General features: G+C 64.2%; 857 protein-coding genes, 7 tRNA genes and 8 pseudogenes (2 of these 872 only partly in view). 436 read left to right on the forward strand and 436 right to left on the reverse strand.

Annotation, left to right across the window (positions count from 1 at the left end; all coding sequences use genetic code 11):
- The 6 genes and pseudogenes from JQ507_13355 to JQ507_13380 all read left to right on the forward strand — a co-directional run.
- On the forward strand, positions 1-1533 hold the 3' portion of the coding sequence (locus tag JQ507_13355) for an amidohydrolase (GenBank protein ID QRI72388.1). Its footprint begins 444 nt before the window's first position; only the last 1533 of its 1977 coding nucleotides appear in the window; the start codon falls outside the window, past its left edge; the stop codon is at positions 1531-1533.
- 1 nt (position 1534) lies between these two features.
- Positions 1535-1960 carry a DoxX family protein gene (locus JQ507_13360; protein QRI72389.1) on the forward strand — a complete coding sequence of 142 codons (426 nt, stop codon included), beginning with the start codon at positions 1535-1537 and terminating at the stop codon, positions 1958-1960.
- Positions 1961-2028: 68 nt separating this feature from the next.
- Entirely contained in the window at positions 2029-2898 is an 870-nt protein-coding gene (locus JQ507_13365; protein ID QRI73323.1) for a glyoxalase, read from the forward strand.
- A 108-nt stretch (positions 2899-3006) separates the two neighbouring features.
- Complete coding sequence (locus JQ507_13370) at positions 3007-4383, forward strand: alginate export family protein (protein ID QRI72390.1); 1377 nt, start codon at positions 3007-3009, stop codon at positions 4381-4383.
- A gap of 9 nt (positions 4384-4392) precedes the next feature.
- Positions 4393-5088 (forward strand): DUF1275 domain-containing protein, encoded by a 696-nt coding sequence (locus tag JQ507_13375; GenBank protein ID QRI72391.1) that lies wholly within the window; start codon positions 4393-4395, stop codon positions 5086-5088.
- A 510-nt stretch (positions 5089-5598) separates the two neighbouring features.
- Positions 5599-5748: pseudogene (locus JQ507_13380) on the forward strand (helix-turn-helix domain-containing protein).
- 106 nt (positions 5749-5854) lie between these two features.
- Here the strand turns inward: JQ507_13380 and JQ507_13385 are convergent.
- A complete protein-coding gene (locus tag JQ507_13385; GenBank protein ID QRI72392.1) occupies positions 5855-6454 on the reverse strand; it encodes an NAD(P)-binding domain-containing protein in 600 nt (199 codons plus the stop codon).
- 39 nt (positions 6455-6493) lie between these two features.
- Positions 6494-7228: an SDR family oxidoreductase gene (locus JQ507_13390; GenBank protein QRI72393.1), complete on the reverse strand. Its 735-nt coding sequence runs from the start codon at positions 7226-7228 to the stop codon at positions 6494-6496.
- Between the two features lie 269 nt (positions 7229-7497).
- Between JQ507_13390 and JQ507_13395 the strand changes: the two genes are divergently transcribed.
- From JQ507_13395 to JQ507_13405, 3 genes are all read left to right on the forward strand, one after another.
- A complete protein-coding gene (locus tag JQ507_13395) occupies positions 7498-8394 on the forward strand; it encodes a LysR family transcriptional regulator (GenBank protein ID QRI72394.1) in 897 nt (298 codons plus the stop codon).
- A 157-nt stretch (positions 8395-8551) separates the two neighbouring features.
- Entirely contained in the window at positions 8552-9025 is a 474-nt protein-coding gene (locus JQ507_13400) for a VOC family protein (protein QRI72395.1), read from the forward strand.
- Positions 9026-9152: 127 nt separating this feature from the next.
- Positions 9153-10412 carry a serine hydrolase gene (locus JQ507_13405; GenBank protein QRI72396.1) on the forward strand — a complete coding sequence of 420 codons (1260 nt, stop codon included), beginning with the start codon at positions 9153-9155 and terminating at the stop codon, positions 10410-10412.
- A gap of 7 nt (positions 10413-10419) precedes the next feature.
- Here the strand turns inward: JQ507_13405 and JQ507_13410 are convergent, their stop codons facing one another.
- From JQ507_13410 to JQ507_13425, 4 genes are all read right to left on the reverse strand, one after another.
- On the reverse strand, positions 10420-10917 hold the full coding sequence (locus tag JQ507_13410) for a peptide deformylase (protein ID QRI72397.1): 498 nt from the start codon (positions 10915-10917) through the stop codon (positions 10420-10422).
- Between the two features lie 63 nt (positions 10918-10980).
- Positions 10981-11853 carry a MarR family transcriptional regulator gene (locus JQ507_13415; protein ID QRI72398.1) on the reverse strand — a complete coding sequence of 291 codons (873 nt, stop codon included), beginning with the start codon at positions 11851-11853 and terminating at the stop codon, positions 10981-10983.
- Positions 11854-11920: 67 nt separating this feature from the next.
- The gene (locus JQ507_13420) at positions 11921-12781 is read right to left on the reverse strand and encodes a DMT family transporter (protein QRI72399.1); all 861 of its coding nucleotides are present in this window, start codon (positions 12779-12781) and stop codon (positions 11921-11923) included.
- Entirely contained in the window at positions 12778-13284 is a 507-nt protein-coding gene (locus JQ507_13425; protein QRI72400.1) for a MarR family transcriptional regulator, read from the reverse strand. Before JQ507_13425 ends, JQ507_13420 begins: the two co-directional genes overlap by 4 nt.
- Positions 13285-13499: 215 nt before the next feature.
- Between JQ507_13425 and JQ507_13430 the strand changes: the two genes are divergently transcribed.
- A complete protein-coding gene (locus tag JQ507_13430; GenBank protein QRI72401.1) occupies positions 13500-14297 on the forward strand; it encodes a DUF899 domain-containing protein in 798 nt (265 codons plus the stop codon).
- Positions 14298-14331: 34 nt separating this feature from the next.
- On the opposite strand, the gene JQ507_13435 is transcribed toward JQ507_13430, so the two are convergent.
- Positions 14332-15225: a LysR family transcriptional regulator gene (locus JQ507_13435; GenBank protein ID QRI72402.1), complete on the reverse strand. Its 894-nt coding sequence runs from the start codon at positions 15223-15225 to the stop codon at positions 14332-14334.
- Between the two features lie 100 nt (positions 15226-15325).
- On the opposite strand from JQ507_13435, the gene JQ507_13440 reads away from it, so the two are divergent.
- The 3 genes from JQ507_13440 to JQ507_13450 are packed head-to-tail and all read left to right on the forward strand — an operon-like array spanning position 15326 to position 18569.
- Positions 15326-15883 carry an N-acetyltransferase gene (locus JQ507_13440; protein ID QRI72403.1) on the forward strand — a complete coding sequence of 186 codons (558 nt, stop codon included), beginning with the start codon at positions 15326-15328 and terminating at the stop codon, positions 15881-15883.
- Entirely contained in the window at positions 15880-17058 is a 1179-nt protein-coding gene (locus JQ507_13445) for an MFS transporter (GenBank protein ID QRI72404.1), read from the forward strand. The genes JQ507_13440 and JQ507_13445 overlap by 4 nt, the downstream gene beginning before the upstream one ends.
- A 47-nt stretch (positions 17059-17105) precedes the next feature.
- Entirely contained in the window at positions 17106-18569 is a 1464-nt protein-coding gene (locus JQ507_13450) for a M20/M25/M40 family metallo-hydrolase (protein ID QRI72405.1), read from the forward strand.
- A 3-nt stretch (positions 18570-18572) separates the two neighbouring features.
- Here JQ507_13450 and JQ507_13455 read toward each other — a convergent pair whose 3' ends face one another.
- Together JQ507_13455 and JQ507_13460 are read right to left on the reverse strand one after the other, a co-directional pair.
- Complete coding sequence (locus JQ507_13455) at positions 18573-19082, reverse strand: DUF1993 domain-containing protein (GenBank protein QRI72406.1); 510 nt, start codon at positions 19080-19082, stop codon at positions 18573-18575.
- Positions 19083-19102: 20 nt separating this feature from the next.
- Positions 19103-20557, reverse strand: a complete 1455-nt coding sequence (locus JQ507_13460; protein QRI72407.1) for an MFS transporter — start codon at positions 20555-20557, stop codon at positions 19103-19105.
- Between the two features lie 86 nt (positions 20558-20643).
- On the opposite strand from JQ507_13460, the gene JQ507_13465 reads away from it, so the two are divergent.
- Positions 20644-21555 carry a LysR family transcriptional regulator gene (locus tag JQ507_13465; protein ID QRI72408.1) on the forward strand — a complete coding sequence of 304 codons (912 nt, stop codon included), beginning with the start codon at positions 20644-20646 and terminating at the stop codon, positions 21553-21555.
- 31 nt (positions 21556-21586) lie between these two features.
- On the opposite strand, the gene JQ507_13470 is transcribed toward JQ507_13465, so the two are convergent.
- A complete protein-coding gene (locus JQ507_13470; GenBank protein ID QRI72409.1) occupies positions 21587-22489 on the reverse strand; it encodes a LysR family transcriptional regulator in 903 nt (300 codons plus the stop codon).
- A gap of 214 nt (positions 22490-22703) precedes the next feature.
- Here JQ507_13470 and JQ507_13475 point away from each other — a divergent pair, with 214 nt between their 5' ends.
- Complete coding sequence (locus JQ507_13475) at positions 22704-24221, forward strand: MFS transporter (GenBank protein QRI72410.1); 1518 nt, start codon at positions 22704-22706, stop codon at positions 24219-24221.
- 49 nt (positions 24222-24270) lie between these two features.
- Here JQ507_13475 and JQ507_13480 read toward each other — a convergent pair whose 3' ends face one another.
- Together JQ507_13480 and JQ507_13485 are read right to left on the reverse strand one after the other, a co-directional pair.
- A complete protein-coding gene (locus tag JQ507_13480) occupies positions 24271-24675 on the reverse strand; it encodes a cupin domain-containing protein (GenBank protein QRI73324.1) in 405 nt (134 codons plus the stop codon).
- A gap of 100 nt (positions 24676-24775) precedes the next feature.
- Entirely contained in the window at positions 24776-25177 is a 402-nt protein-coding gene (locus tag JQ507_13485; GenBank protein ID QRI72411.1) for an Ohr family peroxiredoxin, read from the reverse strand.
- A gap of 147 nt (positions 25178-25324) precedes the next feature.
- On the opposite strand from JQ507_13485, the gene JQ507_13490 reads away from it, so the two are divergent.
- Complete coding sequence (locus JQ507_13490) at positions 25325-25792, forward strand: MarR family transcriptional regulator (GenBank protein QRI72412.1); 468 nt, start codon at positions 25325-25327, stop codon at positions 25790-25792.
- Between the two features lie 372 nt (positions 25793-26164).
- The gene (locus tag JQ507_13495; GenBank protein QRI72413.1) at positions 26165-27382 is read left to right on the forward strand and encodes an MFS transporter; all 1218 of its coding nucleotides are present in this window, start codon (positions 26165-26167) and stop codon (positions 27380-27382) included.
- Between the two features lie 31 nt (positions 27383-27413).
- Here JQ507_13495 and JQ507_13500 read toward each other — a convergent pair whose 3' ends face one another.
- Both JQ507_13500 and JQ507_13505 read right to left on the reverse strand, forming a co-directional pair.
- Positions 27414-28058, reverse strand: a complete 645-nt coding sequence (locus tag JQ507_13500; GenBank protein ID QRI72414.1) for a glutaminyl-peptide cyclotransferase — start codon at positions 28056-28058, stop codon at positions 27414-27416.
- A 33-nt stretch (positions 28059-28091) separates the two neighbouring features.
- Entirely contained in the window at positions 28092-29312 is a 1221-nt protein-coding gene (locus tag JQ507_13505; GenBank protein QRI72415.1) for a helix-turn-helix domain-containing protein, read from the reverse strand.
- A gap of 158 nt (positions 29313-29470) precedes the next feature.
- On the opposite strand from JQ507_13505, the pseudogene JQ507_13510 reads away from it, so the two are divergent.
- Positions 29471-29653 (forward strand): annotated as a pseudogene (locus JQ507_13510) (hypothetical protein).
- A 5-nt stretch (positions 29654-29658) separates the two neighbouring features.
- On the opposite strand, the gene JQ507_13515 reads toward JQ507_13510, so the two are convergent.
- Positions 29659-30750, reverse strand: coding sequence for an adenylate/guanylate cyclase domain-containing protein (locus JQ507_13515; protein QRI72416.1), 1092 nt, complete (start codon positions 30748-30750; stop codon positions 29659-29661).
- Positions 30751-30826: 76 nt separating this feature from the next.
- Here JQ507_13515 and JQ507_13520 point away from each other — a divergent pair, with 76 nt between their 5' ends.
- Positions 30827-31279 carry an SRPBCC domain-containing protein gene (locus tag JQ507_13520; protein QRI72417.1) on the forward strand — a complete coding sequence of 151 codons (453 nt, stop codon included), beginning with the start codon at positions 30827-30829 and terminating at the stop codon, positions 31277-31279.
- A gap of 212 nt (positions 31280-31491) precedes the next feature.
- Complete coding sequence (locus JQ507_13525; protein ID QRI72418.1) at positions 31492-32058, forward strand: histidine phosphatase family protein; 567 nt, start codon at positions 31492-31494, stop codon at positions 32056-32058.
- Between the two features lie 10 nt (positions 32059-32068).
- Here JQ507_13525 and JQ507_13530 read toward each other — a convergent pair whose 3' ends face one another.
- Positions 32069-32422, reverse strand: a complete 354-nt coding sequence (locus tag JQ507_13530; protein QRI72419.1) for an MmcQ/YjbR family DNA-binding protein — start codon at positions 32420-32422, stop codon at positions 32069-32071.
- Positions 32423-32622: 200 nt separating this feature from the next.
- Here JQ507_13530 and JQ507_13535 point away from each other — a divergent pair, with 200 nt between their 5' ends.
- The 4 genes from JQ507_13535 to JQ507_13550 all read left to right on the forward strand — a co-directional run bounded on the left by JQ507_13535 (position 32623) and on the right by JQ507_13550 (position 36002).
- Positions 32623-33240 (forward strand): PadR family transcriptional regulator, encoded by a 618-nt coding sequence (locus JQ507_13535; GenBank protein ID QRI73325.1) that lies wholly within the window; start codon positions 32623-32625, stop codon positions 33238-33240.
- A gap of 23 nt (positions 33241-33263) precedes the next feature.
- Positions 33264-33908, forward strand: coding sequence for a class I SAM-dependent methyltransferase (locus JQ507_13540; protein ID QRI72420.1), 645 nt, complete (start codon positions 33264-33266; stop codon positions 33906-33908).
- Positions 33909-34016: 108 nt separating this feature from the next.
- Positions 34017-34712: a GNAT family N-acetyltransferase gene (locus tag JQ507_13545; GenBank protein ID QRI72421.1), complete on the forward strand. Its 696-nt coding sequence runs from the start codon at positions 34017-34019 to the stop codon at positions 34710-34712.
- Positions 34713-34775: 63 nt separating this feature from the next.
- Positions 34776-36002 carry a beta-lactamase family protein gene (locus JQ507_13550; GenBank protein ID QRI72422.1) on the forward strand — a complete coding sequence of 409 codons (1227 nt, stop codon included), beginning with the start codon at positions 34776-34778 and terminating at the stop codon, positions 36000-36002.
- Positions 36003-36020: 18 nt separating this feature from the next.
- On the opposite strand, the gene JQ507_13555 is transcribed toward JQ507_13550, so the two are convergent.
- The 3 genes from JQ507_13555 to JQ507_13565 form a co-directional block, all read right to left on the reverse strand.
- Positions 36021-37934, reverse strand: a complete 1914-nt coding sequence (locus JQ507_13555) for a right-handed parallel beta-helix repeat-containing protein (protein ID QRI72423.1) — start codon at positions 37932-37934, stop codon at positions 36021-36023.
- Positions 37935-38150: 216 nt separating this feature from the next.
- Positions 38151-39476: a TROVE domain-containing protein gene (locus JQ507_13560; protein QRI72424.1), complete on the reverse strand. Its 1326-nt coding sequence runs from the start codon at positions 39474-39476 to the stop codon at positions 38151-38153.
- Between the two features lie 1198 nt (positions 39477-40674).
- Positions 40675-41616 (reverse strand): LysR family transcriptional regulator, encoded by a 942-nt coding sequence (locus JQ507_13565; GenBank protein ID QRI72425.1) that lies wholly within the window; start codon positions 41614-41616, stop codon positions 40675-40677.
- Positions 41617-41712: 96 nt separating this feature from the next.
- On the opposite strand from JQ507_13565, the gene JQ507_13570 reads away from it, so the two are divergent.
- Entirely contained in the window at positions 41713-42936 is a 1224-nt protein-coding gene (locus JQ507_13570) for an MFS transporter (protein QRI72426.1), read from the forward strand.
- Positions 42937-42999: 63 nt separating this feature from the next.
- A complete protein-coding gene (locus JQ507_13575) occupies positions 43000-43344 on the forward strand; it encodes a Lin0512 family protein (GenBank protein QRI72427.1) in 345 nt (114 codons plus the stop codon).
- A 29-nt stretch (positions 43345-43373) separates the two neighbouring features.
- On the opposite strand, the gene JQ507_13580 is transcribed toward JQ507_13575, so the two are convergent.
- Positions 43374-44237: an SDR family oxidoreductase gene (locus JQ507_13580; GenBank protein QRI72428.1), complete on the reverse strand. Its 864-nt coding sequence runs from the start codon at positions 44235-44237 to the stop codon at positions 43374-43376.
- Positions 44238-44316: 79 nt separating this feature from the next.
- Between JQ507_13580 and JQ507_13585 the strand changes: the two genes are divergently transcribed.
- On the forward strand, positions 44317-45021 hold the full coding sequence (locus JQ507_13585) for a glutathione S-transferase N-terminal domain-containing protein (protein QRI72429.1): 705 nt from the start codon (positions 44317-44319) through the stop codon (positions 45019-45021).
- A gap of 4 nt (positions 45022-45025) precedes the next feature.
- Here the strand turns inward: JQ507_13585 and JQ507_13590 are convergent, their stop codons facing one another.
- Entirely contained in the window at positions 45026-45571 is a 546-nt protein-coding gene (locus JQ507_13590) for a disulfide bond formation protein B (protein QRI72430.1), read from the reverse strand.
- Between the two features lie 8 nt (positions 45572-45579).
- The gene (locus JQ507_13595; GenBank protein ID QRI72431.1) at positions 45580-45738 is read right to left on the reverse strand and encodes a hypothetical protein; all 159 of its coding nucleotides are present in this window, start codon (positions 45736-45738) and stop codon (positions 45580-45582) included.
- Between the two features lie 145 nt (positions 45739-45883).
- Between JQ507_13595 and JQ507_13600 the strand changes: the two genes are divergently transcribed.
- The 3 genes from JQ507_13600 to JQ507_13610 all read left to right on the forward strand — a co-directional run bounded on the left by JQ507_13600 (position 45884) and on the right by JQ507_13610 (position 49739).
- Positions 45884-47212 carry a dicarboxylate/amino acid:cation symporter gene (locus JQ507_13600; protein QRI72432.1) on the forward strand — a complete coding sequence of 443 codons (1329 nt, stop codon included), beginning with the start codon at positions 45884-45886 and terminating at the stop codon, positions 47210-47212.
- Between the two features lie 223 nt (positions 47213-47435).
- Positions 47436-48461 carry an AraC family transcriptional regulator gene (locus JQ507_13605; GenBank protein QRI72433.1) on the forward strand — a complete coding sequence of 342 codons (1026 nt, stop codon included), beginning with the start codon at positions 47436-47438 and terminating at the stop codon, positions 48459-48461.
- Positions 48462-48578: 117 nt separating this feature from the next.
- Positions 48579-49739 (forward strand): acyltransferase, encoded by a 1161-nt coding sequence (locus JQ507_13610; GenBank protein QRI72434.1) that lies wholly within the window; start codon positions 48579-48581, stop codon positions 49737-49739.
- Between the two features lie 577 nt (positions 49740-50316).
- Here JQ507_13610 and JQ507_13615 read toward each other — a convergent pair.
- Together JQ507_13615 and JQ507_13620 are read right to left on the reverse strand one after the other, a co-directional pair.
- Positions 50317-50445, reverse strand: coding sequence for a transposase (locus tag JQ507_13615; GenBank protein QRI73326.1), 129 nt, complete (start codon positions 50443-50445; stop codon positions 50317-50319).
- 186 nt (positions 50446-50631) lie between these two features.
- Positions 50632-52185 (reverse strand): winged helix-turn-helix domain-containing protein, encoded by a 1554-nt coding sequence (locus tag JQ507_13620; protein QRI72435.1) that lies wholly within the window; start codon positions 52183-52185, stop codon positions 50632-50634.
- A 164-nt stretch (positions 52186-52349) separates the two neighbouring features.
- Here JQ507_13620 and JQ507_13625 point away from each other — a divergent pair, with 164 nt between their 5' ends.
- The 3 genes from JQ507_13625 (at position 52350) to JQ507_13635 (ending at position 54209) form a co-directional block, all read left to right on the forward strand.
- Entirely contained in the window at positions 52350-53390 is a 1041-nt protein-coding gene (locus JQ507_13625; GenBank protein QRI72436.1) for an alpha/beta hydrolase, read from the forward strand.
- 104 nt (positions 53391-53494) lie between these two features.
- Positions 53495-53863 carry an ArsC family reductase gene (locus tag JQ507_13630; protein ID QRI72437.1) on the forward strand — a complete coding sequence of 123 codons (369 nt, stop codon included), beginning with the start codon at positions 53495-53497 and terminating at the stop codon, positions 53861-53863.
- 31 nt (positions 53864-53894) lie between these two features.
- Positions 53895-54209 carry a hypothetical protein gene (locus JQ507_13635; GenBank protein QRI72438.1) on the forward strand — a complete coding sequence of 105 codons (315 nt, stop codon included), beginning with the start codon at positions 53895-53897 and terminating at the stop codon, positions 54207-54209.
- Positions 54210-54343: 134 nt separating this feature from the next.
- On the opposite strand, the gene JQ507_13640 is transcribed toward JQ507_13635, so the two are convergent.
- Entirely contained in the window at positions 54344-54961 is a 618-nt protein-coding gene (locus tag JQ507_13640; GenBank protein ID QRI72439.1) for a hypothetical protein, read from the reverse strand.
- Positions 54962-55441: 480 nt separating this feature from the next.
- Between JQ507_13640 and JQ507_13645 the strand changes: the two genes are divergently transcribed.
- The 7 genes from JQ507_13645 to JQ507_13675 all read left to right on the forward strand — a co-directional run bounded on the left by JQ507_13645 (position 55442) and on the right by JQ507_13675 (position 61901).
- On the forward strand, positions 55442-56197 hold the full coding sequence (locus JQ507_13645; GenBank protein QRI72440.1) for an ABC transporter ATP-binding protein: 756 nt from the start codon (positions 55442-55444) through the stop codon (positions 56195-56197).
- On the forward strand, positions 56190-56933 hold the full coding sequence (locus JQ507_13650) for an ABC transporter ATP-binding protein (protein ID QRI72441.1): 744 nt from the start codon (positions 56190-56192) through the stop codon (positions 56931-56933). Before JQ507_13645 ends, JQ507_13650 begins: the two co-directional genes overlap by 8 nt.
- Positions 56934-56973: 40 nt before the next feature.
- A complete protein-coding gene (locus tag JQ507_13655; GenBank protein ID QRI72442.1) occupies positions 56974-58194 on the forward strand; it encodes an ABC transporter substrate-binding protein in 1221 nt (406 codons plus the stop codon).
- A 66-nt stretch (positions 58195-58260) separates the two neighbouring features.
- Entirely contained in the window at positions 58261-59124 is an 864-nt protein-coding gene (locus JQ507_13660; protein ID QRI72443.1) for a branched-chain amino acid ABC transporter permease, read from the forward strand.
- Position 59125: 1 nt separating this feature from the next.
- Positions 59126-60094, forward strand: coding sequence for a branched-chain amino acid ABC transporter permease (locus JQ507_13665; protein QRI72444.1), 969 nt, complete (start codon positions 59126-59128; stop codon positions 60092-60094).
- A 144-nt stretch (positions 60095-60238) separates the two neighbouring features.
- Positions 60239-60883 (forward strand): DUF47 domain-containing protein, encoded by a 645-nt coding sequence (locus JQ507_13670; GenBank protein ID QRI72445.1) that lies wholly within the window; start codon positions 60239-60241, stop codon positions 60881-60883.
- A 13-nt stretch (positions 60884-60896) separates the two neighbouring features.
- On the forward strand, positions 60897-61901 hold the full coding sequence (locus tag JQ507_13675; GenBank protein QRI72446.1) for an inorganic phosphate transporter: 1005 nt from the start codon (positions 60897-60899) through the stop codon (positions 61899-61901).
- On the opposite strand, the gene sugE is transcribed toward JQ507_13675, so the two are convergent.
- A complete protein-coding gene (sugE, locus tag JQ507_13680) occupies positions 61902-62216 on the reverse strand; it encodes a quaternary ammonium compound efflux SMR transporter SugE (protein ID QRI72447.1) in 315 nt (104 codons plus the stop codon).
- 155 nt (positions 62217-62371) lie between these two features.
- On the opposite strand from sugE, the gene JQ507_13685 reads away from it, so the two are divergent.
- The 9 genes from JQ507_13685 (at position 62372) to JQ507_13725 (ending at position 72349) form a co-directional block, all read left to right on the forward strand.
- Entirely contained in the window at positions 62372-63991 is a 1620-nt protein-coding gene (locus tag JQ507_13685; protein ID QRI72448.1) for a peptide chain release factor 3, read from the forward strand.
- A gap of 382 nt (positions 63992-64373) precedes the next feature.
- Positions 64374-65006, forward strand: a complete 633-nt coding sequence (locus JQ507_13690; protein ID QRI72449.1) for a hypothetical protein — start codon at positions 64374-64376, stop codon at positions 65004-65006.
- Between the two features lie 80 nt (positions 65007-65086).
- The gene (locus JQ507_13695) at positions 65087-65671 is read left to right on the forward strand and encodes an NnrU family protein (protein ID QRI72450.1); all 585 of its coding nucleotides are present in this window, start codon (positions 65087-65089) and stop codon (positions 65669-65671) included.
- A gap of 2 nt (positions 65672-65673) precedes the next feature.
- A complete protein-coding gene (gene panB / locus JQ507_13700) occupies positions 65674-66495 on the forward strand; it encodes a 3-methyl-2-oxobutanoate hydroxymethyltransferase (GenBank protein ID QRI72451.1) in 822 nt (273 codons plus the stop codon).
- Positions 66496-66505: 10 nt separating this feature from the next.
- The gene (locus tag JQ507_13705; GenBank protein QRI72452.1) at positions 66506-68098 is read left to right on the forward strand and encodes an acyl--CoA ligase; all 1593 of its coding nucleotides are present in this window, start codon (positions 66506-66508) and stop codon (positions 68096-68098) included.
- Between the two features lie 319 nt (positions 68099-68417).
- On the forward strand, positions 68418-69074 hold the full coding sequence (locus JQ507_13710; GenBank protein ID QRI72453.1) for a tetratricopeptide repeat protein: 657 nt from the start codon (positions 68418-68420) through the stop codon (positions 69072-69074).
- Positions 69075-69111: 37 nt separating this feature from the next.
- Entirely contained in the window at positions 69112-69666 is a 555-nt protein-coding gene (locus tag JQ507_13715; protein QRI72454.1) for a hypothetical protein, read from the forward strand.
- 53 nt (positions 69667-69719) lie between these two features.
- Positions 69720-71102, forward strand: coding sequence for a ribosome biogenesis GTPase Der (gene der, locus JQ507_13720; protein QRI72455.1), 1383 nt, complete (start codon positions 69720-69722; stop codon positions 71100-71102).
- Positions 71103-71110: 8 nt separating this feature from the next.
- Positions 71111-72349 carry a TCR/Tet family MFS transporter gene (locus JQ507_13725; GenBank protein QRI72456.1) on the forward strand — a complete coding sequence of 413 codons (1239 nt, stop codon included), beginning with the start codon at positions 71111-71113 and terminating at the stop codon, positions 72347-72349.
- A gap of 18 nt (positions 72350-72367) precedes the next feature.
- Here the strand turns inward: JQ507_13725 and JQ507_13730 are convergent, their stop codons facing one another.
- The gene (locus JQ507_13730; protein QRI72457.1) at positions 72368-73009 is read right to left on the reverse strand and encodes a glutathione S-transferase family protein; all 642 of its coding nucleotides are present in this window, start codon (positions 73007-73009) and stop codon (positions 72368-72370) included.
- Between the two features lie 89 nt (positions 73010-73098).
- Positions 73099-73491 carry a nuclear transport factor 2 family protein gene (locus JQ507_13735; protein QRI72458.1) on the reverse strand — a complete coding sequence of 131 codons (393 nt, stop codon included), beginning with the start codon at positions 73489-73491 and terminating at the stop codon, positions 73099-73101.
- A 110-nt stretch (positions 73492-73601) separates the two neighbouring features.
- On the opposite strand from JQ507_13735, the pseudogene JQ507_13740 reads away from it, so the two are divergent.
- Positions 73602-73851: pseudogene (locus tag JQ507_13740) on the forward strand (TetR/AcrR family transcriptional regulator).
- A gap of 471 nt (positions 73852-74322) precedes the next feature.
- On the opposite strand, the gene JQ507_13745 reads toward JQ507_13740, so the two are convergent.
- The 12 genes from JQ507_13745 to JQ507_13800 form a co-directional block, all read right to left on the reverse strand.
- Entirely contained in the window at positions 74323-75549 is a 1227-nt protein-coding gene (locus JQ507_13745; protein QRI72459.1) for an ABC transporter substrate-binding protein, read from the reverse strand.
- 150 nt (positions 75550-75699) lie between these two features.
- Positions 75700-76836 carry a hypothetical protein gene (locus JQ507_13750; GenBank protein ID QRI72460.1) on the reverse strand — a complete coding sequence of 379 codons (1137 nt, stop codon included), beginning with the start codon at positions 76834-76836 and terminating at the stop codon, positions 75700-75702.
- A 243-nt stretch (positions 76837-77079) separates the two neighbouring features.
- Complete coding sequence (locus JQ507_13755; protein QRI72461.1) at positions 77080-77820, reverse strand: SDR family NAD(P)-dependent oxidoreductase; 741 nt, start codon at positions 77818-77820, stop codon at positions 77080-77082.
- 89 nt (positions 77821-77909) lie between these two features.
- Positions 77910-78053, reverse strand: coding sequence for a hypothetical protein (locus JQ507_13760; GenBank protein ID QRI72462.1), 144 nt, complete (start codon positions 78051-78053; stop codon positions 77910-77912).
- 12 nt (positions 78054-78065) lie between these two features.
- Positions 78066-79607 carry an amidophosphoribosyltransferase gene (locus tag JQ507_13765; GenBank protein ID QRI73327.1) on the reverse strand — a complete coding sequence of 514 codons (1542 nt, stop codon included), beginning with the start codon at positions 79605-79607 and terminating at the stop codon, positions 78066-78068.
- A gap of 34 nt (positions 79608-79641) precedes the next feature.
- Entirely contained in the window at positions 79642-80277 is a 636-nt protein-coding gene (locus JQ507_13770; GenBank protein ID QRI72463.1) for a CvpA family protein, read from the reverse strand.
- Positions 80278-80464: 187 nt separating this feature from the next.
- Positions 80465-81946 (reverse strand): DNA repair protein RadA, encoded by a 1482-nt coding sequence (gene radA / locus JQ507_13775; protein QRI72464.1) that lies wholly within the window; start codon positions 81944-81946, stop codon positions 80465-80467.
- Positions 81947-82045: 99 nt separating this feature from the next.
- Complete coding sequence (locus tag JQ507_13780) at positions 82046-82519, reverse strand: hypothetical protein (protein ID QRI72465.1); 474 nt, start codon at positions 82517-82519, stop codon at positions 82046-82048.
- Between the two features lie 112 nt (positions 82520-82631).
- On the reverse strand, positions 82632-83357 hold the full coding sequence (locus tag JQ507_13785; GenBank protein ID QRI72466.1) for a sulfite exporter TauE/SafE family protein: 726 nt from the start codon (positions 83355-83357) through the stop codon (positions 82632-82634).
- A gap of 278 nt (positions 83358-83635) precedes the next feature.
- A complete protein-coding gene (gene xth / locus JQ507_13790; GenBank protein ID QRI72467.1) occupies positions 83636-84406 on the reverse strand; it encodes an exodeoxyribonuclease III in 771 nt (256 codons plus the stop codon).
- Between the two features lie 30 nt (positions 84407-84436).
- Entirely contained in the window at positions 84437-85720 is a 1284-nt protein-coding gene (alr, locus tag JQ507_13795) for an alanine racemase (GenBank protein QRI72468.1), read from the reverse strand.
- A 48-nt stretch (positions 85721-85768) separates the two neighbouring features.
- On the reverse strand, positions 85769-87271 hold the full coding sequence (locus JQ507_13800; GenBank protein ID QRI72469.1) for a replicative DNA helicase: 1503 nt from the start codon (positions 87269-87271) through the stop codon (positions 85769-85771).
- Positions 87272-87814: 543 nt separating this feature from the next.
- Between JQ507_13800 and JQ507_13805 the strand changes: the two genes are divergently transcribed.
- The gene (locus JQ507_13805; GenBank protein QRI73328.1) at positions 87815-88036 is read left to right on the forward strand and encodes a hypothetical protein; all 222 of its coding nucleotides are present in this window, start codon (positions 87815-87817) and stop codon (positions 88034-88036) included.
- Between the two features lie 20 nt (positions 88037-88056).
- Here the strand turns inward: JQ507_13805 and JQ507_13810 are convergent, their stop codons facing one another.
- Positions 88057-89310: a class I SAM-dependent methyltransferase gene (locus JQ507_13810; GenBank protein ID QRI72470.1), complete on the reverse strand. Its 1254-nt coding sequence runs from the start codon at positions 89308-89310 to the stop codon at positions 88057-88059.
- Positions 89311-89568: 258 nt separating this feature from the next.
- Here JQ507_13810 and JQ507_13815 point away from each other — a divergent pair, with 258 nt between their 5' ends.
- The 3 genes from JQ507_13815 (at position 89569) to JQ507_13825 (ending at position 91666) form a co-directional block, all read left to right on the forward strand.
- Positions 89569-90501: a hypothetical protein gene (locus tag JQ507_13815; GenBank protein ID QRI72471.1), complete on the forward strand. Its 933-nt coding sequence runs from the start codon at positions 89569-89571 to the stop codon at positions 90499-90501.
- A 101-nt stretch (positions 90502-90602) separates the two neighbouring features.
- Positions 90603-91208, forward strand: a complete 606-nt coding sequence (locus tag JQ507_13820; GenBank protein QRI72472.1) for a TetR/AcrR family transcriptional regulator — start codon at positions 90603-90605, stop codon at positions 91206-91208.
- Complete coding sequence (locus tag JQ507_13825; protein ID QRI72473.1) at positions 91205-91666, forward strand: PaaI family thioesterase; 462 nt, start codon at positions 91205-91207, stop codon at positions 91664-91666. Before JQ507_13820 ends, JQ507_13825 begins: the two co-directional genes overlap by 4 nt.
- Before the next feature lie 129 nt (positions 91667-91795).
- On the opposite strand, the gene rplI is transcribed toward JQ507_13825, so the two are convergent.
- The 4 genes from rplI to rpsF form a co-directional block, all read right to left on the reverse strand.
- Positions 91796-92398 (reverse strand): 50S ribosomal protein L9, encoded by a 603-nt coding sequence (gene rplI / locus JQ507_13830; GenBank protein QRI72474.1) that lies wholly within the window; start codon positions 92396-92398, stop codon positions 91796-91798.
- A 51-nt stretch (positions 92399-92449) separates the two neighbouring features.
- Positions 92450-93418 (reverse strand): DUF2232 domain-containing protein, encoded by a 969-nt coding sequence (locus JQ507_13835; GenBank protein QRI72475.1) that lies wholly within the window; start codon positions 93416-93418, stop codon positions 92450-92452.
- A 126-nt stretch (positions 93419-93544) separates the two neighbouring features.
- Complete coding sequence (locus tag JQ507_13840; protein ID QRI72476.1) at positions 93545-93784, reverse strand: 30S ribosomal protein S18; 240 nt, start codon at positions 93782-93784, stop codon at positions 93545-93547.
- Between the two features lie 6 nt (positions 93785-93790).
- Positions 93791-94258, reverse strand: a complete 468-nt coding sequence (rpsF, locus tag JQ507_13845) for a 30S ribosomal protein S6 (protein QRI72477.1) — start codon at positions 94256-94258, stop codon at positions 93791-93793.
- Between the two features lie 350 nt (positions 94259-94608).
- On the opposite strand from rpsF, the gene JQ507_13850 reads away from it, so the two are divergent.
- The 9 genes from JQ507_13850 to gmk all read left to right on the forward strand — a co-directional run bounded on the left by JQ507_13850 (position 94609) and on the right by gmk (position 103327).
- Positions 94609-95325: a TetR family transcriptional regulator gene (locus JQ507_13850; GenBank protein ID QRI72478.1), complete on the forward strand. Its 717-nt coding sequence runs from the start codon at positions 94609-94611 to the stop codon at positions 95323-95325.
- Entirely contained in the window at positions 95322-96347 is a 1026-nt protein-coding gene (locus tag JQ507_13855) for a fatty acid desaturase family protein (protein ID QRI72479.1), read from the forward strand. The genes JQ507_13850 and JQ507_13855 overlap by 4 nt, the downstream gene beginning before the upstream one ends.
- A gap of 223 nt (positions 96348-96570) precedes the next feature.
- The gene (fabD, locus tag JQ507_13860) at positions 96571-97524 is read left to right on the forward strand and encodes an ACP S-malonyltransferase (protein QRI72480.1); all 954 of its coding nucleotides are present in this window, start codon (positions 96571-96573) and stop codon (positions 97522-97524) included.
- Positions 97525-97542: 18 nt separating this feature from the next.
- On the forward strand, positions 97543-98280 hold the full coding sequence (gene fabG / locus JQ507_13865) for a 3-oxoacyl-[acyl-carrier-protein] reductase (GenBank protein QRI72481.1): 738 nt from the start codon (positions 97543-97545) through the stop codon (positions 98278-98280).
- 289 nt (positions 98281-98569) lie between these two features.
- Positions 98570-98809, forward strand: a complete 240-nt coding sequence (locus JQ507_13870) for an acyl carrier protein (protein QRI72482.1) — start codon at positions 98570-98572, stop codon at positions 98807-98809.
- 96 nt (positions 98810-98905) lie between these two features.
- Positions 98906-100171 carry a beta-ketoacyl-ACP synthase II gene (gene fabF / locus JQ507_13875; protein QRI72483.1) on the forward strand — a complete coding sequence of 422 codons (1266 nt, stop codon included), beginning with the start codon at positions 98906-98908 and terminating at the stop codon, positions 100169-100171.
- Between the two features lie 225 nt (positions 100172-100396).
- Positions 100397-101656, forward strand: a complete 1260-nt coding sequence (mltG, locus tag JQ507_13880) for an endolytic transglycosylase MltG (protein QRI72484.1) — start codon at positions 100397-100399, stop codon at positions 101654-101656.
- Between the two features lie 126 nt (positions 101657-101782).
- Positions 101783-102670: a YicC family protein gene (locus JQ507_13885; GenBank protein QRI72485.1), complete on the forward strand. Its 888-nt coding sequence runs from the start codon at positions 101783-101785 to the stop codon at positions 102668-102670.
- A gap of 3 nt (positions 102671-102673) precedes the next feature.
- A complete protein-coding gene (gene gmk / locus JQ507_13890) occupies positions 102674-103327 on the forward strand; it encodes a guanylate kinase (GenBank protein ID QRI72486.1) in 654 nt (217 codons plus the stop codon).
- 60 nt (positions 103328-103387) lie between these two features.
- On the opposite strand, the gene JQ507_13895 is transcribed toward gmk, so the two are convergent.
- The 8 genes from JQ507_13895 to lptF all read right to left on the reverse strand — a co-directional run bounded on the left by JQ507_13895 (position 103388) and on the right by lptF (position 113503).
- Positions 103388-104428: a hypothetical protein gene (locus tag JQ507_13895; GenBank protein QRI72487.1), complete on the reverse strand. Its 1041-nt coding sequence runs from the start codon at positions 104426-104428 to the stop codon at positions 103388-103390.
- Between the two features lie 333 nt (positions 104429-104761).
- Entirely contained in the window at positions 104762-105820 is a 1059-nt protein-coding gene (locus tag JQ507_13900; protein ID QRI72488.1) for an alcohol dehydrogenase catalytic domain-containing protein, read from the reverse strand.
- A 19-nt stretch (positions 105821-105839) separates the two neighbouring features.
- Complete coding sequence (gene rsmA / locus JQ507_13905) at positions 105840-106694, reverse strand: 16S rRNA (adenine(1518)-N(6)/adenine(1519)-N(6))-dimethyltransferase RsmA (GenBank protein ID QRI72489.1); 855 nt, start codon at positions 106692-106694, stop codon at positions 105840-105842.
- The gene (pdxA, locus tag JQ507_13910; GenBank protein ID QRI72490.1) at positions 106695-107696 is read right to left on the reverse strand and encodes a 4-hydroxythreonine-4-phosphate dehydrogenase PdxA; all 1002 of its coding nucleotides are present in this window, start codon (positions 107694-107696) and stop codon (positions 106695-106697) included. It abuts the gene before it with no gap.
- A gap of 17 nt (positions 107697-107713) precedes the next feature.
- Positions 107714-108670, reverse strand: a complete 957-nt coding sequence (locus JQ507_13915; protein ID QRI72491.1) for a SurA N-terminal domain-containing protein — start codon at positions 108668-108670, stop codon at positions 107714-107716.
- A gap of 77 nt (positions 108671-108747) precedes the next feature.
- A complete protein-coding gene (locus JQ507_13920; GenBank protein QRI72492.1) occupies positions 108748-111165 on the reverse strand; it encodes an LPS-assembly protein LptD in 2418 nt (805 codons plus the stop codon).
- A 77-nt stretch (positions 111166-111242) separates the two neighbouring features.
- Entirely contained in the window at positions 111243-112340 is a 1098-nt protein-coding gene (lptG, locus tag JQ507_13925; GenBank protein ID QRI72493.1) for an LPS export ABC transporter permease LptG, read from the reverse strand.
- Positions 112337-113503: an LPS export ABC transporter permease LptF gene (gene lptF, locus JQ507_13930; GenBank protein ID QRI72494.1), complete on the reverse strand. Its 1167-nt coding sequence runs from the start codon at positions 113501-113503 to the stop codon at positions 112337-112339. Before lptF ends, lptG begins: the two co-directional genes overlap by 4 nt.
- 370 nt (positions 113504-113873) lie before the next feature.
- Here lptF and JQ507_13935 point away from each other — a divergent pair, with 370 nt between their 5' ends.
- The 3 genes from JQ507_13935 (at position 113874) to JQ507_13945 (ending at position 116517) form a co-directional block, all read left to right on the forward strand.
- On the forward strand, positions 113874-115376 hold the full coding sequence (locus JQ507_13935; GenBank protein QRI72495.1) for a leucyl aminopeptidase: 1503 nt from the start codon (positions 113874-113876) through the stop codon (positions 115374-115376).
- Between the two features lie 18 nt (positions 115377-115394).
- Positions 115395-115847, forward strand: a complete 453-nt coding sequence (locus tag JQ507_13940) for a DNA polymerase III subunit chi (protein QRI72496.1) — start codon at positions 115395-115397, stop codon at positions 115845-115847.
- 151 nt (positions 115848-115998) lie between these two features.
- The gene (locus JQ507_13945) at positions 115999-116517 is read left to right on the forward strand and encodes a hypothetical protein (GenBank protein QRI73329.1); all 519 of its coding nucleotides are present in this window, start codon (positions 115999-116001) and stop codon (positions 116515-116517) included.
- A 19-nt stretch (positions 116518-116536) separates the two neighbouring features.
- Here the strand turns inward: JQ507_13945 and JQ507_13950 are convergent, their stop codons facing one another.
- From JQ507_13950 to JQ507_13960, 3 genes are all read right to left on the reverse strand, one after another.
- A complete protein-coding gene (locus JQ507_13950; protein QRI72497.1) occupies positions 116537-118402 on the reverse strand; it encodes an ABC-F family ATP-binding cassette domain-containing protein in 1866 nt (621 codons plus the stop codon).
- Between the two features lie 108 nt (positions 118403-118510).
- The gene (locus JQ507_13955; protein QRI72498.1) at positions 118511-118693 is read right to left on the reverse strand and encodes a hypothetical protein; all 183 of its coding nucleotides are present in this window, start codon (positions 118691-118693) and stop codon (positions 118511-118513) included.
- Between the two features lie 234 nt (positions 118694-118927).
- Positions 118928-119194 (reverse strand): sulfur globule protein precursor, encoded by a 267-nt coding sequence (locus tag JQ507_13960; protein ID QRI72499.1) that lies wholly within the window; start codon positions 119192-119194, stop codon positions 118928-118930.
- A 346-nt stretch (positions 119195-119540) separates the two neighbouring features.
- On the opposite strand from JQ507_13960, the gene ndk reads away from it, so the two are divergent.
- Both ndk and JQ507_13970 read left to right on the forward strand, forming a co-directional pair.
- The gene (ndk, locus tag JQ507_13965; protein QRI72500.1) at positions 119541-119963 is read left to right on the forward strand and encodes a nucleoside-diphosphate kinase; all 423 of its coding nucleotides are present in this window, start codon (positions 119541-119543) and stop codon (positions 119961-119963) included.
- Between the two features lie 94 nt (positions 119964-120057).
- Positions 120058-120897, forward strand: a complete 840-nt coding sequence (locus JQ507_13970; GenBank protein QRI72501.1) for a TerC family protein — start codon at positions 120058-120060, stop codon at positions 120895-120897.
- Positions 120898-121004: 107 nt separating this feature from the next.
- Here the strand turns inward: JQ507_13970 and ppx are convergent, their stop codons facing one another.
- The 4 genes from ppx to JQ507_13990 all read right to left on the reverse strand — a co-directional run bounded on the left by ppx (position 121005) and on the right by JQ507_13990 (position 126171).
- The gene (ppx, locus tag JQ507_13975) at positions 121005-122507 is read right to left on the reverse strand and encodes an exopolyphosphatase (protein ID QRI72502.1); all 1503 of its coding nucleotides are present in this window, start codon (positions 122505-122507) and stop codon (positions 121005-121007) included.
- A 12-nt stretch (positions 122508-122519) separates the two neighbouring features.
- Complete coding sequence (locus JQ507_13980; GenBank protein QRI72503.1) at positions 122520-124724, reverse strand: RNA degradosome polyphosphate kinase; 2205 nt, start codon at positions 124722-124724, stop codon at positions 122520-122522.
- 132 nt (positions 124725-124856) lie between these two features.
- A complete protein-coding gene (locus JQ507_13985) occupies positions 124857-125534 on the reverse strand; it encodes a chromosomal replication initiator DnaA (protein QRI72504.1) in 678 nt (225 codons plus the stop codon).
- Positions 125535-125628: 94 nt separating this feature from the next.
- Positions 125629-126171: a CDP-alcohol phosphatidyltransferase family protein gene (locus JQ507_13990; protein QRI72505.1), complete on the reverse strand. Its 543-nt coding sequence runs from the start codon at positions 126169-126171 to the stop codon at positions 125629-125631.
- 160 nt (positions 126172-126331) lie between these two features.
- Between JQ507_13990 and JQ507_13995 the strand changes: the two genes are divergently transcribed.
- Together JQ507_13995 and JQ507_14000 are read left to right on the forward strand one after the other, a co-directional pair.
- A complete protein-coding gene (locus JQ507_13995) occupies positions 126332-127405 on the forward strand; it encodes a phosphoribosylformylglycinamidine cyclo-ligase (GenBank protein QRI72506.1) in 1074 nt (357 codons plus the stop codon).
- Complete coding sequence (locus JQ507_14000; GenBank protein QRI72507.1) at positions 127402-128052, forward strand: phosphoribosylglycinamide formyltransferase; 651 nt, start codon at positions 127402-127404, stop codon at positions 128050-128052. The genes JQ507_13995 and JQ507_14000 overlap by 4 nt, the downstream gene beginning before the upstream one ends.
- Before the next feature lie 79 nt (positions 128053-128131).
- Here the strand turns inward: JQ507_14000 and JQ507_14005 are convergent, their stop codons facing one another.
- Both JQ507_14005 and rnd read right to left on the reverse strand, forming a co-directional pair.
- On the reverse strand, positions 128132-128335 hold the full coding sequence (locus tag JQ507_14005) for a cold-shock protein (protein ID QRI72508.1): 204 nt from the start codon (positions 128333-128335) through the stop codon (positions 128132-128134).
- A 326-nt stretch (positions 128336-128661) separates the two neighbouring features.
- A complete protein-coding gene (rnd, locus tag JQ507_14010) occupies positions 128662-129810 on the reverse strand; it encodes a ribonuclease D (protein ID QRI72509.1) in 1149 nt (382 codons plus the stop codon).
- A gap of 588 nt (positions 129811-130398) precedes the next feature.
- On the opposite strand from rnd, the gene JQ507_14015 reads away from it, so the two are divergent.
- Positions 130399-131610 carry an OpgC domain-containing protein gene (locus tag JQ507_14015; GenBank protein QRI72510.1) on the forward strand — a complete coding sequence of 404 codons (1212 nt, stop codon included), beginning with the start codon at positions 130399-130401 and terminating at the stop codon, positions 131608-131610.
- A gap of 77 nt (positions 131611-131687) precedes the next feature.
- Positions 131688-132305 carry a hypothetical protein gene (locus JQ507_14020; GenBank protein QRI72511.1) on the forward strand — a complete coding sequence of 206 codons (618 nt, stop codon included), beginning with the start codon at positions 131688-131690 and terminating at the stop codon, positions 132303-132305.
- A 229-nt stretch (positions 132306-132534) separates the two neighbouring features.
- Here JQ507_14020 and JQ507_14025 read toward each other — a convergent pair whose 3' ends face one another.
- From JQ507_14025 to JQ507_14035, 3 genes are all read right to left on the reverse strand, one after another.
- The gene (locus tag JQ507_14025; protein QRI72512.1) at positions 132535-133689 is read right to left on the reverse strand and encodes an acyltransferase; all 1155 of its coding nucleotides are present in this window, start codon (positions 133687-133689) and stop codon (positions 132535-132537) included.
- A 71-nt stretch (positions 133690-133760) separates the two neighbouring features.
- The gene (chrA, locus tag JQ507_14030; protein ID QRI72513.1) at positions 133761-134975 is read right to left on the reverse strand and encodes a chromate efflux transporter; all 1215 of its coding nucleotides are present in this window, start codon (positions 134973-134975) and stop codon (positions 133761-133763) included.
- 493 nt (positions 134976-135468) lie between these two features.
- Positions 135469-136941 carry a YdiU family protein gene (locus tag JQ507_14035; protein QRI72514.1) on the reverse strand — a complete coding sequence of 491 codons (1473 nt, stop codon included), beginning with the start codon at positions 136939-136941 and terminating at the stop codon, positions 135469-135471.
- A gap of 196 nt (positions 136942-137137) precedes the next feature.
- Between JQ507_14035 and aspS the strand changes: the two genes are divergently transcribed.
- Positions 137138-138910 carry an aspartate--tRNA ligase gene (gene aspS, locus JQ507_14040; GenBank protein ID QRI72515.1) on the forward strand — a complete coding sequence of 591 codons (1773 nt, stop codon included), beginning with the start codon at positions 137138-137140 and terminating at the stop codon, positions 138908-138910.
- A 182-nt stretch (positions 138911-139092) separates the two neighbouring features.
- Here the strand turns inward: aspS and JQ507_14045 are convergent, their stop codons facing one another.
- Positions 139093-141105, reverse strand: a complete 2013-nt coding sequence (locus JQ507_14045; GenBank protein QRI72516.1) for a hypothetical protein — start codon at positions 141103-141105, stop codon at positions 139093-139095.
- Between the two features lie 223 nt (positions 141106-141328).
- Here JQ507_14045 and JQ507_14050 point away from each other — a divergent pair, with 223 nt between their 5' ends.
- The gene (locus tag JQ507_14050; GenBank protein QRI72517.1) at positions 141329-143638 is read left to right on the forward strand and encodes an NADP-dependent malic enzyme; all 2310 of its coding nucleotides are present in this window, start codon (positions 141329-141331) and stop codon (positions 143636-143638) included.
- Between the two features lie 101 nt (positions 143639-143739).
- Positions 143740-144192: a DoxX family protein gene (locus tag JQ507_14055; GenBank protein QRI72518.1), complete on the forward strand. Its 453-nt coding sequence runs from the start codon at positions 143740-143742 to the stop codon at positions 144190-144192.
- A 113-nt stretch (positions 144193-144305) separates the two neighbouring features.
- Here JQ507_14055 and JQ507_14060 read toward each other — a convergent pair whose 3' ends face one another.
- From JQ507_14060 to JQ507_14075, 4 genes are all read right to left on the reverse strand, one after another.
- Positions 144306-144872, reverse strand: coding sequence for a dihydrofolate reductase (locus JQ507_14060; GenBank protein ID QRI73330.1), 567 nt, complete (start codon positions 144870-144872; stop codon positions 144306-144308).
- 11 nt (positions 144873-144883) lie between these two features.
- Complete coding sequence (locus tag JQ507_14065) at positions 144884-145867, reverse strand: polysaccharide deacetylase family protein (protein QRI72519.1); 984 nt, start codon at positions 145865-145867, stop codon at positions 144884-144886.
- 164 nt (positions 145868-146031) lie between these two features.
- Positions 146032-146601, reverse strand: coding sequence for a glutathione peroxidase (locus JQ507_14070; GenBank protein ID QRI72520.1), 570 nt, complete (start codon positions 146599-146601; stop codon positions 146032-146034).
- 80 nt (positions 146602-146681) lie between these two features.
- Positions 146682-148433 carry a L,D-transpeptidase family protein gene (locus tag JQ507_14075; GenBank protein QRI72521.1) on the reverse strand — a complete coding sequence of 584 codons (1752 nt, stop codon included), beginning with the start codon at positions 148431-148433 and terminating at the stop codon, positions 146682-146684.
- A gap of 261 nt (positions 148434-148694) precedes the next feature.
- Here JQ507_14075 and JQ507_14080 point away from each other — a divergent pair, with 261 nt between their 5' ends.
- Entirely contained in the window at positions 148695-149225 is a 531-nt protein-coding gene (locus JQ507_14080; protein ID QRI72522.1) for a CreA family protein, read from the forward strand.
- 43 nt (positions 149226-149268) lie between these two features.
- On the opposite strand, the gene JQ507_14085 is transcribed toward JQ507_14080, so the two are convergent.
- Positions 149269-149496, reverse strand: coding sequence for a hypothetical protein (locus JQ507_14085; protein ID QRI72523.1), 228 nt, complete (start codon positions 149494-149496; stop codon positions 149269-149271).
- A gap of 436 nt (positions 149497-149932) precedes the next feature.
- On the opposite strand from JQ507_14085, the gene JQ507_14090 reads away from it, so the two are divergent.
- Together JQ507_14090 and JQ507_14095 are read left to right on the forward strand one after the other, a co-directional pair.
- Positions 149933-150082, forward strand: a complete 150-nt coding sequence (locus JQ507_14090) for a hypothetical protein (protein QRI73655.1) — start codon at positions 149933-149935, stop codon at positions 150080-150082.
- A gap of 39 nt (positions 150083-150121) precedes the next feature.
- A complete protein-coding gene (locus tag JQ507_14095) occupies positions 150122-150529 on the forward strand; it encodes a hypothetical protein (protein QRI72524.1) in 408 nt (135 codons plus the stop codon).
- 51 nt (positions 150530-150580) lie between these two features.
- Here JQ507_14095 and JQ507_14100 read toward each other — a convergent pair whose 3' ends face one another.
- From JQ507_14100 to JQ507_14110, 3 genes are all read right to left on the reverse strand, one after another.
- On the reverse strand, positions 150581-150826 hold the full coding sequence (locus JQ507_14100; protein ID QRI72525.1) for a hypothetical protein: 246 nt from the start codon (positions 150824-150826) through the stop codon (positions 150581-150583).
- Positions 150827-150837: 11 nt separating this feature from the next.
- A complete protein-coding gene (locus JQ507_14105) occupies positions 150838-150987 on the reverse strand; it encodes a hypothetical protein (GenBank protein ID QRI72526.1) in 150 nt (49 codons plus the stop codon).
- A gap of 157 nt (positions 150988-151144) precedes the next feature.
- A complete protein-coding gene (locus JQ507_14110; GenBank protein ID QRI72527.1) occupies positions 151145-152638 on the reverse strand; it encodes a PLP-dependent aminotransferase family protein in 1494 nt (497 codons plus the stop codon).
- 61 nt (positions 152639-152699) lie between these two features.
- Between JQ507_14110 and JQ507_14115 the strand changes: the two genes are divergently transcribed.
- The 5 genes from JQ507_14115 to kynU all read left to right on the forward strand — a co-directional run bounded on the left by JQ507_14115 (position 152700) and on the right by kynU (position 157848).
- Positions 152700-153452, forward strand: a complete 753-nt coding sequence (locus JQ507_14115; protein ID QRI72528.1) for a pyridoxamine 5'-phosphate oxidase family protein — start codon at positions 152700-152702, stop codon at positions 153450-153452.
- 56 nt (positions 153453-153508) lie between these two features.
- Entirely contained in the window at positions 153509-154786 is a 1278-nt protein-coding gene (locus tag JQ507_14120; GenBank protein ID QRI72529.1) for an ArgE/DapE family deacylase, read from the forward strand.
- A 160-nt stretch (positions 154787-154946) separates the two neighbouring features.
- The gene (locus JQ507_14125) at positions 154947-155756 is read left to right on the forward strand and encodes an alpha/beta hydrolase (protein QRI72530.1); all 810 of its coding nucleotides are present in this window, start codon (positions 154947-154949) and stop codon (positions 155754-155756) included.
- A 27-nt stretch (positions 155757-155783) separates the two neighbouring features.
- The gene (kynA, locus tag JQ507_14130; GenBank protein ID QRI72531.1) at positions 155784-156623 is read left to right on the forward strand and encodes a tryptophan 2,3-dioxygenase; all 840 of its coding nucleotides are present in this window, start codon (positions 155784-155786) and stop codon (positions 156621-156623) included.
- Between the two features lie 10 nt (positions 156624-156633).
- A complete protein-coding gene (kynU, locus tag JQ507_14135) occupies positions 156634-157848 on the forward strand; it encodes a kynureninase (protein ID QRI72532.1) in 1215 nt (404 codons plus the stop codon).
- Between the two features lie 45 nt (positions 157849-157893).
- Here kynU and JQ507_14140 read toward each other — a convergent pair whose 3' ends face one another.
- Positions 157894-158682 (reverse strand): cobalamin-binding protein, encoded by a 789-nt coding sequence (locus JQ507_14140; GenBank protein QRI72533.1) that lies wholly within the window; start codon positions 158680-158682, stop codon positions 157894-157896.
- A 138-nt stretch (positions 158683-158820) separates the two neighbouring features.
- On the opposite strand from JQ507_14140, the gene JQ507_14145 reads away from it, so the two are divergent.
- Both JQ507_14145 and JQ507_14150 read left to right on the forward strand, forming a co-directional pair.
- Complete coding sequence (locus JQ507_14145) at positions 158821-159219, forward strand: PaaI family thioesterase (protein QRI73331.1); 399 nt, start codon at positions 158821-158823, stop codon at positions 159217-159219.
- Positions 159220-159359: 140 nt separating this feature from the next.
- Complete coding sequence (locus tag JQ507_14150) at positions 159360-159983, forward strand: GNAT family N-acetyltransferase (protein QRI72534.1); 624 nt, start codon at positions 159360-159362, stop codon at positions 159981-159983.
- An 82-nt stretch (positions 159984-160065) separates the two neighbouring features.
- Here the strand turns inward: JQ507_14150 and JQ507_14155 are convergent, their stop codons facing one another.
- From JQ507_14155 to JQ507_14165, 3 genes are all read right to left on the reverse strand, one after another.
- Positions 160066-160374 carry a hypothetical protein gene (locus JQ507_14155; GenBank protein ID QRI72535.1) on the reverse strand — a complete coding sequence of 103 codons (309 nt, stop codon included), beginning with the start codon at positions 160372-160374 and terminating at the stop codon, positions 160066-160068.
- A gap of 89 nt (positions 160375-160463) precedes the next feature.
- Complete coding sequence (locus JQ507_14160) at positions 160464-160763, reverse strand: antibiotic biosynthesis monooxygenase (protein ID QRI72536.1); 300 nt, start codon at positions 160761-160763, stop codon at positions 160464-160466.
- 20 nt (positions 160764-160783) lie between these two features.
- The gene (locus JQ507_14165; protein ID QRI72537.1) at positions 160784-161467 is read right to left on the reverse strand and encodes a hypothetical protein; all 684 of its coding nucleotides are present in this window, start codon (positions 161465-161467) and stop codon (positions 160784-160786) included.
- Positions 161468-161607: 140 nt separating this feature from the next.
- Here JQ507_14165 and JQ507_14170 point away from each other — a divergent pair, with 140 nt between their 5' ends.
- Positions 161608-161952 (forward strand): hypothetical protein, encoded by a 345-nt coding sequence (locus JQ507_14170; protein QRI72538.1) that lies wholly within the window; start codon positions 161608-161610, stop codon positions 161950-161952.
- Here the strand turns inward: JQ507_14170 and fabG (JQ507_14175) are convergent.
- The gene (gene fabG, locus JQ507_14175) at positions 161949-162629 is read right to left on the reverse strand and encodes a 3-oxoacyl-ACP reductase FabG (protein QRI72539.1); all 681 of its coding nucleotides are present in this window, start codon (positions 162627-162629) and stop codon (positions 161949-161951) included. The two genes, JQ507_14170 and fabG (JQ507_14175), sit on opposite strands and share 4 nt — an antisense overlap.
- 123 nt (positions 162630-162752) lie before the next feature.
- Between fabG (JQ507_14175) and JQ507_14180 the strand changes: the two genes are divergently transcribed.
- Together JQ507_14180 and JQ507_14185 are read left to right on the forward strand one after the other, a co-directional pair.
- Positions 162753-163472, forward strand: coding sequence for an SGNH/GDSL hydrolase family protein (locus JQ507_14180; GenBank protein QRI72540.1), 720 nt, complete (start codon positions 162753-162755; stop codon positions 163470-163472).
- A gap of 124 nt (positions 163473-163596) precedes the next feature.
- Positions 163597-163803, forward strand: coding sequence for a hypothetical protein (locus JQ507_14185; protein QRI72541.1), 207 nt, complete (start codon positions 163597-163599; stop codon positions 163801-163803).
- Between the two features lie 27 nt (positions 163804-163830).
- On the opposite strand, the gene JQ507_14190 is transcribed toward JQ507_14185, so the two are convergent.
- Entirely contained in the window at positions 163831-164574 is a 744-nt protein-coding gene (locus JQ507_14190) for a tyrosine-protein phosphatase (protein ID QRI72542.1), read from the reverse strand.
- A gap of 93 nt (positions 164575-164667) precedes the next feature.
- Here JQ507_14190 and JQ507_14195 point away from each other — a divergent pair, with 93 nt between their 5' ends.
- Positions 164668-164979 carry an MliC family protein gene (locus JQ507_14195; protein ID QRI72543.1) on the forward strand — a complete coding sequence of 104 codons (312 nt, stop codon included), beginning with the start codon at positions 164668-164670 and terminating at the stop codon, positions 164977-164979.
- Between the two features lie 87 nt (positions 164980-165066).
- Here JQ507_14195 and JQ507_14200 read toward each other — a convergent pair whose 3' ends face one another.
- Positions 165067-165267, reverse strand: coding sequence for a DUF2735 domain-containing protein (locus JQ507_14200; GenBank protein ID QRI72544.1), 201 nt, complete (start codon positions 165265-165267; stop codon positions 165067-165069).
- A gap of 539 nt (positions 165268-165806) precedes the next feature.
- Here JQ507_14200 and JQ507_14205 point away from each other — a divergent pair.
- From JQ507_14205 to JQ507_14225, 5 genes are all read left to right on the forward strand, one after another.
- Positions 165807-166841 (forward strand): glutamine synthetase beta-grasp domain-containing protein, encoded by a 1035-nt coding sequence (locus JQ507_14205; GenBank protein QRI72545.1) that lies wholly within the window; start codon positions 165807-165809, stop codon positions 166839-166841.
- A 194-nt stretch (positions 166842-167035) separates the two neighbouring features.
- Positions 167036-167740 carry a hypothetical protein gene (locus JQ507_14210; GenBank protein QRI72546.1) on the forward strand — a complete coding sequence of 235 codons (705 nt, stop codon included), beginning with the start codon at positions 167036-167038 and terminating at the stop codon, positions 167738-167740.
- 5 nt (positions 167741-167745) lie between these two features.
- Entirely contained in the window at positions 167746-168432 is a 687-nt protein-coding gene (locus JQ507_14215) for a substrate-binding domain-containing protein (protein QRI72547.1), read from the forward strand.
- 32 nt (positions 168433-168464) lie between these two features.
- Positions 168465-169283, forward strand: a complete 819-nt coding sequence (locus tag JQ507_14220) for a sel1 repeat family protein (protein QRI72548.1) — start codon at positions 168465-168467, stop codon at positions 169281-169283.
- 63 nt (positions 169284-169346) lie between these two features.
- Entirely contained in the window at positions 169347-169496 is a 150-nt protein-coding gene (locus JQ507_14225) for a hypothetical protein (GenBank protein ID QRI72549.1), read from the forward strand.
- 12 nt (positions 169497-169508) lie between these two features.
- Here JQ507_14225 and JQ507_14230 read toward each other — a convergent pair whose 3' ends face one another.
- The 5 genes from JQ507_14230 to JQ507_14250 all read right to left on the reverse strand — a co-directional run bounded on the left by JQ507_14230 (position 169509) and on the right by JQ507_14250 (position 175366).
- Positions 169509-170126: an Isoquinoline 1-oxidoreductase subunit gene (locus JQ507_14230; GenBank protein ID QRI72550.1), complete on the reverse strand. Its 618-nt coding sequence runs from the start codon at positions 170124-170126 to the stop codon at positions 169509-169511.
- Between the two features lie 7 nt (positions 170127-170133).
- Positions 170134-170658 (reverse strand): (2Fe-2S)-binding protein, encoded by a 525-nt coding sequence (locus JQ507_14235; GenBank protein ID QRI72551.1) that lies wholly within the window; start codon positions 170656-170658, stop codon positions 170134-170136.
- Positions 170655-173429 carry a molybdopterin-dependent oxidoreductase gene (locus JQ507_14240; GenBank protein QRI73332.1) on the reverse strand — a complete coding sequence of 925 codons (2775 nt, stop codon included), beginning with the start codon at positions 173427-173429 and terminating at the stop codon, positions 170655-170657. Before JQ507_14240 ends, JQ507_14235 begins: the two co-directional genes overlap by 4 nt.
- Positions 173430-173550: 121 nt before the next feature.
- Positions 173551-174642 carry a hypothetical protein gene (locus tag JQ507_14245; GenBank protein QRI72552.1) on the reverse strand — a complete coding sequence of 364 codons (1092 nt, stop codon included), beginning with the start codon at positions 174640-174642 and terminating at the stop codon, positions 173551-173553.
- A 280-nt stretch (positions 174643-174922) separates the two neighbouring features.
- Positions 174923-175366 (reverse strand): DMT family transporter, encoded by a 444-nt coding sequence (locus JQ507_14250; GenBank protein QRI72553.1) that lies wholly within the window; start codon positions 175364-175366, stop codon positions 174923-174925.
- Between the two features lie 159 nt (positions 175367-175525).
- Here JQ507_14250 and JQ507_14255 point away from each other — a divergent pair, with 159 nt between their 5' ends.
- A complete protein-coding gene (locus tag JQ507_14255; protein QRI72554.1) occupies positions 175526-177148 on the forward strand; it encodes an ABC-F family ATP-binding cassette domain-containing protein in 1623 nt (540 codons plus the stop codon).
- 1 nt (position 177149) lies between these two features.
- Here JQ507_14255 and JQ507_14260 read toward each other — a convergent pair whose 3' ends face one another.
- Positions 177150-177782, reverse strand: coding sequence for an acetyltransferase (locus tag JQ507_14260; protein QRI72555.1), 633 nt, complete (start codon positions 177780-177782; stop codon positions 177150-177152).
- Between the two features lie 273 nt (positions 177783-178055).
- Here JQ507_14260 and JQ507_14265 point away from each other — a divergent pair, with 273 nt between their 5' ends.
- Positions 178056-178931, forward strand: coding sequence for an MBL fold metallo-hydrolase (locus JQ507_14265; GenBank protein ID QRI72556.1), 876 nt, complete (start codon positions 178056-178058; stop codon positions 178929-178931).
- 24 nt (positions 178932-178955) lie between these two features.
- On the opposite strand, the gene JQ507_14270 is transcribed toward JQ507_14265, so the two are convergent.
- Complete coding sequence (locus JQ507_14270) at positions 178956-179699, reverse strand: DUF2336 domain-containing protein (protein ID QRI72557.1); 744 nt, start codon at positions 179697-179699, stop codon at positions 178956-178958.
- Positions 179700-180023: 324 nt separating this feature from the next.
- Here JQ507_14270 and JQ507_14275 point away from each other — a divergent pair, with 324 nt between their 5' ends.
- Both JQ507_14275 and JQ507_14280 read left to right on the forward strand, forming a co-directional pair.
- Positions 180024-180971, forward strand: coding sequence for a helix-turn-helix domain-containing protein (locus tag JQ507_14275; GenBank protein ID QRI73333.1), 948 nt, complete (start codon positions 180024-180026; stop codon positions 180969-180971).
- Between the two features lie 70 nt (positions 180972-181041).
- Entirely contained in the window at positions 181042-181287 is a 246-nt protein-coding gene (locus JQ507_14280) for a hypothetical protein (GenBank protein ID QRI72558.1), read from the forward strand.
- Between the two features lie 114 nt (positions 181288-181401).
- Here JQ507_14280 and JQ507_14285 read toward each other — a convergent pair whose 3' ends face one another.
- Complete coding sequence (locus JQ507_14285; GenBank protein ID QRI72559.1) at positions 181402-181650, reverse strand: hypothetical protein; 249 nt, start codon at positions 181648-181650, stop codon at positions 181402-181404.
- Positions 181651-181799: 149 nt separating this feature from the next.
- Here JQ507_14285 and JQ507_14290 point away from each other — a divergent pair, with 149 nt between their 5' ends.
- Positions 181800-182477, forward strand: coding sequence for a nitroreductase (locus tag JQ507_14290; protein ID QRI72560.1), 678 nt, complete (start codon positions 181800-181802; stop codon positions 182475-182477).
- Positions 182478-182748: 271 nt separating this feature from the next.
- Positions 182749-183912, forward strand: a complete 1164-nt coding sequence (locus tag JQ507_14295; protein QRI72561.1) for an acyl-CoA/acyl-ACP dehydrogenase — start codon at positions 182749-182751, stop codon at positions 183910-183912.
- Between the two features lie 140 nt (positions 183913-184052).
- Here the strand turns inward: JQ507_14295 and JQ507_14300 are convergent, their stop codons facing one another.
- Together JQ507_14300 and JQ507_14305 are read right to left on the reverse strand one after the other, a co-directional pair.
- Positions 184053-186134: a HAMP domain-containing protein gene (locus tag JQ507_14300; GenBank protein QRI72562.1), complete on the reverse strand. Its 2082-nt coding sequence runs from the start codon at positions 186132-186134 to the stop codon at positions 184053-184055.
- Between the two features lie 186 nt (positions 186135-186320).
- Entirely contained in the window at positions 186321-186572 is a 252-nt protein-coding gene (locus JQ507_14305) for a hypothetical protein (protein QRI72563.1), read from the reverse strand.
- Positions 186573-186765: 193 nt separating this feature from the next.
- Here JQ507_14305 and JQ507_14310 point away from each other — a divergent pair, with 193 nt between their 5' ends.
- Entirely contained in the window at positions 186766-187356 is a 591-nt protein-coding gene (locus JQ507_14310; protein QRI72564.1) for an NAD(P)H-dependent oxidoreductase, read from the forward strand.
- Positions 187357-187406: 50 nt separating this feature from the next.
- Here the strand turns inward: JQ507_14310 and JQ507_14315 are convergent, their stop codons facing one another.
- Positions 187407-187790 (reverse strand): hypothetical protein, encoded by a 384-nt coding sequence (locus JQ507_14315; GenBank protein ID QRI72565.1) that lies wholly within the window; start codon positions 187788-187790, stop codon positions 187407-187409.
- A 239-nt stretch (positions 187791-188029) separates the two neighbouring features.
- Here JQ507_14315 and JQ507_14320 point away from each other — a divergent pair, with 239 nt between their 5' ends.
- A complete protein-coding gene (locus tag JQ507_14320; protein ID QRI73334.1) occupies positions 188030-188596 on the forward strand; it encodes a L,D-transpeptidase in 567 nt (188 codons plus the stop codon).
- A 72-nt stretch (positions 188597-188668) separates the two neighbouring features.
- On the opposite strand, the gene JQ507_14325 is transcribed toward JQ507_14320, so the two are convergent.
- Positions 188669-189691: a hypothetical protein gene (locus tag JQ507_14325; GenBank protein QRI72566.1), complete on the reverse strand. Its 1023-nt coding sequence runs from the start codon at positions 189689-189691 to the stop codon at positions 188669-188671.
- A gap of 365 nt (positions 189692-190056) precedes the next feature.
- Between JQ507_14325 and JQ507_14330 the strand changes: the two genes are divergently transcribed.
- The 3 genes from JQ507_14330 to JQ507_14340 all read left to right on the forward strand — a co-directional run bounded on the left by JQ507_14330 (position 190057) and on the right by JQ507_14340 (position 192810).
- A complete protein-coding gene (locus JQ507_14330) occupies positions 190057-190638 on the forward strand; it encodes a septal ring lytic transglycosylase RlpA family protein (protein ID QRI72567.1) in 582 nt (193 codons plus the stop codon).
- A 291-nt stretch (positions 190639-190929) separates the two neighbouring features.
- Positions 190930-192498 carry a beta-lactamase family protein gene (locus tag JQ507_14335; GenBank protein QRI72568.1) on the forward strand — a complete coding sequence of 523 codons (1569 nt, stop codon included), beginning with the start codon at positions 190930-190932 and terminating at the stop codon, positions 192496-192498.
- Between the two features lie 105 nt (positions 192499-192603).
- Positions 192604-192810, forward strand: a complete 207-nt coding sequence (locus JQ507_14340; GenBank protein ID QRI72569.1) for a hypothetical protein — start codon at positions 192604-192606, stop codon at positions 192808-192810.
- 102 nt (positions 192811-192912) lie between these two features.
- Here the strand turns inward: JQ507_14340 and JQ507_14345 are convergent, their stop codons facing one another.
- Positions 192913-193641 carry a methyltransferase domain-containing protein gene (locus JQ507_14345; GenBank protein ID QRI72570.1) on the reverse strand — a complete coding sequence of 243 codons (729 nt, stop codon included), beginning with the start codon at positions 193639-193641 and terminating at the stop codon, positions 192913-192915.
- A 186-nt stretch (positions 193642-193827) separates the two neighbouring features.
- On the opposite strand from JQ507_14345, the gene JQ507_14350 reads away from it, so the two are divergent.
- Together JQ507_14350 and JQ507_14355 are read left to right on the forward strand one after the other, a co-directional pair.
- A complete protein-coding gene (locus JQ507_14350; protein ID QRI72571.1) occupies positions 193828-194013 on the forward strand; it encodes a hypothetical protein in 186 nt (61 codons plus the stop codon).
- Between the two features lie 149 nt (positions 194014-194162).
- Positions 194163-194684, forward strand: coding sequence for a DUF1993 domain-containing protein (locus JQ507_14355; protein QRI72572.1), 522 nt, complete (start codon positions 194163-194165; stop codon positions 194682-194684).
- Positions 194685-194758: 74 nt separating this feature from the next.
- Here JQ507_14355 and JQ507_14360 read toward each other — a convergent pair whose 3' ends face one another.
- The 7 genes from JQ507_14360 to JQ507_14390 all read right to left on the reverse strand — a co-directional run bounded on the left by JQ507_14360 (position 194759) and on the right by JQ507_14390 (position 197927).
- Positions 194759-194995 carry a hypothetical protein gene (locus JQ507_14360; protein QRI72573.1) on the reverse strand — a complete coding sequence of 79 codons (237 nt, stop codon included), beginning with the start codon at positions 194993-194995 and terminating at the stop codon, positions 194759-194761.
- Positions 194996-195316: 321 nt separating this feature from the next.
- Positions 195317-195490 (reverse strand): hypothetical protein, encoded by a 174-nt coding sequence (locus JQ507_14365; protein ID QRI72574.1) that lies wholly within the window; start codon positions 195488-195490, stop codon positions 195317-195319.
- Between the two features lie 9 nt (positions 195491-195499).
- The gene (locus JQ507_14370; GenBank protein ID QRI72575.1) at positions 195500-195730 is read right to left on the reverse strand and encodes a hypothetical protein; all 231 of its coding nucleotides are present in this window, start codon (positions 195728-195730) and stop codon (positions 195500-195502) included.
- A 153-nt stretch (positions 195731-195883) separates the two neighbouring features.
- Complete coding sequence (locus JQ507_14375; GenBank protein ID QRI72576.1) at positions 195884-196228, reverse strand: tRNA-binding protein; 345 nt, start codon at positions 196226-196228, stop codon at positions 195884-195886.
- A complete protein-coding gene (locus JQ507_14380) occupies positions 196228-196854 on the reverse strand; it encodes a LysE family translocator (GenBank protein QRI72577.1) in 627 nt (208 codons plus the stop codon). The genes JQ507_14375 and JQ507_14380 overlap by 1 nt, the downstream gene beginning before the upstream one ends.
- Before the next feature lie 16 nt (positions 196855-196870).
- Positions 196871-197743, reverse strand: coding sequence for a pyridoxal kinase PdxY (pdxY, locus tag JQ507_14385; GenBank protein ID QRI72578.1), 873 nt, complete (start codon positions 197741-197743; stop codon positions 196871-196873).
- A 10-nt stretch (positions 197744-197753) separates the two neighbouring features.
- Positions 197754-197927 carry a hypothetical protein gene (locus tag JQ507_14390; protein QRI72579.1) on the reverse strand — a complete coding sequence of 58 codons (174 nt, stop codon included), beginning with the start codon at positions 197925-197927 and terminating at the stop codon, positions 197754-197756.
- Between the two features lie 451 nt (positions 197928-198378).
- Here JQ507_14390 and JQ507_14395 point away from each other — a divergent pair, with 451 nt between their 5' ends.
- Both JQ507_14395 and JQ507_14400 read left to right on the forward strand, forming a co-directional pair.
- Positions 198379-198621 (forward strand): hypothetical protein, encoded by a 243-nt coding sequence (locus JQ507_14395; protein QRI72580.1) that lies wholly within the window; start codon positions 198379-198381, stop codon positions 198619-198621.
- A gap of 85 nt (positions 198622-198706) precedes the next feature.
- Positions 198707-199384 carry an FMN-binding negative transcriptional regulator gene (locus JQ507_14400; protein ID QRI72581.1) on the forward strand — a complete coding sequence of 226 codons (678 nt, stop codon included), beginning with the start codon at positions 198707-198709 and terminating at the stop codon, positions 199382-199384.
- A 187-nt stretch (positions 199385-199571) separates the two neighbouring features.
- Here the strand turns inward: JQ507_14400 and JQ507_14405 are convergent, their stop codons facing one another.
- Positions 199572-200372, reverse strand: coding sequence for an alpha/beta fold hydrolase (locus JQ507_14405; GenBank protein QRI72582.1), 801 nt, complete (start codon positions 200370-200372; stop codon positions 199572-199574).
- 115 nt (positions 200373-200487) lie between these two features.
- On the opposite strand from JQ507_14405, the gene JQ507_14410 reads away from it, so the two are divergent.
- The 4 genes from JQ507_14410 to JQ507_14425 all read left to right on the forward strand — a co-directional run bounded on the left by JQ507_14410 (position 200488) and on the right by JQ507_14425 (position 204446).
- Positions 200488-201453 carry a LysR family transcriptional regulator gene (locus JQ507_14410; GenBank protein QRI72583.1) on the forward strand — a complete coding sequence of 322 codons (966 nt, stop codon included), beginning with the start codon at positions 200488-200490 and terminating at the stop codon, positions 201451-201453.
- Positions 201454-201851: 398 nt separating this feature from the next.
- A complete protein-coding gene (locus JQ507_14415; protein ID QRI72584.1) occupies positions 201852-202586 on the forward strand; it encodes an ROK family protein in 735 nt (244 codons plus the stop codon).
- Positions 202587-202719: 133 nt separating this feature from the next.
- Positions 202720-202980, forward strand: coding sequence for a PepSY domain-containing protein (locus tag JQ507_14420; protein ID QRI72585.1), 261 nt, complete (start codon positions 202720-202722; stop codon positions 202978-202980).
- A gap of 182 nt (positions 202981-203162) precedes the next feature.
- Positions 203163-204446: a cystathionine gamma-synthase family protein gene (locus tag JQ507_14425; GenBank protein QRI72586.1), complete on the forward strand. Its 1284-nt coding sequence runs from the start codon at positions 203163-203165 to the stop codon at positions 204444-204446.
- Between the two features lie 90 nt (positions 204447-204536).
- Here the strand turns inward: JQ507_14425 and JQ507_14430 are convergent, their stop codons facing one another.
- Together JQ507_14430 and JQ507_14435 are read right to left on the reverse strand one after the other, a co-directional pair.
- Positions 204537-205526: an LLM class flavin-dependent oxidoreductase gene (locus JQ507_14430; GenBank protein QRI72587.1), complete on the reverse strand. Its 990-nt coding sequence runs from the start codon at positions 205524-205526 to the stop codon at positions 204537-204539.
- Positions 205527-205802: 276 nt separating this feature from the next.
- Entirely contained in the window at positions 205803-205979 is a 177-nt protein-coding gene (locus JQ507_14435) for a hypothetical protein (GenBank protein ID QRI72588.1), read from the reverse strand.
- Between the two features lie 228 nt (positions 205980-206207).
- Between JQ507_14435 and JQ507_14440 the strand changes: the two genes are divergently transcribed.
- Together JQ507_14440 and JQ507_14445 are read left to right on the forward strand one after the other, a co-directional pair.
- Positions 206208-207332: a metallophosphoesterase gene (locus JQ507_14440; GenBank protein ID QRI73335.1), complete on the forward strand. Its 1125-nt coding sequence runs from the start codon at positions 206208-206210 to the stop codon at positions 207330-207332.
- 309 nt (positions 207333-207641) lie between these two features.
- Complete coding sequence (locus tag JQ507_14445) at positions 207642-207914, forward strand: DUF2312 domain-containing protein (GenBank protein ID QRI72589.1); 273 nt, start codon at positions 207642-207644, stop codon at positions 207912-207914.
- 124 nt (positions 207915-208038) lie between these two features.
- Here JQ507_14445 and JQ507_14450 read toward each other — a convergent pair whose 3' ends face one another.
- On the reverse strand, positions 208039-208635 hold the full coding sequence (locus tag JQ507_14450) for a DedA family protein (protein QRI72590.1): 597 nt from the start codon (positions 208633-208635) through the stop codon (positions 208039-208041).
- Between the two features lie 424 nt (positions 208636-209059).
- Between JQ507_14450 and JQ507_14455 the strand changes: the two genes are divergently transcribed.
- From JQ507_14455 to JQ507_14480, 6 genes are all read left to right on the forward strand, one after another.
- Positions 209060-209410 (forward strand): hypothetical protein, encoded by a 351-nt coding sequence (locus tag JQ507_14455; GenBank protein ID QRI72591.1) that lies wholly within the window; start codon positions 209060-209062, stop codon positions 209408-209410.
- Positions 209411-209514: 104 nt separating this feature from the next.
- On the forward strand, positions 209515-210384 hold the full coding sequence (locus JQ507_14460; protein QRI72592.1) for an undecaprenyl-diphosphate phosphatase: 870 nt from the start codon (positions 209515-209517) through the stop codon (positions 210382-210384).
- A 121-nt stretch (positions 210385-210505) separates the two neighbouring features.
- Positions 210506-210901 carry a DUF1311 domain-containing protein gene (locus tag JQ507_14465; protein ID QRI73336.1) on the forward strand — a complete coding sequence of 132 codons (396 nt, stop codon included), beginning with the start codon at positions 210506-210508 and terminating at the stop codon, positions 210899-210901.
- Between the two features lie 498 nt (positions 210902-211399).
- The gene (locus JQ507_14470; protein ID QRI72593.1) at positions 211400-212461 is read left to right on the forward strand and encodes an acyltransferase; all 1062 of its coding nucleotides are present in this window, start codon (positions 211400-211402) and stop codon (positions 212459-212461) included.
- Between the two features lie 97 nt (positions 212462-212558).
- Positions 212559-212702, forward strand: a complete 144-nt coding sequence (locus JQ507_14475; protein ID QRI72594.1) for a hypothetical protein — start codon at positions 212559-212561, stop codon at positions 212700-212702.
- Complete coding sequence (locus JQ507_14480) at positions 212699-214012, forward strand: VpsF family polysaccharide biosynthesis protein (protein ID QRI72595.1); 1314 nt, start codon at positions 212699-212701, stop codon at positions 214010-214012. The genes JQ507_14475 and JQ507_14480 overlap by 4 nt, the downstream gene beginning before the upstream one ends.
- 161 nt (positions 214013-214173) lie before the next feature.
- On the opposite strand, the gene JQ507_14485 is transcribed toward JQ507_14480, so the two are convergent.
- Positions 214174-214884 (reverse strand): GntR family transcriptional regulator, encoded by a 711-nt coding sequence (locus JQ507_14485; GenBank protein ID QRI72596.1) that lies wholly within the window; start codon positions 214882-214884, stop codon positions 214174-214176.
- 200 nt (positions 214885-215084) lie between these two features.
- Between JQ507_14485 and JQ507_14490 the strand changes: the two genes are divergently transcribed.
- The 5 genes from JQ507_14490 to JQ507_14510 all read left to right on the forward strand — a co-directional run bounded on the left by JQ507_14490 (position 215085) and on the right by JQ507_14510 (position 221492).
- A complete protein-coding gene (locus JQ507_14490) occupies positions 215085-216404 on the forward strand; it encodes an MHS family MFS transporter (protein ID QRI72597.1) in 1320 nt (439 codons plus the stop codon).
- An 80-nt stretch (positions 216405-216484) separates the two neighbouring features.
- On the forward strand, positions 216485-217546 hold the full coding sequence (locus JQ507_14495) for a phosphotransferase (GenBank protein QRI72598.1): 1062 nt from the start codon (positions 216485-216487) through the stop codon (positions 217544-217546).
- A 5-nt stretch (positions 217547-217551) separates the two neighbouring features.
- The gene (locus JQ507_14500; GenBank protein QRI72599.1) at positions 217552-218868 is read left to right on the forward strand and encodes an aspartate aminotransferase family protein; all 1317 of its coding nucleotides are present in this window, start codon (positions 217552-217554) and stop codon (positions 218866-218868) included.
- Between the two features lie 42 nt (positions 218869-218910).
- A complete protein-coding gene (locus JQ507_14505; protein QRI72600.1) occupies positions 218911-220149 on the forward strand; it encodes a Zn-dependent hydrolase in 1239 nt (412 codons plus the stop codon).
- 53 nt (positions 220150-220202) lie between these two features.
- Entirely contained in the window at positions 220203-221492 is a 1290-nt protein-coding gene (locus tag JQ507_14510) for an ArgE/DapE family deacylase (protein QRI72601.1), read from the forward strand.
- A 163-nt stretch (positions 221493-221655) separates the two neighbouring features.
- Here the strand turns inward: JQ507_14510 and JQ507_14515 are convergent, their stop codons facing one another.
- The 15 genes from JQ507_14515 to JQ507_14585 all read right to left on the reverse strand — a co-directional run bounded on the left by JQ507_14515 (position 221656) and on the right by JQ507_14585 (position 235586).
- Positions 221656-221877 (reverse strand): hypothetical protein, encoded by a 222-nt coding sequence (locus tag JQ507_14515; GenBank protein ID QRI72602.1) that lies wholly within the window; start codon positions 221875-221877, stop codon positions 221656-221658.
- Between the two features lie 132 nt (positions 221878-222009).
- Entirely contained in the window at positions 222010-222210 is a 201-nt protein-coding gene (locus JQ507_14520; protein QRI72603.1) for a hypothetical protein, read from the reverse strand.
- A gap of 80 nt (positions 222211-222290) precedes the next feature.
- Positions 222291-222923, reverse strand: coding sequence for a DUF4393 domain-containing protein (locus JQ507_14525; protein ID QRI72604.1), 633 nt, complete (start codon positions 222921-222923; stop codon positions 222291-222293).
- A gap of 595 nt (positions 222924-223518) precedes the next feature.
- Positions 223519-223794 (reverse strand): hypothetical protein, encoded by a 276-nt coding sequence (locus JQ507_14530; GenBank protein QRI72605.1) that lies wholly within the window; start codon positions 223792-223794, stop codon positions 223519-223521.
- A gap of 248 nt (positions 223795-224042) precedes the next feature.
- The gene (locus tag JQ507_14535; protein QRI72606.1) at positions 224043-224546 is read right to left on the reverse strand and encodes a hypothetical protein; all 504 of its coding nucleotides are present in this window, start codon (positions 224544-224546) and stop codon (positions 224043-224045) included.
- Between the two features lie 84 nt (positions 224547-224630).
- Complete coding sequence (locus JQ507_14540; protein ID QRI72607.1) at positions 224631-226454, reverse strand: TniQ family protein; 1824 nt, start codon at positions 226452-226454, stop codon at positions 224631-224633.
- A 77-nt stretch (positions 226455-226531) separates the two neighbouring features.
- Positions 226532-227560, reverse strand: a complete 1029-nt coding sequence (locus JQ507_14545) for a TniB family NTP-binding protein (protein ID QRI72608.1) — start codon at positions 227558-227560, stop codon at positions 226532-226534.
- A gap of 3 nt (positions 227561-227563) precedes the next feature.
- Positions 227564-229771 (reverse strand): DDE-type integrase/transposase/recombinase, encoded by a 2208-nt coding sequence (locus JQ507_14550; GenBank protein QRI72609.1) that lies wholly within the window; start codon positions 229769-229771, stop codon positions 227564-227566.
- A 247-nt stretch (positions 229772-230018) separates the two neighbouring features.
- Positions 230019-230222: a hypothetical protein gene (locus tag JQ507_14555; protein ID QRI72610.1), complete on the reverse strand. Its 204-nt coding sequence runs from the start codon at positions 230220-230222 to the stop codon at positions 230019-230021.
- 35 nt (positions 230223-230257) lie between these two features.
- Complete coding sequence (locus JQ507_14560; protein QRI72611.1) at positions 230258-230962, reverse strand: hypothetical protein; 705 nt, start codon at positions 230960-230962, stop codon at positions 230258-230260.
- A 710-nt stretch (positions 230963-231672) separates the two neighbouring features.
- Positions 231673-231939, reverse strand: coding sequence for a hypothetical protein (locus JQ507_14565; GenBank protein ID QRI72612.1), 267 nt, complete (start codon positions 231937-231939; stop codon positions 231673-231675).
- Between the two features lie 38 nt (positions 231940-231977).
- A complete protein-coding gene (locus JQ507_14570; protein QRI72613.1) occupies positions 231978-234083 on the reverse strand; it encodes an AAA family ATPase in 2106 nt (701 codons plus the stop codon).
- 24 nt (positions 234084-234107) lie between these two features.
- The gene (locus JQ507_14575) at positions 234108-234572 is read right to left on the reverse strand and encodes a hypothetical protein (GenBank protein QRI72614.1); all 465 of its coding nucleotides are present in this window, start codon (positions 234570-234572) and stop codon (positions 234108-234110) included.
- Positions 234573-234621: 49 nt separating this feature from the next.
- Complete coding sequence (locus JQ507_14580) at positions 234622-234786, reverse strand: hypothetical protein (protein QRI72615.1); 165 nt, start codon at positions 234784-234786, stop codon at positions 234622-234624.
- Between the two features lie 14 nt (positions 234787-234800).
- Positions 234801-235586 carry a metallophosphoesterase gene (locus JQ507_14585; protein ID QRI72616.1) on the reverse strand — a complete coding sequence of 262 codons (786 nt, stop codon included), beginning with the start codon at positions 235584-235586 and terminating at the stop codon, positions 234801-234803.
- A 395-nt stretch (positions 235587-235981) separates the two neighbouring features.
- Between JQ507_14585 and JQ507_14590 the strand changes: the two genes are divergently transcribed.
- The gene (locus JQ507_14590; protein ID QRI72617.1) at positions 235982-236188 is read left to right on the forward strand and encodes a hypothetical protein; all 207 of its coding nucleotides are present in this window, start codon (positions 235982-235984) and stop codon (positions 236186-236188) included.
- A gap of 51 nt (positions 236189-236239) precedes the next feature.
- Here JQ507_14590 and JQ507_14595 read toward each other — a convergent pair whose 3' ends face one another.
- From JQ507_14595 to JQ507_14605, 3 genes are all read right to left on the reverse strand, one after another.
- Positions 236240-237535 (reverse strand): DUF2130 domain-containing protein, encoded by a 1296-nt coding sequence (locus JQ507_14595; protein QRI72618.1) that lies wholly within the window; start codon positions 237533-237535, stop codon positions 236240-236242.
- A gap of 380 nt (positions 237536-237915) precedes the next feature.
- Complete coding sequence (locus tag JQ507_14600) at positions 237916-238194, reverse strand: helix-turn-helix transcriptional regulator (GenBank protein QRI72619.1); 279 nt, start codon at positions 238192-238194, stop codon at positions 237916-237918.
- A 441-nt stretch (positions 238195-238635) separates the two neighbouring features.
- Positions 238636-239130: an MOSC domain-containing protein gene (locus tag JQ507_14605; protein QRI72620.1), complete on the reverse strand. Its 495-nt coding sequence runs from the start codon at positions 239128-239130 to the stop codon at positions 238636-238638.
- 704 nt (positions 239131-239834) lie between these two features.
- Here JQ507_14605 and JQ507_14610 point away from each other — a divergent pair.
- From JQ507_14610 to JQ507_14620, 3 genes are read left to right on the forward strand one after another with little or no spacing between them, the layout of a single operon-like run.
- Positions 239835-240116 carry a hypothetical protein gene (locus tag JQ507_14610; protein ID QRI73337.1) on the forward strand — a complete coding sequence of 94 codons (282 nt, stop codon included), beginning with the start codon at positions 239835-239837 and terminating at the stop codon, positions 240114-240116.
- A 47-nt stretch (positions 240117-240163) separates the two neighbouring features.
- Entirely contained in the window at positions 240164-241177 is a 1014-nt protein-coding gene (locus tag JQ507_14615; protein ID QRI72621.1) for a zinc-binding alcohol dehydrogenase family protein, read from the forward strand.
- Positions 241178-241226: 49 nt separating this feature from the next.
- Entirely contained in the window at positions 241227-241658 is a 432-nt protein-coding gene (locus JQ507_14620) for a heme-binding protein (protein ID QRI72622.1), read from the forward strand.
- 158 nt (positions 241659-241816) lie between these two features.
- Here JQ507_14620 and JQ507_14625 read toward each other — a convergent pair whose 3' ends face one another.
- Positions 241817-242287 carry a MarR family transcriptional regulator gene (locus JQ507_14625; protein QRI73338.1) on the reverse strand — a complete coding sequence of 157 codons (471 nt, stop codon included), beginning with the start codon at positions 242285-242287 and terminating at the stop codon, positions 241817-241819.
- Between the two features lie 895 nt (positions 242288-243182).
- On the opposite strand from JQ507_14625, the gene JQ507_14630 reads away from it, so the two are divergent.
- The 23 genes from JQ507_14630 (at position 243183) to JQ507_14740 (ending at position 264936) form a co-directional block, all read left to right on the forward strand.
- Positions 243183-243734 carry a cytochrome P460 family protein gene (locus JQ507_14630; GenBank protein QRI73339.1) on the forward strand — a complete coding sequence of 184 codons (552 nt, stop codon included), beginning with the start codon at positions 243183-243185 and terminating at the stop codon, positions 243732-243734.
- A gap of 70 nt (positions 243735-243804) precedes the next feature.
- A complete protein-coding gene (locus JQ507_14635) occupies positions 243805-244365 on the forward strand; it encodes a cytochrome P460 family protein (protein ID QRI72623.1) in 561 nt (186 codons plus the stop codon).
- 87 nt (positions 244366-244452) lie between these two features.
- Positions 244453-245679, forward strand: coding sequence for a beta-propeller fold lactonase family protein (locus JQ507_14640; protein QRI72624.1), 1227 nt, complete (start codon positions 244453-244455; stop codon positions 245677-245679).
- 203 nt (positions 245680-245882) lie between these two features.
- On the forward strand, positions 245883-247214 hold the full coding sequence (hemA, locus tag JQ507_14645; protein ID QRI72625.1) for a 5-aminolevulinate synthase: 1332 nt from the start codon (positions 245883-245885) through the stop codon (positions 247212-247214).
- A 137-nt stretch (positions 247215-247351) separates the two neighbouring features.
- The gene (locus JQ507_14650; protein QRI72626.1) at positions 247352-248140 is read left to right on the forward strand and encodes a heme ABC transporter permease; all 789 of its coding nucleotides are present in this window, start codon (positions 247352-247354) and stop codon (positions 248138-248140) included.
- 4 nt (positions 248141-248144) lie between these two features.
- On the forward strand, positions 248145-248321 hold the full coding sequence (gene ccmD, locus JQ507_14655) for a heme exporter protein CcmD (GenBank protein QRI72627.1): 177 nt from the start codon (positions 248145-248147) through the stop codon (positions 248319-248321).
- Positions 248318-248896, forward strand: a complete 579-nt coding sequence (locus JQ507_14660; protein ID QRI72628.1) for a DsbE family thiol:disulfide interchange protein — start codon at positions 248318-248320, stop codon at positions 248894-248896. The genes ccmD and JQ507_14660 overlap by 4 nt, the downstream gene beginning before the upstream one ends.
- 230 nt (positions 248897-249126) lie before the next feature.
- Positions 249127-249999 (forward strand): LysR family transcriptional regulator, encoded by an 873-nt coding sequence (locus JQ507_14665; protein QRI72629.1) that lies wholly within the window; start codon positions 249127-249129, stop codon positions 249997-249999.
- 409 nt (positions 250000-250408) lie between these two features.
- The gene (locus JQ507_14670) at positions 250409-252733 is read left to right on the forward strand and encodes a PAS domain-containing protein (protein QRI72630.1); all 2325 of its coding nucleotides are present in this window, start codon (positions 250409-250411) and stop codon (positions 252731-252733) included.
- Positions 252734-252843: 110 nt separating this feature from the next.
- Complete coding sequence (locus JQ507_14675) at positions 252844-253479, forward strand: response regulator transcription factor (protein ID QRI72631.1); 636 nt, start codon at positions 252844-252846, stop codon at positions 253477-253479.
- A 107-nt stretch (positions 253480-253586) separates the two neighbouring features.
- Positions 253587-253961, forward strand: coding sequence for a response regulator (locus JQ507_14680; GenBank protein QRI73340.1), 375 nt, complete (start codon positions 253587-253589; stop codon positions 253959-253961).
- 598 nt (positions 253962-254559) lie between these two features.
- Entirely contained in the window at positions 254560-255432 is an 873-nt protein-coding gene (locus tag JQ507_14685; GenBank protein QRI72632.1) for a LysR family transcriptional regulator, read from the forward strand.
- Between the two features lie 151 nt (positions 255433-255583).
- A complete protein-coding gene (gene msrB / locus JQ507_14690; GenBank protein ID QRI72633.1) occupies positions 255584-256027 on the forward strand; it encodes a peptide-methionine (R)-S-oxide reductase MsrB in 444 nt (147 codons plus the stop codon).
- Between the two features lies 1 nt (position 256028).
- The gene (gene msrA / locus JQ507_14695; GenBank protein ID QRI72634.1) at positions 256029-256568 is read left to right on the forward strand and encodes a peptide-methionine (S)-S-oxide reductase MsrA; all 540 of its coding nucleotides are present in this window, start codon (positions 256029-256031) and stop codon (positions 256566-256568) included.
- A gap of 236 nt (positions 256569-256804) precedes the next feature.
- The gene (locus JQ507_14700) at positions 256805-257317 is read left to right on the forward strand and encodes a DUF417 family protein (protein QRI72635.1); all 513 of its coding nucleotides are present in this window, start codon (positions 256805-256807) and stop codon (positions 257315-257317) included.
- Between the two features lie 39 nt (positions 257318-257356).
- Positions 257357-258163 carry a c-type cytochrome biogenesis protein CcmI gene (gene ccmI / locus JQ507_14705; GenBank protein QRI72636.1) on the forward strand — a complete coding sequence of 269 codons (807 nt, stop codon included), beginning with the start codon at positions 257357-257359 and terminating at the stop codon, positions 258161-258163.
- 34 nt (positions 258164-258197) lie between these two features.
- Complete coding sequence (gene ccmE, locus JQ507_14710; protein ID QRI72637.1) at positions 258198-258671, forward strand: cytochrome c maturation protein CcmE; 474 nt, start codon at positions 258198-258200, stop codon at positions 258669-258671.
- Entirely contained in the window at positions 258668-260650 is a 1983-nt protein-coding gene (locus JQ507_14715) for a heme lyase CcmF/NrfE family subunit (protein ID QRI72638.1), read from the forward strand. Before ccmE ends, JQ507_14715 begins: the two co-directional genes overlap by 4 nt.
- A gap of 5 nt (positions 260651-260655) precedes the next feature.
- Positions 260656-261138 carry a cytochrome c-type biogenesis protein CcmH gene (locus JQ507_14720; GenBank protein ID QRI73341.1) on the forward strand — a complete coding sequence of 161 codons (483 nt, stop codon included), beginning with the start codon at positions 260656-260658 and terminating at the stop codon, positions 261136-261138.
- Between the two features lie 182 nt (positions 261139-261320).
- A complete protein-coding gene (locus JQ507_14725) occupies positions 261321-261701 on the forward strand; it encodes a cytochrome c family protein (GenBank protein QRI72639.1) in 381 nt (126 codons plus the stop codon).
- A gap of 148 nt (positions 261702-261849) precedes the next feature.
- A complete protein-coding gene (locus JQ507_14730) occupies positions 261850-262056 on the forward strand; it encodes a hypothetical protein (GenBank protein QRI72640.1) in 207 nt (68 codons plus the stop codon).
- A gap of 150 nt (positions 262057-262206) precedes the next feature.
- Positions 262207-263121: a YeeE/YedE family protein gene (locus tag JQ507_14735; protein QRI72641.1), complete on the forward strand. Its 915-nt coding sequence runs from the start codon at positions 262207-262209 to the stop codon at positions 263119-263121.
- A 204-nt stretch (positions 263122-263325) separates the two neighbouring features.
- Positions 263326-264936: an FAD-dependent oxidoreductase gene (locus JQ507_14740; GenBank protein QRI72642.1), complete on the forward strand. Its 1611-nt coding sequence runs from the start codon at positions 263326-263328 to the stop codon at positions 264934-264936.
- Positions 264937-264983: 47 nt separating this feature from the next.
- Here the strand turns inward: JQ507_14740 and JQ507_14745 are convergent, their stop codons facing one another.
- From JQ507_14745 to JQ507_14760, 4 genes are all read right to left on the reverse strand, one after another.
- Positions 264984-265142 (reverse strand): hypothetical protein, encoded by a 159-nt coding sequence (locus JQ507_14745; protein QRI72643.1) that lies wholly within the window; start codon positions 265140-265142, stop codon positions 264984-264986.
- Positions 265143-265257: 115 nt separating this feature from the next.
- Positions 265258-265659 carry a hypothetical protein gene (locus JQ507_14750; GenBank protein ID QRI73342.1) on the reverse strand — a complete coding sequence of 134 codons (402 nt, stop codon included), beginning with the start codon at positions 265657-265659 and terminating at the stop codon, positions 265258-265260.
- Positions 265660-265746: 87 nt separating this feature from the next.
- Positions 265747-266493 (reverse strand): ferredoxin reductase, encoded by a 747-nt coding sequence (locus tag JQ507_14755; GenBank protein QRI72644.1) that lies wholly within the window; start codon positions 266491-266493, stop codon positions 265747-265749.
- Positions 266486-267091 (reverse strand): sulfite oxidase-like oxidoreductase, encoded by a 606-nt coding sequence (locus JQ507_14760; GenBank protein QRI73343.1) that lies wholly within the window; start codon positions 267089-267091, stop codon positions 266486-266488. Before JQ507_14760 ends, JQ507_14755 begins: the two co-directional genes overlap by 8 nt.
- Positions 267092-267370: 279 nt before the next feature.
- Between JQ507_14760 and JQ507_14765 the strand changes: the two genes are divergently transcribed.
- The 11 genes and pseudogenes from JQ507_14765 (at position 267371) to JQ507_14815 (ending at position 282386) form a co-directional block, all read left to right on the forward strand.
- Positions 267371-267649 (forward strand): hypothetical protein, encoded by a 279-nt coding sequence (locus JQ507_14765; GenBank protein QRI72645.1) that lies wholly within the window; start codon positions 267371-267373, stop codon positions 267647-267649.
- A 463-nt stretch (positions 267650-268112) separates the two neighbouring features.
- Positions 268113-268677, forward strand: a pseudogene (locus JQ507_14770) (cytochrome b).
- A gap of 236 nt (positions 268678-268913) precedes the next feature.
- The gene (locus JQ507_14775) at positions 268914-269696 is read left to right on the forward strand and encodes a hypothetical protein (GenBank protein ID QRI72646.1); all 783 of its coding nucleotides are present in this window, start codon (positions 268914-268916) and stop codon (positions 269694-269696) included.
- Between the two features lie 65 nt (positions 269697-269761).
- The gene (locus JQ507_14780; protein QRI72647.1) at positions 269762-270670 is read left to right on the forward strand and encodes an HNH endonuclease; all 909 of its coding nucleotides are present in this window, start codon (positions 269762-269764) and stop codon (positions 270668-270670) included.
- Between the two features lie 4 nt (positions 270671-270674).
- Entirely contained in the window at positions 270675-270842 is a 168-nt protein-coding gene (locus JQ507_14785) for a hypothetical protein (protein ID QRI72648.1), read from the forward strand.
- A gap of 264 nt (positions 270843-271106) precedes the next feature.
- The gene (locus JQ507_14790; protein ID QRI72649.1) at positions 271107-271823 is read left to right on the forward strand and encodes a hypothetical protein; all 717 of its coding nucleotides are present in this window, start codon (positions 271107-271109) and stop codon (positions 271821-271823) included.
- 782 nt (positions 271824-272605) lie between these two features.
- Positions 272606-272860 (forward strand): hypothetical protein, encoded by a 255-nt coding sequence (locus JQ507_14795; protein QRI72650.1) that lies wholly within the window; start codon positions 272606-272608, stop codon positions 272858-272860.
- A 193-nt stretch (positions 272861-273053) separates the two neighbouring features.
- A complete protein-coding gene (locus JQ507_14800) occupies positions 273054-275411 on the forward strand; it encodes a TerB N-terminal domain-containing protein (protein ID QRI72651.1) in 2358 nt (785 codons plus the stop codon).
- Positions 275408-276727: an ATP-binding protein gene (locus JQ507_14805; GenBank protein ID QRI72652.1), complete on the forward strand. Its 1320-nt coding sequence runs from the start codon at positions 275408-275410 to the stop codon at positions 276725-276727. The genes JQ507_14800 and JQ507_14805 overlap by 4 nt, the downstream gene beginning before the upstream one ends.
- Entirely contained in the window at positions 276696-278933 is a 2238-nt protein-coding gene (locus JQ507_14810; protein ID QRI72653.1) for a DEAD/DEAH box helicase, read from the forward strand. The genes JQ507_14805 and JQ507_14810 overlap by 32 nt, the downstream gene beginning before the upstream one ends.
- A 57-nt stretch (positions 278934-278990) precedes the next feature.
- Positions 278991-282386 (forward strand): TM0106 family RecB-like putative nuclease, encoded by a 3396-nt coding sequence (locus tag JQ507_14815; GenBank protein ID QRI72654.1) that lies wholly within the window; start codon positions 278991-278993, stop codon positions 282384-282386.
- Positions 282387-282633: 247 nt separating this feature from the next.
- Here the strand turns inward: JQ507_14815 and JQ507_14820 are convergent, their stop codons facing one another.
- From JQ507_14820 to JQ507_14830, 3 genes are read right to left on the reverse strand one after another with little or no spacing between them, the layout of a single operon-like run.
- Entirely contained in the window at positions 282634-283332 is a 699-nt protein-coding gene (locus JQ507_14820; GenBank protein ID QRI72655.1) for a hypothetical protein, read from the reverse strand.
- Positions 283329-284441 carry an MBL fold metallo-hydrolase gene (locus JQ507_14825; protein ID QRI72656.1) on the reverse strand — a complete coding sequence of 371 codons (1113 nt, stop codon included), beginning with the start codon at positions 284439-284441 and terminating at the stop codon, positions 283329-283331. The genes JQ507_14820 and JQ507_14825 overlap by 4 nt, the downstream gene beginning before the upstream one ends.
- Positions 284438-285871 carry a DUF2235 domain-containing protein gene (locus tag JQ507_14830; protein ID QRI72657.1) on the reverse strand — a complete coding sequence of 478 codons (1434 nt, stop codon included), beginning with the start codon at positions 285869-285871 and terminating at the stop codon, positions 284438-284440. The genes JQ507_14825 and JQ507_14830 overlap by 4 nt, the downstream gene beginning before the upstream one ends.
- A 244-nt stretch (positions 285872-286115) precedes the next feature.
- Between JQ507_14830 and JQ507_14835 the strand changes: the two genes are divergently transcribed.
- Positions 286116-286439, forward strand: coding sequence for a helix-turn-helix transcriptional regulator (locus JQ507_14835; GenBank protein ID QRI72658.1), 324 nt, complete (start codon positions 286116-286118; stop codon positions 286437-286439).
- A 5-nt stretch (positions 286440-286444) separates the two neighbouring features.
- Positions 286445-287347, forward strand: coding sequence for an ImmA/IrrE family metallo-endopeptidase (locus JQ507_14840; GenBank protein QRI72659.1), 903 nt, complete (start codon positions 286445-286447; stop codon positions 287345-287347).
- A 51-nt stretch (positions 287348-287398) separates the two neighbouring features.
- On the opposite strand, the gene JQ507_14845 is transcribed toward JQ507_14840, so the two are convergent.
- The 3 genes from JQ507_14845 to JQ507_14855 form a co-directional block, all read right to left on the reverse strand.
- Positions 287399-288997, reverse strand: a complete 1599-nt coding sequence (locus JQ507_14845) for an amidohydrolase family protein (protein QRI72660.1) — start codon at positions 288995-288997, stop codon at positions 287399-287401.
- Between the two features lie 430 nt (positions 288998-289427).
- Positions 289428-289997 carry a S1/P1 nuclease gene (locus JQ507_14850; GenBank protein ID QRI72661.1) on the reverse strand — a complete coding sequence of 190 codons (570 nt, stop codon included), beginning with the start codon at positions 289995-289997 and terminating at the stop codon, positions 289428-289430.
- Entirely contained in the window at positions 289994-290656 is a 663-nt protein-coding gene (locus JQ507_14855; GenBank protein ID QRI72662.1) for an SOS response-associated peptidase, read from the reverse strand. The genes JQ507_14850 and JQ507_14855 overlap by 4 nt, the downstream gene beginning before the upstream one ends.
- A gap of 286 nt (positions 290657-290942) precedes the next feature.
- On the opposite strand from JQ507_14855, the gene JQ507_14860 reads away from it, so the two are divergent.
- Together JQ507_14860 and JQ507_14865 are read left to right on the forward strand one after the other, a co-directional pair.
- Complete coding sequence (locus tag JQ507_14860) at positions 290943-291191, forward strand: hypothetical protein (GenBank protein QRI72663.1); 249 nt, start codon at positions 290943-290945, stop codon at positions 291189-291191.
- Between the two features lie 15 nt (positions 291192-291206).
- Positions 291207-291560, forward strand: coding sequence for a hypothetical protein (locus JQ507_14865; GenBank protein QRI72664.1), 354 nt, complete (start codon positions 291207-291209; stop codon positions 291558-291560).
- On the opposite strand, the gene JQ507_14870 is transcribed toward JQ507_14865, so the two are convergent.
- Entirely contained in the window at positions 291557-292558 is a 1002-nt protein-coding gene (locus tag JQ507_14870; GenBank protein ID QRI72665.1) for a hypothetical protein, read from the reverse strand. The two genes, JQ507_14865 and JQ507_14870, sit on opposite strands and share 4 nt — an antisense overlap.
- Positions 292559-292689: 131 nt before the next feature.
- Between JQ507_14870 and dinB the strand changes: the two genes are divergently transcribed.
- From dinB to JQ507_14890, 4 genes are all read left to right on the forward strand, one after another.
- Entirely contained in the window at positions 292690-293760 is a 1071-nt protein-coding gene (dinB, locus tag JQ507_14875) for a DNA polymerase IV (GenBank protein QRI72666.1), read from the forward strand.
- Between the two features lie 168 nt (positions 293761-293928).
- On the forward strand, positions 293929-294861 hold the full coding sequence (gene ligD / locus JQ507_14880; protein ID QRI72667.1) for a non-homologous end-joining DNA ligase: 933 nt from the start codon (positions 293929-293931) through the stop codon (positions 294859-294861).
- Positions 294862-295268: 407 nt separating this feature from the next.
- Positions 295269-295463, forward strand: coding sequence for a hypothetical protein (locus JQ507_14885; GenBank protein ID QRI72668.1), 195 nt, complete (start codon positions 295269-295271; stop codon positions 295461-295463).
- 101 nt (positions 295464-295564) lie between these two features.
- Entirely contained in the window at positions 295565-296890 is a 1326-nt protein-coding gene (locus tag JQ507_14890) for an SPASM domain-containing protein (GenBank protein QRI72669.1), read from the forward strand.
- A gap of 143 nt (positions 296891-297033) precedes the next feature.
- On the opposite strand, the pseudogene JQ507_14895 reads toward JQ507_14890, so the two are convergent.
- Together JQ507_14895 and JQ507_14900 are read right to left on the reverse strand one after the other, a co-directional pair.
- Positions 297034-297482, reverse strand: a pseudogene (locus JQ507_14895) (hypothetical protein).
- 37 nt (positions 297483-297519) lie between these two features.
- Positions 297520-297915, reverse strand: coding sequence for a hypothetical protein (locus JQ507_14900; protein ID QRI72670.1), 396 nt, complete (start codon positions 297913-297915; stop codon positions 297520-297522).
- A gap of 144 nt (positions 297916-298059) precedes the next feature.
- Between JQ507_14900 and JQ507_14905 the strand changes: the two genes are divergently transcribed.
- Both JQ507_14905 and JQ507_14910 read left to right on the forward strand, forming a co-directional pair.
- Positions 298060-298989 (forward strand): Ku protein, encoded by a 930-nt coding sequence (locus tag JQ507_14905; protein QRI72671.1) that lies wholly within the window; start codon positions 298060-298062, stop codon positions 298987-298989.
- A gap of 118 nt (positions 298990-299107) precedes the next feature.
- On the forward strand, positions 299108-299725 hold the full coding sequence (locus JQ507_14910) for a cell envelope biogenesis protein TolA (GenBank protein QRI72672.1): 618 nt from the start codon (positions 299108-299110) through the stop codon (positions 299723-299725).
- A gap of 679 nt (positions 299726-300404) precedes the next feature.
- On the opposite strand, the gene JQ507_14915 is transcribed toward JQ507_14910, so the two are convergent.
- The 11 genes from JQ507_14915 to JQ507_14965 all read right to left on the reverse strand — a co-directional run bounded on the left by JQ507_14915 (position 300405) and on the right by JQ507_14965 (position 316226).
- Positions 300405-301751: a hypothetical protein gene (locus tag JQ507_14915; protein ID QRI72673.1), complete on the reverse strand. Its 1347-nt coding sequence runs from the start codon at positions 301749-301751 to the stop codon at positions 300405-300407.
- A 149-nt stretch (positions 301752-301900) separates the two neighbouring features.
- A complete protein-coding gene (locus JQ507_14920; protein ID QRI72674.1) occupies positions 301901-302773 on the reverse strand; it encodes an aldo/keto reductase in 873 nt (290 codons plus the stop codon).
- Between the two features lie 47 nt (positions 302774-302820).
- Positions 302821-303414 carry an AAA family ATPase gene (locus tag JQ507_14925; protein QRI72675.1) on the reverse strand — a complete coding sequence of 198 codons (594 nt, stop codon included), beginning with the start codon at positions 303412-303414 and terminating at the stop codon, positions 302821-302823.
- Complete coding sequence (locus JQ507_14930) at positions 303411-303995, reverse strand: 3'-5' exonuclease (GenBank protein QRI73344.1); 585 nt, start codon at positions 303993-303995, stop codon at positions 303411-303413. Before JQ507_14930 ends, JQ507_14925 begins: the two co-directional genes overlap by 4 nt.
- A complete protein-coding gene (locus JQ507_14935) occupies positions 303992-305116 on the reverse strand; it encodes a radical SAM protein (protein ID QRI73345.1) in 1125 nt (374 codons plus the stop codon). Before JQ507_14935 ends, JQ507_14930 begins: the two co-directional genes overlap by 4 nt.
- A 224-nt stretch (positions 305117-305340) precedes the next feature.
- Positions 305341-306528 (reverse strand): hypothetical protein, encoded by a 1188-nt coding sequence (locus JQ507_14940; GenBank protein ID QRI72676.1) that lies wholly within the window; start codon positions 306526-306528, stop codon positions 305341-305343.
- Between the two features lie 6 nt (positions 306529-306534).
- Positions 306535-308583 carry a hypothetical protein gene (locus JQ507_14945; protein QRI72677.1) on the reverse strand — a complete coding sequence of 683 codons (2049 nt, stop codon included), beginning with the start codon at positions 308581-308583 and terminating at the stop codon, positions 306535-306537.
- Positions 308580-313001: an ATP-binding protein gene (locus JQ507_14950; GenBank protein QRI72678.1), complete on the reverse strand. Its 4422-nt coding sequence runs from the start codon at positions 312999-313001 to the stop codon at positions 308580-308582. Before JQ507_14950 ends, JQ507_14945 begins: the two co-directional genes overlap by 4 nt.
- 138 nt (positions 313002-313139) lie before the next feature.
- Positions 313140-313898 carry a hypothetical protein gene (locus tag JQ507_14955; protein QRI72679.1) on the reverse strand — a complete coding sequence of 253 codons (759 nt, stop codon included), beginning with the start codon at positions 313896-313898 and terminating at the stop codon, positions 313140-313142.
- A 2-nt stretch (positions 313899-313900) separates the two neighbouring features.
- Positions 313901-315346: a dNTP triphosphohydrolase gene (dgt, locus tag JQ507_14960; GenBank protein ID QRI72680.1), complete on the reverse strand. Its 1446-nt coding sequence runs from the start codon at positions 315344-315346 to the stop codon at positions 313901-313903.
- A gap of 325 nt (positions 315347-315671) precedes the next feature.
- A complete protein-coding gene (locus JQ507_14965) occupies positions 315672-316226 on the reverse strand; it encodes a hypothetical protein (protein ID QRI72681.1) in 555 nt (184 codons plus the stop codon).
- Positions 316227-316700: 474 nt separating this feature from the next.
- On the opposite strand from JQ507_14965, the gene JQ507_14970 reads away from it, so the two are divergent.
- Positions 316701-317156, forward strand: coding sequence for a transposase family protein (locus JQ507_14970; GenBank protein QRI72682.1), 456 nt, complete (start codon positions 316701-316703; stop codon positions 317154-317156).
- A 751-nt stretch (positions 317157-317907) separates the two neighbouring features.
- On the opposite strand, the gene JQ507_14975 is transcribed toward JQ507_14970, so the two are convergent.
- Positions 317908-318465, reverse strand: coding sequence for a hypothetical protein (locus JQ507_14975; GenBank protein ID QRI72683.1), 558 nt, complete (start codon positions 318463-318465; stop codon positions 317908-317910).
- Positions 318466-318656: 191 nt separating this feature from the next.
- Positions 318657-322436: a vitamin B12-dependent ribonucleotide reductase gene (locus JQ507_14980; protein ID QRI72684.1), complete on the reverse strand. Its 3780-nt coding sequence runs from the start codon at positions 322434-322436 to the stop codon at positions 318657-318659.
- Between the two features lie 816 nt (positions 322437-323252).
- Here JQ507_14980 and JQ507_14985 point away from each other — a divergent pair.
- Entirely contained in the window at positions 323253-324146 is an 894-nt protein-coding gene (locus tag JQ507_14985) for a DMT family transporter (protein QRI72685.1), read from the forward strand.
- Positions 324147-324262: 116 nt separating this feature from the next.
- Here the strand turns inward: JQ507_14985 and JQ507_14990 are convergent, their stop codons facing one another.
- Together JQ507_14990 and JQ507_14995 are read right to left on the reverse strand one after the other, a co-directional pair.
- Positions 324263-326500, reverse strand: a complete 2238-nt coding sequence (locus JQ507_14990) for a CHASE3 domain-containing protein (GenBank protein ID QRI72686.1) — start codon at positions 326498-326500, stop codon at positions 324263-324265.
- A gap of 19 nt (positions 326501-326519) precedes the next feature.
- On the reverse strand, positions 326520-326924 hold the full coding sequence (locus JQ507_14995) for a response regulator (GenBank protein ID QRI72687.1): 405 nt from the start codon (positions 326922-326924) through the stop codon (positions 326520-326522).
- A gap of 180 nt (positions 326925-327104) precedes the next feature.
- On the opposite strand from JQ507_14995, the gene JQ507_15000 reads away from it, so the two are divergent.
- The gene (locus tag JQ507_15000) at positions 327105-328001 is read left to right on the forward strand and encodes a DMT family transporter (GenBank protein QRI72688.1); all 897 of its coding nucleotides are present in this window, start codon (positions 327105-327107) and stop codon (positions 327999-328001) included.
- Positions 328002-328052: 51 nt separating this feature from the next.
- Here JQ507_15000 and JQ507_15005 read toward each other — a convergent pair whose 3' ends face one another.
- Complete coding sequence (locus JQ507_15005; GenBank protein ID QRI72689.1) at positions 328053-328595, reverse strand: BA14K family protein; 543 nt, start codon at positions 328593-328595, stop codon at positions 328053-328055.
- Positions 328596-328863: 268 nt separating this feature from the next.
- On the opposite strand from JQ507_15005, the gene JQ507_15010 reads away from it, so the two are divergent.
- Positions 328864-329274, forward strand: a complete 411-nt coding sequence (locus JQ507_15010; protein ID QRI72690.1) for an NADH:ubiquinone oxidoreductase subunit NDUFA12 — start codon at positions 328864-328866, stop codon at positions 329272-329274.
- A 373-nt stretch (positions 329275-329647) separates the two neighbouring features.
- On the opposite strand, the gene JQ507_15015 is transcribed toward JQ507_15010, so the two are convergent.
- Positions 329648-330334 carry a DJ-1/PfpI family protein gene (locus JQ507_15015; GenBank protein ID QRI72691.1) on the reverse strand — a complete coding sequence of 229 codons (687 nt, stop codon included), beginning with the start codon at positions 330332-330334 and terminating at the stop codon, positions 329648-329650.
- 145 nt (positions 330335-330479) lie between these two features.
- Between JQ507_15015 and JQ507_15020 the strand changes: the two genes are divergently transcribed.
- On the forward strand, positions 330480-331418 hold the full coding sequence (locus JQ507_15020; protein ID QRI72692.1) for a GlxA family transcriptional regulator: 939 nt from the start codon (positions 330480-330482) through the stop codon (positions 331416-331418).
- 24 nt (positions 331419-331442) lie between these two features.
- Here the strand turns inward: JQ507_15020 and nhaA are convergent, their stop codons facing one another.
- The 3 genes from nhaA to JQ507_15035 all read right to left on the reverse strand — a co-directional run bounded on the left by nhaA (position 331443) and on the right by JQ507_15035 (position 334898).
- On the reverse strand, positions 331443-332864 hold the full coding sequence (gene nhaA / locus JQ507_15025; GenBank protein QRI72693.1) for a Na+/H+ antiporter NhaA: 1422 nt from the start codon (positions 332862-332864) through the stop codon (positions 331443-331445).
- A gap of 275 nt (positions 332865-333139) precedes the next feature.
- The gene (locus JQ507_15030) at positions 333140-334081 is read right to left on the reverse strand and encodes an alpha/beta hydrolase (GenBank protein QRI72694.1); all 942 of its coding nucleotides are present in this window, start codon (positions 334079-334081) and stop codon (positions 333140-333142) included.
- A 37-nt stretch (positions 334082-334118) separates the two neighbouring features.
- A complete protein-coding gene (locus tag JQ507_15035) occupies positions 334119-334898 on the reverse strand; it encodes an SDR family oxidoreductase (GenBank protein ID QRI72695.1) in 780 nt (259 codons plus the stop codon).
- Between the two features lie 244 nt (positions 334899-335142).
- Here JQ507_15035 and JQ507_15040 point away from each other — a divergent pair, with 244 nt between their 5' ends.
- Positions 335143-336156, forward strand: coding sequence for a DUF2155 domain-containing protein (locus tag JQ507_15040; protein QRI72696.1), 1014 nt, complete (start codon positions 335143-335145; stop codon positions 336154-336156).
- A 111-nt stretch (positions 336157-336267) separates the two neighbouring features.
- Here the strand turns inward: JQ507_15040 and JQ507_15045 are convergent, their stop codons facing one another.
- Complete coding sequence (locus tag JQ507_15045) at positions 336268-336948, reverse strand: leucyl/phenylalanyl-tRNA--protein transferase (protein ID QRI72697.1); 681 nt, start codon at positions 336946-336948, stop codon at positions 336268-336270.
- A 233-nt stretch (positions 336949-337181) separates the two neighbouring features.
- On the opposite strand from JQ507_15045, the gene JQ507_15050 reads away from it, so the two are divergent.
- The 7 genes from JQ507_15050 to JQ507_15080 all read left to right on the forward strand — a co-directional run bounded on the left by JQ507_15050 (position 337182) and on the right by JQ507_15080 (position 348692).
- The gene (locus tag JQ507_15050; protein QRI72698.1) at positions 337182-338627 is read left to right on the forward strand and encodes a DASS family sodium-coupled anion symporter; all 1446 of its coding nucleotides are present in this window, start codon (positions 337182-337184) and stop codon (positions 338625-338627) included.
- 180 nt (positions 338628-338807) lie between these two features.
- Positions 338808-340148: an efflux RND transporter periplasmic adaptor subunit gene (locus tag JQ507_15055; GenBank protein QRI72699.1), complete on the forward strand. Its 1341-nt coding sequence runs from the start codon at positions 338808-338810 to the stop codon at positions 340146-340148.
- A complete protein-coding gene (locus tag JQ507_15060; protein ID QRI72700.1) occupies positions 340145-343252 on the forward strand; it encodes an MdtB/MuxB family multidrug efflux RND transporter permease subunit in 3108 nt (1035 codons plus the stop codon). The genes JQ507_15055 and JQ507_15060 overlap by 4 nt, the downstream gene beginning before the upstream one ends.
- 3 nt (positions 343253-343255) lie before the next feature.
- Positions 343256-346537 carry an efflux RND transporter permease subunit gene (locus JQ507_15065; GenBank protein ID QRI72701.1) on the forward strand — a complete coding sequence of 1094 codons (3282 nt, stop codon included), beginning with the start codon at positions 343256-343258 and terminating at the stop codon, positions 346535-346537.
- On the forward strand, positions 346538-348022 hold the full coding sequence (locus tag JQ507_15070) for an efflux transporter outer membrane subunit (GenBank protein QRI72702.1): 1485 nt from the start codon (positions 346538-346540) through the stop codon (positions 348020-348022).
- A gap of 8 nt (positions 348023-348030) precedes the next feature.
- Positions 348031-348342 carry a hypothetical protein gene (locus tag JQ507_15075; GenBank protein QRI72703.1) on the forward strand — a complete coding sequence of 104 codons (312 nt, stop codon included), beginning with the start codon at positions 348031-348033 and terminating at the stop codon, positions 348340-348342.
- Positions 348339-348692, forward strand: coding sequence for a BA14K family protein (locus tag JQ507_15080; protein ID QRI72704.1), 354 nt, complete (start codon positions 348339-348341; stop codon positions 348690-348692). The genes JQ507_15075 and JQ507_15080 overlap by 4 nt, the downstream gene beginning before the upstream one ends.
- Before the next feature lie 78 nt (positions 348693-348770).
- Here JQ507_15080 and JQ507_15085 read toward each other — a convergent pair whose 3' ends face one another.
- From JQ507_15085 to JQ507_15135, 11 genes are all read right to left on the reverse strand, one after another.
- Positions 348771-349445: a hypothetical protein gene (locus JQ507_15085; protein QRI72705.1), complete on the reverse strand. Its 675-nt coding sequence runs from the start codon at positions 349443-349445 to the stop codon at positions 348771-348773.
- A 155-nt stretch (positions 349446-349600) separates the two neighbouring features.
- Positions 349601-350692 (reverse strand): response regulator, encoded by a 1092-nt coding sequence (locus JQ507_15090; GenBank protein QRI72706.1) that lies wholly within the window; start codon positions 350690-350692, stop codon positions 349601-349603.
- Positions 350689-351129: a response regulator gene (locus tag JQ507_15095; protein ID QRI72707.1), complete on the reverse strand. Its 441-nt coding sequence runs from the start codon at positions 351127-351129 to the stop codon at positions 350689-350691. The genes JQ507_15090 and JQ507_15095 overlap by 4 nt, the downstream gene beginning before the upstream one ends.
- On the reverse strand, positions 351126-352664 hold the full coding sequence (locus tag JQ507_15100; GenBank protein ID QRI72708.1) for a CHASE3 domain-containing protein: 1539 nt from the start codon (positions 352662-352664) through the stop codon (positions 351126-351128). The genes JQ507_15095 and JQ507_15100 overlap by 4 nt, the downstream gene beginning before the upstream one ends.
- Before the next feature lie 99 nt (positions 352665-352763).
- Positions 352764-354122, reverse strand: coding sequence for an acetyl-CoA carboxylase biotin carboxylase subunit (gene accC, locus JQ507_15105; GenBank protein ID QRI72709.1), 1359 nt, complete (start codon positions 354120-354122; stop codon positions 352764-352766).
- A 24-nt stretch (positions 354123-354146) separates the two neighbouring features.
- The gene (locus tag JQ507_15110; GenBank protein ID QRI72710.1) at positions 354147-354650 is read right to left on the reverse strand and encodes an acetyl-CoA carboxylase biotin carboxyl carrier protein; all 504 of its coding nucleotides are present in this window, start codon (positions 354648-354650) and stop codon (positions 354147-354149) included.
- A gap of 52 nt (positions 354651-354702) precedes the next feature.
- Positions 354703-355176: a type II 3-dehydroquinate dehydratase gene (gene aroQ, locus JQ507_15115; GenBank protein QRI72711.1), complete on the reverse strand. Its 474-nt coding sequence runs from the start codon at positions 355174-355176 to the stop codon at positions 354703-354705.
- A 347-nt stretch (positions 355177-355523) separates the two neighbouring features.
- A complete protein-coding gene (locus tag JQ507_15120; protein ID QRI72712.1) occupies positions 355524-356360 on the reverse strand; it encodes a DUF1236 domain-containing protein in 837 nt (278 codons plus the stop codon).
- Positions 356361-356486: 126 nt separating this feature from the next.
- Positions 356487-357419, reverse strand: coding sequence for a hypothetical protein (locus tag JQ507_15125; GenBank protein ID QRI72713.1), 933 nt, complete (start codon positions 357417-357419; stop codon positions 356487-356489).
- Positions 357420-357564: 145 nt separating this feature from the next.
- On the reverse strand, positions 357565-358332 hold the full coding sequence (locus tag JQ507_15130) for a DsbA family protein (protein ID QRI72714.1): 768 nt from the start codon (positions 358330-358332) through the stop codon (positions 357565-357567).
- An 87-nt stretch (positions 358333-358419) separates the two neighbouring features.
- Positions 358420-359826: a M48 family metallopeptidase gene (locus tag JQ507_15135; protein QRI72715.1), complete on the reverse strand. Its 1407-nt coding sequence runs from the start codon at positions 359824-359826 to the stop codon at positions 358420-358422.
- A 239-nt stretch (positions 359827-360065) separates the two neighbouring features.
- On the opposite strand from JQ507_15135, the gene JQ507_15140 reads away from it, so the two are divergent.
- Both JQ507_15140 and JQ507_15145 read left to right on the forward strand, forming a co-directional pair.
- Positions 360066-361253, forward strand: a complete 1188-nt coding sequence (locus tag JQ507_15140) for an aminotransferase class I/II-fold pyridoxal phosphate-dependent enzyme (GenBank protein QRI72716.1) — start codon at positions 360066-360068, stop codon at positions 361251-361253.
- Between the two features lie 183 nt (positions 361254-361436).
- The gene (locus JQ507_15145; GenBank protein QRI72717.1) at positions 361437-362771 is read left to right on the forward strand and encodes a dicarboxylate/amino acid:cation symporter; all 1335 of its coding nucleotides are present in this window, start codon (positions 361437-361439) and stop codon (positions 362769-362771) included.
- A 220-nt stretch (positions 362772-362991) separates the two neighbouring features.
- Here the strand turns inward: JQ507_15145 and JQ507_15150 are convergent, their stop codons facing one another.
- Positions 362992-364224 carry an FAD-binding oxidoreductase gene (locus tag JQ507_15150; GenBank protein QRI72718.1) on the reverse strand — a complete coding sequence of 411 codons (1233 nt, stop codon included), beginning with the start codon at positions 364222-364224 and terminating at the stop codon, positions 362992-362994.
- A 100-nt stretch (positions 364225-364324) separates the two neighbouring features.
- Positions 364325-367534 (reverse strand): Rne/Rng family ribonuclease, encoded by a 3210-nt coding sequence (locus tag JQ507_15155; protein ID QRI72719.1) that lies wholly within the window; start codon positions 367532-367534, stop codon positions 364325-364327.
- Between the two features lie 717 nt (positions 367535-368251).
- On the opposite strand from JQ507_15155, the gene JQ507_15160 reads away from it, so the two are divergent.
- The 5 genes from JQ507_15160 to JQ507_15180 all read left to right on the forward strand — a co-directional run bounded on the left by JQ507_15160 (position 368252) and on the right by JQ507_15180 (position 375470).
- Positions 368252-369562 carry an N-acetylmuramoyl-L-alanine amidase gene (locus tag JQ507_15160; GenBank protein QRI72720.1) on the forward strand — a complete coding sequence of 437 codons (1311 nt, stop codon included), beginning with the start codon at positions 368252-368254 and terminating at the stop codon, positions 369560-369562.
- 283 nt (positions 369563-369845) lie between these two features.
- On the forward strand, positions 369846-372341 hold the full coding sequence (locus JQ507_15165) for a penicillin-binding protein 1A (protein QRI72721.1): 2496 nt from the start codon (positions 369846-369848) through the stop codon (positions 372339-372341).
- A gap of 104 nt (positions 372342-372445) precedes the next feature.
- Positions 372446-373577, forward strand: a protein-coding gene (gene prfB / locus JQ507_15170) for a peptide chain release factor 2 (protein ID QRI72722.1) whose coding sequence is annotated in 2 segments (ribosomal slippage) — positions 372446-372514 and positions 372516-373577 — 1131 coding nt in all. Because the reading frame shifts where the segments join, the coding sequence is not laid out codon by codon here.
- Between the two features lie 3 nt (positions 373578-373580).
- Positions 373581-374450 (forward strand): NAD(P)-dependent oxidoreductase, encoded by an 870-nt coding sequence (locus JQ507_15175; protein ID QRI72723.1) that lies wholly within the window; start codon positions 373581-373583, stop codon positions 374448-374450.
- An 84-nt stretch (positions 374451-374534) separates the two neighbouring features.
- Positions 374535-375470 carry a DMT family transporter gene (locus JQ507_15180; protein QRI72724.1) on the forward strand — a complete coding sequence of 312 codons (936 nt, stop codon included), beginning with the start codon at positions 374535-374537 and terminating at the stop codon, positions 375468-375470.
- Between the two features lie 139 nt (positions 375471-375609).
- On the opposite strand, the gene JQ507_15185 is transcribed toward JQ507_15180, so the two are convergent.
- A complete protein-coding gene (locus JQ507_15185; protein QRI72725.1) occupies positions 375610-376041 on the reverse strand; it encodes a hypothetical protein in 432 nt (143 codons plus the stop codon).
- A 15-nt stretch (positions 376042-376056) separates the two neighbouring features.
- On the reverse strand, positions 376057-378225 hold the full coding sequence (locus tag JQ507_15190) for a carbamoyltransferase (protein ID QRI72726.1): 2169 nt from the start codon (positions 378223-378225) through the stop codon (positions 376057-376059).
- A 158-nt stretch (positions 378226-378383) separates the two neighbouring features.
- On the opposite strand from JQ507_15190, the gene JQ507_15195 reads away from it, so the two are divergent.
- On the forward strand, positions 378384-379619 hold the full coding sequence (locus tag JQ507_15195) for an ABC transporter substrate-binding protein (GenBank protein ID QRI72727.1): 1236 nt from the start codon (positions 378384-378386) through the stop codon (positions 379617-379619).
- A gap of 281 nt (positions 379620-379900) precedes the next feature.
- Here the strand turns inward: JQ507_15195 and JQ507_15200 are convergent, their stop codons facing one another.
- Together JQ507_15200 and JQ507_15205 are read right to left on the reverse strand one after the other, a co-directional pair.
- Entirely contained in the window at positions 379901-381256 is a 1356-nt protein-coding gene (locus JQ507_15200) for a peptidoglycan DD-metalloendopeptidase family protein (GenBank protein ID QRI72728.1), read from the reverse strand.
- Positions 381257-381355: 99 nt separating this feature from the next.
- The gene (locus JQ507_15205; GenBank protein ID QRI72729.1) at positions 381356-382093 is read right to left on the reverse strand and encodes a peroxiredoxin; all 738 of its coding nucleotides are present in this window, start codon (positions 382091-382093) and stop codon (positions 381356-381358) included.
- Between the two features lie 242 nt (positions 382094-382335).
- On the opposite strand from JQ507_15205, the gene JQ507_15210 reads away from it, so the two are divergent.
- Positions 382336-386040 carry a hypothetical protein gene (locus JQ507_15210; GenBank protein QRI72730.1) on the forward strand — a complete coding sequence of 1235 codons (3705 nt, stop codon included), beginning with the start codon at positions 382336-382338 and terminating at the stop codon, positions 386038-386040.
- Between the two features lie 89 nt (positions 386041-386129).
- Here JQ507_15210 and JQ507_15215 read toward each other — a convergent pair whose 3' ends face one another.
- A complete protein-coding gene (locus JQ507_15215) occupies positions 386130-387377 on the reverse strand; it encodes an MFS transporter (protein QRI72731.1) in 1248 nt (415 codons plus the stop codon).
- A gap of 56 nt (positions 387378-387433) precedes the next feature.
- Positions 387434-388687 carry a tyrosine--tRNA ligase gene (locus JQ507_15220; protein QRI72732.1) on the reverse strand — a complete coding sequence of 418 codons (1254 nt, stop codon included), beginning with the start codon at positions 388685-388687 and terminating at the stop codon, positions 387434-387436.
- Between the two features lie 152 nt (positions 388688-388839).
- Here JQ507_15220 and JQ507_15225 point away from each other — a divergent pair, with 152 nt between their 5' ends.
- The 3 genes from JQ507_15225 (at position 388840) to JQ507_15235 (ending at position 391036) form a co-directional block, all read left to right on the forward strand.
- Positions 388840-389943, forward strand: coding sequence for an anhydro-N-acetylmuramic acid kinase (locus tag JQ507_15225; GenBank protein QRI72733.1), 1104 nt, complete (start codon positions 388840-388842; stop codon positions 389941-389943).
- 82 nt (positions 389944-390025) lie between these two features.
- Complete coding sequence (locus JQ507_15230) at positions 390026-390703, forward strand: glutathione S-transferase family protein (GenBank protein QRI72734.1); 678 nt, start codon at positions 390026-390028, stop codon at positions 390701-390703.
- Positions 390704-390706: 3 nt separating this feature from the next.
- On the forward strand, positions 390707-391036 hold the full coding sequence (locus JQ507_15235; protein ID QRI72735.1) for a multidrug efflux SMR transporter: 330 nt from the start codon (positions 390707-390709) through the stop codon (positions 391034-391036).
- Between the two features lie 259 nt (positions 391037-391295).
- Here JQ507_15235 and JQ507_15240 read toward each other — a convergent pair whose 3' ends face one another.
- A complete protein-coding gene (locus tag JQ507_15240; GenBank protein QRI72736.1) occupies positions 391296-391943 on the reverse strand; it encodes an alpha/beta hydrolase in 648 nt (215 codons plus the stop codon).
- A gap of 439 nt (positions 391944-392382) precedes the next feature.
- Between JQ507_15240 and JQ507_15245 the strand changes: the two genes are divergently transcribed.
- The 8 genes from JQ507_15245 (at position 392383) to JQ507_15280 (ending at position 399979) form a co-directional block, all read left to right on the forward strand.
- Positions 392383-393540 (forward strand): cysteine desulfurase, encoded by a 1158-nt coding sequence (locus tag JQ507_15245; GenBank protein ID QRI72737.1) that lies wholly within the window; start codon positions 392383-392385, stop codon positions 393538-393540.
- A gap of 98 nt (positions 393541-393638) precedes the next feature.
- Complete coding sequence (gene sufB / locus JQ507_15250) at positions 393639-395135, forward strand: Fe-S cluster assembly protein SufB (protein ID QRI72738.1); 1497 nt, start codon at positions 393639-393641, stop codon at positions 395133-395135.
- 59 nt (positions 395136-395194) lie between these two features.
- Positions 395195-395947 (forward strand): Fe-S cluster assembly ATPase SufC, encoded by a 753-nt coding sequence (gene sufC / locus JQ507_15255; GenBank protein QRI72739.1) that lies wholly within the window; start codon positions 395195-395197, stop codon positions 395945-395947.
- Positions 395948-395964: 17 nt separating this feature from the next.
- Positions 395965-397287, forward strand: a complete 1323-nt coding sequence (gene sufD / locus JQ507_15260; protein QRI72740.1) for a Fe-S cluster assembly protein SufD — start codon at positions 395965-395967, stop codon at positions 397285-397287.
- Entirely contained in the window at positions 397284-398531 is a 1248-nt protein-coding gene (locus JQ507_15265) for a cysteine desulfurase (protein ID QRI72741.1), read from the forward strand. Before sufD ends, JQ507_15265 begins: the two co-directional genes overlap by 4 nt.
- Positions 398528-398899 carry an SUF system Fe-S cluster assembly protein gene (locus JQ507_15270; GenBank protein ID QRI72742.1) on the forward strand — a complete coding sequence of 124 codons (372 nt, stop codon included), beginning with the start codon at positions 398528-398530 and terminating at the stop codon, positions 398897-398899. Before JQ507_15265 ends, JQ507_15270 begins: the two co-directional genes overlap by 4 nt.
- 74 nt (positions 398900-398973) lie before the next feature.
- Complete coding sequence (locus JQ507_15275; protein ID QRI73346.1) at positions 398974-399363, forward strand: iron-sulfur cluster assembly accessory protein; 390 nt, start codon at positions 398974-398976, stop codon at positions 399361-399363.
- A gap of 148 nt (positions 399364-399511) precedes the next feature.
- Positions 399512-399979, forward strand: a complete 468-nt coding sequence (locus tag JQ507_15280; protein QRI72743.1) for a TfoX/Sxy family protein — start codon at positions 399512-399514, stop codon at positions 399977-399979.
- Between the two features lie 15 nt (positions 399980-399994).
- On the opposite strand, the gene JQ507_15285 is transcribed toward JQ507_15280, so the two are convergent.
- From JQ507_15285 to JQ507_15310, 6 genes are all read right to left on the reverse strand, one after another.
- Positions 399995-401062 (reverse strand): GGDEF domain-containing protein, encoded by a 1068-nt coding sequence (locus JQ507_15285; GenBank protein QRI72744.1) that lies wholly within the window; start codon positions 401060-401062, stop codon positions 399995-399997.
- A gap of 303 nt (positions 401063-401365) precedes the next feature.
- The gene (locus tag JQ507_15290) at positions 401366-402838 is read right to left on the reverse strand and encodes a DEAD/DEAH box helicase (protein ID QRI72745.1); all 1473 of its coding nucleotides are present in this window, start codon (positions 402836-402838) and stop codon (positions 401366-401368) included.
- Positions 402839-403318: 480 nt separating this feature from the next.
- Positions 403319-407167, reverse strand: a complete 3849-nt coding sequence (locus JQ507_15295; GenBank protein QRI72746.1) for an autotransporter domain-containing protein — start codon at positions 407165-407167, stop codon at positions 403319-403321.
- Between the two features lie 153 nt (positions 407168-407320).
- Positions 407321-408142 (reverse strand): helix-turn-helix transcriptional regulator, encoded by an 822-nt coding sequence (locus tag JQ507_15300; GenBank protein ID QRI72747.1) that lies wholly within the window; start codon positions 408140-408142, stop codon positions 407321-407323.
- 188 nt (positions 408143-408330) lie between these two features.
- Positions 408331-408945 (reverse strand): TetR/AcrR family transcriptional regulator, encoded by a 615-nt coding sequence (locus JQ507_15305; GenBank protein QRI72748.1) that lies wholly within the window; start codon positions 408943-408945, stop codon positions 408331-408333.
- Between the two features lie 117 nt (positions 408946-409062).
- A complete protein-coding gene (locus JQ507_15310) occupies positions 409063-410016 on the reverse strand; it encodes an AraC family transcriptional regulator (protein QRI72749.1) in 954 nt (317 codons plus the stop codon).
- A gap of 235 nt (positions 410017-410251) precedes the next feature.
- Between JQ507_15310 and JQ507_15315 the strand changes: the two genes are divergently transcribed.
- Together JQ507_15315 and JQ507_15320 are read left to right on the forward strand one after the other, a co-directional pair.
- Positions 410252-411748 (forward strand): caspase family protein, encoded by a 1497-nt coding sequence (locus JQ507_15315; protein ID QRI72750.1) that lies wholly within the window; start codon positions 410252-410254, stop codon positions 411746-411748.
- Positions 411749-411814: 66 nt separating this feature from the next.
- Complete coding sequence (locus JQ507_15320; GenBank protein QRI72751.1) at positions 411815-413059, forward strand: FAD-dependent oxidoreductase; 1245 nt, start codon at positions 411815-411817, stop codon at positions 413057-413059.
- A gap of 80 nt (positions 413060-413139) precedes the next feature.
- Here the strand turns inward: JQ507_15320 and JQ507_15325 are convergent, their stop codons facing one another.
- From JQ507_15325 to JQ507_15340, 4 genes are all read right to left on the reverse strand, one after another.
- Positions 413140-413910, reverse strand: coding sequence for a glucose 1-dehydrogenase (locus tag JQ507_15325; protein QRI72752.1), 771 nt, complete (start codon positions 413908-413910; stop codon positions 413140-413142).
- A 185-nt stretch (positions 413911-414095) separates the two neighbouring features.
- Positions 414096-414887, reverse strand: coding sequence for a porin family protein (locus JQ507_15330; protein ID QRI72753.1), 792 nt, complete (start codon positions 414885-414887; stop codon positions 414096-414098).
- Between the two features lie 227 nt (positions 414888-415114).
- Positions 415115-417175 carry a DNA topoisomerase IV subunit B gene (gene parE / locus JQ507_15335; protein QRI72754.1) on the reverse strand — a complete coding sequence of 687 codons (2061 nt, stop codon included), beginning with the start codon at positions 417173-417175 and terminating at the stop codon, positions 415115-415117.
- Positions 417176-417300: 125 nt separating this feature from the next.
- Positions 417301-417669 (reverse strand): hypothetical protein, encoded by a 369-nt coding sequence (locus JQ507_15340; GenBank protein QRI72755.1) that lies wholly within the window; start codon positions 417667-417669, stop codon positions 417301-417303.
- A 184-nt stretch (positions 417670-417853) separates the two neighbouring features.
- Between JQ507_15340 and JQ507_15345 the strand changes: the two genes are divergently transcribed.
- The 5 genes from JQ507_15345 (at position 417854) to JQ507_15365 (ending at position 421986) form a co-directional block, all read left to right on the forward strand.
- The gene (locus tag JQ507_15345; protein ID QRI72756.1) at positions 417854-418384 is read left to right on the forward strand and encodes a DedA family protein; all 531 of its coding nucleotides are present in this window, start codon (positions 417854-417856) and stop codon (positions 418382-418384) included.
- Between the two features lie 147 nt (positions 418385-418531).
- Positions 418532-419521 carry an MBL fold metallo-hydrolase gene (locus tag JQ507_15350; protein QRI72757.1) on the forward strand — a complete coding sequence of 330 codons (990 nt, stop codon included), beginning with the start codon at positions 418532-418534 and terminating at the stop codon, positions 419519-419521.
- Positions 419522-419741: 220 nt separating this feature from the next.
- Complete coding sequence (locus JQ507_15355; GenBank protein ID QRI72758.1) at positions 419742-420407, forward strand: FMN-binding negative transcriptional regulator; 666 nt, start codon at positions 419742-419744, stop codon at positions 420405-420407.
- Positions 420404-421381 (forward strand): N-acetyl-gamma-glutamyl-phosphate reductase, encoded by a 978-nt coding sequence (argC, locus tag JQ507_15360; protein QRI72759.1) that lies wholly within the window; start codon positions 420404-420406, stop codon positions 421379-421381. Before JQ507_15355 ends, argC begins: the two co-directional genes overlap by 4 nt.
- Before the next feature lie 14 nt (positions 421382-421395).
- Entirely contained in the window at positions 421396-421986 is a 591-nt protein-coding gene (locus JQ507_15365; protein ID QRI72760.1) for a class I SAM-dependent methyltransferase, read from the forward strand.
- A 256-nt stretch (positions 421987-422242) separates the two neighbouring features.
- Here JQ507_15365 and JQ507_15370 read toward each other — a convergent pair whose 3' ends face one another.
- Both JQ507_15370 and phaC read right to left on the reverse strand, forming a co-directional pair.
- Entirely contained in the window at positions 422243-422641 is a 399-nt protein-coding gene (locus JQ507_15370) for an MAPEG family protein (protein QRI72761.1), read from the reverse strand.
- A gap of 73 nt (positions 422642-422714) precedes the next feature.
- On the reverse strand, positions 422715-424523 hold the full coding sequence (gene phaC, locus JQ507_15375) for a class I poly(R)-hydroxyalkanoic acid synthase (protein ID QRI72762.1): 1809 nt from the start codon (positions 424521-424523) through the stop codon (positions 422715-422717).
- Positions 424524-424816: 293 nt separating this feature from the next.
- Here phaC and JQ507_15380 point away from each other — a divergent pair, with 293 nt between their 5' ends.
- The 7 genes from JQ507_15380 to JQ507_15410 all read left to right on the forward strand — a co-directional run bounded on the left by JQ507_15380 (position 424817) and on the right by JQ507_15410 (position 432563).
- The gene (locus tag JQ507_15380) at positions 424817-425092 is read left to right on the forward strand and encodes a hypothetical protein (GenBank protein ID QRI72763.1); all 276 of its coding nucleotides are present in this window, start codon (positions 424817-424819) and stop codon (positions 425090-425092) included.
- Positions 425093-425309: 217 nt separating this feature from the next.
- On the forward strand, positions 425310-426530 hold the full coding sequence (locus tag JQ507_15385) for an LL-diaminopimelate aminotransferase (protein ID QRI72764.1): 1221 nt from the start codon (positions 425310-425312) through the stop codon (positions 426528-426530).
- 22 nt (positions 426531-426552) lie between these two features.
- Complete coding sequence (locus tag JQ507_15390) at positions 426553-427872, forward strand: homoserine dehydrogenase (protein ID QRI72765.1); 1320 nt, start codon at positions 426553-426555, stop codon at positions 427870-427872.
- Between the two features lie 79 nt (positions 427873-427951).
- Positions 427952-428950, forward strand: coding sequence for a class II fructose-bisphosphatase (glpX, locus tag JQ507_15395; protein ID QRI72766.1), 999 nt, complete (start codon positions 427952-427954; stop codon positions 428948-428950).
- Between the two features lie 165 nt (positions 428951-429115).
- Positions 429116-429835, forward strand: a complete 720-nt coding sequence (locus JQ507_15400; protein ID QRI72767.1) for a haloacid dehalogenase type II — start codon at positions 429116-429118, stop codon at positions 429833-429835.
- A 55-nt stretch (positions 429836-429890) separates the two neighbouring features.
- Complete coding sequence (recJ, locus tag JQ507_15405) at positions 429891-431732, forward strand: single-stranded-DNA-specific exonuclease RecJ (protein ID QRI72768.1); 1842 nt, start codon at positions 429891-429893, stop codon at positions 431730-431732.
- Between the two features lie 18 nt (positions 431733-431750).
- On the forward strand, positions 431751-432563 hold the full coding sequence (locus JQ507_15410) for a glucose 1-dehydrogenase (GenBank protein ID QRI72769.1): 813 nt from the start codon (positions 431751-431753) through the stop codon (positions 432561-432563).
- A 62-nt stretch (positions 432564-432625) separates the two neighbouring features.
- On the opposite strand, the gene JQ507_15415 is transcribed toward JQ507_15410, so the two are convergent.
- Both JQ507_15415 and JQ507_15420 read right to left on the reverse strand, forming a co-directional pair.
- A complete protein-coding gene (locus tag JQ507_15415) occupies positions 432626-433861 on the reverse strand; it encodes a lytic murein transglycosylase (protein ID QRI72770.1) in 1236 nt (411 codons plus the stop codon).
- 111 nt (positions 433862-433972) lie between these two features.
- Positions 433973-434545, reverse strand: a complete 573-nt coding sequence (locus JQ507_15420) for a winged helix-turn-helix transcriptional regulator (protein QRI72771.1) — start codon at positions 434543-434545, stop codon at positions 433973-433975.
- Between the two features lie 83 nt (positions 434546-434628).
- Between JQ507_15420 and JQ507_15425 the strand changes: the two genes are divergently transcribed.
- The 4 genes from JQ507_15425 (at position 434629) to JQ507_15440 (ending at position 437232) form a co-directional block, all read left to right on the forward strand.
- The gene (locus JQ507_15425) at positions 434629-435108 is read left to right on the forward strand and encodes a carboxymuconolactone decarboxylase family protein (GenBank protein QRI72772.1); all 480 of its coding nucleotides are present in this window, start codon (positions 434629-434631) and stop codon (positions 435106-435108) included.
- Positions 435109-435145: 37 nt separating this feature from the next.
- Positions 435146-435652: a cupin domain-containing protein gene (locus tag JQ507_15430; protein ID QRI72773.1), complete on the forward strand. Its 507-nt coding sequence runs from the start codon at positions 435146-435148 to the stop codon at positions 435650-435652.
- Positions 435653-435831: 179 nt separating this feature from the next.
- Positions 435832-436725: a dihydrodipicolinate synthase family protein gene (locus JQ507_15435; GenBank protein QRI73347.1), complete on the forward strand. Its 894-nt coding sequence runs from the start codon at positions 435832-435834 to the stop codon at positions 436723-436725.
- An 84-nt stretch (positions 436726-436809) separates the two neighbouring features.
- Positions 436810-437232, forward strand: coding sequence for a chorismate mutase (locus JQ507_15440; protein QRI72774.1), 423 nt, complete (start codon positions 436810-436812; stop codon positions 437230-437232).
- 240 nt (positions 437233-437472) lie between these two features.
- Here the strand turns inward: JQ507_15440 and JQ507_15445 are convergent, their stop codons facing one another.
- Both JQ507_15445 and efp read right to left on the reverse strand, forming a co-directional pair.
- Positions 437473-439050, reverse strand: coding sequence for a M23 family peptidase (locus tag JQ507_15445; protein ID QRI72775.1), 1578 nt, complete (start codon positions 439048-439050; stop codon positions 437473-437475).
- Positions 439051-439100: 50 nt separating this feature from the next.
- Positions 439101-439667, reverse strand: a complete 567-nt coding sequence (gene efp, locus JQ507_15450; protein ID QRI72776.1) for an elongation factor P — start codon at positions 439665-439667, stop codon at positions 439101-439103.
- 380 nt (positions 439668-440047) lie between these two features.
- Between efp and genX the strand changes: the two genes are divergently transcribed.
- The 3 genes from genX (at position 440048) to JQ507_15465 (ending at position 442657) form a co-directional block, all read left to right on the forward strand.
- The gene (genX, locus tag JQ507_15455) at positions 440048-441100 is read left to right on the forward strand and encodes an EF-P lysine aminoacylase GenX (protein ID QRI72777.1); all 1053 of its coding nucleotides are present in this window, start codon (positions 440048-440050) and stop codon (positions 441098-441100) included.
- Entirely contained in the window at positions 441097-442188 is a 1092-nt protein-coding gene (locus JQ507_15460) for a lysine-2,3-aminomutase-like protein (GenBank protein QRI72778.1), read from the forward strand. Before genX ends, JQ507_15460 begins: the two co-directional genes overlap by 4 nt.
- A gap of 202 nt (positions 442189-442390) precedes the next feature.
- Entirely contained in the window at positions 442391-442657 is a 267-nt protein-coding gene (locus JQ507_15465; GenBank protein ID QRI72779.1) for a hypothetical protein, read from the forward strand.
- Positions 442658-442723: 66 nt separating this feature from the next.
- Here JQ507_15465 and JQ507_15470 read toward each other — a convergent pair whose 3' ends face one another.
- The 3 genes from JQ507_15470 to JQ507_15480 all read right to left on the reverse strand — a co-directional run bounded on the left by JQ507_15470 (position 442724) and on the right by JQ507_15480 (position 445688).
- Complete coding sequence (locus tag JQ507_15470) at positions 442724-443809, reverse strand: 3-deoxy-7-phosphoheptulonate synthase (protein ID QRI72780.1); 1086 nt, start codon at positions 443807-443809, stop codon at positions 442724-442726.
- Between the two features lie 236 nt (positions 443810-444045).
- Positions 444046-444618, reverse strand: coding sequence for an HdeD family acid-resistance protein (locus JQ507_15475; protein ID QRI72781.1), 573 nt, complete (start codon positions 444616-444618; stop codon positions 444046-444048).
- 32 nt (positions 444619-444650) lie between these two features.
- Positions 444651-445688, reverse strand: coding sequence for a PrsW family intramembrane metalloprotease (locus JQ507_15480; GenBank protein QRI72782.1), 1038 nt, complete (start codon positions 445686-445688; stop codon positions 444651-444653).
- A gap of 424 nt (positions 445689-446112) precedes the next feature.
- Between JQ507_15480 and JQ507_15485 the strand changes: the two genes are divergently transcribed.
- Positions 446113-447018, forward strand: a complete 906-nt coding sequence (locus JQ507_15485) for a sulfite exporter TauE/SafE family protein (protein QRI72783.1) — start codon at positions 446113-446115, stop codon at positions 447016-447018.
- Between the two features lie 22 nt (positions 447019-447040).
- Here JQ507_15485 and JQ507_15490 read toward each other — a convergent pair whose 3' ends face one another.
- The gene (locus JQ507_15490; protein QRI72784.1) at positions 447041-448273 is read right to left on the reverse strand and encodes a Zn-dependent hydrolase; all 1233 of its coding nucleotides are present in this window, start codon (positions 448271-448273) and stop codon (positions 447041-447043) included.
- Between the two features lie 182 nt (positions 448274-448455).
- On the opposite strand from JQ507_15490, the gene JQ507_15495 reads away from it, so the two are divergent.
- The 4 genes from JQ507_15495 (at position 448456) to JQ507_15510 (ending at position 450472) form a co-directional block, all read left to right on the forward strand.
- Positions 448456-448794: a hypothetical protein gene (locus tag JQ507_15495; GenBank protein ID QRI72785.1), complete on the forward strand. Its 339-nt coding sequence runs from the start codon at positions 448456-448458 to the stop codon at positions 448792-448794.
- A 379-nt stretch (positions 448795-449173) separates the two neighbouring features.
- Positions 449174-449248, forward strand: a tRNA-Glu gene (locus JQ507_15500).
- A gap of 85 nt (positions 449249-449333) precedes the next feature.
- Positions 449334-449624, forward strand: coding sequence for a hypothetical protein (locus JQ507_15505; GenBank protein QRI72786.1), 291 nt, complete (start codon positions 449334-449336; stop codon positions 449622-449624).
- A gap of 533 nt (positions 449625-450157) precedes the next feature.
- Positions 450158-450472: a hypothetical protein gene (locus tag JQ507_15510; GenBank protein ID QRI72787.1), complete on the forward strand. Its 315-nt coding sequence runs from the start codon at positions 450158-450160 to the stop codon at positions 450470-450472.
- A 62-nt stretch (positions 450473-450534) separates the two neighbouring features.
- Here the strand turns inward: JQ507_15510 and JQ507_15515 are convergent, their stop codons facing one another.
- Positions 450535-450969: a hypothetical protein gene (locus tag JQ507_15515; GenBank protein ID QRI72788.1), complete on the reverse strand. Its 435-nt coding sequence runs from the start codon at positions 450967-450969 to the stop codon at positions 450535-450537.
- On the reverse strand, positions 450962-452125 hold the full coding sequence (locus tag JQ507_15520; protein ID QRI72789.1) for an ImmA/IrrE family metallo-endopeptidase: 1164 nt from the start codon (positions 452123-452125) through the stop codon (positions 450962-450964). Before JQ507_15520 ends, JQ507_15515 begins: the two co-directional genes overlap by 8 nt.
- A gap of 25 nt (positions 452126-452150) precedes the next feature.
- On the opposite strand from JQ507_15520, the gene JQ507_15525 reads away from it, so the two are divergent.
- Positions 452151-452642 (forward strand): hypothetical protein, encoded by a 492-nt coding sequence (locus JQ507_15525; protein QRI72790.1) that lies wholly within the window; start codon positions 452151-452153, stop codon positions 452640-452642.
- A 418-nt stretch (positions 452643-453060) separates the two neighbouring features.
- Here the strand turns inward: JQ507_15525 and JQ507_15530 are convergent, their stop codons facing one another.
- Entirely contained in the window at positions 453061-453954 is an 894-nt protein-coding gene (locus tag JQ507_15530; GenBank protein ID QRI72791.1) for an IclR family transcriptional regulator, read from the reverse strand.
- Positions 453955-454132: 178 nt separating this feature from the next.
- On the opposite strand from JQ507_15530, the gene JQ507_15535 reads away from it, so the two are divergent.
- The 4 genes from JQ507_15535 to JQ507_15550 all read left to right on the forward strand — a co-directional run bounded on the left by JQ507_15535 (position 454133) and on the right by JQ507_15550 (position 458047).
- Positions 454133-455773 (forward strand): MHS family MFS transporter, encoded by a 1641-nt coding sequence (locus tag JQ507_15535; GenBank protein ID QRI72792.1) that lies wholly within the window; start codon positions 454133-454135, stop codon positions 455771-455773.
- 74 nt (positions 455774-455847) lie between these two features.
- Positions 455848-456810, forward strand: a complete 963-nt coding sequence (locus tag JQ507_15540) for a carbon-nitrogen hydrolase family protein (protein QRI72793.1) — start codon at positions 455848-455850, stop codon at positions 456808-456810.
- A 7-nt stretch (positions 456811-456817) separates the two neighbouring features.
- On the forward strand, positions 456818-457465 hold the full coding sequence (locus JQ507_15545; protein ID QRI72794.1) for a flavin reductase family protein: 648 nt from the start codon (positions 456818-456820) through the stop codon (positions 457463-457465).
- Between the two features lie 324 nt (positions 457466-457789).
- Positions 457790-458047 carry a PilZ domain-containing protein gene (locus tag JQ507_15550; GenBank protein ID QRI72795.1) on the forward strand — a complete coding sequence of 86 codons (258 nt, stop codon included), beginning with the start codon at positions 457790-457792 and terminating at the stop codon, positions 458045-458047.
- Here JQ507_15550 and JQ507_15555 read toward each other — a convergent pair.
- The 5 genes from JQ507_15555 to JQ507_15575 all read right to left on the reverse strand — a co-directional run bounded on the left by JQ507_15555 (position 458031) and on the right by JQ507_15575 (position 461070).
- Entirely contained in the window at positions 458031-458369 is a 339-nt protein-coding gene (locus JQ507_15555) for a hypothetical protein (GenBank protein QRI72796.1), read from the reverse strand. The genes JQ507_15550 and JQ507_15555 overlap by 17 nt on opposite strands.
- Before the next feature lie 18 nt (positions 458370-458387).
- Positions 458388-459029 (reverse strand): glutathione S-transferase family protein, encoded by a 642-nt coding sequence (locus tag JQ507_15560; protein ID QRI73348.1) that lies wholly within the window; start codon positions 459027-459029, stop codon positions 458388-458390.
- Between the two features lie 365 nt (positions 459030-459394).
- Positions 459395-459847 carry a VOC family protein gene (locus tag JQ507_15565; GenBank protein QRI72797.1) on the reverse strand — a complete coding sequence of 151 codons (453 nt, stop codon included), beginning with the start codon at positions 459845-459847 and terminating at the stop codon, positions 459395-459397.
- Between the two features lie 193 nt (positions 459848-460040).
- The gene (locus JQ507_15570; GenBank protein QRI72798.1) at positions 460041-460274 is read right to left on the reverse strand and encodes a hypothetical protein; all 234 of its coding nucleotides are present in this window, start codon (positions 460272-460274) and stop codon (positions 460041-460043) included.
- Between the two features lie 622 nt (positions 460275-460896).
- Positions 460897-461070, reverse strand: coding sequence for a hypothetical protein (locus JQ507_15575; GenBank protein QRI72799.1), 174 nt, complete (start codon positions 461068-461070; stop codon positions 460897-460899).
- 167 nt (positions 461071-461237) lie between these two features.
- Here JQ507_15575 and JQ507_15580 point away from each other — a divergent pair, with 167 nt between their 5' ends.
- The 3 genes from JQ507_15580 (at position 461238) to JQ507_15590 (ending at position 462585) form a co-directional block, all read left to right on the forward strand.
- Positions 461238-461585, forward strand: a complete 348-nt coding sequence (locus JQ507_15580) for a hypothetical protein (GenBank protein QRI73349.1) — start codon at positions 461238-461240, stop codon at positions 461583-461585.
- A gap of 246 nt (positions 461586-461831) precedes the next feature.
- The gene (locus JQ507_15585; GenBank protein QRI73656.1) at positions 461832-462017 is read left to right on the forward strand and encodes a hypothetical protein; all 186 of its coding nucleotides are present in this window, start codon (positions 461832-461834) and stop codon (positions 462015-462017) included.
- 298 nt (positions 462018-462315) lie between these two features.
- Entirely contained in the window at positions 462316-462585 is a 270-nt protein-coding gene (locus tag JQ507_15590) for a hypothetical protein (protein ID QRI72800.1), read from the forward strand.
- Between the two features lie 100 nt (positions 462586-462685).
- On the opposite strand, the gene JQ507_15595 is transcribed toward JQ507_15590, so the two are convergent.
- Positions 462686-462847 (reverse strand): hypothetical protein, encoded by a 162-nt coding sequence (locus JQ507_15595; GenBank protein ID QRI72801.1) that lies wholly within the window; start codon positions 462845-462847, stop codon positions 462686-462688.
- 248 nt (positions 462848-463095) lie between these two features.
- Between JQ507_15595 and JQ507_15600 the strand changes: the two genes are divergently transcribed.
- The 6 genes from JQ507_15600 to JQ507_15625 all read left to right on the forward strand — a co-directional run bounded on the left by JQ507_15600 (position 463096) and on the right by JQ507_15625 (position 469592).
- Positions 463096-463812, forward strand: coding sequence for an NAD-dependent deacetylase (locus JQ507_15600; GenBank protein QRI73350.1), 717 nt, complete (start codon positions 463096-463098; stop codon positions 463810-463812).
- 199 nt (positions 463813-464011) lie between these two features.
- Positions 464012-464674 carry a CspA family cold shock protein gene (locus JQ507_15605; protein QRI72802.1) on the forward strand — a complete coding sequence of 221 codons (663 nt, stop codon included), beginning with the start codon at positions 464012-464014 and terminating at the stop codon, positions 464672-464674.
- A 197-nt stretch (positions 464675-464871) separates the two neighbouring features.
- Positions 464872-465348: a DUF192 domain-containing protein gene (locus JQ507_15610; protein ID QRI72803.1), complete on the forward strand. Its 477-nt coding sequence runs from the start codon at positions 464872-464874 to the stop codon at positions 465346-465348.
- 218 nt (positions 465349-465566) lie between these two features.
- Positions 465567-465643: transfer RNA gene (locus JQ507_15615), tRNA-Pro, on the forward strand.
- 340 nt (positions 465644-465983) lie between these two features.
- Positions 465984-466760 carry a cyclase family protein gene (locus JQ507_15620; GenBank protein ID QRI72804.1) on the forward strand — a complete coding sequence of 259 codons (777 nt, stop codon included), beginning with the start codon at positions 465984-465986 and terminating at the stop codon, positions 466758-466760.
- Positions 466761-467771: 1011 nt separating this feature from the next.
- Entirely contained in the window at positions 467772-469592 is a 1821-nt protein-coding gene (locus tag JQ507_15625) for a carbamoyltransferase (GenBank protein QRI72805.1), read from the forward strand.
- A 60-nt stretch (positions 469593-469652) separates the two neighbouring features.
- Here JQ507_15625 and JQ507_15630 read toward each other — a convergent pair whose 3' ends face one another.
- A complete protein-coding gene (locus JQ507_15630) occupies positions 469653-470816 on the reverse strand; it encodes an OpgC domain-containing protein (GenBank protein ID QRI72806.1) in 1164 nt (387 codons plus the stop codon).
- A 255-nt stretch (positions 470817-471071) separates the two neighbouring features.
- Here JQ507_15630 and JQ507_15635 point away from each other — a divergent pair, with 255 nt between their 5' ends.
- Positions 471072-471377 (forward strand): ETC complex I subunit, encoded by a 306-nt coding sequence (locus JQ507_15635; protein QRI72807.1) that lies wholly within the window; start codon positions 471072-471074, stop codon positions 471375-471377.
- A 9-nt stretch (positions 471378-471386) separates the two neighbouring features.
- Here the strand turns inward: JQ507_15635 and JQ507_15640 are convergent, their stop codons facing one another.
- The gene (locus JQ507_15640) at positions 471387-471881 is read right to left on the reverse strand and encodes an Lrp/AsnC family transcriptional regulator (protein ID QRI73351.1); all 495 of its coding nucleotides are present in this window, start codon (positions 471879-471881) and stop codon (positions 471387-471389) included.
- A gap of 2 nt (positions 471882-471883) precedes the next feature.
- Positions 471884-472537: a TetR family transcriptional regulator gene (locus JQ507_15645; protein QRI72808.1), complete on the reverse strand. Its 654-nt coding sequence runs from the start codon at positions 472535-472537 to the stop codon at positions 471884-471886.
- Positions 472538-472730: 193 nt separating this feature from the next.
- Between JQ507_15645 and JQ507_15650 the strand changes: the two genes are divergently transcribed.
- The 7 genes from JQ507_15650 (at position 472731) to JQ507_15680 (ending at position 483259) form a co-directional block, all read left to right on the forward strand.
- Positions 472731-473903 carry an isovaleryl-CoA dehydrogenase gene (locus tag JQ507_15650; protein QRI72809.1) on the forward strand — a complete coding sequence of 391 codons (1173 nt, stop codon included), beginning with the start codon at positions 472731-472733 and terminating at the stop codon, positions 473901-473903.
- An 83-nt stretch (positions 473904-473986) separates the two neighbouring features.
- Positions 473987-475591 (forward strand): methylcrotonoyl-CoA carboxylase, encoded by a 1605-nt coding sequence (locus JQ507_15655; GenBank protein QRI72810.1) that lies wholly within the window; start codon positions 473987-473989, stop codon positions 475589-475591.
- Positions 475592-475606: 15 nt separating this feature from the next.
- The gene (locus JQ507_15660; protein ID QRI72811.1) at positions 475607-477616 is read left to right on the forward strand and encodes an acetyl/propionyl/methylcrotonyl-CoA carboxylase subunit alpha; all 2010 of its coding nucleotides are present in this window, start codon (positions 475607-475609) and stop codon (positions 477614-477616) included.
- Complete coding sequence (locus tag JQ507_15665; GenBank protein QRI72812.1) at positions 477613-478527, forward strand: hydroxymethylglutaryl-CoA lyase; 915 nt, start codon at positions 477613-477615, stop codon at positions 478525-478527. Before JQ507_15660 ends, JQ507_15665 begins: the two co-directional genes overlap by 4 nt.
- A gap of 232 nt (positions 478528-478759) precedes the next feature.
- Positions 478760-480394 (forward strand): diguanylate cyclase, encoded by a 1635-nt coding sequence (locus JQ507_15670; protein ID QRI72813.1) that lies wholly within the window; start codon positions 478760-478762, stop codon positions 480392-480394.
- A 317-nt stretch (positions 480395-480711) separates the two neighbouring features.
- Positions 480712-482436 carry a dihydroxy-acid dehydratase gene (gene ilvD, locus JQ507_15675; protein QRI72814.1) on the forward strand — a complete coding sequence of 575 codons (1725 nt, stop codon included), beginning with the start codon at positions 480712-480714 and terminating at the stop codon, positions 482434-482436.
- A complete protein-coding gene (locus JQ507_15680) occupies positions 482423-483259 on the forward strand; it encodes a sel1 repeat family protein (protein QRI72815.1) in 837 nt (278 codons plus the stop codon). The genes ilvD and JQ507_15680 overlap by 14 nt, the downstream gene beginning before the upstream one ends.
- Before the next feature lie 49 nt (positions 483260-483308).
- Here the strand turns inward: JQ507_15680 and xth (JQ507_15685) are convergent, their stop codons facing one another.
- Positions 483309-484106 (reverse strand): exodeoxyribonuclease III, encoded by a 798-nt coding sequence (xth, locus tag JQ507_15685; protein ID QRI72816.1) that lies wholly within the window; start codon positions 484104-484106, stop codon positions 483309-483311.
- A 42-nt stretch (positions 484107-484148) separates the two neighbouring features.
- The gene (locus tag JQ507_15690) at positions 484149-484574 is read right to left on the reverse strand and encodes a GNAT family N-acetyltransferase (protein ID QRI72817.1); all 426 of its coding nucleotides are present in this window, start codon (positions 484572-484574) and stop codon (positions 484149-484151) included.
- Between the two features lie 169 nt (positions 484575-484743).
- Here JQ507_15690 and JQ507_15695 point away from each other — a divergent pair, with 169 nt between their 5' ends.
- Positions 484744-485877: an efflux RND transporter periplasmic adaptor subunit gene (locus tag JQ507_15695; GenBank protein QRI72818.1), complete on the forward strand. Its 1134-nt coding sequence runs from the start codon at positions 484744-484746 to the stop codon at positions 485875-485877.
- A gap of 3 nt (positions 485878-485880) precedes the next feature.
- On the forward strand, positions 485881-489003 hold the full coding sequence (locus JQ507_15700; GenBank protein ID QRI72819.1) for an efflux RND transporter permease subunit: 3123 nt from the start codon (positions 485881-485883) through the stop codon (positions 489001-489003).
- A gap of 10 nt (positions 489004-489013) precedes the next feature.
- On the opposite strand, the gene erpA is transcribed toward JQ507_15700, so the two are convergent.
- A complete protein-coding gene (gene erpA / locus JQ507_15705) occupies positions 489014-489343 on the reverse strand; it encodes an iron-sulfur cluster insertion protein ErpA (GenBank protein ID QRI72820.1) in 330 nt (109 codons plus the stop codon).
- A 139-nt stretch (positions 489344-489482) separates the two neighbouring features.
- Here erpA and JQ507_15710 point away from each other — a divergent pair, with 139 nt between their 5' ends.
- The 12 genes from JQ507_15710 to surE all read left to right on the forward strand — a co-directional run bounded on the left by JQ507_15710 (position 489483) and on the right by surE (position 502059).
- On the forward strand, positions 489483-490691 hold the full coding sequence (locus JQ507_15710) for a deoxyguanosinetriphosphate triphosphohydrolase (protein QRI72821.1): 1209 nt from the start codon (positions 489483-489485) through the stop codon (positions 490689-490691).
- Positions 490692-490700: 9 nt separating this feature from the next.
- On the forward strand, positions 490701-492497 hold the full coding sequence (locus JQ507_15715; GenBank protein ID QRI72822.1) for an arginine--tRNA ligase: 1797 nt from the start codon (positions 490701-490703) through the stop codon (positions 492495-492497).
- Between the two features lie 118 nt (positions 492498-492615).
- Positions 492616-494082 carry an SPOR domain-containing protein gene (locus JQ507_15720; GenBank protein QRI72823.1) on the forward strand — a complete coding sequence of 489 codons (1467 nt, stop codon included), beginning with the start codon at positions 492616-492618 and terminating at the stop codon, positions 494080-494082.
- A 46-nt stretch (positions 494083-494128) separates the two neighbouring features.
- Positions 494129-495151: a beta-N-acetylhexosaminidase gene (gene nagZ / locus JQ507_15725; protein ID QRI72824.1), complete on the forward strand. Its 1023-nt coding sequence runs from the start codon at positions 494129-494131 to the stop codon at positions 495149-495151.
- Positions 495148-495969, forward strand: a complete 822-nt coding sequence (locus tag JQ507_15730) for a segregation/condensation protein A (protein QRI72825.1) — start codon at positions 495148-495150, stop codon at positions 495967-495969. Before nagZ ends, JQ507_15730 begins: the two co-directional genes overlap by 4 nt.
- A 76-nt stretch (positions 495970-496045) precedes the next feature.
- On the forward strand, positions 496046-496912 hold the full coding sequence (gene scpB / locus JQ507_15735; GenBank protein ID QRI73352.1) for an SMC-Scp complex subunit ScpB: 867 nt from the start codon (positions 496046-496048) through the stop codon (positions 496910-496912).
- 147 nt (positions 496913-497059) lie between these two features.
- Entirely contained in the window at positions 497060-497293 is a 234-nt protein-coding gene (locus JQ507_15740; protein ID QRI72826.1) for a twin-arginine translocase TatA/TatE family subunit, read from the forward strand.
- A gap of 161 nt (positions 497294-497454) precedes the next feature.
- The gene (tatB, locus tag JQ507_15745) at positions 497455-497976 is read left to right on the forward strand and encodes a twin-arginine translocase subunit TatB (GenBank protein ID QRI72827.1); all 522 of its coding nucleotides are present in this window, start codon (positions 497455-497457) and stop codon (positions 497974-497976) included.
- Positions 497973-498773 carry a twin-arginine translocase subunit TatC gene (tatC, locus tag JQ507_15750; GenBank protein QRI72828.1) on the forward strand — a complete coding sequence of 267 codons (801 nt, stop codon included), beginning with the start codon at positions 497973-497975 and terminating at the stop codon, positions 498771-498773. Before tatB ends, tatC begins: the two co-directional genes overlap by 4 nt.
- 203 nt (positions 498774-498976) lie before the next feature.
- Entirely contained in the window at positions 498977-500308 is a 1332-nt protein-coding gene (gene serS, locus JQ507_15755; protein QRI72829.1) for a serine--tRNA ligase, read from the forward strand.
- Between the two features lie 16 nt (positions 500309-500324).
- Complete coding sequence (locus JQ507_15760) at positions 500325-501212, forward strand: hypothetical protein (protein ID QRI72830.1); 888 nt, start codon at positions 500325-500327, stop codon at positions 501210-501212.
- Between the two features lie 79 nt (positions 501213-501291).
- Entirely contained in the window at positions 501292-502059 is a 768-nt protein-coding gene (gene surE, locus JQ507_15765) for a 5'/3'-nucleotidase SurE (protein ID QRI72831.1), read from the forward strand.
- 9 nt (positions 502060-502068) lie between these two features.
- Here the strand turns inward: surE and JQ507_15770 are convergent, their stop codons facing one another.
- Positions 502069-502446 carry a response regulator gene (locus tag JQ507_15770; GenBank protein ID QRI72832.1) on the reverse strand — a complete coding sequence of 126 codons (378 nt, stop codon included), beginning with the start codon at positions 502444-502446 and terminating at the stop codon, positions 502069-502071.
- A 370-nt stretch (positions 502447-502816) separates the two neighbouring features.
- Here JQ507_15770 and JQ507_15775 point away from each other — a divergent pair, with 370 nt between their 5' ends.
- Positions 502817-503473, forward strand: coding sequence for a protein-L-isoaspartate(D-aspartate) O-methyltransferase (locus JQ507_15775; protein ID QRI72833.1), 657 nt, complete (start codon positions 502817-502819; stop codon positions 503471-503473).
- A gap of 110 nt (positions 503474-503583) precedes the next feature.
- Positions 503584-504948 carry a LysM peptidoglycan-binding domain-containing M23 family metallopeptidase gene (locus JQ507_15780; protein ID QRI72834.1) on the forward strand — a complete coding sequence of 455 codons (1365 nt, stop codon included), beginning with the start codon at positions 503584-503586 and terminating at the stop codon, positions 504946-504948.
- A 176-nt stretch (positions 504949-505124) separates the two neighbouring features.
- Here JQ507_15780 and JQ507_15785 read toward each other — a convergent pair whose 3' ends face one another.
- From JQ507_15785 to JQ507_15795, 3 genes are all read right to left on the reverse strand, one after another.
- A complete protein-coding gene (locus JQ507_15785; GenBank protein ID QRI72835.1) occupies positions 505125-506753 on the reverse strand; it encodes a porin in 1629 nt (542 codons plus the stop codon).
- A gap of 352 nt (positions 506754-507105) precedes the next feature.
- Entirely contained in the window at positions 507106-507579 is a 474-nt protein-coding gene (locus JQ507_15790; protein ID QRI72836.1) for a hypothetical protein, read from the reverse strand.
- 67 nt (positions 507580-507646) lie between these two features.
- On the reverse strand, positions 507647-508621 hold the full coding sequence (locus tag JQ507_15795) for an ATP-binding protein (protein ID QRI72837.1): 975 nt from the start codon (positions 508619-508621) through the stop codon (positions 507647-507649).
- Positions 508622-508812: 191 nt separating this feature from the next.
- Between JQ507_15795 and yajC the strand changes: the two genes are divergently transcribed.
- Genes yajC through JQ507_15820 form a run of 5 tightly spaced genes read left to right on the forward strand, consistent with a single transcriptional unit; the run spans position 508813 to position 513110 of the window.
- Positions 508813-509169: a preprotein translocase subunit YajC gene (yajC, locus tag JQ507_15800; protein ID QRI72838.1), complete on the forward strand. Its 357-nt coding sequence runs from the start codon at positions 508813-508815 to the stop codon at positions 509167-509169.
- A 41-nt stretch (positions 509170-509210) separates the two neighbouring features.
- Positions 509211-510815, forward strand: a complete 1605-nt coding sequence (gene secD, locus JQ507_15805) for a protein translocase subunit SecD (GenBank protein QRI72839.1) — start codon at positions 509211-509213, stop codon at positions 510813-510815.
- Positions 510816-510825: 10 nt separating this feature from the next.
- Complete coding sequence (gene secF, locus JQ507_15810) at positions 510826-511860, forward strand: protein translocase subunit SecF (GenBank protein QRI72840.1); 1035 nt, start codon at positions 510826-510828, stop codon at positions 511858-511860.
- Positions 511861-511866: 6 nt separating this feature from the next.
- Entirely contained in the window at positions 511867-512250 is a 384-nt protein-coding gene (locus JQ507_15815) for an Mth938-like domain-containing protein (GenBank protein QRI72841.1), read from the forward strand.
- A complete protein-coding gene (locus tag JQ507_15820) occupies positions 512247-513110 on the forward strand; it encodes a squalene/phytoene synthase family protein (GenBank protein ID QRI72842.1) in 864 nt (287 codons plus the stop codon). The genes JQ507_15815 and JQ507_15820 overlap by 4 nt, the downstream gene beginning before the upstream one ends.
- Here JQ507_15820 and JQ507_15825 read toward each other — a convergent pair.
- From JQ507_15825 to JQ507_15840, 4 genes are all read right to left on the reverse strand, one after another.
- On the reverse strand, positions 513107-513391 hold the full coding sequence (locus JQ507_15825; protein QRI72843.1) for a DUF1488 family protein: 285 nt from the start codon (positions 513389-513391) through the stop codon (positions 513107-513109). The genes JQ507_15820 and JQ507_15825 overlap by 4 nt on opposite strands.
- Positions 513392-513482: 91 nt before the next feature.
- Positions 513483-514586 (reverse strand): serine/threonine protein kinase, encoded by a 1104-nt coding sequence (locus JQ507_15830; protein QRI72844.1) that lies wholly within the window; start codon positions 514584-514586, stop codon positions 513483-513485.
- A gap of 5 nt (positions 514587-514591) precedes the next feature.
- Positions 514592-516025 carry a methylenetetrahydrofolate--tRNA-(uracil(54)-C(5))-methyltransferase (FADH(2)-oxidizing) TrmFO gene (gene trmFO, locus JQ507_15835; protein ID QRI72845.1) on the reverse strand — a complete coding sequence of 478 codons (1434 nt, stop codon included), beginning with the start codon at positions 516023-516025 and terminating at the stop codon, positions 514592-514594.
- A 110-nt stretch (positions 516026-516135) separates the two neighbouring features.
- The gene (locus JQ507_15840; protein QRI72846.1) at positions 516136-516288 is read right to left on the reverse strand and encodes a DUF1127 domain-containing protein; all 153 of its coding nucleotides are present in this window, start codon (positions 516286-516288) and stop codon (positions 516136-516138) included.
- A 733-nt stretch (positions 516289-517021) separates the two neighbouring features.
- Between JQ507_15840 and JQ507_15845 the strand changes: the two genes are divergently transcribed.
- Positions 517022-517309 (forward strand): hypothetical protein, encoded by a 288-nt coding sequence (locus JQ507_15845; protein QRI73353.1) that lies wholly within the window; start codon positions 517022-517024, stop codon positions 517307-517309.
- Positions 517310-517358: 49 nt separating this feature from the next.
- Here JQ507_15845 and JQ507_15850 read toward each other — a convergent pair whose 3' ends face one another.
- Positions 517359-518390, reverse strand: a complete 1032-nt coding sequence (locus JQ507_15850; protein ID QRI72847.1) for an AraC family transcriptional regulator — start codon at positions 518388-518390, stop codon at positions 517359-517361.
- A gap of 516 nt (positions 518391-518906) precedes the next feature.
- On the opposite strand from JQ507_15850, the gene JQ507_15855 reads away from it, so the two are divergent.
- Complete coding sequence (locus JQ507_15855) at positions 518907-519326, forward strand: DUF3574 domain-containing protein (GenBank protein QRI72848.1); 420 nt, start codon at positions 518907-518909, stop codon at positions 519324-519326.
- A gap of 34 nt (positions 519327-519360) precedes the next feature.
- Here the strand turns inward: JQ507_15855 and JQ507_15860 are convergent, their stop codons facing one another.
- The gene (locus JQ507_15860) at positions 519361-520176 is read right to left on the reverse strand and encodes a lytic murein transglycosylase (GenBank protein QRI72849.1); all 816 of its coding nucleotides are present in this window, start codon (positions 520174-520176) and stop codon (positions 519361-519363) included.
- A 232-nt stretch (positions 520177-520408) separates the two neighbouring features.
- Complete coding sequence (locus JQ507_15865) at positions 520409-521320, reverse strand: DUF2189 domain-containing protein (protein QRI72850.1); 912 nt, start codon at positions 521318-521320, stop codon at positions 520409-520411.
- Positions 521321-521607: 287 nt separating this feature from the next.
- Between JQ507_15865 and JQ507_15870 the strand changes: the two genes are divergently transcribed.
- Positions 521608-522021, forward strand: a complete 414-nt coding sequence (locus JQ507_15870; GenBank protein QRI72851.1) for a DUF3597 domain-containing protein — start codon at positions 521608-521610, stop codon at positions 522019-522021.
- A gap of 126 nt (positions 522022-522147) precedes the next feature.
- Positions 522148-522939, forward strand: a complete 792-nt coding sequence (locus JQ507_15875) for a fumarylacetoacetate hydrolase family protein (GenBank protein QRI73354.1) — start codon at positions 522148-522150, stop codon at positions 522937-522939.
- Between the two features lie 14 nt (positions 522940-522953).
- On the opposite strand, the gene JQ507_15880 is transcribed toward JQ507_15875, so the two are convergent.
- Positions 522954-523226: an N-acetyltransferase gene (locus JQ507_15880; GenBank protein QRI72852.1), complete on the reverse strand. Its 273-nt coding sequence runs from the start codon at positions 523224-523226 to the stop codon at positions 522954-522956.
- A gap of 170 nt (positions 523227-523396) precedes the next feature.
- Between JQ507_15880 and JQ507_15885 the strand changes: the two genes are divergently transcribed.
- From JQ507_15885 to JQ507_15905, 5 genes are all read left to right on the forward strand, one after another.
- Positions 523397-523567 carry a hypothetical protein gene (locus JQ507_15885; protein QRI72853.1) on the forward strand — a complete coding sequence of 57 codons (171 nt, stop codon included), beginning with the start codon at positions 523397-523399 and terminating at the stop codon, positions 523565-523567.
- A gap of 103 nt (positions 523568-523670) precedes the next feature.
- Positions 523671-524072, forward strand: a complete 402-nt coding sequence (locus JQ507_15890; GenBank protein ID QRI72854.1) for an SPW repeat protein — start codon at positions 523671-523673, stop codon at positions 524070-524072.
- Positions 524073-524283: 211 nt separating this feature from the next.
- Positions 524284-525924: an acyl-CoA synthetase gene (locus JQ507_15895; protein ID QRI72855.1), complete on the forward strand. Its 1641-nt coding sequence runs from the start codon at positions 524284-524286 to the stop codon at positions 525922-525924.
- Positions 525925-525928: 4 nt separating this feature from the next.
- Entirely contained in the window at positions 525929-526804 is an 876-nt protein-coding gene (locus JQ507_15900) for a DUF296 domain-containing protein (GenBank protein ID QRI72856.1), read from the forward strand.
- 250 nt (positions 526805-527054) lie between these two features.
- Complete coding sequence (locus tag JQ507_15905; protein QRI72857.1) at positions 527055-528059, forward strand: hypothetical protein; 1005 nt, start codon at positions 527055-527057, stop codon at positions 528057-528059.
- A 21-nt stretch (positions 528060-528080) separates the two neighbouring features.
- Here JQ507_15905 and JQ507_15910 read toward each other — a convergent pair whose 3' ends face one another.
- The gene (locus JQ507_15910) at positions 528081-528404 is read right to left on the reverse strand and encodes a hypothetical protein (protein ID QRI72858.1); all 324 of its coding nucleotides are present in this window, start codon (positions 528402-528404) and stop codon (positions 528081-528083) included.
- An 82-nt stretch (positions 528405-528486) separates the two neighbouring features.
- Here JQ507_15910 and JQ507_15915 point away from each other — a divergent pair, with 82 nt between their 5' ends.
- Together JQ507_15915 and JQ507_15920 are read left to right on the forward strand one after the other, a co-directional pair.
- Positions 528487-529251: an AAA family ATPase gene (locus tag JQ507_15915; GenBank protein QRI72859.1), complete on the forward strand. Its 765-nt coding sequence runs from the start codon at positions 528487-528489 to the stop codon at positions 529249-529251.
- Between the two features lie 136 nt (positions 529252-529387).
- Positions 529388-529927, forward strand: coding sequence for an SRPBCC family protein (locus tag JQ507_15920; protein QRI72860.1), 540 nt, complete (start codon positions 529388-529390; stop codon positions 529925-529927).
- A gap of 280 nt (positions 529928-530207) precedes the next feature.
- Here the strand turns inward: JQ507_15920 and JQ507_15925 are convergent, their stop codons facing one another.
- On the reverse strand, positions 530208-530570 hold the full coding sequence (locus JQ507_15925) for a c-type cytochrome (protein ID QRI73355.1): 363 nt from the start codon (positions 530568-530570) through the stop codon (positions 530208-530210).
- Positions 530571-530728: 158 nt separating this feature from the next.
- A complete protein-coding gene (locus tag JQ507_15930; GenBank protein ID QRI73356.1) occupies positions 530729-531292 on the reverse strand; it encodes a hemerythrin domain-containing protein in 564 nt (187 codons plus the stop codon).
- 219 nt (positions 531293-531511) lie between these two features.
- On the opposite strand from JQ507_15930, the gene JQ507_15935 reads away from it, so the two are divergent.
- The 3 genes from JQ507_15935 to JQ507_15945 all read left to right on the forward strand — a co-directional run bounded on the left by JQ507_15935 (position 531512) and on the right by JQ507_15945 (position 534887).
- Positions 531512-531844, forward strand: a complete 333-nt coding sequence (locus JQ507_15935; protein ID QRI72861.1) for a PRC-barrel domain-containing protein — start codon at positions 531512-531514, stop codon at positions 531842-531844.
- A gap of 166 nt (positions 531845-532010) precedes the next feature.
- The gene (locus JQ507_15940; protein QRI72862.1) at positions 532011-532391 is read left to right on the forward strand and encodes a hypothetical protein; all 381 of its coding nucleotides are present in this window, start codon (positions 532011-532013) and stop codon (positions 532389-532391) included.
- A gap of 333 nt (positions 532392-532724) precedes the next feature.
- A complete protein-coding gene (locus JQ507_15945) occupies positions 532725-534887 on the forward strand; it encodes an NERD domain-containing protein (protein ID QRI72863.1) in 2163 nt (720 codons plus the stop codon).
- A gap of 6 nt (positions 534888-534893) precedes the next feature.
- Here JQ507_15945 and uvrA read toward each other — a convergent pair whose 3' ends face one another.
- The 4 genes from uvrA to JQ507_15965 form a co-directional block, all read right to left on the reverse strand.
- Positions 534894-537875 (reverse strand): excinuclease ABC subunit UvrA, encoded by a 2982-nt coding sequence (gene uvrA, locus JQ507_15950; protein QRI72864.1) that lies wholly within the window; start codon positions 537873-537875, stop codon positions 534894-534896.
- A gap of 548 nt (positions 537876-538423) precedes the next feature.
- On the reverse strand, positions 538424-539083 hold the full coding sequence (locus tag JQ507_15955; protein ID QRI73357.1) for a porin family protein: 660 nt from the start codon (positions 539081-539083) through the stop codon (positions 538424-538426).
- A gap of 240 nt (positions 539084-539323) precedes the next feature.
- A complete protein-coding gene (locus JQ507_15960; protein ID QRI72865.1) occupies positions 539324-540085 on the reverse strand; it encodes a porin family protein in 762 nt (253 codons plus the stop codon).
- 248 nt (positions 540086-540333) lie between these two features.
- A complete protein-coding gene (locus JQ507_15965) occupies positions 540334-541077 on the reverse strand; it encodes a porin family protein (protein QRI72866.1) in 744 nt (247 codons plus the stop codon).
- Positions 541078-541522: 445 nt separating this feature from the next.
- Here JQ507_15965 and JQ507_15970 point away from each other — a divergent pair, with 445 nt between their 5' ends.
- From JQ507_15970 to gyrA, 3 genes are all read left to right on the forward strand, one after another.
- Positions 541523-542014 carry a single-stranded DNA-binding protein gene (locus JQ507_15970; GenBank protein ID QRI72867.1) on the forward strand — a complete coding sequence of 164 codons (492 nt, stop codon included), beginning with the start codon at positions 541523-541525 and terminating at the stop codon, positions 542012-542014.
- Positions 542015-542267: 253 nt separating this feature from the next.
- Complete coding sequence (locus JQ507_15975; GenBank protein ID QRI73358.1) at positions 542268-542666, forward strand: DUF2306 domain-containing protein; 399 nt, start codon at positions 542268-542270, stop codon at positions 542664-542666.
- A 213-nt stretch (positions 542667-542879) separates the two neighbouring features.
- Entirely contained in the window at positions 542880-545609 is a 2730-nt protein-coding gene (gyrA, locus tag JQ507_15980) for a DNA gyrase subunit A (GenBank protein ID QRI72868.1), read from the forward strand.
- Between the two features lie 144 nt (positions 545610-545753).
- Here gyrA and JQ507_15985 read toward each other — a convergent pair whose 3' ends face one another.
- From JQ507_15985 to JQ507_16005, 5 genes are all read right to left on the reverse strand, one after another.
- Positions 545754-546719 (reverse strand): DUF4062 domain-containing protein, encoded by a 966-nt coding sequence (locus JQ507_15985; protein QRI72869.1) that lies wholly within the window; start codon positions 546717-546719, stop codon positions 545754-545756.
- Positions 546720-546844: 125 nt separating this feature from the next.
- Entirely contained in the window at positions 546845-547807 is a 963-nt protein-coding gene (locus tag JQ507_15990; GenBank protein QRI72870.1) for a phosphotransferase, read from the reverse strand.
- A gap of 58 nt (positions 547808-547865) precedes the next feature.
- Positions 547866-548450, reverse strand: coding sequence for a hypothetical protein (locus JQ507_15995; GenBank protein QRI72871.1), 585 nt, complete (start codon positions 548448-548450; stop codon positions 547866-547868).
- 12 nt (positions 548451-548462) lie between these two features.
- Positions 548463-550361, reverse strand: coding sequence for a KUP/HAK/KT family potassium transporter (locus tag JQ507_16000; GenBank protein QRI73359.1), 1899 nt, complete (start codon positions 550359-550361; stop codon positions 548463-548465).
- Positions 550362-550567: 206 nt separating this feature from the next.
- Positions 550568-550825 carry a hypothetical protein gene (locus JQ507_16005; GenBank protein ID QRI72872.1) on the reverse strand — a complete coding sequence of 86 codons (258 nt, stop codon included), beginning with the start codon at positions 550823-550825 and terminating at the stop codon, positions 550568-550570.
- A gap of 270 nt (positions 550826-551095) precedes the next feature.
- Between JQ507_16005 and coaD the strand changes: the two genes are divergently transcribed.
- The 6 genes from coaD to JQ507_16035 all read left to right on the forward strand — a co-directional run bounded on the left by coaD (position 551096) and on the right by JQ507_16035 (position 554812).
- The gene (gene coaD / locus JQ507_16010; protein ID QRI72873.1) at positions 551096-551593 is read left to right on the forward strand and encodes a pantetheine-phosphate adenylyltransferase; all 498 of its coding nucleotides are present in this window, start codon (positions 551096-551098) and stop codon (positions 551591-551593) included.
- Positions 551594-551641: 48 nt separating this feature from the next.
- Positions 551642-552205 carry a peptidylprolyl isomerase gene (locus JQ507_16015; GenBank protein QRI72874.1) on the forward strand — a complete coding sequence of 188 codons (564 nt, stop codon included), beginning with the start codon at positions 551642-551644 and terminating at the stop codon, positions 552203-552205.
- Positions 552206-552211: 6 nt separating this feature from the next.
- Entirely contained in the window at positions 552212-552652 is a 441-nt protein-coding gene (locus tag JQ507_16020) for a hypothetical protein (protein ID QRI72875.1), read from the forward strand.
- Complete coding sequence (locus tag JQ507_16025) at positions 552628-553092, forward strand: peptidylprolyl isomerase (protein QRI72876.1); 465 nt, start codon at positions 552628-552630, stop codon at positions 553090-553092. The genes JQ507_16020 and JQ507_16025 overlap by 25 nt, the downstream gene beginning before the upstream one ends.
- Positions 553093-553166: 74 nt before the next feature.
- Positions 553167-554246, forward strand: a complete 1080-nt coding sequence (queA, locus tag JQ507_16030; protein QRI72877.1) for a tRNA preQ1(34) S-adenosylmethionine ribosyltransferase-isomerase QueA — start codon at positions 553167-553169, stop codon at positions 554244-554246.
- A 59-nt stretch (positions 554247-554305) separates the two neighbouring features.
- Entirely contained in the window at positions 554306-554812 is a 507-nt protein-coding gene (locus tag JQ507_16035; GenBank protein ID QRI72878.1) for a hypothetical protein, read from the forward strand.
- Positions 554813-554868: 56 nt separating this feature from the next.
- Here the strand turns inward: JQ507_16035 and JQ507_16040 are convergent, their stop codons facing one another.
- The 4 genes from JQ507_16040 to JQ507_16055 form a co-directional block, all read right to left on the reverse strand.
- The gene (locus JQ507_16040) at positions 554869-555906 is read right to left on the reverse strand and encodes an aspartate-semialdehyde dehydrogenase (protein QRI72879.1); all 1038 of its coding nucleotides are present in this window, start codon (positions 555904-555906) and stop codon (positions 554869-554871) included.
- Positions 555907-556143: 237 nt separating this feature from the next.
- Positions 556144-556761, reverse strand: a complete 618-nt coding sequence (locus JQ507_16045) for a PepSY domain-containing protein (GenBank protein ID QRI72880.1) — start codon at positions 556759-556761, stop codon at positions 556144-556146.
- A 291-nt stretch (positions 556762-557052) separates the two neighbouring features.
- Positions 557053-557826, reverse strand: coding sequence for a TetR/AcrR family transcriptional regulator (locus JQ507_16050; GenBank protein QRI72881.1), 774 nt, complete (start codon positions 557824-557826; stop codon positions 557053-557055).
- A gap of 96 nt (positions 557827-557922) precedes the next feature.
- Positions 557923-559038, reverse strand: a complete 1116-nt coding sequence (locus JQ507_16055; protein ID QRI73360.1) for a patatin-like phospholipase family protein — start codon at positions 559036-559038, stop codon at positions 557923-557925.
- Between the two features lie 267 nt (positions 559039-559305).
- Here JQ507_16055 and tgt point away from each other — a divergent pair, with 267 nt between their 5' ends.
- On the forward strand, positions 559306-560439 hold the full coding sequence (gene tgt / locus JQ507_16060; GenBank protein ID QRI72882.1) for a tRNA guanosine(34) transglycosylase Tgt: 1134 nt from the start codon (positions 559306-559308) through the stop codon (positions 560437-560439).
- A gap of 10 nt (positions 560440-560449) precedes the next feature.
- On the opposite strand, the gene JQ507_16065 is transcribed toward tgt, so the two are convergent.
- Complete coding sequence (locus tag JQ507_16065; GenBank protein ID QRI72883.1) at positions 560450-560671, reverse strand: hypothetical protein; 222 nt, start codon at positions 560669-560671, stop codon at positions 560450-560452.
- A gap of 227 nt (positions 560672-560898) precedes the next feature.
- Between JQ507_16065 and cysK the strand changes: the two genes are divergently transcribed.
- Together cysK and JQ507_16075 are read left to right on the forward strand one after the other, a co-directional pair.
- Complete coding sequence (gene cysK, locus JQ507_16070; protein QRI72884.1) at positions 560899-561873, forward strand: cysteine synthase A; 975 nt, start codon at positions 560899-560901, stop codon at positions 561871-561873.
- 18 nt (positions 561874-561891) lie between these two features.
- Positions 561892-562131 (forward strand): BrnA antitoxin family protein, encoded by a 240-nt coding sequence (locus tag JQ507_16075; GenBank protein QRI72885.1) that lies wholly within the window; start codon positions 561892-561894, stop codon positions 562129-562131.
- 87 nt (positions 562132-562218) lie between these two features.
- On the opposite strand, the gene JQ507_16080 is transcribed toward JQ507_16075, so the two are convergent.
- Complete coding sequence (locus JQ507_16080; GenBank protein QRI72886.1) at positions 562219-563094, reverse strand: DMT family transporter; 876 nt, start codon at positions 563092-563094, stop codon at positions 562219-562221.
- Positions 563095-563236: 142 nt separating this feature from the next.
- Here JQ507_16080 and JQ507_16085 point away from each other — a divergent pair, with 142 nt between their 5' ends.
- Together JQ507_16085 and JQ507_16090 are read left to right on the forward strand one after the other, a co-directional pair.
- Positions 563237-563635: a RidA family protein gene (locus JQ507_16085; GenBank protein ID QRI72887.1), complete on the forward strand. Its 399-nt coding sequence runs from the start codon at positions 563237-563239 to the stop codon at positions 563633-563635.
- Positions 563636-563661: 26 nt separating this feature from the next.
- Positions 563662-563853, forward strand: a complete 192-nt coding sequence (locus JQ507_16090; protein ID QRI73361.1) for a hypothetical protein — start codon at positions 563662-563664, stop codon at positions 563851-563853.
- Positions 563854-564022: 169 nt separating this feature from the next.
- On the opposite strand, the gene JQ507_16095 is transcribed toward JQ507_16090, so the two are convergent.
- The 7 genes from JQ507_16095 to JQ507_16125 all read right to left on the reverse strand — a co-directional run bounded on the left by JQ507_16095 (position 564023) and on the right by JQ507_16125 (position 568189).
- Positions 564023-564577 carry a hypothetical protein gene (locus JQ507_16095; GenBank protein QRI72888.1) on the reverse strand — a complete coding sequence of 185 codons (555 nt, stop codon included), beginning with the start codon at positions 564575-564577 and terminating at the stop codon, positions 564023-564025.
- The gene (locus JQ507_16100; GenBank protein QRI73362.1) at positions 564522-564866 is read right to left on the reverse strand and encodes a hypothetical protein; all 345 of its coding nucleotides are present in this window, start codon (positions 564864-564866) and stop codon (positions 564522-564524) included. Before JQ507_16100 ends, JQ507_16095 begins: the two co-directional genes overlap by 56 nt.
- A gap of 208 nt (positions 564867-565074) precedes the next feature.
- On the reverse strand, positions 565075-565674 hold the full coding sequence (locus JQ507_16105; protein ID QRI72889.1) for a methionyl-tRNA formyltransferase: 600 nt from the start codon (positions 565672-565674) through the stop codon (positions 565075-565077).
- A 132-nt stretch (positions 565675-565806) separates the two neighbouring features.
- A complete protein-coding gene (locus JQ507_16110; protein ID QRI72890.1) occupies positions 565807-567096 on the reverse strand; it encodes an HlyC/CorC family transporter in 1290 nt (429 codons plus the stop codon).
- A gap of 190 nt (positions 567097-567286) precedes the next feature.
- Positions 567287-567544 carry a hypothetical protein gene (locus JQ507_16115; protein QRI72891.1) on the reverse strand — a complete coding sequence of 86 codons (258 nt, stop codon included), beginning with the start codon at positions 567542-567544 and terminating at the stop codon, positions 567287-567289.
- Between the two features lie 128 nt (positions 567545-567672).
- Positions 567673-567876 carry a hypothetical protein gene (locus JQ507_16120; protein QRI72892.1) on the reverse strand — a complete coding sequence of 68 codons (204 nt, stop codon included), beginning with the start codon at positions 567874-567876 and terminating at the stop codon, positions 567673-567675.
- A 163-nt stretch (positions 567877-568039) separates the two neighbouring features.
- Positions 568040-568189, reverse strand: coding sequence for a hypothetical protein (locus JQ507_16125; protein QRI72893.1), 150 nt, complete (start codon positions 568187-568189; stop codon positions 568040-568042).
- Positions 568190-568440: 251 nt separating this feature from the next.
- Between JQ507_16125 and JQ507_16130 the strand changes: the two genes are divergently transcribed.
- The 3 genes from JQ507_16130 (at position 568441) to JQ507_16140 (ending at position 570303) form a co-directional block, all read left to right on the forward strand.
- Entirely contained in the window at positions 568441-568632 is a 192-nt protein-coding gene (locus JQ507_16130; GenBank protein ID QRI72894.1) for a hypothetical protein, read from the forward strand.
- 137 nt (positions 568633-568769) lie between these two features.
- Positions 568770-569621: a 3-hydroxybutyryl-CoA dehydrogenase gene (locus JQ507_16135; GenBank protein QRI72895.1), complete on the forward strand. Its 852-nt coding sequence runs from the start codon at positions 568770-568772 to the stop codon at positions 569619-569621.
- Between the two features lie 211 nt (positions 569622-569832).
- Positions 569833-570303, forward strand: coding sequence for a hypothetical protein (locus JQ507_16140; GenBank protein ID QRI72896.1), 471 nt, complete (start codon positions 569833-569835; stop codon positions 570301-570303).
- A gap of 33 nt (positions 570304-570336) precedes the next feature.
- On the opposite strand, the gene JQ507_16145 is transcribed toward JQ507_16140, so the two are convergent.
- Entirely contained in the window at positions 570337-570516 is a 180-nt protein-coding gene (locus JQ507_16145) for a hypothetical protein (protein QRI72897.1), read from the reverse strand.
- A gap of 305 nt (positions 570517-570821) precedes the next feature.
- Here JQ507_16145 and JQ507_16150 point away from each other — a divergent pair, with 305 nt between their 5' ends.
- From JQ507_16150 to JQ507_16160, 3 genes are all read left to right on the forward strand, one after another.
- Positions 570822-571016: a hypothetical protein gene (locus tag JQ507_16150; GenBank protein QRI72898.1), complete on the forward strand. Its 195-nt coding sequence runs from the start codon at positions 570822-570824 to the stop codon at positions 571014-571016.
- Positions 571017-571198: 182 nt separating this feature from the next.
- The gene (locus JQ507_16155) at positions 571199-571438 is read left to right on the forward strand and encodes a hypothetical protein (GenBank protein QRI72899.1); all 240 of its coding nucleotides are present in this window, start codon (positions 571199-571201) and stop codon (positions 571436-571438) included.
- 465 nt (positions 571439-571903) lie between these two features.
- Complete coding sequence (locus tag JQ507_16160; protein ID QRI72900.1) at positions 571904-572086, forward strand: hypothetical protein; 183 nt, start codon at positions 571904-571906, stop codon at positions 572084-572086.
- A gap of 323 nt (positions 572087-572409) precedes the next feature.
- On the opposite strand, the gene JQ507_16165 is transcribed toward JQ507_16160, so the two are convergent.
- The 3 genes from JQ507_16165 to JQ507_16175 form a co-directional block, all read right to left on the reverse strand.
- A tRNA-Lys gene (locus JQ507_16165) sits at positions 572410-572485 on the reverse strand.
- Positions 572486-572719: 234 nt separating this feature from the next.
- Positions 572720-575548, reverse strand: coding sequence for a glycosyltransferase (locus JQ507_16170; GenBank protein ID QRI72901.1), 2829 nt, complete (start codon positions 575546-575548; stop codon positions 572720-572722).
- A gap of 193 nt (positions 575549-575741) precedes the next feature.
- Complete coding sequence (locus JQ507_16175; protein ID QRI72902.1) at positions 575742-576347, reverse strand: beta-1-3, beta-1-6-glucan biosynthesis protein; 606 nt, start codon at positions 576345-576347, stop codon at positions 575742-575744.
- A gap of 245 nt (positions 576348-576592) precedes the next feature.
- On the opposite strand from JQ507_16175, the gene JQ507_16180 reads away from it, so the two are divergent.
- Positions 576593-578221: a beta-(1-6) glucans synthase gene (locus tag JQ507_16180; protein ID QRI72903.1), complete on the forward strand. Its 1629-nt coding sequence runs from the start codon at positions 576593-576595 to the stop codon at positions 578219-578221.
- On the opposite strand, the gene JQ507_16185 is transcribed toward JQ507_16180, so the two are convergent.
- Entirely contained in the window at positions 578181-578561 is a 381-nt protein-coding gene (locus JQ507_16185) for a hypothetical protein (protein ID QRI72904.1), read from the reverse strand. The genes JQ507_16180 and JQ507_16185 overlap by 41 nt on opposite strands.
- 95 nt (positions 578562-578656) lie before the next feature.
- Positions 578657-580057, reverse strand: coding sequence for a hypothetical protein (locus JQ507_16190; GenBank protein ID QRI72905.1), 1401 nt, complete (start codon positions 580055-580057; stop codon positions 578657-578659).
- A 223-nt stretch (positions 580058-580280) separates the two neighbouring features.
- Here JQ507_16190 and glmU point away from each other — a divergent pair, with 223 nt between their 5' ends.
- Entirely contained in the window at positions 580281-581639 is a 1359-nt protein-coding gene (gene glmU, locus JQ507_16195) for a bifunctional UDP-N-acetylglucosamine diphosphorylase/glucosamine-1-phosphate N-acetyltransferase GlmU (GenBank protein ID QRI72906.1), read from the forward strand.
- A gap of 195 nt (positions 581640-581834) precedes the next feature.
- Here the strand turns inward: glmU and actP are convergent, their stop codons facing one another.
- The 3 genes from actP to JQ507_16210 form a co-directional block, all read right to left on the reverse strand.
- Positions 581835-583418: a cation/acetate symporter ActP gene (actP, locus tag JQ507_16200; protein QRI72907.1), complete on the reverse strand. Its 1584-nt coding sequence runs from the start codon at positions 583416-583418 to the stop codon at positions 581835-581837.
- 15 nt (positions 583419-583433) lie between these two features.
- Positions 583434-583736 carry a DUF485 domain-containing protein gene (locus JQ507_16205; protein ID QRI72908.1) on the reverse strand — a complete coding sequence of 101 codons (303 nt, stop codon included), beginning with the start codon at positions 583734-583736 and terminating at the stop codon, positions 583434-583436.
- Between the two features lie 77 nt (positions 583737-583813).
- The gene (locus tag JQ507_16210) at positions 583814-584764 is read right to left on the reverse strand and encodes a LysR family transcriptional regulator (GenBank protein ID QRI72909.1); all 951 of its coding nucleotides are present in this window, start codon (positions 584762-584764) and stop codon (positions 583814-583816) included.
- Between the two features lie 160 nt (positions 584765-584924).
- Here JQ507_16210 and JQ507_16215 point away from each other — a divergent pair, with 160 nt between their 5' ends.
- Together JQ507_16215 and JQ507_16220 are read left to right on the forward strand one after the other, a co-directional pair.
- The gene (locus JQ507_16215; protein ID QRI72910.1) at positions 584925-585974 is read left to right on the forward strand and encodes a carbon-nitrogen hydrolase family protein; all 1050 of its coding nucleotides are present in this window, start codon (positions 584925-584927) and stop codon (positions 585972-585974) included.
- An 87-nt stretch (positions 585975-586061) separates the two neighbouring features.
- Positions 586062-586856 (forward strand): adenylate/guanylate cyclase domain-containing protein, encoded by a 795-nt coding sequence (locus tag JQ507_16220; GenBank protein QRI72911.1) that lies wholly within the window; start codon positions 586062-586064, stop codon positions 586854-586856.
- 46 nt (positions 586857-586902) lie between these two features.
- Here the strand turns inward: JQ507_16220 and JQ507_16225 are convergent, their stop codons facing one another.
- The 3 genes from JQ507_16225 to JQ507_16235 form a co-directional block, all read right to left on the reverse strand.
- Positions 586903-588870 carry an oleate hydratase gene (locus tag JQ507_16225; GenBank protein QRI72912.1) on the reverse strand — a complete coding sequence of 656 codons (1968 nt, stop codon included), beginning with the start codon at positions 588868-588870 and terminating at the stop codon, positions 586903-586905.
- A gap of 159 nt (positions 588871-589029) precedes the next feature.
- Positions 589030-589284 carry a hypothetical protein gene (locus tag JQ507_16230; GenBank protein ID QRI72913.1) on the reverse strand — a complete coding sequence of 85 codons (255 nt, stop codon included), beginning with the start codon at positions 589282-589284 and terminating at the stop codon, positions 589030-589032.
- Between the two features lie 46 nt (positions 589285-589330).
- The gene (locus JQ507_16235; protein ID QRI72914.1) at positions 589331-590545 is read right to left on the reverse strand and encodes a sensor domain-containing diguanylate cyclase; all 1215 of its coding nucleotides are present in this window, start codon (positions 590543-590545) and stop codon (positions 589331-589333) included.
- Between the two features lie 119 nt (positions 590546-590664).
- On the opposite strand from JQ507_16235, the gene JQ507_16240 reads away from it, so the two are divergent.
- The 4 genes from JQ507_16240 to JQ507_16255 all read left to right on the forward strand — a co-directional run bounded on the left by JQ507_16240 (position 590665) and on the right by JQ507_16255 (position 594221).
- Entirely contained in the window at positions 590665-590805 is a 141-nt protein-coding gene (locus JQ507_16240; GenBank protein QRI72915.1) for a hypothetical protein, read from the forward strand.
- 325 nt (positions 590806-591130) lie between these two features.
- Positions 591131-592957, forward strand: a complete 1827-nt coding sequence (gene glmS, locus JQ507_16245) for a glutamine--fructose-6-phosphate transaminase (isomerizing) (protein QRI72916.1) — start codon at positions 591131-591133, stop codon at positions 592955-592957.
- Positions 592958-593064: 107 nt separating this feature from the next.
- Entirely contained in the window at positions 593065-593838 is a 774-nt protein-coding gene (locus tag JQ507_16250) for a DUF502 domain-containing protein (protein ID QRI72917.1), read from the forward strand.
- Entirely contained in the window at positions 593838-594221 is a 384-nt protein-coding gene (locus JQ507_16255; protein QRI72918.1) for a rhodanese-like domain-containing protein, read from the forward strand. The genes JQ507_16250 and JQ507_16255 overlap by 1 nt, the downstream gene beginning before the upstream one ends.
- 16 nt (positions 594222-594237) lie before the next feature.
- Here JQ507_16255 and JQ507_16260 read toward each other — a convergent pair whose 3' ends face one another.
- Both JQ507_16260 and recG read right to left on the reverse strand, forming a co-directional pair.
- Positions 594238-595368 (reverse strand): FAD-dependent monooxygenase, encoded by a 1131-nt coding sequence (locus tag JQ507_16260; GenBank protein QRI72919.1) that lies wholly within the window; start codon positions 595366-595368, stop codon positions 594238-594240.
- Positions 595369-595599: 231 nt separating this feature from the next.
- A complete protein-coding gene (recG, locus tag JQ507_16265; GenBank protein QRI72920.1) occupies positions 595600-597708 on the reverse strand; it encodes an ATP-dependent DNA helicase RecG in 2109 nt (702 codons plus the stop codon).
- A gap of 143 nt (positions 597709-597851) precedes the next feature.
- Between recG and JQ507_16270 the strand changes: the two genes are divergently transcribed.
- From JQ507_16270 to JQ507_16285, 4 genes are all read left to right on the forward strand, one after another.
- Positions 597852-598142, forward strand: a complete 291-nt coding sequence (locus JQ507_16270; protein ID QRI72921.1) for a succinate dehydrogenase assembly factor 2 — start codon at positions 597852-597854, stop codon at positions 598140-598142.
- A complete protein-coding gene (gene mfd, locus JQ507_16275; protein ID QRI72922.1) occupies positions 598139-601657 on the forward strand; it encodes a transcription-repair coupling factor in 3519 nt (1172 codons plus the stop codon). Before JQ507_16270 ends, mfd begins: the two co-directional genes overlap by 4 nt.
- A gap of 293 nt (positions 601658-601950) precedes the next feature.
- A complete protein-coding gene (locus tag JQ507_16280; GenBank protein QRI72923.1) occupies positions 601951-602301 on the forward strand; it encodes a hypothetical protein in 351 nt (116 codons plus the stop codon).
- Between the two features lie 82 nt (positions 602302-602383).
- Complete coding sequence (locus tag JQ507_16285; GenBank protein ID QRI72924.1) at positions 602384-608338, forward strand: hypothetical protein; 5955 nt, start codon at positions 602384-602386, stop codon at positions 608336-608338.
- Positions 608339-608444: 106 nt separating this feature from the next.
- On the opposite strand, the gene JQ507_16290 is transcribed toward JQ507_16285, so the two are convergent.
- From JQ507_16290 to JQ507_16300, 3 genes are all read right to left on the reverse strand, one after another.
- Complete coding sequence (locus tag JQ507_16290) at positions 608445-609671, reverse strand: GGDEF domain-containing protein (protein ID QRI72925.1); 1227 nt, start codon at positions 609669-609671, stop codon at positions 608445-608447.
- A 106-nt stretch (positions 609672-609777) separates the two neighbouring features.
- Positions 609778-611289 (reverse strand): acyl--CoA ligase, encoded by a 1512-nt coding sequence (locus JQ507_16295; protein ID QRI72926.1) that lies wholly within the window; start codon positions 611287-611289, stop codon positions 609778-609780.
- Between the two features lie 120 nt (positions 611290-611409).
- Positions 611410-613146, reverse strand: a complete 1737-nt coding sequence (locus tag JQ507_16300) for an ABC transporter substrate-binding protein (GenBank protein ID QRI73363.1) — start codon at positions 613144-613146, stop codon at positions 611410-611412.
- A 408-nt stretch (positions 613147-613554) separates the two neighbouring features.
- Here JQ507_16300 and JQ507_16305 point away from each other — a divergent pair, with 408 nt between their 5' ends.
- The gene (locus JQ507_16305; GenBank protein QRI72927.1) at positions 613555-614394 is read left to right on the forward strand and encodes an invasion associated locus B family protein; all 840 of its coding nucleotides are present in this window, start codon (positions 613555-613557) and stop codon (positions 614392-614394) included.
- A 330-nt stretch (positions 614395-614724) separates the two neighbouring features.
- Complete coding sequence (locus JQ507_16310; GenBank protein QRI72928.1) at positions 614725-616002, forward strand: MFS transporter; 1278 nt, start codon at positions 614725-614727, stop codon at positions 616000-616002.
- A gap of 29 nt (positions 616003-616031) precedes the next feature.
- On the opposite strand, the gene hspQ is transcribed toward JQ507_16310, so the two are convergent.
- A complete protein-coding gene (gene hspQ / locus JQ507_16315) occupies positions 616032-616364 on the reverse strand; it encodes a heat shock protein HspQ (protein ID QRI72929.1) in 333 nt (110 codons plus the stop codon).
- A gap of 121 nt (positions 616365-616485) precedes the next feature.
- On the opposite strand from hspQ, the gene JQ507_16320 reads away from it, so the two are divergent.
- Complete coding sequence (locus JQ507_16320) at positions 616486-617439, forward strand: AEC family transporter (GenBank protein QRI72930.1); 954 nt, start codon at positions 616486-616488, stop codon at positions 617437-617439.
- 13 nt (positions 617440-617452) lie between these two features.
- Here the strand turns inward: JQ507_16320 and JQ507_16325 are convergent, their stop codons facing one another.
- The gene (locus JQ507_16325; protein QRI72931.1) at positions 617453-618637 is read right to left on the reverse strand and encodes a UbiH/UbiF family hydroxylase; all 1185 of its coding nucleotides are present in this window, start codon (positions 618635-618637) and stop codon (positions 617453-617455) included.
- A gap of 132 nt (positions 618638-618769) precedes the next feature.
- On the opposite strand from JQ507_16325, the gene JQ507_16330 reads away from it, so the two are divergent.
- The 3 genes from JQ507_16330 to JQ507_16340 all read left to right on the forward strand — a co-directional run bounded on the left by JQ507_16330 (position 618770) and on the right by JQ507_16340 (position 621487).
- The gene (locus JQ507_16330; GenBank protein QRI72932.1) at positions 618770-619498 is read left to right on the forward strand and encodes a phosphatidylcholine synthase; all 729 of its coding nucleotides are present in this window, start codon (positions 618770-618772) and stop codon (positions 619496-619498) included.
- Complete coding sequence (locus tag JQ507_16335; protein QRI72933.1) at positions 619495-620220, forward strand: TerC family protein; 726 nt, start codon at positions 619495-619497, stop codon at positions 620218-620220. The genes JQ507_16330 and JQ507_16335 overlap by 4 nt, the downstream gene beginning before the upstream one ends.
- 292 nt (positions 620221-620512) lie before the next feature.
- The gene (locus tag JQ507_16340) at positions 620513-621487 is read left to right on the forward strand and encodes a quinone oxidoreductase (GenBank protein QRI72934.1); all 975 of its coding nucleotides are present in this window, start codon (positions 620513-620515) and stop codon (positions 621485-621487) included.
- Positions 621488-621589: 102 nt separating this feature from the next.
- On the opposite strand, the gene JQ507_16345 is transcribed toward JQ507_16340, so the two are convergent.
- Positions 621590-622786 (reverse strand): acetylornithine transaminase, encoded by a 1197-nt coding sequence (locus JQ507_16345; GenBank protein ID QRI72935.1) that lies wholly within the window; start codon positions 622784-622786, stop codon positions 621590-621592.
- A 313-nt stretch (positions 622787-623099) separates the two neighbouring features.
- Between JQ507_16345 and JQ507_16350 the strand changes: the two genes are divergently transcribed.
- Complete coding sequence (locus JQ507_16350; protein QRI72936.1) at positions 623100-623396, forward strand: hypothetical protein; 297 nt, start codon at positions 623100-623102, stop codon at positions 623394-623396.
- A 6-nt stretch (positions 623397-623402) separates the two neighbouring features.
- Here the strand turns inward: JQ507_16350 and rimO are convergent, their stop codons facing one another.
- Positions 623403-624728 carry a 30S ribosomal protein S12 methylthiotransferase RimO gene (gene rimO, locus JQ507_16355; GenBank protein QRI72937.1) on the reverse strand — a complete coding sequence of 442 codons (1326 nt, stop codon included), beginning with the start codon at positions 624726-624728 and terminating at the stop codon, positions 623403-623405.
- Between the two features lie 119 nt (positions 624729-624847).
- Between rimO and JQ507_16360 the strand changes: the two genes are divergently transcribed.
- From JQ507_16360 to JQ507_16370, 3 genes are all read left to right on the forward strand, one after another.
- Positions 624848-625438 (forward strand): ANTAR domain-containing protein, encoded by a 591-nt coding sequence (locus JQ507_16360; protein QRI72938.1) that lies wholly within the window; start codon positions 624848-624850, stop codon positions 625436-625438.
- On the forward strand, positions 625435-626592 hold the full coding sequence (locus JQ507_16365; protein QRI72939.1) for an ABC transporter substrate-binding protein: 1158 nt from the start codon (positions 625435-625437) through the stop codon (positions 626590-626592). Before JQ507_16360 ends, JQ507_16365 begins: the two co-directional genes overlap by 4 nt.
- Positions 626593-626856: 264 nt before the next feature.
- Complete coding sequence (locus tag JQ507_16370; GenBank protein ID QRI72940.1) at positions 626857-627009, forward strand: hypothetical protein; 153 nt, start codon at positions 626857-626859, stop codon at positions 627007-627009.
- 74 nt (positions 627010-627083) lie between these two features.
- On the opposite strand, the gene JQ507_16375 is transcribed toward JQ507_16370, so the two are convergent.
- The 4 genes from JQ507_16375 to pxpB form a co-directional block, all read right to left on the reverse strand.
- Positions 627084-627488: a hypothetical protein gene (locus tag JQ507_16375; GenBank protein ID QRI72941.1), complete on the reverse strand. Its 405-nt coding sequence runs from the start codon at positions 627486-627488 to the stop codon at positions 627084-627086.
- A 147-nt stretch (positions 627489-627635) separates the two neighbouring features.
- On the reverse strand, positions 627636-628409 hold the full coding sequence (locus tag JQ507_16380) for a LamB/YcsF family protein (protein ID QRI72942.1): 774 nt from the start codon (positions 628407-628409) through the stop codon (positions 627636-627638).
- A gap of 27 nt (positions 628410-628436) precedes the next feature.
- The gene (locus JQ507_16385; protein ID QRI72943.1) at positions 628437-629471 is read right to left on the reverse strand and encodes a biotin-dependent carboxyltransferase; all 1035 of its coding nucleotides are present in this window, start codon (positions 629469-629471) and stop codon (positions 628437-628439) included.
- On the reverse strand, positions 629468-630199 hold the full coding sequence (gene pxpB / locus JQ507_16390; GenBank protein QRI73364.1) for a 5-oxoprolinase subunit PxpB: 732 nt from the start codon (positions 630197-630199) through the stop codon (positions 629468-629470). The genes JQ507_16385 and pxpB overlap by 4 nt, the downstream gene beginning before the upstream one ends.
- A gap of 214 nt (positions 630200-630413) precedes the next feature.
- Here pxpB and JQ507_16395 point away from each other — a divergent pair, with 214 nt between their 5' ends.
- Together JQ507_16395 and JQ507_16400 are read left to right on the forward strand one after the other, a co-directional pair.
- Entirely contained in the window at positions 630414-631112 is a 699-nt protein-coding gene (locus tag JQ507_16395) for a ribonuclease activity regulator RraA (protein ID QRI72944.1), read from the forward strand.
- Positions 631113-631135: 23 nt separating this feature from the next.
- Positions 631136-631540, forward strand: coding sequence for a cupin domain-containing protein (locus JQ507_16400; GenBank protein ID QRI72945.1), 405 nt, complete (start codon positions 631136-631138; stop codon positions 631538-631540).
- A 69-nt stretch (positions 631541-631609) separates the two neighbouring features.
- On the opposite strand, the gene JQ507_16405 is transcribed toward JQ507_16400, so the two are convergent.
- Together JQ507_16405 and JQ507_16410 are read right to left on the reverse strand one after the other, a co-directional pair.
- Positions 631610-632401 carry a DUF2147 domain-containing protein gene (locus JQ507_16405; protein QRI72946.1) on the reverse strand — a complete coding sequence of 264 codons (792 nt, stop codon included), beginning with the start codon at positions 632399-632401 and terminating at the stop codon, positions 631610-631612.
- Between the two features lie 183 nt (positions 632402-632584).
- Positions 632585-633358: a transporter substrate-binding domain-containing protein gene (locus tag JQ507_16410; protein ID QRI72947.1), complete on the reverse strand. Its 774-nt coding sequence runs from the start codon at positions 633356-633358 to the stop codon at positions 632585-632587.
- 52 nt (positions 633359-633410) lie between these two features.
- Here JQ507_16410 and JQ507_16415 point away from each other — a divergent pair, with 52 nt between their 5' ends.
- Positions 633411-633968, forward strand: coding sequence for a DUF1993 domain-containing protein (locus JQ507_16415; GenBank protein QRI72948.1), 558 nt, complete (start codon positions 633411-633413; stop codon positions 633966-633968).
- Here the strand turns inward: JQ507_16415 and JQ507_16420 are convergent.
- The 7 genes from JQ507_16420 to JQ507_16450 form a co-directional block, all read right to left on the reverse strand.
- A complete protein-coding gene (locus tag JQ507_16420; protein QRI72949.1) occupies positions 633965-634618 on the reverse strand; it encodes a hypothetical protein in 654 nt (217 codons plus the stop codon). The two genes, JQ507_16415 and JQ507_16420, sit on opposite strands and share 4 nt — an antisense overlap.
- Before the next feature lie 102 nt (positions 634619-634720).
- Positions 634721-636145, reverse strand: coding sequence for an amidase (locus JQ507_16425; GenBank protein ID QRI73365.1), 1425 nt, complete (start codon positions 636143-636145; stop codon positions 634721-634723).
- A 67-nt stretch (positions 636146-636212) separates the two neighbouring features.
- On the reverse strand, positions 636213-637202 hold the full coding sequence (locus JQ507_16430; GenBank protein ID QRI72950.1) for a hydroxyacid dehydrogenase: 990 nt from the start codon (positions 637200-637202) through the stop codon (positions 636213-636215).
- Between the two features lie 29 nt (positions 637203-637231).
- A complete protein-coding gene (ugpC, locus tag JQ507_16435) occupies positions 637232-638332 on the reverse strand; it encodes a sn-glycerol-3-phosphate ABC transporter ATP-binding protein UgpC (protein ID QRI72951.1) in 1101 nt (366 codons plus the stop codon).
- A gap of 21 nt (positions 638333-638353) precedes the next feature.
- The gene (locus JQ507_16440) at positions 638354-639265 is read right to left on the reverse strand and encodes a carbohydrate ABC transporter permease (protein ID QRI72952.1); all 912 of its coding nucleotides are present in this window, start codon (positions 639263-639265) and stop codon (positions 638354-638356) included.
- Positions 639265-640203, reverse strand: coding sequence for a sugar ABC transporter permease (locus tag JQ507_16445; GenBank protein ID QRI72953.1), 939 nt, complete (start codon positions 640201-640203; stop codon positions 639265-639267). Before JQ507_16445 ends, JQ507_16440 begins: the two co-directional genes overlap by 1 nt.
- A gap of 115 nt (positions 640204-640318) precedes the next feature.
- Positions 640319-641659, reverse strand: a complete 1341-nt coding sequence (locus JQ507_16450; GenBank protein ID QRI72954.1) for an extracellular solute-binding protein — start codon at positions 641657-641659, stop codon at positions 640319-640321.
- Between the two features lie 530 nt (positions 641660-642189).
- Here JQ507_16450 and JQ507_16455 point away from each other — a divergent pair.
- Complete coding sequence (locus tag JQ507_16455) at positions 642190-642849, forward strand: Spy/CpxP family protein refolding chaperone (protein ID QRI73366.1); 660 nt, start codon at positions 642190-642192, stop codon at positions 642847-642849.
- A 238-nt stretch (positions 642850-643087) separates the two neighbouring features.
- Here JQ507_16455 and JQ507_16460 read toward each other — a convergent pair whose 3' ends face one another.
- The 3 genes from JQ507_16460 to JQ507_16470 are packed head-to-tail and all read right to left on the reverse strand — an operon-like array spanning position 643088 to position 646119.
- Entirely contained in the window at positions 643088-643489 is a 402-nt protein-coding gene (locus tag JQ507_16460; GenBank protein ID QRI72955.1) for a VOC family protein, read from the reverse strand.
- 24 nt (positions 643490-643513) lie between these two features.
- A complete protein-coding gene (locus JQ507_16465) occupies positions 643514-644701 on the reverse strand; it encodes an acyl-CoA dehydrogenase (protein ID QRI72956.1) in 1188 nt (395 codons plus the stop codon).
- Between the two features lie 11 nt (positions 644702-644712).
- Complete coding sequence (locus tag JQ507_16470) at positions 644713-646119, reverse strand: MFS transporter (protein ID QRI72957.1); 1407 nt, start codon at positions 646117-646119, stop codon at positions 644713-644715.
- A 267-nt stretch (positions 646120-646386) separates the two neighbouring features.
- Between JQ507_16470 and JQ507_16475 the strand changes: the two genes are divergently transcribed.
- The gene (locus JQ507_16475) at positions 646387-646638 is read left to right on the forward strand and encodes a PilZ domain-containing protein (protein QRI72958.1); all 252 of its coding nucleotides are present in this window, start codon (positions 646387-646389) and stop codon (positions 646636-646638) included.
- A gap of 126 nt (positions 646639-646764) precedes the next feature.
- Here JQ507_16475 and JQ507_16480 read toward each other — a convergent pair whose 3' ends face one another.
- Positions 646765-648834, reverse strand: a complete 2070-nt coding sequence (locus JQ507_16480; protein QRI72959.1) for an ATP-dependent helicase — start codon at positions 648832-648834, stop codon at positions 646765-646767.
- A gap of 124 nt (positions 648835-648958) precedes the next feature.
- Here JQ507_16480 and JQ507_16485 point away from each other — a divergent pair, with 124 nt between their 5' ends.
- Positions 648959-649216 (forward strand): hypothetical protein, encoded by a 258-nt coding sequence (locus tag JQ507_16485; GenBank protein ID QRI72960.1) that lies wholly within the window; start codon positions 648959-648961, stop codon positions 649214-649216.
- Between the two features lie 162 nt (positions 649217-649378).
- On the opposite strand, the gene JQ507_16490 is transcribed toward JQ507_16485, so the two are convergent.
- Both JQ507_16490 and JQ507_16495 read right to left on the reverse strand, forming a co-directional pair.
- Complete coding sequence (locus tag JQ507_16490) at positions 649379-649633, reverse strand: hypothetical protein (GenBank protein QRI73367.1); 255 nt, start codon at positions 649631-649633, stop codon at positions 649379-649381.
- Positions 649634-649725: 92 nt separating this feature from the next.
- Positions 649726-649872 carry a DUF3072 domain-containing protein gene (locus JQ507_16495; GenBank protein QRI73368.1) on the reverse strand — a complete coding sequence of 49 codons (147 nt, stop codon included), beginning with the start codon at positions 649870-649872 and terminating at the stop codon, positions 649726-649728.
- Between the two features lie 115 nt (positions 649873-649987).
- Here JQ507_16495 and JQ507_16500 point away from each other — a divergent pair, with 115 nt between their 5' ends.
- The 5 genes from JQ507_16500 to JQ507_16520 all read left to right on the forward strand — a co-directional run bounded on the left by JQ507_16500 (position 649988) and on the right by JQ507_16520 (position 660136).
- Positions 649988-650302: a hypothetical protein gene (locus JQ507_16500; GenBank protein QRI72961.1), complete on the forward strand. Its 315-nt coding sequence runs from the start codon at positions 649988-649990 to the stop codon at positions 650300-650302.
- 129 nt (positions 650303-650431) lie between these two features.
- Entirely contained in the window at positions 650432-650650 is a 219-nt protein-coding gene (locus JQ507_16505; protein QRI73369.1) for a hypothetical protein, read from the forward strand.
- A gap of 300 nt (positions 650651-650950) precedes the next feature.
- Complete coding sequence (locus JQ507_16510) at positions 650951-657136, forward strand: HAMP domain-containing protein (protein QRI73370.1); 6186 nt, start codon at positions 650951-650953, stop codon at positions 657134-657136.
- 13 nt (positions 657137-657149) lie between these two features.
- Positions 657150-658646, forward strand: a complete 1497-nt coding sequence (locus tag JQ507_16515; GenBank protein QRI72962.1) for a PAS domain-containing protein — start codon at positions 657150-657152, stop codon at positions 658644-658646.
- 143 nt (positions 658647-658789) lie between these two features.
- Complete coding sequence (locus tag JQ507_16520; protein QRI72963.1) at positions 658790-660136, forward strand: sorbosone dehydrogenase family protein; 1347 nt, start codon at positions 658790-658792, stop codon at positions 660134-660136.
- A gap of 18 nt (positions 660137-660154) precedes the next feature.
- Here the strand turns inward: JQ507_16520 and JQ507_16525 are convergent, their stop codons facing one another.
- Positions 660155-660412 (reverse strand): hypothetical protein, encoded by a 258-nt coding sequence (locus JQ507_16525; protein ID QRI72964.1) that lies wholly within the window; start codon positions 660410-660412, stop codon positions 660155-660157.
- A gap of 196 nt (positions 660413-660608) precedes the next feature.
- Between JQ507_16525 and JQ507_16530 the strand changes: the two genes are divergently transcribed.
- Entirely contained in the window at positions 660609-661427 is an 819-nt protein-coding gene (locus JQ507_16530) for an APH(6) family putative aminoglycoside O-phosphotransferase (GenBank protein ID QRI73371.1), read from the forward strand.
- A 268-nt stretch (positions 661428-661695) separates the two neighbouring features.
- On the opposite strand, the gene JQ507_16535 is transcribed toward JQ507_16530, so the two are convergent.
- Positions 661696-662136 (reverse strand): helix-turn-helix transcriptional regulator, encoded by a 441-nt coding sequence (locus tag JQ507_16535; GenBank protein QRI73372.1) that lies wholly within the window; start codon positions 662134-662136, stop codon positions 661696-661698.
- Between the two features lie 164 nt (positions 662137-662300).
- On the opposite strand from JQ507_16535, the gene JQ507_16540 reads away from it, so the two are divergent.
- Positions 662301-663221, forward strand: a complete 921-nt coding sequence (locus JQ507_16540; GenBank protein QRI72965.1) for an alpha/beta fold hydrolase — start codon at positions 662301-662303, stop codon at positions 663219-663221.
- 124 nt (positions 663222-663345) lie between these two features.
- On the opposite strand, the gene JQ507_16545 is transcribed toward JQ507_16540, so the two are convergent.
- From JQ507_16545 to JQ507_16555, 3 genes are all read right to left on the reverse strand, one after another.
- Positions 663346-663612, reverse strand: coding sequence for a hypothetical protein (locus JQ507_16545; protein QRI73373.1), 267 nt, complete (start codon positions 663610-663612; stop codon positions 663346-663348).
- Between the two features lie 299 nt (positions 663613-663911).
- Positions 663912-664469: a hypothetical protein gene (locus JQ507_16550; GenBank protein ID QRI72966.1), complete on the reverse strand. Its 558-nt coding sequence runs from the start codon at positions 664467-664469 to the stop codon at positions 663912-663914.
- Between the two features lie 72 nt (positions 664470-664541).
- Entirely contained in the window at positions 664542-670229 is a 5688-nt protein-coding gene (locus tag JQ507_16555) for a glycosyltransferase family 2 protein (GenBank protein ID QRI72967.1), read from the reverse strand.
- Between the two features lie 484 nt (positions 670230-670713).
- On the opposite strand from JQ507_16555, the gene JQ507_16560 reads away from it, so the two are divergent.
- Positions 670714-671115 carry a hypothetical protein gene (locus JQ507_16560; GenBank protein QRI72968.1) on the forward strand — a complete coding sequence of 134 codons (402 nt, stop codon included), beginning with the start codon at positions 670714-670716 and terminating at the stop codon, positions 671113-671115.
- 101 nt (positions 671116-671216) lie between these two features.
- Positions 671217-671723 (forward strand): annotated as a pseudogene (locus JQ507_16565) (DUF4347 domain-containing protein).
- A 185-nt stretch (positions 671724-671908) separates the two neighbouring features.
- On the opposite strand, the gene JQ507_16570 reads toward JQ507_16565, so the two are convergent.
- Positions 671909-675541 (reverse strand): DUF4573 domain-containing protein, encoded by a 3633-nt coding sequence (locus JQ507_16570; GenBank protein QRI73374.1) that lies wholly within the window; start codon positions 675539-675541, stop codon positions 671909-671911.
- Positions 675542-675854: 313 nt separating this feature from the next.
- Here JQ507_16570 and JQ507_16575 point away from each other — a divergent pair, with 313 nt between their 5' ends.
- From JQ507_16575 to JQ507_16595, 5 genes are all read left to right on the forward strand, one after another.
- A complete protein-coding gene (locus JQ507_16575) occupies positions 675855-676112 on the forward strand; it encodes a hypothetical protein (protein ID QRI73657.1) in 258 nt (85 codons plus the stop codon).
- A gap of 82 nt (positions 676113-676194) precedes the next feature.
- Complete coding sequence (locus tag JQ507_16580; protein ID QRI72969.1) at positions 676195-677085, forward strand: hypothetical protein; 891 nt, start codon at positions 676195-676197, stop codon at positions 677083-677085.
- Positions 677086-677688: 603 nt separating this feature from the next.
- Entirely contained in the window at positions 677689-680082 is a 2394-nt protein-coding gene (locus JQ507_16585; GenBank protein QRI73375.1) for a peptidase domain-containing ABC transporter, read from the forward strand.
- Positions 680079-681476, forward strand: coding sequence for an HlyD family type I secretion periplasmic adaptor subunit (locus JQ507_16590; GenBank protein ID QRI72970.1), 1398 nt, complete (start codon positions 680079-680081; stop codon positions 681474-681476). The genes JQ507_16585 and JQ507_16590 overlap by 4 nt, the downstream gene beginning before the upstream one ends.
- 42 nt (positions 681477-681518) lie before the next feature.
- Entirely contained in the window at positions 681519-683264 is a 1746-nt protein-coding gene (locus tag JQ507_16595; protein ID QRI72971.1) for a sel1 repeat family protein, read from the forward strand.
- A 240-nt stretch (positions 683265-683504) separates the two neighbouring features.
- Here JQ507_16595 and JQ507_16600 read toward each other — a convergent pair.
- Together JQ507_16600 and JQ507_16605 are read right to left on the reverse strand one after the other, a co-directional pair.
- Positions 683505-683795: pseudogene (locus JQ507_16600) on the reverse strand (DUF4102 domain-containing protein).
- 161 nt (positions 683796-683956) lie between these two features.
- Positions 683957-684046, reverse strand: a tRNA-Ser gene (locus JQ507_16605).
- Between the two features lie 218 nt (positions 684047-684264).
- Here JQ507_16605 and JQ507_16610 point away from each other — a divergent pair.
- A complete protein-coding gene (locus tag JQ507_16610) occupies positions 684265-684696 on the forward strand; it encodes a low molecular weight phosphatase family protein (protein QRI73376.1) in 432 nt (143 codons plus the stop codon).
- Here JQ507_16610 and JQ507_16615 read toward each other — a convergent pair.
- A complete protein-coding gene (locus JQ507_16615) occupies positions 684685-685119 on the reverse strand; it encodes an NUDIX domain-containing protein (GenBank protein QRI72972.1) in 435 nt (144 codons plus the stop codon). The two genes, JQ507_16610 and JQ507_16615, sit on opposite strands and share 12 nt — an antisense overlap.
- A 772-nt stretch (positions 685120-685891) precedes the next feature.
- On the opposite strand from JQ507_16615, the gene JQ507_16620 reads away from it, so the two are divergent.
- Positions 685892-686824, forward strand: coding sequence for a septal ring lytic transglycosylase RlpA family protein (locus tag JQ507_16620; protein QRI72973.1), 933 nt, complete (start codon positions 685892-685894; stop codon positions 686822-686824).
- Positions 686825-686857: 33 nt separating this feature from the next.
- On the opposite strand, the gene JQ507_16625 is transcribed toward JQ507_16620, so the two are convergent.
- On the reverse strand, positions 686858-687793 hold the full coding sequence (locus JQ507_16625; protein QRI72974.1) for an alpha/beta hydrolase: 936 nt from the start codon (positions 687791-687793) through the stop codon (positions 686858-686860).
- A gap of 254 nt (positions 687794-688047) precedes the next feature.
- Here JQ507_16625 and JQ507_16630 point away from each other — a divergent pair, with 254 nt between their 5' ends.
- From JQ507_16630 to JQ507_16665, 8 genes are all read left to right on the forward strand, one after another.
- Positions 688048-689205 (forward strand): D-alanyl-D-alanine carboxypeptidase, encoded by a 1158-nt coding sequence (locus JQ507_16630; GenBank protein QRI73377.1) that lies wholly within the window; start codon positions 688048-688050, stop codon positions 689203-689205.
- A 1-nt stretch (position 689206) separates the two neighbouring features.
- Positions 689207-689893, forward strand: coding sequence for a dTMP kinase (locus JQ507_16635; protein ID QRI72975.1), 687 nt, complete (start codon positions 689207-689209; stop codon positions 689891-689893).
- Positions 689890-690930 (forward strand): DNA polymerase III subunit delta', encoded by a 1041-nt coding sequence (locus JQ507_16640; protein ID QRI72976.1) that lies wholly within the window; start codon positions 689890-689892, stop codon positions 690928-690930. Before JQ507_16635 ends, JQ507_16640 begins: the two co-directional genes overlap by 4 nt.
- Before the next feature lie 89 nt (positions 690931-691019).
- Positions 691020-692999 carry a methionine--tRNA ligase gene (locus JQ507_16645; GenBank protein ID QRI72977.1) on the forward strand — a complete coding sequence of 660 codons (1980 nt, stop codon included), beginning with the start codon at positions 691020-691022 and terminating at the stop codon, positions 692997-692999.
- 14 nt (positions 693000-693013) lie between these two features.
- On the forward strand, positions 693014-693805 hold the full coding sequence (locus tag JQ507_16650) for a TatD family hydrolase (GenBank protein QRI73378.1): 792 nt from the start codon (positions 693014-693016) through the stop codon (positions 693803-693805).
- A complete protein-coding gene (locus JQ507_16655; protein ID QRI72978.1) occupies positions 693802-694608 on the forward strand; it encodes an MBL fold metallo-hydrolase in 807 nt (268 codons plus the stop codon). The genes JQ507_16650 and JQ507_16655 overlap by 4 nt, the downstream gene beginning before the upstream one ends.
- Positions 694609-694759: 151 nt before the next feature.
- A complete protein-coding gene (locus tag JQ507_16660) occupies positions 694760-695518 on the forward strand; it encodes a nitroreductase family protein (protein ID QRI72979.1) in 759 nt (252 codons plus the stop codon).
- The gene (locus JQ507_16665) at positions 695499-695966 is read left to right on the forward strand and encodes a MarR family transcriptional regulator (protein QRI72980.1); all 468 of its coding nucleotides are present in this window, start codon (positions 695499-695501) and stop codon (positions 695964-695966) included. The genes JQ507_16660 and JQ507_16665 overlap by 20 nt, the downstream gene beginning before the upstream one ends.
- 10 nt (positions 695967-695976) lie before the next feature.
- On the opposite strand, the gene JQ507_16670 is transcribed toward JQ507_16665, so the two are convergent.
- The 5 genes from JQ507_16670 to JQ507_16690 form a co-directional block, all read right to left on the reverse strand.
- Positions 695977-697626: an acyl-CoA synthetase gene (locus JQ507_16670; GenBank protein ID QRI72981.1), complete on the reverse strand. Its 1650-nt coding sequence runs from the start codon at positions 697624-697626 to the stop codon at positions 695977-695979.
- A 25-nt stretch (positions 697627-697651) separates the two neighbouring features.
- Positions 697652-699538 (reverse strand): TRAP transporter large permease subunit, encoded by a 1887-nt coding sequence (locus JQ507_16675; GenBank protein ID QRI72982.1) that lies wholly within the window; start codon positions 699536-699538, stop codon positions 697652-697654.
- 36 nt (positions 699539-699574) lie between these two features.
- Positions 699575-700594, reverse strand: a complete 1020-nt coding sequence (locus JQ507_16680) for a TRAP transporter substrate-binding protein (protein QRI72983.1) — start codon at positions 700592-700594, stop codon at positions 699575-699577.
- Between the two features lie 370 nt (positions 700595-700964).
- Positions 700965-702539 (reverse strand): DHA2 family efflux MFS transporter permease subunit, encoded by a 1575-nt coding sequence (locus tag JQ507_16685; protein QRI72984.1) that lies wholly within the window; start codon positions 702537-702539, stop codon positions 700965-700967.
- Positions 702536-703594 carry an HlyD family secretion protein gene (locus tag JQ507_16690; protein QRI73379.1) on the reverse strand — a complete coding sequence of 353 codons (1059 nt, stop codon included), beginning with the start codon at positions 703592-703594 and terminating at the stop codon, positions 702536-702538. Before JQ507_16690 ends, JQ507_16685 begins: the two co-directional genes overlap by 4 nt.
- A 260-nt stretch (positions 703595-703854) precedes the next feature.
- Here JQ507_16690 and JQ507_16695 point away from each other — a divergent pair, with 260 nt between their 5' ends.
- On the forward strand, positions 703855-704628 hold the full coding sequence (locus JQ507_16695) for a helix-turn-helix transcriptional regulator (GenBank protein QRI72985.1): 774 nt from the start codon (positions 703855-703857) through the stop codon (positions 704626-704628).
- A gap of 203 nt (positions 704629-704831) precedes the next feature.
- Here the strand turns inward: JQ507_16695 and JQ507_16700 are convergent, their stop codons facing one another.
- Positions 704832-705035, reverse strand: coding sequence for a CsbD family protein (locus JQ507_16700; protein QRI72986.1), 204 nt, complete (start codon positions 705033-705035; stop codon positions 704832-704834).
- 174 nt (positions 705036-705209) lie between these two features.
- On the opposite strand from JQ507_16700, the gene JQ507_16705 reads away from it, so the two are divergent.
- From JQ507_16705 to JQ507_16715, 3 genes are all read left to right on the forward strand, one after another.
- On the forward strand, positions 705210-705698 hold the full coding sequence (locus tag JQ507_16705) for a ferritin-like domain-containing protein (GenBank protein QRI72987.1): 489 nt from the start codon (positions 705210-705212) through the stop codon (positions 705696-705698).
- A gap of 10 nt (positions 705699-705708) precedes the next feature.
- Positions 705709-706245 (forward strand): DUF4142 domain-containing protein, encoded by a 537-nt coding sequence (locus JQ507_16710; protein QRI72988.1) that lies wholly within the window; start codon positions 705709-705711, stop codon positions 706243-706245.
- A 239-nt stretch (positions 706246-706484) separates the two neighbouring features.
- Positions 706485-707732: a DUF763 domain-containing protein gene (locus JQ507_16715; GenBank protein QRI72989.1), complete on the forward strand. Its 1248-nt coding sequence runs from the start codon at positions 706485-706487 to the stop codon at positions 707730-707732.
- 6 nt (positions 707733-707738) lie between these two features.
- Here the strand turns inward: JQ507_16715 and JQ507_16720 are convergent, their stop codons facing one another.
- Positions 707739-708545 carry an enoyl-CoA hydratase/isomerase family protein gene (locus JQ507_16720; protein ID QRI72990.1) on the reverse strand — a complete coding sequence of 269 codons (807 nt, stop codon included), beginning with the start codon at positions 708543-708545 and terminating at the stop codon, positions 707739-707741.
- A gap of 74 nt (positions 708546-708619) precedes the next feature.
- On the opposite strand from JQ507_16720, the gene nthA reads away from it, so the two are divergent.
- From nthA to JQ507_16735, 3 genes are read left to right on the forward strand one after another with little or no spacing between them, the layout of a single operon-like run.
- Entirely contained in the window at positions 708620-709249 is a 630-nt protein-coding gene (nthA, locus tag JQ507_16725; protein QRI72991.1) for a nitrile hydratase subunit alpha, read from the forward strand.
- Positions 709246-709905 carry a nitrile hydratase subunit beta gene (gene nthB, locus JQ507_16730; protein ID QRI72992.1) on the forward strand — a complete coding sequence of 220 codons (660 nt, stop codon included), beginning with the start codon at positions 709246-709248 and terminating at the stop codon, positions 709903-709905. Before nthA ends, nthB begins: the two co-directional genes overlap by 4 nt.
- Positions 709905-710282, forward strand: a complete 378-nt coding sequence (locus JQ507_16735) for a nitrile hydratase accessory protein (protein QRI72993.1) — start codon at positions 709905-709907, stop codon at positions 710280-710282. Before nthB ends, JQ507_16735 begins: the two co-directional genes overlap by 1 nt.
- Before the next feature lie 176 nt (positions 710283-710458).
- Here the strand turns inward: JQ507_16735 and queC are convergent, their stop codons facing one another.
- A complete protein-coding gene (queC, locus tag JQ507_16740; protein QRI72994.1) occupies positions 710459-711178 on the reverse strand; it encodes a 7-cyano-7-deazaguanine synthase QueC in 720 nt (239 codons plus the stop codon).
- A 128-nt stretch (positions 711179-711306) separates the two neighbouring features.
- On the opposite strand from queC, the gene mazG reads away from it, so the two are divergent.
- The gene (gene mazG / locus JQ507_16745) at positions 711307-712167 is read left to right on the forward strand and encodes a nucleoside triphosphate pyrophosphohydrolase (protein QRI72995.1); all 861 of its coding nucleotides are present in this window, start codon (positions 711307-711309) and stop codon (positions 712165-712167) included.
- A 155-nt stretch (positions 712168-712322) separates the two neighbouring features.
- Here the strand turns inward: mazG and mgtE are convergent, their stop codons facing one another.
- From mgtE to dusB, 9 genes are all read right to left on the reverse strand, one after another.
- Complete coding sequence (mgtE, locus tag JQ507_16750) at positions 712323-713693, reverse strand: magnesium transporter (GenBank protein ID QRI72996.1); 1371 nt, start codon at positions 713691-713693, stop codon at positions 712323-712325.
- A 140-nt stretch (positions 713694-713833) separates the two neighbouring features.
- Positions 713834-715009 (reverse strand): FAD-binding oxidoreductase, encoded by a 1176-nt coding sequence (locus tag JQ507_16755; GenBank protein ID QRI72997.1) that lies wholly within the window; start codon positions 715007-715009, stop codon positions 713834-713836.
- A gap of 33 nt (positions 715010-715042) precedes the next feature.
- Positions 715043-716437: a GTPase HflX gene (hflX, locus tag JQ507_16760; protein QRI72998.1), complete on the reverse strand. Its 1395-nt coding sequence runs from the start codon at positions 716435-716437 to the stop codon at positions 715043-715045.
- 11 nt (positions 716438-716448) lie between these two features.
- Positions 716449-716697, reverse strand: coding sequence for an RNA chaperone Hfq (gene hfq, locus JQ507_16765; protein QRI72999.1), 249 nt, complete (start codon positions 716695-716697; stop codon positions 716449-716451).
- Between the two features lie 382 nt (positions 716698-717079).
- Positions 717080-718450, reverse strand: a complete 1371-nt coding sequence (locus JQ507_16770) for a sigma-54-dependent Fis family transcriptional regulator (protein QRI73000.1) — start codon at positions 718448-718450, stop codon at positions 717080-717082.
- A gap of 17 nt (positions 718451-718467) precedes the next feature.
- Positions 718468-720915, reverse strand: a complete 2448-nt coding sequence (locus tag JQ507_16775) for a PAS domain-containing sensor histidine kinase (protein QRI73001.1) — start codon at positions 720913-720915, stop codon at positions 718468-718470.
- 178 nt (positions 720916-721093) lie between these two features.
- A complete protein-coding gene (gene ntrC, locus JQ507_16780) occupies positions 721094-722536 on the reverse strand; it encodes a nitrogen regulation protein NR(I) (protein ID QRI73002.1) in 1443 nt (480 codons plus the stop codon).
- Positions 722537-722545: 9 nt separating this feature from the next.
- Entirely contained in the window at positions 722546-723721 is a 1176-nt protein-coding gene (locus JQ507_16785; protein ID QRI73003.1) for a nitrogen regulation protein NR(II), read from the reverse strand.
- Positions 723718-724719, reverse strand: a complete 1002-nt coding sequence (gene dusB / locus JQ507_16790) for a tRNA dihydrouridine synthase DusB (GenBank protein QRI73380.1) — start codon at positions 724717-724719, stop codon at positions 723718-723720. Before dusB ends, JQ507_16785 begins: the two co-directional genes overlap by 4 nt.
- Before the next feature lie 288 nt (positions 724720-725007).
- Here dusB and JQ507_16795 point away from each other — a divergent pair, with 288 nt between their 5' ends.
- Both JQ507_16795 and JQ507_16800 read left to right on the forward strand, forming a co-directional pair.
- Positions 725008-726219 carry a bifunctional 2-C-methyl-D-erythritol 4-phosphate cytidylyltransferase/2-C-methyl-D-erythritol 2,4-cyclodiphosphate synthase gene (locus tag JQ507_16795; protein QRI73004.1) on the forward strand — a complete coding sequence of 404 codons (1212 nt, stop codon included), beginning with the start codon at positions 725008-725010 and terminating at the stop codon, positions 726217-726219.
- Between the two features lies 1 nt (position 726220).
- Positions 726221-726820, forward strand: a complete 600-nt coding sequence (locus JQ507_16800; protein ID QRI73005.1) for a CinA family protein — start codon at positions 726221-726223, stop codon at positions 726818-726820.
- Between the two features lie 44 nt (positions 726821-726864).
- Here the strand turns inward: JQ507_16800 and JQ507_16805 are convergent, their stop codons facing one another.
- Positions 726865-727524 (reverse strand): dihydrofolate reductase, encoded by a 660-nt coding sequence (locus JQ507_16805; GenBank protein ID QRI73006.1) that lies wholly within the window; start codon positions 727522-727524, stop codon positions 726865-726867.
- 263 nt (positions 727525-727787) lie between these two features.
- Here JQ507_16805 and JQ507_16810 point away from each other — a divergent pair, with 263 nt between their 5' ends.
- On the forward strand, positions 727788-728186 hold the full coding sequence (locus JQ507_16810) for a BA14K family protein (protein QRI73007.1): 399 nt from the start codon (positions 727788-727790) through the stop codon (positions 728184-728186).
- A gap of 258 nt (positions 728187-728444) precedes the next feature.
- On the opposite strand, the gene JQ507_16815 is transcribed toward JQ507_16810, so the two are convergent.
- From JQ507_16815 to lipA, 4 genes are all read right to left on the reverse strand, one after another.
- Positions 728445-728819 (reverse strand): winged helix-turn-helix transcriptional regulator, encoded by a 375-nt coding sequence (locus JQ507_16815; GenBank protein ID QRI73008.1) that lies wholly within the window; start codon positions 728817-728819, stop codon positions 728445-728447.
- Between the two features lie 1109 nt (positions 728820-729928).
- On the reverse strand, positions 729929-730396 hold the full coding sequence (locus JQ507_16820; protein ID QRI73009.1) for a type II toxin-antitoxin system RatA family toxin: 468 nt from the start codon (positions 730394-730396) through the stop codon (positions 729929-729931).
- The gene (locus tag JQ507_16825; GenBank protein QRI73010.1) at positions 730396-730935 is read right to left on the reverse strand and encodes a DNA topology modulation protein; all 540 of its coding nucleotides are present in this window, start codon (positions 730933-730935) and stop codon (positions 730396-730398) included. The genes JQ507_16820 and JQ507_16825 overlap by 1 nt, the downstream gene beginning before the upstream one ends.
- A gap of 60 nt (positions 730936-730995) precedes the next feature.
- The gene (gene lipA, locus JQ507_16830) at positions 730996-731955 is read right to left on the reverse strand and encodes a lipoyl synthase (GenBank protein QRI73011.1); all 960 of its coding nucleotides are present in this window, start codon (positions 731953-731955) and stop codon (positions 730996-730998) included.
- A 132-nt stretch (positions 731956-732087) separates the two neighbouring features.
- Here lipA and JQ507_16835 point away from each other — a divergent pair, with 132 nt between their 5' ends.
- Positions 732088-732693, forward strand: coding sequence for a DNA-3-methyladenine glycosylase (locus JQ507_16835; protein ID QRI73012.1), 606 nt, complete (start codon positions 732088-732090; stop codon positions 732691-732693).
- Between the two features lie 28 nt (positions 732694-732721).
- On the opposite strand, the gene JQ507_16840 is transcribed toward JQ507_16835, so the two are convergent.
- The 7 genes from JQ507_16840 to JQ507_16870 form a co-directional block, all read right to left on the reverse strand.
- Positions 732722-735589 carry a valine--tRNA ligase gene (locus JQ507_16840; GenBank protein ID QRI73013.1) on the reverse strand — a complete coding sequence of 956 codons (2868 nt, stop codon included), beginning with the start codon at positions 735587-735589 and terminating at the stop codon, positions 732722-732724.
- Positions 735590-735737: 148 nt separating this feature from the next.
- Entirely contained in the window at positions 735738-736484 is a 747-nt protein-coding gene (locus tag JQ507_16845) for a DUF2497 domain-containing protein (protein ID QRI73014.1), read from the reverse strand.
- Between the two features lie 336 nt (positions 736485-736820).
- Entirely contained in the window at positions 736821-738203 is a 1383-nt protein-coding gene (locus tag JQ507_16850) for a TolC family outer membrane protein (protein QRI73015.1), read from the reverse strand.
- A 214-nt stretch (positions 738204-738417) separates the two neighbouring features.
- Positions 738418-739083, reverse strand: coding sequence for a protein-L-isoaspartate O-methyltransferase (locus JQ507_16855; protein QRI73016.1), 666 nt, complete (start codon positions 739081-739083; stop codon positions 738418-738420).
- A gap of 120 nt (positions 739084-739203) precedes the next feature.
- Positions 739204-739383 carry a hypothetical protein gene (locus JQ507_16860; protein ID QRI73017.1) on the reverse strand — a complete coding sequence of 60 codons (180 nt, stop codon included), beginning with the start codon at positions 739381-739383 and terminating at the stop codon, positions 739204-739206.
- Between the two features lie 136 nt (positions 739384-739519).
- Positions 739520-739594: transfer RNA gene (locus JQ507_16865), tRNA-Asn, on the reverse strand.
- 351 nt (positions 739595-739945) lie between these two features.
- A complete protein-coding gene (locus tag JQ507_16870; GenBank protein QRI73018.1) occupies positions 739946-740431 on the reverse strand; it encodes a DUF1772 domain-containing protein in 486 nt (161 codons plus the stop codon).
- A gap of 141 nt (positions 740432-740572) precedes the next feature.
- Between JQ507_16870 and JQ507_16875 the strand changes: the two genes are divergently transcribed.
- Together JQ507_16875 and JQ507_16880 are read left to right on the forward strand one after the other, a co-directional pair.
- Positions 740573-741196 (forward strand): TetR family transcriptional regulator, encoded by a 624-nt coding sequence (locus JQ507_16875; protein QRI73019.1) that lies wholly within the window; start codon positions 740573-740575, stop codon positions 741194-741196.
- A 262-nt stretch (positions 741197-741458) separates the two neighbouring features.
- A complete protein-coding gene (locus JQ507_16880) occupies positions 741459-741641 on the forward strand; it encodes a hypothetical protein (GenBank protein ID QRI73020.1) in 183 nt (60 codons plus the stop codon).
- A gap of 43 nt (positions 741642-741684) precedes the next feature.
- Here JQ507_16880 and JQ507_16885 read toward each other — a convergent pair.
- The 6 genes from JQ507_16885 to JQ507_16910 form a co-directional block, all read right to left on the reverse strand.
- Positions 741685-741758: transfer RNA gene (locus JQ507_16885), tRNA-Cys, on the reverse strand.
- Positions 741759-741813: 55 nt separating this feature from the next.
- Positions 741814-742539, reverse strand: coding sequence for a DTW domain-containing protein (locus JQ507_16890; GenBank protein ID QRI73021.1), 726 nt, complete (start codon positions 742537-742539; stop codon positions 741814-741816).
- Between the two features lie 34 nt (positions 742540-742573).
- Complete coding sequence (locus JQ507_16895; GenBank protein QRI73022.1) at positions 742574-745678, reverse strand: efflux RND transporter permease subunit; 3105 nt, start codon at positions 745676-745678, stop codon at positions 742574-742576.
- Complete coding sequence (locus JQ507_16900; GenBank protein QRI73023.1) at positions 745675-748803, reverse strand: efflux RND transporter permease subunit; 3129 nt, start codon at positions 748801-748803, stop codon at positions 745675-745677. The genes JQ507_16895 and JQ507_16900 overlap by 4 nt, the downstream gene beginning before the upstream one ends.
- A 48-nt stretch (positions 748804-748851) precedes the next feature.
- Entirely contained in the window at positions 748852-750279 is a 1428-nt protein-coding gene (locus JQ507_16905) for an efflux RND transporter periplasmic adaptor subunit (GenBank protein ID QRI73024.1), read from the reverse strand.
- Positions 750269-751738 carry an efflux transporter outer membrane subunit gene (locus JQ507_16910; protein ID QRI73381.1) on the reverse strand — a complete coding sequence of 490 codons (1470 nt, stop codon included), beginning with the start codon at positions 751736-751738 and terminating at the stop codon, positions 750269-750271. The genes JQ507_16905 and JQ507_16910 overlap by 11 nt, the downstream gene beginning before the upstream one ends.
- Before the next feature lie 440 nt (positions 751739-752178).
- On the opposite strand from JQ507_16910, the gene JQ507_16915 reads away from it, so the two are divergent.
- Complete coding sequence (locus tag JQ507_16915; protein ID QRI73025.1) at positions 752179-752580, forward strand: DUF2177 family protein; 402 nt, start codon at positions 752179-752181, stop codon at positions 752578-752580.
- On the opposite strand, the gene JQ507_16920 is transcribed toward JQ507_16915, so the two are convergent.
- Genes JQ507_16920 through JQ507_16930 form a run of 3 tightly spaced genes read right to left on the reverse strand, consistent with a single transcriptional unit; the run spans position 752569 to position 754642 of the window.
- Positions 752569-753384, reverse strand: a complete 816-nt coding sequence (locus JQ507_16920) for a DUF1295 domain-containing protein (GenBank protein ID QRI73026.1) — start codon at positions 753382-753384, stop codon at positions 752569-752571. The genes JQ507_16915 and JQ507_16920 overlap by 12 nt on opposite strands.
- Positions 753385-753407: 23 nt before the next feature.
- Positions 753408-754058 (reverse strand): cupin domain-containing protein, encoded by a 651-nt coding sequence (locus JQ507_16925; GenBank protein QRI73027.1) that lies wholly within the window; start codon positions 754056-754058, stop codon positions 753408-753410.
- On the reverse strand, positions 754055-754642 hold the full coding sequence (locus JQ507_16930) for a sigma-70 family RNA polymerase sigma factor (protein QRI73028.1): 588 nt from the start codon (positions 754640-754642) through the stop codon (positions 754055-754057). Before JQ507_16930 ends, JQ507_16925 begins: the two co-directional genes overlap by 4 nt.
- 106 nt (positions 754643-754748) lie before the next feature.
- Here JQ507_16930 and JQ507_16935 point away from each other — a divergent pair, with 106 nt between their 5' ends.
- From JQ507_16935 to JQ507_16950, 4 genes are all read left to right on the forward strand, one after another.
- A complete protein-coding gene (locus JQ507_16935) occupies positions 754749-756233 on the forward strand; it encodes an NAD(P)/FAD-dependent oxidoreductase (protein QRI73382.1) in 1485 nt (494 codons plus the stop codon).
- Positions 756230-757033 carry a DUF1365 domain-containing protein gene (locus JQ507_16940; GenBank protein QRI73029.1) on the forward strand — a complete coding sequence of 268 codons (804 nt, stop codon included), beginning with the start codon at positions 756230-756232 and terminating at the stop codon, positions 757031-757033. The genes JQ507_16935 and JQ507_16940 overlap by 4 nt, the downstream gene beginning before the upstream one ends.
- Positions 757023-758261, forward strand: coding sequence for a class I SAM-dependent methyltransferase (locus JQ507_16945; protein QRI73030.1), 1239 nt, complete (start codon positions 757023-757025; stop codon positions 758259-758261). Before JQ507_16940 ends, JQ507_16945 begins: the two co-directional genes overlap by 11 nt.
- A 233-nt stretch (positions 758262-758494) precedes the next feature.
- Positions 758495-759529 (forward strand): cysteine synthase A, encoded by a 1035-nt coding sequence (locus JQ507_16950; GenBank protein ID QRI73031.1) that lies wholly within the window; start codon positions 758495-758497, stop codon positions 759527-759529.
- Between the two features lie 66 nt (positions 759530-759595).
- Here the strand turns inward: JQ507_16950 and JQ507_16955 are convergent, their stop codons facing one another.
- Genes JQ507_16955 through JQ507_16970 form a run of 4 tightly spaced genes read right to left on the reverse strand, consistent with a single transcriptional unit; the run spans position 759596 to position 764112 of the window.
- Positions 759596-760321 (reverse strand): amino acid ABC transporter ATP-binding protein, encoded by a 726-nt coding sequence (locus tag JQ507_16955; GenBank protein QRI73383.1) that lies wholly within the window; start codon positions 760319-760321, stop codon positions 759596-759598.
- Between the two features lie 26 nt (positions 760322-760347).
- Positions 760348-761868 carry an amino acid ABC transporter permease gene (locus tag JQ507_16960; protein ID QRI73032.1) on the reverse strand — a complete coding sequence of 507 codons (1521 nt, stop codon included), beginning with the start codon at positions 761866-761868 and terminating at the stop codon, positions 760348-760350.
- On the reverse strand, positions 761865-763070 hold the full coding sequence (locus tag JQ507_16965; GenBank protein ID QRI73033.1) for an ABC transporter permease subunit: 1206 nt from the start codon (positions 763068-763070) through the stop codon (positions 761865-761867). The genes JQ507_16960 and JQ507_16965 overlap by 4 nt, the downstream gene beginning before the upstream one ends.
- A 25-nt stretch (positions 763071-763095) precedes the next feature.
- Positions 763096-764112 carry an amino acid ABC transporter substrate-binding protein gene (locus JQ507_16970; GenBank protein ID QRI73034.1) on the reverse strand — a complete coding sequence of 339 codons (1017 nt, stop codon included), beginning with the start codon at positions 764110-764112 and terminating at the stop codon, positions 763096-763098.
- 327 nt (positions 764113-764439) lie between these two features.
- Between JQ507_16970 and metC the strand changes: the two genes are divergently transcribed.
- The 5 genes from metC to JQ507_16995 all read left to right on the forward strand — a co-directional run bounded on the left by metC (position 764440) and on the right by JQ507_16995 (position 770422).
- Entirely contained in the window at positions 764440-765639 is a 1200-nt protein-coding gene (gene metC / locus JQ507_16975; protein ID QRI73035.1) for a cystathionine beta-lyase, read from the forward strand.
- A 466-nt stretch (positions 765640-766105) separates the two neighbouring features.
- Positions 766106-766909 (forward strand): Flp pilus assembly protein CpaB, encoded by an 804-nt coding sequence (gene cpaB, locus JQ507_16980; protein QRI73036.1) that lies wholly within the window; start codon positions 766106-766108, stop codon positions 766907-766909.
- A 13-nt stretch (positions 766910-766922) separates the two neighbouring features.
- Positions 766923-768389 carry a type II and III secretion system protein family protein gene (locus JQ507_16985; protein QRI73037.1) on the forward strand — a complete coding sequence of 489 codons (1467 nt, stop codon included), beginning with the start codon at positions 766923-766925 and terminating at the stop codon, positions 768387-768389.
- A gap of 33 nt (positions 768390-768422) precedes the next feature.
- Complete coding sequence (locus JQ507_16990) at positions 768423-769160, forward strand: CpaD family pilus assembly protein (GenBank protein QRI73038.1); 738 nt, start codon at positions 768423-768425, stop codon at positions 769158-769160.
- Positions 769157-770422, forward strand: a complete 1266-nt coding sequence (locus tag JQ507_16995) for an AAA family ATPase (GenBank protein QRI73039.1) — start codon at positions 769157-769159, stop codon at positions 770420-770422. The genes JQ507_16990 and JQ507_16995 overlap by 4 nt, the downstream gene beginning before the upstream one ends.
- A gap of 137 nt (positions 770423-770559) precedes the next feature.
- On the opposite strand, the gene JQ507_17000 is transcribed toward JQ507_16995, so the two are convergent.
- Entirely contained in the window at positions 770560-771351 is a 792-nt protein-coding gene (locus tag JQ507_17000; protein QRI73384.1) for a tetratricopeptide repeat protein, read from the reverse strand.
- 163 nt (positions 771352-771514) lie between these two features.
- On the reverse strand, positions 771515-771760 hold the full coding sequence (locus JQ507_17005) for a PilZ domain-containing protein (GenBank protein ID QRI73040.1): 246 nt from the start codon (positions 771758-771760) through the stop codon (positions 771515-771517).
- Between the two features lie 280 nt (positions 771761-772040).
- On the opposite strand from JQ507_17005, the gene JQ507_17010 reads away from it, so the two are divergent.
- On the forward strand, positions 772041-773723 hold the full coding sequence (locus JQ507_17010; protein QRI73041.1) for a Na/Pi cotransporter family protein: 1683 nt from the start codon (positions 772041-772043) through the stop codon (positions 773721-773723).
- A 229-nt stretch (positions 773724-773952) separates the two neighbouring features.
- Here JQ507_17010 and JQ507_17015 read toward each other — a convergent pair whose 3' ends face one another.
- The 7 genes from JQ507_17015 to JQ507_17045 all read right to left on the reverse strand — a co-directional run bounded on the left by JQ507_17015 (position 773953) and on the right by JQ507_17045 (position 787125).
- Positions 773953-775695 carry a M23 family metallopeptidase gene (locus JQ507_17015; protein QRI73042.1) on the reverse strand — a complete coding sequence of 581 codons (1743 nt, stop codon included), beginning with the start codon at positions 775693-775695 and terminating at the stop codon, positions 773953-773955.
- A 249-nt stretch (positions 775696-775944) separates the two neighbouring features.
- Positions 775945-776283, reverse strand: a complete 339-nt coding sequence (locus JQ507_17020) for a lipid-A-disaccharide synthase N-terminal domain-containing protein (protein ID QRI73043.1) — start codon at positions 776281-776283, stop codon at positions 775945-775947.
- Entirely contained in the window at positions 776283-777062 is a 780-nt protein-coding gene (locus tag JQ507_17025; GenBank protein QRI73044.1) for a glycosyltransferase family 2 protein, read from the reverse strand. The genes JQ507_17020 and JQ507_17025 overlap by 1 nt, the downstream gene beginning before the upstream one ends.
- Positions 777063-777131: 69 nt before the next feature.
- On the reverse strand, positions 777132-777977 hold the full coding sequence (locus JQ507_17030; GenBank protein QRI73045.1) for a phosphatase PAP2 family protein: 846 nt from the start codon (positions 777975-777977) through the stop codon (positions 777132-777134).
- Between the two features lies 1 nt (position 777978).
- A complete protein-coding gene (locus JQ507_17035) occupies positions 777979-779724 on the reverse strand; it encodes a glycosyltransferase family 39 protein (GenBank protein ID QRI73046.1) in 1746 nt (581 codons plus the stop codon).
- Positions 779725-779806: 82 nt separating this feature from the next.
- A complete protein-coding gene (pbpC, locus tag JQ507_17040) occupies positions 779807-781921 on the reverse strand; it encodes a penicillin-binding protein 1C (protein ID QRI73047.1) in 2115 nt (704 codons plus the stop codon).
- Positions 781918-787125: an alpha-2-macroglobulin family protein gene (locus JQ507_17045; GenBank protein QRI73048.1), complete on the reverse strand. Its 5208-nt coding sequence runs from the start codon at positions 787123-787125 to the stop codon at positions 781918-781920. Before JQ507_17045 ends, pbpC begins: the two co-directional genes overlap by 4 nt.
- Before the next feature lie 287 nt (positions 787126-787412).
- Between JQ507_17045 and JQ507_17050 the strand changes: the two genes are divergently transcribed.
- The 4 genes from JQ507_17050 to JQ507_17065 all read left to right on the forward strand — a co-directional run bounded on the left by JQ507_17050 (position 787413) and on the right by JQ507_17065 (position 790148).
- Positions 787413-787489, forward strand: a tRNA-Arg gene (locus JQ507_17050).
- 65 nt (positions 787490-787554) lie between these two features.
- On the forward strand, positions 787555-788253 hold the full coding sequence (locus JQ507_17055; protein ID QRI73049.1) for a hypothetical protein: 699 nt from the start codon (positions 787555-787557) through the stop codon (positions 788251-788253).
- Between the two features lie 638 nt (positions 788254-788891).
- Positions 788892-789359: a DUF992 domain-containing protein gene (locus JQ507_17060; protein ID QRI73050.1), complete on the forward strand. Its 468-nt coding sequence runs from the start codon at positions 788892-788894 to the stop codon at positions 789357-789359.
- A gap of 492 nt (positions 789360-789851) precedes the next feature.
- Positions 789852-790148 (forward strand): hypothetical protein, encoded by a 297-nt coding sequence (locus tag JQ507_17065; protein QRI73051.1) that lies wholly within the window; start codon positions 789852-789854, stop codon positions 790146-790148.
- A 296-nt stretch (positions 790149-790444) separates the two neighbouring features.
- On the opposite strand, the gene JQ507_17070 is transcribed toward JQ507_17065, so the two are convergent.
- Complete coding sequence (locus JQ507_17070; protein QRI73052.1) at positions 790445-790858, reverse strand: SRPBCC family protein; 414 nt, start codon at positions 790856-790858, stop codon at positions 790445-790447.
- Between the two features lie 220 nt (positions 790859-791078).
- Here JQ507_17070 and JQ507_17075 point away from each other — a divergent pair, with 220 nt between their 5' ends.
- Entirely contained in the window at positions 791079-791384 is a 306-nt protein-coding gene (locus tag JQ507_17075; GenBank protein QRI73053.1) for a hypothetical protein, read from the forward strand.
- A 27-nt stretch (positions 791385-791411) separates the two neighbouring features.
- Here JQ507_17075 and JQ507_17080 read toward each other — a convergent pair whose 3' ends face one another.
- From JQ507_17080 to JQ507_17090, 3 genes are all read right to left on the reverse strand, one after another.
- A complete protein-coding gene (locus tag JQ507_17080; protein QRI73054.1) occupies positions 791412-792047 on the reverse strand; it encodes a 2-dehydro-3-deoxy-6-phosphogalactonate aldolase in 636 nt (211 codons plus the stop codon).
- A 16-nt stretch (positions 792048-792063) separates the two neighbouring features.
- Positions 792064-792972, reverse strand: coding sequence for a 2-dehydro-3-deoxygalactonokinase (locus JQ507_17085; protein ID QRI73055.1), 909 nt, complete (start codon positions 792970-792972; stop codon positions 792064-792066).
- Between the two features lie 142 nt (positions 792973-793114).
- Positions 793115-793330, reverse strand: a complete 216-nt coding sequence (locus JQ507_17090) for a hypothetical protein (protein QRI73056.1) — start codon at positions 793328-793330, stop codon at positions 793115-793117.
- Positions 793331-793538: 208 nt separating this feature from the next.
- Between JQ507_17090 and JQ507_17095 the strand changes: the two genes are divergently transcribed.
- Positions 793539-793715 carry a hypothetical protein gene (locus JQ507_17095; GenBank protein QRI73057.1) on the forward strand — a complete coding sequence of 59 codons (177 nt, stop codon included), beginning with the start codon at positions 793539-793541 and terminating at the stop codon, positions 793713-793715.
- A 92-nt stretch (positions 793716-793807) separates the two neighbouring features.
- Here JQ507_17095 and JQ507_17100 read toward each other — a convergent pair whose 3' ends face one another.
- Entirely contained in the window at positions 793808-794113 is a 306-nt protein-coding gene (locus tag JQ507_17100; GenBank protein QRI73058.1) for a hypothetical protein, read from the reverse strand.
- 143 nt (positions 794114-794256) lie between these two features.
- A complete protein-coding gene (locus JQ507_17105) occupies positions 794257-794433 on the reverse strand; it encodes a hypothetical protein (GenBank protein QRI73059.1) in 177 nt (58 codons plus the stop codon).
- Positions 794434-794621: 188 nt separating this feature from the next.
- Here JQ507_17105 and JQ507_17110 point away from each other — a divergent pair.
- Together JQ507_17110 and JQ507_17115 are read left to right on the forward strand one after the other, a co-directional pair.
- A pseudogene (locus JQ507_17110) lies at positions 794622-794807 on the forward strand (hypothetical protein).
- Between the two features lie 280 nt (positions 794808-795087).
- Entirely contained in the window at positions 795088-795444 is a 357-nt protein-coding gene (locus JQ507_17115; GenBank protein QRI73060.1) for a hypothetical protein, read from the forward strand.
- A gap of 58 nt (positions 795445-795502) precedes the next feature.
- Here the strand turns inward: JQ507_17115 and JQ507_17120 are convergent, their stop codons facing one another.
- A complete protein-coding gene (locus JQ507_17120) occupies positions 795503-795748 on the reverse strand; it encodes a pentapeptide MXKDX repeat protein (GenBank protein ID QRI73061.1) in 246 nt (81 codons plus the stop codon).
- Between the two features lie 297 nt (positions 795749-796045).
- Between JQ507_17120 and dctP the strand changes: the two genes are divergently transcribed.
- From dctP to JQ507_17135, 3 genes are read left to right on the forward strand one after another with little or no spacing between them, the layout of a single operon-like run.
- Positions 796046-797068: a TRAP transporter substrate-binding protein DctP gene (dctP, locus tag JQ507_17125; protein ID QRI73062.1), complete on the forward strand. Its 1023-nt coding sequence runs from the start codon at positions 796046-796048 to the stop codon at positions 797066-797068.
- Positions 797065-797619: a TRAP transporter small permease gene (locus JQ507_17130; protein ID QRI73063.1), complete on the forward strand. Its 555-nt coding sequence runs from the start codon at positions 797065-797067 to the stop codon at positions 797617-797619. Before dctP ends, JQ507_17130 begins: the two co-directional genes overlap by 4 nt.
- Positions 797616-798974 carry a TRAP transporter large permease gene (locus tag JQ507_17135; GenBank protein ID QRI73064.1) on the forward strand — a complete coding sequence of 453 codons (1359 nt, stop codon included), beginning with the start codon at positions 797616-797618 and terminating at the stop codon, positions 798972-798974. Before JQ507_17130 ends, JQ507_17135 begins: the two co-directional genes overlap by 4 nt.
- Positions 798975-799082: 108 nt before the next feature.
- Here JQ507_17135 and JQ507_17140 read toward each other — a convergent pair whose 3' ends face one another.
- Complete coding sequence (locus JQ507_17140) at positions 799083-799220, reverse strand: hypothetical protein (GenBank protein ID QRI73065.1); 138 nt, start codon at positions 799218-799220, stop codon at positions 799083-799085.
- A gap of 92 nt (positions 799221-799312) precedes the next feature.
- Positions 799313-800161, reverse strand: coding sequence for an SMP-30/gluconolactonase/LRE family protein (locus tag JQ507_17145; GenBank protein QRI73066.1), 849 nt, complete (start codon positions 800159-800161; stop codon positions 799313-799315).
- A 301-nt stretch (positions 800162-800462) separates the two neighbouring features.
- Between JQ507_17145 and JQ507_17150 the strand changes: the two genes are divergently transcribed.
- Positions 800463-802727 (forward strand): lytic transglycosylase domain-containing protein, encoded by a 2265-nt coding sequence (locus tag JQ507_17150; protein QRI73067.1) that lies wholly within the window; start codon positions 800463-800465, stop codon positions 802725-802727.
- A gap of 40 nt (positions 802728-802767) precedes the next feature.
- On the opposite strand, the gene JQ507_17155 is transcribed toward JQ507_17150, so the two are convergent.
- The 11 genes from JQ507_17155 to JQ507_17205 form a co-directional block, all read right to left on the reverse strand.
- Positions 802768-803739 carry a tripartite tricarboxylate transporter substrate binding protein BugD gene (locus JQ507_17155; protein ID QRI73068.1) on the reverse strand — a complete coding sequence of 324 codons (972 nt, stop codon included), beginning with the start codon at positions 803737-803739 and terminating at the stop codon, positions 802768-802770.
- Between the two features lie 120 nt (positions 803740-803859).
- Complete coding sequence (locus JQ507_17160; GenBank protein QRI73069.1) at positions 803860-805101, reverse strand: threonine synthase; 1242 nt, start codon at positions 805099-805101, stop codon at positions 803860-803862.
- Positions 805102-805306: 205 nt separating this feature from the next.
- Positions 805307-806728: a dihydrolipoyl dehydrogenase gene (lpdA, locus tag JQ507_17165; GenBank protein QRI73070.1), complete on the reverse strand. Its 1422-nt coding sequence runs from the start codon at positions 806726-806728 to the stop codon at positions 805307-805309.
- 17 nt (positions 806729-806745) lie between these two features.
- Positions 806746-806988 carry a hypothetical protein gene (locus JQ507_17170; protein QRI73071.1) on the reverse strand — a complete coding sequence of 81 codons (243 nt, stop codon included), beginning with the start codon at positions 806986-806988 and terminating at the stop codon, positions 806746-806748.
- Positions 806989-807165 carry a hypothetical protein gene (locus tag JQ507_17175; protein QRI73072.1) on the reverse strand — a complete coding sequence of 59 codons (177 nt, stop codon included), beginning with the start codon at positions 807163-807165 and terminating at the stop codon, positions 806989-806991.
- Positions 807166-807177: 12 nt separating this feature from the next.
- Positions 807178-808536, reverse strand: a complete 1359-nt coding sequence (locus JQ507_17180) for a pyruvate dehydrogenase complex dihydrolipoamide acetyltransferase (protein QRI73073.1) — start codon at positions 808534-808536, stop codon at positions 807178-807180.
- A gap of 2 nt (positions 808537-808538) precedes the next feature.
- Positions 808539-808844 (reverse strand): DUF5076 domain-containing protein, encoded by a 306-nt coding sequence (locus JQ507_17185; protein QRI73074.1) that lies wholly within the window; start codon positions 808842-808844, stop codon positions 808539-808541.
- A 5-nt stretch (positions 808845-808849) separates the two neighbouring features.
- Positions 808850-810250, reverse strand: coding sequence for a pyruvate dehydrogenase complex E1 component subunit beta (locus JQ507_17190; GenBank protein QRI73075.1), 1401 nt, complete (start codon positions 810248-810250; stop codon positions 808850-808852).
- A 45-nt stretch (positions 810251-810295) separates the two neighbouring features.
- Complete coding sequence (gene pdhA / locus JQ507_17195; protein QRI73076.1) at positions 810296-811315, reverse strand: pyruvate dehydrogenase (acetyl-transferring) E1 component subunit alpha; 1020 nt, start codon at positions 811313-811315, stop codon at positions 810296-810298.
- Positions 811316-811474: 159 nt separating this feature from the next.
- Positions 811475-811792, reverse strand: a complete 318-nt coding sequence (locus JQ507_17200; protein ID QRI73077.1) for a septum formation initiator family protein — start codon at positions 811790-811792, stop codon at positions 811475-811477.
- 89 nt (positions 811793-811881) lie between these two features.
- The gene (locus tag JQ507_17205; GenBank protein ID QRI73078.1) at positions 811882-812433 is read right to left on the reverse strand and encodes an NAD(P)H-dependent oxidoreductase; all 552 of its coding nucleotides are present in this window, start codon (positions 812431-812433) and stop codon (positions 811882-811884) included.
- 284 nt (positions 812434-812717) lie between these two features.
- Here JQ507_17205 and JQ507_17210 point away from each other — a divergent pair, with 284 nt between their 5' ends.
- Positions 812718-813833 (forward strand): D-alanine--D-alanine ligase, encoded by a 1116-nt coding sequence (locus JQ507_17210; protein QRI73079.1) that lies wholly within the window; start codon positions 812718-812720, stop codon positions 813831-813833.
- A gap of 112 nt (positions 813834-813945) precedes the next feature.
- Here JQ507_17210 and JQ507_17215 read toward each other — a convergent pair whose 3' ends face one another.
- On the reverse strand, positions 813946-815085 hold the full coding sequence (locus JQ507_17215) for a zinc-binding dehydrogenase (GenBank protein QRI73080.1): 1140 nt from the start codon (positions 815083-815085) through the stop codon (positions 813946-813948).
- 242 nt (positions 815086-815327) lie between these two features.
- Here JQ507_17215 and JQ507_17220 point away from each other — a divergent pair, with 242 nt between their 5' ends.
- Both JQ507_17220 and JQ507_17225 read left to right on the forward strand, forming a co-directional pair.
- Positions 815328-816308 carry a hypothetical protein gene (locus JQ507_17220; GenBank protein ID QRI73081.1) on the forward strand — a complete coding sequence of 327 codons (981 nt, stop codon included), beginning with the start codon at positions 815328-815330 and terminating at the stop codon, positions 816306-816308.
- A gap of 16 nt (positions 816309-816324) precedes the next feature.
- Positions 816325-816687, forward strand: a complete 363-nt coding sequence (locus JQ507_17225) for a hypothetical protein (protein QRI73082.1) — start codon at positions 816325-816327, stop codon at positions 816685-816687.
- Between the two features lie 58 nt (positions 816688-816745).
- Here JQ507_17225 and eno read toward each other — a convergent pair whose 3' ends face one another.
- Positions 816746-818029, reverse strand: a complete 1284-nt coding sequence (eno, locus tag JQ507_17230; GenBank protein QRI73083.1) for a phosphopyruvate hydratase — start codon at positions 818027-818029, stop codon at positions 816746-816748.
- Between the two features lie 121 nt (positions 818030-818150).
- On the opposite strand from eno, the gene queF reads away from it, so the two are divergent.
- Both queF and JQ507_17240 read left to right on the forward strand, forming a co-directional pair.
- Positions 818151-818627 (forward strand): NADPH-dependent 7-cyano-7-deazaguanine reductase QueF, encoded by a 477-nt coding sequence (queF, locus tag JQ507_17235; protein ID QRI73084.1) that lies wholly within the window; start codon positions 818151-818153, stop codon positions 818625-818627.
- Positions 818628-818680: 53 nt separating this feature from the next.
- Positions 818681-818989, forward strand: a complete 309-nt coding sequence (locus tag JQ507_17240) for a hypothetical protein (GenBank protein QRI73085.1) — start codon at positions 818681-818683, stop codon at positions 818987-818989.
- A gap of 16 nt (positions 818990-819005) precedes the next feature.
- Here the strand turns inward: JQ507_17240 and JQ507_17245 are convergent, their stop codons facing one another.
- Both JQ507_17245 and kdsA read right to left on the reverse strand, forming a co-directional pair.
- On the reverse strand, positions 819006-820214 hold the full coding sequence (locus tag JQ507_17245) for an MFS transporter (GenBank protein QRI73086.1): 1209 nt from the start codon (positions 820212-820214) through the stop codon (positions 819006-819008).
- 16 nt (positions 820215-820230) lie between these two features.
- Positions 820231-821088 carry a 3-deoxy-8-phosphooctulonate synthase gene (gene kdsA, locus JQ507_17250; protein QRI73087.1) on the reverse strand — a complete coding sequence of 286 codons (858 nt, stop codon included), beginning with the start codon at positions 821086-821088 and terminating at the stop codon, positions 820231-820233.
- A 168-nt stretch (positions 821089-821256) separates the two neighbouring features.
- On the opposite strand from kdsA, the gene JQ507_17255 reads away from it, so the two are divergent.
- A complete protein-coding gene (locus JQ507_17255) occupies positions 821257-821592 on the forward strand; it encodes a PAAR domain-containing protein (GenBank protein QRI73088.1) in 336 nt (111 codons plus the stop codon).
- Between the two features lie 276 nt (positions 821593-821868).
- On the opposite strand, the gene JQ507_17260 is transcribed toward JQ507_17255, so the two are convergent.
- Positions 821869-822195, reverse strand: a complete 327-nt coding sequence (locus JQ507_17260; GenBank protein QRI73089.1) for an NIPSNAP family protein — start codon at positions 822193-822195, stop codon at positions 821869-821871.
- 167 nt (positions 822196-822362) lie between these two features.
- Here JQ507_17260 and JQ507_17265 point away from each other — a divergent pair, with 167 nt between their 5' ends.
- The 3 genes from JQ507_17265 (at position 822363) to JQ507_17275 (ending at position 825194) form a co-directional block, all read left to right on the forward strand.
- The gene (locus JQ507_17265; GenBank protein QRI73090.1) at positions 822363-823037 is read left to right on the forward strand and encodes a response regulator transcription factor; all 675 of its coding nucleotides are present in this window, start codon (positions 822363-822365) and stop codon (positions 823035-823037) included.
- Entirely contained in the window at positions 823034-824413 is a 1380-nt protein-coding gene (locus JQ507_17270) for a HAMP domain-containing histidine kinase (protein QRI73091.1), read from the forward strand. Before JQ507_17265 ends, JQ507_17270 begins: the two co-directional genes overlap by 4 nt.
- A 115-nt stretch (positions 824414-824528) precedes the next feature.
- Positions 824529-825194 (forward strand): SAM-dependent methyltransferase, encoded by a 666-nt coding sequence (locus JQ507_17275; protein ID QRI73092.1) that lies wholly within the window; start codon positions 824529-824531, stop codon positions 825192-825194.
- Positions 825195-825424: 230 nt separating this feature from the next.
- Here JQ507_17275 and JQ507_17280 read toward each other — a convergent pair whose 3' ends face one another.
- Positions 825425-827056: a CTP synthase gene (locus JQ507_17280; GenBank protein QRI73093.1), complete on the reverse strand. Its 1632-nt coding sequence runs from the start codon at positions 827054-827056 to the stop codon at positions 825425-825427.
- A gap of 167 nt (positions 827057-827223) precedes the next feature.
- Entirely contained in the window at positions 827224-827613 is a 390-nt protein-coding gene (secG, locus tag JQ507_17285) for a preprotein translocase subunit SecG (GenBank protein ID QRI73094.1), read from the reverse strand.
- A gap of 203 nt (positions 827614-827816) precedes the next feature.
- Here secG and JQ507_17290 point away from each other — a divergent pair, with 203 nt between their 5' ends.
- Positions 827817-828383, forward strand: coding sequence for a helix-turn-helix domain-containing protein (locus JQ507_17290; GenBank protein QRI73095.1), 567 nt, complete (start codon positions 827817-827819; stop codon positions 828381-828383).
- Between the two features lie 3 nt (positions 828384-828386).
- The gene (locus JQ507_17295) at positions 828387-828914 is read left to right on the forward strand and encodes a GNAT family N-acetyltransferase (GenBank protein ID QRI73096.1); all 528 of its coding nucleotides are present in this window, start codon (positions 828387-828389) and stop codon (positions 828912-828914) included.
- A 102-nt stretch (positions 828915-829016) separates the two neighbouring features.
- On the opposite strand, the gene JQ507_17300 is transcribed toward JQ507_17295, so the two are convergent.
- The gene (locus tag JQ507_17300; protein QRI73097.1) at positions 829017-829769 is read right to left on the reverse strand and encodes a triose-phosphate isomerase; all 753 of its coding nucleotides are present in this window, start codon (positions 829767-829769) and stop codon (positions 829017-829019) included.
- Between the two features lie 240 nt (positions 829770-830009).
- Between JQ507_17300 and JQ507_17305 the strand changes: the two genes are divergently transcribed.
- The 4 genes from JQ507_17305 to moaC all read left to right on the forward strand — a co-directional run bounded on the left by JQ507_17305 (position 830010) and on the right by moaC (position 834347).
- Positions 830010-831899, forward strand: coding sequence for a SurA N-terminal domain-containing protein (locus tag JQ507_17305; protein ID QRI73098.1), 1890 nt, complete (start codon positions 830010-830012; stop codon positions 831897-831899).
- Between the two features lie 70 nt (positions 831900-831969).
- Complete coding sequence (gene trpD, locus JQ507_17310) at positions 831970-832983, forward strand: anthranilate phosphoribosyltransferase (GenBank protein QRI73099.1); 1014 nt, start codon at positions 831970-831972, stop codon at positions 832981-832983.
- A 10-nt stretch (positions 832984-832993) separates the two neighbouring features.
- Entirely contained in the window at positions 832994-833815 is an 822-nt protein-coding gene (trpC, locus tag JQ507_17315) for an indole-3-glycerol phosphate synthase TrpC (GenBank protein QRI73100.1), read from the forward strand.
- 4 nt (positions 833816-833819) lie between these two features.
- Positions 833820-834347 carry a cyclic pyranopterin monophosphate synthase MoaC gene (gene moaC / locus JQ507_17320; GenBank protein ID QRI73101.1) on the forward strand — a complete coding sequence of 176 codons (528 nt, stop codon included), beginning with the start codon at positions 833820-833822 and terminating at the stop codon, positions 834345-834347.
- Positions 834348-834362: 15 nt separating this feature from the next.
- Here moaC and JQ507_17325 read toward each other — a convergent pair whose 3' ends face one another.
- Positions 834363-834527, reverse strand: a complete 165-nt coding sequence (locus tag JQ507_17325) for a Flp family type IVb pilin (protein QRI73102.1) — start codon at positions 834525-834527, stop codon at positions 834363-834365.
- A 433-nt stretch (positions 834528-834960) separates the two neighbouring features.
- Between JQ507_17325 and JQ507_17330 the strand changes: the two genes are divergently transcribed.
- Positions 834961-837693: an EAL domain-containing protein gene (locus tag JQ507_17330; protein ID QRI73103.1), complete on the forward strand. Its 2733-nt coding sequence runs from the start codon at positions 834961-834963 to the stop codon at positions 837691-837693.
- 3 nt (positions 837694-837696) lie between these two features.
- On the opposite strand, the gene JQ507_17335 is transcribed toward JQ507_17330, so the two are convergent.
- The 4 genes from JQ507_17335 to JQ507_17350 all read right to left on the reverse strand — a co-directional run bounded on the left by JQ507_17335 (position 837697) and on the right by JQ507_17350 (position 843336).
- A complete protein-coding gene (locus JQ507_17335) occupies positions 837697-839049 on the reverse strand; it encodes a S41 family peptidase (protein ID QRI73104.1) in 1353 nt (450 codons plus the stop codon).
- Positions 839050-839235: 186 nt separating this feature from the next.
- Entirely contained in the window at positions 839236-840528 is a 1293-nt protein-coding gene (locus JQ507_17340) for an NADH:flavin oxidoreductase/NADH oxidase (GenBank protein ID QRI73105.1), read from the reverse strand.
- 613 nt (positions 840529-841141) lie between these two features.
- A complete protein-coding gene (locus JQ507_17345) occupies positions 841142-842158 on the reverse strand; it encodes an ABC transporter substrate-binding protein (protein ID QRI73106.1) in 1017 nt (338 codons plus the stop codon).
- 266 nt (positions 842159-842424) lie between these two features.
- On the reverse strand, positions 842425-843336 hold the full coding sequence (locus JQ507_17350) for an amino acid ABC transporter substrate-binding protein (protein ID QRI73107.1): 912 nt from the start codon (positions 843334-843336) through the stop codon (positions 842425-842427).
- Between the two features lie 504 nt (positions 843337-843840).
- On the opposite strand from JQ507_17350, the gene JQ507_17355 reads away from it, so the two are divergent.
- The 5 genes from JQ507_17355 (at position 843841) to JQ507_17375 (ending at position 847819) form a co-directional block, all read left to right on the forward strand.
- The gene (locus tag JQ507_17355; GenBank protein ID QRI73108.1) at positions 843841-844467 is read left to right on the forward strand and encodes an HAD family phosphatase; all 627 of its coding nucleotides are present in this window, start codon (positions 843841-843843) and stop codon (positions 844465-844467) included.
- 106 nt (positions 844468-844573) lie between these two features.
- A complete protein-coding gene (locus JQ507_17360) occupies positions 844574-845785 on the forward strand; it encodes a molybdopterin molybdotransferase MoeA (protein ID QRI73109.1) in 1212 nt (403 codons plus the stop codon).
- 244 nt (positions 845786-846029) lie between these two features.
- Positions 846030-846734, forward strand: coding sequence for a transcriptional repressor LexA (gene lexA / locus JQ507_17365; protein ID QRI73110.1), 705 nt, complete (start codon positions 846030-846032; stop codon positions 846732-846734).
- Between the two features lie 264 nt (positions 846735-846998).
- Positions 846999-847427, forward strand: a complete 429-nt coding sequence (locus JQ507_17370) for a hypothetical protein (GenBank protein ID QRI73111.1) — start codon at positions 846999-847001, stop codon at positions 847425-847427.
- A gap of 164 nt (positions 847428-847591) precedes the next feature.
- Positions 847592-847819 (forward strand): hypothetical protein, encoded by a 228-nt coding sequence (locus JQ507_17375; protein QRI73112.1) that lies wholly within the window; start codon positions 847592-847594, stop codon positions 847817-847819.
- On the opposite strand, the gene JQ507_17380 is transcribed toward JQ507_17375, so the two are convergent.
- The 3 genes from JQ507_17380 to JQ507_17390 form a co-directional block, all read right to left on the reverse strand.
- On the reverse strand, positions 847816-850101 hold the full coding sequence (locus tag JQ507_17380) for a ComEC family competence protein (protein ID QRI73113.1): 2286 nt from the start codon (positions 850099-850101) through the stop codon (positions 847816-847818). The genes JQ507_17375 and JQ507_17380 overlap by 4 nt on opposite strands.
- 125 nt (positions 850102-850226) lie before the next feature.
- A complete protein-coding gene (locus JQ507_17385; GenBank protein QRI73114.1) occupies positions 850227-850610 on the reverse strand; it encodes a DUF4440 domain-containing protein in 384 nt (127 codons plus the stop codon).
- Between the two features lie 35 nt (positions 850611-850645).
- Entirely contained in the window at positions 850646-852325 is a 1680-nt protein-coding gene (locus JQ507_17390; protein QRI73115.1) for a glutamine--tRNA ligase/YqeY domain fusion protein, read from the reverse strand.
- 154 nt (positions 852326-852479) lie between these two features.
- Here JQ507_17390 and JQ507_17395 point away from each other — a divergent pair, with 154 nt between their 5' ends.
- Positions 852480-853901, forward strand: coding sequence for a glutamate--tRNA ligase (locus JQ507_17395; protein QRI73116.1), 1422 nt, complete (start codon positions 852480-852482; stop codon positions 853899-853901).
- A gap of 160 nt (positions 853902-854061) precedes the next feature.
- Positions 854062-855363, forward strand: a complete 1302-nt coding sequence (gene gltA, locus JQ507_17400) for a citrate (Si)-synthase (GenBank protein ID QRI73117.1) — start codon at positions 854062-854064, stop codon at positions 855361-855363.
- A gap of 77 nt (positions 855364-855440) precedes the next feature.
- On the opposite strand, the gene lpxB is transcribed toward gltA, so the two are convergent.
- From lpxB to lpxA, 3 genes are read right to left on the reverse strand one after another with little or no spacing between them, the layout of a single operon-like run.
- Positions 855441-856619: a lipid-A-disaccharide synthase gene (lpxB, locus tag JQ507_17405; GenBank protein ID QRI66810.1), complete on the reverse strand. Its 1179-nt coding sequence runs from the start codon at positions 856617-856619 to the stop codon at positions 855441-855443.
- Positions 856619-857476: a UDP-2,3-diacylglucosamine diphosphatase LpxI gene (gene lpxI / locus JQ507_17410; protein ID QRI66811.1), complete on the reverse strand. Its 858-nt coding sequence runs from the start codon at positions 857474-857476 to the stop codon at positions 856619-856621. Before lpxI ends, lpxB begins: the two co-directional genes overlap by 1 nt.
- 19 nt (positions 857477-857495) lie before the next feature.
- Positions 857496-858290 (reverse strand): acyl-ACP--UDP-N-acetylglucosamine O-acyltransferase, encoded by a 795-nt coding sequence (gene lpxA, locus JQ507_17415; protein ID QRI66812.1) that lies wholly within the window; start codon positions 858288-858290, stop codon positions 857496-857498.
- 138 nt (positions 858291-858428) lie between these two features.
- Here lpxA and JQ507_17420 point away from each other — a divergent pair, with 138 nt between their 5' ends.
- On the forward strand, positions 858429-858752 hold the full coding sequence (locus JQ507_17420; GenBank protein QRI66813.1) for a KTSC domain-containing protein: 324 nt from the start codon (positions 858429-858431) through the stop codon (positions 858750-858752).
- Between the two features lie 17 nt (positions 858753-858769).
- On the opposite strand, the gene fabZ is transcribed toward JQ507_17420, so the two are convergent.
- The 13 genes from fabZ to dnaE form a co-directional block, all read right to left on the reverse strand.
- Positions 858770-859228 (reverse strand): 3-hydroxyacyl-ACP dehydratase FabZ, encoded by a 459-nt coding sequence (fabZ, locus tag JQ507_17425; GenBank protein ID QRI66814.1) that lies wholly within the window; start codon positions 859226-859228, stop codon positions 858770-858772.
- The gene (gene lpxD / locus JQ507_17430; protein ID QRI66815.1) at positions 859228-860289 is read right to left on the reverse strand and encodes a UDP-3-O-(3-hydroxymyristoyl)glucosamine N-acyltransferase; all 1062 of its coding nucleotides are present in this window, start codon (positions 860287-860289) and stop codon (positions 859228-859230) included. Before lpxD ends, fabZ begins: the two co-directional genes overlap by 1 nt.
- 32 nt (positions 860290-860321) lie before the next feature.
- The gene (bamA, locus tag JQ507_17435) at positions 860322-862862 is read right to left on the reverse strand and encodes an outer membrane protein assembly factor BamA (GenBank protein ID QRI66816.1); all 2541 of its coding nucleotides are present in this window, start codon (positions 862860-862862) and stop codon (positions 860322-860324) included.
- A gap of 177 nt (positions 862863-863039) precedes the next feature.
- Complete coding sequence (gene rseP, locus JQ507_17440) at positions 863040-864191, reverse strand: RIP metalloprotease RseP (protein ID QRI66817.1); 1152 nt, start codon at positions 864189-864191, stop codon at positions 863040-863042.
- Positions 864192-864236: 45 nt separating this feature from the next.
- Positions 864237-865463, reverse strand: a complete 1227-nt coding sequence (locus tag JQ507_17445; GenBank protein QRI66818.1) for a 1-deoxy-D-xylulose-5-phosphate reductoisomerase — start codon at positions 865461-865463, stop codon at positions 864237-864239.
- 4 nt (positions 865464-865467) lie between these two features.
- Positions 865468-866340: a phosphatidate cytidylyltransferase gene (locus JQ507_17450; GenBank protein QRI66819.1), complete on the reverse strand. Its 873-nt coding sequence runs from the start codon at positions 866338-866340 to the stop codon at positions 865468-865470.
- Positions 866337-867095: an isoprenyl transferase gene (locus tag JQ507_17455; protein ID QRI66820.1), complete on the reverse strand. Its 759-nt coding sequence runs from the start codon at positions 867093-867095 to the stop codon at positions 866337-866339. The genes JQ507_17450 and JQ507_17455 overlap by 4 nt, the downstream gene beginning before the upstream one ends.
- 20 nt (positions 867096-867115) lie before the next feature.
- Entirely contained in the window at positions 867116-867679 is a 564-nt protein-coding gene (gene frr / locus JQ507_17460; GenBank protein ID QRI66821.1) for a ribosome recycling factor, read from the reverse strand.
- Between the two features lie 72 nt (positions 867680-867751).
- Positions 867752-868468 (reverse strand): UMP kinase, encoded by a 717-nt coding sequence (locus tag JQ507_17465; protein QRI66822.1) that lies wholly within the window; start codon positions 868466-868468, stop codon positions 867752-867754.
- A 70-nt stretch (positions 868469-868538) separates the two neighbouring features.
- Positions 868539-869462, reverse strand: coding sequence for an elongation factor Ts (locus tag JQ507_17470; GenBank protein QRI66823.1), 924 nt, complete (start codon positions 869460-869462; stop codon positions 868539-868541).
- 127 nt (positions 869463-869589) lie between these two features.
- Positions 869590-870582, reverse strand: coding sequence for a 30S ribosomal protein S2 (locus tag JQ507_17475; protein QRI66824.1), 993 nt, complete (start codon positions 870580-870582; stop codon positions 869590-869592).
- 193 nt (positions 870583-870775) lie between these two features.
- Positions 870776-871303 carry a hypothetical protein gene (locus JQ507_17480; GenBank protein ID QRI66825.1) on the reverse strand — a complete coding sequence of 176 codons (528 nt, stop codon included), beginning with the start codon at positions 871301-871303 and terminating at the stop codon, positions 870776-870778.
- Positions 871304-871418: 115 nt separating this feature from the next.
- Positions 871419-874946 (reverse strand): DNA polymerase III subunit alpha, encoded by a 3528-nt coding sequence (dnaE, locus tag JQ507_17485; GenBank protein QRI66826.1) that lies wholly within the window; start codon positions 874944-874946, stop codon positions 871419-871421.
- Between the two features lie 624 nt (positions 874947-875570).
- On the opposite strand from dnaE, the gene JQ507_17490 reads away from it, so the two are divergent.
- Positions 875571-875834: a hypothetical protein gene (locus tag JQ507_17490; protein QRI66827.1), complete on the forward strand. Its 264-nt coding sequence runs from the start codon at positions 875571-875573 to the stop codon at positions 875832-875834.
- Between the two features lie 204 nt (positions 875835-876038).
- On the opposite strand, the gene JQ507_17495 is transcribed toward JQ507_17490, so the two are convergent.
- Positions 876039-876773: an outer membrane beta-barrel protein gene (locus tag JQ507_17495; protein ID QRI66828.1), complete on the reverse strand. Its 735-nt coding sequence runs from the start codon at positions 876771-876773 to the stop codon at positions 876039-876041.
- Positions 876774-877068: 295 nt separating this feature from the next.
- Between JQ507_17495 and JQ507_17500 the strand changes: the two genes are divergently transcribed.
- Together JQ507_17500 and JQ507_17505 are read left to right on the forward strand one after the other, a co-directional pair.
- On the forward strand, positions 877069-877371 hold the full coding sequence (locus tag JQ507_17500) for a DUF3551 domain-containing protein (GenBank protein ID QRI66829.1): 303 nt from the start codon (positions 877069-877071) through the stop codon (positions 877369-877371).
- 118 nt (positions 877372-877489) lie between these two features.
- Complete coding sequence (locus tag JQ507_17505) at positions 877490-877759, forward strand: DUF3551 domain-containing protein (GenBank protein QRI66830.1); 270 nt, start codon at positions 877490-877492, stop codon at positions 877757-877759.
- 114 nt (positions 877760-877873) lie between these two features.
- On the opposite strand, the gene JQ507_17510 is transcribed toward JQ507_17505, so the two are convergent.
- The 8 genes from JQ507_17510 to JQ507_17545 all read right to left on the reverse strand — a co-directional run bounded on the left by JQ507_17510 (position 877874) and on the right by JQ507_17545 (position 887049).
- On the reverse strand, positions 877874-878572 hold the full coding sequence (locus tag JQ507_17510) for an ABC transporter ATP-binding protein (GenBank protein QRI66831.1): 699 nt from the start codon (positions 878570-878572) through the stop codon (positions 877874-877876).
- Positions 878573-878581: 9 nt separating this feature from the next.
- Entirely contained in the window at positions 878582-879862 is a 1281-nt protein-coding gene (locus tag JQ507_17515) for a lipoprotein-releasing ABC transporter permease subunit (GenBank protein QRI66832.1), read from the reverse strand.
- Between the two features lie 71 nt (positions 879863-879933).
- The gene (locus tag JQ507_17520; protein ID QRI66833.1) at positions 879934-881253 is read right to left on the reverse strand and encodes a proline--tRNA ligase; all 1320 of its coding nucleotides are present in this window, start codon (positions 881251-881253) and stop codon (positions 879934-879936) included.
- Between the two features lie 166 nt (positions 881254-881419).
- Positions 881420-882955 (reverse strand): CopD family protein, encoded by a 1536-nt coding sequence (locus JQ507_17525; protein QRI73385.1) that lies wholly within the window; start codon positions 882953-882955, stop codon positions 881420-881422.
- A gap of 57 nt (positions 882956-883012) precedes the next feature.
- Positions 883013-883543: a YcnI family protein gene (locus JQ507_17530; protein ID QRI66834.1), complete on the reverse strand. Its 531-nt coding sequence runs from the start codon at positions 883541-883543 to the stop codon at positions 883013-883015.
- Between the two features lie 7 nt (positions 883544-883550).
- Positions 883551-884069 carry a copper chaperone PCu(A)C gene (locus tag JQ507_17535; GenBank protein ID QRI66835.1) on the reverse strand — a complete coding sequence of 173 codons (519 nt, stop codon included), beginning with the start codon at positions 884067-884069 and terminating at the stop codon, positions 883551-883553.
- Between the two features lie 39 nt (positions 884070-884108).
- The gene (locus JQ507_17540; GenBank protein ID QRI66836.1) at positions 884109-886592 is read right to left on the reverse strand and encodes a TonB-dependent receptor; all 2484 of its coding nucleotides are present in this window, start codon (positions 886590-886592) and stop codon (positions 884109-884111) included.
- A gap of 85 nt (positions 886593-886677) precedes the next feature.
- Positions 886678-887049, reverse strand: coding sequence for a DUF2946 domain-containing protein (locus JQ507_17545; protein QRI66837.1), 372 nt, complete (start codon positions 887047-887049; stop codon positions 886678-886680).
- A 458-nt stretch (positions 887050-887507) separates the two neighbouring features.
- On the opposite strand from JQ507_17545, the gene JQ507_17550 reads away from it, so the two are divergent.
- The 5 genes from JQ507_17550 to JQ507_17570 all read left to right on the forward strand — a co-directional run bounded on the left by JQ507_17550 (position 887508) and on the right by JQ507_17570 (position 892270).
- The gene (locus tag JQ507_17550; GenBank protein QRI66838.1) at positions 887508-887933 is read left to right on the forward strand and encodes a globin; all 426 of its coding nucleotides are present in this window, start codon (positions 887508-887510) and stop codon (positions 887931-887933) included.
- Positions 887934-888019: 86 nt separating this feature from the next.
- Complete coding sequence (locus JQ507_17555) at positions 888020-889057, forward strand: sugar ABC transporter substrate-binding protein (protein QRI66839.1); 1038 nt, start codon at positions 888020-888022, stop codon at positions 889055-889057.
- A 9-nt stretch (positions 889058-889066) separates the two neighbouring features.
- Positions 889067-890569 carry a sugar ABC transporter ATP-binding protein gene (locus JQ507_17560; protein ID QRI66840.1) on the forward strand — a complete coding sequence of 501 codons (1503 nt, stop codon included), beginning with the start codon at positions 889067-889069 and terminating at the stop codon, positions 890567-890569.
- Positions 890570-890581: 12 nt separating this feature from the next.
- On the forward strand, positions 890582-891616 hold the full coding sequence (locus JQ507_17565; GenBank protein ID QRI66841.1) for an ABC transporter permease: 1035 nt from the start codon (positions 890582-890584) through the stop codon (positions 891614-891616).
- 315 nt (positions 891617-891931) lie between these two features.
- Positions 891932-892270 carry a hypothetical protein gene (locus JQ507_17570; protein QRI73386.1) on the forward strand — a complete coding sequence of 113 codons (339 nt, stop codon included), beginning with the start codon at positions 891932-891934 and terminating at the stop codon, positions 892268-892270.
- A 46-nt stretch (positions 892271-892316) separates the two neighbouring features.
- On the opposite strand, the gene JQ507_17575 is transcribed toward JQ507_17570, so the two are convergent.
- Positions 892317-893624 carry an S-methyl-5-thioribose kinase gene (locus JQ507_17575; GenBank protein QRI66842.1) on the reverse strand — a complete coding sequence of 436 codons (1308 nt, stop codon included), beginning with the start codon at positions 893622-893624 and terminating at the stop codon, positions 892317-892319.
- A gap of 671 nt (positions 893625-894295) precedes the next feature.
- Here JQ507_17575 and JQ507_17580 point away from each other — a divergent pair.
- The gene (locus JQ507_17580; protein QRI73387.1) at positions 894296-894535 is read left to right on the forward strand and encodes a PilZ domain-containing protein; all 240 of its coding nucleotides are present in this window, start codon (positions 894296-894298) and stop codon (positions 894533-894535) included.
- Between the two features lie 503 nt (positions 894536-895038).
- Here JQ507_17580 and JQ507_17585 read toward each other — a convergent pair.
- The 22 genes from JQ507_17585 to JQ507_17690 form a co-directional block, all read right to left on the reverse strand.
- Positions 895039-895314, reverse strand: coding sequence for a DUF1467 family protein (locus JQ507_17585; GenBank protein ID QRI66843.1), 276 nt, complete (start codon positions 895312-895314; stop codon positions 895039-895041).
- A 5-nt stretch (positions 895315-895319) separates the two neighbouring features.
- Complete coding sequence (mce, locus tag JQ507_17590; GenBank protein QRI66844.1) at positions 895320-895724, reverse strand: methylmalonyl-CoA epimerase; 405 nt, start codon at positions 895722-895724, stop codon at positions 895320-895322.
- A gap of 41 nt (positions 895725-895765) precedes the next feature.
- Entirely contained in the window at positions 895766-897436 is a 1671-nt protein-coding gene (locus tag JQ507_17595; protein QRI66845.1) for a ribonuclease J, read from the reverse strand.
- A complete protein-coding gene (locus tag JQ507_17600) occupies positions 897436-898242 on the reverse strand; it encodes a biotin--[acetyl-CoA-carboxylase] ligase (protein QRI66846.1) in 807 nt (268 codons plus the stop codon). Before JQ507_17600 ends, JQ507_17595 begins: the two co-directional genes overlap by 1 nt.
- Positions 898243-898302: 60 nt before the next feature.
- Entirely contained in the window at positions 898303-899739 is a 1437-nt protein-coding gene (nuoN, locus tag JQ507_17605) for an NADH-quinone oxidoreductase subunit NuoN (protein ID QRI66847.1), read from the reverse strand.
- A gap of 10 nt (positions 899740-899749) precedes the next feature.
- A complete protein-coding gene (locus tag JQ507_17610) occupies positions 899750-901264 on the reverse strand; it encodes an NADH-quinone oxidoreductase subunit M (protein QRI66848.1) in 1515 nt (504 codons plus the stop codon).
- On the reverse strand, positions 901265-903337 hold the full coding sequence (gene nuoL / locus JQ507_17615) for an NADH-quinone oxidoreductase subunit L (protein ID QRI66849.1): 2073 nt from the start codon (positions 903335-903337) through the stop codon (positions 901265-901267).
- 8 nt (positions 903338-903345) lie between these two features.
- Positions 903346-903654, reverse strand: a complete 309-nt coding sequence (nuoK, locus tag JQ507_17620) for an NADH-quinone oxidoreductase subunit NuoK (protein ID QRI66850.1) — start codon at positions 903652-903654, stop codon at positions 903346-903348.
- A complete protein-coding gene (locus JQ507_17625) occupies positions 903651-904289 on the reverse strand; it encodes an NADH-quinone oxidoreductase subunit J (GenBank protein QRI66851.1) in 639 nt (212 codons plus the stop codon). Before JQ507_17625 ends, nuoK begins: the two co-directional genes overlap by 4 nt.
- A gap of 9 nt (positions 904290-904298) precedes the next feature.
- Positions 904299-904793 (reverse strand): NADH-quinone oxidoreductase subunit NuoI, encoded by a 495-nt coding sequence (gene nuoI / locus JQ507_17630; GenBank protein QRI66852.1) that lies wholly within the window; start codon positions 904791-904793, stop codon positions 904299-904301.
- 7 nt (positions 904794-904800) lie between these two features.
- Positions 904801-905871: an NADH-quinone oxidoreductase subunit NuoH gene (nuoH, locus tag JQ507_17635; protein ID QRI66853.1), complete on the reverse strand. Its 1071-nt coding sequence runs from the start codon at positions 905869-905871 to the stop codon at positions 904801-904803.
- Between the two features lie 10 nt (positions 905872-905881).
- On the reverse strand, positions 905882-907957 hold the full coding sequence (locus tag JQ507_17640; GenBank protein ID QRI66854.1) for an NADH-quinone oxidoreductase subunit G: 2076 nt from the start codon (positions 907955-907957) through the stop codon (positions 905882-905884).
- A gap of 9 nt (positions 907958-907966) precedes the next feature.
- Positions 907967-909292 (reverse strand): NADH-quinone oxidoreductase subunit NuoF, encoded by a 1326-nt coding sequence (nuoF, locus tag JQ507_17645; GenBank protein ID QRI66855.1) that lies wholly within the window; start codon positions 909290-909292, stop codon positions 907967-907969.
- Positions 909293-909311: 19 nt separating this feature from the next.
- The gene (locus JQ507_17650; protein QRI73388.1) at positions 909312-909494 is read right to left on the reverse strand and encodes a hypothetical protein; all 183 of its coding nucleotides are present in this window, start codon (positions 909492-909494) and stop codon (positions 909312-909314) included.
- 29 nt (positions 909495-909523) lie between these two features.
- Positions 909524-910135 carry an NADH-quinone oxidoreductase subunit NuoE gene (gene nuoE / locus JQ507_17655; GenBank protein ID QRI66856.1) on the reverse strand — a complete coding sequence of 204 codons (612 nt, stop codon included), beginning with the start codon at positions 910133-910135 and terminating at the stop codon, positions 909524-909526.
- A gap of 43 nt (positions 910136-910178) precedes the next feature.
- Positions 910179-911375 (reverse strand): NADH-quinone oxidoreductase subunit D, encoded by a 1197-nt coding sequence (locus JQ507_17660; protein QRI66857.1) that lies wholly within the window; start codon positions 911373-911375, stop codon positions 910179-910181.
- Complete coding sequence (locus JQ507_17665) at positions 911372-911989, reverse strand: NADH-quinone oxidoreductase subunit C (protein ID QRI66858.1); 618 nt, start codon at positions 911987-911989, stop codon at positions 911372-911374. Before JQ507_17665 ends, JQ507_17660 begins: the two co-directional genes overlap by 4 nt.
- 10 nt (positions 911990-911999) lie before the next feature.
- On the reverse strand, positions 912000-912584 hold the full coding sequence (locus tag JQ507_17670; protein ID QRI73389.1) for an NADH-quinone oxidoreductase subunit B: 585 nt from the start codon (positions 912582-912584) through the stop codon (positions 912000-912002).
- Positions 912581-912946, reverse strand: a complete 366-nt coding sequence (locus JQ507_17675; GenBank protein ID QRI66859.1) for an NADH-quinone oxidoreductase subunit A — start codon at positions 912944-912946, stop codon at positions 912581-912583. The genes JQ507_17670 and JQ507_17675 overlap by 4 nt, the downstream gene beginning before the upstream one ends.
- Before the next feature lie 625 nt (positions 912947-913571).
- A complete protein-coding gene (locus tag JQ507_17680; GenBank protein ID QRI66860.1) occupies positions 913572-914387 on the reverse strand; it encodes an alpha/beta hydrolase in 816 nt (271 codons plus the stop codon).
- Between the two features lie 137 nt (positions 914388-914524).
- A complete protein-coding gene (locus JQ507_17685; protein ID QRI73390.1) occupies positions 914525-918502 on the reverse strand; it encodes an autotransporter domain-containing protein in 3978 nt (1325 codons plus the stop codon).
- A 739-nt stretch (positions 918503-919241) separates the two neighbouring features.
- The gene (locus tag JQ507_17690; protein ID QRI73391.1) at positions 919242-920198 is read right to left on the reverse strand and encodes a TRAP transporter substrate-binding protein; all 957 of its coding nucleotides are present in this window, start codon (positions 920196-920198) and stop codon (positions 919242-919244) included.
- A 256-nt stretch (positions 920199-920454) separates the two neighbouring features.
- Here JQ507_17690 and JQ507_17695 point away from each other — a divergent pair, with 256 nt between their 5' ends.
- The 4 genes from JQ507_17695 to JQ507_17710 form a co-directional block, all read left to right on the forward strand.
- Positions 920455-920658 (forward strand): hypothetical protein, encoded by a 204-nt coding sequence (locus tag JQ507_17695; GenBank protein ID QRI66861.1) that lies wholly within the window; start codon positions 920455-920457, stop codon positions 920656-920658.
- A 347-nt stretch (positions 920659-921005) separates the two neighbouring features.
- Positions 921006-921206 (forward strand): hypothetical protein, encoded by a 201-nt coding sequence (locus JQ507_17700; GenBank protein ID QRI66862.1) that lies wholly within the window; start codon positions 921006-921008, stop codon positions 921204-921206.
- Between the two features lie 14 nt (positions 921207-921220).
- A complete protein-coding gene (locus JQ507_17705; protein QRI66863.1) occupies positions 921221-921412 on the forward strand; it encodes a hypothetical protein in 192 nt (63 codons plus the stop codon).
- 142 nt (positions 921413-921554) lie between these two features.
- Positions 921555-922746: the 5' portion of a hypothetical protein gene (locus JQ507_17710; protein ID QRI66864.1), read on the forward strand. It continues 107 nt past the right edge of the window; only the first 1192 of its 1299 coding nucleotides appear in the window; the start codon lies at positions 921555-921557; its stop codon lies beyond the right edge, outside the window.

Here is a 922746-nt window from a genome sequence, read left to right on the forward strand (position 1 = left end):
TTCACCGAGCACCAGTTCGCCGAGAAGCGCTTGCCGACCATTGACGAGCTCAATGCGGTAGCACCGGACACGCCGGTCTTCATCCTGCACCTTTACGACCGGGCGATGCTGAATGCGGCCGCGCTGCGCGCTGTCGGTTACACAAAGGAGACGCCGGAGCCGCCGGGGGGCGAAATCACGCGCGACGCCAGGGGCAACCCAACCGGGCTGCTATTGGCGAAGCCGAACGCCAACATCCTGTATGCGACGCTGGCAAAGGGGCCCAAGCTGCCGTTCGACTACCAGGTCAATTCGACCCGCCATTTCATGCGCGAGCTCAATCGGCTCGGTGTCACCGGCGCGATCGATGCGGGCGGCGGATTCCAGAACTATCCAGAGGATTACGCAGTCATCCAGCAACTGTCGGATCAGGGACAGCTCACGATCCGCCTTGCGTACAACCTGTTCACCCAGAAGCCAAAGGGCGAGAAGGACGACTTCCTGAACTGGACCCGGACCTCTAAGTACAAGCAGGGTACGGATTATTTCCGCCACAACGGCGCGGGCGAGATGCTGGTGTTCTCGGCGGCCGATTTCGAGGATTTTCGCGTCGCACGACCGGACATGCCACCCGAGATGGAAGGCGAATTGGAAGAGGTCGTCCGTGTGCTCGTCCAGAACAGATGGCCGTGGCGGCTGCATGCGACCTATGACGAGACGATTTCGCGTGCGCTCGATGTGTTCGAGAGGGTCAATCAGGACATGCCGCTTGACGGCCTGCACTGGTTCTTCGATCACGCCGAAACCATCTCCGACCAGTCTATCGACCGCATCGCGGCGCTCGGCGGTGGTATCGCCGTGCAGCATCGCATGGCCTATCAGGGCGAGTATTTTGTCGAGCGTTACGGGTTTGGTGCGGCAGAGGCCACGCCGCCGGTCAAAAAGATCATCGACAAGGGAGTCAAGGTGTCGGCCGGCACCGACGCGACCCGTGTTGCTTCCTATAATCCCTGGGTCTCACTTGCGTGGCTTGTCACCGGCAAGACGGTCGGCGGGCTTCGCATCACGCCGCAACGCAACTGCCTGGACCGCGAAACGGCACTCAGGATGTGGACCGAGAACGTCACCTGGTTTTCCAACGAGGAGGGCAGGAAAGGGCGCATCCAGGTGGGGCATTTCGCCGATCTGATCGTGCCCGACCGCGACTACTTCTCCTGCGCCGAGGCCGAAATCGCCGATATGGCGAGCGATCTCACCATCGTTGGCGGCAAGGTGGTCTATGGCGCCGGCGACTTCAAGTCGCTCGACGAAGCCGTCCCGCCGCCGGCAATGCCGGACTGGTCGCCGGTTCGCAGCTTTGGCGGTTACGCCGCCTGGGGAGCCTCGGATCAGCAAGCGACGACCGCGTCACGGATGGCGTTCAGCGCCTGCAACTGTGCGAGCCAATGTTCGGTGCATGGCCATGATCACGCCCGGGCCTGGACGAGCCGGATTCCGGCGTCCGACCTCAAGTCGTTCTGGGGCGCGCTTGGCTGCGCCTGCTGGGCGGTCTGACATGCCCACCCATGTCGATACGCCGCGGCTGATTCGCGGCATTCTAGGCTGGCCGTGGCTCTGGCCTGTGGTGCGCCTCGCGCTGGTGTCGGCCTTCCTGATCGGAGGGGTTACGAAGTTGCTCGACTTCAGCGGTGCGATCGCCGAGCAGGAGCATTTCGCGCTGCGTCCGGGTTGGCTGTGGGCAAGCCTTGCCATCATCGTCGAACTGGGCGGCTCGGCTCTGGTGCTGGCCGGTCGCTGGGTCTGGTTCGGCGCAGGCGGCTTGGGCGTGCTGACGGCTGTGGCAATGCTGACGGCGAACAACTTCTGGGCCCTTGATGGTCATCCGCGCTTCATGGCGCTTAACGCGTTTTTCGAACATCTCGGCTTGATCGCGGGATTGATTTTGGTCGCTATGATTGCGTCCAAGAATCGGCCTGCGTGATCCGATCCGCTTTCGACTTTGCCTTGAGGAGGTGCCTCGTGATCTCGTCCAAAACCCTTGCTAGCCTGATGTTTGCAGCATGCTTGTCGCTACCGCAGATCGCGCACGCGCGCGAGGCGGCTCCCCGTACGGTCTACGGTGTCGCACCGCAATATGACACGACCCATGTCTATGTCGCGTTCGAGGACGTCGACAAGTTCGTGCAAAGCTTCCTGGCGACCTTCGGCGGTCAGAGCACCAAGCAGGTTGTAGCGACCGTGACGCCGACGCCGAGTAGCGCGACGTCACAGCTCCTGCAGACGCCGGTTGGTACGGTCTCGCTGTTTGGCTTCAAGACGCCGATTCCGTACCCGTTCGGCGCCGAGCGCACCGGATACCTGGTCACTGACATTGATGCCGCCGTGAAGGCGGCGCAGGCGGCTGGTGCGGATGTGCTGGTTGCACCCTTTCCCGATCCGATCGGGCGCGACGTGGTGATCCAGTGGCCGGGTGGCGTCAACATGCAGCTATATTGGCACACGACGAAGCCAAACTATGCCGCGTTCCAGACCGTTCCGGAGAACCGGGTCTACGTCTCGCGAGACCGCGCTGACGCCTTCGTGCGCAGCTTCCTGCGGTTCTCCCAAGGCAAGAAACTGTCAGACGAAACCCGCGCTCCGGGGATCGAGATTGGCCGTCCAAACGATACCTATCGGCGCATCCGCGTTGAATCGGCATTTGGCAAGGTGACAGTGGTCGCCACCGACGGGCACTTGCCGTACCCCTACGGCCGCGAACTGACCGGGTATGAAGTGACCGATCTGGGTGAAACCATCGGCAAGGCAAAGGCGGCGGGTGCGACGGTGCTGGTCGAGCCTTTCGTTGCGGACCACCGCCAATCGGCGATGATTAAATTTCCGGGCGGCTATGTCGCCGAAATCCACGCCGCGGCTAAATAGGAGCGTTCGTTCTGCAGCGCAGTACGACGGCGGCCTTTAGCTTCGTCGGAGCCGCGAACGGTGAGGCATGTGTCGATTGTGAGGGCAAAGGCGAACAGACTTGTTGACATGGCGGCGGGGCTCGCCGCCTGTCTCTGTGCCATGCCGGCGTTGGCTGACGATGCGACGCCGGTGCGGCCCACAATCGGGATGAACCGCTGGCAAGAGGACTGGTCTGTGCTGGCCAACCCCGCGCTCCGAACCGATTTCTTCGATCCGATCAAGTACATTCCGCTCATGCCTGGCGATCCCAAGAGCTTCGTCTCGCTGGGTATGACGCTGCGCGAACGCTTCGAACACGTTGACGCGAACGCGTTCGGCACGAGTGGCAACAAGGCCGACAACTATCTGATCCAGCGCCTGCAACTGCACGCCGATTTTCACTTCGACGAGCATTGGCAGATGTTTCTGCAGTTCGAGGATGACCGCGCCTTCGACAAGAATGTGATCACGCCAGTCGATCAGGACCGGGTCGACCTGCGGCTCGCCTATCTTGCCTACGTCAATGCGACCGCCGATGGTACGTTCAAAGCGCGGGTCGGCCGTCAGGACTTCGCCTTCGATCTGCAACGCTTCGTGTCATCTCGCGACGGACCGAACGTACGTCAGTCATTCGATGCCGCCTGGGCGGATTGGGAGACCGGACAATGGCGCTTCATCGGCTTCGTCAGTCAGCCGGTGCAGTACTATGACGTTCATCCATTCGACGACACATCAAACAGTCATTTTCGCTTTCACACGCTGCGTGTGGAGCGGCTGGTATTCGGCAAGGACGAGCTCTCCGCGTACTATTCTTACTACGGACGAGACAATGTCCGTTTCCTTGACGCCCGCGGCGACGAGAAACGTCACGTCTTCGACGCTCGCTTCGCCGGCAAGTGGCAGCAAATCGACTGGGATCTCGAGGGAATGGGCCAACTCGGCACGGTCGGCGCCAAGGACATCCGGGCCTGGGGCGTCGGAGCGCGCGCCGGCTATACGTTCGAACAGGCCGCATGGAATCCGCGGATAGGACTGCAGTTCGACGCGGCGTCCGGCGATCATCATCCCGGCGATAACATTATCGGCACGTTCAACCCATTGTTTCCCAACGGCTACTACTTCACATTGGCCGGATTTACCGGCTACACCAATCTGATCCATCTCAAGCCGTCGCTCACGGTGAATCCTGTGGCAGCATTGTCCATCATGGTTGCGGCGGGGCTGCAGTGGCGCGAAACCACAGCTGATGCGATCTACGTGCAGCCGAATATCCCTGTGGCCAACACTGCGGGTACGGGCTCGGCATGGTCCGGCGTCTACGCGCAATTGCGGGCCGACTACCGGTTCGACGCGCATCTCACCGGCGCGGTCGAGGCCGTGCACTACAAGGTCGGCGATACCATCTTGCGCGCTGGCGGCCATGACAGCAACTATCTCGGCATCGAGCTCAAATATGGGCTGTAAGGAACGTTCATGACCCGAGACCTGTTTCGTCCGCTGCTACCGCTGGTGCTCAGCCTCAACGCGGGATACGTCGACACGGCCGGTTTTCTTGCCCTGCAAGGCTTGTTCACCGCGCATGTCACCGGAAACTTCGTGACGCTCGGCGCATCGCTGGTGCTCGGCACGTCAGGCGCTGTAGCCAAGCTGCTTGCGCTGCCGGTGTTCTGCCTCGTTGTCATCCTTGCACGACTGCTCAGCAGCGCGTTGTTGCGGCGCCGGTTGCCGGCGCTGAAGGTGGTTCTTGGGGTTAAGTTTGCGCTCCTGCTCATCGGTGCGGTGCTCGCGATTCATTTCGGGCCCTTCACCAACGGCGACGCCGGGCCGGCAGTCTTCACGGGTATGGTGCTGGTCGCCGCCATGGCTATTCAGAATGCGGCTCACCGTATTCATCTGGGCAGCGCACCTCCGTCAACATTGATGACCGGAACGACGACGCAGGTGATGATTGATCTTGCGGACATGCTGCAGGGGCCCAAGCCGGATGCAGGCGCGCCCGAGAGTCGATTGGCGCGCATGTCAATCAATATCGTAGCGTTCGCGGTTGGTTGCGCGGGTGCGGCCTTGCTGTACGCGAAGTTCAGCGTGTGGTGCTTCATAGTACCGCCTCTACTTGCCAGCGTTAGCCTGTTTCTTCGTGCCGGGGCGGCGGACGTTGGTAAGTCCTAGGAGCTAAGCTCGTCGCTATGCTCTCTTCGGATATAGAGCTGGGTCGTTGGTCGTTAGCTGCCCCACCCGAGCGACAGCTCTCGGCGCTCAGCGGCCCTCAGTATCTGACGCGGGGAGGCAAGTGAGCGATGGGCGTGGTCATGGTGTAATCCAAACTTCTTGATGATCTTGCTTCGGCTTCGTTGCAGACGCTGAAGATCGCGCACTGGCTTAGACTGATCGAGGTCGGGGTTCCACGCGCTTTTCGCTGGCGGAGTACTGCGGCGTACCTGATCGCCAAAAGGGCGGGGCTGGTCTCAGCAATAGGACGCTGCCGTCGTTGCGCGTACCGCCCCGACACGGCGCTCTTCCAGCCGTGCTGAATGAAAATTGCAATCTTCTCGGGCGCAGTCCGCGGCCTCTGCCGGCTGTCTCCTCAGCAGGTTTCGCCTCGACGCTCTCAACTGCGCGGACATCGCCCTTCAAACCGGTACGAGAATGACGTAGGAGAAGCAAAGATGAGGATTTGAGATGGCGAGACAGAGCGAGAAGAAGCCGCCCGCACTCAAGGGGGTATCAGCGGCCGAACGGGCGCTAGCAGTCTTGACGGCCTTTCGTCGGGGCGACAGCGCCTTGACCTTGGCTGAGTTGGCCGAGCGCACAGGGCTGGTCAAGAGCACGCCGTGTCATATCTGACGCTGTTTGAAACCGTTGAACCGAACTGCGCGCTGTTTATCCTGCGCGGGCAGGGCGTCTCGCCACACTTCGAATGGCGCCCATACGCCGATCACGGCTCCTTCTTGAACAAATCCTGGAAGATGAGCGGGCCCCAAACGCGGCCGCGTGCGTGCACGAGCGCGCCACCCTCGTTGAACTTTCCGAGCTTGACGGGTGCGAACCCGAGTTGCTTCGCCAGGGCCGCCACGGGGGCGATCGTGTCGTCGTCGTCACCAGACAGAAAGACCACCCGGTGGCCGCCCTCGACGATCGGATCGGCAGCGAGCTTCGCCGCAATCAGGTGATTGAAGCCCTTCACGTAACTGGCGCCGGCGAACGCCTTCGCGGCGAAGGCGGAGGACGGAAGACCGTCAAGCTCCTCAGGCGGAAGCAACGCGTTCATCGCGTCGATCACCGTCTTACCTTGCCAGTCCGGCAGCGCCTTCGCGACCTCGCGATGCTCCTCGAACGGGACAGCCAGGATGATCGTGTCGGCCGCGAGTGCGTCCCGCAGCGATCTGGCGACAACCGTGGGGCCGATCGCCTGGGCCTGCGGCGCCAACGCCTCGGGCGGCCGGCGGCTTGCGACGGTCACGTCGATGTTCTTGCGGGCGAACGCCTTGGCAAGAGCCTGGCCGATCTTGCCGAATCCTATAATCGCGTAGCTCATGATGCTTCTCCGATCCGTGTTGATATTGATTGTCCGCCTTCAAATGGCTGAGAAGCCGCCGTCGACAGACAGCTCCACCCCATTCACGAAGCTGGACTCGTCAGAAGCAAGGAACAGCGCGGCCGCGGCAATTTCCTCGGGACGCCCCATCGTTCCCCGCGGGATCAGGGATTCGAACATCCGCTTCGCCTCTTCGGTGAGGACCTGGTCCTGCATCGGTGTGGCGATCGGCCCCGGGCTCAGCACGTTCACCCGGATATTCCTGCCCTTCAGTTCGTTGAGCCAGGTGCGCGCGAATGAGCGCAATGCCGCCTTGCTCGCCGCATACACGCCGTAACCAGGAAAACCCTTCACCGAGGCAACTGACCCGGTCATGAAGATCGATCCGCCGTCGTTGAACAGCGGCAACGCCTTCTGAACCGTGAACAGCGTGCCGCGCGCATTCAGGCCGAAGGCCGCATCGAAATGCTGCTCGCTGATCTCGCCCAATGGGACGGCTTCGCCGATGCCGGCGCTCGCGTACAGGACGTCGATCCTGCCCTTTTCCCGCTTCACCGTATCGAACAGGCGGTCGAGGTCGTCGAGATTGGCCGCGTCGCCGCGCACGCCCGTCACGTTCCGGCCGATCAGCCTGACGGCCGCGTCGAGCGTCTCCTGCCTCCGGCCCGTGATGAAAACATAGGCGCCTTCTTCGACGAACCGCTTGGCGCTCGCCAGCGCCATGCCGCTCGATCCACCTGTGACGACTGCAACCTTACCTTCAAGCTTTCCCATGACTTCTCCTTCGAGCTTCGCCTTCGTTCGGGGATGCCCCCGAGAACGCCAACATGGGTCCGCCGCAGTCAGGCGTTGAGTGCGGAAGCGCGCACATCGGTGGTGCGAAATCGATCCGGCTGGACGACTGACGCCAGTCGTGACGATTGGTATCTGCGGCTCGGAACCGGGCCGCGCTCGTCGGCATAGGCTATGATGGCCGCCCGTATTGCCGTTCGATGTGTTAGATGCGGGCTTGGAAGGCGCACCATGCGGTGCCGGATTGCACCATGATCGACTGGGATGACGTTCGCTATTTTCTTGCCGTCGCGCGCGGCGGCTCGGTGCGGGCTGCCGCCGAGCACCTCGGGGTGAATCACTCGACCGTGCTGCGACGCATCGCCCAGCTCGAGGAGCGTCTCGGGGCGCAGATGTTCGAAAAGCTGCCTTCGGGCTACCGGCTGACGGCTGCGGGCGAAGAGGTCCTCGAGTTCGCGGACCAGATGGATGCGTCGTCGCACCAGCTGCAGACGCGCGTCTTCGGTCGCGACCAGGGCGTGCGCGGGCTTCTGCGGGTGACGCTGGCACCGACCCTCGCGACACACCTGCTGATGCCGGATTTCGCCGATTTCGCGCGTTTGCACCCGGACATCGAGATGGAAATCCTGTCGTCAGGCGAGCTGGCGAATCTGACCAATCGAGAGGCCGACGTCGCGATCCGTGTCGTCTACGACCGCAAGACCCTGCCGCTCAATCTTCACGGCCTGAAGGGGCCGGATCTGTTCGGCGGCGTCTACATGTCGCGCGATCGACTGGCCGCGTGGCGCGCGGGCGCGCCTGATCCCGTCAGGTGGATCGTCATCAGCATGCATGGCATCCCGGACTGGGCCCGCGAGGGTGAGGTTCGTACCGCGGGGGTTCCATTCAGGACCACGGACGGTGAGGCGCAGATCGCTGCCGTTCGGCAAGGGCTCGGGATGACGACACTGCCGTGCTTCGCCGGGGACGCCGACCCCCTGCTGGCGAGGGTGCCGGGCACCGACCTGCACATGCATGGCACGCTCTGGCTCCTCACCCAGGGAGAGACACGCAAGACCAAGCGCGTGCGGCTGTTCACGGAGTTCGTATCGCGCAGGCTCGCCGCGTACGCGCCGCTGCTCGCGGGATTGTCCGTATCGCGCGACTGAGGAGCTTGATCCACCGCCGTCGTCCTGGCCTTCGCCAGGACGACAGTGGTGCACGTAGAGGCGGTGTTGCGACAAACGGATTTCCCGCGATTATTTTCGTCGGCCTGTCGGTTGCCGTCGTCGCCAATCGTCCTCCGCGCAAACAAGGAGACCGCACATGACCGATCTCGTCACATGCCTGTGGTTCGACCAGGGCAAGGCGCGCGAAGCGGCGGAGTTTTACGCCGCGACCTTTCCCGACAGCCACGTTGATGCGGGGCATGTCTCGCCGATCCCGGGCATCGGGCAGGGCGACGAATTGACGGTCGAGTTCACCGTGCTCGGCCGCCGCTTCGTCGGGCTGAACGGCGGTTCCAACTACGTGCCGAACGAGGCGGTCAGTTTCATGGTGCTGACCGACAGCCAGGAGGAGACCGACCGCTACTGGAACGCGGTGACGACCAACGGCGGCGCGGAATTGCCGTGCGGCTGGTGCCGGGATCGTTGGGGCTTCACCTGGCAGATCACGCCGCTGCGGCTGCTCGAACTGATCAACGGCGCCGATCGCGCCGCCGGGCGGCGCGCGATGGAGGCGATGATGACGATGAAGAACATCGACATCGCCGCGATCGAGCGGGCGGCCGCAGGGTAATCCATGTGCCGGAAATCCTGGCGCCGGCATGCGCTCGCGGCGACGATCACCCCCGGCGCAAACGCGGGATGTGGTCGTAGCCCGCGCGTGATACGAAATTCGTATTGCAGCCCTGGAGCCAACCTTGATGTCCGTCGCAGCCGCCAATCAGCAGCAAACTCTCACCGCCGCCGAGACCGATCCGAACGAGCTCGGCTGGATGCAGGGCTTTCCGCCGCCGCAGGACAAGACCATCACCTTCCAGAACGGCTCGTTCCGCAGCTTCCCCGAGCTGCGCTGGGCCTGGAGCAACATCCGCCAGCTGGTGCCGACGGTGAACGTCTGGCGCGGGGCAGGGCCGGCGTCCGTGCTGCCGCGCGAAGATCACGACATCGGCGCGTCGGCGTCGGTGACGATGGACGGCCGGCCGCAGACTTTTGCGCGCATGCTCGAGGACAGCTACGCCGACGGCATCGCCGTGCTGCACCGGGGCAGACTGATCTACGAGCGCTATTTCGGCGCGTTGAAGCCGCACAAGCCGCATATCGCGATGTCGGTGACCAAATCGTTCACCGGCACGCTCGCCGGCATCCTGATCGCCGAGGGCAAGATCGATCCGCAGGCGCCGGTCACCGACTATGTGCCGGAGCTGAAGGCCAGCGCGTTCGGCGATGCTCGCGTGCATGATGTCATGGATATGACTACGGGCTTGAAATACACCGAGGTCTATACTGACAAGAATTCCGACGTCTGGGGGCTGCGCCGCGCCAACGGCATGGCGCCGATACCGCCGGGCTATGAGGGCGCGACCACCATCTTCGATTTCCTCCGCGCGCAGCAGAAGCAGGGCGAGCACGGCAAGGCCTTCGCTTACAAGACCGTCAACACCGACGTGCTGGCCTGGATCATCAGGCGCGCCAGCGGCATGAAATTGTCGGATCTGCTGTCCGAGCGGATCTGGGCGCCGATGGGCGCGGAGGAGGACGCGCACTATCACGTCGACCGCATCGGCACCGAAAGCGGCGGCGGCGGGCTGTCGACCACGCTGCGCGATCTGGCCCGCTTCGGCGAGACCATCCGCAACCACGGCCGCTTCAATGGCCGCCAGATCGTGCCGTCGCAAGTGGTCGAGGACATCGCGCGCGGCGGCGATCCCGAGAAGTTCAAGCCGGCCGGCTACACCACGCTGCCCGGCGCCTCCTACCGCAACCAATGGTGGGTGACGCACAATGCGCATGGCGCCTTCATGGCGCGCGGCGTGCACGGCCAGGGAATCTACATCGATCCCAGGGCCGAGATGGTGATCGCGCGCTACGCCTCGCACCCGATGGCCGGCAATGCCGCCAACGATCCGGTGACGCTGCCGGCCTACATGGCGCTGGCGAAGGATCTGATGGCGGGAGGGTGAAGTCGGCTTAACCGCGCGACATCTTCTCGAACCGCTTGATCAGGCGCTCCCGCTTCAACCGCGACAGCCGCCTGATCCAGAACATGCCATCGAGCTGATCGATCTCGTGCTGATGGCAGACCGCGCGCAGGCCGTCGGACTCCTCGGTCTGCGCGTTGCCGTCGGTGTCCTGATAACGGATGCGGATTCGCGCATGGCGTTCGACCTCGTCGGTGACGCCGGGCATCGAGACGCTGCCCTCCTTGTGCAGGATCATCGCGTCCGAGGCGGTGATGATCTCCGGATTGACATAGGTCCGCGGCCCCTCACGCGCGTCGAGCTCGAGCACCACGACGCGCAGCGCCACGCCGATATGCGGCGCGGTGATGCCGATGCCGGGCGCGGCGCGCATGGTCTCGAGCAGGTCCTGCGCCAGCTCGCGCAGCGCGTCGTCGAACAGGGTCACCGGCTCGGCGGGCAGCGCCAGCCGTGGATCGGGATAGCGGACGATGGGGCAAATGGTCATCCCGGTGTCTTAGGCCAGCACATCGCGCCGGACAACATGGCAACCCCGCACCCGGCGCCCTGCTCAGAGATGTTTTTCGAAGAACAGATCGGGGTAGGGGTCGTCGTTGAAGCGCGGGATCTCGGTCCAGCCGGTTCGGCGGTAGAGCTGGCCGGCCTCCGCCAGCGCGCTGTTGGTGTCGAGCCGCAGCAGTGCGATGCCGAGCTCGCGCGCGGCATGTTCGGCCGCGTCCATCAGGCGGCGGCCGATGCCGAGGCCGCGCGCGGCGGGTGCGACCCACAGCCGCTTGATCTCCGCGTATTCGCGGCCACCACCTTTCAGCCCGACGCAGCCGAGCGGCAGGCCGTCCGACATCGCCACGATGAAGCTGCCGCGCGGGCGCACCATGTCCTTGGCCTCCGGGTCGCGCGACAGCTTGACGTCAAAGCCCTGTTTGAAGCGCCGCGCCAACTCGGCGTAATACTCGCCGAGGCAATAGCGCGCCTCCTCGCTCCGCGGGTCGATCTCATCCAGCGACGTGCCGTCGCGTCCGAGCGCCGAGGCGATCAGATCCATCGCCGCCAGTAGCGCCTCGCGTTGGGTGTGGTGGCCAAGGAAGTCGGTCGCCTGCCGGTTGGAGAGCGCCTCGTAGGCGTTGAACTCGCGCTTGCCGGCCGAAGTGAGCTTTGCGATGCGGCGGCGCGCATCGTCGCCATGTGCCGCGGTCGTGATCAGGTCCTCGTCCTCGAGGCTGCGCAGCAACCGGCTCATAAGGCCGGAATCGAGCCCGAGGTAATCCCTGATCTCGCCCACGTCAGTGCGCCCATGCCCGATCGCGTTCAGCACGCGCGCCGCCCCGAGCGGCCGGCCGCGGCCGAGGAACGAGCTGTCGAGCGCGCCGACGGCGCGTGTGACGGCACGGTTGAAGCGGCGGACGCGGGCAACGGGGTCGAGCATATATCTGACTTTAGTCAGATATATGCCGCGCGTCAATTGCGATGGCGGCGCGACCGGGCGCCGCAATCTACGCTCGCGCCAGCACCAGCACATTGCCGGCCAGGATCGCGGCGGCGCCGGCGAGCACCGGCCAGCCCAGCGCGAGGTGCTCGAACAGCGCCGACAGTACGAGCGCGACCAGCGGCACCAGGGCCAGCGTGTAGGCGGCGCGGCCGGGGCCGAGCCGGCTCACCAGCTCGAAGTAGAGCATGAAGGTGATGCAGGACGCGGCGACGGCAAGATAGAGAAAGCTCGCTGCGTAGGAGAGCGAGAAGTCGGCCGCGAATGGCGCGCGCGTCGCGATCGCCCACAGCGCGCTCGCGGCGGCGCCGACGAAGGCGCCCCAGGCCAGCACGGAGACCACGGGAAGTCCGGCGCGCTGGTTGCGCGCACCGACCGTCGTCCCGGCGCCGGTTGCGATCGCGGCGGTGAGCGCCCAGGCGAAACCCGCCAGCGACGCAGTTCCCTGTGCGGTGACGCCTGGCAGGAAGATGATCGCAAGTCCGAGGATGCCGCACAGCGCGCCCCAGACGAAGCCGGAGGAGATCGGGACGTCGAGCGCGGCGCGCGCGATCACGGCTGCGAACAGCGACGATGTCGAGAGCACCAGGGCCGCCAGCCCGCTTGGCATGCGCGCGGCCGCTTCATAGAAGGAGATGAAGGCGATCGCGAAGAACAGCAGGCCCTGCAACGCGACCGCCGGCCGGTCCTGGCGCGGGATCGCGAGCGGCACGCCGCGCAGCCGGCCGTAGCCGAACAGGATAGCACCTGCCAGCACCATGCGCAGGGCGACCGACCATGGCGCCGGTGTCACGCCCGCTTGCATCGCGGTTGCCAGCGCGCCGCCGCCCCAGAGCAGTGCGGTCAACGCGAACAACGCGGCCGTCATGGTGCGCCGGTGTCGTCGAGCAGCGCGCGCCAGCCACCCGCGTCGATCCGCGCGCTCTCGCCCTCGAGCCGGGTGAGTGCGGAATCGAGTGTCGTTCGCTCGCTCTGCGACAGGCGGGCCAGCAGCCGCGCCTCGATCGCGCTGCCGAGTGAGGCGATGCGGTTGAAGGCAGTCCGGCCGCTGCGGGTGATGCTGACGGCGGCGAAGCGGCGATCGGATTTGCCGGCACGTCGGACCGCAAAGCCGAGCTCCTTGAGCTGGCCGATACCGCGGCTGGTCGCGAACGGATCGAGCGCGCAGGCGCGGCCGATCTCCGCGGCATTGGCGGCTTCGCGTTCGGCGATGACGGCGAGGATGCGCCAGCCGGCCTGGCTCAGTCCGAACGTCTCGCTGTAGAAACTCTCGAGCGGACGGGCGACCTGGGCCGCGACAAGGAACAGGCGATAAGGCAGCCAGCTGCTCAGCTTCAGGCCATCTTCGGCAGCGTGGGCCGTCTGTTTCATGGCCTCAGGTTCTCACAGATAATTGCATAGTGCAAGCATTATGCAACGAGATCGGCGATCGACGGATCGCATGCGCGAGAATCCCGACACACTTGTCACTCCCACCATCGCCTGCCGCCGCGCCAGATTGCGGCATGGCCAATGACGAACGGCCGCCAGCAATGGAACTGCGCAGTGGTGCCGGGGTTCGTCCAATTCGAAATATGGAGATCATCATGAGCAAATCGGCTGAAAACGATCGCTGCGGGCTGGCGGCAATGCAGACGCCGCCCGTGGTGTCGCGCGAGGCATGGGAGGCGGCGCGCCTGGAACTGCTGGTGAAGGAAAAGGCGCAGGTGCGCGCGCGCGACGCGCTTGCCGCCGAGCGGCGGCGGATGCCCTGGATGGCGGTCGAGAAGCCGTATGTGTTCGAGGGACCGAATGGCAAGGCGAGCCTGCTCGACCTGTTCGAAGGCCGCCGGCAGCTGATCGTCTACCGCGCGTTCTTCGAGCCCGGCGTGTTCGGCTGGCCGGATCACGGCTGCCGCGGCTGCTCGCTCGGCGCCGATCAGGTCAGCCATCTCTCGCATCTCAACCAGCGCGACACCACGCTGGCCTACGCCTCGCGCGCGCCGCAAGCCGACATCGCGCGGCTGAAGGCGCGGATGGAGTGGGAGATGCCGTGGTACACGATCACCGACAGTTTCGACGCTGATTTCGGCGTTGCCGAGTGGCACGGCCATAACGTCTTCATCCGCGACGGCGAACGGATCTTCCGCACGTATCTCGTCAACAGCCGGGGCGATGAATCGATGGGCACGGTGTGGAGCTATCTCGACATCACCCCGTTCGGCCGCCAGGAGCTCTGGGAGGACTCGCCGAAGGGCTATCCGCAGGGCCCGACCTACAAATGGTGGAACTGGCACGACAATTACGAGGCCGAGGCCGCGCCGAATGCGAAGTGGGCGGCGGTCACCGATGCCGGCGAGGCCGCGTTCCGCAAGATCGCGGAGCAGGAGCGCAACGCCACGTGATGGGGGCGAGCAGGGAGGACACGCCGCGTCCTCCCTAGCTGCTCTTTGCAGAGAGCGCCTTCAGCGCCGACAGCGTCTGCCGCAGCCCGCGGTCGAGGCGCTTGTCGCGGCGGATCACGACCGCGAGCCGGCGGTAGAGCTTGGGCGACAGCGACCGGACGATCAGGTCGTGCTGCTCGGCCCTCGCGGGGACTGCCATGCGGGGCAGAATTGCGCAGCCAAGGCGGGCGCGGACCATCTCCTTGATCGCCTCGACGCTGCCGAGTGACATCAGCGGCTTCAGCGACACGCCGCCGCGCGCCAGCCATTCGTCGGCGGTGCGCCTGGTGTTGCCACCGGGCTCGAACAGCAGTACCGGCCCGCTCGCGAGCACCTGCGGTGTGATCCGCGCCGGCAGCTTCATGTCGCGCGGCGCGATCAGCACGAACTCGTCGTCCATGATCGGCGTGATCTCGAAGCTGCGTCCCGACACCGGCAGCGTCACCAGCGCGACGTCGATCGTGTTGTCCTCGACCGCCCGCGCGATCTCTGCCGTGTTGCCGGTCGTCACCGTGATCTCGAGCGACGGCAATGCAGTGCGCAACTCCTTCAGGATCGGCGGCAGCAAGAAGATGCAGGCGGTCGCGCCAGTGCCGAGCCGTACACGGCCGGCCGTTCCCGTGGTCTGCTGCGCGACGGCGTCGACCGCCGAACTCACCGCGGCGTTGATCTGATGCGCGTGCGAGAGCAAGGCGGCGCCGGCGGCGGTCGGCCTGGCCCGTCGTCCGACCCGCTCGATCAAGGTCGCGTTCAGGCTCTTTTCGAGCTGGCGCACCTGCAGGCTCACCGCAGGCTGGGTCAGCTGCAACCGCTCGGCTGCGGCGGAGAAGCTGCCGCTGTCGATCACGACAGCGAAGCTTTCAAGATAGTCGAGGTTAAGGCGCTTCATCAAAGTAACTCTTATGCATCGTATAACCAATCAAAGCTTCACTTATATAGCGCCGTGGCGCATGCTCGGGCAATATTGACGGCTCAGGCAGGAAGACAGGATGGCGGCAGGCAGCAACGGCGTCGTGATCCGCGACGCAGCGGACGGCGACATGACCGACGTGCAGGGTATCTACGCCCATCACGTCCTCAACGGATTGGCAACCTTCGAGGAAGTGCCGCCGACGGTCGACGAGATGCGCGACCGCCGGACCGCCGTGCTGGCGGCAGGCTTGCCGTATCTCGTCGCCGAGCTCGAAGGCCGCGTGGTTGGCTACAGCTATGCGACGTCGTATCGGCCACGGCCAGCCTATCGTCACACCATCGAGGACTCGGTCTATGTGGCTGATGGGCTGCGCGGTCGCGGCATCGGCGTGGCGCTGCTCGGGGCTTTGATCGCGCGCACCGAGGCCGGGCCGTCGCGGCAGATGCTGGCCGTGATCGGCAACAGCGGCAACGCCGGATCGATCGCGCTGCACCGTCGCATGGGCTTCGAGATGGTCGGAACGCTGAGGTCGGTCGGCTTCAAGCTCGGGCAATGGGTCGACACTGTGTTGATGCAGCGGCCGCTGGGGCCGGGCGCATCGGCGCTTCCCGCGGAGCGAGAACTGCCGCGGTGATCGCCCGCCGCGTCGTGGCCGCCCTCGGGCTGGCTCAACTGATCTCGTGGGGAGCGACCTACTATCTGATCGGCGGCTTCGGCGAGCGGATATCAGCAGATCGCGGTTGGGGGCGCGACATCGTCTATGGCGGATTCGCCGCGGCGCTGCTGGTGATGGGGGTGACGTCGCCCCTTGCGGGAAGGTGGGTGGACAGAAGCGGTGGCCGTCAAGTCATGGTCGCAGGCGCCGTGATCAACGCGCTCGGCTGCGCCGGTCTCGCGGTCTCGTATCAGATCGGCGCCTATTTCGCATCCTGGATCGTTCTCGGGCTCGGCATGCGGCTGACGCTGTACGATGCGGCGTTCGCCGCGTTGGCCCGGATCGGTGGGCCGCAGGCGGGCCGCGCGATGTCCGGGATCACCCTGCTCGGCGGTCTGGCGGCCACCGTGTTCTGGCCGCTCGGCCATGCGCTCTCGGAGCAGTTCGGCTGGCGCATCGCGGTGTTGGCCTATGCGGGCTTGGTGTTGCTGACCATCCCGCTGCACTTGCTGATTCCGACCAAGCGGTTTGCCGGTGTGCCGAGCTCCGCAGCGCCGGCACATAAGCCACCACGCGCTGCCAGCCGCCGGCAGCTTGCGACGGCGGGCGGACTCTATGCCGTGATTATGACCGGCGCCAATTTCCTGAATGCCGGCATGTCGGCGCACATGATCGCGGTGCTCTCGGGCCTCGGGCTCACTGTTACTGTGGCGGTCTGGATCGCGACGCTCCGCGGCATCGGGCAATCCGCAGCGCGTCTCTGCGAGGTGCTGTTCGGCGCACGGCTCGATCCGCTCGCGCTCAATCTGATGGCTTGCCTGATCATGCCGCTTTCTTTCATCGCAGGATTGTTCAGCGGGTCGTCGAAGGAGATGGCGATCGCCTTCGCGCTGCTCTACGGCGCCTGCAACGGCATCCTGACCATCACAAGAGGAACGCTGCCGCTGGTCCTGTTCGATCATCGCAGCTACGGCACGCTGGTCGGTCGGCTCATCGTTCCGAGCTTCATCCTGCCGGCGGCAGCGCCGTTGGCCTATGCGATCGTGATCGACCGGTTCGGCGATGCGAGCGCGCTCTATCTCTCGACCGGCCTCGCCCTGACGACTCTTGTCGCGGCAGCCATGCTGAAACTGCTGTTCGGAAGGGTTCCCTGACGCCGGCCGTGCAGGATATGGTCTACCAAAACGGGAGGAAGAAAAACGTGACGTCGCAGACCAGGAATAACCTCGCCGCCTTGATGCTCGCCACTGGTGTCTTCCTCTTTGGAACCGGACTTGCCGTCGCGGACCCGAATGGGGACCGGACGGTTGCGTTGCTCAAGAAGCTGATCTCATTCGACACATCGAATGGCCCGGGCGATACGCGGGCGCTCGCCGAGTATCTGAAGTCGCAGTTCGCGCCGCTCGGCGCCGAGGTGGACATCTTCGTCGCCCCGAACGGCAAGGCCGCGCATTTCGTCGCGCGGCTGCGCGGTGACGGCTCGAAGAAGCCGGTGTTGCTCGCCGCGCATGCCGACGTCGTTCCGGTCGAGCGTGAGAAATGGACCGTGGAACCCTTCGCCGGCGTGGAAAAGGACGGTTTCGTCTACGGGCGCGGCGCGATGGACTTCAAGGGCGGGCTCGCTGTGTTCGCCAGCGCGGTGATGCGACTGGCGGAGGAGAAGACGCCGCTGGCGCGCGACGTGATCTTCCTGGCCGAGGCCGACGAGGAGCAGGGGCAATACAGCACGGTATGGCTGGCGAAGGACCATTGGGACAAGATCGACGCGGAATTCGCGCTGAACGAAGGCGGTTATTTGCTGCAGGAGCGCGACGGCACGGTGCGCCAGATCAATGTCACGACGGCGGAAAAGCTCTCGGCGACGTTCGCCCTGAGGGCGACCGGTCCCTCCGGCCATTCGTCGCGGCCGTTTCCGGCGGGCGCGATGGCCAACGACCGCCTGATCGCGGCATTGGCCAAGCTGGCGCTGCACGATCCGGCCGTCAAGCTGGTGCCGGCGACCGAAGCCTATTTCAAGGCCCTGCTTCCGATCAGCTCGGAACAGACGGCAGCCGATATCAGGCAGCTGTTGGCCGCAAAGGACCAGGGCGAGCTGGAGGCGGCCGGCAAGAAGCTGGTCGCCGACAATCCCAAGGACAGCCTGCTGCTGCACGCCCTGCTGCGCGACACCATGGTGATCACGATGATCGACGCCGGCATCAAGCCCAATGTCATCCCCGGCGACGCCAAGGCGGTCGTGAACACGCGGCTGCTGCCGGGAACGACGACCGACCAGATGATTGCGGAGATCAAGCACGTGGTCGCCGATCCCGGCATCGAGGTCAGCCTCGTGAGCTCGCTGACGCAGCAGGAGGCGCGGGATGCTTATCTGATGCGGAGCAAGATGCCGGGATCGCCGGTCGATACCGAACTCTATGCCGCGCTGGAGCGCAACGCCAAGCGCGTCTGGAAGGACGCCGTCCTGGTGCCGACCATGTTCGAGGCCGGGACCGACGCCACCGCCTGGCGTGAGCGCAACGTACCCGTCTACGGCATCTATCCCTATCCGCTCGACGACGACATCCTGAGCCGGATGCACGGCAACGACGAAAAGATCGGCGTCGAGGCCATCAAGCAGGGCGCCGAGTGGGTCTACACCACCCTTCGCGAGGTCGCCAGGAAGTAGCGATCAGTTCGACAGGTAGTTGCCGAGGAAATCCCGCTTGCCGAGCGGCACGCCGCGATGGCGCAGGATGGCGTAGGCGGTGGTGATGTGGAAGAACAGGCTCGGCAGCGCGAAGCCGTACAGATAGCGCGCTGCCGGCATTGGCGGGACGCCGAACGGCAACGTGATGATGCGTTCCGCCGCCTGGTCGAATGCTTGCAGCGGAACGGTGTCGATATAGTCGAGCGTTCGCGAAATGCGGGCATGGGCTTCGACGAGGCTCTGCTCAATGTCGGCAAATGGCGGGGGCTCGAGGCCGGCGAGGCGCCCGGCGGCGCCCTTGGCGTGATCACTGGCCCGTTGCACCTGACCGACCAGCGTCAGCATGTCGGGCGCCAGCCGCGCCGCGAGCATGGCGTCGGGATCGAGACCACGCTCGCGGGCGTGGGACTCGCCCTTATGCAGCAGATCGGCGAGCGCGTCGAGCATCTGCCGGAACACCGGGACGGAGGCGTCGTACAACGTGGCGTTCATGGAATTATCCTCGTCTCGGTTCAAGCCGCCGGCTCGCGCGGCAGCCATAGCGACAGCCAGCCGCCGAGCGCCAGCAGCGCGACGTTGCAGCCGAGCGCGATGGTGAAGGCGTGTGCGTAGTCATCGGCCTGCGGATGCGGCCCGAGCAGGCTATAGAAGACGCCGCCGATGATGGCGACGCCGAGGGCGGCGCCGATCTGGAAGGTCGAGATCATCATGCCCGACGCCAATCCGGCATGGCGCGGATCGATGCTGCCGATCACCGCCTTGATGACCGACGGCATCACGGTGCCGAAGCCGAGCCCGCCGCAGATCAGGCCGAATTCAGCGCTCTGCGGCAGCACTCCGCCGACCGACAGCATCACGATGCCGAAGCCGATGACCTGAAGCGCGAACCCAAGGGTCAGCGTGCGCGCGCCGAGCCACTGCATCACCAGCGACGACACCAGCGAGCTCACGAAGAAGCCGGTCGCAAAGGGCAGGGTGGCGAGGCCGGCCGCCAGCGGTGAAAAATGCAGCCCGCTTTGCAGGTAGACCGCGAAGGTCAAATAGAACGACGACAGCATGTAGAAGGCGAGCGCCATCACCAGCCCGATCACGAAGTCGCTGTTGCGCAGCAGATGCAGGGCAACCAGCGGATCGCCGCCGCGCGCGGACAGCCGCGCCTCGAAGCGGACGAAAGCCGCAAGCATCAGCGGAGACGCCAGCAGCATCGCGATGATCCAGACCGGCCAGCCGGATTCGCGGCCCTCGATCAGCGGATAGACCAGAAGGCCGAGCGTGAGCGACAGCAGGACGACGCCGCCGATATCAAGCCGCTGTGCACGATCGGCGCGCGAGTCGGCGAGGTACAGCAGGCCACCGATGAACGCAATGAGGCCGATCGGCACGTTGATCAGGAAGATCGCTTGCCAGGCGAGGCCGAACGGATGCGCCGAGACCAGCACGCCGCCGAGCACCTGGCCGCAGATATTGGCAAGGCCGAACGTCGCGCCGTAGAAGCCGAGCGCGCGGCCCTGTTCGGCCGCGGGAAAAAGCACGCGGATCGAAGCGAGCACCTGCGGCGCCATCACGGTGGCGGTGAGGCCTTGCAGGATCCGTCCGGCGACCAGCACTGTCGGTGACCACGCAATGCCGCACAGCACGGACGCAACCGTGAAGCCGGCGACACCGGTCAGGAACATGCGCCGCCGGCCGAGCAGATCGCCGAGCCGGCCGCCCGTGATGAGGAACACCGCATAGGTCGCGGCATAGGCCGAAATCACGAACTGCACCTCGCTCGAGGTGGCGCCAAGATCGTCGCGAATGGCCGGCAGCGCGAGGTTGACGACGTTGAAGTCGAGGATCGGCAGGAAGGCGCCGGTCAGCAGCACCGGCAGCGCCAGCCATCGCCGCGGGTCCGCCGTTGCCGGCCGCGTATCGTGCAATTGCAACGTCTCGGTGGTTTCGCTTGTCACCTGCCAGCTCCTCTGCATCGTCGGCGCGCCGGTCCAACGTCCGGAAGATGGCCTGTTCGCTCGTGATAAGGTATTATCCAAAGCTGCCAAATGAGTTTGCAAATATGCACAGCGCTCTCGACTGGAATGACCTTCGCCTCGTCCTCGCGGTCGCGCGCGAGGGCAGCCTCTCGGGCGCCGCGCGCAAGCTGGGCGTCACGCATTCGACGGTGTTTCGCCGCCTCGGCACGATCGAAATGGCGATCGGGACGCGGCTGTTCGAGCGTTTCCGCGACGGTTACGCGCCGACACCGGCCGGAGAGACGGCAGCGGCGGCGGCGGCCCGGCTCGAAGACGAGGTTCTCGCGCTCGAGCGCAGGCTGGCGGGACAAGACCTCAGGCCGTCGGGCCCGGTCCGCATCACGACCACGGATACGCTCGGCGCGGTGCTGATGCGGCATCTGCCCGCGATGCGCCGCGCGCATCCGGAGATCGAGCCGGAGATCATCGTCTCGAATGCGATGGCCAACCTGACGCGCCGCGAGGCCGACATCGCGGTCCGGCCGACACCGGCGCCGTCAGAGCTGCTGGTGGGGCGGCGCGTCGCCGACATCGCCCATGCGGTCTACGGATCGCGTGCCTATCTTGCCCGGCGTAACGGCAAGGATCTGTCTGCACATGACTGGATCGGACTCGATGACGCGCTGGCGGGAACCGTGATCGCCGGCTGGATGCGCGACAACCTGCCTTCGGCGCGCTTGGCCTGCCGCGTCGACGCGCTTCCGACGCTGCGCGACGCCGCGGCGGCGGGAATGGGGCTGGCTCTGCTGCCGTGCTATGTCGGCGATCTCGCGCCCGCGCTGCGCCGGCTTGCGTCGAAGCCGCTCGCCGAGCCGCGATCGGCGCTATGGCTGTTGACCCATGACGATCTCAGGCGCACCGCGCGGATGCGCGCCGTGCTGGATTTCCTCGCCAAGGCGCTCGCGTCGGAACGCGCGCTGTTCGAGGGAAGGCGCGCCGACCGGGCGCCGCGTTAGCCGGCAAGCGATCTTGCGCGCCACTGGTTGTTCAGGACCCGGCAGCGACAGCGATGGTTCGGGTGTTCCCCGCTGCGCTCGCCGGCGGACGATGGTGCTCGCGAAAGGCGCTTGCCAATGTCTTCAAGGCCGCGCGCGACCTGGCGTCCGACAACGCCGACAGCAGCATGATCTCGGATGGGGGCAAAGCGGGGAGGCCGAACTTCTCGGTCACTTCGATTGTGCCGGGCGGCGCCACCCGGCGTGAGAACACCGAGATCGCTAGCCCCGCCGAGACCGCATCGGCGACGGCAAAAGCGCCGCAACCGAGGAAGGTTTCGGTCCACGGCAGTGCCGCTGCGTCGAGTGCACGCGTGGCGGTGTTGAGGATGCCGCAGGCGGGTGATGATGCTGCCAATCGAAACGGCTCTCCGGCGCGATGAAGAAAGTTCGGCGTGGCAAACCAGCCGAAGTGATCGGGGCCGAGAACGACGCCGTCGCGGCGATCGTCCTCCCGGAAAATGATCACGGCGTCGATCATTCCGCGATCGAAGGTGTCGAGCAGGTCACGGGCATCATCGAGGCGCACCTCGATCGTGAGCATGGGATCATGTGCATTCAATCGGGCGAGCAGGGTAGGAAGTTCGGGGGCGCCGACGTGGGTGGCGATCCCCAGTGAAAAGCGGCGGCGGGCTGACGACAGTCCGGCGACGGCGCGATCATGCGCGGCGAGCAGCTCGCGCGCGGGTGCAAGGAATTCGGCCCCCTGGGCCGACAGGCGCACCAGCCGCGGTGTCCGCTCGATCAGCCTGTGGCCGACCTGGCGCTCCAGCCGCTTCAGCTTGACGCTGATCGCGCCTTGCGTGGTGCCGAGCGCTTCGGCGGCGCGGGTGAAGCTCCTGAACTCGGCGATGGTCACGAAGGTCTTCACGGCGTCGATGTCGAGCGTGGTCATGTCAGTCATCCGGAATTGTTGTCTCTGAAATATCTAGTCATCCAATTCACCAATGCTCAAGACGTCACTAGCTTTGAGCCCTGAAGCGCCGTGGCCACCCGATTCCTGCCGCTGCTGCCTCAAACCATCGTGAGTCGATCGACCGACGCTGCTGCCAGCACCCTGGCAACAGCGTGCGGTATGCCGTTGGCTTGCCACAACAAAAGGCCTGATCATGTCTACTGAACTGAGCCGCCGCGGCGCTGTTGTCCTCTCCGCCGTATGCCTTGCCTGCCTGATGTTCGGATTGGAGATTTCCAGCATCCCCGCGATCCTGCCGACGCTGGAGCAGGTGCTGCATGCCGACTTCAAGGCGCTGCAATGGATCATGAACGCCTACACCATCGCGGTGACGACGGTGCTGATGGCGATCGGAACGGTGGCGGACCGCTACGGACGCAAGCGCATCTTCCTGGTCGCGATCGCGGCGTTCGGCATCACGTCGCTGATCTGCGGCGTCGCTTCGAGCGTGGAAATGCTGATCGTTGCCCGCTTCCTGCAAGGGCTGAGCGGCGGTGCGCTCTTGATTTGCCAGATCGCCGTGTTGTCGCACGAATTCCAGGGTGGCCGCCTGCGCGCGGTCGCCTGGGGATGGTGGGGCGTCATCTTCGGCATCGGTCTCGGCTTCGGGCCGATCATCGGCGGTGCCGTGGTCGCGGTGCTGAGCTGGGAATGGGTGTTCCTCGTCCACGTGCTGTTCGCAGCCGTCGCATTCGTGCTCACCATCGGCGGCGTGCATGAATCGAAGGACCCGAAGGCCAGCAGCCTCGACGTCGGCGGCATCGTGACGATGTCGCTCGCAGTGTTCTGTCTCGCCTTCTACATCACGCAGGGGCCGGATCTCGGCTTTGCCAGCCCGAAGGGGCTCGCGATCCTCGGCGTCTCCGCGGTGAGCTTCATTGCGTTCCTCGTTGCCGAGAGAATCAGCCGGCGGCCGATGTTCGACTTCTCGGTATTCCGGATATCCGCGTTCTCCGGCTCGATCGTCGGCTCGGCGGCGATGAACCTCAGCTACTGGCCGTTCATGATCTATCTGCCGATCTGGTTTCACGCCGGCCTCGGCTATGACAGCGTATCCGCGGGACTTGCCTTGCTCGCCTACACGTTGCCGACCTTGGTGATGCCGCCGTTTGCCGAGCGCCTGTCGCTGCGCTACCAGCCGGGCCTGATCATCCCGGCGGGGCTGTTCACCATCGGCACCGGATTCATGCTGATGAAGTTCGGCAGCGCAGCCGCGCAGCCCGACTGGCTGACGATGCTGCCGGGCTGCCTGCTTGCCGGGATCGGCCTCGGCATCACCAACACGCCGGTTACCAACACGACCACCGGCTCGGTCTCGAGCGATCGGGCCGGCATGGCTTCCGGCATCGACATGAGCGCGCGCATGGTCTCGCTGTCGGTCAATATCGCGCTGATGGGCTTCATTCTGGCGAGCGGCGTGCTCGCGCACCTGAAGGCCGTGCTGCCGGGGCTCGATGGCGTGCAACTCCGTGTCCTCGCCGAGCGGATCGCGTCCGGCGATGCCGCATCCGCGCCGGAACTGACCGGCCCGATCGTGCATCAGGCGCTGGCGAGCGGTTTCGGCTGGGTGATGCTTTATGGCGGTATCGGCGTCTGGATCATGGCCGCGATCAGCTTCCTGATCTTCAACGCACGGTTGGCGCGCCAGCCTGAAGTCCAGAGCACGAAATGAGTCTGTCGCCGCGCTCGCCCCAAGGAGAGGGGCGAGCAGGCGGGATCGATCACTTCACCAGCGTCAGCAGCGGCTTGTCCTTCTCGACGATGTAGGTCGCAAGCTCGCTGGCCGTGACGCTGCCGACGTTCTTCGCCGCATGGATCGTGCCCGCGGGAATGAACAGGACGTCGCCGGCCTTCAGTGTTGCCGGCGGTCTGCCGTCGACTTCGTATTCGAGCGTGCCTGTTAGCACATAGATGATCTCTTCCCCCGGATGGGTGTGTCGGCCGAATGCCTTGCCCGGCTCGATGTCGACACGCACCTGGACGGCTTCACGGCCGGGAGCACTGAGGTCGTGACGCTGCAGGTCGGTTCGCGTGAACCCTGCCGGTTGTTGCGCCTGCGCGGTAGGAATCGTCAGGAAACTTCCAGCGATCAACGCCGCCCTTGCGAGGAGGCGTGTCGTCTTCAACAGATTGCCGGTCATCTTGATCTCCTTGATTTTCGTTCTGGCCTCTCCGACCGCGGGCCCGCGAGCGGCCGGCCCGCGTCGGGAGTTGCCACGTGATCGTTCAGACGAGAGTGGTCGTGACGTCGATGTTGCCGTGAACCGCCTTGGAGTAGGGGCAGATGCCGTGCGCGGCTTCGATCAGCTGCTGCGCGACCTCGCGCTCGACGCCGGGGACGTGCACGTTGAGGCGCGCGCTCAGGAAGAAGGCGCTGCCGGCCTGATTCAGGTCGATCTCGGCGTCGACCTCGGGCTCGCTCGCAAGCTTGACCTTGCGCTGTCCGGCGGCGAGCTGGATCGCGCCGATGTAGCAGGCCGACCAGGCGGCGGCGAACAGGTTTTCGGCGGCCGGGTGCGGCTGCGGCAGCTTGACGTCGAGGAAGCCGTCGCGCGAGCGGGCGGCGCCGTTCGGGCCGGCGGTGACATGGGTATTTCCGGTGACGAGAACCTTTGCATTGGCGGTCATGGCTGACTCCTTTGGATTGAAGATAGATCGTATCTGATTTAATCGGATGCGCGTTGAAATAGACCCCGCGCCGGGCGATGTCAAGCTCTTCCGATTTAATCGGATACGATTTATATTGGCCGGACTTCACAAACTCCGGAGACGCCCGTGACCCGTTCCTCCAAGGCCGACACAAAGGGCCGAAAACTATCGAGTTTTCTGTGCTTTGCGGTCTATTCGGCCAATCTGGCCTTCGGCCGCGCCTACAAGCCGATCCTCGATGCGTACGGCCTGACTTACACCCAGTACATCGCCATGATCGCGTTGTCGGAAGCGGACGAGCAGACCGTCAGCGAACTCGGCGAGAAGCTGTTCCTGGAATCCAACACGCTGACGCCGATCCTGAAGAAGCTGGAGCAGAGCGGCTACATTAGCCGCACCCGCGATCCCGCCGACGAGCGGCAGGTGCGGGTGAGCCTGACGGCAGCGGGCCGGCGTCTGCTCGACAAGGAGATCAACGCGTCGCTGGTCGAAGCCACCGGGCTCGGCGACGAATTTCCGATCGTGCAGAAGAGCGTGGTCAGGCTGCGCGACAATCTGCTGCAACACACGCGCGGCGATCCGAAGAAGGGCTGATGCTGCGGCAGCGGCGTGCCGGTGCACCATGACGTGCTGCCTTCGGATTTGCCGTGTTGCCGCCGCTCAGGAATGAAAGCACTGATTCCAGCGTGGCCTGCATCTGGTCGTGCAAGGTCTCCACGCCTGCGCATCGTTCTCGTGTATTCGGATCTGAGCCGTAGCCGGGTGATGGGCATTCGCAAATCGTGACTGATGGCGGCGAGCATGCGTGTGCGGATTTTCATCAGCGTGGTAACCCGCTTATCGTGATCGTGCCCCTCAGAGGTCGCCACGGTCGCAAAAAAAAGTGAGTCACGGCGACCGTCTGCTGTCGGTTCCGCCTTGGTCCGTTCGTCTTCCACCCAGAACGAACTGCATGGGAGTTCCCGAATGGCCAATTCGACCTATCGTTGGGTGATTGTCGCGGCCGGCGGCCTGCTCGGCTGCGTCGCGATCGGCGGCATGTTCTCGTTACCCGTATTCCTGCAGCCGATGGCGCGCGAGACCGGCTGGTCGGTGACCGGGATATCGAGCGCGATGACGATCGGCTTCCTCGCAATGGCCTTCACCAGCATGGCCTGGGGCACGCTGTCCGACCGCTTCGGGCCGCTCCCGGTCGTGCTGACCGGATCGGTGGTGCTCACCGCGAGCCTTGCGCTGGCAAGTCGGGCACCATCGCTGCTGGCATTTCAGTTCATGTTCGGCGGGCTGGTCGGTGCTGCGACGGCCGCAATCTTCGCCCCGATGATGGCCTGCGTCGCCGGCTGGTTCGACACCCATCGCAGCATCGCCGTTTCGCTGGTGTCGGCCGGCATGGGCATGGCGCCGATGACGATGTCGCCGCTCGCGGCCTGGTTGATCTCCCACCACGACTGGCGGACCGCGATGCTGATCGTCTCGGGCGTGGTCGGCGCGATCATGATCCCGGTGTCGTTGCTGGTGCGCCGCCCGCCGGCGCTGCAAGATGACCACGTGGCGGTGGCTTCCGAGAACGGGGAGCCGGCGATGTCGCTGGCGCAGGCGCTGCGCTCGCCGCAATTCATCATCCTGATCACCACCAATTTCTTCTGCTGCGCCACCCATTCCGGCCCGATCATCCACACGGTGAGCTACGCGGTCACCTGCGGCATTCCGCTGGTCGCCGCGGTGACGATCTACAGCGTGGAAGGGCTTGCCGGCATGGGCGGCCGCATCGCCTTCGGCCTGCTCGGCGACCGCTTCGGCGCCAAGCGCGTGCTGGTACTCGGGCTGCTGGCGCAGGCATTCGGCGCGCTCGGTTATGTCTTCGTGCGCGAACTGGCCGCGTTCTACGCAGTCGCGGCAATCTTCGGCTTCATCTATGCCGGCACCATGCCGCTGTATTCCGTGCTGATCCGCGAGAACTTCCCGCTGCGCATGATGGGCACCGTGATCGGCGGCACCGCGATGGCGGGCAGTCTCGGCATGGCGACCGGACCGCTCGCCGGTGGCCTGATCTACGATACCTTTGCGAGCTACACGTGGCTCTATGTCGGCTCCTGGGCAACGGGCCTCGGCGCGTTCCTGATCATGATGACCTTCCGGCCGATGGCATCGGCGCGGCCCACTGCGGTGCCGGCGTCGGCGTAAGCTCGCTCAGCGCGTGGAGCGATTGATCGCTTTACGCGCGGCTGCGTTTCGGCCGCCTGATGGCGCGCACCTTGTTGTTGGTCGAGCCGCTGCCGCAGAAGAAGCGGTCCTTGCCGTCGGACTCGAGCCCGGAGACGAACACGCCCTTCGGCATTTCCAGCCGCTCCATGACCTCGCCGGTCTGCGGGTCGATCCGCCTGACGTCGCTCTGCTCCTCTTCCCAGGTGCCGTGCCAGAGTTCGCCATCGACCCAGGAGACGCCGGTGACGAAGCGGTTGCTTTCGATGGTGCGAATGACCTTGCCGGTTTCCGGATCGACCTGAACGATGGTGCGGTCGCGATACTGGCCGACCCACAGCGAGCCTTCAGCCCAGGCGAGACCCGAGTCGCGGCCGCCGCCGGGCGAGGGGATCGTCGACACCACGCGTCCGCTGTTCGGCTCGATCTTCAGGATGCGGTCCTCGGCGATCTGATAGAGGTGCTTGCCGTCGAAGGCGGTGCCGGCATGGGCCGCGATGTCGAGGCTGCGGGTGGTGTTGCCGCTGTCGGGATCGAACGCGACCAGCCGGCCGCCGGCCGCGAACCACACCTGCTCGCCGTCGAAGCTGACGCCGCCGACGCTCTCGACGCCTTCGAAGGCATATTCCCGGATGATCTCGGCTTCGGACGTCTTCATGCGGCGCTCCAGTTGTCTGATTTCATCCCGATGCTAGCCGTTCGGCAGCGGGGCAGGGAGTAACAACGTCGTCGTGAATCCCGGCACCGGGGGCGTCATCCAGCGCCGGGCGCGGGCGCGGCCGACCGACTGCACCTTGCCGGTGGCCGCCAGCGCGTCGAGCGCGCGCTGGACGGTGCGCTGGCTGGCGCCGAGCGCGACCGACAGCGCCGAGCTCGACCAGGCCTCGCCGTCGGCGAGGAAAGCCAGGACCGCCGCATGCTCCTCCTCGACCGGCAGCGCCAGCACGCTGACCTCGCGGCGGCCCCGCGGTGCCAGCACGAAGCCGTCGGGCGTGGCGTTGAGATCGGCAAGCGGCAGCAAGGCCCGGCGCAGCCGTCCGATCTCGACCCGCAGCCGCGCCCGATGCGATTCATCGGCGTGCTTGCCGCGAAACGCGCGCGCGATCAGCGTGCCGCGGGAGGCGTCCTGCGGCCAGGCTTCGCCCAGCGCGCGGGCGAGCGCGAACAGCACCGGACGCCGCGTCAGCGAGACCGTGGTCCTGGAATCACGCACGACGTAGCGGCAGGCATCGACGACGAGCGCCTTCGATGCCATCAAGGCCTCGACCTCATCGAGCAGCAACGGCCGCTGTTGGCCGCGCGCAATCAGGCGCGCCGCCGGTGTGGCGAGCAGCTTCGCGGTGCTCTCCACTTCGGCCGCAAGCCCGGCGATGCCGGCGCGGTGCGCGGCATCCCTGGCCCGTGCCAGCGCCGCGCGTGCCGGCTTGGTCCGTAGCCGCCGCATCGCGATCCCGGCGACGACCAGTTCATGGCCGACCCGCAGTGCCGGCGGGAAGGGCGATGGATCGAGGCCGTCAAGCATGCGCTCGGCCGCGTCGAGGCTGCCGATCAGCAGCAGGCGGCGGATTTCGAGATAGCCGGCGTGCGCGGCGTTCAGCGCATCGCCACGCGCGGCGAGCGTCGCGCGCGCAGCGGCGAGGCTCTTGCCGGGAAAGGAGAGGTCGCGCGACACCAGCGCGATCTCGGCCTCGGCTACCACGCAGCGCGCCCGCGCGATGGCTTCCCGTGGACCGAAGGCCCGGCCGGCGCGGCGCAACAGCTCCTTGGCGCGCGTGAAATCGCCGAGCCTTGCCATCGCGATGCCGCGCAGCGCCAGCGCCGGCGCATCGTCGCGCAGCGCCACCCGTTTCAGTGCGCCGAGGGGATCACCCGCCGCGAGTGCGCGCGCCGCAGCCGCAATCAGCGAGTCCATTCGAATCCCGACACACTTGTCACTCTCGCCCTCCGAGGCCCGGTCCTAATCTAGCACATGACGACATGGCGCATCTCCAGCGAGATCGAATGATGACCGGCTTAGAAACACATCAGGATTGGTTGAAGGGCCGGCTTGGCGGCCGTGGCGCGATCGCCGCGCGGTGGCTGTCGCTGGCGGCGGCGCCGACCTTCGCGGTGATGGCGCTGACTGCCGCGCTGGCGCCGGCCGACATGATCTGCGGCGCGATGCAGGGACCGCTTTCATTGCAGGGGATGGTCCCGATGTACGCGCTGATGAGCGCATTTCATCTGGCGCCGTGGTTGCGCCTGTTCCGATGATCGGCTCATCTCTCCGGCAAAGTGAAGACCGCACAGGGCCGCGCGATGCCGCGCAGCTCATGGGTGCCGAGCGCGACCAGCGGCATCTCGGTCTCGGCGGCGACGGCGTCCGAGACCAGCACGGTCTGCTGCAGCGGCTTGCACAGGCCTTCCAGCCGGCTGACCAGATTGACCGCGGCGCCGATCGCGGTGAAGTCGAGGCGATCGGCGGCGCCGATATTGCCCCAATGCACCTCGCCGAGATGCAGCGCCGCGCCGAAGGACAGTGCCGGCAAACCCTGCTTGCGCCGCTCGGTATCGAGATGCGCCATGCCGACGCGCGCCGCCGACACCGCACGCAACGCCGCCTCGCACGCGCTGCGAGCGCCCGTCGTGACCGGAAAGATCGCGAGCAGCCCGTCGCCGATGAACTTCAGCACCTCGCCGCCGAAGGCGTGGATCGCGCCGGCGATGCGGTCGAACCAGGCGTCGAGCGCGGCGATCACCTCGGCGGGCGGATGGCTTTCGGAGAGCGCGGTGAAGCCGCGCAGATCGGCAAACAGCAGCGCCGCGCGGATGGTTTCGCCGGTGTTGCGCCGCAACGGCGATGCCAGGACGCGCGCCGCGCTGCGCCGCCCGAGATAGGCCTCCAGCGCCGCGGTCAGCGTGGCACGCGCCGCGAGCGCGGCGAGCGGCGCGGCCGTGAAGCGCGCCGCCTCGCGCAATCGATCCGTCTCCGCAGGCGTGAAGGCGCGTGTTCCGATCCAGCCGAGGGTCGGGCCGTCCGGCCGCGTTCCAATCATGTCCTCGTGGATCGGGCCGGGCGCGAGACTGCCGAGCCAACGTCGGCCGGCATCGGCGGATCCGATCATATCGGGCATTGCAAACGGTTGTTCCGGCGCGAATCCGAGCGCCTCGATGACCTCGCCGTTGTCGGCGCGCCACAGCCAGGTGCGCCTGGCAATAAGGGGATGCGGAACCTCGAGCGTCAGGACACCGCCGGCAAGCGGCAAGCCATCCGTGATAAGATGGCTGCCGAGGTCTGCCAGCAATCGGTTGGCGCCCGCGGTCTCGGCGGCGGCGTCGACCAGCCAGCTCAGCGTCGAGGGCAAATGCATCACTCCATCATGGCGTTGACGTACCAGACTTGTCACGCGTTATCGCTACATCCGATCGTCCATGGAGGAGAGTTCGATGACCGAAGCTTTCATCGTTCAACGCGAGATGCAGATCGCAGCGCCGCCCGCGACGGTATTCGCCTTCCTGACCGATCCGCAGAAGATCGTGAGCTGGATGGGGCTGGAAGCCGAGACCGAGTTGCATCCGGGCGGGCTCTATCTGCTCAAGGGCGTCGCCGGCGATCGCACAAAGGCGGCACGCGGCGCGTTCCGCGAGGTCGTGCCGGTGCATCGTCTCGCCTACAGCTTTGGCTGGGAGGGAGGCGCGGAGGTCCCACCGGGATCCAGCCTGATCGAGATCGACCTGATGGCGCAGGACAACGGCACGCTGTTGCGCATGACCCATAGTGGCTTGCCCAACGCGGAGCAGTGCGCGAGCCATAGCAAGGGTTGGGCGCACTATCTTGCCAGGCTCGCGCTCGCCGCCGGGGGCCGAGCTCCAGGGCCTGACCGCGGTCCGCACGCCTGATGGTCGCCGTGGCTTGCGTCGGTCATTTCGAGCGGAGCATGATCGAGCAGAAGTTCATCCTCGTGTCGTTCATGTCCCTCAGCGCCAGCGCGTCGCTGGTCGATCCGGTTTTCGCAAATTGTGACGCCGTTCATGAAGCGGAGGCCTGATCGGGGATAGGGTCAACCTCACTGAAGTCGTAACCATTCACGCAACTTCTCCGAGAGGCCGCCATGGACGCGCTCACGCTCTTCATCATCCGTCATGCCGAGAAGCCCGGCGAGTCCTGGCCGGGGCCTGGCTTCACCGCGGATGGGGCGTCCGACACCGAGTCGCTGGTGCTCCGCGGCTGGCAGCGCGCCGGGGCGTGGACAGCCTTGTTCGGCACCGACCTCACCGGCGGCGATTATGCCAAGCCTGACGCGATCTATGCCGCGACACCCGGAAACGAGCCCAATCAGCCGCCGTCGAGCCGTCCGGCCGAGACGATCTCGGCGCTCGCAGCGCGTCGCGGCCTGACGCCGAACCAAGGATTCGGCAAGGGTGACGAGCCGGCGCTGATGAAGGCGATACTCGCGTCGAAGGGCGTCGTGCTGTTGTGCTGGGAGCACAAGGCGATCATCTCCGACATCCTGCCGCTGATCCCGGTCAGCAAGGGCACGCCGCCGACCAAATGGGAGGGCAGCCGGTTCGACGTCGTGCTGCGCTTCGAGCGCGCCAAGGGCGACGACAAGTTCGCCTTCAAGGAGCTGTTTCCAAAATTGCTGTTCGGCGATTCCAGCAAGCCACTCGGCGGCTGAGCCGCGCCGATCAGTCGAGCCCGAGCGCCTTGCGCGATTTCCGCGTCAGCTTGGCCGCGATCAGCGCATGGGCCTGATCGAGATAGGTCTTGAGCTCGGCGTCGGGCAGGGCATCGTTGCCGAGCAGCTGGACCCATTTGCCGCGCGCCAGATAAGGCGCCGGCCGTGCGAGCTGCTGCTCGATCAAGAGCTGATAGGCCATGTGCGAGGTCTTGAACATGAAGCCGCCGGACCGCTCGATGAAGCCGCCGGCCAGCGCGAACATCTTGCCGCCGACCTTGAACACTGACGTGCCCTCCCATTGCACCACCTTGGTGGCGGCGGGCAGGCGCAGGCAATGGGTTTCGAAGGTTTTGGGGCGCATGAGTCGAACGGACCGGAGGGTTCAAAGCCTTAAGCCCGCCGCGCGTCGGTCGACAAGCCCAGTGAGGGCCGACGATCCCAGGCTCGTTCCGATCCCCGCTGTATCCTCACGGCCTCACGAAAACGTGGGTTGTCGCCGTCCTATCTGTAGATATATCGTAAGATATGTTTTCAGTAAGGAAAAAGACAATGAGACGATCGATGTTTCGCGACCGGGACCACGAGGGCTTCGGATTTGGCTTCTTCATGGGACGGCACGGCAGGGGCGGCCATCGCTTTGGCCGGGGCGGCCACGGCTTCTTCGGGCGGGGTGGCGGCGGCGACTTTCCGGGATCGCGCCGACTCTCATCGCAGGACCTGCAACTCGTGATCCTGGCGTTGCTCGGCGAGCAGCCGGCGCACGGCTATGAGCTGATCAAGAAGATCGAGGAGCGGTCGGACGGCTTCTACAGCCCGAGCCCGGGCGTGATCTATCCGGCGCTGACCTTCCTCGAAGAGATCGGCCACGCCAGCGTCACCCAGGATGCGGCGCGCAAGCTCTACAGCATCACCGAGCAAGGCAAGGCGCATCTCGCCGAGAACCGTGCCACCGCCGATACCATTCTCGAAGCGCTGTCGCGGATCGGCCGCCGCATGGAGGAGGTGCGCGAAGCCTTCGCCGGCGTCAGCGATCTCGACGGTGAAGCGTCCGACGATATTCACCGCGCCCGTCATGCGCTGAAGAGCGCGCTGCGTCAGAAGCGCGGCTGCGATGCCGCCGAGGCGCGGCGGATCGCAAAGATCCTGGACCGCGCTGCGGCTGAAATCCTGCAGCAATGACGCAATCGCAAAGGAAGCCCTTCATGTACAATGCTGAACCGCACAGCGCGATTACCGATGCCCGCGTCATGGCCGTCATCGAGCGCCTGCAGGCCACGCGCCGGGCGCCGGTGAGAGGCAACCCGATGCAGAGCAGCAGCCGCGATCCACACGATTATGCCGAGCAGGGTTTCTCGATCCACCCGGAGCAGGGCGAGCTGATCTACCTGCTGTGCCGCGGCCTCGGCGCCAGGCGCGTCGCCGAGTTTGCGACCTCGGTCGGCATGTCGACGCTCTATTTCGCCGCGGCGTTGCGCGACAATGGCGGCGGCACCGTGATCGGCTCGGAGATCGTGCCGGCCAAGGTCGCGGCCGCGAAGCGCAACTTGGCGGAGGCCGGCCTGGCGGATTACGCCGAGATCCGCGAGGGCGATGCACGGAAGACGCTGCGCGATCTCGGCGGCCCCGTCGACTTCATCCTGATCGACGGCTGGCCCGGCGACAAGGGACCGACACTGGCACGCCAGGTGATCGAGATCGTAGCTCCCCAGCTTCGCGTCGGCGGCTACGTCATGAACGACAATGCCGAGGCGGATTTTCTGGAGTTCGTCCGCGATCCCCACAACGGCTTCGTGTCGATCACGCTGCCGCTGAAGGGCGGCACCGAGCTTTGCCTGAAGGTGGCGTAGCCGGGTTTTGCCAGCTGGCGTGATTGTGAGCCGCAATCACGTCACGCCGTGCTGGATTTTGCCGGCGCTTCTTGCTCTTCTTTGGAAAAATCAGGAGCGAAGCGCCGCATGTCCGAAGTTCCGCCACGCCATCCGCTTGATCGTCCGATCTGGAGCGCGCTGACCACACGGCAGCGCGAGCTGGCGGAAAGCGACACCGCTGCAAGGCGCTTCCCGCTCGCGATCGCGCCATTTGCCGACATGGTCGACATGTCACCGCAGAGTTTTGCCGCGCTCGGCGCGCTGTTGTCGGGACCGGACATCGCGGTGCTGTTCACGCCCGATCCGCTCGCCGTGCCGTCGGAGTTCAAGGTGCTGCTGGCCGAGACCGGTGAGCAGATGATCGGTGCGCCGGCGGACTTTTCTCTGTCCGGCGTCGAGATCGTCAGGCTCGGCGAAGGCGACGTTTCCGCGATGATGGCGCTGACGGCACTGACAAAACCCGGACCGTTCAGCGCGCGGACGCATGAGCTCGGCAATTTCTTCGGCATCCGCGTCGGCGGCGAACTGGTCGCAATGACCGGCGAACGGATGAAGTCGGGAAACTATACCGAGATGACCGCCGTCTGCGTGCATCCGGACCATCGCGGCCGGGGCTATGCGCAGGCGTTGCTGTCGGCGGTCGGCCGCCAGATCGTGGCGCGCGGCGAAATTCCGTTCCTGCACGTCTTCACCAGCAACGCCTCGGCGATCGCACTGTATCGGCGCCAGGGCATGGAGATCCGCCGCCGTCTGCACATCACGGTGTTGCAGAAGCAGGGTTAGCGCCGGGCTGAAGGGGGAGATCTCTACTCAGATAAATGGGGACGAAACAGTTCAGTTCAAGAATTGTCAGGCGCCCCTCTCACCGCGCATGTCCCGCCTCCCTCAAAGCCTGGGGATGGAGCGGGGAGCACAGCCATCGCAGTTGCGACGATAGACGGATTCGCCGACGCGCGGTTTTCGGCGGCGCGTGAAGCGTTCGAGGCCAATTTCGCCGATGGTGAGGAGCTCGGCGCGTCGTTCTGCGCCACGATCGACGGCGAGACGGTGGTCGATCTGTGGGGCGGTTTCGCCGACGAAGCGTGTCGGCGGCCGTGGACGCGCGACAGCATCGTCAACGTCTATTCGATCACCAAGACCATGACCGCGCTGACCGCGTTGTGGCTCGCCGATCGCGGCGAGCTCGACTTTGCAGCACCCGTTGCGCGCTACTGGCCGGAGTTCGCCGCGAACGGCAAGGTCGGCATCACCGTGGCGCAACTGATGAGCCATTCGGCGGGCCTCTCGGGCTGGCATCCCGCGATCAGCGGCGAGGATTTTTATGACTGGGACAAGGCGACCTCGACGCTGGCCGCGCAGGCGCCGCTGTGGGAGCCAGGCACCGCATCCGGTTATCACGTCTACACCTTCGGTTTCCTGATCGGCGAGGTGATCAGGCGCATCACCGGCAGGACGCTCGGCACGGTGTTTCGCGAGGAGATCGCGTCGCCTTTGAACGTGGATTTCTGGATCGGCCTGCCGGCATCGGAGGATCATCGTGTTGCCGACCTCGTGCCGTTCCTGCCGTCATCGGCCGCGACCGGCGTCGAGATGACGACGATCCAGAAGATCACCTTCAGCGACACCCGTACCGACGTGCCATCGACCCGCACCCGCGCCTGGCGCGGCGCCGAGATCCCGGCGGTGAACGGCCACGGCAACGCGCGTTCGATCGCCGCGATCCAGACCATCCTCGCGACCGGCGGAGTTGCGAATGGCCAACGTATCATGTCGGAAGCGGGCTGCCGCAGGGCGCTGGAGGTGCAGATCGATGGCCCTGACCTGGTGATGCGCGGCATCTCCGTCCGCTTCGGCCTCGGCTACGGTTTGCCGAGCCCGATCCTCAGCCTGGTGCCGCCCAATCCGAACACGCTGTTCTGGTCCGGCGGCGGCGGCGCGTTCGTGCTCATCGATACCGACGCGCGCATGACGTTTGCCTATGCGATGAACCGGATGCATCGCGGGTTGGTCGGCGATGCCCGCTCGTTCCGGATCATCCGCGCAATGTGGCGGGCGCTCGGGATGACGCCCTGATTGGAGAGCGTCGCGCGCTCAGGCCAGCCTGTTGCCGGCGAGGTGCACCGTGTGCTTGTCGCAGCTCGGATCGATCGCGACGGCAATCGTCGTGATGTGCCCGCGAGCGACGACGTTGTTGCTGATCTCGATATTCCTGGCGCGGCCGACGAAGATCGCGCTGTCGGGCTTGATATGGAAGAACTCGCCGGCCCCAAACAAATTGCCGCGCACAAATGTCTGGCCGATCGCATTGCCGGCGATCCTGGCGCCGTCGGCATTGCTGACGAAGATCGCGTAGATGTAGGAATCGTCGATGTGATTGCCCTCGATGATGACGCGCCGGTTCTGGAAATTGTTCTGGAAACCCGTTGCTCCTTCCGGCGGCACCATGCCGACATAGATCGTGCCGAGCGTTCCGCTGCCGCTGGTCAGTTCATTGGCGCCGTTGACGCAATGGCTGAAGCGGTTGTTGCGGAACACGAGGTTGTCGGCGAATCCGGACTCCGACCAGAAGCCGATGTCGCTCCCTGCCTGCAGCGCGACGCCGGTCGAGAAGGTGAACTGGCAATTCTCGACGATGGCGTTCGGCGCCTTCATCAGCACGCGGCCGCAGGCGTGGAAATTGCAACGCAGCACGGTGGCGCCGGATCCGATATGCGTCAGCGAGGTGATGGCATCGCCGACCTTGAGCGGCAGGTCCTGTTGCAGGACGACGTCGTAGATCAGGTCCGGCTGCGTGGTCGGGCTCCTGTTCTTCCAGAGCGGGGCGATCTTGGCCTTCAGCTCCGGCGCGTGACGCTTGGTCAATTGCGCGACCTTGCTGCGTCCGAGTGAACCAAACGTCGCGTGATCGCAGCTCTCGATATCGTCGCCGGCCACAAGGCCGACGTCCCATTTGGGGCTGAGCAGGAACCGCCGCGGCGCGGTCTTCGCCACGACGTAGTAGTAGAAGCCGTGCACGTTGATGGCATCGTCGGAGGTGTTGGCGAAACTGCAGTCCTCGATGGTCGGACCGTTCGCGACCGCGGTGAAGTGCGAACCATCGGAGTTGGTCGAGATCAGGCGGTCGGTTGTTGCGCCCTTCGGCCGGGGTCCCGGAACGACGGAGACCTTCTGCAGCATCATGGAGCCTTCGCCGCCGCTCTCGACAATGCCCATGCCCGGCGAGGCCAGAAGCTTCAGGTCGATCAGGCTCGTCGCAACGCTGGAGTCCACGGCGATGGCGTTCGCGCCGCCATTCGCGACGGTGACGACGTCACCGACTGCGATCGGCAGTTGGCTGGGAAAGCGATCGTTCGCGCTCCAGTGCAGGCGCACCTTGATCAGGCCGTCGCTGACGCGCGTGGCATGGGCCGGTGAGAGGAAATCCCTGGCACCGGTCTTCAGCGCCCGGTTGTGGCGATCCATCACCTTGAAGAAGCCATCGGTGAAAGTGGCGAGCAGCGCGGCATCATCGGGATAGCCGGGATCGACCTTGACCGTGATCTCGATCGCCTGCTTGTCGAACGCGGTGATCGTCCCTTGCGTGAAGGGCAGCGGGTCGTAGTCGATGGTGAGATCGCGGACGGTGAGGCGGTTGCAGCCGGAGATCGTCAGGGTGCCGCTGCGCGCCGTGTTGATCAGCTGTGCGCCATTGCCGTTGAGCTCGAAGCCGTGCAACTGCCGGAACGCAAGCGGCCGCTTGATTCGGTAGCTGGCGTTCTTTTCCAGGTTGAGCACGATATGAACCGGCCCCGCCTTGCTGGCGTCCGCTGCCGCTTTGGCGATTGAGGCCAGCGCCTTGGCGAAGGCCGCGTCGGCGTCGCCGCCTGAAGTGGCGGAGAAGGTCGCCATGTCGAAGCTGGCCGCGCCCGGGACCGGCAACGATTCGGCGCGGCTTTCCCTGCCAAGCAACGGGCTCGTTACAAAAAACGAGGCAAGCGTCAGCGCCCGCCGGCGGCTAATCGGCATGGTGCACGGCTCCCTGCGAGACCGGGATCGGTCGCGTGCATGGTCGGTTCGCGAAGATGAATTGGAGCCAAACGGCGTGGAGCCGGCGCGGCCGCTCGCGACATTGTGAATGACGTTGCCGCCGCTCGTGCGCTGCGCGAGCGGAGCGCTCGTCCGTCGCACCAAAAAAAAGGCCCGGGCGCATGCGCGTCCGGGCCCATTGTTGTCGAGCAGGCGTCAGTGCATCGTCTGTTCCGACGCCGCGATCCAGGCGATGACGGCCTCGGAGAAGCCGTCGACCCGCGTCCACGGGCCGTGTCCGACGCCGTGCTGGTAGGACGCCACGTTGACCATGTATCCGCGTCCCTTCGGGGCGGGCACCTGGTCGTGGCTCTGCTCGTCGGTGAAGACGATCAGGCGATCGCCCTTGCGGTCGATCTCCGTCACCGCCTTGCCGAGATACGTCCCGCCATGCGGCTGCGAGCCGATGATCGCATCGCGCAGCGCGAAGCCGCGGCGCGGCGGCAGCTTCACGACCTCATTGCTGAACGTGAAGATCTCCACCTCGTCGCAGACTTCGCGGGCGAGGATCGCAAGCCCGCAAGCCGCCTCCGCCCGCGTCATCTCGGACTGGGCCGAGAGCGGCGAGAACATCGATCCCGACACGTCGATCAGGAGCCGCGTGCGGCCATCGAGCCGCGCGTAGTCCTTGACCGACTTCAGCATCGCTGCCTCGAGCTCCGGCTCGAAGTCCGGCGCATACCGCGCCACCGTGATGAAGCGGTAGGGCAGGATGCGGTCCGTCCGCATTGCGTCGATCGCCTCCGCGATGGTTCGGCGCGGCACCTCAGCCTTCTGCATCAGGCGCAGGTTGCGGAGCAGCGCCAGCCCGCCGAGCCGGTTCTTGGCGATCAGGCGCTCGAAGGTTCCACGCTTGTCCTTGCCGGACGAGAGCGAAACCTCCCAGGTGTCGGGCGAGGCCAGCTCGCCGTCGACGAGCTGCTTCCACACCTTCTCCTGCGCGGCATCCTTCGGCTTGGCGTGGACCAGGAACAGCACGTCCTTGATCCGCACCGCGCCGTCGCGATCGTACTTCGCGAGCTGGTAGGCGTCGAACTTGGTCAGCGCCCGCGCCAGGCCCTTCTTGATCTGCGCCGAGACGGGCTGACGCTTGCGCTGCTGCTGCGGGCCGAGCGCATCCGCCCAGTAGATCGCAAGCAGCTCGGTCATCTCGTCGGGCCGCTGGATCACGCGAGCCAGCGTATCGGCAACGAGGCCGCGATGGGTCGGATGCCGCGCCATCTCGCGGACCACGAGCAGCGGCGCGTGCCTCAGCTTCATGGTCTCGCGCGCAGCGATGGCGAGTTCGGCCGTCCGCTCGGGCGCGACCAGCGGCACCAGCGCCTTGATGCGATCGGCGATCGCGACGCCGTCCTCGTAGAACTGGTTCTCCCACAGGAGGCAGTTCAGCAGCGCGCGCCGCAGCTCCATCTCGGGCGTGAAGCGCTTGCTGCGCGCGCCCTCGCGGGTGAAGGCGCGCATGATCTTGTTGATCGTGGCCATGATGGCCTCCTTTCTGGGGGAGTATGGATTGGAAAGTGGAGCCGGGGAACTGGCGAGGCTGGACTGCCCTTTTAGGGCGTCGCACGCTCTTCCATCGAGCCACGGATGTATCATCCGGAAGGAATCGAACCTTCTGCCTTGCGATCCGAAGTAACAGCACTCTTCACCACCTGCATTGGCGGACCACGACCCGGGAACAGGCGATTGCTGAGACCCCGTTCGGCAGCTTACCCTGCCAGTCGGGAAGCGCTCTACCACTGAGCTACCGGTGCACATGACACCGGGCGGGATTCGAACCCGCGACCTCTCGTTTCACAGACGATGTAACAGCGATCTTCACCACGGGGCGTGGAAGGGGTCGGCGGGGAACAAGCGATGCTGTTGCTGCCCTTGCGGGCGAACCGCCTTTCGGCGTGCGGGCCTCGAACCCGCTCGGCGCCGTAGCGCCTTCCCACGAAGTAACAGTCATCTTCACCACCGCCTGACCGGCGCATCTGCGCCGGTCGTCGATAGGTACGCTGGGGAACTGGCGATATCGGTGTCAGTGACGACAACACAGCCGCTCGCCTTGCGGACGAGAGACTGCGCCGGGCCGCACGCGGACCTTTGCCTGGCCGCATCCCGGTGCGTGTGTCACAGGCGGGATTCGAACCCGCTCTTTCCAGTGGAGCGAAGTATCCGACATCTTCACCACCAGCGTCGGTTGAGCCGCAGTGATGCGGCAAACCGTTTTGAAAAATTTCGTCGCGGCGCTGTCGATGCGCCGCCGATTGCGAACTCCTCGGAGTCCGCTCTGCCATCGGTGTCCGGCTCATCGCCTCGTTCCCTCCGGCAGGCCCCGCGCACTTGGGCACGCGCGTCTCCGCGCGAGCCCCGGGATCCGGGTCTCCCGTTCCGGCTTGCGCCGGGCAATTCGAATGAGCCGTGCTGCGGACAACAAAAAAACCCTCCGGAGCACTTGGCTCGGGAGGGTCCGTTTAGGCGGACTGTCGACCTCGCATTATGCGAGGTCGCTCCGATGAGCCGGGCACGCGCTACCGATCGGCCGCAGGCCGTTCGACAGTTGGCGGGATCTTTCAAATCCGTAGTGCATCATCTGGCTCATGTTTGATCGCGAACGGTGGTGCTCGCGAAGGTTGCGGGACATACGCCTCGCCGATGTCGATGTCAACAACGGAAAATGATGACGGCTGAAAATTCAGCGCCGCTTGCGCGGCTTCGCTTTGCTCGCGGGCTTGCCGCCATGCGCGGCGATCCGCGTCAGCGCATCTGCAAACACGCGTGCGGCGGGGCCGAGCGGCTCGTCGAGCCGGCGCGCGAGATAGGCCTCCATTGCAAGCGATGCGTTGCGTCCGAGTGCGCCGGTCTCGACCCTCACCAGGCGGCGTTCGCTCAAGTCGCGCGCCACCTGCCAGATCGGCAGCCGGCCCCAGCCGAGCCCGGCCATGATCATGGCGTGCTTGGTGTCCTGGTTGCTGACCCTGCAAATCTGCGGCGAGAGGACGCCGAAGTTGCGGCCTTCCGACAACGGCGTCGGGTCCGACAGCACGATCTGCAGATGATCGGCGAGGTCGGCGACGCTCTTGTGGCCGCGGCGCGCGAGCGGATGGCTTGCGGAGGCGACAGCGATGATCTGCACGGAGCAGATCGCGTCGAGCGCGAGGCGGGGATCGCGAAAATCCTCCCCGACCGTGACGGCGAGCGCGCTGCGCCGTTCGGTGAGGGCGGCGATCGGACCGCCCATCGGTTCGACCGCGAGCCGCACGCTCACCGATGGATAGGCCGCCCGCATCTCCGTCAGCGCCGCGCCGACAGCGGCGATCGGAAACAGCGTGTCGACGACAACAGCGAGTTCCGATTCCACCCCGTCGCCAAGGCCGTGCGCCCGCGCCCGCATCGCGTCGACCCGGAGCAGGAGATCGCGCGCATTGCCGAGCAGCGCCTTGCCTTCGGCCGTCAGCACCGGGCGATGGCCGGAGCGGTCGAACAGCATGATGCCGAGCTCGGCCTCGAGGTTGGCGATGGCGTGGCTGACCGCGGACTGCACCCGCGCCAGCTTCGCCGCAGCGGCGCGAAAACTGCCGGTCTCGGCGATGGTGACGAAGACCCGGATCTGATCGAGTGTGAGGTTATCGAGCATGATCTATGAAATCGATCAAATGAATGCAAAACATATCACTCCTGTTGATGGTCCGGAAACGCTATTTGTCGTGAGGTGAGCAGGGTGGGTGGACGCATGACGATCGAGACGGCCGTGGCGCGGCAAAGCGAGGCGAAGCGATGGGCGACGGTCGCGATCGTGATGGGGTGCGGGATCGGTGCCGCGCTGCAGGTCGGCAAGGTGCCGATCGCCGCGTCGATGTTGCAGCAGAACCTCGGCGTCGACCTCGCCGCGGTCGGCTCGGTCGGCGGCATCTTTGCGGTGCTCGGGCTGGCCGGCAGCGTGCCGGCAGGCGTCGTGATCGCAGCGGTCGGCGCGCGCCGGGTGATGCTGTGCGGCCTCGCCGCCATCACGCTCGGTGCGGTCTCCGGCGCGCTCGCGCCGTCACTTGTGGCGCTGCTGGCGTCGCGCATGCTGGAAGGGCTCGGCTTCCTGCTGGTGATGGTCGCGGCCCCCGCGTTGCTCGATCGTGCCGTCGATGTCGGTGCGCGCGACGTCACCATGGCGGTGTGGAGTTGCGTGATGCCGTTCGGGATCGCGCTGGCGCTGGTTGCCGGGCCGATCTTCGGTGGCTGGCGCGCGATCTGGTGGGCCAGTGCCGCGTTTGTCGCGTTGCTGTTCGTTCTCGCCAGCGTCTTCGTCCCTGAAGTCGCGTCGCGGAGCGGCCCGGCGCGTGCCGGCCTGATGCAGGAGGCCACGGCGCTGGCGCGTCGCCGTACTCCGGCACTGCTGATGGTGCTGTTTGCGCTCTACAGCCTGATGTTCTTTGCGCTGTTCAGCTTTCTGCCGATCCTGCTCACTGCGCGGCTCGGCGTCTCAAGCCAGAGCGCCGGCGGGCTCAGTGCGTTGGCAGCGGCGGCCAACGTCGTCGGCAATCTCGCCGCCGGCAATCTGCTGGCGCGCGGCGTGAGCCGCCCGTTGCTGATCGCGGTAGCGGCCCTGGTGATGGGCGCGTCTGCGCTCGGCATCTTCCTGCCCCTGCTCGGCGGGTGGGGGGCGTTCTTTCTGTGCCTGCTGTTCTCCGCGACCGGCGGCCTGATCCCGGCGACCTTGCTCGCGACCGCACCGGCGGCAGCGGGTTCGGCGGCGATGGTTCCGGTCATGATGGGACTGTTGATGACCGGCAGCAATTTCGGCCAGGTCACCGGTCCGATCGCGGTTGGGTCTGTGGTGTCGGCATGGGGCTGGGGTGCGGCCAGCGTCATGGTGGTTGCGGCGGCGATCCTTGCCGGTCTCGCGGCATGGCTGCTCGCGCGCGGCGCTCACAACGGCGCAAGTGAGACCAGGGACCCGGCTTGACGCCGCCTGCGCGGAGGGCGAAGGAGTGAAGCTCTCTCACGCCAACGACAACAGGAAAGTTTCATGACACGCGTGCGCTGTATCACCGAAATGGGCATGGGCGTCGACGTTCACGGCCGCGACGCCACCAAGGCCGCCAAGCGGGCGGTCTCGGATGCGATCCGCCATTCCAGCCTCGGCTTCTTCCGCATGCTCGGCAAGACCGCCAACGACATGTTCGTCGATGTCACGATCGCCGTGCCGAATCCCGAAGCGGTCGATACCGAAGCCGTCGCCAAGGAACTGCCCTATGGCACCAAGACCGTGAGGGCGATTGCGGGCGGCCTCGAAATTCCCTCCGATCTCGGCAACGACCCGATCCTGATCGCGAATGCCGCCGTCATCGTCAGCTTCGACGACGGGAAGTAAATGCGGAGGCGGCGACCGGTATGTTTGCGTTACTCGCCGGCTTTGAAATAGTCCGGCTTGCCGGTGGTCCAGGTCTCGCCCCAATGCTGGCCGCCGCCGTCGACGGTCAGCGTCTCGCCGGTGATGAACTTGCCGGAGGGCGCGGCGAGATAGACGGCGGCTTCCGCGATGTCCCAGGGCGTGCCCGGGCGCATCATCGGGTTGGAGCGCGGATAGGCGGCGCGCGCCGCCTCGCTGTACACGTTCCAGCCATCGGTCTCGATCGCGCCGGGCGCGATGCAGTTGATGCGGACGTTCAGCGGCGCCCATTCGACCGCGAGCGCGCGCGACAGCCCGATCACGCCGGAGCGTGCCGCGATCGAGTGCGCGATGCCGTAGAGGCCGTGCGTCGTGACCACGACGATGTTGACGATGCTGCCTTGATGCTTGCGGTCGCGCCAGCGCTGCGCCGCGGCCTGCATCATGTACCAGGTGCCGTTGAGGTTGGTGTTGATGACCGCATTCCAGCCCTTGATCGAGACATCGATCGCGGCCTGCGGGAACTGGCCGCCGGCGCTGTTGACGACATGATCGATGCGGCCATGCGCAGCCCACAGCGCGTCGAACATCGCACCGACCGCGTCGGCATCCCTGATGTCGGCGACGTGCGCGGATGCCTTCAGGCCGCGACGGCCGAGATGATCGACGAGGGCATCGAGCTTGTCGGCATTGCGTCCTGCGACGACGACATGTGCGCCGAGCCGGGCGAACAGCCAGACGATCGCGCGGCCGATGCCGCCGGCGCCGCCGGATACGACGACAACTTGACCGGCCAGCGCATCGGCCGCGAACACGGTCGGATGATCCGCGAGCTCGTCGTCGGAAAGGCCGAGCGTTGTCTGTTGATCCTTCATGACTGGTTGCAGACCTTGCGGCTTTCAATGAGCTCCGTACATTAGCCACCCAACAACAACCCTGCAAAGAATGTCTGACATGACCGACCTCACAGCTTTTCCCGTCACAAAACGCTGGCCCGCCCAGCATCCGGACCGCCTGCAGCTCTATTCGCTTCCGACGCCGAACGGCGTGAAGGTCTCGATCATGCTCGAGGAGATCGGGCTGCCCTACGAGGTCCACCTGATCGATTTCAACACGGACGACCAGAAGACGCCCGAGTTCCTGTCGCTGAATCCGAACGGCAAGATCCCGGCGATCCTCGATCCCAATGGCCCCGGCGGCAAGCCGTTGCCGCTGTTCGAGTCCGGCGCCATCCTGCAATATCTTGCCGAGAAGACCGGCAAGTTGCTGCCGGCGGATGCAGCGCGCCGCTACCAGGCGATCCAGTGGGTGCATTTCCAGATCGGCGGCATCGGCCCGATGTTCGGCCAGGTCGGCTTCTTCCACAAATTCGCCGGCAAGGATTATGAGGACAAGCGGCCGTTGCAGCGCTACGTCGCGGAGTCCGCGCGTCTGCTCGGGGTGATGGAGAGCCATCTCGACGGACGGCAATGGTTCATGGACGATGAATACACCATCGCCGACATCTCGATGCTCGGCTGGGTGCGCAATCTGATCGGCTTCTACGGCGCGCGCGAGCTCGTCGAGTTCGACCGGTTCAAGAGCGTCGCCGCGTGGCTGGAGCGCGGTCTGAAGCGCCCGGCCGTGGAACGCGGGTTGAATATTCCGAAGCGTCCCTGAGCAGCTACTTCAGCAACTCATAGACGACCGGATTGTCGGCGCAGGCGCCAAAGCCGCACTCGAGCAGGGTCGAGACCGCGTTCAGCGCCGTCAACCCGATCACGAGCCAGACGGCGCCCAGTGCGAATCCGTCGGGCACGGTGGCTTGTGCCGCGCGGTGTTCGAACTGGCGGTCGAACAGCAGCATGGCGGCGAGCAGCACGATCGCTGCGATGAAGGCGATCAGCGCCCACGTGTAATAATGATAGCCGAGCAGCGCCGAGCCGTAGCCGGCATCGCCGGGGAGGATATGCAGCAGCACCTGCCGGGTCGAGACCGAGGCGCCGACGACAGCCGCCAGCAGCGACAAGGCATAATGGCTCGGCCGTGGTCCGAAGCGGATGTTCAGGATCGGCCCGATCGCCAGCAGCGCGAAAAGGATGCGCTGCAGCAAACACAGCGGGCAGGGCAGCTCGCGCAGCATCAGCTGCGCCGCAAAAGCAGCAGTCAGCAGCAGCGAGAGGGCATAGAGCGCGAGCGCATTCAGGGTCACGGCCCTTGTGTCGGTCATTGCCGGCCTCAGAACGACAAGGTGAGACGGTCGGTGGCGTGATGCAGCAGGGTCGCGACGCAGGCGACCAGGATCACCGCGAACAGGCCGATCGCCAGGGGACGCGGACCACGCCAGGCCACCAGCATGGCGATGGTGATGGCGAGAAACAGTGCGGTGAATTCCATCCTCAGCCTCCGGGTGCGAGCCGGCCGCAGTCTATGACAGATTCGTGTGTGTTGGCGGCGGCGCGAATGGGCATTGTCGCTTGCGTGTTGCTCCGCCAAGATGGCACCACTCGTTGTGTCAAATCCTAGCCTCCCGGGACATCTCATGACCACAGACGCGATCAAGCCGGTTGCCCATCCCCGTCATCAGCCCTGGTACAAGATCCTCTACATCCAGGTGCTGATCGCGATCTTCGCGGGCGTCTTGATCGGGCATTTCTATCCCGGCCTCGGCAAGCAGTTGAAGCCGCTCGGCGACGGCTTCATCGCGCTGATCAAGATGATGATCGCGCCGGTGATCTTCTGCACCGTGGTGCACGGCATCTCCTCGATGGGCGACCTCAAGCGCGTCGGCCGGGTCGGGCTGAAGGCGCTGATCTATTTCGAGGCGGTGTCGACCGTCGCGCTCGCGGTCGGCCTTTTGATCGGCGAGCTGCTGCAGCCCGGCCGCGGCTTCAACATCGATCCCTCGACGATCGATCCGAAGGCCGTTTCCACTTACGTGACCCAGGCGAAGGAGCAGGGCATCGTCGCCCATCTGATGGCGATCATCCCCGACTCTTTCTTCGGAGCGCTGGCGCGCGGCGACCTCTTGCAGGTGCTGCTGATCTCGATCCTGTCGGGGTTCGCCATCGCCTTGATGGGCAAGCCCGGCGAGCCGATCGCCGAGGCGATCGACAAGGCGTCCAAGATGTTCTTCGGCATCATCCGGATGATCGTCCGCGTCGCGCCGCTCGGCGCGTTCGGCGCGATGGCCTTCACGGTCGGTGCCTACGGCCTCGGCTCGCTGGTCAACCTGGCGGCGCTGATCGCGACCTTCTATCTCACCAGCATCCTGTTCGTGCTGATCGTGCTCGGCGCGATCGCGCGGCTGGCGGGCTTTTCCATCATCCGCTTCATCGCCTATATCAAGGACGAGCTCCTGATCGTGCTCGGCACCTCGTCGTCGGAGACGGTGCTGCCGCAGATGATCCAGAAGATGGAGCATCTTGGCGCCTCGCGCTCGGTGGTCGGCCTTGTGGTGCCGACCGGCTACAGTTTCAATCTCGACGGCACCAACATCTACATGACGCTGGCGACGCTGTTCCTGGCGCAGGCCACCAACACCCATCTGACGATTTGGCAGGAGCTCGGCATTCTCGGCATCGCCATGATCACCTCGAAGGGCGCGTCCGGCGTCACCGGCGCCGGCTTCATCACGCTCGCCGCGACGCTGTCGATCGTGCCCGATATTCCGATTCAGTCGATCGCCATCCTGGTCGGCATCGACAAGTTCATGAGCGAGTGCCGCGCACTGACCAACCTGATCGGCAACGGCGTCGCCTGTATCGTGATCAGCCTTTCCGAAGGCGAGCTCGACAAGGACGCGCTGCACGAGACCATGGCGCATCCGCTCGAGCTCGGCGAGGCGCTGGAACCGGGCGGGACCGGGTAGGGCAGGATGACGTCGTCGGGCTGTCGCAGGGGGGCGTTGCCAAAATATGAAAAACAACCCCATGCAAAGGCGCCGGCGGCGGCGATGTTCGATCAGGCGACTGTTCGACCAGGCGACTTGACACGTCGGGCAACTCAGGGCTATTTTCTAATATTCCGAAATAGCGCGGGTGTCCGTTCGCCCCGCGGCGCCCACATCGCTGGCGAGCCCGTCGACCAGTTTGGTGAAGAAGATGCTCCTGGATACAGGTCTTCGCGGCGGGGCCCTCGCTTTGCTGGTGCTTCTTGCGCTCGACGCGCTGCTGCAGTTGCGCAACAGCCGGCTCGGCCGCATCACCCTTGTTTTCGACCTGTGCGGAATTGCGTTTCTCATTGAGACGGCTCCGCAATTTCGCGACAGCCAGGCAGTGTGGGTCCTCTTGCTGCGGCTGGCGAGCAATATGGCGGCTGCTGTCTTCGTGCTCTGGAGCGAGGAGGTGTTCGACGACACGGCGAGGCCGCCATGGATCGGCTGGACAGCGGTGAGTGCGATGGCGTTGCTTGCCACCTGGTCCGTGGTCACCGACTCTTCATGGGCCTGGCTCGCGACCCATGTCTGCGCTCTCGTGCTTGTGGTGATCGCGATCGGCCGCGTGCTGCTGGGCCGGGCCGACGACCTGATCGAGATGCGCCGCCGCGATCGGGTGGTGTTCGCATGGGGTCTGGGCCTCGCGATCGCGGGCTGCACGCTGATCGGGTCGAGCAATCTCGGGATGACACCTGCGCTTCCCGGTGTGGTGGCCATCGCGCTTGCCGCTGCCTTGCTGCGCATGCAGAGGGCAGGCCCGATCTCCGCGGTCGCTGCCGCGTCACCGGCATCGAGCCCGACCGCATCGACGTCTGAAATGACCGAGGCGGAAGCGGCCCTCTATCGGCGTTTGCTGACGGTCATGGAGGTGGAGCGGGCCTACCGCGACGGCAGCATGACGATGGCCAGCCTGGCCAAGCGGCTCGACACGCCGGAATACCGCGTCCGCCAGCTCATCAATCAGCGGCTCGGCTACGGCAACTTCGCCCGCTTCGTCAATTCCTACCGGCTGGCGGAAGCGCGCTCGGCCCTGGCCGATGCCGGCCAGGCGCGTGTCCCGATCCTGACGATTGCACTGGATGCGGGCTTCGAGTCGATCGGCCCGTTCAATCGCGCGTTCAAGGCGGTGACTGGGGAAACGCCGAGCACATTCCGCAAAAGGACCCTGGCCGGGCCGGTCTGAGCCACCGATTGTCGCAAACGGCCAGACTTTGCGGGTTTCGGCGACCCTGACTGCGACTTTCGGCGCGACCGGTCCGGCCTTGGCCACCATGTTGGTCGTCCCGCAAAGGAGACGCACATGGAACAGCCCGTTCGCCCAACGCCCCACAGGCTCCTGTATATCGACAATCTGCGCTGGTCGGCGATCAGCATGGTCGTGGTCATGCATGCCGCCGTCACCTATTCGCCGTTCGGAAGCTGGTACTATCGCGAACATCCACCATTGGGCCTGGGCACCCGGGTGGCCTTCGCGGCCTATCAGGCGTTTCAGCACGCCGTCTCGATGGGGCTGCTGTTCGGCATCGCCGGATACTTTGCCGCCGGCATGGTCGCCCGCCGCGGCGTCGTCGGCTTCTTGAAGGAACGGCTGTATCGGCTCGGCATACCTCTGCTGCTTTATATCGGGCTTATCGGACCGCTGACCGAGTACTACGTGGCGGGATCATGGTGGTCGCAGCCGCGCCGGGGTTTCATTGAGGACTGGTTGCGCCACGTCTCCGACGGGCAGCTTCTGGACGGCTCAGGCCCGCTCTGGTTCTGCCTCGTGCTGTTGCTGTTTTCCGGCTGCTTTGCCTTGCAGTGCAGATTCCGTCCGATCGGCCGGCCTTCCCCGGGACCGGTACCGGTACCGGGCCTCGCCGTTGTGCTCGGCTTTGTCCTGACGATGAGCGCCGTGACGTTCGCGGTGGGGCTGCTGGCGCCGGACGGCCGCACCATCCTCAACATCGCCATTCACGACGCGCCGCAATATCCCTTCATGTTCGCCGCCGGAGTCGCGGCATGGCGGGGCGATTGGCTGCGACAGATTTCGAGCAGTGCAGGGCGGCGCTGGCTTTTCTGCGGGCTGGCGGGGAGCATCGCGCTGTGGGCCGCCATCGTCGTGTTCGGGGGAGCCCTCGAAGGTCGGCTGGCCGACTACGGCGGCGGTTGGCATTGGCAGGCGGCTGGCATGGACTTTTGGCGGTCGGCGACGTGCGCCTCGCTCAGCCTGGGGTTGGTGGTGCTGTATCGCGACCTGTTCGACTGGCAGGGTCCGGTGACGGGATTCCTCAGCCGCAATGCCTTCGGCGTTTACGTCCTGCACGCCCCTGTGCTGATCGCGGTGACGCGCGTCATGCACGATTGGTCCGTTGCCCCGCAATGGAAATTCCTGCTGGCAAGCCTCATAGGCGTCGTCGCCAGCTTTCTGGTTGTCGGATTGCTGGCCCGGCGCGTTCCGGGGCTGCGCGCGGTGCTGTGAGCATTGCAGCGCGCATGCGCGGTGACGAATGATGTCTAAAGATTAAGCGGGTAGGGATTTTGCTCAATGATTGGTTGAGGTAGGTGCTCTTGTGCACCTAGGAATCATGCATTTTGCCGACTTCTTTTCCTCCAGCAGTATTCATGAGAGCCCTGCGTAGCGATGTCGAACCATTCTCGGCTTTCCCTTACCGAACGAGAAGCGTTGTTCGGCACGCGCAGCAGGTTTCGTATTTTAGCCGTCGAGAAAGCGGGCGACTCAGCTGTCATCGACATGGAGCAAGTCTAGCTATGAAGCAAGCATGGGTTGATAACAGCTCCACCAAAACCAACGGCGATGAGACAAGTTTTCCGAAGCTGCCGAGCAAGAAAAAAACGCGTTCTTCAAGCACCGCGAAAACCGTCACGGTGATCGAGACGGGCCTCCGACGAATTTAAAGAAGAAGATGCAATCAAGCGGCGGCTAGTCCGATTTACTTTTCGACGTGCCGCTGCTTTGCCGCGCTTCAAAGCCAGCGCCGCAATCCGATTCACCTAATCCCCATTCGAGACCCGGCGATTGTCCTCACGCCATGAGGTCACGACAGGTCCGCGCCAGCAATATGCTGGTGGATGCCGATCTCTGCGCGGCGCAGGTGGCTGAAATACTCCTCAGCCTGATTGGTGCAAGCGCCGTCGAGGCTGTATGCCTCCTCCTGATGGTTGATCCATCTCGAAAACGCTCATGCAGACCATACCAAGAGGTGGCTTCGTCGGCGTTGACGACCGTCCCCCTTGGCGATGCGCGCCTTGATGAATGCGACGGCTTGGCTCTCGGAGCCAAACACGGCCAGGACCGACTTGCGACCAACACGACCTCGCGCTTGCAGTGCTGGTTACGTGCAAAGCGCCGGTCAGTCCGGGACGCCGGCCGCCTTCAGCGTCTCGCGATAGGTCGCGGACATCGATTGCACCGGGAACGGAATCCGTGACAGGAATCCGGAGATCGAAAACTCCGGATCGACCTTGAGCAGCTCGCGTGCGATCTGGGTCGCGCGCGCGGTTTCGCCGGTCTTGACCAGCGCCACGATCAGGACGCGCAGCGCCACTGCGAAGCGGCGGTTCTGCGCCAGCGCCTTGTCGGCCCACATCACCGCCTCAGTAAAATCTCCGTCGAGCATTGCGCAGATGGCGAGCGCGGCGGAAGCGAACCAGCCGCGCGGGTCACGCGGGTTGAGCCGCTGCGCGCGCTCAATCATGGCGCGGCCGGCCTTCTGGTTGCCGCGCATCGCCTCGACCCAGCCGCCGAGCACCAGCGCCATCGCCGAGTTCGGATTGATCGCAAGCGAGCGCTCGAACAATTCGCGCGCGGGCTCGATCTCATCGGCCATGTTCCAGATCGCGAACGCCGCCATCCACAGCACCTGCGGATCACCGGGCGTAAGCTCGACCGCGCGCCAGGCCTGCGCGACCGCGCGCTCCCGGTAGGCGTCGTCAGGCTTCAGCCAGCCCTGGACATGGCGCATCGCATGGCAATAGGCCGACGCTGCAAGCGCCGGCGCGTAATTCGGATCGAGCGTCAGCGCCTGGTCGAGGCAGTCGAGCGCAGCTTCCATGCTCTCGGGCGTGAACTCATACCTCAGACTGTAGGCGCGCAGCAGCAGATCGTAGGCATCTAGTCTGTCGGGCGGCGCTGCGCGCACCCGCTCGGCCTCGGCGACCAGCATGGTCGGTTCGATCGCGCCGACCACGTTCTCGGTGATGCGGTCTTGCAGGTCGAACACGTCGGTCGCCGCGCCGTCGAACCGGTCGGCCCACAGATGCGCGCCGGAGCTGGCGTCGATCAACTGTCCGGTGATGCGCAGGCGATCGCCGCCGCGGCGAACACTGCCCTCGAGCACATAGCCGACGCCGAGCTCGCGTCCGACCTGGCGGATATCGACCGCCTTGCCCTTGTAGGTGAAGGCCGAGTTGCGCGCGATCACGGTGAGGCGGCTGCAACGCGCCAGCGCGGTGGTGATGTCCTCGGCGATCCCGTCGGCGAAATAATCCTGCTCGGGATCGCCGCTCATATTGGTGAAGGGCAGCACCGCGATCGACGGACCCTCGCTCGGCCGTGCCGGCGTGGCGCTGTCCGCGACCGGACGAACGGGTGCGGCGTCCTCCCTGACTTCGCCGACGAAGCGGAGACCCTTGCGGGGCAGGGTGCGGATCAGCCGCTGCTGCTCGCCATTGTCGCCGATCGCGGTTCGCGCGGCGTTGACCCGGCTGCTCAGGGTCGCCTCCGAGACGATCCGCCCGTGCCAGACCGCCGCCAGCACCTCGTCGCGGCTGACCACGCGGTCGCGGGCCCGGATCAGGAATTCGAGGAGGTCGAAGACTTGCGGCTCGACGGCCACCAGGGCATCGCCGCGGCGCAGCTCCCGGCGCTCGGAATCGAGGGTCAAGTCGTTGAAATGGTAGGTCAAATCGAAGAGTCCGGCGGCCGGCGGCTGAATCCGCGGCGGAACCTAGCACAGGCCGGGCGGAGCCAAAATCACGACGGTCTGAAGGACAAATCCACGTCCTCTCAAAGCGGACGGGTTCGGTCTCTGCAATATTCAATCCCGACACCAGACTTAAGGAGATCGCCATGTCCCAATCCATCAATCCGCACCGCCGCCGCTTCCTCGGCATCGCCGGCGGGATCCTCGCCGTTTCTCGGTTCGGCTTGATCGGATCGGCCAGTGCGCAATCCAAGCCGGCGCCAGCAGCGGTCAAGGCGGGCGGCCACACGACGATCGGTCCGGTCAAGCAGATCAATGCCGGCGTGCTTGACATCGGTTATGTCGAGATGGGGCCGGCCTCAGGTCCCGCCGTCATCCTGCTGCACGGCTGGCCCTACGACATCCACAGCTATGCCGACGTCGCGCCGGCGCTGGCCGAGGCTGGCTATCGCGTGATCGTGCCGCATCTGCGCGGCTATGGCACCACGCGCTTCCTCTCCAGCGACACGATGCGCAGCGGCCAGCCGGTCGCGGTCGCCGCCGACATCATTGCGCTGATGGACGCCCTGAAGATCGAGAAGGCCGTGCTCGGCGGCTACGACTGGGGTGCGCGCACCGCCAACATCATGGCAGTGCTCTGGCCCGAGCGCTGCAAGGCCATGGTCTCGGTCAGCGGCTATCTGATCGGCAGCCAGGCGGCCGGCAAGGTGCCGCTGCCGCCGAAGGCCGAGCTGCAATGGTGGTACCAGTTCTATTTCGCGACCGAGCGCGGCCGCGAGGGCTATGCCAAGAACCGGCACGACTTCAACAAGCTGATCTGGCAGCTCGCCTCGCCGCAGTGGAAGTTCGACGACGCGACCTACGACCGCAGCGCGGCCGCCTTCGAAAACCCCGACCATGTCGATATCGTGATCCACAATTACCGCTGGCGGCTTGGTGTCGCCGAGGGCGAGGCGAAGTACGACGCGTTCGAGAAGACGCTGGCCCAGGCACCCGTGATCACGATCCCGACCATCACCATGGAGGGCGACGCCAACGGCGCGCCGCATCCGGAGCCCGCCGCCTATGCCAAGAAGTTCTCCGGGCATTACGAGCATCGGCAGCTCGCCGGCGGCATCGGCCACAACCTGCCGCAGGAAGCGCCGCAGGCGTTCGTCCAGGCCATCATCGACGTCAGCAAGGTCTGACACGGACGATGCCGAGATCGGTGTGGAGACCTGATCGCTCCGATCTGGCGCTGCGATGGCTGCGAGGCTAGTTTGCCCGCTGCAATCGCATGCGGGGAACGGCTTTGACCATCACCATCTATGGCATCAAGAACTGCGACACCATGAAGAAGGCGCGCGCCTGGCTCGACGATCACGGCGTCGCTTACGACTTCCACGATTACAAGACCGCAGGGATCGCCAAGGACAAGCTCAAGCAGTGGAGCGAGGAGGTCGGCTGGGAGACGCTGCTCAACCGCGCCGGCACCACCTTCAAGAAGCTGCCCGATTCCGACAAGGAAGGCTTGAACGAGCGCAAGGCGCTGGCGCTGATGGCCGAGCAGCCCTCGATGATCAAGCGCCCGGTGCTGGATCTCGGACCGAAGCGCGTCGTCGGCTTCAAGCCGGACATCTACGCCAAGGAAGTGCCGGCGAAGGCGCGCCAGAAGGGCTGATGCTCGCTGCAAAACTGATGAGACACTGACCATGGACTTCGATAAGGCGGCAGCACTCGCAACCGCTTGGGTGGATATCCTTTTCGAGGGAGAGGCGCGCATCGTGCGTGAGGCCACGATCGCGAAGCCATATGGCTGGATATTCTTCTACCAATCCGCAGAATTTCTCGATGATGGCAATCCCTCAGCCCAACTCGTCGGCAACGCTCCGATCATCGTGAACAGAGACACGTGTGAATTGCGCGTAACGGGAGTGGCAAAGCCGCTTGAACACTATTTGGCTGAGTATGAGAAAACGTTCCCGCCAATTTCACTTCAACGAACGCCGCAGCTTCCAACTTGGTAGGCACATCTGAATTCAGACGAACGGCATTGCGGCACAGCGCCGTTGGTCGATCGCGACATTTGCTGCGGTTGCGCAAAGGCGGTCGGTGTCGGGACGAACCAGCCAGCAAACGGCTATGAGTATGCGTCCCGGAGCTAGATCAGCTCAACCGAATCCCGGCTCGCCGGACGATCCGCCGGCACGAACCTGCGGTCGATCACGGCCCGCACGGTGACGACCGGAACCGATTTCGCCTTCACGCCCATCAGGTTGTGCAGCCGGAAGCCGCCCTCGATGCTGATCGCCTTGTAGGAGCCGATGATGTGCTCGACGCGCTCGCCGCGTCCGAACGGCAGCAGCAGCCGTTCATAGGATACGTCCTTGCCGTCGGCGTCGGTGACTTCAGCGACGGTATAGGTCGGACGCTTGCGCGCCAGGCAGGCGCGATAGGACAGGATGACGCCGGCGTAGCGCTCCGGGCCGATCGCATCATCGAGATAGCGGTTGGTGCGCAGCTGAGGCTCGACATGCTCGTTGCCATAGGCGGTGGTCAGCCGCGCGCCTTCCTGCGTGATGATGAAGCGGGCGTCCTCGCCGCTGCCCTCGACGTCGAAGCCCATCATGTCGGCGCGCTCCTCGGTGCTGCCGTCAGTGTGGAAGTCGCACAGCAAAGGAAGGGTGTCCGGCATGCGCAGCGCGCGCAACCAGGCGTTCAGCAGCACCCGCTGCGTGATCGATTTGATCACTGATGGATCGGCACTCGCGAATGGCATTGGCTAACCGAACTGACGCACATCCCGGGGCGGGATGCGAGGGGTGGCCTGGCTGCGGACATAAAGCCGCAGCCGCGTGCTCAGAAGGTCACGTTGTTGGACCGACTTGATGGCCGGGGAATTGGTGCTTTCGAAATGCAAGGCTCTAGCCGTTCATCATGCAATGGCCGGGAGTTTCGGCGAGAGGCGGAAATATTCTATGAAAGGGAAAGTCCGGAGCAAAACAGGCTTAATGGTGACTTTCCGAGGCGCAAAGCGCGCTCGAATGCCATTCGACTAAGGATCAACAGGAACCGCTTGTGCCGATACTGCACCGCACAGCTTTCCACCTTGCGTAACCGCCGCAGATGACGGCATATTCCGGCCCGGAGGCGACAGGCCCCGGACGGTTTCCAAGACGTGCGGACAACCTGTCGGACATGAAAAAAGCTGGCCACGCGGGCGAGGGGCTTCGCGGCGATGGCGTATGGGGGAATCTATTTGGCCGATGAGTTCATCCTCGAAACCAGCGGATTGACCAAGGAATTCGCCGGTTTCTTTGCCGTTCGCGACGTCGCGCTCAAGGTGCGTCGCGGCAGTATCCACGCGTTGATCGGGCCGAACGGCGCCGGCAAGACCACCTGTTTCAATCTGCTGACCAAATTCCTGAAGCCGTCGGGCGGGCAGATTCGCTACAAGGGCCAGGACATCACCGCGATGCCGCCGGCCGACGTGGCGCGGCTCGGGCTGGTCCGCTCGTTTCAGATTTCGGCGGTATTTCCGCATCTGACCGCGCTCGAAAACGTGCGCGTCGCGCTGCAGCGCCAGCATGGCTCGTCATTCGATTTCTGGCGTTCGAAAAGCGTGCTCGACCGCTTCAATCCGCGCGCCCATGAGCTCTTGAACGACGTCGGCTTGAGCGAATTCGCCAACACGCCGGCGGTCGAGATGCCGTACGGCCGCAAGCGCGCACTTGAAATTGCAACGACGCTGGCGCTCGACCCCGAGATGATGCTGCTCGACGAACCGATGGCCGGCATGGGGCACGAGGACATCGACAAGATCGCGGCGCTGATCAAGCGGATCTCGGCCAAATACACCATCCTGATGGTCGAACATAACCTCTCGGTGGTGGCCAATCTCTCCGACATCATCACCGTGCTGACGCGCGGGCAGGTGCTGGCGGAGGGCAATTACGCCGACCTCTCCAAGGACGAGCGCGTGAAGGAAGCCTATCTGGGAGCGGGTCATGGCTGAGGCAAAACTGGCGGAAAGGCCCGTGGCTGCGACCGGCGCCGAGGTGCTGACGATCCAGGACCTGCAGGCCTGGTACGGCGAATCGCACATCCTTCACGGCATCAATTTCAACGTGAAGGCCGGCGAGGTGGTGACCCTGCTTGGCCGCAACGGCGCCGGCAAGACCACCACGCTGAAGTCGATCATGGGCGTCATCAACAAGCGCTCCGGCTCGATCCGCTTCGACAACAAGGAGATCATCCGCGCCACCTCGGACAAGATCGCGCGGATGGGAATTGCATTCTGTCCCGAGGAGCGCGGCATCTTCTCGAGCCTCGACGTGCGCGAGAATCTGATGCTGCCGCCGGTGGTGCGTCCGGGCGGCCTGCCGCTCGACCAGATCTTCACGCTGTTTCCGAACCTGAAGGAGCGTCTCAACAGCCAAGGCACCAAGCTGTCCGGCGGCGAGCAGCAGATGCTGGCGATTGCGCGCATCCTGCGCACCGGCGCGCGCTTTTTGATGCTGGACGAGCCGACCGAAGGCCTGGCCCCGGTCATCATCCAGCAGATCGGGCACACCATTGCGCGCCTGAAGTCGCAGGGCTTCACGATCCTGCTGGTCGAGCAGAATTTCCGTTTCGCCTCGACGGTGGCCGACCGCTACTACATCGTCGAGCACGGCAAGGTGATCGATGGCTTCGCCAATTCGGAGCTGTCGGCCAATATGGACAAGCTGCATACCTATCTCGGCGTCTGAACTCGCTCGAGCCAGAAAATTTAGAACTGAGGAAATACCCATGAAGAACACGATTTCTGCGCTTCTGCTCGGCACCGCGATCGCGCTCAGCGTCGGCGGCGTGGCCTCTGCCGACGACAAGGTCGTCAAGATCGGCGTGTTGTCGGATCAGTCCGGCCTCTATGCGGACCTTGCCGGCCCCGGCTCGACGCTGGCGGCCCAGATGGCGATCGAGGATTCCGGCCTCAAGGCCAAGGGCTGGACCATCGACCTGGTCTCCGGCGATCACCAGAACAAGCCCGACATCGGCACCACCATCGCGCGCCAGTGGTTCGACGTCGACAAGGTGGATACCATCGTCGACGTGCCGAATTCCGGCGTCGCGCTCGCGGTCAACAACGTCGTCAAGGAAAAGAACGGCGTCTACATCAATTCGGGTGCCGCGACCTCGGATCTGACCAACGCGCAGTGCACGCCGAACACGGTGCACTGGACCTACGACACCTACATGCTGGCGCATGCCACCGGCCAGGCGCTGGTGAAGGCGGGCGGCGACACCTGGTTCTTCCTGACCGCGGACTATGCGTTCGGCGCCGCGCTGGAGCGCGACACCACCGCGGTCATCACCGCCAATGGCGGCAAGGTGGTCGGCGGCGTCAAGCATCCGCTCAACACCGCGGATTTCTCCTCGTTCCTGCTGCAGGCGCAGGCCTCCAAGGCCAAGATCATCGGTCTCGCCAATGCCGGCGGCGACACCACCAACTCGATCAAGCAGGCCGCCGAGTTCGGCATCGTCAAGGGCGGCCAGAAGCTCGCCGCGCTCTTGCTGTTCCTCACCGACGTCAAGGCGATCGGGCTCGAGACCGCGCAGGGCCTCAACTTCACCGAGACGTTCTACTGGGACCTCAACGACAACACCCGCGCGTTCTCGAAGCGCTTCTCCGAGAAGTTGAAGAGCGGCGCGCCCCCGACCATGGTGCAGGCCGGCGTCTATGCGGGCCTGCTGCATTATTTCAAGGCGCTGGAAGCGCTCGGCGGCAATCCGCATGACGGCGCCAAGGTGGTCGCGAAGATGAAGACGATCCCGACCGACGATCCGCTGTTCGGCAAGGGCGAGGTCGAGGCCAACGGTCGCGTCACCCACGACGCCTATCTGTTCGAAGTCAAGAAGCCCTCGGAGTCCAAGGGACCGTGGGACTTCTACAAGCTGGTCGGCACCGTGCCGGGCAACCAGGCCTTCACGCCGCTCGACAAGAGCACCTGTGCGCTTCTGAAGAAGTGACGATCACGCCCGCCGGGCCATGCGCGTGGCCGGCGGGCTTCATCTATTTAAGCGAAAGCTCATTCGATGCAGGCTCTCTACGCACAGCTTCTGGTGGGACTGATCAACGGCTCGTTCTACGCGCTGCTCAGTCTGGGGCTCGCCGTCATCTTCGGCATGCTCAACATCATCAATTTCGCGCACGGCGCGCTCTACATGATGGGCGCCTTCGTGGCGTACTTCCTGCTCAATCTGGGCGGCATCAACTACTGGTGGGCGCTGATCATCGCGCCCGTCATCGTCGGCATCTTCGGCATGATCCTCGAACGCACCATGCTGCAATGGCTCGCCGGGCTCGACCATCTCTACGGACTGCTGCTGACGTTCGGCATCGCACTGATCGTGCAGGGCGTGTTCCAGAACTATTTCGGCTCCTCGGGCCTGCCTTACTCGATACCCGACCAGCTCAAGGGCGGCGTCAACCTCGGCTTTATGTTCCTGCCGATCTATCGCGGCTGGGTCGTCATCTTCTCGCTGGTGGTGTGCCTTGCCACCTGGTTCCTGATCGAGAAGACGCAGCTCGGCGCCTACCTGCGCGCCGCCACCGAGAATCCGACGCTGGTGCGCGCCTTCGGCATCAACGTGCCGCGCATGATCACGCTGACCTACGGGCTCGGCGTCGGCCTTGCCGCGCTCGCCGGCGTCTTGTCGGCGCCGATCAACCAGGTCCGTCCGCTGATGGGCGCCGACCTCATCATCGTGGTGTTCGCGGTGGTCGTGATCGGCGGCATGGGCTCGATCATGGGCTCGATCATCACCGGCTTCGCGCTCGGCGTGATCGAGGGACTGACCAAGTTTTTTTATCCCGAAGCCTCCAACACCGTGGTGTTTGTCCTGATGGTGGTGGTGTTGCTGGTGAAGCCAACGGGACTGACGGGACGGGCGGCCTGATATGTCAGCATTGACCGACGATACACTTCCGATGACGCCGCGCGCGATGCGCGACGAGATGATCGTATTCGCCGTGATGGCGGTGCTGCTGGCAATCGTGCCGTTCACCGGGATCTATCCTTTCTTCGTGATGCAGGCGCTGTGCTTTGCGCTGCTCGCCTGCGCCTTCAACCTCCTGATCGGCTATGGCGGCCTGCTGTCGTTCGGCCACGCCATGTTCCTCGGCACCGCCGGCTACGTCTCGGCGCATGCGCTGAAGGTGTGGGGCCTGCCGCCGGAACTCGGCATCGTGGTCGGCACCGCCGCCGCCGCCTTGCTCGGCCTCGTCACCGGCTACATCTCGATCAAGCGGCAGGGCATCTACTTCTCGATGATCACGCTGGCGCTGTCGCAGCTGCTTTACTTCCTCTATCTGCAGGCGCCGTTCACCCATGGCGAGGACGGCATCCAGGGCATCCCGCAGGGCCACCTGCTCGGCATCTTCGACCTCTCGAAGCCGATGGTGCTCTATTATGTCGTGCTGGCCGGATTCCTGGCCGGTTTCCTGCTGATCTACCGGACCATCAACTCGCCGTTCGGCGAAGTGCTGAAGTCGATCCGCGAGAACGAGCCGCGCGCGATCTCGCTCGGCTACAAGACCGACCAGTACAAGCTGCTCGCCTTCATCCTGTCGGGCACGCTGGCGGGCTTTGCCGGCTCGCTGAAAGTGTTCGTGGCGCAGAATGCCTCGCTCACCGACGTGCACTGGTCGATGTCCGGCGAGATCGTGCTGATGACGCTGGTCGGCGGCCTCGGCACCATCTTCGGTCCCGTGGTCGGCGCATTCGTGATCATCGCCATGCAGCAATATCTCGCCGGTTTCGGCCAGTGGGTGACGGTGATCCAGGGCGTGATCTTCGTGGCCTGCGTGCTGCTGTTCCGGCGTGGCCTGGTCGGCGAGCTGGCCCATCTGCTGCGGCGGTCGCTGTAGGACGGGCGGGCGAATTTCGGCCGATATAGCGGTGGACGACCGCCCGTTCGGGCGGTCGTGTCAGGTGTTTTCCCAGCCAGATGCTCTATGACAGTTCTGTGACAGTCGCTAAAAGGGCTGTCCCGGAATGATGGAACTTGAGTCATGCTGCGCTGGTTTCGCGCCTTTCTGCCCAAGGAAGAGCGATTTTTCGACCTGTTCGCCCGCCACGCCCAGACTTCCGTGCAGTGCGCGAAGGCGCTGCAGGACATGCTGCGGGGCGGCGAGGAGACGCCGGTCTTCTGCCAGCGCGTCAACCAGTTCGAGAACGACGCCGACAGCGTGACCCGCGAGGTGCTGACCGCGGTCCGCCGCACCTTCATCACCCCGTTCGACCGCGGCGATATCAAGAACCTGATCACCTCAATGGATGACGCGGTCGACCAGATGCAGGCGACCGCGAAGGCGGTCATGCTGTTCGAGGTGCGCGAGTTCGAGCCGCCGATGCGAGAGATCGGCACCCTTATCGTGGAATGCGCCAATCTGGTCGTCCGCGCGCTGCCGCTGCTGCAGTCGATCGGCCACAACGTCTCGATGCTGACCCAGATCACCGAGGAGCTGACCAAGCTCGAGGGCCGGGTCGACGATCTTCATGACATCGGGCTCAAGGAACTGTTTCTGAAGCACCGCGACGCCAACACGATGGACTTCATCGTCGGCGCGGAGATCTACGATCACCTCGAGAAGGTGGCCGACCGGTTCGACGACGTCGCCAACGAGATCAACTCCATCGTCATTGAGCAAGTGTAAGGCGGGCCATCACGTGGACGCCACGCTGGGTCTTCCGGTCCTGACCATCCTGATCGCGGTCGCGCTGCTGTTCGACTTCCTGAACGGCCTGCACGATGCTGCGAACTCGATCGCGACCATCGTCTCGACCAGGGTGCTGCGGCCGCAATATGCGGTGTTCTGGGCGGCTTTTTTCAATTTCGTCGCCTTCGCGGTGTTCGGCCTGCACGTCGCCAATACGATCGGCACCGGGATCATCGACCCGTCGGTGGTGGACGCGACCGTGATCTTCGCGGCGCTGGTCGGCGCCATCGTCTGGAACGTGATCACCTGGGGCTTGGGGATTCCGTCATCGAGCTCGCACGCCCTGATCGGCGGCCTGGTCGGCGCCGGCATGGCCAAGGCGGGCATTTCGGCTGCGGTGTGGAGCGGGCTCTCCAAAACCTTGCTCGCGATCGTGCTGTCGCCGCTGGTCGGCTTCCTGCTGGCGCTGGTGCTGGTCGCGATCGTGTCCTGGCTCTCGGTGCGCTCGACGCCGTTCGCGGTCGATCGCGCCTTTCGCATCCTGCAATTCGCCTCGGCCTCGCTCTATTCGCTCGGCCATGGCGGCAACGACGCGCAGAAGACCATGGGCATCATCGCCGTGTTGCTCTATTCGCAGGGCCATCTCGGCGACAGCTTCGAAATCCCGTTCTGGGTGGTGCTGGCCTGCCAGAGCGCGATGGCGCTGGGCACCCTGATGGGCGGCTGGCGGATCGTCCGTACCATGGGGCTGCGGATCACCAAGCTGACGCCGATGCAGGGGTTTTGCGCCGAGACCGGCGGCGCCGCGACGCTGTTCATCGCGACCTATCTCGGGGTTCCCGTGTCGACCACCCACACCATCACCGGCGCCATCGTCGGCGTCGGCGCCGCACGGCGTCTCTCCGCCGTGCGCTGGAACGTGGCGAGCTCGATCGTCTATGCCTGGGTGATCACGATCCCGGCGTCCGCCGCGGTCGCGGCTGCGAGCTATTGGGCCGTGCAGGTATTGAAGTGATCAGCTGACCAGCTTCAGCCCGACGATGCCGGACACGATCAGCCCGATGCTTGCGAGCCGCATCGCGGTCGCGGGTTCGCCGAGAAGGATGATGCCGAGCGCCGCGGTGCCGACCGCGCCGATGCCGGTCCAGACCGCATAGGCGGTTCCGATCGGCAGCGTCTTCAACGCGATGCCGAGCAGGAGGATGCTGCCGGCCATCGCCGCCAGCGTCAGCACCGACGGCACCAGCCGAGAGAACCCCTCGGTGTATTTCAGCCCGATCGCCCAGCCGATCTCGAGCAGGCCTGCGGTGAACAGAATGGCCCAAGCCATAACAAACCCTCCGGATTAGGCAGGGTCGTCCCCGCAGATGGTATGGTGAGGAGAAGGTCGTCCCTCTCATGCCTATATGGGGTGGTGTGGCCACGGCGCATTGCGACAAAACGCCCTTGATTGCGCCCGTTTTCCCTGTCAAACGCTGCCCCGCCATGTCCGATACCGCTGCAACCACCGAATCGCCGTCCCGCTCGCCGCTGTCAGAAGAAGTAGCGCGACGGCGCACCTTTGCGATCATCTCGCACCCGGACGCCGGCAAGACCACGCTGACGGAAAAGCTGCTGCTGTTCGGCGGCGCCATCAACCTCGCGGGCCAGGTCAAGGCCAAGGGCGAGCGGCGCAACACGCGTTCGGACTGGATGAAGATCGAGCGCGAGCGCGGCATCTCAGTCGTCACCTCGGTGATGACCTTCGAATTCAACGAGCTGGTGTTCAACCTGCTGGACACGCCGGGCCACGAGGACTTTTCGGAAGACACCTACCGCACGCTGACCGCGGTCGACTCCGCGGTCATGGTGATCGACGCCGCCAAGGGCATCGAGGCGCGCACCCGAAAGCTGTTCGAGGTGTGCCGGCTGCGCGACATCCCGATCATCACCTTCATCAACAAGATGGACCGCGAGAGCCGCGACACGTTCGAGCTTTTGGACGAGATCGAGAAGACGCTGGCGCTCGACACCACGCCGATGACCTGGCCGGTCGGCCGCGGCCGCGACTTCCTCGGCACCTACGACGTCGTCAACGGCGGCGTCCGGCTGCTCGAGGGCGGCGGCGCCAAGACCGGCGCCACCGAGCAGATCGACATCGCCGATCTCGGCAAGCGCAACCCCAATCTCGACGTTGCCGAAGTCAAGGACGAGCTCGCGCTGGCGTCGGAGGCCTGCAAGCCGTTCGAGCTCGCGGCGTTCCGCGAAGGCCATCTGACGCCGGTCTATTTCGGCAGCGCGCTGCGCAATTTCGGCGTCGGCGACCTGCTTGAGGGGCTCGGTAAGTTCGCGCCCGCGCCGCGCGCGCAGGATTCCGATCTGCGCAAGGTCGAGGCGGCCGAGCCGCGCATGAGCGCGTTCGTGTTCAAGATCCAGGCCAACATGGATCCGAACCACCGCGACCGCATCGCGTTCGCCCGGCTGTGCTCGGGTAAGCTCAGTCGCGGCATGAAGGCCAAGCTGGTGCGCACCGGCAAGAACATGAGCCTGTCGAGCCCGCAATTCTTCTTCGCGCAGGACCGCTCGGTGGCGGACGAGGCGTTCGCCGGCGACGTCGTCGGCATTCCCAATCACGGCACCTTGCGGATCGGCGACACCCTGACCGAAGGCGAGGATCTGACCTTCGTCGGCGTGCCGAGCTTTGCGCCGGAAATCGTCCGCCGTGTTCGCCTCACTGATGCGATGAAGGCGAAGAAGCTCAAGGAAGCCTTGCAGCAGATGTCGGAGGAGGGCGTCGTGCAGGTGTTCCGCCCGCGCGACGGCGCGCCGGCGCTGGTCGGCGTGGTCGGTCCGCTGCAGCTCGACGTGCTGAAGGCGCGGCTCGATGCGGAATATTCGCTGCCGGTCGAGTTCGAGGTCTCTGAATTCTCGCTGGCGCGCTGGATCTCATCTGACGACCGCAAGGCGCTCGACGCTTTCATCTCCGCCAACAATTCCGGCATCGCCGACGACGTCGACGGCGATCCGGTGTTCATGGCCAAGAACGAGTTCTATCTCGGCTACACCCGCGAGCGCGCCGAGGGCATCACCTTCTCCAACGTCAAGGACGTGAAGAAGAAGGCGTGAGTCCACATTCACCGCCGTCGTCCCGGCGAAAGCCGGGGACCCATAGCCACCGATGGTCATTGTTGCGCGATGGTGGGACGACGAGTCCCTTCAACAGCATCGGCCGCGGCGTATGGGTCCCGGCTTTCGCGGGACGACGCGTGGAACAAGCCGTGCACTTGCGCACAATCCACTCGTCGGCCCCGGCTCGACCGGGGGACCCAGTACGCCTCGGCTTCTCCCTTCAATCACCGCCGTCTCTGGAATACTGGATCGCCCGGTCGAGCCGGGCGAAGACAGTTGAGGATGGGGCTGACGCGCGCAGGGAATTGAACACGGCCCCGCTTGCTCCGGTTCGGCTGCGGTACCATTTTCCCCGGAACGCATCCCGGGTTTTGGCCGCATGTTCCGACGCGTCGTCATCTGCCTCGCTTTTGCCGTGTTGGTCTTCGGCCTCGCGGGCACCGCCGGCGCCCAGCAACGGCAGCAGACCAACCCGGCGCCGTTCGCGCACACGCCTTGCAGCGTGCTCGACGAAGGGCCCTGCACGCCGTCCACTTGCAGCGTGCTCAATCACGGGCCCTGCTTTCCCGAGATGGATTATCCGTACGGCGAAAATCTTCAGCTCACGATCCTGACTGTGCCGCCCGAGGGGCAGGCCGAGAAGTACCGCAAGCCGGATCATGATCTCGATACCATCGGCGATCTGTTTGCCGCGCTGCGCGCCTGCTGGGCGCCGCCGCCGTCGGACGACGCGCGCGAGGGCATGCAGATGTCGGTGCGCTTCAGCTTCAAGCGATCGGGCGAGATGATCGGCGCGCCGCGGCTGACCTTCTCAACGCGGGGCATCTCGGCAGGCACCCGAACGACGTACCTCAACGCCATCAACGCCTCGCTTGACGCCTGCCTGCCGCTCAAATTCACCGGCGGGCTCGGCGGCGCGCTGGCCGGCCGGCCGATCATGATCCGCTATGTCGACAATCGGGAGCTTGCCAAGCCGGCCGCCGATCCCTCCAAGCCTGCCGGCAACCCGTGAACCGCGACCCGGCGTGACGCATTGCGTACCGCCCGGCGAAGATGTTACGCGAAGGCATTAATCAATCAGGGAGGAACATCGTGGGACTGCTCGTCATGATCCTGGGTCTCGTGCTGTTCCTCGGCATCCACGTGCTGAGCAGCCTGCGCGACCTGCGCGGCAGCATCGTCAATGCGATGGGCGAGGGGGCCTACAAGGGCGTCTATTCGCTGGTATCGTTCGCCGGCCTCGCCCTGATCATCTGGGGCTTCGGCCACTACCGCGCGACCGGCTGGATCGACGTCTGGACGCCGCCAACCGCGTTCAAGCACATCACGGTGGCGCTGATGCTGCCCGCCGTCATTCTCCTCGTCGCCGCCTATATCCGCGGCCGCATCTACACCATCGTGAAGCATCCGATGCTGACGGCCGTGAAGCTGTGGGCGTTCGCGCATCTGCTCGCCAACGGCGACCTCGGCTCGATCATCCTGTTCGGCTCATTCCTCGCCTGGGCGGTCTATGACCGCATCTCGCTGAAGCGCCGCACGGATGCCGGCGGCCCGCCGATCCCGGTGGGCGGCCCGACCAACGACCTGATCGCGATTGCGGTCGGTATCATCGCATATCTGGCGCTGGCGTTTGCGTTCCACCCGGTCGTGATCGGCGTGCCTGTCATGGGAGCCTGACGATGTCTGTTCAATCCGCCATCAAGCGCAAGACCGCGCCGGATCTGCGCGCCCGCAAAAATGGCGAGCCGATCGTGATGCTGACCTCATACCACGCGCACACCGCGGCGTTGGTCGACCGTCACTGCGACGCGATCCTGGTCGGCGATTCCCTCGGCAACGTCATGCACGGTTTCGAGACCACCGTGCCGGTCACGCTCGACATGATGATCCTGCAGGGCCGCGCCGTGATGCGCGGCTCGCAGGCCGCGCTCGTGGTCGTGGATATGCCGTTCGGCTCCTATGAGGGCTCGAAGGAGCAGGCGTTCCAGTCCGCGGTGCGGATCATGAAGGAAACGCTGTGCGGCGCGGTCAAGCTCGAGGGCGGCGCGCGGATGGCGGAGACCGTGGCGTTCCTGTCCGAGCGCGGCATTCCGGTGATGGGGCATATCGGGCTGACGCCGCAGTCGATCAACACGCTCGGCTCGTTCCGCGCGCAGGGCCGCGAGGAGGAGACCTGGGCGCCGATCGAGAACGACGCTAGGGCGATCGCGGAAGCCGGCGCCTTCTCGATCGTGGTCGAGGCGGTCGCCGAGCCGCTCGCGCGCAAGATCACGCAATCGATCGCCGTCCCCACCATCGGCATCGGCGCAAGTGCTGCCTGCGACGGCCAGGTGCTGGTGCTGGAAGACATGCTCGGCCTGTCGCCGCGCGCGCCGAAATTCGTCCGCCGCTACGGCAATCTCGGCCCGGCGATCGAGGAAGCCATCGCGGGCTATGCGCGCGACGTCAAGAGCCGCGCCTTCCCGGGGCCGGAGCACGTCTACGGAATGAAGAAGAGCTGACGAGGGGCGCATGGACTGGTCGCAACACGCACTGCCGCCGATGCGGCCCGAGCCGCGCTTCGGCGATCGCGTCGTGCCGGCATTCGCCGAGCGGCCCGGCAGCCTGTGGGCGATGATCGCGGACGCGGTCGCAGAGAACGGTGACGGCGAGGCGCTGGTCTGCGGCACGACGCGGCTATCCTGGCGCGAGGTCGCCGAGCAGTCAGCGAAGGTCGCGGCGGGTTTTTCAAAACTCGGCCTTGCGCCCGGCGACCGCGTCGCGATCCTGCTCGGCAACCGCATCGAATTCGTGCTGACGATGTTCGCCGCCGCCCATGCCGGGCTGGTGACGGTGCTGCTCTCGACGCGTCAACAGAAGCCCGAGATCGCCTATGTGCTGAACGATTGCGGCGCAAGGTGTCTGGTCCATGAGGCCACGCTTGCCGATCGCATCCCCGATGCCGCCGGCGTTCCCGGCCTTGCGCATCGCATCGCGGTCAGCGACGACGGCGCGTCGCAATTCGCTCGTCTGCGCGACAGTGCAAAGGCGCAGGCGCCGGCGGAGGTGAGGGAAGAGGACACCGCGATGATCCTCTACACCTCGGGCACCACGGGCCGGCCGAAGGGCGCGATGCTCGCTCACTGCAACATCATCCACTCCTCGATGGTGTTCGTTTCCTGCCTGAAGCTGACCAAGGCCGATCGCTCGATCGCCGCGGTGCCGCTTGCGCATGTCACCGGCGCGGTCGCCAACGTCACCACGATGGCGCGCTGCGCCGGCGCGCTGATCATCATGCCGGAGTTCAAGGCGGCGGAATACCTGAAGGTCGCGGCACGCGAGCGCGTCAGCTACACGGTGATGGTGCCGGCGATGTACAATCTCTGCCTGATGCAGCCGGATTTCGACAGCTACGATCTGTCGAGCTGGCGCATCGGCGGCTTCGGCGGCGCGCCGATGCCGATTGCAACCATCGAAAAGCTCGACGCCAAGATCCCCGGGCTGAAGCTCGCCAATTGCTACGGCGCGACCGAGACCACTTCGCCCTCGACGTTGATGCCGGGCGAACTCACCGCCGCCCATATCGACAGCGTCGGCCTGCCGTGTCCCGGCGCCGAGATCGTTGTCATGGGACCCGACGGCCGCGAGGTGCCGCGCGGCGAGATCGGCGAGCTCTGGATCCGCAGCGCCTCCGTGATCAAGGGCTATTGGAATAATCCGAAGGCGACCGCGGAGAGCTTCACCGCCGGCTTCTGGCATTCCGGCGATCTCGGCTCGGTCGATGCCGACAATTTCGTCCGCGTGTTCGATCGCCAGAAGGACATGATCAACCGCGGCGGGCTGAAGATCTATTCCGCCGAGGTCGAGTCGGTGCTGGCGGGCCATCCGGCCGTGGTCGAGAGCGCGATCATCGCAAAACCCTGCCCGGTGCTCGGCGAGCGCGTGCACGCCGTGATCGTGACGCGCGCTGAGGTGAATGCCGAGAGCCTGCGCGCCTGGTGCGCCGAACGCCTGTCGGACTACAAGGTGCCGGAGACCGTGGCGCTGACGGCGGAGCCGCTGCCGCGCAACGCCAACGGCAAGGTGATCAAGCGGCAGCTGCGGGAGGGCTTGTCTGTGTCCTAGTCTTTCACCTCTCCCGCTTGCGGGGGAGGTCGGATCGCATCGCCAGATGCGATCCGGGTGGGGGCTCTCTCAACATCGTGGCTCTCTCAGCAATCCCATGTGCGGAGCTACCCCCACCCCAACCCTCCCCCGCAAGCGGGAGAGGGAGCCCACGCAGTCCCGTCGCAGCTACGTCAAACGTCCCCGGTTAACGCTTTGATCCGCCTTGCTTTGCCTTGCCTCTGCCACACCGTTAGGGTAACGCCGCCGCGACGTGGGGATCGGGTAGGGGCCAGGCTCCACCGAGATTCGCGGTCCCGAGGGGATGGGATAGCTTTAAGTGTCTGAATTATTTGACGAAGTAGACGAGGAAGTCCGTCGCGATCAGCTCAAGAAGCTGTGGGACAAGTACTCGATCTTTATCATCGCGCTGGCGCTCCTGGTGGTCGCCGGCGTCGGTGGCTGGCGCGGCTACCAATATCTCGAGGCCAAGAAGGCCGCCGAGGCCGGTGCGGCGTTCGACCGCGCCGTCGAACTGTCGGACCAGAACAAGCATACCGAGGCCGAGGCCGCCTTTGCCGATCTGATCACCAAGGCGCCGTCCGGCTACCGCAATTTGGCACGGCTGCGCATGGCCGCCGAGGTCGCGACCCGCGATCAGCCGGCCGCTGCGAAGCTCTATGACGAGATCGCAGCCGACCGCAGCGTCGGCGGTCCCGGGCAGGACCTGGCGCGGATCCGCGCCGCGCAGATTCTGATGGACACCACGACCTATCCGAACATGCAGCAACGGCTCGAGGGAATGGCGACGTCGAAGGACTCGACGTTCCGCCATTCCGCGCGCGAGTTGCTGGCGCTGTCGGCGTGGCACGCCAACGATGCCACCGCCGCGCGGCAGTGGCTGGACCAGATTGCCAATGACGGCGAGACGCCGCCGAGCCTGCGTTCTCGCGCCGAAGCGCTGCAGGCCTTGTTGCCGCCAGTTGCGAAAAGCTGAGCTGGCGCGAAACCCGAGTTTGAGTGAGAGATCGACCATGCGCCGCTCGCAACGCCTGATCGCAGCCGCAGTTCTCACCGCGCTTTGCAGCGCGTTGGCCGGCTGCGGCGGTGGCGGTATGGCCAATTTCGATCCGAGCGACATGCTCGACTTCCTCGACACCAAGAAGAAGCTGGCTGGCGACCGCAAGCCGGTATTCCCCGAAGGCGTGCCCGGCCTCGAGCAGGGTGTGCCGAAGGAATTGTACAAGGGCTCGCAGCAGGAGCAGCTCGACCAGCAGAACGCCGCGGCAGCCGCCGCCCAGCCGGCTCCGCCGCCGGAGCCGCCGAAGGGCGCCAAGAAGCACACCAAGCGGGCCGCGCCGGCAGCGGATCAGGCGGCCGCTCCCGACGCCGCGACCGAAGAGGGCGCGCCCGCCGCGGTGCCGCCGGACCCGAAGCCGAAGAAGATCGTCCGCCGCCGCACCACCGCGCCGCCCGCCGACGACCAGCAGGCGCAGCCTGCGGCACCGGCCCAGCAGCAGACCCAGACCACGCAACAATCCGGCGGCGCGTTCCCCGCGCCGCTACCGAGCGGCGGATTTAGCCGCTAGTCTCTTGCCTCATTTTCATTGACGTGCGCCGCGCCGCGGCGCCTGGATCATCCATGTCTTTTACCATCGCCATCATCGGCCGGCCCAATGTCGGAAAGTCGACGCTGTTCAACCGGCTGGTCGGCCAGAAGCTAGCGCTGGTCGACGACGAGCCCGGCGTGACGCGCGACCGACGCGAGGGCCAGGCCAAACTCTACGACCTCGACTTCACCATCATCGACACCGCAGGCCTCGACGAGGGCGCCAAGGGCTCGCTGACGGCGCGGATGCAGGAGCAGACTGAAACCGCGATCGAGCTCGCCGACGCGCTGATGTTCGTGATCGACGCCCGCGTCGGCCTGACCCCGACCGACCGCGCCTTCGCCGACTTCGCCCGCAAGGCCAACAAGCCGGTGGTGCTGGTCGCCAACAAGGCCGAAGGCAAGCATGGCGAGATCGGCGCGATGGAGTCCTACGCGCTCGGGCTCGGCGATCCCGTGCAGATCTCGGCCGAGCACGGCGAGGGCATGGGCGATTTGCACGAGGCGCTGAGTGCGCTGGTGCCCGAGACACCAGGGGAAGACGACGAGGTCGAGGACGACGAGGACATCTCCGAGGAGGAGGCCGCGCAGCGCCCGATCCGCGTTGCCATCGTCGGCCGGCCCAATGCCGGCAAGTCGACGCTGATCAACCATCTGCTCGGCGAGGAGCGGTTGTTGACCAGCCCCGAGGCCGGCACCACGCGCGATTCCATCGCGGTCGAGATCACCTGGCAGGGCCGGCAGTTCCGGGTGTTCGACACCGCCGGCCTGCGCCGCCGCTCGCGGATCGAGGAGAAGCTGGAGAAGCTCTCGGTCGCCGACGCGCTGCGCGCGGTGCGCTTCGCCGAAGTCGTCGTCATGATGATGGATGCGCAGAACAAGTTCGAGGAGCAGGACCTGCGCATCGCCGACCTGATCGAGCGAGAAGGCCGCGCCATCGTGCTCGCGGTCAACAAATGGGACCTCGTCGAGCGCAAGCCCAACCAGATTTCGCAGCTGCGCACCGATGCCGACCACTGGCTGCCGCAGGTCAAGGGCGCGCCGATCGTTGCCGTCTCCGGCCTGATGGGCGAGGGCATCGACCGCCTGATGATTGCGATCCAGGAGGCCTATGCGGTCTGGAACCGGCGCCTGCCGACCTCGGCGCTCAATCGCTGGTTCGAGCAGGCGATCCAGGCCAACCCGCCGCCGGCGGTCTCGGGGCGCCGGCTGAAGCTGAACTACATCACGCAGGTGAAGGCGCGCCCGCCGAGCTTCGTGCTGTTCTGCTCGCGTGCGGATGCGATCCCGCGATCCTATCTGCGCTATCTCATCAATTCGCTGCGCGAGACCTTCGACCTGCCAGGCACGCCGATCCGGATCACGCTGCGTGAGAAGGCCAACCCGTTCGCCCACAAGCGCAAGCGTCCGTCGTGAACGGAGACGTGGGGGCTGAAACGGCCACCGCCGCCGGTCCGCAACCGCGCCGCGGCGCGGTGGTCTTCATCTTCATCACTCTGCTGCTCGACATGCTGGCGCTCGGGATCATCGTGCCGATCCTGCCCAAGCTGATCGAAGGCTTCGTCAGCAACGACACCGCCAACGCGGCGCGCATCTTCGGCCTGTTCGGCTCGATCTGGGCGCTGATGCAGTTCGTCTGCTCGCCGATCCTGGGCGCGCTGTCGGATCGCTTCGGCCGCCGGCCGGTGGTGCTGCTGTCGAATTTCGGCCTCGCCGCCGACTATGTGCTGATGGCGCTGGCGCCGAACCTGATCTGGCTGTTCATCGGGCGGGCGATCTCGGGCATCACCTCGTCGAGCATCTCGACCGTATTCGCCTACATCGCCGACGTCACCGCGCCGGAGCAGCGCGCCGCGATGTTCGGCAAGATCGGCGTCGCGTTCGGCGCCGGCTTCATCATGGGGCCGGCGCTGGGCGGCCTGCTCGGCGAGATCGATCCGCGGCTGCCGTTCTGGGCGGCGGCGGGCCTGAGCTTCGTCAACGGACTCTATGGCCTGTTCATCCTGCCGGAATCGTTGCCGGTGGAGCGGCGCGCGCCGTTCAAATGGAAGAGCGCCAATCCGATCGGTGCGCTGCGTTTCCTGCGTTCGAACCGGACGCTCGCCGGGCTGTCGCTGGCGACGTTCTTCGGCCAGCTCGCCCATGTCGTGCTGCCGTCGGTGTTCGTGCTCTACGCCACCTATCGCTACGGCTGGGACACCGGCACGGTCGGCGCGACGCTGGCGCTGGTCGGCCTCTGCGGCATGATCGTGCAGGGCGCGGCGATCGGCCCGATCGTGCGGCGGCTCGGCGAGCGCAACGCGCTGTTCCTCGGGCTCGTTTGCGGCGCCCTGGGCTTCGTGATCTTCGGCGCGGCGCCGTCGGGCCAGCTGTTCTGGATCGGCATTCCCGTGATGGCGCTGTGGGGGATTTCCGGCGCCGCGACCCAGGCGCTGACGACGCAGCTCGTCGCCGCCGACCAGCAAGGCCAGTTGCAGGGCGCGACCTCGAGCGTGCAGAGCATGTCGGAGTTGCTCGGCCCGTTTTTATTCACGCTGACGTTTGCCTATTTCATCGGCGACGACGCGCCGCTCAAGCTGCCCGGCGCGCCGTTCTATCTGGCCGGCGCGCTGCTGCTGCTGGCGCTCGCCATTGCTGCGCGGGCGACGAGGACGACCACTTAGCTAGGTGGTGCACCCCCGCTACAATCCCGGCGATCGCGCCGCCCAAGCCTTGGTGGCCTGGCAGCTTTCCATCGCCCTGACATAGGCAGGGCGCGCCGTCGTGCGGGCGAGATAGTCCCGTTCGGCAGGACCAGGGACGTAATGGCCAGTGCGCAGGCCGAGCAGCAAGGCGTAGCTCACCGAGATATCGGCGGCCGTGAAGCGATTGCCAGCGAGATAAGGGCAATCGGCGAGGCGGCGGGTCACCAGACCCAGCCGGCTCTCGAAGGTCTCGAGGGCCCAGCGGGTCACCCGGACGTCTCGCTCGGCCTCGGGCGCCAGGTTGCGACCGACAATGACGCCGTTCATCGGCCCAGCGAGCCCGGCCTCGCCCAAATGGAGAAATTGCAGATAGGAAGCGAAGGCGGGCTCGTCCGGTGCGACCGCAAGCGAAGCTGAGTCGTGGCGGGCGAGCAGGTACTGAAGAATCGCGACCGACTCGACCATGATCGTCTCGCCGTCCTGCAGGACGGGAATGAAGCCGGCGGGGTTGATTGCGAGGAAATCGCGATCATGCTCGACCGCAAACAGATCGACTGGGCGCAGCCGGTAAACCAATCCCAATTCCTCGAGCAGCCAGACAACACGGAAGCCGCGACCTTCGCCATAGACGGTGAGCATCGTTGAGTATTCCTGGATTGGGTTAGATATACCAACTCGTAGGGGTCAGCCCGTCGAAGCGGGTGCTTCCCGTTTGATGGGTTCGCGATCTAATCCGTCGCCGGCACCGAATGGTGCTCATGCGTGATGCGCCATTCGCCGCCGACCTTGCGCAATCCGATCGTCAGCCTGAACTGGAACGTGGCGTCGGGCGGGCCGCACCGCATCACCATCACCGCGAACGCCACGTCATCGCCGGCCGTGATCGCGATCTCCTCGATATTGAAGGCGTGGGACGGGCGGTAACAGCTGTAGAACAGGTCCCACGTCTTCCTGTACGCGTCCAATCCGCGCGACTGCAACGGCGGCGGAACGTCGAACATCACGATATCCTGATCGTGATGGGCGAGAATGCCCGGATAGTCCTGTCGGCGGACCGCGGCCGCCCAGGCGTCGATGAGTGACCTGATTTCGGTTTCCGCCGTCGGTTTCTGCTGTGTCATCGCTTGCGGGTTCCAAGTTGATGTGGATCGATGCTTCGAGGACGAATGCGACTGCGCCGGTCCGACACAAGCGGACAGGCCGCCTCGATGACGATTGCGTTATCTTGGCTATTTACAAACCATCCGATAATCCTTCCCGCTTGGAACGCTCCCGCAAGGCCGCGCTCGATGCTGCCATCACCATCGTGACGCGCGACGGGTCGGGATGCCTGACGCCGGATGCGATCGCGCGCGAAAGCGGGCTCAGCAAGGGCGGCGTGATGCATCAGCTCCGCATCAAGGAAGCGGTGCGGCGCGCCTCTTCTCGAACAGCGGATGACGCATTTCGAGGCGTTCTCGAACCGCTACCTCGAGAAGGTGCGCGCACGCGCCGCAAAGTCGGCCTCGGCGCGCATGCGGAGCCGAACTTCTCGACCTGGAAAACGCAACGCCGTCCAAGCGGAATATGATCGCTTGGCGGCGTTGGATCGGCACCGGGCCCCTGAAATCCCCCGGCAATCGGTCCGGTATCACAAGAGATATCTCGGGTTTGTGACAGCGCGGGGCCGTCATTCGCGAGGCCGCCCCGACAGGCTTCCCCCGGCGCGCCTTTCCCCGGCGTTTCGGCCCCCGAATTTTCTGACGAGTTTCCCAGCGATGGCCCAACTTTACAAACCGCCTGGCGACAAGGAATGGGCGGCGTTGCCCGCGCAGGCGAAAGCGAAGTCGGCGGCGAAGTGAGAGAGTCGGGTGGGCAAAGAGCAAGCGTGCCCACCATCGCGAGCACGCCGCAAATGGTGGGCACGGGGCTGGCGCGCCTTTGCCCACCCTACGATAGTTACGATAGCTCGCTTACTTCTTCACCAGCGGACAGTCGCTGGCCTCGAGCGGCTTGGCGGCGTCTTCCGGCGAGATGGTGGCGATCAATTTGTAATAGTCCCACGGATATTTCGACTCTTCCGGCTTCTTCACCTCGAACAGGTAGGCCGGGATGATGCGGCGGCCGTCGATCCGCAAGGGACCCTTGCCGAACAGCGGGTCGTCGGTCGGGATCTCCTTCATCTTGGCGACGACCTTGGCGCCGTCATGGGGATTGACGCCCATCGCGTCGAGCGCCTTCAAATAATGCAGCACGCCGGCATAGACGCCGGCCACCGTCATCGACGGCATCGAGCCCTTCGGCGAGACCTTCTGGAAGCGCTTCGACCAGGCGCGGGTCTGGTCGTTCGCGTCCCAGTAGAACGACTCGGTGAAGGTCAGGCCCTGGGCGATCTTGAGGCCCAGCGCGTGCACGTCGTTGACGAACAGCAGCAGCGCCGCGAGCTTCTGTCCGCCGGTGGTGATGCCGAATTCGGACGCCTGCTTGATCGCATTGGTGGTGTCGCCGCCGGCATTGGCGAGGCCGATGACCTTGGCCTTGGAGGCCTGCGCCTGCAGCAGGAACGAGGAGAAGTCGGCGGTGTTGAGCGGGTGCTTGACGCCGCCGAGCGACTTGCCGCCGTTGGCAGTGACGACCGCCGTGGTGTCGCGCTCCAGCGCATGGCCGAAGGCGTAGTCGGCGGTGAGGAAGAACCAGGTATCGCCGCCGGCCTTGGTCAGGGCCTGGCCGGTGCCGTGGGCCAGCATATAGGTGTCGAACGTGTAGGAGATCGTGTTGGCGTTGCAGGCCTTGCCGGTGAGATCGGCAGTGGCGGCGCCCGAGTTGAGCACGATCGAGTTCTTCTCCTTGGCGAGGTTGCTCACCGCCAGCGCAACGCCGGAGTTCGGCGTATCAGTGATGATGTCGACCTTCTCGTTGTCGATCCAGTTGCGCGCGATGTTGACGCCGACGTCGGGCTTGTTCTGGTGATCGCCGCTGACCACCTCGATCTTCCAGCCCTTGGCGCGGAGGCCGGAATCCTCCACCGCCATGTTGGCCGCAGCCACCGAGTTCGGGCCGCCGATGTCGGCATAGAGGCCCGACATGTCGTTCAGCACGCCGATCTTGACGTTCTTGTCCTGGGCGAAGGCAGGGGTTGTAAGGCCGAGTGCAGCGCAAGCAAAAAGCACGGCGTGGCGCCGCGCGAGCGTCGTCGTCATCAGACATTCCCTCCACTGTGATTTTTCCGGACGGCCCTCTTGCGGGGCCTCGCGCCGGTCGTTCGAGTTCCCGCTTACCCTGTCCGGGCGGACGCGGCAATCCGCATAAAGCCGGATGAACTGCGTCCAAGCGTCATCCTTTGGTCATCTCTACTTCAGCGCGTCCGAGGTCAGCTTGAACTTCTGGATCCGCTTGCCCTCGACCTCGCCGGTGTAGACATTGCCCTTCTGGTCGACCGCCATGACATGGAGCAGGGCGAATTGCCCGGCATTGCGGCCGCTATGGCCGAAAGTGCCGACCACACTGCCGTCGTCGCGCTTGAGCACGCGGATCTCGTTGTTGGCGCCGTCGGCGTTGAGCAGATAGGTCTGCTTCGGATCGGGCCACAGCGCGAGATCGAACACCGCGCCGTCGCCGCGGGTGTTCTTCTCGTAGAACCATTCCCTGACAAAGGTGCCGTTCTTCTGGAACACCTGGATGCGGTCCTGGCTGCGGTCACAGACATAGACCAGCCCGTCATTGGCGATCTTGATGCAATGCACGGGATTGCCGAACTGCTCCTGCACCGCGGCGCTCGGATCGTATGGCGGCTGCTTGTCGTCGGTGGGCAGCTTGCCATAGCCGCCCCAGTGCCGCTTGTAGGCGAGCGTGGTGGCGTCGAACACGATGACGCGGCGGTTGCCGTAGCCGTCGGCGATGTAGAGTTCGTTGGCATCCTTGTCGATCGCCATCTCGGCGGGGCGGCCGAGCTGCGTGGTGTCGTTGCTGTTGGTGCGGGTTGCGATCTTGCCGATCTGACCGAGATATTTGCCGTCGAGCGTGAACTTCAGGATTTCGCTGTCGTCATCGGCATTGCCGCCGATCCACACGAAGCCGCGCTCGTCGACCTCGATGCCGTGCTCGCGGCCGACCCATTGATAGCCGTCGCCGGGGCCGCCCCACGATCGCAGCAGGTTGCCGTCGACGTCGAACTCCAGCACCGGCGGCGCCGCTACGCAGCATTTCGCGCGCGGCGGCGTGAGGCTCGCCGCCTTCTCGCCGTCGGTCAGCGAGCGTGGCCGGTGCACCACCCAGATGTGGCCCTGCCAGTCGACGGTGATGCCGCCGACCTGGCCGATGATCCAGTTGTTGGGCAGTTGCTTCGGCCATGACGGGTCGACCGCGAAGGTCGGGACGTCGCCCGCCCGGGCGGGCGCGGGCGGCATGAGAAGCGCTGATGATGCGATGCCGGCGGAGAGAAACAATCCAGTGAGAATGGAGCGCGCGCGATTGAACGTCGGCGTCATGATGCCTCCCGAGATTTTTCTTGGCGGTGGTGCCGCTGGGAGGGCAGTCAATCGCGGGGCGGGGACGGAGTCAATTGCATGGCAGAGGCAAGCCGACGCGTCACAGGTGTCATCGCCCGCTCGACCGGGCGATCCAGTACGCCGTGGCCCATCGGCTCAAGCACGGACGTCTCTGGAATACTGGATCACCCGCTTTCGCATGCGCGGGTGATGACAGTCGAAGGCGCGCTCGCTGTAACCGACTCACGCCGGCGGCTGAAATGTCCGCAGCGTGCGTGCCTTGTAGTCGTAGAGCTTGCCGGTTTCGGTCCACTCCGGCGAGCACATCGGGACGATGAATTCGGCGGCCATGTCGGGCGTATCGAGCGTCATCGGGTCTTCGCCGGGAAATACCTGCGCGCGCATCCGGGTGCGGATCGGGCCGGGGCTGAACAGATTGACGCGCAGCGCCGTGTTGGCGGTCTCGTTGGCCCAGGAGCGCACCAGCGCGTCCAGGGCGGCCTTCGAGGCGGCATAGGGCCCAAGATAGGCGCTGGCCTTGTGCGCCACGCCCGAGGTCACGAACACCGCGCGGCCGGCGTCGGACTGGCGCAGCAGCGGGTCCATGCAGCGGATCAGCTGGAAGTTGGCGGTGACGTTGATCGCCATCACGTCGTTCCACGGCTTCAGCTCGATATGGCCGAGCGGCGACGACGGTCCGGCCGTGCCGGCATTGCCGACCAGGATGTCGAGCTTGCCGTGGCGCTCATGCAGCGCGAGCCCGAGCCGCGCGATGCCCTCGTAATCGGTCAGCGACAGCGGCACCAGCGTGGCGCTGCCGCCGTCCTTGCGGATCTCGTCGTCGAGCTCTTCCAGCCCGCCCTGCGTGCGCGCCACCGCCACCACATGCGCGCCGGCTTTTGCAAGGGCGACTGATGTCGCATAGCCGATGCCGCGCGATGCGCCGGTCACGAGGGCAATCCGGGAGGCGAGGGGTTTTGTCATGTCTGTCTGTCCGCGTCTTTGCCGGGGGTATTACAGACAGAAATGGCCGGGACAAGCCCGGCCATGATGAATTCCAACACCACCGAAGCTCACAAACCGCCGCCTTGATCCATATTGGCGCTGTTGGTCCCGTTGCCCGAGCTGTCGGGTGTCACCTTCATGCCCTGGCGGAAGGCAAATACGATGAAGCCAACCAGCAGCACCCCACAGAGAATGCCGATGATCGGTTGCATGGCCTTGTTCCGTCAGCTGGCCTCCGCCAGCAGCGAGAGCTGGCGCGGCGAGGGCTCGGTCTCGCTCTGGTCGGTGAGATGGGTCGGATAGGCGCCGGTGAAGCAATGGTCGGCGAACTTCGGGCTGGCGGGATCGCGTCCCTCATAGCCCATCGCGCGGTACATGCCGTCGATCGACAGGAAGGCGAGCGAGTCGGCGCCGATGATGTCGCGCATTTCCTCGAGCGAATGGGTCGCAGCCAGCAGGCCACCGCGATCGGGGAGGTCGATGCCGTAATAGTCGGGATAGAGGATCGGCGGCGAGGCGAGGCGGAAATGCACCTCGCGGGCACCGGCGTCGCGCATCATGCGCACGATCTTCTTCGAGGTGGTGCCGCGCACCAGGCTGTCGTCGATCAGGATGATGCGCTTGCCCTCGATCGCGGCGCGGTTGGCCGAATGCTTCATGCGCACGCCGAGCTCGCGCACGGTCTGGGTCGGCTGGATGAAGGTGCGGCCGACATAGTGGTTGCGGATGATGCCGAGCTCGAACGGCACGCCGGAATACTGGCTGTAGCCGACCGCGGCGGGCACGCCGGAATCCGGCACCGGCACCACGACGTCGACCTCGGGATGGCTCTCGCGCGCAAGCTGGGCGCCGAACGCCTTGCGCACGTCGTAGACCGAGCGGCCGCCGACGATCGAATCCGGCCGCGCGAAATAGATGTATTCGAAGATGCAGGGCCGCGCCGGCTTCGGCGGGAACGGCTTGTGGCTGTGCGCGCCTTTCTCGTCGAACACGATGATCTCGCCGGGCTCGATGTCGCGGACGTATTTGGCGCCGATCATGTCGAGCGCGCAGGTCTCCGAGGTCAGGATCGGATGGCCGTCGAGATCGCCGAGCACGAGCGGTCGGATGCCGAGCGGGTCGCGCGCGCCGACCAGCTTCTTGTTGGTCAGCGCCACCAGCGCATAGGCGCCCTCGATGGCGCGCAGCGCCTCAATGAAACGATCGATGAAGCGGGTGCGCTTGGACTGCGCGACCAGATGCAGGATCACTTCGGTGTCGGTGGTCGACTGCATCAACGCGCCGCCCTTCACCAGCTCGCTGCGCAAGGTCAGGCCGTTGGTCAGGTTGCCGTTGTGGCCGACCGCGAACCCGCCGGCATTGAGCTCGGCGAACAACGGCTGCACGTTGCGCAGGCCCGTGCCGCCGGTCGTGGGATAGCGGACGTGGCCGACCGCGGCGCTGCCGGGCAGACGATCGATCACCTCACGGCGGGAGAAGGCGTCGCCGACCAGGCCGAGGCGGCGTTCACTGTGGAAGCGGCTGCCGTCGAACGAGACGATGCCGGCGGCTTCCTGGCCGCGGTGTTGCAGAGCGTGCAGGCCGAGCGCGGTGATCGCGGCGGCCTCGGAGTGGCCGAAGATGCCGAACACGCCGCATTCCTCGCGGAGCGTGTCGCCATCGAGATCGGGGTGGTAACGGAAATCGTTGTCCCGGAGATGTTCCTGCAATTCCGTCGGGCCGAGGTCGAGATCCATCTGGTCGGCATGATCGGAAGGGGTTTGCATCTCGTTCATCGCCTCTCGTAAGGGCCCAAATAAGTTATCGGCCCGCGGGTTTCTCGATCAGCTTTTTCAAGCTGTCACGCGCAGGTTTGCTATAGCCATCACCCGACGCCGGCGTCGCCTGATCGTTGGTATCGGCCGCAGAATCGTCGTCTGGCTTATTCTTCTTGAACTTCTTTAAGATGGTGTTCTCGGGGTCGTCAGGCAAGAGCGACATCAGCCAATCCCCGGTTCCCTGCAGCACCACCCGGGACTTCGCCCCCGTGACCCAGTCGGGCCGCTGCTTGTCGGGAACCAGCCAGGTGAAGAACATGAACGCCACGACCACGATCAGCAGGCCGCGGGCGAGGCCGAACAGGAAGCCGAGGGTGCGGTCGAGCGCGCCGATCCGGGAATCCAGGATCATGTCCGAGATCCGCACCGTGATGATCGAGACCACGATCAGCGTGCCGATGAACACGCCGGCGACCACGACCACGGCGGCGACCGTGTCGTTATTGAAGTAAGTCTTGGCGGTGGGCAGCAGCTTCGAGAAAGCATACAGCGTGACCAGCGCGGCGGCGCCCCAGGCCGCGATCGACAGGATCTCGCGCATGAAGCCACGCACCATGGCAAGCAGGCCCGAAATCAGCATCACGCCGAGCAGGACGAGATCGAGTATCGTTATGGGCATCGGCTGGTCAGGTCCGCTGGTGCGTTTCGGTACGCTGTTAAGGGCTTACGCTGTTAAGGGCTCTCGCGAATCGGCGTCTCGGTGCCGTCCTAACTGAGGCGCATCGGGGGCATCCGGCAAGGCCGGAGCGCCGCCTGTCCCGCGCGGCGGATGTATAGCGGCGGGGCGCTGTTACGTCACGCCCGCTTTAGCTGGTCTCGCGACGGAATCGGGCCGGTGTGGCATTTTTCTCAACGGCATCAGTGCCCCCCGAGGCACCTTGGTCGCCTCTCGGCGTAGCCCGGCCGCCGCGAGGCGTCCCGCGCGCGGCAATTTCGGCCACCAGCGTGGTCAGATTGCCGACGGTGTTGAGCGTGAGGGCGGCGTCGCCGCCGCCATCGCCGCGGGCCGATTCGGGCAGAATGGCGCGGCCGAAGCCGAGCTTGAGCGCCTCCTTGAGCCGGGCCGGGGTCTGCGCCACCGGGCGGATCGCGCCGGACAGCGAAATCTCGCCGAAATAGACCGCGTCGGTCGGCAGCGGCGCATTCACCAACGAGGACACCAGCGCGGCGGCAGCGGCGAGGTCCGCAGCCGGCTCCTGGATGCGCAGGCCGCCGGCGACGTTGAGATAGACGTCATGTCCGGACAATTTGACGCCGCAATGCGCTTCCAGCACCGCCAGCACCATCGATAGCCGGCTCGGGTCCCAGCCGACCACGGCGCGGCGCGGCGTGCCGAGCGAGGTCGGCGCCACCAGCGCCTGCAGCTCGACCAGCACCGGGCGGGTGCCCTCGATGCCGGCGAAAACCGCCGTGCCGGGACTGCCGAGCTCGCGTTCACTGAGGAACAGTTCGGAGGGGTTGGTGACCTCGCGCAGGCCGAGCCCGGTCATCTCGAACACCCCGATCTCATCGGTCGCGCCAAAGCGGTTCTTCGCCGAGCGCAGGATGCGGAACTGCTGCGAGCCTTCACCCTCGAACGACAGCACCGCGTCAACCATGTGCTCGACCACGCGGGGGCCGGCGATCTGGCCGTCCTTGGTGACATGGCCGACCAGGATGATCGTTGCCCCCGTCTTCTTGGCGAAACGAATGAGCGCCTGCGCCGAGGCGCGGACCTGGGTCACGGTGCCCGGCGCTGATTCCACCGTGTCGGTCCACATGGTCTGGATCGAATCGATCACGATCAGCCGCGGCACCGCGCCTTCCGACAGCGTCGAGACGATGTCCTCGACCGAGGTCTCGGACGCCAGCTGCACCGGCGCATCGGCGAGCCCGAGCCGCTCGGCGCGCAGCCGCACCTGCGCGACCGCCTCCTCGCCCGAGATGTAGACCGCGCGATGGCCGGCGCGCGCCATCATGGAGGTCGCTTGTGTAAGGAGCGTCGATTTGCCGATGCCGGGATCGCCGCCAACCAGCAGCACCGAGCCGCGGACAAAGCCGCCGCCGGTGACGCGGTCGAGCTCGGTCATGCCGGACGACAGCCGCGGCGCGTCCTGGGTCTTGCCGGACAGCGATTCCAGCGCAAACGTCCGTCCCTTGCGCTTGCTGCGGATCGAGACCGGCACCGAGCCCGTGGTGTCCTCCTCGGCCAGCGTGTTCCACTCGCCGCAGGAGTCGCATTTGCCCTGCCAGCGATTATACGCCGCGCCGCAGTTCTGGCAGACGAAGGAGAGGGTGGATTTGGCCATGGGGGAGAGCTCGATTCCGTGTCTCCTCCATAGCACGGATCAACAGGGCGCAACGTGCGACGGCGCAGCCGTGCCCTGGCATGTTCGGTCAAAATCGAGTCAGTCGGCCGGCGCCGGTCGCTGCTTCAAGACCCGCACCGCGATCGAGGGGGCAGGCCAGAGTTGCAGCCGGTAGTGATCGTCTCCCTCCAGTCCGTCCTCCGACAGCGTATCGAGCGCGCCGTACGAGACCCGCAGCCGGTAGGTCCCCGGAGCGACGTCGATGCGCGCGGCATCGGGGAAGTAGTCGGTGCAACCGGCAATCGCGATGCGCCCCGATGCGACGTCCAGGCTGGCTTCGACGATGTGATCCCAGCCGGCGGAGTCATCGTCCGGCTCGCGTTCGAGGATCTGCACGGAGACCGGGACATGCATGTTCCGCGCGGTACCGATCCTGACGATGCCCGATCCTGCTGCAAGCATCCGGTCGGTCGTCTCCGGCGTCCACTCCGCTGAAAGCTCGTCGGCTGTGGATTCATCCTGGATGTAGAATTGGGAGTAGTCGGCGAACAGCGAGAGTTCGAGAGATTTCATGATTCAGTTGCGCCTTGGTGGAACAGTCTATCGGTAGCGTTGAAAAGTGACAATGGTTCGCGTGTTGCCGCTTCCTTGGTTCAGCCGGACGTGGCGTTCGTGGGGCAGTCCTCTAATGCGCGGCCGCCGACCACAGCAGCGCAGTGCCCGCCGCCAGCATGATGCCGTCCATGATCAGGCGGAACGCCTCCGGCTTCATCTGCAGCACGAAACGCTTGGCGATGAAGGCGCCGGCCATCAACGAGGCGCCGGCGATCAGGCCTTTCAGCGCGATATCAGGCGTCAGCGCGCCGAAGCGTTCGAACGTCACCGACTTGCTGACATAGAGCCCGAGCGAGCTTGCCGCTTCGGTGGCGAGGAAGGCGCCCTTGTCGAGGCCGTAAAACAAGAATAGCGGCACGCTGAGCGGGCCGGTCGAGGCGACGATGCCGGTGAGATAGCCGATGAGCGCGCCGCCGATCATCAGATGCCAGAGACTGGCCTTGAGTTTGTGTTTGGCCAGCCAGTGCCGCACCGGCACCATTGCGATCAGGAACACGCCGATCGCGATATCGACCGCGCGCGAGGGCAATGCGAGCAGGGTGCGCGCGCCGAGGGCGGCGGCCGGAATGCCGGTGATCGAGTAGGCGAGGCAGGCGCGCCAGTCGACCTCGCGCCACCACGCCAGGATGCGCGACAGATTGGCCATCACGGCGGCGACCGCCATGATCGGCACCGCCTGCTTCGGCCCGTACTGATACACCAGCACCGGCATCAGCATGATCGACGAGCCGGTGCCGACGATGCCTGAGATGGTGCCGGCGACCAGGCCGACGACGAGGACGAAGAGGAAGCCCACCTGCGCGCTCCGGTGAGGTGCGATAGACGAAATGTAAAACTCGGGCGCATCGCGCGCGATTGCGGATTTTTGTCCCGCGGTTGCGCAACATACTCGCTGTCGTCCTGGCGAAAAGCCAGGACCCATTACCCCAAACATTAGGCGTTGTACGACGCTGGAGCCACGATCCCATTTACAATCAAATGCGGTGGTTATGGGTCCTGGCTTTCGCCAGGACGACGATGGTGTGTGCACCGTGACCCCGAACGCTGATTGTTACGAGGCTTGGCAACCACCGATCACTTCAACATCACCCACGCCGGCGCATGATCGCTGGCACCTTCCTCGCCGCGGATGTCGCGGTCGACGCCGGCTTTCTGAAGCCGCGCCGCGACCTGTGGACTGAGCAGGAGATGATCGAGCCGCAGGCCGGCATCGCGCGGCCAGCGCTGGCGCTTGTAGTCCCAGAAGGTGAACATCGGATCATCCGGATGCAGCGTGCGGATCGCATCGCACCAGCCCTGGTCGACCAGCGCCTTGAACGCGGTGCGGCTCTGCGGCTGGATCAGCGCGTCCTTGTCCCAGGAGCGGGTCGGATAGATGTCGAACGGCGTCGGCGCGACATTGTAGTCGCCGGCGAGCACCACCGGCACGTCCTGCTTGAGCAGCTTGGCGGCATGCGCACGCAGCCGCTTGAACCAGGCGAGCTTGTAATCGAATTTCGGTCCGGGCTGCGGATTGCCGTTCGGCAGATAGAGGCTGGTCACGACGATCCCGCGGACCGCGGCCTCGATGTAGCGCGCCTCGTGATCGGCGGCGTCGCCGGGCAGGGCGGTGCGGATCAGCACGGGATCCGCCTTGCGCGCGAGGATGGCGACGCCGTTCCAGGTCTTCTGGCCTTGCCACACCGCGCCGTAGCCGGCTTGCTCGATCGCGGCTTGGGGAAACTCGGCGTCGCTGGCCTTGAGCTCCTGCAGGCTGACGACGTCGGGCTTGGCCGATTTCAGCCAGCGCAGCAGGTTCGGCAGCCGGCGGTTGACGTTGTTGATGTTGAATGTCGCGATCTTCATGCGCACTTGCAGTCGCGACCGGCCATGTCGTCAGGTGGACGGAAGTGGCGGCGGTGCCGCCGCGGGCGCGGCTGTCGGCAAGGTCGGCGGTGCGGCTTGGGCCGCGGCCGGCTCGTTCTTCTCGGCGACGCTGTCGCTCGCCGCGACCGCGTCGCCGCCCTTGTAGATGCGCACGAAGCGGCGGCCGAGGCTGGTCAGCACCTCGTAGCCGATGGTGCCGAAATGATGCGCGAGCTCGTCGACAGTGATGCCTTCGCCGATCAGCGTCACCATGTGGCCGCGCCGGACCGCATTCTTGTCGAGGTCGGTGACGTCGACCGCGATCAGGTCCATCGAGACCCGGCCGGCGATCGGGCAACGCTTGCCGGCGACCACAACCTCGGCACCACGGGTGCCGTCATTGGCGCTGGCGGCGCGGAAATAGCCGTCGGCATAGCCGGCCGCAATGATCGCAAGCCGGGTCGGCCGCCGCGCGGTCCAGGTGCCGCCATAGCCGACGGTCTCGCCGCGATCGATGTTGCGGATCTGCACGATGCGGGCCTTGAGGTCGACCACAGGCTGCATCGGGTTGTCGGCCTCCGGCGTCGGATTGACGCCGTAGAGCGCGCAGCCCGGCCGCACCATCTCGAACTGGAACTGGGCGCCGAGAAACACGCCGGAGGAGTTCGCCAGCGAGGCCGGCACGCCGGTGAACAGGCTCGCGATCTCGCGGAAGCTCGCCAACTGCTTTGCATTGGCGGGATTGTTGAGAAGCTCGGCGGAGGCGAGGTGGCTCATGACCAGGGTGATGCCGTGGTCGCCGGCATTGATGCGAGGGATGATGCCCTGCGCCTCGCTGACCGTGAGGCCGAGGCGGTTCATGCCGGTGTCGATATGGATGGCGGCGCCGCCGGACCAGCCGGAGCGGCGGCAGAACACGTCCCATTCGGCGAGCTCGTTGAGATCGCCGATCACCGGCTTGCAGTCGATCTTGGCGTAGGCGTCGCCGGTCTGCTGGAAGAAGCCGCCGAGCGCATACACGGTTGCCTGTGGAACGGCCGCGCGCACCACGGCGGCCTCCTCGACGGTGGCGACGAAGAAGGTCTTGCAGCCGGCCTTGGCCAGCGCCCGCGACACCTGCTCGGCGCCGCAGCCATAGGCGTTGGCCTTGACCACGGCGGCGCATTCCGCCGGTACCGCGGTCTTCTCGAGTTTGCGCCAGTTGGCGATGATGGCGTCGAGGTCGACGGTCAGGATGCCGGTGGCGGTCGGATAGGCCGCCAGCAGATTGGCTTCAGGCGTCAGCTGCGATTTCGCGTCGGTCACGATGTTCATGGCGCAGTTGTACGCGTCGCGCTTGCGGCGTTCAACCGCGCTGCGGAATCAATGAGAGTGATCCGGAATTTGACCGTCGGGTGCGAGATCGCCGAACCTGGTGACGCTGGCCTCGAAGTGCAGTTCGACGGTGCCGGTCGGGCCGTGGCGCTGCTTGCCGATGATGACTTCGGCCTTGCCATGGGCCAGTTCCAGCTCCATCTGCCATTTTTCGTGCTCGGGGGTGCCGGGGCGCGGCTCCTTGTTGGCGAGGTAGTATTCCTCGCGATACACGAACATCACGACGTCGGCGTCCTGCTCGATCGAGCCGGATTCACGCAGGTCGGAAAGCTGGGGGCGCTTGTCGTCGCGGTTTTCGACCTGTCGCGAGAGCTGCGACAGCGCGATCACGGGTACGTTCAGTTCCTTCGCCAGCGCCTTCAGATTTGTGGTGATCTCGGTGATTTCCTGGACGCGGTTGTCATTGCCCTTCTTGCCCGAGCCCTGCAGCAGCTGGATGTAGTCGATCACGATCAGGTCGAGGCCCTTCTGCCGCTTGAGGCGGCGGGCGCGGGCGGTGAGCTGCGAGATCGAGAGGCCGCCGGTTTCGTCGACATAGAACGGCAGCGACTGCAACTCGATCGAACAGTCACGGATCTTCTCGAAATCGAGTTCGGAAATGCCGCCGCGGCGGATATGGCTCGACGGGATGCCGGTGCGTTCGGCGAGAATACGGGTGGCGAGCTGCTCGCCGCTCATTTCGCAGGAGAAGAAGCCGACACAGCCGCCGTGGATCGCCTTTGTGGTGCCGTCCGGCTGGACCTCGCCCTGATAGGCCTTGGCAATGTTGTAGGCGATGTTGGTGGCGAGCGAGGTCTTGCCCATGCCGGGACGACCGGCGAGCACGATGAGGTCGGACGGTTGCAGGCCGCCCATCCGGGCGTCGAGGTCGCGCAGGCCGGTCGAGATGCCGGACAGCTTGCCGTCGCGCTGGAACGCCTTTGCCGCCATGTCGACGGCAATCGTGAGGGCCTGCGAAAAGCGCTGGAAGCCGCCGTCATAGCGGCCGGTTTCGGCGAGGCTGTAGAGCTGCCGCTCGGCATCCTCGATCTGCGCGCGCGGGGCAAAGTCGACCGGCGCATCGTAGGCGACGTTGACGATCTCCTCGCCGATCTGGATCAGGTTGCGCCGCAGGCTCAGGTCGTAAACGGTACGGCCGTAGTCCTGCGCGTTGATGATGGTGGTTGCTTCGGCAGCGAGACGGGCGAGGTATTGACTGATCGTCATGCCGCCAATGTCGGTATCGGCCGGCAGGAACGTCTTCAGGGTGACGGGGGTCGCGACCTTGCCCATCCGGATCAGGGAGCTCGCGGTCTCGTAGATGGTCTGGTGCAGCGGCTCGAAGAAATGCTTCGGCTCGAGGAAATCCGAGACGCGATAGAACGCGTCGTTGTTGACCAGGATCGCACCCAGGAGGCCCTGTTCCGCTTCGATGTTGTGCGGCGCACTCCGGTAGGCCGGGGACGCGGCATCGGGCGCGAGCTTGTGGACGTTCGAATCAATCAAGGCCATGGACGAGCTTATTCTTCTGATTTCGTCGTTACTGAGATTTTCGGCTGTGGGGCGGCGATCAAGCGCCAGCCCCGCACGAAGCGAAAGGACGGATGTTTCTTATGCACGATTCACACAACGCGAGGTGTGAATCCGCGACGGCCGGGTGCATTCCGCTTGACGCGGTTTTGCCCGCAACCGGGCGAAGCCGGGCCGGTCAACGATGTGATTGGCAAAAATCCGGCGCGGCCTGAACCTTTTTCCGGGCTGCCGCGCCCAACCAGCAGCGAGGTCGGTGCTGGCCTTGCTCAGATGAGGATGAGAAAGGCCAGCGCGATCAAGGCGGCCGCGACGCCCGTTGCGATCAAGGCGTAGTCGGTCACGAGGTCGCGCTGCGGATCCAACATCGTCTGATGCGTTTCTGGGGTCATTCCGGACCACTACGACAGCCCGGAACGGACCTCTGTGAAGCAGATCACATCTGCCGCATTTTCTTTGCGGCGGCTTCGCGGGAACGACCCGGCGGATTCCGGGTTGTCTTCGCCCACGGAAGATACGGCGTCGATGGCTCAAGAGTTTCGGACTGCGCGATCAGGACTTGGCCGGGCGGGCGGCATCGACCGCCGCTGGCTGGCGGCGCTTGTCGACACGATGGAGCAGGCGGCGCGTCCGGAGATCCGGAACGTTCCCTGCGATGTCGGCCTGGTTTCCGCCGCCGCGGCCCATCTGGCGCGTCCAGCCCCAAGCTTTGCCCATTGCGGGTCGGCTTACAGCCTGCGCAACTAGCAGCACCATCTGTCGCGCATTCACTCGCCGGCGAGTTGCAGCCGGGGTTTCGCGGCGCCGGCTTCCTTGAGCCGCAGCCGGCCTTCCTCGCGCCCGATATAATCGCGGGTCATCGGCACGATGCCCTGGCGCTTGGTGAGTTGCAGCTGGAAGTTCATCATGTTCTGGACGCGGAACGACATCTCGGAGGCCGCCAGATAGAACTCCCACATCCGGGCGAAGGCCTCGTCGTAGAGCCGGACAGCCTCCTCGCGCCGCGCCATGAAGCGGTCGCGCCACGCCTTCAGGGTCTCGGCGTAGTGCAGGCGCAGGATCTCCATGTCGCAGATCAGCAATCCGGCCTTCTCGATTGCTGGCATGACTTCGGAGAGCGCCGGGATGTACCCGCCGGGGAAGATGTATTTCCGGATCCAGGGGCTGGTGACGTCGGGACCGGTCGAGCGCCCGATCGAGTGCAGCATCATGATGCCGTCATCGCTCAGCAACTCGGCGCAGCGCTTGAAAAAGGTTTCGTAATAGGCGACGCCGACGTGCTCGAACATGCCGACCGAGACGATGCGGTCGAACGGGCCGGGGATATCGCGGTAGTCCTGCAGCACAAAGCGCGCCGACTGCGTCAGGTTCCGCTCGGCCGCCCGGGCGTTGGAAATCTGCAGCTGCTCGGTCGACAACGTGACGCCAGTGACGTCGGCGCCGCCCATCTCGGCGAGATAGAGCCCAAGACCGCCCCAGCCGGAACCGATGTCGAGGACCCGGTGGCCAGGCTCGAGCAGGAGTTTTGCGGCAAGATGGCGCTTCTTGGCGAGTTGGGCATCGTCCAGGGTCGCGTCCGGCGTCTCGAAATAGGCGCAGCTGTATTGCTTGTCCGCGTCGAGGAAGAGGGAATAGAGGCGGCCATCGAGATCGTAGTGCCGGGCGACATTGCTTCTGGACCGGCCGCGCACATTGATCTGCTGGGCGCGCCGTCCGAGGAAGCGCAGCCAGGCCTGCAGCCTGGCGAAGTTCGGCAACATCGCCGCCTGGCCCATCAGGACAGCCAGCACATCGGCGATGCTGCCTTGCTCCACCACGAACGTGCCGTCCATGAAGGCTTCGCCGAGATAAAGTTCGGGATCGACCAGGACGCGGACTTCGGCCGCCCTGGACATGAAGCGCGCGGCGACCGGAACACCGGTGCCGTCACCACAAGTGAATTGAGCGCCGCTCGCGGTCGTGAACGTGATCGAACCGCGGCGGATGAAGCGCCCCAGGAAATATCGCAACAATCGGTCCATCGAAACACCAACGGAACGGCGAGCTGCACACCGACACCACCGGAGCTGATCACTCCGATGTGTCCCCAAACAAAACATAGGCAAGGAATTGGATCGCGCTATTGCGTTGTGCTCAAAGCCGATATTCCAAAATGTGACAATTGCGTGGATGCGTCACGGGCGCGCTTCCATTCGCGCGATAATCGTCTAAAAGGTGACCGCCGCGGCCGATCCATGAGGCGCAGGCGGCGATTTTTCCGGAATCTGGAGACTTAAGGAATGTTGAGCCGAGCCCTCAGTCTGGCGACGGTCGCGCTTCTGATCGGCCTGTCGGCCGGATTGGCGCGTGCGCAAAACCTCGAGGCCGGCAAGAGCCCCTCCCAGATTTTCGGGAGCACCTGTACGGCCTGCCACAAGAGCCCGCGCGGCCTCTTGAAGACGGTGCCGGCCGGTTCGCTGCCGGGCTTCCTGCGCCAGCACTATACGACGTCGAGCGACATGGCCGGCGTGCTGGCTTCCTATCTGATTTCGAACGGCGCCAACGACCCGCGCTACCAGGCCAAGGATCAGCCCAAGGGCGCCAAGCAGGGCGCGAGGGACGGCCGCCAGGAGGCGAACCAGTCTCCGGAGCAGCCGGCCGAACGTCCGTCTCGCCGGCAGCACCAGGGTGCGGCGCCGCAGGAAGGCGCCAAGGATGGGGCCAAGGACGGATCGAAGCCCGACGCCGACGGTTTGAATCCCGAAGGACGTCCCGCCCACCGCGGCAAGCGCATGGCGCGCCCGAGCGAGACGCCGGAAGGTGCCAAGCCGGACGATGGTCAGATCCCGCAGGCCGCCGGTGAAGCCAAGCCGTCGCGGCAGAAGCACGGCCGTCGCGGCAAGCCGGTCGAGCAACAGGAGACGCCCAAGGGCGAGGCGGCAGGCGATGAGCCCAAGGCCGAGACGAGGCGCGACGACAGGGGCGAGGCCGTGAAGCCGGCGAAGCCTGCCGGCCAGCCCGACACGGCCAAGGTCGATGCGCCGAACAGCAGCAGCGAGCCTTCCGCTGTGCGTTCCGATCCGGTTCCGCAGGTCAGTCCGGCGCCAGCCGCGTCCGAGCCGGCCGCTGCGGCGTCTCCCGCACCAGCGCCCGGCGCGCCGGTGACCGCGACCGCACCGCCACCCCCGACGACGTCAGGCTCCGGTACGCCTGACGCTCCAAGCTCGAAGTAACTGCCGACGCCGGGCCAGTGAGGTCCGGCGTATTCATTTGACTGCCTCTAGAGTAAAACTCTAGAGTAATGATCTAGTCAACGAAATGTCAGGCAGGCGCAGTGAGCACGGCGCGCGAAGATCTGCTGGCGGCGGGATTGGCGGTGTTCGACCGCGACGGCTTCGAAGGCGCGACGGTGGCCGAGATCCGCTCCCGCGCCCGTGCGTCCAACGGCAGCTTCTTCCATTTCTTCGCCTCGAAGAAGGAGCTCGCCGGAACCCTGTTCCTGGAGATCCTGCAGGCCTATCACGCGGCGATCATCACTTCGGTCGACGAGACCCGCGGCGCGGCTGAGGGCGTGGCGCGGCTGATCCACGCCCATCTCGACTGGGTCGTGACCTCCAGGCGCGAGGCGCGCTTCCTGTTCGAGATTTCACGCAGCGAGTGGAGCGCGGAGGTGCGCGGCGCTCAGCGCGCCGAGAATGCGCGGCTTGCCGACGGTATCGAGCGCTGGCGCGCGCCGCTGCTCGCGCGCGGCGAGTTGCTGCCGATGAGCGCGGTGCTGTTCTTCAGCCAGGTGATCGGGCCGGCGCAGATCTTCTGCCGCGCCTATCTGTCGGGCCGCGAGCACGGCGATCCGCGTGAACAGGTCGAAACGCTGATCGCCTGCGCGATCCGCGCGGTGGTGGCGCCGGGGGCGCCGGAGCGAACAGGAGGGACGTCATGAGCGAGACCGATCCGGACTTTACGCCGATCGAAACGCGGATACGCGACAATGTCGGCCGTCAGGGCTTCATGGGCCTTGTCGGCGCTGAAGTGGCCGAACTGTCGCGCGGAACATGCACGCTCGCGGTCGATCGCCGGCCCGAATTGTTGCAGCAGCACGGCCTGTTTCACGGCGGGGTGACGGCGTTCCTGGTCGACAACGCCACCACGATTGCGGCGGCGACGTCGCGCGGCCAGCCTGCGCTGACGGCCGAGTACAAACTCAACCTGCTGTCGCCGGCGTCGGGTGATCGGCTGATCTGCCGGGCGCGGGTGATCAAGCCGGGCCGTCAGGTCGCCGTCGTGGCCGCCGATGTGTTTTGCATCATCGACGGCAAGGAGAAGCACACCGCGACCGCGCTGGCGTCGATCGCGATGCTCGACGATCAGGCCGCGGCACGAATCCAAAGCCCGGCCTGATGGGGCCGGGCTTCGTAGCGTTTTCGAGCGAAGTGGATACCGGTTCGCGTGAAGAAAGCGCGTCAAAACCAGAATCGAAAGCATCGGTTCTGAACCGATGCTCTCGTCGGTCGGACGATCGCGAGAAGCTTACTTCTCTTCGGCGGCCGGAGCCGGCGCGGCTTCGTCGTCGTGCTGGGCTTCCGGATCGAAGAACTCGCCTGCGGCGGCGAGCGCCTCGGCGGCCGCGTCCTGGTCTTCCTGGCGGGTCGAGATGTCCTCGCCGCGCTTGATCCGCTCGGCCTCTTCGGCGGAACGGGCGACCGTCACGGTGACGCTGGTCTCGACCTCGGGGTGAACCGCGATCGTCACCTTCTGCTGGCCGATCACCTTGATCGGCGAGTCGAGCCAGACCTGCGGACGGGCAACGGTCACGCCGTCGGCGGCGAGCGCGGTGACGATGTCGCGCACCGTGACCGAGCCGAACAGCTGGCCGGATTCGGAGGCCTGGCGGATGATGACGACGTCGCGGCCGTCGATCTTCTCGGCGACCACGGCGGCTTCGCCCTTGGCCTTGATGTTGTTGGCCTCGAGCTCGGCCTTCATGCCGTCATACTTGGCGCGGTTCGCCTCGGTGGCGCGCAGCGCCTTGCCGCGCTTGAGCAGGAAATTGCGGGCGAACCCGTCCTTGACGCGCACGACTTCGCCCATCTGGCCAAGCTTGGCAACGCGTTCCAGCAGAATGACTTCCATTTTCGTTCTCCTTTAGAGGCTAAGTATCGGTTTGAGTGGTTGGATCGAATGTCAGGCCGCGGGCAGAGGCGGCGGTCGTGTTTGCAGATAGCGCTGGCGCAGTCCGAATACGGCGTCGGCAATGCCAAGCGCGAAGATGGCGACGATCGGCCAGCCGAACATGACGACGACGGCGTAGATGCCGCCGAGCCAGAAGCCGCGGCTGTTGAGCGACAGGGTCAGCGTGTGGAGGACCGCAAAGCCGACCAGGGCATAACCGATCACGAGCGCTGCGGTGACGATCTGGGCGAGCAGCGCAAGCATGCCGCCGACGAAGCTGAGCGCCGCCGCCACCAGCAGCGCGACCAGCGTCATGGAGGGAAGCGCGGTGCTGCGCAATTCCGGCCAGGGTCGGTTGAGCCGCCCGGAGGTCTGCGTGATCTTGCCGGCCAGCCATAGGTTCAGTGTCAGCGTGACCATCGAGAGGATCGTCGCGGCCAGCGGCGCGAGGATCACCAGCATGTCGACCAGCCGTTCAATCTCGACGCTGCCTTGGCCGTCGCCGGCGCTGAGCACCTTCAGCAGGCCGCGTCGCAAAGCTGCGGTGATGGTGTCGGTGTCCGCGCCGAGCGTGAGCAGCGTTGCCGTGGTGGTGATCACCGCAAAGGCCGCGATCCAGAGCAGGATCCTGCCGACGGGATACCATTCGAGCGCAGGCGGCTGCTGGGTGGCGCCATCGCCGGCTGCGCCCTCGATCGGCCGTCCGAGCAGGGCGAGGTGGCCGAGCCACCAGCCGGGAACGGCCACCATCATGGCAAACGCGATGCTGTAGGGAAGCCCGAAGATCGCCCCGAGCACGGATGCCGCACCGACGCCACCAATCGCGGCGGCGAGGGGGCCCCAGCCGAACGCCGCCACCATGATCGGCAGCGGGGAGAGATAGAACAGCAATATCGAGATCAGCGCGCCCGAACTGATCGAGGCGAACATCAGCGCCGACGCGGCGCCGGCTGCAAGTGCAACAATGAGGATCGCGATCATCAGCTGTCCCGCCCCCTTTGAGCGGTTAGGGGTCCTCAATCGAGAACCCCAACCATCGGCGACCGGACGACCCGGAAGCCTTATGAGAATGAGCGGCCGGCGGGGTATCCCGCCGGCCGGAAACGCTTAGCGAATGACGTAGGGCAGCAGGCCGAGGAAGCGCGCGCGCTTGATGGCGCGGGCGAGCTCACGCTGCTTCTTGGCGGACACGGCCGTGATGCGGCTCGGCACGATCTTGCCGCGCTCGGAGACGTAACGCATCAGCAGCTTGGAATCCTTGTAGTCGATCTTCGGCGCATTCGCGCCCGTGAACGGGCAGGACTTGCGACGACGGAAAAACGGACGGCGGGCACCAGCATCAGCCATGATTCATTACTCCTCGGTCGCAGCTTCTTCGTCGCGCGGACGGCGCGGACCACGGTCGCCACGGAAGCCACCTTCGCGATCGCCACGGAAGCCACCGCCTTCGCGGTCGCCACGGAAGCCACCGCCACGATCGTCGCGCTCGCGATCACGGTCGGCCTTGCGCATCATCGCGGACGGGCCTTCCTCGTGCTCTTCGACGCGCACGGTGAGGTAGCGGATGACGTCTTCGTTGATCCGCTCCTGGCGCTCGATCTCGGTGACGACAGCCGACGGAGCGTCGATGTTCATCAGCACGAAATGCGCCTTGCGGTTCTTGTTCATGCGGTAGGTGAGGGAGCGCACGCCCCAGCTCTCGGTCTTGGTGACCTTGCCGCCGCCCTGTTCGACGATACCCGTCATCTGGGCCGTCAGTTCATCCACCTGCTGGGTGCTCGCATCCTGACGCGCGAGAAAAACATGCTCATAAAGAGGCATGGTTGTCCTTTCCTGTGTTGGCGCGGGTTTCCGGCGACAAGCCCTTCGAGACCTTCGGAAAGGACTCGAGCTGCTCAGAAGGCGGGAGCACGGGACGACGGGCCGACTGGCCCTGCCACATCAAAATCAGCGGGTGAGTTTGCTGAGACCGTCCGTTCAGCTCCCGGCCGGAGCCCACGAATGGCGCGCTTTATACGGATTTTGGCCGCGAAGGCAAGGGTCCAGGCAGGTCTGGACCCCGGGGATTTGCAAGGCGGCGTAGCCTGTCAGCGCTATCAACGCAAGTTCCGGCCGTTTTCGGTTGTTTTCTTTGTTTGTATGTCATACAAATATCTCAGGGAGGACACCAGATGGGTTCGGAGACCGCCGGCGGCATGTCTGCGCCCGATCCGAAGCACGCGGTGCGCGCGACGCGGTCGGCGGGGCGCAAGATGCGCTCGCTGCTGCTTGATGCCGCAAGCCGCCTGTTCAAGGAGCGTGGGCTCTCCGGCACCTCGATCTCCGACATCGCGGCCGCTGCGGACGCCTTTCCGAGCCAGATCACCTATTACTTCCGCACCAAGGAAGCGCTGTTCGTCGAAGCCGCCAGCCGCGACATGCTTTATCTCGCGCGCGCGACCGAGCAGGCTGCCCTGAAGGCCCACACGCCGCGCGAATACAGCCATGCTTTGGCCGAGACCGTGACCGCGACCGACACGGTCGCCTTCTTCGCCGAGGCCCTGACCCTGACGCGGCGCCGGCAGGATCTCGCGCCATTGGTCGAACGCACCATCGAGCGTCTGCACAGCGAAGGCGCGCGCGCCTATGCCGGCCAGGTCGAGCGGCACGGCTGGCGCTCGCTGCGCGCGCCCGAAGAGAGCTCGCGGCGGTTCTGGGCGATCGCGATCGGCGTGATCGTCGAAGGTTTTGCGATGGGCCGCGGCGCCGAGGAGATGTGCCGCGAATTGCTGCGCGCGCTCGGCGAGCAGGCCACCGCGACAACGGCGTCGGCCAATGATGGATCGCGCCTGCGCCTGGTCGGCGACCGCGATATTTCACCCTCAACGGACGGGGAGACAAGCTCATGACCACGCTGCGCATGCGTGCCCGCGATTTCCTCACCGAAGACGAACTGGTGGCGGTGCGCGAGCGCACGACGTGGAAGGGCGTGGCCCTGATCGTGCACGCCTGGGCGCTGATCCTGGGCGCGATCGCGCTGGTGGCGTGGTGGCCCAATCCGCTGACCTACCTGCTGGCGGTTGCGATCATCGGCTCGCGCCAGCTCGGCCTTGCCATCCTGATGCATGACGGTGCGCATGGCTGTCTGTCGGCCGACGAGAAGACCAATCTGGCGCTGAGCCAGTGGTTCTGTGCCTACCCGATCTTCGCCGAAACCCGCGGCTATCGCCGCTATCATCTGCAACATCATGCCCGCACGCAGCAGGAGGACGATCCGGATCTCGTGCTGTCGGCGCCGTTCCCGATCACGAGGCTGAGCTACCGCCGGAAATTCCTCCGCGACATCACCGGGCAGACCGGCTACCAGCAGCGCAAGGCGCAACTGCTCAATGCGATCGGGCCGAAGGAGTGGTCGCTGTCGCGGCGTGCCGCCAATTTCTGGCAGAAGCTCGGGCCGCAATGCGTCACCAATGCGCTGCTGTTCGCGGGCCTCGCCGCCGCCGGCGTGTGGTGGGCCTATCCGCTGCTGTGGCTGGTGCCCTTGCTGACCTGGATGATGGTGATTACGCGGATCCGCAACATTGCTGAGCACGCCGTCGTGCCCGACAGCGCCGATCCGCTGCGCAACACCCGCACCACGCGGGCCAACGTCCTCGAGCGGCTGTTCATCGCGCCGTACTACGTGAACTATCACCTCGAGCATCATCTGCTGTTCTACGTGCCGTGCTACAACCTGCCGCGCGTCCACCGTATCCTCTGCGGAAGCCGTTATGCCGAGCGGATGGAGGTGCAGCCGGGCTACGCCGCCGTGCTGCGGCTGGCGACGGCCAGGCCCGCCCACGAGGACCGCCCGGGGCAATTGGTCAACAGCGCCCGCCGGGCGCAGGCCGGCGCCAGGGTTAACGCCGACCAGAATGCCGGTGGATTCTAGGGCCGAACCGGTTCGGCATCCCCAGGGGTTCCGCCCGCGCGGCTTGACATCGCGCCCCCCAACGGTGTCTTACGGCCCGGTCTGAGGCCGTTTGCACGACTTGGTGCAGGCGATTGGCCCGGACCCGCTGTGGCGCGTTTGGCGCAACGCGGATACCGTTTTCCCCTGCGGCAGGCGCGAAGCGCTTGCGCGGAGATCACGCTCAACAAGGTAGGGATCGCCGATGACGGCAGCATTTACGTTTCCCGGGCAGGGCTCGCAGGCGGTTGGCATGGGCAAGGCGCTGGCCGACGCCTTTCCGGCCGCGAAGGCGGTGTTCGACGAGGTCGATGCCGCACTGGGCGAGAAGCTGACCGCGATCATCTGGGATGGTCCGGCGGAGACGCTGCAGCTCACCGAGAATGCCCAGCCGGCCCTGATGGCGGTCTCGATCGCCACTTTGCGCGTGCTGGAGAGCGAGGCCGGCTTCTCGGTCGGCCGCAATGCGGCTTTCGTGGCCGGGCACTCGCTCGGCGAATATTCGGCGTTGGCCGCCGCGGGCAGCCTGACCGTCAGCGACACCGCGCGGCTGCTGCGCACCCGCGGGCTTGCGATGCAGAAGGCGGTGCCGGTCGGCGCCGGTGCGATGGCCGCGCTGCTCGGCCTCGATTACGAGGCGGCGGTGGCGGTCGCCAATGAGGCGGCGCAGGGCCAGGTCTGCCAGGCGGCCAATGACAATGGCGGCGGACAGGTGGTGGTCTCCGGCGACAAGGCCGCGGTCGATCGCGCCGTCGAGATCGCCAAGACCAAGGGCGCCAAGCGCGCCATGCTGCTGCCGGTGTCCGCCCCGTTTCACTGCAAGCTGATGCAGCCGGCGGCCGATGCGATGGCAGAGGCGTTGTCCGGCGTCACCATCAAGGCGCCGGCGGCGCCGCTGGTCTCCAACGTGCTCGCTTCCGCCATCACCGATCCCGACGAGATCCGCCGCCGCCTGATCGAACAGGTCACCGGCACCGTTCGCTGGCGCGAGTCGGTTGCCTATATGGCCGGGCAGGGCGTGATGCGGTTCTTCGAGATCGGCGCCGGCAAGGTGCTGAGCGGCCTCGTCAAACGCATTGCGGACGGCGCGGTCGGCGTGTCCGTCGGCGGTCCGAACGATATTGCTGCGGCCAAGGATGCGCTGGCAGCGTCGGCTTGAAGCCGGGAGGGGAATTCGATGTTTGATCTGACTGGCAAGACCGCGCTCGTGACGGGCGCAACCGGCGGCATCGGCGGCGCGATCGCGCAGGCGCTGCATGCGCAGGGCGCGACGGTGGCGATCTCGGGGACCCGGCGCGAGGTGCTGGACGGCTTCGCCGCCAGGCTCGGCGAGCGCGTTCACGTGCTGCCGTGCAATCTCTCCAGCAAGGAGGATGTCGAGGCGCTGGTGCCGGCGGCGGAAGCTGCGATGGGCCAGGTCGACATTCTGATCGCGAACGCCGGCATCACCCGCGACAATCTGTTCGTGCAGCTGCGCGACGAGGATTGGGACGACGTGATCGCGGTCAACCTGACCGCGACGTTCCGCCTGGCGCGCGCGGCGACCAAGTTGATGATGCGCAAGCGCTTCGGCCGCATCATCGCGATCACCTCGATCGTCGGCGTCACTGGCAATCCGGGGCAGGGCAATTACACCGCGTCGAAGGCCGGCATCATCGGGCTGATCAAGACGCTGGGCGCCGAATACGCCAAGCGCGGCGTGACCGCCAACTGCATCGCGCCGGGCTTCATCAAGACGCCGATGACCGACGCGCTGAACGACAAGCAGCGTGAAGCCATCCTGGCGAAGGTTCCGGCGGCGCGGCTCGGAACGCCCGAGGATATCGCTGCGGCAGCGGTCTATCTGGCCTCGAACGAGGCCGCCTACGTCACCGGACAGACGATTCACGTCAACGGCGGGATGGCGATGATTTGAGCTATTTGCCGGTTCTCGCAATGCGGCGAAAGGCCGTTTTCGGGAGCCGGTTCAGGCGTGTAGTCAAGGCTTTGGAAGTATGGTAGCTGAACCCCCCGTGGATGGGCGAAGAACGCCATTGCAGGATTTTGAAACCCTGTATATTGGCGTGGCGACGCCTGCCGTTCGCCGGGGCTTTAGTCGGCTACGACCGGGCCGAATCAAGACTATGCGCGATTGAGTAATCGAGACGACCACGATGGCTCGTATCGTCTTGGGGTCGGGTCCAATGGAACAACGAGGTTGAACGATGAGTGAGATTGGCGAGCGGGTTAAGAAGATTGTGGTCGAGCACCTTGGTGTCGAACCCGAGAAGGTGGTCGATAGCGCGAGCTTCATCGATGACCTCGGCGCCGACAGCCTCGACACGGTCGAGCTCGTGATGGCCTTCGAAGAAGAATTCGGTTGCGAGATTCCGGACGACGCGGCGGAGACGATTCTGACCGTCGGCGACGCGACCAAGTTTCTTGAGAAGAACGCGAAGAGCTGACGCCGATCGCGAAGTTGACGGGGCCGGACGGACCGCGATCGAGCGGTCCCCCGGCTTCTTACTATTAGCCGCGCATTGTTGGCCGGAGACGTGGAAATGAGACGGGTTGTCGTCACGGGGCTGGGCATGCTTACACCGCTCGGCTGCGGCGTTGACGCAACCTGGGCGCGCATTCTCGCCGGCGACAGCGGCGGCAAGAAGATCGACACCTTCGAGGTGTCGGACCTGCCGAGCCAGGTCGCCTGCTACATTCCGCGCGGCGACGGCTCCAATGGCACCTTCAATCCCGATCAGTGGATGGAGCCGAAGGACCAGCGCAAGGTCGACGATTTCATCCTCTATGCGATGTGTGCGGCCAAGCAGGCGCTCGACGACGCCGACTGGCATCCGAAGTCGGACGAGGACCAGTTCGCCACCGGCACCATGATCGGTTCCGGCATCGGCGGTCTCACCGGCATCGCCGACACCGCCGTGCTGCTGAAGGAGCGTGGACCGCGCAGGGTTTCTCCGTTCTTCATTCCGGGCCGCCTGATCAATCTGGCGTCCGGTTACGTCTCGATCGAGCACGGCCTGAAGGGCCCCAATCATTCGGTCGTCACGGCGTGCTCGACCGGCGCGCATGCGGTCGGCGACGCGGCGCGGCTGATCGCGCTCGGCGATGCCGACGTGATGGTCGCGGGCGGCGCCGAATCGCCGATCTCCCGCATCGGCATTGCCGGCTTCTGCGCGGCGCGCGCGCTGTCCACCGGCTTCAACGACACTCCGGAAAAGGCATCGCGGCCCTACGACAAGGATCGCGACGGCTTCGTGATGGGCGAGGGCGCCGGCGTTCTCGTGCTCGAGGAGTATGAGCACGCCAAGCGGCGTGGTGCGAAGATCTACGCCGAGGTCACCGGCTACGGCCTGTCGGGCGACGCCTTCCATATCACCTCGCCGCCGCCGGACGGCAATGGCGGCTTCCGCAGCATGAGCATGGCGCTGAAGCGCGCCGGCCTTGCGGCGTCCGATCTCGACTACATCAACGCGCACGGCACCTCGACGCTGGTCGGCGACGAGATCGAGCTCGGTGCCGTCGAGCGCCTGCTCGGCAATGCAGCCTCGAAGGTCTCGATGTCGTCGACCAAGTCCGCGACCGGACATCTGCTCGGCGCCGCCGGTGCGATCGAGGCGATCTTCGCGATCCTGGCGATTCGCGATAACGTCGTGCCGCCGACCATCAATCTCGACAACCCGTCGGTGCAAACCGCGATCGATCTCGTGCCGCACACGTCGCGCAAGCGTGACGTAAACGTGGCGCTGTCCAATTCCTTCGGTTTCGGCGGCACCAACGCCTCCGTGATCGTGCAACGCGTGATCAATTAGTAGGTCTTTGGAGCGTTTTCGAGCGAAGCGGGGACCGGTTCGCGTGAAGAAAACGCGTCAGAATAAGAATCCAAAGTCGCGTTCCGATGCGATCGGAACGTGACTTTAGAACTAGTCCACCGTTTTGCCGTATTCCGCGGTGACTCCTAATAGCGGGCGTATGCTATTGGCAGGGCAGGGGTTTGTCCGGCCACGATTCAACCGGCAGGATATTGGTTTGCATCGATGAGTGAGAGGCCGCCCATTTCACCGAGGAGTCCACGTGCCGCGCTGGAGCCCGAACAGGTTCCGCCGCCGCCCAAGCGCTCGGATCGCGCCCGCAATCCATTCGTGATCGTCGGCAATGCCATCTTCACCATCCTGATCATCCTGATGATCGGCGCCGGCGCGACTTACTATTACGGCAAGCAGACGCTGGAAGCGCCGGGGCCGCTGCAGGAAGATAAGATCGTCAACATCCCCGCGCGCGCCGGCAAGCGCGACATCGCCGACGTGCTGTCGCGTGAGGGCGTGATCAACGTCAATCCGTGGATCTTCATCGGCAGCGTGTTTGCGCTGAAGGCGAGTTCCGACCTGAAACCCGGCGAATACTCGTTCCAGAAGAACGCCAGCCTGCGCGACGTCATCGCCACCATCGTCGACGGCAAGGTGGTGCAGCACGCGATCACGATTCCGGAGGGGCTGACCTCCGAGCAGATCGTGTCGCGGCTCTCCGACAATGACATCTTCACCGGCTCGGTGCGCGAGATTCCGCGCGAGGGCACGCTGCTGCCGGAGACCTATAAATTCCCGCGCGGCACTACGCGCGACCAGGTGATCCAGCGCCTCCAGCAGGCGCAGAAGCGCGTGCTTGCCGAGATCTGGGAACGCCGCAACACCGATACGCCGCTGAAGTCGCCGGACCAGCTGGTGACGCTGGCCTCGATCGTCGAGAAGGAAACCGGCCGCGCCGACGAGCGCAGCCGCGTCGCCGCCGTGTTCGTCAACCGCCTGCGGCAGCGGATGAAGCTGCAATCCGATCCGACCATCATCTATGGGCTGGTGGGCGGCAAGGGAACGCTGGGGCGTCCGATCAAGCGCAGCGAGATCACGCAGCCGTCGCCCTACAACACCTATGTGATCGACGGCCTGCCGCCCGGACCGATCGCCAATCCCGGCCGCGCCTCGCTGGAGGCGACCGCCAATCCGGCGCGCACGCGCGACCTGTTCTTCGTTGCCGACGGAACCGGCGGCCACGCCTTCACCGAAACCTACGACCAGCACGCCAAGAATGTCGCCAAGCTGCGCGCGTCGGAAAAGCAGATCCAGAACGACACCGTCGAGCCCGTGGACGATCCGGCGCCTGCCGCCGCGGCACCCGGGACGGCGGACACCAATCCGACGGCGACCACGCCGCCGAAGCCCACCAATCAGAAGAAGCCGCCGCGCAGCGGTCGCCAGGGCGCAGCCCAGCAGACCATCTCGCCGCCCGTCGTGCAGCGCTAGCTTCTCGTTTCCCGGAGGTGGACGTAATTCCACTTTCACGGAATCCGTTTTAAGATCGCATCGGCCCCTCACGAGTCCCGCAGGCTCGGGGTGAGCCTCAAATCATTCTGTTGGAGAGTTCACGCGATGGCGCTGTCGAGCATGACTGGCTTTGCCCGGAGCCATGGCGCGAGCGGTCCCTATACGTTCGAGTGGGAGCTGAAATCGGTCAACGCCAAGGGCTTTGACTTGCGGTTGCGGCTGCCGCCCGGCTGGGACGAACTGGAAGCCCTGGCCAAGAAGCGCGCCGGCGAGCTGCTGTCGCGTGGCACGGTCTACGCCAATCTCACCGTCAAGCGCAGCGATGCGGCGCAGACCATCCGCATCAACGAGGACGTGCTCGCGGCCGTCGTGAAGGTCGCGGGTGAACTCGCGCAGCGGATCGACGCGGTGGCCCCGAGCATCGACGGGCTGCTCGGCATCAAGGGCGTCATCGAGGTGGTCGAGCCCGAGAGCAACGAGGACGAGGACAAGGCGGCACGCGAGGCCGCCGCGAAGGCCTTCGAGCAGGCGCTGACGAGCCTCGTCGAGATGCGCCGCCGCGAGGGCGATGCGCTCGGCCAGATCCTGATGCAGCGGATGGACGAGATCGAGCGGCTCGCCAAGCGCGCCGAGACGGCGCCCGGCCGCAAGCCCGAGGCGATCAAGGCGCGGCTCGCCGAGCAGATCGCCGCGCTGCTGGAGACTTCCGATCGCTTCGATGCAGACCGGCTCAGCCAGGAGGCGATCCTGATCGCCACCAAGGCCGATATCCGCGAGGAGCTCGATCGCATCGCTTCCCACATCGGCCAGGCGCGCGAGATGATCGGCAAGGGCGGCCCGGTCGGGCGGCGGCTCGACTTCCTCGCCCAGGAGTTCAATCGCGAGGTCAACACCTGCTGCTCGAAATCGAACGATGTCGAGTTGACCAACACCGGGCTCGAGATGAAGAACGTGGTCGAGCAGTTCCGCGAACAGGTCCAGAATCTGGAGTGAATGATGACGGCGCAGGGTTTTGACGGCGTCGAGCGGCGCGGACTGATGTTCGTCCTGTCGTCGCCCTCGGGCGCCGGCAAGACGACGCTGTCGCGCATGCTGCTCGAGCGCGAGCCGGGCCTGAAAATGTCGGTGTCGGCGACGACGCGTCCGAAGCGGCCGGGCGAAGTCGAAGCCCGTGACTATTTCTTTGTCGACAAAAAGAAGTTCGAGACCATGGTCGAGCAGGGTGAGCTGCTCGAATGGGCGACGGTGTTCGACAATCTCTACGGCACGCCGCGTGCGCCGGTCGAGGCGGCGCTATCGGTGGGACAGGACGTTCTGTTCGACATCGATTGGCAGGGCACGCAGCAGTTGCACCAGAAGGCCAGCGTCGACGTGGTGCGGGTCTTCATCCTGCCGCCGTCGGCCGCCGATCTGGAGAAGCGGCTACATACGCGGGCGCAGGATTCGGAAGAGGTCATCCGCGGACGGATGAACCGCGCCAGCCACGAACTCAGCCACTGGGCGGAATACGACTACATCGTCGTCAACCAGAACGTCGACGACGCCTTTGCCGAGGTGCAGTCGATCCTGAAGGCTGAGCGGCTGAAGCGCGAGCGCCGCACCGGCCTCACCGAATTCGTGCGCGGCTTGCAGCGTCAGCTGGAGAAGTAGTCCCGGAGTCATGATGCGATCCGCCGAGCGCATCATGACTTCTGCGTTTCTGAGCGCCGTTTAATTCGCCGCGCTGCGCGCCAGCCGCTGCAACATCGCCGCGATCTGCTTGTTGTCCTGCTCCGTTTGATCAGGCTCACGCGGCATCTCGCGGCGAGCGACAGGTGTCTCGGCGCGGCGAGGAACCGGTGTCTCTGATCGGCGCGGCGCTGCCTCCGACAGGCGCAGCGGGCGGTCGCGGCTGACGACCGCCATCGGCGGCGCCGGCTCGGTGTGCAGCGAATCCCAGGGCGCCTGCCACTCGTCCTTGATCTCGTAGGGCGGCGTCCGCGTGCGCGTCAGGCGGAACACCAGCGCGCTGACGAGGCCAGCCAGTGCGAGCGCGCCGACCATCACGATCAGCAGCATCTGCGTCGAGGACGATGTCTTGTCCGTGCCCGCCTCGGCCGCGGCAGGGGCGGCTGGTGCCGGTGCGGCGGCTTGCTGCGGTGTCGTGTCCGCCTGCGCGACCGCGGTCGGCTGGTCTGCGGCATGCCGAGTTCCGTTGGTTCCGGCCATGCTCGATGCGTCCAGCCACCTGGCGTTCACGTCCGACGGCTGGGCGTTGGCGCCGGCGGGCGCGGCAGACCCCACCGGATTTGTCGTGGCCGCGCCGGCCTGACCGGCATCGGGGCTTGCGACGACGGGCGCCGCGGCGGGTTGCGGCGATGGCCACTCGGCATGGGCATTGGCAACCGATTTGCGCATCGCCGGCTGCGGCGCCGGCGCCGGCTGGCTCTGCGGCAGCGCTGCGTCGGCTGTCGCGGTGTCGGGCGCGGCTGCGGGCTGCTGCTGCGCCGCGGTGGTCTTGGCGACGACCTTGTTCCTGGCGTCACCGAGGTACCAGCACTTCTTCTGGGTGCTGCGGTCGAGGTGGTAGAACCAGTGGCTTCCCGCTGGCGCGATTCCCTTCGGCGCGGACTGACAGGCGTCGGCCGTCTTGGTATTCGCCGTATCGGTTGCCGCCGGAGCGGCGGCGTTCTGGGCTACGGCGCCGAAGTTGGCACCAGCCAGCAGGCTGACGGCAAGCGCCGCAGCGAATTTCGCTGAACGATTTGACATACGCGTCCCCGGTATTCTTTTTTACGCAAACGCTGGTGACGCCAATCTCGGTAAAGAGTTGGGTGGCAATGCGCCGCAAATCCGGAACGGGTAGGGCTTAATTGAGGCTCGCGGCGTGCCGCAATTGCGGCGAGCCGGTGGCAGGAGCGCGCGCTTGATGATTGCGCCGTCCACGGTCGGGTTCCGCGGGACGATCATTGCGTTGGGGCTTTTAAAACGTTACGTCCCGGCGGCGATGGCAACGCCGGCGGGACGTCTTGTCTGTACATGATCTTCGTGGAAGCGCTGCGTGTCGGTCGTGGGCAAACCGCGGCCCACGTTCCCCGATCATGCCTAGTTCTTCAGTACGATGCGTCCCACGACTTTTCCGGCGCGCAACTCGTCGATCCATTTCTGGACGTCGGCCATCGGCTCTTCCTTCATCGGCGTCGGCTTGATCTTGCCGGCGCGGGCGAGTGCCATCAGCTCCTGGCCTTCGGCCAGCGTCCCGACCATGAAGCCCTCGATGGTCATGCGCTTGTAGACCCACTGCACCATCGGCAGCGAGAAGTTGCCGCCCATCAGTCCGGACACCACGATCTTGCCGCCGCGTGCCACCGTCGACACCGCAAACGCCATCGACTTCTCGTTGCCGGCAAAGTCGACGACGCCGTCGAAGCCGCCGTCGCTCTCCTTCAGCATGCGCTTGACGACGTCGGGCTCTGCGGGATCGTAGGCGGCGGCCGCGCCGTTCTTCAGCGCGGTCTCACGCGCCGCGGGGCTGAGATCGGCAACCGTGATCGGCTGCTTGAACATCGCCTGCGCGAACGACAGGCCCATCATGCCGACGCCGCCGAGGCCGATCAGCAGCAGGTTGCGCTGGCGCGGACGATCCACCAGGCGCTTCAGCGCGCCATAGGCGGTGACGCCGGAGCACATCAGCGTGGCGGCCTGGTTGACCGGCAGCGGATCGTAGTCGAGCAGGTACTTTGCGTCGGGCACCAGCACGTGGGTCGCAAAGCCGCCGTCGATGGAGACGCCGAGGAAGCGCTGCTTGACGCAGAGATTCTCGTCGCCGGCGAGACAGTCGCGGCACTGGCCGCAGCCGATCCAGGGGAAGACCGCCTTATTGGTCCCGACCAGATCCTTCGCCGCATCGGGGCCGACCTCGTCGACAACGCCTGCGATCTCATGGCCGAGCGTGAAGGGCAGCGTCATGCCGCGGGTGGTGTCGAGCTTCTTGCCCCCGCCGAGATCGGCGTAGCCGTCCTGGATGTGGAGATCGGAATGGCACAGGCCGCAGCGCTCGATACGCACGAGCACTTCGCGTCCCTGCGGCTTCGGCGTGTCCACGATGGTTTCGCACAGCGGTGCATCGAACTTGACGAGGGATTGGCGAACCATACGCGCCATTACGTTTTCTCCTGTTGTTCTATTTTGTGGACCGTATATCGGCCAATTCACGTGCCATGGCAACAAAGCCTGTGACCGGAATGGTCTCGGCGCGCCGCGTCGCGTCGATACCGGCTGCGGCCGCAAGCCGCGCCGGATCGACCGACAGCGATTTCAGGCTCTGGCGCAGCATCTTGCGGCGCTGGCCGAAGGCGGCGGCCGCAACCTGTTCGAGCATGCGGCGGTCGCACGGCTCGGGCGCAGCGCGCGGGATCAGGCGGACCACCGAGGACGTGACTTTCGGTTGCGGCACGAAGGCCGCGGGCGAAATGTCGAACAGGATCTTGGTCTCGGCGCGCCAGTTGGCGAGCACCGCGAGCCGGCCATACGCCTCCTCGTCCTCGTGGGCTGTGATGCGCTCGGCGACCTCGCGCTGAAACATCAGCACCATGGTGTCGTACCAGGGCGGCCATGGCTCGATCGACAGCCAGTCGACCAGAAGCTGGGTTGCGATGTTGTAGGGCAGGTTGGCGACGATCTTGGCCTTGCCGCCGTCAAGCAGGGGACGAGGATCGAAATGCTGCGCATCGCCATGCACGATCTCGATGCGGCCGGGGTAGCGCTTGACGATATAGCCCAGTGCGTCGATCGCACGCTCGTCGCGCTCGACCGCGATCACGCGCCTGGCGCCCATCGCAAGCAACGCGCGCGTCAGTCCGCCGGGGCCGGGCCCGACCTCGATCACGGTGCAGTCTTCCAGCGGGCCCGCGGCGCGGGCGATCCGCGCGGTGAGATTGAGATCGAGCAGGAAATTCTGGCCGAGCGATTTGCGCGCCGACAGCGAGTGCTCGCGGATGATGTCGCGCAACGGCGGCAGATCGTCGATCGCGCTCACTCAGCTTGACGCCGCGGCCATCCGCGCGGCGAGCCGCAGCGCGGCGATCAGGCTCGAGGGATTGGCCTTGCCGGTGCCGGCGATGTCGAATGCAGTGCCGTGATCGGGCGACGTCCGGACGAACGGCAGGCCCAGCGTGACGTTGACGGCGTCCTCGAACGCGACGGTCTTGATCGGGATCAGCGCCTGGTCGTGATACATGCAGAGCGCGCAGTCATAGGTTTTTCGCGCCGCGGCGTGGAACATGGTGTCGGCCGGCAGCGGGCCACGGGCGGCGATGCCTTCGCGGCGCAGGATCTCGACCGCGGGCGCAACGATCTCGACATCTTCCATGCCGAGCGTGCCGTCTTCACCGGCATGCGGGTTGAGGCCGGCGACGGCGAGCCGCGGCGAGGCGAGGCCAAACCGCGCCTTCAGGTCCGCAACCACGATCCGCGCGGTCGACACGATCAGGTCGGTCGACAATTGCGCCAGCGCCTCGCGGACCGACACATGGATCGTCACCGGCACGACGGCGAGCGCCGGCGACCACAGCATCATCACCGGCTGCGGCGCGGCTCCGCCGCGGGCGGCGAGCTCGGCGAGGAATTCGGTGTGGCCGGGATGACGGAAGCCGGCGCGGTACAGCACGTTCTTGGCGATCGGATTGGTGACGACGGCGCTGGCCTTGCCGGCGGTGACGTCGGCGACGGCCTGACGGATCGACGCCAGCGCGGCATCTGCGCTGCTCCCGTCTGGCTTGCCCGGTCGTGCCGTCGCCGCGTTGCCGGTCGGAACGACGGGCAGGGCCCGTTCAAATGCCGCGGAGGCCTCTTCGGCGCTGACCTCGGCCAGCTCCACGGCAAGCCCGAGCGTCTTGGCGCGCTCGGCCAGGGATGCGAGGTCCCCAAGCAGATAGAACGGCGGCAGATCGAGTTCGCGGCGGCGCAACCATGCGGCGAGCGTGATGTCGGGGCCGATGCCTGCGGGCTCGCCGGATGTCAGTGCAAGAGGTTGAGCCATGCGTCAACGATAGTCGATCACCGCCCGCCTGGATATTCGATCATCGCGGCTTTTCGCACTTCCTGCAGGTAGGCCTTCGACTTCGCCTCGTACTTCTGCACGTACATCTTGTCCCGCATTTCACGCTTCTTCGGCGTGTCCACCGTGGTTGCCTTCCGACCACAAAGGGCGACCATCTCGATGCCCTGCTTGGTGAGTTCGGGCGGGGTAAGGTGGCCGACCGGGGTCTTGTCCAGGATGTCGCGCAGCGACTGCGGCAGGTCCGCCGACGTCTTCACGACGATCTCGCGGATCGCTGCGTTGCGCATCGACTTGAAGAAGGTGTTGGCTTCCTCGCAACTGGTCACGCGCTCGCGCAGGGAGTCCGCTTCCTTGCGGCGAGCCTCGAACTCGGATTGCGGCGAGCCGCGGGGCACGATCAGCACGACCGGCTGCATCCTGTATTCGAAAGCTTCGGCGTCGGGGGCCTCGCCGGTCCCCTTGACCGCGGTGTCGACATCCTTTTCTCCGACCTGAAGGCTCTCCTTGAAACGGCCGCGGACCAGGCTGGTCCAGACCATGTCGGCCCGGATGCGCTGCTTCAGCGTATCGGGCCTGATGCCCTTGCTCTCCAGCACCTTGGTCAGCTGATCGTTGTTCAGTCGCATCCGCTGCGCCATGCCGCCATAGGACTGTTCGATGTCGTTGGCAGTGGGATCGACGCCGAATTTCTTAGCTTCCTTGATCTTCAGCTTCTCGTCGATCAGCTCGTCGAGGATGGCCTTTCGATCGGGGGACTTGCCGCCGGTCAGTGCGTTCAGCTTCGCGCGCTGCTCGATGTCGAAATTGGTGATGGGTTCGCCATTGACCATCACGGCGATGGTCTGGGCATGCAGGCGCGCGCCGCCCCCCAGCAGGAGGAAAAGAGCCAGCAAGAAACTCAACAGGAGCGAGTGGCGGCGCGTCGGCGGGCTAGCGGTCGTTGGTGTGGTCATGTCAGCCGTTTAAACCAATTCAAGCCGGGGCCAAGGCCCGCGGGCAATACAAGCCCCCCTGATAGGCCCCTCACGCACTACTGCATGCCAGCCGAACTGCTGGTCGTGGAGGTCTGGGCGATCGTCCGCAGCCCGATCTGGAACATGAACGCGTGGCTGAGGACGGGCGGCTGCGAACCGGCTTGGTAGGTATAGGACGTGACATAGTTGGCAGCCAGCACGAAGCAGTCGTCCACATAGCCCGCGCCCAAGGCATACTGGTTGATCTTGTTCGCTTCAAGGTCCCAGCGCGCCGCACCCTGAACCACCCAGTTCGACGCCACCTTGATCGAACCGCTGGTGAGGATGCCCTCGCGGCGCGTCAGATAGCCGAGTTCCGGCTGCGCCGCATAATCGCCGTACGTCACGGCGACCGACCAGCGGTCGAAGTTCGCGCTTGCCGTCGCCTCGAACCGGTTGATGTTCCAGGTCGCCTCATCCATCCGCGTCCGGACGCTGAACGTATAGGTGCGGTTGGGCGAATAGGCGAGGCTTGCGACATAATCCGAGCGCGGGTTCTGCAAGCCGGAGTCGATGCCTGTGTTGGTGACGTCGGCGACCGCGAACGAGTTCAGGCCGAACATCTGGTAGGACTGTCCGAACATCCCCTTGATGCTGCCGCCATGGTCGAACTGCGTGGTGGCCTGCACGCCGACATTGGCGCGGCTGCCGCCTTCGACGCGGTCATAGCCGGAGAACTTGTCGACCGAGAACAGGTTCGAGGTATCGAACACCAGGCTCTGCGCGTCCTCGTTCGGAAGCTTGCCGGCATTGGGCTCGTTGGGCCGGATGATGACCTGCGCGATCGGCTCGACCGTGGTCGTGCCCCACGGCTGCACATTGATGAACGGGTAGCGGTATTCGAGGCCGACGGTCGGCATCAGGCGGACCGTCTGGGTGTCGCCGACCGGCAGATAGCTGGAAACGCCCGGCTGGTTCGAGACGTCGGCGTTGATCGCATCAGCGCGGACGCTGGCGAACGGCGTCCAGATCTGGCCGAACGGGTCGGTGTAGGACTTGCGCCACTGCGCCTCGGCGGTCAGGCGGGTGTAGGTGCCCGGCATGCCACGCAGCAGGCACTGCGACGGCGTTCGCGCCATCGGATCGGCCGACGTGGTCAAGCACAGGCTGTTGGTGTTGGCGGTCGTCGTGATCGGATCGAATACCGCGGTCTCGCGGGTCAGGTTGACGAAGTTCGTCTTGTAGCTGAACTCGCCGCCCAGGATATTCTGGTTGATCACGTTGTTGTAGTCGATGACCGGCGCGACCACCGGAACCTGGTTCTGGTTACCCGAGTAGCTGAGATAATAGATCGCGCGCGCATCGAAGAAGCTGCGGTTGCCGACCCCGGTCAGATAGAGCTGCGAGATCGCTTCCGTCGGCAGCGACAGGAACGATCCGAACGGGTCCTTGTACTGGGCGAGCCGGTAATCGGACATGAAGAAGTAGTCGGACAGCAGCACGCCGTCCCAACCCCAGACCCATTTGTCGTTCAGCGCGAACTGGCCCTTGGTGTCGACGCCCCAGCGGAACTGGCGGTCACCCGGCTGGCCGGTAAACTGCTTCTGGTCGAGCTGGTCGATGCCGTAAAGCCGGATCTGATAGGCGCCGTCATTAAAGCGTTGGCGGAATTCGGTCTGCAGCAGCACGCCCTGCTTGGACGTGATGCGCGGAGTGAAGGTCGCATCCATGTCAGGCGCGATCGCCCAGTAATAGGGCATTTCGACGCCGTAGCCGAATGCCGTGTAGCTGGTGAAGCCCGGCATCAGGAAGCCGCTCTTGCGCTTCACGGTCGGGTCGGGCGTCGAGAAGTAGGGCAGATACGCCATCGGAACGCCGAAGAATTCGAGCTGGGCGTTCTCGAAATAGAGCATCTTCTCGGTCTGGTTATGGATGATGCGCGCGCCCTTGACCTGCCAGAGCGGTGGCTTCTTCGGATCATCCTTACAGGGTGCGCAGGCGGTATAAACGCCGTTGTCGAACACCGTGTAATTGCCGCTCGACCGATCGGCGCGGGTCGCCGCCATGCGGGTCTGGTCTTCGGTGTCGACGCGCAGCGAATCGACGAACCCGTCGCGGTAGTCGTCGCTAAGGTCCATGATGTTGGCGTAGGTGATCTTGCCTTCCGCATCGGTCATGCGGATGTTGCCTTCGGCATGAAGACGCTTGGTCTTCTGGTCGTAGATGACCTTGTCGGCCTCGACGCTGGTGCCGTTGTAGAACATCTGGACGTTGCCGACCGCCGAGATGCGCGAGTTGTTGTAGTCGTAATCGACCTCGGTCGCCTGAACGAGCATCTGCCCGTCATTCTTGGCCGGCGGACGGACCGGCTTCGGCGGACGCGGATTGTAGGTGAACGCCTGCGCAGCAGCCGGCGTCGACACGACCACGTCGAGCGCGCTGACCACGACGAACGCGGCAAGCAGAGCGGAAATCGAAACGCCAAACGCGGCCATGCGGCTCCGTTGACGGCGCAGGGCACTGCGCCGCCCGAATGCAGGCGACATCAACTGGCGGGCGGCGACGGTAGCCACTACCCGTCCTCCTGGTACAGCAAGGCTAAGAAGCCGGTGAGGCTACCCACAACGACAGGCAACCACGCCGCAGCGATGGGATGCATCAACTCAGCCTTGCTCAAATCTTCAGTTACTTTCGACAGCACGTAGAGCAGAAAGCCTGCGCCCACGCCACTCAAAACCATCTTCTGCACGCCGCCCATCCGAAAGAAGCGGAGGCTCACAGAAGCCGCCAACATCACCATCGCAGCCAGCAAAAACGGCTGTGCGATCAGCTTGTGATACTGCAAGCGATAGCCAGCCGTCGCGAACCCTGAGCTCTCCGACGAGCGGATGTAGTTCGGCAGTTGCCAAAAGGACACAGTTTCGGGGGTGGAGAAACTGTTGCGCACCTGTGCCGGGGTGAGAGTGGTGGTCAAATAGAAGGTGTCCTGGTCCACCGGCGCCTTGTCGAGGGTGTATCGACGTACTCCCGTGAACACCCAGCGGCCTTCTTCGAGCGTCGCTTCGCGCGCTTCGATTCGCTCCTTGAACTGCAGCGCCGTATCGAATCGGAACACCGTCAGGCCGGTCAGCCGGACGCCCTGCTGCTCGCTGCGGGCCGCATTGATGATCGCCTGACCCTCGTCATTGATCTGGTTGAGCCAGAAGCCCGACGCGTCCTGAATGCCGCCGCCCGGCGCCGAGCCGAACAGTTCGGCCTCCATCCGTTTCGAGAGTTCGCGCAGATTGGCCGACACCGGATTGTAGGCGGTGGTCGCAAAGATGCCGAGTACGATCGCGCTGGCCAGCGCCGGCGAGATGAATTGCCAGGCCGAGACGCCGGCGGCGCGCGCCACGACGAGCTCCAGCCGCCGCGACAGAGCGAGATAGCAGGTCATCGCGCCGATCAGCACGCAGAACGGCATCAGCTTTTCAAGCAGTTGCGGCACGCGAAACAGCGAAGTCTCGGCGACGGTGATGGCGGATGCGCCGACCAGGCTGGATGTCTTGCGCACCATCTCGATGTAATCGACCAGCACGAGCAGCACGAAGATGCCCGCGAACACGCCGACCGCCGCGATCACGAATCGGCCGGCGAAATAGCGCCCGAGCGTATTTGTGACCATGCTCATGCGGTTGCCTGCCTCCGGAACAGCCGCGCAATGCGCTCGTTGTTTCTGTTGATGGCTTCCATCAGCCGCGGCGGCGGCTCGACGACGACGCCGCCGATGATCATCCAGAGGCCGACGCCGATGCCGGCGAACAGCATCAGATATTGCACGAGGGCCGCGATCGGCGTTTTCACCGCCATCACCGAGCAGGCGAATCCGACCATGCGCAGGCCGAACACCGCAAACACCGAGCCGCCGATCGAGAAATTGCGGCTCTGGCGCGTGGTGCGCGGCGCGCCGAGAAAGGCAAAGGTGAGGGCCGCGAACGCAAACGGATAGATCGGCGCCATGAAGCGATCATGCAGCTCCGCGAAGAACTGGCCTGACAGCTGCTGATAGGTCTGATCGTTCTCGTCCGGCCACATCAGCTCCCAGAGATAACGCTCGCGAATTCCGAGCGTGACGTCGCGCCCTTGCGAGAATTTCGACATGTCGAAGGCGTAGCGCTGAAACACCACCAGCGTCGGATCGCGCTTGCCGGCTTCGAATCGCTCGAGATTGCCGTCCTCCAGCACGAGATATGAGCCGCTCTCGTTCTTCAGCACGGTGCCGTGGTCGGCGACGATGGTAACGCGCTGCTGCGGATCGCGGCGATCGTCGACGAAAACGCCGCCGAGCACGCCGCCGGGCAGCCGTTCGCGGATCCGAATCGTCAGGTTCTGATCGAGTTGGGCGAAGCGGCCGGGTTGCAGGATGTTGGTGAGGACGTCGGCGGTGATCTCGGCATCCCATTGCTTGATCCGGCGCATGCCGTCGGGGGCGAGATAGGCGCCGATGAAGGCGACCAGCGCGGCGACCACGCAGGTGGCATAGAAGAATGGGTAGAACAGCCGGAACGGCGAGAAGCCGGCTGCGTTCATCACGATGATCTCGGAATCGGTCGCGAGCTTGTTCAGCGTGTGGGAGATCGCGATCATCAGTGCGATCGGGGCGATGATCAGGACCAGGGCCGGGATCACGAGGCCAGTGATGCCGAGGAAGGTGAGGATGGTCTGACCCTGGCTGGTCATCAGGTCGATGCCGCGCAACGCCTGGGTAATCCAGATCACCCCGGTGAGGCTGACCAGGACAAGCGCAAACGACGACAGCGTCGTTTTGAAGATGTACTTGTCGATCGACCCCATCGCTACCGCACGACCCCCACGACCCCCCTGGCGCAACCAAGCGCGCGGCTTTCGACCAATCCCGTCAACCCGGGTTCCCCTATGGTCGAGCCGCGGACCCGTCCGGCTCACTCTCGCTTCACACTCTCACTACCATCCCTTTGATCCGTCAACAAAATGGCCGAGCCAAGGCACGCTAAATTTATGGTTAATTAATCGCTTTTGTGGCCTTCCGGCCACTCCGGCGCTTGGCAGCGGCGCAGCCGGCAGGTCATAGTGTGGTCACAAGCCCGGTCCGGGGTGTTCCGGACCGCCATCGCAATGCTCACCCCGCGTGCCGGAAGGACCGCCTCAGGTCCGAGCAACACCCTGAGTTCTGGAGGATTTTCCTATGTCCGACGCCGTCAAGGTCGGCTTTGTCCCATTCTCCGCGTCCGCTCGCGGCATCCTGGTCGCCTTTTGCGACGAGCAATTGAAGCTGGGGGCTGCCACAAGGAAGGCGCTGGGAGCTGCCGCGGAGACGGTCAAGCGGGCTGCTGCCGCCAACCAGTTCAAGGGCAAGAGTGGGGGAGCGCTGGATATCCTGGCTCCGGAGGGAATCAAGGTCGAGCGGCTGATCGTGATCGGCACCGGCAAGGCGGCCGACCTCAAGGAGAAGGATCTGCTCAAATTCGGCGGCGTGGTGGCCGGCAAGCTCAACGCCGGCAGTGCTGCGATGACCGTCCTTGCGGAACTGCCCGATGCGGCGATGACCGCGGGGCAGGCAGCTTCAATCGCCACCGGCATCCGCCTGCGCGCCTACAAGTTCGACCGCTACAAGACCAAGAAGAAGGACGGCGAGGACGGCGCCGTGCGGGCCGACGTCTCGATCGCCGTCGACGACGTCGCTGCCGCCAGAAAGGCCTTTGCGCCGGAATCGTCGATCGTCGACGGCGTGAATCTGGCGCGTGAACTCGTCAACGAGCCGCCGAACGTGCTGTACCCCGAAGAGTTCGCACGCCGCGCCAGCCAGCTCCGTAAGCTCGGCGTCACCGTCGAGGTGCTCGACGTCAAGGCGATGACCAAGCTCGGCATGGGCGCGCTGCTCGGTGTCGGGCAGGGCTCGGCGCGGCCGAGTCGCACCGTGATCATGCGCTGGAACGGCGGCAAGAAGAGCGAGGCGCCGGTCGCGTTCGTCGGCAAGGGCGTCTGCTTCGATACCGGCGGTATCTCGATCAAGTCGGCGGGCGGCATGGAGGACATGAAGGGTGATATGGGCGGTGCAGCCTGCGTCGTCGGCCTGATGCACGCGCTCGCGGCGCGCAAGGCACGCGTCAACGCGGTCGGCGCCATCGGCCTTGTCGAGAACATGCCCGATGGCAACGCACAGCGTCCCGGCGACATCGTCACCTCGATGTCGGGCCAGACCATCGAAATCATCAACACCGACGCCGAGGGGCGGCTCGTGCTCGCCGACGTGCTCTGGTACGTCGCCAAGAAGTGTAAGCCGAAATTCATGGTCGATCTCGCGACGCTGACCGGCGCGATCATGGTCGCGCTCGGCACCGATCACGCCGGCCTGTTCTCCAACAATGACGAGCTTGCCGAGCGCCTCGCCAAAGTCGGCGTCGAGACCGGCGAGAAAGTCTGGCGCATGCCGCTCGGTCCCGAATACGACAAGCAGATCGACTCGCAATTCGCCGACATGAAGAATACCGGCGGACGCAACGGCGGTTCGATCACGGCAGCGCAGTTCCTTCAGCGTTTCGTCGACGGCACGCCCTGGGCCCATCTCGACATCGCCGGCACCGCGATGGGCGCTCCGAAGACCGAGATCAACCAGAGCTGGGGTTCGGGTTACGGCGTCCGGCTGCTCGATCGGCTGGTTTCAGAGTATTATGAAGCCAGGAAGTAAGAGAGTGTCGGCGCGCGCATGACCGAGGTTCTGTTCTACCATTTGCAGAACATGACGCTGGAGAGCGTGTTACCGCCGCTGCTCGAGAAGTCTCTCGAGCGCGGCTGGCGCGTGGTCGTGCAATCGACGTCGCAGGAGCGTGCCGAGACGCTCGACGCGCATCTGTGGACCTACAGCGACGATTCGTTCCTGCCGCACGCGAGCGCGCGCGTAGCCGACGCCCAGGACCAGCCGATCGTCCTGTCGATCGAGGAGAGCAATCCGAACCGGGCCAATGTCCGCTTCCTGGTCGACAACGCGGCGCTCCCGGCCGATTGCGACAGCTACGAGCGCCTGGTCCTCGTGTTCAACGGTGACGACCCCGATGCGGTCGCCGCGGCCCGGGAGAACTGGACCGCTTGCAAAGCCCGCGGCTTCGAGGTCACCTATTGGCAGGCCGACGAGCGGGGACGCTGGCAGCGGCGCCAATAGCGATATCGACTAATTAATGATAATTCGACCTTTCCCGGGGCGGGTCACGGTCATGCCGCAAAGTGATGTTCGGACAACCCCTTAGGTAAAGGGGTTAGGAGCCTTGTCGATCGTGCGAGACGGAACATTCAGTCGGAATTCGCTGCTGGCCTTGCTGGTGCTTGCACCTGGCCTTGCCGGTTGCTCGGGCGCATCCGACATTTTTTCGCGCGATGCAGACTGGTTCTCGCGTCCGGGGCGCGTGTTCATCCGCAACATCTCGATCGAATCGCCGCCGCTGACGCCGGACAAGCCGGTCACCAACGACGATCTCGTCAGTGCTGACGGCAGCTGTCCGGGCATGGCGCCGCCACCGGGCGCCGCCGATGCGAATGCGCAGGCGACCGGTGCACCGCCGCCGCAGCCGACCGGCGGCAGTGTCGCACTCGGGCACACCGAATGCGACGTCGTGCGCGGCATCGGCGCCCCCGACAGTGTGAACCTGTCCAGCGGGCCGGGCGGCGAGCGCGTTGCGGTCGTGACCTGGTCGCGCGGAGCGCGCGCCGGCATCTATACCTTCAGTTCAGGGCGCCTGACGTCGGTCGAGCGCGGCCCGGATGCTGCGCCGGAGCCGAAGCCCGCAAAGCCGAAGAAGAAGCCGAAGAAGCCGGCGACAACCTCGAACGGTTGAGTTGTAAGTCCGCAGAGCTCTAGTTCGCGGCCTCGTCAAGTTCGGCGCTGGCTTCCAGCCATTCTTCCTCGGCGCGTTGCAGCGCGGCCTCGGCGCCGGCGCGCGCTTTCGTCAACTGCGCGGCCTGCTTGGGATCGCGCGTGAAAATATCGGGCAGGGCGAGCGCGGTATCGATTTTGGCAATGATGCCGTTGATGCGCTCGATCTCGGACTCGGCTTGGGCGATCCGCTGCCGCGGTGAAACGCGCCTTTCGTTGCGGATTCGCTCGGGCTTTGCGGCGACCTCCTTGGCGCGCTCGCGCGCGGCCGCGCGGCCGTCATTCGCCGACAGGATCATGCGGCGATATTCGTCGAGATCGCCGTCATAGGCCGTGACGGTCTGGTTCACCACGACCCACAACCGGTCGGCGCAGGCCTCGATCAGATAGCGATCGTGCGAGACCATGATGATGGCGCCGGGGAATTCGTTGATCGCCTCCGCGAGCGCCGCGCGGCTGTCGATGTCGAGATGGTTGGTCGGCTCGTCCAGGATGATCATGTTGGGGCCGTAGAACGTCGCAAGCCCGAGCAGCAGCCGCGCCTTCTCGCCGCCCGACAGGCTCTTCACCAGCGTGTCGCCCGCCTTGCCGGAGAAGCCGATCGCGCCGACGCGGCCGCGCACCTTGCTCTCCGGCGCCTCGGGCATCAGCTTGCGGATGTGATCATAGGGCGAACCGTCGAGATTGAGCTCGTCGACCTGGTGCTGGGCAAAATAGCCGACCGACAATTTGTCGGCTTTGGTGATCCTGCCCGCGAACGGCGCGAGCTTGCCCGCCAGCAGCTTGACCAGCGTCGACTTGCCGTTGCCGTTGGAGCCGAGCAGCGCGATGCGGTCGTCGGGATCGACGCGCAGCGTCACGCGGTTGAGCACGGGCTTGCCCGGCTCGTAGCCGACCGAGACGTCGTCGACCGCGATGATCGGCGGCGACAGCAGCTTCTCCGGTGCCGGAAAGGAGATCTCGTGAACGTCCTGGGTCACCAATGCGGTGACCGGCTTCATCCGCTCCAGCATCTTGACGCGCGACTGCGCCTGCCGTGCCTTGGACGCCTTGGCCTTGAAGCGGTCGACGAAGTCCTGCAGGCGCTTGCGCTCATCGGCCTGCCGCTTGGCGTGCTTGGCGTCGAGCAATTCGCGCGCGGCGCGCTGTTCCTCGAAGGAGGAGTAGGTGCCCTTGTAGAGCGTCAACCTGCCGCGATCGAGGTGCAGGATCTGGTCGACCGACGTGTCTAAGAGATCGCGGTCGTGGCTGATCACGATCACCGTGCGCGGGTAGTTGGCGAGGTGGTTCTCGAGCCACAACGTGCCTTCGAGATCGAGATAGTTGGTCGGCTCGTCCAGCAGCAGCAGGTCGGGAGCGGAGAACAGCGTCGCGGCCAGGGCGACGCGCATCCGCCAGCCGCCGGAAAATTCCGCACATGGCCGCGCCTGGTCTGATGTCGAGAAGCCGAGGCCGGAGAGGATCGCCGCCGCCCGGGCAGGAGCGGAGTGGGCGTCGATGTCGACCAGTCGGGTCTGAATCTCGGCGATCCGGTGCGGATCGTGCGCGGTCTCGGCCTCGCGCAGCAGCGCGTCGCGCTCGAGGTCGGCCTTCAACACGACGTTGATCAGGCTTTCCGGCCCGTCGGGCGCTTCCTGCGCGAGGCTGCCGATCCGCCAGCGCGGCGGCAGCGCGATGCTGCCGCTTTCGGTCGGGATGTCGCCGCGGATGGCATGAAACAGCGTCGATTTGCCGACGCCGTTGCGGCCGACAAATCCGACGCGGGCTCCGGGCACAATCTGCACAGAACTGTGATCAATCAGCAGCCGTCCGGCGATCCGGACCGAGATGTCAGTGATGGAGAGCATGCAGCGTTGTCACCGGACCCGCTGCCAAACGCAACCCGTCTGTTGGTAAAATCTGTCCGGGCGACGGCCCCGGAAACGCGTTTTGGGCTGCCGGTCAGCCCAAAACATCTAGTGGCGATCGCCTTCCCGTCGATGCATCTCGTCGAGGAGTTGCTGCAGGCGGGACGACAGCGCGGGCTCCGGCCGCATGTCTTTCTGAAGCCGTTCACCCACCGCATCGCAGATGTAACGGCAGGTCTTGTGGTCGATCTGATCGGCGTCGTTGTCGATCTTGGTCATTGTCATCGTCATGGCTGATCTCTTGGCAAACCTCTTGGATGTTTCTTGGCGAGTTCCACCTCGCGTCTTCGGTCAATCGTTGCCATGACAAGTCGCGACCCCGAATTTGGTTCGGTTCCGCCTTACTCTCGCCTTCAGGTGGTGGGGCGCATCGCGCCGCCGGGTTCCCGGGTGGGCATGAAAAAAGCCCCGGCGCGAGGCCGGGGCTGAGTCAGTCAGGGGAGCAGGCGATAGAGACCAGATGGATCAGTAGCAGCGGTTGACCAGGCGCCAGCGCGGACCCCAAGGGGTCGGCACCACGCGGCGCACGTAGCAGCCGCCATAGCCATATCCGTACCCGCCGTAATAGGCCGGACCACCGACGATGACGCGCGGGCCACCCCACCAGCCGTGGTGCCATCCACCGTGCCAGCCGCCGTGCCAACCGCCCCACGCAGAGGCAGAGGTCGGGGCGAGAGCGGCGGCACCGAGCGAAATCGCGGCAACGGCGGCGAGCGAAATTTTGCGTAACATGATCGTCTCCTCGAGCTATGGGCGCGCGTGGCGCGCCGCGGTGACATCGTTTCCCGAGACGTCCTGTGAAGCTTGCGGATGGGTCAGCAAGGCGTCCGATCGATGCAGAGCCTAGGCGGCGACAGCTGAACGGCGGCGGCACGGCGCTGACAGAATGGGTTCACCTAGGTGAAATCGCGGTAAGCCAGCCGAGCCGGTGGCGCTCGCGAGACCGCCCGGATGACGGTTTTCGTCGTGAAAATCCATCAAAACTAAAGGCTAACGCGTCACAGGGTCGCTTGCCGTTGTCCCATCGCGTCGATATAAGCCCCGGCAACTCCCAGCCACCGTTTACAAGGACGAAATCATGGCGATTGAACGCACCTTTTCGATCATCAAGCCCGATGCCACCGAGCGCAACCTGACCGGCGCAGTTAATGCGGTGATCGAGAAGGCGGGCCTGCGGATCGTGGCGCAGAAGCGCATCCAGATGACCCGCGGCCAGGCCGAGACCTTCTACGCGGTCCACAAGGCGCGCCCGTTCTTCGGCGAGCTGGTCGACTTCATGACCTCGGGCCCCGTGGTGGTCCAGGTGCTGGAAGGCGAGGGCGCCATCCCCAGGTATCGCGACGTGATGGGCGCGACCGATCCATCGAAGGCCGCCGAGGGCACCATCCGCAAGCTCTATGCGAAGTCGATCGGCGAGAACTCGGTGCATGGTTCGGATGCGCCGGAGACCGCGGCGATCGAGATCGCGCAGTTCTTCGCCGGCAACGAAATCGTCGGCTAACGACGTACAACTGAAAGTGACACGGTCTCCTTCAGGAGACCGTGCCGGAATAACTGGGGAGCAGGGGCGGCCGCAAGGCCGAATAGGACGCGCTGTGGACTGGCTGTGGCAGATCTTTGATCCGGCGTACATCGGCGCGTTCTTCACCCAATTCAAGAACGAGATGGCGACACCGACCTTCTGGGTCGCCGTCGGCAAGATCATCTGGATCAACGTCCTGCTGTCGGGCGACAACGCGCTCGTGATCGCGCTCGCCTGCCGCGGGCTGGCGCCGCGCCAGCGCCTGTGGGGCATGATTCTCGGCGCCGCCGCGGCAGTGCTGCTGCGCGTCATCTTCACCGGCATCGTCGCCAGCCTGATGGAGCTGCCCTACCTGAAGCTGGTCGGCGGACTGGCGCTGATCGTGATCGCCGCCAAGCTGCTGGTGCCGGAGCAGGAGGACGAGGACGGCGTGCAGACGGCCTCGCATCTGTGGGCCGCGGTGCAGATCGTCGTCGTCGCCGACATCGTGATGAGCCTCGACAATGTGATCGCGGTGGCCGCGGCCGCCAATGGCAGCGTGCCGCTGCTGGTGCTTGGGCTCGCGATCAGCGTTCCCCTGATCGTTGCCGGTGCGGCGCTGATCATGGCGCTGCTCACCAAGCTGCCGGTCCTGGTCTGGGCCGGCGCCGCGCTGCTCGGCTGGATCGCGGGCGACGTCATCGCGACCGATCCGGCCGTGCATCCGAAGCTCGATGCGCTGTTCGCCGGATCGCTCGGCGCCAAACTCGATTCCTGGCTGACGTCGATCGGGATGTCGCCGCAATTCGCGCATGGCGGCAATGGCGGCGAGATCACGCTCGCGGTGCTCGGCATCGTCGTGGTGCTGGTCGTCGGATCGCTCTGGCGCCGTCACGCGCTCCGCAAGGCCAAGCACGCCGCCAAGGCGGCGTGATTCTTCCTAAAGCGCGATGAGATTGGGTCGAATCGTCATCGCGCTTCAGCTCTTTGTTTGAGCATGATCTTTTCGAAAAACCGCTTCGCACTTTTCCGGATCATGCTCTAACGCCGCACGATCGAGCCGACGCGGCCGACCAGCCGGGCCAACTGCCTGAAGCGGCTGCCGACCCGGTCGGCGACCAGATCCACCATCCGATGTTCGAACACCAGCATCAGCTTGCGGCCCTGGGTGCGGAAATGGGTCAGCGGCAGCACGCCGGTGCGTGCCGCCGTGATCAGATGCGCGACGCGGAACGCAGCGCCGAGCACGCGCGCGCGCTCGTCCATTGCGGGCGTCACCAGCGCGCGGATCTGCGGCGGCGGTTCGTTCTCCTCGCTGAGGCCGGCGTAGCGATAGAACACCGACAGCGCGACGAAGGCGCGGCCCTGATGCGTGATCGAGCCGAAATTGCCGTTCATGATCAGGCTGAGGGTTTCCTCGCCGCGATGATCCGGATGCACCCGCCAGCCGATATCCGAGAGCAGGCAGGCGACGTGCCGCAGCCTGCGGTCTTCCTCGGTCTCGCGCAGCCTGACGACGCGCACCAGGCGGTCGGTCCAGGCGGTCAGCTCCTGGGCATGGCGGGCGGAGCGCGACAGCAATTCGTTGAGGTTCTGTGCAGCGCAGGCGAGGCCGTCCTTGACCCGCTCGGCCGGCGGCAGCATCTCGTAGAGCAGGCCTTCGCGCACGCCGAAGGTCGAGAACACGATGGTCTTCGGCTGGGCCACGCGGATGATGTATTCGAGCACGAGCGCGGCGTAGGCCAATAGCGGCCGCCGCGCATCGGCGATCGATTCGATGTTGGCGAGCATGTTGGTGGCTGCCAGCCGCCGCAGCCGCTGCGCGAAGTCGAGCGCGTCCGCGGCCGGGATCGAATAGCCGTGCATCACCTTGAGCGGGTAGCCGCTCTGGATGATGTGGATGCGCGCCAGCGCACGCCAGGTGCCGCCGACCGCGTAGAAGGTGCGGCCGCGGCCGGTCTTGAGCTGGGCGACGCCGAGCAGCTCGTTCTTGACGATGCGTTCGGCACGCTTGAGCGACTTGTTCGAGAGGTCCTGCAGCGCGAGGCTGCCGAGCGGCAGCGTCACGCCGCTGCGCACGCGGCTGCCCTTGACGTCGATCAGTTCGAGCGAGCCACCGCCGAGATCGCCGACGATGCCGTTCGGATTGTGCACGCCCGAGACGACGCCGAGCGCAGACAGCTTCGCTTCACGCGGTCCGGTGAGAATCTCGATCTTAGCGCCGCAAATGCGCTCGGCCTGGGCGATGAAATCCGGACCGTTCTTGGCGTCGCGGCAGGCCGCGGTCGCGATCGCGTAGACGCGGCCGACCTGCTGGATCCGGCACAGCGCGCGGAACCGGCGCAGCGCGGTCAGCGCCTTGTTGACCGCATCGGTCGCGAGCAGGCCGGTGCTCTGCACCTCGCGCCCGAGCCCGCACAGCGCCTTCTCGTTGAAGATGGTGATGAGGCTGCGCGCCATCGACTCGTAAACCACGAGACGAACCGAGTTCGAGCCGATGTCGATCACAGCGACGCTGGAAGCGCGCTTCCGCGGCCGCTTCACCGGTAGGCCCCCTTAAGAGGATGGCTGCTGACGTTCGTTGCGACGCGTGAGACGGCGCGGTGAAGATTCCTTGAGAGACTTACCACGGCCGGACAGACTCGGATTTGTCATAAAATAGTCATGCAGGTTGAAAGGCTCTTCGCCTTTCGCGGCCTTCATACGCGTTGACGATCCGTCCGGCAACAATTGCCAGCTTTGCTCGGTGTCCTTCAGGTTCGCGACCATGATCTGTTCGAGAACCTGCTGATGCACCGTGGGATTTTGCAGCGGACAGAGAACCTCGACGCGGCGGTCGAGGTTGCGCGGCATCATGTCGGCGGACGAGATATACACAGCAGCTTTTGTGCTCGGCAGGCCCTGACCCATGCCGAAGCAGTAGATTCGGCCGTGTTCCAGGAACCGGCCGATCACCGATTTCACGCGGATATTCTCCGACAATCCGGGCAGGCCGGGCCGCAGGCAGCAGATGCCGCGCACCACGAGCTCGACCGAGACGCCGGCCTGCGAGGCCTCGTACAGCGCGTCGATGATGTCGGGATCGACCAGCGCATTCATCTTCATCCAGACCGCGCCGGGACGACCGTGTTTGACGTGGGCGATCTCGTCACGGATGTGCTCGATGATCCGCTTGCGCAGCGTCAGCGGCGACACCGCCATCTTCTCGATGTCGCTCGGCTCGGCATAGCCGGTGATGTAGTTGAACACCCGTGCGACGTCGCGGCCGATGATCGGATCCGAGGTGAAGTAGGAGACGTCGGTGTAGATGCGTGCGGTGACCGGATGATAGTTGCCGGTGCCGGTGTGCACATAGGTCGTGAGATTGCCGCCTTCGCGGCGCACCACCATCGACAGCTTGGCGTGCGTCTTCAGTTCGATGAAACCGTAGACCACCTGCACGCCGGCGCGTTCGAGATCGCGCGCCCAGCGGATATTGGCTTCCTCGTCGAAGCGGGCCTTCAATTCGATCAGCGCGGTCACCGACTTGCCGGCCTCGGCGGCATCGGCGAGCGCGCGCACGACCGGCGAGTTGTTCGAGGTGCGATACAGCGTCTGCTTGATCGCGACCACGTCGGGATCGCGCGCTGCCTGTTGCAGGAACTGGACGACGACGTCGAAGGATTCGTAGGGGTGGTGGACCACGAGGTCCTTCTGGCGGATGGCGGCGAAGATATCGCCGCCATGGTCGCGCACGCGCTCGGGGTGGCGCGGCACGTAGGGCGGGAATTCGAGGTCTGGGCGATTGAGGCGGGTGAGCTGCGACAGCTCGTTCATCGCGAGCACGCCGTCGACCAGGATCACTTCATCGTCCGCCGCCGACAATGCGTGCTGCACGAAGACGCGCAGCTCTTCGGGCATCGAGGCCTCGATCTCGAGCCGGATCACCGATCCGCGCCGGCGCCGCTTGAGTGCGGTCTCGAACAGGCGAACGAGGTCTTCGGCCTCTTCCTCGATTTCGAGTTCGGAGTCCCTGATGATGCGGAACGCGCCCTGGCCCTTGACGGTGTAGCCGGGGAACAGGCGGCCGATGAACAGGCCGGTGGCCTGTTCGAGCGTGATCAGCCGCGCCGGCGCGCCTTCCTTGTTGGAGGGGATGCGGATGAAGCGGTCGATCTTGCCGGGCATGCGGATCAGCGCGTTCATCGCCTTGCCGTCGGAGATCCGCGACAATTGCAGCGCGACCGTGAAGCCGAGATTCGGGATGAACGGGAACGGATGCGCCGGGTCGATCGCCAGCGGGGTCAGCAGCGGGAAGATGTTGTGGAGGAAGTGATCCTCGATCCAGGTGCGTTCGGACTTGGTGACGTCGCGGCCATCGACCAGCTGGATGCCGACCTTGGAGAGGATATCCCGCAGGTCGCTCCAGATCGCCTGCTGGTCGGAGGCGAGCTGCGACACGGTCTTGTTGATCATCACGAGCTGCTCGGCCGGCAGCAGCCCGTCCGGGCTGCGCTCGGCGATGCCCTCGCGGACCTGCGCCTTGATGCCGGCGACGCGGACCATGAAGAACTCGTCGAGGTTGTTCGCCGAAATCGACAGGAAGCGGACCCGTTCCAGCACGGGATGGCCCGTGTTGACCGATTCCTCGAGCACCCGGCGGTTGAAGTGCAGCCAGGAGAGCTCCCGGTTGATGAAACGCTCGGGGCTGGTCGCGATCGCGGGGACGGGCGGGAGTTCCGCCTCTTTCTCTTTGATTTCAGGAGCTTGTGCCGAGTCCATCAAGTGCTGGTCCAATTCGGGGCAGGGGGCCGGAGCGGTCTAGCCGAAGGCCGCAGAGACCATGTGATATTGCGATGACGTTTCGATGACATTGATGTTCCGCCAGCCCGCGCCGTCAAGCCGCAGGTCGGCTCAGGCGTCCCGCAATAGCTCCGCCGCCAGCGCCCGCGTGACCGGCCGGCCGAGCCGCAGCGCCTCGGTATCGAGCAACTCGACCGCCTGGCGGACGGCGGCATAGGAGCGCTCGATCCGGCTGGTCAGGTAGCTGACCAGCGGCTCGTCCACGCTCATCTGGCGATCGGCGCAGAATTTGACGATCAGGCCGCGGAACAGCTGGTCGTCGGGCGGCAGCAGCGTCACGGTCGGCACCGCGCGAAGCCGCGACCTCAGATCGCGCAGCTCGATCTCGAATGCCGACGGCGGGACGCGCGCCGTGATCAAAACGAAAGCATCGTCCTGGCGCGCCAGATTCATCAGGTGAAACATCGCGCGCTCGTCGAAATCCGATGGCCGCAGATCCTCGATCACCAGCGCGCCGGTCGCAAGGGCCGTGGGCACCGCCTCAGCGGTCAGCGCATGCGCGGCGGTCGAGCGGGCGCCGGCGCTCTCGGCCCAGATCGCAGCGAGGTGGCTTTTGCCGGAGCCGTCGGGCCCGATCAGCAGCATGATTCGGTTCGGCCAGTCGGGCCAGCCGTCGATCAGCGCCAGCGCGGCTTCGTTGGCGGGCCCCTCGAGGAAATCGTCGCGGGTCAGCTTCTCCTCGTGCGGCAGGGCCAAGGCCAATTGACGAGGTTGAACGCTACCGGCCACGCAAGTCTCCAAACCACTTCATTCTAGCATGATCCCTGCGCAAACGCTTCGCGTTTGTCGCGGGAAAACCGGTTTCCACTTTTCCGGATCGTGCCTACCGAGCCTCGATCGTGCTCATGTGCCGCACCCACTCCACGAGATAGAGGGACACCGAACCCAAAGTAAAGATCGTCACCAGACCCATCAGGATCAGGTCGTAGGGGTGCGGCTGAAAGCCGAAGCCGAGCGAGGCCAGCACCAGGGCCGCGAACGCGACCTGTGCCACCGTGTTCAGCTTCGACACCATCAGCGGCTTCATCTCGACAGGCTTGTCGAACAACCATGACACAATCACGGCGGAGACGATCATGATGTCGCGCGACACCACGAGAATCACGATCCAGCGTGGCACTGCGCCCCAGATTCCGAGCGCGACATAGATCGACACCAGCAGCGCCTTGTCGGCGAGCGGGTCGAGCAGGGCGCCGAGCTCGCTCGTCATGTTGAAGCGCTTGGCGAGGAAACCGTCGACCGCGTCCGACACGCCTGCGATCACGAAGAGCGCAAATGCGATCTCCATCTGGCTGGACACGATGGCCCAGACGATCACCGGCACCAGGATGATGCGGGCAAGGGTAATGATGTTTGGAATGCTCAACTTGAATCGTTTCCCGGCTATAAGCCTGATTTTACTCGATATCCGGCTCTTTTCAGCTGCGGCCTTGTGTTATCTACATAGTATCGCGGCAGCATTGCCGCGAGCCATTGCGCGGGGGCGGAATTCCTCGTAACCAGCCCCTTATCATCTGGAATTGGGCATGACCGAGCGCAAAAACGGGCTCACTTACGCGGATTCGGGTGTCGATATCGACGCCGGCAATCGTCTGGTCGATCTGATCAAGCCGATGGTGCGGGCCACCGCACGACCCGGCGCGGACGCCGAGATCGGCGGATTCGGCGGGCTGTTCGACCTCAAGGCCGCGGGCTTCAAGGATCCTGTCCTGGTGGCAGCGACCGATGGCGTCGGCACCAAGCTGAAGATCGCGATCGAGACCGGCATCCATAGCGGCATCGGCATCGACCTCGTCGCGATGTCGGTCAACGACCTCGTCGTGCAGGGCGCGGAACCCCTGTTCTTCCTCGATTATTTCGCCTGCGGCAAGCTGCATCCGGAGGCCACCGCGCAGATCGTCGCGGGCATCGCCGAGGGCTGCCGCGAATCCGGCTGCGCGCTGATCGGCGGCGAGACCGCCGAGATGCCCGGCCTCTACAAGGATGGCGATTACGACCTCGGCGGCTTCGCGGTCGGCGCGGCCGAACGCGGCACCTTGCTGCCGACCGCCGATATCGCGGCCGGCGACGCCGTGATCGGCCTTGCGTCCTCGGGCGTGCATTCCAACGGCTACTCGCTGGTGCGCAAGATCGTCGAGCAATCCGGCGTTGCCTATGACGCGCCGGCGCCGTTCGCACCGGTCATGACGCTCGGTGCGGCACTGCTGACGCCGACCAAGCTTTATGTGAAATCCTGCCTGCGCGCGATCCGCGACACCGGTGCGGTCAAGGGCCTCGCCCACATCACCGGCGGCGGCTTCACCGACAACATCCCGCGTGTGCTGCCGAAGCATCTCGGGGTCGGCATCGACCTGGCGCGGCTGCCGGTGCTGCCGGTGTTCAAATGGCTGGCCGAGCAGGGCGGCATCGCCGAGCTCGAACTGCTGCGCACCTTCAACTGCGGCGTCGGCATGATCGCGATCGTCAGGCGTGATGCGGTCGAAGCGGTGACCGAAGCCTTCACCGCCGGCGGCGAGACCGTGACGCTGCTCGGCGAGGTGATCGAGGCCAAGGGTGAGGATCGGGTGGTCTATAACGGTCATCTCGATCTTTCGCGATGAAGCGCCGGGTCGCCATCCTGATCTCCGGCCGCGGCTCCAACATGGCCGCGCTGATCGAGGCTGCGAAGGCCGTGGATTTTCCAGCCGAGATCGCGGTCGTGATCTCCAACCGCGCCGACGCGCCCGGGCTTGAAAAGGCTGCCGCGAGCGGCATTCCGACCATCGTCATCGCGAGCAAGCCGTTCGGCAAGGATCGCGCCGGCTTCGAGGCGGTGCTGCAAAAGGCGCTCGACGACAACAAGGTCGAGCTGATCTGCCTCGGCGGCTTCATGCGGCTGTTCACCGCCGACTTCGCCCGGCACTGGTACGGCCGGATGCTCAACATCCATCCCTCGCTGCTGCCGTGTTTTCCCGGCCTCGATCCGCACGGCCAGGCGCTGCGTGCAGGGGTCAAGCTGTCCGGCGCGACGGTGCATTTCGTGATTCCGGAGACCGATGCCGGACCGATCGTGATGCAGGGCGCGGTCATGGTGGCTGACGACGACACGCCCGAGACGCTCGCCGCACGCGTGATCACCATCGAGCATCGCATCTATCCGGAAGCGCTGCGGCTGCTGGCGAGCGGGCGGCTCAAGCTCGACGGCGATCGCTGCAGCACGCAAGGCAGCATCGCAACCGACGGCGCGCTGATCGCGCCGGCGCCCTAGGGTTTGCCCGTGCCGCTGGAAAATCCCCCGGGTGATGCGGCCGGGGAGGCATCAGGACGAATTCCGCCGAAAGCCGCGTTCAGTGAACCTTGAGGTTCTCTGCCGACGCCTTGCCGCGGTTCTCCACCAGCTCGTACTCGACGGTCTGGTTCTCGTTCAGTGTGCTGAGACCTGCGCGTTCGACCGCCGAGATGTGCACGAACACATCCTTGTCGCCGACGGCCGGCTTGATGAACCCGTAGCCTTTGGTCGGGTTGAACCATTTGACGGTACCCTTCGGCATCGTCTCTCTCCTAGTCTAGACATAAAAAAGACGCGGCCACGTTTTCCACGTGCCACGCCACAAGCGGGCCTTCCGCTGTCTGTTCAATTTCCGGGTCTTCAGATCCAAAGTCTTCAAGTCCGAAGTTTTGCCTCTCGAAGCCTTGGATAAAACGTCGTGAAACGCACAGTCGAACGGCAGCAATCCGATTGTGAAGGGATTGCAACACGAAAATTGCGCCTTAGCAAGCGCGGTGGTTTTGCCTGACGCAACCTCAGCCTGTGCCGGTCGAACGACAGGCCCAAGGCGTTCGGCCACTGGCCGGCGGTCGGATGGAACCTGGCGCGCTAGCCCCGGTCCACCCGCACCACGCGGCCCTTGTCGATCGCGAGCGCGAGCTGGCCGTGCTTGAGCTTGAGTGCCGCCTCGCCGAACAATTCGCGCCGCCAGCCATGCAGGGCGCCGACCTCGGCCTGATCGCTGGCCGCGATCTGCTCGAGGTCGTCGACGGTGGCGATCACCTTGCTGGCGACGCCGTGGCGCTCCGACGTCATGCGGAGCAGCACCTTCAACAGCTCGACGGTCGCCGCCCCGTTGGAATTGTTTCTGGGTTTTTCCAGCTTGGGGAGCGTCGCCGGGTCGCGGGCCAGCCCGCGCTGCACGGCGGCGATGATGTCGGCGCCCCATTTCGAGCGCTCGAAACCCTTCGGCAGCGAGCGCAGGTTACCGAGCTTCTCCAGCGAGGTCGGCGCATGGGTGGCGATGTCGCCGACCGCATCGTCCTTGAGCACGCGCGAGCGCGGCACGTCGCGGCTCTGCGCCTCCTGCTCGCGCCAGGCTGCGACCTCGATCAGCACCGCGAGCTCGCGCGGCTTGCGCACGCGGGTCTTGAGCCGCTCCCAGGCGCGCTCGGGGTGGAAGTCGTAGGTCTTCGGCGAGGTCAGGATCTCCATCTCCTCGCTGACCCAGTCGCTGCGGTCGCGCTTGCGCAAGTCGGCGTCGAGCGCCGCGAACACTTCGCGCAGATGGGTGACGTCGGAGACGGCGTAATGCAGTTGCTCCTCGCTCAGCGGACGGCGCGACCAGTCGGTGAAGCGATGGGTCTTGTCGGGGCGGTGGCCGGTGACGCGGTCGACCAGCTGGTCGTAGGCGATGCTGTCGCCATAACCGAGCACCATGGCCGCGACCTGGGTGTCGAAGATCGGATGCGGGATCGTGCCGGAGAGGTGCCAGACGATTTCGATGTCCTGCCGCGCGGCGTGGAACACCTTCAGCACGGCCTCGTTCGACATCAGTTCGAAGAACGGCTTGAGGTCGATGCCGGGCGCCAGCGCGTCGACCACGACGGCTTCGTCCGCGCTTGCCATCTGCACGACGCAGAGCAGGGGATAGTAGGTCGTTTCCCGAAGGAATTCGGTGTCGACGGTAATGACCTTGTGCTGGGCGAGCCGATCACAGGCGGCGGCGAGGTCGGAGGTCGTGCTAATCAGATCCATGAACTATCCATGACGGCTTGACCCCACGCGTTCTGCCGAAAGGGCAGCTATGTCAAGGGTCTTGCAGGGATTTTGGCCCTGCATGGGGTGAGGGACGGGTCATTTTTGAATTGATTGGGCGTGATTCGAGGGCGTTTTCGGCCTGATCGAGCTGCGAATTCGCCCGTCCTCCAGCCGGAAGCCGGGACCCATAACCACCGAAGTTCGTTCGCGGCTCCGGCCTCGTGCGGTCTTGGGCACTGGGGGTGATGGGGCCTGGCTCCCTTGCGCAATTGCGCACAGGCCCGGCTCGCCGCCTCCGCTAAAGCTTCGGCGCGCAGGGGCGCTTGACTTCGTCGAAGCCTTGGCGAAGACCGGCCCGGGCGATCCAGTATCCCAGGGACGCCGGTGCTGGAATCGAGAAGCCGCGGTGACTGGATCGTCTGCATGCGCGGGCGATGACAGTTGAAGATGAGGACGCCATGTCTATGATCATCTCCCGTCGACCCGGATTTGCTGTCGGCTAACGCATTCCAGCCCGACGCGATCAAGGCTCCGACGGGTGCAGCTTATCGCGATCTCAGAAACAGCCTAGCGAGGATCGTCCCGATGGAGCCCCACCACGCGCATCAGATCGAGGAAACGATCGAACGCGATGTTCGGCTTGACCTGTTCAGAGGGCTCGGGTTGTGGATGATATTTCTGGATCACATCCCCAACGATGGAGCCATCGGCTGGATTACGCTGCGCAACTACGGCTTCAGTGACGCTGCGGAGTTTTTCGTTTTCATCTCGGGTTACCTTGCCGGTTTCATATACGGCCCGATCATCGCTTCAGGTTTCCTGCTGTCTGCAGCGAAGCGGCTGTGGACGCGGGCCGCGCATATCTACGCGGCGCATATCATGTTGTTCCTGATCTTTACGGCCCAGGTCGCGAGAACCTCCCGACGGCTCGACAATCCGATGTATGAAAACGAGTTCAACGTTTTCAATTTTCTTCAGCATCCGGATATCCTGATCGGACAGGCACTCACCCTGCGATACAAGCCCGTGGATCTCGACGTGCTGCCATTGTTCATTGTCTTGCTGCTCGCGTCCCCACTGGTCATCTGGGGACTGGTGCGTCGCCCCAATCTCACCTTGCTGGCTTCTATTGTTCTCTACGTGCTGGCGCGATGGTTCGATTGGAACATCGCATCATATCCACCGGGCACAACGTGGTACTTCAATCCATTTTGCTGGCAGTTGCTGTTCGTTTTCGGCCAGTGGTGCGGGGTGGGCGCATTGTCCCAGATTTTCAGGCTGATCAAGTCGCGGATCGTCGCGGCGGTGGCGATTGCCTGGCTGATCTTTGCGTTCCTGATCGTGATGACCTGGCATTTCCATGCGCTGGAGACGTTCATACCGGGATGGATGATGAAGTTCATCTACCCGATCGACAAGACAGATCTCGATATGTTGCGCTTGACCCATTTCCTTGCGCTCGCCGTCGTCGTCCATGACCTGATTCCGCGGGACTGGCCGCCGCTGAAATCCCGATCATTGCGTCCACTGACCTTGTGCGGCGAACATTCGCTGCCGATCTTTTGCCTCGGGGTCTTGCTGTCGTTCTCCGCCCATTGGGTCTTGACCCAATACAGCGGCGCGGTCATCGCACAGCTCGTGGTGAGTGCGGCCGGAATCGCGATCATGGTTGTCGCGGCATGGTTGCTGCATCGCGCCGACAACATTCCGAATTTGTTCGTCGATGTGACGACTGCAGAGCTTCGACGGAAAATTGGCGACCGAACTGGAATAATAAGCAACAAGGAGCTGCCGTGATCGCCCCGCAGCCGGCGGCCGTTACCAGCGAGCTGTTTCAAATCGCCTCGGATGTCCCGGAGCATCGTCGCGACGCTGTGCTCGACGACATCAACAGCATCATCGATACGAACTGGCTGACGGAAGGAAGATTCTGGTCGCGGCAGCACTCGCCGTTCAAACCCGACCACGGCATCGTCCTGCTTCACCACGGCGGTGCATGCGTGGCCTACATGATCATCCAGCGTCTGGCCGTTGGCGGCACGCCGGTGATCTATCTGTCAGGCACCGCAGTCCGCGACGCCTATCGCGGCAGCGGCTTCTTCAAACGGATGTTCGAGACCGCGATGGCGGCGGAGTTCGCCGACCCGGCGGCGCCGGCGGAATTCTGCCTGTGCTGGCGGACGAGGAATCCGGTCATCTACGTGCTGGGGCGCGCGCAATGCCGCAGCGTCGTGCCGGCCATTCCAGCCGCGACCAACGGGGGCGATCTCGACGCGCTTTGTCTCAGGCTGGCTGCAACCTTGTACCCTCATCAGACCATCGAGAAGCAGACGATGGCGATGCGCGGCGCCTATGGCCAGCTGCGCTATCGCGACGAGCCGACGACCCAGACGTCACCGGACGTCGACCGATGGTTCTCGCAGACCATTCCCGACTGCGCCGACGCAGTCTTCTGCGCCGGGTGGGCTGGTAATCGCTGGTCGCGGCGCTGAGCGGCGAAGAATTGCCTTGGCAACGACTGGACCGCCGCTGATGTGCGCCGCCGGGCAATCAGTGATAGCGGCGCGCCTCCATCCTTCGGTCATTCCGGGGCAGCCCGAAGGGCTGAGCCCGGAATCCATTGGGCCGCGCGAATCGAGGATGAATGGATTCCGGGCTCTCGCTTCGCGAGCCCCGGAATGTCGAGGGAGGCTGCCGTGCGGACTTGCGCCCTTGGGCAACTCAGCGATTGGCGATCCGCCCGGCCTCGACCGGCGTGGCGATGTTGCCCTGATCGATCCGCGCTTCGCCCGCACGAACGCGCGACGGCCATCCATATCGCGAGGCCAGCATCGTGAGTCGGTCCCTGACGCGATCATGCGCGGGACGTTCGAGGAAGCGCCAGACGAACCACGCCAGCAGCACCATGCACGCCACGACGAACGTGGTTGAGAGTGCATTCGGCGTTGGTGTGATCAGGAGCAGGATCACGTAGCCGAGCTGCAGATGCAGCAGGTAGAGCGGATAGGTGATGCCGCCGATGGCCCTGACGAGCCCGCCTGGCAGCGGCACGGACTTGACCCGGGTGGCCGCGAACACGATGCCGAGCGAAACGATGCAGATCACCGTCACGACGCGCGGATCGAAGCTGCCACGGGTGTGGACGCCGAGCCGCTCCAGCTTGTGCACGGCCTGGAACGTCGCCGTTCCCATCGCCAGCGTCAAAAGGCTGTAGAGCCTGCTGTCGCGCCGTCCACGGTAGTGTTCGTAAATCAGGAGGCCGACAGCGAAGAAGCCGCTGTCGTCGGCCATGAACAGCTTCTCGAACAGCGGAATGTCGAGCGTCAATTCGTTGGCGAAGGTGACGGCGATCCACGCCACAATGATGGTGTCGATCCGCCTCGGGAAGATGCCCCAGGCCAGCAACAGCGCGACCCAGGCGTAGAACACGACCTCGATCACCAGCGACCAATAGGCGTCATCCATGTAGGGCTGGCCGAGCATCGGCGCCGCGATGAACAAATTCGCCAGCCATTGACCCCACGTCACCTGAAACCAGGCGTGGCCGGCGAGCAGCGTCGCGAGGAAGGTCAGCGTCATGCAGATGACGAAGGTCGGATAAATGCGGCTGAAGCGCGCGATGGCGAAGCCGACCGGGGTGCGGCCCTCGGCCGAATAGGCGATGACGAAGCCGGAGATCGCGAAGAACACGGGGACGCCGAGGAAGCCGTATTGCGCGATCGGGGCCAGATACGGCATCGCCACCTCCTGCAAGCCGTGCGACGCCGGGCCCCAGAAGCCGTAATGGTAAAGGATCACGGCCCCGACCGCAGCGAGCCGCAGCAGGTCCAGCACAGGAACCCGGGTCGGATCCGGTTGTTTGGCAACGCTCGGCATAGGCCCGTTATCATGGCGGCGAGGCATGAAGGCGTTCTTAATCCGGCCGGCGAGGCGGCCGGCGCGGCCGTTCACGATTGCAGAAGCCCCGTTGCGATGCCGGCGGCGGCGCTGAGGACGACCACCACGAGCGGCGGCGCCCGCCAGGCCGTGAGCAGCACGAAGCCGGCCAGCGCAATGCCGAAATCGAGCGGACGGTGGACGCTGCTGGTCCACACCGGATTGTAGAGCGCGGCGCCGAGGATGCCGACCACCGCGGCGTTGACGCCGCGCATCATCGCCTGCGCCGCCGGCCGCCTGCGGAATTGATCCCAGAACGGCAGCGCTGCAAGCAGGACGAGAATTCCGGGCACGAAGATGCCGACGAGGCCCGTGATAGCGCCGGGCACGCCGCCGATCACGGCGCCGAGATAGGCCGCGAAGGTGAACAGTGGGCCCGGCACGGCCTGCGCCGCGCCGTAGCCGGTGAGGAACGCATCGTCGCCGATCCAGCCCGGCGTCACCACCGCTTCGCGCAGCAGCGGCAGCACGACATGGCCGCCGCCGAACACCAGCGCGCCCGAGCGGTAGAACGCCTCGAACAGGCCGAGGCCGGGCCATGTCCGGGCGAGGAGCGGCAGTCCGACCAGCAGGGCGATAAACAGGATCAGCGCACCGAGGCCAACGCGGCGTGACACCGGCATCGCAATATGGGTGGCGCCATTGGCCGTTTGCGCCCGGCAGAGCCAGAGGCCGGCGATGGCGCCGAGCACGATGGCGCCGATCTGCGCGATCGACGAGGCGCTGGTGAGAATGACCAGCGCCGCCACCGTCGCAATCGATGCGCGCTCACGATCGGGGCAGAGCGAGCGCGCCATGCCCCAGACGGCCTGGGCCACGATCGCGACTGCGACCAGCTTGAGGCCATGCACCAGTCCGGCGCCGGCCGGCCCGCTCAATCCGCTGGCGCCATAGGCAAACAGCACCAGCGCAATCGCCGACGGCAACGTGAAGCCGGTCCAGGCGGCCAGCGCGCCCAAATATCCCGCGCGCATCAGGCCGAGCGAGAAGCCGACCTGGCTGCTGGCCGGGCCGGGCAGGAACTGGCAGAGCGCGACTAGATCCGCATAGGCCTGCTCGTCGAGCCAGCGCCGGCGGGTGACGAATTCGTCGCGGAAATAGCCGATATGGGCGATCGGGCCGCCGAAGCAGCTGACGCCGAGCTTGAGAAAGATCAGCAGGACCTCGAGCGGCGAATGCGCGGCGGCGGGCGTCGTGGTCGAATGCTGGATGTCGGTGTCGTTCAAGCGCCGTCAATTCCCTGGCTTGCGTCCGATGTCAGGACTCATCAGGGCAAGGATATCGCGATTTGGTGACGCCTGAGCGCGATTTCTGGCTACGGCGAGAGAAATGTCGGACGGGACGACCGGCACGTCGGTGGATATGGCGATAGCTCACTCGTAGCGCATGTTCTTCGACGGCCGGCGCGCTGCGGGCATCGCCAGCACGACGAGGCACAGCGCGATCATCGCCAGTCCCATAAATTCGAATGCAAATGCGTCCACGGGCCGTTCTCCCCCATTTGGAAACATTTAGACTTGTTGGGGGAGCGTTGACGCGCTGTTAAGCCTTATGGTTACCGCCGCGAGCCTCCCGGCATGGTGGAGAGTGAGTTAACGCTTACAACGGGCGAGATGCGTAGGATGGGTAGAGCGAAGCGAAACCCATCAACTTCGCAGCTCCGGGAGAGATGATGGGTTTCGCTGCGCTCTACCCATCCTACGAAGCGACAATCTTGCCTTACGTCCCGCAGAACGTCTGCGTCACCATCTGCTCGGGCAGCGGCGGATCGGCGTAGGCGGCGAACTGCGTCTGGTCTTCGTACGGCTTCGCCAGCACCGTCAGCAATTCCTCGAACGGCGCGTAGTCGTCCGCGTTCACCGCAGCCGCAATCACCGCCTCGATGCGGTGGTTGCGCGGGATGAAGGCCGGGTTGACGGCGGCCATCGCGGCCTTGCGCTCGGCTGCGCTCTGCGGCTCCAGCGCGAGGCGGGCGCGCCAGCGGTTTGCCCATTCGTCGAACGCTGCGGGATCGGTGAACTGCGCGCGGACGTCGGCGGCGTCATCGGCTGCGGCGTTTCCGAGATGGCGGAAGGTCAGGGTGAAGTCGGCCGCGTTCTTGGCCATCGCGTCCAGCAAGTCCTGGATCAGCGCCTCGTCACCATCCTGCGCGGTGAACAGGCCGACCTTGGCGCGCAGCCCGGCCTGATAGGCCGCGGTGAATTTTTCGGGGAATTCGCCGAGGATCGTCTGCGCCTGCTCGATCGCCTTCTCCTGCTCGCTGTCGAACAGCGGCAGCAGGCACTCGGCGAGCCGGGTCAGATTCCACAGCGCGATGCGCGGCTGGTTGGCGTAGGCGTAGCGGCCCATCTCGTCGATCGAGGAGAACACCTGCGCCGGATTGTAGGCGTCGAGGAAGGCGCAGGGGCCGTAGTCGATGGTCTCGCCGGATATCGAGGTGTTGTCGGTGTTCATCACGCCGTGGATGAAGCCGACCAGCAGCCAGCGCGCGACCAGTGCGGCCTGGCGCGCGACGACGCCGGCGAGCAGCGCGTGATAGGGCCGGGCGGCATCCCTGAGCTCGGGGTAGTGCCTCGCGATGACATGGTCGGCGAGCGCGCGCACGCCGTCGGTGTCGCCGCGGGCAGCGAAGAACTGGAAGGTGCCGACGCGGATGTGGCTGGAGGCGACCCGGGTCAGCACCGCACCCGGCAGCGCGGTCTCGCGCATCACCGGCTCGCCGGTGACGACGGCAGCGAGCGAGCGGGTGGTCGGGATGCCCAAGGCGAACATCGCCTCGCTGACGATGTATTCGCGCAAGACCGGACCGAGCGCGGCGCGGCCATCGCCGCGGCGCGAGAACGGTGTTGGGCCACTTCCCTTGAGCTGGATGTCGCGGCGGAGGCCGCCCTTGTCGATGACTTCGCCGAGCAGGATGGCGCGGCCGTCGCCGAGCTGGGGAACAAAGTGCCCGAACTGGTGGCCGGCATAGGCCATGGCGATCGGGTCGGCCCCCTCGGGCAGCCGCTTGCCGGCGAGGATTTCGGCGCCCTCAGGTGTTGCCAGCAGGTCCGGATCCAGCCCGAGCTGGACCGCCAGCGGCCGGTTCAGCTTGATCAGCCGGGGGGCGGCCACGGGGGTCGGCGCGACGCGGGCAAAAAAGTTCGCCGGCAGCGCCGAATAGGTGTTCTGGAACGGAAAATGGACGGTCATATCGCAAAGATAGGCCGGCAGGCCGAATAGGCAAACGATTGGCTGCGTCGGTGCCGAAAATCTGCGGTTTGGCCCGAAACGGCCGCGTTCCATTGGTTGCCGCACCCGGCCTCGTCGGGTAAACCCTCCGCAACTTCGGACAGGGCATTTTGGCGCTGTCGCGATTCGACCCTCCGACATCAGTTTTGGAACGAAAATGCATCGCTACCGGTCACACACATGCGGCGCGCTCCGTGAGAGCGATATCGACCAGACGGCCAGGCTGTCAGGCTGGGTCCATCGTGTCCGCGACCACGGCGGCGTGCTGTTCGTCGATTTGCGCGACCATTACGGCATCACCCAGTGCGTGGCCGATCCGGACTCGCCGGCGTTCGCCGAGGTCGAGAAGTTCCGCTCGGAATGGGTGGTGCGGATCGATGGCCGGGTGCGCCGCCGTCCCGAAGGCACCGACAATCCGGAACTGCCGACCGGCACGGTCGAGGTCTACATCAAGGAGATCGAGGTGCTGGGCCCGGCGGCCGAGCTGCCGCTGCCGGTGTTCGGCGAGCAGGAATATCCCGAGGACATCAGGCTGAAGTACCGCTTCCTCGACCTGCGTCGTGACAAGCTGCACCAGAACATCATGACCCGCGGCGCGATCGTCGACTCTATCCGCAGGCGGATGAAGGGGCAGGGCTTCTTCGAATTCCAGACCCCGATCCTGTCGGCGTCCTCGCCGGAAGGCGCGCGCGACTTCCTGGTGCCCTCGCGCATCCATCCCGGCAAGTTCTACGCGCTGCCGCAGGCGCCGCAGCAGTACAAGCAGCTCTTGATGATGTCGGGCTTCGACCGTTACTTCCAGATCGCGCCGTGCTTCCGCGACGAGGACCCGCGCGCCGACCGCCTGCCGGAGTTCTACCAGCTCGACGTCGAGATGAGCTTCGTCACCCAGGACGACGTGTTCGCGGCGCTGGAGCCCGTCATCACCGGCGTGTTCGAGGAATTCGCCAATGGCAAGCCGGTCACGAAAAACTGGCCGCGGATTCCGTTCGCCGAGGCGGTGCGCAAATACGGCTCCGACAAGCCGGACCTGCGCAACCCCATCGTGATGCAGGAGGTCTCCGAGCACTTCCGCGGCTCCGGCTTCAAGGTGTTCGCGCGGATGCTGGAAGACCCGAAGAACCAGGTCTGGGGAATCCCGGGCAAGGGCGGCGGGTCGCGGGCGTTCTGCGACCGCATGAACTCCTGGGCGCAGGGCGAAGGCCAGCCCGGCCTCGGCTACATCATGTGGCGCGAGGGCGGCGAGGGCGCAGGCCCGCTCGCCAACAACATCGGAGCGGAGCGCACCGCTGCGATCCGCGACCAACTCGGCCTGAAGGAAGGCGACGCTGCGTTCTTCGTCGCCGGCGATCCGGAGAAGTTCTGGAAGTTCGCAGGCCTTGCACGCAACAAGCTCGGCGAGGAGCTGAACCTGATCGACAAGGACCGGTTCGAGTTCGCCTGGATCGTCGACTTCCCGATGTACGAGTACGACGAGGAGAACAAGAAGGTCGACTTCTCGCACAACCCGTTCTCGATGCCGCAGGGCGGCCTCGAGGCGCTGCAGTCGCAGGACCCGCTCACGATCAAGGCGTTCCAGTACGACATCGCCTGCAACGGCTACGAGATGGCGTCCGGCGGCATCCGCAACCACAAGCCGGAAGCGATGGTGAAGGCGTTCGAGATCGCGGGCTATGGCGAGCAGGAGGTCATCGACCGGTTCGGCGGCATGTACCGCGCGTTCCAGTACGGCGCCCCGCCGCATGGCGGCATGGCAGCCGGCATCGAGCGCATCACGATGCTGCTCTGCGGCACCAACAATCTGCGCGAGATCTCGTTGTTCCCGATGAATCAGCAGTACGTCGACCTGCTGATGGGCGCGCCGTCTGAGGCGACGCCGAAGCAGCTGAAGGAGCTGCATATCCGGCCCAACCCGCCGGCTAAGGGGTAGGTGGCCACCTCGCCCCGCAAGCAGTCGCTTGCGGGCCGGACGGTACTTGCGCGATTTCGAAATATTAGAAATATATCTCCGATTTGCCCGACGTGTCAAGCTGGCGGCCGCTATCGACAGCTGGCGGCCGAACACCAGTAGCCGCCGGCTCCTTTGCATGGGGTTGTTTTTCGATATTTGGCTTACAGCCCCGTCGAGGCCTCGATCTTGAATTGCGCCAGCGCCGATTGCGGATCGGTGTTGAGCAGCTGCATCAGTTGAAGCGCCGGCGCCTTCGCGCGCGGGGTCAGCTTGATGACCAGCGTCTGCCCCGGCGTCTCGATGAACTGGCTGATGGCGGTGATGAGGGCTGTCGCATCCGGATTGCCTACGCCGATCGCATCGCCCTGCGCCTGGATGCTGTCGAGGATGGCCTTGCGCGCCTCGTCGCGGCCGACGTTCCGGGTGCGGGCGAACTGGGCGACCGCGAGGTCGATGACGCCGAGGTCGTGGACAACAAGCTCGATCGTGCCGGTCTCGATCTGCGCGGCCGCGCCGAGGGATTCCGCTGCACTGGTCGAGAATGCCTCGCGCGACACGTTGTCGAGCGCCACCCTCGCCGACGCATTGAGCAGGCCCGCCATGTCGAGCTTGACCGGCTCGAGCGCGAACGAGCGTGACGTCTCGGTCCAAGCGGCGCCGAGATCGGCATCGACCGCCATTCTGTCGATCCCGGCGGCGACCAGCGCCTGCTGCTGCGGATCGGCTGCATCCAGCGGTGCAGCCATCTTCGCGACCAACCTCAGCTTGCTGGGGATCGTTCCGACGAACTGGCCCCAGTCAAGGCTGAACACATCGATGTTGACCGGCTTGCCGGTGGCCTTGTAGGGCGAGGTGACACCCTTGATCTCAACGCCCTCGATCAGCGGAAACAGCGCCAGCGCCTGTTCAGGCGACGGTTTCTGCCCGGCGAACTGTGCCGACAGCCGCATGAGGCTCGCGACGTCGAGCGCCTTCAGCGCGAAGCGTCCGACCTTGAAGGGGCCGTTCGGCGCATTGCCGTCAAGTCCCTCGACCGCGAGCTCACCGATCTTGCCGTGTTCGAAGTTGAACCGCATCGAGGACAGCTTGAGCGGGCCCTTCGGCGTCTCGACCGAGAGCCCATGCATCTCGGCATTTCCGATGGCGGCGCCCGAGTAAAGGCTGGCGACCTTCTCCAGCAGTTCACGCGCCTGGGCCGGAGACGGCGGCGGGCTCCCGGGAGGCGGGACCATCGTCAGCAGCGCCGGCAGCTGCATCCGCGACGGGTTGATCCTGACGTCGTCGATGGCGATGCCGTCGAGCCGCATGTTCAGGCCACGCGTGGCTGTGACGGCATCGGGCGTCACGGTGATGACATAGGGACCCGCCGAAACATGCCCCTGAACCCGATAATCCCGGTCGTCGTTGGTCTTGGCCGGATCGAAGATCGCCGCCGTCGCGCCGACGTCGATATCCGTCGCGACGATATTGGCGAGCTCGCCGGTCATCTTGATCGGCTTGCCTGCGGCCGTCTGGTTGATCGTGAACGCCACCTTGCCGGTCTTGCTCGACGCGATCTTTCCGTCCTTCATATTTTCGATGGCAAGGCCGGAGTAATCGAATGTGCCACCGGCACCGTCGCCGACATGGGCGGCGGCACTGAACGCCATCGATCCAGTCAGGCTGGGGGCGGTGACCGATGAGGCGTTGATGCTCGCGAGCTGCGCGAACCCAAACCGGTACAGTTCGAAGATCGACGACGAGGCGGGGAGCTGCGGCAAGCCGGCCGGACCGGAATAGTCCTTCACCGTGATCCGCGGCGCCTTGTAGGTTATGGAGGCGATCGTGGGCGTCGGGCTCGTCACCCCGATCTCGACGTCGCCGAATTCGACGTTGCTGGCGGAGACCCGCGCCGCGTCGGTTTGACCGAGGCCTGCCATCGTGAGGCTGGCGATCTTGACGCTGACCGGAGATTGCGTCCCCGACTCAGTGGTGATGTCCGAAATCGTGAGGGTACGGCTCTTGGTGTCGAAGGCGATCTTGCCATGGCTCGCCTTGGCGCCGGCGGCACGGATCTGCTCGAAGGCAGCCTCGACGTCGCGCGTGACCCGGCGTTGGGCATAGAGGTCGAAACCGAAATAGCCACCGGCCGCGATGACTGCGACGGCGATCAGGCCGAGCAGAATTTTCTTCATTCGGTCAACTCCGGATCATCAAGGGAAAAAAATTGCCAACCGGCGGTCGGAAGGTGCAGCATCGACGGACGGGCCTGCCCGGGCCTGTTGACGGGGATTGTATCCGATGTTGCATCCAAGCGGCTGGACATGCTTCACATCCAGCTCGATTTGCCGGACAACTGACTTTTGCCTGGATTAGCACAGAAACAAGAAATTTGGGCCGGAAACGCGGGGAGCATGCATGTCGTCATCGTCCGAAGAACTCCATAATGCAGCGCTCGCTTACCACCGGCTGCCGCGGCCGGGTAAGCTCGAGATCCAGGCGATCAAGCCGCTGGCCAACCAGCGCGACCTGGCGCTCGCCTATTCGCCCGGCGTCGCCGCCGCCTGCACCGAGATCGCCAACAACCCGGCCGAGGCGGCGACGCTGACCGCCCGCGCCAATCTCGTGGCGGTGGTCTCGAACGGCACTGCGGTGCTCGGCCTCGGCAATATCGGCCCGCTGGCCTCCAAGCCCGTCATGGAAGGCAAGGCGGTGCTGTTCAAGAAATTCGCTGGCATCGACGTGTTCGACATCGAGATCAAGGCCGACACGATCGAGCGCGTGGTCGAGACCGTCGCCGCGCTGGAGCCGACCTTCGGCGGCATCAATCTGGAGGATATCCGCGGGCCGGAGTGCTTCGAGATCGAGACCCAACTCAAGGAGCGCATGAAGATCCCGGTGTTCCACGACGACCAGCATGGCACCGCCATCATCGTCGCCGCCGCGATCGTCAACGGCCTACTGCTGAACGGCAAGCAATTGAGCGATGTGAAGATCGTCTGCTCCGGCGCCGGCGCTGCCGCGATCGCGACCCTCAACCTGCTGGTCTCGATGGGAGCACAGCGCAAGAACATCTGGGTCTGCGACATCGACGGCGTGGTCTATGACGGCCGCAACACCACGATGGATCGCTGGAAGGCGGTCTATACCCAGAAGACCGACGCACGCGTGCTGGCCGATGTCATTCCGGGCGCGGACATCTTCATCGGGCTGTCGGCGCCGGGCGTGCTGAAGCCCGAGATGGTCAAGCAGATGGGGGACAAGCCGCTGGTGATGGCGCTTGCCAATCCGGTGCCGGAAATCATGCCGGAAGAGGCGCGCGCGGCGCGTCCTGACGCGATGATCTGCACCGGCCGTTCGGACTATCCGAACCAGGTCAACAACGTGCTGTGCTTCCCTTTCATCTTCCGCGGCGCGCTCGACGTCGGCGCCACCGCGATCAACGAGGCGATGAAGCATGCCGCGGTGGATGCGATCGCGCAGCTCGCGCGCGATCCGCCGTCGGATGCGGTGGCCCATGGTTTCGAGAGCGGTGAGACGCAGGGCTTCGGCCCGGGCTCGCTGATCCCGAGCCCGTTCGATCCGCGCCTGATCCTGCGCATCGCGCCGGCCGTGGCGAAGGCGGCGATGGAGTCCGGGGTTGCAACGCGGCCGATCAAGAATTTCGACGAATATTGCGCCGAGCTGCAGCGCTACGCGTTCCGATCCGGCCTGACCATGAAGCCGGTGTTCGCCAAGGCCAAGACCCAGCCGGTGCGGGTAATCTACGCCGAAGGCGAGGATGAGCGCGTGCTGCGCGCGACGCAGGTGGTGCTGGAGGAAAAGCTGGCGCGGCCGATCCTGGTCGGCCGCCCATCAGTGGTCGAGACCAGGATCAAGCGCTTCGGCCTGTCGATCAAGGCCGGCCGCGATTTCGACCTCGTCAATCCTGAGGACGATCCGCGCTACCGCTCCTATGTGCAGTCCTATATCGACCTTGCCGGACGTCGCGGCGTGACGCCGGAGGCTGCGCGGACGGTGGTCCGTACCAACAACACGGTCATCGCGGCACTGGCTGTGTCGCGCGGCGAGGCCGACGCGATGCTGTGCGGCGTCGAAGGCCGCTACATGAGCCATCTGCGCCATGTCCGCGAGATCATCGGCTTCCTGCCGGGGGTCAGCGACTATGCCGCATTGGCGCTGATGATCACCTCGACCGGCGCCCATTTCCTCGCCGATACCCAGGTCCGGCCGAATCCGAGCGCGGAGGAACTGGCGGAAGTGGCCTCGCTTGCGGCGATCCACGCGCAGCGCTTCGCCTTCAAGCCGAAGGTCGCCTTCGTGTCACATTCCGACTTCGGCAGCTATGATACGGACTCCTCGCGCAAGATGCGGCGGGCCACCCAGCTCCTCAAGGACAAGCATCCGGAGATCGAGGCGGACGGCGAAATGCAGGGCGACACCGCGCTGTCGGCCGCGGCGCGGCGCATGGTGCTGCCGCAATCGCGGCTCGAAGGCGAGGCCAACATCCTGATCATGCCGAACCTCGATGCCGCCAACATCGCCTATCAGATGATCAAATCGCTGGCCAATGCGTTGCCAGTGGGGCCGATCCTGATCGGTCCGGCGCGCCCGGCGCACATCCTCACGCCCGGCGTGACCGCGCGCGGCATCCTCAACATGACCGCGGTCGCCGCGGTCGAGGCCCAGGAGCGTGCCGGCCGCGCGCAGCCGACACTGTTCGGTTGAGCAGGGGACTCAAGACGGATTCGATTTGATCGAAGCAGGCTGGGCGGCCATAATCGTCGCGCCTGCTTCGTCTGATTTCTGCCATCCAGTGAGGCCGACCCATGCCAGCATTGATCACCTTCGGGCGGATTCTGTTCGCCGTGCTGTTCCTCTATTCGGGAGCAAGCAAGCTGTTCGGCATCCAGGCGACGGCGGACGTGCTCGCGGCCAAGGTGACGATTCCTGCGATCGTTGCGCCCTATGCGCAGCAGATCGAGACCTTTGTCGGCATGCCGTTCATGCAGCTGCTGGCGATTGCGGTCGGTTGCTTTGAGATCCTCGCCGGGCTGATGATCGCGGTGAACGTACTGGCGCGGTTCTTCGCGCTGCTGCTGATCATCTTCGTGTGCGTCACCACCTTCTACTTCCACGATTTCTGGAATCAGCCGGCGCCCGACAACCTCAGGACGCTGATCGACGCGCTGAAGAACCTGTCGCTGATCGGCGCGCTGTTCATCATCGCCGGCTACGGCCGCGGCCCGCGCCGCGACGATCCGGCGTATGGGGATGTGTAGGACAATGCGCAATTGCGTAGGGCGGATTAGCGAATCGTAATCCGCCGACCGGCACATTGGGTGCGAGAGGCGGCGGGTTACGCCTTCGGCTAACCCGCCCTACGAGAAAGTCTTCAACCTGCCCGCCGCCACGGTGTGACGCTGACGTCGTGCTCTGCGTCGATCAGCTGCGGCGCGCCGGGGTGCAGGCCGTGCGCTGATAGCACCTGCTGCGGGGTGCGCGCAGGCACGCCAGGAAAGCACGGCTCGCCGTCGGGGATGCGCACCTTCCACGCGACCGAGAGCCAGAACGTGTCGTAGCGGTCCATGAACATGCCGAACACGCGGGGACCGCCGATGATCGCGACCATGCCCGAGGTCACGCCGGCCTCGCGGCGCGCCGTGTCGAACGGGCAGCCGGCAGGATTCCACAGCAGCGCCTTTGGATTGGTCGGATCGGACGCGATCGCCGCGACCTTGCCGGTCAGGATCAGGCGGCGGCGCTTCGGCGCGTTCGGCTGCTCTTCCTGGGAATGGCGGCCGTGCACGACGAGGTCGGCGCGCTCGAGCGCCGCGGTGAAGAATTCCTTGTCGCCTTCGATCTTGAGTTCGTCAGGCATCACGTTGTGCGCATTGGCCAGCCGGCCATCGGCCGAGACGATGACGAAACCCTCGATACGCAACTCAGACACCGAGACGATCGCCGGCGCTTTTACTGATCGACGGTGGTGACGACGCTGTTGACCGGCCGCGAGCTCACGGTCGGCAGCTTGACGTCCTTGGCGAGATCCTGCTCGTATTGCGGCAGCACGGTCGCCGGGAACTTGGCGCGCATCGCGACCACCTTGAAGCCGCCGGCCTTGAGCTGCGTCAGCAGCGTCGGCAGAGCTTCCGCGGTGTGCTTCTGGAAGTCGTGCATCAGGATGATGCCCTTGCCGAGCTTGGCGAGCTTCTTCATCACGGTGTCGACCACCTGTTGCGAGTTCTTCGACTTGAAGTCGAAGGAGTCGAGGTCGCAGGAGAAGATCGCGATGTTCCGGTTGCCGAGATAGGTGACCATTTCCGGCGGATGCTGCAGCGCCGGGAAGCGGAAGAACGGCGAGGGTGAGGTCTCGAGCGCCCACTTCACCGCAGCGAGGCCGCGCTCGATCTCGTCTTTCTTCTGATCCTCGGTCAGCTTCTTGTTGTTCAGGTTCTCGTGCGACCAGGTGTGCGAGCCGACGGTGTGACCGGCGGCATAGACCTGACGCAGGATTTCAGGGTGATAGGTGGCGTGCTTGCCGATCGGGAAGAAGATGCCCGTGGTGCATTCGTCCGCCAGCGCCTTCAGCACCGCCGGCGTGTTGCCCGGCCAAGGTCCGTCGTCGAAGGTCAGCACCACTTCATGGTCGCGCAGGAAGTCGAGCTGCTTGAAATGCTCGAAGCCAAAGCCCGGTCCGCCCGTCGTGTCGATCTCGACCGTGCGGGCAACGCCGAGCGCGTTCGGATTGTTGCAGGCGGCACGCGCCGGCTGAGGCGCTTGCTTCGGCGGCGCGGCTGCGGTGGCTGGCGCGGGCGCCGCCGCGGCAGGCGCTGGAGCGGCGGCCGCGGGAGCCGCTGCGGCGCCCTTGGCCGGCGGCGTCTGCTGCGACCAAGCCGCGCTCGACGCGAGCAACGATACGGTCCCTGCGAAAATCAGACCTGCTGCAATGCGCATGGCGTGTTTCCCTGCTGATCGCGTTCCGGGTGGCGGCCTTGCCGCGACCGGGCCGCTTTCGCCCCCAACTCATCGTACCCTAGTCGCAGTGGCGGCGCCAAGGCAATGAACCTGGCGGGGTTGTGTCCGAAATCCCAGTTAATTCCGGGGATTATCGGTGCTTCTCAAGCCGCCGCCAAAGCCCGTGCGATCCCGGTCTTGATACGGGTGTCGTCGGGCGTCACCGACTCAGGGAAGGCGTCGGCGATGTAGCCGTCGCGGCCGATCAGGTATTTGTGGAAATTCCAGCGTGGCACGTCCTTCGGACGCGCTTCCGCCGCCCACCGGTAAAATGGATGCGCGTTTGGGCCCTTGACCACGGCTTTCGCCGCGATCGGAAAGGTGACGCCGTATTGATGCTGCGCGGTCTCGGCGATCTCGGTCGGGCCGCCGGGTTCCTGGCTGCCGAAATCATTGGATGGTACGCCGATGATGACGAAGCCACGATCGCGGAATTCGGTCCACAATTGCTGCAGGCCGGCATATTGCGGCGTGAAGCCACAGAGTGAGGCCGTGTTCACGATCATCAGGGGATGGCCGGCATAGTCGGCCAGGCGAATGTCGCCGCCGGACAATGCCGGAAATGAGAAGGCATAGGCGGTGATCCGGCTCATCGCGGGCTGCTCGGCATGCAGCGCGCGGGAGCCTGCGGCGGCGGAGAAGGCCGCCATGATCAGTGTCCTGCGGTTCATCATGGTCTCGTCCCCGGAACGGATGCGGGGCATCATAGTCCGGCGGGCAGGCGCAGGCATTCAACAAGCCGTTATAGAGGGGCTCAGCGCAGCGGCAGGATGAAGTCGGTGCCTTCGCCGGTCTCGCCCTGGTTCACGCCGAGGTCGGAGACGATGATCGAACCGCCGGTGCCGAGCGCTTCATTGATCCGCGCCATCACGTCGGATGGAATCGAGATGCGGTCGAGTGCTTCGGCCGGGCTGTTGGTCGCCGGCTGCGGCTTGGCCTCGACCGGTGCTGCGGCCGCGACCTTGCGGCGATGCGAGGCGCGCTCCTCGACGTCGATGCGGGCGGCGTTGCGGGCCGGCAGCGTCACCACCGACCAGCGCAGCAGGTTGGCATCTGATTTGTCGGCTTCCGCGGTGAACACATGGGTGCCGAGCGGCCGATCGCTGGCCGCGATCGTCACCGGCACCTCGAACAGCGGCGCAAAGTTCTGCCGCACATAGAGCTTGGAATCCTTGCGGCTGATGAACACCGCGATCTGGCCGGCGCGCTTCGACACGTCGATCTTGGCGATGCCGGGCAACCGTGCCGGATCCTTGGCCGGATCCTTGGCCGGATCCTTGGCGATATCCTTGTTGGCGTCGGGCGCATCGGCCGCGGTTGCGGCCTCGGCGGGCTTGTCGGCGCTCTTGGTCGCGCCGGCCTTGGAAGCTTCGCTGTTGGGCGCCGCGGCGACATCAGGCTTCGCAGCATCCGGCTTCGGCTCGTCGGCCTTGGCTTCGGCCTTCGCCGGGTCGTTCGCCGAGACCTCGGTCTTTGGAGTGTCGGTGCTGCCGGTGGTTTCGCCGACCGTCTTGTCGTCGGCGGCAACGCTGCCGTTGCCGGCGGAATTGGTCTCTGCCGGCTTGTCGGCTGTCGCAGTCGCGGGCTTCGTCGGCTGCGACGGGTCCGCTGCCAGCTTCTCCGCGATGGGATCGCTCGCCGCGGCCGACGCGTCGGACATCGTCACCGACGCGCTCGCCGCCGGCATCGCGCCGCTGGCGTCGGCGGTGTGGGTATTGTCGCGCAGCGACGCGGCGGCGGCATGGCCGACGCTGCTGCGCAAATCGAGACCGGTCTGCGGCTTGTCCGCGCCCTTGTCGCTCTTGACGCCGAGCGGCGCATCCATCTTCAGAATCTCGTCCGCCACCGGCTGCTGCGGCGCGACCTTCTGCGTCACCAGCAACGGGTGCGAGAAATTCTCCGGCGAGATCGTGCCGGGCGTCACGAACACGCGGGCGCCCATCCGCGTCCAATTGTACATCTTGACCGCGAACGACATCGGCATGCGGATGCAGCCATGGGAGGCCGGATAGCCGGGCAGTACACCGGCGTGCATGGCGATCCCCGACCAGGTGATGCGCTGCATGTACGGCATCGGCGCGCCGCTGTAGATGTTGGACTGGTGGTACTTCTGCTTCTGGATGACGCTGAAGACACCCATCGGGGTCGAGTGTCCCTTCATGCCTGTCGACACCGGGCTCTCGGCGTAGAGGCCGTTGGCGTCGTAGACGCTGACCCGCTGGTGGTCGATCGAGACCGAGATGATCAGGGGACCCTGCGGCTTGCTGCCGGCCTCCTTCTCGATCGCCGGAGTCTTCTTGGCCGGGTTGCGCTTCGGCTTTGGCCGAACCGGCTGCGGCATCGGCTCGACATCGCCGTAATAGGCGGAGTCACGGTTCCAGTAGAACAGCGCTGCATCGGCTTGCGAGGAGGCGGCAATGGTGCCCGCCGCCGTCAGAATTGCAAACTGCCAGAACCGCCCATTCGCAGAATCAAAAATAGAAATCCGATGTCCGCTTGCGCGCATATTCCGAATCCCAGTCCAAACTATTCCTTGGTTGTCGCAGACGCGGAATGCGTTCACCAGCGCAAGCGATCTAACCCTTCCGTGAGCGGCGAATTTTCGACGAAAGAGTAGCAAAAAAGCCTCACAAGAGGTTAAAGCGCCCGGTCTGATCACCGAACTGTCAGCGCCTTCCTGTGCGGCGTTTGCGCACTACATAGGCGAGACCCACCCGCGGAGACCTCTATGACATCGAGAACTGTGAGCTTGTGTGACGTGCGTCGGATGTCTCGACGGGGCTGTGCGGCGCTGCTGGTGTTGCTGACCTCGTTGGTGACCCTGGGGCAGGCAGTTCCCGCGATCGCAGCCGACGAACCGGACCTGATCTTCCGCCGCTCGACGGTGTTCAAATGGGTGAGCCCCAACGACAAGCTCGCGACCTATGGCGTCGACGACCCCGAAGTCGACGGCGTCGCCTGTCACTTTACGGTGCCGGAGAAGGGCGGCTTCAAGGGCTGGCTCGGCCTCGCCGAAGAAGTCTCCGATATCTCGCTGGCTTGCCGGCAGATCGGGCCGATCCGCTTCAAGAACAAGCTCGGCCAGGGCGACGACATGTTCCGGCAGCGACGGTCGCTGTTCTTCAAGAAGATGCAGATCGTGCGCGGCTGCGACGCCAAGCGCAATGTGCTGGTTTACATGGTCTATTCGGACAAGCTGATCGAGGGCTCGCCGAAGAACTCCACGTCATCGGTGCCGATCATGCCATGGGGCGCGACCGATGCCGCCGTGCAGAAGTGCGGCGAGTTCATTCAGTAGCAGAAGCAGGGGCTTGGCCCGGGTGGTTCAAGCAACTGGCGAGCTAGCGCTTGGTTTGCCCGAACTGGTTCGCGCGCATGCTGAAGCCCGGCTTGAGCTTTGAGTCGCGGCAGCCGACGAGGCGGACCAGCTTCTGCGGCGCGCACTCATTGTCGCCCATCACATGAGCACCCTGCTGCGGCATCGCGGCGGTCATCTGCTGCCGCTGGCCGGACTTGCCGGCCACGGATTCATTGCCAACACCGATGTTGCCATTGCCCACGACTGACATCCCTCGTTGGATTGGATCGTTGGATCACGATCATGACAACGTGCCACCGCGGAGATGGTTGCACGGTGCCCAGATGAGTCGACCGAACCGTCCGCTGGTTCACGCCGCCCTTCTGCGCTGCTTCCTGTCTCAGCAGAGGAAAGTTAAGAAAGCGCGGTAGCCCACTCAATTCGCAGGCATAATCGAACCACCGACAGCCGGGTCGGTTGACCGCTCGAAATCTTGATCAGGCTGCTTTATCGAGCGCCACCATTGAAAGCATTGGGATTTTCCGCCGAATGTTTCGTCGAGCATCGGCCGACGAAACAATTCTCATTCCGACGAAACCATTTTCGGCTTGTTCCGCAGAACTCCCGAAACGGCAGATCGTTATCAATCCGTCAACACAACGGCGCCAGGCGCCGACCCGAATGACGGAGACTGTCAGATGCGGACCATGAGCCTTATCCTCGCCTTCGCCTTCGTGATGGCCGGTTCGTCGATGGCCGGGACCCCCGACAACGGTTTGCCCGGCATCGGCACCTTCTCCTATAACGGCTCGCCGGTCGTCACCTCGGCCCCGATGGTGGTGGCGCAGGCCAACTGATCGCGACGCGCAAAACAGAAACGCCGGTAAAGGCTTCCCATGTTGCTCCGAATTTGTTCCGCCGCGATGTTCGCATCGTTCGCCTTGACCGGCGTTTTGGCGGGTTCCGCGCAGGCCCAATCCCAACTTCCGCTCGAATCGATGCAGATCCGGTCGCTGTACCGGGTGCCTGAGCCGCGCGACGAATTCGTGCGCCAGTGCGCGCCGCATATGCTCGGCCGCTGGGCGCATCCGGAAGCCGTCTGCGGTTGCCTGCATGACCACGCGGCTGCGACGGTGGACGATCCCGATCTGCGCCAGGCGCTGTTGCGCGGAATCAGCGAGACCGGCGTGCCGACCATCGAGACCGATTGGGTGCCGCCCTCCAAGCAAAGCGAAATCGGCCCGACGTTCACCAAGATCGCCAAGCCGACCCTGCAATGCATGTTCGAGCCGATCTCGAACTGAGTAGCGTTTCGATGTTGGGATGAAGGAAGCGCCTCCCGACAGCGAGGCGTTTTACTTTTTGGCGAGCCGCGGCACGCAGGTGAGGGTCCGAACCACACCGGTCTCGCTCAGCCTGGAGCCGATGACCTGCTTGATCTGCCCGGCCGGGCACGAACCATCATCGACGAGGACCCGCTGACCGACCCTCAGGTCGACGATGTCGCCCTCGCGCATCAAGGCCTGCTGCGCAGAGGCGGAGTGAGCGATCGCACCAAGTGCGACGGCGCCGACCAGCGCGACCAGCCTCATGCGCAGCATCGCTGTCTCCTTCACTTGTTCTGGATCTTGAGCCCGTCGGGGCCGACATTGATCTGCAAGCCTTCGGGTTGCTTCTTCGCCTGATAAAGATTGTAACCGAGCATGCCTGCGATCACGACCAGCGCGCCGATCACGAGATACAGGACGTTGCGATTGGGCATCCGGTATCTCCTTGGGCGGACACTGACTGAACGAGCGGCGACCATAGTCAGGCGGCTCCGATTCTCCTAGAGCATGATCCGGAAAAGTGCGAAGCGGTTTTCCGAAAAGACCATGCTCAAACAACGAGCTAAAGCGCCATGACGATTCAATCCAATCTCATCGCGCTTTGGGACCTCGCGCCTTCGTGGATTGCTTGCGCGTCGCGCGCAGCGCTGTCAGCGTTGTCTTCGCCAGTTGTTCCGCCGCCGCGACGAGTTGCGGAACCGGATGACCGGAGAATCCCAGCACGAAGCCAGGCAGTGGCCGCGCGCGACGATAGGTCTCGGCGAGCAGCCAGCCGCCGACGCCTGCGGCTGCCTTTGCCTGCGCAGCAACCAGCGGGTCGGTTGCGGGATCGAGCCGCGCCACGAGATGCAGGCCCTGTGACGGCACGGGAACCGTGAGCTCACCCTCCGATGCGTCGGTAAGTGTCGCGGCCAGGACGTCGCGCGCCTCGCGATAGAGCTTTCGCGACTTGCGCAGATTGGCAGCGAAGGCACCGGAGTTCAGCATGTCGGCAACCGCGCCTTCCATCAACGTGCCGGGAAAGCGGTCGAGCGCGGCGCGCGCCGCCGTCACCGGACCGATCAAGGCCTCGGGCAGGGCGCAGTAACCGATCCGCAATCCCGGAAACAGCGTCTTGGCAAACGTGCCCATGTAGATCACACGGCGCAGATGATCGATGCCGGCAAGCGAGAGCAGCGGCGCGCCGTCATAGCGGAACTCGCTGTCGTAGTCGTCCTCGAACACGAAGGCGCCGGCGTCCCTGGCCCAGTCGAGCAGTTCGAGCCGGCGCGGCATCGACATCTGCACACCGAGCGGAAACTGGTGCGACGGCGTGACATAGGCGGCGCGCGCCTGCGGCCCGGAGATGCGCCCCTTGTCGATGCGCATGCCGGCGCCATCGACCGACACCGAGACCGGCCGATAGCCGCAATGCTCGATCGCGCGCCGCGCCGCCGGATAGCCGGGGTCTTCGCACCAGACCTTGTCGCCAGGCTTGAGGATGGCCCCGAGCACGATGCGCAGCGCGTGCAGCGTGCCCGAGGCCAGCATGATCTGGTCGGGGTCGCAGCGCAGCCCGCGCGCCGACAGCAGATGATCCGATATCGCGGCGCGCAACTCGCTGCTGCCGCGGGGATCGCCGTAGTGCAGATGCTCGGACCCGAAGGCGCGTAGCCTGCGGCCGGCAAAGGCGCGGAAGCGCTGCAGCGCGCGCTCGTCGATATGGGTGCAGCCGAGCGAGAGCGCATTGTGCTGCGGCGGCTCGATCTCGATCTTGGTGCGTCGCTCTGCACCGGCCCGCGCCGGAATCCGCGGCGCGACGAACGTACCGGAGCCAGTGGTCGCCACCGCAAAGCCGTCGGCGATCAGGCGCTCATAGGCCGTGGTGACGGCGTTGCGGCGAAAGCCGGTTTGTTTGGCCAGCATGCGCGACGGCGGCAGCGGCTCGCCCGGCTTGACCAGGCCGCCGACGATGGTGTGGCACAGAGCCTGATAGAGCCGCTGCTGCGAGGCCGCGCCCGGCGTCACATGCGGGCCGGTGAGGTCGAGCGGCAGCTCCGGCTTGCGCGCCGCTGGTTCTCGGGAATTGGTCGGAATTTTTCGCATGGAATTGGCACTATCGCAGACCAAATGAACAGCTACAACTCTGGACAGATTCCAGATTTCAATGAGGCGAGCCGTGACCGAAGGCGCATCCACTCCGTCCTATCCCAAGTCGTCCTACCCAACGTCGTCCCGCAACCGGGTCAAGCGTCGCCATGACCGCGGCTTCTACGATCATGCCACCGTGCACAGGATCCTGGACGCTTCGATGCTGTGCCACGTCTCCTACGTGATCGACGGCCAGCCCTATTGCACGCCGACCTTCTTCTGGCGCGAGGGCACCAAACTCTATTGGCACGGCTCGAGCGCGAGCCGCATGCTGGAGAACCAGTCCGAGGGCCAGCGCGTGTGCCTGACGGTTGCCCATCTCGACAGCCTGGTGCTGGCGCGCTGCGGTTTCAATCACTCGGCCGACTATCGCGCGGTGATGGCGTTCGGGTCGGCCTATCTCGTCACCGATCCCGAGGAGAAGGAGCGGGCGGTCGTCGCGATGGTCGATCGCTTCTTTCCCGACCGCACCGCGGGCCTGCGCGCCAGCAACAAGCAAGAGATCAAGGCGACCTCGTTCATCGCGATGGAGATCGAGGAGGCCTCGGCCAAGGTACGCGCCAAGGGCGTCGCCGACGACGACGAGGATTACGAACTGCCGATCTATGCCGAGCGGATTCCGGTGCGCACCGTGCTCGGTGCGCCCGAGCCGTGTCCGCGGCTGCTCGACGGCGTGACGCGGCCGAAGACGCTCGATGGCTATTCCGAAGGCCGTCTGCTCGAAGATGCATTGCGGGATGCCTATTTTGCGCAATACCCGGCCGGGTGAAAGCAGGTTACGCTGCGGCTCCCACCTTGTCTGATGTCCCCCCATGGAGCTGCCGCATGACTGCCGAGACGCAACAACGAATCCTTGCCGCCGTTGACGAGGGATTCGATGCGCAGCTTGCGACGACGCAGGCCTTCGTCGCGATCCCCTCGACCCGCGGCGCCGAGGGGCCGTGCCAGGACATGATCGGCGATTTGCTGCGCGAGCGCGGCTACGAGGTCGACGACTGGCACATCAATCTCGACGATCTCAGAGATCTGCGCGGATTCGGCCCGATCGAGCATGATTTCTCGAAGGCGCGCACGGTGGTCGGCACCTACCGCCCCGCGACCAATGCCGGCAAATCGCTGATCCTGCAGGGGCACTGCGACGTTGTGCCGACCGGTCCATTGGAGATGTGGGAGACGCCGCCGTTCTCGCCCGTCATCAAGGACGGCAGGATGTACGGCCGCGGTGCCTGCGACATGAAGTCCGGCACCATCGCCGCGCTCTATGCGCTGGATGCGATCAAGAAGGCCGGATTGAAGCCGACCGCGCGGATTCATTTCCAGTCCGTGATCGAGGAGGAGAGCACCGGCGTCGGCGCGCTCTCGACCTTGCAGCGCGGCTATCGCGCCGATGCCTGCTTCATCCCGGAGCCGACCAACGGCAAGATGATCCGCTCGCAGGTCGGCGTGATCTGGTTCCGCCTGAAGGTGCGTGGCTTCCCGGTGCATGTGTTCGAGGCCGGTGCCGGATCGAACGCGATCATGGCGGCGTATCACCTGGTGCACGCGCTGGAGAAGCTCGAGATCGCCTGGAACGAGCGCGCCAAGGCCGACAAGCATTTCAAGGACGTCAATCATCCGATCAACTTCAACCCCGGCATCATCAAGGGCGGCGACTGGGCCTCCAGCGTGCCGGCCTGGTGCGACGTCGACTGCCGCATTGCGGTGCTGCCGGGCTGGTCGATCACCGAGTGCCAGAAGGAGATTCTGGCCTGCGTGTCGGCGGCGGCGCGCGACCACCGCTTCCTTTCCAACAATCCGCCGCAGGTCGAATGGTCGGGCTTCCTGTCGGAGGGCTACGAGCTGGTGAATTCCGAGGCGCCGGAAGCCGCATTCGCCAGGGCGCACCAGGCGGTCTATGGCGGGGCGGTGGAGGATCGCGCCTTCACCGCGCTGACCGACACACGGTTCTACGGCCTGAACTACGACATCCCGAGCCTCTGCTTCGGCGCCAGCGGCGCGGCGATGCACGGGTTCAACGAGTATGTCGAGCTGGACTCGCTGCGGCAAGCGACCAAGGCCATGGCGCTGTTCATCACGGAGTGGTGCGGGGTGGAGAAGGCGTAGCCTTTCTGCATTGCGGGCCCGCCGCGCTATCGCTCCGTTTGCCGGGGAGGGATCGGGCGCGGGTCAACCAGATGCTTTAGGTTTAAAATAAAGGCTGGGCGAACAGCCGCGCCGGTGGCAAAATGGCGCCTGATCGACGGCGAGTCTCCGAGGAGCCACGATGCGCGATTGGGATGATGCCTACGCCAATTCGGCCCACGTGCCGGGGTCGGATGCGCTGCCGGCGCGGTGGGCGGAGCGGGCTGCGGCCTATCGTGCCGGACTTAAATCATTCAAGGCGGATATTGCCTATGGATCGGGAGAGCGGCAGCGTCTCGACCTGATCCTGCCGGACGGCGACAGCAAAGGTCTCGTCGTCTTCGTGCATGGCGGTTACTGGATGCGCTTCGACAAATCGTCATGGACCGACCTCGCCGAGGGTGCGCGAAGCCACGGCTGGACGGTGGCGCTGCCGAGCTACACGCTGGCACCGGCCGCGCGCATCTCGGACATCACGGCCGAGATCGCGGGCGCGATCGCTTCGGCTGCTGCCCAAGTCTCCGGGCCTATTCGATTGGTCGGTCATTCCGCAGGCGGCCATCTCGTTACGCGCATGCTGTGCGACGATAGCCGTCTCGAACCTGAGGTCTACGACAGGATCGTGGCGACGCTGTCGATCAGCGGTCTGCACGACCTGCGACCGCTCCTGAAGACGGCAATGAACGGGACGCTGCGGATGAACATGGGCGAGGCGGCGCTCGAAAGCGCCGCTTTGCATCTGCCACGAGGCAAGTCGCCGCTGACCACCTGGGTCGGCAGAAGCGAGCGACCCGAGTTCATCCGTCAGGCTGAGCTGATGGCTAACATCTGGACCGGATTCGACGTGCCCACGCATCTCGTCGTCGACCCCGGGCATAACCATTTTACTGTTGTCGATGGGCTGAAGGATCCATCCTCTGCCATCACGAGGTGCCTTCTGGGCCTTGCTTGAGGCGGAGATCGATCGAGAGGATGTGTCATGAGCAGCAACGACTACGATCCCGCGGTCGAGGGCGCCGAGACCGATTTCGCCCGGAAAATGTCGTATAGCGACTATCTGCAACTCGATGCGCTGCTCGGCGCCCAGCACCCGATTTCCGACGCGCATGACGAGATGCTCTTCATCATCCAGCATCAAACCTCCGAATTGTGGATGCGGCTCGCCATCCACGAGCTCCGGGCCGCCCGCCACGCCATCGCCCGCGAAGAAGTGTCACCGGCGATGAAGATGCTCGCGCGTGTCTCCCGCATCTTCGAGCAGTTGAACAATGCCTGGGACGTGCTGCGGACCATGACGCCCAGCGAATATACCCATTTCCGCTCGCGGCTGGGACAATCCTCGGGCCTCCAGTCGTATCAATACCGGCTGATCGAGTATCTGCTCGGCAATCGCAACGGCGCGATGTTGAAGCCGCATGCGCATGACTCCGAGGTGACGGCTTTGCTCAAGACCGAGCTTGCGACGCCGAGTCTTTATGACGAGGTGCTCCGGCTTGCCGACCGCAAGGGGCTCACCATGCCCGCGACCGTCCTGTCACGCGACGTCCACGAGACCCATCACTTCGACCAGGGCGTGATGCAAGCCTGGCGCCGCGTCTACGAAGCTCCGGAGGCCAATTGGACGCTCTACGAGCTCGCCGAGAAACTGGTCGACTTCGAGGATTATTTTCGCCGCTGGCGCTTCAATCACGTGACGACGGTGGAGCGTGTCATCGGCTTCAAGCGCGGCACCGGCGGTACTGGCGGGGTCAGCTATCTCAAGCGGATGCTCGAGGTCGAGCTGTTTCCCGAACTGTGGCGTGTCCGCACCGTCCTCTAGGCGAATTGTCATGATCGAAGCGAAATCGCAGCTGCGCGTCTACGACGACACCAAGGCGATGTTCCATCTGCCTGCTGACGTCATCTATCTTGACGGCAACTCGCTTGGTGCGCTGCCACTGGGCGTTGCCGAACGCGTTGCGCATGTCATCACGGCCGAGTGGGGCGATGAGCTCATTCGCGCCTGGAACAGTGCCGGCTGGTATGTGCAGCCGCGCCGCGTGGGCGACCGCATCGCTCGCCTGATCGGCGCCGCGTCCGGTACGGTGATGATTGGCGACACGCTGTCGCTCAAGGTCTATCAGGCGCTTGCGGCCGCACTCGAGATGAACCGGGAGCGCAAGGTCGTTCTGTCCGACACGGGTAATTTCCCGACCGATCTCTATATGGCGGAAGGCCTGATCGCCACGCTCGGGCGCGGCCATCAATTGCGGCTGGTGGCCCCGGAGGAGGTCGAGCCATCGCTGTCGGACGAGGTTGCGGTGCTCTATTTGACTGAGGTCGACTACCGCACCGGCCGTCGCCACGATATGCGGACCCTGACGGCGAAGGCGCATGCGCTCGGCATCGTCACGGTCTGGGATCTGGCCCATTCGGCCGGCGCGCTGCCGGTCGACCTCGCCGGCGTCGGCGCCGATTTCGCAGCCGGCTGCACCTACAAATATCTCAACGCTGGACCCGGCGCGCCGGCCTTCCTTTACGTCGCGCCGAAGCATGCCGATCAAGCGCGCGCCGCGTTGTCGGGCTGGATGGGGCACGCAAAGCCGTTCGCCTTCGATCTTGGTTATCAACCTGCTGATGGCGTCGAGCGCATGCGTGTCGGCACACCGCCGGTGCTGGCGATGGCCGCGCTGGAGGCATCGCTCGACATCTGGGATCGTGTCGATATGGGCGAAGTCCGCGCTCGCTCGCTCGCGCTAGGCGACCTGTTGATAGCTGAGATCGCGCGACGCTGTCCGTCGCTGAGGCTGGTAACGCCGCCGGCGCATGCGCAGCGTGGGTCGCAGGTTTCCTTCGCCTTCGCCGGCGGATATGCCGCCATGCAGGCGCTGATTGCCCGCGGCGTGATCGGTGACTTCCGGGCGCCTGATATCATGCGGTTCGGGATCACACCGCTCTATATCGGCGAAGCGGAGGTGCTGAAGGCCGCCGAGATCATTGAGGAAGTGATCAATGGCGAGGTGTGGCGCCGGCAAGAATATCAGGTCGTGAATGCGGTGACGTGAGCAACGAGCGCTATCCCAAAGCCTTATACTGATTGAGGCGAGTAATCATGGGTGCCGCGACCACAACGCATTGACGATCGCATCGAGCCCATCGGTCAGCGCGGCGGGGCCGGGCTGCAAAATGATCGGCGACTTGATCTCGACGATGCGATCGTTGCGGACGGCCGGAATGTCGCTCCAGCCGCCACGGGCCCTGATGCGGTCGACCACGACCTTCTTGCCGCACCAGGATGCCAGGATCACGTCGGGCATCGCTGCGCGCACGGCATCTGCCGAGACGATGCGATCCCTGGCGGCCTTGTGCGCACGCAGGTGCGGCAGAGCGTCCTCGCCGCCGGCGATCTCGATCAGTTCGGACACCCAGCCGATGCCGCTGATCAGCGGCTCGTCCCATTCCTCGAAATAGACTTTTGGCCGCGGCGTCGGACGTGGCGTTGCCGCAATCTTGGCCAGCCGTTGTTCGAGGCCTTGCGCGAGCCGCTCGCCGCGATCGGCCGCGCCTACCATCGCACCGAGGCTGCGGATCATTGCGAGGATGCCGGCGACGTCGCGCTGATTGAAGACATGAACGGCGACACCGGCGCGCACGAGATCGGCGACGATGTCGGCCTGCAGGTCGGAGAAGGCGAGCACCAGATCGGGGTCGAGCGCCAGGATCTTCGGTATGTCGGCGGAGATGAATGCCGACACCCGCGGCTTCTCGCGGCGGACCTGCGGCGGGCGCACCGCGTAGCCTGAGACCCCGACGATGCGGTCCTGCTCGCCGAGCAAATACAGCGTTTCGACCGTCTCTTCGGTCAAGCAGACGATCCGGCGGGGAGGGAAGTCGCGCATCGACGACGGTATGCAGGCTTGGCGGCCCGTTGTCACCGACGGCATAACGTCATGGTCGCCATTACCTCGGACGTCATTGCCGCGCCCGGCCGGTCCATCCATCATGCCGGTACGAAGGCTACAAAGCAGGGAGTGCCCATGACGCCGCTCGAAAAGATCCAGTCGATGAAGATGCCGTTCGCGGAACTGAAGGGCGTCATCTTCACCGAGGCCAGCCAGGATCGCGTGGTCGCGCGGATGGTGGTGCGGCCAGACCTCTGTACCCTGCGGAACACGATCCACGGCGGCGCAGTGATGGCCTTTGCCGACTCGGTCGGCGCGGCCGCCACCGTGATCAACCTGCCTGAGGACGCCAAAGGCACCACGACGCTGGAGAGCAAGACCAACTTCATCGGCGGCGCCAAGGAGGGGAGCACTGTGATCGCCACGGCGACGCCGGTTCACCGGGGCCGCCGGACCCAGGTCTGGCAGACCAGGCTGGAAACCGAGGATGGGAAACTGGTTGCGGTCGTTACCCAGACGCAGCTGGTATTATGATGTGGCAATGATGTGATTTTCTGATCACATCACTGTTTATTTAAATGAATCTAGACACTTGAATTATATGGTGCGGCGCACAATATAGGACGGGTTAGGGAGTCGACGCCTCCTCGAGGGCTACCAAGAGGAGTTATGAAGTGAACCACGATTCCATCAGTTCGACATCTGCCCGAGGCACCGTGCGGACGTTGAGCCAGCAGGAGGAGCTTCCTCTGCTGCGCGATCATCTGCTGAGACTGGATCGAACCAGCCGTCATGATCGTTTTCATGGCTTCATCGACGACAGTTTCATCCGCCGCTATGCCGAGCGCTGCGCCAACGACGGCACGGTCATCATCGCCTATTTCGAGGATGGCGTGGTTCGCGGTGCGGCCGAGCTGCATCCGCCGGAGCAGTCGCCCGACGCGCAGCCCGAGATCGCCTTCAGCGTCGAGCGGTCGGTGCGGCGCAAGGGCGTCGGCAGCACGCTGTTCCGCAAGCTGATCGCCGAGGCGCATGCCAAGGGCTACACAAGCCTGCGCATCACCACCGGCGCGCAGAACGACGCGATGCGCGCGCTTGCCACCAAGTTCGGTGCGCAGCTGACGTTCCGCCACGGCGAGTCGACCGGCAGCATCGACCTGACCGAGCAACACCAACCCGTGCCTGCGCCGACGATCGCCCCGGTGACAGCTGTCGCGGCCGCGTGCGCGCTCGTCGACATGAACCGGGCCTATTGGCGAATGGTGATGCAGATGTCCGGCTGGGGCCGGGCCGCCTGAGCTCAAAAACTCAGATCAAATACAAAAAGGGCAATCCGCTCAGCGGATTGCCCTTTTTCTTTGAACCAACGGATGTTGCTTTTCAGGTGCCGGTGCGTTTGTCGATCGCGAAGCGGCGGACCACGCGGCGCTCGACCACGACGGAGCGCTGGGCGCCCTGTTCGCCGGCGATCACGCGGGTTGCGGTGCCGGTGCGGGCGCTGACACGCGCGGTCTTCTTCACCTCGGCCAGCACCTCGTCATAGGGCAGGCCCATCAGGGACGATGCGATCTCGGCCTGGGCCTCCACGTCGTCGGTGATACCGATGGCGGCGAAGATTGCCTCTTCCAGCGTCGGCGGATCGTGCCGCACGCGCCTAGTGCCGTATTTGGTGTTCCAGTCTCCGCTCATCGCCGCCTCATCCTTGAATCGCGGAAGATACGTAAGGTGCCCAATGTTGCATTGCAATATGAATGTAGGATGGCAATACAGCCATGCAGCTAGAGTCTCTCAATCTTGTGAGCGTCATAAAGTTCGATGGTGGTCGTCGCAGCTGCCAGAGATTGCAGGGAGCGGACGAAATCGCGCGATGCGGGGACCGCGAAATGCGCCGCCAGCGCGGCGCGGTCGGCCCATTGCTCGAAAAACACCAGCCTGAGCGGATTCTCGCAGTCGACATGGACTGCGTGCGAGATGCAGCCGGGTTCGGTGCGTGAGCGATGCACATGCTCGAGGCTCAAACGCTTCACCTCGTCGAACGAGTCGGGGCGGGCGGTGACGCTGCCGGTGACGACAATCATGATCTCCCCCAGTTGGTTAGTTACGGGGCAGCTTCTGCCCCTGACGTACCATTCGGCTGCTGCGGCCAGCGCTTCAGCGCGGCGCGGCCGGCATCGGTCAGCACATAGATGCCGCGCTCGGCGCGATCGAACCAGCCGTAGACATTATGCTGCAGGATCTTGCCGGCGTCAGGGCATTCGGCCCGCAGGTCCTTGACGCGCCGCGGTCCATCCGACATCGCGGAGGCGCAGGCCAGCGCCTGCTGCCGATACGCGGTCATGATCGGCGCACGCGTCGATCCGCCCATTGCAGGATCGCCCTTGCGCTTGCGATGCTCGGTGATCAGGCGCGAGCGCTTCTTCGGATTGCGCCGTGGTGTCGCGGTCGGCGGCGGCACCAGCACCTCGACGTCGCCGCGGTCGGTGACGCCGAGCATGCCGAAGCCGAGCCGCCGGCACAGATTGCGATACCGCGCGTCGCTCTCGCGGCCCTTGCCGCGGGCCGAAACCTTGGCCGCGATCCATATCTCGTCGGCAGCACCGGCGCGATCGACCGCCTGCAGGATCAGTTCCAGATTGAAGGCGAGCTTGAGCTCTCCAACCACGACAACGGGCGGATCATCGCCGCTCAGCGCCACGAGGTCACAGCCGCCGATCTCGCCCTTCACCGTGAAGCCGAGCTTTTCGAGGAAGCGTTTGATGGGCGGATAAAGCGTGGTTTCCAACAGGCAGGCTCCTGCGGCATCCGGCCGCGACTCGGTGCCGCAGCATAGCGCGGAATTGCGCCCATTGCGGCGGATCGAATTTGCCCAGAGCGCGGCCGAGCGGCTATTGTCGGGCCGGGGACAATGGCGCGACCATTCGCATGATCCGGAACGGGCTCTATCACATCACCGTCGAATTTCTCGACGGCGTCTCTGGCGGCAACCAGGGCGTCATGGTGCTGCGCGACGGCCAGATGCGCGGCGGCGACTCGTTCTTCTTCGCCTATGGCAGCTACACCGCGGCCGACGGCAAGTGGAAGGGCGAGGTCACCAACGAGGAACATTCGCCGACCTATGGCGAGCGTCCGATCTGGGAACGCAAGGTGGTGACCATCGGGTTTACCGGCTCCTACACCGATGAGACCGCGGAGGGCGAAGGCATAGCGCTCGCCGGCAAGCAGAGCATCCGCTTCAGGTCGAAGCTGCGGCTCTTGGTTGCGGACTAGACCCGCCCGTTGACCGGCAGCAGCGCGCCGGTGACGGCACTCGCGGCGTCGCTGGCGAGGAACAGGATCACCTCGGCGAGTTCCTTCGGCGTCACCCATTTGGAGATATCGGCCTTCGGCATCGCGGCGCGATTGGCGGCAGTATCGATGATCGACGGCAGCACGGCGTTGACCGTGACCTTGCCCTTGAGCTCGGCGGCGAGCGACTCGGTGAGGCGGTGCACGCCGGCCTTCGAGGCGGCGTAGGGACCCATGCCGGAGGCGGCCTGCAAGGCGCCGAGCGCGCCGATATTGATGATGCGTCCGGCGCCGGATTTGATGAGGTGCGGGATCGCCGCGCGCGAGGTGTTGAATGCCGTCATCACGTTCATCGCATACATGCGTTGCCAGGTCGCGGGATCGCCGTCGCTCACCGCCTCGAAGGTGAAGCCGCCGGCGATGTTGATCAGTCCGTCGAGCCGGCCGAAATGCGCGGCCGCCTTGTCGATCGCAGCGGTCGCATGCACGGTGTCGGTGAGATCGACGCCACCGAGCTCGATACGATCGGCGGTTGCCGCAAGCTGCGAGGCGGCGTGATCGATGCCGGCGACGCGCGCCCCGCGCGCGAGGGCTTCTTCGGCGACCACTTTGCCAAGCGCGCCAAGGGCGCCGGTGATGACGATGGCTTTTCCGTTCATGGCGGTCTCCGTATCAGCAACAGGTTCCTGTCCACTATGATCAGGCGGATTTCATTTGCAATGCAGGGCCATTTTGCGGCGAGATATGCAACGTGAGATGGCGCCAACGAGCGAGTATTTCAAATGGTTGATAGTTTGATGTTTGCCGATCTGCCTGCCGATGTCATCGGTTTCAAATACAAATTGCCTTGCCTAGCTAGGGCAATCGCCGGCGGCGGTCCGATCAAGATCGTCGCTATGGGATCGTCGTCGACCGCCGGTAGAGCGGATGTCCTGCCGTATCCCTATTGGCTCGAGATGTATTTGCGGAACGATCCGGCGACCCACGGCAATGCGCGGATCGATGTTATCAATCGCGGCCGAGGCGGCGAGGAGGCCGACAAGGAGTTCGATCGCTTTCAGGAGGACATTTTCGAGCTCGAGCCGACGTTGGTGATCTGGCAGGTTGGAACCAACGCGGTCTTTCACCGACAGGACTACAACATCGAAGCCGTTGCCCAGAAGATCGAAGCGGGACTCGATCTGTTGCGTGCCAAGTCGACCAAGATGGACGTCATGCTGATTGATCCGCAATATGTCACGGCCATGCTGAAGGATGACAAGGCGGAGCTCTCGGAATGCATGGTGAAGCTGATTTCGAAAAAGGCAGAACTCAAGGGTGTCAGCGTTTTTCACCGCTGGGCGCTGATGCGGCATTGGCACGTGCATAACAATATCTCGTTCGAGCGCATGATCGATCCGACCGATCCGGACCAACTGCACCAGAGCGACGCAAGCACGCAGCGGCTCGCCCGCGGGCTGTGCGACACGATCCTGAAGGCGACCCAGAGCGCCGAAACCTGACGTGCGGGCTTCACTACGTAAGACTACGGGGAGGACAGGTTCGATAAAATTTGCGGCAGTTCTGTAAGTCGTTTGCAGAACCCTTTCCGTACAAGCGGAACCTCAGCCAAGGTAGGGGTTTGCAATGGGATATCTTCCGGATCACGGTTTACCGCTCGTTCAGCTTAAGGAGCAGCGGCGTGACCTCGTCGTGGCGCTGCAGAATCGTACCGGACCGGTGAGCAGCTGGGAATTGATGCAGATCGCGGCGATCCAGCAGGCCATCTCGGCCTTCGAGGACGTGATCGCCGATCTCGATGCGGAGCTCGAGCTTGAGGCCGCGGCGGCCTGAGCCAAGTCTACTGATCGAGCGACCTGATCAGGTCTGCAGATAGCGGCCTTCAAGCGCCTTCCGCTCGGCCGGGCCGAGCCCGAGGCCATCGCGGAAATAGCCGTCGAGGCTGCCATAGTCGGCATCGATCGCCTCGAACGAAGCCTCCAGAAACGCCTCGCGCACGGTGCCGAGCACCTGCTTGACGTCGTCGGGCAGCTCGGTGCTGTGAGCCGGATCGCGCTTGTAGAACCGGTTGGTCAGGAGATAGTCGTCCGCGATCACCTGCTCGGACACGCCGAGCGCGTGCAGGATCAGCGCGCAGGCAAAGCCGGTGCGATCCTTGCCCGCCGTGCAGTGGATCACCAGCGGCGCGCGGTCTTCGAGCAGATGGGTAAACAGCGTGCGATAGCGCGGTGTGTTGTCCTGCACATAGCCGCGATAGGAATCCCGCATCACGTCGATCGCGTCGGCTTCGGACAGCTCGCGGTTGCCAGCGATCTTACGCAGCGCGGCCACTACCGTCGGCTCGACGGGCAGGGAATGCACGGTGACGTCATTCATGCCGCACAGCGCCTCGGCGCGCTCGGCGACGCCGCGGAAATCGAATGCGCTTCTGACCCCGAGGCCACGCACCACGGCGACGTCCTGCTCGGTGAGATGCGCCAGATGATTGGAGCGGAAGATCTGCCGCCAGCGCACTGTCCGGCCGTCACGCGTCTGGTAGCCGCCGAGGTCACGAAAATTGCTGGCGCCGGCGAGATTGAGGTGACGGGCAGGAGCTTCTGACATCGGGCGGGCCTGTTGATAAGATCTTGATCCAGGACGTCTTGGCGCACGAGTATCGGCGCGGAAGGTCTATAACCGGCCTCTCGGGGGGAGAATATGACTTATCGCGGGGATGCCGTTGTCATCGGCGCAATTCTTACAACGGTCTTTGGTTCCTCGGCAGCGCCGGCGCAGTCCGACTTCCGGAATTATCGTTGTGCCGACGGCACGCAGTTCATTACAGCGTTCTTCGATGGTGACACGCGTGCGCATCTGCAAGTCGACGGCAAGGCGGTGACGCTGACGAAGCGGCTGTCGCTGACCGGCACGCGTTACAAGGGCGGTGGCGTCACGCTCGAGATCGGCCGGGCCGGATTGACCAGGCTGCGGCATGCGAAGCGGCCGGTGACGGCCTGCGAGCAGGCATGAAAAAAGGGCCGAAACGCTGCGTTCCGACCCTCTCTTACTGCTCTGTCGTCTGACGTTTGTGTATCACGCCTCTCTGCCTGATCGACATCAGTGATCGCGGCTCGGCTTGGCGTCGTCGATGGCGGCCTGGTGGTACCAGCTCTCGCTGCATGCCGAGGTCTCGACCTCAGCGGCAAGATCGCGCGCCATCCGCACTTCGCCGTAGCGGCGTCCGCCGAGAGCCGCGCGGCCCCCTGCTGGGAATTGATAGATCGTTGCCGATCCCTGATTTTGGCCCGTGGTGATCATGTCAAAGTCTCCTTTGGCCGGTGCGAGCCTCCATGGTGCGCCCGACCCATTCGCGTGTGGTTACCGTGCTTTCAACATCGGTCCGGGCTCGGCAGGGTGCAAGTGACCAAGAAATAGTCAGGTTTTGTCCAATTCGTGTGCAAATCCCGGTTTGCTTCCTGCGAGGCAGGATGCAGCTGACCAACGCTTGGGCCGAGCCGATGGTTGCCGGGCACCGGGCGGTTGGACACGAACTGTCACACGGCGCTGCCGCCGCATTAATCGGCGGATGATGCCGTAGCCGAATTTGCTGCAGAAACGGGCGGCTGAGGGGACAGAGAGAAGATTTTGGCTGACCGTGGCGCATGTTTGCCGCGCTACTTTGTCGCAGCAAAAAATGCGATGCCCGCTGTGGACATCCGCAGGCTGGGCGGTGCCGCAGTGCAGCGACTGGCATTTTAATTGCTTAGTAAGAGCCGGCCGATGGTGGCCGGGTACGCGTGCGGCGGCCGACTGGCTTTCGGTTCCTCACGGATTTGCATCATCAACAGAGAGGTTCAATGACCAAGTACAAGCTCGAGTATATCTGGCTCGACGGATATACGCCGACGCCGAGCCTGCGCGGCAAGACGCAGATCAAGGAATTCGCGTCGTTCCCGACCCTCGAACAGCTTCCGCTGTGGGGCTTTGACGGTTCGTCCACCCAGCAGGCTGAAGGCCACAGCTCTGACTGCGTGCTGAAGCCGGTTGCCTGCTATCCCGACGCCGCGCGCGAGAACGGCGTGCTGGTGATGTGCGAAGTCATGATGCCGGACGGCAGGACGCCGCATGTCTCGAACAAGCGCGCCACCGTTCTGGATGACGAAGGCGCCTGGTTCGGCTTCGAGCAGGAGTACTTCTTCTACAAGGACGGCCGTCCGCTCGGCTTCCCGGAAGAGGGTTATCCGGCGCCGCAGGGCCCGTACTACACCGGCGTCGGCTACAAGAACGTCGGCAGCGTCGCCCGCAAGATCGTCGAAGAGCATCTCAATCTCTGCCTCGCCGCCGGCATCAACCACGAAGGCATCAACGCCGAAGTGGCGAAGGGCCAGTGGGAATTCCAGATCTTCGGCAAGGGCTCCAAGACCGCCGCTGACCAGATGTGGATGGCCCGCTATTTGATGCTGCGCCTCACTGAGAGCTACGGCATCGACATCGAATTCCACTGCAAGCCGCTCGGCGACACCGATTGGAACGGCTCGGGCATGCACGCCAACTTCTCGACCAAGTACATGCGCGAAGTCGGCGGCAAGGAGTACTTCGAGAGCCTGATGAAGGCCTTCGACAAGAACCTGATGGACCACATTGCCGTCTACGGCCCGGACAACGACAAGCGTCTGACCGGCAAGCACGAGACCGCTCCGTGGAACAAGTTCAGCTACGGCGTGGCTGACCGTGGTGCGTCGATCCGCGTGCCGCATTCCTTCGTCAACAACGGCTACAAGGGCTATCTGGAAGACCGCCGTCCGAACTCCCAGGGCGACCCCTACCAGATCGCTTCGCAGATCCTGAAGACGATCTCCGAGGTTCCGACCGGCGCCAAGGCCGCCGCTTAATGGCCGCAACCTAGCGCTATCGGACCCGGATGGAGCCATCCGGTACCCCAATGGGGTCCGCCAGGGCAACAGCCTTGGCGGACCCTTGCATTTTAACGACTGTCTTTGTGGGCGGCCTTCGGCCGAAAGCGGTTTCGCTGCGTTATGAACCAAGCTAGATAACGATTGCATGTTGGCTGCCGGGGACACGGCGCTTGTTTGAAGGGTTTTACAAGGTCCGGTTCGAGCTGGGCGGCGCCGTCGGCCGCAGCGTGATGTATGTCGGTGGCGGCAAGATGCTCGGCGGCAACTCGGCCTTCGCCCATATCGGCACCTACGAAAAGCACGGTGAGGATGTCGCGGTCGAGATCCAGACCGTCCGCCACAACCCCGATCCGAACTACCGCGCGATGGCCGGCACCGATGACGCGACGCTCATTGCTAAGGGTGCGCCCGATGGCGAGCTCTATCGTTTCAAGGGCGAGCTGAAGGAATTGCCCGGCGTGCCGTTCCAGTCGGTGATGACGCCGATCACCGAGGACGAAGTCCCGATCGCAGGCGGGGTCGGCGAGGGTGGTATCGTCAATGGTCTCTACTCGATCCGCATCCACGTGCTCGACGGCGTCGATGGCGGCCTGACCGGCGTGATGCTGCTGAACGACGGCCGTATCCTCGGCGGCGATGCGTTCTTCTACTATCTCGGCACCTATACCTCCGAGAAGGGCCGCTGGAAGGGCCAGATCCTCAACCAGGAGCACACCTCGGCGATGGGCGAGAACCCGGTCTTCGGCGGCCATGAGGTCGGCATCGGCTTCGCCGGCACCTGCGATGCGGAAAGCGCCGTGCTCGAAGCGACTGCGCTGGCCGGCAAGCGCAGTCTTCGCCTGACCGCCGCGCTCAAGCTGATGCGGCGGGCGTAAGCGAAATGGACAACACGGTTCGTGTGCTCTCGACGCTGGCGCTGAAGGGCGCGCTGGTGCGCCTTGCCGCGGCGTATCAGGCGGCGAGCGGGGTGCGGATCGATGCGGATTTCGCGCCGACGTTGGCTCTGCTCGAACGCCTGGCTGGCGGCGAGGTGGCCGATCTCGTGATCCTGACCCGCGAAGGCCTCGACGCGATGATCGGTGAGGGGCGCATTGCGCGAGCAAGCGCGATCGACCTGGCGCGCTCCTATGTCGGCGTCGCGGTGAAGGCTGGAGCTCCGCATCCCGACATCGCGACCGAAGCCGCGCTTCGTACGGCGCTGCTCGGCGCGCGCGCGGTGGCCTATTCGCGGCTCGGTGCCAGCGGCATCCTGTTCGCGCAGCTGATCGCGCGTCTCGGCATCGCCGGGGCGATCAATGCGCGCGCGGTAATCATTCCGATGGGCTTCACCGCGGAGAAGCTCGTCAGCGGCGAAGCCGAGCTTGCGATCCAGCAGATCAGCGAGTTGAAGCAGGTCGATGGCGTCGAGGTCGTCGGGCCAATTCCGCTGGATTTGCAGACCCCGGCAGTGTTCTCGGCAGGCCGCATGGCCGCCACGCGGTGCGCGGAGGCCGCCGAGCATCTGCTACACTATCTGTCGGCACCCGAGGTCGCGCCGGTGCTGCGCGAGACCGGGCTCGAGCCTTGAATTTGCCTGCACCGCGACGCAACCTGATGTCCATGTTCAGACCCCTCCAAACCATTTTCGTTGTTGCAGCGCTGGCAGCGCCGGCATTTGTCCATGCGCAGTCGGCCGACCTTGTGCTGTGCGACCGGCTCGCCGCCGATCCCACCGATCCCGACAAGCCGGCCGACGTGAAAGGCGTGCCTGACGTCGCGCCGGCCGATATTGCGACCGCGATCAGGTACTGCGCGGTGGCGGCAAAGTCCTCGCGCCGCGCGATGTATGAACTCGGCCGCGCCTATGCCGCCAACAAGCAGACGCTGGAGGCAGCAAGCGCCTGGCGCAAGGCCGCCGACAAGGGCTCGACGTCGGCGATGGTCGAGCTCGGTGTGCTCTACGGCAACGGCACCGGCGTCGCCAAGGACGAGGCGCAGGCGCGCAAACTGTTCGAGCGCGCGGCGCAGGCCGGCAACGCGCGCGGTGTCAGCAATCTCGCGGCGCTCGGCGGCAGCACGGCATCCGACCCGGCACGTGCGCGCGAACTGCTCGCGAAATCCGCCGAGACCAATGCCGAGGCGCAATACCAGCTCGGCCTGATGCTGGCGGAGGGCAAGGGCGGCGCGCAGGACGATGCCGGCGCGCGGGCATTGTTCGAGAAGGCCGCCGCGCAGAACCATCCGGGCGCACTGGAACGGATGGGTGCCTTCGCGCAGGCCGGCCGCGGCGGGCCGAAGGACAGCGATGCCGCCAAGGCCTATTACGAGCGCGCCGCCGCGCTCGGCGATGAGGAAGCCAAGAAGGCACTGGAGCGGGCACGCTGTCCCTACGTGATCAAGGACAAGCGCGGCAATGCCGTGACCAATCTTTGCTTCTGATCAATCAGGAACGCTCGTTCTCGCGTATCGTTGGCCCGTGACAGGCATTGGCGAGGCGACGTCATGATCCGCAAGCTGACTTCCGGCGAGTACCGGCTGTATTCCCGCAAGGTCAATCCGAAGACCGGCAAGCGCCGCAATCTCGGCACCTTCAAGTCACGCGCCGCGGCACAGAAGCACGAGCGTGACGTGCAGTACTTCAAGCGCCACTAGCCGGTGGCGTTGTCATGGCGCCGGGCAGGCCGCACCGGTCTTCACCCAGGCCTCGACCAGCGCGCCGGCCTGCGCCTGCGTGCCGGGCGCCGGCGAGCGGCCGAAGCCGGGATGCCAGGCCCAACCCACCAGCGTGTCCTTGCCGATATGCTCGATCAGGTCCTCGACCTTGCGGCCGCCGTTGCGTGCGGGGTCGCGGAGCTGCGCGCAGATCTCACCGACGGTCTTGCCGGCCCATGCCATCTCGCGCGGCGCGAGGTGCCATTCCGGGTGACCCGGTACGCGGCCGGGATCGAAATTGGCGTGCTGATGGCAGATCGAGCAGCGCATTGCGCTGGTGCCGTGACCATCGGCGCCGCGCGTGACCGGCGGCTGGTGGATGCGGCTGATGTCGCCCTGCCGCGGGCTGTCACCGGCAGGATGGCAATTTGTGCAGCGCGGATGGGTCAGGACCTTGCGGAGCTCGGTGAAGATCGCAGCGGAGCGCTGCTCGACATTCTCGATCCCGGCAAAGCCTTCCGGCGAGGCGAGGGCGTGGCTTGCGCTCTCCGACGCTGCGTAGCCGGCGCACAGGCTGGTCGCGAGAGCCGTCAGCACCGCAATGATCCGAAACCGCGTTTCCGATGTCATCGCGGGCTCACTTGTTGGCGGTCAGATAGCGGTTGGAATCGGCGAGGATCACGTCGCGCACCGCCTGGTGATATTTGATGTAGCCGGTGCAGCGGCACAGATGGCCGTCGAGCGCATCCGCGATGACGGTCTCAAGTTGGTCCCGCGCTACCGGCGTCTTCGCAAGCCGCTCGAGCAGCACCTGGCCCTCGTTGAGGAAACCCGCCGTGCAGTAACCGCACTGGAACGCGAAGTGGTCGATGAACGCGCGCTGCAATGCGGAGAGCTCGCCGTCCTTGGCATGGCCTTCGACCGTGCGGATCGCCTTGCCGTCGAAATTCGCCGCCGGCACCACGCAAGTCGGCGTGGTGTAGCTGGTGCCGTCAGGGTTATCGATGATGACGGCGCAGCTCAGGCACTGCGCGGCGCCACAGCCGAATTTGGTGCCGGTCAACCCGAGCATCTCGCGCAGGAAATCGTTCATCGAGAGGTCGTCGCGGATCTCGATCGGACCATGCTTCTGGCCGTTGATGGTGAGGCTGAGCGTCGTCACGCAAGCGCTCCCTTGAGCAGGCTCGAGGTCACCGGCAACGAGCGGAAGCGGTGGCCGGTGGCATCGTTGATGGCGTTGAGCAGCGCCGGCACGATTGGGATCATCACCACTTCGGCCATGCCCTTGGGCGGTTCGTCCGGCGTCAGCTGCGGCAGCATCTCGATCTCGAGGTCGTGCAGCGGCAGGTCGGAGCCGCGCGCAATCAGGTACTGGCCGAGATTCCACTGCCCGTTGCCGGGACCGCCTTCGAATGGTGGCAGGGTTTCCAGCAGCGCGTAGCCGACGCCCATGGCGAAGCCGCCATGGGACTGGCCGAGCACCACTTCAGGCACCAGCGCCTGGCCGCATTCGAACACGCTGTAGGCCTTGGCGATACGCAGGATACCGGTCGCGCGCTCGATCTCGACGCGGACCAGCGTGCCGCACATCGAGGTGTAGGCGGTGCCGATCCGGTTGTTGTCGGTCGGTGGAAACTTGACGCTGACGCGATCGATCCTTTCGAACTTGCCGCTACCGCGGCGGATCGCCAGCGCATCGATCTCGGCACGAACCTGCTCGCCGAACAGCGGGAAGCGCGCGCGCGACCAGGCCCAGCGCGAAAAGCTGTGCGCGATTGCGCCGGTGACGAAGCCGCGCGCATGCGCGGTCGCGGCAAGCTTGGACAAGGGCAGCGGCGCGAGATCGTCGAGCACGAGCTGGCCGTCCTGCCAGCGTGCTCTGTCCCATTGCCGGGCGCGCGGATCGGCCTTGGCGATGTGCCAGAGCTCGAGCGCCGCCGGCCACAGGCCGAAGCGGAAGATGACGCGCGCCGCCTCGGCCGCCGAATGCGTGCCGACATGGGCACCGATCGATGCGCTGGTCGCCGAGCTGATCGCAGGCACCCAGCACGGGTTCTTCTCGGCGAGATCCTGGGTCTTCTGATCCATCGTGTAGGGATCGCCCGAGGTGACGAGCCCGAGCGCGTCGTAGCTGTCGACCCGGGAGACCGCGACCTCGTCGGCCACAGTGCCGAGATGGCCCGCGACCCGGTTGGCGAGCGCGGTGCCGATGCCGTTGCCCATCTCAACGTGATCGCAGTGGATCGCGATCCGTCCCTCCTGATCGATCTCGACGCGGCCGAGCGAGCAATCCGCGCCGGCTCCGTAATCCTTGGTGACGCAAGCGAGGCCGGTGCCGACCAGCCGCCCCTCCGGCGCCTTCTGCTTGAAGTCAGCGCGCTGCTGCCAGACCGGATGCTTCTCGAGCTTGTCGAGGATCTCAGGCGTGCGCACCGAGACGATGTAGGGATTGCCGGTCATGGTCCGGCCGTTCTGCTTCAGCGCGTTGTTGCGGCGGAACGCGATCGGATCGACCTTGAGCTCGCTCGCCGCCTCGTCGATCAGCACTTCCAGCGCGGTCATGGTCTGCAGCGTGCCGTAGCCGCGCATCGAACCGGCGGTGACGCCGCGCGAATGCACCGCCACAGTGGTGACGTCGACCTTCGGGATGTCGTAGATGCCGATCGCCGCGGTCGCAGCGACGGTGGCGACATTGGCGGAGAAGTTGGCAAGCCCGCCGCCGTCGAGCACATGATCGGCGGCGAATGCCGTGATCTTGCCGCTCTTGCGATCGATCCCGATCCGCGAGCGCATCTTGATCGGGTGGCGTTTGATGCCGCCCTGGAACTGCTGGTAGCGGTCGTGCGCCAGCCGCACCGGCCGTCCCGGGAAGAACATTGCCGCCAGCGCCACGTAGAGCACGAACGGGGTGTGGTCGCGGCCGCCGAAGCCGCCGCCGACATGGGCGAACTGGGCGTTGATGTGCGCGGGCCGTAACGGCGCACGGGCCTTGCCGAGCATGAAGGCGATCGACTCGGTCGCCTCATAGGGCGACTGCACGCCGAGCACCAGTTCGAGTTGGCCGTTGTTGTCGCTGTACCAGGCGAGCCCGCTCTCCGGTTCGAGGAACATCGGATCGACCGACTGGGTCTCGAACTCGCGGTCGAGCACGAGTTGCGAGGGATCATCCTTGGCAAGCTGGGCGCGGATCTGCTCGCCATGGGTCGCAGCCTTGGCGTAGTCGGCCTTGGTCTCCTTGGCGAGCGGCAGCCAGACCGGCAGCGCCGCGTTCTGGATCCGGCTCGGCGACACCCAACCCGCCTGGATCGGCGAATAGACGTCGGGCGCATCTGATGTCGCGCCGGCGACGCGCGTGAAGCGATACGCGCCGTAATCCGGCAGGATCACCGGCCCGGTCTCGTCGCCGAACTTGACGAAGCCGACGTCGCGCAGCGCGAGCCGCGCGCGATCGTAGGCGTCGAACTGCTCGAAGATCAACAACGCGACCGGTTGTCCGAGGTAGAGCGGGGTCTTACCGACGGGACAGAACAGGTCGCCGGTGTAGAACTCCGGCACCCGCGTGCCGATCCGGTCGAGGTCGGCCGCCGTCACGATCATCGAGGGTTTCGCCGGACCGTCGAGGCGGGCGAGGTCCATGCCGGCATAGACATGCGTTGCGTCATTGGCGCGGACCAGGATGGCGTGCGAGGTCGTCGCAGGCCAGCCCGGCAGGTCGGCGGCACGAAAGTCGGAAGCGTAAAGCTTTGCGCCGGTGACCTTGGCCACACCGTCGACGCGGCCGGCGCCTTTCGCCGCTGGATTGAAATGGCCGCGCCCCGGAAGCGTCTCGCGGCTCCCGAATGCCGGCTCCTTCGCCAGCGCCAGATGCGACAGGCTGACCGAGATGCCGCCTGCCGACAACCACTTCACGAATTCGCGTCGCGAGGGCCGCATGGTCCGATCTTTCATCGACACCTCGACGGCGTATCGCGCCGGGGTTTAACAATATTTGAAATACACGTGAAAGTATTGCGGCAAAGCGAGTGCAACGGCAATGCCGGAATAGGTCGTAGCTTCACTTGAGGTCGGCGATCGTTGCCGGTCCAGGGCCCGGCGTGATCAGGGTCGGCCATTGTTTGGAACCGAACGGCACCAGCGGCGGCAGGAAGGCCGTCATGCCGCGCTTCCTGGTCTCGGCGATGATCGCCTCGCGCGCGTCGCCGCCCATCAACTCATAGTCCATCAAGTGATAGCTGCCGAAGAACAGCGCGCCCACCGAGCGGTCGGCGATGATCCGGGTCAGCGATTCCAGCATGTCCGAGGGCGTCGTGGTGAAGGAGATGGTCTCGATCAGCATCAGGCGGCTGTTGATGGCGTCAGGCCCGAAGAACTGCGCCAGCACGCTGAAGATCACATTGTTCTGCCGCGCCACATAGATCGTGTTGCTGGCGGCATAGGTCTTGTCCCAGTCGGCGCCGAGCTGGGTTTTCCAGTCGGCCATCACGGTCATCCAGTGCGCGACCTGGGTCTGCGCCGCCCAGGCGACGTTCCTGGCGAGCAGCGGCGCTTGCTTCTTGCCGAAGGCCTCGAGCTTCACGAAGGGGATGGCGCCGGCGGCGAGGCATTCGTCCATGAAGGCGATGTTGTTGGTGAGGATAGCGCGGTTGTTGTCCCGCCAGTCCGCCTGCATCGGCGTCGCATCGAGCCCGTCGAGCGCCGACTGCATCCGGCTGCGATAGGCCAGCATCGACCCGCGCCACGATTTGTCGTCAGGATTGTCGACATAGGGGCCGACCACCTCGGCCAGCGCCATCGTGCTGTGGCCGACCGACTTGAGCAGCTGATAGACGACCGGCACCTGCGGCGCCTCGGTCGGCGGCTTGCCCGGCCGGTACAGGATCAGGCGGCCGCCGGCGCCGGAGAACAGGCCGAGGATCACCGGGTGCTTGTAGAGGATGTTCTTCTGGAAGATCCGCGCCGCATCGCCATAGAGCTCGAACATGCCGGTGTTGAGCGCGAGCACGTCCTTGGTCGCGACATCGGCCGGCGTTGACGTCGTTTTGCCCGAGATCGGCGCCATGTAGTCGGGCATCGACTGTGCCGGCGCAGCGCCACCGCTGCCGAGCAGCAGCGCCAGCGCAGCGGCCAAGCGAAAGCGATTGATCATGTGATGCACCTCGAGGCCTCGGGCCAACGTCGCGGCCGCGCGAACATTAGCGGAATGCGCAAATGCTTGGACGCAATGAACTGGAGAGTGGTGAACAGGGGGTGTAGATCCCGCGCAACGCAGCACAACGCGAGCGGGTGCCTACAGCTAAGTGACGAATCGGCGGGTGTCCACACTTCGATATGACGCGGGTGGTTGCGTCATCACGTCACGCGATGCCGGATTCAGCGAAGCTTTCTCATTCAGGGAATCATTCGCGTCGACGGGCTCGTCGATCGCCTCAATCCTTGATCAGAAGCACGCCGCCGATGATCAGGGCGATGCCGGCCAGCCGTGAAATCGATACCGGATGCTGCGCCAGACCGAACACGCCGAAATGGTCCATCGCGATGCCTGCGATCATCTGGCCCGCGACCACCAGCGCCAGCAACGTTGCGGCACCGAGCGAGGGCAGCAGCAGGATCATCAACAGGATGAACACGCCGCCGAGGATGCCGCCGCTCCAGGCCCACCAGGGCACGGCCGTCACCAGTTTCCATGATGGCACCGGCTCCCGCGTCGCGACCAGCACGACCGCCATGGTCAGGAGCCCGCCGAGATAGCTGATCAGCCCGGCCCAGGCGGGGGAGTTGAGGGCGGACCGCAAATTGCCGTTCAGGACCTGCTGCGTGGCCACGCTGATGCCGGCGCCGAGTGCGAGGAGATAGAGAAACCAGACTTGCATGTGATGCCCCAGACCCGATCACCGAAGGATGTCATGTCATATTCCATCGGCCATGATCGTGGCATGCATGCAGCACGGCGCAAAACCCACGGGAATGGGCTTCCACCCACGTCCCAGATCGAATAAGAGGCCGGAAACCCTCAATTCTCCAGTATTCGAATGATCCGCCTCGATAACGTCTCCAAGCAAGTCGGCCACCAGATCCTCTTCATCGAAGCCTCCGCGGCGCTCCAGAAGGGCGAGAAGATCGGCCTTGTCGGCCCGAACGGCGCCGGCAAGACCACGCTGTTCCGGATGATCTCGGGCCGGGAAATCCCTGATGAAGGTCAGGTCTCGCTCGATCGCGGCATCTCGATCGGCTATTTCAGCCAGGATGTCGGCGAAATGAGTGGTCGCAGCGCGGTCGCCGAGGTGATGGACGGGGCGGGGCCGGTCAGCGAGGTCGCGGCCGAGCTCCGGGAACTCGAGGCCGCGATGGCCGACCCCGACAAGGCCGACGAGATGGACGACATCATCGCGCGCTATGGCGAGGTGCAGCATCAGTTCGAGGAGCTCGACGGCTATGCGCTCGACGGCCGTGCGCGCGAGGCGCTGTCTGGCCTCGGCTTCAGCCAGGAGATGATGGACGGCGACGTCGGAAAACTCTCCGGCGGCTGGAAGATGCGCGTCGCGCTTGCGCGTATTCTGCTGATGCGACCAGACGTCATGCTGCTCGACGAGCCGAGCAACCACCTTGATTTGGAAAGCCTGATCTGGCTCGAGCAGTTTCTGAAGGGCTATGAAGGCGCGCTGCTGATGACCTCGCACGACCGCGAGTTCATCAACCGCATCATCAACAAGGTGGTCGAGATCGACGCCGGCCAGCTCACCACCTATTCCGGCAATTACGAGTTCTACGAGCAGCAGCGCGCGCTTTCCGACAAGCAGCAGCAGGCACAGTTCGAGCGGCAGCAGGCGATGCTCGCCAAGGAGATCAAGTTCATCGAGCGCTTCAAGGCGCGCGCCTCCCACGCGGCTCAAGTGCAGAGCCGGGTCAAGAAGCTCGACAAGATCGAACGGGTCGAGCCGCCGCGGCGGCGCCAGACCGTGGCGTTCGAATTCCAGCCGGCGCCGCGCTCGGGCGAGGACGTCGTCAGCCTCAAGAACGTTCACAAGGCCTATGGCAGCAAGCGGATCTATGACGGGCTCGACTTCATGATCCGCCGCAAGGAGCGCTGGTGCGTGATGGGCATCAATGGCGCCGGCAAGTCGACGCTGCTGAAGCTGGTCGCCGGCTCAACCGAGCCGGACGACGGCGCGGTCGCGATCGGCGGCAGCGTCAAGATGGGCTATTTCGCCCAGCATGCGATGGATCTGCTCGATGGCGAGCGCACCGTGTTTCAATCGCTGGAGGACGCGTTTCCGCAGGCAGGCCAAGGCTCGTTGCGCGCGCTCGCCGGCTGCTTCGGCTTCTCCGGCGACGATGTCGAGAAGAAGTGCCGCGTGCTCTCCGGCGGCGAGAAGGCACGCCTGGTGATGGCCAAGATGCTGTTCGATCCGCCGAACTTCCTGGTGCTGGACGAGCCGACCAACCATCTCGATCTCGCCACCAAGGAGATGCTGATCAATGCGCTCGCAGAGTTCGAGGGCACGATGCTGTTCGTCTCGCACGACCGGCATTTCCTCGCCGCGCTCTCCAACCGCGTGCTGGAGCTGACGCCGGACGGCATCCACCAATATGGCGGCGGCTACACCGAATACGTCGCGCGCACCGGTCAGGAAGCACCGGGCTTGCGGAGCTAGCTCAAGTTCGCCACCGCGCGCAGAACGCTTCGACATCGCCGGACTGAAACTCCGGCAGGCGCTCCCAGATGGTTTCCGGCGGCCAGTTCCACCAGGCGATCTGCGACAGCTCGGCCGCGATCTTGCGGCTGAACCGCTCCTTGATCGGCCGGGCCGGCACGCCGCCCACGATGGTGTAGGCGGCGACGTCGCGCGAGACCACCGCGCCGGCCGCCAGCACCGCGCCGTCGCCGACGGTGACGCCGGGCAGCACGATCACACCATGGCCGATCCAGACGTCGTTTCCGATCACGACGCGATCTGCGCGTCTGTTCTTGAAGAAGTCATGATCGCGCTCGGCGGTGTCCGTGTAATATTCCGGACAATAGGTGAAGCGATGCTGGGAAGGGCGCTCGAGCGGATGATTGGGCGCGCCGATCCGGACCTGCGCCGCGATCGCACAGAAGCGGCCGATCACGGCGTCCGCGACCATGCAGCCGCTGCCGAGATAGGAGTAATCGCCGAGCTCGGTGTATTCGATTGCGGTGTCGCCGAGCACTTCACAGCAACGCCCGACCTTGACCTCCCGCAGCTTGACCGTCGGCTCGATGACGGTTTCGGCAATCTTGGGGCGGGAAGGCTTCGGATCGGCCATGAATCTGTCCTCGATGCGGCGGGCCGTTTCAGTCGCACGATTTCTATTACGGCGAGATGACAGGAGAAGAGAGCAGGCACCTGCTGTCTGGTTTTTCAGTGCGTCGCCTGCGGCAATCGCCCGCACCATCGCGTCCTTAAGCACCGCGCTGTTGGCAGGGTTCGACTGGCGCTTTCAGCGATGCAAAGCAGCATGGCACGCTGCGTGCTGCTCGGCTTGTGAGGCCAGGCGTCGCCCGCTACGCTTGAACAAAAAAGCGGGAGCGAGACGGCCATGAAGCAGATCAGGATCGGCGACATCACGATCGACGCGGTGATCGAGCGCGAAGGACCGTGGCGGCGGCCGCAGGACTTCTTCCCGACCTATGACGACGCCGTGTTCAAGCATCACCTGAAAACGATGGAGCCCGAAGTCTTCGATGCCGCCCGCGGCATGATGGTGATCACCTACCAGACCTTCGTGGTGCGGACGCCGCGCTACACCATCCTGGTCGACACCTGCACCGGCGAGGACAAGGGGCACCCGCCGCCGTTCGACTTTCCGGGCAAGGAGCGCTGGCGCAACGAGCTGTTCGCGCTCGGCATCTCCTATGAGCAGATCGACTACGTGTTCTGCACCCATCTGCATATCGACCACACCGGCTGGAACACCACGCTGCGCGACGGACGCTGGGTGCCGACCTTCCCGAACGCGAAATACGTCTTCCACAAGGGCGAGTATGCGGCCTGGGAGGCCGAGAACGCCAGGGGCGCCAATCCACCCGGCACGGTGTTTCGCGACAATTGCCTGCCGATCGTCGAGGCCGGGCAGGCGCTCCTGGTCGACGACGACTATGCGCTCGACGATACCGTGACGCTGACGCCGACGCCGGGCCATTCGCCCTGTCATTGCTGCGTCAACATTGTCTCGAAGGGGCAGCGCGCGGTGGTCGCGGGCGACCTGATGCACCACGCGATCCAGTGCCGCGAGCCGGAGTGGTCGGCGAAGCCGGATTGGGATCCGAAGCAATCGGCGGTGTCGCGGCGGAAATTCTTTGCCTCCGTCGCCGGGACCGACACGCTGATCCTGCCGATCCATTTTCCTTCCCCGACCGTCGGCCTGATCAAGGCGGACGGCGACCGCTTCGACTACCGCTTCAAGCGGGAGTAGGCGTCGCGAACGTTCGGGGCAGCGTCACCCGGACCGCGCCTGCGCATCGTCGATCGTGGCTGGCGGGTTTGCGGGGGCGCGGGCAGTGCTGGCGTCGATGGCGGCGCGGATTGCATGCTGGATGCCGGGGCGTGCCAGCTTGAGTAGCCGGGCCTGCTGGCGCGGCGTGGATCGCATCACGAGGTCGGCAAGAACGCGGTCAGGCAGGTCCTTGCGCGCTATCAACGCGCCCGCCATGCCCTCGTCGCGTTCGGCGGCATCGACCATCATGGCAAGGCCTGCGCTGGTCATATCAGCGCCGGGGTTGCTCGCGAGCACGCGAAGCACACTGCTGTCGCCACGCATCAGCAGAATATCCGTGAGCTCCTGGCTCACGGCCTTGCGCCCTGCGATCGCGCCGAGGTGTCCCTCGGCCCGCATCCAGGCAATGTCGATCAGATCAGACTCCGGAATGCATTCGCATCTCCGCAGGATCGGAGCGGCAACGTCGGCGTCGTCATGGTTGGCGAGGCGACGTGCGAGTTCCCGCGGCACCAGATGCAGGTCGGCGAGGGAGCGGCTGAGTGTGGTCAGGGTCCGCAGCTCGACGCTCTCGGTCAGGCGGATCAGGATATCGTCGAACACCTCGACGTGGCGCGCACCGAGGCGATGTGCGTCCTCGAGAAACAGCCCAGCCACCTCCTGCAGCATCCGCGTGCGCAGGTCAGGGGAGCCGGTTTTCAAGACGTGGTCGAGCTTGGCAATCAGATCGGAGGCAATAACTGTCATGGCGGTCCTAAAATGTTCCGCGACAAGGGAACGTCATTGTTCCCGACGCCAATCTGCTCCCCGAATCTCCAATAGGGGTATAGAATCTGAGGGATGGCTGGTCTCGACGGTGGATATCCCGGCAAACACTATCGAAATTCGGCAGCGACGATACTTGCCTGCTGGTCCAGCGCGACCAATGGCCCGCATTTTTCCCGATTGAAATCGTCAGACGATTCGCATTTGCTGCATGGACATTATCGATAACGCCGGCGCGCCGGTCGCGGCGTGGTGCAAGATATTTCGAGAAGAACATTTCATGGGAGCGGTCATTTGACGGCGCCGTTGCTGGTGCCGAGAGTCTTTCGTTTTGACGATGTTGACGCATTCCGGAGTTCGATCCGAAATCTGGATGTCGATTTCACGCCACTTGCGCGGAAGATTTCGGCCGAGCAGGTCATCCTGAGCTTGCCGGGATGCGAGCTCAACTACACGCAGTCGTTTCCGCGGATCGTCGATGCCCAGCTTGCGCCGCGTACGACCGCGATCGGCTTCACGATGGACGACGGCGTGCCGATGCGCTTCAACGGCGTCGAGCGCGACCGCGCGGTGATCGTGCTCGGCGGCAGCGGCGCGTTCTACACGTCCGTCGAGGAGACACCCCGCCGGTACGCCTCGGTGATGTTCACGCCCGAGATCCTTGACCGCGGTTGGCCGAACCCCGGTCTCCATTTCAGCATTCACGAAATCTCACAACGCGCGCAGGATCTGCTGCGTGAACTTGTGAGGCAGGCGTTGCTCGTGACGTCGGACCAGGTGACGATAGCCGAGTTCGCCACGGGTGCATCGATCAAGGAGACGCTGCTTGCGGCGATCGACAACGCGTTCGCCGAAATCGTGCCGGCCAGATGGGCGACGCGCGCCAACACGACGCGCCAGTTCAAGGTGTTCAACGACGCGCGCGCCATTCTCGCCGGCGACGTCGCGCATCCGATCTATAGCGGCGAACTCGCCAACCAGATCGGCGTCTCGGTGCGCACGCTGCACGACGCCATCCAGCGCTACCGCGGCGTCAGCCTGCATCGCTATCTGCGGCTGCGCCGGCTGTGGCTGGTGCGCAAGCAACTGCTCGCCGGCGCGCCTAGCGTCAAGGCCTGTGCGCTGGCTTACGGGTTCTGGCACCTCAGCGACTTCTCGCGGAGCTACCGGTCGCAGTTCGGCGAAGCGCCGTCGGAGACGCTAGCGGCCTCCCGCGCGCGCCCCGATTCGTCATCGGGCAGACACGAATCGTAACAATCCGTCTGAACGGAATCTTAACGTGGGCCGGGGAATCTGTCGGTACGATTCCACCAGAGGCGGCCTGATGCATCCCCGGCGATTTGCGCGTGTTCGACCGTCGGGTTGCGTCTCCAGTGTGGTCAAGCTCCAGCTGGACCCGAAGACGCCGCTGATCGAATGCCGCCTGGTCGACTATTCCGCCGGCGGGGCCTGCCTGGAGTTCTCCAAGCCGATCCAGCTGCCGGAGCGTTTCGAGATGTTCCACGGCAACACCCGGAAGCGTTGCCGGCGGGTCTGGACCAGGGGCGTCAGGGTCGGCGTCTCGTTCTGAGGACCCCGGGCCTTCGCCGACAACGTACGGCCACCCACCAATAATCATCGGGTCGCGCCCGGCGCGACCCGATGATCTGTCCCGATTGAGGGGAGAAACGCGCCGGCGAGCGGCTCAGGCGCCGCTCTGGCACTTCTTCATGAACGAGGTCTTGGCCGCGCCGGCGAGCTTCTTGCCGTCGGAGCCGACCGCCTTGGTCTCGCAGGCGTCGGTCGTGCACTTCTTCATGAACGAGGTCTTGGCCGCGCCGGCCAGCGGCTTGCCGTCCTTGCCGACGGCTTTCGTCTCGCAGGAGGCGTCCTGCGCAAATGCCGAACCGGCGGCAAAGGTCGCGATCACGGCCGCCAAGAAAATCCGCTTCATCTGGGTTCTCCCTAAACCAAATCAGGGCCGAATTGGATATCGGATTCTTGGCCCGATCAAGTTCCCACAGCCGATTTTGTCTATAAAATACCCGGATAGCCGCGGAAAAATTCCGTGTGCGGCGCGGAACAAAGTGGGGGAAACGCGGAATGGAATTCGAGACGCTGGTACAGACACGCAAAAGCGTGCGCGGGTTCAAGAAGCAGCCGGTGTCCCGGGCGACCATCGAGGAGATCATCGAGGTGGCCAAGCGGGCGCCGTCCTCGATGAACACCCAGCCCTGGCACGTCCACGTCCTGACCGGGGCGCCGCTGGAGGAAGTGCGCCGCCGCAACATGGAGGAGATGGTCGCCGGCGCCAAGGCCAAGCGCGACATCGTCAGCCATGGCGAATACCAGGGCGTGCACCGCGGTCGCCAGGTCGACATCGCCAAGAAGCTGTTTGGCGCCATGGGGATTGCCCGCGACGACAAGCCGATGCGGCAGGATTGGGTGCTGCGCGGCTTCCGCCAGTTCGACGCCCCGGTCTCGCTGGTCCTGGCCTACGACCGGATCCTCGATCCCGGCGCGGTCTGCCATTTCGATCTCGGCGCGCTCTGCTACGGCATCGTGCTGGCGGCCTGGGATCGCGGCCTCGGCAGCGTGATCAACGGCCAGGGCATCATGCGCTCCGACATCGTGCGCGAAGTCGCCAATATCCCCGAAGACCAGGTGATCATGACCTGCGTTGCGATGGGCTACCCCGACGACAGTTTCGCCGCCAATGCGGTGCGGTCGGACCGCGAGGCCAACAGCGACTTCGTCCGTTATGTCGGCTTTGCCGAGTAGAGCGTTTTCGGGCGAAGTGGATATCGGTTCGCGTGAAGAAAACGCGTCAAGACAAGAACCGAGAGTCCCGTTCCGATTCCATCGGAACGGGGCTCTAGCCGCGAACTGTTCGCGCGATTTCGCTGCTACTCACCGCGTCGCGGGATATTGAATTCCGCACCATGAAACCCTCGCGCGACGGTGAGCGTGAGCGCGCGTTTCGACTATTCTTGCCGACAAAAAATGCGCTACTGGTTTTGTGAAGCGAAACAGCACAGGTGAGGAATCCCAGATGAGCGATGACGAACAGACAGCCATGATCCGCGAGACCGTCGCGAAGTTCGTCGATCGCGAGCTGATCCCGCTCGAGCCGCAATATCTGAAATCGAAACTGCCCGGCAGCGATCATCCCGAACTCACCTCGGAGCAGCGCAAGCGGCTGCGCGACGTCTCCAAGGAGCTCGGGCTCTGGGGCCTCGATGCACCGGAGGATCTCGGCGGTCATGATTTGCCGACGCGCACGATGGCGGCGGTGCATGAGGAGCTCGGCCGCAGCTGCGTGCCGTTCGTGCTGCCGCCGGATTCGCCGAACCTGCGCATGCTGCAGGCGGTCGGCACCGAGGCGCAGAAGAAGAAATACATGCAGCCCTATATCGAGGGCCGGATGGTGTCGGCGATCGCGATCTCCGAGCCCGGCGCCGGCGGCGATCCCGCCGGCATGAAGACGCGCGCCGTGCTGGAGGGCGAGCAATGGGTGCTGAACGGCCGCAAGATCTGGATCAGCAATGCGCGCGCCGCCGATTTCATCATCGTGATGGCGCGGATCGGCAACGACCAGCGCCAGGGCGGCATCACCTCCTTCATCGTCGAAAAGGGCACGGCGGGCTTCATCATCGAGCGCGAGATCCCGATGGTCGGCGGCGGCTCGACCTATGAGATCGTGTTCGAGGATTGCCGCATCCCAAAGGACTCCGTGCTGGGCGAGGTCGGCAAGGGCTACGCGCCGATGCAGCTGCGCCTGCGCACGCGGCGGCTCGAGATGGGATCGACCTGTGTCGGCATCACCAAGCGCGCGCTCGACATGATGTGTGAGCACGCCAAGCAGCGCGAGACCTTCGGCGTCAGGCTCGCGGAGCGCCAGGCGATCCAGTGGTGGATCGCCGATATTTCCACGCGCATGCATGCCTGCCGGCTGATGGTGCGCGAGGCCGCCGACAAGACCGATCGCGGCGAGGATATCCGCCACGAGGCCTCGATGATCAAGGTGTTCGCGACGGAGATGGCCTATGACGCCTGCGACCACGCCATGCAGACGCTCGGCGCGCTCGGCGTGACGCTGGAGTTGCCGCTCAACGCGCTTTGGCAGAAGGCTCGCCTGATGCGGGTGTATGAAGGCCCGAGCGAAGTCCATCGCCAGGCGATCGCCCGCCGCGTGCTCGGCCTGCGGGGAGGCTAGGGGCTAGCAGGCCCTCAAGCTCATGCCGTCATTGCGAGCGCAGAATGTAGGATGGGTAGAGCGAAGCGAAACCCATCATCTCGCCGCGCCAGCGCAATTGATGGGTTTCGCTTCGCTCTACCCGTCCTACGGATTTGCGACTACGCCGCCCGGACGTCTGACAGGAAGCGGTTGACCTGGCCGGCGAGGTCCTTGGATTGCGTCGAGAGTTGCTCGGCCGCGCCCAGCACCTGGGTTGCCGCCGCGCCCGTATCGTCGGCGGCGCGTTGCACGCCGGAGATGTTGGAGTTGACCTCCTGGGTGCCGCGCGCGGCTTCCTGCACGCTGCGCGAGATCTCCTTGGTCGCCGAGCCCTGTTCCTCGATCGCGGCCGCAATCGCGGTGCCGATCTGGTCGATCTCGGTGATGACGTCGACGACGTTCCTGATCGCGGTCACGGTCTCGTCGCTCGCGGTCTGGATCGCGGTGATCTGCTCGGAAATCTCGGTGGTGGCCTTGGCGGTCTGGCCGGCCAGCGATTTCACCTCCGAAGCGACGACGGCAAAGCCGCGACCGGCCTCGCCGGCGCGGGCCGCCTCGATGGTGGCGTTGAGCGCGAGCAGGTTGGTCTGCGCCGCGATGCTCTGGATCAGGGTCACGACGTCGCCGATCTTCTGAGCGCCCTCGGCCAGCGAGCGCGCGGTGTCGCCGGTGCGGCGGGCATGGTCGACGGCGCGCGCTGCGATCTCGGTCGAGGTCGCGACCTGGCGGGCGATCTCCGAGATCGAGGAGGTCAGTTCCTCGGTCGCGCTCGCCACCGTCTGCACGTTGGTCGAGGTCTGATCCGACGCTGCGGCCACCACTGCGGCCTGGCGATTGGTGGCGGATGCGGTGGCCGACATCGATTGCGCCGTGTCCTCCATGACAGATGACGCCGCGGACAATCCGCCGACCAGTTCGGTGACCTTGGCCTCGAAGGCGCGGGTCAGATCGTCGAGCGCGCGGGCGCGGCGCATCTTGACGTCGTTCTCGGCTTCCTTCTCGGTGGCGAGACGATCGGCTTCGATCTTGTTGTCCTTGAATACCTGCACCGCGGCGGCCATCGCGCCGATCTCGTCATTGCGCGCAGCGCCCGGGATGGCTTCGGCGACTTCGCCCGCGGCGAGACGCGACATGCGGCCGGTGAGGGCGGCAATCGGGTTGAGGATACGGCGGCGAACCATCACGATGAGGCCGGCGCTGCCGGCGATCACCGCGAGCAGTCCGACCAACGCCACCACAAAGCTGAAGCGCGCCGATGAATAGGCGGCGGCAAGGCCCTGCTCGGCATTCTCGTAGAACGCATCACGCACGGTGACGATGGAGGCGAGGCCGAACTGGGACTCGGCATAGTAGGTCTCGACGTCCTGCTCGTACTTGCCCGAGGTTGCGCCTTCCTTGGCGAATTTCAGCGCCTTGCCGAAGCGTTCCACATAGTCGGCCTGCATCTTGCCGAGCGCCGTCATGACGTTCGCCGGTGTTGCGGGGTTGTTGCGCAGCTCCTGCAGCGTCGAGAGGATTTGCTGGGTACGGCCGGTAGAGCGATAGAGCTCCATTTTCTCGGGCTCGGTGGCGACGCGCTTGGCGCCGACCAGGGCCTTGTGCAGGCTGGCGTCGAGCCCGCCGATGTCGCGCAGCGTCCAGGCGACGTTGGCGTAGCTGGCCTGGCGGTAGGCATTGCCGTCGAGGCCTGCGAGGCGGCGCACCTGTTCGTCGAGCAGCGTGGTGACACCGGCATTGAACACGGAATTGTCGGCGACGATCTTGGCGGCCGCCGGTTTGCGTGCGTCGAGGGGGCCTGCGATCGCCTTCTCGATCGCGTCGCGGAGTGCCGCGAACTTCGCCTTCAGCGCGTCGATCGCGCTCGCGACCGCTTCGCCATCGTCGAGCGCGCCGGGCAGCGCAGCGCGGACCTGATTGACCTTGGCGAGCGCACCATCGGTCAGTTTGCGCAGCTTGTCGAGATCGCCGATCTGCTTCTGGTCGATCGCGCCGGTGCTGAACAGCAGGTTGGTGGACATGCCACGCTCGGAGTTCATGTAGCGCGGGATATCGCCGACGGCGCGGACGATCTCGAGCCGGCTCTGCGCGGTCGAGACCTTGTCCATGGTCTGGTACTTGGTGACCGCGACATAGGCCGCGAGCCCGCCGCCGACCGCGGACAACGAGACGATCGCGGCCGTCAGGAGAGTACCAATTTTCATGGGATGCGCGCCATTTCTTGACGAGGGAGGGAGAGGCCTCAACCGTACCGGGTGCGCATTAAGCTTGGGTTTATGATACGGGGCCGCGGTGGTCCCAGCGGTCCCGATCATTTGAAACGCGCCGCACCGCCCCGATCGCGACAGGCCGGCAAGGCTCGGCCAGGGCAAAGGGCCAGGCGTGACGGTTCAGTGCTCGTCGTCGTCGGCGCCCTTGGTCGCTGCGCGGTGCTGGGTCGTGCCGCCCGAGCCCGCCTCGCCGCAGGGAAGCTGGTTCCAGGTGCCGTCAGGGGCTTGCTGATAGGCCTGGCAACCTGTCGGCGTGGCGGTGGTAGACTTCTCGTCGGGCTTCTGCCGCTCGGCATTCTTGCCCAGCGCCGGTGTGGCGATGGCGGCAATGGCGGCGAGCGAGCCTGCAAAAAATAGCCTTGCGATCGGCATGTCGGTTCTCCTTTCTCGAAGCGACGACATATCCAGAAAACAAATCTGGCGATTTTTGGCCACCGCGGCAGGCGTGCGACCAATTGCTTAACGCCGGGAAAATACGCGGGGGCGGCGGTTAACATCTGCGCGCCGGGTCTTCGCGCTAAGTCGCGCGACGGCCGTCGCAGGGCCATGCTAGGATCGGCGCATCATGACCCACCGCATTCTCGTTCTCTACGGCTCCTATCGTTCGGATCGCATGGGCATCCGGCTGGCGCATTTCGTCATCGACGGCCTTCGCGGGCGCGGCGACGACGTCGAGTTGATCGACGCCAAGGAGGTCGGCCTGCCGATGCTCGACCGCATGTACAAGGAACATCCCAAGGGGCAGGCGCCGGCCGCGCTCGAGGCGCTCGCCGGCAAGATCCGCGACGCCGACGGCTTCCTGTTCGTCACCGGCGAGTACAATTGGGGCATCCAGCCCGGGCTGAAGAACCTGACCGATCATTTCCTCGAGGAATGGTTCTGGCGGCCCGCGGCGATCGCGAGCTACTCGGCCGGGCGGTTCGCCGGCGCGCGCGCCGCCACCGCCTGGCACGGCACGCTGTCCGAGATGGGGATGGTGGTGGTGTCGAGCACGATCAGCGCAGGACCGATCGCGCAGACTCTATCCGCAGAAGGCAAGCCGATCGGCGAGGGCGGCAAAGCGCTCGAGCGTGCCTTTCCACGCTTCGCCGACGATTTCACCTGGTGGATCGAAGCGGCCAAGGCCCAGCGCGCGCGCAAGGCGCCGCCGTACTGAGCGCCGTCTTCCTCACGCGAGCCGGTGCCGACTTCGCCTGAAGATGCTTTCTATTCCTTGCTCCTGATGTAGCCCGCGAGCCGCGTCTTCTGGTCCTGGCACCAGGTTGTCATGCTGCCGGCGCGGCGCTGATCGAGGTCGGTGGTCTGGGTTGCGATCGCGACTTCGGTCATCAGATCGTCGGCCTGCTTCTCGCCCATCTTGCCGCCGGTGTGCATGTAGGCGATCGCCTTGCGCACCTGTTCGGTGGTGCCGTCGGGCAGATGCATGTCCTGCGCGCGCTGCACGAGGTCCTGATAGACCAGATCGGTGCCGGGGCACTCGACCTTGGCGGCAAAGGCCCGCAGCACCATCGTGACATAGGCCGCGCGCGGATCGGCGTGGGCCGGCGTCGCCGCGACGATTAGGCCGCCGATCAGCAAAGCGTAACGCATCGAATTCCTCCCGATGTCTTAAGCATTTTGCCGCAAGGCTAGCGTCCGCGGGAACCGACTGCAACCGCAAGGACACACTTGCCGAAGGAACCGATCAAACAGCCGTGTTCCAAACGGTACCGCCACGATTTCAGCACGATTTCGGCAGCAAGTGCCACAAGTTGACGCAGGGGAGAATGATCGTGTCGAAGTTGGGGCTTGCTGCGGTGCTGGTTGGTTCGCTTGCGCTTGGCGGCTGCATGCAGGCGACCTTGTCGCCGGTGACGGATGCCGCGATGACGCCGCGTGATCGGCAATTGCTGGCGCATCCGCCCTATGCGGAGGCCAAGATTCCGGATCAGTTCCAGCGCCACATTGTCGACTACACGCGCAAGGAGCAGCCGGGGTCGATTCTGGTCGATACCGACGCGCGCTATCTCTACTACGTGCTGCCCGGCGGCAAGGCGATCCGTTACGGCGTCGCCGTCGGCGAGGAGGCGATGGCGTTCTCCGGCGTGGCCACGGTCGGCCGTCTGGCGGAGTGGCCGGATTGGGTTCCGACCAAGGATATCCAGGAGCGGCTCGGGCCGTATCCGGCGCGTGTCGCGGGTGGGCCGGCCAATCCGCTCGGGGCCCGCGGCATCTACCTCTACCAAGGCAACAAGGACACGCTGTACCGTATCCACGGCACCAACCAGCCCGAATATATCGGGCAGGCGATCTCGTCGGGTTGCATCCGCATGAACAACGCCGACGTCATCGATCTCTACCAGCACGTCAAGCCGGGCGCCACCGTGGTCGTGCTGCCGCCGGGACAGAGCGCGTAATTCGCACGCGAAGTGCAAAAGCGGCCGATCGCGTCATCGCGATCGGCCGCTTTTTTTATAGTTGTTCAGCCGTCAGCGCAGCGGCATCGGCGGCCGAACCACGGGGCCGTTGTCATCAGCATCGACGATATTCGACTGCTGCTGCGGCAGCACCGGCCGCGGTGCCGCAGCTTGCGGCGCGACTGCGACGGGGGCCGGCAGCGGCGCTGCTGATGCCGACGGAGGCGGCGGCGGGATATAGGCCTGCGCCGGCCGACGGATCGGCGGTGGAGCAACGGCCGCATGCGGCACGGCCTGAGGTGTGATCGCGGCGCGCGGGCGCGGCGCAACCGGCCGTGGTTCGACGGCCCTGGTCTCGGTCGTTCGCGCGACGCGCTGTGACAACTGATCCTGGCTGGCCTTGAGCTGATCGATGCTGGTCTTGAGCTGTTCGATCTGCTGCCCCATCGACGCCAGATCGCGCGCCATCGACTGCAGCAATTGCGTCTGGTCAGGTGCGGCTGCGGCCGGCGCTGCCGCAACCGGCGCCGCGACGGCAGCCGGGGCCGCTCCGGCGACGTTCTGCGGCGCCACGGCCGGAGCGGCGTCAGGCGGCTGATCAGCCGCCGCCGCTTGCGCGACGGGCGGGCTTGCCTGGTCGGACGCGGGAGCCGCCTTGCCCGGCAGCAGCGAGGTCAGGGCCTCTGCCTGCGGCACGTACTCGGTCACGATCTGCTTGACGCGATGTCCGTAGTGCTGCCACGCCGCGGTGCCCATGGCGCCGGCTATCGCGAACAGGAACCAGAACGCGCGGATCGCCCATTTGTTGGTGGGACGCGGCGCGCGCTCCAGCCGGATGTCGTCCAGCCTGCCGTCATGGCTTGCAGCGCTGTATTCCGGCACAGCCGGCGTCACCGCTACCGGCGTGACCGGCGGCACCGAGGCGACCGGCGCAACCGGTGGCGTGGACGAGGGCGCGAGGCTCGGGCCGAACCACGGCTCGCGCTGTCCGGATGATGCCTCGTCGGCTGCCGCAGGCGCAGCGGCATGGTCCGGCCGGGCCGGAGCGAAGCTGGGTTCGATCGCAAAAATATCGTGCGGATCTGCGTCTTTCATCGTCGATTGCATGGCGGTCCCCGTTTCAGTCCAAGGTCAACCGCAAATGGGCGGCCGGCAAATTTCGCTCTGTATCGACCCCTGGCCCGGTCCCCACAACTCCAGTCGGGTTTGACCAAAGCAAGGCGAGAGGGTGGAGAGGTTGAGGAGTTTCGGGAACCGGAGCCGGCAGCCGGGGTCGCCAGGACTGCGTGTCCGGTGAATCTCCTCGGGTTGTGTGGCGTGTCCACCACACCTGAAGGGAAATCGCGCGACGTGCGGCGCGTCTGATCGCGCTCCGCCACCGTTCCGCCCTGTTTGGATTCGGCTCATTAGGCTGGTGTTGGATTTTCGGCTTGGGCTGGGGCGCGAGTTGGGGATGCAACATGACACGCGACGATGCAGTCATTTCGTACGTCGACGTTATCTGCCGCGCGCGCGGTGCCGCGCCCGCGATCCGGTTTGCCCATGCGCGAAAGCCGCTGCGGCTGTTCGCGGTGGTGATCGGCGCGGCCTCGCTCGCGGCTTGCGCACAATCATCCGTCGTCAGCCAGCGCTCGCAGGCGCTCGCGAGCCGGCCGGCATCGGCTGAGCCGACCCGGGCCGCGTCGTCCGCGGTGCGCACCCATGTGGCAACCGCGCACAGGCACGCGCCCTACGCCGCGCGCAAGACCGGTGACAGCAAGATCGCATCGCAAGGCGTTGCGAGCTTCTACAGCGACGAGCAGGAGACCGCGAGCGGCGAGAAGTTCAACGCGCACGAACTGACCGCTGCGCATCCGACATTGCCATTCGGTACCAAGCTGCGCGTCACCGACGTCAAGACCGGCCGCTCGGTCACCGTGCGCGTCAATGACCGCGGGCCCTACGTTCCCGGGCGCATCGTCGACGTCTCGTATTCCGCGGCCCAGTCGCTCGGCATGATCGGCAAGGGCGTCGCCAATGTCAGGCTCGATGTCGTGCAGTGAGCTGCGCCGCACGGCCGAGGCTCGGGATTTTTTGCCGGCCGGATCGGGAAAAAGTCCCGATGTCATACGCGCTTTAATCCTGTTGTCTGAACCACCCAGCCCAATAGAATTGTCGCCGCTACTTCCCCGCGCTCGCTTTTTCCAGGCGCGTGGATTTCTACCCAACGAACCTTTCCCCGCCTTGGATTGTCCCGCCAAGGCGGGATTTTTCGTTTTAGGGCCATGCGCGCCGCATGCGTTGACAGTGCCGGCCGGAGCCATAACCTCCGTTCTGCTTTCGGAGGACGGCCCATGCCAAACGACAATCAGGAAATTGACGGCGTCACATCAGGTCAGCCGTCACGGCGCGGAGCATTGCAACTGTTTCTGGGCGGAGCCGCCGTGCTGTTCGCGCCGGACGGACAACTCGGCACCATGACGACGGCACAGGCCGAGACCGGTGTTGCCGACGGACTGTCGCGCGGCAGGCCAGAAGAACAAGGCGTTGCGCCATCAGCGATCCTCGACTTCCTTGATGACGTCGACCGCCAGGGCTACGAGCTGCACAGCTTCATGCTGTGGCGTAACGGCCAGGTGATTGCCGAGGGCTGGTGGTCGCCGTATCGCGCCGATCGCAACCACATGATGCATTCGTTGACCAAGAGCGTCACCGTCAGCGCCGTCGGGCTAGCGATGGCCGACAAGCGCTTCGGCCTGCAGGACAAGGCGGTGTCGTTCTTCAAGGACAAGCTGCCGCCCGTCGTCGACGACAAGCTCGCGGCGATGACGGTCGAGGATCTCCTGACCATGCGCACCGGCCACGCCGCGATGACCTCGGGATCGGCATGGCGGCCGATCAAGACCAGCTGGGTCGCCGAGTTCTTCAAGATCCCGGTCGTGTACCAGCCGGGCACGAAATGGGTCTACACCTCGGCTGCGACCTATCTGCTGTCGGCGATCGTCACCAAGACGACCGGCGAGGCCGTCGCAGATTATCTCAAGCCGCGGTTTTTCGATCCTCTCGGAATCTCGGGCTATGAATGGCCGGTCGGGCCTGAAGGTATCTCGCCCGGCGCCAACGGGCTGAGCTGGAAGACGGTCGATTGCCTCAAGCTCGGCATCCTTTACGCGCAGAACGGCATCTGGAACGGCAGGCAGGTGCTGCCGGCCGATTGGGTGGCGGCGGTGCAGCAGCCGCACGTCAAGGACACTTACGGCTATCAATGGTGGATCGGGCCTGGGACATTCTACGCCGACGGCCTGTTCGACCAGCTCAGCTTCGTCTTTCCCAAGCACAATGCGGTGCTGGCGATCACCGCCGGCATCCCGCAGCGTAGCGGTTTCAACAAGCTGGTGTTCCGGCATTTCCCGGCGATGTTCTCTGCCACCGCGGCGAAGAACGATGCCGAGGCCGACAAGCTGAAGGCGCGCACCTCGGCCCTGCAGTTGCTACCGCCGCTGGTCGCGGCATCATCGCCGGTTGCAGCGGAGATATCCGGCAAGACCTGGCAGATGCCGGAGAATGCCGACGCGATCAAATCGGTCAATCTCAGCTTCGCCGACAAGACCTGCACGTTCACGCTTGAGGACGGCAGGGGCACGCACACGATCGAGGTCGGCCTCGACGCGCCGCGCGAGGGCACCACGACGATGACCGGCAACAAGCTGCATCACGAGTATCAGCCCGATGTGATGCGCGTGGTCGCGAGCGGTACCTGGCGCGACTTGCGCACCTTCGTGATGACATGGACCTTCGTCGAATCGGCGTTCCGCGACACCGTGACCTGCACCTTCGAGGGACCGCAGATGCGATTCGCGCGCAGCGTCAATGTCAACTCGTCGGCGCTGGATATGCCGACCCTGATGGGCAAGTTGGCGTAGCCGCGACCACAAATTGCGCTCTGCCGCATCTTGCGGCAGGCTTCCACCAAATTGTCACACTCCCAGCGAAATGCAGCCCAAAGCCACTGCCAACACACCGCCGGAATGGATGATGTCGGCGAGGGACAAGCGTTGGCCTACAAGATGATCGCAGAACGCGAGAACGAAACGGTCAGGATCGAGCGGGAGAGCTCCTTCATCATCATCGCCAAGGCCAGGGTCTGGGCCAGCGAAGGATGGCAGGTGGTGATCACCGACAAGGACGGCAAATCATACCCGCCCGAGGAATTCGACAAGCTGCTCGCGGCGTGAGCTAGAGCATGATCCGGAAAAGTGCGAAGCGGTTTTCGGAAAAGATCATGATCAAACAACGAGCTAAAGCGCGATGACGATTCGACCCAATCTCATCGCGCTTTAGCGCTGCGCCGATACCAGCAGCATCATCGGCCGCTCGAGCTCGTCGGCCAGCTCAGGCATCGCCCTGATCTGCTCGCGTGTCGGGGAGAATTCCTCGACATGCCGCAGCGAGAAGCCGGCGCCGATCAGCGCATTCAGCGTGGTGCCGATGGTGCGATGATATTTCAGCACGCCCTGCACGTACCAGTCGGTCCGGCGTTCGCCTTCGATGAAGTAGCGGTTGACCGGCCAGGTCTTGCGGCCGTCCTGATCCTGTCCCCAGTCCGGGCGTGTGGCTGCCATGTAGATCGGATGTTCGATGGTGAAGACCAGATGTCCCTCCGGGACGAGCGCGCGGTACAGCATGCGCGCGAGCCGATCGAAGTCCCCGACGTAATGGAAGGTGAGGGCGCTGTAGGCGAGATCGAACGTCGCTTTCGGCAACTCCAGCGTCTCGAGGTCGGCGATCTCGTAGGTGATGGCCGGGTCCTGCGTCATCGCGATGGCGCGGGCGATCATGTTCTGGGAGAGGTCGACGCCGAGCACATCGGATGCACCTTGCCCCCGCATCCAGCGCGACACCCAGCCGAAGCCGCAGCCGAGGTCGACCACGCGCTTGCCCGCGATATCGGGTAGCATCGCGCGGATCGCGGCCCATTCCGGCGCGCCGAGCAGTCCGCGGACCTGCCGCGGCAGTTGGCTGTAGCCGGCGAAGAAGCCGGGATCGTCGTAGATGTTCTGAGCCATGGTCACGGCAACCCGGGAAGGTACGGTACTCGCTTCTAGCCGCCGCCGCGGCGCGTGGGAACCGCTGATCGCATCGCGGTTTGCGGCGGCGCTGGAACCAGACACGGCGTTCAGCGGTTCTGATGTCAGCCCGCGGGATGCGCGGTCACGCCGTTCCTGCGGCATTTGACAGCCGAGGAGAGCGCCATGATAGCCGAGATGCAGATCCACACCATCGCGCGGCAGATGCTGCAGAAGCACGGTCCGCAGGCGAGCGCGCAGGCTGCGCAGAACGCCGTGGCCTGCGAGAGCAAGGGCGAGACCGAAGAGGCCCGCGAGTGGCGTCATATCGAGGACGCCATGAAGATGATGCGCGGACCGCATCAGAGCTGACGGCGCAGCTCGCTCTTCCGGATCGAAATGAGCCTGGCGCTGCGCGCTGGACCATTTGATTTATGCCCCAGTGCCGCTTGCCTTTGCCGGAAATTCCGGGAACTCTGTTCAGGCAATCAGCAAATAAATTCTATCTGGGGGAATTCGCCGTGACCTTTTCACTCTACGACGCGACTGTCGCCAACTATCTGCAGATCCTCGGCTCCGTCTCGGGCTTTCTCGAAAAGAGCCTCACGCATTTCAAGGACAACGGCATCGATCCGGCCGAGATCGTCGAGACCCGATTGTTTCCCGACATGCTGCCGTTCCGCTTTCAGGTGGTCTCGCTCGCGCACCACTCCCGCGGCGCGATGGAGGCGGCGAAGAACGGCGTGTTCGTCCCGCCGTCCGGCAAGCCCGATCTGGACTACGCCGCATTGCAGGCGCTGGTGAAGGACGCGCACAGCGAGTTGTCGGCGCTGACGCCAGATGCAGTCAATGCGCTGCTCGGGCGCGACATGACATTCAAGGTCGGAGACCGGTCGATGCTGTTCACGGCCGAGGGATTTTTGATGTCGTTCTCGCTGCCGAACTTCTTCTTTCATTCGACCACGGCCTACGACATCCTCCGCCACAAGGGCGCGCCGCTCGGCAAGCGCGACTTCATCGGCCGCCTGAACCTGAAGAAGTGACCGGTCGCCGCGCGCAGCAAGATCGGGCGCGCGCGGCAACAAGCGCGATCGTCAGTACTTGAGGCCTGCCGACGCTAGCCGATCCTGCGCCACCGCGGCACGGGATCGAGCGGCGTCCGGTAGAGTTCGCGCCGATCGATGTCGGTGACGCGCACGGCGCAGCCGCGCGCTTTCAACTCCGGCTTGACCTGCGACAGCTCATTGGCGAGCTGATCGGCGCGATCGGATGCGAGGCTGATGTCTTCGAGGATGATCGTTCCTTGATTGCGGAACTCGTCCCCCACCACGAGATCGAAGGTGTAGTACGGCATTCCGAAGCTCTCCGTTTCGGTTTGCATCACAGGGTAACACTGAGTCGTGCATTCCCTAAGATGCGTGGCGCACAATCGTCGAGCGATCCGCGCAAAAACGATGTGCAGCGCGTCAGGCACGATGAACGATCAAGCACGCGCGGCACGGCGAAGGGGTCCTTGATCCAGCTCACCGCCATGCCGTTAAGATTTGATTAAAATTGTCGGCGCAAGCTCGAGCCCAAGCAGATCGCAACGGAACCGGGCTCCGGGAACCGGCAGTTGCAGGAGAAGGCCGGTGGCGTAACGCCCGCCGGCCTTTTCTCATCGCGGATGCGCGAACTAGTCGCGCAAGGCGGCTTGCCGCCTGGCGCGGCATTTCGGGCCGGGCCCGCGCATGTAGTACAGTTCAGGCCGATAGGGATTGATGACGCCGTCGAGCAGCGCGACGCAGCGCGTGACGAGGCAGGTGAGGCGGCGGCGCCAGGGCTGCAGGGTGAGTTCCATCGAATTCATGGCACACCCTCAGTGCAGTTCGCCGAGGACGGCGGCGAACGGAAGCTCGAAGATCTCGGTCCCGATATCGTCGGTGACGTGGACCGCCCAGTTGCGCCAGTCCTCCGCGCTCGGTGTCATGACAAAGCTGCGCGCCAGCTGCTCCGCATGCACCCATGCTTCCGAAAGGTCCATCGCGGCGCCGGTGCGATCCAGGATGACGTGCTTGTCGTCAGAGCAGTGAAAGAAAACTGCGGACATTTTCCGATTCCCATGCCGAAGCGATTCTTGCGCGTTGGAATAGCAGCGCGCGCTGGCATCGAGAATCCGGATCATCCCCCATCGGTAAACTACGGGGATTCCAGACGATTTGAATCACGCGGCCGTGATCGGCCTCAACGTCAGGATGATCGGTCAGAAGATCGGCTCGCCGACATCAACCTCGCTGCGCGGGCCGAGCACGATCACCTGGCCACCGATGTCCTTGGCGCCGAGGATCAGCAGTTCCGAGGTGAAACCGGCAATGTTCTTCGGTCCGAGATTGCAGATGCAGACCACCAGCGAGCCGACCAGCGCCGCCGGCTCATAATTCGTGATCTGCGCGCTCGACCACATGATCCGCCCGGCGCCGACATCGACACCGACCTTGTAGGAGGGGTTGCGGGCGCGCGGAAACGGCTGCACTTCGACGACCTTGCCGATCCTGATGTCGAGGCGGGCGAAGTCGTCATAAGTGGCTTGCGGCTTGAGCGGAGACATCAGCGCTCCTGAAACGCAAGGCGGATGCCGAGCGCGATATAGATCGTGCCGACCACGCGGCCCTGCCACTGCCCGATGCGGCGGTGCCGCCTGATCCACGGACTGATCTGGCCGGCGGCGAGCGCGAGCAGCGAGGTGTAGGCCGCGCTCATCGCGACGAAGATCAGGCCCAGCGTCGCGAATTGGGCGACCGCCGAGCCGTGACCGGGATGCACGAACTGCGGCAGGAAGGCGAGGAAGAACAGCGCGGTCTTCGGATTGAGCATTTCCGCCCAGATCGCCTGCCGGAACGCGCGCCGCGGATCGACCGGCTGCGCCGCCGGCAGATGCAGGTCGTCATTCGTCTCGAACAGGGCGCGGATGCCGAGCACGATCAGGTAGATCACGCCGGCATATTTGACGATCGAGAACGCCAGCGCCGAGGTCATCAGCACGGCCGACAGGCCGAACGTCGCCATCGCAGTGTGAACGAGATCGCCGAGCGCGATGCCGAACCCGGTGGCGACGCCGACGCGCGGCCCGCCGGTCACCGAACGCGCGAGCACCAGCAACACCGCCGGCCCGGGGATCAGGAACAGGCCGAGCTCGACGGCGGCGTAGGTGAGCAGGGTGGTGGTGTCGATCATGAAGGTGTCCCGGATGTCAGGATGCAGGGAGGGCGACCGCCGCGAAGCGTGGCCTCGGATCAAGCATCACGCCGGCGCTTTCGACAATACGCATTTCCTCGGTTCCCCGCTCGGCCGTGCGCACCAGCACGCCGTGGATGCCTGACGCAGCGTGGCTGAGCGCGTCCGGTGTCGCGAGGCCGCGCATGCGGGCGGCGGCGAACAGCGCCGCGAACAGGTCGCCGGTGCCGGACGGGCTGATCGGCACCCGCGGGGTGCGCACGCGCCAAGCCGCAATGCGCGCGCCTTCCGTGCGTTCGATCGCCAGCGTCTCGATTTCATTGTGGGGCGTGCCGGCAAGCTCGGCGCTGGTGATGACGATCGTTGCCGGACCCCGCGCCATCAGCGCGCCGGCCTGGGCGATCACGTCGTCGATCGTCGTCACGCGCGCGCCGCAGAGGAACTCGAACTCGAAATGGTTCGGCGTGATGATATCGGCGAGCGGGCAGAGTTGGTCGCGCACCAGCGGCGGGATGTCCGGCCGCACGAACATGCCGCGGTCGCGATCGCCGAGCACCGGATCGCAGCAATAGAGCAGGGCCGGGTTCGCGGCTTTCGCGCGGGCGACGAAGTCGGCGACGTCAAAGCCGATATCGGCCGAGCCGAGATAGCCCGACAGGATCATCCGGGCCGCCTCGACCGCGCCGCGCTCCTCGATGCCGCGCAACAGATCGGCCACCAGCTGCACGTCGAGCACCCGGCCGCGGATCGTCGGATAGCCCGGCCGGTTGCTGAGCAGCGTGGTGGGCACGGCGACGACATCGATGCCATGCAACTGGATCGGAAAGGTGGCGGCGCTGTTGCCGACATGGCCGAATGCGACCTGTGACTGGATCGAGATGACGGTCATGGTGTCCGCATCACCCGAACAGGGCGGCGTAGATCACGTAAAGCCAGCCCAGGATACCGTGGATGATCGCCCACAGGATCGAATGGTTCTTGGTGTAGGAGATCGCAATCGCCAGCGCCGAGCCGAACCCCACGCCGTATTTCGCACCCTCGACGCGGACGCCGTAATATCGATTGCCGTTCATGGTGATCCTTCCAGCGGGAGGGCGTGAGGCGGGTGACAGCGTAACCCGCGAGTTGCGGTGAGTTCAACGGCGGACATTGCCTTCGAGGGGTCGGTGCGTCCATCAGCCGGGCGCCGGGCATCCTTCGGGGCTCGCCCCTTCCAATCGTCGTCCTGGCGAAAGCCAGGGGACCCATAACCACCGGCGTTGGTCGTGAGAGGAATTGGGCCCAGCGTCGCGCAACAATGTGGGCATTCGGGGCAATGGTCCTGGCTTTCGCCAGGACGACGGTGAAGGTCGCTCTCGGTCACGCTCCAATCAATCGAATGTGTCGAACTGAGCCACAGCACCTGCAAATTCGTTGCGTCGTCACGGAATAATCGGGGAGCGCCGCCCGTCATGGTTCTAGCGAAAACGCTTCGACAGGCCGGTGAGATGATCCCCATCCTGTTGATCCAGCAGGAGACGCTCGATGACCACGATCAAACACGTCGCGGCAGGCTTGCTGGCCCTTGGCATGCTGACGACGTCGGCCATGGCGCGGGAGGTCCCGGCCGGCCCATCCGCGTTCTTGAAGGGACATGCCGCGGCCGCCGGCCGCTGGGGCGGCGGGCCGCCGCGCGTGGCGGTGCCGCGCTTCGGCGAATTCGAGACGCTGCCCCGGGATCAGCCCGGCGGCGTCTGCGACCACGGTGACAACGCCATGATCTGCTGAGCCGGACGGTGCATGGCGGTGATCTCCGGCAAAAGTTGCGCTAGCCTCGCTGGGTCGTCTCCCCCCAGCCGCGAGCGCCACCGCCATGCACATCCTCCGTCCCCAGTTTCGCATCGAGGACGACCACGCCCTGGCCTTCGCGGCGGCGCGCGGCTTCGGCGCCATCGTCGCCGCCGACGCACGCGGCCCGCGAGCGTCTCATGTTCCCTTCGTGATCGCGCGGCGCGACGATCGCGTGATCGTGCAGCTCCATCTCACCGCGAGGAATCCGCTGGTCGAGCTCGCCGACGGTATCAGGCGCTTTCTGCTGATCGTCTCGGGCGACGACGCCTACATCTCGAACGACTGGTACGTCTCGCGCGACAACGTTTCGACCTGGCTCTACGAGGCGGTGCATCTGTCCGGCGTCGCGCACCTGCGCGATCGCGGCGAGAATCGTGGTCACGGTGACGCGCTGCTCGCGGTCTCCGAGGCGCGGCTGCCGAAGCAGCCCTGGGACCTCACGCAGATGGAGCCCGGCAAGCGCGAACAGATGCTGGCGTCGATCAGGGTGATCGATCTCGTCGTCGACGAGATCGAGGGGCAATCGAAACTCAATCAGCACAAGAGCGATGCGGACTACGTCGCGCTCGTCGACCGCCTGGCGCAGGCGGAAGAGACCGCAAGCCAGAGACTGGCGGAGAAGATGCGTGCGCTACGGCCGGAGCTTGAATATGACGTTGGACGGAGCCTGGGGCGGGGTAGCCAACGGGTCCGTCCGTAGGACGGCCCGATGACAGGCTCCGCGTAACCCGCCATCTTTGCTGATGGCGGATTACGCCTTCGACAAATCTGCCTTGCAAGCTTGATCAACGTCGCGATCGCAAACGTGTTGTTAACAATTGCTCTGTGCTGATTTGCTCGATTCCGATTCGTTCCCTGCGAACAAAATGGAGTCGGATGGGGAACGATTACGGTGCGGACTCCAGGAAGCCCAGAACCTCACTGTTGAATCGTTCCGCCTGCTCGACATTGAGGATGTGAACGCCGGGCAGCAGGACGAGTCTTGCACCGGCAATCGTCGTCGCGATCGCTTCGCTGTGATTGGGGCGCGTGACGGTGTCGCTCTCGCCGCCGATGACCAGGGTCGGCGCCGCGATCAGCGCGATGACGCGGCGAAGATCGACATCGCGCAGTGCGGCGAAACACCCGGCAAGGCCGCGCGGCGAGGTGGTGAGTACCATGTTGCTGAATTCGTCGACGATCTCGTTCGGCGCGGCCAGCATCGTCGCGGGAAACCAGTTGCGCATGAAGCCGTCTGCGATCGCGTCCATATCGCTCGCAGCCAGCACCGCGTGGATCTGGTCGTCGAAATGCAGCTCCGCGGCAAGATAGGGCGCCGTGTTCGAGAGGATCAGGCGATCGATGCGGTTGGGCGCGAAGACGCCGAGCCATTGCCCGATGAACCCACCGAGCGAAAGGCCGAGAAAATGTGCCCGATCGATGTCGAGAAAGTCGAGCAGCTCGACCACGTCGCGGCCGAGCCGGTCCATCGAATAGGGACCCGCCGGCGCGTCCGACCCGCCATGGCCACGGGTGTCGTAGCGGAGCAGGCGAAAGGAGCGGCCAAGCGCCGCCACCGATCGATCCCACATGTGCAGGTTCGTGGCGATCGAGTTCGACAGCATGAGCACCGGCCGATCGACGGGGCCGTCGATCCGGTACGCAATCCGGCAGCCATCTGCCGTCGTGAAGTGTTGATCGCCGCTCATCTCGCTGGTCCCTTCTGCTGGTGGAAGCCGGCGGCTTCGCATAGCGCCAGGCTAGGGCTCGCGCCCAGCAAGAAAAATTACTAAGATTGACAAGTCTCTGTAGGTTTTATGGATAATGGATCGGATCAAGCTCCACGATCTGCGCTGCTTCGACGCTGTCGCGACCAAGGGAAGCTTCCAGGCTGCCGGCGCCGCGCTGAACCGATCGCACCCATCGGTGTTCGTGGCGGTCGCCCGGCTCGAGCAGCAGCTCGGCCTCACGCTGTTCGATCGCAGCGGATACCGTGTGGGGCTGACGGAGGCGGGGCGGACGTTTCTCCTCCGGGCGCGGGCGACGTTGCGCGAGCTCGATCTGCTGCAGGCCTATGCGGAGCAGCTCGTCAGCGGGGAAGAGGTCGTCCTGCGTCTCGTCATCGGCGACCTGGTTCCGCGGCCGCCGATCCTGCAGATGCTCTCGGGGTTCTTTGCCCAATATCCCAACACGCGGCTGCACCTGGAATATGAGGCGGTCGGGGGACCTCTCGAGCGCTTGATCGAGGGGGAGGCGGACCTGGTGTTTCATCGCGCCGACCCGTCGGACCCGCGGTTCGAGCAGATCAAGCTCTCGACGACCGCCATGGTGCCGGTTGTCGCGCCCGGGTTCTTGCCGTTTGCGTGGACCAGGCGGATCACGCCGGAGCAGATGCGTCCATTCACGCAGTGCGTGATACGCGATACTGCGCGGCGACCGTCATCGGAAGCCTTCTTCCTGATTGACGGCGCCCATCAGTGCACGGTGCCGGACCAGATGATGAAGAAGGAGCTGATCCTGCATCGTCTTGCATGGGGCCATCTGCCGGCGTGGCTGATCGAGGATGAGCTCGCCGACGGCAGGTTGATCAGCATCGCGGGACCGAACTTTCCGGGTCGCGACGAAAATCTGGCGGTGATCCGGTATCGCCAGCATCCGCACGGACCTGTCGCGGAGGCGCTGTGGCGTCACCTTGGGGACTGGCGGCGGACGCAGCATCTCGGGCGGGTTGGTACGCGCGTAATCCGCCGCTCGCGTTCGCCGACGGGTGGCCGACGACGCTCGCGCTGATCCGCTCTGCAAAGTTGCCGCAACATCGAAGTCGCAAATGTGTTGTTAAGAATCGCGCTGCGCTGATTTTTCGATTCCGATTCGTTCTTCGCGAACGAAATGGAGTCGAACGGGGAACGCGGCGGCGCTGCCGTCTGTCGCACAAATCCGGCAAGCCGGAGCATCAACGGGTCTGAAGGATGTGCGAGATTGCACGCCGAGTACAATAATCCCACCGTGGTACAACATTGATCGCTTGGGTGCGGTGCGTGCATGCAGGTTGTTAACGTTTGAGCCTCGGCGATTTTGTCGATTCCGATTCGTTCCGCGCGAACAAATTGGAGTCAGATGCAGAACGCGGCTGTGGCGCGCAATGCGTTTCACTGCTCCACTCGGAGCGCACAAGAGAGAACCGATCGATGGCCAAGAAGGCAGCCAAGAAGACAGCCGAGAAAACGAAGAGGCCCGCGTCGCGGCGCACGGTGCTCGCGATCGACATCGGCGGCACACATGTGAAGGTCATGACCGACAAGGACCGAATCCGGCGCGAGTTCGAGTCAGGTCCGACCTTGTCCGCCACCGAGATGGTGCGGCAGGTCAAGGCGCTGACCAGGAACTGGTCCTACGATGTGATCTCGATCGGCTATCCCGGGCCGGTGGTGCACAACCGTCCGCTGACGGAGCCGCACAATCTCGGCCGCGGCTGGGCCGGGTTCGATTTTCACGCAGCGTTCGGCCGGCCGGTGAAGGTCGTCAACGACGCATTGATGCAGGCGATCGGCAGCTATCAGGGCGGGCGGATGCTGTTTCTCGGCCTCGGCACCGGGCTTGGCTCGGCGATGATCGTCGACGGCGTTTTCGAGCCGATGGAGCTCGGCCACTTGCCGTATCGCAGGGACGGGACGTTCGAGGACTATGTCGGCGCCGCCGGTCTCGAGCGGCGCGGCCTGAAGAAATGGCGCAAGAGCGTCGAGGACGTCATCGCGCGGCTGTCGGCGGCGCTGGAGCCCGACTACATCGTGCTCGGCGGAGGCAATGCCGACAAGATCGACAACCCGCCGCCCAAGGTGAGGTTCGGCGACAACGCCAACGCATTCGAGGGCGGTTTCCGGATGTGGAAGAAGGCGGCGCGCAAGCCGCGCAGCGCCCGTTGATGAAAATGGAATCGCCACCGAATTGCCGCAACTGCCGAAGGTTCGCGCTGCTCCGTGGTCGCCGCTGCTGGAACTGATCGGGGGCGCCGCTCGTTTTATGCGGCATGACATCCCGTTCCATGAGGAGTGAACCATGCGAAAATTCTTGATCCCTGCAGTCGCGGCTTTGGCGATTGGTGCCGCGACACCGGCGCTGGCCTATGATTCTGCCAGCCAGCTCTCCATGCAGGCGGCGCTCGACGTCGCGACCAGCATCGGCATCGTGACGGTGTCCAACACCGAATTCCTCGGCGACGAATGGGAGATCGAAGGCCGGGATTATCGCGGCCGCTGGATGCAGGTCGATGTCGACGCGCGCACCGGTGAGGTGCGCAACGTGGATCGCAGCTGGTAATCGCGTCCTCACCCACGTGCGAGCTTCCGAACGGCCGGCGGCGCAGGGCGCGCGCCGGCCGTCGTTATCCAGAACTGCGTGGCGCCGGGCTTTGGCCGAATGGCACAAAGCTGGAGTATGCTCGGTCGCATCATTCCGGGAATCGCCGCCGGCGCGGTGGTCTCGCGAACAGGAGACCGGCCATGACAAAACCGTTTCCATCCAGAACCCACATCGGCAACCATCTGCTGCATCCGGAAACCCAGATGCTGAACTACGGCTACGACCCGCAATTGTCGGAAGGCGCCGTCAAGCCTCCGGTATTCCTCACCTCGACCTTCGTGTTCCGCACCGCCGAGGACGGCAAGGACTTCTTCGATTTCGTCGCGGGCCGGCGCGAGCCTCCGGAAGGCATGGGGGCGGGGCTGGTCTATTCGCGCTTCAATCATCCGAACAGCGAAATCGTCGAGGACCGTCTCGCGATCTATGAGCGCACCGAGAGCTGCGCGCTGTTTTCCTCCGGCATGTCGGCGATCTCGACCACGGTGCTCGCCTTCGCGCGGCCGGGGGATGTGATCCTGCACTCACAGCCGCTCTATGGCGGCACCGAGACGCTGTTCACCAAGACGCTGGCGGCGTTTTCGATTCAAGCCGTGGGCTTCGCCGACGGCCTCGACGAAAGCGTCGTGCGCGCCGCCGCCGACGAGGCGATGAAGAAGGGCCGCGTTGCGATGATCTTCATCGAGACGCCGGCCAATCCGACCAACGGCCTGGTCGATATCGCGCTGACCCGGCGTGTCGCCGACGCGATCGGCAAGGCGCAGGGCTTCACGCCGATCATCGCCTGCGACAACACGCTGCTCGGGCCGGTGTTCCAGCGCCCGATCGAGCACGGCGCCGATCTGTCACTGTACTCGCTGACCAAATATGTCGGTGGCCATTCCGATTTGATCGCGGGCGCGGCGCTCGGCTCGAAGAAGCTGATGAAGGACGTCAAGGCGCTGCGCGGCGCGATCGGCACCCAGCTCGATCCGCATTCCTGCTGGATGATCAGCCGCTCGCTGGAAACGCTCAGCCTGCGCATGGAAAAGGCCGATCGCAATGCGCGGATCGTCGCCGACTATCTGCGCGACCATCCCAAGGTGGCGACGGTGCATTATCTCGGCCATCACGACCCGGGCTCGCCGGCGGGCCGGGTGTTCGCGAGCCAGAGCTCTGGCGCCGGTTCGACCTTCTCGTTCGACATCGTCGGCGGGCAGGCGGCCGCGGAGGCGTTCCTCAACAACCTGCAGATATTCAAGCTCGCTGTGAGCCTCGGCGGCACCGAGTCGCTCGCGAGCCTGCCGGCGACCATGACGCATTCCGGCGTGCCCGCCGATATCAGGACAAAGATCGGCGTGCTCGATACCACGATCCGGCTCTCGATCGGGATCGAGCACCCGTCCGATCTGGTCGCCGACATTGCGCAGGCGTTGACCAAGGTGTGACTTGTAGGATGGGTGGAGCGAAGCGATACCCATCGCTTCGTATCCGCGGCGCAAAGGATGGGTATCGCTGCGCTCCACCCATCCTACGCCCTACGGCGTGATCCCGCCGGCTTTCGCGATCAGCTCGAACGAGCGCAGCCGCTGCTGGTGATCGTAGACGTCGGACACGATCATCAACTCGTCGGCGCCGGTCTCGGCGACCAGCGCGTCCATCCCGGCGCGCACCGTCTCGGGTGAGCCGATGATGGAGCGCTCCAGCATCCGCGTCGCCTGGACCTTCTCCTGTGGCGACCAGTAGCTCTCGATGTCGTCGATCGGCGGCTGACTCAGGCCGCGCGTGCCGCGGAAGATGTTGGTGAATGACATCTGCTGCGTGGTGGCGAGGCGTCGCGCTTCGGCGTCGGTATCGGCGGCGATGATGTTGACACCGACCATGGTGTAAGGCTGCGCGAGCTGCTCCGACGGCTTGAAGCGGGCGCGGTAGATCTGCAGCGCCTGGAGCAACAGCTCGGGCGCGAAGTGCGAGGCGAAGGCGTAGGGCAGGCCGAGCTCACCGGCCAGCATCGCACCGAAGTTGCTCGAGCCGAGGATCCACAGCGGCACGTCGGTGCCCGCAGCCGGCACCGCCTGGATGCGCTGGTTGGGGCCGGCGGCGGCGAGAAAGGCCTGCACCTCGAGCACGTCCTGCGGAAAGTTCTCGGCCGATTCCGGCGTGCGGCGCAGCGCGCGCAAGGTGAGCTGATCGGTGCCCGGTGCGCGGCCGAGGCCAAGGTCGATGCGGTCCGGAAACAGCCGCGCCAGCGTGCCGAACTGCTCGGCAATGACGTAGGGCGCATGGTTCGGCAGCATGATGCCGCCGGCGCCGACCCGGATGGTGCTGGTGCCCGCCGCGATATGCCCGATCACGACCGACGTCGCGGCGCTGGCGATCCCCGCCATGTTGTGGTGCTCCGCCACCCAGATCCGGCGATAACCCAGGGCCTCGGCATGGCGGGCGACATCGCGCGCATTGTACAGCGCGCCGCGCGCGTCGGTGTCCTCGGTGACGCGGACGAGATCAAGGATGGAGAGGGCGGCCACGGCGGCTCCGGAACGTTGCGGACTGGAGCCGGTGGTATCTGGCTGTGTCCAGGTGAGGGCGAAACGGCGCGGGCAGCCGATTCATGCAGATGCATATGGATACGGTCCGCGTGCGGGTCAATCGGGCGGATGCGACCGGGGGTATTCGCCATTGATGGCGACGGCGCGAAGCGACGCGTCCCAAAATATCGAAAACAACCCCATGCAAAGGGCGGGCGGCCGCCGGAACTCCGAAAAGCGACTTGACCCGTCGGGCAACTCAGCGATACATTTCCATTATTCCGAAATCGTGCGGGTGCCCGCCGTTTGCCGGCCACCGCCGGAGAACCGTCGCGTCACGCCCCAGACGATCGCGGCGGCGAAGGCGATGTGCTCGGTGCGGCGCACGATAGAAAATGAGCAATGTTCAAGCTTTATCTTGGACGAACGGCGCGGAAGCTTCACCTCTCCCATGGGAGCCCCGATGGGGAGAGGTGAACCGGGATCGCGCCGAGCCGATTCAAGCCAATCTGATCGCGCTTCGACTGCTCACGTCGCGGCTCAGAGCGCGCAGGGCGTCTTGGCAGCGCGCGACTTGCCGAAAATGTGCTGATGGTGGCGCTTACGCCTGCGGCCGATCCAACCTACCTTTGCCGGGCGCCGACCGCCCAGCCTTAACCGATCCGATCCGGAGCGTGACCAATTCCCCAACTCATTTTCGGCCTGACCAGCCTCTTGATCCTGGCCCGTTTCATCTGGCCGCTCGACTGGCCGCTGCCGGCTAAGATCGTCGCAGCCTTGCTCGTGCTGGTCGCCCTGCAGTTTCACCGCTGGAACAGGCTGTCGTCGGGATCGGAATTCTCGCCGGAGTTTCCGCGTCCGGTGGTCGCGCTGTTCAACTGGGCGTTCGGTGCGGTGATGCTGCTGGCGCTGCTGCAGCTGGCGCTCGATGCTGGATTGATCGTCGCCGCGGTGATCCATGGCGGCTTTGTGGGGGCGCCGGACGGCGTCCGCTACGCGCTTGCCGGCGTGGCGGCCGCAGCCGCCGCGATCGGCGTCCATCAGGCGATGCGCATTCCGCCATTGAAGGATGTCGAGGTCGCGATCCGCGGACTGCCGCCAGAGTTCGACGGCTACACCATCCTGCAACTGACCGACCTGCACATCAGCCGGCTGTTTCCCGCGTCATGGGCGCGCGAGGTGGTCGCGCGATCGAACAAGCTCGACGTCGACCTGATTGCGATCACCGGCGACCTGATCGACGGCAGCATTGACGCGCGGCGCAACGACATCGCGCCGCTGCAGGACCTCATGGCCGCCGACGGTGTCTACGTGATCTCGGGCAATCACGAATATATCTTCGGCTATGACGCCTGGATGGCGCACTACGCCGCACTCGGCCTGCGCTCGCTCGAGAACAGCCGCATCACGCTCGAACGCGGCGGCGGCCGCCTGGTGATCGCGGGCATTACCGACCGTGCGTCGCGCCGCAGGAAGCATCCGGTCCGCGATCTTGCCGCGGTGCTCGCCGGCTCGCCTGAGGGCGCGCCCGTCATCCTGCTCGATCACCAGCCGAGCGATGCCCGCAACGCAGCTCGGCTCGGCGTCGCCCTGCAACTCTCCGGGCACACCCATGGCGGATTGATCATCGGCATCGACCGGCTGGCCGCGCCCGCCAATGCCGGATTCGTCTCGGGCCGCTACGACGTCGACGGCATGACGCTCTACGTCAACAACGGCACCGCGCTCTGGCCGGGCTTCGCCGTGCGGCTCGGCCGGCCGTCCGAATTGACGCGGATCACGTTGCGGGTGGCTGATGATGCCTGAGTGATGTGTGACGGATGCGATGATGCTATTGCGAGGTCGGTGTCATCACCCGCGAAAGCGGGTGATCCGGTATTCCAGAGACGCCGGCGCTGGAGCCGAATGGCCGCGGCGTACTGGATCGCCCGGGTGTAGGTGAGGGCACAGCTTCGCGTTCTCACAACATGATTTGTCCGAGCTGTGCTCCTCGTCTCGTTGCGAGCAAAGCAATGTATGGTTCAAGCTATCAACAAACCGCCGCGACGCCGTTTGCTTAACACATTGGTCATCTCTTTGCTCGCATTTTCACGACCTCATTCAGCAGGAGGCACCATGTCCGACATCACCATTCCCGGCGGAAAAATTCGTTCCTTCGTCGAGCGGATCGAGAACCTGGACACCGAGATCCAGGAACTCAGCGAGCAGAAGAAGGAAGTCTTCTCGGAAGCGAAGGGCGACGGCTTCGACGTCAAGATCCTCAAGGAGATCATCAAGCTACGCAAGCAGGACCAGGACGAGCGCGACGAGCGCGAAAGCCTGCTCGATCTCTATATGCGCGCGATGGAAACCGCGCCGGCAGAGGACAAGACCGCGAAAGCGGCGTGACGCCTTCCTCGAGCACGATGAGTTTGAATTGAATCGGTTCGGCTCCGCACGACTTCACCTCTCCCAAGGGAGAGGTGGTTCGCCGCCGTCGATCCCGGTTCAACCTAATCCCGTCCCACTCCGGTCAGCGGAGCGACCAGGCGATGCCGAGGAGGGCGGCGGAGAGAAGCCCGAGGGCGACGAACCATCGGTGGTATCTCTCGATCAATTGCAGTAATCGCGATCCCAAAAGCCGGACCAGGGCGGCAACGATCGCAAAATGCAGCAGGCGGCCGAGCACGGCCGCGACCGTGAAGGTCCAGAGGTTCATCGACGCCACGCCTGCGGCAATGGCGATGAACTTGAACGGAATCGGAGTGAAGCTCTTGGCGATGATGATCCAGACTCCCCAGTCTTCAACGAGGTTCTGGTAGCGCCGAAAGTTGTCGGCCTGGCCGTAGATCTCGACCAGCGTCTGTCCGACCGCCGTCCAGGCAAAATATCCGATCCCATAGCCGACCAGGGCTCCGGCCGATGACGCCACGACACAGACGGTGCACAGGAGCAAACTCCGCTCCGGACGTATGAGCAGCATCGGGACGAGGAGCAGGTCGGGCAAGACAGGTAGAACCGAACTGTCCGCAAACGCGATCAGCGCGAGCAGTACGAGGCCGGTCCGACTGCCTGAGAACGCTTCAGCGCGGCGTCGCCAGACGTCGCGGTTCGTGGAAAACAGACGCATGATCATCCATCGACCAGCAATGCGCACGCCACGCAAGAAAATAGTTCGGCATCGCGTGCCTCCAGTGTACGTCCATCCCCGCTCGAGGTGAAACAGCGCGAGCTCATCCAGCTGCAAAAGTCGGGAATGTTCCGGTCTTGTGGGCGCTACCCTGGATCGATCGGACGACACGCGGCGTCGCCGAACCGAAACTTGCTCGCCTCTGCTGACATTGCGGCATAAGCGCACACAATCGCGTGTCGCGGGCAAGGCAGCGAAATTATCTGGCGCATGTAAGGACGGTGTAAGTCGGCGACCGTATGACATATCGGCGGCGGTCCCTGCGGCAAGACGACTGCAAGGCTGCGCTTGAGGACATGGACGAGCCTCACGCGGCGTGCCGCTTGCGATGGTCCAAATCAGGAGCCCGTGCGGCGAAGCTGAAATGCGAAGTGGCGTGCAGGTGGCGTGCATCACTGCCTTGGCTTGGTCGGCATCTGGCGGCTCCGCGCAAGCAGCGGAATGGCGCTATTGCCTTGCGCTCTCTCAGGCCGAGCAGAGAGTCTACATGTCGTACCCGTTCCAATGCGCCACCGACGATTTTCAGAAGCTGGAGCGCGTGCTTCGAGAGTCACTTACCCGTGCGGGCGTTCCGGTCGACACCGTGCAGTGTCCGCGGGGCGGCGATGAGCGCAGCATCCTGGCGATGCGCGACCACGCCATCGCGTTCAATCGACAGACGCAGATCACCGCGGTCGATGTCAAATGGCGTCCCGGCGCGCGTCTTTGCGAATGAGAGTGCCTTGCGGCTCCCGACGCTCCGGCTGACGTGCCCACGAGCGCGCTTGATGCGCAGTCGAGATCAACACGCCGAGCAAGCAGCACAGCGAACGGGAACCAATGGCTAGCACCTGCACGCAAGGAATCGACACGGGCTTCGTCGCGCTCGGCTATGGAAAGGTTGCCGCGCTCGGGGTCCTGCAAGGAATAACCGAGCTGCTGCCGATCTCGTCCACGGCGCACATGCGGCTGGTGCCGGCCGTTCTGGGTTGGCCGGATCCGGGATCGGCGTTCTCTGCGGCCATGCAGCTTGCCGCGGTTGCAGCCGTCGTCAGCTATTTTTGGCGGGACGTGCGCGCCCTTGCGACCAACTCCGTTGCCGCAATGGCGCGGGGACAATTCCAGGACCGCTGGTTTCGTCTCGCACTGTGGATCGTTCTGGCAACGATCCCGATCGCCGTCGCGGGATTGCTGGCGTCCGGGCTCCTGAACGCCTGCAATTCGCCGCTTCGCAGCGTCGTGGTGATCGGTTGGGCCTGCGTTGCGATGGCGCTGCTGCTCGGTGCGGCGGAGATCCATGCCAGGCATCGGCGGACGATCGGCGAAGCCGGCTTTTTCGATGCGATGCTGGTGGGACTGGCTCAGGTGGGCGCTCTGATCCCCGGCGTCTCGCGTTCGGGTTCAACCCTGACGGCGGCGCTTGCGCTCGGCTTCAAACGGGACGAGGCCGCGCGCTTCTCGTTTCTGCTGGGTTTGCCTGCGATCACCCTGGCCGGCCTCAAGGAATTGTGGGAGCTGTACCATCTTCATCTCGACCTTCATGCCTGGTCGGTTCTGATTGTCGGCCTCGCGGTTGCCTCCGTCTCGGCATTCGTCGGGATCTGGAGCCTGATGCGCGTGCTTGAACGCTTCTCCAGCTGGCCTTTCGTGATCTATCGCTTCGTCCTCGGCCTCGTCATCCTCGCAGGCGCAGCGGCGGGAGTTCTTTGAGCTGGAGTGTGGGGCAGGCTGAGCGCAGATCTCCGGTGCATCATTCCTTGATCTCATTTCGGACGCTTTTGTGCGGCGATGGTTGGCGAAAGACACAAGGCAGGGTGATCGGGACATGGTGATGCTTTCGCGAAGGCCCGTCATTGTCGCGGCCATGCTCGTGCTCGGAGCTTTACCGGTCTGCGCGCAGCAAAGCGCCGAGTTTGATGCATGCATGGACAAGGCCGAGGGGGTGTCGACCAAGATGCTCGACTGCGGCAAGGCCGAAATCGGCAAGTGGGACACGCGGCTCAACACCGCCTATCAAGCCCTTCTCGCCGGCTCGAAGGGCGACGCCCACGCGCAATTGCTGACCGAGCAGCGGGCCTGGCTGAAGCATCACCTCAGCGAAACCCATCGCCTCGCCGCGGATCCCGACAACGGCTCCGTCGCGTTCCTCGATTCCCAGGCATTCGAATTGAAGGACATATCCGACCGCACGCTGCTGCTCGAAAAGCGCGTCCAGGCTGCGCGGTAGACGGCACCGCTTTGATCGTCAGCGAGAAGGGCGGGCGGGCGACTTGTCCGCCGTAGCCCATTGAGCGAAGGCGGAAGCGTGAGGCGTCTTCGGCGACCGCGCTCAATTCACCATGTCACCGGTCGTTTCCTTTCAGCGCCTTGCGCGGCAGATGGTTAACGAAGCAGGACGCGATGCCCCTCCGAACCGGAGGTCAGGCCGAAAGAACGGCGTCGAGTTCGGTCGCTGCGCATCGATCGCGATCCAGTTTCTCTATGGCCTGCTTCCGTGACCTGAAACGACGCGGGCGAAATTGCTTTACGATTAATCATTCGGCGACATTTGGCTTTCAAAGAGCAGGGTACGTGTCGTACCGTCAGCCTGCAGCGCGCTCTGACGCGGCTGGCAGCAGGTTACCGCGAGCGCAATGCGCTCCATGTCGAACGAGCAACCATCAAGCCGCGCACTTCAATGTCTGCTTCGGGTTGCGCGACGCTCCAATAGAGTCTTCGATAAAAAATGACCGCAAACAAGCCCGTTAGCCCAACTGCGTACCTGGATCTGCTGCGCGCCGTCGCAATCGTCCTGGTGGTCAATTCGCATTTGGATGATCTCTACCCGATTCACCAACTGGGCACGGGCGGCGTATTCGGCAATGAGCTGTTCTTCTTCATTTCGGGATACGGGCTGTATTTGAGTTATCAGGCGAGCAAGGAGCCGATTGGAGGCTGGCTCATCCGACGGCTGCATCGCGTGTACGAGCCGCTCTTTGTCGTCGCGACTTTCCTTGTGCTGGTTGGCGACGCTCCCATGCACAGCTTCGCCGACTTCTTCTGGCTGTACGTGATACCGCTGCAATTCTGGTTTCTTCCAACCATTGTCGGTTGTTACGTTCCGGTCTACCTCATCATGTCGAAGATGGAGACGAAAAGGGCTTTCGCGTATCTCTTCGCCGCATTGGCCATTGCATATGTTCTTCTATTCTCGATCTTTGCTGAAAAGACCAGCTGGCTCACCGAGCACTACAATGTGCAGACGGAAGTAACTCTTCCACTGCGCATCATTTTCTACTTCGGCACCATGGTCATGGGTGTTTATGCAGCCCGGTTTCATGCCAACACCAAGGGCAAGATCACCGATCTGGTTTGGCTGCTGATCTCTATCGCCGGCTTTTATCTCTTCGTGGGCAGCCTTGGGCGTTTCATCCCATTCGAAGTGCAGATCCTGGATCGGATTCCGGCGCTTGCGTTCGTTGTTTTCGCTTTCCGTTTCGCGCGCTATCCATGGCTCGAGCAGTTTGTCGCCAACTATCTGAGTGCTCCTGTCACGCTTCTGGCTGGAGTTGCACTGCAAATCTACCTCACGCACGACTTCATCCTTCGCCAGGATGCGCTTCGAGAAATTCCATTTCCCGTCAACATCATGGTCTTCTGTGTAGCTACGCTGGCGCTGTCGGTTCTATTTGAGAAGCTCAGCCTAAGGCCGAGGAAGAAAAGGCAGCGACTTAAGGAGCCGTCGCAGGACGTGGCAACGATGGGTGCGAACGTCGGTCCCGGTGCCGGACAAGGCCAGACCTCCTGATGTCCGCCTTTTGAGCGCGCCGCCAACTGGGTTAATGGAGCGTTAACTTGCTTGCCGTATCCCGTGCGGATTGAGGTAGGGCTCGGTTGAGGCGCTCATGTCGGCCAAGCAGAAGCACGGCGTTGTTGTCGGCGGCCATACGATCTGCGTGACGGGCGCGGCGACCCGGCCGGGAAATCACCTCGGTCCGTGGCGGGAAGCGGACGGCATGTACGCCGCGAAGGCACGACAGCGCCGATGACAGACGCCGCCGCCTCGATTTCGCGCCCGCCGCCGATTAGAACGGTCAGGCTCGCTTTGCCTTTTGCCGGCCGACGCATCCAGGCGATGCTCGCCGTCTATGTCGTCGTTCTCTTTGTATTCTCGGCGACAGTGCTTGATTTCATCGGCTACGACTATTCGGCGATTGAAGGGACGCAGATCACCAAGATACATCCGTCGACCTATCTCCTCGCCATCATATTCTTTGCTTTCGTCGTTACGTACCCCCGGAAAATCGATCTCGCGCGCTACTACGTCGCGACCAAACTCGGTGCGATCTTTTTCTTCTGCGCGACGACGTTCGCCATTATCAACATCGTCGTCGGTGGACGAAGCGGTTTCGGAATGTATTTCGACACCGACCTGCATCTCTTCCTTTGCTGCATGTTGCTGCCGTTTGTCCCGCCGGAGCGCATGATCGAGCTCGAGCGGTTTATCCATTGGTTCTTTGCAGCGAATGCGGTTCTCGGCATTTTCGAACTTGCGTCGGGGTTCAATGTTTTCCCGCTCACGACCTTTTCTCCCGATGGAACGACGACCATCGAGGCTCGGTCGGTCGCGCTTCACGGCCACCCGCTACACGCCGCAACCATAACAAGCGCATACATCGTGAGTTTGCTGGTCGGCGGCGGCAAGCTGTTGCCGCCGAAGTGGCGGGTGCCGATGATGGGATTGCAGGCGACGGCCATGATTGCCTATGGCGGGCGCACAGCCTTGCTGACAACCATCACGATCCTCGCTCTCGCTGCCCTATGGCAAATCTTGAGATTTGCCGGAGGCAAGCGGTTTTCCCGCGGCGCAGTGACGGCCGCCGCTGCGGTGATTCCGCTCGGAATAGGGATCGTCTCTGCTTTGGCCTTGGCGGGCTTCTTTGATCAACTGCTTGAACGGTTCTCCAACGATGGCGGCAGCGCCCGCAGCCGCTTGGTGATGCTGCCGCTATGGACGTCGTTCAGCGGAGGCGACCTTCTGTGGGGCCCGGATCCGGACTACATCAGATCGCAGACGTATTCCTTCGGATTGGAGTGGGGCATCGAGAACCCCCTGGTCCATATCAGCATCTATCAAGGAGTGTTCGTCACGGCTCTCATCGTGCTGGGGCTGCTGCTCATCTTCGGTGAAGCGTTCAAGCGTCTCGAGCCGCGAGCGATATTTCCGATGATCGTCTACCTTCTGCTCATCAATTCGTTCGGATCGTTCGCCGGACGATTCCTCAACATGACGATCTTCCTGATCCTGATTTCCGCACTGTTCCGGCGAGAGAACGTTTCGAGCGACCACGTCGTCTAGACGGCAAGAGCTCGGGGCTGTCGCGAGCGCCTGCCCCGCGAAGCGCCAGGGAGGTGAATACCTTGCCGGTCTCCGCACCGCTATACCCTCCAGCAACAGGGCAATCAGCGTAGGTCCCCACCCGCCGACCCAATTCGCGTGGAGTAGCGAAAGACCAAAAGCTACTGCATCGCGTTGGGAAGCCCGTCGGTCAATACTTCGGAAGACGGCCCGTCCAGCAAAAGCCCCGAGCTCAAAAGGATTTCCGCCGTCGCATTGATGTCGGCCTGTATGGCGGCTTCCGCCGCCACCGGATCGCGTTTCCGCAAAGCCTCCAGAATTTCGTAGTGATACGAGATCATTGCCCGGCCGCCTGCATTGTAAACCGCGGCGATCAACGGACCCATGCGAAGCCACATATTCTCGATCAATTCCTGCAGCGTTGGCATTCCCGCGATCTTCGCGATTTCCGCGTGGAAAAGCCGGTTGAGCTTCACGGCAGCAACCCTGTCGCCGTTCGTGCGCGCCGTTTCGTTCTCTTCAAGGATGCGGGTCAGTAAAACTTCGGAGGTCCGGTCGATCCTGCTGGCCGCGAGTTGGGCCGCCAGCCCCTCGATGCGCAGGCGAATGAGGCGCACTTCCTGAAGCTGATCGATGCGCATTCGCGGAACGCGGATATCCTTCAGGCCGCGCATTTCGAGTGCGCCTTGCTTCACGAGCCGGAGCAAAGCGTCCCGGACGGGTGTGACGCTCACACCGAGTTGGTCGGCGAGGGCCCTGATTCTCACCTTGTCGTCGGGCTGGAGTTGTCCCTCGATCAGAGCCAACGCGATCTGCGAATACACCGTCTCGTAGAGGCTGGTGTGATCAAGCGTCGAGAATACGTCTTTCACCCTGGGCGTCTCTTTTCGGTTCGCGGGGCCACGTGCAGCGCTCGGGTCGGTATAGCACTTCGCCCAATTGGGCGCCAAGTGATGATATTTGATGCGTCAAAACACACTTGACGCATGATGCATCAAAAATTTAGGGTGCGAGCCGCCGGAAAACACAAGCCACCTCAAGCCGAGCGTTTTACGCAGGGAGAACGAACACTATGGCTCAGCCACAACCTATACGCGCCGCGCTGGCGGCGTTTTTGGGTACTGCAATCGAATGGTACGACTACTATATCTACGGTACCGCCGCGGCTCTTGTGTTCGGCGAGGTGTTTTTCGCCACGAATGACCCCTTCATGGGTGTCCTGGCCTCTCTGGCCACTTTCGCCGTCGGCTTTGTAGCGCGCCCATTCGGCGCTCTCGTGTTCGGGCATCTCGGCGACAAGGTTGGTCGCAAGAAGAGCCTCGTCATCACTCTGGTGCTGATGGGCAGCGCGACGACCGCCATCGGTCTCCTGCCAAGCTTCCACTCGATCGGCGTAACCGCGACCATTCTTCTCGTCATTCTTCGCTTGGCTCAGGGTGTCGCAGTAGGGGGCGAGTGGGGCGGTGCGGTTCTCATCGCTACCGAACACGCGCCGGAAAAGTGGCGGACCTTTCTCGCCGCGGCTCCGCAATATGGAAGCCCTGTCGGCCTGATCCTCTCCACCCTGGCGTTCCGAGCGGTTTCCTCGTTGCCGCAGGAAGACTTCGCAGCCTGGGGCTGGCGCATTCCCTTCATCCTCAGCGGTCTGCTTGTCATCGTTGCATTCATCATCCGTGCGGGTGTCAACGAAAGCCCCGAGATGGTCGCCCAACTTGAACGGGACCGCAGCTATGAGATGGTTCCGGTGCGAGAGGTGCTGAAAACCAAGAAGAAAGCCGTCGTACTCGGTGTCGGCCTGAGCCTGCTGGGAATCGCGGGTTTCTACTTCATCACCACCTTCATGATCAGTTACACTACAACCTACCTGAAGATTCCGAAGAGCCAGATCCTGGACGTGATCTCCTGGATCGGCGTGGTCCAGCTCTTCGCGACGGCAACCGGCTCTTACATCGCGAGCAAGATCGGCGAACGTTTGTTGCTTCTCATCGCAACGGGCGGCGCGGTCATTTGGTCGGTTCCGATGATGATGCTCGTGATCACCGGCAATATCTCGAACATTGCCGCTGGCGTGCTGGTCGCAACCTTCATGATCGGCATGTACTACGCGGTGATTGCCGCTTATCTGCCCCGCGCGTTCCCCGTACGCATGCGCTACACCGGCATTTCGCTTAGCTTCCAACTGTGCGGCGCGATATTCGGCGGTACTACCCCAATCGTCGGCGTCTGGCTGGCCCACACCTACGGGCTCCAATGGGGACCTTTGGCCGCGCTCTTCGCGGTAATCGCCGGCGGCGCATTCCTGTCGATCTATTTCCTCCCGATTGAGAAGGCCGAAACGGCGGTCGAAGTCGGTTCGGCGGCCGGACAGCCTAGCTACGCCGCAAATCGATAACCGGCAAAACCGGAGAGCCGCATCCGCCGAGAAGGCGGTGCCGCTCTCCGGAATTCCTACTCTCACGACAGGACTATCGAATGGCCTCGGTTCCACCGCTGAGAAGCCCCGCAGCGGGTGACGCTCTGTCTTCTCACTGGACACTTCTGCCGCTTCGTCAGGTTCAGGACGTTGTTGCGCATGTTTACGGCATTCGTGGCACCGTGACCCGACTTTCCAGCGAACGGGACGAGACGTTCAAATTCGTTGCCGAGGATGGCACCAACTACATTCTTAAAATCGCCAACCCATTCGAAGACGCAGCTGTGTTGTCCTTTCAGGATGGCGCACTGCTTCATCTGGAATCGGTCGGGTCGTCAGTTCCTGTCCCGAGACTGATCGCGACCGAAGACGGAAGGCGCAGTTACGATCTCAGGCTTCCGGAAGGTGGTAGCACTCGCACCGTTCGTCTGCTCAGTTATCTCGCGGGCGACCAACTTTCCCGATTGCCCCCCTCAGTGACGCGCAATCGCAATCTGGGTTCGGTTCTTGCCGCACTCGGAAAGGGGTTGGAGAGCTTTGAAGGCCGTCCTCCTGCCGGGAAGCTGCTCTGGGACATCAGCCACACCCTCGACCTCGACAATCTGATCCAACACGTCGGAGCCGAGCGGCGCAAACTGGTATCGGACGTTCTAGCCGAGTTTGCGCGAACCGTTCCTGGCGTCAGGTCGTCGCTCAAAACGCAGATCATTCACAACGACTTCAATCTGCACAACATTCTGGTCGATCCGGCAGAGCCGTTGGAGATCGCCGGGATCATCGATTTTGGCGACATGGTGTTCGCTCCGCGCGTCAACGACCTCGCGGTCGCGCTCGCTTATCATGTGAGCGACGACGATTGGCAGGGATTGATGGGCGCGATGCTCGGTGGCTATTGCGCTGAGACTGCATTGGAAGAGGCCGAGATTGCACTGCTCCCGGTGCTCATCAAGGCGCGGCTGGCCCTTACGATCATCATTCCGGAATACCGGGCTGCGAGCCGACCGGAGAACCGCGACTACATCATGCGCAATCATGGTGGCGCGCTGCTCGGTCTACAGCGCCTCTCCGCAATGTCCGAGTCGGAATTCTTCCGGTTCGTCGCGTCCAACTGCAAGAGGTAAAAACCATGGCGATGGTCAACGCATTCACCGCTGAAGATTTCGCGCGTCTGGATACCGAAGACCAGGCGCTCATTGCGCGCCGCGAGCGTGTGTTGGGTCCGGCCTATCGTCTATTCTATGAGCAGCCGCTGCATCTCGTGCGGGGCGAAGGCGTGTGGCTGTTCGACGCCAAAGGCAACCGCTATCTCGATGCCTATAATAATGTTGCATCGATGGGACATTGCCACCCGAAGGTCGTCGAGGCGATCGTCAAGCAGACCGGGATTCTCAATACTCACACGCGGTATCTACACGAATCGATCATCAACTACGCGGAAGCTCTAACCGCGACATTCCCGTCCGATCTCAGTCAAGTGATGTTCACCTGCACCGGGAGCGAAGCCAACGATCTGGCCGTCCGCATCGCGCGACATGCGACAGGCGCCAACGGTATCATCGCCACCAAGCTTGCCTACCACGGCCTGACCAGTGCGGTGGCGGAGTTCTCTCCGTCGCTTGGCGAATTCGTCGATCTCGGCACCCATGTGCGCACCGTCACGGCGCCGGATTCATACCGTATGGCTCCGGAAGAGATCGGAGAGCAGTTCCGGAAGGATGTGCAGGCGGCCATCGACGACCTCAAACGTCACGGCATCAAGCCCGCATTGCTGATCGTCGATACGATCTTCTCCAGTGACGGCGTGGTCGGTGGGCCGAAGGGGTTCCTCAAGCCGGCAGTGGACGCTATTCACGCAGCAGGTGGTCTGTTCATTGCCGACGAGGTGCAACCGGGATTCGGACGAACCGGAGACGCAATGTGGGGCTTCATGCGCCACGGCGTCGAGCCCGACATGGTCACGGTCGGCAAGCCGATGGGCAACGGGTACCCGATGGCGGGGGTGATCATGCGCCCGCAGGTCGTTGCCGAGTTCGGCGAGAAGGCGCGTTATTTCAATACATTCGGCGGCAATCCTGTCGCCGCAGCGGCGGGTATGGCCGTACTCGACGTTATCAAAGCCGATAACTTGCAGAACAATGCACGAGATGTCGGCGCCTTCATGCAGGATGAATTCCGGCAGCTCGCGGCGGAATTCGCGGTGATCGGCGATGTTCGCGGCGCCGGACTGTTCATCGGTGTCGAGATCGTCTCCGATGCAAAGTCGAAAACGCCCGACGCGGCGACGACGAGCCGCCTCGTCAATGGTCTGCGTGAACGGCGCATCCTGATCAGCGCGTCGGGCCCGGCCGCAAACGTACTGAAAATCCGACCGCCATTGGTTTTCTCGCGAGAGAACGCCGGGATGCTGGTAGCCGGCATGCGCGAGGTTCTGGAAACGCTCTGAACAAGACCTCGATCGGAATTCTCGGAAATCTGGAGCAATGCGGTGAGCAATAATCTGTCCAGTCTGCGCGTCAATCATGATCGCCTGTGGTCTTCTCTGATGGAGATGGCCAAGATCGGCGCTACAGCCAAAGGCGGATGCTGCCGCATTGCCTTCTCGAAAGAGGATGACGATTCGCGCGATCTCTTCGTCGCCTGGTGCGCTGACGCCGGTCTTGCCGTGGAACGCGATCGCTTCGGCAACATGTTCGCGACGAGGGCCGGGCAAGCCGATCTGGCGCCGATCGTGATCGGCAGTCATCTCGATACCCAGCCGACCGGCGGCCGCTTCGATGGCATTCTGGGCGTGCTGGCGGCGCTCGAGGCCGTGCGCACGTTGAACGATGCCGGGATTGCGACACGGCGTCCCATCGTGATCGTGAACTGGACCAATGAAGAGGGCGCTATTATCAGGCCGATGATCGGCTCAGAAGTCTTCACCGGCGCGTTGCCGCTGGATCGCGCGCTTGCTATGACCGACGATGCACAGACGCCGATCAGCGCGTTGCTGGCCGGTATGCGCAATGGTGCCGGTCCGAACGACGTCGGATTCCCAATTGAGAAATACATCGAGCTCCACATCGAACAGGGGCCGATCCTGGAGGACAACGGCGATCAGATCGGCGTAGTAACCGGCGGCATTGGATTCCGGCGCTACGTCATTGAGTTCGAGGGGCGCGAAGCGCATGCCGGGCCGACCCCGATGGAGAGCCGCAAGGACGCCGTGGTGGCAGCGGCTCGCGCGGTGTTGGTCGCAGACGACGTGGCACGCGGCATCGAGGGCGCCAGGTCCACGGTTGGTCAGTTGCGCACCCGATCCGGCTCGTCGAACACTGTGGCTGCCGACGTTGAGCTGTCGCTGGATCTGCGGCACGGCGAACTTGCGACGTTGAACGAGCTGGAGAAAACCATCTTCGCCGGATTGCAGTCGGCAGCGGCGGCACAAGGTGTGTCCGTGAAGTGGCGCGAAGTTGCCAATTCCCTGCCGGTTCCGTTCGACAAAGAGCTCATTGCAGCCGTGTCGGATGCCGCCGATAGATTGGGTTATCGCAAGGCTCGGCTCCAAAGCGGGGCAGGGCATGATGCCTGCAACATTGCACGCAAATATCCGGCCACGATGATCTTTGTGCCTTCGCGCGACGGTCTTAGCCACAACGAAGCCGAATACACTTCTCCCGAAGATTGCACTGCCGGTGCCAACGTTCTTTTGCATTCGGTTCTCGCATTCGCAGAACCGAATTGAGTGCGAAGACGCATCCGGCAGACGCCTAGCTGAAGAATACGAGGAGCAAACCCATGTCGCCCACGCAGACGCAAAGGCTTCAGATCATCGAGGCCGTCGATGCCCTGTTCGACGAACAGATCGAGTTCTTGAAGGACATCGTGCGAATTCCCTCACAGCGCGGTCTGGAGGAACAGGCGCAAATGTTCATGGCCGACGCCATGGCCGATTTGGGCCTGCAGGTGGACAAATGGGTCATCGATGTCGAGCGAATCAAGGATCATCCCGGCTTCTCGCCGGTGTCGATCTCCTATGAGAATTCCTGGAACGTTGTCGGTACGCACCAGCCGAGGAACGCCAGCGGTCGCTCGCTTGTCCTGAATGGTCATATCGACGTGGTCCCGACCGGTGCGGCAGAACGGTGGACGTACGGACCCTATGAGCCGGAAATCAAGGACGGCTGGATGTATGGCCGTGGCGCAGGCGATATGAAATCCGGCCTTTCGGCCAACCTATACGCCTTGAAGGCTCTACAAAGTATTGGGCTCCAGCCCGCCGCCAAAGTCTATGTGCAGTCCGTGGTGGAAGAGGAGTGCACAGGCAACGGCGCGCTCGATTGCGTGTTGCGCGGCTATGTAGCCGACGCAGGGTTCATTCCCGAGCCGCTTGAGCCGAAGCTGCTGCGCGGGCAGATAGGTCCGATCTGGATTCGTGTCGAAGTCTCGGGCGCGCCCGGTCATGCATCAGGCGACTTCGGTCTCGGCGCGGATGCAATCTACAACGCCATCCAGTTGATCCAGTCGCTTCGGGAACTGGAGGAGCGATGGAATGCGCGCAAGAAGGACTATCCGCCGTTCCAGAACCATCCTCATCCCATCAACTTCAATGTGGGGCGGATCCAGGGAGGCGAATGGACGTCCAGCGCACCATCTGCTTGCGCGTTCGAAGTGCGTGTGGCCGTCTTCCCCGGACAGTCGCCTGCCGAGATCTGCAAGGAATTCGAGGCATACATCGCCGACGTGTCGGCCCGCAATCCGTTCCTTGCCAAGAACCCACCACGCATCAGCTATCCAGGTTTTATGCAGGAGGGCTATCATCTGACCGATGCCGACCAGCAGGAAGCGATCTTGGGAAAGTGCCACGCGGAAGTCTGGGGCGACAAATTAGAAGAACATGCGTTCGCCGCCACCACGGATGCACGGCCTTTTGGGCTTTACGGAAACTGTCCGACGCTCGTCTACGGCCCGTATTGCCGCAATCCGCACGCTTTCGATGAATGCGTCGATCTGGAGTCGGTCCGCAAAGTCACGAAAACGCTGGCGCTCTTCATCGCCGATTGGTGCGGCGTCGAGGCGATGCGTTGAAGGAGGATGTGTTTCGGCGTGGAACAAGGGCTCTGACGCAATCTTGGTACAGCTCCGATTATTCCGCGCCGATTGGTCTCGCTCGAAGCAGATCGAGTTCGCCGCGGCCGTACATCTGACGTCTGACGAGCTTGAGGCGCTGATCTGACTTTCGGTCTGGCCATTAGACCAGGGCAAAGTGATTGCTACCCGGACCGCTGCTTCGTCCACTGGCGAGCGAGGCGACTAGACTAGCGCGGGCGCGCTCTATCCACGTCATGAGACCCACCTGTGTCTTGCGCCGGATCATCAGATGGGATTCGGCAATGATCTCGCGTGCCTTGACCAGGGTTGGCACGCCAGCCGCGATCGCCGCGATCGTCACGGTCTCTGCTTTCGTGAGCAAGTCCCGCCCGATTATCATTAGACGCGCGATCGTTCTGGTCGACGGAGATCGTTGCATCCCGCATGCTGACATCGAGCTGCGGCTTCGGCGCTCTCTGCAACTAATGGTGTCAAGGTGCGTCTCAAAGTTGATTCACGATTCGTTCGTTGAATGATTTTGCGGCGAGCCAGAAGGCCGCCGCGAAATCCGTTGTTCTCGTTCGTCCCCGCAGTGTCGAGTACCCACACTCTGTCTCTGGGTGCGACTGCGGTTGACGACTTTCGTGGTGATGAATGCGGCGATGATCACGGCAATGATGATGCCGGCGAGCCCTATGCCTTGGTCGACTGTCATTCGTTTATCTTTTCGCCAAACATTAAAGGTTGCGCAATCACTGTTTGAACCGAACATCGAGGAACGGCGGTTTACGCTTGTTAGATGCTGAGAGCCTTGAGTAGCGAAAGCCCTCGTGGTGACAGCTTAAAGGAGAAGCTTCCGTTAGCCGCTTGCTCTACGCATTTTAGATCGAGGAGGTAGAGGACGGAGGTTGCGGTGTCGTTCGAGTCAAGATGTTGTGCTTGAGCAAACGAATTCGGACTTGTGAAATTGCCAACGGCAGCCAGTCTTTGCAGTATAAGCGCGTCAAGAGGATTGAGCTGCTTCAGTACCGTTATGAACTCTATGCGGACGTTCTTTTGCGTCGTTGCATCCATCGCATTCGCGAGCAGCCGGGCCCATAATTCTTTCAGCTCGTCCCGAGTTTCGTCCTGGGCGGCTTCGAGGATATCGAGTGCAATGCGCGGCGGCGCGCCTCTTGGCTTTGGTGTATTTCGCTTTGCAAGTATCTCGTCGACTCGCTTGCTGTACCAGTCGAGAGATATGATTCGGACAAACCGAAGCGGGTCGGCTACCGTTATCCCAACAACATCGGCAATCGGATTGCCGAGCACACGATTGAGGAATTCAGCCGCACCTCTCGCCGCGTCGATCGCATTGTCAGCAGTCTTTGCTAGCTCTTGAGCGGCTTTCGCCGTCTCTTTGCCGAATGGTTCTGGCCCGTCAATCATTGTGCATGGTCCATTGAGAAGAGCCCGCCCTCTTGGAGGGCGGGCTCTTCATTATTATTGCTGTTGTGAAAGACACGCAAAGTCGTCCGCCGGAGTGCGCAGAAACCCAGTGTTTATTGGGGTTTTTAGAATCGTGTGATGATCGAAATGGCCAGTGGCGTCGACCAAGTTGGCCACTGAGGACGCGCTAATCTCGCAGCGGTAGCCGGCTTTAGAAGGAAATGCCACGGACCTGTCGACTTCGATTGATCGCGTGACGCAAAAAAGGAGCCCTTGCGGGCTCCTGATTCCGTTTCTTCAAGGCAGTTTGTGCCTAACGCAACCCTTGATACGGTGGCTGGCCCATTCGCACCATCGGATATGGATCGGCAGCGGAACCTAATACTCATCCACTACTAAGGGCGGCAGGCCGTCGCGAAACGCGACCCGCTTCTGACGCCCTGCTCCAGGAGGCGGGCCAACGTCCTCTTGGAACAATGCGGTTTCAGGTTGATCGCGATCGCTTGGTCTCAGCCCTGGTCATTCCGTGGCACGGATGCTGTGTCATCTGGGAACCCTTCTTCCTGTTTATGGGAGTAACCTGCCGGGGTGGCCATCACTTCTGGACGATGGCTACGGTCGAGCGGATGTCCTCGACGCGCTTGCGAAGGTCGGCCGCAGCCTCGCGGTATTGACCCCGGCGATATTTCACACCCGTTGCCTCGGTGGCAGCACGCAGCATATTGGTCGGCGTATAGGACGTGTTGGCCTTGATGCCGGTTTTTGCGTACAAGTCCAGCGCGCTGGCAATCACGGTAAGCCTGTACATTTCGATGCCACTTCCTTCGAATACAGTGGCGCCGCTCGATGTCGTGGTAATGCGGTCAGTCATGGATATTCCTCGACTACGCTGAACTGAATGATGATGAACATCCGCTTGCGATCGGACGTTGCTGCGAGGCCTAAGTATTCCGGAGAAGATTTGCTGGCACAAACAAAACCGTTTTTGTCAAAATGACTATATGTGGAGAACGAACTTAAACTCTGTGAACAGTCTCACTTAGGCGGATCGAGTTGCCATCATTGGCGCTAATAAATTGACTCCCTTGCATGGGGAAGCGCCGGCATTTTGGCCGCTCGCTACTCGATGAAGAGCCAATCCTCCTGTTCGCCTTCACCCGGGAGTACATCTACGCCCCCAAAAGCGCTCGCCGCCTCATGAAGCTTGTCGCCGACTTCGCCGAGCCCGCGATCCCAAAATCCCGTGCCATGTCCGTTTCTGGATAGGAAGAAGTCATGGCCCGCGTCTGTAACATCGTAAAGACGTATGTGTCCGTAGCCATCCCGCGTCATAGTTTGATAGGCCTCGTTTAGGAGTTCCTCGTTTTCTCGCTGGAAACGGTCGCAATCCTGCAAGATTTTGGGATAGCAGCCCGGCCACACGTCGGCATCGCAATCTTCGGGCTTCTCGGCCCATATCGCGGTGTCGAAGTATGAGTCCGAGAAAGCATCCCACTCCAACGCCTCAATCTTTGGCGCGGGCGGTTTGTCTGGCTTTTTTGCTTCGACCTTCTTCGGCCGGGGAGGCGGTGCCTTTACTTTAGCGCTGCGCTTCGAGACTCGGATGCTTGCCTTCTTTGCCATTCCTGTACTCCTACGCCTGTACTGACTCTGACTTCGCTCGTGTAGTGGGGTAATTCAACCACCACGAGCGCGGTTTCCCCATGTTTACGAGGGGATGTCGGCGCGCCTGAAGAAGGTGGCGCCGACGCCTTCAAACTGAGGAACCGGCTGGATTCCCTGGGCCCGTAGTTCACGAAGCAGCACGGGCATGTGCTTGCCGGAGCCGCGAGCCAGCAGGAACAGGCTGACGAACTCCTCCTTGAACCTCTCGATCTCCTCGAACGGGATGACGACCTGCGGATTGCGCTTGATCGGGTGCGGCTGGATGACGGTCCGGAAGGCGCCGGCCTTGAGCAAGCCGGCCATAGCCTTGCAATTGACCCGTAGTGGACGGATTGCATCTGCCGGGGTGAGGCCGCACAAATCCGGCAGCCGGGTGAGGGGTCGGATTTCTTCGACATCCACCAGGATGGCGGCAAGTCCATGGATCTCCGTTAAGCGCCCGACCCAAGCCAGTCGGTCGTTGACAATGAGCCGGACGATTTCGGGGAGCGAGCAATTTGCCCGATGGGCGGCCGTCCTCATCTCGCAGGTCCCCGGAGGCGCGGTTGTTACGGGTTCGGCCTTTGCGAAGATGCTGGCAAGGAAAGCGTCGAGTTCTGATTTGAGAAGGAAATCGTTTAGCGCATCGCTCCCGGCCGAGTGCCGCCGGAGCAGGCCTGCTTCAAGCAGGACCCGCGGGATCGGGCGCGGCGCATTGATGTACGTTTCCACCTGTTTCAGCGCGATCGAGTCGCGCTCCCGCTCGAACAGGCGGTCCGCGATCGCAGCATCGAACAGGACGTCGCGATTCTTGACATCGGATCCGGCGGGAACGAGCCCTTCGGCTTCGATAAGTTTCCGCAACCGCTTGGGGTGCATTTTGTAGGCAAGTGAAGCAGTGCGAACGCTGTGGAAACGACGCACTTCGACCGGCTTGCCGAACAGTTCGTCTTCAGGACCGAGGGGGAAGTTGGCCAAGATGTGCTTGGCCATCGTCGTCCGGACGGGGTCGTAGGAGGGATCCGCGAGGCCCTGCGCGAAGCACATGAAAAGTTTCCCGTACGTCGCTTGCGGACCGTCGGCCGATCCGTTCTTCTTGGGGATGTGCTCGCGCTTCAGCCGGGACATGAAATCGTCGATGCCTGCGGCGCCGCCCTTCGTAATGTCGAAGCCGGCGGCACCTGCGCGATACATTTCGTCTTCGCCGAGCAGGTCGAGATTCACGCGTTTGCCGAACTCGGCGACCGCACCCACGACCTCCGTCGACCACGCTGCGGCGGAGAAAGGGAGCCGGTCCAGCCAAGGATAGTCAGCGCGCCCCTCGATGCGGTCGAGCAGGTAGGTCTCCAGCCCGGAGGCCGGCCGGCGCGTCGCTTCGTCGGCCAGGCGATCTATGGCCGGAATGGCCGCCGCAACGTTGCGGCTGAAGTCATGGTATTGGCCCGGCTGCATATCACGGGCGACCTCGACGAGGGCCACCTTATGCTTCGCACAGGTGCGGATGAAGCCGATCGCCCAATCGAATCTGCCGTAGGCGGCCAGGTTGGCGGACAGTTCCGACGTCGCGATGTCGCCTTGGATACAGATCGGGCAGACATGTACGCGCGCGCGGCGCATGGCAACCTTGGTAATATTTTGGCCACGAAATTCGAACGCAGTGCCGGTATTGCGGATCGCGTTCGCCAGCAGGTCCTGCACGTTTACGCCGCCGAGGTCGGCGAGCTTGCGGATTTCGACCGGGTCGCCATCGACGACCTTCTGAAACGACAGGCCAAAATCCTTCGCGAGGTCACGGGCGCTCACGAAGTTGCGGAGGGCGAGGCGGGACGCGAAGCTTGCCGGCGTCTCGCGCTCGCCGGCGCCGATCGTGAGGCTGAGTTTCAACATGGCGGTGCTCGCTGTTCGGATTGCAGTTGGGAATGGCCGGCGTCGGCCTTCATCCCGACGCCGGCGGTCGAGTCGTCCTATCGGGCGGTGGGCGAGGGAGGGCCTGCCGGGTTTGCTTCCTTCACCGACGTCCGGCAGACGATTTCGTGCCAGCGCTCGGCGACGAATGGGTTCTCGGGAGCACATTGGCCAGTTTTCGCGGCGTAGACCGAAGCGAAGTGCTCGCGGGTGAGCGTCTGATCGCCCTTGCGCTTGCAGTACGCGATTGCCCCGATCGTATTTTCGATCGACAGCCCCAACGCATAGAGTGACGAGTGCACCAGTCGAGCGAACAAGTCGTCGCTATCCGTGTATGCGATCTGGAGGTCTGCCTCCTCGACGTACGCATGGACCATGTCGGCAACGAGATCGAAGTCCTCGGGCGTCAGCCTCCGGAAGTGGACTTTGGTCATCCGCCGGTCGAGCTGAGGATCGAGCGCAATGAAGGGAACCAAGGTCTCCACGCCGCTCAGGATCAGCGTGAGACGTTCGGTCTCCATCAGGTTTTTCAGCGTATCGGCAACAGTTTCCTGGTCCTTTTCGGAAACGTTGTGAACGACGTGCTGAAACTCCTCGATGCAAAGCACGATCTTCCCCATCGAGTTCAGCCGCTGGCCTACGAGTTCAAAAAGCCTGTGGGCCGGCAGCTCTCGCTCGAGCGGGTAGCCCGACTTGATGAGAATGCGCCTGCCCAATTGGATAAGCGTGCAGGGGCTGGGAGCGCTGATCCACAGGAGCGGTGACGACGAAGCGGGATCGCGGTACCCCGCGAAGACAGCATGGTTCTTGAAGTAGTCGCGCAGCGAGGTCGTCTTGCCGACTCCCGTGGGGCCTATCAGCGCGAGACCCCTGCCTTCCACCCGGTTCTCGAGGGAGGGAGGAAGGCTCGGATCGCGGCACTGGACGGCGTTGTTGATGAGGAGATTCATCTCCTCGGCCAACCGCGTCTCGCGGTCCGTGCGCATGAATTTCAAGCGCAGGGTTTCGATGGCGCTGTACTGCGCGCTGAACTCCGGGGGCAGGGAATCGCGAAGGCGCGTGACGGCGTCGATGGGCTTGTTCATCATGGCTCAGCTCTCCAGTTTCGTGTTGGTTTTGCGGGTGCGTACGGTCGGCGTGTTGCCGGCCGGGGGCGGCGTGGTGGCGTCGTTGTCGGACGCATTCGTCTCGCCGCTGGAAACGGGACGGTCGAGAATCGGAGTCGCGTTGGCGAAGCGGTCGCGATTGCCGTCGCTGTCGCGGTTGGCAGTCACCGGGCCGTCGGGGGCGTCGTTTCCGACGATGTCGAACCCATAGAGCAATTCGCGCTCATGCCGCGCTAGGTCTTCCGCGGTGATGGTCGGGGCCGCGATGTTGGCGCGTGCCATGGCCAGGTTGCCCATGGCCGAGATTGCCCGGATCGCGTCATCGACGTAGTGCTGGGACAGGCCGGCCTTGACGAGATTGCGGCGACGCAGATCCTTCATGGCTTCGGTCCAGACCTCGAGGTGGACGCCGTCGAAGTTTCCGCGCATGGCAGGTACCGAAAGCCATCCTTCATCGACCCAGATGCTGACGCGGCCGAGGTCTTCCGGGTCGAACTTTGCCGCCACCACCGCGTCGCCGACTTTGCGGCGATATTCCTGTAGCTTCGGCGACTGGTAGTGGATACCCGCGACGCGGACTCCGCGGTGATCGAGCGCACGCTCGATCCGGGGTCCGAAGATGTTGCGGAGTTCATCACGACCCGGCGGCGGCAGGATGCCGTATTTGTCTACAAGCTCATGCCATTTGTCGTACGGCGTCATGCCTCCGAGCGCGGAGTGCGGCGTGTGATGGTACTTGTCGACGATATACCTGACGAATGCGAAGCCGACGTTGTCGGAGAACATCGAGGCTTGTGCGCCCGGATCGTAGTCACCCTTGGCCGTGACGTTTTCGAATGTCCTTCCTGAAAAGAACGGCAGCATGCCGCGATCCAGGGTGCCGAAAGAGCGCTCAGCGTGGCCGCGCATCTGAGGCACGCCGACCGGGGCCGTTTCCAATGTGGCGCGGAGGTCGGCAACGGATGCGCGAAACTCCTCAGCAATCCAGGCCGAGCCGGTGTCGGTGTGTACCGAGCCCGGCCGCGCCGCCATCGGCCAGTCGCTCTTGCATCCGGCCGCTAAGGCGTATTTCGACTTGTCGCTGACCGACATTCGCAAGGCTGCGCCGGCGGCTTCCTTGTTCTCGGTCTTCGAAAGGCGGAACCCGGTGAAGCATCGGCTGGCCGCGCACAAGGACCCGTGCAGCACCAGGCGTTCGCGATCGGCGTCCTTCTTCTCCTTCGTCGACATGGCGTCCCAGTCACCGATCTTGATCGCGATGGTGCTGAGCTGAGTCCGCCAGCCGTCCATGATCAGGCGTTGAAAGGCGCGGACCGACTCCAGGCCGCCGCCGACGATGTTGAACTTGCGCTTCGCGGCGGCGATGCCGTGACGCCCGGCGTACGCGTCGAACGCCGGGATCTTCTTGATGACCCTGCAAAAGGTTGCCTTGGCCGGGATAGCCAGGGGCGGGACGCCCCTCTGCTCGCGCTTGGCGTTCAGTTCGCGGATTTCCACGGATAGCTTCAGGTACTGCAGGGCCATTGTGGGCCGGCGGTTGTCGGCCCAGCCGTTCGCGTGCTTTTCCATCAAAGCGACGATCTCGGGATCGAGACTGGAATACACGTTGCCGCTTCGGTGATGACCGTCGCGTAACGCCATGGGATCCAAGCCGCCGTCCTCGTAGGCCTTCAGCCAGCGCCTCACGGTGCGCGCGGACGGAGGCTTGGACATCGTAAACTCTTGGTCGCATCGCGGAGTCTTGTCCTCCGCTGCGCGCGCAATGTTGCGCGCGCAGATCGTCCCGTAGATCGTCACCATCGCCTCTCCGATCGTCTTGTCGGTCCGGACGAAGGTGGGATCGGTCGCCTCCCGGCGAAGCAGCAGGTCGAGCATTTCCTGCTTGTCGAGCGCCTTCTTGCGCTCCTCGGGCGAAAGGTGGAAAAGCGATGTCATGCCGCCGTTGCGCAGGCGCGTGTTCGCCCTTGCTTGCTCGTAGTAGCCGATCTCGTGCTGCATCTCGTCGTGCTCGGCCAGTTCGTCGAGCTCTTCATGCGTGAAGCCCTCGGAAACCGGCTGGCCGACGCCCGATACGGGTGTCAACACGTGTCCGTGCTCGTCGGTTTCGAGCCAGCGGTATTCGCGCCCCTTGACGATGATCCTGTCGAGCGGGCCGAAGACGAAGCGGCGGGCCTTTTTCTTGAAAGCGTACATGGTGGTCTCCTGAATTCATTTGGCGTCTAGGACGAAGCCGGCGGCTTCGACTGCTTCGAGCCCGGAATGTCGTCGGTCGATGCGGAAGAGCGTGGGGGGAACGACACCGTGACGATCCGGACGCCGGCATCGGCGTCAGCCAATGCCGAGTCGTCGCTGCGGAGCAGACGATGGTGCCGTTCCCAAAGGTGATGTCGTCGCGAGGCTGAAGACGAAATGCATGATGGTACGATCCTTTGGCTTGGAATCAGCGGGAACGCGGCTTGGTCGACGCGTTGGAACCCGCGGGTTCGTCGTAGCGAGCAACGACGTTGCGGAGTTCTTCGCGGAACGTGTCGCCGGTGAAGGCCGGTCCGAAATCGGTGACGAAACGGGCGGGGATGCCCTTGGTCGGGAAACGGTGACGGACGATGGGCATCGGGTGGCGTCGTAGGTGGCGGAAAGCGGTCATGCTGTTCTCCTGCGGGTTGGCGGTGGGTGAAGGGGTCAGGACCTGCGGATGCGCGCGTCGTAGTCGATGCGGCTCTGCGGGTCGGCGAGCCGGAAGAAGCGGTCAGCGATCAGCCGGACGACCGCGCGGAAGCCGGCGCCGGCGAGTCCGCTCATCGCGACGACGTCGCGCACAGTTACGCTGCCGTTGATGTCGGCGGCGAACTCGCGAACCTGCCTGTCGTGCTGCGGCGCGGAGTTCCGACGCGTCTCGTGCACGAGCTCGGCGTTGAAGCGTTCGGCCGGCGAGAAGTCGAGTTCGGTCATGAGCGCGATCTCGTCGGCCGCGCCGCGGCCGGCCTGCTCGGAGATGAGCCTTATGACGCGCCGAACGCCGCTGCGCTCTACGCGGGAGCTATGCTTGATGGCGACAAGCGTCCGCCGGGAACAGCGCCGCACGGTGTAGAAATCGAAGGTATGGTGACGCCAGGCTGCGCCGTCGCGGTATGGAATGCGCGGAGGCTGTTCGATGACGTGAAGCATGTCCGGATCAATCACGAACGTCTCGCCTGCGAACTTTTCGGGGCGGCTTTCGAAGTTCAGGATCCGGTCGTCCTGCACGATGAAGCCGGTGGACGATGCCCTGGAGCGCAGGGCCGGATCGCGGCTTCCCAGGCTGCGCGCGACCGGTTTCCAGATGTCGGGGTCGATCGCCGGCGGGGCACCGACGCCGGGAGACTGGACGTGCGAACGCAATTGCATTTGTAGACCTCCGGCCATGGAGGAGCGTTCGCGGACTCGATATCCGACGTGTTGCGCTCCGGGAATTTTCGGTGGGGGTCGACGAAAGCCAAAAGCCGATACGTCACGCTTGCGACTTGTCGCGCGGCATGCGAATCTACGATTGTCCGGCTAGGACAGGGTTTGGCTTATGTCGACCCGACGAACGCATGCCTCCGTCAAGAGGTGTGCGTTCGTGTCCGGGCTAGGCGACGGTGATGGACATGACATTGAACTCCTGTGTTTCGATTACGGCGTTGATTGCCATCTCGAGCTTAGCTTCGTTGCATAGGCAGCAAATCGGAAGGCAAAAAAAGCCGGCGTGCGAAAAAAAACTGAGTCGTTAGAATCGTTTAGTGGAAGAAGCTCAGAATAAGATTCGACTTTTGCCGCCGATGCTCTGCAGCGGCGGTGGCCTCCAAAGTAATTGAACCACACGGACGGCGCGATTCATTCGGTGGCGATTGAGGATTCCGCACCTCTCCCCCCGAAGGCGACGAAACCCGCCGACCCAGGCTTGCCCTGGCCTTTCGGGCTCGTCCGCCGTTCGAGCCAACGACGGCATTACCGGCGACGTTCAGTTATATTAGGCTTCCTTCACTGATCTGTGATCGGTTGGCCTTCGCGTCGTTGGTGGTCTGCCGATTACTGGCCCGCAAACGCAGGGCGACCGGCAGGATGCCGATTGGCGGCTAGAGCGGATCGCTTTCTGCCTCTGCAGCTGCCGCTGCGGCCTTGGCAATCAGATGCCAGACGCTCTGTCGCCGATCGTGGTTCTCGACGACCGCGCTCATATTTCGCGGCGGAAGGTCCGCCAAATGGTTCCGACCTTCCATCGCTTCGATCCTATAGTCGGATTGGTCGGCCAGATTGGACTCGTTGGCGATCGTCATGCAGGCGATCGTGCGACGAAGCGGGGTGAATCCGCCGGGTATCAAATCGACAACTACGCGCAGCATTCATGCTCCTTTCGGGGTGGGAAGTGCGTTGCAAAGCCCTAAGCGTTGCGATCAGCGGTCGCAGCGGTTAACTGCGCCGCTTCTGCGGAAACGGGATACTGCTGGAGCAATGCGCCGATCGCGGCGCCGTCGAGGTACCCCGTGGCCTCCAGCCGCTTTGCGATGGCTTCGACCGCTTCACGGTTGCGTTCGATCAGATCGCGCGCGCGAGCCCCGCATTTGTCGAGCCGCTTCTTGACCAGGCCGACGACCGACGCGTCGCGAAGCAACATCTCTATTGCCCGCTCCGAGAAACGTACGGGCCCCAATACGCCGAAGCCGTATCTCAGCTCCAGGTCGATCGCGCATTGGGTCGCTCTTGCGAGATCGCTGTTGGTCTCGCCGACGCCGGCCCCGACGGTCCTCTGCGAGGATCCGAGCACGACTTCCTCGGCGGCACGACCGCTCAGGAGCATGGCGATCAGGTTTTCAATGCCAAGCTCGGTCTGGTGGTTTGCACGCGAGATCGACGCGAGCGTGATCCCGCCTTCGTCGAAGATCGTCAGCGCGCGGGGTTCGAAGACGTCCAGCGCGACACCGACCACGAGATGGCCGGCCTCGTGCAGGGAGCAGACCCTGCGAAGGACATCCGGCAGTCCCTCCTGCCCGCCGCGGATTTCGTGCAGGAGATCATCGAAAGTAAGTTCCCGGTGCTCGCGGCGGGCGCGCGACTTTGCTCGACGGACCCACGCTTCGACATCCGCACCGGTCCCGCCTGTGGCCGCGAGCGCCGCGGGCATCAGATCAACGGTAGTCAAGATGTCGGGACCGAGATGAAATCGGAAAATCTGCGCGAGACTCTCCGCGTCCGGAAGCTCGATTTCGATCGTGCGGTCTAAACGACCCGACCGCCGGATTGCGGGATCGATGCGATCGGGGAAATTACTCGCACCACATAGGATCACGCCGGTATTTTCTTCCGACATCATTTCGAGCAGCAAATTGACAATTTGGGTCCAAAATTCCCTGTGTTCGCTGGTGGCTAAAAATTCGCGCGATGAAATTCCGTCCAATTCGTCGATAAATAGAACGGCGGGCGCGAGTTGACGAGCCTGTGCGAAGCAGGCTTTGATTTGTTGGAGTGTGCCCGACAAATAATTCGCCGAGTTCCAATTTGCAACGCTCGTGGCGATCAGCGGCACGTTTAAGCTTTTGGACAGAGCACGAAAAAATTGCGTCTTGCCTGTGCCCGGCGGGCCTACAAGCAGGAGGCCTTTTTCCGACAACGAGCCCCAATCCAGGAGCCCGGCTCGATACAATTTTAAATCAGCGATCAAATTTAGTCCAAATTCGCGCGCGGCGCCGTAGCCCGCCAGCTCTTCGAGGCAGGGTCCGTGATGATCGAAAATGTTCTTGTTCGAGACAATCTTTTCGAGTCGCCCGATACATTCGTCGGCGCTGCGATCCGCGCGGATCGACAATGCCAAATCGGAGACGTCGACGGCGCGCACCAGCCGGTCATCAATCAGGACGGTCGGTACGGATCCGGTGACAGCTTCCACCACCAAGGCGATGGCCGACGCGTCGAGCTGGTTGAGCGACAGGTGGCTGTCGGCGGCGCGGAGGAGGTCGCGGGGCAGGTGGCGGCGCGGGTCCGGAGCTACACCGAAGATGGGCGCTCCGGCGTGCAGCGCTTTGGCGATCGCATCGTTCCCGCGGTCGCTCTTGTGATCGTTCGCGGTCCCGTCCCGCGCCAACAGAAGTACTGGCCGGGTGTAGCCGTCGTCGAACGACTTATCGTCCAGAGCCTTGGCTTCGCTGCCGAACGCACACGCTTTTAGCACTTGGCGGACCAGCGCCACGATGTCGGCGCCATGCGTCGTCATCGAAACGACCGGACGGCCGCGGCGCAATTCTCGGGTGAGACCGTCAACTTTTTCTATAGCACGCGCGACCAGAACGGCTGCCGCCGCCAGGTCGGCACGGATCGAAGTCCGTCCGGCGGATTGCGGCGCAGCAGTGAGGTCGTCGATCAGGAGTTCGATCGGGTCGTCGGGATTCCCGCTACGCAGCAACGGGCTGCCGTTGGTGCCCGCTTCCGCCCCCAACATGTCGAGGTATGCGCGCGCCAGGAGATCTGACTTTTTCGAAATCTGCAGGTTCATCAGCGGGATCACCAAGGTTTGGAATTAGCGTCGGGCGCGGACCACCGTGCGGGCGCCGATCGGGCGATCATCTAGATCGATCTCCACTAGGTCTGCGCACGCGAGCGCGCACAGCGCCGATCCGACGTCGGACGAGGTGGGCACGATGTCCTGAAGCGCCATGATCGACTGAGGACCGTCCTCCGAGAGCGCGGTCATGATGTGCAGCCGGTCGCGGATGGATACCCGAAGGTTCTTGCAGCCCCAGATCTCGCGGGCGTTACTAAGGCGGGGCTCGCGCCTGATTTCGTCGATGTCGACCTCGAGCAACGACAGGCCGATCGATTGCAGGCCCTGGGCGAGGGTGTTCTCTTCGTCGACATCCCGGAGCGGACGCCGGCCCTGGATTTCGACCATGAAGTTACCGTCGTCGCGGCGGACAACGATGGAGTTCACGGTGAGCGCCACGTCGCCGAACCGGATTTCAGGGAGAAATTCGATCGACCGCACGTGGACGTCGAGGGCGCTTTGGATGAGGAAGTCCCGGTGAACGGCGCTCCTAACGGGAATGGCGGACCGGAATTTCGGACTGCTGACAAAGTTCTGTGACGTCGATCTGCGGAGTTGGGTCATGCGCATAGGTGAAGCCTGCTGTTCTATAATGCCGCGAGAGGGTGATGGCGGTGAGGGCGGTCGGCCCGCAGCAGTGCTCGTCGTCGGTCATGTCAGACTCCGGTTTTAGAAAGTGAACGTGAAGCGCGGGTCGAATTCGGGGTTCTGCCAGAGGTCTGTCACCCTGTTCGTGAACGGGCCGTAGCCTTTCGGATTTGACAGCAGTCTGGTCTTGCCCACGAAGCGATCACTGCTCTGATGGATGTGGCCTGACAGCCAGTAGTCGGCGTTGAGCTCGCCCACCAACCCGAGGAGGCGGCTGGAATAGGCGGACGCGACGAGATCGTCGCGGATGGCGACCGGCACGTTGAAAGGATCGATCGAATGGTGCGTTACGATGACCCTGCGGCGATCCGGATCCTGCGCACAATGCTCTCGAAGGATTGCTACGCTTTCCTGATGGAGTGCCAGCGTGTCCGATGCGCGGAGCCGGCGTTCGTAGTTGTTCTTGCGGATGCGCTTGTAGTCGTTCATCCGGTCTTCCGCGACCGCCATGGCCGCCGGCACGGTCGCGTCGCCGAACAGCGCGAAGTTGGTCCACAAGGTGGCCCCGACAAACTCAACACCACCGATCTCGACGGCCTCATTCTCGAGGACGTGAACCAGACTTCCGATGGCGGCCTCGCGCGCCTTCTTCAACGTGATGTCGTAGTCGGCGCCGTACCTTTCGTGATTGCCGAGCACATAGACTATGTGCGAGTTCGGAAATCGCTTAAGCAACCATTGCACGCCGCGTTCGGCTCGCGGGATAAGGTCACCGGCGATGACGAGGACATCGAAGCGCGGACGGTCTTGGGGTAAATCCCAAACCGACATCTCAAGATGCAGGTCTGACAGCAACCAAATAAGCAAGCGCGACCTCAAAACTATCGGCGAAGAAATCACGACCCGGAACTTTCGCGCCGGGCCGTCCTTGATGTGTAGGAGGCGTGCCCTTTAGCGGATACGCCGAGGGCGGTGCACCGTCCTGGTCCGCGTAAAGCGCGACCGGTCCGGCGACGTGGCCTGCATCATTGCGCTCCAGCCGAAGACCGCCCAACCCTTGAGTGGCGGGCCGCGAAAAGAAGCCTTCGGATGCGCGTCCCCGGAGGGACCGAGACTCAAGCCTACCAAGTCGTGTTCGTCGTTGCGGGACATGCAATTCCCTTTCGTTGACCCGTCCACTCGGCTTATAGTATATGATAAATCATATAAAGTCAACCGAAGATATCTAGATATCCGGATATCCTGATTTCCGAGGAGTCAGAATGAAGCGGTCGGAGAAGAAGTCGGGCAGGGACAAGACCACCGAGGAGAAAGCAGACAGGCCGGACGGCAGGCGTATGACATCTTTGTATTTAAGACCCGATATCATGCCTGCGCTGAAGAAGGCGGCGATCGACGAGAGAACGAATGCCTATGAGATCGTCGAGGAACTCGTTCTTGCGTACCTGAAGAAAGCAAACCGGATCTGAGTTGTTATAGGCCGAGCCTGGCTGCCACGGACCCGACCTTTCAGGGCAGGATCACTGCTCGAGACCATCTAGCAGCGGAACATCGAGAGCACGTATTTCCGGCATCGCCGTGCCCGCGATCGCTTGCAGATCACCCACCATGCCTACAGTCGAATCGATTACCGAACCGATCTGCGTTTCCCGCTTTGCCCACTGCCGCATCAAGAACTTGCGTTCCTTGTCGAGGTCCTCGCGCATTTCATTGAATTTCTCGACGACTGCCTCCACGCGTTGCCGGAATTTGGTGCCGGTCAGGTACTCGTAGACTTGCTCCGTTTTGGTCTTTTGTCCTTGCTGGACGAGACGGGTGCTGTGTACTTCCAACAGTGCCTGGCGAAGGGCGATCGCCAGGGGGATGGCACAGCGGGGGTGGGCTACCCAGACTCCACCGATCAGGTCGAAGTGGTCGCAGTGCTTGGGGAGGGCTTGCGAAACGATCAAGGCTGAATCGGCCGCGCAGCGTCTCTGGTCGTCGCGCAGCTTCGGCAGCCACGCGTCGTTCCAAGCCTTTGTGCGTTTGGACTCCCAAAGGATTGTGCCGGCGGGATGGCCGATTCCACCGTTGACGCGTTGCACGAGATCGGCGCCAACCTCTCCCTTGCCGACCGGGTCGATGGTATCCGTCGGGAAGCGCCCACGAAGCAGTTCTTCCAGATCGAGTTCGAGCACCTCGCCCTGGGACTGTTGCGAACCTTGCTCGGCCTTCCGCTTGAGTTCTTCGATCGTGCGGGCCATGGAGTCGATCGTTTTGTCCCTTTCCATCACGCGCAGGCGAGCCGCTTCGTCTGCTTCCTGCTTGGCTTTTGTGCGAACTTGTTCCACCGACGCTTGAACTCGTTTCTCCACGGTGAGATCGAGCTCGCGCGTTGCCTCTTCGAGTTCGCGCCCTTTGCGCAACACTCCCGCGTGCGCCTGCTGAGCTTCGGCCAGTTTCGCGTTGTTGGTTTCCAGCGCAAGTCGTAGTTCGGTGGCTTCGGCTTCTTTCGCCCGCAGTTCGGCGGAGGCCGCTTCGCGGGCCTTCCTTGACTCGGCTGCGGCGATCTGGCCCCGTTCGGCCTGGAGCTTTTGAGCGACCTGTTCGTCGATCTGATCACGTGCCTTGGCGAGTTGTTCGCGTTCGTTTCGGACCAACTCGAGATTGCGGGCTACCTCCGCATCCTTGCTTGCAAGCTGATCCTGAAAGCGCTGGCGAGTTTCCTCGATCAGCGGTGCGGCCAATGATTCCGTTAGCCGGATTTCGTGACTGCAGTTCGGACAAAGGAGGGTCGGCTCGTGGGTAAGGTTGGCAGCAGAGGTCTTGAGGTTCATTCACCGTTCCTTCTGTATGCTGCTCCGGTGGCAGGGGTGCCGAGATGGAGTTGCACTATGCCGGTGCGGCCTCGGACCTCTGGTCTTCGGCTTTTTCCACAGGAGCTGAATTGACTTCGCGGGGAGCTGCTTGAACTGAGTCGGTGCCTTGGAACGCCGCCGCAGTTCTATGACTTCACAGGGAAGGGGCGCCCTTTACAGGGAAGGGGCGCGCAATATGGTGGATTCCATGACTCGCTGAGCTCTCGGTAATATCGGGCTCGGGGAGGTGGGTATTCCCACGCCCGATGTCAACAGTCATCCAATGATGGCTGTCTTTTTCGTGGCGAAGGCAGCGCTTGATATGCGGCCAATGGATGGAGGAGGAGGCGGAGCCGTCCTCATTTCTTCTTTGTTCGTCCGGACTTTGATGGAGTTTGGAAAAGCTCGGCGAAAGTTACTCCGAGAGTGGCTGCGAGCGCTTCCAGAAAGGCGAGCGTCGGATTGGCGCGGCCGTTCTCGAGCACGCTTATCGCGGGCTGCTGGAGACCCATTTCGTCGGCGAGCTTGCCTTGCGTCCAGCCCTTGGCCTCGCGTAGCCGCTTGACGGTAGAAGCCAACAATAATGCGACCGCAGAGTCGCGGTTTGGGAACCTCTTGTCGAATTCTGACGGTGGCATGGGCCCCACCGTACCGCCTGGGTCCGCATCATGACAGCAGGCGCGGCATTTTTCTTGGGGATTGGTACTGTTTCTGGGGCAGCGGCGAGATCCGCTGCGCGTCCTCCCCGGACCTCGGCGGGTTAGGCACCGATTCGGCGAAGTCTTCTGGACGGCTGCAGCCTCGGCTAAGAGTGGCGTTCACCTGGGGTTGCCCGGAAAGCTTGGCCTGGTGCGGGACCGCGGACTCGCTCGGCTCGCGTACCACAGCGGAATTCGACCGTCTGGTATCGATGCGATCTTCAATTCCGGGTGTGCAAGTAGCCCACATGGCTGAGAGAACACCGCGGCCGCCCCCAGTCAGTGATTCAGGCGTCCGAGTTCCGAGGTGTGGCGCTCCATTGCCTTGGACACCAGCGGGCCCCGCTGCAGAAGGCCCAGCCGGCCCGGACGCTCCAGCGATCAAGCGACCGGGAAAATTCCATCTCCTACATGCACCTCGCCTCCCTCAAGAACGAGTGCGGTCAGACCTCCGTGGCCGCGAACCGCGTTGTAGCCACCCGATCCGAACTCCTGTTCCATACGACTGCACGGCGCGCAGTCACCCGTACCTTCCAGAAGAACCCTGCCGACGCGAAATCGTCGACCTTTCAAGGCGACAAGGTTTATGCCACTTGTGACGAGATTTCGACGTAATCGTTCCGGTGCCACCTCAGTTTCACCCAGAAACGAAGCAATCGCGACCAGGTCTTCGGCGGCGATGAGCGTGACCTGACGCCGGCCGTCCGGGCTGGCGTAATGATCGCCCTCGATCCCGCGCCCAGCAACGAACAGCGCGGATGAAATCGGCCGCAACGCCTCGCGCCGGCCCGGCCTCACACCGATCCAGACAAGTTCTCCGTTGCGCACGGTTGCATGTGTAAGGCGGCCAAGAAGGCTGTCAGGCGAGATGGCCATTAATAGTTATCCGTTGAATGCTTCTGCGAGGTGTAGTTGCACTCCGTCACCAATGAACCCTGCTTGTGCCGAGACATGCATAGATGCTTTCGGGTCCCCAGCAAGTTCGGATATTTCGATAGCGGAGGTCAACGCCGCCCGTTCCGGCCAACCCCGCAAGGATAAGTTTGGATCCGAAGCCCCGGCGGGTTGGATTGCAACCGCGGGAGGAAACCGAAGCATGCTTTACGTAGCAAGTCAGCAGATTCTGGAAGTTCCGACGGTCAAGGCGGCTGCCCGCCAGCATGACTATCGAAACTATATCACCCGGCTATTGGATATGGCCGAAATCAGCCTTCATAGATGTCCGCGGAACATGAGCTCTCATGTTGTTTCGGGACACGGACTTGAACGAAGAGCGAACCGTGTTGCTTAGCCGTGGCATTTGGCTTTGAAGAAGATCTTGAAAATCGCGTTCGGTTCCGGTGACTTTTCGTCCGAGCTCCATTTACGTATCAATGAAGGAGTTTGAGATGGGCATGATCGGGCGACGGGCGCCAGAGCTGCGGGTGCGGCGATGGATTGGCGGGAATGGCGAGGCGCTCGACACGCCGTTGAAGCTCTCGGATCTCGGTACGGGCGTGAAGATCCTGTTCGCGTTTCAGCACTGGTGTTCGGGTTGTCATTCACACGGCTTTCCCACTTTGCAGCGGTTTTACAGCATCCTGGCCCCAACGGGGATTGGCTTCGCTGCGATACAGACGGTTTTCGAAGGAGCCGATGAGAACACGCTCGAGAAACTGAGTTTGAACCAGAGAAAATATGGGCTTTCCATCGCCTTCGGTCACGATGTGCCTTCGACAGACGCCGCGTATCCGTCATTCATGGAGGACTATCAAAGCCGCGGCACACCCTGGTTCACCGTTATCAATGCGGATAACCGAATAGTGTTTTCCGATTTCCACCTTGATGCAGACTGGCTTGCGAACGAGCTGAAGCGGGCATGATTTGCGTCCTGACAGCTCATCCGAGCGACACACAGCTGGAGACACTGATGAAAGCCGTTGGGTACAAGGTTCCGGGACCCATCGCCGAGGATGCCGCGCTGGTCGACATCGATCTGCCTCGGCCTGTCGCTGCGGGATTCGATATCCTGGTTGAGGTGAAGGCCGTCTCGGTCAACCCGGTCGACTATAAGATCCGCAACGGCACACCGCCCGCCGACGGCGATTGGAAGGTGCTGGGATGGGATGCCGCCGGGATCGTGCGCGAGGTCGGCCCCGACGTGACGCAGTTCGAGTCAGGCGACGAGGTCTATTATGCTGGATCGATCACACGGCCCGGCACCAATGCGCAGTTCCATCTCGTCGACGCCCGGATCGTCGGTCGCAAACCCGCGTCGCTCGACTGGGCGGAAGCGGCGGCGCTGCCGCTGACGGGGTTGACGGCCTGGGAGGCGATGTTCGACCGCCTGGACGTGGCGAAGCCCGTCCCCGGTGCGGCGCCGGCGATCCTCATCATCGGTGGCGCGGGCGGGGTCGGGTCGATCGCCGTCCAGATCGCCCGACAGCGCACGGACCTTACCGTCATCGCCACCGCCTCTCGACCGGAAACCCAGGAGTGGGTGAGGGGGCTCGGCGCTCACCACGTCATCGACCATTCTCGGCCGCTCGCGGCACAGATCGCCGAACTCGGCATCGGCGCTCCCGCTTTCGTCTTTTCGACCACGCATACCGAGCAGCATGTCGCCGACATCGCCGAACTGATCGCCCCGCAAGGACGGTTCGTATTCATCGACGATCCCAAGGGATTCGATGTCATGCTGTTCAAGCGCAAAGCGGTGTCGATCCACCACGAGCTGATGTTCACACGGTCGATCTACGGCACGCCCGACATGGATGAGCAGGGCAAGATCCTCGATGCGCTGGCCGTGCTGGTTGACGACGGCAAAGTCGTCACGACGCTGACCCGGCGACTGTCGCCGATCAATGCCGCCAATCTGAAGACGGTGCATGCGCTGATCGAAAGTGGCGCGGCAAGAGGCAAAATCGTCCTCGAAGGCTTCTGATGACCGCCACCGCCAAACGTCTATTCCCATCCTCACGAACGGAAATCCCATGACCAAATCAATTGTTACCGCCTCGATCAACCGCGAAACCGCAGTCGCCCTCATCGACGCGGCGATCACCGCGGCCCGTGCAATTGGCATCCCAGCTGCCGTCGCCGTCGTCGACGCCACCGGTTACCTGCGCGCGTTCGAGCGCACCGATGACGCGCCGTTTCTCACCGTTGATGTTGCCGTCGATAAGGCTTGGAGTTCCGCCTCGTTTGGATTCCCGACCCATGTCTGGAACGACTATGTGACCAACGATCCAAAAGTGGCGCCGCTGGCCTATCGCCCCCGGATGGTCGCTGTCGGCGGCGGCTATCCGATCTTGGAGGACGGGAAGTTGATCGGCGGGATCGGCATCTCCGGAGGCACCTATCAGCAGGATCAGGATGCGTGCGTCGAGGCACTCAAGAAAATCGGGTTCCAGCTACCAGCCTGACGACTGTCAAGCCATTGCCGGCGGCGATGGCCGGCAGATCTGACCTCGTGAAATATCCCATGATGTAAGCGTTCGTCGTCGTCACGCGAGAACACACCATCGATCCGGATGCACTCGCAACCTATTCTGTGCTCCGGGCTGCGCGGTCGAGGCGGCGATCAGGATTCGAGCTGACGCAGTTCGGCGTCGATGGGACAGTCGGCGCAAGCGTCGTGGCCACAGAGGCGGCAAATCCTATACATCTGCTCGGGACTCTTCAGGCGCGCGCGCAGAACGCGTTCAGATATCGCAGTTAATGTCGCCAGTTCTTCATTGCTGAGACTGGATAAACCCTCTGCGATGATCCGGTCCCTTGCATCCAGGACCTTCCTGCTCGCTCTCCGCCCGGTTGCCGTAAGATAAAGCGATCGTGTCCGTCCATCAGTGGCATGGCCTCGACGTTCTACGAGACCGTCGGCCACAAGCCGATCGACCAGACGCACCGTTCCGGCATGCGAGAGGCCGACACCAATCGCAAGCGTCCGTATGGAAAGCCCAGGCTCATGGGCGAGAAGCGCAAGCGTCGAGGCGGTCGGGCCCGCCTCGGGCGCATGTGACGAGGTGACACGAACGATATCGTCGCTGATCAAGAGCGCAAACGCGCCGAAGATGTTGCGGTTTCGAGGTGCATTCATACCCGCTTTATATATGCGTGGGACATAGATTCAAGCCGATAATGGGTTGGTTCGGGCCATGTCCCCAGATTGCGGCTGCCAACTCGCAAAAGCCTGCCGCTGATTTGCTATTGTGGAAACCTCAGGGGGGTTGCACCGCAGCCGGCATCGCTGGTTCGCCGGTGTCGGCCTGCTTACGCAATATCTCCCCACGTGCAACGAGCCGATTGAGATCGCTGTCGTCATCGGCAGATAGGCGGCAGTTCGACCCGGAACGAGGTCCAGGATTGCTGCGAGGATGAGTGAGGCAGTCATGGGACCGGCCTGGCACGTCTCTCGGAGCGCCGATCGTTCGCAACGCTGAATTGGCGAGTTCAGGAATGGGGCGATCGCGATCGCCCGTCGCTTGCTTCTCTGGTCCAACCGCAATCATCAGGGGTAGGTACGTCCTCCGAGTCGGATCTCACGACGTATTCACCGGCGCTATCCGCAAGCTTGGATGACTTGTCCAATACTCACCCGGTATAGTTTTCATAGCTTCGCGACCGGCATCATGGTGCCGCTTGGAAAGGAGCCGCCGTCTCCTTGCCGGAGTCGGTGCTTCAGGGGCGCTTAGCTTGCCAGCCACAGCCTTTCGCGGCCGCGACTTTCAGCCGACGATCGCATGCAGGCATATCGTTGCTATTGAAACTATACCGGCAGTGCATTGGAAAACTTCATTGCGCGATGCAATAAGGTAGTACCTCTGGTGCTGCATTAACCGATCCACACCAAAGGGGGCCTGGACGGGCATAACTCAACGTCGTGGAGAACAGTCATGGAAAAGAAAAGTGTGCGCATTGGTCTTTTGATCGTTGGAGCGGCTGTCAGCATGGCTGCTGCAACGGCCGTATTCGCCCAGTCGAAGTCCAAAGAAGATAACACGATCACGCGAACGCGCTATCTTCCGGAGTACACCGCTTCGGGTGAATTGATTTTGCCAAAGAATTTCAGCGAGTGGGTATACGTCGGCTCGCCGCTAACTCCCCATGCGCTCAACGGCGGCAAGGCCGGCTTTCCCGAATTTCACAACGTCTACATCGAGCCAGTTTCTTACGAAATCTACAAGAAGACAAATGTGTTCCCGGAACAGACGATCTTCTTCAAGGAGCTGCAGTTGACGCTCCCGGCCGAGAATCCGGATGGGTCGCGCACCGAGCCGTCGGGGCGGGGGTACTTCCCCGGGAAGTTCAACGGCGCGGACGTTACGGTCAAGGACTCCAAGAGATATCCTAGCGGTTGGGGTTACTACAACTTCAATCACCATGAACCGAAGGCGAAGACGGCCAAGCTGCAGGCTACATCCGATTGCGGCTATTGCCACGAGGCGAGCGCGAAGAAGGACCAGGTCTGGACCCAGTTCTATCCGCTTCTGGACAAGTAACGTCCACGGCCCACGCTACTTTGTTCGCCACTAGGAAATAGGTAACAGCACGATGAGATTTTTTAGTGCCATGAAAGTTGCCTTCGTCGGCTTGGTCACCATTGGTGCTGTTACCGCCTACGGACGACTAAGCGCGGACACGCACTACGCCGGCGCCACTGCGGCGGTCGTTGACGAGAAAGGAAGCATGCGCGTGCCTTCCGAATATCAAACGACCTATCAAATGTTGGGGACTTGGGCGGTCGCAGCTGACGGTACTCCGGGTTCAAAGGAGATGCACGTGGTCTATGCCTCGCCCGGAGGCATCGTTTCGTTTCGAAAAGACGGGCGCTTCGCCGATGGCACCGTTCTAGTGAAGGAAGTCTACGAGGCAACGACCAGCGAAATGACAACGGGATCTGTGAGTACCGCCCACCGTCTCAAGGGCTGGTTTCTTATGGTGAAAGACAGCGTCGGACGGTATCCGGGGAACAAACTCTGGGGTGATGGCTGGGGCTGGGCCTGGTTCGATGCATCAGACCCCCTGAAGACTACATCCACCGACTACGCGACGGACTGCCAGTCCTGTCACGTGCCCGCACAGGCGTCGGACTGGATCTACACTAACGGTTATCCTCCACTAAGGCGATAAGCAGAACGATTCAGCAACATCGAACCTCCGCGCGGGCGGAGGAGGGATGATCCGTGTCGACAGAAGCGGCAAGCTAGAAGGAACGATATGATGGAATCAAAAGCGACGCCCGGGCGAGATGCGTCCGAGAAACATCTCTACATGCAGACCAATGAGGTCCGCAACGCGATCGTTCACTATCGGCGCGACGCCGACGGCACGATCGAACTCATCGAGCGCATCGAGACCGGCGGGGCCGGTTCGGGTGTGTTTAAGCCAATCAGCGGGCAAGAAAGCGCGCCTAACGCATTCGAGGGTGCGAGTAGCGTTATCCTCGCCGAACGCGAAACCCTTCTGTTTACGACCAACGGCGGCGACAACAGCGTGACGAGCTTTTCTGTGGCTCCAAACGGCAGGTTGACTTTAATCGATCGTCAATCGACAGGCGAGCCCGTAACCGGGCGCAGTGGAACGGCCAAATCTCTCGCGTATAGCCCGAAATGTCGTACGCTATTCGTACTCCATGCCTTCGGCCCCAATCATCTACGTTCCTATACCGTGGCCGATGATGGCAAGCTGACACTGCGTCCCGAGCAGCACACGGTGAACACTGCGGCGAAGACGGATCGCGTATCGACGCAAGTCGTGTTGTCGCCGGACGGGAAGTTTCTGCTCGTCGATATTTTGTTCGATGCGCGTCCGGCCGTGAACCCGGACGGTTCGGCGAACCTTATCGTAGCGAATGCGCCCGACCCGGACGGGCTCGTTGTGTTCCCTGTGCGCGAAAACGGCACGCTCGGCGACGCTGCGTTCGTCGATGCAGGTGGTGCGGGGCCGTTCTACATTGGCTTTCTAAACGGAAGCAACGACGTCTTCCTAAACGGCGTTGCCGTAGGTGACGGTGTTGTGGTGAGTCGTATCGATCGCGAGGGGCGCGTGACCAACGGTCCATTGGTGGCGATTGACACGTCGCAAGGCAAGCCGTCAGAGCTCTGCTGGCTGCAGGTGACCTCCGATAACTCGGTCGTGCTGGCGACCAACTTCGGCTACGGAACGGTTTCGACCTATCAGCTCGAAGAAGGCCGTTTGAGCATCCTGAAGGATCCGGCGAATATCGCAATACCGGGTGACGGTACCTTCCGCGCTGTGAACGGCCTTGTCAGTAGCGGACCTAGCGATAGTTGGCTGGCTCCGGACGATCGATATTTCTATCAGATTTTTGCGAATGCCTCGGTTCTCGTCAGTTACCACCTCGATAAGAGGAGCGGCAAACTGACGGAGGTTGGTCGAAGCCTGATCCCCTACAATAGTCCGCAAGGTCTCGCAGGATTCTAGGCGTTGCCTACAGAGCGCACTCGACGAGGCAAGATCCTGTAATCCCCATTCCTGGATTTTGTTCGTCGAGACGCTCCGGCGGAGCGCGCTCGGAAAGACAAGATCCAGTTTTTCCATTTCAGCGATCCAGTCTGCCGAGTGGCGCTCCGTCACAATTGCGGTCTGCCGCGCCGATTAGTTAGTCGCTAGGATACCGGGATAATATGACGCAGAGCGGTGTTCGCGATCAGAGCTTGGCCTCTCCCATTCTTCGCAATGCTTCGGAATGGACCGAAGAATTCTTTGCGACGCGCCTCGACACGTTGAAGGCGGAGGGGCGATACCGTGTGTTTGCCGAACTAGGGCGCCGCGCCGGCGACTTTCCGCGCGCCCTGGAACATCGTCTCAGTTCCGAGGTGACAATCTGGTGCTCCAATGACTACCTGGGCATGGGGCAACATCCAGAAGTGCTGACGTCGATGCAGCGGGCAATTCAGGATAACGGTGCCGGGGCGGGCGGCACCCGCAACATCTCCGGTACGACCCACCATCACGTCCTGTTGGAGGCTGATCTTGCCGATCTGCACGGAACGGAAGCCGCGTTGGTCTTCACGTCGGGATATGTGGCGAACGAAGCGGCGTTAGGAACGATCGGCCGCGAAATCCCCAACTGCATGATCTTCTCGGACGCGCTGAACCATGCGTCCATGATTGCAGGAATCCGGCACAGTGGCGCTGAGAAGCATATCTTTCGACATAACGATCCGGAGGACCTGGACCGATTGCTGAGAAAGGCCGATCCGGACCGGCCGAAGCTGGTCGCCTTCGAGTCGGTTTATTCGATGGACGGGGATATTGCTCCGATCGGAGCGCTCTGCGACGTGGCCGAGCGTCACGGCGCGATGACATATCTCGACGAAGTGCATGCGGTCGGGCTCTATGGCGCACGCGGCGGGGGCATCTCGGAACGGGACAACCTGGCTCACCGCTTGACGGCAATTCAAGGGACGTTGGGTAAGGCCTTTGGACTAATGGGCGGCTATGTGGCCGGTTCCCACGTGCTGGTCGACTTCCTCCGAAGCTTCGCGCCAGGCTTCATCTTCACCACGGCTCTTCCGCCCGCCATAGCGGCTGGAGCACGAGCCAGCATCGAGATTGTTAAAAATTCTCCGGCGATCCGATCGCGGCACCAGGATCGCGTGACCCGCTTGAAAGGGCTGCTCGCAGACGTGGGTCTGCCAATCTTGCCGTCGCCCAGCCATATCATTCCACTCATGGTCGGTGACGCCGCCGCTTGTCAGAATATCAGTGAAAACCTGCTGCGCCGCCACGCCATTTATGTTCAGCCAATCAATTATCCCACGGTGCCACGTGGAACGGAGCGGCTACGCCTAACGCCAAGCCCTGCGCATTCGGATGAAGACATGTTCCATCTTGTAGAGGCTTTGAAGGAGAGTTGGATTCGATGCGTCGATCCCCGCTTTGGCCAAAGGGCATCCCCCATACGCGGGAAAACCAGGTTTGCATCGCGATCACTCAACTCTGCCGCGTCTTAAGTAAGCGCTGGAGTGGGATCGCGTCGAGAGCACAGCACGGTGTGTCGGTACACCCGACCGGCTGCGTCGAGTATAAACTTCAACATAGGTGCACACAAATTGAGAATGCGTAACTCTGATAGTCCGGCGCAAACACCATGGCGTTGATCGATCTCGCCAATCCAACACGGTTCCTTGCGTTTGTGACGCGTGCGCTGCCATGGCTGGTGGCTACGACCGTCTTGCTGCTGACGACCGGGCTCTATCTCGCCGCACTGGCGCCTGACGATTATCAGCAGGGCGCGACCGTTAAGATTATGTTCATCCACGTCCCCAACGCTTGGCTGTCGATGTTCGTCTGGGGCGTAATGACTGTGGCTTCGTTGGGCACGCTGGTATGGCGGCATCCGCTGGCCGATGTCGCGGCAAAGGCCGCTGCGCCTCTCGGCGCCTCCTTCACATTCTTGGCGCTGGTAACCGGCTCGCTGTGGGGTCGGCCGATGTGGGGCACCTATTGGGAATGGGACGCGCGGCTCACATCCGTCCTGCTGCTGTTCCTGATGTACCTCGGCTTGATCGCACTATGGCGCGCCGTCGAGGATCCATCGCGCGCGGGTCGTGCAGCCGCGATGCTTACGCTGGTCGGTGCCATCAATATCCCGATCATCAAATTCTCGGTCAACTGGTGGAATACGATACATCAGGGCGCATCAGTGGTACGGGCCGGCGGCCCTTCCATGGATCATGCGTTCCTAATCCCCCTGCTCATCATGGCTGCGGGCTTTTCGGCGCTGTTCGTGACGCTGCATTTGGCGGCCATGCGCAATGAGATCTTGCGGCGGCGGGTGCGCAGCCTTCAAATGATGCAGGCCAGCCGCCAAAATTCCACGAATGACACGGATGCCTTTCCGCGCAAGCAGATGGCTTCCGGAACCGGCGCAATGTGACGTCATGATGCTTGGCCCCTACGCTTATTTCATCGTGATGTCCTACGCGCTTGCCGCCGCAATAGTGTTGAACTTGATCGGTTGGATTGCATACGACTACCGGAGCCAGAAGGCCCGATTGCGCGCTCTCGAAGCCAACGGCATCGCCCGGCGCTCGAACGGTACGACAGAGCCCCGATGATCGTAGCAACTGAAACCCCGCGCGCTCGGCGCTGGCTCTTTGCGCTGCCGCTGGTCGTGTTTGCGGTGATAGCCCTGCTATTCTTGGTTCGACTTCATGGCGGCGATTCCTCGCGATTACCCTCCGCACTGATCGGACGACCGGTCCCACAAACGGCTTTGCCTGCGCTTCCAAACCTGCAGCGAGATGGCGTGCAGGTGCCCGGGCTCCATCCGTTCGACTTCAAAGGGAATGTCAGCGTCGTCAACGTCTGGGCTTCATGGTGCGTGCCATGTCGCGAAGAGGCGCCCCTGCTAAACGAACTTGGCAAAGACAAGCGCCTGCAGCTCATCGGCATCAATTACAAGGACTCGTCCGATAGCGCTCTTCGCTTCCTAGGCGGTCATGGCAATCCGTTTCATATTGTCGGCGCCGACCGCAACGGCCGCGCTGCAATCGAGTGGGGTGTTTACGGCGTGCCGGAAACGTTCATCGTCGGGCGAGACGGCAACATTGTCTACAAGCTCGTGGGCCCCGTGACGCCCGAAAATTTCGAGCGGGTGCTGAAGGTCCAGATCGAACAAGCACTGAATTAATTCTACGCAATTCGCCGCGGCCGGCTTGAAAGGCAACCGAGCACTGATGTTCCAGGTGATCCAGACACATGAACCGATGAGGTATTAAGATACCTATAGATAAATATGCATCGTGCATATAGACAGGCCTCGACTTACCAACTATATGCGCCACGCACACATCATAGGTCGGCGCGACAGCGCTTTCCAAGTGGTAGCGGGAAACATCGTGATTTAATCGGGCCAAAGCTATGGAACTCAATCAAGTGGAGTACTTCATCAATTTGGCGGAAACGCTAAATTTCACTACTGCAGCGCGATTGAGCGGCGTCTCGCAACCCAGCTTGACCAGAGCCATTCGTCGTCTGGAAGAAGAGCTTGGCGGGCCATTGATCTATCGCGATGGCAAAAATAGCCGACTGACCGCGCTGGGGCAGGAGATCGAGAAAGATTTCAAGCAGGTGCAGCTTGCATTAAGGAACGTGCGCCAGCGCTCGCATGATTGGGCCCTTGGTAGTCAATGCGTTCTCGACATCGCGGTGGCGCCCTCGGTAAGCCCAAATGCATTCACATCTTTCTTCCAGCGCGCATTGGAGGAGAACCCAACGGTCTGGATCAAGATTCATGCTCTTCAATCCAACGAATACACGGCAGAAATCCTTTCGGGCAAGTACCACGCCTGCATCTTGCCGCGTGAGCCGAAACCTGATGCGAAGCTTGACGTACGTCCGCTCTTCCGGGAACGTTTCGTGCTTGGCTGCGCTGCGCAGCATCCGCTCGCCAGCGTCGATGTCGTGCGTGCCGCAGACCTGGCCTCGTTTCCTTACGTCGACCGCCTCCGGTGCGAGTTCAGGGACCGGATCCAGGAGCACTTTTTCCGTCAAGAGATCCTGATGCGGCCACGCTTTCGGGCAGAGAGGGAAGACTGGGTGCAGCGCGTCGTCGCCGATGGCCATGCAATATGCATCTTGCCGGAGCACTCGGGCGCGGTACCAGGGCTTGTCACACGGCCTATCGAAGGCCTGTCCTTGGAGCGCGAACTGGTGATTGTGACGGTCTCCGGATCGACTACTCCGATCGAGATGCGAAAGATCGCACAACTTGCCTCACGTTACGCGTGGTAGTGAAGAAAACAGCGGCGACGTTTCCGTTGCTATTAAAACGATACCTGCGGCGCATTGGAAAAGAAATCTCTGCGTCGCGATAACCAAAGATGACTCGCGTACCTCCGGCTCCGACAGCGACGCTGTCAGATCATCATCGACGGCGTCGTCCCCGGGGCAAGCCACGGCTGCGACGTGGATGCCGACGACCGGGGAAGCCTGCGGGCAGACCGGCTGTATCAGCTGGAGCGGTAGGCGGGCCCGGTGGGCGAGCATACGTTCGAGGTCAGAATCCCTTGATCCGGGCGTCCACGCCTACGCCTTCACGTTCGGATAGGATGGCGTCCTTGCTTTCAGAGACGGGGGCGTCCTCTATGCTGGGGGGCGCACCGTCTCGAGGTGCCCGGCACTTTCCTGAGGGAGACAGAAGATGAAAACGTCCGCTGTGTCGTGGCGACGCCGGGGGCGGATGGCTCTCGACTATGCAGTTGCCGTCGTAGCGGTTGGAACAGCAGTGATCGCCGGGCTCGTGTTTCATCGCATTTCCGGCTTTGCGCCAGCGGCCTCGCTGTTCTTCTGCGGCATCATGTTTGTGGCGTGGTTCAGCGGCACCGCTCCGGGCATTGTTGCCACCGTGCTCACCATTCTGGCTTTCGATTACTACTTTTTGCCGCCGTTCTATTCGTTTGCGGCGCCGCTGAAAGATGTTTTACAACTAGCTGTATTCGCCGTTGGTGCATTGTTTGTTGTTGCTCTAAGTGCGGCGCAGCGCCGGTCGGCCGATGCGCTGAAGCGGGTGCGCGACGAGCAAAAGGCCGCTCTGCTGCACCTCGAACAGGCCAATGAAACGTTGCGCGACGAAAATGCCGAGTTAAAGCTCGCCGAGGAGCGGGCGCGTCGGGCGGAAGAAATACTGAGGGTGACGGTCGATACGATTCCGGTGCTGGTGGCGCGTTACAGTCCCAGCGGCGAGAACGAATTTGTCAATCAGACATGGCGCACGTATACCGGGCGCTCGCAGGAGATGTTTGAGGATCGCGGCATCCTCAACGCTCACCCCGATGATCGGGCAAGAATCGATCGTGCGTGGCGGCATCATGTGGAGACGGGCGAAGCGTTCGAAACGGAGCAACGCCTATTGCGGTCTGACGGCGAATATTACTGGTACTCCCTACGCCGCGTTCCACTGCACAACGAGAGTGGCGACGTGATCGCCTGGTACAGCGTCGGTTACGACATCGAATATATCAAGCGCGCCGAAACCGCCCTGCGTAGCAGCGAGGCGCAACTTGCGGAAGCGCAGCGGGAACTCCAGCTCACGATTGATAGCATTCCCGCCATGGTTTCCACGTATCGGCCGGATGGCGTGCATAGCTATGTCAACAAGATCTGGACCGACTATGTCGGTATGACCTTGAAGGAGGCTGTCAGCGACCGCGGCAATAGCCTGTTCCATTCCGACGATCCCGAGCGCGCTTTGTGGCGCGCCTGCCTGCAAAGCGGCGAGCCGCTATCGACCGAGGCGCCGATCCGCGGCGCCGATGGAATGTTTCGATGGTATTCCATACGCCGCGTGCCGCTGCGCAATGAGGAGGGAAAGATTGTCAAATGGTATTCCATCGGCTTCAATATCGAGGATCGGAAGCGTGCGGAAAATGCCCTGCAGCGAAGCGAGGCCTATCTGGCCGAAGCGCAGAAGCTCAGCCGGACCGGCAGCTTTGCATGGGACACGGCCGGAGACGAGCATTTCTGGTCCGATGAGACCTTTTTGATCCTCGGCTTTGACCGGGCCGTCAGGCCCTCCATTGACCTCATTCTGCAGCGCGTACACCCTGACGATCGCAATTTGATGCAGCAGGGACTGAGTAGCGCTTCCGACGGATCGCGAGAACTCGATTCCGAAGTGCGGCTGTTGATGTCCGATGAACAGATCAAGCATGTCCGTGTGGTCGCGCGCCGCCTGGCCTACGGGTCGGACAAGGAAAGAGTGGTCGGCGCACTCATGGATATCACCGGCGCGCGAAAATCCCAGCAGGCCTTGCTCGCCGCCCAGTCCGCGCTGGCCCATGCCAGCCGGGTGGCGACGTTGGGCGAAATCAGCGCCACCATTGCCCATGAGGTTAATCAGCCGCTTGCGGCCATCGTCGCCAACGGGCAGGCGTGCCTGCGCTTCCTTCATCACGACGATCCCGATCTGGATGACGTGCGCGGCGCCGTAGAATGGATCGTCAAAGACGGAAATCGTGCGGCTGATGTCATTCAGCGAGTCCGTAGTCTGATGAAAAAGGCGGATACCCGGATGCTGCCGCTGGACATCAACGTAGCCATCCAGGAGGTGGCGGCACTGTTGCAGCGTGAGTTGACCGCGCAGAATGTCGAGCTGCGGCTGGAGTTGCAGCCGGGAATGCCGGCGGTCGTGGCGGATCGCGTTCAGATCCAGCAGGTCATCATCAACCTCGTCATGAATGGCATCGAAGCGATGCAGGCGACCGACCGATCCCGCATCCTGGTGATTCAATCCCGTCCGGATGAGGCAAGCCGGATTCTTGTGGCCGTGAAAGACTGCGGGGCCGGCCTGGATGAAGCCGCGGCGGATCGCGTCTTTGAGGCGTTCTTCAGCACCAAGCCTGGCGGTCTCGGCATGGGGCTGTCGATCTGCCGTTCCATTGTCGAAGTCCATGGCGGCCGCCTATGGGCGACGGGCAACGGCCGGGGGCCGGGGGCGACGTTCCAGTTCGCCTTGCCCACCGTTTAGGCATGCATGGACCATTGAATTTCCCATATGGTTCGTTTTGGCGGTAGACACCGACCCGGCAAGGGGGCGTGCTGTAGGCGGTGCCGTGTCGGTCGGACTGGTAATCGATCATGAACAACAAGACCGATCCGCAGCAAGTCGTACTCGTAGTGGACGATGACGAGTCGATGCGTGTGGCGCTGACCTACCTGTTCCGTTCGATGAAACTGGCGGTGAAGGTGTTTAGTTCGGCGTCCGCGCTGCTGGACAGCAAGCTGCCGGACGTGGCCAGTTGCCTGGTACTGGACATTCGCCTGCCGGGCGTCAGCGGCCTGGAATTTCAGGATGCACTGGCCAAAGCCGGAAACCATATTCCCATCATCTTCATGACCGGACACGGCGATATTCCCATGACCGTGCGGGCTATGAAGGCGGGAGCCATCGATTTCCTGCCCAAGCCGTTCCGCGATCAGGACATGCTGGATGCCGTGACTCGGGCGCTTGCGCAGGACGGTAGCAGGCGAGCCGGCGTGCAGGCCGCCTCCGCGCTGCGGCAGCGTCATCAAGCGCTGACGCCGCGGCAGAGCGAGTTGTTCTCCTTCGTCACGTCCGGACTGATGAACAAGCAAATTGCAGCCAGGCTGGATGTCAGCGAAATCACGGTGAAAATCCATCGGGGACATATGATGAGGAGGATGGAGGCGCGATCGGTGGCGGACTTGGTCAGGATGGCAGAGGCACTCGGAATCGACAGGACAAATTCGTAAACCAAAACGTTAGTATGAGTGCGTCGAAGCACATCATGGCGCAATCTTGGCGCGAAATATCTTGCTTCGCTCAGTATCCAGGATTGATCGATTTGGTTGAAGTTCCGGTGATCTCGGTCATTGACGACGATGCTTCTGTCCGCACCGCCATCAGCAATCTTGTGCGCTCCCTCGGATACGCGGTTCATGCGTTTCCCTCTGCGGAAGCTTTTCTGCAGTCGGTGCAACTGACGCAGTCCTGGTGCGTGATCGCCGATGTGCGGATGCCGGGAACCAGTGGGATCGAGCTCCAATCCTGGCTTCGGGCCCAGGGCAACCGGATGCCGTTCATCTTCATCACGGCCGTTCTCGAGGATAGGGTCCGCGCCCGAGCGCTAAAGGACGGGGCAATGTGTTTTCTTACAAAACCCGTGGATCAGGATCACCTGATAGGTTCTCTCGCAAGGGCAATCGCGCAGCACGACGATCGGACAGGAAACTAGAATCGTAGCTTTCGCTGCACAGAGATCGGTGCACCCTAACGCTCGCGCAGCCGAATGGCTGCTATTGGCGGCGAGTTCAAGCGGTGGTTCAGGCCCGGTCGGCTTTTGATTCCGCTGATCCCGGGCGACCGGATGGATCGTCGCATGCCCCGCTGCGCGCTGGGGCCCCGGAACGAGAGCCGGAAACCAGCCATGAGTGAGCAATATTGACCACGTAAAGTCATCTGCATGGGGAAATAATGCGCAGTTTCTGGGAATTCGCGACGCGGGATCATCCGCATCCCCAACCTATCATACCTAGGTTTACGTAGACGAACCGCATAGACGATTGGTCAAGGGTACGGAGGCGCGCACCTTCGCTCGCGGAGATGGACACTAGACCGTCAATCAAGGGCGGCCACTTCGCGGCATAGAAGAACCGGAGCTATTCAGTAATTGAGTCGCAAAGGTAGTATATTTAAATATATGCGCCATGCACATAGACAGCGGCCCTTCCATCACCTATATGCGCTATGCACACATAATTCCGAGCCCGCCTGAGAGCGCATTCCAAGTGGTGGCGGGATGAAACATTGTTATTTGAACGGGCTGCAAAGCTATGGAACTCAATCAGGTGGAGTACTTCGTTAATTTAGCAGAGACGCTAAATTTCACCACTGCAGCGCGATTGAGCGGCGTCTCGCAGCCCAGCTTGACCAGATCCATTCGTCGTTTGGAAGAAGAACTTGGCGGGCCATTGATCTATCGCGACGGCAAAAATAGCCGACTGACCGCGCTGGGGCAGGCGATCGAGCTGGATTTCAAGCAGGTGCAGCTTTCCCTAAGGATCGTGCGCCAGCACTCGGATAGTTGGGCCCGGGGTAGTCAATGCGTTCTCGACATTGCGGTGGCGCCCTCGGTGAGCCCAAATGCATTCACGTCGTTCTTCCTGCGGGCAATGGAGGAAAACCCAACAGTCTGGATCAAGATCCATGCTCTTCAACCCGACGAAGACACGGCAGAAATCCTTTCGGGCAAGTACCACGCCTGCATCTTGCCGCGTGAGCCGAAACTTGACGTCAAGCTTGACGTGCGTCCGCTCTTCCGGGAACGTTTCGTGCTTGGCTGCGCTGCGCAGCATCCGCTCGCCAGCGTCGATGTCGTACGTGCCGCAGACTTAGCCTTGTTTCCTTACGTCGACCGCCTTCGGTGCGAGTTCCGGGACAGGATCCAAGAGCACTTTGCCCGTCAAGAGATCGTGATGCGGCCACGCTTTCGAGCAGAGAGGGAAGACTGGGTGCAGCGCGTCGTCGCCGATGGCCATGCAATATGCATCCTGCCAGAGCATTCGGGCGCGGCACCTGGGCTTGTCACACGGCCTATCGAAGGCCTGTCCTTGGAACGCGAACTGGTGATTGTGACGGTCTCGGGATCGACTACTCCGATAGAGATGCGGAAAATCGCACAATCTGCCTCAAGTTACGCATGGTAGTGAGCAGAGCGGCGGGTTGCCGCAGCTATTAAAACTATACCTGCGGCGCATTGGAAAAGAGACCTCTGCACTGCGATAACAAAAGATAACTTGAGTACCTTCGGAGCCGACAACGACGCTGTCAGTTCAAATCAGGCAATGGACGTTCAACATGCAGTTCGGACAATCTCAGAAAGCGATCGACCGGCTCACGGCCGAGCAGCGGCGTGTCACCCAGGATGCGGGCACCGAACGCCCGTTCACAGGCGAGTACAACGACCACAAGGATCCGGGCATCTACGTGGACATCGTCTCGGGCGAACCCCTCTTCGCGTCGACCGACAAGTATGAGTCGGGCTGCGGGTGGCCGAGCTTTACGAAACCTATCGCTTCCGAAAACATCAACGAGTTGCGAGACAATTCCAACGGGATGGTCAGGACCGAGGTGCGATCGACTTATGGCGACAGCCACCTCGGTCATGTTTTCCCGCGCGGGCCGGCCGCTGACGGTGGCTTGCGGTATTGCATCAACTCCGCGTCGCTCCGCTTCATCCATCGCGACGACATGGAGAACGAGGGCTACGGCGAATATCTGGACCAGGTCGAGGAGGCCTAACATGCATCAGCGCGCTGTACTTGCCGGTGGATGCTTTTGGGGCATGCAGGACTTGATCCGGAAGCTTCCTGGGGTTGTCTCGACCCGCGTCGGTTATACCGGTGGGAACACTCCGAACGCCACCTATCGCAACCATGGTGATCATGCAGAAGGAATCGAGATCGTCTTCGATCCGACAAAAACGAGTTATCGGCGCATACTCGAGTATTTCTTTCAGATCCACGACCCTACGACGACCAATCGTCAAGGTGGTGATATTGGCAGCTCGTATCGTTCGGCGATCTACTACGTCGACGACGATCAAAAGAACGTCGCCGATGAAACCATAGCCGACGTGGATGCGTCCGGCCTTTGGAAGTCCAAGGTCGTGACGGAAGTAGAGCCCGTCGGAGCATTCTGGGAAGCCGAGCCGGAGCATCAAGATTATCTCGAAAAACGACCAGAGGGGTACACCTGTCACTTTCCGCGTCCCAACTGGGTCCTCCCAAATCGGGAGAAGGTTGGTGCGACCCTGGCAGCTCCTGCTGACGCCGGCGTGTAGGCGTCCTCCAAGGACACGGCGCTTACTTTCTTGAACCAGGCGGTACACGGCAGCCTTGATGGTCGATGCCACGGCTCAACATAAAACCACGTTCTCTGCAAGAGGACGTACGGCTCGTTTGCACATCGCTGCTGCACCCATCATCCGATGGACACAGTTGGCCGTCTTCCATCAGTTGAACACGACGGAGCCGAGAAGCTCTCCATGAGAACGTGTACGCCAGAAAAGGGCTCGAAATGACGAACTTTACAAAGGATCTCCATTTTCAGGTCGCCGAAAATGGCGCCGGATCGTTCAGCTCCCTGGCTCTGCTCAGATGGGCTTTGGTTGTCGTCTTCATCTGGTTCGGCGGAATGAAGTTCACCGCATACGAGGCAGCCGGTATCGCACCGTTCATCGAACACAGTCCGATCATGAGCTGGTTGCATACTCTTTTCGGAATTCGAGGCGCGAGCTCCTTGCTAGGTGTGATTGAGTTATCAACCGCAGCAGTTCTCATTCTAGGCGCTTTCCATCCAATCTGTTCAGCGTTGGGGGCGGCGATGTCCGCAGCGACCTATCTTATCACGTTGACGTTCTTCTTGAGTACGCCTGGCGTAGCCGAAGCGACCGCTGGCGGTTTTCCAGCCATTTCCGCGATGCCTGGGCAATTTCTTCTCAAGGACCTCGTCCTGCTGGCTGCATCGCTTTCTCTACTCTCGGCGTCCGTCCAGGACTCACGGCCCAAGGGTCTTGAGGTGGGTCTATAGGCGCGGGGGCATGTGCCACGCATCTCGGGGATCCGTCTGATGGTTTTGTGGTCTCTGTTCGCCATCATGACGCTCGCAGCGAGCGTTGCCGTGCTCTGGCCGCTGATATGGACTTTTGCATCGCAGGTCGGGGGTAACGAGGCTGCAGTGTACAAAGATCAGCTAACGGAGATTGATCGTGATGTCGTCGCCGGTCTGATCGGAGTACCCGAAGTCGAGGCCGCGCGGCTGGAGATCGGCCGGCGCCTATTGGCCGCCGTGGATGGAGGCAGCGATCCGTCGTCCCAAACGGACTCTAGCCGACGTCGGGTCTCGGTCGTCTTGGCGACGGTGTTGGTGGCAATGCCGCTCGCCGCGGCCGCTTTATACTCGTCGCTCGGATCGCCGTGGCTTAGCGACTTCCCGATGGCTTCGCGCTTCCGCACCGTGGATGCCACTCAGGCACGCGACATCTTGTCGGCACAGGTTGAAGAATACCTGGCGGCAAACCCGACTGTCGGGAGCGGCTCGACGGTGTCAGCGCCGGAATTACGATCGTCACTAGCACGGGTCAGCGGACCCGTCGCACCCGCTCTTTCGAGCGATGTGATGGCCGGCGCCAGGGACATGAGCGAGGATCAGCGCAGCACCATGGTTCGCAGCATGGTTGATCGTCTGGCGATGCGATTGAAGAAAAATGGAGACGACGTAGAGGGATGGGTTCGGCTCGTGCAAGCGTATCTGGTGTTGGGTGAGCGCGACAAGGCGGCGAACGCACGCAGCGAGGCGCGTCAGGCGGTGGGGGGCGATGCCAAGCGCCTCCACCAACTCAATGACGGTCTGAGGCCGTTGGGGTTCGGCGGATGATAGCCGGATCAAGGTGTGACGACGAAGGATTTGCATGACCCGTAAGCAACGGCGTTTGATCATGATTGGCGGTTCGTTTGCAGTGCTCGCAGTAGCGGCGGGGTTGGTGCTGAACGCGATGCAGGACTCGATCGTGTTCTTCTCGACGCCGACCATGGCGATGGAGAAGCCGGCGCCGGTCGGCAAGCGGTTTCGGCTGGGCGGCATGGTGGAGCAGGGCTCGCTGGTGCGCGGCGACAATCTCGCGGTCTCCTTCAAGGTGTCGGACGGCGGCGCGACGCTGCCGGTGACCTACAAGGGAATTTTGCCGGATCTGTTTCGTGAAGGGCAGGGCGTGGTTGCCGAAGGCGCGCTGGATAGCGCGGGGGTGTTCAAGGCCGATACCGTGCTCGCCAAGCATGACGAGAACTACATGCCCAAGGAAGTCGCCGACGCGCTGAAGAAGCAGGGGCGCTGGCAGGAAGGCTTCGGCGGAAAACCGGTGGCGACGCAGGGAGCCGCGCGATGATCGCCGAAGCGGGCCACTACGCCTTGGTGCTGGCGCTGGCGCTGGCACTGATCCAGTCGACGGTGCCGGTTCTGGGCGCGCGATGGCGCGATCCGGCGCTGATGAACGTTGCGCGTTCCACAGCGCTGGCGCAGTTGCTGTTCGTCGGGCTGTCCTTCGCGGCGCTGACCACGCTGTATATCACCTCGGATTTCTCCGTCGCCAACGTGGTGGAGAATTCGCATTCCGCAAAGCCGCTGCTCTACAAGATCACCGGCGTATGGGGAAACCACGAAGGCTCGATGCTGCTGTGGGTGTTGATCCTGGCGCTGTTCGGCGGTCTCGTCGCCGCGTTCGGCAACAATCTGCCGCTGTCGCTGCGCGCCAACGTGCTGGCGGTGCAGGGCTGGATCGCCAGCGCCTTCTATCTGTTCATCCTGATGACCTCGAACCCGTTTCTGCGGCTTGCCAATTCGCCGATCGAGGGCCGCGATCTCAATCCGGTGCTGCAGGACATCGGCCTCGCGATCCACCCGCCGATGCTCTATCTCGGCTATGTCGGCTTCTCGATCTCGTTCTCCTTTGCTGTTGCGGCCTTGATGGAAGGCCGCATCGATGCGGCCTGGGCGCGCTGGGTGCGGCCATGGACGCTGGTGGCGTGGATATTTCTCACGCTGGGCATCGCGATGGGCTCCTACTGGGCCTATTACGAACTCGGCTGGGGCGGCTGGTGGTTCTGGGATCCGGTGGAAAACGCTTCGCTGATGCCGTGGCTGGCCGGCACCGCGCTGCTGCATTCCGCGGTGGTGATGGAGAAGCGCAATGCGCTGAAGGTCTGGACCATTTTGCTGGCGATCCTGACGTTCTCGCTGTCGCTGCTCGGCACTTTTCTGGTGCGCTCCGGCGTGCTGACCTCGGTGCATGCCTTCGCGACCGATCCGACGCGCGGCGTGTTCATCTTGATGATCTTGTGTTTCTTCATTGGCGGCAGCCTGACGCTATACATGTGGCGGGCGTCCGCGCTGAAGCAGGGCGGGCTGTTCGCGCCGATCTCGCGCGAGGGCGCACTGGTGCTGAACAATCTGTTCCTCACCACGGCGTGTGCCACGGTGTTCATCGGCACACTGTATCCGCTGGCGCTGGAAGTGATCACCGGCGACAAGATCTCGGTCGGCGCGCCGTTCTTCAATCTCACCTTCGGGCCGCTATTCGTGCCACTGCTGCTGGCGGTGCCGTTCGGGCCGCTGCTGGCGTGGAAGCGCGGCGACCTGGTCGGCGCGGCCCAGCGCTTGATAGTGGCGGGCATCGCCGCGCTGGTTGCGACTGCGATAGTGTGGGCGTGGACCTCCGGCGGCGCGGCGCTGGCGCCGCTGGCGATCGGACTCGCGGTGTTTGTGATCGGCGGGGCAATCATCGACATCGTCGAGCGCATTGGCCTGTTCCGGACGCCAGTCGTCATCGCCATGCGCCGCGCGCGCGGTCTGCCGCGGTCGACCTGGGGCACGGCGTTCGCGCATGCCGGCGTCGGCGTGGCGCTGATCGGCATCGTGTGCGAAAGCACCTGGAACAGCGAGTATATCGGCACCCTGAAGCCGAATGACGTGGCGAAGTTGGCCGGCTATGAGCTGAAGCTCGACGATGTCACGCAGCTCCAAAGCCGGAATTTTCGCGAGATGCTGGCAAAATTCACCATCAACCGCGGCAGTGAGAAAATCGGCGAGCTGACGCCGTCGAAGCGCAATTTTACCGCGCGGCAGTCTTCGACCACCGAGGCGGCATTGTTGTCGCGCGGCTTCAGTCAGCTCTACATATCGCTCGGCGAGACCGCCGCGGATGGCGGCATCGCGGTGCGCATGTATCACAAGCCGATGGTGCTGCTGATCTGGTTCGGCCCGATACTGATGGCCTTTGGTGGCGTGCTGTCGCTGTCGGACAGGCGTCTGCGCGTCGGCGCGCCAAAGCCGGCCAAGGTGCCGCGAGCGATGCAGGCGGCGGAGTGATGGTTTTGAACCGCGTTCTTTCCAGCCTTGTGGCGATTGCGCTGATCATCGGCGCGTCGACGGCGTACGCCGTGCAGCCTGACGAAATCATGGCCAACCCCGTGCAGGAATCCCGTGCGCGCGAACTGTCACGGGAGTTGCGCTGCATGGTGTGCCAGAACCAGTCGATCGATGATTCCGATGCACCATTGGCGCGCGACTTGCGGCTTCTGGTGCGCGAACGGATCGCGTCCGGCGACAGCAACAGCCAAGTGATCGAATTTTTGGTGGCGCGCTACGGAGACTTCGTGCTCCTGAGGCCGCGCTTCATCGGCGTAACGCTGTTGCTGTGGTTTCTGCCGCCGCTCGTCCTGTCGGGCGGAGGGTTGGCGCTTTGGCTCAATAGCCGTCGGCGCCTGCGGCCGTCTGACCATAGCAGTCCTAACCCACTCGAATTGAGCGAAGAGGAGAAGGCTCGGCTCGAGCGCCTGATCGGCGGACCTGCATGAAGGAGGTCTGGCGCGCAGGCGTGCCGAAGTTTCGCATACAGATAGTGCCACCTCGCAGAGCTTTCTTGCGGGGATCGAATGGGAAGTAATTGGCTCGCTCACAGGGTGCGCGAGCGGTCAAAGATCTGAATCATCCTGGCGTCGCTTTGTAGAGTGCCGCGGATTTTGAAAAGGAGAACTGAATGCGAGGACTGTGGATGGTGGCTCTATTCGCCGCTTGTTCGGGTGAAGCCGGTGCGCAGGATGCCGCGGCGGGAGAGAAAATCTTCGTCGTATGCAAAACTTGCCATCAGATAGGAGAAGGCGCGAAGAGCGGCATTGGTCCATCGCTCAACGGCGTAATCGGCCGCAAAGCCGGCACTCTCCAAGGTTATTCCTACTCGGCAGCCAACATTGGGTCCGGCCTCACCTGGGATGAGGCGACGTTCCGAGAATACATCAAGGATCCGAAAGCGAAGGTTCCCGGTACCAAGATGTTCTACGCGGGATTGAAGGACGAACAGAAGACAAGCGATCTGATCGCCTTTCTCAAACAGTTCGATGCCGATGGCAAGAGAAAGTAAGGGTCGCCGAACGAGCCGCTTCTGCAGAGAATGCGCGTCCCCACCCGTTTCAGACGGCTCCCTGCCGGGTTCACCAGTCGATCGCGCCGAATCAAGGCCCGGCGAACGGGTACCGTGTATTGGTTTTGCAACGATCCTTGGAGGTCTCATGCGCTTCTTTTTCAACATTCAAGACAATCTCAAGATCGAAGACGAGGTGGGACGCGAATTTGACTTGGCGTCAGAAGCGGTCGTGTTCGCCAAGCAACTTGCCGCGGACATTCGCTGCCTTGAAACGACCGTCAGGCCCGCGCTCGCGATTGAGGTGGTTGCCGAAAACGCTGAGCGCATTCATCGGGAAGCGGTCTTTGCATGAGCAGTGCGGAGGCCGCGCAGGTTGGACAACGCGCTCCGCAGTACGGGCTCGCTTCTGCAGAGAATGCAGTTCCCGGAAGTCGCGACAACGATCGCCTACGACCGCATCGCTGAGTGATGGGGCCGCTACGTGACGATACTGATAGTCTGCATGCTCGCGTTTTGGATGGGCTACTCCGTCAATCAAGGCGGGACCTGTGCCGTCGCGGCTGCGTACGAGATACTCCATCATCGTCGGCCCCGTCTGTTCATCAGCCTCCTGGCCGCCTCGGCCGCCGCAGGCCTCGTCGCCGTGCCCTTGGTGTGGTTCGCCGTCGGGTCGGCCATGCTTGCCGGCACCGTCGATGTGAGCGGCACCTTGTTGGTCGGGGCGGTGGTTTTCGGGATCGGCGCCACCATCAACGACGCATGCTTGCTCGGGTCGCTCGGCCGTCTGGGAGAAGGGGAGCTTCGGCTTGTCGTCCTCCCGGCCGGTCTGGCCGTCGGTTTTTTTGCGGCCGACAGCACCAGCATAGGCAAGACCCGGCACATCCATGATAGCATACTGTCCGTGCCGAGCATGACCGGATACGTGGCCTTGGCGGCTTTCGCGGCAACGCTCGGTTTGGCGCTTGCACTCGTCTCGCGCGGTCGAATTGGCCGCCCACCGGGACATTGGTCACTCGGCTTTTCCGTGCTGGTGGTCGGCGCTACCGGAGGCGCGCTCTATGCGATCGCGCCCGCCTGGACATACGCGGATCTGGTTCATCGCAGCCTGCCGCTTGCGATGAGCCTGGAAAATGATGTGGCTGCGTTGACGGTGACGGCTACAATTGCGGGCGCGGTCGCGGCCGCCCATCGCCGCAAGCGGTGGCGTCCGCAGAGAGTGACGGTGTCCAATGCGGCGAAGACGACTATCGGCGGTTTCCTGATGGGGTTGGGGGCGGCGGTGATTCCCGGCGGGAACGACGGGCTCATCCTCGCCGCCTTGCCTGCGCTTTCCGTCGGCGGCGCAGTTGCCTATGTCGTTATGCTCGCAACCATCATGGCTGCCCTAGCGGTCAAGCGCCGTTGCATGGGTGAGTGAATGCATCGGACCAAGCCTGACGGGGAACTGGCGGAAAGAGCGTTCGCAAGCGTTTATGGCAGTCGGCTCGGTCGTTCGGTCTTGCAGATTTCCTGCGGCATCATGTTCGTGGAGTGGGTCGACGGCACCGGCCCAGCAAGCGGCGCTGTTTACGGAGCGCGGGCCATCGGCGAGGTTGCTCGGCAATGACGACGGAGAATTGACATGGAAACAATCGGCCGAGACCTGAACGAAATGCAGCGTGTGCCTCTTGCCGAGTCCCACGTAGCGGCGCTGCGGGTTGCAGGCGCCGTTGTGCATTATCCAGCTGGCAAGGTCATCGTTCAGCCCGGCGACCCGGTGGACCGGTTCATCTATGTCGAGGATGGCGAGATCGAGGCGGTCAATTCATTCACGGGCGAGCGGCTCCTCCCGTCCTCGCTTGGGCCAACGCAATTCATGGGAGAGATTTCGCTGCTGAACGGCGGGGCCTGGTCGGTTTCTATGCGCGCGGTTTGCGACACGCGTGTCATCGAAGTGCCGCGGGCCGGAATACTGACGCTGATGTCTCAGATTCCCGAGATGTCGGACATCATCATAACGGTTCTGGCAGCGCGTCGTCGCCGTCAGTTGGACGCCGGCTTCGGTACGCTCGTCCTGATCGGCGAGGAAGTCGATCGCGATGTTAGGCGCATCAGCGACTTTGCCAGCCGGAACCGTCTGCCGTACGCATCCCACGCGATGGGCAGCCCGGAGGCGCAGAAAATTGCCCGCGTTTGCGCCGTGGCCGCCGATACGCCGGCCGTCATCTTCGGTCGCGAACAAGTCAGCGAACCAACACCTGACAAGGTCGCGCGGCTGCTAGGCGTCGGCCGGGATCTTCCGGAGGACGAGGCGTTCGACGTGCTGATCGTCGGCGCCGGCCCCGCGGGCGTCGCCGCGGGCGTCTATGCGGGGGCGGAGGGTCTGCGGGCTCTGGTGGTCGAGGATTGCGCGATCGGCGGGCAGGCCGGCACGTCGAGCCGGATCGAGAATTACATGGGATTTCCCACCGGCATCTCCGGCGCAGACCTGGTATGGCGCGGCGAAGTCCAGGCGATGAAGTTCGGCACGCGGTTCGTCATTCCACGGCGCGTGGCCAAGCTGGAACCGCTCGGCGACGGCTTCTGCGCTACGTTCGACAATGGCCAGCGGGTCCGCAGCGGAGCGGTAGTCATCGCCACTGGCGTGCAGTACCATCGTCCGCAAATCGACCGGCTGGCTGAACTCGAAGGCGCCGGCGTGTATTACGCGGCGACAGAGAATGAGGCGCGCCATTGCAAGAATGCGACTGCCGTCGTCATTGGCGGCGGCAACTCGGCGGGGCAGGCGGCAATGTTCCTCAGGCGTTCGGCCAGCCATGTCCGGGTCATTGTTCGCGGGCCGTCCTTGGCCGCATCCATGTCGAATTACCTGTCGAGTCGCCTTGAAGCAGATCCGACGATCTCGATTGAGTACAACGCCGAGGTAATCGCACTGCATGGCGAGGACAAATTGCATGCAGTTACGATCCGCGATACCCGAGAAACGACCATCCGCGAGCTTCCCAGTTGCGCGGTCTTCATCATGATCGGCGCGAAGCCAAATACGGCTTGGCTTTCGGACATGGTCGAACTCGACAAGAACGGATTCGTGCTCACGGGAGCGGAGGCGGGGGCAGGGTCCCCGTACGCGACGTCGCGGCCCGGCATCTTTGCCGTCGGCGACGTCCGGGCCGGGTCGGTGAAGCGAGTAGCTTCCTCAGTCGGAGAAGGCTCCGTTGTGATTTCAAAAGTGTGGGATCATTTGAAGAACTAGATACTTCGTAGGCGGCGACCTCCGTCGCTCAGGTCGTTCGCCAAGCGTCACAAGCGGCAGGTGATGGCGAAGATGGGCGCGCGGTCGCTTCCCGACCTGGTTCTGATCGCCGAGCAACTCAATATCGTGGCGATCAAGAAGCGGTAATGCTCCTTGGTAAGCTGGTTAGCTTGATGCTTGGTGGCCGAGGTCAACAGCACCATCATCGCTCGGACCCAGATATACGCTAAGGTTTTGCCAGACCTTCGACGGCGCGGATCAGGGGGGCGGCCTGAGCGCTTCGGATCGTGTATCGGGGCGATGGAAGGAGATGGCCCGGTCCTAGCCGTCTATGGCTGTAACCCTAATCTCTACCCGCATGTCGGGAAGTCCCAATGACTCTACGCCAACCTGTGTCCAGATAGGCGCACGGTCAGGCATGTATTGCCGAAAGAGGCGTGTCATGGTTTCGTTGACCACAGGCGGAAAGCCTCCGACATGGTAGGAATTGACGTGGACAACTTGCTTCCACTCAGCGCCTGCCGTAGCGAGCGTGCGCTCCAAATTGCGGAACGCCAGTTCGATCTCATTCTCAACCTTTTCCGGGATCTGGAAATTATCTGACCAGCCGCCCTGACCGGATGTTTCGATACGGTCTCCGATGCGTAGGGCTTGGGAGTAATGCAGCCGTTCCAGCATATGCTCGCCATAGCCGGGGGTAACGAAGAGTTCTGGCTTAACCATTTTTCTGTCCTTCATTCTGAGGTTTCGACGAGGCACCCGCTGTCGCTTTTCTCATGCGATCGGCGGGACGCGAATTAGCTTGCGCCGTTAGCCACCGTAGCGCTCGGTCTTGATAATGGAGGCGTCCAGGCCGGCCAGCAGCGCGCTCTCCGTCGCGAGGTTGACAAAACCGTTGGAACCGCAAACGAATACTTGTGTGGGCTTTCGGTGAAGCCGGGCCAAAATTTCTTGGACCGTCACGCCGTCGATCCGTCGCGCAAAGTCCGACGCGCGGATCGGTTCTTCGCGCGTAATCGCAAGCGCCAAGACGAATGCCGCATCGCTGATTTCGATGGAATGAAGTTCTTCTGAAAAGAGAACGTCCGCAGCGGTTCGCGCGGACAGGAGCAGCGCTGTCGGCACGGCCGGGGAAAGTGCGCCGCGCTGTCGGATCATTGCCATCAACGGCACGACGCCGGAGCCTGCCCCGATCAACAACACCGCGCCTACGGCAGGTTCAGGCCATAGGAAATGGCCGCCGAGCGGACCACGAAGCTCGATTTCGTCGCCGATCGCCGCGATATCGTGAAAGAACGACGAGACCTCGCCATCCGGCAGCCGCTCGATGGCGAGCTCGATGGTCGGGGACGAGATCGCCCAGGACGCGATCGAGTAGCTGCGCATCGCGCTGTAGCCATCAGGCGCGGTAAGCCGAACATCGACGTGCTGACCCGCGATGTGCGCGAACGGTTTGCTCAACCGCAGGAAGAAGCTCTTGATGCTCGGTGTCTGCTGGACGATTTCGTCGATCACGCATGACTGCCACGACGCGGTTTGCGCGCCGTTCTCAGTCATTGGTGTATCGCTGCTCGCGCCACGGATCGCCGTAGATGTGATAGCCGCGCAGCTCCCAAAAGCCCGCCTCGTCACGCGTTGTGAACTGCAGCGCATTCACCCATTTGGCGGACTTCCAGAGGTAGAGGTGCGGAACCAGAAGACGCGCCGGCCCTCCATGATCGCGCGCCAGCGGCTTGCCCGCATAGGTGAGGGCAACCATCGCCTTCCCCGAGAGCAGATCAGCAAGCGGCACGTTTGTCGAATAACCATCATAGGAATGCGCCAGGACGAAATCTGTGGGCCGATCGAGCCCTGCATCTGCAAGGACGTCCTCGACGAGCACGCCCTCCCACGCGGTATCCAGCTTGGACCAGGACGTGACGCAATGGATGTCCCGGGTGACCTTGGTCTTCGGCAGGGCGTTGAACTCGCTCCAATTCCACACTTTGGCGGGCTTCGGACCGATCTTGACGGTAAATTTCCAATCGGACGCCTCCACGTGCGGCGTGGGTCCGGCTGTCAGGACGGGGAAATCTTCCACGAGATGCTGACCTGGCGGAATCCGGTTTACCTGGTCGCCGCCCGAGCCGCGGCCGGTGAATCCTCTGGTGACCATGGCGCTCCCCTGCTTGCCGAGATAGACCGTAACCAGCTTCACTTCACAATCCCGTGCAAAATCCTTGCACGCGCGACCGCCAAACGGACCGATTGACAGAAACCTAAAACACCGAATGTTCCATCAGAATAGCTATGATCTCGCTCACAATGAGGCGTGAGTATTGCGTATGGAATATAGCTCCACGCCAATCTGATTCCCTAATACCCTGTCGCTATAGTTTTTATAGCTTCGCAACAGCGTTACAGGGCGCCGCCGTGGTCCGCAGGCGGAAAGAGCGTGCGCAAGCACATGCCGACGCGCATTCTTGCCGGGGGCGATGCCCACCTCGTCATGGGGGCGTCGGACCACACGCACCCGATCCGATTTCGCGTCACCATCAATGGCGCGCCACCCGGCGCCGACGACGGCTTTGATGTCGATGCGGACGGATGGGGGAGGGTTTCCGACGAGCGGCCTTACCAACTGGTGCGGCAGGCAGGGCCGGTCGGCGAGCACACGTTTGAAATCGAGTTCTTCGGCGCAGGCGTCCGCGGCTATGGTTTTACGTTCGGATAGATCCCGGCCGGCCAGGGATGCTGACGCTGCCGGCGCTCTTGCTTCCGGACGCGTGCGGGGCGTTAATGCGGCTCGGGATGGATGGGATCATGGATCGCAAAGGTGCCAGGATGAGATCAACCGCTGTTTCATGGCGGCGCCGGGCGCGAACGGCTTGGCATTATGCAATTGCGTTTATGGCAGTCGGCTCGGCAGTTCGGTTTTGCAGATTTCCTGCGGTTCGTGGCGTGGTTCATCTGCACCGGCCCAGGCATCTTCGCCACCGCACGATCGGATTGCGGATTGGCGGGTGGCTGCGGTGCCAACCAAGCGCTGGCAAACCTTTGCGGCGTCCGCGGCCCGTGGACAGGATGGCAGCGTTGCTCATGAAACGAACGGGCATCGATGGGCAGTAATGCCGATAGGTCAACAACGCAGAGGATCACAGGAAAATGCGCTCAAACGACCCATACATAAATGACCAATGAAAACTAGCGTCGATGGAAGTAGAAGCGCCTCCTCTCGCTACGGCGTCGCCGCCCAGGCCTTCCATTGGCTGACCGTGGTGCTGGTTCTCGCTGCCTATGCGTTGAGCAAGGGCGACCAGGATTCGCTCTATTCCGCCGCCGCGGACGGGCTCCGCAGAATTCACGAGGCGCTCGGGGTGCTCGTCTTCATTGTCGTCATGCTGCAACTGGTATGGCGGCTAATCGACAGCAAGCCCGCGAAGCAGCCGGTGCCGCGATGGATGGCTGCGGCCGCGAAGCTCGTCCACTTCGCGCTTTATGCGCTCCTCATCGCGATTCCAGCAACGGCAGTGCTCGGCACCTGGCTCGTGGGAATTCCCGTCACCCTTCCTGGATTCGACATCGCCCCCCCCGATTGCGAAGGCGCATCGACTGGGGCAGCTGATCATGGAAATACACATCACCCTCGGCGACGCAATCCTTTGGATTGCAGGCGTACATGCAGCCGCGGCTCTCTTTCACCACTTCTATCTGCGCGACGAAGTCTTTCAATCGATGGCTTCCGGCCGGATGAATGATTAGTCCGAGCCTTTGGGGCAGGGCGTTTTCCGTCTACATCCGGCGAGGTCCAGGAGCGCTGCCCGAGCATCCGGCCCAAGCGGCGGTCTCACCGTAAGGCTCGGTGGGCTGCCATCCCATCCCCGGATCGCTCGCGAGCACGACCACGGATCGATAACCCCTGCGACTCAACCAGAAAAACGGTAAAGTTGTCGAAATAGTCTAGGTTCCGACGACTGCAGGCCGCAGGCATTTTCAAAATGATAGATCTGCACGAGCGTCTCTCCGAATTTTCGTTCGGATACGGCGTTACCCGCGAGGTCGAAGGCCTGCTTGCAAGCGTAGGCCTCCGGCCGACTCCTTTTCTTCCAAGTCTCCTACACGAAGGCGAGCTCGGTTTCGACGTGAAATTCGAGGATCCGGGACGCGTCGTAGTCCTTCAGTTCAAGCTCGGACAAGAGCTGGGGCGCTTTCACCGCGCCACGCCCTCGCAGTCGATCCCATTGCTCCACCGGCCGTTCTGGAGGTACCGCGTCGATACGACTGGTCATCAATTCCAGCTCCTGGTCGACTACGAGACGCGGCAGTCGGACGTGTATTACGTCGCTCCGCGCTTCTCGACCTGGCAATTCTACGAACAGGCCTTTCAGGAGAACGTGCTGGAGAATTCGCTCCTGCTGAAGCCGTCCGAGATTTCGCGGGGGATCTCGGCCCAAGCCGGGGCGCCGGGCGTTCACCGCATCGTCTACGACAGACTGGGGCGATACGTCTGCTCCGATCCGGTAGAACTCCATGAACAGCGCCCTCGAGAATTGGCGGCCGAGATCGCTAAGAAGGTGCGTTCCACCGAGACATCCCTTCGGCATCAAATCGAACGTCTGATTTCGAGACCGGCGACCGACGATGGACCTAGGTTCGCCCCGGTCCGCCGAGAGCGCCTCTTCGCAAAGGCGAAACGGCCGATTGATGCGATGGCCGCAATGGTCGGTATCGAAGCCTGGAGCCAAGGCGCCCAGGTCATTTTCGTGAGCGATCATGATTAGTCGCGCCGGGTGCAGGATGATTTGCTCGCCTTGCTTTTCGCCATGAACCTCCACGGGAGCCGATAATGCCGAAGAACGCCCCTTTGCTGCATTTCGCTTCCGAACTTGCAGACAGGCTAGAACAATTCGGGTTCCGCAAGGGTCCGGCGGATATCGGAACAAGTGGCCGCGAGAGGTATCGCACGGTGGCCCGCCTCAAGGTCGCCGGCGCGCGCTCGAACGTTTACGCGTTTCAAGGCCCCTACCTGGGAGGCAAGCCGTCGCTTTGGGCCGGATTCGGGACGCGGTCGGTGGAAGCTTTCGGTCTCCTGACGGCTGGCATGGATGCGGCCATCAGCTTCTGTCCGGTCGGATACGACGAGTGGCTGAAGGACTACGTCCTGCCGCCCTCGATGATGCGCAAGTTGGCGCGGTACCAAAATCATACCTGTGAGGACTACCGCAAGGAGACGAAATGGATCTGGCTCGGTCGGTATTTCGTGCCGCATAAGGCCGCCGCTTCGAAGGCCGCCGCCTTCATCGTTCCCGCCGCCAGACCCTTGCTCTATGCCGACGAACGCAGCACACCCGCGGGCGGCGGTGCGACCGAGACGAAGGCCGAGGCCAAGCGCCGCTTGGTCCAGACGGCCTTCCGCCGGGAAGTCGAACACAGGGCGAAGGGATGTTGTGTGGTGACAGGATGCACAACGCCGGCCGCGCTGCGCGCCTCGCACATCCTTTCCTGGAAGGAATATCCCGAGCTGCGCGCGGATCCCGACAACGGATTGTATCTCGTGGGAACCCTTGACGCGCTCTTCGACCGCGGCCGCATCTCTTTCGACGCAAAGCACCGGATCATCATCAGCGACGTCATTCCGGCAGAAGAATGGAAGCGCCTGGGCTTGACGAAGGATCTGCGCATCCAGGTTAAGCCCACGCCCCGTCAGGACCGGTTCCTGCGGAAGCACCGGGAATTGAAATTCCTGAAGTATTGAAATCATGGCAAAGAGTGCGGACGGTTTCGAATTGAAATTAACCGATCGCGGCAGCTGGATGGTCCGGCGGATCACCCGCGGCCGGGAAGTCGACATGGTGCCGGTCGCTTGGGCCAGGGATGTCTGGATCGATGCGGACAGCCGTCGCAAATTTCAGAAGGTGAACTACTAGGATGCAGGACATGGAAGCCCGCCTTCACGATCCATCGCCGATCATCTTGGTGCTGGCCGAAGCCGTGGATTACGCCAGGCATCTTCACACCGTGAAGGCGTTTCAAGGCGCATACTAGGCGTCGTTACCGGGCGGACCTTCTCGGAACGCGGCATGGGGGTCGAAGTCCTGCGGCGACTGAAGGTGGATTGACCGAGGCGCTGCGCGGTGGACCCCGTATCGGAATTGGACCTCTAGCACGGGCAGCGTCGTCGGAGGGAAGCGATGGACGAGATCGACCTCGAAATAGAGATATTCCGCACGGAGGAGGAGCAGGCGCAGCAATATCTCTTCGCCTATCTGGGTATTCGGTCGCTGCTGGCCGAGCGTCCCGATGTGGTTACCATGGTAAACCGGAATTCAATGTTCTGGATCACCTCGCATCAGGCGCTGCTGGTAACGGCTTTCATCGCCCTCGGCCGTATCTTCGACCAAAGCTCCAAGCACAACCTCGACCGGCTCCTCAAGGCGGTCGAGCGCAATCTTCCCGCTCTTAACCGCGAAAGTCTCCGCGCGCGAAAGGAGCAGGTTATCCCGCCGGCCCTGGCGGCCGAATACGCGGCGGACAAGCATGCGACGACGATGGACGACGTTCAGGCCATGCGGGCGCAAGTCAAGAAATGGCGGAAAATATATGAGGCGGTCTACAGGCCGGTCCGGCACAATTTCGCGCACAAGAGGACTTCCTCCATCGCGGACGTGAACGCGCTGCTCGCGAAAACCAATATCGAAGAGATGAAGGCCATGTGCGGCTTCCTGCACTCGATTCACGAGGCGCTGCGCGGGCTGCACCTGAACGGCCGCAATCCGCTCCCCCTCCCGGACGTCGCGTTCGTGCTTCCTCCGGATCCTAAGCCGCAGCGCCAATACCATCCCGGTGAAAAGGCATACCGGGAAGCCCAAGCGGTGCTGTTGTCCATGATGCCGCCCGAGATCCGGTGACCGGGCGCGAAAAGTCGAGGGCCCTGTGCTTCGGCGTAGCGCGTCGTTACAACGCAAGGAAGGGAGACCCCAGCCGTCATCGGCGGCAGGCTGCCCGAGCAGCGGGCCTTGGGAGAACGGCGACGGTTCAATCCAATCGGTTGAGCGTAATCAAGGGCAGGGCGCCGATGGTGCTGTCGGCCCGCCGCGGCGGCGTGCCGAGGCCTTGGGTCCCGACCACGGGTGATTGGCCGTCGAGCGTAAGATTTCAAAACTGGGGCTTCCTACGGCGCTGCGGCCGATTCGGTGTTGTAAGCAGCCAAGAAAACCTGGTTCGATCGCCCAATTTGCCGATAGTAGCGCGGTGCGTGCCGAGCGGCCTTCGAAAGAGCGCCGATTGAGGGCTCAGCGCAAAGGGATCCAGGTCTCCCTCTTGGGGGGCTATCTGTGGTCGGCAGAGAGCCTCGCTGGAAGACTTCAAGAGACGAATGCGACCGACCATCGCGACTGGCCCCGTTTCCTGTCCTACAGGGCTCCCTGCCGACGACGACGCGGTCCGCGGAACGTACTGGCGCGCCATGACTGGGTTCGGAAGGCTTGGACCTACTCGTCGTCGATTTTACGGTCGAGCGCCTCCGAAAATACCGGCGAGCGTTCGATTTCGTGCCTTCTGGAGCAGGTGCTAAGGGAAGCTAAATCGGCTTAGCTTCCCTTAGCTTTTTGGACGCATTTTTGTCGGTCTCGACCCAGCAGGACGGTGCGCAGCGAGGCACTGCCGGTCTCGTCCAGTGCCTTGGCCGTGCGTGATCGATGGTGCCGACAACACATTCCATGGTTTCGCGACCAATTTCCTCGATTACGCCATGCTCGCTCAGGGCGGACGCGCCGAACCGCAGAAATTGTCTCCCGAGCGAACCGGCGGCGCCGAGATGGATTTGCGGATCCCGACTCAATCGAGCTTAGGCGTTCGGACAATGCGTTTCATGGGCATGATTCGCGACTTCGCACGCAAAGCACAAAGAGGCTCGCTGCCAGTTTTGAGGAGCCAGCGCGACTAGCTCTTCGATTTCACGTCTTTGAAGCGGGAGCGGGGCCCCCGCCGCCGTCGTCTGGTGCGGTTGGCACTGTGGGCCCTTTCGCCGGTCGCCAATTATCGAGCCCGGGACCTTACTATCAGTTGTATGTCGTGCAAATGTCGCCCAAAAAGGCTGCGGGGAGCCGGAACGCCGGCCAGATAGCAACACGGTTTTCATGGCCAGGCGGTGGGGAACTTCTACAGGCGGAACGGTCCTGTTGATCTTAGTCGGCGCTCTGATCGCCGGGGTTTCGGCCGCCTATCGCTTCGTATTGGAGCATGCGGCGGCGATCGGAGCGATTGCCTTGCTTTGCGGGCTTATCGCAATTCCTTACCTTATCTCTCGCGCAAGGTCGGGGCAAAACCCCCTCGCTACAGGTAAGTCGAGATCCCCGGATACCAGTAGCCGAACCAGGCCTGCCGCGAGCCGCGCTGCCCCATCGGTCGGGCGCGTTGCTCCCGCGCGATGGGTTCGGGTCGGCGATTCCGTCAAATTCGGTAATGTCGAGCTCCGGGGGGGCATGTTCTATTACGGCGACTGGGTACCGGTGGCTGATGGCGGCACCCGGCAATACGCCATCAACCCGAGACTACCTGCGTCAGGCGCAGCGGACGTCGAGGGCCGAACAATGCCGTACTGGCCGTCTTATGCGGAGATTTCTCCGGCCGCGCGACGCGCCTTTCTCGATTGGATGGCTGGGGGCAGGCGGGATCCCGCCTATGGCGTCGGACTTGTATTTCTTTTCTTCTACGGCCTGGAGCACCGCCTGTTCGTGGAAGGAGGAGACGATGCGCCCCTGGTTGTCCGGGAGGTCGAGAGGCTTCTGACAATCTATGGTGCCAACAACTCATTCCACGGTTACGCGACCAATTTCCTAAATTGCGCCAAGCTCGCTCAGGGCGGCCGTCCCGAACTGCAGAAACTGTCTCCCGAGCGAACCGGCGGCGTCGAGATGGATTTGCCCACCCGGGTCTACCTCGGCGAACGCCTGGCCGCTTCATCGGTATTGACGGGCGAGGATGCGTTGCGCTGGGTTCTGGCGGCGCCGGACACGTATCTGAGGACGCCGGCGGTCCGCTGTTTCGACGAATTCGTCGAGTTGTGGCGGTTGCGGTTTGCTCAGCGATTTCCCTCAGGCCTTGCAGTAACCGGAAAGGAGAGGATTTCGTTGCAGTACCGGGCGTCGAGCGGTGCGTTCGACGTCGAGGTCCGCGGTCCGCACAATCAGTACGTCGATATAAGTCGGATCACGAAACCGGTGTCTGGCCTGCAGAAGATGGTCGCGGACTGCACCGACGAGCTCGATGCGTTCAGCCGCCTGGTCGGTCGCAAGCCATCTGCCCGGAATTCGATGGTCGCGGCGACGTTGCTCCCTACGGACCTGCGGCAGAGCACAACATCGGGCGCGATATCCGACTTCCGCCGTCAAATCGAGACGGTCATGGGCGATCATGGCCGTGGAAGCAGTACGGCGCAGATCATGTTGGAGATGGCGGGCATCGATGTCTCTGCCGACGGTAAGATTTCCGCTGCGTCGGCCGACGAACTCGGACGGGCTCTCGATTCGATCGGAGTGGCGATCGAGCCCGACAGAAGATACGGGAGCAGCGTCCCGCGGGCGGACGAGCAGGTGTTCGTATTCAAGGCGCCGAACGGCGGTCCGGTCGATCCCGCCCGACCGCCATTCAGGGCGATGCGGGCACAAGTTGAGGTCGCGGTGTTGGCCGCCGCGGCCGATGGAGAGGCCTCCTACGAGGAGCTGCAGCGAACGATCGCAAGAATTCGTTCGACCTCGGATCTGTCCGGCGTCGAACAGGCGCGTCTGATCGCTTTCGCGGTGACGACCTTCAACAGCCCGCCGAAGCAGGCAAGGGTGATGCGCAAGCTCGCCGAAACCACCGAAAGCGAACGTCAGGCGATCGCGGATGCTGCCGTAGCCGTGATCGGGGGCAATCGGAACGTGGACGCAGGCGAAGTCAAATTCCTGGAGCGGCTTCACAAGTCGCTAGGTCTGCCGAAAGAGCGCGTCTACTCGGGGCTCCATAGTGCGGCCGCCGAGCGTGCCGATGATCCCGTGCCCATTAGCGAGGAAGATAGGGCCCCAGGAGTACCGATACCAAAAGAGCCACCCTCGACTGTTCCGCCTGTGGTTGCGGCAAAAGGCATTTCCATCGATGCCGCACGGTTGGCCCGAACGCGCCGGGATACTGAGACTGTGTCGGCTCTGCTTGCGGATATTTTTGCCGAGGAAGTCGTCGTGCCGCCGGCCCCGGTTGAACAGGCCGTCCTCGAAGGGCTGGACGGCCCGCACGCCGAATTGGTCGAACTTTTGGAACTTCGCGGATCGATGACGCGGTCGGAATTCGACCGACACGCGAAGGAGATGCGGCTATTACCGGATGGCGCCATCGAGCGCATCAACGATTGGTCGTTCGACCGATTTGAGGAACCGTTGATCGAAGACGGTGAGGAAGTTGCCGTGGCACCGCATCTCAGAGGCAAAATTGCAGAAATGAAAGAAAAAGCCGCATGAGCAAATCCGCCAAGACGATACGGCCCAAGGAGCGCGATACGATCATCCAGGCGCTGTCGGCCGGCGTGGTGCCGCGCTTGGGATTGGCCCACATCCAGGTGGGCCGAGCCGCCGAGATCGCTGCGATGCTGCGTGACATCGACCGCATTGCGGACTCCGGCGCGGCCGTGAGGTTCGTTATCGGCGAGTACGGTGCCGGAAAGACCTTCTTTGCAAGCATCGTGCGCCTCATCGCCCTTGAACGGAAATGCGTGACGATGCATGCCGACCTGTCGCCAAACAGGCGCATACATGCCAGCGGCGGCCAGGCGCGAGCCTTGTATTCGGAAGCCGTGACCAACATGGCAACTCGCAACAAGCCCGAAGGCGGGGCCCTCCAGAGCGTCATCGAAAGGCTCGTTATCGATGCCGCGAAGGAGGGGGCCGAAAAGAGCGTGCCGGTCGAGAAAGTAATCGACGAGAGGCTGGCGCCGATCACCCAGTTCGCCGGCGGATACGACTTCGCAACCGTATTGAAGGCGTTTTGGCGGGGGAGCGAGGAATCGAACGACGCCCTGAAACAGTGCGCCATCCGGTGGTTGCGCGGCGAATATTCGACCAAGACCGAGGCGAAAAAGGACCTCGGAGTGAGGACGATCATCGACGACGAGAACGTCTATGACTCGCTGAAATCGCTGGCGTGCCTTGTAAGGGTTGCCGGTTATGCCGGCCTATTGGTGATGTTCGACGAGATGGCCAACATCTACAAGCTGCAGAATTCGCAGGCCCGGAAGCAGAATTACGAGCAGCTTTTGGACATCGTGAACGACTCGCTCCAGGGTACAACGTCTGGTATCGGGTTCATCATGTGCGGGACGCCCGAATTTCTGCTTGATACCCGTCGCGGGTTGTTCAGCTACGAGGCGCTTCAATCGCGGCTTGCGGAAAATACGTTTGCCAGCGGCGGTCTTGTCGATCTGTCCGGCCCCGTCGTTCGACTTCAGAGCCTTACGCCCGAGGATCTGCTGGTGCTGCTCGGCAACATCAGGATGGTGTTCGCAAGCGGGGATACGTCGAAATTCCTGGTGCCGGACGAGGCGCTGACCGCGTTCATGGAACATTGCGACCGCAAGATCGGGGAAGCCTATTTTCGCACCCCGCGATCGACCGTGAAGGCATTCGTCCACATGTTGTCGGTGCTCGAACAGAATCCGGGCACCAGGTGGGAAGATCTTCTGGACCGGATACCGATCGCGCCGGATGCGCCGGACGTCTCGGTGGATGCCGACGGGAACGGAGACGGCGATGAGCTCACGAGCCTCCGACTCAACTCTTGAAGGCGCCTACGACAAGCTTCATCCGACGATCCGTCGATGGATCAGGGATCAAGGCTGGGACGAGCTTCGGGAAATCCAGGCCCGCACAATAAATTCGGTGCTGGACGGCGATCGTGACATCCTGATTGCGGCGACTACTGCGGCCGGAAAGACGGAGGCCGCGTTTCTGCCGATTCTCACCAGGGTTTCCGAGCGGAAAGAGCCGGGATTTTCCGTGCTGTACATCAGTCCGTTGAAGGCGCTCATCAATGATCAGTTCAAGCGCCTGGACGAACTTTGCGAAAACATGGGAATTCCCGTCGTGAAATGGCACGGGGATGCACCGCAAGCCGAGAAGAAAAAGGCGCTATCCAAGCCGCAGGGTATCGCTCTTATTACGCCCGAGTCGATCGAGGCAATGTTTACCCGCCGTCCGACCGACGCCGCGCGGCTCTTGTCGGCGGCGGCGTTCATCGTGATCGACGAACTTCATTCGTTCCTGCAGGGACCCAGGGGGCTTCATCTGGCAAGCCTGCTGCGCCGTATTGATGCGATGTCGCAACAGCCCGCACGGCGCGTCGGTCTGTCGGCAACGATCGGCGATCTTCCGCAGGCTGCGGCTTGGCTTCGTCCGACGGTGCCTCACTCGGTCGAAATCCTAGAGGCGAAGTCCGACGCACCGGAGCTAAGGCTTCAGGTTCGGGGCTACGTCGAACCCCCTGAATTGGATGATCCGGATCACGCCGAGGGTGCTTCCGGCACGGAGGAAAAGCCGAGAAGGATAGCACTGGATGATATCGCGGATCATCTGTTTGCGACGCTTCGCGGGACAAACAATCTGGTTTTCGGCGGTTCGCGCCGGACCGTGGAATCGGCCGCCGACAGGCTTAGGAGACGGTGCGACAAGGCGAAGGTTCCGAACGAATTCTTTCCGCACCATGGCAGCCTCTCGAAGACCTTGCGGGAGGATCTCGAAGTTCGCTTGAAGGATGCAAAGCTGCCGACGACGGCGATCTGCACGTCGACCTTGGAACTCGGCGTCGACATCGGATCCGTACAGTCGGTGGCTCAAATAGGCTCGCCGCGATCGCTGTCCTCCTTGAAGCAGCGTCTTGGACGGACCGGTCGGCGGCGAGGAACGCCGTCGGTCCTCCGGGTTTATGTACGCGAGCCGAACATCGATCAGGAATCAGGCGTAATAGATAGGTTGCGGCCTAATACGATCCGATCGGTCGCCGTGGTCCGGCTTCTTCTAGAGAGGTTCGTCGAGCCTGCAGGTCAGGTTCCAGAAATCGCATCCACGCTCATCCACCAGATACTGTCGGTGATCGCCGAACGAGGAGGGATAAGGGCGCGACCGTTGTACGATCTGTTGTGCGGCCCGGGTCCGTTCGCCTCGATCTCGGTGTCCGAATTCGCCGACCTGCTTCGACACCTCGCTTCGGAAGCAACCAAGTTCGTCGAGCAATCGAGCGACGGCACCATCATGCTCGGAAAAGAGGGCGAGCGGATCGTCCAGTCGCGCAATTTCTTTGCTGTCTTTGAGTCCGCCGATGAATGGCGGCTCACTGCCGGGGGAAGGATGCTCGGTACCCTTCCGATTTCATTCCCGGTTCACAAGGACAGTCTGGTCGTCTTTGCCGGCCAGCGCTGGATCGTGCAGGACCTCGACGAGAAGACGAACACTCTTTTCGTGGCACCGCATCCGGGCGGGGTGGTGCCCAGGTTCGAGCGAGCCGACGGAGAACGCCTTCACGATCGCTTGGCGGCGGAAATGCGGCTGGTCTACCTGTCATCTGACGAGCCGGCCTATCTCGACGACAAGGGGCGCACCCTGTTGGCTGAAGGAAGGGAAATGTTTCGATCTCTCGGTTTGGAGACAACGACCTTCGTCCAAGAAGAGAAAGATCTCCACGTCTTCCTCTGGCGAGGATCCCAGGCGACCGCCGTATTCGGTGCCGCGGCCGCCATGGCGGGGTTACCCGGAGAGGTTCACGATCTGGGGCTTACGCTTACCAAGACAAACTCCCCCGAGGCGTTAACCATGTTGAAGAAACTGACTGAGACAGACTCGATCGACGCTACCCAGGTTGCAGCCTTCGTTCAGAATATTGCGGCGGGGAAATTCAGGGAGCAGGTCCCCGACCGTCTGGCTCGGTCGTTATGGGCCCGACAAAACACTTCCGAAATCAATGGAATAATCGGGATGGCGCGGACCTTATGCTAGGCGCGTTCGTCGGAAGCGTTTCATGAACCGGCAACGCGTTCCAACTCCAGAGGGTAGATGTACAAAGTCGCGGGAACGCTCAATCTCAGTGCTGGCGATCTGGTGGGGCACCTGAACTGCCGCTATCTGACCGCGCTCGATCTCAGGGTTGCCAACGGCGAATTGGCTAAACCGAAGATTTGGGATCCTGTGCTCGAGGTGCTGGCGGAGCGCGGAACACTGCACGAGCAGGGGTTCATCGAGCACATCGAGGCAAGCGGTCTGACGGCCACCGTCGTCGAAGGTGTGGGTGTCGACGCCAAATCGATTGCCGCCACCAATGCCGCGATGGCCAGGGGAGATGCGATCATCGTTCAGGGGGCGCTGCGGGCTGGACGCTGGAACGGCCGCACCGACGTTCTTCGGAGGGTGGAGACGCCGAGCCGGTTCGGGCCTTGGTCCTACGAAGTGATCGACACTAAGCTCGCTCGCGAGACGAAGGGCAATACGGTCCTTCAGATATCGCTCTACTCTGACCTGCTGTCGGAGACCCAGGAGGCCGAGCCGACTTCCGCCTTCGTCGTTACGCCGGGTACGAACTTCGTCCCCGAGGCGTACCGGATCGCCGATTATGGCGCATACTACCGGCACGTCCGGAGCAGTCTTGAGAGTTCTGTCTCGGGATCCGTCGCCGGCGACGCCTATCCTGAGCCGATAGAACATTGCGAGATATGTCGTTGGCGCCGTCACTGTGACGAGAGGAGGAGGGCTGACGATCACATGTCGCTCGTCGCCGGCATCAGCAAATCCCAGATCGGCGAGTTGAAGAGACACGGCGTCGAAACCACGGCGGCGCTCGCGGCTTTGCCGTTGCCGCTTCCGTGGAGGCCCGATCGGGGAGCGGCCAAGAGCTTCGAGAAGATCCGAGAGCAGGCCCGGATCCAGGTCGAGGGGCGCACGAGCGGTTCGGTGGTTTACGAGACCTTGCTCCCGATCGCCGACTTCGGTCTGTCTCGCCTTCCGGAGCCCTCTCCGGGAGATATCTTCTTCGACTTCGAGGGCGACCCGTTCGTCGGCGACGGCGGCTTGGAATTCCTGTTCGGGTATGTCTACTCGGGCGAGGACGGCTCCGCACAATACGTCGGCGATTGGGCTTCCAATCGGCAGGAGGAGAGGGCTGCATTCGAGCGTTTTGTCGATTTCGTGACCGAGCGCCTGACAGTCCATCCCGGCCTGCATATCTACCATTTTGCTCCCTATGAGCCGGCGGCAATGAAGCGCCTGATGGGACGCTATGCGACGCGAGAAAACGAGGTCGACGGCTTGTTGCGGGCACAGATATTTGTCGATCTCTTTGCCGCCGTGCGGCACGCCATTCGTGCGAGTGTGGAGAGCTATTCGATCAAGAAGCTCGAGCCGCTCTATTCGTTCGTGAGGATCGTGCCGTTGGAGGACGTGGGCGGGGTGATGGCTCGCACGCAGGCGCGTCTCGAATTGGCAGACAGCGCCGGTATTCCCGAAAGCGACAAGGCGACGATCAGGGGCTACAATCGGGATGACTGCGCGTCCACCGAGGCCTTGAGACGCTGGCTGGAAGCTGTTCGAGCGGACCTCATCGCTGATGGCGCCGTCATCGATCGGCCGGCGGCGGCAACGTCCGAGATCAGCGCCGAACTGGACGAATGGCAAAAGAAGGTAGCGGCGCTTGTTGCGCGTCTGACGGACGGCGTGCCCGACGACGTCGAGGAACGCAGCGCCGAACAGCATGCGCACTGGCTCCTAGCGTTCATGTTGGATTGGCACGGGCGCGAAAAGAAGGCCGTCTGGTGGGAATACTTCCGGCTTCGCGATTTGTCCGCCGCAGATCTTCTCCATGAGCGCGCCGGCCTGGCAGATCTAACGTACGTGGAACAGGCCGGCGGCACCGCCAAGGCGCCGATACATCGCTACCGGTTTGCGCTGCAGGATACCGACATCCGAGCCGAGGACGACCTCAGGAGCATCGGGGGCGACAAATTCGGACGCGTGGTCGCCATTTCGCACGACGGGCGCACCATCGACATCAAGAAGCGTGGAGACACGGCAGCCGTTCATCACGAGGCAGTATTCGCCCATAACTTCGTCGATACGCAGGTGCTTGCCGATTCGCTGATGCGGATCGGCGTGTACGTGGCGGATCATGGAATGTCCGGGGAAGGAGACCACCGTGCTGCCCGCGACCTTTTGATGGCCGTGGCGCCTCGTCTTCGGGGGCAGGAACTACAGGTGGACGGCGAGGCGACGCTGGCAGCGGCGATCCGCATAGCGCTCAATCTCGACAGCAGCGTTTTTCCGGTACAGGGGCCCCCCGGTGCAGGGAAGACGCATACCGGTGCTCGCATGATCTGCGCCCTCGCAAAGGAAGGGAAGACCGTCGGGATCACGGCGAACAGCCACAAGGTCATCCGCAATCTTCTCGATGAGGTCGTCATCGCGGCCAGCGAACAGAATATTCCGATCAGGTGTATCCAAAAGCTCTCCGACAAGGAGGACGATCGTCCAGGTCTGCGGTTCACCACCGACAACACGGCTTTTCTCGGTGCTCTGCATTCCGACTGTAGGGCGGGGGGCGGGACGGCTTGGTTTTGGGCGAGACCTGACGCCGCTCGAAGCGTCGACGTGCTTTTCATCGACGAAGCCGCGCAGATGTCGCTTGCGAACGTACTGGCCGTCTCCCAGGCCGCTGAAAGCATAGTGTTGTTGGGTGACCCTCGGCAGCTCGAACAGCCAATCCAAGGAAGCCATCCCGACGGTGTCGACGTCTCGTCGCTCAACCATATTCTCGGCTCTCACGCCACGGTGCCGGCCGACCGAGGTCTATTCCTTCCGGAGACTTGGCGCCTGCATCCGCTGATTTGCTCGTTCAACTCGGAGCTCTTCTACGACGGCCGATTGCACCCCCGCCCAGGCCTTGAGAACCAGGCGATCAAGTCTAAGAGCAGGCTTAGTGGCGCGGGCCTTCGCTATCTCCCCGTGACACACGATGGGAATCAAAGCTCGTCGCGGGAGGAGGCCGATGCGATCGACAGCCTCGTTTGCGAAATCCTGGCGGGCGGGACGACTTGGATTAATCGTGAGGGAGTCGAAGGGCCGGTCGGATTGGACGATATATTGATCATCGCTCCTTATAACGCACAGGTGTTCGAGCTTCAGGAGCGCATTCCCGGCGCCCGGGTGGGCACGGTCGACAAGTTTCAGGGGCGCGAAGCGCCGATCGTGATCTATTCGATGACCACTTCAAGCCACTCGGACGCCCCGCGCGGCATGGAGTTTCTTTACAGCGCCAATCGTCTGAACGTCGCGACTTCGCGTGCAAAGTGCATCTGCGCCGTCGTCGCATCGCCCCGCTTGTTCGAACCGGAGTGCCGTACGCCGCGCCAGATGCAACTTGCAAATGCGTTCTGCAGATATCTGGAGTTGGCCACTCGCTTGTGATCCAGATTGAATGACAAGGTAGGCGAAGCTAATCGGAATGGCGCTAGAGTTGGTACTGTTGCGAGTTGACCATGGACCATGGTCCGACCAGTAGGATCCGGAAACCGGCAAAGTGTCCGCGACGAGGGAGTAGGCTTGGCGCCCAGGTGGAACTCGACAGAAGTGAACAACGTCTCGGCTTTCACACTCGCATCCACCGCGATCGCAGGGCGTCGACTTCAGTGCGACTCTTATGCCTTTGCGGTGTTCAGGACTTTGCCGTCTTGGCGGCGCGTTTCGCTGGCGTCCGCACGGCCAGCGCGGGTGTCGAGGTCTTGAGCGCGAGCACGGTCGTGACGAAACGGATTCCGTAAGTCGCGGCCGAATGCCTTACGATGATGTATTGGACAATGAGCAAAGCGCAGTAGATCGCTAAGACTCTGGGTGGGTGGACGCTAAAGAGCGCAACAGCGCCGAAGCCAACAAGGAACAGGGCTGCAAGGCCGGTGTAGTCGCGCAACAACAGGAATTCACGATGGACCTGTTGCACGCTCTGGTCATTGTGCACCTCCTTGTAGAGGCGGTACCATGCGGCGTTTTCAGCCTCGGGAGCTGGCAGCGACTTCATGTCGATCAATTGGGCGAGCTTGTCCTGGTCGATCCGCGGATCGCGGTGCGCGTATCGGCTGAATGCGCGGTTGCCTGGCAGTGCGTGATGCCATCGTAGGAAGACAAGCCTTGCCTTCATGTCGGCATCGAGCAGTCCGTTCGCGACGGTCGTCACGACGGTGGCGAAGCCGACAGGCAGAAGCTGAGTGGCGCTGTTGACCAGCGCCCGGTAGCCTGAGCTTTCGAAGTCGCTGAAATTGAGCGCGGCGTAGAAGACGGCTGAGTTCACGGCGATAAGCAGCCACAAATGCCAGCGGTTCTGGTCCTTCAACGACTTCGAGTTTCCGGCCGTGGTCATGAGTATTCCTCGACCCTGGTGAAGAACGGCAGCCCGTCGACGCTGGAGTAACCGGTCCGCATCGGGAAGCCGCCGCGGTGGACCTTGGTCGAGCCCTGCGTGGCGATGATTATGCCGCCCCGGCGCTTGAACGCGTTCAAGACAATCTTGCGAGGGTGGTTCGTATCGTCGGCGGGGGCGGAGACATACGCCGAAAAACGCGGATCGGCGTACTCCGGCTGTACCGGTCCAAGCAGTCTTGTCAGCACGGTCGGCCCGACGTTCCGGCGGCTTCCGTGGTGCGGGATCTGCACGAACGTGAACCGCTGGAGCGGCAGGCCGACTCTGACCGCGTAGTCGGCGGACCAGGTCAGGGCATTCACGCCGGCGTCGCCGGTGAGGAGAACACGCTGCTCGTTTTCGAACGCCCCGTACAGGACGACGCTCGACTCGTTGCTGGCGCTGGTCTGTCCGCCGTCCCGCAACCGCTCCTGAGCCCAGGTTTCCGTCGTCCAGTTTTCCACCTTCGAGCGGGCGGCTTCGACGAGTCTGCCTATGAAAGAGGCCTTCCCAAGCCACATCGACGCCGCCTCGATCGCTGTCTGGTCCGGATCCGGCGTTTTCTCGAACTGGGGCAGCAGGTGCAGATAGACGGCCCGGCTCGGCGACAGGACGTGGAAGGGGCCGATGTTCTGCCCCTGGAACGGCTGGTTGATGGTGACGCGCCTTGCCAGCGCCAGATCGACGATCTCGCCGATGATGTCGTACTCCTTCTTCACGGCGGTCTGGAGGCCGAGCGGCGTCCAGCGGGTGTCCGCAAAGAGGTGCTTCACCTCGGGCGCCAGAAGCCACGGTACATGCAGCCAGAGATTATCGACCGGAATCTGCGCCAACACGGTCCGCAGTCCCGATGCGTGATCCGCGTCGGAGTGAGTTAGGACGACGTGTTCGAGTTTCGCGCCGAGCCCGAAATGCTTCCGCAGATGCGCGACAATCTCGTCGCCGGTGTCGGCGGTGCCACCATCGATAAGCATCAGCTTGAAGTCGACGGGTGTGCCGTAGCGCAGGATGATGGCGTCGCCGGCCTTGCTGCCAGTGCCGACGGGCATGAACTCGATTTCGCAAATCACTTAACGACTCCATCGTTGGGCGCCGCCGGTGCGCCGGGATAATACTTCGCGAGATTTTCGTGGTCGGACAGATTTGTCGGGCGGTACGGTGCGCGGCTGTAGAAATGCGGGACACCGTCGGGCGCATCGAAGCGCTTGTAGACCGATGAATGCAGGATGCCGCAGGGCTCGACCTTGCGGTGGCCTTCCGTCCACTTGAAACGCCCGCCGAAGTATCCTGGCTCGCGTGCGTCGTGCTGCGGCCCGAACGGGTCGGGATTGAGTTGCAGGAAGCGGTCGTCGACCTTGATGCCGTTGCCGGTCGGGGTCTTGCCGTCGGGCAGGTTGACCGCGGCGTGGACCATCCAGCCGAGCGAGATGTCGGAGAGGCGCGCCTCGTTCTCGGGATAGCTGCCGCCGACATCGGAATGGTTTCCGGAGAACCACACCTGCTGCAGCCAGTCGGGGTATTCGTCGGGTCGTCCGGGACCCTTGTTGTGAACGCCACCCCAGATCACCCGGGCGAAGTCAGCGCGGTTCTCGTCGATCGACAGCGCGTGCCAGACCCTGTTGTTGAGGTGCAGGTCGTAGAACTTCATCTTCGGTGACGCGAAATGCCAGCGCTGCCACCAGTGGCCCGGCAGCCCGGCGGCGAACTTGATATGTGTGACTGCGTAGCCGATCGCCGCTGCGAGCGCGCTGATCCCGGCCAGCGTCAGGAAGGTCGGCAGAAACGCAAAGAGGAGAAACGACTGCGCGAAGCTGATGCCGGCGAGCACGGCGGCGGCGCCGGCGACTAGCGCCGCCGACAGCAGGTAGCTGCCCAGCGACGCGACGGTGTCGAACACACCGATGAAGAACGGCACGATGTTCGGCTCGCCGTTGTCGTCGGACCCGTACTTCTGCCGGAAGTTCGCCGCGAGCGCCTTGCGCTGCTCCACATAGGCAGTGTCCTTGGGCGAACTGACGAACTGATAGACCCCTTTCACCGCCTCCTTGGCTATCGCCGTCGAGCCGCCGACATCGCGCCGCAGCGGTGTGCCGACCGGCATCCGCGTCGGAACGCCGCAAAGTGAGAGCACCGCCGCAAGACACCTGATCGTGTAGGCGCCGCGGCTGAAGCCGAACAGATAGATGCGATCGCCGGGCTCGTACACCCGCACAATCCAGGCGTAGCAGTCGATGATGTTGGTGGTGATGCCGAGGCCCGTCGCCTGGCTGGCGACATTGTGCAGCCAGCGCCAGGCACGCGTGATGAAGAAGGCACCGTGGGGCGGCTGCGACCCGAGGCCGGCGTCGTAGAAGGCGATCTGTTCGCCGGCGCTGATGTTGGTGTCCGGTCCGCAGCGCGTGGCGCGGAACATCTTGTAGATGTTCGACCGGTTCTCGTCAGGGGTCAGACCGCCGGCCTGACCGGTGCCGTCTGAAAATACCAGGATGTTCTTCGGCATGGTGTCCTCGTCGCATACGTTGCGATCGAGGAAGCGGCGGCCTTGGCGATCGGGTGGCTGGTCCTAGCCGTGGCCGCGCGGGCATGAAGAATCGCTACATCGATCTTTCCAAATTTTGCCGTCCGGTCAGGGCGGCATTAACCGTACAGATAAATCTGACGCTTGCGATTGTCAAGACGAGCGCTATAGAATCGTCCAAGTGAATCTTACGGTCCGAAAATGCGGGCCTTTTGAGAGGCTTACGATGTCATTAGCCACCAAGTTGAAGGAGTTGAGGGTCCGCCGGAAGCAGTCGCTGCAGGATGTCGCCGATGCCATCGGCGCCTCGAAGACCCACGTTTGGGACCTGGAGACCGGCCGTAGCAGCAATCCGTCGGTCGATCTGCTGACCAAGCTGGCCACTCATTTTCAGGTCCGGATCGCCGACCTTGTCGGTGAGAACCCCAACTCGGCCGACGAGGACGAGAAGCACGTCGCCTTGTTTCGGGAACTCAAGCAGCTATCTGATCCCGACCTGGAGACCATTCGCATCCTGATGCAGCGGTTGAAGGACTCCGATCGAAAGTAGTTGCGATGCAGATCTCGCGCATGGACCTTGCCGATAAGGGATCCCCGGAGGGGATCGTTATGGCCATCCTGAAGGCTGAGCCGAACCTGCCGATTCCGGTCCCGATCGAGGAGTTGTGCCGGCAACTCGACATCATCGAGATCCAAGCGCTCATCACTCAAGGCTTCGAGGGCGGTCTGCTGACTGACCGCGAGCGAAGCCGTGGCATCATCCTAGTGAAGAAAGGGGTGTCGCCGCAGCGTCGCAGGTTCACGATGGGACATGAACTGGGGCATTTTCTGATGCCATCGCACATGCCGGACGAGGAAGGCCGTTTCCTTTGCTCGCAGGCCGACATGACGCTGCTCAAGCCGAAGGAGGGCGACCGTCGTGCGAAGATGGAGGTCGAGGCAAATCGGTTTTCGTCGCTGATCCTGATGCCGCCGCCAGCATTGCGGACCGAGATCGGGAAGAAGTCGGCGCCGAGCATAGAGCATATGCTTTCGCTGGCGACGAAGTTCGACGTCAGCAAGGACGCCATGGCCCGGGCCTACGCGGAATATCATTCGGAAACGATTGCCTTCGTGGTGGTCCGCGACGGCAAGGTGGGCGCGACATACCGCAACAAGACGAGATTTCCATTCATTACGGCTCTACGCGGCAAGGCCGTGCCCGAGAGGTCGTTGTTCTATCGCAAGTGCCTGCAAGTCGGCGTGCCGAGCGACGTTGATACGCGATTGCCCGAAAACTGGATTGACGTCGAGCGCGGCCGACAGGCCCCGACGATGAGCGAGCAGGTCTATCTGCAGTCCAACGGCTTTGCCCTCATTATGTTGTGGTACGAACCCGCGGACGATCCGGACCACGATGAAGACGGTGAGCGCACAGCCAAGGAACGATTGAAGCATAGACAATCGCGGTACACCTGATCCGACGAGGCGGTCTGCCTTTCTTTCAAGGCTTCACGGTAAACCACCGTTCTACAGTGAGTCCTTCAACCATTGAGGAACGTTTGGATTGGCCTGAATGCGCCCGATAAATCCGGTGTCGTCCACGGCGGTCATGGGTTCGATTGCCAGCGGATCGACGTCATCGGGGCCCGGTAGCGTCGGCGCCGCGAACATCGGTCCCGCTGGGCGATCATCGTAATCCGGCACCGGGCGCCAGTGATCGACTACACCTTCCATCATCGGCGCGAGTGTGTGGGCTTCGCGAGCAACATCCTTGAGGTTAGCGAGCGCGTACGTCATCGTTGCGATGGCGCTGCTCAAGGACGTTCCTCCCAGCGGATGCGTCTTCGATTCGATGATGTCGAGGACGAGGTTTTGTTGCGCGATGCGGATGAGTTCGGCGTCTGCAGACCCCGGATCGATCAAGGTAGCGCGCCCCGCGCGCGGGCGGCCGTCGATAATGACTGCGATGATGTTAGACTCGTCTGCGTCGATAAGCTCGCGGTAGGGATCTCCGCCGGCGGTATCGATGATCATGAGGTCGGCGGTCCTGTCGGCTTGGATGGATCCGACATACGGCGCCCATCCCAACATGGCCGCCGGCGTTCGCGTGACCGCATCGACAAGTTCCCGGTCGGAAAAGATACCGCCCTCGTGATCGCTGACGATCTTCGCGATCTTTAGTTCGCCCAGCAGGTTTTTCGTCCCGCTCGGAGCCCAATCGCATCCGATGGCGATCGGGACGCCCGCCGCTTTGGCGCGCGCGACCTTGGTGGTCGCTCCATACAACAGCATGTTGCTCAGGGGCGACCAGACCAAGCCGCCGACCCGGTTCTGCGCCAGCGTTCGAAATTGAGGGTCATCAAGCGCGACGCCGTGTATCGTGACGAGCGAAGGTCCGATCAGCCAGGTGCCGTCGCCTTTTTGCAGGTAGTCGAACTTGGCTCGCGTTGTGGCATCGACGCCTTCGCAGAGATGGATGATGTAGGGTGTTCCCGCGGCTAGTGCCGGGCCGGCGCGGTTCTCGGCATCCTGCGCCGAGGTAAAGTCGTTGATGTAGTCGTCTGCTACCGGCCAATTTTTCACGGGAAATTCGACATTGCGTACAAGGCCATCGTAGTAGGACCTCATAGCGCTGCCGTTTTGGTAGAGGATGCCTTGCGTTGTTGTCACGCCCCCCAGTATCGCCCGGCACTCGACGAAACGGACGAGCGCCTTCGGGTACGTGGCAACCGGATGATTGCAGAGCAGATAGTCGGTATTCGAGACCCAGCGCTTATAGCCCGGATCGTTTCGCCAAATCCCCCGGTTATCGAAGTGCTGGACGACCGGCCACATCGGAATGAAATTGTATGACGGGTGGTTGTGCAGTTCGATCAGTCCCGGATAGATGCTGCCGCCGGTCACAATCAGCTTCGCCGCGTCGAACGGAGCCGGCAGGCCGTCGGACCACGCGCCGACATGGACGATGGTCTCATCGGCTACGCAGACGAAGCCGTCGGGGATGACATCGTGGGCGGCATTCATGGTGACGACGCGCCCACGGAGGACATATCGCTTTACCGCACCGGCTAAGCCGGCTTTTTGCAGCACCGTCAGCCGACTGGTCTCTTCCCGAAAATAGGCCATGTTTCCCCCAAAGCTGTTCTCGCGTCTACCGCGCAGCATAGCCTAATTGAGCGCCCGGATTGAATCGAGTCGGGAGTTGCCTTTTTGCCCGTGCGCCGGTCGCCGAAGGCTGGATTTGCGCACAAAGGGATGCGAACGGCGTTCCTTGGCTTTGCGTTTCCAGTTCAGTTTCCAAGAGCTACATCGAGAGCGCGGGCAAGCCGGACGGCCGCTTTCTGAAGTTGCTCTTTCACGACGGGCTCGTTTGCCTCGAGATATTCGGCGCCGATCGCCACGCTATTGCTAGGCATGTCGCAGGAGTCCGCGCGCATCTCGCAGTATCCCGTCTTGACGGCTTCAGAGATTGAGAAGGATTCGTTTGCCCAGTCCCTCGGTCCGGAGGACGCCCATCGGGCCTGCCTTTCGGGAGAGATGCCACCCATCAGCTCCGTTACGGCGTCCGAAGTGTCGGGGCCGACCGCATATAGAACGAGGCAATTGTCCCATGCCGAGTGCAGATTTCCGGCGCCTGCCCGGTTACCCTGATGGTATTGCCGCCGCGATCGTCTTCGAAGGAGACGTGCAATGGTTGATGGATGTCGCCGACCCAGTGGCCCAGTGATTTCAGGGCAATCAGTCTGTCGGCATCTGTACTGGTCTTCGACGAAAGCACCTTGGAATCGTCCAGGATCGCAGTGACTACGCACTTTTCGGACTTCGGGCAGTGGTCCGAGGTGAGACCCTTGGAATCTCGCGCCAAGTTCACATAGTGCTCCGTCGAGCGGATACGCGGCAGCCCGCGGATAGGGTGATCCGGGTAGACGCAAGAGTCGGCAAAGGTTTTGAATTCGGTATCGAGTTCCATCAGCTTTTGAATTGCGGCGCGCGTTATTGGTTGAGCAAGCCTGAAAGCAATTTCGCAGATAATTTTATGTCCGGGGTCACTCCACGCCCGAGCCTCGGCGCTAAGCAGGATGCAACCCAACGCGACGAGTGCAAGGCTGTGCAACATGGCCTTCACGCTGCGGACCGATCTTCCTTGTCGGCGCCACGGGCGACGATCGACAACGCATCGTCGGGTAGTGGCCGCTGAAGGGCCTTGGCTTCGTCCCACGGTGCGCGCATCCAGACGTCGCGCTCTTCGTCGGTGGTCAGGATCACCGGCATGGCCTTCGGATGGATGGGCTCGACGACCGCGTTCGGCGACGTCGTCAGGAAGCCGTAGACCAGGTGAGGGCCGGGGACCGGCTTGGACTTGGTGCCCCGGTCGCCCTTGAACTCGGTCCAGATGCCCGCGAAAGCGAACAGTGGTCGGGACTCGTCGAGCGCGAACCAGACGACGTCCTTTTTCTTGGTCTCAGGGTTCGGCTCGGGTGCGTATTCCGAAAAACTGTTCGCGGGTACCAGGCAACGATTTTCCGGCTTCAGCCAGCCTCGCCAGTGCGGCGACGACGTGTTCCGGATGTTGGTGACCGGTGGGCCGCCGAATTTCGGCGGTGGCGGCATTCCCCAGCGCATCATGGCAAGCTCTCGTCCAGCGTCGGCGTTGCGTACGACAGGCGCGGGGTAGTCCGGAAACACGCCGGGAATGGGAGGGAGATTTCCGACGTACCTGTTCACGACCCTGAAGAGACGACTGACAGCCTCTTGGTTAGTCGTGATGCTGTACAGATTGCACACCGCTCAGTCCCTCGCTTCTCGCGAATCAATTTTGGGCAGTTCGCAGCAATGTATGTGCGCCAACTTCAAGCCTTGAGCGCCGAGATTTCCAGGCAAACCGTGCAGCTCCGCCTGACCCGCCAAGGTGGCGGAGATCGCCGGTTCGAGCGCTTGACACCTGTAGAACAAAATGAGAACATTCTTGGGATTTTGTCAACTGGAAATCTGGCTTGTCGCAGCGCGCGCTTCGTGCGTTGAAGGTTTAAACCAAGTAACGGCTGAACTCGATTGAGCAGGAGCGAGGAACATGGCCGAGGTCACGTACTACGTCGCGCTGCCATTCGTCGCAAGTGATGATGGCGTTGCGGCCGGCGAGCCGACGGAGTGCTTCAATCCGAACGCCGCGGTGATGCGCGCGGGGTCACTTTCGCGCAAAGAGGGCCACGTCGGTGCGGTCGCGTTCAGTCGGACAGGGGACCCGGCGACGGGGGAGTTCAGCGACGCTTGCGTAATTCGGAAATTCGGCGACGTACCTTACGATCTAAGCGCGCTTTGAAATTGGAGTGGAAGTATGCTTGCGAACGACCTAAAGGAGCGATTCGATTGGGCTCTCTATCTGAACCTTGAGGCCTACGAGGAGCTGCCCGACGGGAGATCGTTCGTGCGATCGGACGAAGCTGAAGCGGCGATCGGGATTTTCGAAAGCCTGCATGGCTCGGTTGAGAAGATACCACCTGCCTTGCTCGCGGCCTCGGAAGCGCTTCGCCTGACGACGCCGGATTTATTCGAGGCGGCATTGACGCGCCGCGTGCAATTGGTTGGATCCGACTTCTCGCCGGTCAGCGCGACGGAATTTGTCAAAGCGCTGAACCGAGATGTTCAACGCGAAGGCGTCCCACTCTTGACTAGCCAAGCGGCAGGCTAGGGCCTGGCGGCAGTCGAAAACGCCGGAGGCGTTGCGTCGTATGGCGCGAATTGAACGGCGAAATCTGCAAGTCGGCATAGTCGCGCGTGCAGATCGACGAAACGCGTCAACGCATCGCATGTGGTGTCGGCACCGGGACGCGTGTTAATAGCCATCGCAATTGCTCTGACGGGCCCCGTCGGGCTGTCGCGCTCTTCGACGACGAGCCATCGCGCCATCGCCCCAATATGCTCGCGGTGCAGGAACAGATTTCGGTACTCGCCGATGTCGCGCAGCCACGGGTCGGCCGCGGTTTCATCCGAGTCTTCAAGAAGGCGCTGCACTAGCGCATCGCTCAGCACCGCCGAATTCACCGGCCGCTCTGTCCATTGTCGCAGGCGCGCGAGAGCGTCGATATTGTCCGGTGCATTGACACGCAACCTTGCCACTCGCGCTAGGTAATCCCGCGCGCTTGCCATTTCGGAAAGCAACGCGTGAAAGGCGAGATGCAGATCGTCCATTGCGAGGTTGGAAAATCTAGTTCCGACTTGTTGGCCCCTGGCCAAGGCCGCCTCAAGTTGCTTGTTGTATTCGTCCGATGCGTTTCGCAACTGCAGTCCGGCGGCCCGCAGGCTGACCGACAGGCTGCGCGCAAGCCTGGCGTACACTTCATTGCCGGCGGCCCGAGCGCTTGACGAGATCATTGCCCATGAATCATTGGCCGCGTGCGCCAGCCTTGGCTGGCCCAAGAGCGGCGTCCAGGTCCGCGCCGGCAAGTTCGGGTCGGTAGATATAATCTCGTCCCCGCCGAACAGGATCAGACCCAGTGAAGCACCGAGAGCCTGAATCTGACCTTCTGGAACTCCCCTTATCGCACCTGTGCGATCCGGGGAGAGCGGCCCGAGCTGCAAGCCGCCGGGACCTCTCACCGCACGGAGACCGCCCGTGAAATGCAGGACGTCGGTGACGGAAACCCGGCTCCGTGTCAGTCCGGTGATCAGCGTGGGTGATGTTGCCATTGTTGATTCGGTGAGGTGGAGCGAGTGTTGTAAGGTGAGCTATTGTTCGGACTGTGGCGAGCGCGAGAGTGCAGGAATCTGCGCGCGGAGTCCGAAGAAGATGCGCGCCCCTGGGGCGAGAAATTAGCTGAATGGAAGTCCGGAAGATCATCCACATTGACATGGATGCGTTCTATGCGTCCGTCGAGCAGCGCGACAATCCGGAATTGCGCGGCAAACCGGTCGCCGTGGGGGGCTCCCGCGAGCGCGGCGTCGTAGCGGCCGCAAGCTATGAGGCGCGGAAGTTCGGCGTGCGGTCCGCAATGCCTTCGATCACGGCGCAGCGGCAGTGTCCCGATCTGATATTCGTGAAACCGCGCTTCGATGTCTACAAGGCGATCTCTTTGCAGATCCGAGCTATCTTTGCGGAGCACACGGAGGTCATCGAACCGCTTTCGCTCGACGAGGCCTATCTCGACGTTACGGAAAATCTGCAAGGGATCCCGCTGGCGAGGGACATTGCGCTCGCGATCAGAGCTAAGATCAAGACTGAGACCGGCCTCAACGCTTCGGCGGGTATCTCCTACAACAAGTTTCTTGCCAAGCTGGCGTCCGATTACCGGAAGCCGAACGGCCAATATGTCATCACGCCTGAGATGGGACCGGGTTTCGTCGAGACGCTGCCGGTCGGCAAATTCCACGGCATCGGACCCGCAACCAATGCGAAGATGAACGCACTAGGTATCTTCACGGGGATGGATCTACGCCGTCAGGAACTGGCGCTTCTAGAGGCCAACTTCGGAAAGGCCGGGGCCTACTATTATTCGATCTCCCGCGGGATAGACGAGCGACCGGTGCGGGCCAACCGCATCCGGAAATCTGTCGGTGCTGAAAACACGTTTGCGACGGACCTGACCGAATTCGAGCCGATGGCCGCAGAGTTACAGCCTTTGATCGACAAGGTTTGGCGGCATTGCGAAAGCACCGGAAATCGGGGTCGGACAGTTACGCTGAAGGTGAAGTTCGCAGATTTCGAGATCATTTCGCGCAGCCAATCACTGCCCGGTCCCGTCGATAGCCGGCTTGAATTGGAACGCGTGGCGATCGAATTGCTCGAAAAACTGATGCCGACGCCGAAGGCAGTCCGCCTGCTCGGGGTATCGATATCCGCTCTGCAGACCGACCGCGCTTCCGAAGCACCGCAGATGCTGCTGGAACTCTGAGCGATGCTACGACGTTCACACTCTGTGATGGAGCTTCCGGATTTTGGGCCTCGGGTCGTGGGCGTCATCCCGACAGGCCGGGCTTCGCGGCACGCAACAGGATAAATGGCCTTTTAGTGAAAGGCTCAATATACTCGCCTCTGTAGTTTGGTTTTTTTGAGTAGCTTGATGGTTAAGCGTGCCCCGATCCGCGTCCAGATCCCAGGCTCCAAGCCTTCGGAAATGCCAGGATTCATCAAGCCGCAACTGGCAACGCTTAAGTCCAAAGCCCCTAAAGGGAATTGGCTGCACGAGATTAAATACGACGGCTACCGGGTTCAAATCCATCTGAATAAGGGGAAGCGGAAGGTCTACACCCGCAACGGGCTGGACTGGACAAAGCGGTTCTCCTTGATAGCTGGCGCCCTCGACCTATCCGGCCAGGCGATCATCGATGGGGAAGTGGTAGTCATCCACGAGGGGCGGACGAACTTTTCAGAACTCCAGGCCGAACTGGCGCGGGGTGATCAGGATCGGCTCATTTTCTACGCGTTCGATCTCCTGTACCTCAACGGATATGACCTTCGCGGCACGCCTCAGATTGAGAGGAAGCGGGCACTTCAGAAGCTCCTGCAGGACATCGAAGTTCCGGTTCTGTACGGCGAGCATCTGATAGGTGACGGCCAAAAGATGTTCGAACATGCCGCCAAGCTGAATTGGGAAGGGATCGTTTCCAAAAACCCGGACGCGCCCTACCGGTCGGACCGGAACGAAGCCTGGCTAAAGATCAAAACGGTTCAAAAAGGGAATTTTCCGGTCGTTGGATTTGTGAAGGACCCGACCGGTGTCGCTGCTCTGTATCTCGGGAGGAGGGACGGGAAAGACCTCGTTTATATGGGCAAGGTCGGGACCGGCTGGTCGCGGACGGTGTCGAGCCGAATTCGAAAACAACTCGATACCGTAGTGAGTCCGAAATCCAAACTCACCAAACCAATAAAGAAGCCTAAGGCAGTGTGGGTCGAGCCTGCGTTCACCGCCGAGGTCGAGTACCGGGACATTACCTCGGAAGGGCTGCTTCGGCAGAGCTCATTCAAGGCATTGTCGAAAAAAACTGGTCGGTAGGGGCCGGCGGCGATAACCCTCAGCGTGGACTACCTGCGCCGACAGCGGGAGGGCCGACGAGCGCGCCGATTACGTCCTCCGTCATAAGACTGGAAGCAGGAACGTGCCGGTCGTATTCGTTGGCGATGTCCAACCAGGTCTGAACACCCAGACGCTGGGAGAAATCCCTGCCTCCCAAATCGCGCGGCAACCGGTTTGGGCAGGCGATCGCCCAACCGAAAGGAAGCTCGTCCAGCTTCTTGAACGAGATGTTACCGGAAGGGCGACGTGTTGCGGCTCCGACGGAACCATGACGTCTCGAAACTGCCGGTGACTCACGTACCGCCTCCCGGCGCGCCGCGCGCAAGAGTGGACTTGACGAATACAAATAGTATGCGACCATAGGTTGTTAAGGACGGGAGGTAGCAATGGCCAAAAAGCCCAAAGTGAGTCTGATCGTCTCTGACGACAAGAACGTCAAACTGAAGGTCCGACCAGGCAAGCTCAACATCGTTCAGGTCGAGACGATCACTCCGGACCTCAAGAAGGCCGGCCGTGTTGGGGCGCGACTTTGCGGGTACGGCACGAATATGTGCCTCGCCATCATCGATATCGACAAGTGACGGCAGGGCGGCATCGTCTGCGATCGTCACGATACAGCTTTTGCGTTCCGATTGGCGACGACAGCGTATTGTATAATGCGGTTACGGGAGCCTCCGTCCGGATGGCAGGCGGCGACGCGCGCGAGCTTGCGCTGCTCCTCTGTGGTCCTCCACGGAAGGTGGCGACCAAAAACATTCCGAGCGCACTTCTGACTACTCTGCGGCGAGGCGGGTTTCTCGTCGAGCACACTTTCGACGAACTCGCGACGATCCGCGAGCGTTACAAGCGTGCGCGCGGCCGGACTCCGATGGTTCTTACGTTAACGACCACGCAGGATTGCAACCTCGGCTGCTACTATTGCTACGAGGAAAGATCCCGCGACGCCCTGGCCGAAAGCGATGTGCCCTCGGTGGTTGGCTGGACCCGGCAGCGTCTTGCAGCGTCGGGAAAAGACAGTCTTCACGTCGACTGGTATGGAGGCGAACCGCTCCTCAACATCGACTTCATCGATGCTGCGTCTGGGGCACTCCAATCGCTTTGCGAAGAAATGGGAGTCAGCTATTCCGCCTCCGTTATCTCGAACGGGACATGTTGGCCCGACGATGTCGCCGGGTTCGTCCGGCAGCACCGCATTCGACAGGTGCAGATCTCGTTCGACGGGCTCAAGGCAAATCACGACAAGAGAAGGCGATATCGAAAGGGAAGGGCGCCGGATCCGTCCGTTTCCTCTTTCGAGCAGGCGGCCGCCGTTGTCGATCGACTGCTCGACGTAGTGCGCGTCGACCTGAGGTTCAATGCCGACCACGGAAACCAGGGCGATCTGGAGGCCTTCATCGAATTCTGCAGGGATCGCGGTTGGTTCGATAGGCCCTTTCCTTGCATCTTCCAGCTCGCCCGGATATCTGACTTTTCCGAGCGCGCGGGCTTCCTAAGTCGCTCCAAACTTCCCGAGGAGGAGTTCGAGAGGCTTCGCGAAACATCTCGCCAGATGGTCCCGCATGAGGCGATGTTGGACGAGACGACGACTCGCTCACTCTATCCGCTGCCACGGACCTCGGTCTGCGCGGCTCTCGCGGACGATTCCATCGTGATCGGAGCCGATGGCAACCACTACCGATGCGGGCTTCAGGTCGGCGAAAAGCAACGGCCGGTCGCCATACGCGGGGCCGAGGGTGAAATGACGCCAGGCCGCGACGCGGAGTGGTGGACCGCCTTCGACCCTACGCTCCAGCCGAACTGTAGCCGCTGCTCGTTCCTGCCGGTCTGTTGGGGTGGCTGTCCGAAGAAGCACCTTGAAGGAGATTCGCATTCCCTACATGAGCAGAGCCTCTACTGGCGCAAGGCGCTGCCACAGAAAATCGCCTGGCAGTTTGGTGTGGCCCTGGAAGAGAGTACTTTCAGTTTCACCGAAGCCGATCAGTTTCGACCAGTTTTGCTCGAAAGGTGAACGGGGCCTGATTTCGCTTGGCCTACCAGAAACGGTGTACTGCCACATTCCGCGCATGCGGGTGCCGATATCCACCTTGGGTCCTTGGCTCAGGCACGTGCAGCGGTACCGGCCGGCGCGAGCGGCCAAGCCGTGATCGCAGCCTAGACGTCCCCTCGAGGATGACGTGGCTGCCAACCAAGTTGGAGCAAGGTCGCGGAGGGCGCCGCCCGGCCTTGGCGCACTTGCGGCAGCGCAGGCGGCTTGCAAGATCGTGCACGAAGGTGGTCGGCGGATGCTTGAGGGCTGCCAGATCGACGTCGTTCGGGGTCTTGCACCGTGAACACTGGATTTCCAGCCAGGGAAAGCCGCCGTTGATCGCCTGATCAATGGTTGGCGAGGGGTCGATCGGCTCGCCATCGCTCCACATCCGCTCGTTCCAGCTTTCGCAGAGCAATCTATCGGCCTGCTGGATCAGCGCAGCGCCCTTGGTTCGCATCTCGGCTGATTGCGTAGCCAGTATGCCGGTCATCGCGCGTGCTTTCCCTAATTCCTTCGTCAGAGCCTTTCGGTCTCCGCCTGACAGCGGTGTGGGGTGGTGTTTTGACGCCATCCGGACATCCAAGCGCAGACCAAACTCGGGGTGCAGGCTAGGTCATGTCAAATCCCGGCCAGCACCCGTCTTCTTCGTGTCTTCCGGTGCGCTGCTGGCAGGTGTTGTCGAGCAGTCGCTGCGCGACGTCCTTCCAGACCGCTTTGCCGCCATACAATCGGACTGCATCGGCGGTCTGGATTTCGACGGTCCGCTCGCAGCGGCGGCAGGAGATCCGCAGCACGTGGTGCTGAATCTCGGAAAGACGTCGCTGCCGCATCTGGGCGCCGGTCGCATCGGCGCGAGGGTCTTTGAGGACCGATTCCCAATATTCCGCCGGGAGGGGAGCATCCGGAGCCGCAGCGGAGGAGCGCCGCCTGCGGACGGCTTCAGCGGCCAGCTTTTCCATCTGCTTTGGGGTCGGCATGCGCCAGCTCGCGGGTCGGTCGGACATTATGAATTAGAACATAAAGAGAACGAAAGTCGAGTCTGATCGAGCCGCTCCGTGAAAAAAACCTCCTGTTGGAAAGGTCGCGATGTCGGAACCAAGCCAGGCCATTCGTCTTGAATCCGACATCAGTAATGGAGTTCCACCGCAATGGCTCCCCGAGCTAATTGGAAAGGCTTCCTGCGTCTTTCCCTCGTCACCTGTCCGGTAGCGCTCTATCCGGCCACGTCGGAATCCGAAAAGGTCTCCTTCAACCAGCTCAACCGGAAGACCGGCCATCGCATCAAGTACGCCAAGGTGGACGCCGACACCGGCGAGGAGGTCGCCAACGAGGACATCGTCAAGGGTTACAAGGTTGACACCGACACCTTCATTGAGCTGACGAAGGAAGAGCTTGAGAACGTCGCGCTGGAATCGACGCGAACCATCGAGATCGACGAATTCGTCGACCGCAGCGAGATCGATCCGCGATATCTGATCCGCCCATACTATTTGGTGCCGGACGGGAAGGTCGGCCACGACGCCTTCGCCGTCATACGTGAAACCATCCGAGAGATGAACAAGGTCGCGATCGGGCGCGTGGTGCTGACCAATCGGGAGCACATCGTCGCGCTCGATCCGCTCGGCAAGGGCCTAATGGGAACGCTGCTGCGCTATCCCTACGAGGTGCGTTCTGCGGACGAATATTTCGACGACATTCAGGACGTAAAGGTCACAAAGGACATGCTTGATCTCGCCAGGCATATCGTCAACCAGAAGACGGGCCACTTCGAGCCGAGCAAGTTCGAAGATCAGTACGAAAATGCCCTCATCGATCTCATCAACCAGAAGCGCGCCGGCAAACCCATCACCGCGAAAGAGCGCCCCCGCGGGGAGAACGTGGTGGATTTGATGGACGCGTTGCGCAACAGCATCGGCGGAGAAGCAGCCCGGCTTGAGCCTTCAAAAAAATCGGCTAAGAAGCCCAAGAAGGCAACGCCTGGTCAGAAGGAAATGCTCATGCCGATCGCCGGCAAGAAAACGGCGAAGGAAGCCGCGGCAAAGAAGCCGGTGGCCAGACCGCAGCGGAAGTCAGCCTAGAGCTTGTCGATTCCAACTGAATACTACCGGCATGGCATTTCGTGTCTTGATCATCGGTGGACGGGCATGTAGCGGCTGCGGTGATGCATGCGTTGGCTGCTGACCCCGGAAACGTCTTATGGCGAGAAAACTGAAGACCTACCAGACTTCGCTGGGGTTCTTCGACCTGGCGATCGCCGCCCCATCGATGAAGGCGGCTCTGGAAGCATGGGGTGCCGACAGCAATCTCTTCCATCAGGGTGCGGCGAAGGATAGCGACGATCCGGACGTCATCGCTGCAACAATGGCGAAGCCTGGCATCGTTCTCAGGCGGCCCGTTGGGTCTAGCGGATCTTTCGGGGAGCGTGCCGAACTGCCCAGAAATCTGGGTGAGGGCGGAAGACCGACGAAGGCCGCCGGCAAGTCGAAAGGCAGTAAGACGAAGAAGGCTTCCTCTCGTCCCGTCGACAAGGCGGCGGGGCGAAAGGCCGCTCTCGCATTCGAAAAGGAGCAGAAGCGGCGCGAGCGCGAACGGGCGAGCGAAGAAGCCGCCAGGCAGAAGGAGTGTGAACGCCGGCAGCAGGCGGTCGACAAGGCACAGGCGGCGTTGGAGAAGGCCGAGGAAGTGCACACCAGGAAAGCCACGAACATCCAAGTCGAGGTGGAGGCTCTCGAGAAGAGATCGCGAGAGGAAGACGCCCGCTGGGAGAAGGAGAGGGAGCGATTGGAAGGCGCGCTGCGGCGCGCACGGGGCTAGGCCGCTCTAAGGGCCGGCCACTGGCTGTCGGCTTGGTCCGCACGGATGCGAGGTCTCAGTCGCTTCCTGCAGGTCAACGACCGACCGAGCCGCTATGCAAGGCCATGTGCATAAACGGCTGGTCCGATTGCCTAGGTATTGTGTCGTCTCTCAACCACGGACAAATCGCCGAGCATGTGGCCTTGAGAGACTTTTCAGATTCCGAAATTACTTTTTCTTCTTAGCGGTCTTCTTCTTCGCAGCCTTTTTCGCCTTCTTTGCTTTCTTCGCCATAATGCCCTCTCGATGTTGCCTCGAAGGCGGCGCTGAGAATCAGCACACGCGCAAACAGATTACACCAAAAGGCTTAAATTTCATTGATGGCTCGGCCCGCGTGTCTCGATGCGGAAGTCCCAAGTAGTTGCGCGGTACGCTGCGATCTCGCATCTACCCGTGCTCCTCACATTCCCGGATTGCATCCGCTTCCAACAGAACCGATAAAGCCCACCGTCCAGCGAGCGAAACGCGGCCCGCCGCTCCTTCATAACCGGCATTGAATCACGCCTCTCGCCACTCGATACGAAACCTTGAGGGCGCGAACCGTTCGGCTGGTAACACATGGCAGGGATTCGAAATTGGAGTGGGTCGAGCGGCCAGAGGGCTCCGAGGACCGTCGAGCCCGAGCCCCCGCTTGAAGCACTTAGACGGCTTTGAGGCGTTCCGCCAATGATAGGCGTCCCAGCTTCTTTGCGGCGCCCTCTAGGCACGCGCAAAAATTTGTCTTCTCCATCAGGTGCGAAATCTCATGCTGTGGGTTTTGGGCTGCCGCATGCTCCGCGAGGGTTCGCGCTACCTCGCGCTCGTGATATTCCGAAGCAATACCGTCCCGTTGGAGGTAGAACATTGCCTCAAGTTCGGCCAGCGCCTCCGGCGATAGCCGTACCGCAATCGACTTCTGCACCTCTTGGAATGCCGCCGCTGCTTCCTTCATGCCATCAAACCGTTTGGGGTCGAAGTAGTCCAGGCCAAGATCGCCATCATCCTGGGCCCGCGGAGGGTGCAAACGCCGCCACTGTTCGACAACCCATACGGCGTCGTCGTCCGTGAGATGCAAATGGTTGCTCTCAATCCCCAGAACCGATCCCATTTCGCGATTCTGCTGGATCTGATCGAGCGCGATTGAGAATTGCTTGTTGCTTAGGCCATAGCGTTCTTTGATGGCCGCCTTTTGCTCGTCGAAAGCTCCCGTATTCCATGCTTCGCGACGCGGTAAGAGGCGCGCAATTTCAAGCAGATCGGCTCTCGAGCAGCGGTTCGTATATGCACCGGTGGCCCGCTCTCTGATGTAGTCCACCGTCCGGTACTTGAGCGCTGACAACAGTCTCTCTAACGCCAGCAGGCTCGCTCGAATGAGCTGCAGATTGGCGGTCCCGTAATTCGCGAGGCTCGGATCATCATCCCGGTTCCGGTGGTATCGCAACTCCTGCCCATCGGAATCGATCCGCGACAGGCTTTCGACAAAGGGCTTGAGCGCGGTGACAGTCTTGGACAGATTCTCGTCCCCAATTTTGCTGTTGTGCAGGTGATCCCAATACGCCTTGATGTTGTGACTGAGTTTGCGCCCATCGTCCGCTATTACGCCTGCTTCGATAAAATGCTCCGTCGAGAATTTGAGGGCCAGCTCGACCGCATGCCGTGCGTTGTAGAGTATCGGCAAGACCAGCGTGTCACGCTTGCTAAACATTTGCTTTTCGATGATTGCATCCGCGAGTTCAATCGCGGCCTCTATGAATCCATCGAGATAGTTCTCTTCATGCCCCTGCCTACCGATAAGGGCATTCCACTGTCCGTCAAAGACTCGCTTAAAAAACGGATCATTTTCGTAGGGATCTGGCTCTTCGACTTCTGCATCATCCGGCTTGTTCCGTGCTACCACTTCCTTCTTTTCCTCGGTCGCACTGCTCTGTCGGGGAGCGTCCATTCCTGTCGTGTTGACGAACTTGCGAAATTCGGAATTTGCCTTCTCACTTTCGAAATGGAAGGTCATGTATCCGCTGCGAATTTCTACGAAGCGGTCGGAGTCGCCTGCGATTTTCCTCGCCTCATCAAATAAGACGGAAAATTGTGGCGTGTCTGCTTCGACTCGAGTTACGTGATCGCAGTTTCTGGGCAAATTCCGGCTCTCCAGTCCTGGCGCTATTTTGCATCCACAATGAAATTTAGGCTGGCAAGTTCTTCGTTTGTTAGCGCGAAAGCGCCGGCTTGAGTGGCGGCTACGAGTTGGGTCTCACTTTTCGCTCCCGGAATGACGCGAATTTCTGGCGCTTTCGACAAGAGCCAGGCGAGGGCGACTGTAGCAGGTGCTACGGCTCTCGACGCGGCGATCTGCCAAAGCGGCGCAAGATGGTCGGTTATCGAGGCCAGCCTCTCAGACGCGAACCGCTCGTCGTTTCGACGATAATCGGTCGATACCCGATCGTCCTTCGCTGCTCCGTTGCCCGCCAGTATCCCGCGTCCTAGAGGAGAAAAGCAGACGAACTCGGTCGCGGCTTCACGCAAGCGCGGTATCAACTCCTTCTCCGGCCTACGTCGGATCAAGGAGAATTCGTCTTGAACGAATGATATGGGATGTATGGCGCGCGCGCGTTGGAGAATTTGCCAATCGATGGCGCAAAGTCCCAGAGCCAACACCTTTCCCTCGCGAACTAGCTCCGACATGGTCCCGACAACGTCCTCGATTGGTACCCTTGGGTCTAAGCGGTGCTGGTAGAGCACGTCGATGTGGCCACGGCGCAACCGTCTTAGCGAGCCCTCGACGCTGTGCCGGATTGCCCGCGAGGTACTGTCCAAGCCAACGATCTTACCGTTTTCCAAGCAATAACCGAATTTGGTCGCTATTTCGACCGCGTCTCGATTGCCACCCAGGGCTTCGGCCAGGAGTTCTTCGTTGGCGTAGGGGCCGTAGAGCTCTGCCGTGTCGAAATGAGAAACGCCGAGATCCAAGGCCCGGCGGATGAGATTGAATGCTGTTTCACGCGGAACAGGGCCATAAATGCCTGTAAGAGCCATGCAACCGAGTCCGATACGACGCAATGACGGGTCGGGAAGTGGGTACATTAGGACGCTGCAGTCGGAAGTCGTGAAATGATGAACATGACGGTCTGCTTCAATACGTCTCTCCCGTTGGAAGACGTCAGCCTCAGCGCGTCCGGCGTAAGCTCGGAAACAAGCATGTTGATATGACGCCCGGCGGCGTCGCGAAATTCGGTGTCCGGGTCCCGCCCTTTGCCGATCTCGACACTTTTGTCGAGGAATGTCGCGATAAGAAGGTCGTAGTCGGGTGTGTGTGCCTTGACGATTGTGGCCAGTTCGTCGAGGCGCCGCTCATCGAGCTCTCGGTGCGACACCTGCAGCGCGGCGCGCAAGTAACCCAGCGCATCGATAACCGGGCGATCGACGAGGATAACGTCGCTGGTCAGTGACGCCTCGGTCTCTCGGCGCATGCACTCGGCCATGATCCACAAGGTGCTTTCGAACGTGTGCTTCGTCAGGATCGGAAAGCCGAGCGATAGCGCAGCCCGCGCGATATCGGATATCCGACAAACAATCAATCCCGAGCGTTTAAGCTCCTGCTCAAGCGCATCGAAAAACGTGCTCTTGCCAGTGGAGTGGGTGCCGGTTATGCCGATTTTGATCGGCGGCCTGATCAAAACATTGATCCTTGTCTGGGATCGAGGATATTCGCCTCTTGAAGCGCCTTGGCGCGACGCTCGCTCGGAAGGGGTGACAGCAGATCGATCAGGATCAGGGCCGTTAGCGTCGCATCGTAAAGCGCGGAGTGGTGGCTCCGGCCGCTGAGTTGGGCCGCCTGGTCCGCAAGGCCTAGTTCAGTTCCCAGGTTGGCTAGTCCGTAGGAGGGCAGACCCGGTCTCAACGCCTTTGCAAGTTTCAAGGTGTCGATAGCAGCCGGAGGTGACCAATCCGCGATCGACCTGGAAAGAATGTCAACCTCCACTCTGACGTTGTGGCCGACGATCGGCGTACTCTCGATCCATTGGAGGATGTCGTCGGCGATGTCCTCCATCGAGGGAGAGCCGAGTACATCGTCGTCTGTTAAGCCGTGTATTCGGGTTGCCGCCGGATGAATCCCGTGCTCCGGGCGTACAAGCCAATGGCGTTGATTCCCGGTCAAGGCAAGCTGCTCGACTTCCAGCATGGCGAGTTCGACGATCTCCGGTGGCGTTCCGCCGCTGCCTTCGACGTCGATAACCCAGATACGATCGGTTGCTATTTCCATCCGAGCTCTGCCCGTCCGTGGCGCCCAAGAAGGTGGGGATGGGCGCGGTCGTGTACCTGATAGTTCAAGGTGTGCTGGATAAAGTAGCGTTGCTGTTCCGAACTGCCGTCCAGTTCGATTTTGCGGTGATCCACGGAAATCCCCTGGGGATCCAAGCCGGCGAGTATTGCGAGTTCTCTTACTTGAGCGCGTTCCGGCATGCGGTGCGCAGAAGCACATCGCGAAATTTGCTCAGCGGGACAGATATCGCAGATTTCCCGTATGCCATAATGGCCATTATAGTCTGTTGTCCGATGAGCGAAAGCTACACCGCAAGAGGTCTTTCGAAAGAGCGGCCTTCCGGTGAATGTGGCTAGGACTCGCCGTTCCGTTTCCGCCGGGAGGATTTTTCTGCGCGCGATTTCGGGGTAAATATCGGGAACGCCGGCGAGACGGAAGTGCTCGCGGATTTCAGCCCGGTGGAACAAACCGGTGAACACGGTGGCATCGGCGAGAGAGGACAATGCCGACGCCCGGTCTAAGTGCACGTCGCTGTCGTTAAAACCCGAAATCAGAGGTCGCCAGTACAAGATCGACTTTGTTCTCGACGCATGCTTGTCGAGGACACGAAGCGAGTCTTCGGCGATGGCGCTGTCGACGGGCTCTATCCGATTATCGTCGATTCCGGACCAGGTCACCAATACCGTCAGCTGGAGATTCTGTAGACGCTCCAGACGCTCGACGTCGGACGGCAGGATCTTCCATCTCGTGATCACTAGGACGGGGTTTGTGAGGCCTCTTAGATCCAATTCTTCGAGTGTTGCAAAGAGATGATCCTTTACGCCAGGCAGGAAAGGATCGGTCGCACGATTGAAGATCTGTATGGGAGTGGTACCGACCCGGAAGGCCCAGTGATCCACTAGTTGAGTCACCGCCCGACAATCGTCCAGCACCAGATGCGGTTGTTTCATTTCGTAGTTCTGGAACAGGTGACGCACGCAGTAACCGCAGTCGAGCGGGCATCCCACGACATGATTCAGACTGAGGCCGGACTTTCGATACTCGACCACGTTCCGAAGTGCGTCCGGAAGGTCGGTTGGGGCTGGTCGAAGTCCTTTCACGGTGCGCAGTCCGATCGTAGGTAAGAAACGGAAAGCCCGACGCTCGCGCCGGCTAACACCTCGCGCGCAACGCGAGAGACGTCATAACACTAGTTACTAGAAGTTGAGAAATACGCAATAGACTTACTGGCTCTCGCTTCAAATGCTGACGTGGAGCAAACTCAATTGGGCCCACCAAACTCAGGTTGAGCTTCGTACTCGGAGCGGCGGCGGCGGACATCTAGTCAGTATAGCGCAGGTTAGTATTCCATGTTTGCGTGCCGTTCCCACTCGTGTCCCCACCTATCGACGAAGGCAGTCAAAGCGTGTTCGGACTTGATTGCCTTGGCATAATCCAGCCTCGACGCGGGGTCACATGCCGGATCGACGCCGGCGTCAATCAGCCTGTGCGCCCGCTTGACCGGTCCGCCGGACATGTACTCATCGAATCTGTCGAACAGATCGCAAACCGATTCAAAGAGTGCCTCGTCGACTGGCAAATTAGCGAACCGCACGCTGTGCTTGATCGCACTAAAATTGGCGGGGACGTTACCGATGCCGGGAATGTAAATTTGCATCCAGCCCATGTCGTTTTCGACTCCGCCGTGCGAAAATGGATTCCGGACTCTTTCTTTGAGCGAACGCAGTTCAGCATAGAGTTTCTTGAATGTCTTGTCGCTCTCGGCGTCGAGCACGGCCTTCAGCTTCTCGTCCCATTTTTTCGACATGCGCGCGAACACCGAATCCGTGCTGTCACTTGGCAGAAATGCGATGAGCAGGATCGCTTGATGCTCGAGCCGGCTAAAAAAAGCGTCGATCATCGCCGTTGCGTTGAAGAATCCGGCTACCTGATGCTTCCGGACGCGGTTTAAGTCCGATGTCAACATGGATGACAGAGAATCTAGCGACTTGCGGGTGGCTTTGGACGCACCTGGTTTCGAGGGCTTTCGACGCGCGCGCTTGTATGCCGTTTGCGCTTGTCCGCGGAAGAAGCGGTACCTTATGTCGAATTCTGCATACCTGTTTGCTATCACAAAGTTGTCAGCTTCGATTTCCTGCTTTGCCAGCGGCTCGATCAATCTTTCGACGGCCTGAGCGGCCTTTTGCAACTGTCCCTCGAGCCGGGACAGGAGCGCCCCCGCGAGCTCGGGGTCATGCGAGATTGAGAAGCCGAACTTACGAAGTGAGACGGAAGCACGCTTGCCGAGAAAGTCGAAATATACCGTCCACCGGCATTTCTCTTCAGGACCCGACCAAGGTAGGCCGAGCAAGCGAAGCGCGAACAAGAGAAGTTCTGGAACTGGAAAATCCGCAGGGGAGGGTCTGTAGGTGGAAGCCGAGAAGTCGATGTAACCGCTAGAGGCAGGGGGTGTCAGCCCCTTTGTCAGCTTTAGCAGCCGCTGCTTGGTAGCTTCGATTGCGCTGTCTCGTTCTTTTTCATCAGACATGGCGGCTCAGGACCTGCGAGTAGTTGCCCTTGCAGGGGGTCTTTCGCCGGACTGTTCCCGTCGCGAATGAGGTCGTCCTGCCGCTGCGACGATGCTTCCCGCGAAAGAAATGTTCGCCGCGTCGCTATCCGTAAAATCCAATCCCGCCGCGCGAATGCGTTTAGACCATGCCCGCGCGAGATCGTGTCCCGCCTCTGGAGTGAAATCGACGGGAACTCGCCAGGCTTTCGGGGCACCGACCTTGCAGACCATGATCGCGTCCCATGATATGGAGCGGTCCCTCTTGTGTAGCCGCGTGCCGCAGTCACCTAAAAGCGGAAAGGCACAGATGGGAATCACGCCGCTCGTCGCCATCGCATTCGCGAGAGCTTCCCATCCCCGGCCGTCTAGGTTCTGGTACGTGAAGACGATTCTGGCGTCGTCCTTGCACACGCGGCGAATTTCCTTGAACGCCTTCGTCATGCCGGTGGTGAAATGTTCGATCGCCGCAGGTGACTTCGATCCTGCCGCCAGTTGATGGGCGGGAAAGCCTTCAAGGCAGGAAGCGGAGATCAGGCCGAAGTGCACCATCCATGGAACGAAGAAGTGGCCGAGTTCAGAGTAAGAAATGTAGTCGAAGTAGGGAGGGTCGGTAAGGACCAAGTCGATCGCTCGGTCGCGTAGGTGGGACATGTCCTGCGCATCTGCGCACCGTAAGTCCCACGACCCGGACGCTTGGTCTTCGACGGGACGGACCGATCCGGCCCGCGTAGGTTCTTGAGGAACAAGCAAGGCGGCCGCGGCCCGCTGAACGGATCGCACAGCGTTGGGAAATGTACCGCGCCCGTTTCTTCGGAGCCAAGGATTGATCTCGACAGGCCTGGCAATGTGCCTGAACGCCCGGATCGAGAACAGGGGGCTGAGCCTGCGCCAGTCGCCGGCGTACCCGCAGAGGAGGTTGTTGGTCGTCAGGTGGTCGGAAAAGGCTATCGCGAAGGCTTCGCGCACGGGCCCCTCCAGCTTTTCGATCGCTTGGGCCAGCAGCGCGAGGTGAAGCTGCTGTCTTGCAGAGAACAGGTCCGAGTAATTGACGTAGCCGTAGCGGAAAAGCCTGTCATCGATCCGCCCCACGCGCGGAATAGGCGAGGGTGGAATGATATTGGGTGACTGCGCCTTCAAAGCAGCGAGAGCTCTCGCAGCGTTAGAGTACATTCTGCGGTCGAAATCCGTCGCAGTTCTGATCGTTCGTTCGTTTCCAATGTAACGCCGCTCCACGCCATCCGGGATAACCTCCACGGCGAAAAGTTCGAACGTCGGCCGCATGGTCGTCGTCGTGGCCTCGTCAATGAGCTTCTGTCGATGACCGCACGACGGGCAAACCGCGGTCCCGGAATCCACGTGCCCATCTTCGCAAGTCGTTCGTACGCCACAGGCGCACCGACCGGTCTTCGATCCGAACTTGTTGCAGATAATGCTGCTGCATTCCCGGCATGCGATCCACTGCTTGCCAATTCGGACGTCGGAGCCGAGGCGGAATTTTGGATGCGCGTGGAATTGATGAGAGCAGTGATCGCACGATACTGATTGGACCCAGAATGCATGCAGCAGGAGTTGTTTTTGCCCGCTCGCATCCTTCGCGCGATAATAGGGCGCGAGCCGGGCACCGATGTCGGCGCACAGGGCGTCAAGCACGGGTTCGAGCGGTGGCAGCGTTCGCAGGCGTCCCTGAAAGGACGATATTGCCGTCGCGACGGGCTCGACGTCGAGCCCGTGGATGTCGGCGCCGAGGCGCGAAGCTTCCATGACCATCACGCCGCCGCCAAGAAACGGGTCCAGAACCTTCAAGCCTTTGTACGACGGGCCTTGATAATACGACTTCCAAAATGACTCGCCGGAGGGCGTGCCGGCGGCCACCAGCAACGATCGGGCCGTCACCGCCAGACGTCGGGCGAACCACTTATGCGACTGATAGACGTCCCGGGGGCGGACGCTTTCGCGATAAGCGAGGCGGGCGAGCCCGATAAGCGGGACGTCTCCGTCGTCCAGCAACGATCGTTTCGGCAGTTCATTACTCATCGGGTACGCAACTCGCACTCGCCCAGACCCGGCAGCGATATTGGAACGGATCGCTGCAAGAAGCCATCGGCATAATGTTTGATGAGGCGGGACTGATGGAGGGCCACCTTGTCGGTCGGAAGGTGATCCAACAATCTGCGGCTCATAATGGCGATGAACTTGGCCTTGGCGCGCGATGCCGTGACGTTGAACCGATTGAGTTGGAACAGGAAAGTTTCCTCCGCCGCGATCTGATCCTTATCACCCAGACCGAAGCTGGCGATCATCACGGTCTTTTCCTGTCCCTGGAAACGCTCGACCGTGTCGACGGCGGCGAAGATTTCATTGGCGTCGACACGTCCCGCGAGTTCGGCGGCCAGCCTTTCGAAGACGGCGGCCTGCTGTGCCCGATGGGGCGTCACGATGCCGACGCCCTTACGAAAGAAGTCGACGGGGGACAAAGGTGCCGCGTTCGCGGCGTCGATGTTCATCAATCGGCTCTCGAACAATGCTAAGACCAGGCTGGCAACGAGGTCAGCCTCTTCCTGGTTGCGTTGGCTACTGAAACGGTCGTTATGGATGACGGCTGTCAGTGGTTTGCCGGGGTCGAGGGTCTGTGCATAGGCCGGCGACCAGATCAGGCCAGCCGGCCACAACGCCGGCGCCTCCGGCGTCAAGGGAACTTCCGTCGCGAACCTCAGATCCTTGCTTTTATCGCTGGCGTGCAGATCCTGGTAGCCGGCGAGCCTGACGAAGTCGACAATCTCCGAATTCGAACGGAAACTGCGATCCAGCATGATCCGGTCAATCCCGGGGTCGGCTTGGCCGCGTCGTCGATAATGGCGGTAGAAATCGAATATCGAGCCGACGAGATGCTCGGCGCCGACGGGCGGCTCGATGGGATGAATTGGGGCCATCTGCAGGTCGTCGCCGACCACTGTTAGCCGCGCGCCGGGCGCGAGCTTGGTAAATGCGACGATGGCATGGGCGACATCGACCTGCGACGCTTCGTCGATCAGCACGAGGTCGAACAGGGGAGCGATCACCGACCCGCCGAGCTTCGCGATCTGCTCGACCGTGCTTGCGACCAGGACGAGCGAGTCTCGCGCAGAGAGAGCGGCTTCCAGGTCCTGACGATCCGGCGCCCCCCGATCATTCATCGGTAGCACAAACCGTTGAAGCTCGGGCGCGACCGACTCGAGGGATCCCGCACCCGAAGCGAGACGCACCAGGCGTATCCGGTCGGTGATACCCAACCGGGCAAGCAGTCCCGGGAGTCTTTTGGCGACGTGATCGATGGCGACCCACGTGAAGCCGGTGACTGCGATACGCAGGCCGGCGCCGGTGTCGGCCGCATGTTTCAGGGAAGACGCGAGGTACGCTTGCGCCGTAGCGCTCTTGCCGGTTCCTGGCGGTCCCCACCAGATCGCCAATTGGCGTTGAACGGAGCGTTCGATAGCCTCGCTTTGCTTCGGTGTGATGTCCGGAGCTATTGAGCGGGCGATGGCGACCACATCAGCCGCGGACAGCCCGGTTGCCGTGCTCGCCGCCACGTCGGCGTTCCAAATGAAGGTTTCGGCCGGCACGCTCGCCGAGGCTCTGGGATTCAGCCGGCCGACATTGGCGATCCTCGCTTGAAACAAGGGGCGGCTGAGGGCCAACGGAGGATTTCTGATCCCGGGCGAACCCCACTGGCCGGTGCGGCCGGACAGCGCATCTCTCAGCCGGCGTGAAAAGAAATCAAGGACGACCGGATCGACCACACCGAAGCGCCCCTGACGCGGATTGAAATCGAGGTTCGCGATGCCCAACCGAATTGCCGTCTGAAGGAGCGCGGACGCCTCGATGATCAAGCGGCGGTTTGCCCTGTCGATCTTCCTGACCGAAACTCGCAGCGAAGCTCGCGCAGAATCCTGGTAGTCGCCGCCCTGGATCGGAAGCGTCTGTTGCAGAGCTGGAAACTGCGTCTTGAACCCGGCCGCTGTTTCGTGCTGAACCTGCGCCAGCAGGTCCTCGGGCGCGAACGAGAGGAGAAAGTCACCATCCTTAATGCGGACCTCGCGCGATGCCTCCCTGAGTTCGAAGGCATAGACCGAGGGATTGGCGATCGAGTTTCCGAGTCCATAGTGCCGAAGGCATACAGCGCGTTCTTCTCCGATCAATGTTCTATCGACTCGGGCGCTCATGAAGCGGGCTTCACGCTCATGGGCAGGCATCGCCAGCAGCAGGTCATTCTCAAGTTTCTGTGCGGCCTGCATCAGGCGTGTGTGCTGATACAGCATCTGACCATCGAAGCCGACGCCGGTCAGTGGTTGTTCAGGCCTGAATATCTCGCCGACCGTTGGCGCTTCTGCGCTGAGCGTGTCGCGCAGACGGCGACTGATGCCGTCGACGATCCACGATAGCGCCCGCAGTTTGTCGCGTACGACGCGTCTCGTTTGCTCCTGATGCCACTGAAAGTCCTGCGATCGGAACGGCGACTTCCTTTGCCAGATCTCACTGCCGCGCTCCGACGGAATCTGGTCTGAGAGGGGGTCGAGGTAGAACTTGTTGACGTTGAATGCCCAAGTCGATCCGTCGGTCCGGGCGCGGCGGTCGGCGTCTAGGTCGTTGGCCAGGCTAACCAGACCGTAGTGATGGGGGACCGCCGCCGCGACGAGGCTGTTCACGATCTCAGAGACGATCGTGAGCGGGGACGACACGCTGGTGTACCTGGCGTCCTCGAGTACGGTTTCTGCCGGAAACAGCCAGGACATTGGGCTGACGTCGGTGCCTCCGATGCGAACGGGAGCTTGCACGATATCGAGATGCCTGCCCATGATGCGGCAAAGGTGATTGAAGACCAGTCGATCCCAGATATAGAACTGGATCGTGACGTCTCGCTTGTTGGGATCGAACAGCCGATAGCCCGCCAGCGTATCGGCCCGCGCGCGGGCGATATCCTGCATCATGAACTCGAGCCACTGACGCAGGATCTCTCCCTCGGCGTCAACCGAACGCTCCAGGACCAACAAGGCGCGGTCGCGATTGGTGAACGCTCTGCCATAGCCCGCATTTGCGGTACGTGGTGCGTTCGGCACGCCGTAGGAGATGTTGTATCCGAACGCGAATGTCAGGCCCGATCCGACGTCAAAGTCCGCGGAAATGTTGACGCGGATGTCGGAGAAGCTTGGCAAGACGGCCGATGTGCCGGCTCGATCCGGTATGGCTGCGGGCAGGGTGTTCACCAAAGTCAAACCGCGCGCGACGAGCACTGTTCGCTTTGCGCGGAGGGTTTGATGCGATTCGAAGACGATGTTGCCCGCCGATGCTGCTGAAAGGCTTTGAACATTCGCGATCCCGCCTTCGAGAAGCTTGCCGCGCGCACCCTCGGTCAGGCCGGCCACGCGGCTGGGATGGTCCAGGTCCTTTGCCATAGTCCAACAGTAGGCCGACTGTGCCTGTTGGGCGCGCGCCGGCGGGGTCGGGATCGCCGCGGCGGCATCCTCCTCGGTCGACCATTTGTAGCCGAGATAATCGCAACCGGAGCATCGGTGATCGACATGCCATGGCAGGTCGCGCCAATCCGGTTCGCTCAGGATCTTGCGTAGGTCGTGTCGCAAGAATCTGGCGACGCGCCCCAGAACGACCTCCGGCGGCATCGTTTCCAGGTCAACGGCCAAGGCAGCCAAGTATTTCTCCTGATGCCGGTCCGTTACGTGATCCTTCACGTCCTGGCGCAACTGGATTTCGATACTGGACGCGTCGTGGCGGCCTGGCCAGATTGCGGCTTCTGCGAGGACGAAGAAGCGGTCGCTGAGACCATTGGCGTCCAACCAGCCCGCCAGCGTCATTCCGTAATAGGCGAGCTCCGAGAAATGGGCGGGCGATGCCTCGCCTGAGATCTTCACGTCGATCACTTTCAGCCCGAACCTGTCGTCGACAACGGGCGTGATCGCGCCGTCGATCAAGATGGCGCGGCGCCGTCCGCCGCTGGGAGGTACGACGTGAATGATGTCCGGACGGACCGCTGAGAATTCGAGGTGGTTGGCCCCGTTGAACGCTTTGCCATCGGCGAGATCGGAGAGCCCGTGGGCAGCCACGAAGGCTGGAGTGACCTGATACTCCGCCTCGATCAGCAACTGGTTCGCGACGACGCTGGGAAGGTGATCGCGAAGCAGAATGGTGCCGAATGCACGCTCTTCGCCCTCCGTAAACGCGGTAGGAGCCCCGTGGATCACCAAATGCGGTAGCACCTCAGACAGTTCGGCAAACTTCTGCCGCTCGTGATTTCGGCCGGCTTGGGTGATAAGCGCGAAACCCGGACGAGCTGCATCCCGTTCGGGTGCTCCGGCCGCTGCGCGATCGGCTGCGGTGCTGTAGAGATCGAGTCGAAGGCGTCGTTGGCAATCCGTCCGGATGTATTGCGAAATGGCTCGCTTTCCCAGTCGGTACACCACGTTGTCGCTCCGGTTGACGGTGGGAGCAGCAGCAACCCGACCACCCGATGCGATCTATTCAGCGGGAAGTAGATTTGGTCAACAAGGCATTGGTCGATAACAAATATTGTTCACAAATGCAGTGCGGGACGTGTGCGGTCAGGCCCAAGGACGCCGGCTTCGCTGGTATCTGAACTCGGGTTCGAAGAAGTCTCGGGCGCTCAATTTCCGCCGCAGCACCGGAATGCTCTGCCCCTTCACCGGCACGTGTCCCAAAGTGTATTTTTGGGCGTGGACCAATGAATTCACGTCGTGAGCCTTGATTTGCTGCCAGAGGAAGTCGGCAAGGCGTCGCGACAACCCGACCTCCCAATCGACAAGGAGTCGAAGCGTCCTCGCGATGGCGCCGAGTGGGTTGGGGTTTTCCTCGAGATTGATGGTCACCACGCCGCTGTGGATCCGGTCGAAGTAATCGATGCTGCAGTGCAGCGCACTCTCCGCCGGGATATAGACCGCGGCATCCCAATCGAAAAAGGTGGTCTTCGTCAGGTCTGCCAGTCCCGATGCCCCGACCAAACCTTCCTTGATGGCCCAAGTGTCGTGAAGGGCCCAAACGTCGAATTTCACATGACGACCGCTCAGGCGGTAACCCCCGAAACGATTGCGCTCGGCACGGCAGCCGGCGACGGCCTTGGCCAGCCCTTCGGTATCGCCGTCGACCACCAGGTCGATATCGGAGGCGAAGGCTTCGCTGCCCGACCTGGCGATGTCACGCACCATACCGCCGAAGATACCGACCTTGCCGACCGTGCTCAGCCGTTGAATCAATTCCCCAGCCTCGACGCCGCGCGCGTCGGACTTGAGGAAGGTATTTATCCTTCGTCCCAGTTCTCGTTCGTTGCGGGCGAGGGCCTGCATCGTCATCCCTTCAACGAAACCAGCTTGCGACAAAGCTCAACAGCGAACGAATCGGTCATGCCGGAGATCATGTCGGTCATCAGCTGAAGTTCTCGATAACGCATAGGCATTTCCGACATCTGCGCAGCGCGCCGGTAATTTTCCGAGATGCGCGAATAGACATAGGCATCGTAGGGCTTCGTGCCACGGGGGTTCACGAAATCTTCGGCACCCCGGTTCCGGATGGCCTGCCAAAACGCGTCCATCAACGCGTGAATGGTGCGGTGCCCCTCCAACTCGACCTCGATCACGCTGCGATGGGAATAGACGTGCTCCCGAGCGAAGCCTTTCAGGGCTTTCCAAAGGGCCTCGGAGCGCGATCCTGCCAACAGCTCGCCGTGGAATTTTCCGGCCATGATTGTATCGCGATTCGCGACGAAAGCGGCAGTCACGGCATTGACCATAAGGCCGATAGCTTGGACCCGCAGCATCTGCATCGAGATGTCGGAGAGCTCGGCTCCGGACAATTGGGATTGGCGGTAGTCAATCTCACGGTTTCGGGATTGCTCACAGATATCAAGGATTTGCGGGTCATCTTTAGCGTCGTGGTTCAAGGAAGCGATCAAGTCGTGGAACGAGATCAGGCCCTTCTTGGCAGCATCTTCCAGGTCCAAAACCGAATAGGCGATGTCGTCGCAGGCTTCCATCACAAGGGTCAGGGGGTGGCGCACGCCTTCTTGAAGGCCGGTGTTCCGCCACACTTCGTCGACGATCTTTGCCTCCGACTGGAAGAAATTGAACTTCTTCCGCGATTGGATCTTTTTGTCGATCTTGCTGGACGGGACGGGATATTTCATGAGAGCCGCGAGGGCGGCGTAGCTCATGTTGAGACCGTAGCCATCATTGATGATCTGGAGCCGAGTCAGCAGACGGAGCGCCTGCGCATTGCCCTCGAACTTCTCGAAATCCCGCCGCTGGGCAGCAGTGAGGTTGGCGCCGGCGAAAATGTCGAACGAGTTCTGATCCTTTCCCTTGGGTACGGAGTGGCCCGCGATCCAGGATTGCATGGCATCTTCGCCTTGGTGACCAAACGGAGGGTTCCCGAGGTCGTGGGCGAGGCCGATCGCGCCGAGCAGCGACGGCACCGAACGAGCGGCATCCGGAATGGCTGCCAAGCCGAGCTCTTCCCCGTGATTGTAGACGAGGGTCGTGCCAATGCTCCGCGCAAGGTTCGCGACCTCGTGGCTGTGCGTCAAACGAGTCCTGACGCTGTCGTTGCGCTCCAGCGGGAAGACCTGGGTCTTGTCGGCGAGTCGTCGGACGGGCGTGGAAAAGAGCAGGCGATCATAGTCCCGTTCGAGGGGGATCCGCTGCTCTGGGCCCTTCTGCGGACTTGGTGCCGATGGTGGCTTACGCCGATGGCCGTTGAGCAGCTTTGCCCAATCCAACTTGCGCTGCGCTTTAGCCATCACAGCGCTCCCCGGTACGGAAACACGCACCTAAACATTCACTACAACCTATAGTATGAAATGAGCTTCACATGCTCGCAAAGATGTAAGAGCCCAATTCGTTCAGGAGCGATTCTGGTGAGCGGTCAGACACTGACTGGCAAGACGGGTCCGCCGACGATAACCATAGCAGGGACCGGCGGAATACGCACGCCCGGAATCTCCATTGGCCGACGTTTCCACCTGCTTTTTCAAGCTTTTAGACCAGAAACGATGATGGTTTCGGAATCGGCCGACGAGCTGCGGCGAGGCCGCCACAACTCGATCGTATCTTGCTGCTGCTGACCTATCCCAATGACTGGATACGCTTCGCGATTTCATCAAAATCTGGCCAGAATGCCGGCTGATCGAATTTATGGTCCAGGCAAATTCCGTCGATGACGTCGGCCAGATCGTCTCCAGAAAGGCGGGTGGCCCGGGAACTGACGATCCGAACGGACACTGCGAAGGCCTGGTTCGCCTCATCGACGATGCGCCGCCAGATTTCTCGGCGCCCGATCCCTTTTTCCAGATGATTTTCGCCTTCGAACTCCCCGAAGAACGTATCCTTTTTCAATTCCGTGATCACGTCGTCGCCGCTTCCGAAGTCGAAACGCCATCGGGGAAACGCAGCGGGCGTCGGCGGCGCGAACGGGGTGCTCCGATAAAGGTGATGATTCATTTTTCGAGCGGCAAGGATTTTATCGAGCACGGACGCCAGATCCTTCTCGGATTCGAAACGATCGTGCGTCGCATTTTCGAAATCAATTGCACTCACGGTGTACGCCACGCGAAACAGCGCCAAGGGCACTGAAAACGCTTCGCTGGTTTTGATCATTTGATCGGACGAAAGATAGGACATCGGCTTCTCTTGCTTGTTGAATATGAAAGGAGGGGGCGGTTGGCGAGAGGTCGACGGTGTAAAATCGCTTGCCGCATACTGCGCGCAGTGCGATCGTCACTATCGTCCGGGTGCAAAATCGGACTGGTTGTTCGTCGACCGAGTGCCCGTCTTTCCAGAGGCGGGCACTTTTCGGCTATTCGGTGATGATCGTCATTTCTGATGCTCCAGCTCGTAGCGTCCGACGGACGTTTGCCGGCTTTATTGAACACCCAGGCTGCAAAAGAGTCTTGATGCAATTTCGCGCGAAGGCGAAAAACATAGTGGTTTGAATCGCTTAGCAGGGCTGGACTTTTGCAGGTACTGCGAAACGGCGCTTCCGCGTAACGCCTTGTGTCGGATGCCACACGAAAAGCCGAGACCCCGACTCCGGACTTGCTGACTTGTTCTGTAGAGAGCCCTTCGGAAAGAAGACTCTGGAAGGGCCCGAGGCTCATGTGCGACTTCGCGGACCTGCACTGCCTGTACATCGAACGAATTCGACGGCCGTATCGGGGACGGTTCGCCACGATTGCCACCGCGATTCCGAGCAGCAGCCAAACCGGCCGATGTTCGCACTGTGGCGGCCAGCTTCGTGTCCACGGCAAGAAAAATACGACTTACCAGGACGTACCGGACCAAGGCGGGACTGTCGCTATCGTTGTCGAACGGCTCCGGTACCGCTGTGCGCTTTGCGGCACCACCTCGCTACAACCCGTCCCGGAGATGGATCATAAATTCCGCATGACCGAGCGATTGATCGATCGAATCCGCATGGAAGCGGTTCAACGTCCTTTTTCCACAATCGCAAAGGAGGTTGGGATCCATGAAAAGACGGTGCGTCGGATCGTTAGAGACCGGATTCCCGCGCTAACCGGGTCACGTTCGCGCGGACGACACGTGGTGGATTGACCCTGTCTACACAGAAGCTTCACGGCAGCCGTTTATACGGTCGTCGCTCGTCTTGGCGTTCGCGAGAGCCCATCAGGCGGACGTAAGTCGCCATGTCAGGGCGAAACGGTAGCCCGGCGTCCGAGGCGCACCTGAATGCTGTAGAAGATAATCAATCGGACCACACAAAAAGCCGACCGGCGGAGTGTGCCGTTCGGGCGTTCGTCAAGCGAAAAACATGGAAAACTAGGCGATGGCGGGAGATACGGTCAGTTACATCACACGAAAAGCCGAATGGCCGGGTTCGACGGCTTATCCGCGCTCTATGCGAGCACTACCGTTTCTCAGCGGAAATCGGCTCCCCCGCGCGCGACGCTGAAGATGCCGCAATCCTAACATCCCGTCGGTGGATCGCCTCCGAGGTCAAAGGTAAGCAAGATCTGCGGCTCGGAGCGACTTCGTGGTGTTCGCAGCGCTCGCGGATGAGTTCGGCGAGCGTGACGTAGCTCCGTCGGAAGGCGTCGATCTCGCTACGGGGAACGCGGCGACCTTGTGGCCGGCCCGTTTGCGGACGGTGGACTTCACGATGCCCCGCTTCAGCAGGATCTGGGCGGCTGCTTCTTCAGGTCGACCTGCCTCACGAATTCGTTGACCGAGAGCGTGTCCGGATCAAGGCCTGGATGGCGGCATCGACCTTGGAGAACTTGACGAGGATCGACGGGAAATCGCGCTTTCCACACGATATGCCGAAGGCGAGCCAACTAGCGGGAGTTCAGACCTTCCGCGACGCCATATGTCTCGTAAAGATCTCAGTATGGGTCAAATCGATGCCGGCATGGACCGAAACGGCCTCCGGAGAAGGGAGGCGCCATGCCGAGTCGCCGGCGAGGAACGCGGTCGCGAACAGACCCGCCTGCCACGCCGACGAACACGCTCCTACGACCCGCTCGAAGCAGGGCCGCGGCCGGCCCAAATGTTCGAGAAGGACAGCCGCGTGCAGGGTCGCATTTCCCAGACCGCGGGCGATGAGGAATCGAGCCTCTCCGTCTCCTAAGAACGCTCGGTGTCGGACGTGCCGCGGCACCATGAGGACGATCTCGGTTCCGTCAAAGGTGGGCCGGCAAGATTCGGCGGGCAGTTCCTCATTTGAGACGATTTCGAGCCGAAAACGTCGCGTGCCCGACATCGTCCAGAGCTCCTCGGCCGCCTCCAAGCAGCCCAGAAGGTCGATCCGATCGGCATTGTGTCTAGCCAACTGGTGCCGTTGCGCTTTCGCGATCTCCCAAATCTCGGACGAGTCCAGGGCTGGGACACGGAACACTTCTCGCATTTCTTCTTCCCTTTCGACGCCAACAGGGCGTTCATTCCCAGATCATCGAGTTGGAATCGAACTCGCCGGCGGTTGCTTCGAACCGCCGGCGAGGGAATAGTTTTCTTCAGGCAAACAAGTGTGTGTCGAACGGTCACTGAAGTATGCGGGATGGACAAGTATCCGCAGACTTCACAGCTGTCTGGTTCCGCTCACGAACACCCCGTCGTGCTGCCGCACGTATCGCACTTCATGCAGGTCCCGTTCCGCACCAGCGTGAAGTTGCCGCACTCCGAGCACATCTCGCCCTCATAGCCCTTGGCCTTGGCTTCGGCGCGACGCTCCGCCTTGGATGGGGCGGCGGCTGCGGCGCTGCCGGGCTTGCTCCACTGTTGCAGGGCCTCGAGCTTCTCGGTGGGCGAGAGGTCGTGGCTGACTTCCTGCTTCAGGGCGACGGCGCCTTCGATGGTGTCGGAGACGCCGCGTCCGGTTGCGCCGTGCGAGGCCAGTGAGGTCACGCGGTTGCCGCCGGCGGGGGCGTTGTCGGCGTTCTGGCTCACCGCGGCCGAGCCGCCGCGCATGATGACGAGGTTGTCGGTGCGCGAGCGGGTCAGGCCACGCGACAGATACTTCGTCGCGTGGTGGTGCGGAGCCTCTTCCGGCTGCTCCTTGCCTTCCTCGACGCCCTTGCCGAGCGCGTCGAAGCCACTCTCGTTCGGATCGACATGGGCGAGGTCGAAGCGCGACATGTAGCTCACCGCGAGCTCGCGGAAGACATAGTCGAGGATCGAGGTCGCGTATTTGATCGAGTCGTTGCCCTGCACCGGGCCCGCGGGCTCGAAGCGGGTGAAGGTGAAGGCGTCGACATACTCTTCCAGCGGCACGCCGTATTGCAGACCGAGCGACACCGCGATCGCAAAATTGTTGATGAAGGAGCGCAGCGCCGCGCCTTCCTTGTGCATGTCGATGAAGATCTCGCCGAGCCGGCCGTCGTCATATTCGCCGGTGCGGAGATAGACCTTGTGGCCGCCGACCACAGCCTTCTGGGTGTAACCCTTGCGGCGATCCGGCATCTTCTCGCGCTCGCGCATCACGACGATGCGCTCGACCAGCTTCTCGACGATCTTCTCCGAGACCTGGGCGGCACGCGCCGCCATCGGCTTCTCGTAGAGCGCTTCCACCGCATCGTCCTCGTCCTCATCGTCGGAGATGAGCTGCGAGTTGAGCGGCTGCGACAGCTTGGAGCCGTCGCGGTACAGCGCGTTGGCCTTCAGCGCCAGCTTCCACGACAGCAGGTAGGCGGACTTGCAGTCCTCCACCGTGGCGTCGTTCGGCATGTTGATTGTCTTGGAGATCGCGCCCGAGATGAACGGCTGCGAGGCCGCCATCATCCGGATGTGGCTCTCGACCGAGAGATACCGCTTGCCGATCTTGCCGCAGGGATTGGCGCAGTCGAACACGGGGTAGTGCTCGGCCTTCAGGTGCGGCGCACCTTCCACCGTCATCGCGCCGCAGATGTGCACGTTGGCAGCTTCGATCTCGCGCTTGGTGAAGCCGACCGTCTGGAGCAGGTCGAAGCCGGGGGCCGCGATCGCCTCGGCACCGATGCCGAGCTGGTCGCGGATGAAGTCCTCGCCAAAGGTCCACTTGTTGAAGGCGAACTTGATGTCGAACGCGGTCGGCAGCGCCTTTTCGACCTTGGCGATGGCTTCGTCGGTGAAGCCTTTTGCCTTGAGGGTCGAGGCGTTGATCCCGGGTGCATTGGACAGCGAGCCGTGGCCGACGGCGTAGGCCTCGATCTCGGCGATCTCGCTCTCGCGATAGCCGAGCGCGCGCAGCGCCGACGGCACCGCCTGGTTGATGATCTTGAAGTAGCCGCCGCCGGCGAGCTTCTTGAACTTGACCAGCGCGAAATCAGGCTCGATGCCGGTGGTGTCGCAATCCATCACGAGGCCGATGGTGCCGGTCGGCGCCACGACGGTGGTCTGGGCGTTGCGATAGCCGTTGACCTCGCCGAGCGCCAGCGCGTCGTCCCACGCCAGCTTGGCGTGCGCGACGATGTCTCCTTGCGGGCACGAGGCGTGATCGAGCGGCACCGGGTTGACCGCGAGCGCCTCGTAACCACCGGCATTGCCGTGGGCTGCGCGGCGGTGGTTGCGGATCACGCGCAGCATGTGCGCGGCGTTCTTCTTGTATCCCGGGAAGGTGCCGAGCTCGGCCGCCATCTCCGCCGAGGTCTTGTAGGAGATGCCGGTCATGACCGCGGTCAGCGCGCCGCACAGCGCGCGGCCTTCCTTGCTGTCATAGGGCAGGCCCATGGTCATCAAGAGACCGCCGATATTTGCAAAACCGAGGCCGAGGGTGCGGAACTCGTAGGACAGCTCGGCGATCGCCTTCGACGGGAACTGGGCCATCATGACCGAGATTTCGAGCACGATGGTCCAGAGCCTGCAGAGATGCTCGTAGGACTCGACGTCGAACCGCTTGGTGGACGAGTTGTAGAACGTCAGCAGATTGGCGGAAGCGAGGTTGCACGCCGTGTCGTCCAGGAACATGTATTCCGAGCACGGATTGGAGGCGCGAATGTCGCCGGACGCCTTGCAGGTGTGCCAGTCGTTCATGGTGGTGTTGAAGTGCAGGCCGGGATCGGCGGAGGCCCAGGCGGCGTAACCGATCTTCTCCCAGAGGTCGCGGGCCTTCAGCGTCTTCGTCACCTTCTTCGTGGTGCGGCCGACCAGATTCCAGTCGCCGTCGGTTTCCACCGCGCGCAGGAAATCATCCTTCAGCGACACCGAATTGTTGGAGTTCTGGCCGGAGACGGTGAGGTAGGCCTCCGAGTCCCAGTCGGTGTCGTAGATGTCGAACGAGATCTCCTTGTAGCCCTGCTTGGCGAACTGGATGACGCGCTTGATGTAGTTGTCGGGCACGAGGTTGCGGCGGGCGAGCTTGATCTCGCGGCGGAGCGCCGGGTTCTTCTCGGGATCGAAGCAATCGTCGCCAGAGCCTTCGCAGTTGACGCAGGCCTTCATCACGGCCTTGAGGTGCTTCTGGTTGATCTTGGAGCCGGTGACGAGCGCTGCGACCTTCTGCTCCTCCTTCACCTTCCAGTCGATATAGGTCTCGATATCGGGATGGTCGGCATCGACCACGACCATCTTGGCGGCGCGGCGGGTGGTGCCGCCCGACTTGATCGCGCCGGCGGCACGGTCGCCGATCTTCAGGAAGCTCATCAGGCCCGACGAGCGGCCGCCGCCGGAGAGCTTTTCGCCTTCGCCGCGCAGGCTGGAGAAGTTGGAGCCGGTGCCGGAGCCATACTTGAACAGGCGCGCCTCGCGCACCCAGAGGTCCATGATGCCGCCCTCGTTGACGAGGTCGTCGCCGACGCCCTGGATGAAGCAGGCATGCGGCTGCGGATGCTCATAGGCCGACTTCGATTTTGTCAGTTTGCCGGTCTTCCAGTCGACGTAATAGTGGCCCTGGCCGGGGCCGTCGACGCCATAGGCCCAGTGCAGGCCGGTGTTGAACCACTGCGGCGAGTTCGGCGCGACCATCTGCTTGGCCAGCTGGAAACGCAGCTCGTCGAAGAAGGCCAGCGCATCTTCTTCCGACGAGAAGTAGCCGCCCTTCCAGCCCCAATAGGTCCAGCAGCCGGCGAGGCGATCGAACACCTGTTTTGCGCTGGTCTCGCCGACGATGCGCTCGTTCTCGGGCAGCGACGCCAGGGCCTCGGTGTCGGGCACCGAACGCCACAGCCACGACGGCACGGTCTCTTCCTCGACCTTCTTCAGGCGCGCGGCGACGCCGGCCTTGCGAAAGTACTTCTGCGCCAGCACGTCGGAGGCGACCTGCGACCAGAACTCCGGAACCTCGACGTTCTCGGCGCGGAACACGACCGAGCCGTCCGGATTGCGGATCTCTGAGGTGGTCAGGCGGAAATTGATCCCGGCGTAGGGAGATTGTCCGCTGGTGGTGTTGCGTCGTTCGATTCGCATGGTCGAGCCCCGTCACTTCTTCTGCCCGGTCCCGCGTTTTCCCGCAGGTTGCCGGAATGTTATCTGTTCGCGGAGTTCGGAACACGTGTGGGCACGCCTCCCGTCATCCGCAGCTCAGCCGGTGGATCCGGCCTGTTCTCTCATCCGCTCGGCGCCGGTTTGGCCCGGCCCGGCAGTGGCACGTTCCCGATGGCACCCGACTGGGTCGGTTCCTTCGGGTCATGCATTCAACGCCCCAAACGCTTCACGCGACACATCACGCGTACGCTTCTCGCGGGCCGGTTACGGCCTCTGTTTCCGGGTCCTTCTCGGCCCGTTCTGTCACTCCGACGGCGGCCCAAAATCAGGGCAGCAAAGCCCTTCACCCGCGGCCCGAAGGCCTGGCGGAGTGGTCATTTTGGAACCCTTGTGGGAGCGACCGGCGGGGACCCAAACACACTCGCGCCGAACAGGTTGGAAGCTAGGCCATGTCCGTCACGCCCGTCAAGGACTAGTACGAGTTTCTGAATCAAACACTAAATATGGTGGAGGGGAGGGGGATAACAGGGGGCGGTGCCGCGCCTGTGATCGCGCCAACTATCGGTGAGTCCTGAGGGATTCCCAAGCCAAAAAAATTCGTGGCGCCTGTGGATTGGCGTTTCGCCCCGCTGTTCACAGGCGAAGTTTTTATTCGCCGCGCCGGATTGAATTTTGGGGACTCACGTAGGCCTACGGGCAAACTACGGATCAGGCATGTCAGAGGCGTGATGGTCGGGCGACAAAATCGCGGGCAAGGTGCGGGCGACTCACATCCTTTCCACCCCCTTGCCGGGCTCCATGACAGATCCGAATCCCCCTGCGCGGACGCGCCTTGCGCCCGCCGGCCTGATGTTCCTCGCCATCACCTCGGTGGGCTGGGGATTCAACTGGCCGTCCACCAAATTTCTGCTCAGCGAGCTGCCGCCGCTGACCTTGCGCGGCGCTACCGGGGTGATCGGCGCCGTGCTGCTGGCCGTGCTGGCGCTGATCCGCGCCCAGAGCCTGCATGTCGAGGCCAGGATGTGGCCGCGGCTCGTGCTGTTTGCGTTGCTCAACGTCACCGGCTGGATGGTGCTGATGGGGCTCGCGCTGCTCTGGCTGCCGGCGAGCGAGACCGCGCTGATCGCCTACACCATGCCGGTCTGGGCTTCGCTGCTGGCCTGGCCGGTGCTCGGCGAACGACCGACGCTGCTGCGGACCATCGCGCTGGTGATGGCGTTCGCGGGGCTCGCCGCGATCATGGGCGGCAACGGTATTTCCGCAAGCAAGGAGAAGCTGCCGGGAATCATCATGGCGCTCGGCGGCGCGTTCGGCTTTGCGCTCGGCACCGTGCTGGCGAAGAAATATCCGCTGGTGATGCCGCCGATCCCCGCCGCGGCCTGGCAGATCGGCCTCGGCTGCGTGCCGATCGCCATCGTCGGCCTGCTGATCGAGACCACGCATATCGACCGCATCACCACCGTCGGCTGGTGGCTCCTGGTCTATTCGACGCTGATCCAGTTCTGCGTCGCTTACGTCGCCTGGTTTGCCGCGCTCGCGCGGCTGCCGGCTTCAGTCGCGGCGATCGGCACCATGGCGGTGCCCGTGATCGGCGTGATCGCCTCCGCAGTCGCGCTGCACGAGCCGCTCGGGCCGACCCAGATCATCGCGCTGCTGTTCACGCTGGCGGGCGTCGTGCTGGCGACAAGGTAGTTGTGCTTGCGGATTTTTCCCCGTCGTTGCGAGGCGCGCAGCGCCGCGGCAATCCATTGCCTCCACAAGCGGCGAAAGGGATTGCTTCGCTTCGCTCGCAATGACGAGCGCTTACATCACTCGCCGAGCGCCTGCTGCAGCATGCTGGCGAGCTGCGCCTTGCGGTAGGGTTTTGCGAGCAGCAGCACACCCTCGTCGAGGCGGCCGTGATGCACGATCGCGTTCTCGGTATAGCCCGAGGTGTAGAGCACCTTGAGGCCGGGCCGTCGCTTTCTCACTTCATCGGCAAGCTGGCGGCCGTTCATGCCGCCGGGCATGATGACGTCGGTGAACAAGAGGTCGAACTTCTCGCCCTTGTCGACCAGCGCCAGCGCGGCGCGGGAATCGGGCACGGCGATGGTCTTGTAGCCGAGGCTGCCGAGCTGCGTGACCACATAGTTTCGGACCAATTGGTCGTCTTCCACCACCAGGATCACTTCGCTGCCGCGCCGCGGCGGCTCCGGCGCGGGCGCTTCCACCTCGGCCTGGCCGCGGGCAGGGGGCAGGTAGAGCTTGATCGTGGTGCCGTGGCCTTCCTCGCTGTAGATCTTGATATGGCCGCCGGACTGCTTGACGAAGCCGTAGACCATGCTCATGCCGAGACCTGAGCCCTTGCCGACCTCCTTGGTGGTGAAGAACGGCTCGAACACCTTGTCCTGCACGGCGTGCGACATGCCGGTGCCAGTGTCGCTGACCGCGAGCAGCACGTAGCGGCCCGGCGTGATGTCGGGATTGACAGCCGCATAGGCTTCGTCGAGCACGATGTTGCTGGTCTCGAACAACAGCTTGCCGCCGTTCGGCATCGCGTCGCGCGCATTGATCGCCATGTTGAGCAGCGAGTTGGCAAGCTGCGACGGATCGATATGGACGCTCGCGACATCGGGCGCGAGCACCGAATTGATCTCGATCTGCTCGCCGAGCGTCGGCCGCAGCAGCTTGGCGATGTCGACCACGGTGCCGTTGATGTCGACGGTGCGCGGCTCCAGCGGCTGGCGGCGGGCGAAGGCCAGCAGATGCTGGATCAGCTCGCGGCACCGCTCGGCGGCGCGGTCGATCAGCTCGGCGGTCTGCGCCAGCTTCGGCTGCGAGCGCAGGCTGTCGACCAGCGTCTCGGTGGTGCCGGTGATGACCGTCAGCATGTTGTTGAAGTCGTGCGCGACGCCGCCGGTCAGCTTGCCGATCGCGTCGAGCTTCTGCGCCTGCTGCAGCTTGTGCTCGGTTTCGCGCGAGGCGGTGATGTCGTGGTAGATCAGCGCGGCGCCGGTGATGGTGTTGTCGCCGTCGCGCAGCGGCCGGCCCGACACCACGAGGTGAACCTCGGGCGCGCCGCGCACCGGTCGTGCGACGAACTCCAGCCCGTCGAATTCCTCGCCGCGCAGCGCCCTGGCCGACGGCATGTCCTCGACCTGCATCGGCGTGACGCCGTCGGACTGGAACACGTTGCTCAGGTCGCGCAGCTGCCGGACCGTCATGCCCGGCCTGTAGCGCAGCATCTTCTCGGCGGCCGGATTGGAGAGCAGCACGATGCCCCCGGTGTCGATCACCAGCACCGCTTCGGCCATGCTGCGGAATGTGGTTTCCATCACCGATGTTGACCGGCGCAGCCCTTCGAGCGCGGCGCCGAGATCCTTGGTGCGCTCGGCCACCTTGCCCTCGAGCGACAGATTGGTCGCCTTGGTCGCGCTGAGCGCGCCCTGCAGTTCGCGGCTGGCGCGGCGGGCCGTCACCGTCAGTGCGACCGCGAGCAGCAGGATCATCGCCACGCCCGCGAGGTCGATCGCCAGCAACAGCCGCCCATTGGCCTTGGACTGGTCGGTGCGAATCCCGAGCAGACGGCGCTCTTCGGCGACCAGCCGATCGAGCGCGGTGCCGACCTTGTCCACCAGCGAGCGGCTCTCGCCTGTGGAGATCAGCGCCGCGGCGCCGGCCGTGTCGTCCGCCGTGCGCAACCTGATCAGTTCGGCGCCGAGCGCGATGGCGCGCTCGACCTGGCCCCTGGTGCCCTCGATCAGCTGCGCTTCCTCCGGGGCCGCCTTCACGGCGTTCGTCAACTCGTCGAAGGCGGCGGTGAGGGCGGTGCTCTGCTCTCGGAACTCGTCGGCGAAGGTCGCATCGCCGGTCAGCGCGAAACCACGCGCCGCGCTCTCGACGGCGCGCGGCAGCGGACGCGCGTCCGAAATGCATTTGAGGATGCGGAGCGTGCGATCGACCGAATCAATCTCGCTGCGTGACTTGACGTCCAGCCCGATCGACGCCGCGCTGATGACGAGGAGGATCGCAAGGCCACTGCCAAGAATGAGACGTTGGGAAGCCATCGACGATTAGTACGAGCAATTATTTCGAAAGACGAGCAGAAGGAGCCGACTTCGCAAGACATTCGTTAACGGCGGCCACCAGCGCCTGCGGGGTAAACGGCTTGCGCAGGCAGGCGGACGCCCCGAGCTCGATCGTCATCCGCAGGAAGTCCGGCGCCCGGTCGGCATTGGCGAAGTCGTAGCCCGACATCGCGATGACCGGAATGTCGGGGGCGCGCTCGTGGAAGATGCGGATAGCCTCGAAACCGCGCATATGCGGCATGAAGACGTCGACCAGCATGACGTCGAACGTTGCCTGGTCCAGCGCGCGCATGCCCGCTTCACTGCCGTCTGCGACGGTGACGTCGAAGCCCTGGCGCTGCAAACACACCTCGATGGCAACGCACACCATCGGGTCGTCATCGACCACGAGAACGCTCGGCACGATGCATCCTCTTGCTGCGGCCTCGCGTGCCCGCGACTCGCTTGGCCCGTCCGCCGATTAAGGCGGAACCTGGACGGAAAGTCTGTATCATAGAATGCATATGCTGTTTGCTGACAAGCAGATTTCCAGCTAGCCCTGATCCCATCACTTGTATTTGTCCGCCCACATTACGACAGGTCCATGACCTCAGTTCCCGTCGCCGGCCGCGCCCCGCTGTCACCGCTCGGCCTCGCATTCCTGGTCGTCGCCTCGACCGGCTGGGGCCTCAATTTCCCGATCATGAAATTCCTGCTCACGGAGTGGCCGCCGCTGTCGTCGCGCGGGCTGTGCGGCGTGGTCGGCGCGGCCGGGCTCGCTCTGGTGGCGGTCGCGCGCGGACAGCGGCTGTGCGTTCCCGACGGCATGTGGTTGCGGCTTGCCCTGGTGTCGACGCTCTCGATCGGTGGCTGGGTCGCGTCGATGGGTCTCGCTCTGATCTGGCTGCGGGCCAGCGAGGCGGCCGTGCTCGGCATCTCGATCCCGGTGTGGGTCGCGCTGGTGGCCTGGCCGGTGCTCGGCGAGCGCGTGTCGCTGCCGCGGGCGCTCGCGCTTGGGGTGGCGCTTGCCGGGATCGCCGTGCTGATCGGCGGCGGCGGGATCGACGCCAGCCTCGGCAAATTGCCGGGCATTCTGTTCGCGCTCGCAGGCGCGCTTTGCGTCGGGCTCGGCACGGTGCTGACCAAGTCCTTCAAGCTCGCGATGCCGCCGCTGTCGCTCGCAGCCTGGCAGCTTGCGATCGGCTGCGTGCCGATCGCGATCGCAGGTGTGCTGATCGAGCAGCCGCAGCTTGCTGCGTTGTCGCAACTCGGCTGGGCGTCGATGATCTACATGACGCTGATCCAGTTCTGCCTTTGCTATGTCTGCTGGTTCGCCGCGCTCGCGCGCCTGCCGGCGGCGACCGCGTCCATCGGCACGCTGCTGGTACCGGTTGTCGGCGTGCTGGCGGCAGCGGCCATGCTGCACGAACCGCTCGGCGCGAGCGACATCACGGCGCTGCTGGTGACGTTCGCGGCCGTCGCGGTGGCATTGCGGACATGAAAAAGGGCGGCGTTGCCGCCGCCCTTCGCTAGCCGGGGATTCGAGCCGCCACTACGGGCAGGGGTGCCGCAGGCCGTCAAAGCCGAGATAGGTGCCCGAGGCCGGATCGTAGGACCTGTAGCGCTGCGCGCAGTAGCTCGCGTCGCCACCCGGGGCGGCTTCGACGGCGACAGGCGCGCTGTCGTCGTAATAGCCGTAGCTGTCGTCATAATAGCCCGGGCCGTAGCCGTAATAGCCGGAGCCGTAATAGGCGCCCGAGGCGAGGGCGCCGCCGACGACTGCACCCGCCACCGCGCCCGGCCAGAAGCCGCCGCCACGATGGTAGCCACCGTGCCAACCACCGCCGCCGCCGCGCCAGCCACCGCCGCCACCACCGGCCCATTGGCCGCCGCCGCCACCGCCGCGCCAGCCACCGCCACCTCCGCCGCCGATGTGGCCACCGCCACCGCCGCCGCCACCACCACGGGCTCCACCGCCACCGCCCATCGCGCCCATCTGCGCGGCGGACTGGGCGAACGAAACGGTCGGCGCCACGGCCAGCGGCAGCGCAAGCGCCAGCGCCGCGGCAGTGCTCAGAACCTTCATATTGATCATGTTGGACTCCATCAAAACGGACAATGTCTAACCATTTCTGCGGTTGGACGTTCCAGCGCGCGACATTGATTATCCGTCATCTTTGTTTGACCGGAGGCGCATGTACGGCAGGTGAACAAAACTCTCCGTGACCGCGTCATTTGGTCGCCAAACCGGCCCATCATTGGGGGCGATTCCGGGAGTGCCGGGCTACCTTGGCGGTGGCTGGACATTTGCGGATTCAGGTGGCATCAGAGCCGGACTGCCTCGAACCGATGACCGGCCGCGCATGAAACAATTCCTGCTGAAATTCTTCACCTGGTGGAATGGCCAGACCTTTGGCACGCAATTGTGGACCTCGCGATACGGCGAGCTGGTCGGCGAGGACGAGCAGGGCAACCGATACTACCGCACCAAGGGCGGCGAGATCGACCCGACGCTGCATTTCGAGCGCCGCTGGGTGGTCTATAACGGCTATGCCGAGGCGTCCCGGATCCCGGCTGGCTGGCACGGCTGGCTGCACCACACGGTCGACGTGCCCCCGACCGACGAGAAGTACGTCGCCCGGGAGTGGGAAAAGCCGCATCTGCCGAACCTGACCGGCACTGCCCAGGCTTACCGTCCGTCCGGCTCGACGCTGGCAAGCGGCCGCCGCCCGAAGGCAACTGGCGACTACCACGCCTGGACCCCGGGAAGCTGACCTTCACGCATTGCTGACCCCGTGCACGTGCGCAATTGCGCGCGTGCAGCGCACGCGTGGACGTTGCAGCGCAGGTGCGCGGCTGTGGACAACGGTGACAGCGGGGACAGATCGGCCGTCGCCGATGCCGTCCACTTGCGCCGTGCGCAGCTTCGCGGCTCAATGAAGCCATCTTACGGAGATGGGAAACCATCGCGTCGGATCGGGCTCCAGATCGCGACTGTCCCGATGAGCAGCGGCCTCCGAGTTGGACGCGGCCGGGAGATAGGCCCCCGGTACAGATGTCCTGAAATCGCCCGCAAATGTGAGGCTGCCGTGAGACAGGAAGGGCCGCTCGGGAAACCGGGCGGCCTTTTTCTTTGTGGCGATCAGGTCACGACAGCCGCGCCGCCGCGCGGCCCATCAATTCGCCGCGGCGCGCATGTGCCGGTCCCATCCGCTCCTTCATCAGGGCGAGGATCTCGGCCGGTGCGGTGTCGGGCGAGCCGGCATTGAACGGCGGCGCCGGATTGTATTCGAGCCGGAGCTGGATCGCTTCCGCGGTCTTGCGATCGACGAGTTCGGACACCAGCGTCAGCGCGAAATCGATGCCGGCGGTGACGCCGCCGCCGGTGAAGCGGTTGCGGTCGACGCAGACCCGCGTCCTGGTCGGAATGGCGCCGAAGCCTGCAAGAAAATCGATCGCACTCCAATGCGTGGTGGCGCGGTAACCCTTGAGCAGGCCGGCGGCGCCGAGCACCAGCGATCCCGTGCAGACGGACGTGACGTATTTCGCACCCGCGGCCTGCTGGCGCAGGAAGCCGAGCATCTCGTCGTCGCCGACCATGTCGTCGGTGCCGGCCCCGCCGGGCACGCAGATCACGTCGAGCTGCGGACAATCGGCAAAGGTCGTGGTCGGCGTCAGGACCATCACGGAATCGGTCGGAACCGGTTCGATCCGTTTCCAGATCAGATGCACCTTCGCGCCGGGGACCGAGGAGAACACCTGCAGCGGACCGGTCAGGTCGAGCTGGGTCACCTTGGGGAAGACGAGCAATCCAATCTGCAGGGGGGCGGACATCGGAGGTCTCCAAAATTGCGCTTGACGGAACCAGAATGTCATGATGGCCTCGCGTCCAAAATGGCGTAATTCCCTCAATTTCGGACATGCGCTACCACACGCTCAAGATCATTTGAAACGTGGCCCCGGCTCCGAGGATTTGGCGATGATCGGCATCCTGATCTTTCCCGACTTCCAGCTGCTCGACGCGGCCGGCCCGATCGCGGCGTTCGAGATCGCGGCGCGCTTCGCCAACAATCCTCCCGCCATCAAGACGATTGCCGTGAAGGCCGGGCCCGTGCGCTCGTCGTCGGGTGTCGAGATGCTGGCACGCGGCCTCAAGCCGTCGGCAGCGATCACGACGTTGATCATCGCGGGCGGCAACGGCGTGCGTACGCCGGCGAGCTGTCCGACCACGCTGTCGTTCGTGCGGCGGATGGCGAGCCGCGGCGTCCGCGTCGCCAGCGTCTGCTCAGGCGCCTATGTGCTGGCCGAGGCGGGCCTGCTCGACGGCCGCCGCGCCACCACGCATTGGCAGCGCACGCCGCATTTCGTGAAGACCTATCCGAAGATTAAGCTCGAGCCGGACCAGATCTTCGTCCGCGACGGCAATATCTGGAGCTCGGCCGGTATCACCGCCGGCATCGATCTCGCGCTCGCCATGATCACCGAGGACTATGGCGACGAGGTCGCGCAGAACACCGCGCGTCAGCTCGTGCTGTATCACCGGCGCAGCGGCGGCCAGTCGCAATTCTCCTCGCTCTTGGAATTGAAGACGCCGAACGGAAGGTTCGGGCCGCTGCTGGCCTGGGCGCGGGAAAATCTCGACGCGCCGCTGACCGTCGAGGACCTCGCCGACAAGGCCGGGATGAGCTCGCGGCATTTCACCCGCGCCTTCATCGCCGAGACCGGCACCACGCCGTCGAAGGCGGTGGAGCGGCTCAGAATAGAAGTCGCGCGGCAGCGCGTGCAGTCGTCGGGCGAGGCTATCGAGCGCGTCGCCGAGATCACCGGCTTCCGCGATCCCGAGCGGATGCGCCGCGCCTTCATCCGCGCCTTCGGCCAGCCGCCGCAATCGCTGCGCCGTGCGTCACGCGCGGGCTGAACGACGCAATGCCTGCGATACGCGTCAGCCGGCGGGCGAGCGGTCGCGATGCGGTGTCCGCGGCGTACGTGCCGCTCGGTCTCCGCGACCCGCGCGCAACATGTTGCGGCGGCGCCGAACATAGATCGCGCCCCAGCTGAGTCCGAGCATCGCGGAGACGAGCGAACCAAGCAGCACTCCCAATTTTGCTGCGTTCAACAGCGTCTCGTCCGCGAACGCCAGCATCGCGATAAAGATGGACATGGTGAAGCCGATGCCGGCCAGCAGGCCGACCAGGCAGACGCCGCCCCAGGAAACGCTGGGGGCCAGCCGACACCAGCCGAGCCGGACCGCAAGCCAGGTCGTACCAATCACGCCGACGGGCTTTCCCACGACGAGTGCAAAGCCGACACCCAGCATGACGGATTGAGCGCCGGCCGAGAGATCAATTCCAGTCAGGCTGACACCGGCGTTGGCCAATGCGAACAGCGGCATGATGCCGTAGGAGACCCAGGGATGCAGTGCAGTCTGCACGCGCACCACGGGCGGCAGCATCTCGCGTTCCGCGAGGCGAAGCTGTCGCCGCGGTGACGCCAGGTGGTGCGTATCCTTGCTTCGCAGCGCGTCGCTGCCTTGCAGCTCCTTGGCGATGCGCGCCAGCATCTGCAACGGATGTTCCCGGAGCGGCATCGAGCGCACCGGGGTCATCAGGCCGAGCGCGATGCCGGCGAGGGTCGGATGTGCTCCGCTCATCAACAGCCCAGCCCAGACGATCGCGCCGGGCACGACATAGCCGAGCGCCGAGCCGATCCCGATCCGCTGCATCGCCAGCACCATCAGGATGCCGAAGCCGGCGACAAGCAGCCCGGCCAATCCGAGGCCGCCGGAATAGAAGAAGGCGATGATCAGCACCGCGATGACGTCGTCCACGATCGCCAGCGCCAGCAGGAACACGCGCAGATTGACCGGGATCGACCGTCCGAGCAGCACCAGCACGCCGACGGCAAACGCGATGTCAGTCGCCGTAGGGACGGCCCAGCCCTGGCCGCGCACCGCATCGGTATTCAAGCTCAGATAGATCAAGGCGGGTGCGATGACGCCGCCGGCCGCGGCAATCACGGGCAAAGCTGCTTGGTCGAACCTGCTCAGCGCCCCTTCATGGGCTTCTCGCCGGATCTCCATGCCGACGACGAGAAAGAAGACCGTCATCAGGGCGTCGTTGATCCAGAAGTGCAGCGGCCTGGAGAAGACAAACGGGCCGACCTGGATCGAGACCGGTTGATGCCAAAGGGCGTGGTAGCTGTCGGCAAGGGGGGAATTGGCCCAGACCAACGCCGCCACGGCAGCCATCAACAGCACGCAGCCGCTGACGGCCTCGACGTGCAGGAAGCGCTGGAGTGTGGCGAAAGCTCGCTCGGCAAGCAGTTGGGGCGAGGGCAGGTCTTCGGTGGGCGATCGTTCATTCATCGGGCATACGCTTCCCGCGTGGTGGCCCGACCATCGCTCAACCTGTCACTGCTCCATGCAGACAACACCCGTGCGCGGTTTCGCACGGCAACAGGAGCAAGGCAACCCTGTTCGGGCCCGACAACGGCCTGGTGGCGAGCCGCGTCCAGGCGTCAAAATAGCGCAGGTCCGGCGGTCTTCAATCGGAACCCACTGGCGCTTCGCCCGGCTCACCTTGAACCGAAACGCGCCATTCTTGTTGAGCTCCGGTTGGCGATTTCGATCGAGAAGGAACGTCAGCCCAGCGACTTCAGCCACGCGCTGATCTCGGTCACCGCGACATTGGCCTGATTGAGCAGCTTGCCCATGGTGAAGAAGCCGTGGAACTGGCCGGAGAAATGCCGGTAGGTCACCGGCACGCCGGCGTCCTTGAGGAATTTCGCATACTCGTCGCCTTCGTCGCGCAACGGATCGGCGCCGGCGGTCAGCACATAGGCCGGGGGCAGGCCGGCAAAGTCTTTCGCGCGCGCGGGCGAGGCGCGCCAGTCGCTGCTGTCGGCATCGCCGAGATAATGGTTGCCGAACCAGCCGATCACCGAATGCGTCAGCAGGATGCTGGTCTCGGGCTCGCGGTGCGAGGGATGCTGCCGCGAGAAATCGGTCGCGGGATAGACCAAGAGCTGGGCCGCGAGCTTCGGTCCGCCGTCGCGGGCGGTCAGCGCAACCACCGCCGCAAGATTGCCGCCGGCGCTGTCGCCGCCGACGGTCAGGCGCGCGGCGTCGATGCCGAGATCTCCGGCGTTGGCGGCGACCCATCTCGTTGCGGTGACGGCGTCGTCCACCGCGGCAGGGAAGCGGTGTTCGGGCGCGAGGCGATAGTCGACCGAGATCACGATCAGCTCGCCTTCATGGGCGAGCTTCTGGCAGACCACCTCATGGGTATCAAGATCGCCGATCACCCAGCCGCCGCCGTGGAAGAACACCAGGCAGGGCGCGAGCCCGTTGATCTTGCGCAGCGTCTTCGGGGTGTAGATGCGGGCCGGGATCGTGCCGTGCGGCGCCGGGATCGCCAGCGCCTTGGTCGATTCAAGCGCGGGCGGCTCGGGATTGGAGACGATTCGGGCGGCGCGATAATATTCGCGTGCTTCCGGCGCGGTCAGTGTCTCGTAGGCGGGACGGCCTGCCTCCTGGAACGCCTTGTAGACGGCGGCGGCATCGGGATCGAGAATGACGGGCATGGACGACAAAACCTTGTTCTGATGTTGAACTGAAATGTCAGGCGGCGGTGCGGCCGCCGTCGACGGTGTAGGCGGAGCCGGAGACGTAGCTCGCCTCGTCGGAGGCAAGGAACGCGACGATGGAGGCGACCTCGCTGGCAAGCCCGAGCCGGCGCGCCGGGATGCGGTCGACGATCTTCTCGACCGGCGGCGGCGCGTTGCCGCCGGAGCGGCCCTGCAGGATGGTGCTCAGCATGCGGCTCTCGATCATGCCGGGGCAGACGCAATTGACGCGCACGCCGGTGCCGGTGCATTCCCACGCCGCGCTCTTGGTCAGCCCGATCACCGCATGCTTGCTCGCGCTGTAGACCGCGATCATCGGCGATCCCATAAGACCCGCGATCGAGGCGGTGTTGATGATGCTGCCCTTGTTCTGCTTCAGCATGACGGGCAGCACGTGCTTCATGCCGAGGAAGACGCCGACGACATTGACATCGAGCACGCGGCGGAAGCTCTCCAGCGAATACTCAGGGATCGGCCTGACGTCGCCCTCGATGCCGGCGTTGTTATAGAACGCGTCGACGGTGCCGAAGCGGTCCACGGCGGCGCGGACATAGTCCTTGACCTCGTCCTCATCGGTGACGTCGGCTTCGATCGCGTAGGCCTCGGCCGAGGCGGGGAGATTCTTGATGGCGGCCGCGAGATCGGCGCCTTTGCGGTCGACTGCGACAATCCGTGCGCCGCGTTCGGCGAGCAGGTGGAGCGTGGCGGTTCCGATGACGCCGGCAGCCCCGGTGACGACGGCGACCCGGCCGTCGAGCCTGATGCGATCGGGCATGTTGGGTTTCCTCTGGCTGGTCCGGTTCGATCCGGATTTTCCTGGTTTTCACGCGGGGTCGCGCGGCTTCAGCGTGAGGACTATCACACGTGTTCCCGGGAGAGACCAGAGGGCTGGGGAAGGGCACCGGAGGGGTCCTGGCGCCCTTTCCCCGCCGTATTCGGCGTGTTAACCGGTGCCCTGCGAGCGGCCGATATCAAGGTAGACTGTCGCGAGCCCGATTCGCCCTCTAAAGCCGCGCGAGATGCTTCGAACCGTTGCCCTGACTGGCTTTGCGGCCTTGGTTGCCGCCTCAACCATCTCGCTTGCGCCGCCCGCGCGTGCGCAGATTGGAACGATTTTCTCCGATCCCGCACCGCGTCCGCCCGGCTCGATCCCGCGTGGCCAGGTGGCGCCGCCCAGCGACGACGACGAGGAAGTGCCGGAATTGCCGCGCGGCCGCCTGCTGCCGACACAGCCGCGGGCGTTGCCGCCGGGGCAGGCGGTGCCGCCGCCCGGCAGCGTGCAGTCGCAGCCCTTGGCGCCGCCGCCCGGTTCCACGGTGGCTCCGCCCGGCGTCGCCGTGCAGCCGCCGCAGCCCGGCGGCCCTGCCGTCGCCAACACGCCGCCCGGTGCCAACCCGCTGCCGCCGGGGCAGCGTCCCAAGGGCGCGCCGCAAGCTGCGCCTCAGGGCGCGCCACAGGGCACCGCGCCGCAGACGCCGGCCGCGTTGCAGCCGGGTGACGAGGTGGTGCAGGAGCCGCCTTCGACCAAGATCACCAACAAGAAGGCGAGTTTCTCCGGCCTCGACAAGATCACCGGACGCATCATCAATTTCGACGAGGATATCGGCGAGACCGTGCAGTTCGGCGCGCTGCGGGTGAAGACCGATGCCTGCTACACCCGTCCATCGACCGAAGCCGCCAACACCGACGCCTTTGTCGAGGTCGACGAGATCACCTTGCAGGGCGAGGTGAAGCGTATCTTCTCCGGCTGGATGTTCGCGGCGAGCCCCGGCCTGCATGGCGTCGAGCATCCGATCTACGACATCTGGCTGACCGACTGCAAAGGGCCGGACCAGACCATCGTGACCGCCGCGCCGGATCCGCCGAAGGCGCCGACCCCGCCGCCACCGCCGGCCCAGAAGCGCGCGCCGCCGAAGCAGGCCGCGCCGCGTCCGCCGCCGCAGCCGCTGCCGCAATATCAGCAGCAGCCGCCACCTCCGCCGCCCCAGCAGCAGCGGCCGGGCGGGCTGTTCGGCGGCTTGTTCGGAAACTAACTGGCATCACGTAGCCCGGATGGAGCGTCAGCGAAATCCGGGTTCTTTCTGAGCGGATCGTGCGGTCCCGGATTGCGCTTCGCTGCATCCGCGCTACGTCATCGTCTGAATTCAATTGCGCGCGGCGATGATCGCCAGCGCGTCGGCACCCTTGACCGGTTGCGTGGCGTCGAGCTTGAGGAATTCCGCCGGCGCGCCAGCGATCGCCTTGTCGAGCAGCGCGCGATAGCGGCGGCGCGAGATCTCGACCGCGCCGAATGTTTTGAGATGCTCGGTGACATATTGGGTGTCGAGCAGTTCGAACCCGCCGGCGATCAATCGGGCCACCAGATGCACCAGCGCGACCTTCGATGCGTCGCGCACGGTGTGAAACATGCTCTCGCCGAAGAAGGCGCGGCCGAGGCTGACGCCATAGAGCCCGCCGACCAGATTGTCGTCCTGCCAGACCTCGACGCTGTGGCAATGGCCTGACGTGAACAGCCCGAGATAGAGATCCCGGATGCGCTTGTTGATCCAGGTGTCGTCGCGGCCGGGCTGCGGCGCCGCGCAGCCGGCGATCACCGCCTTGAACGCGGTATCGACGGTGACGGTGAAGGCATCGGAGCGCACCGTGCGCGCCAGGCGGGAGGCGACGCGAAAGCCGTCGAACGGAATCACGCCGCGCAGTTCCGGCTCGACCCAGAACAGGGTCGGATCGTCGGCGCTCTCCGCCATCGGGAAGATTCCGCAGGCATAGGCGCGCAGCAGCACCTCGGGCGTGATTTCGGAGGAGGCGGAGTCGCGTGACGTCATGCCGCGAAGATAGCAAAGCGCGGGCGGTCTTGCGATGGGGGCTGCTACGGGGTCGCGACGTGTTGACGAAGCGCGCCGGTTCCTCCACAAGCCGCGCCATTCCGCCGCAGTTTCCCGAGACCGACTGCGCGGCCATGCTACATTGCCACGAAAAGAGGGCGCTGCCGTCCGGGACATAGCGGGGACTTGGCGGCTTGCGCGCCGACAATCGACACGGGTGAGGGGGACGCTGCATGAAATCGTCATGGCGGACGTTTGCGCCATTGCTGGTCTGGCTGGTGATCTATCTGGTCCCGGTGCCATCAGGGCTGAACGCCAATCAGTGGCACTATTTCGCGGTGTTCGCCGCCGTCATCACCGGGCTGATCCTCGAATCGATGCCGGTCGGCGCGGTGGGCCTGATCGGCCTGACCGTTGCCGGCGTCGGCGGCTATGTCGAGCCCGATCCGAACAAGTCGCTGCGCTGGATGCTGAGCGGCTTTTCCGAGAGCACGGTGTGGCTGATCGTCGGCGCCTTCGTGTTCTCGATCGGCTACCGCAAGAGCGGGCTCGGCCGACGGCTGGCGCTGCTCTTGGTGCGCGGGCTCGGCCGCCGCACCATCGGGCTCGGCTATGCGGTGGCGTTCTCCGATCTGGTGCTGGCGCCGGCAACGCCGTCCAACACCGCGCGCTCGGGCGGCACGATCTATCCGATCGTCAGCAACATCCCGCGCATCTACGGCTCCGAGCCGGGTCCGACCGCGGGCAAGATCGGCACCTTCGTGATGTGGACCGCGTTCGCGACCACGGCCGTGACCAGCTCGCTGTTTTTGACCGCGCTGGCGCCGAATGCCGCCGCGCTCTCGATCGCCAAGAAGCTCGTCAACATCGAGGTCGGCTGGTCGCAATGGTTCATCGGCTTCGCGCCGCTCGGCATCCTGTTGCTGCTGCTGGTGCCGCTGCTCAGCTACGTGGTCTGCCGGCCCGAGATCAAAGAGAGCCCGGAGATCGTGACCTGGAGCGAGGGCGAGCTCGCCAAGATGGGGCCGCCGTCGCGGCACGAATGGATCATGGCGGTGCTGGTGGTGCTCGCGATGTTCCTGTGGATCTGCGGCTCCAATCCCAATATAAGCGTGCCGCTGCTCGGTTCGAATTTCATCAACGCGACCACGGTGGTGTTCGTCGTGATTTCGCTGATGCTGCTGTCAGGCGTGATCGCGTTCGAGGACATCGTCGCGGAGAAGGGCGCCTGGGAGGTATTTTTCTATTTCACCTCGCTGCTCACGCTGTCGTCGGGGCTGAACGAGATCGGCTTCATCAAATGGGTCGCCGAAGGCTATGCCAAGCCGCTCGCCGGCACCTCGCCGCTGGTCGGCATGATCCTGCTCGTCACGTTCTTCTTCTGGATCCACTATTTCTTCTCGAGCATCACCTCGCATGCCGCAGCCGTGCTGCCGGTGGTGCTGGCGGTCGGCTCCAGCATTCCCGGCCTGTCGGTGCAGACCCTGACGCTGCTGTGCGTCTATTCGCTCGGGCTGATGGGCGTGATCTCGCCCTATGCCACGGGACCGGCGCCGATGTATTACGGCAGCGGCTATATCGGCAAAGGCGACTTCTGGAAGTTCGGGCTGATCTTCGGCCTGATCTACTTTGCCGGATTGTTGCTGATCGTGTTGCCCTGGTTACAATCGATCGGGTAAAATAGCCACAATCCAGCGTGAAACAGCGCTCGACCGGGAAGGAGGGGCCATCCTTTCCGATTCTTAACGCGCTTTGTCAGAGGGAAGCGTTCAAAATGCTTCCTCGAATGTGGCGCGCGCGGATTTCAGGGGACACATAGAGCCGCGCGAGCTCGTTCGTGTTTCTTCGTGGGCAAGTTTATGGACCAGCATATCAAAGACCCGTCGATCGTCGCCCCTGGACCTGTCAGGCGAGCGTCGCGTTGGCCGGGGTTTCTGACCGGATGTTTGGTGCTGGCGGTGCTTGCCGGCATCGTCTGGTGGACGCGGCAGCAGGCGGCTCCGCCTCAGGCCGGTGGCGGGCGCAATGCCGGGCCAATGTCGATCGTGCCGGAGACCATCGGCAAGGGCGATATCGGCGTCAGCCTCAACGCCCTCGGGACCGTGACATCCCTCGCCACCGTGACGATCAGGAGCCAGATCAGCGGCTACCTGATGAAGATCAGTTTCAAGGAGGGCGACGAGGTCAAGAAGGGCGACCCGATCGCCGAGATCGATTCGCGGACCTATGAGGCGACGCTGGCGCAGGCCAAGGGCACGCTTGCGCGCGACGAAGCGCAGCTGAAGGGCGCCCAGGTCGATCTTACCCGCTACCAGAACCTCGCCACCCAGAACGCCGTGCCGCATCAGACGCTCGATACCCAGGTCGCGCTGGTCGCGCAGTATCAGGGCACGGTGGAGGCCGACCGCGCCGCGGTGAAGTCGGCCGAGGTGAATCTCGCGTATTGTCATATCGTGTCGCCGATCAACGGGCGGGTCGGGCTGCGCCAGGTCGACCTCGGCAACTATGTGACGCCGGGCGACACCAACGGCCTCGTCGTGATCACGCAGCTCGAGCCGATCAGTGTGCTGTTCACGCTGCCGGAGGACAATCTGCAGGCCGTCAAGAAGCGACTGAAGGAGGGCGCCGTGATGCCGACGGCGGCCTATGATCGCAGCGGCGCCAACAAGCTCGCCGACGGATCGCTGCAGACCTTCGACAGCCAGATCGACCCGACCACCGGCACGATCAAGCTGCGCGCCCAGTTCGAGAACGAGGGGCGCACGCTGTACCCGAACCAGTTCGTCAACATCCGCCTGCTGCTCGACACCCACAAGGATGCCACGACGATGTCGACCGCCGGCATCCAGCGCGGCGTTCCCGGCACCTTCGTCTATCTCGTCAACGCCGACAGCACCGTCTCGGTGCGCCCCGTCAAGCTCGGCGTCACCGACGGCGACCGTGTCGAGGTGCTGTCGGGCCTCGTGCCCGGCGATCGCATCGTGATCGACGGCGCCGACAAGCTGCGCGAGGGCGCCAAGGTCGTCGTGCGCTCCGCCACTGACGCCGCAAACCCGGCCGGTACGGCCAAGGGGACGGCGAGTGGCGCGGCCAATGGAGCCGCCAAGGGAGATAGCAAGGGAGATAGCAAGGCCGGCGCCGATCCCGACAAGGCGGGAGGCGGCCAGCACAAGCGGTCCGAGGACGGGCAGACCAAATGAACCCGTCGCGGCCATTCATCCTGCGGCCGGTGGCGACGACCCTGATGATGATCGCCATCATGCTGTCGGGCATGCTGGCGTTCAGATTCCTGCCGGTCGCGGCACTGCCGGAGGTCGACTATCCGACCATCCAGGTGCAGACCTTCTATCCCGGCGCCAGCCCCGACGTGATGACGTCGTCGGTGACGGCGCCGCTCGAGGTGCAGTTCGGCCAGATGCCGAATCTGAATCAGATGAGTTCGGTGAGTTCGGCCGGCTCGTCGGTCATCACGCTGCAATTCGGCCTGTCGATTTCGCTCGACGTCGCCGAGCAGGAGGTGCAGGCCGCGATCAATGCCGCGGGCAATCTCTTGCCGTCGGACCTGCCGGCACCGCCGATCTACGCCAAGGTCAATCCGGCTGACGCGCCGATCCTCACCCTCGGCCTGACCTCGAAGACGATGCCGCTGACGCAGGTGCAGGATTTCGTCGACACAAGGCTGGCTCAGAAGATCTCGCAGCTGCCCGGCGTCGGCCTCGTCAGCATCAGCGGCGGCCAGCGGCCCGCGGTACGCATCCAGGCCGACATCCGCAAGCTCGCGGCCTATGGCCTCAACATCGACGACCTCCGCACCACGCTGGGCAACGCCAACGTCAACACGCCGAAGGGCAATTTCGACGGCGCGATGCGCGCATACACCATCAATGCCAACGACCAGATCCGCAATGCCAGCGACTACCGCTCGCTGATCGTCGCCTACAAAAACGGTTCGCCGGTCCGCCTCAGCGACGTCGGCAACGTCGTCGACGGCGCGCAGAACGACAAGCTCGGCGCCTGGATGAACGAGACGCCGGCAATCATCCTCAATATCCAGCGCCAGCCCGGCGCCAACGTGATCTCGGTGGTGCAGGGCATCAAGGACCTGCTGCCGCAATTGCAGGCCACGCTGCCGGCGGCGATCGACCTGAACATCCTGACCGACCGGACCGTCACGATCCGCGCCTCGGTCCGCGACGTCGAATACGAGCTGTCGCTCGCGGTAATCCTGGTCGTGCTTGTCATCTTCGTGTTCCTGCGCTCGACCCGCGCCACGCTGATCCCGAGCCTGTCGGTGCCGCTGTCGCTGGTCGGCACGCTTGGGGCGATGTATCTGTTCGGCTTCAGCCTGAACAATTTGTCGCTGATGGCGCTGACCATCGCCACCGGCTTCGTGGTCGACGACGCCATCGTCGTGATCGAAAACATCTCGCGATACATCGAAGAGGGCGAGTCTCCACTCGAGGCGGCGCTCCGCGGCTCCGAGCAGATCGGCTTCACCATCATCTCGCTGACGGTGTCGCTGATCGCGGTGCTGATCCCGCTGCTGTTCATGGGCGACGTCGTCGGCCGCCTGTTCCGCGAATTCGCCATCACGCTGTCGGTCACGATCCTGATCTCCGCCGTGGTGTCGCTGACGCTGGTCCCGATGGCCTGCGCCAAGCTGCTGAAGCCGGAGGCCATGTCGCGCGAAAACACCTTCCAGCGGCTCAGCCGGGAAGGTTTTGACCATGTCATCGCGATCTACGCGCGGATGCTCAACTGGGTGCTCGATCGCCAGACCTTCGTGCTGCTGATCGCGCTCGCCACCTTCGGCCTGACGGCGCTGCTCTACGTCGTCATCCCCAAGGGCTTCTTTCCGGTGCAGGACACCGGCGTGATCCAGGCGATCTCCGAGGCGCCGCAATCGGTGTCCTATGCGGCGATGGCCGAGCGGCAGCAACGGCTCGCCAGCGCGATCCTCAGGGATCCCGATGTCGAGAGCCTGTCGTCGTTCATCGGCGTCGACGGCACCAACACCACGCTGAACAGCGGCCGCATCCTGATCAATCTGAAGCCGCATGAGCAGCGCAAGGCCGGCGTTGCGACGGTGATGGACCGGATCAAGGCCAGCACGGCTGATCTGACCGGCATCACGCTCTACATGCAGCCGGTGCAGGACCTCACGATCGAAGGCACGGTGAGCCGGACGCAATACCAGTTCATCCTGCAGGACGCCGATCCGAACGAACTCGCGGAATGGACGCCGAAGCTGGTCGACAAGCTCCGCGAATTGCCCGAGCTCAGCGACGTCACCAGCGATATCTCTGCCCAAGGGCTGTCGGTGTTCGTCGACATCGACCGCGACCAAGCCGCGCGGTTCGGCATCACGCCGGCAACGATCGACAATGCGCTTTACGATTCCTACGGCCAGCGCATCGTCTCCACGGTCTTCACCAATTCCAACCAGTACCGCGTCATCCTCGAAGCCGATCCGTCGTTGCGGAACTCGCTGGATTCGCTGTCATCGATCTATCTGCCGTCATCGGTTGGCTCGACGCCGGTGCCGCTGTCGGTGATGGCCAAGATGCGGGTGGAGACCGCGCCGCTGCAGGTCTCGCATCTCGGCCAGTTCCCGTCGGCGACCGTGTCGTTCAACCTTGCCCCTGGCGCCTCGCTCGGCGGCGCAGTGACCGCGATCAAGCAGGCCCAGGCCGACATCAACCAGCCGCTCGGCATGGTCACGAGCTTCCAGGGTGCGGCGCTGGCGTTCCAGTCCTCGCTCTCCAACCAGCTGTTCCTGATCCTGGCCGCGATCATCACGGTCTATATCGTGCTCGGCGTGCTATATGAGAGCTTCATCCATCCGCTCACCATCCTCTCGACGCTGCCCTCGGCCGGCATCGGCGCGCTGCTGGCGCTGATGATGGCCGGGCAGGATCTCACCATCATCGCGATCATCGGCATCATCCTCCTGATCGGCATCGTGAAGAAGAACGCGATCATGATGATCGACTTCGCGCTCGATGCCGAGCGCAACGCGGGCAAGCCGCCGCGCGAGGCGATCTACCAGGCCTGCCTGCTCCGGTTCCGGCCGATCATCATGACGACGATGGCGGCTGTGCTCGGCGCGCTGCCGCTGATGATCGGCAGCGGCGCTGGCTCGGAGCTGCGGCATCCGCTCGGCATCTCGATCGTCGGCGGCCTCTTGGTGAGCCAGCTGCTGACGCTGTTCACGACGCCGGTAATCTATCTGTGGTTCGATCGCCTGGCGCTGCGGTTTGCCGGGCGGGCAGACGAGGTCGGCGAGGCGAGCGGGTCGCGTTGAGTCATGGGTCCGTCGACGCCATTCATCCGCCGGCCGGTCGCAACCACGCTGTTGACTTTCGGACTTGCGGCAGCCGGCATCGTCGCGTTCTTCAAGCTGCCGGTGTCGCCGCTGCCGGCGGTCGATTTCCCGACCATCTCGGTGCAAGCGACGCTGCCCGGCGCCAGTCCGGAGGACGTCGCCACCACGGTGGCAAGCCCGCTGGAGCGGCATCTCGGTCAGATCGCCGACGTCAGCGAGATGACGTCGTCGAGCTCCGTCGGGCAGGCACGGATCACGCTGCAGTTCAACCTCAACCGTGACATTGACGGCGCGGCGCGCGACGTGCAGGCCGCGATCAACGCGGCGCGGGCCGATCTGCCGACCAGCCTGCGCAGCAATCCGACCTACCGCAAGGTCAATCCGGCCGACGCGCCGATCCTGATCCTGACGCTGACGTCGGATACGCTGACCCGCGGCGATCTTTACGATGCGGCGTCCACGGTGCTGTCGCAGAAGCTGTCGCAGGTCGAGGGCATCGGCCAGGTCGTGGTGGGCGGCAGCTCGCTGCCCGCCGTCCGCGTCGATCTGATCCCGCAGGCGCTCTACAAATACGGCATCGGCCTGGAGGACGTGCGCGCGGCGCTGTCCAACGCCAACGCCCACAGCCCCAAGGGCGGCATCGACGTCGGCGACCAGCGCTACCAGGTCTACGCCAACGACCAGGCCAACAAGGCCGACGACTACCGGTCGTTGATCGTGGCCTACCGCAACGGCGCGCCGGTCCATCTCTCCGACGTCGGTGAGGTGGCCGACGGCGTCGAGAACCTGCGCAACGCCGGGCTTGCCGATGGCAAACCGGCCGTGCTGGTCATCCTCTATCGCCAGCCCAATGCCAACATCATCTCGACCGTCGACCTCGTGAAGGCATTGATGCCGCAGCTGCAGGCCTCGGTGTCGCCGGCGATCGATATCGGCCTTGCGGTGGACCGCTCGACCACGATCCGCACCTCGCTCAGGGATGTCGAGCGCACCCTGATCCTCGCGGTGCTGCTGGTGGTGTTCGTGGTGTTCGCGTTCCTGCGCAGCGCACGCGCCACCTTCATCCCGGTGGTCGCGGTCTCGGTGTCGCTGGTCGCCACCTTCGGTGCGATGTACCTGTTCGGTTACAGCCTCGACAATCTGTCACTGATGGCGCTGACGGTTGCGACCGGGTTCGTGGTCGACGACGCCATCGTGGTGCTGGAGAACGTCACCCGCTACATCGAGGACGGCATGAGCCCGCTCGAGGCGGCGCTGAAGGGCGCCAACGAGGTCGGCTTCACCGTGCTGTCGATGAGCATCTCGCTGATCGCGGTGTTCATCCCGATCCTGATGATGTCGGGCATCATCGGCCGCCTGTTCCGCGAATTCGCCGTGACCATTTCGATCTCGATCCTGATCTCGCTCGCGGTCTCGCTGGCGACGACGCCGATGATGTGCGCCGTGCTGCTGCGGCCGGATACCGGTGGTCACGGCAGGCTCTATCAGCTCAGCGAGCGCTTCTTCGATGCGATGCTGGGCTTCTACCGGCGGACGCTGACCGGCGCGCTCGAACATCCGCTGAGCGTCGTGCTGATCTTCTTCGTCACGATCGGACTGACGGGCTATCTGTACGTCGTGATCCCGAAGGGCTTCTTTCCGCAGCAGGACACCGGGCGGCTGGTCGGCTCGATCCAGGCCGACCAGAGCGTGTCGTTCCAGCTGATGCAGCAGAAGCTCGCGCAGTTCGTCGACATCATCAAGCGCGACCCGGCGGTCGAGACCGTGGTCGGCTTCACCGGCGGCGGGCAGACCAATTCCGGGTTCGTGTTCGTGTCGCTGCGGCCGCTCGACCAGCGCAAGCTCGGTGCCGACGGGGTGATCGCGCGGCTGCGCCGCCAGATGTCGGCGGTGCCCGGTGCGACCCTGTTCCTGCAAGCGGTGCAGGATATCCGTGTCGGCGGCCGGCAGTCCAACGCGCAGTATCAGTACACGTTGCAGGGCTCGACGCTGGAGGAGCTCAATGACTGGACGCCGAAGATCGCGGCGGCCATGCAGCGCGATCCGAACCTTGCCGACGTCAACAGCGACCAGCAGAACAAGGGCCTCGAGTCCGACCTCGTGATCGACCGCGACGCCGCAGCGCGGCTCGGCATCACGGTCAGCCAGATCGACAACACCCTCTACGACGCCTTCGGCCAGCGCCAGGTGTCGACGATCTATGTCGCGCGCAACCAGTACCACGTCGTCATGGAGGTGGCGCCGCGCTACTGGCAGAATCCGGAAACGCTGAAGGACGTCTATATCAGCACCTCGGGCGCATCGGTCGGCGGATCGCAATCGACCAACGCAGTGGCCGGCACCGTCGTGGCGCCGGGAAACTCGGGCGCGGCCAGTTCGGCCAACGCGCAGGCCGCGCGCAACCAGGCCACCAACTCGATCGGCTCGACCGGGAAGGGCGCGGCCTCGACCGGATCGGCGGTCTCGACCAGCAGCGAGACCATGATCCCGCTGTCGGCGGTCGCTGCCTTCAAGCAGGGCGCCACGCCGCTGGCAGTCAATCACCAGGGCCTGCTGGTCGCCAACACCATCTCGTTCAACCTGCCGCCGAACGTCTCGCTGAGCACCGCGGTCGCCAGCATCGAGGCGACGATGAACCGGATCGGCGTCCCGGCCACGATCCGGGGTACGTTCCAGGGCTCCGCCAAGGCGTTCCAGGATTCTCTCAACAACCAGCCGTTCCTGATCCTGGCCGCGATCATCACGATCTACATCGTGCTCGGCGTGCTCTATGAGAGTTACGTCCATCCGCTGACCATCTTGTCCACATTGCCCTCGGCAGGTGTGGGCGCCTTGCTTGCGCTGATGGCATTCAAGACCGAGTTCAGTATCATGGCGCTGATCGGCGTCATCCTGCTGATCGGCATTGTGAAGAAGAACGCCATCATGATGATCGACTTTGCGCTAGAGGCGGAACGCGGACGCGGGCTGGAGCCGCTCGAGGCGATCAGGGAGGCCAGCCTGTTGCGCTTCCGCCCGATCATGATGACGACGATGGCCGCGCTGCTCGGTGCCGTGCCGCTGGCGATCGGCATGGGTGACGGCGGCGAGCTGCGGCAGCCACTCGGTATCGCCATCGTCGGCGGCCTGATCCTGAGCCAGGTTCTGACGCTCTACACGACGCCGGTCATCTATCTCTATCTCGACCGGTTCCGCCTGTGGGTTCAGCGCGTCCGCCAGGGTGCCGCATTGCGGCCGGGCTCCTCACTTCAACCGGGCGAGTAAATGCCGACAGGTACAGCGTTGCATAGTCTTCAAACATTGCGGAAGCCGGTCCGGTTTTTGCGGGGGGCGGCGTTCGGCGGCCTCAGTCTCGGTCTGGGCCTTGCTCTGTCCGGGTGCATCCCCGGGGTGGAGAAGCCCGAACTCAGCCTCGAAGTGCCGGCGAGCTATCGCGCGGCCGCCAAGGGCGATGCCGACGCCGCCGTTCCGGCGCTCGCCTGGTGGCGCGGCTTCCGCTCGGCGGAGCTGACCGGGCTGATGGAATCCGCGCAGCAATACAATCTCGATATCGCGGTGGCGATCGCCCAGATCGTGCAGGCCGACGCCCAGGCCGGTGTGTCCGGTGCCGCGCTGCTGCCGTCGATCTCGGGATCGGCGAATGCCGAGCGCCAGCGGGTGGCCACGGGATCGACTACATCGCTCGGCGGGGGCAGCACCTTCTCCCAGTACAGCCTCGGACTGAGCGCGAGCTACATCGTCGATTTCTGGGGCAAGAACCGCGCGACGCTGTCGGCGTCGGAGGAGAGCGCAACCAGCGCCCGCTACAATCGCGAGGTCGTCGCGCTGACCACCATGGCGACGGTGGCCAATACCTATTTCCAGGTGCTGGCGGCACAGGACCAGATCAATGTTACCCGCCGCAATCTGGCAGCAGCCGAACGAATTCTTGCGCTGATCAAGTCGCAATTCGCCGGCGGCACCGCCTCGCAGCTCGACTTGTCGCAGCAGGAGGCGCTGGTCGCCACGCAGCGCGCGGCGATCCCGCCGCTCGAGGTGACGGTCGGGCAGAACATCGCCGCGCTCGCCGTGCTGGTGGCGCGCGCACCGGCCGATTTCAAGGTGCGCGGCGGCAGCACCACGCAGATCGCCATACCGCGGGTGACGCCCGGGCTGCCGTCGGAATTGCTTTACCAGCGGCCTGACATCCGTCAGGCCGAGGCGCAGCTCGCATCCTCCAACTTCAGTGTCGACGCGGCGCGCGCGGCGTTCTTCCCGCAGATCCAGCTGACCGGCACCACCGGCTTCCAGAGTGCGGCGCTGGCCTCGCTGTTCGCACCCGGCGCCTGGTACTACACGCTGGCCGCCGGGCTGACCCAGCCGCTGTTCGACGGCTTCCTGCTGGAGAGCCAGTTCAAGCTCGCCAAGGGGCAGCAACTGCAATACCTGCAGGCCTATCGCAAGGCGGTGCTGTCGGCTTTCGCCGATGTCGAGAAGGCGCTGATCGCGCTGCAGAAGTACACGTTGCAGGAGCGCCTGCAGTCCGACGTCGTCGCCGCCTCGCGCAAGGCGTTCGAGGTCGCCGAGACGCAATTGCGCGGCGGCACGGTCAACCTCATCACGGTGCTGCAGGCGCAGCAGACGCTGTTCACGGCCGAGAACAATCTGGTCACGGTCAGGCTCAACAAGCTGCTGGCGGCGAGCAGCTTGTTCCAGGCGCTCGGCGGCGGCTGGACGCCCGCCGGCACACTCGCGGCGGCAGTGCCATGAGGTCGGTCATGCAGCGGTTCGTTACAGCCTCCGTCATGGCCCTCGTCGTCACGCTGGGCGCGCCTGCCGGCACGGCCCGCGCGCAGCAGCGGCCGCCGAACAGCGTGCCGCTGGCCTTCGGCATGAATGCGGACCAGGCCAGCCGGTCGCTCGGCGTTCCCCTGAGCTACGTTCGCGGTACGCCGGGCAATGAAATGTTCGTGGCGCTGCCCAATGTCAAGGGCAGCGTGCTGTCGCGGCGCAGTGACGCGCTCTATCTGCAATTCGGCAGGGGTCGCCTGATCGCCTGGAAGGGCGACTGGGGCACCAATCCGCAATGAGGGCTGTGACGATGACCGCCACCAGAGCATTGATCGCCTGCGCCGCCATCGCGCTCGGCTCGGTCGCCGCATCTGCCCAGCAATTGGCTCCGCAACGGCCGCTGCGCTACGGCAGCACCGGGGGAGCGTATTTCGACGGCAGGAATGACGATCGCGATTTCCGCAGCAACGGCTCGTTTCCGGGCAGCTTTGCCGCCGATCCGTTCAGCGCGGGTTTCGGTGCGGCCGGATTGTTCGGCTCGACGCCGTATCACTCGCCGCGGCCGTATCCGTCGCAGGTGATCTTCGGTGCGCCGTGTCAGGACTGCCGTCCGTACCGCCCACGGCGGCACCGCGACAGGTACGAGTGATGTTCGGAAGCGGGGCGCGTCTCAAGAGCTTGACGCGTCTTCTTCACGCGGACCGACAACCACTTCGTTCGGAACGCTCTACCCCCTGAGCAACAGGTCGTCGATGATGCGCGGCTTCATCCAGCCGACCTTGTCGATGATCTCCCTGCGCAGCTCGTCCTTTTCCATCTCATATTGCTCATTCACGACGCGGACGCCGCTTTCGGGGATTCCGAACGCCTTGAGCAGGCCGTTGTGCCGTGCCTTCCACTCGATCACATGCTCGGTCATGATCTGCGTCTCGGCCGGAAGAAAGCCGGGATGCGCAGCCAGGCCGCATGACGCGGTGGTCTGCGGATCTGAAGCCAGCATGATCACGTTCCACTCGTCGTAGCCGACCAGGTCCATCTGCGCGTAGAGAAATGCGCCGTGCGGCCCGTCCCAGATCTTCTGGTCGATCACCAGGAACGGCATCGCGTTGCAGTGGCCGTGGCGCGCCGCCATGTCGCGGTTGAAAGCCTCTGTGCGCTCCTGCAGCCGCTCATTGGCCGCAGCGAACACGGCAAGGCGATTGTCAGCCGTCGGCGCGATGCTGCCGGCGTCGTCAGGCGCGAAACCGGCATCACGCAGCATCGGCCCGATCCGTGGATCATCCCACTGCGTCTTGTGAAACGCAGGCACCGCGACGTCGGCGCCCCGTACCGGACGCTCGGCCTCCTTGAGCTCGCCCAAGGTCTCCTGCTTCTTTCCGAAAACCACCCTGCGCCCGAACATTGCGTGTCGTTCCTGCCAAGCTGGGGGAAAAGCCTGGCAAACAATGCCGAGATTTCCCTTAACTGGTCAGGGCAGCCGGTGGCGATCAAACAACAAGGTGACGCGGCAGTTAAGGCCAACTCGAAAAATCGATCAATCGGCCGCCCGCAGCCGGGCTAACTCGCGGCGGCGCTTGTCGATTTCGCCTGCGCCGGGCTGACGCGGGCGAACCGCACCACGAAGCGGGTGCCCTTTTGACTCGGGGCGCGCTCGACGCTGGCGGCGAGCTTGACGGCCATCGCGGCGACGATGCGCTGGCCCATCCCGGTGCCGCGCGGGTCGGCCTTGTCGGAGAAGCCCACGCCTTCGTCGCTGATTGCAAGCTGCAAATCGTCCGCGTGCTGCTTCAGCTCGACATGGATCGGGCCGGCGCCGTGGGGATAGGCGTATTTCACGGCGTTCATCACCAGCTCGTTGACGATGATACCGATCGCGACCGCGCTGTCGGGATCGATCTCGACCGGGTCGGCTTTCAGCGTCAGCCGCGACATCCGGTTGCCTTCGGCCGATCGCCTGAGGTCCTCCAGCAGCGCCTCGAGATACTGGTTGAGCATCACCGTCTTGAAGTCGTGCGAAGTGTAGAGGCGGCGATGCACCTGCGCGACGGCGGCGACCCGGCCCATCGCGTTGGTGAGCGCCGCCTTGACATCCTGCTGGCTCGCGGAATTGGCCTGCAGATGCAGCAGCGAGGCAATGATCTGCAACGAGTTGCCGACCCGGTGGTTGACCTCGCGCAGCAGCACCTCGCGCTCGGCGGCGAGCGCGGCGTAGCGGTCACGCGAGGCGTGCACCTCGGCCTCGGCCTCGTCGCGCGCTTTCTGGATCGCCGCCCGCCGGATCGCGCCGTTCACCGCGACCTGGAGCAGGGGGATGAATTCACCCCTGACGTCCTTGACCAGATAGTCCGCCGCGCCGGCCTTGAGGGCGGTGACGGCAATCGCCGAATCCTGCGAGGCCGTGACAAACACGATCGGCGGCGCGTCTGGAATCTTGAGGATTTGTTCCAACGTCTCCAGCCCGTCGAGGCCGGGCATGTATTGGTCGAGCGCGACGACGTCGATGCCGCCCTGGGCGAGCCGCTCGAGGCCTTCCTGACCGCTTGCGGCGTGCACGACCTTGTAGCCCGCGCGCGTCAGCCCGCGTTCGACCAGGCGCGCCAGCGCCGCGTCGTCGTCGATATAGAGCAGTGTCGGCGTTGCGCTGGTCATATGGAAGCTGGCGGCACCTGAATCACGGAAAAGAACAGGCCAAGCTGGCGAATGGCGTTGGCAAAGCTTTCGTAGTTCACCGGCTTGGTGATGTAGACATTGCAACCGAGTTCGTAGCAACGCTTGATCTCCTGGCTGTCGTCCGTGGTGGTCAGCATGACCACCGGCGTCGCCTTGAGATGTTTGTTCTCCTTGACCCGCTTCAGAATGTCGATGCCGGTCATGTCGGGCAGATTGAGATCAAGCAGGATGAGCAGGGCCTGGTTCTTGCGGTCGACCGCGCTGCCATCCTTGCCGAACAGGTAGTTCACGGCCTCTGTACCGTTGGTGAACGGGACGATCTCATTGTTGACACCCGAACGCCGGATATTCCGCTCAATCAGGCGGGCGTGGCCCTCGTCGTCCTCGATCATGATGATGGTGACTGGATCGCTCATGATTCCCTATCCCGGTTCTTGTCTGAGGTCTTGCCTGACCAATTGATGGGCAGCGTGATCGTGAACGTGCTGCCGTTGTGAAGTTCCGATGCTACCGACATGGTGCCGCCCAGTCTGCGCACAAGTGCGCGGACATGGGCAAGCCCGATGCCCTGACCCGGCTTGTCCTGGGTTCCGGCGCGGCGGAATAGATCAAAGATGCGCTGGTGGTCCTTGGGATCGATGCCGCGGCCGTTGTCGGTGACCTCGAAGATCGCAAAGCCCAGCTTGGTGCGGCCCTTGACCGAGATCTCGCCGGGCACGCCGTTCTTGAGGTACTTGACCGCGTTGTCGATCAGATTGGAGAAGATCTGCTCCAGCGCGAGGCGGTCGCTGACGATATTCGGCAACGCGCCGACCTCGATGGTCGCATGCGCCTCGGCCGCCTGATGCGCGATCGTCCTGACGATGCCGTTGATCAGCTCGCTGAGATCGATCTGCTCCAGCTTGAACTCGCGGCGGCCCTCGCGGGTGAGATGGAGGATGGCACTGATCAGGCGGTCCATCTTGGCGATCGACGATTTGATGAAGCCGAGCGACTCGCTGAAATCGTCGGATAGCTGCTTGTCGGAGCCTTCGAGCTCGGGCTCGGCCACGTCGGTCGCGTCTTCCATCGCCGGCGCCAGCGACGCGGTGCGATTGAGCGTGGCGATCCGCCTGAAGATGTCGCCGCGCAATTCCTCCAGCTCGCTGGTGAAGCCCATGATGTTGACCAGCGGCGAGCGCAAATCATGGCTGACGATATAGGCGAAGCGCTGGATCTCCTCGTTGGCCTCGCGCAGGTCGGCGGTCCGTTCGTCGACGATGGTTTCGAGATTGACGTTGCTGTCGCGCAGCTTGGCCTCGGCCTCGTCGCGCGCCCGCGACGATTGCCGCACCAGCACGAGAGAGAGGGCGGCGAGCACCAGCACCAGGCAGGAGCCGGCGATGGTGACGGAGGAGGCGAGCACCTGGGTCCTGTCGGCGGTCGCGGTGCGCGCCGCCAGCAGGCGATCCTCCTCGGCGCGCATGTCGCGGCCGATCCTGGCGATCGCTTCCAGCGCGTCGGTCGATGTGCTGTTGCGCAGGACGTCGATGCTGGTCGCGGTGTCGTTGTTCCTGACGCGCTCGTTGGTGAGGGTGAACTCCGCCAGCCGCTGCTCGACGGCGGCCTTCAGCTTCGCGGCATTGGCGACCTGCGCCGGATTGTCGACGGTCATCATCTGGAGATGGCCGAGCGCGGCGGGGATTGCCGCCGCGGCCGACTGGTACTCCGAGAGGTATTGTGGTGCTGATGTCAGCAGATAGGCCCTGGTCGCGCTTTCGGCGCGCCTGACGTCAAGCAGCAGGTTAGCAACCTGGCCTTCGACCTCGACCGTATGGACGACCCAGGCGTTGTCCTCGCGTGCCTTGTTGACCAGCAGGACCGACGCCACGCTGACTGCGACCAGCACGAAAAATCCCGCCGAGAGCAGCAGGATTTGCAACGTGGACCGGCGTCGTGAAATCGGGGTCACGACGGTCTCTTCGTGGCAGTGGGATTCAATGCGTCCCCGTGGAAAGCCAATACCCCACTAGTACGCTTGAACAGGTGGTTGGGTTCCAAAGAGTTCCAACTATTTCGGGGCGTCGGATGGCTGGCCGGCGAGATACTGCTCCAGCCAGTGGATGTGATAGTCGCCCTCGATGATGTCGGGCTCGCGCACCAGGGCGCGGAACAGCGGCAGCGTCGTCTCGATGCCGTCGACCACCATCTCGTCCAGGGCCCGGCGCAGCCGCATCAGGCATTCGCCCCGGGTCTTGCCGTGCACGATCAGCTTGCCGACCAGCGAGTCGTAATAGGGTGGAATCACGTAGCCCTGATAGACGGCGGAATCGATCCGCACGCCGAGGCCGCCCGGCGGATGGAATTGGGTGATCCGTCCCGGCGAGGGACGGAAGGTCTGCGGGTTCTCCGCATTGATGCGGCACTCGATGGCGTGGCCGATGATCGCGATGTCGCTCTGCTTGGCCGGGAGTTCGCCGCCGGCGGCAATCCGGATCTGCTCAAGCACCAGATCGATATCGGTGATGCTTTCGGTGACGGGATGCTCGACCTGGATGCGCGTGTTCATTTCGATGAAATAGAACTCGCCGTCCTCGTAAAGGAATTCGATGGTGCCGACGCCGAGATACTTCATGTCCTGCATCGCCTTGGCGCAGGTCTCGCCGATCCTGGCGCGGGCCGCTGCCGCCAGCACGGGCGAGGGGCCTTCCTCCCAGACCTTCTGGTGGCGGCGTTGCAGCGAGCAGTCGCGCTCGCCGAGATGGATCGCGCCGCCGCGGCCGTCGCCGAGAATCTGGATCTCGATGTGGCGCGGCTTCTGCAGGTATTTCTCCAGGTAGACCGAGGCATCGCCGAACGCCGACTTGGCTTCGTTGGCCGCGGTCGAAAGCGCCAGCGCGAGGTCGGCCTCGGTGTGGGCGACCTTCATGCCGCGGCCACCTCCGCCGGCCGCCGCCTTCACCAGCACCGGGAAGCCGATCTCCTTGCCGATGGCGAGCGCGTCGGTCTCAGAGGTCACTGCGCCGTCCGAGCCGGGCACCACGGGGATGCCGAGGCGCTTGGCGGTCTTCTTGGCTTCGATCTTGTCGCCCATCAGGCGGATATGCTCGGCCTTCGGGCCGATGAAGCCGAGATTATGGTCGGCGAGGATCTCGGCGAAGCGCGCGTTCTCGGACAGGAAGCCGTAGCCGGGATGCACGGCGTCGGCGCCGGTGATCTCGCAGGCGGCGAGCAGCGCCGGTATGTTGAGGTAGGAATCCTTCGACGGCGGCGGGCCGATACACACGCTCTCGTCGGCGAGCCGCACATGCATGGCGTCGGCGTCGGCGGTGGAATGCACCGCGACGGTGGAGATGCCGAGCTCCTTGCAGGCGCGCAGCACGCGAAGCGCAATCTCGCCGCGATTGGCTATGAGGATCTTGTCGAACATCGCAGCGCCTGACGTTGACGGAAGCTATTCAATGATGACGAGCGGCTCGCCGAATTCGACGGGCTGGCCGTCCTCGACGAGGATCTGTGTCACGGTGCCCGCGCGCGGCGACGGGATCTGGTTCATGGTCTTCATCGCCTCGATGATCAGAAGCGTCTGGCCGGCGCTGACCTTCGAGCCGACTTCAATGAACGGCTTGGCGCCCGGCTCGGGCGACCAATAGGCGGTGCCGACCATCGGCGAGGGCACGGCGCCCGGATGCTTGGCGAGGTCGGTCGCAGCCGCAACGGCGGCAGCAGGTGCTGCGACAATGGCCGGCGCGCCAACCGCGTGGACGGCAGCGGGCACGGATGCCGCGATGCTGATGTTGCGTGCGACACGGACGCGCAGGCCGGCACGCTCGATCTCGATCTCGGTGAGGTTGGTCTCAGCAAGCAGCAGCGCGAGCTCGCGAATGAGGACGCTGTCGTCGCTCTTGGAGTCGCTCTTGGATTTTGCGGCTGATTTGTCGTCTGGCTGGCGCGCCATGTTGTTTGATCCGAAATCTCTATCTGGTGACGGGGAACGTCAGGATTGACGATTAAGTCTTTGCCTTTGCATCGATCTTGGCACCGATCTTGGTGGCGAGGCCGATGATCGCAAGCCGGTAGCCGTCGATGCCGAAGCCGCAAAGTGACGCGAAGGCGGCTTTAGCAGTGAACGAGTGGTCCCGGAAGCTCTCGCGGGCGTGGATGTTGCTGACATGAACCTCGACGGCGGGAATCCTGACCGCAACCAGCGCGTCATGCAGCGCGATCGAAGTATGGGAATAGCCGCCGGCATTGATGATGATGCCGACCGCCTTTTTGGCATGGGCTTCATGGATGAAGTCGATCAGTTCGCCCTCGCGGTTGGACTGCCGGCAGTCGGCGGTCAGGGCGAACTGGCGTGCGGTGTCCGCGCACAGCTTCTCGACATCGGCGAGCGTGGCGTGGCCGTAGGTCTCCGGCTCGCGCGTCCCCAGCAGATTGAGGTTCGGGCCGTTCAGCACGTAGATCGTTCCGGCAGCAGCCATTGCAAAAGATTCCTGCCAAAGGTTCCGGCCAATAGGTCCGACAAGGGGTCCGAGGGGTTCCGGCGAGGGGTGAAGTGGGCCGGGTTATAGGTAACAACCGGCCGCAGGGGAAGCCTTTAGGTGAAATCGGAACGCCTTCAGCGGCTTCCTCCAGCCTATTAGGTAGCTGGCGTAACCTGCGGAAATTGCTGGTTAACCAAACCTCATGGAAGGCGTGTCGAGGGGGCGTCCCGGCCAGCCGTCCACCGCCATCTGCCCGATACGGCGAACGAATAGCCCCGCCCGTGAGGGGCGGGGCTGAGAATGGGGGCGAGGGCCCGTCGTGGCACCCTCGCGCAGAGGCCGGCTTAGCCCTCGATGATGTAGACGATCTCGTGGGTCTCCGGCTGCACGATGATGTAGCGGCCGCCGACCAGGATGAAGTCATAACCGCGCCACTGCGGATAGATCGTCACGACCCGTTCCGGCAGAGGATAGAAGTGCACGTCGGCCGGGATACGGGTGCCGACCGCCACGTTGAAGTTCACGTTGGTGACTTCGGTGACGTGTTCCGACTTGATCGCGGTCGAGATCTCGGTGCGCTTCTCGGCCGGCGGAGCCGCGGTGGCCGACGTCGCCGCGTTGCCAGTCGTGGTCTGGGTGCGGCTGGTGTCGTTGGTCTGCGCACGGTTGGTGTCGGACGGGCTCTTGGTCTGGGCGTTCTGGTTGGTGGTGGCGCCGTTCTTCTCGCGGCTCTCGGCGTTCATGTTGCCGTTCTTCTCACGACCCTCGGCTTTCATGTTGCCGCTCTTGTCGCGGCTCTCGGCCTTCATGTCCTTCGAGCTTTCGTTGCCCTTGGTGGTCTCGTTCTCCGAGCTCATGCCCTTCGACTTTTGGGTATTTTCCTGGGCGCCCTTGGTGGCGGGTCCGGCCTTGTCGGACTCGGCGCCCTTCATGCCGGGCGATTCACCCTTCATGCCCGAAGAAGACTCACCGGTCGTCGAATGCTCGGAACCCTTCATGCCACCCGAATCGTGCTGCATCGCGCCCGACGACGCGCCACCTGACGGTGCAGAGTGCTGCGTGGTCGCGCCACCGCCGGCCCCGGATTCCTTGTTGGCGCCGCCCGCGCCCTGTGCGTTCGCGAAACCGGTGCCGGCGAGCAAAGCCGCCGCAGCGACCGAAATCAGAAAGCGTTTAGACATCGAAATTCCTCCTCGTTTTTCAGCATTGCCCGCGCCGACAACGAGAGAGGATGTGCGATGTTCCTGTAGATTTGCGGTTCCCCGCGGTTTGTTTCCTGTGTGAATGCGCGATGAACAGCGCGCGCTTCAACCGCAGGCCCAGTCGAACTCCATGCTCGCAAGATCGAGCTGGCCGTTGCCGCCGCCGAAATTGAACCCGCCGAAATGCTCTTCGATCTCGAGATAGGTCGCGCTGTATTTCGGCGTCCACTGATTGGGAAACATCGTGCCGCCGAGATGGTTGCGACCATGCAACCGGTCGAGGCCGCGCGCAGTGCCGACCTCGCTGTAGGGCGCGATATAGTCGCCGAGCTCGCCCTTGTGCAGCAGATGATCGCGTGGCGGCTTGCCGACATTGGGATCGTCGTCGCGCGGCGCCAGCGCGATGCCGTACGCATGATGTCCGGTCGCGGGGACGTGGCCGAACAGGCGATACCAGTGGGTCTTCTCCAACTCGTCGATCCGGGTACTGCGTCCGACATTGACGTCGAACGCCGTGCGCGCCGCGCCCTTCAGGAGCCAGCGCGGCGGCGGATTGGCTTCCAGCAACGGATTGCCGGCAAGCTCGGGTGGTTCGCACAGCGGCCCCGCGAACTCGGCCTCCGTGAGCCAGATCGCCGCGAAATTGTGGTCGATGATGTCCTTCATCCGGAACTCCATCGGATGACGGTTCTGTCGGTACGCGAAGTACGGCAACAGATTCGGATCTGACGGACGTTCGATGGTCTCCGCCGCGAGATATTGCGCGACCGCGTCGATCTCGACGGGTTCGTCATATTGCTGATCGGCGAACATCGCGAGCGCGACATAGGTATCGCCCTTGGCGCGATACTGCGCCGGGACGCGCAGCGTGAAGCAGTGCTGCATCGGAAAGCCGTCGTGGGGGCTGAGCGGCCACTGCTCGGCGCGTATGCCTGATGGCAGGCCGTAGCACCAGCCGTGATCATGGTCGGAGCCACGCTGTGGCGCCGTCTTCAGGAGCGTGAGGTCGTAGCCAAGGGTTGGCGGGGCCAAGGGCATCGCGCGGCTTCCATTGTTGGTGATGGCCCTTGGTTGCAGCCGGCGCGGACGTGGTTCGGTGCCGCAACAAAAAAATCCGGCTGCCAGGCAGCCGGATCTTGTCGAACGACCGGATATTGTCGAACGAAATGAGCGCTGTCGACGCTCAGCAGGTCGCCTTGCCGCAACGGGCAATGCCGATCTTCTCCTTGAGGCCGTCGACGCCGACCGCGCCGATCACGACCTGCTTGCCGATCACGTAACTCGGCGTGCCGTTCATGCCCATCGATTCGGCGAGGCGGAAATTCTCCTCGATGGTCGCCTTGACCTCGGGGCTCGCCATGTCCTTCTCGAGCTTCGCTATGTCGAGGCCGACGTCCTTGGCAACTGCAAGGGCGCGCGCCTTGTCGGCTGCGCCGCGGCCGCCCAAGAGCTTCTGGTGAAATTCGAGATACTTCTTGCCGGTCGGATCCTGCATGCGCACGGCGACCGCGACCTGCGCGGCCTCGACCGAGCCCTGGCTCAGCACCGGGAATTCCTTCAGCACCACCTTCAGCTTCGGATCCGACTTCATCAGGTCGAGCATGTCGGACATTGCGCGCTTGCAGTAGCCGCAATTGTAATCGAAGAACTCGACGAAGGTGACATCGCCGTCCTTGTTGCCGATCATCACGCCGCGCGGCGAGTTGAAGATCGTGTCGGCGTTCTTGGCAACGCTCTGCTCGTGCTTCTCGGCTTCGGCGGCGGCCTGCCGCTTGCTGAGCTCGTTCATCGCCTCTTCGAGCACCTCGGGATGCGCGATCAGGTAATTGCGCACGATGGTCTCGATGTCGCCGCGCTGGGTGTCGCTGAAGCTCTGCGCGGACGCGGTCAGCGGCGCGGCGCAGATGCCGAGCGCGAGCAGGGCAGGGGCGAGGAAACGAAGCGCTGGCATGGACGAAATCCTTGTTCGAGGTGGCCCGAAATACGGCACGGCCGTGGGCCGGTTTCGGTGATCGTTGTATGGAACTACGGTTTATTTCTAGTTGTTTTTCTGACCCGGCATCGGCTTGGCGCTCACAATGTCGTCAGCTTTGACCCAGCCGGGCGTGCCGATCGCGAACCGCGTCTTGGCGCGCGACGCAAGTTCGCGGGCGGTCTTGGTGTCGCCGCGGAGATAGGCGGCCTGGGCCGAGGCAAGGTCGGCCTGGGCATAGTCGCCCTTGCGGCCATAGGCCATCGCGAGCTGGGTGTAGCCGAGCGGCGCCTCGGGCTCGCGCGCCACCGCGGCGCGCAGCATGTTGATCGCCTCGTCGGTGGTGGCCTTGTTGTCGGAGGCGACCAGCGCCTGTCCGAGCAGCATCTCGATCAGCGGCGAACTATTGGAGAGCTGCACCGCGCGGCGCAGCGGCGCGATGGCCTCCGCCGGCCGGCCGCCTTCGAGCAGGGCCTGGCCGCGCAACTCGTAGAAATAGGGATTGTTGGGCTGGACCTGGATCAGCCCATCGATCTGCGCGATCGCCGAACGCAGATCGCCGTGCAGATAGGTGGTGATCGCGCGTGCATAGCGTGCCGGCAGGCTGGTGTTGGACAACGGATAGCGGCGATAGACAGTGTCTTGCCGCTCCATGAAGCCCGAGATCTTGGCGCGCATCATGTCGTGACGCAGCTGCAGCGCCGGATCGTCCTTCTTGTCCCAATAGGGGCTCGAGCGCGCCAGTTCCTGGAGCGCGGAGACGCGATCGACCGGCATCGGATGCGACTGCAGATAGGGGTCGGCGCCGCGCGCGGCGAACAGGCTCTCGTCGGTGAAGCGCTTGAACGTCTCGTACATGCCCCGTGCCGACTGCCCGGTCGCAGTCAGGAATTTGACGCCGGCGCGATCGGCGTTTTCTTCCTGCTGGCGCTGGTACGACAACAGCGTGCGCTGAATGACCGATTGCGGCGCCGAGATCGCCGCGGCGCCGGCGCTGGACAAGCCGTTGCCGGCGCCCCGGCCACCCGCGCCCGCGGCGAGCGCGCCGACGCCGAGCAGCATCGCAATGATCATCTGGGTCTGTGCCTGCGTCAGTTGCTCGCGCATCTTGGCCAGATGGCCGCCGGCGAGATGGCCCGTCTCATGCGCCAGCACGCCGATGATCTGGTTCGGCGTCTCCGATTGCAGCAGCACGCCGTAATTGACGAAGATGCGGCGGCCGTCGGCGACGAAAGCGTTGAACGAACTGTCGTTGATGATCACGATCTGGATGTTCTGCTTCTCCAGACCGGCCGCGCGCAGGATCGGCCTGGTATATTCGCGCAGCAATTGCTCGGACTCAGTGTCGCGCAGCACCGGCGGACCGTTCTGCTGGGCTCGCGCGGGGACGACCGGACCCACGGCGAGCGCGACCGCGGTCAGCAATGCGGTCAGCTTGAACCCTCTGGTGCGGAGCGTGAGGCGAAACAGCATGGGCGATCTATCGGCGATAGGGAGCTGCGCCGCGGCAACGTCCGGTTCCTGGCCCGACTGGATCAGGCGCGTGGCGCAGTCTGTTGTTTTTGCAGTTCTTCTTCACGCGAACCGGATATTCACTTGGGGTATTCACTGAGCCTGAAAGCGCTATAACGAGCCACCGAATGCGGCCAGTCTGGGGCAGTAGCGGTAACGGGAACCCAAATCCGGCAGCGGCCGTGCAATAGCAGAAATCCATGCGTGAAGCGACACCGAGAGACCATGTGAGCAGCCTTTTGACGGCATCCGGGCGCAGCGATGTTCCACCGTTCATGGTGATGGACGTGATGGCCGCCGCGGAGCGAATCGAGGCCGCGGGTGGCCATGTCATCCATATGGAGGTGGGGCAGCCCGCCGAGGGCGCGCCGAAGCAGGCGATCGCCGCGGCGCAGGCGGCGCTTGCCAGTGGACGGATCGATTACACCTCCGCGCTCGGCATCCCCTCGCTGCGCGCGCGCATCGCCCGGCACTATCGCGACACGTATCGCTGCGCGGTCGATGCCGAGCGCATCATCGTCACGACAGGCTCGTCCGGCGGGTTCATCCTGGCGTTCCTAGCGATGTTCGAGCCGGGCGACCGGGTCGCGGTCACCGTGCCGGGCTATCCGCCGTACCGGCACATCCTGACTGCGCTCGGCTGCGAGCCGGTGCTGATCGAGACCTCCGGCGACACCCGCCACGCGCTGACCGGCGAGGCGCTGCTGGCCGCGCATCGCAAGGCGCCGCTGAAGGGCGTGCTGGTCGGCAGCCCCGCCAACCCGACCGGCACGATGATGTCGCGCGAGGCGCTTTCGAACCTGATGGCGGCCGCCGACAGCGCCGGAATCCGCTTCATCTCCGACGAGATCTACCACGGGCTCGACTACGCGTTTCCCGCCGTGACGGCGGCCGAGCTGTCGCCGAACGCGCTCGTGATCAACTCGTTCTCGAAATACTTCTGCATGACCGGCTGGCGCGTTGGCTGGATGGTGGTGCCCGAGGTGCTGGTGCGGCCGATCGAGCGGCTGCAGCAGAACCTCTCGATCTCGGTGCCGACCTTGTCGCAGATCGCGGCCGAAGCGGCGTTCGAGGGCCGCGCGGAGATGGAGGCGATCAAGCGTGGTTATCAGGAGAATCGCCGCATCCTGATCGAAGGCCTGCCCAAGGCCGGGTTGACCAAATTCCTGCCGGCCGACGGCGCCTTCTATCTCTATGCCGACGTCTCCGACTTCACCTCCGACAGCTTCGCCTTCGCCAGCGAGATGCTCGAAAAGGCGCATGTCGCGGCGACCCCGGGCGTCGATTTCGATCCGATCCACGGCCGAGCCTTCATCCGATTTTCCTATGCGCGTTCGGCCGCGGAGATGCAGGAAGCAGTTGCGCGGATCGCGCATTGGCTTAAATAGCGCGCAAACTTCAAGAGCCTTCCGCGTTCGTCGGGTCGATCAGATCGGTTTCGCAAGCGGCGCCTTGCTGCGGGGTACGCGGCAGATCGTCGCGGACAGACGGAAGGGCCCACACAGTTCCATTTGACTTGAACGGCCAAGTTGATCTTGGCTGTTTCCGCCATTTCTGAGGGGGAGTGAAACATGGCAACGGCAACCATTGCCACGGCCGCACCGGCGAGCGCCGGCGGCAAGCCGTGGTACAAAGTTCTCTATGTCCAGGTCCTGATTGCGATCGTGCTCGGCGCGCTGGTTGGCGCGTTCTGGCCAGCGCTCGCCACCAACGAGTGGATCAAGGCGCTCGGCGACGGCTTCATCAAGCTGATCAAGATGGTGATCGCGCCGATCATCTTCTGCACCGTGGTCTCGGGCATCGCGCATATCCAGGACGCCAAGAAGGTCGGCCGCATCGGCGTCAAGGCGCTGGTCTATTTCGAGGTCGTCTCGACCTTCGCGCTGGTGATCGGATTGCTGGTCGGCAATCTCGTGAAGCCCGGAGCGGGCTTCGGCAATGCCGCAGCGAACGCGCAAGCGGTCGCCGGCTATGCCAAGCAGGCGGAAGCGCAGAAGAGCGTCGACTTCGTACTGCACATCATTCCGGACACGGTGGTCGGCGCCTTCGCGCAGGGCGAGATCCTGCAGGTGCTGCTGTTCTCGGTGCTGTTCGGCTTCGCGATCATGGGCCTCGGCGAGCGCGGCCACACCATCCGCTCGTTCATCGACGACGCCGCGCACGCGGTGTTCGGCGTCATCTCGATCGTGATGCGGGCGGCGCCGATCGGCGCGTTCGGCGCGATGGCCTTCACCATCGGCAAGTTCGGCACCGGCGCGATCCTCAATCTGATGGGGTTGATCGCGACGTTCTACCTGACCGCCGCGCTGTTCGTCCTCGTGGTGCTCGGCGTCATCGCGCGCATCGCCGGGTTCTCGATCTTCAAGTTCCTGGCCTACATTAAGGACGAGCTCCTGATCGTGCTCGGCACCTCGTCCTCCGAGAGCGCGCTGCCGTCATTGATGGAGAAGCTCGAACGGCTCGGCTGCTCGAAATCCGTGGTCGGTCTCGTGGTGCCCACGGGCTATTCGTTCAACCTCGACGGCACCAACATCTACATGACGCTGGCGACGTTGTTCATCGCGCAGGCGCTGGGCTACGACCTCTCGTTCAGCCAGCAGCTCACGATCCTGGTCGTGGCGATGCTGACATCGAAGGGCGCCTCCGGCATCACCGGCGCGGGCTTCATCACGCTGGCCGCAACGCTTGCGGTGGTCGATCCGCGGCTGGTGCCGGGCATGGCGATCGTGCTCGGCATCGACAAGTTCATGAGCGAGTGCCGCGCGCTGACCAATCTGTGCGGCAATGGCGTCGCCTGCGTGATCGTCGCCTGGTGGGAGGGGGAGCTCGACCGCGACAAACTGAACGCCAATCTCGCGCGGCAGATCGACCCGACCGATATGGAGACCGCGCTGACGACCGACTAAAGCGGGATGAGTTTTGGTTGAATCGGCTTGGTGCGGTCTCGGTTCACCTCTCCCCGTTGGGGAGAGGTCGGATCGCGAAGCGATCCGGGTGAGGGCTCTCGCTCTCTCGATAGACCGTAATCCCTCACCCGATTTGCTGCGCAAATCGACCTCTCCCAAGGGAGAGGTGAACTCGACGCCGTTCCAGCTCAACCTGATCTCATCAGGCTTCAGTTCAACGTCAAAAGCGGTCTATCCGATACGGCGAGGTGTCCACCGAGGATGCCTCGCCGTTCATCGTTTCGGCGAGCACCCGCGCGGTCGCCGGGCCGAGCGTGAAGCCCTGATGGCCGTGACCGAAATTGACCCACAGCCCACGATGGCGCGGCGCCGGCCCGAGCACCGGCAGCATGTCGGTCGTGCAGGGGCGGGTGCCGAACCAGGGTTCGGGCTCGACGCGACTGCCGATCTCGATCAGTTGCCGTGCGGCGGCTTCGGCGTAGCCGAGCTGGATCGGCGTCGCGGGCGCGTCCGGACTGGTGAGCTCCGCGCCGGTGGTGATGCGGATGCCTTTGGTCATCGGCGCCATCGCGTAGCCATTGGCGCTGTCCACCAGCGGCAGGTCGAGCGAGCGGCCGCCCTGATAGTGCATGTGGTAGCCGCGCTTGCGCACCAGCGGGATCCGGTAGCCGAACTTGCCCAGCAATTGCGGTGACCACGGTCCCAGCGCGACCACGACGTTTGCGGCATCGATCCGGCCGCTATTGGTATCGACCGACCAGCCGGCGGTCGTCTCGGTCAGCGTCTGCGCGTCGCCGTGCAAGAGCGTGCCGCCGAGACGTTCGAACAATCCGGCATAGGCGGAAACGAGACCGCCGGGGTCCGACGTGGTCCACGGCCCGAGCCAGTGGATGGCGCCGGGCAGGTCGTCGCGCAGCAACGGCTCAGCCTTGGCGAGCTCGCGGCCGTCGAGCACGCGAAACTGCACGCCGAACTCGCGCCGGTTCTCTTCTGCGACCGCGATCGCCTGCTCTAGCGCAGCCGGGTCGCGATGCAGCAGGCGATAGCCGGCGCGGCGGATCAGATTGTCGGCATGGGCATCGCGGATCAGCGTGTCGTGCTCTGCTGTGGCGTGGGCGATCAGCCGCGCCCAGGCGAGGGTGGCTTCGCGGTGCCGCTCGGGCGTCGAGTTCCACCAGTAGCGCAGCAACGGGCCGGCATGCCGCGGCAGTGAGGCCAGGCGATAGTGCACGTCGTTGGTGCGCCCCATCGCGATCCTGGCGAGGACGGCCGGATCCCGCGGCATCGGGTAGGGCCGCACTGCTTCGCTCTGGATGATCCCGGCATTGCCGTAGCTGGTCTCGCGGCCCGGCTCCTTGCGGTCGACGAGCGTGACTGACCAGCCGCGGCGCTGCAGATGCAGCGCCGTGCTGACGCCCACCATGCCGCCGCCCAGAACGATCGCGCTTTGCATTGCATCCGTCTCCGTCAGGCTCCGTTACGCCTGACGAACGGAAATGCCTGTCCAATAAAAACGCCCGGCGTGAACCGGGCGTTTTGACTTGTAGCTGGCGCTAGTTGCCGCCGCCGAAGCGGCGCGACCACCAGCCTTTGCGGGCCGGCGCCTCGGCCGCAGCGGGCTCTGCGGCAGATGTTGCGGGCTCAGGGGCAGGGGCCACTTCTTCCGCCGCGCTCTGGACCAGGGTGGGCGCCGGTGCCTCGGGTTGCGGACTCGACGCGAAGCTGACCTTTTCGCGCACCGTTGAGCGGCGGCGCTGCGAGCGGTCGCTTTCGGCGGCCGTATCCTCCGCGGCAGGCGCTGCAACAGGTTCGGGCTCGTGTGCTGTGGCCGTCTCGACAGCAATGGTCTCGACCGGCTGCCATTCCGTCGGCGGCGCGACCGGCTCGGGCTGCGCCAGCGAGGGCGCCGGCTCCGCGTCATGGCCGTCCAAATCGGCGACGGCGTCGGCCGCCTCGGGCGGTGCGATCGGGCCCAGCTCGTCGGAGATCGATCCGGCGAGACCGTCATCTGGTCCGCCGCTGCCGCGCCGGCGGCGTCCACCGCGGCGTCCGCGGCGGCGCGGACGGCGATCGCCATTGCCGGCCTCATCGTCGCGGACTGCGCCCTGCGCTTCGTTGGCTTCGTCCTCATCGCCTTCGGCATCGGCGGCGGCAACCGCCTCGGTGCCCTCGGGCAACACGTGCATCAGGTCGCCGTCCTCGCGCGGCGCCGGAGCGCCTTCGCGGGCCTCGTTGCCACCGCGGCCGCGGCGGCGGCGGCGGCGCTTGCGGCGCTGGCCGTCGCCTTCGCCCTCGGCGGAGCCGGATTCTTCGCCGGCCGCCCGGTCGTCGGCGAGGCCTTCGGTCTCGTCGGTCTCGATCTCGGCCTCGTATTCGAACAGCTCTTCCTCGTCGTCGGCCTCATCGACCTGCGCCGGCGCGGCGGCCGCCTGCGCGGCAAGCAGCGCCTTGGCGGCTTCGAGCGTATGGACCTGCTCACCGCGATCGATGATGTAGGATTGCTGGCCGTGCACGGTGGCGTCGGCGACGATCGACAGCGAGACGCGGAAGGCGTCTTCGAGGTCGCGCAGATGGCCGCGCTTGTGGTTGAGCACGTAGAGCGCGACGTCGGTGCGGGTACGGACCACCAGATTGTGGGTCGCGCCCTTCATCAGGATTTCCTCGATGCCGCGCAGCAGCTGCAGCGCAACCGACGAGACCGAGCGGACGTGGCCGGAGCCGCCGCATTGCGGGCAGGGCTCTGTCGAGTTCTCCAGCATGCTGGCGCGGATGCGCTGGCGCGACATTTCCAGGAGGCCGAAATGCGAGATGCGGCCGACCTGGATCCGCGCACGGTCCTGGCGCAGGCAGTCGGACAGCTTGCGCTCGACCGCGCGGTTGTTGCGCTTCTCGTCCATGTCGATGAAGTCGATGACGATCAGGCCGGCGAGGTCACGCAGGCGCAGCTGTCGCGCGACTTCTTCCGCGGCTTCCAGATTGGTCTTGAGCGCGGTGTCCTCGATATGGTGCTCGCGCGTGGCGCGGCCGGAGTTGACGTCGATCGAGACCAGCGCCTCGGTCTGGTTGATCACGATGTAGCCGCCGGAGCGCAGCTGCACGGTCGGCGAGAACATCGCGTCGAGCTGGCTTTCGACGCCCATCCGCGAGAACAGCGGCTGGCCGTCGCGATACTGTTTCACCGCGCGCACATTGGCCGGCATCAGCATCTTCATGAAGTCGCGTGCTTCGCGGTAGCCGGCTTCGCCCGCCACCTGGATCTCGTCGATCTCCTTGTTGTAGAGGTCGCGCAGCGAGCGCTTGATCAGCGAGCCTTCCTCGTAGACCAGGGTCGGCGCCTGCGACTTCAGCGTCAGGTCGCGCACCGTCTCCCACATCCGGATCAGGTATTCGAAGTCGCGCTTGATCTCCGGCTTGCTGCGGGAGGCGCCGGCGGTGCGCAGGATGATCCCCATGCCCTCGGGCACGTCGAGATCCTGCACCACTTCCTTGAGCCGCGAGCGGTCCTGGGCCGAGGTGATCTTGCGGCTGATGCCGCCGCCACGCGCGGTGTTGGGCATCAGCACGGCGTAGCGGCCGGCGAGCGACAGATAGGTGGTCAGCGCGGCGCCCTTGTTGCCGCGCTCCTCCTTAACGACCTGCACCAGCATGACCTGCCGGCGCTTGATCACTTCCTGGATCTTGTACTGGCGGCGCGGGCGGAACGGGCGCTCCGGAACCTCCTCGAGCACGTCGTCACCGCCGACGGACTCGACGACATCCTCTTCCTCGCCTTCTTCGCCGTCATCCTCGTCATCATCTTCGCCAGCTTCGTCGCTGCGCGCGGATTCGGGGGCGACTTCCACCAGCGAGGCGTATTCGGTGACCGCATGCTCATCGGCCGCGGCGTGGACTTCTTCGGCAGCCACATACGGCGCGTCATCGGCGTGGGCGGCGTTTTCCTCGACCTGTTCCTCATGGGCCCGCTCGGGCTCATGATTGACCTCGACCGGCTCGAAGGCCTCCGGGGCGGCTGATGCAACCGAGGCTTCGACCGCCGCGGCGACGGGATCGGTCGGAGCATCGGCAGCCGGCGCCTCGCTCACGACCGGGGCACGGTCGTGATCGTCCGCATGGTCATGGTCGTGGTGGTGATGATCGTGGTGGTCATGATCGTGGTCATCGTGGCCATGATCGTGGTGGCCGTGATCATCATGAGCGTGACCGTGCTCATCATCGTGGTGGTGCTCATGGTCCTCATGATGCGCATGGTCATGCGCCTCATGCTCGTGCCCCTCATGGGCGACCACGCCGTGCTCGTGATGCTCGGCATCGACCGGATGTTCGTGGGCCTCGGCTGTCGGCAGCGCCTGCGCGTCGCCGGCGCCTTCGATCACCTCGCTCTGGACACGGTCGCCGTGGCCGCGGCGGCGGGCATTGCGGTGGCGCGAGCGGCGGCGATGGCCGCGGTTCTCGTGCTCTTCCTCGGCCTCGCGATGGGCGCGCTCGTCGGCTTCGATCAGCGCCTGACGGTCGGCGACCGGGATCTGGTAATAATCGGGATGGATTTCGCTGAAGGCCAGGAAGCCGTGCCGGTTGCCGCCATACTCGATGAAGGCAGCCTGTAGCGACGGCTCTACGCGCGTGACCTTGGCAAGGTAAATGTTGCCGCGCAGTTGCTTGCGCTGGGCGGTCTCGAAATCAAACTCTTCGACGCGATTGCCGCGGACCACGACGACCCGGGTCTCTTCCGGGTGGGTGGCATCGATCAACATCTTGTTGGGCATTTTGGAGCTCTTGACGGCGGCGGGCGCGGATCATGGCGCGCGCAAACTGCGCCGCCCGGTGACGCGACGGTCCACCTGATTCGGGGGTGAGGGGAAGGCCAAAACGCGTCTCGCGGCGCAGCGCCGGACGGGAACTCACCGGGATGATGCGACGGGCGAGGTTTTCACCTCGCGTCAGCGCGAGCATTCGGGGGATCCTGGTCGGCAATGCAGTCTGGCGCATTAAGCGTCGGCCCGTCTAAACATGTTGGCGGCGAAATTGACCGCCGTATCTTTTGCTGAAAGCCCCGTCCGGCGCCGAAGCGCCTGCCGGCGATCGCATATCGAGGCCCCAAGGAATCCCCCAAGGAACCGGATAATCGGTTACGCCGTGTCTCAAACCGTCCCTCTGGCGAGGGAGTGTGTCTGGGACCGGACGCCGCTCGGGCTTGAATCCGCCACTCCGTGTCAGCCGCGCGCGGCGCTGGCTGGGGAGGGACCGGAAAAACACGGCGGGATCTTCGACTTGGAAGGTTCCACCGCTGCACCAAGAGGCTGAACGCGACACAACCGGGAGTACTAGCCGTCAGCATTCCGTACATACGTGGATTGACCGTCGCGTGCAAGGGAAGCGTCACGCCGCCGCAACACTCGGTTCTTTTCGCTCCGATGTCATTAGGGCACGATTAACCGTGTGGTTCTAATGCGGTAAGAAGCAGCTGGGAGGCTCCGAATCGGGTGGAGAACCGCGCAAAACACCTTGTTTTTCTGGGATGCGGGCTGTTGTGCGCTGCAGCATTGGTGGTTGCCGTGGCCAGCGCCCCGAGCGCGGCCGAAGGCCCGCAGGCCGGTGCATCCGCGCCGGACGCCAGCACCGCGAACTTCCCGGTCGCATCCGGCGCCAGGCTTGCCGGCGACGGCAAGCAGACCCGATTCATCCTCGATCTGGATCGCAAGATCGAATTTCGCGCCTTCCCGTTGGCCGACCCGTACCGGGTGGTGGTCGATATCCCGCAGGTCAATTTCCAGCTCGCGGCCGGTACCGGCTCGGCTGGGCGCGGGCTGGTCAAGGCGTTCCGCTATGGCCTCGTGATGCCCGGCGGTTCCCGGATCGTGTTCGACCTGACCGGACCGGTGAAGATCGCCAATTCCTACGTGCTTGACGCTGCCAATGGCCAGCCGCCGCGGCTGGTGCTGGATTTCGAGGAGGTCGATCGCACCAGCTTCGTGCAGTCGCTCGCGCCCGAGAGCCGTCCCGAGCTGAAGCCTGCGATCTCCGAGTCGACCACGGCGGCCATACCGGCCGTCACCACGGCGGCGTTGCCGCCGGTTGCGGTCACCGACTCGCGCCCGTTGATCGTGATCGATCCCGGCCACGGCGGCATCGACAACGGCACCCAGTCCGGCGATCAGACCGAGAAAAACCTGGTGCTGGGCTTCGGCCTTGCGCTGCGCGACCGGATCGAGAAGTCGGGCAAGTATCGGGTGATCATGACCCGGTCCGACGACACCTTCATTCCGCTCAACGACCGGGTGAAGATCGCGCGCACGCAATCCGCGGCGTTGTTCGTCTCGATCCACGCCGATGCCTTGCCGCGTCGCGAGGGCGATGCCCAGGGCGCCACGATCTACACGGTGTCGGACAAGGCCTCCGACGCCGAAGCCGAACGGCTGGCGGAAGCGGAGAACAAGGCTGACGCCATCGCCGGCGTGAACCTGACCGACGAGCCGACCGAGGTCGCCGATATCCTGATCGACCTCGCGCAGCGCGAGACCAAGACCTTCTCCAACCGCTTCGCCCGGCTGCTGATGGACGAGATGAAGTCCACGGTGCGGATGCACAAGCATCCGCTGAAATCGGCCGGCTTCCGGGTGCTGAAGGCGCCCGACGTGCCGTCCGTGCTGGTCGAGATCGGCTACGTCTCCAACAAGGGTGACCTCGAACACCTGGTGTCCGAGAACTGGCGGAACAAGGCCGTCGGATCGATGGTCCAGGCGATCGACACGTTCTTCGCCAAACGGCTGGCAACCGCTGGACCGGCCAAGTGAAATTGTCCGGCTGAAAAGCCGGTGCCGTTGCGCGGAAGCCCTAGTTTGGCCACAGCGGCAACGGTATAGACAATCGACCGCAGGTCCGCAGAATCGACCATATTGTCCGGCGGCTGTTGTTTTTGTTCGCATGCGCAAGGCGGCTCGCCGGGCCAAGGCCTTGTTGTGGAAAGTCCTCGTTGTGACGGGGCTTTGTTGTGAGCCTTGGTTGTGCGAGGCTTCGCACTTTTGGACAGGCGCCTCTGACGACTGAGCGCCGGAGGGTAGGAACGGAACGTCGATAATGCGCCTGCTCGTGCGGTTTATGGGTTTCTTGTTCGCCGCCGGAACCGTCGTGTTCCTGGTCGGTGTCGCCGCCGTCGCCGGCGCCATCTGGCATTTCTCCAAGGATCTGCCCGACTACTCGCAGCTGCAGGACTACGAGCCACCGGTGATGACCCGTGTGCATGCCGCCGACGGCGCATTGCTCGGTGAATATTCCAAGGAGCGCCGGCTCTATCTGCCGATCCAGGCAGTGCCGAAGCTCGTGATCAACGCGTTCCTCGCCGCCGAAGACAAGAACTTCTACGAGCACGGCGGCATCGACTATCAGGGTATGGCGCGCGCCGCGATTCTCTACGCGCAGAATTACGGCTCCAACCGCCGCCCGCAGGGCGCCTCGACCATCACCCAGCAGGTCGCCAAGAACTTCCTGCTGACCAACGAGGTCTCGTTCGCGCGCAAGATAAAGGAAGCCCTGCTGGCGATGCGCATCGAGCGCGCCTATTCCAAGGACCGCATCCTCGAGCTCTATCTCAACGAAATCTATCTCGGGCTCGGCGCCTACGGCATCGCTGCGGCGTCGCTGGTCTATTTCGACAAATCGGTCAACGAGCTAACGATCGCGGAAGCGTCCTATCTCGCCTCGCTGCCGAAGGCGCCGGCCGCGCTGCATCCGGTCCGCAACCGTGACCGCGCGATCGAACGCCGCAACTATGTGATCGACCGCCTGCTGGAGAACGGCTGGATCAAGCAGGCCGACGCCGACAAGGCGCGCAAGGACGCGCTTAACGTCACCAACCGCTCGAACGGCGCGCACATCTTCGCAGGCGAATATTTCGCCGAGGAAGTCCGCCGCGACATCTTCGAGCGCTACGGCGAAAAGAAGCTCTACGAGGGGGGCCTCTCGGTCCGCACCACGCTGGATCCCAAGATCCAGGTGATGGCGCGCAAGACCATGGTGGCCGGCCTCGTCAACTACGACGAGGCGCAGGGCTGGCGTGGGCCAGTTCACAAGCTCGACATCTCCGGCGACTGGGGCGTCAAGCTCGCCGACGTCAAATCGCTGTCCGACATCTCGCCATGGCGGATGGCGGTGGTGCTGGAGACCAGCGACCAGTCGGCGCGGATCGGCTTTCAGCCGGGCCGCGAGCTCGGCGGTGCGGTCAGCAAGGAACGGCAGACCGGCATCATCACGATGGAGGGCGTGCGCTGGGCCAAGTCCAAGGGCAAGGCGCCGACGGCGGTGTCGCAGGTGCTGCAGCCCGGCGACGTGATCTATGCCGATCCGCTGGTGACCAAGGACGGCACCGCGGTCGAAGGCCAGTACCGCCTGCGCCAATTGCCGGAGGTCTCCGGCGCGATGGTGGCGATGGACCCGTGGACCGGCCGCGTGCTCGCGATGGTCGGCGGCTTCTCGTTCGACCAGAGCCAGTTCAACCGCGCGACGCAGGCCTACCGGCAGCCCGGCTCGTCGTTCAAGCCGATCGTGTATTCGTCGGCGCTGGACAACGGCTATACGCCGTCGACCACGGTGATCGACGCGCCGATCGAGATCGATCAGGGGCAGGGCGCCGGCGTGTGGCGACCGGAGAACTATTCCACCGGCAAATATTACGGCCCGACCACGCTGCGCAACGCACTGCAACGCTCGCTCAACACTGTGACGGTGCGGCTCGCGCAGGACATCGGCATGCCGCTGGTCGGCGAGTATGCGAAACGCTTCGGCGTCTATGACGAATTGCCGAACTATCTGTCCTATGCGCTGGGGGCCGGTGAAACCACCGTGATGCGGATGGTGACGGCCTATTCGATGTTCGCCAATGGCGGCCGTCGCGTGAAGCCGACGCTGATCGATCGCATCCAGGATCGCTACGGCCACACCATTTTCAAGCACGATACCCGCGAATGCCGCGGCTGCGACGCGCCTGGCGGCTGGAAGAGCCAGCCGGAGCCGCAGCTGGTCGACCGCCGCGAGCAAGTGCTCGATCCGATGACCGCTTACCAGATCACCGAGATGATGGAAGGCGTGGTCCAGCGCGGCACCGCGACCGTCGTCAAGGAAGTCGGCAAGCCGATCGCCGGCAAGACCGGCACCACCAACGACGAAAAGGACGTCTGGTTCGTCGGCTTCTCGCCGGATCTCGCGGTCGGCGTCTACATGGGCTACGACAAGCCGCGCAATCTCGGCCGCGCCGCCACCGGCGGTCACGTCGCCGCGCCGATCGCCCGCGACTTCCTGAAGCTTGCGCTCGCCGACAAGCCGCCGACGCCGTTCAAGGTGCCGGCCGGGATCAAGCTGATCCGGGTCGATGCCAAGACCGGCATGCGTGCCGGCCCCGGCGACGGCGGCAACACCATCCTCGAAGCCTTCAAGCCGGGCACCGCGCCGCCGGAGAATTACTCGGTCATCGGGGTCGCCGATGCCGACGGCCGCGGCCCGGCGCCGCAGCCGTCGCAGGGAGGCGGGCAGCCTGACAGCGGCTTCTTCATGCGGCCGGGAACCGGGGGGCTTTACTAGCGGCCGATGCGACGAATCGCCGGGATAGTGCGGCCAAGCCGATTGCGCTTTGCCGCGCCGGTCGCTACATCCCCCGGAACCTTTTTGCCAACACCTGAAAGACCATGCGCGCGGAAATCGAACGCCTTGTTGAAGAGATCAAGCAGTCAGTCGGGCTGCTGAGGAGGCATCTTTGACGTCGAACAATCGACGGCACGCCTCGCTGAGCTGAACAAGCTCGCAGAAGATTCCAATCTCTGGAACGATCCCCAGAAGGCCCAGCGGCTGATGCAGGAGCGCACCTCATTGGAGGACGCGCTCTCGGGTATCGGCAAGGTCGAGCGCGAGCTCGAGGATCAGGTCGGCATGATCGAGCTCGGCGAGGCCGAGAACGATGCCGGCGTGGTCGCTGAGGCCGAGAAGGCGCTCAAGGACCTCAAGAAGGAGGTCGCCCGGCGCGAGCTGGAAGCGCTGCTCTCGGGCGAGGCCGACAAGTTCGATTCCTATCTCGAGGTCCATGCCGGCGCCGGCGGCACCGAGAGCCAGGACTGGGCCCAGATGCTGCTGCGCATGTACACGCGCTGGGCGGAGAAGCACGGCTTCAAGATCGAGTTCCTCGAAGAGTCCCAGGGTGAAGAGGCCGGCATCAAGTCCGCCACCATCCAGATCTCCGGGCACAATGCTTATGGCTGGCTGAAGACCGAGGCCGGCGTGCACCGCCTGGTGCGCATCTCGCCGTTCGACTCCAATGCGCGGCGGCACACCTCGTTCTCGTCGGTGCAGATCTTTCCGGTGATCGACGACAGCATCAAGATCGAGATCAAGGAGAGCGACGTCCGCACCGACACGATGCGGTCGGGCGGCGCCGGCGGCCAGCACGTCAACAAGACCGAGTCGGCGGTGCGCCTGACACACATTCCGACCGGCATCGCCGTGGTCTGCCAGGCGGGCCGCTCCCAGCACAAGAACCGGGCACAGGCCTGGGACATGCTGCGCGCACGACTGTACGAAATCGAGCTGAAGAAGCGCGAGGAGCAGGCGGCTGCCGATCAGGCCGCCAAGACCGATATCGGCTGGGGTCACCAGATCCGCTCCTATGTGCTGCAGCCCTACCAGATGGTGAAGGACCTGCGCACCGGTGTGCAGACCTCCGACACCTCGGGCGTGCTCGACGGCGACCTCGATGAATTCATGGCGGCGACACTGGCGCAGCGTGCGTTCGGCACCGGGCCCGGTTCCGTCGAGGATGTGGATTAGCTCATGCCGCGCGTCGCTTTCATCGGATTGGGACGCATGGGCCACGGGATGGCCGGCCGTTATCTCGAAGCCGGCTTCACGGTCGCGGTTTGGAACCGGAGCAAGGCCAAGGCCGAGGATCTGATCGCGCGCGGCGCGCAATGGGCGACCTCGCCGGAGGATGCCGCGATCGATGCCGATGCGGTCGTGACGATGGTCGCCGACGATGCGGCATCGCGTGATGTCTGGCTCACCAGGGATGGCGCCGCCGCCACGATGAAGGCCGGCACGCTGGCGATCGAATGCTCCACGGTCTCCTACCAGCACACGCTCGATATGGCGCGCGAGCTGCAGAGCCGCGGCCTGATCTACATCGATTGTCCCGTCACCGGGCTGCCGGAGGCTGCGGCCGCCGGCAAGCTGACGCTGCTGGTTGGCGCTGACAACGCCGACCTCGACAAGGCACGACCGTTCCTCACGCCGATCGGCAGCACGATCCGCCATTTCGGTGCGGTCGGCACCGGCACCGTGTTCAAGCTGATCAACAACCTGATCGGCGCGGTGCAGATCGCAAGCCTTGCCGAAGGCGTTGCGATCGCCGAGCAGGCCGGCCTCAACATGCAATTGGTCGCCGAGGCGCTAGGGACCGGCGCGATCGCCAGCCCGCAGGTGATCCGCCACAGCAAGCGGATGATCGACCGCAACTTCTCCGGCGCGTCGTTCACGGCGGCGCTGCGTCACAAGGACGCGGAATATGCCGTGCGGCTCGCCGAAACGTTGCTGCCCGGCGTGCCCGTGAGCCGCGCCGCGCTCACCGCCTACGACAAGGCCAGGGCTCATGCCCCCGACGGCGACGAAGGCCAGATGATCGAGATCGTATCGCGGCCGAAATAGGCGGGCCAGCCATTCCGGGAAATCGGGTGGGAATATTTGCGGCGCCGCGCTAGTCACCTCTGCCAGTGCAGCCGGGTGCCCGCCATGCCTTCCGTCGACAACAGAATCGATCGCCGCGACTGGGGCCTGCTTGGCCTGCTGTCGGTGCTGTGGGGCGGCTCGTTCTTCTTCAACGGCATGATCCTGCGCGAATTGCCGCCGCTGACGCTGGTGCTGCTGCGCGTGGTGCTCGGCACGATCATCCTGCTGCCGCTGCTGCGGGCCAGGAAGATCGAATTCCCGCGCGGTGTGCCGGGGTGGGCGCCGTTCGTCGCGATGGGGTTGTTCAACAATGTGCTGCCGTTCTCGCTGATCGTGTTCGGGCAGACCTACATTCCGAGCGGGCTGGCTTCGATCCTCAATGCGACGACGCCGCTGTTCGCGGTGGTCATCATGGCGGCGGCCGGCGAGGAGAGGCTGCAGGCGCGTCGCGTCGTGGGCGTGGTGGTCGGGCTGATCGGGGTCGCGATCCTGCACGGCGATGCGCTCGGCTTCGAGAGCCGCCAGGGCATCGGCATCGCGCTGTGCCTTGCCGGCGCCTTCAGCTATGGCATCGCGGCACTGGTCGGGCGTCGGCTGCCGCAGCGCGTGCCGCCGCTCGGCACGGCGACGTTCCAGATGCTGGCATCGGCCGTGATGATTGCGCCGATCGCCGCGGTGGCCGATCGGCCCTGGCTGCTGCCGATGCCGCAGGCGACCACGTGGCTCGCGGTGCTCGGGCTCGCGGCGCTGTCGACGGCGCTGGCCTACATCGTGTTCTTTCAGATCCTGCAACGCTCCGGCGCGACCAATGTGGTGTTGGTGACGCTGCTGATTCCAGCCACCGCGATGCTGCTCGGCTATCTCGTGCTCGGCGAGCCGGTCTCGTGGCGCGAGGTGACCGGCGCGCTGGTGATCGCGAGCGCGCTGCTGCTGATCGACGGACGTGTGTTAACGTTCGGCCAGCGCAAACAGCGTCCGGTCGGCTCGACGACACGCTGACATCTTGCGCCGCAAATCTTTGTTTTAGCGCTGCGAGATCTAAAGCGCGATGAGATCATGTTGAATCGTCACTGCGCTTTGGATTCTTGTTTAAGCATGATCTTTTCGGAAACCGCTTCGCACTTTTCCGGATCATGCTTTAGTTCGACGCAACGGCATCCTTGATGAAAGATTGCGTTTTCGCGGAATAGGTTCCGAGCTCTTGCGCGTTGAACTCCGGCGACTTGAGGTAGTCGCCGTGATGCTTCATCAACATCTTCAGATTGCGCGTCCAGGCACCTTCTTTCGGATCAAATTCTAGGAGTTCCTCGGCCGACCAAAGAAGATAGCCAACCAACCATTTGTAGCGCTCTAATTCTTCTCCCTGCAGTTGACTGAAGTCACCTTGAGAAAGCTTTGGGTATTGGACGGCAAGCTTGAGATACTCTCGGAGGGTCGCTTTTGCGGTCGTCTCCCGATGACTTATTCGATTAAGGGCGAGTTGCCGCCCGGCTATTAGTACGGCGAGAAGCGCGACAACGGGTACAAATCCTGGAGAGATTTGAGCCCAATCCTTCAAAAGGTCGTACATCGGCTCCTCCAGTCGCTAGGTTGCCGCGGTCCTTGGATATTCCTGCTTCCACGCCGCATACCAGCCAGTAAAACGACCGCTGTCGCGCTCGCCGCCGTGCCAGGCGGCGTAGGCGGTGCCGTCATCGGCGACCAGCACCACGGCATCGAGCCCCTTGGAGCGGCGCAGCGTGTCCATTGCTTGCACCGGGGTCTGCGCGATCGGCCCCGCAACGTTGAACGAGGTGTTGACCGACATCTCGACGCCGATATGGCGGCCGAGCGCCTTCAGATAGGCGTAGGTAAGGGGATCGTCGGCCTCGCGCACGATCTGGATGCGGCCGGTGCCGTCGGCGTGCACCACGGCCGGTATCTTCGCGCGCGCCTCCGGCTTCGAATGCGCCGTGAGCACCATGTAGTTGTAGGCGTTGTAGTCAGCGTCGGAGGCGCCGTCTTCCAGCTCGAAATAATCGCGTGCGGCCTCAAGCGTCGCCATCGGCGCCAGCGGCCGGATCGCCTCGCGGTACTTGACGCGTTCGTTGAGCCGCTCGCGCACCTCGGGATCGCAGGGGTTGGCGAGGATCGAGCGATGGCCGAGCGCGCGCGGGCCGGTCTCGGCCGCGCCCTGATAGATCGCGATCACGCCGCCTTGCGCCACCATGCTGGCCATCAGATCGGCAACGGCATCGCGCCCCTCTGATGTCGTCACATTGCCGATCACGATCGAGGCGACGTCGTCGGCGTTGAGTGCCGCAGCGATGTCGGTGTTCGAGGGCGGCAGGCCGCAGTAGAACGCATGCGACAGCGGCGCACCGCGCGGCGCGCCCGCCATATGCGCAATCAGCCAGGCCGCGCCGATCGGCACGCCGGGATCGCCGGGCACCGGCGGCACCCACATGTGCAGCCGCGTCTTGCGCTGCTGGGCCTGTTCGAACCACGCCTCGTCAAAATGCTCGAGCAGCCGCATGTTGCCGAGCGCGTTCAGCGCCACGCCGCCGGTCAGCACCAGGCGGTCGGTGCCGGTGATGCGCAAGAGATGATCGATGACGTGGATCATCGCGTCCTCGAACACCAGTTGCGTCGCAGCCGCCTTGTCGACGCGGTCCTTGGTGTCGGGGCGGTGGTTGATGTCCTCGACGCGCAGCACGGCATCGGGATTCCAGAGCTGGTCGGGCCGCAGCGGCGGGCCGAGAATGTCGATCAGCGGCTGCTTGTAGGGATTGTCGGCAGGATCGGCAAACCAGTTGGCCATCGCGCGATTGAGCTGCACGCGGCCTTCGGGGCCGAGCTGCAGCACCGCCTTCAATCGCTGATAGTAGGGATTGGTGGCGCGGTTCATGTCGCCCCAGGCGGCCGCGCCCATGTAGCGGCCTTCGCTGGAGAGCCAGGTCCAGCCGCCCTGGCTCGACGAGATCACGGTGTAGAAGGCGCCGAGCGAATCGAACAGGCTCTCATTGCAGTACAGCCGCTTCATCTCGCCGTTCTCGGCGACATAGAGCGAGATCGAGCCGACGTCGCCGGTGCCGTCGAGCACCGCGATCGCCACACGTTCGCGCAGATCGGCGAACGGCGAGGCGGTGAACGAGTACCAGGCGTGATTGTCGTGATGCGGCATGCAGATCAGCGGCAGCTGCTCGCCAAGCCCGTACATCTTGCCGAGCCTGCGTGAGATGCGCCGCACCTGGTCCATCTGTCGCAGGTTGATCGCGGGCGCGATCGGTGCGCGCAGCAATTTAATGCTGGCCGGCGCTTCCTCGAGCGAGGTGCGGATCAGCATCGGCAGCAGTGCCGGATAGTCCCATGTCGTGACGAAGGCTGCGACGTCGCCGATGTCGCGGCCCATCCGCCGCAGCACCTTGCGCATGTCGTCGAGCGCGTGTTGTGGAAACTCGTTGGTATGCTTGTTTCCGGAAAAGCGCTCTTCCTCGTTGTTGACGATCAGGCGCGGGCCGTCCTTCTGGGTGACCTCGACCAGCGCGACGCCGGTGTTGTGCGTGCCGGGGCAGGCGAGGCCCGCGATATAGATGGTCTCGCCGCGCTGCAGCCTCTCGCGGATCGAGGCGATCGTGGCTTGCGCGAACTCGCCGTTAACTTTGTGGAGGCCACGACTGGCCAGCGCACGTTCGCTGAGGCGGCGTGTGATTTCATAGCCCGCAGCCGCAATACGCGGATGCCGCGGACCGGTACGAATGTCCGGTTTACGCAATCAAAACGCCTCGACTCGTGATCCCCAGATCGACCTTCAATCATAAACAGCGCCAGGCAACAATGCCGTTTCGTCCAACGGAAAAACCCGGCGCTTGCCAGCACATGCGTCTCTTGCGAGACTTGCGTCAAAACCACGACAAAAATCGGGAGAAAACGATGCCGGCTCGTCCTGGATATATTGGCGCAATCGCGGCGTTCGCAAGTGTGGCACTGATCGCGACATTGGCGTATGCGCAGAAGAAATACGATCCCGGCGCGACCGATACCGAAATCAAGATCGGCAACATCATGCCGTATAGCGGCCCGGCGTCGTCCTACGGCGTGATCGGCAAGACCGAGGCCGCGTTCTTCAAGATGATCAACGAGCAGGGCGGCATCAATGGCCGCAAGATCAACTTCATCAGCTACGATGATGCCTATTCGCCGCCGAAGGCGATCGAGCAGGCGCGCAAGCTGGTCGAGAGCGACGAGGTGCTGTTGATCTTCCAGGCGCTCGGCACGCCGTCGAATTCGGCAATCATGAAATACATGAATGCCAAGAAGGTGCCGCAATTGTTCGTCGCGTCCGGCGGCACCAAGTTCGGCGATCCGAAGAACTTTCCCTGGACGATGGGCTTTCAGCCCAACTACCAGAGCGAGGGGCGCATCTACGCGAAATATATTCGCGACAAGTTTCCCGACAGCAAGATCGCGGTGTTCTGGCAGAATGACGACGCCGGCAAGGATCAGTTCAAGGGCTTGAAGGACGGGCTCGGCGACAAGGCGGGCATGATCATCGCCGACAAGTCCTACGAGGTCTCCGATCCCTCGATCGATTCGCAGATCGTCGCGCTGCACGATTCCGGCGCGGACATCTTCTTCTCCTGGGCGGCGCCGAAGGGATCGGCACAGGCGATCCGGAAGGTGGGCGAACTCGGCTGGAAGCCGAAATTCTTCCTCGCCAACACCGCGACCTCGGTCGCCTCGGTCCTGAAGCCGGCGGGGCTCGAATATTCCAAGGGCATCATCTCGACGGCCTATCTGAAGGACCCGACCGATCCGACCTGGGACAAGGATCCTCCCGTCGTGAAATGGCGCGCGTTCATGGACAAGTATTATCCCGACGGCGACAAGGGCAACGCCAACAACCTCTATGGCTATGTGCAGGCCGAGGCCATGGTCCAGGTGCTGAAGCAGTGCGGCGACAATCTGACGCGCGAAAACGTGATGAAGCAAGCCGCCAATTTGAAGAACTTCCACTCCGACCTGATGCTGCCGGGCGTCATGGTCAATACCTCGCCGGACGACTACTTCCCGATCGAGCAGATGCAGCTGATGCGGTTCAACGGCGAGGCGTGGGAGCTGTTCGGCGATGTCATTACCGGCGAGGTGGGGCACGACGCGACGCGGTAAGCGCTCGCCAGTCACGCGATTGCTCGTGCCAACCCACCGCTGTCGTCAGTGCTTTCGCAGGGACGACACCGAATCTTCTCCGGTCGGCGGGCGCGGTGCGCCTGGTGGCGGCGGCCCGTCAGGTAGGAGCGGCCCTGCGCCCGATTCTCTCAGCGGAGCAACAACCGGCCCCGGGCCGGGCGGCGGCATGGGCGATGGCGGTCGTCGCTGAGCCACAAACGAGATCGGCGCAAGCGAGGGCGCTTGCGCCGATGTTCAGATCGATCGTCGTGAGGCGAGGCTTAACCCGCGCTGAGCCGGATGCCGGCGCGGAGGAAGCGCTGCGGATCGACCGCTTCGCCGTCGATGCGGGTCTCGTAGTGCAGATGCGGACCGGTGGAACGGCCGGTCGACCCGACCGCGCCGATCACCTGGCCGATCTTGACGTATTCGCCGACCTTGACGCCGATCTCGGAGAGGTGGCCGTAGCGGGTCGAAAGGCCGTTGCCGTGATCGACCTCGACCATCCGGCCGTAGCCGCCGGCCCAGCCCGCCGACACCACCTTGCCGTTGGCGGTGACGCGCACCGGATCGCCTTGCGCGGCGCGGAAGTCGAGGCCGGTGTGCATCGCCGGCCGGCCGAGGAAGGGATCGCTGCGGACACCGAAGCCGCTGGTGAATTCGACCTCGCCGACCACGGGCTTGCGGTAGGGCACCAGCGCCAGCGTCTGGTTGAGGCGCTGCATCTGCGCGCGGTTGATGTTGATGCGGTAGAGCTGGCGCTCGAACGCGCCGGCGTCGGGCGCGAGCTTCACCGGCACGAACGGGCCACCCATGCCGGAGCGCGGCACAGCGGCTTCGAGTTGCGACATGTTGAGGCCGAGATCGCTGATCACGCCGCGCATCCGGCGCACCCGCGATTCGATGCCGTCCTCGACCGAGGAGAGCGCGGCGACCTGACGGCGCTCGACCTGGTCAAGCGAGGTCTGCAGACGGACCAGCACGTTGTCGACGCCCTGGGCCTTGGCGAATTGGTTCGGCTGCGTCTTGGCGATCAGCGGTGCGCGAGATTCCAGCCGCGCCTCGCGATCCGGCGGCGCCACGAAGATCACGGTGTCGCTGATCGGGGAGGGCTTTGGCGTTCCGGATGACGGCGCAGATTCGGCGCGGCCCTGCGGCTTGATCGATCCGGTCGAAGTGGCATCGGGCATCGCGCCGAGCGCAGTGGCGCGCGATTCCAGCGTCGACTGCCGCTTCATAATCTGGTCGAGCTTCTGGTCGAACTGTTCCTGGTCGAGCAGCTGGCGGCTGGTGGTGCGATCGACCTTGGCGCGCAGCTCGGAGATGCGGTCCTCATAGGCGTATTGCATCTCGGCCTGGCGCGCGATCAGGCGGGTCAGCACGTCGTCGCGGAACGCAAAATAGGTCGCGGTCGCCGCCGACCACATGCCGAGCAGGACCACGGTTCCGACCGCAATCCAGAACACGACCGGCCCGAACCGGACCTGCTTGCCGGCATGGACCAGCGTATAGCCCTCGCCGGATGCTGCCGCCGGTGCGGCGTGATGGGCGGCCGGACGGCGCGCCGGTGCCCGGCCATGGTCCTGGGGATGATGGTGTTTCAGGTATTCCTGGTGATGACCGGACCGGCTCGACATCGGTACTCCCGCGGCCGGTCGGACCAAGCTCCGCACGGCTACTTTGCGGGGCCGATTTGAGCCCGCCATGGTTAATTTTCAGGAAACGGAACCCTCCCGTCAGAGCTCCCGGGTGGCCTCCAATACCGCTTCGGCGTGGCCGTCGACCTTCACATGGCGCCAGATCCGGGCGACTTTTCCACCGGAATCGACCAGAACCGTGGTGCGAATAATTCCCATGAAGGTCCTGCCATACATGGATTTTTCGCCCCAGGCACCGTATGCCTCGAGCATCTCATGGGCGGGGTCCGAGGCCAGCGGCACCGACAGCTGGTGTTTGTTTCGAAATGACTCCTGCGCCTTAACCGTATCGGCTGATATGCCGACCACCTCGGCGCCTGCTGCTGCGAACTCGCCCTTGAGCCGGGTGAAGTCGATTGCCTCCCTGGTGCAGCCGGGGGTGTCGGCGCGCGGATAGAAGAACAGCACCAGCTTCTTGCCGGCGAAATCCTTCAGCGAGACTCTGCCGCCGCCATCGCGCGGCAAGTCGAAGCCAGGCGCCGCGGCTCCCTCGGCAAGTGTGACGGCAGACGACTTGATCACGGTCGCGGCGGGCTCCGGCTTTAACGGTTTCGATGCAGCCTTGTGCGAGGCTTTGACTTGAACACCCGCTGCGGTCTTGGCTTTCGCTGTTTTGGCCGCTTGCTCGGACGCCTTCTTGGATGCGGCCTTTTTCGCAACCGTTGTGCGGGTTTTCGTCGCGGACTTCCCAGTGCTTGCGCTTCTCGCGCGCGCAACCTTTGTTGCGGCCGGCTTTCCGGTTGTATTGGAGGATTTCTTGCGCGTTTTCTTGGACATACGCCTTCCTTTCGTCGCTTTCCGAAGCTCAACCATTGGGGTATTGCGGGTCTTGTTAGCGGCGGCCGGATTCGCACCGGCCGCTGGGCAAGTTTGATGGCCGCGGAGTATGGTGACAAGGAGTTCGACGCGTAACCCGTCCGCTTGTTGAATTGGCTTTTGATTGGTTGGTCTGGTCCGTTCTTTTGGGGCCGATCTTGGGGCCATCGGCGAGTGACATGATGAGGCGAGGATAGGCGGCGATGCCGGCACGGGAGCGCTCGATAGTAGTCGACGGGCGCCCTGATGACGGCAAGCAGCTTCGCCGTCAGCACCGAGAGGCAATGGCAAGGAACACGTCGCCGCAGGGGCCAAATCCGCGCGCCGGGGCTGACTTCTCTCAATGGGAAGACGACGCCGCGTGGGACGAGCAGGATGAGGCGGCGGGCAACCGTGCGCGGCAATTGCTGGCGCGTTCCAACAACAACCTGCATCGCTTCACCGATTTCTGTTCCGGCATGCAGCGCTGGCTGCACGGCGAGCGCTGGATCCGCCGCATCGGATTGGTTCTCGTGGTGCTGGTCGTGCTGTTCGCGACCTGCTTCGGCGCATTGTGGTGGCGGCTCGGCGCCGGTCCGATCAATCTCGATCTGGCGACGCCATGGCTTGCCGCGGCGATCGAGGAGAATATCGGCCACGGCAACACGGTCGAGGTCGGCGGTACGCAGATCGAGCGCGCCGGCCGGGTCAGGATCGCGGTGCGCATCCGCGACATCATCGTCCGCGACCGCGACCATGCGGTCGTCGCCAGCGCGCCGAAAGCCGAAGTGCGATTGTCCGGAACGGCGCTTCTGATGGGCCAGCTGCGGGCGGAGAGCCTCAATCTGGTCGATGCGGAACTGTCGGTGCGCATCACGCCCGACGGCAATGTGACGGTGTCGGCCGGCGACACCGCAAAGCCGCTGGCCACCGGCGTCGCCTCCAAGCGCGACGCGGGCCTGCCGCCGACATTCCCGCGTCCGACGCCCACGGCCCCGCCGCCGGTTGCGTCGCCGCCCGCCGCCTCCGAGCCCTCGGCGGCCTCGCCCGATTCGGCCCAGAGCGGGCTTCTTGCCGGTCTCGACTGGCTCGACAGCCTCAGCATGACCGGCCTCGACGGGCAGAACCTCAACGAGATCGGCCTGAAGAACGGCAATCTCGTCGTCGACGACCAGCAGCGCGGCAACAAATGGAGCTTTGAGAATATCAGCCTGAGCCTGCGCCGCCCAAGCGGCGGCGGGGTTGCGCTCAGCTTCGGCGAGGAGGGCGCCAAGCCCTGGTTGGTCCGCGTGCTGGTCGGACCGCAGCAGAACGGTGTGCGCTCGGTCGACGTCAAGGCCGACAAGGTGTCCACCCGGAACATCCTGCTGGCGATGCGGACCAAGGATCTCACCTACACCGCCGACCTGCCGCTGTCGGGCGAGATGAAGGGCGAACTCGGGCGCGACGGCCTGCCGACCTATTTCCGCGGAAAGATCAATGTCGGCGCCGGCAACATCATCGACACCGACACGCCCGACTACCCGATGCCGGTCGATTCGGCCGAGATGAGCGTGGAATGGGATTCGGGCCGGCGCGTGCTGCTGGCGCCGATCAAAATCGTCTCGGGCGCCAACCGCATCACGCTGCTCGGGCATCTTGAACCGCCCAACGACAATGTCGCCGACTGGCAGGCGGGGCTATCCGGCGGCACCATCGTGCTGGCCGGCGCCGACAAGAATGAACCGCCGCTGATTTTCAATCGCATCAATATAGGCTTCCGTTTCGACACCGAGAAGAAGCGCGTGCTGCTGACCCAGGCCGACATCTCCAATGGCGAGATCGGCGTCGCCGGCACTGGCAGCATCGACTATTCCGGCGAGCCGCGGTTGCAGCTCGGATTCGCCGGCACGCCGATGTCGGCCTCGGCCCTGAAGCGGATGTGGCCGATCATCATCGTGCCCGAGGTGCGGGAATGGGTGCTCGAGCGGATCGACCGCGGCACGCTCCAGCGCATCGATGTCGGCGTCAATTCGCCAGTGCATAATCTGTCACGCAAGGGCCCGCCGATCCCCGATGACGGTCTTTCGGTCAACATCGTCGCGTCCGGCGTCACGGTGCGCCCGGTGGATCAGATGCCCGCGGTGCATGATGCGGATCTGAAGGCGAGGGTGACCGGCCGCACCGCGACCGTGTCCATCAACCAGGGCATCGCCGACACGCCGGCGGGGCGCAAGATCACGATCTCGGATTTCACCTTTGAGGTGCCGGACATGGCACCGAAGCCGTCGCCGTCGAAGGTCAGGTTCCGGGTCGACTGCCCGGTGCCGGCCGCCGCCGAAATCCTCGCATCCGACCGGCTCAGCGATCTCTCCGGTCCGCCGATCGATCCCAACGCCAGCAGGGGCAACGTCACCGCGACCATCAATCTCGGCATGCCGGTAAAGGGCGAGCTCACCAAGACCGACACGCAATATTCCGTCAATGCCGACATCACCGGTGTCGCGGTCGACAAGCTGGTGATGAACCAGAAGCTCGAGGCCAACACGCTGAAGCTGGCCGCCAGCAATGCCGGCTTCCAGGTCAAGGGTGACGTCAAGATCAACGGGCAGGCGGCCTCGCTCGACTATCGCAAGCCGACCGATGGCGATGCCGACGTCAAGCTGCAGGCAACGCTCGACGATGCGGGCCGCGCGCGCCTCGGATTAGATCTCGGTCCTGCCGTCTCGGGCGCGATCCCGATCAAGCTCTCCGGCAAGATCGGCAGCGGCGACAATCCCGCCACCAAGATGGGCGTCGAGGCAGACCTCACTCAGCTCAAGCTCGACAACATCCTGCCGGGGTGGGTCAAAGCGCAGGGCCGGGCCGGCAAGGCGACCTTCAACGTGGTGCCGAAGGGACAATCGACGCGGTTCGAGGATATCTCGATCGAAGGCGCCGGCGTCTCGATCAAGGGCGCGCTCGAGGTCGACCAGAACGGCGATCTCATGAATGCGAACTTCCCGACCTATGCGCCGTCGGAAGGCGACAAGACATCGCTGCGGGCCGATCGCGGACCCGACGGCGTCATCAAGGTGACGATGCGCGGCGATGTGTTCGACGGCCGCGGCTTCCTGAAATCGGCGATCTCCGGCCGCGACAGCGATCCCAAGAGCAAGACCAGGACCACCGATTTCGACGTCGATCTGAAGCTCGGCGCCGTGGCCGGTTTCAACGGCGAGGCGCTGCGCAGCGTCGATGCCAAGATCTCGCGCCGCAACGGGTTCTTCAAGGCGTTCACGCTGAGCGGCAAGGTCGGCCGCGACACGCCTGTTACGGTCGATATGCGCGGCCGTCAGCAGGGCCGCGAGGTGATTTACCTGCAGACCGGCGACGCCGGCGCATTCCTGCGCTTCATCGACACTTATTCGAAGGTCGTCGGCGGCCAGCTCACGCTGGCGATGGAGCCGCCGATCCCCGAGCCGAGCCCGAGGGAAGGCCTCATCAACATCACCGGCTTCTCGGTGAAGGGCGAAACCCAGCTCGACCGCGCCGTCGCCGGCGGGCCGGTCAGCACCCAGAACGGAATCGGGTTCGATGCGCTGCGCGCCGAGTTCACCCGCCAGAGCGGCCAGCTCTCGATCCGCAACGGCGTGGTCAAGGGACCGAGCATCGGCGCGACCATCGAGGGCAGCATCGACTATGTCGGCAATCAGGTGCGGATGAACGGCACCTTCATTCCGATGTACGGCTTGAACAACATGTTCGGCCAGATCCCGTTCTTCGGGATTTTCCTCGGCGCCGGCAGCAATGAAGGCCTGATCGGCGTGACCTATGAAGTGGTGGGAACACCGAGCGCGCCGGTGCTGCGCGTCAACCCGATCTCGGCGCTGGCGCCCGGCCTGACGCGGAAGATCTTCGAGTTCAAGCAGTACGGCCCGAACGACCTGCCGACGACGAACAACAATTAGGGGAATCGATTGGCGGGAAGAGCGTTCACTTCGACGAGTTCGAACGCATAGCCGTTCACAGCCAGTCGCGGACCTCCTGAAAAACGGCGTCACCGCCGCAGCGCCGGCACCACCAGGAACGGGATCAGTCCGAGCACCACGTTGACCAGCGCGAACGCGATCAGCGGATTGTAGCTGTGGGTCCAGTCGTGGATCAGGCCGCCGCCCCAGGAGCCGAGGCCGGAGCCGAGACCGCTGCCGATCATGATGGTGCCGTAGATCGTGCCGACGCGTTCGCCGCGGAAGATCTTCAGCGCGGTCGCGGTGATCAGCGGGCCGCGTGAGCCGATCATGCTGCCGAAGCAGATGATGAAGCCGGTCAAGAGCCAGTAGTTCGGGTACCACTGCAGCAGCCAGAGCAGGATGATGCCCAGAATCGAGACGCCATAGCTGAACAGCACGCTGGGCCTGCGGCCGATGATGCCGTCGAGCGTGGAGACGCCGAGCATGCCGACGAACAGAGCGACGCCGGAGAAGCCCCAGGCGGTGGCGGCCTGCAGCGGTGGAAAGCCGACATCGATCAGATAGGCGACGATCTGCGCCGTCAGCGCGTACATCGCAATCGCGGTGAAGAAGAAGGTCGAGAACAGCGCCCAGAAGGCGTGATGGCGCATCGCCCGCAGCAACGTCCAGCCTTCATCGGCCAGATTGCTCTCGGCCTTCTTCACGATATGCGGCGAGCCGCCGGCGAGCAGGCGCCACGGCAGCAAGACCAGCGGAATAAGCAGGCCAAGCGCACCGATGCCGAACACCTGATAGGCCTCGCGCCAGCCGATCCGGTCGATCAGCACCTGCGACAGCGGCAGCAGCAGCAAGAGGCCGGCGCCAGTCGCCGAATACATCACGGCCATCGCGGTCGGCAGTCGCGGACCGAACCAGCGGCCGAGCAGGATCGAGTTCGAGACGTTGCCGATCAGCGCGGTGCCGAATCCGACGCAGAGGCCGACGCTCAGTTGGAATTGCCAGAGCTGCTCGGCGCGCGAGGCGACCAGGAAGGCGCAGCCGAGCAGCGACAGGCCGAGCGCATAGACCACGCGCGGACCGGAGCGGTCGAACAGTCGTCCGACCAGCGGCGCAGTCAGGCCACTGGCGAGCCAGGTCAGCGAATAGACGGACACGACCGAGGCACGGTCCCAGCCGAAATTTTCCGAGATCGGTTTCAGGAACACCGTGAAGCTGTCGCTGAGGCCGCGCCCGAGCACCGACAGCACGAAGCACAGCGCGAGCACGTTCAGCGCGGTGCGCGATTGCTTCGCCGGTGCGGCAAGCGTGTCGTTCGGAGGCGTGGTCTGGTCCATCGGTATGCAGGGAGCGCGCTTTCGTCACCCCCTGCAACCGACAAATGCGAATGCGCCTATGCAGGCTTCAGCAGAACATGGCGCTTCTTGCCGAGCGACAACTTCACCACGCCTTCCGGCGTGAGATTGGCCGGCGTCAGCAGCATCTTCTCGTCGGTGACGGCAGCGTCGTTGACGCGCAGGCCACCGCCCTTGATCTGCCGGCGCGCTTCGCCGTTGGAAGCGACGAGCTCGGCCTTGACGAAGGCGGCGAGCACCCCGATGCCGGCTTCGAATTCGCCGCGCGGAATTTCCACCGTCGGCAAGGTTTCGGCCAGCGCACCTTCCTCGAAGGTGCGACGCGCGGTCTCGGCGGCCTCATTGGCCGCATCGCGGCCGTGGAGCAGGGCAGTTGCCTCGGTCGCCAGCACCTTCTTGGCCTCGTTGATCTCGCTGCCACCGAGAGCGGCGAGCTTGTTGATCTCGCTGATCGGCAGGATGGTGAACAGCTTGAGGAACTTGACGACGTCGGCGTCCTCGACATTGCGCCAGTACTGCCAGAAGTCGTACGGCGAGAACTGGTCGGCGTTGAGCCACACCGCTCCCTTGGCGGTCTTGCCCATCTTGTCGCCGGAGGCGGTGGTGAGCAGCGGCGTGGTCAGCGCGAACAATTGCGGCGTGCCCATGCGGCGGCCGAGATCGACGCCGTTGACGATGTTGCCCCACTGGTCGGAGCCGCCCATCTGCAGCCGGCAGCCGGCGCGGCGTGACAGCTCGACGAAATCGTAGGCCTGGCAGACCATGTAGTTGAACTCGATGAAGCTCATCTCCTGCTCGCGTTCGAGCCGGAGCCGCACCGAGTCCATCGTCAGCATGCGATTGACCGAGAAGTGCCGGCCGATGTCGCGCAGCATCTCGATCCAGTTCAGCTTGGTCAGCCACTCGGCGTTGTCGAGCATGATGGCGTCGGACTTGCCGTCGCCGTAGCGCAGCACCTTGGCGAACACGCCGCGGATCGAGGCCTTGTTGGCTTCGATCTCGGCGACCGTGCGCATCGCGCGGGTCTCGTCCTTGCCGGAGGGGTCGCCGACCATCGTGGTGCCGCCGCCCATCAGCGTGATCGGCTTGTTGCCGCTCTGCTGCAGCCAGTACAGCATCATCATGGTCAGGAAGTTGCCGATGTGCAGCGACCGCGCGGTGCAGTCATAGCCGACATAGGCGGTGGCCTCTCCCTTCGCGGCAAGCGCGTCGAGGCCCTCGAAATCGGAGCACTGGTGAACGAAGCCGCGTTCCTGTAGAGTGTTCAGGAAATCCGATTTAAATGCAGTCATTTGTCGGCGAGCCAGATCATTCTTGTTTTACGGTTTTTGCATCTATTTGCGGAACCCTGATGCTTGAGGCTGCCGCAGGCGGACGCGCAGTGGCATTATAGGATGTACTTGTTTGAGACAAGCCGGGGGTTCCCGGCTGGGGCGCTTCTACGATGATGTTAACGGCACTCGGTCTGATGAGCGGGACCTCGCTCGACGGGGTCGACGTGGCACTGATCGAGACCGATGGCCGCCAGATCAGGGCCTTCGGACCCACGGGCTATCGGCCCTATACCGAGAGCGAGCGCAGCCTGCTGCGCCAGGCCCTGACCGAAGCCGTTCATCTGTCCCGGCGCGACGCCCGGCCGGGGATCCTGCGGCAGGCCGAGCAGGCGGTCACGACAGCTCACGCCGAGGCGGTTGCCGCCTTCACGGCGCAGCACCGGATCTCGGCACAGGACATCGACATCGTCGGGTTCCACGGCCAGACCGTGCTGCATCGCCCCGAGCGGAAGCTGACGGTGCAGATCGGCGACGCCTTGGCGCTCGCCAAGGTGATCCACATTCCGGTGATGCATGATTTCCGCGCCGCCGACGTCGAGGCCGGCGGGCAGGGCGCGCCGTTCGTGCCGGTCTACCACCGTGCGCTGGCGCAATCGCTGAACCGCGAGGGGCCGATCGTCGTCGTCAATATCGGTGGTGTTTCCAACATTACATATATCGACGGCCCGGACACGCTGATCGCCTGCGACACCGGGCCGGGCAATGCGCTGCTCGACGACTTCATGTTCCGCCACATGCATCAGCCGTTCGACACCGCCGGCAAGTTCGCCGCGCTGGGCAAACCGGACGAGGCCTGGATCGCGCAGGCGCTCAGGCTGCCGTTCTTTTCGGTTCCACCGCCGAAATCGCTCGACCGCAACGACTTCGCGAGCCTCAAGCTCGGCGCCGTGGCACCGGCCGATGGGGCCGCGACGCTGACCGCGTTCACAGCGGCCGCGATCGCCCGCGTCGTGCCGCTGCTGCCGAAACGGCCGAAGAGCTGGATCATCTGCGGTGGCGGCGCATCCAACCTGACGATGCTGCGGATGCTGCGCGAGCGCCTGGCGCCGGCGACCGTCGAGCCCGCCGAGGCGCTCGGCTGGGCGGCGGACGCGATCGAGGCGCAGGCGTTCGGCTTCCTGGCCGCGCGCGGCATGAAGGGGCTGCCGCTGAGCTATCCCACCACCACGGGGGTGCCGATCCCGATGACCGGGGGCATCATCGCGCGACCGTGACTTAGATGCAAATGCATCTACCTTGACAGTTCCATGCCGCTGCATTTAATTCGATGCAGTTGCATTGAACGCGAGGTTCGTCATGGCCGCCCTGAAGCTGATCAGCCACAAGCTCTGTCCCTATGTGCAACGCGCTGTCATCGCGCTGCAGGAGAAGGGCGTGCCGTTCGAGCGAATCGACATCGATCTCGCCAACAAGCCGGACTGTTTCCTGAAGATCTCGCCGCTCGGCAAGGTGCCGGTGCTGGTGGTGACCCGCGACGACGGCAAGGAGGTCGCGCTGTTCGAGAGCAATGTGATCTGCGAGTACATCGAGGAGACGCAAGCCGGCGCGAAGCTGCATCCGCAGGATGCGCTCACCCGCGCGGAGCACCGCGCTTGGATGGAGTTCGGTTCGGCTATCCTCGGTGACCTCTGGGGGCTCGAGACCGCGACCGATGCCGCCGCCTTCGAGAGCAAGCGGCAGGCGGTGGCCGCAAAGTTCGCGCGCGTCGAGGCTGCGCTCGGCGCGGGTCCTTTCTTCGCGGGTGACAAGTTCAGTCTGGTCGACGCAGTGTTCGCGCCGATCTTCCGCTATTTCGATCTGTTCGATCAGTTGACCGATCTTGCGGTCTTCACCCACACGCCGAAACTCCGCGCCTGGCGCAGCGCGCTGGCGCAGCGGCCGAGCGTGCGCAGCGCCGTGTCACCCGATTATCCCGCGCTGCTGCACGCGTTCCTGGTCGGCCACCGCGCGCATATGCTGAAGCTCGCCGCGTAAGCCATGTCGCATTCCGTTGCCTGGGTCGCGCTGGTCATCGCCGGTCTTCTCGATGTCGGCTGGGCGATCTCGATGAAGTATGCCGAAGGCTATACGCGGCTCGGCTGGACGCTGGTCTCGCTGCTGCTGCTCGCCGCGTTCGTGTTCCTGCTCGGGCGCGCGCTGCAGGTGCTCGGCGTCGGCGTCGCCTATACGGTGTGGACCGGCATCGGCGCCGCCGGCACGCTGACCATGGGCGTGCTGCTGTTCAACGAGGCGCTGAACCCGATGAAGGTCGCGGGGATCGTATTGGTGCTGGTCGGGATTGCGGCGTTGAAGTTCGCGCCGGAATGATCAGGCTTACGTGCCTTGAAAACGTTCCAGCGAATCCTCATGGGCATCCTCGGCCACTCCGTCCTCATATTCGACGGAATAGACGACGCCCGGTGGAAACCTGTCAAAGTAAGTGCCGGATCGATCTTGGGGACGAACGACCAAGACTACCCAAGCCTTGTGGCCTCGACGGAGCGGGTCAGACGCGTCATCCTTTACCCGCACGATGTCGCTATAAGTGAACTCGCCCGCCGTGTTCGCGGGCGACGTCACTGCCGCTTCACCGCACGTTGGCGAGACGCATGTCGAGATAGCCGGTCACCGTCTCCATCAGCGGCTCGAGCTTGCCGTCGAAGAAGTGGTTGGCGCCGGGGATGACCTGCTGGTCGATCACGATGCCCTTCTGCGTCTTCAGCTTCTCGACCAGCGTGTTGACGTCCTTGGGCGGCACCACGGCATCCTTGTCGCCGTGCACGATCAGGCCGGACGACGGGCAGGGCGCGAGGAACGAGAAGTCGTAGAGATTGGCGGGCGGCGCGATCGAGATGAAGCCCTCGACCTCCGGCCGGCGCATCAGGAGTTGCATGCCGATCCATGCGCCGAACGAGAAGCCCGCCACCCAGCAGGCGCGCGCCTCGGGATTGATCGCCTGCGCCCAGTCGAGCGCGCTTGCCGCGTCGGACAGTTCGCCGGTGCCGTGGTCGAACGAGCCCTGGCTGCGGCCGACGCCGCGGAAGTTGAAGCGCAGCACCGAGAAGCCGCGATGCGCAAACGCGTAGTAGCACTGGTAGACGATCTGGTGGTTCATCGTGCCGTGGAACTGCGGATGCGGATGCAGGATCATCGCAATCGGCGCGTTCTTCTGCTTGGCCGGATGATAGCGGCCCTCGAGACGGCCAGCAGGGCCGGTGAAAATCACTTCAGGCATTGTGTTCCCTTGATTGACGCGTTCCCTTGATTGACGTCGATCAATCAACCGGTTGGAGCCATCTTCAGCGACGGGGCGCGAACAGGGCGGCTCATGATGAAATCGGCACAGGCGCCGCCGCGCGGCACGCTGGTGGGCCTTCTAGCATGACGCAAGGGGCAAAAATCAAGGAAATTGTGCCGCTTGGCCGGCGTGAATTCGCGCGGCGGCGCGCGATCCGGATCGACATGCCGAATCGTTCGCTAGCCACCTGAAGTTTTGCTTTGTCATATTGCTATCGTGCTCGCCACGAACGGATGTCTTGCCTGGCAACACAGGTGTGGTTTTCGTGCGCGCGAAAAACCGCTCTTGCCGGCGACTCTGATCTGGTCTCGGTGCCCGACTGTCGCTATGTCGCAAGGGAAGGCCGCAACCACGGTGATTACGGCGGGCAAGCTCGATGGCCGATCGCGTCTATCTCGACTGGAATGCCACCACGCCGCTTCGCCAGGAGGCGAAAGCGGCGATGGCGGCCGCTTGGGACTTGAGCGGCAACCCGTCCTCGGTGCACAGCGAGGGGCGCAGCGCGCGGCGGCTGGTCGAGGATGCGCGCAATGCGGTGGCGAAGGCGGTCGGCGGCCGGCCTCAGGACGTCGTATTTCTCTCCGGCGGGACCGAAGCCAATGCACTCGCATTGACGCCGGGATTGCGCCGCGGTGCAGGCGCGCCGGTCGAGCGGCTGTTGGTGTCAGCGATCGAGCACGCATCCGTGCTCGCCGGCGGGCGGTTTCCGCGCGAGGCAATCGGCGCGATCAATGTTACGCAGGCCGGAGTGATTGATCTCGATCGTCTGCGTGCGCTGCTGGCTGATAGTCCGCCCGCACTTGTCTCGGTGATGCTGGCGAACAACGAGACCGGCGCCATTCAGCCGGTGGGCGACGTCGCAGACATCGTCCATGCCGCCGGTGGTCTGCTGCATGTCGATGCGATCCAGGCGTTCGGCAAGATCCCGTTCGATCTCGCCTCGACGAAGGCCGACCTCGTGACGCTGTCGGCGCACAAGATCGGCGGACCGAAGGGCACCGGCGCGCTGGTGCTTGCTGAGGGCGTTGATGGGCTGGAGGCGCTGCTGCGCGGCGGCGGGCAGGAGCTTGGACGGCGGGCAGGGACGGAGAACGTCGCGGGGATCGCAGGCTTTGGTGCGGCCACGAAGGCTGCGATGGCGGTGTTGAAGGCCGACGCCGCCCGCGTCAGGGGATTGCGCGACCGGCTCGAGCACGGGCTGCGGCAGACGCCGGACGTGCTGGTGTTCTCCGACGACGTGAAGCGGTTACCGAATACCGTCCTGTTCACGGCACCGGGTATGAAGGCCGAGACGGCCGTGATCGGATTCGACCTTGGGGGGGTAGCGGTCTCGTCCGGCTCCGCCTGCTCGTCAGGCAAGGTCCAGCCGTCGCATGTCTTGGAGGCAATGGGATACCGTTCAGAGGTGTCCCAGGGAGCGGTGCGGCTCAGTCTTGGCTGGTCTACCACGGAGACAGACGTGGATTTGACCCTCAAGGCTTGGCGAAAGCTCGCCGATAGCCTAGTTAAGGGAGAGCGACGAAACACAGCTTGAACTGTTCTAAGCGGGTGATTTCGCGTTCAAAGCATCGTAAGAGACTTTTCGGAACTGAGATCCACCGCGGTCCTTGAAACCGCGAGCGGAGGATATGAATGCCTGCAGTACAAGAGACGGTCGAGCGCGTCCGGCGCATCGACGTCGACCAGTATCGTTATGGGTTTGAGACGCTGATCGAGTCCGACAAGGCTCCCAAGGGGCTGTCGGAGGACACCGTCCGCTTCATCTCCGCCAAGAAGAATGAACCGGCCTGGATGCTGGAATGGCGCCTGGAGGCGTATCGCCGCTGGCTGACCATGACCGAGCCGACCTGGGCGCGCGTCGAATATCCGAAGATCGACTACCAGGACATCTACTACTACGCGGCGCCGAAGCCGAAGAAGACGCTGTCCTCGATCGACGAGATCGATCCGGAGATCCTCAAGACCTATGAGAAGCTCGGCATCCCCTTGCGCGAGGTTGCGATCCTCGAGGGCGTCGAGCCGCCGCCCGGTGGGCCGCAGACGCCGAGCCGCAAGATCGCGGTCGACGCCGTGTTCGATTCGGTCTCGGTTGCGACCACCTTCCAGAAGGAGCTGAAGGCGGCCGGCGTGATCTTCATGCCGATTTCGGAGGCGATCCGCGAGCATCCCGAGCTGGTGCAGAAATATCTCGGAACCGTGGTGCCGACCTCCGACAACTATTTTGCGACGCTGAACTCGGCGGTGTTCTCCGACGGTTCGTTCGTCTACGTGCCGCCGGGTGTGCGCTGCCCGATGGAGCTGTCGACCTATTTCCGCATCAACGAGCGCAACACCGGCCAGTTCGAGCGCACGCTGATCATCGCCGACAAGGGCTCCTACGTCTCCTATCTCGAAGGCTGCACGGCGCCGCAGCGCGACGAGAACCAGCTGCACGCTGCCGTGGTCGAGCTCGTCACGCTGGACGACGCCGAGATCAAGTATTCGACGGTGCAGAACTGGTATCCGGGCAATTCGGAAGGCAAGGGCGGCATCTACAATTTCGTCACCAAGCGTGGCGACTGCCGCGGCAAGAATTCCAAGATCTCCTGGACCCAGGTCGAGACCGGTTCGGCGATCACCTGGAAGTATCCGAGCTGCATCCTGCGCGGCGACAATTCGAGCGGCGAGTTCTACTCGATCGCGATCTCGAACGGTTTCCAGCAGGTCGACTCGGGCACCAAGATGATCCACCTCGGCAAGAACACGTCGAGCCGGATCATCTCCAAGGGCATCGCCGCCGGCAAGTCGCAGAACACTTATCGCGGCCTTGTCAGCGCCCACCGTAAGGCGACCGGCGCGCGCAACTACACGGCCTGCGACTCGCTACTGATCGGCGACAAATGCGGCGCGCACACCGTGCCCTATGTCGAGGCCAAGAATTCCTCGGCGACCTTCGAGCATGAAGCGACCACGTCGAAGATTTCCGAGGACGTGCTGTTCTACTGCATCCAGCGCGGGCTCTCGCAGGAAGAAGCCGTCGGCCTCGTGGTCAACGGGTTCGTGAAGGACGTGCTGCAGCAACTGCCGATGGAGTTCGCGGTGGAAGCGCAGAAGCTGATCTCGATCAGCCTCGAAGGTTCGGTTGGTTAATCCATCCCGTGTGAGGGCGCGGCCGCCGCGCCTCCCGGATGATGTTCAGGAAAAATCAGATGTCTCTGCTTGAAGTGAAAGATCTGCAGGTTCGTGTCGAGGAGCGCGAGATCCTCCACGGGCTGTCGCTCACGGTGAACCCGGGCGAGGTGCACGCGATCATGGGGCCGAACGGTTCCGGCAAATCGACGTTGTCCCACGTCATCGCCGGCAAGCCGGGCTATGAAGTCACCGGCGGCCAGATCCTGTTCAAGGGCGAAGACCTGCTGGAGATGGAGCCCAACGAACGCGCCGCCAAGGGCGTGTTCCTGGCGTTCCAGTATCCGGTCGAGATCCCCGGCGTCACTACCTGGAACTTCCTGCATGCGGCGCTCAACGCCCAGCGCAAGGCGCGCGGCGAGGACGAGATCTCGTCGCCGGCGTTCCTGAAGAAGGTCCGCGAGGTCGCCAAGTCGCTGAACATTCCGCAGGACATGCTGAAGCGCGGCGTCAATGTCGGCTTCTCCGGCGGTGAGAAGAAGCGCAACGAGATCCTGCAGATGGCGCTGTTCGAGCCGGCCGTCTGCATCCTCGATGAAATGGATTCCGGCCTCGACATCGACGCGCTGCGGATCGCGGCCGACGGCGTCAACGCGCTGCGCTCGCCGGAGCGCGCGATGGTGGTGATCACCCACTACCAGCGGCTGCTCAACTACATCGTGCCCGACGTGGTGCACGTGATGTCGAAGGGCAGGGTGGTGAAGAGCGGCGGCAAGGAACTGGCGCTGGAGCTGGAAGAGTCCGGTTACGCGCAGTTCGAAGACGCTGCCTGACAGATACGGGTTCTCAGATGAACGTTGTCGCAAAGACTGAGACCGGGCGCGCGCTGGGCGATGCATTCGCCGTCGCGCGTGACCGCCTGCCGGGCAAGAGCAAGATCGCCGATCAGCGCCGCCAGGCGTTCGAGGCCTATGAGCGCTCGGGCCTGCCGCATCGCCGGATCGAGGATTGGAAATACACCGATTTGCGCGCGCTGATGCGCGAGGTGCTGCCGCTGGCGCCTGCGCCGGATGCCGCAGCTCTGGGCCGCGCTGCTGCCGCCATCAAGCTGCAGGCGATCGACGGCGTGCGCCGCCTGGTGCTGGTCGACGGCGCGTTTGCGCCTGATCTGTCCGATCTCGGCAACCTCGACAAGGGCCTCGGCATCCAACCGCTGCGCGAAGTGCTCGACGCCGGTGACGGCGTGCTCTCCACGCAGGCCTTTGCGACCGACATCTCCAATCCGATGATCGCGCTGAACGGTGCGATGGCGACCGATGGCGTTGTCATCGAGATCGCCGACGGTACGGTGCTGGCGCAGCCGCTGCACATCGTGCACGTCGCATCCGGCACCGCCCCGGCCTCGATGTTCACGCGCTCGTTGCTGCGGCTCGGACGGGATGCCAATGTGACGTTGGTGGAGAGCTATCTCGCCGGCGAGGGCGCCAAGGCCTACCAGGCGTACGACGGGCTGATCGTCGCGATCGGCGACAATGCACGGTTGGACCACGTGCGTCTGGTCGAGGACAGCATCGATGCCTTCAACATTTCCTCGGCGACGGTGTCGCTCGGTGCGCATGCCCATTTCAACACCTTCGGCCTGACCTCGGGCGGTCATGTCAGCCGCTACCAGCTGACGGTGACCTGCGCCGGCGAGGGCTCCAACGTCGAGACCAACGGCCTCAATCTGATCAACGGCACGCAGCATGCCGACACCACGCTGTTCATGGATCACGCGGTGCCGCACTGTGCGAGCCGCGAGATCTTCCGTGCCGTCGTCGACGACCGCGCGCATTCGGTGTTCCAGGGTCGCATCATTGTCCGTCCGGACGCCCAGAAGACCGACGCCAAGATGATGACCCGTGCGCTGTTGCTGTCCGACGACGCGGAAGCCGACAACAAGCCGGAGCTCGAAATCTTCGCCGACGACGTCACCTGCGGTCACGGCGCGACCACCGGTGCGCTCGACGAGAGCCTGCTGTTCTACATGCGCGCCCGCGGATTGCCCGAGAAGGAAGCGCAGGCGCTGCTGATCCAGGCCTTCGTCGGCGAGGCGATCGAGAGCATTGCCAGCGACGCGTTGCGCGAGGTGGCAATTGCCACCGCGCAGCGCTGGCTGGAAGCGAGGGCATGAGCATGCATAAGGCGGTCGCCAACGGTTCTTACGACGTCGCTCTCGTGCGGCAGGATTTTCCGGCGCTCGCCATGCAGATCTACGGCAAACCGCTGGTCTATCTCGACAACGCCGCATCGGCGCAGAAGCCGAATGCGGTGCTTGACCGCATGACCGAGGCCTACAAGAGCGAATACGCCAACGTGCATCGCGGCCTGCACTACCTCGCCAACGCTGCGACCGAGGCCTATGAGGGCGCCCGCGGCAAGGTCGCGCAGTTCATCAACGCGCGCCGCAATGAGGAGATCATCTTCACCCGCAACGTCACCGAGGCGATCAACCTCGTGGCATCGTCCTGGGGCGGAGAGAACATCAAGGAGGGCGACGAAATCGTCCTCTCGATCATGGAGCACCACTCCAACATCGTGCCGTGGCACTTCCTTAGGGAGCGCCAGGGTGCCGTGATCAAGTGGGCGCCGGTCGACGATGAAGGCAACTTCCTGATCGAGGAATTCGAGAAGCTCCTCACTCCCCGTACCAAGATCGTCGCGATCACCCAGATGTCGAATGCGCTCGGCACGCTGGTTCCGGTCAAGGAGGTGGTGCGGCTGGCGCATGCCCGCGGCGTTCCGGTGCTGGTCGACGGCGCGCAGGGCGCGGTGCATCTGCCGATCGACGTCCAGGACCTCGATTGCGATTTCTACGCCTTCACTGGCCACAAGGTGTACGGGCCGACCGGCATCGGCGCGCTCTACGCCAAGCACGAGCATCTGGTGGCGATGCGGCCGTTCAACGGCGGCGGCGAGATGATCCGTGAGGTCGCCAAGGACTGGGTCACCTATGGCGATCCGCCGCACAAGTTCGAGGCCGGGACGCCGCCGATCGTCGAGGCGATCGGGTTGGGCGCCGCGATCGACTACGTCAATTCGATCGGCAAGGAGCGCATCGCTGCGCATGAGCACGAGCTGCTCACCTACGCGCAGGAGCGCCTGCGCGAGATCAATTCGCTGCGGGTGATCGGAACCGCCCGCAACAAGGGGCCGGTGATCTCCTTCGAGATGAAGGGCGCACATCCGCACGACGTCGCGACCGTGATCGACCGCCAGGGTATCGCCGTGCGCGCCGGCACGCATTGTGTGATGCCGCTTTTAGAGCGGTTCAATGTGACGGCCACCTGCCGCGCATCGTTCGGGATGTATAATACAAAGGAAGAAGTCGACCATCTGGCGCAGGCGCTGATCAAGGCGCGGGAATTGTTCGCATGACCGATACAGCCGAAGTCAAGACGGCCACCATGGAAACCACCTCGGCACTGCCGGCGGAGGAGACCGAGCGCATGAGCGGCGAGATCGTCGCGGCGCTGAAGACGGTGTTCGATCCGGAAATCCCGGCCGACATCTACGAGCTCGGCCTGATCTACAAGGTCGACCTCAAGGATGATCGCTCGGTCGACATCCTGATGACCCTGACCACGCCGAACTGCCCTGCTGCCGGCGAGCTGCCGACCATGGTCGAGAACGCGGTTGCCAGCGTTCCCGGCGTCGGTGTCGTCAACGTCAATCTGGTCTGGGATCCGGCCTGGACGCCGGACCGGATGTCGGACGAGGCGCGCCTCGTCCTCAATATGTGGTGATGTGTTAGCGGATTGGACTTAGGCTCGAGACAATGGGCAATTGATTTGCCGCTGGGACTGACCACATGAGTGACATGACCCAAGTTTCACCAACCCCAGCCAAGCCGAAGCGGCCGCGCCCGCAGGTCATGAGGCTGACCGATGCCGCGGCGGAGCGGATCACCGAGCTGACCAAGCGCGCCGATTCCGAGATCGTCGGGCTGCGCGTCGGCATCAAGAATGGCGGCTGCGCCGGACAATCCTACACCGTCGAATATGCCCACGAGATCCGTCCGACCGACGAAGTCGTCGAGGACAAGGGCGTCAAGATCCTGGTCGATCCGAAGGCCGTGTTGTTCCTGCTCGGCACCGAGATGGATTACGTCGCCGACAAGATGCAGGCCCAGTTCGTGTTCAACAACCCGAATCAGGTCTCTGCCTGCGGCTGCGGCGAATCGGTGCAGCTGAAGCCGGCCACGGTCTGATCGCTGCCGCACCGGCGAGTGTGCAATCGCGCTCGCGCCCTTTGATCAGATACAACCATCGTTGCGTGTCGACGTCCTCGTCGACCATACTGCGTAGCCAGCGGGCTGCGGCAGGCGTGTCCGGTCGCGCTGCAATGAGGGTGGGCACATGGACCGTGAATTTCTCACCGACCTGTTCGTCGATTTCGGCCCGGTCACGCTGCGCCGGATGTTCTCCGGCTACGGCATCTCGGCCGACGGCACCAATTTCGCGCTCGCCTTGCGGGCCGGGCTCTACTTCCGTGCCGACGAGGTGACCATCCCGCAATTCGAGGCGGAGGGCTGCGGGCCGTTCCAGTACCAGACGAGTTCGAAGACGGTCACGGTGAACTCCTATTGGCAGCTGCCGGCGCGGCTGTTCGACGATGCCGAGGGGCTTGCGGTCTGGGCGCGCTCGGCGCTCGGCGCCGCCCAGCGCGCCGCGCTGCACAAGCGGCCACGGAAACGACCGGCTGCGCGAAAGGCGAAGGCGCCGACGAAGAAGGCTGCAAGCAAGAGGGTTGCGGCGAAGAAGCCCGGCGCGAGAAAGCTTTCAGTCAAGAAGACGCGTGTGCCCGGGAAACGGTCGTCGTCCTGAGAGGAGGCGAACTGATCACGCCACGCGGGTCTGGCTCTCGGCGCTGAATTCCGGGTCGGCTTCGCAGATCACGCGGTTGCGGCCGGCGCGCTTGGCGGCGTAGAGGCAGGCGTCGGCGCGCTCGATCAGCGAATCCGTATCGTCGGCAGGCTTCAGCATGGAGACGCCGACCGAGATCGTGACCCGGCCGAGGATCTCGCCGGTCGACTTCTTCTTCAACTCCTTGGCCATCACGGCGCGGCGGATATGGTCAGCGACCGTCAGCGCCTGGCGCAGCGCGGTGTTGGGCAGCACGACAGCGAATTCCTCGCCGCCGTAGCGGGCGGTGATGTCCTGGCCCTTGATGGTCTGCTTCAGCGATTGCGCCACCAGCCGCAGCACCTGATCGCCGGTGAGATGGCCGTAGGAATCGTTGAACGACTTGAAGTGGTCGATGTCGAACATCAGCAGCGACAGCGGCTCGCTGCTGGCCAGCGCGGCCTGCACCGCCATGTCCATCGAGCGGTCGAAATATTTCCGGTTGCCCAGGCCGGTGAGCGGATCGGTCAGGCTCTCGGCGCGGATCGCCTCGAGGCTGTGTTGCAGCTCGTTGATCTCCGACTTTGACAGCGCGAGCCGATTCTCCAGCGCCTGATTGGTCTGGCGCATCTCTTGCGTCGACTTGGCGACGCCCTCGACGATGGTCTTGATCTGATCGCGGGTCGTCGCGGTCGAGAGGCGGTCGCTGGCGCCGACGAGGCTGGCGTCGTAGGTCGCGGACACGCCGAGCGCGTCGGTGATCAGCTTCATGACGGCATCGATCTCGCCGATGACGCGCGCCCCGACCTTGTCGATGCGGTCCGAGGTCTTGATGTGCGAAAGGTAGGTTTCGTAGATCTGCTCGAGATCGGATTCGTTGAGCTTGCCGCTGCGCGCCAGCGTCTCGTTGATGACCTTGTTGAGCGGCGCGTTGTATCCGGTCGCGTAGACGTACCAGATCTCATAATTGCGGGGAACGGCGGTCTGGCGAAGCGAGCGGATCTGGCCAAGCGCGACTTCAGCGAAGGCCAACGTACGTTCGTGCTCGTCCAGCAGCTTGACCACTGTTACGTCCCCAATGCACGCAATGTCGGCTGTGTCCGACAGCAATGACTAAACTATTGGGCGAGGGTACGGGACGAGAGTGAAGGCAAGGTAAACAGTAGAATTACGGGATTTCGGTCGCGACCATGGTTGAATGCGCCTGGCGCCGCCGGGTTCGCACGCAGCGTTGGCTTGCCCGCCAACGCGATGCGAAAACTGCGCGCATTTGCTTCAAACGCTGGGGATCAACGTCCGCACGGGCCGTCGACGGCGACATCGAGTGCCCGGAATACCGCCGCGGGCGCGGCGTCAGCACGGCGAGCCCTAAGCGCGTGCGCGCACAGGTCGCAGCAGGAAGGCCGGCAGGTGCGAATGATCGGCGGGCTCGTGGTCGACCTCGTGCTGCGGCCGTCGCGGCTCGGCACGGCCGATCGACGGCACATGCGACGGCGCGGCCTGAGGCGAGGTGCCGCGTCCGTGGCGCGGTTCGCGCTCCGGCTTGGCTGCGCGCTCCTGGCGGGGCTCCTGGTCGTGACGCGGCTCGCGCTCACCGTGACGCGGCTCGCGTTCACGCCGCGGCTTGCGGCCGCCACGGGCGCCGTCGCGCGAACCTTCGCGGCTGCGAGAGCGGCGGGGCGCGGCGTCCTCGTCGGAGGCCTCGCTGTGAACGGTGTAGTCGCCTTCAGCGCGCGGGATCGGCTGGCCGATCAGCTTCTCGATCGCAGCCATCGACTTGCTATCGAGCGAGGTGACGATGGAGATCGCGGTACCGGTCCGTCCGGCGCGGCCGGTACGGCCGATGCGGTGGACGTAGTCGTCGGGGTGGTGCGGCACGTCGAAATTGAAGACGTGGCTCACCGCGGGAATGTCGAGACCGCGGGCGGCGACGTCGGAAGCGACGAGCAGCGGAATCTCGCCCTTGCGGAATTGGTCGAGGGCCGCGGTGCGAGCTGACTGATCCATGTCGCCGTGCAAGGCGCCGACACTGAAGCCGTGCTTCTGGAGTGATTTGTGAAGGACGGCGACTTCGCGCTTGCGATTGCAGAAGATAATCGCGTTGTTGAGATCCTTGGCGTCGCGCAGCAGGCGGCGGAGGATTTCGCGCTTGTCGTGGGCTTCGCGACCGGCCGGGACCTGCAATTGCGTCACGGTGACGGCGGTGGTTGCGGGTTTGGAGACTTCGATCCGGGCCGGGTTGTGCAGGAAGGCCTCGGTGATGCGGCTGATCTCCGGGGGCATCGTCGCGGTGAAAAACAGCGTTTGCCGCGTGAACGGGACGAGCTTGCAGATGCGTTCGATGTCGGGGATGAAGCCCATGTCGAGCATGCGGTCGGCTTCGTCGATCACCAACAGCTCGACGCCGGTGAGCAGCAATCCGCCGCGTTCGGTGTGGTCGAGCAGGCGGCCGGGCGTTGCGATCAGGACGTCGACGCCGCGCATCAGCTTGGAGTCCTGGTCGCCGAACGAGACGCCGCCGATCAGCAGCGCCACGTTCAATTTCTGACCAGCGCCGTATTTGTCAAACTGCTCCTTCACCTGCGCGGCAAGCTCGCGGGTCGGCTCGAGGATCAGCGTGCGCGGCATCCGTGCCCGGGCGCGGCCTTTCTCGAGGAGGGTGAGCATCGGTAGAACGAAGGCAGCTGTCTTGCCGGTGCCGGTCTGGGCAATGCCGAGGACGTCGCGCCGGGCGAGGACGTGCGGGATTGCCTGTTCCTGGATGGGAGTGGGGGTGGTGTAACCGGTGGCCGCAACTGCGGCGAGGACCTTATCGGACAGGCCTAGATTGGAAAAAGACATTGAGCCTCTGGTCGAAACCGCCGTTCGGCATCGCAGGTAAAAGGCTGTCGCGTTCGGCCCCGAAACGGCTCGCTTTTTGATAAAGCTCGGGGGCTCTGACTAACGCTGACGGACGGCAAACCTGACGAATCGCGTTTCGATCCGAGGGCCGCGTTGCCCCGCAACATAGGGGCGAAACCGGCAAAGTCAATCTTGGAACCAGCCGGATGACCGAAAAACCTTAACGTTTTCGCCAAAATAACCGTCCTTTCCGTCATTTGGCGGTCAAATGAATCACCGGTTCCGGACCCGATGACGAGGCCCCCGGCAGAGGCTGGTGCCACCTTTGCGGGGGAGGCGAGCTGCCAAAATATCGAAAACAACCCCATGCAAAGCAGCCGCGGTGGCCCGCGTTCGACAGGCCAGTTGACACGTCGGGCAACTCACGAGTACGATTCTAATATTCCGAAATCACGCAGATGCACGCCCACCGCAGGTGCATTACCATGCATAGCGGACCACGCCCTTGCCGGCATAGGAGCGGGTCACGTTGGAGAACTCGCCTTCGAAGCTTGCGAGCGCCGACCAGCCGTTGGCCCATTTCAGTTCGGCGGAGGCCGTCGTGAGGGCGGAGTCACGGGCCTGCGCCGCTCCGTTCACGACGAAGCTCGCGCCGGGCAGGGTCTGGAATGTCGCGGCGATGCTGCGGTCCGGGTTGAAATCATGCGCCCAGGCGGCGCGGCCGCGCAGCGTCAGAACTGAATCCGAGAGCGCGAAGGATTTGTCGGCGCGCAGGCCGAGCTCGCTGCGGCTGTCGGTGACGCTCTTGGCGTTGGTGGCCAGCGCAAAGGTGTTGGCGCCGACGATCGCCTGCTCGGCATAGCTCGGAAGCTGGAACGTCGTGAACTGGCCGGCGGCATAGGGCGTCAGGCCAATGCCGCCGATCCATGGCGCGACGAAGCGGTAGCCGCCCTCGGCGCGGCCCGACCACGCATTGGCCTTGAACTCGGCACGCAGGCGATCGATGCTCCCGACCGTCACGGTGCGATCCGTCGTGACGTCCTGCCAGCCATAGGCCAGCGCACCGGCAAGGTACGCAGCGCCGACATTGTGCCTGATGAAGGCGCCCGCCTGGAACAGGTCGGAGCGGCCGCCGCCGCTGTTGGCGACGCTGAAATTGGTGCCGCCGCCAGCGAGCGCAAAGCCGGCGATCGTGTTCGGCGAGAAGCGGTAGTCGGCGCCAATGGCGGTGCCGAACACCTGGCTGGTGGTGTTGTTCGAGCCGAGCGCCGTGTTGCCGTCGGTGGACTGTGAGCCGCCGTAGGCCGCTGCCCACATGCTCCAGCGCGGATCGTAGCCCTGCGCGATCGGCGCCTTGTGATAAATCGCAGCGGCGGCGTCGCTGGTCGGATGCTTTGCTGCGTAGGCCAGGGAATTGTCATCTGCGTAGGGCGTGGCGCCGGCCGGCATCGCCGTCGCGCCGCGGCCGTCGATGAAGGGATCGAGCATCGTACCCATGAACTGGTTCATGGCGTTGAACGTGGTCTGCTGCGATCCGGCCGCGCTCTCGCCCGAGAGCTGGGTCAGGCCGTTCAGGAGATTGTCTCCCGACAGGTTGAAGATCGCGCTGAAGGCGTTGGAGAGATTGGCGCCGCCGAGCAGGCCGTTGTCGATCGCACCCGCGACGCTCCTGTGATTGATGCCGGCATTGGCCGGCAGGATCGGGGAGAGCAGGCCGGGATCGACCGACAGCAGCACGTCGTTGCCGACGTAGCTCAGCACCGGATTGCGCGCGAGGTTGTTGGCGAGCAACAGGCTTGCCGAGCCGAACGTGCCGCTCAGCGTTCCCGCATTGACGATGGTGTAGGTGGTCTTCCTGGTGATCCGTTCGAGCGGCTGCACGATGACGTTGCCAGCGATGTTAGCGGTGCCCGTCACGATCGCCTTGTCGCTGATCGTGTTGGTGACCTGCACCAGATAAGTCGCCGCCGCGGTCATGGTCAGGCTCGCCATCGTGATGGTCCCCGGCGAATTGCCGGGCGACAGCGTGCCGCTGATCACAGTGTTGCCGATGGTGGCGTTGCCGCCGAGCGTGCCGTTCGGGCCGACCGTGACGCTTGCATTCGGCATCGCGCCGTTGAGGATGAACACGCTGTCGACGTTGACAGACCCGGCAAAGTTCGAGTTGCCGGTAAAGCTCCAGTTCGAGCCGGCGAGAATCCCGAAATTGGCGAAGCCGCTGCCAAGTTTCGACAGGTCGAAACTCGACGCGGTGGTTCCGCCGAACTGTACGATACTTGTGCCGCTGCCGACGATGTTGCCGTTGAACACGGCGCCGGACTGGACTTGCAGCACATCGTTGGTGCCGCCGAACTGGACGGCGGTGCCGCCGGTGCCGGTGATGATGCCGTTCGCGATCAAGGTGGTGGTGCCGCCCGACGTCGTGATGCCGGTGGTGCCGGTGACTGATGTCCCGGTCGTGATGAAGATGTTGCCCGGTGTCGAGCGCGATGCGGCAATGCCGACACCTGAGCTCTGCACGCCGGCGAGCGCATCGATCCTGATATCGCCGAGACCGTCGCGCTGGGCGAAGATGCCGTAGCTGCCGGCCGCCGTGCCGCTCGCAATCACGTTGCCTTCGGCGCGCAGCGCCAGCGTCGCGGCGTTGTCGGCGCCATTCACCATGACGCCGCTGATGCCGATCGCCGCCGCGCTTGCCGAGGTGGCGCTCACGGTCCCCTTGGTGTCGAGATCGATGCCGCCGAGTCCCGCGGTCAAGGCCGCGAATCTGGTGCTGCCGCGGCTCAGCCCGATGCCGGTCGCGCCGCCATCCGAGGTCGCGCTCACATCGCCATTGGCGTGAACGGTGAGGATGCCGGTGTTGATGTTGCTCGGAGCAAAGCTGCTGCCTGAGGCGTTGATGCCGGTGGCGGTGCTGCCAGCGCCGATCGCGGTCGCCGTCACGGCGCCGTCGGCGGTCAACCGGACTGTGCTCAGATTGTTTTGTCCCACGCTGACGCCGACGACTCTCGACACGGTGTCGCTGATCGACGTGGCCGTCACGGCGCCGTGCAGGTTGAAGTCGACCGGGACCTCGCCGAAGGCCGACAAGGCGGCCCCCGTCACATTTGCGACGGAGCCGGACCTTGTCATGCCGGTGATCGCAATCGATCCATTGGCGTTCAGTGTCGCCGATCCATTGCTGGATGTACTGCCCAGCGCGGCCGATAGGCCTGCGACGCTGCCACCGGCCGATTTGGAGGGCGAAGTCCTGGTGTCGAAGGTTCCGGAAATATCGCCATTGAAGGTCGCGGTGTTGGTGCCGCTGGCCGCAGAGAAAGCGACGGACGCCAGGGCGCCGTAGTAGGCCGTATCGGGGCCGCTTCCCCTGGCAATATTGCCGTCCACGACAAGGCTGTTGTTGGCGCCGCCGGCGGCGGACACCGAAAGTGTCCCACCCGTGATGCCGTGCGTTCGGACCGTCGTGGTCCCAGTGCCGTAGTTCTGCAAGCTCACGGAGCCGCTGACATCCTGGTTGAGCTTCACCGTGAACGCGTTGGCATTGGCCGAATTGTTGCCCTCGACGGTGATGTTGCCCGAGACGCTCGCATTGGTGGTGAGGTCGACGGTCCCGACGCCGCCGTTCTGGAGATAGATGCCGCCGACGATCGCGCCGTTGGTGGTGACGGAAAGGTTGCGTGCAGTATTAAGGCTCTGTCCCATCCGGACGTAGATCGCGCCGCCGGCTTGGGTTGTGATACCGGTGACTGCGCCTGTCGCGATCGTGACGTCGGATTGGCTGCCGTCGGTCACGACGAAGATTGCCTGACCGGCCACGATCCGGCTGCCGATCGAGTTGATGTTGACGCTGGCATTCGGTCCGCTGCCCACGGCCTGGATGCCGGTGCCGCCCCTGATCGTGCCGGCGGTCTGCGTAATGGAGGTCAGACCGTTGCCGATCCGGGCAGTGATCGCGTACCCGTCGGCGGTGACGTCGGCAGATCCCGTGTAGGTGATCGTGCCGAGGGCGGAGAGTCCGATGCCGTTGTACAGCTGGAGCGCCGTGATGCCGGCGGGGTCGTTGTGATTGACAGTGAGGTTTCCGCTGCTGCTCGCGGTCACGCCGCGGGTCGTGATCCCGGCGCCGGCGTTGATGTTGACCGTGAGATCACCGCGCAAAACCGTGTTGAGCCCGCCGTCCGACGGATGGGCGGCGTCGCAGAGCACGTTGGCGGTGCCGACGCCCGTGCAGTAGACCGCAGCCTCGGCCGCGGAGCTCAGCGCGATCAACGACGCCGAGCCGAGCAGCGCGCCGCGCCACATCGTCAGCCTGCCGCCGATGCCGATCATGACCTTGCCCCCAAGCCCCGATGTATCTGTTTGTTTCTCGCGCAATGGTCGTGCGGTGTCTTCTCAGTGCGCGCATACTGTCGATCCAAAGCGCGCCTGCCGCGAAAATGCAGCCAACTGTGGCCGCAGGGCCTCAGCGGAGCGTCGCCGCGGCTAGAGCCCCGCGGCGCGGTATTCGCCGGGGGTCAGACCCTCGGACGCGCTGAAGATCCGGTAGAAGGTTGCGAGGCTGCCGAACCCGCAGGTGAGGGCGACATCGGCGATCGGCCGCGGCGGCTTTTCGGACAGCAGCCTGCGGCTTTCGCTCAGGCGCTGGGCGGTGACGGTCTGCGAGAAGCTCGCCCCGGTCGTTTCGAACAGGACATGCAGGTAACGGACCGAGACGCCGAGCATGTCGGCGACCATGCCCGGCGACAGCGCCGGCTTCGCGAGGTGGCGGGTGATCAGACGGCGCGCGAGGCTGAGCCGGCCGACGCGCAGCGCCTGTTGCGCGCGGCGGCTGCCCGGCCTGATCGCGCCGCGCTCGATCAGCGCAAGGTCGGCGATGATCTTAACCAGCGCAGGAATGCTTGCGGTGTCACCGGCCTCCGTCGCGTCCTTGAAGTCGGCGAGGCAGGCCTCGAGCAACGGCGTCCAGCCGCGATTGCCCGTCGCCGGCGAACCTCGACGCGCCAGTTCTGTCGCTGCGGCCTCGTCCACGGCATCGGAGCTGCGCGCACGAGTCGGGCCCGTGGATGGCGTGTGTGGGCTGTCCTCAAGCTTTGTGCGCATCGTGCATGACCCCTCGCTCTGCATCAGAGCGCGCGTCGCCGGGCATGAAATCGGCTGTGCCGAGACCGGGCGAAGCGCCAGCGCGGTTCTGGCGAACTCGACGGAAATTATCTTCTCAATGCGCGCAGGCTGTTCACTTCGGTCCGGAGAATGCCGGATCGCGCGACGATCGGCCGCGTCGTCCGTTTGCCCCATGTCAGCCATTCGAGACGCCTCCAAAAGCCTTTCGATGCAATATCGTATATTTCACATAGTCGCGTAAAATATGAAATAGATAACATGCGTCAAAACTTGTCGGTGGACAGGCGGAGATGGCCCGGCCGGCGCCTGACGGTCGATTGTCGGGAGGATTTGGGGATCGACGACGGCTGCCGCGCAGGCCGTCGCGTGAACTACCTGCGCTTCGGCATCACGGCGCAGCCGTAGAGCACCATCGCGCACATCTGGCGGTAGCGGGCCGAAAAGCCGTCCCGGGCGATCGGCGGCAGTGCCTGGTTGACCGCGCGTCCACCATCGGCAAGCGCCTGCGCGATTTGCGCCGCGGTGAATTCGCCGTTCAGCTTCAGCAGCCGTGCAGCCTGCAATTCGATCACCAGATTTTCCAGATCAGCCTGGAACGAGACGGCGGATTTGATCATCAGATCGCGGCAGCGCCTGAAGGCCTCGGCATTGAGCTCGACGGTGTGCGGCGAAGCGGTGACGCGGCGCCGCGTCTCGCCGTAGCGGACGTCGAGTATCGTCGCGAAGATATCCAGCGCGCCGCCGCCCTTTGCCCGAACCGATCGGCCGGCCTCCAGTGCAAGAGCGACGTCCTCGACGTGGCGCCAGGCGATCACGGCGCGAAACGCCTCTTCCTTGTTGCTGAAATAGTAATACAGCGCGCGCTGCGTGAAGCCGCAGGCCTTGGCCAGCCCGACCATCGACAGCCCGCCATAGCCGTAGTCGAGAAAAGCCTGGTTGACCTGCGTCAGCAGGTCGGGTCCAGGCTTGATCATCTTCTTCGACATCAGGAGTCCGGGGAGGACGAGGGGCGCCGGGTGACGCCGGGAAACTCGATTACGGGCATCAACGCGCTTTAGCAACCCGCAAAGAGCCAGGTCTACCCAGCGCGTCCAGACCGACGATCAGGCCAATCGGGCCCGGTAGTCGCCCGGCGTCATCGATTCGGAGGCGCTGAAGAGGCGGTAGAACGTCGCAAGGCTCTCGAAGCCGCAGGCGAAGGCGACCTCGGCGATGGTCCGCCCGGACTGCTCGCGGAGCAGGCGGCGGCTTTGTGCAAGCCGGAGCGCGGTGACGGTCTCCGAGAAGCTCATCTCCGTCTCCTCGAACAGGATGTGCAGGTGACGGACCGAGATGCCGAGCAGGCCGGCAATCAGGGTTGGCGCCAGCGCCGCGTCGGGCAGATGCCGCCGGATCAGGCGGCGCGCCAGCGACAGATGGGCGGTTCGCAGCGCCTGCTGTGCGAGCCGGCTCTTTGGCCGCATGATGCCGCGCTCGATCAGCGCGATATGGGCCAGCGCCTGCACCATCGGGGCCGGGTCCGGCGCCGTCGTGTCGTTGCCTTCGACAAGGTCGCGGAAGCATGATTCCAGCAGCGGCTGCAGCGCAGTCTCATCCTGCACCGGCCGCGGGACGAGTTCGCCGAGCTCGGCGCCCGGCGGCACGATGTTCGTCACCGGGATCTTGATGATGCGCAGGTGGAAGCCGTCGTCGTGCAGCGGGACGGTGCGATAGGGCAGGTCCGAATAGCTGGTCGCGAACATGCCGTCGCGCACCGCGAATTCATCAAGCCGTGCGCCGCCGAACCAGCCGCCGCCGCCGAGCTGCTGGTAGACGCACAGGCTGTCGCTGCGGGCGTCGGCGATGTCGCCCGCGCCCCGCTCGACCCGGTAGGGCGAGGCCCGCAGCTCGACCAGGCCGGCATCGCCGAGCTTGCGCAGCGAGAACTCGCCGAAGAAGTTGCGGCGGTGCTCGGGCTCGAGTTCCGCGGTGACGCCGAACAACCCCTTGGCACGCACCTCGCGCCAATAGTCGAAGCGATCCCGGGGATCGACTTGCTCAGTGGACCATGTGTACACGGAAGAGCCTTTGGGACCTGTGGAGAGCTCGCGCCGGAGTGAGGCCCCGAATCTATCACGCGGGCTGTAAAAAGAAACTTGGCCTGGGGCGGACGGGACGCCCCATGGTGGCCGGGACGGGCGCCAAGAGGCGCTCACGACGGCCGTCCATCGCCGGTCTTGAACCGGCCAAACGGCTGACCCGACTATTAGGCGGGCGCGCGAGCGGCGCACTTTCGTGCAGGCGGGAATTGGGATGAAGAGCTGGCTTTCGAGACTTTCAGCGGCCCTGTTGGCGGTCGTATGCGTCGCATCGGCGGCGCCCGCCCAGGCCGAAAAGCGCATTGCGCTGGTGATCGGCAACAATGACTACCGGAACGTGCCCAAGCTGCAGAAGGCGGTCAACGACGCCCGCACCATGGGCGACACGCTGAAGCAGCTCGGTTTCAACGTCATGCTGGCCGAGAATTTGAACCGGCAGGCGTTTTCCGAGACGCTGCTCGCCTTCGACCGCGCCGTGGAACCCGGCGATACCGCATTCTTCTTCTACGCCGGTCACGGCTTCGAGATCGCGGGCCAGAATTTCCTGCTGCCGACCGACGTACCGGCGGCGACCGAAGGGCAGGAGGAGCTGGTGCGCGACGCCTCGGTTCTCGCCGACCGCATCATCGAGCGGTTGCAGAACAAGAAGGCGCGCACCTCGATCCTGGTGTTCGACGCCTGCCGCAACAATCCGTTCGAGCGGGCCGGCACGCGCGCGGTTGCCGGCGGTGGTGGCCTCGCCCCGATGACGCAGCTGCCGGAAGGCGTGTTCTCGGTGTTTTCGGCGGGGCCGCGCCAGACCGCGCTCGACCGGCTGTCGAACGACGATGCCAATCCCAATTCGGTGTTCACGCGAACCTTTGCCGGGGAGCTGCTGCAGCCCGGCGAGAACCTCGTGCAGGTCGCCCAGCGCACGCGGCGCCTGGTCAGCGAGATGGCCGAGACCGTGAAGCACAAGCAGATCCCGGTCTATTTCGACCAGATGGTCGATGACGTCTTCCTGAACGGGATTGCGAAAGCCCAGGCCGAGGCGGCCAAGCCGGCCACGCCTGCGCAGCAGGTGGCCGCGCTGCCGCCGGTGTCGGTGCCGAAGCTGCCGAAGGAGGACTCGATCAACGCGCCGATCGCGAGCTTCTCGCGCCACAATGGCGGCTGGACGGTCGTGTTCTCGATCGCCGATCCGACGCTCGGCATCTCCTGGCGGATCGGCGACCGCGGCGACTTCCGCGAAACCGGCTTCATGGACACGCTCGATCCGCGCACGCGCAAGCGGATGCCTAATCCGTCGATCGAGCTGCCGGCCGATGCGCCGGCGGCGACGATCGAGCTTCGCTATGTCGATACCCAGGGCGAGATGCAGGGGCCGTTCCCGATCAAGTTCGATCCCGACGCCGCGCTGATCCGCGACCAGCGCAAGATCCTCGACATGACGGCGACAAGCTGGCTGTCGTTCCGCGAGTTCAACGGGCTGCTCGTCTATTATACCCACCTGATGTCGTATCGCTGCGCGATTCGCGAGGTGCGGATCGGCATCGACACCGCGGTGCCGGACAAGGTGCTGAAGATGCCCGCCTGCAATTCGCGCGATCCGAGCGCGATCCCGTCCGACGCGCAGCCCTACCTGAAGCTCGCGCCGCAGACCAAATCGGTCTCGGTGGAACTGACCTATCGCGACGGCAGCGTGTCGGAGATCAAGACCTTCAGGCGATAGTCTGCATCCTTGTCGTCCGACCCGCGTTACCAAGGGAGCGGCGAGACAACGGTTAAGGACGGCATCATGGATGCGGGCAATCCGGCAGGACCGAACACAGGTCAGATGAAGGTGCGCTGCTGCGTGGTCGGCGGCGGGCCGGCGGGCATGATGCTCGGCTATCTGCTTGGACGCGCCGGGATCGACGTCGTGGTGCTGGAGAAGCACGCCGACTTCTTCCGCGACTTTCGCGGCGATACCGTGCATCCCTCGACCCTGCAGGTGATGGACGAGCTCGGTCTGATCGACGGCTTCCTGAAGCTGCCGCACCAGGACATCCAGAAGCTCGACGGCATGTTCGGCGGCACCTCGGTGCGGATCGCGGACCTCAGCCGCCTCAGCGTCAAATATCCCTTCATCGCGATGATGCCGCAGTGGGACTTCCTCAATTTCCTGCGCGACAGCGGCAAGCGTTTTCCCTCGCTGCAGGTGCTGATGAGCGCCGAGGCGACCGACCTGATCCGGCGCGGCGATGCGGTTGCCGGCGTCCGCGTGACGACGCCCGACGGCACGATCGACATCGAGGCGGATCTTGTGATCGGCTGCGACGGCCGCCGTTCGATCGTGCGCGAGCGCGCAGGCCTTGCCGTCGAGGAGATCGGCGCGCCGATCGACGTGCTGTGGTTTCGCGTCGGGCGCCATCCGGACGAGACCGAGAATTTGTTCGCCCGTGTCGACCACGGCAAGATGATGGTGACGTTCGATCGCGGCGACTATTGGCAATGCGCCTATGTGATCGCCAAGGGGCAATACGACGCCGTGAAGGCGAGGGGCTTGCCGGCGCTGCTCGACGACGTGCTGCGGCTGGCGCCGATCCTCAAGGCCGGCATTGGCGACGTGAAGAGCTTCGACGACGTCAAGCTGCTCACGGTCGCGATCAATCGGCTGACGCGCTGGACGCTTCCCGGGCTGCTCTGCATCGGCGATGCGGCGCATGCGATGTCGCCGATCGGCGGCGTCGGCGTCAACCTCGCGGTGCAGGACGCGGTCGCGACCGCCAACATCCTGGCGGCGAAGCTCGCACAAGGCTGTCCGTCGGAGCACGAGCTCGATGCGGTGCGGCGCCGCCGCGAATTCCCGGTGCGCGTGACGCAGCGCATGCAGGTGATCGCGCAGGACAACATCATCAGCGCGGCGCTGAAGGGAGGCGATCGACCGGTGCCGCTCGCGCTGCGGTTGATCACGGCGATGCCCTGGCTGCAGGGCCTGACGGCGCGTCTCGTCGCGGTCGGAGTGCGCCCGGAGCACGTGCATTCGCCGGCCGCAGGCTGAAGCGTCACGCGTGCCGGCGAACTTCTCCTGAGCGAGCAGGATGCGAAGGGCCCCGGCCGCTCCAGCAGGGCCCCTGTGTCTCAGGCCATGACCGAATAGCCGCCGTCGACCGGGATCGCGGTGCCGGTGACGAAATCCGACGCGGGCGAGGCCAGGAATACGGCGATGCCGGCGAAGTCGTCGATGGCTCCCCAGCGCGCCGCCGGCGTGCGCGCGAGCACGCGCTCATGCAGCCCGGCAACCTGCTGGCGTGCGCCCTTGGTCAGGTCGGTGTCGATCCAGCCGGGAAGGATGGCGTTGACCTGGATGTTGTCGGGCGCCCAGGCGTTGGCGCAGGCGCGGGTGTACTGCACGATGCCGCCCTTGCTCGCGGCATAGGCCGCAGCGAAGCTCGCGCCGAAGATCGACATCATCGAGCCGATATTGATGATCTTGCCGTGGCCCGACGCCTTGAGCGCAGGATAGGCCGCCTTCGAGCACAGGAAGGCGCTGGTGAGGTTGGTGTCGATCACCTTGCTCCACTCGTCGAGCTCGAGCTCATGCGGCGGCTTGCGGATGCTCATGCCGGCGTTGTTGACGAGGATGTCGATCCGGCCGAGCTCGCCGATGACCCGCTCGACCATGGCCGCGACGGCCGCCTTGTCGGTCACGTCGGTCGCCACCGCGATCGCCTTGACGCCGCGCTTGCCCAGATCCTCGACGGCAGCAGCAGATTTCGCCTCGTTGCGGCCGACCACGGCAACCGCCGCGCCGGCATCGGCGAGGCCGCGCGCCATGCCGAGCCCGATGCCGCCATTGCCGCCGGTGACGATCGCGACCCTGCCCGAGAGATCAAACTGTCCGTTTCTCATTGTTGTTGTCCGCTGTGGTTTGAATCTGGTCGCGAGAGTGCCCGATCGCCACCGCGCTGACCAGATCGGGCGCGGCCGGTTGGTCCTGCGCCGGGAGGCGTGCGCGAGATCGCTCTCGAAGGCGTTCAGCAACAAAAAAAGCCCCGGACGATGCCGGGGCTTTTGGTCTGCCTTGTCAGCAGAGATCAGTACTTCGCAACAACCGGACCGGTCCAGTTGAAACGGTAGACCAGCGAGGTGCTGATGGTCTGAACGAACGGCTTGAAGGTGATGTCTCGGCCGTTCGAGATGTTGGTGACGTCGGCGAGTTCCGAGATGTTCTTCTTGTCGTAGTAAGCGGCACGATACTCGGTCTTCATGAACCAGCCCGGCGCGGTGATGCCGAAGATGTTCAGGTTGTTCTCGACGCCGCCGCCGACGAACCAGCCGCTGCGGTCGAAGCCGTTGGTGTGCAGGCCCGACGGGAGAGCGCTCGCGGTGTTGAACAGCGTGGTGCCCTTCCAGTGCGAGCTGGAGTAGCCGGCATTGACGTAGGACAGAACGTTCGGAGCGATCAGATAACCGAGGCGCGCACCGGCGGCCCAGCTGTAGTCGTTCTTGATGTTGCCCGCGACGAACGGACCCTGATCCTGGATGGTGCCCTTCAGGCTGCCGAACTGACCGTCGGCGAACACGCCGATGACCCAGCTGTTGGCGGTCTGCCAGTCGTAACCGGCACCGACGGTGCCGAACCAGCCGTCGCCGCCCTGGCGCTGGTTGAAGCCGAGGATCGGCGCGCCCGTGACGGTCGACTGGACGCCGGTGTCAGCGTCCCAGAGGCCACCGCCGCCGCCGCCGAAGATGTAGAAGCCGGTCCAGCTCGGCGCCACCGCGATCGGGGCCGGAGCCTTGGTGTAGGGGCGGGCGGCCAGATCGGCAGCCGACGCGGAACCCGTCATCGCAGCAACCGCGGTCAGAGCGAGCAAAATCTTCTTCATGTCCAAATCCTCGACTAGCGTTCGATCGGGTCGCTGACCGGGGTGCGCTGGCACCGATTCCCGAAACTCATGCTTGGACTATACGTGCTTCCGCCGGAAAAGCTGTTGCGGGTGAGACACAACCGCTCGAAAACGAAGCCGCTGGCAGCCTTCGACAGGGCTCAATGAAGAACGGCCGCCCCGTTCTGGAGGCGGCCGTAAAATCGTTTGAAATCAGCCGGTTGGGCCTAAACGTCGAGCAAATCGTCGCTGGCGAATTCGGCCTTGTCGGAGATGAAGGCAAAGCGCGCTTCCGCCTTGGTTCCCATCAGCCGCTCGACCGAGTCGGCGGTGCCCTCGCGATCGTCGGCGAGCAGCACCACGCGCAGCAGCGTGCGCTTGGCCGGATCCATCGTGGTTTCCTTGAGCTGCGCCGGCATCATTTCGCCGAGGCCTTTGAAGCGATTCACCTCGACCTTGGCGTTGGCGTTGAACTCGTTCTTCAGCAACTCTTCCTTGTGCGCGTCGTCGCGCGCGTAGACCGACTTGGTGCCGTGCTTGAGTTTGTAGAGCGGCGGCACCGCCAGATAGAGATGGCCCTCGTCGATCAGCCGCGGCATCTGCCGGTAGAAGAAGGTGATAAGGAGCGATGCGATGTGCGCGCCGTCGACGTCGGCGTCGGTCATGATGATGATGCGCTGATAGCGCAGGTCCTCTTCACGGTAGTGCGCGAGCGTGCCGCAGCCGATCGCCTGCACGAGATCGGAGAGCTGCGCGTTGGCGGTCAGCTTGTCCTTGCCGGCGGAGGCGACGTTGAGAATCTTGCCGCGCAGCGGCAGCACGGCCTGGGTCTTGCGGTCGCGCGCCTGCTTGGCGCTGCCGCCGGCCGAGTCGCCTTCCACGATGAACAGTTCGGAGCCCTCGGTGCCGGCGTCGGAGCAATCGGCGAGCTTGCCGGGCAGACGCAGCTTCTTGCCGGCGGTCTTGCGCGCGGTTTCCTTTTCCTGGCGGCGGCGCAGCCGCTCCTCGGCGCGGTCGATCACGAAATCGAGCAGCCGGTTGGCCTGGTTCGGATTGCCCGACAGCCAGTGATCGAACGGATCCTTCATCGCCTGTTCGACGATGCGCTGCGCTTCGGCGGTGGCGAGGCGGTCTTTCGTCTGGCCCTGGAATTCAGGTTCGCGCACGAACACCGAGAGCATGACGGCTGCGCCCACCATCACGTCTTCCGAGGTGATGGAGGCTGCGCGCTTGCCTTGGCCGGCGCGCTCGGCGTGATCCTTCAGGCCGCGCAGCAGCGCGCTGCGCAGGCCGGATTCATGCGTGCCGCCGTCGGGTGTCGGCACGGTGTTGGTGTAGGACGACAGGAACCCGTCGGCATCGGCGGTCCAGGCGACCGCCCATTCGCAGGCGCCATGCGCGCCGCTGCGGCCGGATTTGCCGGAGAAGATGTCCTGATGCACCAGCGTGTCGGCGTGGATCGCCGCGGCGAGGTAATCCTTCAGGCCGCCGGGGAAGTGGAATTTGGCTTCGGCCGGGACGTCTTCGACGCCCTTCAGGAGTTCCTGATCGCAGTGCCAGCGAATCTCGACGCCGCCGAACAGATACGCCTTCGAGCGCGTCATCTTGAACAGGCGCTGCGGCTTGAAGGCGGCCTTGGCGCCGAAGATTTCGGTGTCAGGCTTGAAGCGGACCCGGGTGCCGCGGCGATTGCTGACCTTGCCGAGGTCCTCGAGCTTGCCCTTGGGATGGCCGCGCTCGAAGGTCATGCGATGCAACTGTCCGCTGCGCGCGACTTCGACCTCGAGCCGGGAGGAGAGGGCGTTGACCACGGAGACGCCGACGCCGTGCAGGCCGCCCGAGGTCTCGTAGACATCGGAATTGAATTTGCCGCCCGAGTGCAGCGTGCACATGATGACTTCGAGCGCCGACTTCTTCGGGAATTTCGGATGCGGGTCGATCGGAATGCCGCGGCCGTTGTCGTTCACCGACAGGAAGCCGTCGGCCGTCAGTTCGACCTCGATGAAGGTGGCGTGGCCCGCCAGGGCCTCGTCCATGGCGTTGTCGATCACCTCGGCGAACAGGTGATGGAGCGCCTTCTCGTCGGTGCCGCCGATATACATGCCGGGGCGCTTGCGCACCGGTTCCAGGCCCTCCAGGACCTCGATGCTCGCCGCCGTATAGCCGGCTTCGGCGTCCTTCACGGGCTTGGCTGCAGCCTTCGCGACGGCGCGGCCCTTCGGTTCCGGGGCTCCGAACAGGTCGTCAGCAGATTTGCTTTTGGCGTTCGACTTCAATGATTTGGCCATGTTTCTTCAAGTGGCGCGCCAATCATGGCGCGGCGAATCGGTTGCTCTGACTATGCCACGGATGGGCTGCCAATGGGGACGACCGCACCTCGGGCCCGGCCGTCCCTCTAGATAGGAGCCTGCGATTACGCCCGCGAGGTACGGAATACAATGACCGTGAACAGGGCCATGGCGACTGCCACCATCAGCGGTCCGACGATCGGGGCGGCCACGAACGAGGGTCCCTTCAGCAGCACGGCGGCCACGCCAGCCGGAAACAGGATGCCGCCGATGATATGCAGCCAGCCCTGGATCCTGGCGAGCAGCATCCTGCCCGCGGCCGTCATCAGCCGGTAGTAGAGCCCGAACAGGAACAGCAACACACCGCCGACGAGATTGAGATGCGCGTGCGCCGGCCCCAACGTGAAGCCGTGCTGGATGCCCATGGCGATGCCCGCGAGCATTCCGAACAGCAGGGCGAGAACGCTTACGCACATCACCAGTGGCCCGATCATCCAGTGATTCGTTTTTGCGAGGGAGGTGCCAGCCAGCCCGGACCGCGGGGGCTGATGGGAAATCACGTTTGATCCCCGCCTTTGTGACTTGATGTCACGCAATGGGCTGGCTTACCTGTTCTTAGGCTGCGTGCCGCTAGAAAGGTTCATTCGAGGTTCAACGGAGCGGAAGGCACACGACGAGATGGAAGACCTTACGCGGGCCCTGGCCGAATTCGTTCGCCATCACCAGGTCTGGGCCGCTCCGATCGTCATGTTGCTGGCGTTCGCTGAATCGCTCGCCTTCATCTCGTTGCTGGTGCCCGCCTGGGGTGCGCTGGTTGCGATCGGCGCCCTGATCGGCGTCAGCGGGATCAATTTCTGGCCGATCTGGATCGCGGGCGGCATCGGCGCCGCACTCGGCGACTGGGTCTCCTACTGGTTCGGCTACCGCTACAAGGAGCAGGTCGCGCAGATGTGGCCGCTGTCGCGCTATCCGGAGATCCTGCCGCGCGGCGAAGCCTTCGTTAAGAAATGGGGCGTGCCCAGCATTTTCATCGGCCGCTTCTTCGGCCCGCTGCGCGCCTCGGTGCCGCTTGCGGCCGGCATTTTCGAGATGTCGTACTGGCAATTTCAGATCGCCAATTTCGTCTCCGCGCTGGTCTGGTCCGCGGCGCTGCTATTGTTCGGCGACGTCATTGCCCAGGCCCTCGAATGGATATGGCGGGTGGTGTAGCGAGTTTCGGAATAAGGCCGCAGTTCAGGGGGTAGGCGGGAGAAGCAGGACCGCGCGCAGCCGTCATCGCGCGGGCATCGAAACGCTGATACAACCTCGCTCACCAAGCACGGACTATCGGGCGCCGTCTCACTGGAAGGACAACACATGGAATTGACACGACGTCACGCTCTTGCCGGTGCTGCCGGCATTGCCGCCGCGCCGCTGCTGCCGGCAGTCCCGGCCGGCGCCGCAGCGCCCGCGGCCGACAGGCAGGCGCCGAGCTTCTATCGCTACAAGGTCGGCGACATCATGGTCAGCGTGGTGTCCGACGGCAAGAACGTGTTCAAGCTGGAGGACGCCTTCATCCCCAATGCGAAGCGGGACGATGTCAACGCGGCGCTGGACAAGGCGTTCATGCCGCGCGACATGGTGACGATCTGGTTCGCGCCGCTGGTGCTCAACACCGGCGGCAAGCTGGTCGTGATCGACACCGGCAACGGCGCATTGGCCAAGGCCAGCTCCAAGGGCGCCAACGGCCTGTTCGCCGACAATTTCGTCGCCGCCGGCTTCGATCCCAAGAACGTCGACATGGTCGTGATCTCGCATTTCCATGGCGATCACGTGAACGGCCTGCTCACTGCCGAGGGCACGCCGGCATTCCCGAATGCCGAGGTGCTGGTGCCGGCGACCGAATGGAAGTTCTGGATGGACGATGGCGAGATGAGCCGGGCGCCGGCTGGCCGCATGCAGGGCCTGTTCAAGAACAACCGCAACATCTTCGAGGCTGCGCTGAAGAAGAAGGTCACGCCCTACGAATGGGGCAAGGAGATCGCGCCGGGCCTGACCTCGGTCGAGACCGTCGGCCATACGCCGGGCCACACCTCCTACGTGTTGGCCTCGGGATCGGAGAAGGTGTTCATCCAGTCCGACGTCACCAACAACCCGGATCTGTTCGCGACCAATCCCGGCTGGCACGCGTTCTTCGACCAGGACGCCGACGTCGCCGAGCAGACCCGCCGCCGCGTCTACGACATGATCGTCGCGGAGCGGCTGCAGGTGCAGGGCTTCCACTATCCGTTCCCCGGCCTCGGCAATGTGGTGAAGGACGGCAGCGGCTACCGTGTCGTGCCGGCGCCGTGGAATCCGGTGATCTGACGGTTTTCCTTGACGCAAAGGGGGCGCGGCCTTATAGCCGCGCCCATGATCAACGCCGCGACCATCATCATCGCCCGCCGCCGCCGCATTCTCGCGGTATGGGCGGTCGCTCGCGTTTAAGACCATCGCCTCTGCCGCCGGATCTGATCCCGCGGCGCTCTCCTCAAAAAGACACGCGGTTCGATCTGGCGGCTCCTTCGTCAAGCAGGAGTATTCGACCATGTATACGCCGCAACCATTCAAGCCCGACCGCGCCGCAAGCCTTGCCTTCGCCGAGGCGCGCGGCTTCGGCCTTGCCTGCGCGTGGGACGGCGGCAAGCCGGTCGCTTCCGCGCTGCCGTTCTATCTGTCGTACGCCGCCGACGGCACGCCGCGGGCGCTGTTTCATGTTGCTCGTCACAATCCGCTGGTAAAGCTTTTGGGTGGAGCGCCCTGGCTGCTGGCCGTCACCGGCGCCGATGCCTATGTGTCGGCCGACTGGTATGTGTCGCCCGACCAGGTGCCGACCTGGCTCTATCAGGCCGTGCATCTGACCGGGCCGGTCCGGCCCCTGTCGGGTGAGGAACTCGCGGTTCAGATCGACGCACTGACGGCCAAGTTCGAGGATCGGCTGTTGCCGAAAAAGCCGTGGGTGTCGGGCAAGATGACAGCGGCGCGGCTCGATGCCATGAAGAAGGCGATCGTGGGCCTTGAGATGACGGTGGAAGAGGTGGAGGGCAGCTTCAAGCTGAACCAGCACAAATCCGAGACCGACTTTGCGGCGGTCGCGGGTCACCTTGCCGCGCGAGCCGACGCCGGCGCGCAACAGATCGCGCAATTGATGCGGCAGGCGCGGCCGGAAGTCTTTGCTATCAAAACCAATGAGCTCGAAAGGACCGTGCCATGACCTTGACTGACACCAACCAGCCGAAAACCAAGAGCGGTGCGACCAAGGCCGTGTTCGTCGATGGGGCGTCGGGCACCACCGGCCTCGGCATCCAGGAGCGGCTGCATTCGATCGGCGACGTCACCGTGAAGCACATCGCCGAGGACAAGCGGAAGGATGCCGGCGCCAAGCGTGCGCTGATGGAGGAGGTCGATCTCGTGATCCTCTGCCTGCCTGACGACGCGGCCAAGGAGACCGTCGCGCTGATCGACACCATGGGCAATGCTGCGCCAAAAGTGCTCGACGCCTCGACCGCCTATCGGGTCGCGCCGGACTGGGCCTATGGCTTTGCCGAGCTCGCGTCCGGCCAGGCCGACAAGATCCGCAACGCGCCGAAGGTCTCCAATCCCGGCTGCTATCCGACCGGTGCGATCGCGTTGCTGCGCCCGCTGGTCGATGGAGGGCTGCTGCCTGCCGATTATCCCGTCACCATCAATGCGGTGAGCGGATATTCGGGCGGCGGCAAGTCGATGATCGCGAGCTTCGAGGACGGCTCGGCACCGGCCTTCCACCTCTACGGCCTCGGCTTCGAGCACAAGCACGTACCGGAGATGCAGCTGTATTCGCATCTGACGCGGCGGCCGCTGTTCATCCCGTCGGTCGGCAACTACCGGCAGGGCATGCTGGTGTCGGTGCCCCTGCAGCTCGACGCGCTGCCGGGCAAGCCCGATGGAGCCGACCTGCAGGCCGTTCTCGCGAAGTGGTATGCCGGCAGCAAATACGTCACCGCGATGCCGCTGCAGAACGAAGCCGCCAAGGGCGGCAAGATCGAGCCGGAAGCGCTCAACGAGACCAACCAGCTCGAGCTCTACGTGTTCGCCAGCGACAAATATCGCCAGGCGGTGCTGGTCGCCCGGCTCGATAATCTGGGCAAGGGCGCCTCGGGGGCCGCGGTTCAGAACATGCGGCTGATGCTCGGTCTGGCCGACAGCTGACGGCCAGGCGCACCGTGGACGACGCCACGCTGCAATTCTACCGGCGCAATGCCGAGGCCTATGCCGGGTGGGCGAAAGCACCGTCCACCCGGCTGATCGGCTTCCTCAAGCTGTTGCCGCCGGGCGGCGCGATCCTCGAACTCGGCTGCGGCGCCGGCAATCACGCTGCGGTCATGCTTGCCGAAGGCTTCGTGCTGCGCGCGACCGATGGCTCCCCGGAGATGGCCGAGGTAGCTTCGCGGCGCATCAATCATCCCGTCGAGCCGATGCTGTTCGACGAGCTAAGGGATCGCGAGGCCTATGACGGCGTCTGGGCCAGCGCCTGCCTGCTGCATGTGCCGCGCGACGAATTAGCCGGCATCATCGGCCGCATCCACCGGGCGCTGAAGCCCGCCGGCATCTTCTACGCGAGCTACAAGATCGGCCATGGCGATGGCCGCGACAGCATCGGCCGCTATTACAATTATCCGGAGGCCGATTGGCTGGCGGCGACCTACGCCGCCTCGGGGGCGTGGACGCAGGTCTCGTCCGACACCAGCGAGATCAAGAGTTTTGACGAGGCGCCCGCGACGATGCTGCATATCGTCGTGCGCAAGGGCGCGTAGTTGGCGGGCACCGGCGCTGACGCCGCAACCGGCGGCAAAATCTAAAGCGGGATGAGTTCTGGTTGAATCGGCTTGGCGCGGTCTCGGTTCACCTCTCCCCGCTGGGGAGAGGTCGGATTGCGAAGCGGGTGAGGGCTCTCGCTCTCTCGATAGACCGTAATCCCTCACCCGATATGCTGCGCAAATCGACCTCTCCCAAGGGAGAGGTGAACCGTCGACGCCGTTCCAGCTCAACGTAACTTCATCACGCTTTGGTTCAGAGCGCCTTGAAGACCGCGAGCGCCAGCACCGCCTGGGCGAGGAAGCCGACCGTGAAGGCCAGCGTGCGGAACACCGGCAGGCCGAGCGTGTAGACGATCAGATGGGCGACGCGGGCCCAGAAATAGACGGCGCAGGCGAGCACGGTCCATTTGGTGGAGTAGTCGGCTGCGTTGAGGATCAGGACCAGCGGCGCGAAGATCACGAGGTTCTCGACCGCGTTGTCATGCGCGAACATCAGCCGGTTGGCCCACTCGGCATGCGGCTTGTCGGTGCGCGAGGGGTTGGCCATAGCGCCCGAGAGGCCGCGCACCTGGCAGCGGTTGATGGTGTAGGGGATCCACAAGATGCCGGTCAGGATCACCGTCAGCGACAGCCAGAACAGTTCGCGCGTCATCGTCTCCCCCTCACGTCAATCCGATTCCCGACCGCCGGGATCGTCTGTTTATAGCTGAGCGGAACAGCTCGCGCTACGCGCGGACGCGGACATAGCTGCCCGGCGCGTCCTCGAGCACCGGCGTTCCGTTCGCGCCTACGATACGCGCCGGGACTGTTTCCGGATCGTGGCTCTCCAGCCAGGCGCGCCAGTCCGGCCACCACGAGCCCTTGTGCTCCTCGGCGCCCTTCAGCCAGTCGGCGAGCTTGATGTCCTTGATGTTGTCGTTGGTCCAATATTGATATTTCTTCGCCGCGGGCGGATTGACCACGCCGGCGATATGGCCGGAGCCCGACAGCACATACTTCACGGGGCCGCCGAAGAACTGCGACCCGTACAGCACCGATTCCGCCGGTGCGATGTGGTCCTCGCGTGCGGCGAGGTTGTAGATCGGAACTTTCACCTTCGACAGATCGAGCAGCGTGTTGTCGAGCACCATGGTGCCGGTCGACAGCCGGTTCTCCAGATAGCAGTTGCGCAGGTAGTAGGAGTGGTTCGACGACGGCATCCGCGTCGCATCCGAATTCCAGTGCAGCAGGTCGAACGAGGAGGGCGGCCGGCCCTTCAGGTAATTGTTGACGACATACGACCAGATCAGGTCGTTGGAGCGCAGCATGTTGAAGGCCATCGCCATCTTGCTGCCTTCGAGCACACCGGATTCCTGCATGTCGCGCTCGAGCGCCGAGATCTGGTCCTCGTCGACGAACACCAGGAGGTCACCCGCCTGGGTGAAATCGACCTGCGCGGCAAAGAACGTCGCCGACGTCACGCGCTGGCGGCGCTTCTCGGCGAGATAGGCAAGCGTCGAGGCGAGCATGGTGCCGCCGACGCAATAGCCGGCGGTGTGCACCTTCATCTCGCCGGTGACCTTCTCGATCACGTCCATCGCCGTGAGCGGGCCCTCGGTCATGTAGTCGGCCCAGGTCTTCTTGCCGAGCTCCTTGTCCGGATTGACCCAGGAGATCACGAACACCGTGATGCCCTGGTCGACGCACCATTTGATGTAGGATTTCTCAGGGCGCAGATCGAGGATGTAGAATTTGTTGATCCAGGGCGGCACGATCAGGAGCGGCGTGCGCAGCACGTTCTCCGTCGACGGCGAATACTGGATCAGCTGCATCAGCTCGTTCTGGTAGATCACCTTGCCCGGCGTCGTCGCCATGTTGACGCCGACCTCGAGATTGCTCGAATCGGACTGGCGGATCTTCAGCGTGCCGTGGCCGGCCTCGATATCCTCGGCCAGCATCTTCATGCCGCGGACCAGATTGTCGCCGTTGGTCTCGACGGTGGCGCGCAGCACTTCCGGATTGGTCAGGACGAAATTCGACGGCGCCAGCGCGTTGGTGATCTGCTGGACGTAGAATTCAGCCTTCTTGCGCGTGTGCGGGTCGATGCCGTCGGCGTCGTTGACCAGCTGCTGCGCCCATTTCGAGGTCAAGAGGTAAAGCTGCAGGATGAAGTCGAAGAACTGATTCGACTTCCACTCCGGATCCTGGAAGCGCTTGTCGCGCGGCGCCGGCGCGATCGCGGGCTTGGCATCGGCTTCGCCGGCCATGCGGCGCACGGCCGAGCCCCACAGATCGAGGTAGTCCTTGCCGAGCTGCATCTGCAGCGAGGAGGCGCGCTCCTTGTCGGACAGCCAGTATTCGGCGATCACGCTGAAGGTCTTGATCACCTCGCCGAGCTCGTTCGGCGGCTTGTCGCGGACCTCTCCGGTCTGGCGCGGCTTGAGATAGGCTGCCAGCGCCTGGCCGCTGCTCTCCATCGCCCGCGCGATGTTCATGGCAAAGGCTTCGCTGTTGAATTTCGGGGCGGCTTGGGTGTCGGTGCTGACGTTGCTCATCTGAGGGACAATATCGAGTCGTTTGGGGGGCGTCATCGCGCGGTGCGGCAACGAAAATCAGTGAAAATCAGATGTTTCGTTCTGTTGCGGTGCGACAAAAGATCTTTGTTCCGTCATATTGAAGCCTCAGGGGTCGCTATTGTTCTTCACGCTTTAAGCGTTTCGGGCGACAATGGTTTGAAACGACTGAAGCCAGGATTAACGCAGCGGGGACGCTGCAAGGCTCGTACCAGTGCGACCCGTGTCGGCAACCGTGCCACGTGCGCGCTAGCTTGTTGGGGACAATTCGGCGCATGCCGATCGATCGAATGAACAGGGGGCTCGCGGCCGCAGTGCTGCTCGCGTCGTTGCTGGCGCTGGGCGGCTGCTCGAGCACGATCGCCGATATGGCGATGCCCGCCGACGCGCCGGCGCGGCAAAAGGATGCCAACGGTTACCTCCCGGTCCATGACCTTCCGCCCGACCGCGCCGATCCGACGATCAAGCCGGCGGATCAGGCCAAGATCGAGCAGGAGCTGATCGCGGCGCGCGCGCGCCAGGCCTCGACGGCGGCCCAGGCCGGCAAGTAAGGCCGCAACCTGGCGGCCGATCAGCGCTGGCGCCGCCCGGCGTCCGTGCTAAAAGAAATCCAGTTCAACCGCAGATCCGGCCACAGCCCCCAGATCGTGTCCCTGAATTCGCTCTAAGTCATTGATTTGGTGTGATTTCTGGAAGAGGCCGTTGAGGCTTCCGTAAAGCCAATAAAGGGGGCGATTCTGGCATTGCGGTTGTCGGAGCAAGGGTCCCATGGAAGATTTTTACCGCATTCGCCGTCTGCCGCCTTACGTCTTTGAAAAGGTAAACCAGGCCAAGGCGGCCGCGCGCAACGCCGGGGCCGATATCATCGATATGGGCATGGGCAATCCGGACCTGCCGACCCCGGCGCATGTCATCGAAAAGCTCAAGGAGACGCTGGGCAAGCCGCGCACCGATCGCTATTCGGCCTCGCGCGGCATCAACGGCCTGCGCAAGGCCCAGGCCGCCTATTACGCCCGCCGCTTCGGCGTCAAGCTCAACCCCGACACCCAGGTCGTGGCCACCCTCGGCTCCAAGGAAGGGTTTGCCAACGTCGCGCAGGCGATCACCGCACCCGGTGATGTCGTGCTGTGCCCGAATCCGAGCTATCCGATCCATGCGTTCGGCTTCCTGATGGCCGGCGGCATGATCCGCTCGGTGCCCTCGGAGCCGACGCCGCAATTCTTCGAGGCGGTCGAACGGGCCATCATCCACTCGATCCCGAAGCCGATCGCGCTGATCGTCTGCTATCCGTCGAACCCGACCGCCTATGTCGCCGATCTCGACTTCTACAAGGATCTGGTCGCCTTCGCGAAGAAGCACGACATCTTCATCCTGTCCGATCTCGCTTACGCCGAAGTCTATTTCGACGAGGATAAGCCGCCGCCGTCGGTGCTGCAGGTGCCCGGCGCGCTCGACGTCACCGTCGAATTCACCTCGATGTCGAAGACGTTCTCGATGGCCGGCTGGCGCATGGGCTTTGCGGTCGGCAATGAGCGCATCATCGCAGCGCTGGCACGGGTCAAATCCTACCTCGATTACGGCGCCTTCACGCCGGTGCAGGTGGCGGCGACCGCGGCGCTGAACGGTCCCGACGATTGCATCCGCGAGATGCGCGACACCTACCGCAAGCGGCGCGATGCGCTGGTTGAGTCATTTGGCCGCGCCGGCTGGGACATTCCGCCGCCGCAGGCCTCGATGTTCGCCTGGGCACCGCTGCCCAAGGCGTTCGAGGCGGTCGGCAGCATGCAGTTCGCAACCCTGATGGTGGAGAAATCCGGCGTCGTGGTGTCGCCAGGCGTCGCGTTCGGCGAGCACGGCGAGGGCTTTGTCCGCATCGCGATGGTGGAGAACGAGCAGCGCATCCGGCAGGCTGCGCGCGGCGTGCGCCGCTTCCTTGAAAGCGGCATCGAAACGTTGCACAACGTCGTTCCTCTCGCCAACCGACGCTGATCCTTCCAGGTTGCTTAATCTCATGATCGCACCCCTGAACGTGGGCATAGCGGGGCTCGGCACCGTCGGTGCCGATGTCGTCCGCCTCATCGAAACGCAAGGACGCGCGCTGGCCGAGCGCAGCGGCCGGCCCGTCCGTGTCGTCGCCGTCACGGCGCGCTCGAAAGCCAAGAAGCGCGGCCTCGATTTGCGCGGCATCGCCTGGGCGAAGAGCCCGCAGGCGCTGGCTGAGGATCCCAATATCGATTGCTTCGTCGAACTGATGGGCGGCGCCGGAGATCCCGCGCTGTCGGCGATCGAGACGGCGCTGAAGGCGGGCAAGTCGGTCGTGACGGCCAACAAGGCGCTGATCGCCAAGCATGGCCTGCGGCTTGCCGCGGCCGCCGAGAAGCATGGCGGCGCGCTGAACTTCGAGGCGGCGGTCGGTGCGGCGATCCCGGTGATCAAGACGCTGCGTGAGGGCTTGGCCGGCACCAGCGTCAACCGCGTCTACGGCATCCTCAACGGCACCTGCAATTACATCCTGACCCGGATGGAGCAGGAGGGCTTGTCGTTCGAGGAATGCCTGAAGGACGCCCAGCGCCTCGGCTATGCCGAAGCCAACCCGTCGTTCGACGTCGATGGTCACGACACCGCGCAGAAGCTCGCGATCCTGGCGAGCCTCGCCTTCGGAACCAAGGTCGCGGAAAGCGCCGTCTATGTCGAAGGCATCTCCTCGATCACGCCCGAAGACCTCAAGGCCGCCTCGGAACTCGGCTACCGCGTCAAGCTGCTCGGCGTTGCCGTCCGCACGGCGAAGGGCATCGAGCAGCGCGTGCACCCGACCATGGTGCCGAAATCATCCTCGATCGCCCAGGTGATGGGTGTGACCAACGCGGTCGCCATCGACGGCGAGGGCATTCCGCCGATCACGCTGGTGGGCCCCGGCGCCGGCGGCGATGCGACCGCCTCGGCCGTGGTCGCCGACATCGCCGACGTCGCCCGCGGCATCCGCGCCAAGCCGTTCGGGCGTCCGGTCGAGCGGTTGCGCGACACCACCAAGGCGCCGATGGAACGCCATGAGGGTGGCTACTATATCCGCCTGATGGCGCGCGATCTTGCAGGCACTGCCGCAACAATCGCCACCCGGCTCGCGGAACAGAAGATATCTCTGGAATCCATCGTGCAGCGGCATCCGGATGGCGTCGATGTTAACGGTGCGGCCAAAAAACCTTCACCGGTTCCGGTCATTCTGATTACCTATGCGACCAGCGAGGATGCCGTGCATCGGGCGTTGGCCGCAGTGCAGCGCGATAAGGTCATCAGCGGCAGGCCGCAGGTGATCCGGATCGAGAAAAACTAACGCATGGCCTGAACGGGTCGGGCGTGAGACGATTCATGCGGGCAGGCTGGCCTGTCCCCGAGGCTTAAGGAGTACGCCGATGTCGACCCATATTTCCGTGCCGCCGCAGATGCTGCTCGAGCGCATCCTGACGCTCGAAATCGTGCGCGTGACGGAGCGCGCGGCGGTGTCGGCCGCGCGGCTGCGCGGCCACGGCCAGGAGAAGGCCGCCGACAAGGCTGCGGTCGACGCAATGCGGCGCGAGCTCAACAAGCTGCCGATCGAGGGGACGGTCGTGATCGGCGAGGGCGAGCGCGACGAGGCGCCGATGCTGTTCATCGGCGAGAAGGTCGGCCTCAACGCCGGTCCCAAGGTCGACATCGCCGTCGACCCGCTCGAGGGCACCACGCTGTGCGCCAAGAACATGCCGGGCTCGATCGCCACCATGGCGATGGCCGACGGCGGCACGCTGCTGCACGCGCCCGACGTCTACATGCAGAAGATCGCGATCGGTCCTGGCTACGCTCGGAACGTGATCGAGCTCGATGCGCCGCCGGCCGACAACGTCCGCCGGCTCGCCAAGGCCAAGGGCGTCGACCCGACCGCCATCAACGTGCTGGTGCTCGACCGTCCGCGCCACGCCGACATCATCAACAGCGTGCGTTCGACCGGCGCTGCCGTGCAGCTGATCACCGACGGTGACGTCGCCGGCGTCATCCACTGTGCCAAGCCCGACGAGACCGGCGTCGACATGTATATCGGCACCGGCGGCGCGCCCGAGGGCGTGCTCGCGGCGGTCGCGCTGCGCTGCATCGGCGGCCAGATGCAGTGCCGCCTGATCCTCGACACCGAGGAAAAGCGCGAGCGCGCCCACAAGATGGGGGTCACCGATCCGAAGATGATCTACGGCATCGAGGACATGGCGAAGGGCGATTGCCTGTTCGCTGCCACCGGCGTCACCACCGGCTCGCTGCTGACCGGCGTCAAGTTCAAGAAGGACGTGATCGAGACCGAGACGGTCGTGATGCGATCGGTCACCGGCACCGTGCGCTACATCAAGGCCGAGCACCGCCAGCTCGAGAAGTTCCACCTGGATTGAGAACGGGCCCAGCAGTGGTTGTCATTCCGGGGCGCGCGAAGCGCGAGCCCGGAATCCATAACCACGACAATGAATATGGATTCCGGGCCTGCGCCAGGAGGCGCATCCCGGAATGACGAAGAGAGAGTGTGACGCAAGCAAGAATAACAAAGCGGGAGGCAACCCATGTCCGATCTGTCCGGTGTCAAGGCCCTGATCTTCGACGTGTTCGGCACGGTGGTCGATTGGCGCACCAGCCTGATCAACGACTTCACCAAGTGGGGCGAGACGCGGGGCATCAAGGCCGACTGGACCGCGTTGGTCGACGGCTGGCGTGCGGTCTATACGGCCTCGATGGATGAGGTGCGCAAGAACCCGCAGAACGGCTACGTCATCCTCGACGTCCTGCACCGCCGCTCGCTGGAGAAGCTGGTCGCGCAGCTCGGCATCAACGGGCTGACCGAAGCCGACCTGAATCATCTGACGCTGGGCTGGCATCGCCTGCACGGGTGGCCGGACAGCGTCGCCGGCCTGACCCGGCTGAAGACCAAGTATATCATCTCGCCGCTCTCCAACGGCAATGTCGCGCTGCTGACCAACATGGCGAAGTTCGCAGGCCTTCCCTGGGACCTCGTGATGTCGGCCGAGCTGTTCGAGCATTACAAGCCCGATCCGGAAACCTATCTCGGCGCCGCGAAGCTGCTGTGCCTGCCGCCGGAGCAGGTGATGATGGTTGCCGCCCACAATTACGACCTCAAGCACGCGCAGAAGCATGGCCTGAAGACCGCCTTCGTGGCGCGGCCGACCGAATACGGTCCGTTGCAGAAGGTCGATTTCGAGGCCACCGGCAGCTGGGACATCGTGGCCAAGGATTTCGGGGAAATCGCCGGCCGGATGGGCTGCTAGAACTGGCCTGGGATTCACTGAAGCGCTACGATTCCTGGTGATTGGATAGGGAATCATGACGCTCCACGCATCCGCACTGCCGATCGAGGCGCCGCAGGCGTTCCTTGGCGTGACGCGGTCGTTGACCGGAAAGCTCTGGCGCGACCGGCTCGATGCACGCGGGGCGGCGCGGGCGCTCGCGATCGTGCAGCGACACAATTTGCCGGAAATGCTGGCGCGCGTGCTGGCGGGGCGCGATGTCGCGATCGACGAGGTCACGGACTTCCTCGACCCGACCATCCGCAAGCTGATGCCGGATCCGCACACGATCACCGAGATGGAGCAGGCCGCCAGGCGCATCGCGGATGCCGCTGTTCGTGGCGAGAAGGTCGCGATCTTCGGCGACTATGACGTCGACGGCGCGACCTCGGCGGCACTGCTGACCTGGCATCTGCGCCATTGCGGGCTCGACCCGCTGATCCACATTCCGGACCGCATTTTCGAGGGTTACGGGCCGAACGTCGACGCCGTCCGCGCGCTGGCGACCAAGGGCGCGACGCTGCTCGTGACGGTCGATTGCGGCACCACCAGCATCGAGCCGCTGGCGGAGGCGAAGAAGCTCGGCATGTCGGTCGTCGTGATCGATCACCACCAGACCGGCGATGAACTGCCCGAGGTCGATGCGCTGGTGAATCCGAACCGGCCCGACGATCTCTCCGGGCTTGGCCATCTCGCCGCCGTCGGCCTGGTGTTCGTCACCCTGGTCGCCGTCAATCGCGAGCTGCGCCAGCGCGGCTTCTGGAGCCGCGAGATGCCGGAGCCGGACCTGCTCAGCGTGCTGCATCACGTCGCGCTCGGCACCGTCGCCGACGTCGCGCCGCTGATCGGGCTCAACCGCGCCTTCGTCGCAAAAGGCCTGATCGCGATGCGCCGCCGCGATCATGTCGGCCACACCGCGCTGATGGACGTGGCGCGGCTCAACGGCCCGCCGGAGGCCTGGCATCTCGGCTTCATGCTGGGGCCGCGCATCAATGCCGGCGGGCGGATCGGGCGCGCCGATCTCGGCGTGCGGCTGTTGCTCGAAGGCGATGTCTCGGAGGCGGCGCGGATCGCGGCCGAGCTCGACCGCCTCAACACCGAACGGCGCGTGATCGAGCAGGCGGCTGAAGCCCAGGCCGAAGCGGAGGCATTGGCTTCGCTCGGGCTCGAGGACAAGGGCGCTGTCATCGTCACTGCGGCGGAAGGCTGGCATCCCGGCGTGGTCGGGCTGGTCGCGGCGCGTCTGAAGGAGAAGTTCGCGCGGCCGGCGTTTGCGATCGCGCTCGAGCCGGGCGGCATCGGCACCGGATCGGGCCGCTCGATCGGCGGCGTCGACCTCGGCAAGGCGGTGCGCCAGGCGGTGCACGATGGCTTGTTGATGAAGGGCGGCGGGCACGCGATGGCGGCCGGCGTGACGCTGCGCAAGGAGAAGCTTGCCGAATTCCGCGCCTACATGGAAAGCGCGCTGGCGGCCGACGTCGCCAACTCGCGCCACGAGAACGAGCTGTTCATCGATGGTGCCGTGACCGCGCGCGCGGTGACGCCGGAATTCGCCGCGACGCTCAACCGCGCAGGGCCGTTCGGCAGCGCCAATCCGGAGCCGGTGATCGCGCTGCCGTCGCACCAGCTGGTCTATGCCGACGAGGTCGGGCAGGCGCATTTGCGGCTGCGCTTCAAGTCCGGCGACGGCTCCATCGTCAACGGTATCGCATTCCGCTCGGTCGGACAGAAGCTCGGCAGCGCCTTGACGCAAAATCGCGGTCAGCAATTGCACGTGGCGGGCTCTCTTGCAGTCGACCGTTGGCAAGGCAACGAACGTGTGCAATTCCGTGTCCTGGACGTCGCGGCACCGGATCAGGGCCCGACGGTGATCCGATAAGAAACGTTTGGAGAGGACATGGCAGGACAGGTTGAAGGCAAGGTCGCGCTGGTGACCGGCGGCGCATCGGGGATCGGCGAGGCGATCGTCGAATTGCTGGCGCAGGAAGGCGCGACGGTGGTTGCGACCGATATCGACGAATTGAGGGGACCCGAACTCGCAGCGCGGCTGAGCAAGGCCGGGCGCAAGGTGAGCTTCCTGCCGCAGGACGTCACCAGCGAGGAGCGCTGGATCGAGGTCGTCGCCGAGATCGGCAAGCGCCATGGCCGCCTGGATATCATGGTCTCCAACGCCGGCATCGGCATCGGGGCGCCTTCGATCGTCGAGATGTCGCTGGCGGATTGGCGCCGGCAGACGGCCATCAACATCGATGGCGTGTTCCTGTCGGTGAAGCATTCGCTGCCGCTGATGCGCAAGCATGGCGGCGGTTCGATCATCATGATGTCGTCGCTGGCCGGCCTGCGCGGCGCGGCGACGCTCTCCGGCTATAGCGCGACCAAGGGCGCGGTCCGGCTGTTCGCCAAGTCGATCGCGATGGAATGCGCGCAGGTCGGCGACGGCATCCGCGTCAACTCCGTGCATCCCGGCATCATCGACACGCCGATCTGGGGCAAGATTCCGACCGGCCCGTCCGGCGCCGGCCAGAACGCGCCGATCGATCCGGAGGAGCGGGCTAGGTTCGCGACGCCGCTCGGCCGCGCCGGCCAGGCGATCGAGATCGCCCAGGGCGTGCTCTATCTCGCCTCGGATGCCTCGCGCTACGTCACCGGCAGCGAGCTCGTGATCGACGGCGGCATGAACGCCGGCGGCGTGGTGCGGCAGCCGAGCTGATTTCCGTTATTGCGAGGAGATGAGCGGCGCATTTGCATCCCAACCGCGGTCGTCTCTGCGAGCTACCCGCCTTGCCGCAATCGCGCCAGCACCTTGAGCCCGCCGTAACCATCGGCGGGCAGCAGGCCGGCCTTGATCTGAAAATCCTTGATCGCCTTCATGGTGTCGTTGCCGACGCGGCCGTCGGTGCCGCCGGTGTCGAAGCCGGCCTTGGTCAGCCGCGTCTGCATCTCCTGCACCTCGGCGAGCGTCAGCGCGCGCTCCGAGCCCGGGAAGGGCTGGATGAAGGGCGGTCCGCCGAGACAGCGGTCGCCGAGATGGCAGATCGCCAGCGCGTAATTCATCGAGGGATTGTAGCTCTTCACCGAGTTGAAGTTCGGGCCGAGCAGGAAAGCCGGGCCGCCGGCGACCGGGATCCAGAGCTGCGCCGACGCGTTCGGCTGCGAGAACGGCTGGCCATCGGCTCTGACGACGCCGGCGCTGGCCCAGGCCGCATAGGTGCGGCTGCCGCTGGCGCTGCCGCCGGGCGCGCGGACCTCGTAGCCCCAATGCTCGCCACGGTGCCACTTGCCGCGATTGACGAGATACTTCGCCGTCGAGCCGAGCGCATCGTCGGGCCGGCCGAACGGCGAGACCTTGCCGTCGCCGTCATAGTCGAAGCCGACATTGAGCCAGACTTCCGGCATCCACTGCGAATGGCCCATCGCGCCGGCCCAGGAGCCGTTCATCTCCTCGGGCGTGCTCCAGCCGCGCTGCACGATCTTCATCGCGTTGATCAGCTCGGTCTCCCAATAGGCCTTGCGGCGCGGCTCGTTCCAGGCGAGCGCTGCGAGCGAAGGAAACACCGGCGTCATGTGGTTCTGCTGCACCAGCGGATCGCCATAGGCTGATTCAACGCCCCACAGCGCGAGCAGCGTGCCGCGCTCGACGCCGAAGTCGCGCTCGATCCTGGCGAACAGCGCCTGATTGTTCTTCAGCGCTTCCTTGCCATGAATGATGCGCCAGTCGGAGACGCGGCGGTTGATGTACTGCCAGATCTGCTCGTGGAATTCCGGCTGGTTGCGCATCTGCTTGAACACGCTCATGTCGGGCTCGATCCGCCCCATGCAGCGATTCCAGGTCGCCTCCGATATGCCTTTCGCCAGCGCGCGGGCGCGAAAATTGTCGCGCCATTGATCGAAGCCCGGAGGCGCCGCCGCCAGCACGCCGAGCGGGTTGGTCAGTGTCACGCCTGCGGCGAGCGCTGCCTTCAGGACAGCGCGGCGCGCGGGGGAATTCGGAGAATCAGGCTGTTTCATACGTCCAGTCTAGCGGCGCCGATCGAGCGAGCCAAAAGCCACGCCGCCGCAGGATCATTGTTTGAGCATGCCCTTCTCGGAAAACCGGTTCCCACTTTTCCGGGGCATGCTCTAGCTATCCTGCAAATCTGTGGCGATTTTTGACAGCCATTGCCGGACCACCTGTTCCGATCTGGCATCGAGGCCGGCCGCGAGCCGGCGCTCCTGGGCCTGGGCGATATGCCGGCATTTCTCCAGCAGCGTGGTTCCATGGCTGGTCAGGGTCCATTGCAGCACCCGACCATGGACCGGATGCGGCGACTTGCGGATCGCGCCGTCGCGCTCAAGGTTGCGGATGATCACGCTGACGGTCTGCGGCGTCAGCAGCGCCACCCGGGCCAGATCGGCCCCTGAGAGCCCCGGATAGGCCTTCAGCATCGTGAGCACGACGAATTGCGGCGAGGTGACGCCGAGCTGCGCCAGCGCACGCTCCATCGACAGGCGTGAAGCGGCATGTGCCTGGCGCAACAGATACGCGAGATAACCCTGTTCGCCGCGCTTGCCTTTGCCGGGCGGCGGGACGGCGGAGGCGGGCAGGGCGTCTGCGGCCGGTCCTGCCCCGATCGCCGCCTTGCGCGCCACCGCGTTCCCCGCCGGGCGCCGCTCGGCGCTGCCCGATTTCCCTCGTTTCTGCATCCCCGCCATGTTGCCTTCGCGAATGTCTGCGTCTTGCTCAATATCAGAGCTCTGATAATATGTCAGTACACTGATAACATGAGGCCAAGCCGATGTCACATGCCCGCAAGGAATACACCGACTTCGAGAAGCTCGCCCCCGATGTCTTCGCCGTCGTGCGTGACCTCGGCCAGTTCGCGGCGAAGGCCGGTCTCGACAAGCAGTTGCTGGAACTGGTCAAGCTGCGCGCCTCGCAGATCAATGGCTGCGCCTTCTGCGTGCAGTATCACATCCTGCAGGGCGAGAGCCTCGGCGTGCCCATCGACAAGCTCAATCTCGTCGTGGTGTGGCGCGAGGTGCCGCAGTTCTCGGCGCGCGAGCGCGCGGCGCTGGCCTGGACCGAGGCGCTGACGACCTTGCCGAACGGCGTCTGCGACGAGGTCTACGCCGAAGCCGCCGCCGAATTCTCCGAGAAGGAGCTGACCTACCTGACCTCGGCGATCGCTTCGATCAATGTCTGGAACCGGTTCGGCGCAGCCTATCGCTGGACGCCGCCACCGCGCCGGCAGCGGGTCGCAGCCGCGACATCGTGAGAAGAATTCAACAGCAATCGACAGGGGAGAACGACCGATGACCTCGATGGCGATGACAGAATCCTTTTCATTCGTGCGGCCGCCGCGGCCAGTCTTGCTTGCCGCGATCGCGGGATTGGCTTCGGCCTTCGTGATCGGCAAGGCGCTGCCGCCCCCGCTCGACGCGATTTCCTCGATGATCGCGCCGCTATGCGCCAGCGCGAATGCGGCGTCGCCGCTCGACAAGGTCGAGGTCATCACCTCGCATGCGTTGCCGAACGTACAGGGCAAGCGCGTCACCGTGGTGCGCGTGTTCTACGGTCCCGGCGGCTTCACGCCGCCGCATCGTCACTCCGGTTCGGTGACGGCCTACATCACCAAGGGCGAAATCCGCTCCCAGCTCGGCGGTGGGCCGGTCGAAACCTTCCATGTCGGCCAGTCCTTCTTCGAGCCGCCGGGCTCGACCCACATGGTGTCGGCCAATGCGAGCACCACGGAGCCAGCGGAGTTGATCGCGGTGTTCGTCGCGGACGAAGGCGCGCAGCTGACGACAATGCTCGAATAGTCGCACCCCACGCAATTTCCAGGGATCGCGAGATCTGTGGCGCGCTGGACCAGTTTGCTGTGAAGTCTGCAGCAAACTGGACCTTGCAACGGGTACTGCGCACGGCGATTGATGGCGTGGCGGCCACGGCCGGAATGCGATTTCGCCGTTCGCGCGGCGGCACCGAACAGGAGCAATCAATGGTCAATCTCAAGGGGCTTTCCGCGTTCCCGATCACGCCCTCGTCACGGGATGGGCAAGTCGATGCCGGCGCGCTTCGTGCCTTGCTGGAGCCCTTGCTCGCCGCGAAGGTGGATTCGATCGGGCTGCTCGGAAGCACCGGTTCATATCCGTATTTCAGCCGTGAAGAGCGGCGCCGCGCGATGCAGGCGGCTGCAGCGCTGGCGGATGGCAGAACGCCGATCCTGGTCGGCGTCGGCGCACTCCGCACCGACGATGCGGTGAAGCTGGCGCAAGATGCACGTGACGCCGGCGCTGCGGCCGGCCTGCTGGCGGCGGTTTCCTACACGCCCCTGACCGATGATGAAGTCTTCGAGCACTTTCAAACGGTGGCGCGTGAAAGCAGATTGCCGATCTGCATCTACGACAATCCGGGCACCACGCATTTTCGGTTTACGCCGGCCTTGATCGGCCGCTTGAGTCGAGTGGACGGGATTATTGCGGTGAAAAGTCCTGCGCTGGATGCGTCGACCTTGTCGGGCCATGTCGCGGAATTGCGGGCTGTCGTGCCGGGCGGTTTCTCGCTCGGTTACAGCGCCGACTGGAATTGCACCGAGGCGCTGCTGGCGGGCGGCGAGACCTGGTACAGCGTCCTCGCCGGAATCTTCCCCAAGGTCTGCCTCGACATCGTCCGCGCCGTGGCAAGTGGCGATGCCGCCAGGGCGCGGCAGCTCGATGCGCGGCTGCAACCGGTCTGGCAGTTGCTCAAGACATTCTCGAGCCTGCGCGTCGTCTACGCGATCGCCAATCTCAGGGGAATCTGCGCGGCCGAGCCGCCGCGTCCGATCCTGCCGTTGCCGCCGGACGCCCAGGCGAAGGTGGGCGAGGTGTTGGCCGCAATGGACATCGGTTGATCGCTCTGAGGTCGCCGAGCTTCCATCCGCGCATAAAATCGGCATAACAATCGCTGGGCGTGCGCGCTGACTGGGAGGCGTTCGATGCGATTGCCGGTGGCTCTATTGACGATTCTGATTCCCGCGGTGGCGTGGGCCGAGGAGCCTGCAACCGATGCGCCGGCACTGTGGGGCAATCCCACCGTCGACAACGGCGCCTGCTGCAGGACGCTTGGCGAGGTGCGCGGCAACATCGACCGGCTCGACCGCGAGATCGTGCGCCTGATGGCCGAGCGCGGCCGCTACGTCCATGAGGCCGCCCGCTTCAAGGCCAACCCCGCGCAGGTCGAGGCGCCCGAGCGCGCCGAGGCCGTCGTGAAGAAGGCGATGGCGCTCGCCGATGCAGACGGGCTGTCGCCCAAGGTTGCGGAAGCCGCTTACCGCGCCATGATACGCGCCTTCATCGATTACGAGCAGGGCGTCTTCGCGGACGCCGCGGCGCGGGGCGACGCGCCCTGGAAGAAGTAGTCGAATGCCGGTGGCGCCGCAGGCGCTAAAGCGGGATGAGTTTTGGTTGAATAGGCTTGGCGCGGTCTTGCTTCACCTCTCCCCGGCGGGGAGAGGTCGGATTGCGCAGCAATCCGGGTGAGGGCTCTTGCTCTCTCGGTAGACCGCAACCCCTCACCCGATTTGCTGCGCAAATCGACCTCTCCCAAGGGAGAGGTGAACTTTCGACGCCGTGCCAGCTCAACCTAATCTCATTATGCTTTAATTGCCGCCGCCTTCCTGGGTGTCGATGCGACGCACGACATCGTCGGACAATGCGTGCGCCACGGCCGCTGCGGGGCCGGGCTCCGGTCCGATCTCGCGGCCGCGGCCGTGGATCAGCCGCTCATAGGCCGACACCAGCGTGGTGTAGGGATTGACCCAGAGCCAGCCGTCGCGCGTGAACACCTGCACGTCGAAATGCAGGTGCCGTGACGTGCCGTTGGGATGGTCGAGATAGTTCGACACCACGCCGATCTTCTCGCCCTCGCTGAGGCGGCGTCCGTTGAGCAGGCCGTCGGCGTCCATCACGGACGGGTTCATGTGCATGTAGCGGAAGCGGACATGTTCGGTGCGGGTGTTGACCTGCAACGTCGCGGCCTGCTGCTGCGCCGAGCGGATCACGATGCTGTCGCGCACCGCGACCACCACCTGCTGCCTGGGGTCGCAACCGTCCTTGCCGTCGCCCGGACACGCGCCGGGCCTGATATCCTGGCCCTGATGGCCGAAGCCGCTGGCGCATTGGCCGACCTCGAAACTGCGCGCCTCGCAGAAATTGTCCTGCCAGGGATATTCGTCGACCCGCCCGCGCTTCGGAAACGACTGCGAATGGGCGAAGGCCGGCGCCTTCTCCAGCGGAAAGCGGATCTGCGAATAGACCGTGAAGTCCGGATGGCCGCCCTGCTGCCGGCGTCCGCCGCTGCCCGCGATGATGTCGCCGCTCGGGCGGTAGGTGAAGTCGGCCGATTGCACGATCGGCCGCTCGGCGGAGTCGGCAGCCGTATCGTTGCGCGGCCGCGACGGCTGCCCGCCGGCGATGCGCAACGCCTTCAAAAATCGTTCGGCCACCGGGTAGGTCTCGCGGCACGCCAGCCGCTTCGATCTCGGCGCGCTGTCGAGGCACTGGATCGAGACGACATAGGGGATCCCGAAACGCGTGAAGGCGTAGCGGACATAGCCTTCGCGGATGAAGCGGCGCAGGTCCGGAAACTGCGTGACCAGAGCCTTGACCGGTTCGCCCTTGCCGCCGAGCCGGTCGGCGAGGTCGTAGACCAGGATCGAGCCCGAGATCTGCACCTCGACCGGCTTAGCAAACGTCCGCAACGGCATGCCGTCGCCCGCGCCGGGATCGAGCGAGAACACGGCGTCATAGCCGGACGCGCCGGCATGGAAGACGTCGGCCGCGCGGAAATCGGCCTGGTAGCGCGCGACCGGCAGGCCGTCTGGCGCGCTGCCTTGCCGGGCTTCGAGATAGCTTGCGGGATCGAATGGCAGCAGCACCGGGATCGGGCTCTGCGCAATGCCGGGGAATAGCGGCGAGGTCAGAGCGTTCAGCTGCACCAGCGCGGGCATGGTGCGAGGATCGGAGGCCGGGACGCGGCGCTGTGCCGCGAAGCTGAAGCTGGAGACGATGGCCGGACGGGTGGCGATCTCCTGCCGGAGCTGATCCAGCACCGAGCGCCATTCGACCCGCATGGCCGAGATCGAAGGCGTCCGGAATTCGTCGGCATGAGCGCCGGGAGGAGGCGAGACCAGGGCTGCCAGCCAGCAAGTAATGAAGCTGACCACCTTCCTGTTCACTGCACCCCCCGGTTCGAGTCTCCAGAGAGACTAGCGCCTAATCCTTGCGCCTAATCCTTGGCGCGTTCAACGTAGGAACCGTCCTCGGTCATGACAACGATGCGGGTGCCGGTGGAAACATGCGGCGGCACGCCGGTGCGGATGCCGTTCGACAGCACGGCGGGCTTGTACGACGACGAGGCGGTCTGGCCCTTGGTCACGGGCTCGGTCTCCACCACTTCCAGCGTCACGCGCTGCGGCAGCTGGATCGCGACCGGATTGCCGTCGTGCATCGACAGCTTGACGGTCATGTTCTCCTGCAGATACGGCGCCGACGAGCCGACGATCTCCTTGGAGACCTGGACCTGGTCGTAATTGTCGTTGTTCATGAAGTGGAAGCCGTCGGCGTCTTCATAGAGGTAGTTGTAATTGTGGTCCTCGACGGTGGCCTTCTCGACCTGGTCGGTGGTCTTGTAGCGCTCCGACACCTTCACGCCGTCGCCAATGCGGCGCATTTCGATCTGGCTGACGGGGGTGCCCTTGCCGGGATGAATGTTTTCGGCGGAGAGGACCACATAGAGCTTGCCATCCTGCTCGATGATGTTGCCCTTGCGGATGGAACTGGCGATGACTTTCAAAGGTGTTTTCCTGAATTTGAGAACGTGAGGGTGCCAACCGGTTCGGCAGCGCCTCGGCCGTGGCGACGATTTCGGGCTGCAACATACTGATTTGTCCCTGAGATGCCAGTCTTTTGCGGCCGAATTCGGCAGGTTGCCAACCGTTCCGGCCACGCGGGATCGGCTCCGCTTTCGGGCCGGATCGGGCCATCCGCTTCGGTCCGGCCGCGGTGGCGCATGGACAAGGCCGGCATCTTTCGACAAGAAGGGATCAGCTTTGCCGCGTTCCCGGTGACCAAGGCCATACCGACCATGAATCTGCTTCGAATCAACTGGTTATGTCCGACTCCTGAGCCGGGGTGGGGGCTTGTTGATGTCGATTCCATGCGGACCCGCTGGCGATGACGGGTCAGGACCAGCCCTCGCCCTGGTGGACGCCGCGGCGCTACGCCGACCGCAGGCCGTTCCTGCAGGCGCGGACCGCGATCACGCGGGCGCTCCGGGCGTGGTTCGAGGAGCAGGGCTTTGCCGAGGTCGAGACTGCGATCCTGCAGATATCGCCGGGCAACGAGACGCATCTGCACGCGCCGCGGACCGAGCTCAGACAGGCCGATGGCTCTGCCGCGACGCGCTATCTGCGCACCTCGCCGGAATTCGCATGCAAGAAGCTGCTCGCGGCCGGCGAGCCGAAGATCTACGAGTTCGCGCGGGTGTTCCGCGATCGCGAGCGCGGCGACCTGCATCTGCCCGAATTCACCATGCTGGAATGGTATCGGGCCGCCGCCGGCTATGACGCCATCATGGCCGATACCATCGTGGTGATCGCCCATGCCGCGCAGGCGACCGGGATCGGGCGGTTTTCGTTCCGCGGCAAGACGGCCGATCCGTTTGCCGAGCCGGAGCTGCTGACGGTCGCGGCAGCTTTCGAGCGCTTGGCCGGCATTGACCTTTTGGCGACGATCGCGGGCGGCGAGGGCGACCGCACAGCGCTGGCGGCGGCCGCGGGCGCGCGGGTGCGGATCGCCGATGACGACACCTGGTCGGACATCTTCAGCAAGGTGCTGGTCGAGCATGTCGAGCCCAATCTGGGACAGGACCGTCTGACGGTGCTGTTCGAATACCCGTCGCCGGAGGCGGCGCTGGCGCGCACCAAGGCGGGCGACCCGCGCGTCGCCGAGCGCTTCGAGGTCTATGCCTGCGGGGTCGAACTCGCCAACGGCTTTGGCGAGTTGACCGATGCGGCCGAGCAGCGCCATCGTTTCACCGCAGCGATGGACGAGAAGGCCCGCCGTTACGGCGAGCGCTATCCGCTCGACGACGATTTCCTTGCCGCGGTCGGCCGGATGCCGGAGGCGAGCGGTGTCGCACTCGGCTTCGACCGGCTGGTGATGCTGGCGAGCGGCGCGCCGCGAATTGATCAGGTGGTCTGGACGCCGCCTGCGGGAGAGCCATGAACAGGATCGATCCGAAACTGGCGGCGACGCTGCGCCAGCCGCGCGAGCTGATCGATGCCGGCCTCGCGCCGGTCGACGCCGTTGCCGAGCTCGAACAGGTGGCGGCGCGCTATGCGGTCGCGGTGACGCCGGAGCTCGTCGCGTTGATCGACCCGGCCGATCCAGCCGACCCGATCGCGCGGCAGTTCATCCCGAGCGCCGACGAGCTCGTCGAGCAGCCCGGCGAGAACGCCGATCCGATCGGCGACGACGCTCGTTCGCCGGTCGGTGGGATCGTGCATCGCTATCCGGACCGGGTCCTGTTCAAGCTCGTCCATGTCTGCGCAGTCTATTGCCGGTTCTGTTTCCGCCGCGAAATGGTCGGGCCGGGAAAGGCCTCGGCATTGTCGGACGATGCCTACCGCGCGGGGCTCGACTACATCCGCAGCCATCCGGAGATCTGGGAGGTCATCCTGACCGGCGGCGATCCGTTGATGCTGTCGCCGCGCCGGCTCGCCGAGATCATGGCCGATCTCGCCGCCATCGATCATGTGAAGATCATCCGCATCCACAGCCGCGTTCCGATCGCCGATCCCGAACGTATCAATCCCGAGATGATCGCGGCGCTGCGGGTGGAAGGGGCAACCACCTGGATTGCGATCCACGCCAATCATCCGCGCGAATTCGGTGCCAATGCCCGCGCGGCCTGCGCACGCCTCGCCGACGCCGGCATTCCATTGGTGAGCCAGTCGGTCCTGCTGCGCGGCGTCAACGACGATGCGGCGACGCTCACGGCGCTGATGCGCGCTTTCGTCGAGTGCCGGATCAAGCCCTATTATCTGCACCATGGCGACCTTGCGCCCGGCACCGCGCATTTGCGCACCACGATCGAAGCCGGGCAGGAGCTGATGCGGGCCCTGCGCGGGCGCGTCTCCGGACTTTGTCAGCCGGATTACGTGCTCGACATTCCCGGCGGTCACGGCAAGGCGCCGATCGGCCCGACCTATTTGTCGCAGCCGGTTTCCCGCGAACGTGAAGATGGCGCGGAACGGCGGTACCGTATCGTCGATTATTGCGGTGACGTTCATTCCTACCCGCCGCAATCCTGAGGCGGCAATGGGCGGGGCCGCGGCATCGAAAATGCTGTGATGTTCGGCTTCTTTGCGGTGCTGGTCGCCGCAGGAATCTGGCTCCTTGGCACCATGGCCGATATACCGAAGGGACAGGATTGCGCAGCGCAAGGGCGGCGCAACTGTGCTACCGTCGAGGTGCCGGAACGGGCGCGATAGGGTTGAGAAGCGGAGACGCGAGATGCGGAAGACAGTTTTGTTGATGGCTCTGATGACGGTTGGCCTCGGAACGCCCCAACTGGGAACGTCGCTGGCCTGGGCGCAGCAGCAGGGCGGATCGTCCTCCATGCAGAAAAATTCGGGGGTGCCGGACGCGCCGGTCGGACATCGTCAGCCGCGCCGCGGCGACGTTGGCAACGAGAAGAACATCAGCGATCCGAACAGCCAGGCCAACAAGGAAGACGCGGCGCTCGACAAGAAGATCAAGAGCATCTGCCGCGGCTGCTAAACCACGGAAGAGACCGGCGGAGCGCGGTATCCGCCCCGCCGGCAACGCTCAATCCGTCCGGCCGCGTCAGGCCGAACGCTCTTGCAAGCCGTCACGCCGCACGCCGCGCCGTGCGTCGACGGCATCGGCCAGCTGCTTCAAGACGTCAGCCGTCGTCGCGAGGTCGATGCAGCCGTCGGTGATGCTCTGGCCGTAGGTCAGTGGCTTGCCCGGCACGACGTCCTGGCGTCCCGCGACAAGGTTGCTCTCGATCATCACGCCGATGATGCGCTGTTCGCCTGCCGCGACCTGCTTTGCGATGTCGGCGGCAACCAGCGGCTGGTTCTCCGGCTTCTTGCTGCTGTTGGCGTGGCTGGTGTCGATCATCAGCCGCGCCGCGACCCCGGCGCGGCCGAGCTCGGTTGCGGCGGCATCGACGCTCGCGGCATCATAGTTCGGCACCCGGCCGCCGCGCAGGATGACGTGGCAGTCCTCGTTGCCGCTGGTGGCGGCGATCGCCGAGCGGCCGCCCTTGGTGACCGCCATGAAGTGGTGCGGGTGCGACGCCGACTTCACCGCATCCGCCGCGATCCGCACGCCACCGTCGGTGCTGTTCTTGAAGCCGACCGGGCACGACAGGCCGGACGCCAGCTCGCGATGGATCTGGCTCTCGGTGGTGCGGGCGCCGATCGCGGCCCAGGAGACCAGATCGGCGATGTATTGCGGCGTTGTCATGTCGAGGAATTCGGTGCCGGCCGGCAGGCCGAGATTGTTCACCGCCGACAGCACGTTGCGGGCGAGCCGCAGGCCCTTGTTGATGTCGAAGCTGTTGTCGAGGTCGGGATCGTTGATCAGCCCCTTCCAGCCGACGGTGGTGCGCGGCTTCTCGAAATAGACCCGCATCACGATCTCGAGGCGGTCGGCGAGCTGTTCGCGCAGGCCGGCGAGGCGCTCGGCATAATCGACGGCCGCCGCGGGATCGTGGATGGAGCAGGGGCCGACGACGACCAGCAGGCGGTCATCGCTGCCGTTGAGGATCGCGTGGATGGCATTGCGGGCGCCCATCACGACGCGTGTCGCCGTCAGGGTGCGCGGGACCTCCCGCATCACCTCTTCAGGCGTACTCAGTTCTTTCAATTCCTTGATGCGAAGATCGTCTGTCGTACTCAACACGGCTGGCTCCTTTGGAGTTTTGGGACCTGCCGGCAACAAAAAAGCCGCCAGGTCTGGCGGCTTGTTTTGGACGTCTGCTGCAATTCTTCAGATTGAGCGCGATCCTCCTGCCGCCAGCGAGCTGTCGTAGCTAAAGTACCAAAAATAGCTGGTGGCGACGGTGATCATGGGCGGCTCTATAGCGCAGGGATTTGGGGCTGTCACTACCCCAAATCAAGACCCCCGGCAGTTCGCCGTCAGGTGTTGCGCGCCGCCAACGCCATGCCGATCAGGGTCGCCCCGCCGAACATCAGGTTGAGACCGACGAGGAGGCCGATGGCCCATCCCGCCGACTCCGGCAGCCCCGCGATGATGAAGAAGGCGACCAGAATATCCATCAGGCCCGCGATCAAAAGCCACGACCAGCGTCCCGACAGTTCGCGGCGATGCTCCAGCGCGTACATGATGGTGGCGATGCCCTCGGCGACGAAATAGGCGCCAGTGACGATGGTCAGCGTCAGCACGCCCTGCATCGGGCGCGCCAGCAGCACCATGCCGGCCAGCACGGCGAGCGTGGCCGAGATCAGCGACCACCAGAAGCCCGGCATGCTGCGCGCCCAGAACGTCACGATCAGCCCGCCGATTCCGGAGATCAGGAACATCCAGCCGAGGAAGATGGTGACGGCGAGGCTCGCGAATGTGGGCACGATCAGCGCTGCGATGCCGAGGATCACGAGCAGGATGCCTTCGAACAGGAAAGCTTTCCAGTGCGCCTTGACGGCGGCCTTCATCTCGGATCGCAGCTTGTCGAGGTCGTTGGACAGGGTCATCGCGGCTCTCCCAATCTGCGAACGTAGGTATCCTAACCCTGGCCCGGCGCGGACGGAAAGCCTTCCGAGGCGGTCCGCATCCGGTTGCGGCCGAAGAAGTAGACGGCGGTGGTCGCGACCAACAGCGCCAGTCCGATCAGGATCGAGGTGAAGCCGATCGGGATCAGGATGAAGGACGCATTGCGCTCGGGATTGACGTACCAATGATGCAGCGAGGTGAGCAGGAAGGCGACCCCGGCAAAGCCGGTGCCGCCGCCGATCAGCAGCAGCGCCCACATCCGTCGCAACTGGCTCAGCCGCTCGCGCGCGACATCTGTGCGCGGGGCATGATGCCTGCCGAGGCGGCGCACCAGGCGGACCGCAAAGCCGATCGAGGAGAAGCCGATCAGCACGCTGGCCGTGCCGAGCAGCAGGTGTGTGGTCGAGCTGAGGTCGGGGATCCGCTGCAGCGCGAGCAGCGGGAAGTCGAACGCCGCATGCAGCAGGACCGGTGCGACCAGCACCAGCGCCCAATTGGTGATGCGCGCCCAGTCGCGGTGACCGCGGTAGGCGCCGAGCGCGCCGCCGGAGCGCGCGATCGCAAGGTAGGCGCCGGCGATGATGCCGAGTGCGCCGTGGAACGGTACGGTGAGCACGCTGCGCAACGCCGCGAGCGCGCGCCACATGTCCTTGTGCTGGACCAGATAGGCGAGGTTTTCATAGGCGGCGAAGCCGAGGCCGGCAGCCGCGCCGTACACCACGGTATCCATCGGGTCGGCAAAGGCGCGGCGCCGCGTCGAGATGGCGACGATGACGAAAACCTTGACGATCTCCTCCGGCGCCGCGACGCCGAACAGGGCGCGCACCGCCTGCGTCGCCCAGGGATTGTCGGGAATAGCGAGCAGCGCATTGAAGGGAATGCGTGCCAGGCCGAGCAGCGAGATGCTGGCCGCGCCGAGCACGAAGGCGAGCCATACCTGCACCGGCGGTCCGGGGCGCTCGTCAGCGGCGATCACCAGCCACAGCACCAGCAGTGCTGGTGCGATGGCGGCGGCGCCGATCACAGTCGGAAGCGACTCAAGCAACAACATGAGCCGAACGGGCCCCTTCAATGGCACCACAGCGGTGCGCTCCGAAGAAATGGCAGCAAGTTCAGCGGATTGCAAATGGACGATTGGAGGAATCGGTTCGGCTGGCGCCGTTCTCGTGTCCAATATGTCACGGTGCCTGCGAAAGCGCGGCCGAAACGCGTCGATCAGATCAAGAAAGAGCGGTCGCCGGAAGGTGCCTGACGGCGGAAGGGGACCGGGCACCGCGCCACGACTGCAGCACCGATCCGCCGATTGCGGCGAATTTGCACGGCAGGTGGCGTCGGCCTCTGCCGGGCAAAACGAAGTGCTACGCTGTCGCGGCGCGCTCAGGGCGCTTCGCAAGGCCTTCGCAAGTTTCGGGCACTGCGTGCCCTTCGTTGAGTTATAGTACAGCGGGGAGTGACTGATCCGGTAAAAGCCAGAGATGCCTTCGATTGATTCTGCTGTGATCGTTCTTGCCGCGAGCGCTCTGTTTGCGGCCTTTGTAAACGGTGCGCTGGGTTACGGGTTCTCGTCGCTGACGGTGCCGGTCGCACTCGTCTTCTACACCAATCGCGTCCTCAATCCCGCGATTGTCATCGTCGAAGTCGTCGTCAATCTATGCGTCCTTTGCATCAACCTGAAAGGCGTTCCGGCGGTGTGGCGGCGCATCCTGCCGATCCTCATCGGCATGCTGCCCGGCATCGCAGTCGGCGCCTTTGCGCTGACGTCGCTGCAGCCCAGCTGGATCAAATTCGCCACCTATTCGATCATTCTGCCGCTGATCCTGCTGCAGGCCGCCGGCTGGCGGAGGCCGATCCAGTCGAAATGGCTGGTCGGCTTGCCTTTTGGAACGATGCTGGGCGTCCTGTACTCGGTCACGACCATTTCCGGGCCGCCGCTGGCGATCCTCTTCAACAACCAGGGCCTCGTCAAAGATGAATTTCGGGCCGGCCTCGCGCTGGTCCGGGTGACGGAGTCCGGCCTGACCGCGATCGCGTACTACAACCTCGGTCTGTTCATCGAAGAGAGCCGGAGCATCTTGTTCGTGCTCGTTCCTTGCGTCGTCGTCGGCATACCGCTCGGCGCCTTTCTGATCCGGCGGCTGGATGCCGAAACGTTTCGCCGGATCTGCATGAGTTTTGATGCGTGGGTCGTGGGGTTTGGCCTGTCACGCGTGTTGATCGAAGTGAAGCTGATGGAAAGCCCGTGGGCCTACGGCGTCATGGTCGCCACGATCCTGATCGACGTCTGCTTGCTGTACGTCTTCTTCACGGCGAGGCGAGGGACGGTACAAAGTTCGCACGCGCTGGCCTCGCTGAGATCCGGCAACCGGGGCGGTTCGACCTGATCGCGGCGTCGCGATGAAGCGGCTAGCCGGCCAGCAGCCGCCGGCAGGTGTCGACGAACACCTCGGCGCCGGTGACGATGTCGGCGTCGTCGGTGTTCTCGCTCCAGTGATGGCTGATGCCACCGATCGACGGCACGAACAGCATCGCCGCCGGCATGAGGGTGGCGAGGACCTGGGCATCATGGCCAGCGCCGCTCGGCATGCGGATGGATTTGCCGCCGGCGCAGGCCGCGCTCGCGGCCTCGATCGCGTCCTGGAAAGCGGGTGTCATCATCGCGGGCACCCCGGTGCGGATGCGCTCGACCTTGACGCTGCAACGGCCCTGCGCCGTCGCCTCGTCGGCCATCCGGTGCAACTGCGCCTCGAGACGCGCGATCACCTCCGGATTGTCGTCGCGGATCTGGAACAGCATCTCGGCGCCGCCCGGGATGATGCTCGGTGCGCCGGGGTCGAGCGTGATGCGTCCGGTGGTCCACACCGTGCGCGGTCCGCACAGGGCAGGGAAGCTGTCGTCGATCGCGACGCAGAACCGCGCCAGTGCCAGGCCCGCATCCTTGCGAACGGCCATCCGTGTGGTGCCGGCATGGTTCTGCTCGCCGATGAAGCTGATGCGATATTGCCAGATGCCTACGATCGAGGTGACGACGCCGATCTTGAGCCGGCTCGCTTCCAGCGTGTCGCCTTGCTCGATATGTGCCTCGAGATAGCCGATATGGCGGCCGGCTTCGGCGGTGAGGCGCGGGCGCCCGGCAAAGCCGGCGTCGCGCAGCGCCTCACGCATGGTGCGGCCGCTGGAGCGATCGCGCGCTGCATCGATATCGGCTTCGGTCACGGCGCCTGCGTAGGAGCGGCTGCCGAGGAAACTGCCGAAATGACCTTCCTCGTCGCACCATGCGGCGACTTCGACCGCGCCGTTGATGCCGGGATCGCCGTTGATGACGCGCGCGGCTTCCAGCGCATAGACCACGCCGAGCGGCCCATCGAGCCAGCCTGCATGGTTCTGGCTTTCGAGATGCGAGCCCGCTAGCAGCTTCGGCCCCGCTTTCGCACTGCTGCCGAGCACGTTGCCGATGCCATCGATCGTGGCGACAAGATCAGCATCGGGCAGGCGGGACGCGAGCCAGCCGAGCGAGCGCAGATGCGGCTCCGAGAATGTCGGCTTGTGCACGCCGGTCTTGTAGGCACCGATCGCGCGCAGCGCATTGAGATCGGCGAGCACGCGCTTGCCGTCGAAGCGACCGTTGATGCCTGGCATGGATGGACTCCGGATTTGCGTCTTTTGATTTGCGTCTGGATTTTGCGGCTTGGCGCCGCAATCCCGTCTTGATGCCGTCGTGGTTGAATGCGACGGAACAATCAGGGTGAACGATTTCTTAGCGGTTCTGCTCTTAGGTCGCGGTACTGGTGTCGCGGTACGAATAGCGTGTGAGTGTGATCATGTCTGCATTCCGGAACTGGGCTCGCAAGGCCGCTGTGCTGTTTCTTCCGATCGCGCTCGGCGCCTGCGCGCAATATTCGCAGCAATACAGCATGACCACCCCGCCGTCCGGAACCGGGCCATTGGCCTGGGACGGCGCCGGACAGGATCCCAACGCCCCGCAGCCGCGCCGCCATGCGCGCAATGTGTCACCGGCGGCGGAGACGCAATTGTCGGATGCAGATGCCGACGACCGGCTGGCGCGCAAGCTCGTGATCTGCAGCACCTGCATCAAGCAGGCGCCGGCGGTGGCGGCGGCGCAGCAGACCAATCGTCAGGACGTCGCCAGCAATCACTAGCCGCCGGCGCGGTGTGTGTTGCCGCCGGCCTGAGGCCTTAGTTAGGCCACGATGTCGGCCGATGCGCACCCCCATGTCGTTCCGAAGATTCATTGTTCCCGCCGTCGTCGTCGCGCTAGCCACCGTCATCCTGATTCATGTGGGCGGTTCGCGGGCCCACGCGCATGTGCCGTCGCATTGCGGCTTCTGGACCTCGATCGAGGCCGGATTGTCTTGCAGATGACCTCCTAGAGGTGATCCGGCGGCAATCCGGGAAAAGCGTTCTGGACGCTTGCCCGGCCGGCCAATCGCCACTATACGTTCGCCCGTCGCGGCCGTTCGCCGGTAGCGGCCAGTCCGGCCTATCTCACGTTTAACGTATTGATTTGCCGGGAGTTTTGCTCCCTTCGTCTATCGGTTAGGACGCCACCCTTTCACGGTGGAGAGAGCGGTTCGATTCCGCTAGGGAGCGCCAGCTTGATGTAAGCTGTTGTTATTCCTGCAACCCCTTGCTAGGCAACGATTTCTTGGCCGCCTCTGGCACAGCGAGGTGGTACAGAATGGTAGTTCTACGCATGTCCCGACCGTGGAAGCATCCAGACAGCGATGTCTACTACTTCCGCAAGGCCGTTCCCGACGATTTGCGCGAGGAAATCGGCTGGGAAGTGAAGCGCTCCCTCAAGACCAAGGACCCGGCTGAGGCGCGCCGCAGGCACACCGAGGAAGCAGACCGCGTTCAGCAAGAGTGGGCCGAGCTGCGCCGGCGCAAGGCCGCCCCTCTGCTCGACAGTCTCGACCCCGCCACCATCAAGCGCGCTGGCGACGCCTGGGTATCTTCCGCGAGGGCTTAAGGCTCAACGCGAGCAGCTTCAGCTTGCCGCCGAAAACCGCAAGCGCCACGACGCTCCATCGATCTCGCCATACATTGCTCCCGCAGTCCTGGATCCGTTCGCTGACGACATCGACCCCGACGAGCTTGAAGATCAAGCGCTCGCAGAAGGCAGGACAGCCGGCGAGCTTGAAGGACACGCAGCGCGCCGGTATAGAGCACGCGAAGGCCACCAACGAGAAAGCCTAGAGGGGACGGAAGCCGACCTTTGATCGCGCTCAGTTCACCGCAGTGATGGATATGGCCGCGCAGGGCATCAACGTTGCCGAGATTGGCAGGGCTAGCGGGCTGCAGCGGATGGCTGTGTCCCGGATCAAGACCGACCCCGCAAGCGCGGAGCGCATGTTGCAGACTTGGGGCGAGTGAGGGCCGCCGCGTAAATCTAAGCCCGTGAGAGTGCCCCTGTCTAAGTTTTTTCGGCACCTCTAGCTGCACGCTGGGTGCACGTTCGGTTGCGCGCTAGTCTGCCGGCTGTTGAAGGGGAAAGGGCGAGTGATGGTGGTTCGGTACACTGATGAGAGGCAGGACAAACTAAGCGACTTTTTGGGGGAAACATACGATCAAGCCCTCGCCCAGGCGGAGCGACCCGAGTCCACCGAACAAACAACGGCGGTGGTGCGTATGATGCACGGGCAGGGCGTCGCGCTAGAGCACGTCATCAGCAGACTCCGCGACGTGGCTGACATGATCGATGAGACACAAGCGAAGGCCGCGCGGCAGACTGCGCAAGAGATCAGACGGCTTGGCACTATCGTGGCAATGAGCAGTTTCCTCATCATTTTGGTGTTGGTGTCCCAACGCTGGCACTAAGTGCACGTTCAAGTGCGGCCCGAGCTGCAATGCCAAATTGGAGGCGCAAGGGGAATGCTCGACTAGCTCAAAGCGTGCTCTACAACCCACGTATCTAGGTCGGACGCTTGGCAGGCCATCGCGGTGTAGACTGCAATCTGCGCAGGCGAAGTGACGATACGGCACTTTTTCGCGAAGGCAATGGAAGCCGTGAAAAGCTCGACGCTGTCGTCGTAAGCTCCTCGTGGGAAGCCAGAGTTTAATTTGTCCGCGATGCGGGCGGCGCCAACATAGTATGCTCGTTTCATTATTATCCGAGTGGAAACAAAGGACTTCAACGCTTCCGCTTCATAGGGATAAAGCTCCTCAAACTCCTTCCAAGCACACGCCGGCACCCCAATGAGACCGCTTTGGAGATGGCTGAGAAGGACGGTCTTCAGGTTGCCCGACGCAGCAGCAATACCGTGCAGTCCATCGGTATCGGCGATGCACAAGTATTCCGCATCGCCTTCACTCATCATCAAGCTCCAGCGTGTGGAGCTGGTCAGGCGTGAGAGACTTAACGTAGTCGAAGTACTGCCTCTGATACTTCGGCTTTAAACCCGTTGAGCGATAAAGGTTTACCTCGCTAATGAGGCCTTGGCGAAGCAACGAGTCGAATGCGCGAGCGAAAGAGAAGCCGTACTTCGACAGCTTGATTTTTTCTTGTGGGGGCGGTTCGCCTCCCGGTGGTCCGCCGCGCTTCTCGAAGTAATCCGGGTTGCGGCCATGCACCAGCGCCTTCCATCGGTCGTAGCTACCGGCTGTGTAAATGCCGAGCTGCTCTAGTCTGAAGACGGTAGCCTCTTGGCTTATCTTCAATCGACGGGAGGCCCATTTGACGTCTTCGTCGTCAGGCTGAGTTGTGGTCGGCCCCTTCAGGAGTGCCTGAACATACAATTTGGGTACGAGGAAGCTTCCTGCGAAGCGATTGCATATCCGCTCGACTGAGTTCCTTGTGATGAACGGGTCGGAGATGCCGGTCGACCGCATGAGGACATGCGCAAGTTCGTGGATGAGAGTGAAAAGACGTCGCCCCTTCGTCTGCTTTCGGGTGTTGACCACGATCACTGGATGGCGAGGGTGCGAGAGACAAAAACCGCTACCATCCTGTTCAGGAAAGCTGTCGTGGAGGACAAAAATCCCGGCGTCTTCAATCTTCTTTCTGCAGACAAGATAGAACGCGTTTGCGTCCTTTGCGTCGAGCTGATCTTGAAGCGAAATGCTCAGTAGCTCGCGCGCCGCCAGAGCGAACGCGTCGACCTCGGCGTTGCCCTTTGCTGAGAACTGAGGCAGGTCAAGTTTCACCCAGAACTGTTCGAGAGCGCGCTGGACACCTTCAGCAAATTGAATGGATTGGACCGTTTCTTTCATCTTGGCCGCTGGCTTCGCGGTCGAGGAGCGAAAGTCAGGCAATACATCATGGAGCGCGGGTGCTTTCTCCATGAAGAAAGAGTAGGGCGGTACCCCAAGCTCCTTTGCAATGCGATTGAGGATGCCTTGTCCCGGCTCAGGTTCTCGGTCAAGCTCGCGAGAAAGTTCAGCGGGTGCAATTTGAAGGCGATCAGAGAGTTGCTCGGTACTAAGAAACCGAGTGCTCAAAATCTTTGAAAGAATATTTGGATTGTAAGCCACGAAAAGTCCTTGGGGAGTCGGACTTATGAAGTATGGGGATTTTTCTAGCGTCGTGCAACTAGGGGTAGGCCTCCATGTAGGGACTGTCGTTCTCCAGCTTTACGGGGACATCGGCCTTCAGCCTCTAAACCGCGCCTTGGCTAGACTGCGAAGCCTGTTCCTGGCTCCAGAGCACGAGCGTCCCCCAAAAGAGTTTGAGGATGAGCTTTTGGGTATTGAGGGCAGGTACGAAATCTTCAGAATTCGCCTGTCGAGGGAGTTCGAGAAGTACGTTCTAGGAAACTCGCTTGTTGCAGCTGCGCTGGCGATCATACTGACCGTCATTGCGTTCAAGGCCGATGACCCAATAACCGAGGGTTGGGAGATGGTCCCCATGTTGCTCGTTGGACTTTCGCTCCTGCCTGCACCGGTCAGCCTCGGGGTGCTTTGGTTCGACGCGGATCGCCAAGTAAAGCCGCTCCGACAAGAGGCGGATGCATTGGAAAGAAGGGCGCAGGGCGAGTTCCCAAAAGCGTAGTAAGCCACCGCATTCAGCCGCGCACCTCTGTCCACTTCAGGAACACGTTAAGGGCGCCCCTTGCCGAGGGTACAGTGAATTGGGTGACCAAGAAATTCTACTGTGAAATCAAGGGTAGGTAGCGTTCCTCACGCCCTCCGCTAGGGAGCGCCAGCCTCGTTGCATCTCAACGTGACGCTGTGCGTGTCCGGCGCCGATTGACCTTTCGCCCCCGATTGACGATTGCCGATGCTGCGACCGCGGTGAAGCAACGCAATCTGGTCATTTATGGCGGATGGTTCCGGCCATCTCACCGCCTCCACAGGCAAGCGGCGGGGCGGTGCTCGTCATGTCTCCCATCGGAGTCTAAGCCGCTGCCGTTCTCGACGAAGTACCAGGGGCTTGGTTCATCGCTCCCGGAGGTCGGGATTCGACCTCCTCAAAGGGTACCAATTCCCGATCCTTCAGGCTGCCAGCCGGCCGTGGCCGAGAGGGCGCGAGCATGGGCGAGCAAGGCTCTCGCCGTCGCGCCCTTCAGATCGTCGTCGAGGATACCGATCGGTCCCATCATCGTGATCGCCGCGATCATAAATCCGGTCTGATCGAAGATCGGTGCCGACAAAGATGTGAAGTTCGGCAGCAGCGCGTCGCGGCACCGGCTGATGCCGTCGTGCCGGATCGTTGCGACCATGTCTTCCACTTCGGCCTTGGTTGCCGGCGCGTCGTCGATCCTGGCGTGCCGTGAGCGCTCTTCCTTGAGCTCCTGGTCGAGCATCTGCTCCGTGATGGAGCGCGGCAGATGCGCGAGGAAGTTGCGGCCGAGCGCCGAGCGCAGCAGGCTGAGCACACTGCCGACGCGCAGTTCGATGATCGGCCGGCTGGCGCCGCCTTCGACGCGATAGATGATGGTGGGTCCGCGGTTGCCCCAGACGCCGAGAAAGACCGTGTGGCCGATGGTCGTCGCCAGTTCGGTCATCGCGGGGCGGGCGGCGGTGAAGACATCGAATTGCTCGATCGCGGCCATGCCGAGCTTCAGCGCGTAGGGTCCGAGCGCATAGCAGCCGGTGTCGGTTTCCTGCCGGACGATGCCTACGGCTTGAAAGCTTACGAGATAGTAGTGGGCATTGGCCGCCGACATTCCGGTGTTGGCGGCGATCATCTTGAGCGGAACCGGACGCAGCTCGGTGCGCAGATAATCAAGGATCCGGAAGCCGATTTCGATCGACTGGATGCCGCGCCGCCCGGTGCGTTCCGCCTTGGCCGCTCCTTCAGATTGGGACCTTGCTGCCGCAGGCAGCGGCTCAGGCTGCGGGGCTCCGCGCGTCCTTTTCACTGAAAGTCCTTGTGAATCATAGTGTTAATGGATTCGCTCCTGAGCCGCATTATTGGGCGCGTCCCGCCGGACATTCAAGCTTGCCATATTTGATAATATCATATCTATCTGACTAAATAAGAAATGTCGCTTCGAGGCTGCTGTCAGAGCGGGGGCTCGCGGGCCGTAAAACAGGGGAATGGCGATGGATGCAGTAACGGCGACGGCAGCAGTCGATCACGATCTGACGCGCAGCGAGGAGCGGCAGGTCGTCCTGGCCTCGACGCTGGGCACGGTGTTCGAGTGGTACGACTTCTTCATCTACGGCTCGCTGGCCGTGTTCATGAGCTCGGTGCTGTTCCCGCCGGACAATCCGACGGCTGCCGTGCTTGCGTCGCTCGGCGCGCTTGCCGCCGGATTCGTCATCCGCCCGATCGGCGCGGTGGTGTTCGGACGCATCGGCGACCTGGTGGGCCGCAAATATACGTTCCTCATCACCATCGTGATGATGGGCGGCAGCACGGCGCTGATCGGCTTCCTGCCGACCTATGCGACGGTGGGGCACGCGGCATGGATTGCGCTGGTGGTGCTGCGCCTGATCCAGGGTCTTGCGGTCGGCGGAGAGTATGGCGGGGCTGTCGTCTATGTCGCCGAGCATTCGCGTCCCAACCGGCGCGGGCTTCTGACCGGCTGGATTCAAATCACCTCGTCGATTGGTCTGGCGCTCTCGATCGCCGTCATCATCGGCACTCAGAGCCTCATGAGCGACGCCGACTTCAAGGCCTGGGGCTGGCGTGTTCCGTTTATCATCTCGATCGTGATGCTGGCGTTCTCGATCTATGTCCGCGCCAGGCTGCACGAGTCGCCGGTGTTCGCTCGTCTCAAGGCCGAGCGGCGCCTGTCCAAGAACCCGATCCGCGACACGTTCGGCCGCTGGTCGAGCCTGCGTCTCGTACTGATCGCGTTGTTCGGTGCAACCGCCGGCATGGGCTCGACCTACTTCACGGGGCAGTTCTACGTGATGATCTTCATGCAGCAGGTGGCGAAGATCGATCTGCAGACCTCATACATTTTGATGGCAGTTGGTCTCATCATCGGCGCGCCAGCCTTCATATTCTTCGGCTGGCTGTCCGACCGGATCGGCCGCAAGTGGCTGATGATAGCGGGCCTGTTGCTCTCGGCACTGTGCTATCGGCCGATGTTTGCCTCGCTTCTGGAAGCGGGCAATCCGCAACTCGTGGCCGCAACCCGGACTGCGCCCGTCAAGGTGCATGCGGACAGTTCCAGCGAAGCCTGCAGGTTCGGTCTTGCGGCCGCATTGCTGAGCACCCACAGCGATCACGGCAAGCCCTGCGTTCAGGCCAAGAAGCTGCTGATCTCGGGCGGTATCAACTTCAGCTACGCTGCGCCGATCGGCGGCCAGGCTGTGGCGATCACGGTGAAGGGGACGACGATTCCCGGCTACGACCCGGCAGCCTATCGCAAAGCTCTGGTGGACGTGGGGTACCCGGTTAAGGCCGATCCGGCCAAGGTATCGTCCGGTCACATCATCTTCCTGCTGGTGGTCATGACCATCATCGTGGCGATGATCTACGGGCCGGTCGCCTCGTTCCTGGTCGAGGTCTTCCCTGCGAACATCCGGTACACGGCGCTCTCGTTTCCGTACCACATCGGTGCGGGTATCTTCGGCGGTTTCCTGCCGTTCTTCGCGACCTACCTGTCGCTGGCGGTCGGCGATGTGTTCGCAGGACTTTGGTATCCGGTCGTCATCTGCGCCGCAGTCGCGGTGATCGGTTCGATCGTGCTGCCGAACCGGCCGAAGCTCGAGACCGATGACTAAACCCACGACACTATTCACGGGCAGCCCGAGAGCAGCCCGTGTTTCCTTGCATCGTCATATTCCGGATCGGCGTCATGACTTCCCGAAAAATCAGCAGCTACAAGGCGGCCGTCATTCAGGCGGGGGCATTTCCGAACGACACCCTCGCGTCAGCTCGGAAGGCCGCAAGCCTGATCGAGCAAGCGTGCAGGGCCGGCGCGCGGCTGACGGTTTTTCCCGAGGCCTTTCTCGGCGGCTATCCGAAAGGTAGTTCGTTCGGTGCGCCGGTCGGTCTGCGCAAGCAGGAAGGGCGCGAAGCCTTCCGGCTGTATTGGGACCAGGCGATTGATCTCGACGGTCCCGAGGTCGAGACGATTGCGGCGGCAACTGCGGCCACTGGGGTCTTCGCAGTCATCGGCTGCATCGAGCGCGAGCATGGCACGCTGTACTGCACCGTGCTGTTCTTCGATGGCGCGAACGGCCTGGTCGGCAAGCACCGCAAGCTGATGCCGACCGCCGGCGAGCGGCTGATCTGGGGCTTTGGCGATGGCTCCACCATGCCGGCTTTCAAGACCGCGCTGGGCATCATTGGCGCCGTGATCTGTTGGGAAAACTACATGCCGATGCTGCGCATGCACATGTACAGCCAGGGCGTCAGCATTTACTGCGCGCCCACGGCTGACGATCGTGACACCTGGTTGCCGACGATGCAGCACGTTGCGCTTGAGGGCCGCTGCTTTGTGCTGACCGCCTGCCAGTACCTCAAGCGCGGCGCATTTCCCGAGAACTACGAATGTGCGCTCAGCGACGATCCCGAGACCGTGCTGATGCGCGGCGGCAGCGCCATCATCGACCCGCTTGGCAAGGTGCTGGCGGGGCCGCACTTCGACGGCGAAACCATTCTCTACGCCGACGTCGATCTCGACGACGTAGCGCGCGGCAAATACGACTTCGATGCGACCGGTCATTATTCGCGCCCCGACGTATTCCAGCTCATCGTCGACGATCGGCCGAAGGCCGCGGTGTCGACGGTCAGCAGTGCGCAGACAAGGACTTGAGGCCAGGATGTTCTTCGATATGGGCCAGCTTGCTGCGGACATCCGCTACAAGATCCTTACTGCGACCGTTACCCCGCGACCGATCGCATGGGTGACGACACGGTCCGCTGACGGTGTCGTCAACGCGGCGCCGTTCAGTTTCTTCAACGTGCTGGGGCACGAGCCGCCGACGGTTGCGCTCGGTTTGCTTCGCCATCCCGAGAAGGGATTGAAGGACACCGCCGAGAACATCCTCGCGACCGGCGAGTTCGTCGCGCATCTGGTGCCGCGGGGCATGGCCGATGCCATGAATGCCACCTGTGTCGATGCGCCGCGCGAGGTCGATGAGCTCGCGCTCGCCGGCTTGCGGACGGTGCCCTCGCAGATGGTTTCGCCGCCACGCATCGCCGACAGCCCGGTGGCGTTCGAATGCCGCAGCCTCTCGACTCATGAGACGGGTCCGCGGCAGGTTGCCGTGATCGGCGAGGTCGTATGCGCCCACGTCTCGGACGAGTTCGTCCTCGATGCCGGCAAGGGCTACATCGACACGCTTGCCCTCGATCTCATCGCCCGCATGCATGGGAGCGGGTGGTATGCGCGTCCAACCAACCTGTTCCAGCTGGAGCGGCCGGCGCCGATCGGCCGAGGGGACCATGGTCGGCCCGGGCCGAAATGAGTTAGTCGGGGCGAAGGGCGTGTGCACAATTTCCGGATTATCAAATAATGCTCCTGCTTTGCCCGACGTGTCACGTCGCGTCGTCGAGTGCCGGCAGCCGGCGGCTCCTTTGCATGGGGTTGTTTTCGATATTTTGGCAGTGCGTGCGCGATGCCGTCAGCGCCAAATAGGAAATCCAGTAAACTCAATGCATTATCCCGCGCGACCAAGCCCTGCCGCGCCGCTGCGGGGATGTGCACAATCTCCGGGATCGCGACAGTCCGCTAATATCTCGTAACCCTTTGTAAAGCGACCGGCGATACCCGTGATCCCGGGGATGATGTGATGGCTCTAGGGTCCAAGAAGCGCGAAACGCGCAAATCGCTGCGTCAGTCCGGCTGGATCACGCTCGACGGCGGATTCGCCGCGCGGCCGTGCGTGGTCGAGGACATTTCCTCGTCGGGCGCAAAAATCACGGTCCAGGACAACAACTCGCTGCCGGCCAAGCTGCGGCTGGCGTTTTCGCGCGACGCCCGCACCGGGCGCGCCTGCGAGGTGGTCTGGCGCGAGGGCAAGACGTTCGGCGTCAAATTCGTGCGCTAGCCTCTTTTTGCTGCGCGCGATACAAGGGGCGGATGCGCAAGACCTGTTTTGCCGTCATCGCCGTCCTGCTCCCCGCCACCGCGTTCGCGCAAACCGGCGATCGCCGCAATTTCCAGACGCCACCCGATGCCGGCAAGATGTTGCCGTCAAAATCCGCGACGCGGAGCAATCCCTGCGCGTCGTACGGAGCGGGCTTCGTCAAGGTCGAAGGCACCGACACCTGCGTGAAGCTCGGCGGCGGCATCAGTGTCGGTGCGGGGATGTCCAGCGGACGTTGAAGCATGATCCGGAAAAGTGCGAAGCGGTTTTCCGAAAAGATCATGCTCTAACGCCTTGCCGCTCAGGACATCGGCGGTGCGACGATGCGCACGAAGGCCGGCCGCTGCGCGATCTCGCCGAACCAGCGTTCGAGATGGGGCAGCTTCGGCTTGGTGACACCCTCGACGCCGAACCAGCGCCGCGCGAAGGCGCCGAGCGCGATGTCGGCGATGGTGAACTGTTCGCCCTCGATGAAGCGACGGCTCGCCAGCTGCGCCTCGGCAACGCGCCACACCACGCCCCCGGCGTCGGCGTCCTTCTGGATCTGAACCATGTCGCGCTGCTCCGGCGGCGTGCGCACCAGCCCCCAGAACACCGGGCGGTCGACCGGCTGCAGCGTCGACAGTGTCCAGTCGAGCCAGCGGTCGACGGCAGCGCGCGCCTTCGGCGCCTGAGGATAGACCGGCGAGCTCTGGCCGTAGGCCATGCAGAGATAGCGCATCACCGAATTGGATTCCCACAGCACATAGTCGCCGTCGACCAGCGTCGGGATGCGGCCGTTCGGATTCATCCCGAGATAGTCGGGCTGATCGTTCTTGCCGAACTGCATGCCGGCGTCGATGCGCTGATAGGGCAGGTCGAGCTCGGCGAGACACCAGAGCACCTTCTGCACATTGACCGAATTGGCCCGGCCCCAGATCGTCAGTTGCGGCTTGCTGTCCATCACGCGATTCTTCCCGCTGTCGTGCTTTGCGGCGTTCTTAGCCGAAACGCCGTGGAAAAGCGCGGTGTGAATTGTATCGAGAGCAAAAAAGAAGGCCCCGCCGCATTGCGGCGGAGCCTCGTCGAATCGCACGCGTCAAAACGCAGTCAGTGACCGAACAGCAACCACAGCACGATGATCACCGGGATCGGCACACCCAACAGCCAAAGCAAAATTCCTTTTCCCATCTCGTTGCCTCCTCGGGTTCAATGCATGAGGAGGCAACTTCAACGGTTGCGAGGGGTTCCTAACGATCGCTCCGCGCCTGACCGACCGCGAAAGACGGACAGGAACTTGCGCGTGGGCGCGGCGTTTACTTTCGCGTCTTACCAGTGACCGGTGTTGGGCATCGAGGCCCACGGTTCGGCCGGCGGCTTCGGATCACCCTTCTGCAGGATCTCGATCGAGTGCAGGTCGGGCGAACGCACGAACGCCATGTTGCCGTCGCGCGGCGGGCGATTGATGGTGACGCCCATCTTCATCAGCTTCTCGCAGGTCGCGTAGATGTCGTCGACCTCGTAGGCGAGATGACCGAAATGGCGGTCCTCGCCGTATTTCTCCTCGTCCCAATTATAGGTCAGCTCGACCAGCGGCGCGCCGCGGCTCTGCGGCAGCGACTTGAGCAGATGGAGGTCTTCTTCCGCGCAGAGAAACACCAGCGTGAAGCGGCCCTTGTCATTGTCGATGCGGCGCACTTCCTTCAGCCCGAGCGCGTCCTGATAGAATTTCATTGCGACGTCGAGATTGCGGACGCGCAGCATGGTGTGCAGATAGCGCATTTTTTCCTCCTGGCAGATTCAGAGAGTCTTGCAGAGATGCTTGGCGGGATGGTCCGGGAGGGAAAATAGCAGCAAATCGCATCAAGGGGCAGCTCTAACCTGCGGATCTGCCCTGCGGGCGTTCGCGCTTTCCCGCCACTCATTCGCGATTGTGTGAAGGCCTTATCCCTAGGTCAGCGTCGGCCGGTGGGCCTTACCGAGCCTCGGCGCGCTGAGCGATGTTCCGGATCACGCAGGCGATGAACCAGATGACGAGAGCGAACAGCAGTCCGGCGTACAGGCCGAAGAAGGGGCGGTAGGTGTTGCCGCTCAGATATCGCGCGATCTCGGCGAACTGAAAGAATGCGATGCTGCCGAACCAGATCAGCCGCACCAACCATTTCCACATGATCGGCGCGAGATCGGCTGACCAGTGGTCTTCTGACATGCGCTGCCCCTGTTGCGACACCTTGCTAGCACTCAAGTGGTTGCCGCCCGATTGGCGCGGTAGCTAAAGCTTTATGCGCCGCCGGCATCGCCGCAAGCATATGCCGCAAGCGATACGAGAAAGCCCCGCCCGGGAAAATTCCGGAACGGGGCTTTCGTGGTCGAGCCTTGGAGGCACTCGCTTCTATCCCATCGAATGGCCACGACTGCCAATCAAGGACGCGCGAGGTTGGACATCCTCTAGAAAGCAAAAACCCCGCGAGCGGGCTCGCGGGGTCTGATGCCGACCGGCCTTGGGGTGATCATGCCGGCAACGGGACACCCAACGGTGCTCGTGGCGAAAGGTTCCGGCATCCGAAAATAGAAAGCCCCGCAGGCTGGATGCGGGCTTTCCCAGTTGACGGACTGGGGATCTCTCAGGGCGTGAGCCGTCAACTGTTGGGGACCAAACTTAAGGTTGAATTTGTAAAATGCAACAGCGCCGCGTAGACGGAATATCCTCGTCCCACAGCGCTGCGCCAAACGCTGGGCCCTGAAATCCCCCAGCGCAATTGTGTCTTCGCACGGCGCGAAAGGTTCAAAGGAAAGACCGGGCGAGCGGACGTCGTTGCCCGCTTGCGACCTCACACCTTGATGTCGAGCATGGCCTCGACGGCGTCGCGGTCGGCCTTGTTCTTGGCCGCGAAGACGTCAAGCACATCGGCGCTGATGATACGCGGCTGCTCCTTCGCCGTCTGATCGACGACGAGCTGCACCCTGGCGTGTGTCACTTCGGCAGGTACGGGGTAAATGAGCATGGCTCGCTCCCTCCGGCGGTCGAACCTTGTCAGGGCTTTCTTAACGGATTCTTGACGTCCGGTTCCGCGCTTTCGGCCCGAATCGGCGGCCGGACGGTATCGGCGTGCTCGTGCGCCGCCCGGCTTGGCGTCATACTGCGGACTTTCGCGACCAGACGACGCGATCGGTGCGGAACGGGCCCTATTCGATCCATATCCATATGACCGACGGCGTGCGTGGCCGTGATAGCGGCATCCTGAACCTGCGGGACGGTCTTCTGATCGGCGGGGGGCCGTATTTCTGGTCAATCGGTCCCTACAGGGCCGGCGAGGGCACCTGGAAGGGACACCTCAGGACCAACCAGCATTCGACGTTTTCTGATCCGTTCACCCGGCTGCTGTTCGCCGGGCAGGAGGTGACGAGCGGCTTCTCCGGCACTTTCAGCGGCGACCGGGCAGAGGTGTTCGGGCCGGTGCCGGTTGGAATCCGCAGCCTGAGCTTCCAGGCGACCCCGAAGCACCTGGCGGACGTTTGATCGGGCTGGCTGTGGACGAGTGCGCAGCAAGAGCCGGGGTCCGTTGAGGAAACGGGCCCTGCGCCCCTGTGAATTTGCTGCGGACAAGCGTGGGATATGTTGTGGATTCCACGGCAGGCCGGCGCTGCAGGGCATATCGCCCGCGGCGCCGTATCGGACCACCGCTAACCCTACCGAGTTAGGTTAAGAGTGGCATGGCGTTGCCACCACCTGCGATTGCAGTTGAGATGGCTGCAGGTGACAGCCATGATGCCATCGTTCCATAGCGCTGATCGACCGACCCACCGGCGCGTGATGATGGTGGGCTTGCTCTTCTGTTCCGTCTTTGTGGTGATCAGCTTCTGGCTTAGGCCGCAGCCCGAGAGCGGCAAGGTGCTCGCGAAGGCGGACCGGCTCGTCCGGACGGCGGGAGAGGCGCGCAAGGCAAATTGAGGCTGCCAACGGAGAGGTCCGGCGGTCAGTCTGGCAGCTTCCCGTTCGGATGCTTGTGATACATCGCAATGCCGATGAAGCCGGCAAAGGCCATCACGTTCAGCAGCAGTTCCATCCACGCCGGCATCGATGCCAACCTCGCTCACATCAGAGCTAATCACTGAGGTTGTGTTTTTGTTCCGGCGCTAACCGATGGTAGCTTTGCGCTATCGCATGGCTGGGGTACCGGAACAGACTTTTGCAGCAACCATCCCCGTCCGGCCGCGTTGGTGCACATCACCACGTGAGGAGGTTGCGCATGAAAAAGACATTGGCAGTTCTGGCGACCGTTGCGACGGTTGGCGCAACGATGGTCACCGCGCCGGCGCAGGCGCGCGGCATCGGTCCCGGCCTGGCTTTCGGTCTGGCCGCCGGTGCACTCGCGGCAGGCGCGGCCGGCGCGTACTACGGCCCACGCTATTATGGGCCCGGCTACGGTTATTACGGCCCGCGTTACGGTTACTACGACGACGGTTACGCCTACTATCGCCCGTATTACCGGCACCACTACTATCGCCATTATTGGTAACGGCGGCGAGCCCGGAGCACATCGCTCCGGGCTTTCTCAATTGCGCGTCACGACGTGATCGCGGGCGAACGATCGTATCGTCGCGGTGGTCGGCGCGGCATCAGGCGCTCCTGCGCTGAAATCCACTCCAGACATTGCCGAGCGTGTTGTCGTAATACTCCTGGCGGTCGCGCTCGAACCTCTGCTGCGTCGCCCTGAAGCTGGCAACGCGTGCGACGATCTCCTCGCGCTCGCGCGCGGCACTGTCTTCCCGATCGGTCATTGCCCATCCTCGTCGTATTGGTCCTATCCCACGCGCATTGGCATCATTGAATTGGGCGTCAATGCGGAGCAGGCAGTGCAGGAATGTGATGATGCTGGGGCGGAAGCGACCGCGCCGGTGCCATCGCCCTCGAGCTCGCAATCGGTCAAGCCGTGCTATAATCGCGGCCGCCAACCGGAATATTTCCAGTGATCGCAAAAGACTCGATTGCAAAAGACTTGCGCAGCGGCGTCGAGCGGCTTGGCGACATGATCGCCGAGGCATCGTCGATCGTCCCCTTCACCGGTGCGGGTATCTCCACCGAGTGCGGCATTCCAGACTTCCGCTCGCCCGGCGGGCTGTGGACGCGCAACCGGCCGATCCCGTTCGACGAGTTCGTCGCCAGTCAGGAGGCGCGCGACGAGTCATGGCGGCGCCGCTTTGCGATGGAGCCGACATTTGCGGCAGCCAAGCCCGGGCGCGGGCATCGTGCGCTCGCCTCGCTGTACCGGGCAGGCAAGATTCCCGGCATCATCACCCAGAACATCGACAATCTGCACCAGGCGTCGGGCTTCAAGGCCGATGACGTCATCGAGCTGCACGGCAACACCACCTACGCCCGCTGCATCGGTTGCGGCAAAGCCTACGAGCTCTCGTGGGTGAAACTGCACTTCGACAAGACTGGCGCTGCACCCGACTGCTCCGAGTGCGGCGATCCGGTGAAGACCGCGACGATCTCGTTCGGACAGTCGATGCCGGAGGATGCGATGCGCCGCGCGGCGGAACTCGCCAGGGATTGCGACCTGTTGCTGGCGATCGGGTCGTCGCTGGTGGTGTGGCCCGCCGCGGGTTTTCCGATGATGGCCAAGGAGAGCGGCGCTCGGCTCGTGATCATCAACAACGAGCCGACCGATCAGGACGACATCGCCGACCTGGTGATCCGCCACGACATCGGCGACACGCTTGGTCCTTTCGTAGGCAATTGATGCCCGATTGATTCGCGGCTGTGCAAGCCTGTTCATAGTTCCCGATAGAATCGTTTTTTAGCTATGCCCCGCAAGCGGGAGTGTTATCTTTTGGTTGAGAGATTCGCGCAGCGTCCAAACGAGTTGGTGATGGAGAGCAGCGTGTACAGGGTGCGCCGCAATGTCGGCGCTCCGCATTTGATGTGTGGGGTCCGGGGTCATGGGGTCGGACGGATTTGAGTCCAAGAAGCTCGGCGGACCGCCGATCGGCGGAGTTGGGCAAAGCAGGATTGGACAGGGCGAGTTCGGCAGCGCGCCGCGCGATCCGGCGATGGATGCCTTCTCCGGTCTCGGCGATGTGGCGGCCAACCTCGTCGAAGTCTCCGGCGTCATCAAATGGTTCGACGCTTCGAAGGGATACGGCTTCATCGTCCCTGACAATGGCTGGCCGGACATCCTGCTGCATGTGACGGTGCTCCGGCGCGACGGCCATCAGACCGCCTACGAGGGCGCGCGCCTCGTCGTCGAATGCGTGCAGCGTGCGAAGGGCTATCAGGCCTTCCGCATCGTCTCGATGGACGAGTCGACCGCGATTCATCCGGCGCAGATGCTGCCGCCGCGGACCCACGTCACGGTGACCGCGACCAGCGGGCTCGAGCGCGCGCAGGTCAAGTGGTTCAACCGGCTGCGCGGCTTCGGCTTCGTGACCTGCGGCGAGGGCACGCCGGACATCTTCGTGCACATGGAAACGCTGCGCCGCTTCGGCATGACCGAGCTGCGTCCCGGCCAGTATGTGCTGGTGCGGTTCGGGCCCGGCTCCAAGGGCATGATGGCCGCCGAGATCCATCCGGAGACCGGCCCGTCGGCGCTGTCGTCGCACTGAGCATGATCCGGACCCGGAGGGCCGCGTTAGCGCAAAGTGCGAAGCGGTTTTCCGAACAGATCATGCTCAAACAAGACCTCCGGTTGTCGTCCTGACGGAAACGTGAGGCGCCGGCGAGCCTCCAGGGCTCTGGCATTTGCCGCAATCATCGGGTTAGGGTCCGCCGGAAAAATCTTCCCCGGTGTGAGTATTTGTCGATGAATTTCGATCGCATGGTTGGGCGGCTTCGCCCGTGGCTGGTGGCCTCCCTCGTCATGATGTTCGGCGCGCTGGCGCCGGCCGCGCAGGCTGCCAGCGTCCAGCCGCTCGAAATCGTCACCAAATCAGGGGTGCACGTCTTCTCCGTCGAAATGGCGACCACCGAGCAGGAGAAGGAGACCGGCCTGATGTACCGGAAGGAACTCGCGGACGGCAAAGGCATGCTGTTCGACTTCACTCCGGAACAGGAAGTGTCGATGTGGATGAAGAACACCTACATCTCGCTCGACATGATCTTCATCCGGGCCGACGGGCGCATCCTGCGGATCGCCGAGAATACCGAGCCGATGTCGACCAAGATCATTTCGTCGCGCGGGCTCGCCAGGGGCGTCCTCGAGGTGATTGCCGGCACGGCACAGAAATACGGCATCCAGCCCGGCGACCGGGTCGGCCATCCGCTGTTTGCCGGCCACTAAAGCGTTTTCAAGCGAGGTGGATACCGGTTCGCGTGAAGAAAACGCGTCAAAACAAGAATCCAGAGCCCCGTTCCGATTCAATCGGAACGGAATAGGCTCAAGGTTCTTCGAGGCGATTCCGGCGCAGAAATGGCTGCCAATTTCGCCGCGGGAAGCCCGGCACCGGTGCCTTGCTGGCGCTGGCTGAAGCGTGTATCCACGGGGCTTCTCGGAAATGTCGGGGTATAGCGCAGCCTGGTAGCGCGGCAGTTTTGGGTACTGCAGGTCGTTGGTTCGAATCCAGCTGCCCCGACCATCCCATCCCATCGCATAGCTTCGTCGAGAGAACCAACCGGGCGGGCCGTAGCCCGGTCGCGCGGAACTGCAACAAACTTCGATCGAGATCGTCTTGCCTGACGCAACAACGCCGCCTGGACGGAATATGTTCGTCCAGACGGCGCCGTCGAATACTGGGCCCTGAAATCCCCAGTGCCCATGGGTCGCCCCGGCGGCAAATAGGTTCAACATTGCGCCGCCTTGCCGCAGCCCAGCCCTGACGTCGTCAGCCGCGATCCCGAGCGGATGTGGCTTGCCGATCACGCGCGCGGGCTGGCAGGTTAGTCCCGCCTGACAAGACCAATCCGTGAGGAGGCACCATGGCGCGCAGACTGATCGATATCTCCGTTCCCCTGCAGAACGACGTTCCGGCCGATCCGCCCGGCAACCACCCGACCATCCAGTACATCGACCATCAGCAGGGGCTGCCGCGCATGCTGCAGTTCTTCGATGGATTGAAGGCTTCGGATCTGCCGGACGGACAGGGCTGGGCCGTCGAGCAGGTCTCGCTCTCGACGCACAACGGCACGCATCTCGATGCGCCCTGGCATTTCCATCCGACCATGAACCGCGGCGAGCGATCATGGACCATCGACGAGGTGCCGCTGGAATGGTGCTTCCAACCAGGGGTGAAGCTCGACTTCCGGCATCTGCCTGACGGCTATGTTGCGACCGCCGGCGACGTCGAGGCCGAGCTGAAGCGTATCGGCCATTCGCTGTCACCGCTCGAGATCGTCGTCGTCAACACCAGCGCCGGCGCGAAGTATGGTCAGCCTGACTACGTCAATTCGGGCTGCGGCATGGGCTATGAGGCGACGATGTATCTGCTCGAGCGCGGCGTGCGGCTGACCGGCATCGACGGCTGGAGCTGGGATGCGCCGTTCGTTTTCACCGCGAAGAAATATGCCGAGACCAGAGACGCCAGTCTGATCTGGGAAGGCCACAAGGCCGGGCGGCACATCGGCTACTGCCACATCGAGAAGCTGCACAATCTCGAGCAGCTGCCGTCGACCGGGTTCATGGTGTCTTGCTTCCCGGTGAAGATTGAGCGTGCCTCGGCGGGGTGGACGAGGGCAGTTGCCATCCTCGACGATTAGAGCGTGACCGCAGCGGTTTTTCGACGGGCGATGGAACCGGTGGAAAGGCGTTCATTCCGGTGGGTTGTTGCGGCACGGCTACAGCCTGAGGCAGCAGAATCTGCTTTCATGCACGCAGTAGATGCACTTGGGTGATCGGGCCGACGGCTCGGCCTCGCGTCCGATTTCTGAAGGTTCTCTCCCGTGACTGGAGCCCCGGCGTCTCCCGGGGCTCTTTCTTGCGTGCCGCGGGTTGCTGCGTGTCAGGTCCTTGCGTGGCGCAGGTCCGTGCGCGGCCCAAAAGACAATACCCAAAAAGAAAATCAGGTGCGCCGGAACCGACGCACCCGATCTATGTCTTCAATATCGCTTGTGTCGGCCGCTTGGTTGTTACCACCGGCAAACGCGAACACCACGCGGGGTCCACCAGCAACGGGGACCGACGTAACCGCCGTAGTAGCCATAGCCACGGCCATAGCCCCATCCGCGGCCGCGACCCCAGCCGCCGCGATAGCCATAGCCGCGCCCGCGCCATTGCGCTTGCGCAGACGATGTGGTCGCGCCAACCAGGATGGCAGAGGTGCTTGCGACATAGACGAACAACAAAGCGACTGCTGCAAGGCAACGAGTCAGGATATTGTAGCGTTTAGTCATTCTGAAGATCTCCAGTCACTTCCAAACATCTGAACTGATGCTGGCTGTCTCGCTTAGACGCGCGACACCGACATCCGGTTCGAGCATGCCTAAGACAATATTTTCACTAAGGTTCTTGCGAGCTTTAGCGACTCTATTGAGACCAACAGGTAAGGTCAAGTTACAGTCCCGCCCGCAAAGGATGATGTGGTTGCTACACTCATCTTGTCGTTCATCCGCCGTTCATTCTGTTCATCTTGCATTGCATCGACTTCGTGCCGATTTGATTTGTGCATCGCAGAAGCGATGATTTGCGAGTCGCGAAAAATGCCGTCGAGAACTTGAAGTCGACACGATCATGTTCTCTGAGCGTTTCAGAATCCTCCCTGAAGAGTGCCCATGCCGAAACAACACACCTACGTCCTTGGTCTCAACGCCTACGACCATGACGTGAGCGCCTGCCTGCTGCGTGACGGCGCGATCGCCTACGCGATCTCCAAGGAGCGCATCACCCGCGAGAAGCACGCCTCCGGCTTCTACAAGGAAGTCGTCGACTACTGCCTGTCCGCCGAGGGCATCACGCTCGACGATGTCGATCTCGTGGTGCGCAACAGCTACATCCTTCCGGTGCCCGAGATGGAGGAGCGGATGCTCCACCAGGACATGCCCGGCTTCCTGCCGATTGCCGAGCGCAACGCGGCCATCAAGCATCCGCTGTTTCGTTCGAAATCCGACAAGGTGGTGTCGATCTCACATCACCTCGCGCATGCCTACAGCGCCTTCGCGGTGTCGCCCTTCAAGGATGGCGTCGTGATGATCGTCGACGGCGTCGGCAGCTACCAGGCCGACGCGATGGAGGCCTATCCCCAGGAAGGAGCCTCGCCGCTCGCCCGCGAGTCCGAGAGCTACTACAGGTTCGACGATACCAGGCTCGAATGCCTGAAGAAGGTCTTCATGGAGCCGGCGCGCGGGTTGTTGTCGGACGAGTTCTACAACATGCCGGGCTTGGGTGCGCTGTACAGCCGGGTCTCGACCTATGTGTTCGGCGACTGGAACAAGTGCGGCGAGCTGATGGGGCTTGCGCCCTATGGCCGCCACGGGCAGGTCGGCAGTCTCCTCGAGATGAAGGACGGCCGGCTGCACGTGCCGTTCTGGGGCGACGACAACAAGCAGCCCTTCGTGCTCGACAGCGGCAGCTGGGACAAGAGCCCGACCATGCGGCACTGGGAGGACATCGCCTGGCGGGTGCAGGACGACACCGAGAACGTGCTGCTCGAGCGGGCGCGCTGGCTGCGCGAGAGCACCGGCGCGAAGAACCTGTGCATCGCCGGCGGCGTCGCGTTGAACTGCGTGGCGAACGGGCGGATCGCACGCGAGGCCGGCTTCGAGAACGTCTGGATCCAGCCCGCCGCCGGTGACGACGGCATCGCCATCGGCTGTGCCTATTACGGCTGGCTGGAGATTCTGAAACAGCGCCGCTCCTTCGTGATGGAGCACGCCTATGTCGGCCGACGCTACAGCGACGCGGAGGTGGCGGCCGCGCTGCAGGGCTTCCTGGTGCGCATCCAGGTCGATGCGAAGCGCAGCGACAACATCTGCCGCGACACCGCCAGGCTGCTCGCCGAGCAGCGCGTGATCGGCTGGTTTCAGGGCCCGTCCGAATTCGGTCCGCGCGCGCTCGGCAACCGCAGCCTGATCGCCGATCCGCGCAGGGCCGAGATGAAGGACATCCTCAACAGCCGCGTCAAGCACCGCCAGGCGTTCCGGCCGTTCGCGCCGATCGTGCTGGCCGAGCGCATGAAGGAGATCTTCGAGGGCGAGGAGGACTCGCCCTACATGCTGATCGCAAAGCCGGTGCGGCCGGATTGGCGCGACAGGATCCCGGCGATCGTGCATGTCGACGGTTCGGCGCGGGTGCAGAGCGTGCGGGAAGAAACCAACCCGGTGCTCTATCGCCTGCTCAAAGAGTTCGAGGCGCTGACCGGCGTGCCGGTGCTGATCAACACTTCATTCAACGTCAAGGGCGAGCCGATCATCGAGACGCCGCAGGATGCGGTGAGCTGCTTCCTCACCACGGGTATCGACCACCTCGTGCTGCACGACACGCTGGTGTCGAAGACCGCCATGCACAAGGTCGTTACGCCCGTGATGACGACGTTCGGAGACGTCGCCACCATCGTGTCCTCGACCACCCAGGACGGCAGCCGCGGTGGAAGTTAAGGCATGGCCCGGAAAACCGCGAAGCGGTTTTCCGACAAGGCCATACTCAGATATTGAGCGTCAGGCCGCCTTGGCCGGTGCCGCGGGTTTCGGCGCTGGCGGCTTGATCGGCTTGTCCTGCCGCTTCGACCACGAGATGTAATAGGCCACGATCGTCATGATCGCGATGCCGGAGATGCTGACGAAGATCTGCGCGAACAGCGAGCCCGAGCTCATCGAGAGCTCGAAATGTCCGACAAAGGACAGGAATACGCCGACGCAGAACACCGCGAGCGACTGCTGGCCGCAGACGATCAGGGGATCGAACACCTTCCATTCCAGCGCCGACCAGTCCTTCGGCACAAAGCGGATCACCAGCACCGTGATCACCACGAAGTGCAGGAAGCGATAGGGCGCGAGGTTGGTCTTGTCGTTCGGATTGAAGGTCGAATACAGCCAATCCGGGAACATCGCGCCGAATTCCGGGAAGCGGCCGGCCATCGTCATGATCAGCGCGAAGACCAGATAGGCAATACAGAACCACAGCGTGTAGCGCGAGTTGATGATGTGCATGTTGGCGCGCGCGCCGCCCATCGCGCACCACGAGCCGAACACGAACAGCACCTGCCAGGCGAACGGATTGAAGTACCAGGTCCCGGCCGGGTAGGCGGGCAGGTTCCAGCCGAAATGGCGCGAGACCAGCCACAGCGCGAGCGAGGCCAGCATGGTCCAGTTCGGCTGCCGCAGCATGAACCACAGCACCGGCGGAAACAGGCCCATCAGTACGATGTAGAGCGGCAGCACGTCGAGATTGACCGGCTTGAATTTCAGGAACAGGCCCTGGCGCAGCGTCTCGGTGGCGTTGTCGACGAGGCCGGCGACATTGAACTCGTTGATGATCTCGGAGTCGCCGAAGCGCAGCGCCAGGTAGCTGATCGAGGCGATGTAGATCACGAACAGGATGATGTGGGCGACATAGAGCTGCCAGACCCGCTTGGTCAACCTCGTGGCGCCAACGATGAAGCCGCGCTCCAGCATCATCCGGGCGTAGACGAAGGAGGCGGTGTAGCCGGAGATGAAGACGAACAGGTCCGCGGCGTCGCTGAAGCCGTAGTTCCGCGTCGTGATCCAGTTCACGATGTTGTCGGGGATGTGGTCGAGGTAGATCGCCCAGTTCGCGATCCCGCGGAACAGGTCGAGCCGGAGGTCACGTCCTTTTTCGGGCAAATGAGCGTGGATTTCCATGGGACGCCGTTTCCTCGAGGTGATGCTGTCGAGAAGACCGCACCTTGGCAATCTGGCCGCGCCCCGAGGGACTGCAAAGGGAAGCCTCCCGGGGCCAGATTGTCACAGCGCGGTAGAATGACTATACCGGTCCGGCGAAGGCTGCCTCCGAGATCGAGGAATCACCGATCAGTTCGTTGAACGGTGTCTCTATACTATCCCGACGGTTTCCTTCAAATCGCTTCCATGTTGCACATCCCACGGGGCCGACCATCCATGACCGCACGCATTTTTAAGCCCGCCAAAAACGCGATGCAATCGGGACGTGCCAAGACCAAGGCGTGGCAGCTGGATTATGAGCCGGAGCAGCCGCGCACCGTGGAGCCCCTGATGGGCTGGACCTCGTCGTCGGACATGAAGCAGCAGCTCACGCTGCACTTCGAGACCAAGGAGGAGGCGGTGGCCTATTGCGAGCGCAAGGGCATCGCCTACCAGGTGATCGAGCCGAAGGATTCGGCGCACCGCCAGATCGCCTATGCCGACAATTTCGCCTTCCGGCGCTGGGAGCCGTGGACCCACTAGGGTCTACGATCAACTCGCGGGGCTTGGGACGAGGGCCGCTGGAATCGGCAGCGGCGCGTCCTTGGAGACCCCGAGCACCGGAAAACTCCTGATCCTGCGCACGTTGGGCAGGCCGGCGAATTGTAGCAGCTGCCGGCGCATGTCGTCGACGCTGGGCGCGACACACCGAAGCATGAAATCGGCGTCGCCCGAGATCCGCCAGCACTGCAGGAAGCGCGGCACCGCCGCCACTGCGGCCTCGAACGCCTCGATCGCGACCAGGTTCTGGCTGTCGAGCTGGATCAGCACGAAAGTCGTCACCTCGTAGCCGAGCAGCCGCTCGTCGAGTGTGGCACGGATCGCCTGCACCACGCCGCGGCTGCGCAGCGCGCGGACCCGGCGCAGGCAGGGCGGGGCGGTGATGCCGACCCGCTCGGCAAGCTCGTTGATCCTGATCCGGCCGTCGCGTTGCAACTCGGTGAGGATCCGCAGGTCGATGTCATCGAGCTGTGGGCGCTCTGTCACAGTCACGAACCCGCCACCGCGGTTCGCGGGCCTTTACCGCCGTTCTGGACCCGACCGATCGCAGCCTGCGGTGCGACGCCCGACAGCACCAGCTTCTCGTGCGCTGCGATGATGGCGTCGCGGGTCAGCCGGCCGCCGGGGCGGTACCAGGTACAGAGCCCGGTCAGCAGAGCGATGATCGCAAAGGTCGCGACCTGGATGTCGACTACCTCGAACACGCCGTCCGACACCCCGTCGGTGAGGATCTGTGCCAGCCGCTGCTCGTAGGCACCGCGCAGCGACACGACGGCGTCGTAGTTTTTGGCATCGAGGCTGCGCAGCTCGGAATTGGCGATGAAGACCTCGCGCTTGCGGGTCATGTGATAGGTGACGTGGAAGGCGACGAAGGCGCGCAGCTGTTCGACCGGATCGGCCTTGCCCTCCAGCGCCAGATCAAGCTCGCGCAGCAAATCGTTGATATGGTCCTGCACCAGATCGAACAGCAGGTCCTGCTTGGTTGAGATATGGTTGTAGAGTGAGCCCGCCTGGATGCCGACTTCGGCGGCGAGCTGGCGCAAGCTCATGGCCTCGTAGCCGTGCTCGAAGATCAGGCGCACGCCAGCCTTGCGGATCGCCTCCAGAGTTGTGGGGCCATGTGAACCGATCGTGCGTGCCATCGGGGCCTCGGAGGGGGTGTCGGCTTGCCAGGAAAGTTAGGAAACAAGCGAACGACCGTATGTTTATCGCATGAAATCCCAGTGAATTCAATGAACTGCCGATTTCATGCACGAACCATAGCACAGTCGCTTGCGAAGCCAAGAAAAAAACGTATGATCGTTTAATTGCAAGATGAATCTCATGGGAGGGATCATGGCCTCGAACCGGGCGGCAATCTTCAATTTCGACCTTGGCGAGACCGCGGATGCGATCCGCGAGACGGTGCATGATTTCTCGACCAACGAGATCGCACCGCGCGCCGCCGAGATCGATCGCTCCAATACCTTTCCGCGCGACCTCTGGCCCAAGATCGGTGCGCTCGGCCTGCACGGCATCACGGTCGAAGAGGAGTATGGCGGCTCGGGCCTCGGCTATCTCGAGCATTGCATCGCGGTCGAGGAGATCTCGCGGGCGTCGGCCTCGGTCGGATTGGCCTATGGCGCTCATTCCAACCTCTGCGTCAACCAGATCCGCCGCAACGGCAACGAGGCGCAGAAGCGCAAATATCTGCCGAAGCTGATCTCGGGCGAGCATGTCGGCTCGCTGGCGATGTCGGAGCCCGGCGCCGGCTCGGATGTGGTCTCGATGAAGACCCGCGCCGAGAAGAAGGGCGACCGCTACGTGCTCAACGGCAACAAGATGTGGATCACCAACGGCCCGCACGCCGAGACGCTGGTGGTCTACGCCAAGACCGACGTCAACGCCGGCCCGCGCGGTATGACCGCCTTCATCATCGAAAAGGGCATGAAGGGATTCTCCACCGCGCAGAAGCTCGACAAGCTCGGCATGCGCGGCTCCGACACCTGCGAACTGGTGTTCGAGGATTGCGAGGTGCCGGAGGAGAACGTGCTCTCCGAAGTCGGCCGCGGCGTCAACGTGCTGATGTCTGGTCTCGACTACGAGCGCGCGGTGCTCGCAGCCGGGCCGATCGGGATCATGCAGGCCTGCATGGACGTCGTGCTGCCTTACGTGCACGAGCGCAAGCAGTTCGGCGAGCCGATCGGCTCGTTCCAGCTGGTGCAGGGCAAGATCGCCGACATGTACACCACGATGAACGCCTCGCGCGCCTATGTCTACGCGGTGGCAAAGGCCTGCGACCGCGGCGAGACCACACGCGAGGACGCAGCCGGCGCCATCCTCTATGCCGCCGAGAAGGCCACCCAATGCGCGCTGGATGCGATCCAGCTGCTGGGCGGCAACGGCTACATCAACGAGTATCCGACCGGCCGTCTGCTGCGCGACGCAAAGCTCTACGAGATCGGCGCCGGCACCAGCGAGATCCGCCGCATGCTGATTGGCCGCGAGCTGTTCGCCAAGACGGCTTGAGCTTCGCGCCGGCGGTCGCGCCATGGCGCGATCGCCTGACGTCCCCGATCCTGTCAGCTCCTCCAACGAAACGTGCAACACAGATGCCGCTTCATTCGACCATCGATCCGACATCTTCCGAATTCGCCCGCAACGCCGACGTGATGCGCGGCCTGGTCGCGGAGCTCCGCGACAAGCTCAACCAGGTGGCTGGCGGCGGGGGGGAGACCTCGCGCAAGCGCCACACCTCGCGCGGCAAGATGCTGGCGCGCGACCGCGTCGATCTGCTGGTCGACCCGGGCACCGCGTTCCTCGAATTGTCGCCGCTCGCTGCCAACGGCCTCTATGGCGGTGACGTGCATTCGGCGAGCGTCATTACCGGCGTCGGCCACATTGCGGGCCGCGAATGCATCATCGTTGCCAATGACGCCACCATCAAGGGCGGCACGTACTATCCGATGACGGTGAAGAAGCACCTGCGCGCCCAGGACATCGCGCGGCAGAACAATCTGCCCTGTGTCTACATGGTGGATTCCGGCGGCGCCTTCCTGCCGTTGCAGGACGAGATATTTCCCGACGAGCGGCATTTCGGGCGCATCTTCTACAATCAGGCCCAGATGTCGTCGCAGGGCATCCCGCAGATCGCGATCGTGATGGGCTCGTGCACGGCGGGCGGCGCCTATGTGCCGGCGATGTCGGACGAGAGCATCATCGTGCGCAATCAGGGCACCATCTTCCTCGGCGGCCCGCCGCTGGTGAAGGCCGCGACCGGCGAGGTCGTCACCGCCGAAGAGCTCGGCGGCGCCGATGTGCATTCCCGCCAGTCCGGCGTGACCGATCACTACGCCCAGAACGATGCGCATGCGATCGGCATCGCGCGACGCATCGTCGGCACGTTGAAGCAGCCGGCGAAGGCAACGCTCAACATGCGCGCCGTCCAGGAGCCGCTGTTTCCCGCCGAGGAGATCTATGGTGTGGTCTCCGCCGACGGGCGCAAGCCGTTCGACGTCCACGACATCATCGCGCGGATCGTCGACGGCTCCGAATTCGACGAATTCAAGAAGCTTTACGGCACCACGCTGATCTGCGGCTTCGCCCATATCTGGGGCTATCCGGTCGGCATCATCGCCAACAACGGCATCCTGTTCAGCGAGAGTTCGCTGAAGGGCGCGCATTTCATCGAGCTGTGCTGCCAGCGCGGCATTCCCCTGGTGTTCCTGCAAAACATCACCGGCTTCATGGTCGGCAAGAAATACGAGGCCGGCGGCATCGCGCGCGACGGCGCCAAGCTGGTGACAGCGGTTGCGACCGCCGGCGTGCCGAAATTCACCGTGGTGATCGGCGGCTCCTACGGCGCCGGCAACTATGGCATGTGCGGCCGCGCCTACAGCCCGCGCTTCCTCTGGCTGTGGCCGAACGCCCGCATCTCGGTGATGGGCGGCGAGCAGGCCTCGATGGTGCTGAGCCAGGTCAAGCGCGACGGCATCGAGGCCAAGGGCGAGAGCTGGTCGGCGGAAGAGGAAGACAAGTTCCGCGAGCCGATCCGGGCGCAGTACGAGAAACAGGGTAATCCCTATTACGCCACCGCGCGGCTGTGGGACGACGGCGTGATCGATCCCGCCGACACGCGTTTGGTGCTCGGGCTCGGCCTGTCGGCAGCGGCCAATGCGCCGATCGAACCCACCAAGTTCGGCCTGTTCAGGATGTGAGCCAAGGATCTGATCATGGACCGCTCAAAACTCTACCGGCGTTTCCGCACGCTGCTGATCGCCAACCGCGGCGAGATCGCCTGCCGCGTCATCCGCTCGGCGCGCGCCATGGGGCTGCGCACCGTCGCCGTCTATTCCGAGGCCGACCGCGAGGCGATGCATGTCGCGCTCGCCGACGAGGCGGTGCTGCTCGGGCCGGCGCGGGCGCGTGACAGCTATCTCAACATCGAGCGCGTCATCGCGGCGGCGAAGCAGACCGGCGCGGAGGCGGTGCATCCCGGCTACGGCTTCCTGTCGGAGAATGCCGAATTCGCGCAGGCCTGCCTCGACGCAGGTTTGGTGTTCGTCGGCCCGACCGCCGGGATGATGACGGCGATGGGGTCGAAATCCGGCTCGAAGGCGCTGATGGAGAAGGCCGGCGTGCCCTTGGTGCCGGGCTATCACGGCGAGGCCCAGGACGAAGCGATTTTGGCGGAAGCCGCCAACCGGATCGGCTTCCCGGTGCTGGTGAAGGCGTCGGCCGGCGGCGGCGGCCGCGGAATGCGCGTGGTCAATTCGGCGGCCGAGCTCGCGGCCGCGATCACCAGCGCCAAGCGCGAGGCCAAGGCGGCGTTCGGCGACGACCGCATGCTGATCGAGAAATACGTGCAGAATCCGCGCCACATCGAGGTGCAGATCATCGGCGACAGCCATGGCAATCTGCTCTCGCTGTGGGAGCGCGAATGCACGCTGCAACGCCGCCATCAGAAGGTGATCGAGGAGGCGCCGTCGCCGACCCTGAACGCTGCGCAGCGCGAGACGGTCTGCGAGGCCGCCCGCAAGGCTGCCGGTGCAGTCAACTATGTCGGCGCCGGCACTATCGAGTTCGTCTCCGACGGCAAGGACGTGTTCTTCATCGAGATGAACACCCGATTGCAGGTCGAGCATCCGGTCACGGAGCTGATCACCGGCGTCGATCTCGTGGAATGGCAGCTTCGCGTCGCGTTCGGCGAAGCGCTGCCGCTGAAGCAGAATGAGATCAGGTTGAACGGCCACGCCATCGAAGCGCGCGTCTACGCGGAGAATCCGCAGAAGAACTTCATGCCTTCGGTGGGCCGCATCAAGACCTGGCGGACTCCGCCGGACGGCGACGGACTGCGGATCGATGCCGGCTATCGCAGCGGCGACAATGTCTCGCCGTATTACGACGCGATGCTCGCCAAGGTGATCGCCTGGGCGCCGACGCGTGAAGGCGCGATCGAGAAGCTCAACCGTGGGCTTGAGCAGACCGACGTCCGCGGCATCGTCACCAACATCCCGTTCCTGTCGGCGCTGGTGACGCATCAGGCGACCAGGACCAATGCTATCGATACCGGCTTCATCGAGCGCGAGCTGAAAAACCTGACAGCGGGGCAGGGCGCGGCCGGCGATTTCGAACTGTGCGCGGCGGTGGCGGCGATCGTCGACGACGAGCAGAAGGCGGCGCGGCGCGAGGCCAACTCGCCCTGGCAGGCCTTCGGCTGGATGCCGGTCGGCCGCCGCCAGCGGGTGTTCTCGTTCAAGCAAGGCCATGAACCGCCGCAGACCATCACGCTGCACTATGGCAACGGTCCGTCGACGCTGTCGGTCGGCGGCCACGAGCTTGCCTTCGCGATCTCGTCATCCGGCGAGGATGGCTTCGACCTGACGCTCAACGGCCTCAAGTCGCGCGTTGCATCGGTCATCGAGGGCCACGAGCTTTATCTGCGTACCCGCAACGGCCGCTTCGACCTGCATTGGGTCGATCCGTTCGGCGGCGAAAGCGAGGAGCAGGTCGGCGAGGACAAGATCGTCGCGCCCTTGCCCGGCACCGTGGTGGCGCTGCTGGCCGAGGAGGGCGCGACGCTGGAGAAGGGCGCGCCGATCCTGACGCTGGAAGTGATGAAGATGGAGCAGACCCTGCGCGCGCCCTACGCCGGCGTGCTGAAGAAGCTCAAATGCAAGGTCGGCGATATCGTCGGCGAGGGTGTCGAGCTTGCGGAAGTGGAGCCTGCGGCTGCGTCATGAGCGATCAGGTCAAGATCATCGAGATGGGGCCGCGCGACGGCCTGCAGAATGAGAAGACGCCGGTCAGCGTCGCGGCGCGCATCGCCTTCGTCGAGGCGCTGGTGGCGGCGGGGCTCAATACCGTTGAGGTCGGCGCCTTCGTGTCGCCGAAGGCGATCCCGCAGATGGCGAGCTCCGACCAGGTGCTGTGCGGCGTCAGCCATATCAGGGATGCCGAATTCCACGTGCTGGTGCCGAACGAGAAGGGCTATGACGCCGCGCGCGCGGCCGGCGCCCGGGTGGTCTCGGTGTTCGCGGCGGCCTCCGAGGGCTTCTCACGCGCCAACATCAATTGCTCGATCGCGGAATCGATCGAGCGCTTCAAGCCGGTGCTGGCGCGTGCCAAGGCCGACGGCGTCAAGGTGCGTGGCTACGTCTCCTGCGTGCTCGGCTGCCCGTTCGACGGCGAGATCAAGCCGAAGGCGGTCGCCGACCTCGCGGTGACCCTGTGGGAGCTCGGCTGCTATGAGATCTCGCTCGGCGACACCATCGGTGTCGGCACGCCGCTCAAGGCCAGGGAGATGCTGCGCGCGGTCGGCGCCGAGCTTCCGGTCGCCAACCTTGCGATGCATTTCCACGACACCTACGGCCAGGCGCTCGCCAATCTCTATGCCGGCATGGAGGAGGGCGTCCGCGTCATCGATGCCGCCGCCGGCGGCCTCGGCGGCTGCCCCTACGCGCCCGGCGCCACCGGCAACGTCGCGACCGAGGATGTCGCCTACATGCTGGAAGGCATGGGCGTGACAACCGGCATCGACATGGACAAGCTGCTGGCCACGACGAACGAAGTTGCCACCTTGCTCGGCCGTCCGCCGGTGGGCCGTGTCGCCTCCGCGCTGAACGCGAAACGGAAGCGGCTCGGCGGCTCGTGAGCCTACGAGCGACGTCCGTCCGTCGCCATTGCGGGCATGCGCCAAGGCACGCTCCGGAATGACGGAAATCGGACGGGCTGCGACTTGACGCGGGGCCGCCCAATGGAACCCGCATTGCGGCGCACACGCCTTGTCATGGGGTTCCCGACCAAAATGCTCGAAAAGCATTCATGGCTTGGTGACTCAAAGGTGCTGAGGTGAGCGAGCTCGCAATTGCTCCAGGTGGCTCGCCATGTCCGGACAGGTGTCAGCTTCTCGTGGCCGAACGTTCTTGGCCGGAAAGATCGTTTTCAACTTCGGTCGGTCAGCGTTCGATTGCACGGTCCGGCAGCTCACCGATGCCGGGGCGACCGTGGAACTCGAAACCACGATCGGCATTCCCGACCACGTTCAGTTGTTGCTCGTCGGCACCAACCAGGTGAGGCCGTGCAAACGATTGTGGCAATCGGACCGGCAGCTCGGCCTCGCGTTTGAGGAGCAGCGGGCGAGCGCTGCAGCTTCGGCAGCCGCGCCGGCTTCCGCACCTGCGGGTCCCGCACCGTTCACCATTCCGGAGCGACGCAGCGGCGACATTCTGCGCGGGCACATGCTGGCGCTGCGCGCGGCGCTCGATCTGATCCCGGTCGGCATCCTGCTGCTGGATGCCGAACTGAAAGCCCTGTTCATCAACCGCGCGTTTCGGAACATGTGGGTGCTTCCGGACGCGGTTGCGGACCGCACCCCCAGCTTCACCGATCTGATGCGTCACGGTTGCAAGACCATGGCCTATGATCTGCCGGCCGAGCAGCTCGAAGCCTACCTTGCCGAACGCGTCCGCCTCGTGAGCATAGGGGACACAAACCCGATCGATCTCAGGCGCAGCAATGGTGATGTCATCCGATGTCAGTGCACGCCGCTGCCCGACGGCGGCCGGATGGTGAGCTACACGCCCGTAACCGACATCGTGCGCGCGTCGGACAAGCTGAAGGTGCTGACCGGGGCGCTCGAGAACGTGGAGGACGGCGTCGTGCTGCTCGATCGCGATCTCAATGCGGTGTTCCTCAATCGCAGGATGCGGGAATTCTGGGAGGTGAGCGAGGAGGAGGTCGCGCGGCATCCCGCCTATGTCACGCTGATCGCGCGCAATCGCCGGGCAGTCCCGACGGGCGCAACGGCGGAGCAGATCAAGGCCTTTCCGGCGAAGCGGATCGCGGAGATCAAGGCGGGCGACCACAAGCGCGACTTGCAGACGCCGGACGGCCGCAATATCCGGGTCCATTGCTCGACGATGGCAAATGGCGGCCGGATGCTGACCTTTGTCGACGTCACCGATCTTGTCCGCAATGCGCGACAGCTGGAGGTGCTCGCGACCACCGATCCACTCACTGGACTGTTCAACCGCAGGCACTTCCTCATGACGTTGGATGCGGAGTGGAGCCGGTTCCAGCGCTACTATCGTTCGGTCTCCGTCCTGATGGTCGATATCGATCACTTCAAGAGCATCAACGACCGGTTCGGCCACGCGATCGGTGACGAGGCGATCAAGGCGGTCGCCGAGATCTGCACGCGCGGCAAGCGCAAGTCGGACATTGTCGGCCGCATCGGAGGCGAGGAGTTCACGGTTCTGTTGCCGGAAACGACATTGTCGCGCGCCCGAACTGTTGCCGAGCGGATTCGCAGGCGGGTCGAAGGACTGACGTTGACGGCGGACGGCCGTCCGGTGTCCGTCACGGTGAGCATCGGCGTTGCCGAAGCCCTCACGAGCATGTCCGGGATAGACGCCCTGATGAAGGCCGCCGACGCCGCGCTCTACCAGGCCAAGGAAGGCGGCCGCAATCGGACGCAGTGCTGGCTGCCGCCGGCGCCGCCGAAGCTGGCGGCGGAGTAGGCCTGAGTTGCAGCTTGAACGAGCTTAGTAACATGACTGCAACTAAACAGCTACTTGGTCAGGCGCCCGTCAGGTTCCCATAAGGACTGATAATACATGGTTGCCTTACGGACACGATTGTTGCGTCGTTGCAACGGTGTCGGAACATTTAACCCTAAAAGCAGCCCATCCGTAGTCGCGCCGCTTTTTGGCCACACCCTGACATGAAAGGATATTCACCTAGCTGAATAGCCAGCGCTCCGACGACGGGACATTTTATCGGTTCCAGCGTTGATGGAGGAAGGGCGCAGGAAAAAGAGCGCCGGAACAGGGTCGCGATGGACGTCAAGACGAACATCAAGAGCAGGCTGCCCAGCCGTCACGTGACGGAGGGCCCCCAGCGCGCGCCGCATCGTTCCTATCTCTATGCGATGGGGCTGACGACAGCCCAGATTCATCAACCCTTTGTCGGCGTTGCTTCATGTTGGAATGAAGCGGCCCCCTGCAACATTTCGCTGATGCGCCAGGCGCAGGCGGTGAAGAAGGGCGTGGCTTCGGCCGGCGGTACACCGCGCGAATTCTGCACCATCACCGTGACCGATGGCATCGCCATGGGCCATGACGGCATGCGCTCGTCGCTGCCGTCGCGCGAATGCATCGCCGATTCGGTCGAGCTGACCGTCCGCGGCCACGCCTATGACGCGCTGGTCGGGCTCGCCGGCTGCGACAAATCGCTGCCGGGCATGATGATGGCGATGGTCCGTCTCAACGTGCCCTCGATCTTCATCTATGGCGGCTCGATCCTGCCGGGCAACTTCCGTGGCCAGCCGGTGACCGTGCAGGACATGTTCGAGGCGGTCGGCAAGCACTCGGTCGGCGCCATGTCGGACGAGGACCTCGACGAGATCGAGCGGGTGGCGTGCCCCTCGGCCGGCGCCTGCGGCGCCCAGTTCACCGCCAATACCATGGCGACTGTGTCCGAGGCGATCGGCCTCGCGCTGCCGTATTCGGCCGGGGCTCCGGCGCCGTATGAGATCCGCGACTCCTTCTGCGCCGCCGCCGGCGAGAAGGTGATGGAGCTGATCGAGAAAAACATCCGGCCCCGTGACATCGTCACCCGCGAAGCCCTTGAAAATGCTGCGGCCGTGGTTGCAGCCTCAGGTGGTTCGACCAATGCTGCGCTGCACCTGCCGGCGATCGCCCATGAGTGCGGCATCAAATTCAATTTGTTCGACGTTGCCGAAATCTTCAAAAAGACTCCTTACGTCGCGGATTTGAAGCCGGGCGGCCGTTATGTTGCCAAAGACATGTTTGAAGTAGGTGGCATTCCGCTGCTGATGAAGACGCTGCTCGACCATGGCCACCTGCACGGGAATTGCCTCACCGTCACTGGCCGAACGATCGCCGAAAACCTCAAAAGCGTGAAATGGAATCCGCACCAGGATGTGGTGCGGCCCGCCGACAATCCGATCACCGTCACAGGTGGCGTTGTCGGGCTGAAGGGTAATCTCGCTCCGGAGGGTGCGATCGTGAAGGTCGCGGGAATGTCCAACCTGAAGTTCACCGGTCCGGCCCGGTGCTTCGACCGCGAGGAAGACGCTTTCGAGGCGGTGCAGAAGCGCACCTACAAGGAAGGCGAAGTGATTGTGATCCGCTACGAGGGGCCGAAGGGCGGTCCCGGGATGCGGGAGATGCTGGCGACCACGGCGGCGCTGACCGGGCAGGGGATGGGGGGCAAGGTTGCCCTGATCACCGATGGCCGGTTCTCCGGCGCCACCCGTGGCTTCTGCATCGGACATATTGGACCTGAAGCGGCCGTCGGCGGGCCGATCGGGTTATTGCAGGACGGCGACATCATCGAGATCGATGCGGTCGCCGGCACACTTGACGTAAAATTGAGCGACGCCGAGCTCGCAAATCGTAAGACCAAATGGGCCCCTCGGGCGACTAACCACACATCTGGTGCGCTGTGGAAGTACGCCGAGCAAGTGGGGCCGGCGGTGGATGGCGCAGTCACCCATCCGGGTGGCGCGCACGAGAAACAGTGTTATGCGGACGTTTAGGCGTACGATTTTTGCGTTTGCGTTAGGGGCCATTCCGGTGGCGGGCCCTGGATTCGGATTCGACGGAGCCCCGGTCAACCCCCAGGATACCGTTCTGCCGGTGGTCGCGCCGCAGCCGGGCTCGGCGGCTGCGTTGAAGCGGGCCACGACGCCGGTTGCCCCGACGGCGACCGCGCCGACCTCGTCCTTCAGCACGCTGCAGTATCAGGCCGAGGGCGGCCACCCCGTGGCGCAGTGGAAGCTCGGCAAGATGTACGCCGAGGGCGACGGCGTGATCCAGGACGACATGCGCGCCTTCGAATATTTCAGCCGGATCGCCAATGCGCATGCCGAGGATTCACCGTCGGCGCCGCAAGCCTCGATCGTGGCCAACGCCTTTGTCGCGCTCGGCCGCTACTATCTGAACGGCATTCCCAATTCCAAGGTGAAGGCGGACACCGAGCGCGCGCGGGAGATGTTCTCCTATGCGGCGTCCTATTTCGGCAATGCCGACGCCCAGTACGACCTTGCCCGGCTGTATTTGAAGACGCCGGATGCATCGCGGGATGATTTCCGCTATGGCGCGCGCTGGCTGGGCCTTGCCGCCCAGAAGGGCCAGCATCAGGCGCAGGCGCTGCTTGGCCAGATGCTGTTCAACGGCGACCGGCTGCCGCCGCAGCGGGCGCGCGGCCTGATGTGGCTGACCCTGGCGCGCGACAGCGCCACGCCCGACGAGGCCTGGATCAAGGAAAGCTACAACCGGGCGATCGCCAAGGCGTCGGAAGACGACCGTGCGATGGCACTGCAGATGCTCGAGCACTGGGTGCAAGGTCGTCGCGATTAGAGGCCGCCGCGACTGAGATCGCGGGCGGCCCTTGGAACTCGCTCGGGGCTCAGGCGGTCTCGAAATCGAGATCGGCCCAGACCGGGACATGGTCGGACGGCTTCTCCCAGGCGCGGACATAGCTGTCGATGCCGACATCGATCAGCCGGTCGCTGGCCTGCGGCGACATCAGGAGATGGTCGATCCGCAGCCCCCAGTTCTTCTGCCAGGCGCCGGCCTGGTAATCCCAGAAGGTGTACTGGCCGGGCTCGTCATTGACTGCCCGCAGCGCATCCGTGAGGCCGAGGCCGAGCAGGGACTGGAAGGCCTCGCGGGTCGCCGGGCGGAACAGCGCGTCGTCGGCCCATGCGGCCGGATTGTAGACGTCGCGGGCCGCCGGGATGACATTGTAGTCGCCGGCCAGGATCAGCGGCTCCTCGGCCTTAAGCCGTTCCTTCGTGTACTCAAGAAGCCGCGACATCCATTTGAGCTTGTAGGGATATTTGTCGGTGTTCGCGGGATTGCCGTTGGGCAGGTAAAGGCATGCGACCCGTACCACGCCCTGTTTCAGCGTCACGACGCCTTCGAGGAAGCGGGCATGGGCGTCCTCGTCGTCGCCGGCGAGGCCCGATTTGGTCTCGTCGAACGGCAGCTTGGAGAGCAGCGCGACGCCGTTGAAGGTCTTCTGCCCGTGGGTGACGACATTATACCCGAGCGCCTCGACCTCGAGCCGAGGGAAAGCGTCATCGACGCATTTGATCTCCTGCAGGCAAACGATGTCCGGAGAGCACTCCTTCAGCCAGGCGACCAGCAGTTCGATCCGTTGCCGGACCGAGTTGACGTTCCAGGTGGCGATGCGAACTGTCATCGGAAGTCCCTTATTTCATGACGCTTTCGCGTCACTTGATGCCTAGACCAAGCGTTTGCGCATCTCGATGTGTGGGATGCCGGCTTCCTCGAACTCGTCGCCGCACCGTTCGAACCCGGCGCGCGCATAGAACGGCTCCGCGTGCGTCTGAGCGTTGAGGATCAGTTCGGGATAGCCGAGTTCTGCCGCCTTGGCCATCAGCGCGTCCAGTACTCGGGCGCCAACGCCCGTGCCACGTGCCGTTTCGAGCACGGCCATGCGGCCGATATGGCCGTCGGGGAGCAGCCGGCCGGTGGCAACGGGTGTGCCGTCATCGGTAAACGCCAGCGCATGCCAACTCGACGCGTCCATCTCGTCCCATTCCAGTTCGACCGGCACGCCCTGTTCTTCGACAAAGACTTTGTAACGGATGGCGCCGGAGCGTTCGCGGGCGTCTTCCCAAGTGCAGATCAGGACGGAGGTGGACATAGGGCGGCGATTGGCGGGCGCCCGAGGAGGCGCAGTATTTCACTTTCGTGGCATACCATATGCGGTCCGGCTGTGCTAACCCTCTCCGGAAACAAGGCGTAACAATTGCCGATGGGGGAGTCGCGAAGCGTCCCGCCTTCAAGGGAAGGGGCGGCGCACGTGCAAAATTATGAAAAAACGCAGTTTGGTTCTGACTGTCGCGGTCCTCGGCATTGCGGCCGGGGCGGCCTACATGATCCGCTCTTCGTGGATGGGCGGCGGTTCCGCAACCACGCAAGGGCCCCCGCGGCCGCGGGTAGTCTCGGTGGATCTGGCCAAGGCGGAACGCAGATCGGTGCCGGTCGATGTCGATGCGATCGGAACGGTCACGCCGATCTCCAGCGTGGCGCTGAAATCGCGGCTGGAGACCACCATCGTCTCGGTGCATTTCGAGGACGGCGCCAGGGTCAATGAGGGCGACCTGCTGTTCATGCTCGACGCGCGACAGATCGACGCCCAGATCGAGCAGGCCGAGGGTGTCCTAGCCCGCGACCAGGCCCAGCTCGAGGGCGCACAGCGCGACCAGCGCCGCTACACCGAACTGGTCGGCAAGGGCGCGACCACCCAGGTCAACCTCGACAACGCCAAGACCCAGTCCGACGTCCTGATCGGCACCATCAAGGCCGACCAGTTCGCGCTGGAAAATCTCCGCGTCCAGAAGAGCTACACCGTGATCCGGGCGCCGTTTGCGGGCCGGATCAGCGCCGCCAACGTCAAGGTCGGGAACTTCGTCCGTCCCGCCGATACGCAACCGCTCGCGATCATCAACCAGATGGCGCCGGTTTATGTCACCTTCGCAATCCCGCAGCGGGCGCTGGTCGATCTGCGCGACGCCATGGGAAAGGGTGATCCCAAGGTGATCGCGACCATTCCCGGCCACCAGCGCTCCGAAAGCGGCAAGGTCGCCATGGTCGAGAACGCCGTCGATGCAACCACCGGCATGGTGACCGTGCGCGGCGTCATGAACAATGCCAGCGAGACGCTGTGGCCGGGCACCATCGTGCAGACCAAGCTGATCATCCGCAGCGAGGACGCCGTCGTGGTGCCCACGGTCGCGGTGCAGCGCAGCCAGAACGGCAATTTCGTCTTCGTGGTCAGGGACGGCGTCGCCAAGGTCCAGCCCGTCAAGGTCGATCGCACGTTCCAGGGCTCGTCGGTGATCTCTGACGGACTGGCGGGCGATGAAAGCGTCGTCGTCGACGGCCAGCTGCTGCTGTCGGAGGGATCGCGGGTCGAGTTGCGGGCGCGCAAGGCCGGAGCCTGACCTATGACGCTGTCCGAGCTCTGCATCCGCCGCCCGGTCATGACGACGCTGATCACTGCGTCGATCATCGCCTTCGGCCTGTTCGGTTTCCGCCTGCTGCCGGTCTCGGCGCTGCCCAAGGTGGACTTCCCGACCATCGCAGTCACCGCGACCCTGCCGGGCGCCAGCGCCGACACCATGGCGGCCTCGGTTGCAGGGATCATCGAGCGTCAGCTCTCGACGATTGCCGGCATCTCCTCGATGTCCTCGAACTCGTCGCAGGGCACCAGCGTCATCACCATCCAGTTCGACCTCAACCGCAGCATCGATGCCGCGGCGCTCGACGTGCAGACGGCATTGACGATCGCGCAGCGCCGGCTGCCGATCGAGATGACGATCCCGCCGAGCTTCCGGAAGGTGAACCCGGCCGATTTCCCGGTGCTGTTCGTCTCGCTGGGGTCGGCGACGCTGCCGCTGTCGGCGGTCAACGAATACGGCGACATCACGATCGGGCAGGCGCTGTCGCAGCTGCCGGGGGTCGCGCAGGTCCTGATCTACGGCGCGCAGAAATTCGCGATCCGGGTCCAGGCCGATCCGGAGGCCGCGGCCGCCCGGGGCGTCTCGATGGAGGACATCCGCGCAGCGGTGTCGCGCGCCAATTCCTCCACCCCGGTCGGCACGCTGAACGGTCCCAAGCAGGACGTCGCGCTGCAGGCCTCCGGCCAGATGGACAAGGCGGCCGACTACCGCCAGATCTATGTCGCTTGGCGCAACGGTTCGCCGGTCCGACTCGACGAGATCGCCAAGGTCTATGACAGCGTCGAGAACGACAAGATCGCGACCTGGATGAACGACGAGCGCGCGATCGTGCTCGCGATCCAGAAACAGCCCGACGCCAACACCGTCGCCGTCGTCGACGCCGTTCTCGCAAAGCTGCCGTCGCTGCGCGCCGCGATCCCGCCCTCGGTAACGATGCAGGTGATGATGGACCGCTCGGTCTCGATCCGGCAGGCGGTCAGCGACGTCGAGGAGACCCTGCTGATCGCGATCGGGCTCGTCATCCTGGTGATTTTCCTGTTTCTGCGCTCGGCGTCGGCGACTTTCATTCCGGCGCTCGCGGTGCCGATCTCGCTGTTCGGCACCTGCGCTGCGATGTACGCGCTGGATTACTCCATCAACAACATGACGCTGCTGGCGCTGACGCTCTCGGTCGGCTTCGTGGTCGATGACGCCATCGTGATGCTGGAGAACATCGTCCGCCATATCGAGCATGGCATGAAGCCGTTCGAGGCGGCACTGAAGGGCGCCCGCGAGATCGGCTTCACCATCATCTCGATCACGTTCTCGCTGATTGCCGTGTTCATCCCGGTGCTGCTGATGGGCGGCATCGTCGGCCGCGTGTTCCGCGAATTCGCGGTCACGATCTCGGTCGCGATCATCGTCTCCGGCTTCGTGTCGCTGACCCTGACGCCGATGCTGTGCGCCCGCGTGCTGCGCGCGCATGATGCGACCAGGCGGCCGAACATCGCGCTGCGGGCGTTCGAGGCGATGTTCGAGGCCTGGCTGCGCGCCTATGAATGGGCACTGGACTGGGTGCTGGCCAAGAAGGCCTTGATGCTGGTGGTGACGCTCGCGACGCTCGGCGGCACAGTCTATCTCTACATGATCGTGCCGAAGGGCTTCTTCCCGCAGGAGGATACCGGCTTCCTGATCGGCGTGACGGAAGCCGCGACCGACACCTCGTTCGAGGCGATGAAGGTGCGCCAGCAGGCACTGGTCGACGTGCTCAGGACCGATCCGGCGATCGACTATGTCAATTCCACCGTCGGCTCCGGCGGTCCCAATTCGACCACCAATTACGGCCGGCTGTTCATTGCGCTGAAGCCGCAGAACACCCGCGACAACGCCGCTGTCGTGATCGGGCGGCTGCGCCAGAAGGCGCGCGAGATCCCGGGCATGCAGGCGTTCTTCCAGAGCGTCCAGAACCTCAACATCGGCGGCCGCATCTCCAAGAGCCAGTATCAATACGTGATGCAGAGCGGCGATACCGAGGCGCTGTACCGGCTGGCGCCTGAGATGCGCGACAAGATCGAGAAGATCCCGGGCCTGCTCGACGTCACCACCGACCTCTACATCAAGAACCCGCAGATGACAGTCGACATCGACCGCGAGAAGGCGGCGGTGTACGGCATCACCGTCGACCAGGTCCGCAACCAGCTCTACAACGCCTATGGTTCGCGGCAGGTCGGCACTATCTACATGCCGTCGAACGACTACCAGATCATTCTCGAGGTGCAGCCGCAGTTTCGGGTCGATCCGTCAGACCTCTCGAAGCTCTACATGAAGACCGCGAGCGGCCAGACCATTCCGCTGGATGCGGTGGCCCGGCTGGTGCCGACGGTCGGACCGCTGCAGATCAACCACCAGGGCCAGCAGCCGGCGGTGACGATCTCGTTCAATCTCGCGCCGGGCAATTCGCTCGGCTACGCAGTCGACAAGATCACCGAGCTCGAGCAGAATTCAAGCCCGCCGCCAACGATTGCGACCGGCTTCTCCGGCACCGCGCAGGTGTTCCAGGATTCGCTGCGCGGGCAGGGCGTCCTGATCCTCGCCGCGGTGTTCGCGGCTTTCGTCATCCTTGGCATTCTCTACGAAAGCTTCATCCATCCGATCACCATCATCTCGGGCTTGCCGTCGGCCGGTATCGGCGCGATCCTGACGTTGACGCTGTTCGGGATGGAGCTGTCGGTGATCGCAATGATCGGCATCGTGATGCTGGTCGGCATCGTCAAGAAGAACGCGATCATGATGGTCGACTTCGCGCTGGAGCGCCGCCGCGTGGGGTTGAGTGCCGAGCATGCGATCCGCGAGGCCGCTCTGCTGCGCTTCCGCCCGATCATGATGACGACGTTCGCGGCGATCTTCGGCACGCTGCCGATCGCGCTCGGTGCCGGCGCCGGTGCGGAGCTGCGTCAGCCGCTCGGCGTCGCCGTGGTCGGCGGCCTCTGCGTCTCACAACTGCTGACGCTGTTCATCACGCCTGTCATCTACATCTATCTCGACCGCATCGACCGCGGCCTGCGGCGCAAGCTCGACCCGCAGGCGGACGGTGACATCGAACGGCCGCAGGTGGTCGCGGCCGAGTAGCAGGCGGCGGTTAGATCGAGAAGCTGGTGCCGCAGCCGCAGGAGGCGGTGGCGTTCGGATTGACGACGCGGAACGAGGCGCCGATCAAATCGTCGACGAAGTCGACCTCCGAACCCGCGAGGAACGGGACCGAGGCGGGATCGATCAGCACCACGGCGCTGTCGCGCTCGATCACGAGGTCGTCATCGGCCTGGGTGCGCTCGACGTCGAACTTGTACTGGAAACCGGAGCAGCCGCCGCCCTCGACCGAAATGCGCAGCTTGGCGCCGTCGCCTTCCTTGCTGAGGATCTGCCCGATCCGGCGGGCGGCCCGTTCGCTGACGGTGATGGCAGCAGTCATATCGGTCTCCGAAACCTTGATTCGAGGCATGGTCGGATCGGATCATGCCCGGCGTCATAGCCAATTCATTTGGTCAGCCGCCTCAGGCATAGTTAAGTGCGTCGGACCATGGAATCAAATGGATAAGGACTAAAATACTGTGTCGGTCGGAATGGCTGCCCCCCGCGCGCCTTATGCCTGCGACCCCGACCACAGCCGCGGCCGGCTGGTCGCGGAGCCGCCGAGCCGGACCCGGAGCCCGTTCCGGCGCGACTGCGACCGGGTCATCCATTCCACCGCGTTCCGCCGCCTGAAGCACAAGACCCAGGTCTTCGTCTTCCACGAGGGCGACCATTACCGCACCCGGCTGACTCATTCGCTGGAGGTGGCGCAGATCGCCCGCGCACTGGCGCGCCAGCTCGGGGTCGACGAGGATCTGACCGAGACGCTGGCGCTCGCGCATGACCTCGGCCATCCGCCGTTCGGGCATGCCGGGGAGCGCGCGCTCGATGACTGCCTCAAGGATGATGGCGGCTTCGACCACAATGCACAGGCGCTGCGGGTCGTCACCTTGCTGGAACACCGCTATCCCGAGTTCGGGGGGCTGAACCTGACCTGGGAATCGCTCGAGGGGATCGTCAAGCACAACGGCCCGCTGACCGAACGCAACGGTGCGCCGGCCGGCCGCTACCTGGACAGCGGCCTTCCGGTCGGGATCGCCGACTACAACAGGACCTACGACCTCGAGCTCTGGAGCTACGCCTCGCTCGAGGCGCAGATCGCCGCCTTCGCCGACGACATCGCCTATGACGCGCACGACATCGACGACGGCCTGCGCGCCGGCCTGTTCGCGGTCGACGACCTCAAGGAGATGCCGCTGACCGCTGAAATCATCGCCGAGATCGATCGCCATTACCCCGGGCTCGATGAGGTCCGGCGCGGTGCCGAGCTGGTACGTGAGCTGATCTCACATTTCATCAATGCCGTCTTCAACGAGGCGAGCCGGCGCCTTGCGGCCGCCCGGCCGCAATCGGCCAAGGACGTGCGCCATCACAATGCGCCGCTTATCGCGTTTCCGGCCGAGGTGGCGGAGCAGGAGGCGGCGATCAAGGCGTTCCTGTTCCGGCGGATGTATCGCCACCAGCGGGTGATGATCGTGATGCGGGAGGCGGAGCAGGTGGTCCGCAATCTGTTCGAGCGCTACCGGCAATCGCCCGGCGACCTGCCGGCGGAATGGATCGAGGGCAGCGTGCAGGAGACCACGAACGCGCGGAACAGGCGGATCGGCAATTTCATTGCCGGGATGACCGACCGTTTCGCCCTGATCGAGCACCAAAGGCTTTTTGACTCGACCCCGGATTTGCGTTAGCGCCCTGCCATGGCCGACACCACTGCTTCACCACACCTTTTTGCCGACATGCTGACGCGCGTGCACGCGATCTGTGCCGCGGTCGGAGCCGAGGATAACTGGCCCGCGGGCATCGACCTCACACGCGTCGTGGTGGAGCCGCCGCGCGATGCCAGCCATGGCGACATGGCGACCAATGCCGCGATGGTGCTCGCCAAGGACGCCAAGGCCAAGCCGCGCGAGCTCGCCGACAAGATCGCCGCGCGGCTGCGCGCCGACGCGCTGGTGGCCTCGGTCGATGTCGCTGGGCCCGGCTTCATCAACCTGACCCTGAAGCCGCAGGTCTGGGCAGACGGGCTGCGCGCCGTGCTGGCCGCCGGCTCCGCTTACGGACGCAGCGACATCGGCAAGGCCGAGAAGGTCAATGTCGAATACGTCTCGGCCAATCCGACCGGACCGATGCATGTCGGCCATTGCCGCGGTGCCGTGTTCGGCGACGCGCTGTGCAGCCTGCTGCAATTCGCCGGCTTCGACGTTTGCCGCGAATATTACATCAATGATGCCGGTGCCCAGGTCGACGTGCTCGCGCGCTCGGCGTTCCTGCGTTACCGCGAGGCGCTGGGGCAGGACATCGGCGCGATCCCGGAAGGGCTCTATCCCGGTGATTACCTCGTGCCGGTCGGCGAGGCGCTCGTCAAGGAATACGGCGAGAAGCTGCTCGACATGACCGAAGCCGCGTGGCTGCCGATCGTGCGCGACAAGGCGATCGCCATGATGATGGAGATGATCAAGGGCGATCTAGCCGCGCTCAATATCCATCACGACGTGTTCTTCTCCGAGCGTTCGCTGATCACCTCGGGCAACAACAAGGTCGCCGAGACCATCGATTTCCTGCGCGCCAAGGGCGACATCTATGAGGGCCGGCTGCCGCCGCCGAAGGGCAAGCCGGTCGAGGATTACGAGGACCGCGAGCAGTCGCTGTTCCGCGCCACCGCGTATGGCGACGACGTCGATCGTCCGCTGATCAAGTCGGACGGCTCGTACACGTACTTCGCGTCCGATATCGCCAACCACCGCAACAAGTTCGAGCGCGGGTTCACCAACCTTATCGACGTGTTCGGCGCCGATCACGGCGGCTACATCAAGCGCATGCAGGCGGCCGTGAAAGCGGTGACCGCGGGCAAGGCGACACTCGACGTCAAGATCGTGCAGCTTGTGAAGCTGCTGCGCGACGGCGAGCCGGTGAAGATGTCGAAGCGGTCAGGCGAATTCGTCACGCTGCGCGAAGTCGTCGACGAGGTCGGCTCCGACGCCGTGCGGTTCATGATGCTGTTCCGCAAGAACGACGCGGTGCTCGATTTCGACCTCGCCAAGGTGATCGAGCAGACCAAGGACAATGCCGTCTTCTACGTCCAGTACGGCCACGCCCGCGGCCATTCGATCTTCCGCAATGCGCGGGAAGAAGCGGTTCCGGACCTGCCGACGTCCGACGAGGCCCGGCTCGCCTATCTGCGGAGCGCTGCGGTCGAACGGTTGACCGACCCGGCCGAGCTCGATTTGCTCAAGCGGCTGGCGCTTTATCCCCGGATGATCGAGGCCGCGGCGGTGGCACATGAGCCGCACCGAATCGCTTTTTATCTATATGATTTGGCCAGTGAATTTCATGCGCTTTGGACCAAGGGGCGCGATTTGCCCTATTTACGCTTCATTATCAATAATGATGCAGAGATCACGAGGGCGCGACTGGCAATGGTTCAGGGCGTCGTCTCGGTTCTGGCATCGGGCTTAGCTGTTCTAGGCGTCCACGCTCCGACCGAGATGCGGTAGGCAGGGGCATTTGGCCCTCACGAGTGGGGATTTGTGAGGGCATCTGGCAGGGGCCAACTCGTTCGGACCGGCTGTGCCGGCGATCTTGGCGCTGTCCCGAAGGGGATGCATCATCACGATGGCTGATCGATATCAGGACCGAAATTTTTCCGCCGACACGGCCTCGAGGGCCGACAGCGATCCGCTTGCTGAACTGGCCCGGCTGATCGGCCAGACGGATCCATTCGGCACCGCCAACAAGCCGCCGCCGCGTCCGCTGCAGTCGCGCGCCAATGCGCGGCCGCAACAGTATGAGCCGCAGGCGGAAGAGGACGAGACCCCGCCCGCAGGCCCGCCGCCCTGGATGCAGCGCGCGCGGCAGGAGGCGGCCCCGCCGCCGCCCGTGCAGCACACCGAATACGAAGAGCCGGAGCAGGACTATCAACCGAAGCCGGTGCATCCGCTGCACCGCTATGCGGCCCAGCAGGCACAGCCGCCTGCGCCCGCGCCGGTCGCGACCTATCGGCCGGTCGAGCCCCCCCGGCAGCCTGAGGCCTTCGACGAGGAGCCGCATTATCAGGCCAACGATCAGGGGCACGATACGTCGCGCTATGACGACGCGCTCTACGGCCAACTGGAGGCCGGTGAACAGGATCTGCAGCGCGATCCGTCCTATCCGGACGATCCCTACGCCTATGATGCCTATGAGGAAGAACCCGAACCGCGCAAGCGGAGCAGCGGCCTGATGACGGTCGCCGCGGTCGTGGCACTCGCGGTGGTCGGCACTGGTGGCGCGCTCGCCTATCGCAACTATGTCGGCTCGCCCCGAACGGGCGAACCGCCGATCATCAAGGCTGACAATACGCCGACCAAGGTGTTGCCGGCCCAGGCCGATGCGCCGGCCAAGACGCCGGACCGCATGGCGACGGGGGACGGCACCGAGAAGATCGTGTCGCGCGAGGAGACCCCGGTCGACGTCAATTCGAAGACCGCCGGTCCGCGCGTGGTGTTTCCGGCGCTGAACGCCAATGCGAATCCGCCGCCCGCCGCCAGCGTGCAGACGGCGCAGCCCGCGCCGGCGCCGATCGCCGCGAACGGGACCCTGCCGAACAATGAGCCGCGCAAGGTCCGGACGTTGTCGGTCAAGGGCGATTCGCCTGACGGCGCACAGGCTGCGGCCGCCGCGCCGGCCAAGCCGGCCGCAGCGAAGCCTCCAGTGTCGCGCGGCAACCCGTCGGCAGCCAATGCCAGTGTGAACGCGCCGATGTCGCTGACTCCGGGCGGCCAGCCCGACCCTGCGCCCGCCGCACCTCCGACCCGAATCGCGTCGACCTCGACGGCCTCGGTCGGTGGTGGCGGATACCTGGTGCAGGTGTCGTCGCAGAAGAACGAGGCCGACGCGCAGTCGTCCTATCGAACGCTGCAGGGCAAATATCGCAGCGTGCTCGGTTCGCAGCCTTTGGTGGTCAAACGCGTCGATCTCGGTGAGAAGGGCGTCTATTACCGCGCCTTCGCGGGCCCGTTCGCGTCGTCGGAAGAGGCGAGCCAGCTGTGCAAAAGCCTGATGTCGGCCGGTGGGCCGCAGTGCCTCATCCAAAGAAATTAACGGCCGTTTCCTTGACCCGTGAGCCGCATACGGCCTAATCGGCCGAATGACGAACCGCGGATTCATCACGGGCGTATCCGGCCTGATCCTCAACGACGCTGAACGCGAATTTATTCGCGCCGAGCGGCCATGGGGCTTCATCCTGTTCAAGCGCAACATCGAGAGTCCGGCCCAAGTGGCGGCTCTTATTGGGGAACTCCGGAAAGCGGCTGGCATGGCCGAAGCCCCGGTTCTGATCGACCAGGAAGGCGGGCGGGTGCAACGGCTCGGCCCTCCGCATTGGCCGGTCTATCCGCCCGGCGCGAGCTTCGGCGCGCTCTACGACATCGACCCGAAGCTCGGCCTTGCCGCGGCGCGGCTCAGCTCGCGGCTGATCGCGGCCGACCTGATCGACCTCGGAATATCAGTCGATTGCCTGCCTTTGGCCGACGTTCCCGTCGCCGGGGCGGACGCAGTGATCGGCAACCGAGCCTATGGAACCGAACCGGGCAAGGTCGCGGCGATCGCGCGTGCGGTCACGGATGGGCTGGAACAGGGCGGCGTGCTGCCGGTTCTCAAGCACATCCCCGGCCATGGCCGGGCCACGGCGGACAGCCATTTCCGGCTTCCAACGGTCGATACAGCCAGAGATGAGCTGGAACGGACCGATTTCGCCGCGTTCCAGCCGCTGGCGGACTTGCCGATGGCCATGACTGCACATGTTGTGTTTAGCGCGCTGGACCCCGTCCATCCGGCGACGACTTCTGCGACAATCATCGAACAGGTGATTCGCGGCCTGATCGGGTTTCAGGGTTTGTTGATGAGTGATGACGTGTCGATGAATGCGCTGGCCGGATCGATTGCCGAGCGGACCCGCGCCATCGTCAGCGCCGGTTGCGACATGATCCTGCACTGCAACGGCAATCTCGACGAGATGCGCGAAGTCGCGCGGGAAACGCCGGAACTGACCGGCAAGGCGCTTGAGCGCGCCAAGGCTGCGCTCGCTGTGCGGAAGCAGCCGGAGCCGCTGGACCGGCAGGCGGCGCGGGCTGAACTGGATGCGTTGTTGGATCGGGTAGGGACGGCATGACCGCTGAAATTCTATCGTTCGATACCGGGCGGCCGGCCGACCTTGCTGATGGCGAACCGGCGCTGGTGGTCGACGTCGAGGGCTACGAGGGCCCGCTCGACCTGCTGCTGACGCTGGCTCGGCAGCAGAAGGTCGACCTGTCGAAGATCTCGATCCTGGCGCTCGCCGACCAGTATCTCTCGTTCATCGAGGCAGCGCGCAAGATCCGCCTCGAACTCGCCGCCGACTATCTGGTGATGGCAGCCTGGCTCGCCTTCCTGAAGTCGCGGCTGCTGCTGCCGGAACCGCCGACCGCTGAGGGGCCGAGCGCCGAGGAAATGGCGACCGCGCTTGCCAACCAGTTGCGTCGTCTCGAGGCGATCCGTGAGGCGGCGAACCGGCTGATGAACCGGCCGCAGTTCCAGCGCGATATCTTCCCGCGCGGCAATCCGGAATCGATCGCCGAGATCAAGCATCCGAAGTTCACCGCGACGCTGTACGACCTGCTGTCGGCCTATGCCACGCAGCGCGCGTCGCGGGTGCTGACGTCGGTGCATCTGGCCAAGCGGACGGTGTGGTCGCTTGCGGAAGCGCGCGCCTCGCTGGAGCGGCTGGTCGGCATCGCCGAGGACTGGAGCTGCCTCGACGAGTACCTGATGAGCTACGTCGCCGATCCCACCCAGAAGGCGACGGTGTTCGCATCGAGCTTCGCCGCCGCCCTCGAACTGGTTCGCGAGGGTGAGATGGAAATCAACCAGAAGCAGGCGTTCGCGCCGATCTATTTCCGAAAGCGTCCAGCGCAAGCCGCAATGGCTGCGCCCGACCTGTCGGTTGAGTAAGTGGAAGAAGGAGAGCAGGCCGATGGCAAGCTTGGCGGAAGTGCGCAGAGACGAGCCCGAGGAGGAGGTTTCTCCGATGGATCATCCGGTGGCGCGGCCTGAGGAATTGCGGCTCCTTGAAGCCCTGTTGTTCGCATCGGCCGAGCCGATCGATCAGGCAACGCTGGCCAAGCGCATGCCTGACGGCGTCGACATCAAGCAGGCGCTGGCACAGTTGCAGGCGGAATATGCGCCGCGCGGCGTCAACCTGGTGAAGGTGGCGAACAAGTGGACGTTCCGTACCGCGGGCGATCTGTCGTGGCTGATGACGCGCGAGAGCACCGAGACCCGCAAGCTGTCGCGCGCGGCGATCGAGGTGCTGGCGATCATCGCCTACCACCAGCCGGTGACCCGCGCCGAGATCGAAGAGATTCGCGGCGTGGTGACGTCGAAGGGAACCATCGACGTGCTGCTGGAAACCGGCTGGATTCGCCCGCGCGGCCGCCGCAAGACGCCGGGCCGGCCGCTGACCTTCGGAACCACCGACGGCTTCCTGTCGCAGTTCAGCCTGGAAGCGCTCGGCGACCTGCCGGGGCTCGAGGAACTCAAGGGCACCGGCCTGCTCGATTCGCGGCTGCCGACCGGATTCTCCGTTCCGTCGCCATCTGACGATGCGACGCTGCGCGAGGATGAGGAGCCGCTCGAGCCCGGCGATACACTGGAACTGCTGTTGGCCCCGGCCGTCGAGCCGGAGGCCAAGGAACCGACGGCTGAGGTCGAGGCCGAAACCGAGGCCGCTACCGAGGTTGAAGCGACGGCCGAGACCGAAGCCGAGGTGGTCAGTGAGGCAGAGGCAGGCGAGCTTGACACTGCCGAGCCCGATGCCGATGAACCCGACGCCGACGAGCCGGACGATCGCGCTGACGACGCGGGCGATCACGACGGCGCCGAGAAGGGCGAATAGGGCGGAATATTCCCGGTTAAGCCTAGCAATATTACGTAGCCGCGACAGCGATTTGCCGCGGCAGAGGTCCTTGTTTTTGACACCCCGCGGGCCTAACTTCCGGCCATGTTCAGGCCGGTCCGCCGGCCATTTCTGGAGGGTTGCAGGATGGGTTCGCTTAGCATTTGGCACTGGATCGTCGTGATCGCAGTGGTCCTGCTGCTGTTCGGACGCGGCAAGATTTCGGACCTGATGGGTGACGTCGCCCAGGGCATCAAGGCCTTCAAGAAGGGCATGCAGGACGACGACAAGGTCGCAGACAAGACCGAGCCCACCAAGGCGATCGATCACAATGCGGCGCCGTCGGCAGCGCGCCAGGACGTCGGCAGCAAGGCCGTCTAAGGCGCTTGTACTGACGTGTATTTTCGACGTTTTTCTTCGCGCGAAACGGTGACGCCGTCGCACAGACGCGCTATGGACGCCGATTGAGAAAAGGCGCCGGCGGCCCCACATCCTGTTGGGAGCGATGGGGCCGATGGCGGCGCGCTTAGGCGGAACAATTCATGTTCGATATCGGGTGGAGTGAACTGGTCGTCATCGCGGTCGTCGCGCTGATCGCCATCGGCCCGAAAGAACTTCCGGGCGTGCTGCGCATGGTCGGACAATGGATGGGCAAGGCGCGCAAGATGGCCGCCGAATTCCAGGGCCAGTTCCAGGAAGCCATGCGCGAGGCCGAGATGGCCGACCTCAAGAAGAGTTTTGATGAGGTCAGGGAAGCCGCAACCGGCATCACCAGCGGCAACATCATGACCTCGCTGCAGAAGGACGTCACCGACGCCCTGCAGATCGACAAGCCGGTCGATGCGCAGGTCGCTTCCGCAATCGACGCACCGGTGACGTCAAGCGACGCACCGGTGACGCCCACAACGCCGGCCGAGCCGACGCCGGAAACCTTCGTCGAGGCCGAGACGCACGCGGCCGCCGGCGAACCGCTCGCGATCACCAATGAAGTGAAGCCCGAGCCTGCGCCGCACGACGTCACCCCGGCACAGCCCGACGTGCTCAAGGACGCGAGGGCGTCATGAGCGCCGAAGACATCGAGGCCTCCAAGGCCCCCTTGATGGATCACCTGATCGAGCTGCGCTCGCGGCTGATCAAGGCGCTGCTCGGCTTTGCCGTGGCCTTCATCATCTGCTTCTTCTTTGCCAAGCAGATTTTCAATGTCCTGGTCTGGCCGTTCATCTGGGTGGCGGGACCGGAGAATTCGAAATTCATCTACACGGCGCTGCTGGAGTATTTTCTCACCCAGCTCAAGCTCGCAATGTTCGGGGCCGCCTTCATCTCGTTCCCGATCGTCGCCGGACAGGTCTACATGTTCGTGGCGCCTGGGCTCTACAAGCACGAGCGCAATGCCTTCCTGCCGTATCTGATCGCCACGCCGATTTTCTTCGTGATGGGCGCGATGCTGGTCTACTTCGTGGTTTTCCCGATGTTGACGCGTTTTTCGCTCGGCATGCAGCAGACCGCCGGCGCGGAGACCGCGCAGATCCAGCTGCTGCCCAAGGTCGGCGAGTATCTCTCGCTGATGATGTCGCTGATCTTCGCCTTCGGGATCGCCTTCCAGCTTCCGGTGATCCTGACCTTGCTCGGTCGCATCGGCATCGTCACCTCGAAGATGCTGAAGGAGAAGCGGCGCTACTTCATCGTGATCGCGTTCATCATCGCTGCGGTGCTGACGCCGCCCGACGTGTTGAGCCAGGCCTCGCTGGCGATCCCGCTGCTCGCGCTCTATGAGGGCGCCATCGTCGCGGTCCGGATCGTGGAGAAGAAGGCAGCGACCACCTCGTCGACTGCGCCGTCGGCGACCAACCCCGCCGAGTAGGGCGGTTCAGGCCGCACATCCGCTGTCATACCCCGCGAAAGCGGGGTATCCAGTACGCTGGCGCCGCTCGGTGACGCACTGACGTCTCTGGAATACTGGATCGCCCGCCTTCGCGGGCGATGACAGTTGTGCTAGTTGAGGCACGCTGCAAAACGTTGACATACAACGGTATCTGCAAGTGCGACGTTAGGACCCCGACTCCCATGCACGACATCAAAGCGATCCGCGACAACCCGACAGCCTTCGACGCCGGCCTGAAGCGCCGCGGACTTGGGGCGCTGTCGCCGTCGCTGCTGGCGATCGACGAGAGGCGGCGTGCGGCGATCCTGGCCTCCGAGCAGGCCCAGGCGCGACGCAATGCGGCCTCCAAGGAGATCGGCGACGCGAAGAAGGCCAAAGACGAGGCGCGTGCGGCGAAGCTGATGGCCGAGGTCGCCGAGCTGAAGACCACGATGCCGGAGCTCGAGGCGGCGGCAAAGACGGCCGATGACGAGCTGACCAGAGAGCTCTCGTCGATTCCCAACCTGCCGCTCGATGAGGTGCCCGACGGCACCGATGAACACGGCAACGTTCAGCACCACGTGTTCGGCAAAGCGCGCGACTACGGCTTTGCACCGAAGCTGCATGACGATCTCGGCACCGCGCTCGGCACCATGGATTTCGAGGCGGCGGCCAAACTGTCCGGCGCGCGCTTCGTCGTGCTGAAGAAGGGACTGGCGCGGCTCGAACGCGCGATCGGGCAGTTCATGCTCGACCTGCACACCGGCGAGCACGGCTACACCGAGATCAACCCGCCGCTGCTGGTGCGCGACGCCGTGATGTTCGGTACCGGCCAGTTGCCGAAATTCGAGGACGACCAGTTCTGGGCGATCAAGGGCGAATTGCTCGCGACGCCGAATGCCGATCTGCGCAGCGAGCGGCTCGGCCTGATTCCAACCGCCGAAGTGTCGCTCACCAACCTCGCGCGCGAATCCATCCTCGACGAGAAGGAGCTGCCGATGCGGCTCACCGCGCTGACGCCGTGCTTCCGAGCCGAGGCGGGTGCAGCCGGCCGTGACACCCGCGGCATGATCCGGCAGCACCAGTTCACCAAGGTCGAGCTGGTGTCGATCACGACGCCGGAAGCCAGCAAGGACGAGCTAGAGCGCATGCTGTCCTGCGCCGAGGAAGTGCTGCGCCGTCTCGACCTGCACTATCGCGTGATGACGCTGTGCGCCGGCGACATGGGCTTCTCCGCGCAGAAGACCTACGACATCGAGGTCTGGATGCCGGGGCAGGGCGACGGTGGCGCGTATCGCGAGATCTCGAGCTGCTCAGTGTGCGGCGACTTCCAGGCCCGCCGCATGGATGCGCGCTACCGCGGTCCCGACGGCAAGCCGCGCTTCGTGCATACGCTGAACGGCTCCGGCACGGCGGTCGGCCGCGCCTTGATCGCGGTCATGGAGACCTACCAGCAGCAGGATGGCTCGATCGCGGTACCCGATGTGCTGCAGCCCTATATGGGCGGGCTCAAGGTCATCGAGCACGGCATGTAGAGCGAGGGCCAGTGCGATGCCGCTCCACCGTGACATCCACTGGCTTGGTCGACAATGGGCCGTCACCGGCCATGGTCTGCAACTGATCAATCAGAAGCAGATGGGCTACTACGACATCGAGGCCGCGCGCTTGTGGGAAGCCCGCGTCAGCGAGGTGCAATCGAAGGCGTGGATCGACCGGCCCGACTTCGACAAGGCGCTGGAGATCGCGCGCGGCAAATTCGCCCAATTGGCGCCGGCCGATTGGCCGCCGCCGGCAGCGGTTGCCGCACCGCCGTCTCCGGTCCGTCCGGCGGCGCCGCGCACTCACCTTGACGCAGCGTCGGTGCCCTCGATCGAGGAATTGCTGGCGCGGCTGAAATCGAAATCGGCTGCGCCGCCGCCGGTCGCTGGGCCGGCCGAGGTGGCACCCGCGCCGCCGCAGCAACCTGTGTCGCCCAAGCTTGAAACGACCAGGCCTGACACGCGCATGCCTGAGACGCCGACGCTTGAGCCTCGCAATGTCGAACCCGTCGGATCCGAGCCCCTCAAATCGGAGCTTCCGAAGCCGCCCCGGCCTGAAGCGCGCAGGGTCGAAACGCCCAAGGTTGAAGCTGAACCCGCCGAAGCTGAACCTGCCAAGACGGAGCCTGCCTACGCTGAGCCTGCGCAACGGGAGGCTCCCAAGCTTGAATCTCCGGAGCCCGAGCCGGTCAGGCCAGAAGCTCTCAAGGGCGATCTGCCTCAGGCGCCGGCGAGAAAGCTTGAGCTGCCGCCGCTGGTACCCGTGATAAAGAGCATTCGGAAGCCGGCCTGGCCGGTATTCGACCGCAAGATTGCCGGCAGCGGCAAGTTTCTGCAGCCGTGGCGCGTGACGTCGGCGAGTTGGCGCGGGCCTTCGTCGGGTTTGCCTCGGCGGCCCTAGCCGGTTAAGACGGCAGTCAACGCAAGAAGCCGCAACTCAAGAAACCGGCGTCGAATCAGAACAAGAGGCACTTTGACGGATGCGAATTCTCTGCACCAATGATGACGGCATCAACGCTCCGGGCTTGAAAGTCATTGAGCAGATCGCACGTGCCCTGTCCGACGACGTCTGGATCGTTGCCCCCGAGCTCGATCAATCCGGCGTTTCCCACTCGTTGTCGCTCAACGATCCGTTGCGGCTGCGCGAAGTCAGCCCGCGCCATTTCGCGGTGCGTGGCACGCCGACCGATTGCGTCATCATGGGCGCGCGTCACATCCTCGGTGACAAGCTGCCCGATCTCGTGCTGAGCGGCGTCAACAAGGGCCGCAACGTCGCCGAGGACGTGGTCTATTCCGGCACCATCGCCGGCGCGCTGGAAGGCACCATCCTGGGTTTTCCGTCATTCGCGTTGTCGCAGGAATTCTCGATCGAGACGCGCAACGCGCCGCTGTGGGACACCGGGCTGAAGTTCGGACCCGACATCATCCGCAAGGTGATCGGCGCCGGCGTGCCCAGGAACACGGTGATCAACGTCAACTTCCCGTCCTGCATGCCTGATGATGTCAAGGGCATCCGGATCACGCGGCAGGGCAAGCGCAATCAGGGCTTTCTGAAGATCGATCGCCGTCACGACGGACGCGGCAATCCATATTTCTGGATCGGCTTCGAGCGCGCCGCGATGATGGATACGCCGGCCGAGGGCACCGACCTTGCCGCGCTTGCTGCGCGCTACGTTTCGGTGACGCCGTTGCGGCTCGATCGCACCGATGAGGTGTTTTCGGAAACGCTGGTCGATACGCTGAAGTGATCTCGTGACCTAGACCGGCGCGCTGCGCATCGCGCTGGAGATCGCCTGGGCCAGTGTTTCCAGCTGGAAGGGCTTTTGCAGCGCCGGCCGGTCGCGATATTCCGGGGGCAGGCCGGATGAGCCGTAGCCGGTCGCGAAGATAAACGGGCGGTTGCGGGCGTTGATCAACTCGGCGACCGGCGTGATGACCTTGCCATTGACGTTGACGTCGAGGATCGCGAGGTCGAATTCGGTCGATTGCGCGAGCTTGACCGCCTCGCCGATTTCGCCGGCCTCGGCCGCGACACTATGGCCGAGCTCTTCCAGCATATCGGCGACCATCATCCGGATCATGACCTCGTCCTCCACGAGGAAAACTGAACAGCCCGCCGGCCGTATCGCTGTCATGATGGAATCCTTGCCCGTCCCTGAAATAGGCTCGCAAATAACACTACAGGGCGCAATGCAAACGTTTGAGGATTAGTCGGTTTCCGGCACGCGCCGCTGCGTCGCCTGATCGTCCTGACTGACTCGTTGCGCGAGATTCGTCCAGACTTTGGGCGGGGACAACGGCTCAACCGCCGCCCGCGCATCGTGGTGCTATCAGCGCGTCGCTACCGATTATATGGGAAGCTTGCGGATCGGCGCCAAGACGAATCGGAGCGCCGGTTCCTGACCGGGAACAAAAGGTGACGGGAAATTTTTCCTTAACGCGGTATTTCGGAATTCAATGTCATCTAGCAGGAGCAAGATTCCGCGCTGCTGCCCAGAGACGCTGATGAACATGGCCCTGAAGCCCGACCCCACCGAGAAGATGATGTTTCAGCTCACCCTACGGCGGCGAGGGGTCAGCGATCAGGCGGTGCTGCGTACCATGGAGGAGGTGCCGCGCGAGATGTTCGTCGATCCGCGCGATCGCAACGAGGCCTATCGCGACAGCGCGCTTGCGATCGCCTGCGGGCAGACCATCAGCCAACCCTTCGTCGTGGCCTACATGACCGAGCAGCTGCAGTTGCAGAAGGACCACCGCGTGCTCGAGATCGGCACCGGCTCCGGGTATCAGGCGGCGGTCCTGTCCCGGCTCTGCAAGCAGGTGCTGACCATCGAGCGCTACCGGACACTGGCGGATAGCGCGCGCGAGCGCCTTGAAAAGCTCGGCTATTACAACATCGAGGTGCTGCTCGGCGACGGCTTCGACGTTCCCCCGGGCGCGGGCGATTTCGACCGCATCATCATAACCGCGGCAATGGAGCAGATCCCGGAGAAGCTGCTGGAGCGGCTCGATCCGGGCGGCATCCTGATCGCCCCGGTCGGGCCGCATCAAGGCACCCAGACCCTGATCCGCGTGGTGCGGACCGAGAACGGCTTCGATCGCAAGGAGCTGGTCGACGTCCGCTTTGTGCCGGCGCTGCCGGGAATCGCGCGCGAATTGTGAATTCGGCGATTTGCTGCTTGGCACCAACGCCTTATTCGCAGGGTTAAGCGGTTATTTACTCGCGACGTGTTTACTCAAAACAGTCTTTTGTTGCGTACGAGTGAGTAACCATGTCTGGGGTAGTTGAGTTGCTTCGCTCGCGTCGCGTACCGCAGGTTGCGGTGCTGGCGCTGATGTCCATGGCTTTTGCCGGTTGCAGCGCCGATATGTCGTCGCGCTTCTCGCAAAACTCCTATTCACAAAATCCGTTTGCGTTCGATCCGCAGCCGACCGGCACTGTGCAGCAGGCGCCGCGCGAACTGCCGCAATACGCGCGGCCGCGGACCCAACCGCAATATTCGCAGTATCAGTCGCAGCCGTTGCCGCCGCCCGTTGCGGCGCCGCAATCCTATCCGGTCGCCGGAGGCGGCGTCTCCGGCGGAGGCCGTGGGCTTTCGTCCTACACCCCGCCGCCTGCACGCCCGCAGATCGAAGCCACCGGAAGCGTGCCGCATTCGGTCGCCGCAGCGCATGGCGGCACCACCATCATCGTCGGCACCAGCGACACGCTCGACGTCCTTGCGCGCCGCTACAATGTCTCGACCGCCGAGATCCTGCGTGCCAACGGCTACAAGGGACCGCGCGCGCTGTCGCCCGGCCAGCAGCTGATCATTCCGCGTCCAGGAGCGGTTGCCGCGGCACCTGCAATGGCCGCGCCTGCCACGCGGCCCGTCGCGGTGGCGGCCGCGCCTGCCGGCGTCCACTATGTCAATCGCGGCGATACGCTGCACAGCATCGCGCGCCAGCACCATATCCCGGTGGCCGAGCTCGCCCGTGCCAACAACCTCGATCAGTCGGCCAGGCTCGGCCTCGGCATGAAGCTCGTGGTGCCCGGCGCCAAGACCGCGATGGCGGCTCCCGCGCCGGTTGCGCAACCTATTGCCGCTGCACCGGTGGCTACGGCGGTTCCGGCCCCGGCCGTGGCCGCCCCGCGGGTGGTCGCCAGTGCGTTGCCGCAGCAGAGTGCCCGGCTGGTTCAGCCGACCGCCAGTGTCGAGCAGCCCGCAGCCGTCGCGGAGACGCCGGCGGCCAAGCCGGCCGAGACCACCAGTGCGCTGCCGACCTTCCGCTGGCCGGTGCGCGGCAAGGTGATCACCGCCTATGGCTCGAAGACCAACGGCAAGGTCAACGATGGCATCAACGTCGCGGTGCCCGAGGGCACGCCGGTGAAGGCCGCCGAAGACGGCGTCGTCGCCTATTCGGGCAACGAACTGAAGGGGTACGGCAACCTCGTGCTGGTTCGCCATTCCAATGGCTACGTCACCGCCTACGCCCATGCGAGCGAGGTCCTGGTCAAGCGCGGCGACACCATCAAGCGCGGTCAGGTAATCGCCAAGTCGGGCCAGACCGGCGAGGCCGGCTCGCCGCAGCTCCATTTCGAAATTCGCAAGGGATCGTCTCCGGTCGATCCGCTCCAGTTCCTCAACGGCGCGTAAGCGACGCGCCGGGACTTCCAAGTCTCACAACAAAGACAACGGGGGAAGCGCAAGCTTCCCCCGTTTTGTTTTGGGCTAAAGCATGATCCGGAAAAGTGCGAAGCGGTTTTCCGAAAAGATCATGCTCAAACAAGGAGCTAAAGCGCGATGACGATTCAACCCAATCTCATCGCGCTTTAGAAGTCGAAGGTCATGCCGGTCGTGACCGCACTTGCCTTGTTGCCGGCGACCACGTTGTTGTTGGCGTCGCGACCGCACACGCCATAGCCGTGACCGCTCACGCCGAGGCAGTAATGCGCGCCGGGGCCGTTGCGCAGATAGCTGCCGACGAGATACCAGGTTGCGAACGGGCTGAAGTGGTACTTGACGCCTGCCGCATACTGATCGGCGCTGCTGTCCACGCTGTTGAGCGCAAAGTCCGCCGAGCCGGCCGCCGGCGTGACGGTGTAGTTGTTGAACACGCCGGTCCCCGGCGAGCCGGGCGAGGCGTTGGCGTGGGCCCAGGACGCGCTGACGTCCCAGGCGCCGACCGATTGCGTGGCGCTGATGAAATAGCCGTCGCGCGATCGCTCGTTGAAGTCGGCAACGGTGTGCTCGCGGCGCATGACCTCATAGATGCCGTAGAGTTGCAGCTTGCCGATGCCGTCGTTGAACCCATAGCCGGCGCCGAGCTTCGCGGCCCATTCGTTGGCGATGCCGACCGCCCCGGGCGGCACGATCAGCACGCCGCCGGTGCTGAGCGGCGTCACCGCCTCGTCGCCGGTGCGGTTGGTGCCCTCATGCAGCTCATAGGCTGCGACTGCGGTGAACGGTCCCTGATTGTAGGTCAGCGACGCGCTGTAGAGGTTGCCGTACGAGCCGTCCGTGCAGCCCTCAGGCGCCGCGGTCAGCGGGAAGCCGCTGCCGCTGCCGCGGGAGGACGTGGCGGGACAGTTGAAGTCGCCGAGCGCGAAATCGCTGTTGTCGCGCGCCGTGTTCTGTCCCGGCGAAGCCATCAAGGTTGCCTGGAAGCCGTTCCAGATCGGCGACTCGTACCAGACTGCGTGCGCCGCGCGCCAATCGAACTCGGCGCGCAGGTCGCCGCCGGTGTTGCCCATGATCGAATTGTAGTCAGCAAGCGTGGCCGAGAACGGATCGAACTTCGCGGTCGATTTCTTGTACGGCGTATCGGCCTTGCCGGCCTTGATGGCGCCCCACGGCGTTTCCATGCCGATGAAGCTGTCGCGGGTGCCGAACGCGGCGCGCTCGGTCGGCGTTGCGGCGACCTCGACCAGCGATTCGAACTGGGCCACGGCGGCCCATCCTGCGAAGCCGTACGGCTCGAGATTGTGCCGGGCGCGAACGCCGAAGTAAGTGAGGTTGCTCGCAACGCCGAACTTGTTGCCCTGATCGAACACACCGGCGTTGAAGAAGTCGCCCGAGAGGTCGACGTGGCCGTAGAGCGTGACGGTGGTGTTGTCGACGAAGGCATTGGTGCCTGTCGCCTTGGTATAGAGCGGTGCGCCACCGATGCTGACGACTGCATGTTCGGGAGCAGGTGGCGTCGGGGAGGGGGCCACGGCCGCGTGCTGGACCGGATTGCCCTTGGGCGTTGCTGCCGCGGTTGCGGGAGGAACGGGGTGGCTCGTGATGTGGTTCACGCGGTCCCTGAGTTGAGCGTTCTCCTTGGCGAGTTTCGCATTGTTTCGTTCGAGTGCATCAAGACGCGCCATGACGTCGTCGAGCGTCGCCGCTTGCATCGGACCTTGCATGAGCGCCAGGCACACCGCTGCGGATGCTGTTCCTGCGAGAAGTCTTTTCTTCATTCATTCCCCCATTTGCCAATTGCCTCGGCGGGGTGCCGAGGCTGCAAACGGTCGGAAAGCCTAAGGTATACGAAATGCCAGATACACGGGTGTGGAGTGGCCTGAAGATGATAAACACGTCGTGTGACATAATGGGTACTATAATACTGTTGCAGTGCATCAATTGTCGCACAGCAGTTTTGGGAATAAAATTTCACTTACTTGCTTGGAGCTGAAGTTATTGATGCAATTACTCTTTGCAAACTGTGTCAGTGTTGCTGACAAGTTATGACCGCAACGCAACATCACGCAGTGAAATTGGGATAATGAATGCCAATTTCGGGCAAGAATGGACGCCATTGATGGTTCAATATTACCGCGTCGGATCAAGGCCGGCTGAGATCCGCTCGACCATTTCGCGCAGGAATTGCGGTGGCCCATGCGCGTGCCATTCGCCGTCGGATTGCAGCAGCAGCGGCCGCCGCATGTCACGGCTGAAGGCTTCGAGCCAGGCACGCGCCTTTTCCTTCGGGCGCGTGCCGACGGCGACCGCGACATCGACGGGGATCGTCCGCCAGACGAAGCTCGCGGGAAGGAAAATGAGATCGGACCTGTCGGGACGCATCCAGTCGGGCAGCGGACTTGTCGGCGTCAGCCAGCCGCAGACGAAATTCCGGCAGGGATCGACCGGACGCTCGGCGTAGATCGTGCAGCGGCCCGCGCTGCTGAACGGGCACGGCTGCCCCGGATGGACGTCGTGGTCGCGAATCCGGATCTTCAGCCAGCCGTCGCAGCAAGCGGTGCACTCGCCACATCGTCTTGCAGTCGTGCTGGGGTCGGCCGGCATGGGGCGAGTGTAGCCATGCCGCGCCGAATTCAGAAGGCCCGCGGTTCGATCAAAGCGCTCGCTTGCGCTATGCCCCGCTCAGCCGCACGCCGAGCCGTCCGGCGAGTTCCTGTGTGTACTGCCAGGCAACGCGGCCGGAGCGCGAGCCGCGCGTGGTCGACCATTCGAGCGCCTCGCGCTCGAGCTCGTCCTCGGCGATCTTGATGCCGTAATGGGCGCAATAGCCCTTCACCATCGCGAGGTACTCGTCCTGGCTGCAGCGATGGAAGCCGAGCCAGAGGCCGAAGCGATCCGACAGCGACACCTTCTCCTCGACCGCTTCGCCCGGATTGATCGCGGTCGAGCGTTCGTTCTCGATCATCTCGCGCGCCAGGAGGTGGCGCCGATTTGAGGTCGCATAGAGGATGACGTTGTCGGGGCGGCCTTCGATACCGCCATCCAGCACCGCCTTCAGCGACTTGTAGGAGGCGTCGTTGCCGTCGAAGGACAGGTCGTCGCAGAACACGATGCAGCGGAACGGAGAGCTGCGCAAAAGCTCCATCAGGCCGGGCAGGCTCTCGATGTCCTCGCGGTGGATTTCGATCAGCTTCAGCCGGTCGGCCGGCTTGCGGTCGGCATTGATTGTGGCGTGCGCCGCCTTCACCAGCGACGATTTGCCCATGCCGCGGGCGCCCCACAGCAACGCATTGTTGGCGGGCAGTCCGTTGGTGAAGCGCTCGGTATTCTCCATCAGGATGTCGCGCATCCGGTCGACGCCCTTGAGCAGCCCGATCTCGACTCGGCTGACGCGCGGCACCGGGGCCAGGCGGCCGTCCGGGTGCCAGACGAAGGCGTCCGCGGCGCCGAGCGACTCGGCTGGATCGGCGGCAGCCGGGGAGGCGGCCGCGAGGCGGCTTGCGATGGTCTCGAGGGCGTTCGCGATCCGCTCGGCGGTGGCGCCATCGAGCGGCATGACCGGGCGTTTTGTCGCGGCGTTTGCGGCTCGCTTGGCGGCAGTTTTGGGGGCGGTTTTGCTGGTTGTTTTTTTGGCTTTTTTCGGCATTTGTCCAGTTCCTGACGGCGCAGCCTTATCGGGCTGGCGGCGGTCCCGCAAGCGCCCTAAATGAAGGTCCGTTAACGTTGCAATTGGGACCGCGGCCGCTATAGTCCGCGCGAATTTGTCCGGACCGCCATACCGCCCCGAAGGTCGAGGGCACTGCCGGTTCTTTCCCGTCTTATCCGAGGATCGTCCGAATGCTGATTACTCCTGCGTTTGCTCAGGCTGGAGCAAGTGGTGACACCAACAGCATGTTGATGTCGCTGCTGCCATTCGCGCTGATCTTCGTCATCATGTACTTCCTGATTCTACGCCCGCAGCAGAAGAAGGTGCGCGACCATGCGGACCTCGTGAAGAACATCCGCCGAGGCGATACCGTGGTGACCTCGGGCGGCCTCGTCGGCAAGGTGACCAAGGTGGTCGATGACGACCAGATCGAGTTCGAGATTTCGGACGGCGTCCGCGTGCGGCAGATGCGGCAGATGATTTCGGGCGTGCGGACCAAGGGTGAGCCGGCGAAGGGCGACGCCAAGGACGAGGCATCCGCGAGCTGATCGCCGCGGAAGCCTTTTGCCGAACCTGACAGGTCAATTCGATGTTGTATTTCACGCGGTGGCGAGCGCTGGGGATCATCCTGACAGCGCTGGTGGTCTGCCTGTGCGCCGTGCCCAATTTCTTCCCCGAAGCGCAGGTGAAGACCTGGCCGGCCTGGGCGCAGCGGCGCCTCGTCCTGGGCCTCGATCTGCAGGGCGGCTCGTATCTGCTGCTCGAGGTCGACTCCAACTACGTGAAGAAGGAGAAGCTCGAGCAGGTTCGCGACGACACCAGGAAGGCGCTGCGTGACGCCAGGATCGGTTTCACCGGGGGCATCACGATCCGCAACGACGCCGTCGAGGCCCGGATCGCGAAGGAAAGCGATGTTCCCGCGGCGATCACCAAACTTCGCGAGGTCGCGCAGCCGATCGGCGGCTTGCTCGGCTCCAGCGGCCAGCGCGACGTTGACGTGACCGATGCCGGGGGCGGCCTGATCCGCCTGACCGTGTCGCAGCCCGCGATGATCGAGCGGATGCGCAAGACCATCGAACAGTCGATCCAGATCGTCGAGCGCCGCGTCAACGAGCTCGGCACCGTCGAGCCTGTGATCCAGCGTCAGGGCACCGACCGCATCCTGGTGCAGGTGCCGGGTCTGCAGGACCCGACCCATCTGAAGGATCTGCTCGGCAGGACCGCAAAGATGGAATTCCGCATGGTCGACACCTCGGTGTCGCCTGACCAGGCCCAGCAGGGCCGGGTGCCGCCGGACTCCGAGCTCCTGATGAGCGCGGCGCCGCCGCCGGTTCCGTATGTCGTCAAGAAGCAGGTCCTGGTCTCCGGCGGCGAACTCTCCGACGCCCAACCCGGCTTCGACCAGCGCACCGGCGAGGCGATCGTCAGCTTCAAGTTCAACACGTCGGGAGCGCGCAAATTCGCACAGGCGACGGCGGACAATGTCGGCCAGCCGTTTGCGATCGTGCTCGACAACAAGGTGATCTCGGCGCCCGTGATTCGTGAGCCGATCACCGGCGGACAGGGCCAGATCTCCGGCAGCTTCACCGTGCAGTCGGCCAATGATCTGGCGATCCTGATGCGCGCCGGCGCGCTGCCGGCGCCGCTGACCGTGGTCGAGGAGCGCACCGTCGGTCCCGGCCTCGGGCAGGACTCGATCGAGAAGGGCGAGCTCGCCGCTTATGTCGGCTCGATCCTGGTCATCGTGTTCATGCTGCTCACCTACCGGCTGTTCGGCGTGTTCGCCAACATTGCTGTCGCAATCAACGTCGCCATGATCTTCGGGCTGCTGTCGCTGCTCAACGCCACGCTGACCTTGCCCGGCATCGCCGGCATCGTGCTCACCGTCGGCATCGCGGTCGACTCCAACGTGCTGATCTATGAGCGTATCCGCGAGGAACTGCGCGGCGGCCGCAACGCGATCTCGGCGATCGACGCCGGCTTCAAGCGGGCGCTGGCGACCATCCTCGACTCCAACATCACCACCTTCATCGCCGCCGCCGTGCTGTTCTACATCGGCACCGGGCCGGTGCGCGGCTTTGCCGTGACGCTCGGCATCGGCATCATCACCACGGTGTTCACCGCCTTCACAATGACGCGCCTGATCGTCGCCGCATGGGTGCGGTGGAAGCGGCCGCAAACCGTGCCGATCTGAGAGGCCTTTCGTGACCCATACCGTTCTCATTGGCCTTGGCATCCTGATCGCCGTGCTGACCGTGGTCGCGGCGCTCGGCCTGCTGCCGTCGCTGCGCATCGTCCCCGACGACACACATTTCGACTTCACGCGCTTTCGCCGCATCAGCTTCCCGATCTCGGCGCTGCTCTCGATCCTTGCCATCACGCTGTTCTTCACCCACGGCCTGAATTTCGGCATCGACTTCAAGGGCGGCACGCTGCTGGAGGTGCGGGCCAAGTCCGGCACTGCAGATATCGCCGCGATGCGCACGACCCTGAACGGCCTTGGTCTCGGCGAGGTGCAGTTGCAGCAACTCGGCGGCTCGGGCGAGGGCGACGTGCAGATACGCGTCGCCGAACAACCGGGCGGCGACAAGGCGCAGCAGGACGCGGTGGGCAAGATCCGCGGCGCGCTCGGCGAAACCGTCGACTACCGCCGCGTCGAAGTGGTGGGGCCGCGCGTCTCCGGCGAGCTGCTTGCCTACGGCATGCTCGGCCTGATGCTCGCGATCGTCGGCATCCTGATCTACCTCTGGTTCCGCTTCGAGTGGCAGTTCGCGCTCGGCGCCATGATCGCCAACGTCCACGATATCGTGCTCACGATCGGCTTCATGTCGATCTCCCAGGTCGACTTCGACCTCACCAGCATCGCGGCGCTTTTGACGATTCTCGGCTACTCGCTCAACGACACCGTCGTCATCTACGACCGCATCCGCGAGATGCTGCGGCGCTACAAGAAGATGCCGATGCCGCAGCTCTTGAACGAATCGATCAATTCGACGCTGTCGCGTTCGATCATCACCCACGTTACCGTGACGCTCGCGCTGCTCGCTCTGCTGTTGTTCGGCGGCCAGGCGATCCACAGCTTCACCGCCGTGATGATGTTCGGCGTCGTGCTGGTCGGCACCTACACCTCGATCTTCATCGCGGCGCCGATCCTGATCTATCTCGGCGTCCACACCACGCGAGGTGAGGCGCAGGATGCGCCGGCCAAGAAGCCGGACACGGCGGCAGCCAAGAAGTAGCCGGTCATGAGCAACCCCTCGGACGCTCCCCATCTTCCGAGGTCGGCGCCGATCGAGGCCTACGGCAAGGGCGGCTTCGCGTTTGCCGATATGTCGCATCGCGGCTCGCTGCTGTGCCTGCCGGACTCGATCTGGGCCTGGCCGGTCACGAGGCCGCAGGACATCGACGAATATTCGCTGCAGAAGGTGTTCGCGGCCGCCAACGCGATCGACACGCTGATCGTCGGCACCGGCACCGAGGTCTGGGTGCCGCCGAAGGGCCTGCGCGAGGCCTTGCGTGCGGTCCGCGTCGTGCTCGACCCTATGCAGACCGGTCCCGCGATCCGCACCTACAACATCATGCTGGGCGAGCGGCGCCGGGTCGCGGCGGCGCTGATCGCGGTGCCATGAGCGCGACGGAGGCGCCGAGGGATGGCGCGGCCTTCTGCGCCGATCTGGTGCGGACCCATGACTTCGTGCGCTACGCGTCGACCTTGTTCCTGCCAGGTCCGGAGCGCCGGGCGCTGCTCGCGATCTACGCGTTCAACATCGAGGTCTCGCGCGTGCACGAGCAGGTCAGCCAGCCGCTGCCCGGCGAGATGCGGCTGCAATGGTGGACCGATATGCTGGCAGGCGCCGGGCACGGCGGCGTCGAGGGCAATCCGGTCGCGGCAGAGCTGCTGTATGCGATCCGCAATCACCGCCTGCCGGTCTCGCCGTTCTCACAGCTGGTCGAGGAGCACCAGTTCGATCTCTACAACGATCCGATGCCGTCGCTGGTCGCACTCGAAGGCTATCTCGACGCCACGGCCTCGGCGCTGTTCTCGCAGGCGACGCGCGTGATGGCGCGGCCATCGGAGGCGATCGATCACCTGGCCCGCCATGCCGGCCTTGCCCAGGGCATGGCGCAGGTCATCGCGGCCCTGGGCCGCGACGCATCGCGGCAGCAACTGTTCCTGCCGCTCCCGCTGCTGCAGCAGCACGGCAGCAGCAAGGAAGAGGTGTTTGCCGGCAAGCCGACGCCGAACATCCGCGCTGCGATCGACCAGCTAGCGGACGAGGCGCAAAGCCATCTCAAGACCGCATTCGGGCTGCTTGCGGACGTGCCATCCGGCGTGCGGCCGATCTTCCTGCCGCTCGCTCACGTCAGGCGCGAGCTCAACCGGATGAGGAGGGCCGACAACGATCCGTTCCTGCCGAAGCCGGTCTCGCGCCTGCGCACGCTGTGGACATTGTGGCGAGCCGCGCGCACCGAGGAGTTCGGCAGCTAGCTCCTCGCTTTCGCGATGTGCTTGGTGAAGATGCGGACCGTTACGCCCTTGACCATCGGGCCGCTGTCATAGATGTCGGATGCGATCTGCTCGACCGCGTCGCGCAGCGCAACGAACTGGGCTTGTCGCGCCATGCTCGCAGTTCCACGCGTGCCGGCGAGCTCGTCCATTGCAGCGTCGCTGATCTGGCATTCAACTTCCTGGTCGCCGTTCATCATGGTGAAGCCGAACGCGAGACGTTCGGCATCATATCCCCCGATACGGCCACGGGTGAGTGGCATTAAGCTCGTCCCTTGAGCGCGCTAGCCCACGCAAAGAGTGGTGCTTCGCAGCGCGTTTGTCGAGGGCTGCGCGCCCGGAAGTGCGCATGGTCTAGCGCAGCTGTCGATCCATCTCGGCGACTTCAAAATTGAAGCGATCGCGCAGGTTCTTGCGTTGCTCGAGGATGTCCTTGAGGAATTCGCGATCGGCGTCGCTGCGCATCATCGGCTCGATCAGGTCGATCTGGTTCATGGCGACGAGCTGCAGGATTTCGGTGCGCGGCTTGCCGGCCGCATCGCGCGGCAGTGCATGCACGATCTGGATGTGTTCGGGCGGCTTGACGCCCTTGGCTGCGGTGAGCTCGTTGCGCAGCGTCTTTTCCAGCGCGGATTGGTCTGCCTCGACGAAGGCGTACAGCCCGACGCCGACGCGCCGGTCGGCAAACGCGACGATCGCGGTGTCGCGCACGTCGGGATTGCGGCGGATCAAATCGACCAGCACCGGGGCGTCGTTGACCAGCCGCCGGCCGCCGCCCTCGCGGTCGGTGAAATTGAAGATGCCGCGCGTGATCGCCTGATAGACCTTCTTGCCGGTCTTCAGCCAGACGCTGGCGACCGCGGACTTCTTCGCCAGCACCTTGCGCTCTTTCGGCGTCAACGCCTCCGGGGCGTAGCTGCGCTTGTGCTTCAACAGATGCCGCAGATCCTCATAGGCCGCGAGGCGGAACAGCCGGCTTCGGCTCTTGAAGCAGGCGGCGAGCTGGAAGTCGGTGAGGTAGGCGCGGCCATCGCGGCCGACCAGCCAGTTCTGCTCCTTGGCGAGGTCGTTGTGGCAGATGCCGGCGCGATGCAGCTTGCGCAACGCTTGCTTGGCGGAGCGGAAATAGGCGACGTCGCCATGCGGCTTCGCCAGATGCAGCGCCGCGCCGTCGATGAAGCCGCGCACCAGCGCGCGTCGGCCCGCCCACAACAGCTTGGGTCCGACGTTGAGGTCGCGCGCCAGGGTCAGCGCACGGCGTTCACGCGAGAACAGATGCAGCGCCACGGCGAACGACCAGAACGGCACCTGGTCGAGCCGGCGCAGCACCCCGTCGACCTCGCCGTCATCGCCGCGGAATCGGCCGCGCTCGACGGTCGAGAACACGTCGCGCTTGAGCAGCACGCCCTGGCTCCATCGCGCCGACAAAGTGGCGTCGTCGTCTTTCGGCAAGCTCATGACGGTCAGGCCGCTGCTGCAACGCGCAGGTGCTCTGCGATCCAGTGATCGAGGTCGGCGAGCGCCCGCGCGCTGATCGCCTGCTTCTTGGCGACCGTCTTCTCGTTGCCGCGCAGCCGCGAGCCGTCCGGCTTCTTGGTCGGAGCGCTGGCGAGAGGCGGGAACAGGCCGAAATTGATGTTCATCGGCTGGAACGAGCGCGCACCGGCATCGATGGTTTCGATGTGGCCGCCGGTGATGTGGCCGAGCAACGCGCCGAGCGCCGTGGTGGCGGGTGGCGGGGGCAGCGCCGCGCCGCGCATGTCGGCGGAGGCGCAGAGGCCGGCGATCAGGCCCACGCTGGCCGACTCGACATAACCCTCGCAGCCGGTCATCTGGCCGGCGAACCGCAGCCGCGGCTGCGCGCGCAGGCGCAGTTGCGCATCGAGCAGCTTCGGCGAGTTCAGGAAGGTGTTGCGATGCAGGCCGCCGAGGCGGGCGAACTCCGCGTTCTCGAGGCCGGGGATGGTGCGGAACACGCGCTGCTGCGCGCCATGCTTCAGCTTGGTCTGGAATCCGACGATGTTGTAGAGCGTGCCGAGCTTGTTGTCCTGCCGCAACTGGACGATCGCATAGGGCTTGACGGTTGGATTGTGCGGATTGGTCAGTCCGACCGGCTTCATCGGCCCGTGGCGCAGCGTCTCATGGCCGCGCTCGGCCATCACCTCGACGGGCAGGCAGCCATCAAAATACGGCGTGTTGGTCTCCCAATCCTTGAAGTCGACCTTCTCGCCATCGAGCAGCGCCGCGACGAAGGCATCGTATTGCTCTTTCGTCATCGGGCAGTTGATGTAATCGGCGCCGGTGCCGCCGGGACCGACCTTGTCGTAGCGCGACTGAAACCAGGCCACCGACATGTCGATGGAATCCTTGTGCACGATCGGCGCGATCGCATCGAAGAACGCCAGCGCGTTCTCGTCGGTCAGCTGCCTGATGGCGTCGGCGAGCGGTGCCGAGGTGAGGGGACCGGTCGCGACGATGACGTTGCTCCAGTCAGCCGGCGGGAGCCCTGCGACTTCCTCGCGGCTGATCTCGATCAGTGGGTGTTCGTTCAGGGCCTTGGTGACGGCGGCGGAGAAGCCGTCGCGGTCGACCGCCAGCGCGCCGCCGGCGGGCACCTGATTGGCGTCGGCCGAGCACATGATGAGGGAGCCCAGTCGCCGCATCTCGGCGTGCAGCAGCCCGACCGCGTTGTTGGCAGCATCGTCGGAGCGGAAGGAATTCGAGCAGACCAGCTCGGCGCAGCCTTCGGTCCGGTGCGCTTCGGTCATCCGGTGCGGGCGCATTTCGTGCAGCACGGCACGGATGCCGGAATTGGCGACCTGCCAGGCGGCTTCCGAGCCGGCGAGCCCCGCGCCCACGATGTGCACGGGTTGGGAAGAGGAGTGATGCGGTGTCATCGCGCAGCGTTAGCGCGTTTCGAAACCATATGCATCTGAAACCGCACCACAAACGATAACGCCCGCTGCAGGAGCGGGCGTTATCCGTTCATCAATTGGCTTACGGCGGATTAGCCGTTGTAGGTACCGGCGGCAACGCGCGGAATGTCCGAGCGGTCGAGGCCGATATCGGCCAGTTCACGATCGCTGAGCTGGGACAGTTCGCTGACATTGCGCTGATAATCCCGGAAAGCCTGGATCATGCGGATGAGCGAGAGCAACATGATAGTCTCCTAGTAGTTCAGATTCAGCTTTTCCAAAGCCTCATCGTTGAAGTGAATATAGATGATATAGTGCAGTGCGGTAGGTTCAATGTTGCGATGCAGCTAGGCTCAAAACGCATGGCGAAGGTAAGTTCCGGTTAACCGTTTGCGGCTTCGGTCGGTGGCCCGGAGGTGAAAGTTCCCTCGGTGGTGCTGGTCGTGATAAAATGTTCTATAGATCAGTAGGTTGATGGGGCTCTACTGGTCTCTGCGGTGTCCTCCATGTGGTAATTAAGGACCGCGCAATCAAGCTGGAACGCCCTTGTGGGTGAGGGATCACTTCGATGTGTTCCATGCGTGATTCGCATGCGACATCTTGGCATTAGAAGTGAGTTTGTATTCATAATATGTCGCTGCGGAGACGCCGACGGACGTAGCGTCAATCAGCCGCATTGACTCCTGAGGTAATTCAGCACTCCGGGATGCGAATTTCTGCCAGGGAGCAAGACGCTGCTAAGGGCGTCTGCTGATTATCGGAACGGCGCTTTGATTGAAGTGAACGTGCCCGACCATGCTAATGCGGCGCTGCTTCCTTACCGGCTTGTAATCAAAACATTATGCAACGCATGCGCGATCCGCGTGCAGCGCCGATCACATTCGTCTCGCGTGAAGTTCATTCTGAACGGTGCCGGGAACAGCGAATAATCGTTCCGCAGATTCCGCAATCACGCTGGATTCTGTTCAAGAACAAAAGATGGAACATCCCATGATCAAGACATTGATCGCAGCGGCCAGCATGGCTGCCGTCGTTTACGCCGTCGCTCCGGCTCAGGCCGCTCATCGTCATCATCATATGGGCGTCGGCTGCAGCGGTGCCAATTTCGGCAAGACTGAAGCTGCCGTCGAAGCGATGGCTGACAATGAGGTCAAATTCGCGGCGGAGAAGGAAGTCTCGCTCGCCCAGGATGCGATGCTGAATGACAAGTGGGGTGCATGCGGCGCGCATCTCAGCAAGGCTGCCGAAGCCAGCATGGCGAAGTAAGCGTTGATCATGACGATATGGGCCGATTGCCTGGGGCAATCGGCCCATATTATTTGGCTGGAGCGCGATCGGTCCGGATTGGATCAAGGCCATTGTTCGCGATAGGCCCTTTTCGCGCCGATTCACGCACATCTGAAGGGGGCGCGCCGTATTGGCGGCGAAAGGTGCGGTTGAAATAGGACAAGTCGCCGAAACCAACCTCAAAGGCGACCGCGCTCACAGGCCGATCGGCGTGGCGCGGATTGACGAGCAATCGATGCGCTCGCGCGAGACGGCGTCCAAGCACGAATTGGGAAAATGAGGTCCCGTCGTCTTCAAACATCCGTTGCACCTGGCGCGGAGTGACGCCGTGCCGCCGCGCGACAGCGGCCACCGTGAGGCTGCCATGATTGAGATGGTCGATGATATCGGCCTTGATGGCGCGCAGCCGTGCTGCGCGGACGCCCTGCCCACGGGCAACAGCCGCGGCGTCTCTCGTTGCGCCGAGCGCTACAGCGATCAGATCGTGCACATGCGAGGCCACGTCGTGCCTTAGCTGAGGCGTTGCAAGCGAATAATCCTCCTGCAGCGCCCCAACATAGCTCACCAGCAATTTCAGCGCTTCGGTGGAGCGTGCAATAGGCTGCATCACGGAGGAATCGACGCTGCTCACCAGCGGCTCCAGCGCCGGCCGTGGAACGTGCAGGCACAGAATCTTCGCCGGGGCGGGGCAAACCATCGCGACCGGATCCGCCGAGCTGAGCAGCAGCCCATCGCCGGCGCTCCAAGAGACCTCGCGTCCGCGCTGCACCATCGTGGCATCGTGCGACCCCATCACCAGGACAAGCCCGTCGTTGCCGTCCGCCAACTGTTCGGCACCCCGCTCGTAGCGAAACGCCGACATGCTGGCCGACGTGATGGACAGCCCGGGCAGCATCCGCACGGTCACGTCCGCATGCAACGAATGATCCGGCAACGGCACGAGGTCGGCCTTCAGCACCAGCCGGCCGTACAGATCACGCCATGCGGCCATACGGTCCCGCTCGGCAAAATCTGCCAGGGAGAACCGGGAAAGTGCAACGTCGTCGGCCGTCGAGGTCATCGGGAAACTCAGGGTGTCGCAACATGTGTCGGCGAACCGCCGCGTCTCGTTCACCGGGGCGCCCCGGTTCGGCAACAAACGCTCGCAACGCAGGGCTTCTAGCCAATGACTTGGCTCTGTCAAAGCGCCTATGTGTGTTCCATCCCCGGTTCGCCCCTGCGGCAGGTGCAGTCCGAGGTGGAACGCACCTCCCATTGGCCGAAACGTATTCCGATTGAAATGGCGACCCGTCAGGTCGTTTTCATCCAAGGTGTTTGTCGCGCCTGTCCTAGCCGGCGGGCGGACAAATCAGTAAACGCTATAGCGCTGGATCGGACTGCTTGCAGAAGGATAAAGGGTGATCTTAGTACTACTTTTGCGCGTCCATACCGCGCACGTCGACGTGAGGCTTGCAATGGGCATCATTGGCGTGCTGGCCGTGTTCCTCGGAATGTTGCCGTTTGCTCGAATCGTGTACCGGACCGCATCACCCGAGACGTCGCCGGCCGGCGTGGCAAAGCAGACAGTTCGAACCTCATGCGCGCACTGATCGCCGCGTGGCTTGTCCTCGTCGCGGGAAGCAACGCATCAGCCGCCGAAGGTGCCGCAACTTCCTGCCAGCTGATCAACGGCAAGTCGATGATGCAGGCCGAACTGTTGTTTGGGCGTCAGATCGCCGGACATGGCCGCGTGTCGGACGCCCAGTGGTCGGACTTCCTCAAGAGGGAGGTGACACCGCGCTTTCCAGATGGCTTCACCCTGCTCAGGGCGTTCGGCCAGTGGCGCGACCCGGAAACGGGCCGAATCACGCATGAGCCGTCCTTCGTCGTGCGCGTCATCGCTGCCGAGACCCCGGAGACCTTGGCGCGCTTGAAAGAGATCGGCTCCGCGTACAAGCAGCGCTTTCACCAACAGTCGGTGGGCCTCACGCTCTCGGTCACTTGCGCATCGTTCTGACCACTCGCTGTAACAACAATTGCGGCGACATACCTTATGGCGCCTTGGCGAGTTGGGTGGCGAAGTAGCCGATCGTCTTGGCGTACACCTCGCTCTTATTCCACTGCTGGATGACCGCAAAATTCTCGCTGCCGGGCTCCCAGCCCTTGCCCTTCTTCCAGCCGTAGCTCTTCAGGAAGTTCGCCGTCGAGGCCAGCACGTCCGGCACGTTGTGCAGGAGGTCGCGCTTGCCGTTGCCGTCAAAGTCGACCGCGAACTTGATGTAGGACGACGGCATGAACTGGGTCTGGCCGATTTCGCCGGCCCAGGCGCCGTGCATCTCCTGCGGCGCGAGATCGCCGCGCTCGACGATGCGCAGCGCATCCATCAGCTCGGCCTTGAACATGTCGGAGCGGCGGCAATCATAAGCCAGCGTCGCCAGCGAGCGCAGGGTCGGAAACTTGCCGGTGTTGACGCCGAAATCGGTTTCCAGCCCCCAGATCGCGACCAGAATTTCGCCGGGCACGCCGTAGGTTTCCTCGATACGCGACAGCACCGAGCCGTAGCGCTTCATCATGTCGGAGCCGCGATTGAGCCGCGGCGGTACCATGCGGCCCGAGAACTGCTCGAAGGTCTGGCTGAACACCTGCTGCGAATGGTCGCGCGCCAGGATCGCCTTGTCCTGCGTGACGCCATTCAATCCGGCCTGGATCGCGTTCTGTGAAATCCCCTTCGCCACAGCCTCTTTCTTGAAATCGTCAAGCCAGGACTCGAACGTGCCCGTGCCGCATTGGGCGGCGAGCGCAGACGCGGTCGAGGTCAGAAGCCACGCCCCAACGGCGAGCGTGCGAAAGGACAAGCGAGAGGTCATAGGCAATTTCACTCCGAAGTCTGCGTTGCCAGCGATGGGTCGCGGAGGCGGCGGGTATGTTCGCGGCAACAGCGGCCAAAACAAGGCTCGTGACCCGGGCCGCCTTTCTCAGGTCGCGCTGCAAATGCCACGCCAATTTCACATCCATTTGACGATCCGGGACGACAAACCGCCGGCCGATCATATCGGCCGGCGGTTGCTGTGACGTTTACGAGCTCAGGTTGACTGGCGTCTATCCGCGACCGCTGCGCCGCCAGGGGAACAGGTTGGCCGGGAAGTCGGCGGCGGGCTTGCGCTCGCGCGGCTCGGGGATCACCGGCCGAGCGTTCGGATCCTTGACGATGACCTCGCGATAGAGATGCCAGGTGGCGTGGCCGAGCAGGGGGATCACGACGGCAAGCCCGAGAAAGAACGGGATCGTGCCGAGCACCAGTAGCACCGCGACCGTCAGGCCCCAGGCCGCCATCGGCACCGGGTTTTGCGCGACGGCGCGCATCGACGTCACCATGGCTTCACCGGCGGTTGCTTGGCGGTCGAGCATCATGGGGAAGGCAACCACGCTGATGCAAAGCGCGACGAGCGCGAACAGGAAGCCGACACTGCAGCCGACCACGATCAGCCACCAGCCTTGCGAGGTGGTCAGCACGCGTTCGACAAAATCGGGAATATTGGCCGCGGTCTCGTAGCCGAACACCGCCGTGTAGATCGCCTGTGCGGTGGCGATCCAGGTCACGAACAACGCGAACAGCAGCGTTCCTACCCCAAGCATCGCGCCGAATGACGGCGAACGGAATACCTCCAGGGCGTCCCATGCGGATGCTTCCCCGCCGTCTTCGCGGCGGCGGCTCATCTCGTACAGGCCGACGGCGGCAAACGGGCCGAGCAGGGCAAAACCCGCGGCCAGCGGAAACAACAGCGGCAGCACGGAATAGCCGTGCACGGTGCGCGCAAGCACGAGGCCGAGCACCGGATAGATCAGACACAGGATGATGGCGTGGCTTGGCACCGCCTTGAAGTCTTCCCAGCCGAGACGCAGCGCTTGATGCAGATCGGACAGGCCGATGGTGCGGATAATGGGTGCAGATGCGGCGCCCTGTCCGCCCTGCGTCATCGATGTGACATTGCCTTGGTATTGCGTGGCCATGGTCGTTGTCTCCCTCTGGGCGGTCGCATTCTGCGCCCGGCGCGCGGGCACAAACGTACCGCCTCTCGAAGCGATCACGAGCAAGCCAGACGCGAAAGACAGAGCAGGAACTGGCCGTGTCGCGAACTGTTGGGTGAGGGTACTCCCAAACCGCGCCAAAAGCACTCACGCTTAAGTGAATGTCGCATTGGCAAGGTATTGAGGGGGCGATACACTTGAACTGCGACCTCGGTCAGCCGGCGCACTGCCGTGTGGCCTTCACATCTCAACTCTCTTGGGAGCGAACGATGAGCATTTTCGGAAAAATCATGGGCGCGATCTTCGGCAGCAGCGCCAGCGCCGCGCCCGCCGGCGGAACGGCCACGAGCGCAGCTCCCGCCGGTGGATCCAGCAGCGCGTCGCCGTCTCCCGCTGCTGTGCCCGCCGGTGCCGCGCCCGCGCAGTCCGTGGACGTCGCCCCCATCCTTGACAAGGCGGTTGCCGCCAAGGGCGAGAAGCTCGAGTGGCGCACCTCGATCGTCGACCTGATGAAGGCGCTCGACATCGACTCCAGCCTGTCGGCGCGCAAGGAACTCGCCAAGGAGCTCGGCTACACCGGCGACACCAACGATTCCGCCAGCATGAACATCTGGCTGCACAAGCAGGTGATGACGAAGCTCGCCGCCAACGGCGGCAAGCTGCCCCCCGATATCAAGCACTGACGGGATCGTCATCCCGCGCACGGCCAGGGCCCGCGCCACCGCGGGCCCTTTTTTATGGAGCGGCGAACATCTATAGATCGGCGGACAAGAAGGAGAGCGCCGATGAAAACTCCTGCAAGAACTGCCGTGACCGATCTCGATCGCCGGACCATGCTTGCGACCGGCGCCCTCGCATTGGCCGGCGCCGCCGCCCAATCCGTGCCGGCCCACGCCGAGGTGGCGCCGAAGGCGATGTTTCCGGTCGCGGCCGTGACGATCCCGATTGTCGGCGCCACCGAGGTGTTCCAAGTCCGCCGCATCTACTGCATCGGCCGCAACTACGCAGCCCATGCGATCGAGCGCGGCTCCGATCCGACGCGCGAGCCGCCGTTTTTCTTCCAGAAGCCGACCGATGCCATTCAGAATGTCGCGATCGGCACGGTCGCCGATCATCCCTATCCGTCGCTGACCAAGAACTATCACCACGAGGTCGAGCTGGTCGCGGCGCTGAAGTCCGGCGGCACCAACATTCCCGCCGACAAGGCGCTCGAGCACGTCTATGGCTACGCGCTTGGCCTCGACATGACGCGGCGCGATTTGCAGAACGGCATGGCGGCCGAGAAGAAGCCGTGGGAGATCGGCAAGAGCTTTGACCATGCGGCAGTGCTCGGGCCGATCCATCCGGCTGACAAGACCGGCCATTTCACGCAAGGGGCGATCTCGCTTGCGGTCAACGGCACGGTGCGGCAGAGCTCGGATCTGAAGAACATGATCTGGAGCGTCGCCGAGCAGATCGCAAAGCTCTCCGAGGCGTTCGAGCTGAAGGCCGGCGACATCATCTATTCCGGAACGCCGGAGAATGTCGGTCCCGTTGTGAAGGGCGACGTGCTGCTCTGCAAGCTCGAGGGCTTGCCCGACATGTCGATCAAGATCGTCTGACGTTGGATCGAAAGTCAGCCGGCAAGGTCCGCATATTCCGGGTGCTTGTCGAGATAGTCCAACACGAAGCCGCAGCCTGCGATCACCTTGCGGCCGTCGGCACGGATCAGCTCCAGCGCGCCCTTGACCAGCTCCGACGCGATGCCGCGGCCACGCAGGGCGCGCGGTGTCTCGGTGTGGGTGATGATCACTGCCGATGGCGTCCGACGGTAATTCGCAAAGGCCAGCCCGCCCTCTGTTTCAAGCTCGAAGCGGTTTTGGTCCCTGTTGTCGCGGACGGCAGCCATCGCAGAATCCCGGTTGATGCACTGGTCTTGATTTAAGCGCGCCAACCCGCCGCTGCAAAGCCGCGACCAACCTGCAAATTGGTGTCTGTGGTTTGACGAGATGCGCATTCTGGCCTGCCTGCTCGGCGCTGCCCTGACGCTGCCGAATCTGCCAAAAGGGCCGTCGCGGCATGATCCGGCTGTTCCAGCGCGACAACAAGGGCGAGCTCGCCGATTACGACAAGGGCGCTGCACGCTGGCGCGCCTCGGCGGGGCGCGGTGATGGACGATGCCAGCCGTTGTCGGCCTTGCCGCATCGCACACAGACGATCGGGCCTTGCGAGCCGATGCAATTCGATTAGGCTTGCGCTGAGACATACGCCCGTGATGCGGCCCGAAGGTCGTCTGGTGCGGAATGGCAGGACCGGCCGCTGACGTATGCCCCTTGTCGCAAGGAGGTTCGTCATGTCGGACAATCGTTTCTTCGGCACACACCGCCCCTGGGAGGACTGGCTCGGCATGCTGCTAGGCGTGCTGATCATGGTCTCGCCCTGGTTTCCGATGCAGGTGAGCGACGTCGTCGACGTCGAGCGCAGCCACCTGGTGCTCAACAGCTTCGTGGTCGGCATGCTGGTGCTGGGCCTCGCCCAGCTCGAATATGTCGCGCTGCATCGCTGGGAGGAGGTGGCAAGCATCCTGCTCGGCCTTTGGCTGATCGTCTCGCCGGTCATCTTCGGCTACTCCGAGGACCAGGCGCTGCAGCTCTGGCACATCCTGCTCGGCGCGCTGGTCGTCATGATCGGCGCGTTGCAGCTCTGGCAGGACTGGAACCTGAGCGAGCAGGACCTGGCCAAGTACCCTCAGTAGCGGTCTGGGCCAAGGCAGATCGGGCTGGCTGACACCGGTGCGCGGTATCATCGCGCTCCGTCCGGCAGGCCTTGCCGAGGCGCGCTGCTTGGCGATAAACCGGGTGGTACCAACCCCTTGCGGCGCTTGAAGACGCCCGGTTCTGACCAAGGAAACACCCGATGACCGTCCTGACCATGCCCTGTCTGTTGTGCGTATCGGCGGGGCGGCAATGAGCGGGACGGCCGGGACCGCCCCGCGCGGCGGGATCGCGCGGGTGTCGCGCCGGGTGATGAACCTCGCCTACATCCTGACCCAGAACGCCCGCCGCCATGGCGATCGTCCCGGTTTCATCTGGAACGAGAAGGCCTGGTCCTGGCGCCATATCGACCAGAACGTCTCGGCGCTGGCGGCGGCACTGGCCGCGCGCGGCATCGGCAAGGGCGACCGCATCCTGGTGCATTCCAAGAACTGCGACGAGATGTTCTGGTCGATGTTCGCGGCGTTCCGGCTCGGCGCGGTCTGGGTGCCGACCAATTTCCGCCTGATGCCGGACGAGGTCGGCTATCTGGCGGCTGCCTCCGGCGCCAAGGCGTTTCTGTGCCACACGGACTTCCCCGAGCACGCCAGGGCGGCCGCCAATCCAGCGCTCGAATTCGTCTGGCGGATCGGCGAGGAGGGGACGTTCGGCGAAGCGACCGTTGGTGACGTCATCGCCAGGCATGCGGGCGCCTCGGTCGAGAACGCGCCGGTCGAGTACGACGATCCCTGCTGGTTCTTCTTCACCTCCGGTACCACGGGCCGCTCCAAGGCCGCGGTGCTGACCCATGGCCAGATGGCCTTCGTGATCACCAACCATCTCGCCGATTTGATGCCCGGCACCACCGAGGACGACGCCTCGCTGGTGGTGGCGCCGCTGTCGCATGGCGCCGGTGTGCATCAACTGGTGCAGACCGCGCGCGGCGTGCCGACCATCCTGCTGCCGTCGGAGAAATTCGACATCGCGGAAGCCTATCGCCTGATCGCCAGGCACCGCGTCAGCAACATGTTCACGGTGCCGACCATCCTGAAGATGATGGTGGAGCATCCCGCCGCCGAGCAGCACGACCATTCCTCGCTGCGCTACATCATCTATGCCGGCGCGCCGATGTATCGCGAAGACCAGAAGGCCGCGCTGAACAAGCTCGGCGGCGTGCTGGTGCAGTATTTCGGTCTCGGCGAGGTCACCGGCAACATCACGGTGCTGCCGCCCGGCCTGCACGATCCCGAGGACGGCCCGCATGCACGGATCGGCACCTGCGGCTTCGAGCGCACCGGCATGCAGGTCGCGATCCAGGGCGAGGATGGGCGCGAGCTGAAACCGCACGAGACCGGCGAAATCTGCGTGATCGGTCCCGGCGTGTTCGCGGGCTACTACGACAACCCCGAAGCCAATGCGAAGGCGTTCCGCGACGGCTGGTTCCGCACCGGCGACCTCGGCCACATGGACGAGGAGGGGTTCGTCTACATCACCGGCCGGGCCTCCGACATGTACATCTCCGGCGGCTCCAACATCTATCCGCGTGAGATCGAGGAGAAGCTCCTGACCCATCCCGCGGTCGGCGAGGTCGCGGTGCTCGGGGTGCCGGATCCGTTCTGGGGCGAGGTCGGCATCGCCGTCTGCGTCGCGCGCGAGGGGACGGAGGCGGTCGCCGAGGCGGAGCTTGCCGCCTATCTCGCGCCAAAAGTGCCGCGCTACAAGATGCCGAAGCGCTTCTTCTTCTGGGAGGCGCTGCCGAAGTCCGGCTACGGCAAGGTGCCGAAGCGGCTGATCCGCGACGAGCTCGAGGCGCGCGGGCTGCTCGAGGCGATCGCCAAATCGCCGGGCGCGTGAGGCGATGCGCAGCATCGCTCAGCCCGGCGCTCCGGTCACCGAGCGCATCCAATGGGTCACCGCGCGCGGCCGCGCCTTCTCATTCGTGCTCGAGGCCGGAATTCCCCTGCTCGAGGCCGTGCGTCGCGGCTTTGCGGCGGAGGGGTTCTCGGCCGGCGTGCTCAGCGCCAAAGCTGGCGCGCTCGGGCCGTTCGCCTATGTGATGCCGGCGCTGTCGAAGGACGGCGCCAACGCCGCGTTCTACAGCGACACGTTTCGTCCCGAGGGTGTGACGCGGCTCAAGCTCGCGGCGCTGACCTTCGGCGAGCGCGACGGCGCGCCGTTCTTCCATTGCCACGGCTTGTGGACCGAGGCCGACGGCCGCTTCAACGGCGGACACATGCTCCCCGATGAGACCATCGTCGCCGAACCGTTCGAGGTCGCCGCATTCGGAATCGATGGCGCGACGTTCCTGGCCGAGCCCGACAGCGAGACCAATTTCAAGCTGTTCGGTCCGGTCGCCCGCGCGCCGGCTGGTGCGAAGACCACCAGCCATGCCTTTGCGTTACGGCTGCGGCCGAACCAGGATTTCGCCTGCGCGCTCGAAGGCTTCTGCCGCCTGCACGGCATCCTGCGTGCACGGCTGCATGGCGGCGTTGGTTCCACCATCGGTGCCGTTTTCACCGATGTCCACGACGTGGTGCCGTTCGCGACCGAGCTTGCGGTGACCGCGGGGCAGATCGCGGCCGACGAGGATGGCCGGCTGCATGCCGAGCTCGACATCGCGCTGGTCGATTATCTCGGCGGTACCGCCGAAGGACGTCTGGTACGGGGCGACAATCCGGTGTTGATGACGATGGAGCTGGTGCTCGAGGTGCTGGAGGAGGCGGAGCAGCCGTAGCGGCTGTGCGATCCATCCGCATCGTCGTCCCGGCTACGGTACTGCTTGTGAGACGGGCACCAGTGCCGTTGGACAAATCAGTGATTGAGCCGAATAGGTCGCTCGGGAACCGCGCTGAATATTCAAGCTGCCTCTGAAAATCGCTACACGTTAGAATTGAGTTGATCGAAGAACGCCTCTATTGTTGCGGCATTGCACCGACAAGGCGAGGTCGGGTTGATTTTGAGCGGAACATATTGGGAGAGTGTCGATGGCCAAATTGCTGGTGGCGGGCGGCCTGTACGAGAAGGATGAGACAGGGCCCTTGCGACGGCGCTTCGCCGAGGCGCTTGGTCGGCAGACGATCCTGCGAGGCCATACGCTGCTCGGTGGCTGTCGCACCCAACTGGATCTCGTCGTTGCGCAGGCTGCCTCGGCCGCGGCTCAATCCAGGAAGCTCGACCCGAACAAGATGATCCATTCGTGGGTCACCCGCAGCACGACGCCGATCCACAAATTCGGCGAGATCACCCGATCGCAGCTGGGCGACTGGTCCGAGGTCCCGCGCGGATTCGCGTTTCCCGAGCCGGTGCGTGAATGCGATGCGATGATCATCATCGGCGGCTGGGACGGGACGCAGCACGCCGCGAGCTGGGGCCGGTTCGCGAACAAGCCGATCCTGTCGGTCGCGACATTCGGAGGTGCCGCAACGGATATCTATGTCGACGAGCTGGCGTCGTTTGAGCGAAGAGGGGTGTCGAACCTGTCGCGCGAGGATTACCAGGCCTTGAACCGCTTCATGACCGACGAGAACGACGAGGTGGTCGACCAATACGCGGCCGAGGTGGTCACGCTGGCCGAGCGCGCGATCCTGTCGACCGAAGTGTTCGTCGTGATGTCGTTCGAGAACGTTCCTCACCTGACGGATGCCTATGCAACCTTCGGTCGGGTTTGCAAGGAGAAGGGTTTTTCGGCGGTCAAGGTCGATGACCATCTCGACAGCAATGAGCGCATCGTGCCGGCGATCTTTGCCGGAATTCGGCGCGCGGCGTTTGTGATCGCCGAGGTCAGCGGCGCACGTCCGAATGTCTTCTACGAGCTGGGCTATGCGCGCGCCAGCGGCAAGGCCGTGATCCAGACGGCCTATAGCGGGACCAAGCTGCCGTTCGATGTGTTCGACGTGCCGACGCTGTTCTGGGGCGGTCAAAGCGAGCTCGAGGGCAAGTTGAAGACCGCGATTGATCAGTTCATGGCCAAACCGGGACGCTTCATCTAGCCCGAAGGCCGCGCATCGCGATCACCTCCGCTTGCGGACATGGATGTTGATATCGAGGTCGATCGCGCTGACGCAGGTCTGTTCGGCGCGATGCGAGCCGCCCTCGTGCCAGGGGCCCTTGCGCAGGCGGACGTCGCTGACGTGCGCAAGGCGCAGGCAGCGCCATTGCGGCAGCTTGCCGGAGCTCTCGCCGGCGAACTGCCAGGCCAGCACGACTTCTTCGCCGCTTCTGTTGTGGCCGATGATGTGCGGGCACAGCTCCCGCGGCCGGCCGGCATAGACACAGACCACCTGCTGCTCGGTGAGGATTGCCTTGCGGAAGCGGGCGTAGGCCTTGCTGGGCATTCGGACATCGAACCATCTAGGATTGCCGCGGGCTCGTATCATAAACTGGGCCACCCGCCGTTGTTTCCCCGGATTCGCGCACATGGCCAGACGAAACCGCCCGATCAAGATGCCCGCGCCGTACCTTCGGCGGGTCTGGCTCGATCCTGCACGAATCCCGAACCGCAAGGCCTATCCGTTCGTGCTGCCGCTGCTGGGCGATGATTTCGAGCTCGGCTTCGACAAGGCGATCACCATCATCGTCGGCGAGAACGGCACCGGCAAGTCGACGCTGCTGGAGGGCATCGCCGTGATGGCCGGCTATGACGATGCCGGCGGCGGCAAGGGGTATCGCGCGGTCGACCACGGCCGTGCGCTGGAGAAAATGGGCGGCTCGCTGGCGTCGGCGCTGCGCGCGAGCTGGCTGCCCAGGATTACCAACGGCTGGTTCTTCCGCGCCGAGAGCTTCTTCTCGGTCGCACGCTATCTGGACGAGGCAGCGATGGACGCCCGAGGCACGCCGCCGGACTTCCTGTCGCATTCGCACGGCGAGGGCTTCCTGCGCTTCTTCGAGGAGCGCTGCCAGCGGCAGGGCATCTTCATCTTCGACGAGCCGGAATCCGCGCTGTCGCCCGCGCGCCAGATCGAATTCCTCAAGCTGCTGCACCGGATGAACGGGACGGGCCATTGTCAGGTGATCATGGCCACGCATTCGCCGGTCCTGATGGCCTATCCCGACGCGACGCTGCTGCGGCTGACGAAGTACGGCCTCGAACCGGTGAGCCTGAAGGACACCGATCACTTCAAGGTCATGCGGGAGTTTTGCGACGACCCGAAGGGGTTCATCGAGGCGGCGATCGAGGAGTAGGGCGGAAAGGCTTGTCCCGCGGGGAAGTTTTGACTTCGCTCTGGTGCAAGAAGCCGCTTTCCATCCGGTGCAGAATACCGAAACATAAGCTCCGGCAGGCGCCTGGTGCGCGGACCGGAAAAGCGGGGAGACGAGGATGAGGCTGACGATCGCGAGGGCTGGCGTCGTGGTGGCGGCATTGGCCGTGCTGGGGGCGGCATGGGCGCATGGGCCGACCCGTCAGAAGGTGCGGGAATCCATCGAGATCGACGCGCCGCAGGCCAAGGTGTGGGCGGTGATCGGCAATTTCCAGGACATGAGCTGGCTTGCCGGCGTCAGCAAGACCGAGGGCGAGAAGGGCAACGAGATCGGCGCCACGCGGCGGCTGACGCTGGCTCCGGGCGTCACCATCGAGGAGGAGCTCTCCAAATACGAGCCCGAGATGATGAGCTATTCGTACCGGATCACCGCGGTCGACGTGAAGGTGTTGCCGGTGACCAATTATTCCTCGACGCTGGAGGTGTCGCCGGCGCCCGGCGGCAAGGCGAAGCTGGAATGGTCCGGCGCGTTCTATCGCGGCTACCCCAACAACGATCCGCCGCCGGAGCTGAACGACGAGGCCGCGATCAAGGCGGTGAGCGGGCTCTACAAGGCCGGGCTGGAAGCGCTGAAGAAGAAGATCGAGAGCGGAAGCTAGCGCATGCTGCGTGCGATCGCGCTGCCGGCCTCGGCAGCGCGCGCATCCCGAAATATCGAAAACAACCCCATGCAAAGGAGCAGGCTGCCGCCGGCAGTCGGAAAATCGACTTGACACGTCGGGCAAATCAGCGATACGTTTCTATTATTCAGAAATGGAGTATGCGTGCCCGCTGAAGGGTTTCGCGACATGCGGGAGTGGTCAATCCGTCCGATCAACTCGCCCGGATATCGCTACGTGCATCCGGGCGAGTTGCCGATCCGCCTCCCGAAATCGAGACTCACTGCTTGGTTTGCAGATAGGCGATCACGTCGGCGCGGTCGCGGGCATTGCTGAGCCCCTTGAAGAACATCTTCACGCCGTGAACGTCGCCGCGGGGGTCGGCGAGGTAGGCATCGAGCGCCGTCACGTCCCAGGGCGCCTTGTTGCCGCGCATCGCGTCCGAATAGTCGAACCCCTGGACCGACGCCGGCTGGCGACCGACGACGTGCCACAGGCTCGGGCCGACCTTGTTCACGCCGACGTCGATCGAATGGCAATTCTGGCAAATGCGCTGGAAGATGGCCTGGCCCGCGATCGGGTCACCGTCGAGCGCCCAGGCCGGCGCAGCCGATGTCGCGAGCAGAGCGGCGGCGAGCGTCATGCTGCCGACGGCGCAGGCCATTGCGAATTTCGTCCCCATCATGAATTTCTCCGGAAACAGTTTGGATTGCAATTGGAGGGATGTCGGGTCGATCTCATCTCTTGGTTTGAGCAGGATGTCCGCGAGGGAAACCCGGTCTCCACATTCCGGGTCATGCTCTAATGCCGCTCGGCTTCAGCCTCCTTCTCCAGATCCATGATGTGGGCGCGCAGCACGTCGAACCGCGCCTCGGTCGCATCGCTGAACAACGGGTCCTTGTGCGGCGAAAGCGTGGACTCGATGTCGGCCCAATCTTGCGGCGTCAATGCCTTGACCGCGGCGGGAAAGAAATCGCGGTCTTCCATCATGATGTGGCGCCGCTCGTGCGCCAGGAAATCGCGGATGACCGCGTCGACATTCTCGCGCGGAATCTCGCCGCCCGCGCGCACATTGGCGACCGCGTGGGCGACGCGGTGCAGGCGATCGGAGCCCTTCTGATGCTCGCGCGCGAGATCGCCCATCTTCGCCGCGGCCGCAGGATCGCGATGCCTGAGCTTGGCGAAGATCAGGTCTTCTTGGCGATGATGGTAGAGCTCCGTGTAGACCTCGAAATAGGCGATGATGCTGCCGATCACTTCGTAATCCGGGCGGCCGGCGTGATCGAAAATATCCAGCTCATGCTCGAGAACGTTGAGCAGCCGCTCGATGTTGCGGTGTTCCCGGGACAGAATGTCGATGATCATGGCACTGATCCAGGCAGGAGGCTGGATCAGTCCATAGACGAAAAGACCGTCACCAACTTTGCGCTGGATCAAGGCGCAAGCCGAATATGCGCGATGGTTCGCGCGAAGCGCTGCCGGATGGCGCCCCAGCCGGTCGCTGCGCCGGGGTTTGCCGGTTGGCTCACCAGGCCGAGGGGCGTATGATCCGCGGCAAATACGAGGAAATACAGGGAGGATGCCATGCATCATACCTTGGTGCCCAGTGACCGGGTCGAGCACGTCTGCGTCTTCGGGCGCGACGGTTCAAAACTCGGTTCGATCGAGCGGCTGATGCTCGACAAGGTGAGCGGCACGGTGGCCTACGCCATCATCAAGACCGGCGGCGTGCTGAGCACCCATCACCACTATCCCGTCAGATGGACCGCGCTGCACTTCGATCCCGCGCGGCAGGCCTTCGAGGCCGAAGTGACGCTGGAGGATCTGCGCGCCGGGCCGTCGGAGTTCGACGGCGACGAATTCGACTGGGGCGACCGCTCGCAGTCGTATACGCACCCGAATTATTGGGCGGTGTAGCTGGAGCGAGTAGGGCGGGTTAGCCCAACGGGTCCGCGCGACGCGGGGCCCGATAACCCGCCGAGCTTGGCGATAAGATGGCGGATTACGCTTCGCTAATCCGCCCTACGCTTGGTGCTATCGTGGTAGTCTTGATAAGCGACGCATCGTCGTCAAAGTTAGGCGCATGACCCAATACAAGCCCGTCGGCTGGCCTTCCGTCATACCGAGAATTGTCACGAGCGACTTCACCGGCTTGGCCGGATTCTTGAAAAACGTCTTCGGTGCCGAAGGCGAAGTGCGCTCCGGAGCGCCAACGGAAATCCGGATCGGAGACTCGATCATCCTGATCAGCGACGGCGGAGGCATCCGCGAGACGATGCCGTCCTTCCTCTACGTCTATGTTCCGAACACCGACGAAACCTACCACCGCGCGATCGCGGCAGGAGCTGAATCGATCGAAACCCCCGCGGATACGCCTTATGGCGACCGACGAGCGATGGTTCGGGATTCCTGGGCAAACGTCTGGCAGATCGCCTCGTACCGCGGGAATCGAGACAATGTCTAGTGTAGGTTAGCCGGAGGCGTAACCGCTACAATGTCGCAAAAGGATCGGTGAAATGCGCTACGCCAATTCGCCTACGGACCTCATTCTGGCTACCTGCTAAGCCTTCCTTTTAGGCAATGAGCTACGTACAGCCTCGTTCATTCGCTGCAGCCGGCTGCGAAGCAAGCTAGCACAAGTGCGGAGGGTGAGCGGGGAGTAATGCGTCACGTTCGTCGCAAGAACGGCAAATTATGCACCCCGAGTCGACGCGGCAAGTTTTTATAGTCCAACTCGACATGAGCATCTATTCAACGTTACGTTGTGCCTCGCGGAGTTGAGTTTGCTGGAGGAGCAATGACAATTAGCGAGACTGAAATACGTAGAGCTTTAGAAAAGCTAGATTCCCGGTGGATAGCACAGGAACTGACGGCGGGCTCTGCGGAAGACAACGCCAAAGCCTTACTTGAACTTGCAATGCGATCGGGACAGTTATTTTTTAAGTATCCCAATAAGCGGGAAGGCGCGCGGAACCTCTTTTTCTCGGAACTGCAAAAGCTTTTCGCCAAGACTCTTAGCGCGGGCCTGCAGCAGAGTCTGACGGATGTCGTCACGACAGTTAGAAGGGTAGAAGAAGGGTATCGTAATGTTCTTCACATACTAAACAAGCTACCCGCGCGCAGTCGACCTCCGACGACGCAAGTCTCGGCAGCGCTAAAGTTAGCTTCGCACTATCTCGACTTCGTCGAGCGGCGGGCGCGCGAGAGCATCAAGAAAAAGAAGAGATTGAGTGTTCCGGATGAGCCGACCGGTACGCTCGATGATGGAACGCCTTTCCTGATAGATTCTGCGACAACATCGTTGATTGAAAATCTAGGTGCGACGCTTGAAATGTTCGCGCACGAGAACGGATGGATATCAAGGGACGGAAGAATTGTCTTTCCGGAATTGCAGGAAGTTTCGGATGAAGAATTGAGCGAAAGCGTTGCCGTTGCGACATTGGCAACGAGTTGGATCAGATGGGAGAGAGTGGAACAACGTCGTCGATATTGGGGTGGAGAATTCGTAGAGATCGAGAACGGAAGAGCGATCGAGGGAATGCCTGGGGAGGCACGCGCGTACTTTGAGTACGTTCCTTCCGGCGAAGAACACTACGACTGGATCGCCAACGAGCGCCTCAAGGAACAGTTACAGCAGATCGTTGCAGAGTTGATGTTCGAAACGCCGGCACTGGAGCAAGAAAAAGACATTTCAGATCAACCTAAGCTACTTCCTGACGAATTCGTCAGTGTCCGTGAAGTTAGCTCTGCGATGTATCTATCGAGGGTACTGGGCGCGGACGTTAGGACCGACCGAGGAAAATATGCGGGATTGAAGATCATCGAGTGGCTCCGCGGGTATAGCGCTCTCAACAAATTGGCGTTGGAGTGCTTTGAACGGAACGTCGATCCCTTGGAAAGATGCTTGCCAGCGTTCGATCGAATGGAACTTCAACATAGGCTAGAGCAAGCTGGCCTCTCGTCAGAGGCGGCTACGGCGTTCATCGCACAGGTTACCTTCTGCACCCGAAGTGAAGATCTGTTTGATTGCCCGCTGTTACAGATGTCTGGCGGCTCACTTTTGTTTGTTGCGCCAGCAGCAATTCACGCCGATCCCGGTATGACGACCTATTCTAACTTACTGTCGTTGGAAGAGCGGTTCGATGGCAAAGGAAAGAGGTTTGAGGCCGAAGTCCAGCAGTTCTTCCAGGCAATGGGTCTTAATGCCTTTAGCATTGATACGAGCCGTGATGGAGAGCCCTACGAGATCGACGTTCTTGTACCGTGGGAGAGCCATCTCTTTATTTTCGAATGCAAGAATCGCGGCTTGTCAAATCATCACCCAATCCAGTCCTATTACTTCCGAAAAGAGCGTGACGCCTTCATTAAACAAATCAAACGGCAGCTGAATGGATTAGCCATGTACCCTGAGATGGCGATTGAGGCTGGAGGAGTAGACCCGCGTCAAATGCAGATTGTACCCATTATCTTGTACGAAGCTCCTTATGCTGAAGGCGGTGCGCATGACGGGATTTATATTGCAGATTGGTCAAGCATTGGCCGTTTTTTCAAAGATCGGTACTTGAATTCAAAGACCCCGCACGTTCTGCATCGAAAGAAGCGTCTCATACATCGGTCGGGCTTATATTCTTTCTGGCAAGGTAAGGAGCCGGCACCAAACGATTTGATGCGTCAACTCTCTGATCCAGTGCAGGTTCGGATAATGCAGAGTCGGATAAAGGAGATTGAAAGCGTTTTTGTAATTGACGAGAATCGGCTCGGAGTCAGTCGGGAGCTGCAGCGGGGACCTTTCATTTTGGAGAGAGTTGGCAAGCTTCTCGGATTTGATGCCGCGGGGGTCAAGTCCGAGGAAAGAAAGGCAAGAAGGCAAGTCGCCGCTCTTAACAAGGCTCTCGAGCAGAAGGAATTAAGGCAGCAAACAAGAGCCTTTCGGGAAAGGCAGAAGCGAGCAGAGAAATGACTCCGGCTACTCCGCCGCCTCGCTCGCTGAACTCTTCCGCGGCTTGCTGTTCGCCTTCTTTAGCACCGGCGCCAGGAACTTGCCGGTGTAGCTCCTCGGCGCCTTGACGATGTCCTCCGGCGGGCCCCAGGCGACGATCTCGCCGCCGCCGTCGCCGCCTTCGGGGCCGAGGTCGATCACCCAGTCGGCGGTCTTGATGACTTCGAGATTGTGCTCGATCACGACAACCGTGTTGCCCTGGGCGACCAGCTCGTGCAGCACCTCGAGCAGCTTTGCGACGTCGTGGAAGTGCAGGCCGGTGGTCGGCTCGTCCAGGATGTAGAGCGTGCGGCCGGTGGCGCGCTTCGACAATTCCTTGGCTAGCTTGACGCGCTGGGCTTCGCCACCGGACAGCGTCGTGGCTTGCTGGCCGACATGGATGTAGTCGAGACCGACGCGGTGCAGGGTCTGGAAGGTCTCGCGCACGCGCGGCACCGCCTTGAAGAACTCGGCGGCTTCCTCGACGGTCATGTCGAGCACGTCGGCGATGCTCTTGCCCTTGAACAGCACTTCCAGCGTTTCGCGGTTGTAGCGCTTGCCCTTGCAGGTGTCGCAGGTGACGTAGACGTCGGGCAGGAAGTGCATCTCGATCTTGATGACGCCGTCGCCCTGGCAGGCCTCGCAGCGGCCGCCCTTGACGTTGAACGAGAAGCGCCCGGGCTCGTAGCCGCGCGCCTTCGCTTCCGGCAGGCCGGCGAACCATTCGCGGATCGGCGTGAAGGCGCCGGTATAGGTCGCGGGGTTGGAGCGCGGGGTGCGGCCGATCGGCGACTGGTCGATGTCGATGATCTTGTCGATGTGCTCGAGGCCCTCGATGCGGTCGTGCGGCGCGGCGCCCTCGCTGGCATTGTTCAGCTTGCGCGCGATCGACTTGTAGAGCGTGTCGATCAGCAAGGTCGACTTGCCGCCGCCGGAGACGCCGGTGACGCAGGTGAACAGGCCGAGCGGAATCTCGGCCGAGACGTTCTTCAGATTGTTGCCGCGGGCGTTGATCACCTTGATGGTGCGGCGATGGTTCGGCGGCCGCCGGTCGGGCACCGGCACCGAAAGCTCACCGGTGAGGTACTTGCCGGTCAGCGATTTCGGGTTGCGCATGATCTGGTCGGGCGTGCCTTCCGCGACGATGTTGCCGCCATGCATGCCGGCGCCGGGGCCGATATCGAGCACGTAATCCGCCAAGCGAATGGCGTCCTCGTCATGCTCGACCACGACCACGGTGTTGCCGAGGTCGCGCAGCCGCTTCAGGGTATCGAGCAGCCGGGCATTGTCGCGCTGGTGCAGGCCGATCGACGGCTCGTCCAGCACGTAGAGCACGCCGGTCAGTCCCGAGCCGATCTGCGAGGCGAGGCGGATGCGCTGGCTCTCGCCGCCGGACAGCGTACCGGAGGAGCGCGACAGCGTCAGGTAGTTCAGGCCGACGTCGAGCAGGAAGGTCAGGCGCTCGCGGATCTCCTTGAGGATGCGCGCCGCGATCTCGTTCTGCTGCGCGTTCAGCGCCTCCGGCACCGTCTCGAACCATTCGCCGGCGCGCTTGACCGAGAGCTCGGAGATCTCGCCGATATGCTTGCCGCCGATCTTGACGCACAGCGCCTCCGGCTTCAGGCGATAGCCGTGGCAGCCTTCGCAGGGCACGTCGGAGAAATACTTGCCGAGCTCCTCGCGCGCCCACTCGCTCTCGGTCTCGCGGTAGCGGCGGTTGATGTTGGTGACGACGCCCTCGAACGGTTTCTTGGTGTCGTAGGAGCGCACGCCGTCCTCATAGGAGAACTTGATCTCGTCGTCGCCGGAGCCGTGCAGCAGCGCGGCCTGCACCTTCTTCGGCAGATCCTTCCACTTGGTGTCGAGCGTGAACTTGTAGTGCTTGCCGAGCGCGGTCAGGGTCTGGATGTAATAGGGCGAGGACGATTTTGCCCATGGCGCGATCGCGCCCTTGCGCAGGGTCAGCTCCTTGTCCGGGATGACCAGGTCCTCGTCGATATGCTGCTCGACGCCGAGGCCGCCGCAGGCCGGACAGGCGCCGTAGGGATTGTTGAACGAGAACAGGCGCGGCTCGATCTCGGGGATCGTGAAGCCGGACACCGGGCAGGCGAACTTTTCGGAGAACAGGATGCGCTCGGGGCCGCTCTTGTCGTGGATTTTTGCGGTCTTCTTCTTGTCTTCCTTCTCGCCGGCAGCCGCCGCCGGCGTGTCGGCGTATTCGATCACCGCGAGGCCATCGGCGAGCTTCAGCGCGGTCTCGAAACTTTCAGCGAGGCGCTGGGCCAGGTCGGGGCGCACCACGATGCGGTCGACCACCACGTCGATGTCGTGCGGGAATTTCTTGTCGAGGCTAGGGGCCTCCGACAGCTCATGGAAGGTGCCGTCGATCTTGACGCGCTGAAAGCCCTTCTTGAGGTATTCGGCGAGCTCCTTCTTGTACTCGCCCTTGCGGCCGCGCACGACCGGCGCCAGCAGATAGAGGCGGGTGCCTTCGGGCAGCGCCAGCACGCGGTCGACCATCTGCGAGACGATCTGGCTCTCGATCGGCAATCCCGTCGCCGGCGAATAGGGCACGCCGACCCGCGCCCACAACAAGCGCATGTAGTCGTAGATCTCGGTGACGGTGCCGACGGTGGAGCGCGGGTTCTTCGAGGTCGTCTTCTGCTCGATCGAGATCGCCGGCGACAGGCCGTCGATCTGGTCGACATCAGGCTTCTGCATCATCTCCAGAAATTGCCGCGCATAGGCCGACAGCGACTCGACGTAGCGGCGCTGGCCCTCGGCATAGATGGTGTCGAACGCGAGCGACGACTTGCCGGAGCCGGACAGGCCGGTGAACACCACGAGCTTGTCGCGCGGAATCTCGACGTCGATGTTCTTCAGATTGTGTTCGCGCGCGCCGCGGATCGTGATGGCGCGCGATGAGGAGCCGGCGTTGTTTTGGCGCTTCGCCTTGAGCACTTCATCCATTGCGACGGTTCCGGGCGCATGATCGGGCGCCTTTTGGGCGCGCATCGCCGGTGATGCCGGGAGCTTGCGCCGATGGGGTGTGTGAAGACTGGAACGTAGGTAGAACGGCCGACAATTTCCAGTGCTGAATGGCGTCCATCAACGGATAGTTTAGCCGATGGCAGCAGCCGTCAGCAGGATCGGTTCCAGATTTCCGTTTTGACGCGTTTTCCTGGCGCGAACCGGCATCCATCCCGGATCAAGTTCCGGGACAGGCTTCGCTCGAAAATGCTTTGACGAAAAAAAGGCCGGCGCGAGGCCGGCCTTTCCGAGACCTTGGGGGGCTGTCTTTCGCTTAAAGCGAGATGAGTTTTGGTTGAATCGGCTTGGCGCGGTCTTGCTTCACCTCTCCCTGGTGGGGAGAGGTCGGATTGCGCAGCAATCCGGGTGAGGGCTCTTGCTCTCTCGATAGACCGCAACCCCTCACCCGATTTGCTCCGCAAATCACCTCTCCCAAGGGAGAGGTGAACTTTCGATGCCGTTCCAGCTCAACTTAATCTCATCAGGCTTTAGTACTTCGCGACGATCGGGCCGCCGAAGTGATAGTTCACGCCGAACTGGACGGTGTGCAGGTTGATGTCGGCCGACCGCACGCCGAAGTAGGTCTCACCGCCCAGGCTGCGATACAGGTATTCGCCCTTGATCGACCACTGCGGCGCGATGAACGCCTCGATGCCGGCACCGACGGTCCAGCCCGAGTGGAAGTTGCTCTGCGAGACGCTGACGCCGCCCGCGCTGAGGGAGAGCTTGTTGTCGACCCAGGCGTAGCCGCCGGTGCCGTAGAACAGCACCTTGTCGACCGCGAAGCCGATGCGGCCGCGCGCGGTGCCGAGCGCGTCGATCTTGCTCGTCGCCGTGATGCCGAGCGCAGTGGCGGAGGCGTTGACGTCAGCCCATGCGCCGTCGGCCTCGAGGCCGTACACGATGTTGCCGGCCTGCCAGTTGTAGCCGATGGTGCCGCCGCCGAAGCCGCCTTCCATCTTCGGGTTGCCCGAATTCTCGCTGGCGTAGCCACCGAAGCCGCCGATGTAGAAGCCGGTCCAGTTGGTGAACGCGACCGGCGGCGGAGCCTTCACGTAGGGCGCGCGAGCCGCCATGTCGGCGGCCATCGCCGGTGCAATTGCGCTGAGGGCAAACATGCCGGCCGAGGCCAGCAGAACATTCCTGATTTTCAAAGTCCCAGTCCCATTTTCTTGTTGTCCCTTCAAACATTGAAGGGAAACGCCAACGCGGTGTCGCGTGACGTTCATGTGTTTCTACCTAGAAATCTTGGAAGTTGTGTATCCGTGAAACCACAATGCACGGAAAACGGCCCACGCGAGCCGTGCGCTTGCCCGCAACGAAAGAGCCCGGCGCAAGGCCGGCTCCTGTCGTTCGCTGCACGGCTGCGGCGCGCGGCCGCAGGTCGCTCAGTACTTCGCTGACACCACCGGACTGCTCGGTGCGTTGAAGTGGTAATTGATGCCGAGCTTGACGGTGTGGAAACTGTCCTTCCACTCCGAGCGATCGTTCAGTGCCGGCGTGTACTGGATCGGCGCGACCTTGCCGAGATCGATGTAGTTGTATTCGAGCTTGGCCGACCAATTGGCAGCGAACATGTATTCGACGCCGGCGCCGGCGGTCCAGCCCCAGCGCGTGTCGCTGGCCGAGGCCGAGGGCGGCGCGAGCCCGGCATTGTAGCGGTGCAGGATGTCGCCGACCGCGGCGCCGCCGCTCACGAACCACAACGTGGCGCCGTCGGCGTAGCCGAGCCGGCCCTTGATGTCGCCGAAGCTGCGCAGCTCGGTGTAGTAGGTGTCGAGCACACTGGGCGGTCCGACATTGATCACGTCGGAGCGGCCGGTGACGGCGGCCCAGTGGTAGTCGCCCTCGATCCCGAACACGACGGGGCCGGTCTGAAAATTGTAACCGACCACGCCGCCGACAAAGCCGCCGCTGGTGTTGTAGCTCTGCGTGCCGATGAACGCCGCATCGTTCGGTGCGCCAAGGTAAGTCTCGTTGCTGGTGCCCCAGCCGCCGCCGCCCTGGGCGCCGAGATAGAAGCCGCTCCAGCTGGTCGCAGGCGCGACGACCGGCGCCGGTGCGGGGGCGTGCGCGGCGAGGTCAGCCGCCGATACGGACGAAACGCTCAGCGCGGCAAGGCCGGCCGCGGCAACGCAAAGCTGCTTCATGGAATCCATCCCGTTTCGAATCGATCAATGACGGGACAAGGCTACCAGCACAGGTTGCAAGCCAGCGTAGCGCTCCGGCCACACTGATAACATTTTGATTTTATTGGATATTGCACGATTTATTAAGATTTAACCACGTTTGATTCGTGGTTGTGTGCGACTGGCCGCTCGCGCGAGCCGGCCGACCCGCCAAACAAAAAGGCCGGCGCGAAGCCGGCCTTTGGTCTCGATCGAACCGGATCGCGCGATCAGTAGCGCGCGACCACCGGGCCACCCCACTTGTAGTTCACGCGGACGGTGACGAGGTCGACGTCCTGGCGGTCGCGGATGCTGCTGAACAGCGCGCCGGTCGGGGTGGTGAGGTTGTAGGTCTTGTCCTGCATGAACAGGTGGTCGTATTCGACACCAGCGGTCCAGTTCGGCGCGAAGCCGACTTCGATGCCGGCGCCGATGGTGCCGCCCCAGCGGGTGTCGCTGGCGCTGCCGGCGAGCACGCCGGTCGGCGTGAAGAAGGTCCTGTAACGATTGTCGGTCAGCGCCGCACCACCCTTGGCGTACAGCAGCACGTTGTTGACGGCGTAGCCGACCTGGCCGGTGAACAGGCCGAACGCGTCGATCTTGGTCTGGTTGGTGAAGAGGCCCGGGAAGATCGCGCTGTTGTTGCTGCCCTTCAGGTCAGCCCAGTCGCCCTGCGCTTCGAGGCCGAACACCCAGGCGCCGGACTGCCAGCGATAGCCGATCTGGCCACCGGCAACGCCGCCGGTCGCGTCATGGCAACCATCCGATCCGAGGAGCAGTCCACCCGGGACCTGGCTCCAGCAATTGTGGCTCGAGCCCCAGCCGCCGTTGGCGCCGATGTAGAAGCCACTCCAGTCATAGATCGCAGCAATTATCGGCGGCGCCTTGGTGTAGGGGCGTGCCGCGAGGTCGGCCGCCGCAGCGGGCGCTGCGAACGCAATCAGGGCAACCGTACCGAGCAAAAACTTCTTCATTTCAAAACTCCCAGCCGATCGGCTTCCAAAAGGGTCCCAAAGCCGATCTCAGACGCGAGCGCCCATCTGATGGTGGACATCTATACGCTGATTCAACCGGAAACGCCGTCTCCCAAAAGCCACACTTGCGGAAGAAGTGTGGCTAGTGCAAGTCATTGATTTACTGAATTTTTTCTAGCGTGGATGAGCCGGCGGGCCGCCGCGATCGAAATCGTCCGGCCGTTCTATCGCCCTGGTCGCCTCTACGGCTGGTTGTGGCGAACAAAACTGGAACATTGTCGGCTGCAGTGCTATATCCTCGATAGTCGTGGATAACCGCGCGCGGGCAAAGGCGGCGAGCCGGCGCCGGCGTATAGGGTCATCCACGACGCCTGCGATGTAAGTGGCGAAGGTTGAGAGTGGCGGCCGATGTCCGGACGCCCGGTTTTTAAGTGGAGATGATGCGATGGCAGGAAGCGTGAACAAGGTGATCCTGGTCGGAAACCTCGGCAAGGATCCGGAAATCCGGCGGACCCAGGACGGCCGTCCGATCGCCAATCTGTCCATCGCCACCTCGGAGACCTGGCGCGACAAGGGCACCGGCGAGCGCAAGGAAAAGACCGAGTGGCACCGCGTCGTGATCTTCAACGAGGGCCTCTGCAAGGTCGCCGAGCAGTATCTGAAGAAGGGCGCCAAGGTGTACATCGAGGGCCAGTTGCAGACCCGCAAATGGACCGACCAGTCCGGCGTCGAGAAGTACTCGACCGAGGTCGTGCTGCAGGGCTTCAACTCCAACCTGACCATGCTCGACGGGCGGGGCGGCGGTGGCGGCAGCTTCTCGGACGACGGTGGCAGCGATTTCGGCTCGTCCGGTCCGGTCAGCTCGGCGCCGCGCCGCGCAGTGGCCGCCGGCGGCGGCAGCCGCAACAGCGACATGGACGACGACATCCCGTTCTGATCGAACGTCGCATTCCCGGGCTCATACGAACCGCTCCGTGAAGATTCATTTCGCGGGGCGGCGGTGAGATGCGTGGTGCAATTATCCTCATGTGGATTATGAGGATAACGTCCGAGCTGCAAGCCTAGTATTAGGTTTTTGGGGCTGGCTGGCGCAAGTTCCCGCGACTTTGACACAGGTCGATGTGAATGATATTTACATTGGCTGGCGGCGGACGATGACTGGCCGCGAGTTCAATGCAAAGGCCGTCACCATGAGCCTCGCGCCACTGCTCGACGCCGCGCCTGCGATCCCGCTCCATGCCTTCGCTGCGATGGCCGCCTTCGTGCTCGGCTCGATCCAGCTCGCCGCGCCGAAGGGCACGCTGCCGCACCGGACGCTGGGCTGGATCTGGGTGATCCTGATGCTGGTGGTCGCAGGCAGCTCGTTCTGGATCCATCAGATCCGGCTGCTCGGGCCGTGGAGCCCAATCCATCTGCTGTCGGTCTTCTCGCTGGTCATGCTGGTGGTCGGCGTGACGGCTGCGCGCAGCCACAATGTCCGCAGCCACAAGTTCACGATGATCGGCATCTTCTTCGGCGCGCTGCTCATCGCCGGGCTGTTCACCTTGATGCCCGGGCGGATCATGCACGCCGTGATTTTCGGCAACTGATTGCGCGGTTGAGGGGCGTCGTGGGGCCAGCTCCATCGGCTCCCACCCGGCCTGCGATCGCGGCGCAAAGCCGGCCCGCGGCAAATCTACAATGTGGCTGGTAAGTCCATGAAAAAACGAAGGGAAAAACGGCTAGCCGGAGCCGCGTCGGGGTGGTTATCAGGCCCCCGATGGGCTATATGATTCCCCAGTAAAACTGACCGGATTTCCCCTTTGTCCGATAACGAAGATGACAAGCCCGGCGAGCCGCCGGCGCCCTCAGATATTCGTCCCGTTTCCATTCTCGACGAGATGAAGAAATCGTACCTCGATTACGCGATGAGCGTGATCGTGTCGCGTGCGCTGCCCGATGCGCGCGACGGGCTCAAGCCGGTGCACCGGCGCATCCTGTATTCGATGCATGAGCAGGGGCACACGCCGGACAAGAAATACGTCAAATCCGCCCGTGTCGTCGGTGACGTGATCGGTAAGTACCATCCGCATGGCGACCAGTCGATCTACGACGCGATGGTCCGCATGGCGCAGGACTTCTCGCTGCGCGTGCCGCTGATCGACGGCCAGGGCAATTTCGGCTCGATCGACGGCGATCCGCCGGCGGCCTACCGATATACCGAAGCGCGGCTGACCAAGGCGGCGCTCGCCGTGCTCGCCGACATCGACATGGAAACCGTCGATTTCCAGCCGAACTACGACAATTCCGAGCAGGAGCCGTCGGTCCTGCCGGCCCGGTTCCCGAACCTCCTGGTCAACGGCGCCGGCGGCATCGCCGTCGGCATGGCGACCAACATCCCGCCGCACAATCTCGGCGAGGTGGTCGACGCCTGCGTGGCGCTGATCGACAACCCGGCGCTCTCGATCGACGAGCTGATCGACATCATCCCCGGGCCGGATTTCCCGACCGGCGGCATCATCCTCGGCCGCCAGGGCATCCGCTCCGCCTATCATCTCGGCCGCGGCTCGATCGTGATGCGCGGCAAGGTGACGATCGACACCATCCGCAAGGACCGCGAAGCGATCATCATCACCGAGATTCCCTACCAGGTGAACAAGGCCACGATGGTCGAGCGCATCGCCGACCTCGTGAAGGAGAAGAAGATCGAGGGCATCGGCGATCTCCGCGACGAGTCCGACCGCGACGGCTATCGCGTCGTGATCGAGCTGAAGCGCGAGGCGGTGCCTGACGTCGTGCTGAACCAGCTCTATCGCTTCACGCCGCTGCAGACCAACTTCCCCGCCAACATGCTGGCGCTGGATTCCGGTCGTCCGCAGACGATGACGTTGAAGGATCTGCTCACCATCTTCGTCGCGTTCCGCGAACAGGTGGTGACGCGGCGGACCAAGTTCCTGCTCGGCAAGGCGCGCGACCGCGCCCATATCCTGGTCGGCCTCGCCATCGCGGTTGCCAATATCGACGAGATGATCCGGGTGATCCGGACCTCTCCCGATCCGAACACGGCGCGCGACACGCTGATGTCGCGCGACTGGCCGGCGCGGGACGTCGAGGCGATGATCACGCTGATCGACGATCCACGGCACCGGATCAATGACGACGGCACGCTCCGGCTGTCGATGGAGCAGGCGAGGGCGATCCTCGATCTGCGGCTGCAACGCCTGACCGCGCTCGGGCGGGACGAGATTTCCGATGAGCTCGACAAGCTCGCGGCCGAGATCGCCGACTATCTCGACATCCTGCGCTCGCGTGCGCGCGTGCAGGGCATCGTCAAGACCGAACTCGCCGAGGTGAAGCAGCAGTTCGCGACGCCGCGCAAGACCGTGATCATCGAGCAGGAAGGCGAGGTCGAGGACGAGGACCTGATCCAGCGCGAGGACATGGTCGTCACCGTCTCGCATGCGGGCTATGTCAAGCGCGTACCGCTCTCGACCTACCGGGCGCAGCGCCGCGGCGGCAAGGGCCGCGCCGGCATGCAGACCCGCGACGAGGATTTCGTCGCGCGGCTGTTCGTGGCCTCCACCCACACACCGGTGCTGTTCTTCTCCTCGCGCGGCCAGGTCTACAAGGAGAAGGTCTGGCGGCTGCCGATGGCGGCGCCCAACGCGCGCGGCAAGGCGCTGATCAACATCCTGCCGCTGGAGCAGGGCGAGCGCATCACGACCATCATGCCGCTGCCGGAGGATGAATCCTCCTGGGGCAATCTCGACGTGATGTTCGCGACGACCAGCGGCACCGTTCGCCGCAACAAGCTGTCCGACTTCGTCGACGTCCGCCGCTCCGGCATCATCGCGATGAAGCTCGGTGAGGGCGAGGCGATCGTCGACGTGCAGATCTGCACCGAGCGTGACGACGTGCTGCTGACCGCCGCCGGCGGGCAGTGCATCCGCTTCCCGGTCCCCGATGTGCGCGTCTTCACCGGCCGCACCTCGATGGGCGTGCGCGGCATTGCGCTCGCCGAGGCCGACAGGCTGATCTCGCTGGCGATCCTGCGCCATGTCGAGACCACCTCGGATGAACGTTCCGCCTATTTGAAGATGCGCCGCGCGGTGGCCGGCGAGGCCACGACCGAAGAGCCGGTCGAGACCGAGGGCGAGGAGACGGCGAACGATGCGATCCAGCTGTCGCAGGAGCGCTATGCCGAGCTGTCGGCGGCCGAGCAGGTGGTGCTGACGGTTTCCGTCAACGGCTACGGCAAGCGGACCTCGTCCTACGAGTACCGCACCACCGGCCGCGGCGGTAAAGGCATCGTCGCGATGAGCGTCAACAATCGCAACGGCAATCTGGTGGCGTCGTTCCCGGTCGAGGACGCCGACCAGATCATGCTGGTCACCGACAAGGGGCAATTGATCCGCTGTCCGGTGGCCGACATCCGCGTGGCCGGCCGCTCGACCCAGGGCGTGATCGTGTTCGACACCGCCGAGGACGAGCACGTGGTCTCGGTCGAGCACATTCCGGAAGAAGAGAACAGCGAGAACGGCAACGGCGGTTAGCAGGCGCCTCCGAATGTGGTTTTTCGCCACAGAGAACTCGACGGCGCTTCAGCGCCGTCGTTGACCTCTTCTAACAACGATCGGTGAATCGCAGGGAATTTTGCGCAAGTGCATACTGTGATATCGCGAGTAACGATCAAGTGGCTACGAAGAGACTTTGGTTAAAGGGTTTCGGAGAATGGCGAATTGTCGTCGCCCGTAGTCTGTAAGCTTCCAGAACCGCACTTTGCTGCGCCGCGCCAAAGAACTGTCAATTTGCTCCTCGTCTATACGGTCTATGAGATTCGCGGCGAACAGGGTCTCCCCGATCTCACGTAAGCTACGTTCTTCCAGGCTGTTGCCTTCGAATTCTTTCGTATTGGGTTGATACCGACTTAGAGCTTTGTAGAAGTTGGCAACCAAAAAATTCTCCTCGGAGAAGTTCATTATTGTCGTTGCGACTGCAAGGAATATCGTACCCCAACTCACCTCAATCCGGTTCCCAAATTTAACCGTCACATCGTATCCAATAAACGGCCTCTCCTCTGCTGCCTTTGAGTCAAGCACCTGCTTTTCCAAGTACGCTACCTTTTCGAGCAGTTCCGCATACTTCTTGTATTCGACCACCTCATCTCTCCTAACAAATCCCGTTCTCGGTTTTGTTCGCTTAAGATCTACAAAGCTGGTTGTTACCTCTGCGGCCAGCTGATGAGGGCTTGTGAACGTGCGCACCGGTCGCTTCCGGATCTTCGAAATGAAGGCGTCGAGCTTCTCGCGCATTTCTTGATTGTCTTCGGTCTTACTGAACGGAATGGCGCCTCGATCGCCGTGAATGAAGCCGATCGATGGAATTTCTCGTTCACGCGCATAGTTGAACTCTTTTTCTGTGAAGCTAACTCCGTCCGCAGCAAGGCTGCCGTATCGGCCGCCAACCAGCACAACGTAGTAGTCTGAGTCATCTATCTGCTGCTTGATGAACTCCCAAGTATCATCATCGGCCGCGGGAAAGAGCTCCATTCCTACCGGCAAGCAATTCAATTTCAGCAGAGCCTTCTGGACCTCGGCTCGTTCCTCCCTGAGGTCCGCAAATGTAGAGCTCACGAATACTTTGTATATCGGCTCCGACGCCATTGAGGTCTCCGCGTACATCTAACCTTGGGTGGTAGGGAGGTCGCGCCGTGTTGACGTTGGCTTCTGGTGGCAGTCGGCGGTGACCGGCAAGCTCTACTTTGGCCTTATCCCGCATAATTACACGCCTAATTGGTGGAACTCTCAAGCTCCATGGTGAGCCTGGGGAGCACGTCCGTCTTTCCGATTTGCGCGAACCAGCACCAGAGCTCCAGCGTGCAGGCGAGCCGGTAGAGCGCGATCGTGGCTTCCCAATCCAGCCGGTCGCGTGTGCCGTGGCCGGCGAGCAGGCCGTCGCGCTTCGGCGCGTCGTTTGGCGTGAAGTAGTACAGCGCCTTGGCGATATCCATCAGCGGATCGCCGGCCGTGCAGTTCTCGAAATCGACGATGCCGGAAAGCTCCGGGCTTCCTTCGGCGTTCACCAGCACATTTCCGGCATGGAAATCGTAGTGGCACAGGCGCGGCGTCTGGGCTGCGTCGAGCAAATGGTTGCGTGCGATAATGCTGGCCCGCAGCCGTGTGGCCAGCGCCGGGTCGCCACCGCGGGTGCAAAATTCTGTCAGCTTCCGCTCAAACTGGGCGGACATGTAGGCGCGGTTGCTTGGGTGAGGGGTCCAGACGCCGTTCGGGCCGATATAGCCGAAGCTATCGAGGGTGACGTCGTTGATCCTGCGCAGCGCCGCGCCCATCTCGGCGTAGATCGCAAACAGCTCCTGATCGCCCAGCTCCGGCTCGCGCTGGCCGAGCATGACGCCGTCGAGCTTGCTCATCAGCACGAAGCTGAGGTCGATCGTCGAATGCGTATCGTCGGCGAGGAGAATGTGGGGAACGGGAATAGCGACGTCGCGCAGCAGCCCGAGGACGTGGACCTCCTTCGCCATCTTCCATTGCAGCTGCGTCGGGTAGACCTTCAGGATGCAGTTGGGCGCGTCCGCCAGAACGATCTCGAGGATCGTGCTGATCTCGCCGCCGCGCAGTTCGATGACATCGTGCACGCGGGAATGCAGCGGTACGCGGTCGACGATGGCTTGAGCCTGCTCGATCGAGATTGTCAGCCTCGGTTTGAGCTGAAGCGGCGGATCGTTGGACATGCCCGCACATCCCACCGATGGTCTGATCGAGCGCGACACATCAGCCCTTGAAGCGACGTTACATAGACAACATCAGGGCGAATGACGTGGAGGCCAACCATAGCAGCATCGCGGCAAGACCCAGTCTTGTTGCCAGTTGCCAGAAACCCGAGAAATCCCTGAACACAGATGGCGAGAACATCAAGATGATGCCTTGCGCCAGAACCAACCAACCGAAAACCCAGACGTCGTCGCATCCTTGCCGGCACAGCAAGTCACCCTGGTGCCAGTACGTGAGCCGATAGCCGTCGACCAAGTGCAGCCCAGCATAAACCAAGAAAACGACGGAAATCGCAAGATAGAGATTCAGCAGCCAAGACGTTTTGCGCGCTAGCACATAGAGCACGGATTGCGCCAGCGGTGCGGCGACGAAGAACTGAAGATTGTCATATCCCGTGACTGGAAAGGCGAACGGTTCTCCATCCAATGTCGCGTCGTTCAGTCCGATCCAGAAAATGTAAAAGCATCCCCATGTGAGGCATATTCCAAGCAACGCCCTGATGTGTCCGGACGTGACGAACGCTCGGCTTTCGCCGGAACCATTTCCGCCTTGGTGGGGCGTTGGTCCAGCCGCTTGCGCCGCCGGCCCAAATGAGCTGCTCATGCACGTCCACTCCTAAATCTCGATCTCCGTGCCGAACTCCACGACCTGGCCGGTCGGCACGCCGAAGAAGGCCGCCGACCGCTCGGCATTGCGTTGCAGGAAGGCGAACAGCGATTCCCGCCACACCCACATGCCCGGAACGTCCTCGCGCGGGATGATGGTCTCACGGCCGATGTAATAGGTCACGTCGGAGAGGTCGATGCCGGGGAGCTTGCCCTGCCGGCAGGTGAGCTTCAACCCTTCATAGATGGTCGGATACTGCATGAAGCCATAGTGCAGGATGATGCGGGTGATGCCCGGGCTGATCTCCATGACCTCGGCGCGGTCCTCGTCGGAGATGCGCGGCAGTTCCTCGATCTGCACGGTGACCAGCAGCACGCGCTCGTGCAGCACGTGGTTGTGCTTGACGAATTGAGTCAGCGCCAGCGGCACCCCCCGGGGAGCCGAGGCCAGGAACACGGCGGTACCGGGCAGGCGGGCGCTGCATTTGTTGACCGCGGTCTCGATCAGATCCTCTTCCGGCTGACGCAGCTTGGCGCGAGCCTTCTCGACCAGCTTCACGCCGCCGCGCCAGGTCATCATCAGGAACGCCACCGCCGCGGCGAGCAGCAGCGGGAACCAGCCGCCTTCGAACAGTTTCTCGGTGTTTGCCGCAAAGAAGATCGCGTCGATGATGAAGAAGAAGCCGTTCACCGCGATCACGAGGATCGGCGAATAGCCCCACTGGATCGCGACCAGCGCCGCGAGCAGCGTGGTGATGGCCATCAGCAGCGACACCGCGATGCCGTAGGCGCCGGCGAGTGCGTCCGAGGTGCCGAAGGCCAGCACCGCGCCGAGCGTTCCCGCCGCAAGCAGCCAGTTCACCAGCGGCACGTAGATCTGTCCGATCGCATCGCTCGTGGTGTGCTGGATGTGCATCCGCGGCAGGAAGCCGAGCTGGATCGACTGCTGGGTCAGCGAGAACACGCCGGAGATGATGGCCTGCGAGGCGATCACGGTGGCGAGGGTCGCGAGCAGCACGAGCGGGTAATGCGCCCAGTTCGGGGCAAGTTGGAAGAACGGGTTGTCGATCGAGTTCGGGTCGTTGATCAGTTCGCCGGCCTGGCCGAAATAATTCAGCACCAGTGCGGGCAGGCAGACCGCGAACCAGGCGAGCCGGATCGGGAAGCGGCCGAAATGCCCCATGTCGGCATACATCGCCTCGCCGCCGGTGACGGCGAGGAAAGCGGCGCCGAGGATGGCGAAGCTGACGTGAAAATCCTGGTGGATCAGGAAATCGAACGCATAGAACGGGCTCAGCGCGACCAGCACGCCGGGCGCCTTGACGATGCCATGAATGCCGAGCGCCGCGAGCACGGCGAACCAGAACAGCATCACCGGCCCGAAGATCTTGCCGATGAAGCCCGTGCCCTGCTTCTGCATGAAGAACAGGCCGATCAGGATCACCACGGTGAGCGGCACCACCGCTGGCGTCAGTGAGGGCGCGTCGACCTTCAGGCCTTCGATCGCCGACAGCACTGAAATTGCCGGCGTGATCGCGCCGTCGCCATAGAGCAGGGCGGCGCCGATCAGGCCGACCACCAGAAGATGGGAGCGCCAGGTGCCGGGCGCCGCGTTGCGCGCCGAAAGCAGCGCCAGCAGCGCGACGATGCCGCCTTCGCCGCGGTTGTCCGCGCGCAGGATCAGCATGGCGTATTTGACTGAAATGATGAGGATCAGCGCCCACAGGATCAGCGAGACCACGCCGAGCACCGCGCTGTGGGTGAGGGGCCCGCCATGGGCGGCGGCCTTGGCGGCTTCCTTCAGTGCGTAGAGGGGGCTGGTGCCGATATCGCCATAGACGACACCCAAGGCACCCAACGTGACGGCAACCGGGATCGGGCTTGATGGAGGATGGCCAGAAGAAGCGATGGCGGGCGTACTGGTCACGGCAATCCCCCGATGGCTAGCGCCCGCCGGATCATCCGGTCGGGCGCGTTAGACGATAGTCTGCGACGGGACGTCGCAAATTACCATTGGGATTTGCGTGACAGCCTGACCTTTACGCGGGGCTGGACGACTTGCTGGTGCGCGCGATCTCCGCGCGAACCAGCAGCCGTCTCGCCTGGAAATTTCTTCTACGGCGTACGGTCGGCGGTGACGAGGCGGGCTTCGCGGACCATCGTCTTGCTGCCGGCGCTGCGCAGGCAGGAGGCCTCGAAATTCGGCCAGGCCTGCTGCGAGCAGCCCTTGCCCACCGGGTGGATGTCGAGACGGTCGCTCTTGGCCAGCGGCTGCGGGGTAGAGGCTTCGACCTGCGGCGCGAAGCCCGGCAGAACGGTGAGCGCGGCGGCAATGAACGCGGCAACAGCGATAGCGGAAAGTGCCTTGATCATGACGGTCCCCATATGAACGAGCCCCCCGGGGCCCGTCGTTTCGTTGTCCAATGTCTACCGGCCGCACGTTTCCTGGTGTCTTCGCCAGGGTCGAAAATGGTTTCATCGCAGGCCGGTTTTGTTTCGTCCGCCAACGGCCGACGAAACATTCACCCACATAGACGCTGGCATCCCAGGACTCGTTCACTGGGCGAGCAGGGATTTATTTTCGCTCGACGGGGGGAACCCGGGGCGGCTTGCCGGGGAGAGCCGGGCGGGTTAGGAGGGACCATGTCCCGTATCGCGCTCTACCCCGGCTCCTTCGATCCCGTCACCAACGGCCATCTGGATGTGGTCCGGCAGGCCGTCGGCCTATGCGACCGCCTGGTCGTCGCCGTCGCCATCCACGCCGGCAAAAAGCCGCTGTTCTCGACCGAGGAGCGGCTCGGCATGCTCCGCGAGGTATGCAGCCCGATCGCCCAGGCAGCGGGCTGCGCCTTCGACTGCACCACCTACGACAACCTGACGGTGACGGCAGCGCGCAAGCTTGGTGCCACCATCATGATTCGCGGCCTGCGCGACGGCACCGATCTCGACTACGAGATGCAGCTGGCCGGCATGAACGAGGCCATGGCGCCCGACGTGCATACCGTGTTCGTTCCGGCGTCGGTCGGCGTCCGCCCGATCACCGCCACACTGGTGCGCCAAATCGCCCAGATGGGCGGCGACTTCTCTGCATTCGTGCCGTCATCAGTCGCCGCTAGCCTGAAGGCCAAGTTCGCCGGCTGATCCCGGCGGCCTGCCACACCCCGAACGTTACAGAGATCCGGAGTTTCCATGATCCGCATTCTTGCATTCGTTGCCGCGTTGCTCTGCGTCGTGCCCGCGGTCGCGCAGCCGCTGCCCGCCAATCTCGACAAGGCCAATGCGATCGTGATCGACAGCACCAAGGGCCGCATCGTCATCAAGCTCCGCACCGACATCGCGCCCCAGCATGCCGAGCGCATCAAGCAGCTGGCGCGCGAGGGCTTCTACAACAACGTGCCGTTCCATCGCGTGATGGATGGCTTCATGGCGCAGACCGGCGACGGCCAGAATTTCAACGGCACCGGCGGCTCGAAATATCCGAATCTGAAGCAGGAGTTCTCGCAGGTGCCGTTCAAGCGCGGCGTCGTCGGCATGGCCCGGCGCGGCGACAGCGTCGACAGCGCCAATTCGCAGTTCTTCATCATGTTCGCCGACGGCTCGAGCCTGAACGGGCAATACACCGTGGTCGGCGAGGTGGTGTCGGGCATGGATGTGGTCGACAAGCTGAAGAAGGCATCCGCGGGCTCGCCCGGCGGCGCCGTCACCGATCCCGACAAGATGGTGAAGGTGCAGGTCGCATCCGACATCAAGTGATCGGCGATGGCGGCGCGCAGCAAGCCACTTGCCTGGTTCGCCGCGCCGCTCGTGGCGTGGCTCGCGCTGTCCGGACCGGCGGCAGCCGAGCCGGAGCAACTCAATACGATCAGGGACGTTGTTCTTGCCATCCACCGCTGCTGGCGGCCGCCGCCGCCGGACAAGGCCGGCCCGGTCGACATTACCGTCATTGTCAGCTTCAACCGTGAAGGCGCGATCCTCGGCCATCCCAGGATCAGCTATGAATCGGAGGAAGCGACCGACAACGACCGGATTGCATACCGGGTCGCCGTGATGGAGGCGTTGCAACGCTGCACGCCGATGCCATTTACCGAGAGCCTCGGCGGCGCGGTGGCTGGCCGCCCATTCGCGATCCCATTCAGGAATAAGAAATATCCACCCCGAAGCCAGGAGAAGCGAGCATGGCTGCTACCGAAAATACTCTGATCCTCGAAACCACCCAGGGCCCGGTCACGATCGAGATGCGCCCGGATCTCGCGCCCGGCCACGTCGCGCGGATCAAGGAGCTGGTGCGCGAGGGCTTCTACGACGGCATCGTGTTCCACCGCGTGATCGACGGCTTCATGGCGCAGACCGGCTGTCCGCAGGGCACCGGCATGGGCGGCTCCGGCAAGAAGCTGAAGGCCGAGTTCAACAAGGAGCCGCATGTCCGCGGCACCGCCTCGATGGCCCGCGCCGCCAACCCGGATTCCGGCGACAGCCAGTTCTTCATCTGCTTCGACGACGCCTCCTTCCTCAACGGCCAGTACACGGTCTGGGGCAAGGTCACCGAGGGCATGGAGAATGTCGACAAGATCAAGCGCGGCGAGCCGGTGCAGAACCCGGACAAGATCGTCAAGGCGCGCATGGCCGCCGACGCGGCTTGAGTTGAACACTCCGTCGTCACGGGATCACGCCGCGCGCGATCCCGTGACGGCAACGTTGAAGTAACAATCGCGCCATGCGCACCGATCTCTTCGATTTCGAACTGCCGCCCGAGAGCATCGCGCTCCGGCCCGCGAGCCCCCGCGATTCCGCGCGGATGCTGGTGGTGCATCCGGACGGCGTGCTGCGCGACGCCTCCATTGCGGACCTGCCGCACTGGCTGGAGCCGGGCGACCAGATCGTCGTCAACGACACCAAGGTGATCTCAGCCCAGCTCAAGGGCCGCCGCATCGGGCGCGAGACCGAGCCGAAGATCGAGGCGACCTTGATCAAGCGGCTCGACGGCTCGCGCTGGCAGGCGCTGGTGAAACCGGCGAAGAAGCTCGCCCCGGGCGATACCATCCGCTTCGGCAACGAGGGCAAGGTCTGCCTGCTCGGCAATCTCGATGCCGAGGTCGAGGCCAAGGGGCAGGAGGGCGAGGTGACGCTGTCATTCTCGTTCCATGGCCCAGTGCTCGACCAGGCCATCGCCGATGTCGGCGCCACGCCGCTGCCGCCCTATATCGCCTCCAAGCGTACACCGGACGACCAGGACGTCAGCGACTACCAGACCATGTTCGCAGCCAATGAAGGTGCGGTCGCCGCGCCGACGGCAGGGCTGCACTTCACGCCGGCGCTGGAAGCCGCGCTGCGCAATCGCGGCGTCACGCTGCACCGGCTGACGCTCCATGTCGGGGCAGGGACGTTCCTGCCGGTGAAGGTCGACGAAACCTCAGAGCACAAGATGCATGCCGAATGGGGCTGCATCACCGCCGAGACCGCCTCTGCCTTGAATGCAGCGCGCGCCAAGGGCGGCCGGATCGTCGCGATCGGCACCACGTCGCTGCGGCTGCTGGAAAGCGCGACGACACCGGACGGCGAGGTCCAGCCGTTCGCGGCGGAAACCTCGATCTTCATCACGCCGGGTTACCGCTTTCGCGCGGTCGATATCCTGCTGACCAATTTCCATCTCCCGCGCTCGACGCTGTTCATGCTGGTCTCGGCCTTCTCCGGCCTCGAGACCATGCAGGGCGCCTACGCCCACGCGATCAAGAACGGCTACCGGTTCTATTCGTACGGCGATGCGTGCCTGCTGTTTCGGGCGAATGAGCGGTAACAGCGACAGGTGGTGCTAAGCCTGATATACCCGCAGCAGGGGTGTATGAGGGGAAAACCATGGCTCTCACAATCGGGGAAATAGGCGGCGTCGTCGGCCTCATCAGCGCTGGGTTCGTCTTTATTGACCGCTATTATAAGGGGCGTCCTGTAGTGTCGCTTACAACAAAGGCGGAGGACGGTCGTATAAAAATCTGCATCAGAATTACGAACACGACGCCTTATGACGTTGCGATCATGGGCAACAAAGTCAAGCGAGGGTGGTTCTTTCGACCTTGCAAAGTATATTTTCTCTCCGATGGACAAAGCACTCGTGCTCTTTTGAATGCGCAGGCGGGCAGGCCACCGCAGTTCATGCTGAAGCCGAACGAAAGCCGAGAGCTGACAATTTGTCCCGCGTTCGAGAACAACGTGGCGTTAGAGGTCGCGGAGCCGGGCCGCGTTGATTTCTTTATCCAATGGCGTCGCGGGAACGCTACTTGGCTCCCCCAGATTCCATTACCTGTTTGCACAAGCACGGAAGCAATCAGACTTTACGGACTCGGAGACCAGAATAGCGGCCTCTAGAAGCGTGGGTGGGTTAGCTGCGAAGCTTAACCCACCCTACGAATCCAACTCGCTCCTCACGCCATCGCGCGTTCGGGCAATAGCTCCGCAATCTGCACCGCGTTCAGCGCGGCGCCCTTGAGCAGTTGATCGGCGGCGACGAACATCGAGATCGAGTGCCCCGAGGGATCGCTGAGGTCCTTGCGGATGCGGCCGACCAGCACGTCGTCCTGGCCGGAGGCGTCGATCGGCATCGGGAAGTAGTTCTTGGCGCGATCGTCGACGATCTTCACCCCCGGTGCCTGCGCCATGATCGCGCGGACCTGGTCCTCGGTGATCGGCTTCTCGCATTCGAAGGTGATCGCCTCGCAATGCGCGCGCAGCACCGGCACCCGCACGCAGGTGACGCCGACCGCGATCTTCTCGTCCTCGAAGATCTTGTGGGTCTCCTTGATGACCTTGGTCTCTTCGTCGTTGTAGCCGGTCTCCGGATCGACCGCCGTGTTGTGGTTGAACAAATTGAAGGCGTAGGGATGCGGCATCACCTTCGGGGTGTAGACTTGTCCGTTGAGATTGGCGCGGGTGGATTCGACGAGCTCGTCCATCGCGGCAGCTCCCGCGCCGCTCGCGGCCTGGTAGGTCGAGATGATCACCCGCTTGATGCGGTTCTTCTGGTGGATCGGCCACAGCGGCACCAGCGCGGTGATGGCGGCGCAGTTCGGGTTGGCGATGATGCCCTTGTGATCGCGGATGCTCCGCGCGTTGATCTCGGGGATCACCAGCGGCACGTTCGGGTCCATCCGGAACGCCGAGGAATTGTCGACCACCACGGCGCCGGACTTCACTGCAAGAGGCGCGAACTTCTTCGAGATGCCGCTGCCGGCTGAGAACAGCGCGATGTCGACGCCGTCGAAGGCGCGCTCGGTGAGTTCCTCGATCACCACCGGCTGGCCGCGGAAGCTGATGGTCTTGCCGGCCGAACGGGCGCTCGCCAGCGCCTTCAGCTTGCCGACGCGGAAGCCGCGCTTGTCCATGGTGGCAATGAATTCGGCGCCGACTGCGCCGGTGACGCCGACAATCGCGACGACGGGATCGTTACTCACTTTGTCCTCCATTCGAGATGTGTTGGATGTGCTGCAGACAATAAAAAAGCCCCGGACCTTCATCAGGCGGGGCTTCGGCTAGAGATGGTGCGGTTGACCGACTACGCGCGCACGCCTCCCGAGGCCCCGGAGAGCTCAGTGGTTTTGGTGGTGCGTTTGGTCGCGGTGATCATGGTGCCGACTTATGCGGGACAGATCGGCTGACGTCAACGGCCTTTGGGCGAAAATTCGGCAACATCGGCGCCGGCCTCAGCGCCTGCGTGCGCCCGGCGGCTCCAGGATCACCTCTTTCAGGTCGCTGCCGGCGACCACCACGATGACGAAATTGAGCTTGCCGCGCTCGCGCGTCAGGCCGCCGCTGATCGCCTTGCCCGAGGTGGTGTGTTCGGCAACCCGCACCGCATCGGCGAGGCGATGGCGGAGCGCCCTGAGCACCATCAGGTTGCCGCGGTCTTCGGCGTCGAGGGAGGTCAGCGGCGAGGCGGCCTCGCCCCCCACCACTTCGCCGGTCGCTGCATCGATGGCGTGCCGCCAGATCCGGTCCTGCTGCATGGTCTTGACCCGGTAGACTGCGGGAAACGAGGCGCCGTCGAAGCTGATGTCGGCAGTGATCGCACCGGCGTGCAGCGCCTCGGCGATCGCCATCGCCTTGCGCAGCGAGATCTGCGCGGCCTGGAAGCTGTCGAGCTCGCGGCGCACCGCATGCACGTCGAGCGCGCTGTCATCGTCCTGCGGCGTGAGCGCCGCGGCAGCCGAACTCGTGATCGCCTGGGCCGGCGACGCGAGCGTCGCGGTCAGCAGCGCAGCCGCGAGCAACCACGTTCCGAATCCCCAGTGCCGCAATCCGCGCAATCGTCCTGTCCTCATCGTCGAACCTGCATCGAAACTGAGCTCGCGCGTTGCCCGCGCTGTCGTGCGGCCATTGGTGCCGCGAAAATGCGGCCGACCCCCGTTAGTCAGAGGTCGGCCGCCGAACGTTCAGACGAAGCGATGGCGGCTGCTCCGTCGTGACGATCGAAGTTTACAAGGCGACACAAAACCGTTGGGGGGCTGAACTAGGTCCCGCGTCTCATTGCAACTAAACAATACGGTTTCGTTCTGTTTATTCAAGGTTCATCACGGCAACGTGTAAGACGATAAAATGATCCAAAATACCGTTCAGCGCGCGGGCCTGCGGCGTGCCTTCGTCCCTTCCTTCGTCCCTTCCTTGGCCCCGTTGCGGAGCCGGTCCCGCGGCCCGACGGCGCCGGCCAGGAACAGCCGGATCGAGACCTCCATCCGCGTCTCGGCCGCCTTCATGTCGATCGGTATCCCGAATGTCGCCATCCGGTGGGTGTGGCCGACCACCATGTTGAGGAAGGTCTCGGCCGCGATCGTGGTGTCCTCGAGATCGAGCACGCCCTTGTCGGCCAGATGATCAAAGAAATCGGCGGTGGTGGAGACGGCCTTCGACCAGCCCTCGTCGACGGCCAGCTTGGCGACCTCAGGGAAATTGATCGCTTGCGCGGTCAGGATCCGGCTGAAGGCGATGGAATCGGCGCTGCAATTCAGCACCAACAGCTGGCGCCCGAGGTCGATCAGCCGCTCCTCGGCCGAACCATCGCAGCTGCCGTCGCCCTGCATTTCCGCCGCGGCGGCAGCGAGCGGGGCGAGCCAGCGGGCAATCTCGCGCCGGAGCACTGCGGTGAACAGGCCGCGCTTATCGCCATATTGGCCGTAGACGGTGGGTTTGCTGACGCGGGCAGCCTCGGCCACCGCGTCGATCGACGTCGCCTCGAAGCCGCGTTCGAGGAACAGGCGGGTGGCGACCTCGATCAGCCGCTGGTCGCGCTCGATCGCGGCGTCCCGGGTCGGCCGGCCGCCGCGTGACTTGATCACGCCGCGCTTGGCCGCCTTGTTGGCCGCCTTGGCCTTGGTCGCCGTCAATCCCATGTGCCCATTCATCTCGTTGTGCGTCGGACGGGTCCGTCCGGTCTATAACCCGCGCGGTACGGATTCGTCCATTCGGCGGTACCAGGGGCAGGCGGGTCAGGGCGGCGTCGCGGTCCAGGCGCGTCCCGCGGCGGCCTTGTCGTAGCCGTACTGGTAGAGCGCACGCATATAGGCGGTGTCGAAGCCCTGGTTTTCCGACGCAGGATAGTCGCGCTCGATATAGGACAGATGGAAGCCGAGGCGGTTGCGCCGGGCAAAATCATAGGTCGAGAGAATGACGGAGCGGGTTTGCGCCTGGGTGATCGCAGAAATGCTGCGCGAGGCGACGTCGATCGTCGAGTTCAACACCAGCTGGAAATTGCCTTCGAGCTTCTTGTTGACGAGGATGTAGATGTTCATCCGGCCGTTGGCGGGCCAGGCCCGTTCGCGGAACATCAGCGCGTCCGGCAGCGTCAGCACGGGCGCGGTGACGCCGCCGTCGACATGCATCTCCTGGAAGCGCCGGCCTTGGCCCTCGGCATCGATCATGATCGGCGGAAACACCAGCGGGATGCTGGCTGAGGCGGCCATCACGTCGCGAAACAGCTGCAGCGCTTCGGGCGTGCCGACGGCTGCGATCCGTCCCATGTCCCAGATCACGGTGCGCTGGGTGTCGAGGTCGGTGGTGACGATCAGGAGCTTTCGGCCCTTGGCATTCTCGCGCGCCACCTCGCTCAGGATGTCCTCGCCGACATAACGCGCCACCAGCTCGCGCAGCCGCTTGTTGCCGAACAGGCCGGAGCCGAACAGCACCCGCATCAGGCTCGGGTCGTCCAGCAGGCTTTCGGCGATGCCTGACGTGTAGACCTCCTTCAGCGTGTCGTCGTAGCGCGAGCCGAGGAAGGCAAACGGCGCAATCAGTCCGCCGGTGCTGACACCGGAGACGACCGAGAAGCTCGGACGGTTGCCGGCTGCAGTCCAGCCGTTGAGCACACCCACGCCATAGGCGCCGTCGGCGCCGCCGCCGGAGAGGGCGAGATAGGTCTTGATCCGGGCGAGGTTGTCCTTCTCGAGCTTGAACCTGGACACCGGCTCGTCGGCATAGCGGCGCAGCCCGTCGAGATCGAGCACCCGCGAATTAACGGCGTCGGCAGCCGTGTAGGGCGTCCGCGGCAGCGAACTGCACGCCGCCAGCGTGAAGCCGAGCCCGCACAGCAGCGCCACTTGCCGCATCGCATGGGCGACTTTCGCCCGATGGCGGACGCGGTCAGGCCGGGCGCTGAAGAGGGAGAACATCTCGGTCTGGTTTCGCGCGGATTGCAGTCGCGGCGGGGAGGTCTGTCGCCTTATTGTTGACATAAAACGATACGGTTTCGTTTTGTTTAACCGACGTTCCATTCCGGGGCAAGCTCTGATCCGGCCGTTCGCGTTCACGAAGTCGCGCGGAAGCCGTTATCGGACGGGTTGATCGGGCTTCAGTGACACGCAATAAGCAGCCGCATGAATCTTCCCAATCATTTCGAGCTGCTGGCAACCGACGGTGCGGCCCGCACCGGGCGCCTGACCACACCACATGGCCTGGTCCGGACACCTGCATTCATGCCGGTCGGCACCGCCGGCGCGATGAAGGGCATGCATTGGCGCGAGGTGCGCGATGCCGGCGCCGACATCGTGCTCGGCAATACCTATCATTTGATGCTGCGGCCGGGCGCCGAGCGGATCGCAGGGCTGGGCGGCCTGCAGCGCTTTACCGGCTGGGGCGGGCCGATGCTGACGGATTCCGGCGGCTTCCAGGTGATGTCGCTGTCGGAGCTGCGCAAGGTCACCGAGAAGGCGGTGACCTTCCGCTCGCATATCGATGGCGCCAAGGTCGAGCTGTCGCCGGAGCGCTCGATCGAGGTGCAGCGGCTGCTCGGCTCCGACATCGCGATGCAGATGGATGAGTGCGTGCGGCTGCCCGCCGAGCGCGCCGACATCGAGCGCGCGATGCAGCTGTCGCTGCGCTGGGCCGAACGCTCCAAGCGGGCCTTCGAGAGCGCACCCGACGGCTACATGCTGTTCGGCATCGTGCAGGGCGGCGATATCCCCGATCTCCGTCACGCCAGTGCGCGCGGGCTGACCGACATCGGCTTTCACGGCTACGCGATCGGAGGCCTCGCGGTCGGCGAACCGCAGGCGGTGATGCTGTCGATGATCGAGGAGACCGCGCCGGCGCTGCCGGCCGATCGGCCGCGCTATCTGATGGGCGTCGGCACCCCGGAGGACATTCTGGAGGCGGTGGCGCGCGGCGTCGATATGTTCGACTGTGTGATGCCGACACGGAACGGGCGCCACGGCATGGCGTTCACCCGGTTCGGGCAGATCAATTTGCGCAACGCCCGTCACATCGACGATCCGCGTCCGCTCGATGAGGAGAGCCCGTGGCCTGCGGCACGCGACTATTCGCGCGCCTATCTGCACCATCTGGTGCGCGCTGGCGAAACCCTTGGGGCAATGCTGCTGTCCGAAATCAACGTCGCCTATTACCAGGAGCTGATGCAGGGCATCCGCGATGCGGTGGCCAACGGCACGTTCGAGGACTTCAGAACGAAAACGCGCGCCGGTTGGGCGCGCGGGGACATTGCTCCGAGATGAGCTTGTGTGATCAGTTGCACACGATCGGGATCGGTTTCACCGAGTGCTTGGTCACGAACCCGTAACCGCAATTATCGCAGGTCCAGAGATAGCTGATCAGATTGTCGAACAGGTACGCGGAAGCTTCTGCCGCGACCATTGAGTCAGCACACACCGGGCAGGTCGGCAAATCGCTGCCGCGCGGATCGGGTCTGGACGCGACGGTCGACCGAACTTCAGCAAGTGCTGGCATGTGCGCCTCCCTTTGCGTTCTGAGCTGCACCTGACGAAAGTATATAAGCCCATTTGTTTGACCTTGTCGCAACACAAATACGTAGGTTTTACGTTATTTGCGCAGGTTCTGATTTTGCGATGCAACGAATATGCGTTGCGGCGGTTTCTCACTTGCGCGTCATGATGCGCTGCTCCAAATGAGAGAAGACCGCATATTCCAGCATATCCCGCAACAGGAGCCGCCTGATGGACGCGCCGTCGACAACGAGTGCAGTGCAACCCGGACGCGGCCGCGTCTTTGACTCCATCGTCGATGCGATCGGCTCGACGCCGATCGTGCGGCTGCGGAGACTGCCGCAGGCGAACGGTGTCAATGCGACGATCCTCGCCAAGCTGGAATACTTCAACCCGGCGGCCAGCGTGAAGGATCGCATCGGGGCGGCGATGATCGTGGCGATGGAGAAGGCCGGTATCATCAATGCCGACACCGTGCTGATCGAGCCGACCTCGGGCAACACCGGTATTGCGCTGGCCTATGTCGCGGCATCACGCGGCTATCGGCTGAAGCTCGTGATGCCGGAGTCGATGTCGATCGAGCGGCGGCGGATGCTCGCCTTCCTCGGTGCGGAGATCGTGCTGACCCCGGCGGCGCAGGGCATGAAGGGCTCGATCGCGACCGCGGAAGAACTGGTGCGCACGACGCCCAACGCGGTGATGCCGCAGCAGTTCAAGAATCTCGCCAATCCCGAAATCCATCGCCGCACCACCGCGGAGGAGATCTGGAACGACACCGGCGGCAACATCGATTACTTCGTCGCCGGTGTCGGCACCGGCGGCACCATCACCGGCGTCGGGCAGGTGCTGAAGCCGCGCAAGCCGTCGTTGCGGGTCGTCGCGGTCGAGCCGGAGGAAAGCCCGGTGCTGTCGGGCGGCCAGCACACGCCGCACAAGATCCAGGGCATCGGGGCCGGCTTCGTCCCTGACATCCTCGACCGCTCCGTGATCGACGAGATCGTCAAGATCAACAGCGCGACCGCGATCGAGACCGCGCGCGCGCTGGCGCGCAACGAAGGTATCCCCGGCGGTATTTCGTCGGGCGCCGCGATCGCAGCCGCCTTGCAGATCGGCAAGCGGCCGGAAGCTGCGGGCAAGACCATCCTGGCGATTGTGCCGTCATTCTCGGAGCGCTATCTCTCGACCGCGCTGTTTGAAGGAATCTGAGACACAGGAATCCAGGATATGGCCGATCAGCCGAGGCGACCGCGAACCCTGAACGATGCCCGTAGCGAAGCCGAGGCGGCGTTCAAACGCGCCACCACCAAGGTCGCTGACGCGGTGCCAAAGACCGTGGCCGTCCCCGGCGTCCGGGAGCAGGTCACGCTGCGGATCGATCAGGACGTGCTGGCGTATTTCCAGGAAGGCGGTCCCGGCTGGCAGGACCGCATCAACGCGGCGCTGCGCAAGGCCGCCGGGAAGTAACTCGCTTCGCAAGCAAGGTAGCCCGGGATGATCCCCGGGCTTTTGCCGTCATCGGGTGGTGGCGTTGCAGATCGCGATACGCAGCGGTCAGCTTGCGCGCGTCCGCTTTGTTGCGCCCGGTTTCAGGTTCAACAGGTTGCCGGCCAGGATCATGGCCGCGCCGAGGACCGTATAGGCGTCGAGCCGCTCGGCATAAATCAGCCACCCGGCGATCGCGGTGAGCGGCACCCGGACGAAATCCATCGGGATCACCACGGTCGCGTCGGCGTGGAGCAGAGCGCGCGCCATGCAATAATGCGAGAACGTGCCGCAGAATGCGATCACGGCGAGCCAGCCCCAGGTCGAAAGCGGCGGCCAGGTCCAGACATAGAGCGCGGGCCCGATGCTGGCGAGCGACTGCACCACCAGCATCCAGAACATGATCGTCAGCGTCTGCTCGGTGCGCGTCAGCGATTTGACTACGACGACCGAGATGCCGAAACCGACGGCCGCGCCGAGTGCGATCAGTTGGCCCGGATTGATCGCTCCGGTCGCCGGCCGCACGATCACGATCACACCGACCAGGCCGAGCACGATGGCGACGATCTTCCAGGATGTCATCCGTTCGCCGAGGAAGCTCGCCGCGAGGATCGCGGTCCAGATCGGCATCGTGAATTCGATCGCGACCACCTGGCCGATCGGGATCAAGGTCAGCGCATAGAACCAGCCGAGTTGCGCGCAGAAATGGATCAGGTTGCGCGCGATGTGGATGTGGACGCGCGCGGTCTTCACGATCGCGAAGCCGCCATTGATGTGGATCAGCGGATACAGCATCACGAAGCCGAGTACGCCGCGCACGGCCATCAGCTGGAAGACGTTGACTTCGCGCGTTGCCTCGCGGCCCGCCACCGCCACGATCAGCATCAGCGCGAGCCAGCCGGACATCCAAAGTGCTGCGCGAGTCTTCGAGGGCGTGCGATCCATGATCGGAGCAGGATGAGGAGGGATTCCCGGTATCGGCGAGCCGTCACGAATTTGCAACGCGCAATTCCGTCGACTGGTGGTGCGCCGGCTGTGCGATCTCTGCTAAGCAGGTCGGGAATAACCCCATAAGGAGGATCTGCTCATGCGTGTCTTGCAACCGGCCGAATGGTCGAAACCCCGCGGCTTCTCGCACGGCGTCGCGTTCGAGGCGCCTGGCCAATGGATCGTGCTCGCGGGGCAGACCGGCGGCGACGAGAAGGGCGACTACGCGCCCGAGATGGCCGTACAGGTCGGCACCGCGCTGAAGCGCATCATCAAGCTGCTGAACGAGGCCGGCGCCGGCCCCGAGCATATCGTGCGTCTGACCTGGTACCTGACCAGCCGCAGCGAATACGAGGCTGCGGGCGCGGGCATCGGCGCCGCGTGGAAGGAGACGCTCGGGCGCAATTTCCCGCCGTCGACGCTGCTCTATATCGACGGCCTTGTCGATCAGCGCGCGAAGGTCGAGATCGAGGTCACGGCGTTCGTGCCCGCAACATAGGACATTCAGACATGAACAAGAGCAACATGCGAAAGGCGCCCGAGCTCCTCACGGGGTTTGCGACCGGCTGGCCGGAGCAACAGCCGGATATCATGGTGATCTCCATGACCACGGAAAAAGGCGTGTATGACTTCGCGGTCAACAAGGAGCAGGCGCTGTTGATCGCTCGCACCATCCAGCAGACCGCGGAGAATCTCGGCAAGCCACGCACCGCTTAGACCATGATGCGTTTCCACGGAATCGCATCATGGTCTCATCTCTTTGTTTGAGCATGATCTTTTCGGAAAACCGGTTTCCACTTTTCCGGATCATGCTCTAGCGATCGCATGGCCAACAAAAAACGCCCTCGAGATTTTGATCCCGGGGGCGTTGTTACGTGAAGGTCGGTTACTTCGACAGCGTGATATTGGCGCCGCGGAACTGGCTGTCGGCCCTGATCGTGACCGACTGCTTGTTGCCTGAGGTCCGCATCGAGATGTCAGCGTTGAAGCCGGGGGCGCTGGCCACGACCTGGAAGTTGCCGCCGCCGCCGCGACCGCGCAGGTCGCCGCTGACATTGCGGCTGGACTCGCTCCAGGATCCGCTGACCGCGCTGCCTTCAGCCTCCACGTCGGCCGCCAAGTTGAACTTGTAGGCGTCGCTGGCGCAAGTCAGGCTCATGGTCATCTTGGGTCCGCCGACGCGATAGGTCGCACGGCAACGGATCCGCTCGCTTGATCCGTCGTCCAAGGTGACCGTGCCGGCGCCCGACCAGGTGCCCGCCATGCCGGCGAACGGGCCGGACTGGGCATGGCCCGCGGTGCTCGCGAGTGCGGTCACGAAAAACGCGGCGGCTGCAAATGCGGGCCGCCGCGCGATGGCGAAGAAACGCGATACGCTGCTGATCTTACTGACGGGATGCTTCCCATCGGCCGCTGCACGGTACGCCAGCTGATGCCCCATTCCACTTCCCCGATCCGGAGTTGCCACTGAGTTGTCCGTTCGCATATGCACCATTGATCGAGACTCGCACAAGACCCCCGCTGCCGACGGTGCCGGAGATCGCCGCGCCCTGCGCCGAGATCTTTCCTTCGGCGACCGTGACGGTCGAGCTCTGCGACGGCTCGCAGCTGCCGGTCTTGGTGACCACAGTGACGTTCCAAAGGCCGTCATAAGGCTGCTGGGCGGTGGCGGGCGCTGCGGTGAGGGCGGCAGCGGAAGCGACCGAAGTGACCAAAATCAGGTCGCGAATGCGGATCGAACGCATGAATCAAATCCCTGTCATTTCGTGTGATGACGCGGCTTATCTTGTCACAATGTGTTCAAAATTTGCTGCGCCGCGGGAGTCCCCGAATGTTCCTGTAAACTCAAACACATCATGGTGAATTCGGTTCCGGCTCTGGAACGGAGAATCTGATCTCTTGCTCCCGATTTTTGGTATTTAGATACCGAGCTTCGATCTAGTGCTTGCCGGGGCTCAGATTGGGCGCCTTGGTCGCGAACTGCTCGTCCTGTGGCTTGGCCGGCAGCGCGCCGTTGACCTTGCCGTAGTCGATGACCTCGCCGAGCAGCCGCAGGCCGAGCGGCGCCAGCGCGCGCTCCCACAATTCGCGGGCGGTCTCGCCCTTCTTGACGAACACCCAGTCCTGCGCGGCGATGGCGCCGGCATCCATGCGGTCGGCGAGGTGATAGATGCTGCCGCCGGCGATCGGATCGCCTTCCTTGATGGTCCATTCCACCGCGGCGATGCCGCGATGGCGGGGCAGCAGCGACGGGTGGTAGCCGATGCCGCCAAGCTTGGCCACGGCAAGCGCCTCCTTGCTGACGCGGGCGTGGCTGTGGGCGGTCACGATCAGGTCGGTGCCGGGTGCGATCTCGGCGGCCGTCACCAGCTTGGGATCGGCCTGGACCACGACTTCGATGCCGGCCGCCCTGGCCGCGGCCGCCAGCCGGTCCTCGCCGTCATGCACGACCACCCTGACCAGCGTGACGTGGTGCTCGCGCAGCATGTTCAGGGTCGTCACGCCGAAATGGCGGGAACCGACAAGGGTAATGCGCATGGGGATCACTTCCGTGGGGCTTACTCTGGGATTTGCTCTTGGATCGCATGGGCTGCCGCTATGCCGATAGCACACCGCAGCCGGCTGTCTTGCTGTCCTGCCGGTTATCAACAGGGCGGCCGGTTGGCAATGTCACGCCACCGGCCGCTTGCTCGCCAGCACCTTGTCGATGCGCCGGCCGTCGAGGTCGACGATCTCGAAGTCCCAGCCCTGCGCAGCGATCTTCGCGCCGGTATCGGGGATCGCGCCGAACGCATGCAGCAGGAAGCCGGCCGCGGTCTGGTAGGGCCGCGGCGAGGGCAGCGCGATGCCGAGCAGTTCGCTGAACTCGAGCGCCGGCATCCAACCGGAGATTAGATAGGAGCCGTCGTCGCGCTTGACATAGGCGGGCTCGGCCGGGCCTTCCTCGGTATGGAAGGCGCCGACGATGGCCTCGAGGATGTCGGCGCTGGTCACGACACCCTGGAAGGTGCCGTATTCGTCGTGCACGAGGCCGATATGCACCGCGGAGTCGCGCAGGATCGCGACCACGTCGCGGGCGTCAACGGTTTCCGGGATGATCGGCGCATCACGCGTCAGCGCACGGATGTCGGGCGTCTGGCCGGCGAGGTAGACATCGAGCACGTCCTTGGCCTGCACGATGCCGAGCGCATGGTCGCGGTTGCCGTCGAACACCACGCAGCGCGAGTGATTGCTCTTTTGCAGGGTCGCCAGGATCTCGGGAGCAGGGGCGGCGAGGTCGATCAGGCTGACCTCGTGACGCGGCGTCATCACGGCTCCGACCGGAAGATCGCCGAGCCGCATCACGCCGGCGATCATCTCCTTTTCGCCGGGCTCGAGCACGCCGGCATTCTCGGCTTCCACCACCAGCGTCTTGATCTCGTCCTCGCTGACGCGGTCCTGCGCGTCTTCGCGGTGACCGAGGACCCACAGCAAGAACTTGCCGGAACGATCGAGCAGCCACACCAGCGGCAGCGACAGCCGCGCCATCACGGTCATCGCCGGAGCAACCCGCACGGCAACCGACTCCGGGTCGCGCAGCGCGATCTGCTTCGGCACCAGCTCGCCGACGATCAGCGAGGCATAGGTGATCACGCCGACGACGATGCCGACACCGGCCGCATCGGCGACGTTCGCAGCCAGCCCGAGTTCGAACAGAAATTGCGAAAGCCGCTGGCCGAGGGTGGCGCCCGAAAAGGCGCCCGACAGCACGCCGATCAGCGTGATGCCGATCTGGACCGTGGACAGGAATTTTCCGGGATCGGAAGCCAGCGCGAGCGCGCGGCGCGAGCCGCTGACGCCGCGTTCGACCAGCGCCGCGAGGCGCGCCGGACGGGAGGAGACGATCGCAAGCTCCGACATCGACAACAGACCGTTGACGACGATCAAGACCGCCACGATCGCAAGTTCCAGATAAAACACGGGAGTCCCTAAGCTTCGGCGGCGTTGGCCGCCCTACGACGCCAATATAGGCACGCCGGCGCTGTTTTGCTGTGCCTCGTCGGGGGGCCCTGCACAAGCAGAGGGTGCGTATGCCGAGCATGCAGTAGGAGATCGCGGCATTTTGGCGCGCCGGCCGGCATGCGGCCCCGAAATGCCGGCCGGTTTCCTGCTAGGCGAGGATCCGCAGCTCGGGCTTGGCGAACGTCTTGCCCGATGCGGCGGGCTGACTCAGCATTTGCCTGGAAGCGGCTTGCAGTTGCACGCGCAGATCGGCGTTGCATTGCTTCATCTGGTTGCGCAGTTCGCGGCGGGAGAAGGCGGTGAGCGTGGGGTCCGCAAGCTGCTGCCAGGCGTTGCGGAGCCATTCCTGCAGCTCGCGAATATTCTGATCCAAAATCTTCTGATCAAGGACGCTGGGCTGGGTCATGCAGCCAAATCCCACGAAGTGATCAGTTGCAAGATAACGCTGATTCGCGCCGCTTCACCTAGCGCTATGTTGCTTTGGGCGCGTGTTCAGCGGGGGATCGGATGCGGCAGGCGCCGCCATGGCCCGCGTCAGCGGGCGTTGTCGGCGCCGGCGCGCAGCAGGTCCAGTGCGATCGGCAGCGCGAGGAACAGCGCGGCCAGCATCGAGAGATGACGCGTCTGCGTGGCGGTCAGGCCGAGATTGTGCTGGGCGAGATAGGCAAGCATGATCGCCGTGTATGCGGCAACGCAGATTGCGACCACGATGCTTCCGAAATCGGTCTTGCTGTCCATGGCGCACCACTTCGTTGCGGGAGTGGTGTAGCGTGGCTCGCCTTCACCGACTATGAGCTGGATCACGGCCGCGAGGCCGCCAATCGGCTTGGCAGGTCTCGGCGATCGATCAGGCCTGCCAGCCGCAGAGCCGCATCGGTCGTGGCGATGCGCCCCAACAGGCCTAACGAGGCACGTTGCCTTCGGGGCGGCTTTCGCGCGGAAGCTTGACCGGGACGTGGGGCGACGTGCTCACCACGCGCGGGGCTCCGTTGGAATGGGTCTGGCCGTTGAGCAATGTCTCGAGCACCAAAAAGAACTTTTCAGAAAGCATGGGCGTAGCCCTCGTGGTCTAATGTTATGTCGCGGCGCTCCGCGGAAAATTCGATCAACTAAATGCGAGTCGCATCGACATGGCGATGCCGCGGCGCAGGGTCTTCAATACGCAATCCGCAAGATTACCGGTGCCCGCGCCATCAACGCATCGAGGCTTGCGCGAAATAGTTGCCAAAATCCTAACGATTGCTGGTGCAGCTCGTGATGGCACTCACCGTTCCTTCAAGGATGCACATTAACGATAGGGGTATGGATCGTGACCACGATATCGACGAAGGATTCGGATCGGCGCTTCGCCGCAACTACGGGCGACTGGCCTGGTGGATCGTGCGGCTCAATCGCGTGTTCGAGCCGTCGCGCGCGGCCGAGCCGACGCGCACCCAATTGCCGCCACGGCCGACCGTCCCGCCGAGGCGGCCGGTACCGCCACGTCCGGAATAGGCCCCACCAGAATACCATCGTCTGCTGTATCGGCCATTCGGCCGGACTGCTATGCATGCGCCATCCGCGGACCCCACGGTCCGCCGTTTTTGACGATGCGGCTGCGAGGCGGCCGAGCGACGAGAGGGATTGATACAATGATCGAGACGGTTGGCATCATCGGCGCCGGAACCATGGGCAACGGCATCGCGCAGATCTGCGCTGCCGCAGGACTGAACGTGACCATGGTGGATATCTCGGACGCGGCGGTGCAGCGCGGCCTGAAGACGGTCGGGGGCAGTCTCGATCGCCTGGTCAGCAAGGAGAAGATGACCGCGGCGGATCGCGACGCGACGCTTGCGCGGATCAACGCGACCACCGACAAGTCCAAGCTTGCCGCCTGCGATCTCGTGATCGAAGCGGCGACCGAGAACGAGGAGCTGAAGGTCAAGATCCTCAGGGATCTCTGCGCCGGGCTGAAGCCGAGCGCGCTGGTTGCGACCAACACCTCGTCGATCTCGATCACCCGCCTTGCGGCCTCCACCGATCGTCCGGACCGCTTCATCGGGATGCACTTCTTCAATCCGGTCCCGGTGATGGCGCTGCTCGAACTGATCCGCGGCTTGCAGACCTCGGACGACACGGTCGCCAAGGCCGAAGCCTTCGCCAAGCGCGTCGGCAAGGTCGCGATCACCGCGAAGAACAGCCCGGGCTTTGCGGTCAACCGCATCCTGTGCCCAATGATCAACGAGGCGATCTTCGCGCTGCAGGAAGGCATTGCGACCGCGGAGGAGATCGATGCCGGCATGAAGCTCGGCTGCAACCATCCGATCGGACCGCTCGCGCTCGCCGACCTGATCGGGCTCGACACCATGCTGTCGGTGATGGAGGTGTTCTACACCGGCTTCAACGATCCCAAGTACCGGCCGGCGCCGCTGCTGAAGGAGATGGTCGATGCCGGCCATCTCGGCCGCAAGACCGGGCAGGGCTTCTACAGCTACAGCAAGTGACGTCCGCGCGCGGCTGATCCCCGTAGTCATCCGGGATGGATCGCGCCGGAAGGCTCGCGTAACCACAACACCTGATCCGCCACGAGGCGGGGGACATCAGACACGAGGCCCGGACTCCTAGGCACACCGGGCCTCGCGGTCGAGGGCGACGGCGGCGAAGCGTCGTCGAAGCCGTAGCCGGCATTGCCTCGGGGATAAGGCGGGCGCTCCGATGTGGAAGCGGAACTGGCAGCGATGTTGGCAGACCTGGACGATCGACAAGCCGGCCGCGCTTGGCGACTGGCTCTGGCTGGTCCTGGTGGTCGAGCTCGCCGCCTTGCTGGACCGGCTGACATTGCGGAAGCTGATTGCGCTGATCCCGGTGGTCATCCTGATCGTCGCTTACCTGCACCGGATTCCGCTTCCGCCCGAATTGATGCTGGTCGGCGATATGCTGGCCTATATCGACGTCTTCTCGATGATCTTCCTGATCGGCTTGTTCACGCGCGTTGCGACCGTCCTGGCCGTCGTCAGGCGGGCCATTGCGTTGGTTCGCGATATCGCGGAGCGCGTGCCAAAGGCGTTGCACCGGTTCGACATGCGGCATCGCCGCGCAACGGACAGCGCGCGCCGCAGGCGGCTCGCACGGGCCGGGGACGACGATGATGACGGCGCCGTCCCCGCATACCTGGCCTGGGCCTAGGCGGTGCGGCGTTGAGGAACGCGATTGCGCGGCCTATCGGGACTGGTGGTGCAGCTGATCGCCGCCGCCCCGGTGCGATCTCGAAAGATCGGTCGGAACCTGCCGGGAGCGATGGAACGCGAAGCCCATCTGGACGCTCCAGATACCGAACATCAGCGCGCCTGCCACACATGCCGCCACGAAGGCCCAATCGCGCTTCTTCATCTGGTTCAACAATGCCAACTCAACGCCGCGCCACCGCACCCTTCGCGAAGATACCCCTGCACTGCGCTCAAGACGTTGCTGCGTCCGAAGCAAGACTCACGCATAGTGTAGCCATCGGGTGCGCTTGTCGATCAGCCCGGCGCGTGTCCGCGCCCGGCGCGCGCCCGCACTGGTCACGGAGCAGTGATTGTCAAATCATGCGTCCAGCAACACTCCGACCAGATAGTCCGGCGTTCGCAACAATCTTGCCAAACTTTCACTAGGCCGTTGGCGCAGTGAGTTCGAAGATGCTGAACGGAATCGGACGAATCGCAATGACCGAACTTGAGGAGCTTCGATACTTCGAGCACCAGTGCCTGGAGATGGCCAGGCAGTCCACGCTGCCGGATGCTCGACATGCGCTCCAGAGCCTCGCCCGCAACTACGCCACGGCGGCGGAAATCCTCGAACGGCGCGCGCAATCCGCCAACACGGCGCTCGCCCAACTGTTTCGACGCCTGAGGCTGTGACGAGGCAGAAGCAGCGGCCAAACCAGGCGAGCTGCGGGTTGCCACCCGCGCGAACAACGTTTCATTAACCCGACTCGCCCACGCTCGTATTGGGCCGTCTGGATGGGCCGCTTGCAGAGGGCCGCCACGGATGAGTTCCGTGGCGGCCCTTTGTCTTCTGACCGTGTTGAGGGAGACGACCGATGGACTACGGCGCCTTCACCGACGCCAGCCTGAAGATGATGTACGAGGCCGTCCGCGGCGCGCTCAAGGCCGACGATGAATTCGAGGCGAACGGCGAGGAGCCGAAATTCCGGGTCCGCGCGACGCCGGAGTGGAAGCGGCACGCCGGAAGCCTCGAAGCCGAGATGCTGAAGCGAGGGCTTCAGGTCGATATCATCGATTGGACGGGCGGGCAGGGCGAGCTGCCGCTGTCTTCTTGAACAACGTCAACTTCGATCGACCCTGATCTCCCCATTGCGCTGACGCGTGTCGATTGATTCCGCAGCTGTCCGGCTATCCTTTGGGAATGGGTTTCCCGCCCGCAGGGCCTATCGGCTTGGGACCCGCCAGGGGCGGAGGGCCAATGGACGGAAACGGAATCTGATCGGTATCGTTGGTTGATTTTGCCGGTCGTGTCCTGGGACGAACCTCGTCGTCCAATGACGGACAAGTCTTCTCCCAGCCTGGACCATAGGCCGTGTCGAGTGCGGCAAGGATGCAAGGCGCGAACCAGACTGCGACGGCCCTGGCAAATCTCATGTGCCAGTTCCTCACGCTTGAAGAACCACGGAAACAATCCGTGTGCGCATATTTGGCGGATTGCCGGCGCTGTTGCGACGACGATACAGAGATACAAGCGCAACGATGCTAACCAACCTGCATCTGAACCAGGATGGGGTTGTGTCGTGTCGGGATCTGATCAGTGGAACGCTACGAATAGCCCTTACTCGTCTGCCCAGGCGCCACTGCTGCGCGATGAGCAGCAGCAGTTCGACCACTATCACAAGTTCGACGATGCCATCGCGCGATCGGCGCAGAGTGGCTCGAAAACCGTGATTTGGGATCGCTACAATCCGCCGGTTCGTTGATCTGGCGGGTGGCCGGGCATCCCATGGGCGACGGCATGCTGTCCTGACCGTCCCGAAAAAGTACGCCGCCGGGCCCGAAATGGTTTGTCCCGACGGCGCCCTGTTTCAATCTGGGGACTGCAATCCCAGCACCGAGCGAAATCGCAAGTTCAGTGCCAATCGGATCAGCCCGGCTCAGGTCTACCGGCCACCGTTCATCACACCGGCTGCTAGCGCCGCGCGAGGTAGGCCAAGCCGAGCACGCCCAGTGTGCATGGTGTGGACGATCCGAACTGACCTCCGGCCGGCTTAGGTCTATTTCTCTCTTAAGTGATTGATTTAATTGGTGAGCGCGGAGGGACTCGAACCCTCGACCCCATGATTAAAAGTCACGTGCTCTACCGCCTGAGCTACGCGCTCACTCACCTGAACATCAGATCCGGACCAAGCGGTGAAACCGCTCCGGATCATGCTCCAGCCCGCGCTGTGTAGGGGGCAGGGCCCATCGGGTCAATAGCCGATGGGCAGTCAATTGTGCACCGTTGCGGCGGATTTGCCGTTCCAATGCCTGTGCTTAGGGCCGTTTCTTGAAGTGAGCTTCTTGTTGGCGCATGGTCTTTCGGAAAACCGCTGCGCACTTTTCCGGATCATGCGCTAGTTGTCGCGGCCGATTTCCGAGCCGACCGGCTGCTGCGGGGCGGCGACCGAGGGCAGGCTGACCGGTCGCAACCCGATCAGTTCCGCGGTGCGGATCGCGCTGTTGCGCCAGAACGCGAACTCGTTGATCCGCGAATTCTCCAGGATCGCGATCGCGACCGCCGCCAGGAACGGCAGGCTCTGCAGCACCAGGACGCCGGCGAAGATGTAGATCTCCCGCACCTGCTTGTAGCCGTTGGTGACGACCAGCACGATGGCGCCGATCAGGAGCAGCACGCCGATCACGGCCTCCCAGAACGCCTGGAATTCGATCGACATCCGCGACAGGCCGCCCTTGGAGGTGCGGGCGAAGGCGAGGTGCTCGGTGATCAGGCCCTGCGCCACCGCGCGCGACACCGTCCATTGCACGCTCATCGCCGCGATCATGGCGCCCAGCATCTGGCCGGCCTTGATGTTCACCCGCAGCCGGTAGAGCGCGACGAAATGCACCAGCGAGACGATGAAGGAGGCGATGATCGGAAGGGTCAGGATCTTGTCGGGGATCGCGATGTCGGCGAAGGCGACGATCGGCACCCAGATCAAATTGAGGATCGCGACCACGACGCCGAGACTTTCGGCGCCGAGCCAGTTGAGCCAGCCGAGCGAGAATTCGCGGCGCTGATCCGGCGTCAGCCGGCTCGCCCCGGGCAGGAAGCGGCGCCAGTGCTTCTTGACGATCTGGAAGCCGCCATAGGCCCAGCGGTGGCGCTGCTTCTTGAACGCCTCGTAGGTGTCGGGCAGCAGGCCTTCGCCGTAGCGCACATTGGTGTAGTGCGTGAGCCAGCCCGCCTGCTGGATCGAAAGGCCGAGATCGGTGTCCTCGCAGATCGTGTCGCTCGACCAGCCGCCGACCTTGTCCATCGCGGCGCGGCGGATCAGGCACATCGTGCCGTGCACGATGATGGCGTTGAACTCGTTGCGCTGGACCATGCCGATGTCGAAGAAGCCGGCATATTCGCCGTTCATGATGTAGTGCATCAGCGAGCGGTCGCCGTCGCGATGCTCCTGTGGCGCCTGCACCAGGCCGACGCGGGGATCGGCGAAGGCGGGGACGAGATCCTTGAGCCAGTCCGGATGCACGACATAGTCGGCGTCGATGATGCCGATGATCTCGGCATCCGCCGCGGTGCGTTCCATCGCGATCCGCAGCGCGCCGGCCTTGAAGCCCTGCACCTTCTCGGCATTGATGAACTTGAAGCGCTCGCCGAGCTGCCGGCAGTGATCCTGGATCGGCCGCCAGAACTCGGGATCCGGCGTGTTGTTGATGATGCAGACGCACTCGAAATTCGGATAGTCGAGCCGCGACACCGCATCGAGCGTCTGCTTCAGCATCTCGACCGGTTCGAAATAGGCCGGGATGTGGATCGAGACCTTCGGAAACTTGACGTCCTCGCCGATGGTGGCGGGCGCCAGCGTCGCGCTCTTGCCGATCAGCCGGCGTGGGCCATGGCCGAACGCCACCGCCGCGATCTCCTCGATCCGCGCCATCGCGATCAGCACCAGCGGCACCAGCAGCACGAGGCCGAGGCTGAGCGCGAAGGCCGAGCCCCAGACGAAATAATGCGTGGTCCAGTATGAGAACACGGTCGCAACCCAGGCGCCGACGCCATTGGCGGCGGCCGACAGCACCAGCGCCTGCATCACCGTCGGCTGGTCCAGCCGCAGGATCGGCAGCGACATGAACAGGCCGACGAGGACCGCGACCAGCGCGATCTTCCAGTAATTCAGGTCGGTGACCGGACCGGTCCAGGCGAACTTCGCCTCGCGGTCGGCATTGAGGATGCCCCAGTAGGGACCGACGCCGCCTTCGAAGTACTTCCAGGGCTGATCGATCGCTTCGACGATGTTGTAGTCCATGCCGATGGCTTCGGCGCGGGTGACGAAGTTGCGCAGCACGGTGGCCTGCTGGAACGCGCCCGGCTCGGCGTTGCGCAGATTGTAGCCCTGGCTCGGCCAGCCGAACTCGGCGATCAGGATGCGCTTGCCGGGGAAGGAGTCGCGCAACAGATTGTAGCGGTCGACCGCCTGGTCCACCGCCTGCTTGTCGGTGAAGTTTTCCCAGTAGGGCAGCACGTGGGCGGCGATGAAGTCGGACGAATTGGCGAGCTGCGGATGGTCTCGCCAGATGTTCCAGATTTCACCGGTCGTGACGGGAACGTTGACCGATTTCTTGACGCGCTGGATCACCTTGATCAGGCGGTGCACGTTGCTTTCGGCAATCGCCCATTTGACCGCTTCGCCGCGCTTGTCTTCGGGCTGCGTTTCCGCGTCGTGCAGGCGTTGCGCCTCCTCGCGAAGGATTCGTTCGGATTCCTCCGGCGGCACTCCGACTTCCGGAACCGAGCCGAGGTTTTCGAGCGGGACCTGCTCGCCGCGGAACACGGTTTCGTTGCCGACCACGATGCCGATGACGTTGCTGTTGCGCTTGGCAAGATTGATCGCAGCTTCGATCTCGCGGTTGTTGCGGTTGGCGTCCTTGTCGATCCAGGCGCCGACCGTGACCTTCATGCCGAACTCGGCGGCGACCGGCGGCACCAGTTCGTTGCCTTCGGTCGACGAATAGAGGCGGACCGCCTTGGTGAGCGTCGAGAGCTTTCTGAGGTCCGTGCGCACCTTCTCGGTGTCGGCGGCAACGTCCGCGACCGTGTGGCCCGACTCGAACGGGGCGTAGGACAGGCTCGGCAGCGTGCCACGGAAATCGGGCGCTGCCTGCTTCTCCTGGAAGAGACCCCACAGGGCGGCGTGAGCGGCGGTGACAAGCAACAGGACGGCGACGACGGCGCGCATCGCGGTTAAACCATACGGGGCCTGAGATTGAGGACTAAGCGAACCCGTCCCCTGGGTTCGACCAACATGGCGGCGGAGCGAAAGATATCTCCGCCATCCGATTTAACAACTGGTATGCCGCAATGGCGTTTTAAGGGCGCAAGCCGTTCCAGCCGCGAAAAAAATCGCGGCCGGTCCCGATCGCGCGGCGCGCTTATTTCGACGCCGGCGCAGGCGAGGCCGACGGGGTTGGCGCAGGCGAGGGTGACGCTGCCGGCGCTGGCGCGCCATTGCCGGCCGTCGACGGCGCCGGGGTGGGTGCAGGCGCGGCGGCGGCGGCCTGCGGCTGGGCGCCCGGATTGATCCAGCAGGCGTGGATGCGGCCGTCGAGGCTGCCGCGCACCTTGTCGTCGATCTGGGCGCCGAACCGGGTCAGGCAGCGGAACGCGGCCTGGACGTGGCCGCCGGGGCAGCCGAACCGGTCATAGAGGTCGAGATGACGGAATGCGGTATCGAGGTCGTCGTTCCACATCAGGCGGACCACGCGGCGGCCGAGCCAGACGCATTCCGGATTGCCGGCCGGACCATTGATGGCCTGCTGGGCCTCGACGAATTCCTCGACCTTGCGCTGGTTGGCTTCCCGCGCGGCAGTGGCGTCGGCCTGTCCGGGCTGCTGTTTGGCCTGGTCCGGCGGATTCGGTGTGCCGCTCTGGGCGAAAGCGCCGCCGTCTCCGGTCAGGAGCGCAAGGCCTGTGACAAGGCCCGTTACGGCAAGGTGGCGCAAAGCAGTGTTCTTCAACTCAAGCAGCCGTCGACGCATGTATTCCCCGATAATGTTCCTGCCCCCGCGGGATCATCCTAACGGCTCGCGTGATGCCGTCCAAATAGGTCTCCAGTGCGGCGGAGACTCTGGCGGAGTCAGATGACCGGAATTTGGTATTTTGTCCAGCAAACTCACAACTTTATCGTTCCAGAGCAAAACTGTCGCAGGACAACCATGGTATTGACCTAATCCTACTCTTGGCAGACGGGCTGTGACCGGCTAATTCGACGGTCCCCCGGAGGATGGAACCGATTTCGCTTCGTACGCCGCTGGCGCTTCTCCTGATCTCGCTCGCCGTGATTGCATCCGTGTGGTGGTGGCTCGCCACGCCGATTACGCTCGTGCGCGCGCCGATCGATCCTGCCGCAAAGCTGCAATGCGTGTCCTACACGCCGTTCCGCGGCGCCCAGACGCCGCTCGATCCCACCACGCAGATTCCGGTCGAGCAGATCGAGCAGGACTTCGCCGATCTCGCCAAGGTCACCGACTGCGTGCGCACCTATTCGATCGAGAACGGCCTCGACCAGGTCCCCGCCGTCGCGGCCAAGGTCGGGTTGAAGGTGATGCAGGGCATCTGGCTCAGCAGCAACCGTTTCAAGAACCTGCAGCAGATCGCGATCGCGGTGCGGCTCGCCAAGGAATATCCGGGCGTGGTCACCTCGCTGATCGTCGGCAACGAAGTGCTGCTGCGCGGTGAGATGACAGCCGCCGATCTGGCCGGCAACATCCGCGCGGTGAAGGCTTCGGCCGGCAATATCCCGGTCACCTATGCCGACGTCTGGGAATACTGGATAAAGAACCGCGAGATCTATGACGCGGTCGATTTCGTCACCATTCACATCCTGCCGTATTGGGAGGACATCCCGGTCAAGGCGAAGTACGCCGCGGCGCATGTCGACGAGATCCGCAAGAGGATGGCGGTCACGTTCCCTGGCAAGGAGATCCTGATCGGCGAGACCGGCTGGCCGAGCCAGGGGCGGATGCGGGAGGGCGCATTGCCGTCGCGCACCAACCAGGCTCGGGTGGTGTCGGAGATCCTCGACCTCGCCAAGAGCGAGGGCTTTCGCGTCAACCTGATCGAGGCCTATGACCAGCCCTGGAAGCGCAAGCTCGAGGGCACCGTCGGCGGCAATTGGGGCCTGTTCGATTCGGTGAAGCGGCAGGTCAAATATCCACCCGGCGTTCCGATCTCCAACTATCCGGACTGGAAGCTGCAGATGGCGGGCGGCATGGCGCTGTCGGTCGCCACCTTCCTGGTGGCCTGGCTGACATTGCGCCGCAGGCCCTGGACGCCACGGCCGTCGGCCTGGATTGCAGTCGCCATTTCGGCGACGACGGCGGGGGCGCTGCTCGGGATCGCCGGCGACAAGATGTATTACGAGAGCTACGGCACCAGCGGCTTTCTGCATTGGGGCGTGCTGCTCGCGGCCGCGATCATCGCGCCCTTGCTGACCGCGCATGCGCTGATTGCCGGGCGCTCGCTGCCGACCTTCCTGGAACTGATCGGGCCGCGCGACTATCGCGGCAAGGGCGCGATCGGCGCACTACTGGCGATCGTGCTTGCCGTCACCACCGTCATCGCCGCCGAGACCGCGCTCGGCTTCGCCTTCGATCCGCGTTATCGCGACTTCCCCTATGCCTCGCTGACCATGGCCGTGGTGCCGTTCGCGCTGCTGACCATGCTCAACCGCCCGAAGGAAGGCATCCGGCCGCTCGCCGAATCCGTGTTCGCCGGCCTGCTCGCGATCGCCGCCCTCTACACGATCTACAACGAGGGCACGATCAACTGGCAGTCGGACTGGACCTGCGTGATGTATCTGTTGCTCGCCGCTACGCTGTGGCGGGCGCGGGCCGCGCAAAACCCAGGATGAACAGGCCGATCGCAAGGCCTGACAACACGACGTTGTAGAGCACGATCCCGAGCCCGGCGGCAATCAGCCCGCCGGTGAGCAGCACGATCGAGGGCCGCATCAGGTTCAACAGCGCGATCACCAGCGCGGTGATGCCGAACACCGAATTCTTGAACAGCACGGTCGAGAGCGCACGCGCCTTGCAGAGCATGGTCTGCGTGCCGGCGTCGCAGGCCAGCGCGACGGGCGAGAACTCGATCGCCAGATAGCGCACGTAGAGCGCGTACCCGACAGTGACGAAGCCGACGACCATCAGGAACTGGACCTGATAGGGGGAGAGGCGGAACGGAGGTTTTGTCATCGCGGCACTATGGTCGGGAACGGGGGCTGGGACAAGGCTCGGTCAAAGCAGCGAAATCGGTTGAGAATTTGGCCGCAATCCTTTGCCGGACATGACTATTGGCTGTTTCGCCGGAACATCGACGAGATTGTCGCAGGCTCCGGCTTCTTTTCCTCGACGGCCGGTTGCGGCGGCGCGGCGAGGGTGCTGCGCTTCGGCGCCAACCGCCGGTGCGGCTGCGCCGCTCTGGCTCCGGCGGGCGGCTCGTTTACGGCCAGCCGCTGGCCGTCATAGATCGCCGTCTCGCAGGTCCGCTGGATCAGGCTGAGGCCGGCGCAGATCTTGGCAGCGGTGCCGGCGTCGTTCAGCGGTCCGGCGACCAGGCGCAGCTGCATGCCGAGTCCGTTGCTGTTTTCCTTGATGACGATGATCGGCCGCAGCGCGGCCAGCGGCGCGTTGGCCTTAGCCTTCAACAAGCCGCGCCATAATGCCCGTAGTCCGTTGACCGAATTTGCGGTGCCGAGATCGACGCCGAATTCGGTGCGGTGGATCTGAGCCTTCGGCGCGTCGTCTTCAACGTCGGAGTCCGGATCCGGTGTGATCACCAGCGGCGGTATCGGTGCGGCGTTGACGTCGTTGGCGGTCGGCGGCTTGATCGTTGCGGTCGCCTTGCTCGCCGCAGGTTCGAGCGATGCCACCCGCGGCTTCTCGGCAGGTGGCTTGTCCGCGACCGGCAGCGCCGCAAGCGCTGCCGCGGCCGCCTTTGTATCCTCGGCACTGGCTGCCGCAGCTGCGGCACTCATCGGACTGGCAACTGTTGCGGCGGGAGCAGGAGCCGGCGACGAATTGTCAGCCGCCAACGGCTTCTCTGTGGCAACCGGCGGCTTCGCCGAGGCGGGCGCCGGCTTCCTGTCAGCCGTTACAGGCTTGTCGGCCGCAGCAGCGGGCTTTTCGGTTGGTGGCGGCTTGCTGTCGGTGGCTGCCGGTACCTTGTCGGGCGTGACCGGCTTGTCCGATACGGCAGGCGGCGTGGTTGCGACGATGGCAACGGCTGGTGCGGCGGCGGACGCCGTATTGGCGGAGGTCGGCGGTGTGACGGGGGCCGCCGCCGAGGGAGGCGGTCCCGGCACAGGTGCGGCCGGCTGCTTTGCGATCGTGCCGGTCACGGAGTCGAGACCCTGTTCCAGCGTGGTGACGCGCGAATAGAGCCGGTCGCGGTCGCCGTTCAGCGTATCGATCGCGGAGGCGAGCCGGCGCGTCTCGTTATGGCTCTCCTTCGCCAATGTCTGCAATTGCTGGGCCTGGCGTGCGATGTCTGACGCGGCGACCAGGTCGCGACGCATCGTCAGTGCCGACTGGTTGGCCATCACGGCGATGGTGACGGCGCCGACCGCAGCTGCGCCCCACGAGCCGAGCCGCCACAGCATGCGGCGATCGAAGGCGTCCTCTTCGGCCAAAAAGCCGGAGGTGCTCTCGGTGTCTAAATCCGCCGCCAGACTGTCGCGATCTTTGGCCAAAGCCCGCTTGGCCCTCCTCAAGGCCCGCCGAATCACGAGGCAAAGATTAACAGGAAATGGACCGGGAACTTGAATCCGGAGGACCATGAGGGCGAAACGGTTTCTTCTGCCGGGGAAAACAATTAAAGACGGCCTCCAAGAAGGCTTTGAACGTAAGCTTTGGACGTTAGCTTTGAACGTAAGGTTGGCGCGGCGAACTTCGCGCGATATCGGGGATTTTCGAATGACTGCGCGAACGAGCCTGACAGTGGTGCTTGCGGCCGGCGAGGGCACGCGGATGCGCTCGTCGCTGCCGAAAGTGCTGCACCCCGTGGCCGGGCAGGCGTTGCTGGTGCATGTGCTCAATGCCGCCGCCTCCGGCGTGGGCTCGCAGCTCGCGGTGGTGATCGGCCCCGATCACGAGGCGGTCGCCGCCGAGGCGCGCCGGGTGCGGCCCGATGCCGGGATCTACGTGCAGCGCGAACGGCTTGGCACCGCGCATGCGGTGCTGGCGGCGCGCGAGGCGATCGCCGGCGGCGCCGACGACCTGCTGGTCGCGTTCGGCGACACGCCGCTGATCTCGGCCGAGACCTTTGCGCGGATGCGCGCGCCGCTGCGCGACGGCGCGGCGCTGGCGGTGCTCGGCTTCCATGCCGCCGACCCGACCGGCTACGGCCGGCTGGTGGTCGAGAACGGCACGCTGGTGGCGATTCGCGAGCACGCTGACGCCAGCCCCGAGCAGCGCACCATCACGCTGTGCAATGCCGGCGTAATGGCGTTCGACGGCAGGACCGCGCTCGCGATCATCGAGAAGATCGGCAACGCCAACGCCAAGGGCGAATACTACCTGACCGATGCCGTCGGCATCGTCAGGGACATGGGATTGGAGGCCGTCGTGATCGAGACCAGCGAAGACGAAGTGCGCGGCATCAACACCAAGGCGCAGCTCGCCGAGGCCGAGGCTGTGATGCAGGCGCGACTGCGCAAGGCCGCGCTCGATGCCGGCGTGACCCTGATCGCGCCGGACACCGTCCATCTCGCCGCCGATACCAAATTCGGCAACGACGTCGTGATCGAGCCGTTCGTGGTGATCGGACCGGGCGTCTCGATCGACGATGGCGCGGTGATCCATTCGTTTTCGCACCTCGTCGAGGCGAAGGTCGGCAAAAAGGTGTCGGTTGGTCCCTACGCGCGGCTGCGGCCGGGCACCTCGCTCGGTGACGGCGCGCGGATCGGCAATTTCGTCGAGACCAAGGCCGCGGTGCTCGAGGCTGGCGTCAAGGTCAACCATCTCTCCTATGTCGGCGACGCCCATGTCGGCGCCAATTCCAACCTCGGCGCCGGCACCATCACCTGCAACTATGACGGCTTCCTCAAGCACGAGACCTTGATCGGCGAGGGCGCCTTCGTCGGCACCAATACGTCGCTGGTCGCGCCGGTCACGATCGGCAAGGGCGCCTATATCGGCTCGGGCTCCGTCATCACCAGGGACGTTCCCGACGACGCCATGGCGCTGGAGCGCAGTGAGCAGTCGATCCGCGAGGGCGGCGCTGCGCGTTACCGCGCAGCGAAGCTGAAGGCGAAGGCGGCGAAGGGGAAGTGATCTTCTCCTGGTCTGATCGGGAGTCTGCCTCCGTCCCAAGACGTCGTCCCTGCGGAAGTGTTCGCAGGGCCCCATAACCACAGGGTTGTGTTGCTGGAGCAAGCTGCGGCCACAGCGCGGCAAACCAGTTGGCGCTCGTGGTTATGGTCCGGCTCAGGGCCGGGACGACACCGAATGTGCTGCGCGCTCAGTGAATCAGGCCGCACTCTTCGCCCGGGCAGGTTCGCTGGTGGTCGGCTGGACCGGTCCGAGCAGGATGCGCTGCTGCATCTCGTCGAAGGCGAGATCTGCGTTCTTCTCCCGGGTGACCAGCGACAGCAGGATCGCGACCGCGAAGGAGAGCGGCATGCTGATGATCGCCGGGTTGCGCAGCGATACGAACCACCATTGATGCTCGATCGCGGTGAGCTGCTTGCCGAGAATGTCGACCTGGATCGTCGGCGACAGATAGATCAGCACCAGCGAGCTCAGCGTGCCGACCAGAATGCTCGCCACCGCCGCGGGCGTCGTGAAGCGGCGCCAAATGATGGAGAGCACGAGCGAGGGGAAGTTCGCGGCGCAGGCGATCGAGAACGCGAGGCCCGCCATGAAGGCGACGTTCTGGCCTTCGAACGCGATGCCGAGCATGATGGCGAAGATGGAAATCAGAACGGTTGCGACGCGCGCGACCTTGAGCTGCTCTTGCTCGGAAGCGGCGCCGTTCCGGATCACATTGGTCCAGACGTCGTGACAGAGCGTGGCGACGCCCGACAGCGTCAGCCCTGCGACGACGGCGAGCATGGTCGCGAACGCGACCGCGCAGATGAAGCCGAAGAAAGCGTTGCCGCCGACGGTGAGTGCGAGCAGGGGCGCGGCCATGTTGCCGCCACCTCCGGCTTTGGCCACCGCGTCGGCGCCGACCAGCACCATGGCGCCAAAGCCGATGATGAAGACCATGAGATGAAAGACGCCGATCAGGCCGGTAGCATAGAGGATCGACAGCCGCGCGGCCTTGGCATCCTTCACCGTGTAGGCCCGCATCAGCACATGCGGCATCGCGGCAGTGCCGAACATCAGGCCGAGCCCGAGCGAGATGGCATCCCATTGGCCCGAGACCACCTTCGATCCCGGCTGCAGCACCTTGGTGCCGTATTTCTCGGACGCCGCGGCGAACAGCTTCAGTGGGTTCATGTCGAAATGGGTCAACACCAGGAAGGCGAGCAGGATGCCTCCGCCCATCAGCAGCGCAGCCTTCACGACCTGCACCCAGGTCGTCGCCAACATGCCGCCGAACAGGACGTAGACCAGCATCACGCTGCCGACCACGACGACCGACCAGGTGTAGGGCAGGCCGAACAGCAGCTTGATCAGCGATCCCGTCGCGACCATCTGGGCGATCAGGTAGAACAGGATGACGGCCAGCGTTCCGACGGCGCCGGCGAGGCGCACGGGGCGCTGGCGCAGGCGATAGGCCACGACGTCGGCGAAGGTGAAGCGGCCGACGTTGCGCAGGGGTTCGACGATCAGGAACAGAATGATCGGCCAGCCGACCAGCCACCCGATCGAATAGATCATGCCGTCGAAGCCGTTCGAGGTGACGATCCCTGCAATTCCGAGCAGGGCCGCGGCGCTCAGGAAGTCCCCCGCAAGCGCCCAGCCGTTCTGCCACGGCGTGACCTGGCCGCCGGCGGCAAAGAAGTGCTCGGTGGTGCGCGTGCGCCGCGCGGCCCAATAAGTGATCCCCAGCGTCAACGCCATGAAGGCGAAGAAGAACCCGATCGAAAGCGTGCTGCTGCCCATTCTTACTCTGTCCCCTCAGCGAAGCCTGCGAACGCCTGCGTCGAGCACCCGGTTCGCCCACAGCACGTAGACCAGGCAGAGCACGAACGAGGAGATGATGACGAGCGGACCGAGCACGATGCAAAGCGACAGGCCCGGCATCAGGATGGTGCCGAGCAGCGGCTTGTCGAACGCGAACAGCGCCATGAAGCCGAAATAGATCACGATCATCGCAACGCTGAGAGCGAGCGCGATGGTCAGCCGCGTCTTGGCGAGCTTGCTGGCCGATGCGACGCCACTTGGTGCCGGACCGGCATTGCCGGGAATAACCCTGTCCATATTGGCCCCCTAAGACTTGAGCGCGCTTTGCCTTGCGCCAATCGGACGAGCTTCAGCCGGACCACCACGGAAGGGAATTATGGATTTTTGCAATCTGCTGTGCGCGGCTGCGGCAGGGCGTCGGCCAGCGTGACCTGCATGTCGGGGTCCTGCTTCAGGGTATTTTTCAGGAAGGCGCGGACGGCGCGGATGCGCGGCGCAAATTGCAGGTCGCTGTGGACGTTGAGCCAGACCTCGCGAACGGTGCCGGCGAGGGCGGGCAGCACGGGGATCAGGTCGGGCCGGTCGCTGGTGGCAAAGCTCGGCAGCATGACGATCCCGAGGCCGCCCGCCGCGGCATTCATCTGCGCGATCATGCTGTTGGAGTGAAAGGCGATTTTCGGCTCTTCGATGACATCGGCGAGCCAGCGCACCGAATCCACCTGGATCAGATCCTCGATATAGGAAACGAACCAATGATCCCCGAGGTCGCGGAGCGTTGCAGGCATGCCGTGCGTGTCGAGATAGCTCCGGCTCGCGAATAGCCCGAGCCGAAACTTGCCGATGCGTTCCGAGATCAGGCCCGGGCCGGGCGGCCGGAAGAAGGACACGAACAGGTCGGCTTCGCGCTTATGGACGTAGACCGTCTGGGCGGACGTGACGAGTTCGACGGTGAGTTGCGGTGCGGTGCGCCGCAGATCGGCAAAGCGTTGCGCCAGATAGAGCGAGGCGATCCCTTCCATGGTGGCGAGCCGTACGTTCCCCACGAGCTCCCGGGTGTCGCTGGCGCTGGCCTCCTCGCGAATGGCGATGACAGCGCTTTCGACCCGCTCGGCGTGACGCAACAGCCGCTCGCCGACTTCGTTGAGCTTGAGCCCGGTGCGGTGGCGTTCGAACACCGCGATCCCGAGCGAGGCTTCCATCTGCGCGATGCGCCGACTGACGGTGGAGTGGTCCAGCCGCAGCCGCTTTGCTGTTTGGCTCAAATTCCCTGCGCGAGCGGCACAGAGAAATACCCGCAAATCGTCCCAGTTGATCGTATCGAACATGACCTGCCTCCGGATTACGGCCGTTGCCAGCAAAGCAATTCCCGTTCCAACGCGAGGTGGCTCCGATCCTTCGCAACCGACCATGCGACAATTCCGATGCATGCCTGCGAGGCAGGGATGATACCGCTTCGCTCCCCCCATCCTAGCCGGGATTTTTCATATGCTTGCTCGCTTCAAGGCTGCCGCCGTCCACGCCGCGCCCGTGTTCCTCGACAGCCAGGCGACCACCGAGAAGGCGATCTCGATCATGCGCGAGGCGGCCAGGGCCGGCGCCGAGCTGATCGCGTTTCCGGAAACCTACATTCCCGCCTTTCCGGTCTGGGCGGCGCTGTGGCCTCCGATCGACAATCACGACTTGTTCGTGCGCATGGCGGCGCAATCCGTGTCGGCGGACGGGCCGGAAGTGGCGCGGCTTTGTGCCGAGGCGCGCGCCCTTGGCGTCACCGTCTCGATCGGCATCAGCGAGCGCTCGGCCGTCAGCGTCGGGGGGCTGTGGAATTCGAACCTGTTGATCGGCGAGACCGGCGAAATTCTGGTCCATCACCGCAAGCTGGTTCCGACATTCTACGAGAAGCTGGTGTGGTCATCCGGGGATGGTGCGGGCCTTGTGGTCGCGGAGACACGGCAGGGCCGCATCGGGGGATTGATCTGCGGCGAGAACACCAATCCATTGGCTCGTTTCGCGCTGATGGCGCAGGGCGAACAGGTCCACATCTCGAGCTGGCCGCCGATGTGGCCGACCCGACGCCCGGCCGGCGGCGGCAATTTCGACAACGTCGCCGCCAATCGCATCCGGGCAAGCGCCCACTGCTTCGAAGCCAAGGTGTTCGGGATCGTCACCGCCGGCTACATGGATGAGCCGATGCGTGCCTTCCTCATCGAACGCGACAGAACGATCGCCGATGTGATCGACCGGACGCCACGTGCGGCGAGCTTCTTCGTCGATCCGACGGGGGTCGTGTTTGGCGATGAATTGCAGGATCAGGAGGGGATCGCCTACGCCGAGATCGATCTCAATCGCTGCGTCGAGCCGAAACAGTTTCACGACGTGGTCGGTTACTACAACCGCTTCGACATTTTTGGCGTGACCGTCGACCGCAGCCGGCTGACCCCGGCACGATTTCGCGATGAACGACAGCCAGGAGCGGAAGCGCAGGCGATCCTGTCCGTCGACGCCGACGCCGGATCGAACGGGCAGCGGGTCGGCTAGCCTTCAATCCAGTGCTGTTGCCAATGCGCGAATGTCTGACTACGCTTTACCGGAGGTAGGACCCCAAGCGCTCTCGGCCGGACGCTCATGCCCAAATTCCTCCGCATCGGAGTCCATCAGTCCAACGTCTCCGGATACACGTCCAAGGCATGGTGCATTCGGCGCACCGGCTCGACGGTCTTCCTGAAGTGGGGCGCCGTCGAAGTTCAGGGCGCTGGAGCCGGCCGAAAAGTCTACTGGACGTTTCCACCGCAGGAAAAGACCATTCGCTGCCGCACGGTGCAGCGTGCCCAGGATTACACCAAGGCGGCCGTCGCACGGCGGCGCAGCCATCGTTACGAACCGCTGACGGGAAACATCGCCAACCGGCGGTGGACCGCCGATCGAGGCTCGGAGCTCAAGCAGGCGCTCGCCACGATCCTGTTCGTCGACATCGTTCGATCCACCGAGAAAGCCGCACGGCTCGGCGATTCGCGCTGGGCGACGGTGATGAACCACTATTATGCCGCCGTCCGCAGGGAGCTGAAGGCCCTGCGCGGCAAGGAAGTCGTGACGACCGGGGACGGCGTGCTGGCGACGTTCGGCAAGCCGGCGGCCGGGATCCGCTGCGCGACCGCGATCCGCGAGGCCGTGCGCACGCTGGGGCTTGAGATCAGGATTGGGCTGCACGCGGGCGAGTACAAGGTGAGCGGCGCGGAGGTCATCGGTCTCGCGTTTCACATCGGCGCGCGCGTCGCGGCGAAGGCGCGTGCCGGCGAGGTCCTGGTCTCGAGCGCGGTCAAGGACCTGATGCTGAAGTCCGAAGTCCGCTTCAAGGATCGCGGCGCACATCAGCTCAAGGGCGTGCCGGAGCGCTGGCGCCTTTACCGGGTCGAGCCCTGAGCCGTCCTGCAAGACGGACGCCTGATGCTGCAATCAAGCAGCGCGTCTAGCCTTTGCGAACTCCGATGCTCTCTCGAATCCGCTCCAGCCAGCCGATGATGGCGCCGAGCGCCTGATCGCCCTTGCCGAGAAGTCCCGCCAGTTCGCGCTCTGCAGTGCCCCGTCTCGTGGCATCGGGTTCGGGCAATGGCGGCAGGATGTGGGCGTAGTAGGTCTTGTCCAGCAGCCGGTGCAGCAGGCGTTCGCCCGGGAACGGTTCGTTGTTGTTCAGCGCTCGGGCGCCCTTCAGCAGCGTGCGGATATCATATTGGGTGGGGCTGATGTCCGGGACCCGCTTGGGAAGGTTGAGAAGCGTGTAGACCGCGATCCGCGCTGTGCGCACGGAACTGTCCATCGTGAAGATGATGTCGTTCGCGGTTTCCACGAACTGCCCCATCAAGCCGAGATTGGTACAGCCGGCGGGAACCGGATGCGGGCGGTCGCCGGCGGCGCGCGGCATGAACATCGCGGTGATGTAAGGCATCAAGGCGAGACGGGCCTTGGTGTTCGCCACCACCGCATCAAGTTTATCCTCGATGCCGAGGTGGTAGCAAAGCTCTGCGATGATCTCGCGGCCGGTGCAGGCCGGCATCGGCTTCTTGACGTAGTTGCCCTCCTTGTCCATCAGTAACGCGTAGACCCAGACGACCAGGACGTCCTTCGGTTGGGTCGGGAAATGCGGCTGCCGATTGCAGGTGAAGCTAAGCACCCAATTGGAATCGGTGAAGGTGATGATGCCGCCGGTGACCGTCTTGCCGGAATAGGGGTCATTGACGGAAAGCTCCTTCAGCCGGTCGACGAAGGGGGACGGCCTGCAGGTGAGCGTGACCGATTCCCACATCGACTTGTCGACATTGCCGTAGAATTTCTCGGGCCTGCCGAAGATCGGTGATTTCTTCGCAAGGTTCGTCCACAGCGTCCAGTCGCTCGCTTCACCCGGATCATGCTTGCCGCGCTGCAGGACCGGGGCGTGGTCCATGTCGCCGTAGGCGGTGCCCTCGGTCATCGATCCCGTGAGCGCGAACACCAGGTCCTTCGGACCGATCGAAATGGTGCTATCGGCCCCGTTCACCTTGGCCTTGATCGCGGTGACCGTGCGCGTCGCGCCCTCGACCTTGATGTCGAGATCGTATGCGCGCGTGTCGAACTGCACCTTGACGCCGCGCTCGCGCAGATGCGTGACCAGCGGACGGACGAAGCTGTCGAACTGGTTGTACTTCGGGAAGATCAGCGCCGACATGTCGGTCAGCCCGTCGATCGCATCGAGGAAGCGATGCATGTAGAGCTTCATTTCGAGCAGGCTCTGCCAGTTCTCGAATGCAAACATCGATCGCCACAGGTACCAGAAATTGGTTTCGAGGAAGCCCGGGCTGAAATACTGCTCGATGGTGATGTCATCGAGGTCTTCCTTGCGCTTCAGCAGCAGCCGGATCAGTTCCCATTGCTGCGGCTTCGACAGGCCGAGCGTCGAGAAATCGCGGATCTGGCCGCGCTTGTGCATCAGCCGCGCCTTCGAGAAGTTCGGATCGTTGTCGTTGACGAGCCGGTACTCGTCGAGAACGCTGTAGCCCTTGGGCAGTTCGAGCGCCTGAACGTCCTGGAACATGTCCCAGAGATTGTCGTAGTTCCAGTTCATCTCGCGGCCGCCGCGGATGATGTAGCCCTTCTCGGGATCGCCGGCGCCGTCGAGCGAGCCGCCCTCGATGTGCATGGAGTCGAGGATGGTGATGTCGTCGCCCTTCATGCCGCCGTCGCGGATCATGTAGAAGGCCGCAGCCAACCCGGCGATGCCGCTGCCGATAATCCAGGCCTTGCGGGGCTCGGCCGTTCCGCTCAGCACCGGACGGTTGCGCATATAGGCGCCCATCATGTCGGGCGGAGGCAGGGTATCGTGCTTGCTCTTGTGCCAGTAACGCGCCGTCGCGTCCGCCTCGACTTCGAAGCTGCTGCGGGAGGGATTGGGAGCATCGGTCATGGCGGCCTCGCTGCATCGCGTTCAGGTGAGCCTGACCGTAGCGAGCCGACCTGTCAATTTCGTGGCCGTCGGGCGGTATTCACGGAAGCTGCAACCAGAACGCGATGCGCCGTCTCTGCAATCTATCATCGCCAGAACGGGCCGCGTTCCTGTCGCGGCCTACCGCGCGCCGAGGATGCGCTGCCACAGCGTGCCACCGACGACCTTCCAGCCGAGATAGAAATACGCAGCGATCAGTGCGAACAGCAGCAGCGCCGGAGCGCCGGTGAGGCTGAAACCGTCCTTGGTGGTCTGGCCAGTGGCGGCGCCGATGGCGTAGCCGCCGCCGAAGAACACGGTGATGAAATCGAGCAAGCCGGCAAGGCCGCGGCGCCAGAACGGTTTTGCGAGCGGCGGTGGCTGATCGTTCGACATCGCAAGGCTCCGCAGCCAACCACGTGATAATGACCGACGCCGCCGGTCAGGTGAAGGCGACCTCGATCCGGTTGTCGGCCTTTCCGGTGATCCGGCACGCGTGCGACAGCGCATCGGCGGCGATCGCGAGCTTGAACTGTTCGGGGATGCCGGAAGTCGACAGCACCTCGATCGTTGCGGTGTCGCGCGACAGGCCGCGCACCGTGCAGTCGATCGTGGAATGCCCGGCATTGAAGCTGATCGTGCCGGCCTTGAACACGCGCCGCGCGGTCGGCGCAATCGACGGCGCACGGTCGACCCAGGCCAGCGCCTGGTTGCGGCCGGCCTGCTTGGCGCCGTACATCGCAAGGTCGGCATTGCGCAGCATGTCGTCGAAGCCATTGCCGGGCGAGAGCGCGGCACCGCCGAGGCTGCAGGTGACGCCGATGGTGCCGGCCGGCGTCTCGATCCGCGTCGCCGCGACGGCCGCACGCACCTTCTCGAGCACGCCCATGGCGTTGTCGAGCCTGGTGTGCGGCAACAGGATGCCGAATTCCTCGCCGCCGAGCCGGCCGATCACGTCGGAGCCGCGCAGCGCGCCACGTGCGGCCTCCGCCACCGCGGCCAGCACCACGTCGCCGACCGCGTGCCCGTAGGTATCGTTGACCCGTTTGAAATGATCGACATCGAGCACCGCGCAGGCGAGCGGACTGAGATGCCGCGCCGCCAGCGCGGTCAGCCGTTCGCCTTCACCGCGGAAGGCGCGCCGCGATGAGCAGCCGGTGAGGGCGTCCTGCATGGACAGGTTCCGCAACATCAGTTCGTCGACGGCGACGGCGGCAAGATCGGACAGCATGCTGATCGCATCGGCATCGAAATCGCGCGGGCGCGTGTCCATCGCGCACAATGTTCCGATCACCGCGCCTGACATCTTGAGCTGCGCGCCGGCATAGAAACGGATGTGCGGCTTGCCGTGCACGAAGATATTGTCGGCAAGGCGCGGCTCACGCAGCGTGTCCGGAATGACGAGGGGATGGTCCTGCGCAATCGCCAGGTTGCAGAGCGCGGGCCCGCGCGCGGTCTCGCGGTCCTCCATGCCGTCGGAGGCCTTGAACCACTGCCGATGGCCGTCGATCAGCGTCAGCGTCGACATCGGCACGCGAAAGATCTTTCGGCACAGCCCGGTCAGTCGGTCAAAGGCAAGCTCGCGCGGCGTGTCGAGGATGTCGAGTTCGGCCAGCACATCGAGGCGCTGCGTCTCACGATCATGCGTGGTGTGCATCGGGGTACCTCCGGCGGCGGCACCCTCGCCGAAAGCCGTTAATGCTGCGTTGACGCGGTTCACGGCGTTTGCCCGCGGCGGTTTCATCGCGATCAAGCGGCGGCGAAGCAGAACACATCATGCGCAACTTTGCCGCGAGCGACAACCGGATCGGCTTCGTGCTGGCGTTCGCGCTCTATCTGCTTTTCATCAAGGCCGGACTGCACGGCATGCTGACGTGCCGCGACGTCCGGCTCCACGGTCGGGGTTGGGAACCGTGAACGACCTGCTCCTTTGTCTGGTCCAAGCATTGGTCGAAACGATCTTCACAAAGACCGGTCGCGGGCTGTGGGGCCTCGTGGGCTTGTTCGCCTACGTCAGGATGCACGGCGAAGGCCCAAGGTTCGGCTGCCGGCGCCGGTGCTGGCTGACGCACTCTTGCCAAACTGGTTAGCCCCGATTAACCAGCCTTTCGCATCAACCTTGCCGTTTAAGACTGTCGCAATCGGCAATAATTATTGAGTATCTTGCGGCCGGCGATTCCCGTTAAGGGACCGTGTCGCCGCTTCGGCAAATTTTCGGCGATTTTTGGGGACATTGAACCGCATGTGCGGCATCGTCGGCATTCTTGGACGCGCTCCGGTCGCGGAGCAATTGGTGGATTCGCTGAAGCGGCTCGAATATCGCGGCTATGATTCCGCGGGGGTCGCGACGCTGGAGAACGGCGTCCTGGCGCGGCGGCGCGCCGAGGGCAAGCTGAAGAATCTGGAGACCCGGCTCGAAGCGAAGCCGCTCGGCGGCCACACCGGCATCGGCCACACCCGCTGGGCGACCCACGGCAGGCCGACCGAGAACAACGCGCATCCGCACGCCACCGAACGCGTCGCCGTCGTGCATAACGGCATCATCGAGAATTTCCGCGAGCTGCGCGAGGAACTTGAAGCCAGGGGCGCGGTGTTCGCCACCGAGACCGACACCGAGGTCGTGGTGCATCTGGTCGACAATCTGCTCAAGGGCGGCGTCGCGCCGGTCGAGGCGGTGAGGGCGGCGCTGTCGCAGCTGCGCGGCGCTTTCGCGCTCGGCTTCATCTTCGCCGGCGAGGACGATCTGATGATCGGCGCCCGCAACGGCCCGCCGCTCGCGGTCGGCCACGGCGAGGGCGAAATGTATCTCGGCTCGGATGCGATCGCGCTCGGGCCGTTCACCGATACGATCAGCTATCTCGAGGACGGCGACTGGGTGGTGCTGAACCGCAAGGGCGCGACGATCTTCGACAAGGACAACGCCATCGTGCATCGCGAGGCGATCAAGCACACCACGGCGACGGCGCTGGTCGACAAGGCGAACTATCGCCACTTCATGGCGAAGGAGATCCACGAGCAGCCCGAAGTGGTCGGGCATACGCTCGCGCGTTACGTCGATATGGCGACCGAGCGCGTCACCATGCCGGTCAAGCTGCCGTTCGACTTCAAGGACATCCAGCGCGTCTCGATCACCGCCTGCGGCACCGCGAGCTATGCCGGCTTCGTCGCGAAATACTGGCTGGAGCGGTTGGCGCGGCTGCCGGTCGAGCTCGATGTCGCCTCCGAATTCCGCTACCGCGAGGCGCCGCTGCGCAAGGGCGATCTCGCGATCTTCATCTCGCAGTCCGGCGAGACCGCCGACACGCTGGCGGCGCTGCGCTACGCCAAGGCGCAGGGCACGCACACGCTCTCGGTCGTCAACGTGCCGACCTCGACGATTGCTCGCGAGAGCGAGACCGTGTTGCAGACACTGGCAGGTCCCGAGATCGGCGTCGCCTCGACCAAGGCGTTCACCTGCCAGCTGATGGTGCTGGCCTCGCTCGCGGTCGCCGCCGGCAAGGCGCGCGGCGAGCTGTCCGAGGCCGACGAGAGCAAGCTGGTGCACGGCCTCGTCGAAATTCCGCGCCTGATGTCGGAGGCGCTCACGTCAGAGCCGCAGATCGAGAAGCTGGCGCGCGAAATCTCGAAGTCGCGCGACGTGCTCTATCTCGGCCGCGGCACCAGCTATCCGCTGGCGCTGGAAGGCGCGCTGAAGCTGAAGGAGATCTCCTACATCCATGCCGAGGGCTATGCCGCCGGCGAGCTCAAGCACGGCCCGATCGCGCTGATCGACGAGCACATGCCGGTGGTGGTGATCGCGCCCTACGACAAGGTGTTCGAGAAGACCGTCTCCAACATGCAGGAGGTCGCCGCCCGCGGCGGCAAGATCATCCTGATGACCGACGCCAAGGGCGCCGCCGAGGCGACCATCCAGTCTCTGGTCACGATCGTGATGCCGGACATGGGCGCGACCTTTGCGCCGATGGTCTATGCGGTGCCGGTGCAGCTGCTCGCCTATCATACTGCCGTCGTGATGGGCACCGACGTCGATCAGCCCCGGAATCTGGCCAAATCGGTCACGGTCGAATAGTCGCAAGCCGGGCCGTCACGCGGCCCCTTCAAAAATGCGTCAGAATGGCTTAGCTGGGTGCTGGACAACGGCCGCTTCGACGCCGCTTCGACGACCTTGGAACCGCAATGACTTCCAACCAAGTGCCTCCTGTCGCTGGTGATTTGCCGCCGGACGCGCCGCGCGGGCTGATGGCGCGTTTCCGCAACTATTTCCTGACCGGCCTCGTGGTGGCCGGGCCAGTTGCGATCACCCTGTACCTGACCTGGTGGTTCGTGAACTGGGTCGACAATCTGGTCCGCCCGTTCGTACCCACGGCCTACCGGCCGGAGACCTATCTGCCGTTCGGGCTGCCCGGTTCCGGCCTGATCGTCGCGGTCATCGCGCTGACGCTGCTTGGCTTTCTCACCGCCAACCTGATCGGGCGAACGCTGGTCGATCTCGGCGAGCGGCTGCTTGGGCGGATTCCTGCGGTGCGTGCGATCTACCGCGGCCTGAAGCAGGTGTTCGAGACGCTGTTCTCCGGCAACGGCTCGAGCTTCCGCCGCGTCGGCCTGGTCGAATTTCCTTCGCCCGGGATGTGGTCGATCGTGCTGATCTCGCAGGCGCCGAACGCCGAGCTCGCCGCCAGCTTCCCCGGACAGGAGGAGCACATCTCGGTGTTCCTGCCGTGTGCGCCGAACCCGACCACTGGCTTCTTCTTCTACGTGCCGAAGAGCAAGGTCATCGAGATCGAGATGAGCACCGAGGATGCCGCGACCTTGATCATGTCGGCCGGCGTGGTGCAGCCCGGCACCAACGATCAGAAGCGCGCCGCGGCGCTCGCCGGCATGGCCAATGCCGCGCGGATCGCCAATCAGGCGTCGTTGCAGCCGGCGGCGCCGGCCAAGGTCGAGGGCTGATGCGCTCCGGCGAGACGCCGTCCGGTGAGGGCGCGCGACTGCTGTCGCCCGACCAGGCCAAGCGCGAGCTCGAGCAAGGCGGCATCACGCTGATCGATGTCGGCGAGCCCTGGCAGTTGCGCGAGCGCGGCACCATCGCGGGCGCGCGCAATATCAGCCACGAGGAGATCGCTGGCATCGCTGCGTCCGATCCCGCACTCGGCGATCGCGAGCAGCCGATCATCCTGACCTGCGGCGGCGGCGGCAAGGCCAAGCGCGCCGCTCAGGCGCTGCACGACATCGGATTTGCGCATGTCGCCGTGATCCAAGGCGGCTGCCGCGGCTGGCAGGCTGCGGGACATGAGCTGGTGCCGGTTTCATCGACCGAGGGTGATCGGCGCTGATTGACGCGTTGCTGTTTCACGCAAGATGCTGGCTGAACAGGTCAACCACGCTCTCGGGGGCGCGGTCGCCGAAGAACTCCTCCAGGTTCGCAGCGGTCTGTTCCGCCACATCAGCGCTTCGCGGGAATAGCTCGCTTTCATAGCGGGCCAGCGCGCCTTCGACGTCATCGGGAGTGGCAACAAGCGCCCGGGCGAGTTCCGCGCCATCGAGCATCGCAAGGTTTGCGCCTTCGCCGGCGAACGGCGACATCAGATGCGCGGCATCGCCGAGCAGCGTTGCGCCGGGCACACGCCGCCATCGATGTCCGACCGGCAGCGCATGGATCCGGCGCAGCACCGGATCGGTTTCACCGTCGGTGATCAGGGCGGTAAGTTGCGGGGCCCAGCCGCGAAATTGTTCGGCAAGATGCGCCAGGCCAGCTTTGGGGTCGCTGAAGTCGATCGAGTTGATCCAATCCTCCGGCTCCTTCAGGGCCGCATAAGTATGCAGCGTGCCATCGGCATAGCGATGCGCCAGAATACCCTTGCCGGGAGCAACGGCCATCAGCGTGCCGCTGCCGATCGCATCCGCGCTTGCCTTGTGGCGCGTGTCGCCGTCGAACAGCGAGGTCTCGATGAACGAGACGCCGGTGTACGCAGGTCTCGACTCCGACAGCAGCGGACGGACCTTCGACCATGCACCGTCGGCGCCGACGAGCACGTCCGATGTCACCGTCGCGCCATGGGCAAAGGTGATGTCGTGCCGTCCGTCACCGCGCGCAGCGATCGACGTGACCTTGTGTCCCCATCGAATCGCATTCGGAGGGATCGAATCGATCAGTATGCGCCGAAGATCGCCGCGGTCGACCTCGGGGCGCGTGCCGGTGCGGCTGCCGGGCTGGTCGAACAGGACATGGCCGTCTTTGTCGACGATGCGCTTGGCATCTTCACCGGGACGGACGAGCTCCAGGAACGCGTCAAACAGCCCTGCGGCCCTGAGCGCGAGCTGTCCGTTATGTTCGTGAATATCGAGCAGGCCGCCTTGCGTCCTTTGGCTCGCCGAAATCTCGGCTTCATAGATCGTTGCGGCGAAGCCGTGGAGATGCAGAACACGCGCGAGCGTGAGACCGCCGAGGCCGGCGCCAATGATCGTAACCGGATTTCGCATGGTAGCGCTCCTGTGGTCGCAAACATGCAGCGCGCGGCGGCGCTGATGGCTGCGATGGCCTGATAGGTGTCAGGCGATTGCTTTCGGAGACGCTGGCCGAACCACGTGAGTGCGTGGCTGACGTGTACGCGACGGCCTGCCGGGCTTGCCGGTTCAGGCGGTCGTTTTTCGCGGCGGCGGAGGGGTATACCCCTTGATCGGCAAAAGCAAGGCCGCGCCTGCCGTTGGCAGCTACCCCGCGCCGATCAGCGGCACGGCCTCGTCGCGTTCGTAGAGGTAGAGCAGGCAGCGCAGCGCTTCGCCGCGCTCGCCCTTGAGCTTCGGATTGTCCTTCATGATCCGCAACGCCTCGTCGCGGGCCTGGGTGATGAGCTGGCCGTGCACCTCGGAGCGCGCGATGCGGTAGCCGGGCAGGCCGCTCTGGCGGACGCCGAGCACGTCGCCTTCGCCGCGCAGCTTGAGATCCTCCTCGGCGATCCGGAAGCCGTCCGTGGTCTCGCGGATCACCTTGAGCCGCGCCTTCGACATCTCGCCGAGCGGCTCCTTGTAGAGCAGCAGGCAGGTCGAAGCCTCCGAGCCGCGGCCGATGCGGCCGCGCAATTGATGCAATTGCGCGAGGCCGAAGCGTTCGGCGTTCTCGATCACCATGATGGTCGCCGCCGGCACGTCGACACCGACCTCGACCACCGTCGTCGCGACCAGGAGGCCGATCTCGTGTGCGGCGAACTGCGCCATCACACGGTCTTTCTCGGCACCCTTCATCTGCCCGTGCACCAGGCCGACGCGATCGCCGAACCGCTGCTGCAGGCTCTCGAAACGTTCGGTCGCGTTGGTGAGGTGCTCGGTGCCCTCGGCCTCGGATTCGTCGACCAGCGGGCAGATCCAGTAGACGAGTTTTCCCGCGCCAAGCGCGCGGCCGACGCCGTCCATGACGTCCTCGATCCGGCTCATCGGCACTGCGCGGGTGTCGATCGGCTGGCGTCCCGCCGGCTTTTCGCGCAGCTCGGAGACGTCCATGTCGCCGAAATATGTCAGCACCAGCGTGCGCGGGATCGGTGTCGCGCTCAGCACCAGCACGTCGACGGCCTCGCCCTTGGAGGTCAGCGCGAGCCGTTCGCGCACGCCGAAACGATGCTGCTCGTCGACCACGGCGAGCGCCAGCGCCTTGTAGATCACATCGTCCTGGATCAGCGCATGGGTGCCGACCAGCAGATCGATTTCGCCGGCCTCCAGCCGCGCCAGGAGCTCGCGGCGCTCCTTACCCTTTTCGCGGCCGGTGAGGATCGCAACCCGCATGCCGGCGCGCTCGGCGAGCGGCGCGATGGTCTTGATGTGCTGGCGCGCCAGGATTTCGGTCGGCGCCATCAGCGCCGCCTGCTTGCCGGCCTCGGTGACGGCGGCGGCCGCGAGCAGCGCCACCACGGTCTTGCCGGAACCGACATCGCCCTGCACGAGGCGCAGCATCCGCACCGGCTGGCGCAGATCCTCCGTGATCGCCGCGACCGCCTCGCGCTGCGACCTGGTCAGCGCATAGGGCAGGGCGTCGATGATCCTGTTGCGCAGATGGCGGTCGCCCGCATTGCGCACGCCGGCGGGGCGGCGCAGCGTGGCGCGGATCAACGCCAGCGCGAGCTGGCCCGCCAGCAGTTCGTCGAACGCGAGCCGCGACCAGAACGGTCCATCGGGCAGGATGTCGGTCAGCTCGACCGGGACATGGACGCGGGTCAGCGCCTCCCGGATCGGCGGGAAGTTGCAACGGCGCAGCACCTCGGGGCTGATCCACTCCGGCAAATCCGGCAGCTTGGTCAGCGCCTGCGCGATGGCGCGGCGGAGCGAGCCGATCGCCAGCCCCTCGGTCAGCGGATAGACCGGATCGATGCCGGAGAGCTTTGCAAAGCCGGCTTCGTCGACGACGCGATCGGGATGCACGATCTGCGGGATGCCGTCATACATCGCCAGCGTGCCGGAGACGTAGCGCTTCTCGCCCATCGGCAGCAGCTTCTCGACATAGCCGGGCTGGGCGCGGAAGAAGGTCAGCACCACGTCGCCGGTGTCGTCGCTGGCATAGACGAGGTAAGGTGCGCGCGAATTGCGTGGCGGTGGCGGGCGATGGCGATCGACGGTGACCTCCAGCGTCACCATGGTTCCGACCACAGCATCCCGGATCTTCGGCCGGGCGCGGCGGTCGATCACGCTCGCCGGCAGGTGCAGCAGGAGGTCGACCAGCCGCGGCGTCTCGCTCCGGTCGAGCAAATAGCGCAGCAGTCTGTCCTGCTTCGGGCCGACGCCCGAAAGCGTCGTGACCTGGGCAAACAGCGGATTGAGCAAAGCGGGGCGCATCGCAGCCCTTTACACACGACTCACGTCATGCGCGCAAGGAAACCCCAAAAGGCGGCGAATGAGGGCTGACATCGGCCGCCGCTGTCGCTATATCAAGCGCGCCCGGCACGTCCGGGCTTTTCGCGTTGAACGGATTTTGGGACATGACGGGATCGACACGATCGAGCCAGGGGCTCGATGACCGCCGCAAGCGGCTTCTGTTTCGCTGCTGGCACCGCGGCACCCGGGAGATGGACCTGATCCTCGGCCGGTTCGCAGACGCGACCATTGGCGAGCTGTCCGATCAGGAGATCGGTGAGCTCGAGCACCTGATCGAGGTTCCGGATCCCGATCTCTATGCCGCGCTGACCGGTGACAAGGTGCTGCCTTCGGAATATGCGACCGCGCTGTTTGCCCGCATCAAGGCGTTCCGGGTTGCGGACCCCAGCGCATGAAGCAGCCGATGAAATCGCCGGCCGCGATGCTCGCACCCGGCCGGGTGCTGACCATCGCCAACGTCGCCGAGGGCGCCGAGGGGCTCGTCATCTCCGATCTGGCGCGCGCCATCGCCGCGCAGCCGAAGCGGCCGGCGGTCAGCCTCGCGGTGGTGTGCCGCGACGGCGCACGGATGCAGCAGCTTGCCCGCGCGCTGGAGTTCTTCGCCCCCGATATCGCGGTCATGCAGATCCCGGCCTGGGACTGCCAGCCCTATGACCGCGTCTCGCCGCATTCCGGTATCCTGGCGCAGCGGCTGACCGCGCTGGCGAAACTGTCGCGGCTGACGGGCTCCGACAAGCCGCTGATCGTGCTGACCACGGTGAACGCCGCCGTGCAGCGGGTGCCGGCGCGCGATCAGGTCGCGGCGCAGGCGCTGTCGGTCGTCCCCGGCAACGTCGTGCCGATGGACTCGGTCGTCGCCTGGCTGGAGCACAATGGCTACACCCGCTCGTCCACGGTGCGTGAACCCGGCGAATACGCCGTGCGCGGCGGCATCCTCGATCTGTTTCCGGCCGGCCTCGACCAGCCGGTGCGGTTCGACTTCTTCGGCGATAGCCTGGAATCGATCCGCACCTTCGATGCCGAGACCCAGCGCACACACCTGGACATGCGCGGGCTCGACCTGGTGCCGGTCTCGGAATTCCAGCTCACCACCGAGACCATCCGCCGCTTCCGCATGGGCTATGTCGCGGCGTTCGGCGCGCCGGAGCGCGACGACCAGCTCTATGAAGCGGTCTCCGAGGGGCGGCGCCATCCCGGCATGGAGCATTGGCTGCCGCTGTTCCAGGAGCGGATGGACACGCTGTTCGATTATCTCGACGGCGCAACCATTGCGATCGAGCCGCAGGGCGAGGACGCCGCGCGCGAGCGCTTCACCCAGGTTGCCGACTACTATGACGCACGGCGCGAAGCGCTGGAGCATCCGGGCAGCGGCGCGATCTACAAGCCGCTGCCGCCGGACAAGCTCTATCTGACCGAGGCCGAATGGACCAAGCTGCTCGGCGACGCGCCGCTGGCGCGGCTGACGCCGTTCGCGGTGCCCGAAGGCACGGCAGACGTGTTCGACGCCGGCGCGCGGCAGGGCCGCAATTTCGCGCCCGAGCGCGCCGACGGCAATGTCAACGTGTTCGAGGCGGTGGTCGGCCACATCGGCGCGCTGCAATCGCAGCGCAAGAAAGTGATCGTCGCGCTGTGGAGCGAAGGCTCGCGCGACCGCATGGGCGCGATGCTGCGCGACCACAAGCTGCTCAACACCACCAGCGTCAACACCTGGCGCATCGTGCAGGCGACGCCGCGCAACGAGACCATGCTGGCCGTGCTCGGCATGGAGTCCGGCTTCGAGACCGACGAGTTCGCCGTCATCAGCGAGCAGGATATTCTCGGCGACCGCTTGGTGCGGCCACGCAAGGCGAGCCGCAAGCTCGACAATTTCATCTCGGAGGTGACGAGCCTCGCGACCGGCGATCTGGTGGTTCACGTCGAGCACGGCATCGGCCGCTTCGTCGGTCTCCAGACGCTCGAAGTGTCCGGCGCGCCGCATGACTGCCTCGAACTGCACTACGCGGCGGAGACCAAGCTGTTCCTGCCGGTCGAGAACATCGAGCTGCTGTCGCGCTACGGCTCCGACAGCGCCAATGTCGAGCTCGACCGTCTCGGGGGCGGCGGCTGGCAGGCGCGCAAGGCCAAGCTCAAGAACCGCATCCGCGAGATCGCGGGCGAATTGATCAAGATCGCGGCGGAGCGGCAGCTGCACGAGGCGCCGAAATTCCCGCTGCAGCCGCACGTCTATGACGAGTTCTGCGCACGCTTCCCCTATGATGAAACCGAGGACCAGCTGGGGGCCATCAACTCGACCCTGAAGGACCTCGAAATCGGCCGCCCGATGGACCGCCTGATCTGCGGCGACGTCGGCTTCGGCAAGACCGAGGTGGCGCTGCGCGCGGCCTTCGCCGTCGCACTCGAAGGCAAGCAGGTCGCGGTCGTGGTGCCGACCACGCTGCTGGCGCGCCAGCATTCGCGCACCTTCACCGAGCGCTTCAAGGGCTTCCCGGTCAATGTCGCGCAGGCCTCGCGGTTGGTGTCGACCAAGGATTTGAACCAGACCAAGAAGGGACTCGCTGACGGCAGCGTCGACATCGTCGTCGGCACCCATGCGCTGCTCGGCAAGGCCATCAAGTTCAAGGACCTCGGCCTCTTGATCGTCGACGAGGAGCAGCATTTCGGCGTCAGCCACAAGGAGCGGCTGAAGCAGCTGCGCGCCCAGGTCCACGTCCTGACGCTGTCGGCGACCCCGATCCCGCGCACGCTGCAACTGGCGCTGACCGGGGTCCGTGAGCTCTCGATCATCGCATCGCCGCCGGTCGATCGCCTCGCGGTGCGCACCTTCGTCGCGCCCCACGACCCCCTGATGATCCGCGAGGCGCTGCTGCGCGAGCGCTATCGCGGCGGCCAGGCCTTCTACGTCGTGCCACGGATCGAGGACCTCGCCGGCGTCAAGGATTTCCTCGACAAGAACGTGCCGGAGATGAAGGTTGCCGTCGCGCACGGCCAGATGCCGCCGACCGTGATCGAAGACATCATGTCCGCGTTCTACGACGGCAAATACGATATCCTGCTGTCGACCACGATCGTCGAATCCGGTCTCGACATCCCGAATGCCAACACGCTGATCGTGCACCGCGCCGACATGTTCGGCCTCGCCCAGCTCTATCAGCTGCGCGGCCGCGTCGGTCGCTCCAAGCTGCGCGCCTACGCGTTGTTCACGCTGCCGGCGCAGCAGAAGATCACGGCGCAGGCGGAGCGGCGGCTCAAGGTGCTGCAGTCGCTGGAGACGCTGGGCGCGGGCTTCCAGCTTGCCTCGCACGACCTCGACATCCGCGGCGCCGGCAATCTGCTCGGCGAGGAGCAGTCCGGCCACATCAAGGAAGTCGGCTTCGAGCTGTACCAGTCGATGCTGGAGGAGGCGATCGTCAACCTCAAGGCCGGCGTCGTCGAGCCTGCCGCCGATCGCTGGTCGCCGCAGATCACGATTGGCATGCCGGTCTTGATTCCAGAAGACTACGTCAACGATCTCAGCGTGCGGCTGTCGCTCTATCGTCGGCTCGCCGATCTCGACACCGACGAGGACATCGACGCCTTTGCCGCCGAGATGCGCGATCGCTTCGGCGTGCTGCCCGACGAAGTCCGCTATCTGTTCAAGGTCGCCGCGATCAAGGCCTATTGCCGCCGCGCCAATGTCGGCAAGGTCGATGCAGGCCCGAAGGGCGCCGTGATCGCATTCCGCGACAACAGCTTTGCGCATCCGGAGCGGCTGGTGACGTTCATCCGTCAGCACGGCCGGGCCGCCAAGGTGCGGCCGGACATGAAGGTCGTGTTCTTCCAGGAATGGGACACGCCGGAAGAGCGGCTCGCGGGCACCACGGAGATCCTGCGCCAGCTCGCCAATCTCGCCGAGAGCAAGAAGGCGGCGTGAGGTTCAGCCTCCCCGAAGCGGAGGCTCGGCTCAGAGAGCGGGAGTGCGCTGGCTCGGATCGCGCGAACGCAATCAAATGCGCCTCTCCGTTCGCGATGGTGATCGCCACGTTCGTTGTCACGGCAGAGCAGATTTCGCCCAAAGCAAGCTCGATCGGCTCATCGTTGCACGGCGATTCAGGAGCAGCCCCGAGGAGGTACTAAGGTTTGGTTCGTTGACGAGGTTGTTAATCTCGCCTACCTTTTTGTTCACTTTTTGAGCAGTTCTTTTTATTTCAGGGCAGGGGTTTTTTTGTGAATGCGATTACCGTCGCGTCGGCGATCGCCGTGAAACGCCCGGCGAACCATTTAGCGGGACAACCTAAGGTAATCGTTGATCGTTCGACCGACGCCACGCCGGTCGAGTCGGAGGCTGTTTGGTCGAATGCCGACACCCCGAAGCCTGCCTATCCTGCGACCGCCAAACTGCCCACCCAGGTCGGTCCGAAAGGATTGCGGTCCGACTTCATAGACAAGGATTTCCTGTGGTGTTCGCGGCATGCGGATTCACCGCGACATTTTGAATGCGCGCGGCTGATTACGGCCGATCACATAGCGCAAGTTTTTCAGCGCATACCGGGATTTCCGGTCGGCGCCAATATGTAGCGCGTAAAGGGCGTCGACGCCGACGGGCATCGATGCTCCGAAAACGGGCAAATGAATTTTATTCTGGCCTGGAGGCGGAGCCATGCAGACGATTTCCAGCGGCGTGACCGTAACTGTATCTTCCGGTACTGAATCCGGCGATACCGTCCTGACTGGCGGCACGCTGATCGTTGTGTCCGGCGGCAGCGCTACTGGAACGACTTTGTCCGGTGGCAACGAAGTGATTTCGAGCGGTAGTGTCGACAGCGGCGCCACGATCCTGTCCGGCGGCAGCCTGAATATCTCGAGCGGCGGTGGCAGCGTCTCGGCCACGGTGGATGCAGGCGGCATGCTCAACGTCTCCTCGGGCGGTGTGGCGTCGTCCATTGCCGTGTCGTCGGGCGGCACGCTGAACGTTGCCGGAACGGTGACAAGCCAGGTTACGGTCTATGCGAGCGGCCTGGTTGTGATCTCTTCCGGCGGCATCGAGACGGGCGCTCCGGGCAGCAACGAGACGATCGTGTCGGGTGGTACGGTCAGCGTGACCGCGGGCGGCCAGTTGTCCTACTTCACGGTCAGGAGCGGCGGCCTTGTCACGGCCGACTTTGGCGCGACGATCCACGACTTCGGCGTCAGCAATGGCGGCATCCTCAATCTCGCTGGCGCTCAGACCAGCAATTCGGAGGTCTTCTCCGGCGGCACGGAGAATATTTCTTCGGGTGGCAATGCGCAGAACTTCGATGTGTCGGGGGGCACGCTGAACGTGCTTTCTGGCGGCAACGCGCAGTCCTTTACGGTGTCGGGAGGCTCGCTCAATGTCCTCTCCGGAGGCACGGCCGAGTTCTTCACGTTGTCGTCCGGAGCCGCGGCCGGCGTCGCAGCTGGCGCCACCGTTCATGATCTTACTGTATCGAACGGGGCAACGCTCAGCCTTCTGGGTACGGTGACGAGCTCCGTATTCATTGCGGGCGGCGCCACATTGAACGTCTCTGCCGGCGGTGCCATCAACGGATCATTGGATTCGTCCGGCTTCCCAACGGTCAACGTCGTCGGCACAGTGAACGTGTCCGCAGGAGCCACCGTCAGCGACCTTGCTGTCGACGGCAGCGGCGCGCTGAACTTGCTGGCCGGCGCGTCCGCGCACGACATCAATGTGAATTCCGGCGGCCAATTCAATCTCGCGGGAAGCACGACGAGTAACATCAACATCCGCCAGGGCGGCCTGGAAACCGTTTCGTCCGGAGGTGCCGCGAACGGCGCCACTGTCTTCGGCGGCGGTGAGCTCGACGTCCTTTTCGGCGGGTCGGCAAACGCCACGATGGTCAACGGTGGTCTGCTGAAGCTGTTCTCAGGTGGGTCCCTGAGTGGCGTTTCGGTCACCAATTTCGGCGCCGTAGAACTGGTCAGCGGAGCGTCCGTTTCGCAGCTTTCCAACACCACTTTCGGTAGCGGCACCAACCTCGAGGTGGGGCCTGGCGCCGTCCTGAGCGGCTATTCGGTGGGTGTTGGCCCGATCCTCGACGTTTTGTCGGGCGGCTTAACCTCCGCCACCACCGTCACCACGAGTGGCACCGAGAGCGTGTTCGCGGGCGGCACGGCCCTGGGCAGCATCGTTGGCGATGGCGGCTTCATGCAGGTCGGCGTTCCGTCGTCGAGCCAGGGACTGGGTGGTTCGGCGGGCGGAACCGTCAGCAACACGTCCGTGTCGGGCGGTCAGCTCAGTGTGAATTCCGGTGGCCTCGCAGTGTCCACCACCATCGTCAACAACGGCGGCGCGCAAGTCACCTCGGGCGGTACAGTCTCCGGGACAACGATCTCCAACTCCGGCGGCATGACGGTGCTGAGCGGCGGCACGGCGGCCGATACGGCGGTGCTGAGCGGCGGCTACTTCCAGCTCGGCGTAGGACCGATCAGCGGTAGTCCCGGTTCAGCCGGTGGCAGCGCGACGGGCACGATCCTGTCCGGCGGATTCGAGGCCGTCTTTAGTGGTGGTGTCGATTCCGGCGCCACGATTCTGTTGCATGGCAACCAGGTAGTTTCCGCCGGTGGCTTCAGCATTGGCGCCGCGGTTTCAAGCGGAGGTGTTGAAAATGTTTCGTCTGGCGGCCAGACGTTCAACACCACGGCCTTCGGCGGCGGCGTCCTGAACGTTTCCGCCGGCGCGACGGCACACGACGTCACGCTATCGGGTGGCACGCTCAACCTTGGCGGCAAGATCACCAGCAATGTTGTTATTCTAGGTGGCGGCCACGAAATCGTCTCTGCAGGTGGTTCCGTCACCGGCGTCGCCGGTTCGGGCACCGTAATTTCCGGGCTGGTCGACGTTCTCTCTGGCGCGTCTTTCGAATATGCGACCGTCTTCAATGGCGGTGACCTGAATGTCTCGTCCGGTGCGACGGTAGACCATATCTCCGTCTCGAGCGGCGGCATCTTCAACGTCGGCGGCACGGTTTTGAGCAATGTCGCGGTGTTTGCCGGCGGCGTCGAAAACGTACTCTCCGGAGGGGTGGTCACCGGCGTGACCGGTTCCGGAACCGGAATTTCGGGCGGCACGGTGAACGTGTCGTCGGGAGGCGCGCTCGATCACGCGACCGTCAGCGGTGGCGGCGTGCTGAACGTTGCGTCTGGAGCTACGGCGCACAACATCGCGGTGTCGAGCGGTGGCGCGCTCAACGTTGCCGGCGCGGTGACGAGCAACGTCGCGGTCTTTGCCGGAGGCAATGAGATCGTGTCCTCTGGCGGCTCCACGGGGCCGGTCACGATCTCCGGCGGCACGGTCGAATTGCAGACCGGCAGCGTCGCGAGCGGCGGCATCACCTTCAGCGGTTCCGGCGGTCAACTGAAGATCGACGGCACCTCCCTGGCCGGCACCACCATCAGCAGTCTGGTGCTGGGCGACAGCATCGATCTGACAGGCCTCAATTTCGTATCGGGCGGCTCGGCGACCTTGGGGGCCGGCAACATCCTGCATGTCACCGAGGGGGCAACTTCCTTCGATCTGCAGCTTGATGCGCTTCCCGGCGTGCGGTTCAGCGTCAGCGCGGATTCTGGCACCGGAACGCTGGTCACGACACGTGCCGATGTCGCACCGGTCACGTCAGCGTCCAACATCCATGCAGGCTCTGGCCAGACCTCTGTGCTGGCGTCCAGCCTCTTCTCCGTGACGGACGCAGATGGCGATGCCATCACCCAATATGCGTTCTTGGACACACAAGGTCACGGCCACTGGGTCATCAACGGCGTCGTCCAGGCCACCAATGCCGAGATCGATGTTGCGGCGGCCAACCTGTCGCAGGTGAGCTACGTGTTTGGTCCGAGCGGCACGACCGACACCCTTTCCGTGCGGGCCAATGACGGCACGCTTTGGGGCGGCTGGACTCAATTTACGGCTAAGGCATCTGGCGACAGCGCGCCAACCGTGAGCGCAGTCAACGTGACGGCGACCCATGGCGAGACGTCGACGCTGGCCACGAGCCTGTTCACCGCCTCGGATTCGGACGGCGACACCATCACCCAATACGGGTTCTGGGACACCGGCGGCAACGGTCACTGGGTGGTGAACGGCGTCGCGCAGGCAGCCGGCACCAACATCGAGGTGTCGGCGGCGAACCTGTCGCAGGTGAGTTACGTGTTCGGGCCGTTCGGCTCGACGCCCGATACGCTCTGGGTGCGGGCCAATGACGGATTCGCGTGGGGCGCCTGGACGAGCTTCACCGCAACCCCGGGACCCGACCGCCCGCTGGTCGTGACGGCATCGAACGTCACGGCGACCCATGGCGAGACGTCGACGCTGGCCACGACCCTGTTCACGGCCTCGGATCCCGACGGCGACACCATCACCCAATACGCGTTCTGGGACACCGGCGGCAATGGTCACTGGGTGGTGAACGGTGTCGCGCAGGCAGCCGGCACCAACATCGAGGTGTCGGCGGCGAACCTGTCGCAGGTGAGTTACGTGTTCGGGCCGTTCGGCTCGACGCCCGATACGCTCTGGGTGCGGGCCAATGACGGATTCGCGTGGGGCGCCTGGACGAGCTTCACCGCAACCCCGGGACCCGACCGCCCGCCGGTCGTGACGGCATCGAACGTGACGGCGACCCATGGCGAGACGTCAACGCTGGCCACGACCCTGTTCACGGCCTCGGATCCTGACGGCGACACCATCACGCAATACGGGTTCTGGGACACCGGCGGCAATGGCCACTGGGTGGTGAACGGCGTCGCGCAGGCAGCCGGCACCAACATTGAGGTGTCGGCGGCGAACCTGTCGCAGGTGAGTTACGTGTTCGGGCCGTTCGGCTTGACGCCCGATACGCTCTGGGTGCGGGCGAACGACGGATTGGCGTGGGGCGCCTGGACGAGCTTCACTGCAACCCCGGGACCCGATCGCCCGCCGGTCGTGACGGCATCGAACGTGACGGCGACCCATGGCGAGACGTCGACGCTGGCCACGACCCTGTTCACGGCCTCGGATCCCGACGGCGACACCATCACCCAATACGGGTTCTGGGACACCGGCGGCAACGGCCACTGGGTGGTGAACGGTGTCGCACAGGCAGCCGGCACCGAGATCGACGTATCTGCGGCGAACCTGTCGCAGGTGAGTTACGTGTTCGGGCCGTTCGGCTCGACGCCCGATACGCTCTGGGTGCGTGCGAACGACGGATTGGCGTGGGGCGCCTGGACGGGCTTCACCGCGACACCGGGACCCGACCGCCCGCCGGTCGTGACGGCATCGAACGTGACGGCGACCCATGGCGAGACGTCGACGCTGGCCACGACCCTGTTCACGGCCTCGGATCCCGACGGCGACACCATCACCCAATACGCGTTCTGGGACACCGGCGGCAATGGCCACTGGGTGGTGAACGGTGTCGCACAGGCCGCCGGCACCGAGATCGACGTATCTGCGGCGAACCTGTCGCAGGTGAGTTATGTGTTCGGGCCGACCGGCTCGACGCCCGATACGCTCTGGGTGCGTGCGAACGACGGATTGGCGTGGGGCGCCTGGACGGGCTTCACCGCAACCCCGGGGCCCGACAGCCCGCCGGTCGTGACGGCATCGAACGCGACCGGGCTTCACGACCATTCGGTCGCGGCCACGACCCTGTTCACGGCCTCGGATCCCGACGGCGACGCTATCACCCAATACGGGCTCTGGGACACCGGCGGCAACGGTCACTGGGTGGTGAACGGTGTCGCACAGGCAGCCGGCACCAACATCAACGTGTCGGCGGCGAACCTGTCGCAGGTGAGTTACGTGTTCGGTCCCGGCGGCTCGCCGTCGGATACACTCTGGGTGCGGGCCAATGACGGCATCGCGTGGGGAGCGTGGACGAGCTTCACGGCGACCGCAACCAACCAGGTGCCGACGGTGTCGGCCTCGAACGTGGTGACGGTCTCCGGCCAGACCTTCGCCGCATCGAACCTGTTCAGCGCGACGGACGCGGATGGCGATACCATAACGAAATATGCGTTGTGGGATTCCAACACGAACGGGGCCTGGATCGTCAACAGCGTAACGCAGCAGGCAAGTGCCGAGATCGATATCACGGCGGCGCAACTATCCCAGACGACCTATCAGGCCGGCCCGGGCAACGATCTACTCTGGGTCCGGGCCAATGACGGCATCGCGTGGGGGGCCTGGCAGCCATTCAACGTGACGGGGGAGAGCTCCAGCAATGCGACCATCGCATCGGGTGCCACGCTGGAATTGCCGGGGGCTTCGAACGCCACCGTGTTGTTCCAGAGCTCGACAGGAACGCTGAAGCTCGACAATTCGGCGAGCTTTAGCGGCACCGTCGCCGGCATGACGGGTTCGGACGCGATCGATTTCGCGAACATCAGTTTCGCGAATGTTCACACGCCGACCTTCAGCGGAAACACCACGCGGGGAACGCTCACGGTGACGGACGGCACCGTCACGGCAAGTGTTGCGCTGCTTGGCAACTATATGGCGTCCACATTCACGGCATCGAGTGATGGCCATGGCGGTACCCTGGTTGTCGATCCGCCGGCGACGCAGGTCAGTCAGCTGGCGCAGCCACAGCACGCATGAGGGCTTGAAGACGAGGCGTGCGGAGCCGCCACCGAGATAAGGTGGCTTCGCATGCAGGCGATGCCCGCGCAGCGATCGCGGCAACTGGTACGCGCCATGGAGCTTGTTACGAGGCCGCGCGCTCCGGCGTCCCGAACAAGCGGCCAAGCAGCGACATCGTTGAATCGCCCGGCAGCAGCGTTGCGACGCTGACGGCGGGCTCGGCTCTGACGTCGCGGCGGCCGTTCTGGGTATGGCGCATCACGCTCGCCAATCGCCGCGTGATCGCCTGCGCGTTGCGCAAATCGGTGCCGGCGAATGCCACGACGAGCGAGCGGTCGTCATAGACGGCACCGAAATCGGCCTGGCGCATCAGCCGGCTGATGATCCGCGCGCCGTCGAATTGCGCGCGGGGTTGCACGTTGTCGAAGGTGAAGCGCGCCACCGAGAGCGCGCCGCCGCGCTCGGCGGTGTGGTAGACGGCGGTCGCGAAATCGCGCTCGAACGCGGCCTTGGTCAGCAGTCCGGTGCGGGGATCGATCAGGCCCTTGGCGTCGATCGCCTTGAGCATGCGGCCGAGCCGCGCCTCGAAGGCATGCTGCCGGATCATCGGCAACGCCATGTCGGCGACCCGCGTCGGCCCGGCCGTGACGATCTCGAGATTGGGCAGTTCGTAACGCGGCGTCAGCTCGCCCGAGGTGACGATCACCGGCAGCGGGCGGAAGCGGACATCCTCGGTCAAAACAGTCAGGAAAGCGTCCATCACCCGCGGCGTGAATCCCTCGGCCAGCACGATGCCGTCGATGTCGCGGTTGGACAGATGCTTGGCCGCGGCCTCGATGCTGAGCGCGCCGACCACGCCGGCCCGTTCGCCGAGCGCGACCGACAGCGTCGGGTAGGCGCCGCCGCGACCGATCAGCAGCGTGGTGGCTTCGCCGACCGGATCGATATCCGTCAGTGCGACCGGGGCCGGCGGCACCAGCCGACGCATCACGGTCGCATGCAGCGCGCGAACGCGCAGGCTCGCATTGAGCCGGGCCACCAGGCGATCCGGCAGGCCCTTCTTCTGGAAGAACGCGATCACGGTGTCGGGCAGGGTGGTCGCGGGATCGACCGCGATCAGCGGCAGGTAGGGCGCGCGGGCGGCGGCGCGCTTGGCAAGCCCCGACAGGGTGACGAAGTCGACGCCCTCGGCGGCCGCGATGATCGCGGCCGGCTTGACCTGCTCGATGGCGCGCCCGACCTCGTTCCAGTCGGTGACCACGACCGGAAACAGCTTGGTTTCATCGAGGACCGTGGCAAACGGCGGCTTTGCCGATGCCGAGACGATGAGAACCGGACCTTGTTGAGACATTCGAACGCTCGAAACCAATGCTTAAGAACAGCAACGGCTGCGATGCTAGTTGGCTTGGCTTAATGCGGCGTCAACACAATGCTAAGACTAACGCAATGATAAGATTTTAAGGCATTCCGGTGCCGCTGCGGTCGCGAAATGCTTCGACCATCAACGGGTTAAGCCCAAGTTCTGTCAGGGCGTCGCGGGCCCGCGCATTGTCCTGCGCCCGTCCGGCCAGGCGGTGGCCGCTGAGGCGGTCCGGCAAAGCCGTCAACAGCGCGCCCTGGCCGAGCCGGCGCGACCATTCCTGCAACTCCTCGGCCAGGAAGCGGTAGCCGCCGACCGTCATGACCCCCGACGGCGGGGCGGTGATGTTGATGGCGCCGGTCGTGCGGTCGAGCCGGGCGGCATATTCGGTGTCGACGTAATCCCGTGGCGCCGGCGCGATCAGGCTTTCGGCCGGCGGCGACGAAGGCGCATAGGCCGCGACCGGCACCATCGGGCCGCGCAGGCCGAGCGTGCCCTTCGGGGTCAGCAGGACCTCGCCGGCGATCGATGCGCTGGGAGCTTCACGTGGCGCGCTGTGCGGACCGGGCTTGATCGGGGCCGGCGATCCGTCCTCGCCGGTACGGCGGGCGCCGAACAGCCCGGCCTCGCCGAACAGATAGACGTCGGTCATGGTCACCCGCCGCGAGATCCAGTGCGCGCTGGAGGCAACCTGCTCCGGCATCCGCCACAGACCGATCACGTTGCGCAGGCTGGGCAGCCGCTCCGACAGGCCGCGCTCGTCGAGCCGCAGCGCGAGCTGCGCCGGCGCGATCAGCGTGTCGCAGGCGTGATCGTTGAACTGGGCCTCGAACGCGTCCTCGTCGAACGGGTGATGCATGACGAGCGTTCCGCCGGACAGCAGCCAGGTCACCAGCGACGAGCAGATGCCGGCAAACGACATCGGCGCAAACGCCGACATGATGGTCGCGCCCTGCGCCAGGTCGCTCTCGAGCGACATCGCGAGCCCGCCGGCGATCAGGCTGAAATGCGCGCGCGGCACCGGACGAAAGCCATCGCTGGTAACGTCGAAGGAGATCAGCGCCGGCTTGCGGCCGTCCTGGATCATCGGGCGCGAGGTCCGGGAGTCCTCGAGAATGGCCTGATCGAGCGACGACATGCCTTCGGGCAGATCGGTCCCGAAGCCGCAGACATGGCGGATCGAGAACGCCTCGGCCGCAGCGTTCATGGCGAGGTCGGCGTAGGAGATGCCGTCAATCCTGCTGCATGTCACGATCGCCCGCGCCGCGGTGCGGTTGAGCACGGAGGTCAGCTCGGCCTGCCGCCACAGCAGCGGCAACGGCACCACCACGAGGCCGACCCGATGGGCGGCGAGCACCGTCAAGACAAATTCGATCGTGCCGGGAAGCTGAACCGCGATCACTGTATTGGCCGGCAATCCGATCTCGACGAAATGGGCGGCGATCGCCGAGATCGCGCGGTCGGCCTGCGCATAGGTCAGGCGCTTGCGGGTCTGTCCGGTGACGCGTTGCTTGTTGAGCGGGTCGACCAGCGCCAGCGCCTCGGGCTGCCGCGCCAGGGTGCGCTTGAACAGCGTATCGAGGGTGGGCGAGGTGATCGACTGGTTCACAGGTTCAACGTCGGTTGCATCGCTTCGATCGGACCAGGTCATGCCGCGTCGGGGCGCATCACCTGATCGATTGCTTGGCAGAACACTTTGGCAGATTACTTGGCAGACTATCTTGGCAGACTATTTGGATTCCGCGCCGGGCTTCTCCCACCAAGTCTCCGGCAGGTAGCCCGTCAGCGCCGTGGTCGAAGGCCGTTCTATCCGATTCCAGCGCGCGATCCATTGCTCTCCCAAGTTAAATAGGGGGATAGCGTAGAAGCCCGACGTCAGGGCCCGGTCCAGCGCCCGCACCGCCGAGACGAAGGCCGGCCGCTCCCGCGCCGCCAGCAGGGCGGCAATCGTGGCGTCGATGGCCGGATCCCTGGCGCCCATGTAGTTGCGGGTGCCCGGCACGTCGGCCGCCTGGCTGCCCCAGTAGAACCACTGCTCGTTGCCTGGCGACAGCGACTGGTCCCAGCGAACAGGGACCATGTCGAAATCAAAGGCAACCCGGCGCTGCTCGAACTGCACCGCATCGACCACCCGCACCGCGGCGTCGATGCCGGCGCGCTTCAGGTCGCGCTGGTAGGCGAGGGCGATCCGCTCATGCTCGCGTGTCGTCACCAGGATCTCGATCCGCAGCGGCGTTCCGGTCGAGCGCTGCTTCAGCACGGTGCCGTCGAGCGCGTAGCCGGCCTCGGACAACAGCGCGAGCGCGTTGCGAAGGATGGTGCGGTCGCGGCCTGAGCCGTCGGTGGCGGGCAGGCGATAGCGGCCATCGAGGATGTCGGGCGGGATGTGCGACGAATACGGCTTGAGCAGTTCGCGCTCGCGGTCGTCGGCGGGGCGGCCATAGGCGGACAATTCCGAGCCCGCGAAATAGCCGCCGGCGCGCGAATAGAGTCCGAAATAGTAATTGTGGTTGATCCATTCGAAGTCGAACAGCATCAGCAGTGCCTGGCGCACTTTGACGTCGGCAAATTTCGGCCGCCTGGTGTTGAACACCAGGAATTCGGACGGTTGCGGCGTGCCGATCTTGATGGCCTCGCGGATCACCTCACCGCGTTTCGCTGCGGGGAAATCGTAGCCATCGTGCCAGCGCAGCGGTTCGGGCTCGGTCCTGAAGTCATAGAGGCCACGCTTGAATGCCTCGAACTGGCCGTTGGCGTCGCGGTAATAGTCGAGCCTGATCTCGTCGAAATTCCACAGGCCGCGGTTCACCGGCAGGTCGCGTCCCCAGTAATCGGGATTGCGGGTGAAGGTCACGCTGGTGCCGGGCTTGACCGCCGTCACGCGATACGGGCCCGAGCCGATCGGCGGCGCCAGGGTGGTCTCCTCGAACCTGGAGACGTCGGTGGCATGACGCGGCAGGATCGGCATCAGGCCCAGAATCATCGGCAATTCGCGATCCGCGACACCGCCGAAATCGAATCGCACCGTGAGCGGGTCGAGCACCTCGGTCTTTGCGACTTTCGAATAATACTGGTGATGCAGCGGACGGCCGTGATCGCGCAGCAACTCGAGCGAGAACACCACGTCGTCGGCGGTGACCTCGCGTCCGTCGGAGAAGCGTGCCCGCGGGTCGATATGGAATGTCACATAGCTTCTGGCATCGTCGGTCTCGACGCTGCGGGCAAGCAGGCCGTAGAGCGTGAACGGCTCGTCATTGTTCCGCACCAGCAGGCTTTCGTAGACATAGCCGCGCTCATAGGCGTAGCCCCTCAGCTGCTGCACGGCGAGGCCCCGGACGATCAACGGATTGAGGCTGTCGAAGGTGCCTTCTCGCGGGCTCAGGACCAGCCGACCGCCCTTCGGGGCGTCCGGATTGGCATAGGGCAAATGGGTGAAGTCGGCCGCCAGCGCGGGGGCGCCGTGCATCGCGATCGCGCGGCTCTCGGCGGCCAATGTCGGGGCAGGTGCGCCCGTCAGCAGTGCCGTGACGAATGCCAGGACGAATGCCAAGACGAGCGGGACGGCGGCCGATGCGACGCGCCCAACGTGCCCGGGAACACGTGCGTGAGGCGCCGGATTTGATTCGCGAAACGTCACGACCGAGGTTTATCACAGGCCGCTGAAACTCGTCGTCACATAGGCGCAAATGCGGTTGTCGGCATTGATCTTTCCGCGCGCCGCTGTATTGAAGGCGTGCAATTCGAAGGCGGGAACGCCTGTCACGTATCCGCCTCAATTGACTAGGAGACAGCCGCGGGAGCAGCTGTGTTTCGCGGCTATGTGTCGGCGCCTGCAGCGGTTTCGGGTGCTGCCGTTCAGAAAGGGTTTTCCGCAATGAATTTCCGTATCTTGGCCGCCCCGGTCCGGCCGCATGGGCGAGTTGTTGCCCTGATGGCGGCGACGGCATTCTCTGCAGCGCTCCTGGTTCCTGCCGCGCAGGCCCAGCAGCCGGCAGCGCCGGCGCCCGCGGCACCGAAGGCCGCGCCCAAGGCGGCACCCAAGGCAGCTCCGAAGGCGGCTCCGGCAGCCCCGGCGCCCGCAGCCCAGGCACCGGCCGCAGCAGGTGCGCCGCCCGCCGCGGCCGCCGGCCAGCAGCCCGCCCAGGATCAGCAGATCCAGCTCATCTACGCCCCCTGGACCAAGTTCTGCCTGAAGGGCCAGGAAGCCAACGCCAAGCAGGTGTGCTTCACCGGCAAGGACGGCCGCATCGAGTCCGGCCAGCCTGTGATCGCCGCCGTGATCATCGAGCCGGAAGGCGAGCCGAAGAAGATCCTGCGCGTCACGCTGCCGCTCGGCATGCAGCTCGTGCACGGCACCCGCGTCATCGTCGACGGTAACCCGCCGCAGCAGGCGCCCTACGTGATCTGCTTCCAGAACGGCTGCATGTCCGACTATGAAGCAACCCCCGAGCTGATCGCCAACATGAAGAAGGGCCAGAACCTCGTGGTCCAGGCGATCAATTCGAACGGCGCGCCGCTGACGCTGCCGCTGCCGCTCAACACCGAATTCGCCAAGGCGTTCGACGGCCCGCCGACCGATCCGAAGGTGTTCGAGGAAAACTCGAAGAAGCTGCAGGAAGAGTTGCAGAAGCGTGCCGAAGAGCAGCGCAAGAAGCTGGAAGGCGCGGGCGCTGCCGGTGCGACGCCGGCTCCAGCCAACCCGGCGGCCAAGTAAGCGTTCAAGCGCTCACGCCGTCGCGAGATCATCGCAAATCAAAAGGCGCCCGGAAGGGCGCCTTTTTTGTCATGCGATACGGACTGGCTGATGGCAGCCTGCTGCGGTGGTGATTGCGCAGGTGGTGTGCGATGGTCACTCAAGGCAAATCGATCGCGCCAAGCCGCATCGCGGTTGCCTTGTCCGGACAAATCCTCGGGCGTCGAAGCACAATCATAAATCCGTCACGGGAGGCCAGACGAACGCGCGGAATGCGCGCTTTCGATGCGCCAAAGCGCGCGTGGTTCTCCCGCGGACCCTGGCCGCCGTTCGCAGTCATGGAAGTCGCCAATGTCCCAGCAAGTCAGCAAGCAGCGGCGGGAACCGCTCTCCCGGCCGAGGAACGAGGCTTTGCAGGCGGGCAGCCGGGCTTCGGCCGATGGCCGCGTCGACCAGGACAATGTTCCCGGCGCGTTTCATCCGGGCATCGTCCACCTCGCGCTGGCGATGGGCGGCTTCGCGATCGGCATCGCCGAATTCGCGACCATGAGCCTGCTGCCGTTTTTCGCCCACGACCTGCATGTCAGCGAGCCGCAGGCGGGCCAGGCGATCAGCGCCTACGCGCTCGGCGTCGTGGTGGGCGCGCCTGTCATCGCCGTGCTGTCGGCGCGCATGACGCGGCGGACGCTGCTGATAGCGCTGATGGGCTTCTTCGCGCTGATGAACGGCCTGTCGGGGCTCGCGCCCGACTATCACACCATGCTGGTGCTGCGCTTCCTCGCCGGGCTGCCGCATGGCGCCTATTTCGGCATCGCCATGCTGGTCGCGGCCTCGCTGGTGCCGACGGACAAGCGCACGGCGGCGGTCGGCCGCGTCCTGCTCGGCCTCACCATTGCGACGACGATCGGCGTGCCGCTCGCCAACGGGGTGGGGCAGGCGATCGGCTGGCGCTGGGCGTTTGCGATCGTCGCGGGCCTCGCGCTGCTCACCGCCATCCTGGTTCTGCTGTTCGCGCCGCGCGACGTCGCCAACAGCAATGCGAGCCCGCTGCGCGAGCTGTCCGCGCTCGGGCGCAAGCATGTCTGGCTGACGCTGGCGATCGGCGCGATCGGCTTCGGCGGGCTATTCTCGGTCTACACCTATCTCGCCTCGACCATGCTGGCGGTGACGCACACCTCGCCGGCGCTGGTGCCGGTGACGCTCTGCGTGTTCGGTGCCGGCCTGACCGCCGGCAACATCATCGTGCCGCGCTTTGCCGACCGTGCGCTGATGGCGACCGCGGGCGGGCTGTTGCTGTGGTCGGCGGCCACGCTGGCGCTGTATCCGCTGGCGGCACTGAATTTCTGGACGCTGAGTGCGGACGTCTTCCTGATCGGACTCGGCGGCGCGCTCGCCACCGTGTTGCAGACCCGCCTGATGGACGTCGCGGGCGAGGCGCAGAGCCTCGCTGCATCGCTCAACCATTCCGCATTCAACACCGCAAACGCGCTGGGGCCGTGGCTCGGCGGAATGGCGGTTGCGGCCGGCTACGGCTGGACCTCGACCGGGCTGGTCGGCGCCGGATTGGCGCTGGCGGGGTTCGTGGTCTGGGCGGTCGCGGCAGCGCTGGCCAAACGTGACGGGATATGACGCGGCCGGCCGAGCCGCGGTGCGGCGGGTCAGTTCAGCGACGGATTGCGCGGGCGGTAGCCGCCCGACTTGTCCTTGATGAAGATCTCCGCGACCTGCGAGTGCCGGATCGGTTCGCCGGACTCGTCGGGCAGCAGGTTCTGCTCGGAGACATAGGCGACGTATTCGGTCTCCGAGTTCTCCGCGAGCAGATGGTAGAACGGCTGGTCCTTGTGCGGCCGCATGTCCTCGGGAATCGACAGCCACCATTCCTCGGTGTTGTTGAACTCCGGGTCGATATCAAAAATCACGCCCCGGAAGGAGAACACCCGGTGACGGACGATCTGCCCGATCTGGAATTTGGCGGTGCGCGCTTTGATCATGGTTCGTCGATAGACCAACATTGTGGCCGATGCTAGGGGCTAAGCTTCGAATTAACCCCGGGTTTACCGATTCCAGACCTGCAAAAACGGCCCGAAAACCGGCCGAGAAACTACTTTCAGAATGATCGATATCCTCAATCTGGCGCTGCCGTATTTCGGCCTGATCTTCATCGGCTATGCCTGCGGAAAAGCCAAGGGTTTGCCCGAGAGCGGGCTCGCCTGGATGAATTTCTTCCTGCTTTACGTTTCGTTGCCGGCGCTGCTGTTCGGGATCATGTCCAAGACCCCGTTTGCGGAGCTGAACAACCCGCCATTCCTGATCGCCACCACGCTCGGAACCGTGATCGCGTTCTTCCTGGCGATGCTCGCAGGCAAGCTGATCGGACGCCTGACGCTGCGCGAGGCGACGCTCGCCGGGCTGTCGGGTGCCTACGGCAATATCGGCTATATGGGCCCCGGGCTGGCACTGGCCGTGCTCGGCACCAAGGCGGCGGCGCCGACCGCGCTGATCTTCTGCTGCGACAGCATCTTCCTGTTCTCGATCGTGCCGCTGCTGATCGAGCTCACCGACCGCGACCATCCCTCGCTGCTGCACGCATTCGGCGTGGTGCTCAAGCAGATCGTGCAGAACCCGCTGATCATGTCGGCGGTGTTCGGCGCGCTGGTCGCCGCGTTTCACGTTCCGATTCCGACAGCGCTCGACCGCACCATCCAGTTCCTGCAGAACGCCGCGGCGCCCATGGCGCTGTTCGCGCTCGGCGTCACCGTGGCGCTGCGGCCGTTCGAGCGGGTGCCGTGGGAGGTGCCGGGCGTGGTTGCGATCAAGCTGCTGATCCATCCGCTGCTGGCCTTCGGACTGATGCTGCTGTTCGGCCCGTTCGCGCAGCCTTGGGCGGCGACCGCGGTGCTGATGGCCTCACTGCCGCCGGCGCTCAACGTGTTCGTGATCGCGCGGCAGAACGACACCTGGATCGAGCCGGCGTCGGTCGCGGTGCTGATCGGCACCTTCGCCTCGGTGATCACGCTGACCAGCGTGATGTGGTTCATCCAGAGCGGGCGACTGGTATTTCCCTAAGCGCGCATGATGCTCACCGCCGCCAGGACGGCGCAAGGCCCTCGCGCATCGCCAGACGCCGCAGCGGGCCGAACGCGCCGAGCACGTGCAGGCCGGCGGCACGCGCGGTCTGCACGCCGAGGAAATCGCTCAGCAGCGAGCGGTTGGCGATGTCGATCGCCCAGGTCCGGCTGGCCACGTCGGGCCGCCGCGCGGCCTGGTAGCGTGCCAGCACGTTCGGCGCGCCGGGATCCTCGCCGCGGCCGATCGCCTGGCCCGCGATCTCGGCGATATCGGCGGCATCGCGCAGCCCCATGTTGAGGCCCTGCGCGCCGATCGGCGGCAGCACATGGGCGGATTCTCCGACCAGCGCGATCCGGTTCCTGGCGAACTGCCGAGGCCGCTCGATGGCGAGCGGAAATACATGCCGTCCGGGCTGCACCTCGACGCGGCCGAGAATCGAATGCGATTGCCGCTCGGCCGCTTCGGACAATTCCTCGTCGCCGAGCGCCTTCAGCCGCTCGGCCTCCTTGGGTGTCGAAACCCAGACCACGCTGCTGCGGTCGCCGCTGAGCGGCACGAACACGCAAGGGCCGTGCTCGGTGTGAAACTCGGTCGAGATGTTCCGGTGCGGGCGGCTGTGGGTGATGTTGAAGGTGAGGGCGGACTGCCCGAGCGCGCGGCTGACAACCTCGATACCGGCGGCCTCGCGGGACAATGAATTGCGGCCATCGGCGCCGACCACGAGCCGGGCCCGCAGCGGCTGGCCCTGCCGCGTCACCACGGTGACCCCGGCATCATCCGGCTGCACCGCGGCGGCCTCGTCGTCGAACCGCGTCAGCGCTGCGATCTCGCCGGCGCGCTCCTCGAGCGCCGCGACCAGCGCGCGGTTGTCGATGTTGAAGCCGAACTGCTCGCGGCCGATCTCGTCGGAATTGAACCGCACTTCCGGTGCGCGGATCAGGCGGCCGGTGTCGTCGACCAGGCGCATGGTCTTGAGCGCGGCCGCCTTGTCGCTGCAGCGCCGCCAGACGTCGAGCCGTTCCAGGATGTCGGTCGAAGCGCCGAGCAGCGCGGTGGTGCGGTTGTCGGCATAGGGCGCGCGGCGCGCCAGCAGCGCGGTCCGCGCGCCGGCATCGGCGAGTGCGATCGCAGCCGTCAATCCGGCCGGGCCGCCGCCTATTACGATAACGTCATAATCGAGCGAGCTGTCGGTCATATCTGGACATTTGACATGCTTGGCCCGATTTTCAAGCCATCGGTAACCACCAAGAGTTTCCAACGGTTTGCGCGGCCGAACGCCGCAAGACTGCATATGCAAAGTGGGCCGATTCCTGATAGCACTCGGCCGATGGAGCACTCGAGCCAGCCGGATGCGCTGCCAGAACGGATGCGGACCGCCGCATTCTCCGTTCATATTTTCACGGCACTCGGCGCCGGGGTGGCGCTGCTGGCGATGCTGGAGGCCGTGCGCGAGCACTGGGCCAACATGTTCGCCTGGCTCGGGGTTGCGCTGATCATCGACGGGATCGACGGCCCGCTGGCGCGCCGGCTCGACGTGGTTCGGCTGCAGCCGAACTGGTCGGGCGAGGTGCTCGACCTGGTGGTCGATTTCGTCACCTATGTGTTCGTGCCGGCCTATGCGATCACCGCGAGCGGCATGCTGCTGCCGCTGGCCGCGCCGATCCTCGGCATCGGCATCGTGGTCTCCAGCGCGCTGTATTTCGCCGACCGCCGCATGAAGGCCGACGACAATCATTTCCGCGGCTTCCCGGCGCTGTGGAATGCGGCGGCGTTCTATTTGTTCCTGCTGCATCTGCCGCCGGTGCTGTCGACCATCGTGGTCGCGCTGCTGATCGTGCTGACCTTCGCGCCGTTTCACGTGCTGCACCCGTTCCGCGTGGTGCGGCTGCGCTGGCTGACGCTGTGGCTGCTCGGCGCCTGGGCGGTGCTCGGCGCGTATACGCTCGCCAACGATTTCGTGGTTGGCGCGCCCATCACCTTCGGTCTCTGCGCCATTGCCGTCTACATTGTCGGCAGCGATACCGTGATCCGCCGGATGAAAGCCTTCAGAGCATGATGCAATTGATCAGCAGCCCGGAAGCCTGGGCAGCGCTGTTGACCCTGACTGCGCTTGAGATCGTGCTCGGCATCGACAACGTCATCTTCCTGTCGGTGCTCGTCTCGCGGATTCCGCAACCGCAGGCCAACCGCGCGCGGCAGATCGGTTTGCTGCTGGCGCTGGTGTTCCGCATTCTGCTGCTGTCGATCCTGGTCTGGCTGATCGGGCTGACCCAACCGGTGATATCAGTGCAGGACATCTCACTGTCGTGGCGCGACATCATCCTGATCGGCGGCGGCCTGTTCCTGATCGCCAAGGCGACCCACGAAATCCACGGCGAGGTCGAGGCGCGTGACGTCGAGGAGAGGGAGAAGCCGAGCCCCAACGCATTCTTCTGGGTGATCGTGCAGATCATCATCATCGACCTCGTGTTCTCGCTGGACTCGATCATCACCGCGATCGGTATGGCGCAGGACATCGAGATCATGGTCGCGGCGGTCGTGATCGCCTGCGCCATCATGTACATCTCGTCCGGACCGGTGGCGCGGTTTGTCGCGGAGCATCCGACCACCAAGATGCTGGCGCTGGCGTTCCTGGTGCTGATCGGCGTGGCACTGGTAGCCGACGGCTTCAAATTCCACATTCCGCGCGGCTACATCTATTTCGCGATCGTCTTCGCGGTCGCGGTCGAGATGTTCAACGTGCTGGCCAAACGCAACCGCAAGAAGGCCGCGCGCTAAGACATGATGAGATTGGGTTGAAGTGGATCGGCAGTGGAGGTTCACCTCTCCCTTGGGAGAGGTCGGCGCGTAGCGCCGGGTGAGGGGTTATAGTCCCTCGTTAGCGCTGCGGCCCCTCACCCGATTTGCTTCGCAAATCGACCTCTCCCCGATGGGGAGAGGTGAAGTCGCGCGTGGCCGAACCGATTCGATCCCAACACATCTTGCTCTGGGCCGGCTCCAGGCCGCTTGGTTGACAAGAAGGTGCCGATGGCATTCGCTCGGCAGGTCAGAATTTGAGGGGAGCGACGACATGACCAAGGCTGTGCGCGTGCACAAGGTGGGGGGACCGGAAGTCCTGACCTATGAGGACGTCGAGGTGGGCGCACCCGGGACCGGCGAGGTCAGGATCCGCCAGCATGCGGTCGGGCTCAACTTCATCGACGTCTATTTCCGCACCGGCCTCTACAAGGCGCCCGGCCTGCCGTTCATTGCCGGCAACGAGGCCGCGGGCGAGGTTTTGGCGGTCGGTCCGGGAGTGACCAATTTCCACCCCGGCGATCGTGTCGCCTACTACTACAACCTCGGCGGTTACGCCTCCGAGCGCGTCATCCCGGCCGACAAACTCGTCAAACTGCCCGACCACATCACCTATGAGCAGGGCGCCGTGCTGATGCTCAAGGGGCTCACGGTCTGGTACCTGCTGCACAAGACCTTCAAGGTCGAGCAGGGCCATCGGGTACTGATCCACGCCGCGGCCGGCGGCATCGGGCTGCTCGCCTGCCAGTGGGCGCGGGCGCTCGGCGCACATGTCATCGGCACTGTCGGCTCGAAGGCGAAGGCCGATCTCGCGCTCGCCAATGGCTGCGACCATGTCATCCTCTACAACGAGGAGAACTTCGTCGAACGCGTCAAGCAGATCAGCCGCGGTGAGCTCTGCGACGTGGTCTATGACGGCGTCGGCAAGACCACGTTCCCGGGATCGCTATCGTGCCTCAGGCCGCGCGGCCTGTTCGTCTCGTTCGGCAACGCCTCGGGCCCGGTGCCGCCGTTCCCGCTCGCCGAGCTCAACAACCACGGCTCGCTGTTCGCGACGCGGCCGAAGCTCAACGATTATGTCGGCACCCGCAAGGAACTGCTCGAAGGCGCCGACACGCTGTTCGCCGCCGTGATCAACGGCAAGCTGCACGTGCCGATCAACCACGCCTACGCGCTGAAGGATGCGGCGAAGGCGCATATCGACCTGGAAAGCCGGGCCACCACCGGCGCGGCAATTCTCAGGCCGTAGTTCTCGCCGTCATTGCGAGCGAAGCAATCCATTATCTCCGCACATGCGGATCGATGGATTGCTTCGCCGCTGCGCTCCTCGCGATGACGAGCGGGTTGGTTCTTACGCCACCCGCCTTGCTGCTCCGACCTTGGTCAGCACCGTATCCAGGCAGTCGATCATCAAGGCGATCTCCTCCCGTGTGACGTTGAGCGCCGGCATGAAGCGCAGCGTGTCGGGCTGCGGCGAGTTGACCAGCACGCCGGCCGCTAACGCCTCGGCCATCACAGCTGCGCCGATCGGCATCTTGAGGTCGAGCGCGAGCAGCAGGCCGCGGCCCCTGATCTCGCCGAGCCCGTGCCGCGCCGATAGCCGCTGCAATTCACGCTCGAGCAGCAGCCCGGTGTCGGTGACCGATTTCAGGAAATCGGGCTTGCCGATCTGATCGAGCACGACGAGACCCGCGGCACACATCAGCGGATTGCCGTTGAAGGTGCCGCCCTGATCGCCGTGATCGAAGCAGGAGGCATGTTCGGTTGCGAGCAGCGCCGCCAGCGGCACGCCGCCGCCGATGCCCTTGCCGAGCGTCATGATGTCGGGCGCGATCCCGGCATGCTCATGGCCGAACAGCTTTCCGGTCCGGCCGATGCCGGTCTGGATCTCGTCGACGATGAGCAGCAGGCCGCGCTGCTGGGTCAGCGCGCGCAACTCCTGCAGGAATGCGTCGCTCGCAGGCCAGACGCCGGCTTCGCCCTGGATCGGCTCGAGCATGACCGCGACCGTCGACGGGGAGATCAACTTCCGCACCGACTCGATATCGTTCAGCCGCGCTTTCCGGAAGCCCGAGACCTTCGGCTCGAACAGCGGCTCGAACGCCTTCTTGCCCGAGGCCGACATGGTCGCGAGCGTCCGGCCGTGGAAGCCGCCTTCGAAGGTGATGATCTCGTGCGCTCCGCCCTTGTACTTGGCGCCGAATTTCCGCGCGAGCTTGATCGCGCCTTCGTTGGCCTCCGCGCCGGAATTGGCGAAGAACACCTGGTCGAAGCAGCTGCTGTCGACCAGCGCCTTGGCCAGTTTCAGGCTCTGCTCGTTGTAGAACGCCGGGCTCGGCGTCAGCAGCCGCCGGGCCTGCGCCGCCAGCGCGTCGGCGACGATGACCGGCGAATGGCCGAGCGGATTGACGGCCCAGCCCTGCACGAAATCGAGATAGCGGTTGCGGTTGGCGTCCCAGAGATAGGAGCCGGCGCCGCGCACGAACACGACCTCCGGGCGGGCGGTGATGTCCATCAGCGCGTCGAACGGATGGGTGGCGTTGGTCATGTCGATCTCCTCTGGGGACAGTGTTGGGAAAAAGGGCAGGCCGAAAAGCGAGAAGGCCGCGCTTTGGGGGCGCGGCCTTCTCGAAAACCTCAGCTGATGCTTTTAGCTAATCAGCGCTGGCGTCGGACATGGCGCGACCCTTCATCGTCGTTGCGACGACGCTGGCAGGTGGCGCGGCGGTTGGTCCGGTTCAGCTTCATGGCGCGGGCTCATACAGCCGAACCGGCGGCGGTGTCAAGCGGGAGGTGATCTCGCACGCAAGCGGCTCGTGGAGCGTGTTAGGCTGCCGCCAGGCAATCCTGGAGGTGGCGCCGTGATCAAGCTGCTGATCGAACGAGATCTTCCTGCCAATTTCGATGTCACCGATGACGCGCAGGCGGCGCGGCATGCGCGCATTGCGCTGGACGCAATCATCGCAACGCAGGGCAAGATGCACTGGCTGTGCACCTACGCCACCGATGACCGCAAGCTGTTCGGCCTCGTCGTGGTCGAGAGCGAGGAGGTCATCGATGCCTATGTGCGCAACGCAGGCATCGGCAGCTCGGTCCGCATCCGTCGGGTACTGCGCACGCTGGATCCGGCGCTCGCGGCTCCGCCGGCCGCCAATTAGCCGAGGTCAGAATCCGGCGACGGTGCCGTGGAGATCGTATTCGTCGGAACGCTCGATCTTGGCGGTGACGATTTCGCCGACCTTCAGCGGGCGGCGGCTGCTGAGGTACACCGCGCCGTCGATCTCCGGCGCGTCGGCCTTTGAACGGCCTTTTGCCACTGTCGGACCGACCTCGTCGATGATCACCTGCTGGCGGGTGCCGACCTTGCGCTTGAGGCGGCGCGCGGAAATCTTCTGCTGCCGGGCCATCAGCGCGTTCCAGCGCTCCTGCTTGACCTCGTCGGGCACCGGGTTGCCGATCGCATTCGACGTGGCGCCGGCCACCGGCTCGTATTTGAAGCAGCCGAGGCGATCGATCCCGGCTTCATCGAGCCAGTCGAGCAGATAGGCGAAATCGGCATCGGTCTCGCCGGGGAAGCCGACGATGAAGGTCGAGCGCAGCGTCAGCTCCGGGCATTGCTCGCGCCACTTCTGGATCCGTGCCAGCGTCTTCTCCTGCGCGGCCGGACGCTTCATCGCGCGCAGCACGTCGGGGCTCGCATGCTGGAACGGGATGTCGAGATAGGGCAGCACCTTGCCATCGGTCATCAGGCCGATGACCTCGTCGACATGCGGGTAGGGGTAGACATATTGCAGCCGCACCCAGGCGCCGAGCTCGCCGAGCTCCTTTGCCAGATCGTAGAACTTCGCGCGCACCGAGCGATCCTGCCACGGGCTCTCGGCATATTTCAGGTCGACGCCATAGGCCGAAGTGTCCTGCGAGATGACCAGCAATTCCTTCACGCCGGCCTTCACCAGCTTCTCGGCCTCGCGCAGCACGTCATTGGCCGGCCGCGACACCAGGTCGCCGCGCAGCTTCGGAATGATGCAGAAGCTGCAACGGTTGTTGCAGCCTTCGGAGATCTTCAAATAGGCGTAGTGGCGCGGCGTCAGCTTGACGCCCTGCGGCGGCACCAGGTCGAGATGCGGATTGTGCGCCGGCGGCAGCGCCCGATGCACGGCGTCCAGCACGCTCTCATATTGCTGCGGTCCGGTGATCGAGAGCACGCCGGGATAGGCGCTCTCGATCTGCTCGGGTTCGGCGCCCATGCAGCCGGTGACGATGACCTTGCCGTTCTCCGCCATGGCTTCGCCGATCGCGGCGAGCGATTCCTGCTTGGCGCTATCTAGGAAGCCGCAGGTGTTGACGATGACGATGTCGGCCCCGTCATGCTTGCGCGCCAGCTCATAGCCCTCCGCGCGCAGCCGGGTGATGATGCGTTCGGAATCGACCAGCGCCTTGGGGCAACCCAAGGACACAAAGCTCACTTTCGGCGCGGCGGCCTCTTGCATATCGTCCCAAATCTGCCTGATTGATGGGCAGGAGCTAGTCCCAATTGCCGAGAATTACAACCCTTTCCCGGACCTTCTGGCGTGATATGGATGCAGTCGCCGGGGCTTAAGAGTTGTCGATGAGCGCAGAATCGTCTCCCAGGATCGTCATCGTCGACGAGAGCCCGATCCGCGCGGCCATCCTGGAGGAGGGGCTGCGGGAGGCCGGCTACACCGACGTGGTCCATATCAGCGAGATGCAGAGCCTGCTGTCGCGGATCTACGCGCTCGATCCCGAAATCATCGTCATCGACCTTGAGAACCCCAGCCGCGACGTGCTGGAACAGATGTTCCAGGTCAGCCGTGCGGTGCGCCGGCCGATCGCGATGTTCGTCGACCAGAGCGACGCTGCCTCGATCCAGGCCTCGGTGGAGGCGGGCGTCTCCGCCTATATCGTCGACGGCCTCAAGAAGGAGCGGATGAAGCCGATCCTCGATCTCTGCGTGTCGCGCTTCAATGCCTTCGCCAAGCTGCAGGATGAGCTCGACCGCACCAAGCACGCGCTGGAGGAGCGCAAGGTGATCGACCGCGCCAAGGGCATCCTGATGAAGGTGAAGGGGCTGACCGAGGAGGAGGCCTATGTGCTGATGCGCTCGACCGCGATGCGCGAGAAAAAGAAAATCGGGGAGATCGCGCAATCGATCCTGACGGCGTCGGAGCTCTTGAAATGACCACACCCTTGCGCATCGGGTTCATTCCTCTGGTCGACGCCGCCGCATTGATCGTCGCCGTCGACAAGGGTTATGCCGCGACTGAGGGCCTCGACATCACGCTGGTCCGCGAAGTGTCGTGGTCGAACGTCCGCGACAAACTGAATATCGGCCTGTTCGATGCCGCCCATCTGCTGGCGCCGGTCGCGATCGCCTCGAGCCTCGGGCTTGGCCACGTCAAGGTGCCGATTACAGCGCCGTTCAATCTCGGGCTTAACGGCAACGCCATCACGGTCTCGCCGGCGCTGCATGCCGCGCTGATGGAGGAGATCGACGGTGACCGCTTCGATCCGATGGCGACCGCGCAGGCGCTGGCCCGCGTGGTTGCGAAGCGGCGCAAGAGCGGGGCCGAGCCGCTGACCTTCGGCATGACCTTCCCGTTCTCGACCCACAATTATCAATTGCGATTCTGGATGGCTGCCGGCGGCGTCGATCCCGATGAGGACGTCCAGCTCGTGGTGCTGCCGCCGCCCTACATGGTCGACAGTCTCGCCAACGGGCACGTCGATGCGTTCTGCGTCGGCGCGCCTTGGAATTCGATCGCGGTTGATCTCGGCGTCGGCCACATCCTGCACTTCGTCTCCGACATCCTGCTCAGCGCGGTGGAGAAGGTGCTCGCGGTGCGCCAGAGCTGGTCGGAGAAGCATCCAGACGTCGTGGCGTCACTGGTGCGCGCGCATCTGCGCGCCGCCGAGTTCATCGAGCAACCGGAGAACCGGCCCGAGGTCGCGCGCATTCTTAGCTCACCCGAGCGGCTCGGCGTCGACGCCAGCGTCATCCAGCGCACGCTCGATGGTCGTTTGAAGATCTCGCCGGACGGCACCATGCGCGAGAGCAATCGCTATTTGCTGGTGGGGCGCGAGGCGGCGGCGCGGCCGGATCCCGCGCAGGCGGCCTGGCTCTACGCCCAGATGGTGCGATGGGGCCAGACACCGTACCGGCCGGAGGCGCTGAAGGCCGCCATGGCGGTGTTCAGGCCCGACCTCTACGACGCCGCGTCCGGTCGCCCGGCAGGCGCCTCCCACGCCATCGGCGCGTTCGCCGGTCCACCGTTCGATCCGGCCGACATCCCCGGCCATCTGGCTGCATTCAGGATCGGGCGCTGGAAGCCCTGAGTGCGGGTAGTGGCCGACGCCAGCGGGGGGCCTCCGACTCCTTTGCATGGGGTTGTTTTCGAGATTTTCGGTCACGCGGGACTGGCGCGGGTTCCCGACGCCTCGAATTGCGACGAATAACATTCTCGGGCGAGCCCGAGAGGAAGAAGATTCCTCCGGGAACCGGGTTCCTCGCGGGTGTGGCGTCGCTATTTTTGCCACCCGCTTGAATTGCGCCACGAACGATATTCCATATGCCCGAGAATGGGGCGTTGGAGATCGACCATGCGCGAACTATCGGCGGAAGCCCGCCTGCACTTTCACGCGCGGCAAGTTTCAAGAAAGTCCGGGGCCGGAATTCACACCGCGGCGCTGTACAGCGCCTTTGCTGTGATCGCGGCGATCGTGTTCGGCACGCTGTCCGTCCACCCGTTCTGAGACCTTCTGAACAGTCAAAAGCCGCCGTCTGATGTGATCAGGCGGCGGCTTTGTATTGGCTGGGTGTGGATCGCTCAGTAGCGGCCGTAGCCGTAGCCGTAGCCGCCGCAGGTGTTGCAGGTCTGCTGAACCGGGGCGTAGTAGGAATAGCCCGGCGAGACCATCTCGGTGCGTTCCTGGGTGGCGTATTGCGGCGCGATCCGCTCATAGGCGACGCCTTCGGGCGCGACCATCACGGTCTTCGGCACCATCACGGTGCGATACTGCGCAGGGGTGCGATGCGCGACGACGCGGCCCGGCGCCACCATCACGGTTTCCTGCACGGTGCGATACTGCGGCGGCACCGTCTGCACCTGATAGCAGGTCGTGCAGGGCTGGGGCGGCGGCGTATAGCAGCTGTAGCAGCCGGCGGATGCAGCGCTGGTGAAGGCGGCGGTGGCAACCGCCGCAATGGCGAGGGAGAGGCTGGTGCGGAACATGCTTTCGTACCCAATTTCCTGAGAGGACAATCAAAGGCTCGGAATCTGCACCTAGCAATCAAACGGCAAGTTTGGGTTTAAGAAGACTCTTAACGGAATCTAAAAGGGCCGGCGCGGTGGCCGGCCCTCGGTCATTGCGTGGGCTGTTCAGTGCGCGGTCTTGAACGGCGCAACCGTGATGCCGGCCTGCTTCAGCGCTTCGCGCAGGCCCTGCGCGATCTCGACGGCGCCGCGCGTATCGCCGTGAATGCATACGGTATCGGTCTGCATCTTGATCACCTTGCCGGTGACCGAGACGACCGCACCATCCTGCACCATCCGCACCACGCGCTCGGCGATCGCCTTGGGATCATGCAGCACCGCACCGGGCTTCTTGCGCGACACCAGATTGCCGTCGTCCTCATAGGCGCGATCGGCAAACACCTCATGCGCCATCCGTAAGTTGGCGGCTTCGCCGGCGCGCACCAGCTTCGAGTTTGCCAGCACCACGAACACGAGGCTCGGATCGACGGCCTTGATCGCATTGGCGATCGCCCGCGCGGTCATGTCGTCCTCGCAGGCGACGTTGGAAATCGCGCCATGCGCCTTCACGTGGGTGACCTTGTGGCCGGCCGCAGTCGCGATCGCCTGCAAGGCGCCGATCTGGTAGGCGATCAGGTTCTCGATCTCCGAGGACGTCAGCCCCGGCATCGGACGGCGACCGAAACCATGCAGGTCGCGATAGCCGGGATGGGCGCCGACGCTGACGCCGCGCGCCTTCGCGAGCTCGACCGTCTTGCGCATGATGTCGGCATCGCCGGCATGGAAGCCGCAGGCGACGTTGACCGAGGTCGCTAGCTCGATCATCGCCGCATCATTGCCCATTTCCCAGGGGCCGAAGCTTTCGCCGAGATCGCAATTGAGGTCGACGGTTTTGGTCATGACGATCGATCCGTTTGTTGTGTTGATTCAGGGTAACGCGACTTGCCAGGTCGATACATCCACAGCGCTGACCGCCTGGCCCGCGACATTCGCATCCCGCAGCGCTTCGATGTTGAGACCAAAATCCTCGATGCCGCGGAGGCGGTCGGGCAGTGAACGCAGCAGCGCGTGGAGCTTGATCGCTTCGGCCTGCGCTTCCGCCATCGTCACCGCTTTGAAGCGGAACGGCCGGCCGGCCGAGAGCTGCGCGAAGCGACCGAAATCCGCCGTGATCACGGTCGCTATCTTCGGATAGCCACCGCTGGTGCCGCGGTCGGGCATCAGCACGATCGGCTGGCCGTTGCCGGGCACCTGGATGCTGCCGTTCACGGTGCCGTCGGAGACGATGTTGTGGCCGTCGAGGTGCCTGATGACGGGACCCTCGAGACGGTAGCCCATGCGGTCGCTGGTGGCCGAGATCTTCCACTCGCTGTCGATGAACAGCTTCTTGTTGTCCTCGGCGAACTCGTCGTCCTGCGGGCCGAACACGACGCGGATCGGCGCATCGGTCTCCGCCGGCAACTCGATGCGGCGCTCGGCGGCGGCGCTGGCGGCTTTTGTCGTCAGCTCGTCGCCGCTCTGCAGCGGGCGCGGGTAGGGGCTGCCGAGCCCGGCGCGGGCATTGACCGCGAGGCTGCCGAACATCGGCTCGCCTTCGATGCCGTGCTCGATCGCGAGATAGCTGAACGAACCACCGCGCGCGAAGCCGAGATTGAGCGTCTCGCCCTCGGCGAGCGTCGCCGAACTGTCGAACGCGACCGGCCGGCCGCCGATGTCAGCGTTGCGCGATGCCCCGGCGAGCCCGACGCGCACCGCGCCGCCGCGTGCGGTGAAGGCGGCGCCGAACGGGCCGATTTCGACCGCGGCGGCGAACGGGTCGTTGCCGACCAGCGTGTTGGCGGCCGCCAGTGAAAGCCGGTCCATCGCGCCGCTCGGCACCAGGCCGTAACGCTGCGAGCCCGGGCGCCCGCCGTCCTGCACCGAGCTTGCCGGGCCGATCGAGGTGACGACGAGCTTGCTCATGGCGTCACCAGTTCCGCGACGACCTCGCCGGCCTCGGCGGCGCGGTCCTGTTCTGCAAAGGTCTTGGCGTCGATCGCCGTAAAGGTGATGGCATCGCCTGGCTCCAGCAGGAACGTCGGGTCGCGATGCAATTGGTAGGTTCGCACCGGGGTGCGGCCGAGCAGGTGCCAGCCGCTCGGGCCGGCCAGGCACTGCACGCCGGTCTGGATGCCGCCGATCGAGATGGTACCGGCCGGGGTCAGCAGCCGCGGATCCTTGCGCCGGGGCATGTGCAGGAATGTCTCCAGCCCGCTGAGATAGGACCAGCCGGGCGTAAAGCCGATCATGGCGACGCGATAGTCGCCGGCGACATGGCGGGCGACGATCTGGTCGGGCGTGGTCTTGAGGCTCTTGGCGACATCCTCGAGATCGATGCCGTGCTCGCCGCCATAGGTGACGGGAATCCGCCAGCGCCGCGTGCCGGTCTCGGTCGGCGGTGCCTTGGCGGCGCGCGCGAGCAGCTGCTCGCCGAGCGCGTCGAAGCTGATCTGCACGGGATCGTAATGCACCAGCAGCGAACGGTAGGTCGGCACGGTCTCGGTGATGCCGGCGATCGGCTCGGCTGCGATCACCCGGTCGAGCGCGAGCACCCGCCGGTTGGCGGCATCATCGATGGTGCGGCTGAATTCCACCGTGATGGCGGCATCGCCACTCGGCAAAAGGCGGGGAGGACTTAAGGGTTCGGCCATTTGGATCAAGCGGACTTCGTCGGCCATCAAGCTAGCGTGTTTCGTGACAAAACGGAATTCGCTTCGTGCAAAATGACGCAGCAACTTCAATAAATTAATCGGCATGCCGGCGATAAATTTGGCTGATCGCAGCATTTTCGCGCAGCCCTTGACGCACGCCCTTTGCCCGGCAACATGCGCCGGTCTTTCCCTCCCATCGGAGCAAGCTCTCGAGATGTCACTGTCCACTGAGGCGATCGCGACGCTGTCGCACGTGTCCACCGCCACCATCACCACGGTCCTGCTCAAGAAGGGCCTGCGCAATATTTGGATGCGCGGCACCAAGCCGTTGAAGCCCGGGCTGAAGCGGCTGGTCGGACCGGCCTTCACGCTGCGCTTCGTTCCGGCCCGCGAGGACCTGGCGACGCCGGAATCGTGGTCGTCGCCGATCTCGACCCGCACCGCAATCGAGGCGATGCCGGCGGGCTGCATCGCGGTGGTCGATGCCATGGGCATCACCGACGCCGGCATCTTCGGCGACATCCTTTGCGCGCGGATGGTCAAGCGCGGGGTGACGGCGCTGATCACCGACGGCGTGGTGCGCGATGTCGAGGGCGTGCTCGGCACCGGCCTGCCGGTGTGGTGCGACGGCTACGCCGCGCCGCCGTCGGTCGCAGGGCTGACCTTCGTCGGCTGGGGCGAACCGATCGGCTGCGGCGGCGTTGCCGTGTTTCCGAACGACGTGGTGGTGGCGGACCAGGACGGCGCGGTGCTGATCCCGCAGGCATTCCTCGATCACGTGCTGGCCGAAGGGCCGGAGCAGGAACGGATGGAAGCCTGGATCGTCAACGAGGTGAACAACGGCGCCCAGCTGCCCGGCCTGTATCCGATGAATGCCGATACCAAGGCGCGTTACGCCGCATCCAAGAAATAACGTCAAGAAAGGGAGGTAACCCGATGGATATCCACGTTTCCGGCTCGCGGCCGACCCGCCGCGCGCCGAAGGAGCATTTCACCGGCAGCGTGCTGCAGGATCCGATCAACATGGCCCCGGCGCCGGCCCGGCTGAACGCCTCGCGGGTGTCGTTCGAGCCCGGAGCGCGCACCGCCTGGCACACCCATCCGCTCGGGCAGACGCTCTACGTGATCTCGGGCATCGGCCGCGTGCAGGCCAAGGACGGGCCGATCCGGGAAATCCGCCCCGGCGACGTGGTCTGGATTCCGCCGAACGAGAAGCACTGGCACGGCGCTTCGCCCGACAACAGCATGACCCACATCGCCATGCAGGAAGCGCTCGACGGGGTGTTCTCGACCTGGATGGAGCACGTCACCGACGAGGAATACAACGGCAAGCTCGGCTGACCGGTCGTTGCCGGCCAAAGGCAGAAGCCCCGCTTGTGAGCGGGGCTTCTACTTTTTCGGGACAGGCAATCAATTCACCCGCGTCCAGGTCTGGCCGCCGCAGAACATGCCGCCGAACGCGCAGCCCTGTACGCGCAGCGTGTCGGGGCTCTTCAGCGCGATGGTGGAATCGTAGGTGCTGCCGCTGTTCGGATCGAAGATGCGGCCGCTCCACTTGTCCTTGCCCGGCTTCATGTTGATCAGAACCTGTTCGCCGTTGGCGTTCGACTTCTTGTCGACCGAGTAGCCGCAGAGATTGGCGCCGCATTGCTCGATGCGGACCTTGCCTTCCTTCTCTTCAGTCAACCAGACGCCCAGCGGCGAGTTGGCTGCCTGCACCGGGTTCGCTGCAGGCGATGCGACACCGACCGTTGGCACTGGGACCGGACTCGCCGCCGGCGCCGCGCTTTGCTGCACGACCGGTGGCGGCTGTGGTGGTGGCGGTGCGGTCGCTGCCGTAGCCGGAGGTGGTGCGACGCTCGTGTTCGCGGGCTCGGTCATTGCGGCTGACGGCGCCGCCGGGGCGGCAGCCTGATCAATCGTAGCCGGAGCGGGTGATGCAGTGGCAGCGGGTGGCGTGACGGGCGGAGAGGGAGAATCCGTCCTGGCGTCTTTCGGTGTCGTCTCGCGCTTCTGCTCGGCGTCCCTGTGCTTGGTGCGTTTGGAACTGCGGCTGGTGTTGTCATAGACGCCGGGGATCGAAACCGTTCCACGATCCGGATCGATGCGGATGGTGCGGCCGCCGTAATCGAATGTGTATTGTGCCTGCGCTGTCACGGTGCTCGCCAGCACGAGCGCGGCGATCGCCAGAAGCTTCTTCATCTCGATCTCCAGTGCAGGGAATCCCGTTCGCAAGGCTATCTGGTGGCTGCCTCGTTGAACGTGTCCCAGATCACGGTCAGAACATGAGTCGTGTCCTCGCGGCTTAGGTTCAAAGCATTGGATCGCGGTTCGGTTTCAGGCCGTGCGCATCAATTTTTCGGAGCCGGGGTCTGACGCTGCAGGTTATTCGAACCACGCAGCGTAGATCTTCGCGTAGCTGCCGTCTTCGCGCGTGATGTGAAGCCACTGGTCGACGAACGCCTTCAAGGCGACGTCGCGCTGCATCCAGTAGGCTTTCTCGGCGAAGTCGAACGGCTTGTCGGGATGCACGGCGCAGAGCACACCGAGGTGCAGCTTCTGCTGATAGCGCGTCTCGGAGGCGTCGGTCATCATCAGATCGGCGTCGCCCTTGGCGATCTCGTCGAAGATTTTGGTGTTGTCGCTGAAGACGCGGATGTCGGCGGCCGTCACATTGGCGCGCGCAAAGCGCTCGTTGGTACCGCCGGGATTGACGATGACGCGGGTGCCGGGCTTGTCGATCTCGGCGAGCGTCTCGAACTTGCCCTTGTCGGCGCAGCGCGCGATCGGCGTCTTGCCCTCGCGCATGATCGGCGTCGAGAACAGGCCCTTCTTCTGCCGGTCGTAAGTGATGGAGATGCCGCCCATCGCGATGTCGAAACTGTCGGCCTCGAAATCCTTCATCATTTGCGGCCATGATGTCGGCACGAACTCAACCTTGACGCCGAGCGCCTTGCCGAGCGATTGCGCCATGTCGACGTCGAAGCCGCGAAATATCTTGGTCTCCTTGTCGAGCGCCGTGAAGGGCAGATAGTCGCCGGTCATGCCGACCCGCAGCGTGCCGCGCGCGACGATCTCATCGAGCCGAGATGGCGCCGGCTGTGCATGCGCAGCCGACAGGAGCAGAACGAGAGCGAGACCGGCCAGCGCGCGAAACATCTGATTTCTCCGTCAATTCCGATGACATGTCGTTGCGGAGCATTTAGACCAGATGGGACGATCGAGCCAGTATTGCGGGGCAAAAGTGACCATCTCGCTCCATGACGCATCCGTCGGTGTTTATGTGCCGTATCTGCGCAATCTTTCCGCGCTGCTCGATCATGCCGAGGCGCACGCCAGGGCGCGCAAGCTCGATCCAGACGTGTTGCTCGGAATGCGGCTCGCGCCGAACATGTACAGCCTTCGCCAGCAGGTCGGGGAGGCGAACCGGCACGTCGTCCTGAGCTGCGCCTTGCTGGCGGGGTGTGCGCCGCCGGTCTTCCCTGACGCGTCAATCGACATCGCCGGGCTGAAAGCGCGGATTGCCGCTACGATCGATTTTGTGCAGGGCCTGCCGCGGGAGGTGATCGACGCCGCGACCGACATGAACGTCGTATTCACGTTCAGGAGCGGCGCAACCAGGCCATTCACCGGCAAGTCCCTGATCCTGACCTTCAGCGTTCCGCAGTTCTTCTTCCATGTCGCAACCGCCTACGACATCCTGCGTCACGCCGGCGTCGATCTCGCGAAGAAGGACTTTCTGGGACCGCCGCGGCCGCCGCAGGGCTAGGCCTCGTTGCTGTCCCGGCTCATCCGCAGGGCGGCCGCAGTGCGGCTGGCGATCTCGTGCTTGAAATGCTCGAAGCGCCGCCGCGCTTCGGCTTCGCGATCATCGACGAATTTGATCGCGGCATCCCGGCCCATCGGGCCATTGACCAGTGGGGCCGTTCCTTCGCCGACGGTCTCGTCGACATAGTACTGGGCGCCGTCCTGGCGCACCGTCCAGCGGAAGCGCAGCGCAGCCATCGGGCCTGGGCCGGACTTGGAATAGCCGTCGGCCTCGATCGGTTGGGGCGGCTGGATCGGCTCCGGCTCCGGCGCGCTCGGCTCGGGCTCACTCGTCGGCGGCTCACTGGGCTCAGCCTGTGCGACCGGCTGTGACGGTTCGGTCGGCGCCGGCTCCTCGATCGGCTCCGGCTCGACAGCCGCCGGTTCGGCGGGCGCGGCCTCGATGGTCACGGTCTTGATGGATACGGTCTCGACGGTAACGACTTCGATCGACGTCGGCAGGGGCGGTGGCATTGCGATCGAGACTGGCGGCGTCGGCTCAGCCGCCCCGTCGGTCGTGTCGTCCGGCGACTTGGCCTTCTCGTGAGGTGTCTTGGTCTGATCGAGAATGCTCGCGATCGCGGCAAGCGCATTGTCGGTCGGGTCGCTCACGGTTCGGTCTCCCAGGCACAACGCCGGCGGAATCGCGCCGACGCCCTTTCTATCTACCTGATCTGACTATCCTTTGTCAGCTAGGCGCTTCGCTTGATGGAGCTAGGCGCAGACCGGCGGTCGCTTGTCCTTCCAGGGACGAACCTGTTCAAGCTGGGCGGCCAGGCGGAACAGCAGTCCTTCCTCGCCGAGCTTGGCCGCAAACATCATGCCGAGCGGCAGGCCGGCCTTGTTCCAGGCCAGCGGCACCGACATCGCCGGCTGCCCGGACATGTTGAACATCGAGGTGCCCGGCATGTAGCGGCGCAGCACCGGCGCGATGTGGCTCAGATCCTCGGACATCGTGTTCAACTCGCCGAGACGAAGCGGCGGCGCGCACAGGGTCGGGCTCAGGAAGACGTCGCAGCCCTCGAAGAAGGTCGCGAGCCCGCGCGAGACCTGGAACGCCGCAAGCTGCGCCGCGACATAGTCGGCCGGCGTCATCTTCACCGAGTTCTGGCCGCTGGCGAGCGTCAGCCGCTCGACGTCGTCAGATGTCAGCGTGCGCCCGACCCGCTGCTCGAGCAGGCGAATGGTCAGGGCCGTGTTGCCGCCGACGATCGTGGTCATGAGCGCGGCGGGATCGGCTGCAAGCGGCGGCGCGCGCTCCTCGACATGATGGCCAAGGCCGGCCAGCAGCTTGGCGGTGTCGCGCACCGCCGCTGATATCTCCGGGTCGATGGCATCGCCATAGGGCGACTTGTCGGTGAAGCTGATGCGCAGCTGGCCGGGGTCGCGGCCGACTTCCTGCGAGAACGGCCGCTCCGGCGGCGGCGCGACGTAGAGGCTCGACGGCTCCGGGCCATGGATCGCATCCATCATCACGGCGCTGTCGCGGACGCTGATGCTGAGCACATGGCCGACCGAGAAACCGCCCCAGCCTTCGCCGCGATCGGGACCGCAGGGGTTGCGGGCGCGCGTCGGCTTCATGCCGAACACGCCGCAGGCGGAGGCGGGAATCCGGATCGAGCCGCCGCCGTCGCTGGCATGCGCGACGGGCAGGATGCGCGCGGCGACCGCAGCGCCGGCGCCGCCGGACGAGCCGCCGGAGGAATGCTGGAGATTCCAGGGATTGCGGGTCGGGCCGAACAGACGCGATTCCGTCGTCGGCATCAGGCCGAATTCCGGGCTCGCGCTCTTGCCGAAGATCGCAAGTCCCGCATTGAGGAAGCGCTGGGTCAGCGTCCCGTTGTGGTCTGCGACGAAGTCCTTCAGCAGGCTGGCGCCCGACGTGGTGCGGGTGCCCTCGAGCAGATCGAGGTCTTTCAGCAGGAACGGAACGCCGGTGAACGGGCCGTCGGGCAAGCCCTTGGCGATCTGGCGCTCGGCGTAGTCGTAATGCTTGACGACGACCGCGTTGATCTTTGGGTCGACGGCGGTGGTGCGCGCGACCGCCTCGTCGAGCAGCTCCTTCGCCGTCACCTCTTTCTTGCGGACCAGCTCGGCGAGACCGACCGCATCGTAGTTGCCGAATTCCTTGAAGGCCATTTGGGTACTCCGCATCGCCGGGCCGATCCTGCCGATCGGCCGCGGCGCCAACGAGAAAGCTGAAAGGTCAGCCGAGGACGTCCTGGTTGATTACATTCTGGCGCAGCGGATTGCCGTCCAGCACGCTCAGGATATTGCGCGCGGTCTGCTCGCTCATGCGATCGACGGCCTCGACGGTCACGCCGGCCACATGCGGTGCCATGATCACGTTGGGCAAGGCGTGCAGGGGCTGGCCAACCGGCGGCGGCTCGACCTCGAACACATCGAGACCGGCGCCGGCGAGCTTGCCCGACACCAGCGCGTCGTGCAGCGCATTCTCGTCGACGATGCCGCCGCGGGCGGTGTTGATGAGGTAGGCGGTCGGCTTCATCAGCCTGATCCGCGCGGCGTTGAACAGGCCGACGGTCTCGGGCGACTTCGGGCAGTGGATGGTGACGAAATCCGCTCGCGGCAGCGCCGCCTCCAAGCTCGGCACGGCCTCGCAGCCGGCCGCGGTGATCTCGCTGGCGGGCTTGTAGGGATCATAGACCAGCACGTTCATTTCCATCGCGAGGCAACGCTTGGCGGTGCGGGTGCCGATCCGGCCGAAGCCCACGATCAAAACGGTCTTGCCGTAGAGATCGAAGGGCAGCACGCCGAGCCGGCTCGCCCAGGTGCCGTCCTTGACCATCGAGTGCATTTCCTGCGCGCGCTTGGCCAGCGTCAGCATCATGAACAAGGCATGCTCCGCGACCGACGGCGAGTTCGCGGTGCCTGCGACCATCAGCGGCACCTTGCGGCGGGACAGCGCCGGCACGTCGACCGCGTCGTAACCAACGCCGATCCGGGTCACCACCAGCATGCCCTTGGAGGCCTCGAGCTCCGCCTCGCCGAAGCGGGTGGCGCCGAGCGCCACACCATGGACCGGCGCGTGCTGCTCCAGCATCGCCTGGAAGTCCTTGGCCGAGATCAGGTTGGGAAATTCGATGAGTTCGACGTCGTCCCGCTCGTTGAGGAGCGCCCGTGCCCCCGGTGACAGAGTCTGGGTGATGAAAATCTTCTTCTTGTTGGTGGCCATTTCCTGCCCTTGAGGTTTCTTGTAAGCCGTCAAAGGACGGCGCCGGTCACCTCGTTTAGCAAATGCATATTGTTGAGGTCCACAGCCAATCGGAGCGGGCTGCCATCCTGCGCGCCGGCATTGGGACTGACCCGGCCGCAGATCTGGCCGCCTTCGAGCGTGAAATAGACCAGGGTCTCCATCCCCATCGGCTCGGTGACGTCGAGTACTGCGTCGAACGGCTCGACGCCGGGCTCGGCATGCGGCCGCGCCTCCATGATGTGCTCGGGCCGGATGCCGAGCAGCAGCCTGTCGGTGCGCGAGAGGGCCTGGTAGCGCGCGGCGCGCGCCGGCGGCAGCGCGAAGGCGAGGCGATCGGTCAGCCGGACGTTGAGCTTGCCGCCGACGTCCTCGAGCCGGCACGGCACGAAGTTCATCGCGGGCGAGCCGATGAAGCTTGCGACGAACCGCGTCGCCGGCTTGTGATAGAGCTCATTAGGCGTGCCTATCTGCTCGATCCTGCCGTGGTTCATCACCACCACGCGGTCGGCCAGCGTCATCGCCTCGACCTGATCGTGGGTGACGTAGACGGTCGTGGTGCGGACCTTCTGATGCACCTTCTTGATCTCGATCCGCATCTGCACGCGCAGCTTGGCGTCGAGGTTGGACAGCGGCTCGTCGAACAGGAACACCTTCGGATTGCGCACGATCGCACGTCCCATCGCGACGCGCTGGCGCTGGCCGCCGGAGAGCTGCTTGGGCTTGCGGTCGATCAGGTCGGTGATGTCGAGCATCCGGGCGGCCTCGGTGACCCGGCTCTTGATCTCCGCCTTGGGGTAGTGCTTCAGCCGCAGCCCGAACGACATGTTCTCGGCAACGGTCATATGCGGATAGAGTGCGTAATTCTGGAACACCATCGCGATGTCGCGGTCCTTCGGCGGCACGTCGTTGACGACATCGCCGCCGATCATGATGTCGCCGTCGGAAATGTCCTCGAGGCCGGCGATCATCCGCAAGGTCGTCGACTTGCCGCAGCCGCTTGGGCCCACCAGCACCACGAACTCATGGTCGGCGATATCGAGGTCGATGCCGCGCACCGCCTCGACCTCGTCGTAACGCTTCACCACCTTGCGCAAACTGACGTCGGCCATGAATTCCTACCCTTGTCGCGTTCAACCCTTCGTCGCACCGGCGGTCAGGCCGGCAATGTAGTAGTCCATCAGGAAAGCGTAGATGATCAGCGGCGGCGCGGCGCCGAGCAGGGCGCCGGTCATGATCTGTCCCCAGTTGAAGACGTCGCCTTTGATCAAGGTGGTGATGATGCCGACCGGCAGTACGAGCTGATCCGTCGAGGTCGTGAACACCAGCGGATAGAGGAACTGGGCCCAGGAAACCGTGAAGGCAAAGATCGTGGCCGCGATCAGGCCTGGCAGGGCGACCGGGATGAAGATCCGGGTCAGCGTCTGGAACCAGCTCGCGCCATCGATGATCGCGGCTTCGTCGAGCTCCTTCGGGATCGAGGCGAAATAGCCGATCATGATCCAGGTGCAGAACGGCACCGTCAGCGTCGGATAGATGAACAGCAGCACGTACCAGCGATTGACGAGCTGGATGCCAGTCCAGTCGCCGAACACGGCGAACATCTTGAACAGCGGGATGAACAGCAGGCTGTCCGGGATGAGATAGGTGAGGAACACGCCGGTCGCGAGCGTCGCCGAGCCCCAGAATTTCATCCGCGCCAGCGCAAAGGCGGCCGGCACGCTGATCAGCATCGTGATGGTGACGACGATGATCGAGACCCAGGCCGAATTCCAGAAGAAGCGCAGGAACTGGTTCGAGGTCAGCAGCTGGACGTAGTTTTCGAGTGTGGGTTGATGCACCCACCACGGATTGGTCGCCGCTGAAATCTCCGCGCTACCCTTCAGCGACGTGATCAGCATGTAGAATGGCGGTGTCAGCGAGAAGATCGCAAACAGCGTCAGGAAGAAATAGGACCAGCGCAGCGCCCAGGTCCGGTCACGGCTCATGCTGCCGTATTTCACCTTGCGCGTCGGTCCCGCCTTGTCGATCGTCACGGTGCTCATCAGGATTCGTTGCCGCGTTTGGTGATGTCGCGCAGGATGAAGATCGCCGCGACAGCGAGGATCGGCACCATGAACAGCGAGACGCTGGCGCCGAGCGGAATGTCGCTGCCCTCGATGCCGACGCGGAACGCCCAGGTTGCGAAGATGTGGGTGTGGTCGAGCGGGCCGCCCGCGGTCAGGATGCGGACGATGTCGAAATTGGCGAAGGTCACGATCAGCGAGAAGAGCGTCGTGATCGCGATGATGTTGCGCATCATCGGCAGGGTCACGTACCAGATGCGCTGCCACCAATTGGCGCCGTCGATTGCCGCCGCCTCATAGAGCTGCTCGGGTACCGATTTCAGCGCCGCCAGATACATGATCATGAAGAACGGCGCGCCGTACCAGACATTGACCAGGATCACCGAGAACCGCGCCCACATTGCGTCGCCGGTCCACGGGATCGGCCCGATGCCGAAGATGGAGAGCGTATAGTTGAACGCGCTGTAGGACGGGTCGAACAGCCACAGCCAGGCCAGCGTACTCATCGCCGGCGGGATCACCCACGGCACCAGCAGCATGCCGCGCCATTTGCGCTGCTTGTTGGCGGGCACGTTGTGCACAAAATGCGCGACGATGAAGCCGATCAGCGCTTTGAAGATCACCGCGGAGATCGCGAAAATGCAGGATTGCTTGACCACCAGCCAGAAAGTGTCGCGCTTGAACAGGAACTCGAAATTGCCGAAGCCGACGAACTTCGTCATCGCCTTGTTCAGCGTCGCCAGATGCAGCGAATAGATCGCCGGATAGATCACCAGCACGGCGATCAGCAGGATCAACGGCAGCGTCATCAGGAACGCGGACATCGACTTGCGCCGCAGCGCGTTGCGCAGGCCGACCCGTCTACGCCCCGACTGGGCTGCAGCTGTGCGGTTGGACTGGAATGCGACATCGACCATAACGGAGGTCCCTCGCGCGGGTTGGTTGCACAGCTCGCCGGTTCGGCGGTCGGGGTACGAAAACGAGACCTCGCGCGACCGGCACTATCTGCGGCCGCGCGGGGCTCGATTGCCGTCAGCTTCGCATGAAGCCTTCGCACTCGCCCTCGGCCCAGGCTAGCGTCTTCTCCATGGCTTCACCCTGGTAGTACCGCAGGCACATCTTGGTCAGGGTGGCCTGGAAGTAGATCTGCTGCGCGACCTTGGGCGGTGCAGGCGAGGCCGCAATCGACAGCGTCTGGTGCTTGTAGGGGTTCGGGTAGTGATAGAGCGTGCCCTTGGGCGGGCCTTGCTCTTCCCAGACCTTCAATGTCGTGAGCTTCTCGTAGGCCGGCAGGTCGTAGCCGCCGCTCGCGACCACCATCTTCTCGATCGACGCAGGTTGCGACAGGAAGGAAAGCAGGCTCTTGGCCGCCTCCTTGTTCTTTGAGAACGACCAGATCGACCAGAAGAACGGCAGATAGGGCGCAAAACGTCCCTTCGGGCCGGCCGGGAACCCGTGCGTCCAGCATTGCTCCGCGACTTGCGGCGCGTCGCGCTTGGCAACCGCCCACGCGCTCGGCGGGTTCATGATCATCGCGCCTTTGCCCGCGACCAGCCATTTGTTGTTGGAGGCATCGTCCCATGCGGCGACGTCTGGCGGCAGGAAGGCGAGCAGCTTCTTGTAGAATTCGAGCGACTGGCGCACCGCGTCGGTCTTGACGGTCAAATTGCCCTTGGCGTCGACCAGCTGCGCACCGAACGACTGGAAGATCGCACCGGCGGTGTCGACACTGTCGCTGGTCTCGCCGAGGCCGATACCGAACGGGAAGCCGGCCTTGTGGCAGGCTTCGGCCGCTTTGAGGAACGTATCGAGGGTCCAGTTATCCGCCTTCGGCGGGCTCCCGGCCGGATACATTTCCTGCACATCGATGCCGGCGTGCTTCTTCATCAGGTCGATGCGCGAGCAGGGGCCCTTGATCTGGCTGCCGACGCTGGCGGGAACGCCAAGCCATTTGCCGTCGGCCTGGCCGAGATACTTCACCGTGCCATTGACCTCGCCATTCAGCTTGACGAGCGGGTCCATGATGTCGTTGACCGGCTCGAGCAGCTCGGCATTGGCCTGCGGCCACCACGTCGGCATCTGGAAGATATCGTGACCCGATTTCGCCTGCGCCTCGGCAGCGATGGTGACGATGTTCTTGTTGCCCTGGCTGGTGATGTAGTCGATCTGGACCTCGACCTTTTCCTTGGCGGCCCATTCATTGACCAGATCGGTGGACGCACTGTTCGCGCCCGGCACCCAGTGATCCCAGAAGCCCATCGAGAGCTTTCCGGCTGCGTAGGCGCCACGCACGTAGGGGGCTGTGATGAGCGCCGCCGATGACAGCGCTGTCGCTGCAACGAATTCTCGGCGTGAAAGCGTCTTCCGTGACATGGCGTTCCCTCCCTGGCGAGCCACCGGACAAAAGACTTTTCGAATCCCGTTGTCGTTTTTGTGCGTCGCGTTCGCGCGACGTCGCGGGATTTCGTTCACACTGATCAGAACAGAATTGCCGGCGGCTGTCGAGAAACGAGATGCCCTTGTCGCGTAGTACTAACGTTGTGGTCAAATCGCAGGCAGTGCCGGCGTCACCGCGGATTACAGCACCTGTTGAGATCTTGCTGCGGCGCACGCGAGACCTGCTGAACGCACGCGCCGACGGGTGCGCGGTTGAGCCGCAGCTCTCAAGTCTGCCTGACCGAACCCTGTTCCGTCATGTTGATGCCCGGTGCAGCCGATAGACTTGCCGAAGGGGGAGACGATAAAATTCGGATTCGTCGAGCCTGCCCGCCGCATCAACCCTGCAATCCACCATCGATCACGGAGACCCGATCATGCTCATCCCGGTAGCGAAGCTGCGAGCACGATGGAGATTGTGCGCCGCGGTTGCGGCCACCACCGTCACGCTGCTTGCAGTGCCTCATATGGTCGATGCGCAGATCGTGCAGGGGGTCGAGCAGGGCGCGCGCGAAGGCAACAAGGCTGCCGGACCGGTCGGCGGGGTTCTCGGCGGAGCCATCGGCGGCGTGGTCGGGGTCGTGACCGGCGTGACCGGGGTGTTGACCGGCAACAACGGCAACCCCAATGCCGGCAACAGCAAGAACGCACAGGCGCCGGCGTCCGGTGACAAGCAGGGCGCTAAGGCCGCCAAATCGGCCAAGGCCGCCGCCAAGGACAAGGGCGCCAAACAAGCGCCGACGGTGCTGACCCAGGCCGGCGCACCGCAGCTCACGGCCGAACAGATCGTCGCCAACAGCGACGCCAACATCGAGCGGATCAAGAAGGAGCTCAACCTGACGCCGGAGCAGGAGAAGAACTGGGCCGGCTTCAACAGCGCGATGCACTATCTCGGCCACAATGGCGCGGACCGGCTCAACCTGCGCATTGCACGCGCGCAGCGAGATCCGCCTGACGACATCATCGAGCAGATGCGCAACGAGGCCCAGTTCCTCAACGATCGCGCGGTCGATCAGCGCGGCGTGGCGGACGCCGCCGAGCCGCTGTTTGCGAGCCTCGACGACAAGCAGAAGCAAATCTTCATCAACGAAATGGTTCGCCTCAGCCACGAGCGCGGGCTCGACTAAGCGCGAAGTGGGGACGAATAGCCGGGCCACCATGCCCTGGGGTAGGTTAAAGGCGCAGCACCCGGCTATTCTGCCGCAGCGGCGCGGCCCGGTTAATTCGTCATTCAATGTTGAAGAAAAACCGACCGGATCACGCCCGAGTGATGGCCGAGTCAGGGCCTTGTCGGGAACCGCTTTCGCAATGGGAAATATTGGCCGGCGCTTTGCGTCGGCGATTTGTTGAGCAGGGAAATCCGCTTCAGCTCTTGGGGAAGTTCAGCTCCACGCCGACGCCGTCGGGATCGTAGAGGAATATCTGGGTGTCGCCGGTGCGCGGCACGATCTGCTCGCGGAAGCTGATGTTGTTCGCCTGGAGGCGCTTGCGTACGGCATCGACGTCGGTCGCGGCAAAGGCGATATGGTCGAGACGACCGGTGTCCTCATATTTCTTCTCCGTCCCACGCACGACGATGCCGTCGCGTGGCTTGCGGGTGCCCATTAAATGGACGGCGGCCTGGCCGCCGGAATAGAGCCAGTAGCCGGGGAAATCGAGCGGCGGCCGATCGCCATTCTCGAGCCCGAGCACGTCGCAATAGAACGCCTTGGTCTTCTCCAGATCCTGCGGCTCGATGGTGAAATGCTGCAGTCCGCCCAATGGCATGGTTCTTCTCCCTGAGAATTCAGATCAGACGAAGCTGAGGTCGGCATCGACGCCGAGCATCCAGGCGCCGACGGTCTCGAAATGGCTCAAGCGTCCCTGCAGCTGCTGGGTCACGGTGTGGATGTCGCGGAAGCGGCGTTCCAGCGGATGGCCGTCGAAGATCGCGGTGGCGCCGGCCGTGCTGTAGGCGAAGTCGACGGCTTCCCGCGCCTTGTGGATGGCGTGCGTTGCCGCCATCCGGATCGTCATGCGCTGCGCGACCGTGATGCTGTGGCCGGCAACCAGGTCTTTCCAGATGTCCGCCATCGACTGCAGCAGGAAGGCGCGGGCGGCGCGCAGACTGACCTCGGCCTGGGCGAGGCCGGATTGCACCACGGCATTGTCGCGCAAGGTCGTCTTCATGCCGCGCGGCACCTTGTTGCGGGCGACGTCGACGAAATTGTCCAGTGCGCTGCGGGCGATGCCGCAGGCGACCCCGGCGAAACCGACCTGGTAGCAGGTGTGGTTGCTCATCCGGTACAGCGGCCCGTTCTCGCGGCACTCGCGGTCGAATTCGCGGGTGATCGAATGGTCCGAGCGGACGAAGAAGTCGTTGAGCGCGAACTGGTCGCTGGCGGTGCCGCGCAGCCCGACCGTGTTCCAGATGTCGGTCCATTCGACGTCCTCGGTCCGCACCAGCATGGTGCGCTCGAGCTGCTCGCCGTTGGCGTCGCGGCGCGGCGAGCCGTCCGCGGCGTAGATCGGGCAGTGGGCGCCGAGCCAGGTGGCGTGCCGCCCGCCAGACGCGAATGACCAGACCCCGCTGACGCGGTAGCCACCCGCGCATTCGATCGCCTTGACCTTCGGGCCGGGGCCCCAGGCCAGCACGGCGCGCGGGTCGGCAAACATCTCCTGCGCGACCGGCAGGTCGAGATAGGCGGCCGACATCGCGCAGCCGCCGGCCTGGCTCAGGCACCACGCCGTTGAGGCATCAGCCTTGGCGATGGTCTCGATGACATGGAAGAAGGTGACGGGATCGGTCTCGATCCCGTTGGTCGAACGCGGCAACAGCAGGCGGAACAGCCGCGCCTCATGCAGCCGGTCGAGCAAATCGGGCGGCAGCCGGCGGGTTGTCTCAATTTCGTCGGAGGCGGCCGCAACCACGTCCCGGACCGCCTCGGCGCGGGCGATCACGTCACGGTCGCCGGCAAGATCCGCAGAAGTCGTATTCATGTCCGCCTCCCTCAGGCGCGCCGGATCGTTGCGGAGGCCGCGACGTCAGCCGCCGCGTTGAGCTCCCGGTCGATCTGCTCGATCGATTTGCCGCGGGTCTCAAGCCCGAAGAACAGATAGACCGCGCCCGCCATCAGGAACCAGCAGCCGAGATAGACGAAGGCGGTCGGGATCTGGGTCAGCGGCACGTCCGGCTTGAGATAGTTGCTCGAGCCGACGATCAAGGCGAGGCCGACCGGCCCGATGATCTTGCCGATGCCGCCGAAGCCGTAGGCGGATCCCATGCCCGTGGTGCGCAGATGCGACGGCCAGACCTCCGCGGCATAGGGGCCGACGATCGCAAAGCCGCCGTCGGCGAAGAAGAAGGCTGCGCCGAGCAGCAGCCAGAACGCCGACATGCCGAACAGCGTCGCGTCGTAGTGATAGCCGGCAATGATGGTCAGCGCTCCGGCGCCGAAGCCGAGCAGGCCGCCGGCCACGCGCCGTCCCAATAGCTCCGAGAAATACGAGAACGAGAGGCGGCCGAGGAAGCCGGTGACGCTGAGCAGGATCATCATCTTGGCAGCCTCCTGCGGCGTGACCTTGAGCAGCAGCACGAACAGCGCGGGCGCCCATAGCGTGATGCCGTAGACGCCGGTCTGCGCGCCGGCATTGCCGAGCCAGGAGACGATCAGGCTGCGCGGATATTTGAACAGGTCGAACCAGCTCGTCTTGACGATCGGGCCGGCGTCGGCCGCGCTCGGCAAAGGCAGTTCCGATGGCGGCACCTCGAGCGCCCAGGCGAGCGACTTGCGGGCGTCGTCGTAGCGTCCCTGCCGGCACAGCCAGCGCGGCGACTCGGGAACCCAGAGCCTGACCAGCAGCACCAGGACCGCCGGCAGCACGCCGATCGCAAACAGCAGCCGCCACTGATCGGTGCCCATGATCGCGCCCAGCACCGCGCCAAGGCCGACGCCGAGCGGGATCACGCAGGTGACGAGGCCGCCGACCCAACCGCGCTTGTGCGAGGGCATGAACTCCTGCACCAGCGGCAGGTCGACGCAATACAGGCCGCCGACGCCGGTGCCGACGAAGAAGCGCAGGATCGCCAGGTAAACCCAGCCATTGTCGGGGGTGAAATAGAGCAGGCCGGTCGCGATCGAGAAGTTCAGCACCGTGCCGATGAAGACGATGCGGCGCCCGACGCGGTCGGCGAGCCAGCCCCAGAGATAGGCGCCGATGATGGCGCCGATGCCGGAACTCATCAGCACGGTGGCCGACTGGCCGAAGGTGAGCTTCCACGGGCCGATCAGGAAGGCGAGCACAAAGCCGATCAGGAAGTAGTCGAAGAATTCCAGCGCATCGCCGATGATGGCCGCGGCAAGGATCTTGATCTGGTTGCCGGTCAGAGTCGTCCGGCGATCGAGAATCTCGAACATGGCGCGTCTCCCCATGGCGCCTGTTCATTGTTGTTGGGAGCGTGCGTTGCGCCAGCGCATCGCCCATAGGATGAAGCTATCCTTGCGCCGTCGCGAACGGCAAGCCCGCACCGACGCGGGGCTCATCTGCACGGACGCGATAAGCAATCCGGCTTACTGCTGCGCACAAATCGTAGTGCGAAAACCCGAAGTGGGCGGCACCAGCCGTTGACTCCGGCAATGCCGATCCCCCACGTTTGGGTACACAAAGCTTGGGGGGCAGGCCGGGTGGACGAAAAGCGCAAGCATCCGCGAACCGAGGTCAATGAACCCGGCTATGTCTCGTCGGGCGGTTCGGTCATGCATTGCACGATCGTGAACATTTCGCCGGAAGGCGCCGCCATCGAGGTCGAGAATCCGGCCTTCGTCCCGCACAGATTCCGCCTGATGATGGCCCGTGAGGCATCCGTCGTCTATGAGTGCCAGGTGATCTGGAGCAAGAAGACCCGGATCGGAGTGAGCTTCGTGGCGACCGCGTGAGCGCGGCGATCAGCAACTGTCCTAGCGGCGCGCCGGAGCCGCCTGGAATGGCCGTCTGCCGATTACGGACGGCGCGTTGCGCCGGCGGCTTCGTTCCGGGTCATGCGAAAATCCCTTGAACCCGTGTCAGCGCCACATGCCACGCATCCGGGCGCCGATGTCGATCGGCGGCGCGCGATTGGCGGTTGAGGCTTGCGCGGCGGCGGCGCGTGGCCAGGTGGTCCGCTCGAACATCGGCAGCAGTCGCTCCGGGATGAAGCGGGTCCGCGAGGCGTACATGTGGCGGTCGCCCCTGGCGGCCTGGCCGTGGACGAAGAAGCGCTGCGGCACCAGCAAATGCAGGTCGTCCTTGGCCCGGGTCATCGCGACATAGAGCAGGCGGCGCTCCTCCTCGAGTTCGGCCGAGGTGCCGGCACCGAGGTCGGACGGCATGCAGCCGTCGACGACGTTGAGCACATAGACCGATTTCCACTCCTGCCCCTTGGCGGAATGGATGGTCGACAGGATCAGGTAATCCTCGTCGAGCAGCGGCACGCCCGCCTGGTCGCTGGTCGCGTCGGGCGGATCGAGCGTGAGCTCGGTGAGGAAGCGTTCGCGTGACGGATAGCCGGCGGCGATCTGTTCGAGTTGGATGAGGTCGGCGCGGCGGACCTCGCTGTCTTCATGGATGCGATCGAGATGCGGCTCGTACCAGAGCCGCGCGCGCTCGATGTCGACGGGCCATTCCGAGTAGCGGAGGTTCTCGATCGCCTCGACGAACAGCCGCCAGTCGGCGCCGGCGCGGGGTGGGGCGGGCAGCGCTGCGAGCGCAGCAATCGGATCGGCGGCCTCGGCCATGCGGTCGAGTACGCGCTGTGCCGAGGCCGGCCCGACGCCGGGCAATAGATGCAGGATGCGAAAGCCCGCGACCCGGTCGCGCGGATTGGCGGCGAAGCGCAGCAGCGCCAGCATGTCCTTGACGTGCGCGGCGTCGAGGAATTTGAGGCCGCCGAATTTCACGAACGGAATATTGCGGCGAGTCAGCTCGACCTCCAGCGGACCGCTGTGCGAGGAGGTGCGGAACAGCACCGCCTGGTGCTTCAACAGCGTGCCTTCCTCGCGATTGGCCAGCACCTGCTCGACGATGTAGCGGGCCTGATCGGCCTCGTCGCGGACCGTGACCAGCAGCGGTTTGCGGGTCGAGGTGCGGTCGCTCCACAGGTTCTTGGTGAAGCGTTCCTTGGCGAGCGAGATCACGCCGTTGGCGGCCGACAGGATCGGCTGGGTCGAGCGATAGTTGCGGTCGAGCGTGACGATCTCGGCGGCCGGGCTGAACTGGCTCGGGAAGTCGAGGATGTTGCGCACGGTGGCGGCACGGAACGAATAGATCGACTGCGCGTCGTCGCCGACCACGGTGAGCCCGTGCCCGGCCGGCTTGAGCGCGAGCAGGATCGAGGACTGCAGGCGGTTGGTGTCCTGATATTCGTCGACCATGACATGATCGAAGCGGCCGCCGATCTCCTCGGCCAGCGCGCTGTCCGTCACCATCTGCGCCCAGTAGAGCAGGAGGTCGTCGTAATCGAGCACGTTCTGCCGCTGCTTGGCTTCGACATAGGCCGCGAACAGCTGCTTCAATTCACTGGCCCAGCCGGAGCACCAGGGGAAGAACTGGCCGAGCACGGCCTCGACCGGCAGTTCCGCATTCACGCAGCGCGAATAGATCGCAAGGCAGGTGCCCTTGGTGGGGAACCGGCTTTCGGTACGGGAGAAACCGAGATCGTGACGGACCAGGTTGATCAGGTCGGCGGAGTCCTCGCGATCATGGATCGTGAATGCCGGGTCGAGCGCGATACGCTCGGCGAATTCGCGGAGCAGCCGCGCGCCGATGCCGTGGAACGTGCCGGCCCAATTCAGCGCATCGGTCATGACGGAGGCGCGATCGCCGAGCACACGGCGGGCGATGCGCTCGACGCGGCCGGCCATCTCGGCCGCGGCACGCCGCGAGAAGGTCATCAACAGGATGCGGCGCGGATCGGCGCCGGCGACGATCAGATGCGCGACGCGATGGGCGAGCGTGTTGGTCTTGCCCGAGCCCGCGCCCGCGATCACCAGCAGCGGCGCGCCGACGATGCCATCGTCGCCGACCCCGTACTCGACGGCGCGGCGCTGCTCGGAATTAAGCGCATCGAGATAGGCCGTGTTGGCAAGATCAGGCACGAATCACCCCCAGGAAACGCCGGATGAAACGCTAACAGACATTGCGATTCAGTGGGGCAGGCGCAGCTGCGCGGACGCGGAGAAATTAGATTGACATTAACGCGCCGCGGCGCACAACCGCGCCATGGGTGACACTTCCAAATCCGACACGCCGCTGAAGGCGACATTCAAGGTGCGGCTGAATGGCGAGACGGTGACGCTCGCGACCGTCGGCCAGGCCTACCGCTTCATCAGCAATCTCAGCGCCGTCGAATGGATGGAGTTCCGCTCGCTGCACGACGACGCGCTGGCTGCGCTGGAGCGAGCCGCCGGCAACGCCATGCTGACCGTGCAGGCGACCAGCGCGCTGCGGGTGCTGTTCGTCCGCGCAAAATTGATTTGAAAAGAAATGGGCCGCCTTTGGCCCTCCGAGGCGGCCCGAGAGTGCGGCCGAAGTGCATGGTGCGCCCGGCCGTCGCGTGTACCGCCGTTACCTTGTTTGCGGCCATAACGACAAGGGCCGTACGCAACCACCGCCGATTCGGCTGTAGCTGCCGCGCCACAATCAGGAGCCGGCGTCGTCGACGAGGCGGTCATACACAAGCGCAGAGCGCATGTTGATCGTCGCGATCCTCAGGTAGCTGGGTTCGCGCATCGCGTTGTTGAACATCAGGATCGCCGTCTTCCAATAGCCGCGCTCGCGCTGATCCGCGTTCAGCGCTGACAGATAGTCCGCCGCGTCGCCAACCGTTGCGAGTATTCGCCCGTCCTTGAGCGTGATCGGGAACGCAAGCGGCGAGCGCTTCTCCAACTCGAGCACGAAAGACTTCCCCCCCAGATCAAGCAGCGGCAAAGCAGCAATAACAGAACAGACCCAGCTGCGCCGCTATATCAGAGCCTCAGGGGGGTGGCTCAGAACGAGTCCGCCAGCGCGATCTCCGCCCGGAGGGCGTCGATGCGCCGTTCGGCTTCCTCCGACGTCAAGTCGCGCGCGTACTGGTCCGGCTGATAAGCCTCCTCGGCCAGGCTCCTCAACCGCAGCGCCTGGGCGCGCGACATCAGACCGCCGAAGCGGTCCGCAACCCCGCCAAATCTCACCGCCGCTGTGCTCATGGTCCACCTCACTTGCCGGATCGTGACTTGACAATATGTTCTATTTTTGTTCTAACAACCCATGGACAACAAGATCAATGAAATTCGTCGCAGGATCAGCACTTTGCGGGCTGAGATGACCTTGATCGAAGCGTCGATCCGGGACCAGGTCAATCGCGACCTGGATTGCAGCGAAGCGTCATACCGGCTGATGGCGATGCGCGCAGAGGTCGCCGAGCTGATCGGCCGATGGAAAGCCGCCGGTGGCGGCGAGCGCCTCCCGACCGTTCGCGAGCGGCTCAGCCGAAGCTATGCGGATCGCCCGATTGCATCGGTCAAGGCGGACAAGGCCAGGCCGGACAAGCCTAAGCCCAAACCGGGCCACGCCAGGGTGTGATCCGGCCGCCCGGTCGAACCAGCGCGGACGCGCGCTTCGAGCGTAAATCGGGTTTCCGAGTCGGAACCTGAGCCGCAGGATCGGCATTTTCTTGTGGTGAGAGCCAACACCATAGCATTGCCCAGCGCCATGATCGCCGATCCGACCGCGCCACCGCGGGCATCGATGAATGACGATCGCAGCCCGCTGCTGACGCTGATCTCCTGCATCAGCTGCATCAGGACGATGCGGCTTGAGAGCAGCTATCCGGGCAGCGAGGGCAAGGACATCCTTCAATACCGCTGCGAACAATGCAGCCGCATCGAGCGGGTGCAATTGGTGCGGCGAAGCTGGCCGGCCGAACGCTAGTCCCACTCTGCGAAAAGTTACAATGCCGGGTCGGAACTTTTGGTTCCATTAGCGATTAAGTCACTCGGTTTGCGTCACAAATCGCGGTTTTGGCGTTTTCCCGCTTGAATCGATCAAGAGCAATCATTCTTATGGTCACACTGGCTTTTCCGAGTCTTTAGGATTCGTAAGCCAGTGCGTAGGGGAAATTACATGACCGATCTCGGTTCTCCGCCTCGTCCCCGTGCTGAAACACGCCGCGCTCAATCATCGAATGGAAGCCTCGATTCCTCGCACGATCTGCTGCAGTCCCTGCAGGCGATGCGCGGCGGCGATTTCTCGGTTCGGATGCGTGGCGATTACCTCGGTATCGACGGCAAGATCGCGGACGCCTTCAACGAGATCGCGACCGCCAACGAGCGCATGGCTCAGCAATTGGCGCGCGTCGGGCAGGTCGTCGGCCGCGAGGGGCAAACTCGCCAGCGCGTCAATTTCGGCCTCGCCAGCGGCGCGTGGGCCGATATGGAAAGCTCGGTCAACACGCTGATCGACGACCTCTTGTGGCCGACCCGCGAGGTCACCCGCGCGGTCGCCGCCGTGGCGCAGGGCGATCTGCTGCAAACCGTTCAGCTCGATGTCGAGGGCAGGCCGCTGCGCGGCGAATTCCTGCAATCGGCGAACATCGTCAACACGATGATCAAGCAGCTCTCGGTGTTCACCTCGGAGGTCACACGCGTGGCCCGCGAGGTCGGCACCGAAGGCAAGCTCGGTGGCCAGGCCCAAGTGCCGGAAGTGACCGGCGTCTGGAAGGACCTGACCGAGAGCGTCAACTCGATGGCCAACAATTTGACCGGCCAGGTCCGCAACATCGCCGAGGTGACGATCGCGGTCGCCAACGGCGACTTGTCGAAGAAGATCACGGTCGACGTTCGCGGCGAGATCCTGCAGCTGAAGGAGGCCATCAACACGATGGTCGATCAGCTGCGCTCGTTTGCTTCGGAAGTGACGCGCGTTGCGCGTGAGGTCGGCACCGACGGCAAGCTCGGCGGCCAGGCGATCGTGCCCGGTGTGGCCGGCACCTGGAAGGACCTCACCGATTCCGTGAACGCGATGTGCGGCAACCTGACCGCCCAGGTCCGCAACATCGCCAATGTGACCACGGCCGTGGCGCGCGGCGACCTGTCGCGCAAGATCACGGTCGACGTGTCAGGCGAAATCCTCGAGCTGAAAGACACCATCAACACGATGGTCGACCAGCTCAACTCGTTCGCCTCAGAAGTGACGCGCGTGGCGCGCGAGGTCGGCACCGAAGGCAAGCTCGGCGGCCAGGCCCAGGTGCCCGGCGTCGCCGGCACCTGGAAGGACCTGACCGACAACGTCAACTTCATGGCGTCAAACCTGACTGCGCAGGTCCGCAACATCGCCGACGTCGCGACCGCGATCGCCGGCGGCGACCTGTCGAAGAAGATCACGGTCAACGTGTCGGGCGAGATCCTTCAGTTGAAGGAAACACTCAACACGATGGTCGACCAGCTCAACGCCTTCGCGTCCGAAGTGACGCGCGTGGCGCGCGAGGTCGGCACCGAAGGCAAGCTCGGCGGCCAGGCCAACGTGCTCGGCGTCGCCGGCACCTGGAAGGACCTCACCGACAACGTCAACTTCATGGCCTCGAACCTGACCGCGCAGGTTCGCAACATCGCAGGGGTCACCACCGCGGTCGCCAATGGCGACCTGTCGAAGAAGATCACGGTGGACGTGCGCGGTGAGATCCTCGAGCTGAAGGACACCATCAACACGATGGTGGACCAGCTCAACGCCTTCGCCGGCGAGGTCACGCGCGTGGCGCGCGAGGTCGGCACCGAGGGCAAGCTCGGCGGCCAGGCCGAGGTGCGCGGCGTTGCCGGTACCTGGAAAGACTTGACCGACAGTGTCAACTCGATGGCCTCGAACCTGACGGCGCAGGTCCGCAATATCGCCGAGGTCGCGACCGCGGTGGCGAAGGGCGACCTGTCGAAGAAGATCACGGTGAACGTGTCGGGCGAAATCCTTCAGCTCAAGGAAACGCTCAATACGATGGTGGACCAGCTGAACGCCTTCGCGGGCGAAGTGACGCGCGTGGCGCGCGAGGTCGGCACCGACGGCAAGCTCGGCGGTCAGGCCGAAGTGCCCGGCGTCGCGGGCACCTGGAAGGATCTGACCGACAGCGTCAACTCGATGGCGGGCAATTTGACGGCACAGGTCCGCAACATCGCCGAGGTCGCGACCGCGATCGCCGGCGGCGACCTGTCGCGCAAGATCACGGTCGACGTGCGCGGTGAGATCCTTCAGCTGAAGGAAACGCTGAACACGATGGTGGACCAGCTCAACCGCTTCGCCGGCGAGGTGACGCGCGTCGCGCGCGAGGTCGGCACCGACGGCAGCCTCGGCGGCCAGGCCAACGTGCCCGGCGTCGCCGGCACCTGGAAGGACCTCACCGACAACGTCAACTCGATGGCCGGCAATTTGACCGCCCAGGTCCGCAACATCGCGGAGGTCACCACCGCCGTGGCGCGCGGCGACCTGTCGCGCAAGATCACGGTCGACGTGAAGGGCGAAATCCTCGAGCTGAAGAACACCATCAACACGATGGTGGACCAGCTCAACGCCTTCGCCGGCGAGGTCACGCGCGTCGCGCGCGAGGTCGGTACCGAAGGCAAACTCGGCGGCCAGGCCGAAGTGCCCGGCGTCGCCGGCACATGGAAGGACCTCACCGACAACGTCAACTTCATGGCGTCGAACCTGACCGCGCAGGTCCGCAACATCGCCGAGGTCGCGAGCGCGATCGCCGGCGGCGACCTGTCGAAGAAGATCACGGTGGACGTGCGCGGCGAGATCCTGCTGCTCAAGGACACCCTGAACACGATGGTCGAGCAGCTGCGCTCGTTCGCCGCCGAAGTGACGCGCGTGGCGCGCGAGGTCGGCACCGAGGGGCGGCTCGGCGGCCAGGCCGTGGTGCCCGGTGTCGGCGGCACCTGGAAGGACCTCACCGACAACGTCAACCTCCTGGCCGCGAACCTGACCACCCAGGTCCGCAACATCGCCGAAGTGACCACCGCCGTGGCGCGCGGCGACCTGTCGCGCAAGATCACGGTCGACGTGAAGGGCGAAATCCTCGAGCTGAAGAACACCATCAACACGATGGTGGATCAGCTCAACGCCTTTGCCGGCGAGGTGACGCGCGTGGCGCGCGAGGTCGGCACCGAGGGCAAGCTCGGCGGCCAGGCCGAGGTGCGCGGCGTCGCCGGCACCTGGAAGGACCTCACCGACACCGTCAACGTCATGGCGGCGAACCTGACGGAGCAGGTGCGCGGCATCGTCAAGGTGGTGACTGCGGTCGCCAACGGCGACTTGAAGCAGAACCTCACGGTGAAGTCGAAGGGCGAGGTGGCCGCGCTCGCCGACACCATCAACAACATGACCGAGACGCTTGCGACCTTCGCCGAACAGGTCACCAGCGTGGCCCGCGAAGTCGGAGTCGAGGGGCGGCTCGGCGGTCAGGCCAACGTGCCCGGCACAGCAGGCACCTGGAAGGACCTCACCGGCAACGTCAACCTGCTGGCGGCCAATTTGACCTCTCAGGTGCGCGCGATCGCGGAAGTGGCGACTGCCGTGACCAAGGGCGACCTGACGCGCTCGATCCAGGTCGACGTGCGCGGCGAGGTCGCCGAGCTCAAGGACAACATCAACACGATGATCGGCAACCTCCGTCTTACGACGGAGCGCAACACCGAGCAGGACTGGCTGAAGACCAATCTGGCCCGCTTCACCAACATGCTGCAGGGCCAGCGCGATCTTGCGACCGTCGGCCGGCTGCTGCTGACCGAGCTTGCGCCGCTGATCAATGCCCATATGGGCGTGATCTACCAGGTCGACAATCCCGAGAATGCGCAGCTGCGTTTGCTAGCGGCCTACGCCAGCGACAGCAGCAACCCGCATCCGCAAATCGTCCAGTTCGGCGAGGGACTGATCGGCCAGTGCGCGCTCGACAAGCGGCAGCGTCTCGTCTCGGATATTCCGGGCGATGCCGTACCGATCAATTCGGCCCTGATGCGGATCATGCCGAAGAACCTCGTCGTGTTCCCGGTGCAGTTCGAGAACCAGGTCAAGGCTGTCATCGAGCTGTCTTCGATCTCCTCGTTTACGACCTCGCAGATCAGCTTCCTCGAACAGCTCACCGACAGCATCGGCATCGTGCTCAACAGCATCGAGGCGACGATGCAGACCGAGGCGCTGCTGAAACAGTCGCAACAGCTCGCCGGCGAATTGCAAACCCAACAGAAGGAATTGCAGCAGACCAACGATCAGCTCGAGCAGAAGGCCCAGCAGCTCGCCGAACGCAACGTCGACGTCGAGCGCAAGAACCAGGAAATCGAGCAGGCCCGCCGCGCGCTGGAAGAGAAGGCGACCGAGCTGTCGCTGACCTCGAAGTACAAGTCCGAATTCCTCGCCAACATGTCGCACGAGCTACGGACGCCGCTGAACTCGATCCTGATCCTGGGCCAGCAGCTCACCGAGAATCCGGACGGTAACCTGACCGGCAAGCAGGTCGAGTTCGCCCGCACAATTCACGGCGCCGGTACGGATCTGCTGAACCTGATCAGCGACATTCTCGATCTGTCCAAGATCGAATCCGGTACGGTGACGGTCGATGCCGAGGAAATTCTGACGTCAAGTCTGCTCGAGACCGTCGGCCGGCCGTTCCGGCACGAGGCGGAGAACCGGCATCTGTCCTTCAGCATCGATGTCGATGCCAACCTCGCGCGCAGCATGGTCACCGACTCCAAGCGGCTGCAGCAGGTGCTGAAGAACCTGCTCTCGAATGCGTTCAAGTTCACCGCCGATGGCGGCGTCAGCCTGACCGTGTCGGCCGCGCTCGGCGGCTGGAGCGCGGAGCATCCGATCCTCAATGCCGCGCCCGCCGTCGTGGCGTTCGAGGTGTCGGATACCGGCATCGGCATTCCCCAGGACAAGCAGAAGCTGATCTTCGAGGCGTTCCAGCAGGCCGACGCCGGCACCAGCCGCAAATACGGCGGTACCGGTCTCGGCCTTGCCATCAGCCGAGAGCTGGCGAGCCTGCTCGGCGGCGAGATTCATCTGCGCAGTGCGCCCGGCAAGGGCTCGACCTTCACGCTCTATCTGCCGCTGAAATATGCCGGACCGTCGGTCGCATTGCGGCCGCAGGCTCAGCCGATACAAATGCCGCACACGGCGGCGCCGTCGCTGCAGTCATCGTCCGGTACCCAGGAGCGTGTGATCGAGCAGCTGCCGGATGACCGGCTCAATCTCGAGCCCGGCGACACCATCCTGCTGATCGTCGAGGACGACCCGCATTACGCGCGGGTGCTGATCGACCTCGCGCGCGACAAGGGCTTCAAGGTGCTGGTCGCAAGCCGCGGCGCCGAGGCGCTCGATCTCGCCAAGCAGTTCCAGCCGAGCGCGGTCTCGCTCGACGTCTTCCTGCCCGACATGCTGGGCTGGACCGTGCTCAGCCAGCTCAAGCACAATCCGCTGACCCGTCACATTCCAGTCCAGATCATCACGCTCGACGAAGATCGCCAGCACGCGCTGGCGCGCGGCGCGTTCTCTTTCGTCAACAAGCCGACCACGACCGAAGGCGTCAGCGCGGCGCTGTCGCAGATCAAGGAATACGCCAGGCCGCGCCGCAAGCGCCTGCTGATCGTCGAGGACAATGCGGCCGAGCAGCTCAGCATCACCGAACTCCTCGGGCACGAGGATATCGAGATCGTGACCAGCGGCACCGGGGCAGGGGCGCTGTCGACGCTGCGCGAAAATCCCTGCGACTGCGTCGTGCTCGATCTGCGCCTGCCCGACATGAGCGGTTTCGAGGTGCTGGATCAGATCCGCAAGGACGAAACGCTCTCCAATATTCCCGTTGTCGTGTTTACCGGCCGGGAACTTTCGGCCGAGGAAGATGCGGAACTGCACACGATGGCGCGCAGCATCGTCGTGAAAGGCGTGGAGTCGCCGGAGCGTCTGCTCGACGAAACGTCACTGTTCCTGCACCGTGTGATCACGGAATTGCCCGTCGAAAAACAGAGGATGCTGGAGAAGCTCAATAGTTCCGACGAGGATCTGATTGGCAAGACCGCGCTCCTGGTCGACGACGACGCCCGCAACATCTTCGCGCTGTCGAGCGTGCTGGAGCGGCGAGGTATGAAGGTGTTGACTGCGACAACCGGTCACGAGGCGATCTCGCTGGTCGAGTCCAATCCCAAGATCGCGGTCGTGCTGATGGACATCATGATGCCGCAGATGGACGGTTACCAGACCATCGGCGCGATCCGGCAAAACCCCGCCTTTGCGCGGCTGCCGATCATTGCGCTGACCGCAAAGGCGATGAAGGGCGACCGCGAGAAATGCCTGGAGGCAGGCGCATCCGACTATCTGGCGAAACCCGTGAACACCGAGCAATTGCTGCTGGCGATCCGCATGTGGCTGCACCGCTGATCGGCGATCGAACATGATGGACCATGAAAAGGTAAATATCCTTCTGGTCGATGACCAGCCGGCGAAGCTGCTGGCTTACGAGGTCATCCTGAAGGAACTCGGCGAGACGCTGGTCCCGGTTTCGTCGGGCCGCGAGGCGCTCGAGTTCCTGCTCAAGAACGAAGTCGCCGTGATCCTGGTCGACGTCTGCATGCCAGAGCTCGACGGCTTCGAGCTCGCCGCGATGATCCGCGAGCATCCGCGCTTCCAGAAGACCGCGATGATCTTCATCTCGGCCATCCAGGTCAGCGACATCGACCGGCTGCGCGGCTATGAGATGGGCGCGGTCGACTACGTCCCGGTGCCGGTCGTTCCGGAAGTGCTGCGCGCGAAAATCCGCGTGTTCGCCGAGCTCTACCGCAAGACGCGGCAGCTCGAACGCCTCAATGCCGAGCTCGAGGACCGGGTGCGTGCGCGCACCGCCGAGCTCGAGCAGTCGACCACACGGCTGGTCGAGAGCGAAGCGCGCCGCAGCATGGCGATCGCCGCAGGCAAGATGGGCTCGTGGGACTGGGACTGGGTCAACGGCGACTGGATGTGGGACGAAGGGCAGTACAAGATCTTCGGCGTCGATCCGAAATCCTTCGCGCTGACGTCGGACAATATCCAGCAACTGTTTCATCCCGACGATGTCGAGGAACTGCGCGAAGCCTGGGCCGGGTTCGGCAAGGGACAAACGTCCTATGAGGCCGAATTCCGCGTCATGCGGCCTGACGGCGAGGTGCGCTGGTGTGTCGGCACGGCTGCTGCCACCAGCGACCGGAACGGCAGGGTGGTGCGGGTCAGCGGCGTCACCGTCGACATCACCGATCGCAAGAAGGCCGAGGAACGGCAGAGCCTGTTGACCCGCGAGGTCGACCATCGCGCCAAGAACGCGCTCGCACTGGCGCAATCGATCGTACGGCTGACGCGCGCGCAGAACGTCACCGCCTATGTGCGGGCGGTCGAGGGCCGGATCACGGCGCTGGCGCGCGTGCACACCGTGCTGTCGCTGTCGAGCTGGCAGGGCGCCGAGATCCGCCGGCTGGTGACCGAGGAGATCGCACCTTATTCCGAAGCCGGACAGATCCAGATCGATGGCGCGGAGGTGCAGTTGCAGCCCGCGACCGCGCAGACGTTGGCGCTGGCGCTGCACGAGCTCGTCACCAACTCCGCCAAATACGGCAGCCTGTCGGTGTTGCCGGGCCGGCTCGCGATTACCTGGGAAGTGCAGGACGAGACGCTGATCCTGGCCTGGGTGGAGTCCGGCGGGCCTCCGGTGACCAAGCCGAAGCAGAAAGGTTTCGGCACGCGAAGCGTCATCGCCAGCATCGAGACCCAGCTCGGCGGCCGGGCTGACTTCGATTGGCGCGCCGAGGGCCTGATCTGCCGGCTCACGGTTCCTCTCAAGGCGATGGCTGGAGAAACCGCGGTCTATCCCGACCTGTCGGCGGCCGCCCAACGCAAGCCGATGGTCAGCTCCAGGGTTTGATCCCGCGCCCATCGATCATCAAGCCGGGTGATCCGACGCGCAGCGCCTCCAACGACAACGACGCAGACGACATTGTGACCGCAGCCGGCGGTCGAACCGCGCTATGAACTCTGCAACTGACGCAGACATCGCCCGAGGAGCACATGCCGAAGACGAATCTGGCCGGCGCAGGTCTGTCGGTCATTCTCCTCGCAGCCGCGATCGGTATCGGAGCGGCGGCGGCCGAGCCGGTCCTGAAAGGCACGGAGGCGTTCGGCGACTGGCAGCGCGACAGGCCGGGCACGGTGCGGCTGATCACCCCGCAAGACTTGCCCAGACCGGGGGCAACGGCCTCCAGCAGCAATGCGTCACGCGTTGTGCAGCGACCCGCCTCGGCATTGCCGCAGGTGCCGGCGGGGTTCAAGGTCGAGCTGTTCGCGAGCGGGCTGAGCGGACCGCGGACCATCCGGACCGCGCCCAATGGCGACATCTTCGTCGCGGAAACCGGTCCGGGCCGCATCCGCGTCCTGCGCAGCGCGGACGGCGCCGCAAAGGCTGCAAACAACGAGGTCTACGCAAGCGGACTGAACCGGCCGTTCGGCATCGCGTTCTTCCCGAACGGCGACAATCCGCAATGGCTCTATGTCGCCAACACCGACAGCGTCGTGCGCTTTGCCTACCGCAACGGTGATCTCAAGGCGTCTGGAGCGCCCGAGACGATCGTGGCCCGGCTGCCGCACGGCTACGGCCATTCCACGCGCGACATCGTGTTCACGCCGGACGGCAAGCGGATGCTGGTGTCGGTCGGATCCGCGGGCAACGCAGGCGAGGGCCTCGGCCGGCCCCCGGAAGGTATCGAAGCCTGGAGCCGCGACCACGCGCTTGGCGCGGCCTGGGGCGCCGAGACCGATCGCGCCGCCGTGCTTGCGTTCGATCCCGACGGCAAGAACCAGAAACTGTTTGCGACGGGTATCCGCAACTGCGTGGGCCTCGCGATCCAGCCGGGCAGCGGCACGCCATGGTGTTCGACCAATGAGCGCGACGGCCGCGGCGACAACCTCGTGCCTGATTATGTGACCCGGATCCGCGAAGGCGCGTTCTACGGCTGGCCCTGGTATTACATCGGCGCCAACGAGGATCCCGCGCATGCCGGCGAGCGGCCCGACCTGAAGGACAGGGTGACGGTTCCTGACGTCTTGTTGCAGGCCCACTCGGCCTCGCTTGGCCTGACCTTCTACACCGGCAGCAGCTTTCCGCCCGAGTATCGCGGCGATGGCTTTGCTGCTGAACACGGCTCGTGGAATCGGTCGAAGCGCACCGGCTACAAGGTCATTCGCATCAGGTTGAGGGACGGCGTGCCGACCGGCGAGTACGAGGATTTCGTCACCGGCTTCGTCGTCGGCGACAACGAGGTCTGGGGCCGACCGGTTGGCGTGACCGTGGCGCGCGACGGTGCTCTGCTGGTCTCCGAAGACGGCAACGGCACGATTTGGCGGATCAGCCACGAGTAGCCGTTCTGTCGGACGCCGCTACCCCAAGCCGTCCTTGAGGCCGTATTCCTCATAGATTGTCAGCGGATTGGTATCGGGAAACAACCGGCACTTCGCCTGCGCCAGATGCAGCGTGACGGCGCCGGCCTCGCACCGCGCAGTCAGAATCTTCCGGACATCCTCCATATGCGCACGCGGCTGGTGCTTCGACGGCAACTGTTCCAGCGCAACCAGCGCCGTGGCCAGGGCCTCGGTGACCACCCACTCGTCGTGTCCGGTAATTCCCTTCCGCGGCATCGCCACACCCTCCGTCGCACCGGCTGCGACATTGTAGCGCGAGAGGGGTAGGGGCTGTCATCAGCCAACATGGGCAGGGCAACGCGGAACCGGTTGGCGCGCCCCTGCCACGATGCGCCGCAGGGAACCAGCATGGCAGCGCGCAGCGGCAGTGATTACAACGACGGTCGCGCCCTTCACCACCCAGCCTGCCTGGATGTTTGAACCCTATCTCTCGGCCTGGAGCCTGGTCTCCGACGGCGACGTGATCGTCACGCACGCCGCACGGTTGCTGCCGGTGCGGCAGCACGGCGAACCGGCCATGCTCAAGCTTTCGCACGAGCCGAACGAGCGCCTCGGCGGCATCGTCATGGCGTGGTGGGATGGCGACGGCGCGGCGCGGGTCCTGGCCCGTGACGGCAAGGCGCTGCTGCTCGAACGGGCGATGGGTGCAGCGTCGCTGAGCGACATCGCCCGAACCGGCCGGGACGATGAGGCCTGCCGAATTCTCTGCGCAACAGCCGAGCGGCTGCATGCCCGGAGAGCAAAACCGAGGCCGGACTTGACGCCACTCAGAGACTGGTTTCGCGCGTTGTGGCCGGCGGCGAGAGCGCACGGCGGCATCCTGAACCGATCGGCCGACACCGCTGAGGCGCTGCTCGGCGATCCGCGCGAGATCGTGGTGCTGCATGGCGACCTGCACCATGACAATGTGCTCGACTTCGGCGCGCGCGGCTGGCTCGCGATCGATCCCAAGCATCTGGTCGGCGAGCGCGGCTTCGACTTCGCCAACATCTTCACCAACCCCGATCTTGCCGATCCGACACGGCCGGTCGCAACCGAACCCGGCCGCTTTGCGCGGCGTCTCGACGTCGTCGTGGAAACGGCGCGGCTGGATCGCCGGCGCCTGCTGTCATGGATCATCGCCTGGACAGGCTTGTCGGCAGCATGGTTCCTGGGCGATGGCGATCCGCTCGCCGAGATCGACCTTGCGATCGCACGACTTGCCGTAGCGGAGCTCGACCGGATGGCGTGAAGGCGCGCAGCGACTATGCCGCCGCGACGCTGGCCCCGCTCAACGACACGCTCAGGATCCGCCACTTCGAGATATCGAAGAAGTAGGCGGCCTTGATACGTGCGGACGCGGGATCCGGCGCCTGAATCGCCGTGTGGAATTGCCGCGTTCCATCGCTCAGCGAAATCCGGAATGTCTGCATTGGTCGAACCTCCACGCAGCCGATGCTGCGGCAAGGAGGGTTAAGATCCGGTTGCCGGTGACGGTGTCCGCGCCGCGCACGCGCGCCTTACGCGATGCCTTTCCCGGCCGAAGCCTGCGGCGACCGCACCATCGTATCTTCTGCACCGACGACGCGTCCGTCCTGTGCGCGCAGTTCTAGTCGCCGCACCGGCAACCCGTTCTTTCGATCGACCAGGAGCACATGCGCCTCGTCGGGCTCGAAGAAGAAATCCTCGCCCCACTGCCGGAGCGCGACGAGGAGCGGGAACAGCCCGCGACCTTTCTCGGTCAGCACATATTCCTGATACGCGCTTCCGTCCGCCGCGGGCACGGTCTCCATGATGCCGTGCGCCAAGAGATTGCGCAGCCGGGCGGAGAGGATGTTCTTGGCAAGCCCGAGGCTCTTCTGAAATTCGCCAAACCGGCGCAGCCCGTCGAACGCGTCGCGGACGATCAACAGCGACCACCAGTCGCCGATCGCATCGAGCGGCCGGGCCACTCCGCACATCGAGTCCCTGTGGCTCACTCGCTTGGCCATCGTGATCCGCCTGACGTCTTTCATCGCGGCGCGGCCCGAAAAGACCGCCCGATCGAGAACTCGATATATCGGTTGCAAAGTAAAACCTCAAGCGATACATGATGGTTTCAAATTAAAACTATCCGAGGCCCACCATGATCCAACCCGATGCAACGTTCGACGGCACCTTTCCCTTCACGCCGCATTTCAGCGCGGCGCTGGGCTTTCCGATGCATTATGTCGACGAAGGCCCGCGGGACGGCGAGGTGGTGCTTTGCCTCCACGGCGAGCCAACCTGGGGCTATCTGTTCCGGCATCTGGTGTCGGTCCTGCGCGCAACGCACCGCGTGGTCGTCCCGGATCACATGGGCTTTGGCAAGAGCGCAACGCCGGCGCAGCGCAGCTACTGGCTGCAGGATCATGTCGACAATCTCGAGGCCCTGGTCCTTGCGCTCGACCTCACCAATATCACCCTCGTGATGCATGATTTCGGCGGTCCGGTCGGCATGGGGTTCGCGGCACGCCATCCGGATCGGATCCGCCGCGTCATCTCGGCCAACGGACCGACGCCGTTCGGGCAAAGTGATCTGTTCGCGCGCGTCACCGCGAATGCGCAGGTCTCGCCCTGGTTTCAATGGATCGCAGCAGCCGAGACGAACGGCGAGCTCGAGCCGGTGCTCGGCCAACTCGGCTTCAATATTCTCAGCACGCTGAAGCTCAACGGCTTCGAGAACAACGCGGTCATCACCGACGCCTGGCTCGCCGCCTACGGGGCGCCTTTCGCGCGCCCGGCCGACTGCCTCGGCGCGATCGGATGGGCGAAGGGCTTTGCGACCGGGGCGCACCAATTCGAGGCGCCGACGCCTGCCGCCGATCGCGCGATCCGCAGCAGGCCGGCGCTGGCGATCTGGGGCGAAGCGGACCGCACGCTGCATGCAGACCATTTCCTGCCGCTGTTCTCCGCGATCTTCCCGGCGGCGCCGGTCAGGCGCCTTGCCGGCGTCGGGCATTACTGCTTCGAGGATGCGCCGCAGGACATTGCCGGCCTGATCGTGGAGTTCATTGCGCTGACTTGACGGCGGCCCGGCAAGACCTGGCCGTCGGGATCACGCAGCAGAGATCCGGGACATTGATTGGATTACGCCTGCACGGACGACGCGCAGGCCGTCCGCATTCCCATCCAAATCGGCGCGTAGCGGTTCAGCTCGCGCCGGCGAGGATGACGAGGTTGTTGATGACAGGCGTCGAGCAGAACGCCACGACAAGGGCAATCTTGGCAAGGCTTTCACTGCGCCACAGCAGCGCGATGACGAGATAGGTCAAGCCAAGTTTCGGGATCAGCCACCAGACGCCGAACCAGGCCTGGGCCATCTGCATGAACGGATTCGCCTCGCCGAATCCGAGCTCCAGAATCCTGTTGGTGGTGGCGAGGTCAGCGCATCCCAGAACCAGTACGGAAAGCAACAGCAGTGCCTTGACCCAATTCATCTCAACCTCTCGGTGCCGGACGCCGAACGGGCATTGCACCTACCATTCAAGCTGATTCGTTAATTGTTGGTTGGGGCAGGGAACTGCAACCGGGCCAGCTTGCGGAGGCGGTGAGCGTGGCGGAAGGGGTGTCCTGTCAACTCGGCTGGAATGATTTGGCATTTTGAATCATGGTCACCAAAAGCCACGGTATGAACTACGGTCAGCGACAGTTGGGGTGGGCGCGGATTGGTCTTTGCTGGCGAGCATCTGAGCATCGAGATTCTGCCATTCAAAATTCAGTCCTCGATCATCAGACCCGACGGCAAGTAAGCAAGTAACTTTCCGTCCGGCGGACCGTATCTCCAAAAGCGGGCGGCGCGGTGAAAGCCATCGATTAATATCAGAAAGCTGAACGAGCGGCCAAACGTGATCGGATCCGCAGGAAATTCATAGCTCGTTCCCTTGCGAAGCACGTTTCGAGGATCATCTGGATCGACGCTTGTCGTTGTCATGTATTCCTCGAACGAAACAAAGCGTCCCTCGCTTTCGGGATCCCACACATTTGGCGGCACGAACATCGAGCCCAATCTGGTCCGGCCAATTTCGATAACGTCGAATGAGAGCACTCCGGTCAGAAATGCGAGCAGGACGGGCCGAGCGCAAGCGGTACCAAAGGCGAGCTCATATTGTTCGGCTTCGGACAACTGCTCGAATGCCGTCCCGCTCGATCGCTTTGTGACGAGATGCTCCAGATGAGAATAGTGCCGGGCGGCCGCAGAATCTGTCAGCTCGCTGTAAGCCCATCGAGCTTGAACTTCCAACAGGGGCACGTTTTGCAGTCTCAAGTCATCCACTTTCTCTCGATCGAAATTGGGCTAGCTCTATCCAGGCCATTCCGCGATTGCGCCACATTGACAGTAATCGCGCTATTTGGTGCTCAGCCGGTCGCTGACACCATCGTCGCGCTGAACCACCAGGGGAGGGATGCAGACGTAGCTTTGCAATGTGGGATAAGCCAAGTTCATAGCGCCGTCGATCCCCTGATCCTGATCGACGATCGATGTTCCTGGAAACGGCACGAACTGCTTCTTGAGCGGCAGAACGCTGCCCAAGAGGCGCCTCGCTCCGCGTGGACTAATTGAGTATGCCTGTGTTCCGTAGGCGTGCCTGAGCCTGTGGGGGTGATAAATTGGTCGGCCGTCCGAAGTATCGCTCCAGGTAAAAGGTTCGGTTCGATCGTAAAACCGCATCTCCGAGGCGGAGAATCCAAGATCGATCCAGAGGAAAAGTGGATCGTAAATGAACCCCCACAATATTATATCCCAATCGGTTGGAAGCTGGGCCAGCACCGCCAGGCGGTGCTCATCGAATACAGGATGACTAAGCGCGTCGTCCTCGAAGATCGTCAACGGCTGGTCTTGAGACGCGGCCTTTTGCCAAAGCTGTATGTGAGACAGCGCGCAACCCAAGGCTCCCGCGCTGTAGTCAAGTTCAGGGGCAATGAGCCCTTGTCTTTCGAGGTCTAAGCGATCCAGCTTGCGGCCGTCGATCGCTGAAACTCGCTCAAAGTTGCCGAGCTTGGCATTGCGAGATCTGAACTTATCCCAGCGAGCCGTGCTTCGGTCCAAATTGATTACATGAATAGCATTCGCTGATTGCTTATTCTTTTGCGCCGCTCGAAATGGCGCGTTTGACCCCTTTGCTAGCAGGTACGAACCTAAGCCATTTGATACGATCGAGCGAGCCGCAGCCTCGGCGCCGATCGGATTTAGGTGAAATGCGTCTTGAAAAATGTCGGTACGGCCAGCCAATTGCGCTTCCAAATCGCACAGGGCGTGTTCTCCAGAACGAGCAGCCGCGCGAGTGGTCTCGTTGATCAGTACGCGAGTTCGGGCGATGCCGGGATCGATACTTTCGTCCCGCAGATGGGGAATAGTCGCGAACCAAAGCTCGATACCAAACGATCGCGCGGCTAGGGAAAAGAGATCGAGTAGCCGACGACGATCCGCGACGTTCGGCGCGGAAAGCAGGTTTTGGTCGCGCCACGAGTTGTTTGCATTAAGGTCGACGATCGGCTCGAGCCAACAATCGCGGCTCCAAAAGCTCGACTCGAGATTCGCAACATCCACATCCACAATCCCTGTCATCAGAATGACGACGTCAGGCTTGAGCGGTATGATCTTGTTGAGAAACAAGTTCAGCATATGGAGAGTGGTCGCACCGCTGTAGCCCCCGTTTCTCACGATGACATCTACAGCATTCTCGCTACGCAGAATGGTCTCTAGCTTTGCGCAAAATCGGTCATCGGGATCGAGGTACATACCTTCGACCACGCTGTCGCCGAGAACGATCACGGTTTGGGCCGCTGTAGTCGGGGACTTTGATCCACGAATGAAGCCGAGAGCGTCAGTCTCCAGAAGATATGGCTTTCGGACGAGAGTATGATTCCGACTTTGGACGTACTCATCTGAAGGTGTGTGAGAGAAGGACGCATTTGCCGGATACTCCTTCAATCGTATCGCTCTTTTCCCATCGCTGGCTGGAACGGTGTCCTTTCTCGGTGCTTCCCGTGCGGGCTTGGCGGCAAGTTCTCCGGCGATCAGCGGTCGGATTGCCTCCCCATCGGACGCGAAGGTCAGCCATCCGTAGACTTCGCGAGTGTCTAATATCTGTGAGATTCCCGCGCGTCGCGCGCTGTCGGCGAATACCACATATTCATACCGGCCCGATCCATCATCGTAGGTCAATTGCGGTATGGCGTCTGCGCGAACCAGATATGTGCAATGCACCACCGGCACCTCGTGGAGGCCCGGCGACGACCGGCTGAGAATAGTGTTGTATTCGTCGCTCGGAAGAAAATATCCGTTCGCGTCGATCTTCTGGTGATAGTTCGAGTACAGCGGCCGGTCGGCGTCGACACACTTGAGCAGCGGCGCTACGATCGGAAGATTGAGTTCTACAAGGTGCCGCAAGGTGAGGGGACGTAGGTAGTTGTCGACGTCGACCACGAAATAATAGTCGCATCCCAGAGCCAAAGTCTGGTTCATGCTGTGTTGGCGAATTCGACCTAGCACGGAGAAGCGAGTGGCATTCCACTCATGGTCAGCAAAGTCCTGAACGCGTTCCGAAACATTGCTATCGTCAAGTTCTACGTGCGAATATCGCGATCCGACACGCTGAAGCCAGTCCCGGAGAATTTCGGCGGTATCATCCCGGTTGTTGTTGGTCCGGACGTGGAGCGCGATCCGCTCCGACGGATAGTCGAGCGCTTCGATGCAGTCCAGAAACAGCGGCAAGTGGCCAGCTTTGCTTTTGGCAAGAATTGCTATCAGCACTTTGGGAAGCGGACGATTTCCGTCGGGTTCATTGAGTGCATTCGGTAGTTCGACCCTTTCGGATATCCGGTCCTTCGCAAAACGCAGATTGTCTTCTACGCGGCTTCTCAGGCCTTCATCGATTGACGGATTCTGAAGGATGCGAAGGCAGGCGTCCATGCAGCCTTGATAATCGCCAGCCCAAAAAGCGTTGACGGCGAATTCATCGAGTAGTCCGAACTCATAGATCCATTCCTCGGCGAACAGCGCTCCAACAGGCATCGGCAAATCAATGCCGCGGCGCGCGATATCAGCTCCCTCCTTGTTGCGACCCTTTGAACGGCAGTAGCGGCTGGCACCATGCAACGCCTCAGCTCGCGCGAGCTGAGAATCGGCGGCCCGCTGATAAGCCGCGATGACCTCGTGTTCAGGATGATCGAGCGCTTCCTTGAGCCGCGCCGCAGAATAGAGAGAAATAAAGACCTCTTCCTGCCAAAAGCCCATTTCAGCGCGCGCCAAGTAGTGGGGCAGCGCTTTCTCGGGCTCGTTGCAGTCACGATAGCTTTGAGCAAGGTAGAACGTGTAACGAGAGCGGAGAAACGCGTCCGTCTCGTTCTGCAGGGCGCCCTCCAGCAGCGCTGCATCTTTGCGGTATTTCTCGGGATCCTGGCTGCGTGCACCGCCGCCGCCAATCTGGATCGCAAAGCCGGAAGCGGTCTCCCGACCGCGAGCGTCGGCCGGCGCTTCCACGAACTCGTGCAAGACACCTCGAAAATAGAACTCCTTCTTGTTGCTGCAAAGCTGAGGCCGATGATGGCGGATGCCGTTGTGGTTGATGGCCACGTCATAGAGGTCGGCAGTCATGCCAGACTTGAAGGCGGCGACGTCAAACCCCGGCTCGATGGTGAGCGCGTCATCGGCGTCGATGATGAGGGCGTAGTCGACGTCCGGGTTCCGGCGCAGGCAAGCGAGCGCATGCGATCGGTTGTAAGCGAAATCCCGCCAGGGTTCGTCGATGACTTCGCCTGTCAATCCATTGCTGTCGAGCCACTGTCGTATGATGTCTTGCGTGCCGTCGGTCGAGCCGGTGTCTTCGATCAACACATAGTCGATCATCGGTCGAACGCTGTCGAGGCAACGAACGATAACCGCCGCCTCGTTCTTGACGATCATGCACAGGCCGATCGACTTTCCGTTTGGTTTCGACAATCCGGACTCCTTGACCACAGGCTCTTTATTGCTGCGCTCGTTCTCGCACCGCTGGGAAGACGGAGCAGCTGAAACCGCGGTTGGCGGCGCCGAATTGCCTTCAAGTGCAGTACTCACTTCGGCCGCCTCAATCGAGGCGATCCAGGATTCGCTATCGGCGACACCGTAAGATACGAGCAGGCGACGGCCGTCTGGATGCCAAGCCAGCCCCGCCGCGAACTCGACCCCTTTTTCCTTGAAATAGAACGGGCGACTAAGCCGGCGCAGATTATTTTCGCTATCGAACCATACAAAGCGATGCTGATAGAACCTTCGATCGTTCTGCCACTGAACTTCATGAACGAGTGCGAGCCATCCTTCGTCAAACTCAATGAGTTGTGTTCCGCCTCGGAACTGTTCGACGGCGAAGCCGGCATCGCTCTCTGAGACGGTTTCACCCCTGTCGTTTACGATCCTGGTCGGGTCGCATGAGTAGATGAAATGCAGACTTGCGCCCTTGGCTTGCGGCATCCAGTTCTTTTCATGGAGTCGTGGACCCTCAGGACGAAGCACGAGCCACTCAGCGAGTCGGGTTTCCGAATTGCTTCGTTGTTCAATCCGGGCGATCAACTGTTCGCACCAGCCTTCAGCATTCAACTCGCGGACGCATGAGCTGCCCCATAGCGAGCCATTCCAACTGAACAAACGAATATCCTCGAGTCCTTGCACTTCCTCGAATTGGGTTTTTGGGAAGTCGGCGGGCAGCAGAAGTTCGGCCGCAGTTTCCACCTCAAGATCCGCGTTCAACCGTAGCAGATAGTTGCGCGTTCGAATGGGAGCGCCGTTATCTGTCTCATAGGTGCCGTCTTTGAGCAGGCGAAAATTCACTGTCCGCTGCACGAGATAGAGGTCATTTCCATGACGCGAGACAGAGGGATTGGTTGGCCGATAGCCTTGAGGGACGTCGCAATCCACCTGTCGTGCAGAAAATGATCCAAATAGCCGCTCCGCCGGCTGCAGGTAAAAGAATAAGTTTGTCCGCGCGAGCTCACGTGGGGCGTCCGGAATTGCTCGGTTGAGCGCCAGGCTGTTGCAAATCGAGTAGCCACGGTCCCAGCGGGCGGCGTCCTGACTATAATTTGCGGCGATCGAGAATTCCTCGCGAAGGCCGGTCTGGTAGACGTCGGTTTCAATGAAAAGGATGTCGTTTTCGGGGGCCGATATCGAAAGGCCGAGCTCGGAAAAGTGGAGGCTTGTCTCATACCTGCCGCGTTCTCGATAGTATCGTGCCAGTTCGTAAAGGGGTTCCGCGCGTGTCGGCCTTTGCTTGAACGCTTCAAGTGCCTTGCTGACGAAGCCGTCTTCGTCGCCCAGGTCTCGCAGGCACCGTGCGTGCTGCAGCCGTGCCATCCACGCTTCTTCGTCCCAGCCTTCCATGTCCGCGCGCTTGGCAAAGGCTGCGGCGGCTTCGACATATTGGCAGGCATCTCGGTAGGACCACGCAAGATAAAACCAGTACCGAGCGTTGTCGGGCTCAAGGTCGAGCGCCGCTTTGAGTAGTCGGATATCCCGCTCTGATTTGTCGCCACGATTCGATCCATCGGCGTGATCGATGTACCAGGCGCCCTGCAGTTCAACGACGTCTCCCGGGACGTCGATATATTCGTGCGTCACTCCAAAGTACTTCGAACCACTGTCACGCCGAACCAGTCGGGTGTTCCAGTAGCTCAATCCGCCCGACGCGCGCTGCAAGAGGCGGTAGCCTGGACCGGAAAGGGACTTACGAAATTCGGCGTTGTCGACGATGAGCTCCATATCGGCGTCGTTGAACAGGACGTAATCGAACTCAAGCTCTGAGGCGCAGGCACGATCGAGCGCGTCGTTCCGAGCTTGTCCGAAATCGTGGAACGGAATTGTATGAAGTTCTCCCGGAAGATTGCGCCGGGCAAAGAACGTCTTGATGAAGTCCTGCGTGCCGTCAGACGAACCGGTATCGCAGATGACCCAGCAAGCGATGTGGTCAGCGACCGCCGCCAGGCAGCGCTCGAGATTTGCCACCTCGTTCTTGACGATCATGTTCAGGCAAAGGCGCTTATTTTCCACCACCGCCAAACTTTTTCGGTTTCCGCAAGCAATTGTAAAAAGTTCAAACCAGGAAATATTGTGCTCGACGCCCTAGGTCAGCGAACCCGTTGTTCCATCGAACGTCGCGAAACAATTTAGCTGAAATTGTTCGGGCAGCAAATTCAGTGAGTTGTGCGCTACATGCGAGGTCAGCCCGCTGGTTAATGGAAATGGGGAGCGAAATAATTTGATGTATTTTGATTTCGATCTTGAATTTTCTTGCGCTCGCTTTCTCAGTCTGCTTTACATCTTAAGGGATAATTAATTTTGCGGTCCGTCTGCGATTCAGGCGGGAACTTTTTGAATGACGTTCAATCTTGGAATGTGATCTTCAGCGCGTTTTTGGCGACTGAAGTGAGTGTAGCGGGTACCACCCAAGGTTGAACCACTAAATTGTGGTTGGTTCGAGCGTCGGTCTCCGGACAAACGTGCTCCGGGATTCGATCTCGTGAAATGCGTTGGGTGGCGCCGTATGGTTAAGTCAGGTCCGGCCGATAAGTCGGCCTCTTCCCGCAGCTCTGTTTCCGTCACACCTCCCTTAACGGGAGAAGGCATTGCCAAATATGCGGGGCTTCTCTCCGCGGGCATCTCAAACGAAATCACGGTAACCGGATCGTTGCCGCGTGGCGCGACCACCCAGAACATTACCTACTTCGTCGTCGATCGAGCCACGAAGACGATCGTTTCCCAGGTCATTTTACCAGACGCGTCCGATCGCTTCAGCGCGGTCGAGATGCGGATGAAGGTCGGGCGCTACGCGAGTGCCTACGACATCGGCACTTTTGATTCGAACGGCGAGTTTACGGTCTGTCCGTTTCTGTCCGTCCGAAGCTCTCTGAGTCTCTCATCACCAAGCGGACCAAGTAGCAAATAGTCTGAACGCACTACAGAGCGTCTGCACATTGATTTGGGCTGAGGCGGCAACCCGCGCTCGGCCTGACGTGAATTGTTGTAAGTCAAAACAGGACCAATTTCATGGCCCACAAATCAGAGCTTCTGTTCGTCGATCCGCTCGTTCCCGACCTGAACACGCTGCTGGAGAATCTCCGGCCCGAGGTTCGGGCTATTGTGCTCGACGGTGCAAGGCCTGCTGCAAGGCAGATGGCGGAAGCGCTGGTGGGGATCGAAGGCCTCGATGCGATTCACATTGTCGCGCATGGCGCGCCTGGGCGTGTTTGCTTCACATCCGGCGAGTGGTCAGTTGATACCCTGCCAGTTCACGCCAAGGACTTGGCCCGAATTGGTAGCGCTCTTGCTCAAGAAGGAGATGTACGGCTCTGGAGTTGCGATGTCGCTCGAGGCTCTTTCGGCGCGAGTTTCATTGGGGCGCTTGAGCATGAGTTCGGCGCTGGCGTTGCGGCGGCATGTGGGCCGATCGGCGACATGCGCCGCGGAGGGACGTGGCGCCTGGAAAGGTCAAATTGCAACGGGCAGTACTTGCCGTTTGCGCCGGAGATGCAGTCAACCTATGCGGGACTTTTGGCCGTTGTCGATGACTACGTTACGATCAGCGGCTCCGTAGGTAATGGCAGTGGTCACCTGTCGAGCGGCACCTACTATATCGAAACGACAATCGGTGGCGTGGTCACCGTTGTTGGCTCGTTTACGATCCCGAATATCACCAACGTTGCGTTCCAACTCAACGTACTCGTCAGCTCCACAGGCAATTACACCGTCGTCAATTTTTTCGGTTTGACGGTTGACGGTACGAGTAGCGGTGAGACCTTCACGCTGACAGGTCCCAACAGTAATGTGGGTCCCACCGGCGCCACGGGTTCGACCGGTTCAACTGGCGCCACCGGCGCAACAGGATCAACTGGCGCTACAGGTGCGACCGGCGCCACGGGCAGGACGGGCGCGACGGGATCGACCGGCGCTACGGGCGGAACGGGCGGGACAGGATCAACCGGCGCCACAGGTGCGACTGGCGCCACGGGCGGAACGGGCGGGACGGGATCGACCGGCGCCACGGGTGCGACGGGCGCCACGGGCGGGACCGGATCAACCGGCGCCACAGGTGCGACTGGCGCCACGGGCGGGACCGGATCAACCGGCGCCACAGGTGCGACTGGCGCCACGGGCGGGACGGGCGGGACGGGATCGACCGGCGCCACGGGTGCGACCGGCGCCACGGGCGGAACGGGCGGGACGGGATCGACCGGCGCCACGGGTGCGACCGGCGCCACGGGCGGAACGGGCGGGACGGGATCGACCGGCGCCACGGGTGCGACCGGCGCCACGGGCGGAACGGGCGGGACGGGATCGACCGGCGCCACGGGTGCGACCGGCGCCACGGGCGGAACGGGCGGGACGGGATCGACCGGCGCCACGGGTGCGACCGGCGCCACGGGCGGAACGGGCGGGACGGGATCGACCGGCGCCACGGGTGCGACCGGCGCCACGGGCGGAACGGGCGGGACGGGATCGACCGGCGCCACAGGTGCGACCGGCGCCACGGGCGGAACGGGCGGGACGGGATCGACCGGCGCCACGGGTGCGACCGGCGCCACGGGCGGAACGGGCGGGACGGGATCGACCGGCGCCACGGGTGCGACCGGCGCCACGGGCGGAACGGGCGGGACGGGATCGACCGGCGCCACGGGTGCGACCGGCGCCACGGGCGGAACTGGCGGGACGGGATCAACCGGCGCCACAGGTGCGACCGGCGCCACGGGCGGAACGGGCGGGACGGGATCGACCGGCGCCACAGGTGCGACGGGCGCCACGGGCGGGACGGGATCAACCGGCGCCACAGGTGCGACCGGCGCCACCGGCGGAACTGGCGGGACGGGATCGACCGGCGCCACAGGTGCGACGGGCGCCACGGGCGGAACGGGCGGGACGGGATCGACCGGCGCCACGGGTGCGACCGGCGCCACGGGCGGAACGGGCGGGACGGGATCGACCGGCGCCACAGGTGCGACCGGCGCTACGGGCGGAACGGGCGGGACGGGATCAACCGGCGCCACAGGTGCGACCGGCGCCACGGGCGGAACGGGCGGGACGGGATCAACCGGCGCCACAGGTGCGACCGGCGCCACGGGCGGAACGGGCGGGACAGGATCGACCGGCGCCACGGGTGCGACCGGCGCCGCCGGTGCAACGGGCTCGACCGGTGCAACCGGACGAACCGGCGCAACGGGAGCTACCGGCAATACGGGAGCAACGGGCTCGACCGGCGCAACCGGATCGACAGGGGCGACTGGACGTACCGGCGCGACGGGTGCGACCGGACCCAGAGGGCCGACAGGGCCAACGGGACCGCGAGGTAACACTGGTGCAACCGGTCGTACCGGTGCAACTGGATCCACCGGTTCGACGGGCGCAACTGGTGCCACAGGCTCGACTGGAGCAACGGGCTCGACGGGTGCAACAGGAGCCACAGGCTCCACGGGTGCCACTGGTGCTACCGGCGCAACGGGTGCTACCGGCGCCACGGGCGCAACGGGTGCTACCGGCTCGACCGGTGCAACGGGCGCGACCGGTGCGACAGGAGCCACAGGCTCGACGGGTGCCACTGGTGCTACCGGCTCAACCGGCGCAACGGGTGCCACAGGCTCGACTGGAGCAACAGGCTCGACCGGTGCAACAGGAGCGACAGGCTCGACGGGCGCAACGGGTGCCACAGGCTCGACTGGAGCAACGGGCTCGACGGGTGCAACAGGAGCCACAGGCTCCACTGGTGCTACCGGCTCAACCGGTGCAACGGGTGCCACAGGCTCGACGGGCGCAACTGGTGCCACCGGTTCGACCGGTGCAACGGGTGCCACAGGCTCGACTGGAGCAACGGGCTCGACCGGTGCGACAGGCTCGACGGGCGCAACTGGTGCCACCGGTTCGACCGGTGCAACAGGCTCGACGGGTGCCACTGGTGCAACCGGTGCAACGGGTGCCACAGGCTCGACGGGTGCCACTGGTGTTACCGGCTCAACCGGCGCAACGGGTGCCACAGGCTCGACTGGAGCAACAGGCTCGACCGGTGCAACAGGAGCAACAGGCTCGACCGGTGCAACAGGAGCGACAGGCTCGACGGGCGCAACGGGTGCTACCGGCTCAACCGGCGCAACGGGTGCCACAGGCTCGACTGGAGCAACGGGCTCGACGGGTGCAACAGGAGCCACAGGCTCCACTGGTGCTACCGGCTCAACCGGTGCAACGGGTGCCACAGGCTCGACGGGCGCAACTGGTGCCACCGGTTCGACCGGTGCAACGGGTGCCACAGGCTCGACTGGAGCAACGGGCTCGACGGGTGCAACAGGAGCCACAGGCTCCACTGGTGCTACCGGCTCAACCGGTGCAACGGGTGCCACAGGCTCGACGGGCGCTACCGGATCGACTGGAGCAACGGGTGCGACAGGCTCGACGGGCGCAACTGGTGCCACCGGTTCGAGCGGTGCAACGGGTGCCACAGGCTCGACTGGAGCAACGGGCTCGACGGGTGCAACAGGAGCCACAGGCTCCACTGGTGCTACCGGCTCAACCGGTGCAACGGGTGCCACAGGCTCGACGGGCGCTACCGGATCGACTGGAGCAACGGGCTCGACCGGTGCGACAGGCTCGACGGGCGCAACTGGTGCCACCGGTTCGACCGGTGCAACGGGTGCCACAGGCTCGACTGGAGCAACGGGCTCGACGGGTGCAACAGGAGCCACAGGCTCCACTGGTGCTACCGGCTCAACCGGTGCAACGGGTGCCACAGGCTCGACGGGCGCTACCGGATCGACTGGAGCAACGGGCTCGACCGGTGCGACAGGCTCGACGGGCGCAACTGGTGCCACCGGTTCGACCGGTGCAACAGGCTCGACGGGTGCCACTGGTGCAACCGGTGCAACGGGTGCCACAGGCTCGACGGGTGCTACCGGATCGACTGGAGCAACGGGCTCGACCGGTGCGACAGGCTCGACGGGCGCAACTGGTGCCACCGGTTCGACCGGTGCAACAGGCTCGACGGGTGCCACTGGTGCAACCGGTGCAACGGGTGCCACAGGCTCGACGGGTGCCACAGGCTCGACTGGAGCAACAGGCTCGACCGGTGCAACAGGAGCGACAGGCTCGACGGGCGCAACAGGTGCTACCGGCTCAACCGGCGCAACGGGTGCCACAGGCTCGACTGGAGCAACGGGCTCGACGGGTGCAACAGGAGCCAGAGGCTCGACGGGTGCCACTGGTGCTACCGGCTCAACCGGCGCAACGGGTGCCACAGGCTCGACCGGTGCAACAGGAGCGACAGGCTCGACGGGCGCAACGGGTGCTACCGGTTCGACGGGTGCAACCGGCTCGACGGGCAGAGCCGGAGCCACAGGGGCAACCGGCCCGGCGGGGTCGACCGGAGCGACCGGCTCGACTGGTCCACGTGGTCCAAGGGGGCCGACTGGTCCGCGAGGCCACCGTGGTCACACCGGCCCAACTGGTCCGACCGGCACTGCCGGAGCGACGGGAGCAACTGGTGCGACCGGCGCAGCAGGCGCTACCAGTTCGACCGGAGCTACCGGCGCGACGGGAGTTGGAGCGACCGGCTCGACGGGCTCGGCGGGTGCAACGGGAACGTCTGGTAATCATGATGATAAGACGTCGCTGACCACGACGATCAATCCCGATACGACCATTGGCGCGTTGAACCCGGTGCTGCTGAAATTGGAGGCTGCTGTCGCGGACCTGGCGCTTGCAATGGCGGGAGGATCAATGAATGGCCAGCAGTTGCAGGCCGATCTGACGACGATCAAGAGCTTGGCGCAGATGCTGTTGTCCCGCATGGGCAACACGGATGGCGGCTCGGCCTTCGATCAGAACCGTCCGGGTGGTGCCGGAACGATTGGTCAACTCGATCAATCGAACAGGCCCAACCTCAATCTGCCGAAACACGACTCTTAAGGTCGGCGGCTGAAAAAGTGATGGATGAGGAGGCCAGGGATCGCATCCCTGGGCTCCTCTCCGATCAGGCCGAGAATTGCCGATGGTAGGCACTACGAAAATCAATCGCCGACGCTTCCTCGTTCTCTCGGGCAGCGCGGCGGTTCTTAGCGTCGTTGGAATCGGGAGGGGCTTCGGGCGCGAGGTCGCCCCGACAGAAGACCTTCGAAGCGCTCCGATCGAACTGTCGGGCGATTGGCATGCGGCGCCGACCGACGCTGTGATGCGTGTACTCACGCGGATCCGGGAGGTCGATCTGTCGGGAATGCGATTGCTGTCGGATCGGCAACCCAGGAAGCTTCGTATCGAAAACCATAGCGAAGTTGCGCCGGCGATCTGGCTGCACAGCGATCAGCCCGACATGGCTTCGATCGTCGTGAACATCGGCTATGCCGACTGGTGCAGGCTCGCGTATCAATTCGGTCACGAGCTTGGGCATGTCCTCAGCAACAGCTGGCAATTTTCCGCAAAACCACAACCTCCGACACAATGGCTCGAGGAGGTGCTCGTGGAGACATTTTCGGTTCGCGGCCTGCGGCTGCTCGCCGATAGCTGGGAGAAATCGCCGCCATTTGCGGGGGACGCAGGTTTTGCCCGTGCTGTTCGTCAATATGGCTCCGCGCTGCTGGACAAATTCAAAGCTGACTATCTTTCCCCGCTCAAGTGGTTCCGGATGAATCGCGCGAAGCTGGAAATTGGATCCGGCAAGGACGTTCTGTGGGGACCCGCGGTGGTCGGTGTCCTCCAGATCTACGAGGACGTCAAACCTGGCAAACCAACCTGCCTCGATGATCTCGGAGCCTTGAACCGCTGGCCGGAGCGGACCTCCGTTCCGATCGAACGCTATCTCGATTTGTGGACAGAAAGCTGTGTTGCAATTGGCTCCACCGGCGAATTGCCGTCCCGGCTACGGCAATTGTTCGCGATCGCGTGAGATGTCGGTGCGAGCAGGGTCCAATCGCGTCAACCAACTGGAGGGATTTCGGTGTTGCGACCGGTCGAATTCGTCTAGATTGCCGCGATATAGTGAAGATTTTTATTCTGTTGTCGATTTAGGAGGGTGACCGTGGACCCGCATAGCGGAGCCTTTGGGGAGCCGGGACCTGGCAAGTATGTCCGCTTGCTGCAGAACGCAATTGACGATCTTGGTGCGGACGATGAAGCGTCGCGTGATGCGCTTTACAGCCGGGCACGTGCCCTTTTGGAGAGCCGGCTCGCCGCCAGAAGGGATATGTCGCAGGCACAAATCGACACTGAGAAAGGTGATTTCGATCAGGCAGTATGGCGCGTCGAAGGGCAGGTCCGACCCGGCGTAACGGCACCGGTGAGAACGCCATCGTACAATGTCCCCGGCGACCTGGATGTCATCCCGGCTCGGAGCGGTGACCGGTCACACGTTGTGGCGTCACGAGATATTCGTTCCGAACGCCCGCGAGGACGCTCACGCGCCGCCAAAGGGCCGAGCACCTCGCGACGTGCCTGGCAAACGGCGAAAGCGCAATTCGCGGCGCGATGGTCCGGTCTCCCGCGTAGATTCATGGATAGTCTCCGTGGAGGCGGCGAGCTAGTGACCGATCTCGGTGTCCGCGCATGCCACTCCGCACAACGGATTTGCGCGGAGCTCGCCGCAAAGGTCAACGTAGAGGCTCTGTCAAAGCCGCTTGCCGTTTCATCCGCACCGAAATTAACCGGGGTTGATCCGCAACAAGGGCATTCAATCAATCGCCTGGACGCGCAACGCAGTCCGCAATACCAGGCACGACTGCAGGCGGTTATTCAGGTGGCCCGTCATTACGGCGTCGAGCTTGATGCCAGCGAATTGAGAGCTGGTGAACCCGATATCTATCCATCGGCTGCCGCACTCTCGACCTGGGCACAGAACGCCGGTCTGTGGTCTCGTGCGGTACGAACCAGTTGGCGGCACTTGCAGGGCATGAGCGAGGCTGGTCCCGTCGTCCTGTTGTTTGCCGATGGCAGCGCCGCGCTCATGGTTGGCGCAAACGGCGATCAGAATATCGTTATGCTCAGGGATCCCGGCGCCCCGGCAGACGCGGCCGTGCCCGTCGATGAGTTGCGCCTTTCTCAGGTGTGGAGCGGTGAGGCCATCCTGGTGCGCGCGAGCCGAAGCGGCACTGCGGCCGACGCTCCGTTTGATTTGCGCTGGCTTTTCGATCTCGTTCTGCGCGAAAGGCGCTTGCTGCGGGACATCGGCATCGCCTCGCTCACCATCAGCTTCCTCACCATCTTCCCACCACTCCTGGTGATGACGATGGTGAACAAGGTCCTGCAATTTCACAGCACGTCGACTTTGGTGATGCTTGCGGCAGTCATGGCGGTCGTCATCATTTATGAATCCCTCCTGGGACATGCGCGACGTCATATCATTGCGGTCGTCGGCGCGAGGCTCGACGCAAAACTCAATCTGCACGTCTTCAATCGGCTGCTTCGCCTGCCACTGGATTACTTCGAGCGCCATCCTGCCGGCGAAACGATGTATCGCATCGCGCAGGTCTATCGCGTTCGCGAGTTTCTGACCGGCCGCCTTCTGACGACGTTTCTCGACCTGATGACGCTTTGCGTGCTGCTCCCGTTCCTGTTCTATCTAAGTCCGATCCTCGCCAGCATTGTTCTTGGCTGCGCTTGCCTGATCTTGCTGATCATCATCGCATTCCTGAAGCCGATGCGAGAGATGTATGGACGGGTCGCCACCGCCGAGACGTGGAAATCGGCGACGCTCGGTGAGACGATCGTGGGGATCAAGACGGTCAAGGCTTTGGCGCTTGAGCCGCAACGTCGCGCCCTCTGGGACGAACGCATTGCCGAGGCAGGAAAATGGCGGCTCGAATTCGGCCGCTTGTCCAATTGGCCGCAGACTTTGGTTACACCGATAGAGCGCTTGATGGTGCTTGGCACGACCATGCTTGGTGCATATCTCGCGATGAGCGACCAGTCAGGCTACATGGTCGGCGGATTGTTCGCGTTCCTGATGCTGAGCGCGCGGGTCGCCCAGCCGCTGGTCGGGCTGGCGCGACTGATCGAGGACTATGAGGAGGTTGGGGCCGCGATTGGAGAAGCGAGCTCCGTTCTCAATCGGCCCACTGAGAGCGGTGCGCGAGCGGGAGGCTTGAGGCCGAAGTTCGCAGGTGAAATAGCCTTCCAGGACGTCAGCTTCACCTACCTCAACACAACTGTCCCCGCACTCGACAGGATCAGCTTCTCCGTTCCTGCCGGATCGACGCTAGGGATAGTTGGCCGCAGCGGATCCGGCAAGTCGACGGTTACGCGCCTGCTGCAGGGTATTAATCGTGACTACAAGGGATTTGTGAAGATCGATGGCGCTGATCTGCGCGACGTTGATCTACGGCACCTTCGACAGAGCCTCGGTGTCGTCTTGCAAGAGAATTTTCTCTTTCGCGGTTCCATCAGAGATAACATCATCGCCGGTCGACCGGGGCTGACCTTGTCCGATGCTGTTTATGCGGCAAGGCTCGCCGGTGCGGAGGAATTCATCGAGCGGATGCCCAATGGCTTCGAAACCTACATCGAAGAGGGATCTCCAAACCTTTCCGGCGGCCAAAGGCAGCGACTGGCGATTGCACGAGCGCTCATTGCAGATCCACGCATCCTGATATTGGACGAAGCGACCAGCGCACTTGACCCGGAAAGTGAAGCCGTCGTGACGGCCAACCTTGAACGTATCGCCAGCGGACGGACAATGGTCATTGTTTCGCACCGGTTGTCGTCGCTGGTCGGCTGCGATCAAATTCTAGTTCTCGATCAAGGTAAGATCGTCGACTGCGCTACGCACAACGTTTTGGTGGAGCGTTGCACGATCTACCGACAACTTTGGAACCAGCAGAACCGGCACGTCGAACCGACGCGCCAGTCGGTTACTCCGAAGCTGGTCACGGGCGGAGCGAACGCACCATGAGCGAAGTGCAGGCCAATTTGCTGCCGCTACCGTTCAGATCGAAGAAGAGCGATCCGACGTTGCCAGTGATTCTTGAATTCCAGCAACCGTCAACGGCGATTGTTAATGCACCTGTCCCGCGCGCAGCCCGTGGCACCGTCTGGATCGTCTCCAGCATGGTCGCTGCCTTGGTTCTAGTTGCGGGTGTATTGCCCGTCGATCAGGTCGTCACAGCGCGCGGCCTTGTGGTTTCGCAATCCTCCACCGTTCTCGTGCAGCCACTTGAAACCGCAATCGTTCGTTCAATCGACGTCAGCGAAGGCCAGCGCGTGCGGTCGGGCGACGTGCTGGCACGGCTAGATCCAACCTTCGCGGAAGCAGATCGAGTGGCTTTAGAGGGGCAACTGAACAGCCTTGAGCCCGAACTTGCGCGTCTGCGCGCTGAGGCAGATGGACAGCCGTTCACGTACTCCGGCAATGATCCAAATTGGACCTTGCAGGCCTCGATTTTCAACCATCGAAAGGCGCAATTTGATGCCAAGGTCGAGAACTACGAGCATCGCCTGCAGGAACTGAATTCCGTTATAGCGAGGGCGGACTCTGATGCTGTAGGCTATCGTGATCGCCTCGGTGTCGCCCAAAGCATCGAGGATATGCGCCGGCAACTGGAGGCGACCCAGACCGGAAGTCGGCTGAACTCGCTGATCGCAAAGGATACACGCGTTGAAATGCAGCGGTCGCTTTCCAACGCTGTTGCGACAGGGGAGGGGGCGAAGCGCGATCAAGCGGCACTTGCTTCCGACCGCGACGCCTACGTTCGTGGCTGGAAGGCTGAAGCATCGCAAAAGTTGCAGGAGATCACCGTCAAGGCGGCCGATACACGCGAGCTGCTGACCAAGGCGAACCTGCGACGCAAGCTGGTCGAGATCCGCGCCGGGCTGGACGCGATCGTGCAATCGGTCGCAAAGGTCTCGGTAGGATCCGTCATGCAGTCGGGCCAGCAATTCATTACGCTCGTGCCGGCAGACGCGCCGCTTGAGATCGAGGCCAACATCGCGGGCAAGGATAACGGCTTTGTGCACGTCAAGGATCCCGTGGCCATCAAGTTCGACACGTTTCCATTCTCTCAGTACGGTATGGCCGAGGGTGTCGTGCGCATCGTGAGCCCGGACAGCTTTAATGCTCAGGTAGAGGCGCGCAATCCGACCAGTGCCATTCCGACGACGAATCTGGAGCCATTTTACCGAAGCCGCATAAGTATCGATCGGGTGGCCCTGCACGACGTGCCGGCCGGTTTCCAGCTCACGCCAGGCATGCCCGTAACCGCTGATATCAAGGTGGGGCAGCGCACCGTACTAAAATACATGCTCGGCCTGATGCTTCCGGTGACGCAGGAAGCGATGCGCGAGCCCTGATCGAGATGGCTTTGCTGTACGACCCGACGGAGCCTTCTGGAAATGCTCTTTGATCGCTTGATCGGAAAGGCGTCACCCGAAACGGGGCTACGCCGGGCGATCGCTCTTATCGAGAAAGAGCGGTTTGCTGAAGCGTTGCCGCATCTGGCCCGAATGGCAGAGGCCGGCAGCGCGGAAGCTGCATATTTTATCGGAAAGCTCTACCTTCAGGGCGGTGGCGTTCCGTTCAGTCGAACGGAGGGCGCGCGTTGGCTGGAACGCGCGGCGTTGGATGGCCACGTGGAAGCGCAGTCCCTGCTGGCGGCGCTCTTGCTCCAAGGGCTCGGCCCGCAATCGCGTGAAAGCGGCGATGCTGCCGCGCGATTGTTTTCGCACGACAGCACGGCGAAGCCGGATTTCGAAGCCGCCCTGAAGTGGGCCCGTCTAGCGGCTGACGCCGGTTCTCCCGATGGGCAAGCTCTATTGGCTTACATTCTGACCTATGGTCCGCCGCCGCTCAGAGACCTCATACAGGCGAGGGAATGGTATCGCCGCTCCGCCGCCGCGGGCTGCGCGCAAGGACAATTGGGATATGCGCTGTCGCTTGCTGGAGACCCGAACCGGGCCGTTCATCGGGACGAGGTCGTCGAAAACATGCGAGCGGCGGCCGCCGCCGAAATTCCGACGGCCGTCTTCATGCTGGGTGTCCTGACCGAAGGTGGGATCAGTGGCCCGCATGACCCGGGCGCCGCTGCTGAGCTGTACCGCAAGGCCGCAGAATTGGGACATCGCGGTGCGCAGATAAAATGGGGCACCTTACTGATTGAAGGCACGGTTGTTGCGAGAGACCTTGTTTTGGGAGAGACGTGGCTTCGTCGTGCGGCCCTGGCAGGCGACGTTCGTGCAGCGGAGTTGGTCGGCGACCTCTATGCAAAGGGCGGAGCACTACCGCCGAATTACGTGGAAGCGGCAAACTGGTATCGCCGCGCAGCTGAGGGGGGCAATGCGGCGGCGGCTCGGTCGTTGAGTTCATTTTACATGACCGGAGCCGGAGTACCTCAGGACAATCATGAAGCGGCCCGATGGTTGCGCATCGCTGCCGAGGCCGGAAATGTAGATGCTCAAGTCGACGTCGGAAATGACCTGCTGGAACGAGCAGTCAGAGGAGAGGAATGCCCGCCGGTAGCGGATTGGTTCATGAATACAGCGCAACGCGGCAATCTTGTCGCCGCGTTCAATCTTGGCGTATGCCTTCTCCAGGGCATCGGCGTTGAGCGCAACGAACAGCAGGCGGCCGTCTGGTTGCGGCGCGCTGCCGAAGGGGTTCCGGAGGCGCAGTTTATGATCGGTCGCCTATTTGCCGACGGCCGAGGTGTGCCGGCCGACCTGAAAGCAGCACGCGGTTGGTTCGCGCGTGCGGCGGAGGGAGGGATCACCGATGCTCAGGTTGCCCTGGCCGAGATGCTCGTGAACGGTCGAGGGGGACCACAAGACACTCCTGCCGCGCTCAAATTATGCGAACAGGCCGCCGCGAAAGACCACGCTGGAGCAATGTTTGCACTAGGCGCAATGTATAGCGGCGGCCATGCCATTGCCGTTGATCGAGCCAAAGCCGAGCATTGGTTTCGCGCAGCCGCAGAGCGCGGGCATGGTCAAGCTCAACTCATGCTCGGGCGCTATTTGCGTAGCGGTGCGGCTGGCCATAGTGACCCTAAGGAGGCGAGCTACTGGCTGGAGCTGGCCGTTGCCCAAGGCGTCGTAGATGCAGACGCAGAGCTGGCGGAACTGACAAGAACTGCTTCAAGATGATCTCGCGAACGGACCCGCCGTTCTAACAGTATGTGAAGCTCAGCTCGGCAAACAAAATCGGACCTATCATCAATTCCGCCACGTCAGTGGACGTTCTGAATGAGGTCACGCAAAGCCAGCAGGGCGGTGGCGCGACGTCCGACCTAAGCTTTGGGGCAAAGCGGACGATCTGCGCGAGGCTTCCTTTGCGACGCCGTCAACCAAACCTGTAGTGAGCTGTGGGCTTCGGTCCGCTGCCGCCTTCGCCTCTTGGCGAGCCTCACGGCGCTCCTGCACGATGTCTATGCCGGGCGTGTTGCGGTCCCCCTTCACGCATAGACGAGCTGCGTCTCGTGCGAGCCTAGCGTTCTTAAGGGATACATCCCTGAAGGAGCCGAGGCCATGCCATCGCTCCTTGCCGTCCTTCCAGTAACGATAAGACCAGCTCTTCGCCGCGGGACCAGTTACGATCAGGTAGAGCCCGTCGCCGTCAGCATACTTTCCGGGCTTCGTTTCGCGTTCGACGTCGAGCGGCTTGAGTTTTCCAACCACGTGTTCCTCCGATGAAAACCATCCTCCGAACCCACGGTCCCAAGCTACGGTTTGCGCTTTGATTGTGAGGAACGAGGCGAACTAGGGAATACAGTTCGCCGACGAAAGCGCTGATTTTACTGGGGATTCCGAACGGTGGAGAACAACGGAGAACAGTGTACTGGCGGAAGGGGTGGGATTCGAACCCACGGTACCCTTGCGGGCACGCCGGTTTTCAAGACCGGTGCCTTAAACCACTCGGCCACCCTTCCGGATCGATCAGGCCCTTAGCGTAGGGCGACGCCTAACGCAACGCGAACTTGATGAGAACGCCGGGGCGAAACGGCCGTTTGCGCGGTCCGCCAGCGGCCGGCGGACTGATCTGAGCGCGAAGACGAGTTCACTTTCCGGCGATCCAGCCGGGCGGCAAATCGCCGCCAGAGAGGCATCATCGTTGACCCCGACCGCCGGCGCCAGTCATCATGCGCCGATGAAGCGTGTCCTGTTCCTTTGCACCGGCAACTACTATCGCAGTCGATACGCAGAAGAGCTGTTCAATCATCTGGCAAGAGCCGAGAACCTGCCGTGGCGCGCCTTGTCCCGAGGCGCAGCCGAACGGGGCTCGCCCGACAATGTCGGAGCCATGTCGGTGTTTGCGGATCGGCGTCTTCGCGCCAGCGGCATCGTCCCGGAGGGCGCGACGCGCTATCCGCAACCCTGTTCGCTGGCTGACTTCGACGGCGCGGACCTCGTGATCGCGCTCAAGGAGGCCGAGCATCGCCCGCTCGTCGAGCGGCGGTTCCCTGAGGTTGCCGAAAGAGTGACGTATTGGCACGTGCACGACATCGACGTTGCCGATCCCGCCGTTGCGCTGCCGATGATCGATGACCTCGTGCGCGGGCTGGTTTCGTCACTCAGCTAGTTCGCGCTTCAGGAATATCGCCAGCGCATACTCCGCCGGGCGCGCGAGCCTGCCGCTGAGACGTTCGAGGTCCTCGACCGCGACGATCTCGAGGCGGCCTTCGGTGACCCTCAGCCGGTCGATCGGAACGTCGCGGGCGAGGAACACCTCGCCCCGAAGGCTGCCGCCCGGGGTCGAAGGATCCGGTCCGGAGTAACTCCCGATCAGCTCAAAGCGCTCCGGCGGCACGTAATGGCCGATCTCCTCGTGGATCTCGCGAACGACACATTCCAGGAAAGTCTCGGTGCCCTCCCGCCGCCCGCCAAACAGGCTAATCTTGCCGGGATCGGAAACGTGCGGAAGGTCGTCGCGCAGTTGCATGAGCAACCGGCCGTCTGTGCTGACGAGGAGTGCCGACGTTCCCTCCCTCGCTGAGCCGGTCATTCGCCAATCCTCTCGCTGGAAAGGTGGAGGGGGCGTCAGGACTGGGCTGATGCCGACGTGAGTGAGATCGGCGAGGGACGAGGTGAGGGGTAGGCGAGCGGGCGCAGATGGCGCCCCGGAGCATCGCATCTTTAGCCGAAAGCGAAGGCCAAGAGGCTCGAGCACAGCAGCACGAGGCTTGCTGCGGTCAGGGTTAGAAATCCGTCGGAGACCAAATCGTGATTACGCATGACACACCTGCTTTCAATCGATGCTCATCCGAATTGATTAAAGCTTTCCGAACATACTCTCCTGGAAAGAGGTGACGCGTCTTTCCGCCTTCAACGGACTGTCAGGCCCGGTACCGATAGCCTTCCACGGCGTGCGCCAAGAAGATCGCCGCACTCACCAAGCCCATCACCGCTGTAACCGTCTCGATCATCGCAAACTTCCTTTGCGCCCCACGCTGAAGAGAAAACGATTGCAGCCTTGCACAGTCAAAAAGATTCAATTGTTGGAATTCAAGATGCCGACCCACTGATGATTTACTGCAACAGTGTGTCTGATAGCGGGACAGGCGAGCGCGTTTCGGGTGGCCGAGGCTCCGTAGAACAACTGAGGAGGCGCAACAGGCGGTTTACCAAAGTGCCATAGGGTTAAGGCTCTCCCCATTTCCGCCGTGTTCCGGTTGCGATATCGTCAAGCTCTGGTGCGGAGGTGGGCCGCGCAGTGACGAAAATGATCCCGACGCCTCGGAGTAGGCGCGGGTCCGGCAGAATGGTACTTGGGGCAAATGGGGACTAGACGGCCAGATTCGATGATCCGGACGGCGCGCGGCGCCGTTGCGGTGGCGACGTGCCTCGTCCTCGCCAATTGTGCCTCCTCCAACAAGTTCGCCAGCCGGGTCGATCCCAAATATGGCGTGTCGTCGAGCCCGCGGGTCGTGGCGCTGGGCGACCCCGTGCCGAAGGGCGGCGGCACCTACCGCATCGGCAAGCCCTATGTCGTCGCCGGCCGCACCTATGTGCCGGAGGAGAACGAGAACTACCGCGCCGAGGGCATGGCGTCCTGGTACGGCGATGATTTCCACGGCCGCCTGACCGCCAATGGCGAGGTGTTCGACATGGCCTCGCTGACGGCCGCCCATCCGACCCTGCCGATGCCGAGCTACGCGCGGGTCACCAATCTAAGCAACGGCAAATCGCTCGTCGTTCGCGTCAATGACCGCGGCCCGTACCACGGCAACCGCCTCATCGACGTCTCGAACAAAGCTGCCGAACTGCTTGATTTCAAAGGAAATGGTGTCGCCCGCGTCCGCGTCGAATATGTCGGCCGGGCACCGCTCGAAGGCTCCGACGACCGCCAGTTGATGGCGACCTTGCGCACCGGCACGCCAGCGCCGTCGCCGTCGATGGTCCGGGTCACCTCGGCACGTCCGTTCGTCCCGGAGATGTCGTCCTCGTCGGGCCGGGTCCGCGGCGACGTCCCGCTGCCCGAAGGGCGGCCGTACAGCCTCGGCAACACCCAGGCCGACTACGCCTCGGCGAACGCGACCTCGGAGATGTCGGCCTCAAGCCGGTCGCACCGTCGCGTCGCGAACAATCAGCGCGAAGTCTCCTACGAGGGTGACCCGCGCTATGCCGCAACCCCGAGCCCGGCCGCCGCCTATGTGCCGATCGATGCACGTGGACCGGCCGAAGTGCTGAGCGGGCGCGGGCTCTACTAAGTCAAAGCGTTACGAATCAGGTGCTTGGCCTGTTCACTTCAGAAACGCGATCAGCGACGCGTTGACCTCGTCGGGGCGCTCCTGCTGGATCCAGTGGCCGGCGCCCTCGATGATCAGCTTCTGCCGCAAGTTCGGCAGCACGCGCTCCATGTCGGCGACCCGCTTGGCGCCGATCAGCCCGGTGATGACAGAATCGTTCGAGCCGGCGATGAACAACGATGGCTGATGGATCTGCGCGTCCTGCCAGGGCGCGGTCAGCTCCCAGTTGCGGTCGAGATTGCGGTACCAGTTGAGGCCGCCGCGGAAGCCGGACTGCCGATAACCCTCGGCGAATTCGGCGATGTCGGCCTCGGTGATCCAGGCCGGCAGCGGCATTCCGGCCGGCAGCTTGCCGAGGAAGCCCTTGGCCTCGTCGACGAACATCGAGCTGGCATCGGAGACGCCGCGTCCGAGCACCAGCCGCATGGTGTGGGCGACGTCGCGCTCGAACTCGGCCTCGGCGACTCCGGGCGGCTGGAAATACTGCCAATAGAAATTGGTGATGCCGCTGTCGCGCAGGGTTTCGAGCGGACGTCCGCGGCCGCGAAACGGCGGCGGCACGCTGAGGCCGGCAACCCTGGTGAAGACGTCGGGGCGGAACAGCGCCGCGTGCCAGGCCACCGGCGCTCCCCAATCGTGACCCACGATCATTGCTTTCTTCTCGCCGAGCGCAGCCACCAGCGCGACCATGTCGCCGACGGTATCGAAGATCGTGTAGGCACCGATGTCGGCCGGCGCGGCGGTCCGGCCGAAGCCGCGCATATCGGGTGCTGCGACCCGGAAGCCCGCGGCTGCGAGCGCTGCGATCTGGTGCCGCCACGAGTAGGACAGTTCCGGCCAGCCATGGCAGAGCACGACCAGCGGGCCGTGGCCGGCCTCGCGCACGAACATGTCGATGCCGTTGGCGGAAATGGTGCGGGAGGATGACATTCGCGTTTCCGCCTTGTTTGCCGGTTTTGCTGTCGTTAGTTCCGAAGATACGGACGTTCAACGCAGCAGGCAATCCAGCCGGCCGTGCACAAGCGGCGAAACCTGAGTTGTTTGCGATACTTCCAGCTGTTAGAACGCAGTCTTTCAGGACATCGCCGATGGCAGCCCAGACCGCAGTTCCCCGCACGTTGTCAGCTCGCGCCGGGCGCGGCCTGATCGCGGCCGCGGTCGCGCTGGCGATCGGCTGCGGCGGCGTGGTCTATGCCGCCAACAACAGCGTCCAGGGCGCCAAGAAGGAAGACGCCGGATTCGACGGTGACGCGCCGACCGCGATCCTGGTCGAGGCCTCCTCGGGCAGCGTGCTGTTCGAGAAGAATGCCGACGAGCTGCGCGCGCCCTCCAGCATGATGAAGCTGATGACCGCCGAGGTGGTGTTCGACGCCATCAAGAAGGGCGACATCAAGCTCACGGACGAATACCGGATCAGCGAGAACGCCTGGCGGCGGGGCGGGGCGCCGTCCGGCACCTCGACGATGTTCGCTGCGATCAACAGCAAGGTCTCGGTCGACGACCTCCTGCACGGCGCGATCATCCCGAGCGGCAACGACGCCTGCATCGCGCTCGCCGAAGGCATTGCCGGCAACGAGCATACGTTCGCGACCGACTTCATGACCAAGCGCGCCCGCGAGCTCGGCATGACGAAGTCGACCTTCGGCAATTCCAACGGCCTGCCGGACCCGACCAACAAGATGACGGTGCGGGAACTCGCGGTGCTGGCGCGCCACATCATCCAGGCCTATCCCGACCAGTACAAGCTGTTCGGCGAGAAGGAGTTCACCTGGAACAAGATCCGCCAGCAGAACCGCAATCCGCTGCTCAATGCCTTGCCCGGCGCCGACGGGTTGAAGACCGGATACACCAAGGAAGGCGGCTACGGCATGGTCGGCTCCGCGGTGCAGAACGACACAAGGCTGATCGTCGTCGTCGTCAATGGTCTCGAGGACTCCGAAGACCGCGCGACCGAGGCGAAGAAGATGCTGGAATGGGGGTTCCGCAGCTTCGAGACCCGGACCTTGATCGCAGCCAACCAGCCGGTCGGCTACGCCCGGGTGTTCGGCGGCGAGAGCCGCTCGGTCAAGCTCGTCAGTCCCGATCCGGTCAAGGTGATGGTGTCCAAGAACGGCAACGACAAGCTGCTCGCACGCGTGATCTATAGCGGCCCTGTCAAGGCGCCGATCGCCGCCGGCCAGAAGATCGGGGTGGTGCGCGTGTGGCGCGGCGCCAATGTCGCGATGGAGGCGCCGGTGTTCGCGGCTGATGCCGTCGGCACGGGATCGACGATGCGCCGCGCGCTCGACGGTGCCCAGGAGCTCGTCATCGGCATGTTCCGCGCAGGGGTCGAGAAACTCTGACATGGCGGAAGCAGCAGTCCAACGGCCGAGCTTGCGCGGTCGCTTCATCACCTTTGAAGGCGGCGAAGGTTCGGGCAAATCGACCCAGATCCGCAAGCTCGCTGAGCGGCTCGACACCGCCAAGCTGCGCGTGATCGTGACCCGCGAGCCCGGCGGCTCGCCGGGCGCGGAGATCATCCGTCACCTCGTGCTGTCCGGAATGGGCAAGCTGCTCGGGCCCGAGGCCGAGACGCTGCTGTTTGCCGCGGCGCGCGACGACCACGTCCGCACGGTGATCCTGCCGGCGCTCAACCAGGGCATCTGGGTGCTGTGCGACCGCTTCTTCGATTCGACGCGCGCCTATCAGGGCCAGCTCGGGCAGGTGTCGCCCGAACTGGTCAACGCGATGCAGCGCGTGACGATCGGCGATCTCAAGCCCGATCTGACCTTCATCCTCGATGTGCCGGTCGAGGTCGGACTGCAACGCGCCGCCGCGCGCCGCGGCAACGCCACGGCTGACCGCTTCGAGGCCGAAGGCATCAAGTTCCACCAGGATTTGCGCGACGCGTACCGCCGGATCGCGGCCGAAGACCCGGAGCGCTGCGTCCTGATCGACGCCACGCCCGATCCGGACACGGTCACAGCTACGATATGGGCCGCGCTGCGCGAGCATCTGCGCGCGACGCTCACGGCGGACAGTCCAGCATGAGCGCGCGCAAGGTCGAACAGGAGCGCACTGCCCGCCATCCGCGCGAAACGTCCGATCTGTTCGGACATCGCGAGGCTGAGGCCACCTTGCTCGATGCCTATCGCAGCGGGCGGATTCCGCATGCCTGGCTGATCGGCGGCGCGCAGGGCGTCGGCAAGGCGACGCTGGCCTACCGCATGGCGCGCTTTGTGCTGGCGTTCCGCAATCCGAAATCGTCGCAGGTTCAGGCGGCGCCGACGCTGCGGGTCGATCCGTCCGATGCGGTGGCGCGGCAGATCACGGCGGGCGCCCATGGCGGGCTCTTGGTGCTGGAGCGCGGCCTCAACGACCGCGGCGTGATGCGCACCGTGATCACGGTCGACGAGACGCGCGAGACGATCTCGTTCTTCGGCTCGACGGCCGCGGTCGACGGTTGGCGCGTCTGCATCGTCGACACCGTCGACGAGCTCAATCCCAACGCTGCGAATGCGCTCTTGAAAATCCTCGAGGAGCCGCCGCAGCAGTCGTTGTTCCTCCTGGTCAGTCACGCGCCGTCGCGGGTGCTGCCGACGATCCTGTCCCGCTGCCGCAAATTGCTGCTGCGGCCGCTGGAGACGGACGACGTCGTGCGCGCAGCCGCGGCGGCAACCGATATCGACGCTGAAGACCCGGCGCTGCTGGAAGCCGCGGCCGCATCCGAAGGCAGCGTCGGGCGGGCGCTGTCGCTGCTCGGCGGCGACGCCCTCAAGCTGCAACAACGTACGGCTGCGCTGCTGGCAACGCTTCCAAGCGTCGATCCGCGCGAGCTGCATGCGCTGGGCGATGCGCTCGGCACCAGCGACCGCGTCGCGCTCGCCGCCTTCATCGACGGCATCGATCGCTGGATGAGCGAGCGGATGCGGACCGGCGACGCCAATGCCAATCTGCCGCGCCTTGCACGGCTCGCGGAGGTATGGGAAAAGATCGTTCGCGCCGCGCGCGATACCGAAGCCTACAATCTGGAGCGCAAGCCGCTGGTTTTCTCGGTGTTTTCGATGCTCGCGGATGCGACCCGATAGACGCCAAGTCCCAAAACACATCTGTCTGACAACACATCCGTCCGACAAAACTCCCGACAATCTCGTTTCGATCTGCAAAGGATTCCGTGGTGGCGACCGCTAAGAAGACATCGTCGAAGAAGGCCAAGAAGACGAAGAAGGCATCGCCCGCCCGCGCGACGAGGAAGGCCGCTGCGAAGTCGCGCACGGCCAAGAAGGGTGGGCGCGTCGCCAAGAAGGCGAAGCAGGCCGCCAAGACCAAGACGGGAGCCAACAAGTCGGGAGCGAAGACGGCAGCCAAAAAGACCGTGAAGAAGGCTGCGAAGAAGACGGCCAAGAAGGCTGTCAAGAAGGCTGCGGCGAAGGCCACCAAGACCGCGCCGAAGAAGGCCGCCGCGGTGGCCGTTGCGACGGCTGCAAGGAAGCCCGCTGTGCCGAAGGCTCCGGCCGCCGAGAAGGCGCCGAGACCGGCAGCGGTTCGCGCACCAAAGCAACCCAGGCCGGCCGCGGCAGCACCTGTATCCGCCGCCGTCGCGGCGCCAGCCGCAGACCGCGGCAACATCTACTACATCACGACCGCGATCGCTTATCCGAACGGCCAGCCGCATATCGGCCACGCCTATGAGGCGATCGCGACCGACGCGCTGGCGCGCTTCCAGCGGCTCGACGGCAAGGACGTGTTCTTCCTGACCGGCACCGACGAGCACGGCCAGAAGATGATCCAGACCGCGCAGGGCGAGGGGATGACGCCGTACGATCTCGCCACCCGCAACGCCGCGCGGTTCAAGGAGATGGACGAGCGACTCAACGTCTCGTTCGACCGCTTCATCCGCACGTCTGAACCTGCTCACCACAAGTCGGTGCAGGAAATCTGGCGCCGCATGCAGGACAATGGCGACATCTATATCGACAGCTATGCGGGTTGGTATTCGGTCCGCGACGAGGCCTATTACGCCGAGGATGAGACCAAAGTCGGCGAGGACAATGTCCGCCGCGGCCCGCAGGGCACGCCGGTCGAGTGGGTCGAGGAGAAGAGTTATTTCTTCAAGCTCTCGGCCTACCAGGACAAGCTGCTGCATCTCTATGAGAGCCAGCCCGATTTCATCGGTCCGGATTCCCGCCGCAACGAGGTGATGAGCTTCGTGCGGGGCGGGCTGAAGGACCTTTCGATCTCGCGCACCACGTTCGACTGGGGCGTCAAGGTCCCGAACGATCCCGAGCACGTGATGTATGTCTGGGTCGATGCGCTGACCAACTACATAACCGGCGTCGGCTATCCCGACCAAAGCGACAAGCACTGGCGCTACTGGCCTGCCGACGTGCACATCATCGGCAAGGACATCATCCGCTTCCACGCGGTGTACTGGCCGGCCTTCCTGATGTCGGCCGGCATTCCCCTGCAGAAGCGCGTCTATGCCCACGGCTTCCTGTTCAACAGGGGCGAGAAGATGTCGAAGTCGGTCGGCAACGTGGTCGATCCCTTCAATCTGGCGGACCAGTACGGCGTCGACCAGGTGCGCTATTTCTTCCTGCGCGAGGTGCCGTTCGGCCAGGACGGCAACTACAACCACGAGGCCATCGTCGCGCGCATCAATGCCGACCTCGCCAACGATTTCGGCAATCTCGCGCAGCGTTCGCTGTCGATGATCGCCAAGCAGCTTGGCGGCGTCCTGCCGGAGCCGGGCGAGTTCAGCGACAACGACAAGGCGATCCTGGCGCAGGCCGACGCCATGCTGGAGACGTCGCGGACCGCGATGGCCACGCAGCAGATCCATCAATGGCTCAACACGGTCTGGGCCGTGGTCGCCGAGGCCAACCGCTACTTTGCGGGCGAAGCGCCGTGGGCGCTGGCCAAGACCGATCCGGCGCGTCAGAAGACGGTGCTCTATGTCACCGCCGAAGTCGTGCGCCAGATCGCGATAATGGCGCAGGCGGTGATGCCCGAGTCCTGCGGCAAGATGCTCGACAGCCTCGGGATAGCAGCAGATGCCCGCGACTTCGCGGCGATCGCGGAGCGGATCAGGCCGGGCACGGTGCTGCCGGCGCCGGTCGGCGTGTTCCCGCGCTACGTGGAACCGAAGACCGAGTGAGCGGCTCGAAATTCATGCTGGTCGACAGTCACTGCCACCTCGATTTCCCCGACTTCGCCGACGATCTCGACGGGATCGTCGCCCGCGCCGAAGCGGCCGGCATCGGCCGCATGGTCACGATCTCGACCCGGGTGAAGCGGCTCGGCGGCCTGCTTGCGATCACGGAGCGCTTTCCGGACGTCTACTGCTCGGTCGGCACCCATCCGCATCACGCCGATGAAGAGGACGGCATTCCGGCCAGCGAGCTGATCGAGCTGACCAAACACCCGAAGGTCGTGGCGCTCGGCGAGGCGGGGCTGGATTATTTCTATGAGCATGGCTCGCGCGAGGCGCAGGAGCGGGGCTTTCGCGCGCATATCGCGGCCGCACGCGCGACCGGCCTGCCGCTCGTCATCCACACCCGGGAGGCCGACGAGGATTGCGGCCGCATCCTGGAGGACGAAGTCGCGAAGGGCCCGTTCAAGGCGGTGCTGCATTGCTACACCGGCGGCCGCGAGCTCGCGATGAAGGCGATTGCGCTTGGGCTGTCGATCTCGTTCACGGGGATCCTGACTTTCAAGAAGTCGGACGCGCTGCGCGCGCTGGCCGCCGAGCTGCCGGCCGACCGCATCATGGTCGAGACCGACGCGCCGTATCTCGCGCCCGGCAAATTCCGCGGCAAGCGCAACGAGCCGTCCTACGTCGTCGAGGTCGCCAAGGTGCTCGCCGAAACACGCGGCGTCTCGCTGGAAGATATCTCACGGCAGACCACCGAAAACTTCTTCCGGCTGTTCTCCAAGGTGCCGACGCCGAAGGTAGCTGCATGACGCTGACACTGACCATCCTGGGCTGCGGCTCTTCCGCCGGCGTGCCGCGCCCGGCGCTCGGCTGGGGCGCCTGCGATCCCAGCAATCCAAAGAACCGCCGCCGCCGCTGCTCGATCATGGCCGAGCGCACCATGGAGCACGGCACCACGCGGGTCGTGATCGACACCGCGCCCGACCTGCGCGAGCAGTTGATCGACGCCAGTGTCGAGCATATCGACGCGGTGTTCCTGACCCATGAGCATGCCGACCAGACCCACGGCATCGACGATCTGCGCTCGGTGGTGCTGCACCAGCGCCGCCGCATCCCGGTCTACTTCAACCAGTCGACCGCCAAGGACATCATGGCGCGGTTCTCCTATTGCTTCATCTCGCCTGAAGGCAGCGACTATCCGCCGATCCTAACCCGGCATTCGATCGAGGCCGGCGAGAGCCATACGGTCACGGGGAAGGGCGGTCCGCTGAAGCTCGAGGCCTTCCTGGTGCAGCACGGCCGGATTCCGGCGCTCGGCTACCGCATCGGCGATGCCGCCTACACGCCCGATCTGCACGACATTCCCGAGGAGAGCTGGCCGGCGCTGCAAGGCCTCGATCTCTGGATCGTCGACGGCCTGCGCTATGCGCCGCATCCGAGCCATTTCAGCGTTGCGGATGCGCTGTCGTGGATCGAACGCTTCAAGCCGAAGCGCGCCGTGATCACCAACATGCATTCCGACCTCGACTACGAGGTGCTGCGGCAGAGCCTGCCGGCCGGCGTGATCCCGGCCTATGACGGCATGCGGCTGACGCTCGACCGGGCGGGCTGAAGACGTCAACGACCGTGACGACCGGGCCGCGCGCGTTCATCCGATCGCGCGGGATTCCGCACGCCAGGCTGCCGCCCGCCTTCGCAGCCCGGGATTGACCTTTCGCGGACTTTGGATATCGTTATGATCATAACAATATCGGGAGGACCCAATGGCAGAGGCTTTGGCCGCGCGGGACTATACGGACCGCACGCGATATGACGCGCTGATGGACGTCGTGAAGAACCGGCTGACCACACGCGCCTTCGATTCCGGCTACGTGATGCCGCGTGAGCATTACGACATGGTTCTGGAGGCGGCGCGGCACGCGCCATCGGGCGCAAATGCGCAGCCCTGGCACTTCATTGCCGTCACCGATCAGGAGCTGAAGAACAGGATCACCGAGTATTTCCGCGAGGAGCAGGTCGCCCGCGCCCGGCTCAAGATGAAGTTCCCGACGCCCGACTATCGCGGCCTCGCATCGGCCCCGGGCTTCATCGTGGTCGCGAGCGACTTCCGCTGGGTCAAGGCGTTTCCGGTACTCAATGACGGCTCCGAGCTCGACAAGATGTACAAGCAGAATGCCGAGCGGATCCTGCTGCAGAGCGTGGCGGCCGCGACGATGTCGGCGCACCTCGCGGCGGCGGCCCTCGGCTATAATGTCTGGTGGGTGACCGCGATCGGGCAGGAGAAGGCTCAGCAGGCGATGAAGCCGCTGCTCGGCATCCCCGACGAATTGTCCGTGCTCGACATCATGTGCTTCGGTCCGCCGGCCAAGCCGCCCTACAAGCGCTGGAAGAAGAGCCTCACCGACATCAGCAACTGGAACAGGTTCGATGATCAGCACTTCATGACCGAAGCCCAGATTGACGAATGGGTTTCGACCACGCGCCACAAGGTGATGTACCGCGATGCCGAGAACGTCGACTAAAGCAGCGGCACCAGCAAGGCGTGTCGCGCCGGACTATAGGCTGGAGGACCAGGTCGGTTTCCTGCTGCGTCGGGCCTATCAGCGCGCGTCGTCCAACCTTGTGGAGCGGATCGGCTCCTACGATCTGACAGCGCCGCAATACGCGACGCTGGCCCGGCTCTACGAGCGCGGGGCACTGTCGCAGAATCTGCTGGGACGCCTGGTTGCGATGGAGCCCGCCAATATCCGCGACGTCGTCTTGCGGCTGAAGAAGCGGCGTCTGGTTGCGACACGGCGCGATCCGACCGACAAGCGGCTGGTCCTGATCGACCTGACCGCGTCCGGCACAGCGCTGGTCGAGCAACTGATCCCGATCGAGATCGAATGCACGGCGACGACGCTGGCGCCGCTCAAGGCAGACCAGAAGAAGCTCCTGTACGATCTGCTCGGCCGCCTCGCGGAGGGCTGAGCGCCACGGCTCAGGCCGAGATCGCCTTGGCCGAGCCGACCTCGTTGCGCAGCAGGAATTTCTGGATCTTGCCCGTGGATGTTTTCGGGACCGCCCCGAAGACCACCGATTTCGGTGTCTTGAAGCCCGACATGTGCTCGCGGCAATAGGCGATGATTTCGGCCTCGGTCGCCTTGGCGCCGTCCTTCAGCTCGATGAACGCGCAGGGCACTTCGCCCCATTTCGGATCGGGTTTTGCGACGACCGCCGCGAACAGCACGGCCGGGTGCTTGTAGAGGATGTCCTCAACCTCGACCGAGGAGACGTTCTCGCCGCCGGAGATGATGATGTCCTTGGAGCGGTCCTTGATGATGACGTAACCGTGCGCGTCGAGCACGCCGAGATCGCCGGTGTGAAACCAGCCGCCGGCAAAGGCTTCCTGCGTCGCCTTCTCGTTCTTCAGGTAGCCCTTCATCACGATGTTGCCGCGGAACATGACCTCGCCGATGGTCTCGCCGTCGCGCGGCACCTCGCGCATGGTCTCGGGATCGAGCACCGTGACGCCTTCCTGCAGCGGATAGGAGACGCCCTGACGCCGCTTCAGCTGCGCGCGCGCATCGGCCGACAGCTCGTCCCAGCCCGGCTGCTCGGCGCAGACGGAAGCGGGGCCGTAGACCTCGGTCAGGCCGTAGACATGCGTCAGCTTGATGCCGATGCGCTCGGCACCCTCGAGCACCGCAACCGGCGGCGCCGCGCCGGCGATCAGGCCTGTGACCGGCTTCACCTTGCCGCCCTTCGGTGCGTCAGGCGCATTGATCAGCGTGTTGTAGACGATCGGCGCGCCGCACATATGGGTGACGCCGTGCTTCGGAATCAGCTCGAAGATTTTTGCGGGATCGACCTTGCGCAGACAGACATTGACGCCGGCGGTCGCCGCGATCGTCCAGGGGAAGCACCAGCCGTTGCAATGAAACATCGGCAGCGTCCAGAGATAGACCGGATGCTGGCCGAGATTGCCGGCGAGGATGTTGCTGACGGCATTGAGATAGGCGCCGCGGTGATGGGTCACCACGCCCTTCGGATTGCCGGTCGTGCCCGACGTATAGCTCAGCGCGATCGCATTCCATTCGTCGGCCGGCGGCCGCTCGGCGAATGCGGGATCGCCTGCCGCGACCGCCGCCTCATACTCGATCGCGCCGATCCGCTTGCCGCCGCTGAATGCGGCATCATCGACGTCGATGACGAAAGGCTTCGGGCCCTCCATCAGCGTCAACGCCTCCGCGATCACGCCGGCGAATTCGGGATCGACGAGGATAATCCTGGCGCCGCCATGGTCGAGCTGGAACGCGATCGATGCCGCATCGAGCCGGATGTTCAGCGCGTTCAGCACCGCGCCGGTCATCGGCACCGCGAAATGCAGCTCGTTCATCGCCGGGATGTTCGGCAGCATCGCCGCGACCGTGTCGCCATGGCCGATGCCATGGCCCGCGAGATAGGACGCGAACCGCTTGCAGCGCTCATAGGTCTGCTTCCAGGTGAAGCTGCGCCCCTCATAGACGGCGCTGACATGGTCGGGATAGACCGCGGCCGAGCGCGCCAGGAAGCTCAGGGGCGTCAGCGGCACGTAATTGGCTGATGTCTTGTCCAGCCCGATCGAGTACTGATTTTGAGCTGCACTCATGGCTCTATCCCATCCGCTAGGTGCTCTAAAGGAAACCGATCGATATCCAGGGGAAGATGGCGACGATGATCAGGCCGATCAACAGCGCCAGCATGTAACCCCAGATCGGCCGGATACCCTCGGCCGGATCGACGCGCCCGATGGCGCAGGCGGCATAATAGCCGACGCCGAACGGCGGCGCGAACAGCCCGATGCCCATCGCCAGGATGATGATCATGGCATAGTGCACCTCGTGGACGCCGACCTGGTGCGCGATCGGAAACAGCAGCGGCCCGAACAGCACGATCGCCGGGATGCCCTCGAGCACGCTGCCGAGGATCACGAAGGCCAGGATCGACACCGCAATGAAGGTCGCCGACCCGCCGGGCAATCCGGCCATCGCCGCCGCCAGCGCCCGCGAGAAGCCGGACTGGGTCAGGCCCCAGGCCATGCCGGTGGCGGTGCCGATGATGAACAGGATCGCGCCCGACAGGCACGCCGTGTCGATCAGCATCGGCACGAGCCGCCGCCAGTTGAACTTGCGATAGATCAGGAGGCCGATGAGGAACGCATAGACGATGCCGATGGTCGAGACCTCGGTCGCGGTGGCGATGCCTTCGACCACCGCGTAGCGGATCACGAACGGCAGCGCCAATGCGGGCAGGGCGTAGATGAAGGCCTTGCCGATCTCGCTTCGCGTGGCGCGCTGGACGTGGCTGAGGTTTTCGCCGCGGTAACGCCACCACACCAGCGCCGACAGGGTGATTGCCAGCACGACGCCCGGCAGCAGGCCGCCGGTGAACAGCGCCGAGATCGAGACGCCGGTGACCGAGCCGATCGTGATCAGCACCAGGCTCGGCGGAATGGTTTCAGTCTGCGCTCCGGTCGCGGCGAGCAGGGCGACCAGATCGCCAGGCTTGGCGCCGCGTTCCTTCATTTCGGGAAACAGCACCGGTGCGACCGCCGCCATGTCGGCGGCCTTCGATCCGGAAATGCCTGACACCAGATACATCGCGCCGACCAGCACGTAGTGCAGGCCGCCCCGGACGTGCCCGAGCAGGCTGGCCAGGAAGGCCACCATCGCGCGCGCCATGCCGGTCATTTCGATCAGCAGGCCGAGGAACACGAACAGCGGCACCGACAGCAGGATCAGGTGGCTCATGCCCTCGTCCATCCGGCCGACCAGCACCATCAACGGCGTCCGCGTCGTCAGCGCCAGATAGCCGAAGATCGCCATCCCGAAGGCAAAGCCGATCGGCACGCCGGCGAACACGCAGAAGCCGACCACGCCGACGAAGAAGATGATCAGGTTGAGGTTGCCGAGCGGCCGCAACATCGGTTGCGCCAGCCAGAACACCCCGATCAAGGCAACCACCGTCAGGGCGGCCAGCAGGAAGGTCTTGAAATCGCCGGCGCGGGCCAGCCGCAGCAGCGCGAACAACGCCATCAGGCAGATCCCGACCGGCAGCGCCGCGGCGCGCCAGGTATTGGAGATCTGCAACGCCGGCGTCGTGATGAAGCTTTCCTCGTAGGCGTATTCATAGGCCGGGTGCACGATCAGGACCAGGAACGCCAGCGCGGCGCAGGTCGCGACGACGTCGAGATAGGCCCAGAGCCGCGGTCCGGCGCTTGCCACCAAGGCCGTCATGCGCATGTGCTCGCCGCGGCGGAGCGCGACCACTGATCCCAACATCGCAAGCCACAGGAACAGGATCGACGCCAGCTCGTCGGACCAGATCAGCGGCGTGTGCAGCACGTAGCGCGCCACCACGCCCGCGAACAGGATGACGACCTCGGCGACGACAAGGATCGCCGCCGGGATTTCGACCAGCCATCCCAGCGCCGCATCGATGGCACCGAGAACAGAGCGGCGGCGAGGGGGCTGTGACGCCGCCTCGCCGGCCACGGCCGGCGTCATCTCGACATGAGCCATAGCAAATCTCCCGCTGGCGAGCCTCCCGCTTGACGATCAGGACAGTTTGCCGACGGACTTCTCGAGCAGCTCCCAGGCCTTGTCGCCGTACTTGCCCTTCCACTCGGCGTAGAAGCCGGCGGTGCGGAGCTTGTCGCGGAACGGCCCGACCTCGGGCTGGTTGAACACGAGACCCTTACCCGCGAGTTCCTGCTTCACGGTCGCGTTCAGCTTCTCGGTGTCTTCGCGTTCCTTCACGGCGGCCGCGTTGACGTGCTTGGCGACGATGGTCTTGATATCGTCAGGCAGAGCCGCCCAGGCACGACGGTTCATCAGGAACCAGAAGCCGTCCCACATGTGGTTGGTCAGCGAGCAATACTTCTGGACTTCATACAGCTTCGCGGTCGAGATCAGCGCCAGCGGGTTCTCCTGGCCCTCGACGATCTTGGTCTGCAGCGCCGAATAGACCTCGCTGAAATTGATCGAGGCGGGCGAGGCGTCGAACGCCTTGAACATCGAGGTCCACAGCGGCGACACTGGCACGCGGATCTTGAACCCCTTGAAGTCGTCCGGTCCGTTGATCGGCTTGGTCGACGACGTGGTCTGGCGGAAGCCGTTGTCCCAGATCTTGTCCATGACCTCGAGGCCGGCCTTCTTGATCTCGCCACGGACATAGGCGCCGAGGTCGCCATCCATGGCCTTCCAGACCGTGGGATAGTCCGGGAATGCGAAGCCGATACCGTTGATCGAAGCCGCCGGCACCAGGGTCGCCAGGATCAGGCCGGACAGCGTGAAGAACTCGACGCCGCCGGAGCGCACCTGGCTCAGCACGTCGGTATCCGAGCCGAGCTGATTGTTCGGGAACACCTGAAGGTCGAACCGGCCGTTGGTCTCGGTCTTGATCGCCGCAGACATCTCCCGGGCGCGCGCCACCAGCGGATGCGATTCCGGCAGGTTGTTGGCGAACTTGTAGGAGAACTCGGCCGACTGGGCGCGCGCGACATACGGCGCGCCAATTCCGCCCAGGACGGCGGAAGCGGCGGAAACCTTCAGCAGCGTGCGTCGTGAAAAGCTCATTGGTGTTGCTCCCTCGAGAGGCTTGTTGTTGTTCTGAGATGCCATCCTATACGGACCTGATGCCGCGGGGTCACCAGCGATCTCTGCACAGCTGGGGCTTATTGCAGCGTCCGTACGCCGCGGCAATATCGGCTTTCTGACGAGACGCTTGCATGTGAACCGCGACGATTGTCCGGGCGAGCCCCAGCAACGGCCGAGACAGGTCTGAACCGACGCCGTGCTGCTGTCCAATGCGAAGATTTCCCACTAAATATCTGATCTAATTGTAGATATAAATATTCCATAATATACCTTATGCGAATTCTGATTATACCCGTGGCTCCAAGCAAGCCTGCGCCACAGCCAATCGTGGCCCCCCACGACCAACTCATCACGAGTCCTTCAAGACAAGAGCTGCCAGCGCACAAAATGCCATGGCGATACCTGCAAGCAGGAACGTATCGCTATAGGCGAGTATCAGCGCGTCGCGATGGACGAGGCTGTCGAGCAAGGCTATCGCCTGCTGCCGCAGCGGCGCGGTGACTGCGGCATGCAAGGCTGCGACACGATCCACGTAGAGGCCCCCCAACCGGCGTACCAACGCGATGACGCGCTCGCGGGTTTCTGGGCTGAAGACCGTCATCGCCTCGCCGATCCGCGATGCGTGGAGCTTCTCACGCTCGACCACGATCTGGCTCGCGATCGCGATCCCGATCGCACCGCCGACATTGCGAACCGTCGAGAACAGCCCCGAAGCCGACCCAAGTTGCGCTTGTTCGATCCCGCGGACCGCCATGACCGACAAGGCAACGACCACCAGCGATTGGCCAATGCCCCGCACGATGAGTGACGGAATGATCACGTTGCGCGCGGCATCGTGATCGAGATGAATATTCATGAAGCAGCCAATGCTGACCAGAACGAAGCCGAGCACGATGATCCATCGCGTCCCCACCCGCTTCATCAGCGGCGGGGTCATGAACGACATCGCGAACTGAACCAGGCCATAGGGAATCATGGCGAGTCCGATTTCGCGGGCATTGTAGCCGTGCAACTCGGCAAAATAGTTCGGCACCAGGAACACCACGCCGAACACCACCGCGCCAAAGGTGAACTGCATGAAGCTCGCGAGCCCAAAATTATAACGGCCGAGCAGCCGCAGATTGATGAACGGCGTGGTGGCGCGCAGCTCGATCACGACGAACAGCAGAAGGCTGGTCGCGGCGAGGATCGAGGTCTGAACGATGAAAGGTGAGGCGAACCAATCCCTACGGCCACCCTCCTCCAGTACGATCTGCATCGCGCTCAGGCCGAGCGCCATTGTCGCGATGCCGCCCCAGTCGCCATTGCGCAGCCCGGCGGCGTGCACCGCCTGCGGCCTGATCGACCTGGCGATCGCGGCCAGCAGCGCGAGCCCGGGCGGAATCTGCAGATAGAAGATCCAGCGCCAGGAATAGACGTCGGTCAGCCAGCCGCCGATCGAAGGTCCCGCAGCCTGCGCGACATTGTTGGCGACGGCGAACAGGGCCATCCCGAGTGGACGGCGCGACAGCGGCAATTCGGTTGCAATGAGCTGGAACGACAATGGGATCAAGACCCCGCCAAATGCGCCCTGCAACGCCCGCGCCGCGATCATGGCGCCGATCGTCGGTGCGAGCGAGCACGCCACCGAGAACAACAGAAAGCCCGTGGTGCCGACGATCAGCACCCGCCGCATCGAGAATGCCGACACCAGCCAGCCGGTCAGCGGAATCACGATGATCTCGGCCACCAGATAGGCCGTGGTGATCCAGGAGCCCTCCTCGAAGGTGGCTCCGAGTGAGCCGCGGATGTCCGGCAGCGAGGCGTTGGTAACGTGCACATTCATGCCGGCCATGAAGCAGCCGAACACGCCGCCGATCACGGCAACCCACGCTCGCAGCTCGACCTTCGGCTCGGCGCCGTCAGCCCTCTCCTGAGCGCTCATCGCTGCGCTTCGCCGCGGCGCGTATCAATCCTCGCGACCACCGACAGACCCGGCCGCAAATCGGCTGCGCGATGTTGCCCGGGATCAATACTGATCCGCACGGGCAGGCGCTGCACGATCTTGGTAAAGTTGCCGGTGGCATTGTCGGGCGGCAGCAGGGCGAACTGCGCACCGGACGCCGGCGCAAAGCTCTCGACATGGCCGGACAGCGGTTCGCCGTCGAATGCATCGACGTCGAGCGCTACCGGCTGTCCCACCATAACCCGGTCGAGCTGGGTCTCCTTCAGGTTGGCAACCACGTAAACAGCCTGGACCGGCACCACCGCAAGCAGCGGCTGGCCGGGATCGACATATTGCCCGACGCGAATCGTGCGCTGTCCGACCACGCCGTCCACCGGCGCACGAATCACGGTGTTGGCGACATCGATGAGCGACAGCTCCAGCGTCGCCTGTGCCTGGGACACGGCCGCGCGTGCCTTTTCCAGCGTCGCCAGCCTGCCCTGTCGTTGCTCGGTCAACACGGTCAGGCGGTCGTGCTGGCCGGCCAGAGCCGCACGCCCCGCGGCAAGCGTTGCCACGGATTTTTTCTGGTCCGCCTCCGCGCTCTCCAGGCGCTGGCGGCTTGCAACCTCGCGCGCGACCAGCGCCTCCTGACGCTGCAATTCAAGCGACGTCCGCTGTACCTCCGCTTCGGCCGTCACCGTCTCGGCGCCCGCCTGGACGATCAGGCTGCGCTGCTGCGCCAACTGCGCATCGATCGTCGCGATGGCGGCCGTCTCGACGACGACATCAGCCTGCGCTGCCGCAACGGCGGCCTTCGCCTGGTCGCGTCTTGCCTGGTACGGCGCGTCATCGAGCTTGGCCAGCACGTCGCCACGGCGGACGGCCTGATTGTCGCACACCACGACGGTCGCGATATGACCGGCGATACGTGAACTGATGACGGCGACGTCGGCGCGGACATAGGCGTTGTCCGTCGTCTCGATGAAGCGTTCCGACAACCACCAATGCGCGCCATAGGTCAGCGCGAGCAGCCCGGCGAGAGCACCGCCAATCTGCGGCAACCAGCGGCGGCCGGTCCGCAGGAAGGTGGATATGTTCGCGGCGCTGGACGGAGTCGAATTGAAGCTGAGTTGAGTCATTGAACCTGACATGCGTAGACCTTCGACCAACGGAACTCGCCGTCGGCCGTCACAAAATGATCCCCCGCGCTCGGAGACGCTGAAGGAAGCGCCGCCGCGGTGGCAGTTTGTCAGAGGTCATAGCCCTGCCCCGCTTGTCATTCGCGCGCAGTTAGGTCAACAATCGTCGTGAAATGGACATCGCCCGCACTCACGAAGCCTGCCAGCTTGCACCACGGCCGCTTGCCGCGATGGCGAGCAGCCACTGCGATGGAGAGATCATCGCACCCCACAGCCATCCACGGGCGCAATTGGTGCATGCCATAGCCGGTGTCATGACCGTTACCTGCCCATCGGGAAGCTGGGTGGTGCCGAGCGGTCGCGCGGTCTGGATGCCGGCCGGCATAGCGCATGCTATCCGCATCGCGGGACAAGTGGAGATGCGTACGGTGTTCGTCGTGCCCGACGCGCTACCGGACCTGTCACCGGACTGCGAGGTGATCGAGGTCTCCGCCCTGCTGCGCTCGCTGGTCGTCGCCGCGACCGCCATTCCGCTCGACTACGACACCGATAGCCGCGACGAGAGGGTCATGCGGCTGATCCTGGATGAGGTTCGCCTGGCGCCTCGCTTGTCGATGCACGTGCCGATGCCAAATCATCCGCGCCTCGCCAACCTCTGCAACGCCATGATCGCGGACCCTGCTTCGGAGGTCACGCTGGAAAGCCTGGCGGCGGAGTGCGCCATGAGCGGCCGTACGCTGGCCAGACTGTTTCAGAAGGAACTCGGAATGAGCTTCGGCGAGTGGCGGCGACGCATGCGGCTGATGCTGAGCCTGCCGCGGCTTGCCGCCGGTGCATCGATCCTGGAGGTCGCGATGGAGCACGGCTATCAGAGCCCCAGCGCATTCGCCGCGATGTTCAAGCGAACCTTCGGCATTGCTCCGAGCCAGTATCTAGGCGAGGGTTAGGGCACCGTCTTCGCGTCATACGGGCTTCAACTTCAGTCATAGACCAATCCCCTCGCGGCGAGGCTGGGTCGGTCGGACCGTGATCGGCTGGATGCCCCTTGCTCGAGGCGATGACGGCACGCCTTGAACGTTTGACATTGGCCCCTATTCCAAGCGGCGCAAAGCAAAGGGCCCCGCAAGCGGGGCCCTGGAATGCGCAGCGGTCACCATTCCTGGCGGCCGTACCAGTCATTCACTTCCTTCGTGGCTTGATCCTTGGCATAGCCGTAGCGCTGCTGCAAACGGCCTTCGAGCTGGTCCTGCTTGCCGGCGATCACATCGAGATCGTCATCGGTCAGCTTGCCCCACTGCTCCTTGATCTTACCCTTCATTTGCTTCCAGTTGCCTTCGACACGATTCCAATCCATCGCGATCCTCCGTTGAAAGATGAGATCGTCCAACGGGTGCGCCGACGCTTCGTTCCTGGCGAGCGATGCGTCAAAGCTGCGCAGTCATAAGTCCGCGCCTGAACCAGGACAGATAGGAACGACATTGCAGGGTCCCTGTTGTGGGTACAGATCAACCCCCACGGAGCGACACCAATGCCGGAGAAAGACCTGAGCGCCCTCTTCCTGGACACCCTCAAGGACATCTACTACGCCGAAAAACAGATCCTCAAGGCACTGCCGCGGATGGCCAAGGCCGCCGAATCCGAGCAGTTGCGTGCGGCTTTCGAGAAGCACCATGACGAGACCGAAGGCCAGATCGATCGGCTTGAGCAGATCTTCGATCTGATGGGCAAGCCGGCGCGCGGCAAGAAGTGCGACGCCATCGAGGGCATCCTCGACGAAGGCAAGGAGATCATGGAAGAGTATGCCGACACGCCGGCGCTCGATCCGGGCCTAGTCTCTGCGGCCCAGGCGGTCGAGCACTACGAGATCGCGCGTTACGGCACACTAAAAGCATGGGCGACCAAGCTCAACATGAAGGACGCCGTCAAGCTCATCGACCAGACCCTGGCCGAGGAAAAGAAGACGGATGAAGCCCTCAGCAAGCTCGCCATCAGCGCCATCAATGCCGAGGCGGCCTGAGGAGACGCGCATGAAGCGAACTATTCTGGCTATTGCCATCAGTTGCGGGCTGACCCTGCCCGCGCTGGCCCAATCGGTCGGCGAGAAGACCGGTGTCAATTCCGTGCTTGGCGTCGCACCGAAAACGGAAGACTTCATCAAGGAAGTGGCCTTGAGCGACATGCTGGAGATCGAAGCAGCGAAGATCGCCCAGCAGAAGGGCAATGCGGCGGAAAAGAAGTTCGCCGACCAGATGATCACGGACCATACCAAGACCAGTACCGAGTTGAAGGCGTTGGTCAGCGGCGAGATGAAGGCTGCATTGCCGACCGGCCTCGACGACAGCTCACAGAAGAAGCTCGACGTGCTGCGCAACACCAAGCCGGACAATTTCGCCAGCGAATATGATCCGATGCAGGTCAGCGCCCACAAGGATGCGGTCTCACTGTTTGAACGCTACGCCAAGGGCGGCGAGGATGTGAAGCTGAAGGACTGGGCTGATCGGACCCTGCTCGCGCTCAAGCACCATCTCGCGATGGCGCAGGACCTGGACAAGAACCGAAAGTAATTGCCAGTCGCCGGCAGCCCCGGATCCGGCTGCCGGCGGCCCTTCTTGGCCATCGCCCGGATGTTCCGGTCGGGCCTCCGCGGGGTCGACAGCGAGGCGTTTGGCGACCACAATCCCTCGCGATCCTCGACGGGTTGCTAACGAGTCGATTACAGGCTGATCGGCGAGGATAGTCTGCCTCTCGTCACGGACGTTGCATCGAGGCTCGATCGAAGGCGTGATCCAAGGTTTGGAGACCGATGGCCCGACGTACCGGCAGCGCTGATCTGCCCCTGCATGGTGGGCGCGTGCCGCCGTGGCTGGCGGAGCGCATGTCGACGTTGGGCGCGATCATCACGCAGGCCGTGGTCCATCATTACGGCCGTGACGCGTTCCTGCAGCGGCTCTCGCATCCGTTCTGGTTCCAGTCGTTCGGCGCCGTGATGGGCATGGATTGGCATTCGTCCGGAATCACTACGAGCGTCATCGGCGCGCTCAAGCGCGGGCTGGCACCGCTGCAGGACGAGCTCGGCATCTACGTTTGCGGCGGCCGCGGCAGGTATTCGCGCCGGACGCCGGACGAACTGACGGCGCTGGGCGAGCGGACCGGCTTTGACGGCGTTGCGCTCACCCGCGCCAGCCGTCTGGTCGCCAAGGTCGACAGCGCCGCGGTCCAGGATGGGTTCGAGCTCTATCTGCACGGCTTCTTCGTCACCACGGACGGCAAATGGACCGTGGTCCAGCAAGGCATGAGCGACAGCAAGCGGCAGGCGCGGCGCTATCACTGGCATTCCGAGGGCCTGCGCAGCTTCGTTGACGAGCCGCACAGCGCGATCGACGGACCATCGCAGGGCGAGATCGTCAATCTGACCGACCACCGCGCCGATGCCTCACGCCAGGCTCAGCTCGATTTGCTTGCCGGGCTCGGTCCCGACGGCGTTGCGCGCGAATATGCCGAGCTGACCGAGAAGGTGGCGGCACAGGGCGATCTGTTGCATCTGATCATGCCTGCGAATCACGATGTGCGCTCGAGCGACGTGTTCATCCGCCGTCTGCACGGCACCCTCGCCGCCGCAGCCGAGCGCGGGCCGCTGGACTTCCCCGAGCTGCTGCTCACACCCGGCGTCGGCGCCCGCACCGTGGAGTCGCTCGCCATGGTCGCTGAAGTCGTTCACGGGACGCCGTATCGTTTCCGCGATCCGGCGCGGTTCTCACTCGCGCATGGCGGCAAAGACCGTCATCCGTTTCCGGTGCCGATCAAGGTCTATGACGAGACCATCGGCGTGCTGAAATCGGCGGTACAACAGGCGAAGCTCGGCCGCGACGAGGAGATGCAGGCACTCAAGCGGCTGGACGATCAGGCGCGCAGGCTGGAGCTGACCGCAACCGGCCCGTCCTTCGATGCGTTCGTGGCCAACGAGCGCGCCCGTTCGCCAAGCCTCGACGGCCGATCAGTTTTCGGCTGGGAGGCCGACCTCTCCGGCTGCGATATCCCCAAACGGCAGTGACGCCCGTCAGCGCCCCCTGAAGCGCGGTTTGCGCCGTCCGAGGAACGCCGCAACGCCTTCCTTGTGATCCTCGGTCAGGCTCGCCAGCGCGAACTGGTCGAGATCCATGTGGCTGGCGAGATCGTCGAGCGCATGCGCCAGCCGGTTGACCGTCAGCTTGGTCATCGCCACCGAAATCGGCGGCTGGGCGGCGATCTTGGCCGCGAACGCCATCGCGGCTTCGAAGGATTTGCCGGGATCAGTCACCTGCTCCACCAAGCCCCATTCATAGGCCTCGGCAGCCGAAATCCGGTCGTCGGCCAGGATCACCGCCTGCTTGGTGCGCGCCGGGCCCATCAGATGCAGCATGCGCGGCACGCTCTGCCAGCTCATGTTCATGCCGAGCGCAATCTCCGGCACCCGCAGATGCGCATCGCGCGCCATGACGCGGAAATCCAGCGCGACGGCGAGCGCCACGCCGCCGCCGACACAGAAGCCCTCGATCGCGCCGATCGTGACCTGCTCCATCTCCTGCCAGGCGCGCGTCAGCCGCGGCCCGAGCTTCAGGTGGCGGCGCAGCATGCCCATGTCCATGGTCGCGCGCGAACGCCCTTCGGCATCCTTGAGGTCGAAGCCGGCGCTGAACGATTTGGCGCCGCCGGTCAGCACCACCACCGAGGTGTCGGCATCGTCCTCGAAACTGCGCGCCGCATCGGTCAGCTGCCGCAGCGCCTCCGGCGACAGCGCGTTGATCCCGTCGCCGCGGTCGAACCGCACCACCGCGATGCGGCCCTCCGGCCCGAGGCCTTTTTCGATCGTCACATAGTCAACCACGCATACCTCCCAGCTCGCATTGTTGTGTACGGCTTGCCTCGACATAGCATGGCGGTTTCGCCTATTCTCTGGGCATGAGCGAACATGATCATCACCACCACGATCACGACCATTCCGAACTTTCGGAGACCGAACTGCGCGTCCGCGCGCTGGAATCGATCCTGACCGAAAAAGGCTATGTCGAGGCTGCCGCGCTCGACGCCATCGTGCAGGCCTATGAGACCAAGATCGGCCCGCATAACGGCGCCCGGGTCGTCGCCAAGGCCTGGGCCGATCCCGCCTTCAAGCAGGCGCTGCTCGAGGACGCCTCCAAGGCAGTCGGCACCCTCGGCCATGTCAGCCGGGTCGGCGACCATCTGGTCGCGATCGAGAACACGCCCGGTCGCCACAACATGGTCGTCTGCACGCTCTGCTCCTGTTACCCTTGGGAGATGCTGGGCCTGCCGCCGGTCTGGTACAAGGCCTCGCCGTACCGTTCGCGCGCGGTCAAGGATCCGCGCGGCGTACTGGCCGATTTCGGCGTCAGCCTGCCGAAGGAAACCGAAATCCGGGTCTGGGACTCGACCGCCGAGACGCGCTTCCTGGTGCTGCCGATGCGGCCCGCCGGTACCGAGGGCTGGAGCGAGGAGCAGCTCGCCGAGCTCGTGACGCGCGATTCGATGATCGGCACCGGATTCCCGAAGACGCCGGGAGCTCCGTCATGAACGGCGTCCACGACATGGGCGGCATGGACGGGTTCGGCAAGGTCGAGCCCGAGCCGAACGAGCCGATGTTCCATGAGGAATGGGAATCGCGGGTGCTCGCCATGGTCCGTGCGATGGGCGCGGCCGGCGCCTTCAACATCGACGCCTCGCGCTTCTATCGCGAGACCCTGCCCCCGCAGGTCTATCTGTCGAGCTCCTATTACAAAAAATGGTTCCTTGGGCTGGAAGCCCTGCTGCTAGACAAGGGCTATATCTCCAAGGACGACGTCGCATCCGGACATTCCGTCGCGCCGGCGAAATCGCTCAAACACGGCAAGTTCTCGATCCCCGATGTCGAGCGCATCATGGTGCGCGGCAAGTTCGGCCGCGCGGCGCCGGCCCCGGCGAAGTTCAAGGCCGGCGATCGGGTGCGGGCGAAGAACATCCATCCCGCCACGCACACGCGGCTGCCGCGCTATGTGCGCGGTCATGTCGGCGTGGTCGAGCGCGATCATGGCTGTCACGTCTTTCCCGATACGGCTGCCAACGATGCCGGCGAGCATCCGCAATGGCTGTACACCGTCGTGTTCGACGGACGTGAGCTGTGGGGGCCGGACTCGGATCCGACCATCAAGGTCTCGATCGACGCGTTCGAGCCCTATCTGGAGGCGGTGTGATGGATGCCGGCGCCGCCGCGCGCGCGACCAGTGCCGTGTCCAGCATTCCCCGCGATCAGGACGGCCCGGTGTTTCGCGCGCCCTGGGAAGCACAGGCGTTCGCGATGGCACTGACGCTGCATGACCGCGGCGTGTTCACCTGGCCCGAATGGGCGGCGGCCCTCGCCGACCAGATCAAACGCGCGCAGGCCGCCGGCGATCCCGACACCGGCGAAACCTATTATCAGCATTGGCTGGCGACGCTCGAACACCTTGTCGCCGCCAAGGGCGTCACGACGCACGAGACGCTGCATCGCTACCGCGACGCCTGGGATCACGCCGCCGACCGCACCCCGCACGGCCAACCGATCGTACTGACGGCGGCGGATTTCGGGTAGCGGCGCCCACGAAAGCAGTGAACCGAAGCTGCACGATTTCTGAATTTTAGAATAGTAAGGCTGAGTTGCCCGACGTGTCAAGCCGCCGTGTCGAACGCCGGCGACCGCCAGCTCCTTTGCATGGGGTTGTTTTCAATATTTTGGCGGCGCGCCCCTGCGGAGGCCATCAGCCGCGGTTACGCGCCCCCCTGCGCGACGTACTCCCGCCAACCCTTGGCACGCAGGCTGCAGGCCGGGCACTCGCCGCAGCCATAGCCCCAATCATGTTGCGCGCCGCGTTCGCCGAGATAGCAGGTGTGAGAGCGCTCTCGGATCAGATCGACCAGCCCTGCCCCGCCGAGCTCGTGCGCGAGCCGCCAGGTCGCGGCCTTGTCGAGCCACATCAGCGGCGTGTGCAGCTCGAAGTTTCTGGCCATGCCGAGGTTGAGCGCCGACTGCAAGGCCTTGATGGTGTCGTTGCGGCAATCCGGATAGCCGGAATAGTCGGTTTCGCACATGCCGCCGATGATGTGGCGGATGCCGCGCCGGTAGGCCAGCGCCGCGGCGAAGGTGAGGAACACGAGGTTGCGGCCCGGCACGAAGGTGTTCGGCAACCCGTCCGCGCCCATTTCGATGGCGACGTCACGGGTCAGCGCGGTGTCGGAAATGTCCGACAGCGTCGGGATCGCGAGCGTGTGACTGTCGCCGAGCTTCGCCGCCCAGTCCGGCCGCATCTGTTTGATCCCGGCCAGCAATTGGTCGCGGCAATCCAGTTCGACGGCATGGCGTTGGCCGTAGGAAAAGCCCAGCATCTCGACGCGGGCGAAGCGCGACAAGGCCCAGGCCAGACAGGTCGTGGAATCCTGGCCGCCGGAAAACAGCACCAGCGCGGTGTCGGAAGCGTTCTGTTCGGTCATGGAACGGGCTTTACCACTCCTTCGCCCTGCGGCCAATCGGTGGACGGCGCCGCGATTCCGGCGCGTTTTGCTGGGATCGACTGGGTCGATTTGGCATAACGGCTCGACCTCTCATCCAGCGGTGCTCCATGACCCCTTCCCGCGACATTTCCCGCCTGATCGAGATCATGGCCGCGCTGCGGACACCGGTGACGGGGTGTCCATGGGATCTCATTCAGAACTTCGAGACCATCGCGCCCTACACGATCGAAGAGGCCTATGAGGTCGCGGACGCGATCACGCGCGGCGATCTCGACGATCTGCGCGAGGAACTCGGCGACCTCCTGCTCCAGGTGGTCTATCACGCGAGGATGGCCGAGGAGCAGAACGCATTTGCCTTCGGCGACGTGGTCGAGGCGATCACCAGGAAGATGATCCGCCGCCATCCGCATGTCTTTGCCGACAAGGACGGCAACATCCAGCCGGCCAGTGTCAAGAGCGCCTGGGAGCGCATCAAGGCGGAGGAGAAGGCCGAGCGCGCGGCACGTCGGCCGCCAGAGGAGACCGCGCACACATCGCTGCTGGCGAGCGTGAAGGCGGGCCTTCCCGCCCTGACGCGCGCGATGGAGTTGCAGCGCAAGGCCTCCACCGTCGGCTTCGACTGGAACGACCCACGCGCGGTGCTCGCCAAGATCCGCGAGGAGGCCGATGAGATCGAGGCCGCGCTCGACCGCAACGACAAGCAGGAGATCGCCGAGGAAACCGGTGACCTGATGTTCGCTCTGGTCAACCTCGCCCGCCACGTCGACGCCGATCCGGAAACCGCGCTGCGCGCGACCAACGCCAAGTTCGAGCGGCGGTTTGCCTATATCGAACGGGCGCTGGCGGCAAAGGGACGTTCACTGGAGAACGCGTCGCTCGACGAGATGGATGCGCTGTGGAACGAGGCGAAAACAGCCGCCACAACCACCGCTGTCGTCCCTGCGAAAGCGGGGACCCATACCGCGTGATCTATCGGTTGGTTGGCGGTATCGGTCCCGCGGCATCGCCAGAGATTCGTCGAGGCGATCAAGCAGAACTGCTGCTGCGCTCAACAACGATGGCCTGTGGTTATGGGTCCCTGCTTTCGCAGGGACGACGGCGAGTTTGAGGACGCTGCCTCACCTCACAGCAGCGTCCCGCGCAGGATAACCGCGGCAACGCCGAAATAGATCACGAGACCTGTCACGTCGACCAGCGTCGCGACGAACGGCGCGGATGCGCTGGCGGGATCGAAGCCGATGCGCTTGAGGACGAACGGCAGCATCGAGCCGCACAGCGAGCCGAAGGTGACGATGCCGATCAGCGTGGCGCCGACGGTCGCGGCCACCAGCCCCCAATGCGGGCCGTAGTCGAACAGGCCCATGGTCTGCCAGAGCGCGATCCTGACAATACCGATCAGGCCGAGGATAGAGCCGAGCACGATACCGGTCGGGACTTCGCGCACCGCGACTCGCCACCAGTCGCGCAGCCGCACTTCGTGCAATGCCAGCGAACGGATCAGCAGCGAGGTCGCCTGTGAGCCGGAGTTGCCGCCGGAGCTCATGATCAGCGGGATGAAGAGCGTCAGCACGATCGCCTTCTCGAGCTCGCTCTGGTACGACTGCATCGCGGTCGCGGTCAGCATTTCCGACAGGAACAGCGCGCACAGCCAGCCGGCGCGCTTCTTGATCATCTCGCCGAAGCCGATCCGCAAGTATGGCTCGTCGATCGCTTCCATGCCGCCGAACTTCTGGGCGTCCTCGGTCGATTCCTCGACGATGGCGTCGATGACGTCGTCCACCGTGACGATGCCGAGGATGTGGCCGGGGCCGTCGACGACGGCGACCGCGAGCAGATCGTAGCGCGAGATCAGCCGCGCCGCCTCCATGCGGTCGGCCTCGGGGGCGATCATCAGCGGCTTCCGTGCCGGCGCCGCGGTCAGCACATTGGCGTGCGGGTCGGCCGAGATCAGGCGGCGCAGCGGCACGGCCTGGATCAGGGTCTTCTTGACCGGGTCGATCACGAAGATCGAGTAGACAGTCTCGCGGGTGCGCTCGACCATCCGGATGTGATGCAGCACCTCGGCGATGGTCCAGGTCGAGGGCACGCTGACGAACTCGGTCGTCATGATGCTGCCGGCGCTGCGCTCGGGATAGGCCAGCAGCCCCGAGATGACGCTGCGGGTCTCCGGATTGAGCCCGTTCAGCAGCGTGGTGCGCAGCGGCTCGACCAGCTCCTTGAAGATGTCGGCGGCGCGGTCGTCGGAGACGCCCGACAGCAGCGACACCGCGGTGTCCGTCGGCAGCTCAGCCAGGATCTCGCAGGTGTTGTCGAGCCCCGGCAGGTCGAGCACCTCGATCGCCTTCTCGGCCGGCAGCGAGCGCAGCAGCTTGGCGGCGTCCGCCGGTTCCCGGGCGTTGAGCGCCTCGACGATTTCGGGCGCCCGCTCATGGGCGATATCCCCGTGCGGGCTCGCGACCGTCTCCAATGTCATGGTGTCGCCTGAATTCTGCATCGATCACCCTCGCCTGTGCGTCCAGCAGCGAATGAACCACGGCGGCGCAGAATTCAAACAGAAAGTGCGGCGGCGCGTCCCAGGCGCGCAGCAGTGAGGCCGCCTCACGGCGCCGTCACATTTCGGGGGATCGCGGCCGATCAGGCCCGGCTGAACAGCTTCGCCGCGTCTTCCACCGCCTGGCGCGCGGCGGCGTAGTCAGGCGTTTCGTTGTCGTCGTTGAAACCGAAATAGTCGTTCTCGCCGACCGGCTGAACGACGATGCCGTCGCGCCGGCCGAGCACGCTGAGGTTACGGTAGAAGACGCCGTAACCGACATCCGGCTGGGGAATGAGCCAGGCGATCTGGCCGCGCACCGGAACGATGCTCTCGTCGCGAAACAACGCACGGGCGCCATAGCCGGTGCAATTGACAATGACGGTTTCGCGGATCTTCGAAAGATCGGACGGCGCCTGCAACTCGATCGGCACGAAGAGGCCCCCGGCGCGCTGAAACTCTGCCTCCAGTTGCCGATAGAGATCCGTGACGTTGTAGGTCAGCGAGGCGCTTTTCCAGGCGTACGGCGCGGGAAATGGATTTGATCCGGCGGCCAGCAAGTCCCATCGCGGCGTGAGCGACCGGACGCGGCCGCGCAGTTCGAGGAATTTCTTCTGGCCGTCGGCCGAGGCATGCTGACGCCGGTGCGGACGGCCGTCGGCGTCGGGAGCATCGTCGGAGAGCAGATAGCGATCCGTCCATTCGATCGGATTGCCGGCAAGGCCGAGATAGCTTTGATGGGCTGCGAAGGTCGTGCGCGCCATGCGCTCCCAGCGGTCGGCGAAGTCCGGCGCGACATCGGCTTCCATCGCGACGCGCGAATCCGGCGACCAGTCTCCGGTCGCGCGTGCCGAGCGCACCTGAGGGAAACGCTCCTTGGCATAGATCGTGACGGTCGCGCCCATCCGCTGGGCTGTGATTGCGGTCGTCAGGCCGATCGCGCCGGCGCCGAGGACGGCGATATTGCGCGTGCTCAATTGCAGGGCCAGCGGCACGGCCTCCTGCGCGGCGCCCCACGACAGCGACCAGCCGCTTCCACCATGTCCATAATTGTGGACGACATACTTCGCGTCGATCCATTCCGCCTCGATGCGCGGACCGGCGGCGCGGAAGGGACGCAGGCACACGGTGACGCGAAACATCCGGTCCGGACGCGCAAGGACCGGCCGGAGTGCGGGGGCATCGACGAACGCAGCGTTGTCGGCGGCGCCACGCGTTGAAATCCCTGCGACCGCGGCGCTCGCCAGGCCGCCGCCGAGAAATGCCCGACGATTGAACATCGATCCCCCTTGCCGTCTCGGACTTCCGGGACGCTACGTCCCGTGCGGCAGAGCATCGAATCGTGACACGACGATGTCGCGCTTGGTCTCGTCGACCCGCACCGTCATGTCGAACCGCTCGCCATGAAGCTCCTTGCTCAGGACCTCGGCATTGCGGTGCAGCCAGCTGATGCCGGCGCCATCGGCGGCGTCGATCGACAGGTCGAGCGTGATGCGCTTGGCCGCGAGGCGATCCTCGATCGCGGTCAACAATGCGTCGATCCCCTCGCCGGTCACGGCCGAAACCAGGAAGCATGGCCGCTCCGGCGGGCGGCGCGCAGCAATGTTGCGCAGATTGTCCCGCTCCTCGGGATCGAAGCGGTCGATCTTGTTCCAGACCTCGATGATGCGCAGGCCGCCATCGGCGTCGGGATCGATGCCGAGCTGGCGCAGCACGCCCTCGACGTCGCGCTCCTGTGCCTCGGCGTCTTCATGGGAGATGTCGCGGACATGCAGGACGATGTCGGCTTCCAGCACCTCCTCCAGCGTGGCGCGGAACGCAGCGACCAGTTGGGTCGGCAGATTGGAAATGAAGCCGACCGTGTCCGACAGCATCGCTCTGCCGCCATGCGGCAAATTGAGCGCGCGCAGGGTCGGGTCGAGCGTCGCGAACAGCATGTCGGCGGCCTGCACGTCAGACCGGGTCAGGCGGTTGAACAGGGTCGATTTGCCGGCATTGGTGTAGCCGACCAGTGCCACCACGCGGTAGGGCACGCGCTGGCGGCCGGCGCGATGCAGCCGCCGCGTCGCCTGCACCTTCTTCAATTCGCCCTCGAGCTTGGTGATGCGCTCGCTGATCAGGCGGCGGTCGGCCTCGATCTGGGTCTCGCCGGGGCCGCCCATGAAGCCGAAGCCGCCGCGCTGGCGCTCGAGATGGGTCCATGACCGCACCAGGCGGCTGCGCTGATAGTTGAGATGGGCGAGCTCGACCTGCAGCGCACCTTCCTTGGTCTTGGCGCGGCGGCCGAAGATTTCCAGGATCAGGCCAGTGCGGTCGAGCACCTTGGTGCTCCAGGCCTTCTCGAGGTTGCGCTGCTGGATCGGCGACAGCGCGCAATCCATCACCACGAGTTCGACCGTGTTGCTGGCGACGAGGCCGTTGATCTCCTCCACCTTGCCCTTGCCGAGATAGGTCGCGGGCCGGATCTGGCTGATCGGCGCGACAACGGACTCAACGACGGTGAGGTCGATCGCACCGGCGAGGCCGGCGGCCTCCTCGATCCGTGCTTCGTAGTCGCGGATCGCGGAATCCGGCTGCGCGTCGCCGTCGCCACGGCGCGCGCGCAGGTACGGGCCGATGACGATGACTCGCCCGGTACCGCCGTTCCCGGCCGACCCGGGCCTAGACTTGGTCCGGTCGGCGCCCCCTTCACGATCGAAGGGTTCCAATCAGTTCACTCTCAAGCAGGTGCGTCCTCGCCACCTTCGAACAGCTGAATCGGAGCTCCCGGCATGATAGTCGAGATCGCGTGCTTGTAGACAAGCTGCGAATGACCGTCGCGCCGCAGCAGCAAGCAGAAATTGTCGAACCATGTGACAATGCCCTGCAGCTTTACCCCGTTGACCAGAAATATCGTCAGTGGCGTCTTGGTTTTACGAACGTGATTAAGGAAGGTGTCTTGTAGATTTTGTGCGCGGTCTGCCGCCATTGTTTTTGTCCCGCAAGCTTGTGCTTCTTTTTATTGAACCGGTTGCGGCTCTCTGACGGAGCCTCCTCCGGCTGCCCACCTGCCCTGAGATCCCCCTCTGGCAGGCGTAGCGGTAGGATTAGAGGCCACGCGCGGTTTTTAGGCAAGCCGGTTCGGGGTGCAGTCGGTAGGAACACGGTGGCAATTCTAAGAAAGCGCAAGGAAAGAGACGAATATTCTCGTGGAGAGTGGATAAATCCCCGGCTGTACCGTGTCTTGCCCTCGCCTCGCCGGCGCTCTACCTGGCCCCGAAGCCTGGTCCCGGCGGTGAGCGCCGGGGCCTCGCTCCAGGTCGCGGGCGGTTGCCTGCCCAGGGCACGTCGTGATCGGCCGCCCCTGAGCGTCAGCCGACCCCGAGCGCCTTCAGCTTGCGATGCAGCGCCGAACGCTCCATGCCGACGAACTCCGCGGTGCGCGAGATATTGCCGGAGAAGCGGCTGATCTGGGCGATCAGATAATCGCGCTCGAACACCTCCCGCGCCTCGCGCAGCGGCAAGCCCATGATGTGCTCGCCATTGTTGGAGGTCGGCATCGCCGGCACCATCGAGCCGACGTCCTGCGGCAGCATGTCGGCGGTGATGATCGCCTCCGGTCCGCCGCCGGCCAGGATCATCACGCGCTCCACATTGTTGCGCAGCTGGCGGACGTTGCCCGGCCAGACATGGGACTGCAGCACGGCCATCGCGTCCTGTCCGATCTGCCGCTTCGGCAGGCCGGTGGCGGCCGAGATCTGGTCCATGAAATAGTCGATCAGCTCGGGGATGTCCTCGCGGCGCTCCGACAGCGGCGGCACCCGGATCGGCACCACCGACAGGCGGTGATAGAGGTCTTCGCGGAAACGGCCCGCGGCGATCTCTTCCTCGAGGTTACGTGCGGTCGAGGAGATGATGCGGACGTCGACATGGACCTTGCTGGTGCCGCCCTGGCGCTGGAAGGTCTGATCGACCAGCACGCGCAGGATCTTGTTCTGGGTCTCGCGCGGCATGTCGGCGATCTCGTCGATGAACAGCGTGCCGCCATGCGCTTCTTCGAGCGCGCCGGCCTTGCGCTGCTGCTCGCCGTTCGATCCCTCGATGCCGAACAGCTCGATCTCCATGCGCTCCGGCGTGATCGCGGCCGCATTGATCACCACGAACGGACCCTCGGCGCGACCCGACGCATGATGCAGCGTGCGCGCGGCGAGCTCCTTGCCGGCCCCGGAGGGACCGACGATCAGGATGCGGCTGTTGGCCTTGGCAGCGCGGTCGATGGTCTGGCGCAGCTGGTTCATGCAGGCCGAGCGGCCGGTCAGCACGCTTGCCGCCGGCGCCAGTTGCTTGAGCTCCTTGACCTCGCGCTTCAGCCGCGAGGTCTCGAGCGCCCGGGTCGCGACCAGGATCAGCCGGTCCGACTTGAACGGCTTCTCGATGAAGTCATAGGCGCCGCGCTTGATCGCGGCGACCGCGGTCTCGATGTTGCCGTGGCCGGAGATCATCACGACCGGCAAATCGGCATTGTCCTTCTTGATCTGTTCGAGCAGTTGCAGGCCGTCGAGCTTGGAGCCCTGCAGCCAGATGTCGAGGAAGACCAGGTTCGGGCGGCGATTGGCGATCTCGGCGAGCGCCGAATCGCTGTCGCGCGCAGTGCGCGTGGAGAAGCCCTCATCGTCCAGGATACCCGCGACGAGGTCACGAATGTCAGCTTCGTCGTCGACAATCAGAATGTCACTTGCCATGGGTTACACCTGCCTTGTCAGTCGCCCGTCGCGGCTTTGATTTTTGGCTCTTGGCTTCTTGGCTCTTGCGCATTTGGCTCTTGGCTGTTTGCTTCTTGGATTTTTGGTTCATTGTTGGTCGCCTGTGCCGGGCCGTTGGTCGACTCTTCCGGCGGATTTTTTTCAATGTCGGATTCGGTCTTGTCCGGTGTCGCGTCCGGTTTTTGTTCCTTGCTTTCAGGCTTGTGCTCGGGCTTGGCCGCCTGGCCCGTGACGGAGAAGCGCAGCCGCATCCAGGCACCACGCTGGCCCTCGCGGAAATCGGAGGCGTCCTTGAGCTCGATGCGGCCGCCATGGTCCTCCAGAACGCGGCCGACGATCGCAAGTCCAAGCCCGGTGCCCTTGGCCCGCGTCGTGACATAGGGCTCGAGCAGGCGCGCGCGAGCGACCTTGGGCAGGCCGATGCCGTTGTCGACGACGTCGATCAGGACGTCGTCGTTCTCGCGCTGCGCCACGACGTCGATGCGGCCCTTGCCGAGCTCCTCGGGCGGCACCTGCTCGATCGCCTCGGTGGCGTTCTTGATGATGTTGGTCAGCGCCTGCGAGATCAGCCGGCGGTCGAATTGCGCGGGCAGCGGCGACTGCTTGATGTCGGCCTCGATGGCGAGATCGGGATGCGCGACCTTCATCAGGAACACGGCCTGGCGCACCACGTCGGCGACGTCCTCGCCTTCCATCACGGGCTTGGGCATCCGCGCAAAGCGTGAGAACTCGTCGACCATGCGCCTGATATCGTCGACCTGGCGCACGATGGTGTCGGTGCACTGCTCGAAGATCGACTTGTCCTTCGCTTCGGTGATGGTCTTGCCGAATTTACGGCGGATGCGCTCGGCGGAGAGCTGGATCGGGGTCAGCGGGTTCTTGATCTCATGGGCGATGCGGCGGGCGACGTCGCCCCAGGCCGAGGTGCGCTGCGCGGAGACCAATTCGGTGATGTCGTCGAGCGTGATGATGTAGCTCTCATGCGACTGGCTGGTCTGCTCGGCCGAGACGCGAACCGACAGATTGCGCTCATTGCCGTCGCGCAGGATCGTGACCTGGCCCTGCACCAGGCGTTGCGTGCCCTCGCGCGCGGTCTTCATCATCTCGTCGAGTTCGGGCAGCACGTCCGAGAGCGGATGGCCGAGCGTCTCGGACTCGGCGTGCCCGATCAGCTTTTCCGCCGACCGATTGAGGATGCCGACGCTGCCCGACGCGTCGACCCCGATGATGCCGGCAGAGGCCGAGGACAGCACCGCCTCGATGAAGCGGCGGCGGCTGTCGATCGTCTCGCTGGCGTCGACCAGCTCGTTGCGCTGGGTGCGCAGCTCCTGGGTCATCTTGTTGAAGGTTTCGCCGAGCAGCGCGAGGTCGCTGGCCGATTTATGCACCGGCACCTGGACATTGAGATTGCCGGTCGAGACCTCGCTCGCCGCGCCCATCAGCTGGCGGATGGGCGACACCAGCCCGTTGGCGAAGTTCAGCCCGATCAGCACCGAAGCCATCAGGATGGTCAGTGCGATCACCGCGAACATCAGCGCGAACGCCACCTGGACACCGAGCCTCTGGGTCTCGACCTGGGCATATTCGGCGGCGCTGGTCTGGGTCTGCTTGAGTTGGGCGACAACAGCCGGATCGAGCAGCCGCGCCACATACAGGAACATGTCGTCATAGGCCCGCAGCCGGACCACGGAGGCGACGTAGTTTTCCGGGAACACCGAGATCTTCGGCTCGGTTTCGTTGATGTCCTTCAGGATGTCGGGCGGCGGCGCCTCGTAGTTCAGCCGGACGCCGGTTTCGGCGCTGGCGACGATCTTGCCGTCCTTGTCCATCAACACCGCGACCGGCAGGTTGCGCGACTCGGCGCCGGCCGTCATCAGCTGCAGGAACGTCATGCGGTCCTGGTCGTAGAGTGGCCGCGCATGGGCGAGGTCGTTGGCCATCGCCAGCGTGTCGCCGTTGATGAGCTGGGCATGCTCCTGCATGTAGGCGCTGGCGATGGTCAGCGAGTTCTGGATCACCTGCTTGGTGGGGCCCGAGAACAGCCGGTCGAGGCCGCGCTCGATCGTGACGTTGGCGACGATCGACACCAGCACGGCGGGCAGCACCGCGATCACCGAGAACAGGCCGACGATCTGGACGTGCAGCCGCGCCGCCGCCCGGCCCCGCCGCCTCGCCTGCACCATCTGCCAGACTTCCCGGACAATGATGCCGACCAGCAGCAGGATCGAGCCGGCATTGATCAGCAGGAAGGAGCGGACCACCTCGGGCGTCGGCTCGATCGGGGTCAGGCCGGTCAGCACCACGAAGGTGAGGAAGGCGGACAACAGCGCGATGGCCACGGCGAACGGCGCCAGCCAGCGCCGCAACGGAAAGCCCCGCGCCTCTGCTCGGGGCTCGGCCGGTGACGCGTGTAACGTTGAAGCGGTGGTGTCTGCGCTGGTCATACCGGCAATTGAGCTGAGAGCGATCGCCCGCGGGAATTGCGAACTGATGCAATCATATCACAATGTTGCCGAATTGCGACATTTCCGCGGCGCAAACCGCAGTGCGGCTCGATGTCCGCAAAACCATTTGTGACTACTCAATAACTGTCGTGAGTCCTCGCGCCGGTGCCCGCTCCTGCTACCCGCCGCTCCGGTAGACCTGGATGTCGAGGTCGCGGATCTTCTTGCGCAGGGTGTTGCGGTTCAATCCGAGCAGGTCGGCGGCCCGGATCTGGTTGCCGCGGGTCGCCGCCAGCGCGGCGGTCAGCAGCGGGATCTCGATCTCCTTGAGGATGCGGTGATAGAGGCCCGGCGGCGGCACCCCGTTCGGGAAACCGGAGAAGTGCGAGGACAGATAGGCCTCGACCGCGCCGCCGAGATTGTCGACGCCGACAGTCGCGGTGCTGCCCGAGGTCACCGCCGGCGGCGCCAGCTCGCCGTCGATGACCGAGGCGGTGATGACGTCTTGCGGATAGAGCGCGGCGAGCCGCCGGGCGAGGTTCTCCAGTTCGCGGACGTTGCCCGGCCAGCGGTGCTGCTTGAGCCGCTCCAGCGCCTGGGCATCGAGCTTCTTCGGCGGCAGGCCGTCCTTCTCGGCAAGCGAGAAGAAATGCCGGATCAGGTCGGGCAGATCCTCGATGCGCTCGCGCAACGGCGGCAGCCGCAGCGGCACTACGTTGAGGCGGAAGAACAGATCCTCGCGGAACAGGCCCTGCTGGATCAGGATGCGCAGGTCCTTGTTGGAGGCCGCGACGATGCGCACGTCGGTCTTGATCGGGGTGCGGCCGCCGACGGTGGTGTATTCGCCCTGCTGCAGCACGCGCAGCAGCCGGGTCTGCGCCTCCATCGGCATGTCGCCGATCTCGTCGAGGAACAGCGTGCCGCCCTCGGCCTGCTCGAAGCGGCCGGAAGCACGGGTGTTGGCGCCGGTGAATGCGCCGCGCTCATGGCCGAACAGCTCGGACTCAATGAGGTCGCGCGGGATCGCCGCCATGTTGACCGCGACGAACGGGCCGTTGCGGCGCCGGCCGTAATCGTGCAGCGCGCGGGCGACCAGCTCCTTGCCGGTGCCGGACTCGCCGGAGATCATCACCGTGAGATCGGTCTGCATCAACCGCGCCAGCACGCGGTAGATTTCCTGCATCGCCGGCGAGCGGCCGACCAGCGGGATCGAGTCGAACTCGCCGTCGTCGGCGGGACTGGAGACCCGCTCCTTCGGTTCGGCCAGCGCGCGGCCGACGATGGTGATCAGCTCCTTGAGGTCGAACGGCTTCGGCAGATACTCGTAGGCGCCGCGCTCGGAGGCGCGGATCGCGGTCATGAAGGTGTTCTGCGCGCTCATCACGATGACTGGTAAATTCGGCCGCATCTTCTTGATCCGCGGCAACAGATCGAACGCGTTCTCGTCGGGCATCACCACGTCGGTGATGACGAGATCGCCCTCGCCCTGGCTGACCCAGCGCCACAGCGTGGCGGCATTGCCGGTCAGGCGCACTTCGTAGCCGGCGCGCGACAGCGCCTGGTTCAGGACGGTCCGGATGGCGGTGTCGTCGTCAGCGACAAGTATGCTACCTGCAGGCATTGGTGTTCCTCATCGTGCATCCTGAGAGGCAGGCGAGGACGTACCCGGAACGTCATCGCGGTTGCTTTGGTCGTGTTGCTTGGCGACGCTGTACATCGGCATCAGCACACGGAAAGTGGTTTTGCGCGGCTGCGACTCGCACTCGATGATGCCGCCGTGATCGCCAACGATCTTGGCGACCAGCGCGAGGCCGAGCCCGCTGCCGGTCTGCTTGGTGGTGACGAAGGGATCGAACAGGTTCGGCAGCAGGTCTTCCGGCACGCCTGAGCCATTGTCTTTGACGCAGAATTCCAGCGGCAGCGAGACCCGCGATTTCTTGCCGGGCACCGACAGCCGCACGCCCGGGCGGAAAGCCGTGGTGAGGTGGATCTCCGCATCGGTGCCGAGGTCGGCGACCGCTTCGGCCGCGTTCTTCACCAGATTGAGGAACACCTGGATCAGCTGGTCCTGGTTGGCGAGCACCGGCGGCAGCGACGGATCGTAGTCCTCGATGAAGCGGACATTGCGGGCAAAGCCGGATTGCGCCAGCCGCTTCACATGGTCGAGCACGGAATGGATATTGACCGGGCCGCGCGCCACCGGACGATCGTCGCCGAACACTTCCATGCGGTCGACCAGCGTGACGATGCGGTCCGCCTCGTCGCAGATCAGCCGCGTCAAAAGCCGGTCCTCGGATGAGGCCTGCTGCTCCAACAGCTGCGCTGCGCCGCGGATGCCGGACAGCGGGTTCTTGATCTCATGGGCGAGCATCGCCGCCAGCGCGATCACCGAACGCGCCGCACTGCGATGGGTGAGCTGGCGGTCCATCTTGTCGGCGATGGTGCGCTCCTGCAGCATAACCACGATGTGGCCGGGCCGCTCGGTCAGTGGCGCGACGTGAAGATCGACCTGGCGATCGCCGCCGATCCGCGGCGTGCCGAGATCGACCTTGTATTCATTGACCGGCGAGCCGCTGGCCCGCACCTGCTCGATCAGCGCAAGCAGCGGGCTGCCGAACGGCACCAGCTCCTTCAGCGACTGCCGGCGCAGGAATTGGGTCGAGATCTCGAAGAAGGATTCGGCGGCGATATTGGCGTCGACGATCCGGCCGTCGGGTGCGACCAGCAGCACCGGATTGGGCAGCGCGTTGAGGATGGCCTCGCCATCGGTAGGCACGGGCCGGCGAAATTCCATGGCTGACGTCATGCGGCAGCACTCCAGGCAAAATCGTCGTAGGCGTCCTCGAGCGAGCGATGCACGCTGGACGGCTGCTCCGCGGTCAGAATCGCCTGCCGCCAGGCCTTCAACGTGGCCGTTGGTGCGCAGCTGTAGGCGGCCGCGGTCTCCAGCGCCCAGCCGAGATGCTTGCGCGCATGCTTGAGCCCGATGCGCAGACCGTAATGGCTGCAGATCTCGTCATAGAGCGCGCGAACATGCTTGAGTTGCTCGGCGAGCGATGGCGCGGTTTCGGCGACCCCGGTCTCGAGCCGGCGGCCGATCTGGCCGGGCAGCCACGGTTGCCCCTGGGCGCCGCGGCCGATCATGACGGCGTCGGCGCCCGACATCTGCAGCGCGCCGACGGCCTTGTGGAATGAGGTGATGTCGCCGTTGACCACGACCGGGACCGAGACGGCGTCCTTGACCGCGCGCACCGCGTTCCAGTTCGCCTCGCCCTTGTAGAACTGGCAGCGGGTGCGGCCATGCACGGTGATCATCTGCACGCCTGAGGCTTCGGCCCGGCGCGCCAGCTCGGGCGAGTTGAGCGAGCGATCGTCCCAGCCGAGCCGCATCTTCAGCGTCACCGGCACCTTGACCGCGGCGATGGTCGCATCGATCAACGTGACCGCGTGGTCGAGGTCACGCATCAGGGCCGAGCCAGACTGGCCGCCGGTGACATGGCGTGCCGGGCAGCCCATGTTGATGTCGATGATGTCGGCGCCGGCGTCCTCGGCGATCCGCGCGCCCTCCGCCATCCAATGGGCCTGGCAGCCCGCAAGCTGGACCACATGCGTCCCGATCCCGGCTGCCTCACAACGCAGCTTCGACATCGGCTTGCCATTCACCAGATCGTCGCTGGCGGTCATCTCGGAGACCACCAGGCCGGCGCCCAAAGTGGCAGCGAGTCGCCGGAAGGGCGCGTCAGTGATGCCGGACATGGGCGCAAGAAGAACCCGGTTGGCGACAGCAATATCGCCTATTTTCAATGGGTTACGAGGAGTACTTTGCACGCCGGTCACAGCCGTCTCGTCGTTTTGCAGCCACGCCATTGCAGCTGACATCGTCTATTCTGCGCACAATTCTTGTGCAGTCAAGGCTCATGCCTACGGTTTAGACATTTGTACCACCGACGCAAGTGCACCGCAACAAAATCTGCTTTTCCCACAGTCAGCGGCAAACGCTCTGTTTTTGCGCAGCGGTCATGCTAAGGGCTGTGCGCGGCGGGCGATCCCCGCCGTCCCCCTCATCCCAGATTCGTCTGTCACTGGTTCAAAATGCCGAAGCTTGAGCGTACCGCAGCTATTCTTGTCGCAGCCGGCCGTGGACTTCGCGCCGGCGCAGGCGGTCCGAAGCAATATCGGACGATCGGCGGGCAGACCGTGATCTACCGCGCCATGGAGGCGTTCTCCGGACATCCTGACGTCTTTGCGGTGCAGCCGGTGGTCAATCCTGACGATGCCGCGCTGTTCGATGAAGCGGTCGCGGGCCTTCGTCACCGACCGCCGACACCAGGCGGCGCGACCCGGCAGGCCTCGGTCCATGCCGGGCTCGAGGCGCTCGCCGCCGAGAAGCCGGACATCGTGCTGATCCATGACGCCGCCCGTCCCTTCGTGACCGAAGCCGTGATCTCACGCGCGATCGCGGCAGCCGGCCGGACCGGCGCGGCGATCCCCGTCATTCCCGTCACCGACACGATCAAGCTCACCGGCGATACCGGCGATGTCGAAGCGACGCCGGAGCGCGCGCGCCTGCGGATCGCGCAGACGCCGCAGGCGTTTCGTTTCGACGTAATATTGGAAGCGCATCGTCGTGCCGCGCGCGAGGGCCGCAGCGATTTCACCGATGATGCCGCGCTTGCTGAATGGGCGGGATTGACCGTTGCGACGTTTGAAGGCGATGCTGCCAACATGAAACTCACCACCCCCGAAGACTTCGTGCGCGAGGAAGCGCGGCTCGCCAGCCAGCTCGGCGACATCAGGACCGGCACCGGCTACGACGTGCATGCCTTTGGCGAAGGCGATCACGTGATGATCTGCGGCGTGCGCGTGCCGCACAGCAAGGGGTTCCTTGCCCATTCCGACGGCGATGTCGGATTGCATGCGCTGGTCGACGCCATCCTCGGCGCGCTGGCCGACGGCGACATCGGCTCGCACTTCCCGCCGAGCGATGCCAAGTGGAAGGGCGCTTCCTCCGACCAATTCCTGAAATATGCCGTCGAGCGCGTTACCGCGCGCGGCGGGCGGATCGCCAACCTCGAAGTGACGCTGATCTGCGAGCGGCCGAAGATCGGTCCGCTGCGCGACACCATGCGGGCGAAGATCGCGGAGATCTCCGGTGTCCACATCTCGCGCGTCGCAGTCAAGGCCACCACCAGCGAGCGGCTCGGCTTCACCGGTCGCGAGGAAGGCATCGCGGCGACCGCGAGCGCCACGGTCCGCCTGCCTTGGGACGAGCAAGGTTGGGACGACAAGGGCCGGAGTGCCTGACATGGGCGGCAGCGACGCTCGTGCCCTCTCCCGCTCGCTGCTCGACCTGTGCCGGATGCGCAAGCTCACGATTGCGACCGCCGAATCCTGCACCGGCGGCCTGGTCGCTGGCGCGCTCACCGACATCCCCGGTTCGTCCGACGTCATTGACCGCGGCTTCGTGACTTATTCGAACGAGGCCAAGCGGGTGATGCTTGGCGTAAAGGCGGCGACGCTGGAGACGTTTGGCGCGGTGAGCAAGGAAACCGCGACCGCGATGGCGATCGGTGCGCTGGAGAAGGCCGGCGTCGACCTTGCGGTCTCGATCACCGGAATCGCCGGCCCCGGCGGGGCGACGCCAGGCAAGCCGGTAGGCCTCGTGCATTTCGCTGTCGCCGCACGCGACGGCCGCATCCTCCATCGTGAGCAGCGGTTCGGCGCGATCGGCCGCAGCGCGGTGCGGCAGCGTTCCGTCGTCGAGGCGCTGCGCATGCTGATGGAACTCGCGCGCCCGCCGCAGGCCGCAAAACCCCGCCGAGAGACTGCCAGCCGGTTGCGACCACGAGTGGCCCGTTCGCCGCGCAGCCACGCCGCGAAACGGCGGCGGCCGCCGCGCGGATGAGACCGGCCGCGGCACCGGCCTCCATATGCTGACCCGCTCTTGATTCACATCAGGTTCTTGCGACGCTCGAGCTCCGCCTCAGTTGGCGTATCGAATTCGAACGAGCCGGTCTTCACCTCGCCGTCTGGAACGTATTTGGCGTGGATGACGCCGGACGGCATGACCTGCGAAGACACCAGCTTCAGATTGCCTGGCTGGCCGCTGTCGGCGAACAGGCGCTTGCCCTTGCCGAGGATGAGCGGCGCGATGAAGAGATTGAGCTCATCGACGAGGCCGGCGGCCAGCAATGTCTTGAGAAAATCACTCGATCCCTGGGTGAGGAGATTCGGTCCGTCGGACTGCTTCAACTTCTTCAAAGCGCCGACGGCGTCGGCCCCAAGCGTCTCGCTGTTCTGCCAGCTCAGCTTGCGGGTGGCGTCGCGGGTGGCGACATATTTCGTGATGCGATCGAACAGCGGGCCGATCGGATCGCTCTTGTCGACATAGGGCCAGTGCGCGGCAAAGATGTCGTAGGTCTTGCGGCCAAGCAGCAGATCGAACGGACTGGCGAACATCTCGCCGATGACCTCGCCGGTCTTCTCGTCGAACAGCGGCGCGAACCAGCCGCCGAAGCTGAAGCCGCCGATCGGATCTTCCTGCGGGCCGCCGGGGGACTGCATGACGCCGTCCAGGCTGATGAAGGCGCCAACAACAATCTTTCTCACTTCGAGCTCCCTGGGTGATTATCATCGAGATGACCCAAGGACGACGTGGACGGGGAGAATCCGACACTCTGCGCGAAATTCTTCGCAAGACTTCCGGCAGTGTCGTCCCATCGCGCGAATCCTGGTCACGTCAGGTCGGGCATGGGCCGGTCGTGTCAATTGCGACTTAGTGACACCATCTCAAGTGGAACCCTGACGTCGCTTCGCAGTTTCTTCCGTTCCAACATGCGGTGTTTCAACCGCAATCCCACAACAAGGAGAAAATGATGAAGTTGGGAACTTTGGTCGTGGCCGCAATTGCCGCGGGCGCCATGACGCTGACCACGATTGCACCCTCAGCTGCCGCGCCGCTCGCGCCCGCGCATTTGCAGGGCCAGCCCAGCTCCGTCGCGCACGTGCAGTACCGCCACTGGCACGGCGGCCCGCGTCACGGTTACCACGGTGGCTATCGCGGCGGCTACTACGGCCACCGTCATCACGGCCGCGGCAATGCCGGCGCGGTGATCGGCGGGCTTGCGGCCGGCGCGATCATCGGCGGCGCGATCGCGGCGAGCCAGGCGAAGGCCAACAACGACGCCTATTGCTCCCGGCGTTTCCGCTCCTACGATCCCGCATCCGGCACCTACATCGCCTCCGGCGGCGTGCGCCGTTCCTGCCCGTAAGTCGGCGCGCGGAACGATTTCCGATCCGCAACAGTCGGTCACGAGTTGACCAGCCTAATCAAAATCGACGGCCCAAGGCCGTCAACATGAAACTGGTTCAGGTCGACCGCCGGCTTGACCTGAACCTTCGGTACAGCGGCGCACGTTTGCAGGTCGCGGTCAGGATCGGCATGAAACAATCCTCATGCCGCCAACGCTCTGGAACCTCGCCGCGTCGGTGCGTAGCTGTCGCGAGCATCCGGGCTCCGTCAGCAATTCTCAGCGCGCCATGCGAGCGCGGGATTGAGCGGGGCGCGTGCTGCTTGCAGCTCCGGCAGATCCGTTTCGGATCTGAAGCTCATGCCTGATCCATTCCAGGTGATCCTGAATCGCAGCTTCGTTCCGCTTGCAGTAAGACCATTTGTGGTGCCGTCGAACCGCGATGAACCCTGCGCGCTTGAGAATCTCAAGATGCCGGCTTGCGGTGGGTTGCGTAATCGCAAGGGCCTCCGCGATCAGCGTCATGCAAACCCCAACTTCGACGGGATCGGCCGACCGTTGATGGCCGAAGTGCCTCCGAGGCCTGGCCAAGAGCCTCAATATCAGCATCCTGGCTTCGCTGGCCAGCGCTCTGATCTGTGCGGATCGTTCCATGCGCCGATCATATTGTCATTTAGCCAAATGACAATATGATCGCGCGCTGCGATGCAGGAAGTCGTTGGGCACGTTGATGACTGATGGATCCGCCGACGAGCCAGGAGACCTGGATGATGCGGCGCCCGCTCGGATTTCAGGTCGGGCGCCGGATCGCGCTGCAACGACGATGCGGCCCGGACACCACGCCTCGCTGAGCGTCGTGGCCCCAATGCTGTTTCTGGTCATGTGGAGCAGCGGTGCAATTTTCGTAAAGCTTGGCCTCATGAGTTCGTCCGTTTGGACGTTCCTTGCCGTTCGCTCCATCGGCGCGACGCTTGTGCTCTCGGTCGTCCTGCTCGTGGCGTTTCGATCCGACTTTCGCGCCGCCCTGGCCCTGCCTGGTCGAACCGTCCTTTGGGCGATCTCGGTCGGCCTGTTGCTACAGGCGGGCTACCAAGGCGCCTATTTCCTGGCTATCGCCCACGGACTGTCACCCAGCACCCTCACGATCATACTGGGTGCTCAGCCTCTGCTCACCCCCTGGATCGCACGAGAAAGGGTGCCGTGGCGGGGCATGGTGCTCTTGCTGGCCGCATTCTTGGGACTGGTATTGGCCGTCGTCGGCACACGCGCGGTAGGCGACGGTTCCGTTTCGGGTGTCGGGTTCGGGGTGATTGCGCTTCTGGCCATCACCGTTGGGACCGCATTGCAGAAGCAAATCGGCGTCGCCGTCGCGCGCTCGATCGTTTGGCAATATATCGGCTCGGCGCTCGTCTTCGGAACAGTCGTGGCGGTGACCGGTTGGCGAGCCACGCTGGATGTCGGCTTCCTGATCTCCGCCGCATGGATGATACTCGTCGTGTCAGTTGGCGCGAACGTACTGCTCCTCTATCTGCTGTCACGACATCAGGCGTCGAAAATCGGCGTCGTATTCTATTTTGTACCGATCGTCACCATGATCGGAGAGCACTACATCTATGGCACGCCGCAAAGTGCGGAAACGGTGATCGGAGCTGCGATCCTCGTGCTGTCCTCGTTGGCCTTTGCCAGGCTCGACCGGTACTGCCGCATCGGAGCACCCGCTGATCGACGCGGACGCATTGCGGCGCGTTTCGCAACGAGAGCGCTTACGTTGACAGCTGCGGCTTGCCGTAAATCTGGTCGGCCCGCTTCTCGAAAGCAAGCGCAAAGCGTCCGAATGCGGCGTCGAACATCGAGCCCATCAGCATCGCCAGCATCCGACTCCTGAATTCGTAGTCCAGGAAGAAGCCGACATCGCATTCGGTCTCCGACTTCGGCTCGAAGCTCCAGCGGTTCTCCAGATTGCTGAACGGGCCGCGCAGATATTCGACCAGGATCTTCAAGTTGGGCCGATCGAGCGTCACCTTGCTGGTGAAGGTTTCCCGCACCAGCTTGAAGGAGACCGTCATGTCGGCGACCACGATTTCGGTGCCGTCGTCCTTGGGCGTCCGCTGACGGATCTTGAGCGCCTGGCACAACGGCACGAATTCCGGATAGCGCTCGACGTCGGCGACCAGATCGAACATTTGAGGTGCGGTGTGGCGGACCCGCCGCTTGCTGGAGAATCGTGGCATCAGTGGATACTCGCACGGTTTTGCTGGCGTGCGAGGCTCTTCAGGTAATCGTCCGCCTGGGTCCGGGCTGTGAAGCAGACCAGCGATTGATCGGGGCGCAGGCCCTCGAAATATTCGACCAGCTTCGGCCGCTGCTGCTCGCGATAGGTCCAGACGTAGCGGAAGAACTCGAGATCAATCTTCTCCGGGCAACCAGCCGCCATCTCGGGGCGAACCTGACCGTAGCTCCCGGCAATGCGCCCCAGGATCCCAAGCATGCAGGTCGACCGCGGCAGGTCGAACCAGATGATCGTATCGGAGAGCTCCCGGCGCAGTTCACCTGCACCATTCCTGGTGTAGTTGCCGTCCATGATCCAGCGCGGCTCGCGCGCGACTTCGATCATGCGACGCTCGAAGTCGTCCTTGTCGGACTCGACCCAGCCCGGCTTCCAGAACAGCGCGTCGATCGACACGGTCGGGATACCCGTCAGAGCGGACAGCCGCCGGGCAAAAGTCGACTTGCCGGACCCGGACGATCCCATCACCAGAACGCGCTGCATTGGTCCAGTCCAAGGTTCGGTCGAGCACGGGCTGGCACCGGCTCACCGAGGTAAAAAGTACTAGCGGCCACGAGCCGTGCGTGCCGCCTGCAGTTTCGCAAAATCCTCGCCGGCATGATGCGACGAGCGTGTCAGCGGGCTCGCCGACACCATCAGAAAGCCCTTGGTATAGGCCACGCGCTCGTAGCCCGCGAATTCGTCCGGGGTCACGTAGCGCATCACGGCGTGATGCTTGCGCGTCGGCTGCAGATACTGGCCGATGGTCAGGAAATCGACCTCGGCCGAGCGCAGATCGTCCATCACCTGGAGCACCTCATGCCGCTCCTCGCCGAGACCGACCATGATGCCCGACTTGGTGAAGATGGTCGGGTCCATCTCCTTGACCCGCTGCAACAGCCGGATCGAATGGAAATAGCGCGCGCCGGGACGGACCGTCAGATAGCGCGATGGCACGGTTTCCAGATTGTGGTTGAAGACGTCGGGCTTGGCCGCGACCACGCGCTCCAGCGCACCGTCCTTGCGCAGGAAGTCCGGCGTCAGGATCTCGATCGTGGTGGTCGGGCAGCGCGCACGGATGGCGCGGATGACTTGCGCGAAATGCTCCGCGCCGCCGTCAGCGAGATCGTCGCGATCGACCGAGGTGATGACGACGTGGGCCAATCCCAGCTTGGACACCGCCTCGGCGACGTGTTCGGGCTCATTGGCGTCGAGCGCGCCCGGCATGCCGGTCTTGACGTTGCAGAATGCGCAAGCGCGGGTGCAGGTGTCACCCATGATCATGAAGGTGGCGTGCTTCTTGTCCCAGCACTCACCGATATTGGGGCAGCCCGCCTCCTCGCACACCGTGACGAGGCCGTTCTCCTTCACGATCTTGCGCGTATCCGCATAGCCGCGCGTGTTCGGCGCGCGAACCCGGATCCAGTCCGGCTTCGGCGGCGATACGGCATCCGGCCGGTTCACCTTTTCGGGGTGGCGCGGGCGGAGCTGGGTGGTGGAGATGGTGTCGACAATGGTGACCATAGGTGCCTGCAAGTCGCGAGAAACCATAGCTAATCGGTGTTGACGCGGCTCGCAACCCGCACCGCGACCCTAGCAGATCAGCCCAGATATTGGCAGTGTTGCGGTCCGTTCCACGCCGATTCCCACCTCAAAATGGCTCAAAAACCCCGCTCGACCCGTGCGACCGTGCCGCGCCTCGGCAAGGCGCTGAAACGCTCCTTCTTCGATCGCAGCGTCCTTGAGGTCGCGCCCGACCTGATCGGCGCGACCTTCCTGGTCGGCGGGGTCGGCGGCATCATCACCGAGGTCGAGGCCTACCATCACACCGAGCCGGCGGCGCACTCGTTCAACGGACCGACCCCGCGCAACCAGGTGATGTTCGGCCCGCCGGGCTTCTCCTATGTCTACCGTTCCTACGGCATCCATTGGTGCGTCAATTTCGTCTGCGAGGAAGCTGGCTCGGCCAGCGCCGTGCTGATCCGCGCGATCGAGCCGACCCATGGGCTCGCCGCGATGCGCCGGCGGCGCGGGCTGGAGGACGAACGCGCGCTATGCTCGGGGCCGGGCAAGCTGTGCGAAGCGATGGGCATCACCATCGCCCATAGCGAGCTGCCGCTGGACCGTCCGCCGATCGCGCTCCACGCCCGGCTGGAGACGCCCGACATCGTCACCGGGATCCGGATCGGCATCACCAAGGCCGTCGAGCTGCCCTGGCGCTACGGGCTGAAGGGATCGAAGTTCCTCAGCAAGCGGTTTTGAACGCCAAGGCGTCTACTCAAGGCGTCCGCTACGACGCCTTCTTCAGCCGCTCGATCGCCTCGAGGATCTTCGCCCGGCGTTCCTGCGCTGCCGCGCGCTTTTCCTTCTCTTCCTCGACGAGCTCTTCCGGCGCGTTGGCGACGAACTTCTCGTTGGAGAGTTTTGCGTCGACGCGCTTGATGTCGGCGTCGGCCTTGCCGAGCTCCTTCTCGAGCCGCGCCCGTTCGGCGGCAAGATCGATCACGCCCTTCAGCGGCAATGCGACGACTTCACCGCGGACCAGCAGCTGCATCGCGCCTTCCGGCGCGGCGTCCGCGAACGAGATCTCCGACAACCGAGCGAGCCGCTTGATGGTGTCGTTCCAGCGCCGCGCACGGTCCCGCGTTTCATCCGAGTTGGTCACGATCACCAGCGGCGTCAGCGTCGATGGCGGAATGTTCATCTCCGCTTTCACCGAACGCATCGTGGTGACGAGATCGACCACCCAGCCGATCTCAGCTTCGGCCGCGGGATCGCTGAACTCGTCGGCGTCGAGCGCGGCAATGACCGGAGGGATGATCGGGTCGACGACTGGACCGGCGGTCGCGATCGCCGCCAGTTGCTCGCCGGTCACGCCCGATTTGCGCGGCCAAGACGCCAGCACCAGGAGGCCGTCGCGCTTCGCGGTCACGGCCCACAGCTCTTCGGTGATGAAGGGCATGAACGGATGCAGCAGCTTGAGGATCTCGTCGCGCGTCCAGGCGATCATGGCGCGGGTCTCGGCCTTGGCCGCGCCCTCCTCGCCCATCAGCACCGGCTTTGCGAGTTCGAGATACCAGTCGCAGAACACGTTCCAGACGAACCGGTAGATCGCGGCTGCCGCATCGTTGAAACGATGATCCTCGATCGTCTCGGTCACCTCACGGGTGACGCGCGAGGTCTCGTGCGCGATCCAGCGGTTCAAGGTTTCCTTCGCGTTCTTCGGATCGAACCCGTCCGGCTTCACGCACTCGTTCATCTCGGCGAAGCGGCAGGCGTTCCAGAACTTGGTCGCGAAATTGCGGTTGGTCTCGACCAGATGCGGCGACAGGCGGATGTCGTGGCCCTGTGCCGCCTCACGGGTCAGCGCGAAGCGCAGCGCGTCGGCGCCGTATTCGTCGATCACGCCGAGTGGATCGATGACGTTGCCCTTCGACTTCGACATCTTGGCGCCCTTCTCGTCGCGGACGAGACGGTGGATGTAGACGGTCGAGAACGGCGCCTGCTTCATGAAATGCAGACCCATCATCATCATCCGGGCGACCCAGAAGAAGATGATGTCGAAGCCCGTGACCAGCGTGTTGGTCGGGTAGTAGCGCGCAACCTCCGGCACATCGTCCGGCCATCCCAAGGTCGAGAACGGCCACAGCGCCGACGAGAACCAGGTGTCGAGCACGTCCTCGTCACGCGTGATGAAGCCCTCGCGCTTGGCGGGGTCCGTGGCCATGTCGTGGCCCTGCTCCGGCGTAATGACCTCCTGCTCGACGTAATAGCCGAGCGCGTTGCCGACAGCCTCTTCCTCGGTCTCGGCGACGAACACCTTGCCGTCGGGGCCGTACCACGCCGGGATCTGATGGCCCCACCAGAGCTGGCGCGAGATGCACCAGGGCTGGATGTTCTCCATCCACTCGAAATAGGTCTTTTCCCAATTCTTCGGCACGAAGGTGGTTTCGCCCGAGCGCACCGCGGCCATCGCCGGCTGCGCCAGCGTCTTGGCGTCGACATACCACTGGTCGGTCAGATACGGCTCGATCACGACGCCGGAGCGGTCACCATGCGGCACCATGTGAGTGTTGGGCTCGATCCGCTCCAGGAAGCCGAACTCCTCCAGCCTCGCGACGATCTTCTTGCGCGCGGCGAAGCGCTCGATCTTGTCGAACTCGGCGGCGAACTCGTCGGCGCCAACAGGCAGGCCGCGCAGATAGTCCTCGTTGCCGACAAGGCTGAGGCAGCCTTCCTGGTCGAGCACGCTGATCTGTGGCAGGCCGTGGCGCTTGCCGATCTCGAAGTCGTTGAAGTCGTGCGCCGGCGTCACCTTGACCGCGCCCGAGCCCTTCTCCGGATCGGAATAATCGTCGGCGACGATCGGAATCTTGCGGCCGACCAGCGGCAGGATGACATGCTTGCCGACCAGGTCCGTGTAGCGCTCATCGTCCGGATGCACCGCGACCGCGGTGTCGCCGAGCATCGTCTCGGGGCGCGTCGTCGCGACCACGATGAACGATTTCGGATCGTCGGGGTTGAAGCTGCGGCCTTCGATCGGATAGCGCAGGTACCAGAGATGGCCCTTGACCTCGACCTGCTGCACCTCGAGATCGGAGATCGCGGTGAGCAGCTTCGGGTCCCAATTGACGAGGCGCTTGTCCTTGTAGATCAGGCCCTCGCGGTGCAGTTCGACGAATACCTTGACGACGGCGCGCGACAGCCCTTCGTCCATGGTGAAGCGCTCGCGCGACCAGTCGCAGGATGCGCCGAGGCGCTTGAGCTGGTTGACGATGGTGCCGCCGCTCTCGGCCTTCCACTGCCAGACCCGCTCAAGGAATTTGGCGCGGCCCATGTCGCGCCGTCCCGGCTCCTGCCGTTCCATCAGCTGGCGCTCGACCACCATCTGGGTGGCGATGCCGGCATGATCGGTGCCGGGCTGCCACAGCACGTCGCGGCCACGCATCCGCTCGAAACGGCACAGGATGTCCTGCAGCGTGTTGTTGAGCGCGTGGCCCATGTGCAGCGAACCGGTCACATTCGGCGGCGGGATCACGATGGTGAAGGGCGCGGCGTCCTTGCGCTCGGGCCTGCCGGCCTTGAACGCCCCGCTCTCCTCCCAGATCCGGGCCATGCGGTGCTCGATATCGGCGGGCTGGTAGTTTTTCTCGATCATGACAATGCGCTGTGGACCATGGGGAAAGGTTAGAAAGCCGCCGGAGCGCACCAAGTCAACCGGACCGGCGCGTCAAAACGGCGTTTTGGGCGATTTGGGCATTTGGGGGCTGAAATGAGGGCTGCCAGGCCCTCGCAGCCGCGCGGAGCTACCGCCCGCGGGAGACCCGTTCGATCTCGGCCTTGACGATCCGCTCGACCAGACCCGGCAGATTGTCGTCCAGCCAGGACTTCAGCATTGGCCGCAGCATCTCCTTGACCAGATCCTCCAGCGTCCGAGCATTGTTGCTCAGCACCGTGTTGGCCAGCGAGTTGAAGGCGGATTCGACCGCCCGCATCGTGGTTCCCGAGATGATCTGCTGCATCGGCGCCGGTTCGATCGCCGGTGGTTCTCGAACGGGTTGTTGGGCTGGTGCCCGGCCACGGGCTTCCGTGAACTCGACGTCGTCCTCCGGCTCGACCTTGCGGAACGACGGCGCCGGAGCCGGCTCCGGCAGCGCCATGTCGTCGGTGAGCTCGAACACATCAGCTTCGGATTGGGCTTCGGGCTGCGGCGACGGCCTGATCTCGGCCGCGGGCGTCGCCTCGTCGAGGCTGGCCAGAAGCGAATCGATATCGTCCTGGCTGTTGCTGGCGGCCGCTGCCGGTGCGGGCGGCGGTGCTTTCGGCGCGGGCGCTGCGGCCTTTGCGGCCGGAGGCGCTACGGGTGGCGGGCTCTTCATCGCGGGCTTGGCTGCCGGAGGTGGCGCGGGCTCAGCCTTCGGAGGCGGTGGTGCAGCGGCAGCCGCCGGCTTCTCGGTCGCGCCCGGCTTCGCCTCGTCGTCGGCAATGATGCGACGGATCGACGCCAGGATCTCCTCCATCGAGGGCTCTTGGACCTTCGCAGGTTGCGTCATCTCCGACTCCACATCGAAACTATTTTACATCAAGCCCGAGAGGATTCGCCGGTTCCGATGATGCGGGCGGAGATTTTCATTGCTCCCGCCCGACTTGTCCCCAGATCACGCCCACCCGAGGCCATTCTGCAAGCTTCGTGTCGCCCAATGCAGCGTGATCACAGGTGGCGTCGCACCTGTCATCACGCTACGCCGGCTCGCCGCGAATCGCCTTGCTGCCCGACAAAACGGTATGTCAGGCCAAATATCGATTGCAAGCAAACGCGCCCGTTCGTGGTCCTGATTAACTCAGAACCACAAACATGGCGCGACAAGCGATGATGAAAGCGAAGGTGTTTAGCGGCCGTCGGGCGTGCGGACGCCGGCCCAGTTGTCGCGAACCTGCTGGTAGTGCACGCTCGGATCATAGACGTTGGTCGCAAGGCCCATGACCTGCGGCGACAGGCGGCCGATCGCGTTCAGCACATTGTAGGATGCGACGACGCGGTCATGCTGCGCGGTGACGAGCGCGTTGCGCGCGTTGACAAGCGCCTGCTGCGCATTGAGCACGTCGAGCGTGGTGCGCTGGCCGGCCTTGGCTTCCTCGCGAACGCCGTTCAAGGCGATTTCGGACGCGGTCACCTGCGCTTGCGCCGACGAAACCTGCGATTTGCCGGCGACCAGCTGGCCCCAGGCGGTGACGACGTTGGCGCGCGCCTGATCCCTGGTCTGGTCCAGCACCAGACGCTGCTGGGCCAGCGATTCCTTGGACTGCCGGATCAGCGAGTATTCCGTGCCGCCCTGATAGATCGGCAGCGACAGCTGAACACCGACCGACGCATTGAACAGGCGATACACAGTCAACTGCGTCTCGTAGCCTTGGCTGACCGTTGCCTGCAGCGCAACCGACGGCAGCAGCGCACCTTCGGCAACCTTGGTCTGCAGGAAACTGACGTCGACGCCGTACATCGCAGCGGTGACATTCGGGTTCTGGGTCAGGCTGAGCTCGACAGCGGCGGAGAGCGTCGGCGGAAGGAACCGGTCGACCGGCGAGCCGGGCGCCACATTCTGCGGCTCGACGCCGATGATGCGGCGGTAGTTCGACCGCGTCGTCGTCAGGTTCGATTCCACGGTGAGCTGCTGGCTTCTGCCCGCCGCGAGCTGGGCCTCGGATTGCGCGACGTCGGTGCGCGTCACTTCGCCAACGTTGAAGCGGTCCTGGGTCTGCTTCAGCGTCTGTTCCAGCACGCGCGTATTGCTGCGCTGAACCTCGACGATCGCCGCGTCGCGGAGATAGTCCATATAGATCGTCGCCGCGCTCAGGAGCACGCTCTGCTCCAGCACCCGCAAACCTTCGCGTGCCGACGACACCTGGCTTTCAGCCTGGCGCACCTTCGGCGCATTCTGCGCGTTGAACAACGACTGGTTGGCGGTGATGCCGACGGTGCGCTGCCGGCTCACGCCGGACACCGCCGGGGTTCCCGCCGTCAATTTCTCATCGGTGTATTGTCCGCCGGCGGTTGCGGTCAGCGAGACCTTCGGACGGTAACCCGAGAGTGCCTGCGGAACGTTTTCGTCAATCGACCGCACCTGGGCGCGTTGTGCGTTCAGCTGGGGATTGTTCTGGTAGGACCGCACCAGCGCGGACTCGATAGTTTCGGCGAGTGCGGGCACGGGGCCCATCTCCGCCAACAGAAGGACGGCAGTCGCAGCCGCGGTGATAGCCTTCACCCCTCGCATCCCCGGTAATCCAATCATTGTAGTCGCCGTCTCCACACGCAAGTCAGTTCCGGCGGTCGCTTCAGACGAAGTGAGTCCCGCCTCACCTTAGTCCGCAGCTAAGGGCAACGGAACCACCCCGCAACGGAACATGGTGGAAACTCTTCACATGGGGCAAACGGGCCACACTTCTGATTCAGAACGGGATTTTATCAGCTGGCGCAGCGCGGTAGGGTCAGAAGACGAACGCGGGAAGCCGCTCCAGTCCCGGCAGCACGGGGGCTGTGGCGTCGAACAGCTCGCGATGTCCGAAATCCCCGTGGGAGTGGGTCACGAGGGTGGCGCGCGGCGGCGGCGTCAGGCCGAACACCCCGACCAGCCGGCCCCCCTCCTTGAGCTGTCCAAACAGCCCGGTCGGGACGATCTCGGTCGCACCATTGAGGACGATGACGTCATAGGGCGCGCCCGCGGCATCGCCGTCGGCGGCAGCCGCGGTCTTGACGGTCGCATTCTGGATCCCGAGCTGGGCGAAGGCTGCGGTCGCCTTGGCGGCGAGCGCCGGATCACTTTCGGTGGCACGGACCTCCGCGGCAAAGCGCGCCACGATTGCGGCGGCATAGCCGGTTGCGCAGCCGACGACCAGGACGCGGTCGGAGGCCTTGATCTCGGCGGCCTGCAGCATCCTGGCGAGCAGCGCCGGCGTGATCAGGCAGCGGCTCACCGCGCCGCCCTCGGTCACGTCGAGATCGAGGTCGAGGTAGGCAAGCGCCTGCTTGCTGGCCGGCACGAACACCTCGCGCGGCACGCTCAGCATGGCTTCGAGAATACGATCATCGGTCACGTCGCTCGGACGCACCTGACCATCGACCATGTACTGGCGCGCGGTCGAAAAACCGGTCATTGGCGGGACCCTGCAAGTCGCGGCATTGCCGCTGGAGAAGCTAGAACAGGGCCATCTTTTGGAACAAGCTCCGCCAAAACGCAACACGCCGTTGGCGTGCGGAACCGGTGGCGCGGGGCGCTATTCGATCGTGACGGCAAGCCGGCTGATCAGGCGGGCCACCTCATCGAGATGCTCGGAATCATGTTGCTCGACGGCCTGCGCGAGCCGGCGGACACACTCATCGTCGCTGATCTCGGGCGCATCATTCGGAACGAGCGTCGGCTGCGGCATCGACAGGTCGATCAGATTAATCGGCATCAGAATCACCTCTCAAGACCCGGCAACACGCAGTGTCGACGGCTATTGAGTCGATTTGACGACGATTTTGGTCTGCATGTTGCGGACCACGCGCTTGTGAGTGTCGATGGCGGGACGTGGATGGGGCCAGCAAAGCTGGCTCCCCGGGCTGGATTCGAACCAGCGACCATTCGATTAACAGTCGAATGCTCTACCGCTGAGCTACCGAGGAATAGGCGAACAAATTGTTCGCGAGCGGGCAGCGTATAACAAAGCCTTTCGGGCTTGCAAAGAACCAAATAGGGGCTCCGGCGAAACTTTAGCGCGGGACGGTAAACCACTGCGTTGCAAGGGTTTGCCGGCGTCCCGGGCGCAATGCAGGGCTGTTCCGGCCGTCGAGCCATCGCCGTAGCGGCGCCCGCACATCCCGCCGGCGCGGCCATTCCGCGGCGCCTGTGATTCTGGGACGAGGTGCCAGCCGCCCGCCCCGATGTCATTCCGCAATGAACGACGTGGTCTTGGTGCCGGGATCGTAGCGCAGCCTCAGCACGTTGAGACTGCGGAGGCTGATGCGAAGCGCCGGTCAGCGCGCAGCGATGGCTACGATGAACATCGCGGTCGCCGCCAGCGAGGTGACGGTCCGAACGTGGTTCCAGAAGGTCCAGTCGATCAGATAGCGCGCCCAGACCGGCGCAGCCGCGGCGCTCGCGGGATCGGTGGCCGCAAGCTGGTCGTTCAGCGGCACGTTGAAGACCATGGTGACGATGAACATCCCAAGCACATAGAGGACGCCGCCGCAAATCATCGCAATGGCGCCCGGCTCCTGCCATCGCAGCCCGCCGAGCACGACCAGCACGGCGCAGGACAGCGTGGTGCCGATAAAGACCGGCATGAACGGCGAGCGCAGGATATAGACACTGATCGCGTTCATCGCCGAGATGCCGGCGGCCTGATCGATCCGGCCGAGCGCGGTCATGATGAACGCCGAGAACGCGAAATAGAGCCCGGCGATCTGGCCGCAGCCGAGCGCGGAAAACCACAGCAAGCCCGAGGTCAGGACATTGCGCATCGATTCACCTCCAAATACGAGAAATCCTCGTGTTTGTCAAAAGCGATAAACTCTCGTATTTGAGGCGTCAACCGATTTCGAAGGAGAGCGATGGTGGCCAGACGAAAGGCTGCGCCGGGGGCAACAGAAGGGGCCACGCCGGTGCTGGACGCTCCCCTGCCCGGGCTGGCGCGGCTTGCCCCGGCGCAGCAGCGTAGCCGCGAGCGCTTCGAGCGCATCCTCGCCTGCGCGACCGAGATCATGGCGGAAAAGGGCAGCGAGGCATTCCGCATGAGCGACATCGTCGAACGCAGCGGCGTCGCATTCGGCTCGCTCTATCAATATTTCCCGGACAAGGCCGCGATCATCGGCACGCTGGCGGAACGGCATAACGCGGTCGGACGCGAGTGCGTCAGGCGCGACCTGGCCGCAGTCGCGGCCGCGCGCGACCTGCATCCGGCGCTTTGCCGGATCGTCGACAGCTACTACGAGATGTTCATGCGCGAGCCTGTCATGCGCGACATCTGGCAGGCGACGCAGGCCGATCGCGCGCTGCAGAAGCTCGATGCGGACGACATGGCCGTGCTTGCCGGCCTGTTGTCCGACGCGATCAGGCGGATCGCGCCCGGCATGCCGGCCGCCACCCTCGCCACCTTCTCAGGACTGACGATGACGCTGATCGCAGCCGCCGTGCGCCACGCGATCACGCTGCCGCCGAAGAAGGCGCGGCAGGCGCTGGCGCAATTCAAGGCCATGCTGCCGCACGACCTCGCCGAGTTGACCTGACACCATTGTCACGTCTCGCTAAAATTCCTGCGATATTTGTCTGCTATGAATATCGCCGGGAATTCCGGGAAGAGTTTTTCGTAAGATGTGATTTGTCCCACACGAGGTGCGGCGGTGCCGACCTAGGTTCCCGAAGGAGCTCATCAGTCATTTATTTACCAAAGCGGACGCCATCGTTCTTTTCATAAAATTCGAACGAATCGTTCAATCCGGACCGAAGACAGTTTTGCGACCATGGCGCTCTCGAACCTCGGAGAGCGCGATGAGCGAAGTCGAATTTGATCTGCTGCTAGACGCCGTGCGAACCGCGATCGCGCCTATTGCTCAGGAGGATATTGTGGCCCAGCCCTCGCCCCGCATTCAGCCACCGCCGCCCGCCGCCAATGACAACCAGGCGCCGTGGCCGCTGATTCCGTTTCCTGAAGGCTGGTACGCCGCGAGCTAAGGCGGCTTCTCGTTTGTCGGCTGCAAGCCATTGATGAGATGAGTGGAGGCCACGACCAGAATTGAACTGGTGTACACGGTTTTGCAGACCGTTGCGTAACCACTCCGCCACGTGGCCCCTTGCGGCGCACTTCATATACGCCCTCCGCCCGATAGGCAACCAAGCCGCAGAACTAGCGCCGGCGCTTTCGATAATCCTTCTTCTTCGGTTTTGGCGCCAATTCGGGCATTTTGGCCTGGACTTCGCGGAATCGCGCCAGCATCCGTTCGAAACTGTCCGTTAACGTTGCAGCGATATCGGGCCGCTTCTGCAGTCCGGCCAGCAGGATTGCGGCCGCCTCGATGGTGGACAGACCGTCGCGGCGCGGTTCCCGGCGCAGCTTGCCGTAAAGCGAGGGCCGTTTCGGCCCGAGAATCACCCGCTGGCACTTCAGCATCCAGGCATTGCGCCACCACAGCGCCTTGGCCTGGCTCCAGGTGCCGTCGAGCAGCACGATGCCCTCGATGTCGGACAGGATCGCGCGCTGATGCGGCTCGAGCTCGCCCTTGCGGTTGATCGCGACGATCTCCGCTTCGGTATCGAGATCCTCGACCTTGGCCGAGCCGAGATAGAGCACCGCCCAGCGCGACGGATCCGGTACCGGCCGGCCGAGCGCCTTGGCCAGGCTCGGCCACGACAGCCCGATCCGCACCACGGCGTTCTCGAAATGCCGCGCCAACAGCCGCGCGGTGCCGAGCGCCCTGTCCTGCTCCTGCGGATGGATCAGGATCAGCAGCTGGATGCGGCTTTCGATCGGCGTGACGCTGTCGCAGATGCACAGCGGCAGCGGCTTGCCGCAATCCGGGCAATCCTCGATCTCGGCGGTGACGTCGGGTTTGACTTCGGTCGGTTCGGACATGCTTCGCTATACGCTCACGACGGCACAATTCAAACTATTCCGCCGGCGCGTGCACACCTGATGGCTCGCGACGCCGGCGCAGCCTGTCGATCAACAGGTAGATCACCGGCGTGGTGTAGAGCGTCAGGATCTGCGACACGAACAGGCCGCCGATGATGGTGATCCCGAGCGGCCGCCGCAGCTCGGTGCCCGGGCCGGTCGCAATGACCAGCGGAATGCCGGCGAACAGCGCCGCCATCGTCGTCATCAGGATCGGGCGGAAGCGCGCCCGGCAGGCCTCGAAGATCGCATCCCGCGACGACAGGCCCTGATGCCGTTCGGCCTCGAGCGCGAAGTCGACCATCATGATGCCGTTCTTCTTGACGATGCCGATCAACAGGATGATCCCAACGAAGGCGATCACGGTCAGCGGCGTATTGGTCACCTGCAGCGCCAGCAAGGCGCCGAGGCCGGCTGACGGCAAGGTCGAGATGATCGTGATCGGATGCGCCAGGCTCTCATAGAGCACGCCGAGCACGATATACATCGCGACCAGCGCGCCGAGGATCAGGAGCGGCTGCCGACCGCTGGTCTTGTTGAAGTCGCCGGCATTGCCGTCGAAGCTGCCGCGAATGCCTTCCGGCATATGCAGCTCGTTGACCGCCTGCTGGATGTTGGTGGTCGCGACCTCCAGCGGGACGTCCGGCAGTAGATTGAACGACACCGTGGTCGAGGGGACGCCGCCGGAGTGAAACACCGCGAGCGCCGACAATCCCTTCTGGTAGTGCACGAGTGCCGACAGCGGCACCTGCACATCATTGGCCCCGGCGACATAGATACGCTCGAGATTCGACGGATCACTCTGGAATCTCGGGTCGATCTCGAGCACCACGACGTACTGGTTGCGTTGGGTGTAGATGTACGAGATCTGCCGCTGCGAGAACGCGTTGTTGAGCGCGTTGTCGATATCCTGCACCCGGACGCCGAGGCTGGAGGCCATCCTGCGGTCGATCGCGAGGTTGAGCTGCAGGCCGCCGGGATCGCGGTCGGCCGAGACGTCCGTGATGCCCTCCACGGTCTCCATGCGCTTGGCGATGAGCGGCGCCCATTTCTGCAACAGGTCGAGATCGGTCGAGGCGAGCGTGTACTGGTAGTCGGAATCGCTCTGCCGGCCGCCGGTGCGGATGTCCTGCGCCGCGAACATGAACAGGCGGATGCCGGGCACCATGAACAGGTTGCGGCGCAGCCGGTCGATCACCTGGGCGGTCGACATGCCTGCCCGCTCCTCCGGCGGCTTCAGGCTGATGAACATGGTGCCGCGGTTGGAGGTGGCGCCGCCCGGGCCGCCGCCGGAGCCGACCGACGAGCCGATGCCGGCAACCGCGGGGTCGGCCATCACGATGTCGGCGAGCCGCTGCTGCAGGGCGAGCATCGACTGGAACGAGATGTCCGCCGACGCCCGCGTCGAGCCGATCACGAAGCCGCTGTCGTCGGTCGGGAAATAGCCCTTCGGCGTCTTGACATAGAGCGTCACGGTGAGCGCGACGGTGGCGAAGAACACCACCAGGGTCAGGAAGGGATAGCCGAGCACGATCCGCAGGGTCGACGCATAGAATGCCACCACCCGCGACAGCGTGCCCTCGATGGCCCGGTCGTACCAGGTGGCGTGATCCGAAGTCGTCTCCTTGATGTAGTGCGCGCAGATCATCGGCGTGATCGTCACCGACACCAGCGTCGACACGATGATGGCAAAGGTCAAGGTCAGCGAGAATTCGCGGAGCAGCCGGCCGACGATCCCGTCCATGAAGATCAGCGGCGTGAAGGCAGCGATCAAGGACAGCGAGATCGACAGCACCGTGAAGCCGATCTGCTTGGCGCCTTCGACCGCGGCCGGATATGGAGCCATGCCCTGCTCGAGATTGCGGTACATGTTCTCGATCATCACGATGGCGTCGTCGACCACGAAGCCGACGGAGATCGCGAGCGCCATCAGCGACAGATTGTCGATCGAGAAGCCGGCCAGCCACATCCCGGCACAGGTGCCGGCCAGCGCCAGCGGCACCGACACGCCGGCCGCGATCGTCGGCACCACGCGGCGCAGGAACACGAACACCACGACCATCACGAGAATGGCGGTCGCCAGCAGCGTGAACTGCATGTCCTCGACGCTGGCTCGGATCGTTCCGGTACGATCGACCAGGGTCGAGATATCGACACCGGCCGGGATCCACTGCTTCAATTCCGGCAGCAGCCTGCGAACGTTGTCGACGGTGTCGATGACGTTGGCATCACCCTGCTTGGTGATCTGGATCAGCACCGCCGGCTGCTTGTTGAACCAGGCAATCGAGCGCGAGTTGCGGACGGAATCCTCGACCTCGGCGACGTCCGAGAGGCGGACGAAATTGCCGTTCGAGCTCTTGATGACGATGTCGCGGAACTCGGCCGCGGTGCGCATCTGCTTGTTGATCGACAGCGTCTCGCTCTGGCGGTCACCGTTGAAGATGCCGACGGGGCCGAGCGGATTGGCATTGATGATCGCAAGCCGGACGTCGTCGGTCGCGATCCCGGCATTGGCCAGCGACACCGGATTGAGCGCGATGCGCACCGCCGGCTGGTCGGCGCCGCTGACGGTGACCTCGCCAACCCCGGGCACCTGCGAGATGCGCTGCGCCAGCACGGTGTCGGCGACATCGTACATCGCGCTGGTCGAGATCGTCTTCGAGGTCAACGCCAGCACGAACACCGGCGCCGCGGCCGGATTGGCCTTGCGGAACTTGGGCAGCGACGGCAGGTCGCTGGGCAGATCGGCGAGCGAGGCATTGATCGCGGCCTGCACGTCGCGTGCCGCGCGGTCGATGTCGCGGCCGATCGAGAACTGCACCTGGATGCTGGTGGTGCCGAGCGAGCTCGTCGAGGTGATCTGGTCGACACCAGAAATGGTGCCGAGCTTGCGCTCCAGCGGAGCGGCGACGGTCGCGGCCATGACAGAGGGATCGGCGCCGGGACGCGACGCCGAGACCCGGATGGTCGGGAAATCGACGTTCGGAACCGACGACACCGGCAGAAACTCGTAGGCGACGATCCCGACCAGGAACAGCCCGATCGCCAGCAGCGTGGTGCCCACCGGCCGGCGAATGAAGGGCTCCGAGATCGAGATCACTGCATGCCCTCGGTGGTGCCCGCGATCGGCGGGCCGCTGGGACCTGGCTCCGGCACGGTCCGCTCGATCCGCCGGTTGAGTCGGTCGAGCGCGAGATAGATCACCGGCGTGGTGTAGAGCGTCAGCAACTGGCTCAGCAGCAGGCCGCCGATGATCGAGATGCCGAGCGGGAAGCGTAGCTCGGCGCCGGTGCCGCTTTCAATCGCGAGCGGCAGCGCGCCGAACAGCGCCGCCAGCGTCGTCATCATGATCGGCCGGAAGCGCAGCAGACAGGCCTGCACGATCGCGTCATAGGACGACATGCCCTGATGCCGCTCGGCCTCCAGCGCGAAGTCGATCATCATGATCGCGTTCTTCTTGACGATGCCCATCAGCAGGATGATGCCGATCAGGCCGATCACCGAGAGGTCCTGCCCGCACAGCATCAAGGCGAGGATGGCGCCGACGCCGGCCGAGGGCAGCGTCGACAGGATGGTGATCGGGTGGATGTAGCTCTCGTAGAGCACGCCGAGCACGATGTAGATCGTGATGATCGCGGCCAGGATCAGCCAGGGCTGTCCGGCCAGCGAGCGCGCGAATTCGGCGGCGTCGCCGGAATAGATGCCGACGATGCTGCCGGGCATCCCGATCCTGGCCTCGATCGCCTTCACCGCCTCGACCGCGTCGCCGAGCGCTTCGCCGGGCGCCAGGTTGAAGCTGAGCGAGACCGACGGAAACTGGGCCTGATGCGAGATCGCGAGCGGCGCCGTGGTGCGGACCAGGGTTGCCACCGCCGACAGCGGCACCTGCGCGCCGTTGGCGCCGGGCAGATAGAGCTTGTCGAGAATCGACGGGTCGCGCTGGTACATCGGCAGCGCCTCGAGCACGACGCGGTACTGGTTGGCCTGGCCGTAGATCGTCGAGATCTGGCGCTGCGCGAAGGCGTCGTTCAGCGTATCCGTGACACCCTGGAGACTGACGCCAAGCTGGCCGGCGCGCTGGCGGTTGATGTCGAGCGCCGCGCGCAAGCCGCCCTCCTGCGCCTCCGACGAGACGTCGCGGAAGATCGGGTCGCGCCGCATTTCGGCGACAAGTTTCCGCGCCCATTGCGAGACCTCGGCGGCATCGGTCGCGGTCAGCGTGTACTGGTATTGCGAACGGCTCGACTGGGTCGAGATCTGCACGTCCTGCACCGGCTGGAAGTAGACCGTCATGCCGGGGACCATCGATATCTTCTGCTTGAGCCGCTCGATCACGTTAGCGACGCCATCGCGCCGCTGATCGAGCGGCTTCAGCGTCATCACCAGGCGGCCGACATTGGTGGTCGGATTGACCGAGCCGGAGCCGATCACCGAGACCACGCCGACGACGTCGGGGTCGGCCTTGATGATGTCGGAGACTGCGCTCTGGCGCCGCTGCATCTCGTCGAACGAAACGTCCGGTCCTGCCTCGGTCACCGCCGTGATCGAGGAAGTGTCCTGCAGCGGCAGAAACCCCTTCGGCGCCAGCACATACATGATCAGCGTCAGCGCGATGGTCGCGAACGTCACCAGCAGCGTCGCGCGCTGGCGCTGCAGCACCCAGAGCAGCGTGCGATGATAGAATTCCACCATGCGGTCGATGAAGCGGCTGACCGCGGCCAGGCCCGGGACCGCCATCTCCTCATGGATGTTCTTGAGCAGCCGCGAGCACATCATCGGCGTCAGTGTCAGCGAGACGATCGCCGAGGTCACCACCGCGATCGTCAAGGTCAGCGCGAACTCGCGGAACATGCGGCCGACCAGACCGGACATGAACAGCAGCGGGATGAACACGGCGATCAGCGACACCGTCAGCGAGATCACGGTGAAGCCGATCTCGCTGGCACCCTTCAGCGAGGCTTCCATGACCGTCTCGCCGTCTTCCATGTGGCGGACGATGTTCTCGATCATCACGATCGCATCGTCGACCACGAAACCGGTGCCGATGGTCAACGCCATCAGGGACAGATTGTCGAGGCTGAAGCCCGCGAAATACATGATGCCGAAGCTCGTGATCAGCGACAGCGGCAGTGCGACGCCGGCGATCAGGGTCGCGCGCAGCGACCGCAGGAACAACAACACCACCAGCGTCACCAGCACGACGCTCAGGACCAGCGTGAACTGCACGTCGCGGACCGAGGCGCGGATCGTCACGGTGCGGTCGGAGACGACGGTCAGCTTGACGCCGGCCGGCACCGCGCGTTGCAGCCGTGGGATTTCGTCGCGGATCTGCTTGACGACGTCGATCACGTTGGCACCCGGCTGGCGCTGGATGTCGATGATGACGGCCGGCGTGCCCTGGTACCAGCCGCCGGTGCGGTCGTTCTCCAGCCCGTCGACGATCTGCGCGACGTCGCCGATCGTGACCGGCGAGCCGTTCCGATAGGCGATGATGATCGGCCGGTAGGCATCGGCCGCGGCAATCTGGTCGTTGGCGGCGATGGTGTAGGATTGCTGGGCGCCGTCGAGCGAGCCCTTCGGCCCCGACACGTTGGCGCCGGCGATCGCGTTGCGCAGATCCTCCATCGCGATGCCGTAGGCCGCAAGCCGCGCGAGGTCGGCCTGCACGCGCACCGCCGGCTTCAGGCCGCCGAGGATCGAAACCCGGCCGACGCCTGAAATCTGGCTCAAGCGTTGCCCGAGGATGGTATCGGCGAGATCGCTCATCGCCCGCAGCGAGATGGTGTCCGAGGTCAGCGCGAGGGTCATGACCGGCGCGTCCGCCGGGTTCACCTTGGCGTAGACCGGTGGATACGGCAGCGACTTGGGCAGGATGCCGGCGGCGGCGTTGATCGCGGCCTGCACGTCCTGGGTGGCGCCGTCGATGTCGCGGTTGAGGTCGAACTGCAGCGAGATCTGGCTGACGCCGAACGAGCTTGTCGAGTTCATCGACGACAGCGACGGGATCTGCCCGAGCTGCCGCTCCAGCGGCGCCGTGATCAGCGAGGCGACCACGTCGGGACTCGCGCCGGGCAGCTGGGTCGACACCTGGACCGTCGGGAAATCGACCTGCGGCAGCGCCGAGACCGGCAGCGCCCAATAGCCGAGCGCGCCGCCGATCATCAGGGCGATGCCGAGCAGCGAGGTGGCGATCGGCCGGCGGATGAACGGTTCGGAGACGCTCATGGTTGCGTTCTCGCTGCAAGGTCAGACATTACGAGGTCAGGATATCGCTCATGGCTGCGCTTTCGGCGAGCCGCCCGGCTGTTCGCCCCCTGCCGCCGGCGCCGGCCCGGCCTGCCCCTTCTGATCGCCTTCGCCGGGCTCGCGCCGGCCGTGCGGCTCGCCGTTCTTGCCCTGCCCGTCCGGCTTGCCGTCCTTGCTCTGGCTTCCACTCTTGCCGTCGGGACTGCGGCTGCGCTTGCGCGGCGCGAGATCGGCGGCGGGCGGCCCGTCGTCCTTGCCGACAATGACCTTGGAGCCATCGGCGAGGTTGGCAAAGCCCGTCGTTACGACGCGGTCCGAGGTGGTCAGGCCGCTGGCGATGACGGCTTCATGCTCGTTCTGCTGTGTGACCGTGACCGGCTTGGCGGAGACGACGTTGTCCGCGCCGATCACATAGCTGAAGGTGCCCGCGGGACCGCGCTGCACGGCCGAAGTCGGCACCACGATCGCCTGCGGCAGGATCTCAACCTTGAGCCGCACATTGACGAACTGCCCGGGCCAGAGCTGGTAGCTGGCATTCGGGAGCTCGGCCTTCAGCTTCAGCGTACCGGTGGTCGGATCGACCTGATTGTCGATGCCGGTCAGCTTGCCGGTGTCGATCACGGTGACGCCGTCATTGCCGAACACGTCGACGGCCAGCTGGCCCTTCGCGGCCGCGGCGTTGACGCGCATGATCTGCTGCTGCGGCAGGCTGAACCACACCGCGATCGGCTGTAGCTGGGTCAGGATCACGAGCCCGGTGGTGTCGGAGGCGTGAATGATATTGCCCTGGTCGACCTGGCGCAGGCCGGCGCGGCCGGAAATCGGTGCGACGATCTTGGTGTAGCCGAGCGTGGTGCGCGCATTGTCGATCTGGGCCTGGTCGGCCTTGATGATGGCCTCCTGCTGCGCGACCAGCGCACGCTGCGTATCGGCCTGCTGCTTGGAGCCCGCGTTGGTGGCAGCGAGTTGCTCGTAGCGGGCAAGGTCGATTTTCTGATTGGCGAGCAGCGCCTCGTCCTTGGCCTTCGTGGCCACCGCCTGATCGTACTGCGCCTGATAGATCGCGGGATCGATCTCGCCCAGCACGTCGTCCTTCTTGACGTCCTGGCCCTCGAGGAAATTGACCTTGAGCAGCTTGCCGTCGACCTGCGAGCGCACGGTGACGGTGTTGAGCGCCTTCACCGAGCCGACGCCGTCGAGATAGACCGGTACGTCCTGCACATGCGGGGTGGCCGCAAGCACCGGCACCGGCAGATCGGGCCGCGCGCCCGCGCCGCGCCCGCCGGCTCCATTCGACTTGGGCTGGAAGGCGAGCCAGCCGAGATAGCTGAGGCCGGCCAGGATCACGAGCGTGATGAGCAGCGACACCATGCGCCCCAGCAGGCGCGAGATCAGGCTCCGCTTGCGCGGCGCGGTGCTTTTCTCGTCATCCGCAGAGTCGGGCTTAAAGAGCATCGACCGGTCTTTCCATCTTCGGTTCCCAGCCGCCCCCCAAGGCCTGATAGAGGCTCACGATCGCCAAGAGCCGGGCAAGTTGGGCCTGGGAATAAGCGTCTTCCGCCTGGAACAGGGTCAGCTGCGTGTTTAGCACAGTTACGATGTCGGCAGTGCCGGCCTTGAGCTGCTGCTCGGCGAGGTCGAAGGCGCGCCGCGACGACGACAGCACGTCGCGCTGCAGTTGTAGCCGCCGCGACGTTTCGCGGATCGCGACCAGCGCGTTGTCGACATCGGTGAACGACTGGACCACCGTCTTGCGATAGGTCTGCAGCAGCTCGTCCTGCTTCGCCTTCGCGTTCTCGAAATTGCCGAGGATGCGGCCGCCGTCGAAGATCGGCTGGGTCATACCGCCGACCAGATTGAAGAAGGCGGCATGCGGCTGGAACAGCGAGACCAGCGCCTGGCTCTGGTAACCGCCCGTCCCGGTCAGCTGGATACTTGGGAAGAACTGCGCCCGCGCGCTGCCGACATTGGCGGTGGCGGATGCCAATTGCGCCTCCTGGCGGCGGATGTCGGGACGCTGGGTCAGCAATTCGGACGGCAGGCCCGGCGTGACGCGGGGGACGGCAACCGCGTTGAGCGAGCCGCCGGCGACGCGCACGCTTTCGGGCGGCCGCGACACCAGCACCGCGAGCGCATTGACGTTCTGGTCGAGCGTCTGCCGAAGCGGCGGCACCAGCGCGCGCTGGTTGGCGACCACGCTCTCCTGTTGCGCGACGTCGAGATCGGAGCCGGTGCCGGCCTTGAAGCGGTCCCGGATCGCATTGAGGATGCGCTCGGCGCTGGCGATGTTGCGCTGCGCGGTGCGGAGCCGGTCCTGGGTGGCGAGCACAGTGAAATAGGCATTGGCTACGCTCGTCAGCGTGGTCAGCGCCACCACCTCGCGATCGAACCGGTTGGCGACCGCAGTCTCCTCCGCCGCCTGCGCGGCGTCGCGATTCTGGCCCCAGAAGTCGAGCTGGTAGCTGGCGCTGAGCGAGGCGTTGTAGTTCACCACTTCGCGCCCGCCATTGGTGAGACCGCTCGCGCTGGAGCCTGAGGTGCGGGAATAGGTCTCCGATCCGTTGAGATTGACGGTTGGCAGCAGCGCCGCGCTGGCCTGCCGCGCCAGCGCATCGGCCTGGCGGAAGCGGGCGACCGCCGCGGCGATATCGAGGTTGACGGTCTGCGCCTCCTCCATCAGCTGGGTCAGCTCGCTGGATCGGAAGCCGCGCCACCAGTCGAGCGTCGGAAGCGCATCGCCGGGCCGGCCGAGCCGCGCGGCCTTGTAACCCTGCGGCACGTCGAGCGCAGGATCGGGGATGTCCTGGGTCAGGATACAGCCGGCCGAGCCCGCGACCAGGCCGAGCGCGACGATCGAGCGTCCGGCCAGCCGTCCCAGGCGGCCGGCGAGGCCGAACCGGCCTCCAGGCACCATCACGGATGCGGGCTGGGTCACACCCGCTCTCCGCCGGAGCCAGACCTTGCCCGTGGCGCACGAGCGACGCGTTCAGCGGTGGTCTGGGTGACGTACACGGGCTAATGCTTTCAATGGAACCTGACTGTCCTATCCTACCCTTGGGACGATGGAGCGGACAGCCCCGTCACGGGCGCACGGCGTCGCATCGCAAGCGATTCGAGGCCAGCCTGATTGCGGGCTTTCCCCTATTTTTAAGGCATTTCCGCGCGTTTCAGGCCGGTGCCGGAAGTCATATTCTAACAAAGATTTCATGGGGATTTCTCGGCCCTGTTGCGCCGAAACCGCAGCGTCCAGCGCCCTGCCCGGCGCCCCGATGATCCAGATCGCGCGATCCGTCGTTACCTTCGAGAGATTCGCTGCTTTGCGTCCCATAGCGGCGTTCAACCTTCGGACCCGACATGACCTACCTGTACGCCTACCTGTCGACATTGATCGTTTTTCTGCTCTGCGACATGGCCTGGCTTGGAACGATGGCGAGCCGACTGTATCGCCCGACTCTCGGCGACATCCTGTCGGCCGAGGTCAACCTGCCTCCGGCGATCGTGTTCTATCTGGTCTACCCGGTCGGGCTGGTGGTGTTCGCCGTGCTTCCGGCCCTGAAGTCGGGAGGCCTTGGCTCGGCCGCGCTCAGCGGCGCGCTGCTCGGTTTCTTCAGCTACATGACCTATGACTTGACCAACCAGGCGACGTTGCGGAACTGGACCGTCCAACTCACATTGCTCGACGTCACTTGGGGGACGTTGCTTGGCGCAATTTCCGCGACGGCGGCGTATTTCGTGACATCGAGGCTAGTCCCCTGACGTCAGCTTCGGAAACGGAAGGAACGCCCGGGTCCGCGCCTGCACGTCGCGGAACTGCTGCCCGCGCGAACGCAGCATGTGCTGTTCGAGCGGCGGCACGCCGGACACGTGGACCAAGACCCAGTACATGCAGGCCGGCGCCAGCAGCGTGATCCAGCCCGCCGGATATGAGGGGTCGATCGCGATCAACGGATAGGCCAGCCAGCACAGCCATTCAAAGAAATAGTTCGGATGGCGCGACCACTTCCAGAGCCCCGCCTCACAGACCCGCTGCCGGTTGGCGGGATCCGAGCGGAATCTGCGCAGCTGCGCGTCGGATAACGCCTCCCCGATCAGGCCGGCCAGCAGCAGCAGCGCACCGATGAAATCCGCAAACCCGAGTTCGGGGCGCGGATTATGTGCAGCGAGCGCGACCGAGACCGCCAGGAGCAAACCAACTGCCGCCTGCGCCTGCAGCTGCAGGAACATCCGCCTGCCGGCAGTGGCGCCCCATTGATCGATCAGGTCGCGATAGCGCGGATCATCGCCTGCCTTACAGGTTCGCAGCAGCAGATGACCGCCGAGCCGGAGCGACCAGATGGCGACCAGGATCGCGACCACGATCTGCCGCGCGCTGGCCGTCTCGCCCGGCGGGACCGAGACAACGCTGGCCAGGCAAGCGACCAGGCCGGTCCCGAATGTCCAGCAGACATCGATCCATCCCGTGGCCCCGGTCCGGCGCTGAATGAACCAGGCTATCGCCATAACCGCAGACATCGCGAGTGCCATGACGACGAATTGGAAGATCAGCGGGAGCAGGCTCATGGAGCTATCTTCCGGCGCAGCCATCACATGCGGATCAACGGCTGCAATAAGCGGCCGATCACTCCGTTGAGCCGCAAATCGCCCTGCATTGCGACCAGGCAAATACAGTCTTCCATGGAGTCGATCCTGATGTCGTGATCGACCGCCCCGTCCCCCAAATCGAAATCTCCGGGTCCGAACTGGCCGCCGGCGTGAACGAAGCTTCCCGACAGCACGCAGGTCATCTCAAAGCCGGTGTGCGTGTGCTCGATCATTCTCGTTCCCGGGCTGGACTTCAGCAGAAAGACGCGCGTCGCGCTCGGCTCGGGTAACCGGATCGGTCGCAAATGCACCTTTGGCGCAATCCATCGCCACGAGCTGTCGGGATAGCTGCCCAGAAAGTCCGGCAAGCCCGGCACGTCGCGGAATGCCCGCCCCTGGCGCTGCACGGGGGCGGGAATCTCCGATGCCTCGTCCAATCTGCGCTGCAAGGCCTCAAACGATCCGTCAGACATCGCGGATGGAGGCAGCGCAGCCAGCACCGCGCCGCCGACATGCTCCATCGCCTGCACCGCTCCGCGGCACTTGGCGCAGCCGACCAAATGGGTAGCAATCGCAACGTGCTGGCCAAGATCGAGCGTACCGGCTGCGAACGCGCCCAACAGCTCGTCCGGGGGGTGATGATGGACGGTCATGAGAAGTCATCCAGCAAGTTGCGCAGCCGTGCCATCGCGAGCCGCAGGCGCGATTTGACGGTGCCGAGCGGAATATCCAGCACCCTTGCGATCTCCGCATGGGCTGCTTCGTGAAAGAACGATAGCTCGATCACCCGCATCTGCTCGTCGGGCAGCGCCGACAGCGCGTTACGGACCCGCGCTTCGATTTGAGATGCCGCCACCCCAGCGTCAGGCGACGGCCCCTCATCGCGCTGAAACTCGAGCTCCGTCTCGGACGTATCGTTGGTTGGAGTTCGCCTCTGACGACGGAGCGCGTCGATGCGCAGGTTGCGCGCGATCGTGAATATCCAGGCTGCGGCACCACCGCTTTTGGGATCGAACAGACTGGCCTTCGACCACACCAGGAACAGGGCCTCCTGCGCCAGTTCGTCGGCAAGCTGCTCGCTCGCGCCCGAGCGCTGCATGAGCGTCTTTATGCGCGGCGCAAAATGCCGAAACAGCGCAGCGAAGGCCTCGCGATCCCTTCGAATCGCAACGGCTTCGATCAGCCGGGCCCAACGGGCCGCATCCGACGTCTCATTGTCGGGAGTTTCACTCAGCATGCCGCGCGGGCACTCCCTGTCGTTACGGGCTACGCGACCGCAATACCGGATCGCACCCGGCCTGACCAGACCGGCAACCCCGGAGGTATGTCGTAGGGCGGTTTGCATGCAACAGGAACGCCGTCGGTCCGCGGTTGGATCACTGCCGGTGATCCAACCCTCAAGATCAGTCGTTCCTATCGATGACGCCAGCCGGCGCAAGGGGCCGGCGCGCTCGCGGATCGAAGAGGGATCATCGTTGAGGACCGACGGCAAATTGAACGTCGCCATAGTCGGAACCGGCATTTCCGGCCTCTCGGCAGCCTGGCTGCTGAGCCAGCGGCACGATGTGACCGTCTACGAGAAATCCGATCGGATCGGCGGGCATTCCAACACCGTGACGGCGTCCCTTGGCGGCCAACGCGTCGCCGTGGATACCGGCTTCATCGTGTTCAACCGGAAAACCTACCCTAACCTTACCGCGCTGTTCCGGCATCTCGGCGTTCCCACACAAGCTTCGGAAATGTCGCTCTCGGTTTCTCTTGACCAGGGCGATCTCGAATATTCCGGGACCGGCCTCTCGGGCCTGCTTGCTCAGCCCGGCAATTTGCTGCGTCCGCGCTTTTGGTCGATGCTGCGCGACCTTGTCCGGTTCTACGATCGCGCGACACGCGACGCGACGTTGCTGGGTGACGAGACGATCAGCCTCGGCGACTATCTGGCGCAAGGCGGTTTTGGTTCCGCGTTCCGCGACGACCACCTGCTGCCGATGGCAAGCGCCATCTGGTCGGCGCCCCCGGAGGAAATTCTCGCCTTCCCCGCGGCGACCTTCATTCGATTCCACCACAATCACGGGCTGCTCCAGCTGACCAGTCGTCCGCCATGGGAAACCGTGACCGGCGGTAGCCGTGTCTACGTACAGCGACTGGTCGAGCCATTCGCGGACCGGATCAAGCTCGACTGCGGCGTGACCAGGATACGACGGTCGGCACGCGGTGTGACAGTGACCGACATTCACGGCGAAACACGGCCATACGATCATGTGGTGCTGGCAACGCATGCGGATCAGGCGCTGTCGACGATCGACGAGCCCACGCCAGATCAATCCGGATTGCTCGGTGCGTTCCGCTACAGCCGCAACCTTGCCGTCCTCCATTCCGATCAAACGTTCATGCCGCGGCGGCGTCTCGCATGGTCGAGCTGGAATTATGTCGGATCCCGCGGCGAGTGCAGCGGGCCGGTCGGTGTCACCTATTGGATGAACCGGCTGCAGGGCATCCCCGGGCATTTGCCGCTGTTCGTCACGCTCAATCCTGCCCGTCCACCGCGCGCGGACACGCTGCATCAGACGGAGGTCTACGAGCACCCGATCTTCGATGCAGCCGCGATTGCCGCGCAGCGCCGGCTATGGTCGTTGCAAGGCGACGGAGGCATCTGGTTCTGCGGCGCGCATTTCGGCGCCGGCTTCCACGAAGACGGGCTGCAATCCGGGCTTGCGGTCGCCGAGCAACTCGGCAACGTACGCAGGCCGTGGAACGTGCCGAACGAATCCGGACGCATTGTGCTCGCCGCCAACACCAGATCCTTGCCTGAACCGGAGCTGCAGCCATGACGCTGCGCTCCTGTCTCTATCGCGGTGGCGTGATGCATCGGCGGCTGCGGCCGACGACGCATCGCTTTCGTTACCGTGTGTTCTGGCTGCTGCTCGATCTCGACGAGATGCCAACGCTCAGCTCTCGGTTGCGGCTTCTCTCGCACAACCGGTTCAACCTGTTCGCACTGTACGACCGCGATCACGGCGACGCCGGAGCAACGCCACTGCGCGCTCAGATCGAGCGGCATCTCGAACAAGCGGGTATCGATCTGGCCGGCGGGCGGATTCAGTTGTTCTGCATGCCGCGGACACTCGGCTACAGTTTTAATCCCCTCAGCCTCTATTTCTGCTACCGAAACTCGGGCCAGCTCGCGGCGATCGTTTATCAGGTTCACAACACGTTCGGCGCACGCCACGCTTATGTGGCGGCGGCCGACGCTGGCGACACAGGCATCCGGCACGACTGCAACAAGACCTTCTACGTGTCGCCGTTCATGGCCATGAACCAAACCTATCATTTCCGCTTGAACCTGCCGGCCGAGCATTTTGCGCTCGCCATCGCCGCGAGCGAAGGCGGCGAAACGATGCTTAGCGCATGCCTGGTTGCGTCACGCCAGTCACTGAGCGATCGGACATTGTTGCGCAATTTCCTTGGGATTCCGCTTGTGACCGTCAAAGTCATGCTCGCGATCCATTGGGAGGCGGCGAGGCTTTGGCTGAAGGGCTTGCGCTTTCGTGACCGCCCGAATCCACCCGCTGACGACATGACGCTCGCGGCCAGATCACCCAAGCGAGGGACGAATTTGCATGCACACTGACCATCAGCGAACCGCCTTGGGCTGGGTGCCCGTCGAATGGCCGCCGGTGCTGCGCGCGACGATCGGAGTGCTGCTGCGGCGGATGTTTCGCCGGCTCGACTGCGGAGAGATTCTGGTGCAGTTGCCCGGCGGACGGGGTGTTGCGATCTCCGGCTCGCGCGGCGGAGAACAGGTGCATATCAGGATTCACAGTTGGAAATGCCTGCTGCGGCTGTTGACCGGCGGCGATCTGGGCTTTGCTGAAGGCTACCTTGCCGGCGAGTGGTCGACGCCGAACATCCACGCGTTCCTGAGTGCCGCCGCACCGCGTTCGACCCACGCGGCCTCGTTCGAGCGGTTGAGACCTCCGCAGCCTCTCAACTGGCTTCGCCATGCCCTGCTCAATCGCAATACCAGGCGCGGTAGCCGGCGCAACATTCGCGCCCATTACGACCTCGGCAATGATTTCTACCGGCTCTGGCTCGATCCGAGCATGACCTATTCGTCCGGGATCTACAGCTCGCCCTACCAGACCCTCGCGCAAGCTCAGCAGGTCAAGCTCGATCGGGTCACCGAGCTGCTCGAACTCGACGGCGGCGAGAGAATCCTCGAGATCGGTTGCGGCTGGGGCGCGCTGGCACGACACCTGATCGAACGACACCGCTGTCACGTCACCGGACTGACGCTGTCGACCGAGCAGCTTGGCTACGCGCGTGAGAAGCTGTCCGCGCAAGGCCTTGCCGACAAATCAGACCTGCGGCTCGAGGACTATCGGGACACCGCCGGCCGCTACGACCGGGTCGTCTCGATCGAGATGCTGGAAGCGGTCGGAGAAACCTACTGGCCACTGTTTTTCGACAAGCTGCGGCAGCGGCTCAGTGTCGGTGGCGTCGCGGTGCTCCAGGTGATCACGATCGATGAGCGTCGCTTTGAAAGCTATCGCAGGCGGCCGGAGTTCATCCAGCGCTATATCTTTCCTGGCGGAATGCTGCCCACCATCGACATCGTCAAGCAGCTGGTGAGCAGTTCCGGATTGCGGCTGGTTTCAACCGAATTTTTCGCCGACAGCTACGCACGCACGCTGGCCGACTGGCACGACCGTTTCCTCGACGCCTGGGCTTCAATCGAATCCCTCGGCTTCGATGTCAGGTTCAAGCGGATGTGGGAGTACTATCTGGCCTATTGCAGACTGGGCTTCGAAATTGGCGCCCTCAATGTGGGGCTGTACAAGATCGAGCGTTCATCTTGAATTGAGCTCATACAGCAAATCTGACGTCGCGCGCCGAATTGCAGCAAGATTTGGCCGGGCCGCCGGGCATTCGCGAAACGAGCGTTCCCGGCGGCGCTTGATCGGTCCCGACAACAGGTTAACGCAGATCGCCACACGACGTTCGCCGCACTGCAAAAGCCTTCCCCTTTTGCCGTCGGCACACTAGTTTCCGGCCAGAGCAAAACACTGACCGGCAAAAGATTACCCCCGACATGACATTCAACAAAGACGTCATCGAAGCGATCGGCAACACCCCCCTCATCAAGCTGAAACGTGCATCCGAACTGACGGGCTGCACCATTCTCGGCAAGGCCGAATTCATGAATCCCGGCCAGTCGGTCAAGGATCGCGCCGGCAAGGGGATGATCCTGGAGGCCGAAAAGCGCGGCGATCTGAAGCCCGGCGGCCTCGTGGTCGAATCGACCGCGGGCAATACCGGCATCGGGCTTGCGGTCGTGGCGAGCGCGCGCGGCTACCGCACCCTGATCGTCATTCCGGAGACGCAGAGCCAGGAAAAGAAGGACATGCTGCGGCTGTGCGGCGCCGAGCTCGTCGAGGCGCCGCAACTGCCCTACTCCAATCCGAACAACTACCAGCATCTCGGCAGGCGTCTCGCCGATCAGCTGCGCAAGACCGAGCCGAACGGCGTGCTGTTCGCCGACCAGTGGAATAACCTCGACAATCCCAAGGCGCATTACGACTCGACCGGACCTGAGATCTGGCAGCAGACCAACGGCAAGGTTGACGGCTTCATCTGCTCGGTCGGGACCGGCGGCACGCTCGCCGGCATCAGCCGCTATTTGAAGGAAAAGAACAAGGACATCGTCACCGCGTGCGCCGATCCGCACGGCTTTGCGATGTACGAACTGTTCAAGAACGGCCAGGTCAAGTCGACCCCGGGCGACTCGATCACCGAAGGCATCGGACTGGGCCGCAAGACACCGGTTGTCGAAACCGCGAATGTCGATGATGCGTTCCTGGTCTCCGACGAGGAAGCCGTGACGATCATCTATGAGCTGCTGGAGCACGAGGGCCTGTGCCTCGGCGGCTCGACCGGCGTCAACATCGCCGGCGCGATCCAGCTTGCCAAGCAGCTCGGCCCCGGCAAGACCATCGTCACCATCCTCTGCGACTCCGGCAACCGCTATCAGTCCAAGCTGTTCAACCCGGCCTTCATGCGTTCGAAGAATCTACCGGTGCCGGAATGGCTGGAACGGCGCAGCAAGATCGAGCTGCCGTTCGTCTGAGTCGCAAATAGCAGTGGTGAGCAGCGAATCGAGGAATCCATTCGCTATTCGCCACTCCCAGTTCGCTCATCTCAGAATCTGGCTCAGGAACAGCTTCGATCGCGCATGCTGCGGGTTGGCGAAGAATTCCTGCGGCGTGTTCGACTCGATGATCTGGCCGGCGTCCATGAACACGACACGGTTGGCGACCTCGCGGGCAAAGCCCATTTCGTGGGTCACGACCAGCATGGTCATGCCCTCCCTGGCGAGATCGACCATGGTGTCGAGCACCTCCTTGACCATTTCCGGGTCGAGCGCCGAGGTCGGCTCGTCGAACAGCATCACCTTCGGGTTCATGGTCAGCGCGCGGGCGATCGCGACGCGCTGTTGCTGACCACCCGACATCTGGCCGGGAAACTTGTTGGCCTGATGCGGGATCTTGACCCGCTCGAGGAACTTCATCGCCATCGCCTCGGCATCCTTCTTCGGGATGTTGCGCACCCAGATCGGGGCCAGCGTGCAATTGTCGAGCACGGTAAGATGCGGGAACAGGTTGAAGCTCTGGAACACCATGCCGACTTCACGCCGCACCTCGTCGACCCGGCGCAGGTTCGGGCCGAGCTCGATGCCGTCGACCACGATCTCGCCCTCCTGGAATTCCTCCAGCGCGTTGATGCAGCGGATCAGGGTCGACTTGCCCGAGCCGGATGGGCCGCAGATCACGATGCGCTCGCCCTTGCCGACCTCAAGGTTGATGTCGCGCAACACGTGGAAGTCGCCGTACCATTTGTTCAGCGTGGAAATGTTGACGATCGGGGCTGTGGACATGGTGACCTTGTTCAGTGGCGGCGATGAGCGTTGAGCCGGTTTTCGACGAACAGCGAGTAGCGCGACATTCCAAAGCAGAACACGAAATAGATCATCCCGGCAAAGGCGAAGCCGGTAAAGGCCGTGGTCGGCGTTGACCAGTTCGGGTCCGAGAACGACGCCCGCAGCGAACCCAACAGGTCGAACAGCGCCACGATCGACACCAGCGAGGTATCCTTGAACAGCGAGATGAAGCTGTTGACGATGCCGGGAATGACGTAGCGCAGCGCCTGCGGCAGCACGATCAGCGACGTTGTCTTCCACCAGGACAGGCCGAGCGCCGATGCGGCCTCCGCCTGCCCGCGCGCCACCGCAGCAAGCCCACCCCTGATCACCTCGGCCATATAGGCGCCGGTGAAGATCGCCACGCCGATCAGGGCCCGCAGCAGGCCATCGACCGCGAAATTGCCCGGCACGAACAGCGGCAGCATGTAGGTCGCGAAGAACAGCACCGTGATCAGCGGCACGCCGCGCCAGAATTCGATGAAGGCGATCGAGAAGATCCGGATCAGCGGGATGGTCGAGCGGCGGCCGAGCGCGAGCGCAATCCCGATCGGCATCGAGGCGACGATGCCGGTGATCGCGATCACCAGCGTCACCAGCAGGCCGCCCCACAGCCGCGTGTCGACGATCGGAAAGCCGCCGCGATCGAGCCCCATCAGCTTGATGCCGACGGCGATCCCGGCAAACGTCAGGAGGCTGCCGATCAGCGCCCTGCGGCCTGTGCGCAGGCCGCCACCGAGCACAAACAGCGCGGCGGATACGATCACGGCGGTAAGGAGGAAATCACCCCAGACCGGCACCGACGACAGCTGCATTTGATCGCGCAGCCAGGTCAGCGGAAAGATCAGCCAGTGGATTAGTACCCCGACCAGGACGAGCAGCTTGCCCAGGACCCATGGCAGCGGGGCGATCGCCGAACCCTTGCTGAGATTGACCAGCAGATCACCGGCGCCGCCAATGCTCTGCTCGAACAGCTGGAACAGGCCTGCCGTCCAGCTCACGCCGAAGCCCGCGATGCCGCCGCCATGCAGCAGGAAAAACGCGACCGCCGGAAACGCGAAGAAGAACAGTCCGGAGTTCAGCCCCTTCGCCGGCAAGCGCGGCATCAGCAGCGGCAGCAACAGCGCGGCACCGAGCCCATAAGTCAGGTTGACGCGCCAGCGCTGGGCTTCCGGATAGAAGCCATAGATCAACTGCGTCAGCTTGGCCTGAATATAGGGCCAGCAGGCACCGACCTGGTGCCCGGCCTGTTCGGCGAGGCACGCGGTGCGATCCTTGCCGGTCCACACCGCGTCGACCAGCAGGAACTTGACCGCCGGGATCACGATGTACCAGGCCAGCAAGAGGCCGAGGATCGTGAGCAGGACGTTGCCCGGCGAGTTCAACAGCCGCGTGCGCAGGAAGCCGATGAAGCCGGTGGTCTTCGCCGGCGCTGCGCGCTCGGTGACCAGGTCCTGCCGGACAAAGGACGGCGCGGAGATATCCGTCATGCCGCCATGCTCCGGTTGATGCGCCAGCCATAGACGCTCATCAGCGCGCTCGTCGTCAGCGAGAGCAGCAAATAGACACCCATCGTCATGGCGATGATCTCGATCGCCTGCCCGGTCTGGCTCACCGCGGTGCCGGCGAAGACCGAGACCAGATCCGGATAGCCGATCGCCACCGCCAGCGACGAATTCTTGGTGAGATTGAGGTACTGGCTGGTCAGCGGCGGCACGATGACCCGCATCGCCTGCGGCACCACGATCAGCCGCAGCGTCGCGGCGCGGCTGAGGCCGAGCGACGAGCCCGCCTCCATCTGTCCCCTGTGCACCGACAGGACGCCAGCGCGGACGATTTCGGCGATGAAAGCCCCCGTGTAGGTCGACAGCGCGACCGTCAGCGCGACGAATTCGGGAATGATCCGCGCGCCGCCGGCGAAGTTGAAGCCTTTCAGCTGCGGCAATTCGAACTTCAACGGCCAGCCGAAGATCAGTATCGAGACCAGCGGCAGGCCGACGAGACAACCCAGCAAGTAGGGCCAGATCCGGATCATCTGCCCGCGCTGAAACAGGGCGCGCCGCGCGTAGCGTCGCAATCCCAGCGCCAAAACGATGCCTACCGCGAGCGCGACCAGGAACGGATAGAGCCCCGGCTCGGTGATCGGCTGCGGCACGACCAGGCCGCGATTGTTGAGGAAGAACGTGCTGAAGACCGAGATGCTCTGCCGCGGCGCCGGCAGCGCCGCGAGCACGGCGAGATACCAGAACAGAATCTGGAACAGCAGCGGCAGGTTCCTGACGATCTCGACATAGATGCCGCCGATCCGCGACAACAGCAGGTTGGGCGACAACCGGCACAGCGCCACGACGAAGCCGATCACGGTGGCAAAGACAATTCCGATCACCGAGACCAGGATCGTGTTCAAAAGACCGACGAAGAACACCCGCCAGTAAGTGTCGGAATTGTTGTAGGCGATCAGGCTCTGGTTGACGTCAAAGCCCGCATTGTAATTGAGGAAGCCGAAGCCCGACGCGATGTGCTGGGTCTCCAGGTTCGTGCGTGCATTCGCCACGATCTCGTAGGCGATCCAGGCCAGGATCGCGGCGAAGGCAATCTGGGCGGCCAACCCGTTCCAGCCGGCCTTGCCGCCAAGCGCACGCTTCAGCCTGAGGGCAAATTGCAGCGGTGGTTTGCGGGGCGCGATGCTCATCGCGGCAGCCGTCGGCCGGGATCGATCAGCGGATCGGCGGCGCGTACTGGATACCGCCCTTGTTCCAGAGATTGTTGACGCCGCGGGCGATGCCGAGCGGCGAGCCGGTGCCGACATTGCGCTCGAAGGTCTCGCCGTAATTGCCGACCGCCTTCACGATCCGCACCACCCAGTCCTTGGTGAGGCCGAGCTGTTCGCCCAGATTGCCGTCGGTGCCGAGCACCCGTTTCATCTCCGGCTTGTCGGATTTCAGCATCGTGTCGACGTTTTTCTGGGTGATGCCGAGTTCCTCGGCATTGATCATTGCAAACAGCGTCCATTTCACGATGTCGAACCACTGGTCGTCGCCGTGGCGCACCATCGGCCCCAGCGGCTCCTTCGAAATGATTTCCGGGAGCACGATGTGATCGGCGGGGCTGGCGAGCTTCAGCCGGCTGGCGTAGAGCCCGGAGGCGTCGTCGGTGAAGACGTCGCAGCGTCCTGACTCATAGGCCTTGACCGCTTCGTCGATGCTGCCGAACGCGATCACCTCATACTTCATGTTGTTGCCCTTGAAGAAGTCGGCGAGGTTCTGCTCGGTGGTGGTTCCGGTCTGCACGCAGACCGATGCGCTGTTCAGCTCGAGCGCCGAATTGACCTTGAGCGACTTCTTCACCATGAAGCCCTGCCCGTCATAATAGGTCACGCCGGTGAAATTGGCGCCGAGCGAGGTGTCACGCGACACCGTCCAGGTGGTATTGCGCGACAGCACGTCGATCTCACCCGACTGCAGCGCGGTGAAGCGATCCTTGGCCGACAGCGGCACGAACTTGACCTTGGTCGGGTCGTCGAGCACCACGGCGGCGATCGCCCGGCACACGTCGACGTCGATCCCGGTCCAGTTCCCCTTGTCGTCGGGTGCCGAAAATCCGGGCAGCCCCTGGCTGACGCCGCAGGACAATTGGCCTCGATCCTTGACCGTCTTGAGGGTTTGTGCCGAAGCCGCTTGGACCGACAGGGCGGCGGCAGCGGTAAGTATGACAGCCAGGGATACGCGTTTCATGGGCGGGGCCTTTCAGGGTCGTCCGTTGGACGTTTGCTTTGTGATCGCTCGCGTTCACGGGCCATCCCAATGATCCCCTGCAGCAAATCATGCTGATCAAACCGGCAGTTTGGCGTGCAAACCGGTCAGGCAACGGATCCTCGGTCGCGGCAGGCCCCTCAACGTGCGGCGACGGGTAGTTGCGCCGCATCACATAGCGACTGACGAGCCGGGTCAAGGGGTTGACGCGTGTCTTCTACCTCTTGTTAGTAGCAACTCCCGGCGTAGTCCCGTCCTCCCGACGCGGTACGGCTGCGGCAAAAGTCAAAAGTCCAACGGCAGCGAACCATGACCTCCTCCGACGGCTCCACGCCCTCCCGCCCGCAACAAGACGCCGCGACCCGCCTGGTCACGGCCGGCCGCGACACCAAGGCCCAGAAAGGCTTCGTCAATCCGCCGGTGTTTCACGGCTCGACCGTGCTCTATCCGACCGCCGAGGCCCTGCACGCCCATCGCGCCGAATTTACCTATGGCCGCCACGGCAGCCCGACCACGCGGGCGCTGCAGGACGTGCTGATGGCGCTGGAAGGCCCGCAATGCGCCGGCGTCGGCATCGCCCCGTCGGGACTGGCGGCGATCAGCACCACGCTGCTCGCCGCGCTGAAGGCCGGCGACCACCTGCTGGTGTGCGACAATGCCTATCGGCCGACCCGCAATTTCTGCGACAACATGCTGAAGCGCTACGGCATCGAGACCAGCTATTTCGATCCGCTGATCGGTGCCGGCATCGAGACGCTGTTCAAGCCGAATACCCGCGCGGTGCTGGTCGAGGCGCCCGGTTCGCAGTCCTTCGAGATGCCCGACATCCGCGCGATAGCGGCCGTGGCGCATGCCCGCGGCGCGCTCATGATCGACGACAACACCTGGGCGACGGCGCTCTATCACCGTTCGCTCGACCAGGGCGTCGACATCAGCATGCAGGCCGGCACAAAGTATATCGGCGGCCATTCCGACATCATGTTCGGCACCATCGCGGCCAATGCAAAGGCCTGGCCGCTGGTTCAGGATGCGATCCGCCTGCTCGGCGTCTGCGCCGGCCCCGACGACGTCTATCTCGCGCTGCGCGGGGTCCGCACGCTGTCGGTGCGGCTCGCCCAGCACCACCGCTCCGGGCTCGAAATGGCGCGCTGGCTTGGCGCACGCCCCGAAGTCGATCGGGTGCTGCACCCGGCCCTGGAGACCGATCCGGGGCACGCGATCTGGAAGCGCGACTTCACCGGCGCCTCCGGCCTGTTCAGCATCGTGCTGAAGCCAGTGCCGCAGGCCGCGGTCGATGCGATGCTCGACGCGCTGCAACTGTTCGGCATGGGCTTTTCCTGGGGCGGCTTCGAGAGCCTCGCCATCCCGTTCGACTGCAGCGACTATCGCACCGCGACCAAATGGTCGCCGGGCGGCCCGACGCTGCGGCTGCATATCGGGCTCGAAAATCTCGACGACCTCAAGGCCGATCTCGATCGTGGATTCGCCGCGTTGAAGGCCGCGCTCTGATCCAGGGCGATCGACGCACGACGGCGGAGGAACTCCCCGCCGCAGGTGCGCGCCGCCAAAATATCGAAAACAACCCCATGCAAAGGCGTTGACGCCGCCGGCGTTCGACGAGACGGCTTGACACGTCGGGCAAATCAGGGGCACACTTCTAATATTCCGAAATTGCGCAGCGATGCCTTGCCCCGCTGCGTGTCGGCGCGCGTCAGCCGACATTAACCACGACCGGCCGGCCTGACGCGGCGTTGCCACCGACGTCGCTGGCGGTAAGCATGCACGATCTCCGGGATTCTGCGGAGATGCGACGAGCGCCGATAACCCGGCGTTCACCATCCCCACCAATCCCTTAATTGTCCGGACCTTCCATCAAGTTCCCTTATACTTTTGCGGCCGTAGTGATGCTCCCGGGAAGGGCTGTCAGTGCCGCAAGGACGTGACTGCCCTGCGGTAAGGGCATTCAGACAATCGCATGAAGACGGCACGCATCGTGGTCCTCGGCATCGCCGGCGTCGCAGGCCTCGCGGCCATGTATCTCGCGAGCGTCGGCGACAATAAACCTGCGCCGGTCGCGGCGCCCGTGGCGCAATTGCCGACCGTCGAGGTGCTGGTGGCGAAGTCCGACATCGGACTTGGTCAAGCGGTCAAGGCTGAGGACGTGCAATGGCAGCGTTGGCCGGCCGAGACCGCCAGCAGCGCGTTCATCCGCCACGACACCAACGCCGACGCCATGAACGACGTGATCGGCTCGATCGCGCGCGCTCCCTTCATCATCGGCGAACCGATCCGCGAGCAAAAGCTGGTCAAGGCCAATGGCAGCGGCTTCATGGCCGCGATCCTGCCGTCCGGCATGCGCGCGATCTCCACTGAAATCTCGCCGGAGACCGGCGCCGGCGGCTTCATCCTGCCGAACGACCGCGTCGACGTGATCCTGTCGCGACGCGACAAGAATCTCGATCAGCAAATGGGTGGCCGCGACATCGTCACCACCGAAATCCTGTTGTCCAACGTCCGCGTGCTGGCGATCGACCAGGCGCCGAAAGAGAAGGACGGCAACAACTCCCTCGTCGGCAAGACCGTGACCCTCGAGCTCAAGCCGGAACAGGCCGAGACGCTCGCGCGCGCGCGGCAGAGCGGCACGCTGGCGCTGGCGCTGCGCAGCATCGCCGACGTCAACGAGAAGACCGACGAGACCAGAGACAATGCCCCGAAGCGGGGCGAGAGCATCAGGGTCGTGCGCTTCGGCATCCCGAGCTCTCAGACGACACAGAAGTGATGGGGGCTTCGATATGACAACGGGTGCAACACAACTGACGAAGCGGACCACGCTGGTCCGTTCGCTGTCGATCTCGGCGGTCACCGCCCTGATGCTGATCCCCGCCCTCGCCAGCGCGACCGATCCGGACAAGAACGCGGACGTCGCGGTGACGAGCAGCATTGCCGCCAAGACGCGCTCCGTCTCGCTCGGCGTCGGCAAGTCGGTCGTGGTCGACCTGCCGCGCGAAGCCAAGGACGTCCTGGTCGCCGATCCCAAGATCGCCAACGCCGTGATCCGCTCGGCGCAGCGTGCCTACATCATCGGCGCCGCGGTCGGCCAGACCAACGTGGTGTTCTTCGACGCCGACGGCAACCAGGTCGCCTCCTACGACATCGCGATCAAGCGCGATCTCAACGGCATGCGCGCCGCGCTGAAGCAGATGCTGCCCGGCGTGCAGATCGAGGGCGTCGGCGAGAGCGTGGTGCTGACCGGCACGGTGGCAAGCCCGGTCGAGGCCCAGCAGGCCGGCGATATCGCCGCCAAGCTCGTCGGAAGCCCCGACAAGGTGGTCAACTCCATCGTGGTGCGCGGCCGCGACCAGGTGATGCTGAAAGTCACCGTCGCCGAGGTGCGAAGGGACGTCGTCAAGCAGCTCGGCGTCGATCTCAGCGCCAACATGAACTACGGCACCGCCGCGGTGGTCTTCAACAACGCCAACCCCTTCACCGCCAACAACGGACCGCTCAATAGCAATTTGCTGACCGGCGCGGCGCTGAACAAGCTCGGCGTGCCGACCGTCACCGCGACGCTGCGGGCGATGGAGACCGCGGGCGTGGTCAAGACGCTGGCCGAACCGAACCTCACCGCGATCTCCGGCGAGTCCGCGACCTTCGTCTCAGGCGGCGAGTTTCCGATTCCGACCGGCGTCACCTGTCAGACGTCGTCGACCGGCACGATCGGCAATTGCGTCCAGACCGTCAGCTTCAAGAAGTTCGGCATCTCGCTCAACTTCACCCCGGTGGTGCTGTCCGAGGGGCGCATCAGCCTGAAGGTGATGACCGAGGTTTCCGAGGTCTCGATGGACAACGCGCTGACCGGCGGCCAGGGCGGCACGACGATTCCCTCGATCAAGACCCGTCGCGCCGACACCACGCTGGAGGTGCCCTCCGGCGGCTCGATCGCGATGGCCGGATTGATCCAGGAGCAGACCAAGCAGGCCATCAACGGCATGCCCGGTGTCGACCAGATCCCGGTGCTCGGACAGCTGTTCAGGAGCCAGGACTTCGTCAACAACGAGACCGAGTTGATGGTCATCGTGACGCCCTATGTGGTGCGCGCGGTCGCGCAGAAGGAATTGTCCCGTCCCGATGACGGGTTCGCCCCGGCCTCCGACGCGCAGTCGGCGCTGCTGGCGCGCGTCAACCGCATCTACGGCGTTGCCGCCCGTGCCGAGCCGATCGGCACGACGCCGGCCAATTTCGGCTTCATCATCGACTGAGGCGCGGACCTGAAGGGGTTGGGGGATCCTATGATGACACGCAACACACAAGCCGGTCGCGCAAGGACGCTGGCGCTGTTCGGCGCCCTCGTCACGTCGGCGGTCGCACTCGGCGGCTGCAACCTGACCGGCGACGTCGTCACCGGCACGGTGCCCGACGATTACCGGCAGCGGCATCCGATCGCGATCACCGAGGGCGAGCAGTCGATCGTCGTCTTCGTGGGCCGCGCCCGCGGCAATCTCACCGAAACCCAGCGCGACGACGTCATGGGGCTCGCCCGCAGCTGGCGCCGCGAAGGCACCGGCGCGATCGCAATCGACGTGCCGGCCGACACCTCGAACGCGCGCTCGGCACAGGCGGTGTCCCGGGAAATCCGCGGCGTGCTGGCGTCGATGGGCGTGCCCGCCCACGCCATCACAAGACGCTCCTACCGCATCGAGGATCCGCGCGCGCTGCCGACCATTCGCCTCAGCTATCCGAAGATGGCCGCGGTCGCCGGGCCCTGCGGCACATGGCCGGCCGACCTTGGTCCCTCGATCGACAATCCGGCCTACCACGAGAACAAGCAGTGGGACAATTTCGGCTGCGCCAACCAGCACAACCTGGCTGCGATGGTCGCCAATCCGTCTGACCTCGAACAGCCGCGGACCGAGACCGCAGCCTACACGCCGCGCCGGTCGATCGCGTTCCAGAAATACAGCAAGGGTGAGTCAACCGCGACCACCTACCCTGAAGCCGATAGAGCCAAGCTGAGCGACGCCGCGAAATGACCGAACAACACGACGAGCCACACGCCAACGACCACATCGCGCCGGCGCCGCGGATTTCCGTGCAGGCGTTCTGCGCCAGCGTCGCGACCGCCGCGACGGCGCGCGCCGCCGCCGAAGACCGCCGGCTCGCCAAGGCTCACCTCTCCGTCCATATGGGCGGCATTGCCGCGGCCATCGATGCCTACCACAAGGCGCCGACGCCCAACGTCATCATGCTGGAGACCGAGCCGGACACCGATCTGCTCGCCGCCCTCGACGAGCTCGCGACGGTCTGCGATCCCGGCACCCGCGTCGTCGTGCTCGGCACCCCCGGCGAGGCCGCGCCGTATCGCGAACTGGTCCGGCGCGGCGTCAACGATTACGTGATCGGGCCGGTCAAGGTGCTCGACGTCGTGCGCTCGATCTGCGGCCTGTTCTCGTCCTCGGAAGCGGTCTCGGTCGGCCGCCTGATCGCGGTCGCGGGCGCCAAGGGTGGCGTCGGCGCCTCGACCATCGCCCACAATGTCGCCTGGACCATCGCGCGCGACCTCGGACTGGATTCGGTCGTCGTCGATCTCGACCTCGCCTTCGGCACCGCCGGCCTCGACTACAACCAGGATCCGGTGCAGGGCATCGCCAACGCGGTCTTCTCACCAGAGCGTCCGGACAGCGCCTTCATGGAGCGCCTGCTCGCAAAGTGCGGCGATCACCTCAGCCTGCTGGCGGCACCGGCCACGCTCGACCACGTCTACGATTTCGGCGCCGAAGCCTTCGACGCCATCTTCGATACGATGCGCATGACCACCTCCTGCATCGTGCTCGACGTTCCGCATCAGTGGACCGCCTGGACCAAGCGCGTGCTGGTCGGCGCCGACGATATCCTGATCGTCGCCGAACCCGATCTCGCCAACATGCGCAATACCAAGAACATGATGAACCTGTTGCGGACCGCGCGTCCCAACGATCGTCCGCCGCTCTATTGCCTGAACCAGGTCGGCATGTCGAAGCGACCCGAGATCGAGGTCAAGGATTTCGCCAAGACGATCGAGAGCCAGCCGATTGCGGCGATCCCGTTCGATTGCAGGCTATTCGGGGAAGCCGCCAACAACGGCCAGATGATCGCGGAAGTCTCCGCACGTCACCGCACCACGAGGACCTTCTTGCAGATCGCGCAGCGCCTGACCGGGCGCCCGGATCTCGCCGAGGCGCGCGAATCGTTCCTGTCGCCGATCCTCAAGAAACTGCAGCCGCGCCGCAACGACGGACGCCGCGCCGCCGGCTAGCAGCCCCGATTCGAGGCATCGCTAGAACCAACGCCTGATAAGATTGTATCCAGCGGGGACGGCGCCGAAAGGTCACCTCTCCCCGGAGTGGTGAACCAAGACCGCGCCAAGCCGATCCAACCAAGACTCATCCCGCTTTAGTCGCGACGGCTGGCCGCAACCGGAATCTTGTCCGCCTCGGTGCGGCTCGCGTCCCTGCGCGCCAGCAGCCGCTTCAGCGCGGCAACATTGGCCGAGCCCTGCTCGGGCGGCAGGTCAGCCTTCATGATGGTCTCCGCCTCCGCCTGGCGGCCTTGCAGGCCGACCACGACGGCGAGATTGGTACGGATCCGCATGTCGTCGGGTGCGCGCTCCCGGGCGCGGCGCAGCGTCTCCTCGGCCTTCGGCAGGTCTTTCGACAGCAGGTACGACAGACCGAGATTGGAGAGCACCGACGCATCTTCGGGCACGACCTTGAGGGCGCTCGCGTAATATTGCCGGGCCTCGTCGTGGCGCTCGAGCTGATCGAGCACTGCGCCTTGCGCCGACAGGATACGCCAGTCCGGGTCTTCCGGCGTGTGCGCGCGCCCGAGCACGTCGAAGGCCTGCTGGAAATTGCCGTTATCGGCGAGCGCCCGTCCGTAGCCGGCGAGCAACGCCTTGTTGCTGGGCTGCGCCAGTACCGCCTGCTCCATGACGGCGACCGCCTGCGCCCGCTGGCCGGTGGCGCGGAGCGCCCGGGCGTATTTCAGCGCGGCGTCGGTGTCTTTCGGGTTGGCGCGGACGCGCTCGTGATAGGTCGCAATGTCGCGCCGGGGATCGACGGGAGCCGGCGTGGCCTCCGCCGTATCGCCCAACGACCCGGTAATGTCGGACGGACCCGAGGTCTGACAGGCGGACAGCCCGATCAGCAGGATCACGGCGGCTGCCGAGCCGGCAAGACGATGCATGCGGCCAAGAGGTCGGGCTAGTTTCTCAGACATCAACGAGACTCGGAACAGCGAAGGTTCCGGGATGCTCACAGCTTAACCCTAAGTTCCGGTTAAGGATGCCATCATCTCGCCGTCATCCGGCCCAGAAGCGGCGCATGGCGCCGCGCAGGCCGCCCGGCCGTCAGTCGACGAACTGGGCGCCGAATTCGTGGCCAATCCGCCAGGCCAGGCGGCACTGACGCGGACTGCCGCTCGAAAGGATGATGGTGAATTCCGGCGGGATCTCCAGATATTCGGCGATCACCTTGACGCCGCCGGCCGAGATGTCGGTGATCATGCAGTCACGCGGCAACGACCCTGTGCCCAATTGAATTTTGGCGACGCTCCGGCACTCACGGCGTTCGCTCTTGCGGCGATTGACAAACATCCTGATCCCCAAGCCTTGCTGGACAGCTTCTCGTTCCCACCGTCATAACCGGGAAAGATTGGGAACTGCCTAGCGGAACCCGTCGCAATTGAACGGTCATTTCCAGGATTCGTTTACCGGTATCGCCGTGTCCGAACGACGCCGCCTCGATTAACGGCCTCTTCGCTACAAGCCCGCTCCCCCGGCCGGTTCCAACGTGAACAAAAAGGGGTTGATCGCGGGTCAATTGGCTCTATAGCGTGAACCCTTCGACTCGAATTTGCCGGGATATCCAGGACGTATGGGAAGTCTTGTTCTGCTTGATCTGATGGGGGGCGTCGCGCTCCTGCTGTGGGGCCTGCACATGGTCCATAGCGGGATCCTGCGGGCCTTCGGGCCCGATTTGCGGCTGTTGCTGGCGCGGGCGCTCCGCAACCGGTTCACCGCGCTCGGCGCCGGCCTCGGCCTGACCGCCCTGCTCCAGAGCTCGACCGCGACTGCCCTGATCACCAGTTCCTTCGCCGCCGAGGAGATCGTCAGCCTGGTGCCGGCGCTTGCGATCATGCTCGGCGCCAATATCGGCACCACGCTGATCGTGCAGGTGCTGTCGTTCAATGTCGCAGCGGTGGCGCCGGTGCTGTTCATTGTCGGCCTCGTCGCATTCCGCAGCGGGCCACGCTCCCGGATCAAGGACCTCGGCCGGGTCGCGATCGGCCTCGGCCTGATGCTGCTCGCGCTGCATATCCTGCTCGATACGATGGCGCCGGCCGAGAATGCCCCGGGCGTGCGCGTGTTCCTGAACGGGATCACCGGCGATCCCGTGCTCTGCATCCTGATCGGCGCGTTCGTCACCTGGCTGGTCCATTCCAGCGTCGCCAGCGTGCTGCTGGTGATGTCGCTGGCCTATTCCCAGTTCATCTCGCCCTACGCCGCGTTCGCGCTGGTGCTCGGCGCCAATCTCGGCAGCGCCATCAATCCGCTGATGGAAGGCGCGCGGCGCGACAATCCGGCGAGCTACCGGCTGCCGGTTGGCAACCTCGTCAACCGCGTCGTCGGCATCCTGCTGGTGGCGCCGTTCCTGCGCCCGATCACGGAAACGATTTGCACCTGGCAGCCCGATCTCGCCAAGGCGACCGCGCTGTTCCACATCGCCTTCAACGTCGCGACCGCGCTGCTGTTCATCGGCGTGCTGGATCACTTCGCGCGCCTGCTCGAGCGGCTGCTGCCCAAGCGGGCGCAGGAGACCGATCCGTCACGGCCGCGCTATCTCGACGAGAGCGCGCTGGAGACGCCTTCGCTTGCGCTCGCCGACGCCGCGCGCGAGGTGCTGCATATGGGCGACCATGCCGAGGCGATGTTGCGCAAGGTGATGGCGGCGATGCTGACCAACGATCGCGCGCTGGTCGACCATGTGTCGAAGATGGACAACACCGTCGACCGGCTGAACGAGGCGATCAAGCTCTACGTCACGAAGCTTACCCGCGGCAGCCTCGATGAGCGCGAGGGACACCGCGCCATGGAGATCGTCGCCTTCGCGATCAACCTCGAGCATATCGGCGACATCGTCGACAAGAACCTGAGCGAGCTCGCGACCAAGAAGATCAAGCACCGCCTGCAATTCTCGGCGGAAGGCGCCGAGGAATTGGCCGCGTTCCACAAGCGCACGATCGATTCGCTGCGGATCGCGTTCGGGGTGTTCATGTCGGGCGATGCGAGCGAAGCGCGCAAGCTGCTCACCGAGAAGGCGGCGCTGCGCGCGGCCGAACTTGCCGCCGTCGAGCGCCATCTGGAGCGACTGCGCGAAGGCCGGCCCGAGACCATCGAAACCACGTCGCTGCATCTCGACGTGCTGCGCGACCTGCGCCGCATCCATTCGCACATCTGCTCGGTCGCCTACCCCGTGCTCGATGCCGCCGGCGAGACCGCCGCCGATCGGCAGAACGCGGTGGAAGCAGCCGAACTTCCGGCGCCCGGGCGGCCTTGATCAAGCGCGGTCGCGCCAAAGCGCGATGAGATTGGGTTGATCTGAAGCAGCAGTGGGAATTCACCTCTCCCTTGGGAGAGGTCGGCGGGTAGCGCCGGGTGAGGGGTTGCGGTCTCTTGTAGGAGCAGCGCCCCCTCACCCGATTTGCTACGCAAATCGACCTCTTCCCGCTGGGGAGAGGTGAACGAATCTTGCGAGATTAACTGACTCGACCCAAACTCATCATGCTCTAGGTCGGCGGCCGATGTTCCGAACCACGCGGCGGCTGTGGAGACGCGGAAGCCGCAACGAGCTGGTCGATGCTGTCGCGCTGGCGATCGAAGGCGCCAAGGAGATCGCCCTGCAGCACCCGGCCGCCCGACAATTTCATCCGAAGCGGATCGACGTTACGGCCGTTGATCCGCACCTCGTAATAGAGATGCGGTCCGGTCGAGAGCCCCGTGGACCCGACATAGGCAATCGTCTCGCCCTGGCGAACACGGTCACCCACCTTCAGTCCGGACGGGACGCTCGCGATGTGAGCATAAGTCGTCTCGTAACCGCGATCATGCCGTACCCGGATGTACTTGCCGTACCCGCGTTCGTACCCTTCGGTCTCGACGACGCCGGCGCCCGCGGCCGCGATCGGCGACCCGTAGGGGGCGGCGAAATCGACGCCCTCATGGAAGCGGCGATCGCCAAGGATCGGATGAATGCGCCACCCGAACCCGTCGCCGAGGCGTCCGCTGACCACCGGCTTGCGCAGCAGAAATTTGGTGATGGACTGGCCGTCCTCATCATAGAAATCGGAGCTGCCATCGTCCGGCGCCGTGAAGCGATAGTAGCGGCGCGTCTGCCCGCCCGCCGCCAAATCGATGAACACCAGTTCCGGTTGGCCGATGTCGTTGGGCGCATAGATGATCTCGGCCACATCGGCGTCGCCGAGCGGCTCGTCGAGGTCGAAATCGCGGCCGCACAGCCGCATCAGTTCAGCGACGATCCCCTCGTCGACGTGATTGGAGCGAGCAAGCGCGTTGAGGCCGTCGCGTAACGTCTCGCCCGGGACGGCGTGCGTGTCGATCGATTGGCGCGGCTGCCTTCCGCCCGACGCGGCGGCCTCCGGCTGTTCCGGCACAATCGCCTGGTATTGACCGACATCGGTGCGACCGACGGCGGACACGCTGGAGCCCGCCCGTTCGATCGACACTTTCGCGACGTGGCCGCGCGGCGCCCCGGCATCTCCGTCCTGCTCGATGACGGTGATTTTCTCGCCGCCCGACAATGTCTGCTGACGGCCCGTCGACGGGAAAGCGGCAAGGATCGCCGGCGCATCCTCCGCGGCCGCGGCCAGCGCCCGCAGGATGGCGGAGAGCGTGTCACCGCTCCTGGCGACAATGACATGTCGATAGTGACGAGAGGAGGAAGGCGACTTCGGAAGGCTGGTGACATTGACGGCGTCACCGATCGGAGCCGGCGAATGCGGCACGTCTTCAACGTCGGCATAAGCGCTGGTGCCGCCCGGCAGCCCACGGCGCGATGGACCTCCCCGAATGATCGATGGCAACTCCGACGGCAGTTGCGTGCTTGCTCGCTGCTCGTCCTTGCCGTCCGCCGGCGTTTCGCGGCGATGGTCCTGCTCCGGCTCGGGATCGATCTCCGCAAGCCGCGCCGACACGCGGGTAAATCGACGGACCGAGCCGGCATCGCTCAATTGCTCGATCTTGAGCGCCGAGGGATTGCCTGGCGAGCCGGGCCTCCGATCCAGGCGATCGCCGCGCCGCGCCTCGTCGACCACCTGCCCCGTGACGCGCGGACCTGAGACCACCGGCGACGCAGCGAATCTCGTGCGATAACCAAATGCGCCGCGAAGCGCGCCACCAAGCAGCACCACGGCCGCGGCGCCGATCAGGATCGTCCCGGCCATCCAGCGGATACTGACGGCGCGCCGGTCCGGCAGACCGCGCTCGCCGGTCAGCGGCGGCGCGTCGAGCAAAACGACATTGCGGACATGCAACAGATAACTACCCGCTCTGGTCGGTTCGCCACGGCTGGTCATCGACGCCCCTCATCCCCTGGCGCATGGACTCGGGATGCCGCCACGCCCACGACGGGCCGTAGATGCCATGCGTCTTGGGGCGATTGTTTGACCGTCGTCCGGATTTGGTCGCAATCGATGCTGGAAGCCATCAAGACTTCGAAAGCAGCCCCAGCATACCGTTCGCCGCACCGACGGCCGTGCGGATCAATTGTCGAGCGTCTTCGACGCGCGTCGGCGGTTCTTCACGATCAGCATGATGTTGCGGACATAGATCAGCGTGGCGAGGCCCTGGCCGAGGATGATGACGGGTTCGCGCTTGGCGAGCCCGTAGACCAGCGTCATCAGGCCGCCGCCCATCGAGAAGAACCAGAACGCCATCGGCACCACGCTCTGGCCGGCGCGCTCGCTGGAAATCCACTGCACCAGAAAGCGCGCGGTGAACAGCAGTTGCGCGACGAGGCCGAACGCCAGCCAGAAATCGAACTTGGCGACGAACGTGTCGTAGAAATAGGCGCTCAGCGCCTGGCCAAACTGAATCAGCATCATTTCACCTTGGTGACATCAGTCGCATCGGTGACGCCCGGCACTTCCGTGACGACCGGCGTCGGCTTCTTGCGGCGGATCAGCCACCACACGCCGGCCAGATCCATGATCCCGATCCAGAGCCGGTCGAAGAATCCATAGTTCGAGACGCCGGAATGGCGCGGGCGATCGACGACATCGACATAGGCGATCGCATATCCTTCGCGGCGGACCAGCGCCGGCAGGAAGCGATGCAGCCCGTCGAAATAGGGCATCGCCAGGAACACCTCGCGCGGAAACGCCTTCAGGCCGCAACCGGTGTCGCGCGTGCCATCACGCAGGATGATGCCGCGCACCTTGTTGGCGATGCGCGATTGCAGCTTCTTGAAGCCGGTGTCCTTGCGCCCGACGCGCTGGCCGGCGGCAAGGCCGACGCGGCCGTTGCCGCTCTCGATCGCCCTGATCAGGTCCGGCAGGAAGGCCGGATCGTTCTGGCCGTCACCATCGAGCGTCGCCACGATCGCACCGCGCGCGGCGCGAACGCCGCTGCGCACGGCCGCCGACTGGCCCGAGGAGATGGCGTGGCGCAGTTGCCGGAGATTGGGCCGCTGCGCCATGATCGCGCCCAGCCGTTCACCGGTGGCGTCGGTCGAGCCGTCATTGACGTAGACGATCTCGTAGGCCCAACGTCCGTCGAGCGCGGCCGCGATCTCGGCGATCAGCGGCGCGATATTGTCGGCCTCGTTGCGCACCGGCACGACGATGGAAACGGCGACCGGCGTCTGGTCGGAAACAGGCAATTCGGCACTCGTGGTTGATGTGGGGTTCGCGGCTGGAACCCACCCGATCCGGCCGCCGGGCGACCGCTTTTATGGGGCGAAAGCGCTCCTCGCAACCCTTTTGAGGCGCCCTTCCGAGGGGCCCGGCAACGCCACCACGGTGCCATCGCGATCGATGGCAAAACCAAGGCGGCGGGCGGCGAACCAGTAGCGTACGGCCGTTGCGCCGATCATGCCGACAGCCGCGCCGGCCACCACGTCGCTCGGATGATGGGCCAGCAGCACCAGCCGCGTCGCGATGATGATCAGCGCATAGACCAGCATCGCAACCCGCGCGCGCGGCCACACCGCCGACACGGCGAAGGCCAGCGCAAACGCCGTGATCGCATGTCCCGACGGAAAGCTCGAATAGGCCTCGGTGCCGGCGAAGTGCTGGAAGTTGAAGGCATTGGCCTTGCCGCCGACGAACGGCCGGCCGCGACCGACGATCCACTTGATCACTTCACCGGTCGCCACCGACAGCGCGACCGACAGGAACAGGTATTGCAGCCTGGTCCCGAGGCCAAGCAGGGTTGCGCGCGGCACGCCGCGCAGCGCGGGCGCCGCCAATGCGACTGCAATCAGCAGCAGACCGAGCGCGCTGAGCACATACTCGTCCTTGCCGAAATCGGTGAGAATCTTCACCCACCAGAGCGAAGGCGTGCCGCGCGGCGGCATCAGGCTGATCTCGGCGACATCGACCGCATACATCAGCGTGACGATCACGGCGCCGCCGATGACGAAGAGCAGCAGCACGTGGCGCGCGGAGCGGCGCGCTGCCTCGGCCCGGCGCGAATGCGACGGTGCCCGCACCAGCTGGGCGAGGGACAGCCAGACCAGCGTCAGCAATCGTCCGAAATAATTGGCGGATTCCAGGTTGGCTGGCGGCGCCGGCATGTCACTCCGTCCCTTCGGAACGGAAGATCGCAATCGAGACCGCCTTGCCCTGCGAGATGTTGTAGCCCTCGATCCGGACCGGCGCGTTGTAGCGCAGCCCGATCGCCTCGGCGCGCTGCACGAAGGCGCGCTCCGAGCGCTGTTCGACCAGCGCGAAGCGGCAGGAGCCCTGCCCCAGAAAATCCGCCGCGCCGGATCCGTCGGTGAGCAGCGTCGAGGTATCGGTCATGAAGACGAGGCTCGGCTCATGGAAGCCGGCCGCCGCCGCCTTCGGGCCGACGCAGGTGACGTTGCGCAAGGCGCGTGCGACCTCCTGGCTCGGAAACACGGTGGTGAGCCGCGGCAGCACCACGCCATAGGTGGCGCCCGCCATCAGCGCCGCGGCGATCACCGCATTGAGCAGCGAGCGTTCGGCGCGGCTGTCCTCGAACATCCACCACGCGACGAGGCCGAACACCATCGCGACGGCAAACAGCGGCCAGGCCGGAAACACCGGCTGATGGATCGCCTTGATGGCGCCGACGATCACCAGCACCGCGCCGAATGCAGGGATGGCAAACCACCAGGCGGCGCCACGCAGCAACCAGGGCGAACGCGACAGCACGCGGCGCTCCAGCGCGCCGACGGTCAGGATCGCGATCGCCGGATAGAGCGGCAGCACGTAATGCGGCAGCTTGGTCAGCACGGCTTCGAACACGATCCAGGACGGGATCAGCCAGGCCAACAGGAACTGCGCGCCGGGCTCACGCCGCGCGCGCCAGACCGCCGGCGCCGCCATGGCAGCAAGCGGCGCGCCGGGCCAGAACGTGATCCAGAACAGCAACAGATAGATCCCGGGCGGCGCGCCGTGCGATTCCTGCGCACCGAGCTTGCTCAGCATGTCGCCGCCGACCGAGTCGGCAAAGAAGGTCTCTCCGGCCCGCAGGAAGATCAGCACGAACCACGGCAGCACCAGCACAAGGGTCCACATCAGGCCCCAGACCGGACGCATCCGCCAGAACCACGCCGCCGATCGATCGAGGATCGCAAGCCCCGCCATCGCAAGGCCGACGAACATCAGGATCAGCGGCCCCTTGAGCAGGATGCCGACCGCGAGCGCGGTCCAGAAGATCGCGGGCGGGCCCCATGATGGATGCGCCGGATCCTCGCCGCGTTGCCAGGACAGATACACGCGCGCCATCGCACCCATCGCCGCGGTGACCGTCAGCAGCAGCATCGCGTCGGTCTTGGCGAGCCGCGCTTCGACCCCGAGCAACACGCAGCTTGCCATCATCAGGGCGGCCAGCACCGCCCCTTGCCGCGTCACGAAGGCGAGCGCCGTCCAATAGGTCAGCAAGACGGCGCCGATGGCGCCGATCAGGGACGGCAGGCGGTAGACCCAGATACGGACCTGGGCGCGCTGCACCCCGAGCGCGGAGATCGTCTTCAGCGCCGCCGCCTGCATCCAGTAGATGCCGACCGGTTTCTTGTACCGGACGTCGTCCTGGAAGCGGATGTCGACGAAATCGCCGCTCTCGACCATCTGCTTGGTCGCCTGGGCAAAGCGAACCTCGTCGCGGTCGATCGGCGGGATGGTGAAGAAGCCCGGCAGGAACAGCACCAGGCAGGTCAGCGTCAGAAACAGGAGCGAACGCCATTGGCTGGCCGTCGCGAACTCGAACGCCATGAACAGCCTGCGGCTCGAATGCGCAGGTTTTACAGACTGTTGCCCTGCTCCAAAGCGCCGGGGTTGGAGGCTATCCACCATGGGTTTCGCATACGATGAAACCGCAGCGCAAACAACCGTGCTGTTCCGCTTTCCACCCGTACCGTTCCGCTTTCCCGCGCGATCATTGCACGCGGATCACAACGGTATCCGCAGCTCCCGTGGCGTCGATCACGGTCAGCCGCGCGAAGCCCGGCCCGGGCGGGTCGATCAGGCGCTGCCGCCGGCTGTCGATGTCCCCGGCTGAGACACCATTGACGAGGACCGTCAGCGGCAGCACGCCGCCGGCAACCTTCACCGGCAGCGGCGCATTGCGGCCGCCCTCCGATTGATCGACGTCGATGCGTGAGCCGTTCAGCGGAAACTGGATGTGCGGGGCCTGATCATTGCCGCTGCGGACCAGCTCGCCCAACGGCCGGAACCGGCGCAGCGGCGGCGGCAGTTTCGCGTTGGAGGCAACCAGCACGCCCCGCGGCGGCTTCGGCAACGCCGCCGGGATCTTGCCGGTGCGCGCAAAGGCGTCGAACAGGATCGGCGCCGCTGCCGTGCGGCCGACCAGACCCGGCACCGGCGCGCCGTCCGGGCGGCCGACCCAGACGCCGATCGTGATGCGGCCGTCGAAGCCGACCGACCAGGCATCGCGATAGCCGTAGCTGGTGCCGGTCTTGAACGCGATCCGGTTGTGCACGCCGTTCTCCGGCGGCGGTGTGCCAAGCAGGACGTTGCCGACCTGCCAGGCCGCGGCCTGATCCATCAACCGCATCGTGTCGCGGCTGTCATTCTCCTGCATGATCTCGCGCAGCGGCTTGGTGGCGCCGAGCCGCGCCAGTCCGGAATAGAGCTGGGCGAGATCCTGCAACGTTATGCCGACACCGCCGAGACCCATCGCAAGGCCCGGCGCCTCGTCCTTCGGCAGTACCAGACTGGTGCCGGCCTGCTTCAGCCGCGACGACAGCCGGCTGGCGCCGACCCGATCGAGCAGCGCGATCGCGGGCACGTTGAGCGACAATTGCAGCGCCTTGCGGATCGGCACCGTGCCCTGGAACGTCATGTCGAAATTTTCCGGCGCATAGCTGCCGAAGCGGATCGGCCGATCCTCGATCAGGCTGTCGGGATGGACGAAGCCGTCCTCGAAAGCGAGGCCGTAGATGAACGGTTTCAGCGTTGAGCCCGGCGAGCGTATCGCGCGCGTCATGTCGACCTGCCCGGCCCGCCGCTCGTCGAAATAATCGGCGGAGCCGACGCGCGCCAGCACGTCACCGGTTTCGTTGTCCACCACCACGATCGCGACCGAGACGTCAGGCCCCTGCGCGATGGCGCGATCGCGCGCCAACGCCTCCAGGTTCCGCTGAAGTGTGGAGTCCAGCGTCAGCTTGATGACGGGAGAGTCCTTCATCGTCGCGACCGCCTGATCGGACGAATGCGGCGCCAGGATCGGGATCTGCTTGCGCAACCTCGGCACCGCCGCCGCCCTCGCCTGCGCGGCATCGTCCTTCGACACCACGCCATCCTCGACCATGCGGTCGAGCACGCGGTCGCGCGCGGCATGCGCGGCTTCGGGGTAACGGTCGAGCCGCCGCCGCTCCGGCGATTGCGGCAGCGCCACCAGGAGCGCGGCTTCCGCGAGCGACAGCCGCCTCGGCTCCTTGCCGAAATAGGCGATCGAGGCCGCGCGGACGCCCTCGAGATTGCCGCCGAACGGCGCCAGCGCCAGATAGAGGTCGAGGATCTGGTCCTTCGAGAGCTGCCGCTCCAGCTCGACCGCGCGCACCATCTGCCGCAGCTTTGCGTAGACCGAACGCTGGTGCCGCGGCTCGATCAGCCGCGCCAGCTGCATCGTGATGGTCGAACCGCCCGAGACGATATGGCCGCTGGTGAGCAGCTGGAAGCCGGCGCGCGACAGCGCCAGCGGATCGATGCCGTGATGCTCGTAGAAGCGCTTGTCCTCATAGGCGAACAGCAGCTTCAGATAGCCGGGATCGACGGCCGTCTTCGCATCGACCGGCAGCCGCCAGCGTCCGTCCGCCATCGCATAGGCGCGCAGCAGTTTTCCGTTGCGATCGACGACTGTGGTCGAGACCTGCTGCGCCTGCATGATCGGCAGCGGACCGAGCGAGACGACCCAGCCGGCGAAGCCGCCGGTTGCGACCAGCGTCGTGACGGCGCAGATCGCCAGGACGGTCTTGATCCGCCGCCAGCGCGTCTTGCGTTCCGGTGCTGTCCTCGACGCTGCGCTCATTTCGCGGGCTTCACCTCGACGGCGCCGGTGCCGCTGCGGCCGTAGCGCGAGGGGTTGTACATGTCCTCGACATAGGCCTGTGGCAGCACGTATTTGCCCGGCGACACCGCGCGCACGACATAGGCGACAGTGAACACCGACTTGTCGTTGGCGCCGCGGTCGATCGCCGCGGTGAAGCGGTCGTCGCGGAACTCGGTGTTCTTCGGCTCGACACCGTCCTCGATCCACGTGAGCGTGCCGGAATCGCCTGACGACACCAAATGCGGGTTGTCGATCTCGAGCCCGGCCGGCAGATAGTCCGCCACCATGATGTGACCGAATTCCGGTTTCGCTTCCGTGACCTTCAGGACAACCGCGAAGCGGTCGTTCTGCTTCGCCTTGCTGACATCGGCCGGCTTGCCGTCGAGCGTGAAGTAGCTGCGCTCGATCTTGAAGCCGTTGGAGGCCGCAGGTTCCGGCGTGACCGGCGAGCCCGCCACCGAGACCACCGCCTGCAGCGGTGCGTCGCCGGTGTTGGTGATCTTGAGCGGCTGGCCCGTCATCGCCTCGGCCTTGTAGCTGCGATAGACCGCGGTCTTGACGCCCTGGCCGTTGATGTCGAGGGCCAGCGTCTCCTTGGCCAGCGCGCGCGCCGCCAGCACCATCCACGCATTCTCCTGCGTCGAGGTGTAGGGCGACAGCCCCCGCGCTGCTTCCACCCGCAACACGGCCTGCGTCAGCGTCGTGCGCGGCGCATTGCCCTCGCCGGCAAGCGAGACCAGCGCCGCCGCATCGCGCAGTGCCGAGCCGTAATCGACGCGGCCGAACTCGATCACCGGTTTCGGGTTCAGCGCGTCGAGCGCGGCGCCGTAGACCCGCTCGGCCCTCGCTCTGTCGCCGACCAGCGCCAGTGCCGCGGCAAGCTGCGCCTTGGAGATCGGCGTCGCCAGATTGTTCAACTTGGTGTCGGCGAGATAGCGCAGGTCGCCGATCGGCGCCGCGCCATTGCGCGCGAGCACGTAGAGGCCGTAGGCCAGATCACGGCCGCCGTCCTTCTCCGGTTCGTTGGCATTGACCACCGAGTTCCTGACACGGTCGAGCGCGCTCTTGAACAGCACGTCCGGCACCGCAAAGCCCTTCTCGCGGGCGCGGGTCAGGAAGTCCGTCACGTAAGCATCGAGCCAGGCGTCGTCGCCGCCCGCCGACCAAAGGCCGAACGATCCGTTGGAGCCTTGTCGAGCGAGGAGCCGCTCGATCGCGTCGCGGATGCGCTGATCGACCGCGGTGTCCATCGCCAGATGGGCGCCGGCGGCGAGATCGTTGACATAGAGCAGCGGCAGCGCACGGCTGGTGATCTGCTCGGAGCAGCCATAGGGGTAGCGGTCGAGCGCCTTCAGGATGCTCGCGGCATCGAGCGCGGTCGACAGGCTCGCCGAGATCGAGACGCTGCCGGTGCCCGGCACCAGGTCGGAGAACATGTCCGACGTCAGCGTCAGGCTCTCGCCCTTCGCCAGCGTGCGGATCGAGCGGCGTGCCAGCACTTGCGTGGCCGGCTTGACGTCCAGTGCGTAATGCCGCGCCAGCGTCAGCCCGTTCGGCCCGGAAATATTGACGTCGAAATCGGCGCGACCGGCGCCACCGGCCTCGAGCCCGAGCGACAGCGAGGAGCGCTGCTTGGCGGCGAGCTTCACCGTCGTCGTGGGATTGCCCGACGCCTTGATCGGGCCGCTCGCCTTGATGCTGATTGCGTAGTCGCCGGCGGCGCCTTCGACATTGTCGATATCCATGCTGATGGTGCCTTTGTCACCGGTCAGCAGGAAGCGCGGCAAGGTCGCGGTCAGCACCACGGGATCGCGCACCGTCACGTCGACATTGGCGCGGCCGAGCTTGGTGGCGCTCCACGCCACCGCCATCACCCGCGCGGTGCCCGCGAACTCCGGAATGTCGAAGCTCACTTCGGCCGTGCCGTCGGGGCCGACCGTGACGATGCCGGAATAGAGCGCGAGCGGCTTCTGCGTCGGCGGCGAGCCCTGCAGCTCGGCGCCGGCCGCGTCGCCGCCGCTGCGGATTTGGCCGGTTGTGCCCTGCATGCCGTCGATCAGCTGCCCGTAGAGGTCGCGGATCTCGGCGGTCAGGCGGCGCTGGCCGAGGTAGTAGTCGTCCGGCGCCGGCGGCTTGTAGTTGGTCAGGTTGAGAATGCCGACGTCGACCGCGGCCAGCACCACCTTGGCATCCTCGCCGGGATTGAGCCCGCCGAGCTTGACCGGAATTTTCAGCGCCGTGCCCGGCCGCACCAGAGCGGGCGGCGACAGCGTGACGGCGAGCGTACGCGTCTTCTTGTCGATGCCGAACCATTTCAGCCCGATCGCGCGGCCCGGCATGCGCCCGGCGGCGGCATCGAGCGGACGGCGCAGCGTCGTCATGACGTAGGCGCCGGTGCCCCAATCCTTGCCAACCTCGAGTTTGACCTGCTGGGTGCCTTCCTTGACGTCGACGCTCTGGGTCGTCAGCAGGCGGTCACCAAGCACATAGACGGTCAGCTTGCCCGCGGTGCGCGCATTGACGGACACCGTCATGGTGTCGCCAGAAGCATATTCCGGCTTGTCGATCGATGTTTCCAGCAGATCGGGCGTGTCGGCGCTGCCGTCCGAATACCAGCCGACATCGAACTGCACCGAGGTCACAGGCCCGTCGGCATCGGTCGATTTCACATCGAGCCGGTAGCGGCCGGGCTGCGGCTGGAAGGTCAGGCGCAGCGGCTTGTCGGCCGCGAGGTTGGCGTCGCCATCGGCCACGCGGCGGGTCGACTTGACCGGTTCATACTGCCAGGACGAGTTCTGCCGGTACCACTGGTAGCGCGACTCCAGCTTCAGCAGCTCGTAGCGCAGCCCGTTGCGCGGCAGCTGCTTGCCGTCGGGCGCGACGAACACGACATCGAATTCGGCCTTGTCGCCCTCGGCGACGCTCTTGTCGCCGAACAACGGCTTGACGCCGATCAGCGAGGCGCTGGGGGCCACCGGCAGCACGATCTTGCGCTCGACCGAACGGCCGCCGCTCTCCGCCATGCGGATGAAGATCTGGGCCTCCTGCGGCCGGGTCGAGGCCGGGACCTTCTCGAGCTTCACCGGGAAGGTCGCCGCGCCATTGGCATCGGCCTCCGGCAGGTCCTCGATCGGAGTCCGCTCATTGCTCGCGGTCTTCTCGTCATCGACGCCGAACTGGTAGCCGGCATAGCCGGGCCGGCCGTTAGCGGCCGGCGCGACCAGCATATCGCCTTCGAGCTGAAGGCCCGAGGCCGGCGCGCCATAGAGGAAACGGCCGGAGACCTGAAGTTCCACCGGAACTTCAGCTTTGATCAGCTTCTCCTTGCTGGTCAGGTCGAATTCGATCCGCTCGGGGATGTAATCCTCGACCATGAAGGTGGTCTCGCCGACCGACGCGCCCTTGGGATCGGTGAAGACGCGGGCGCGCCAGGTGCCGGTCGGCACCGCGGAATTGAGCGCCACCGCCAGCATCCGGCCGCCGGCACCCTGGTCAGGCAGCACGGTGCGGCGGAATTCGACGCCGTCGGGACGCTCGATCACCATGGTAAGCGGCGTTCCGGTCAGCGCGTTGCCCTGGCCGTCACGCAGCAGCGCCGTCAAATAAACGGTCTCGTTGGAACGATAGACGCCGCGCTCGGCATAGACGAAGGCGTCGGCGCCGGCGGGGATCGCCCGGCCCGCGACGCCGCGGTCGGTGAGGTCGAAGGCATTGGTCTTCAGGCTCAGGAAGGCGTAGTCGGATTTTTCGCCTGTCACCGTGAGCAGCGCCGGCGACAGCCCGCCCTCGCCGCGTGCCAGGCCCTGCTCGAACAGCACGTGGCCGGCGGCGTCGGTCTTGCGGGTGGCCAGGATCTCGTTGTTGCGGGCGACCAGCTTCACTTCCGCATTGGCGACCGCTTCAGTCGAGGCCAGCGAGTTGACGAACACGTGGATACCGTCATTGCCGGAGAAGGCCGACAAGCCCATGTCCGAGACGATGAACCATTGCGTCGCCAGCGTGCCGTCATCATCGCTGCCCGGGCCCTTGGCCGCCGCGGTCATGACATAGACACCGGGCTGCAGGTCGCCGAGCGCCTGATCGACCGGAAACGCCGTGACCACGTCCTGGTTCAGCGTGGTTGCGGTCGCCAGCTCGCCGGACCACACCTTGACGCCACGCTGGCCGCCGAGATCGGAGAGCTGGTAACGGCTCAGCGTGCTCTGGAAGTCGCTATCGATCACGGTGTTGATCAGGTTGCGGTCGCCGATCCGGAACACATCGATCGTGACCGCCGGCGTGTTGACGCTGACCACCGGGATACCGCGCTGTCCGGTCCGCGGCAGCACATAGGCGCGCCCCGTGAACCGGACGAACGGCTTGCGGTCGCGGACATAGATGTTGAACTCGGCCGATTTCGGCAGCGTCTCCTTGACGGTCGAGGGCAGCCCGGCGCGCAGATTGATGTTGTAGCGCTCGCCATGCTTCAGGCCATCGACGCAGAGCTGCTGGCCTTCCGCCGACAGGGCCGGCTTGTCGGTGCCGGCCAGTGCCAGGTACGGCGCGAAATCGACGCGCTTGGCCAGCTCCTCGGAGAACTGGAAGCAGGCCCGCGGCGAGGCCGCATCGGAATCAACGCTATAATCCAGCAGCCGGAAGCCGTGCTCGTCGCGCATCCTCTCATACTGGCCTCTGATATCGGCGACCTCGCGCAGGTCGAGCGACAGCCGCAAGCTGTCGAGCGCCGGACGCCACAGCTTGCGCTCGGCGAACGCCTTGCCGAGCACGGCCAGCGCATCGGCCTCTTCGCCGGCATTGCCGGCGCGCTGATAGGCGATGTAGGCGGCGGTGGAGGCGCGCTCCATCAGGAAGGTCTGTTCGCTGGAGCTCGCCGACCTGATCTGGAACACGGTCTTGGCGAGCCGCAGCCAGTTGGCGCCGTCCTCCGGCGCGGTCGCCGCGATCTGGCCGAGGATCTGCAAGCCTCCGCGGAAATCATTGCGCTTGAAGGCGGCATCCGCGTCGGTGCGCAGGGTTGCGGCCGACTTGTTGACCGCCCCCGCCTCGCTCTTGATCTGGGCTTCCAGCTTGATCGCGGAATCGGCGAGGTCGTCGCGCTTGAAGGCCTTGTCCGCCGCCTGGGCGCTGACCAGGCCGAGCGCCAGCGTGGCGCAAACTGCAGCGGCACGAACCAATCCGATCATGATGGAGCTCCTGAACGCCCCGCGGTCGAGCGCCGCGTTGGGGTAAAAAATGCGCGAAAAGGTGACGGAGTGAAGGCGCCGACATGAACGGACGAAAACGTCGCAGATCGCATTGCCGACATTCCTTCGACCAACCCCGGCGGCAGCATCATGCCGGCTCGGGGGCTGGACAGGCCAACGCAGGACGGGACCCCTGCTCGCCTTTGTCGCTCGCCCACAGAAATCGGTTCGGACCGACTTGGCGGAAAAGCGGATTTTTCATAATGGCGGTGCTACAAGGCGGCCACGGTCCCGTAGCTCAACTGGATAGAGTAGCGGATTTCTACTCCGCGGGTTGCAGGTTCGAATCCTGCCGGGATCGCCAACAATGGCTCAGGTCGTCGCAGTGATCCGGGAAGCGGATCAGCCGGTCAATGTTGGCCAGCTTCGTTGCGGACGCTCTACGACCAGGAATGCCTGCTTCGAAAGACAATCGGTTTCGACTGGTCGAGCGCGCCGGCGCGCCGAATCGCGGCCCTGCAGCAACATACGGCCTGCTTCGTGGCGCCGACCCTCATCCTGCTCACGGGGGTCATCTTCGGCTGGGATAGCTTCAACGGATTTCGTAAGGCAGCGACTTTCGCGACCACGCAGTTTCACCTCAGCGGCGTGCTGCCATGGTACAAGCTGCAGAGCAACTACGGGCTATTTCGATTTGCCGGCCTGGGCTACGGATCGGCGATGTCGTTGCAGATCGCGATCGCGTCGGCCTGCGCGATCTGGGTGCTGGTCATGTGGCGCCGCAACGTCAGCTTCGCCTTGCAGGCCGCAACCCTGCTTGCGGTAACGCCGCTCATTTCGCCCTACTTCGCCATCTACGATATGCCGATCCTGGCGCTCGCGTTGGTGTTTCTGATGAACGCGAAGACGGATAGCCGGATCTCGCTGCTCTCCGATCGTCGGGTGTTTCGGATCGCTGTCGGCATCGTGTTCGTATTGGGCTACGCATTTCCGCTGGTGCTGGTTCCCGTTGGTCCGTTGATGTGCGCCGCCGTGATCGCGATCATCTTGATGAGAGACCGGAATCGCGCGGCAACCTCGGGGCCACCGCTGCGGTCCTGGCCGGATCGCCACGCCGCCCCTCGATGAAGCCATTTTCCGGAGGCCGCGAAGCCGGCCGGAAACAAACCCGGCGTAGCGTCCCAACATTCGACCAAAAGGGGATTCGGTCATGTGGGATTTCATCAACGAATTGTACCGCGATTTTTGCCTGGCCCGCCTGCAGGAGATGCGCAAGCTCGATCAGCATATCTGAACGGACGCGAACCATGGACAACGATCAGCCCCTGGCCGGCGCCATCCTGACGGCGATGGTGATTGCGGCGGTGGTTTGGGCCACCATCGGGCCTGCGCCCTTGCACAAGAAGGTCGGCAGCCAGCACCAGACGGTTGCCAGGCGCTGATCCCCGTAAGAGTCCGGTGCGTTCGAACCTTGGCGCCGGTCCTGCAGACAGACCGTCACTGGGATTGCGGGCCCAGATTGGAACAGGTCGCCGCCGGGACAAATCATTTCCAGCCCGGCGGCGTAATTTTCGGGACACAGTTAGCGTCGTTGCGACCGGCGCATTCTGCGGCGGGGCGATCGGCTGCGGCTTGCGCAGCGAGTGGTCCCCGCAGCTCTGCCGGATCGCTCGCGAAGGCCGCTGCGGCCGAGGCTCCCTAAAACTCTCTTAACCACAAGCAAAGGCCGTGGCTGAGATCGTGGACCGATCGCGCTTCGATCGGCGTTGTACAGCACCATGCGTGCAACGGATCATTGCGTCGTCCTTGCGATGTGTGGGGCGGTAATTGTCGTCGCCCCCATCGCAACCGCCGAGGCACAACAGGTGCAAGCCGGAACGCTTGCATGTCGCGGCGGCCCCGACACCGGTTTCATCCTGGGCCCGGTGACCAATCTCGACTGCGTGCTGCACGTCGAGAATGCACCGGACAGCCGCTACGTCGCGGCCATTCGCAACTTCGGCATTTTCATCGGTGAGCAGGAAGTCACCCTCACCTGGAAGGTGATGGCACCGGTGTCGCGGCTCGGGCTCGACGATCTCGCCGGCAACTACACGCACGCGAGCGGCGCCGGCGACAACGTTCTCACAGGCGGTACGAATGCGACGGTCGCCTTGCATCCGTTGGACGAAAAAGATCCCGCACCACCGCCGGTGAAAATCGAGAGCCTGGAAATTCGGCCGGTGAATCCCTGATCGTGCTCGCGCGCGGCAAGTCAAACGCACAACGCCGTCCGCTTGAAATATATGCGGACGGCGCTGCTCCTAGCCCCAGGAAGGTGATGCAAAATCCTGACGGCTCCAAGTCTGCACGTTCTGTGCCAGACATCATGGCCCATATGGGCTATTTGGCTGGAGAGAAACGCGGGTAGGTTAAGCATCGAGGTGCTGTGACGGTGCCTCACGACCAAAGTGTCAACTTGGCCTCAGCGTGGCCCACGCGCTGGGGCCGTTCTTTTTGATGTTCACGGTCTGCTCTGAAGTCGCATCCTGTTCTTTATCATCCAGCGCACGAATGCTTCCCTAGTTCTCCGTGCATGAACAAGGTTCCGGCGCCTTCAACGGCCCGATGCATTCTGGTCGTGACGTTGCAGGCTGCCGCGTTTGATTGCAGCGCGCTTCGTGATTTCTTGCTTCGAACTGCCTCCTCAGAGGTATTGTGAGCGTGCACCGAAATGCAGGACCGTCATGGAAGATTCCGTCCAGATCCGCTGCACACGCTGCAAGAACGTCTTTCGCGATCGCGCCATGCGGCTGCAGAACGGTTACACGCGCCAATGCCCTGGCTGCGAGATCGTCCTCTTCTTCGATGAGGATTCGCACGATCCAAACATCAAGCGCGCGATGCGAACCGCGCGGCGCGTACGCAAGGAGCTACGCGAAAGCGAAGACGTGAGCCCGAGAAAGGCCGCCGCCGCTCCGCGGCGCTATGGCGGCCGCTCGGCATCGAACCCGCGCGGAACCGTAGACGACGGCGACGATTGAATTGGTGCCGCAGGCTGTAGGACTATCCGCCGCGGCCGGCATTTTCCGACGCGCGGTCGAGCCACTGGCGGGTCGCCTCGTCACTCCAGCCGGGAACGGCGAAGCGCGCCGACGGCGTGACATCCGCGGGCGCGCGAACGGCTGCGGGTTGCCGTGGGTGGGGGTGACGCCGTGGTGCGGCGTTCGCCGGCGCGCACAGCATCACCAACAGACCAAGTGCCAAAACAAGGCGCATCGCAATTTGCTCCTGATCATCATCCCGACCGCGCCGAGAGAGCCGCCCTGCAATGGCCGGATCAGGACCGCCGCTTTGCCTCGACGTAGCGCTTGAAATTGTCCAGGATCGCCTGCCAGCCGCCGCGCTGCTGTTCGACCGAATGGGTATCTTCGCTGTCGAAGCTGACCTCTACCTTGACGCTGCCGGCCTCGGGCGTGAACGCAACCTGCGCGGTGCGATCGCCGAACGAATATTCGAGCAGCCGCGGCGCCTCGACCCTGGTGTAGGTGCCGGCGAAATCGAATCCCATGCTGCCGTCCTTGGCTTCCATCCGCGAGGAGAAGGCGCCGCCGGCGCGCAGATCCACGGTCGCAGCAGTGGTGTGCCAATCGTCGGAAGCCGCATTCCATTGCCTGATATCGTCCGGCGTGGTGTAGGCGCGCCAGACATCGGCGATCGGTGCGGCAACGATCGTTTCGACGGCAATCCTCATATGCGTTTCCTTCGTCGTGATTGAACGGGTGGATGCGCCCCTGGCGCCCGGCCGGGCCGGCGGATCGCGATCACTCTACTAGGGCCATCCGCGATGATCCACAAACGGCTCCACCAGCAGGCCGTCCCGGCCCGGGGCCGCCCGGGTTTGGCGCCGGCACAAGAATTTCGTCAGGAATGACCGTGTATGGAAGACGGAGCCAACGCCCGGAGAGGACGTCATGCGGAACCTGAACACTGTGCTGAGCAAGCTGAACGACCGCCTGCTGCGGCTGGAGGGCGAGCTGTTCGTGCTGCGATCGATCGCCCGCGCCGCCCTCACCGCCGGCGACGAATCCGCGGTCCGCACCCGCAAGCTGCTCGAGGGCGCCAGGCTCGCGCTGTCGGACGAAGCCGAGCGGCCGCTGGACGCCGCGACCGAGAAGTACGTCGCGGCCGCGATCGCCATGGTCGAAGAGCTGCTCGAGAACCCTCGCGAGGCGGCGCCGCTGTTCAGGGTGATCGATGGCGGCAAGCGCGACGATTAACCCGCGATCAGGCGTTGCGGACCGAGCTTAGCTCGCCCCCTGCACCGCCCTGTCATACGCCTCGATCGTCGTCCTTGCCCTGACCGCAACATCCGCGGCCGTCATGCCCGGCTTGTAGAGGCTGCTGCCGAGACCGAAGGCGCGAATGCCGGCCTTCACATACACCGCGAAATTCTGCTCCGAGACGCCGCCGACGGCGGCGATCATCGCATCCGGCGGCAGCACGGCGCGGATCGCCGAGATGCCTGAGGCGCCGAGCACGCTCGCCGGAAAGAATTTCAGGCCTGAGGCGCCCGCACGTGCGGCGAGCAAGGCTTCCGTCGGCGAGAACACGCCGGGCATCGTGACCATCGCGTGGTCCCGGGCCCGCCTCAACACGTCGACATCGACGTTCGGCGACACCATGAGACTCCCGCCGGCGTCGTGGAGATGATCGACGTCCGCGGCCGACAGCACCGTGCCGGCGCCGATCAGGACATCGGCAGGCGCCCGCTTCGCCGCGATCGCGATCGAACGGAACGGCTCGGGCGAGTTCAGCGGAATCTCGATCGCGGTCATGCCAGCCTCGATCAGCGCGCTCACGATGCCCAAGGTCTCGTCCGGCCTGACGCCGCGCAGGATCGCGAGCAGCGGACGCTGCATCGGCGGAAACGGAATGCTCATGCGTTGATCCTCAATTTTACCAGATCGCCGCCGCTGCGCCGGCAAGGCCACGGCGAACCGCCTCGTCTGCATCCATGACGTTGAGCGGAATGGAAAGGTGTTCGAGCCCGATCTGATAGAGCCGCTGCAGGCGGCCCGATGCGATCAGCGTGACCGGCGTTGCCCGCGCCCGCTCGGCGAGGCCGGCCGCCAGCTCGGCGCCGATCAATGTGCCCGAGATCGTCTCGCGCGCGGCCTGCGCGCTGCCGCCGAACAGCAATTGCCGCGATCGCACGCGAAACAGCAGGTTGGCTGACAGCGCAGGCGAGGCGAATGCCTCAGCGACCGCCGAGCAAAACGCGTCGGCATCAACAGCCTCGTCAGCGTCCGCGACGGCGTGAGACAGGATGGTGTCGCGCACGACCGCGCTGAACAACTCGCCGGTCATCAAGGTCGCAAAACGCTCGACGGTTCCGCCGCGCAGGCGCACCCATTTGGAATGCGTTCCCGGCATGCAAACGAGCGCCTCGCCCGGTGCGTCCAGACCGAGCGCGCCGAGCAACTGGGTTTCCTCGCCGCGCATCACGTCGGGAGCCGCGACATTGCGCTGCGCAATTCCCGGCAGGATGCGAATGTCCCGCGCCTGCCCGCTGACCTTGACGGCACCTTTGAGGATGTCCGAGAGATGCGCCGGCGTGTCGACATAGCCGGCCTCGACCCAGCCCTGCCGCGCGCCGGCCATGCCGCAGATCACGACCGGCAGATCGACGGCCGCCCCCAGCGCGTCGAGATGCGATTGCAGCACGGAGGCAAAGCCGGTCCTCGCGGCCGCGGTCATGCCCTGGTCGCTGCGGCGTTCGCCGAACACCTCGCCGCCAGCGTCCATCAGCCAGAGCCGGAAGCTGCTGGTGCCCCAATCGACCGCGACATAGGAAGGCCCGCTCATCGCGCTCAGTTCCACGCACTCAGTTTCCGGCGCAGCGACGGCACCGCTCATGAGACGCGATAAAGGCCTTCCTCGGGCCGCGCAAGACGGCCCGTTGGCGTGCTGCTACGAAACTCCTCGCATCAGGGCATGCGCGGTTCGGTTACCGCGCGCCCTTCAGCGTACAGGAGGTCGTGCAGGTCGTGACGTTGCCGTGGTCACACTTGATGCAGGCATTGACGCACTGATCCATGACCTTGGGATTGTACTGACTATAAAGATTGGCCGCACAGCTGTTGGTCGATCCCGTGACCTCCGGGTCGGGCCAGCAACCGGACAGTAAAAATGCTGCGGCACTCAAAATGGCGACCTTGCGCATAAGGCCTCCTGCCACGCTCTATCCAAGTAACCTTACAAGTAACCTTGATAGGTTAGGTTAAATTCCGGTTTCAATTGCGACCTTATCCGGAAGCAGTATTGCTTATCCACCGGACATTTCCCCAAGGTCCGGGCCCACACCGGCAAGGCCGTCAGGCGACCCCGCCTGGCGGCTTTGTTGCCCAGCAATGCGCAAGGATACCAACAAGATGGCCAGAAAGCCGCGGTGGTCGTTCAAGGAGGACCGACGACTGATGGAATTGGCACGCTCCTCCAAGACGCTGGAGGAGGTCGTGAAGGCGACCGGCCGCTCGCCGGAGCGGATCAAGAAGATGGCGATGCGCCTCGGCCTCTCGATCAAGCCGCGTGGCGCCACCAAGAAATAATCTGAAATACGGCGCTCTGACGCCCGGGCCGGCCGGCGCGGGTTTGAGCCACGTGGCACCGCTGGTATGAGGCAAACCCGACAGCAACAGAACTAGGGTTCAGGCGGACAATCGTCCTTCGCTCGTACGGGGATCGCCTTGACCTCACCTACGGCCTTGGCCTCATCTGCAGCCTTGACCTCGCCCTCACCCCTGGCCTCGCGCTCGGCCTCGCCCGCCCGGGTGCAGGTGGTCAGCACGAAAGCCACCCGGCTGCACTGCCATCCGGGGCCGAGGCCCGCGCTGGACACCTGTTCGGGCGATGCCAGCGTGAGGGACACATACGCTACCAAAACGGCACCCGCCGCGCCTGCGACAGCCAGCGCCGCGCCCTTTCCGGACCACAGCTTTGACATCATGGCCTTGGTTCCCGCCGATCTCTGGGGATTGATCAGGCAGCTCACTTGTCCGCGTGTGACCGGAATCACAACCGGGACCAAACAGTTCAGCCCGACTCTTACGGTCTGATGTGGGAGCGATATTGCACTGCCGCAAGGCAGGGTCAGCGTGCCGGCTCGATCACATTACAGTTGGATCGGCCCGACATCACACAATCCTGCATCTTGCTCGCCGCCGTCAGGTCGTGCGCGAGCCAGAGACCGACCGCGAGCATGACCACCGCGACCAGCAATCCGATCAACGCACCACGGCGGTTGCCTCCGTCTTCGGATTCGCTCATGCCCGCTTGGGTTCCCGTTGCGATTGCCCCGCATCATGACCGTTTGCACGGTTGCGTGCGATCAATTCTGCAACAGTCGCACAACGAAATGCGCGCCGGCAGCCGTCTGCCCCTGCAATTCCATTGCGGGCGCTTCAGACTCGCGAAACACTGCTCGCGCAGGTGGAGCGCGTGTGCGGGGCGTGCCGATGAGCGAACAGCAAGTGAGCTACGATTATCAGCGTTACAGGCAACTACTGTCGGAAGCTGTCGACGAGACCAGCAGGCTGCGCCTGATCAGCCTCCTGATCACCGAAAAGGCGCGCGACAGGCTCGAAGCCCAGCGCGCTTCCGACCGGAGCGCGATGACCGCCGAGACGGTCGCCAAGGTTTTGGGCACCAAGGTCTCCGGCAATGACGTCCTGGGCAACGGATGGCGGGAGCAGTCTGAGCGCGGCTAGACGTTGCGACAGGGCCGGGCTGTCGCCGGATTCGGTGACCAACCACTCACCACGCCGACCTCCAGGCGTAGGCAACCACCGCCATTTGCTGTGCGCTCATATCTCCTTTGCTCCACAGCCCCTCGTTCGCCACTGGCCTTTTCGCCGCCATTCACTTATTGAACGCCGAACCGAACCCCATCCATCAACGAACAGAAAGCAGCGGGCTTCCTCTATGAGTGGCTTCAAGGAACCGGGTTTTGCCGACCGCCAGAAAGCGGCCCTGCAGGCGCGGCAAAACCTCCTCAACAAGTTTCGTACCCAGCCAGGCGCTGACGATCCGACCGTGAAGGCACGGGCCGAGGAGCGCGCGGCGATTGCCGAACGCCGCGCCAAGGCCAAGGAAGCCCGTGAAATCGAGAAGGCCGAACGGAAGCGCCGCGAGGAAGAAACCGCCGCAGCCGAGGCCGCCCGAATCGCGCGGGAGAAGGAAGAGGAAGTCGCAAGACTGGCTGCGCTCGAGGCCGAGCAGAAGGCCAAGCGCGACGCCCGCTACGCGGCGCGCAAGGAGCGCGGCAAGAAGAAGCGCTAGCCACCGTCGTCAGGCCCGCCACGACGGCGGGCCTGCGGGCGGTGATCGATCGCGGCAATCAGTTCTTCTTCATGCCGTCGTCCTTCTTCATCATCGCGCCGCCGTCCTTCTTCATGGCGTCGTCCTTCTTCATGCCATCGTCCTTCTTCATGGCGTCCTTGGACATGGCATCCTTGGACATCGCGCCTTCCTTCTTCATCGCATCGTCGTGGCCCATCTTGTCCTGAGCGAAGGCAGCGGGCGCGAGCGCCAGGCTGAACGAGAGCAAAGCTGCGGAGAGGCCGAGGCGGGTCTTGGTGGTCATGATGATGATCCCTTGTATGATCCAGTGTGAGCGCGACGACTTGCCGCTCTCTCCTCGACGCACTTGCGCCGCCCGTTGTTACCTCCAATAACAAATTCTTGAAGCGTCCCGCGCGCACGCGCCGGGTCGGCGCGCAGTGTGCGCCGCAGCAACGGCAACGCTTGCGGCCGCGTATCGGCTCGCACTATCAGGGCGCCTCGAACTATCAGATGAGAGAAAACCCACGCGAAGACCGGCTAAGCTGCAACTCCGCGCCGGTCTAACAGCCACTCAAGAAGCCCTTCAGGGAAAGAACCCATGCTCACACGCCGCCACGTTCTCGCTTCCGCCCTCGCCGCGCCCGCAGTCGTACGGATGGGCGTCGGGACCGCGCAGGCCGCGACCACGCTGAAGATCTCGCACCAATTTCCCGGCGGCACGATCGACAAGGGCGACTTCCGCGACCGGCTGTGCCGGATGTTCGCGGCCGAGGTTGCCAAGCGCTCGGGCGGCGACCTCACCGCCGAGGTCTATCCGAACTCCTCGCTGATCAAGACCAACGCGCAGTTCTCGGCGATGCGCAAGGGCGCGCTCGATCTCAGCCTGTATCCGATGCCTTATGCCGGCGGCGAATTGCCGGAGACCAATATCGGCCTGATGCCGGGCCTCGTCACCACCTACGACCAGGGCCTGCGCTGGAAGAAGGAGCCGGTCGGCAAGGCGCTCTCCGACTTCCTCGCCGACAAGGGCATCCTCTTGATCTCCTGGGTCTGGCAGGCCGGCGGCGTCGCCAGCCGCTCCAAGCCGATCGTGGCGCCCGAGGACGCCAAGGGCATGAAGGTGCGCGGCGGCTCGCGCGAGATGGACATGGTGCTGCAGACCGCCGGTGCCGCGGTGCTGTCGGTGCCCTCGAACGAGATCTACGCCGCGATGCAGACCGGCGCCTGCGATGCCGGCATCACCTCCTCCACCAGCCTGATCTCGTTCCGCCTCGAGGAGGTCGCGAAGTCGCTGACCTCGGGCGCGGGCGCCTCCTACTGGTTCATGCTGGAGCCGCTGATGATGTCGAAGGCGATCTTCGACAAGCTGCCGAAGAACCAGCAGGACATCATCCTCGCCGTCGGCGCCGAACTCGAGGCTTTCGGCCGCAAGGGCGCGCAGGACGACGATGCCGAGGTGGCCAAGGTCTATGAGAAGGCCGGCGCCAAGGTCAGCGCGCTCGACGCCGCCATTGTCGGCAAGTGGCGCGACATCGCGCGCGACACGGCCTGGAAGGACTATGGCGCCAAGACGGCGACCGCAGCCAACCTGCTGAAGCTCGCAAGCGACGTCGCCGCATGATGCATGGTCCGATCGCGGATCAGGCCGAAACCTCGAGCGGCGCCGCGGGCAACACACCCGTGGCGCTGCTCGGGCGCGCGCTGTCCGTCTGCAACAACATCATCGTGGTGTTCGCCGCGCTGGCCCTGATCGCGGCCTGCGTGATCCTGAGCTACAGCGTGCTCGGCCGCGCCCTGTTCCACAGCCCGAACTACTGGCAGGACGAGGCTGCGGTGTTCCTGTTGGTCGGCGCCACCTTCATGACCTCGGCCTATGTGCAGAGCCAGCGTGGTCACGTCAGCATCGAGGCGTTCGTCGGCCTGCTCTCGACCCGCGCCAACAGCATCAGGCTGTGGCTCGTCGATGTCGCGAGCTTCGCATTCTGCACTTTCTTCGCCTGGAAATCCTGGACGCTGGCGCACGAGGCCTATGTCGACGGCCAGGTGTCCAACTCGATGTGGTCGCCGCCGCTTGCGATCCCCTATGGCCTGATGGCGCTCGGCATGACCCTGCTCTGCGTGCAGCTCCTCCTGCAAATCCTCATTCCGCTGACCGGTGGCGCGCGCCGATGACCGTGTTTGGTATTGGCATCTCCTACGGGCTTGCCACCCTGTTTGCGATGTTCTCCGGCATGCCGATCGCATTCGCGCTCGGTGCGGTCGCGGTCGTGTTCATGGCGATCTACATGCCGGCGGCCTCGCTCGATACGGTGACGCAGAACGTCTACGAGGAAATGGCTTCGATCACGCTGCTGTCGATCCCGCTGTTCATCCTGAAGGGTGCGGCGATCGGCAAATCGCGCGCCGGCCAGGACCTCTACTCGGCGCTGCACGCCTGGCTGCACCGCGTGCCCGGCGGCCTCGGCGTCGCTAACGTGTTCGCCTGCGCGCTGTTCGCGGCGATGGCCGGGTCGTCGCCCGCGACCTGTTCGGCGATCGGCTCGGCCGGCATTCCCGAGATGCGCAAGCGCGGCTATTCCGGCGGCTTTGCCGCGGGGATCATCGCCGCCGGCGGCACGCTCGGCATCCTGCTGCCGCCCTCGATCACGATGATCCTGTTCGCCGTCGCGGCCGAGAAATCGCTCGGGCGGCTGTTCCTCGCCGGCATCGGCCCGGGACTGCTGCTGGTGTCGTTGTTCGGCCTCTACGCCGTGTTCCGCTTCCGCAAGGAATACGCCATGGCCAAGGCCGCTTATGACGCGACCGGCAAGGACGCCGCGATCCTGCAGCACGACGAGTTCACCATGGCCGAGCGCTTCAGCGCGCTGCCGCGGGTGATTCCGTTCGTGCTGCTGCTGACCGGTGTGATGATCGCGCTCTATGGCGGCTACGCCACGCCGTCGGAAACCGCAGGGCTCGGCGGCCTCCTGGCGCTCGCGCTGGTCGCCGTGATCTACAGCGTGTGGAAACCCAGCGACCTGTCGCCGATCCTGAAATCGACCATCCGCGAATCCACCATGCTGATGCTGATCATCGGCATGTCGCTGCTCTATTCCTACGTGATGAGCTATCTGCACATCTCGCAATCGGCGGCGGAAGCGATCGTCGCGATGCATCTGCCGCGCTGGGAACTGCTGTTTGCGATCCTCGTGATGGTGATCGTGCTCGGCTTCTTCCTGCCGCCGGTCTCGATCATCCTGATGACCGCGCCGATCATCCTGCCGCCGCTCCGGGCCGCCGAATTCGACATCATCTGGTTCGGCGTCGTCATGACCATCGTGATGGAGATGGGCCTGATTCACCCGCCGGTCGGCCTCAACATCTTCGTGATCCGCAACGTCGCGCCGGACATTCCCCTCAGCGAAGTCATCTGGGGCACGCTGCCGTTCGTGCTGCTGATGATGTTCGCGGTGCTCCTGCTCTGCTTCTTCCCGGAGATATCGACCTGGCTGCCGAACCTGGTGATGGGGCCCGACGGCGGGCGCTAAAGCATGATCCGGAAAAGTGCGAAGCGGTTTTCCGAAAAGATCATGCTTAGACAAGAATCCAAGGCGCGATGACGATTCAACCTGATCTCATCGCGCTTTAGAGGCGGGTCAGGCCGCCTCCTGCTCCCGTGCGGCCAGCGCCTGCTCGATCCGCCGGACGATCGACGCAGTCGGAAGTCCTGCGCGCTGCAGCCGGCGGAGCTCGTTCCAGAGCCTGATGATTTCGCGGTCTCGTTCGGCGTCCATGGCGGCGTGCTCCCGAAGCGCCGCAATATGAACGAAACGGGAACAAATTTCAAGACCCCCAAGGTCAAGACCCAAGGTCAGTCCGCTTTTGCTTAGGGAAAGCCGTCGCCCGGCGTGCCGACCTCGGCAACATCGATCCGCGGCACCGATTTGCCCTTCCGCAGCTCCTCGTAGGATGTCTCCGCGCTCAAGCAGAACAATGTCCTGCGATCGGTGCCGCCGAGTGCGCAGGCGACTGCGCGGCGGCCCGGGACCGCGATGCGCTCAAGCTCCACGCCGTCGCGATCTATCCGGACAAAAGCGTCTTCCGTGAACGAGGCGGCCCAGACCGCTCCATCACGATCGAGGCAGATGCCGTCGGGATCGTTGAGGCGACCGAACCGCCCGCGGAGGCTCAACCCGCCGTCCGGCGCGATGTCGTAGTCGGCGAGACCTGCGCCATCCATTTCCGCGACGACGAGCCGGCGATGGTCGGAGGACACCGCGATGCCGTTGGGAAACCGCAAGCCGTCGGCGACGACGCGGGCGCTGCCGTCGGGCATCACCAGGATGATCCGGCCGACCGCGCCGCGCCCCTCCGGCGGCGGCAGATTGAAGCCGAGGTCGCCGACATAGGCCCGCCCCTGCCCGTCGACAATCATGTCGTCGATCGTGCCGCTCGCGACCGCCGAGAGGTCGGCATACAGCGACAGCGCGCCGTCGGCAAAACGCAGCAGCCGCTTCCTGAACATCGTCAGCACGACGATATCGCCGTCAGGCAGCACGCCGAGACCGCAGGGCGTGTCGTCGGTCACCGCAGCATGCTCCTGCCGCTCGCCCGACGGGCTGATGCTGAGCAGCGTCCGCGCCATGCAGTCGACGAACCAGAGCCGCCCACGATGCCAGCGCGGACCTTCAAAATAGCGGCCACCGTCCAGGACGGTTCTGAGGCGAGCCGTCATGGTGTCCGGGCCGGCAAAAACTGATCTGTCGACGACATCGGTTCCCCCACAGCGCGGTTGCACCGAAGATACATCTCGGCGGGAATCGGTCAAAACGCGGTGCATATGCCGCTATTTTTGCCCGCAAAACCCCGGTTCCCGCGGATTCCACAGGCCATATTCCATATTTCGCCGCGTTTTCCCTGTTGAGTTGCGGCCGCATTAACACTCGAGAATCGAGGGTAGTGATAACCTGCGGCGGTTGTGCCGCCGTATGACGCGTTCTGTTTGTGCCTCGTGGTTTCTCAGGGGGGACCAGAGAATGAACCGGTGCCTACGTCCGCTGGCGTGTTTCGCCACCGTCGCTGCGCTCGCGCTGCTTCCGATCCAGGCGACCGCCAAGCCGCATCACCAGCATCAGGCCAAGAGCGGCCACGGTGACAACAAGGCGCATGGCGCCAAGACCAACACCAAGACCAACACCAGGACCAACGCCAAGGCCGTGCGAGAGAACGCCTCCGGCAAGCGCCGGCACGCCAGGCACGGCGCCGATAGACGCAAATCCGCCAAGGCCAAATCAGCTCCGTCCAAATCGGTCGAGACCACCAAGGCGCCCGAGCCTGAGAAATCTGCCGGGCCGCAATTGTCGGGCGATCTCGCCGCGGTCAGGGATGCGATCGCGGCGGCGCGCAAGGGCAAGACCAGCGACGCGACCGATATCCAGGCCAAGATTGCCGACCCGGTCGGGCGGAAGCTCGTCGAGTGGTACCTGCTGCGCCATTCGGAGTCGAATGCGCCGTTCAGCCGCTATGCGGCATTCGTCGCGGCCAACCCGGATTGGCCAAGCGTCACGCTGCTGCGCAAGCGGGCTGAAGCGCGGATGTGGCAGGAGCGCAGCGATCCGGCCACGGTGCACGGCTTCACCCTCGATCAACCGATCAGCGCCAAGGGCAAGTTCGCGCTCGCCCGTACGCTGCTCACTGAGGGCGACCGCGACGGCGCCGCGCGGCTGGTGCGCGAGGCCTGGCGCTCGGACGAATTGCTGGACCGGACCGAGAGCGACGCCTACGACGCGTTCAAGGATCTGCTGACGCGCGATGACCATCGCGCGCGCATGGACAAGCGGATCGGCGCCAAGGATCTCGCCGCCGCGCGGCGCGCGGCGCAGCACCTCGGCAGCGACGAGCTCGCGATCGTGAAGGCTTGCAGCGCGGTCCGCGGCCAATCCAGCAAGGCAGAGGACATGCTGAACGACGTGCCGGCCGATGCCCGCAGCGACCTCGGCTACACGCTCTGCCGCATCCAATGGCTGCTCGCGAAGAACAGGATCGATGATGCGGCGCGCGTGACGATTGCGGCCGCGCCCGAGACGATGGCGCAGCAGGACACCGACCAATGGTGGCGCGAGCGCCGCATCCTCTCCCGCAAGCTGCTCGACCAGGGCGAGTACCAGGCGGCCTACGACGTGATCCGGGGCGCTGCGGCGCCGGACAATCCTTATTATCGCTCCGACATGCACTTCATGCGCGGCTGGATCGCGCTGCGCTGTCTCGATGATGCCAAGACCGCGGCGGCGCATTTCGCTCACATCGACGAGGGCCAGACCAACCCGACCGTGCTGGCGCGCGCCGCCTATTGGCGCGGCCGCGCCGCCGAGGCACTCGGCAACTCCGTGGCGATGCGCGCCGGCTACCAGGCCGCCGCGCGCTACCCGACCGCCTATTACGGGCAGCTCGCGCTGGCCAGGCTCGGCCGCGACGGCGTCGAGCTGCACGCGCCCTCGCCCGCTGCGAACGCCGACAGCATGGCCGCGGACGAACGGGTTCGCGCCGCCGATATGCTCTATACGATCGGCGAGCCCGACATCGTGCTCTATTTCGCCGCCGACCTTGCCGAAGAGAGCCCTGACGTCGGCATGCTCGAGGCACTCGGCGAGCTCACCGGCCGCCGCAACGATGCCCGCGCCATGCTGCAGATCGGCAAGATCGCGCTCGCGCGGGGCTTTGCCTTCGACCATTACGCCTTCCCGGTCATCGGCATTCCCAGGCACAGCCCGATCGCGCCCGATATCGGACGCAGCATGACCTACTCGATCGCGCGCACCGAAAGCGCGTTCGATCAGCGCGACAAGTCGGCGGCCAACGCCGTCGGCCTGATGCAGGTGACGCCCGAAGCCGGCCGCGACACCGCCAAGCGCTTCGGCGTCAGCTACGACTGGAGCAGGATGGTGTCCGATCCGGTCTACAACACCCAGATGGGCGCGGCCGAATTGAGCGCGCTGCTGGCGGAGTATCGCGGCTGCCATATCATGACATTTGCCGGCTACAACGCTGGCCGCGGCCGCGTCCGCGATTGGATCAAGGCCTATGGCGATCCGCGCGATCCCAAGGTCGATCCGGTCGACTGGGTCGAGCGGATTCCGATCTCGGAAACGCGCAACTACGTGCAGCGCGTGATGGAGAATTTCGTGGTCTATCGGGCGCGCTTCGAGGACGCCGGCACGGCGATCGCGGCAAAGAGCGGCGAGCGCGTCGTGACGCAGGAGACCAACGCGGCGCCGGCGGGTGCAGCAATCCCGTCGCAGTAGATGCTGTCGTCCCGGCGAAGGCCGGCACGACGTTGCGTCTTCACTCCACCTTCACATTCGCCGCCTTGATCATCGGCCACCACTTTGCGATTTCCGCCTTCTGCCAGGCACCAAGTGCCTCCGGCTTCAGCTGGTCCTGCGGCGGCATCTGCAGGCCGAGATTCTCGAGCTGCTTCTTCACGGCGGGATCACGCAGCGCCTGGATCGCAGCGGTGTTGAGCCTGGCCACGATCTCCTTCGGCGTGCCCTTCGGTACCCAGAGGCCGGACCACAGCGTCATGTGGAAGCCTGGCAGGCCGGCCTCGTCGACCGTCGGCACCTCCGGCGCATTCGCGACCCGCTTGGAATCGGTGACGGCATAGGCGCGGATGTTGCCGGCGCGGACCTGATTGATCGAGTTCGAGGTCTGATCGATGATGATATCGATCTGGCCGGCGACGAGGTCGTTCAGCGCGGGCCCGGTGCCGCGATACGGCACGTATTGCAGCTTGATGCCGGAGACGTTCTCGAAATAGACCCCGGCGATATGGCTGCCGCTGCCGGCGCCGGCGGTGCCCGCGGTCGGCGGCGCCGGCAGCGACTGTAGCCACGCCAGCAGCTCCTTCAGCGACTTCGCCGGCACGGTGTTCTTGCTGACGATGATCATCGGGTTGCTCGGCAGCAGCACGACCGGTTCGAGATCATCGACGAGGTCGTAGCCGAGCTTGTAGATCGCGCCGTTTGCGACGTGGGTCCCGAGATGGCCGAACGAGACGGTGTAGCCGTCCGGCGCCGCGCGCACCGCGCGGCCGACGCCGAGCGAACCGCCCGCTCCGGTCACGTTCTCGATCAGGACCACCTCACCTAGCGACTGCTTCATCCGCTCGGCGAGAATGCGCGCCATGGCATCCGACGGACCGCCGGCAGCGAACGGCACCACGATGGTGATCGGGTGCGCGGGCCAGGTTTCCGCGTGTGCAGGGCCGACCAGCGTCACAAACGCGGCCAAAACAGCCAACAGGATTCGACGCATCGTTCACTCCATCAAATGACACCGTCATTGCGAGGAGCGAAGCGACGAAGCAATCCGTGGTCCAGCAGGCGGTGAGATGGATTGCTTCGCTGCGCTCGCAATGACGACTGCAACAACAGGTTAGAACTGCGAGAAGTCGATCGGCTTGTGCCGGTCGAGCGCGCGGGTCACCGGCGGCAGCGGGTATTTCAGGCCGCTGGCGCAATTGAACAGCATCACGCGGTCGGTCTTCGTGACGCGGCCGTCGGCAAGGCTCTGCTTGTAGGCAGCATAGGTCGCAGCACCCTCGGGGCACAACAGGAGGCCCTCCTCGCGGGCGACCTCGTTGAGCGCGTTGCTGATCTTGTCGTCATCGACCGCGATCGCAAACCCCTTGCTCTCGCGCACCGCGCGCAGGATGAGGAAGTCGCCGATCGCCTGCGGCACGCGGATGCCCGAGGCGATGGTGTGGGCGTCCTCCCAGCGTGCCGCATGCTCGGTGCCGGCCTCATAGGCCCGCACCATCGGCGCGCAGCCGGAGGCCTGCACCGCGACCACGCGCGGACGCTTCGAGCCGATGAAGCCGATCCTCTCGAGCTCGTCGAACGCCTTCCACATCCCGATCAGCCCGGTGCCGCCACCGGTCGGATAGAAGATCACGTCGGGCACGTCCCAGCCGAGCTGCTCGGCGAGCTCGAGGCCCATCGTCTTCTTGCCCTCGATCCGGTACGGCTCCTTCAGGGTCGAGGTATCGAACCAGCCGACCTTGGCCTTGCCCTCGCCGACGATCTTGCCGCAATCGTCGATATAGCCGTTGACGCGGTAGACGGTGGCGCCCTGCAGCTCGATCTCGCTGACATTCACCTCCGGCGTATCCGCCGGGCAGAAGATCGTGGTCTTGATGCCGCAGGAGGTCGCGTAGGCGGCGAGCGCCGCGCCGGCATTGCCGTTGGTCGGCATCGCCATGTGCTTGATGCCGAGCGCCTTGCCCATCGACACCGCCATCACGAGACCGCGCGCCTTGAACGAGCCGGTCGGCAGCCGCCCCTCGTCCTTGACGATGATCTCGCCGCCGCCAAGTCGCGCTGAAAGCTTCGGCAACCGGATCAGCGGCGTCGTGACTTCGCCGAGGCTGACGATGTCCTGGCACTTGCGCACCGGCAGCAGCTCGCGATAGCGCCACAGGTCGGCCGGTCGCTCGGCCAGCGCTTCTTTCGTGAGCGCCTTCTTCACCCCGGCCAGATCGTAGCGCACCAAGAGCGGCTTACCGGCCTTGGAGAGATTGTGCACCTGGTCGGCTGCATAATGATCGCCCTCCATCGCGCATTCGAGATGGGTCACGAAGGTCGGGCGTTCGATGGTGAGGTTGTCGTTGTCTTTCACGAGGTGCGCTCTTTCTTGCTCTTGATGAATTCGTCCCTGCCAGACCCGTCACCCGGAGGAGGCCGCGAAGCGGCCGTCTCGAAGGGCGAACGGCCCGCCGATCGATCCGGGCCGTACATCCTTCGAGACGCGCTCCGCGCTCCTCCAGCGACAAAGGCGAAGCCTTTGCGCGGGGATGACGGGACCGCGGCCGCCGTCCGCGGCCTCAGATGTTCAGCACGCGCCCGTAGGCGTCGAGCACCGCTTCCTTCATCATTTCCGACAAGGTCGGATGCGGGAATACGGTGTGCATCAACTCCTCTTCGGTGGTCTCCAGGTTCATCGCCACGACATAGCCCTGGATCAGCTCCGTGACCTCGGCGCCGATCATATGCGCGCCGAGCAGCTGCCCGGTCTTCTTGTCGAACACCACCTTGACGAGGCCCTGGTCCTCGCCGAGCGCAATCGCCTTGCCGTTGCCGACGAACGGGAATCGGCCGACGCGGATCTCGCGGCCGCCTTCCTTGGCCTTGGCTTCCGTCAGGCCAACTGAGGCGACCTGCGGGTTGCAGTAGGTGCAGCCCGGGATCAGCAGCTTGTCCATCGGATGCGGATGCAGGCCCTTGATCGCCTCGATGCAGACCACGCCCTCATGCTCGGCCTTGTGCGCCAGCATCGGCGGACCCGCGACGTCGCCGATCGCGTAGATGCCGGGGATATTGGTCTTGCCGTAGCCGTCGATCACGATGCAGCCGCGGTCGGTTTTCACCCCGAGCTTCTCCAGCCCGAGATTCTCGATATTGCCGACCACGCCGACCGCCGAGATCACGCGCTCGAATTCCTTGGTCTGCGGCTGGCCCTTGCCGTCGTCGATGGTCGCGACCACGCTGTCGGCCTTCTTCTCGAGCTTGGTCACCTTGGTCGAGGACATGATCTTGATGCCCATCTTCTCGAAGCGCTTACGCGCCAGGCCGGCGATCTCAGCATCCTCGACCGGGAGAATCTGCGGCAGCACCTCGACCACGGTGACGTCGGCGCCCATGGTGTGGAAGAACGAGGCGAATTCGATGCCGATCGCGCCCGAGCCCACCACCAGCAGCGATTTCGGCATCCGCTCCGGCACCATCGCCTCGAAATAGGTCCAGATCAGTTTCTTGTCGGGCTCGAGCCCGGGCAGCACGCGCGGCCGCGCGCCGGTCGCGACGATGATGTGCTTGGCCTGGTAGCTGCCCTCGCCGCTGGCGCCCTTCGGCGCCTCGACCGCGGACTTCTTCACGGTGATCTTGCCGGGTGCGTCGATCGTGGCGTCGCCCCAGATCACCGTGACCTTGTTCTTCTTCATCAGGAAGCCGACACCGTCATTGAGGCGCTTCGAGACACCGCGCGAACGCTGCACCACGGCCTTCGGATCGAAGCCGACATTGTCCGCCGACAGTCCGTAATCCTTGGCGTGCTGCATGTAGTGGTAGATCTCCGCCGAGCGCAGCAGCGCCTTGGTCGGGATGCAGCCCCAGTTCAGGCAGATGCCGCCGAGATAGGATTTCTCCACGATCGCGGTCTTGAACCCGAGCTGCGCGGCGCGGATCGCGGTCACGTAGCCGCCGGGGCCGGAGCCGATGATGATGACGTCGAAGGATGTGTCGGCCATGGCGGCTCCCGTTCAACTCAATCTGTGGCGCCGCGGGCGCGGCTTCTTGCGATCAATGACCTGACCAGCCATTCGAACCCGATTACCACGGCCATGATGGCCAGGGCCGTCGGCACGATCGGCTGGGCGATGTTCCGCGCCAGCTGTTCGCCGGCGAAGAACGCGGAGTGCACCAGATCCAACCCGACCGGGTTGAGCACCAGCACAGCCGACAGCAGCAGCGAGATCCAGGGCCAGCGCGTGCGGGCCGTGCCGGCCATTCATCGGTACTCCTGCCACACCGTACCGAGGAATATGGTCCACGCCAGCGCCAGCACGCCAGCACCGATCATCATGAGCCTGAACTGGAACGTCGATATCAGGTCGCGGTTGACCGCGACGAGCAGCGCAACGGCGATGGCGGCGAGCAGAACGTACGGACCTGACATCGCGTACATGGCTGATGCCCGTCACACCATCATCATCACGGGGTTTTCGATCAGCTGCTTGAAGGCGCCGATCAGCTCGGCGCCGAGCGCGCCGTCGATCGCGCGGTGATCGCACGACAAGGTGACGCTCATGATGTTCGCGATCTCGATCTTGCCGCCACGCACGACGGGACGCTCCTCCGAGGTGCCGACCGCGAGGATCGAAGCGTGCGGCGGGTTGATCACGGCGGTGAAGTGGTTGATGCCGTACATGCCGAGGTTGGACACCGCGGTGGTGCCGCCCTGGTATTCTTCCGGCTTCAGCTTGCGGGCGCGGGCGCGGGCGGCGAAATCCTTCATCTCGTTGGAGATGGTCGACAGCGTCTTGGTCTCGGCCTTGCGGATGATCGGCGTGATCAGGCCGCCCGGCATCGCCACCGCGACGCCGACGTCGGAATGCTTGTGCTTGAGCATGCCGCCTTCGGTCCAGCTGACGTTGCAGTTCGGGATCTTCTGCAGCGCGACCGCCATCGCCTTGATGACGAAATCGTTGACCGAGATCTTGTAGAGCGGCTTCTTCTCCTTGTCCTTCGGCGCAGCCGCGTTGATCTCCTCGCGCGCGGCGAGCAGCTTGCCGATGTCGCAGTCGATGGTCAGGTAGAAGTGCGGGACGTTCTGCACCGAGGCGGTGAGACGCTGCGCGATGGTGCGGCGCATGCCGTCATGCGGCACGACCTCGTAGGAGCCGGGCTCGAACAGCGCCAGGATCTGCTTGTCCGACATTGACGGCGCGATGCTCGGGCCAGCCGCGGCGGGCGCGGCCGCCGGCGCCTTCAGGCCCTTGCCGGACTTGGCGTCGTCGACGTCGCGCGCGATGACGCGGCCGTGCGGGCCGGTGCCGGTGATGCGGCCGAGATCGATGCCGGCTTCCTTTGCCAATCGGCGCGCCAGCGGCGACGAGAACACGCGGGCGTGGCCGTTGGCCTGCGCGGCGGGCGCCGCAGCGGGCTGTGGTACCGGCGCCGCGGACGGCGCCGGAGCTGCCGTCGGAGCAGGTGCAGCGGCAGCCGCGGCCTGGGCGGCAGGCTTCGGGGGCTCGGCGGGCTTCGGCGCAGGTGCTGCGCCGGCTCCGGCGCTGGCTGCCGCCTTCACGTCCTCGCCATCGCCGGCCAGGACAGCGATCACGTCGTTGACCGGCACGTCCTGGGTGCCCTCGGGCACCAGGATCTTGGCGATCGTGCCTTCATCGACCGCCTCGACTTCCATCGTCGCCTTGTCGGTCTCGATCTCCGCGATCACGTCGCCGGACTTGACCTTGTCGCCCTCTTTCTTGAGCCACTTGGCGAGGTTGCCCTTTTCCATCGTCGGCGACAGCGCGGGCATGAGAATATTGATCGGCATTGTCAGTGACCTTGTTGCGACCGCGGTTTGGTTTGGCCCATGTCGGTCGGCCGGGCGATTTCGGCTTCGAACATCTCGACGATGCGCGCGAGCGCTTCGTCCTCGGTGTATTCGCTCTCGCGCGAATAGGCGCGCGCAGCGTGACGGGCGATGTCGACGAGCATCAGCCCCCACATGTCCGGCTCCTCGAAGGCGCGCTGGAACGCGATCGACAGCCCGCCGTCGACGACAAACGCGCGCAGCACCTCGACGGCGTCGTCGCGGCCCATCACGTCGGGCGGCAGCGGCTGCTCCTTGGGACCGGCCATCGGCGCTACCGGTAGGACACGGCCTTGGCGGCCGCGACCACCTCGGCGACGGAAGGCAGGGCGAGCTTTTCGAGATTGGCCGCGTAGGGCATCGGCACGTCCTTGCCTGAGACACGCGCGACCGGCGCGTCGAGATAGTCGAACGCATGCTCCATGATGCGCGCGGCGACCTCGGAGCCGACACCGCTCTGCTGCCAGCCCTCCTCCACCGTGACCGCGCGGCCGGTCTTCTTCACCGAGTTGATGACGGTCTCGGTGTCCATCGGACGGATGGTGCGCAGATCGATCACCTCGGCCTCGATGCCTTCCTTGGCGAGCTCGTCGGCGGCCTTCAGCGCGTAGGACATGCCCATCGCCCAGGAGACGATGGTGACGTCCTTGCCGGCGCGGGCAATGCGCGCCTTGCCGATCGGCACCACGAAGTCGGGCAGCTTCGGCACCTCGCCGGTGTGGCCGTACAGCATTTCATTCTCGAGGAAGACCACCGGATTGGGATCGCGGATCGCGGCCTTGAGCAGGCCCTTGTAGTCGGCGGCCGAGTACGGCGCGATCACCTTGAGGCCCGGGATCTGCGAGTACCAGGCGGCGTAGTCCTGGCTGTGCTGGGCCGCAACGCGCGCGGCGGCGCCGTTCGGTCCGCGGAACACGATCGAGCAGCCCATCTGGCCGCCGGACATATAGAGCGTCTTGGCGGCGGAGTTGATGATCTGGTCGATCGCCTGCATGGCGAAGTTCCAGGTCATGAACTCGACGATCGGCTTCAGTCCGGCCATCGCCGCGCCGACGCCGACGCCGGCAAAGCCGTGCTCGGTGATCGGCGTGTCGATCACGCGCCGCGCGCCGAACTCCTGCAACAGGCCCTGCGTCACCTTGTAGGCGCCCTGATACTCGGCGACCTCCTCGCCCATGATGAAGACGTCGCCGTCGCGGCGCATCTCCTCGGCCATCGCATCGCGCAACGCCTCGCGGATGGTCTGGGTGATCATCTCGGTGCCCGCCGGGATTTCCGGATCGGGCAGTGCTTCGCTGACCGGTGCAGCCGGCGCCTTCGCCGCGGGCTGCGGCGCTTCCGCCTTTGCATCTCGCTTGGCTTCAGCAGCAGGCGCCTCCGCAGCCTTCGGCGCAGGAGCCGCGGGCACCTTGGCGAGGTCGGCGGCGCTTTCGCCATCGGCCAGGATGGTGGCGATCGGCGTGTTCACCGCGACATCGGCGGTGCCTTCCGGAATCAGGATCTTGCCGAGCGTGCCCTCGTCGGTGGCCTCGACCTCCATCGTCGCCTTGTCGGTCTCGATCTCGGCGATGACGTCACCGGACTTGATGGTCTCGCCTTCCTTCTTCAGCCATTTGGCGAGGTTGCCCTTCTCCATGGTGGGCGACAGCGCAGGCATCAGCACTTGAATGGGCATATCGGCTCCCGAAATCGGTCTTGAAATTCTTCTGCGCGGGTGGGGTCAGCGGTAGATGTCGGTGTAGAGCTCGGATGCATCCGGCTCCGGATCGTGCTGCGCGAAGTCGGCGGCTTCGTTGACGATCTCGCGCACCTCGCCGTCGATCGCCTTCAGATCCTGCTCGCTCACGCCTGAGGCCAGCAAGCGGTTGCGCACCTGCTCGATCGGGTCATGGTCGTGACGAACCTTTTCGACTTCCTCGCGGGTGCGGTACTTCGCGGGATCGGACATCGAGTGGCCGCGGTAGCGGTAGGTCTGCATCTCCAGGATGATCGGACCGTTGCCGCCTCGGCACCATGCCGTGGCCTCATCGGCGGCGGCCTTGACCGCACGTACGTCCATGCCGTCGACCTGCTTGCCGGGGATGTTGAAAGACACGCCGCGCTTGGAGAAGTCCTGCTGGGCCGAGGCGCGCGACACCGCGGTGCCCATCGCATAGCGATTGTTCTCGATCACGTAGATCACCGGCAGCTTCCACAGTTCGGCCATGTTGAAGCTTTCGTAGACCTGGCCCTGATTGGCCGCGCCGTCGCCGAAATAGGTCACGCTGACGTTATCGTTGCCGCGATAGCGGTTGGCGAACGCAAGGCCGGTGCCGAGCGACACCTGCGCGCCCACGATTCCGTGACCGCCGTAGAAATGCTTCTCCTTGCTGAACATGTGCATGGAGCCGCCCTTGCCGCGGGAATAGCCGCCGCGGCGTCCGGTCAGTTCTGCCATCACGCCCCTGGCTTCCATGTCGCAGGCCAGCATGTGGCCGTGGTCGCGGTAGCCCGTTATGACCTCGTCGCCCTGCTTCAGCGCCATCTGCATGCCGACCACGACCGCTTCCTGGCCGATATAGAGATGGCAGAAGCCGCCGATCGCGCCCATGCCGTAGAGCTGACCGGCCTTCTCCTCGAAGCGCCGGATCAGGAGCATGTCCCGCAGTGCCTTGAGCTCCTGCTCCCTGCTGAATTCGGGGGGAGAGCCAGCCTTGTCCTGACCTGATTCCTTCGCGACGCTTTTCTTGGGTGCGGCCATGGCAATTCCGGGTGAGAGAAGTCGAAGAACCCTCTCTAACCCAACTCAAATCACCTTGGAAGGATTGCGTTCGCCCGATGGAATTTTGCTATGCCGCAGTGCAGCGCGGCGCGACACTTTTGTGATAGTGCGCGATTGTTTTTGAAATTTGAGAACGCGTCAGTTCGACTTGTTGATCCGAACCAGATCACGCGGGTTGGCGTAGTCGAGCTGGAAGCGCGCGCGCTCGTCCAGCATGTCGGGATCGACCCGGTCCGACCGCAACAGCGACACCCGCTGCTCGCCCTCGGCGCGTTCCTTCTTCAACCGCGCGAGCTCCGAGGTCAGCGCGATGATTTCCTGATCGAGCTCCTGGCGCGCGTTCAGGCCGTATTTGCCGGTGTAGGCGTTGACGCCGAAATAGCCGACCATCAGCGCCGCCAGCGTGTAGAGCGCGAGCCCGGTCAGAATCGATTTGAGGCGTGTACGGGAGACCATGGCCGCAAAGATGCGGCCATGGGGTTAATGGAGTGCTAAAGCGCGGCCACTTGACCAGCAAGGCGCTGCGCACTTTTCCGGATATGCGCTCAGCGGTTCTGCTTTTCGACGAAGGCCGCGAAGGCGTCGAGATACTGCTGCAGCACGCCCTTGAGCGACTCCTTGGTCAGCTCGCCCTTGTCGTCGAAAGCATCGCCGACGCCGTTGAGATAGGCTTCCGGCTGGCCGAGGATCGGACCGGAAATCCCCGGCAGGATGTTCTGCAGATGCTTCACCGCGCTGACGCCGCCGAGCGGGCCCGGCGAATTGCCGATGATGCCGATCGGCTTGCCGATGAACGAGCTCTTGCCATAGGGCCGCGAGGCGACGTCGATCGCGTTCTTCAGCACGCCCGGGATCGAGCGGTTGTATTCCGGGGTCACGAACAGCACGCCGTTCGACTTCTGCAGCTTCTCGCGGAAGGCGAGCCAGTCCGCCGGCGGGGCCCCCTCGAGGTCCTGGTTGAAGAAGGAAATGCCCTGAAGCGTCGTGACGTCGAGCTGCAGCGAAGCGGGCGCGAGCTTGGCCAGCGCATTGGCGATCTTGAGCGACAGGCTCTCCTTGCGGATGCTGCCGACGATGGTGACGATGTTATAGGCCATAGCAAATTCCCCCTCGGGTTCGCGTGAAACTCGCTTATCTCACCTACCGGCGCATCAAGAAAGATGCAAGTGCATGGATCATCCAATTCCGGAAACGCAGCGTTCACGGAATTGACCGTACGGCCATGAGCCGCCACGGCTCAAGCGCGCGCACGGTGCCACGGTGCCCGGGGAGCGCGTCTTCCAACCGAAACCTGCGCCGGGCACGGCCCCGGGGCCAATTGTCGACACGTTCTTCCAACCATACTGTCGCCGGATTCCACGCACCATCGGGCTGACCGGAAATGGCAGAGCGCAAGAGACGGGTTGCAATCCTGTTCGGCGGACGATCCGCCGAACATGACGTGTCGCGGGCGTCGGCGGCGAACGTGCTTCGCTCGCTCGACCCGGATCGCTATGAGGTCACGGCGATCGGCATCACCCGGGATGGCCGCTGGATCGTCGCCGATGCCGGAAACGGCGCGGGCGCGGGTGGCGGCGCGCTGACCATTCCGGATCATGGGCCCCAGCTCGCACTGCTGCCGGGCGGCCAGGGCCGTGTCGTGGTGCTGCAGGGGCCGGGCGCGGCGCCGGCGGAATTGCCGGCGTTCGACGTCGTCTTCCCGGTGCTGCATGGCCCGAACGGCGAGGACGGCACCGTGCAGGGGGCGCTGGAACTGTCCGACGTCGCCTATGTCGGCTCGCGCGTGATGGGCTCGGCGGCCGGCATGGACAAGGATATCGCCAAGCGCCTGCTGCGCGAGGCGGGATTGCCGATCGTTCCCTTTGTCGTGATGTCCGCCGCGGCTCCCGTCAGCTATGACGACGCGGTCAACGCCCTCGGATCGCAGGAGCTGTTCGTCAAGCCTGCCAACATGGGATCATCGGTCGGCGTGTCGAAGGCGCGCGATGCGGCGGAGTTCGAGGCAGGCTGCAGACTGGCGTTCCGCTTCGATACCAAGCTCCTGATCGAACGCTGTGTTGCGCCGATCCGGGAAATCGAGTGCTCCGTGCTCGAGGATGCCGAGGGCCACATCCGCGCCTCCCAACTCGGCGAGATCGTGCCGTCCGACAAGCACGGCTTCTACTCCTACGACGCGAAATACCTCGATGCGGAGGGCGCCTTGCTTCAGGTGCCCGCCGACGTCCCGCCGGCTGTCGCGGATCGCATCAGGGAGCTCGCGATCAAGACGTTTCGTGTGCTGGGTTGCGAAGGCATGGCGCGCATCGACTTCTTCCTGCACGGCGAGGAGGCGTTCGTGAACGAGGCGAACACCCTGCCCGGCTTCACCAACATCAGCATGTATCCCCGGCTGTGGGAGGCCAGCGGCCTGCCGCAATCCGCACTGATGGATGTGCTGATCGGCCATGCCCTGGAGCGTCACAAGCGCTCCAGGGCATTGGCGTTCGAGCGCGACTAGCATGATCCGGAAAAGTGCGAAGCGGTTTTCCGGAAGGATCATGCTCAAACAAGAATCCAAAGCGCGCGATGACGATTCAACTTAATCTCATCGCGCTTTAGCCTCCGCGCGGTTACGCGCCCTTGTTCGGATTGATCAGGAATTTCTCGCCGGTGGCGCGCTTGCCGTAGACGGCGATGTTGTCGAGCTGCAGGGTTTCCTGCAACGACACCACCTTGGTGTAGTGACTGGCGAAGGTGGTCTTCAACTCGGCCACCACGCGCTGGCGCAGCGAGTTGCCCGCCTCCGGACCGATCTTCATCAGGAACGGGAACAAGAGCCAGCCGCCGACACCCCAGGCCATGCCGAAGCCGCGCGGCAGCTCGATCGAGCGGGTGTCGAGGCTGCCGTAGATATAGACCTGCTTGTGCGTGTTCGAGCCGTAGCGGCTGTAGGCCTTGGCGGATTTGTTGATCGCGGTCTCCATCGCGACCAGGATCTGGCCGGCGAGCTTGCCGCCGCCGATCGCATCGAAGGCGATGGTCGCGCCGGTCTCGACCAGCGCACCGGTAAGCTTGTCCATGAAATCGGGCGCGCTGGAATCGACGACGTGTCTGGCACCGATCTTGTGCAGAATATCGGCCTGCTCCTTGTTGCGCACGATGTTGACGAGGCCGATGCCGTCCTTGAGGCAGATCCGGTTCAGCATCTGGCCGAGGTTCGACGCTGCCGCCGTGTGCACCAGCGCCTTGTGGCCCTCGCGCCGCATCGTCTCGGTCATGCCGAGCGCGGTCAGCGGATTGACGAAGCAGGACGCGCCTTCCGCGGGCGTCGTGCCCTCGGGCAACGGCAGGCATTCGGTGACGCGCAGCGTGCGGTATTGCGCATACATCGCCCCGCCGATCATCGCGACCGTCCGGCCCATCAGCGCCTTCGCGGCGTCCGACGAACCGGTCCTGATGACGACGCCGGCGCCTTCATTGCCGACCGGCATCGACTCGTCGAGCCGGGCGGCAAGGCCCGGCAGCGCCGCATCCGGCACGCGCGCGGTCACCACAGGCAATTCCTTGCTGCCGGAGACCTTGGCGGCGGCCATGTCGGCCGGGCCGATCAAGAGACCGAGGTCGGACGGATTGATCGGGCTCGCCTCGACCCGGACCACGACCTCGTCGGGGCCTGGCTCGGGGGTCGGGACATTGACCAGCGACAATTCCAGTTCGCCATCCTTCTTGAGCAGCGAACGCAGCTGCAGACCGCTCTTGCCGTCACTCATCATACGTTCTCCCTGGAATTCGTTTTTGCCCGGCGCGACATGCTCCCTGCGGAGCGTACGGCCCAGCCGATATGGGCCGAGCCGGCAATGAAGTCCAGCGATCGGCCGCTTCAAACAGCAAGTTTCAGGGCACCGCCTTAGCACCCTCGCAACTCGATCCCTGCACAACCTATTGTTGAACAGTTGCCAAAATATCACAGACTCCGCAATCAAACTGATCCTAGGATAGCAACCAATATTAGATGCCTATCGATCATTTCTATCAAAGCGTGTTTCACATGTTGCGATTTGCTCTCCCGCTTTGCTGCGCGCTGGGAATGGCTGGGTGCGCGATCCATCCTTTGCCCGACGACGTCACCCGGTTGGCCACGCGCGAGATCGTTCATCACATTCGATGCGAGGCTCGCGCCGCGATCAAGCAAGCGATCATCGACTATCTCAGGAAGGCGGAATTGACCGACTTCATGCAGCGGCTCGAAAGCAATCAGCTTTCCCTCGATCAACTCGATCAGCACCTCTATGAATTGCCTCCGAGGGTGCGTGCCAACATCGTCAAGTACGAGCGCGCGGCCATCAGCTATGATTTTACGTTCGATATCACCGAACAAAATACTGTCGCCGCAGAGGTGGATTTCGCGAACCTGTTGAGCAGCGGCACTTTCAGCATGCCGGCCAAGGGATCCAGCGATCTGCAACGCCAGACGGTCCGGCTATTCCGTGTCAACGACACGTTCGGCGAATTGATCAACTTTCGTCCAAGCCGTTGCACCGAAGATGGGTCGCCCGAGAATTTTGCCTATCCGGTGAGCGGCAGGATCGGTCTTGGCGAGTTGGTCGAGACGTTTGTCGACCTCAATGAGTACCAACGCCTCACCGGTTCGAAAGATGGCGACAAGGTTCCGACGATCGCGGACACGTTCAATTTTCAAACGACCATCACGGGCTCGGTGACGCCTCAGGTGACCCTCACGCCCTTGAATCATCTGTTCAACGTGTCCGGTGCCTCGCTCGGCGCAACGTCGATGCGAAAAGACATCCATAAGGTCATTGTCGCGATGTCGCTGCCGCCCGCACCGAAGGCAGCGCCGGTTCCCACGCCCGGATTGCTTGGAGGCCTGGCACCTGCGCGTCCATCGACAGCGAGCGAGCGGAGCAACCGGGCCATCGACGACGCCATCTACCGGAGCATCATCGACCGGCTCGGATCACGAACCCTGAACTGATGGATAGGAGCAAGCTATGGCAAGAAAGGCGCGGGCGAAAACATCGGTGACGGCAAAGAAGACAACGAAGAAGAAGTCCACGACGACGAAACCATCAAAGCAACGAACGATGTTCGGCGTCGCGATTGAGAAAGTCCTCGAGAAGATGAAGGCGATCGTCGAGGGCAACAAGGAGCAGGAGTTTCTCCGGAAATGCGCGGAGCTTGGCGACGATCGCTTCGTGACCGTCAATTCCCGGATCGTCAGGCTGGTCAAGGAATTCGAGGCTGAGCATGGGCTCCGCCCCGAACCCACAAGAGGCGCAACAACTCCTGCCACCAGAGGACTCTCGCCGGCGGCAGTGAATATTTCGAGCGACGAAACCTGCTTCAAGCACTAACGTGACCGGCGTGATACTCGCCGCTTGAGTTCGTCGGACGCCGTGTCCTGAAAAAGGTTCAGGCCAGCGCCTTCAGGGCCGCCCTGCCCGCGTATTTCGCCTGGGTGCCGAGTTGCTGTTCGATACGCAGCAGCTGGTTGTACTTGGCGGTGCGGTCAGAGCGCGCCAGCGAGCCGGTCTTGATCTGCCCGCAATTGGTGGCGACCGCGAGGTCGGCGATCGTGGAGTCCTCGGTCTCGCCGGAGCGGTGCGACATCACGGCAGTGTAGCCGGCCTTGTAGGCCATCTCGATCGCCGCCAGCGTTTCGGTCAGCGTGCCGATCTGGTTGACCTTGACCAGGATCGAATTGGCGCGGCCGTGCTTGATGCCGTCGGCAAGCCGGGTGACGTTGGTGACGAACAGATCGTCGCCGACCAGCTGGCACTTGTTGCCGATCGCGTCGGTCAGTTCCTTCCAGCCGTCCATGTCGTCCTCCGACATGCCGTCCTCGATGGTGACGATCGGATAGCGGCCGACCAGATCGGCGAGATACTTCACCTGCTCCGAACGCGAGCGGGTCTTGTTCTCGCCGCCATAGACGTAGGCGCCTTCCTTGAAGAATTCGGTGGAGGCGCAGTCGAGGCCGAGCACGACGTCGTCGCCGGCCTTGTAGCCGGCCTTGCCGATCGCGTTCATGACGAACTCGAGCGCCGCGTCGGCCGACGGCAGGTTCGGCGCGAAGCCGCCCTCGTCGCCGACATTGGTGTTGTGGCCGGCCTTCTTCAGTTCACCGCGCAGGGTGTGGAAGATTTCCGAACCGCAGCGCAGCGCTTCGGCGAAGCTGCTGGCGCCGACCGGCAGGATCATGAATTCCTGGAAGTCGATCGGGTTGTCGGCATGCACGCCGCCATTGATGATGTTCATCATCGGCACCGGCAGCGTCCGCGCCGAGGTGCCGCCGACGTAGCGATAGAGCGGCATGTCGAAGGATTCAGCGGCCGCCTTGGCGCAGGCCAGCGAGACGCCGAGGATGGCGTTGGCGCCGAGCCGGCTCTTGTTCGGCGTGCCGTCGAGCTCGATCATGATCTCGTCGATCGCGACCTGCTCCTCGACGGCCTGGTCGCTGAGTGCCTCGAAGATCTCGCCGTTGATGGCGGCAACCGCCTTCTCGACGCCCTTGCCGAGATAGCGCGACTTGTCGCCGTCGCGCAGTTCCACCGCCTCATGGGCGCCGGTGGAGGCACCCGACGGCACCGCCGCGCGGCCGATCGACCCGTCCTCCAGCACCACATCGACCTCGACCGTGGGGTTGCCGCGGCTATCCAGGATTTCGCGGCCGATGATGTCGACGATGTCAGTCATGAGAACCTCTTGTGGCAGTGCGGGGGCAGATGGCGGTGCTTCTAGCGCAATGCATCGAGGGGGAAAAGGCCGGGTGACGGGCGCCCCCGCATTGGATAAGAGGACGCCACGGAGACCCCTGATGGCAAAGAAATCCACCAAATCAACCACCTCCCCCGGCCTGCAACTCGGTCGCGCGGTGGAATGGCCCGACACGCCGGAAAAGGCGCAGCTCGACCGCGTGCCCAATCCGCAGGCTGGTACCGATTATCTGGTACGCTTCACGGTGCCGGAATTCACCTCGATCTGCCCGGTGACGGGCCAACCGGATTTCGCCCATCTGGTGATCGACTTCGTGCCCGGTCGCTGGCTGCTGGAATCCAAATCGCTGAAACTGTTCGCGGCGAGCTTCCGCAACCATGGCGCATTCCACGAGGACTGCACGGTCATGATCGGCAAGCGGATCACGGACGAGATCAAGCCGAAATGGCTGCGCATCGGCGGCTACTGGTATCCGCGCGGCGGCATCCCGATCGACGTGTTCTTCCAGACCGGACGATTGCCGAAGGGCATCTGGGTGCCGGATCAGGGCGTCGCGACGTATCGCGGGCGGGGTTAAGACCACACGTCTGCTCCAGCGCCCGTGGCTAGACACTTTGAGGGAGGCAGGGCTTGCTCAAGAAGGCCGAAGACGAGGTGCTGAGCGCCTTGGTAGCGGCGTTGACACGTGCTTACGATGGCGGCTCTTCGGTGGCGGGCCAATCCCTCGAGCAGCGTCGAAGGATAGCAGTCGCCGCCCTTCGCCGAATCCGATCGTTTGAACGACGGAGCGTGTCATTCGATGATCGCGTCCAGGACCTCGCGAAGGCGCTAGCTGATTATCTGGAAGCCAAACCTGATTTGGTCGGTCCACTGATGAAGGACTACCAATTTGTCGCGGGTGGATTGCTCGACAGTTACACGATCGCTGGTGACTCTTGACGTTGATAGGCGATCGCTAAGCCTCCACATCCGGCCTTGCCGCCGCATCAGCCGGCCGCGTCTGCTTCAGGAATCTCGCGCAGATAAATCCGAGCACCACCATCACCGCGGCGGCCGAGACTAACGTTGCGGTCTTGCCGGCATGTTGAAGACCAAAACCGTAGGCGATCGGGCCGACGGTCTGCCCCATGAAGAAGAAGAACGAGTGCAGCGACAGCGCGGTGGCGCGCGCCTCGACCGAAAGCTCGCTGGCAAACACCTGCAGGCAGCCGTGGATCATGTAAAAGCCGAGGCCCATCACCAGCAGGCCCGCCATCTGCAGCTTCCAGTGCGGCCCGAACGCGACGCCGACGAGCTGGATGCCGACCAGCGTTGCGCCGACGACCATCATGCCTCTCACCCCGATCCACGGCAGCAGGCGCGATACCGTCAGCGTGTAGAGCAAGCCGCCGATCGCAAAGCCCGCGATCACGATGCCCGCGATCGACAGCGAGCTCTCGCCGAGCTCGAACAGGAACGATGCGATGAAGGGAAACAGCCCGAGCACGCAGCAGCCTTCGACGAAAACCGCCGAGTAGCAGATCCGCGCGTTCGGGTTGGTGAAGATGGTGCGATAGCCGTGGCGCAGCGCCTTCAGGCTGGTTCGCGGCGGGCGATTGAGGGCAGCGCCGCGGAAGCCGGCCGCAACCGCCAGCGCGACGATGATCACGAGGCCGCCGAGCACCGCGAGCACGCCGCGCCAGCCGAGCAAATCGCCGATCAGGCCGGACGCCGTCGCGCCGAGCAGATTGCCGGTCATCGAGCCCGCGAGCGTTCGCCCGATCGCGAGCTGCCGCTTGTCGGGGCCGACGAGATCGCTGGTCAGCGACAGCGCGACCGGAAACACCCCGCCCGAGCCGATGCCGGCGAGGATGCGGGTGACGAACAGCATCGGGAACGAGGTCGAGAGCGCACCGAGGATGTTGGCGACGCCAAGCAGCGCGAGGCAGATCGTCATCAGCCGCGCCTTGCCGAACAAATCCGCGGCGGCGCCGATCGCCGGCTGCACCGCGGCGAAGGTGAAGGCGAACACCGCGGCAAAGCTCGCTGCGGTTGCGATGCCGACACCGAAATCGTCCGCGACGTGCGGCAGCACCGGATCGAGCGCGCGTACCGACAGGCTCGCCGCGAAGGTCGCCAGCGTGATGACGTTGAGGGCCGGCGGCATGCCGCTGGTTGCGGTCATGTCGTCGTCACCTCCGTCAGGCCGCGGTCTTGGCCAGCGCGTCGAACTGCATCAACCGCTTGACGAGGGCTTCGAAGTCGCGGAGCGGCACCATGTTCGGACCGTCCGACGGCGCGTGATCCGGATCGGGATGGGTCTCGATGAACACGCCGGCGACGCCGACCGCGACCGCGGCGCGTGCCAGCACCGGCACGAATTCGCGTTCGCCGCCCGACGAGGTGCCCTTGCCACCCGGCTGCTGCACCGAATGGGTGGCGTCGAAGATCACCGGCGCGCCGGTGGTGCGCGCAAGGATCGGCAGCGCGCGCATGTCTGACACCAGCGTGTTGTAGCCGAACGACGCGCCGCGCTCGGTAACCAGGACATTGGCATTCCCGGCGCCGGTGATCTTGCTGACCACATTCGCCATGTCCCACGGCGCCAGGAATTGGCCCTTCTTGACGTTGACGACCTTGCCGGTCGCGGCGGCTGCCACGAGGAGATCAGTCTGCCGGCACAGGAAGGCCGGGATCTGCAGCACGTCGACCGCCTGCGCCGCCTCGGTGCACTGGTCGGGCTCATGCACGTCGGTCAGCACGGGCAGCCCGAGCGAGGACCGGATCTCGGCGAAGATCGGCAGCGCCTGCTTCAGCCCGACGCCGCGCGCGGCCGACGCGCTGGTGCGGTTCGCCTTGTCGAACGAGGTCTTGTAGACCAGGCCGATCTTGAGCCTCGCCGCGATCTCCTTCAGCGCGGACGCCACTTCAAGCGCATGTGCGCGGCTCTCGAGCTGGCAGGGACCGGCGATGATCGAGAGGGGCAAGGCATTGCCGAACTTGGCCGATCCGACGGCAACGATCGGTGCGGCGGCCTGCGTGGAAACCTGATTGGTCAAAATGCTGCATCCTGTTTGGTAGCGACCATGCAATCCCGCGCCGGATCGATCAAGCCATCCCGCACCATGAGGGGGTTGCGCTGACGCCGTAGGTGCGCCGTGCTATCACAATCCTGCCCCAACCGCCCCTGTAGACTGACGCGGAACGGATTCCCAGTGAGGCAGAACATGCGCATTTCGCTTGTCATCGGAGCCGTGGCCGCCATGTCGGCGATCTCGGGCCTGGCCCATGGCCAGGCCAGCAGCCAGCCCGGCGTCGTCACAAGCGGCGCCGCCGGCGTCATCGTCAACGGCAAGCCGGCCGCCCGCAGCGGCGACACCACCAGCAATGGCGGTCCGCTGGTCGAGGGCGTGCCCAACGTCCTGATCAACGGCAAACCGGCGGTGGTGATGGGCGACCGCACGCATTGCGGCGGCAAGGCGACCTCGGGGAGCCACGGCGTCTTCATCAACGGCAAGCCGATGGTCCGCGAAGGCGACCAGACCTCAGGCTGCCCGCAATAACGCGCCACCGCAGCGGCGCTGTCAAAATATCGAAAACAACCCCATGCAAAGGAGCAGGCGACTTTCGGCGTTCGAAGGTAGCTGTCGACAAGGTGGCTTGACCCGTCGGGCAAATCAGGGATATATTTCCAGTATTCCGAAATCGTGCAGCCTCCCCCGCAAGGCTTACGCAACTGGCGACGTCCCGGCGTGACGAAGCTATTTTGCGCTGAAGCGACAAGGCAATCCATCGCTCGCAAATGCGATGCCAATGGATTGCTTCGACGGCAGTCGGCGTTACTTCACCGATGAGAACGCGGTCGGCACCAGAAGCTGGTTTTCGATGGTGAGAACGATCTGGCCGTCCTCCTCGGTCTTGGCGCGCGCGGCGATCCATTCCGGATCGGTCTGGAATGCGGTCCATTTCTTCTCGCGCTCGGCGAGCGATTCCCAGGCCAGCAGATAGGTCAGGTCCTGGTTGGATTCGCCGACCAGCGTCGTGAAGAAGCCAGCCTGCCTGATGCCATGCTTGTCCCAGAGCTTCAACGTGACGGTCTCGAAGCGCTTGAGCAGTGCCGGCAGCCGGCCCGGCAGGCAGCGATAGACGCGGGTCTCGTAGATCATTGGCGGTCCTCCCAGATGTGGTGCGGACGGTTATAGCCAGCGGGTTCCGGGCTGTCTTGAGGGGGCGCCAACATGGCACCCCTGCTCGCCCGCGGCGGCCATTTCCGCAATGTTGTTGCAATGTGACTTGCCCTAAAACCGGCTGTTGGGAGCAGGACTGAGAGGACATGCGGATACTGCTGGTTGAAGACGAGGCGGAGATGGCGGCCGCGCTGTCGCAGGCGCTGAAGGGCTACGACATGGTGGTCGACCACGTGCCGACCCTTGCCGAGGCCGAGGAGGCGATTTCCGCGGACGTGCATGGCGCGGTCCTGCTCGACCGCCAGCTGCCCGACGGCGACGGCCTCACGCTGATCCCAAAGCTGCGCGCCAAGGCCGACGGCGTTCCGATCATCGTGCTGACCGCGCGCGGCGACCTCGCCGACCGCGTCAGCGGGCTCGACAGCGGCGCCGACGACTATCTGGCGAAACCGTTCGCGGTCGAGGAGCTTCTGGCGCGACTGCGTGCCGTGCTGCGCCGGCCCGCCGGCCTGCAGCTCGAGATCATCAAGGCCGGCCGGATGGCGTTCGATTGCAGCCACCGCGAGGCCAGCGTCAACGGCCGCCCGCTCGACCTGCCCCGGCGCGAGCTGCTGGTGCTCGAGACGCTGCTGCGCCGGCTCGGCCGCACCGTGCTGCGCGCGACGCTCGAGGAAGCCGTCTACAATTTCGAGGACGAGATCCAGTCGAACGCGCTCGATGCCCATGTCTCGCGGCTGCGGCGCAAGCTCGCAGATACCGACGCCGGCGTCGAGATCCACAGCATCCGCGGCGTCGGCTACCTGCTCAAGCAGGTGTCATGAGCGAACCCGCCGACCACTATTGCTTGCGCTCGCAACTGAGCTGGCGGCTGGTCGCGCTGCAAGCCGTCCTGCTGACGGGACTCGTGCTCACGGTGCTCGGCGCGCTGTGGGCGTCCGGCTTCCTGCTGGTCAACCGGGACGAGGAACGCATCATCGACGTCGTGCAAGCGGCGGTCGCGCGCAACGCGCAGGGCGAACTCGTGCTGCGTTCGACCGACGATCTCAACAAGCTGCGCGCCGAGTTTCCCGATCTTTGGTTCGCCGTCCGGGACCGCGACGGGCACACGCTGACCGAAGGCGACGTGCCGCCGGATTTCGCGCGGATCGGCAATGCCCTCGATCATATCAGCCAGGCGCGGCTCGGCTATCAGATGCTGGAGGACAGCCCGGGCAAGCCCGCGGCGCGGCTCAAGCGGGTCAATACGGATGCGGGAAACGTTCAGATTCTCACCGCGACGCAGGGACGGATGACCGGCACCAAGGCGTTGTTGGTGATGGCGGTGACGTGCCTGGCCAGCACCCTGCCCGGCCTATTGCTGATGGCATGCGCCACCTTCATCGCAACGCCGATGGTGGTGCGGCGCGCCTTTGCCGGCCTTGAGACCGCGGCTGACGAAGCCCGCCGGATCGACTTCCGTCAGCGCGGCAGCCGGCTGTCGGCCGACCACCTGCCGCTCGAGGTCGCGCCGCTGGTAACCGCCGTCAACGACGCGCTGACGCGGCTCGACGACGGCTATTCGCGCCACCAGCGCTTCGTCGCGGACGCGGCGCATGAATTGCGCACGCCGATCGCGATCCTCAACACGCGTCTGGAGTCGCTGCCTTCAGGGCCAGAGAAGACCCGTCTGCTCGAGGACTCGGCGCGGCTTGCGACATTGGCCGAGCAGCTGCTCGACATCCAGCGCTTCGACCAGTGCCGCAATCCGTTCGGGCGCGTCGATCTCGTCGCGGTCGCGCGCAATGTCGCTGCCGATCTCGCGCCGCTGGCGATCGCGGCCGGCTACGAATTGTCGCTCGATAGCGCGGCCGATCGGGTCGACACGATCGGTGACCGCGCCGCGCTGGAGCGCGCGCTGACCAATCTCGTGCAGAACGCGATCCAGCATGGCGGCCGTCGCGGCACCATCACCATCCATGTCGGCAGCGCCACGACCATCGACGTGACGGACGAAGGCGACGGCATTCCCCGGGATCAGCGCACGCGGATATTCGATCCGTTCTATCGTCTTGCGCCGCAAGACCGCGGCGCCGGCCTCGGGCTGAACATGGTGCGCGAGATCGCGAGGCTGCATGGCGGTCACGTCTCCGTGCTCGACGGACCGAGGGGCGGCGCGTGCTTCCGCCTCACATTGCCGCCGGCACCGTACGCATCGTGATGCCCGAGAGCTTTCCAGCAACATTGCGCAATGCTGACGCAATGCAGGTCCCGCAAAGAAGACAGCGCGCCACGCAATCGAGTCGCGGCGCTGCGACACTTTGCTGGGAATCCCAATGGCACATGATCTGCTCTCTTTCTTCACCGCGTGGATGGCAGCCCCCGGCCGCGTCGGCGCCATCGCACCGTCAGGCGCGGCGCTCGCCGAACTGATCACGCGTGACATCAACGCCAACACCGGCCCGGTGCTCGAGCTCGGCCCGGGAACGGGCGCCTTCACCTATCAGCTGCTGAAGCGCGGCGTGCGCCAGCAGGACCTGACGCTGATCGAATACGGCTCGGATTTCATGCGGCTGCTGCAGCTGCGCTTTCCCGGCGCGCGCGTGCTGTGGATGGACGCAGCAAGGCTGGCGTCGGAACGGCTGTATGACGGCGCGCCGGTCGGCGCGGTGGTCAGCGGATTGCCGCTGCTCAACATGTCGCCGCGCAAGGTGATCTCGATCGTCGGCGGCGCGTTCAGCTATATGCGTCCCGGCGCCGCGTTCTATCAATTCACCTATGGGATGCGCTGCCCGATCCGGCGGCCGATCCTCGACCGGCTCGGCCTGCGCGCGACGCTGGTCGATCGCGCGCTTCTCAACGTGCCACCCGCCGCGGTCTACCGGCTGACGCGACGTCCGCAATACAGGCTGTTGACGCGTGACACAGCGCCTGCGGCCGGCACCAATGTGACACCGATCAAGCAAGAGCGCCGGGCCAACGAGGACTGCGCCGCCGTGTGACGGCGCAGCTGACACCTAAAGCCTGATGAGACGAGGTTGAGCTGTAGCGGCGTCGAAAGTTCACCTCTCCCTTGGGAGAGGTCGATTTGCGCAGCAAATCGGGTGAGGGGTTGCGGTCTATCGAGAGAGCAAGAGCCCTCACCCGGATTGCTGCGCAATCCGACCTCTCCCCGCCGGGGAGCGGTGAAGCAAGACCGCGCCAAGCCGATTCAACCAAAACTTATAGCGTCTCAGACCAGCCGGCTCTGCTTCGCCGCGGCTTCGATGAACGAAGCGAACAGCGGATGCGGTTCAAACGGCCGCGACTTCAGCTCGGGGTGGAACTGGACGCCGATGAACCAGGGATGGTCCTCGTATTCGACGATCTCGGGCAATACGCCGTCGGGCGACATGCCGGAGAAACGCAGGCCGTGCTGCTCGAGGCGGTCCTTGTAGGCGGTGTTGACCTCGTAGCGGTGACGATGCCGCTCCGAGATTTCGGTCGCGCCGCCATAGACCCGCGAGACGCGGCTGCCGCGGTTGAGCGCGGCAGGATAGGCGCCGAGCCGCATGGTGCCGCCGAGGTCGCCGCTCTGCGAGCGCTTCTCGAGCTCGTTGCCGCGCAGCCATTCGGTCATCAGGCCGACCAGCGGCTCCTTGGTCGGGCCGAACTCGGTCGAGTTGGCGTTCTCGATGCCGACCAGATTGCGCGCCGCCTCGATCACGGCCATCTGCATGCCGAAACAGATGCCGAAATACGGCACGTTGCGCTCGCGCGCGAACTGCGCTGCGCGGATCTTGCCCTCGGCGCCGCGCTGGCCGAAGCCGCCGGGCACCAGGATGCCGTTGACGTGCTCGAGGAACGGCGCCGGGTCCTCGTTCTCGAACACCTCGCTCTCGATCCAGTCGAGATTGACCTTCACCTTGTTGGCGATGCCGCCATGCGACAGCGCCTCGATCAGCGATTTGTAGGCGTCCTTCATGCCGGTGTACTTGCCGACGATGGCGATGGTCACCGCGCCTTCCGGATTGCGGACGCGCTCATTGATCACGTGCCAGCTCTGCAACGCCGGTGGAAGCTTCGCCGTGATGCCAAACGCGGCCAGCACCTCGTCGTCGAGCCCGGCGGCGTGATAGGCCTCCGGCACGGCGTAGATGTTGTCGACGTCGCGGGCCTCGATCACGGCGCTCTCGCGCACGTTGCAGAAAAGGCCGAGCTTGCGCCGCTCTTCCTTGGGGATTTCGCGGTCGGTGCGGCACAGCAGGATATCCGGCTGGATGCCGATCGAGCGCAGCTCCTTGACCGAGTGCTGCGTCGGCTTTGTCTTGAGTTCGCCGGCGCTTGGAATGTACGGCAGAAGTGTCAGGTGAATGTAGACGGCATGATCGCGCGGCAGCTCGTTCTTGAGCTGACGGATCGCCTCGAAGAACGGCAGGCCTTCGATGTCGCCGACGGTGCCGCCGATCTCGACCAGCACGAAGTCGTACTCGTCGTTGCCATCAAGCACGAATTCCTTGATCGCGTTGGTGACGTGCGGGACCACCTGGATGGTCGCGCCGAGATAGTCGCCGCGGCGCTCCTTGGTGATGATGTCCTGATAGATCCGCCCGGTCGTGATGTTGTCGGCCTTGGTGGCCGGGCGACCGGTGAAACGCTCGTAATGGCCGAGATCGAGATCGGTCTCGGCGCCGTCGTCGGTCACGAACACTTCACCGTGCTGATACGGCGACATCGTTCCGGGATCGAGGTTGAGATAGGGATCGAGTTTGCGAAGGCGGACCTTGTAGCCCCTGGCCTGCAGCAAGGCGCCGAGCGCCGCTGAAGCCAGACCCTTGCCGAGCGAGGAGACCACGCCGCCGGTGATGAATATGTACCGCGCCATGGGACTTTACCTTTAAGCCGCTTCCTGCGATTCGCAAAACGAATCAGCTGTTCCCGGCAAACAAACCACCGGGCTGTGGGTTATGCTAAATTGAGAGCGATTTCAGACTATTGATGGGTATTCCTGATGCAGGACGCCAGCGGTGCATCCTGCATGGCCACCCCGCTTTATTGCGACCGTGGTGCCTGCGGGCCGCTCGGAGCCTGCTGGCCCTGCTGCTCGTCGGTCTTCTTCAGCGAATCGAGGATGCCGCCCGAGGTCGGGGGCGTTAGCGGCGTGCCGCCGGCCGGCTGGGTCTGCGCCGGTGCGCCGGTGCCGATGATCGAGCTCGGCTTGCGGTCGTAGCCGGCGTACCAGGACAGGAACAGGCTGGTCACGAAGAAGCCGACCGCGAGGATCGCGGTGGTCCGCGTCAGCAAATTCGCGGTGCCGCGGCTCGACATGAAGCCGGCTCCGCCGCCCATGCCGAGGCCACCGCCTTCGGATTTCTGCAGCAGGACGGCGCCGATCATGACGGCGACGATCATGAGATGAATAATGATAACGACAGTCTGCATCGCAAGCCTTCCGTCATAAGCCGCCAAGCGGCCAGACAAACGGCGCTATCGGCTTTGCGGTTTTCGTGAAGTCGCGCTCTGTTACACGATTGGACCGGGCATTGTCACCCCCGAGATAGTCGCATCGGCTGACATCACAAGCGACGCCGATCGCACTCCGCCGCATCTTGATCGGTACCAGCCAATTCCATTATAATAGACGAATGGATACTTTGGTAGACGACCTGAGCCAACGCCTGGCGCTGCGGATCAAGCTCGAACGCGATGGCCGGGGCTGGTCGCTGGCCGAGCTTGCCGAACGCGCCGGCGTCTCGAAGGCGACCATCAGCAAGATCGAGCGCGCCGAGGTCAGTCCCACCGCGGTCGTGCTGGTGCGCCTCGCATCGGCCTTCGACCTCACGCTGGCCGGCCTGATGCTGCGCGCCGAGGGCCAGGGTGAGCGGCTGTCGCGTGCCGCGACGCAGCCGCTCTGGCGCGATCCGGAAACCGGCTATCTGCGCCGCCAGGTGTTCAGCCGCCCCGATCATCCGGTCGAGCTGGTGCGGGTCGAGTTACCGCCGAAGCAATCCGTCACCCTGCCCGCCTCGTCCTATGCCCATATCCGCCAGCTGGTCTGGGTCTTGAGCGGAAGCCTCGTCATCACCGAAGGCGGCGCGCGCCATCTGCTCGCGACCGGCGATTGCTTCGGCTTCGGCCCGCCGGCGGAAACGACCTTCGCCAACGAGACCAACACCGGCTGCACCTATGTGGTCGCCCTTGCCCGGAGCTGATGCATGCCGCACTTCGCCATCAAGCCACTCGCCGATGAACCCGGGATTCGCGATGCGCTCAGCGAGCTGTTGATCGAAACCGTCGCCAGCGGCGGCTCCGTAAGCTTCATGCATCCGCTATCGCCGGACGACGCCGACACATTCTGGCAGGATTCGCTCGGCGCCGCGGCGCGCGGCGAGCGAATCGTGCTCGGCGCATTCGACGGCAATGATCTGGTCGCCACGGTAACCCTGCTGCTCAAGCTGCCGCCGAACCAGCCGCACCGCGCCGAGATCGCCAAGATGATGACACGCCTCACCCACCGCAACCGCGGCGTGGCAACGGCTTTGCTGCGCGCCGCCGAGCAGCTTGCAATCGCGCACGGACGCACGCTGCTGGTGCTTGACACCGCCGAAGAGGACGGTGCCGCCCCACTCTACGAAAAAATGGGATTTCAGCTCAGCGGCCTGATCCCGGACTACGCGCTGAAACCGCATGGCGGCCTCACCGGGACGTTGATCTACTGGAAGCGGATCGGCGCGGCAACGTAGCCCGAAGCGTCATTGCGAGGAGCGAAGCGACGAAGCAATCCATCGATCCACAAATGGATTGCAGCGCTTCGCTCGCAATGACGTGGGTGGAGCGCCGTCCCGCTAGCAGCCCGCAGCGATCGCCAGAAAGTCCGATGCCTTCAGGCTGGCGCCGCCGACCAGGGCGCCGTTGACGTTGGCGACGGCCATCAGCTCGGCGGCGTTCGACGGCTTGACCGAGCCGCCATAGAGGATCCTGATCTTGTTTCCCTCGCCCTTGAAGCGATCGGTGAGCTGACCTCGGATAAACCTGTGAACTTCCTCGACATCTCCGGCGGTCGGCGTCAGCCCGGTGCCGATCGCCCAGACCGGCTCGTAGGCCACCACCAGGTTGACCGCGGTCGAGCCGTCGGGCAGCGAGCCGGCCAGCTGGGTGCCGCAGACATCGAGCGTCTGGCCGGCGTCGCGCTGCTCGCGCGTTTCGCCGATACAGACGATCGCGGTCAGCCCGGCGCGCCAGACGGCCTCCGCCTTCTGCCGAATCAAGGCGTCGGTCTCGCCATGGTCGGCGCGCCGCTCGGAATGCCCGACGATGATGGCCGTGGCGCCGAGGTCCTTGAACATTTCCGCCGAGAGGTCCCCGGTGTGGGCGCCCGATGCCTTCGGATGGCAATCCTGGGCGCCGACGGCGACCTTCGAGCCCCGCGCCTTGTCGGCAAAGGCCCCGACCAATGTCGCGGGCGGACAGACCAGCAGATCGGCCTTCCCGGCGACATCGCCGGCGCCGGCCAGCATCGCGTCGAACTCGGCAAAGGAGGATTTCAGGCCGTTCATTTTCCAGTTGCCGGCGATCAGCGGCCGGATGGCGTCGGTCATGTCGGATTTCCCATCATTCAGGCGTCCCCCTGCGCTATCAGAGCCGAGCGGCGACTTCCAGAGCGCGGCTTCGCGCCTGCCGTGCGACGCTTGCGCCCGCGCGCCCGAGGTTGCGGGGGGGCTTCGGCCACTTTATAAGCCTTTTCAATTCGGTGACGCCCTGCTGCCGGACAAGAAGTCCCGACTTTTGGTCCCACTTGGGCACGATCCGGTTCCCCTCCTGCAAAACAAGTTGGACCCATGCTTCGAGGAATGCGGAAAGCCTCATCAAACTGGCTCGGCAAGACGATTATGGCCGCGGTGATGGGCGTTTTGATCGTCAGTTTCGGAATTTGGGGCATTGCCGACATCTTTAAGGGGTTTGGCCAGTCGACCTTCGCCAAGGTGGGCGGGACCGAAATTTCGGCCGAGCAGTTCCGCCAGATCTATACCGACCGCCTGCAGCAGCTCGGCCGCCAGTTCGGCCGTCCGCTGACGCCGGACCAGGCGCGCGCCTTCGGGATTGACCGACAGGTGCTGCAGCAGACGCTTGCGGAAGCCGCGTTGGACGAGGAAGCGCGCCGCACCGGCCTCAATCAATCCGATGCCGAGGTGCTGCGCACGATCTACAACGATCCGAACTTCAAGGGCCTCAACGGCCAGTTCGATCCGCAGCGCTTCCAGTCCGTGATCCGCAACTTCGGCTACACCGAGGGCCGCTACATCGCCGAGCAGCGCCGCGTCGGCCTGCGCCGGCAGATCGCGGGCACCATCTCGTCCGGGATCGAACCGCCCAAATCGATGGTCGAGGCGCTGACCCGCTTCCAGAACGAGCAGCGCTCGATCGATTACGTTACGCTCGGCGCCGCACAGGCCGGCACCATCGATCCGCCCTCGCCCGAGGCGCTCGCCGCCTATTTCGAGGACCACAAGGTCCAGTTCCGTGCGCCCGAATACCGCAAGATCGCTTTCGTCGCGATCACGCCGGAGGAAATCGGCAAGTGGGAAACCGTGTCCGACGAGGATGCCAGGAAGATCTTCGAGGAGCGCAAGGACCGGCTCAGCACGCCGGAGAAGCGCGAGGTCTCACAGATCGTGTTTCCGGACGCCGGCGAGGCGCAGGCCGCCCGCGCCCGCATCACGTCAGGCACCTCGTTCGACGACATCGCCAACGAGCGCAAGCTCAGTCCGGCCGACGTCAACCTCGGACTGGTCGCGAAGTCGGCGATCCTCGATCCGGCCGTCGGCGATGCGGCCTTCTCGCTGCCTGCGGGCGAAGTCAGCCAGCCGGTCCAGGGCCGCTTCGGCATCGCGCTGGTCAAGGTCGGCAAGATCGAGCCCGGCGTGACCCCGAGCTATGAGAGCCTCGCACCACAGGTGAAGAACGAGATCGCGACCGAGCGCGCCCGCGCCAAGGTCGCCGAGCTGCGCGACAAGATGGAAGACGAGCGCGGCGGCGGCTCCAGCGTGATCGACGCGGCGCAGAAGCTGAAACTGACCGCCGTCACGATCGACGCGGTCGATCGCTCGGGGCGCCTGCCGAACGGCCAGGTCGCGTCAAACATCCCGCGCGGCCTCGACGTGGTGTCGCAGGCCTTCAACAGCGACGTCGGCGTCGACAACGACCCGATCCAGTTCAACAACGGCTATGTCTGGTACGACGTGCTCGGCATCACGCCGTCGCGCGAGCGCACCCTTGACGAGGTCCGCGACCAGGTCGAGGCCAAGTGGCGCGACGACCAGATCTCCGCCAAGCTGCGCGCCAAGGCGACCGAGATCGTACAGAAGCTCGACAGCGGCGCCAAGCTTGCCGATGAGGCGGCCGCTGCCGGCGTCAAGGTCGAGACATCGGCGAACTTCAACCGCGAGGCCTCGCCGGCCGGCGTGATCGCGGCAGCGTTCCGCACCGCCAAGGATGGCGACGGGCAAACGTCGACCGCTGGCGGCAGCCAGTGGGTCGTGTTCCGCGTCACCAACGTGACGGTGCCGCCGGTCGACTTCGCTTCCGACGCGGCCAAGCAGCTCACCGAGGCGCTGCGGCGCTCGCTGAGCGACGAGCAGGTCGCGCAATATGTCAGCAAGATCGAGTCCGACATCGGCGTGACCGTCAACCAGGCAGCCTTCGCACAGGTGACAGGCGCGAATAATTGAGCATGATCCGGATAGCGCGACGGCGCGCTGTCCGCAGATCAAGCTCCAACAACAGACCCTGAGCCCGCGAATGGACGACCTGAAATCGATCATCGGAAAAGTCGCCACCGGCGCCACGCTGACGCGTGAAGAAGCGGCCTCCGCCTTCGACAGCATGATGTCGGGCGAGGCCACGCCCTCGCAGATGGGCGGGCTGTTGATGGCGCTGCGGGTGCGCGGCGAGACCGTCGAGGAGATCACTGGCGCCGTCACCGCGATGCGCGGCAAGATGCTGCCGGTGAAAGCGCCGGCCGAGGCCGTCGATATCGTCGGCACCGGCGGCGACGGCTCCGGATCGGTCAACGTCTCGACCTGCGCGGCCTTCATCGTGGCCGGCGCCGGCGTGCCCGTCGCCAAGCACGGCAACCGCGCGCTGTCGTCACGCTCGGGCGCCGCCGACGTGCTGGCCTCGCTCGGGGTCAAGCTCGACCTGACGCCGGCCCAGGTCGGACGCTGCGTCGCGGAAGCCGGCATCGGCTTCATGTTCGCGCCCTCGCATCATCCGGCGATGAAGAATGTCGGCCCGACCCGGGTCGAGCTCGCCACCCGCACCATCTTCAACCTGCTCGGGCCGCTGTCGAACCCGGCCGGCGTCAAGCGGCAGATGGTCGGCGTGTTCTCGCGGCAGTGGGTGCAGCCGTTGGCGCAGGTGCTGAAGAATCTCGGCTCGGACAAGGTCTGGGTCGTGCACGGCTCCGATGGCCTCGACGAGATCACCCTCACCGGCCCGACCTTCGTCGCGAGCCTTGAGAACGGCGAGATCGGGACGTTCGAGGTGACGCCCGAGGAGGCAGGCCTTGGCCGCGTCGGCGGCGAGGCGCTGAAGGGCGGCGATGCCGACGCCAACGCGATCGCGCTCTCCAGCGTGCTCCAGGGCAAGCCGAGCGCCTATCGCGACGTCGCCCTGCTCAACGCCGCCGCCGCGCTGATCGTGGCCGGCCGCGCCAAGGACTTGAAGGAAGGGGTTGCGATCGGCGCCCAGTCGCTCGACAGCGGCGCGGCCGCGGCGCGGCTGAAGCATCTGGTTGCGGTTTCGAACGGTTGAGAGTGCAGAGATGTCCGACATCCTGACCAAGATCGAAGCCTACAAGCGCGAGGAGATCGCCGTCGCCAAGCGCGCGCGTCCGCTCGCCGATATCGAGGCGCAGGCGAAATCGGCCGCGGCACCGCGCGGCTTCGTCCGCGCCCTCACGGACAAGCACGGACGCGGCGACTACGCGCTGATCGCGGAAGTGAAGAAGGCCTCGCCCTCGAAGGGGCTGATCCGGACCGACTTCGATCCGCCGGCGCTCGCAAAGGCCTACGAGGTCGGCGGCGCTGCCTGCCTGTCGGTCTTGACCGATGCGCCCTCGTTCCAGGGCCATCTCGACTTCATGGTCGCGGCGCGTGCGGCGACCAACCTGCCGGTGCTGCGCAAGGATTTCATGTTCGACACCTATCAGGTGGCGGAAGCGCGCGCCCATGGCGCCGACTGCATCCTGATCATCATGGCCGCGCTCGACGACGTGGCGGCCAAGGAGATCGAGGATGCCGCCCTCGGCTACGGCATGGACGTGCTGATCGAGATCCACGACCGCGTCGAACTCGACCGTGCGCTGAAACTTCGCTCGCCGATGATCGGCGTCAACAACCGCAATCTGCGCACCTTCGAGACCACGCTCGCGACCAGCGAGACGCTGGCGCCGCTGATCCCGCACGATCGCCTGATGGTCGGCGAGAGCGGCATCTTCACGCCTGAGGATCTCGCCCGCCTCGAGCGCGTCGGGATGTCAACCTTCCTGGTCGGCGAGAGCCTGATGCGCCAGCAGGACGTCACTGCGGCCACCCGCGCGTTGCTGACGCGGCAGGCCGCCCCGCGCGCCACCGCAACGCGCTGACGCGATGGCGCGGAAGTCCAAAGCAAAAGCCCAGGCCGAGCCGTCAGGCTCCGGCACGGCCCTCACCCATATCGATGCCAAGGGCGAGGCGCGCATGGTCGACGTCTCGGCGAAGCCCGCGACCGAACGGACCGCGGTCGCCGAAGGCCGCGTTCTGATGAGCAAGGCGACGCTGGCGCTGATCGAATCCGGCCAGGCCAAGAAGGGCGACGTGCTGGCCACCGCGCGGATCGCCGGCATCATGGCGGCCAAGCGGACCTCGGAATTGATTCCGCTCTGCCATCCGCTGGCGCTGACCAAGGTCACGATCGACATCGCAACCGACCGCAAGCTGCCCGGCTGCATCGTCCGCGCCAGCGTCAAGGTGACCGGGCCGACCGGCGTCGAGATGGAGGCGCTGACCGCGGTGTCCGTCGCCTGCCTCACGATCTACGACATGATCAAGGCGGTCGAGCGCGGCGTGCGCATCGAGGGCATTCACCTGATCGAGAAGATCGGCGGCAAGTCCGGGCACTATCGCGCCGGCGCGTGATCGCCGGTTCTCCAGCTACTTCAATGAGCCGCTGATCGAACTGAAGGTGCCCGAGAGCTTGGTGCCGACACCCTTCACCGCAGCGATGATGGCGATGGCGATGCCGGTCGCGATCAGCCCGTATTCGATCGCGGTGGCTCCGGTCTCGTCGGCGCAAAAATTCCGCAGGAGTTTCTTCATGGCCCTCTCACGCACTGCACTGAGCGCGACGACACGCAAGCAACGTGCCGACGATGACATCGAGCAGCGTCATGGACTTAGATCGTAAACGGACTCTTGCGGCGATCACGCACACGGCAAAGGATTCCGTCGCATCGGATCGCGACCGGCAGAATTTGCAGTTTCGTTCGTGAAACTTTTTGTCCCGATTTCAGTCACCCCCGAAACGGCGCGCCGACCCCGTAAAGCTTCATGCACGGCAATTTCCACATCTCGTCGGTCGGATGGAAATCAGTTGCGTTAACGCCGTAAGCCGTGCTGCCCACTCGCGCAGGCAACTATTCGTTAACCAACCTCGCTAACCGGCGCTCCATTTCGTTTGGCTACGACTTTCGCGGGCCGGAGGTGCACGAAACCTACTTCCGGGTGAAACGCCTGGAAACGATAGCGACAGATGAATCAAAACGGCAGCGCCTCGTTCAACATCGCCTCGGTGATCGGTAGCGGCCCGATCCGCTGGCTGATCCTCGGCGGCGCCGTGCTGATGGCCGCGATCGCGATCGGCGCCACCTTGATGGCCGGGAATTTTCGCGAGCGCGCCCTGAACAACAGCGAGCGCGAGCTCGAGAACACCGTGCTGCTGCTGGCGCGGCATTTCGACCAGCAGCTCGACGATCTCGAAGTGGTGCAGCGCGACCTGATCGCGTTCATGCGCGACAACGGGATCGCGACGGCTGAGAATTACAGGCGCCGGATGTCGTCCGCCGACATCCATGCGATGCTGAAGTCCAAGATGGACGCGCTGTCCAATGTCGGCAGCCTCAACGTGTTCGACGCCGACGGCGCGCTGATCAACAGCTCGGGCGCCCTGCCGCTGCCGCAGGCTTCGATCGCCGATCGCGACTATTTCAACATCTTCAAATCCAGCCCCTACTCGCCGGACATGATGGTCGCGCCGGTGGTCAGCCGCGTCAGCGGAAACTGGACCACCGCCATCGTCCGCAAGGTGACCGGCCCGCACGGCGAATTCCTCGGCGTGGTCGGCCGCGGCATCGAGCCGGCGACGTTCGAGAAATTCTTCTCTACCGTTGTGCTCGGCGAAGGCGCCGCGATCTCGATGCACCATCGCGACGGCACGCTGCTGGCGCGCTATCCCCATGTCGAGGAAATGATCGGGAAGAATTTCCGCAACGGTCCCGCCAACCAACAGCAGGTGTTCGAGCTGCCGCAGAGCACCACAAGGATGGCGAGCCCGGTCGACGGCAAGGACCGCCTGCTGTCGTCGCGGGCGCTGACCAAATTCCCGATCGTCGTGGTCGCCACGACCACCACGGAGGCGGCGCTCGCCAACTGGCGCGAGCAGATCGGCATGCTGATCGCGGTCGCCGCGGCATCCGTTCTGGCGATCGCGATCCTGCTGACGCTGGTGGTGCGCAAGCTGATCCAGCAGCATCGCGCCCAGCAGCAGCGCCTGACGCTGGAGAAGCTGCGGCTCGACACCGCCGTCAACAACATGACGCAGGGGCTGTTGCTGTTCGATGCCACGCAGCGGCTGGTGATCTGCAACAAGCGCTACATCGAGATGTACGGACTGTCGGCCGACGTCATCAAGCCCGGCTGCAGCTTCCGCGACGTCATCGTGCATCGCCATTTGACCGGCTCGTTCCAGGGCGACGTCGAGCGCTACGTCAACCTCGTGCTGCGCGACGTCGGCGTCCGCAACACGATGGTGATCGCGACGCCCGACGGCCGCTCGATCCAGGTCGTCAACGAGCCGCTGGCCGACGGCGGCTGGCTTGCGACCCACGAGGACGTCACCGAGCGCCGCCGTGCCGAGGAACGCATTACGCATCTGGCCCATTACGACGCGCTCACCGACCTGCCGAACCGGGCGCTGTTCCACGAAGAGATCAAGCGCGAACTGGCCCATGTCACCCCGGACAGCCAGCTCGCGGTGCTCTATATCGACATCGATGAATTCAAGGGCGTCAACGACTCGCTCGGCCACATGGTCGGCGACGAACTGCTCAAGTCGGTTGCACGGACGCTGAGCGGCGTGATCGGCGACGGCGACTTCGTGGCGCGGCTCGGCGGCGACGAATTCGCGATCGTGCAGACCGGCGTGACGAGCGAGTTCGAGGTCACCGACCTGGTCGCGCGCATCTACGAGGTGATCCGCTCGCCCTATCAATGCCTCGGCCACCAGGTCACGACCGACGCCAGCATCGGCATCGCGCTGGCGCCAAGGGACGGCACCGATCTGGACCAGATCATGAAGAACGCCGACCTGGCGATGTATGCGGCGAAGTCGGCCGGTCGGCGCGTCGCGCGCTTCTTCGAGCCGGCGATGGACGCCGATGCCCGCGCCCGCCGCGAGCTCGAGATGGAGTTGCGGCAGACCATCGCGGCCGGCAGCGGCCTCGAAGTGTATTACCAGCCCTGCGTCGACCTGCGCAGCAACGAGATCACCGGCTGCGAGGCGCTGGTGCGCTGGCGGCATCCGGTGCGCGGCATGATCTCGCCGGCCGAGTTCGTGCCGATCGCCGAGGAGACCGGCCTGATCAACCAGCTCGGCGAATGGGTGCTGATGACGGCCTGCAAGGAAGCCGTGAACTGGCCCGACCAGATCAGGCTCGCCGTCAACGTCTCGCCGATCCAGTTCCGCAGCGGCACGCTGGCACTCAAGGTGATCGCGGCGCTCGCGGCGTCGGGGCTGTCAGCCGGCCGATTGGAGCTCGAGATCACCGAGGCGGTGCTGATCCGCGACGACGAGACGGCGCTTGCCGCAATGCACCAGCTCCGCGCCATCGGCATCCGGATCGCGCTCGACGATTTCGGCACCGGCTATTCGTCGCTGAGCTATCTGAAGCGCTTCCCGTTCGACAAGATCAAGATCGATCGCTGCTTCGTCACCGACATCGCCGATCCGCAAGGCTCAGCCGGCATCGTCGAGGCTGTCGTCAACATCGCGGCCGAGCGCAGCATGACCACGACGGCGGAAGGCGTCGAGACCGCGCAGCAGCAGCAATTGCTGCGCGAGCTCGGCTGTTCGGAGATGCAGGGCTATCTGTTCAGTGCGCCGAAGCCGGCCGCGCAGATCCGCGAGCTGCTGGCCGGACACCGCCAAGGCCCCGCCGCCGGCGCGGCCGCGACGCGCCGGCGAAAACCTGTCGCCGGCGCGGCGTAGTGGCTAGTTCGGCACCGGCCGCTTCTGCGCGGTCTTGGTGTCGGCATTCTTGGCATCGGCGTTGACGGTGACGCCGCGCAGCTGGTTGAAGGCTGCGGCCAGCGCCTTGTCGTTCTTCTCATCCGGCGGAACGTAGGACTGCGAGCCGGTCTGCTCGGCGCCCTCGGCCGAGAGATGGCCGCGCATCGACGCCTCACCCTTGATTTCCGAGCGGGTCTTGAACTCGTCCGGCACGTCCTGCAGCACCTCGATGTCGGGCTTGATGCCAAGCGCCTGGATCGAATGGCCTGATGGCGTGAAATAGCGCGCGGTGGTCAGCGCCAATGCGCCATTGCCGGCGCCGAGCGGAATGATGGTCTGCACCGAGCCCTTGCCGAACGAGCGGGTGCCGATCAGGGTCGCGCGCTTGTGGTCGTGCAGCGCGCCGGCCACGATCTCCGAGGCCGAGGCCGAGCCACCATTGATCAGCACGACGAGCGGCTTGCCCTTGGTCATGTCACCGCCATGGGCGGTGAAGCGCTGGGTCTCTTCCGGATTGCGGCCGCGGGTCGAGACCACCTCGCCGCGCTGCATCAAGGTCGAAGTCACCGACACCGCCTGGTCGAGCAGGCCGCCGGGATTGTTGCGGAGGTCGACGACATAGCCGGCGAGCTTGTCCTGCGGGACCTCCTTCTGGATCTCGCCGATCGCCTTGCGCAAGCCATCGGTGGTCTGCTCGTTGAACGATGTGATTCTGACATAGCCGATGTCGCCGCCCTCGACGTGATACTTCACCGGGCGGACGCGGATGATCTCGCGGGTGATCGAGAGCTCGATCGGCTTGTCGGCGTCCTTGCGGACGATCTTCAGCCGGATCGAGCTGTTGGGCGCGCCCTTCATCTTGTTGACGGCCTGGTCGAGCGTGAGGCCCTGGATCTGCTCATCGTCGATCGAGGTGATCACGTCGCCCGACATGATGCCGGCGCGCGAGGCCGGCGTGTCGTCGATCGGGGCCACCACCTTGACGAAGCCGTCTTCCATCGTGACCTCGATGCCGAGTCCGCCGAACTCGCCATGCGTGGTCTCCTGCATCTCCGCCCAGCCCTTCTCGTTCATGTAGCGGGAGTGCGGATCGAGCGAGGAGATCATGCCGTTGATTGCGCCCTCGACCAGCTTGGAGTCCTCGGGCTTCTCGACATAGTCGGTCTTGATCTTCTCGAACACCTCGCCGAACAGATTGAGCTGCGAATAGGTGTTGTCGGAATGCGCGGCGGCATTGGCGACGGCGAACAGATGCGCCCCCTGCGGCGAGGCCACGAGCAGGGTGAGACACGCTCCCGCAACCGTCCCGAGGAAGAAGCCAAAATGTTTGCGCATTATCCGTGATCCCTTCGCTAGCGGCCGGCAACGTTTCGCAACATACGGCCCACCTCACCCCGACGCGGAGCACCACACAACGGCTTTTTGGTCGGATCAAGGCCGCCTCGTCACCGGACCATTACGGTCCTGTCACGATGCCCTGGTCAGCGCCAAATCAACAACTTAGTCAGCACCAAATCAGTCTCAAGTCAGCTCCCGGTCGGCCTCCGGCCCAGCCTCCTGCAACCCGGCCTGCCAGGTCGACGGCCGGGTCCCGAATCCGCGCTTGGCCCGCGTGCCCAGCCAATAGCCAAACTGCGCAGGAACATTGCGAAATGGCCCCTCAACCCCGAGTTTCAACGCCGCATCCATCGGCCAATTGGGGTTATTGAGGATTTCCCGGCCGACCGCGATCAAATCTGCTTGTTTATCCCGCAGGATCTGCTCGGCCTGGTCACCATGGATGATCAAGCCGACCGCCATGGTCATGATATCGGCGTGGGCGCGGACATATTCCGCCAGCGGCACCTGATAATTGTATTTGATCTCCTTGCCGAGAATCGGCGCCACCTCGCTGATTCCGCCCGACGAGCAGTCGATCACGTCGACGCCTTTGGCCTTCAGGATGGTCGCCAGCCGCGCGCTCTGCGCCGGACCCCAGCCGGCATTGTCCTCGACCGACAGCCGCACGAACAGCGGCTTGTGATCCGGCCAGTGCGCGCGCACGGCCTCGGTCACCTCGATCAGGAAGCGCATCCGGTTGGCTTCCGAGCCGCCATACTCGTCGCCGCGCTGGTTGGAGCGCTCCGAGAGAAATTCATGCACGAGATAGCCGTGGGCGCCGTGCAACTCGAGCACGTCGAAGCCGGCCTCGTGCGCGCGCCGTGCCGCCTGCCCCCAGGCCGCAACCAGATCCCTCACCTCCTGCGTCCCGAGCGCCCGCGGCACCGGCCAGCGCTCGCTATGGGCGATCGCGCTCGGCGCCACCGGCGTCCAGGCATCCCAATCCTCGATCTCGGCGCTGCGTTCGAGCGGACGATCGCCCTCCCAGGGGCGGCTTGCACGCGCCTTGCGGCCGGAATGGCCGAGCTGGATGCCGGCGACCGCGTTCTGCTGCTTGATGAAGCCGGCGAGACGGCTGAGCGGCGCGATGAACTTGTCGTCCCAGATGCCGAGATCGCCGATCGTTCCGCAGCCGCGGCGCTCGACCTTGGTCGATTCGACGATCACGAGGCCGGCGCCGCCGGCGGCGAACTTGCCGGCATTCATCAGATGCCAATCGGTCGGAAAGCCCTTCTCGGCGGAATACTGGTGCATCGGCGGCACCACGATCCGGTTCTTCAGCGTGACGCCGCGGATGGTCATCGGCGAAAACAGCAGCTTCTCGGACATCGCTTCCTCATGTGGCGTCGTGAGCCGGCGCGCGCCGGACTGAACCTGGCAGGCTCTGTGCTCATCGCCGACGATATACGCACCGCGTGATGACCGATAGCCCATGCGAGGCGCGACAAGCGATGCGGCAGCGGTATCGGCAAATAAGCGCGCGCGTCGGCTGACCCCCTATCGCGCGAGTTTCCGGTTCGCCGACATGTCCGTCGGGCAGTTCGCCCCGCACGCACTCGCCTTCCTCTGATCGCCAACACGCCACACCAGCAGCGCGACCAGGACAATGATGGTGACGGTGAGCTTGGCCAACGTGTCGTGATTCAATGTCAGCTCCGAACAACAATCAGCATGAGAAAAAATTGGTTGCAAAATTGACAACAGAATGCGGTCCGAGCGCCATCTCCGCGACCTGCGCGAGGTTCGACCCGGTCGACGTCATCATGGAACGGCCGCCGCGCGGCCCGCAACCTTTTCGGTCCGAATGCCAGCACGGCGCAGCCGGCCGTGGCCCCCTGGAACTTTTTCAGCTGTGCGCCGTTCGGTGGCAGTTCTTTGATCGTTGCCGCAGAGGCACGCGCCACGTCCTGCGGCTGCGGCGCTCACGCCGAGGCCACAAATATCTGGAGCTTCACGCGATCTGGATTCTTGAGTCGACGGGATGGCACCTCTCCGGGAGCCGCCCGGCACCATCTAGCCCAATTTGGCTACGTTCCAGCGACGACCATTACAGCCGCGCGAGTCGCGCCGCCCCGGCCGCGATGGCATCGTTGAAGCTCGTATCCCAGAACTTTCCGACGTCGGCGCGCGCGTCGAGCACGCCGAGCTTGAGGAAGGTGTCGGCGACCTTCTGGTGGGTGTCCGGCACGTCAGGCGTCACGCCGGCGAGCGAGAAGTCGTCGCTGCGGCGGGCGAACTGGTCGAGAATGTCCTGCAACGGCAGATGCGTCTCGGCCACCTGCGCCGCGGCGTAGACCGGAAAGTTCTTGTTGGCGAACGCATAGGCGCGCTGGATACGCAGCAAGAAATCGGTCAACGCCGCGTGAAGCAGCGGATCGTCGACCGCCCTGGGGTTGGCATAGATCGGGAAATTCCCCGAGAGATAGCCGACGCCGGTCTTGAGCAGGCGCGCGCCCTGCTTCGCGATGGCGAGCTGCCCGTTGTAGCCGTAGATCGCCCAGGCATCGAGCTTGCCGGAGGCGAACGCCGTGTAACCGTCCGACGGCGTCAGATTGATGGCCTCGATATCGCTGAACGCAAGGCCTGCTTCCTCGAGCTGCTTGGCGAGGAAATAATGTGCCGTCGTCGCGCGCACATAGCCGACGCGCTTTCCCTTGAGGTCGGCGATCGAACGGATCGGCGCATCCTTCGCCGCCACCGTGACCTGGATATTGAGATCCTCGTGAGTGACAGCGATGAAACGCACCTTGGCATTCTGGCGCGCGGCGAACATCGCCGGAATCTCGCTGCCCGAACCGACGTCGAGCGCATCGCCGTTCAACGCCTCGATATGGAGCACACCGTTGTTGAGCTCCTTCCATTCGATCTTGTACGGCGTCTTGTCCTCGCCGGCGGCCTGCAGCAGCGGCCGCCAGCCGCCCTTGTAATAGGCGACGCGGAGCGTGACGCCGCCGAGATCGGCGCCCGCACCCGCCCCGGTTTCCGCGCGAACACCACCCGCGAGCAGACTTCCGGCGAGCGCGCCGAGCGCAGAACGTCGCGAGAGAGAAAACGGCCTGGTCACCGGCTTTGCTCCTGATCAGCAGTTACAAGCCCGCAACCTTAGGAGAAAAACCGCCGATGTATATGAGACGCTATTTCATTTTTGGCACCGGACGCGAAAAGCCGTTCCACAGATCGGTGGCTTGGCGCGACGATCCGTATTCCGGTCGCGTCACTGGCCAAGCGTAGAACCAGGCTGCACCGCGTCGCATCGAGCGAAACGAAACCCATCACTCATCCGCGGCAAGAATGATGGGTATCGCTTCGCTCCACCCATCCTACTCCCTGCTACTTCGTAACCTCGTACACATCAGGATCGTAGCTCGAGCTCGGATTCTTGAACGCATTGCGCAGCGCAGGCGACATCGGCACGTTGTAGTTGATCCCCTTCGGCGGGGTCGGCGCTTCCAGCCACTTCCTGTACATCACCTCGATCTCCGGGCTCTTGTAGAGCTCCGCGGTGGCGCGGTCGGCGAGCGCTTTGAACGGCGCGTCCTCCCGGCGCAGCATGACGCCGAACGGCTCCGCCTTCGAGAAGGCCTCCTCGCTGATCATGTAGAGCGCCGGCTCCTTCGATCGCGCGATCGCGACCGCGAGTTGGACGTCGTCGAGCGCATAGGCCTGGGCGCGATCGGTCTCCAGCATCAGGAACGCCTCGGCCTGGTCCTTGGCCGGCAGGACGTTGATGCCGAGCTTGCGGTCAGCATTGACCTTGACGAGCTGCGCCAAGTTGACCGAGCCGGCAACGGCGGTGACCGACTTCCCCTTGAGGTCGTCGATCGTGTTGATGCCGAGGGATTTCTTGGCGGCAAAGCGCGTCGCGCTCAGGAAGTGCGTGTTGGTGAAGGTCACCTGCTTCTGGCGATCCGCACTGTTGGTAGTCGCCGAGCAGTGCAGATCGATCGTGCCGTTGACCATCAGGGGGATGCGGTTCGACGAGGTGACGGGAAGGTAGTCGACCGCGATATCCGGCATGCCGAGGTCCTTCTTCACAGCATCGACGATCCGAAGGCAGATATCGAGCGCAAAGCCGATCGGCCGCGCATTGTCGTCGAGATAGCTGAAGGGAACGGACGCTTCCTGAAAGCCGAGCGTGACCTTCCTGGTCTCCTTGATCTTCAGCAGCGTGCCCGACAGCTCCTCGGCCGCCACGGGGTTCGCGGCGAGCGTGAGAACGAAAAGGATGGTGGGGAAGCGCATCGGCGGCTCCTGTGCGGTGATCAGATGGCCGTGATAGCCCACACACGGGTGCGGCGATAGACGACGACGCTCTAACAGCTATCGCGCTTTGCGAAGGTTCATGGCGACGCCAGGGCATCAAGAAAGGGCCCCAGCGAGGGGGGTCGCCGAGGCCAGAGCAACTCAGTCGCGCCATCCTAGACCGTATAGAAACGCTTTGCTCTGCACCTTCGGATGACCGGAATCGTACGGGGCCAAAGCAGTGAACCCTGTTCCTTTCTCATGCGTATCCGTACGGTCAGGATTTTGTCATCCCTCCTGGGGCTAGAACCAGCGCCGCCCGTCATATTTCAATGCGGGCGGCGTTGCGCGTTGCCGGCCCGGATCAGCAGGTGACGGCGCCGAGACAGACCGGGCAACATAGTCGGTGTCATCCCAAGTGCCGTGCTGTCCAACGTCGCATGCCTGCAGCACAAATCGGGGACATTGCCGCCCGCCCGCAATTCTCGTACACGGTTTCACGCAATGACCTCGCAACTCTCTCCCGATTCCATCGACGTGCTGCTGTTCGATATCGGCCGCGTCGTGCTCGACATCGACTTTGACAAGGTGATGGCGTGCTGGGCGCAGCATGCCGGCTGCGCACCGGCCGAACTCGCCAGCCGCTTCGTCGTCGACGACAGCTTCAGGCATCACGAGATCGGCCGGATCGACGACGCCGCATTCTTCGCAAACCTGCGCCGGACGCTCGGTATCGACATCACCGACGCCCAGTTCCTCGAAGGCTGGAACACGATCTTCACCGGCGAGATGCCGGGCATCGCTCCCCTGCTCGCGGCCGCCGCCAAGCGAATGCCGCTCTATGCCTTCTCCAACACCAATCCGGCTCATGTCGCGCATTTCTCGGTCATCCATGCCGAGCTGCTCAGCCATTTCCGAACGGTCTTCCTGTCGTCGAGCATCGGCTTCCGCAAACCCGACGCCGAGGCCTACGATCATGTGGTAAAAGCCATCGGGGTGCCGGCGTCGCGGATCCTGTTCTTCGACGACCTGGCCGCCAATATCGAGGGTGCGCGGGCGCGCGGCCTCCGTGCCATCCACGTGACATCGACGGATGACGTGGCCGGGGCACTCACCGCACTTGGGATTTGAGGCGCTTGGGATTTGAGGCGCTTGGGATTTGAGGCGCTTGGGATTCGAAGCGCTTGGGATTCGAAGCGCTTGGGATTTGAACCTTGGGAATGAAGGAGTTCCGAGCATGGCCCTGATGCCGGTTGCCGATGCCCTATCTGCCGTCCTCGCCGGCGCCGAGCCGCTGCCGCAGGAGATGGTCGCGCTCGATGCCGCCTATCACCGCACCCTGGCGCGCGACCTCGCCGCGCTGCGCACCCAGCCGCCGCTGCCGATGTCGGCGATGGACGGCTACGCCGTCCGTGCAGCCGATGCGGCCAGTCTCTCGGCCCGGCTCAAGGTGATCGGCGAAGTTGCGGCCGGCCGGCCGTTCGAGCGGACGGTCGGAGCCGGCGAAGCGGTGCGGATCTTTACCGGCGGCGTCATCCCCGACGGCGCCGACGCCGTGATCATCCAGGAGGACACAAGGGTCGACGGCGACCACATCGCGATAACAGAGGCGGCTGCCACCGGACGGCACATCCGTGCCGCGGGCGTCGACTTCCGCGAGGGCGACGTGCTGCTCACCGCCGGCAGCCGGCTGTCGGATCGCGCCCTGTCGCTCGCCGCGGCCATGAACTATCCGGAGCTCGCGGTCCACCGCCGCCCGAAGGTCGCGGTGCTGGCAACCGGCGACGAACTGGTGATGCCGGGCTCGAAGCCCGGTCCGGGCCAGATCGTCTACTCCAACGGCTATGCGCTGCGGGCGCTGGCGCGCGCCGAAGGCGCCGAGACCGTCGACCTCGGGGTTGCCGCCGACACGTTGGAGGCGACCACGGCCGGCATCCGCCGGGCGCGCGAGACTGAAGCCGACATCCTGATTACGACCGGCGGCGCCTCGGTCGGCGACCACGACCTGGTCAAGCAGTCGCTGGAGGCCGAGGGCGTCAGGATGGCGTTCTGGCGGATCGCGATGCGGCCCGGCAAGCCGATGATGCATGGCCGGTTAGGCGCGATGCGGGTGATCGGCCTGCCCGGCAATCCGGTGTCATCCTATGTCTGCGCCTTCCTGTTCCTGGTGCCGTTGATTCGGGCGCTGAGCGGCCGGAAAACGATTCATCATGTCCGCACCACCGCCCTGCTCGGCCGCGACCTCGCCGCCAATGATCAGCGCGAGGACTATCTGCGCGCACGTCTCGAGGAGAACGATGACGGCACGCTGATCGCAACGCCTGTCATGCAGCAGGACTCGTCGCTGCTCGGGAATCTTGCTGCGGCGCGGGCACTTCTCGTGCGTCCGCCGTTTGCGCCTGCTGCCATCAAAGGCAGTGAATGCGAGATCCTGACGCTGCCCGAGTGAGGGCTTTCGCGGCCCGCTCGTTGTGCGTTGCCCGATACGTTCACCTGAAATTAAGTGGTTGCGGAACACATATCGAACATATAGTGTCCGTTCATGATTTGTTTCGAGTACTGGTGTCTACAATCGGGAGGCCGCGAGGGAGTGCTTGCAATGAGCACCGTGCTTCGGAGGTCAGGCCCGGCGTGCAGGCCCCACTGAAGAGTCTCGGAATCGAACGACGCTATCAACCGGGGGAATACTCGAGATGCTCACGCGCAAACAGTACGAACTTCTGCGTTTCATCAATGAACGTCTGAAAGAGGCCGGCGTGCCGCCCTCCTTCGACGAGATGAAGGATGCGCTCGACCTGCGCTCGAAGTCCGGTATCCACCGCCTGATCACTGCGCTGGAGGAGCGCGGCTTCATCCGCCGCTTGCCCAACCGCGCCCGCGCCATCGAAGTCATCAAATTGCCCGAGCTGTCGGCCGGCGGCGGCAATGGCCGCCGCGGCTTCACCCCGAGCGTGATCGAAGGCACCCTCGGCAAGCGCACCAGCACGCCGCCGATCGCCGAGGACGACGGCAACCGGCCGGTCGCCGTGCCCGTGATGGGCCGGATCGCCGCCGGTACGCCGATCGAGGCGCTGCAGACCCGTAGCCACACCATCAGCGTGCCGCCCGACATGCTCGGCGCCGGCGAACACTATGCGCTGGAAGTGCGCGGCGATTCGATGGTCGATGCCGGTATCCTCGACGGCGACATGGCGCTGATCCAGCGCAACGACGTCGCCAACACCGGCGATATCGTGGTGGCGCTGATCGACGAGGAGGAAGCCACCCTGAAGCGCTTCCGCCGCCGCGGAGCGTCGATCGCGCTGGAGCCGGCCAACACGGCCTATGAAGTGCGCATCCTGCCGCCGAACCGGGTCCGCATCCAGGGCAAGCTGATCGGCCTCTACCGCAAGTACTGAATGCAAATACTTGCGGCGGCGAGGAACGAGCGGCACATCGGACCGTTCCTTGAAAGATAGCGTCACGCGCGGCTTCTCGTGCAGGCTGGCTGATGCGCTCCGATACCTCTCACGCAGCGTCGCGTGTTTGTGATCGGCGCGTTCGCGGAGCAGTCGTACAATCGCCCAGAAACGAGCAGACACTCGTTCGCTATCGTCCACTCTGGTAGAGGCCCTATGCCTCATGGAGAGGCACGGGTCGCTACCTCAATGAGGAGCCATCCGATGTGTGACTACAGTCTGCACGCCGTGGCATCGCGCCCCGCCATTGTCGGAGAGACGCTGATCACGACGACTTTCCGCGGCACCTCGACCCGCGGCTTTGCTTCGGAGAACGATCCCACTGTCGCGGTCTGCATGCTGCCGGGCACCGAGCTCGCTTTCGCCGAGAACGTTCGCTACGACAGCCGCTGGATCTGGACCAAGACGATGAACTTCCGCGTCGGCGTGTTCAACGAAGTCGAGCCCGACGTGCCGGATCGCCATCACGACGCGGTCGAATTCCCCGACGGCAGCCACGTGCTGGTGACTCAGCTTGTCGAGGGACAGCGCGTCAGTGTGCTACAATTGCCGGCATTGCATCCGCAGATCGAACAGAAGCCGAAGGTTGTGGAGCGGCGGCCCTCCGCATTCGCGTCGCTGTTTTTGGGTTGAACGCATCGTCGCCGCGGAAGGATCCATTCGGCGGCAGATGACCTAAGCGATTTCGAGCGCCCCCGGACGTCGGGTTCCGGGGCGCGTAGGGCGATTTGTGTCGACGGACGGCATTTGCGTCGGCGGACGGGTTGGCGCATCATCGTGCACGGAGGACGTGCGCGGTGGTCGATAAGGTCACTTGGCAAAAGGCTGGACGCGTCACGGAACCGGGCCGCTACATGTTCCGGTTCGGTTGGCTGACGGTCACGGCTGACGACCTGAAGGTCTGGGAGCAGTTTCCCGAGGCGGTGTTTACCCTCGTCAAGAAGCCCGATGGCGGCCCCGACTCCGACGAGTACCACCTCGGCCTGTTCGAGCTGCCCTCCGGCACGTCGCCCGGTCCGGGCTAATCCTCGCCCTGCACGTCCACCTCGGACGGCGTCGCGTCGACGGCCGGCCGTGGCGCCGCAGCGGGCACGCGCAATATGGGCTCGCTTTCACCGTCGCCGGGAACCGCCGGCGACCACGGCCGGTCGATCCCGCCCGGCCTGACCGCCTCGATGGCGTAGCCGTCCCTGATCCGCCGCAGCATCAGGGCGCCGTGACGCCGCAGCCGCTCGGTGTCGATCACGGAAGCGGAGCAGTCCCGCGGGGCCGGCCGCGTGGCCACGATCAGCGCGGCACGCTCGCAATCGTCGGCCAATGCCTCCGGCCGGGTCGCCAGCGCGACGAAGGCACCGCCGGTCCCTTGCGTCACGCAGCCGCTGGGATCGCAGGAGACGCCCTCGCCGAGCGACGGATCGGTGGCGGCCCTCGCATCGGCATCCGCCGCCAGCCACTCCTTCACGAGGAAAGCGTCCTTGGCGCTGTGCATCAGATGCAGCCGCCCGTCGCCGCCCCGCACCGCGACGTTGCGGCCATCGGCGGAAACCAGCACGTCCGGCTGCGGCACCCGCACCGCCCAGACCGACGCCACCACCAGCAACACCGCGCCGGACCAACGCAGTGGCGTGCGCAGCAGCCCGAGCAGGATCAGACCGGCGCTCGCCGCGATCATCGGCCCGACGCCGAAAGCCGCCATCCGGCCGACGGCGCCTGGGAGCGCCGCGACCCATTGCGTCACCAGGATCATCCAGTCGATGCCGAACCCCATGATCGCCCAGAATACGCCGTCGAAGCCGAACGGCATCGCGAGGAGCCCGAGCAGACCCGCCGGCATCACGACGGCCGACACCACCGGCATCGCCGCAAGGTTCGCGAGCAGACCGTAGGGCGTGACGCGATGGAAGTGGAACGCGGCGTAGGGCGTCGTCGCGAGCCCCGCCACCAGCGAGGCCAGCGTGAGCACCATGAGCTCACGCCCGCCCCACAGCGCAAGGCGCGCGGTGACCGAATGGTCGGGCGATGCCAAGAGGTTCGGCAGCCCGATCTGCACCAGCGCCACCAGCCCCAGCGTCGCGGCAAACGACATCTGGAAGCTCGGATGCACCAGCGCCTCCGGCGCGATCGCGAGCACGATCAGCGCCGCCACCGCCAGCGTTCGGAAGGTGATGGCGCGGCGGTCGACGATCACCGCGATCAGCACCACGGCCGTCATGAAGAACGACCGCTGGGTCGCGACCTCCGCGCCCGACAGCAGCAGATAGAACGCCGCGGCAACGAGCGCGGCCGCCGCCGCCCACTTCTTGATCGGATGTCCCGCCGTCAGCGCCGGAAACAGCGCCAGCAACGCGCGGATCGTGAAGAACACGACGCCGGCGACGACAGCCATGTGGTAGCCGGAGATCGACAGCACATGGCCGAGCCCCGAAATGAACATCGCGTCGTTGACCGGCGTCGTGATCGCATCGCGGCGGCCGGTGAGCAGCGCGGTGGCGATCGCACGCTGATCGCCATCGAGCGTAGTGCGGATGCGGGCATCGATGGCGTCACGCAGGCCCTGCATGATCGCAGCATAGCGCAGCGCGAAGCCACCGGCCGCCGGCGGCTCCGAGGTCTTGATCGCGCCCATCACGAAGCCGGAGGCACCGATACCCTGGAAATACAGGTCGCGGCCGAAATCATAGGAACCCGGGCGCTGGGGCCCGAGCGGCGGCATCAGCCGCGCCTTCAATTCGACGAAACTGCCGACCTCGGGCGCGGTGCCTTTCTTCACCGAAAGCCTGACACGCTCCAACTTCGTGTTGTCGCGCGGGCTCTCCATCGAGACCACGCGCAGCACGAAACGGTCGGTCTTCTCGCGGATGTCGCGCGTCTCGACGAAGCCGGTCAGCGCCACCGAGAACATCGGCCGCGCCAGCACGCCATGGGCGATCCGCGCCGTCTTCCATGTCGCGGTCGCAAAGCCTGCCGCGACCGCAGCCAGCATCACGATGGCGGGGAAGATCCTGTGCCGTCGCAGCAGAACGGCTACCAGGCAGAGCGCAATTGCGACGATCACCGAAACCGACAGCACCGGCTCGTGCTCTGCCGCGAAATAGAACGCAATACCGGTCCCGAACGCCACCGGCACCCACGGCAACAAGCGACCGGCGCCGGTCTCCGCCCGCGCCCATTGCCGCAGCGTCTCGACGAAGGGCCGCCAGCTGCTGGCGGACACCGGCAGATAACCGCCGGCCGGGACAGCGGCGCGCGGCGGCCACGTGCCCGCGTAGCCGCGTTTGCCGCCCGGGGTCGTACCCTGCTCCGCCATTCCGCTTGCGATCCCTGCCGGTCGACAGGCTAGCGGATGCCGCAGTCACCCGACTACGGGAACGAAACCGCAACGCGCAACCGAAGGCTGTGAACCGGCACGGACCGCTGGGCTCTGCTGAGCGCCTAGATCAGCGACGCCTGCGACGAGACATGATGGCAGGCGATCTTCCAGTCGCCGTCCTCGCGCGCGATCACCCAGGTGATCTTGACGGCGAGCGACGGCGCATCGCCGTCGAGGAAAAACGAAGCGATCCCCGCCATGTTTACGAGATCGGCGTTCACGCGCTCCGCCGCCACATCGCTGAACTGAACGCGTGGCGCGCTCCAGCGTGGCAAGCCGTCAAAATAAGCTTTGACGCCGTCGCGGCCGCGATAGAGCGTCGGGTTCGAGCCGAAGAAGAACGCGCTCTTCGAATAAAGCGCGGCAAGCGCCTCCGCATCGAGCTTGCCAAAACCCGCCGACCAGTTCGTGATGACGGCGGAGGCGATCTCGTTGGCTTCACTCATCGATCCCCTCCGTCTGCTGTCCGCGCCGGACCGTCCTAGCTCTTGCCGCCGACTTCCTTGGCGAAGGTGTCGCGCAGGCCGATGGTGCGGTTGAATACGAGCTTGTCCTGCGTCGAATCTGCATCGCGCACGAAATAGCCCTGCCGCTCAAACTGCATCGGATCGGGCGAATTGCCCTCGGCGATCGCCGGCTCGACCCGGGCATCGCTGAGCACTTCCAGCGACTGCGGGTTGAGGTCGGCAGCGAAATCGGCGGCGTTCGGGCTCGGGTTTGCGAACAGCTGATTGTAGATCCGGATCTCGGCCGGCTTCGATTGTGCTGCCGGCAGCCAGTGCATCGTCGCCTTCACCTTGCGGCCGTCGGGCGCGTTGCCGCCCTTGGTCAGGGGATCGTAGGTCGCGCGCAGCTCCATGATCTCGCCGGCGGCGTCCTTGATCACGCCGGTGCACTTGATGAAGTAGGCATAGCGCAGCCGCACCTCGTTGCCGGGCGAGAGGCGGAAGAACTTCTTCGGCGGGTTCTCCATGAAGTCGTCGCGTTCGATATAGAGCTCGCGGCCGAAGGAGACCTTGCGGGTGCCGGCATCCGGATTGTCGGGATGGTTGATCGCCTCGATCTCCTCGACCTGGCCTTCCGGATAGTTCTCGATCACGACCTTGAGCGGCCGCAGCACCGCCATGCGGCGCAGCGCCGTGCGGTTCAGCTCCTCGCGGATGCAAAATTCCAGCATGCCGACATCGACCACGCTGTTGGCCTTGGCGACGCCGATACGCTTGATGAACTCGCGCACCGCGGCCGGCGGCACGCCGCGCCGCTTGAGACCGGCGACGGTCGGCATCCTCGGATCGTCCCAGCCCGAGACGTGGCCGTCACGGACCAGCTGGGTCAGCACGCGCTTGGACAGCAGCGTGTAGGTCAGGTTCAGCCGCGCAAACTCGTACTGGCGCGGCTTCGACGGCACCGGCAGCTTGTCGAGCAGCCACTCATAGAGTGGACGGTGATCCTCGAACTCCAGCGTGCAGATCGAATGGGTGATGCCCTCGATCGCGTCCGACTGGCCATGCGCGTAGTCGTAGCTCGGGTAGATCGACCATTTGTCGCCTGTGCGCGGATGGTGGGCGTGCAGGATGCGGTAGAGCACGGGGTCGCGCAGGTTGATGTTGCCGGCCGCCATGTCGATCTTGGCGCGCAGCACGCGGGTGCCGTTCGGAAACTCGCCGGCCTTCATGCGGCGGAACAGGTCGAGATTCTCCTCCACCGAACGGTCGCGGAACGGCGAGTTCTTGCCGGGCTCGGTCAGCGTGCCGCGGGAGGTGCGGATCTCCTCCTGCGACTGGTCGTCGACATAGGCATAACCCGCCTTGATCAAGCCCTCGGCCCAATCGTACAGACGCTCGAAATAGTCGGACGCATAGAAGAGGTTTTTGCCCCAATCGTAGCCGAGCCAATGGACGTCGGCCTGGATCGAGTCGATGTATTCCTGCTCCTCCTTGGTCGGATTGGTGTCGTCGAAGCGCAAATTGCACTGGCCGCCGAACTCCTGCGCGATGCCGAAATTCAGCGCGATCGACTTGGCGTGGCCGATATGCAGGTAGCCGTTCGGCTCCGGCGGAAAGCGGGTCACGATCCGGTTGTGCTTGTGGGAGGAAAGATCGGCCTGGACGATGTCGCGGATGAAGTCGCGCCCTGCCTCTGCCGTCGTGTCAGTCGTCATCAAAGGGTTCCCTGGAGGAGTCTGGCTGATCTTCTGCCAAATTCGGGCCGCCGGGCCAAGCCCGGTTTGCCCGCCAAAATGCCCGCTCGAGCCTTTAGTTATGTTCGGTTCCTGCTATACACCACCGCCGTTCACACATACGCCCTGCACCATCATGACCAATTCCGTCGTTACCCGCTTCGCCCCCTCACCGACCGGCTTCCTCCACATCGGAGGTGCCCGCACCGCGCTGTTCAACTGGCTCTATGCCAGGAAGCTCGGCGGCAAGATGCTGCTCCGGATCGAGGATACCGACCGCGAACGCTCCACCAAGGAGGCGATCGACGCCATCCTCGACGGCCTGAAATGGCTCGAGCTCGATTGGGACGGCGACGTCATCTACCAGTTCAGCCGCGCCGCCCGCCATCGCGAGGTCGCCGAGGGTCTGCTCGCCGCCGGGCGGGCCTATTACTGCTACGCCACACCACAGGAGCTCACCGCGATGCGCGAGACGGCGCGCGCCGAGGGCCGCACCCGGCTCTATGACGGCATGTGGCGCGACCGCGATCCGGCCACCGCGCCTACGGACGTCAAGCCGACCATCCGCCTGAAGGCGCCGCAGACCGGCGAGACCGTGATCGAGGATCAGGTCCAGGGCCGCGTGGTCTGGCAGAACGAGAATCTCGACGACCTCGTCCTGCTGCGCGGCGACGGCACCCCGACCTACATGCTCGCGGTCGTGGTCGACGACCACGACATGGGCGTTACCCACATCATCCGCGGCGACGACCATTTGATCAACGCGGCGCGCCAGAAGCAGATCTACGACGCGCTGGAGTGGGAGCTGCCGAGCATGTCCCACATTCCGCTGATCCACGGTCCTGACGGCTCGAAACTGTCGAAGCGCCACGGCGCGCTCGGCGTCGATGCCTATCGCGCGCTGGGCTATCTGCCGGCCGCCTTGCGCAACTACCTGGTCCGACTCGGCTGGAGCCATGGCGACCAGGAGATCTTCTCGACCCAGGAGATGATCGACGCGTTCGATCTCCCGGGTATCGGCCGCTCGGCGGCGCGGTTCGATTTCGCCAAGCTGGAGAACCTCAACGGTCACTACATCCGGCAGAGCGACGATCAATCCCTCGTGACCCAGTTCGAGAGTGTGCTGGATTATGTGCCCGAGGGCGCCGCGCTGAAGGCCAAGCTCAACGACACCACCCGCGCGCAATTGCTGCGGGCGATGCCGAGCCTGAAGGAGCGCGCCAAGACGCTGCTCGAGCTGATCGCGGGCGCCTATTTCATTTTCGCCGATCGGCCGCTTGAGCTTGATCCGAAAGCCGTGGCGCTACTGACGCCGGAAACGCGCGCATTGATCGGCCGCCTGCGCACCGCGCTCGAAGCCGTGAACGACTGGACGGCGGAAACCACCGAGGCCGCCATGCGGAATTTCGCCGAACAGAACAATCTGAAACTCGGCGCCGTCGCCCAGCCGCTGCGGGTGGCGCTGACCGGGCGTACGACGTCGCCCGGCATCTTCGACGTGCTGGCCGTGCTGGGACGCCAGGAGTGTCTTGCCCGTCTCGGCGATCAGGCGGCGTAATCCTGCATGGACCCCCTCCAGGGTCCATCTTGCAGCGCACATGGCAATGAGCTACCCATCCCGGGACGCTTTCTCCACAAGCCGTTCCGCCCGGCCATGGGCCGCAATTTAGCGACTGGGCATGGTCGGTTTTCGCAACGAATTCATCGGGGATATCACGATGGACGCAAAATCCAGCAAGACAGCCACACTCACCATCGGCAACAAGAACTACGATTTCCCGATCCTGAGCGGCACGGTTGGGCCCGATGTCATCGACATCGGCAAGCTCTACGGCCAGGCCGGGGTGTTCACTTACGACCCCGGCTTCACCTCGACCGGCAGCTGCCAGTCGAAGATCACCTACATCGATGGCGATGCCGGTGTTCTCGAATACCGCGGCTATCCGATCGAGCAGCTCGCCGAGCACGGCGATTTCCTCGAAACCTGCTACCTGCTGCTCTACGGGGAGCTGCCGACCCCGGCGCAGAAGAAGGACTTCGACCACCGCGTGATCCATCACACGATGGTGCATGAGCAGATGGCCCGCTTCTTCCAGGGCTTCCGCCGCGACGCGCATCCGATGGCAATCATGGTGGCTGCCGTCGGCGCGCTCGCCGCGTTCTATCACGACTCCACCGACATCAACGATCCACGGCAGCGCATGATCGCCTCGATGCGGATGATCGCGAAGGTGCCGACGCTGGCGGCGATGGCCTACAAGTACACGATCGGCCAGCCCTTCATCTATCCGAAGAACTCGCTGTCCTTTGCCGAGAACTTCCTCAACATGTGCTTCGCGGTGCCCTGCGAGGACTACAAGATCAATCCGGTGCTCGCCGACGCACTCGACAAGATCTTCATCCTGCACGCCGACCACGAGCAGAACGCCTCGACCTCGACGGTGCGCATCGCCGGCTCCTCCGGCGCCAACCCGTTCGCCTGCATCGCGGCCGGCATCGCCTGCCTGTGGGGCCCGGCGCATGGCGGCGCCAACGAAGCCGCGCTCAACATGCTCTACGGCATCGGCAAGGTCGAAAACATTCCGGACTTCATCGCCAAGGTGAAGGACAAGAACAGCGAAGTCCGCCTGATGGGCTTCGGCCACCGCGTCTACAAGAACTACGACCCGCGCGCCAAGATCATGCAGAAGATGTGTCACGCGGTGCTGAAAGAGACCGGGCACGGCGACGATCCGATGCTCAAGGTCGCGATGGAGCTCGAGAGGATCGCGCTCAGCGATCCCTACTTCATCGATCGCAAGCTCTATCCGAACGTCGACTTCTATTCGGGCATCACGCTGAAGGCGATGGGCTTCCCGGTCTCGATGTTCACCGTGCTGTTCGCGGTCGCCCGCACCGTCGGCTGGATCAGCCAGTGGAGCGAGATGATCGAGGATCCGCAGCAGAAGATCGGTCGTCCCCGCCAGCTTTACACCGGCGTCGCGCGCCGCGACTATGTGCAGATCGACAAGCGCACGTAAGCTTCGTTCCTGAGCGAAATCGAGACGGCGCCATCATTCCCGATGGCGCCGTTTTCGTTTGCCCCGAGCGACTTCGGTTAGCTCGAACGCAGGCCCAATTCCGCCAGCACGATGTCGGCTGCGCGGACGCTCGGCGGCTGCTCGCCGGTCGACATCTTGCCGTCCATCGTCGCGAACGCGACGAGCTGCCGCAGGCGCTCGGGCGAATCCTTGATCACGTCGACCAGCGCCTCCGCGAGCTTGTCCGGCGTGCAGTTCTCCTGCAGGAACTCGGGGATGATATCGCTGCCGATGACGAGATTGGCGAGGATCACCGACGACACCCGGATCGCGCGGCGCAGGATGAACGCCTCGGCGGCGCCGACGCGATAGGCCGTCACCATCGGAATCCCTGATAGCGCGAGCTCCAGCGTCACCGTGCCGGACTTCGCGAGCGCCGCACGGGCGACGCGGAATGCGGCGCGCTTCTCGATCTCGCCGATCGCGAGCCGCGGCGCCACCGGCCACGAGGCGACCCCTTCGCGCACCATCGCCTCGAGATGCGGCATGGTGGGAAGCACGAGCTCGAACGGGATTTGCCGGTTGAGCTTGCCGAGCGCAGCACCGAACAGCGCCAGATGATGCCTGATCTCGCTGCGCCGGCTTCCGGGCAGGACCAGCAGAACCGGTGGCTGCCCGTCGCGCCGCTTCTGCTCCTCCTCGTTCGGGCGCAGCGAGGCGAGCTGCTCGGTCAGGGGATGACCGACATAACTGCAGGGCGGTCCCTGCAGCTTGCGATACTCCTCCGGTTCGAACGGCAGCAGCGCCAGCACGTGATCGACATAACCGCGCATCGCCCGCGCCCGGCCCGGCCGCCAGGCCCAGACCGACGGCGACACGTAGTCGACGATCGGGATGTCGGGATTGCGCGCGCGGACCCGGCGGGCGACGCGATGGGTGAAGTCGGGGCTGTCGATGATGACGAGCATATCGGGCGCGTCGGCGAGCGCCGCGTCGGCGGTGCGGCTGATCAACCGCAGGATTTTCGGCAGTTGCTTCACGACGGCGGAAAGGCCAACGATCGAGAGTTCTTCGATCGGAAACAGCGGAGCGATACCCTCCGCGGTCATCGCCCGGCCGCCGACACCGGAAAACTGCACGCTATCGCCGAGGCGCTGGCGCAGCACCTTCATCAGCGCGGCGCCGAGACGGTCGCCGGATTCCTCGGTGGCGATGAGGAAGATCTTGCGATCGGTGCTGGGACTACGCGCCTGCATCAGCCCGCCAGTCCGATGACGAACAGCCCCTTGGCGTCGGCGGCCTCGATCAGGGCCTGCGGCTCGGCGGCGAGCGTGTTGCCGGCGATCACGGCGATGCCGGCGATCCCCGCCGTCGCCGCGCCCTCGACCGTCCGCGGGCCGATGGTCGGCAGATCGAAGCGCAGATCCTGCTTGCTCTTCGGCGCCTTCACCAGCACGCCGCGGCCGGCCTTGGCACGGATCCGCCCCTCGGCGCGCAGCCGCGCCACCCGCGCCAGCAGCCCGTCGGTACCCTCGATGTCCTCGACGGCGACCACGTGACCGTCGATCACCACCGCGGCCTGGCCGATGTCGAACGGACCGAGCGCATCGAGCACGCCGCGGCCTCGCGCGATATCGGCGAGCGCGGCGCTGTCGGGTGTCACGCGGGTCACGGCGCCCTCGGGCATCAGGAGATCGGGCGCGACATCCTTGATCCCGACCATGCGGAACCCTTGCTGCTCGAGGATGCGGCCGACGCTCGACAGCAAATGATCGTCGCCGCCGCGAAACGCGCGGACGACATGGCCGAGCAGGCGCAGCGTGCCCCAGTCGATTCTGATCTCCGACAGTGCCGGGCGCACCAGGGTGCCAATGAAGATCAGGTCGCGGCAGCCTTCATCACGAAATAGCCGCGTCGCCCGCCCGAGTTGACCGACCGAGATCCAGCGGTGGCGAAACCGCTGCGCACGTGCCGGATCGCAGGCGCCGCGCAGTGCAAACAGCACCGGCGTGATGCCGCGCGCGGCGAGTTGATCGGCGACCGCGAACGGCATGGCACCGCCGCCGGCGATCACGCCGACCGGCGAGGAAAGCGAGGGAGCCGCTGACGTCATGCTGGCGGCCATCCCCTGCTCAATTGGTGCCGGCGGGAAGACAGAGCGGCCGCAGCTTGCCGCCCTCGATGAAGGTGAGGATTTCCGCGATCGCGGGATCCTCGCTCGCCAGCGGCTGCACCGAAGCCAGCCGCTCGGCGAAGATGCCGGGGCCGTGGAACAGCTTCTGATAGAACGCACGCACGGTTGCGAGCCGCGCCTTGGTGAACTGGCGGCGGCGCATGCCGATGATGTTGAGGCCTTCGAGCACTGCGTACTGGCCGTTGGCGAGCCCGAACGGGATGATGTCGCCGCGCACGCCGCAAACACCGCCGATCATCACCTGCGAGCCGACCCGGGTGAACTGATGCACCGCCGACAGGCCGCCGATATAGACGAAGTCGCCGATCTCGCAATGACCGCCGAGCGTCGCCGACGTTGCGAAGATCACGCCGTTGCCGACCATGCAGTCGTGGCCGACATGGCTGTTGTTCATGAAGAAGCCGCGATCGCCCACGCGGGTGAGCCCGCCGCCCTTGATCGTGCCGACGTTCATCGTCACGCCCTCGCGGATCGTGCAGGCCTCGCCGACTTCGAGACGGGTCGGCTCGCCGCGATAGCTGAGATCCTGCGGCGGCCCGCCGAGCGCGGCAAACGGCGAGATGACGCAGCCGGCGCCGATCCTGGTATGTCCACTGACCGTGACATGCGCGATCAGCTTGCAGTTCTCACCGAGCACGACGTTGGGGCCGATGATGCAGTACGGACCGATCTCGGTGCCGGCCCCGATCACAGCGCCATCCGCAATCCGCGCAGTGGGGTCGATCATGCTCATGAAGTTTCGATCCGGAATTCGTTAATGGCGCCAAAGCGCTACGCTGTCGATTTGGGCGGTCGTTAGCGCGACTTTGACCGCCCTGTCCAGTGACGTATCATGACCGCCTGTTGCAAACGAGAAGGTCGCAACCGAGCCATGGTCCGGGCCGCCGCGCTGATCCTCAGCCTGTTCTCTGCGCCGATCGGCCCGGAGACCGTCGACCTCGGCAACAGCACGACCATCGATCTCTCGCACTTCGACTGCTGCGACATCAATCGCAGCACGATCGTCCAGCGGGTCTGCTACAGCGCCGGCGCGCGGACACTGCTGGTCGCGGTCAGGGGCAGGTATCAGCACTATTGCGGCGTGCCTGCTGAAACCTACGACGCGCTGATGATCGCGCCGTCGATGGGCGTCTTCCTCAACCGCGTCCTGCGCATCGCCGGCGCGGACGGCCGGTATGCTTGCAGGACGTCGTGACGGCGGCGACCTGAAGTTTAGTCCGTCAGCATCGCGCCGACATCAGCCTCGGCGACCACCTGACCGTTGACCTTGGCGTCGCCGTGAAACCACCACATCGTCTTGCGGCGACCGAGCGAGCGCATGTGATACTCGATGGTGTCGCCCGGCAGCACCGGCTTCCTGAATTTGCACTTGTCGATGGTGAGGAAATACACCGCGCGCGGCTTCTCGGTGCCTTCGACCGACTTGATGCCGATCACGCCGGCGGTCTGCGCCATCGCCTCGATCATCATGACGCCGGGGTACACCGGGCGATCCGGGAAATGTCCCTGGAACGGCGGCTCGTTGAAGGTGACATTCTTGATGCCGATGCCGCTGTAGTCGGTGCGGATCTTGATCACGCGGTCGATCAGCAACATCGGAAAGCGATGCGGGAGCGTCTTCAGGATATCGTTGATATCCACCAGCTCGAATTTGACCGGTGCCTCCTCCATCACTCCTGTTCCTTGCCCTTGGCTTCGTTGTCGCGCACCAGGCGCTCCACTGCGATAATTTCCCTGAACCACTGCTTGGTCGGCTTGGCGAAATGCCCGCCCCAGCGGCCGTTGGCCGGGATGTCGTCCTTGACCGCACTCATCGCCGTCACCTGGGCGCCGTCGCCGATCTTGAGGTGGTTGTTGATGCCCACCTTGGCGCCGAGCGCGACATTGTCGCCGATCGTCAGACTGCCGGCGAGCCCGATCTGGGCCGCGAGCAGGCAGTGCCGGCCGATGGTGACATTGTGGCCGATCTGGACCTGATTGTCGATTTTGGTGCCCTCGCCGATCACGGTGTCGCGCAGGGAACCGCGGTCGATGGTCGAGGCGGCGCCGACCTCGACGTTGTTCTGGATCACCACACGGCCGGTCTGCGGCACCTTCACATGGCCCTTCGGCCCAAAGAAGATGAAGCCGTAGCCGTCCTGGCCGATATTGCAGCCGGGATGGATCAAGACGTTGTTGCCGATCAGCGCGAACTGAATGGTGGTCTTGGCGCCGACATTGCAGTCGCGGCCGATCTTGACGTCGGCGCCGATCACCGCGCCGGCGCCGATGATGGTGCCAGAGCCGATCTCGACCCGTGGGCCGATCACGACCAGCGGATCGACGATGACGCCGTCCTCGAGACGCGCGGTGGGATCGATGATCGCCGACGGGGCGATGCCCTCGGTATTGAACCAGGATTGCGGCCGCAGCGCATCCGCGTGCCATTCGCGGGCCAGTTCGACGAACACCTGGAACGGCTTTGCGGCCCGCAGCACCGCTGTGCCCTTCGGTACCTGCGCCTCGAAGCGCGGGCTGACCAGGCAGGCACCGGCCTTGGTCGCGGCAAGCTGATCGGCGTATTTGAGATTGTCGAAAAACGCGAGATGCATCGGACCGGCCTCGTCGAGCGAAGCCAGCCCCCTGATCTGTTGCGCGCCCCTCTCGGGGTCGACCAGTTGCGCCTTCGTCAGCGCGGCAATTTCAGCCAGCGATGACGAAGGAGGACTCTTGAAGAAGATCGGCTGCGCCATTCCATCCGTCGCAGTCCGGCCGAGTGGCGGTGTTAGAAAGTCGTACCGCCACCGAACCGGAATTCTTGCACGCGGTCATACGCACCCTTGGTCAGCGGGATCGCGTAGTCGAAGCGCAGCGGACCAAACGGTGACTGCCAGATCAGACCGACACCGACCGAGGTACGGACCACCTTGCTGTCGTCATAGCTCAGACCAAGGCAGGTGCCCGGAGACGGCGGGTTGTTCGTCGGCTTGATACAGCCGGGCTGGTTGACTTCGCCCGTCGCCGCCCACGAGGTCGGGCCCTTGTAGTCGTACAGCCCGCCGGCGTCGGCATAGACCGCGCCCTTGAGCCCGACTTCCTTCGGCAGGAACCAGAACGGCATCTGCAGTTCCGCCGACACGCCCCAGTACTTGGTGCCGCCGATGGCGTCCATCGTGCCGTACGGGTTGATGTCACGCGGACCGATGCCGTTCGGCGCGAAGCCGCGGACCAGGTTCGGGCCCATCTGGAAATGATCCAGCATGCGCAGATCCTGGCTCCCGAGCTTGTTCAGGATACCGCCCTGGGCGTGGATCACGCCGACGATGTCCGACACCAGCGGGGTGTAGTACTTCGCGTCGATCGCGCTCTTGATGTAGCTGACGTCGCCGCCGACGCCGGCAAAGTCCTGCTTGAAGTCGACGATCAGACCGTCGGTCGGGTTCTTGTTGTTGTCGAGCGTGTTGTAGTTGAGCGTGTAGCCGAGCGCCGAGGTCAGGGTCTTGCCACCCGCCAGCTCCTTGCGGACCGGCAGCGAGGCTTCACCATCGGAGAAGCAGCCCAGCCCATTGGTCGACACCAGGCTGATCCCGTTCAGGTTCGCATAGGCGGGGGTCGGATTGAACGCGGGATTCGGCGTTCCATCCGGCAGCAGCGGCACGTTGTTACAGTTGTTCAACGTCGACGGCAGCGTGATTTCCTGCTGGTAGATCGAGTAGCGCAGCTGCAGCGACAGGTCTTCCCGCAGGCTGAAGCCGAGCCGCGGGCTGAAGCCCAGCGTCTTGGTGCCGTAGGCGATGTAGCTGTTGGACAGCTGCTGGCGCTGGTAGAAATCGAGGCCGAGCGCGACGCGATAGTCGAGCAGATAGGGCTCAACGAACGACAGCGAGTAGCCGCGGGCGTACTGGCCGTAGGTCACCGACGCCTTCGCGAACAGGCCGCGGCCGAGCAGGTTGCGCTCGGAGACGCTGACTTCGGCCAGCGCGCCGTCGGTGGTCGAATAGCCGCCCGACACCGAGAAGTCGCCGGTCGACTTCTCCTCGAGTTCGACGACCAGGATGACGCGATCGCTGGAGGACCCGGGCTCGGTGGTGATCTTCACGGTCTTGAAGAAGTCGAGGTTCTTCAGCCGCCGCTCGGCACGGTCGACCAGCGCACGGTTGTAGGCGTCGCCTTCGGAGATATCGAACTCGCGGCGGATCACGTAGTCGCGCGTGCGGCTGTTTCCGCGGATGTTGATGCGCTCGATATAGGTGCGCGGACCTTCATCGATCGCGAAGGTGATCGACACCGTGTGATTGTCGAAATTGCGATCGCCGCGCGGCCGGACCACCGCGAAGGCGTAGCCGCGGCGGGACGCCTCGATCTGCATTTCCTCGACCGACTTCTCCAGCGCCTCGGCGTTGTAGAGCGAGCCGACATTGACGCGCGAATAGGAGCGCAGCGCGTTCGGATCGAGCGTGTTGATCGACGAGGTGAAGTTGACGGACGCAACGCGGTACTGCTGGCCCTCCTCGATCTTGAAGGTAACCAGGAAGCCCTTCTTGTCGGGATCGTATTCGGTCAGCGCGGCCACGACCTGAACGTCGGCATAGCCGTTCTTGAGGTAGAAACGGCGCAGCAGGTCACGGTCGGCCTCGACCCGGTCGGGGTCGTAGACGTCGTTGCCGCCGAGGAAGCTAAGCAGATTCGATTCGCGGGTCTTGATGACGTCGCGCAGGCGGGACGCCGAATAGGCACTGTTGCCGATGAATTCGATCGACCGCACACCGGTCTTCACGCCTTCATTGACCTCGAAGATCAGGTCGACGCGGTTATTCGGCTGCTCGATGATCTGCGGATTGACCCGCACGTCGTAGCGGCCGGAGCGGCGGTAGATTTCGGCGATGCGTAGGGCATCGGACTGCACCATCGGACGCGAGAAGGTGCCGCGCGGCTTGGACTGGACTTCGGCGGTGAGCTGCTCGTCCTTGACCTTCTTGTTGCCTTCGAAGGCAACGCGACCGATCACCGGGTTCTCGACCACGACCACGACGAGGCGCCCGCCCCGCTGATCGATATGGACGTCCTGGAACAGGCCGGTCTCGATCAGCGCCTTCAGGCCATCGTCGATCTGGGCCTGGCCCAGCCGACCGCCCGGTCCGGGATGGAAATAGGAGCGGATGGTTTCGAGTTCGACGCGACGGTTCCCCTCCACCGTGATCGAATCGACCGTCTGCGCAAGCGCAGGCGCAGAGACAGCAACGGCCGCCAAGGTGGCCACCGCTGGCGCGGCGAACATGACCAAGGCGGCGAACAGCCCCCCCCTCACTCGCATTCCAAACATCATGCGCAACGCGCCCTTATCTTTCGCAATGCCGGACCGTTCCCCAACGACCCGACAGATTCCCAACCTGCCGCTCAGCTTGTAGCCAACTTTGCCAAGAGGGCAAACTTACTACAGCAGAACATTTCCATTTTCATACCAAGACGTTGCCCATCGGCAACGCCACAGAAAAGCCCCGTTTCAGGACCCGGCGATTCTGAGGATGTCGTTGTACGTCGCAAACACCATCAACATCAGAACCAAACCCAGACCGATTCGGAAACCCACCTCCTGCGTCCGCTCCGAAAGCGGCCGCCCACGGAGCGCCTCTGCGCTGTAGAAAAGAAGGTGTCCGCCATCCAGAAGCGGGATCGGAAACAGGTTCAACAGACCGATCGAGACCGACAGGATGGCGCAAAGATTGACCACGAACTGGAACCCGGCGCTCGCGGCCTGGCCCGATAGCTTCGCGATTCCAATAACACCGCTCACTTCGGCCGGATTGCCGGTTCCGACGAAGAGCGACCCCAGGAACTTGAACGTGCTGGCAATAATGTACCAGACCTGCTCGACGCCGATCTTCAGGGCCTCAAAGACGCCGACCGGAGCGCTGGACGCTTCGCCGACCTGAGCCTTGTGCTCGATCCCGAGCACGCCGATCTTGTGAGCGTTGCCGAAGGGATCCTTGACCTCCTTCAGCGCCGGCGCCGCCTTGAGCGAGACGATCGCGCCGTCCCGCTTGACCTTGAAGCCAAGCTCTGAACCAGCGTTCGATGCTACGATCCGCTGCATGTCAGCGAAGCTCTGGATGGCGCTACCGTCGATATCCACGACGACGTCGCCAACCTTGAAGCCGGCATTCGCGGCAACGCTCTCGGCAACCAGACCGTCAACCCGGGCGATCGTGCTGGGCTTGCCGTAGTACAGCGCCATGCTCGCGAAAATCAGGGCGCCGAGAATGAAGTTTGCGATCGGTCCGGCTGCAACGATCGCGGTGCGCTTGCCGACAGATTTGTGGTGGAAGCTGCCTTCACGCTCTTCCGCCGTCATGGCGTTGAGCGTCTCCGTCGACGGCGTCGACGCCTCGCTGTCGTCACCGAAGAACTTGACGTAGCCGCCGAGCGGAATCGCCGAAATCTTCCAGCGCGTGCCGTGCCGGTCGTTGAATCCCGCAAGCTCCGGCCCAAAGCCCAGCGAGAAGGTCAGCACCTTCACGCCGGCCCAGCGTGCGACCAGGAAATGGCCGAGCTCGTGAAAGAAAACGACGATGGTGAGGACGAAGAGGAAGGGAACGATATAGCCGAGGAGCCCATGGCTCAACGCATTGATACTATGAAGAAAATACTCGGGCATCCGACTTCCCCTTGACAAGAGCGATCAAGCTCCGTCCCCAACCCTCTAGGTTGCCTTTAAGGCAATTTGAGGCAATAGGGCGGCAGCTTTATTTCGCGCGATATGGTCAACGGAAATAGCATCATCCGCCGAGTGCAGTGGTGGCTGATTCCCCGACCTGATCCAATCATTCATCGTTGCCTCGACCAGCCGGGCGATCGCGCCGAACTTGATCTTGCCGGCGATGAACGCTGCGACCGCGATCTCGTTCGCGGCATTGTAGACTGTCGTTGCGCCGTGCCCGAGCCGCAGCGCCTCGTAAGCCAGCCGCAGCCCGGGGAAGCGCTGGAAGTCCGGCGCCTCGAAGGTGAGCTGTCCGATCTTGGCCAGATCGAGCTTGGCTGACGGGCCGACCACGCGATCAGGCCAGCCGAGGCAATGCGCGATCGGGATCCGCATGTCGGGCGTGCCGAGTTGAGCCACCACCGAGCGATCCGAGAACTCGACCATGCCGTGAATGATCGATTGCGGGTGCACCAGCACGTCGATCTCGTCGGGCGCCAGGGCGAACAAGTACGACGCCTCGATCACCTCGAGGCCCTTGTTCATCATCGAGGCGGAATCGATCGTGATCTTCTGCCCCATGCTCCAGTTTGGATGCTTCAGGGCCTGCTCCAGCGTCGCCTGCTCGATGTCGGCGGGAGCCCAGGTGCGGAACGGCCCGCCGGACGCGGTGATGATGACCCGCGTCAGCTCCTCGCGATTGCCTGAAGCCAACGCCTGGAACAGCGCGTTGTGCTCGGAATCCGCCGGCAGGATGCAGGCGCCGGCCTTCTTGGCCCGCTCCATGAAGATGTCCCCGGCGCAGACCAGGCACTCCTTGTTGGCGAGCGCGACGGTGGCGCCGCGATCGACCGCGGCAAGCGCCGGCTTCAGTCCGGCCGCACCGCTGACCGCCGCCATCACCCAATCCGCCGGCCGAGCGGCCGCCTCGATGATGGCGCTCTCCCCGGCCCCGCATTCGATCCGGGTTCCAGCCAACGCGTCCTTGAGCTCGGAAAGCTTCGCCGGATCGGCAATCGCAGCGAACCGCGCGCCGAACTCCTTGGCGAGCTTGGCCAGCCCCTCGACGTTGCTGTTCGCGGTCAGCGCCTCGACCCGGTAACGGTCGCGCGCGCCACGCAACAGATCCATCGTGCTGTCGCCAATCGAGCCGGTGGCACCGAGGACGGTCACGGTCCGTGCGGCCGATGCCGCCACGGCCTTGTTGTTACGCAACGGAACTGCGCTCATCTCATCACCAAACCATAAGACCGCGTCCGACGCCATCGGCGCCACCACGGAGAAAGCCGAAAATCGCCGCCACAATGACGGCCGCAACAAATCCGTCCAGGCGGTCCAGCAGCCCGCCATGGCCGGGAATGATATGGCTCGAATCCTTCACCCCGAACCGGCGCTTCACCGCGGATTCGAAGAGATCGCCGAATTGCGACACCACCGATAGCACGGCTCCGAGCGCCAGTAGCGACCCAGCCGTGCCGATCTCGAAGGCGGCAAAGCAGGCCGCAACCAGCAGGCTCGCAACGAAGCCGCCGGCCGCGCCCGCCCACGTCTTCTTCGGGCTGACCCGCACCCAGAGCTTCGGCCCGCCGATGCCGCGGCCCGCGAAATAGCCGCCGATATCCGTGACCCACACGACCAGCAACACGAACATCAGCGCGGCGAAACCTTTCACCGGATCGAGCCGCAGCACGACCGATGCGATCTCGGCCGCTGCTGCATAAAGCAAACCCGCAATGGCCCAGCCGCGCCGTGCGCCCGAGGTCAACGCGACGGCGACCGCACCGACCACGAGCATGTCCAGGGCCGCATCGATGCGACCGGCCATCAGGCAAAGTCCGATAAGCAGCAGCGCGACGGCGCCCGGCATCACGACGCGGAGCTCGCGTCCGAACCCGGTGACCAGAAGCCATTCCGCGAACAATCCGATGGCCGCCAGCGTCACCAGCAGTGACCAGGCGACCCCTCCCAGATAGGCCAGCGCGATCGCAACCGGCGCCAGCACCAGCGCCGCAACCACGCGCATCACGAGGTTGCGCGAGGCCTGCTCGTTCGCTGCCGTGGACGGCTGCTCGCTTGCTGCCGCAGGCGCGGCTTCGCCTTCGGTCACGAGCCGGTTTTCGCGGCGAGGCCGCCGAACCGGCGCTCGCGTTTGCCGTATTCCGCAATCGCGCCTTCGAGCGCCGCCTTGTCGAAATCGGGCCAGTGTATCGGCACGAACACCAGCTCGCTATAGGCGGCCTGCCACATCAGGAAGTTCGACAGACGCTGTTCGCCACTGGTGCGGATGATCAGGTCAGGATCCGGAATGTCGGGTGCATCGAGATAATGCCCGAGCGTGTCGGCATCGATCGAGTTGGCGTCGCGCTTGCCTTCGGCGACCTCGCGCGCAAGGCGCCGTGCCGCTGCGGCGATCTCTGCCCGCGAACCGTAATTGAAGGCGACCACGAGGTTGAGCTTGTCGTTATTGCGCGTCAGCTCCTCGGCCTCGTTGAGCAGCGCGCAGATGTCGGGATCGAGCCCGTCGCGCTCGCCGATCACGCGTACCCGCACGCCGTCACGATGCAGCGTCGCCAAATCGTTGCGGATGAAGCGCCGCAGCAGACCGAACAGATCGCCGATCTCACTCGCCGGCCGCGACCAGTTTTCAGAGCTGAACGAAAAGATCGTGAGATAGACGATGCCGAGCTCGTTGGCCGCACGCACCACACGGCGCAACGCCTCGACGCCGCGGCGATGGCCCTCGACGCGCGGCAGGCCGCGCGACGCGGCCCAGCGCCCGTTGCCGTCCATGATGATCGCCACATGCAACGGACTGCCGGAGCGATCCGGTCCGTCAGTTGCTGGGGCGGCGGCGTTCGACATCGGCTGTTCCCGGATGCGTATCAGACCGTCAGGATTTCCTTTTCCTTGGCCGCAAGCAGTTGGTCGATTTCGACGATCATGCCGTCGGTCGCCTTCTGCACCTCGTTGGACAGGCGCTCCTGATCGTCCTCGGAGATCTCGTGATTCTTCTCGAGCTTCTTGATCACGTCGAGGCCGTCGCGACGCACATGGCGCACGGCGACCTTGGCCGCTTCGGCGTATTTGTGCGCGACCTTGACGAGTTCCTTGCGGCGCTCCTCGTTGAGCTCCGGAATCCGCAAGCGCAGCACCTGGCCTTCGGTCGCGGGCGACAGGCCGAGATTGGAATCCACGATCGCCTTTTCGACCGCCTTCACCATCGTCTTGTCCCAGACCTGCACCGAGAGCAGGCGCGGCTCGGGCACGCTGATGGTCGCAACCTGGTTGAGCGGCATATGCGAGCCGTAAGCCTCGACCTGGACCGGCTCCAGCATGGAGGCCGCGGCACGGCCGGTACGCAGGCCGCCGAGCTCGTGCTTGAGCGATTGTGTGGCGCCCTGCATGCGGCGCTTGACGTCGTTGATGTCAAAACCAGCTGCGGCCATGACGTTCTCCCTTCATTAGAAACCGGCTGTCGACGTCCTCGGGTCCAAAATCTGGACCCGGAGGCGCGGCAATCAGCCGGCGACGACCGTGCCGTGTCCGGACCCGCGCAGAATCGCACCGATCGAACCGGGCTCCGCGATCGAGAACACGATGATAGGCAGCGACGTCTCGCGGGCAAGCGCGAAAGCGGTCGCGTCCATGACCTTGTAGCCGCCCTCGATCGCCTGCGAATGGGTCAGGCGGTCGAAGCGCTTGGCTTTGGGGTCCTTCTTCGGATCGGCGTTATAGACGCCGTCGACATTGGTGGCCTTCAGCACCGCCTGCGCCCCGATCTCGGCCGCGCGCAGCACGGCGGTGGTATCGGTGGTGAAGAACGGGTTGCCGGTTCCACCGCCGAGCAGGACGATGCGTCCCTCGGCGAGATATTTGTGCGTCGCACTACGGGTGAACAGCTCGGAAATCTCCGGCATCACGAATGCCGACAAGGTCCGCGCCGGCGTCCCCTTGCGCTCGATTGCCGCCTCGAGTGCGAGGCAGTTCATCATGGTCGCAAGCATGCCCATGGTGTCGCCGGTCGGCCGCGATACGCCGCGCGAGGACACCTCGACGCCGCGCACGATATTGCCACCGCCGATCACGACGGCGACCTCGATGCCGAGCTTGCGCGCCGCGATCAGGTCGTCCGCGACGCGATCGACCGTCGGTTGATCGATACCGAAGCCGTGGGAGCCGGCCAGATATTCGCCGGACAGCTTGATCACCACGCGACGATAGATCGGCTCGGCCATGATGCGATCGCTTTCTTGTCCCGCGCAGGCAGGCCTCCGGCGCAACGCGCCGGACGCCGGGTGTCAGCGGTTACTTCTTGCCGCTGGCGGCTGCGACTTCAGCGGCGAAGTCGCTTTCCTGCTTCTCGATTCCCTCGCCGAGAGCATAGTTCACAAAGCCGGCGATTTTGATCGGCCCGCCGACCTTACCCTCAGCTTCCTTCACCGCCTGGGCAACCGACTTGCCGCTGTCGTGGATGAAGGCCTGATCGAGGAGGCAAACCTCCTTGTAATAGGTCTTCAGGCCGGAATCGACGATCTTCTCGATGACGTTCTCCGGCTTGCCCTGCTGGCGGTACTTGTCGGCCAGCACGTCCTTCTCGCGCTTGACGGTCTCCGGATCGAGCCCGGCAGGGTCGAGCGCCAGCGGCTTCGCCGCCGCGACATGCATGGCGAGCTGGCGGCCGAGCACGGCGAGCTCGTCGGTCTTGCCGGGGGACTCCAGCGCCACGATGACGCCGATCTTGCCGGCGCCCTCGATCACGGCGTTGTGGACGTAGCTCGACACCACGCCCTGGCTCACCTCGAGCGAAGCGGCGCGGCGCAGCGACATGTTCTCGCCGATGGTCGCGATCGCGTCCGAGATCGCCCGCTCCACGGTGAAGTCGCCAACCTTGGCGGCCTTGATGGCCTCGACGTCGGAGCCGTGCTTCAGCGCGACCTGAGCAATCATCTTGACCAGGCCCTGGAACTGCTCGTTGCGCGCGACGAAGTCGGTCTCCGAATTGACCTCGACCAGCACGCCCTTGGTGCCGGCGGTCAGCGCGCCGATCAGGCCTTCGGCCGCGACGCGACCGGCCTTCTTGGCAGCCTTGGACAGGCCCTTCTTGCGCAGCCAGTCCTGCGCCGCCGTCATGTCGCCGTCGGTCTCGGTCAACGCCGCCTTGCAATCCATCATGCCCGCGCCGGTCGACTCGCGGAGTTCCTTGACCATTGCTGCAGAGATCGTTGCCATCGTTCCATGTCCTTCTTGCCTGTACAGAAACCGCGGCGCCCGATGGCGCCGCTGTCAGCGACAGGAAAATCGTTGTTCGTGGAATAGAAGCGGCGGCCGGGTCAGACCCGGCCACGCCGCGTAACTGTTATTCCGCTTCGGCGAGCGTCTTGGCCTGGGCAACCCAGGCGTCGGCACGGCTCGGCAGACCGACTTCTTCGCCGATCTTGTGCGCGGTGTCGTGATCGAGCTCGGCGAGCTGCCAGTAGTGGAAGATGCCGAGGTCGTTGAGCTTCTTCTCGATCGCACCGGACACGCCGGTGAGCTTCTTGAGATTGTCGGCGGTGCCACGCGGACCGGCCAGCCCCTGGAAGCCGGACGGCGCAGCGGCCGGAAGGTCTTCCTGGATCGGAGCGGCCGAAGCGCCGATGTCGATTCCGGAATCGCCCTGTGCGCGCGAGATGCCGTCGATGGCAGCGCGCGCCACGAGGTCGCAATACAGCGAGATCGCGCGGCCGGCGTCGTCATTACCCGGCACCACATAGGTGATGCCCTTCGGGTCCGAATTGGTGTCGACGATCGCGGCGACCGGGATGTTGAGCCGCTGGGCTTCCTGGATCGCGATGTCTTCCTTGTTGGTGTCGATCACGAAGATCATGTCGGGAAGACCGCCCATGTCCTTGATCCCGCCGAGCGAACGGTCGAGCTTGTCGCGCTCGCGCTGCAGCGTCAGCCGCTCCTTCTTGGTGTAGGAGTTGGCTTCGCCGGACGACAGCACGTCGTCGAGATGGCGCAGGCGCTTGATCGAGGCCGAGATCGTCTTCCAGTTGGTCAGCGTGCCGCCGAGCCAGCGCGAATTGACGAAGTACTGGGCCGAACGCTTGGCAGCGTCGGCGACGCCGTCCTGAGCCGAGCGCTTGGTGCCGACGAACAGGATGCGGCCGCCCTTGGCGACGGTATCGCTGACCGCCTGCAGGGCACGATGCAGCATCGGCACGGTCTGCGCGAGGTCGATGATGTGGATGTTGTTGCGGGCGCCGAAGATGTAATCCTGCATCTTCGGATTCCAGCGGTGGGCCTGGTGGCCAAAGTGAACGCCAGCTTCAAGCAACTGACGCATAGAAAAATCGGGTAGCGACATAGTGATAATTCTCCGGTTGGTTCCTCCGGAAACGTGTGAGCAGACGAGCCTTATGGCCCGGCTGCCACCGGACGGCCTTTTGAGCCATGTTTCCGTGTGAGATGGCGCGCTATATAGCCTGATTTGCGCCAGAAGCAAGGAAATACGGCCGGTTACACCGGTCGGATGGACCCAAATCGAGCCGAAATGGCCCCTATTCGGCCAACCGCAGCTCCGCGATCGTGGTCCGGGCCGCGGAATCCTCCAAGGGCAGGAAATCGAGCGGGCCGGGATTCTTGTAGCCCGAGGTGATGGCTGTGCTCAGTGCAAGACCCAGCAGTCCGGTATTCGCTGACGATGCCAGGATGGCGCTCTTTCGCTCACTCATTCGAACCACATAGAAATGGGTCTGACCTGACTGGATCGTGACGTCCCGCTGGGTCACACCGGGAAAGCCGGCTTCGCTCGCCGTAAACTGGTGTTGGCCCGCCGGACGATCGACATAGACGTAGGTTCCGGTCCTGAGGCCCTGGACCGGCGTACCGTCGAGCTGGAACTCAAACGCCCTGTCGACAATGTTGCCGAAATCCTTTTCCCGGAGCATTACGATGCGCCCGTGTCCCGCCTTTGGCGGACCCACCTTCTGCGTCATCGCTGCATAGTCGAGCCCATTCCTCTGCGTCGTTTCACAGCCGCACAACAGCGCAGCCGCGGCCAACGCCACCATTCCCCGCCAGAACATTCGACCCCCAAAACCAGCCCCGCACGACACTAAGCCGATACACCGTTAAGTTGCAACGGCTAAAGGCTTGGCAACGGTGGATCAACTGCCTCAGGAGGCAGGAGCGCGTGCGCGCCTATAGCGTCTGCACGTCGACGACGCCGGCGACGGCCTTGATCGCGCCGGCGATCTGCGGCGAGACCTTGTAGCGACCGGGCAGTTTCATCTCGACCTCGGTTTCGAGATCCAGCATCATCACAAGCGAGACGTCGCCGTCGGCGGCGCCTGCCGGCGGCGCGGCTGCCGGCGCAGGCTTGACCGCCGCCGGCTTTGCAGTGCCGCCGGGCGCGGCCACGGCCTCCGGCATGTTGAGCCGGCGCGCGATCGACTCCAATGGCTTGGTGTCGCGCACGAAGATGCGCAGGCCCTTTTGCGTCTTGGCCGCGGCGTGGTCCAGCGGCTCGGCGTGCAGCACCCTCGCCCGCACGTCCTCGCCCTGCAGCTCGGCGCCGAGTTGCAGCAGCACGGCCGCGCCCGGCTCCAGCACGTCACGGTACTGCGCGAGGCCCTCGGAGAATAGCACCGCCTCGAAATGGCCGGTCGGATCCGACAGGCCCATGATGCCCATCTTGTTGCCGGTCTTGGTGCGCCGCTCCATGCGCGACACCACGGTTGCCGCGACCTTGCCCGCGGTGGCGCCGGTTTTTACCGCGCGTGAGAATTCCGCCCAGGACTGTACGCGAAGCCGCTTCAGTGCAGTGGCGTAGTCGTCGAGCGGATGGCCCGACAGGAAGAACCCGATCGCATCATATTCACGCCGCAGCCGGTCCGCCGGCAGCCAGGGCTCGACCTGCGGCAGGATGATGCTGGGCGCGTCCGGCGCGCTGCCGAACATGTCGTTCTGGCCCGAGGTCGCCGCCTCGTGGCTGCGCTGGCAGGCGGCGAGGATCGCATCGGCGCCTGCGAACACCCGCGCGCGATTGCGCTCCAGCGTGTCGAAGGCGCCGGCGGCCGCGAGACTCTCGATGATCCGCTTGTTGACCGCACGCGGGCTGACCCGCGCGGCGAAATCGGCGAGCGAGGTGAAGGCGCCCTTCTTGTTGCGCTCCTCGATGATCTGCTCGACCGCCTGGATGCCGACGCCCTTCAGCGCCGCGAGTGCGTAGTAGATCGTATTTTCGCTGACCTCGAAGGTGGCGCCGGACCGGTTGATGTTGGGCGCCTCGACCTTGATGCCGAGCCGCTGCGCCTCGGAACGGAATTCGGAGAGCTTGTCGGTGTTGTTGAGTTCGAGCGTCATCGACGCCGCGAGGAACTCGACCGGGAAATGCGCCTTCATGTAGGCGGTGTGGTACGACACCAGCGCATAGGCCGCCGCATGGCTCTTGTTGAAGCCGTAGTCGGCGAACTTGGCGAGCAGCTCGAAGATCGTCTCCGCCTGGCCCTTGCCGACGCCGTTCTTCATTGCGCCGGCGACGAAGATGTCGCGCTGCTTGTCCATCTCGGCGCGGATCTTCTTGCCCATCGCGCGGCGCAGCAGGTCGGCCTGGCCGAGCGAATAGCCCGCCATCTGCTGCGCGATCTGCATCACCTGTTCCTGATAGATGATGACGCCGAAGGTCTCCTTCAGGATCGGCTCCAGGATCGGATGCAGATATTCCGGCTCCTCGTCGCCGTGCTTGCGCGCGCAATAGGTCGGGATGTTCGCCATCGGGCCCGGGCGATACAGCGCCACCAGCGCGATGATGTCCTCGAAGCGGTCCGGCCGCATGTCGATCAGCGCCCGCCGCATGCCCTGGCTTTCCACCTGGAACACGCCGACCACATCGCCCCGCGCGAGCATCTGGTAACTCGCCGCATCGTCGATCGGCAGCGTGGCGAGATCGACATGGACGTCGCGCTGCTTGAGCAGCTTCACCGCGACGTCGAGCACCGTCAGCGTCTTCAGGCCGAGGAAGTCGAACTTCACGAGGCCCGCAGGCTCGACCCATTTCATGTTGAATTGGGTGACCGGCATGTCCGATTTCGGATCGCGGTACATCGGCACCAGCTCGCTGAGCGGCCGGTCGCCGATCACGATGCCGGCGGCGTGGGTCGAGGCGTGCCGCGTCAGGCCCTCGAGGCGCTGCGCGATGTCGAAGGCGCGCGCCACCACCGGATCCTCGTCGCGGAACGCCTGCAGCTTCGGTTCGCCTTCAATCGCCTGCGCCAGCGTCACGGGAGCGGCGGGATTCTGCGGCACCAGCTTGGTCAGCTTGTCGACCTGCCCGTACGGCATCTGCAGCACGCGCCCGACGTCGCGCAGCACGCCGCGCGCCTGCAGCGTTCCGAAGGTGATGATCTGCGCCACCTGGTCGCGGCCGTAGCGCTCCTGCACGTACTGGATCACCTCGCCGCGGCGGTCCTGGCAGAAGTCGATGTCGAAGTCCGGCATCGAGACGCGTTCCGGATTGAGGAAGCGCTCGAACAGCAACGCAAAGCGCATCGGGTCGAGGTCGGTGATGGTCAGCACCCAGGCGACCAGCGAGCCCGCACCCGAGCCGCGGCCCGGTCCGACCGGAATGCCCTGCGCCTTCGCCCATTTGATGAAGTCCGACACGATCAGAAAGTAGCCCGCGTATTTCATGCGGGTGATGACGTCGAGCTCGAAGGCAAGCCGCTTGCTGTAATCCTCCTCCGTCATGCCCGGCGAGAGACCGTGCACCCGCAGGCGGTTGGCGAGCCCTTCCTCGGCCTGTCGCTTCAGCTCGGCGGCTTCGTCGGCGGCGGCGTCGGAACTCTGTGCGGCTCCGACGGTGAAGAACGGCAGGATCGGCTTGCGGGTCTTGGGCCGGAACGAGCAGCGCTCGGCGATCTCCACCGTCGAGGCCAGCGCTTCCGGAATATCGGCGAACAGCACCGCCATTTCAGCGCGGGTCTTGAAGCGGTGATCCGGGGTCAATTGCTCGCGGTTGGTCTCGGCGATCAGATGGCCGCCGGCGATGCACAGCAACGCGTCGTGCGATTCGTAGTCGTCAGTGCTCGCGAAATACGGCTCGTTGGTCGCGACCAGCGGCAGGCCCTTCGCATAGGCAAGATCAATCAGGCCGCCCTCGGTGCGGCGCTCCTTGTCGACGCCGTGGCGCTGCAATTCGATATAGAGGCGGTCGCCGAACAGGCTGGCCAGACGTTCGCAGCGGGTGGCCGCCAGCGTCGCCTGCTCGGCGCGCAGCGCCAGCGCGATCGGCCCGTCGGGCCCGCCGGTCAGCGCGATCAGGTCGTCGGCGGCGTCGGTGAGCCAGTCGAGCTTGATGTGCGGTGTCTGGTTCACCGGCGTCTCCAGGAACGCCCGCGAGTTCAGCCGCATCAGGTTCTGGTATCCGCGCTCGCGTGCCGCCAGCAGCACGATTCGCGTGGGTCCGGTCGTCGCCAGGATGCTTCGCGTATTGGGGTCGACGTCGCCGAAATCCACCGCAACCTCACAGCCGACGATCGGCTGGATGCCGTAGCCGGCCATCTTGTCGGAGAATTCCAGCGCCCCGAACATGTTGTCGGTGTCGGTCAGCGCCAGCGCCGGCTGGCGGTCGGCCTTTGCAAGCTCGCCGAGCTTGGCGATCTTGATCGAGCCCTTCAGCAGCGAATAGGCGGAATGGACGTGAAGATGAACGAATCCGGCATTCGGCATGGCTGCTTACGGGATCTCTTTGGGCCAGGGTGGCGCGAGTGCCAAAGCCGGAACTCGACAGCATCAGACCCGACTCGCGCCCCCATCGTGGAGCCTGGACCCTGCCAAGTCCACGCCGAACGCGGCGTGGCGGCAGGTCGTCCCGCTTATCCCCAAGGGGCATTGCAACGGAGCCACGAGGGGCCAGCCATGCCCCTGTCTCCAAGGGGATATTCTTCAGAACTGGGTGATCAGCTGAGCCCAAACCGCGATCATACCGACGAACAGCGTGATCGATGCCAGCGCTGCAGCTTCCTGCACGAAAATCTTCAACATGGCCGCTCTCCCTGAACTGGAACGTATGCAGAACATTGTTCCTTTTTTGTTCTCGGAGTCAAGCGAGGGCGCCGGTTCGGTCTGGAAAGTGATCCTGATAGTTAATCTCGCGAGGTTGGCAGGCTTGGCAGGCCTGACGAGGCCGCTCATCGGCGGCAGGCGACTCAGCGGCTCATGACATTGAACCCCGTACAATTCCGGTACTCCGTGTGAGCAAAGGAACGCGCCCGGGCGAGGCCTAGGATCGAGGCGCTGAGTGCTCCGGCTTCAGCGTGAAATCTCGATCAATCGTCTCGCGGGAGCATCGCAATGCCTCGTACCACCGCTACAGCACGACTTGCAGTCAACGCACTTGCGATCGCGGCGGTCGTTCTGACCATGACGCCCGCCAGCGCGGAAAAGACGTCCAAGCGACAGCAGGCCGTCGTCAAGCACATCAAGGCCGAATGCAAGGCGAAGGCGGCGCAGCAGGCCCAAGGCTATGGGTTTGTGGAACGCTGGCGCGCGTATTCGGACTGCATCAATGACGCATCCAAGGCCAACGCCGGGCTCGACTTCGCCGATTTCGACTAACAGGCGCCCGGCCCTTCATCGGCAACAATTCCCGGCCTGCCTTGGCGGGCACGGGACAGTTCCGCCTGAGCAGTGAGGGCTCTCGCTCTCGGCTTCGGCCGGATCCCCGCCTTCCCTGCAATCATGGAGGAGCAGGCAGCAAGCCAACAAAAAACCCCGGGCCGAAGCCCGGGGTTTTCGATGTCGCTTGGATCAAGCGATCAATCAGTACTTGGCAATGATCGGGCCACCGAACTTGTAGTTCAGACGGCCGAGGACCATGTCGGTGTCGCCACCGGTGTGGAAGCCAGCCACGCCGACACCAGCCGGGGTGACGAAGGTCGCGCCGTGGGTGTCTTCGAAGATGTGGTTGTATTCGACGCCGAGCGACCAGCCCTGCGAGAAGGCGAATTCGAGGCCAACGCCCACCGTCGGGCTCCAACGGGTGTCGTAGCCGGTCGAGGACGCCAGCGCGCCGCCCGGTGCCAGGAACTGGTAGTTGCGATCGGTGACCGCAGCACCGCCCTTGGCGTACAGCAGGACGTTGTTCCAGGCGTAGCCGATCTGACCGGTGAACAGGCCGAACGCGTCCGTCTTCGAGCGAACGGTGCCGCCCGGGACGAGCAGGTTGCCGGTGCTGCCCTTGAAGTCAGCCCAGTTGCCTTGAGCTTCCAGACCGAACACCCAGCCGCCGGCCTGCCAGCGGTAGCCGACCTGGCCACCGACGGTGCCGCCGTTGGCGTCGTAGCTGCCGGCGCTGCCGATGCCATCGACCGAACGGTTGTCGTGGCTCTGGCCCCAACCACCGTTGATACCGATGTAGAAGCCGGTCCAATCATAAACAGCGGAGACGATCGGCGGCGGAGCCTTGGTGTAAGGGCGAGCCGCGAGGTCAGCCGCGGAAGCAGCCGTCGCGCTGAGCGCAATCATGCTGGCGGTGACAAGCAAAATCTTCTTCATTTTTCCCGTTCCAACTTTGTCTACAGGCCCCCAAGGCCGCGAGACACCCTCATAGCAGCCCCCGGCGGAATTGCTGTAACTTCGCTGCAACAGGCAGGGCCAAACGACTTCGCTCAAATTTGAAGTTAATACTGTATTACATGCACTTCTTGGAACTTTTGCCACATAGCTGCCGCATAATTTTCACAATTCAAAATTGCTTGTACTGCGAGACGCAAGATCGTGTTGACCGGAACCAGCTTGTCCGATTTGGATCGTCGCCAACATCGAATCTTCGCAGCGACAAGGAATGCACATGCGGACGATGATTCTTGCTGCGGCGGCGACGGTGGTCGCGTTCACCTCGTTCGGTACGGCGCCCGCGCATGCCGTCGGCGTGCGCTACCCATTCTGTATCCAGGGCGACCGCTATCCCGGCCTGAGCAACTGCTCCTACCCGTCCTATGAAGCGTGCCTGGCCACGGCCTCGGGCATCGGGCAGAACTGCATCGCCAATCCCTATTATGCCGGCGACAACGACCCGCGCTCCTATCTGCACATCCCCCCGCGCGATCGTCGCGAGGGCAATTTCTTCGACCTGTTCTTCACTGACCGCTGATCGGACTGGCGTCCGCGCGGGACCGCGATTCGACGCACTCGCGCGCACGCGCCTATGGCGCCGGTCAGCGCGGATACTCACATGAGCGTCGCCGGCAGCCGGCCGGCGGGAGATTCCGATGCGCTGCCTGATTCTGGCACTCTTGGTTCTGGGTACCGTCGCGGGCGCACCGGCGAACGCCCAGCGATACGATGCGACCTCGCCGGTCTGCAAAACCAACTACCAACGGGGCGGTCCGCAGATCGAGTGCGGCTACACGTCACTGGCGCAGTGCCAGGCCTCGGCGGCGGGCCTGCCGGCGTCGTGCGTTGACAACCCCTACTATGTCGGGCCGCCGAACAACGGCCGCTCGCGAGCGCCTGGCAGAGCGCGCCGTTCCGTCCATTGAGGATGAGCGCGTTGCCGCCCCAATTGAAGCGGAACGAAAAAGCCTTGCAGCTCCTGATCTTGGTGTACGTCCTTCACGCGAACCGTCAGCCACTTCGCGCGTGAGAGCCGCGGCTCACTCGAGCTCGACGACCTGCCCATTCGACAACGAGACCCGGCGATCCATCCGCGCGGCGAGCTCCATGTTGTGAGTTGCGATCAACATCGCGACCCGGGTCGCCTTCACGAGTTGCATCAGAGCGTTGAAAACGTGATCGGCCGTTGCCGGATCCAAATTTCCGGTCGGCTCGTCCGCAAATAGCACCCGCGGCGCGTTGGCAACCGCGCGCGCGATCGCCACGCGCTGCTGTTCGCCGCCCGAGAGCTCGGCCGGTCGATGCGTGATGCGGTCGCCAAGCCCGAGATAAGCGAGGATCTCGGTCGCCCGCTTCACGGTTTCGGAGCGCTTGAGGCCACGAATCATCTGCGGCAGCATGACGTTCTCGAGCGCCGAGAACTCCGGCAGCAGCCGATGCGATTGATAGACGAAGCCGATGTCGGAGCGGCGAATCTGCGTGCGGTCGACGTCGGACATCTGCGAGGTCGGCGTGCCCGAGACATAGACCTCGCCGTCATCGGGACTCTCCAGCAGGCCCGCGATATGCAGCAGCGTCGACTTGCCGGATCCCGACGGCGCCACCAGCGCCACCGATTGACCGGGCCACAGCGCGAGCTTGGCGCCGTTCAGGACCGTCAGCGTCGCCTCGCCCTGCCTGTATTCCCGCTTGATATCATGAAGATAGACGACCGGTACGTCTTCCGCCCCCTCCGCCATGTGGGCTCCTTATTCGTACCGGAGCGCTTCGACCGGGTCGAGGCGCGCGGCGCGCCACGACGGGTAGAGCGTCGCAAGGAAAGATAGCGTCAGCGCCATGATCACGACGGCGAGCGTCTCACCGAAATCGACCTCAGCCGGAAGCTTGGAGAGGAAGTACAGTTCGGGCGAGAACAGCTCGGTGTTGGTGAGCCATGACAGGAACTGCCTGATCGATTCGATGTTCAGGCAGATCAGCATGCCGACCGCAAAGCCGGTCAGCGTTCCGACTACGCCGATCGAGGCGCCGGTGATCAGGAAGATCCGCATGATCGAGCCTTGCGAGGCGCCCATGGTGCGCAGGATCGCGATGTCCTGGCCCTTGTCCTTCACCAGCATGATCAATCCGGAGACGATGTTGAGCGCCGCGACCAGCACGATCATGGTCAGGATCAGGAACATCACGTTGCGCTCGACTTGCAGCGCGTTGAAGAACGTCGAGTTGCGCTGCCGCCAGTCGACCAGGAAGACCGGCCGCCCGGCCGCCTCCGTCACCAGCTTGCGGTAGGTGTCGATCTTGTCCGGATTGGTGGTGAACACCTCGATCGAAGACACGTCGTTGTTGCGGTTGAAATAGGCCTGCGCCTCGGCGAGCGGCATGAACACGAAGGTCGAGTCGTATTCCGACATGCCGATCTCGAACACCGCGGTGATCTTGTACGGCTTGATGCGCGGCGTGGTGCCCATCGGCGTCACCGCGCCCTTCGGCGAGACCAGCGTGATCATGTCGCCGGCATGCAGCGAGAGCTGGTCGGCGAGCCGGCGGCCGATCGCAACTCCCTGCCCCTCGTCAAAACCCTCGAGCGTGCCCTGCTTGATGTTCTTGGCGATCGAGGTGAGGTTGTTGAGATCGTCGGCACGGATGCCGCGGATAAAGACACCGGCGGCGTTGAACGGCGACGATCCGAGCCCCTGCCCATCCACGACCGGCGCGGCGAGGCGAATGCCCTGGACCTGGCTGATCCGGTCGGCGACATCCTTCCAGTCGGTCAGCGGCGATTCCAGCGGCTGCACCAGCAGGTGCCCGTTGAGACCGAGGATCTTGTCGAGCAATTCCTTGCGGAAGCCATTCATGACGGCCATCACCACGATCAGCGTGGCAACGCCGAGCATGATGCCGAGGAACGAAAAGCCGGCGATGACCGAAATGAACCCTTCCTTGCGGCGCGCGCGCAGATAGCGTCCGGACAGCAGCCATTCGAATGGCGCAAAAGGCGGGGTACGGACTGGTTCGCTCATGGTCTCATCCATCTCTCGATAATCCCATGATTCGGGCCAAATGTGGCCGGATTACCCCGCCGATCACGCAGCGTGAATAAACTTTAACCCGCGAGCTTCGCGACCACGTCGGCGGGGCTCATGTTCTCGCGTGAGCCATCGCTGCGGCGCTTCACCTCGACTTTGCCCTCCGCAAGCCCCTTCGGGCCGACCAGAATCTGCCAGGGGATGCCGATCAGATCGGCCGCGGCGAACTTGGCGCCGGCGCGCTGATCGGTGTCGTCGTAGAGCACGTCGACGCCCTTCGCCGCGAGCTCGCGATAGAGCTGCTCGCAGGCGCCGTCGACCGCAGCATCGCCCTGCTTGAGATTGAGGATCGCGGCGCGGAACGGCGCGACGGCCTCGGGCCATTTGATGCCGGCATCGTCGTGACAGGCTTCGATAATCGCGCCGACCAGACGCGACACGCCGACGCCATAGGAGCCGCCATGGATCGGCACATCGACGCCATCGGGACCGGCCACCATCGCCTTCATGGTGTCGGAATATTTGGTGCCGAAATAGAAGATCTGGCCGACCTCGATGCCGCGCGTGTTCAGCCGCTTTGCCTCGGGCACTTCCTGTTCGAAGCGCGCGGCCTCGTGGACGTCCTCGGTCGCAGCATAGACCGAGGTCCACTGCTTGATGATGGGCGTGAGATCGCCGTCATAATCGACGTCCTCGCCCGGCACCGGCAGGTCCAGCACATCGCGGTTGATGAAGACGCCGGACTCGCCGGTGTCAGCGAGCACGATGAACTCGTGGCTGAGGTCGCCGCCGATCGGGCCGGTCTCGGCCCGCATCGGGATCGCCTTGAGGCCCATCCGCGCAAAGGTGCGCAAGTAAGCCACGAACATCTTGTTGTAGGAGCGCCGCGCGCCGGCCTCGTCGAGGTCGAACGAATAGGCATCCTTCATCAGGAATTCGCGGCCGCGCATCACGCCGAAACGCGGGCGCTGCTCGTCGCGGAACTTCCACTGGATGTGGTAGAGGTTGAGCGGCAGGTTCTTGTAGGACTTGACGTAGGAGCGGAAGATCTCCGTGATCATCTCCTCGTTGGTCGGTCCGTACAGGAGCTCGCGCTTGTGGCGATCGAGGATGCGCAGCATCTCCGGGCCATAGGCATCGTAACGGCCGCTCTCACGCCACAGATCGGCAAGCTGCAGCGTCGGCATCAGGAGCTCGAGCGCGCCGGCGCGGTCCTGCTCCTCGCGAACGATCTGCTCGATCTTCTTCAGCACCCGGAAGCCGAGCGGCAGCCAGGCATAGATGCCGGCGGCCTCCTGCCGCATCATGCCCGCGCGCAGCATCAGCCGGTGCGAGACGATCTCCGCCTCTTTCGGGTTTTCTTTCAGGATGGGCAGGAAAAACCGCGACAATCGCATGGCGTTACTCGGGAATCAGTGATGCATCGGAAGAGAGCTGCAGTGAAACCGGATCGGCTGTGAAAACACAAGGCCGCTTCAGGTCAAAAACCCTTCAAATCAGGCGAATTTCGGCCATTGCAGCGAATTGCGCACCGCCGAGGTATCCGGCGCACCGATCGAGCGTTTACCTGACCTCGAAATCGTCTTCCAGCGTCACTTTCTTGAAATCGGTCACCAGGGCATCGATCTGCATGTGCCAGCGGCCCGGGACCGACAACGGCACCTTCTTCACGTGCCAATAGCCGTCTGGACCCAGTGCGGCGCTGCGTTCCAACGGCTCGATGCCGCGATCCGGCAAACTCAGCGTCAGCGTCGCTTCCTTGGCCGCAAATGGGCTGGCATCACCGTTCATCAACTGCAGCACGAAATCGTTCTGGCCGACCTTGCCCGGCGCGATCAGCACCTGGAACATCGCGGCCTCGGTATGGATGTGGACCGCGAGCGGAACGTCGTCCGACATCGCCAGCACGCGCGGCGGCGGCGTGAAGCGCCATAATGCGACGAGGCCGAGGATGGCGATCATCAACACGAATTCGAGCGCGATCGAGCGCTGCAGCGGCCGCGTGCGGTGGAATTCACGCTCGATCGCGGGCGTGAACACCAGCCGGTTCAGCGCCGCGAACGTCAGCAGCAGCGCCACCAGCACAAGTTTCGCCAGCAGGATGTTGCCGTATCCGGTGTCGATCAGCGCCGCAAAACTTTCGAGCTGGACGATCGCGAGCGCCAGGCCCGACAAGGCGATCAAGGCGACGACCGGCACTGCGACCGTTGAAAAGCGCCTGAGCACCCGCAACAGCGAGTCCTTGCGCTGCCAGGCGAGCACTGCCAGCGGCGCGAGTGCGCCCATCCAGAAGGCCAGGCCAATGCCGTGGATGAACAGCGCGGTGCGCGTCAGCCATTGCGGGGAGGCAGTGGCGGCGTGGCCACTGACCGCGAACGACAGGCCGACGCAGATCATCGCGACCGCGGTGCGGACGAACGCCGCGCGGAACGATGGGCTGCGCCAGGCAATCGCTGCGATCAGCATCGCGGCGATGGCGAGCAGCAGAGCCGGAAACAGGCTGGTGCCGGCGGCACTGGCCCACGCCGCCCATGTCAGGAGGCCGGTGATCGGCAGGTTCAGCAGGTCGACACCCTGCAGGCCAAGCGAGGCGACCGCACCGACCAGGCCGATCTTGAGCGACCACATGATCAGCCGCTCGCCCGCCGGGCCCTGCCCGATCCAGGCGGCGAAGAACACGCCGCCGACGCCGGCAAACAGCCCGAGATAGAGCGCGAGCCGCGCCAGCCAGATCAGCGCATGGAGCAGGCCGTCGCCGGACGGCGCCGCCGAGCCGGTGACGACGCCGATCGAGAACAACAGCGAGCCCGCGACCGGATGGCCGTCCTGCGACACCACGCGATAGCTGACCACCTGCGTGCCCTGCGGCAGGCCCGCGGGCAATGTCACCATCACCGATTCATCGACAGCGTGGATCGCGACGTCGCGCGGCTTGCCCGCGGCGTCGAGCAGGCTGACCGCCGTCGGCGCCACCGCTTCGTTGAAGCGGAGCACCACCGTCTTCGGTGCTTCCGCGACCACACTGCCGTCGGCCGGCTCGGCTGCGATCAGGACGGCATGCGCATGGGCTGGGGTCGCAAGACACAGCGTCAGAAACAGCGCCGAGAGTAGCGCGGCGAGACTTCCGACAACATGACCTGCGAGCAGCCGCACGGTTTACGGCTTCGGCAGCAGCTTGACGCCGGGCGCCGGTGTCTTGCTGCCATGCTCGTGCCCGCCGCCACCCTGCCCCTCGGCCGGGATGTCGATCCAGCGGCTGACGCCCTGCTCGCATTCCTGCACGACGGGGAAATAGAGCACCGTGTTCGGCTTCAGCGTATCGGTGAGAAACGTCTGCATCACGAACTCGTCGTAATTCTTGTCGGCAAGCTTACCACCGCTCCAGGCCACTTCCTTGACGCCCTCGGAGAGTTTTGCGCCGTGATAGTCGTATTCGGCGGCGTATTTGCCGGTGACCGTATCGAGGGTCCAGCCGGGCTTCGGCATCGGCTTCACCCCGATCACGCCTTCCGGAATCTGTACCCGGATCTTGGTCGTCGCCGATCCCGCGCAACCGTGTGGTACGGCGAACACCGCCTTGTAGTAAGAGCCGACGGGCGCCTGCTTTCCTTCCAGCGTGACGTGCGCAACGGCCGGCGCCGCTGCGAGCAGCGCCACCATCGCAATGAGGATTGTGTGTGACCGCATGGCGCCCTCACATCTTCTTCATGTCCATGTGACCGGAATGGTCGCCATGGCCGGAGTGATCGCCGCCTGGCGCCTGCGCACCGACGGGCTGCACGTCAAGCGAGACCGAGACCTTGCCGGCCTTCTCGAATTCGAGCGTGACCGGCACCTTGTCGCCCTGCTTCAGCGGGTTCTTCAGGTCGAACATCATCAGGTGATAGCCGCCGGGTGCGAGTTTCACCGTCTTGCCCGGCTCGATCGCCAGACCCTTGTCGAGCGCACGCATCTTCATCACGCCATTGTCCATCGACATCTCGTGGACCTCGACCTTGCCGGCGACATCGGCTGTGCCCGAAACCAGACGATCAGGCGTCGTCCCCTTGTTCTCGATCGTCAGATAGCCGCCGCCGATCTTGGCGCCGTTCGGCGTGGCGCGCGTCCAGGCCTGCGTGATCACGAGATCGCCGGCCTTGACGTCCTCGGCCGCGGCAGGCGCGATCAGGGCAAGCGCGAAGATTGCAGCAAGCCCAGCCAGTGTTTTTCTCACGTCGAATCTCCTTTGTGTTGTTGCCGACAGCCCGCCAGCTCAGAAGGTGTATTTGCCGGCCAGGACGAACGTCCTGCCGGGGAAGGGATGGAACAGGAAGTACTGCTCGTTGAAGATGTTATCGATGCCGAAATCGAACGCGAAGTTCGCGGTCGCGTTGTAATGGATCTTCATGTCGACGACGAAGAAATTGTCGAACGCGCCATAGACGTGGGAGACGATGTCGGTGTTGTCGAGTGTCGAATATTGCTTGCCGCTGTAGCGCGCTGCGACGGTGTAGGCCCAGCTCTCGTTCGGCCGGTAGGTCATGCCGATCTTGGCGCGCCAATCCGGCACATAGGGAACGCGCTTGCCGACCACGGTGGTCGGCAAGTTGGTCAGCGGATTGACGCCCGCCCAGCTTGCGTCTGCGAGGATCTTGGAATCGACATAGGTGACGCTGCCGAACAGTTGCAGGCCGGTCACGAACAAATTGTCCTTTTCGGCCGACAGTTCGACGCCCTGCATCCGGATTGCGTCGACATTGCTGACGACGGTGGTCGGCGTCTGCGCCCCTGAGACCGGATTGGTCACCAGATTGGTCTGCGAGATGATCGCGTTGTTGGTTCGCTCGGAGAACAGCGTCAGGCGGACCCGCCCGTCGGTCCACTTGCGCTCGATGTTCAACTCGCCGGTGAAGTCCTGCTCCGGCTTGAGGAACGGATTGGCGAAGGTCGCGACGCCGCCGATCGTGACGTTTTGATAAAGCTCGGTCACCGTCGGATAGCGATAGGCCTCGCCGAAATTCGCCGTGATGTTCCAATCCTTGTTCGGGTCGAACGACAGCGACGCCTTTGGAGAGAAGTTGGTCGAGTTCAGCCCGGGCTGGTTGACCGCCGCGGTCGACGTGATCCCGCCCGCGGCATTCGTCGTGGTGTTGAGGTTGAAGCCGTCGAGCGCCTGCCAGCTCTCCAGCCGCCCGCCCAGCGTCAGCTTCAGGCTCGGGTTGATCTTCCAGGCATCCTGCAACCACAGCGCACCGGTCCGGGTTTCGCCGACGCCCGTCGAGTAGAGCGCGCCGGTGCCGGTCGACGATGTCGCGTTCCAGATCGACGAGGCGTAGACCGGATTTTCCAGCCGGTAGCGATCGCCGTGAACGCCGAAGCTGATCTCGTGCGGCCCGTCATAGCCGAACGGCCGCCAGATCCCCTTGGCATCAGCATTCTGCCAGTTGGTGCCGTCCATCCTCGTGATCTTGCCGTTCGGCGAGAAGCCGACGCCGGTTGCCGCGACGGTGAACGGATTGAGCTGGGTGTCCTGCAGGTAGTTGTAGCTCGAGGCCGACAGGTCGAAGTCGTAGACGCCCTTGGTGTCGCTCTTCAGCGCGACCGCGTTGCTCAGATGGGTCTGGTCCCAGACGTACTTGCCGGTGGCGAAGCCCGAATTGTTGGCGAAGGTCGGCGCGCCCGTCGCGAGGGATCGCAGATAGGTCTGGGGATCGGAAACCTGATGGTTGTTCCAGATGCCGAGTGAATAGGTCGCCTGCACCAGCGGAGACACATCGTAGGCGAGGCGCAGGTTGGCCGATGTCTGCTGCGAATGCGCCAGGACGCCGGTGCCGATGACATTGGCCGGCACGCCCTGCTTGTTGCGCGCCGGAAACGCGCCGGCAGTCCCCGCCGGGATCGTCGCGCTCGTCGTGTAGGTCAGCGGCTGCTGAAAGCTGTCGAGATAGTTGGCGCTCACCAGCCACGACAGCTTGCCATCGCGATTGCCCGCGGCCGCGCTGGTTTGGCTGGTGACATAGGTGTCCTTGGTGCCGTACTGGCTCCACGGCATCACCGAGACCGTCTCCTTGGCCACCGCAAACGGCCTGTCGGGCATTTTCGACGAGATCAGCAACACGCCCCCGATCGAGTTGCCGGGATAGGCCGCCGCGAACGGGCCGTTCAGATAGTCGATCCGGCCGATCGCCTCCGGCGAGATCAGGTTCCACTTCGGCGAGGCGCTGGTGTTGTTGTTGCCGATCAGCGCCGACACCAGCAGGTCGTCGTAATAGATCAGCGAGCGCGCGCTCGAATTGACGCCCCAGCTCCTGGTCGCCAGCACCGCCATGTTGTCGCCGTCGTTGCGTTTCCGCACGAACAGGCTCGGCATGTATTTGACCGCGTCCTCGGGGTCCTTGAGGTTGACGGTCTCGTCGACCTGCCCGGAGGTGATGCTGAAGGACTTCTGCGGCAGCTGGAACCGGGCCACGGCTGGCGGCGTCCCGAGCGAGGCATGGGCGCCCGCCCCGGCGGCGCTGACCACGACCGGTCGGTTCGGCGCGGCCGCAGCCGCTGGCGCGGTCCGATGCCGAAGGGCGACGGCGGAGCGGTTTACGGGCTTGCGCGCAGCCGGCTTCGCTGGGCGCGGCGCCTCGACGCTGACGGGTGGCAAGACCCCCGGTTCGCCATTTTGTGCATGAGCCATATCAGCAGACGCCAACAACGTGGCCTGAATGGCCGCGACGCTGACGCCACCGAGGGCGCGAAACCGAAACATGGATGAATCCTGACACCGGCTCTCTGGCCGGCTTGCTCAAGGGCACTCGCCGGTGCGGGACGCGCGACCGGCAGCGAGAACGTCGTCAGGAAAACAGCGGCGGAGCGCGGGCTTGTGCCGAGAAGCCGGCGGGCGAACGATCAAGGTCTGAGGCGAAATCAAGCCAGGCGATCCGGCTCGGCGCGCGCTCGACCGGCCGGGCAGCGACCTCGGGGTTATCAACGGGGGCACCGGTCTGCAGGACACTGCATGCGAAGCAACAGCCGTCGTGGGCATCATGACCGGTCTGGTCAGACTGCCCGACGCCGGAGCCGGCATTGCCGTGGCAGATGGTGGCGGCCGCGAGCGGATCGGAGGCTGCAAGGCTCGCCGCCCAGCAGGCCCCGATCGGCGCAAAAATCTGCACCAGCAGGGCAACCAGAACTATGGGCAAAAATTTCTTAAGCGGCCGGCGCATCGCAAAACCCATCCGAGACGGAACTAACCACCACGGGCGTCGAAAGTCGAGATCGTGGACACGCCCGGCTTCTTCCAGCTCGCGGAATTTGCCGAACGTGACGTTGGTGTCGCGGCTGCCTCACAAGCGGTCGTATCTCCTTACCCTACCACGTGTTTTCACACCAATGTCACAACCGGCAGTGGCACCATCCCAATCATTTCGCAAATTGCTCGAAATTTGAACAATCGTTGCCGAAAATGATGACAAGGCTGGAAAGATGGTCTACCAATTCCCGCGCAGGTCAGCCGCGAGGTGTGTCCTGGTGGTCCAAGTCTCGGGAGGAGCCCGACGCGCACAAGCAGCGTCACCCCATCAATCAAGATCAAATCGAATTTTTGGGGCAAATAGGGTCGACACAATTTTTGGAGCAGGGCTTGGCGCCCTGCTCTTTTTTTGTGTGATGATCGCAAACCGCTATGACCTCATCATCCAATCCAATCGAACGCAGCTTTGAACTCGCAGCAGCGGCTTGCGATGATCTGACGCCGTTGGTCTATCGGCGCTTGTTTCGCGACCATCCCGAAGCACAGGCGATGTTTCGCACCGAAGGCAGCGAGCCGGTGAAAGGCTCGATGCTGCAGCTGACGATCGAAGCCATCCTCGATTTCGCGGGCGAACGCAGCGGGCGTTTTCGCCTGATCGAATCCGAGGTGTTCTCACATGACGCTTACGGCACGCCGCGCGAACTGTTCGTCGCGTTCTTCGCGGTGATCGCGGACTGCCTTCGCGACATTCTTGGCGAGCAATGGTCGGGGGACATCGATGCTGCGTGGCACAAGTTGCTCCGCGACATCGCGGCGATCGTGCAGCAGCAGCAACATCCCGTCGACGCGAGGGCGTAGCGTCACCGTTCCGATTGTGACACACTCCCTTTATCCGCGGCGCGTGCAACTGACGCTGACGGTCAAAAAACATGAGGGAGCAATCAATGCCAGGCACCGACAAGGGGATGGACAAGGCGTCGACGACGCGGCGCGACCTTCTGCAAATGGCGGCGGCAGGTGGAGCTGCGGCCGGCCTGTTCGGCGGAATGGGCGTGACGACGTCCGCGCTCGCAGCTGAAACAGGACGCTCGGAAAAGCCGCTGAAGGCTGCATTCTCCAATGCCGGCCTGCAGGCGACGTGGTGCGCACAGGGCAAGCAGGCCGCCGAGTTCTGGGGCAAGCTGTTCAATGTCGAGGTCACCTGGTTCGACGGCCAGCTCGACGCCGTCAAGCAACGCGCCGCCATCGACAACATGGCCTCGCAGAAATGGGACTTCGTCGCGATCCAGGCGTTCGGCATCGGCACGCTGACCCAGCCGGTGCAGAAGATGATCGATGCCGGCACCCCGGTGATCGACATGGACACGCTGATTGCGCCGCTCGATCAGATCAACGTCCATTCGTTCCTCGCCCCCGACAACGAGTTCATGGGCGCCTCGGTGACGCAGGCGCTGTGCAACGCGATCGGCGGCAAGGGCAAGGTCATCATGACCCAGGGCGCGCTCGGCCACACCGGCGCGCAGGGCCGTGCCAAGGGCTTCAACTCGGTCGTGAAGCAGTTCCCGAACATCGAGGTGCTGGATACCCAGCCCGCCGACTGGGACGTCTCCAAGACCGCCCGGCTCTGGGAAACCTATCTGACGAAGTATCCGCAGATCGACGCGGCATTCTTCCATAACGACGACATGGCGCTCGCGGCCTACAACATCATGAAGGCGCGCAACCGCACCAACATCCTGATCGGCGGCGTCGATGCCATGCCGCCGGCGATCCAGGCGGTCAGCGAAGGCCGGATGTTCGCCACCGTCCGCAACCCGTCCTGCCGCATCCATGGCGGCGCGATCGTGGCCGGCGTTGCTGCCGTGGTCGGCGGCGAGAAGAGCGGCCAGGGCATTCCGAAGAACGTCGTGACCGACGGTCCCGTCGTGACCAAGGCCAATGCCGCCGGCATGCAATGGATGGAGGATCACTTCCTGATCTGAGCGGGCCGCATGTCGCAGGGACGCTCGGCGATCCTCGAGTTGAACCAGATCACGAAGGCCTTCGGCGGCGTCGAAGCCCTTCGTGGGGTCGACTTCGCGCTGCACGCCGGCGAGATCCACGGTCTCGTCGGCGAGAACGGCGCCGGAAAAAGCACGCTGATGAAGATCATCGCCGGCGTGCATCCGGAATTCTCCGGCCGCTTCATGCTGGACGGCAAGGAGACCCGTTTCCGCTCCACCCGCGACGCGCATGCCGCCGGCATCGGCATGGTGCACCAGGAGCTCAGCGTCGCACCTGATCTCACCGTCGCCGAGAACGTCTTCCTCGGCAACCAGCCGACCAACCGCCTCGGCCTAGTGCAGTGGCGGCGGATGGCGCGCGAGGCCGGCGAGCAGCTGTCCCGGTTTGGCATCGATGTCGATCCGATGACGCGGCTCGGCGACCTGCCGATCGGCCTGCAGCAATTGATCGAGATCGCCCGCGTGCTGTTCTCCGGCGCCCGCATCATCATCCTCGACGAGCCGACCTCCGCCCTTTCCCCGCCCGAGGTCGAGCGTCTGTTCGCGACGCTGCACAAGCTCCGCGACGAAGGCACCAGCATCGTCTTCATCTCGCATTTCATCGAGGACATCCTGCGGGTCTCGGACGTCGTGACCGTGTTCCGCAACGGGCGCAAGATCGCCGAGACCGCATCCGCCGACACCACCAAGGGCGCGCTGATCGAGGCCATGATCGGCCGCGGCGGCGAGGCGCTGGAGCACAGCTACACCGATGACCTCATGCTCCCGCAAGCGAGCGCCGGAGCGGCCGTCCTCAGGGTGGACCAGCTTTCGCTCGGCCGCACCCTGCAGGACGTCTCGTTCGAGGCCCGCGCCGGCGAGGTGCTCGGCATCTACGGCTTCATGGGCTGCGGACAATTGGAGCTGTCGCGCATCCTGTTCGGCAAGCTCAAGCCGGACGGCGGTACGCTTGCGGTCGACGGCGCCGCGAAAACCTTCCGCAGCACCGCGGCCGCCCGGCGGGCCGGCGTGGCATTGGTGCCGGAGAGCCGGCGCGCCATGCTGTTCCACCAGGAGCCGGTCTACAAGAACATCTCGATCAGCATCCTCGAGCGGATCTCGGCGCTGCTGCTCAAGCCAGTGCGCGAGCGCGCCATCGCCCAGCGCCAGGTCGAGCAATTGCAGATCAGGCCGCCGGTGGTCGGCCTCGATCTCGGCATGCTCTCCGGCGGCAACCAGCAAAAGGTGGCGCTGGCGAAGTGGCTCACCTACCCGCCGCGCCTGCTGGTGCTGTGCGAGCCGACCCGCGGCATGGATGTCGGCGCCAAGAACGACGTGATCAACATCGTGCGCGATCTCCGTGCCAAGGGACTGGCGATCATCGTGCTGTCGAGCGAGCCGGAGACGGTGCTGTCGCTCGCGGACCGCATTCTGGTGCTGAAGCGCGGCGCGGTGGTGCGCGAATTCGCCGGCGAAGCCGTCAGTAAGGATCGGCTGCTCGAGGCAGCATGATGGAGTGGAATGATGACGAGCACTGAGGGCGCGACGGCACGAGCGGATCACCAGCGGCCGCGCGGACTGGCGCCGTTCCTGCGCTCGCAGATGCGCAACATCGCGCCGTTCCTGACCTTGATCTTCCTCAGCGCCTTCTTCGCGATCGCGAGCCCGTCGTTTGCGACCATCGACAATGTCGGCAATATCCTGACGCAGGTGTCGGTCACCGGCATCATCGCGGTCGGCCTCACCTTCGTGATCCTGTGCGCCGAGATCGACCTGTCGATCGCCAGCATCGCCAACGTCACCGGCATCGCGGTGGCGTACTTCACGCTGCAGGAATCCTACGTCAACATCGCCAACGTTCCGATGCCGGGCATCGTCGCGATCCTGCTGGCGCTGGCGCTGTGCGCGCTGCTCGGCCTTGTCAACGCGCTCGGGCTGACCGTGATCGGCATCCCCTCCTTCATCATGACGCTCGCCATGATGCAGATCGCGGCCGGCGTCTCGGCGCTTCTGGTGCGCGGCCAGATCGCCTACAAGGTGCCGGACCTGATCACGACGCTCGGCTCGGGCTCGATCGGCGGCATCCCCTGGATCGTGATCGTCGCTGCGGTGATGCTGCTCGGCGGCCATCTGGTGCTGACCTACACGCGGTTCGGCCGCTACGTCTACATGGTAGGCGGCAACCGCGAGGCCGCCGAATTTGCCGGCCTCAACGTCAAGCTCATCCTCGGCGCCGTGATGGTGATCTCGGCGGTCTGCTCGGGAATCGGCGGCATGCTCGGCGTCGCGCATTTCGGCAGCGCGCAGCAGAACGAATTCGACACCTATCTGCTGGACTCGATTGCGGCCGTGGTGGTCGGCGGCACCAGCCTGTTCGGCGGCCGCGGCGGCATCGGCAACACCATCGTCGGCCTGTTCGTGCTCGGCGTGCTCAACAACGGCCTCGACCACGTCAACATCGACAGCTTCCTGAAAATCCTGATCCGCGGCCTGATCCTGCTCGCTGCGCTGATCATCAACGTCTACGCGCAGCGGCTGCGGGAGCAAGCGGCGGATTAGGTATGTTGATTTCTTGACGAATTGTTCGCACGCGGCCCTAGTCACGGCGTCGTCCCGGCGAAGGCCGGGACCCATACTCCGCGGCGGATGTTGTGAAGGGGACTCGTCGCTCCGGCGTCGCTCAATAATGACTGCCTGTGGTTATGGGTCCCGGCCTTCGCCGGGACGACGGCCGAATATGTGGCGTGCTCGTTCGTCGAAAATTTCCGAACAGGCCGGGCCGAACTGGCGCTAGTCTCTGGCGCGCAGCGGAGGGTTACGCCTTTGTCAGCATCAGCGGCACATCGCGAGATCAGCGGGAGGTTCGGCAGGACAATCGCCGTTGCAGTTGGACTTGCCCTGAGCCAGGCCGCGGGTGCAGCGCCGCCCGACAACCCTAATCCCGCGCTTGCCCCATGGTTTGAAAGCCTGAAGCAACCGGGCACCGGCGCGTCGTGCTGCTCGATTGCGGATTGCCGAACGGTCGAGTTCCGGCAGGACCGGGATGGCTACGAGGTATTGATCGATCGTCGCTGGAAGCTGTCGTCTCCATTCTGGCTGCGGGTCCCGCCGAACAGGATCATCGACAGAACCGACAACCCAACGAACCGCGCCGTGGTCTGTTTCACGCCTGAGGCCGGCATTCTCTGCTTCGTGCGTCCGGCCGAAAGCTAGTCGATGCCGTTGCGGCTTATCTTACACGACGATCGGTACGTCCCGTTCATCTGGCAAAATCGGGCTGCCAGTGGCGCAGTTCGCGGGCGGCATAGGTGACCGCGCCGATCGTCGTGTAGGACGGCGCCTCCAACATCATGTTGCGCGCGAGCTTGAGGCTGCGCGCCTCGCAGATCGCGCGCTGCTTCTCGTCCGCGATCCATTCGAAATCGATGTTGTGCGCGAGGCCGAGGATACGGCGTATGGTCTTGGCCGCGGCAAAACCGACCGTGTCCTGGAACAGCCGCGCCATGTAGGCCTGCCGTTCCGCCTCCAGCCGCGCAGCGCCTGCCTCGCTGTCGAATAGCGACGCCGGATAACCGTCGCCCCTCGCCTCGTTGCGCCACAGCTCGAGGAACTTTCGCGAAAACCCGGTCCAGACACCCTCGATGGTTTCCAGCAACCACGCCTCGAACGATGCGCGCTCGCCCACCGAGCGCTCGTGGCCGGCGGAGGCCAGATAGGCCATCAGCAGGTTTCCGATGACGGCACCGATATCGAAGCCCATCGGGCCATAGAATGCGAACTCGGGATCGATCACCTTCGTCTCGCTTTCGGTGACCATGATCGAGCCGGTATGCAGGTCGCCGTGCAGCAGCGCCTCCGGGCTCACCATGAACTTCAGCTTGAGCCGGGAGATCGCGACATGGAGGTCGAGGTCCTCGCGGAAGGCGGCCGCGGTCGCGTCGAGATAGGGCGAGGTCCAGCGGTTCTGCTCGGCGATGCGATAGGGGTCTGTGAAGATCAGGTCCTCGGTAATCTTGCAGAGCGCATGGTTGCCGGCAAATGCAGCGATCCCCTCTTTCTTCTCCGCCGCCGACAATGCGAGATCGGACGAGAAGAACAGCGTCTGTGCCAGGAAGGTCGAGATATCCTCGACAAAGCGCGGATAGCGCGTGGCTCCGATCAGCCCCTTACGCATGATGATGTGCGGCTCGAGCAGCTCCATCGCGGTGAGCGCAAGCGGCGCGTCGTGATGCAGCACCGCCGGCACGAGGCCCGGCGCCAACCGTGCCTGATGCACCAGTGCCAGATGTTCGTAGTGCGCCCGCGACAGCGGCAGCGGCCAGCTCTCGCCAACCAGTCGGACATAGGGCAGCGCTTGCTTGACGGCGATGCCGCCGCTGCCGCCCTTGACGATGAAGACGAGGTTGAGATTGCCGTCACCGACCTCGCTGACCGACCAGCCGGCCGGCGCGCCGCCGAGTTTCGCGACAATGGCCGGCAGCCCAGCGAGATAGTCCCGCAGATCGGCCTCGCGCAAGATTCGATACTGACCGGCCCCGGAGCTGCCGGGTTGCGCCTGCAGGTTCATGTGGCCCCTCCTTCGATTGCCTCGGGGCAAGGTTGATCCTCGCTCCCGTTCCGGGATCGCGCCGGTGTCGGCCTTCCACCCGGAAGGATCATAGTTGCAGCAAACGCGGCCGGCGGCCAGCGCATAGCCTGCGATGTTCCATTTCAATCCAACCGGTCCCCCTCATTTCTGAAACTTCATGTCAATGTATCCAGTCGTATCCCGCGGCGGAATGTCCGTGCGTGACGGGATTTGCGTCCCGTCACGCTGGATGTAACCTGCGGACGTCGAAACTTGTCGATCCGCAGCACAGGCATCGACCGCAAGCAAGTCGCACAATGACCGACGACACCGAGACCATTTCGCTGCGTCACACCATGGTCGATGGTGTCCAGCAGGACGACGACTATGAGGTGATCTGGCGCGGCCTCCCGGTGGGCAGGATCATGCGGCAGCAGGACAGCCGGCAATGGTGGTGGGGCTGCAACGTCTATGGCCGGCCACCAGCCAGCGGCGACAGAGGTCCTGCGATCGATTTCAAGGACGGTCAGGTCCGCTTCAAGCTGGCGTGGGGCCGGCTCAGGCCGACCCTGACCGACGAGCAGATCGCGGTCGCGACGCGCCACGCGGAAGGACTGCGGAAGCAGACGGCCGGACAAGCCGTGGCGGCCACGCCGGACGTGGTTCAGGTCATGCAAAACAACCGCGGGGCGCTCCGGCATCGCGTGCTCAAGCCCGGCTCAATTGAATTCAATGGTGGTGCCATCGACTGTGTGATCCGCAACATCTCGGAGACAGGAGCCGCGCTCGAAGTCACCAGTCCGGTCGGCATCCCAGAGACCTTCAACCTGGTGATCCCCAGCGATCACACCAACCGTCCATGCCGGGTCGCCTGGCGCCGGGAGCGCCGCATCGGGGTCAGGTTCACGTAATCCTCTGGCCCGTCACGCAATTCCTTCGAGCCGCGCCCTCGCTCGTAGCAAGCGCGAGCGAAGCGATACCCCGGGACAGTGTTCCCGCAGGTCACTTTGCTCACGTACGCTACTAGTCGGCTTGCAGGGTTCATCGATGTTCGTCGCCGTGTTCTCGGTCTTTGCCGCCAGTCGCAAGGACCCGCTTGTCGACATGATCGAGCGCGTGCACGCCGGCTTCCTTGCCGCCGGTCTGGGCGAGCCGACGGTACGCTTCAGGTTGTCCGATCCCCCGCCTAGCGCCGAGATCGCGGCCGTACAGGCGATAGCGGGGACGAAGCGCGTTTCCAGCATCGCTGGGGTGCTCAAGCGCTGGCCCGAACTGGAGCGCTTCGCGAGCACGGCCGGCTCGGTTGGCCCCGGCAGGGCCGAAATCCGCGTGATGTCGAACACGACCGCGACCGGCGCCGTCGAAGCGAGGCGATCTCCGGCCCTTCACCGGAGTGGTTCCGGCCGGACCAAACCTAGAACGGCATCCCCATCAGCTTCGACAGCCGCTCGACCGAAAGATAACCGGCATAATAGGCCCACATCGCGATCGCGAAGATCACCGCGGAGATCAGCGTGGTCCACAACAGCTTGCGGCCCATCCGCGCCAGAACCGGCGCGCCGGGATCGGTGCCGGGCGCGCCGCCCCCATCCTCGTGCTGGCTGCGTATGCCGAACGGCAGCGTCAGGAACAGCACGAGCCACCAAAGGACGAAGTAGACCGCAAGCCCGGTGGTGATCTGATACGCCATCGCCCTTAGGCCTGTTCGATCTCGACCAGAGCGCCGGAAAAGTCCTTCGGGTGGAAGAACAGCACCGGCTTGCCGTGCGCGCCGATCTTGGGTTGGCCGTCGCCGAGCACCCGTGCGCCCTCGGCGATCATGCGGTCGCGCGCCGCGATGATGTCGGGCACATCGTAGCAGACATGGTGGATGCCGCCGTCGGCGTTGCGCTCCACGAACTTGGCGATCGGCGAGGCCTCGCCGAGCGGCTCGATGAACTCGATCTTGGTGTTCGGAAGCGTCACGAACACGGTGATGACGCCATGTTCCGGCAGCGGCACGGCATCGGAAATCTCGGCGTTGAAAGCCGTGCCGTAGATCTTCGCGGCCTGCTTGGCGTCCTTCACCGCGATCGCGACGTGATTGAGCCGTCCCAGCATCTCTTTCTCCCTTGTCGAAGCGCGCGGTTCGAAGCCGCTTGTCAAACCGTCAAAACGTGCACGATGCAGATCGGCTTCTTGCCCCACTGCTCGCTCAGCGCGGAACGGACCGCGCGGCGCACCGATTCCCCCAGCGCATCGGGATCACGCCGCCGCGGCTTCGGCAGGCCCTCGATCGTCGCGACCACCACGTCGAACACGATGTCGTCGAGCAGCTCGCCGGCGGCATTGTTCTCCGGCATGCCGACGAGATCAACCTCGGGATCGTCGGCCATTTCGCCCTGCTGGGTCATCGCGATCGCGACGAAGGCGCAGCCGGCAAAGCCCATCCGCCGCCGCTCGACCACGGCGCGCGACTTGGAATCCTCCAGGATGGTTCCATCCTTATAGAGCCGGCCGGCCGGCACTTCGCCGACGATGCCGGGCTCGCCCGGCCCCAGCTTGACGAGGTCGCCGTTGCGGCAGGTCAGCACCTTGGGGACGCCGGCGGCGCGCGCCAGCTTGGCGTGCTCGGCGAGATGCAGCGCCTCACCATGCACCGGAATCAGGAGCTGCGGCCGTACCCAGGAGATCATGTCGCGCAGCTCGTCGCGGCGCGGATGGCCGGAGACGTGCACCAGGTGCTCGCGATCGGTGATGATCTCGACACCCTGCGTCACCAGCCCGTTGATGATGCTGCCGACCGCCTTCTCGTTACCGGGAATGGTGCGGGAGGAGAAGATCACGGTGTCGCCCTTGTTCAGGGTCACCTGCGGATGATCGTTGTTGGCGATCCGGGCCAGCGCGGCGCGGGGCTCGCCCTGGCTGCCGGTGCACAGCGCCAGCACCTTGTCGGCCGGGAAATGGCCGTAATAGTCGGTGCTGCGGAACTTGTGCGAGCCGTCGAGATAGCCGCATTCGCGCGCGACCTGCACCACACGCTCCATGGCGCGGCCGACTACGACCACCTCGCGGTCGGCCGCGTTCGCGGCGTCGACTACCGCCCTCACCCGGGCGACATTGGAGGCGAAGGTCGTGACCGCGACCCGGCCCTTGGCGGCCTTGACCAGCTTCTTGATGGTAGCGGCGACCTCGGTCTCCGAGGGCGAGCGCCCGTCGCGCACGGCATTGGTGGAATCGCCGACCAGCGCCAGCACGCCTTCGTCGCCGAGCTCCCGCAGCCGCCGCTCGTCGGTCGGCTGGCCGATCACCGGGGTCGGATCGATCTTCCAGTCGCCGGTGTGCAGCACGGTGCCGACGTCGGTCTTGATCGCCAGCGCGTGCGATTCCGGAATCGAATGCGCGACCGGAATGAATTCGACGTTGAACGGGCCGATATCGACCCGGCCGCCCGACGGGATCACGGTGATCGGGATCTTCGGCGGATTGCGCTCGGCGGCGCATTTGGCCTCGAACAGCGCCGCAGAGAACTGCGTCGCGTAGATCTTGCAGCCAAGCTTCGGCCAGAGGTCGATGATCGCGCCGAAATGATCCTCATGGGCGTGCGTCAGCACGAGGCCCATCAGGTTGTTGCGCTCCTTCTCCAGGAAGCGGACGTCCGGCATGATCAGATCGATGCCCGGCAGATGCTCCTCGTCGCCGAAGGAGACGCCGAGATCGACCGCGAGGAAGGAGCGCTGCTGGCGGTTGCCGAGGCCGTAGATCGACAAATTCATGCCGATCTCGCCGACGCCGCCGAGCGGTGCAAAGGTGAGTTCGTCGGGTCGCGCCATCAGTTCGCCCTCACCGAGGCTGCGGTGCCGAAATAGACCTCGCCGGCCGTCACGGGCATGCGCTGTCCATCAGCGGTGCGGACGATCAGGCAGCCGGTATCGTCGATCGTATCAAAGATGCCTTCGAGGGTCGCCGAGCCGGTCTGGACCGCGACCTTCTCGCCGAGCCCGGCGGCACGCTCCAGCCACAGCCTGCGGATCTCGGGAAAGCCGCGGCCGTCGTCCCAGATGCCGCGAAACTCGACCCAGGCGTCCGACAGCGCGGCGAACAGCTCCTCCGCGCCGATCTGGATGCCGAGCGCCGCGAGCGACACCGCCGGCGTCGGCGTGCCCTCGGGCGCCGCGACGACGTTGGTGCCGATGCCGACCACGACCGCCAGCCGGCTGCCGATGGCTTCGGCCTCGAGCAGGATGCCCGACAGCTTGTTGCCGTTGGCCAGCACGTCGTTCGGCCATTTCAGGGTGAATTTGGGGCTATCAGGCCCGAGCCGAAGCGCCGCCTCGATACCGACCTTCCGGAGCGCGGCGTCGAGCGACAGGCCGGCGGCAAAGCCGAGGGTGGCGGCAACCGCCGGCTGAACGTCGGTCACCTCGAGGATGCTGCTGGCGAGATTGCCGGGCGGCGCGACCCAGACCCGCTGGCGGCGGCCGCGGCCCGCGGTCTGCTCCGGCGTCACGAACCACATCGGCCCTTGCTCGCCGTCGCGGGCGCGCAGCATCGCTTCGGCATTGGTGGAGCCGATCTGGTCGAAGGTGGCAAGCTTATGGCCCGCCGCGATGGCCCGAGGTCCGAGCGTGAACGTCATGTCGGACTTATGCGCATGATCCGTTCCGAAAGCCAGCATCCTGTTCCGGAACCATGCGCGTTAAAATAGCGATTTCGCCGCCGCCGTCGCCACGCTGACGAGCGGGCCCGGATAGGCGAAGAAGAAGATGTTGAAGATGCCGGCGACCGCCAGCACGGTGCGCAGCTCGACGCGAACCGGGTCGAGCTTGCCGAGCGGCTGGTCGAAATACATCACCTTGACGATCGACAGATAGTAGAACGCACCCACCACGCTGGTCAGCACGCCGATCACCGCCAGCGTGAACAGGTTGGCCTTGATCGCAGCGACGAACACATACCACTTGCCGAAGAAGCCGGCGAGCGGCGGGACGCCGGCCAGCGAGAACAGCAGCATCGCGAAGATAAACGCGATCAGCGGGTTGGTGCGCGAAAGCCCGGCGAAATCGCTGATCTGCTCCAGCGGCTGGCCGTTGCGCTTCATCGCCAGGATGATCGAGAAGGAGCCGAGCGTCATCGCGACATAGATCGCGATGTAGATGAGCACGCCCTGCGCGCCCTCGACGGTGCCGGAGGCAAGCCCGACCAGCGCAAAGCCCATATGGCCGATCGACGAATAGGCCATCAGGCGCTTGATGTTGGTCTGGCCGATCGCGGCGAACGAGCCCAGCGCCATCGAGGCGATCGCCACGAACACCAGGATCTGCTGCCACTGGCTGACGATGCCCGGGAATGCGGTCAGCGTCGCACGGGTGAACACCGCGAGCGCGGCGACCTTCGGAGCGGACGCGAAGAATGCCGTCACCGGCGTCGGCGCTCCCTCATAGACGTCGGGCGTCCACATGTGGAACGGCACCGCCGAGACCTTGAAGCAGAGCCCGGCGAGCAGGAACACCAGGCCGAACACGATGCCGATGCTGCCGGTGGTGGCGGCGGCCGCGATGCCGGCGAACGAGACCGTGCCGGTGAAACCGTAGATCAGCGAAGCACCGTACAGCAGCATGCCCGACGACAGCGCGCCGAGCACGAAATACTTCAGGCCGGCCTCGCTCGACTTGGCATTGTCGCGCTGGCTGGCGGCAACGACATAGAGCGCAAGGCTCATCAGCTCGAGGCCGAGGTAGAGCGCGATCAGGTCGCCGGCCGAGATCAGTACCATCATGCCGAGCGTCGAGAGCAGCACCAGGATCGAGAACTCGAAGGTACGGCTCGACGGCTGGGACAGGTACTCGGTCGACAGGATTAGCGTCGCCGCCGATGCGATCAAAGCGAGGACCTTCAGGAAGCGGGCGAAGTCGTCGACGATGAAGCTGCCGCCGAAGGTCACGAGCTTGCCGGCAGGCAGCCAGAGCTCCAATGCGCCGGTCACGACCAGCAGCAGCACCGCGAGCGTGGTGACGAGGCGCGTCGTCCCCTGCCCGCGATAGGCTCCGATCATCAACAGCACCATGGCGCCGACCGCGAGCACCAGCTCCGGCAGCACCGGCTGCAACTGATAACCTGCACTGGAAAAGCTCATGACGAGGGCCTTACTGGACGGTCAGCGCGGCTGCCTTTACGGCAGTCACGGCGGTTTGGTAATTGTTGACGAGCTGCTGGACCGAGGCGGCCGACATATCGAGCACCGGCTTCGGATAGACGCCGAATAGGATGGTCAGCGCGATCAGCGGGAACAGTGTCACGCATTCGCGGAAGGTGAGATCTTTAATCGACATCAAGGACGGCTTGACCAGCGCGCCGAACACCACCTTGCGGTAGAGCCAGAGCGCGTAGCAGGCCGAAAGGATCACGCCCGTGGTGGCGAAGAACGCCGTCGGCAGCGAGATCTTGAAGGTGCCGAGCAGCGTCATGAACTCGCCGACGAAGCCGCTGGTGCCGGGCAGACCGACATTGGCCATGGTGAAGACCATGAAGGTCATCGCGTACAGCGGCATCCGGTTGACGAGGCCGCCATAGGCCGCGATCTCACGGGTGTGCATGCGGTCATAGACCACGCCGACGCAGAGGAACAGCGCGCCGGAGACGATGCCGTGCGAGACCATCTGGAACATTCCGCCGGCGACGCCCTGGGTGGTCACGGCGAAGATGCCCATGGTGACGAAGCCCATATGCGCGACCGAGGAGTACGCGATCAGCTTCTTCATGTCCTCCTGCATCATCGCAACCAGCGAGGTGTAGATGATGGCGATGACGGACAGCGTGAACACGAACGGCGCGAAGTCGTGGCTGGCCAGCGGGAACATCGGCAGCGAGAAGCGCAGGAAGCCGTAGCCACCCATCTTCAGGAGGATCGCGGCCAGGATCACCGAGCCCGCCGTCGGCGCCTCCACGTGCGCGTCAGGCAGCCAGGTGTGCACCGGCCACATCGGCATCTTCACCGCGAACGAGGCGAAGAAGGCGAGCCACGCCCAGGTCTGCAACGATCGCGGCACCGCGGTGTGCATCAGGGTCGGGATGTCGGTGGTGCCGGCGTTCCAGTACAGCGCCATGATGGCGAGCAGCATCAGGACCGAGCCGAGGAACGTATAGAGGAAGAACTTGAACGACGCGTAGACCCGGCGCGGGCCGCCCCAGACGCCGATGATCAGGAACATCGGAATCAGGCCGCCCTCGAAGAACAGATAGAACAGCACGAGATCGAGCGCCGAGAAGGTGCCGACCATCAGCGTTTCCAGGATCAGGAACGCCATCATGTATTCGCCGACGCGCTGCGTCACCGACTTCCAGCTCGCGATGATGCAGAGCGGCATGATCGCGGTGGTCAGGATGATCAGCGGCAGCGAGATGCCGTCGACCCCCATGTGGTAGGTGATGCCGGTCGCAAGCCAGGACGCCTTCTCGACGAACTGGAAGTCGGTCGAGGCCGGGTCGAACCGCGCCACCAGGATCAGCGACACCGCGAAGGTGATCAGCGTGGTCCACAGCGCGATCCAGCGCGCCGTGCGGTTGGCGGTCTCGTCGCCGCCCCGCGCCAGCAAATAGACCAGGATCGCACCGACCGCCGGCAGGAAGGTCGTAACGGAAAGGATAGGCCAGGTTGTCATTTACTGGCCTCCCAAGCCGAACATGAACCAGGTGATCAATCCGGCCGCCCCGATCAGCATCGCGAACGCGTAGTGATAGAGGTAGCCGGTCTGCAACTTCACGACATTGCGGGTGACATCGAGCACGCGGGCCGAGACACCATCGGGACCGAAGCCGTCGATGATGTAGCCGTCGCCCTTCTTCCACAGCGTGTAGCCGAGCCACTTCGCCGGACGCACGAAGATCCAGTCGTACAGCTCGTCGAAGTACCATTTGTTGAGCAGGAACTGGTACAGCATCGGCTGCTGGTTCGCGAGTTCGACCGGCAGATACGGCCTGCGGATGTAGAACAGATACGAGACGAACAGGCCGAGCGCCATCATGACGGTGGGCAGCGGCGCGAGCCAGCTCGGCATATGCTCCATGTCCTCGAGGATGTGCGGGTTCATCTTCAGGGATTCGCGGAAAAACTCCTCGACGCCGTGCGGACTGGCGAACACTTCCTTGAACGGCAGGCCGGCCAGGATCGAGCCGGCGGCGAGCACGCCGATCGGCACCAGCATCCAGAGCGGGCTCTCATGCGCGGCCTCGTAATGCTTCTGGTCGTGAGGCTCGCCGAAGAAGGTCTTGAAGATCAGGCGCCAGGAGTAGAACGAGGTCAGGCCGGCAGCCACGATCGTCAGCAGATAGGCGTAGGTCGCGAACGGGTTGTGCGCGGCATACGCCGCTTCGATGATCGCGTCCTTGGAGAAGTAGCCAGCGAACAGCGGAAAGCCGGTCAGCGCCAGGGTACCTATGCACATCACCGCGAAAGTGTACGGGATCTTGCGCCACAGGCCGCCCATGTTGCGGATGTCCTGCTCGTGGTGCATCGCGTAGATCACCGAGCCTGACCCTAAGAACAGCAGCGCCTTGAAGAAGGCGTGCGTGAACAAATGGAACATGCCAACCGAATAGGCCCCTGCTCCCATCGCCACGAACATGTAGCCGAGCTGCGAACAGGTCGAATACGCGACGATGCGCTTGATGTCGTTCTGCACGAGGCCGATCGTGGCGGCGAAGAACGCCGTGGTCGCGCCGAAGAACATCACCACCGCCTGCGCGGTCGGCGACAGTTCGAACAGCGGCGACAGCCGCGCCACCATGAAGACGCCGGCGGTGACCATGGTCGCGGCGTGGATCAGCGCCGACACCGGAGTCGGGCCTTCCATGGCGTCCGGCAACCAGGTGTGCAGCAGGAACTGGGCTGACTTACCCATCGCGCCCATGAACAGGAACAGGCAAGTCAGGGTCAGCGCATCGACCTGATGGCCAAAGAAGTTGATGGTCTTGCCGGTGAGGCCGGGAGCTGCGTGGAAGATGGTCTCGAAATCGGTCGAGCCGACCAGCGCGAAGATCGCGAAGATGCCGAGCGCGAAGCCGAAGTCGCCGACGCGGTTGACCACGAAGGCCTTGATCGCCGCCGCATTCGCCGACGGCTTCTGATACCAGAAACCGATCAGCAGGTAGCTCGCGAGACCGACGCCCTCCCAGCCGAAGAACAGCTGCACGAGGTTGTCCGAGGTCACCAGCATCAGCATCGCGAAGGTGAACAGCGAGAGATAGCCGAAGAAGCGCGGCCGGTTCGGATCCTCGTCCATGTAGCCGATGGAATAGAGGTGGACGAGTGCCGACACCGTGTTGACCACGACCAGCATCACGGCGGTCAGCGTGTCGACCCGCAGCGTCCAGGCCACCTGCAGGTCACCCGAAGTGATCCAGGGCAGCAGCACGACGCGTGCGTCATGGTGCATGAAGCCGACATCGACCAGCGTGAACCAGGACAGCGCGGCCGAGACGAACAACAGGCCGGTGGTGATCAGTTCGGCCAGCCGGGAGCCCGCCGCCGGCGGCTCGGAGACGTGGTGGTCGTCATGGCCGTGATCGTCATGGGCCGCCGAGGCATGAGCATCGGCAGCATGGGCGTCGCCATGCGCATCGTCGTGATGGTCGATGGTGTCGCCGCTCGGGCAGCGCGCATGCGCGCCGGTCAGGGCGATGATGCCTGCGAGGATCGCGCCCAGCAGAGGCAGGAAGACGATTGCCTGGATCATTTGCCGGACTAGCCCTTCATCAGATTGACGTCTTCAACCGCGATCGAACCGCGGTTGCGGAAATACACCACCAGCACGGCGAGGCCGATCGCGGCCTCGGCCGCCGCCACGGTCAGCACCAGCAGCGCGAACACCTGGCCGACGATGTCGCCGAGGAAGGTCGAGAACGCCACCAGGTTGATGTTGACTGAGAGCAGGATCAGCTCGATCGACATCAGGATCACGATGATGTTCTTGCGGTTGAGGAAGATGCCGAGGATCCCGAGCGTGAACAGGATCGCGGCGACCGCGAGATAGTGCCCCAGCCCGATCGTCATTTCACCCACTCCGCCGCATCGGCATCCTGCAGGCCCTGCCCCGACGCCACCTTGCGCATCGCCATCGCCATCTCCGGCGTGCGCGCGTTCTGCACGTTGATGTTCTGCCGCTTGACGTTGGCCTTGTGGCGCAGCGTCAGCACGATGGCGCCGATCATCGCGACCAGCAGCACCATGCCGGCGAGCTGGAAGTAATGGATGTACTTCGTGTAGAGCACGAGACCGAGCGCCTCGGTGTTGCTCACATTGGTCGGAATCGCGGCGGTGATCGTCTTCGTCACCTGCGGGTTGATCACCCAGGCGCCGACCACCAGCAGCAGCTCGAACAGGAAGATGCCGCCGATCACGATGCCAATAGGCAGATACTGGATGAAGCCCTCGCGCAGCTCGACGAAATCGACGTCGAGCATCATGATCACGAACAGGAACAGCACCGCCACCGCGCCGACATAGACGACGATCAGCATCATCCCGAGGAACTCGGCGCCCATCAGGATGAACAGCCCGGCCGCGTTGACGAAGGCCAGGATCAGGAACAGCACGGAGTGCACGGGATTGCGCGAGACAATCACCATGACCGCCGAGGCCACGCAGACCGCGGCAAACAGATAGAAGAACAGCGCCGGAAGGATCATGCCCTCACCTCACCGGTACGGCGCGTCGAGCGCGATCGACTTCGCAATCTCGCGCTCCCAGCGGTCGCCATTGGCGAGCAGCTTGGCCTTGTCATAGTACAGTTCCTCGCGGGTCTCGGTCGCGAATTCGAAATTCGGTCCCTCGACGATGGCGTCGACCGGGCAGGCCTCCTGGCACAGGCCGCAATAGATGCACTTCACCATGTCGATGTCGTAACGCACCGTGCGGCGGGTGCCGTCGTTGCGGCGCGGGCCGGCCTCGATCGTGATCGCCTGCGCCGGGCAGATCGCCTCGCACAGCTTGCAGGCGATGCAGCGCTCTTCGCCGTTCGGATAGCGGCGCAGCGCGTGCTCGCCGCGGAAGCGCGGCGAGATCGGCCCCTTCTCGAACGGATAGTTCAGCGTCGGCTTCGGCTGAAAGAAATAGCGCATCGCCAGGAAGAACGCCGAGACGAATTCCGAGAGCAAAAGCGAGCGGGCAGTTGCGTTGACATTGACACTCATGACGGCCTCACTTCGGCGCGATGCCGGCGAACTGCAGCACGCCGGCCACGATCACCACCATCGCCAGCGACAGCGGCAGGAAGACCTTCCAGCCGAGCCGCATCAGTTGATCGTAGCGGTAGCGCGGCACGATCGCCTTCGCCATCGCGAACATGAAGAACATGAAGAACACCTTGAGAGCGAACCAGACGATGCCCGGAATCCAGGTGAACGGCGGCAGATTGACCGGCGGCAGCCAGCCGCCCAGGAACAGGATCGACGCCAGCGCGCACATCGTGGTGATCGCGACGTACTCGCCGAGCATGAACAGCAGATACGGCGTCGAGCCGTATTCGGTCATGAAGCCGGCGACCAACTCGGATTCGGCTTCGACCAGGTCGAACGGCGGACGGTTGGTTTCCGCCAGCGCCGAGACGTAGAACACCACGAACATCGGGAACAGCGGCCACACATACCAGTTCAGGATGGTGAGCTGCGGCAGGCCGATCAGGTGCGCAAGACCGCGGGTATTCTGCGCTTCGACCACCGCCGAGAGATTCAGCGAACCGACGCAGAGCAGCACGGTGATGATGACGAAGCCGATCGAGACCTCGTAGGACACCATCTGCGCCGCCGAGCGCAGCGCGGCCAGGAACGGATACTTCGAGTTCGACGACCAGCCGGCCATGATGATGCCGTAGATCGACAGCGACGAGATCGCGAAGATGTAGAGAATGCCGACATTGATGTCGGAGATCACCCAGCCGAGATCGAACGGGATCACGGCCCAGGCGGCCAGCGCCAGGATGCACGACACCAGCGGCGCCAGCAGGAACACGCCCTTGTTGGAGCCGGACGGGATCACCGGCTCCTTCAGCACGAATTTCAGCAGGTCGGCGAAGGATTGCAGCAGTCCGAAAGGGCCGACCACGTTGGGGCCGCGGCGGATCTGCACCGCCGCCCAGATCTTGCGGTCGGCGAGCAGGATGTAGGCGATCGCGATCAGCAGCACGACGAGCAGCAACAGGCTCTCCGCGACCATGATGATCAGCGGCCAGAGGAAGCCGGTCCAGAACGCGCTTGCGAAGAATTCAGCCATCAGGTCACGCTCACTCCGCTGCCGTCAGCATTCGGCCCGACGCCAGCCGCGAGCATTCCGCCATCACGGCAGAGGCCCGCGCAATCGGGTTGGTCAGATAGAAGTCCTCGACAGTCGGCTTGAACGCCGCCTTGTCGACGCTGCCGCCCTTATCGGCCAGCGCCTTGACGTCGTCGGCCTTGCCGGCCTCGATCTGGTCGAGCCGCATCAGATGCGGCGAGGTCTTGAACATCGCCTGGCGCAGCGCCTGCAGCGAGTCGAACGGCAGCTTCTTGCCGAGCACGTCGGACAGCGCGCGGATGATCGCCCAGTCCTCGCGGGCCTCACCCGGCGGGAACGCGGCGCGGTTGGCGATCTGCGCCCGGCCCTCGGTGTTGACGTAGATGCCGGACTTCTCGGTATAGGCCGCGCCCGGCAGGATGACGTCGGCGCGGTGCGCGCCCTGGTCGCCATGGGTGCCGATATAGACGACGAAGGTGCCGTCCGGCACCTTGATCTCGTCGGCGCCGAGCAGGAACAACACGTCGAGCGTGCCGAAAGTCGTCATCTGCACAGTAGTCAGCCCGCCCGCCGAAGGCGAGAAGCCGATATCGAGCGCGCCGGTACGCGAGGCGGTGTCCTGCAACACGGCGAAGCCGTTCCAGCCGTCCTTCAGCGCGCCGACGTCGACGGCGAGCTTGGCGGCCTGGGCCAGCACCGCGGCGCCGTCATGCCTGGTGTAGGCGCCGGCGCCGACCAGGATGATCGGATGCTGTGCGTTCTTGAGCACGTCGGCAAACGAATGCTTGCCGGCCGCGAGATCGGCGAGCGTGTCGGTGCCCGCGCCGAGATAATCGTGGTCGTAGGTGAAATCGGACTTCGCGCCGATCAGGCCGACCTTGAGCCCACCGGTGCGCCAGCGCTTGCGGATCCGCGCGTTCAGCACCGCGGCTTCCTTGCGCGGATGCGAGCCGATGATCAGGATCGCGTCGGCCTGGTCGATGCCGGCAATGGTCGGGTTGAAGATATAGGAGCCGCGGCCGGCCTTGGCGTCGAACGCGTCGCCGCCCTGCACGGCCAGATTGACCGAGCCGAACTTCGCCAGCAGCTCCTTCAGTGCATACATTTCATCGACCGCGGCGAGATCGCCGGCGATCGCGCCGATCCGCTTGCCGTCCGTGCGGCCGGCCTTGGCGGCGATGGCGGCAAAGGCTTCCTGCCAGCTCGCAGGCCTGAGCTGGCCGTTCTCACGCACATAGGGCCGATCGAGGCGCTGCGTGCGCAGACCGTCGACGACGTGGCGGGTCTTGTCGGAGATCCACTCCTCGTTCACGGCCTCGTTGATGCGGGGCAGGATGCGCATCACCTCGCGGCCGCGGGTATCGACCCGGATCGCCGAGCCGACGCCGTCCATGACGTCGACCGACTGCGTCTTGCCGAGCTCCCAGGGCCGCGCTGCGAATGCATAGGGCTTCGAGGTCAGCGCACCGACCGGGCAGATGTCGACCAGGTTACCCTGCAGCTCCGAGCTCAGCGCATGCTCCAGATAGGTGGTGATCTCCATGTCCTCGCCGCGCCCGGTCGCACCCATTTCCGGGGCGCCGCAGACTTCGGCAGAGAAGCGAACGCAGCGCGTGCACTGGATACAGCGGTTCATCGAGGTCTTGACCAGCGCGCCGAGATACTTGTCCTCGACGGCGCGCTTGTTCTCGGCGAAGCGGCTGGTGTCGACGCCGTAGCCCATCGCCTGGTCCTGCAGATCGCACTCGCCGCCCTGGTCGCAGATCGGGCAGTCCAGCGGATGGTTGATCAGCAGGAACTCCATCACGCCTTCGCGCGCCTTCTTCACCATCGGCGAGCGAGTCGATATCTCCGGCGGCTCGCCCTTCGGGCCTGGACGGCAGTCGCGCACGGCCCAGGCGCAGCTCGCGACCGGCTTCGGGCCGCCTTTCACCTCGACCAGGCACATCCGGCAGTTGCCGGCGATCGACAGCCGCTCGTGATAGCAGAAGCGCGGAATCTCGGCGCCCGCCGCCTCGCACGCCTGCAACAGCGTGTACTCCGGCGGCACATCGATCTCTTTGCCATCGACGATGATCTTGCTCATGTCTCTTCTCTACTCCGCCGCGACCATGTGGACGGGATCACGAACGCCCTGATCGTCGAGATCGGCCTTGTGCGAATACTGGTCGATGCGCTCTTCGATCTCGTGACGGAAATGCGCAATCAAACCCTGGATCGGCCACGCCGCAGCGTCGCCGAGCGCGCAGATCGTGTGGCCTTCGACCTGCTTGGTGACCTCGAGCAACATGTCGATCTCGCGCTTGTGGGCGCGGCCGTCGGCCATGCGGGTCAAGACGCGCCACATCCAGCCGGTGCCTTCGCGGCACGGCGTGCACTGGCCGCAGCTCTCGTGCTTGTAGAAATAGGAGATGCGCGCGATCGCCCGGATCAGGTCGGTCGACTTGTCCATCACGATCACGGCCGCGGTGCCGAGGCCCGAACGCAGCTTGCTCAAGCTGTCGAAATCCATCGGCGTGTCGATGATCTGCTCGGCCGGCACCATGCGCACCGACGAGCCGCCGGGGATCACGGCCTTCAGATTATCCCAGCCGCCGCGGATCCCGCCGCAATGCTTCTCGATCAGCTCGCGGAACGGAATCCCCATCGCCTCTTCGACGTTGCAGGGCCGCTCGACGTGACCGGAAATGCAGAACAGCTTGGTGCCGACATTGTTCGGCCGGCCGATGCCGGCGAACCAGGCGGCGCCGCGGCGCAGGATATCGGGCGCGACCGCGATCGACTCGACGTTGTTGACGGTGGTCGGGCAGCCGTAGAGACCGACATTGGCCGGGAACGGCGGCTTCAGCCGCGGCTGGCCCTTCTTGCCCTCGAGGCTCTCGAGCAGCGCGGTCTCCTCGCCGCAGATATAAGCGCCGGCGCCGTGGGCGACGTAGATGTCGAACGGCCAGCCGTTGATGTTGTCCTTGCCGACCAGCTTGGCCTCATAGGCCTGGTCGATCGCCGCCTGCAGGCGCTCGCGTTCACGGATGAACTCGCCGCGGATGTAGACGTAGCAGGCATGCGCGCCCATCGCGAAGCTCGCGAGCAGGCAGCCCTCGACCAGGAGATGCGGATCGTGCCGCATGATCTCGCGGTCCTTGCAGGTGCCGGGCTCGGACTCGTCCGCATTGACGACGAGATAGCTCGGACGGCCGTCCTTGGATTCCTTCGGCATGAAGGACCACTTCATGCCGGTCGGGAAGCCCGCACCGCCGCGGCCACGCAGGCCCGAGGCCTTCATCTCGTTGATGATCCAGTCGCGGCCCTTGTCGATGATCCCCTTGGTGCCATCCCAGGCGCCTCGGCGGCGCGCGCCCTCGAGACCCCAATCATGGAGGCCGTAGAGGTTCTTGAAGATGCGGTCCTTGTCGTCGAGCATGCTCAAAACTTTCCGAACATCACCGATTGGCTTGGGAGTAAGCGAGCCCGGCGGCGCAGCCGCCGAACACGATGGCCCACAACAGGCTGGATTCCAGTGTGGCACTGAGGCCGTAACGTTGCAGCAGGAACATGAAGCCGGCAGCGACGGCGGTATGCAGCGCGATCCTGCGCCAGGCCATCATCGAAACCGCCCTCCCCATCCCCTGTGCCTGCACCTGAGAGCCCCCCATCAGGTGGTTTCCTTCAGCGTCGTCGGCCCGCCCGCGGGCGCCGAGAACTGACGGTCGATCTGCGGGCCCGGCTTCGGTGGATTGCCGGCGGCAAAGCCGTCGAGCACCTTGCCGAAGCTCTCCTTGGTCAGGTCCTCATAGGTATCCTTCCAGATCAGCACCATCGGCGCGTTCACGCAGGCCCCGAGGCACTCGACCTCTTCCCAGGAGAAGTTGCCGTCCTTCGACAGCTGGAAGGGATCGTGGTGGATGCGATGCTGGCAGACCTCGATCAGGTCGGCGGCGCCGCGCAGCCGGCACGGCGTGGTGCCACACACCTGGACGTGCGCCTTCTTGCCGACCGGCGAGAGCTGGAACATGGTGTAGAAGGTCGCGATCTCCAGCATCCGGATATGCGGCATCTCGAGCAGGTCGGCGACGGCGCGGATCGCCGCTTCCGACACCCAGCCGTCATGCTGCTCCTGCACCCGCCACAGGATCGCGATCGCCGCCGAAGCCTGCCGGCCCGGCGGATACTTCTCGATCTGCTTCTTGGCCCAGGCCAGATTCTCGTCCGTGAACGTGAAGCTCGCGGGCTGCAATTCCTTCGGGGCAAGGCGGCGGACGGACATCGTTCAGACTCTCAATTAGCGCGCGGTGCGGATGCGGACATCATCACCGGTCGACCTCGCCGAACACGATGTCCAGCGAGCCAAGGATGGCGGAAACGTCGGCGAGGAGATGGCCCTTACAGATGTGATCCATCGCCTGCAGATGGGCGAAGCCCGGCGCGCGGATCTTGCACTTGTAGGGCTTGTTGGTGCCGTCGGCGACGAGATAGACGCCGAACTCGCCCTTCGGCGCCTCGACCGCGGCGTAGACCTCGCCGGCCGGCACGTGCACGCCCTCGGTATAGAGCTTGAAGTGATGGATCAGCGCTTCCATCGAGCGCTTCATCTCGCCACGGCGCGGCGGCGCGATCTTGTTGTCCTCGACCACGACCGGGCCCTGCCCGTCGGCTGCTCTGAGCTTCTGTACGCACTGCTTCATGATGCGCACCGACTGGCGCATCTCTTCCATGCGGATCAGGTAGCGGTCGTAGCAGTCGCCGTTCTTGCCGATCGGAATGTCGAAATCCATCTCGGCGTAGCACTCATAGGGCTGCGACTTGCGCAGGTCCCAGGCCGCGCCCGAGCCGCGCACCATCACGCCGGAGAAGCCCCACTCCCAGGCCTCCTTCAACGGCACGATGCCGATGTCGACGTTGCGCTGCTTGAAGATGCGGTTGCCGGTCAGCAGCCGATCGAGGTCGTCGACCACCTTGAGGAACGGATCGCACCACGCCTCGATGTCGTCGATCAACTTGGGCGGCAGGTCCTGGTGCACGCCGCCGACGCGGAAGAAGGCCGCGTGCATGCGCGAGCCCGAGGCGCGCTCGTAGAACACCATCAGCTTCTCGCGCTCTTCGAAGCCCCACAGCGGCGGGGTCAGCGCGCCGACGTCCATCGCCTGCGTGGTGACGTTGAGCAGATGCGACAGGATGCGGCCGATCTCGCAATACAGCACGCGGATCAACTGGCCGCGGCGCGGCACCGTGATGCCGAGCAGCTTTTCCGCGGCGAGGCAGAACGCATGCTCCTGATTCATCGGCGCGACGTAGTCGAGCCGGTCGAAATAAGGAATCGCCTGCAGGTAGGTCTTGTGCTCGATCAGCTTCTCGGTGCCGCGGTGAAGCAGGCCGATATGCGGATCGACGCGTTCGACGACTTCGCCGTCGAGCTCCAGCACGAGGCGAAGCACGCCGTGCGCCGCCGGATGCTGCGGACCAAAGTTGATGGTGAAGTTACGCAGATTTTGCGGTTGCTCGTTCATGGCTTCGGCTCCGCCTTGGCCTTCTCGTCACCGGGAAGCGGATAGTCCGCGCCTTCCCAGGGCGAAAGGAAATCGAACTTGCGGAATTCCTGGTTGAGCCGGACCGGCTCGTACAGCACCCGCTTCTCCTGGTCGTCGTAGCGAACCTCGACGAAGCCGGTGAGCGGGAAATCCTTGCGCAGCGGATGGCCGTCGAAGCCGTAATCCGTCAGCAGGCGGCGCATGTCCGGATGACCGGTGAAGATCACGCCGTAGAGGTCGTAGGTCTCGCGCTCGAACCAGTCGGCGCCCGGGAAGACGCCGATGATCGACGGCACCTGCGTAGTCTCGTCGGCCTGCCCGCGCAGTCGGATGCGCGCGTTCAATGTCGGCGACAGCAGATGATAGACGACATCGAAGCGCTTCTCGCGGCTCGGATGATCGACCGCGGTCGCATCGGTGAAGTTGACGAAGCGGCAATTGGGATCGTCACGCAAGAACGTCACGACGTCCACGATTCTGCCAATCTCGACGTCGATAGTGAGTTGATTGAACGCGACCGAGTGCGCCGTGGCGGCGCCCGGAAGCGCGCTCACGATCGTCTGCCCAAGGGCGTCGAGCTTGCCGTCGTCCATGCCTGAAACCCTAACGTTCGATGGTGCCGATACGGCGGATCTTCTTCTGCAGCAGCAGCACGCCGTAGAGCAGCGCTTCCGCCGTGGGCGGACAGCCCGGCACGTAGATGTCGATCGGGACGATCCGGTCGCAGCCACGCACCACCGAGTAGGAATAGTGGTAGTAGCCGCCGCCATTGGCGCAGGAGCCCATCGAGATGACGTAGCGCGGCTCCGGCATCTGGTCGTAGACCTTGCGCAGCGCGGGCGCCATCTTGTTGGTCAGCGTGCCGGCAACGATCATCACGTCGGACTGCCGCGGCGAGGCACGCGGCGCGAAGCCGAAGCGCTCGACGTCATAGCGCGGCATCGAGACCTGCATCATCTCGACCGCGCAGCAGGCGAGACCGAAGGTCATCCACATCAGCGAGCCGGTGCGCGCCCAGGTGATCAGGTCATCGGCCGCGGCGACGAAGAAGCCCTTGTCGGACAGCTCGTGGTTGACCTCGAGGAAAAACGGATCATTGGCGCCAACCGGCTTGCCGGTCGACGGATCGAGAATACCCTTCGGAGCCTGCGCTATCGCCGGCTGCGGGTTTGCGGCGGTGGGGCTCAATCCCATTCGAGCGCGCCTTTCTTCCATTCATAAGCAAACCCGACCGTCAGCACGGCCAGGAAAACCATCATCGACCAGAAGCCGGTCGCGCCGAGTTTTCCGAACGCCACGGCCCACGGGAACAGGAACGCCACTTCGAGATCGAAGATGATGAAGAGGATCGCCACCAGATAGAAGCGGACGTCGAACTTCATGCGGGCGTCGTCAAAAGCATTGAATCCGCATTCATAGGCGGACAGCTTTTCCGGGTCCGGCGATTGGAACGCGACCAGGAACGGCGCGATCAGGAGCGCAAGACCGATCAGGCTCGCAACCCCGATAAAGACCACAAGTGGGAGATAATTCTGCAGGATGCCGGTCATCGGCGAGGCCTTCTTGCTGCGGTTTCGGACGTGCCGCAGATTCGTTGATTGGAATTGTTCTTGAGGCTTTAGCGCAGCGCAACAGGGGGCGCAAGACAAGCAATTTTGACGGTTTTACCGTTCTCGCCGCGGGCTATTGGCCGCATCGGGCGGATGCCACTTCCGGCGACGCGGCGGCGGCGATCAGGTCCCCTGTGCGCTCGCCATATCAGCCGAACTCCGGCTCGGTGTGGCGAACATCCCGGCAGCTGTCGCCGTCGAGGCGTCAACCTGTCCGAGCAGCAGGTTAGTATCCCCCGGGTCGCACTTGTTCCAGCGCGTAAGGGTGCCCGGCTGCCGGCGAGGATGGCTATCTGCGGAGAACCATATGGGCCGGGGAGCAGGCGTGCCCGGCGCTGGTCGCCAGCGTTGCGGAACGCCAGAGCAGCCGAACACAGGAAATCGTCGGCCGGGCGCGGCCTGTGCAATCGGACCGTCGCCGCCTGGACTTCACCCCGGTCACTCGCGGCGCGCCGGGGGCGAATTCCCACGCCGCTCGTCACCGGTCAGCTTCGGCGGCGATCCAGCCGATATCCCCAGAAAAGTCCGCGGGCTTGACCGACGCCGGTATCGCGGGCGGGCCAGTCTAGGCGTCGATGAAGGCCAGCAGGTCGGCCAGCAGGCGCGCGCTGTGCGTCAGCGGCAGCGCGTGCGGCGCGCCTTCGTAGACCACGAACTTGCTTCCCCCAATCAGGCTTGCCGTCTTCGCGCCGGTCAGCGCGAGCGGCGCGCTGGCGTCCTGGTCGCCATGCACGACCAGCGTCGGGCGATCGATACCCTTCGCCGCAGCGCGCAGATCGGCAAAGGAGATCGTCTTGCGGCAGGCCAGCGCCACCGGCAACGGCACGCCCAGCATCATCCCCCTGATCCAGGCCCGCGTTGCCTCGGGTGTGTCGGGCGTGAAGAACGGCGCCTCGTTCTCGCCCATCCATTTCGGGAAGTCCTGCGCGATTGCGGCATTCTGGGCATCGATCATCGCTCGCGGCACCGCATCTGGATTATCGTCGGACTGGACCAGATACGGCGTGGTCGGTGCCACCAGCACCAGCCGCGCCACGCGCCCTGCGCCGTGACGCGCCAGATAGTTCACCGCCTCGATCGATCCCATCGAATGCGCGACGATCGTGACGTCGCGCAGATCGCGCTGCTCGATCACAGCAGCAACGTCATCGGTCAGCGTGTCGAGGTCGTATCCGGTCGCCGGCATATCGGAGCGGCCATGGCCGCGCCGATCCGGCGCGACGCAGCGATACCCCTTCGCGTTCAGCGCCACGATCTGGCTGCCCCAGATGCTCGAATTGAACGTCCAGGCGGCGAGGAACAAGACCGGCCGCCCCGAGCCCCAATCCTGCACGAACAGTTCCGTGCCGTCCTTGGCGGTCGCATAAAGCGGTTGGCTCACCATCATCTATCTCCCTGTGCGGATCGATCGGCGCCATCGCCGCCGATGCACCGACCATCGCAGAGGGAGTTCGCTCGCGCGATTACGCTTCAGGTAATCACGCGCGTGACGTCAGGCTGTCTGAAGCGGAAACGCTCTCACCATTGATACCGCACCACGCCCTTGCCGGCGTAGCTCGAGGTGACGTTGGAGAACTCGCCCTCGAACGTCGCCGCCGCCGACCAGCCGTTTCGCCAGTTCATCTCGACCGAGGCCGTGGTCAGCGCGGAGTCGCTGGCTTGCGCTGCGCCGTTGACGACGAAACTGGTGCCGGGCAGCGCCTGGAAGGTCGCGGCGGCCAAGCGGTTCGGATTGTAGTCATGCGCCCAGGCAAACCGGGTGCGCAGCGTCAGGATCCCGTCCTGCACCGCGAAGGATTTGTCGGTACGGAGGCCGAGCTCGCTGCGCGGGTCGGTCACGCTCCGGCCGGCATAGCTGAGCACGAAGTTTGGCAAGCCCGAGATCACCCGCTCGGCATAGGCCGGCAGCTCGAAGCTCGTGAATTGGCCCGCGGCATAAGGCGTGATGCCGACGCCGCCGATCCACGGCGCGACGAAACGATAGCCGCCCTCGAGCCGCCCCGACCAGGCGTTGGCGTTGAACTCGGCGCGAAGCTGATCGATGCCGGCGGCGCTGACCGTGCGGTTCGTGGTGATGTCCTGCCAGCCATAGGCGAGCGCGGCCGAGACATAGGCCGGGCCTTCGGTGTGGCGAAGATAGACGCCGGCCTGGAACAGATCGGACCGGCCGCTGCCGCTGTTGACGACGGAGAAGTTCGTGCCGCCGCCGGCGATCGCGAAGCCCGCAATGGTGTTCGGCGTGACCAGGTAGTCGGCGCCGACCGCGGTGCCATACACGCTGCTGGTCGTGTTGTTCGACCCGACGATGGCGTTGCCGCTGGTCGATTGCGAACCGCCGAAGCCCGCGGCCCAGACATTCCAGCGCGGTACGAATGACGGCGCCGGCAGCGCCTTGGTGAACATCGCGAACGCACCAGTTGCTCGGCTTGCGGCATAGGCGCCGGCGTTGCCCTCCTCCGCATAGCCCGACGCTCCCGGCACCGAACCGGCGTCACCGACGCGATTCGCGTAGGGATCGGTGAGCAGCCCCATGAACAGGTTCATGGCATCGAACGTCGTCTGCTGCGAGCCGGTCGCCAGTTCGCCAGAGGCCTGCGTCAGGCCCGCCGGCGCGAGCGTGCCGAACACCGTCTGAATGCCGCCGGTCGTGTTGAAGTAGTTGACCAGCGTGTTGGCGACGTTCTGCTGGTTGATGGACAGGCCGTTGCCGAAATTTGGCGCGGTGGGAGGCGGCGCGAAATCCAGGGCCAGATTGAGATAGGCGTGGGTCGCGTCGTAGCTCAGCGTGTCGGTGAAATTCGCCGGCAGGTTTGTGTTGGCGACGTTGGATGCAAACGTGCCGGATATGCCTCCAGCAGCGTTCAGGATCGTATACTGCTTGGAAATGTAGCTGCCGCTGGCGAACACTGCATTGACGGTCGCGCCGCCAAGCGTTGCGTTCGCATTGAGGCTGGTTGATGACGCAGCGGTCGGCGTCACGTGCACCTGATAGATGGCGCCGGATTGGAAGGCGAGACTGCCGCCGATGGTCAGTGTGCCGGTCGGGTCTGCAGCACTGCCGGGCGCGAGCGTGCCGCCGCTCATGATGGTCGTGGGTGCCGCAATGACGAAGCTGCTCGGAGCCGGGGCACCGAAGGTCGGGCGCACCACGACTAAATTCGAGCCGCCGCTGATGATTACCCCTCCAAGGTTGTTGACATCTGTCAATGTGACGGTGCTGACAACACCCCCACCGAAGACGACGAGTCCGGAACCCACGGTGCCGGTGCCGCTCAAGGTGCCGCCGGAATTGACCGTCACTTTCAACGAGTTGGCGATCGAGCCGTCCACTTCCAGCGTACCGCCATTGATGGTGGTCGAGCCGGTGTAGGTGTTGATGCCGGTCAGGACTTCCTTGCCGCCGGTGATCGTCACACCGCCGCCCGCGCCGCCGTCCCGGATGGTGCCCGCAAAGGTTCCGTTGGCATTGGTGAAGGTCAGCGTATTGGCACCGAGGTTCACGGCGCCGAAGATACTGGTCCCGGAAAGACTATTGATCGAGACGCCGCCACCCGCGCGCGATATGTCGAAGGTACCGTCGTTGATCACGGCCTTCGAAGACGCGATGCTGCCGCCACTGGTCAGGTCAAGTTGGCCACCGCCGCTGATCGTGGTCAGCCCGGTATAGGTGTTGACGCCACCGAAGGTCGCCAGGCCGCCAGAGGCGATCGTCACGTTGCCGCCGGTGCCGCCACCGATACCGCCATCCTGGATGACGCCGTCGTAGGGGCCCCTATTGCCGGTGATGGTCAGCGTCTTGGCGCCGAGGGACACGACGCTGCCGCCGACGGTATCATTCAGGCCGGCAACGCTGGCACCGCTGTTGGTCTGCGAGATATCGAATGTGCCGACACCCGCGCCTGAAGCGAATGCGATGCCCGATGAATTGGCGATCGAGCCGTTTCCTTTGAGCGCCAGCGTCGCGCCGGCATCGATCTGGGTGAAGCCGACGTAGCCGTTGACACCGGACAGGGTCTGCGTTCCGCCGGCGATTTCGAGGCCGCCTGCGCCCGCACCGTTGATTGCGCCGGAAAACTCCGTTGAACCACCGGTAACCGCCAAGACTTTGCTGCCGAGCACTACCGATCCAGCGCCCGCGAGCGTCGTGATCCTGTTGAGGAAGGCCGAAGATGCCGAAATATCGAATGTGCCGTTGACCGTCACGACGCTCGAATTCGAGATGCTGCCGACGCCCGACAGCGCCAGCGTTGCGCCGGAATTGATGGTCGTCGCGCCGAAATAACTTTCAGTCGTCGTCAACGTCAGCGCACCGCCGCTGCCGGAGTTCGCGACCGTCACGCCGCCCGTGCCGGTCAATGCCGTCGCGAGCGTCACGGCATTGCCGTTATAGTCGAGCGTCGTACCGCCGGAGCCGATCGCATTCAGCTTGCCCGAGATATCGGCCGTATTGCCACTGGCCCATTGCAGGCCGCCGCCGTTGAGCGTGATGCTGCCCGAGCCGAAATTGCTCGCGGCGTTGAAATTGATCAGGCCGCCGTTGACTGTCGTGCCGCCCGAGTAAGTATTTGCGGCCGTCAACGTCAGCGTCCCGGTGCCTGTCTTGGCGAGACCCCAGCTGCCGGCATTGGCACCGGTGCCGCCGCTACCAGTCTGGTCGGCGATGACATCAGAGACGATCTGGTTCTGCCCGGCCGCAGGATTGAAGGTCAGCGTCCCGTTACCTTGCAGGAACATACCGGCGCCGAAGGCAGAGCCATTGCCTGCGCCGACGCCGCCAGTCCCGCCGCTGACGCTGCTGCCGTTGACGGTGAAGGCACCGGCAACAGTGAGAGTTCCGCCCCCCTGGACAAACACCGCGCCGCCCGCGCCGAGGCCGCCGCCTGCGCCACCCTGAGAATCGTTGCCGCCATTGCCGGCGCCGAAGCCGCCGGTATTTCCGCAACTGCCGCCGTCATTGCCGCTCGAGCCGCCGCCGCCACCACCGAAGCCGCCCTTCCCCGCACTGAAATAGCAGCGCACACTCCCGCCGCCGCCGCCGAACCCGCCATCGCCGCCCGAACTGTCGATGCTGCCGCCGCCGCCACCACCGAAGCCGCCAGCACCGCCGCCGCCCGGACCCGCGACGGAGGTAGCAGCGCCGCCACCGATTCCACCGCCGCCGCCAGCAGAACTGATGCCAATCCCGACGGCCCCGCCGCCGCCGCCGCCTCCGCTGGCGCCACCCGTACCTGCCGTGGCGCCGTCGCCGCCGCCGGCGCCGCCGCCAGCGGCGCCAACGGCGATGCCGGCCGCGCCATTGCCACCCGTGGTGCTCGCCCCGCCGGCCCCGCCATTGGCGCCCAGGCCAATTCCGCCGCCGCCGCCAGCACCGACATTACCGCCACTTCCGCCATTTCCGCCGAGCCCGCCGCCACCTCCGCCGCCCGACCCGGTCGAGCCGTAACTGCCGCCGCTGCCGCCATTGGCCTGATTGCTGGCGAGCGAAACATTGCTCACCGTGACGCTGGCGCCGCTGGCTACGAACAGCGCGCCACCGGCTCCCATGCCGCCGCCACCACCGCCATCGAACCCGCTGCCGCCATTACCGCCCTTGGCCACGGCGTTCTGGATCGTCAGATTGTTGACCGCGACGGTACCCGAGTAAACGAAGAGCCCGCGCTGCACGCCGCCGCCATCGAGCGTGAAGTTGCCGCCGTTGATCGTGACAGTGCCCCTCGAATTGATGATGGGCAGCGTTGTCCCGCTCGTCAGCGTGATGTTCTGCGTGATGTTGAGCGTGTAGCTGGCGCCCGGATTGTTATCGATCGTCGTCAGCGCAGTGACGAGGCTCGCACCATCGCCGGCGTTCAGCACCGTTTGGGCGTGTGCGCCAGTCCCGAACGCGACGAGCAGAGCGAGGATTACGGCAACCCGTTGCAAACATGAGAATCGGAAGCGTTCCACAACGTGCACGTGCATGGCATTCCAAACTCGGGTCGCGCGTAGCACGGCCACTAAAAATCTCAGCGTGAGGTTGTATCCCCTGAGACATCCTGCCGCACGACAAAAAGCGAAAATGGAACCGAAAGCGCGACGGTGTGCTTTTTGCATCACAACATGATGTCCCCCACACTTCCCCGCGCCAGCGCGACAGGTCGTGTGAGACGTTGTCAGGATACCTGCGCAAGCCTGCCGATCGTGCCTCGCGTTGCCAGCGCGATCGACTGGCGCATTGCTGCTGGCAACCTGCGCGCCCTTACGTCAGCTTGCCCGTATACTTCTCCAGCGCCGCCCAGGCATCCGCGCCATAGGTCTTCTGCCATTGCGTGTAGAAGCCGGCCTTCACCAGCGCGGCTCTGAACTGCACCGGATCTGGCTTGTTGAAGATCATGCCCTTCCCGGTCAGCTCGGCCTGCAGCGAACGGTCCATCTCGACCAGATCAGTGCGCTCCTTCACCGCCGCCGCGTCGAACGCGGTGTTGACGAGCTCGAGCAGATCGGGCGGCAGGCTCGCTATCGCGCGGCGGTTGCCGAGGATCCAGTAGCCGCTCCAGCAATGGTTCGACAGCGCGCAGTATTTCTGTACCTCGTAGAGCTTTCCGGTCGAGACCTGCGCCAGTGGATTCTCCTGCCCTTCGACGATGTGGGTCTGCAGCGCCGAATAGAGCTCGCTGTAGGAGATGCTCGACGGCAGCGCACCGAGCCCCGAGAACAGCGAGGTCAGAAGTGCCGTCACCGGCACGCGAATCTTGAAGCCCTTGAGATCGTCGACGCTGTTGAGCTGCCGGCTCGACGACGAGGTGATCTGGCGGAAGCCGTTGTCCCAGACCTTCTTCAGCGGCACGACGCCGGTCTTGACGATCGCATCCCGGACGAGGTCGCCGACACCGCCGTCCATCGCCGCCCAGACCTGGTCGTAGGATTGGAAGGCGAAACCGATGCTGGGCAGACCGGACAGTGGCACCAGCGTCGACAGCGTCATGCTGGGTGCGGCCAACAGTTCGATACCGCCGGCGCGGACCTGCGACAGCATCTCCGGGTCACCGCCAAGTTGGCTGTTGGCAAACACCGTAATGTTGAGCCGGCCGCCCGACTGCGCGCCGGCCGCCTTGGCAGCCTCGGCCAGACGGATTGTTAGCGGGTGGGTTTCCGGAGTGTTGACGCCAAGCTTGAAGTCGAACTCGGCCGCGGCAAGGACCGGCTTACCAAACATCGTCGCAGCCATTGCCACAGAGCCGGCGCCCAGCACCCGGCGACGGCTTATTTTCGTTGTTTTCATTATTGTTTTTCTCCCGAGCGCATCCCGCGCCTGGGGTCAGTTTCGATCCTCCGCCTGTGTGACGCAAGGCACCGTGAAACCAATCCGCCCGTGGCATGAAACCATTTCAAGGAACTCACGAAACGATCCGGAAACAGATCGGGCTTACCAGTACCTGCCATGGACGGCGCATAGACGCCCGGAGGCGACCATGAACCACTCGATCCATTCAGCTGATCGCGCGACCCACCTCAAGATCGTGGTGGTTGCCCTCGTTGCGGCCATCGGAGTTGCGGCGTTCGGCATTTCGGCGCGGAACAACGCGGATTTCACCCAGACCGCCCAGACCAACCAGGTCATCAAGGCCGGCAAGCCGGTCGCGATCACCTCCTCGGGCACCTCGACGGTCCGCTAGAATTTTCAAGTTTCGGCAGACAAAGCGGCCGCCCTTGGGCGGCTTTTTTGTTGGGCATGATCATCTCGAGTTCCGATCACGACGGTGCGGCCTTTGCCGCCTGCTTCGGGTACCGCGATTGCAGAAGCAGGCACGCGATATCGACGTGTGCAAGGTGCAAATACAGGCGAAGCCCTGCGCGCCGCCGTCGCCTCGCTCGGCAAGCCGACGCTGCATCTGCCGGATCGCGCGGCCGCCGCGGAATCTTAACCGCGTCCTAACGCGGTCATTCGATTGCGATCCGCTCCGCGACCCCCGTCTTAAAAAATGTTCCTTAAGGTGGGCGTCAACAGAGGCGCGGGCCCAACATGAATTTGCAGCAGCGAGTAATTTCGACCGGCTTCAAGATCATCTGCACCGATTGCGGCAGCCTGGCGATCAAGATCGCCGATCCGGCGAACGCGTCCGGCGACACCATCATCGAATGCCGCCGCTGCAACGCTGTGCGCGGTACGGTGGCGGATCTGCACACCCTGGCGCGGCGCGGCCGCGATCTGTTCGAATTCTAACCCCGGCACCGCCGATGCTGTCAGACCCGAACGCGACCATGCAGAACGACATCCCCTTGGATACGGTCTGGTCGATCCTCGAGGCCGCCAACGAATTGGGCGATACAAGCACGGTTGACGCCTGCCGCCGCATCATCGACGCGAATTTGCGCGGCGAGGCGCCGGGACAAACCGACCTGAACGCGGTTGCCGCATTCTTTGCCTGATCGGGGCAGCCTGTTGCCGATTGCGCGTTCAATGCGGCGCCGCGGTGACCGACCGGAACGTCGCTCAACGTTGCTTGACTTGATTCGATCGGGGTCGGCTGGCTAGCTGCCGCACAGCTCTCGATTCGGACGGGCCGATGCAATGACGCGCGATGACCTGGTTGTCGGGGGCACGATCCTCGAGTTCTTCGCCGTCAGCACCGCCTCGCTGATCGCCTGCGGGCACGCGTTCCCGGGGATGCATGTCTGGCAATCCGGCATCACCACCGAGGCGATCATCGGCACCGCCGTCATGGCGGTGTTCATCCCGGCATTCGCCGCGGGACGGTTCAGCTTCGGTTATGTGGTGAGCTTCTCGCTGCTGTCAGCCGTGTTCGGCTTCGTCTGGCTCAGCCACTTCAGCGCGTTCGACTACCCGCACGCGATCGCCCGCTGGGCCATGATCGCGGCGCTGGCCGCCGCGATCACCCCGCTGATGTTCCAGAACATGCCGGTTTGGCGGCCCAGCCTGTCGGAAACGACCGTCAAAGGCGTCGCGCTGCTTCTGCTGGTGTCGTCTTTCGCCGTGCTGCTCGCCGACATCTCGTACGGGGTCAAGCTCGGCAGTCCTTACGGCACGGCCCGTAACGCCATCGCGCGGCCGGCGCTGCTGAACTATCTCACCGGGATCATGATCGGAGCGGTGCTGCCCTATCTGTTCGTGCATTTCGCATCGCGCAGGCAATCGCTGCTGGCTGCCGGTGTTTTGCTGTTTGCGCTTTGTTTCTATCCCGTCGTCAACAACAAGACGGTCCTGCTGCTGCCGATCTGGCTGCCGTTTCTGTTCTGGCTCTACGGCCGGTTCAACCCGCGGCTGGCCACCGTGCTCGCAGTCCTGCTCCCTACCATCGTCGGACTGACATCGTTCGCCGTTCTCACCGCCGACAAGGACTACGTCGTGTTCAGCGCCATCAATCTGCGCTTCCTCGCGATCCCGTCACTGGCGCTTGATCAATACGCCGACTTTTTTGCGCACCGCGAATTGACGCGGTTCTGCCAGATATCGGTCCTTCGGCCGGTGACCACCTGCCCCTACGGCGAACTCGGCCCGGCGCTCGGAGCCATCTATCACGACGGCAATTTCAACGCGTCCTTCCTCGCCACCGAGGGTATCGCGTCGGTCGGTCTCGTGCTCGCTCCGGTTTCGGCGCTGGTGTGCGGCCTGATCCTGTCGGTGGGGTCGGCGGTCTCGCGGCATTTGTCGCCGCGCTTCATCGCCGTGTCGTCCGGCATCGCCGTTCAGACGATCATGAACGTGCCGCTGACGACCGGTCTCGTGTCCAACGGGATCGCGG

It is taken from the genome of Bradyrhizobium sp. PSBB068, from assembly GCA_016839165.1.
In the GTDB taxonomy this organism is placed as follows: Bacteria; Pseudomonadota; Alphaproteobacteria; order Rhizobiales; family Xanthobacteraceae; genus Bradyrhizobium.

Bases quoted from the DNA above. Each gene is read 5' to 3' on its own strand.
- JQ507_13360 (QRI72389.1), top strand. From the start codon at position 1,535: ATGCCCACCCATGTCGATACGCCGCGGCTGATTCGCGGCATTCTAGGC.
- JQ507_13365 (QRI73323.1), top strand. From the start codon at position 2,029: ATGTTTGCAGCATGCTTGTCGCTACCGCAGATCGCGCACGCGCGCGAG.
- JQ507_13370 (QRI72390.1), top strand. From the start codon at position 3,007: ATGGCGGCGGGGCTCGCCGCCTGTCTCTGTGCCATGCCGGCGTTGGCT.
- JQ507_13375 (QRI72391.1), top strand. From the start codon at position 4,393: ATGACCCGAGACCTGTTTCGTCCGCTGCTACCGCTGGTGCTCAGCCTC.
- JQ507_13385 (QRI72392.1), bottom strand. From the start codon at position 6,454: ATGAGCTACGCGATTATAGGATTCGGCAAGATCGGCCAGGCTCTTGCC.
- JQ507_13390 (QRI72393.1), bottom strand. From the start codon at position 7,228: ATGGGAAAGCTTGAAGGTAAGGTTGCAGTCGTCACAGGTGGATCGAGC.
- JQ507_13395 (QRI72394.1), top strand. From the start codon at position 7,498: ATGATCGACTGGGATGACGTTCGCTATTTTCTTGCCGTCGCGCGCGGC.
- JQ507_13400 (QRI72395.1), top strand. From the start codon at position 8,552: ATGACCGATCTCGTCACATGCCTGTGGTTCGACCAGGGCAAGGCGCGC.
- JQ507_13405 (QRI72396.1), top strand. From the start codon at position 9,153: ATGTCCGTCGCAGCCGCCAATCAGCAGCAAACTCTCACCGCCGCCGAG.
- JQ507_13410 (QRI72397.1), bottom strand. From the start codon at position 10,917: ATGACCATTTGCCCCATCGTCCGCTATCCCGATCCACGGCTGGCGCTG.
- JQ507_13415 (QRI72398.1), bottom strand. From the start codon at position 11,853: ATGCTCGACCCCGTTGCCCGCGTCCGCCGCTTCAACCGTGCCGTCACA.
- JQ507_13420 (QRI72399.1), bottom strand. From the start codon at position 12,781: ATGACGGCCGCGTTGTTCGCGTTGACCGCACTGCTCTGGGGCGGCGGC.
- JQ507_13425 (QRI72400.1), bottom strand. From the start codon at position 13,284: ATGAAACAGACGGCCCACGCTGCCGAAGATGGCCTGAAGCTGAGCAGC.
- JQ507_13430 (QRI72401.1), top strand. From the start codon at position 13,500: ATGAGCAAATCGGCTGAAAACGATCGCTGCGGGCTGGCGGCAATGCAG.
- JQ507_13435 (QRI72402.1), bottom strand. From the start codon at position 15,225: ATGAAGCGCCTTAACCTCGACTATCTTGAAAGCTTCGCTGTCGTGATC.
- JQ507_13440 (QRI72403.1), top strand. From the start codon at position 15,326: ATGGCGGCAGGCAGCAACGGCGTCGTGATCCGCGACGCAGCGGACGGC.
- JQ507_13455 (QRI72406.1), bottom strand. From the start codon at position 19,082: ATGAACGCCACGTTGTACGACGCCTCCGTCCCGGTGTTCCGGCAGATG.
- JQ507_13460 (QRI72407.1), bottom strand. From the start codon at position 20,557: ATGCAGAGGAGCTGGCAGGTGACAAGCGAAACCACCGAGACGTTGCAA.
- JQ507_13465 (QRI72408.1), top strand. From the start codon at position 20,644: ATGCACAGCGCTCTCGACTGGAATGACCTTCGCCTCGTCCTCGCGGTC.
- JQ507_13470 (QRI72409.1), bottom strand. From the start codon at position 22,489: ATGACCACGCTCGACATCGACGCCGTGAAGACCTTCGTGACCATCGCC.
- JQ507_13475 (QRI72410.1), top strand. From the start codon at position 22,704: ATGTCTACTGAACTGAGCCGCCGCGGCGCTGTTGTCCTCTCCGCCGTA.
- JQ507_13485 (QRI72411.1), bottom strand. From the start codon at position 25,177: ATGACCGCCAATGCAAAGGTTCTCGTCACCGGAAATACCCATGTCACC.
- JQ507_13495 (QRI72413.1), top strand. From the start codon at position 26,165: ATGGCCAATTCGACCTATCGTTGGGTGATTGTCGCGGCCGGCGGCCTG.
- JQ507_13500 (QRI72414.1), bottom strand. From the start codon at position 28,058: ATGAAGACGTCCGAAGCCGAGATCATCCGGGAATATGCCTTCGAAGGC.
- JQ507_13505 (QRI72415.1), bottom strand. From the start codon at position 29,312: ATGGACTCGCTGATTGCGGCTGCGGCGCGCGCACTCGCGGCGGGTGAT.
- JQ507_13515 (QRI72416.1), bottom strand. From the start codon at position 30,750: ATGCATTTGCCCTCGACGCTGAGCTGGCTGGTCGACGCCGCCGCCGAG.
- JQ507_13520 (QRI72417.1), top strand. From the start codon at position 30,827: ATGACCGAAGCTTTCATCGTTCAACGCGAGATGCAGATCGCAGCGCCG.
- JQ507_13525 (QRI72418.1), top strand. From the start codon at position 31,492: ATGGACGCGCTCACGCTCTTCATCATCCGTCATGCCGAGAAGCCCGGC.
- JQ507_13530 (QRI72419.1), bottom strand. From the start codon at position 32,422: ATGCGCCCCAAAACCTTCGAAACCCATTGCCTGCGCCTGCCCGCCGCC.
- JQ507_13535 (QRI73325.1), top strand. From the start codon at position 32,623: ATGTTTCGCGACCGGGACCACGAGGGCTTCGGATTTGGCTTCTTCATG.
- JQ507_13540 (QRI72420.1), top strand. From the start codon at position 33,264: ATGTACAATGCTGAACCGCACAGCGCGATTACCGATGCCCGCGTCATG.
- JQ507_13545 (QRI72421.1), top strand. From the start codon at position 34,017: ATGTCCGAAGTTCCGCCACGCCATCCGCTTGATCGTCCGATCTGGAGC.
- JQ507_13555 (QRI72423.1), bottom strand. From the start codon at position 37,934: ATGCCGATTAGCCGCCGGCGGGCGCTGACGCTTGCCTCGTTTTTTGTA.
- JQ507_13560 (QRI72424.1), bottom strand. From the start codon at position 39,476: ATGGCCACGATCAACAAGATCATGCGCGCCTTCACCCGCGAGGGCGCG.
- JQ507_13565 (QRI72425.1), bottom strand. From the start codon at position 41,616: ATGCTCGATAACCTCACACTCGATCAGATCCGGGTCTTCGTCACCATC.
- JQ507_13570 (QRI72426.1), top strand. From the start codon at position 41,713: ATGACGATCGAGACGGCCGTGGCGCGGCAAAGCGAGGCGAAGCGATGG.
- JQ507_13575 (QRI72427.1), top strand. From the start codon at position 43,000: ATGACACGCGTGCGCTGTATCACCGAAATGGGCATGGGCGTCGACGTT.
- JQ507_13580 (QRI72428.1), bottom strand. From the start codon at position 44,237: ATGAAGGATCAACAGACAACGCTCGGCCTTTCCGACGACGAGCTCGCG.
- JQ507_13585 (QRI72429.1), top strand. From the start codon at position 44,317: ATGACCGACCTCACAGCTTTTCCCGTCACAAAACGCTGGCCCGCCCAG.
- JQ507_13590 (QRI72430.1), bottom strand. From the start codon at position 45,571: ATGACCGACACAAGGGCCGTGACCCTGAATGCGCTCGCGCTCTATGCC.
- JQ507_13595 (QRI72431.1), bottom strand. From the start codon at position 45,738: ATGGAATTCACCGCACTGTTTCTCGCCATCACCATCGCCATGCTGGTG.
- JQ507_13600 (QRI72432.1), top strand. From the start codon at position 45,884: ATGACCACAGACGCGATCAAGCCGGTTGCCCATCCCCGTCATCAGCCC.
- JQ507_13610 (QRI72434.1), top strand. From the start codon at position 48,579: ATGGAACAGCCCGTTCGCCCAACGCCCCACAGGCTCCTGTATATCGAC.
- JQ507_13625 (QRI72436.1), top strand. From the start codon at position 52,350: ATGTCCCAATCCATCAATCCGCACCGCCGCCGCTTCCTCGGCATCGCC.
- JQ507_13635 (QRI72438.1), top strand. From the start codon at position 53,895: ATGGACTTCGATAAGGCGGCAGCACTCGCAACCGCTTGGGTGGATATC.
- JQ507_13640 (QRI72439.1), bottom strand. From the start codon at position 54,961: ATGCCATTCGCGAGTGCCGATCCATCAGTGATCAAATCGATCACGCAG.
- JQ507_13650 (QRI72441.1), top strand. From the start codon at position 56,190: ATGGCTGAGGCAAAACTGGCGGAAAGGCCCGTGGCTGCGACCGGCGCC.
- JQ507_13655 (QRI72442.1), top strand. From the start codon at position 56,974: ATGAAGAACACGATTTCTGCGCTTCTGCTCGGCACCGCGATCGCGCTC.
- JQ507_13660 (QRI72443.1), top strand. From the start codon at position 58,261: ATGCAGGCTCTCTACGCACAGCTTCTGGTGGGACTGATCAACGGCTCG.
- JQ507_13665 (QRI72444.1), top strand. From the start codon at position 59,126: ATGTCAGCATTGACCGACGATACACTTCCGATGACGCCGCGCGCGATG.
- JQ507_13670 (QRI72445.1), top strand. From the start codon at position 60,239: ATGCTGCGCTGGTTTCGCGCCTTTCTGCCCAAGGAAGAGCGATTTTTC.
- sugE (QRI72447.1), bottom strand. From the start codon at position 62,216: ATGGCTTGGGCCATTCTGTTCACCGCAGGCCTGCTCGAGATCGGCTGG.
- JQ507_13685 (QRI72448.1), top strand. From the start codon at position 62,372: ATGTCCGATACCGCTGCAACCACCGAATCGCCGTCCCGCTCGCCGCTG.
- JQ507_13690 (QRI72449.1), top strand. From the start codon at position 64,374: ATGTTCCGACGCGTCGTCATCTGCCTCGCTTTTGCCGTGTTGGTCTTC.
- panB (QRI72451.1), top strand. From the start codon at position 65,674: ATGTCTGTTCAATCCGCCATCAAGCGCAAGACCGCGCCGGATCTGCGC.
- JQ507_13705 (QRI72452.1), top strand. From the start codon at position 66,506: ATGGACTGGTCGCAACACGCACTGCCGCCGATGCGGCCCGAGCCGCGC.
- JQ507_13715 (QRI72454.1), top strand. From the start codon at position 69,112: ATGCGCCGCTCGCAACGCCTGATCGCAGCCGCAGTTCTCACCGCGCTT.
- der (QRI72455.1), top strand. From the start codon at position 69,720: ATGTCTTTTACCATCGCCATCATCGGCCGGCCCAATGTCGGAAAGTCG.
- JQ507_13730 (QRI72457.1), bottom strand. From the start codon at position 73,009: ATGCTCACCGTCTATGGCGAAGGTCGCGGCTTCCGTGTTGTCTGGCTG.
- JQ507_13735 (QRI72458.1), bottom strand. From the start codon at position 73,491: ATGACACAGCAGAAACCGACGGCGGAAACCGAAATCAGGTCACTCATC.
- JQ507_13745 (QRI72459.1), bottom strand. From the start codon at position 75,549: ATGACGACGACGCTCGCGCGGCGCCACGCCGTGCTTTTTGCTTGCGCT.
- JQ507_13750 (QRI72460.1), bottom strand. From the start codon at position 76,836: ATGACGCCGACGTTCAATCGCGCGCGCTCCATTCTCACTGGATTGTTT.
- JQ507_13755 (QRI72461.1), bottom strand. From the start codon at position 77,820: ATGACAAAACCCCTCGCCTCCCGGATTGCCCTCGTGACCGGCGCATCG.
- JQ507_13760 (QRI72462.1), bottom strand. From the start codon at position 78,053: ATGCAACCGATCATCGGCATTCTCTGTGGGGTGCTGCTGGTTGGCTTC.
- JQ507_13765 (QRI73327.1), bottom strand. From the start codon at position 79,607: ATGCAAACCCCTTCCGATCATGCCGACCAGATGGATCTCGACCTCGGC.
- JQ507_13770 (QRI72463.1), bottom strand. From the start codon at position 80,277: ATGCCCATAACGATACTCGATCTCGTCCTGCTCGGCGTGATGCTGATT.
- radA (QRI72464.1), bottom strand. From the start codon at position 81,946: ATGGCCAAATCCACCCTCTCCTTCGTCTGCCAGAACTGCGGCGCGGCG.
- JQ507_13780 (QRI72465.1), bottom strand. From the start codon at position 82,519: ATGAAATCTCTCGAACTCTCGCTGTTCGCCGACTACTCCCAATTCTAC.
- xth (QRI72467.1), bottom strand. From the start codon at position 84,406: ATGAAGATCGCGACATTCAACATCAACAACGTCAACCGCCGGCTGCCG.
- alr (QRI72468.1), bottom strand. From the start codon at position 85,720: ATGAACATCGTGACCGACGCGAAATCGCAGCTGACGCCTGAAGCCAAT.
- JQ507_13800 (QRI72469.1), bottom strand. From the start codon at position 87,271: ATGGCCTTGATTGATTCGAACGTCCACAAGCTCGCGCCCGATGCCGCG.
- JQ507_13805 (QRI73328.1), top strand. From the start codon at position 87,815: ATGGCTCAAGAGTTTCGGACTGCGCGATCAGGACTTGGCCGGGCGGGC.
- JQ507_13810 (QRI72470.1), bottom strand. From the start codon at position 89,310: ATGGACCGATTGTTGCGATATTTCCTGGGGCGCTTCATCCGCCGCGGT.
- JQ507_13815 (QRI72471.1), top strand. From the start codon at position 89,569: ATGTTGAGCCGAGCCCTCAGTCTGGCGACGGTCGCGCTTCTGATCGGC.
- JQ507_13825 (QRI72473.1), top strand. From the start codon at position 91,205: ATGAGCGAGACCGATCCGGACTTTACGCCGATCGAAACGCGGATACGC.
- rplI (QRI72474.1), bottom strand. From the start codon at position 92,398: ATGGAAGTCATTCTGCTGGAACGCGTTGCCAAGCTTGGCCAGATGGGC.
- JQ507_13835 (QRI72475.1), bottom strand. From the start codon at position 93,418: ATGATCGCGATCCTCATTGTTGCACTTGCAGCCGGCGCCGCGTCGGCG.
- JQ507_13840 (QRI72476.1), bottom strand. From the start codon at position 93,784: ATGGCTGATGCTGGTGCCCGCCGTCCGTTTTTCCGTCGTCGCAAGTCC.
- rpsF (QRI72477.1), bottom strand. From the start codon at position 94,258: ATGCCTCTTTATGAGCATGTTTTTCTCGCGCGTCAGGATGCGAGCACC.
- JQ507_13850 (QRI72478.1), top strand. From the start codon at position 94,609: ATGGGTTCGGAGACCGCCGGCGGCATGTCTGCGCCCGATCCGAAGCAC.
- JQ507_13855 (QRI72479.1), top strand. From the start codon at position 95,322: ATGACCACGCTGCGCATGCGTGCCCGCGATTTCCTCACCGAAGACGAA.
- fabD (QRI72480.1), top strand. From the start codon at position 96,571: ATGACGGCAGCATTTACGTTTCCCGGGCAGGGCTCGCAGGCGGTTGGC.
- fabG (QRI72481.1), top strand. From the start codon at position 97,543: ATGTTTGATCTGACTGGCAAGACCGCGCTCGTGACGGGCGCAACCGGC.
- JQ507_13870 (QRI72482.1), top strand. From the start codon at position 98,570: ATGAGTGAGATTGGCGAGCGGGTTAAGAAGATTGTGGTCGAGCACCTT.
- fabF (QRI72483.1), top strand. From the start codon at position 98,906: ATGAGACGGGTTGTCGTCACGGGGCTGGGCATGCTTACACCGCTCGGC.
- mltG (QRI72484.1), top strand. From the start codon at position 100,397: ATGAGTGAGAGGCCGCCCATTTCACCGAGGAGTCCACGTGCCGCGCTG.
- JQ507_13885 (QRI72485.1), top strand. From the start codon at position 101,783: ATGGCGCTGTCGAGCATGACTGGCTTTGCCCGGAGCCATGGCGCGAGC.
- gmk (QRI72486.1), top strand. From the start codon at position 102,674: ATGACGGCGCAGGGTTTTGACGGCGTCGAGCGGCGCGGACTGATGTTC.
- JQ507_13895 (QRI72487.1), bottom strand. From the start codon at position 104,428: ATGTCAAATCGTTCAGCGAAATTCGCTGCGGCGCTTGCCGTCAGCCTG.
- JQ507_13900 (QRI72488.1), bottom strand. From the start codon at position 105,820: ATGGCGCGTATGGTTCGCCAATCCCTCGTCAAGTTCGATGCACCGCTG.
- pdxA (QRI72490.1), bottom strand. From the start codon at position 107,696: ATGGCTCAACCTCTTGCACTGACATCCGGCGAGCCCGCAGGCATCGGC.
- JQ507_13915 (QRI72491.1), bottom strand. From the start codon at position 108,670: ATGACCACACCAACGACCGCTAGCCCGCCGACGCGCCGCCACTCGCTC.
- JQ507_13920 (QRI72492.1), bottom strand. From the start codon at position 111,165: ATGGCCGCGTTTGGCGTTTCGATTTCCGCTCTGCTTGCCGCGTTCGTC.
- lptG (QRI72493.1), bottom strand. From the start codon at position 112,340: ATGAGCATGGTCACAAATACGCTCGGGCGCTATTTCGCCGGCCGATTC.
- lptF (QRI72494.1), bottom strand. From the start codon at position 113,503: ATGGGGTCGATCGACAAGTACATCTTCAAAACGACGCTGTCGTCGTTT.
- JQ507_13935 (QRI72495.1), top strand. From the start codon at position 113,874: ATGTCCGACGCCGTCAAGGTCGGCTTTGTCCCATTCTCCGCGTCCGCT.
- JQ507_13940 (QRI72496.1), top strand. From the start codon at position 115,395: ATGACCGAGGTTCTGTTCTACCATTTGCAGAACATGACGCTGGAGAGC.
- JQ507_13950 (QRI72497.1), bottom strand. From the start codon at position 118,402: ATGCTCTCCATCACTGACATCTCGGTCCGGATCGCCGGACGGCTGCTG.
- JQ507_13955 (QRI72498.1), bottom strand. From the start codon at position 118,693: ATGACGATGACAATGACCAAGATCGACAACGACGCCGATCAGATCGAC.
- JQ507_13960 (QRI72499.1), bottom strand. From the start codon at position 119,194: ATGTTACGCAAAATTTCGCTCGCCGCCGTTGCCGCGATTTCGCTCGGT.
- ndk (QRI72500.1), top strand. From the start codon at position 119,541: ATGGCGATTGAACGCACCTTTTCGATCATCAAGCCCGATGCCACCGAG.
- JQ507_13980 (QRI72503.1), bottom strand. From the start codon at position 124,724: ATGGACTCGGCACAAGCTCCTGAAATCAAAGAGAAAGAGGCGGAACTC.
- JQ507_13995 (QRI72506.1), top strand. From the start codon at position 126,332: ATGACCGAGCGCAAAAACGGGCTCACTTACGCGGATTCGGGTGTCGAT.
- JQ507_14000 (QRI72507.1), top strand. From the start codon at position 127,402: ATGAAGCGCCGGGTCGCCATCCTGATCTCCGGCCGCGGCTCCAACATG.
- JQ507_14005 (QRI72508.1), bottom strand. From the start codon at position 128,335: ATGCCGAAGGGTACCGTCAAATGGTTCAACCCGACCAAAGGCTACGGG.
- rnd (QRI72509.1), bottom strand. From the start codon at position 129,810: ATGGATCTGATTAGCACGACCTCCGACCTCGCCGCCGCCTGTGATCGG.
- JQ507_14015 (QRI72510.1), top strand. From the start codon at position 130,399: ATGGAGCCCCACCACGCGCATCAGATCGAGGAAACGATCGAACGCGAT.
- JQ507_14025 (QRI72512.1), bottom strand. From the start codon at position 133,689: ATGCCGAGCGTTGCCAAACAACCGGATCCGACCCGGGTTCCTGTGCTG.
- JQ507_14035 (QRI72514.1), bottom strand. From the start codon at position 136,941: ATGACCGTCCATTTTCCGTTCCAGAACACCTATTCGGCGCTGCCGGCG.
- aspS (QRI72515.1), top strand. From the start codon at position 137,138: ATGCATCGCTACCGGTCACACACATGCGGCGCGCTCCGTGAGAGCGAT.
- JQ507_14045 (QRI72516.1), bottom strand. From the start codon at position 141,105: ATGAAGAAAATTCTGCTCGGCCTGATCGCCGTCGCAGTCATCGCGGCC.
- JQ507_14050 (QRI72517.1), top strand. From the start codon at position 141,329: ATGTCGTCATCGTCCGAAGAACTCCATAATGCAGCGCTCGCTTACCAC.
- JQ507_14055 (QRI72518.1), top strand. From the start codon at position 143,740: ATGCCAGCATTGATCACCTTCGGGCGGATTCTGTTCGCCGTGCTGTTC.
- JQ507_14065 (QRI72519.1), bottom strand. From the start codon at position 145,867: ATGCGCATTGCAGCAGGTCTGATTTTCGCAGGGACCGTATCGTTGCTC.
- JQ507_14070 (QRI72520.1), bottom strand. From the start codon at position 146,601: ATGATGAACCGCAGGACACTGATCATGGCGGCCTTCTCCGCCGCCGCA.
- JQ507_14075 (QRI72521.1), bottom strand. From the start codon at position 148,433: ATGCGCGCAAGCGGACATCGGATTTCTATTTTTGATTCTGCGAATGGG.
- JQ507_14080 (QRI72522.1), top strand. From the start codon at position 148,695: ATGTCTCGACGGGGCTGTGCGGCGCTGCTGGTGTTGCTGACCTCGTTG.
- JQ507_14085 (QRI72523.1), bottom strand. From the start codon at position 149,496: ATGTCAGTCGTGGGCAATGGCAACATCGGTGTTGGCAATGAATCCGTG.
- JQ507_14090 (QRI73655.1), top strand. From the start codon at position 149,933: ATGAGCCTTATCCTCGCCTTCGCCTTCGTGATGGCCGGTTCGTCGATG.
- JQ507_14095 (QRI72524.1), top strand. From the start codon at position 150,122: ATGTTGCTCCGAATTTGTTCCGCCGCGATGTTCGCATCGTTCGCCTTG.
- JQ507_14100 (QRI72525.1), bottom strand. From the start codon at position 150,826: ATGCTGCGCATGAGGCTGGTCGCGCTGGTCGGCGCCGTCGCACTTGGT.
- JQ507_14105 (QRI72526.1), bottom strand. From the start codon at position 150,987: ATGCCCAATCGCAACGTCCTGTATCTCGTGATCGGCGCGCTGGTCGTG.
- JQ507_14110 (QRI72527.1), bottom strand. From the start codon at position 152,638: ATGCGAAAAATTCCGACCAATTCCCGAGAACCAGCGGCGCGCAAGCCG.
- JQ507_14115 (QRI72528.1), top strand. From the start codon at position 152,700: ATGAGGCGAGCCGTGACCGAAGGCGCATCCACTCCGTCCTATCCCAAG.
- JQ507_14120 (QRI72529.1), top strand. From the start codon at position 153,509: ATGACTGCCGAGACGCAACAACGAATCCTTGCCGCCGTTGACGAGGGA.
- JQ507_14125 (QRI72530.1), top strand. From the start codon at position 154,947: ATGCGCGATTGGGATGATGCCTACGCCAATTCGGCCCACGTGCCGGGG.
- kynA (QRI72531.1), top strand. From the start codon at position 155,784: ATGAGCAGCAACGACTACGATCCCGCGGTCGAGGGCGCCGAGACCGAT.
- kynU (QRI72532.1), top strand. From the start codon at position 156,634: ATGATCGAAGCGAAATCGCAGCTGCGCGTCTACGACGACACCAAGGCG.
- JQ507_14140 (QRI72533.1), bottom strand. From the start codon at position 158,682: ATGCGCGACTTCCCTCCCCGCCGGATCGTCTGCTTGACCGAAGAGACG.
- JQ507_14145 (QRI73331.1), top strand. From the start codon at position 158,821: ATGACGCCGCTCGAAAAGATCCAGTCGATGAAGATGCCGTTCGCGGAA.
- JQ507_14155 (QRI72535.1), bottom strand. From the start codon at position 160,374: ATGAGCGGAGACTGGAACACCAAATACGGCACTAGGCGCGTGCGGCAC.
- JQ507_14160 (QRI72536.1), bottom strand. From the start codon at position 160,763: ATGATTGTCGTCACCGGCAGCGTCACCGCCCGCCCCGACTCGTTCGAC.
- JQ507_14170 (QRI72538.1), top strand. From the start codon at position 161,608: ATGATCCGGAACGGGCTCTATCACATCACCGTCGAATTTCTCGACGGC.
- fabG (QRI72539.1), bottom strand. From the start codon at position 162,629: ATGAACGGAAAAGCCATCGTCATCACCGGCGCCCTTGGCGCGCTTGGC.
- JQ507_14180 (QRI72540.1), top strand. From the start codon at position 162,753: ATGGTTGATAGTTTGATGTTTGCCGATCTGCCTGCCGATGTCATCGGT.
- JQ507_14185 (QRI72541.1), top strand. From the start codon at position 163,597: ATGGGATATCTTCCGGATCACGGTTTACCGCTCGTTCAGCTTAAGGAG.
- JQ507_14190 (QRI72542.1), bottom strand. From the start codon at position 164,574: ATGTCAGAAGCTCCTGCCCGTCACCTCAATCTCGCCGGCGCCAGCAAT.
- JQ507_14195 (QRI72543.1), top strand. From the start codon at position 164,668: ATGACTTATCGCGGGGATGCCGTTGTCATCGGCGCAATTCTTACAACG.
- JQ507_14200 (QRI72544.1), bottom strand. From the start codon at position 165,267: ATGATCACCACGGGCCAAAATCAGGGATCGGCAACGATCTATCAATTC.
- JQ507_14205 (QRI72545.1), top strand. From the start codon at position 165,807: ATGACCAAGTACAAGCTCGAGTATATCTGGCTCGACGGATATACGCCG.
- JQ507_14215 (QRI72547.1), top strand. From the start codon at position 167,746: ATGGACAACACGGTTCGTGTGCTCTCGACGCTGGCGCTGAAGGGCGCG.
- JQ507_14220 (QRI72548.1), top strand. From the start codon at position 168,465: ATGTTCAGACCCCTCCAAACCATTTTCGTTGTTGCAGCGCTGGCAGCG.
- JQ507_14225 (QRI72549.1), top strand. From the start codon at position 169,347: ATGATCCGCAAGCTGACTTCCGGCGAGTACCGGCTGTATTCCCGCAAG.
- JQ507_14230 (QRI72550.1), bottom strand. From the start codon at position 170,126: ATGACATCGGAAACGCGGTTTCGGATCATTGCGGTGCTGACGGCTCTC.
- JQ507_14240 (QRI73332.1), bottom strand. From the start codon at position 173,429: ATGCGGCCCTCGCGACGCGAATTCGTGAAGTGGTTGTCGGCAGGCGGC.
- JQ507_14245 (QRI72552.1), bottom strand. From the start codon at position 174,642: ATGATCAATCGCTTTCGCTTGGCCGCTGCGCTGGCGCTGCTGCTCGGC.
- JQ507_14250 (QRI72553.1), bottom strand. From the start codon at position 175,366: ATGCAAGTCTGGTTTCTCTATCTCCTCGCACTCGGCGCCGGCATCAGC.
- JQ507_14255 (QRI72554.1), top strand. From the start codon at position 175,526: ATGATCCGCCTCGATAACGTCTCCAAGCAAGTCGGCCACCAGATCCTC.
- JQ507_14260 (QRI72555.1), bottom strand. From the start codon at position 177,782: ATGGCCGATCCGAAGCCTTCCCGCCCCAAGATTGCCGAAACCGTCATC.
- JQ507_14265 (QRI72556.1), top strand. From the start codon at position 178,056: ATGAAGCAGATCAGGATCGGCGACATCACGATCGACGCGGTGATCGAG.
- JQ507_14270 (QRI72557.1), bottom strand. From the start codon at position 179,699: ATGACAGTTATTGCCTCCGATCTGATTGCCAAGCTCGACCACGTCTTG.
- JQ507_14280 (QRI72558.1), top strand. From the start codon at position 181,042: ATGCATCCCCGGCGATTTGCGCGTGTTCGACCGTCGGGTTGCGTCTCC.
- JQ507_14285 (QRI72559.1), bottom strand. From the start codon at position 181,650: ATGAAGCGGATTTTCTTGGCGGCCGTGATCGCGACCTTTGCCGCCGGT.
- JQ507_14290 (QRI72560.1), top strand. From the start codon at position 181,800: ATGGAATTCGAGACGCTGGTACAGACACGCAAAAGCGTGCGCGGGTTC.
- JQ507_14295 (QRI72561.1), top strand. From the start codon at position 182,749: ATGAGCGATGACGAACAGACAGCCATGATCCGCGAGACCGTCGCGAAG.
- JQ507_14300 (QRI72562.1), bottom strand. From the start codon at position 186,134: ATGAAAATTGGTACTCTCCTGACGGCCGCGATCGTCTCGTTGTCCGCG.
- JQ507_14305 (QRI72563.1), bottom strand. From the start codon at position 186,572: ATGCCGATCGCAAGGCTATTTTTTGCAGGCTCGCTCGCCGCCATTGCC.
- JQ507_14310 (QRI72564.1), top strand. From the start codon at position 186,766: ATGACCCACCGCATTCTCGTTCTCTACGGCTCCTATCGTTCGGATCGC.
- JQ507_14315 (QRI72565.1), bottom strand. From the start codon at position 187,790: ATGCGTTACGCTTTGCTGATCGGCGGCCTAATCGTCGCGGCGACGCCG.
- JQ507_14320 (QRI73334.1), top strand. From the start codon at position 188,030: ATGCAGGCGACCTTGTCGCCGGTGACGGATGCCGCGATGACGCCGCGT.
- JQ507_14325 (QRI72566.1), bottom strand. From the start codon at position 189,691: ATGAAAGACGCAGATCCGCACGATATTTTTGCGATCGAACCCAGCTTC.
- JQ507_14330 (QRI72567.1), top strand. From the start codon at position 190,057: ATGACACGCGACGATGCAGTCATTTCGTACGTCGACGTTATCTGCCGC.
- JQ507_14335 (QRI72568.1), top strand. From the start codon at position 190,930: ATGCCAAACGACAATCAGGAAATTGACGGCGTCACATCAGGTCAGCCG.
- JQ507_14340 (QRI72569.1), top strand. From the start codon at position 192,604: ATGGATGATGTCGGCGAGGGACAAGCGTTGGCCTACAAGATGATCGCA.
- JQ507_14345 (QRI72570.1), bottom strand. From the start codon at position 193,641: ATGGCTCAGAACATCTACGACGATCCCGGCTTCTTCGCCGGCTACAGC.
- JQ507_14350 (QRI72571.1), top strand. From the start codon at position 193,828: ATGATAGCCGAGATGCAGATCCACACCATCGCGCGGCAGATGCTGCAG.
- JQ507_14360 (QRI72573.1), bottom strand. From the start codon at position 194,995: ATGCCGTACTACACCTTCGATCTCGTGGTGGGGGACGAGTTCCGCAAT.
- JQ507_14365 (QRI72574.1), bottom strand. From the start codon at position 195,490: ATGAATTCGATGGAACTCACCCTGCAGCCCTGGCGCCGCCGCCTCACC.
- JQ507_14370 (QRI72575.1), bottom strand. From the start codon at position 195,730: ATGTCCGCAGTTTTCTTTCACTGCTCTGACGACAAGCACGTCATCCTG.
- JQ507_14375 (QRI72576.1), bottom strand. From the start codon at position 196,228: ATGTCTCCGCTCAAGCCGCAAGCCACTTATGACGACTTCGCCCGCCTC.
- JQ507_14380 (QRI72577.1), bottom strand. From the start codon at position 196,854: ATGATCGACACCACCACCCTGCTCACCTACGCCGCCGTCGAGCTCGGC.
- pdxY (QRI72578.1), bottom strand. From the start codon at position 197,743: ATGACCGTCATCTCGATCCAGTCACAGGTCGCATTCGGCCATGTCGGC.
- JQ507_14390 (QRI72579.1), bottom strand. From the start codon at position 197,927: ATGAACGGCAATCGATATTACGGCGTCCGCGTCGAGGGTGCGAAATAC.
- JQ507_14395 (QRI72580.1), top strand. From the start codon at position 198,379: ATGACCACGATCAAACACGTCGCGGCAGGCTTGCTGGCCCTTGGCATG.
- JQ507_14400 (QRI72581.1), top strand. From the start codon at position 198,707: ATGCACATCCTCCGTCCCCAGTTTCGCATCGAGGACGACCACGCCCTG.
- JQ507_14405 (QRI72582.1), bottom strand. From the start codon at position 200,372: ATGAGCGGCGATCAACACTTCACGACGGCAGATGGCTGCCGGATTGCG.
- JQ507_14410 (QRI72583.1), top strand. From the start codon at position 200,488: ATGGATCGGATCAAGCTCCACGATCTGCGCTGCTTCGACGCTGTCGCG.
- JQ507_14415 (QRI72584.1), top strand. From the start codon at position 201,852: ATGGCCAAGAAGGCAGCCAAGAAGACAGCCGAGAAAACGAAGAGGCCC.
- JQ507_14420 (QRI72585.1), top strand. From the start codon at position 202,720: ATGCGAAAATTCTTGATCCCTGCAGTCGCGGCTTTGGCGATTGGTGCC.
- JQ507_14425 (QRI72586.1), top strand. From the start codon at position 203,163: ATGACAAAACCGTTTCCATCCAGAACCCACATCGGCAACCATCTGCTG.
- JQ507_14435 (QRI72588.1), bottom strand. From the start codon at position 205,979: ATGGGAGAGGTGAAGCTTCCGCGCCGTTCGTCCAAGATAAAGCTTGAA.
- JQ507_14445 (QRI72589.1), top strand. From the start codon at position 207,642: ATGTCCGACATCACCATTCCCGGCGGAAAAATTCGTTCCTTCGTCGAG.
- JQ507_14450 (QRI72590.1), bottom strand. From the start codon at position 208,635: ATGCGTCTGTTTTCCACGAACCGCGACGTCTGGCGACGCCGCGCTGAA.
- JQ507_14455 (QRI72591.1), top strand. From the start codon at position 209,060: ATGCGAAGTGGCGTGCAGGTGGCGTGCATCACTGCCTTGGCTTGGTCG.
- JQ507_14460 (QRI72592.1), top strand. From the start codon at position 209,515: ATGGCTAGCACCTGCACGCAAGGAATCGACACGGGCTTCGTCGCGCTC.
- JQ507_14465 (QRI73336.1), top strand. From the start codon at position 210,506: ATGCTTTCGCGAAGGCCCGTCATTGTCGCGGCCATGCTCGTGCTCGGA.
- JQ507_14470 (QRI72593.1), top strand. From the start codon at position 211,400: ATGACCGCAAACAAGCCCGTTAGCCCAACTGCGTACCTGGATCTGCTG.
- JQ507_14475 (QRI72594.1), top strand. From the start codon at position 212,559: ATGTCGGCCAAGCAGAAGCACGGCGTTGTTGTCGGCGGCCATACGATC.
- JQ507_14480 (QRI72595.1), top strand. From the start codon at position 212,699: ATGACAGACGCCGCCGCCTCGATTTCGCGCCCGCCGCCGATTAGAACG.
- JQ507_14490 (QRI72597.1), top strand. From the start codon at position 215,085: ATGGCTCAGCCACAACCTATACGCGCCGCGCTGGCGGCGTTTTTGGGT.
- JQ507_14495 (QRI72598.1), top strand. From the start codon at position 216,485: ATGGCCTCGGTTCCACCGCTGAGAAGCCCCGCAGCGGGTGACGCTCTG.
- JQ507_14500 (QRI72599.1), top strand. From the start codon at position 217,552: ATGGCGATGGTCAACGCATTCACCGCTGAAGATTTCGCGCGTCTGGAT.
- JQ507_14510 (QRI72601.1), top strand. From the start codon at position 220,203: ATGTCGCCCACGCAGACGCAAAGGCTTCAGATCATCGAGGCCGTCGAT.
- JQ507_14520 (QRI72603.1), bottom strand. From the start codon at position 222,210: ATGACAGTCGACCAAGGCATAGGGCTCGCCGGCATCATCATTGCCGTG.
- JQ507_14525 (QRI72604.1), bottom strand. From the start codon at position 222,923: ATGATTGACGGGCCAGAACCATTCGGCAAAGAGACGGCGAAAGCCGCT.
- JQ507_14530 (QRI72605.1), bottom strand. From the start codon at position 223,794: ATGACTGACCGCATTACCACGACATCGAGCGGCGCCACTGTATTCGAA.
- JQ507_14535 (QRI72606.1), bottom strand. From the start codon at position 224,546: ATGGCAAAGAAGGCAAGCATCCGAGTCTCGAAGCGCAGCGCTAAAGTA.
- JQ507_14540 (QRI72607.1), bottom strand. From the start codon at position 226,454: ATGTTGAAACTCAGCCTCACGATCGGCGCCGGCGAGCGCGAGACGCCG.
- JQ507_14545 (QRI72608.1), bottom strand. From the start codon at position 227,560: ATGATGAACAAGCCCATCGACGCCGTCACGCGCCTTCGCGATTCCCTG.
- JQ507_14550 (QRI72609.1), bottom strand. From the start codon at position 229,771: ATGTACGCTTTCAAGAAAAAGGCCCGCCGCTTCGTCTTCGGCCCGCTC.
- JQ507_14555 (QRI72610.1), bottom strand. From the start codon at position 230,222: ATGACCGCTTTCCGCCACCTACGACGCCACCCGATGCCCATCGTCCGT.
- JQ507_14560 (QRI72611.1), bottom strand. From the start codon at position 230,962: ATGCAATTGCGTTCGCACGTCCAGTCTCCCGGCGTCGGTGCCCCGCCG.
- JQ507_14565 (QRI72612.1), bottom strand. From the start codon at position 231,939: ATGCTGCGCGTAGTTGTCGATTTGATACCCGGCGGATTCACCCCGCTT.
- JQ507_14570 (QRI72613.1), bottom strand. From the start codon at position 234,083: ATGAACCTGCAGATTTCGAAAAAGTCAGATCTCCTGGCGCGCGCATAC.
- JQ507_14580 (QRI72615.1), bottom strand. From the start codon at position 234,786: ATGACCGACGACGAGCACTGCTGCGGGCCGACCGCCCTCACCGCCATC.
- JQ507_14590 (QRI72617.1), top strand. From the start codon at position 235,982: ATGAAGCGGTCGGAGAAGAAGTCGGGCAGGGACAAGACCACCGAGGAG.
- JQ507_14595 (QRI72618.1), bottom strand. From the start codon at position 237,535: ATGAACCTCAAGACCTCTGCTGCCAACCTTACCCACGAGCCGACCCTC.
- JQ507_14600 (QRI72619.1), bottom strand. From the start codon at position 238,194: ATGCCACCGTCAGAATTCGACAAGAGGTTCCCAAACCGCGACTCTGCG.
- JQ507_14605 (QRI72620.1), bottom strand. From the start codon at position 239,130: ATGGCCATCTCGCCTGACAGCCTTCTTGGCCGCCTTACACATGCAACC.
- JQ507_14615 (QRI72621.1), top strand. From the start codon at position 240,164: ATGAAAGCCGTTGGGTACAAGGTTCCGGGACCCATCGCCGAGGATGCC.
- JQ507_14620 (QRI72622.1), top strand. From the start codon at position 241,227: ATGACCAAATCAATTGTTACCGCCTCGATCAACCGCGAAACCGCAGTC.
- JQ507_14630 (QRI73339.1), top strand. From the start codon at position 243,183: ATGGCTGCTGCAACGGCCGTATTCGCCCAGTCGAAGTCCAAAGAAGAT.
- JQ507_14635 (QRI72623.1), top strand. From the start codon at position 243,805: ATGAAAGTTGCCTTCGTCGGCTTGGTCACCATTGGTGCTGTTACCGCC.
- JQ507_14640 (QRI72624.1), top strand. From the start codon at position 244,453: ATGATGGAATCAAAAGCGACGCCCGGGCGAGATGCGTCCGAGAAACAT.
- hemA (QRI72625.1), top strand. From the start codon at position 245,883: ATGACGCAGAGCGGTGTTCGCGATCAGAGCTTGGCCTCTCCCATTCTT.
- JQ507_14650 (QRI72626.1), top strand. From the start codon at position 247,352: ATGGCGTTGATCGATCTCGCCAATCCAACACGGTTCCTTGCGTTTGTG.
- ccmD (QRI72627.1), top strand. From the start codon at position 248,145: ATGATGCTTGGCCCCTACGCTTATTTCATCGTGATGTCCTACGCGCTT.
- JQ507_14660 (QRI72628.1), top strand. From the start codon at position 248,318: ATGATCGTAGCAACTGAAACCCCGCGCGCTCGGCGCTGGCTCTTTGCG.
- JQ507_14665 (QRI72629.1), top strand. From the start codon at position 249,127: ATGGAACTCAATCAAGTGGAGTACTTCATCAATTTGGCGGAAACGCTA.
- JQ507_14670 (QRI72630.1), top strand. From the start codon at position 250,409: ATGAAAACGTCCGCTGTGTCGTGGCGACGCCGGGGGCGGATGGCTCTC.
- JQ507_14675 (QRI72631.1), top strand. From the start codon at position 252,844: ATGAACAACAAGACCGATCCGCAGCAAGTCGTACTCGTAGTGGACGAT.
- JQ507_14685 (QRI72632.1), top strand. From the start codon at position 254,560: ATGGAACTCAATCAGGTGGAGTACTTCGTTAATTTAGCAGAGACGCTA.
- msrB (QRI72633.1), top strand. From the start codon at position 255,584: ATGCAGTTCGGACAATCTCAGAAAGCGATCGACCGGCTCACGGCCGAG.
- msrA (QRI72634.1), top strand. From the start codon at position 256,029: ATGCATCAGCGCGCTGTACTTGCCGGTGGATGCTTTTGGGGCATGCAG.
- JQ507_14700 (QRI72635.1), top strand. From the start codon at position 256,805: ATGACGAACTTTACAAAGGATCTCCATTTTCAGGTCGCCGAAAATGGC.
- ccmI (QRI72636.1), top strand. From the start codon at position 257,357: ATGGTTTTGTGGTCTCTGTTCGCCATCATGACGCTCGCAGCGAGCGTT.
- ccmE (QRI72637.1), top strand. From the start codon at position 258,198: ATGACCCGTAAGCAACGGCGTTTGATCATGATTGGCGGTTCGTTTGCA.
- JQ507_14715 (QRI72638.1), top strand. From the start codon at position 258,668: ATGATCGCCGAAGCGGGCCACTACGCCTTGGTGCTGGCGCTGGCGCTG.
- JQ507_14725 (QRI72639.1), top strand. From the start codon at position 261,321: ATGCGAGGACTGTGGATGGTGGCTCTATTCGCCGCTTGTTCGGGTGAA.
- JQ507_14730 (QRI72640.1), top strand. From the start codon at position 261,850: ATGCGCTTCTTTTTCAACATTCAAGACAATCTCAAGATCGAAGACGAG.
- JQ507_14735 (QRI72641.1), top strand. From the start codon at position 262,207: ATGCTCGCGTTTTGGATGGGCTACTCCGTCAATCAAGGCGGGACCTGT.
- JQ507_14740 (QRI72642.1), top strand. From the start codon at position 263,326: ATGGAAACAATCGGCCGAGACCTGAACGAAATGCAGCGTGTGCCTCTT.
- JQ507_14745 (QRI72643.1), bottom strand. From the start codon at position 265,142: ATGATGGTGCTGTTGACCTCGGCCACCAAGCATCAAGCTAACCAGCTT.
- JQ507_14750 (QRI73342.1), bottom strand. From the start codon at position 265,659: ATGGTTAAGCCAGAACTCTTCGTTACCCCCGGCTATGGCGAGCATATG.
- JQ507_14755 (QRI72644.1), bottom strand. From the start codon at position 266,493: ATGACTGAGAACGGCGCGCAAACCGCGTCGTGGCAGTCATGCGTGATC.
- JQ507_14760 (QRI73343.1), bottom strand. From the start codon at position 267,091: ATGGTCACCAGAGGATTCACCGGCCGCGGCTCGGGCGGCGACCAGGTA.
- JQ507_14775 (QRI72646.1), top strand. From the start codon at position 268,914: ATGATAGATCTGCACGAGCGTCTCTCCGAATTTTCGTTCGGATACGGC.
- JQ507_14780 (QRI72647.1), top strand. From the start codon at position 269,762: ATGCCGAAGAACGCCCCTTTGCTGCATTTCGCTTCCGAACTTGCAGAC.
- JQ507_14785 (QRI72648.1), top strand. From the start codon at position 270,675: ATGGCAAAGAGTGCGGACGGTTTCGAATTGAAATTAACCGATCGCGGC.
- JQ507_14790 (QRI72649.1), top strand. From the start codon at position 271,107: ATGGACGAGATCGACCTCGAAATAGAGATATTCCGCACGGAGGAGGAG.
- JQ507_14800 (QRI72651.1), top strand. From the start codon at position 273,054: ATGGCCAGGCGGTGGGGAACTTCTACAGGCGGAACGGTCCTGTTGATC.
- JQ507_14805 (QRI72652.1), top strand. From the start codon at position 275,408: ATGAGCAAATCCGCCAAGACGATACGGCCCAAGGAGCGCGATACGATC.
- JQ507_14810 (QRI72653.1), top strand. From the start codon at position 276,696: ATGAGCTCACGAGCCTCCGACTCAACTCTTGAAGGCGCCTACGACAAG.
- JQ507_14815 (QRI72654.1), top strand. From the start codon at position 278,991: ATGTACAAAGTCGCGGGAACGCTCAATCTCAGTGCTGGCGATCTGGTG.
- JQ507_14820 (QRI72655.1), bottom strand. From the start codon at position 283,332: ATGACCACGGCCGGAAACTCGAAGTCGTTGAAGGACCAGAACCGCTGG.
- JQ507_14830 (QRI72657.1), bottom strand. From the start codon at position 285,871: ATGCCGAAGAACATCCTGGTATTTTCAGACGGCACCGGTCAGGCCGGC.
- JQ507_14835 (QRI72658.1), top strand. From the start codon at position 286,116: ATGTCATTAGCCACCAAGTTGAAGGAGTTGAGGGTCCGCCGGAAGCAG.
- JQ507_14840 (QRI72659.1), top strand. From the start codon at position 286,445: ATGCAGATCTCGCGCATGGACCTTGCCGATAAGGGATCCCCGGAGGGG.
- JQ507_14845 (QRI72660.1), bottom strand. From the start codon at position 288,997: ATGGCCTATTTTCGGGAAGAGACCAGTCGGCTGACGGTGCTGCAAAAA.
- JQ507_14860 (QRI72663.1), top strand. From the start codon at position 290,943: ATGGCCGAGGTCACGTACTACGTCGCGCTGCCATTCGTCGCAAGTGAT.
- JQ507_14865 (QRI72664.1), top strand. From the start codon at position 291,207: ATGCTTGCGAACGACCTAAAGGAGCGATTCGATTGGGCTCTCTATCTG.
- JQ507_14870 (QRI72665.1), bottom strand. From the start codon at position 292,558: ATGGCAACATCACCCACGCTGATCACCGGACTGACACGGAGCCGGGTT.
- dinB (QRI72666.1), top strand. From the start codon at position 292,690: ATGGAAGTCCGGAAGATCATCCACATTGACATGGATGCGTTCTATGCG.
- ligD (QRI72667.1), top strand. From the start codon at position 293,929: ATGGTTAAGCGTGCCCCGATCCGCGTCCAGATCCCAGGCTCCAAGCCT.
- JQ507_14885 (QRI72668.1), top strand. From the start codon at position 295,269: ATGGCCAAAAAGCCCAAAGTGAGTCTGATCGTCTCTGACGACAAGAAC.
- JQ507_14890 (QRI72669.1), top strand. From the start codon at position 295,565: ATGGCAGGCGGCGACGCGCGCGAGCTTGCGCTGCTCCTCTGTGGTCCT.
- JQ507_14900 (QRI72670.1), bottom strand. From the start codon at position 297,915: ATGTCCGACCGACCCGCGAGCTGGCGCATGCCGACCCCAAAGCAGATG.
- JQ507_14905 (QRI72671.1), top strand. From the start codon at position 298,060: ATGGCTCCCCGAGCTAATTGGAAAGGCTTCCTGCGTCTTTCCCTCGTC.
- JQ507_14910 (QRI72672.1), top strand. From the start codon at position 299,108: ATGGCGAGAAAACTGAAGACCTACCAGACTTCGCTGGGGTTCTTCGAC.
- JQ507_14915 (QRI72673.1), bottom strand. From the start codon at position 301,751: ATGACCTTCCATTTCGAAAGTGAGAAGGCAAATTCCGAATTTCGCAAG.
- JQ507_14920 (QRI72674.1), bottom strand. From the start codon at position 302,773: ATGGCTCTTACAGGCATTTATGGCCCTGTTCCGCGTGAAACAGCATTC.
- JQ507_14940 (QRI72676.1), bottom strand. From the start codon at position 306,528: ATGTCTGATGAAAAAGAACGAGACAGCGCAATCGAAGCTACCAAGCAG.
- JQ507_14945 (QRI72677.1), bottom strand. From the start codon at position 308,583: ATGAGTAATGAACTGCCGAAACGATCGTTGCTGGACGACGGAGACGTC.
- JQ507_14955 (QRI72679.1), bottom strand. From the start codon at position 313,898: ATGCAGGCCCTCGCCCGCAACGAACGAGAACTGGGACGAAGGATAAAT.
- dgt (QRI72680.1), bottom strand. From the start codon at position 315,346: ATGGCTAAAGCGCAGCGCAAGTTGGATTGGGCAAAGCTGCTCAACGGC.
- JQ507_14965 (QRI72681.1), bottom strand. From the start codon at position 316,226: ATGTCCTATCTTTCGTCCGATCAAATGATCAAAACCAGCGAAGCGTTT.
- JQ507_14970 (QRI72682.1), top strand. From the start codon at position 316,701: ATGTGCGACTTCGCGGACCTGCACTGCCTGTACATCGAACGAATTCGA.
- JQ507_14975 (QRI72683.1), bottom strand. From the start codon at position 318,465: ATGCGAGAAGTGTTCCGTGTCCCAGCCCTGGACTCGTCCGAGATTTGG.
- JQ507_14980 (QRI72684.1), bottom strand. From the start codon at position 322,436: ATGCGAATCGAACGACGCAACACCACCAGCGGACAATCTCCCTACGCC.
- JQ507_14985 (QRI72685.1), top strand. From the start codon at position 323,253: ATGACAGATCCGAATCCCCCTGCGCGGACGCGCCTTGCGCCCGCCGGC.
- JQ507_14990 (QRI72686.1), bottom strand. From the start codon at position 326,500: ATGGCTTCCCAACGTCTCATTCTTGGCAGTGGCCTTGCGATCCTCCTC.
- JQ507_15000 (QRI72688.1), top strand. From the start codon at position 327,105: ATGACCTCAGTTCCCGTCGCCGGCCGCGCCCCGCTGTCACCGCTCGGC.
- JQ507_15005 (QRI72689.1), bottom strand. From the start codon at position 328,595: ATGATCAATATGAAGGTTCTGAGCACTGCCGCGGCGCTGGCGCTTGCG.
- JQ507_15010 (QRI72690.1), top strand. From the start codon at position 328,864: ATGAAACAATTCCTGCTGAAATTCTTCACCTGGTGGAATGGCCAGACC.
- JQ507_15015 (QRI72691.1), bottom strand. From the start codon at position 330,334: ATGTCCGCCCCCCTGCAGATTGGATTGCTCGTCTTCCCCAAGGTGACC.
- JQ507_15020 (QRI72692.1), top strand. From the start codon at position 330,480: ATGATCGGCATCCTGATCTTTCCCGACTTCCAGCTGCTCGACGCGGCC.
- nhaA (QRI72693.1), bottom strand. From the start codon at position 332,864: ATGAATGAACGATCGCCCACCGAAGACCTGCCCTCGCCCCAACTGCTT.
- JQ507_15030 (QRI72694.1), bottom strand. From the start codon at position 334,081: ATGCCCGTCATTCTCGATCCCGATGCCGCCGCCGTCTACAAGGCGTTC.
- JQ507_15035 (QRI72695.1), bottom strand. From the start codon at position 334,898: ATGCCCGATCGCATCAGGCTCGACGGCCGGGTCGCCGTCGTCACCGGG.
- JQ507_15040 (QRI72696.1), top strand. From the start codon at position 335,143: ATGCTTCGAACCGTTGCCCTGACTGGCTTTGCGGCCTTGGTTGCCGCC.
- JQ507_15045 (QRI72697.1), bottom strand. From the start codon at position 336,948: ATGACGTCACGCGACTCCGCCTCCTCCGAAATCACGCCCGAGGTGCTG.
- JQ507_15050 (QRI72698.1), top strand. From the start codon at position 337,182: ATGAAATCGTCATGGCGGACGTTTGCGCCATTGCTGGTCTGGCTGGTG.
- JQ507_15055 (QRI72699.1), top strand. From the start codon at position 338,808: ATGGACCAGCATATCAAAGACCCGTCGATCGTCGCCCCTGGACCTGTC.
- JQ507_15060 (QRI72700.1), top strand. From the start codon at position 340,145: ATGAACCCGTCGCGGCCATTCATCCTGCGGCCGGTGGCGACGACCCTG.
- JQ507_15065 (QRI72701.1), top strand. From the start codon at position 343,256: ATGGGTCCGTCGACGCCATTCATCCGCCGGCCGGTCGCAACCACGCTG.
- JQ507_15070 (QRI72702.1), top strand. From the start codon at position 346,538: ATGCCGACAGGTACAGCGTTGCATAGTCTTCAAACATTGCGGAAGCCG.
- JQ507_15075 (QRI72703.1), top strand. From the start codon at position 348,031: ATGCAGCGGTTCGTTACAGCCTCCGTCATGGCCCTCGTCGTCACGCTG.
- JQ507_15080 (QRI72704.1), top strand. From the start codon at position 348,339: ATGAGGGCTGTGACGATGACCGCCACCAGAGCATTGATCGCCTGCGCC.
- JQ507_15085 (QRI72705.1), bottom strand. From the start codon at position 349,445: ATGTTCGGGCGCAGGGTGGTTTTCGGAAAGAAGCAGGAGACCTTGGGC.
- JQ507_15090 (QRI72706.1), bottom strand. From the start codon at position 350,692: ATGACCAGCGCAACGCCGACACTGCTCTATATCGACGACGACGCGGCG.
- JQ507_15095 (QRI72707.1), bottom strand. From the start codon at position 351,129: ATGAGCGATCCAGTCACCATCATCATGATCGAGGACGACGAGGGCCAC.
- accC (QRI72709.1), bottom strand. From the start codon at position 354,122: ATGTTCGACAAGATCCTCATAGCCAATCGCGGCGAGATTGCGCTTCGC.
- JQ507_15110 (QRI72710.1), bottom strand. From the start codon at position 354,650: ATGGCGCGCCAGCCAGACGACAAATCAGCCGCAAAATCCAAGAGCGAC.
- aroQ (QRI72711.1), bottom strand. From the start codon at position 355,176: ATGGCTGCTGCCGGAACGATCTACGTGCTGAACGGCCCGAACCTCAAT.
- JQ507_15120 (QRI72712.1), bottom strand. From the start codon at position 356,360: ATGTCTAAACGCTTTCTGATTTCGGTCGCTGCGGCGGCTTTGCTCGCC.
- JQ507_15125 (QRI72713.1), bottom strand. From the start codon at position 357,419: ATGCCCTTGGCCCCGCCAACCCTTGGCTACGACCTCACGCTCCTGAAG.
- JQ507_15130 (QRI72714.1), bottom strand. From the start codon at position 358,332: ATGCCAGCGCTTCGTTTCCTCGCCCCTGCCCTGCTCGCGCTCGGCATC.
- JQ507_15135 (QRI72715.1), bottom strand. From the start codon at position 359,826: ATGCTGTTTCGCCTCACGCTCCGCACCAGAGGGTTCAAGCTGACCGCA.
- JQ507_15140 (QRI72716.1), top strand. From the start codon at position 360,066: ATGCGTGAAGCGACACCGAGAGACCATGTGAGCAGCCTTTTGACGGCA.
- JQ507_15145 (QRI72717.1), top strand. From the start codon at position 361,437: ATGGCAACGGCAACCATTGCCACGGCCGCACCGGCGAGCGCCGGCGGC.
- JQ507_15150 (QRI72718.1), bottom strand. From the start codon at position 364,224: ATGCAAAGCGCGATCGTTCTGGGCGGCGGCATGGTGGGCGTCAGCACG.
- JQ507_15155 (QRI72719.1), bottom strand. From the start codon at position 367,534: ATGCCCAACAAGATGTTGATCGATGCCACCCACCCGGAAGAGACCCGG.
- JQ507_15165 (QRI72721.1), top strand. From the start codon at position 369,846: ATGCGCCTGCTCGTGCGGTTTATGGGTTTCTTGTTCGCCGCCGGAACC.
- JQ507_15175 (QRI72723.1), top strand. From the start codon at position 373,581: ATGCCGCGCGTCGCTTTCATCGGATTGGGACGCATGGGCCACGGGATG.
- JQ507_15180 (QRI72724.1), top strand. From the start codon at position 374,535: ATGCCTTCCGTCGACAACAGAATCGATCGCCGCGACTGGGGCCTGCTT.
- JQ507_15185 (QRI72725.1), bottom strand. From the start codon at position 376,041: ATGTACGACCTTTTGAAGGATTGGGCTCAAATCTCTCCAGGATTTGTA.
- JQ507_15195 (QRI72727.1), top strand. From the start codon at position 378,384: ATGCCGGCTCGTCCTGGATATATTGGCGCAATCGCGGCGTTCGCAAGT.
- JQ507_15200 (QRI72728.1), bottom strand. From the start codon at position 381,256: ATGTCGAGCCGGTCCGGTCATCACCAGGAATACCTGAAACACCATCAT.
- JQ507_15205 (QRI72729.1), bottom strand. From the start codon at position 382,093: ATGTCCAAGAAAACGCGCAAGAAATCCTCCAATACAACCGGAAAGCCG.
- JQ507_15210 (QRI72730.1), top strand. From the start codon at position 382,336: ATGCCGGCACGGGAGCGCTCGATAGTAGTCGACGGGCGCCCTGATGAC.
- JQ507_15215 (QRI72731.1), bottom strand. From the start codon at position 387,377: ATGGACCAGACCACGCCTCCGAACGACACGCTTGCCGCACCGGCGAAG.
- JQ507_15220 (QRI72732.1), bottom strand. From the start codon at position 388,687: ATGACTGCATTTAAATCGGATTTCCTGAACACTCTACAGGAACGCGGC.
- JQ507_15225 (QRI72733.1), top strand. From the start codon at position 388,840: ATGATGTTAACGGCACTCGGTCTGATGAGCGGGACCTCGCTCGACGGG.
- JQ507_15230 (QRI72734.1), top strand. From the start codon at position 390,026: ATGGCCGCCCTGAAGCTGATCAGCCACAAGCTCTGTCCCTATGTGCAA.
- JQ507_15235 (QRI72735.1), top strand. From the start codon at position 390,707: ATGTCGCATTCCGTTGCCTGGGTCGCGCTGGTCATCGCCGGTCTTCTC.
- JQ507_15240 (QRI72736.1), bottom strand. From the start codon at position 391,943: ATGCCTGAAGTGATTTTCACCGGCCCTGCTGGCCGTCTCGAGGGCCGC.
- JQ507_15245 (QRI72737.1), top strand. From the start codon at position 392,383: ATGGCCGATCGCGTCTATCTCGACTGGAATGCCACCACGCCGCTTCGC.
- sufB (QRI72738.1), top strand. From the start codon at position 393,639: ATGCCTGCAGTACAAGAGACGGTCGAGCGCGTCCGGCGCATCGACGTC.
- sufC (QRI72739.1), top strand. From the start codon at position 395,195: ATGTCTCTGCTTGAAGTGAAAGATCTGCAGGTTCGTGTCGAGGAGCGC.
- sufD (QRI72740.1), top strand. From the start codon at position 395,965: ATGAACGTTGTCGCAAAGACTGAGACCGGGCGCGCGCTGGGCGATGCA.
- JQ507_15265 (QRI72741.1), top strand. From the start codon at position 397,284: ATGAGCATGCATAAGGCGGTCGCCAACGGTTCTTACGACGTCGCTCTC.
- JQ507_15270 (QRI72742.1), top strand. From the start codon at position 398,528: ATGACCGATACAGCCGAAGTCAAGACGGCCACCATGGAAACCACCTCG.
- JQ507_15275 (QRI73346.1), top strand. From the start codon at position 398,974: ATGACCCAAGTTTCACCAACCCCAGCCAAGCCGAAGCGGCCGCGCCCG.
- JQ507_15280 (QRI72743.1), top strand. From the start codon at position 399,512: ATGGACCGTGAATTTCTCACCGACCTGTTCGTCGATTTCGGCCCGGTC.
- JQ507_15290 (QRI72745.1), bottom strand. From the start codon at position 402,838: ATGTCTTTTTCCAATCTAGGCCTGTCCGATAAGGTCCTCGCCGCAGTT.
- JQ507_15295 (QRI72746.1), bottom strand. From the start codon at position 407,167: ATGATCGGCATCGGCGGCAGGCTGACGATGTGGCGCGGCGCGCTGCTC.
- JQ507_15300 (QRI72747.1), bottom strand. From the start codon at position 408,142: ATGGCTGACATGGGGCAAACGGACGACGCGGCCGATCGTCGCGCGATC.
- JQ507_15305 (QRI72748.1), bottom strand. From the start codon at position 408,945: ATGTCGAAGAAGATGATCAAGCCTGGACCCGACCTGCTGACGCAGGTC.
- JQ507_15315 (QRI72750.1), top strand. From the start codon at position 410,252: ATGAAGAGCTGGCTTTCGAGACTTTCAGCGGCCCTGTTGGCGGTCGTA.
- JQ507_15320 (QRI72751.1), top strand. From the start codon at position 411,815: ATGGATGCGGGCAATCCGGCAGGACCGAACACAGGTCAGATGAAGGTG.
- JQ507_15325 (QRI72752.1), bottom strand. From the start codon at position 413,910: ATGAGAAACGGACAGTTTGATCTCTCGGGCAGGGTCGCGATCGTCACC.
- JQ507_15330 (QRI72753.1), bottom strand. From the start codon at position 414,887: ATGAAGAAGATTTTGCTCGCTCTGACCGCGGTTGCTGCGATGACGGGT.
- parE (QRI72754.1), bottom strand. From the start codon at position 417,175: ATGGCCAAATCATTGAAGTCGAACGCCAAAAGCAAATCTGCTGACGAC.
- JQ507_15340 (QRI72755.1), bottom strand. From the start codon at position 417,669: ATGATCGGGCCACTGGTGATGTGCGTAAGCGTTCTCGCCCTGCTGTTC.
- JQ507_15345 (QRI72756.1), top strand. From the start codon at position 417,854: ATGGAAGACCTTACGCGGGCCCTGGCCGAATTCGTTCGCCATCACCAG.
- JQ507_15350 (QRI72757.1), top strand. From the start codon at position 418,532: ATGGAATTGACACGACGTCACGCTCTTGCCGGTGCTGCCGGCATTGCC.
- JQ507_15355 (QRI72758.1), top strand. From the start codon at position 419,742: ATGTATACGCCGCAACCATTCAAGCCCGACCGCGCCGCAAGCCTTGCC.
- argC (QRI72759.1), top strand. From the start codon at position 420,404: ATGACCTTGACTGACACCAACCAGCCGAAAACCAAGAGCGGTGCGACC.
- JQ507_15370 (QRI72761.1), bottom strand. From the start codon at position 422,641: ATGACGCGCGAACTGTTCTGGCTGTCGCTGACGGTGATCCTGACCGGC.
- phaC (QRI72762.1), bottom strand. From the start codon at position 424,523: ATGAGCAACGTCAGCACCGACACCCAAGCCGCCCCGAAATTCAACAGC.
- JQ507_15380 (QRI72763.1), top strand. From the start codon at position 424,817: ATGCCGATCGATCGAATGAACAGGGGGCTCGCGGCCGCAGTGCTGCTC.
- JQ507_15385 (QRI72764.1), top strand. From the start codon at position 425,310: ATGGAAGATTTTTACCGCATTCGCCGTCTGCCGCCTTACGTCTTTGAA.
- JQ507_15390 (QRI72765.1), top strand. From the start codon at position 426,553: ATGATCGCACCCCTGAACGTGGGCATAGCGGGGCTCGGCACCGTCGGT.
- glpX (QRI72766.1), top strand. From the start codon at position 427,952: ATGTCGACCCATATTTCCGTGCCGCCGCAGATGCTGCTCGAGCGCATC.
- JQ507_15400 (QRI72767.1), top strand. From the start codon at position 429,116: ATGTCCGATCTGTCCGGTGTCAAGGCCCTGATCTTCGACGTGTTCGGC.
- recJ (QRI72768.1), top strand. From the start codon at position 429,891: ATGACGCTCCACGCATCCGCACTGCCGATCGAGGCGCCGCAGGCGTTC.
- JQ507_15410 (QRI72769.1), top strand. From the start codon at position 431,751: ATGGCAGGACAGGTTGAAGGCAAGGTCGCGCTGGTGACCGGCGGCGCA.
- JQ507_15415 (QRI72770.1), bottom strand. From the start codon at position 433,861: ATGAAACAGCCTGATTCTCCGAATTCCCCCGCGCGCCGCGCTGTCCTG.
- JQ507_15420 (QRI72771.1), bottom strand. From the start codon at position 434,545: ATGGCGGGGATGCAGAAACGAGGGAAATCGGGCAGCGCCGAGCGGCGC.
- JQ507_15425 (QRI72772.1), top strand. From the start codon at position 434,629: ATGTCACATGCCCGCAAGGAATACACCGACTTCGAGAAGCTCGCCCCC.
- JQ507_15430 (QRI72773.1), top strand. From the start codon at position 435,146: ATGACCTCGATGGCGATGACAGAATCCTTTTCATTCGTGCGGCCGCCG.
- JQ507_15435 (QRI73347.1), top strand. From the start codon at position 435,832: ATGGTCAATCTCAAGGGGCTTTCCGCGTTCCCGATCACGCCCTCGTCA.
- JQ507_15440 (QRI72774.1), top strand. From the start codon at position 436,810: ATGCGATTGCCGGTGGCTCTATTGACGATTCTGATTCCCGCGGTGGCG.
- genX (QRI72777.1), top strand. From the start codon at position 440,048: ATGACGGGTCAGGACCAGCCCTCGCCCTGGTGGACGCCGCGGCGCTAC.
- JQ507_15460 (QRI72778.1), top strand. From the start codon at position 441,097: ATGAACAGGATCGATCCGAAACTGGCGGCGACGCTGCGCCAGCCGCGC.
- JQ507_15465 (QRI72779.1), top strand. From the start codon at position 442,391: ATGCGGAAGACAGTTTTGTTGATGGCTCTGATGACGGTTGGCCTCGGA.
- JQ507_15475 (QRI72781.1), bottom strand. From the start codon at position 444,618: ATGACCCTGTCCAACGACCTCGACAAGCTGCGATCCGAGATGAAGGCC.
- JQ507_15480 (QRI72782.1), bottom strand. From the start codon at position 445,688: ATGTTGTTGCTTGAGTCGCTTCCGACTGTGATCGGCGCCGCCGCCATC.
- JQ507_15485 (QRI72783.1), top strand. From the start codon at position 446,113: ATGCCTTCGATTGATTCTGCTGTGATCGTTCTTGCCGCGAGCGCTCTG.
- JQ507_15490 (QRI72784.1), bottom strand. From the start codon at position 448,273: ATGCCAGGCATCAACGGTCGCTTCGACGGCAAGCGCGTGCTCGCCGAT.
- JQ507_15495 (QRI72785.1), top strand. From the start codon at position 448,456: ATGTCTGCATTCCGGAACTGGGCTCGCAAGGCCGCTGTGCTGTTTCTT.
- JQ507_15505 (QRI72786.1), top strand. From the start codon at position 449,334: ATGGTAGTTCTACGCATGTCCCGACCGTGGAAGCATCCAGACAGCGAT.
- JQ507_15510 (QRI72787.1), top strand. From the start codon at position 450,158: ATGGTGGTTCGGTACACTGATGAGAGGCAGGACAAACTAAGCGACTTT.
- JQ507_15515 (QRI72788.1), bottom strand. From the start codon at position 450,969: ATGAGTGAAGGCGATGCGGAATACTTGTGCATCGCCGATACCGATGGA.
- JQ507_15525 (QRI72790.1), top strand. From the start codon at position 452,151: ATGAAGTATGGGGATTTTTCTAGCGTCGTGCAACTAGGGGTAGGCCTC.
- JQ507_15535 (QRI72792.1), top strand. From the start codon at position 454,133: ATGGCGATGGATGCAGTAACGGCGACGGCAGCAGTCGATCACGATCTG.
- JQ507_15540 (QRI72793.1), top strand. From the start codon at position 455,848: ATGACTTCCCGAAAAATCAGCAGCTACAAGGCGGCCGTCATTCAGGCG.
- JQ507_15545 (QRI72794.1), top strand. From the start codon at position 456,818: ATGTTCTTCGATATGGGCCAGCTTGCTGCGGACATCCGCTACAAGATC.
- JQ507_15550 (QRI72795.1), top strand. From the start codon at position 457,790: ATGGCTCTAGGGTCCAAGAAGCGCGAAACGCGCAAATCGCTGCGTCAG.
- JQ507_15555 (QRI72796.1), bottom strand. From the start codon at position 458,369: ATGATCTTTTCGGAAAACCGCTTCGCACTTTTCCGGATCATGCTTCAA.
- JQ507_15560 (QRI73348.1), bottom strand. From the start codon at position 459,029: ATGGACAGCAAGCCGCAACTGACGATCTGGGGCCGGGCCAATTCGGTC.
- JQ507_15565 (QRI72797.1), bottom strand. From the start codon at position 459,847: ATGCGCTATCTGCACACCATGCTGCGCGTCCGCAATCTCGACGTCGCA.
- JQ507_15570 (QRI72798.1), bottom strand. From the start codon at position 460,274: ATGTCAGAAGACCACTGGTCAGCCGATCTCGCGCCGATCATGTGGAAA.
- JQ507_15575 (QRI72799.1), bottom strand. From the start codon at position 461,070: ATGCTCATTTACCCCGTACCTGCCGAAGTGACACACGCCAGGGTGCAG.
- JQ507_15585 (QRI73656.1), top strand. From the start codon at position 461,832: ATGATGCCATCGTTCCATAGCGCTGATCGACCGACCCACCGGCGCGTG.
- JQ507_15590 (QRI72800.1), top strand. From the start codon at position 462,316: ATGAAAAAGACATTGGCAGTTCTGGCGACCGTTGCGACGGTTGGCGCA.
- JQ507_15595 (QRI72801.1), bottom strand. From the start codon at position 462,847: ATGACCGATCGGGAAGACAGTGCCGCGCGCGAGCGCGAGGAGATCGTC.
- JQ507_15600 (QRI73350.1), top strand. From the start codon at position 463,096: ATGATCGCCGAGGCATCGTCGATCGTCCCCTTCACCGGTGCGGGTATC.
- JQ507_15605 (QRI72802.1), top strand. From the start codon at position 464,012: ATGGGGTCGGACGGATTTGAGTCCAAGAAGCTCGGCGGACCGCCGATC.
- JQ507_15610 (QRI72803.1), top strand. From the start codon at position 464,872: ATGAATTTCGATCGCATGGTTGGGCGGCTTCGCCCGTGGCTGGTGGCC.
- JQ507_15620 (QRI72804.1), top strand. From the start codon at position 465,984: ATGGCGCGCAGACTGATCGATATCTCCGTTCCCCTGCAGAACGACGTT.
- JQ507_15625 (QRI72805.1), top strand. From the start codon at position 467,772: ATGCCGAAACAACACACCTACGTCCTTGGTCTCAACGCCTACGACCAT.
- JQ507_15630 (QRI72806.1), bottom strand. From the start codon at position 470,816: ATGGAAATCCACGCTCATTTGCCCGAAAAAGGACGTGACCTCCGGCTC.
- JQ507_15635 (QRI72807.1), top strand. From the start codon at position 471,072: ATGACCGCACGCATTTTTAAGCCCGCCAAAAACGCGATGCAATCGGGA.
- JQ507_15645 (QRI72808.1), bottom strand. From the start codon at position 472,537: ATGGCACGCACGATCGGTTCACATGGCCCCACAACTCTGGAGGCGATC.
- JQ507_15650 (QRI72809.1), top strand. From the start codon at position 472,731: ATGGCCTCGAACCGGGCGGCAATCTTCAATTTCGACCTTGGCGAGACC.
- JQ507_15655 (QRI72810.1), top strand. From the start codon at position 473,987: ATGCCGCTTCATTCGACCATCGATCCGACATCTTCCGAATTCGCCCGC.
- JQ507_15660 (QRI72811.1), top strand. From the start codon at position 475,607: ATGGACCGCTCAAAACTCTACCGGCGTTTCCGCACGCTGCTGATCGCC.
- JQ507_15665 (QRI72812.1), top strand. From the start codon at position 477,613: ATGAGCGATCAGGTCAAGATCATCGAGATGGGGCCGCGCGACGGCCTG.
- JQ507_15670 (QRI72813.1), top strand. From the start codon at position 478,760: ATGTCCGGACAGGTGTCAGCTTCTCGTGGCCGAACGTTCTTGGCCGGA.
- ilvD (QRI72814.1), top strand. From the start codon at position 480,712: ATGGACGTCAAGACGAACATCAAGAGCAGGCTGCCCAGCCGTCACGTG.
- JQ507_15680 (QRI72815.1), top strand. From the start codon at position 482,423: ATGCGGACGTTTAGGCGTACGATTTTTGCGTTTGCGTTAGGGGCCATT.
- xth (QRI72816.1), bottom strand. From the start codon at position 484,106: ATGACAGTTCGCATCGCCACCTGGAACGTCAACTCGGTCCGGCAACGG.
- JQ507_15690 (QRI72817.1), bottom strand. From the start codon at position 484,574: ATGTCCACCTCCGTCCTGATCTGCACTTGGGAAGACGCCCGCGAACGC.
- JQ507_15695 (QRI72818.1), top strand. From the start codon at position 484,744: ATGAAAAAACGCAGTTTGGTTCTGACTGTCGCGGTCCTCGGCATTGCG.
- JQ507_15700 (QRI72819.1), top strand. From the start codon at position 485,881: ATGACGCTGTCCGAGCTCTGCATCCGCCGCCCGGTCATGACGACGCTG.
- erpA (QRI72820.1), bottom strand. From the start codon at position 489,343: ATGACTGCTGCCATCACCGTCAGCGAACGGGCCGCCCGCCGGATCGGG.
- JQ507_15715 (QRI72822.1), top strand. From the start codon at position 490,701: ATGGCCGACACCACTGCTTCACCACACCTTTTTGCCGACATGCTGACG.
- JQ507_15720 (QRI72823.1), top strand. From the start codon at position 492,616: ATGGCTGATCGATATCAGGACCGAAATTTTTCCGCCGACACGGCCTCG.
- nagZ (QRI72824.1), top strand. From the start codon at position 494,129: ATGACGAACCGCGGATTCATCACGGGCGTATCCGGCCTGATCCTCAAC.
- JQ507_15730 (QRI72825.1), top strand. From the start codon at position 495,148: ATGACCGCTGAAATTCTATCGTTCGATACCGGGCGGCCGGCCGACCTT.
- scpB (QRI73352.1), top strand. From the start codon at position 496,046: ATGGATCATCCGGTGGCGCGGCCTGAGGAATTGCGGCTCCTTGAAGCC.
- JQ507_15740 (QRI72826.1), top strand. From the start codon at position 497,060: ATGGGTTCGCTTAGCATTTGGCACTGGATCGTCGTGATCGCAGTGGTC.
- tatB (QRI72827.1), top strand. From the start codon at position 497,455: ATGTTCGATATCGGGTGGAGTGAACTGGTCGTCATCGCGGTCGTCGCG.
- tatC (QRI72828.1), top strand. From the start codon at position 497,973: ATGAGCGCCGAAGACATCGAGGCCTCCAAGGCCCCCTTGATGGATCAC.
- serS (QRI72829.1), top strand. From the start codon at position 498,977: ATGCACGACATCAAAGCGATCCGCGACAACCCGACAGCCTTCGACGCC.
- JQ507_15760 (QRI72830.1), top strand. From the start codon at position 500,325: ATGCCGCTCCACCGTGACATCCACTGGCTTGGTCGACAATGGGCCGTC.
- surE (QRI72831.1), top strand. From the start codon at position 501,292: ATGCGAATTCTCTGCACCAATGATGACGGCATCAACGCTCCGGGCTTG.
- JQ507_15770 (QRI72832.1), bottom strand. From the start codon at position 502,446: ATGACAGCGATACGGCCGGCGGGCTGTTCAGTTTTCCTCGTGGAGGAC.
- JQ507_15775 (QRI72833.1), top strand. From the start codon at position 502,817: ATGAACATGGCCCTGAAGCCCGACCCCACCGAGAAGATGATGTTTCAG.
- JQ507_15780 (QRI72834.1), top strand. From the start codon at position 503,584: ATGTCTGGGGTAGTTGAGTTGCTTCGCTCGCGTCGCGTACCGCAGGTT.
- JQ507_15785 (QRI72835.1), bottom strand. From the start codon at position 506,753: ATGAAGAAAAGACTTCTCGCAGGAACAGCATCCGCAGCGGTGTGCCTG.
- JQ507_15790 (QRI72836.1), bottom strand. From the start codon at position 507,579: ATGCCGGCCGACCCCAGCACGACTGCAAGACGATGTGGCGAGTGCACC.
- JQ507_15795 (QRI72837.1), bottom strand. From the start codon at position 508,621: ATGCCGAAAAAAGCCAAAAAAACAACCAGCAAAACCGCCCCCAAAACT.
- yajC (QRI72838.1), top strand. From the start codon at position 508,813: ATGCTGATTACTCCTGCGTTTGCTCAGGCTGGAGCAAGTGGTGACACC.
- secD (QRI72839.1), top strand. From the start codon at position 509,211: ATGTTGTATTTCACGCGGTGGCGAGCGCTGGGGATCATCCTGACAGCG.
- JQ507_15815 (QRI72841.1), top strand. From the start codon at position 511,867: ATGAGCAACCCCTCGGACGCTCCCCATCTTCCGAGGTCGGCGCCGATC.
- JQ507_15820 (QRI72842.1), top strand. From the start codon at position 512,247: ATGAGCGCGACGGAGGCGCCGAGGGATGGCGCGGCCTTCTGCGCCGAT.
- JQ507_15825 (QRI72843.1), bottom strand. From the start codon at position 513,391: ATGCCACTCACCCGTGGCCGTATCGGGGGATATGATGCCGAACGTCTC.
- JQ507_15830 (QRI72844.1), bottom strand. From the start codon at position 514,586: ATGAGCTTGCCGAAAGACGACGACGCCACTTTGTCGGCGCGATGGAGC.
- trmFO (QRI72845.1), bottom strand. From the start codon at position 516,025: ATGACACCGCATCACTCCTCTTCCCAACCCGTGCACATCGTGGGCGCG.
- JQ507_15840 (QRI72846.1), bottom strand. From the start codon at position 516,288: ATGTTGCTCTCGCTCATCCGCATGATCCAGGCTTTCCGGGATTATCAG.
- JQ507_15845 (QRI73353.1), top strand. From the start codon at position 517,022: ATGGAACATCCCATGATCAAGACATTGATCGCAGCGGCCAGCATGGCT.
- JQ507_15850 (QRI72847.1), bottom strand. From the start codon at position 518,390: ATGACCTCGACGGCCGACGACGTTGCACTTTCCCGGTTCTCCCTGGCA.
- JQ507_15855 (QRI72848.1), top strand. From the start codon at position 518,907: ATGCGCGCACTGATCGCCGCGTGGCTTGTCCTCGTCGCGGGAAGCAAC.
- JQ507_15860 (QRI72849.1), bottom strand. From the start codon at position 520,176: ATGACCTCTCGCTTGTCCTTTCGCACGCTCGCCGTTGGGGCGTGGCTT.
- JQ507_15865 (QRI72850.1), bottom strand. From the start codon at position 521,320: ATGGCCACGCAATACCAAGGCAATGTCACATCGATGACGCAGGGCGGA.
- JQ507_15870 (QRI72851.1), top strand. From the start codon at position 521,608: ATGAGCATTTTCGGAAAAATCATGGGCGCGATCTTCGGCAGCAGCGCC.
- JQ507_15880 (QRI72852.1), bottom strand. From the start codon at position 523,226: ATGGCTGCCGTCCGCGACAACAGGGACCAAAACCGCTTCGAGCTTGAA.
- JQ507_15885 (QRI72853.1), top strand. From the start codon at position 523,397: ATGATCCGGCTGTTCCAGCGCGACAACAAGGGCGAGCTCGCCGATTAC.
- JQ507_15890 (QRI72854.1), top strand. From the start codon at position 523,671: ATGTCGGACAATCGTTTCTTCGGCACACACCGCCCCTGGGAGGACTGG.
- JQ507_15895 (QRI72855.1), top strand. From the start codon at position 524,284: ATGAGCGGGACGGCCGGGACCGCCCCGCGCGGCGGGATCGCGCGGGTG.
- JQ507_15900 (QRI72856.1), top strand. From the start codon at position 525,929: ATGCGCAGCATCGCTCAGCCCGGCGCTCCGGTCACCGAGCGCATCCAA.
- JQ507_15905 (QRI72857.1), top strand. From the start codon at position 527,055: ATGGCCAAATTGCTGGTGGCGGGCGGCCTGTACGAGAAGGATGAGACA.
- JQ507_15910 (QRI72858.1), bottom strand. From the start codon at position 528,404: ATGCCCAGCAAGGCCTACGCCCGCTTCCGCAAGGCAATCCTCACCGAG.
- JQ507_15915 (QRI72859.1), top strand. From the start codon at position 528,487: ATGGCCAGACGAAACCGCCCGATCAAGATGCCCGCGCCGTACCTTCGG.
- JQ507_15920 (QRI72860.1), top strand. From the start codon at position 529,388: ATGAGGCTGACGATCGCGAGGGCTGGCGTCGTGGTGGCGGCATTGGCC.
- JQ507_15925 (QRI73355.1), bottom strand. From the start codon at position 530,570: ATGACGCTCGCCGCCGCTCTGCTCGCGACATCGGCTGCGCCGGCCTGG.
- JQ507_15930 (QRI73356.1), bottom strand. From the start codon at position 531,292: ATGATCATCGACATTCTGTCCCGGGAACACCGCAACATCGAGCGGCTG.
- JQ507_15935 (QRI72861.1), top strand. From the start codon at position 531,512: ATGCATCATACCTTGGTGCCCAGTGACCGGGTCGAGCACGTCTGCGTC.
- JQ507_15940 (QRI72862.1), top strand. From the start codon at position 532,011: ATGACCCAATACAAGCCCGTCGGCTGGCCTTCCGTCATACCGAGAATT.
- JQ507_15945 (QRI72863.1), top strand. From the start codon at position 532,725: ATGACAATTAGCGAGACTGAAATACGTAGAGCTTTAGAAAAGCTAGAT.
- uvrA (QRI72864.1), bottom strand. From the start codon at position 537,875: ATGGATGAAGTGCTCAAGGCGAAGCGCCAAAACAACGCCGGCTCCTCA.
- JQ507_15960 (QRI72865.1), bottom strand. From the start codon at position 540,085: ATGAAGCAGCTTTGCGTTGCCGCGGCCGGCCTTGCCGCGCTGAGCGTT.
- JQ507_15965 (QRI72866.1), bottom strand. From the start codon at position 541,077: ATGAAGAAGTTTTTGCTCGGTACGGTTGCCCTGATTGCGTTCGCAGCG.
- JQ507_15970 (QRI72867.1), top strand. From the start codon at position 541,523: ATGGCAGGAAGCGTGAACAAGGTGATCCTGGTCGGAAACCTCGGCAAG.
- JQ507_15975 (QRI73358.1), top strand. From the start codon at position 542,268: ATGAGCCTCGCGCCACTGCTCGACGCCGCGCCTGCGATCCCGCTCCAT.
- JQ507_15985 (QRI72869.1), bottom strand. From the start codon at position 546,719: ATGGCGTCGGAGCCGATATACAAAGTATTCGTGAGCTCTACATTTGCG.
- JQ507_15990 (QRI72870.1), bottom strand. From the start codon at position 547,807: ATGTCCAACGATCCGCCGCTTCAGCTCAAACCGAGGCTGACAATCTCG.
- JQ507_15995 (QRI72871.1), bottom strand. From the start codon at position 548,450: ATGAGCAGCTCATTTGGGCCGGCGGCGCAAGCGGCTGGACCAACGCCC.
- JQ507_16005 (QRI72872.1), bottom strand. From the start codon at position 550,825: ATGATCAAGGCACTTTCCGCTATCGCTGTTGCCGCGTTCATTGCCGCC.
- coaD (QRI72873.1), top strand. From the start codon at position 551,096: ATGTCCCGTATCGCGCTCTACCCCGGCTCCTTCGATCCCGTCACCAAC.
- JQ507_16015 (QRI72874.1), top strand. From the start codon at position 551,642: ATGATCCGCATTCTTGCATTCGTTGCCGCGTTGCTCTGCGTCGTGCCC.
- JQ507_16020 (QRI72875.1), top strand. From the start codon at position 552,212: ATGGCGGCGCGCAGCAAGCCACTTGCCTGGTTCGCCGCGCCGCTCGTG.
- JQ507_16025 (QRI72876.1), top strand. From the start codon at position 552,628: ATGGCTGCTACCGAAAATACTCTGATCCTCGAAACCACCCAGGGCCCG.
- queA (QRI72877.1), top strand. From the start codon at position 553,167: ATGCGCACCGATCTCTTCGATTTCGAACTGCCGCCCGAGAGCATCGCG.
- JQ507_16035 (QRI72878.1), top strand. From the start codon at position 554,306: ATGGCTCTCACAATCGGGGAAATAGGCGGCGTCGTCGGCCTCATCAGC.
- JQ507_16040 (QRI72879.1), bottom strand. From the start codon at position 555,906: ATGGAGGACAAAGTGAGTAACGATCCCGTCGTCGCGATTGTCGGCGTC.
- JQ507_16045 (QRI72880.1), bottom strand. From the start codon at position 556,761: ATGAGGACAGGACGATTGCGCGGATTGCGGCACTGGGGATTCGGAACG.
- JQ507_16050 (QRI72881.1), bottom strand. From the start codon at position 557,826: ATGGGATTGACGGCGACCAAGGCCAAGGCGGCCAACAAGGCGGCCAAG.
- JQ507_16055 (QRI73360.1), bottom strand. From the start codon at position 559,038: ATGCGGCAAGTGGCGCTGCTGTGCGGGCTCGGCTTCACGCTGGCGGCG.
- tgt (QRI72882.1), top strand. From the start codon at position 559,306: ATGAATCTTCCCAATCATTTCGAGCTGCTGGCAACCGACGGTGCGGCC.
- JQ507_16065 (QRI72883.1), bottom strand. From the start codon at position 560,671: ATGCCAGCACTTGCTGAAGTTCGGTCGACCGTCGCGTCCAGACCCGAT.
- cysK (QRI72884.1), top strand. From the start codon at position 560,899: ATGGACGCGCCGTCGACAACGAGTGCAGTGCAACCCGGACGCGGCCGC.
- JQ507_16075 (QRI72885.1), top strand. From the start codon at position 561,892: ATGGCCGATCAGCCGAGGCGACCGCGAACCCTGAACGATGCCCGTAGC.
- JQ507_16080 (QRI72886.1), bottom strand. From the start codon at position 563,094: ATGGATCGCACGCCCTCGAAGACTCGCGCAGCACTTTGGATGTCCGGC.
- JQ507_16085 (QRI72887.1), top strand. From the start codon at position 563,237: ATGCGTGTCTTGCAACCGGCCGAATGGTCGAAACCCCGCGGCTTCTCG.
- JQ507_16090 (QRI73361.1), top strand. From the start codon at position 563,662: ATGCGAAAGGCGCCCGAGCTCCTCACGGGGTTTGCGACCGGCTGGCCG.
- JQ507_16095 (QRI72888.1), bottom strand. From the start codon at position 564,577: ATGGGGCATCAGCTGGCGTACCGTGCAGCGGCCGATGGGAAGCATCCC.
- JQ507_16105 (QRI72889.1), bottom strand. From the start codon at position 565,674: ATGCGCATTACCCTTGTCGGTTCCCGCCATTTCGGCGTGACGACCCTG.
- JQ507_16115 (QRI72891.1), bottom strand. From the start codon at position 567,544: ATGACCCAGCCCAGCGTCCTTGATCAGAAGATTTTGGATCAGAATATT.
- JQ507_16120 (QRI72892.1), bottom strand. From the start codon at position 567,876: ATGGACAGCAAGACCGATTTCGGAAGCATCGTGGTCGCAATCTGCGTT.
- JQ507_16125 (QRI72893.1), bottom strand. From the start codon at position 568,189: ATGCTTTCTGAAAAGTTCTTTTTGGTGCTCGAGACATTGCTCAACGGC.
- JQ507_16130 (QRI72894.1), top strand. From the start codon at position 568,441: ATGGATCGTGACCACGATATCGACGAAGGATTCGGATCGGCGCTTCGC.
- JQ507_16135 (QRI72895.1), top strand. From the start codon at position 568,770: ATGATCGAGACGGTTGGCATCATCGGCGCCGGAACCATGGGCAACGGC.
- JQ507_16140 (QRI72896.1), top strand. From the start codon at position 569,833: ATGTGGAAGCGGAACTGGCAGCGATGTTGGCAGACCTGGACGATCGAC.
- JQ507_16150 (QRI72898.1), top strand. From the start codon at position 570,822: ATGACCGAACTTGAGGAGCTTCGATACTTCGAGCACCAGTGCCTGGAG.
- JQ507_16155 (QRI72899.1), top strand. From the start codon at position 571,199: ATGGACTACGGCGCCTTCACCGACGCCAGCCTGAAGATGATGTACGAG.
- JQ507_16170 (QRI72901.1), bottom strand. From the start codon at position 575,548: ATGCGCGCCGTCGTCGCCGTCCTGTTGCTTGTCACCGCCGCTCACGCC.
- JQ507_16175 (QRI72902.1), bottom strand. From the start codon at position 576,347: ATGCGTCGACGGCTGCTTGAGTTGAAGAACACTGCTTTGCGCCACCTT.
- JQ507_16180 (QRI72903.1), top strand. From the start codon at position 576,593: ATGGAACCGATTTCGCTTCGTACGCCGCTGGCGCTTCTCCTGATCTCG.
- JQ507_16185 (QRI72904.1), bottom strand. From the start codon at position 578,561: ATGACAAAACCTCCGTTCCGCCTCTCCCCCTATCAGGTCCAGTTCCTG.
- glmU (QRI72906.1), top strand. From the start codon at position 580,281: ATGACTGCGCGAACGAGCCTGACAGTGGTGCTTGCGGCCGGCGAGGGC.
- actP (QRI72907.1), bottom strand. From the start codon at position 583,418: ATGGGCAGCAGCACGCTTTCGATCGGGTTCTTCTTCGCCTTCATGGCG.
- JQ507_16205 (QRI72908.1), bottom strand. From the start codon at position 583,736: ATGGACAGGGTTATTCCCGGCAATGCCGGTCCGGCACCAAGTGGCGTC.
- JQ507_16210 (QRI72909.1), bottom strand. From the start codon at position 584,764: ATGTTCGATACGATCAACTGGGACGATTTGCGGGTATTTCTCTGTGCC.
- JQ507_16215 (QRI72910.1), top strand. From the start codon at position 584,925: ATGCTTGCTCGCTTCAAGGCTGCCGCCGTCCACGCCGCGCCCGTGTTC.
- JQ507_16220 (QRI72911.1), top strand. From the start codon at position 586,062: ATGCCCAAATTCCTCCGCATCGGAGTCCATCAGTCCAACGTCTCCGGA.
- JQ507_16225 (QRI72912.1), bottom strand. From the start codon at position 588,870: ATGACCGATGCTCCCAATCCCTCCCGCAGCAGCTTCGAAGTCGAGGCG.
- JQ507_16230 (QRI72913.1), bottom strand. From the start codon at position 589,284: ATGTCGAACGATCAGCCACCGCCGCTCGCAAAACCGTTCTGGCGCCGC.
- JQ507_16235 (QRI72914.1), bottom strand. From the start codon at position 590,545: ATGCACACCACGCATGATCGTGAGACGCAGCGCCTCGATGTGCTGGCC.
- JQ507_16240 (QRI72915.1), top strand. From the start codon at position 590,665: ATGCGCAACTTTGCCGCGAGCGACAACCGGATCGGCTTCGTGCTGGCG.
- glmS (QRI72916.1), top strand. From the start codon at position 591,131: ATGTGCGGCATCGTCGGCATTCTTGGACGCGCTCCGGTCGCGGAGCAA.
- JQ507_16250 (QRI72917.1), top strand. From the start codon at position 593,065: ATGACTTCCAACCAAGTGCCTCCTGTCGCTGGTGATTTGCCGCCGGAC.
- JQ507_16255 (QRI72918.1), top strand. From the start codon at position 593,838: ATGCGCTCCGGCGAGACGCCGTCCGGTGAGGGCGCGCGACTGCTGTCG.
- JQ507_16260 (QRI72919.1), bottom strand. From the start codon at position 595,368: ATGCGAAATCCGGTTACGATCATTGGCGCCGGCCTCGGCGGTCTCACG.
- recG (QRI72920.1), bottom strand. From the start codon at position 597,708: ATGCGCCCCGCTTTGCTCAATCCGCTGTTTGCCCAGGTCACGACGCTT.
- JQ507_16270 (QRI72921.1), top strand. From the start codon at position 597,852: ATGACGGGATCGACACGATCGAGCCAGGGGCTCGATGACCGCCGCAAG.
- mfd (QRI72922.1), top strand. From the start codon at position 598,139: ATGAAGCAGCCGATGAAATCGCCGGCCGCGATGCTCGCACCCGGCCGG.
- JQ507_16285 (QRI72924.1), top strand. From the start codon at position 602,384: ATGCAGACGATTTCCAGCGGCGTGACCGTAACTGTATCTTCCGGTACT.
- JQ507_16290 (QRI72925.1), bottom strand. From the start codon at position 609,671: ATGTCTCAACAAGGTCCGGTTCTCATCGTCTCGGCATCGGCAAAGCCG.
- JQ507_16300 (QRI73363.1), bottom strand. From the start codon at position 613,146: ATGCACGGCGCCCCCGCGCTGGCGGCCGACTTCACCCATTTGCCCTAT.
- JQ507_16305 (QRI72927.1), top strand. From the start codon at position 613,555: ATGAATTTCCGTATCTTGGCCGCCCCGGTCCGGCCGCATGGGCGAGTT.
- JQ507_16310 (QRI72928.1), top strand. From the start codon at position 614,725: ATGTCCCAGCAAGTCAGCAAGCAGCGGCGGGAACCGCTCTCCCGGCCG.
- hspQ (QRI72929.1), bottom strand. From the start codon at position 616,364: ATGATCAAAGCGCGCACCGCCAAATTCCAGATCGGGCAGATCGTCCGT.
- JQ507_16320 (QRI72930.1), top strand. From the start codon at position 616,486: ATGATCGATATCCTCAATCTGGCGCTGCCGTATTTCGGCCTGATCTTC.
- JQ507_16325 (QRI72931.1), bottom strand. From the start codon at position 618,637: ATGACCGACAGCTCGCTCGATTATGACGTTATCGTAATAGGCGGCGGC.
- JQ507_16330 (QRI72932.1), top strand. From the start codon at position 618,770: ATGGAGCACTCGAGCCAGCCGGATGCGCTGCCAGAACGGATGCGGACC.
- JQ507_16335 (QRI72933.1), top strand. From the start codon at position 619,495: ATGATGCAATTGATCAGCAGCCCGGAAGCCTGGGCAGCGCTGTTGACC.
- JQ507_16340 (QRI72934.1), top strand. From the start codon at position 620,513: ATGACCAAGGCTGTGCGCGTGCACAAGGTGGGGGGACCGGAAGTCCTG.
- JQ507_16345 (QRI72935.1), bottom strand. From the start codon at position 622,786: ATGACCAACGCCACCCATCCGTTCGACGCGCTGATGGACATCACCGCC.
- rimO (QRI72937.1), bottom strand. From the start codon at position 624,728: ATGCAAGAGGCCGCCGCGCCGAAAGTGAGCTTTGTGTCCTTGGGTTGC.
- JQ507_16360 (QRI72938.1), top strand. From the start codon at position 624,848: ATGAGCGCAGAATCGTCTCCCAGGATCGTCATCGTCGACGAGAGCCCG.
- JQ507_16365 (QRI72939.1), top strand. From the start codon at position 625,435: ATGACCACACCCTTGCGCATCGGGTTCATTCCTCTGGTCGACGCCGCC.
- JQ507_16370 (QRI72940.1), top strand. From the start codon at position 626,857: ATGCGCGAACTATCGGCGGAAGCCCGCCTGCACTTTCACGCGCGGCAA.
- JQ507_16375 (QRI72941.1), bottom strand. From the start codon at position 627,488: ATGTTCCGCACCAGCCTCTCCCTCGCCATTGCGGCGGTTGCCACCGCC.
- JQ507_16380 (QRI72942.1), bottom strand. From the start codon at position 628,409: ATGACCAAAACCGTCGACCTCAATTGCGATCTCGGCGAAAGCTTCGGC.
- JQ507_16385 (QRI72943.1), bottom strand. From the start codon at position 629,471: ATGAGCAAGCTCGTCGTCACCTCGATCGGCCCGGCAAGCTCGGTGCAG.
- pxpB (QRI73364.1), bottom strand. From the start codon at position 630,199: ATGGCCGAACCCTTAAGTCCTCCCCGCCTTTTGCCGAGTGGCGATGCC.
- JQ507_16395 (QRI72944.1), top strand. From the start codon at position 630,414: ATGTCACTGTCCACTGAGGCGATCGCGACGCTGTCGCACGTGTCCACC.
- JQ507_16400 (QRI72945.1), top strand. From the start codon at position 631,136: ATGGATATCCACGTTTCCGGCTCGCGGCCGACCCGCCGCGCGCCGAAG.
- JQ507_16405 (QRI72946.1), bottom strand. From the start codon at position 632,401: ATGAAGAAGCTTCTGGCGATCGCCGCGCTCGTGCTGGCGAGCACCGTG.
- JQ507_16410 (QRI72947.1), bottom strand. From the start codon at position 633,358: ATGTTTCGCGCGCTGGCCGGTCTCGCTCTCGTTCTGCTCCTGTCGGCT.
- JQ507_16415 (QRI72948.1), top strand. From the start codon at position 633,411: ATGGGACGATCGAGCCAGTATTGCGGGGCAAAAGTGACCATCTCGCTC.
- JQ507_16425 (QRI73365.1), bottom strand. From the start codon at position 636,145: ATGGCCTTCAAGGAATTCGGCAACTACGATGCGGTCGGTCTCGCCGAG.
- JQ507_16430 (QRI72950.1), bottom strand. From the start codon at position 637,202: ATGGCCACCAACAAGAAGAAGATTTTCATCACCCAGACTCTGTCACCG.
- ugpC (QRI72951.1), bottom strand. From the start codon at position 638,332: ATGGCCGACGTCAGTTTGCGCAAGGTGGTGAAGCGTTACGACGAGGTC.
- JQ507_16440 (QRI72952.1), bottom strand. From the start codon at position 639,265: ATGAGCACCGTGACGATCGACAAGGCGGGACCGACGCGCAAGGTGAAA.
- JQ507_16445 (QRI72953.1), bottom strand. From the start codon at position 640,203: ATGGTCGATGTCGCATTCCAGTCCAACCGCACAGCTGCAGCCCAGTCG.
- JQ507_16450 (QRI72954.1), bottom strand. From the start codon at position 641,659: ATGTCACGGAAGACGCTTTCACGCCGAGAATTCGTTGCAGCGACAGCG.
- JQ507_16455 (QRI73366.1), top strand. From the start codon at position 642,190: ATGGTCGATGCGCAGATCGTGCAGGGGGTCGAGCAGGGCGCGCGCGAA.
- JQ507_16460 (QRI72955.1), bottom strand. From the start codon at position 643,489: ATGCCATTGGGCGGACTGCAGCATTTCACCATCGAGCCGCAGGATCTG.
- JQ507_16465 (QRI72956.1), bottom strand. From the start codon at position 644,701: ATGAATACGACTTCTGCGGATCTTGCCGGCGACCGTGACGTGATCGCC.
- JQ507_16470 (QRI72957.1), bottom strand. From the start codon at position 646,119: ATGTTCGAGATTCTCGATCGCCGGACGACTCTGACCGGCAACCAGATC.
- JQ507_16485 (QRI72960.1), top strand. From the start codon at position 648,959: ATGGGTGACACTTCCAAATCCGACACGCCGCTGAAGGCGACATTCAAG.
- JQ507_16495 (QRI73368.1), bottom strand. From the start codon at position 649,872: ATGTCGCGCGCCCAGGCGCTGCGGTTGAGGAGCCTGGCCGAGGAGGCT.
- JQ507_16500 (QRI72961.1), top strand. From the start codon at position 649,988: ATGGACAACAAGATCAATGAAATTCGTCGCAGGATCAGCACTTTGCGG.
- JQ507_16505 (QRI73369.1), top strand. From the start codon at position 650,432: ATGATCGCCGATCCGACCGCGCCACCGCGGGCATCGATGAATGACGAT.
- JQ507_16510 (QRI73370.1), top strand. From the start codon at position 650,951: ATGCGCGGCGGCGATTTCTCGGTTCGGATGCGTGGCGATTACCTCGGT.
- JQ507_16515 (QRI72962.1), top strand. From the start codon at position 657,150: ATGATGGACCATGAAAAGGTAAATATCCTTCTGGTCGATGACCAGCCG.
- JQ507_16520 (QRI72963.1), top strand. From the start codon at position 658,790: ATGCCGAAGACGAATCTGGCCGGCGCAGGTCTGTCGGTCATTCTCCTC.
- JQ507_16525 (QRI72964.1), bottom strand. From the start codon at position 660,412: ATGCCGCGGAAGGGAATTACCGGACACGACGAGTGGGTGGTCACCGAG.
- JQ507_16530 (QRI73371.1), top strand. From the start codon at position 660,609: ATGTTTGAACCCTATCTCTCGGCCTGGAGCCTGGTCTCCGACGGCGAC.
- JQ507_16535 (QRI73372.1), bottom strand. From the start codon at position 662,136: ATGTGCGGAGTGGCCCGGCCGCTCGATGCGATCGGCGACTGGTGGTCG.
- JQ507_16540 (QRI72965.1), top strand. From the start codon at position 662,301: ATGATCCAACCCGATGCAACGTTCGACGGCACCTTTCCCTTCACGCCG.
- JQ507_16560 (QRI72968.1), top strand. From the start codon at position 670,714: ATGGTTAAGTCAGGTCCGGCCGATAAGTCGGCCTCTTCCCGCAGCTCT.
- JQ507_16580 (QRI72969.1), top strand. From the start codon at position 676,195: ATGGTAGGCACTACGAAAATCAATCGCCGACGCTTCCTCGTTCTCTCG.
- JQ507_16585 (QRI73375.1), top strand. From the start codon at position 677,689: ATGGATAGTCTCCGTGGAGGCGGCGAGCTAGTGACCGATCTCGGTGTC.
- JQ507_16590 (QRI72970.1), top strand. From the start codon at position 680,079: ATGAGCGAAGTGCAGGCCAATTTGCTGCCGCTACCGTTCAGATCGAAG.
- JQ507_16595 (QRI72971.1), top strand. From the start codon at position 681,519: ATGCTCTTTGATCGCTTGATCGGAAAGGCGTCACCCGAAACGGGGCTA.
- JQ507_16610 (QRI73376.1), top strand. From the start codon at position 684,265: ATGAAGCGTGTCCTGTTCCTTTGCACCGGCAACTACTATCGCAGTCGA.
- JQ507_16615 (QRI72972.1), bottom strand. From the start codon at position 685,119: ATGACCGGCTCAGCGAGGGAGGGAACGTCGGCACTCCTCGTCAGCACA.
- JQ507_16620 (QRI72973.1), top strand. From the start codon at position 685,892: ATGGGGACTAGACGGCCAGATTCGATGATCCGGACGGCGCGCGGCGCC.
- JQ507_16625 (QRI72974.1), bottom strand. From the start codon at position 687,793: ATGTCATCCTCCCGCACCATTTCCGCCAACGGCATCGACATGTTCGTG.
- JQ507_16635 (QRI72975.1), top strand. From the start codon at position 689,207: ATGGCGGAAGCAGCAGTCCAACGGCCGAGCTTGCGCGGTCGCTTCATC.
- JQ507_16640 (QRI72976.1), top strand. From the start codon at position 689,890: ATGAGCGCGCGCAAGGTCGAACAGGAGCGCACTGCCCGCCATCCGCGC.
- JQ507_16650 (QRI73378.1), top strand. From the start codon at position 693,014: ATGCTGGTCGACAGTCACTGCCACCTCGATTTCCCCGACTTCGCCGAC.
- JQ507_16655 (QRI72978.1), top strand. From the start codon at position 693,802: ATGACGCTGACACTGACCATCCTGGGCTGCGGCTCTTCCGCCGGCGTG.
- JQ507_16660 (QRI72979.1), top strand. From the start codon at position 694,760: ATGGCAGAGGCTTTGGCCGCGCGGGACTATACGGACCGCACGCGATAT.
- JQ507_16665 (QRI72980.1), top strand. From the start codon at position 695,499: ATGCCGAGAACGTCGACTAAAGCAGCGGCACCAGCAAGGCGTGTCGCG.
- JQ507_16670 (QRI72981.1), bottom strand. From the start codon at position 697,626: ATGAGTGCAGCTCAAAATCAGTACTCGATCGGGCTGGACAAGACATCA.
- JQ507_16675 (QRI72982.1), bottom strand. From the start codon at position 699,538: ATGGCTCATGTCGAGATGACGCCGGCCGTGGCCGGCGAGGCGGCGTCA.
- JQ507_16680 (QRI72983.1), bottom strand. From the start codon at position 700,594: ATGAGCTTTTCACGACGCACGCTGCTGAAGGTTTCCGCCGCTTCCGCC.
- JQ507_16685 (QRI72984.1), bottom strand. From the start codon at position 702,539: ATGAGCGCTCAGGAGAGGGCTGACGGCGCCGAGCCGAAGGTCGAGCTG.
- JQ507_16695 (QRI72985.1), top strand. From the start codon at position 703,855: ATGGACATCGCCCGCACTCACGAAGCCTGCCAGCTTGCACCACGGCCG.
- JQ507_16700 (QRI72986.1), bottom strand. From the start codon at position 705,035: ATGGATTGGAATCGTGTCGAAGGCAACTGGAAGCAAATGAAGGGTAAG.
- JQ507_16705 (QRI72987.1), top strand. From the start codon at position 705,210: ATGCCGGAGAAAGACCTGAGCGCCCTCTTCCTGGACACCCTCAAGGAC.
- JQ507_16710 (QRI72988.1), top strand. From the start codon at position 705,709: ATGAAGCGAACTATTCTGGCTATTGCCATCAGTTGCGGGCTGACCCTG.
- JQ507_16715 (QRI72989.1), top strand. From the start codon at position 706,485: ATGGCCCGACGTACCGGCAGCGCTGATCTGCCCCTGCATGGTGGGCGC.
- nthA (QRI72991.1), top strand. From the start codon at position 708,620: ATGAGCGAACATGATCATCACCACCACGATCACGACCATTCCGAACTT.
- nthB (QRI72992.1), top strand. From the start codon at position 709,246: ATGAACGGCGTCCACGACATGGGCGGCATGGACGGGTTCGGCAAGGTC.
- JQ507_16735 (QRI72993.1), top strand. From the start codon at position 709,905: ATGGATGCCGGCGCCGCCGCGCGCGCGACCAGTGCCGTGTCCAGCATT.
- queC (QRI72994.1), bottom strand. From the start codon at position 711,178: ATGACCGAACAGAACGCTTCCGACACCGCGCTGGTGCTGTTTTCCGGC.
- mazG (QRI72995.1), top strand. From the start codon at position 711,307: ATGACCCCTTCCCGCGACATTTCCCGCCTGATCGAGATCATGGCCGCG.
- mgtE (QRI72996.1), bottom strand. From the start codon at position 713,693: ATGCAGAATTCAGGCGACACCATGACATTGGAGACGGTCGCGAGCCCG.
- JQ507_16755 (QRI72997.1), bottom strand. From the start codon at position 715,009: ATGTTCAATCGTCGGGCATTTCTCGGCGGCGGCCTGGCGAGCGCCGCG.
- hfq (QRI72999.1), bottom strand. From the start codon at position 716,697: ATGGCGGCAGACCGCGCACAAAATCTACAAGACACCTTCCTTAATCAC.
- JQ507_16770 (QRI73000.1), bottom strand. From the start codon at position 718,450: ATGGCAAGTGACATTCTGATTGTCGACGACGAAGCTGACATTCGTGAC.
- JQ507_16775 (QRI73001.1), bottom strand. From the start codon at position 720,915: ATGACCAGCGCAGACACCACCGCTTCAACGTTACACGCGTCACCGGCC.
- ntrC (QRI73002.1), bottom strand. From the start codon at position 722,536: ATGCCTGCAGGTAGCATACTTGTCGCTGACGACGACACCGCCATCCGG.
- JQ507_16785 (QRI73003.1), bottom strand. From the start codon at position 723,721: ATGACGTCAGCCATGGAATTTCGCCGGCCCGTGCCTACCGATGGCGAG.
- JQ507_16795 (QRI73004.1), top strand. From the start codon at position 725,008: ATGCCGAAGCTTGAGCGTACCGCAGCTATTCTTGTCGCAGCCGGCCGT.
- JQ507_16800 (QRI73005.1), top strand. From the start codon at position 726,221: ATGGGCGGCAGCGACGCTCGTGCCCTCTCCCGCTCGCTGCTCGACCTG.
- JQ507_16810 (QRI73007.1), top strand. From the start codon at position 727,788: ATGATGAAGTTGGGAACTTTGGTCGTGGCCGCAATTGCCGCGGGCGCC.
- JQ507_16815 (QRI73008.1), bottom strand. From the start codon at position 728,819: ATGGAACGATCCGCACAGATCAGAGCGCTGGCCAGCGAAGCCAGGATG.
- JQ507_16820 (QRI73009.1), bottom strand. From the start codon at position 730,396: ATGCCACGATTCTCCAGCAAGCGGCGGGTCCGCCACACCGCACCTCAA.
- JQ507_16825 (QRI73010.1), bottom strand. From the start codon at position 730,935: ATGCAGCGCGTTCTGGTGATGGGATCGTCCGGGTCCGGCAAGTCGACT.
- lipA (QRI73011.1), bottom strand. From the start codon at position 731,955: ATGGTCACCATTGTCGACACCATCTCCACCACCCAGCTCCGCCCGCGC.
- JQ507_16835 (QRI73012.1), top strand. From the start codon at position 732,088: ATGGCTCAAAAACCCCGCTCGACCCGTGCGACCGTGCCGCGCCTCGGC.
- JQ507_16840 (QRI73013.1), bottom strand. From the start codon at position 735,589: ATGATCGAGAAAAACTACCAGCCCGCCGATATCGAGCACCGCATGGCC.
- JQ507_16845 (QRI73014.1), bottom strand. From the start codon at position 736,484: ATGACGCAACCTGCGAAGGTCCAAGAGCCCTCGATGGAGGAGATCCTG.
- JQ507_16850 (QRI73015.1), bottom strand. From the start codon at position 738,203: ATGCGAGGGGTGAAGGCTATCACCGCGGCTGCGACTGCCGTCCTTCTG.
- JQ507_16855 (QRI73016.1), bottom strand. From the start codon at position 739,083: ATGACCGGTTTTTCGACCGCGCGCCAGTACATGGTCGATGGTCAGGTG.
- JQ507_16860 (QRI73017.1), bottom strand. From the start codon at position 739,383: ATGCCGATTAATCTGATCGACCTGTCGATGCCGCAGCCGACGCTCGTT.
- JQ507_16870 (QRI73018.1), bottom strand. From the start codon at position 740,431: ATGCGCAATGTCCTGACCTCGGGCTTGCTGTGGTTTTCCGCGCTCGGC.
- JQ507_16880 (QRI73020.1), top strand. From the start codon at position 741,459: ATGAGCGAAGTCGAATTTGATCTGCTGCTAGACGCCGTGCGAACCGCG.
- JQ507_16890 (QRI73021.1), bottom strand. From the start codon at position 742,539: ATGTCCGAACCGACCGAAGTCAAACCCGACGTCACCGCCGAGATCGAG.
- JQ507_16900 (QRI73023.1), bottom strand. From the start codon at position 748,803: ATGAGCGTCTCCGAACCGTTCATCCGCCGGCCGATCGCCACCTCGCTG.
- JQ507_16905 (QRI73024.1), bottom strand. From the start codon at position 750,279: ATGCTCTTTAAGCCCGACTCTGCGGATGACGAGAAAAGCACCGCGCCG.
- JQ507_16910 (QRI73381.1), bottom strand. From the start codon at position 751,738: ATGGTGCCTGGAGGCCGGTTCGGCCTCGCCGGCCGCCTGGGACGGCTG.
- JQ507_16915 (QRI73025.1), top strand. From the start codon at position 752,179: ATGACCTACCTGTACGCCTACCTGTCGACATTGATCGTTTTTCTGCTC.
- JQ507_16920 (QRI73026.1), bottom strand. From the start codon at position 753,384: ATGAGCCTGCTCCCGCTGATCTTCCAATTCGTCGTCATGGCACTCGCG.
- JQ507_16925 (QRI73027.1), bottom strand. From the start codon at position 754,058: ATGACCGTCCATCATCACCCCCCGGACGAGCTGTTGGGCGCGTTCGCA.
- JQ507_16930 (QRI73028.1), bottom strand. From the start codon at position 754,642: ATGCTGAGTGAAACTCCCGACAATGAGACGTCGGATGCGGCCCGTTGG.
- JQ507_16935 (QRI73382.1), top strand. From the start codon at position 754,749: ATGCAACAGGAACGCCGTCGGTCCGCGGTTGGATCACTGCCGGTGATC.
- JQ507_16940 (QRI73029.1), top strand. From the start codon at position 756,230: ATGACGCTGCGCTCCTGTCTCTATCGCGGTGGCGTGATGCATCGGCGG.
- JQ507_16945 (QRI73030.1), top strand. From the start codon at position 757,023: ATGCACACTGACCATCAGCGAACCGCCTTGGGCTGGGTGCCCGTCGAA.
- JQ507_16950 (QRI73031.1), top strand. From the start codon at position 758,495: ATGACATTCAACAAAGACGTCATCGAAGCGATCGGCAACACCCCCCTC.
- JQ507_16960 (QRI73032.1), bottom strand. From the start codon at position 761,868: ATGACGGATATCTCCGCGCCGTCCTTTGTCCGGCAGGACCTGGTCACC.
- JQ507_16965 (QRI73033.1), bottom strand. From the start codon at position 763,070: ATGAGCATCGCGCCCCGCAAACCACCGCTGCAATTTGCCCTCAGGCTG.
- JQ507_16970 (QRI73034.1), bottom strand. From the start codon at position 764,112: ATGAAACGCGTATCCCTGGCTGTCATACTTACCGCTGCCGCCGCCCTG.
- metC (QRI73035.1), top strand. From the start codon at position 764,440: ATGACCTCCTCCGACGGCTCCACGCCCTCCCGCCCGCAACAAGACGCC.
- cpaB (QRI73036.1), top strand. From the start codon at position 766,106: ATGAAGACGGCACGCATCGTGGTCCTCGGCATCGCCGGCGTCGCAGGC.
- JQ507_16985 (QRI73037.1), top strand. From the start codon at position 766,923: ATGACAACGGGTGCAACACAACTGACGAAGCGGACCACGCTGGTCCGT.
- JQ507_16990 (QRI73038.1), top strand. From the start codon at position 768,423: ATGACACGCAACACACAAGCCGGTCGCGCAAGGACGCTGGCGCTGTTC.
- JQ507_16995 (QRI73039.1), top strand. From the start codon at position 769,157: ATGACCGAACAACACGACGAGCCACACGCCAACGACCACATCGCGCCG.
- JQ507_17000 (QRI73384.1), bottom strand. From the start codon at position 771,351: ATGCATCGTCTTGCCGGCTCGGCAGCCGCCGTGATCCTGCTGATCGGG.
- JQ507_17005 (QRI73040.1), bottom strand. From the start codon at position 771,760: ATGTTTGTCAATCGCCGCAAGAGCGAACGCCGTGAGTGCCGGAGCGTC.
- JQ507_17010 (QRI73041.1), top strand. From the start codon at position 772,041: ATGGGAAGTCTTGTTCTGCTTGATCTGATGGGGGGCGTCGCGCTCCTG.
- JQ507_17020 (QRI73043.1), bottom strand. From the start codon at position 776,283: ATGCTGATTCAGTTTGGCCAGGCGCTGAGCGCCTATTTCTACGACACG.
- JQ507_17030 (QRI73045.1), bottom strand. From the start codon at position 777,977: ATGCCGGCGCCGCCAGCCAACCTGGAATCCGCCAATTATTTCGGACGA.
- JQ507_17035 (QRI73046.1), bottom strand. From the start codon at position 779,724: ATGGTGGATAGCCTCCAACCCCGGCGCTTTGGAGCAGGGCAACAGTCT.
- pbpC (QRI73047.1), bottom strand. From the start codon at position 781,921: ATGAGCGCAGCGTCGAGGACAGCACCGGAACGCAAGACGCGCTGGCGG.
- JQ507_17045 (QRI73048.1), bottom strand. From the start codon at position 787,125: ATGATCGGATTGGTTCGTGCCGCTGCAGTTTGCGCCACGCTGGCGCTC.
- JQ507_17065 (QRI73051.1), top strand. From the start codon at position 789,852: ATGGAAGATTCCGTCCAGATCCGCTGCACACGCTGCAAGAACGTCTTT.
- JQ507_17070 (QRI73052.1), bottom strand. From the start codon at position 790,858: ATGAGGATTGCCGTCGAAACGATCGTTGCCGCACCGATCGCCGATGTC.
- JQ507_17075 (QRI73053.1), top strand. From the start codon at position 791,079: ATGCGGAACCTGAACACTGTGCTGAGCAAGCTGAACGACCGCCTGCTG.
- JQ507_17080 (QRI73054.1), bottom strand. From the start codon at position 792,047: ATGAGCATTCCGTTTCCGCCGATGCAGCGTCCGCTGCTCGCGATCCTG.
- JQ507_17085 (QRI73055.1), bottom strand. From the start codon at position 792,972: ATGAGCGGGCCTTCCTATGTCGCGGTCGATTGGGGCACCAGCAGCTTC.
- JQ507_17090 (QRI73056.1), bottom strand. From the start codon at position 793,330: ATGCGCAAGGTCGCCATTTTGAGTGCCGCAGCATTTTTACTGTCCGGT.
- JQ507_17095 (QRI73057.1), top strand. From the start codon at position 793,539: ATGGCCAGAAAGCCGCGGTGGTCGTTCAAGGAGGACCGACGACTGATG.
- JQ507_17100 (QRI73058.1), bottom strand. From the start codon at position 794,113: ATGATGTCAAAGCTGTGGTCCGGAAAGGGCGCGGCGCTGGCTGTCGCA.
- JQ507_17105 (QRI73059.1), bottom strand. From the start codon at position 794,433: ATGAGCGAATCCGAAGACGGAGGCAACCGCCGTGGTGCGTTGATCGGA.
- JQ507_17115 (QRI73060.1), top strand. From the start codon at position 795,088: ATGAGTGGCTTCAAGGAACCGGGTTTTGCCGACCGCCAGAAAGCGGCC.
- JQ507_17120 (QRI73061.1), bottom strand. From the start codon at position 795,748: ATGACCACCAAGACCCGCCTCGGCCTCTCCGCAGCTTTGCTCTCGTTC.
- dctP (QRI73062.1), top strand. From the start codon at position 796,046: ATGCTCACACGCCGCCACGTTCTCGCTTCCGCCCTCGCCGCGCCCGCA.
- JQ507_17130 (QRI73063.1), top strand. From the start codon at position 797,065: ATGATGCATGGTCCGATCGCGGATCAGGCCGAAACCTCGAGCGGCGCC.
- JQ507_17135 (QRI73064.1), top strand. From the start codon at position 797,616: ATGACCGTGTTTGGTATTGGCATCTCCTACGGGCTTGCCACCCTGTTT.
- JQ507_17140 (QRI73065.1), bottom strand. From the start codon at position 799,220: ATGGACGCCGAACGAGACCGCGAAATCATCAGGCTCTGGAACGAGCTC.
- JQ507_17145 (QRI73066.1), bottom strand. From the start codon at position 800,161: ATGACGGCTCGCCTCAGAACCGTCCTGGACGGTGGCCGCTATTTTGAA.
- JQ507_17150 (QRI73067.1), top strand. From the start codon at position 800,463: ATGAACCGGTGCCTACGTCCGCTGGCGTGTTTCGCCACCGTCGCTGCG.
- JQ507_17155 (QRI73068.1), bottom strand. From the start codon at position 803,739: ATGCGTCGAATCCTGTTGGCTGTTTTGGCCGCGTTTGTGACGCTGGTC.
- lpdA (QRI73070.1), bottom strand. From the start codon at position 806,728: ATGGCCGACACATCCTTCGACGTCATCATCATCGGCTCCGGCCCCGGC.
- JQ507_17170 (QRI73071.1), bottom strand. From the start codon at position 806,988: ATGGCCGGCACGGCCCGCACGCGCTGGCCCTGGATCTCGCTGCTGCTG.
- JQ507_17175 (QRI73072.1), bottom strand. From the start codon at position 807,165: ATGTACGCGATGTCAGGTCCGTACGTTCTGCTCGCCGCCATCGCCGTT.
- JQ507_17180 (QRI73073.1), bottom strand. From the start codon at position 808,536: ATGCCGATCAATATTCTCATGCCCGCGCTGTCGCCGACGATGGAAAAG.
- JQ507_17185 (QRI73074.1), bottom strand. From the start codon at position 808,844: ATGGCCGGTCCCAAGGAGCAGCCGCTGCCGCCCGACGTGATGGGCCGC.
- JQ507_17190 (QRI73075.1), bottom strand. From the start codon at position 810,250: ATGCCCATTCAAGTGCTGATGCCTGCGCTGTCGCCCACCATGGAGAAG.
- pdhA (QRI73076.1), bottom strand. From the start codon at position 811,315: ATGGCCGCACCCAAGAAAAGCGTCGCGAAGGAATCAGGTCAGGACAAG.
- JQ507_17200 (QRI73077.1), bottom strand. From the start codon at position 811,792: ATGGTCTCCCGTACACGCCTCAAATCGATTCTGACCGGGCTCGCGCTC.
- JQ507_17205 (QRI73078.1), bottom strand. From the start codon at position 812,433: ATGGCCTATAACATCGTCACCATCGTCGGCAGCATCCGCAAGGAGAGC.
- JQ507_17210 (QRI73079.1), top strand. From the start codon at position 812,718: ATGGCAGAGCGCAAGAGACGGGTTGCAATCCTGTTCGGCGGACGATCC.
- JQ507_17215 (QRI73080.1), bottom strand. From the start codon at position 815,085: ATGAGTGACGGCAAGAGCGGTCTGCAGCTGCGTTCGCTGCTCAAGAAG.
- JQ507_17220 (QRI73081.1), top strand. From the start codon at position 815,328: ATGCCTATCGATCATTTCTATCAAAGCGTGTTTCACATGTTGCGATTT.
- JQ507_17225 (QRI73082.1), top strand. From the start codon at position 816,325: ATGGCAAGAAAGGCGCGGGCGAAAACATCGGTGACGGCAAAGAAGACA.
- eno (QRI73083.1), bottom strand. From the start codon at position 818,029: ATGACTGACATCGTCGACATCATCGGCCGCGAAATCCTGGATAGCCGC.
- queF (QRI73084.1), top strand. From the start codon at position 818,151: ATGGCAAAGAAATCCACCAAATCAACCACCTCCCCCGGCCTGCAACTC.
- JQ507_17245 (QRI73086.1), bottom strand. From the start codon at position 820,214: ATGACCGCAACCAGCGGCATGCCGCCGGCCCTCAACGTCATCACGCTG.
- JQ507_17255 (QRI73088.1), top strand. From the start codon at position 821,257: ATGCGCATTTCGCTTGTCATCGGAGCCGTGGCCGCCATGTCGGCGATC.
- JQ507_17260 (QRI73089.1), bottom strand. From the start codon at position 822,195: ATGATCTACGAGACCCGCGTCTATCGCTGCCTGCCGGGCCGGCTGCCG.
- JQ507_17265 (QRI73090.1), top strand. From the start codon at position 822,363: ATGCGGATACTGCTGGTTGAAGACGAGGCGGAGATGGCGGCCGCGCTG.
- JQ507_17270 (QRI73091.1), top strand. From the start codon at position 823,034: ATGAGCGAACCCGCCGACCACTATTGCTTGCGCTCGCAACTGAGCTGG.
- JQ507_17275 (QRI73092.1), top strand. From the start codon at position 824,529: ATGGCACATGATCTGCTCTCTTTCTTCACCGCGTGGATGGCAGCCCCC.
- JQ507_17280 (QRI73093.1), bottom strand. From the start codon at position 827,056: ATGGCGCGGTACATATTCATCACCGGCGGCGTGGTCTCCTCGCTCGGC.
- secG (QRI73094.1), bottom strand. From the start codon at position 827,613: ATGCAGACTGTCGTTATCATTATTCATCTCATGATCGTCGCCGTCATG.
- JQ507_17290 (QRI73095.1), top strand. From the start codon at position 827,817: ATGGATACTTTGGTAGACGACCTGAGCCAACGCCTGGCGCTGCGGATC.
- JQ507_17295 (QRI73096.1), top strand. From the start codon at position 828,387: ATGCCGCACTTCGCCATCAAGCCACTCGCCGATGAACCCGGGATTCGC.
- JQ507_17300 (QRI73097.1), bottom strand. From the start codon at position 829,769: ATGACCGACGCCATCCGGCCGCTGATCGCCGGCAACTGGAAAATGAAC.
- JQ507_17305 (QRI73098.1), top strand. From the start codon at position 830,010: ATGCTTCGAGGAATGCGGAAAGCCTCATCAAACTGGCTCGGCAAGACG.
- trpD (QRI73099.1), top strand. From the start codon at position 831,970: ATGGACGACCTGAAATCGATCATCGGAAAAGTCGCCACCGGCGCCACG.
- trpC (QRI73100.1), top strand. From the start codon at position 832,994: ATGTCCGACATCCTGACCAAGATCGAAGCCTACAAGCGCGAGGAGATC.
- moaC (QRI73101.1), top strand. From the start codon at position 833,820: ATGGCGCGGAAGTCCAAAGCAAAAGCCCAGGCCGAGCCGTCAGGCTCC.
- JQ507_17325 (QRI73102.1), bottom strand. From the start codon at position 834,527: ATGAAGAAACTCCTGCGGAATTTTTGCGCCGACGAGACCGGAGCCACC.
- JQ507_17330 (QRI73103.1), top strand. From the start codon at position 834,961: ATGAATCAAAACGGCAGCGCCTCGTTCAACATCGCCTCGGTGATCGGT.
- JQ507_17335 (QRI73104.1), bottom strand. From the start codon at position 839,049: ATGCGCAAACATTTTGGCTTCTTCCTCGGGACGGTTGCGGGAGCGTGT.
- JQ507_17340 (QRI73105.1), bottom strand. From the start codon at position 840,528: ATGGGCTATCGGTCATCACGCGGTGCGTATATCGTCGGCGATGAGCAC.
- JQ507_17350 (QRI73107.1), bottom strand. From the start codon at position 843,336: ATGCGCTTCCCCACCATCCTTTTCGTTCTCACGCTCGCCGCGAACCCC.
- JQ507_17355 (QRI73108.1), top strand. From the start codon at position 843,841: ATGACCTCGCAACTCTCTCCCGATTCCATCGACGTGCTGCTGTTCGAT.
- JQ507_17360 (QRI73109.1), top strand. From the start codon at position 844,574: ATGGCCCTGATGCCGGTTGCCGATGCCCTATCTGCCGTCCTCGCCGGC.
- lexA (QRI73110.1), top strand. From the start codon at position 846,030: ATGCTCACGCGCAAACAGTACGAACTTCTGCGTTTCATCAATGAACGT.
- JQ507_17370 (QRI73111.1), top strand. From the start codon at position 846,999: ATGTGTGACTACAGTCTGCACGCCGTGGCATCGCGCCCCGCCATTGTC.
- JQ507_17380 (QRI73113.1), bottom strand. From the start codon at position 850,101: ATGGCGGAGCAGGGTACGACCCCGGGCGGCAAACGCGGCTACGCGGGC.
- JQ507_17385 (QRI73114.1), bottom strand. From the start codon at position 850,610: ATGAGTGAAGCCAACGAGATCGCCTCCGCCGTCATCACGAACTGGTCG.
- JQ507_17390 (QRI73115.1), bottom strand. From the start codon at position 852,325: ATGACGACTGACACGACGGCAGAGGCAGGGCGCGACTTCATCCGCGAC.
- JQ507_17395 (QRI73116.1), top strand. From the start codon at position 852,480: ATGACCAATTCCGTCGTTACCCGCTTCGCCCCCTCACCGACCGGCTTC.
- gltA (QRI73117.1), top strand. From the start codon at position 854,062: ATGGACGCAAAATCCAGCAAGACAGCCACACTCACCATCGGCAACAAG.
- lpxB (QRI66810.1), bottom strand. From the start codon at position 856,619: ATGCAGGCGCGTAGTCCCAGCACCGATCGCAAGATCTTCCTCATCGCC.
- lpxI (QRI66811.1), bottom strand. From the start codon at position 857,476: ATGACGTCAGCGGCTCCCTCGCTTTCCTCGCCGGTCGGCGTGATCGCC.
- lpxA (QRI66812.1), bottom strand. From the start codon at position 858,290: ATGAGCATGATCGACCCCACTGCGCGGATTGCGGATGGCGCTGTGATC.
- JQ507_17420 (QRI66813.1), top strand. From the start codon at position 858,429: ATGGTCCGGGCCGCCGCGCTGATCCTCAGCCTGTTCTCTGCGCCGATC.
- fabZ (QRI66814.1), bottom strand. From the start codon at position 859,228: ATGGAGGAGGCACCGGTCAAATTCGAGCTGGTGGATATCAACGATATC.
- lpxD (QRI66815.1), bottom strand. From the start codon at position 860,289: ATGGCGCAGCCGATCTTCTTCAAGAGTCCTCCTTCGTCATCGCTGGCT.
- bamA (QRI66816.1), bottom strand. From the start codon at position 862,862: ATGATGTTTGGAATGCGAGTGAGGGGGGGGCTGTTCGCCGCCTTGGTC.
- rseP (QRI66817.1), bottom strand. From the start codon at position 864,191: ATGCCCGAGTATTTTCTTCATAGTATCAATGCGTTGAGCCATGGGCTC.
- JQ507_17445 (QRI66818.1), bottom strand. From the start codon at position 865,463: ATGAGCGCAGTTCCGTTGCGTAACAACAAGGCCGTGGCGGCATCGGCC.
- JQ507_17455 (QRI66820.1), bottom strand. From the start codon at position 867,095: ATGTCGAACGCCGCCGCCCCAGCAACTGACGGACCGGATCGCTCCGGC.
- frr (QRI66821.1), bottom strand. From the start codon at position 867,679: ATGGCCGCAGCTGGTTTTGACATCAACGACGTCAAGCGCCGCATGCAG.
- JQ507_17465 (QRI66822.1), bottom strand. From the start codon at position 868,468: ATGGCCGAGCCGATCTATCGTCGCGTGGTGATCAAGCTGTCCGGCGAA.
- JQ507_17470 (QRI66823.1), bottom strand. From the start codon at position 869,462: ATGGCAACGATCTCTGCAGCAATGGTCAAGGAACTCCGCGAGTCGACC.
- JQ507_17475 (QRI66824.1), bottom strand. From the start codon at position 870,582: ATGTCGCTACCCGATTTTTCTATGCGTCAGTTGCTTGAAGCTGGCGTT.
- JQ507_17480 (QRI66825.1), bottom strand. From the start codon at position 871,303: ATGTTCTGGCGGGGAATGGTGGCGTTGGCCGCGGCTGCGCTGTTGTGC.
- dnaE (QRI66826.1), bottom strand. From the start codon at position 874,946: ATGCCGAATGCCGGATTCGTTCATCTTCACGTCCATTCCGCCTATTCG.
- JQ507_17490 (QRI66827.1), top strand. From the start codon at position 875,571: ATGCCTCGTACCACCGCTACAGCACGACTTGCAGTCAACGCACTTGCG.
- JQ507_17495 (QRI66828.1), bottom strand. From the start codon at position 876,773: ATGAAGAAGATTTTGCTTGTCACCGCCAGCATGATTGCGCTCAGCGCG.
- JQ507_17500 (QRI66829.1), top strand. From the start codon at position 877,069: ATGCGGACGATGATTCTTGCTGCGGCGGCGACGGTGGTCGCGTTCACC.
- JQ507_17505 (QRI66830.1), top strand. From the start codon at position 877,490: ATGCGCTGCCTGATTCTGGCACTCTTGGTTCTGGGTACCGTCGCGGGC.
- JQ507_17510 (QRI66831.1), bottom strand. From the start codon at position 878,572: ATGGCGGAGGGGGCGGAAGACGTACCGGTCGTCTATCTTCATGATATC.
- JQ507_17515 (QRI66832.1), bottom strand. From the start codon at position 879,862: ATGGATGAGACCATGAGCGAACCAGTCCGTACCCCGCCTTTTGCGCCA.
- JQ507_17520 (QRI66833.1), bottom strand. From the start codon at position 881,253: ATGCGATTGTCGCGGTTTTTCCTGCCCATCCTGAAAGAAAACCCGAAA.
- JQ507_17530 (QRI66834.1), bottom strand. From the start codon at position 883,543: ATGCGGTCACACACAATCCTCATTGCGATGGTGGCGCTGCTCGCAGCG.
- JQ507_17540 (QRI66836.1), bottom strand. From the start codon at position 886,592: ATGTTTCGGTTTCGCGCCCTCGGTGGCGTCAGCGTCGCGGCCATTCAG.
- JQ507_17545 (QRI66837.1), bottom strand. From the start codon at position 887,049: ATGCGCCGGCCGCTTAAGAAATTTTTGCCCATAGTTCTGGTTGCCCTG.
- JQ507_17550 (QRI66838.1), top strand. From the start codon at position 887,508: ATGACCTCATCATCCAATCCAATCGAACGCAGCTTTGAACTCGCAGCA.
- JQ507_17555 (QRI66839.1), top strand. From the start codon at position 888,020: ATGCCAGGCACCGACAAGGGGATGGACAAGGCGTCGACGACGCGGCGC.
- JQ507_17560 (QRI66840.1), top strand. From the start codon at position 889,067: ATGTCGCAGGGACGCTCGGCGATCCTCGAGTTGAACCAGATCACGAAG.
- JQ507_17565 (QRI66841.1), top strand. From the start codon at position 890,582: ATGACGAGCACTGAGGGCGCGACGGCACGAGCGGATCACCAGCGGCCG.
- JQ507_17575 (QRI66842.1), bottom strand. From the start codon at position 893,624: ATGAACCTGCAGGCGCAACCCGGCAGCTCCGGGGCCGGTCAGTATCGA.
- JQ507_17580 (QRI73387.1), top strand. From the start codon at position 894,296: ATGCAAAACAACCGCGGGGCGCTCCGGCATCGCGTGCTCAAGCCCGGC.
- JQ507_17585 (QRI66843.1), bottom strand. From the start codon at position 895,314: ATGGCGTATCAGATCACCACCGGGCTTGCGGTCTACTTCGTCCTTTGG.
- mce (QRI66844.1), bottom strand. From the start codon at position 895,724: ATGCTGGGACGGCTCAATCACGTCGCGATCGCGGTGAAGGACGCCAAG.
- JQ507_17595 (QRI66845.1), bottom strand. From the start codon at position 897,436: ATGGCGCGACCCGACGAACTCACCTTTGCACCGCTCGGCGGCGTCGGC.
- JQ507_17600 (QRI66846.1), bottom strand. From the start codon at position 898,242: ATGACGTTCACGCTCGGACCTCGGGCCATCGCGGCGGGCCATAAGCTT.
- nuoN (QRI66847.1), bottom strand. From the start codon at position 899,739: ATGAGCTTTTCCAGTGCAGGTTATCAGTTGCAGCCGGTGCTGCCGGAG.
- JQ507_17610 (QRI66848.1), bottom strand. From the start codon at position 901,264: ATGACAACCTGGCCTATCCTTTCCGTTACGACCTTCCTGCCGGCGGTC.
- nuoL (QRI66849.1), bottom strand. From the start codon at position 903,337: ATGATCCAGGCAATCGTCTTCCTGCCTCTGCTGGGCGCGATCCTCGCA.
- nuoK (QRI66850.1), bottom strand. From the start codon at position 903,654: ATGACGATCGGGCTGGGGCACTATCTCGCGGTCGCCGCGATCCTGTTC.
- JQ507_17625 (QRI66851.1), bottom strand. From the start codon at position 904,289: ATGATCCTTCCGGCGCTGTTCTTCTATCTGTTTGCCGCGGTCTGCGTG.
- nuoI (QRI66852.1), bottom strand. From the start codon at position 904,793: ATGAGTGTCAATGTCAACGCAACTGCCCGCTCGCTTTTGCTCTCGGAA.
- nuoH (QRI66853.1), bottom strand. From the start codon at position 905,871: ATGGCTGAATTCTTCGCAAGCGCGTTCTGGACCGGCTTCCTCTGGCCG.
- JQ507_17640 (QRI66854.1), bottom strand. From the start codon at position 907,957: ATGAGCAAGATCATCGTCGATGGCAAAGAGATCGATGTGCCGCCGGAG.
- nuoF (QRI66855.1), bottom strand. From the start codon at position 909,292: ATGCTCGACGACAAGGACCGCATCTTCAAGAACCTCTACGGCCTCCAT.
- JQ507_17650 (QRI73388.1), bottom strand. From the start codon at position 909,494: ATGGGGAGGGCGGTTTCGATGATGGCCTGGCGCAGGATCGCGCTGCAT.
- nuoE (QRI66856.1), bottom strand. From the start codon at position 910,135: ATGTCCGTCCGCCGCCTTGCCCCGAAGGAATTGCAGCCCGCGAGCTTC.
- JQ507_17660 (QRI66857.1), bottom strand. From the start codon at position 911,375: ATGAACGAGCAACCGCAAAATCTGCGTAACTTCACCATCAACTTTGGT.
- JQ507_17665 (QRI66858.1), bottom strand. From the start codon at position 911,989: ATGGACGACGGCAAGCTCGACGCCCTTGGGCAGACGATCGTGAGCGCG.
- JQ507_17675 (QRI66859.1), bottom strand. From the start codon at position 912,946: ATGACCGGCATCCTGCAGAATTATCTCCCACTTGTGGTCTTTATCGGG.
- JQ507_17690 (QRI73391.1), bottom strand. From the start codon at position 920,198: ATGTTTGGTAAGCCGGTCCTTGCCGCGGCCGAGTTCGACTTCAAGCTT.
- JQ507_17695 (QRI66861.1), top strand. From the start codon at position 920,455: ATGAACCACTCGATCCATTCAGCTGATCGCGCGACCCACCTCAAGATC.
- JQ507_17700 (QRI66862.1), top strand. From the start codon at position 921,006: ATGAATTTGCAGCAGCGAGTAATTTCGACCGGCTTCAAGATCATCTGC.
- JQ507_17705 (QRI66863.1), top strand. From the start codon at position 921,221: ATGCTGTCAGACCCGAACGCGACCATGCAGAACGACATCCCCTTGGAT.